The following is a 916,196-nucleotide window of genomic DNA, read 5'->3' on the forward strand; positions in this document are numbered from 1 at the left end:
ACCCGACTGCTGGTCCATACCGAGGTCGGAAAGGAGCTCGCCTGGCGCCTGCACGCCGACCTCCTGGAACTGCCCTATCGCTGCGGCGACCGGGTCACCACTCGGGACGAGCTGGCCGAGACCATACTGTCCGACCCCCGCGTGGTGGCGGCGCTGACCCCGGCGCTCGACGCCATCGCCACCAACGGCAACGATCCCGCGCTGCGCCAGCGACTGGAAGCAGCGATGGCGGAATACACCCGCACCCGCGCCGCCGCGACCGAGATCACCACCGCGCTGTTCACCCTCGGCAGCGGCGCCCTGGCGTTGCGCAAACTCACCCCCGGCGCGATGTCGCTGGGCCCCACGCTGGCCGCCGCGATTGCCCAGCGCGCCGCGGTGATGTCGTTCCCGATGGGCGGAGCACTCGGTTCGCTGTGGTATACCATGTTCCCGGTGGCACCCTCGGCGCTGCTGGTGGCCGGCCTGACCGGCGGCCTGCTGGCCGCATCCACCGTCGCCTCGGCGTTCGCCGGCATCGTCTCCGACCCGGTGCAGCGCAAGCTCGGCCTGCACGAACACCGCCTGCGCCGCATGCTGGATGCGCTTGAACGCCAGATGCACGACCCCGCCGCGCCAGGCTTCGCGGTGCACGACCACTACGTCGCCCGGCTGCTCGACCTGTTCGACGTCGCCGGCGCACTGGTGCGCCTCGCCGTGCGATAAACCGCCCGCGACCCGCTGCCAGGCCGCCTGCCAAGCCGTCGATGCCGACCGCGCCAACCCGTACGCCGCGGCGATCAGTGCGACCGTCGTCCAACGAACGGCCCGGATAACCAGGGCGGAATAACCAGGGAATGATCGCCGCATTTGCCCCGACTCGATCGCCCCCGGCTACCCTTCACGCGCTGAGCCAGACGCATGGAGGGATCATGCAGCAGCAAGACATTCTCGATCGCTATCGCCGCCTGCGCGAAATCGGCAACCGCCACCATCAGGCCGCCCTGGATCACCTCGCTCAGCCCACGATCATGGAACGAGCGAAGCATCTCGGCCTGACCCACCACGGCAGCTTCACCACCGACAGCGACGAGGAAATGACGCTGGCGTTCGATCTGGCGGTCCACACCGCCAGGCGCGGCCGCTCCAGAGCCATCGATCGCTACGCCAAGGCGGTGACCTGTGCCGACCCCGACGAGGCCCGCGTGCTGGACGCGATCCGCAACGCCCGATTCTCGCTATGGCGCATCGTACGCCGCCACGACGTGGCCGGCCTGGTGGTCGAGGATGTCCTCCGCGAACGCGAGACCTGGATGATCGACGAAGCGCTGACCGCCAGCGTCGCACCCGGGCAAGCGTTCGCCGGCCGACTCTGCTGGCCGGATGAATTTGCCATCATCTGCGGCGTCGTGGTGCCGATCAGTGCCGAATTGATCGAAGAGGCGCTGCTCGAAGCCGGATACTGGGCGGAAGATCGCCCATTGCGGGATATTGCCGACGATCCCCGTCTCGCCGTGGCGATCTATCGCACCGCCGTTGTCCAGCGTACCATGGAATCCGTGCGGTTCCGCCCGATCGGCGCCACCGGCTGAATCCACCACGGCTGATCCATGCGTCCGCTGCCCTGGCGCCTGCTGCAAGACTATCCCATCCCCTGCGTCTGATCCCCGGCCATTCGACCCCAGCGCGTCCAACCCTCAGCCCAGCCGCCCTCCGGCGCCCCGGCCCGCGACGCCGCCCGGCGGCCCGACGAAATGCTCGATCACCAGCTTGGGAAACACCAGCCCGAACGTCATCGCCAGGATGATCAGCAACGCGGTGCTGCCGTCCGCGACAATACCCAGCAGCAGCCCAGGCGGCGCCTGCGCCCCCGCCATCGCCAGCACGACCAGGCCGCCGCCCACGCGGAACAGGAACACCCCCGGAATCAGCGACACCACGGAGGCGAACGCCAGTGCCGCGAACGGCAGCCGCAACCGGTCCGCGATCGGCGTCATGACGACCCCGACCAGCAGGCAGGCGACGAACGCTCCGACCTCGATGCTGCCGCCCAGCCGCGCGATCACCATCCAGCGTCCGGCATGGGCAAGCATGCCAATGCCGATCGGGATCGGCAGCGACCGCCACGGCATGCCGAAGAACGACCCATAGGCGGCAACCGCAACGCCGGCCGCGGCAACGTCGTAGACCAGCGGCACCGCCACCGCCGGACCGGAAACCGGCAGGCTGATCCCCGCCGCCGACAGTCCCAGCAGCAACCCGGCGCAGATCATCACGATCACCAGCCCCGCGAACCCCACCCGAGCCGCGCCCAGCGCCACCCGCGCCCGAACCAGATCCATCGCGCCGTTCAGCAGGTGCGGACCGGGCACCAGCACCATGCACGGGCACACCGCGACCAGAAGCTGCGACGCACCCGGCTGCGCATGCGCCACCACACCGCCGACCCCGCCGGCAAGCAGGGCGGCCGCGAACGGCTGGATCAGCGGATTGCGGCTGACGCCGGCCAGGCCGCGCCGCAGGCACGCCCCGGCCCCGGCGCACAGCGCGATCAGCGCCAGACTTGGCGGATGCGCGACCCCGAAGATCACCCCAAGCGCAGCCGCGCCCAGCGCCGCCATGCAGGCGAAGCGCGCCAGCGACACCGGCCGCCGCACACCGATCTCGCATAGCCGCTGCGCAACCGCGCCGGCGCCGATCTTGCCGTTGCAGAACCCATCGATCACCCGGTTGGTGGCCGCCACCCGGCCCATATCGACCCCGACCGGGTCGGCCGCCGCGACCTCGACCCTGGCGGTCCGATCGTGCACCACGCGCAGCGTCAATTCGCCCCACCGAGGCAGCAAGCTAGCCCGACACCCCAGCGCCACCGCCAACCGCTCCGTCGCCTCGATGGTCCGCTCCGTGGTCTGGCCGTTAACAAACAGCAACGTGGCGGCACGCAGAATCAGGTCATCCGCCGCACCGGCCGTGGGGCCATCCGCCGCACCGGCGGCGCGATCATCCGCCACACTAGCCGCGGGGCCATCCGCCGCACCGGCGGCGCGATCGTCCGCCACACTAGCCGCAGGGCCATCCGCCGCACCGGCGGCGCGATCGTCCGCCACACTAGCCGTGGGGCCATCCGCCGCACCGGCGGTGGCGCCACCCACCACACCGGCCGTAGGGGCGCCATCCAACGCGGCAACCGGTCCCCCCATTGACGCCTGCTTAACCGAACCGGATGGCGCCCCCGCCTGCGCCCCCCTCTGCATCATCGCCGGTCACTGGCCCTCCGCGACATACGGCCGGACCATCTTGGCCGGATCGACCACCCGATCGAACTCCGCCTCGGTGACAAACCCAAGCTGCAACGCCGCTTGCTTCAACGTCAGGTCGTGATCCATCGCGTGGTGCGCGATCGTGGATGCCTTGTCGTAGCCGATCACCGGCGCCAGCGCCGTCACCAGCATCAACGACCGATCGACATATTCCTGGATCTTCTTCAGATTGGGCCGAGTTCCTTCGACCAGGAACCGGCGGAAGTTGGCGCAGCCGTCGGTCAACAGCGTGATCGAGTGCGCCAGGTTAAAGATCATCAGCGGCTTGTAGACGTTCATCTCCAGATACCCGCCGGCCCCGCCAAAGCCCACCGCGACATCGTTCGCCATCACCTGCACCGCGATCATCGTCAGCGCCTCGGCCTGGGTCGGATTGACCTTCCCCGGCATGATCGACGACCCCGGCTCGTTCTCCGGGATCATCAGTTCGGCAAACCCCGCCCGAGGACCGCACGACAGCAACCGGATGTCGTTGCCGATCTTGTACAGCGAGACCGCCAGCGTGCGGAACGTTCCGGATAACTGCACCAGCGCGTCGTGCGCCCCCTGAACGGTGAACTTGTTCGCCGCGCTGACGAAATCCAACCCGGTCAGCGCCGCGATCTCCGCCGCCGCCGCCCCGGCGAACCCCGGCGCCGCGTTGATCCCGGTCCCCACCGCGGTGCCGCCCAGCGCCAGGTGATAAACATCGCCCAGCGCAGCCTCGATCCGCCGCAAATTGTCGGAAAGCGCCCCGGCATAGCCCGACCACTCCTGCCCCAAGGTGATCGGCGTCGCATCCTGCATGTGGGTGCGCCCGATCTTGACGATCCCGTCCCACTCCACCGCCTTGGCCGCGATCGCGTCGTGCAGCGCCCGCACCGACGGCACCAGCCGCTGCGCCACCCCCACCGCCGCCGCAATATACATCGCCGAGGGAAACGTATCGTTCGACGACTGCGACATGTTGACATGGTCGTTCGGATGCACCGGCGCCTTGCTACCGACCGGCGTGCCGGCGATCTGGCAGATCCGATTGGAGATCACCTCGTTGACGTTCATGTTGAACTGCGTGCCGCTGCCGGTCATCCAGACGTGCAGCGGGAACATGTCATGATGCTCCCCACCAAGGATCTCGTCGCACACCTGCTCAATCAGTTGCAGGACCCGATCGTCGATCCGCTTGCCGCCATGATTCGCCCGCGCCGCCGCTTTCTTCAGGATGGCATAGGCGGTGATCATCTCGCGCGGGATCAGGTCGTGCCCGATGCTGAAATGCTCCAGCGACCGCTGGGTCTGCGCCCCCCACAGCTTGTCGGCCGGAACCCCGACCTGACCCATGCTGTCGGTTTCCATGCGAAGCTCGGTCATCTTGGTTCTCCTGATACGATCGGACAGACAGGCGCCCCGGTAGCCCAATTCATGCCGCTGCAGCCCCATGCTGGGACATACTGCTGTCAAGGCTGGGTGGCATCAGACGAGACCGTCGGCGGCACAAGGGTCGAGTGAAACCATGGTCATCCGCCGATCGTCTCAATCCATGCTACCAGACATTTGCGTTTTTCGACGTTGAAGACTGTGCGGAGCCAGCACGGCGCTGCGCGTCACTTTGGGTAAGCTTCAGCGCAGCGGAGAATAGCTTTCTGGCAGCGCGATCGTCGACGTCGCCTCGATGATCTGCTCCGGACCGCCCCGCGGCGGCCAGATCCCCGCAGCGTAGGACTTGGCGCGCAGTGCCGCGCGTTGCTCCAGACTTGCGAAGCCCCAGATATGGGTGATTCGCGGCGCCCCATCGAGCGCATACATGTTGATCACCAAATGCGCGGTGTATTCCCGCGCCGGCTCGATCGCCTCTTCCCAGCCGTCCAACGTCGGCGGCAAACCGCCGGGTTTCAGGCGATAGGTGCGGAATTCGTAGGTTGGGCCAAATGCATGCGGCTGAACCGGCGGCAGGAACGGAAAAGCCGCATAGCTGTCCATGCTGAGCGCGCTCACCACGCTGCCCGCGTTGAATGGATTGGCGTTCAGCAGCGCACGACGCCGCTCAGCCGTCATTTCTTCAGGTGTGTCGAAACCGCGCAGGACCAAGACTTGACCCAGCGTGCCGAGTTCCGTCCGCCAGCAGCCCAGGAACTTGCCGCCTGACATGGGATCCGAAACCCAAGTTTGTGCTCTCGTGGAAGCCTCCCCAATGGACAACAACGGGCATGACAGGGTGGTGAGTTCGTAGAGCATATCTTCCTCCATCAGCTATCCCACAGCGAGCGCCGTATCCAGCAATGCGGCGATCCACCTATTCCAACGGATCCGCCGATCGAGCGCGGCAAGATCAGCGGAGGTTGCCGCTTCCACCAAGCTCGCGCCGTGGATGGTTTGCGCAAGCTCGCGAACGACACTGACCGGAAATTGCAAGTAGCCCGCTCCGGCGATCGCAAGAACCGGCATTGCAGGGTTTCCGACTGTCAGCGGCGGTAGGTAACCCAACGGGCCGCCCGGGGAATGCGAATCAATCACCTTCCACCGTCCGCACGAAACAAGGCATCTCAGTCGGTCGACCGATCCCGCTGTTCGTCGCTGCATCAATCGGTCTGTTCGTCGCTGCCTCAAGCGGTGTCCCGACTTGGCGTCACTCCAGCGCCATCAGCAGCCCCGCCATCAGCTTGCCGCGATACGCCAGGCTGTCGATCTGGATGTGCTCGTCCAGCGTGTGCGCCCCCGCCCCCGCCACGCCCAGCCCATCCAGCGTCGCAACCCCCATCGCCCCGGTGAAATTGCCGTCCGACCCGCCGCCCGAACTTTGCGAACTGATGGCGTAGCTCAACTCCAAGGCGATCCGCCGCGCGGTGTCGTACAGCGCCACGCCACGCCCATCCGGCTCCCACACCGGTCGAGTAACCCCTCGCGTCACCTGGAACTGCACCTCGTTGGACGACGCCCGCAGATCCAGCATCGCCGCCACGCCACGGTCCAGGTCGGCCTGCCGCTTGGCCATCGACAACGCCTCCCCGGTGCAGCTGGTGGCCACGCAGTTGACCCACTGCCCACCATGGATCACGCCCACGCTGAAGGTGCAGTCATCGCTGGTCATGTCCTCGATCTCGATCAGCTTGCGCGCCATCTCCTTGATCGCCGACCGCCCCGCCGCCAAAGCAGCCCCCGCATGGCTCGGACGCCCGGTCGCCTCCAGGTTGAACCGAGCAATCGCATAGCGCCCCGTCACCACCCCGCCATCAGGCCGAGCCGGTTCCGGCACCAAAACGTATTTGTGACGCGCCGCCTCCGCCTCGATCAGGTCGCGGGTCGACGGACTGCCAATCTCCTCGTCGCTGGTGAACAGCACCGTCACCGGCAGCCGGGTGCGCAGCCCGGCACGCCCGAGTTGCCGGATCGCCTCCAGCGACAGGTAGTTGCCGCCCTTCATGTCCTGGATCCCCGGCCCCCACGCCCGGTTGCCCTCGCGCCGGAACGGCAGTTTCGCCAGCGTGCCGATCGGATGCACCGTATCCAGGTGCCCCATCAGCAGAATCCCCGGCACATCCGGCGTCGGGTGCGCAAACGTCGCCCGCACGCAATCGCCCAGCCCCATCCGCCCGGCCACCCGCTCGATCCGAGCCCCCGCCAGCACCAGCGCGCGCGACGCGACGTCCATCATCCGATTGACCGACCCGGCATCGAAGGTCGGACTTTCGCACTCCACCCATTCGCGCAAGCCAGTCAGCATCGTTTCGGCATCGAACGGCAGCGCGTTGGGGCCCATGCGGCTTGCTCCAAAAAGATCCGCCGAACCGTGCCACGTTCACGGCAACCGCGCGAGCCTCTCGCCCAGCAGCCGGAACAGCCCATCGGCATCCACCGTCTCCAGCACCGCCGCGTTAACCGCATCACCGGTCCGTCCCCACCGATCGATCAAGGTGCGCCCCCGGCTCGGTCCCGGCCCCAAATCCATCCGCGCCGAGCAGTCGCGCACAGTAAAAAGATCGGGCCGGATCAGCCAGGCCAGCGCACACGGATCGTGCAACGGCGTGCCCAGATCACCGAACCGGTCCAGCAACGGCACGCTGGCCTGGATGTCGCACGCCGCGCGCAGGCAGCGCCCCGAACCCAGCTCGCGCCACGCAGCAATCCGCGCCGGCGTGACCAGCGCCTGCGCTGTCAGGTCCAGAGTCGCGAACACCACGCGACAGCCGCTCGCCAGCAGGATCGCCAGCGCCTCGGGATCGCTCCAGGCGTTGAATTCAGCCGCCGGAGTAACATTGCCCTGGCCCCACGCACCGCTCATCAGCACGACCTGCTTCACCTTCGCGGTCAGCGCCGGTTCGCTCCCCAGCGCCAGCGCCAGGTTGGTCGCCGGCCCGATGCCAACCAACGTCACCGGTTCGCCCGCCTCGCGCAGCATCCGCCGGATCACATCGCATGCCAGCCCCGGCCCCACCGCGCCACCCCGAGGCAACGCCACCCCGCCCAGCCCGTTCTCGCCGTGTACCCGGACTTCGCTGGTGAACGCCCCCAGCAGCGGCCGCTCCGCCCCGGCATGCACCGCCACGCCCGATCCAGCCAGCGCGGTCAGCGCCAGCGTATTGGCCAGCGTATGGACCAGCCCGACATTGCCGCCGGCCACCGTCACCGCCAGCACCTCCAGCTCCGGCGAGGCCAGCGCCAGCAGGATCGCCACCGCGTCATCAGTGCCGGGATCGCAATCAAGGATTAACGGTATCGGCAACATCCTGATCCTTCCCAACATGGCCTACAACACAGGCTTCACCACCACCGGGATGATAGCATGAAACGCTGCGACGTATTCCGTCTACCGACCGCCCACCCCGCCGACGTCAGCGCCCTGCTCGCCCTGATCGAGTCCGGCCGCATCCAAGCCCATGACATCCGCGCCATCCTGGGCAAGACTGAGGGCAACGGCTGCGTCAACGACTTCACCCGCGCCTACGCCCTCGCCGCCCTGCGCACCGCGCTGGCCCAGCCGCTCGGCTGCACGCCGGACCAAGTCGGCGACCGCATCGCCATGGTAATGTCCGGCGGCACCGAGGGCGGCCTGTCACCGCATCTGCTGGTGTTCACCGCAACCGCCTCTGCCGCGACCAGCCACCCCATCCCCACCCTGGCGATCGGCACCACCACCACCCGCGCGCTCCAGCCCGAGGAAATCGGCCGCATCCCCCAGATCGAGGCCACCGCCGAGGCGGTCGCTTCCGCCATGGCGCAAGCCGACATCACCCGCGCCGAAGACGTTCATTACGTCCAAGTAAAATGCCCGCTGCTGACCGCCGAACGCGTCGCGCAAGCCGCCGCCCGCGGCCATACCGCGGTGACCGCCGACGCCTACAAGTCGATGGCCTACTCGCGCGGCGCCTCCGCCCTCGGCGTGGCACTGGCACTGCATGAAGTCGGCCGCGACGCCCTGGACGACAGCGCCGTCTGCCGCCGCCTCGACCTGTGGTCCGGCACAGCCAGCGCGTCAGCCGGCATCGAACTGATGCACAACGAGATCATCGTGCTGGGCAACAGCCGATCCTGGGCCAGCGATGCTGTCATCGCCCATCGCGTGATGCGCGACGCGATCGATCTGCCGGCCGCGTTCGGCGCCCTGGCCGATGCCGGACTGAACCCCACCGGCCAATTGAACCAGCAGGAAGCCGACACCGTCCTGGCGGTACTGGCGAAAGCCGATCCCGCCGTCAGCGGCCAGATCCGGGGCGCCCGCCACATCATGCTGGACGACAGCGACATCAACGCCACGCGCCACGCCCGGGCCCTGGTCGGCGGCGTGCTCGCCGGCCTGACCGGACGAACCGACCTGTTCGTCTCCGGCGGCGCCGAACACCAAGGCCCCGACGGCGGCGGACCAATCGCGGTGATCGTCCGGCGCGCTGACCCGGTCAACCGCTGACCGCCAGATGCCCATGGTAGCGCGCCCGCAACTCGGTCTTCAGCAGCTTGCCGGTGGCGGTGTGCGGCAAGCTGTCCACGAACACCACATCGTCTGGCAGCCACCACTTTGCGACCCGCGCCGCCAGGAACTGCAGAACCGCCTCCCGGGTCGGCTGGCGCCCCGGTTTCGGCTGGATCAGTAGCAGCGGACGCTCCTGCCAGACCGGGTGATGCATCGCGATCACCGCCGCCTCGAACACGTCGGGGTGCGAAACCGCCAGGTTTTCGATCTCGATCGAGGAAATCCATTCCCCACCCGACTTGATCACGTCCTTCAGCCGATCGGTCAGACGCACGTAGCCGTCCGCGTCGATCGTCGCCACATCGCCGGTGCCGAACCAGCCGTCCGGGTCGGTGACCTGACCGCCCTCGTTCTTGAAGTAGCCCGAGATCACCCAGTTGCCGCGCACTTTCAGTTCGCCGACGGCTTGACCGTCATGCGGCAGGGTCTCGCCGGCGGCGCCGACCAGTTTCAGCTCCACGCCATAGACCTGGCGTCCCTGCGTCGCCTGCATGTCGAGGATCTCGTCTGGGGTGGCGTGCTGGTGCCTGGCCAGCAGCGACGCCGCCGTCACCAGTGGGCTGGTTTCGGTCATGCCCCATGCGTGCAGCAAATAAACCCCCAGCAGGTCGCGGAATTTCGCGCTCATCGAACGCGGCACCGCGGTGCCACCAGCGAACACGCGGTTCAATTTCAGCCGCGACAGATCGAGCTGCGCCCGCCGCTCCTCCACCCAGGCCAGGAAATTGAGCCACACCGTGGGAACCCCGCCCGAAGTGGTGCAGCCTTCCTCCTGCAGCAGCGTGTAGATGCTCTTCGGATCCAGACGCGGTCCCGGCAGCACCAGCTTGACGCCGGCCAATGCTGCCGCGAACGGCACGCCCCAGGCATTGGCATGGAACAGCGGCACCACCATCAGGAACGAGTCGCGGGCGGTGAAGCCGAACGCATCGGCGGCGCAGGCCGCGAAGGCATGCAGGATAGTGGAGCGGTGGCTGTACAGCACGCCCTTGGGGTTGCCGGTAGTACCGGAGGTGTAACATAGTGTCGAGGCGGTGTTTTCGTCGAATTGCGGCCAGGCGTAATCCTCGCTCGCCGCGGCCATGATGCCTTCATGGCAAAGCAGCGTCTCGACCTTCACCGCCGGCATGGCGGCGGCGTCGCACAACGCCACCCAGCCGCGCACCAGCGGCAGATGCGGCGCCAGTTGCTCGACCAGCGGGGCAAACACCGGGTCGAAAAATACATAGGCATCTTCGGCATGATTGATGATGTAGCGGATCTGGTCGGGGAACAGGCGCGGGTTCACGGTGTGCAGGATCCGCCCGCTGCCGGTCACGCCATAGTAGAGCTCCAGGTGGCGATAACTGTTCCACGCCAGAGTGGCGACGGGTTGCCCGAACCCCACCCCCAGCCTCTGCAACCCATGCGCCAGCCGCTTGGCCCGCCGCGCGATCTCGGCGTAGTCGGTGCGATGGATGATGCCGTCCGGATCGCGCGACACGATTTCGCGCCCCCCGTGGCAAGTCGCGGCGTAATCGATCAAAGTGGAAACCAGTAGCGGGCGGCTTTGCATCAGACCCAGCATTGTGACGACTCCCGATTTTACGGGTTGACTCCCTGTCGCTGATCTGTCGCAAGGAACCGCCAATTTGTAAACCACGCGGTGTTCAGCGGATCGGACCGTGCTGGCCGCCCCGGCGAGCGCCAACCCAAGGCAATACCGGCCTCAGCTCGGTTTTAGCTGCCTTCGGCAATCGTTCTGCACGTTCTTGAACGGCACCAACGTGTCGCCCTCGACGTAGTCGAACGTCATGTCGTTCAACGATTTCCCTGGCCCGTTGGCTTTCAGCCAGTGGGCCAACTCGCTCACCGTCAGGTAGTCCGTGGAAACCACCCTGCGGGACTGTCCCTTCGGCAAATTAGCTCGCAAATCAACAGGCTGACGCGGATCGTAATCCTTGCCCTGCCGCTGGATCGACCACACGGCGGGTGCGATGTCATCCGCGGGAACGATCTCGACCTTCTGCTTGACCTCACCGTTCCTGATCAGGTCCACTCTCTGAAGCCCTTCGAGGTAGTGGTTGCGCCCTGTTCGAACCTGCCTGATCTCGTAGATCATCCACACTTCAGCGATCAGCGGGCAATGCGGCAACAGGTCCTGCGGATGCACGGTGATCGTCGCCTTGTCTTCATCGAGATATCGCGCGCCATCGGTCAAGTGGGCCTCGTCCACGACAAGAGCGAGCATGTTGTCACCATCGACCGCCGCCGGCGCGCGATCGCTGACCTCTCGATTCAGGATCGAGTGCGGATCGGTTAACATGCTGAGCTCGATCCTGGTATTGCCGACGACGTCGCCGCCCGTCGCGCTCTCGCGCATGATGCGCAGGAACTGGGGGCGGATATCGACGCCCAGGCTCTCATACTGCTCGTTGATGTCCGCGCTGGCTTTGTTGCTGCTCTCGACCGACGGCGCCTTGGCGTCCTTGTTGATGCCTGGAAGAATGCTGTCGAGACCGAAGCCCAGCGACACTTGGCTGGTATTGCTGTGCTCGATGGCGGCGACTTTGATGGTCCTGGTCTCGGTCGACGCGACAGTGTAGCCGGCGAAGCTGAAGTTGATGGGCTGCACGAAGACGCGGGTCCAGAGCAAGCGATCGCCCGGCATGGCATCGAGCCCTTCGGCAACAGTGGCAATCAGCACGCGATCCGCGCGATAGGGGTCTTTGCGTTCGACGCTGTCTTCGGGGCCGGTAAGCGCCTTCGAAAGCTTAAGCCATGTAGCATCGGCCTTCTCCGCGTCCTTGGCGATGAAATCGATCGCATGCGCCTGGCCGGCGTCCGACAGGCTTTCCAGTGTCGCGGGTGGAATTGAGGCAGCCGAGTTTGGCGTGCTGTAAACAGCGACATTGGGCAGGCGCCAGCCCCCCTGTTCATCGCCAATCGACAGACCGGCTGCATCGGTCAATTGATAATTCATTACTTTATCAAACTGGGGCCCTGGGGTCGGGGTAAGGTCTTGGTTCGCCCAGCGCTGTTCTTCCGGAAGTCGCCAATATCGCTCAACCAGTTGCCAGCCGAGCGCAATCGCGCCGAACCCCAGAATGGCGGCGGCGAGCCACGGCCACGGCGTTCGATACAGCGGATTTGGTGCTCGACTGCTCATGGCATCCCCTGGACAACCGAATGAAGCTCAGCTTTGATCTCACGATCCACCGCTGCGGGTATTCCGCTCAGCGCGATCGTGATCTAACGGCAGCCACCCGCGCTGTCTGTGAACCAGGTCACAGGCCTGCTGCGTTGACGCCCTGTAACCGCGGCGATTTGTAAACCACGCCGTCTCTGTGCATCGTCTGGCAATGACGGTGCTGAGCGGGTTCCGCGTACTGCAGATCGGACCCGGTTTGGCCGCCGCGGTGTGTGGCCGGCTGCTGGCCGATGTCGGTGCGACGGTGACGCGCATCGATCCCGACCGAGGAACGCCGCTGGCCGATCACCTCAACCGCGACCCGTCGCCGCCGCCCATCAACGACGACGCATGGGCCGCCGCCGACATGATCGTCTGCCAGGGCAGCCCGGCCACATTGCGCCGCACCGGCCGCGACATCGACAGCCTCAGGGGCCGCAACGCCCGCGCCGCCGTGGTGCTGATCTCCCCGTTCGGCCAGACCGGGCCGCAGGCCGAGCACCCCGCCACCGATCTGACGCTGATGTTCGAAAGCGGCATCGCGCGCATGTTGACCGGTCAGGTCGACGACCTGAATGAACCGCCGATGCGTCCGGTGGGCGAGCAATCCGCCTTCCTCGGTGGCCTCGCCGCCGCCTGTGCCGGCATGCACGCCGCCCTCGGCAGCCCAGCCGCCACCCCAAACGGCACCCGCCACGCCGGTTCGGTGGTCGACGTCTCCATCCACGAGGCACTGGCCACGCTGGCAATCACCGAACTGGCCCGAGCCGGCCAGAAGGGCAGAACTCACACGGACAAAAGTCACACGGACAAAAGTCAGACCAGCAAAAATCACACGGGCAAAAGCCAGACCAGCAAAAGCCAGACCAGCAACAGTCAGACCAGCAACAGTCAGACCAGCAACAGTCAGACCAGCAACAGTCAGGCCGGCAACAGTCAGACCAGCAACAGTCAGACCAGCAACAGTCAGACCGGCAAAAGCTGGTCGCGCCAACGCGTGGCGGACGGCAACGGCGCAACCGTCTGCATCCTGCCCACCAGCGACGGCCATGCCGCGATCTCGCCGCGCGAAGACCGCCAGTGGGCCGCGTGGCTGCAGGTGATGGGCTCCCCGCCATGGGGCAGCGATCCGCGCTTCGCCACCCGTCAACGCCGCGTCGCCAACTGGGACACCCTGCACGCCCTGATGTCGGACTGGAGTCGGAACAAACCCAAGGCTTGGATCGCCACCACCGCGCAGGCCGCGCACGTCCCCAGCTTCGCCCTGTGCGAACCCGCCGAACACCTTGCATCGCCCCATCTCCGCCATCGCGGCTTCTTCCGCCTCGCCACGCTCGTCGGACAAAATGTGCAGATACCCAGCTCGCCGTTCGGCTTGCACCTGACCCCGGCTTGCCCCGCCGACCCACCCCCGATCACCGGACCCTTGCCGCTGTCCGGCCTGCGCGTGCTCGACTTCAGTTGGGTGATCGCCGGCCCCACCGCGACGCGCTACCTGGCCGCGATGGGCGCCGAGGTGATCAAGATCGAGGCCCCCGCGGGCGATCCCGGCCGCGCCTCCGAACTGCACACCGTCCTGGGCCAGGCCAAGCAGTCGATCGTGCTCAACCTAAAACATCCCGAGGCAGTCGCCATCGCCAAGACCCTCGTCGCCGGCGCCGACGTGCTGGTGGAAAATTTCGCCACCGGAGTGATGGACCGCCTCGGCCTCGGCCCCGAGGCCTTGCGCGCCATCAACCCCCGCCTGATCTACGTCTCCGCCTCCGGGCTCGGCCGCGACGGCCCGGAATCACACACCGTCGCCTACGGAACGTTACTTCAATGTTACGCTGGATTCGCCGGTCTGAACCGCCACGAAGCCGTGCCGCCACGGGTCGGAATGGCATGGCTGGATCCGATGTGCGGGCTGATGCTGGCGTTCATCACCGCCGCCAGCCTGTGGGCGCGCCGCTGCGGCGCGATTGCGCGAGTGGATTTCTCGATGCTGGAGGCGATGCTCTGGACCATGGCCGAACCGTTGCTGTCCGCACAACTGCCCGCCACCCCAGCTCAACCGCCATACCAGCCGCCGGCTTTCGCGGTCTACCGCACCGCCGGCGCCGACGATTGGCTCGCCGTCGACCCCGCGCCGGAAACCAGGCCCGGCGAACCCGACGCGGCCAAAGCCGCCGCCCTACTCACCTGCGACGGCACCGCCGCTGCCGCCCTCGCCCGCTCGGCCGACCTGGTCGACAGCGAACACCTGCAGGCCAGATACTTCTGGTATCGGAACGACACCGGCGTTCTGCCAGGCCTGCCGTGGCGCGCGTCGTTCGGCCGCGCCACCGGCCCGGCCCCCGCCCTCGGCGCCGATACCAACGCAGTGCTCAGCCGCATCCTGGGACTGTCGCCGGAAGCCATTCGCCACCTGCGCGATGCAGGCGCGCTGGAGCACGATCGCACTGAAGATAAGGTTCAAGGCGCCTGAATCATGCCATAAACCGAAAGCTTGGTGTCTCGCCGCGCCGCTGCGCGAAGTCCTGGTATCGCGCTGCCCCGCCGTACGAAATTCCTGGTATCGCGCCGCCCCGCTACGAAAGTCCTGGTATCGCGCCGCCGCACGATACCGGGGTCAAAACTCCCCGCTCCGATACGCCTCATCCAACCGCCGCGCCTCCTCCTCGGACGGCTCCGGCCACCCCTCGCCACGCTTGCGCAACGCACCCGTGAACTTCGGCGCCCGCTTCTCATTGAACGCGGTGCGCCCCTCCTCGCCATCCATCGTGGTCTGGATCAGCAGCGAGTTCATCAGGTTCTGCACATGCCAGGCCTGGTCGTCCGGCAGGTTGCCGAACCGCACGACAAACTCCTTCATCATCCGCACCGCCGCCGGCGGCAGCGTAACGATCTGGCGCGCCAACTGCTCCGCCCGAGCCATCAGTTGCGAGTGAGGAACGACCTCGTTGACCAATCCGACCCGCAACGCCTCCGCCGCGTCGAACGCCTCGTCGGTCAACAGGATCTTCATCGCGTCGATGTAACGAAGCTGCTTGATCAACATACTCGCCCCCGGACCGTTGCCGAGCCACCCTTGGGTCAGCAAGGAGAACTTGAAGCGCGCATTCTCCGCACTAGCAATGCGGATATCGGTCGAGGTCAGCAGCATATAAAGCCCCGCCCCCGCCGCCCAGCCGTTGATCGCCGCAATCACCGGCTTCCACACCCTGGGATAATGATCGCCCATCCGCCCATCCACCCCGGTCTTCTGCCCATGCACCGTGCCGGCCAACGGCCAATAGATCCGCTGGGTGCGCAGATATTCGCGATCCTCCGCGCTCAGATCGGGACGCGGCGCCAGGTTATGGCCGCCGCAGAAATGCCGCTCGCCAGAACCCGTGACGATAGCGCAGCGAATCGCCCGATCCTCCCACAGATCGACCCACGCCGCCGAGATCGCGTCCGAGGTCTGCTTGTCCAGGATATTGGCCTTGGCCGGATTGTTCAGGGTGATGTAGGCGACCCCGTCCCTCTTCTCATATTCGATCGGCATGTGTAGTCCCCCTTGCCCTGTCGACAGCCCGAGCGCGCCCGGCTGACAACAGCCAACCCGTTGTCTGATCGCATCACCCGCTACCCCACCGATGTCCGGCCAAAGCCGCGATCCCGACCGATGTTGCCACGCCCACCGCCGCCGCACCAATCCAGCCACACCCGCCCCGATCGCGGCGGGAAAGGTTTCATTAAGCTTTCGCTGCGACCATCCCAGCCGCAAACCCCTCACGCGCAAACCCCACGCGCAAAACCGCCCAGGCACAAACCACCCAGGCACAAACCCCCAGGCACAAACCCCCAGGCACAAAACCCTCAGGCGCAAACCCCCCAAGCCACAAACCCCCCAGGCGCAAGACCCCCAGCCGAAAGCCCCAAGGAAAAAACCATGCCGCTGATCGAACAGACCCTGCCCACGCTCAGCGACACGCTGGTCCCGCCCATCGTCCGCGGCACCGCCGATCTCACCAGCTTCGCCTATCAGGGCAACGACCACGAAGCCCTGATGCACCGCATCGACACCAGCCCCGCGCCCAACCCGCCGCTCGCCCGCCAAGCCGCCCGCACCTACGACACCGCCATCGCCCTGCAGCTCGGCTTCCGCCGCGCCGAGGGCTTGGACCTACAGGACACAGCGCTCGACGCCAGCCCGATCTGGCGCATCGACGGCGCGCCCGACGGCGCGTTGCGGCTGCTCGCTTTGGTCGGTCCCGGCGACCTGATGACCAACACCCCGCTCGACTTCCTCACCAACCATCTGAACGTCCGGCTCGACCTCTTGTATCTGCTGCCGGACCGCCCGCTGCCGGCGGTGATCCCCGACCACGACGTCGCCTTCTTCGCCCTGGGCGAGGCAGACCCCGCCACGATGGCAAGGCTTCGCCGCCTGTTCGCCGCCTGGCCGAGACCAGCGCTGAACGATCCGCAATTCCTGCCGGCACTGCAGCGCGACACCCTGTCCCGCTCGCTGGCCGGGATCCCCACCATCGCCAGCCCGACCGCCGTCGCCACCTCCCGCACCGAACTGCAGGCCCACCTCGACACCGGCAGCCCGATCCCAGGCTTCGACACATCAGGTTTCGCCACGCCAACCGGACCCTACCCCTGCCTGATCCGCCCGATCGGCTCGCACGCCGGCGCCGGCCTGTCGCGCCTCACAACCCCAGCCGAACTGGCGAACTATCTGCGGTTCTGCTTCGACCGGCAGTTCTTCCTCACCGCGTTCCACGACTACCAGGGGCCTGACGGCCTGTATCGCAAATCCCGCGTCGGCTTCATCGACCGCCAGCCGTACCTCTGCCACATGGCGATCTCAAAAAACTGGATGGTGCACTACCTCAACGCCGACATGACCGAATCCGCCGCCAAACGCGCCGAGGAAGCCGCCGCCATGGCCGCCTTCGACCAAGGCTTCGCCCGCCGCCACCAAACCGCCTTCGCCGCCCTGCACGAACGCCTAGGCTTCGACGTCTATTCGATCGACTGCGCCGAGACCCAAGACGGCCGTCTGCTGGTGTTCGAAGCCGACACCGCCGCCATCATCCACCTGATGGACCCCCCCGACCTGTTCCCCTACAAACCACCACAAATGCAAAAAGTATTCGCCGCCTTCGAAACCACGCTCCACCGCCACGCCACCAAACCCCAGCCAGCAGCCGCGTAGCCTCACTTCAAACAAAACTATAGATACAACAAGGACAAAACCAAAAATATCGTGATGTCAACAAAATAACCTCAAACAAACAAATCCACCCTATACTCTACAAACAAGTGACCATTTAAACCTCGCAGACGCTCGTACCGTCGATCTAGTTACAAAATAAACAAAGTCTAAAGCGAGGCGTTCATCTACCTGGCGGTTATCCTGGATGCGTTCAGCCGCCGGGTGGTCGGCTGGGCGGTTGCCTCGCATCTACGCGCCAGCCTGGCGCTGGAGGCTTTGGAAATGGCGCTGGCCACTCGCGACGTCGGATCGGATGGGTTGATCCATCATTCGGATCGCGGGGTTCAGTATGCCTGCGGCGACTACATTGCCCGGCTGCAGCGTGCCGGCATCCAGCCGAGCATGAGCCGGGCGGGATGCCCGTGGGACAACGCGATGGCTGAAAGCTTCATGCGCACGTTGAAACGCGAGGAAGTGGACGGCCGCGACTACCGCGATGAGGCTGAAGTGCGGGCCTCGATCGGACCGTTCATCGAGGCGATCTACAATCGGCAGCGATTGCATTCGGCGTTGGCCTACATGACGCCCGAGGCCTATGAGGCAAGCCAGCGTCCGGTGCCGCGCTTGCCGCTTGCGGCAACCACGGCACCGGACGCTGATGGAGTGGTGTGTGTCTAGTTCCGTGTCTCACCGATGGGGTGCAGTCCAGCTGAACCGGGTTGGAAGACCTTGCATATCGTTTCGCTTCGGTGGTCCAGAATCGTCGTTTGAGGCAAAAGCAGTTGCCCTGGGTTCGATGTGGGACCTGTGACGGCGACCATGAGCTCGGGATTGCAGTCAGCGATGGGCGTGCTGGGGTCGGCGCAGGATCGGCGGGCCGGCCAGGCCGCGCTTCAGTTCGATGCGGTGGCGGCGTAGCATCCGGTAGAGGGTGACCCTGGACACGCTGAGCGCGTCGGCGGTGGAGGTGATGTTTTCCCCGGTGCGGTCGAGGGTGGCGAGCAGCGCGGCGCGTTCCTCGGCGGAGCCTGGTTTCGGGGTGGTAGATCCAGCGATCGCGACCGAGTGGTCCTGCAGACCGGTCAGGGCGGCGGCTTCGATCAACGGTCCGTCGCCGATCACCACCGCGCGGCGCACCACCGACATCAATTCCCGCACATTGCCGGGCCACGGGTGGCGACGCAGCGCCGCCATTGCGTCGGCGTTGAAGCCGGCCACCGGGCGGTTGAAATCGCGCGCCGCCAGGCGCAGGAAATGGGTTGCGAGGGCGGCGATGTCGTCGGCGCGATCGCGCAGCGGCGGCACCGGCAGCGCCAGCACGTTGAGCCGGTAGAACAGATCCTCGCGGAAGCGTCCGGCGGCGATGGCGTGGGCCAGGCGCACGTTGGTGGCGGAGACGATGCGCACGTCGAGCCCGATGGTTTCGCGGCCGCCGACGCGCCTGATCTGGCGTTCCTGCAGGAAGCGCAGCAGGTGGCCTTGGAGGTCGATCGGCATGTCGCCGATCTCATCGAGGAACAGGGTGCCGCCGTTGGCGACCTCGATCTGTCCGATGCCGCGGGCGACGGCGCCGGTGAAGGCGCCTTTTTCGTAGCCGAACAGTTCGGAGGCCACCAGGCCGGGCGGGATGGCGGCGCAGTTCAGCGCCACGAACGGGCGGTTGGCGCGGTGCGAGCCGTCGTGGATGGCGCGGGCGAGCAATTCCTTGCCGGTGCCGCTCTCGCCGGTGATCAGCACCGGTTCGTCGGTCTGTTCGAACCGGCGGAGCAGGGTGGCGACCTGGCGCATCGCCGAGCTGTCGCCGACGATGGCGGTGCGGAGCTGGGCTGGGGCGGGGTTGTGGCGGGGTGGTTCCGGGCGGCCCGATGGGGAGGGTTGGCCTGCTGGGAAGGGTTGAGCTGATTGGAAGGGCCGGGCTGACGGGGAGGGCTGGCCTGATGGCGGGTGGGCTGACGGCGGGTGGGCTGAGGTTTGGTGATAGGGGTCGACGGTTTCGTACAGCCGGGTCAGCAGCGTCGGGTCCTCGGCGGCGCGTTCCAGCAGCAGGCGGGCGAGGCGTTGGGCCGGCACGCGAGCCAGGTCGTCGACGCTGACCCGCAGTATCGAGGTGGCTTCAACGCACGGCGATCGGCGTGTGTCCGTTGCGAGCGGCCGGCTTTCGGACATCCTGGAGCGTTTCCGTCTGCAGTGGCGGGCGATGGCGGTTTCGTCATCTGACGTGTTATCGTAAACCTCGCGCAGGCGGGATCACGAGAGCGTGCCACACCATCATCAGAAGGGGAGCGTGACAATCACGCCATCATGGTTTCCTGATGGCGGGGTCCGCGGTCCGCGATGGTTGCCCGGGCGTGCCTTCGCGGCGCCGGACCTCGGTTCCGTTGGCCGGGTGTTCTGCTTTGTTCCGTCGCAGGGTGCGGCGGACTTTGCAAGCGAGATATCAGGGCGCTGGGTGACACGGCGGGATAATCGAAGCCGGCTCTGAGCGGGAGGGGAACCGTTTTGTATTATATATTATAGAGGAATGCCATCAATCGGGGTGGGATAAAGCGGTTTCATGGATAAAGGCGGCCGATGCCCGGCTGCCTCGTTGTTGTCCCCAGCGTGGCCGCGACCCCAAGGGGTCGATGCCGGGGTGATTGCGAGCCGGCGGGTTGCAGCGGCCCAGTGGCGGAGATGGCGGCGATTAGCGGGCGTCTGCTTCGCCGCGGGCGGCGTCGCGCGAGATTGCCGAGTACGCGGCCGAAGTCGCTCGATACGCTGTGTGAAGTGAACGGGGGTGAAGCGAACGGGGGTATGAAGCGAGCGGGCGTACGAAGCAAGCGGGGGGCGGGCCGTTAAAGAGTGGCACGAATATGCGCCACGCATCATCTGGCTCGCGCGGTTAATTTCTGACGGGTCCTAATACCAGCCGCCACTGAAGACGACTCTCGCTAGATTTCTCGGCCCCCCGATTCTCAAGACCGCGAAAGTACGATTCGCTCTCGCTGCAGCATCGATTCGCTGCATTGGAGGACGCGATGAGCGCAGCGATCAAAATTACTCGCATCGACCACGCGCCGGCGGAACTGCGTGCCCTGGCGGCGAAGAGCGACGACGCCGGCCAGGCCCGGCGGCTGTTGGCAATCGCGATGATCCACGACGGGGTCTCGCGGCTTGATGCCGCGCGCCAGGCGGGCATGGACCGTCAGACCCTGCGCGACTGGGTGCATCGTTATAACCATGCCGGCCTTGACGGCCTGGTGTCGCGCAAGCCACCGGGGGCGCGCGCCAAACTGAGCGAGGCGCAGATGGCGGAACTGCGCGAGCTGGTGATCGCCGGGCCTGATCCGAACATCCATAAGGTCATCCGCTGGCGCTGTGTCGATCTGCGCGCCGAGGTGACAAGGCGGTTCTCGGTCACCGTACCCGAACGCACGATCGGCAAGTGGCTGCACAAACTGAAGCTCACCCAGCTGCAGCCGCGGCCGTATCATCCCAGGAAGGATGCGGCGGCGCAGGAGGCTTTTAAAAAAACTTCGGTGCCAGCCTGAAGCAAGCCCTGAACGGCTGCACCGCGGCCACGCCGGTGGAGATCTGGTTCCAGGATGAGGCCAGGGTCGGGCAGAAAGGCTCGCTCAGTTATGTCTGGGCGCCGGTCGGTTCGCGTCCGCCGATGCTGCGCGACAACCGCCACGACACCGCCTACATCTTTGGCGCGATCTGTCCGGCACGCGGTGTCGGCGCGGCGATCATCGCGCCAGCCGCCAACATGGAATGCATGAACCTGCACCTCGCCGAGATCAGCACGCAGGTCGCGCCCGGCTCGATCGCGGCGATTATCTGTGACGGCGCCGGGTGGCATCAGCGCGGCGGCGACATCAAGCTGCCCGACAACATCGTGCTGTTGCCGCTGCCGCCCTACGCCCCGGAACTTAACCCGATGGAGAATGTCTGGGATTACCTTCGCGCCAACAAACTCTCCGCCTGCGTATGGGACAGCTACGACGAGATCCTCGAGGCTTGCGCAGAGGCCTGGAACTGGCTGGTCGATGATCCAGATCGAATTCGATCCATTGGCACCAGGGAGTGGGCAACAGTCAGTGTCTAGGGCGGCTGGTATAAGGGCTTTGTTCTGCGGTGGCCGGAATAATCCAGTCGTGCGGTGCCTAGCTGTGCGGTCAGCGATCGCGTCGCTCAGGCCAACGCCAGCATGACCACGCCGAGACAGATCAGTGCCAGCGCGCCGAGTTGCATCGCCCCCAGCGGTTCGGCGAAGCCGTAATGTCCAATCAACGCGGCGGCGACGTAGGAGACCGCGGTGCATGGCAGCGCCACCGACATCGGGATGCGTCGCAGGGCGACGATATAGAGCAGCGCCGCCCCGCCGTAGAGAAACAGACCGATCAGGGTGCGCGGGTCGAATAGTTGCGAGACGAAGTCAGCCGATCCGGCGGCGGTCTTCAGCAGCGTCTGCCCGAGGATGCTGGTGACGATGGCCGCCGCCAGAACCGTCCAGTAGAGTGTCATCGTGGTTGCGGTTGGCCGCTGTCGCGCCGGCGGCGGCGCCAGGGCGGGGCAATCGGGCGTGATTTGCGGTTTGACCAAATTCGACAGGTCCGCCTACCATTTGATACCGACAGGGAGCACCACCATGAACAGAGCTGAGTTTGAGGCTGCGGTTCGTCGCGAGGGGTATGACATCCGCGACGGCGAGATCAAGCCGGACGAGCACCGCGCATCCCACGTGCATGACTTCGACGCTCGGCTTTTCGTGCTGGACGGTCACCTGACGCTGGTGCGCGACCAGCAGCGCGAAACCTTCGGGCCTGGGGCAAGCTGCGATGTTCCGGCGGGCACGGCGCACGAGGAGCACACCGAGGCGGATGGCGTCCGCTATCTTGCCGCACGCCGGTCGCCGTCATCGGCGGCGGCCGCGGAGTAGGGTGGCTAACGCTTACGGGAGTAGGGTGGCTAAGGCTTACGAGAGACGTGTTCGACCCGCGCCGCGTTCTTCCAGCACCCCTGAGCAGCGGGACATCTCAACCAAGTGTTGGGTGGCTTCAACGGTGGCCGCAGTTGGTTCCAGTCCGTCGACCGCCCGTGGTGTTAGCTGCCGGGGCCATGCCGTGGTCGTCGAGCTCGCGCGGCGGCGAGCTAGTGGCGAGACGCCCAACGAAGCGGTGCGGCTGGGGCGCAGCGGACCCGGGTCAGGTGTCGAGCAGGTAGGGGGCGAAGATGTCCTCGATGGTGAAGCGGCGCCTGGTGATGCCCTGCTGGTAATTGTAGCGCAGCACCGCATCGATCGCGTCCCGATTGGCGGCGATACCGTAGGGCCACCAATCCTCGCCCAGCAGGTCGCGGTCCCGGGTGATCAGGTTGCTCAGCCAGGGGATCATCGTGTCCATGTTGTTGAAGGTCATGCCGCGGGCGATGCGCTGGGCGGAGTTGTCCTTGGCCTGGCAAAAGCCCTGGTAGACCGCCTTGACGATATCGGGCGCTTGCGTGGCCAGCTCGCGCGTGACGACGACGGTGTGCATGATCGGGAAGATGCCGGTACGGCGGTGGTAGTCCCGCTCCACAGTCTCAGAATCGGCGAACAGCCGGCCGACATTGGGGGACTTGTCGAGGATGCACCTGGGTATGTCGGCGGAGATCAGGGCGTCGATCTGTCCGGCGTCTAGCAGCTTGCCGAGGTCGGCGCCGTTCGCTGCCATTGTGACATCGACGTCGTCGGGGTGCGGTTGCGGGACGAAATCGACCGGGTCCATCGGGAAGTCGATGCCGCCGATGATCCAGCGGTTGCGCTCCGGCCTGAAGCCGAATTCATCCGCCAGGATGCCCTTTGGCACGGTGCCGCCGTCATGGCCGTAGAGCGCCAGTTCGCCGATGGTCTTGCCGGCCAGGTCCTCGGGCCGGCAGATGCCGGCCGCGTGGTTGATGTAGATCGCGGAGTGGCGGAACGCTCGGTTGGGGAAGACGGGGATGGCCACGAACGGCGGGTGCTCGGCGTCCATCGTCCTGAGCAGGTAGGTCATGCCGAGCTCCGACACGTCATAGGCGCGCCGGCGGATCATCGCCTCGAAGATCTGCGGAACGACCCGAGCGGAATGGAAGCTGGCGTTGACGCCGTCGATCTTGATGGTGCCGTCGGCGAGCGGGCGTGTGCGGTCGTAGTTCCAGAAGGCGATGTCGAGTTTTCTGTCACTCATGGGTATGCCTCGGGGGGAGCCTTGGGGAGGGGCATCGGGGTAGGCTGGCGAGCGGAACGCGATGAGGGCGGCGTGGTTCCCGGTCGGGGGTGTTCGAGCCCGGGTGGCAACTCGGGCGTTGGGGAGGCGGGTGTCGCGGCGCGGGGCTAGTGGTTCAAATCAGCCGGATAGTGCCGCCTGATTTGAACCACTAGCTCTTGATTTTGTAGGCCGATTTTACCCGACCGCACGGGATGCTCCTGTCGGGGCCGGACCACTACGCGGTGCAGCCCTCGTCGCGCAGCAAGTCGAGCACCGCATCGCCGGGCACGTCGGCGCTGGTAAAGGCCTGGCCGATGCCGCGGGTCAGCACGAAGTGCAGCGCGCCGTCGCGCATCTTCTTGTCGCGCCGCATGTGGCCGATCAGGGTTTCCGCGGAGAACCGGCGGTTCAGCATCGCCAGGTCGGCCGGCAGGCCGACGGCGGCGATATGGGCGATCACCCGTTCGGCGTCGGGCGGCGGGCAGAGGCCGAGCCGAACCGAGAGTTTGAAGGCGAGGCCGAGGCCGACGGCGACGGCTTCGCCGTGCAGCAGGCCGCCGTCATAGCCATACTCGGCCTCCAGCGCGTGGCCGAAGCTGTGGCCGAGGTTGAGCAAGGCGCGGCCGTCGTTGGGTTTTTCCTCGCGTTCATCGTCGCCGACGATAGCCGCCTTGAAGGCGCAGGCGCGCTTGATCGCCTCGGCCTGGGCGTCGGGGTCGCCGCCGATGACGTCCGGGCCGTGGCGTTCGCACCAGGCGAAGAACGCGGCGTCGCCGATCAGGCCGGCCTTGGCGATTTCGGCGTAGCCGGCGCGCAATTCGCGCGGCGGCAGGGTGGCCAGCGTCGCGGTATCGGCCAGCACCATTCGGGGCTGGTGGAACGCGCCGACCAGGTTCTTGCCGCGCCTGGTGTTGACCCCGGTCTTGCCGCCGACCGATGAATCGACCTGCGCCAGCAGCGTGGTGGGGATCTGGATGAACGGCAGTCCGCGCAGCGTGGTTGCCGCGGCGAAGCCGGCGAGGTCGCCGACGACGCCGCCGCCCAGCGCGATCACCGCGGTGCGCCGCTCGACGCGGGCTTCGAGCAACTGGTCCACGACGTCGAGGTAGCTGTGCATGCTTTTGGCCGCCTCGCCGCCCTTGACGACGATGGAACTGGCGGCGATCGCGGTCTGCGCCAGGCCATCGATCAGGCTGGCGAGGTGCAGTTTGGCGACGGTCTGGTCGGTGATTATCACCGCGCGTTTCTGCGCCAGCGCGGGTGCCAGCAGCGCGCCGGCGCGGGCCAGCAGGCCGTCGCCGATCACCACGTCGTAGCTGGTGCTGGGCAGCACCACGTGCAGCCGCCGAGCCGGTTTCCATGCCGCCAGCGCGGTCATCACCGTCGTGGTGGTGAAGTCCGGCGGCTCGTCGCCGCAATCGACGATCAGGTCGGCCTCGGCATAGACCGGGTGGCGCTGCTGGATGAGCCGGCGCAGGGTTTCCTCGCGGTCGACGCCGTTCAGCAGCGGGCGGTTGTCGCGCGTCGCTACCCGGCGGACCAGGGTAGGCAGCGCGCAGCGTAGCCAGACCGTGACCGCGTCGGCTCGCGCGGCCTGGCGCGTGCGGTCGTCGATGAAGGCGCCGCCGCCGAATGCCAGGACGATGGGATCGCCGGCCAGCAGGCGGCGGATCACGCGGCGTTCGCCGTCGCGGAAGGCGGCCTCGCCGTAACGGGCGAACAGTTCCGGGATCGAGCATCCGGCGGCCAGTTCGATCTCCTGGTCGGCGTCGCGGAACGGCAGGCCGAGACGCGCGGCGAGGCGGCGTCCGATCGAGGTCTTGCCGGCGCCCATCAAACCGACCAGCACGATGCTGCGCCCGGCGATGGTGTCGGGGACCGGAATCGTCTCCCGCAGAGCGGTGTTGCGTGTCATGATCGCGGACGCTAGCACACTGGTTACGTACCAGGCGATTGGCCGAGTCGATTCGGCTGGGTTGGTTTGGCTGGGTCGCTCTGGCTGGGTCGCTCTGGCTGGGTTGGTTTGGCTGGGTCGCTTTGGCTGGGTCGCTCTGGCTGGGCTGGTTTGGCTGGCTGGGTTGGGTTGGTTTGGCCAGGCTGGGTTGGTTTGGCTGGGTTGATTGGCCGCGAAGATGACCGGCCGTTGCCGGCGGCGTCGGGAGCCCGCGTGCAGGAGCCTAGATGATCCGTATTTGCTTTTTTGTCGTGCTGGCCGGCCTGGTCGCCATCGCGGGTGGCGTGCTGATGCTGGGGGCGTTTCCGCCGGCACCGCACCAGCAGACGGTGGAGAAGACGGTGCCGAACGACAAATTCACCGCCCACTAGTGCAGGCGGCGAGCGGTGGACCCGGCGGTCGATGCGTTCCTGGAGATGCTGACGGTGGAACGCGGCGCGGCGCGCAACACCATCCAGTCCTATAGCAACGATCTGGACGACTTCGCCGGTTTCGCCGCCGGAAGGGGACACGGCGCGGCGGCGGCTGATGCGGGCTGCTGCCAGTGCTACATGGCCTCGCTGCATGCTCGCGGGCTGTCGGCGCGCACCGCGGCGCGGCGGTTGTCGGCGTTGCGCCAGTTCCACCTGTTCCTGCTGAAGGAGGCAATGCGGAGCGACGATCCGACCAGTCAACTGGATACGCCCAGGCTGCCCAAGCCGTTGCCGAAATTCCTGACCGAGGCGGAGGTGGACGCTCTGCTGGCGGCGGCGGTGGAAAAGCCCGGGCGGCCGGGCGTGCTGGGCCGGGCGGCGCTGGAACTGCTGTATGCCAGCGGCATGCGGGTATCGGAGCTGCTGTCGCTGCCGCGGGCGGCGGTGGGCGCGGGGGCCGAGGTGATGATCATCAAGGGCAAGGGCGGCAAGGAGCGCATGGTGCCGCTGTCGGCGGCAGCGAAGCAGGCGGCGGCGGCGTTGCTGGCGTTGGGCGGTGCCGACAGCCGGTTGCTGTTTCCGGGACGCGATCCGCGGCGGGCGTTGACCCGGCAGGCATTCTTCCTGTTGCTGAAGCAGATCGCGGTGCGGGCCGGGCTGGATCCGGCGCGGGTGTCGCCACACGTGCTGCGGCACTCGTTCGCGTCGCACATGCTGGCGCGGGGGGCCGATCTGCGCAGTCTGCAGATGCTGCTGGGTCATGCCGATATCGCGACGGTGCAGATCTATACGCACATCCAGTCCGAGCGGCTGCGCCGGGTGGTGGAGGAGCACCATCCGCTGTCGGAGGCGCGGTCCGGTCGTGGCGTTGCCGGGGACGCTGTCCCATCCGATGGCTGATTGTGTTTGCGCCGGGATGGTCGGGGTGGCCGGTGCCGGGGTGGCCGGGGTCGGGCGCCCGCAAGCCGGGCCGCTGCGGGCCAGGGTACTCGCATCTGGATTTTCTGTCGGCGCGTTCGCCGGGCGCGGCGTGACCAAGAGCAGCGGTTTGGAACCGCGGATGCACGCCGATGCACGCTGATAGCAGTTACGCTGAAAACTGGGTTCAACGACCTTGCATATCCTTCCGCATCCGTGGTTCCAGCATCGTGCGTTTGCGGCAATGCAATCGCCCTGCGCCGCGGGCGATGCGGGATTGACCGAGCGAGGCTCGGTATCGGATGTGTCGATCGGTTTCGTCGGCGTGTTAGGGCAGTGCGGGCGTGGTCGGTGGGCGGACGGCGCAGGGCGTTGGGTCGGCGCGGGCGGGTTTGTCCGCGGAGGGTGATCGGGTCGACGTGCGGGCGTGGACAACCGCCGGCGAAGCGGACGCAACCGTGGCGGGTTCCCGGCGCTTATGTCAGATGTATCTGATCACCCAACGTTACCATGTTGCCAGATCGTCTGGCGCCAAACCGTGACCCAACCGCCGCTGCCGGTCGCCAGCCGCGACGAATTGGAGGCTCGGTTGCAGCAGCAGGCGCTGCTGGCTGAATTTGGCCGCCGCGCGCTCGGCGTGGTCAGTTTCGACAGCCTGTTCGACGAAGCCACGCGGATGACCGCGATTGGCATGCAGGTGCGGTTCTGCAAGGTGCTGGAGTATCTGCCCGAGGAAAACCGTTTCCTGGTTCGGGCCGGGGTGGGATGGCACGAGGGGGTGGTCGGGCGGGTCAAGATCGGCGCCGAACTGACGTCTCCGGCGGGGTATGCGCTGCACACCGGCAAGCCGGTGATTTCCAACCATTTATTGGATGAGGATCGGTTCACCACCCCGGACCTGCTGGCGGAACATGGGGTGCAGCGGGCGCTGAACGTCATACTGCTGGGCGATGGTCATCCGTTCGGCGTGCTGGAGGTGGATAGCGAGGCGCCGGGGGCGTTCAATGATCACGACATCGACTTTCTGCAGGCGGTGGCCAATCTACTTGGCCTGGCGCTGGAACGGCGGCGGGCCGAGGACGCGTTGCGGCAGGTCAACGAGACCCTGGAGCAGCGGGTCGCCGCCGAGGTCGCCGAACGCCGTCAGGCCGAGGACACGCTGCGGCAGGCGCAGAAGATGGAGGCGGTGGGCCAGTTGACTGGCGGCGTGGCGCACGATTTCAACAACCTGCTGCTGGTGATCATGGGCAATCTCGAGCTGCTGGGTCGGGGGGTGGCGGCGGACGAGCGGCTGTCTCGGCTGGTGGCGACGGCGCACAAGGGTGCGACCCGGGGGGCTCAGTTGACCAGCCGGCTGCTGGCGTTTGCCCGGAGGCAGACGTTGCGGCCGGAGCGGCGGTCGATCAACGACATGATCCGCGAGCTGGATGTGCTGGCCAGCCGCATGCTGAGCGAGTCGGTCGCGGTCGAGTTCGCGTTGGACCCGGCGGTGGGCGCCTGCGAGGTCGATCCGGCGCAGTTTAGTTCGGCGCTGCTGAACCTGGTGGTCAATGCGCGTGATGCGATGCCGGACGGCGGCACGCTGACGGTGTCCAGCCGGCACCTATTGCTGGATGCGCGTGGGGCGGCGCGGTATGCCGATGCCCAAACCGGCGGTTACGTGGTGGCGGAGGTGGCCGATACCGGGTCGGGCATGTCGCCGGAGGTGGCGGAGCGGGCGACGGAGCCGTTCTTCACCACCAAATCGGAGGGCAGGGGGACTGGACTAGGGCTGAGCCAGGTTTACGGCTTCGTGCGCCAGTCGGGCGGTTTCCTGACCATCGACAGCGCGCCGGGGGCGGGCACGCGGATCGGTATTCACCTGCCGCAGGTTGCCGCGCAGCCGGCCGATCCGGAGCTCGCCGTGGTGGAGGGAAGCGGTGCGGGCGTGATCCTGGTGGTGGAGGACGATGCCGACGTGCGCGAGCTGGTGGCGCTGCAGTTGGAGGATCTTGGCTTCGTCTCGATCATCGCCGGGTCGGGGCCCGAGGCGCTGGAGATCCTGGCCTCGCCGGACACGCCGGCGATCGATCTGCTGCTGACCGACGTGGTGATGCCGGGCGGGATGAACGGGGTGGAACTGGTGCATGAGGCGCGCCGGCAGCGGCCGCGGCTGAAGGCGCTGCTGACCTCGGGCTACACCGCGGGGCATGGGCCGGGGGAGTCGGGTGCGGCGGCGGCGGATCTGGCGTTGCTGTCGAAGCCGTATCAGCAGGCGGATCTGGCGCGGGCGATCCGGGAGGCGATTGGGCGGGGGTGATGCTTCGGGGTTGAGGTTTTGTCGCTGCGGGACTTGGACGCTCCGACCGGCATTGGCTGCGGCGGGGGGCAGGTCAATGAGGGTTTAGAGGCGCATTCGGGTGATGCCGTCCTTCAGTGACGGTCGGTTGAAGTTCAGCAGGAGCCCAAGTTGGTAGCCGCCGAGCCGGAGATAGGTAAGCAGTTGCGCTTTGTGGATTGGGTTTGTGGGATCGACCGCCTTTACTTCGACGACCAGGCTGTCTTCGATGACTATATCCATGGTGCAACGGGCGTTGAGTTCGATCGCTTTGTAACGCACCGGGAGCTTTTGTTGACGAACGAAAGCAATCTTGGCTTGGCGGAGTTCGTGGCATAGGCATTCCTCGTAGGCGCTTTCTAGCAGTCCTGGGCCGAGATGGCGATGCACCTCGATAGCCAGGCCTATCACCTGGCTGGTCAGGTCGGGTTTTCGGAGGTCTTCCACGGGGGTTTGGTTTCATTGTTGTCTTGGGGTGAATTGAGTGCCTGGGGTAATATGAGTTGGCGCGGTGAGGTTAACGAAGGGTGAATTTTGGGCACTCGGCGAGTTGGGTCCTGTCTTGCACGTCGTCGGTTGGTGTTTTTATCTTGCTCATCGGCCGATGGATGTTTGGGTCCTTGTGTTGAATTGGCGCGGTGAGGTGGGGGTTCGATGGGGTTGTATCTTGCACGTCGGTTTGACGCCGGTTTGTTTTCTGGTTCCGCACTAACACAAAGACACTAAGGCACGAAGATTGTGGCGTTGTCCGATGATTTGAATGATGGTCTGATCATTTCTGTTTTATCTTGTGCATTTAAGACCCGGCGACCGTTGCGTGGTTCAATTCGAGAACCTGGGTCAAGCCACGGTAATCTTTGACAGCTAGATCCACGACGTAGGCGCGCACGAGCCTACGACGATGGCTTCATGATTCTTGATGTGGGCATTTCGCATGTTCCACCTGTCTTCAACGTTTGCCGTTTATCTGCGTTGATCGGGCGTGCGCAATTGGACGTCATGTGACCTGTATTTCCATTTGGTCGCGGCCTGTTTGCAAGATGATTGGGCTGGGCGCACCGTCGGATGTTCCAAGGAGAAAGCGGCTTATTGTCGATTGCCCCAATGCGAGCGGACCTCATTTTAGCATCTGCGCAAGCCGCCAAACTTTTGCTACAAATCCGCAAGCTTCGGGAACCAGTGCGCGTTCACGCGGTCCGCCCGGAAGCGTCCGTTGAGTAGACAAGTTTCGAGCCTCAGACGCAGGGCCCTAAGCCGCCGGACCGATCGCCTGGGGCGTCGCGCGGCGGCGGAACAGCCGGCCGATCCGCAGCGCCAGCGCGGCCAGCGTCGGGGTTGTGGTGGGACGCAGCAGGCGGGGGTCGTAGCCGGCGAAGCGGCGGTCGTTCTCGGTCAGGCAGATTGCCATCAGATCGAGCGGCTTGAGGTCGATGTCGCTGACCGCCTTGCTGCCGTTCAGGGTGAAGTTGTTGTCGGCCGCCGGCTTGTCGCCGCCGTCGATGTCGCGCGCCAGGCCGACGCGTTCCCAGGCCAGGAAGATCCAGGCGCGGATGACGCGCAGCTCGAACCGCAGGCGGCGCCAAGGGCCGAGGCGCTTGCGGTGCCAGGCGAGCCAGTTGGCGAATAGCAGGATGTGGCGCGCCTCTTCCTGGATCACCGGTTCAAAGGTTTCGACCAGGGCGGTGGGGAAGTAGCCGGAGCGGCGGGCGACCTCGAACAGGCCGAAGGCGAAGAAGCTGTCGATGCATTCCGAATAGCCGGTGACCAGGTAGCCCCATTCGGCGTCGGGCGGCAGCTTGTCCGCCGGTTCGGGGACCAGGGCGATGCCGTAGCTGGCGACCAGGTTGGATAGCACCTCCTTGTGGCGGCCTTCCTCCCAGCCGTTGCGGCTGATGGCGTCGCGCCAGACCGGGTCTTCGAGGGCCTCGCCGTAGGCCAGCATGCGGGCGCGTGCCTTGGTCTCGGTGGTGACGGCGATGTCCCAAATCGGCAGGCTGGTGAGTCGGGCGAGCGCGTCGGGGTCGAGCTGCGGCCAGGCGATGACGGATGGTTTGTACGGGTTGAAGGTGTCGTGGAACATCTGGCAGGCGGCGTCGCGGTGGCGGTCGGAGCCGATCGGCAGTGGCCCTGGGGTCGGCCACAGCCAGTGCCGGGCGCGGCGGTCGGCGGCGTCGATTTCGGCCAGGGTGGGGGCGGGTGTGGGCGTGGTTGTAGGGGTGGATGTGGGCGTGGGGGGTGGCGTGACCGGCGTCGGGTCGGCGGCTGTCGGATCGGCGATTGTCGGGTCGGCGGTTTGCGGCTGTATCGTCATCCGGTGTTGCGTCGTCATCCGCTCGCCCTGGGTCAAGAGCCGCGTGATCACGAGACCGTTGGCGACAGCCCGCGCGGGTCGCCTATAGTTGTCCCAGGAGCCGCCGATTCGGGGGCTGCCGATTTGGGGGCCGGCATTCGGGGGCCGGCCGATTCGGCTGCACGGCGTAACCGGGCGTTAACCGATCAGGAGTATCCAGCAGCGGAATGTTGGCCGAACCGATACTCAACGATGCTGCCCAGATACTGCGCCAGGTGTTTGGCTTTCCCGGCTTTCGCGGCCAGCAGGAACCGGCGGTCAACCACGTCATCGCCGGCGGCGACGCGCTGGTGCTGATGCCGACCGGGGGCGGCAAGAGCATCTGCTACCAGGTGCCGGCGCTGTGCCGACCCGGCACCGCGGTGATCGTGTCGCCGCTTATCGCGCTGATGGACGACCAGGTGGCAGCGCTGCGCCAGCTTGGGGTCAACGCCGGGGCGCTGCACTCCGAGGTCGATCCGGCGGAGGCGCGCTCGATCACCCGCGACCTGATCGAGCAGCAACTGGACCTGCTTTACGTGTCGCCCGAACGGCTGTTGAGCAACGGCACGATGGAGCGGCTGGCGCATCTGCGGCTGGCGCTGTTCGCGGTTGACGAGGCGCATTGCGTGTCGGCCTGGGGGCACGAGTTCCGCCCCGAATACCGCGAACTGGCGCGGATTCCGGCGATGTATCCCGGGGTGCCGCGGATCGCGCTGACCGCCACCGCCGATGCGCGCACGCAGGCGGATATCCTGGCGGCGCTGCGGATGGACGCGGCGAAAGTGTTCGTGTCCAGCTTCCACCGCGCGAACCTGCGGCTGTCGGCCGCGGCCAAGGTGGGGGAGACGGCGCAACTGCTGGAGTTCCTGCGGCTCCATCAGGGCGAGTGCGGCATCGTGTATTGCGGCAGCCGGGCAAAAACCGAGCGGATGGCGGCGAAACTGAACGAGCGGGGGTTTGCCGCGGTGGCGTTCCATGCCGGGCTCGATCCTGAGCTGAAGCGGGACTCGCTGGCCCGGTTCCGTTCGGGGGAGCCGCTGGTGGTGGTGGCGACGATCGCCTTCGGCATGGGGATCGACCGGCCCGACGTGCGGTTCGTGGTGCATCTGGACATGCCGGACAGCCCGGAGGCGTACTACCAGCAGATCGGGCGAGCCGGACGCGACGGTGACCCGGCCGACACGCTGCTTTTGTTCGGCGGCCAGGATGTAGCGCAGGCGCGGCACTGGCTGGCGCAATCGGCCGCCCCGGAGGCGCGCAAGCGGGTGATGCACACCAAGCTGGAGGAAATGGTCGCGCTGACCGAGGCGGTGACCTGCCGGACGAAGTCGTTACTGAGCTGTTTCGGCGAGGCGCTGGACCAGGAATGCGGCCACTGCGATAATTGCGAGGCTCCGCCGGTGACGCTGGATGCCTCGACCGAGGCGCAGATGGTGCTGTCGGCGGTGTATCGCACCGAACAGATTTTCGGCGCCGGGCACATCGTCGCGGTGCTGCGCGGTGAGCGCACCGAGGGCGTGATCCGCCACCGCCATGACCGGTTGCGCACCTTCGGGGTTGGTGCCGCGCATGCGGCGACGTATTGGCGCGGGCTGATCCGGCAGTTGATCGCGCTGCGCGCGTTGGACGTCGATACCGCGGGCCATGGCGGGCTGTTCCTGGTGCAGGACGAGGCCAGGCCGATCCTGCGCGGCGAGGTGAAGGTGATGCTGCGGCAGGACCGTCCGCGGCCGGTGCGTACCGAGCGGGCGGAGCGTGGCCGGTCGGGGGCGGCGGAGAGCGCAACGGTGGGCGTGCCGGCGCCGGCGTCGCCGCAGCAGGCCTCATTGTATGAGGCGCTGCGGCTGTGGCGGCTGGCCGAGGCTCGGGGCCAGTCGATCCCGCCCTATGTGATCTTCCATGACTCGGTGCTGCGCGACATCGCCGCGCGGCGTCCGCAGACGCTGCAGGCGCTGGGCCAGATCAAGGGTGTCGGCGCATCGAAGCTGGAGCGCTATGGGCGGCGCGTGCTGGGCGTGCTGGATGCGCCGGTGCCGGAGGGGCTGAGCCGGCGCGGAAGCTGAAGCCGGGTTTCAGGGGACCACAGCAGCCGGTCAGTATTGCACCGATCCCGAACGCCATGCCAATAGTGTGTCGGGCTCTGCTTCAGGGGCAAAGCGACCTCAGCCAAGGGTGACGAACATGGCCAACGACAAGATGATGGCGCAAATCCGCGGCAAGGGCGGCTTCATCGCCGCGCTGGACCAGAGCGGCGGTTCGACGCCGGGCGCGCTGCGCCAGTATGGCATTGCCGAAAGCGCCTACAGCGGTGATGCCGAGATGTTCAAGCTGGTGCATGAGATGCGGGTGCGCATCATCTCCGCGCCGGCGTTCACCGGGGCGAAGGTGATCGGTGCCATCCTGTTCGAGGCGACGATGGATGGGCTGGCGCACAACAAAGCGGTTCCGGCGTATCTTTGGGAGGAGCGCGGCGTGGTTCCGTTCCTGAAGGTGGACAAGGGGTTGGAGACGGAGGCCAACGGGGTCAGCCTGCTGAAGCCGATCCCTGGGCTGGATGCGTTGCTGGACCGGGCGGTGGCGCTGGGGGTGTTCGGCACCAAGATGCGTTCGGTGATCAACCTGGCGTCGAAGACCGGGATCGCCGCGGTGGTCGAGCAGCAGTTCGACATCGGCGCGCAGATCGGGCGGCACGGGCTGGTGCCGATCATCGAGCCGGAGGTGTCGATCAAGAGCCTGGACAAGGCGGCGGCCGAGGCGATCCTGCTGGCGGAACTGACCAAGCAGTTGGACGGCTTGACCGAGGGCCGCCGGGTGATGCTGAAGCTGACGATTCCCGAGGTGACCGACCTGTATGCGCCGCTGGTGGCGCATAAGGGCGTGGCTCGGGTGGTGGCGCTGTCGGGCGGCTATAGCCGAGCGGAGGCGTGCGAGCGGCTGGCTGCGCAGCATGGGGTGGTGGCGAGTTTTTCGCGGGCGCTGGCGGAGGGGCTGCAGCACTCGATGAGTGATGCCGAGTTCAACGCCAGGCTGGCGCAGTCGATCGACGAGATTTACCGCGCCTCGGTCGAGAAGGTTTGAGGGTGCGGCCTGACGAGGCGGCGGGGTGATCGGCTTACGTGGTGTGCCGTTGGGTCAAGTTTCATTGGGTTCGACGTTCAAGGTGATCGCATTTGGATGTTCTGTCGGCGCCATTCGCCGGACGCGGTGTGATCGAGAGAAGCGGTTTGGAACCGCGGATGGACGCAGTTGCACGCAGATCAGGACTTAAGGAACCGTAGCCCGGTCCAGCTCCCTGTCGTTACCATCTGCCCCACCCTCACACCGCCTGCCTCGCGCATCATGTTGACCAGCGCGACCGCGACACCGAGCGGATCGCCGGTCGGATGGCCGCCTTGCTGCTCCACCACCGGCTTGCCGTTCACCAGAAGGCTGACGCGCAGTCGCGCCATGTCAAGATTCGGCCAGTCCTGCATCGCCGTCCCGGGCACAAGTGCTCCATTGGCAATACAATCCGCAAGCTGCTCAAGCGGCGGCCGAGTGAGCGCGTTACGGAATCGGGCGGACACGACCTCGACGGCCGGCAGCGCGACGACGGCCCCAGAGACCTCGCCACGCGTGTAAGGCGTGTCCCTGGCCGGTAGAGCGCGAGTGAAACGAAAAGCGACCTCGCCTTCGACCCCGAGATGCGGCACTTCGCTGGACGCTATCCGCGCCGGACTCGGGCGGATCATGCGCGCGAAGATCAAGCCTCGGGTTGGCTCTTTGCCCGGCGGCGCATTGGCTTTGAAGGCACCTACGGTCTCCCCGAGCAACGCGGCCAAGTGGTCCTGAATCGCATGCGCTTCCGCGACAGACGACGGCACCACAGGCAGCGCTTCGATCTGCTTCCCGCTCCGCCGAGCCTGGACGAGCAACGCCACGGCAGCGGCAATCTCTTGTTCGGTCATGAATGTGCTCTTTTCCAAGAAGAACCATGGCGAGGACAAACCGTTTTGCCTCGTCCACAATCTATCCGCGCCGCCGCAAGTAACGTCGCCGGGTCTGTGGAACGGTTTGACTGCGATCCGCCGTTCCTTCCTGCCGCCGCGGCGAACATCCGGTAGCGACTGTGCCCGCACTTGCCGAACACGTCCCCCGACTTGCCACAATGACCGGCTAGCGGGCGCCCAGCAGATCCCGGATATCGGGCAAGTGCTCGCGGCCCCAGTAGATCTCGCCCGCAAGGACGAACGTGGGGACGCCGAACACGCCCGCGACTTCGGCTGCGCGGCTGATCGTGGCGACCTCCGAGCGCAGCGCGTCGGCCTCGGCGGCAAACCCGGACCCCTCCGCGCCGGCCGCTGACAAGATTGCGCCGATCGCCGCTGGGCTTTCGATGTCCAGCGCGCGGCACCAGAAGCGTTCGAACACGCTGTCGTGGTAGCGGCGGAACACGACGTCCCCGGCCTGCTGGGCGAATAGCATGCCGGCGGCGGCCAGGGTGGAATCCCAGATTTTCTGCGTGCCGCGGATCGTCAAGCCGCGCTTCCGGGCCTCGCGGCGGCAATCCATGTAGCTGTAACGCACGCGGCGCCACTGATGGGCGTTGCGGGCTTCCTCGACGATGGTGCCAGAGGCATCCACCCGGGCGGAGCCAAGATAGCTCGGGATGTCGAGGATGTAGGGCCGCCAGTCGAGGCGGACGGAAACCTCGCGTTCAAGTTCGTAGGCAAGATCCTTGGCCAGGTAGGCGTAGGGGCTCTTGTAATCCGTATAGACGGTGATCGTCCGCGGCTCGGTCATCGCAATACCCGTCTCCACACGATCACAGACAAGCTGTTTTTCCTCTTGGGACACGGATACACGCGCAGCGGGTGGGAAACCAGGCCCTGCTTCTGAACCTAAATCCAAATTAGGCGATCCTGCTCGGTCAACCAATGTGCAACCCGGGTCTGGTTACGATCCTTCTCTCAAGCGGCCGGCTGCCGGTCGGCAAGCGATCCACCTCGACGGTCGCGGCCCGATCAGACATGTCCCGAAACAGACATTCGGGAAGATGGCCGACTGACAACCACGGGTCTCCGACAAATTACCACTTCAGGGCGGTTGTCGATTAGGCCAAATGGCGCAGTTGCACCCGCCGTGGAATTCGTCGCGCGTGACGTCGATCAATTCCTGGCGGGTCGTAGGTGCCCGGCGGCTTAGTGATCGACAAATCCGCGTAACTCCGCCATATGACGGACCCTTCGGACCCCCTATCAAGCCTCCCGTCCCGCGCCAGGGTTGTCGCCATGATGTCACGTTCCGGATTGCCGTTTCGCCACGCCATGCTCGCGCTGGCACTGTGCGCCGCGATGGCCGGCCTGGCCGCCGCACCGGCCCAGGCCAGGGTATTCGTCGGCATCGGCATCCCGTTCTACGGCCCGGGCTTTGGCCCCGCGCCGTACTACTATCCGCCGCCAGCCTATTACCCGCCGCCGGCGTATTACGCCCCGCCGCCCCCGGTGGTGTACACACCGCCGCAACAGGCCTACAACCCACCGCCGCCCGGCGGCCAGACCTGCTATGCCGGACCCTATGTCTGCCCGATGGAACGCCCGGTCGCCACCGGCGCCAGTTGCTACTGCCCGGGCAATGGCGGCCAAAGGGTATGGGGCCGATCCAACTGATGGCGGATGGCGACACCCCGCCCCACCACCGCCCAGACCAGCCCAATAACCCCCCCGACACTTCCGCTCCCGGACAAAACCCCACCCCCGGCTACGCCGCCGCGATCGAGGACTATGCGCTGATCGGCGACTGCCACTCGGCCGCGCTGGTCAGCAAGCAAGGCTCGATCGACTGGCTCTGCTGGCCCCGCTTCGACAGCCCGGCCTGCTTCGCTGCGCTGCTCGGCACCGCAGACAACGGACGCTGGCGGATCATGCCAACCGACCCGGTCACCCAGGTGACAAGGCGCTACTGGCCCGGCACCCTGATCCTGGAAACGCTGTTCGAAACCGCCTCCGGATCGGTCGCGCTGATCGACTTCATGGCGGTGGAAAAGGACACCCTGGTTCGCATCGTGGAAGCCCGCGCCGGGTCGGTGGCGATGCAAATGGACCTGTCGCTGCGCTTCCAATACGGTTCGGCGATCCCCTGGGTGACGACGCTGAACCACGGCAGCGGCATCCGCGCCATCGTCGGTCCCGATCAGGTCGTGCTGCACAGCGACGTCAAGCTGCACGGCCGAGCCATGACCACCATCGCCGCGTTCACCGCCGAGGCCGGCAAACGCACCCGCTTCACCCTGACCCACGCCGCCTCGCACCTCGACCTGCCCACCCCGCCGGTGGCCGACCTGGCGCTGGACGATACCGACGCCGCCTGGTCGGGATGGTCCGGCCGCTGCCGTTATCAAGGATCATACCGCGAACAGGTGCAGCGCTCGCTGCTGACCCTGAAGGCACTCAGCTACTACCCGACCGGCGGCATCGTCGCCGCGCCGACCACCTCGCTGCCGGAACAGCCCGGCGGATCGCGCAACTGGGACTACCGCTACTGCTGGCTGCGCGATGCCACCTTCACCCTGCTGGCCCTGACCCACGCCGGCTACCGCGAGGAAGCCCAGGCCTGGGGCGCCTGGCTGCGCCGCAGCGTCGCCGGCAGCCCGGCGCAGTTGCAGACCCTGTACGGCATCGCCGGCGAGCGCACCATGCCGGAGTGGGAAGTGCCCTGGCTCACCGGCTACCAGGGCGCCGCCCCGGTCCGCATCGGCAACGCCGCCAGCACCCAACTGCAACTCGACGTCTACGGCGAGCTGATCGACGCGATGTATCAGGATATGTCGCTCGGCCTGTCCCGCCCAGGCGCAAGCTGGCCGCTGCAGCGCAGCCTGATCGCCCACCTGGAATCGATCTGGCACAACCCCGATGAGAGCATCTGGGAAGTACGCGGCGGGTCGCGCCAGTTCACCTTCTCCAAGGTGATGGTGTGGGTGGCGCTCGACCGCGCGGTCCGCGGCGCCGAAACCTTCAACCTGCCGGCGCCGCTGCAGCGCTGGCGGTCGCTGCGCGGCCATATCCACGAGCTGATCTGCCGCGACGGTTTCAATCGACAGCGCAACAGTTTCGTGCAGTATTTCGGCGGCGAAACGCTGGATGCCAGCCTGCTGCTGCTGCCGCTGGTGGGTTTCCTGCCGCCCGAGGACCCGCGTATCCGCGGCACGCTGGAAGCCATCGGCCGCGACCTGATGGTCGATGGCCTCATCCGCCGCTATCGCACCAGCGAAACCCAGGACGGCCTGACCGGCGGCGAGGGCGTCTTCCTCGCCTGCAGCTTCTGGTACGTCGACAACCTCGTGCTGCAGAACCGCCACCAGGAAGCTCGGGCGATGTTCGACCGCCTGCTGGCACTGGCCAACGATGTCGGACTGCTAGCCGAGGAATACGACCCGATCGGCCGCCGCCAATTGGGCAACTTCCCGCAAGCGTTCTCCCACCTGGCGCTGATCAACACCGCGCTCAACCTCGACACCCACGCCGGCCCGGCCACCCAGCGCAGCCAGGGCAGCGAACCCGGCGATGGCAAGGCCGCCGGCGAGGCTTGAAACCATGAAAGTTGACCACACGCACACGACAACGAGCGAGGCGAGATCCGAGCGGCGAGATTCAGCGACGCAGTCCACGTTCGCAACAGTATCCGCGTTAATCAGCGTGCATCTGCGTTGCAAAACCTTAAAAGCGGAGGCGCAAATTTTTCCGGCGCCTAGGCCAGATCGACGGGCCAAACCGCGGACGCAAGTTCTGCCTGAAATGCGGCCCTTGCGGCATGATCGCGCCTGGGCCGAACGTTCAACGCCCGTGAATCATGCGACAAAACAAGGAGCTAGACCATCTTCGGCATGCGCAGTCAGGCTGATAAGGTTGCTCGCTCAGACAAAGAGCTAGAGCCGGATAACCGTTTACGGTCACCCTGAAGGCGCTCTAGCCTGCATCAGGGACCGGCGCGGCACTTCACGTCAAAATCAGCCCATCGTACCCAGCCTCCACCCCCGCCGGCAGGTTGGCCTGCATCCAGGCCCAATCCATCTCCGTCCCCATATGCGTCAATACCGTGCGGCGCGGCCTTAACCGCTCCACCCAGCCCAGCACGGTATCCAGGTTGGCATGCGAAAAATGCGTGTCGCTGCGCAGGAAACAATCCACCACCCAGGTGTCCACCCCCTCCAGCGCCGCGAACGCCAAATCGTCCAACGCCACGACATCGGTCGAGTAACCAAAATCCCCAACCCGCAACCCCAGCGTCTCGACCCTGCCATGGTTCTGCGCGAACAGCCGTACCGCCATCCCGGCGGCCTCGATCGTCTCCCCCGGCCGCACCGGCTTTGCTTCAAGAACAGGGCGAAAGAAGTGCGGCGGCTCCCAAGGTCTGAACGCGTAGCCGAACCGGTGGGTCATCTCCGCCAGCGTCTCCGCGGTGGCGAACGCCGCCAGCGGACGGTTGGCGATCCGGTTCAGGATGCGCACGTCGTCCAGACCGGTGATGTGATCGGCATGCGCATGGGTAAACAGCACCGCATCCACGCCGGGAATCCGACAATCCAGCAACTGTCCTCGCAAATCAGGCGAAGTATCGACCAGAAGCCGCTGATCTCGAAGAATCTCCACCACGATCGAGGTCCGCGTCCGCCGATTCCGAGGCTCAACAGGATCGCACTCCCCCCAGTCCCCGCCACCATCCGCGCCGCCGATCATCGGCACCCCCGCCGACCCCCCGGTGCCCAGCAGCGTCACCTTCATGCAGCGGCTTTCCGGAACAGCCGGCGGAAGTTCGCCGTCGTCAGCCCCGCCAGCGCATCCGGCGTCAGCCCGCGCAGCGCCGCCAGCACCCCCGCGGTGTGCGCCACAAAGGCCGGCTCGTTGCGCTTGCCGCGAAACGGCACCGGTGCCAGATATGGCGCATCGGTCTCCACCAGCAGCCGATCCAGCGGCACGTCGCGCGCGATCTCGCGCAGCTCCTGCGACCGGGGAAACGTCAGGATGCCCGAGAAGCTGATAAACCCGCCCATCCGCAACGCCGCCTCCGCCAGACCCCGGGTCGAGCTGAAGCAATGCAACAGGAAGTCGAACCCCCCGTCCCTCTCCCACTCTTGCTGCAAAATCAAAGCGATATCGTCATCCGCGTCGCGCGCATGGATGCACAGCGGCACCCCTGCCAGCCGAGCCCCCCGGATATGGGCGCGAAAGTTCTCCGCCTGAACGTCGCGCGGCGACTTGTCGTAAAAATAGTCCAGCCCGGATTCGCCGATGCCGATCACCCTGGAGTGGGCCGCCAGCGCCGCCAGCGCCTCCGGCGTCGGCACCGGCGCCTCGGCGGCATGATGCGGATGCACCCCCACGGTGCACCACAGCCCGGCATGCGCCTCCGCCATCGCCGGCAGCCCCGCCGACTGCGCCAGCGTCACCCCGATCGTCACCATCTCCCCCACGCCCGCCGCCGCCGCCCGAGCCATCACCTCGGGCAATTCCATCGGCGTAAAGTAATCCAGGTGGCAGTGGTTATCGACCAGCATCAGGCATCCACATAGCGCGGAAACACGCCTTGCGGAGCCGGCAACCTCTGCCCCTCGCTCAACGCCACCCCTAGCGAGGCGAACCCGCGCGCCTCCTCCGCCACCCCCAACTGGTCCAGCATCCGCCCCATGCTGCCCGGCATCACCGGCTGCAGCAGCACGGCGATCACCCGCAGCGTCTCCACCAGCACCCGCAGCACCGCCCCCATCCTGGCCTTGTCGGTCCGGTTCAGCGCCCACGGCGCCTGGCGATCGATATAGCCGTTGGCGGCGCGCACCACCTTCCAGACCTCCTCCAGCCCGTCATGGAAGGTCTGCCGCTCGAAATGTCCGCGCACCACCCCGAGCAGCGCATCAGCCGAGGCCAGCAGCGCAGCGTCGTCCTCGGTCGGCACACCGCGCATCGGCAGCACCCCGCCACAGTTGCGCGCGATCAGTGACAGCGACCGCTGCGCCAAATTGCCCAAATCGTTCGCCAGATCGACATTGATCCGAGTGATGATCGCCGCGTGACTCAACGACCCATCGGCGCCAAAGGGCTTCTCCCGCAACAGGAAATAGCGCAACTGGTCCAGCCCGAAGATATCCGCCAGCTTGCGCGGCTCGACCACGTTGCCCAGCGATTTCGACATCTTCTCGCCGTCCATCAGCCACCAGCCGTTCGAGCTCACCCGCTTCGGCAACGCCAGCCCCGCCGCCATCAGGAACGCCGGCCAATACACCGCGTGGAACCGGATGATGTCCTTGCCGACGAAATGCACGTCGGCCGGCCAGTAACGCCAGCGCGGCGCCTCCGGATCGGGAAACCCGCAGGCACTGACATAGTTCTGCAGCGCGTCCAGCCAGACATACATCACATGCCCCGGCGCATCCGGCACCGGAATCCCCCAGTTAAACGTCGTCCGGCTAACCGACAGGTCCAGCAAACCGCCCTTGACGAAGCTGACAACCTCATTGCGACGCGAAGACGGCGCGATAAACTCAGGATTCGCCTCGTAAAAATCCAGCAGCCGCTGCTGCCAGGCGGACAGCCGGAAAAAATACGACGGCTCCTTCACCCATTCCACCGCCGCCCCGCTCGGCGCCACCCGCGACCCGTCCGGCCGCAAGGTCAGCTCGGTCTCATCATAAAAAGCTTCATCCCGAACCGCATACCAGCCTTCATAATGACCCAGGTAGAAGTCCCCATTCGCCGCGATCCGCCGCCACAACTCGGCGCAAGACCGCTTGTGCCGCGCCTCCGTGGTGCGGATCCAATCGTCGTACGACACCCCCATGGCGTCGCTCATCGCCTTGAAATCAGAAGATATCCTGTCGGTAAAAGTCTGCGGATCAACCCCCGCCGCCGCCGCCGCCTGCTCGACCTTCTGGCCATGCTCGTCCGTGCCGGTCAAAAACAGCACGTCATACCCGTCCAGCCGCTTGAACCGCGCCATCGCATCGGCCGCGATCGAGGTATAGGCGTGCCCGATATGCGGCGCACCGTTAACATAATAGATCGGCGTCGTGACGTAGCAGCTCTGGGTCATGGCCATCTTCAGTTGGTGCCGTTCGCCATACCGGCAACGGCGACGAGGGTTTCGCCTATAACCTATGATGGCGCTAGGCGGAACGTTCAAAGCGCGTGAATCATGCGACAAAACAAAGCGCTAGTGTTCCTGCCCAGAAGTTCGCCGCAATATGCGGCGGATGTGCGGGATCAGCATGCTACTGAAAACAAAAAGCTAGGGTCCATGTTCAACCTGCGCAGTCAGGTTGAACATGGTCTAGCTTTCGCAGGCCGTGCCACAATTGACCCGACGCATCAACCTTGCGCATGCGGTGCAGTCGCGGACAAGCTAGCCAATGCACATGCGCCCACGTCATCGCCAAGAACACCGCGAGTCCCGGTTCGGAACACCGATCGCAAGGACTTGCCTATTTTGTAGCAAATAACCAACATGATAGCGTGAGTGACGCAGTCGATTATCGGCTGGCTGCCTTCGAAAAGCGGGCTGACGCAGCAGACGCGCGAATGCAGCATGTCGAATCGCTGCTGGCCGACATCCGCATGGAAATGGTGAACATCCGCAGCGACCTTCGGACCCTGCCGTCCAAAGCCGCCTTGTGGGGGATGATCGGCACGACGATCGCCATCGCTGTCGCCCTGATCGCGGTGTTCGTGGGCGTCCTGACCTACCTCCAGGCATTCCATATCCCGCACTGACATGGCGAGAACTGCGCGCGTTCGAAACTAGTAGTCCCTTTGTTCGGCCGGACAGCCGTGTCTCCATCTCGGCCTGCATCATGACACCGCGCCGCGCGGAGTGGCGCTCAAGACTGCCGCAGGCCACCGCCGGAGGCGGCGCGAAGCAGTCTTGACGGCTATGAGCACGGCGTAACGCTCGATCGTCTTGCCGAGCCATGGACCTTTACGCGGTCTGTTATCAGCCGCCGCAGGGCCGATGACCCCATCGTTCGTAGCCGTCGCCCTGTGATGCTAATCAGCCAGACGCAGTGAAAACGGAAGGCCAGAACATGGAAAGCGCAGCCTGGGTCGCGGCAGCGGCGATCGCGTTCGTCGGAACCCACTTCCTGTTGTCTCATCCTCTACGCCGACCGCTCGTCGCCGCACTCGGCGAGGGCACCTTCCTGGGCCTCTATTCCCTCGTTGCCATCGTGACGCTCGCAGCCTTGGCCTGGTCGTATTGGGCGGCGCCCGCCACGCCACCGCTCTGGCCCGTCGGCAACACGCTCTGGGCCCTGGCCACCATCGTCATGCTGCTGGCGTCCGTGCTGCTCATGGGATCGGTCATCCGCAACCCGGCGCTGCCGACCGGCGGAGCACCGAGCGCCGCCCCCGAGGCCGCCCGCGGCGTCTTCGCCATCACCCGCCACCCCATGATGTGGGCAGTCGCGCTCTGGGGCTTATGCCACATCGCGATCTATCCCATCGCCAAGAGCATAGTGCTCGCATCCGCCATCATCGTCCTGGCCCTGGTCGGCTCCGCCCTGCAGGACCGCAAGAAGCAGCAGCTCCAGCCCGACACCTGGAAAACGTGGCAAGCGAAGACAAGCTATTGGCCGTTCGTCGCCGTCGCCACGCAACGAGCTCGCCTGGGTGGGTTCGGCATGCACGCTTTGGCAGGCGGACTGCTGCTCTGGCTCGCCGCCACCTGGGCTCACATCCCGCTCTCCGGGTGGGCCGCCGGCATCTGGCGCTGGATTTATTGACCGCTCTGCATCGACCCACGGGTCACCAGCGCAGCGTCCAATACTACCGCCGCAATAATATTACGCTACCGATGTCAGACCCGGCGGACCTTAGTGCCATTGTGTCTTCGTGTTGAACCGGTGCTGCGAGAATCAGTGGTGGTGAAGCGATGGCACAAGGTCAGGAACTGGCTGCCAGCACCCCCAAGCTGAAGTTTTCCCTTGGTTCCCTTTGCACGGCAATCCTCTCACCCGGCTGTCCGGTTATATAAAGAACCCAAGGTCCAAGTCGCTGCATCAACGCCCGGAACGGTGAACATTGAACCGCTGCGGACCCCTACCGCGGCCGCGCCGCCAGCCGGCGCTCATAAGCCTGCGCCAGCAACGTGCTGGGAAACAGCAGCACGAAATAGATCACCGCCACCACGGTATAAACCTCCAGCGGCCGATACGTATCCGCCGTGATCAGCGTGCCGTTGTAAAGCAGGTCCGGCACCGCGATCGTCGACACCAAGGAGGTATTCTTCAACTGCGTGATCGACTGGTTGACGAACGGCGGAATCATCCGCCGGACCGCCTGCGGCAAGATCACCCGCCGCATCACATGCCACCGCCGCAGCCCAAGCGCTCGGGCCGCATCCCACTGCCCCTGCTCGATCGAGATGATGCCGCCGCGGAAAATCTCCGCGTAGAACGCCCCGGTGTAGCACGACAACGTCATGATCCCCGCCACCACGGCCGGAATCTGGATGCCCAGCAGCACCGGCAGCGCATAGTAGAACCAGACGATCTGCACCAGCAGCGGCGTGCAGCGAAACGCCTCGATGAACGCCACCAGCGGAATGTTCAGCAACCACGAGCGCGACAGCCGCCCCAGCCCCAAAGCCAGCCCGATGATCAGCCCGATGAAGATCGTCGCCGCGGTATAGGCTAGGGTAACCAGCACCCCGCGCCACAACAACGGCGCATAACGCAGCAGGAAAACGAAGTCCCAATGGTAGTGCAAACCGGGCCCCCCGCCGCCGCTCGGCCGTCAGAACGTCAGGCCAGGCGGAATCTGCGCCCGGGTGACGCCGTACTTCGCCAGCCCCTGCAACATCCATTCGCGGATCTGCCCGGTGCCGCGGCTCATATCCAGCCACGCGTTGATTACCTCGCGGAACCTCGAGTCCGGCTCGCGCTGCAGCCCCAGGCAGCTCGGCAGCGCCACCGTCGGGTCGGTCAACAGGTAGAACGGACCCAGCGACGGGTTCTTGCCGACCGTGGACAGCCCCAGCAGCGCCGCCTGGATATGCGCATCCGCCCGGCCCGACTGCAGCGCCAGCGTGCACTCGTCGCGCGACTTGAAGCCGACCAGGTTGGCTTTCGGGCAATACCGCCGAGCCACCGTCTCGTGCAGGCTGCCGATGTCGAACACGATGGTCAGTTCGGGCTTGTTCAGGTCGTCCCAGGTCTTCGGCACCAGACCCTTCTTCGCCAGGCAGCCGAACGGATGGATGATCATCGGGTGGCTGAAGGCGATCGACAGCGCCCGCTGCGGCGTCGGGTTCAGCGCGAACGCCAGGTCCACCTTGTTGGACTGCAGGTCGAGCACCGAGTTGCCATAGGTCGACTCGACATACGCCAGCTTGGCGTCGAACACTTTCGCGATATCCAGCGCCATCGAGATCGCCGCGCCCGACCACTCACCGGTGGCGAGGTCCTTCTGGAAATACGGCAATTCCCCCGGCAACGCGGCAATCCGCAACACGTTGGTGCGGCGGATCCGGTCATACGTGGACTCCGGGGCGGTGTCGGCGCGGGCGCTGCCGATCAACCCCGCCATCAAGGGAAACCCCGCCACCACCGCCAGCTTGCGCCGTCCGATGCCGCTGCGTCCCGGGTCCTTCGTCATCGCTTCGATCCTTCCGTTGCCCGATCCCCACGCCTACCACGCCGAACCGACAGGCGGCACCGGCCGAACCCGGCGCGGCACCCCATGCAAGCCACAGGCCGATCACCCCCGCCGTTCGGCCCCCCGCCCCACCGGCAAAAATCCACCCCCCCGGCATCAACGGGGTCGGCCCGACTCGGCGAGCCGTCCTATGCAGCCGCTGGTTCAAGCATGATCGCGGCCCGGGCGGAACGTCCCCGGCGCCCGCACCGTGCCATCGAACCAGCGACGATTTCAGCGCGCGGCCAGGCTGACGAGGCGCCGCGACGGCAGGGAGACACAGACGCATGATTCGGTTCGTGGCAACAGCCGCGCTGGCGATGTTGGCGCTGCTGCAGGCATCGTGTTCGGCCAACACGCCAGGCGAGCAGCAGTCCCTGGTGGATCGGTCGGCGCTGACCGTGCAGGACATCATGACCCAGACGTTGTCGAAAGATCCCGCGAACCTGCTGCGCCGCGCCAAGGCCGCGCTGATCTGCCCGCGCATCTTCAAGGCCGGCTTCTTCTTCGGCGGCGAGGGCGGCAACTGCGTGCTGCTGGCTCGCGCCGGCAATGGCACCTGGTCCTATCCGGCGTTCTACACCATCGGCAGCGGCAGCTTTGGCTTCCAGTTCGGCATCACCGATAACGAGTTGCTGTTGCTGATCCTGACCGAGAAAGGCCTCAACGCGGTGCTCGACAGCCAGCTCAAGTTGGGGGCGAACGCCGGCATCGCGGTGGCCACGCTGGGGGCCGGCATCCAGGGCTCCACCACCACCGCGGTCGGCGCCGATATCGTCGCCTTCGCCGCCTCGCGCGGATTGTTCGCGGGGGTGGCGCTGGAGGGCAGCGTGATGTCGGCGCAAAGTGCCTGGAATCAGTCGTACTACGGCCAGCCCTACGCATCGCGCCAACTGGTGATGCAGATGCAGGGCAGCAATCCCGGCGCCGATCCGCTGCGCGACGTGCTGACCCGGTACGGCTCCTCCGCAACCCCGACAACGCCCCGCCCCGGCTTCGCCCCGCCCTATCCGCAGTATCAGCCGCAATCCTCGAGCGGCAGCGCCCCGACCGGCTATGGCGCGCCACCCCCACCCACCGGATACGGCGCAACGGCTCCCTCGCCCGGCGGGCGGGCGCCGGTGCAGCAACAGAACCTGGCGCCCCGCTAGTGTCCCAAGTCTGAAGTTCGCCATCTCGGGCGAACATCAGTCTGGCAACGCCAGCTCTTTATTTCAGTGGCCTGCTGATCGCATAAGTCCGCCGCCACCTTGCGGCGGACTTCCGGGATCAGATCCACCACTTCCCCAGCCAAACGGCACCCGCCCGTTGTCCGGCATGCCACAGCGCCGCCGACCCCAGCGCCCCACGCCAGCCGATCAGCCGCAACGCCGCACTTTCATCCGCCAGCCCCGCCTAGCGCCAGCGCCCTGCAGGGTAACCAAATCAATGTCCCGGTCAGGCTGGTCTTGCGCGCCGCCAGGTTGATCCGAAATAACCTGTGCGATGGCGCATCCGTGGCCCGGTTCACCACGGCACAAGCGTCCATCGTCTCCGCCATGCGGGTCGCCGCCGGATTGACCCGATGAGTGGTGTGTGATGACTCGGGACGAACCACATGGGTTTAGATAATGGTCGCTTTCAAACTTCCGCTGAACAGTCGGGTTGGCCAAGGCCAAACCTTCAAGGCGCCGGCCGGGACCAAGCGCGTTCGCGAGTTCAAGGTCTATCGCTGGAACCCCGATGACGGCAACAACCCGAGCACCGATAGCTTCGAAATCGACCCGGATGCCTGCGGACCCATGGTTCTCGATGCGTTGATCAAGATCAAGAACGAGATTGATTCGACGCTGACCTTTCGACGCTCCTGCCGCGAGGGTATCTGTGGGTCCTGCGCGATGAACATCGATGGGTCCAATACCCTGGCCTGCCTGAAGCCGATCGAAGACGTCACCGGGCCGGTGCGGATCACCCCGCTCCCCCATATGCCGGTCATTAAGGACCTGGTTCCCGACCTGTCACAAGCCTATGCGCAATATCGTTCGGTGAAGCCCTGGCTGCAGACCGAAACCGCGGCCCCGCCGAACGGTGAACGGTTACAAAGCAAGCAGGAGCGTGCCAAGATCGACGGCTTGTGGGAATGCATCCTGTGCTTCTGCTGCTCGACCGCTTGCCCCAGCTACTGGTGGAACGGCGACCGCTTCCTCGGACCAGCCGTCTTGCTGCAAGCCTATCGCTGGATCGTCGACAGCCGCGATGAGGCCACCGGCGAGCGGTTGGATGAACTGGACGACTCGTTCAAGCTATACCGTTGCCATACGATCATGAATTGCACGAATACCTGTCCGAAGGGTCTCAACCCAGCCAAGGCGATCGGCGCCATCAAGAAGCTGATCGTCGAGCGGCAAAATTGAGGCAATTCAAGCAGCGGTCGTCGGGTACCGTCAAAGGCCTGATTGAATAGCCGGCGCGCTTGTCCAATGCGCCTGCGGCGTATCCGACCATGTCGAGCCCAGCGGTTGCATGGATAACCACGTATCCGCCAACTTGCCCGCCTCGGTCCGCTAGGATTGCATCCCGGCACGGCTCCGAGCCTCGCCGGTCGCCGGATCGGTCCATTTGAAAGCGAAACGGAACCACGCTCGGTCACCCTCGAATGAATGGTCGTGGACGACGATCCGGATACCGGGCCGCTCCTGCTGGACCTTGGCGATCTCGGCAGCGTAGGCGTCTCGTGTCACTGTCCGGTCGCCGCTTTCATCGTGGCGGCTGTAGTGATCGCCCACACAACTCGGCACGAGAGCGAATTGGCCGCCATGCCAGACCCGCTCCCAGCGGTCGAACAGTTCAGTCATCGTCTGCTGTTCTGACATCGAATGCCTTTCTGTCGGCTGCTTTGTCACGGAGCGCACGGCACCACTGGCGCGAACCCTGCGTCACGCCAACCGCAACCAACGAGCAATAGAATTCGCCTATCAGGACTTGCACGGCAACACCGAGCGTGTGGCCCACCGCTTGATCATGGCGTATTAGGGGGTCCGGTCGCAGCGGAACCGAAAGTGCTTTTCAACCGGCTAACGCCCTATGGCCTCGGCTTCCGACCCCTCGGAGACACTGGACGTGCTTCAGGGTGATGCCCAAAGCGGCCGTGTCAAAACTCAGGGTCAGCGTTGCCGGCCCCGCCGATCGTGGCGACGAACCCGAGCATCGCATCGATCAGGCTTGCCCGTCGATCCCGCTCCGCCACGAAACCAGCCAGGGCGATCCCAAGAGCCGGAACATAGTAGGCTGCCGTCCCCCAGTAGCCGACGTGGCCGTAAACGTCGGTATCGCCTGCCCGCGTTGCCATCACGCCAAGACGATAGCCGTCGCCACCTTCGGCCTCGGTCGGCGTGAGCATCTCCGCCAACGTCGCCTTCCGCCGCAGAACCCTTCCCTCGAACAATGCCGCGGTGAGACGGCCCAGATCGTGAACCGACATGACCAGTCCGCCGCCTCCATAGGCGTCCATGCTCGGGTGGAGATCGGTCATGTCACGGCCTCCTGCGAACTGACGACGTCGGGGCGAGACATCGGTAGGCGGCGCCTCCACCCCCTCCCACCAGGTTGCGCGGAGCCCATGCCGTTCGAAATTCAACTCGCCGCGGACCGCCGCGGCTTACACGTTCGATCACCTCGCCCAGCAGAACGTAGCCGGTGTCGGAATAATGGTACACGGCGCCGGGCTCCCCAGCCGGCTTGGCCAGTGCGACACCGATCCGGACCTGCTCCATCCGCGTCCACGCTCGAGAAGGGTACTCGAACGCCGAGGCGGGATAGCTCGGGTCGTCGGTATGGTCGGCCAAGCCGGACGAATGGGCGAGAAGATGGCGGATCGTGATGCGCTCGCAGCAAAACCCCCCGGACCGAAGACACACGCAGGTCGCCTCATCGAGGTAATCGACAATAGCATCGTCGAGGTCGATCCTTCGTTCTTCGGCGAGCCGCAGAACGGTCGCGGCAGTGAAGGTCTTGGTGTTGCTGGCAACGCGGAACGGTGTATCGAGCGTCATGGCGCGCTCGATATCCTCAGCCTGAGGGTCGGAGGCAATACCGATCGGCAGGTCTATGAGTCTGTCCGGGATCATGCCGTTGTTCTTGCGAGCCTACGCAGCATGAGGCGCACCGAGGCGAGCAGCAAGAAGGCGCGCGCTTTGCGGTTCAAACACTCCCAGTCCTTGGCGAGGCGGCGACAGCGATTGAGCCAGGCAAAAGTTCGTTCCACGACCCAGCGCCTGGGTAGTACGGTAAACCCCTTTGCATGGTCCGACCGCTTGACGATCTCCACGTTTACTTGGGCCATGATGGTTCTCATCGCAGCTTGAAAGCCTGCACCCTGATATCCGCCGTCCGCATAGAGCTTCAGCAGGAACGGGTAGAGCCCGAACATCGTGGCCATCAGCATCGCGCCGCCATCACGATCCTGAAGGTCAGCCGCATGCACGATGGCATGCATCAGCAAGCCTGTCGTATCGACGACGATATGGCGCTTCTTGCCCTTGATCTGTAGAGTCGAGGACGGGCGCGGTGGCGAAGTGCCCCGTTTCCCATCCCCGCTCATCAAACCGGACGTGCGGATTTCCCGCATCCGGCTTTCCGACTGGCTTCACCGCAAGGCCCACGGCGACGACCGACTGCGCTCGCGTCGAAGGCTTCGGACGGCCAACTCCCCATAGACATGGTCTCGGGAAAACTGGTCCGTTCCGCGCGCCTGCACTTTGTGTCGTTGACGGAGGAAGTGCCGCGTCCGGTCATAGACATGCTGATCAACGGTCTCGTATGCCGACGCGAGAGCGCCGTAGGAGAAGTAGGCCGACCAACCGCGTAGGACGCGGTTCAACCGTGCCCGCACTTCGTCCCAAGCGCCCTTGTTGCCGGGCACCAGCAGTTCGCCGACCTTCACCTTGACCCGCTGCACGCTTTTCTTGGACGGGCTCGCCCCCAGGTACCAGCGGCCCCCATTGGGCAGGTGACGCGGTCCCAGTGTGTAGCCAAGGAAGTCGAAGCCTTCACGCCGGGCATTCTTCACCGAGGTTTTCGCCTCGTTGAGCGTCAGCCCGAGCTTCGTCATCACCGCCTTCGTCCACGTCAGCGCCTCTTCCGCGTGTCCGCGGCTGAGGATGATGAAGTCGTCGGCATAGCAGATGACATGCGCGCGGAACGCCTCGCCGCGTCCCGTCAGGCGCCAATGCTTCAGGAATCGGTTCATGTAAATGACGGAGAGCAACGGACTGGCGACCCCACCCTGGGGTGTGCCGCGCGTGTTGCTCTTGCCACCGCTCATGCGCCGTTTCCCGTCGCCATCCCGCTCCTCGACCGGCACTTGCAGCCACAGCTTGATCAGCCGCAGCACATTCCGGTCGACGATGCGGTTGTCAACGCCGGTTGAAAACTGACCCACCGGTGGCGTGGGGCGCCGGTTGAAAGTTGACCCACCCGGCTGCCTCAGGACGCAGTGGTGCGTTACGGCATGTAAGCCTGCCTCGCTGTTGGGCGCCGAGGTCAAGCCCCGCAGCCGCGCAGCGGGGCGTCGCAGACGCCGGGCTTGAGGTCGGCGACCGACGGCGGGATCATGGGTTCGGCCGGTTCTCGGCGATCGGCCCTGGGAGAGCCGTAGTTGCCGCATCGACCTGTGACGGTGGGTGAGGCGCGGACTTTGGCATGATGCCGCCCTTCCTCTTGTCGCGCAGCCGGTAGCTGTCGCCGCCAATCTGCACGACGGTCGCGTGATGCATCAGTCGATCGAGCATGGCGGCCGTCAGCACGGCATCCCCGGCAAGTGCCTGATCCCAACTGCCAAAGGTCAGGTTCGAGGTCAGCACGATCGACCCGCGCTCATACCGTTTGGCGACCACCTGGAACAGCAGGTTCGCCTGATCGCGCGACAGCGGAAGGTAGCCAATCTCGTCGATGATCAGCAGCCGATACATCGAGACGGCCCGATGCAAGGCTTCCTTTAACCGACCTTGGCGCTGCGCGGTTTCCAGCAACAGCACCAGATCGGCCGCCGGCATGAACCGCGTCTTGATCCCAGCCTGTGTCGCCAGGTACCCCAGGCTGATGGCGATATGGGTTTTGCCGACCCCCGATGGTCCCAGCAGGATCACGTTCTCCGCGCGATCGATGAAGCCCAGTCCTGCCAGGTGCTGGATCTGCTGCTTCGGCGCACCGACCGCAAACGCGAAGTCGAACTGGTCCAGTGTCTTGATCGCCGGGAAGCCTGCAACCCGCGACAGCATCGTCCGCGCCCGGGCCCGGCGGGTCTCCAACTCTCCGCGCAGCACCGTCTCCAGGAAGTCGGTGAAGGATGCCTCGGTCGCGGCCGCGGTCTGCGCCGCGGCGGCGTAGCTCAGCGCAACCCCGCTCAGCCGCAGGTCCAGGCAAAGTTGGGTCAGCCGCTCGTGCTGGAGATTCACCGAACCGCCTGCGCGGCCAGGAGAGCCTCATAGACGCTGAGCGGATGCTGGATCGTGATGGTCTCCAAAGGCTGTCTGATCGACACAACAGGCGCCGAGCGGGGTACATCGCCCTGCCACGGACCCGCCAGCGGCAAAAGCCTTTCCAGTTCCTCCGCAAGCAGCTCCGCCGGAGCCCGCCCGGTCGTGCCGTGCAGCCGCACATTTGCCGTGTCGCGCAGCCACTTGCGGCCTTCGATGTTGGCCGTCGCGGCATCGACCTTGACGCCGAGCGGACGCAACCGGCTGTCCAGCGGCACCCAGAAGCTGTGGCGTAAGTATCGGATGAAACGTTCGACCTTGCCTTTGGTCTGCGCCCGGTACGGGCGGCACAGTCGGGGCAGGAAACCATGGTGATGGGCGAAGTCGCGGAACCCCGGTTGCAGCCGATGCTTGCCCGGACCATACGCATCCCGGCCGATCACGACCGTGCGCATGTTGTCGTACAGCACCTCGTGCGGCGTGCCGCCGAAGAATGCGAACGCCGCCTCGTGGCAGGCGATCAGCGTCTCCAGCCGCTCGTCGGTGACGAACTGCACGTAGGCCATCCGGCTGTGACCCAACACCGCGACAAACACCGACAGCGGATCCGCGCCGCGGCGCATGACCGCCCAGTCGACCTGCATCTGCCGACCTGGCTCGGTCTCGAACCGAACAACCAGGTCGGGAACCGCCACGGGCCGCAAGGATGCCAGATGCTCACGCAGGATGGTGATCCCGCCGGTGTAGCCACGCAGCCTCAATTCGCTCAGCAGCACGATGCCAGGAACCCGATCCGGATCTGCAGCCGCCATGCGCTCCGACAAAAACACCTTGTGGGCGTCAAGCTTCCCCTCAACCGCTGGACGCGCCGTGTAGCCCGGGTCCTCCGTCGATTTGAGATAACGCTTCACTGTGTTGCGTGACACGCCGGTACGGCGGGCAATCTCCCGCACGCTCAAGCCCTGCCGCTTCAAAATCCGGATCTCCATCGCGCTCTCCGCCAGAACCACAGGTCCCTCCGGCAAAGCGCACCACACTAAACACATGGGTCAGTTTTCAACCGGCGGGGTGGGTCAGTTTTCCAGCGGTGGCAACACGGCGGCCCACCGATCTCAGGAGGTCCGCGTGCGGGATTGTGTCGAAATACTTCGACAAGTCGGCGTCGACGACGTCGGTATAACCCCGGCATAGCAGCCGGTGCGTCTCCTTGACGGCATCGATCGCGCTCCGACGCGGCCGATAGCCGTAGGCACCATCCTCGAAATCCGCCTCGAAGACCGGCTCCAGCACGATCTTGGCCGCGGCCTGAACCACCCGGTCCCGGATCGTCGGGATGCCGAGCGGCCGTTCGCCGCCACCGGGCTTTGGGATCATCACCCGCCGCACCGGATCAGGCCGGTAGGTCTTCGAGACGAGGTCCTCACGCAAGCTCGCCAGCCACCCCTCCAAACCCGCCGCCTCGATCTGCCCGAAGGTCATCCCGTCCACGCCTGGCGCACCCGCATTGGCGTGGGTGAGCGTATAGGCGCGCAGAAGGATATCCGCACGGCAGATCTTGTCGTAGAGGATGTAGAAGCGGAAAGCGGGCTCCGCCTTCGCCTTGCGGTACAGCTTTCTCTGAAGGCTCCTGATCTTATCGGGTGTTTCGAGGCTCATCGCCAATCACCCCCACTTCGCCAACTTCGAAAGCACACCAGAAGTCAGGGTCCTTTCCTCTGCCGGCGTTACCCGGCTTCGACGGTCATACGACCCTGTCCGACACCCGTCCGATCCACCGCTCCGAAGCGGTGTTGAAGCCGCGACCTCCGACCCGGACGGGTCTCCCTCGATTACCCGCATCACCATTCCAACGTGCTGTGTCCAATACCCCGGCAGACCAGACAGGTGCGTGTGTCGATTGCTTCCCTGTCCGCGCGGCCTTCCCCGAGCAAAAGGCGGGTCGGCGTCTGCATCGACTCTTTCGAGGCCTGCTCGAACTTCACTCACGTTACGGCCCGTTGGATCGCTCGGCCGCCCAGGGCGGCCTTTGTCACGAGGCTTCGACGAGACCAGTTGCCCAGCCGCGCCGCTCGTCAGCTTCCGGATCAATCGACAACTCTCCGGATGGAACCTTCCTCCATAGATGATGCGCGCCTTCGAGGCGCACTCTTGCCTGCGTCGTAGCCATGCGGATCGATGCAGGCCCCCCTTTTTCAGCGCTTTTGACGCTTTGACTGTCGATCACCGCGGCGGTCGGGCTGGCTGTTCGATCAGCCAGTTCCCGGCATCGCCCATAGAGCGTGTGGTGGATGCTTTGTAGCGTTCCGTCGTACGCCCAGCGGTCGAGATAATCATGGATCGTGCTGCGCGGCGGCAGATCCTTGGGGATGTCGCGCCATTGGCAACCAGTGCCCAGGATATACATCAGGCCGTTGACGATTTCCCGCACATCCACCGTGCGTTTGTTGCCGCCCCGTTTGGCGGGAGGAATCAACGAAGCGACTTCGGCCCATTCCCGGTCGGTCAGATCATGGGTGTATCGCAAGCCCTTACGGTCATGCTGGCGGCGTGTCTCTGGGGTCCACATCAGGCACCTCGTAAATCGGTGCCACGCATAGAGTCATAGCCGATTCGAGCCGGTCAACCACCCGCAGACCTAAACGATTTGCGTGACTCGCATTGTTCTCGGACGGACACTATGCCCCGGGCTTCAACTGAAATAGAACTGAAAGAGGCGAACGATCGGTGCTGGCGGGCGGCGTCGCCGACCCCTGGATAACACGGTTTGATCGAGCTAGGCTAACTGATCACTATCGCAGGCAAGGCGATGGACCCGCTGCTACGCGTGATCAGCGCCGCCCACCTGAATGCCATCCTGAAACCGACCGACGGGCTGGCTGACCTGCCGGTGCGGAACGTCACCATCGTCACGGACCGCGCAACACTGATGTCGCGGATTATCCGGTTGCGGCTGACATATGCTGGTCCGGCAAACGCCTCGCCGGGCAGCCTGATCATAAAAACCGGCCTTCCTGAGCGGCAGGGCAGCGAATGGTCGAATGGGCGCCAGGAAGTCGCTTTCTATCTTGACGTGGCGGCATCCCTTCCAGCCGGTCTCGTGCCACGCTGTTTCGAGGCGCATCATGCCGACGCCGCAACCCCCTGGCATCTCGTTCTCGAAGACCTGACCGACACCCACGCAGTGGCAACGGAGTGGCCGCTGCCCCCGTCGGAAGCACAATGCCGGACGATCGTCGGATCACTCGGACGTTTACATGCCGCGTGGTGGGAGGATCCGCGGCTGGGCGTCACCGTCGGAGCGCGGCTCGACGATGCCGCCATGGACCGGTTCACCCGGCAGGTAGCAGCACATTTCGAGGTCTTCGCGGACCGCCTCGGCGACGAACTCTCAGCCGAGCGGCGCGCGTTCTATGCAGCCCTCATCGCCGCCGCTCCGCGGTTGCATCAACGCTATCGCGACGCCAAGAACATCACGCTCGGGCATGGCGACGCCCATGTGTGGAACTGCTTCCTGCCGCGGAATGGAAGCGACGGCGCGCGGTGGTTCGATTGGGATGGCTGGCGGATCCGCGTTCCGACCAACGATCTGGCCTACATGATGGCCGTGCATTGGTATCCGGAACGCCGGCAGCGGCTGGAATCAACGTTACTTGACCATTACCATACCATCCTGCTGGAGAATGGCGTCCGTAGCTACAACCGTACGGACATCGGGGAAGACTACCGCCTGTCCGTGCTGTGGCACGCGGCCACGCCGCTGTTCCAGGCGGGACTGAAACTCCCGCCGGTGATCTGGTGGAACAACTTCCAACGCATCATGGCGGCGGTGGACGACCTGGGATGTCGCGACCTGCTCGGCTGATCCCGATGCGGAAAGGCTATGCAAGGTCTTTGCAACCAGTTTTCAGCGCAATTCCTATCGGCGTGCATCGGCCAGCATCGGCGTGAATCTGCGGTTCCAACCCGCCTCTCTCGGTCACGCCGCGTCCGGCGAATACCGCCGACGGAAAATCCAGATGCGATTTACCCTGCCCCGATCCAACAAACCCCGTGGCAGCCCAGACAGTTGCGCCGCGCTGAACGCTAACCAAACCCCGACAACCGCTCGCCGCAACATTGACCGCCGTTCCCAAACCCCACGCCGCCAATCCCCAGCCGGCAAGGCATTTCTTCCGCCGCCCCCTTGCACCAGCCACCCATCTCCCCATCTCCATCCATCCGAGAACAAATCACGAACTTTCAACCACGAATTTTGAGCCCGATGCCCAAATCCGCCTCCCGAACGCCCGCCGCCCCAACGCCCGCCTCGCCAAACCCCGCCGCCAAATCCAACAAACCAACAAAGCCCCAACCCGACAGCCAACCCCAACCCACCCCGCCCTACCACCGCGACGCCATCTTCCACCACCACGGCCCGTTCAGCCCAAGCTTCATGACCGAGGCCATCCGCACCCTGGTCCGCACCCTGCCGCTCGACCCCGACGAGCCCCAGGCCTGGCAAGACCGCCGCGCCCACGCCGCCCTGCTCGGCCTCGCCGCCCTACACCCGCGCGACGAGATCGAGGTGATGATCGGCGTCCAGGCACTGGCCGCCTACCACGCCGCCTCCGCCTGCTGGCGCATCGGCATGAACCTGCGTCGCCCGCACGGCGAAAGCACCCGCCACATCACCACCGCCGCCTCCGCCGCCCGCACCTTCGATGCCATGCTGCGCGCACTGGAACGCCGCCAGGTCAAGCCGCTGGCGGTGCCGATCGGCCGCCCCGCCCCCCGGATCTGGACCCCGGACGACGAAAACCCCAGCGCGACGATGGACCACATGCTGGATCGCTGCCTCGCCACCCGGAACCGCGACGCCGCCAACGACCTGACCGAACCGCCCATCGCCTGGACCGAACACGACCTCGCCGCCGCCCGGGAATTCCTCGAACGCGAGCGCATCGAGCAAGAGAACGAGGGCCTCGACATCGCCAACACCGAAGGCATCCTGCCCGGCGGCGGCATGATCGTGATGGAAGACCCGACGCCCCAGCAGGCCGCCTACCTGGCCCGCCGCGTCGGCCTGGGATACCGCCGTGAATTCGAGGCCAACCGCCTCAAAGGCATCCACCAGTTGCCGAAAATCCGCCCGATCCGCCCCGGCGACCTGATCCCATGACCGCCGCACCCCAGCCCCGCACGCCGGCCGACCAACCCCCAACCGCCAGCCCATCCACCGCCAGCACATCCATCGCCAACGCCCCCGCCAGCACGCCCGCCGCTAACGCCCCCGACGCCGCCAACGCCACCACCGCCGCACCCGCACCCGCCGCCGCCACTACCCCTACCACCCCTACCACCCCTACCGCCCCAACAGGTCGCGCCGAACAACTGCTCGGTGTCGTGCTCGCCATGCTCACCCCCCTGCTCACCATCGGCAGCGCCGAGGATGCCCGCCTCGCCGCCCACCAGGCGATCGCCGCCTACCACACCGGCGGGCACTGCAATCTGGTCACCATCTCCCAGATCGTCGGTTTCGCCATCGCCTCGCTGGACAATCTGCGGCTGTCGGCGCCGCCGGACCTGTCGCTGTCGATGAAGCTGAAACTCCGGGGCAACGCCAACGCGCTCAGCCGCACCTCGCTGCAGGTCTCGGCCGCCAGCGCCAATCCCCCGCCGCCCACCGCCGACCCCCCCACTGCCGACCCTCCGGTGCAGGCGCCACCCCCGGCTCCCGAACCGGATCGCGACCACGCCGGCCACCACGCCACGGCGATCGCCGAACTGCGCAAGGTCCGCGACCAGCTCCGCCAGGCCCAGGCAGCCGAACCCACGTGCCCGAGTGCCGAACCGCTCACCCAGCGCCAGCGCGACCTGGCCTGGGCCAACGCGATGACCGAGGTCGCCGCCGAATACAGCACCGGCCTCGCCGAGCTTTCCGCCGCCCAGCAGCGCATCGAACTGACCCGGATCAACGCCCTGACCCGAACCGCCGGCGCCCTGACCCGAGGCGGCCCGTCACTGAAAACCCGCCTGCTCAGCGCCACCTCCCTGCAGTCACCACCCCCGTTCGGCCCATCCCGGCCCGCGGCATCCGAAGCATCTCAGCCCGCACCATCCCACCACAACCCATCGCCGCGCGGCGCGTCGCCGCGAAGCCCATCGCGGCTCGACCCATCACCGCAAAGTCCATCGCTGAAAAAGCCGCCGCCGCCAGATCCATCCCAGCAACGACCGTGATGGGAAGTCACCGCGCAGTGCTGGCATCGTCGAAAGCGCGAAACCCACGCCGCGATAAGCTGTCCGATGGCAGTCAAACCGGCCGCCAACCGCAGCGGCATCACTACGGGACTGGCGTATGAGTAGCAGGAGCGACGAAACACCAGTTCATGCCGCGACCGAAACTTTTGTATGGCGGCCTTTCGGTCGGCACTTCCGGCTGTAGGCAATTTCCCACATCGCTTAATCGTTCCGCCGCCAGACTTCTTCCTGCAGCACGCTGGCAAAGATGACCCATCCGATCAACGGCGTGATAGCCCAAGCCGCTGGCTTATCGACGCCGCTCGCCGCACTCGCCGCGGCCGCCGATGTTCCAACCATCGCCAGGCTGACCGCCGTGGCCTCATCCAGCCGCTTTCGTCCAAACAAAACCCACGAAAACCCCGACACGCCCAACAGGTTCAACCCCCAGAAACCGAGCGCAGTGCTGCGCGCGTTGCTCGGCTTTGCCAGCAACAGCCGGTAGCCGGCATAGCCAAGCAGCCCGTCCAAGACTGTCCATGCGATGCCGAAGACCGGCCCTGGCGGTGTGAACGATGGTTTGCGGAGCCTGGCATACCATGCGGCCGTTATCGGATGCCCCGGCGTCGGCCCGCGAAGACCGCCGATGACTTGCGCCGCGATCACTCCGGTCGAGGCAGTCACCAGCGCGAGCATCTTGTCCATCGAGGCATTCTCCAAGCTGACCGATAGGATGCGTCAACGGTCCGGCGCTGCCCCGGTTTCCCGCCACCTTGGCCAGGTATGCGGCAGATTCGCCAGCCTGGCCGCCATCATTGCCCGCTGCCTCCCATTCAACCGCCACCATTGCCCGCTGGCTCTCATTCAACCGCCGCCGGTGCCGCTGGGTCTGATCAGACCAGCCCGCCCAAGCCGCTCAAACCGCCTCCCCGGCGCACCATCCGCTGGCCCAGGCCCATTGGAAGTTATACCCCCCGAGCCACCCGGTCACATCCACCGCCTCACCGATCACGAACAGCCCCGGCACCGCGTTCGCCGCCATCGTCCGAGACGACAGATCGCGCGTATCCACCCCGCCACAGGTCACCTCCGCCTTGGCGTAACCCTCGGTCCCCGACGGCCTCACCTGCCAGCCCGACAACCGCGCCGCCACCGCGCGCAGCGTTCGGTCCGGCACGTCCGCCAGCCGCGTCGCCTCGGCCGCGCCGGCCAGAGCGCTCGCCAGCCGCCCCGGCAAGCGCTCACCCAATACCGAACCCAGCGCCGCCCGCGGCCGGCTCCGCTTGCGCGCCAACAGAAACGCCGCGGCATCGACCCCGACCAGCAGATCGAGCCGGATCGGCCCCTGCCGCCAATACGAGGAAACCTGCAACACCGCCGGCCCCGACAGCCCGCGATGCGTGAACAGCACCGCCTCAGCGAACGCCGCCCGTCCGACCCCGACCTCGCAATCCACCGAAACCCCAGCCAGCGGTCGCATCAACTCCAGCAGATCGCCATCAAAACAAAGCGGCACCAGCCCCGGCCGGATCTCGGTCAGCCGCAGCCCGAACCGTTCGGCCAGCCGATACGCCAGCCCCGAGGCCCCCAGCTTCGGAATCGACAACCCCCCGGTCGCCAGCACCAGGCAAGCGGCGGCAACATCGCCATGATCGGTCTGCACAAAAAAAGCATCCGCACGAGTGGCATCGACCACGCGATGCCCCAGCCGCAACTCGACGCCGGCGGCCGAACACTCCGCCAGCAGCATCGCCACGATCTGGCGCGCCGAGCCGTCGCAGAACAGTTGCCCCAACGTCTTCTCGTGAAACCCGATGCTATGGCGGCGCACCAGCGAAACGAAGTCGTCCGGCGTATAGCGCGCCAGCGCCCCGCGGCAGAAATCGGGGTTGTCCGACAAAAACCGCTCGGCCTGGACCCCGGTATTGGTGAAATTGCACCGCCCGCCGCCCGAGATCAGGATCTTTGCCCCCGCCCGCGGCGCATGATCCAGCACCAGCACCCGGCGTCCGCGCTGCCCGGCGCGGATCGCGCACATCAGGCCCGCCGCCCCGGCCCCCAGGATGATGACGTCATACATCAGTCGGCCAAAACCGAGCTGCGCGTCATCCCTGCTCCGGGATCGGCCCGATCCGGCTCAGGATCGCACCATAGGCGAAGCTCCCAGCCACCGGCACCCTGCCGGCGACCAGGAACCTGCCCCCGACGCAATGCGTCAGGCCAGCGATAAAGCCCGTGGGTCGAAACGAACGACAATCTGCTCCCGCGCTACGCTATCCGGCTAGCATCGGCGCGGCCCTGGCGCAACGCATCAGGGCGCCGCCTGAACCGGGGCCCGTTCAGGCCGGCCGGTCGCGGCTTGACCCCAAGCGGGGTGCTGGATGAACCGCTCGACGCGGAGCTTGGCATTCTGCATCGGTGAGCGGGGACGCCGGGCTTGAGAGCGTTTTGCTGGATACCTGCGCGGTGATCCGGCTGGCCAACGCCGAGGCACTGCCGGCTGGTGTCATCGATACGCTCAGATATGCCAGCAGCACCGGCGGCCTGTTGGTCTCGACCGCGTCGGCCTGGGAAATTGGCCTGCTCAGCCGACCGAGACCCAGCCGAGCGGCTGGGCCGATCTTCATGCTTGACGCCAAAACCTGGTTTGCCCGCTTCCCTGCCGGCCCAGGCATCAAGGAAACCCCGATCACCGCGGCCATTGCCATCGACGCTTCGTATCTCCCCAGCGGCTTCCATGCCGACCCGATGGACCGGATGATCGTCGCCACCGCCCGCCACCTCGGCGTCCCGGTGGTGACCGGCGACCGCAAGATCCTGGCCTATGCCGAGGCGGGCCACGTCAATGTCATCGCCTGCTGAGGGTGGGCGGCGATCTCGGCCGGTCGGGCGACAACGGGTCGGGAGACAACCTTGCCGCCCGATCCGCCACGGTCTAGAAGCCCGCACCCCATTCCCATCACTCCACCCACGGACCCACCCCAATGAAGCAGCAGGCGAACCTGATTCGCGCCGGCCAGGTGATCGAGCATGAAGGCCGCCGCTGGACCGTGCTGAAACAGCAGATCATCACCCCCGGCAAGGGGGGCGCCTTCATCCAGGTCGAGATGCGCGACCTGAAATCGGGCAACAAGACCAACGAACGCTGGCGCACCGCCGATACCGTCGAGCGCCTCACCACCGAGGAAAAGGAATACACCTACTCCTACAGCGACGGCATCAACCTGGTGCTGATGGACCCCGAAACCTATGAGGAAGCCCATATCCCCGCGACCCTGATGGGCGATGCCGCGCCGTTCCTGCAGGACCAGATGAAGCTGGTGGTCGACCTGGTCGAGGGCGACCCGGTGGCGATCCACCTGCCCGCCTCGGTGGTGCTGGAAGTGGTCGAGGCCGACCCGGTGGTCAAAGGCCAGACCGCGTCGTCCTCGTACAAGCCGGCCAGGCTGTCGAACGGGGTGAAGACCGCAGTGCCGCCGTTCATCGAGGCCGGCGAGCGCATCGTGGTGCGCACCGAGGACGCCTCCTACGTCGAGCGCGCCAAGGGCTGATGGCGTTCCGGCTCTCACCGCATCTGACCGTGATGGCGAACGCCGCGCAGAAGGCGGCGAAACGGCTGCTGCGCGACTTCGCCGAGGTCGAGCAGTTGCAGGTCAGCATCAAGGGACCGTCGGACTTCGTCTCGCAAGCCGATCTGCGGGCGGAACAGACATTGCGGGAGGAGCTGAACAAGGCGCGCCCCGGCTACGCCTTCCTGATGGAGGAATCCGGCGCCTCCGGCTCGGACAACTGGACCTGGCGCTGGGTGGTGGACCCGCTCGACGGCACCACCAACTTCCTGCACGGGATGCCGCACTGGGCGATCAGCATCGGGCTGGAGCGCCGGCTGCCCGACGGCGGATCGGAGGTTCATGCGGGGGTGATCTATGCCCCCGCGGCGGACGAGATGTTCTGGGCCGAGAAAGGCACCGGCGCGTTCATGAACGAACGCCGGCTGCGGGTCTCGGCTCGGCGCGAGATGGACCAGGCGGTGTTCGCCACCGGGATTCCGTTCGGCGCGGTGTCGCCGGTTCGCCAGCTTGCGTTCAGCCGGACGCTGCCCGTGCTGATGCCCCAGGTCGCCGGGATCCGCCGATTCGGCGCGGCGGCCTTGGACCTCGCCTGGGTGGCGCACGGAAGGTTCGACGCGTACTGGGAGTTGGGGATCAAGCCATGGGACATCTGCGCCGGTGTCTTGCTGGTGCGCGAGGCGGGCGGCTATGCCACCGATGTCGCCGAGGGCGATCCGCGGCAGACCAGCAACATCGTGGCGGGGAACCCGCATCTGCATGCGAAGTTACGCCCGATCGTCGCCGAGGGCATGCGGCCGGCGGCGTAGTCTCGGGAGGCGCCGAATGCAGCGGATCATCGTGCAGCAGGCCGACATCACCACGCTGGCGGTGGATGCCATCGTCAACGCGGCGAACCAGTCGCTGCTGGGCGGCGGCGGGGTCGATGGCGCGATCCACCGCGCCGCCGGCCCCGAACTGCTGGCCGAGTGCCGCGCGCTGGGCGGCTGCCCGACCGGCCAGGCCAGGCTCACCAAGGGTTACCGGCTGCCGGCCAAGTATGTGATCCACGCCGTCGGGCCGCGCTACCGCGACGGCCGGCACAATGAGGCCGAACTGCTGGCCGGCTGCCATCGCCACAGCCTGGAACTCGCGGTGGCGCATGATGTGAGGACGATCGCGTTTCCGGCGATCAGTTGCGGGATTTATGGCTATCCGATCGCCCAGGCCGCGCGCATCGCGGTCGGCTCGGTGGCGGCGTTCCTGGCGGATGACCGCTCGATCGAGCGGGTGGTGTTCGCCTGCTTCGGGGCCGAGGTGCTGGCGGCGTTCCAGGCGGCTGCCGGTTGCAGCGGGTCCTCGCATCGGGCGATGTGACACCGCTTGGATCGGCTAGGGTGGTGGTCGCTGCCGGGGAGTTGCACGCTGGCCGCGACGCATAAACAATGCTTCGGCGCGCTCGCTGGTCGGTCGGGTCCGGTTCACCATCATCGCAGCAGCGCGGCCGGCGTGCCGCCCGCGATGACCCGGCCGGGGCGTGCCGGCGCGCCGCCGCCGGCCGGTTTCATCGGAAAAGGTTTTCCATCATGTCCACAACGTATGGCGCGGCTGAGTTGCCGGAGGTGACGCGCCCAACAGTGTCCTGGTCGGCAATCCTCGCCGGGGTGGTCCTGGTTGTCGCCATCGAGCTCTTGCTGGGGATGCTTGGCGTGGGAATCGGTCTCGGTTTGGTCGCGCCGCACGCCGGCGGCACGCCTGACGTCGGCGGTGCCAACCTTGGCGGTCTGGGCATTGGCGGTCTGGGCCTTGGCGGTCTGGGGCTTGGTGGTTTCGGCAAGAGCGCCGGCCTGTGGTGGCTGGTCAGCACGGTCGTCGCGCTGGTCATCGGCGGCTATGCCGCCGCCCGGCTCGCCGCGGTGCCAGGACGTTTCGACGGTGTGCTGCATGGCCTGGTGATCTGGGGGCTGACCCTGCTGCTGACGGCGTATCTGATCAGTGCCGCGGCCGGTGGCCTGATCGGGGGGGTGATCGGGGGAACCGTGTCGGCCGCCGGCACGGTGCTGGGCGGCGCGGTCTCGGCGGCGGTCCAGGGTGCCAAGGCGGCGCAGCCGGATAGCGAGCAGATCACCGGCAGCGATCCGAACCTGCTGCAACAGCAGTCGGAGAGCCTGCTGCAATCGCCGACGCCGCCGGACCCGGCGAGCATGACCCGGCCGGACGCGGTCAAGGCGATCGGGCAGCAACTGCCCGACCTGGCGGCGGGCGGCGACAAGACGGCGGCGGCCAAGCAGCGCATTGCTGCGATCGTCGCGGCGCAGGCCCATATCAGCCCAGACGACGCGCGCAAACGGGTGGATGACGTGCAGGCCAGATTCGACCAAGCTCGGGAACAGGCGATGCAGACCGCGAAACAAGCAGCGCAGGCGAGCGCCGCGGCGGCCTCGCACGCGTCGCTGCTGGCTTTTGCCGGGCTTTTGATCGGCGCCATAGCGGCGGGCAGCGGTGGCGCGCTGGCGTCGCCGCGGATCGCGGCTCCCGTCGGCGTGGCTGGGCACTGGCGGGCGGCCGAATTCGCTGATACGCGGAGCGCGGAGAGCGCACCACCGCCGACGGCGGAAACCGCACGACTGCCGCCGGCGACTAGCGCGCGATCACCGACGGCGGATAGCGCACAACCGCCGACGGCGGAAACCGCACGACTGCCGACGGCGGATAGGGCACGATCGCCGACGACGGAAACCGCAGGACTGCAACCAAAGGTAGGGCTGACCGACATGAACGAGGACGAGATCAAGGGCACCGCGAAGGATGCCATGGGCAAGGTCAAGGACGCCGCCGGCGGACTGACCGGTGATACCGGCATGCAGGCCGACGGCAAGCTGGATCAGGCGACCGGCAAGGTGCAGGGCCAGTACGGCGCGGCCAGCGAACAGCTTGGCGGCATGGCGGACAAGGCGTCGGACTACGCCGGGCGCGCCGGTGGCGCCATGGGCGATGCCGCGCACGCGGTGCGGCGCAAGGCCGGCCAGGCCGGAGAGACCGCCTATGACGCCGCGACGCAGGCCGGACAGTATGTCGGCCAAACGGTCCAGCAGCAGCCGCTGCTGTCGTTGATCGGCATCGCCGCGATCAGCTACGCGGTTGCCTTCTTCATCCACTCGCCGTCCAGCCCGTTGGCGCCCGAACCGCCGCCGCGGCGCTTTCTGCGTTAGGCGGATGCCTGACGCCCGGTTTGGCCGCACCGGGCGCCGGGTCACCGCGGGATGGCCAGACACTTGGGCCGGCGCTTCGGCGGAACGCCCGCGGGCTGACCGCGCGGCCCGGACGCATCCGCGAAACTGCCGGTGTGGACGTTCCGCCCGATCATGCCTGGGGCGTGCTGACGCAGGGCGGCTGCTGGTTGACAGGCGCGGCTGGTCCGCGACCAAGATTCGCGCCCGCCGGGTTTCTTGCTATGCTTGGGTGTTATCGACAGGAACCCGCGATGATCACCAACACCACCTTCTACAGCAGTTCCAATGGTGACCGCTGGCAAATGCTGCACGACGACGAAACCGGGGTCTATCGGGTTCGGCATGCGCCGAATGCCGCATCCGGCGGGGGGATGACCGAGGTCGCCCTGCCTGAGTTCCTCAGCCAGAGCGGCGCGACACCGCAGGGCGAGGCACTGCGGACGCTGCTTGAGCAGCGCGGTGCGGTCGATCCTGATCTCGACGCCTAGATCGTTTCTGGCAAGTGCCAAAGCGACGGATCGAGGTTGACACGCGTGCATGCCGCGGTCGCGATTGGCCGCCCGAGCCGCAATCGTGCTGCAGACGCTTTGAGGGTGACCGTTCGAGCCAGGCCGATGCTGCTCTAGAGTGCTTTCAGGGTGACCGTAAACGGTCACCGCGCTCTAGCTCTTTGTTTGAGCGAGCAACTTTATCAGCCTGACTTTCCAGCCAGGCTGATGCTGCTCTAGAGCGCTTTCAGGGTGACCGTAAACGGTCACCGCGCTCTAGCTCTTTGTTTGAGCGAGCAACTTTATCAGCCTGACTTTCCAGCCAGGCTGACGTTGCTCTAGGCGTCCAGCACGGCGCGGATCTTGCTGGCCAGGGCGGCGTAGCTGAACGGTTTCGGTAACAGTTCGGTGCCGGGCTCCAGCACGTCGCCATGGACGATGGCGTTGCGCGCGTAACCGGTGGTGTAGACCACCTTCAGGCCGGGCCGGCGCTGGCGGGCGGTGTCGGCCAACTGGCGCCCGGTGATGCCGCCGGGCAGGCCGATATCGGTGAACAGCACCACGATAGCCGGGTCCTGGGTCAGCACCCGCAACGCCTGGTGGGCATCGCCCACCACCAGCACATGGTAGCCGAGTTCGCGCAGCGAGGCGGCGGAGTGCTCGCGCACCGCGGGTTCGTCCTCCACCACCAGGATGGTTTCGCCGCGCCCCGATTGTGGCTTGCTGACCTCTGCCGGGGTTTCGGCCTTGGCGCCGTCGGCCAGCAGGCGGGGCAGATACAGCTTGACCGCGGTGCCCTGCCCCGGCTCGCTGTACAGTTTCACGTGACCGCTGGACTGCTTGATGAAGCCGTAGACCTGGCTGAGGCCGAGGCCGGTGCCGTGGCCGACGTCCTTGGTGGTGAAGAACGGTTCGAACACCCGATCCAGCGTGTCGGCGTCCATGCCGGTGCCGGTATCGCTGACCGCGATCATCACGTATTGGCCGGGGCTGATTTCGTCATGGGCGGCGGTGTAGGCGTCGTCGAGGTGGGAGTTGGCGGTCTCGATGGTGAGCTTGCCGCCTTGCGGCATGGCGTCGCGGGCGTTGACCGCGAGGTTCAGCAGCGCGTTCTCCAACTGGTTGGCGTCGGCGGCGGTGCGCCACAGGCCGCCGGCGAGCACGGTTTCCATCGCCACCGCCTCGCCCAGGGTGCGGCGCAGCAGTTCCGACATGCCGGCGACCAGCTTGTTGGCATCGAGCGGCTTGGGGTCCAGCGTCTGGCGGCGGGCGAACGCCAGCAGGCGCTGGGTCAGCGTGGCGGCTCGCTGCGAGCCTTGGGATATCATGTCGAGCGCGCGCCTGATGCGCGCTTCCTCGGCGCCGAGCGGGATCTTGGTCAGCATGCGGGCCAGGGTCTCGACGCCGCCGCCGATCACCGTCAGCAGGTTGTTGAAGTCGTGCGCGACGCCGCCGGTGAGGTGTCCGATCGCCTCCATTTTTTGTGACTGACGCAGGGCTTCCTCGACCTTGGCGCGGCGGCCGATTTCGGTCGCGACCCGGGTCTCCAGCATTTCATTAGCTTCAAGTAATGTATCCCGAGCCTGTTGGCGCAGGCGGGCGAGTTCGAGGTTGGAGCGGACGCGGGCGGCCAGTTCGCCGCGGTGAATGGTTTGACCAAGTAATCATCGGCGCCGGCGTCGAGGCCCTCGACGCGGGCTTCCTCACCGGCGCGGGCGGACAGCAGGATGACCGGCAGGTCGCGCAGTGCGGGATCGGCGCGGATGCCGGCGAGCAGGCCGAAGCCGTCCATCCGGGGCATCATCACGTCGGACAGGATCAGGTCGGGGCGGCGGGCTTGGGCGGCGGCGAGGGCTTGCTGGCCGTCGCGCACCGCTTCCACGTCATAGTGCGGGCGCAGCAGGCGGCCCACGTAGTCGCGCATGTCGGCGTTGTCGTCGGCCAGCAGGACGTGGCGCCGGGGCCGGTCGCGGTCCAGGGGTTCGCCGCCGAGCGCGGACAGCAGGCTGGAGGATTCCATGTTTTCGGCGGTGCTGGCGCGGGTCGCGGGGTCGCTGTGCCTGGTTTCGGCTTCGGGGGCAGCGGCTCCGGGGGCACCGGCTGCGGGGGCATTGACTGCAGGGGCACCGGCTCCAGGGGCAGCGGCTCCGGGGGCAACGGCTGCGGGGGCATTGGCTGCGGGGGCACCGGCTGCGGGGGCGTCGGCTGCGGGGGTTTCGGCTTCGGGCAGCCAGCGTAGCGCTTCCTCGACGAAGCTTGCGGCGGCGATGCCTTCGGCGGTGACGCGGGCGATGGTTTCGCTGATCCGGTCGGGCGGCAGGTGGTCGCGGCCGAAGCGCAGGCGGACCGACACCGTGGTGCCGGTATCGATGCGGCTGTGCACGCCGATCGCGCCGCCGTGCAGGCGGACCAGTTCGTTGACCAAAGCGAGGCCGATGCCGGTGCCTTCCATGGTGCGGCCGCGCTGGCCCTCGATACGATGGAAGCGGTCGAAGATGTGCGGCAGTTCGGCCTCGGGGATGCCGATGCCGGTATCGCTGACGGTGAGGATGGCCGACTGGTCGTCGTCGCGGGCGACATCGAGCCCGACGGTGATGCCGCCGCTCAGGGTGTATTTGAACGCGTTGGAGACGAGGTTGAGCACGATGCGCTCCCACATCTCGGGGTCGACGTAGAGCGGGCGGTCGAGGCGCGGGCAGTTGGCGGCGAGCCGCAGGCCGGCGCGGTCACAGGCGGAGCGGAAGGTGCTGGCGAGTTCCTCGGTGTAGGCACCGAGTTCGATCGGCTGGAAGCGGGCGCGCACCCGTCCGGCCTCGATGCGGGAGAAATCCAGCAGCGAGTTGACCAGGCGCAGCAGCCGCAGGCCGTTGCGATGCACCATCGACAACCGGTCGGCGGCGGCCGGGTTGGGCTTGCCGAGGGCGGCGATCTCTTCTTCCAGCGGGCCCAGCATCAGGGTCAGCGGGGTGCGGAATTCGTGGCTGACGTTGGAGAAGAAGGCGGTCTTGGCGCGGTCGATCTCGGCCAATGCCTCGGCGCGGCGGCGTTCGGCTTCGTAGATCCGGGCGGCGCCGAGGCCGGCGGCGATGTGGGCGGCGATGAGGTCGATGAAGCCGGCATAGGCCTCGTCGAACGGGCGGTGTGGGTTGAGGCCGGCGATGAACAGGCCAGCTGGTCCGGGCTGCTGGCCATGCGCCGGGATCTGGCTGATCAGCAGCCGGCGGGGCGGCTTGTCCCAGGCTCCGGTGGGGACGCCGCGCACCGCATCGAGGTCGCGCAGGTCGCCGGCGGGGCGGTCGGCATGGTGTCCGGCCTGGTGTTCCGCGGCCGGCCAGGGCAGTTCGGCCGGCCCATCGATCCGGTCGGGGGCCGGCATGTGGTCGGCGGCGGCATGAAGGCACAGGCCTGGGCCGTCGCCGTTGGGCAGGTAGATCAGGCTGAACGGCAGGTCGCGGGAGTTGCGGGCCAGCGCGGCGGCGACGGCGGCGAGCACGTCGGCTTCGGAGTGCACGCCGGCCAGTGCGCTGGCGAGGTCGCGCAGAGTGGCGAGGCGGCGTTCGCCGACCACGCGCTGGGTTTCCTCCATCACCACGCACAGCATGCCGCCGATGCCGCCGTCGTCGTCGGGCAGCGGGCTGTAGGAGAAGGTGTGATAGGTCTCCTCGGCGTAGCCGCTGCGTAGCAGGAACAGCATCAGGCCTTCGTCCCAGGTGGCCTGGCCGGTGCGGATGACGGACCGGATGCGGGGGCCGACATCGGGCCAGATCTCGGACCACACCTGCGCCGTCGGCTGGCCGAGCGCCGCGGGGTGTTTGACGCCGAGCGTGGGGATGTAGGCGTCGTTGTAGAAGAACGTCAGGTCGTCGCCCCAGGCCATCCACATCTGGTAGCGCGAGGTCAGCATCATGCGCAGCACGGTGGTCAGGCTATGCGGCCAGGTGGGGCGCGGTCCGACGCCGCTGCTGGCCCAATCGGTGGCCTCGATCAGGCTGGCCATCTGGCCGCCGGCGAGGGTGAAGGCCGAGCCGGAGGCAGGGTCGGCGTGATCGCCAAGCGACAAGGCCGAGCCGTCTATTAGCCGGTTGGTTGCAGACACTGTGCAGTCTCTCCCGCGGGTGGGTTCGGCGGCCGCTATATTGGGCGGTATAGGGAACGACCCAGCCGGTTGCACGTTTTGTTTCACGGGAACGTGACAGAGATTTAAGGTCAGGCCGCCGCGGCGACGGTCAGGGCAGCAGGCGGCGGGCGATGGCGGCGGCCTCGGTCATGTCGCGGGCGACCGCGGTGGCGCCGGTTTCCATGCCGGGTGCGGCGTAGCCCCAGAGCGCGAAGATGCTGCGCAGGCCGGCGCCGCGGGCGGCGATCACGTCGTTGCGGTGATCGCCCAGCATCAGCGCGCGATCGGGACTGCCCCCGGTTTGCGCCAGGGTGGCGAGCAGGTGGGCCGGATCGGGTTTGCGCGCGGCGAAGCTGTCGCCGCCGCCGACCATGCAAAGCAAGCGCAGCAGGCCGCAGGCGTCGAGCAGCGCGCGGGCCGGCCGTTCCGGCTTGTTGGTGCAGACCGCGAGTTGCCAGCCGTCGTCGACCAGGCCGCTGAGCACCGGCAGGACGCCGGGGAAGGGTTTGCTGTCGATGGCGGCGTGGGCAGCGTAGTCGGCGGCGAACTGGTCGAGGTCGGCCGGGTCGGGCTGGCGTTGATGGGCGGCGAAGGCTCGGGTGACCAGCGCGGCGACTCCGTCGCCGACCATGGCGGCGACCTCGGGGTGGCTGAACGCCGGCAGGCGGCGGGCCGCCATCAGGCGGTTGAGGCAAGCGGTGAGGTCGGGGACGGTATCGACCAGGGTGCCGTCGAGGTCCAGCAGCAGGGTGCGCGGCACTGTGTTGCACTCCGATACGTGAATTGAAGCAATGGCATAACGGTTGAATTGACATTACGGCTTCGTTACCGCTAGACCGTTTCGGCCTGGTTATGCAGGCTGAAGATGGTCTTGCTGTCGTTTTGATCGCACGCCTGACGATGGCATGCCTGATCGTCTCACGCCTGATGGTTTCATGCCTGATGGTCTCATGCCTGATGGTCTCATGCCTGACGGTCTGATGCCCGACGGTCTGATGTCCGGCGGTCTGATGTCCGGCGGTCTGATGCCCGGCGGTCTGATGCCCGACGGTGGTATGCCTGACGGTGTCATGCCCGACGGGTTGTATGGCTCACCCGGCGTGGGGACTGGGCGGGGTGCGATCGAGCAGATAGCGAAGCAGGGTCCGCGCATGCAAGCAACCGCCATTGTTCTCGCCGCCGGGCTTGGCACCCGGATGCGGTCGTCGCTGCCGAAGACGCTGCACCGGTTGGCCGGGCGGTCGATGCTGCGCCACCTGCTGGCGACGTGCGAGGGTGCGTTCGAGCGGATCGTGGTGGTGCTGGGGCCGGACATGGACACGGTGCGGCGGGAGGCCGAACCGCATGTCTGCGTTTTACAGCAGGATCGTTTGGGCACGGCGCACGCGGCGCTGCAGGCGGCCGGGCATTTCGGGACTGGGCTGGTGGCGGTGCTGTATGCCGACAATCCGCTGATCCGCGCGGCGACGCTGCGCCGGCTGCTGGATGGGCAGGCGTCCGGGGGCCAAGGGTCTGCGGGCCACGCGTCTGGGGATCAAGGGTCTGGCGGTCAAGGGTCTGGGGGCCACGCGGTTGGGGGCCACGCGGTTGGGGGCCACGCGGTTGGGGGCCACGCGATTGGGGGCCACGCGGTTGGCGGTCAAGGGTCTGGGGGTCTGTCGTTGCTGGCGTTCCGGCCCGACGACGCGGCGCGTTATGGCCGGGTCATCACCGATGCGGATGGGCTAGTCTCGGGGATTGTCGAATATGCCGATGCGTCCCCGGAACAGCGGGCAGTGGGGTTGTGCAACGCGGGTGTGCTGTGCGGGCGGGCCGAGGACATGCGGCGCTGGCTGGGTGCGGTGGGCTGCGACAATGCCAAGCGGGAATATTACCTGACCGATGTGGTCGGTCTGGCTCGGCAAGAGGGTCATCGGGTGACGGCGGTGGAGGCGGCGGCGGACGAGCTGGCGGGGGTGAACTCGCGGGCCGAGCTGGCGCGGGCCGAGGCGGTGCTGCAGGGCTGGCTGCGCGAGGCGGCGATGCAAGCCGGGGTGACGATGGTGGATCCCGGGTCGGTGTTCCTGTCGGCCGACACGGATTTGGCGGCGGATGTGACGATCGAGCCGAATGTGTTCCTAGGGCCGGGGGTGACGGTGGCGTCCGGGGTGCTGATCCGGGCGTTCAGCCATCTGGAGGGGGCCAGGGTCGGGCCTGGCTGCGTGATCGGTCCGTTTGCCCGGCTGCGGCCGGGGGCGGTGCTGGAGCCGGAGGTGCATGTCGGCAACTTCGTCGAGATCAAGGCGTCTCGGCTGGGGTCGGGGGTGAAGGCCAACCATTTGAGCTATATCGGCGACGCGACGGTGGGCAGCGGCAGCAATATCGGCGCCGGCACGATCACCTGCAATTATGACGGCACCAACAAGCACCGCACGACAATCGGGGCGAACGTGTTCGTGGGGTCGGACGTGGCGCTGGTGGCTCCGGTGTCGGTGGGTGACGGGGCGGTGCTGGCGGCGGGCAGCGTGATCACCGAGGACGTGGCGGCGGATGCGCTGGCGCTGGCGCGGGGGCGACAGGTGCAGAAGCCGGGGCGGGCACCGGCGATGCGGGCGGCGGCGCGTGAGGTGAAGGAGCGGCGGTCGGGGGAGCGGGAGCGTGGGGCGGCGGATCAGCAGATGGGGGATCGGCAGGCGGGGGATCGGTTAGGGGCGGCGGTGGTGAAGGGAAACAACTGAATGTGCGGCATCGTTGGCGTCATCGGCGCGCGCCCGGCGGCGCCGATCATTCTGGATGCGCTGCGGCGGCTGGAGTATCGCGGCTATGATAGTGCCGGGATCGCCACGCTGGTGAACGGCCATATCGAACGCCGCCGCGCCGAGGGCAAGCTGGGCAATCTGGCGGCGGCGCTGGATCGGATGGCGCTGCCGGGCTCGATCGGCATCGGCCACACCAGGTGGGCGACGCACGGCGCGCCGACCGAGAGCAACGCCCATCCGCACGGCACCGCGCTGGTGTCGCTGGTGCATAACGGGATCATCGAGAACCATGCCGAGTTGCGGGCCGAGCTGGAGGCCGCGGGGCAGGTGTTCAGCACCGAGACCGATACCGAGACAGTGGCGCAACTGGTGGATCTGAATCTGCAGCGCGGCATGGCGCCGATCGAGGCGGCCGGGGCGGCGTTGCGGCGGCTGGAGGGGGCCTATGCGCTGGCGATGATCTTCGCCGGCCATCCGGAGCTGATCGTGGGGGCTCAGCATGGCGCACCGCTGGCGGTGGGGTTTGGCGACGACGAGATGTTCGTCGGCTCGGATGCGCAGGCGCTGGCGCCTCTGACCCGGCGGATCGCCTATCTGCAGGACGGCGACTGGACGGTGGTGGATCGGCACGGGGCGCGGTTCTTCGGTGCCGACGGCGTGGCGGTGGAGCGGGTGATCAAGGAAACCCGGATGACCGGGGCCTCGATCGGCAAGGGCAATTTCCGCCATTTCATGGAGAAGGAGCTGCACGAGCACCCGGCGGTGATCGGCGACACGCTGCACCAGATGGTCAGTCCGGGCAGCCGGGCAGTGGCGCTGCCGGAGCTGGGGATCGACCTGGCCAAGATTTCGCGGATCAGCATGAGCGCGTGCGGCAGCGCGTTCTATGCCGGGCTGGTCGGGCGCTGGTGGTTCGAGGCGGTGGCGAGGATTCCGGCCGATGGCGACGTGGCGAGCGAGTTCCGCTACCGCACGCCGCCGTTGCCGGCGGGGGGCTTGGGGCTGCTGGTGTCGCAGTCCGGCGAGACCGCGGACACGCTTGCGGCGCTGCGCTACATGCGGTCTCAGGGCCAGCTTGTGCTGTCGATCCTGAACGTGGCGGAAAGCACCATGGCGCGGGAGAGTGACGCGGTGCTGGAGACGGTGGCGGGGCCGGAGGTCGGGGTGGCGAGCACGAAAGCGTTCACCGCTCAACTTGCGGTGTTGGCGTGCCTGGCGCTGGCCACGGGCCGTGCGCGCGGGGCGATCAGCGCGGAGCAGGAGGCGGCGATGACGGCGGCGCTGCTGGAGGTGCCGGGGCGGGCGGCGGAGGTTTTGGCGAATGAGGCGGCGATCGCGGCGCTGGCGGTGCGGGTGGCGAAGGCGCGCGACGTGCTGTTCCTGGGGCGGGGGAATTGCTTTCCGATCGCGCTGGAGGGGGCGCTGAAGCTGAAGGAGATCAGCTATATCCATGCCGAGGGGTATGCCGCGGGGGAGATGAAGCATGGGCCGATCGCGCTGATCGATCCGGCGGTGCCGGTGATCGCGATCGCTCCGTCGGGGCCGTTGTTCGAGAAGTGCGCGTCGAACTTGCAGGAGGCGGCGGCGCGCGGTGGGCAGGTGATCGTGTTCAGCGACGCGGCGGGGGCGGCGCGCTTGCGCGGGATCGCGGCGGAGACGGTGGTGCTGCCGGCGGTGGATCCGTTCGTGGCGCCGATTTTGTATGCGATTCCGGTGCAGATGCTGGCCTATCAGGTGGCGGTGCTGAAGGGCACCGATGTGGACCAGCCGCGCAACCTGGCGAAGTCCGTTACTGTGGAGTAGCGAGGGGCGGCGGCGGCCGGTCCGGGTGCCGGCGGGGTGATGCGGCCTGTCGTTCGTGGCGGCGATGTTCGTTGTAGCGATGGGCCGGCTGTTTTCGATGCGGTCATGGCGTCGATGCGGTCATGGCGTCGATGCGGTCATGGCGTCGATGCGGTCACGGGTCGATGCGGTCACGGGTCGATGCAGTCATGGTCGTCGATGCGGCCATCAGGTTTTATGGGCAAGGGTCTGATCTCGACCGCACGGACGCTGTCAGGGGCTCTGCTTCGGAACAGGCGAGACGCGAGCCCTCTGATCCATCGATGGCATAGCAGGACTCTCTGCCGATGGCCGACCTCAAGGCCCAAGCCGCGAAGCGGGCCGCCAGCGGCTTGGGCCTTGAGGTCGGTCATCGGCAGAGGCACAATCGACAGCACCATCGGCTTCGCCAGATCGGGTCCCAGATCGTCGAACACCGCCTCCGTCGACTCGGATCCCGACGTTTCACTTTATGCAGTCACGGCATTTATGCAGTCCTAGCCGGGCGATGCATCGCGCGGTTTGGCGATTATTACAGTGTGGCCACCAAACTGTGAACTGGATCACAGGTCCGGGCGGCCGATTCGTGTCAAGTCTGGATTGACAGATGATTAAGTAAAGTTAATGTTCTGCGTCCAGGCGGGAGGAAAACGATGGCTACGTCGCCCAACAATACAATTATCATGACGCCGAATACCATTCTGACCGATGCCAACGGCAATCAATGGTTCATCAATACGGCGGGTCAGGTGGTGGTCAACGGGGTGGTCGACCCGACGACGGGGCAGGTGCAGACGCTGGCCTATGAGAATGGGCGTGTGTGGCAGATGAACACCTCGGACCTGTGGTGGTCGAAGGCGCTGCCCAGCGATGCGTGGGGTCCGACCTATGGGACGGCGGCCAGTCCGCTGGTCGGGGTGGCCTCACCGAACGATGATGTCTACCCCGGGGTCGGGGCATCGGTCACCGATGCCGACGACAACCGGTGGACGATTACCGCCGGTGGGCAGGTGGCGGTGAACGGCGTGGCCGATCCGACCACCGGGCGGGTCGATGAGTTGGCCTACTATAACGGCCTGGTTTGGCAGAAGAACGCGGATAATCACTGGTATTCCAAGAGCTCGGCGGCGTCGGGCTGGGTGGCGTGGCAGGGCGCGGCGGCGCCGGTGCCGATTCCGTTTGTGTCGGCCAATGACACGTGGATCCGGCCGGGCACGGCAGGCTCCGGTTCGGGTGGCGGGCTGACCGATGCCAACGGCAATTACTGGACGCTGGGGGCGCCGGGCGGGCGTGGCGAGCAGGTGATCGTCGATGGAGCGGTCGATCCGACGACCGCCAACGTGGTCGAGATGGCGCTGGTCAGCGGCGTGATCTGGCAGGAGAACAGCGCCGGGCTGTGGTATTCCAAGACCGCGCCGTCCGGCGCGTGGAGTGCGGGAACCACGCTCAATCCGTTCAACGGCAGCGGGCGGGTGCCGAGCTCGCTGACCTGGGTGGGCGGGGGCAACAACCTGGCCTCGAACGCCGCCGACTGGTCGCCCGGTTTCGCGCCGGAGCCGGGTGACGTGCTGTCGATCGGTTCGGGGACGATCGACGTGGCCGGCAACGCGCTGGCGGGCGATACGCTGACCATCGTGTCGGTGGCGGGGTCGCAGCCTGCGGTGTCGACGGTGATCAACACCAGCGGTGCGGCAACGCTCAATCTGGCGGTGGCCAACACGCCGCCGTACGCGTTCGCCGAGACGCTGCGGATCAACGTGGCGGCGGGCAGCACGCTGACGTTGAACGCCAATGTCGGGTCGGAAGCGACGACGATATCCGGCGGCACGGTGAATTTTGTCGGTGCCAACAGCTTCGTCGGCAAGACCGTGCTGGCGGACAACCTGGTCGGCTCGGGCAGCATCGCGATTCCCAGCGGCAACCACCTGCTCGGTTCGGTGGAGGTCAATGGATCGGTGGGCAGCGGGCTGAGCTTCATCATGCAATCGGAGAGCGCGGCATCGGACCTGACTATCGATCAGCCGAACCGGTTCGCCGGGCTGATCCAGCTTGGGCCGGCGCCGGTGGCGCTGGGGCACGTGCTGTTCGCCGGCATCCAGGCGAGCAGTGCCGAGCTATTGGGTGGGGTGCTGCAGATGTTCAACGGGTCCACGCTGGTGGACAGCGCTCGGTTCAACAATCCGGGCGGGCTGGCGGTGCAGTTGCACCAGGTGGCCGCCGGGGTGGTGCTGACGGCGGGGAGTTTCAATGACACCGGTAACGCTGGGACGGTGATCCCGCTGAAGGCGTAGCAGCGCGGTTGGGCTGGTCGGGTTTGGGCTGGTCGGGTTTGGGCTGGCCGGGTTCGGGCTGGCCGGGTTCGGGCTGGCCGGGTTCGGGCTGACCGGGTTCGGGCTGACTGGGTTCGGGGACTGGTCGGGTTCGGACTGTAGGGTTCGGGTCGGTCGGGTTTGGGCTGGTCGGGTTTGGGCTGGTCGGGTTTGGGCTGGCCGGGTTTGGGCTGGCCGGGTTTGGGCTGGCCGGGTTCGGGCTGACCGGGTTCGGGGGCTGGTCGGGTTCGGACTGTAGGGTTCGGGTCGGTCGGGTTCGGGCTGGTCGGGGCCGGGCCGGTCGGGGCCGGGTGGCTCACTTGTGTTCGGTGTGGGCAACCGAGGCCAATCGGGGCGACAGGAGAACCGCGAGCGGCACGACGGCCAGGGCTGTCGCTGCTGCCATCGTGGTCGCCCAAGCGGGTCCCGCGGCGTCGCCGATCCAGCCGTAGAGCACTGGCCCCAGTGCGCTCGATCCGAGCGTGCCGGTGTAGAACAGGGCGAAGGCGCGCTCGACGCTGGCGCTGGCGGCAAACTCCGGCACCGTGCCGTAGAGCACCGAGGAGGTGCCGTTGAGCAGCATACCGAGCAGCGGCAGCGCGGCCAGGCTGGGGGCAAGCGGCAAGGCAATGATGGCCAGGATTGCGGCGGCGGTGCCGACCTCGGTTGCGATGACGGTGGCGAACAGGCCGGCGCGGGCTCCGAACCAGCCGCAGGCGGCCTTGCCGCAGGCGCCGCCGATGAAGACCAGCGACAGCGCCAGGCCGACGGTGGTGAGCGGCGCGCCCTTGGCCTGCAGCAGGAAGGGCAGGAACAGCAGGAAGCCCATGCGCGCCGCGCTGTCCAGCACGCCGATCGCGAGCAGCAGTCCGAAGCCTGCCTTGCCGGCGGTATTGGTGGAGGTGGCCGCCGGAGCCTCGCGCACGGTCGGGGGATCGGCGACCGGGGGCATGAGCCAACGGATCAGCAGCGCCACGGCGGTGCCGAGGCCGGCGATGACCCAGAGCGTGGCGCGCCAGTCCATGACCGTCAGCAGCAGGGAGACGGCGGGCGGGATCGCGGCTTTGCCGAGGTCGCCGGCGAAGTTGTAGGTGCCGAGCGGGCCGCGCGCGGCGTCGGCGTAGGCGCGGGACACGGCGGCGGAGGCCAGCGGGTGCTGCGTGCTGCCGCCGGCTCCGGCCACCGCCAGGGCGGCGCAGAGGCCGGCCAGGCCGCCGGACAGGCCGGCCAGGGCGTAGCCGCCGGCACATAGCAGCGTGCCGAGGGCGAGCACGGTGCGGGCGTTGAGATATCGCGCGAGGTGGCCGGCCGGCACCTGCAGCGCGGCCAGGGCGCCGACGTAGAGCGCGCGCAGGATCGCCAGGGCGCCGTAGTCGAGGCCGAACTGGGCCTGCCAGACCGGCAGCAGCACATAGATCATGTCGGTGAGACCGTCGTGCAGGGCGTGCGCCAGGCCGGCTAGGGCGAGGGTGCGTCGGGCGCGGGCTTGCCCGGGCGGGATTGCGATGGCGGTTTCCCGGATGGCCAGACGAGGGACGGCCAGACGGGGGACGGTGAGGCGGCGGAAGGCGAGGCGGGGGAGGATGAAGCGGGGGACGGCGAGGTGGGGGAGGGTGAGGCGGGGCATGGGCGATCCCTCTGTCTGGTGCCGCGTTGCCTGGCGCGGCGTGGTGCGCAAATCTCACTGCCCGCAAGGTGGCCATGTTCCATGCGGCCGACAAACGATCTATTCTGCGGGGTCGGGTCAGGAAAACTCACGTTATGGTCCCCTCCCCTGGACACCGCCGGCTGCTGCCGCCGCTGAATGCGGTGCGCGCGTTCGAGGCCGCTGCCCGCCATGGCAGCTTCAAGGCGGCGGCAGCGGAACTGGCGGTGACGCATGGCGCGGTCAGCCGTCAGGTCGCTCTGCTGGAAGAGTGGCTGGGTGTGCCGGCGCTGTTCCGGCGGCTGAGCCGTGGCGTGGCGTTGACGCCGGATGGCGATGCGCTGCTGGCCGAGTGCGGTCCGGCGCTGGATCGGATTGCGGCGGCGGCGCGCCAGCACCGGGCTCGGCGCGGTGAGCGGGCGGCGCGGGTGTTGCGGGTCAACGCGCTGGCGACGTTCAGCCTGCGCTGGCTGCTGCCTCGCCTGGGGTTGTTCCGCGAGCGGTATCCCGGCATCGAGGTTCGGCTGACCACGTCGAACGCGCCGATCGATGGCTTGGCGGAGGACTACGACGTGGTGATCCGGGGGGGTCCGGATAGTTTCCTCGGCTTCGTCTCGCATCCCGTGGTGGGCGAGCGGCGCTTGCCGGTGTGCAGCCCGGGCCTGGCGCGACGGCTTGCGCTGAACAGCATTGCCGACCTGGAGGGCGTGACCCTGCTTCACGTCGCCACCATGCCGAGGCTATGGCGCGACTGGTTGACCGAGGCTGGGCATGGCGGCTTGCAGCCGATCGCGACGTTGACGCTGGATCACTTCTATCTGTCGATCCAGGCGGCGATCGATGGCCTGGGCGTGGCGATGGGGCCGACCGCGCTGGTCGGCGACGAGCTTGCGTCGGGGCGGCTGATGACGCCGTTTCCGGCGGTGAGCCTGCCGGCGCGGAGCTACTTTGCTTATGTTCCGCAGGCGGGTCGGGCGAATCCCGCCAGCGGGGCGTTTCTGGAATGGCTTGCGGCTCAGGGGGCGGTTGCGGCTGGTCGCTGACGCGGCGCTGGGGGTTACGGTGGGTCGCTGACGCGGGGTTGGGGGGATGCGGCGGGTCGCTGAAGCTGCGCTTGGCGGCTATCAGACCTGCAGGGTGCCGCGCATCACCGGCACGCAGGTGCCGGCGACGCTGGCCGAAACCGGGCCCTCGCCGGTCTTGACCGCGGCGGCGATGATCAGGCTGGGGCGGCCCATCTCGACGCCCTGTTCGATGGCGTATTGCAGGTCGAGGTTGTCGCCTGGGCCGATCGAGGTCAGCAGCGCGGCCAGCGCGGCATTGGCGCTGCCGGTGGCGGGGTCCTCCTGGATGCCGTCGAGCGGGGCGAACATGCGGGCGCGGATGCGGCGCTCGTCGCCGGGGAGCCAAGTGTAGAGGTGCAACATGACGTGTCCGGCCAGTTGCGGGAAGCGTTCGGCGGCGGCGCGGAAGGCGGCGAGGTCGGGGGTGGCGCGGGCCAGTGCCTCGGGGCCGGCAAGCTCGGCGATGATGAATTGGGTGCCGACGGAGGCGACCAGCGGGGTGTGGCTGAGAGTGGCGATGTCGGTCTCGGGCAGGCTGGCGCAGGCGGCGACGACCTCGACCGGAATGCCGATGTCGATGCTGAGCGAGCGCGGGGCGGCGACGCGGGCGCCGGAGATGGCGCCGGTGGTGTCGCGCAGGATGTGGACGCGGACCAGGCCGGCGAGTTGTTCGAAACTGTAGTGTTCGGGTGGGTCGCCGGCCATGGTGGCGAGCACGAAGCCGGTGCCGACGTTGGGATGGCCGGCGAACGGCAGCTCGTGGCGGGGGGTGAATATGCGCACATGGGCGTGGTGGCGCGGGTCGGTGGGGGGTAGCACGAAGGTGGTTTCCGAGAGGTTGAACTCGGCGGCGATGGCTTGCATCTGGGCGTCTGTCAGGCCGGCGGCGTCGGGCAGCACGGCGAGCGGGTTGCCGGCGAAGCGCTGGTCGGTGAAGACGTTGACGGTGTGGAAGTCGTAGGCGGGCATGGCGGCCTCCGGGTTTGTGGCTGGGAATGATGGGAAACCATTTGCAGCCTGACTTTGGTTGAAAACAATATAGTGCTTTGGGTGTGATAGTGCTTTGGGTGTGAAGTTCGCCATAGCCGGCGAACCCCAGTTCGTCAGACTAGCTTTTGTTTTCGGTGGCTGCTCATCTCCTTATTCGGCGCAGCATGCGGCGGATTTCGGAGGTGCGGCATCAGCTGTTTGTTCGATCGTAGGATTGTTGCGCTGCGGAGGTTCCGCTGAGCGCGGTCAAGACCTCGGCGATTGTGGCGGCGGCCGCAAATCGTGCGGGGCAGATAGGTGCAGCGAAAAATCAGGGCGATTAGCAGGTGGTAAAAACGTTGGATGACGAAATTGTCGTCGGTAACGATGTCACGGACAGCGAGACCGCCCTTCGCGACGACCTGGACCAGGTCGTCGGGCAGATCATCGATCGGGCCTGTTCGCTGGCTGCTCGTTCTAACCATCCGCAAGTTCCCGACCGGGTCGTCATCGGCCGCGCGCATGAGCAGCAATTGATGACCGCCTTGGATCGCGTGGAACAGAGCGGGTCCAACTACATGGGCGGCGACTTGCGCGCTGTGGTCGGGTCATTCCACTTCAGGTTTCGCAAGGCGCTGTATGACTCGCTGATCGTCACAGCGTCTTTATCCGCCGCCGTCATCGCGGCCATCTCCGCTCCTGGACCGGGCGGTCTTGCGCTTGTCGCGGCGGTGGTCGATGCGATCGACCGGTTCGAGGAGAACGTTACGAAGCTCGATGCGAATGAATTGCTAGTCTATAGCGCCTTGTCGAATATCCAGCACCGCAAACGAGCCCAGGCTGAACGGTCCGCCGAGGTGACCGCGTTGGAGATCGAAGACTACTTCTCCGTCGAGGCCGGGCAGGCGCCGGACAAGGACGACATCATTGCGCTGTTGCAGATGATGCACGAGAAGAAGGTCGTCCGGGCGATCGAGTTGTCGGGAGAGAGGCGATACTCGGTGATATCCTGATTTATTGGGGACGCAGCGATGACCGTCAGAGATCAAACGCCATTTACCGAATGCTTCGCTGCCACTCGCCTGATTGTTCAGGGTATGGCGCCGTATGAGGGGGCTTCCGCGCCCGATCTTCAGACCCGCCTACGATACGAGGAGTCAAACCTTGGATTCAAATACCTGATTGATCTCCGCCAGCACCTGCTGAACCATCATGTGGATATCGGCCCAGGGCTCAAGTCATTACCAAGCCATCATCTCCTGGAGGTGACGAGTGGGACTGTAGCCGGCATTACCACGGGCCTTATTCGTCGGTTTTCGGACGTGGCTTTTGTCGAACCTGACGTCGAGCTTGGCCTTTCCGCGCCGTTCGTTCCGGATCTCCCACAGTTTGCGATGTATAAAGCCGGGGTTCTGCCGCCCGCGGCGGCGCATGCGGTGGGGCGGGGCATCCGCATCGCGGTGGTCGACTCCGGGGCTGAGCCGAGCAGCGGGATCGCCGGTTTTCGTGATCTTGCCGACCTGCAAAATGCCAATCGCCCCGGCGGACCGATGCACCTTGATCGGTGCGGCCACGGGACATCGATGGTCGCCATCATCAAAACGATCGCGCCGGCGGCCGACGTCTACATGGTAAGAGTCTGCAAGGACAGCGTGAAGCTCAAACTCTGGGATCTTCATTCGGCTATATCGACCGCGGCGCTTGAGCTCAATGCCGACATCGTCAGCCTCAGTCTTGGCTGTACCGACCTGGGCGGCCCGTGCATGGTGTGCGGCGGCACTGGACCAAGCCGGTCGGCCTCGCTCGAGAGCTATATTCAAGCCATTCATCTTGGCGTCAGGTCGGGACGGCCGGTTTTCGTGGCAGCTGCCGGAAATGCAAACCCCAAAATCACCAACAGCGGCATCAATGGCTTCGACTGGCCGGCCTGCTACGAAGCGGTGATCGCGGTGGGGGCTGTGCGGCACGCTCCGTTCCCGCGAGCATATTCCCGATCGTCATTCAGCAAGATCGCGCCGTTGATCAAGGCCTCCAGGCGCTATGTGATGTGTCCCGGCGGCGAAACGCAAACGGGCCAAGCGGAACGGGTAGGCGCGGTCACTTATTTGGATTCAACTGGTATCAACACAGTGCCGATCACCGGGACCTCGCCAGCTACCGCCTTCGCCTCGGCGATCCTGGCCTGCTACGACGAGTATGCAACTGCGGCCGGAACAAAAATAACGGGAGACGCTCTGCTTTCGCTTGCCTTCAATGACTGCAAGCGAGACCTATGGCCGTCCTACCAGGAGCGTGAACACGGGATGGGACGACTGGTGTTCGATCCGCCGTGAGGGTTTGCGGTCGGCGGGCCGAGACTGCCGGGTCGGACGTCAGCGGCCGCAGCTCAGACCGGTTTTGGCAGTCCCGGCAGATCGGACCATGCGCCGGCGAGGCCTGGAGCGCAGGCGACGATGGGGTTGCCTGTGGTAGCGCCGTCCGCGGCCAGGAAGTCGCTAATCTTGGCGCCGGCCTCGCGCAGGATGACCAGGGCGGCGGCGGCGTCCCACAGGTTGAGGTGGAGTTCGGCGTAGCCGTCGATGCGGCCGATGGCGACATCGAGCAGGCCGAGCGCGCCGGAGCCGCCGTGGCGCAGTCCGGTGCCGTCGACCAGGATGCGCTGGCAGAGCTTCAGGTAGTCGGCGTTGGGGCGGCGGCGGGACCAGCCGAGCTCGATAATGGCGTGGCTGACGAGGCTGGTATCGGCGGCGTGGATGGCGTCGCCGTTGAGCCAGGCGCCCCCGCCTTGCCAGGCCCAGGCGGTTTCTCGCTGGGCCGGGGCGGTGATCACGCCGATCAGCGGGGTGGTGTCCTGCACGCAGCCGAGCGAGACGCAGAAACGGGCGCCGCCGCGGGCGTAGTTCGAGGTGCCGTCGATCGGGTCGACCACCCAGCACAGCGCGCCGGAGCGGGTGATGCCGGCTTCCTCGCCCTGGAAGCCGTCCTCTGGGAAGGCGGCAGCGAGTTCGTCGGAGAGGAAGCGTTCGACCGCGGTGTCGGCCTCGGTGACCCAGTCCTGGGCGCCTTTGAGGACGGCTTGGGGCGGTCCGGGGGGTGGTCGCATCTCCATCGCTAGTTCGCCGGCGCGTTCGGCGAGGTCCATGGCGGCGGCGAGCCTGGCCTGCAGCGGCGGGGTCACGCGATGGGTTCGCCCGACGGCCGGTCGTCGGACGTGGGTGGGGTCCCTGGCGGCGGTCGGGAGCGCGGTCGTCCTTCTGGTGTTGGCGGTGTCGGGGGTGTGGTTGCTGGGGGCCGCGCCGTTGGTGGCATCCCGGATGGGCGTGTCGCTGTTGGCGGTGTGGCCGCGGGAGGTGGCGTTGGTGGGGGGAATCCGGCTGCGGGTGTTCCCGCTGTTGGTGGGCCCGTTGGCGGCGTTCCCGTTGGTGGCACAGCCGATGGGGGCATTTCCGTCGGTGGCGTTTCCGTTGATGGGGTTCCCGATGGCGGCATTGCCGATGGGGGCGTTGCCGTTGACGGCGTTGCCGATGGCGGGATTGCCGATGGCGGGATTGCCGTTGGTGGCGTTCCCGTTGGTGGCGTTCCCGTTGGTGGCGTCCCCGATGGTGGCGTTCCGGTTGGCGGCAGGCCGGATGGTGGCGTTCCCGCTGGTGGCGCTCCGGTTGGCGGCAGGCCGGATGGGGGCGCCGCGTCGGGCGGTGGCGGGTGGGCTGGGTCGAGTTCGCCGGCTCCGTCGGACAGCGGCGGCGTGGGGCGGCGGCGTTGCAACCCGGCGGCGAGGCGGTCGGCGCGTTGCAGGGCGCTGTCGACGGCGGCCATGGTGCCGGACAGGTCCTCGGTTTCGTCGCGTTCCCAGGCACGCATGGCCCACAGCCAGATCGCCAGCAGGCCGCGTTCCTGCAGCGCGCCGCTGACGCCGGTGGCGGTGATGCCGGCGCCCTGCAGCATCCAGCGCATGCTGCGTTGGGTGGCCGAGGCCAGCAGCAGCGCGGTCGGCGGGTCGGTGGGCAGGTAGCGCAGCAGCGCCTTGACCCCGGCGCGATGGGTCTGCAGCACGTCGAAGCGGCGCATCAGCAGATCGAACAGCCGGTCGCGCACCGGTCCGTCGTCCGGTGCATCGAGCAGCGCGGCCTGATCGGCGAGCCGGCCGAAGCGCATCAGGATGGTGGTTCGGGAGGGGAACCGGCCGCGCGCCTCGGCGACCGAGAGGCCGGCGGCGCGGGCGGCCTTGGCGACGTTGAGGCCACGCCAGCCTTCGTCACCCGCCAGGCGGAACGCGGCGGTGACCAGGGCGGTGTCGAATTCGGTATCGCTCATGCGGTGCAGATGGGGTGCGCCGGCGGCCTGCTCAACCGGCCAGTTCGCGGGATCGACGGGTGGCGGCGGCGATCGCCTGGGAGACGGCGATGGGCCAGGCATCTTGGTTCATCAGCACGGCGAGGGCTGCGGCGGTGGTGCCGTCGGGGCTGGTGACGGCGGTGCGCAGGGCGGCGGCATCCTCGGGGCTGGCGGCCAGCAGGGCGCCGGAGCCGGAGACGGTCTGGCGCGCCAGCAGGCGGGCGAGGTCGGGCGGGATGCCTTGCTCGATGGCGGCCTGCTGCATCAGTTCGGCGAGCAGGAAGACGTAGGCCGGGCCGCTGCCGGAGACCGCGGTGACCGGGTCGAGCAGGGCTTCGTCCTCGACCCAGGCGACTGTGCCGATGGCTTGCAGCAGACGGTCGCACAGCGCCTGTTGCGGGGTGCTGACGGCGGGGCTGGGGCAGCCGACGGTGATGCCCTGGCGGACTGCGGCGGGGGTGTTGGGCATGGCTCGCACGATCGCGGCTTGGGGGCCGAGGGCCGCGGCGATGCCGGCGATGGTGCGGCCGGCCATGATCGAGAGGAACACGGTGTTGGCGGCGAAGCGGGCGTAGTCGGGCAAGGTCGCTGCGGCGTTCTGTGGCTTGACCGCGAGCACCACGGCGGCGGGGGCGAAGCCGTCGGGGATGGCGGCGGCGTCGGCGACGACGGTGAGATCGGCGCCGGCGAAGCCGGCGGCGGCGGCGGCGGGGTCGACCGCGACGGAGGGCGCGAGACCTTGTTCTCGCCATCCGGACAGCATGGCGCTGCCCATGCGGCCGCAGCCGACCAGCAGGATGGGCGGGATCGCGCCGCAGGTGGCGGTCATGACGCGGTGGCCCGCACCGGCGGTGCCCGGCGGCGATGCGCGGCGGCCGCCGGCCCCGGACAGCGGGTGGACATTGGGCGGGGGAACGTGGGGTGGGCGGACATCGGGCGGGCGGGCATGGGGTGGGCGGACATTGGGCGGGCCGCCATGGGGTGGGCGGACGCGGGTCGGCCGGGCATGGGGCGGGTGGGCATCATGCTTCCCCGGCGCAGTCCAGCATGGCGGCGGCGAGGGCGTCGGCAGTGGGTTTGCCGCCCCACAGCACGAACTGGAAGGCGGGGAAGAAGCGCTCGCATTCGGTCATTGCGATGTCGACCAGGTCTTCCAGGCTTTCGGCGGATGCGCCCCCTGCCCCGCGCAGCAGCACGGCGTGGCGGAACACCGGCATGGCGTCGTCGCCTTCCAGGCCGAAATGGCCGAGCCAGAGCTTTTCGTTGGCGAGGGCGACGAGTTCGTAGAGCGCGGCGCGTTGGGTTTCGGGTGCCTTGAGGTCGAAGGCGCAGGTAAAGTGCAGCACGCTGATTTCGTGCGACCAGTTGAAGTAGAGGCCGTAGTGGCACCACTGACCGGGGGCCTCGGCGGCCATTTCGGAGTCGCTGCGACGGTCGAATTCCCATTCGTTGGCGGCGACGATTTGCTCCATGACATCGAGGGGGTTGGCGGCGTCGTCGAACGTCGTGGTCAGCGTTGCTGACATGCGAGGTCTCCCGTCAAAAGGAAGGCCGAGCGCGGCCTTCATCCCCGGGCGGGTCGCGGCGGCGCCGGGCGCGGGTCGGCCGGGCGGAGCGGTGCGAGTCGCCTGGAGTTGGCCACGGATCGAGCCTATCCACGTGTTCGCACCTGCCGCAAGAGGCAAGGTGTCACTTTCGGCGGAAACGATCGGCTGGTGTGACGTGGAAGCCGGGGGAGCCGCGTAAAGTGATCGTCTGTCGCAACGAGCGGCTTGTTTGCCGTAGAACCCTCCCGCTATGAGGCCGAGAGCATGGCAGCCATGTTATGGGCGCCGCTGGGGTAACCCTGGGGGACCTGGGGCTGCCGAAGCAGCGGCGGGGTGGCGGCGGTCGGGAGGCTGGCCCCGTGTTGCCGGATCGCCCGGAAGCCGCCGTGGCGGTGCGTTCACGGGTTGCCACTGGTGCGTCCGGAGCTGGGAATGTCGGGGATCGGGCAGCATTCGGCGGAAGCCGGTCGGAGCTGGAGAGGCTTTTGTTCATGGTTCTCCCCAATGGGGTGGAGGTTTTGTTCAAACCCATGCCCCGAACCGTTGCCGGGGTTTTGCGTTGGCTCTGTGATGAGACGGAACCGCTTGATAGAGAATCGAGACTTTCCAAAGGACGAACCGAGTCTGAGTGGCGTGGCCAAGTGGGGTGCTTATGCGGCGGCGTCCGGGCTGGCCGCGGGTTTGCTCGCGGTTTGGACGCTGCTGGTTCATTTTCTGGCGTAGCGGCCGCGCCGCTAAGAGGTTCGGTGTGTGAGGGCTTGGCGATGGCGCCGCAGTAGTGCGACCGCGGCTGAGCGGTCAGGGCGCCTCGGGTGGGTGGACTGAAAGTGGGTCAGGCATGCTCACGATGTCAGGTATCGCTTCGCAAGGTGCGGCCCCTGCGCGCCGAAGGCCGCAAGATCGGCTTGGAACACTGCGTCGAGCAGGTCGGACCTCTCGACCCCGGGAGCACAGACGACCTCGCCGAGAGCTAGCGCTTGCAAACTGGCGGTCACGACATCGGCCGCCGACATGCGAGGGACCGCGCTGAGGTCCATTCCCTGACGTTCATGGAACTCGGTCGCCACGATTCCCGGGCAGAGCGCCTGAACCTGCAAGCCTTGGGCTTTCAGCTCTTCGTGCAGGGCCTGGGAGAGTGCCACGATATGGGCCAAGGTTGCTACGTAGACGGCACGACCGGGCGCCTTCCCGAGGGGTGCCGGTGCGCCGAACGCAAGCATGCCCGAGACGTTGATGATCGTGCCGCCGCCTCGGGCCGCCATGCCCGCCGCCGCGGCGCGCGCCAGCATTGTGGGCGCGACGACCTTCACGTGAAGAAGTTCGCTTGCCTTGCGGGCCGGCAGCGCGGTGAACGGCATGTAATGCGCCACGCCGGCGTTGTTGACGAGCATGGTCAGAGACTGGCGCTCGCACACCTCGGCGACCACCTCCACGCCGGCATCGGTGCCGAGGTCGGCGACGAGGGGATGAACTTCAATGTCGGGAAGCGCGGCGACGAGTTCTTCGAGCCGGTCGCGCCGGCGGCCGACGACCACGAGGTTGTAGCCGTCGGCCCCGAGCCGCAGAGCAAACGCTTGACCGATGCCGGAAGAGGCACCGGTGACGAGTGCCAGGCGCGTGCGGCTGTCAGCGTTGCCGTCCGACATGCTGAGCGGGTTTGTTTGTTCTGACATTGCACTAGCCTCTCGGTTTGGTGTTGGTGGCGTCGATGGATGGAGAGTTCAGCCAACCATCCGCCAAAGGGCATCGAATGTGGCCCGGCTGTGCTGGTCGGCGTTGGCTGGATCGCGGATCATGAAATCGACTGTCGCATCGGCCAGGGCGGTCATCAGGCCAACGACGAGGCCTAGGGGAGCCTCGCGCATCGGACCTTGTTCGCGGCTGCGTTGCAGCAGCCTGGCGACGCCCGACATTGCCTGGCTCGCAGCTTGCCGGCTTGCCGGCGTTATTTCATCCGACACGTCGAGGTGCGCGAGCGCTCGGCGCTTCTCGGGACAGGCTGTCGCCCAACGCAGCCAGTTGGACCACATGTGGAGCATCTGCTCGCGGGTGCCGCCTTCGGCCGGCAAGTCGTTCAAGGCCGCGGTGGCCATCTCCGCCTTGAGTTCCATGTAGAGTTGGTTGATCAAGTCGGACTTTGTCTCGAAGTAGGTGAATAGTGACCCGTTGGAGACGCCTGCCTGCTTGGCGATCGTCGCCGTTGCGGCGCTTAGTCCTTGTAAGGCGATGACGCGGACCGCTGCCGACGTGATTGCGGCCCGTTTGTCGTCGCTTCTCGGCCTGGCCATGCCTGCCCACTCACGTTTCCCTATTCAATATAAGAGAGTGACCAGACGGTCAACACCTGTAAGCGGTAAGACTGTAAAGCTTTGCTCGCTGACAACGCGGACCAGGTATCCCGAACTGGCTACGGACAAAGCTGCTCGGGCGGACGCGCGTCGCTACGGCTACGGGCCAGCACCAGGGAGGCACCGGGGCCACTGTAGCCGGCCGGGAGGAGAAGCCGGGTGCCCCCCGCACCAGGGGCGCTTCCGGGTAGGGGGCTTCGGGTTAGGGCGCTTCGGGGGCGTCGGGGTTTGGCGCTTCCAGGGCTGATACGCGGGCTTCGAGTGCGGCGAGTCGGGTTTCGAGGCCGCCGAGCTTGGTCTCGGCGGCCTCTTGGCCGGCGCGGGCGTTGGCGGAGATGTCCTGGATAGCCTGCAGTTCCTCGCGGCGGACCAGGTCTAGTCGCTGGATGAGGTCGTCGAGGCGGGCGCGCAGGGTTGCCTCGGCTTCCTCGCGCAGGCCGGCGATAGCCGAGATGGCGCCGCCGGCCACGCCGGCGAGGTCGTCGAAGAATTTGGGCCGGTCGCTCATGAGGATGTCTCCTGGTGTGGCGCGGGTTGATGAGGCTGCTTCCGTAGCCGGTGCGGGCGACGTATAGAGCGGGCCCATGATCCTGATAACTGGCGGCGCCGGATTCATCGGCTCCAACCTGCAGGCGGCGCTGGCCGGTCGCGGGCATGAAACCGTGGTGGCCGACTCGCTGGGCAGCGACGGCAAGTGGCGCAATCTGGCGCGCCACCCGCCGGCTCGGGTGGTGCATCCGGCCGAACTGGATCGGTTCCTGGACCAGCATCCGCCGATCGAGATGGTGTTTCACTTGGGCGCTGTCAGCGAGACGACGGCGGTGGATGGCGATCATACCTGGGCGACCAACGTGGAACTCAGCCGGCGGCTGTGGGACTGGTGCGCCGATCGCCGGGTGCGGATGGTGTATGCGTCGTCGGCGGCGACCTATGGCGATGGGGCGCAGGGGTTCGACGACGACGGGTCGGTGGCGGCGCTGCAACGGCTGCGGCCGCTGAACCTGTATGGCTGGACCAAGCACGCGTTTGACCTGCTGGTGGCGCGCACGTTGATCCCGCGGCGGGAGCATCCGCCGCAATGGGCGGGGCTGAAGTTCTTCAATGTCTATGGGCCGAACGAGTATCACAAGGGGCGGATGATCTCGGTGGTGAAGCTCAAGCACGACGAGGTGGCGGCGGGGCGCCCTGCCCGGCTGTTCAAGTCCGATCAGGCCGGGCTGGCCGACGGGCATCAGGCGCGCGACTTCATCTGGGTGGGCGACGTGGTCGATGTGATGTTGTGGCTGATGGCGACGCCGTCGGTCAGCGGGTTGTTCAACCTGGGCACCGGGCGGGCGCGGACCTATCTGGACCTGGCGCACGCGGTGTCGGACGCCGCGGGGCAGCCTCGCGCGGTCGAATTGATCGATATGCCGGACGGGCTGGTCGGGCAGTACCAGTCGTTTACCGAGGCGCCGATGGACCGGTTGCGGGCGGCGGGATATTCCGGCCAGTTCACCCCGCTGGAGGAAGGAGTCCGGCGCTACGTGCAGGATTATCTGGCCGGGGCCGATCGCTTCGTATGATCCCAGTCCTGCTGTTTCCTCAGTTCGACCCGGTCATCGTCCAGGTCGGACCGTTCGCCATCCGCTGGTATGCGCTGGCCTATATCACCAGCCTGGTGCTGGGCTGGCGGCTGGTGCGACGGTTCGCGCAACTGCCGCCGGTGGTGGCGACGCCGCTGCAGGTCGATGACTTCCTGACCTGGGCGACCCTGGGCGTGGTGCTGGGCGGCCGGCTGGGCTACGTGCTGTTCTACCAGCCGGAGCTGTATTTCGCTCATCCGGCGCTGATCCTGGCGGTGTGGGAAGGCGGCATGAGCTTCCACGGCGGCATGCTGGGGGTGGCGATCGCGATCATCATCTTCTGTCGACGCAACGGGATTGCTCTGCTGGGGTTTGCCGACCGGATCGCGGTGGTGGCGCCGATCGGGCTTGGGCTGGGACGGGTGGCGAATTTCATCAACGGCGAGTTGTGGGGGCGCCCGGCGCCGTCCTGGCTGCCGTGGGCGATGAAGTTCCCGCGCGCGCCCGACTGTCCGGCGTTCCCGACGATCTGCGTGGCGCGTCATCCGAGCCAGTTGTACGAGGCGCTGATGGAGGGGGTGCTGCTGGCGGTGGTGATGTTCGTGTTGTCGCGGCGGCAGGGATTGCGCGAACGGTTCGGTGCGCTGACCGGGATTTTCCTGGTCGGGTATGCGATCGCGCGGATCATCGGCGAGTATTTCCGCGAGCCGGATGCGTTTCTGGGGTTTTTGGCGTTCGGCACGACGATGGGGCAGATCCTGTCGGTGCCGATGGCGGTGGCGGGGATATGGCTGATCGTGCGGGCTCGGCCGGTGGGGCGGGTGCGGGAGCGGCCGGGGGAGCGGGTCGCGCGGTAGGCCAGCGGAAAGGTTCTAGCTCTTTGTTTTGTCACATGATTCACGCGCCTTGAAGGTTCCGCCCAGCGCGTTCATGCTCTAGGACCTTCATCGCGTGCTTGGTCAATGCGCGTAGATCCTGGCTGAGGAGAGGAAAAAAATGTTTAGCCATGTCATGATTGGGAGCAACGATATCGCTCGGTCGAAGCGATTCTACGATGCCGTGTTCGCCGCGGTTGGCGGCGGTGCGGGGTCGGAAGACGCGAGGGGCCGGTTGATCTATGAGCACAACGGCGGCCGCTTCATGGTGAGCAAGCCGATCGATGGCAAGGCAGCCTGTCATGCCAACGGTGGCACGATCGGGTTCCTGGTGAGCGGGCCGGAACAGGCGCAGGCTTGGCACCAGGCGGGAGCCGCACATGGAGGGGCCGATATCGAAGATCCTCCGGGCGTGCGCCAAGCTGCCGCCGGTGAGATGTATCTCGCTTACCTGCGAGATCCGGATGGCAACAAGCTGTGTGCGCTGCATCGCATGGGCTAGATCGCGCTGACAGGGTGACCGTAAACGGTCACCGCGCTCTAGCACTTTGTTTAAGCGAGCAACTTTATCAGCCTGCCGTTCCGGTCAGGCCGATGTCGCTCCTGACGCGGCCCAGGGCCGCCGCGTGCGGCGAACGCCGGCGGCGATAGGCACCGCAAGCGCTACCGGCCCATGGCATAAAACTCAGCGTTCGGCCGCATCGCGGTCACGTTGGCCATGCGGTTCGACAAGCCGAAGAACGACGCGATGGCGGCGATGTCCCAGGCATCCTCCTGGCTGAAGCCATGCTCGGCCAAGCTGGCAAAGTCCGGCTCCGCGATCTCGTGGGCCTGCAAGGATACCTTGACCGCGAAATCCAGCATCGCTTTCTGCCGAACCGTAATGTCGGCCTTTCGGTAGTTGATGGCGACCTGGTCGGCGAGCAGCGGATGCTTCGCCCGGATGCGCAGGATCGCGCCGTGCGCGATGACGCAATACTGGCACTGATTGACGCTGCTGGTCGCCACCACGATCATCTCGCGCTCGGCCTTGGTCAGGTTGCCGGGTTTCTCCATCAGCGCATCGTGGTAGGCGAAAAACGCCCGGAACTCGTCGGGCCGGTGCGCCAGCACCATGAACACGTTGGGCACGAAGCCGGCTTTCTGCTGCACCGCGACCACCCGTTCGGCGATGTCGGCAGGCAGATCGGCCAAGGCAGGCACGGGAAAGCGGCTGATCGGGGGGAGGTCGTGCGCGGGGGTCGTCGGAAGGACGTCGTGGGTCGGAAGGACGTCATCGGAGGGCATCGTCTCAAATCTCCTATTGGCATGGCAAGCTTGGCCCAGGAGCGCCGGTGGGAACACGTCCCGCAGCTTCGGCCCGGTCGGTGCTTGCCGGCGAGCGCCGGTCGGGCACCGCGCGAGCACAGGGTCCGCGGCAGGCCAGCAGCCGAACCGGAGGTCAGAACTTCTCCACCCATGGCCGCAGCTCGACCTCCCAGGTCCACGCGCTGCGCGGCTGGTTGGCGACCTGCCAGTAGGTCTCGGCGATCGCGTCGGGGTCCAGCATGCTGTCGGGATTGTCGTTAGGGGTCGCCCGGGTGGCGCTGCGGATGCCGCCGTCGATGACGAAATGCGCGACATGCACGCCCTTCGGCGACAGTTCACGCGCCATGCTGGAGGCCAGGCCGCGCAGCGCGAACTTGCCCATCGCGAACGCCGAACTGTTGGCGTAGCCCTTGACGCTGGCCGAGGCGCCGGTCAGCAGGATCACCCCGGAGCCGCGGGCAACCATGTGCCGGGCGGCCTGCTGCACCACCAGGAAACCGCCATAGCCGCTGACCGCGATGGCGCGCGCGACCTCGTTCGGGTCCAGTTCGGTGATCGGCCCCCTGGCCCGGGCGCTGGCGTTATAGACCACGATGTCGGGCACGCCCTGGGTGGCGATCACCACATCGAACAGCGCGGCGACCTCCTCCGGTTCGGTGGCCTCGCAGGCGAAGGTGGCGCCGGCGGTCTCCTGGGCAAGCTGGTGCAGCTTGTTGGGATCGCGGGCCGCCATCGCCACCTGCAGCCCATGCTTGGCGAACAGCCGAGCGAGCGAGGCGCTCAGGCCGGGGCCGACACCCACGATCAGCGCGGTTTTCAGTTCCATTTCAACGCCCTTTGATGATTGGCAGGTCAGCGCCCGTACTGTAGGACGGTTCGGGGGAACGCGGCCAGGGGACTTGCTTCGCGAGCATGGCCCTGGCCTGAAAGCACACAAACCCGGAGGTAACGGCGGTGCTCGGTTTGATGCAGACTCAGGAACTGATGATTTCCTCGATCCTGACCCATGCCGCGCGGCATCACGGGTCGGGCGAGGTGGTGTCGCGCACCGAGGAGAACACCACACACCGCTATACCTGGCGCGACGTCGAGTCGCGGTCGCGGCGTCTGGCGCGGGTGCTGCAAAAGCTCGGCGTGGCTGCCGGCGACCGCGTCGGCACGCTGGCCTGGAACGGCTATCGCCACCTGGAGGTGTACTACGCGGCGCCCGGCATGGGCGCGATCTGCCACACCATCAATCCGCGGCTGCATGCCGACGACATCGGCTACATCATCAATCACGCGCAAGACAAGGTGCTGTTCGTCGACAGCAGCTTCGCCGCCCTGGCCGGTGCCCTCGCGGCGCACATCTCGGGCAGCGTCAAGACGGTCGTCATGCTGACCGATGCCGCGCACATGCCGAACGTGACGCTGGCCGCGGGCATCACGCTGGCTTGCTACGACCAGTTGATGGACGAAGCGGACGACGATTATGCCTGGCCCAGCTTCGACGAGAACACCGCCAGCGCGCTGTGCTACACCTCGGGCACCACCGGGCGGCCCAAGGGCGTGCTGTACAGCCATCGCTCGACCTGGCTGCACGCCTACGCCACCGCGCTGCCGGACGTGCTCGCCATCAAGGCTACCAGTCGGGTGCTGCCGGTGGTGCCGATGTTCCATGTCAACGCCTGGGGCATGCCGTATGCAGCGGCGCTGACCGGGGCGTCCCTGGTGCTGCCGGGACGGCATCTCGACGGCGCCAGCATGGCCGGCCTGCTGAATTCCGAACGGGTCAGCTTCACCGCCGGCGTGCCCACGGTATGGCTGGGTCTGCTGCAGTATCTGCGCTCCAGCGGCGACCGGCTGGATACCGTGCAGCGCATCATGACCGGCGGGTCAGCGGCGCCGCCGCTGCTGATCGAGGCGTTCCGCGACGAGTACGGCGTGGCGGTCGAGCACGGCTGGGGCATGACCGAGATCAGCCCGGTGGGCAGCTACAACGCGCCGAAGCCGGCGCAGGGAGGGCTGACCGCGGACCAGGCGGCGGCGCACATGCTGAAACAAGGCCGCATCCTGCCCGGCATCGACATGAAGATCGTCGATGGTGACGGCAACCAGCTACCCTGGGACGGCACCGCGTTCGGCGACCTGAAGGTCAAGGGGCCGTGGATCGCCAGCGCCTATTACGGCGACGAACCCGGCAGCGCGCTGGATCCGGCCGGCTGGTTCGCCACCGGCGACGTCGCCACCATCGATCCCGATGGCTTCATGCAGATCACCGACCGCTCGAAGGACGTGATCAAGTCCGGCGGCGAGTGGATCAGCTCGATCACGCTGGAAAACATCGCGCTGTCCCACCCCGACGTGGCCGAGGCGGCGGTGATCGCCGCGCTGCATCCGAAATGGGACGAGCGGCCGCTGCTGCTGGTGGTGCCGACGCCGGGCAAGACGGTCGATCCGGCCTCGGTGCTGGCGCTATATCGGGACAAGGTCGCCAAATGGTGGCTGCCGGATGAGGTCCTGGTGGTGGCGGAACTGCCGCACACCGCGACCGGCAAGTTGCTGAAGACCGAGCTACGCACCCGCTTCCGTGAGCACTATGTGTGCGCGGCGAAGGCGTAGTATCGCGCAGCAGCGAAGCGCGCTACGTCGCCCTTTGTTTGAGTATCCGGTACCCGCGGCCCGATCGCGGACGCTTCGCGTCTCGGGCTTTTCTGCGATCGGATACCAGGAGCATTATCGCGCTGGGCCTAGCCTTGACTAACCCGCCGGCCGGATCGCGCCGCGGCCAAGGGAGCGGCGGATGGACCTGAAGCTGCTGGCCTGGGGGCTGCGCCGGCGCACCGGGGGGCTGCCCCGGTTGTGGCTGTTCACCGACCGGCGCCGGTTGGCCGATCCCAGGGCCTCGGTGGCCGCGCTGCCGCGCGGGCGCGCGGGCGTCGTGCTGCGGCACGATGATGACCCGGCGCGGGCCCGGCTCGGCGTGGATCTGGCGCGGATCTGCCGGGCGCGCCGGCTGGTCCTGGTGGTGGCCGGGGACGTCCGGCTGGCCGCCGCGCTGGGCGCCGGCATGCACCTGCGCGGCGGACGTTGGCCCGGCGTGATCCGCCGTGCCGGCGTGCTGACCAGTTCCGCCCATTCAGCCGAGGACCTGCGACGCGCGCGAGCCGTCGGTGCCGATCTGGTGTTCCTGTCACCGGCGTTCGCTACCGCGAGCCATCCCGGAGCCCGCGGCCTCGGTCCGCTGCGTTGGGCCGCGCTGGTTCGGAGGATGCGGCATGGCGCGGGCCGCGCTACCGCCGTGCCGGTGATTGCCGCGCTGGGCGGGGTGGACGGGCGCTCGATCCAGCGGCTGTCGTCGCGACTGGTCCATGCCGCCGGGGCGATCGCCGCGCTAAGCCAGTGCTGACGCCGCCGGTCCAGCCGCATCGGCAAGCTGGCCGGGGATTGCCGCGCGGCGGTGACCTGACCGCCGCCGCAACACAAGACGACGGTTCAAGTGTCGCTTCGAACGATCCCCGCAGGCCGTCCGGACTGCACCGTGGAATAACGCCGGCGCGACTGGCGTACTGTTGCGTGTAAAGGCCCAGTATTTCGGAAATACCGTGCAATATGTCCAAATCGGGTTGCGGGATCGTGACCCCGGAGCATTCGGCGGCCTGGCGATTGCCCAGAAGGTCGCCGACCCGAATCCAGGGCCATTTGTTGGCACAGCAGCAACGCGGCGGAGCATCATCGCGCCGCAGTTGTGTCGACGGCGCAATTTTATCGCTGACGTGTCCATAAGAATCGCGATTGCTGAGCGCTCGTCGCAGCGGTAAACACGGCTGTACTCCACCGAACCGGCAACATGAGGCATGCCAACGCAATGCGACCGACATGGGTTCCTGCCCGGGTCTATCCCGCGGCTCTGATCGCGGTGCTCGCGCTCGCGGCTTGTTCGGCCAACGACGTGAAGCCGAACACCACGCCACCGGACTTCATGGGCCTGGGCAGCGGGTCGGCTGGCGACGTGTCGGTCAACCGGCTGGGCGGCAACGACAGCGGCACGATATTCGGCATCGGCAATGGCGGCCCGAACGACAGGAACCGCGCCGGAGTCGGCGGCGGCGCCGGTACCGGCATCGGTGTCAATGCGTTCCTGTGGCGCGGCGCTTTGGATACCATCGCGTTCATGCCGCTGGCCTCGGCCGACCCGTTCGGCGGCGTGATCATCACCGACTGGTATACCCCGCCCGGCACCAACGGTGAGCGCTTCAAGGCGACGATCTATATCCTGAGCCGCGATCTGCGCAGCGACGGTCTGCGGGTCAATATCTACCGCCAAATACTGCAGAACGGCCAGTGGATGGATGCAACGGTGTCCGACTCCACGGTCGGCGATATCGAGAACAAGGTGCTGGCACGGGCGCGCCACATGCGGGAGCAATTGCAGGCCAGCAGCTAGGGTCCCGAGTCTGAAGTTCGCCATACCGGCGAACATCAGCGTCGCGACACTAGCGCTTTATTTTCAATGGCCTGCTGATCCCAGAGTTCGCCGAGTAATGCGGCGAACTTCTGCGGCAGGACATCAGTGTCCCGAGTCTGAAGTTCGCCATACCGGCGAACATCAGCCTTGCGACCTATCCCGGAATCATCCGCCCCAGCGGTCTCCCGGCGAACAGGTGGACATGGAAGTGCGCTACCTCCTGGCCGGAATGCTCGCCGGTGTTGGCCAGCAGCCGGTAGCCGGGTTCCTCGAGGCCAAGATCCTTGGCGATCTTGCCGACAGCGCGGATGAAGCCGGCGATCTCAGCCTCGGTGGCGGTGGCGCTGAAGTCGGCGAACGAGCAATAGCCGCCCTTCGGGATTACCAGGACATGCGTCGGTGCCTGCGGGTTGATGTCATGGAAGGCGAAGGCGAAGTCGTCCTGGTAGATTGTCCTGGCCGGGATTTCGCCGCGCAGGATCCGAGCGAAAATGTTCTGGCTGTCGTAGGGCGGCAGTCCGCTGACCGGCATCGAATTATCCTCCTGGGGCGGTGTCGGCGGATTTTTACGCCGCCGGCCGGCGCCGGGCCAGGGGGCAGACCCGAGCGGCGGCGGTTCAGGGAATCTTCGACGTTCCAAGCCTTTTGCGCACCGGGATCGGCCTGGTCCTGGCGGCTTTTTCAGTGATGCCGCTGATGCCCTCGCGGCGGATCAGTTCGGCCCAGACGTCGGACGGGCTGACGCCGGACGAAACCCACAGCACCAGCAGGTGATACAGCACGTCGGCACTCTCACCGATCAGCGCATCGCGGTTGCCGGCAACCGCCTCGATCAGGCACTCGACCGCTTCCTCGCCGAATTTCTGCGCCACCTTGGCCGGCCCGCGGGACAGCAGCCGCGCCGAGTGGCTGACCGTCGGATCGGCGTCGCGACGGCTCTCGACGACGCGGAACAGACGGTCGAGCACGACGGCATCGGCCTCGGCGTCGGCGGACGCCTCGGCGCCGTTGCCGCGCGACTTCTTCGTCTTGGAGCGCTTGGCGGACGGTTTCCTTGTCGCCTCAAGCGGGCCGGCGGCGGCCTTCTTCTTGGTCGATTTCGCCATGCTCAGGCGACCTGGCGCGGCAGCCGCACCGGCAAACCCGCATCGGCCAGCGCCCGTTTCACCTCAGCAATGCTGAACCGGCCGAAGTGGAACACACTGGCCGCCAGCAGCCCGGTGGCCCCTGCCCCGGCGCCGGCGACGAAATCGCCCAGCGCGCCGACCCCACCGGAGGCGACCACCGGCACCCGCACCGCGCCACACGCGGCGCGCAGCAGATCCAGGTCGAAGCCCCGGCCGGTGCCGTCGCGGTCCATGCTGGTCAGCAAGATCTCACCCGCGCCGAGTGCGGCGACCTGGCGGCACCAGCCGATCGCATCGATGCCGGTCGGATGGCGGCCGCCATGGGTGAACACCTGCCATTGGCCCAGCCCCGTCTGCTTGGCATCGACCGCGACCACGACGCACTGGCTGCCGAATTTCGTCGCCGCCTCACGCACCAGGTCGGGCCGCGCCACCGCGGCGGAGTTGATGCTGCACTTGTCGCTACCGGCCAGCAGCAGCCGGCGCATGTCCTCGGTCGAGCGGATGCCGCCGCCGACCGTCAGCGGCAGGAACACCCGGGCGGCGGTGCGCGAAACCACATCGAGGATGGTGTCACGGTTCTCGTGGCTGGCGGTGATGTCGAGGAAGGTGAGTTCGTCGGCGCCGGCGGCGTCATAGACGGCGGCCTGCTCCACCGGGTCTCCGGCATCGCGCAGGGCAACGAAGTTGACGCCTTTGACGACACGGCCGTCCTTCACGTCCAGGCAGGGGATGACGCGGAGTTTGAGCATGGGGGGTGGTTTAGAAAGCGCGCCGCCGCGTGATGCAAGAACTAAACGCCAACCGAGGCCAGGACGGCGCGCCAGAGCGGACCAGGGGCCGATTTATCCGGATCTCAGGTGGCCAGGAGCGACAGCGCCTCGGCGGCATCGACTCGGCCATCGTACAGGGCGCGCCCGACGATGACGCCCTCGATTCGGGTGCCTCTTGCGGCCTGCTTCAGCGCTGCCAGGTCGGCCAGCGAGCCGACCCCGCCCGAGGCGATGACCGGCGTCGTCAGCCGCTCCGCCAGCGCCACGGTCTGTTCCAGGTTGATCCCGCTCAGCATGCCGTCGCGGCTGATATCGGTGAAGATAATGGCCGACACGCCGGCATCCTCGAACCGCAGGCCGAGGTCGAGCGCCGCCATCGCCGAGGTTTCGGCCCAGCCTTCGGTGGCGACCAATCCGTCGCGCGCGTCGATGCCGACGGCGATGCGGCCGGGAAAGCCGCGACAGGCCTGCGACACAAGGGGTGGGTTCTTGGCCGCGGCGCTGCCCAGGATCACCCGCTGCACGCCGCCTTCGACCCAGACGGCGATGCCGTCCAGGTCGCGGATGCCGCCGCCCAGTTGCACCGGGATCGTCACACTGGCCAGGATCGAGCGCACCGCCTGGGCGTTGACCGGCTTGCCGGCGAAGGCGCCGTTCAGATCGACGACATGCAGCCAGCGGCAGCCGGCAAGCTGCCAGACCCGGGCCTGCGCGCTGGGGTGTTCGGCGTAGATCGTCGCCTGGTCCATGTCGCCGCGGCGCAGCCGGACGCAACGCCCATCCTTCAGGTCGAGCGCCGGATACAGCGTCAGGCCGGTCATGCCAGCGCTCCTGGCCGGGCTTGGCGGGACATCATTGCCCGCCGCTCTTCGGCGGCCGCAGCCGTTTGTAGAAAAAGAAGCCCTGCACCGACTTGCCGCGCACCAGCGCGTATTCCGGATGCTCACCCCAGCGGATGTAGCCGTACGATTCGTACATCCGGATGGCGACGGTCTGGGTGTCGCGGACGTCGAGGTTCAGGATATGGTAGCCGAGCTCGCGGGCGCAGTCTTCCACCGCCTCGGTCAACATGCGGGCCAGGCCGTGGCCGCGGGCATAGGGCGCGATGTAGGAGTGCATCAGGCTGGCGGCGAACGCCTGCGCCTCGTTGTTGCGCGGCGGGCGCACCAGGATGGCCGACCCGACGATGTCGCCGTTCAGCCGGGCCACGAACAGGTCGCGTTCGGGGACCAGAAGCAGGCCGCGGAAATAGGTCTCCAGTTGACGCCGCCCGGGCGGGGTGACCCAGCCGAAGCCGCCGCCGTCGATGATCGCGGCATCGGTCGCCTCGCACAGGGCATTGAGGTCCTGGTCGGTGAAGCGCTTCAGCCGCTCTACCAGCAGTTCGGGTTCGCGGCTGCGCGAGGATGTGCCGGACATGCTGCTCAGGGCGCCCAGCCGAGGAAATTGGCCAGCAGCCGGATGCCGACCTGCTGGCTTTTCTCGACGTGGAACTGGGTTCCGGCCCGGTTGCCGGCGACGACGATGGCCGGAATGGCGCCCCCATAGTCGGTGGTGGCGATGGTTTCGCCGGGCGCGCCATGCACCAGGGCATAGCTGTGGACGAAATAGACGTGGTCGCCCGGCTGCAGACCATCCAGCAGGCGGTGGCCGCCTGGGGCGAAGTCCAGCGCGTTCCAGCCCATCTGCGGCAGCCGCAGCCCGACCGCCGCCATTTCGGCCACATCACCCGTGATCCAGCCGAAGCCGGGGGTGACACAGTGCTCCAGGCCGCGCTGCGCCATCAGTTGCATGCCGACGCAAATACCCAGGAACGGCGTGCCGGCGGCGGTGGCGGTTTCGATCGCCTGGCGCATGCCGGGAACCGCGGCAAGTCCGGCGGCGCAGTCGGCGAACGCGCCCTGGCCGGGCAGCACGATGCGATCGGCCGCCGCCACAATGTCGGGATCGGCGGTGACCGCGACGCTGGCCTCGATCCCGGCGCGCTGCGCCGCCAGGGCAAGCGCGCGCGAGGCGGAGGTCAGGTTGCCGCTGCCGTAATCCACCACCGCGACCCGCATGACGTCCGGCTTGGTCATACCGGGTCCGGGCGGAACCGGGCGCCGAGGTCGGGGCGCTGCCGCAGCAGGCGCATGAACGCGTCGTCGCGATTGCCGGCGGCGAGCACGTGCAGCAGCAGATAGCCGCGGTTCTGCAAGGCCCAGCGGCGCAGGTCGTTGCCGGTCAGCCCGAGCAGCAGCATCAGCCCGGCCGACAGGATGGTGGACGCCGGGCGCGGCACCCACACGGCGATCAGGACATAGCCGGCCAGGGTGATCGCCGCGGCGATCCAGGTTCGGTGGGCGGCCAGCCAGAGCGGGCCGAACAGCAGCGCGCCCCACGAGAAGCCCTCTTTCACCAGGACCGGTTCGGCGTCGGATTTCAGCAGGGCGGTATAGGTTTTCATGACGAGACTGCGGCCGCATTCATAGCGGCACCGGGGACGAGCTTCCAGCAACTTCGGGGGTGACGGCGGGGTAATCGCATTTGGATTTTCTGTCGGCTGGATTTTCTGTTGGCGCGATTCGCGGGGTTTGGTGTGGCTAAGAGAAGCGGTTGGAACCGCAGATGCACGCCGATGCGCGCCGATAGGGGTTATGCTGGAAACTGGGCGCAAAGACCGCCTTTTCCGCATCCGTGGTCCCAGCATCGTGGGTTTGAGCCAATGCAATTGCGCTGGGGCAACGGCTCGATCCGGTGCACGGCGAGCACCTTGGTTCAGTTTTATCGTCGACGCACGGTCACCGCGCCCGTCGGGTCCAAGCCCATGGCGGGCCCTCGGTCCGGGGCCACAGCGACCCCTTGGTCGGCTCCTACAGCGACCCCTTGGTCGGCTCCTACAGCGACCCCTTGGTCGACGGAATCGCGTCGGTGGCGCGCGGGTCGGGTTCGGTGGCGGCGCGCAGCGCCCGCGCGGTCGCCTTGAAGCAGGCCTCGGCGACGTGGTGCGCGTTGTGTCCGGCACGGCGGGTAATGTGCAGCGTGATCAGCGCGTTGAATGCCAAAGCGCGGAAGAATTCCTCGAACAGTTCGGTGTCCATCTGGCCGATCTTCGGGCGGTCGAAGGCGACGTTCCAGGCCAGGAACGGGCGGCCGGAGATGTCCACCGCGGCCTCGGCCAGGGTTTCGTCCATCGGCACCAGCGCATGCCCGAAGCGCCGGATGCCGCGCTTGTCGCCAAGCGCGCGGGCGAGCGCCGCACCCAGCACGATGCCGACGTCCTCGGTGGTATGGTGGAAGTCGATGTGCAGGTCGCCGGCGGCGCGGACGCTGAGGTCGAACAGGCCGTGGCGGGCCAGCGCAGTCAGCATGTGGTCGAGAAAGCCGATGCCGGTGGCGATGTCGGCAAGCCCGGTTCCGTCCAGATTGACGGTGACGGAGATCTGGGTTTCCGAGGTGTTGCGTTCGATCGTCGCGATACGGGCCATGACGGCGCTTCCACTACCGCGTCCGGCGCGCCCGGTCCAGCGGATGATGGCGCGGCGCCGTCCGCTCAGCGACCGCCCGCTCTTTTGCCGGCGTCTGCGACCGCCCGCGCCTTGCCGGCGACAGTGAGCGCCCGCGCCTTGCCGGCGACAGCGGCCGCCCGGGCCCTGCCGGCGACAGTGACTGCCCGCGCCTTGCCGGCGTCAGCGACCGCCCGCGCCCTGCCGGCGACAGCGGCCGTCCGCGCCTTGCCGGCGACCAACCCCCGCGCCTTGCCGGCGACCAAGCCGCGCGGCTCGCCGGAGACAGCCAGCCCCTCGCGGGCAATAGCCCGGCCCCTTCGCGGCGACCGCCCGCGCATTACCGGCGAAAACCGCCGCGCCATGAAGCTTTCAGGTCGGCACCCGATCCTGCCGCTGACGGCGCCTGGACAGTTGCGTATCCAGGATCAGCGCTGCCACCCCGCAGACAATGGCGGCATCGGCCAAGTTGAACACATACCAGGAAAAGTCGCCCCAGCGCGTGTCGATATGGGCGTGGATGAAGTCCACCACCCAGCCGAAGCGGAGCCGATCGATGACGTTGCCGATGGCGCCGCCGGCGATCGCCCCGATCGCCACCGCGACCAACCCGGTCTCCGCCCGGCGCAGCCAGAACCCGAGCGCGATGACCACGGCCAGGGCAATCACCGCCAGGATGTAATGACCCCAGGCGCCAAGACCATTGAGCAGCCCGAAGGTGACCCCGCTGTTCTGCACCATGGTCAGGTTCAGCACCGGCAACAGCACGATCTGGCGCAACTCCGGCAGGTGCAGCCGGTTCACCACCCACCATTTGCTGAGCTGGTCGGCTGCAAGCACCAGCAACGCGGCGAACAACCCCAACGGCATCAGGTTGCGGCGGATCATGCCGCCGGCTTGCGGACCAGGCCCGAGTCCACCGCGTCGGTGCAGCGCAGGCACAGCGACGGGTGGGCGGCGCTGGACCCCACTTCCGGCAGCACTCTCCAGCAGCGGGCGCATTTGTCGCCGCAGGCGGGCGTGACCCTCGCTGGGGGTTCGGCCGTGTCCGACACGAGCGTTACGGAGGAGACGATCGCGATCTCGGCCCATGCGGCGGCATCCAGTAAATCTTTGTGGTCCACGTTCAACGGCAGCTCGACCGCGGCCTGCAGCGAGGAGCCCAGCGTGCCGGCCTGGCGCGCCGCCTCGATCGGGCCGGTGATGCGGCGGCGGATGGCGCGGATGGTGTCCCATTTGGCCGCCAGCGCGGCATCGTGCCAGGCCGCCGCCGGGGTCTGGAACTGTTCCAGGTGAACGCTGGCGGAGTCACCAAAACGGGCGCGCTCGTCGTCCCCGGCGCGTGCGCACCCGTCGTCCCCGGCGCGGGCACGCCCGTCGTCCCCGGCGCGGGCGCACCAGGCCTCCTCGGCCGTAAAGCACAGCACCGGGGCGAGCCAGGTGCACAAATAGCGGTGCAACTGGTCCAGCACGCAGCGCGCGGCACGCCGGCGCGCACTGTCGGGAGGGTCGCAGTACAGCGCATCCTTGCGGATGTCGAAGTAGAACGCCGACAGATCCAGCGAGCAGAAATTGTGCAGCTCGGGATACACCCCGGTCCAGTCATAGGATTCGACGGCGGCGCGGAACTTGGCGTCGATCTCGGTCAGCCGGTGCAGCACCCAGCGTTCCAGTTCCGGCATCTCGGCGACCGGCACCCGTTCGGCCTCTGTGAACCCGTCCAGGCTGCCCAGCACGAAACGCAGCGTGTTGCGCAGGCGGCGATACAGCTCGGCCTGTTGCTTCAGGATCTCGGGGCCGATGCGCAGGTCCTCGGTGGTGTCGGACGACATCACCCACAGCCTGAGGATGTCGGCGCCGTACTTGTCGGCGACCTGCTCTGGGGCCGTGGTGTTGCCCAACGACTTGGACATCTTGCGGCCCTTCTCGTCCATCACGAAGCCGTCCGTCAGCACGGCTTTGAAGGGCGCCCGGCCGCGGGTTCCGACGGCTTCCAGCAACGAGGACTGAAACCAGCCGCGATGCTGGTCGGAGCCTTCCAGATACAGATCGGCGGGCCACGGCAGGCCGCGCTTTTCCAGCACGAAGGCGTGGGTGGAGCCGGACTCGAACCAGACATCGACGATGTCCATCACCTGCTCGAAATCGTCCGGATCGTGGTCGGGACCAAGGAAGCGGGACGGCGGGGAGGCGTACCAGGCGTCGGCGCCCTCGGCTTCGAAGGCGGCGATGATGCGGGCGACGACCGCCGGATCGCGCAACGGCTGGCCGGAGCGTTTCTCCACGAATACGGTGATCGGCACGCCCCAGGCGCGCTGGCGGCTGATGCACCAGTCGGGGCGCGCGGCGATCATCGAGCCGATGCGGTTGCGGCCCTGGTCGGGCACGAATTGGGTGGTGGCGAGGGCAGCCAGCGCGGTCTCCCGGATGCGGTGCGGCCCGTCCATCGGGATGAACCACTGCGGCGTGGCGCGGAAGATCAGCGGCGCCCGGGAGCGCCAGGAATGCGGGTAGGAATGGGTGATCGAGCCGCGCGCCAGCAGGGTGCCGGCCTGGGTCAGCGCGGCGCAGACCGGGTCGGCCGCCTTGTAGACGTGCACGCCGGCGAACAGCGGAACCCACGCGTTGAAGCTACCGTCGTCGCCCACGGTTTCCGGGACGTCGAGCCCATTCGTTCGGCCCAGGCTGAAATCGTCCTCGCCGTGGCCGGGCGCGATGTGGACGAAGCCGGTGCCGGCCTCGGTGGTGACGAAGTCGGCCAGCAGCAAAGGCGTGTCCTGGTCGTAGCCGCCATCCGCCAGGGGGGCGCCGCGCAGCGGATGAGCCATGACGGTGCCGGCCAGATCGGCGCCCTTGACCACGGCCAGCACGTGATGCGCACTGATCCCGCTGTCGCGCAACACGGCGGGCAGCAGGGCTTCGGCGATCACCAGTTTTTCGCCGTTCCGAGCGAGCGATGTTTCCGCGACGGCATCGACCGCGATGACGGCGTAGTCGAAGTCGGCGCCGGCGGCGACCGCCCGGTTGCCGGGAATGGTCCAGGGCGTGGTGGTCCAGATCGCCACCGCGGCGCCGTCTAGCGCCGGCACCGACGCCCGCACGACGGGGAAGCGGACCCAGATCGTGGTCGAGGTGTGGTCGTGGTATTCGATCTCGGCCTCGGCCAACGCGGTCTTTTCCACCGGCGACCACATCACCGGGCGCAGCCCGCGATACAGCGCGCCGTTCAGTAGGAACTTGCAGATTTCCGCGGCGATGGCGGCTTCCGAATCATGGTCCATGGTGGCGTAGCGTTCGCGCCAAGCGCCCTCGACGCCGAGGCGGCGGAATTCGGCGGCCTGCACTTCCATCCAGTCGGCGGCGTAGGCGCGGCATTGGGCGCGGAAATCCAGGATCGGGACGGCGTCCTTGTCGTTTTTCTTGGCGCGGTAGGCTTCCTCGATCTTCCACTCGATCGGCAGGCCGTGGCAGTCCCAGCCGGGAATGTAGTTGGCGTCGTAGCCGGCCATCTGGCGGGTGCGGTTGATGACGTCCTTGTGGATCTTGTTCAGCGCGGTGCCGATATGGATGTTGCCGTTCGCATAGGGCGGCCCGTCGTGCAGGATGAACAACGGCCGCCCGGCGGAGGCGGTGCGCAGCTTGGCCCACAGGTCCATCCGGTCCCATTTGGCCAGGATCAGCGGCTCTTTCTTCGGCAGGTCGCCGCGCATCGGGAAGTTGGTCCGCGGCAGGAACACGGTGTCGTGGTAGTCGCGCTGAGAGTCGGTAACGGCGTCGTTCATGTCGGGTCCGTGAAGCAAGGGGCGGAGCAGCAAGGGGCGGGCATCCGGGACTGGCCGGCGGCTACTGGGGGTAGTCAGGTGCGCCAGCCTATAGCACCGATGCGGCTGCCGCGACCATGCTGAACGCGGAAAGGTGAGATTGGCGCGACGTCTGCCTTCTCCGGCCGACGCATGGGCACCCATCGGGTTCAACCCGGTTACATCGGCTGCGCTGACAGGGTCGTCGCTCCGTGCCGCGATGCAGCATGTGTCGAGCCGGCGATCGGGACGATACCCGGCCGCCGCGCTACCCCAACTCGATCCGGATCAGCGTCGGCTGCTGCATCACCGTCGGCAGCGCGGCGATCCGGTCCAGCGCGTCACGCATCGCGCTTTCCCTGGTCTCGTGCGTCACCAGCACCACCGGCACCGCCTCACCGGGGCTGCGGCCGCGCTGCAGCATGGATTCCAGCGACACCCCCATGTCGCGCAGGATCGCCGTCACATCGGCGATCACCCCCGGCCGGTCCACCACCATCAGCCGCAGGTAATACGCCCCGACATGGCTGCTGATCGGCAGCGACGGCGCGTCCGACAGCGCCGACCCGGACGCCCCCCACACCGGAGTCAGCCGGTTGCGCGCGATGTCGATCAGGTCGGCCACCACAGCGGACGCGGTCGGCCCGGCCCCTGCCCCGCGCCCTTCCAGCATCACCCGGCCGACGAAATCGCCCTCCGCCACCACCGCGTTGAACACCCCATCCACCCGAGCGATCGGCGCGGTTCCGGGCACCATGCACGGATGCACCCGGGTCTCGATCCCGGCCTCGGTGTGCCTGGCGATGCCCAGCAGCTTGATGCGATAGCCAAGCTCCGCGGCGAACGCGATATCGACCGCCGAGATCCGCCTTATGCCCTCGACATGCACCGCCTCGAACGCCACCGGCCGGCCGAACGCCAGCGCCGCCAGGATCGCCAGCTTGTGCGCGGCGTCGATGCCGTCGATGTCGAAGCTTGGATCGGCCTCGGCGTAGCCCAGCTTCTGCGCGTCCGCCAGCACCTCGGCGAACTCCCGCCCGCGTTCGCGCATCTGCGTCAGGATATAGTTGCAGGTGCCGTTCAGGATGCCGGCAACCGAACTGATGCGGTTGCCCGACAGGCCCTCGCGCAGCGCCTTGATCACCGGGATCCCGCCGGCCACCGCCGCCTCGAACCCCAGCGCCACCCCCGCCTGCTCGGCGAGCCGGCCCAGCGCCGCGCCGTGCACCGCGAGCAGTGCCTTGTTCGCCGTCACCAGCGGCTTGGCTGCCCGCAACGCCGCCTCCGCCACCGCCAGCGCCGGCCCGGCAGACCCGCCGATCAGTTCCACCACCACATCGACGCCGGGATCCGCCGCCAGCGTCACCGGGTCGTCGTACCAATGCAGCCCGGACAGCGCAAACCCGCGATCCTTGGTTCGGTCTTTGGCCGACACCGACGTCACCGCGATCGGCCGCCCGGCCCTGGCGGTGACGATATCGGCATTGTCGCGCAGCATCTTCAGCACGCCGCCGCCGACCGTTCCCAGCCCGGCCAGCGCCACCGACAGCGGATGGGTCATCTTGCGCCGGCCTCCGACAGCAGCGGTTCGGCGAGGTTCGACCCGGCCTGCAGGAAGCCGCGGATGTTGCGAGCCGCCTGCCGCAGCCGGTGCGTGTTCTCCACCAGCGCGATCCGCACATAGCCCTCGCCGTGCTCGCCGAAGCCCAGGCCCGGCGCCACCGCTACCTTGGCCCGCTGCAGCAGCAGCTTGGAGAACTCGACGCTGCCCAATGAGGCGTATTTCGGCGGCAGCGGGGCCCAGGCGAACATCGAGCCCTGCGGCACCGGCATGTCCCAGCCGGCCGAGGCCAGACCCTTGATCAGCACGTCCCGGCGCTCCCGGTACAGCCCGCGCATCTGCTCGACGCAGGCCTGCGGACCGGTCAGCGCGGTCGCCGCCGCGACCTGGATCGGGGTGAACGCGCCATAGTCCAGATACGACTTCATCCGGGTCAGCGCATTGATCAGCCGGGGATTACCGGCGGCGAACCCCATCCGCCAGCCCGGCATGGAGTAGGTCTTCGACAGGCTGGTGAACTCCACCGCGATGTCCTTCGCGCCGGCCACCTGCAGGATCGACGGCGGCTTCTGGTCGCCGAAATAGACCTCGGCGTAGGCCAGGTCCGACATCACCCAGATCTCGTGCCGCCGAGCGAACGCGACGATCTCCTGGTAGAACTCGAGGCTCGCCAGGTAGGCCGTCGGATTGGACGGAAAGTTGACGATCAACGCGGTCGGCTTCGGCACCGAGTGCCGCACCGCGCGATCCAGCGCCCGCAGCATTTCCTCATCCGGACGCGCCGGAATGCTGCGCACCGCGGCGCCGGCGATGATGAAGCCGAACTGATGGATCGGATACGACGGGTTCGGCACCAGGATGGTGTCGCCGGGACTGGTGATCGCCGAGGCCAGGTTGGCCAGCCCTTCCTTCGACCCCAGTGTCGCCACCACCTCGGTCTCCGGGTCCAGCCCGACATCGAACCGGCGCTGATAATACGTCGCCAACGCCCGCCGCAGCCCGGGGATTCCCTTGCTGACAGAGTAACGGTGCGACCGCGGGTCCTGCACCGTCTCGACCAGCTTGGCGACGATGTGCGGCGGCGTCGGGCTGTCGGGGTTGCCCATGCCGAGGTCGATGATGTCCTCCCCGGCGCCGCGCGCCTTGGCCTTGGCGGTGTTGACCTCGGCGAACACGTAGGGCGGCAGGCGGCGGATGCGATGAAACTCGCCGGACGGATCGCTGCTCATGACGGGTCGCTGCTCATGACGGGTCGCTGCTCATGACGGGCCTTTCGAAGTGCGGCGGAAACCGCCGGAATGGATCGCGTGCGCAGCGGTTACTGTATCACCCGGAGTGAGGCGCCGCGACCCGAAGCTTCGGCGCTGACCCGGATCGCGTTGCCGGGAACGCCGGCGGATTTCAGCGCCTCGACGATCGACTGTGCCCGCGACAGCCCGAGATCGAGCGCCGCCGATTGCGCGTCGGGATCGCTGGACGCCGAATCGCCGTAGCCGACCACCGAAATGGTGCCGTTGCCGCGCTTGCCGGCGAACGCCTTGACCTCATCGCTGGCCGGCGGCGACAGGCTCGACGCGCGCTCCAGGAAGACGATCCGAGCCGATGGGCCAGCACCGGACGGCGGCGGCATCGGCGGTGGCGCCAGCACGGCCACGGGCGGTTCGCCGGCGGCGGCCGGGCGCGGCGGCGGACCGGCCGGCAACGCCGGCGACACACCCGCGACGGTCGTCCCGGGCGGGCTGCTGGGCGCGGTCCCGGGCGCAACGTCCGACCCCGGCGCAACCGGCGGGTTCGCAGCCGCCGCCGCGGCGGCCGGCGCGCCGGATGTGTCAGCCGCCGGTGCCTCCAGCGGCGCGCTCTGCACCGGCCTGCGCGGCGCCGGCAATGGTGCCGATGCCCCCGAGGATGCCCCCGAGTGCGCCCTTGGGGGCGCGGTGACCGCCGGCATCGAGGCACTCGCCACCGGCGTCCCCGCTGGCGTGCCCCCTGTCGTGCCTGCTGGCGGCCCCGCCGAACCGGAAGACCCGGCCGAGGCTGTGGCGCCGGCCAGCGGCGGTGGCGGGGCGGTGCCGACCCCGAACAGGGTCGGCGAAGCGCTGGGTGAGGACGGATCGGCCAGCGGCGCCGACTCCGCGGCGTGCTGCGCATTGGTGCGATCGGCGATCAATGAATTGGTCAGTTGGTCCAGCGCCTTCTGGTCCACCGGCGCCGGCTTCGCCGGCACCGTGGCCAGGTTGGGATAGGCCTGGTCCGCCCCCGGCGGCGCCGGACGCGCTTTGGCGATCTTGCCGCCTTCTTCGCGATGCCACCAGTTGATCGGATTCATCGACGACGACGACGAACAGCCGCTCAGCGCCCCGCCGGTCAGCGCCCAGGCCGCCAATATCAGCATGGCAGCGCCCCGCGAGGCGCCTTGCCTCGGCTGTTTCACCCAACTAGCTTGCGCGCCTGTTTCGCTGACCACCATATGCCGGTTCCGCTCCCCCTGCCGGCGGCCTGTGTAGCCGCTGGTGGAGCCGACGCAAAGGATGTCTCCAATGGCGCCGAACGATAAGAACGCGGGAACGTCTCCCGCCCGCTCCCACTCCGCCACGTCCCCGACTGGTGCCGCCTCCACTGATACCGCCTCCACTGGCGCCTCCACCAAGGGCCTCTCCGCCAAGGGCGCGTCCGCCAACGCCGCCGCGGCCGCCGCGTCGACCACGCCGCTTGGCGCGGGGACGCCGACCGCGGCCGCGCCAGCCGCCGCGGTTCCGGCGGCGCTGCAAGCGAGCGGCTTCAAGATGCCCGACCCGTCCGTGGTCAGCCGTTCCATGGCCGACGTCGCCGAACGCTCGCAGCGGCTGGTCGGCGAATGGCTAAAGCGCCAGGCGCGGCAGGACCACAGCGCCGATCCGCTCAACATCGGCCGCGCCTTCCTCGAAATGACCGCTCGCCTGATGGCCAATCCGGCCCGCCTGATGCAGGCCCAGATGGGGTTCTGGCAGGATTACGTCACGCTGTGGCAGAACACCACGCGCCGCATCATGGGCATCGAGGCCGCGCCGGTGATCGACCCGGGCGCCGGCGACCGACGCTTCCGCGACGACGCCTGGAAAGAAAACGAGGTCTTCGACTTCATCAAGCAGTCCTACCTGCTGTCCGCCCGCTTCGTGCAGGACGTCGTCACCCAGGTCGACGGCCTGAACCCGAAGACCGCGCAGAAGGTGGATTTCTACGCCCGCCAGTTCATCGACGCGATGAGCCCGTCGAACTTCCTGCTGACCAACCCCGAGGTGCTGCGCCGGACCGCCGAGACCGGCGGTGAGAACCTGCTGAAAGGCCTGAATAACCTGCTGGGCGACCTGGAGCGCGGCAAGGGCAAGCTCAGCATCAAGATGACCGACACCGAGGCCTTCAAGGTGGGCGACAATATCGGCGTCTCGCCGGGCAAAGTGATCTACCAGAACGAGCTGATGCAGTTGATCCAGTATGCCCCGTCCACCGACAAGGTGTTGAAGCGTCCGCTGCTGATCGCGCCGCCCTGGATCAACAAGTTCTACATCCTGGACCTGCGGCCGCGGAACAGCTTCGTGCGCTGGGCGGTGGCGCAGGGCCATAGCGTGTTCATGATCTCCTGGGTCAACCCCGACGAGAAGCTGGCGGAGAAAGGTTTCGAAGACTACATGAAGCAGGGCTACCTGGCCGCGCTCGACGCCATCGAGGCGGCCACCGGCGAACGCGAGGTCAACGCCATCGGCTATTGCCTGGGCGGCACGCTGCTGGCTTCCACCCTAGCCTACATGGCCGACAAGGGCGACGACCGGATCAAGACCGCCACCTTCTTCGTCACCATGATGGACTTCCAGGAGGCCGGCGAGCTTGGCGTGTTCATCGACGAGGAACAGCTTCAGGCGCTGGAAGACAAGATGAACAAGCGCGGCTATCTCGAGGGCAGCGAGATGGCGACCACCTTCAACATGCTGCGGGCCAACGACCTGATCTGGTCGTTTGTGGTAAATAACTATCTGATGGGCAACGATCCGTTCCCGTTCGACCTGCTGTACTGGAACGCCGATTCCACTCGCATGCCGGCGCGCATGCACAGCTTCTACCTGCGCCGGATGTATCAGGAAAACCTGCTGGCCAGGCCCGACGGCATCGAACTGGACGGCGTGCCGATCGGCCTCGGCAAGGTCAAGCAGCCGGCGTATTTCCTGTCGACGCGGGAGGATCACATCGCGCCGTGGAGATCGACCTATCGCGGCACTCAGTTGCTGGGTGGCAGCAAGCGCTTCGTGCTGGCCGCGTCGGGCCACATCGCCGGCGTGGTCAACCCGCCCGAGGGCGGCAAGTACGGCCACTGGATCAGCCAGGACTTGCCAGCGGAACCCGAGGCCTGGCTGCACGGTGCTACCGAGATGGCCGGGTCCTGGTGGCCCGATTGGCAGCGCTGGATCCTGGGCTTCGGCAAGGCGCAAGTCGCCGCTCGGCAGCCCGGCGACGGCAAGCTGAAGCCGATCGAGGACGCGCCCGGAAGCTATGTGCTGGTCAAGGTTTCCTGACCGCGCCGCGCAACGTCCCTCGGGAGTAATGCGGGTCGCCGGCGCCGATCAGCTTGGGCGGGTTGACTGGCTCAACTCGGTTGTGCGCCTATCCAAGGCATCGCTGGACGAGCCAGGGCACGGCTTGACGGGGTGCCTGGTCTAGGCCCCTGCGACCCGCGCCCAGCATGATCCCGGACCGAGCGTTGGCCGCAAAACTGTCAGGGAACTCTTTGTCTATACGGCCATTATTACCTGGTTATACGGCATGGCCCGGTCGACATGCCGCTACTTGGCGCACGACGCTTGCTCAACGGATACAATCAAATGCGCCTCATCACGACCGAGCTCCGCGTCTTGGCTGCAGGTCTTCTGGATTGGCACTCATGCCTGCTGTCCAAACTGGTGCTGCTGCTTGGTATTGCCTACCTGTTCGTGCCCTTGGATCTTATCCATAAACTGTAGATGTTGCAGCAGCCCCGAACGCGCCGCGTGTCGCAATCTTTCGTTCCGGTCATCGAGATACCTGTCGCGGGCAGGCTTCGGCAGGACAAGGCGCATCCGCAATACTTTTGTCCGTTATCTGCGCCACGACTTCGGCTACGGCGACCCGGATGAAGCATCCAAACGGCCGGCAGATCAGCCCGATTGTCATCACCCCTCCGGTCATATCGCGAAGCGGAATGAGGTGGCAATCAGCCCTGACCGCTGGGGGTGAACTACCATCCACTAGGCGCGCGACAACTCACAGCCTGTGCATTCCGCCAGGGACTGCTACATTGGCGCCGCACCCGGTTCAGGAGCCCCGCCATGCCGCTGCTCGCCCTTCCCGCCGTGTTCATGCGCGGCGGCACCAGCCGAGCGGTGATGTTCCACGCCAGGGACCTGCCGGAGCGGGTAGCGTGGGACCCGATTTTCCTCGCCGCGATGGGCAGCCCCGACCCGAACGGGCGGCAGTTGGACGGCATGGGCGGCGGCATCTCCTCGCTGTCGAAGATCTGCATCCTGGCCGCATCCGATCGTGCCGACGCCGACATCGACTACACCTTCGCCCAGGTCCAGATCCGCGAAGCGGCGGTCGATTACCGAGCCAACTGCGGCAACATGTCGTCCGCCGTCGGCCCGTTCGCGGTCGATGAGGGGCTGGTGCAAACCACCGGCGATACAGCCGTGGTGCGGATCTTCAATACCAACACCGGCAAGATCATCCGCTCGACGTTTCCGCTGCGCAACGGACGCGCCGCCATGGACGGCGACCTGGCGATCCCCGGCGTCGCCGGCACCGGCGCGCCGATCCGCCTCGACTTCCTCTCGCCGGGCGGTTCGCTGACCGGACGCCTGCTGCCGACCGGCAACGTCCGCGACTGGCTGGAACTGCCCGGCCTGGGCTCGATCGAGGTGTCCATCGTCGACGCCGCCAAGCCGTGCGTCCTGCTGCGCGCCCGCGACCTCGGCCTGAGCGGGACCGAGTTGCCCGACTGGCTCGACGCCAACCCCGCCTTGCTCGGCCGCCTAGAGGCCATCCGCCGCGCCGCCGCACTGGCCATCGGCCTGGCCGCCACGCCTGAGCAAGCCGCCGCCAGCCGCGCCACCCCAGGCATCGGCTTCGTCGCCCCCCCCGGCCCAGGCGATCACGCTGGCGGGCGACACCATCCAGCCCCAAGCGGTCGACCTGACCGCTCGGTTCATCTCCAACGGACAGCCGCACCGCGCCCTGCCGGTGACCTCGGCGCTGTGCACCGCCGTCGCCGCTCGGATCAGCGGCACCGTGGTGGCCGAGGCGCTGCAAGCCGACCCCGGCGGATCGCTGCGCGTCGGCATGCCGTCCGGCATCCTGACCGTCGGCGCCGACGTGACGCGCGATTCGACCGGCGCCTGGACCGCCCATGGCGGTGCGTTCTATCGCACCGCGCGGCGCCTGTTCGACGGCCGTATCTACGTCCCGCACTCAGATCGATCCATGGCCGCGCCAATCGCTCGCCGGCGTTCCGAATCCGGCCAGTTCAGAACAACGCGATAACGGAACTGTGCGTTGGCGCAATTGCCGGCAAAACCGATCTTTCTCGCTGCGGCTTCGTTGACATCGGGCACGCCGTGCTGACCCCGTAAGCCACGATCGGTTCGCGCGCATGGATCATCTGGGTTCGGAAGGTCTTCGGTCTGGTGCCTGCCATCAAAGCGCTCTTCGTCACCAGCGAGCTCGCCGGTCTCGCCAAGGCTGGCGGGCTGGGCGACGTCTCCGCCGGCCTGCCGCTGGCACTGCGCCAGCGCGGCATCGATATCCGGCTGCTGATGCCGGCCTACCAGGACGTCATCGCCAAGCTTGGCTCGATCGACTGGCTGGACGAGTTGCCGGGCCGTGGCGGCATCCCGCCGGCGCGCATCGGCCAGACCCGCCTGCCCGACGGGATGACGCTCTATCTGGTCGCCGCGCCGGCGCTGTTCGACCGCCGCGGCACGCCGTACTGCACGCCCGAGGGCGCCGACTGGGGCGACAACCACCTGCGCTTCGCCCGCCTGTCGCTGGCCGCCGCCGACATCGCCGCCGGCCGCGGCGGCCTGGGCTGGACGCCCGACATCGTCCACGCCAATGACTGGCCGGGCGGCCTGGCCCCGGCCTACATGCGCTGGGACGGCACCAAGACCCCCACCGTCCTCACCATCCACAACATCGCCTACCAGGGCAATTTCGACGCCAGCCAGCGCCACACCCTGGCGATCCCGGACGCCGCGTTCGACATCAACGGCGTCGAATTCCACGGCCGCGTCTCGTTCCTCAAGGCCGGCGGCTTCTATGCCAGCCACGTCACCACCGTCAGCCCGACCTACGCCAGCGAGATCACCACCGAAACCCAGGGCGCCGGGTTGCACGGCCTGATGGAGACCCGAGCCGCGCGGGGCCAGTTGTCGGGGATTGTCAACGGCATCGACGCAAGCTGGGACCCCGGCAGCGACCCGCATCTGCCGCATCATTTCGACCCCGACGACCTGGGCGGCAAGCACGCCAACGCCGACGCCGTGCGCACCGGCCTGTGCCTGCGCCCATCGGAGGGCCCGCTGTTCGGCATCGTCTCCCGCCTGGTGCACCAGAAGGGTCTCGACCTGGTCGCCGAGGCCGCCAACGACATCGTCGACAACGGCGGCCAGATCGTCGTGCTCGGCCTCGGCGACCCCGAGATCGAGCACATGCTCAACCGCACCTCGCGCCGCCACCGCGACGATATCGGCGTGCTGATCGGCTTCAACGAACCAATGGCGCGCCGCATCGTCGCCGCCAGCGACTTCACCCTGATGCCGTCGCGCTTCGAGCCGTGCGGGCTGACCCAGATGCAGGCGCAGCGCTACGGCGCGCTGCCGATCGCCCATGCCACCGGCGGCCTGGCCGACACCATCGACGACGGCACCACCGGCTTCCTGTTCGCCACGCCGTCCTCCGATGCGCTGATGGCGGCCTGCCGCCGTGCCTTCAATGCCTTCGACAACCAGGGCCAGTTCGACGACATGCGCCGCGCCGCCATGGCGCGCTGCTTCAGCTGGGCCGGCGCGGCGGCGCAGTATGAGGCGCTGTATCGACGCCTCGTGCCATCCAGCCTCACCGCCCGGTCGCAGCCGAACCGGCGACGCCCGGCCGCGCCGGTCAGCGACGCGCTGGAACCGGCCGCCTGACGCCTGACGCCGCCACCGCCGCGGGGGCGCCTGACACCTGACGCCACCACCGCCGCGGGCTCCCTGACGCCTGACGCCGCCACCGCCGCGGGGCCGCCTTACGGCTGACGCCGCCACTGCCGCGCACGCCCTCGCCGAAGCCGGCCAGCCAAGCGCAATCAAGGGCGCAACATCCTGGACACCGTGTAACCCGCGTGGCAGGGTGTCCGCCTCGATCCGTCAAAAGGAATAAAGCGTGCGTGCCCGCAACGGTTTGGCGGCACTCCCAGGCCAGCCCGTCCAGCCCGGCGGCGCGGCGTGACCGGTGACAGCTCGCTCGATGAAATGGCCGACGGAACCGGCCACGCCAAGCCGCACTGGCGCTCCTTGCTGTCCACCATGTTCGCGCTCGGCCACGAAACCCTGGCAAGTCGTGTGCGCCTGCTCGATCAGGTCTTCGCCGAGGAAGGCATCACCGCCATCCTGCCCGGCGAGCGCGCGGTCAACTGGCGCTGCGATCCGATCCCGCTGGTGATCTCCGCCGCCGAGTTCGCCGCGCTGCAGACCGGCCTGGCGCAGCGCGCGCAACTGATGGAACTGATCCTGGCCGACCTCTACGGCCCGCGCACCCTGCTGGCCGACGGTCTGTTGCCGCCCGACCTGGTCTACGGCAACCCCGCCTTCCTGCGCCCCTGCACCGTCGATGGCCGCCGCCGCGACCGCTATCTGTCGTTCTACGCCGCCGACATGCTGCGCGGGCCGGACGGTGCCTGGCGGGTGCTGGCCGATCGCACCGGCCAGGCCCAAGGCCTCGCCTACGCGCTGGAAAACCGCCGCATCCTGTCCCGCGTGGTGCCGGAACTGTTCGCCTCGCAGCCGATCCGGCCGCTACGCCAGTACCAGGAGATCACCAGCGACGCGCTGCAGGCGCTCGCCCCGGATGACGACGCCGGCGTCGCCCTGCTCAGCGCCGGCCACTCCGACCCGCTGTGGTTCGAGCACGTGCTGCTGTCGCGCGAGTATTCCATCGCCCTGGTCGAAGCCGGCGACCTTACGCTGCGCAACGGCAAGCTCTACCTGAAGACGCTGCGCGGGCTGCAGCGCATCGGCGTGCTGCTGCGCCGCCAGCAGGGCCACCGCGTCGATAGCCTGGAACTCGCCGCCGGCGCCGGCGTGCCCGGGCTGCTGGATGCCATCCGCGGCGGTTCGATCCGTATGGTCAACGATCCCGGATCGGCGCTGACCGAGGCGCCCAGCCTGGCCGCCTTCCTGCCGGCCCTGGCCCGCCGCCTTTTGGGCGAAGACCTCCGCCTCGCCAGCCAGGCAACGCTGTGGCTGGGCGAGGGCGCCATGGTGCGTACCGTGCTGCGCGACCTGGAAGGCTGGATCATCCGCAAAGCCACCGACGGCGAAGCCGCGCCGGTGGTGCCGATGATGCTGTCGGAGGCCGACCGCGCCGAACTCGCCGCCCGCATCGAGGCCGATCCGGCGATGTATGCCGCCTCGGTCGCGCCGACCCCTTCGGTCGCGCCCTGCGCCGGCGCACATGGACTGGAGGCCAAACCGATCGCCTTGCGCATGTTCATGACCTTCGACGGCACTCGCTGGCGCGCGTTTCCCGGCGGCCTGGCCCGCGCGCTGTCGGAGGAAGACGCGTTGGCCGGGCGGTTGCCCCGCACCGCGCTGTCGAAGGATGTCTGGGTGATGCAGGACGAGGCCAGCCCGGTGCAGGGCGCGTTGGCGCTGCTGACCCCGACCCTGGCGATCAGGCGCACCGCCGGCGACCTGCCGTCACGCGTCGCCGACAACTTCTACTGGCTGGGCCGCTATCTGGAACGCCTGGAAGAGGCCGCCCGGCTGCAGCGCGCGATCATCGTCCGCATGCTGCGCCCGTCGGCCACTGCGCGCGAGGTCGCCGAGATCCGCATCCTGGCCGCCAGCCTGGGCAAGATCAAGATGATCGACGCCGAGGATGTCTCCGTGCTGGGGCCCGGCATCCTGGGCGCCGGACCCTTGGGCACCGCGGTGCTGCGCGCGTTCCGCCACAACGGCGGCATGCACGGCGTGCTGGGCCACGTCGCCCGCCAGGTGGACCAGTTGCGCGACCGCCTGACCGGGGAAATGCACGCGGTGCTGACCCGGTCGCTGCGCGTCATGGGGCAGAACATCCGACGCCTGCCGGCCGACCATGACGCCGGTGCGCTGGAATACGCCGCCGGGCTGACCACCGAGATCCTGGAATTCGCCGCCACCGTCGCCGGGCTGGCGGCCGAGAACATGGTGCGCGGCGGCGGCCGGCTGTTCCTCGACTTCGGCAAGCGCATGGAACGCGCCCAGTCGGTCGCCGGCGAGTTGGCGCAGGTGCTGGACCAACCCGGCGCGCTGACCCAGCCGGGCCGCATCGAAGCCGGCTTGCGCCTGGCGCTGGAGCTGCGCGACTCGGTCATTACCTACCGAGCGCGGTATTTGGCGGTGCTGCAGCCGGCACCGGCGCTGGATCTGATCCTGTCCGACGAGGCCAATCCGCGCGGCCTCGCCTTCCAACTGGTCGCCGCCCGCGACCTGCTGCGCGAGATCGTCGAGGACGGCGATTCGCTGCTGACGGCGATGGACCCGCTGCTGCAGGAGACCCGCGATATCGTGCAGGAGGTGCTGCGCTCGGCCGATCAGACCGTCAGCAGCGCTGGCCTGCCGCCGCGGCTGCGCAAGCTGGACCAGGCGATCGGCGCCGTCGCCGACCGGGTTTCGCGCCGCTACTTCACGCTGCTGCCGATCGCGCGCAGCTTGGGGGTGGAAAGCGACCTGCTGCGCGGTGCGGCGTGAATACCTGGCATGGACCGGCGATGATGAAGTTTATTCTGCTGCTGTGCTTGACGACCACATGGCTTGGCGGCTGCGCCGCCGACAAGATGCGTAGCTACATCGGTCAGGACATCCGAGCGGTGGAGCTGGATCATGGACCGCCGAGCAATCAGATCGATTTGGGCGATGGAACGCGGGCCTATCAGTGGACCAAGGTCTCGGTCGACAGCACGCCGGTTTCGGCGGTCAGCACCACCGACAAGGACCGCAAGGGCCGCAAGACCACGCAGACCCAGTTCATCGGCGGCGACCAGAGCGTGACCCGCTGCGTCTATACTTTCATCACCACGCGCAACGCCCGCGGCGACGGCTGGGTGGTCACCGCGATCCGCGAACCGTCGTTCGATTGCGCCATCGGCGGCCTGAGCTAGACCAGACCAGCGGCAAGTGAAACGTCAGTCCATCGCCCGACTGGCCGTGGATTGACCAATATCCGACCCGCTTGCGACACGCTGAACCCCGATCGACCGAGTTCAACACCACGGAGATCACCATGTCAGCCACGGACCACTACCACCTGCTCGTGCTTGGCTCCGGCGAGGGCGGCAAGTATCTCGCCTGGCACATCGCGCGTTCGGGTCGCCGCGCCGCCGTCATCGAGCGCAAGCTGATCGGCGGTTCATGCCCGAACACCAATTGCCTGCCCAGCAAGAATGAAATCTGGAGCGCCAAGGTGTCCGACCTGGTGCACCATGCCGACCGCTTCGGCCTGAGCACCGGGCCGGTCAGCGTGGACATGGCGAAGGTACTGGCGCGCAAGCGCGACATGGTTGACGGCCTGATCGACATGCATCTCGGCCTGTTCAAATCCAGCGGCGCCGAATTGATCATGGGTTCGGGCCGGCTGGTCGGCGCGAAGACCATCGAGGTCAGCCTGAACGACGGTGGCACCCGCGTGCTGAGCGCCGACCGGGTGGTGCTCAATGTCGGCTCGCGCGCCGCCATTCCCGACATTCCGGGTCTCGCCGAGGGGGCGCCGCTGACCAACATCGAGGCGCTAGAACTCGACCGCGTGCCCGACCGGCTGGTCGTCATCGGCGGCGGTTATGTCGGGCTGGAAATGGCCCAGGCGTTCCGCCGCTTCGGCGCCGCGGTGAGCATCGTCGAACCGGGCCCGCAACTGGCCGCGCGCGAAGACCCCGACGTCGGCGCCGCACTGCAGGAGATGCTGCGCGAGGAAGCCATCGACATCCATCTCGACACCGCGGTGCAGTCGGTGCGGGGCCGCTCCGGCGAGGCCGTCACGCTGCAGGTGCGCGGGTCGCGGGGCGATCAGACGATCCAGGGCAGCGATATCCTGGTGGCCACCGGGCGCATCCCCAACACGCACGGCATCGGTCTCGACCTGGCCGGCGTGGCGCTGGACGCGCGCGGCTATATCGCGGTCAACGACCGGCTGGAAACCAGCGCGCCCGAGGTCTGGGCGATCGGCGACTGTGCCGGCAGCCCGCAGTTCACCCACGTGTCGTTCGACGATTTCCGCACCATCCGGGGTAACCTGGCGGGCGGCAATCTCAGCACCAGCGGGCGGCTGGTGCCATACTGCATGTACACCGAACCGCCGCTCGCGCGCGTCGGCCTGAGCAAAGCCGAGGCCGCGCGCCAGGGCATCGCGGTCCGCATAGCGCGGTTGCCGATCGTGGCCGTGCTGCGCTCGCGCACCATCTCGGAAACCCGCGGTTTCATGCAGGCGGTGGTCGATGTCGCAAGCGATCGCATCCTCGGCTTCACCATGTTCGGCGCCGAGGCCGGTGAGGTGATGGCGGTGGTGCAGACCGCGATGCTGGCGGGCATGCCCTACACCGGCCTGCGCGACGCCATCATCGCCCACCCGACGATGGCCGAGGGGCTTGGTGCGCTGTTCGCCAATGTCCCGGGTCGCAAAGCAGCGTGAGACGCCGAGCGCCCACGATTCGGCATGTATTGGATACTCAAACAAGAAGCGACGTATCGCGCTGCCCTGATGCGCGATCCTGGCGCCCCCTGCGCAACGCTTGCCGCGTCGTCCACCGACCCGCCACGGCACAAGACAACGCCGCCGCCACCCGCTAAACACTGCGCATGCGCTACCGCGTCCAGCACATCACACGATACGCCTACGGCAGCCCGGTCGAGCTTGCCGCGCACATGGTCCATCTGCGGCCGCGGCCGCGCCCGTGGCAGACGGTCGTTTCCGATCATATCACTACAGAACCGAAACCGGCGCGCCGCCGTGATGGGCTGGACCATTTCGGCAATTCCGTCACCTGGCTGTTCCTCGATTTGCCGCACGCCGACTTCAAGGTGACCGCGGACTCCGTGGTCGAGGTCAACTGCCCGCCGCCCCCCGCCGCCAGCGCCACGCTGCCGTGGGAGGACGTGGTTCAAGCCAGCCGCAGCAACGATGGCTGGCAGGCCGTGGAGTTTCAGTTCAGTACCGCGATGACCCCGCCCGATCCCGGCTGCCGCGACTATGTCAGCCAGTCGTTCACCCGACATCGCCCGGTGCTGGATGCCCTGCTCGAGCTGAACAGCCGGTTCTACAACGAATTCCGATTCCGCTCCGGCGTCACCACGATCTCCACCCCGGTGTCGCAGGTGATCGCCCGGCGCGAAGGCGTCTGCCAGGATTTTTCCCATGCCATGATCAGCGGGCTACGCGGCATCGGCATTCCGGCGCGCTATACCTCGGGCTACATCCGCACCAAACCGCCGCCGGGTCAGGCCAAGCGCCAGGGCGCCGACCAGTCGCACGCCTGGGTGGGATGCTGGCTGGGCCCGCGGCACGGCTGGGTCGACCTCGATCCGACCAACGGCATCGTGGTCAAGGACGAGCACGTGCTGCTGGGCTGGGGCCGCGATTTCAGCGACGTCAGCCCGGTGCGCGGCGTGATCCTGGGCGGCGGCGATCATGTCGTGCGGGTCGCCGTCGATCTGGAGCCGGCGGACGATCGGGCCGTGGGATGACTGCCGTGCAAACCGGTCGCGGCCAAACCTGTCAGCCGCGGACTTGTCAGCCGCGGACTTGTCAGACCGGGCATCGCCGATGCCGACCCTGACCGTCACCCACACGACCACCTACCGCTACGCCGTTCCGGTGCGCTTCGGCGAACACCGGATGATGATGCGCCCACGCGACAGCCACGATCTGCGGCTGTTGGAAACCGCGCTGATCGTACGCCCCAGCGCGACCACGCGGTGGATCCATGACGTCTTCAGCAACTCCGTCGCCATTGTCCGCTTCAGCGAACCGGCCGCCCTGCTGCACGTCGAATCACGGTTCCGCGCCGAACACTATCCGCTGGCGGAAAGCGCGATCGAACTCGAGCCGTACGCCCGCCAGCACCCGTTCAGCTATGACGCCGAGGAGGTCGCCGACATCGCACGGACCATCGAACGGCACTACCCCGACCCGCACCACCTGGTCGATGCCTGGGCTCGCGGCTTCGCGGACCAGACCCAAGGTCGCGCGACGATGGGGATCCTGGCCGCGATGACGCGGGCGATCCAGGCCGAGTTCACCTACAATCTGCGCGACGAGACCGGCACCCAGGACCCGGTGACCACGCTCAACACCCGAGCCGGCACCTGCCGCGACTACGCGCTGCTGATGATGGAGGCGGCGCGCAGCCTGGGCTTCGCCGCGCGCTTCGTGTCCGGCTATCTGTATGACGAAGCCATGCTCGGCGGCGGCGCGGGCAGCCTGGTTGGCGGCGGCACCACCCACGCCTGGCTGCAGGTCTACCTGCCCGGCGCGGGCTGGGTGAGCTTCGACCCGACCAATGGCCTGATCAGCGACCGCAACCTGATCCGTGTCGCCGTCACTCGCGACCCGTCGCAGGCGGTGCCGCTGAACGGCAGCTTCGTGGGCAAGCCGTCGGACTGCCTCGGCATGGACGTGCGGGTGGAGATCCGAGCGTAGGGTTTGTCGCATGGTTGAAGCGAGGCGAAGGTTTCGCCATCGCGATCACGCGGCCATGCTGCGGGGGCGCCTCAATGATGCCGATCGCAGGGCGGCGGCTGAACTTCTCATGAGGACGGTCTGCGTCTGATGCAAAGCTGCTCCGCCTGCGCCATATAGTCTCCATGACAACCTATACAATCGTTCCGACTACGGATGGCACGGGCTTCCATATCGGTGTGGCGGGCAGCAATGGCGCTCGGCAGACCATGCTGGGGTTCAGCTCGAAGGAAGAGGCCGAGGCCTGGATCACGCAGGACAAGCGGCTGAACGGCGAAGTCGCGGACCAGCAGCCGCAGCAGCAGAGCGTGTCGCAGCAGGGTTCGGCGCAGCAGACGTCGGCTTAGCCGGTCCGGATTCGGTCTGTCAGGATGGTCGGCGCGCTGGGCGCGCGTGCAGCCGGCGCATCCGCTCCAGGCAAGCCCGGCAGGTCACATGTTCGGCGGGCGGTTCAGCCCAGCCGGATGCCGCTCCGGGTTCGGTCGCACACAGCGCCATCCGGCAATGTGGGGTGACCGCGTGATACGCAACGCGGCGGCCGGCCGCCGAGACGGGTCCATCCTTGCGCAACGCCACGAATGTCCGACCCGAATCGAAAATGCTCGCCTCCCCGGATTGTCGCCGGCGATGTTGCTAAGCCATTAACGCCGGGTCAGGAAGGGTCTTCACCAAGGTCATGGCGTTTGGATTTTCTGTCGGGGCTATGCGCAGGACGCGGCGTGACCACGAGAAGCGGAGTTGAACCGCGGATGCGCGCAGATCGCAGTCACGCTGAACACTGGGTGCGAAGACTTTGCTTATGTTTCCGCATCCGTGGTTCTAGTCCTAGCATTCTGCGTTTGAAGCAAATGCAATTGCCTGGGGTCTTTTCCAAGACACCTTGCGACCCACGCGATCCGGCTTACGATGCCGCGTGATCGAACCCCGACCGATAAAGCACCGCCACTCGACCCAACCGCCGCGTGCCTCGATCGGCACGGGCGGGCTCCGGTTGCGGCGATGATCGATCTGTCACCCCTGGTGGCCGCGCCGGGCGCGTCCTCCCTGCCCTATTCCGACCCGGCCTTCGCTGGTCGGCCGCTGGTGTTGCATGCCGCGCGTCCACGCCAGTGGCATCCTGCCACGCCGGTGTTGCTGGTGCATCACGGCGTGGGACGCAACGGCCGCGACTATCGCGACTACTGGCTGCGCCACGTCGATGCCGCCAACCTGCTGGCGATCGCGATCGAGTTCCCGGAGGCCAGCTTTCCGCAATACCTGTGCTACAATTTCGGCAACCTGCACGCCGCCGGCGGCATGGCCAATCCACGCCGGCAATGGACCTTCGGCATCGGCACCAGGCTGTTCGAGCAACTGCGCGAGCAGGGCATCACCAGCACCGATCGTTACGGCTTGTTCGGCCACTCGGCCGGCGGCCAGTTCGTGCATCGCATGCTGTCGTTCGGTTATCGCGACCGTATCGCGGTCGCGGTCAGCGCCAATGCCGGCACCTATGCGATGCCCGACCTGAGCACAGCCTGGCCGTGGGGCCTCGGCGTCACCGAGGTCAGCACCACCGACCTGCGCGCGTTGCTGGCCTTCCCGCTCACCATCATGGCCGGCACCGAGGACACCAAGACTACCGGGCGGTTCTTTCCCGGCGGTCCGAAGTCGATGCGGCAAGGGCCGACCCGGCATGCCCGCGCCCATGCCTATCTGCGCAGCGGACAGCAGGCCGCCGCCAGGCTGAGCGTGGCCCTGGCCTGGCGGCTGGTCGATGTGCCCGATGTCGGCCATGACGGACGCCTTATGTCGGACGCCGCGGCGCCGCTGATCGCCGATGCGCTGGGCCGGGACGCGGACCGCTGAGTCAACACGCCGCTTGGACTGCGAGCGGTTTGCGGCCTAGTCTGTAATCTTAAAAATCATCGGGGGCCCAGCGCATGAAGCGACGCAGCGTACTGAAGTCGGCGGCGGCGATCTCCGCCAGTCTCGCCGCGCCGCGGGTCGGGCGCGCTGACGCGGCCAAGCCGGTGATGTTCGTGCCGCACGCCGACCTGGCCTCGATCGACCCGGTGTGGACCACCGCCGACATCACCCGCAACTACTCGCTGGCGGTGTTCGACACGCTGTACGGCTACGACGCGCAGTTCCAGGTGCAGCCGCAGATGGTCGAGGGGCAGAAGACCGAGGACGACGGCAAGACCTGGGAACTGACCTTGCGCGACGGCCTGGCGTTCCACGACGGCCAGAAGGTGCTGGCGCGCGACTGCGTCGCCACCATCAAGCGGTTCTGCGTGCGCAACCCGTTCGGCCAGGCGCTGATGAAGCGGGTCGCCGAGGTCACGGCACCATCCGACACGGTGATCCGCTTCCGCCTGAAGCAGCCGTTCCCGCTGCTGCCGAACGCGCTGGCCGAAGTGTATTGCGCGATCATGCCGCAGCGCCTGGCCGAGACCGACCCGATGAAGCAGATCCCCGAGGCGATCGGCAGCGGCCCGTTCAAGTTCCTCGCCGACCAGCGCATCCCGGGCTCGCGCGTGGTGTTCGCCAAGAACCAGGCTTACGTGCCGCGCAAGTCGGGCACCGCCAGCTTCAACGCCGGGCCGAAGATCGTCCATGTCGATCGCGTGGTGTGGAACTTCATTCCCGACCCGGCCACCGCGTCGGCGGCGTTGCAGCAGGGGGAGGTGGACTGGTGGGAAAACCCCAGCCTCGATCTGATTCCGCAGATCCAGACCTACAAGGACGTCACCCTGGTGGTGAAGGATCGCACCGGCGAGATGGGCTGCCTGCGCTTCAACCAGTTGTTTCCCCCGTTCGACAACCCGGCGATCCGCCGCGTCGTGGTCGAGGCGATCGACCAGAAAGAGGTGATGGAGGCGGTCGCTGGCGCCGCACCGTCACTGTACAAGACCGATGTCGGCCTGTTCGTGCCCGGCACGCCAATGGCCAGCAGCAACGGCGTCGAGGTCACGCGCGGTCCGAAGGACTATGCCAAGCTGAAGCAGGACCTGGCCGCCGCCGGCTACCACGGCGAGAAGATCGTGGTGCTGGCCGCCACCACCATCCCGACGATCTGGGCGGAGGCGCAGGTCGCCGCCGACACCCTGACCAAGATCGGTTTCAACGTCGATCTGCAGTCGATGGAATGGGGTTCGGTGGTGCAGCGCCGGGCCAGCCGCGAGCCGCCCGCCAAGGGCGGCTGGAACATCTTCTTCACCTGGCTGGGCGGCTTCGGCAACATCTCGCCGGCGCCGAACATCGCGATCCGCGGCAATGGCGCGGCGGCCTGGTTCGGGTGGCCGACCAACGACAAGATCGAGACACTGTACAGTCAGTGGTTCGACGCGCCCGATCCGGCTGCGCAACAGAAGATCTGCGAGGCGATGCAGGCTGCGTTCTGGCAGGACCCGACCTATGCGCCACTTGGGATGTATGACCAGCCGACCGCGTTCCACAAATACATGCAGGATGTACCGGAAGGCTGGCCGCAGTTCTATGGCTTGAAGAAAGCCATCTAGTCACGGGTGATACTATCGGACATGAGCGCAGCCGATCCCAGGCTCGAGGCCCTCGACCGCTATCTGGCGCCGATCCTGCTTGGGCCGTTCGCCGACGACATGGCGCGGCGATTGTCGCGCATCAGCATGGGTCCGCTGCTGGAGCTCAGCGCCGATGCCGGCGTGCTGACGCGTGCGGCCGCATCCACCTTGTCGGCCGGCATGACCATCATCGCCACCGATCCCGACCCGCTGATGGTGGCGCACGCCTCGGGGCGGCCAGGGGTGGCGCGGGTCACCTGGCAGCAGGCCGATCCCGCCGCGCTGCCGTTCGCCGATGCGACGTTCGGGATTGTCGCCTGCCATTTCGGTGTCGTTACCATGCCGGATCGCCCAAGTGCGTTCCTGGAGGCCAGGCGGGTGATGAAGCCGGGTGCGCGGTTCGTGTTCAGCCTGCCGGCGCATATCCGCCACAACCCGGTGGCCGACTGCCTGCAGGACGCGATGACCGAACGCTTCCCGGCCGACCCGCCGGGCTTCCTGGGCAGCGTGCTGCATGGCTATACCGACAACGACCGGGTCGATGACGACCTGACCGAGGCCGGCTTCACCGATGCGATCTATACCTCGGTGGAGCTGCCGTTCGTTGCCGCCTCGGCGGATGACGCGGCGCTGGGCTACTGTCTGGGCACCGGGTTGCGTGGCGAACTCGAGGCTCGCGGCGATGTCGCGGCGGCTGTCGCGTTCGCTGCCGAGGCGCTGCGCCGGCGGTTCGGTGACGGCGCGATCGAGAGCACGATGCGGGCGCATGTGGTCTCCGCCGCCGGATGAGCCGGGTGGTGGTGATCGGCGGCGGGGTGGTCGGGCTGGCCTGCGCCATCGAGTTGCTGGGTGACGGGCACGCGGTGAGCGTGCTCGAGCCTGGCGTCCTGGGTGGCGAGCAGGCGGCCAGTTACGGTAACGGCACGCTGCTCAATCCGAGTTCGGTGATCCCGATGTCGGCGCCGGGGCTGTGGAAGAAGCTGCCCGGATACCTGACCGACCCACTGGGTCCGCTGACTATCCGCTGGTCGTATTTACCTCGGATGTTGCCCTGGCTGCGGCGCTTCCTGGCTGCCGGGTCGACCGCGGCCAAGGTCGCCGCCACCGCTGCCGCGCTGCGGCCGTTACTGGCCGACGCACCGGCGCTGCACCGCAGGCTTGCCGAACAGGCCGGGGTCGGCGCGTTGATCGGACGCGGCGGCGTGCTGTTCGCGTTCCCTGATCGCGCCGCGTTCGAGGCCGAGGCGCTGGCCTGGTCGGTGCGCCGCGACAACGGCGTGACATGGCTGGAGCTGGACCAGGACGAACTGCGCCAGCGCGAGCCTTCGTTGGATCGGCACTACCGCTTTGGGGTGCTGGTCGAGGATAACGGCCAATGCCGCGATCCGGGTGCCTATGTCGCGGCGTTGGCCGAACACGTCACCGCGCTGGGTGGGCGGATCGTGCGCGGCGCGGCGAGCGGGCTGCGGATCGAGGCCGGGCGGCTGCGCGCGGTGCGTACCGGCGGCGGCGAGGTTGGCTGCGACCAGGCGGTGCTCGCCGCCGGTGCGTTCTCCAAGCCGCTGGCGTTGGCGGCGGGCGACCGTGTGCTGCTGGAAACCGAGCGCGGTTATCACGTGGTGATCAGCGATCCGGGGGTGGCGCCGCGCTATCCGGTGATGCCGAGCGACGGGAAGATGGCCTGTGTGATGACGCCGGGCGGGTTGCGGCTGGCCGGACAGGTAGAGCTGGCGGGGCTGCGGGCGGCGCCCGATTGGCGGCGGGCCGAGGTGCTGCTGGCGTTCGCTCGCCGCGTCTATCCTGGGCTGCCGGCGGACCTGCCCGCCGAACGGGTGAAGCTGTGGATGGGGCATCGGCCGTCGACGCCGGATGGGTTGCCGGTGCTGGGGCGGGCGTCGGGCTGCGCCGACGTGGTGTACGCGTTCGGGCATGGCCATGTCGGGCTGACCGCGGCGGCGATGACCGGCAAGCTGGTGGCCGACCTGGTGGCTGGGCGTTCGCCGCCGTTCGACCTGGCGCCGTATGCGGCGGCGCGGTTTCGTTGAACGAGGGAGGTTGTGCGCCGGGGTGGCGGGTGCGGGCGTAGCTGCGCGCGGCGAGCGCTGGTCCATTTCATCGTAAGGAGCATAAATCTCATCGTTTTGGTCGGTATTATTTCGGCGCGGCGCGAGGCCACATGTCGGTCCATCGAAGCCGGACATTCCGCCCGACCAGACTGGAGAAATCCGATGAAGAACCTTATCCTCGCTGCCTTTGCTGCCCTGAGCCTTGGGGCGGCGGTGGTGCCGGCCTATGCTGCCAGTACGGTTCCGGGAACGGCGTCGGCCACGGAGATGCAGCGGCTTGGCCAGTTGTAAATCGCGGACGATCTTGGAATGGCGCGGAGGCCGGGTCATCCCCGGCCTTTCTGCTGTTTGGGGTGTGACATCGTTTGCGGCGTGAAAGGTTTGCGGCGTGACATCCGGGGGGCGATCGCCATGCGGCGTTGGCGGCGGGGCGGAGCCTTGGCATGACCGGTGGGACGCTGTGGGCGCGAGGCCACGAATTCGCCGGCGATGGCTGGAGCGCTTTCAGGGTGACCGTCAACGGTCTGTTTGAGCGAGCAACTTTATCAGCCTGACTTTCCGGTCAGGCTGATGTCGCTCTATTCCAGGCCGGTGGTTGGTCCGGGGGATCAGCGATAGGTTCCGCCTCCGAGTCCGCCAAACAGGAACATGACGACGAGAATGATGACCAGCAAACCTAGGATGCCGCCTAGTCCTCCGCCGCCGTAATAGCCGCGCCGGTGGCCGTAGAAGCCGCCGCCGCCGAACAGCAGGACCAGGACGATAACGATCAAAATCAGTGACATCGGCTACATCTCCGTCTGTGGGTCTGGTGGCGCTCGCCTTGGCGTTGGGCTGTGTAGCCGTTGGCTTCGATCGCTTCGCCTGGGCTGGTCGGTTGGGGCTGGTTGGTTTGGGTTTGGTCGGTTTGGGGTTGGTCGGTTGGGGTTGGTCGGTTTGGATTTGGTCGGTTTGGCTTGCGCGATGTTGGCGGGCGACGACTCGGCAGTCTGGGACACTACAGCAGGACGGCGCCGGGCAAAATCTCCACCAGCGTAACAATCGTGCGAGTGGGCGCCATGCGGCCGTTGGTCAGGCGTGGGGGCGGGTCGGAGCGCCGGGCGCGATCTATTCGCCGCGGTGCGGGTCGTTCTGGGGCAGGATTTGCTTGATATAATCCCGGCTTTTCCATTCCGGCGCGGGCGGATCGTAGCCGGGGCGCGGCAGATAGCCGGACAATCGTCCGCCCTGAAGGTCGTGCACCGCGCGCGGGCAATTGGAGAACAGCTCGCATTCGACGCGCACCACGAGCTTCGCCGCGTGGTGGCGGCCCAGGGTGTCGGCATCGTGCCGGAGGGCGGCTCGGCCATTGATGCGGATGCGCGCGGTGATGCCGTCGAATTTCACGAACAGCAGTCCGACGTTGGGGTTTCGGCTGATATTGCCGAGCGTGCGGTACATCGAGTTGCCGTCGTATTCGGGGAACTCGATGGAGCCGGGGGCGACGATCTTGACGAAGCCGGGCATGCCGGAGCGCATGCTGCAATCGCTGTAGTCGCCGAACGACGTGGCGATGAAGAAGAATGGGGCGGCCTCGATCATGGCGCGGTCCGCGTCCCAGAAATCGTAGCGCCTTCGGTGCTGAGCCAGTCGGTCGGCGACGCGGCGGCCATCGAAGCGGTCCTGTAACGCGCGCATTCCGTCGTGATAGAACGGCCTTGATTCGGTCATTGCCGGTCTCCCCGCGGATCGGGTGTAGCGTAGCACGTGGCGGCGCCGGTTGTGGCATGATGGTATCGGCATTGCGAGCCGTGGGTTGTGGGGCCAAGCCAGGTGATGACACGGGCGCGCATCACACGGGTGGGGGCACACGGTCGGTAGGACTTGCGCGGTGAGGCGGGCCGGGCAACGGGCGACGGGACATGGGTCGGCGATGAGACGCGGGTGGTCAGGGTAGCCGCATTTGGATTCTCTGTAAGGGCAATTCGTCGGACGCGGTTTGACCAGGAGAAAGCGGTTCGGAACCGCAGATGCACACCGATGCACGCCGATAGGCGTTTGGCTGAAGACCGGGTGCAAAGACCTTGCAGATCGTTTTCGCATCCGTGGTTCCAGCATCGTGCGGTTGAGGCAAATGCAATTGCCCGGTGCGGGTGCCGGGTGGTGCTTGACAGCGATATGACGACCGTCATGGTCGATCGACATTGGGTGGAGTTTGGCGTGGGACCTAGGGTGATGGCTCGGCTGTTGGCCGGGCGGCTGCACTATGCGTGGGTGGTAGTGGGGCTGATGTTTGTCGTGATCCTCGCCTCGGTCGGGGTGCGGGCGACGCCTGGCGTGCTGATCGTGCCGCTGCAGCGGGCGTTTGGGTGGAACACGGCGGTGATCTCGGGGGCGGTGTCGCTGAACCTGCTGCTGTTCGGGCTGGTCGGGCCGTTCGCCGCGGCGCTGATCCAGGTGATCGGGCTGAAGCGAACGGTGCTGTGCTCGATGCTGCTGCTGGTCCTGGGGTCCGGGCTGAGCGCGTTCGTGTCCGAGATCTGGCAGTTGTATCTGACCTGGGGGGTGCTGGTTGGGCTGGGATCGGGGGCCGGCATGGTGGGGCTGGCGACGGCGATCGCCAACCGCTGGTTCGTGCGCCGGCGCGGCCTGGTGGTGGGGCTGCTGACGGCGAGCAATGCGTCCGGGCAACTGGTGTTCCTGCCGCTGCTGGCGGGTCTGGTGGTGTCGCATGGCTGGCACATCGTGCCGTTGGTGGTGGCCGGGGTGATCCTGGCGTTGATCCCGGTGGTGCTGCTGATGCTGCCGGAGAGTCCGGCCTCGATCGGGCTTGGGCCGTTCGGATCGGACGAGGTGGTGGCTCCGCCGGTAGGATCGGCGGGGTCGCCGGCGCGGTTGGGGGCGTTCGAATCGGACGAGGTGGTGGGTCCGCCGGTGCGATCGGCGGGGTCGTCGGCGCAGTTCGGATCGGACGAGGTGTTGGCTCCGGCGGGGTCGCCGGCGCGGTTGGGGGCGTTCGGCATCGCGATCGCGGGTTTGCTGCGGGGCGTCCGGTCGATCGATTTCTGGTTGCTGTTCATCAGTTTCTCGGTGTGCGGGTTTTCCACCAACGGATTGGTGGCGACGCATCTGATTCCGTTCTGCGTGGATCATGGCATTGCCGAGGTCAGCGCGGCGGGGCTGCTGGCGGCGATGGGGGTGTTCGACCTGTTCGGCACCACGATCTCGGGCTATCTGACCGACCGCTTCGACCCTCGGATCCTGTTGTTCTGGTATTATGGGCTGCGCGGGCTTTCGCTGGTGGTGCTGCCGTTCACCGATTTCGACGTGGTCAGCCTGGCGATCTTTGCGGCGTTCTATGGGCTGGACTGGGTGGCGACGGTGCCACCGACGGTGGCTCTGACCAACGAGGTGTTCGGCAGGGACGACGCGCCGGTGATCGTGTCGTGGATCGTGGCGGGGCATCAGATCGGCGGGGCGTTGGCGGCGTTGGGGGCGGGGGAGACGCGTTATCTGACCGGTAGCTATGTGCCGGCGTTCCTGGCCAGCGGCGTCGCCTGCCTGATGGCGGCGCTGCTGGTGCTGCGGATCGCCCAGGGCGGCAGGGCGGTTGCGGTGGCGGCGGGGTAAGCGGTCCGGTGGGTCAGGCTGAGGGTGGGTCAGGCTGAGGGTGGGTCGGGCTGAGGGTGGGTCGGGCTGAGGGTGGGCCGGGCTGAGGGTGGGCCGGGCTGAGGGTGGGCCGGGCTGAGGGTGGGCCGGGCTGAAGGTCGGTCAGGCTGACGGTGGGTCAGGCTGACGGTGGGTCAGGCTGACGGGGCCCGGGCTGGGTCGATGGCGGGACGGCTGCCGATTGTGCGGCAATCGCTGCGTTGCGGCGGAGGTTCTCGGTGATGATCTGCGCCGCGTGACGCTGCCGCGCGGAGCGTGTCCAGGGCAGGCCTCTGCCGCTGTCCCGCGGCGTTTGGTGCGGCGGCTGGATTGACGGCGGCGTGTCGGCGGCCGGGGTTGGCGCGGTGGTTTCGCGGGCGGCGGGGATTTCGAGGCCCGCGGGAGGTTCGGGGCTGAGCGGGGCTTTGGCCGCCGCTTCTGGGGTGATTGAGGCGGCCGGGTCCTGGGACAGCCGGGCGTCGACGGCCGAGCCGGGGCTGGGCGGGAGGTCGGCAACGGCTGGCGGGGCGTGCGAGGCTTCGGCGCGGGCTGTTGTCACTTGATCGAGCTTGCGGCGGGCCTTGTGGCCCTCGCGGCTGAGATTGACCGCGCCGGCGCGCAATCGCAGCTTCTGGTTCAACGACAGGTCGGGCGCGGCGGACTCACTGAGCGCTTCAAGCGCGTGGAAGCTAAAGCTGACGATGTCGGCGGCGAGTTCAAGTTCGGCGTCGGTCCTTGTGCCGTAGGAAGCGAGCAGGCAGGCGGCGGCGTGGCGGGCGGCAACCGGGTCGCCGTTGGTGGCGACGAGGAAATGGCGGGCGAGGTGGCCGAGGACGGTGTCGAGGATGGCGGTGGTGTTGGTTGGCGGCGACATCGGGCCTCGGTTCGGGTTGCGGTTGCGGGGTGTCGGTCGTTGCTTGAACAATATGTGAACGTTGGTCGAATTGCAAGACTTCTTTCCCAAGGCATTCGCGTCTACGCGTGAGATTTGCAAAGTGAGGCACGCCCCGGCCTTGTCTGTGTTGTAGGAAATGACCATCATTTCGGGGATGATTGACCTCGCTACCTACCGGCTGGAGGCTTACGAAAAGCGGGCAGATGCGGCGGATGCGCGGATGCAGCATATTGAGGCGTTGCTGACCGATATCCGCCTTGAGCTCGCGAAAAAGCCGTCGTCCAACGCCATCTGGGGTATCCTCGCCACAATGGCCTTCATCGCTTTCGCGATCGTGGCGATGTTCGTCGGCGTATTGACGTACCTGTTGACGTACCTGCAGGCGTTCCAACTGCCGCACTGAGCCGGCTCGGCCGCTCAACCGGAGGCCGCGATGGGTGCGAGCGAACCCGGCTGTTTCCGACGAGATGCCGCAGGTCGGCATTTTTGTCGCCCGCTACTTCGCAGTGGAACGAACTGGCGCTGACGCTCGAGCTGATGCCCAGGTGGCTTGCCGCCTTGAAACGTCCAGCGGCTGCTCGGCGCATTTCGAAGGCAAGGGATGGCGATGGCGCAAGTTCAGGTAATCATTCTCAATGGCGTCGGCAGCGTAGGCAAGAGTTCGACCGCTCGGGCGCTGCAGACGATCGTTGTCAGACCGTTTCTGCATGTTGCGATGGACGCGTTCATCGACATGCTGCCCGCTTCCATGTTGGGCCACCCGGACGGCTTGATGCTGGAGGCGATCGAGGGGCAGGAGAAGCGGTCGGTCAGTGTCCGATCGGGGCCGGTGGTGGAGCGGGCGATGCGGGGCATGCGTCTGGCGGTGGCGGCGATGGCCGCGGCGGGGAACAACCTGATCGTCGATGAGGTGATGATCGGTCTGGACAAGGCGCGCGAGTACCGTTCGCTGCTGGGTCGGTTCGAGGTTCGCTTTGTCGGTCTGTTCGCAGCGCTGGAGGTGGTGGAAGCGAGGGAGCGCGGGCGCGGCGACCGGCAGTTGGGTTTGGCGCGCTGGCAATATGATCGTGTTCATCGCGAGATGGTTTACGATTTGACAATCGAGGCTGGCCGGACGACGCCGCTGGAGCACGCCGAGAAGATCCGCGATGCGTTTGGTCTTTGAGTTGTCGCGGTTGGGTTGCCGCGCGGTTGGTTCGGTCAGGGCGGCAAGTCGTGGGTAACCTGGCCGCGCCCGGTCATGACGCGGGGGTCGTGGGTGGCGAGTTCGAGCCCGGTCATGACACGGGGCGTCGTGAGTGACCGGGCGGGGGGTTGTGGGTGGCCGGGCTTGCCCCGGTCATGACGTGGGGGGTTGTGGGTGGCTGGGCCGCGCCCGGTCATCACGCGGGGGTCGTGGGTTGCGGGGTCGCGTCAGTCATGATGCGGTAGGCGGGGCTGGTTCAGGTGCGCGGTGTCAGGCGGATCCTCGCCGGGTGATCCGGTTGGGTCGTCACGATGCCGACCGGCAGGACCGGGCGGGTGTCGGTTCGGGTGAAGCGGAACCGGGCGGTGAGCGCGGCGAGCACCAGGACCGCCTCGGTCATCGCGAACTGGGCGCCGACGCAGATCCTTGGTCCGGCGCCGAACGGCAGGAAGGCGAAGCGTGGCGGCGGTGGCTGATCCGGCATGAACCGGGCCGGGCAGAAGGACGCTGGATCGCGCCACAGGCCGTGGTGTCGGTGCAGCACCCAGGGTGCGATCATCAACAGGGTTCGCGGCGGCAGTTCGAGCTCGCCGATGCGGTCGTGGCCGATGGCTTCTCGCACGATGGTGAAGGCGGGGGGGAACAGGCGCAGCGTCTCGTTCACCACCGCGCGGGTGCGGTTTAGCGTGGCGACCGCTTCGTAGGCCGTCTCGGGTTCGATCGTGGTGGCGGCGGTCTCTTGGGCCAGCCATTGCTGTTCGTCTGGCGCCTCGGCCAGCATGATCAGGGCCCAGAACAGGGTGACCGCGGTGGTTTCGTGTCCCGCGAGGATCAGCGTGGCGATCTGGTCGCGCAGTTGCGCGGGCGAGAAACCGGCTCCGGTTTCGGGGTCGCGGGCGGCGCGCAGCAGATCGAACAGGTCGCGTGGCAGCTCCGGTTGCGGGGTTGCCAGGCGGGCGCTCAGCATGGTCTCGATCAATGCCATCCAGCGTTTGTTGAAGCGGGCGCGGCCGATATCGGCGGGTGTCGGGATGGCGGGCGGCAGCAGCATGTCGAGCAAGCGCGGCCGGGCATGGCGGTCGCCGAATTCGGTCAGTAGCCGCCGCATTGGCGGGCCGTACTGATCCATTTCCAGCGAGAACATCGAGCGCCCGGCGATGTCCAACGCCAGGGTCTGCATGGTGGCCAGCAGGTCGATCGGTTGGCTGGCCTGCGCGTCCAGCCGGGCGAGGGCGGCGTTGGTCACGGTGGCGATATGGCGGCCCAGCATCGGCATCACCCGCGGGGTCAGCGCCGGGGCGACGGTGCGGCGCTGGAACTTCCAGTCCTCGCCTTCGGCCAGCAGCAGGCCGGCGCCGGTGATTGGTCGCAGGATGCGGATCGAGGCGGGTGAACGGCGATAGTTCGCCGGATTGCCGACCAGGACGTGGTGGATCGCGTCGGGTGCGTTCAGCAGTGCGTTGGTGCGACCCATGAAGCGGCGCACCGTGCTGTCCTGGCGATAGGCATCGCGCGGCCAGATCGTCAGGGTATTGCTGCGGATCGCGCGCAGGAAGGCGCGCAGCGGCAGCGGCGCCTCGGGTGGGTCGGGTACGGGAGGACGCAGGGGCATCGACTGGGTATATGGGTGTTCGGGCCGGGCGCGCCCATTCACCGATTGGGCAGCGCGATCCTGCGGCCGGCGCCGGTCGGCGGCGTGGCGGGGGCGTATTCGCTGACCGCTCGTTGCAGGGCGGCGTATTGGTCGGAGGGGAATGGCGTCACCCGACGGATCGTCAGGTCGATGTGCAGTGCCATCAGTTCCTGCACCGCCGAGCGGTCGCCGCTTTCGGCGTGGAACATTTCGTGTAAGTAATGGAGGCGTTTGGTGTCGGCGCCGAGCAGCCAGGTGCGCACCAGGAGGCGGTCGCCGAGGTGGACCTCGCGTTCATAGAGCGTGTGGGTTTCGGCGGTGAAGCAGGAATTGCCCGAGGCCTGGCGGTAGCCGTCGCCGATATCCAGCGTGCGGTACAGGGCGTCGGTGGCGTAATCGAACACCACGACGTAGTAGGCAAGGTTCATATGGCCGTTGGAGTCGATCCACTCCGGGCGGACCTGGTCGTGGTGTTCGACGATGGGCCGGCTGATCAAGCGGGGGGCCTTTGGTGGTTGTGCCTTGGTGGTTGTGCCATGGGGCAGCCTGTTGGCGTGGGCGGTATCGGTCAAGCCGCGACAGCGGGCTTCAGCTTGCTGTTGGTCACGCCGGATTGCCTGTGTGGCGATATCCATGCGTGGCGATGTGCCGGGTCGCCTGCTGGCGTCGCGTTGGACCCGGCGCTCGCGTTCGGTGGCCGGCGGGGTTTGGGGCGGGCGCGGTGCGCGGCGCGGCTGTTATTCGCGAAACGGGATCAGGATTTCGAGCACTTCGGACATGGCGTCGAACAGCATGGTGCGCCCGTTTGCCGGCTGCACGAAGATGCCGTCGCAAGAGCGCCACAGCATCCAGCGGCGGAACGCGCAATTGTTTTCGTAGAGCGCCAGGAGTTCCTCGTATTCCTCGCCTTCGGCGCAGACGTCGAGTTCGATGGCCATGCGCAGGCCGTGGAATTCGGTCCAGGCCTGGAGCATGAGCAGATCGGGAATATCGAATGCGGTGCCGGTCGGCAGTCGAGCCGAGCTACGCGGTATTTGCATTGGGATCCTCCTCAACGGCGGCCGGGGCCCGGCCTGGTCACAGATATGTGATCAGTGAACTCACATTCCCGTGAGCTTGCAACTACTTTTTGAAGAAAGAAATAGTATCATAATGATTTTCCGTTTTGTCATGAGGCGATGCGTCATGTGCTACTGACAACGGTTTGATTTGTGGCAAATAAGCTACAATTTTTGATGCGGTAATGCATAGTTTATGATTGCATATTTATTGCGTCACATTGTTCCCTCTAGTTCACGGAATCTGGAGGTCGGCGGATTCGATTCGCTCGCGCCGTTTTGATTCCGATTGGCCATGCATCACCAGCCTGTTATCGAAGACTCCGACAAAGGAGCAATCGATGCGGCAAATTCCGGCCATCACCCGGTCCAGGCCCCCGACCGGAGCACAGGCGAAACTCGCCACCTGCGATCAGGAGCGCATGATGCGTGGCCTGATCCATGGCGTGATCCTGTCGCTCGCGGTCTGGGTGACTGCCGGATATGTCACGTTCGTGCTGCGGTGAGCGGTGCTGCCGACCCGCTGTGTTAGCTGACTGGTCGCGCGCGGGAAGCTGCCGATTGGCGGCTTCGTCCTGGCGGCTTCCCGGCCCCTCGGCGAGCAACAGCGGGCCATCCGTCGTGCCGGGGCACTGGCGAGTCCGTCCTGGCGGCTTCCCACTGGCCGCCTCGCTTAAACGCTTTGTTCGGGAGGGCGATGCACGCTTTTGGTGATGCCACCAAAAGCGTGCATCGCCCTCCAGCCGGGTTTGCCTGGCGGCTTGCCCTCGGGGGCGTCATTCCGCGCTGAGCGGGGCGGGTTCGGGCGAGCCGCGATGCCAGACCGCGCCGCGCCGTCCGGCCAGGCGTTCCAGCGCCAGGTAGACCACCGGCGTGGTGTAGAGCGTCAGCATCTGCGACACGATCAGGCCGCCGACGATGGCGATGCCCAAGGGGCGGCGCAGCTCCGATCCGGTGCCGAAGGCGAGTGCCAGCGGCAGCGCCCCCAGCAGCGCGGCCAGGGTGGTCATGGTGATCGGGCGGAAGCGTTCCAGGCAGGCGGAATGGATCGCCTCGAACGGCGACAGTCCGCGCTGGCGTTCCTGTTCCAGGGCGAAATCGACCATCATGATGGCGTTCTTCTTGACGATCCCCATCAGCAGGATGATGCCGATCAGTCCCATGATCGACAGCTCGGTTCCGGTCAGCCACAGCGCCAGCAGGGCGCCGAGGCCGGCCGATGGCAGGGTGGAGATGATGGTCAGCGGGTGCAGCAGGCTTTCGTAGAGCACGCCCAGCACGATGTAGATCGAGATGAATGCCGCGGCGATCAGCAGTGGTTCGGAGGCGAGCGATTTCTTCAGGTATTGGGCGTTGCCGGCGAAGCCGGTATGGACGTCGTCGGGCATGCGCAGTTCGCGGGCGGCGTTCTCGACCGCGGTTTCGCCGGTTTCCAGCGCCACGCCGGGAGCCAGGTTGAAGCTGAGCGTGGCGGCGGGGAACTGGCCCTGGTGGCGCACCGCGAGCGGGGTGGTGCCGCGCTCGAAGTGCGCCACCGCGGACAGCGGCACCTGGGCGCCGCCGGCGGCGCCGACGTAGAGGCGGGACAGCAGCGAGGGATCGGTCTGCAACTTTGGGTCGATCTCCAGCACGACCTTGTACTGGTTGCGTTGGGCGTAGATGGTGGAGACCTGGCGCTGGGCGTAGGCGTTGTTCAGCGCGTTGTCGATGTCGCTGGTGCGCACGCCGAGCCTTGCCGCGGCGTCGCGGTCGATGATGACGTTGATCTGCGGGCCGGCCTTGTCCTGGTCGGAGGCGACGTCGACCAGGCCGGGGGTGTGCTTCAGCTCGTCCTCCAGCGCCTGTGCCCAGTGGCGCATCTGGCCGAGGTCCTGTGCGGTGAGCGCGTATTGGTATTGCGAGCCGCCCTGGCGGCCGCCGCCGCGCAGGTCCTGGGCGGAGAACAGGAAGGTCTGGATGCCCTTGACCCGACCCAGTTCGCCGCGCAGGCGGTCGATGACGGCCTCGGCGGAGAGCGAGCGCTGGCTGCGCGGCTTCAGGCTGATGGTCATCCAGCCGCGGTTCAGCGAGGCCCAACCGGACGACACGCCGACGGTGGAGGACACCGTCGCGATGGCTGGGTCGGCCAGCAGCACATCGACCGCCCGGCGCTGCAGGTGTTGCATGGTCTGGAACGAGACGTCGGGGTCGGCCTGGGTCGAGCCCTGGATGATGCCGGTGTCCTGCTGCGGCATGAAGCCTTTCGGCACCACGCCGTACATCCTTATGGTCAGCACGATGGTGAGCAGCGTGAGCAGCAGCATGAACACCCGGTGCGCCAGCGCCCAGTCCAGGGTGCGGGCGTAGAATTGTTCGGTGCGGCGCAGCGCGGCGTCGATGATACGCCACAGCCTTCCGTGTCCGCCCTTGGGTTCGGCCACGGTCATGTAGCGGCCGCAGATCATTGGCGTCACCGACAGCGAGACCACGGCGGAGACCGCGATCGCCATCGTCAGGGTCATGGCGAATTCGTGGAACAGCCGGCCGAGGATGCCGCCCATGAACAGCAGCGGGATGAACACCGCGACCAGGGAGATGCTGATCGAGAGCACGGTGAAGCCGATCTGGCGGGCGCCGACGCGGGCGGCCTGCATGGCCGGCATGCCGCGTTCGGCGTGGCGCACGATGTTCTCGATCATGACGATGGCGTCGTCGACCACGAAGCCGACCGAGACGGTGAGCGCCATCAGCGAGAAGTTGTCGATCGCGTAGCCCATGAACCACATGCCGGCGAGGGTGCCGCTGATCGAGAGCGGCACGGTGACGGCGGCGGCCAGGGTGGGGATCAGGCGGCGCATGAAGACCAGCACCACCATCAGCACCAGCGCGATGGTGATCAGCAGGGTGTACTGCACGTCGGCCACGCTGGCTCGGATCGTGGTGGTGCGATCCGACATCACCGAGACCTGGATGCCTGGCGGCAGCCAGCGCAGCAGTTGCGGCAGCAGCGCGCGCACGCCGTCGGCGGTGGCGATGACGTTGGCGCCGGATGACTTGGTAATGGTGAGCAGGATGGCCGGCTGCTTGCCGTCCCAGGCGGCCAGCCGGGTGTTGGTGGTGCTGTTGATCACGCTGGCCACGTCGGACAGCCGCAGGGTGGCGCCCTTGACGGTCTTGACGATCAGCGGGCGGTATTGCGCGGCCTGCCAGATCTGGCCGTTGATGCCGATCGAGGAGGCCTGATCGGTGCCCTCGAAGCCGCCCAGCGGCTGCAGCACGTTGGCGTTGCGGACGGCGGTATAGACGTCTTGTCCGGACAGCCCGGCGGCGGCGAGGCGGACCGGATCGAGTTGGATGCGCACGGCGGGTTTCTCTGATCCGTTGACGGTGACCTGGGCCACGCCGGGGGACTGCGACAGGCGCTGCGCCAGGATGGTGTCGGCGGCATCGTAAAGCTGCGCGGTGGAGAGCGTGGTGGAGGACAGCGCGATCTGCAGCACCGGGGCGTCAGCGGGGTTGAATTTGCGGTAATAGGGCCGGGTCGGCAGGTCGGCGGGCAGGTCCACGGTGGCGGCGTTGATCGCGGCCTGCACGTCGTGGGCGGCGCCGTTGATGTCGCGGTCGATGTCGAACTGGATGATGATGGAGGTGTTGCCGACGGCGGAGACCGAGGTGATCTCGGTGACGCCGGCGATCACGCCGAGGCGGCGTTCCAGCGGGGCGGCGATCGAGTTCGCCATGGTTTCGGGGTCGGCGCCGGGGCGGGCGGCGAACACGATGATGGTGGGGATGTCGACGCTGGGCAGCGCGGCGACGGGCAGGAAGCGATAGGCGACGAGGCCGGACAGCATAAGCCCGATCGAGAGCAGGATGGTGGCGACCGGGCGGGGAATGAACAGATCGGAGAAGCGCATCGGTCAGGTGTGTTCGGCGCCGGAGGGGACATGCAACCCGATTGCGGCTGCGTCGTTACGGTGGTTCCCACTTTTCGCGAGATGTCGATGCGCCGAATGCTGCTGCTTGCTGGCTGCACCCTGATGCTGGCTGGGCTGGCTGCCTGCCACCAGGAAGGACCGGCCGAGAAGGCTGGATCGAGCCTGGATAACGCTGGAAATAAGGTGCAGGACACGTTGGATCCGCCGCAGGGGCCGGGTCAGGCGGCTGGGCGCAAGGTGGACCGGGCGCTGGGGAATTAGTATCCCGCAGTGAGCTAAAAAGCGCGGTCGTGGCGTTTTGCTGCTGTCGTCAGCGTCAGCGGAAACGACTGGAGTGATAGCGTGCCACGCGCTGGGCGCGTGCGATCCGGTGGCACGCCGACGGACAGACAAGCGCGTCGGACAGAAGCAGCCTACGCTCCGACCTCCACGAGGTGGCCGTCGCACTGTCTGCACGACTTAGGCCAATGCCCGTTCGTCAGGAGCACTGAACGGAACGATGTCGATCGCCAAGGCCCGCTGCCTTGCGTGCCAGAGATCATATTGCATCTGCATTCGCAGCCAATGATCGGCGGTGGTCCAGTTGGCCTTTTCGAGCCTGATAGCCATTTCGGGAGACACGCCGCTGTGACCGTTCAGGAGATCCGATAGCGTCTTGCGCGTGACGTGTAGCCCCGCTGCGGCGGCGGTGACCGTGAGACCGAGCGGCTTGAGGTAGTCCTCCCGGATGATTTCGCCGGGGTGGGGCGGGTTGAACATCTTAATCAGCTCTCCGGTGCATCATCGGTGTGAGATCGCGGTTCGCTTTGACCGCGTGTTAGGGCGCTGTGAACGTTCTGCACAACGCGCGTTAGTGGTAGTCAACCAGATCGTCGTTCACGACAGCCGTGCCGTCGAATTCGAACACCAAGCGCCAGTTCCCAGAAACCCAAACGGACCATTCGCCTTTGCGTGCGCCTGTCAGTTGGTGCAGACGGTAGTTCGGTGTGTTCATGTTTTGCGGACCCTCGGCGGTGGTCAGGGCGAGCAGGATTCGACGTCGTTTGCCGGATTGCTGCGCATCGATGCCTTTGGTTGTGCCTGTCGTGAAGAGTTGCTCAAGACCCTATGTGGCGGAAACTCCGGATCATTGCTTTGCTAAGTGTGAGGTGACGGGTGACGAATATCAATCCGGCTTTTGGGCACCTGATCGCTGGAAAACTTACTCCGCTGCCGCTGGTTCAGCCGAGCGGGGGCCGATCAGGCGCTGGCGGAGGCGTTCGAATGCCAGGTAGATCGCCGGGGTGGTGTAGAGGGTGAGGAACTGCGACAGCAGCAGGCCGCCGATGATGGTGACGCCCAGCGGGTAGCGCAGTTCGGATCCGGCGCCGTGTTCCAGGACCAGCGGCAGGGCGCCGAGCAGGGCAGCCATGGTGGTCATCATGATCGGGCGGAAGCGCAGCAGGCAGGCCTCGCGCATTGCTTCATGCGAGGACAGGCCTCGGCTGCGTTCGGCCTCGATCGCGAAGTCCACCATCATGATGGCGTTCTTCTTAACGATGCCCATCAGCAGCACGATGCCGACCAGTGCCACCAGCGACAGGTCGATGCCGCAGGCCATCAGCGCGAGCAGGGCGCCGATGCCGGCGGACGGCAGGGTGGACAGGATGGTGATCGGGTGGATCCAGCTTTCGTAGAGCACGCCCAGAACGATGTAGATCACCACCACGGCGGCCAGGATCAGCCAGGGTTCGGCGGCGAGCGAGGACTGGAACTCGGCTGCGTCGCCGGAATAGTTGCCGGTGATGGTCTGTGGCATGCCGATGTCGGCAGCGGCGCGGGCGATGGCGTTGACGGCGTTGCCCAGGGCGTAGCCGGGGGCGAGGTCGAAGCTCAGGGTGACGGCGGGGAATTGCTCCTGGTGGGTGATGACCAGCGGGGCGGTGACTTTTTCGATGCGCGCGATCGCCGACAGCGGCACCTGGGCGAAGGGGGTGCCGGATATCTGGGCGCCGGCGGTGCCGGACGCCTGGTTGCCGGACGCCTGATTGCCAGACGCCTGGTTGCTGGACATTGGGGTGCTGGCCGTGCCGGACCCCTGGTTGCCGGGGGCGCTGGTTGTGCCGGACGCCTGGTTGCCGGACGCTGGGGCGCTGGCTGTGCCGAACATTTGGGCGCCGGCGGTGGCGGGCACGCGCAGCAGGCGCAGGCTGTCGGGATCGGCCTGCCACAGCGGATCGGCTTCAAGCACCACGCGGTACTGGTTGGCCTGGCCGAAGATGGTGGAGATCTGGCGCTGGCCGAAGCTGTCGTAGAGGGTGTCCTCGATCGCCTGCATCGACACGCCGAGGCGCATCGCGGCATCGCGGTCGACGACGATCTGGGTGCGGAAGCCGTCGTCTTGCTGGTCGCTGGCGACGTCGCGCAGTTGCGGCAGGGTGGCGAGTTTGGCACGTAGGCGGGGTGCCCAGGTCGCCAGTTCGGCGGCGTCGGTGTCCATCAAGGTGTATTGGTATTGGGTGCGGCTGACCCTGGTGCCGATCTGGATGTCCTGCACCGGCTGGAAGAACGCGGTGATACCGGGGATCGGGGTGATCGCCGCCTTCAACCGGGCCAGCACGGTGTCGAGCGGGGCGCGCTGGCCGACGGGCTTCAGCGCGATGGTCAGCCGGCCGGTGTTGGGGGTGGTGTTGATGGTGCCGGCACCGACGAAGGAGACCACCCCGGTGACTGCCGGGTCCTGACGGACGATCTCGGCCATGCGGGTCTGCAGCGCCAGCAGCTTGGGGATCGAGGCGCTTTGCGCGGCCTCGGTCACCGCGAGGATGACGCCGGTGTCCTGGCGCGGCAGGAAGCCTTTTGGCACCACCGTGTAGAGGCCGAGCGTGCCGGCCAGGGTGAGGGCGCCGACCGCGAGGACCAGGGGTTGGTGGGCAAAACTCCAGTCCAGGGTGCGGCGGTAGCCGGCGAGCAGGCGGTCGAAGCCGCGCTCGCTGATGCGGGCGAGCAGGCCGGGCTTGGCGTCGTGGGTGGGGCGCAGCAGGCGGCCGCACATCATCGGGGTCAGGGTCAGCGAGATGACCGCGGAGACCACCACCGAAACCGCCAGGGTGACGGAGAATTCCCTGAACAGGCGGCCGACCACGCCGGTCATGAATAATAGCGGGATGAACACCGCGATCAGCGAGACGGTCAGCGACACGATGGTGAAGCCGATCTGGGAGGCGCCGCGGAACGCGGCCTCGAGAGGGGGTACGCCGCGTTCGATGTAGCGGACGACGTTTTCGATCATGACGATGGCGTCGTCGACCACGAAGCCGGTCGCGACGGTCAGCGCCATCAGCGAAAGGTTGTCGAGGCCATAGCCCAGCATCTGCATGATGCCGAAGGTGCCGATCAGCGACAGCGGCAGGGCGATGGCGGGGATGAAGGTGGCGCGCGGGCTGCGCAGGAAGGCGAAGATCACCAGCACCACCAGGACCACCGACATGATCAGGGTGTATTGGACGTCGGCGACCGAGGCGCGGATGGTCTCGGTGCGGTCGGTGACGACGGCGATGTCGATGCCCGACGGCATGGCCTTGCGCAGGCGGGGCAGCGCCTCCTGGATCGCCTGCACGGTCTGCACGATGTTGGCGCCGGGCTGGCGCTGGATGTCGAGCACCACGGCTGGGGTGCCGTCGTAGGTTGCGGCGACGCGGTCGTTCTCGATCCCGCCGATGACGTTGCCGATGGCGGACAGCCGCACCGGGGCGCCATTGCGCCAGGCGATCACCAGGTTCCGGTAGGCGCTGGCATCGACCAACTGATCGTTGGCGCCGAGCGAGAATGCCAGCCGGGAGCCGTCGAAGCCGCCCTTGGCGCCGTTGACGTTGGCGGCGGCGACGGCGGTGCGGACATCCTCCATCGCCAGGCCGTAGGCGGCGAGCCTGGCGGGATCGACCCGCACCCGGACGGCGGGGCGCATGCCGCCCTGCACGGTGACGCGCCCGACGCCGGCGATTTCGGAGAGTTTCGGTTGCAGCAGGGTGTCGGCGGAGTCGCTGACGACGTCGATCGGGACGCGGTTCGAGGTGAGGGCCAGGGTCAGGATCGGTGCGTCGGCCGGGTTCACCTTCGAGTAGGTCGGCGGGTATGGCAGGTTGGTGGGCAGCGTTGCGGCGGCGGCGTTGATTGCCGCCTGGACGTCCTGGGCGGCGGAATCCATCGACCGGTTGAGGCCGAACTGCAGGGTGATCTGGCTGGTTCCCTCGGCGCTTTGCGAGGTCATCAGCACGAGGCCGGGGATCTGGCCGAACTGGCGTTCGAGCGAGGCGGTGATCAGGGTTTCGGTGGTTTCGGGGCTGGCGCCGGGAAGCTGGGTGACCACCTGGATGGTGGGAAAATCGACCTCCGGCAGGGCCGAGACCGGAAGGGCGCGGTAGCCGAGCGCGCCGGCCAGCAGGATCGCCAGCGCCAGCAGCCAGGTGGCGATCGGGCGAGCGATGAACGGTTCGGAGATGCTCATCGGGGCGACGGACGGGTTCCAAGCGCCGGCGGCGCTTGGCGGGGTCGAGGGGGGGCGCCCCTCGGCTTGCTTTTCCGGTGGCTACCGAGGCGCATCCCGACCGACCCCCGGTGCCGCCGGTTGCTCGGGCCTTGGCGCCGCGTCGGCGTCCGGTTTGGCGATGGTGACCTTGGTGCCGTCCGACAGCCGGGAGGCGCCGTCGGTCACCACGGTTTCTCCGGGGCGGAGGCCCGCCTTGATGATCGATTGCTGCTCGTCCTCGTAGCCGACGGTGACGAGTTTCCGTTCCGACTTCAGATCACTGCCGATGACGAAGACGTAAGGGCCGCGCGGGCCGCGCTGGATCGCCGAGGGGGGCACCACGATCGCGTCGTTGGCGGTTTCGGTGCGCAGCCTGACGCGGACGAAGCCGCCCGGCCAGAGCATTTGGCGCGAGTTCGGGAACACCGCCTTGAGCTTGATCGTGCCGGTGGTCGGATCGACCTGGTTGTCCAGCACGGTCAGGCGTCCGGTATCGAGCAGCGTTGCCGCGGCGCCGGCGGCGTCCTGGGCGAACGCCAGCACCGGTGCGCCGCCATTGGGTTCGCCGCCGTTGGGTGCGTTGCCGTTGGATGCGCCGCCATTGGGTGCGCCGCCGTCGGGTGTATTGCCTTTGGGCGCGCCGATATTGGATGCGCCGCCGTCGGGCTCGTTGCCGTTGGGCGCGCTGCCGTTGGAGGCGTTGGCGTCGGCCATCGCCTGCGCCACTTTCGGCAGCGCCTGTTGCGGCAGGGTGAACAGCACCGCGATCGGCTGCAACTGGGTGATCACCACGATGCCGGTACTATCAGTCGCGTGCACGATGTTGCCGGGATCGACCTGGCGGATGCCGGTGCGTCCATCGATCGGGGCGGTGATCGTGGTGTAGCTGAGCTGGGTCCGCGCGGTGTCGATCTGCGCCTGGTCCTGCTGCACCAGGGCCTCGAACTGGGCCACCTGGGCCTTGGCGGTATCGGCCTGCTGCGCCGAGGTGTAGTTGTTGGCGACCAGCTTCTGCTGGCGGGCGAGGTCGAGCCGAGCATTGGCGAGCTGGGCCTGGTCCTGGGCCTTCTTGGCCATCGCGCTGTCGAGCGCGGCCTGGTAGGTGCGCGGATCGATCTGGGCCAGCACGTCGCCCTTGTGGACCTCCTGGCCCTCCTTGAACTTCACCGCGATCAGCGGGCCATCGACCATGGGCTTCATGGTGACGGTGTAGAACGCCTGCACGGTGCCCAGGCCGTCGAGGTAGATCGGCACGTTGCTGGCGGTTGCCTGGGCGGTGAGCACCGGGACCGGCTGGCCGGCATCGGCGTCGTGCTTGGCGGGCGGCGGCGCCGCGCCGGGGAAGAACCAGATGGCGTAGATGATGGCGGCGGCGAGCAGCAGGCAGAGGCCGACCATGCCCCAGCGGCGCAGGCGGGGCCGCGCGCGGATGTCGGCCGGTTCGCGTGTTAGTGCGTCCATGCGGGGGGCGTCCATGCGGGGGGCGTGCATGCGGGGGGCGTGCATGCGGGGGGCGTGCATCCGGAGGCTTTCCGTGCGATGCCGCGGTCGCCGGGGTTGGGGCGAGGAGAGGCTTGCTGGTCGGGGTGCCTGGGCGCCCTGCCCTGCCCTGCTGTCGAGCCGCCGGTCATCTGATGTTTTCTCCGATCGGAAGCGCCACACCGCCGCTGATCAGGCCGGGGTCGAGGCCAGGGAAACCAGCGTTGATGGGCCCCGGCGGCGCCGCCCAGCCGCCGCCCAGTGCCTTGTATAGACTTAGCAGTGCCTGCGCACGTGCAAGACGCACCTGCACCAATGTGTCCTCGTCGCTGAACAAGGTGGTCTCCGCGGTCAGCACGGTGGTGATATCGACGGTGCCGGCTGCCATCTGGGCGCGGGCGATGGTCGCCGCGGTGCGGGCGGTGTCGACGGCGACGCGCTGCAGGCGCTCCTGTTCGGTGGCGTAGCGCCAGCCGGTCAGCGCGGTGTCGACGTCGGTGAAGGCCTGGATCACCGCCTTCCGGTAGTCGGCCAGCAGCTCGTCATAGCGGCCCTTGGCGAGATCGAGCTGACCGCGCAGCGTGCCACCGTCGAAGATCGGCAAGGTCAGGCCCTCGGCCAGCGAGGCCAAAGCGCCGCCCGGAGTGATCAACTGGTTCAGCGCGGCGGCCTGATAGCCGGCACTGGCGGTCAACTGGATGGTGGGGAAGAACGCCGCGCGCGCCACGGTGATGTTGAAATTCTGCGCCACCAGCAGGGCCTCGGCCTCGGCGACGTCGGGACGCCGGGCGAGCAGCGCCGAGGGCAGGCCGGGCGCGACCACGGGCAGCGCCAGATCGGTCAGCGTGCCAGGGCGCACCGCGATGCGTTCGGGGGGCTGGCCGGTGAGGATGCCGAGGCCGATGACCTGCTGTTGCAACTGGCTGACAAAGCCGGGAATGAGGGCGCGCTCGCCGGCGACCAGGGCGTCCTGCTGGGCGATGTCGAGGCGGCTGGCGGTGCCGGCCTCGAAGCGGCCGCGGATCACCCGCTGGGTCTGTTCTGCGTCGGCCAGGTTGCGCCGAGCCACTGCCAGGCGATCGGCCAGCGAGAGGGCGACGAACCAGGTGTTGGCGACCTCGGTGACGATGGTCAGCGCCACGGTCTGCTGATCGAACCGGCTGAACACCGCCGAGGCCACCGCGGAGCGCCGGACGGCTCGGTTGCGGCCCCAGAAGTCGAGTTCGTAGGCGGCGTTGAGGCCGATGCCGTAGCTGTGGAAGTCGAAGCTGGCATTCGAGCCGCCGAATCCGCCGCCGCTGAAGCGGCCGCCGGTGCCGAGGCCTTCGTGTTGCCAACTGGCGTTGGCGGTGGCGTTGATGTCGGGCAGCAACGGCGCGCCGGCGATGCGCACCTGGGCATCGGCCTGGCGCACCCTGGCGATGGCGGCGGCGATGTCGAAGTTTTGCGTGCGCGCTTGTTGGATCAGCCGGTCCAGCTCTGCCGAGCGGAAGCGGCGCCACCAATCGGCGGATGGCCAGGCGGCGGCCGCGGTTTGCGAGGTTGCGCGGTAGGAAGCGGGTATGTCGAGCGGCGGGCGCCGGTAGTCGTGGCCGATATCGCAGCCGGACAGCAGCGAGATCGCGCCAAGCAGGCGGCAGCACAGGGCGAGGGGACGACGATGCACCAACGGCTGCGTGGTATAACGCGGCGGTTGCGCGCGGGAAGGCTTTCGTTGACCGGCGGCGTGAGGTTGCGGCTTTTTCACCCGCCGGCGCCGTCGCGGGGGCTTTGGTTTGTCGTGGCGGACCGTCGGCTGGTGTGCCTTGCGGTGGGTGTGTGGTTGCGTGCAGGCGGATCATCGCAACCGCCGTTGCGGCGGGTAAAAGCCGCGCCGCGCGGTGTGACCGCGGAGCGATCAAATCACCGCATTCCGCGCCGGACGCAGCCTTGCACCTCGGCACGGTATATGCAAAACGCCCTGACACTGGAATTAATCTAAACCGAGGGAGACGTCCGGGGGTGAGCGACACCATCCTGGAAACTGATGGCTTGACGCGTGAATTCGCCGGCTTCGTCGCGGTGGATAGCGTCTCCTTGCGGGTGCGGACCGGCACCATCCACGCCCTGATCGGTCCGAACGGCGCCGGCAAGACGACCTGCTTCAATCTGCTGACCAGCTTCCTGGCGCCGACCCGGGGCAGCATCAGGTTCAAGGGTCGCGACATCACCGGGATGAAACCGGCGATGGTGGCGCGGCTGGGGTTGGTGCGCAGTTTCCAGATCTCGGCGGTGTTCCCGCATCTGACGGCGCTGGAGAACGTCCGGCTGGCGTTGCAGCGGGCGCGCGGTGCGAGCTTTGACTTCTGGCGTTCGGAATCCGCGCTGAAGGTGTTCGACGACCGAGCGCATCAATTGCTGTTCGATGTCGGGCTGTCGGGGTACACGGCAACGCCGGTCGCGGACCTTTCGTATGGTCTGAAACGAGCGCTGGAGATCGCCACCACACTGGCACTCGATCCCGAAATGATGCTGCTGGACGAGCCGACCGCGGGCATGGCGCATGGTGACGTGGATCGCATCGTCGAGCTGATCCGGCGCATCCGGCAGGGTCGTACCATCCTGATGGTGGAGCATAACCTGTCGGTGGTGGAAGGGCTGTGCGACACGATCACGGTGTTGACGCGGGGCAAGGTGCTGGCCGAGGGCAACTATGAGACGGTCTCGGCCAACCCCGAGGTGATCGCGGCCTATCTCGGCACCGTGGACGCATGACCGTGGCGGCGCGACGCGATGCTTGAAGTCAAGGGCCTGAATGCCTGGTACGGCGAGAGCCATATCTTGCACGGGGTGGATTTCGAGGTGCGCGAGGGCGAGGTTGTCACGCTGCTGGGGCGCAATGGGGCGGGCAAGACCACGACGATGAAGTCGATCATGGGGCTGGTGCCGCGGCGCGAGGGGCAGGTGAAGTTTCGTGGCGCCGAGATGGTCGGGTTGATGCCGAACCAGATCGCCCGGGCGGGTATCGCGCTGTGCCCCGAGGAGCGCGGCATCTTTGGGTCGCTGTCAGTGACCGAGAACCTGATGCTGCCGCCAGTCGTCGCCCCCGGCGGGCTGTCGGTGGCCGAGGTCTATGCGCTGTTCCCCAACCTGAAGGAGCGCGCCCGCACCGCGCACGGCACCAAGCTGTCGGGTGGCGAGCAGCAGATGCTGGCGATCGGGCGGATCCTGCGCACCGGGGCGAAGATGCTGCTGCTGGATGAGCCGACCGAGGGTCTGGCTCCGGTGATCGTGCAGCAGATCGGGCGCACCATTCGGGAGATCAAGGATCGCGGTTTTACCGTGCTGCTGGTCGAGCAGAATTTTCGCTTCGCGGCCACGGTGGCGGATCGGCACTACGTGATGGAGCACGGCAAGATCGTCGATATGATACCGAACCATCTGCTCGGGTCCAGCATGGACAAGTTGCACGAATATCTCGGGGTCTGACGGACGAACGGGGCCGGCGGGTCCGCGACACGGCGGGCGACCACCAGGTGACGACTGATCAGTATAGTCTTACGCAAGCATAGAGGTTGATCGATGACTTTGACACGCCGTTCCGCACTTCGCACCGCCGCTCTGGCCGCCACCTTGCCGGTCGCGGCGCCGCTGCTGCGTCCGGCGCGGGCGCAATCACCGGTGATCAAGATCGGCGTGCTGAACGATCAGTCGGGGCCTTATGCCAACACCGGCGGCATCACGTCGGTGATCTGCGCCAAGCAGGCGCTGGAGGATTTCGGCGTCGCGGCCAAGGGGTTGAAGGTCGAGGTGATTACTGCCGATCACCAGAACAAGCCCGACCTCGCGGTCTCGATCGCCAGGCAATGGTTCGACCGTGACGGTGTCGATATGCTGCTTGACGTGCCGACGTCGTCGGTGGCGCTGGCGCTGCAGTCGGTGGTGCGGGAGAAGAACAAGGTCTTCCTTAATTCGGGGGCGGCGACTTCGGCGCTGACCGGGTCCGCGTGTTCGCCCAATTTCGTGCATTGGACGTATGACACCTACATGCTGGGCAAATCGACCGGCGGGGCGGTGGTGAAGGCGGGCGGCGATTCGTGGTATTTCATGACCGCCGACTATGCTTTCGGCAAGCAGTTGCAGGCCGACACCACGGGCTTCATCAAGGCGTCCGGCGGCAAGGTATTGGGGGCGGCGCAGTATCCGTTTCCCGGCACCACCGATTTTTCATCGTTCCTGGTGCAGGCGCAGTCCAGCGGGGCCAAGGTGCTGGGTCTGGCGAATGCCGGCGGCGACACGGTGAACTCGATCAAGCAGGCGAACGAATTCGGCTTGAACAAGTCGATGAAGCTGGCGGCGCTGCTGATGTTCATCACCGACGTGCACGCGCTTGGGCTGGATGTGGCGCACGGGTTGAATCTGACAGAGAGCTTCTACTGGGATATGAACGATCGCACCCGAGCGTTTACCAAGCGGGTGCTGCCGAAGACGCCGAAGAATTATCCGAACATGAGCCATGCCGGCTGCTACTCGGCGACGCTGCATTACTTGAAGACGGTGGCCGAGATGGGGGCGGCCGAGGCGAAGAAGGATGGTGTCGCCACGGTGAACCGGATGAAGGCGATGCCGGTGGATGACGATTGCTTCGGCACTTCGAAAATCCGCGAGGACGGGCGCAATCTGGTCACGTCTTATCTGTTCGAGGTGAAGCAGCCGTCCGAGAGCAAGGCGCCGTGGGACTACTACAAGCTGGTGGCGACCACGCCGGGCGACGAGGCTTTCCGTCCGCTGGCCGACGGTCATTGCGCTTTCGTCAAGGCCTGAGATCTGGGGAAGCGCATGGCCGGGCAAGCATCATGATCATGATCTTCGGCATTCCCGGCCCGCTGCTGTTCGGGCAGCTTCTGCTGGGGCTGATCAACGGCGCATTCTATGCCATGCTGTCGCTTGGGCTGGCGGTGATCTTCGGCTTGCTCAACATCATCAACTTCGCTCATGGGGCGTTGTTCATGATGGGGGCGTTCGCCTCGTGGATGCTGCTGAACTACTTGGGGATCGGCTATTTCCCGTCGCTTATCCTGGCGCCGTTGCTGGTCGGCATTATCGGGGTGGTGCTGGAGAAGACCATCATCAGCCGGTTGTACAAGCTGGACCATCTGTATGGGCTTTTGCTGACCTTCGGCATGGCGCTGGTGATCGAGGGATTGTTCCGCAACGCCTATGGCAGTTCGGGCCTGCCGTATCGTATTCCCGACATTCTGCAGGGCGCGGTCAACCTGGGGTTCATGTACCTGCCGATCTACCGTGGCTGGGTGGTGGTGGCGGCGCTGGTGGTGTGCCTTACGACCTGGGCGATCATCGAGAAGACGTCGCTTGGCGCCACGCTGCGGGCGGCGACCGAGAATGCCCCGCTGGTGCAGGCGTTCGGGGTCAATGTGCCGCGGATGATCACGCTGACCTATGGCGCGGGGGTGGCGCTGGCGGCGTTCGCCGGGGTGCTGGCGGCGCCGATCTACTCGGTCAATCCGAACATGGGGAGCAACTTCATCAACACGGTGTTCGCGGTGGTGGTGATCGGCGGGATGGGGTCGATCATGGGCTCGATCCTGACTGGCTTCGGGCTTGGCGTGATCGAGGGGCTGACCAAGGTGTTCTATCCGCAGGCCTCGGCCACCGTGGTGTTCCTGGTGATGGTGATCGTGCTGCTGGTCAGGCCGCGCGGGCTGTTCGGGAAGGCGGCCTGAGATGGCGGGTTTCTCCCGCGCGCAGACGCATGGGATGTTCGGCTTCTCGCGCGCGCAGGCGATCGCCTTCGTGGTGATGGTGGCGGTGATCGCGGTCAGCCCGTTCGTGCTGTATCCGGTGTTCCTGATGCGGGTGCTGTGCGCGGCGCTGTTCGCCTGCGCGTTCAACCTGATTATCGGCTATGTCGGGCTGCTGTCGTTCGGTCATGCGGCGTTTTTCGGTATGGGCAGCTATGTGGCGGCGTGGACGATGAAGCATTGGCATGTGGATGCCTCGATAGCGATCATCTTCGGCGGGCTGACCGGGGCGGCGCTGGGGCTGGTGCTGGGGTATCTGGCGATCCGCCGGTCGGGCATCTATTTTGCCATGATCACGCTGGCGCTGGCGCAGATGGTGTATTTCTTCTGCCTGGAGGCGCCGTTCACGGGTGGGGAGGACGGCATCCAGCAGGTGCCGCGTGGGCATCTGTTCGGTTTCATCAATCTTAATAACGATATGACGATGTACTGGGTGACGGCTGCGGTGTTCATTGGCGGTTTTCTGCTGGTGCACCGGATCATCCACTCACCGTTCGGCCAGGTGCTGAAGGGCATCCGGGAGAACGAGCCTCGGGCGACTTCGTTGGGGTATCGGACCGATGACTACAAGCTGATCGCGTTTGTGCTGTCGTGCACGATCGCTGGGGTGGCGGGGGGCACCAAGGCGCTGGTGTTCGGGATCGCGACGCTGACCGATGTGAACTATCCGACGTCTGGCGAGGTGGTGCTGACGACGTTGCTGGGCGGGCTGGGGACGGTGTTCGGGCCGGTGGTGGGCGCGGGGGTGGTGACGGCGATGGAGAACTACCTGGCGCAGTTTGGGGCCTGGGTGACGGTGACTCAGGGGGCGATCTTCATGATTTGCGTGCTGGCGTTCCGGCGCGGGATCATTGGGGAGTTGGGGGCGTGGCTGCGGATTTCTTTGTGAACGGCGTGGGGCGTTGGCGGTGATGGGAAATCCGCCGGCAACGCGATCACCCGCGCCGGAACGCAGTCTCGAGTTCGTCACAGCTCGCGGTCAGCAAATCATCCAAGGTGACGGGGCACGCTGCGGGCAGAATGCGAGGCTGCCTGCCGCCAGAACGGAGCGGCTCGATTTGCAGGACCGCCCGAGCATAGATCGGTTCGAGATCAATTCTTTTCCTCATCGACGGCGCAAAGCGTCGTTGTGCCTCGGTTTGAAAGGCCACGATCTCGCTGCACCAATGGCGGCTGGTGGGGAGCGAAGGCCAGCCATGAGTTTGAGCAGATGTACGAGGATTTGCCCGAGGTCGGACTGCACACCGTGCAATTCGGACAGCCCCCCGCCTTCGATCTCCTCGAAAACGTGCGCCCAGTCGATGTCATTCACTTGCTCGCCGCTGGCGGCGCGCCGTAGCAACGTTGCCTGATGCTCGGACCAGGCCAGCGCGTCGCGGTCATAGAGATCGTCGGGCATGGTTGCCTTTATAACGAGCCGAACAGTGGCATTCCAGATTGGATGGCGCTGGGCCGGCGGGAAGGCTTTGGGAGGGTATGGGGCGAGGGTCCTGGAAGTAGCCACAATGGCAAATGACGTCGGGGCGCCGTCAGCAGACGGCGAACAAGGCTTCCATATCCTCGGGGGATTTGGTCAGCAGATCGGCGAGGGTGACTGGGCAGTGTTCGGGAGCTGGCGCGGTGGGCGTGTCGAAGCTTGCCGACCTGCGTGGCCGCGAGATCATAGAGCTGCGGCAAATCGATCCTCTGACGCATCGACGGCGCGAAACGCCGACACAGGTCTGCCTGGAAAGCAACGATTTCGGCCCGCCAGGGACCCGCTGCACTGCGCTGGGGCCAGCCGTGCAATTTGAGGAGATGGACGAGAATTTGTTGCAGGAGGGACTGCATTGCGTGGAGCTCGGACAATCCCACGCCCTCGATCTCCTCGACAACGCGCGCCTAGTCGATGTCGTTGACCCGTTCTCCCCGCGCGATACGGCGGAGTAGCATGGCCTGATGTTCGGACCATGCTAACGCATCACGGTGATATAGACCGTCGGGCATTGTGCCACTGTAGCGATGATTCCGGCCGCATTCCAGCACCGAACGGTGCGGTCCCGCGCAACGCCTACATCCCGAGCGCGCGGCGGTAGATGTCGAGCATGGTTTCCTGTTCCTCGACCTCGGCGGCTTCCTGTTTGCGGATGCGGATCAGTTGACGCAGCACCTTGACGTCGAAGCCGGCGGATTTTGCCTCGGCGTAGATGTCCTTGATGTCGCTGGCTAGCGCCTTGCGCTCTTCCTCCAGGCGTTCGATTCGTTCGACCAGGCTGCGCAGGCGATCGGCTGCCACTCCGCCGGACTTGATCTCTTCCTCGCTGACCGGCTTCGCCATCGTATCGTTTGTCTCCGCTGCCACAGGGCGGGCGGGGATAGCTTCGGCAGCCAGCGGGGTCAATGCCCAAACCAGCGGCATGTTGGGAGCGCGTGATCTGTCCGTGTTTGTTAGCGCGTGAAATGTCCGGAATGTTCGCCGCCTGTTCGAGAGGTAGGACATGCGGCGACAACGGGCTTTGTGGGGTGTTTTCGTGAGCCGGTTCGAGGCCGCGCTGGAGCGCTTTCGCCATCGGCGTCTGAGCGCCGATCAGGCCGGGGACCTGCTTGGTGTATCGGGTCGGCAGTTCCGCCGTATGTGCGTCCGGTTTGACGACGAAGGCGTCGAGGGACTGCGCGACCGGCGCCTAGGGACGGCGTCGCCGCGGCGTGCTGACACCACGGAGATCGGTCGGATGTGCGCGCTGTATCGTGACCGATATCGGGATTTCTCGGTCAAGCACTTCCACGAGACAGCGCGCCGCGAGCACAACTACAAGCTCTGTTACACGGTCACCCGGCTGGCGCTGCAATCGGCTGGACTGGTGCAAAAGGCGACGCTGCGGGGCAAGCACCGCAAGAAGCGCGAGCGGCGGCCGCTGCCTGGCATGCTGCTGTTCCAGGACGGCTCGACGCATTGCTGGCTACCCGGCACCGCCGCCCAGCAGGACCTGATCGTCACCCTCGATGATGCCACCGGGCACATCACCTCGATCTTCCTGACCGAGCAAGAAGGCACCATGTCGAGCCTGCGGGGACTGGCTGAAACGATCCAGCGGCACGGGCTTTTCGGGGCGTTCTACACCGATCGCGGCTCGCATTATTTCCTGACGCCGGAGGCCAGTGGCAAAGTCGACAAACAGAACCTCACCCAGGTCGGCCGCGCCCTGGCACAGCTCGGCATCCGCCACATCCCGTCCTATTCGCCCGAAGCGCGCGGTCGCATGGAGCGGGCTTTCGGCACGCTGCAAGGTCGTCTTCCTCAGCAACTGCGGATCCGCGGGCTGGCCAGCGCCGAGGTTGCGAACGTGTATCTACGAGAGGTCTTCATGCCCGACTTCAATGCCCGCTTCGGCGTCGCGGCATCCGAGGCAGGATCCGCCTTTGTCGCCTATGTCGGCGCTCCGTTGGCGGATACGCTGTGCCTGCAAGAGGATCGCCGTGTCGGGCGGGACAACTGCGTGTCATGGCGCGGCAAAACGCTGCAGATCCCCGAGCAGACACACCGCCACCACTACGTCCGGGCGACGATCCGGGTGCATGAATACCCCGATGGCGGTCTGGCGATCTTCGATGGGCCGCGCTGCTTGGGCCGCTATGACCGCGACGCCGTAGCCATCCAACCAACCGTTCCGAGGGCCGCCGCATGACCATGCCATTCAACACTCCGGCGCAAGACACCGGTGGATTTGTGCATAACGCAAGCGCGTTACACACAACTCCACCGGCGCATCAAAAACCACCGAGATGGACATTTGATTTGTTTTATCAGGCGGACATCTTCACGCGTCACGGACATGCCCAAACCAGCGGCATCGACAGCAGGTGGCGTCGAGGCTGCGCTACAGGCGGGATATCGCGACGCTTCGGTTCGGTGGGTCCCGGATTCGGACTCCCGCGCAGGCCTCAGTGCGTGGGGTTGGTTTTGCTGAAGGTGGCTTTCTGTTGTGGCGAGGCTTCCGCCTGATACTTGGTTTGCCATTCCTTGTAGGGCATGCCGTAGACGATCTCGCGGGCGTCGGGATCGGCGATGGTGATGCCTTGGGTGGCGGCTTCCTCGCGGTACCACCGGCTGAGGCAGTTGCGGCAGAAGCCGGCGAGGTTCATCAGGTCGATATTCTGCACGTCGGTGCGTTCGCGCAGGTGGCCGACCAGGCGGCGGAAGGCGGCGGCCTCCAGTTCGGTGCGGGTCTTGGCGTCGAATTCGGGTGCGGACATAGGTGGCTCCTTGGTTGCCGACGCCAGAGATAGCGCGTTTCGGGATTGCCAGCGCCAGAGATGGCGCGTTCGGGGGGCCAGCGCCAGAGATGGCGCTTTCGGGGATTGCCAGCGTCAAACATGGCGCGTTCGGGCCGGCTTCGCCATACTGGGGCGGGCGAAAAACACAGGAAACGGCTGATGACCGAGGAAACCCGCGGGGCGCCCGAGGCGAGATTGTCCGACGCGGGAGGACCCGAAGGGGGTTGGACCGATGCTGTGGCGCGGGCGGCGTTGCGCGACCTGTTCGATACCGCGGTGGCCGCCGCCGACCCGCGCAGCGTGCTGGCGGGGCATTTGCCGGCGAAGCCGCGATCGGGGCGCTGCGTTGTCGTCGGCGGCGGCAAATCGGCTGCGGTGATGGCGGCGGCGCTGGAAAATGCGTGGCCGGACGTGGACCTGCGGGGCGTCGTGGTGACGCGATACGGTCATGCGGTGCCGACGCGGCGGATCGAGGTGATCGAGGCGTCGCACCCGGTGCCGGACCAGAACAGCGAACGCGGAGCGCGGCGGTTGCTGCGGCAGGTCGAGGGGCTGACCCGGGACGATCTGGTGATCGCGCTTATCTCGGGCGGCGCTTCGGCGTTGCTCGCGGCTCCGGTGGGTGGGCTGACGCTTGCGGACAAGCAGGCGATCAACCGAGCACTGCTGGCGTGTGGGGCGAATATTGGCGAGATGAACGCGGTGCGGAAGCATCTTTCGGCGATCAAGGGCGGACGGCTGGCCGCGGCCGCCGCGCCGGCTCGGGTGGTGACGCTGGCGATCAGCGATGTGCCGGGCGACGATCCGGCGGTGATCGGGTCGGGGCCGACGGTTGCCGATGCCAGCACGTTTGCCGAGGCGCGTGGGCTACTGGCGCGCTATGGCATCGATCCCCCGACGGCGGTCGGCGTTCGGCTGGCCGGTGATGACGACGAGACGCCGAAGCCGGGCAGCCTGACGGGGGTGGATTTTCGCATGATCGCGACGCCGATGATGGCGCTGCGGGCGATGGCGGCGAAGGCTCGCACGCTGGGGCTGACGCCGCTGATTCTGGGTGATGCGCTGCAGGGCGAGGCGGCTCAGATGGGCAGCGTGATGGCGGGGATCGCTCAGTCCGTGCGCAGTCATGGTGAGCCGTTGCGGCCGCCGGCTTTGCTGCTGTCGGGGGGTGAGACCACGGTCACGATGTCGCCGCGCGCGACCGGCAAGGGTGGGCGCAACACCACCTTCCTATTGGGACTGGCGATCGCTCTGCAGGGCGCCGCGGGGATCTGGGCGATGGCTGGGGACACCGATGGGATCGATGGCATGGACGAGATCGCCGGGGCGGTGTTGGCCCCCGATACGCTGAGCCGCGCTGTTGCCGCCGGCAGCGAGGCCCGAGCCGCGCTGGCGGCGCATGACAGCCACGGGTTTTTCGCCGCGATCGGCGACCTGATCGTCACCGGTCCGACGCTGACCAACGTCAATGATGTCAGGGCGATTCTGATTGCCTGACCGGGACTCGGTCTGGGCCGCGCTAGCGGGCGGGGGCGCCAGCATCGGCCGGTGGGTGGTTGGTGTTCAGTGCTCGGGCGTAGGCCGGGCGGCTGGTGACACGCTGGTTATAGGCCATTACCGGATCGGAGACGGGGACGCCGTAGCGAACCGCCCAGGTGAGGCAGGTTGACAGCAAGATGTCGGCGGCGCTGAAGCTGTCGCCCAGGATGTAGCGCGGATCGTCATGCAGCGCGCGCTCGACGCTGCGCATCTGCTGCTGGAAATAGTTGGCGGCCGAGGCGTTGGCGACCGGGGCGTCGCCGTAGATGTGGCCGAGGTCGCCGTGGCGTCGCATCACGTAGAGCGAGGTCGCATCCAGTTCGCTGATCACGAAGAAGCACCATTCCAGGCATCGCGCGCGGGGCTGCGGATCGATCGGGATCAGCCGGTTATCCGGCTTGGCATAGGCGTCCGACAGGTAGCTGATGATGGCGGCGCTCTCGGTCAGGATCAGTCCGTTGTCCTGAAGTAATGGTATTTTTTGCCGAGCGTTGAGGGCGGTGAATTCGGTGGTCTTGGTCTGGCCGGTGCGTGGCAGGATTGGACGCAGTTCGAAGCTCAGGCCCAGTTCGTGCAGGGCCCAATGCGCTCGGATTGTGCGGCTGGTGCCTGCTCCCCACAGGATGCGTCCGGTGGACATTTTTTCTTCCCCCGTTACTTTTGGCATTGTTTCATGCGCAGCTTTATCCGTTCATCTGAACGGGGTTTGCGCCAGGCGTTGCTACTCCACTGATTTGGCGGCGCGTGCGGTCTTCAAAGCGGCGATCTCGGTGGCGCTGTAGCCGGCCTCGGCGAGGATGGCGTCGGTGTGTTCGCCGATGCGCGGGGCGGCGCCGGCGATGCGGGCTGGAGTACGGTCGAACCGCGCGGCCGGACGGGGCTGGCGGACCGCCCCCAGCGTCGGTTGCTGCATCGTTTCGATCAGTTCGTTGTTGATCACTTGCGGGTCGGCCATCACGTCGGCTCGGCGTAGCACCGGAGCGCACGGTACCTCGGCGGCGTCGAGCCGGTCGAGCCAGTCCTGGCTGTGTCCTTGGGCGAGGATCTCGGCCACCAGGCGGATGCGTTCGGCGGCATTCAGCGATCGTGCCGCGGGCGTGCGAAAGCGCGGATCGTCGATCCATTCCGGGCGCGCGATGACGGCGCATAGGCCGCGCCATTCGGCATCGGATAGCGAACCGACGGTGATGTAGCCGTCGCGGGTCTGGAAGATGAGATCGGGTCGCGGCGCCGGTTGTGGGGCGTGCTCCCGGCCTACCACGGTGTATTGGGCCATTGCCTCGGGCCACAGGAAGCCGACCATGGTATCGAGCATCGACAACCGGATATGCTGCCCCTGCCCGTCTCGCGCGCGTGCCACCAGGGCCGCGCACACTGCCTGGGCGGCGTAGACCGCGGTGGTCTTGTCGGCGACGATGGTGCGGATCATGTGCGGCCGCCCGGTGGCCTGATCGGCCTGGACGTCGGCGAAGCCGGACAGCGACTGGATGACCGGGTCATAGACGCGCTTTTTCACGTACGGGCCGGTTTCGCCGACGCCGGAGATCGAGACGTAGATCAGCTTCGGGTTGGCCGCCCGCATTTCCGGTTCGGCCAGGCCGAGCCGCGCCATCGTTCCGGGTCTGAAATTTTGTACCAGCACATCGGCGCCGGCGATCAGGCGGCGCAGCGCGGCCAACCCGGATGGCTGCTTCAGGTCGAGCGCGATCGAGCGCTTGCCGCGGTTGGAGGAGACGAACATCGCGGTGAACTCGCCCTCGCCGGAGGTGCGCCGAGCGATGTCGCCGGAGGGCGGTTCGACCTTGATCACGTCGGCGCCCTGGTCGGCCAGGATCATGGTGCATACCGGCCCCGAAACGACCGTGGTGAGGTCGATGACCCGGATGCCGGCCAGCGGGCCGTTCATGGCTGGGTGTTCATGGCTGGGTGTTCATGGCTGAGTGTTCATTGGCGGGTCTCCGTCACCAGGTTTCCGACCACGGGCGGAGATCCATTTCGTGGGTCCATGCATCGCGCGGCTGACGGTGCAGCAGCCAGTAGTTCTCGGCGATCGAGTCCGGGTTGAGGATGCCGTCGGCGGCCTTGCGTGTTTCGTAACGATCGGGCGCGCGCTGGCGGGTGAAATCGGTGTCGATGGCGCCATCGACGACGACGTGGGCGACGTGGATGCCGGCTGGGCCGAGTTCGCGCGCCATGCTTTGCGCCAGCGCCCGCAGCGCGTGCTTGCCGCCGGCGAAGGCGGCGTAGCCCACGCCGCCGCGCACGCTGGCGGTGGCCCCGGTGAACAGGATGGTGCCGCGGCCGCGCGGCAACATGACACTGGCCGCCGCGCGTCCCGCCAGGAAGCCGGACAGCGCGCACATTTCCCAGACTTTGGTGTAGACCCGGGTGGTGGTCTCGCGGATCGGAAAGCGAACGTTGCCGCCGACGTTGAAGGATAGGACTTCGATCTGGCCGATCTGTTGTTCGATGGTTTCGAACAAGGCGGCTACGGATTCCTCGCGTCGGGCATCGCTGCCGAAGGCGTGAGCCTTGCCGCCGTCCTGCTCGATGCGTTGCACCAGCGATTCGAGCTTGTCGGCGTGGCGGCGGGTGACGCAGGCGACGTAGCCCTCACGCGCGAAGCGACGCGCGACGGCGCCTCCGGTGGCGTCGCCGGCACCGATCACCAGTGCGACCTTGGCTTGCGGCATGGGACATCTCCCCGGGTCATTTGCTAGCATGATGCAACCCGGGTCGGTGCGGACTGTCAATCCCGGATGGTTAGCTGACCAGCCGCTCCAGCCAGCCGAGGGTCGAGGGGCGTTCATGCATCAGGCGGGTCAGGTCGGCGGCGACACCTGTGGTGTCGGGGCTGGAGGAGGCCATCGAGGGCACCAGCAGCCGGGCGGCGCCTTGGCGGTCGAACACGTAGATGGCGGAGCTGTGGGTTACCTCGATTGGGTTACCGTTCGGGGTGCCCCCCGGGGCGCTACCCTGGGCCGGGGCGACCGAGTAGGCGATGCGGTAGCGGCGCGCCAGGTTGGCGAGCTGGTCGGGCGTGCCGCGCAGGCCGATGAAGTTGGGACCGAATTGACTGACGTATTGTGCCAGCACGGCGAGGCTGTCGCGGCCGGGATCGACGGTGACGAACAGGAAGCGCACCGCTCGCGCGTCGGACCCCATCCGGGAGAAAACGTCGGCGGTGTTTTGCAGCGTGAGCGGGCAGACGTCGGGACAGAAGGTATAGCCGAAGTACAGCATGACGATGTCGCCGCGGTAGTCGGCGGCGGTCACCTGCTTGCCGTCCGGTGCGCGCCGCATGTCAAAGCGCAGCGCCGGTGAACTGCCGGCGACGTCGACATCGTGCCACGCGGTGGTGTCGTCGCACTGCGACAGCGGCAGGCCGGCGGCGCCGGCGGCGAGCAAGCCCAGCACGCCACGCCGCTGGATCGGTTGGTCAGCGGCCATGCGCGCCCTCGACCGCGAAATTCGTCGTCAAGCTGCCGCCGCCTTCGAACGTCAGGGTGACCGGAACCTTGGTGCCGGGACGCAGGGTCGAGACCGGTTGCATGCACATCAGATGGTAGCCGCCCGGGGCGAACCGTAGCGAGCCGTGCGCGGGGACGGATACATGATCGACGGCGGCCATGCTGTCGGTGCCGCCGCTATTCATCGAGCGGTGCAACATCAGCGAACCGCATCCCGGCGAAGCAGCGCCGGTCAGTGTCAGCGGTTCGGCGGCATGGTTGTCGAGGTCGAAATAGCCGCCCGCCGGACGCGACGCCAGCAGCACGCGCATCCTGGCGTCACGTACCTGGGCAGCCGGTGGGGCATCAGGCGCCGGTCCGGCGCCCACCACTGCCAGCGCCGCGGCGCCGCAGAGGGCCACACTGGTGCCGTGCATCAGTGCAGCGGGATACATCTGTCTGAGTCTCACGCGCGGAAGCGCGGACGCTTCGCGGCTCGCGTTGCGCTGCGATCGGATACTGGTGTCCCGGGTCTGAAGTTCGCCATAACCGGCGAACTTCAGACCCGGGACCCTAGCGCTTTCTTTTGAGTGGCCTGCTGATCCTAGAAGGCCGCCGCATAACGCGGCGGACTTCTGGAGCAGGACGCTAGCGACCCGTCCAACTGCCCGATGAGACACGCATTCCTCCGATTTCGATATCGTTGCGGCCGGGACCACCGGCGCGATCTTCGTGCTTGCGGATGTTGTTCATGATCAGCAGGAAGGCGATGGCGCCCATCATGCCTTGCGGGATCCAGACCACCACGCCGCCGAGGTGCTGGTCGAGGATGGCGCTGATCGAGGGGAACAGCCGGCCACAGAGATCGTAGTATGAATACAGCACCGTATTGGTGAAGGTGAGGTGCGAGCCGATGATAATCTGGGGAAATTCGACCAGCAGCACGACCGCCAGGCGGCCCGGGTAGGAACAGCCGGATTCCGCCGGCGGGCGGGGATCCAGGATCATGAACCAGAACAGCAGGCCGTCGATCACCATGCTCCAGTTCATCAGGTCGTAAAGCCAGGGCGACAGCATGGCGTGGAAATGCACCGTCGGCTGCAGCCACAGCGCCACCAGGCCGGCGAACAGGATGCCGGCGATCACCGGCTGCTGGGTGAGCCGCAGCAGACGTTGTAGCCAGCGCGCCTGGAGGCGGCGCGCTGCCCAATCGGGCATGCCGCGGCGGATCGTGGCACCGGGCCAGGCCAGCGCCAGCAGGAACGGGCCGAGATGGTGCATCCCGAGGTGCTGCAGCCGGTTGAGGAAGAACATGTGCTGGGAGAAATAGACGAATCGTGACAGCAGCGCGGTGTAGATCAGCACGATGCCGGCGGCGAAGGCGATGATGCGACATAGGTTCGGCCGTTGGGGCGCATGGCTGATGTATAGACCGCGCGCATACCAAGCGGTCGGCAACGCGATGCCTAGGAACGAGACCCAGGAAAAATCGTATGGCGCCCAGGCTGGCATTTCGGTGGGGAAGTTGGCGCTGAGCCACCACAGCACGACGCCCAGCGCCATTACGCCGGCGATGCCGACCAGCCCTGATCCTGGGGCCGACCATGCATCGACGGGGGCGGCCTCCGAAGCCTGCAGCGATGTGGGCATCGGGGCAATTAGGATCGCCGGAGGCTGGGCAGCAAGTTACGAACGGCTCATTTGTTACCGCGGCCGCTGCGCGCGGCTTCGTTGGCGGGCACCGAGGCTGTTGGGCCGGCTGATCAGCTCTTGCCGGCGTAGCTTTTCGCCATGCCCTCGCCTGGTTCGGCTTGCGGGCCGAACGGCATGATGGGATAGCGCAGGCCGGCCTTGGCCAATCCCTGCAGGCCGGTGACCGCTCGCGCCAAGTCGTTGGGCGGGCAGGCCATCAGCATCTCGTCGTCGGCGACCCCGCCATAGCGGCGTTCAGCGTAGCACGGGATCGACAGGCTGACGGTCTGGTTCTTCAGGGCGTTGCCCCAGCTATCGGCACAGGCGCTTTCGCCGGTGATGCTGAAGTCGTAGCGCTGGTAGTTGCGCCATTGCAGGCCGTTGATGAACAGGATCATTTGTGCCGGATTGCCGTAGAACAGGCAGATGTCGGGCGGGCTGAGCCTGGCGGTGCGCAGCGGCGAGACGGCGAGGCCGTGATAGGTTCCGGGGGTGACGCGGGGCATCTGCGCCTGGTGGGCGGCGGCGGCGTCGCGGTTCTGGAACCACACGCCGTCCATCTTGCGGCCGGAGGTGTAGATCTCGCCCGGGGCGTCCAGCCCGATGACGCTGCTGCAACTGGAGAATGCGGGAACGTTTTCGGTGGTGATGCCGAGGGTGAAGCCGGCCATGCGCGACTGGGTCACCAACTGGCAGGTGGAGTAGGTCTTGCCTTTGGTGGGGCGGCGCAGTCCGGGCACCGCTTCCATCTCGGCGACATCGGCGAACAATTTCATGCCGATGGGGAAGGTGCGCAGGCGCAGGAGCTGGTTTAGCTGCTCGGCCAGGTCGGCGATCGCCTTGCCGTCGAGCGAGGCGGGGTCCTGGGTGGTGGGCATGTCGTTCATGGGGTGGGTCCTCCTGGCGGTTATGCTGGCACGCCGGGCCGGGGAGGCAAAGCCGACCGCATGCCATCGGGATTTCGATAGCCGGTCAGCCGAGGTCGGCGCGATGGGTCTCGGCGGCGAGGTAGACGCACAGCGCGCTGATTGCGCAGACCGCGCAGACATAGACCGCGACTGGCCACCAGGCGCCGCCCGCCCACAGCACGAGGGCGCTGGCGATCAACGGCGTCGGCGCGCCGGCGATCAGGGCGGACAACTGATAGCCGATCGAGATGCCGCTGTAGCGCACGCCGGTGCCGAACAGTTCGGAGAAGAAGGAACTCTGGATCGCGAACATCAACCCGGTGCCGACGGCGAGGGCGACGACGATGGCGAACCAGGCGGCGAGGGTCGATCCGGTCGCCAGCAGCGGGAAGTAGGCGAAGATGAACAGGCCGGAGAGGATGACCCCGGCCAGATACACCGGGCGGCGCCCGACCCTGTCGGACAGGGCACCGACCAGCGGCAGGATCGCCACCTCGACGCCGGCGGCGATGACGAAGCCGGACAACATGGTGCCGCGATCGACGTGAAGAGTCTGCGCCGCGTAGGAGATGCCGAAGACGTTGATGGTGTTGAACACCACCGCGTCGGCCAGGCGGGCGCCGGTGGCGAGGGTGATGTTGCGGGGGTGGCGGCGGAACAGCTCGAGGACCGGCATTGCCAGCTGCCTGCCGGACGCCTTGGCTTTCAGGAAGACGGGGGTCTCCTCGACGTTGAAGCGGATGTAGATTGCGGCGATGAGCAGCAGGGCGCTGAGCAGGAACGGGACCCGCCAGCCCCAGGCGGTGAAGCTTGCCGGGTCCATCCGGTCCACCATGGCGAACGCGAGGGTCGAGAGCAGCAGGCCGAGCGGGGAACCCATTTGTGGCACGCTGCCGACGAAACCGCGGCGGCCGGTTGTTGCGTGTTCCAGTGCGACCAGCGAGGCGCCGCCCCACTCGCCGCCGATGCCGAGACCCTGGAGCAGGCGTAGCACGACCAGCAGGATCGGCGCCCAGACGCCGATGCTGTCGTAGGTCGGCAGCAGGCCGATTGCGAGGGTGCCGAGTCCCATGATCAGGGCGGTCGCCAGCAGGGCGTATTTGCGCCCGACCTTGTCGCCGAGATGGCCGAACAGGATGGCGCCGATGGGGCGCGAGATGAAGCCGACCGCGAAGGTGGCGAAGGCGGCGAGGGTGCCGGCGGCGGGTGCGGCGGAGGGGAAGAACAGCCGCCCGAACACCAGCGCCGATGCGGTGCCGAACAGGAAGAAGTCGTACCATTCCATCAGCGAGCCGATGAAGCCGGCGATCATTGCTCGCCGCATGGCTGGGCCGGGTGGGGCGACCGGGTGCACTCGGGTGGGGTCCGGGTCGGCCATGACGTGTTCCCCTGATTTCATGACGTTTCCCCTGATTTATTGAGGCGTTGTGCCATACCGCTATATTCGCAACGCCTAGCCCGCATTTGTTGCGCGATCTACTGGCGGGCGCGGTATCACTCCGCATCCAGCCTCAAACTGCTGCGTCGCGGCTCTAGACCGGTCCGCGGGTGGCCGTTTGGACGCGCGTTTCCTGCCGCGGTGGCAAGTGGCGAGGCGATATGGCGGCTTGCACTGTCTGGTTCTTGCCAGCTCAGGCGGGCGCCCGTGTCGAAGGAGCGTTAAGTTTGTGTTCAGCAATCAGTGCTAACCACCGGCGGATCATGTGCGCCACCCTTCCCTTCGTCGCTTTGCGACCGATCTTTGCTCTGTGCTTGGTAGGCACGTTGGCCGCGTGCAACGGGGGGATGGTTCCAACCGCCTCATATCAACCAAACCAGCCTGACCCCTCCAGGCAGCACTGCTGGCGTGAAGAGGCATCCCCGTTGGAAACGGCGCTTCGGATGCAACTAGCGAGCTCCAACAGCAACGCAGCCGCCGTACAATTAATGGCTGAACAATCGGACGATCACCTCGTTTGCTCTAACGACTGACGTGGAGGTCGCCTTGGCCCCGACGTTCCTGCTGGCAAATGATGTGACCGCACAGCGCATTAAGCCGGTGTTTACCAATCGGCGGTAAGCACCGACGCCATGCGACGATCGATAAACATGAAGCGCGGCCTGCTACGGGTGTGGGTGCTGCTGTCACTCATCTGGATAGTGTTGTCTGCTTTTTTGGCTGGTCCTGATTGGGTCTGGGGCCCGTACCATTCCCACCCAAGCCTTGGCGATTGGCGTGGATACCTGGCGATTATCGTGCTGCCGCCGATCGGCTTGCTGCTGCTCGTCGGGGGGCTCGCGCGCGCCATGATGTGGGTGGTCCGTGGCTTTCAGGTCGGCGATGCCAGCACCAGGCGTGCCGCCTAAAGCATTGGCCCAGTGCCGGCCCAGTCGAAACGCACGCTGCCGACCCGGCCGGCGATCCGCACTGCCGATGGCAGTCAAACCGGCTTGCGACCGCGGCGGCATTGCTGGCGCACTCGCGGATAGGTTGTGGGGGCGGCGAAATGGTTTCCACCAGAGGCGGGCCACGGTTTGGGCCTGACCTGGGGGCACCCGAGGCTCCCCTGTCGATTTCAGGATCAGCGAAGTCGCTCGCGAAGCCGGGCGCAATCTCCGGCAGCGTCAGTGACAATCAGGCCCTGGCCAGGATCACAAGACACCTCGAGCAGCTTCAGCAAGTCGGCTTTCGTCAGACCGCCTTGCATCTGCAATAGAGTCAGCTGGTGGTCGATGGTGTCATCACCAGTGCATTTCGCGGGTTGGCCGGAGAAGTCCGAACAAAATGGCGCGCGGCGAAAGTTCTTCGTTGTGTGGTCGATCTCACTGCCGAGAGTGGGGGCCGCATAGGCGGTCCAGATGAATTCGAATTCCCCAACTTTACTGGGGGAGTCAACGGAAGCCTGGATGGTGGTGGCTCGCCCATCCTCGAACGCCACATTCACATCGCCCGAACCGGTCTTTTCGCCCCGGCTGTAGTTGCTTAGAAAGTGCAGGCCCTTTTCGATGTCTCGCCCGGGCGCTGCGAAAGCCTTCCGCACAGCGTCGATAGTCTGGCCGCGTAGGCTGAGCAACAACGGCTCGGTGATTTTGGCGCAGGTGATGTCGCCGCGGCTTTCGTCGCCCCAGCAGGCCGCATTGTCGGCGCGTGCTGCGGCGCCGGCGAGCAGAGCCAAGGCCGCTATGGGTATCCAGATCTTGCGTATGAGCAGTTTCATCGGCCCACTTCTATTGTTTCGGGTGCAACCGGCGGTCACAGCAGCGAGCACTCAGCTTGCAGGCACGCCGAGCAACTGTAGTGCACACGGGGTCAGGTCGGTGTGGCCATCGGGGCACAGGAGTTGTGGATTGCCGTTGGCAAGGCAAGCTGCGCAATAACTGCCACCACATTGGCCGCAGCGCGGCGCAGCCTCGAGCCGAGGGGCGACGATGGTGTGGCAGAGCGGGCAAATAACGCAGTCCGGTTCCAGCCTGAAGCCAATCGGCATGATCGTTCCCGGCCTGGGCCGCAACCAGCGCCGCCCTGCCTCGTCGACGATCTGCCCTCGGGTGATGTCGTGGATGCCCTCCTCGAACAGCACCTTTTGTGTGCCGCTGATGTTGAATTTGCCGCAGCTCGGGCAATCGTAGTCGTCCCTGTCCCCCAGCTTCGGCAGCAGTTGAGCACCGGCGATGCTGCAGTGTGGGCAGTCGATCCTGACCGGATAGTTGCGATCAGGAACCAGCTTCGCCGTGCTGACACCATCTTCAATGTCGCCGTTGTGATTCTCAAGACGGGCAAACACTCGATCGCCCTGCCCCGGAATGTCGCCGGTCAACGCCGCGATCCGCCACGTCGTGCCGCGCCATTGCGGCAGAGCCGACGCCAGGAGCTGGGGATTATAGCGAACGCGGTCACCGACGGCGAAGCTCATGGCCAGGATCCTTCCAGACGCCCGCGCCGCATACCCTGTGACCACGTAACGACACAACAGCAAAATGAACCGGGAACCGCATAGGCATTCCCCGCCCTCCCCTTCACGGCCTTTTTGCTTGGTCACCGCCCTGTCAATCCCGATGCCAGGCGAGGATGCGCGAGCTCTTGGGTCTTCAGCACCCGGCGGCCTCTATGGATCGCGACGAGCGGGGAGGACGGGCGTCGTCACGTTCGCCCGCTACGCCATGACACATACGCGTCGCAACCGCCCAATCCATCTGAGCGAAGTGAGCTTCGCAGGTGAAAATTGATAAGTCGTTGCGGCTGCCGGTATTATGAATCGCCTGCTGATGGGCAGATGCTCTTGGCGGCTCGGCTACAGCCCGTCGGCCGACGGGGGACCACGGGCCGACCAGTTGTCAGCTCGGCTGGGGATCGTCTGCTGGCACGGCGCGCGGCGAAGGCGAACCCGGGCGGGTCAGGCGGGCACGATGTCGAGGCGTCGTTCGATGCGGTCGAGCCGGGTCTCGATGCGGTCGATTCGTTCCGACTGGGCGGCGAAGTCGCCGTGCAGCAACGCCACTTTGGTCTCCAGCGAGGTGACGCGCCGGCTCAAGTCGGCCTGGCCGGCTGCCAGGCGATCGATCTTTTCGTCGATGCGGCGCAGATACACCAGGATGAGATTGTCGGGTTCGTCGCTCATTCCAAATTTCCGTGACCTTTACTTACTTTAGCACGCGAAGACACTGATAACAAATCAAACCGGAGCGGGTCCGGTCACATCCCGTGGCGCGCCGGCGAGCGCGCGACTACCCGGAGGAAACGCCGCAGACCGGCCAGTTGCTGTTGCGCGTAGCTGCCGGTGGCCAGCGCTTCCTCGCCCGATGGATCGCCGGTGCGGACGTAGTCGCGGGCGAAATCAGCGGTGCCGAACAGCATGTCCCACCAGGGCAGCACGGCGCCGTAGTTGCAGCTCCGCTGGCCGGCGGCGAGCACGCCGTGATGGGCGCGGTGGAACCTGGGCGAGACCAGGATGCGGTCCCCCAGCCAGCCGAACGACACACGGGCGTTGGCGTGGGAGAGCGATTCGAGGAAGCGCAGCAGCAGCACCAGCAGGGGAAACTGCAGCGGGGGCACTCCGATCAGCAGCGCGATGGCGCCGAACCAGACGAAGGCGATGAGGTCGTCGAGCAGGTGGTTGCGGTCATCGGACCAGAACGTCATCTGGCGCTGGGCATGGTGCAGCGAGTGCAGCGCCCACCACCAGCGCACCTGGTGCGACAGCCGGTGGCGCCAGTAGTCGGCGAAGTCCAGGATGATGGCGTAGAGCACGAAGGTCAGTGCTTGTTGGCCGAGCAGGAAGGGGAACACGCCCTCCAGGGTTGGGGGCACCAGGCCGCGATCGGCCATCCAGCCGCTGACCGATACCTGGATCCGGTAGAACAGCACGTAGGTCACCAGGGGCAGCACGCCGACGCGGGACAGCACGGTGTAGGCGGCATCGACCCAGACCGCGCGGTTGTCTGGCCAGCGCTCGACCGGGCGCCAGCGCTCGAGTGGCAGGCAGACGGCGAAGGTCACCGCGACCTGCGCGATGCCGTAGAGGGCGAACAGTGCCCAGCCGTAGGACACGTCCTCCCAGTTCATCAGGCCGAACTGGTAGAGTAACGGGACCAGCACGTGCTCTTCCAGCCAGCCGGCGCCGAGGTCGAAGGGATCACCCATCAGCGGCGGGACAGCACCGTGGGGGACGGCGCCCGCGGATTGAGGAAAATACCGTGCGGCGAGCGGCCGACCTCGATGGTGCGGTAGGAACCGGTCTCGGGGTCGAGCACCGCGACCTTCTCGGCCCAGCGCCGGGTGATCCAGATCTTGCCGCCGGGGGCGAAATCCATGTCATCGGGGCCGCCGGGGATGGCGTAGCTGCGGATCGGCGTCAGCGTTGCCGCGTCCAGCGACTCGGTTGTTCCGCCGGCTCGATTGTTGACCCAGAGGATGGTGTGGTCGGGCGAGAGGAAAAGTTGGTGCGCGCCGCGGCCGGTGGCGATGTGGCGTTCGACGTGGCCGGTCGCCGGATCGACCACGGCGATGTAGTCGGTGCCCATGTCGGCCACCAGGACCTTGCCGTTCAGCCACAGCACGCCGGCCGGGGTGCGGCCGACGGGGGTTATCCAGCGCTGGGTCATGGTGCGCAGATCGAACGCGGCCAGCTTGTCGCTGTCCTGCAGGCTGACGAACACGGTGGCGGAATCCGGTGAATAGGCCAGATGGCTGGGCGTTGCCACCACCGGGAAGCGCTTGAGCAGCTTCATGCTGGCGGCGTCGTAGATATCGACCTGGTTGCGGGCCAGGCCGTTGACGGTGAGGAACTTGCCGTCGGGGCTGAAGCCCAACTGGTAGGGATCGGGGATCGGTAGGCGTTTTTGCACCTGGCCGGTGTTGGGATCGAGGAACATGATCTGGTTGCCGGCGGTATCGCCGACCAGCAGGCTGGCGCCGTCAGGGCTGAGCGCCAGGTGGTGGGGCTCGCGCAACGCCGGGATGCGGCGGACCTCTTTTTGGGTTGCCATGTCGATCACGCTGATCGATGCGCCGGCCGAATTCAGCACGAAGGCGATGCCGCCGGCCGAAGCGGCCGCCGAGCCGGACACCGTTGCAAACACTAGGGATAACAGAAGCAGAACGCGTCGCATGGCCACCGATGCTCCGGCTGAGAAGAGCGCATTCTAATTAGGTGCCCGTCGAGGGTCACCGCGCTCTCGCTTTTTGTCTGAGCGAGCAAATTTGTTGCTCAGGCGGCGTTCCCTACGCCACCAAGCTGGAATCGGGCAAGGCTATTCGCCTGGGTGAGCGTGTCGCCTCCGGCGCTCGGCGAAGTCTGGGACGGGCGAAGCCTAGGATGGGCGAAGCCTAGGATGGGCGAAATCTGGGACGGGCGAAGTTTGGGACGGGCGAAGTTTGGGAAGGGCGAAGGATGGGACGGGCGAAGTTTGGGACGGGCGAAGGATGCGACGGGCGAAGACTGGGACGGGCGAAGACTGCCGCGGTGAAGGCGAACATGACGCAGGCCGGGGTTGAGATCAGCACGTTGTCGGTAGCGGCGTGGCCGGCGTAGGCCAGGAATGCCAGCCGCATGATGCGCCGATCCGCGGCCGGCAGGTCGCGGCTGCGGACGAACACCCAAGCGGCGAACAGGGCGATCAACAGGGCGCGTCCGAGCAGACCGCCCTCGACGCCGATGCGCAGGTACTCGTTGTGGGCGGCCCAGGTGTGCATTTGCTGGACGATCGCGCTGTCGGGCGGGATCACCACGTTGCCGGCGCCGACGCCCCAGCCGAACCAAAGGGATCGGGCGGCGGCGGCCTCGAACTCCGGCCACAGCAGATCGCGTCCGCTGAGGTTGCCGGCCTCGTTGGCCATCACGTTGAACAGGCGTACTTCAGAGAACGCGCCGGCGAACAGCACCAGCATGGGCAGTAGCGCGAGCACCGAGAGCACCAGCAGGATGCGGTCGCGGGCGGCGAATTGGCGGGAGCGGATCGACAGCAGGCTGATGCCGCAGACCGCGATGGCGTAGAACAGCGGGGCGCGGGCGCCGGTCAGCAGCAGGATCAGGCCATTGGCGATCAGCAAGCCGAGATCGCCGCGGCGGCCTTCGCGGTAGAGCTGGATCAGGCAGGCGTAGATCGCCGGCAGGCAGACATTGGCGAGGAAGGCGGGATGACCGAGGCCGGCGAGACGGGCGCCTCCGCTGTCGACGAACAGCGGGCGCAGGCCGACGGCGGCCAGCGGCAGGCAGGCCGCGACTGCCACCACCGGGCACCATTTGGCGGCGCGGATGATGGCCTCGGCCCAGTGCGGCGGCAGGCGCGCGAAGCAGAACACGAATGGGGCGATCGAGCCGATCGCGGAGCGCAGGCTCTCGGTGGCGGTCAGGCCGGGATAGAGGCCGTGCGCGAGGCCGGTCAGCAGCATGGCCACGAAGCCCCAGGCCGGGCACAGCAGGTCGAGCTTGGGGCCGAAGCGCAGCACGCAGAGGCATCCGAGGCCGATGCCGATGGCCTTGATCACTGCGATCACCGGCTGGTAGGCGGCGTCGCCGACCCAGTCGGCGAATGCCATCTCCAGGCTCATGCCGGTGACCAGCAGCCAGAGCACGCAGGACTGGGTGGGGAAGCGGAAGGCGAGGAACCCCAGGCAGGCGAGCACGGTGGCGGCCAACAGCATTTCGAACAGCGCCGGGGCGAGCAGGCCACAGGCCAGCGCCGCGGTCAGCAATGCGGCGGCGGCGGTCAGGATGGACACGTCGGGATGGTCAGCAATCGCGCGCATGCTACGCCTGTATGCACGGCAAACATGAACAAATGGTTGACGCGTGGCCGGGCTGGCGGTTCCGGTGCACCGGCAACCGCGCTATGCTGGGGGTAACAATCCACGCTGTCACTAACAGTTGGAGGAAACCGCGATGACCGAGATACGGGTGATTGCCAGCGGCCTGCGCTTCCCGGAGGGGCCGGTCGCGATGGCCGACGGGTCGATCGTGCTGGTGGAGATTGAGCGCCAGACCGTGACGCGGGTGCCGCCAGACGGCCGCACCGAGGTTTTGGCCGCTGTCGGCGGCGGTCCGAACGGTCTGGCGATCGGGCCCGACGGCGCTTTCTATGTCTGCAACAACGGTGGCTTCCAATGGCGCACCGAGATGAACATGCTGCGCCCGGGCGGGCCGGCGTCGGACTACACCGGCGGCCGGATCGAGCGGATCGATCCGCGCTCCGGCGCGGTCAGCGTGCTGTACGATCATTGTGGGCCGCATCGGTTGCTGGGGCCGAACGACATCGTGTTCGACGATGCCGGCGGGTTCTACTTCACCGACCTGGGCAAGGCGCGGGCGCGGGAGCGCGACTGGGGCGGGGTTTACTACGCGCTGGCCGACGGATCGCGCATTGTCGAGGTGGTGCATCCGATCCTGACCCCGAACGGGATCGGGCTGTCGCCGGACGGTAAGACCTTATACGTCGCCGAGACCGAGACCGCTCGGCTTTGGGCGTTTGATGTGCTGGCTCCTGGCGTGCTGGCGAAGGCGCCGTTTCCGTCGCCGCATGGCGGTCGGCTGATGGTCGGGCTGGGCGGTTTTCAGCGCTTCGACAGCCTGGCGGTCGATGCCGCGGGCAATGTCTGCGTGGCGACGCTGGTGAACGGGTCGGTCAACGTGGTGGCGCCCGGCGGTGGGCTGCGGCGGCAAATTCCGATGCCCGACATGTTCTGCACCAATATCTGCTTCGGCGGCGAGGATTTGCGCACCGCCTACATGACGCTTTCCGGAACCGGGCAATTGGTGGCGATGCCGTGGGATGGTCCTGGGCTGCGGCTGGCGCATCAAGGGTGACGATTGGGGGTGACGATGGTTCGGGGAAGACGGTTGGCGCGGCAGGAATGATGAGTAGTACGCAATAAAATCGTGTGGAGTCGCGGTCTGGTCTTGTAAATTAAACGTGACAGTCAGGTAATCGTGGGACATTCGGCATCGCCACGCCCGGCCCCGCCTGCTAGTCTTGTACAAACGGCGCGTGTTGTCGTTTCATCGCCGAGGAGGTAGCGCTTTGCTGGGATTCATCTGGGCGATCATTGTTGGATTCGTTGCCGGTACAGCGGCCAAATTCATCATGCCCGGACGCGATCCCGGCGGGTTCATCGTCACCATCCTGCTTGGCATCGCCGGGTCCGTGGTGGCGACCTGGCTCGGCCGCACGCTGGGCTGGTACCACGGCAACCAGAGTGCGCGGTTCATCGGGTCGATCGTCGGCGCGGTGATCATCCTGGCGATCTATCGGATGTTCGTGCGCAATCGTGCGAACTACGGCTCTTCGGGCGGCCCGGGTGGGCTAGGCGGACCCGGTGGGCCAGGGGGACCGTCGATCACCTGAAACCTGAGGCGGGCACCTGACGACGACGGTGTTTTAAGGAGATCAACATGAGCGGAATTCTCGGCCAGATGCTGCAAGGCGTGATGGGGGGCGGGCAGCCCGGGCAGGCCTCGCCGATCAGCGCCATTCTGCAGCAGGTGCTGTCGATGAAGGATGGCGACAACCAGGGCGTCGCGGCGGTGATCTCCAAGTTCCAGAATGCCGGGCTTGGACAGGCGGCGCAGTCCTGGGTGGGCACCGGCAGCAACGCCTCGGTGTCCGGCGATCAGGTCGGACAGGTGTTCTCTGCCGACCAGATCCAGTCCTGGGCCAGCCAGGCCGGCACCACGCCGGATGCGATGCGCGATGTGCTGGCCCAGGCCGTGCCACACATGGTGGATCATCTGACCCCCGGCGGGCAGGTTCCGGCACAGACGCAGAGCGCCGATCTGTCCGGGCTGTTGGGCCGGCTGATGGGTGGATTCGGGGGCGCCCGGTCAGCCTGACACTCGGTCAGCCTGGCTCTGCGGCGATTTGGTGAGTGCCATGGACGCAGTTTGCGCCGGCGTGGACAACCGGGTCGGGATGACGATGTCCTGGTTGCGAGGCGGCATCGACGTGGCGGGGAGCCTGGCGGGCGACATGGGCCTTTTTTTCGTTGACCGGTGGGTTATCGCATGATTCCGGCGCTGAACGTTCCGCCCGACGCGATCATTCGCCAGCGGTGAATCCTGGAGGTCGATGTTGGCCGATCATGATCTGGTGACGCTGTGGGATGCGCACTGTCGCTACGAATTCGAAACGCGCGATGTCGATGCCACGATGGCGACGATGGTTGACCAACCGTATGTCAACCACGTCCCGACGGCGACTGGCGGCGTCGGTTACCAGGCTCTGAAGTCGTTCTACGCGAACCATTTCATTGGCGCCAACCCGCCAGATTTCGCCATGCAGCCGGTCAGCCGAACGGTCGGGGCCAGCAGCGTGGTCGACGAATTCGTGCTGCGGTTCACCCACACCACCGAGATCGACTGGATGCTGCCTGGTGTCGCTCCGACCGGAAAGCCGGTCGAAATCCCGATGATCGCCGTGGTGCAGTTCGAGGGCGACAAACTGGTGCATGAGCACATCTACTGGGACCAGGCGTCGGTGCTGGTGCAGGTGGGGTTGCTGAACGCTGCCGGCCTGCCGGTGACCGGCGTCGAACAGGCGCGCAAGGTGCTCGACAAGACGCTGCCGAGCAACCTGCTGATGGCAAGAACGTAACAGTAAAGTCACGAACCCGACGCGCAGCCGAACGACTGTCGCGGGCGATCCCGGTGGTGGCGAAGCGGCGCGCTAAAGTTGCCGGGACGATATCGGGCGAATCCCAGTCTCGTGAGGTTGGAGCACTTCATGATGACCGTAGACGGTCACCGCGCATTTTAGGGTGACCTTAAACGGTCATGGGGCGTTTCGGGGTGACCGCGCATCGGTGCCGTTGGTTTAGGGCTGACCGTCTCGGGGCCGGCGAACACGGCGCTGGAACCGTCGAATTTCGCCGCTGGCGCCGATTGACCGCCGAGTGTTGCCTTGTGGTTTCGACGGACGGTCCATAGTTGACGACAGGTCCTGGAGTCCTTAACACGACATCGGTTTTGTGCAGGGTGTTTCCCTATAAGGATCAATCCGGTAAGGGATTTTTGTGGACGCTCGGACAGCCGCCGTATCGACCCGATCAAAGAGACCTCGGCGTCATTTCGCCAACCCGGGGCAGTTCCTGCGATTGTCGGGCAAGGTGCTTCCGTGGCTGCTGTGGCCCGGCGGTTTACTGACGATCGTCGGAATCGTCTGGGGGGCATTTTTCGCGCCGGATGATTGGCAGCAGGGCGACATGGTCCGGATCATGTATGTGCACGTGCCTTTCGCCTGGCTGGCATCCGCCGGCTATTTCTCTCTCGCGGTGTGCAGTTTCGTCTCGCTGGTCTGGCGGCATCCGCTGGCCGACCTTGCGGCGGTGGAAATCGGTCCGGTCGGGGCCGGGTTCACGGCGGTCTGCCTGGCAACCGGCAGTCTTTGGGGCAAGCCGGAATGGGGCGCGTGGTGGGTATGGGACGCGCGTCTGACGTCGGTGTTCATTCTGTTTTTGCTCTATCTCGGTCATATCGCGCTGGTGCGGGCGTTTGACGATCCTGCCCGTGGCTACCGAGCCGGATCGATTTTGGCGGTTGTCGGTGTGATCAACCTTCCGATCATCAAATTCAGCGTCGATTGGTGGAACACGCTGCACCAGCCGGCCTCGATCGGCTTGACCGGGGCTCCGACGATCGCTTCCAGCATGTTGTGGCCGCTGTTTTTTTCGGCGCTCGGGTTCACGCTGTTGTTTTCGGGAATAGTCGTTGCCCGAACGCGGGCAGCGATCATGGAGCGGCGGATCCGATCACTGCTGAACGCCCAGGTGTCATCGGTGGGCGAAGAGAGGCTATCGTGACGCATTTTGGCTATATCGCGGCCGCCTACGCCATAGCGATTGGTGTCGTGGTGTTCTTCCTGCTCGAGGTCGCGTTCCGCGTCCGTTCGGACCGCCGCCGGCTCGAAGCAATCGGTGCATCCCGGGATCGGAGCTATCAGTGACCCGCAAACGGCGTCGGCTGCTGACGGTCATGGTATGCGGCATAGGGCTGGCCGGCACCACGGCGCTGATATTGTCGGCGTTCAGCGACAACCTCGTGTTCTTTGTTTCTCCCTCCGATCTGGCAAAGTCCGAGCAGGTTGGGCATTCGCTGCGGTTGGGTGGTCTGGTCGAGCGTGGGACGGTGCGGAAGTCCGCGGACGGCGGGGCACTGGTGCGCTTCAGGGTTACCGACGGCAGCAGCAGCGTTCCGGTTGTCTTCAAGGGTATTCTTCCGGACCTGTTCCGGGAGGGCCAGGGGGTTGTGGTACTCGGAGCCGAACAGCCGGGTGGCGTGTTTCGTGCCTCGGAAGTGTTGGCCAAACATGACGAGAACTACATGCCCAAGAGCGTGGCGGACGCGCTGAAAAAGTCCGGCCGGTGGAATCCGGCTGCTGGGCCGCCACCGCCCGCCTCCACCTGGAGCCAGCTCGCGGAGAAGCCGCCAGGGTGAAGCGGGCTTTCCAACCAGGCGGCGCCGTTGGACGCCGCCTGGGGCAGACAAGCTTTTCAGACCTGGGCGGCTGTCGTGCCGATCTTATCGAGTACGGCGATGGTGTCGGGCGGCAACTCGAGTTCGGCCGCGGCCAGGTTCTCGCGCAGGTGCGCAACGGACGAGGTGCCCGGGATCAGCAGGACGTTCGGCGCTCGGCGCAGCAGCCAGGCCAGGGCGACCTGCATCGGGGTGGCGCCAAGCGTGGCGGCAACATCGGACAGGGCGCCGGACTGTAGCGGGGTGAAGCCGCCGAGCGGAAAGAACGGCACGTAGGCGATGCCGGCGGCGGCGAGTTGGTCGATCAGCGCGTCGTCTTGGCGATGCGCGAGATTGTACTCGTTCTGCACGCATACGATCTCGGCGATGCCGCGTGCCTCGGCGATCTGTCGGGCGGTTACGTTGCTCAGGCCGATATGGCGCACCAGCCCTTGGCGCTGGAGTTCGGCGAGCGCGGTCATCGGCGCCTCAATCGAGCCTTCAGCCGGGCCGTGGCGGTCGAACATGATGCGCAGATTGACCACATCGAGCGCATCGAGGCCCAGATTGCGCAGGTTGTCCTGCACCGCCTGCTTCAGGTCCGCGGGGGAAAAGGCCGGATTCCACGAGCCGTCTTCGCCGCGTTTCGCACCGATCTTGGTCACCAGGACCAAGCCGCCCGGGTAGGGGTGCAGCGCCTCGCGGATGATCTGGTTGGTGATGTGCGGGCCGTAGAAGTCGCTGGTATCGATGTGATCGACACCGTTGGCGATCGCCTCGCGCAGCACCGCGAGGGCGCCGGCGTGGTCCTTCGGTGGTCCGAACACGCCGGGGCCGGCCAACTGCATCGCACCGTAGCCCAGCCGTTTCACGGCACGATCGCCGAGCTTGAAGGTTCCGGCTTTGGTGATGTCGGTCATTGGTGGTCTCCTTTGCTTGCACCGCACATGTAGACAGGCTGGAGCTGCGCGATAACAGAGGTAAATCGGCACAGCCTGTTCGGAGCGGCGCACAATGGCGGTGGATCTCGGCGACCTCAACGCGTTCCTCGCGGTTGCCCGCGAGGGCGGGTTCCGCAGTGGGGCGCGCGTCAGCGGCCGCGGCGCCTCTAGCCTGAGCGAGGCGATACGCCGGCTGGAAGCCGGGATCGGGGTCAGGCTGCTGAACCGCACCACCCGCAGCGTGGCGCCGACCGAGGCGGGGGCTCGGCTGCTTGAGCGGCTTGGGCCGGCATTGGATGAAGTCGACGCGGCGCTGGACGTCGTGAACAGCTTTCGCGACCGCCCGGCCGGGACGCTGCGACTGAACGTGCCGGTGGCCGCGGCGCGGCTGGTGTTGCCGGCGATCGTGCCGGGGTTTCTCAGCGCCTATCCCGATATCACCCTCGATATCGTGGCCGAGGACGGGTTTGTCGATGTCCTGACGGCGGGCTGCGATGCCGGCATCCGCTATGACGAGCGGCTGGAGCAGGACATGATTGCGGTGCCGATCGGGCCCCGCGTGCAGCGCTTCGCGACGGCGGCGTCGGCGGCCTATCTGGACCGGCGCGGACGCCCCAGCCATCCGCGTGAGTTGCTGGATCACGCCTGCCTGCGCGGGCGGTTCTCCAGCGGGGCGATGACGGTTTGGGAGTTCGAACGCGATGGCGAGATCATCCGGGTGGACCCGAGCGGTCCGCTGATCGTGCGGGTTGGCGCGGCGACGGACCTTGCGGTGCAGGCGGCGGTCGACGGCACCGGCATCATCCAGTTGTTCGAGGGCTGGCTGCGTCCGTATCTGGACGACGGCAGGCTGGAGCCGGTGCTGCGGCCCTGGTGGCAGGAATTCCCGGGTCCGTTTTTGTACTATCCGGGTCGCCGCCATCTTCCCGCGCCGCTGCGGGCGTTGGTGGATTTCATCGGCGACAAAGGGTCGCGGCGTTGATGCCGACGGTGTCTCGCGGCTGCCGTTGAACGAGTGCCCCGAGGCTTCTGGGCTGGCACTCGCCGGCGTCGTGGCGTGGCGACAGGCCATGATATTGCTGGCGTTCTTCGCCGGACAGCGCTCAAGTACCAGCGGTCTTAGGAGGGCGGCCGCCTTTTTCACCGTTGGACCGTGCCGCGGCGCTCTTCGCTGGCGAGGTCTTCTGGCCGGCTACACGGGCAAGCTCTCGGGTCATCCAGGAGAACCCATGGGTTGGGTTAATCAATCCGTTTGACGGATGACTGCCTTTCGAAATAATCTGGCCATATGGTCATTTTTATGAGAATGCCGTGAAGACCATCACCGTCGTCGAAGCGAAGGCCCGCTTTTCGGCCCTGTTGGCTGAGGTCGAGGAGGGCGAAGAAATTGCCGTCACTCGGCACGGCAAAGTCGTGGCGCGGCTGGTGCCGGATCGCCCGCGCGTGGCAGCCGACGCGTTTCGCGATTTCTGGTCGGACGGCGATATCAACCTGCGAGAAGCGGATGACGCACTGGCCGAGTGCGTGGCCTCGTTGGACGACCAGATTGGGCAGTGACCGCACTCTATCTTCTCGACACCAATATCTTTATCGCCGCGTTGAAGGCACATCCGGAGGTGCGGCAACGGCTGGAATCCTTGCCGCTGAGCACCCTGCGTCTGTCGGCCATCGTGCTGGGGGAGTTGGCATTCGGCGCGGAGAAAAGTGCGCATGGCGAACGCAACCGCGCCCGCGTCGCCTCGCTAGCGCAGCGGTTGCCGCTGGTCGGAATCGACTACGACACTACCCCCACTATGCGCGGGTCCGGGCCTTGTTGGAACGGCAGGGGATGCCGATCGGGGCGAATGACACATGGATCGCCGCACAGGCGTTAGCCATCAATGCCACGCTGGTTTCGGATAATGAACGTGAATTCTCGCGCGTGCCCGGATTGCCGCTGGAAAACTGGCTGGCACGCGGAAGCGATCAATCCGCAGGGTAAGCAACCTCGTCGCAAAGCCGACATTGACCGTGGCTGTCGGGCAACGGCAGCCGTCAAACAACCGTCCGCGGCCGCCAGGATCAGGCAGCCTTGGCCATGGCGCGCAGCACGTATTGCAGGATGCCGCCGTGCTGAAAGTAAGCCACCTCATCCACCGTATCGATCCGGCAGGTTACCGGCACGGTATCGACCTTGCCGTCGGCGCGATGGATTATTAGCGAGAGGTCCATCCGCGGGGTGATGGTGTCCAGGCCGGTGATGTCGATCAGTTCGTCGCCCTGGATCCGTAGCGACTTGCGATCGGTGCCGTCCTTGAACACCAGTGGCAAGACGCCCATGCCGACCAGGTTGGAGCGGTGGATGCGCTCGAAGCTTTCGACCACTACGGCTTTCACGCCCAGCAGCATGGTGCCCTTGGCGGCCCAGTCGCGGGACGATCCGGTGCCGTATTCCTTGCCGCCGAAGATCACCAGCGGCACGCCTTCCTGTTTGTAGCGCATCGCGGCGTCGTAGATCGGCATTTCCTCGCCCGAGGGCAGGTGGCGGGTCATGCCGCCTTCCACGTCCTTCAGCATCTCGTTGCGGATGCGGATGTTGGCGAAGGTGCCGCGCATCATGATTTCGTGGTTGCCGCGGCGGGCGCCGTAGCTATTGAAGTTGGCCTGGGTGACCTGGCGCTCCAGCAGGTAGTCACCGGCCGGGGAGGTTTTCCGAATTGATCCGGCTGGGCTGATGTGGTCGGTGGTGATGCTGTCGCCGAGTTCGGCCAGCACCCTGGCGCCGGTGATGTCGCCGACCGGGGCCGGTTCCATGGTGATGCCGTCGAAATAGGGCGGGTTCTTCACGTAGGTCGATCCGTCGGACCAGCGGTAGGTGGCGTTGTCACCCTCGACCTGGATCGACTGCCACTGTCTGGGGCCTTTGAACACTTCGCCGTAGCGTTTCAGGAATTGGTCGCGGGACAGGCTGGCGGCGATGACGTCGGCGATTTCCTTGTTGGTCGGCCACACGTCCTTCAGATACACCGGCTGGCCGTCGCTGCCGGTGCCCAGCGGTTCGGTGGTGATGTCGGCGGTCACCTTGCCGAGCAGGGCGTAGGCCACCACTAGCGGGGGCGAGGCCAGGTAGTTGGCGCGGACGTTGGCGTGGACCCGGCCCTCGAAATTGCGGTTGCCGGAGATTACCGCAGCGCCGACCAGGCGGTTGTCCTCGATTGCGTCGACGATCGCGTCATCCAGCGGACCCGAGTTGCCGATGCAGGTGGTGCAGCCGTAGCCCACGGTCTCGAAGCCGATCGCGTCGAGGTCGGCGGTCAGGCCGGATTTATCGAGATATTCGGTCACCACCTGGGAGCCGGGGGCGAGCGAGGTCTTCACCCATGGCTTCGGCTTCAGGCCCTTGGCGTGGGCCTTGCGCGCGACCAGGCCGGCGGCGACCAGCACCGAGGGGTTGGAGGTGTTGGTGCAGGAGGTGATGGCCGCGATCACCACGTCGCCGTGGGTCAGGTCGTAGTTTTTGCCGGCGACCTTGACCGTGGTCGCGGCCTCGTTCGCCGGCACCCCGAGGCCCTTGATCAGGTCGGCCTTGAACGAGGTGGACACTTCCTTCAGCAGAACCCGGTCCTGCGGGCGCTTTGGGCCGGCCATCGATGGCTGCACCGTGGAAAGGTCGAGTTCCAAGGTGTCGGTGAACACCGGGTCGGGGCTGTTCGGTTCGCGGAACATGCCCTGGGCCTTGAGGTAGGCCTCGACCAGGGCGATGCGGTGGGTGTCGCGTCCGGACAGTCGCAGGTAGTCGAGGGCGACCTTGTCGACCGGGAAGAAGCCGCAGGTGGCGCCGTATTCGGGGGCCATGTTGCCGATGGTGGCGCGGTCGGGCAGGCCGAGATCGTTCAGGCCGGGGCCGAAGAACTCGACGAACTTGGCGACCACGCCCTTGCGCCGCAGCATCTGGGTGACGGTCAGCACCAGGTCGGTGGCGGTGGCGCCCTCGGGCAGCTTGTTGGTCAGGCGGAAACCGATCACGTCGGGAATCAGCATGGCGATCGGCTGGCCCAGCATGGCGGCCTCGGCCTCGATGCCGCCGACGCCCCAGCCGAGGATGCCGAGGCCGTTGACCATGGTGGTGTGGCTGTCGGTGCCGTAGAGGGTGTCGGGATAGGCGAAGGTGGTGCCGGCGTTGGTCGAGGTCCAGACGCACTGGCCGAGGTATTCCAGGTTGACCTGGTGGCAGATGCCGGTGCCGGGCGGCACGACGCGGAAATTGTCGAACGCATCCTGGCCCCAGCGCAGGAACTTGTAGCGCTCGCCGTTGCGTTCGAACTCGATATCGACGTTTTTTTGCAGGGCGTCGGGGCGGGCGTAGACATCGACCATGACCGAGTGGTCGATCACCAGATCGACCGGCACCAGCGGGTTGACCTTGGCCGGGTTGCCGCCGAGGCGGGTGATGCCGTCGCGCATCGCCGCCAGATCGACCACCGCCGGCACGCCGGTGAAGTCCTGCATCAGGATGCGGGCCGGCTTGAACGGCACTTCGCGCGATGACGAGGCGTTTTCCAGCCAGCCGGCGATCGACTTGGCGTCATCCACTTTGTAGCTACGCCCATCCTCGAACCGCAGCACGTTTTCCAGCAGCACCTTCAGGCTGACCGGCAGGCGGGAGATGTCGCCCAGGGTCTTGGCCGCCTCGGGCAGGGAGAAATACTCGTACGGCTTGCCCTCGACGGTCAGCGTGCGGCGGGTTTTCAGGGTATCGTGCCCAATTGCGGTCATCGCCCGTGTCGCCCCGGTTCGCGGGGTGCCTTCCGTTATGGCGGCGTGGGGTGGAGAACACGCCGCGGATGAAATATCACGACGCCGGGCTTTAACCACACCGGCCGGTGGCCGGGCTTTAACCACACTGGCCGGTGATCGTCCACCGGGTTGGAACGCGGGGGATCGATGTGCTGAGCGCGAAGGACGTGGCGGTGTTCCGCGGGGAGCGGCTGGTGTTCAGCGATTTTTCGTTCAGCGTGGCGGCTGGGGGCGCCCTGGTGCTGACCGGGCCGAACGGGTCGGGCAAATCGACGCTGCTGCGACTGTTGGCGGGCTTGATCCGGCCGGCGGCGGGAAGGCTGGTTTGGGACGGGGCGGATGCTTTTGCCGACGTGGCCGAACACGGCCGCCGGGTGGCCTATGTCGGCCATCAGGATGCGGTGAAGCCGGGTTTGACGGTTGCCGAGAACCTGCGGTTCAGTGCGTCGGTGTCGGGTCGCTCGATCGGTGCGGCGTTGTCCGCGGTGGGGTTGCAGACGCTATCCGAGCTGCCGGCGCGCATGCTGTCGGCCGGGCAGCGGCGGCGGCTGGCGCTGTCGCGGCTGCTGTTGTCGGCCGCCCCGCTGTGGCTGCTGGACGAGCCGTCGCTGGGCCTGGACCGCGCCGCGATCGAGCGGTTAGGTGGCTTGTTGGCGACCCACCGAGCGGGCGGCGGCGTCGTGGTGGCGGCGACCCATGTCGCGTTGCCGCTGAGCGGCGCGGCCGAACTGCGGCTAGATCATCGGTTTGGCCTGAACCGATAATGCTCTGCGACTCATTGTTTGATAGGGCAATTCAGGCTTTTGGTGAGGCCATCAAAAGCGATCGCACCGCATTGTTCGAGAGGGCGATTCAGGCTTTTGGTGAGGCCACCAAAAGCGATCGCACCGCATTGTTTGATAGGGCGATTCAGGCTTTTGGTGAGGCCACCAAAAGCGATCGCACCGCATTGTCCGAGAGGGCGATTCACGCTTTTGGTGATGCCACCAAAAGCGATCGCACCGCATTGTCCGAGAGGGCGATTCACGCTTTTGGTGATGCCACCAAAAGCGATCGCACTCTAAACTGATGCGGATCTTCTGGGCGGTGCTGTCACGCGATTTGCGGCTTTCGCTGCGCCATGGCGCCGACACCCTGGCGGCGCTGCTGTTCTTCCTGGTCACCGCCTCGCTGTTCCCGCTGGCGATCGGCCCGGCGCCGGACACGCTGGGCCGCATCGCGCCCGGGATCGTCTGGGTCTGTGCGTTGCTGGCGGCGCTGCTGCCGCTGGATCGGCTGTTCGGCGCCGATCTGGAAGACGGTTCGCTGGATCTGTTGCTGCTGTCGGGGCTGCCGGCGGCGGCGGTGGCGGCGGCCAAGGCGGCGTCGCACTGGCTGGTCACCGGGTTGCCGCTGTTGCTGGCGGCGGGGCCGGTTGCGGTGATGCTGCGCATGCCGCCGGACGGCATTCCGGCGCTGCTGGCGGGGCTGCTGCTGGGCAGCGTGCTGATGTCGCTGTTCGGCACCACAGGTGCGTCGATCGTGCTGGGCGCGCGTCGGGGTGGGGTGCTGCTGCCGCTGCTGGTGCTGCCGTTGATTACGCCGGTGCTGATTTTTGGCGCCGCGGCCGCCGATGCTGCGGCCAACGGGCTGTCACCGCGGCCGCATCTGCTGCTGCTGGGGGCGATGCTGTCGGCCGCGCTGCCGCTGTGCCCGCTGGCCGCCGGCGCCGGGCTGCGCGCGGCGGTGGAGTGAGTGGTTAGCGGCTTCCGACCACAGGCAGGCTATCGGGCGGCCTGTCAGGCGTTCTCGCCGATGAAGCTGGTGTAGGTTTTCACCAGTTCGGGGACCGATGTCTCGAAGAAACGCTGGCCTTTCTGGGGGGTGGCGAGGCCGGGGTTGGAGCCGATCCGGCCGTCGGGGAAGCGGCGGCGGTAATCGGCCGGGCCGTGGAAGCGGCCGGAGGGGGCGCGGGCCGGGTCCAGCATCGCCTGCTTGATGGTCTCGGGCAGGGCGTATTGGGTGAGCGCGACCTCGCTGGCCGTGGCGTGGCTGCCTTCGTCGTCGCCGAAGACCTCTTTCGCCAGTTCGTGCATGGCCTTGCCGTCCCACCAGTTGGTCAAGCGGCAGCGTAGTTCGTCGTTCGCGGCGTGGCCGAAGGCGCCCTCGAACTCGGCGTAGATTTCGGAGAATGCGGCCTGCACGGTGGCGATGTTGCCGCCGTGGCCGTTGATGAACAGGAAGCGGCGGAAGCCGTGCCGAGCAAGCGAGAGGACGTAGTCGTGGATGATGGCGATGAGGGTGGAGGGCTTGACGGTCATCGAGCCGGCGAAGCCCATGTGGTGCACGGCGATGCCGACGCCGATGGTCGGGCCGACCATGGCGCTGGCGGCGTCGCCGACGGCACGGGCGATGACCTCGGCGCAGATCGCGTCGGTGCCGATCAGGCCGTTCGGGCCATGCTGTTCGGTGGACCCGATCGGCAGGATGATGCCCTTGGACCCGGTGAGGTAGGTTTCCACTTCCTGCCAGGTCTGGTGCTGCAGCAGCATGGACTTTGTACTCCTGTGGTTGGTCTTGAGCCGCGGTCCGCGACGGCGGGTTGCGCCGGGCGGAGCGCGACGGGCTCGATCGCGCCGGTTCTGTGTTTCGAACGTGGCACGGGGGGCGTGACACTGGGGGCGTCGCTCCACCCTGGCCGCAAGGTGTGGCAGATCGGCGCTGCGGTGTGAAGTTGGGCGGCTCGGTCAGTGCCGTGGCAGGTCGCCCCGCATGAGGCTTGCGTCAGGAACAGAGTAAGAACATATTTGGCGTATGACAGCGCCCTACCAGAGTGTTTGCGCCTGCGGGCGGACGATCGCGCGGCAGTGGCCGCCGAACGACGGCGATGTGGTATGCGACGCGTGCGCGGCAGAGACGCGGACAGTGATTGCGCAACTGGAGCTTGAACTGGCCGGGGCTGAGCAGCGGGACGCATCAGCGGGCGCGCCGTCGTGGTTCAACCTCGGTCAGCCGTCGTGATGGGCTTCGATCCGGTAGCCGTGCGGATCGATGACGCAGGCGGCGTAATAGCCGGGTGCGTAATCCGGGCGGGGTCCCGGCGGTCCGTTATCCGTGCCGTCGAGGCGGAGCGCGGTCGCGGCGGTGCTGCAGGGCAGCCGGAACCGACGGATCGCGATCTGCGGCGGGTGGAGGCGATCCCGCGGCGTATCGAGGTTCATGCCGACGCGCCGCTGAGCCTCGGGAGATGGCGCGCGGCGTGGCGATAGCGCCGCATCACGTTCCGCCGTGTCGTCGGCATGAGCCCGCACCGGTTCATCCTGAGGACTCGCCTGCAGAACGCGGCGGTGGCGTTGCGGCGGTCGAAGCGGCCGGTGCTCGAGGTCGCTTTGGATGCCGGGTTCGCCGATCCTTCGACGTTCAACCGACAGTTCCGCCGGGTCGTCTTGATGACGCCGCGTGACGATCGGCGCGGCGCTCGGCTGGCCGCTTGACGCGGGCAAGCCGGCAACTATGGTCCGGCTCTCGCATCGCAGGGACCTTCCCACCAGTGAACCCATTTACGGTCATCTCTCCGGCGTATGCCCAGGACGCCTCCGGAGTGTTGTCGGGCGTGACCCAGTTCGCTCCGTTAGTATTGATCTTCGCGGTGTTCTACTTCCTGCTGATCCGTCCACAACAGCAGAAGCAGAAGGAAATGCGCGGCATGCTGGCGGAGCTGAAGCATGGTGACAAGGTTGTCACCGGGGGCGGCATACTTGGCACGGTGCAGCGGGTGCCGGTGGTGCAGGACAAGGATGGCAAGCAAATCCCGTCCAACGAGATCGAGGTGGAGATCGCCTCCAACCTTCGCGTTACGGTGTTGCGGGAGACGATTTCGAGTGTGATCAAGACGGACAGAGATCAGCCCGCGAAGGTCAGGCGGTGAAACCAGGTTTCGGCGGCGTTGCGGTTCGCCGCGCTCTGGTTGCAGGCTGGCGGTCTTGATCGCCGCGCCCATCGGGCGTTTTTCGCCGCGGGGAAGGACGACATGAGAAAACCCGCATTTCTTACCGCCGTGCTGCTGCTGGCGGGCGTGATCGCGGTGCCGGCACTGGCGGATCAACCCGGCGCTGACTGGATTAGCGTGGATCAAGCCAAATCGAAGCTGATGGCGGCGGTCTACAGCAGCGTGAGCACGATCGAGGCCGACGATGGCCACTGGGAAGGCGAAGGCATGAAAGAACGGCCGGAAGCACGAATTCCATGTCGATCCGCATCCCGGTGCCATCACCAAGGATAAGCTGGACGATTGAGACATGACCGCGGCTGGGGCGGAGCGTTGAAGCCGCGTTGATTATGCGACAGCCGGAGTGTTTGCAGGCCGCACCGGCTCTGTAACGTCGCCTTGGCAGCGAATTAGCCCAGCAGGTCCTGCCACTCGGCCTCGGTCACAGTGCGGACACCGAGTTCGGTTGCCTTGTGCGCCTTTGATCCGGCGTCGGCGCCGACGATGACGATGTCGGTTTTTTTTGATACCGAATCGGTAACTTTGGCGCCCAGGGACTCCGCCGTGGCTTTCGCCTCGGGGCGCGTCATGGTTTGCAAGGTCCCGGTGAAAACCACGATTTTTCCGGCAATCGGACTGTCGGTTCCGGACGCCTGGGCGGCGTCCTGGATGTCGAGTTCGGCGGCGAGTTGGTCGAGCGCGGCGATGTTGCGGGCCTCGCCGAAGAAGTCGGTGAGTTCCTCGGCGATCGAGGGGCCGATGCCGGTGATGCTGCCCAGTTGCAGGCGTTCGTCGGATCCGATGGTGGTGGCGGCGAGCATCTGGGTGCGCCAATTGGCGAAACTGGCGTAGTGGCGGGCCAGCAATCTTGCGTTGGTCGCGCCGATGCGGCGGATGCCGAGGGCGTAGATGAAGCGCTCCAACGGGATGGTCCGGCGGGCGCGGATGGCACGGGACAGGTTGCGGGCCGAGGTCTTGCCCCAGCCCTCGCGGGCGGCGATTTCGGCTTCGCGGTCGGGCAGGCGGAACAGATCGGCCGGGCCGTGCAGCCAGCCCTCAGTGTAGAATTCCTGGATGGTTTTGTCGCCGAGGCCATCGATGTCGAAGGCCGGGCGGGAGACGAAGTGGATCAGGCGTTCGACGCGCTGGGCCGGGCAGATCAGGCCGGCGGTGCAGCGGCGGACCACCTCGCCGGGGGGGCGGGCGGCGTTGCTGCCGCAGGCGGGGCAGAGTTCGGGGAAGACGTAGGGCTTGGATCCATCGGGGCGGCGATCGGTTACCACGGAAACGATCTGCGGGATCACGTCGCCGGCGCGCTGCAGCACCACGGTGTCGCCGATGCGGATATCCTTGCGGGCGATTTCATCTTCGTTGTGTAACGTTGCCCGAGCGACGAGGACGCCGCCGACGTTGATGGGTTCGAGTTCGGCGACCGGGGTCAGGGCGCCGGTGCGGCCGACCTGGATGCGGATGTCGCGCAGCACGGTCATCGCCTGTTCGGCCGGGAACTTCCAGGCGATCGCCCAGCGCGGGGCGCGGCCGACGAAACCAAGCCGGCGCTGCAAGGCCAGGTCGTCGATCTTGTAGACGACGCCGTCGATGTCGTAGCCGAGGCCGGATCGTTGCAATGCGATATCGGTCTGGAAATTTTCGGCGTCGGTTTCGCTGCCGAGGCGGCGGGATAGCGGGTTGACGTCGAAGCCCCAGGTTTTGAGCCGGTCGAGATACTCCCAGTGGGTGGCGGCAACCGGTTCGCTGCTTTCGCCCTGGGCGTAGGCGAACAGCGACAACGGGCGGCCGGCGGTGATCTTGACGTCTAGTTGGCGGAGGCTGCCGGCGGCGGCGTTGCGCGGGTTGGCGAAGACCTTGGCGCCGGTCTCGGCCTGCGCCTGGTTGAGGGCGAGGAAGTCGGCTTTGGTCATGAACACCTCGCCGCGGATCTCGATCAGTTCGGGGGCGTTGCCGTGCAGCGTTTCGGGGATCGATTTCATGGTGCGGAGGTTGGCGGTTACGTCCTCCCCTTCGGTGCCGTCGCCGCGGGTTGCGCCGCGGACGAAACGGCCGTGCTGGTAGGTGAGGTTGATCGACAGGCCGTCGATCTTCGGTTCGGCGACGAAGGTTAGCGGTTCGGTGCGACCGAGGAAGCGCTTGGCGCGGGCGCAGAATTCGGCGAACTCGATGTTGCCGAAGGCGTTGTCCAGCGACAGCATGGGCACGCGGTGGCGCAGCTTGGCGAAGCCGGATTCGGGTGCGCCGCCGATCCGGGTGGAGGGCGAGTCGGGGCGGATCAGGGCGGGAAAGCGGGCTTCGATCGCGGCGTTGCGGCGGCGCAGGGCGTCGTAGTCGGCATCGGCGATTTCCGGTGCATCGCGGGTGTGGTAGGCGGCGTCGTGATGGGCGATCTGCCGGGCGAGGTCGGCCAGTTGGTCGGCCGCTTCCGATTCGGTGAGCGAATCGAGTTCGGCTTTTGGGGTGGGTTCCGGCTTGGCGGGGCGCCGCACCGATCTGGCTTGGTCGGCCTGCGATTCAGTGCGGGGGCGCGGTGGCTTGGTCATACCGCCAGGCGCTGCGGCGGGCCTTGGCCGCGCAGCAGATCGTCGGCGGCGGCGCGAGCGGCGTCGGAGATGGTTTCGCCGGCCAACATGCGGGCGATTTCCTCGCGGCGGGCGGCGGGCGGCAGGTCATCCACGGTGGTTGCTGTGCGATCACGCGAGGCGGCCTTGGCGACGCGCAAATGCGCGGTTCCGCGGGCTGCCACCTGGGGGCTGTGGGTCACCACCAAGACCTGCACCGCTTCGGCGACCCGGGCCAGGCGGTCACCGACCGCGGCGGCGGTGGCGCCGCCGATGCCGGCGTCCACCTCGTCGAATACCAGGGTGGGGACGGTCGAGCCGGCCGACAGCACGACCTTCATCGCCAGCATCAGGCGCGACAACTCGCCGCCCGAGGCGACGCGGGCGAGCGGTCCGGGTGACTGGCCGGGGTTGGTGGCGATCAGGAAGCGGACCTGATCGGTGCCACCGGCGCCCCAGCCGGTTTCGGGCAAGTCGGAGACCTCGGCGAGGAAGCGGGCCTTGTCCAGGCGCAGCGGCGGCAGTTCCCTGGCGACGGCTTGGCGCAGCTTGCCCGAGGCGGAGTTGCGGGCGGCCGAGAGGGCGGCGGCCGCGGCGGCGTAGTGGTCCCTGCCCTGCTCGGCTGCCTGCTGCAGCGCGGCGATTTCGGCGGCGCCGGTTTCCAGCGCGGTGAGCCGTGCGGCGAGGGTATCGAGCAGTGCGGGCAGGTCGGCGACCGCGACGGCGTGCTTGCGGGCGGCGGCGCGCAGTGCGAACAGGCGTTCTTCGGACTGTTCCAATCGGCGCGGGTCGATATCGGCGTCGGCGATCAGGCGGGTGAGCAGGGTTTCTGCCTCGGCCAGGGCTTCCTCGGCGCGTTCGAGGGCGGCGATGGCGGGATCGGCGGGATTTTCGATTGGTTCGGGCTGGGTGGCTGGGGCCAGGCGCTGCAAGGCGCGTGACGCGGCCCGCAGCGAGGCGGCCGGGCCGGCGCTGCGGCGGTCACGCGGGGTGAGTTCGGCCAGTGCGGCGGCGATGGCTTCGGCGCGGCGCTCGCTTTGTTGCAGGCGCTGGCGTTCGCTTGCCAGGGTGTCTTCCTCGTCGATGCGCGGCGCCAGGGTGGCGAGTTCATCGACGGCGTGGCGCAGCCATTCCTGGTCGCGTTCGGCGGCGGAGATGGCCGAACGGGCTTGCTCGAGTTGGGCGATGGCATCGCGCCAGGCGGCCCATGACCGGGTCACGGCGGTGAGGAGCGCTGGTGGGACGCCGAACGCGTCCAGCAGGGCGGCGTGCCCGGCGGGGTCGGCGAGGGTCATCTGCTCGTGCTGGCCTTGCACTTCCACCAGCATCGTGCCGATCCGGCGCAGCAGGCCGACGCCGACGGGGTGGTCGTTGACGAAGGCGCGCGAGCGCCCGTCGCGGGTGACGATCCGGCGCAGCACGATTTCATCCTCGCCGGCGAGGCCGTGTTCGTCGAGTACGGCCGCCACCGGATGGGTATCGGGCGGGGCGAAGCAGGCGGTGACGCTGGCCTGTTCGGCGGTGGTGCGCACCAGGCCGGCTTCGGCGCGCGCGCCGAGTGCCAGGCCGAGGCTGTCGAGCAGGATGGATTTGCCGGCGCCGGTTTCGCCGGTCAGCACGGTCAGTCCATGGCCGAACGCCAGATCCAGCCGCTCGATCAGGACGACGTCACGAATGGACAACGCGGTCAGCACGGTGCGCCGCTCATGTGGCGGGACGAGCGGCGGTCAGAACACCGCATGCCAGGCACGGGAGAAGAAGCCGCGCGGTTCGGGCTTCTCGTTCGCGGCCTGGCCGGTGGGGTGGGCGACGTCATCATCGACCAGTTGGGCGTAGCTATCGTTGTACCACTCGCTTCCCGGGTAGTTGTAGCCGAGCACGGCGGCGGTCTTGCGGGCCTGATCCTTGAGGCCGAGGACGAGATAGACCTCGGTGAGGCGGGCGAGTGCCTCGGGCACATGGTTGGTGGTCTGGAAGTCGTCGACCACGCGCTGGAAGCGGCCGATGGCGGCTTCGTAGAGATGTTGCTTCTGATAGAAGCGGCCGATCTCCATTTCCTTGCCAGCGAGGTGGTCGACGCAGAGATCGATCTTCAGCTTGGCGTCGGTGGCGTAGCTGGTGTCGGGGTAGCGGTTGACCACCTCTCGCAGTGCGGCCATGGCTTGTTCGGTGCCCTTCTGGTCGCGCTCGATGTCGGCGATCTGCTCGTAGTAGCAAAGCGACCGCAGATAGTAGGCATAGGCGATGTCGCGGTGGGCCGGGTGCAGTTGGATGAAGCGGTCGAGCGTGCCGATGGCGCCGGTGTACTGGTTCTGCAGATAGAGCGAGTAGCCGGACATCAACTGGGCGTTCACCGCCCAGGTGGAATAGGGGTAGTTCTGCTCCACGGCGCTGAACTGGCTGTCGGCGGTGGTGAAGCGGCGGGCGTTCAACGCGTCCACGCCGTTGTTGTAGAACGTTTCGACCGAGGGGACCGGCGCGGGCTTGGCGGCCGTGTCGTCGCTGGACGAGCCACAAGCGGACAACAGGGGGGCGAGCGCTGTCATCGCGAGGAAAATCGCGCGTGGCGAGGGACGAGCTAGGTTGGGCTGCATTTTGCGACTCGGGTGCATCGCGGGAGTTATATCATGCCATCGCGATCCGCGAATACCGGGATTGACCGGTCGCTGTTCGGAGACGCTCAGGCAGCGGCGACGAGCGGATCGTTGGCGACCGGGTTCCAGGCGGTGGGGTCGGCGAACAGGGCGCGCAGCAGGCGGTTGTTCAGCGCGTGGCCGGGCCGGTGGGCGACGAAGCGTCCGTGCAGGGTGCCCCCGGCCAAAGCGAGGTCGCCGACTGCGTCGACCAGCTTGTGACTGGCGAATTCGTTGTTCATGCGCAGGCCGCCCGGATTGAGGATGGCGTCGCCATCGACGACGATGGCGTTGTCCAGGCTGCCGCCGCGGGCGAGGCCGGCGGCGTGGAGCTGATCGACCTCTGCTGCGTGGGCGAAGGTGCGGGCGGGCGCGACGTCGTGGCGGAAGCTGTCCGGGGTGAGACGAAGCGAGGCAGACTGGCGGCCGATGGCCGCGGCGGTGAAGTCGATCGACAGATCGATCTGCAGCACCGGGTCGGCGGCACGGGCGGCCGGACCCAGCGGGCGCAGTTCGGCCCAGGCCTCGCCGGCGGCGACGCGAACGGTGTGGCGGATTTCGATGACCTGGCGCGGGGTGTCGAGTGCCACCGACCCGGCGCAGTCGAGCAGGAACACGAAGGGGGCGGCGGAGCCGTCGAGGATGGGGATTTCCGGGCCGTCGAGCTCGATCAGGGCGTTGTCGATGGCGAGCGCGGAGAGCGCGGCCATGAGATGTTCGACGGTGCCGACGCGAACCGACTGCATGGCGGGGTCGGCCAGTACGGTGCAGAGCCTGGTGTCGGCGACGTTGTCGAAGCGGGCGGCGATATCGCGCCCGAGATCGGTGCGGCGAAAGACGATGCCGTGGCCGGCGGCGGCGGGGCGAATGGTAAGGTTGACGCGTCGGCCGGAGTGCACGCCGATGCCGACGCAGTCGATGGCGGTCTTCAGGGTGCGCTGCCGCCATCCGGAGGCGGCTGGGTTCGGGTTTGGCAGTCTGATCGGGCCGTCCATCGCGAGCATCCTGGGTGGCGGCGGCGGATTCGGAACAGCCATGATGTTCGATAGCCGGTTCCGGCGGTCGAGCCGAGTCAATGATTGTTGCCCGGTGTTACGCTTCAAGTCGTTGCATTTATTGCATTTGTTGCAGTGCGTTACACGGCAGGCGGAGCGCTGGGGGAACGCCTCGGGCGGGACTGTCCTGGGGCTTGTACGATCAGTGGATTTCGCCCGATTTGCGCAGGGCTTCGCGCAGTTTGGCGGGGGTGAAGCCGGGCGCCTTGCAGACGTCGAGGATCACCGCTTCGCGGCGCGAGACCAGGTCGATTGCGGCCGGCAGCTTGCGTACCGCCTCGGCCGGGATGACTACCGCGCCGTGGTAATCGGCGTGGATCACGTCGTCATGCGCGGCTTGCATGCCGAAGACGTTCACCGGCTTGGCGAAATCGACCATGTGGACGTGGGCGTGGCTGGGGCCGACGCGGCCGCCGATCATCTGGAAGCCGGGCGCCCACATGTCGAGGTCGCGAAACGAGCCGTTGGTGACGCAGCCGATCGAGCCGAGGGCCTTGTGGATGGTGGACTGGACCTCTCCCCAATAGGCGCCGTAACCGATTTGGCCGTCGATGTCCTGGAGTATGGCGATGGTGGGCAGGTCGACCCTGGCGACGTAGTCGTACCAGTCAGCTCGGTCGGTGACCTTGGAGCGGGGGGGTTCGGTGGCGCGGATCATGCCGACCCGTGCGAGGCCGACGATCGGCTTGGCCTTGGGGTCGATGCAGACCATCGGTTCGGTGGTGAAACCGATGGCGCGGCGTTCCGGCAGCACGATTTCGAGCCCGTTGCAGATGGTGGGGGTGTCCCATTGCGCCAGGACGTCGAGGTCGGACTGGTTGAAGGGTCGTTCGGCCATGGTTGGTTCCTCCGGTGGCGGGCGTGAGGAATACTCGCCTGGGGGATGGGTTGGGGGCAAGGTGGGGGGATGATGGCGGGTTCGGGAGTGGCGAGGGGCGGCAAGGCGATTTATGGCGCGCCGCTGGGGATTCTGATGCTGGAGGCGCGGTTTGCGCGGATTCCGGGGGATATGGGGAACGCGACGACGTGGCCGTTTCCGGTGCTGTATCGGGTGGTGAAGGGGGCCAGTCCGGAGCGGGTGGTGCTGCGGGGGGCGGCGGGGCTGCTGCCTTCGTTTCTGGAGGCGGCGGCGGAGTTGGTGTCTTGGGGGGCGGAAGCGATTACCACGAACTGCGGGTTCCTGTCGGTGTTCCAGCGCGAGCTGGCGGCGCATGTGGGGGTGCCGGTGGCGACGAGTTCGTTGATGCAGGTGCCTTGGGTGCAGGCTTTGCTGCCGCCGGGCAAGCGGGTGGGGGTGGTGACGGTTTCGGCGGGGTCGCTGAGCGCGGCGCACCTGGCGGCGGCGGGGGTGGCGGCGGATACGCCAGTTGTGGGGGTGGAAGATGGGGCGGAGTTGTTTCGGGTGTTGATCCTGGGGGAGAAGCAGGATCTGGATGTCGGGTTGGCTGAGCGGGATGTTTTGGCGGCGGGGCGGCGGTTGGTGGCGGCGCATCCGGATGTGGCGGCGGTGGTGTTGGAGTGCACGAATATGCCGCCGTATGCGGCGGCGCTGCGGGCGGCGCTGGGGGTGCCGGTGTTTGATGTTTATTCGTTGGTGGGGTGGTTGCGGGCTGGGGTTTGGGTTGGGGGGTTTGACCTCTGAAACGCTGTCTCTGATCCGTGGACCTGCGGCAACAAGCTTCCCTGCGGCAACTCCAACTGCCCGGGCGCGGAGATAGTGCGGAGATAGTAAGGAAATCTGGATTATAAGAATGCGACAGCTCAATTTCCGTGCTAAGCCAAATCGATATCCGGTGGAAAGCTGGCGTGGTGGCACCGATTCACGATTCGACCTCCGTAGCAAGCCGCACCGTGGTTGGCGCGAGCTGGATGATCGCGTGGCGATTTGTCACTCGAGGGCTGGGTTTCATCAGTACAATTATTCTGGCGCGTCTGCTGGTTCCCGCTGATTTCGGCATCGTCGCCGTCGCAAGCGCATTCGCATCCGGGATCGACGCGTTGTCCGAGCTTGGACTGCAGGCCGCGCTGGTTCGTCAAGCCGACGATGACCCTTCGCTCTATGACACGGCATTCACGTTACAGGCCGCACGCGGCCTCATCACCGGGGTGATCCTGGCGACTGGGGCTTGGGGCGCCGGTTACCTGTTTGCTGATCCCCGCTTGACAACCGTGCTGTTCGTCCTCGCGGGCGTCGCGGCGATCGGCGGCTTCGACAACATCGCGGTCGTAAGGTTCCAGCGTGAACTCCGCTTCGATATGGAGTTCCGGCTTCTGTTCCTGCCGCGGATATTGCAATTCGTTGCCGCCACCACTGCGGCGTTCACGCTGCGCAGTTATTGGGCTCTCGTCATCGGCATCGTCGTCGGCCGCTTGTCGCGTACCTTCGTGACCTATTGGTTCCAACCTTATCGCCCTCGGCTTTCGTTATCCAGGTGGCGCGATCTGGCGAGCTTTTCGCTTTGGTCGTGGGCCTCGAGTCTGGCGTACATGGTGTGGAACCGCTGCGATGCCTTCGTCCTCGGCCCCGCTCTCGGGATGAGACAACTCGGCATATTCATGCTGTCGATGGAGATTGGGTTGTTGCCAACGACCGAATTGGTCGAGCCCGCGACGCGGGCGCTGTACGCCGGCGTGGCCGCGGCTCAGAACCGAGGTACTGACTCGGTCGGGCTGGCGTTGCCGCTGATTGTCGCATTGCAGATGATCGTCCTGCCGATCGGTCTTGGTATTTCCACAACCTCCAGTTATGTCGTGGCGGGACTTCTTGGGCCGACCTGGAGCGCCGGAACTCCTGTTATTGCAATGTTTGCCATGTTGATCGCCTTCACGCCCGTTAGCTATATCTGCGCTACTGTCCTAAATGCCTCCGGCCAGGTTCGCCAGAATTTCTACGCTGTCGCTATTGCCGCACCGTTGCGCGTTGCCTGTCTGTATGCGGTGGCCGGGTATCATCGGCTGGATTGGGCCGCGCTCGCTATCTGCACCGTTGTTACAGCAGAATCATTTCTGTTAGTTTTTCAACTGAGCCGCTGTGGCCACCTGTCATGGCGAGACGCGATGCCCGGCTTCCTCAGAACCGTTATCTCGTGCTCAACGGTGGCAATTGTTCTCAAACTGACAGGTTTGGGCTGGCACAATACTGATTTGCCGTCGCTCGAGGCGATCGTGACCGGGGGGATCATAGGTGGCGCATGCATCGCTGCCTGCATCGCCCTGCAAATGACGCTCTGGACGTCGGTTGGGCGGCCAGCGGGACCCGAAGCAACTTTCTTGCGATTGGCAGGCAGCGTCCGAGTTGGACTGCGCCGGAAGCCTGGTCTAGCGTGAATTGTGTGTGGCCAGCCCTTATGTTTACCCAGGCCAGCGAAGTCCTTCAACGTGTTGTGGCAGAACCTGAAATGTCCAATAAGGTATTGCCGAAAAGTTGGATTTCCCTATCTACTGAACACCTATTGGTTCTCCAGAGTTTCAAACTGGCAATTTGACAGTCGCGTCAAGTGGCTGTCTTAGCAAGACTGTATCCGCAGGACGCCCCGCGCCGCCCTCAACACCCTCGTAACGGCCCTCCCGCACGCTAAGTCTCTGGCTCGCTATGTAATGTAATAGCCCCGGACCGAGGTGCACGAACGTCCGGCGTCGATCTAGCAAGGGATACTCGTGAACCGACCGGGTAAAGCGTATGCTGCGGCGCAGTAGACGATATTGGGGGTCGGGATACATGGCCGATATGATGCCATCCACAATATTACGGCGCGTAAGCGCAATGCCGACCCAACCTTGCGTTTCGGCGTCTGATATCAGATCGGGCAGACGCAGGGCCGCGCCATCCGCGAGGCGTTCATCACAATCTAATTGCAGAACCCACTCTGTTGTGGCCGCTTCCTGAATTCGATTGCGCTGAGCGGCGAAGTCATTGTTCAGCGGGCTGGTTAACACGACGACCTCAGTCCCCGGCCGAAGAACTTCACGAATTTTCATACTCAGTCGCATTCCGGAACCGACGTCCGCCGTGTCTAAAGCGACAACGAAATGGCCGAAGTTATCTGCAACGCGGGAGCAGAGCTCAAGCAAATCCGTCGTGGCATCATTCGCGGCCATTATCCCGAGTGTCAGTCTTAAGCATGGACCGGGGCGCTCGGCCACCGGCCACGGCTCAATGACCGCGTCGATGTTTCTGCCGTAATCCCAGGATACAGACGTGGGCACCAATGGAAGGTTCGTTGCGACCGACACGGCGTGCTGCCCAGAATTCGCTGCAAACATGCGAACCGTCGCAGGAGAAAAATAATGACTTTCGTATTTTCCCGGCGGTCGCGCACCCGTCAGCTTGCTGTACCAATTGTTCCAGTTGATAAATTTGAACCGATTCTCATTGCTTCGGTAGGCATTCAGAGGAGAGAGTTCTGGCCGATCCTTATCAAATGCCAGCGAACAGAGCTTGCATCGCAGAAATTGGCCAAAAAGGGGTATAGGCCCTAAACCAGCACAAAGGGGACACCGAAGCATAATGCAAATCTACCGCTCGGAATGTGTCATTACTTAATTACGCCGGCAGGTGTCTTGCGCCAACGCTCCGCTACGGTCAATGCTTTCAAAGTTCCGGCTCAACAAGCCAACCTGGATTTCGGGGCGCGTATGCCACTTGTGCCGTGATAGATCCTTGCTTACGCTCGGGCCTTACCATGCCCCTCACCCGCAAACGCATCCTGATCACCGGCGGCGCCGGCTTCCTTGGCTCTCACCTTGGCGAGCGCCTGCTCCATGAAGGCAACGACATCCTGTGCGTGGATAACTACTTCACCGGACGTAAAGACAACATTTCGCAGCTGTTAGGCAACAAAAATTTCGAGGCTCATCGCCACGACGTAACATTTCCGCTGTATGTCGAGGTTGACGAGATCTACAACCTGGCCTGTCCGGCCTCGCCGATCCACTACCAATTCGATCCAGTGCAAACCACCAAGACCAGCGTCGCCGGCGCCATCAACATGCTGGGCCTGGCCAAGCGGGTGGGCGCGAAGATCCTGCAAGCATCGACCAGCGAGGTCTATGGCGATCCCGCCGTTCACCCGCAGACCGAGGATTACCGCGGCAACGTCAGCACGCTGGGCCCGCGCGCCTGCTACGACGAAGGCAAGCGTTGTGCCGAGACGCTGTTCTTCGACTATTACCGCCAGCACAAGGTGCCGATCAAGGTTGCCCGCATCTTCAACACCTATGGCCCGCGGATGCACCCGAACGACGGCCGCGTGGTGTCCAATTTCATCATCCAGGCGCTGCGGGGCGAGGACATCACGCTGTATGGCGACGGCAGCCAGACCCGGGCGTTCTGTTACGTGGAGGATCTGGTTGATGGGTTGATCCGGTTGATGGCAACCGGGCCCGATTTCACCGGACCGATCAATATCGGCAACCCGCATGAGCTCGCCGTGCGCGAATTGGCCGAACGGGTTATCGCGCTGACCAATTCGCGCTCGAAGATCGTGCACCGGGCGCTGCCGCAGGACGATCCGGTGCAACGCTGTCCGGACATAACCCTGGCAAGGCGGGTGCTGGGGTGGGAACCGAGCGTGACGCTGGAGGAAGGGCTGTGGCGGACGATCGGCTATTTCGATGCGCTGTTGGCCGCGCCGTCCGGCGGAAGCTAAACCCTGTCGGCGGCCTGGCGCGTTTCGCGCAGCCGATCGCAGAAGCCCAGAAACTGGCCGACTCGGCGGTCCCAGCCGGATTGAGCGGCGATCGCGGTTCCGCCGGCGCGCAGATTGTTGCGCAATGCTTCGTCGTCGAACATCCGGATGATCGCCGCGGCGATGGCGGGCACGTCGTCACCGTCCACTACCAGTCCGTTGACCTGGTCGGTGACGGCATCGACGCTGCCGCCGGCGCGCCCGGCGATGACCGGCAGGCCACAGGCGTTGGCCTCCAGGAACACCAGCCCGAAGCCTTCGGTCTCGCCATCCGGCATCTCGCGGTTCGCCATGATGAACGCATCGCCCAGGCTGTAATGATCGGTCAATTCGTGGTCGGGGACGGCGCCGGCGAAGACCACGTTGCGTCGTAGGCCGTGCGACAAAGCGAGACGTTCAAGCTCCGGGCGGTAGCTGCCCTCGCCGACGATCAGGTAGACCAGGTCGGGAAACCGGTGCAGCACGACCGGCAGGCTCTCGATGACCCGATCGATGCCCTTTCGTGCGTAGAGCCGGCTGACCGTCAGCAGCACAGGGCGCTGTTGCAGCGCGTATCGCGCCACCAGATGCGCCGGCCGAGGCCGTGGCACGAAGCGCTCGCGATCGACGCCGTTCGATACCAGTTCGATCTTGGCCGCGGGAACGTCGAACATCCGCGTCAAAGTGTCCTGGGTGAACCGGCTGACCGCGACGATGCCGCTCGCGGCGGAAAACGCCCGCCGCCGCCGCTGTCCGCTCTGATCGTAGCGGGCTCGGGTGCTGATTTCCTCACCGTGGATGTAGATCACGGTTTTCAGCCCGAACAACCGGCGGCATGTCGCGGCGAGCCAGCCGCCGGCGACGAGTTCACCGATACAGAGCACGGCGATGTTCTCGGCGCGAACGATGCGCCGGATGCTGTTGAGTACGGCCAAGCGGATGGCGAGATCGGCCGCCAGGCCGCCGATGCGTTCGAGGATACCGGCATCTTCGGGCAGGAACTGAGTACGGAGCAGGCGGATGCGATGCACCTTGAACGGTGCGCGGCGATCGAACTCGCGCCAGCCCGGGATCGGCCAACCGCTGCGGTAGTCCTGTTGCGGCGCCAGCACCGAGACCCGGCCGCCGCCGAAACGGGCGAGGCTGTCGTAGACGATGGCGGATCCGCCATGCACCGGCGGGAAGGTGTTGGCGACGACCAGGCAGCGGTCGGTCCCGGTTTCAGGCAGTGGCGGCCGCGGCACCGCGGCCTGGTCGACCAGCGTGCCGGCGGCAAGTTGGTCACGCAGTTCCTGGGCGGACAGGAACACGCCGCCCAGTTCATCGCGGAAGAAACTCAGAAACCCCGAAAGCCGGTCGAGAAACACGGCCAGGTCACGCTGGGTGCGCACATATGGGGTATTTCCCGGTTGCAACGACGGGCTGTGATAGCTGAGGGTGAAAATCCGCTCGCCGCGCCGTAGCAGCGCCCGTGTCAGGCGCAACATCGCCGCGAGGTCGGACCCTTCCGGCGACAGTGTGACCCGCTCCAGCAAGCGGGCGCGGGCCAACAGCCCGGCGGCGCGCATCGTTCGCAACGGCTTGCGCTGGGCCACGCCGTAGGCGCCGGGTAGTCGGTGGGCCAGTAATCCAGTCAGGTCGCGGGTGACCGGCAGTTCCAGCAGCCGCCGGCCGGCGCCGAACCAGAACGGGCCGTAGCCGAAGGTTGAGAAATCCGGCCCGCCCAAGTGGGTGTAGCGGGTGCGCGGCATCAGGCTGGTATCGACCTCGAAGCCTTCGTCCTCCAGCAGCGAGGCGGTGGATGGGCCGAAGCCGTAGCGGCCGGCTTTGTACACCTTGGGCTGCAGATTGAAGTTTTCACGCACGGTCTGGGTCAGCCGGTGCAGCTTTTCCCGCTCCAACGCGGTAGGCAGGTTGCCTGGGAACGACTGCCGCTCGTGGGTTTCGGCGTGGAACGGGGGGGTTACCCAGGGATGCAGTTGGGCGCCGATGTCGCACCGCCCATCGGCCAGATAGCCGCGCAGCACCGAAGCGGCCGACGGATCGGAGGCAATCGGGTAGGTGACCAGGTAGGTCGGGCGGGCGTCGTAGCATGAAAATACCTCATGCGCCCGGTTCTGATAGCGGATCGAGGAGGTCTGGTTGTTGCGCGCGGAGACCGGACGGCCCCAGTGAAACTCCTCCTCGGCATCGACGATGATGCAGAGGATCGGCGGCCCGGGCGGCGGCCGGATCGGTTCGATCGCGGGAAACAGCGCGCCCGAATTTGGGGCGGAAAGCATATCCAGGCTCCTGACGTCCGGCACCAGCGCACTATCGGTTCGGGCTGAACCGATGTTGCTCTGCTAATCATTGGTCGAGAGGGCGATTCACGCTCTGGGTGATGTCACCCAAAGCGATCGCACTCCAAGGCTCAGGGCCCCTGCCCCTGATCGTCGGTCGGGTGGAACCCTGAGCGTTTATGCCGCAGTCGGAAGGATCTGGCCACCAGGAACTTCATCCAGGTGACATGCCGACACATGCCCGTCGCCCACCGGCCGCAGCGCCGGCTCCTCGACCCGGCAGCGGTCGTAGGCGAATGGACACCTGGTATGGAACCGGCAGCCCGGCGGCGGATTGATCGGGCTGGGGACATCGCCTTTCAGGATGACCCGTTGCCGTCGGGCGTTTGGATCGGTCACCGGCACCGCCGACAGCAGTGCCCTGGTGTAGGGATGGTGGCTGTTGGCGAACAGCGTGCGGCGGTCGGTCAGTTCGACGATCTTGCCCAGATACATCACCGCGACCCGGTGCGTCAGGTGCTCGACCGTGGCCAGGTCGTGGCTGATGAACAGCATGGCCAGCCCGAGTTCGTCCTGCAGGTCGGCCAGCAGGTTGATGATCTGCGCCTTGACCGATACATCCAGCGCGGAGACTGCCTCGTCGCAGATGATCAGGTCGGCACCGGGGGCGAGGGCGCGGGCGATGCCGATGCGCTGGCGCTGGCCGCCGGAGAATTCGTGCGGGAAGCGGTTGATCGCGTCGCGCGGCAGGCGGACCTTGTCCATCAGCGCGGCGACTTTCTCGTTCAGGTCCCTGCGGCCGTGCGCCAGGCCGAAATTGATCAGCGGTTCGGCCAGGATATCGCGCACCTTCATGCGCGGATTGAGGCTGCTGAACGGGTCCTGGAACACCACCTGCATCCGTTTGCGCATCATCCGCAGCTTGCCGGCCAGCATGTTGTCGATACGTTCGCCGCCGAGATAGACCTCGCCATCGGTCAGCTTGAACAGCCGCAGGATGGCCTTGCCGACAGTCGATTTGCCGCAGCCTGACTCGCCGACCAGCGACAGCGTTTCGCCGCGGCGGATTTCGAAGGTGACGCCATCGACGGCGTAGACGTTGGCGGTGACCTGGCCAAACAAGCCGCCATGGATCGGGAAATGTTTCTTGAGGGCATTCACCTCCAGCAGCGCGCGCTCCGCCATTATGCCGGCACCTGCTGAGCAGGGGCGGTTTGGCCGGCGTAGTGGCAGGCGACGCTGTGACCGTCCGCTTTGGGCTCGATCGCCGGCGCCACCCGGCGGCAAAAATCGGTCACCATGTTGCAACGCCCGGCGAAGGCGCAGCCGACGATCGGCTTGCGCAGGCTGGGCACCAGTCCGGCGATCTCGGCCAGCTTGCCGCGGCCGCCCTGGTCCAGCGAAGATCCCAGCCTGGGCACGGCGCCAAGCAGGCCTTTCGTGTAGGGATGCATCGGATGGGCGAAGATCTGGTTGACCGCGGCTTCCTCGACCTTGCGGCCGGCGTACATCACCACGACCCGTTGCGCCATTTCCGCGACCACGCCGAGATCGTGGGTGATCAGCAGGATGGCCGACCCCATGCGGGTCTTCAGGTCGCGCATCAGGTCGAGGATCTGCGCCTGGATGGTGACATCCAGCGCGGTGGTCGGCTCGTCGGCGATCAGCAGCTTGGGATTGCAGGCCAGCGCCATGGCGATCATCACCCGCTGGCGCATGCCGCCCGATAGTTGGTGCGGGTATTCGCGCACCCGGCGTTCGGGAGCCGGGATGCCGACCAGGGTCAGCATCTCGACCGCCTTGGCCTCGGCGTCGCGGGCGTTCATGCCCTGGTGCAGGCGGACGGTCTCGCCGATCTGCTGGCCGACGTTCAGCACCGGGTTCAGGCTGGTCATCGGTTCCTGGAAGATCATCGAGATGGCGTTGCCGCGGATGGCGCGCATTTCGGCTTCGGATGCGGTCAGCAGATCGCGGCCCTCGAAGCGGATGCTGCCGGCGATCTTGCCCGGCGGCTCCTGGATCAGCCGCAGGATCGACATCGAGGTGACCGATTTGCCGCAGCCGGATTCGCCGACCAGGCCCAGGGTTTCGCCGGCGCCGATGTGGAACGACAGGCCTTCGACGGCGCGCACGACGCCGTCCTGGGTGCCGAAATGGGTTTGCAGGTTCTGCACTTCGAGAAGGTGTTGTCCGCTCCGCGGACCGGGCAGCGCCATGGGCGTTACAGCCGTTTCGCCAGGCGCGGATCGAGCGCGTCGCGCAGCCCGTCACCCAGCAGGTTCACCGCCAGCACGGTGATCGACAGGAAGATGGCGGGGAAGAATACGATAAAGGGTTTGACCTGCCACAGTGCGCGTCCCTCGGCCATGATGTTGCCCCAGCTTGGGATGATCGGTGGGGTGCCGGCGCCGATGAACGACAGGATGGCCTCGGTTATCATCGCCGAGGCGCAGATGAAGGTTGCCTGCACCATCAGCGCGGCCAGGGTGTTGGGCAGGATGTGCTTCCAGATGATGACCGGCACGCGGGTGCCCGACGCGATCGCCGCCTCGACATAGGGTTGCTCGCGCAGCGACAGCACCACGCCGCGCACCAGTCGCGAGACGCGGGGGAACTCGGCGATGGTGATGGCGATGACGACATTCTGCACCGAGGCGCGGGTCAGCGCCATCAGCGCGATCGCCAACAGCAGCGGGGGGATCGACATCAGGCCGTCCATCACCCGCATCACCACGGCGTCGAGCGGTCGGACGAAGCCGGCGACCAGGCCGATGAAGGTGCCGAGCACCGAGGCGCAGAACGCCACCGAGAAGCCGACGATCAGCGAGACCCGCGAGCCGTAGAGCACCCGCGAATAGATGTCGCGCCCTAGCATGTCGGTGCCGAACCAGTAGAGCGCCGATGGGTCGCGGATGCGCTTGGCCGGCGCGAGCGCGGTGGGGTCCTTGGTGCCGAGATAGGGTGCGAAGATGGCGATGAAGATCATCACTCCGAGCAGCAATCCGCCGACGAAGATGGTCGGATGTCGGTAGATGAAGCCGGTGATCCGGCCACGCTGCTTCGGCACCGGCAGTATGGCGGGCAAGTCCGGTGCCGCGGCGTGATCCCGTTCGGCGATGTCGCGGGCATCGTAGAGCGGACCGGTGAAGCGCGAGCCGGTATGCGTAGAGTGTTCTGGGGTTGTTGCGCTCAATAGCGGATCCTCGGGTCGAACAGGGTGTAGAGAAGATCAACCCCCAGGTTGATCAGCACGTAGACGAAGCTGAACATCAGCACGACGCCCTGGATCACCGGATAGTCACGCCGCAGGATGGCATCGACGGTCAACCGGCCGAGGCCGGGGATTGCGAACACGCTCTCGGTGACCACGGCGCCCCCGATCAGGGCGGCGAAGCCGATGCCGATGACGGTCACGATCGGCACCGCGGCGTTTTTCAGCGCATGGACGAACAGCACGCCGCGCTGGCCGACGCCTTTGGCCTTGGCCGTGCGCACGTAATCCTGCGACAGCACATCCAGCATCGTGGCTCGGGTGATCCTGGCGATCAGCGCCATGTAGATCAGGCCCAGGGCAATGGATGGCAGGATCAGGTTGCGCAGGAACGGGATCAGGCCGTGGTCGATCGGGGTGAAGCCCTGCACCGGCAGCCAATCCAGGCGCAGCGCGAAGACGTAGGCCAGCACGTAGCCGACGACGAAGACCGGGGTGGAAAATCCCAGCACCGCGGTCATCATCACCGTTCGGTCGATCCAGGAGCCGTGTTTCCAGGCCGCGAGGACGCCCATCGGGATGGCGAGCGCCAGCGACAGGATCAGGGTCAGGATCATCAGCGACACGGTCGGCTCGATGCGCTGGGCGATCATGTGGCTGACCGGCAGGTTGGTGAAGATCGAGGTGCCGAGGTCGCCGTGTAAGACGTGCCAGAACCAATCGAAGAAGCGTACCAGGAACGGTCGGTCTAGGCCGAGCGAGGCTCGGATGTGCTCGACGTCGGCGGGGGTGGCCTGGTCGCCGGCGATGATTGCCGCGGGGTCGCCGGGGGCGATGTAGAGCAGGCTGAAGACGAACAGGGCCACCAGCAACATGACGGGAATGGTCGAGAGGATGCGGCGGAGGATGTAGGACAGCATCAGCTTGCGGTCGTTTGCAGGAAGGCCGGGGCGCTGCCCTGGACCCGAAAAGGGGCCGACGGCCCCTTTGATCCCGATAATGGTATGGTGGTGGCGCGGTGGGCCGGGCGAGCGGGAATGGGTTTGGATTGCCGCGGCTGGCTTACCTGATGGGGTCGGGACACGCTCACGCTTTGGTTACGTCCCAGAACACCGGGAATGGCGCCTTGACCACGCCGGAGATATTCGTCCGCCAGGCCTGGTAGCCTTTGAAGAAGCCGGTCGGGACGTAGACCGCGAAGTCCATCGCCGCCTTGTTCAAGTCGGCGATGGCGGTTTTTTCCGCCGCCAGGTCGGGCGCGGCGTACCAGGCGGCGATCTTGCTCTGCACCAGGTCCGATTTCGGCCAGCCGAACCAGGCGGTGTCGCCGCTGCAATCCAGCGCAATATAGGGCGCCGGGTTCACGCAATCCGCGCCGGCGTGCCAGGTGTGGAAGATGTTCCAACCGCCCTGCGACGGCGGGTCCTTTTTCGCTCGTCGCTGGCCCACGGTTCCCCAGTCCAGCGCCTGATAATCGACGTTCATGCCGACCCGCTTCAACAGATCGGCGGTGACGTCGCCCTGGGCCTTGGTGATGCCAACATCGGTCGCCACCAGCAGCACGATCGGTTCGTTCTTGTAACCAGACTCGGCGAGCAGTTTTTTCGCCAGTTCGTAGTCGCGCTTGCCTTTGAGCGGCTCGCCGCCGTTTTCGGTGTACAATGGCGTGTCGGGGGTGAAGAAGCCTGGGAGGCTCTTCCACAGGGTTGGGTCGTCTCCGACGACCGCGCCCATATAATCCTCTTGGCTGAGGGCGACCTGGATCGCCCGTCGGGCGCGCACGTCATTGAACGGCGGATACAGGTGGTTGATCCGGAACGAGCCGATATTGCCTAGCGGATCGGCGATATCGACCGCGACACTTGGGTTCCGCTTCAGCAGCGGGATCAGGTCGGAGGACGGTGTCTCCCACCAGTCGACCTCGCCGTTCTGCAGCGCGGCGGCAGCGGTGGCGATGTCGGGCACGATCTGCCACTCGATCCGGTCGAAGTTGATGCGCTTGCCGCCGCCCAGCCAGCTCGCCTTCTCCGTGCGTGGGGTGTAGCCGGGGAACTTCTCGAACACCGCCTTGGCGCCGGGCACCCATTGGTTCTTGCTGAAGCGCATCGGGCCTGAGCCGGTGTAGTCGGAAATCTGCTTGAACGGGTCGGTGGCGGCGATGCGTTCGGGCATGATGAATAGGGTCGGCGTGCTGCTCTTGCCGAGCGCGAAGAGCATTTTGGGGTAGGGTTTGTTGAGGCGGAAGCGGAAGGTTCGATCGTCCACCGCCTCCAGCGCGTCCATCTGCTTCTTGATCGGGCCGCCCATGGTGGCGTCGCGCGCCATCCAGCGGTTGATGCTGGCGGTGACGTCCTTCGCCCGCACCGGTTCGCCGTCATGGAATTTCAGGCCGGGGCGCAGCTTGAAGGTCCAGGTCTTGAAGTCGGCGCTGGCTTCATGGCCCTCGCACATCTGCGGCTGCGGCTGCAACTTGTCGTCGACGCCGTAGAGCGTGTCCCAGATCAGCAGCGCGGCGTTGCGCACCACGTATTGCGTTGTCCAGATCGGGTCGAGGTTCGCCAGATTGGCCTGCGGGATGAAGCGCAGCGTCTTGGCGTCGGCGGCGAGCGACAACCGCGGCGCGGCGAGGGCGCCACTCGCGGCGACGGCGGCGGTCTTCAGCAGGCCCCGGCGGTTGATTCCATTGCTAATTCTGGTGGCGGTCGCATTGTCCATGGTCGACCCAATCCCCGAGTTCTTGATTTGCGTCATACGCTATCGCAGACCACGCCTGCGCAAGGTGCATGAGTGCGGCGCGAAACGCCATAGTGCTTTCTGTTCATGTTTGCGCCCGGGATGCGGCATGGCGGCCGGCATTTGCGGCGCTCGGCGGCGGGACGCGAGGTGGTCAAGCGGGCGTTTGCCGCCAGGGAGCGACGCGGGGAGCAATGGAGGCAGTCGGGGAAGACCGTTGCTTGCATTCCGTCTCCGTCACCGGATACGGACGTCGTCTCCCTGTTGGCTCGCTGACTTGCGGAACCTTTCGACTGATTGAACACGGGATCTTGGCGGCGGCCAAGGGGGGGTGTGACGAACCGGTGTCAAATCAGGGTAATCGCATTTGGATTTCCGTCGGCGCTGTTCGACGGACGCGGCGTATCACCGGCCGGGCGTGCCCACTGGACGCGGCGTGACCAAGATAAGCGGTTTGGAACCGCTGATGCACGCCGATAGGTTATGCTGGGTGCAAAGGCCTTGCGGCCTTGCCGCATCCGTGGTCCCCAGCATCGTGGGTTTCCGGCATGGAGCGTTCACGGCAAATGCAATTGCCCTGGGTGGCGAATGGCTGCCGCAGTCAGTCGAGACAGTAGCGCAGGACGATGGCGCGCATCACCACGCCGATCGTCGGGACCGGGAACACTATGACCGCTAGCACCAGCATCTGATGGAGGCGGATCGAGCCCGATCAACCGCGGCGGACCGAGCGATCGCTCGACCCGCGCCAGCGCGGTGACCCGATGAGGCGATCTGGCGCGCAGGGCCGCGGTAATCCGATGGGAATCCGCTGGCACCAGCTGCGGGGGTGGGTCCTTCCCGAGGGAAGCGTAGGGTGCGGCGTGATGGGCAGGCCGGTTCACTCAACCGTCTGGATGACTTCGAAGCCCTCGAACTCGGGATGGCCAAGGTAGAGCGGCTTGTTGGCGCCGGCGCTGCTGTGCGCCTTGCGGAACGCATCGGATGTGGTCCAGGCCTCGAACGCCGCCTTGTCGTGCCAGATGGTGTGGGAGGAGTACAGCACGTGATCCTCGCGCGTCGGTCCGCGCAGCAGGTGGAAGGAACCGAAGCCGGGCACGTCGCGCAGATGGGTATCACGGGAGGTCCAGACCTCCTCGAAAGCGGCCTCGGCCCCGGGCAGCACCTTGAAGCGATTCATGGCGATGAACATCAGGCGGTTTCCTTCTTAGTGAATGATAGGCGTAGCCGAATGACAGCAGGATTGCCGTGACCGGCGAGGCAAGGCAATCCCGCCTTCGCACTCGGTCGTGACGCGCCTCGCGGGACGGGCCGGGCCGGCAGTGGGCGGGACCGGCAATGGGCGGGACCGGCAATGGGTGGGATCGGCAATGGGTGGGATCGGCAATGGGTGGGATCGGCAATGGGTGGGATCGGCGATGGGCGCCGGCGTTGCGCTGTTTCAGTTGATGAGCGTTTGGCGATCCAGCGACAGCAGATCGCCGATCGCGTCGATAGCGATGTCGGCTGGCCGGCGGGTGCGCAGTTCTTGCGGATCGGAGGCGTAGTGACCTTGGCGCGGGAAGACGGTGGTGACCCGCTCGCCCCATTGCGCCTTCAGTGCCTCGAGGATGCGCAGTTTGTCGTCGATCATGACGTAGTGGCGCGCGGGATACAGACGCTCGACATCGTCCAGCGCCTGTTCCTTGTGGACGTAGATCAGCACGTTGTCGGCGAATGCCTGCCATAGACCGGAGCGTTCGATCTTGCGCGGCTGGAAGGCGGCGTCACCATCGGACAGGATGACCGTCGGTCCCCAGTTGGACACGTGACGCACCACGTCGAGAGCGCGGGGGTAGAGCCGGTCGGCGAACGGATAATCCGCCAGCCAATTGGCGATGCGCAGGATCTTTGGGTTGTGCAAGTCCTCCAGCCGATAGAGCTGCAGCGCGCCGAGGTAGTCGGCGTAGCCGAGGCGACCGCGCAAGTCTTCAAACAGAGCGAAGTATCGGTCGCGCGCGAGTTGGCCGTAATTGGTGCTGAGGTGTTGGCTGAGGTCGCCCTGGATATGGTCGTTGTCCAGCAGCGTGTTATCGACATCGAACAGGAAGACCACGTCGTTCATGCCGGCATTAACGCACGTCGGAGGGGACGTCGGCGATCATCCTTTCGAGAAGTTGATCGCGGGCGGCCGGTTCACACCATTCCAGGCCGACGCCGACAACGGTGACCTGGTCGCGGATCGCGGGCGGCAGGCGGACGGCGTCTTTCGGCGTGGTCACCGCCACCGCGAGCCGCTGTCTCGCCTCGCGCAGCAAGTCTTCTAGCTGGCGCTCGGTATAGGCATGGTGGTCGGGAAACCGGCGAACGGCCACCAGCGTGGCGCCGGCGGCGCGCAGCGGTTCGAAAAACTTCTCCGGTATCGCGATGCCGGCGAAGGCGAGCACGCGCCGACCGGACAGCGCGGCGACGGCGTTGTCCTGCACCAGGCGGGCGTGCAGCAGCGGCAGGGTGGGCGGCAGACAGGCGCCGGCGTTGGTGAGGTCGGCACCGATCATCACCGCTGCCTGGCAGCGGGCGGCGGCGGCGGTCACTGGCTCCCGCAATGGGCCGGCCGGCAGTACCCGGCGGTTGCCGAAACCGCCGCTTCCGTCGATCACCAGGATCGAGAAAGTCTTGCGCAAGGTCGGATTCTGCAAGCCGTCATCGAGCAGCAGGATTTCGGCTCCGGCGGCGACGGCGGCGCGGGCGCTGGCGGCGCGGTCGGCGCCGACCCAGGTGGGGGCGACCTGGGCCAGCAACAGCGCCTCGTCGCCGACCAGGGCAACGCCGTCGTCCGGTGTCACTCGATGCACACCGCGCGCGGCGCCGCGATAGCCACGCAGCAAGACATGGACATTTCGGTGTGACAGGCGGCGGCCGAGGTCGAGCACCAAGGTGGTTTTGCCGGCGCCGCCGACGGTGACGTTGCCGCAGCAGATCACCGGGACTGGGGCCTGCCAGCCCGGACGCGCGACGCGCGCCGCGGTGAGCCCGGCGCCGATGCTGGAGAGCGGCGAGAGGACGCGGGCGAGGATGCCGTCGCTGGACCAGAAGGATGGCGCCCGGGGCATGCCGGGGGTCAGTGCGCCGGCCGATGGCGGCAACGCCGTGCACCCACGGTCAGCTCGGCCCCGATGCTGAGCACCCGGACGGGTGGCTGGACGCCGCGTTGCCGGGCCGTGCGGGCAGCAGTGACAGCAATGCCTCGGCGGTGACCGCGGGCAGATCCTGATGGCGACGAATCGAGGCTGCGGCGTGCTTGGCCAGATCGCGGCGTTGCGCTGGATCGCGCAGCATGGTGGAGACGAATTGGGCGAGTGCCGGGGCGTCGGGGACCTCGACCAAACCGCCGGCGTCGCGCAGCAAGGCGATATGGTCGCTGAAGTTTCCGGTGTATGGCCCGACCGCGATGGCGCAGCCCAGCCGCGCCGGCTCCAGCGGATTCTGTCCGCCGCCGGGGGCGAGCAGACTGCGGCCGACGAAGGCGATCGGCGCCAGGCGATACCAGAGGCCGAGTTCGCCCATGGTATCAACGAGCCAGATGCCGCCGGCGGGTGGCGGCCCCTGCCCTGCCGCGCGGCGCGGCGCGGCGAGGCTGGCAGCCAAAGCGGGGCCGCGGTCCGGATGGCGCGGCGCGATGATGGTCAGCAGGTCGGGATGGATCCGCGCGAGTTGGCGGTGCACATCGGCGATGAGGGCTTCCTCACCCGGATGGGTACTGGCGGCGAGCCAGACCGGGCGGCCGGCGAGGGTTTCACCCAGGTGGTCGAGCTCGGCCTGGTCGACCGGCAGTGGCGAGGCGGCGAATTTCAAGTCTCCGGGGCTTTCGACATGACGAACGCCGAGCGCCTTCAGCCGCTCCGCGTCGTGGTCGCCGCGCGCTTGGATCCGGGTGAAGGATTGCAGCAGACAGCGGGCGAAGCGCGGGGCGCATTGCCAAAGCCGGAAGCTGCGATCCGACATCCGGGCGTTGACCAGCATCAATGGGATGCGCCTCGTTCGGCAGGCGGCAAGCTGGTTGGGCCACAGTTCGCTCTCGACGAAGCAGGCGGCGTCGGGACGCCAGTGCGACAGAAACCGATCCACCCAGGATGGCACGTCGAGCGGGGCGAAACGGTGCAGAACATCGCTCGACAGACCCTGCTGGGGGAGGCGTTGGTCCAGCAAGGCCTGGGAGGTCACGGTTCCGGTCGTCAGCAGCACCGTGACGCGATGGCGCAGCGCCTGTAACACCGGCAGGATCGACACCACCTCGCCCACGCTGGCGGCGTGGACCCACAACAGCGGGCCGAGTGGGCGCGGCGTGGCGTCGATGCCGCGGCGTTCGGTCAACCGAGTGGCGATTTCCCGGCCGATCGCGGCGCGACGGCGCAGATTGAGCCGCAGTGCCGGGGCCAAGAGCATGGCCGCGACGGTCCAGCCGGTGGCCAATGCGCAGGAACTCGGGCCGGTGGTTCGGTCGGCGGGCCTGATGGTGGTGCTCTGGTGGATCATGCGGGACAGAGGGCCACGGCTCGATCGGCGGTCTGGTTGAGCGCCTGGGTGATCGCCGGGACGGCTTCGCGCCAGCCGTCGCGCGGCACGGCGATCGCGGCGCCGCAGACCACCACGCCCCGACCGAACGGCAGCGGCACCGGCATGCGATCCCAGGTATCGAGCTGCACACGTCGGCTGGTGCGCGCCGCGAGCGGCACCACCGGCACGCCTGACAGCGCGGCGAGCTGGGCCAATCCGGGGGCGGCCTGGCGCAATGGGCCGCGTGGCCCGTCCGGGGTTATGCCGATCAAGGCGCCCTGCCCGAGCACCAGCAGAAGGTTGCGCAAGCCGGCGGCGCCGCCTCGGGTGGAGGAACCGTGGATCGGCAGGATGCCGAATCGGCGCATCACCGCGGCGATGAACTGGCCGTCGCGGTGCTGGCTGACCAGGGTGTGGATCGGCGTCGGGCGATAGAACGGCAGCGTGCGGGCGATCAGCGAGAGTGCCGGCATCAACGGCAGGAATTCGTGCCAGAAGCCGAACACCGCGGAGGCGCCGGCGGCGAACGGGCGAAAATGCTCCTGCCCGTCCAGCGTCCAGCGCGTGGTACGCAGCGCGAAGCGGAGATAACCGGCCAACAAGGCGGCCAGCATGGCCTGAGCCGTTGGAGTGCGCAGCAGGGATTTCATTGCCGTGTCGGATAGCACGTGACGGCGAAGTTACGGAAGTGAGTGCGGTGCTTTCCGACGATCAGGCCGGCGGCGGTTGGATCATCGCGGCGAGTCCGGCGGGGTTTACCATCCTGCCATGTTGATGTTGCCGAAGCGTGCGGCCGGGGGCGGCGCCGGGTCATGGCGGACGGTTCGGACGAAACTCGCGAAGAGCGGTGCAACGACGGTTTCGCTCCACACCACAGAGTCGTAACCAAGTGCAAGGGCGACTTGTTCGATCTTGCGCTTGGCCGCCGCGGCCGACGGGCCGGTTTGATAGTTGGTCAGTTCATCAGTGTCGGAGGCGGATCGGCAATCCGGGTAGCTCGCGTAGAACACACCGCGCTCGATCTCGCACAACGTAGCACGAAGCGTCCCGTGGTACTTGAGCGCGGTTCCCATGGCATCACCCCGATAGCCTGTCGGCGCAACAGACATGGCCCGGGCAGACAGCGGGACATGCGAGGCCGACTTCGTTTGGTCACAATTAAGTTGGCCCGCTCGGCCGAAAAAGCAGAGTCCCAGGTCGCCGAAGATTGATCAACTTTAAGCGATTGGATGTTCAGTGGATGAGCGCGTCCGCTTGGTATGCGGCAGCGCCGCGGCGGCCGTTCAGCGGTACCAGGTGCGACAAGAAGATCTCGGCGCAGGCTCGCCAGGAGAAGCGCTCTGCGTGCCTGCGGCAGGCGTCCCGGTCGGCGGTGAGCGCATCGCATGCCGCGATACGCAGGTCTTGGTTGACCGACCCGATCTTGCCCGCGGCATTGGTCAGCACGTCTTTTGGTCCGGTGACCGGGAACGCCGCCACCGGGGTGCCGCAGGCCAGGGCCTCGAGGATGACCAACCCAAAGGTGTCGGTGCGGCTGGGGAACACGAACACGTCCCCGCCGCTGTAGGCGCGTGCCAAGGCCTCGCCATGGCGTGGGCCGGTGAAGGTGACGGCGGGGTAGTCGCGGCGGAGCGAGGCCAGTTGCGGGCCGCCGCCAACCACCACTTTCGATCCGGGCAGTTGCAGATCGAGGAAGTCGCCGATGTTCTTCTCGACCGCGACACGTCCGACATAGAGGAAGATCGGACCCGGCAGGTTGGCGAATGCGTCGCGCGGATAGGGTTTGAACAGGTCCAGATCGACGCCGCGCGACCACGGCCGGATGTTGGCGAAGCCGCGGGCGGCGAGTTCGTCGCGCAGTGACTGGGTGGCGACCATGGTGCCCTGGCCGGCGCCGTGGAAGCGCCGCATCCAGGCGTAGATCGGGCGCACCGGAAGGCCGGTGCGCGCCTTCACGTATTCGGCGAAGCGGGTATGGAACGCGGTGGTGAAAGCTAATCCGTGGCGCCTCGCGAAGCTTCGCGCCGCCAGGCCCAAGGGGCCTTCGGTGGCGATATGCAGGGCATCGGGTGCGAATGCCCGGATCATGCCGATCAGCCGCCGTCTGGGCAGCAGCGAAAGGGCGATGTCGGGATAGGTCGGACAGGGGACGGTGCGGAACCGGTCGGGGCCGATCACCTCCACCACATGGCCCATGGCGCGCAGTTCCAGCATGACGGTGGTCAAGGTGCGGACCACGCCGTTGACCTGCGGCTGCCAGGCATCCGTTACTATGAGGATACGATGAGTCGGTGCTGGCGGCAGCATGGTGGCGAGGCCCGCTAGGTCCGCCGGGGGGGTCAGGTCAGGCAGTTGCGTGTGCCGGCTGTGGCGGCAACATCGGCAGCCGGTTCAGCGCTGCCCAGTCGATCAGTTCCAGGCGGCCGTCGTGATGTTCCACCAGGGCGGTGCAGCTTTCCACCCAATCGCCGTCGTTGAGGTAGAGGATGCCCTGCACCTCGCGCATCTCGGCGTGATGGATGTGGCCGCAGACGACGCCATCGAAGCCGCGCCGGCGGGCTTCCGCGGCCAATGCGGATTCGAACCGGTCGATCGCTTTGACTGCCTCTTTCACCTGTCGCTTCAGCCAGGCCGAGAGCGACCAGTATGGGTAGCCCAGGCGGCGGCGGATCGCGTTGAACCAGCGATTGATCACCAGTGCGGCGGTGTAGGCCCAGTCACCCAGCAGGGCGAGGAACTTGGCATAGCGCACCACGCTGTCGAATTCATCGCCGTGCATCACCAGCAAGCGCTTGCCGTCGGCGGTGGTGTGTTCGGATTCGCGGCGCATCTTGATGCCGCAGATCTCCAGCCCGATCGGCAGCCAGTTGCGAAACATCTCGTCGTGGTTGCCGGGGATGTAGGTGACCTCGGTTCCGGCGCGGGCATGGCGGACGATCTGCTTTAGCACGTCGTCGTGGTGGGCGTCCCAATACCAGGATTTTCTTAGCCGCCAGCCGTCGATGATGTCGCCGACAAGGAAAAGCTGATGACAACTTGACTTGTTCAGAAAGTCCGCCAGGTAGTCGCTGCGGCAGCCGCGGGTGCCGAGATGGGTGTCCGAAATGAAGATGGTGCGGTAGGTGGGCGGCATGCCGATATGGGACATGGCGTTCATTTTGCGGCGTTCATTTGGGGGCGTTCATTGCTGGTCATCGGAAGGTTGATCCAGGCTTCTGTTTCGCAGTCAGCAGATACTGTGCTTAACGCGGCGAGGAAGTTAAGATTCGATGACGTAAGTGAATTTCGTCGCCAGTATTGAAGATATTGATAAGGTCATTGAACTGTCATGGGAATGACATCGGACGGTGGCAGGCAGATGTTTTTGCCCGAGAGCGCTGCGCGATTCGCCGATGATCATCGTGTTCAATCCTGTCGCCGGACGCCGGCGCGCGCATCTGCTGTGGCGGGTGCTCGATGTGCTGGTCGCCAATGGGATCAGGCTTGACCTCGCGGAGACTCATCGCGCCGGGCATGCCGAGGCATTGGCGCGCGATGCGGCGCGGCGCGGCGAGCAGATGGTGGTGGCGGCCGGCGGCGACGGCACCATCGCGGAGGTGGCCAACGGCCTGATGGGCACGCCGGTTCGGCTTGGGGTGATTCCGCTGGGCACCGCCAACGTGCTGGCGCATGAGCTTGGTCTGCCGTTCGCGCCCAAATCGGTGGCTGCGGCGCTGGCGTTCGGCCGCACTCGCACGCTGTGGCCTGGGCAGGCGAACGGACCGGACGGTGCGCGGTTGTTCGTGCAGATGCTGGGCGTCGGCTTCGATGCGCACGTCGTGCACAATCTGCCGTTTCCGTTGAAGAAGGTGTTCGGCAAGGGCGCCTACGTGATGCAGTCTGTGCGCGAGCTGATGCGCTACAAATTTCCGACGATCCGGCTGCGGATCGACGACGCCGAGACCGAGGCGGCCAGCGTGATCATCAGCAAGGGACGGCTGTATGGCGGCCGCTTTCGCCTGGCGATGGATGCGGTGCCGAGTGATCCCGGCTTTTCCGTGGTGCTGTTCGACCGCACCGGCGCTGCGGCGGCGATGATGTATGGCGCGGCGCTGCCGTTGAACCTGCTGGGCCGAGCCCCCGGCGTGCGCCATGTTCGTGCGCGGCGGATCGACTTTCTGCAGAACGCAGTGGTGCCGGCGCAGACCGACGGAGATCGCGCCGGGTGGGCGCCGCTATGGGTCAGCGACGCGCCGGGGCCGATCCAGGTGGTGATGGGGTAGTTGGGCGGGTTTTCCGGTCTATGGTGTCAAGAGCTCTTTGTTTGATCGCGTGGTTCGCACGCCGTGAACGTTCCGTTCAGCGCGATCATGCGTTTGCCGCGTCCAGTTCGGCCTGGTGCCAGAGTCCGATCGCGATGCCGGACTATTTCCAGCGGCCGTCGAACACCATGAACAGCCGGGACGCATCGACCGGCGTGCTTAGCGTGCCCCTTGCCGGCATGGTGCCGTAGTCGTACTCCGAGACGACGTAGCGCTGCCTATCCGCCACCGGTGCTGCGTGCAGCAACGGCTTTAACGGGCGGCCTTCGCCGATGTGCGGTTTCGGCTGGCCACTAAAGTATCTTATGAAATTAGGTACCAGGTCGATCCTTTCCACAAACAACTCGCTTGGGGTGCGGCGGGTGGCGTCGGCCTCGGCGGATGGGTCCACCACGATCAGCGGCAGCTTGGCGGAGCAGTCGTGAAACAGCTCCTTTTCTCTGAGCCAATGATCGCCGAGGTAGTCGCCGTGATCGGAGGTGAAGGGCTAGCGGTTCCCACAAGCCGCGTTCGGCCAGGAAGCGCATCAGCACGCCGACCTGGTCATCGATCTGTTTGATCAGTCCCATATAGGCCGGTTTCGCCCGGTTGCGGACGTCGTCGCGAGAGAAGGCCGGCGACACGCGCGCGGCCACGAATGCGGCGTAGACCGGATGGGGATCATGCCGCTCATGTTCCGACCGCGCGGGGGCGAGGATATCCGTCTGCGTCAGAACTGCTTCAGCAGCCGATTGATATAATCGAGTTCCTGCTGTGGGCGTTCCTGATCGGCGCCGCGGCGGCGCAGTTCTTCCTGGATTGCCTGGGTGCGCTGACGCTCCCGCTGTTCCGGCACCGCCACGTCGGCGTTGTCGGTGGAGTTGCCCTGGTTGTAGCGGCCCAGCGGGTCGCGGCCGTTCGGATCGGCTTGGTCGGGCGAGCCTGGCAGCGGCCCATTGCCACGACCGTCGCCACGTTGGCCATCGGGCATCATCATGCCCATCATCCCCTCGGAGCCGTCCTGGCCGTCCTGTCCTTCGTTGCCCTGACCGGGTTGCTGGCCCATTTTCGCCATCGCCTGGCCCATCTCGCGGTTGCCTTTCTGCAGCGCGGCGATGGCTTGCTGCTGGGACTCGCCGGCTTCCTGGTCGTGGCCCTGGTTCAATTGGGTGGCGGAGTCGCGCATGGCTTGGTCGGCCTCGCCCAGTCCGGGGGAGGCTTCGCCACTGAGGTCGGTGAATTGCTGCATCAACTCGCCCAAGGCGCGGCGCAGCGCCTGCTGGATGCGGCTGTCGGCGCCGCGGTCGGCGTTCGGATCGGCTGCGGATGGGTTGGCATCGGTGCGTCTTTGCGCACGATCCAGCAGGCCGCCCTGCCTTGCGATCAGGTCCTGCACGACGCTTTGCTGACTCTTGCCGCGCTGGCGCTTGCTGCTGGCCTGCTTGCCGTCATTGCCCTGGGTGCGGGCGTTGCGCAATTGATCGAGCATCTTCTCGAGCTGCGCCATCTGCTGTTGGGCGTCGGCCATGCGGCCTTGCTTCGCCGCCTGTTCCGCCTGTTGGGCCATCCGTTGCATGTCGCGGTCGGAGAGCTGCATCGCCTTGGGATCGAACGGCATGATGCTATTGTCGCGCTGCGCCTGCTCCATCAGCGCGCGGATGTGGCGATCGATTGCCTGGCGCAGTTCCTCGAGCTTTTTCGCCAGTTCCTGCCTGGTCTTGTCGTCCGGCTGCTGCTGCGCCTTGTCCATTGCGTCGCGGGCGGCTTGGCGGGCTTGTTCCAGGGCGCGGGCGCTCTGCTCGGTCTGGCCGTCTTCCATATGCAGCGCGAGTTGCCACAGTGCGTCCTGGGCTTCGGGGACCGCGCCGTCGGCGTGGTTGCGGACCAGGTCGTAGTAGATGCTGGATAGGTTGAGGAAGGCGCCGATATCGCCGGCGAACATCTCCGGTCGCTGCATCAGCCCGTCGAGGGTTTCCAGGGCGTCGCCGCGATCGTCGGGCTGCACGCTGAGGCTCTTGCGCGCGGCGATCAGCAGTTGAGCGACCGGATTGTGGAACGGGCGTTCGGCGAGGTCGAAATTGGCCTCGGCACTGGTTCCGGTCTGTCCGGCCGCGTCATGGGCCAGCAGGCGGCCGATGACCGGCAATCCGGCCCATGGGTTGGCCGTCAGGTCGGCCTGGCTGACGCCGTGCGCCGATCTTGGCGCGCCGCCGGGCAGCGGGATCGGCACGATCAAGGGCGGTGCCTCGGGACGGTCCTTGAGGTGGAGTTCGGCCTGCAGCGCGGTCACGCCGTAGTCATCGGCGACCTGCCAGGGCAGCCGGGTCTGCTGTGCGGATGGCGAACGGCCCGGGTTGTCGCCCCAGGCAACGGTCGGTGGCTGGTCCACCACCACGGTCAACTTCCAGGAGGCGAGGCTGCTGCCATCGCGCTTCACGGTCAGCAGTCCGCCGCGCGTCAGGTCCCACTCGGCCTGGAAGCTGTTGTGATCGAGCGCGGTGAACGGGCCGGTGCGATCGTTCAGCACCAGGATCGGCGGGACGCTGCCGCCGGAGACGTTCACCATCAGGTGCGAACCCGCCGGCACCGAGACGCTGGCGGTGTCCGCCTTCAGGAAGATCGGGGCGATGCGGGTATAGGCGGGTGGGGTTATCCAGGCCTGCAGCTCGGTCGCCGGTGCTCCCGGTTCGGCCGGGAGGGTTGGCGTTACCGCGGCATATACCCGGCTCGGGGCGTCGGTGTTGGCGATGCCAAGGCAGGCGAGCACGGCCAGCAGCAGCCCATAGCGCAGCGCCCGCGGATCGCGGCTTGCCAATCCGGGACGCGGCAGGCCGACCTGCAAGCGGCTGATCTGGCTGACCGCGCGCGCTTCGTGCGCCTTCCACAGCGCCAGTCCGACGTGGTCGGCGGTGGCCGGTTTGTCGGTCAGCACCGATAGCGGGCGATGGATCAGACCGGAGCGGGTCTCCAAGCGCCGGTCGGCGGCGCGATCATCGGGTAGCCGGATGCTGCGAAGGCCCCACAATAGCGAACCCATGACCGCCAACCCGACCAGGGCGAGCAGCGCCACCTGGATCGAGGGCGGCAGCAGCGGCGGCAGGTTCAGCAGGGCGGCGCAGAGGAAGAGGCCGATGATCGCCAGCGGTGGCCAGAGGGCGGGCCACACGGCCTCGAACAGGATGGCACCGCGGGCGATCAAACGGCGGGCGACCAAACGGTGGCCGGGCAGCCGGCCAGGCAGGTCGGGGGGCGCCGGGTCGGTCATGGCGGCAGGCGGTCGCGTTGCCAGAGCGCCTCGATCGGCTGGCGGTCGCGGATCACCGACCATCGTTCGGCGTCAACCCATACCTCAGCGGCCAGCGGGCGCGCGTTGTAGGTCGAACTCATGACCGCACCATAGGCCCCGGCGTCGAGGATCGCCACACAAGCGTTGCCGGCTAGCGGCGGCAGGGCGCGGTTTCGCGCGAACGTGTCGCCGGTTTCGCAGACTGGGCCGACGACGGTGGCGGGGCGCGGCGGGGCCAGGGCGTCGGTGGCCGAGAGCGGGACGATGCCGTGCCAGGCATCATACATCGCCGGGCGGACCAGGTCGTTCATCGCGGCGTCGAGCACGACGAACGGCTGTTGCGCGGTGCGCTTGACCAGCACGACCGAGGCCAGCAGCACGCCGGCCGGGCCGACCAGCCAGCGACCGGGTTCGATCGCCAGGCGAAGGTCGAGGTTGTGGAACGCGGCTTTCATTGCCGCGGCCAGGGCGGTGGGCGACACGGCGGGTTCGTTGCGATAGGCGATGCCGAGGCCACCGCCGCAGTCGACGGTTTCGACCGCCAGGCCGTTGCGGCGCAGGGTTTGCGCCAGGCCGGCGATACGGGCGAAGGCGTCGCGGTACGGTGCGAGGTCGAGGATCTGGCTGCCGATATGGGTGGCCAGGCCGACGGGCCGAATACCGGGGAGGCTTGCGGCTTGTGCATAGAGCGCGGCGGCTTCGTGGTGGGCGATGCCGAACTTGTCGGTGGCGCGACCGGTGGCGATCTTGTCGTTGGTGGCGGCGTCGACGTCTGGATTGATGCGCAGGGCGACGCGCGCGGTGATCCCGTCGGCGGCGGCGAGGGCGGATAGCATGGCCAGTTCCTCGGCGCTTTCAACGTTGATCTGACCGACGTCGTGGGCCAGTGCGAGGCGCAGTTCGGCGGCCGACTTGCCGATGCCGGAGTAGACGATGCGGCTGGCGGGGATGCCGGCTTGGCGGGCTTTCAGCAGTTCGCCGCCGCTGACGACGTCGGCGCCGACGGCCTCGGCCGCGAACAGCGCCAGGACCGCGAGGCTGTCGTTGGCCTTGACGGCGTAGTGGGTGCTGACGTCGAGAGCGGTCTCGGTCATCGCCGCGGTCAGGGCGCGACAGCGGGCGCGCATGGTGGCGGCGGAATAGACCCAGGTCGGTGTGGCGACGGCGTCGGCGATGGCGGCGAGCGGGACGCCGTCGAGCAGCAGTCCATCCATGGCGTGGTAGCGCAACCATGGGCGGCCGGCGATCAGGTCGTGGATCGACGGGTCGGTCGTGGGGTCGTTGCGGTGGGAGGCTGCGGCCATTCGGTCAGCCTAACGGCTGGGGCGGGGGATGGGAATGGCGGCCTGGGGCGGCGGTTATGGGGGTAGACCCTGGAACAGGTCGTGGATCGGGAGTCCGAGGGGCCGGAAATGCCGCAGGTTTCGGGTGAGCAGCATCAGGCCGTTGGTTGCGACCGTCGCCGCGATGGCAATGTCGGCGAAGCCAGGCGCGATGCCGGCACCGCGTGCGATCCCGTCCAAGCGTCCGGCGGCTCGGGCGGTTGGTGTGTCGATCGGAAGCACCCGCTGGCCGGAAAGGTGCAAGATGGCCTCCAGCCAGGCGGTCAGCGCATCGGCTTTTCGCCGAGCGCCTTTCCGGGCGGCGTTGGCGATACCGGCCTCGATCTCGACGATGGTCACGACGGACAGGAACAGAGCGGTGGTATTCGCCTGCAGCCAATCCAGCGCGGTGTGATCGCGGGAGGGATTGGCGGGGGCCAAGGCGGAAACAACGTTGGTGTCTAGCAGGTAGCCGGTCACCAGGACGCTTCGGGCAATGCCGTTTCGTCGCGGTCCGGCAGGTCGCCTGGCTCCAACGGTGAGGCGGTGAGCAGGCGGGCGAAGGACGGGATCTGGCTAAGTCGCTGCCAGTCCTGGTATCCCATGAGGATGGCGGTCGGACGCCCGTGCCGGGTGATGATTGCGATTTCGCCTTGGGCCACTTCCTCGACCATCGCCGACAATGACGCCTTGGCGTGGCGTAGCTGGATTTCACGCATGATTGGAGCCTTTCGGATACACTAACATAGTATACCCGGGAAGCTTTCACATGCATGGCCAACAAGGCGTTTGCATGCCATCCGCAGGAACAAGTCGGTGGCTGAGCAAGCCACCGGCTTGCCGACATCCGTTCCTTGGGTGATTGTCGGCTTGAAAGAGCTACGCCAGGGGCGTATCATCCCCTCTGATGAAATATGCCTTCGATCCGGCGAAGGATGCGATTAATCAGGCGAAACATGGTGTGACCCTCGCATTGGCCGAAATCCTATTTGCCGGTCCGCATGTGGCAACAACTGATGATCGGTTTGATTACGGGGAAGTCCGTCAGATCGCCTTGGGTCAGATCGGCGGCCGGGTTTTTGTGTGCGTGTATGTGGATCGGCAGGCGGAGCGGCGGATTATCTCGCTTCGCAAAGCGAACAGACGAGAGGTGACGCGCTATGTCCAAACCCATAGGTAAGAGCGCCCGTGAGGCGCTGGCCGCAACAGACTGGACCGGGGTAGACGCGATGACGGACGAAGCCATTTCTCGGCAGATTGCATCAAATCCCGATGCAGCGCCGGACATGGCGCCGGAGGTCGACGTACGTGCCATCCGGCGGGCGACCGGGATGACGCAGGCGCAATTTGCCGCTGCCTATGACTTCAGCGTGCGGACGGTGCAGGAGTGGGAGCGGGGCGCCAAACGTCCGAGCGGTCCGGCTCGGACGTTGCTGCGGGCGATCAAAGGGGATCCGGAGGGGTTGCGGCGGGCGCTGGCGGGGGCGTGAGGGGGAAGGAAGAACGGGATATCGATACTTGCGAAACCGATCCGCCTTAGGGTGGATTAAAGCAAGTCCCACGATTTCAAGGCCTTCCTCAAAGCTTGCCGTATGGGAGCATGAGGAAGTGTTTGACGCGTCCGCGCACCGACGGCCAGGTCAGAAAGACGACCGAGGCAAAATTAGGAGCATCCAACGGAACTGTGCTCAGAATCAGCAAGCCAATTGTTCGCTTTCCAACTCGTCCTCGATCTCAGGAACTGCTTGCAGGTATTCCTCGACATCTTGCCAATTTGGACCCCGGCGGTTGAGCCTGGGCTCCAAACTTGAATCAAAACCGCCTCAATCTCGTTTAGCCCTTCCCCCAGTGTGACTACGCGCTTAAGTAATTCGGCCTTGTCCTTTACTGACAACTGACCAGAGGCCGCCACTTGGTAGAAACCGAACCAGGAAAAGTATGTCCACCGGTTGCGCAGATGGTCTTTTCGATGCTGCCGCAATCGCCGCATTATATCCCGCGACTGACCGATCTGGACTGGTTGCTCAAAGCGATCATACAGAACGCAAATTCCCATTTGTCCTATGAAATCAACCTTTCGTTTCTTGTTACCAACCATAATTCCGTCCAGTGAGCCGCCGCCGCCCCGCCCTGCCCCATTGGACCTTGTCTCGCTCCCACATGAAACCGAAGTTCTTGATGACCGGCATGTTGGTGGCTTTCCCTCATCCCCTCTACGGCGGGTTGAAAGTTAAGGAATATCGGGTCGGTTTGCGACGTATTAAAAATAGGCCGAAAGCGCTTTCGCGCCTTCGGCCCCCGGAGCCATGCGGCGTAAACTACTCCGCCGCGGTGTCTTCGGTCAGGCGTGCATTCTCGTTGAACAGCGTCCGCTGATCGCGGCCGGCCGCGACGGAGCGGAGGCGGTTCATCACCGCGCCGGTGCCGGCCGGGATCAGGCGGCCGACGATGACGTTTTCCTTCAGTCCCATCAGGCTGTCGGTCTTGCCGGCAGTAGCGGCCTCGGTCAGCACCCGCGTGGTCTCCTGGAACGAGGCGGCGCTGATGAAGCTGTTGGTCTGCAGGCTGGCCTTGGTGATGCCCTGCAGCACCGGCATGGCGTGGGCCGGACGTTCGTCCTTCATCAGCTTGTTGTTGATCGCATCGAACTCGCTGCGATCGATCTGTTCGCCGGTCAGGAAAGTGGTGTCGCCCGGATCGAGGATTTCCACCTTCTGCAGCATCTGGCGGACGATCACCTCGATATGCTTGTCGTTGATCTTCACTCCCTGCAGCCGGTAGACGTCCTGGATCTCGTTCACCAGGTAATCGGACAGTGCCTCGACCCCCATCACCTTCAGGATGTCGTGCGGCACGCGCGGACCGTCGACTAGCGGGTCGCCGCGGCGGACGAAGTCGCCCTCCTGGACCGAGACGTGCTTGCCCTTCTGGATCAGGTACTCGGTCTCCTCGCCGGTTTCGTCGTTCTTCACGATGACGCGGCGCTTGGCCTTGTAGTCCTTGCCGAATTCCACCCTTCCGTCGCATTCGGCGATGACCGCGTGATCCTTCGGACGCCGCGCTTCAAACAGTTCGGCGACGCGCGGCAGACCGCCGGTGATGTCACGCGTCTTGCTGCCTTCGCGCGGGATACGGGCGATGACGTCGCCGGCCTGCACGACGGCACCGTTGTCGACCGAGAGGATCGAGTCAGGCGCTAGGAAGTAACGCGCGTCGGTGTTGTTATCCAGCCGGATGACCTCGCCCTTGTTGTCCTTCAACTGCAGGCGGGGGCGCAGGTCGATGCTCTTGGAGCCCTGCTTGTAGTCGACGACGACCTTGGAGGTCAGGCCGGTGACCTCGTCCATCCGCTCCACCAAGGTGATGCTGTCGATCAGGTCGATGTATTCGACCTTGCCGGCGCGTTCGGTGATGATCGGCAGGGTGAACGGGTCCCATTCGGCGAGCTTCTGGCCGCGCACGACCGGCTGGTTTTCCTCGGCCAGCAGACGGGCGCCGTAGGGCACGCGGAAGCGGGCACGCTCGCGTTGCTTGTCGTCAACCAGGACGATTTCGCAGTTGCGCGACATCACCACCAAGGCGCCGGTGCTGTTGGGGATGACGTTGCGGTTGCGAACGGTGACGCTGCCCTCGTGACTGGCCTCGACACTGGAGGTTTCCGCCCCGCGCTGGGCGGCGCCGCCGATGTGGAAGGTGCGCATGGTGAGCTGGGTGCCGGGTTCACCGATCGACTGGGCGGCGATGACGCCGACCGCCTCGCCGATGTTGACCGGCGTGCCGCGTGCGAGGTCGCGGCCGTAGCAGTGACCGCAGACGCCGATATGGGACTCACAGGTCAGCACGGAGCGGATTTTCACCGCCTCGACGCCGGCCGTCTCGATCATTTCGGCTTCGGGTTCCTCGATCAGGGTGTTGTTCGGCAGCAGGATCTTGCCCGAAATCGGGTCGAGCACATCCTCGGCGGTGGTGCGGCCGAGGGTGCGTTCGGAGAGCGACGAGACGACCTCGCCGCCATCCATCACGGCGCGGACGGTGAGGCCGCGTTCGGTGCCGCAGTCCTCCTCGACGATGATGCAGTCCTGCGCCACGTCGACCAGGCGGCGGGTCAGGTAGCCGGAGTTCGCGGTCTTCAACGCGGTGTCGGCGAGACCCTTGCGGGCGCCGTGGGTGGAGTTGAAGTATTCGAGGACCGAGAGGCCTTCCTTGAAGTTGGCGATGATCGGCTGCTCGATGATTTCACCCGACGGCTTGGCCATCAGCCCACGCATGCCGGCCAACTGGCGCATCTGCGCCGGCGACCCGCGCGCGCCGGAGTGCGACATCATCCACACCGAATTGGTGGGAACGCCTTTCTCCTCCTTGCTGATCTCCTTCATCATCGCGGTGGCGACCTCGTCGGTGCAACGCGACCAGGCGTCGACGACCTTGTTGTAGCGTTCGCCGGCGGTGATCAGGCCGTCCTGGTATTGTTGCTCGAACTCCTTCACTTCGGCCTGGGTGGTGGTGATCAGCGCGCCCTTGGTTTCGGGGATGATCAGGTCGTCCTTGCCGAACGAGATGCCGGCTTTCGCCGCCTGGGCGAAGCCGAGACCCATCAGGCGGTCGGCGAAGATCACGCATTCCTTCTGACCGCAATGGCGGTAGACCATGTCGATCACGTCGGAGACGGTCTTCTTGGTCAACTGGCGGTTGATCAAGTCGAACGGCACGTCGGGGTGCTTGGGCAGGATCTGCGCGATCATCATCCGGCCGGGGGTGGTGACGACCACCGGGCGGATCGGGTTGCCGCCGGCATCGACGGTTTCGAAGCGGGCCCGGATCTTGTCGTGCAAGGTGATATGCTTGGCGAACAGGGCGTGCTCGATTTCGCCGATCTTGCCGAACGCCGGCGCGTCGTTGTCCTTGGTTTCCTTGAACAGCACGGTTTCCAGCGACAGGTAGTAGATGCCGAGCACGATGTCCTGGCTGGGGACGATGATCGGCTTGCCGTTGGCCGGGCTGAGGATGTTGTTGGTGGACATCATCAGTACGCGGCCCTCGAGCTGTGCTTCCAGCGACAGCGGCACGTGGACGGCCATCTGATCGCCGTCGAAGTCGGCGTTGAAGGCGGTGCAGACCAGCGGGTGAAGCTGGATCGCTTTTCCTTCGATCAGCACAGGCTCGAAGGCTTGGATGCCGAGGCGATGCAGGGTTGGGGCGCGGTTCAGCATCACCGGATGTTCGCGGATCACCTCTTCGAGGATGTCCCAGACCTCGGGGCGTTCCTTTTCCACCATGCGCTTGGCGGCCTTGATGGTGGTAGCGTGGCCGTATTTTTCCAGTTTCGAATAGATGAACGGCTTGAACAGTTCGAGCGCCATCTTCTTCGGCAGGCCGCACTGCTGCAGCTTGAGTTCGGGGCCGACGACGATGACCGAACGGCCGGAGTAGTCGACGCGCTTGCCCAGCAGGTTCTGCCGGAAGCGGCCCTGCTTGCCTTTCAGCATGTCGGACAGCGATTTCAGCGGGCGCTTGTTGGCGCCGGTGATGGCGCGGCCGCGGCGGCCGTTGTCGAACAGCGCATCGACCGATTCCTGCAGCATGCGCTTTTCGTTGCGCACGATGATGTCGGGCGCGCGCAACTCGATCAGCCGCTTCAGGCGGTTGTTGCGGTTGATCACGCGGCGATACAGGTCGTTCAGGTCCGACGTGGCGAAGCGGCCGCCGTCGAGCGGCACCAGCGGGCGCAGTTCGGGCGGGATGACCGGGACCACATCGAGGATCATCCAGTCGGGACGGCAGCCGGATTCACCGAACGCCTCGATCAGCTTGAGGCGCTTGACCAGCTTCTTGCGCTTGGCCTCGGAGGAGGTCTCTTTCAGGTCGGCGCGCAGCTTGACCTTTTCGGCGTCGGTGTCGATGCGGTTCAGGACTTTCTTGATCGCCTCGGCGCCGATGCCGACCTCGAACTGGTCGTCGCCGAATTCGTCCTGCTTGGACAGCAACTGGTCTTCGGTCAGCAACTGCAACATCTTGAGGTCGGTGGTGCCGGGTTCCAGCACCACGTAGCTCTCGAAGTAGAGGATCTTTTCGAGCTCTTTCAGCGTCAGGTCGACCATCAGGCCGATGCGGCTGGGCAGGGACTTCAGGAACCAGATATGCGCGACCGGGGAGGCGAGCTCGATGTGGCCCATGCGCTCGCGGCGGACCTTCGCCAGCGTTACCTCGACGCCGCACTTCTCGCAGATGATGCCGCGGAACTTCATCCGCTTGTACTTGCCGCACAGGCACTCATAGTCCTTGATCGGGCCAAAGATGCGGGCGCAGAACAGGCCGTCGCGCTCCGGCTTGAAGGTGCGGTAGTTGATGGTCTCGGGCTTCTTGATTTCGCCGTACGACCAGGAGCGGATCTGCTCGGGGCTGGCGATCTGGATCTTGATCTGGTCGAAGGTCATGGCCTGGCCGGTCTGGCCGAGGATTTTCATCAGTTCATTCATGCGTTCGATACCCTTCTAGTCAGCGGGTTCAACAAGTCGGTGGTCCATCCTCTTGTGGCATGACCGGGGTTGGCCCGGTCGCCCACGACTTTGCGGGTTGCGCCACGGCAAGACGTGGGTGGCCGGGCCAAGCCCGGCCATGACGCGGAGAGGGTCAAGCGGCGCGGTTGTCCAGATCAACGTTCAGGCCGAGCGATTTTAGTTCCTTTACCAGAACGTTGAAGCTTTCGGGGATGCCGGCTTCGAAGTTATCCTGTTCGCGGACGATGGCTTCGTAGACTTTTGTCCGTCCAGACACGTCGTCAGACTTCACGGTCAGCATCTCCTGCAGCGTGTAGGCGGCGCCGTAGGCTTCCAGCGCCCAAACCTCCATTTCGCCGAAGCGCTGGCCGCCGAATTGGGCCTTGCCTCCCAGCGGTTGCTGGGTGACTAGGGAGTAAGGTCCGATCGAGCGGGCGTGGATCTTGTCGTCGACCAGGTGGTGCAGCTTCAGCATGTAGATGAAGCCCACCGTGACCTTGCGTTCGAAGGTTTCGCCGGTGCGGCCGTCGGTCAGCAGGACCTGACCCGAGGTTTGCAGACCGGCGCGGGTCAGCATGCCCTCGATATCGCCCATGCGGGCGCCGTCGAACACCGGGGTGGCGATCGGGATGCCTTTCTTCAGGTTCTCGCACATCTCGATCAACTGCGCGGTGTCCAGGGTGGCGATTTGCTGGCTGTAGACCGCGTCGCCGTAGATCTCCTTCAACATTTCCAGCAGGGCGTCGCGCTGGGCGCCGGTGCGGCGGTATTCCTCGACCAGCTCGCCGATCTGCTTGCCGAGGTTGGCGCAGGCCCAGCCGAGATGGGTCTCCAGGATCTGGCCGACATTCATGCGCGACGGCACGCCGAGCGGGTTGAGCACCAGATCGACCGAGGTGCCGTCTTCCAGGAACGGCATGTCCTCGACCGGGACGACGCGGGAGACGACGCCCTTGTTGCCGTGGCGGCCGGCCATCTTGTCGCCGGGCTGCAGCTTGCGCTTCACCGCGATGAAGACCTTAACCATCTTCATCACGCCGGGCGGCAGTTCATCGCCGCGCTGCAGCTTTTCGACCTTGCTGTCGAAGCGGGCCTGCAGACGGCCGACCGCGGCATCGTATTCGCGTTTGAGGGTTTCGATGTCGGCCATCACCGCGTCGTCCTGCACGCCGATATGGCGCCAAGCGCCGCGCGGATGTTCCGCCAGCACGGCCTCGTCGATCTCGGTGCCGGACTTGATGCCCTTGAAGCCGCCGGAGGCTTTGCGGCCGAGTAGTTTCTCGCGCAACCGGTTCAGGAAGGAGCGTTCCTGGATCGCCTTTTCGTCGTCACGGTCCTTGGCGAGGCGTTCGATTTCGGCGCGTTCGATGGCCATCGCGCGTTCGTCCTTGTCGACGCCGCGGCGGCTGAACACGCGGACATCGACGATGGTGCCGGTGACGCCGGGCGGCAGCTTCAAGGAGGTGTCGCGCACGTCGGAGGCTTTTTCGCCGAAGATGGCGCGGAGCAGTTTTTCTTCCGGCGTCATCGGGCTTTCGCCCTTTGGCGTCACCTTGCCGACCAGGATGTCGCCCGGATTGACCTCGGCGCCGATGTAGACGATGCCGGCTTCGTCGAGGTTCTTCAGCGCTTCCTCACCGACGTTCGGGATGTCGCGGGTGATTTCCTCCTGACCCAGCTTGGTATCGCGGGCCATGACCTCGAATTCCTCGATATGGATCGAGGTGAACACATCGTCGCGGGCAATGCGTTCGCTGATCAGGATACTGTCTTCGAAGTTGTAGCCGTTCCACGGCATGAACGCGACCAGCACGTTGCGTCCGAGTGCCAGCTCACCGAGTTCGGTGGACGGGCCGTCGGCGATGATGTCGCCTTCGTAGACGCGGTCGCCGACCTTCACCAGCGGGCGCTGGTTGATGCAGGTGGACTGGTTGGAGCGCATGAATTTGCGCAGGCGATAGATGTCGACGCCCTTGGTCGTCGCATCCTCGTTGGTGGCGCGCACCACGATGCGCGCGCCGTCGATCTGGTCGACGATGCCGGGGCGGCGGGCGATGATGGTGGCACCCGAGTCACGCGCCACAGCGGCTTCCATGCCGGTGCCGACCAGCGGTGCGTCGGCGCGGATCAGTGGCACCGCCTGGCGCTGCATGTTGGAGCCCATCAGTGCGCGGTTGGCGTCGTCGTTCTCCAGGAACGGGATCAGCGCCGCGGCGACGGAGACCAACTGCTTCGGCGAGACGTCGATCGCGGTGACGTCTTCGGGCCTCACCAGGCGGAAGTCGCCCTGCTTGCGCACCGACACCAGGTCCTGGGTGAACTTGCCCCCGGTATCCATCGGTGCGTCGGCCTGGGCAACGACGAGGCGTTCTTCCTCCATCGCCGACAAATAGCGCGGGCCGGGCTGCACGGTGCCGTCCTTGACCAGCATGTACGGGGTCTCGATGAAGCCGTACTTGTTGACCTTGGCGTAGGTCGCCAGCGAGTTGATCAGGCCGATATTGGGGCCTTCGGGGGTCTCGATCGGGCAGATGCGGCCGTAATGGGTGGGGTGTACGTCGCGCACCTCGAAGCCGGCGCGCTCTCGGGTCAGGCCGCCCGGGCCGAGCGCGGAGAGGCGGCGCTTGTGGGTCACCTCGGACAGCGGGTTGGTCTGGTCCATGAACTGGCTGAGCTGGGAGGAGCCGAAGAACTCCCGCACCGCGGCCGCGGCCGGCTTGGCGTTGATCAGGTCGTGCGGCATGACGGTGTCGATATCGACCGAACCCATGCGCTCGCGGATCGCGCGCTCCATGCGCAGCAGGCCGATGCGGTACTGGTTCTCCATCAATTCGCCGACCGAGCGGACGCGGCGGTTGCCGAGATTGTCGATGTCGTCGATCTGGCCGCGGCCGTCCTTCAGGTCGCACAACGTCTTGACGGTCTTGAGCAGGTCGTCCTTGCGCAGCACGCGCTGGGTGTCGGGGGCGTCCTCGATGGCCAGGCGCATGTTCATCTTGACCCGGCCGACGGCGGACAAGTCATAGCGGTCGCCGTCGAAGAACAGGCCGCGGAACAGGGCCTCGGCGGTTTCCGGGGTGGGCGGCTCGCCGGGGCGCATGACGCGGTAGATGTCGATCAGCGCGTCGTCGCGGTTGGTGTTCTTGTCGACCGCGAGTGTGTTGCGGATCCACGGGCCGTTGGACTGATCGACCGCCAGCGTCGGCAGCGAGGTGATTCCGGCTTCCTCCAGCGCGGCCAGGCGGGCTTCGGCGAGTTCCTCACCGGCCTCGGCGAAGATTTCGCCGGTTTCGGCGTTGACCAGGTCCTCGGCCATGTAGCGGCCGAGCAGATCGGCGCGGCCGACCAATACTTCCTTGGTTTTTTCGGCGATGCGGCGGGCCTGGCGGGCGGTCAGCTTGGCGTCGGCTTCGGCGACGACCTCACCGGAGGCGGCGTCGACCAGCGGCTCCAGCAGCTTGAGGCCGCGGAACGCGTCGGGGTCGAACGGGCGGGCCCAGCCTTTCGCGGTGTGGTCGAACACCACCTTGCCGTAGAACTGGGAGAGGATTTCCTCCTGGTCCATGCCGCGGATTTCGGTCGGATCCAGCGGTTCGCTTTTGGCGTCCCGCGCGGCGCGCAACTGCCCGGTCGCGGCGGACTCCAGGGCGTACAGCAGGGTGGTGACCGGCAGCTTCCGCTTGCGGTCGATGCGGACGTAGACCAGGTCCTTGCTGTCGAACTCGAAATCGAGCCAGGAGCCGCGATAGGGGATGACGCGGGCGGCGAACAGGTATTTGCCGGACGAGTGGGTCTTGCCCTTGTCGTGGTCGAAGAACACGCCGGGCGAGCGGTGCATCTGGGAGACGATGACGCGTTCGGTGCCATTGATGATGAAGGTGCCGTTGTCGGTCATCAGCGGCATGTCGCCCATGTAGACGGGCTGTTCCTTGATGTCGCGGATCGAGCGGGCGCCGGTGTCCTCATCGACGTCCCACACGATGAGGCGCAGGATCACTTTTAACGGCGCGGCGAAGGTCATGCCGCGCTGGATGCACTCCTCGACGTCGTATTTTGGCTCCTCAAGCTCGTAATAGACGAATTCGAGGCGGCCGCGGCCGGCGAAGTCGTCGATCGGGAACACAGATTTGAAGACCTCTTGCAGCCCGGATTGTGTACGGCTGTCCGGGCGCACGTTCATCTGCAGAAACGCTTCGTAGCTGGCGCGCTGGACATCAATCAGGTTCGGCATCGGCGCCACCTCGGGGATCCGGCCGAAGCTTTTGCGGATGCGCTTACGCCCAGTGAAGGACCGTGTGATCGCGTTCATCGATGACCCACCTTACCGTTTAGTCTGATCGTCCTGCCGCCGGTCAGCCCGGAAGGCATGGGAGAAATTCTATTCCGCAACAGGAATGCGGGCGGAAATCGGCTGATTTCCCCCCGTCCCTGGTTCAAAGGCCTGGGCGTCTCGGCGGAGACGCCAAGCCGAGGCGATTTCGTGCAGCGGGGCGTTACTTCACCTCCACGCTCGCGCCGGCATCTTCCAACATTTTCTTGATCTTCGCCACCTCGTCCTTGCCGACCGATTCCTTGACCGGTTTCGGCGCAGCTTCCACCAGATCCTTGGCTTCCTTCAGTCCGAGCCCGGTAATGGTGCGGACTTCCTTGATCACGTTGATCTTCTTGTCTCCGGCCTTGGCCAGGATGACGGTGAATTCGGTCTGTTCCTCCACCGGAGCGGCGGCAGCGGCGGCGGCCGGCGCGGCGGCGGCGGCAACCGGGGCAGCCGCCGACACCCCCCATTTCTCCTCAAGGAGTTTGGACAGTTCAGCGGCTTCAAGAACCGTCAGTTTGGACAGCTCTTCAACCAGGTTTTGTAGATCAGCCATGTCGTATGTTCCTATTATCTAGACTTTGGTTGGTTCCATGCAAGCCGGATGATGCTTCCGGCGGTCAGGTATGCGTCTTGGGCTGCCCCGCCCGGATTGGATTGGGGCGTCAGGCAGCCTCGGCCTCGACCTCACCGGTCACCTCAGCGCTCTGGGCGAAGGCCCCGAAGACCCTGGCGAGTTGTCCGGCCGGAGCTTGCAGGATGCCGGCGATGCGGGTAGCCGGGGTGGCGATCATGCCGACCAGCCTCGCTCGCAGTGCATCCAGGCTCGGCAGTTCGGCGAGCGCCCTGATCCCATCTGCATTGAGCATCTGCGATCCAAGCGAGCCGCCGACGAGCACGAACTTCTCGTTGGTCTTGGCGAACTCGACGGCTGTCTTTGCCACTGCCACCGGGTCGGTCGCCCAAGCGAGCGCGATCGGTCCCTTCAGCATGGCTCTGATACCGTCGAACGGGGTTCCATCCAGAGCACGTGTGGTGAGCCGGTTCTTCGCGACTTTATAAGTTGCCCCCGCGGCTCCCATCTTGCGCCTGAGATCGGTCACTTCGGCGACCGTGAGACCCGCGTTGCGGGTGACGACGATCATCGAGGTGGCGACCAGTGCCTGATTGAGCCCGGTGACGAATTCGCGCTTCTCCGTACGGTCCACGTTTCGTCTCCGTTCGACCCGCTGGTCCGCGCGCGGCGGATAGCGGGTCAGGTTGCCCAAAGGGCATCCGACGTGTGTCGAACGCCCTGGTTCGCCTGTCCTGGAACCACCAAAGACCACGCGGCACTCCCGCGAGTCCTGGCATTCCCATCTGCCGCGCGCGGACCCGAGGGTCCATTAAATCTGGTCCGGCGAACCGGTGCTCAGAGACGTGCGGTCTTGGACAGGATCGGGAGGCGGATCCTCGGATTGAGCCGAGGACGACCCCCCTGCCCGCCCGGTCTACCAGGATGCCCCTGGAAAGCCGGACGTATTCAAACGGTCAGCGAGGCCAGATCGACCCGCACGCCGGGTCCCATGGTCGAGCTGACCGATACTTTCTGCAGATAGGTTCCCTTGGCACCGGTCGGCTTGGCCTTGACGATGGCGTCGGCGAGGGCCTTGGCGTTCTCCAGCAGTTTGTCGGCGTCGAACGATACCTTGCCGATGCCGGCGTGAATGATGCCGGCCTTTTCGGCGCGGAACTCGACTTGGCCGCCCTTGGCGGCGGTGACCGCGCCCTTGACGTCCATGGTGACGGTGCCGAGGCGCGGATTCGGCATCAGGCCGCGGGGGCCGAGGATCTTACCCAGGCGGCCGACGATGCCCATCATGTCTGGCGTGGCGATGCAGCGGTCGAAGTTGATCTCGCCGGCCTGTACCTTTTCCATCAGGTCGTCGGCGCCGACCACGTCGGCCCCGGCGGCGAGCGCTTCCTCAGCCTTGGGGCCGCGGGCGAAGACGCCGACGCGCACGGTCTTGCCGGTGCCGTTGGGCAGGTTGGTCAGGCCGCGGACCATCTGGTCGGCGTGGCGCGGGTCGATGCCGAGATTCATCGACATTTCCACGGTTTCGTCGAATTTGGCCTTGGAAATGGACTTCACCAGCGCGATCGCATCGGCCAGCGGGTAAGCCTTGTTGCTGTCGACCGCCTTCACGGCCGTGGCGAGACGCTTATTCTTGGCCATGGATCAGCCCTCCACCACGGTGAGGCCCATCGAGCGGGCGGAACCGGTCAGCATGCGAACCGCGCCGTCGATGTCGTTGGCGTTCATGTCCTTCATCTTGGTAGCGGCGATCTCTCGCAGTTGGCTGGTGGTCACCCGACCGGCGGAGGCACCTTTGCCTACGGTCTGGCTGCCCTTGGTGATGCCGGCGGCCTTCTTCAGGAAGTAGGTGTTGGGCGGGGTCTTGGTGATAAAGGTGAAGCTGCGGTCGGCGTAGGCGGTGATGACCACCGGGATCGGCATCCCGGGTTCCATCTGCTGGGTGAAGGCGTTGAACTCCTTCACGAAGGCCATGATGTTGAGGCCGCGCTGGCCCAGCGCGGGTCCCACCGGCGGCGACGGATTGGCCTTGCCGGCCGGAATCTGCAACTTGATGTAGCCGACGATTTTTTTCGCCATGTGATCCCTGGTCCTTATCCGAGGGACCGCGGTGTCAGCGACTTGGGCCGCGATGCGGCGGCCCAGCAGTCTCCCGCGTTCCAAAGAGGCGCGCGTATAGGCGCGGGTTCGCGCGCTGTCCAGCGGAAACTTGGGCGGGCGGCGTGAGGACAGTTGCAGCGGCGCACCTATGGACTTCGTGCGATCCAAGCGCCTATGCACTTGCTGCAGCGCAGGATTGACGGAGCGCGGCCGCACGGAACATGTTGGACCATCTGAGAACACTCTTTGTGGAGTGGGAGACAATGACGCATTTGCCGATGCGGATATTCCTGGGCTGCATCGCCGGCGCGGTTGCCGTGCTGGTGTTCCACCAGACGACGTTGCAGTTGTTTTTCTGGGCGGGTTTGGCGCCGCAGGCGGCGTTTCGGTTTGCCGTCGTGCCGCCGTTCAACGCGCCCATGGTGGTCAGCATCACCTTTTGGGGCGCGGTGTATGGCGGATTGTTTGCCTTGCTGGCACCTCGGCTGCCTTGGCCGACCGCCGCCAAGGCGTTGCTTGCGGGCGCGTTCGCCGGGGTGATGGGCTGGTTCGTGGTCCGTCCGCTGGCGGGGCATCCGGCGGCATTCGGCTGGCAATCGGCGGCGATGCTGCGGTCGGCCGCCGCCTGCTTCATGTGGGGCGTCGGGCTCACGCTGATCCTGCCGCTGCTGCGTCCGCGCCGGTTGCGCGGCTGGCAGCTTCGGCGGAACGCCTGGAATCGCCGCCACCTTGCAACCTGACGGTTGAACGGCTGAGTTGACGCATCCTCGGGGTCGGATCGCGAGACGGCCGGATCTGGCGTTCCGGCGCCGGGTTCTAGTCGGTCTCGCAATTTTGGTGGCATGTCCGGCTTTCGCTCGCGAACGCACGGTGCTGGCGGCCACGCCGATCGCGCGGACCGATCTGGCCTGGTGGCGGCAACGCCATGAGGCGAAGCTTGGCGAGTTGGCGCAGAGCAAACCCAAGCTGATTTTCCTGGGTGATTCGATCACCCAGGACTGGGAGTTGTCGGGTCCTCCGGCGTGGCGGGATTTCGCCCCGCAATGGCGCCGGTTCTATGGTGACCGGCGGGCCGTCAACCTGGGGTTCAAGGGCGACACGACCGCCAGCCTGCTTTGGCGCATGCGCAATGGGGAGGTTGCCGGGATCGCGCCCAAGGCCGCCGTTGTGCTGATCGGGGCGAACAACCTGGGGCGCGTGCATTGGTCGGCGGAAGATACCGTCGCCGGCATCGGCGCGATCCTGGATGAGTTGCACAAGCGCTTGCCGCGAACCAAGATCCTGTTGCTGGGTGTATTGCCGTCCGAGCGGTCGGCGTGGATCAGCGAGACGACGGTGCGAATCAACCGGATGTTGGCGGCCAGGTGTGGGGACGACCCATCGGTATCGTATCTCGATCTGACGGCATTGTTCATGCGTAATGGCGTGTTGAACCGAGATCTGTTTCTCGATCCAAGGCTGACGCCGCCCGACCCGCCGCTGCATCCGACCGCCGAGGGTCAGGTGCTGATGGCGAAGGCGATGGAGCCGGTGTTGGCCAAGATGCTGGGCGACCAGCCGCGTTCGTAGTTGGTTTGACTGGACGATTCGCGTTCAGGGTGATCGTTGTCTGTAGGAGGCGGCATGGCCAAGGGATACTGGGTGGCGCGGGTCGATGTCAGTGATCCGGCCGGTTACCAGCAATATGTCGCGGCGAATGAAGCGGCGTTCCGACGCTACGGCGCACGTTTCATCGTGCGTGGCGGGCGGTTCGAGGCGCCGGAAGGGACCGCTCGGTCGCGCAACGTGGTGCTGGAGTTCAAGGACTATGAGACCGCGGTGGCGTGCTATCACTCCGCCGAATACATGGCGGCGAAGGCGTTGCGGGAGGGGCGGTCGGAAGCGGACGTGCTGGTCATCGAGGGATATGACGGGCCGCAGCCTAGATAGCGGCGGAATGAAGTGGGTGTCAGACGTCGGTTGGGCTGAGTGTCAGGATCAACTCGGCGGAGAGCTTGTGGACCTCTGATTCGCGTTCCAGGGTTTTCGGAAAGCGGGTTCGCCTGGACTGTACCAGGGCCTGCTTTGCTTTCGCCACGTGCCAATCGCGCACCGCGAGCAGCGCGGCGTCCCAGCCGCGCTGGAATTCGGCGGTAACTTCTGGTCTCGGTTTTGCCATGTCATGCTCCTTGGGCTGGCAGCAGGTTAGACTGGCAGCAGGTTAGACTGGCAGCAGGACATGGCGGTCGGGTTGGGCGCCGTTAAGGTGGTGCGGGCGTGTTGCGGTCAGGTCGGGACGGTGGTGGTCAGGCACGGCGCCGCGGCCGTCGGGCGGTCGGCTTGCTGGGGTTCGGGCTTTTGCCGGTTGGCGCGGAACCAGACGCCTGAGTGCACCGCGGCGGCGAGGATCGCGCCGTAGAGCACCAGTGCCAGCGCCAGGCAGCCGAACAGCCATTGCAGTGACCCGGTCAGGTGCAGCGCCAGTGCGCCGCCGCCGACCGCGACCAGCATCCGGCAGAGTCCGGCGAGCAGCGGCCAGAGCAGGCGTCCGGCTCCCTGCGAGGAAAAGTACAGCGACAGGCCGAGGCCGAAGAAGCCGTATGCCGGGCCGACGGTGCGCAGGTAGGCGGCGCCGATCCGCAGCATCTGGGGATCGGCGCCGAACAGGCCGAGCCAGGCGTAGGGCCAGATTGAGGCAGCGATGCCGAGGGCCTCGGTGAGCAGGAACGCCAGCGCGGCTCCGGTCAGGGCGATGCGCAGCGCGCGGTCGGGCTGGCCGGCGCCGATATTGGTGCCGACCAGGGCGACCAACGGGCCGCCGAAGCCGAAGACCACCGGGATCAGCAGATATTCCAATCGGCCGCCAGTGCCGTAGCCGGCGACGCCGTCGGGTCCCGCCGCGGCGCCGACCAGGGCGGTGGTCAGCAGGATCGTCAGGCTGGTCTGCAGGGTGCTGATCGACCCGACGACTCCGACCCGGAGGATGTCGGCCAGCATCCGCCGCTGCAGCCCGGACCAGCGCGGCCGCACGACGCTGCGTCCGGCGAGGATGTACCAGGCCAGGATCATCGCGGTCAGCGTGGTGGTCAGCAGCACGGCGGCGGCGCCGCCCTGGATGCCCATCGCCGGGATCGGGCCAAAGCCGAAGATCAGCGCCGGGGACAGCGGCACCAGCAGAACCACGCCGAGGCAGATCGCCATCGCGGGGACGAACATGTTGCCGGTGCCTCGGATCACGCTGGCCAGGGCGTTCATCAGCCAGACCAGCACGTTGCCGCCGAACACCAGGTTGGAATACAGCATGGCCGCCTGCAGCGACCCGCCTCGGCCGCCCATGGCGGCGTAGAGCGGGTGTCCGCAGGTCAGCACCAGGACCGAGAAAAACAGTCCCAGCGCGCCGTTGATCAGGATGGCGTGCCAGACCAGCGCGTCGGCGTCCTGGCGCCGGCCGCCGCCGAGGGCGCGCGCGATGGCCGAGGAGATGCCTCCACCCATGGCGCCGCCCGAGATCATCTGCATCATCATGAAGCCGGGGAACACCAGCGCCATCCCGGTCAGCGCGTCGGTGCCGAGATGGGAGAGCCACCAGGTCTCGATCAGTCCGGTCGAGGCCTGGGCCGACATCACCAGGATGTTGGGCCAGGCCATGCCGAGGAGGGTCGGCACGATGGCGCCATGCAGCAGTTTGGCGGTGCGGGGACTGAGCGGCGGCCGTTGCGGGTCCGTGGCCGTCGTGGCGATCATGGTCATGGGATGGTTGCCGGCCTACTTGATTGCATCATGCAAGTTAGGCCGAACGACGATCGTGTCAACGGCTATCGCGGTCGAGCATCGGAGGGGAAAGCGGCGGCCGGACCCCGCAAATCGTTTTTTGGGCGCATCTTGACCGTTCAGCCGAGCTATCTGAACGGGATCCGCGCCATGGGCGAGCGGCCAGGCGATCGAAGTGTGCCGGTATCGATCGGGTGGCGGCTCGGCTCCGGTGGACAGGCGGAACGGCTCCGCTGCCTGCAACACCGCCGTGCAGTAGCCGACAGCGTTTTGCCCGCGCGGCGGCGCGCAACGTCGGCTTTCTTTAGGGCATCGCCGGACTGAGCGAGGCCTGGATGCCGGATCCGATGAGGCCGATCGGATAGCATGGCTGCATGGTTTGCCGCCAATTGCCTCAGGCGCGGAAACGGGTCGATAGTGCGTGGGTCGGTTGGCGGACAAAAGGTCACCGCCTCCGTAGCCAGAGTGGCGGCCTGGGCGATCGGCCAGGGAAGGTTGAGTTTGAATTGCTCGGGATGACACCGCAGCAGGAGGCACGCATGACGACCGAGACCGCGCCGTTCCGACCGATCGCGGCGGGCACCCAGCCGGCGAACGACACCCAGTCTTACGCCAGCACGCATCGGCGCCATCCGGAGCGGCCGGCGCTGAGGATTCCACAGACCGTGACCGAGACCACCGGTCCGCGGTTCGATCCAGCTCGGTTCGGGTCGATAGCGGATTTGTCGGTGGTGAACGGCACGCCGGCGCAGGGCGAGCGGATCATCGTCCGCGGGCGGGTGGTGGACGAGGATGACCGGCCGGTGCCGCATAGCATGATCGAAATTTGGCAGGCGAATGCCGGGGGCCGTTACGACCATCCCGGCGATCAGCACGATGCGCCGCTGGATCCGAATTTCCGGGGCGGCGGCCGGGTATTCTCGGATGCGGATGGCTGGTACCAGTTCACCTCGATCAAGCCGGGGGCGTATCCCTGGCGCAACCACCACAATGCTTGGCGGCCGAACCATATCCATTATTCGCTGTTCGGCAGCGGGTTTGCGCAGCGGGTGATTACCCAGATGTATTTTCCTGGTGATCCGCTGCTGGCGCTGGACCCGGTTTACCTGTCGGTGCCTGATCCGGCGGCGCGGGAACGGCTGGTGGCGGCGTTCGACATCGACATCACGGCGCCGGAATGGGCGCTGGGCTACCGTTTCGATTTCGTGCTGCGTGGTCGCGGCGCGACGCCGACCGAACGGGGTTGAGATGACGGTGGCGACGGCTAGTCAGACGATCGGTCCGTTCTGGCACCTGATCGAAGATCCTGCCTGGGCCGACCTGACCCGGTTCGGCGCCGCGGGCGAAAGGGTCGTGCTGACCGGGACGGTGTTCGATGGCGCCGGCGCCACGGTTACCGACGCGGCGATCGAGATCTGGCAGACCAGCCCGGAGGCGTCCGACAGGTTCCCTGGATTTGGCCGCTGCCGCACTGACGGCGGCGGGTCATTTCGGTTCACGACGTTAAAGCCGGGCCCGGTTGCCGGCTTGGGGAATGCCTTGCAGGCGCCGCACGTGGCGATCTCGATCTTTGCCCGCGGGTTGCTGAAGGCACTGACGACACGGCTGTATTTTCAGGATGAGCGGTTGAACGAGACCGACCCGGTGTTGTCGCTGATCGAGGATGAGGCGGCTCGGCGCAGTCTGATCGCGCGCCAGGTGGCGGCCGATGCCTGGCGGTTGGACATCAGGCTGCAGGGCGACGGCGAGACGGTGTTCATGGACATCTGATGGCTGATGAGATGTCCCTGGCGAAATCTCGCCATGGTCTCCTTCAGCAGCACGCTGACCGAGAAGATGGAAGCGGCCGCGACGATCGACTTTGACGGCGTCGAAATTTTTGAAACGACCCGCTGACGTTCGAGGGGGTCCCCGGTGGACGTGCGTTACCTGACAGAGAGTCTGCGGCTGAAGATCACCTGCTTGCAGCCGTTTCGCGTCTTCGGAGGCGATGCCGCAACCGCAGCGCGCGCAACATGGACCGCGGAGCGCAAGTTCGACGTGATGGCTCAACTTGGCGCGGAGTTGCTGCTGGTGGGTGCAGCACATCGCGATGGCCCGCACCGACATCTTGCAAGCGCTGCGGCAGTTCAGCGCGCGTTGGGCGCGTTTCCTGCCGATTGCAAGAATTACTATGAGGATATCGCGGCGCGCTGGTGGTTGGACGAGCGGGTGGAATCGTTCCGCGCAAACAATGTGCTATTTGACCGCGACGACGGCGGTGAGTTCCTGCACGCCTATACCGATGCGTTCGACAACCGGTTCTTCTTCGAGATCGTGCAGCGGATCGGCGGCTAGCAGCAATACTGGGCGGCGAACGCTGCGGTGCGCATGGCGGCGCAGGCGCAGCGGCGGAGCGCGGCGCCAAAGACCGAGTTGCCTGGGTAACGGAGCCGGGCTATTTGATCCCGGCAGCCTGCTGAATAGAAGAAAGCACGGGGGAACGAAGGATGACGTCTGCAAAGACCGGGCTGACACTGCCGCGCCGCAAGGCCCTGCTTGGTGCGGCCGGTCTGGCCGCCTCCCCTCTGGTCGTGGCGCCTTTGGGGGCGCCGTTCGTGGCTCGCGCGGCAGAACCGATCCGGATTGGAGTGCTGTTGGCCAAGACCGGGCAGATCGCGGCGCAGACCGAATATCTGGCCAACGGCACGTTCCTGGCGATGCACGAGCGCAACAACACTTTGATGGGACAGCCGGCCGAACTGGTCTGGCTGGACGAACCGACGCCTCAGGCGGCGACCCAGAACATGCAGAAACTGGTGCAGGAGAACAAGGTCGTGGCGATCCTTGGCGGGTCGCTGTCATCCAACGCCCTGGCCGAGGAGGCGACGGCGGCGCAGTTGAAGGTTCCGTTCGTGTGCGACAATGCGGCGGCGACCGAGATCAGCGGCAAGAACTGCAATCGCTATACTTTCCGGCTGAACACGCCGGTTGCGGTGCAACAGCGGATGATCACCCCCTATGCGCTGTCGTACGGCAAACGCTGGTATCACATCACCGCATCCTACGCGTTCGGCCAGGACATCCTGCGCCAGTCGCGGGCATTGCTGAAGGCGGCCGGGGGCACCGAGGTGGGATCGGATGAGGCGCCGTTGAACACCGCCGATTTCAGTTCGTTCATCCTGAAGATCCGGCAGGCCAAGCCGGATGTCGTGGTGGGCGGCCTGTCGGGGGGCGATCTGTCCACCTTCCTGAAGCAGTGGAACGAGCTTGGCATGAAGGGCAAGATCCCGTTCGTGGAGATCGCGATCGGCGACACTGACATCTGGGCGGTGGGGCCAGAAGCGGCGACGGGGACATACACCTCGCTGTGGTATTACAAGAACCCGGACAATCCACCGGAAGAAAAGGCTTTCGCCGACGCCTATCAGAAGAAATACCGCAAGCCGGCGGCCGATAAGGCATGGATGGGCTGGATTACCGCTCGTTCCGTGTTCGATTCTATCGACGCGGCGAAGTCGACCGAGCCGATGGCGATCATCGAGGCGATGGAAGGCTGGAAGGTGCAGGCCGGCAAGTCGTCCTACAGCTATCGCAAGTTCGACCATCAGATGCTGATGCAAAATCTGGCGGTGAGCGTGAAGGACAATATCACCGACAAGTGGGACTATTTCGACGTCAAGGCGACGCTGCCGGCAAATTCTGCCGAGCTCGACAAGGTGTTCGGTACCGAGGCGGAAATCGGCTGCAACATGGGGTGAACGCGGCCGGACCGGGGGTTACTTCGTGTGCTGTTCCGAGCCCGGGCCGGGCTATCGCGGCCGGTGTTCGTGGGCCGGTTGAACCCATGGATCGGCGGGCCAGTCCTGGGTTTGCGACGTCTGGCGGGACGGTAGCGTCATGCTGGAAATAGTTCTGTCGCAAGTGGTCAGCGGGCTGGTACTCGGCGGCCTCTATGTGCTTATCGCCATTGGCCTGTCGATCATTTTCGGGCTGCTCGGCATCGTCAACTTCGCCCATGGTGCGTTCTTCACGTTGGGCGCGTATCTGGCGCTGACGCTGTATCAGTACTTTGGCTGGCCGGCCGTGATCTTGGCGCCGATCGTCGTTGGTGGCATCGGTATGGTCGCGGAACGGCTGCTGATCCGGCGGCTGTATGACAAAGAGCCGCTGATTAGCCTGATCGTCACGTTTGCCCTGGCGCTGCTGATCGAGGCCTCGGTGCGGTTGATCTGGGGCGGCATCGGGCAGCCGTTCAGTCCGCCTCCGTTGCTATCCGGCTTCCTGATCTGGGGCCCGATCCTGATCACCAAATACCGTTTCAGCGTGCTGCTGATGACCGCCGCGGTGTTGCTGTTGCTGTGGCTATTCCTGGAGAAAACGCGGTTCGGCCGGATCCTGCGCGCCGGGTCGCGTGATCCGGAAATGGTCGGACTGCTGGGGATCAACCTGCCGCGGGTGCTGACCTGGGTGTTCGGCCTGGGCTGCGCGATCTCGGGTATCGCGGGAGTGCTGGCGGCGCCATTGTGGACGATCACGCCATCGATGGCGACCAACGCCATCATGCCGGCGTTCGTTGTCGTGGCGATCGGTGGCCTGGGGTCGTTCGCCGGCGCGGTGATTGCCGGGCTGCTGGTCGGCGTGGTGATCGCCCTGACCATCCAGTTCTATCCCGCGGCGTCGGGCGCGGTGATGTATCTGTTCATGGCGCTGATGCTGCTGTTACGGCCGCGCGGACTTCTGGGTGAACGGTGGGAGCGATTCGAATGAGCGCCGCGCTGCGCCACCCGGTCGTGCTGGTGTTCGTGGTGCTGCTTGCGCTGACCGGGGTGTGGCAGTTGATCGGCGCGCCGATCGGGTTGATCACTCAGATCGCGATCTACACGCTGTATGGCGCCGGTGTCTGCATGCTGGTCAGCTATACCGGGCTGGTGCCGTTCGGCGCGTCGGTGTTCTTCGGCTGCGCCAGTTACGCGGTGGCGTTCGTTATGCTGAGGGGGGCGCCGAACGAGATCGTCGGGCTGATGTTCTGTGTCGGGTTTTCACTGGTTTTGGCGGCGGTGATCGCGCTGATAATCCTGCGCCGCCGGGGGCTGTATTTCTCACTGCTGACCTTGGCATTCTCGCAGATCGCGTTCGAGATCGCCTACAAATGGACTTCCGTGACCGGCGGTGAGAACGGTCTGCAGGACGTGCCGCGTCCGTTGTTCACCAGCGCGTGGTCGTTTCACGCTTTCGCCGTCATCACCGTCTGCCTGGGCATCGGACTGTTGTGGCGGATCGCGCACTCCCCGTTCGGGCGGTCGCTGCAGGCGCTGCGCGACAACGAACAGCGGGCGCAGAGCCTGGGTTACAACACATTCCTGCTGAAGTTCGTTGCGTTCGTAATCATGGGCGGTGTGGTCGGCTATGCCGGTGGGCTGCTGGCGTTGATGCTGAACGGCGCCTACGCCGACAACCTGAGTTGGCAGCATGCCGGCGATGCCTTGCTGATGGCGGTGCTGGGCGGGGTGCACCACTTCCTCGGCCCGTTATGGGGGGCCATTGCGTTCATCCTGCTGGAAGACCGGCTGTCGGCCCTGACAGAAAGCTGGTGGCTGATCTTCGCGCCGATCGTGATCCTGTTCGCGCTGGCCTCGCCCGAGGGCATGCAGGGCCTGGTGTTTCGGCTGATGCGCCGCAACGACTGGACGCTGACGCGGAAAGCCATTCCGCCGCGACCGGAGTCGATCGAGCCTTATCGCGCCGGCGGGACCAAGCTGGATCCGGCGAAGCCGATCCTGACGGTGACCGGGTTGAACAAGCGGTTCGGGTCGCTGGTGGTGGCGAGCGATCTGAATCTGCAGGTTTATCCGTATCGGCTGCACAGCTTCATCGGCCCGAACGGGGCGGGAAAAACCACCTTCTTCAACATGCTGACCGGCATCCTGAAGCCTAACGACGGCCGTATCGTGTTCGATGGGCACGACATCACCGATCTGGCGCTGCACCGGCGCATTCGCCTGGGGCTGTCACGCTCGTTCCAGATTCTTAGCGTGTTCGCCAACCTGACGACGTTCGAGAACGTTCGGGTCGCGGTGCAGGCCCAGGATAGGCGGCGCTGGGGGCTCTGGCGAGACGCCTATGGCTATGAGGACCTGAATGCCCGCACCTGGTCGCTGTTGGCCGCGGTGGGGTTGCAGGACCGCGCCGCCGAACCGTGCGCCAATCTTGGGCATGGCGAGCGGCGATTGCTGGAGATCGCTATCTCGCTGGCCACGGAGGCGAAATTGCTGCTGCTGGACGAGCCGCTAGCGGGGCTCGCGGAGGCTGATCGGGTGGTGGTGGGTGGGCTGATACGCGGTCTGGCCGAGAGCCACGCGGTGCTGCTGATCGAGCACGATATCGATCGCGTGCTGGCATTGTCGGATCGCATCACGGTACTGCACCAGGGCCGGGTGATCGCCGATGGCGACCCGGCATCGGTCGCCGCCAATGCCGACGTCGTCACCGCCTATCTGGGTGCCGAACGGATCGTTCCGCCGCCGTCGCCGACCGAGGCGGAGCGCGTGGTGCATGCCGCCGGCAAGCCGGTCCTGGTGGTCGAGAAGTTGCGTGCCGGCTACGCGGGCAGCGTGGTGCTGGAGGAGCTTTCGCTGGTGGTGCATGAAGGCGAGGCCGTTGCCTTGCTGGGTCGCAATGGCGTCGGCAAGACCACCACCTTGCGCGCCATTACCGGGACAGTACGCTCGGCGGCTGGGCGGATCACGCTGGACGGCGGCGAGATCACCAACATCCGGCCATACGAGATCAACCAGAGGGGCGTCTCGCTGGTGCCCGAGGGACGGCGGCTGTTCCCGAACCTGACGGTGCTGGACAATCTGCGGCTGGCGATGCGGCCGGGCGGGGCATCGCTGGACGATGTCTATTCGCTGTTCCCGAAACTGAAGCTGCTGCAGCGGTCGAAGGCCGAAAGCCTGTCGGGTGGGGAACGCCAGATGCTGGCGATCGGCCGTGCCCTGACGGTTCCGGCCAAGCTTATCCTGCTGGACGAACCGTTCGAGGGCTTGGCGCCGACCATCGTCAAGGAAGTGATGGACGCGCTGGCGCAGTTGCGCGGCCGGGTCGCGATGGTGATCGTGGAGCACCATGCCGAAACCATTCTGCCGCTGGTGGACCGAGCCTATGTGCTGGTGAATGGGCGGGTGGCGTTCGAGGGCACGGCGAAGGCTCTGGAGGATGATCCGGCCTTGCAGGCTCGGCTGCTGGGGGTAGTGCAGAAGGAGGTGGCGTGACAGACGGAACGGTCCGGAGCGCCCGTCGCCGAGCGACGCGATAGCGGTCGCGGCGGCGTGCCCTGGGTGAGCTGGAATTACGCGGCCCGGACTTCGGTCACGAAGCTGTCCACCTCGGAGCGCAGCGTGCTGGCTTGGCGGGCCAAACTGTCGGCGGCCTGCAGCACCTCGGTCGCCGTTTGGCCGGTGCTGTTTGCTGCCCCTGTCACGGCAGCGATCGTCACGGCGACGTCATGTGTGCTGGCGGCGGTTCGCTCGGTCGTTCTGGCGATCGCGGCGGTGGCCGCGCTCTGCTCCTCGACCGCAGCGGCGATGGTTGTGGCGATGGAGCCCATCTCCTGGATGGTCGCGGCGATGTCGCGAATGGCGCGGACCGCCTCGTCGGTGGCGGCGCGAAGTTCGGCGATTTGAGCGCCGATCTCCCCGGTGGCCTTGGCGGTCTGGCTGGCCAGGCTTTTGACCTCGGAGGCGACGACCGCGAAACCCTTGCCGGCGGACCCGGCGCGAGCGGCCTCGATGGTGGCGTTCAGTGCCAGCAGGTTGGTCTGGCCGGCGATGTCGGCGATCAGATTGACCACCAATCCGATCTTCTGCGCACCTTCCGCCAGCGCTTGGACAACGCTGTCGGTGCGGCGCGCGCCCGCCACCGCCTGGTCGGCGATGCGCGCCGAACGGGCGACCTGCTGCGAGATTTCGCCGATCGCCGAGGTCAGTTGTTCGGCCGCGGCGGCCACGGTCTGCACCCCGGAACTGGCTGTCTCGGCCGCCGCGGCGACGATCGAAGCCTGCTGATTGGTTTCGTCCGCGGAGCATGACATCGACCGCGCGGTTAGCTGCAGATGCGCAGACGACGACGAAAATACCGCGACGGTGCCAGCGATCTTGTTCTCGAATGTCTTGACGAGGTCGGTCAGGCGGGCGGCGTGCATCTGCTTTATCGATTGCTCCGCGGCCTGCGCCGCCGCAAGATCGGCGGCCTGGATCATGTTCTGCTTGAAAACCCGCAGGGCGGCTGCCATGGCGCCGATCTCGTCGGTGCGTTCCGCCCCATAGATCGCGGCGTTGGTATCGTTTCGCGCCAGGCGACGCATCACCCCGATTACACGGGTGATCGGCACGGAGACGCCAGCGACCAGCCAGAACCCGGCCAATGTGCAGACAATTGTAGCCGCGACCAGGGTGAACGTCACCCAGATCCACGCCGATGCGTAGGTCGCCGTGCCCGACATCACGGCCTGGTCGGCGATCCGATCGTTGAACTCGATGTCCGCCGCCAGCACGTTGCGGAAGTCAACGATCTGATGGCGGAAGGTGGTGAACAGAAGGGTAAGTGCGCCGGCGTGGTCGCCGGTGCGTTCCAGGTGGATGATCTTGTCACTGTTGCCAAGCAGCGCGGACCATCTGTTTTCGACCTCGGCCAGCAGCCGGCGTTTTTCATTGTCGGTGGCGAGCGGCCGGTAAGCGTCCAGCGCCCGGTGTACATCGGCTCGGCCGTTGGCCATTAGTTTGTCCATATCGGCCCTGGAGGTGTCATCGTAGCTCATCAACCGCAATGCCACGGCGGCCCTGTAGCGCTCGGCCAGAACAGAGACACGGCTGAGCGCCTTGACGCTTGGCAGCGCGTTCTGGCCGATGGCGACGAGGCGTTGATCGATCGAGGCCATACGCTGGATCGCGAATACACCGAGCGCGATGGTGGTCAGTCCGACGATAGCGAAGGACAGGATCACCTTGGTGCGAATGGTGCCGCCTCGTATCCAGGGGCGCATAGGCTTGGTGCTTTCCGGTTGGCGACAGAGTGGGGCGGGACGCGAGCCGCGACGTTGGCGCGTCACGGTTCGCATACGCCTTGCGCCGACATTCCACCGGCAAAAGGTTGAAAAAGGGTTAAGCCTGGGCTGTTTTTTTCAGCCCGGCGCGGCTCCCTGGGTTTGCACCTGGAGCAAGTACAGCGACTGGCTGGCGCACATGAACAGCATGTTTCGCTTGGGGCCGCCGAATGCCAGGTTGGCGCACACCTCGGGCAGGCGGATGCGGCCGAGCTGCTTCCCCTGGGGCGTGAACACGACGACGCCGGCATAGCCGAGGACGGTGTTGGAACTGATCCAGAGATTGCCCGAAACGTCCGCCCGCATGCCGTCGGGGCCGCATTTGACGCCGTCGACCATCATGTCGGTGAAGCGGCGCATGCCGCCGAGCTTGGGTCCCTGCACGTCGAATGCGAAGACGTTGCCGCCGCCGCCCTGACCTTGGTCTCCCGGTCCCTTGCCGGTGCTGATGATGTAGAGCGTCTTGTAGTCGGGCGAGAAGCACAGCCCGTTGGGATCGGGAAGCTGGTCCTCGGTGACGACGACGTCGAGGCGGCCGCTGGGATCCCAGCGATAGACGCTGTTGGGCAGCTCACGCTTGCGGCCGCCGATGACACCGGCGTCGGGGGCTCCGATGCCGGGGTTGAAAAGGCCGGCGGCGTTGGTCGAGCCACCGGAGTCGTCGGGATGTCCCTCGGAGAGGCTGTCACCGTAGGGCGGGTCGGTGAACCAGATGCTGCCGTCGGGATGCGGCACAAGGTCGTTGGGCGAATTCAGGCCCTTGCCTTCGAACTGGTCGGCGATGACGGTCATCATGCCGTTGTGCTCCCAGCGGATGACGCGACGGTTGAAGTCCTGGGTGGAGAGCTGGCGGCCCTGGAAGTCGAACGAGTTGCCGTTGCTGTTGTATGATGGATTGCGATACTTGCTGACCTGTCCGGTTTCCCAGATGTAGCGGTACTGCGTGTTGGCCTGGACGTCGCTGAACACCAGATATTGGCCCTCGCTGGACCAGGCTGGACCCTCGGCCCATTTGAAGCCGGTCCAGACCCGGCGGATCGCGGTGATGCCCAGCAGGGATTGCTTGAACGCAGAGTCGACGACGATGATGTCGGGATCGGGGAAGATGTCCGGCTGGGCGAAGCGGCCCCACTGCCTGGGCGGGTTGGTGATCACGCTGGGTGGGGTGGCAACGTTGTCGGACCTGGTTTCGGCGCGGGCCTTGGTGGCGGCTACGCTGGCCGCAGCGGTGGCGGCGACGCTGGCGGCTCCGGCGATGATGGCGCGGCGCGACGTGCCTCGAACATGCGGGTGCATGGTGTTTCCTCCGTTTCTTCTGCCTTGCTGGCGGGCTGATCCTACCCCCGGTGAGGTGATAATCGAAACACCTGATGGTTGGCTTTGCATGTGCCAGCGGCACATCTAGTGTCGCAGGTCTGAAGTTCGTCATATCGGGCGAACATCAGACTCGCGATGCTAGCGCTTTATTTCAGTGGCCTGCTGATCCCAGAAGTGCGCCGCATAATGTGGCCGGACTTCTGGGGCAGAACACCAGGTTCACCAACCGGATATGATGGAGGATTGATCGTGGCGGTTCCGCAAAGCATGACCTATGTCCAAGCCGACGGTGCGGGGAAGCCCGATGTCCTGCGGCTGGCAACCACGTCGGTGCCTGCGCCGAAGCCGGACGAGGTGCTGATCCGGGTGCAGGCGGCTGGGGTCAATCGGCCGGATGTGGCGCAACGGCAGGGGTCGTATCCGCCGCCGCCGGGGGCCAGCCCGATCCTGGGTCTGGAGGTCGCTGGCGAGGTGGCGGCGATCGGCGATCAGGTTTCCGGGTTGTCCGTTGGAGACCGTGTCTGCGCGCTGACCAATGGCGGCGGCTATGCCGAATACTGTGCCGCTCCGGAAGCCCAGTGCCTGCCCTGGCCGCGCGGATTTGACGCGACCCGATCGGCGGCACTGCCGGAGACGTCATTCACGGTTTGGGCGAACCTGTTTCAGTTGGGCCGCCTGTCGAAGGGCGAGACCGCTTTGGTGCATGGCGGCAGCAGTGGCATCGGCATTACCGCGATCCGGTTCGCGCACGAATTCGGCGCTCGTATCTTTGTCACCGCGGGGTCGGACGAAAAATGCGCCGCTTGCCTGAAGCTGGGCGCTGACGCGGCGATCAACTACCGCAGCCAGGATTTCGCTACCGAAGTGAAGGCGCTGACCGAGGGACGCGGCGTCGACGTGATCCTCGACATGGTCGGCGGCCCGTATCTGGCGCGCGATGTGCGCAGCCTAGGGCTGGACGGGCGATTGGTGCTGATCGCCTTTCTGCAAGGATCGAAGGTGCCGGACTTCGATTTCGTTCAGGTCATGATGCGGCGCCTGACCATAACGGGGTCGACCATGCGACCGCGCAGCACGGCGCAGAAGGGCGCGATCGCTGCCGAACTGCGATCGCGGGTTTGGCCGGCGCTGGATGCCGGGCGGTGCGCTCCGGTGATCCACGCGACGTTTCCGCTGGCGCAGGCGGCGGAGGCGCACCGCTTGATGGAATCGAGCCAGCATATCGGCAAGATCATGCTGTCGGTCGGTTGAGGTTGCCGTTCATCGGGTCGCGAATGGAAATTTCGCCAGTGAGGTAATCGACCGGGCTACATCGCTGACGTCTGATGCCTCCGGTCAATTGATGGCGGCAAGTCGGTGCAGCAGGTGGCCAACGGCGCCGGGGTGGCGTTGCTCGGCGGTCTCTATTTCGTGGCTCAGCCGGCGATCGGGGATGGGGGGGCGTTTACGGTTTGCTTGCTGGGGTCTGTGATCGCCCTGCTGGCGAGCGCGATTTTGCTGGCACGCATGAGCCGGATCACGGCGCGGGTCGCGGCGTGAGTAACGAGTGCCTCACCAGCCTGGTGGCGGCTTGAACCCCATCCAGCCCTGTTCGAGCAGGGCCGCTGCCTCGATCGTCGATCGATCGCCGTAAATCGGGCCGACGATCTGCACGCCGAGCGGCAGCCCGGCCTTGGTGGTTCCCATCGGCGCCGCAGTTGCGGGCAGGTGGTAGCCGCCGGTCAGGCCGGGCCAGAACAGCTGGTCGTTGTAGGCGATCTGCTTGCCGTCGATGGTGATCTTGCGGTCCCAGGTCTCGCCATCCTGGCGGTGCGGCATGGCGGCGGTGGCGATTACCGGACACAGCAGCACGTCCCACTCGCGGAAGAAGGCGGACCAGGCTCGCCGCCACTGGAAGCGCTTTTCGTTCAGGCCGAGCCATGCGCGGTGGGTGACGTCGACCATGCGCATCATGATGGCGTCGGCGCTGTGGTCGTCGGCCGCCAGGGCGGCGGCGCGCTGGCGCTTTCTGGCGATGACGTCTTCGGTGCTGCGCCCGCTCCAGCCGGCGTCCAGAAGTCGCAGGTAGAGGTGATAGGCCTCGGTGGCATCGAAGGCCGGGCGGGCGGTGCGGCTGACGGTGGCGCCTTCGCGCTGCAAAGCGTCGGCGAGTTCGAGCAGCCTGGCGGTGGTTTCCTGGTCCGTTGCCTGGCCGGGTTGTTCGGCCCACACCGCGACCCTGAGTTCCTTCAGGCTGGTGAAGCGCGGGGGTGGCAGGACCATGGTCATTGCGGTCTCGTCAGGGTCCGGGCCGGCCAGGATGTCGAGGGCGACTGCGAGGTCCGCTGAGGACCGGGCCATCGGGCCAATGACCGAGATGTCGGTTCCAGCGGCCGAGCTGGTGGTGGGGTCGCCGTAGTTGGGCAGCAGCGCGTAGGTCGGTTTGTGGCCGTAGATACCGCAGTAGTGCGCCGGCACGCGGATCGAACCGCCGATGTCACTGCCGATGTCCATCCCGGTCAGTCCGGCGGCGACCGCCGCGGCCGATCCGCCGGATGACCCGCCGGGGGTGTGGTCGGTGTTCCACGGGTTGGCGGTGGCGCCGTAGACCGGATTGTAGCTCTGCCAGTCGGCCAGGTCGACCGGGACGTTGGTCTTGCCGAAGAGCACCGCGCCGGCAGCCTGCAGCCGGCGTATGGCGATCGAGGACTTTCGCACCGGGGCATCCTTGGCCGCCATGTGTCCGCGAGTGCTGGGCAGCCCCTCGATGTCGAAGCTCTCTTTCGCGGTCATCGGCACGCCGAAGAACGGCGCCGACTTGTCGGACTGGGAGTCTAGTTGGCGAGCGCGGGTGCGGGCCCGGTCGAAATCGCGGACGACGACGGCGTTGATGCGCGGATCGTGGTTTTCGGTTCGGGTGATGAAGTGGTCCAGCAGCTCCAGGGCGCCGATTTCGCGGGTGCGGACGAGATCCGCGAGTTGGGTTGCGGAGAGGAAGGTCGGGTCCATCGATGCGATCCTGCTGTGGGCGGAAGCAGCTTCGCATCGGTGGGCAGCGGGTTCAACCGGGTGCGGGTCGGCGATCCGGTGGGGGCATCAGTTCTTGCCGCCTGTTTTCATCAGATGGCCCGGTATGCTGGTCGCCAGGTTGTTCTGAGCGTTCGCCAGCAGAACATTCTTGGCACTGCTGCCTTGGCTGGAACCGAGCCAGTAGTTAGCGACCTGGGTTGCCATGGCGGCCAGGGTTCCGACCAGCACGGAGCCGAATTGTGCATCCGAGGCGCTGAGGTGGCCGGTCAGCACGGCGAAGGTCGTCGCCCCGAACGCGGCCACGATCACCACCGATACGATCACGCTGCCATAAGCCAGACCGCTATGGGTCTTGGCCAACTCGGTCGCCATCTCACGAGCCGAACCGGTATCGGCGAGGCGCGCCTTCAGGTCGTCGAGCGCATCGCGTTGCAGCGCTTCGGTCGCCTCGTCCTGATCCTTTTGCATCTGCAGGTGTAGTTCGGCGAGTTTGGCGGCGAGATCGGCCGAGGCCTGCTCGTTGGCCTGGATGTGGGCGACGGCGGCGGCGGCGCCGCCCGGGGCGCTGAGGTCGGCGGCGGCGCCGACCACGGTCTGGACCACGGATGCCGCCTTGGCGGTGGCGTCGGCGCCCTTCGATCCGAAGATCATGCTGGCAAGTTGCGGTGCCAGACTCAGCACCAATGGGATCAGGACGGCGAACATATCAGGCTCCGATGGCGTTCAGGGCGGCCTGGCACAGCCGGTCTCGTTCCGCCGCGCCAGTGGTTCCGCCGTTGATTTTTTGGGTTATCAGGTTGATCGACCAGGCATTCGCCGGCACGTTCAATTGGTTCGCGGACCAGAACCATGCGGCGCTGTCGGCGGCGCCGGCCTGGGTCGCGGCATGGTCGACCGCCTGATCCAGGGTCAAGTTCATCGCCCGGGCGAAGTTTTGATAGGCGGTGCGGCCGGTGATCTGGATCAGGCCACGGCCGCGGAAGCGCCAACCGTCGCCGGATGCTTCGTTGCCATTGCCCATGCGATCGGCGTAGACGCGGTTGGCCAGAACCTCCGGCTGCCCGGCGCAGGCTGCCGCGGCTTCAAGGGTCGGGAACCGGGTCGGCCAGACCGCGCACAGGCGCCCAGCGGTATAATTGAGATCTTCTTCGATGCAGCGGAAGCCGGCGCTTTCCTCGGCGCATTGCCCAAGCAGGGCGGCGACGCAGCGCGGTGCGGTGATGGAGGCCTTGAGCAGCGGCTGGGCCAACGCGGCAACCCATGCGGCACACTCATCATTGGTTAGTTGCGGGGCGACGGCCCGAAGCGCCGGATTCAGGCGGGTGGCCGGCAAAGGCGGTGGCGCGGCGGCGAGAACGGTGACCGCCGCGGCGACGGCGGGATTGGCCGACGACTGCGGCCACAGCGCCGCAAATGCGGCCAAAGCTGCGAACATGGCGAGTTCCAAACGGGCGCTGAAATAAAGCTGGCTGGAAAGTTTTCGGGCTTTGCAGGCGGTTGACCCGCGATAAAAATGTTCTTAAGAATATAATCATAAACTAAGTTGGAAGTCAAGATAATTCTGGAATCGAAGACTAAAGTCGGGTGACGATGGGCGGGGCGGTGCTGGCCGGGCTGCTTGATTCGACCCTGGTGCACTGCCTGCTGCGCGAGGCGGCCGCGGTTGCTTCAGTAGGTGCGAAACATGCGCATGATGACGTCAGGATCGCTGCCGACCGTCAGCGCAAGGGACAGCAGGATGCGTGCCTTTTGCGGATTGAGATTATCGGCGATCAGAAATCCCGCCTGCCGCAGCTTGGTGCCGCGAAACGTCCGGCCCGAACCGGCGCGGGTGGATTGCACGACGACGATGCCCTGGCGCGCGGCCTCGGTCAGCGCATCAATTTCGCCCGGTGGGCAGAATCCGGGTGCGAATCCGGCGGCGATGATGCCGCGAGCACCGGCGGCGACGAACGCGCGCACCGCGGCGCCGTCGCCGCCGGCATAGGAGTATGAAATATCGACCCGAGGCAGCGCCTGGGTTTCGCCGATATCGAATTCGGTATCCGGGGCGTGGCGTCGGATCGGGCGGCGATAGAATGCCACAGCGTCACCGTCGGCATGGCCGAGCACGCCGAAATCCGGTGTGCGAAATGTTTGCAGCCGCAGCGTCGAGGTCTTGGTGACCTCGCGCGCGGCGTGGATCTCGTCGTTCAGGACTGCCAGCACGCCCATGCCGCGGGCGTCCGGGCTGGCGGCGACACGGATGGCACTGACCAGGTTCATGCCGGCGTCACTCGACAGTGCGCTGGATGGGCGCTGCGCGCCTACCAGCACGACGGGTATCGCGACCTTGACCGTCAGGTTTAGGAAATATGCGGTCTCTTCCAAGGTGGCGGTGCCATGACCGATGACGATCCCGGCAAGATTGGGATGATCGATCACCACCTGGCGGCAGAGTGCGGCGAGGTCCTTCCACTCGGGAAAGCCGATGGCGGGGCTGACGATGTTACGATAGCGCACTGCGATGACGTCGGCGACGAGGGCGGTCTCGGGCCAGCGCTCCAGGATTTCATCGGCGTGCATGACGTGACCGGCGGCGCTGTAGTCCTGCAGATCCAGCGGTCCTCGGCCCAACGAGGCGATCGTGCCGCCGGTGCCGATGAAGGCCACTTTGGGTTTGGTCATGCCGCTTCCGTCAGAATCGGCGGACGGGCGCGATGCCAGTCGGTGTCTTGCTGGTAGGCATCGGCGACGTTGAGGATACGTGCCTCGGCGAACGGGCGGCCGGCGATCTGCAGCCCGATGGGACAGCCGTTCGGATCCAGCCCGCACGGCAGGGTGATCGCCGGCAGGCCGAGGTAGTTGAACGGCCTTGTGTTGGCCGACACCGCCATGAATTTGTGCTCGGTGCCCGGCGGCCCGAGGTCGATGTCGGTTTCGTCGAGGGTCGGCAGGCAGGTGCGGATGGTCGGCGTCACCAGGACGTCGACCTTGGAGAAGACCTCGGCGGCGAATGCCTGCAAGAGCGGGCCGCGGCGGCTGAGCGCCTCGACGTAATAGGCGGCGGGTATGGCGTATCCGGGATACATCCGGGCGCTGATATGGGCGCCGTAGGCCTGCGGATCGGATCGCATCCATTCGGCGTGGATCGGCGCGGCCTCGACGCGGGAAATGATGCCGCCATAGGCTGCAACCGCGTCCATCAATGGCAGGGCGATGCGACTGACGATGGCGCCGCGCTCGGACAGCACTCGTAGCGCTGTTTCCATTGCCGCGACGACCGGCGCGTCGGCGCCGTCGAGGAAAACGTTGGTCGGCACACCGATGCGCAGGCCTTGCAGGTTGTCGTCGATGGAATCCTCGTAGCGCGGCACCGGTTCGTGCGAACTGGTCGGGTCGAGCGGATCGTGCCCGGCGATCACCGTCAGGATCCGGGCGCAGTCGCGGGCGGTTCGTGCCAGCGGGCCGACGTTGTCGAGCGAGAACGACAGCGGCATGACGCCGTAGCGCGATACGCGGGTCTGGGTGGGCTTCAGTCCGGTTACGCCGCAGGCCGAGGCGGGCAACCGGACCGAGCCGCCGGTGTCCGATCCCAGCGCCATGTAGTTGCAGCGCGCCGCCACTGAAGCACCCGACCCTGACGACGAGCCGCCGGTGATGTAGGGCAGATTCCAGGGATTGTGGCAGTCGCCGAAGGTCTTGTTGTGACCGGTGGGGTTCTGCGCGAACTCGGCCATGTTCAGGCCACCGAAGCTGTAGGCTCCGGCCGCGGCGAGGCGTTCGATTACCGTGGCGGTTACGGTGGGACGGAAGTCGCGGCGCAGCGCCGATCCGCAGGTGCTGAGTTTGCCGGCCTGATAGTACATGTCCTTGTGGGCCATCGGCACGCCGTGCAGCGGACCCCGCGTGTGGCCTTGGCGTGGGGCTGCGTCGGCGGAGCGCGCGGCGGCCTCGGCGTGGTCGCGGTCTTGCCAGATCATCGCGTTGATGCGCGGATTGACCGCGTCGAGGTTGGCCCAGCAGGAATGCAGCAGGTCCAGCGAGGTGGCTTTGCCGGAGCCGACCGTTTCGGCGGCCTCGACCAGGCTGAGGTCGGCGAGACCCGCCATCACGGACGCTCCTTGGTCGCCTGCAGGGCTGCCTCGAAGCTGGATGGCTCGTCTTCGAAGGCGAGTGTGCCGCGCAGCGCTTCGAAGGCGCGGATGGTATCGGCCAGTTCCGATGCCAGGCGTTTTGCCGGGTCGTTGGGCGGTTCGATGCCGTGCCATCGCGCGATCGTTGCTTCAAATGAGGTGTCGAAAGCATCCATCTGTCGGCGTCTCCGGGTTCGTCGCCGGCGAGTAGGCAGTAAAACGCCAGGGTGGGCAATCCAGAGTGGGCAATCCAGAACGGGCAATGAGGGCGGGCATGCCGAAGCGGTCGGAACTGTACGAAACCAACGTGCCGAACCGGCTCGACCGGCTGCCGTGGAGCCGGTTCCACTGGCTGGTGGTCTTCGCGCTGGGGATCGCGTGGATTCTGGATGGGCTGGAGGTCACTGTGGTCGGGTCGCTGTCCGGGGCGCTGTCGGACAGTCCGACGCTGCATCTGACCGGCAGCCAGATCGGCGCCGCGGCCAGTGCCTATCTGGTCGGCGCGGTTGGTGGGGCGGTGTTTTTCGGCTGGCTGACCGACCGGCTGGGGCGCAAGAAGCTGTTCACGGTGACGGTGCTGGTCTACCTGGTCGCCACGATCGCCTGCGGACTGTCTTGGGACTTCTGGTCGTTCGCCCTGTTCCGGATGCTGACCGGTGCCGGGATCGGTGGCGAGTACGCCGCGGTCAATGCCACGATCCAGGAGTTGATCCCGGCCCGGCGTCGCGGTTTCACCGATCTGGTGATCAACGGGAGCTTCTGGCTCGGCGCGGCGATCGGCGCGCTGGGCGCAACCGTGGTGCTGGACCCGGCGATCATGCCGCCCGAGATCGGCTGGCGCGCGGCGTTCATCATCGGCGGCGTGCTGGGCTTTATCGTGGTGCTGCTGCGGCGCTTCCTGCCGGAGAGTCCGCGCTGGCTGATGACTCATGGCCAGCCGGAGGAGGCTGAAAAGATCGTCGGCGAGATCGAGGCGCGGATCGAGCGGGAGACCGGGAAGCCACTGCCTCCGGTGCCACCTGGCACGCTGACATTGCGCACCGATGTGCGGTCCTGGTTCAAGGTCGGGGCCAAGGCTCTGGTCACGACCTATCGGCGGCAGACCTGGCTTGGGGTGACGCTGATGGCGGCTCAGGCGTTCTGCTACAACGCGGTGTTCTTCACCTATGCGCTGATTCTGACCCGGTTCTACAATGTCGCCTCCGGCAGGGTCGGGCTGTTCCTGCTGCCGTTCGCGATCGGCAATTTTCTTGGGCCGCTGGTGCTGGGGCGGCTGTTCGACACGATCGGGCGGCGGATCATGATCACCGCGACCTATGGCCTGTCCGGCGTGCTGATGGTGGTGACGGGTTGGATGTTCGTCATGGGCTGGCTCGACGCGATGCAGCAGACGCTAGCCTGGACCGGGATTTTCTTCGTTGCATCGGCGGCGGCGAGTTCCGCCTATCTGACGGTGGGCGAGAGCTTCCCGTTGGAGGTGCGTGCGATCGCGATCGCGCTGTTCTACGCGTTTGGCACCGGGGTCGGCGGCGTCGCCGGGCCGGCGCTGTTCGGCGCGCTGATCGACACCGGGTCGAGGCTGTCGATCTTCTGGGGGTATTTGCTGGGCGGTGTGCTGATGGTGGTGGCGGCTGTCGTCGCCGGCTTCCTGGCGGCCAATGCCGAGCGACGTTCACTGGAGGACATTGCGCCGCCGTTGTCGGCGGTAGGCCGATAGACGGGTGTATCGACGGCTTTGCAGAGCGGGCGCGCCGGACTAGTGTCCCTTGTCCAAAGTTCGCCGTATCGGGCGAACATCAGACTCGCGACGCTAGCGCTTTATCTTCAGTGGCCTGCTGATCCAGACGTCCGCGGATTACGCGGCCGAATTATGGAGCAGGACACTGGCGTGTCATCCAACAAGACAAGGCCGCACCGCTTCATGACCGCTCGGACCCGTCTTGCCGTCGATATCGGGGGCACCTTCACCGACCTTGTGCTGGCGCTGCCCGGTCGGACTGTTTCGCGCAAATTGCTGACCACGCACGAGGCTCCCGACGACGCGGTGATCGCCGGGACGCGGGACATATTGGCCGAGGCCGGGATCGGCGGGTCGGCGGTGGATCTGGTGGTGCATGGCACGACGCTTGCCACCAACGCGCTGATCGAGCGCAAGGGCGCGCGCACCGCGCTGATCACCACGGCGGGGTTCCGCGATTCGCTGGAAATCGCCTATGAACATCGTTTCGAACAGTACGATCTCTATATGGAACGGCCGCGGCCGTTGGTGGAGCGCGACCTGCGGCTGGAGGTTGCCGAGCGGTTGGCGGCCGACGGGTCGGTGCTGATGGAACTGGACGAAGCGGCGCTGGGGCGGCTGATAGACGTGCTGAAGGCGCAACGGACCCAGGCTTTGGCGATCAGCTTCCTGCACTCCTACATCAATCCGGCGCACGAGGAGCGCGCCAGGGATATTCTGGGCGCCGCGCTGCCGGATCTGGCGATCACGCTGTCTTCGGAGGTGTGCCGGGAAATCCGCGAATATGAACGGACATCGACCACGGTTGCGAATGCCTATGTGCTGCCGTTGATGGCCAGGTACCTGGGGCGGATGCGGGATGGGTTTGGCGACATCGGTGTGACGTGCCCGTTGTTGCTAATGATGTCCTCGGGCGGGGTTTGCACGGTGGAGACCGCGACACGGTTGCCGGTGCGGCTGGTGGAAAGCGGACCGGCCGGGGGGGTTATCCTGGCGCGGCGGATCGCGGCGCTTGGCGGCTACGATCGGGCGCTGTCGTTCGACATGGGCGGGACGACTGCGAAGATCACCTTGATCGATGATTATGCGCCGCAGCAGTCGCGGCATTTCGAGGTTGCGCGGGCTTATCGGTTTGCCAAGGGCAGCGGGATCCCGGTGCGGATCCCGGTGATCGACATGGTGGAGATCGGTGCCGGCGGCGGGTCGATCGGGCGGGTGGATGAGTTGCGGCGGATCGTCGTGGGGCCGGACAGTTCGGGATCCGATCCGGGGCCGGCTTGCTACGGGCGTGGCGGTTCGGCGCCGACGGTCACCGATGCGGATGTGGTGCTGGGGCGGATCGACCCGGCGCGGTTCGCGGGCGGCAAGATCGGTCTCGATCCCTTGCTGGCGCGCCGAGCGGTGCTGACCGACATTGGATTACCATTGGAGATGGCGGCCGAGGAGGCCGCGCGCGGGATTGTCGAGATCGTCGATGAGACCATGGCCAGCGCGGCCCGAGTTCATGCAGTGGAAACGGCAAGGACACCGCAGGCCGCACAATGATCGCGTTCGGCGGCGCGGCTCCGCTGCATGCCGCGCGGATGGGCCAGAAGCTGGGTATCGAGCGGGTGGTCATCCCGGTCGATGCCGGCGTCGGGTCCGCGCATGGGTTCCTGGATGCGCCGATTGGCTATGAGGTCGCGCGGACGTTTCTGCTGGCGCTGGATGGGCTCGATCCCCGGGTGGTCGAACACTTGTTTCGCGACATGCGGGCGGAAGCGGAGGCGGTGGTGCGACTAGGGGTTCCGGCCGGCTTGCTTGCCGAACGGCGGACCGGGTTCATGCGGTATCGCGGTCAGGGACACGAGATCGCGGTGCCGCTGGATGACGCCGCGCTCGATCCCGCCGCGCTGCGGGGGGCGTTCGAGGCGGCCTACACACGGTTGTTTGGCCGGATCATTCCGGGCCTGGAAATCGAGGCGGTGACCTGGACCCTGGCGCTGTCGGAGCCTTACGCGTTGCCGCCGGCTGATCCGCGGGTTGAGGAGACCGCGCCAGCGGTGGCGCAAGGGACGCGGCGGATGGTCGAGGCCGATAGTGATCGGGCGATCGATGCGCCGGTGTATGGGCGCGGAACGCTTATGCCGGGAGCAACGCTTCGCGGACCGGCGGCGATCGTCGAGGATGGCACCACGACGATCGTTCCAACCGGGTTCGGGGCGCGTATCGGCCATGGCGGCGAAATCATCATCGAAGGAGACGCCGCATGAACGACCGCCGGACGATCCGGGAGCTCGATGTGCAGGTCATGTGGAACCGGCTGCTGTCGGTCGTCGAGGAGCAGGGGCAGACCCTGGTGCGCACCGCGTTCAGCACGTCGGCGCGGGAGGCCGGCGATATCTCGGCCGGCGTGTTCGACCTGGGCGGGCGGATGCTGGCGCAGGCGGTGACCGGGACACCTGGGCATATCAATACGATGGCGGCCTCGGTGGGGCATTTTCTGCAAGTTTTCCCGGTGGCCTCGATGAAGGAAGGTGATGTCTACATCACCAACGATCCTTGGAAGGGCACTGGGCACCTGTACGATCTGGTCGTGGTCTCGCCGACTTTCATGGACGGTCGGATCGTCGCGCTGTTCGCTTGCACGTCGCATCTGGTTGACATGGGTGGGGTCGGGCAGACACCGGAGGGCCGGCAGATCTGGCACGAAGGGCTGTTCATCCCGCTGCTGCGGCTGGTGCGCGGCGGCGAAATGAACGAGGACCTGCTGGCGATGATCCGCGCCAATGTGCGCGAGCCGGTGCAAGTGATCGGCGATGTCTACGCCCTGATCGCCTGCAACGAAATCGGCAGCCGCCGGCTGGTTTCGATGATGCGTGAGTTCCGGCTGGACGATCTTGACATGCTGGGTGAGGAGATCATCAGCCGCAGCCGGCGGGCGATGTCCGAAGCTATCGGGAAGCTGCCGAAGGGGACGTGGACGAACAGCATGCGGATCGACGGCTATGAGGCGCCGCTCGATCTGGTTGCGTCGATAACCATTGCCGAGGACACCATCCATGTCGATTATACCGGCACGTCGGGGATGTCGACCTACGCTATCAACTGCCCGCTGTGCTATACGGAAGCCTATACAACGTTCGGGATCAACTGCGTGGTGGCGCCGAGCGTTCCGAACAATGCCGGGACGCTGGATGCGGTGAAGGTGACGGCGCCGCCGGGAACCATCGTCAGTGCGACGTATCCGGCGGCGGTGTATGCACGATCCTCGATCGGCCACATGATGCCTGATGTGGTTTATGGCGCGTTGGAGCAGGCCATTCCGGGCCGGGTGCCGGCTGAGGGCACATCCAACCTGTGGAGCCTGAAGATGGTTGCCGGCCATGGGCTGACCGGCGTCGGCGCGGGGTCCGGCACGCCGTTCATGGTCATGAGTTTCCATTCCGGGGGTGCCGGCGCGCGACCCAAGCAGGATGGGCTGTCGGCGACGCCGTTCCCGTCCGGCGTTCGCAACGTGCCGGTCGAGGCGACCGAGGCGATCACGCCGCTGGTGATCTGGCGCAAGGAGTTGCGGCAGGATTCCGGCGGGGCGGGGCGGTATCGCGGTGGTCTGGGGCAGGTGATGGAAGTCAGCTCCCGCGAGGATGCCGCGTTCGGTCTGTTCGCCGGGTTTGAACGGGTGAAATTTCCGGCGCGCGGGCGCAACGGCGGCGGTCCCGGTCAGCGCGGGGCGGTGTCGCTGAAGTCGGGGGTCGGGTTGCAGCCGAAAGGTCTGCAGGTCGTGCCGTCGGGAGAACGGCTGGTCATCGAGATGCCGGGTGGTGGCGGCATGGGTCCGGCGGCGGAGCGGGACCCGGCGGCGGTGCGACGGGACGTGCGGCTGGGATATTTGTCGGCCGAGGCGGCGAAACGCGAATACGGTGTCGATTAGGCGGGGCGGTTGGGGCAGTTGGGCCAACTGGGCGTTGCCTTCGGCAAGCTTGGCAGAACCGCCGCCGGGCAACGGATCATGCGGCTTCGACCGGTGGCCAGCCGGACCCTGATTACGCCTAGACTAATTGATTCGATGCCGGATCGCTTGAGCGTTCGCACGGTGGTGTGATCGCACGCAACCTCGACAGTCGGAAATTGATCGTGCGTAACTTCCTCGTAAGATGGGGGAGGTCGGCAGAATGAGCAGAACAGCTCACGGTTTCGACTTGACTATGCTGCTGCGGCGTGGGGTCCGATCTGCACTGATGATCGCGGCGCTTGGCTTTGTTGCATCTCTTGGCGCCAGTGTGCCGGCGCTCGCCAGCCAGTGCTCGCAGCTCGCCAGCGGACTATCACTGCAACTGGAAAATGGCGCCACGGTCGTTGGCCCGGTCACGGTGCAGGACATTACCTCGGGCAGCTACACACCGGCGGGAAGCGCCTCGCCGATAACCGGCTTGCCACCGTTTTGCCGCGTGGCGCTGGACATCTCCTCGACCGGCGATGCCAGCCAGTCGCAAATCCTGGTTGAGGTCTGGATGCCCGATTCGGGCTGGAACGGCCGCTATCTAGGCACCGGAAATGGCGGCTTTGCCGGTGCAATCAGCACGGCGGCGCTCGCCGGTGGATTGCTGGAGGGTTACGCGGTCGCCAACACGGATTTGGGCACCGGCGTGCTGTACCACTGTAACTCGCTGTACTGCGGTGGGCGCACCGGACTTGGCGGGCCGCCCGCGGGGTTGAATGGGCATCCCGATTCGATCAAGGACTTTGGCTACCGGGCCACCCATCTGATGACCGTGGCGGCCAAGCAGGTGGTGAGTGCGTTTTATGGCAGTCCCGCGCCGCACAGCTATTTTGCCGGCTGCTCCACCGGCGGCCAGCAATCGCTGATGGAGGCGCAGCGCTTCCCTGAAGATTATAACGGCATTCTGGCCGGAGCGCCGGCCTATGACCGGACGCATCTGCATATGTCCGGATCGTGGCCCTATGCCTGGACGCATGCTTCGAGCTCCAGCCTGTTGACCGTGCCGGCATTGTCGCTGATCAACAATAGCGTGCTGGCAAAATGCGGCGGTCACGACGGTGGCCTTGCCGGAGAAGGGTTTTTGACTCAGCCGGCGGCCTGCCGCTTCGATGCCCGGGCGTTGCAATGCAGCGGGGCTGAGACTGACGTGCCTTGCACTGATCCCAATGCAACCTCATGCACCTGCCTGGCGCCTGAGCAGGCCTCCGCGATGGATGCGATCTGGCACGGCCCGGTGGACGATCGGGATCGCCGGCTGCAGCCAGGCTTCCTGCGCAGCAGTGAGACGCCGGTGCCGTTGACGGCGGCGAATCCGGTCGGAAACCTGGGCCTGGTCTGGGCTGAAGCAGGGAACGAGCCGCCATTCGATGGCCTGATCTTCTGGGCCTTGGGGCCGGACTGGAAATGGCAAGATTTTTTCGCCGACGCCACCGATCCGGTCGCGATGCTGTCCTCGGAAATCAGCGCCATCGACAACTCGCGGGTGGGCGACATGAGCTTTGCCCAGGCACTGAACGCGACCAGTGCTGATCTGGGCGCGTTTCGCGACAACGGCAGCAAGCTGATACTGTACCAAGGCTGGTCCGATCCGCTGATTCCGGGCTACGTGGCGGTGGATTACTGGCGAGCGCTGCGCCGCGGTGATGCGTCGAAGCTCGCTGACTATGCCCGGCTGTTCATGGCGCCGGGCATGTGGCACTGCAGTGGCGGTCCTGGCCCGAATGCGTTTGGCGGGCAGGATCAGGTGGCTTCGCCGAAGCCGGGCGATCCGACCGACGATGCTTTGGCGGCATTGACCAACTGGGTGGAGAAAGATGTGGCGCCGACCCAGATTCTCGCCACCAAGTATGTCAATGATGTGCCGGCGCAGGGCATCGCGTTGCAGCGGCCGATTTGCCAATACCCTCGGCACGCGGCTTATCGTGGCTCCGGCGACTCGAAAGATCCGGCAAGCTTCGAGTGCGTGCGCGACGAAGGCGATCGGATTCTTGCACCGGCACCGATCTACGGGCCATAGGGCGCTGGCGGCCGTTCGCGTCTGCCCGGCTGGCGCACGGGCGGCGCTGACCTAGCCACGCGGCCTGGGCAAGGGACGATTTGGCGTTCGAAACCGCCGACTCGGGCCCCGCGCTATCCTCCCTGCCCTGCCCGCGCTATACCCCGGCAATGGCTGCGGCGCGTTCCCTGATTCGCATTGCCGTCAACGTTGCCATCGATGGCGGCCTGGCGGCCTTATCGGTGCCGGTGGCGCGTTGGCTCGCTGAGCCGGCGGCCGCCGCGCTTTATCCGATTTGGACCATCCCATTGGGCGCGGTGTGCCTGTTGCTGGCGGGGATACCGTTCCGGCTTTCGTTGCAATACTGGCGGTTCGCAGCGATCGGTGATCTGCTGACGGTTGCCGCCAGTGCCGCGGCCAGTGCCGCGCTGTTCAGCGCGGTGATGCTGGTCGCATCGGCGGCGCCGCGCAGCGTCGGGTTTCCGTTTATTCATGCGCTGACGTTGTTGCTGTTCCTCGGCGCGCCGAGGGTCGGCTACCGCTGGCGCCGTGGTCGCCCGATGACCAGGCCGGCGCAACTCGACGCTGCCTCCATCCTGCTGATTGGCAGCATCGAGGACGCCGATCTGTTCATCCGGGCGCTGTCGCAGGATCGCCGCCAGGCGTTCCGGGTGGAGGGGCTGCTTGCGTCGTCGGATCGTCAGACCGGCCGGCGCATCCAGGGCCACCGCATCCTGGGTTCGCTCAATGACGCCGCCACGGTGCTGGCGCAACTGCAGGCCGAGGACCGGCTGCCGGGCACGCTGGTGTTTGTCACGCCGGAACTGTCTGGCGCTCGTCTCGCCCAGGTCGTGGCACAGGCTGACCGATTTGGTTTGCAGGTGCGCCAGGCTCCTCGGCCCACCGCGCTTGCTGATCCCGACCAGCCGCGCCCGGTCGAGCTTCGCCCGGTCGCGATCGAGGACCTGCTCAATCGGCCGCAGGTGCCGCTGGATCGCGATGGCATGGCGCGGCTGATCCAGGGACGGCGGGTGATCGTGACCGGCGCGGGGGGGACGATCGGCAGCGAATTGGCGCGCCAGGTGGCCGCGTTCGGTCCGGGGACGCTGATCCTGTTGGACAATGGCGAATACGCGCTGTGGCAGATCGATCTGGAGTTGGCGGAGACCCATCCGCAGGTGAACCGCCGCGCGCTGATCGCCGACATTCGTGACGAAGCGCGAATCCGAGCGGTGTTCGAGGAAAACCGACCGGATTTGGTTTTCCACGCGGCGGCGCTGAAACACGTGCCGATGGTGGAGGCCAACCCGCTGGAGGGCATGGCGACCAATGCGGCAGGCACGCGTCATGTGGCTGATGCGGCGCGTGCGAGCGGGGCGGCGGCGATGGTGCTGATCTCGACCGACAAGGCGGTCAACCCGACCAGCGTGATGGGTGCGTCCAAGCGCCTGGCCGAGATGTACTGCCAGGCGTTGGATATTTCGGCGCGATCGTCGCATCAGGGCATGCGCTGCGTGACCGTTCGGTTCGGCAACGTGCTGGGGTCCACCGGGTCGGTGGTGCCGCTGTTTCAGCGTCAGCTTGGCCGCGGCGGCCCGCTGACCGTCACCCATCCCGACATGCAGCGCTATTTCATGACGGTGCGGGAAGCGGTGGGGCTGGTGCTGCAAGCCAGCGTGCTGAGCGTTAGCGGGGCATCGCTGCCGGCGGGCGAAAACGGCGGTATTTTCGTGCTCGACATGGGCGAACCAGTGAAGATCGTCGATCTTGCTCGGCAGATGATCCGGCTTGCCGGATTGCAGCCAGAGCAGGATATCGAGATCCGCTTCACCGGACTGCGTCCGGGTGAGAAGCTTTATGAGGAACTGTTCCACGGCAAGGAGCCTCCGGTGCCGACCGGTTATGCGGGCCTGTTGATGGCGACGCCTCGCACCGCCGACCCCGCCATTGTCGGGCGCGCGATCGAGGAGATCGGCAGCGCCTGCCGGGGCGGACAGGTGAAACTGGCGTTGACCCTGCTGGGCGGGCTGATTCCCGAATTCGAGCACAACATCGACGGGTCCGCCGGCGAAGTTCGCGCCTGAGCGCGCGCCGCCGCCGGATCGTGCTTTACGTCTTCGCAGCAAGGCCAGGATTTCATGAGCGACAAGCAGCCGATTCCGTTTCTTGATCTGAAGGCGCAGCAGCGGCGGATCGCCGCTGACTTGCGCCGCCGCCTGGATACCGTGCTGGAGCATTGCCAGTTCGTGCTCGGCCCCGAAGTTGGCGAGCTGGAGGCGGCTCTGGCGAAGTTCTGCGGCGCGCGATACTGCGTCGCTGTCAGTTCCGGCACGGATGCGTTGCAGATCGCGATGATGGCCGAGGGGATCGGCCGCGGCGACGCGGTGTTCCTGCCCGCCTTCACCTATACCGCGACGGCCGAGGTGCCGCTGCTGCTGGGCGCCACGCCGGTGTTCGTCGATGTCGATCCGCGCAGTTTCCAGATCGACCCGGCGCACCTGGCGCAGCGAATCGAACAGGTCCGAGGCGCCGGGACGCTGCGGCCGCAGGCGATCATCGGGGTGGACCTGTTTGGCCAGGCGGCGGATTGGCCGGCACTGCTGGAGATTGCCCGGCGCGACGAGCTGTTCCTGCTCGACGACCTTGCGCAGAGTTTTGGCGCTAGCCTGGGCGGGCGGATGCTGGGGTCGCAGGCCGATGCGACGGCGACGAGTTTCTTTCCGTCGAAGCCGCTGGGCGCCTATGGCGATGGCGGCGCGCTGTTCACCGAGGATGAGAGCCGGGCCGAGCTTTACCGCAGCCTGCGCACGCATGGCGAGGGCAAGACGCGCTATGAGGTGCTGCGCACTGGTGTGAACGGCCGGCTGGACTCGATCCAGGCGGCGGTCCTGCTGGCCAAGCTGGCGGTGTTCCCGGAGGAGCTCGAGGCCCGCGAGCGGATCGCGGGGGCCTATGACCGGCGGTTGGGCAATGCCGTACTGACGCCGCAACGGGTTCCCGATAGCACCAGCGCGTGGGCGATCTATTCCATCCTGTTGCCGGACGAGGGGGCGCGCGATCGGACCCAGGCGGCGTTGCGCGCCGACGGCGTGCCGAGTGCGATCTATTATCCGCGGCCGCTGCATCGCCAGCCGGCGTACAGCGCGGCGCATGACGGGACGGCGCTGCCGGTTTCGGAGGACCTGGCTGGGCGGATTCTGGCTCTGCCGATCCATCCGGACCTGACGGACGACGATGTCGAACGGGTCTGCGCGGCGGTGCTGGGGACGGTGGCTTAGGGACGGCTGGCGCGCTGGGGGAAGCCGTTGGACCGTTCCAAGTCTATCCAGGCACTTGAAGGCAACGTCTGGGCGCCCCCGCGCTTTCGTCGTATGTGGCCGCAACCTGCTTTGCCCTTCGTCAGAAACCACTGTCCGAGCTCACCAATGAGGAAATCAGGGTCGGACTGGAACAGCACGTCGGGGTGGAGTATTTGGCTCCTTTGGCGGTTAAACGGCTCGAGATCGATCCGCTGGTCGAGGCACGCTTGTACCGGGGCGATCTGCTAGAAAGTCTGTTGAACGTGCCCGTTAGTTACTGGGATGGTCATACGTCGATCCGGGAGGAAACGGCGGGTATCGCAGCCGTTGCGCTGAAATCGCTTGCGGGCTGTTCTGATTTCTCGCGGGAAGAGATTTTCCCCGTCTTGCGACAGGCGCATGATCGTTTTACCGGTAAGTGCAAATCGCGAGATTGGATACGGTCACGAAATGGGAAAGTTCCACCAGGTGGTTAACAAGAAGGTATCTATACTTGGGCCAGCTGCCGCCGTGGCCGGAAGCGTCGATACGGAGACGGTGGCCGATGATGGAACGCCCAGCAACAATCGGGCGTAGAACAAACAAGTCCAGGACGTAGTCAGGATCTTGCGGTTGACCAAGCCGCCAAGGGATCTCCTCAACGACGAAATTTCTGGCCAGAACATGGGCTTATGCAAATATTGAATCGGGCCAAGGATATGTTTGGAAAATGACTCCCGATTCGTTCGAGACTTCCCCTGACGAACCGGAAAATGTACTTCTGCCTTTGTTCGGTCAGCTTGCATGGTTGGTCAAGCGCGGCCACGGATCGTTTCTGACGATCGAGTTTGGCTCGCCACACTTGGTCGTTCGAGAGCCGATTGCCGCACCGCCCGACAGAGAACCGCTAGCGCGGAAAATGTTGGCAAGACGGCGGGTCTTCATATTCGGCGATTGGCACTTTTGGGTGGAACACTCGGACTGGCAGCTCAGTGTCCGCAGTGACACCGTCACCAGCGAAGACATGGACCGGGCCCGGGTTGACGAGTGCCTCAAAGAACTCGATGGCCAACGCCTGCTGTCCGTCAAACCTGGAGATACCCCGCACTCCGTCCTTCTCGAATTCGATCTAGGGGCGTCGTTGCGCATATGTCCGGCGAGTTATGCCAGCGATGAGGACGCGCAGTGGAGCCTTTACGTGATGGATGGCGATATTTTGTCGTACCGGACAGACGGTCGATTGGATCGTGAAGCGCCATCCGGCGATCCTCCTGGCCAGCCCTCAGGCTGACGCTCGCGAAGAACTTCGGGCGCGAACCGTGCACCTCCGACCCAAACGCTGGCAGAACAGCTTAGCGCCCGGGCCATTTGGCGAACAGAGCGGTGTTTAAGAACACCGAGATAGCATCGGCGTTGGAGTTAAATTCATCCAAAAACGCGTCCTGGTTCGAAGCCGAATGGGCTCAATCCAGAAATCTGTCAGTGATCGCGAGGCAAATGAGCTCCGATTTCGGTAGCCTTGCCCGATTGCGGTAGCCACGACTGGCTGACATGCACCCGTCATCGTCGATCCGGCCCTTCCGGTTAGGCCACCCTTGACTCCGCTCACGAAAACTCTATCTCGACTTCGCGGCACTAAACTCCGATAACCGCACCAGTGCTTAACCCCGGCCCGCGCCCATGCGACGCGGGCAAGTCGTGTTTCCAGGAAACGCGCATACCACGGCCAATCCCGGGCGCGGCCCGGACATCCGTAACGGAACCAACCGACCTCATGGCAGCATCCGCCTCCGTTCGCGCACACGAGCCTGCGCAAGACCATTTCAAAGGCGAGGATTTCGCCTCCCTGCTCGACGAGACCCTGGGCAGTGACACCGGCTTTGACGGCTCCGTCGTCACCGGCCGCGTCGTCCGCCTGACCGACGAATTTGCCGTCGTCGATGTCGGCCTGAAGTCCGAGGGCCGGGTCGCGCTCAAGGAATTCGGCCCGCCCGGCGCCAAGCCGGACGTCAAGCCCGGCGACATGATCGAACTCTATGTCGAGCGCTATGAAGACCGAGACGGCGCGATCATCCTGTCGCGCGAGAAAGCCCGCCGCGAGGAAGCCTGGACCAACCTGGAAAAGGCGTTCGAGGCGCAGAAGCGCGTCGACGGCACGATCTACGGCCGGGTCAAGGGCGGCTTCACCGTCGATCTTGGTGGCGCCGTCGCGTTCCTTCCCGGCAGCCAGGTCGATATCCGCCCGGTGCGCGATGTCGGGCCGCTGATGGGTTCGCCGCAGCCGTTCCAGATTCTGAAGATGGACCGGGCGCGCGGCAACATCGTGGTATCCCGCCGCGCGGTATTGGAAGAAACTCGCGCCGAACAGCGCAGCGAGCTGATCCAGGGCCTGAAAGAGGGCATGATCCTGGATGGCGTGGTGAAGAACATCACCGACTACGGCGCGTTCGTCGATCTGGGCGGCGTCGATGGCCTGCTGCATGTCACCGATATCGCCTGGCGGCGGATCAACCACCCGTCCGAGGCGTTGACCATTGGTCAGCAGGTCAAGGTGCAGGTGATCCGCTTCAACTCCGACACCCAGCGGATCAGCCTCGGCATGAAGCAACTAGAAGCGGACCCCTGGGAGGGGGTCGCGGCGAAGTATCCGCCGGGCGCCAAATACTCCGGCCGCGTCACCAACATCACCGACTACGGCGCCTTCGTGGAGCTGGAGCCGGGGGTCGAGGGCCTGGTACACGTTTCGGAAATGTCCTGGACCAAGAAGAACGTCCATCCCGGCAAGATCGTGTCAACTAGCCAGGAAGTCGACGTCATGGTGCTGGACGTGGACAGCTCGAAGCGGCGGATTTCGTTGGGTCTCAAGCAGGTGCAGCGCAATCCGTGGGAGGAGTTCGTCGAGCAGCATCAAATCGGGTCCGAGGTCGAGGGCGAGATTCGCAACATCACCGAGTTCGGCCTGTTCATCGGGCTGTCCGCCGACATCGACGGCATGATCCACATGTCGGACCTGTCATGGGACGAGGCCGGAGAGGCGGCGATGGCTGGCTACGAGAGGGGCCAGACGGTCAAGGCAAAGGTGCTCGACGTCGATGTCGAGAAGGAGCGCATCAGCTTGGGGATCAAACAGTTGCGCGACGACCCGGCGGCGACGATCCTCGACACCGTCCACAAGGGCGATGTGGTGACCTGCATCGTCAGCGCGGTTCAGGCCAACGGCATCGAGGTGAAGGTCAACGATGTCCTGACCGGCTTTATCCGGCGTGCCGAACTTGCTAGGGACAAGGGTGATCAGCGCCCCGACCGGTTCGCCGTCGGCGAGAAGGTCGATGCCAAGATCACGGCGGTCGATCGTCAGTCGCGCAAGCTGACGCTGACCATCAAGGGCAAGGAAGTCGAAGAAGAAAAACAGGCGATGGCCGAGTTCGGGTCCTCCGATTCCGGCGCCTCGCTGGGCGACATCCTTGGGGCGGCGATCCGTCGCCGCAACCAGCAGTCTCAGGACAGTTGACGACAAGCGGCATAATCGGTGTCGCTGGAGACTGATCTGATATTGGACAGGCGGCGCCTCAAGCGCCGCCTGGTGTTTTGGCGGGTGTTCGCCGTCGTGGCTTTGGTCGTCGCTGCGCTGGCTGGTCTGCGCGGTGGCGGACTAGCACCCGAAGGCGCCCACATCGAACGGGTCACGGTCAACGGCCTGATAACCGACGACAGAAAGCTGACTCAGGCAGTCAATGGGCTGGCCAATGACGACCACGTAAAAGCGGTGATTGTGTCGATCGACAGTCCCGGAGGCAGCGTGGCGGGCGGCGAGACTTTGCACGATGCGATCGCGCGCGTCGCCGCGAAGAAACCGGTGGTGGCGACCATGGGTGGGCTCGCGGCATCCGCGGGCTACATGATCGCGGTTCCGGCAAGTCGGATCTTTGCCCGCGAATCGACGCTGACCGGTTCGATCGGCGTTCTGCTGCAAACCGGGGATATTTCTGGACTGCTCGGGAAGCTGGGGATCAACGCCGAGGTTGTTCGTTCCGGGCCGCTGAAGGATGAGCCGAGCCTCGTGCGTCCGCTGTCGCCCGAGGGCAAAGCGGTGCTGCAGGGGCTGGTCAACGATATGTATGATCAGTTTGTCGGCATGGTTGCTGCAGGCCGCCACCTCGATCCGGCGAAAGTTCGTTCGCTGGCGGATGGCAGAGCGTACACCGGGCATCAGGCACTGGGTCTGGGGCTGGTGGACGCGATCGGCGGCGAACGGGAAGCCAGGGATTGGCTGGCGTCGGCAAAAGGGGTGCCGGCCGGCCTGCCGGTGCAGGATCTGTCCGATGGCGGCATCGCCAGCCACGCATTGTCGGGTGAGCTTGGGATGGTCGTATTGGACGTGTGGAAAAGTCTGATTTCACAAAGCGTTAGTCTTGACGGCGCTTTGGCCGTCTGGCAACGTTCCGGGAACTGACGGCCCCGGGGGATGCCTTGACCAAATCCGAACTGATCGCGGAGTTGGCGACCGCCAATCCGCATTTGCGTGGCCAAGATGTGGAAACAATAGTCGCGACGATATTCGAGGAGATAACCTTCGCCCTTGCTCGCGGCGAGCGCGTGGAACTGCGCGGATTCGGTGCTTTCACCGTGAAACACCGAGATGCCCGAACCGGACGCAACCCGAGGACTGGTGACTCTGTTTCGGTGGATGAGAAATCCGTGCCTTTCTTCAAGGCCGGCAAGGAGCTGAGGTTGCGGGTGAATGCCGGCAAGATACCCCGCACCACCTCGGCGGAACGCAAAAAGGCCTGAGGGGTCCAGGTTGGCCATGGTTTTCTTGATCGTCACATTCTTGCTCTGCCTGCCACTGGTGTTGTTCTTGCTGTCCAACACCGAGGTCGTTCGGCTGGGCGTGTGGCCGACCGACTACGGCCTCGAGGTTCATCTGTCGATCGCCATCCTGGTTGCCATGGCGATCGCCTTTCTGCTTGGGGCGTTGGTGGTCTGGGTTTCCGAACTGTCGCAGCGGCGGCGGGCACGCCGGGCGGAGCAGAAGGTACGATTGCTGGAAGCGCAGATCGAGGCAATGCGTCCGGCGAATGCCCCGCGGATGTCACTGCCCCCTACGGCTTGATGAACGCCCGGCGGAACGGCACCCTTATGCCGCGTTCGAGGCCTGGACCGTTACCTGTGCCAGAGATTGGGTTGGCATGAAACCGCCTGCACAGCACCCTAGGCTGGTGCGTTCGGCCGTCAGCTAATGCAAACCGCGAGCAGGCTGATCGTTGCGCTGGACACAGCCGATCTCGGCCGGGCACGGTCATGGGCCGATGCCGTCAGTCGACATGTCGGACTGCTGAAAGTTGGCCTCGAGTTCTTCCTGGCGAATGGCGCCCCGGGCTTCGCGGCCATCGGCGGCGCTCCGATCTTCCTGGACCTGAAGCTGCACGACATACCCAACACGGTAGCTGGTGCGGTGCGGGCGGTGCTGCCGCTGAAGCCCAGGATGCTGACCGTTCACGCAGGCGGCGGACCGGCGATGATCCGGGCCGCGCATCAGGCCGCGGCAAGTGCGGGTGACGACCGCCCGATGATCCTGGCTGTAACGGTATTGACCAGCCTGGATCAGGAAGATCTCTTCGGCGTTGGAGTAGCCGGCCCTGTAGTCGAACAGGCACTCCGCCTCGGCCGCCTTGCCGTCGAATGCGGTGCCGACGGGCTTGTCTGCAGTCCGCAGGAGGTTGCCCCATTGCGCCAGGCGCTTGGCGCCTCGGTCAAGCTGATCGTCCCGGGAATCCGCCCGGCCGGATCGAGCGCCGACGATCAGGGGCGCACCATGACCCCGGCCGACGCGATCGCGGCCGGCGCGGATTGGATCGTGGTCGGGCGCCCGATCACGGGTGCGAGCGATCCAGGCCTGGCCGCGGCCGACATCGCCGTCGGTATCCGATGACCAAGGTCAAGATCTGCGGTGTCAACGATCCGATCGCATTCGACACGGCGGTCGAGGCTGGGGCCGACTGGGTCGGATTCGTGTTCTTCCCCCCCTCCCCTCGGTACATCACTCCGGAGACTGCCCGCGCGTTGTCACGCCGAAGCACCGCCGGGCCGATCCGCGTCGGCCTGTTCGTGGATCCGACGCTGGCGACGATCGCTCAGGTGCTCGATGTGGTGGCGCTCGACGTGCTACAGATCTACGGCGCGCCGGAAGCGCTGGCCGCGATCGAGGGGCGGTTTGCCCTGCCGGTCTGGCGCGCGATCGGCGTCGGCAGCGGCGCCGATCTTCCGCTCGATGCGTGGGGCGCCGAGCGGCTTGTGCTTGAGGCCAGGACGCCAGCGGGGGCAGACCGGCCGGGCGGCAACGCGACGACGTTCGATTGGTCGGTTCTGCGCGGCTGGTCGGCGCCGGCGCGTTGGGTATTGGCGGGTGGCCTGACCGTGGGCAATATCGCAAGCGCGGTCGGTCAAACCGGTGCCGAATCGGTCGATGTCTCGTCCGGGGTTGAAAGCAGCAGAGGCGTGAAGGATGCAGCCCTGATCAGGGCGTTTATTACCGCTGCAAAGGGCGTATAGCGGCCTGCCTACTGCTTCCTGGCCGCTTCCAGTTCACGCTGCAGCCGCTCGATCTCAGCGCGAAGGGCTTCGATCTCGGTTTCAGGGGCGGTGGACGGGTTGGCACTTTCGGTGCCGCGATAGAATGGCGTGAACAGGCTGAATGCCCGTTCCATCATCGCCATATTTTGCCGGCCGACTTCCTCGATATTGCCGAACGGAAATAGTGTACCCATGGTCTTTTGCATCGCCGCGCGCATCTGCTCTTGCTGCTGAGCGAACGAAGTCATGGCATGTTCGAGGTATTTGGGCACCAATCCCTGCATCGACCCGCCGTACAAACCAATCAGTTGGCGCAGGAAGTTGATCGGCAACAGATTCTGACCCTTGCCCTCTTCCTCGACGATGATCTGGGTCAGTACGCCGCGGGTGATGTCGTCGCCGCTTTTGGCGTCATAGACGACAAAATTCCGCCCTTGCCGAACCATGTCGGCCAAGTTGTCCAGCGTGATGTAGCTGGAGCTCTCGGTGTTATAAAGTCGCCGGTTCGCATACTTCTTCACCACGACCGGAGGCTTTTCGCCGGCATCTGTTTCCGGCAGGGTCGCAACGGGCACAGCCATGCATACCTCGCATTTATAGCTTTTCCTACCGCGTATTTCGCAGGTGCGATAGGGTGAATCCGTTCCTGATCCCTGCGGGTTGGGTGGGTTTGACGTTTCGCGGCCGACTGCATCGCCCAGGGTCCGGCTTGCGAGGAGGACGGATGCGGCATGGCAAGGGACGCCGGTTTGGACGATACCGAACGTGCCGACGAGGGAGGGGAGACCAATGGCCGCGATCTTGGGGGCCGCGATCTTGGGGGCCGCGACTCTGGCCGGCACGAAGCCGGGTTGGACGGCACCGATCCGCACGGCGGCGATACCCCGGACGCCCGCAAGCTGGCGCAGGATTGGATCACCCTGTGGCAGAGCGAACTCTCGGCGATCGCGGCAGACCCCGAAATCCGCGAAACGTGGCAGACGATCATGGGGCTTTGGGCGGGCAGCATGTCGGCGGTCCTGCGCGGGCTTCTGCGCGACCCAGCCGCACATGACCAAACGCACCGACGCCCCCGGGCCGCTGATGCGGCGCGGCCCGCGGCCTCTGCTGCTGCACCTGACGCTCGCGATGCTGAGATCGAACGTCTCGCGCGCCACGTCGCCGCTCTGGAACGCCGATTGGGGGAACTCGAACGTGGCGGCGATCCTGCGATCGGTCCAAAACGCGGTGCGGGACGCAAACCACGGCGTTGATTTCCCTGCCGCTTTGGTGGCTGAGACGCTGCGCCAGGACGCCGCACTGATCGAAGGCATCGCGGCCTATCGACGACACGACTGGCGGCGAACGCTGATTGACCCGCCAGCGATCTGGTCGGAGGGTGGCACGCGGTTGCTGGACTATGGCTCGGTCGCGGACCCGCCGGTTCTTTTCGTGCCGAGCCTGATCAATCGATCCTATGTGCTCGATCTGGACCAGAACCACTCGATGCTGCGTTGGTTGGCGGGTCAGGGTGTCAGGCCGTTGCTGCTGGATTGGGGCTGGCCGGAGGCAATCGAGCGGCGGTTCAGCTTGACTGACTATGTGGCTGGCCGGATGGAGCGGGCGATGGCCGCCGCCGCGGAGGCCGCCGGTCAGCCGCCGGTGCTGGCAGGCTATTGCATGGGGGGCACGCTAGCGGTGGCGGCGGCGCAACGGCGGCCGGACCTGATCAGCGGGCTGGCGTTGCTGGCGGCGCCATGGGACTTCCATGCGCCCGACCCGGAACGAGCGATCCAGGCGGCGCGGACGCTGCCTCTGCTGGAACCAGCCTTGGCGTTCGGCGACGCGCTTCCGGTCGATCTGCTGCAATCGCTGTTTGCGCTGCTGGACCCTTGGGGGGTTGCCGAGAAATACCGCGATTTTGCCCGGCTGCCGCAACGCGGCGCGCGTGCGAGGCTTTTCGTGGCGCTGGAGGACTGGCTGAACGACGGCGTGCCGCTGGCGGCCGAGGTCGCCCGCGCCTGCCTCGGCGAGTGGTACGGCGAGAACGCGCCCGCCCGGGGCAACTGGCGAATTGCCGGCCTGCCGGTCGATCCGACCGCGATCAGCAAGCCGAGCTTCGTTGCGATCCCCGGCCGGGATCGTATCGTGCCGCCCGAATCGGCTCGTCCGCTGGCCGAACTGATCCACGGTGCTGTCCTGCATCAGCCTGCGGCCGGCCACATCGGCATGGCGGCTGGTGCCCGGGCGGAATTCTCGCTGTGGCGTCCGTTGCGCGAATGGCTGGGCGACCTGCCAGGGTTCGCTTGACCGGAAACCGTGCCGGGTTTTTCCTGGTTCGACATCTGGGAGGTCCAACATGGCCGGCAAGCAACCCGTGGCTATCGTGTTCGATACGTTCGGTTCGGTTGTCGATTGGCGATCCAGCCTGATCGCCGACCTCACCGCGCATGGCTCCAAACGCGGGGTGAGCGCCGATTGGCCGGCTTTGATCGATGCATGGCGAGCCGCCTATCAGCCCTCGATGCAAAGGGTGCGCAGCGGCGAGATACCATGGATGACGCTGGATAAGCTGCATCGCGCCTCGCTGGACCGTCTTGTAGCCGAGTTCGGAATCAAGAACTTGTCCGAGGACGACCTGGTACACATCAACCTGGGCTGGCATCGTCTGCATCCCTGGGCTGATGCCATACCTGGCCTGACGCGGCTGAAGTCGCGCTTCATCATCGGGCCGCTGTCGAACGGGAATGTCTCGCTGTTGCTCGACATGGCGAAATTCGCCGGCATTCCCTGGGACATGATCTTCGGGTCGGATTTGTTCGGGCATTTCAAACCCGATCCGGAGACCTATCTTGGCGTCGCCAGGATGCTGGATTTGCGGCCGGACCAGGTGATGATGGCGGCGGCGCACAACGGTGACCTGGCCAAGGCACGGGCCTGCGGACTGCTTACCGCGTTCTTCCCGCGCCCGGCAGAATATGGGCCGCACCAGCAAAGAGACTATGCGGCGGATCAGGATTGGGACATCGTCGCGACCGACATTCAGGACATGGCCGGACGTCTTGGGGCGTGATGCCAAACTTGCATTTCGCTGTGACGGCACGCACTTGATTGATGTCGACAGTACGCGGCAAGTCGCGGGATGAACCGCGGACAGGAGGAGCAAAGACATGGATGACATCGTCATCGTCTCGGCGGCACGGACCCCGGTGGGCAGCTTCAATGGTGCGTTGAGTGCAGTGCACGCTCAGAACCTTGGAGCAGTCGCGCTGAAGGCCGCGATGTCCCGCGCCGGCCTCGAAGCGGCGGAGGTGGATGAGGTAATCTTTGGCCAGGTGCTTGCCGCCGGTGAGGGGCAGAATCCGACCCGTCAAGCGGCGCGGTTTTCCGGCATCCCCGACTCGGCGACCGCTTTCGGCATCAACCAGGTTTGCGGCTCTGGTTTGCGCGCTGTCGCACTGGCGGCGCAACAGATCCGCACCGGCGAAAGCAGCATCGTCGCCGCCGGCGGGATGGAGAGCATGAGCCTGTCCGCGCATGCTGCGCATCTGCGCAATGGCACCAAGATGGGCGGGTTGGAATTCGTGGACACCATGCTGAAGGACGGCTTGTGGGACGCGTTCCACGGCTACCACATGGGCAACACTGCTGAGAACGTCGCCAGCAAGTATCAGATCTCGCGCGAGCAGCAGGACGCATTCGCGCTGGCCTCGCAGCAGAAGGCGTCCGCCGCGCAGAAATCCGGTCGCTTCAAGGACGAGATCGCACCGGTCACGGTGAAAGGCCGCAAGGGCGATGTCGAGGTGATGGATGACGAGTACATCCGTCATGACTCCACCGCCGAGGGAATGGCGCGCCTGCGCCCGGCGTTCAGCAAGGACGGTTCGGTCACCGCCGGCAATGCCTCGGGGATCAACGACGGCGCCGCGGCGTTGATCGTGATGACCGCTGGCGAAGCGAGCAAGCGCGGTCTGCAGCCGCTGGCTCGCATCGCCGGATTCGCCACTGCCGGGGTCGATCCGGCGATCATGGGGACCGGGCCGATCCCGTCTACCCGCAAGGTCCTGACCCGTGTCGGCTGGAAGCCGGACGATCTGGACCTGATCGAAGCCAATGAGGCGTTCGCCGCGCAAGCGCTGGCGGTCAACAAGGACCTTGGCTGGGACACCGGCAAGGTGAACGTCAATGGCGGCGCGATCGCAATCGGCCACCCGATTGGTGCGTCGGGCGCCCGCATCCTGACGACGCTGTTGCACGAGATGCAGAAGCGCGATGCCAAGAAGGGCCTGGCGACGCTCTGCATTGGCGGTGGCATGGGAGTTGCGATGGCGCTGGAGCGCTGATCCGTCGGGTATGGGGTTTCGCCTGAGTAAGACTGCAAAAGTCCGGAGCAACAATAACGGGAGGCAGCTATGGCACGCGTCGCATTGGTTACAGGCGGCACCAGGGGAATCGGTGCGGCGATCAGCCTGGCGCTCAAATCCCAGGGCCGAACCGTGATCGCCAACTACGCGACGAACGATGCGGCGGCTGAGTCGTTTCAGGCGGAAACCGGCATTGCGGTCATCAAGTTCGATGTCTGCGGCTTCGAGGCCTGCGAAGCCGGCGTTGCCAAGATAACCACCGAACACGGACCGATCGAGGTTCTGGTGAACAACGCCGGCATCACCCGTGACGGTACATTACCGCGGATGCGACGGGACATGTGGGACGCGGTGCTGGACACCAACCTCGGGTCCTGCTTCAACCTGTGCAAGTTGACGTTCGACGCCATGCGCGAGCGCAAGTTTGGGCGAGTGGTGAATGTCGGCAGCGTCAATGGACAGGCGGGCCAGTATGGTCAGGTCAACTACGCCGCTGCCAAGTCCGGGATCCATGGCTTTACCAAGGCGCTGGCGCAGGAAGGTGCTCGTTATGGGATCACGGTGAATGCGATTGCACCAGGCTACGTCGATACGGAGATGGTGCGCTCCGTTCCAGGAGACGTGTTGAGCAAGATCGTGGCCAAAATCCCGGTCGGACGCCTTGGCCACGCCGAGGATATTGCCCGCGGCGTATCGTTCCTGACCGCCGATGACGCCGATTTCGTTACTGGGTCGACGATCTCGATCAACGGCGGGATGCACATGTATTAAGCGTGCAGGTGTCGCGATCTTGCCAGCTGCGTGGCGCAGGAGGCATCATTCCCACAGGGAAGGAGACCGCAGAGCATGAACGCACCACGCAATACGCAATATCGTCACCTGGAGGTGCATAAGATTGCCGGTTCGCTGGGGGCCGAGGTCCACGGTGTCGATCTGTCGCGCGACGTCTCGGACCAGGCTCTGGCGGAACTACGCGCTGCCCTGCTGGATAATCTGGTGATCGCGATCCGCGATCAGAACATGACGCCAGCGCAGCAACTGGCCTTCGCACGGCGCTGGGGCGAGATCCACCTGCACCCGTTCATGGAAGGCATGGCGGACTACCCGGAGATCCTGGCGATCATCAAGCGGCCGACCGACAAGAAGAATTTCGGCGGGTCCTGGCATACCGACCAGATGTTCTCGCCCTGCCCGGCCATGGGTACGATGCTCTATGCCAAGGAAGTGCCATCAGCTGGCGGCGACACGTTATTCACCAACCAGTATCTGGCCTATGACAGCCTGTCGGATGCGATGAAGACGATCGCCAGGCAACTGCGCACCGTGTGTGTCGGGGACAACTTCAAATCGGCCAACGGACTGTCGCGCAAGGACCGCTATAGCGGGCAGATGAGCGAGATGAAGGTCAAGGATCCGGGCAACGTGCAGACCACCAGCGTGCATCCGCTGGTGCGCACGCATCCCGAAACCGGTCGCAGGTTGATCTATATCGGCGGCCATGTGCAGCATTTCGACGGCATGACGGACGAGGAGAGCCAGCCGTTGATCGACTTCTTCATGCGGCAATCGATCCGCCCGGAACACACCTGCCGGGTCCGCTGGCAGACCGGCACGCTGACGTTTTGGGATAACCGCTGCACCCAGCACTTCGCGGTCAACGACTATCCCGCCGAGACCCGAATCATGCATCGTATCACAGTTTGCGGCGACCAGCCGTTCTGATGTTTTGAGCGCGAATTCGGCTCCACTTCAGCCGGGTGTCCTGTGCAGCGAGGCGTCTTTCTGGTTCGCGAATCCGAGGTTCGCTCCATAGTTGCGGACCTCGGTGCCGGGCCCCTCAGTGAGCGTCATTCGGTGTGGGGGATCAGGCCGAGGCAGGGGTGCCCAGGTAGGCGCGGATGACATCCGGATTCTGGCGAACCTCATCGGGCCTGCCGTCGGCGATTTTGCGCCCAAAATTCACCACCACCACCTTGTCGGAGACCGACATCACCAAGCTCATGTGATGTTCGACCAGAAGCACGGTGACACCCTGCACGTCGCGCACACGGCGGATCTGGCTTTCAAGCGTATGCACCTCCTCGTGGTTCAGGCCGGCGGCTGGTTCGTCCAAAAGCAGCAATTTGGGTTCGGCGGCCAGCGCGCGAGCGAGTTCGACTCGCTTTCGGATCGGGAACGGCAGGCCGGCGGCGACACGGTGGGTGAACGCACCGAGATTCATGAACTCGATCAGGTCCATTGCCTTTTCACGCACGGCTGGTTCCTCACGCCCGACCGAAGGTAGCCGGAGGGCGCTTTCGACGAAACCGGCGCTGGTCCGGCTGTGGCGGCCGACCATCACATTCTCCAGCACGGTGAGCCGATCAAACAGCGCAACGTTCTGGAAGGTCCGGCCGATGCCGATCATCGGGATCTTGTGCCGGGGCACCGCAAGGACCGATTTGCCGGCGAAGGTGATCTCACCGGCACTGGGCTGGTATAGCCGGCTGAGACAATTGAACAGCGTGGTCTTGCCGGCGCCATTGGGGCCGATCAATCCAGCGATCTGTCCGGCCATCACGTCGAAGCTGACATCGTCGAGCGCAACGACGCCGCCAAAGCGAAGCGTGATGCCTCGGACCGAAAGCAGCGGCGACGAATTTTCCGCCATGTGTCGATAGGTCCCCCAGGTGCCGAGGTGGACCGCGATGGCGGACCGATCCGTCGGATGATCTGACAATGCGCAAGCACTGCGCGGGGCGCAAGCGGCCGCGTTCATGGCGTACCGCCTGCTGGTGGCCGAACGGATGCAATGAAGAGCGCCGCATTGCGTCCGTCCCACTGGTGCGGGCCAGGGCGCTTGCTTGCTCCGGACGCCGGGGCGCCGATATGTTTGGACATGAGCGCAACGCATCACACCAAGGTCCTGATCATCGGCGCCGGGCCGGCCGGCTATACCGCGGCGATCTACGCGGCGCGCGCCAACCTCTCGCCGATCCTGGTGGCCGGGATGCAGCCGGGCGGTCAGCTCATGATCACCACTGACGTCGAGAACTATCCAGGCTTCGCCGAGGTCATCCAGGGGCCTTGGCTGATGGAACAAATGGAGGCCCAGGCCGCCCATGTCGGAACCCGGATCGTCCACGACCTGATCACCGGCGTGGATTTCTCTGCCCGGCCGTTCCGCTGCCCTGGCGACTCGGGCGATGACTACACCGCCGATGCGGTCATTGTCGCCACCGGCGCGCAGGCCCGCTGGCTGGGTCTCGAATCCGAGCAGATCTTGCAGGGCCGCGGCGTTTCGGCCTGCGCCACCTGTGACGGTTTTTTCTATCGCGGCAAGAGTGTAGCAGTCGTCGGTGGCGGCAACACCGCGGTCGAGGAAGCGCTGTATCTGACGCACCACGCCGACAAGGTTACTCTGATCCATCGCCGCGACAGCCTGCGTGCCGAGAAAATCCTGCAGACACGGCTGTTTGCCCATCCCAAGATCGACGTCATCTGGAACAGCACGGTCCAGGAGATACTGGGAGGCGGCGTGCCCGAGGTGGTGACCGGCGTCCGGCTGCACAACCAAGCCACCGGCGCCGAGGCGGTTGTTGCCGCCGACGGGGTCTTCATCGCCATCGGCCATACCCCGACGACAGCGATTTTTGCCGGCCATTTGGACATGGACGCGGACGGGTACATCCGCACCACGCCTGGCACCACGCGCACCTCGGTTCCCGGGGTGTTCGGGGCGGGTGATGTGCAGGACAAGATCTTCCGTCAGGCGGTTACCGCGGCCGGAACCGGGTGCATGGCAGCGCTGGAAGCGGAAAAATTTATTGCCGAGCACGAAATCGAGCCCGTGGCGGCGGCGGAATAGGCAAAATTTGCCCGGCGTCGCCAAATATCGTCACATGACTCGTGCAACTACGTTTAGGCTTGTTACACCGCTCACAAGCGCTGTGAGTGGCTGAACCAGTGCGGCTCCGATCCGACCGGCCGCCGGGAGAGGCTTCGAAATGGATTGGGATAAGCTGCGCGTCTTTCACGCCGTGGCGGAAGCCGGCAGCTTCACGCACGCCGGAGACACGTTGAGCCTGAGCCAATCGGCGGTCTCGCGGCAAATTTCGGCGCTGGAGGAGGCGCTGCAGGTTCCGCTGTTCCATCGTCACGCACGCGGGCTGATCCTGACCGAGCAGGGCGAGTCGCTGAACCGCACGGTTCGGGAGGTGTTTGCCAAGCTGGCGATCACCGAGGCTTTGCTGACCGAGAGCAAGGAAAAGCCTGCCGGCCGGCTCAAAGTGACCACCACCATGGGGTTCGGGTCATCCTGGTTGGCGCCGCGGCTGCACGGTTTCCTCGAAGCCTATCCGGACGTGACGGTCTCGCTGCTGCTGGACGATGCCGAACTCGACCTGGCGATGCGGGAGGCCGATGTGGCGATCCGCATGCATCCGCCGAAGCAGCCCGACCTGGTGCAGCGGCATCTGATGACGATGCAGTGGCACGTCGTCGCCTCGCCGGAATACCTCAAGCAGCATGGGGTTCCGCAGCGCGCCGAGGACCTGGATGCGCATCGACTGATCCTGTTCGGTCAGCACCATCCCCCCGTGCAGGAGGTCAACTGGCTGGCCGATGCCGGGCGTCGGCCGGGCAATCCGAGGCGGGCGCTGCTTGAGGTCAACTCGATCCATGCCGTCCTTCTGGCGATCCGTTCGGGCATGGGCATCGGTGCGCTGCCTGACTACGTGGTGAGCGAGAACCCGGATCTGGTTCATGTTCTGACGTCGCTGAACGGGCCGAAGGTGGACGTGTTCTTCGTGTATCCGGAGGAATTGCGGAACTCGAAGCGGGTTGCGGTGTTCCGCGACTTCCTGCTGGCTCGGCTGGCGGAAATGCACTGACCTTCTGACTACGTGTCGGCGCTGACCGGCGACGTCAGATCTTTTGAGGCTGAGATACAGCTATTCCGGCAACGCGAGATCGGGTCAGGGGCTATGTCAGTTGCGCATGGCGGCTGCCGGTTATCGGCAGTGGTTGTGTTCGCGGGTGCAGTATAAGCATTGTACGTCAGTTACGGCAGCACCGCTGCCAGAGTTCCAGCGCCAGTCGCTGGAAAGGGGCCTTTGGTCCCTGCGTCTCCCAGACGTGAAGCCTCCCTGTATCCTTGCCCCCGGTGAATAGCCGGGGGCATTTTCTTTGCCGCCGTGGCGCGCGCGTGCCCTGCACGCAGGGTCGCATCGATGGTGATCGCCAGGTCGGCATGGTTGGTCCGATGATTCACGATCGCCGCGCGTATTGCCAGCACGCCATCGACGGTGGTGGTGGACGGGGCGGCGATTCCGGATTCCTGCAGATCGGCCACGATGTCGGCGTTCAACCGATCGAGATCCCCGTCGGCAGCGATATAGCGGAAACAGACGATGTTCAGCGCCGCCGGGGCCAGGCGCTGCAGCGCGGGCTCGCGGTCGATCATGGCGGCCATCGCGGCGGCGAGGTCACAGGTCTGCTGCGCGATCGCCCCGATGCGATCGGCGCCGTAGACCGACAAGGTCATCCAGACCTTTAGCGCTCGGAATCCGCGCGACAGGTCGGGGCCGAGATCGCACGGCCAGACGCCGCCGCCGGCCAATCCGCGTTGTTCGCGGCGAAGGTAGGCGGCCTCGGCGCCGAAGGTTTCCAATTGGCGGGACCGATCACGCACCAGGATGCAGCCGGCGTCGTATGGCACCTGCGCCCATTTATGAAAGTCGAACGCGACCGAGTCCGCGCGCTCGATGCCAGCCAACAGAGGTCGCAGCTTCGGCGCCAGCGCTGCGATCGCACCGAATGCGCCATCGACGTGAAACCACAAGCCTTGTTCGGCGGCGAAATCGGCAAGCGCGTCCAGGTCATCGATTGCACCGATATCGACGGTGCCGGCGGTGCCGACCAGCAGGAACGGCGACTTCCCGTTGACGCGGTCTTCCGTGACACGACGCGCCAGCGCATCGCGGCGCATCCGGCCTTGGCCGTCGCAGGGGATCATTCGCAAAGCCTCGCGCCCGAGGCCGGCCATTTCCATCGCGCGGGGCAGGCAGCCATGCGCCGCTACCGAGGTGTAGGCCACCAGTCCGGCGTCTCCGACGCCGCAGTGTCGGACCGTCGGCCCCAGGTTGGCGGATCGCGCAACCAGGACACCGATCAGGTTGGCGATCGAGGTTCCGGTGACCAGGACGCCGGAGGCGCTGGCGGGAAAACCCAGCATCTCGGCGGACCAGGCGATGACCTGGCGCTCGATTTCGATCGGAGCGTGGTCGCGGCCACCCAGGTTGGCATTCAATCCGCCGGCCAGGAGTTCGGCCAGCATCCCCACCGGATTGCCGCCGCCATGCACCCAGCCCATGAAGCGGGGATGCAGGTTGCCGGTGGAATACGGCTGCACCAGGCGTTGGAAATCCTGGTAAACCGACTCCGCCGGGGTTGGTCCTCGCGGCAGGGCGCGGCGTAGTTCCTGACGCGAGGCGTCGGGCATCGGGCGCCAGACCGGAGCCTCGCGCAGATTGGCGAGGTGGTCGAACATGTCATCCACCATGCGATGCCCAAGCGCACGCAGTTCGGACCAGTCGGCGGGATCGAGGCTCTCGTTGTCGCGCATATCGGATCACGCCCTCCTGGCGCGCAGTCACATCGGTGGCGTCATACCAAGTGCTGTCAGTACCGACGAATCCAACCTCGGCCGCCGGGCGGGCGGGCGGCTGACGCCGAGGCCCATGACGTCGTCGTAACCCCAAAGCGCCCAGCCGATGTCGCGTTTCGCCAGTGTGTCGCTGACGGTGTGCAGCCACGCCAGCCGCGCGGCGGGATTGAGATCGGCGCTTGCTCCGAATTCGCCTGCCAGCAGGCGCACGTGGTGTGCCCGACCCCAGGCCGCGGCGCGATCTATCGGGGCGGCGATGCGGGATGCATCCCAGCCAAGGCCGCAATAGTAGCGCATCAGCTCTCGGGTCGCGTTATCGGCGGAGCGATCGGCGGTCAGATCGCAGCGCATCCGGTCGTCCACCGGGAACGGCAGTCTGGCCACAGCGGTTCGATCAAGACCGGGCCGGTAGGCGGCCAGCGAGGTCAGTTCGGCGGGATCATAGAAGTGGAAGCTGTAGATGACGTTGGGATCGTCCTCTGGCGGAAGCGCCAGCAGGCCGCCGATGCTGCCCCAATCCTGACCGGTCAGCACGACGGTTGCGTGGGGCAGCGCGTGGCGGATGTCGGCCAGGAGACGGTGCTGCAGCGCCGCCCAGCCGGCGGGATCGTTTGTGAACACCGGCTCGTTGAGCACTTCGGGAACCGTATGGGCCGGGTCTAGCGGACGTAACGCCGCCGCCAGGGTTTTCCAAAATGCCGAAAGCCGTTCACGATCGGCCGGACTGGTTTCCAGCCGCCAGTCGTCCGGATGGGGAGAGACGACCACCGTCAGCCCCTGCCGCTGGATGCGCCGGATCGCCGCGATCAGCACCGAGCGTTGCGCCGGGCCATCGACTACCTGGGGATCGACCGCCAGCCGGACAAAATCGAAACCGGTGGCGCGCAGGTCGGCCAACGCCTGGTCGCTGAGGTAGGCACCGAGCGCTGCCGGGTCACGACTGGCGGGAAAGCGGAACCAGGCGGTGATGTTGATGCCCCGGGCGAGGGCGGGAGGCGCCGCGAACGGGTCCGCCCGGCCGCTTGCCGGATACAGCCAGGCCAGCAGCAACAAACCGATGCATAGACCCCTCACACCGAAACCTTCACCGCGCTGGGCACGAAGCGCTCGACCAGATAGAGCGGCCGCTGCTTGGTCTCGTTGAAGACGCGGCCGAGATATTCCCCGATCACGCCCAAAAACATTAATTGCACGCCGCCGAGGAACAGCACCACGGTCATCAGGCTTGGATAGCCGGCAACCGGGTTGCCGATGATCAGCGTCTTCACGATGACCTGCAGGGCGTAGATCACCGACAGCAGCGCCACCACCAGGCCAACATAGGTCGCGCATTTCAGCGGCATGACGGTGAAACTGGTGATCCCCTCGAGCGCCAGGTTCCAAAGCCGCCAATACGACCATTTGCTGACGCCGTTGCTCCTGGCTTGGCGGTCGTAGAGCACGTAGGTCGTCGGATAGCCGACCCAGGCGAACAGGCCTTTCATGAATCTGTGCTGCTCGCGCAACTGTCGTACGGCGTCGACGACGCGGCGGCTCATGAGGCGGAAGTCGCCGGTGTCTTCGGGCAATTTCAAGTCGCCCATACGCCGCATCAGCCGATAGAACCCCCGCGCGGTGCCGCGTTTCAGCCAGCTGTCGCCGGTTCGGCTGCGGCGTTTGGCGTAGACCATGTCGAATCCGGCGCGCCAGTTCGCGACCAGTTCGGGTATGAGTTCGGGCGGATCCTGCAGGTCGGCGTCGATCACCACCACGGCGTCGCCGGAGGCGTGGTCGAGGCCCGCGGTGATCGCCGTCTCCTTGCCGAAGTTGCGTGACAGACTGACGACGGCGACGCGGTCGTCGCCGCGATGCACGGCTTCCATCACCGCCAGCGTGTCATCGGTGCTGCCGTCATTGACGTAGACCACCTCCCAGTTTTCCAGGCTGGCCAGAGAGGTCACCAGGCGGCGGTGAAAATGGTCCAGACCGGTTGCCTCGTTGTACGCCGGAACAACCACCGAGATCGTCGGCTGCCAGGATCGCTGCACCGCGCGCGGAAACACTTCCTGCATAAGCACTCCGTTAACCATTGGCTGGTACAAGCGCTGGCAAAATGGCGCGAAAGTACTGAGAATTGGTTAACGCTGCGCAGCTTCGTACTCGGTATGCGGTGCTGCTGCTGGGCGCGGTGGTGCTGACCGCGGGCGCCTGGCTGCGCGGTGCGGAATACGACGAACAATACACGTTGTTGTTGACCGCCGGTGTCCCACGGCCGAGTTGGCCCGACACGGTGTTCCCCGCCGGCATGGTCGCGGCGATGCAATCCGGCCACGCGACGATGGCCGGCATCGCGCGCGATCTGCGAGCGACCGACGTGCATCCGCCGCTCTACTTCTGGGTGGTGGCTTGGTGGAGGGAGGTATTCGGTTCGGGCCTGTTTGCCGCCCGCATGTTGTCGGTGGGGTGCGGCGTGGTTTCCCTGGGGCTGGTGGGGTTGATCGCTCGGCGCTGCTCGATCGCGCCTGTCATGCCGATGCTGATGACGCTGGGCAGCTATGGATTTGCCTATACGAGTGTGGTGGCACGGGGTTTCGCCCCGGCGCAGATGCTGACGTTAGGGGGGCTTGCGCTGCTGCTGGGGCGGCGACCGCTGCTGGCGGGTTTTAGTCTGGGCGCGGCCTGCTGCTGCAACTACCTGGCGGTATTCGTCGCGGCGGCGGTGATCTTGGCCGCCGGCGCCTGGCCGGCAGTGCTGGCCGCTGCTCCGTTTCTGGCCCTGGACGGCTGGTTTTTTGCCGCCCAGCATGCGTCTCGGCAGGGCCAATTTCCGCCGTTCGCGGTCTTGCCAAGCGTTGTGCGATTGGCTGAATACCAGACCGCTGCGTTGTTCGGTGGCTTGCCGCTGTATGCCAGCGGGCCGGGCCAGGCCGCGGTCGCGGCGATGCTTGGCCTGCTGGTGGTGGGCATTGTGTTGCATGTGGCCGGGGCGGGACCGTTACGCGCCGGGCGGGGCGTGCGGATGGTTCTCGCGGCTTCAGTGGCGCCCCCGATTGGGCTGCTGCTGCTGGGCGCGGTATTCGACAACACGCCGATCGAGTTGCGGTATCTGTCGTTTGGCTTGCCGTTTATTGCGCTCTTGATCGCCTGGGCTTCAGCCTTGCCTCATCGACGCACACGGAACAGCGTTCGGGCTCTGGTCTTGCTTGTCCTGTTGACCGAATTCGCCGGAATCATCGGGCTGCTGTTTTCGCCACGCACGATGCAGCCTGCCCGCGCCGCGGCGGAAGCGGCCGGCCTGTTCCACGGCGAGGTCGTGCTATTGCCGCGCGGGAACGATGGTGTCGGCGTCGTCGGGGCCTTCGGCATCGAAGCGCCCCCTGCCCTGCCGCTTTTGCTGATTCGACTCGGCGATCCGATCGCCGCTCGCGTCGCGCCATATCACCGCGTCGCCCTCGCCGCGCTCGCGCAGGATCGCGACAGCGTAGCCGCCATTGCGGGTGCGCGCGCCGCGCTCGCCCAAGCCGGTTGGCGTCTGGTCGCGGATCGGTCCAATCTGGAGGTGTACGAACGAGCCAACGTGGGGGAGTAGGCGATGTTTTTCGAGGGCTTTACCCTGACGCATGTGGCCGTGCCGGGGGGCACGATCCGGTTGCGCCATGGCGGATCCGGACCGCCGCTGCTGTTGCTGCACGGCAACCCTCAGACCCATGCGATGTGGCATCTGGTGGCGCCGGCACTGGCTCAGCGCTTCACCGTAATCTGCCCGGACCTGCGCGGTTACGGCTTCTCGTTAAAACCGCCTGCCACTTCGGACCATGCGCCTTATGCCAAGATCGAGATGGCGAAGGACATGACCGCGGTGATGGATCATTTCGGGTTCGCGGAGTTCTTCCTCGCCGGCCATGACCGGGGTGCCCGGCTGTCGCACCGCATTGCGCTGGACAATCCGGACCGGGTGCTGAAACTCGCCGTCCTGGACGTCATTCCGACGATCGAACACTTCGAGCGGGCGGACATGGCGTTCGCGCTTGGCTACTACCATTGGTTCTGGTTCGCCCAGCCGTACCCGTTCCCGGAATGGCTGATCAACCGAGCACCGCGGGATTGGTGGCGCCAGCACACCAGTCGAGATCCGTCGTTACCGGACCTTTGCCATCCCGATGCGCTGAAGGATTATCTCGGTGCTGTCGATCAGCCGGAAATGGTGCGCGGCATGTGCGAGGATTATCGTGCCGCGGCCAGCATCGACCTGAAGCACGACCGTGCCACGCGGGCGGCGGGGATCAAGGTTCGTTGTCCAATGTTGGCGCTGTGGGGCGCGAAAGGAAAGATCGCTACGTGGTACGATGCGCTGGCGATCTGGCGAGGCTACTGCTACGCGACGGTAACCGGTGGTGCGGTTCAGTCCGGTCATTACATCGCGGAGGAAGCACCGGACGAGACGTTGGCCTGGTTTGATCGGTTCTTCGGTTAGGCGGGTCAGCGCCGCGCCAGCGACCGAGCGAGGGCGAGATTCCAGCGCAGGTAGCCCGGCTGGATATGTTCCAGCCTGTCGCGGATCAAGCCATGGGCGTCCGCCAGCCGGTGAAATGGTATCGACGGAAACAGATGATGTTCCGCGTGATACGGCATGTCCCACATCAGTAGCCGAACCGGCGCGCTGGTGAGAGTGGTCCGGGTGTTGGTCAGCCCGTTGCGATCCTCGGTACAGCCGGTATGTTCGGCCAACAGATAGGCTCGCAGCGGCGGCTGCCCGAGCAATTGCGGCCCGATCCAATACAGTAATGGCGTGAGCCAGCCGAACACCAGCATCGTGCATAATGACCCTCCGACCATGAGCAAGGTCATTGCCCGCCCACTGCGGATGATCTTTTCGGCCGCCGCGGCCGAAACGTATGGATATGCGCTGAGGTCTCCGCGCCAGCAATCGACCAGGACGCGAAGTCGCAACCTCCAGAATGGCACGCCCAGGATGCGCAAAACGTAACCGCCGATCGAGGTCGGGGAAGCCGCCGCGAGTTCCGGATCGAGCCCGGGGACCTGGGTGTTCCGATGGTGTGCCAGGTGATAGGCGGTGTAAAAATGCCAGTTCAGCAGCGACGGACAGGATGCCAGCCACCCGACGATCGCATTCGCGCGGCGCGACGCGAAGGCGGTCTGGTGCATTGTCTCATGCGCCGGCGCGAACAGTGCAACCTGTACACAGCCGAGTGCGAATACCGCGGGCAAGACGAGCCAGCCGGAGGCGATGGCCACCAACCAGCCGGCCGCAACCAGCAGCGAGATATGGATCGCCAGCCGAACGCCGCCGCGCAGGTTAGAGCGGCCTTGCAGCGCGCGAAGCTCCTGATTGTTCAATACACGGTCAGAGAGACCGGACATTCATCAACTCCTGCTCGATGCTTCGGCACGCACCATCCCGATGGCTCGAATTCGATCAGGATCCGAACTGCTTGCTGTCCGGACGGGCAAGTTTTGTGCCACCGGAAAGCGCACCTCCTAGTCCGCCAAGAGTGCGCGTAACTCATCCAGTGCCGTCGGGTCTTCGATCGTCGGGGGCGCCGGCGCGTCCTCACCATCGACGATCTTGCGGATGGTGGCGCGTAGAATTTTGCCGGACCGGGTCTTGGGCAACCTGGCGACGACCCGGGCGTCCTTGAAGGCGGCGACCGGGCCGATGCGTTCACGCACCAGGGCGACAAGATCGGCGGCGATATCGGACTCGGATCGGTCGACGCCGGATTTCAGCACCACAAATCCGATCGGGGTCTGGCCCTTGAGTTCGTCCCTGGCGCCGATGACGGCGCATTCGGCGACGTCCCTGTGGGAGGCCAGGACCTCCTCCAGCGATCCGGTGGACAGACGGTGACCCGCGACATTGATGATGTCGTCGGTGCGACCCATGACCCAGACGTCGCCATCGGTATCGATCACGCCGGCGTCGCCGGTGCGGTACCAGCCTGGGAAATCGGCGAGGTAGGACGCGCGATAGCCGTCGTCGTTCTGCCACAATGTCGGCCCGCAGCCAGGCGGCAGCGGCAGGCGTAGCGACAGGTTGCCGGTCGAGCCTTGCGGCAGCTCGCGCCCATCATCGTCCAGCGCATGCAGGTCGTAGCCGGGGCACGGACGGCCGCCGGAGCCGGGTTTGAACGGGAACAGCCCGAACTGTCGGAAGCCCGCGGTGATCGGCCAGCCGGTCTCGGTCTGCCACCAGTGATCGACGACCGGCTTGCCGAGCAGTTCGTGAGCCCAAACGCCGGTTGGGGGGTCGCATCGCTCGCCGGCAAGGTAGAGGGCATCGAGGCAGGAGATGTCGTGGTCGCGCGACAGTTTGCCCTCGGGGTCGCGCTGCTTGATGGCGCGCAAGGCGGTGGGGGCGGTGAACAGAACCTTGACTCGGTGCTGGGCAATCACCCGCCAGAACGCGCCGGCGTCGGGCGTGCCGACAGGTTTGCCTTCGTACATCACCGAGGTGCAGCCGCGCAGCAGCGGGGCATAGACGATGTAGCTGTGGCCGACGACCCAGCCGACGTCGGACGCGGTCCAGAACACGTCGCCGGCGTCGAGCCCGTAGATCATGCGCATGGAATTCCACAGTACGACGGCGTGGCCGCCGTTGTCGCGAACCACGCCCTTCGGCCGGCCGGTGGTGCCGGAAGTGTACAGCACGTAGAGCGGATCAGTGGCCAGGACCGGGACGCAGGCATGCGATGGAGCGGCTTCGACCCTAGCGTTGAAGTCGTGGTCGCGGCCCGGCGTCAAAGCCGCTTCGGCTTGTGGGCGTTGCAGGATCAGGCAGGCGTCGGGCTTATGCGGCGAAAGCGCGATGGCGGCATCGAGCAGCGGTTTGTATTCGACTACCCGGCCCGGCTCCAGCCCGCAGGACGCCGAGATGATGACCTTGGGTTTGGCGTCGGCGATGCGTGTCGCGAGTTCCGCCGCGGCGAAGCCGCCGAACACGACGGAGTGGATCGCGCCGAGGCGAGAGGTGGCGAGCATGGCAATCGCGGCCTCGGGGACCATGGGCATGTAGATGACGACGCGGTCGCCCTTGCCGACACCCAGGGACGCGAGGGCGCCGGCGAGTTTTTCGGTGCGGCCGAGCAGGTCGCGGTAGGTGAAGGTATTGACAGTGCCGGTCATCGGGCTGTCGTGGATCAGCGCGGGTTGGTCGCCGCGACCGTTTTCGACGTGGCGATCGAGGCAGTTGTAGCAGGTATTGAGCATGCCGCCGGCGAACCACTGGCCGAACGCACCTGCTCTAGGATCGAAGACCTTGTCCCAGGGCCTGGTCCAGGCGATGCCCTGCGCCTCAGCCGCCCAATACGCCTCGGGATCGCGCCTCCAGTCGGCGCAGGCTTCGGTGTAGGACGGGGCAGTGGTCATCGTGCGTTGCTCCCTGCTTCGTTGCGATGGTTTTCAGGCTGGATTTGTCGGCGGTCAAGGCCGGCTTGCACGGTGCGCGGCGAGGATTCTGGCGGGAGCGTGTGGGAGCCGGGCCGCGAACGATCATGGTCAGGCTTGCGCGGCAATGGGGAGCCGCGAAGGCGGAGGCTGAGGCTGCCGCGAGTTGATTTTCAACCGTATGTTAGTTATGCTTGCGCATAATGTTAGATTTTGTTAGAAGGTCCACAGAACCTGCCCGCGAACAGGGTTGATCGCGCCAAATTCGAAGGAAAGCCACCGGATGCTCGACCGCTGCATAATCGTCGCAGGCACCAACTTCGCTCCTAAGGCCGTGCCATGAGCGTTGTTCTGACCGGCTCGGGGCACCAGATCGTGATGGCCGCGCCGGGACGGCCGATGCTGCAAGCGCCGCTGCCGGTCAAGATGCCATGGGCGGGGCTGACCGGCTGGTGGGACGCCGGGCTTCCGACCGGCATGCTCAACAGCGCGGCAAAGCCGCTGAGTGCGTTCGGTGCCGCGGTCGCATCGGTCGCCGAGAAATCCGGCTCCGGGGCTCCGCTGGCGGTATGGCACGCGGCGTCCAGCGGATCCAACCCGCCATTGGCGACCCCTCGGCTTAATGGACTTCTGGGCGGCCTCGGCCTGAACACGATCGTGCCGCCGAATGTTCCGGGTGCCGGCCAGCAGCTTCCGCTGATGGACCCGGATCAGGGCCTGATCAGCGCGGCGATGAACCTCGGGTCTGCCGCCGCCTGGACGGTTTTCCTGGTTTGGTCGCGGCCGAACTGGCGGCAGAGTTCCGCCGCAGCCAGCACGTTGCTGAGCATCGCCGGCACCGAGATACTGGCCGCGGATAACAAGGGCGGCCAGCGGCTGGTGCTGTTCCCCGGCGTCCAGCAACGCGTGCTGAGCAACGCCTTGACGCGCCGGCACAGCCACGCCGTGGTGTTGCGCAATACGCCAGGCAGCGGGGTCGATGTCTGGCTTGACAACAACCAGGTCGTTGCCGCCGCGCCGAACCCAATGGCGCCGGCGCTGAGCGCGCCATTGCTGTTCCTGCATGACGGTGCGGCCGCGGGCGGGTCGGAATGCTGGTTCCATGAAGCCGCGGTCTGGGATCGCGCGCTCAGCAGTGACGGGATCGCCAGCGTTCTATCCTATCAATCGCGGTGGACCCGGGGGCCGCGCAAAGGCATCCAGGTGCTGGTCACCGGCCAATCCAACTGCGGCAATGGCCTGATCGATGGCGCGTGGCATCTGCTTGCCCAGGGCGTCGCGTGGCACCTGGGCGCGTTGGGCTTCGGCGTGGTCGGCAGCTATGGCAGCCCGCCGGCAGCGACCTGTATTCATGGCGAGGGGATGTATCCGGTGCCGGCTCTCGGCTTGACCGGATCCTTCCTCAACAACCCGAACGACGGCAGTGATCCCTCGACATGGGGGCTCGGCAGCGACGGGCTGGCGGTGCAGAATTGGCTGCAATCCAACACCGCGGCGGAGGATTCCGCCGACATCGCGGTGATCCTGTGGCCGTGGTCGGAGGACGACAGCACGCGCCAATACAGCGAGAAGGCAACCTACGGCGCCGCTGCACGGCGGTTTCTGTCACTCGAGCGCGGCATGCTATCGCGCTCGGTCGCGAGCCTGCCGCAGGTCTGGTGGTCGGCGATACCATTCGATTACGATGTCAATGACCCCGGCACGCAGATGCAACGCGAAATTGTGGCTGCCATGGCGGCGGATGGAACGCAGAACGTGACCGTGGTGCTGCCGCAAACCTCTGACAGCCTGCCGCGCAGCATCGGCGGACCGGCGTTGGTCTACGATGCGGCGACCGGGATCTGGAGCGGCGGTGACCCGCTGCATCGCGACATTCCCGACAACCGGCGTTTCGGCATGCTGGCGGCGTCGCTGGTGGCGCGCGCCGTCCTGGCGTCCGAGGGCGGCGATGCGATTGCCATCATTCCTCAGGGCATTGCCAGCGCGGGGGGGCCAGTGGTGACCACCGTTTATCGCGAGTCCGACAGCAGCCTGGTCATCACGGTGCGGCACGATTGCGGCACCGACCTGATCGTCCCGGCGACACAGGCGGCGCTTGGCAGCGGATGGGCGGTGATGGACGGCGGTTCGGTAGCCACGCCCCGCACGATCGTCACCGCGACCGCCTGCGCTCGACTGAACGCCACCCAACTGCGCATCACGCTGGCGCAGCCGCTGGCGAACCCGAGTACAGCTTGCCGGCTGTTTTATCCGTACGGCACCGGGATGATGGGCCGGGGCAATTCGGTCACCGACAATCTTTCGACGGTCACGCCGCCGGCCGGCTGGAACATCGCCGCCGACCTTGGGCCCGATTGGAGCCTCAACATGCCGGTGCATGTGCCGATGTCGATCGCGTCCGGCGTGGTGTTGAGTGATACGCCTTAGCGCCAACGGGGAGGCTGCGCCGGTGTCCGATTGCCGGGACCGCCCGAGGCGTTAAGACCCGAGGCCTCAAGAATAGCGCCCCTGGCGTCGAATTGCCTGCGAAGTGGCGGATTCAGGACAGGCTTGCGCGCGCCTCCGACCGGTGGTTCTTGAAGCGTGGCGATGGAGGGCGACCGGATGCAGATCAAAGGCCTGGCAGCGGTTGTGACGGGCGGTGGTTCGGGACTGGGTGCAGCCACGGCGGCGCATCTTGCCGGCCTGGGTGCCAGGGTGGCGGTTGCCGATATCAATCAGGCGGCGGCCGAAGCTCACGCTGCGCGCATCGGCGGAATTGGCGTTGCGTGCGACGTGGCGAATGCGGCCTCGGGCGAGGCGGCGTTCGCGACCGCGTGTGCGGCACATGGGCCCGTGCGTGTGCTGGTCAATTGCGCCGGGATCGGCACCTCGGGCCGGATCGTTGGACGCGACGGTCCGCTGAAGCTGGACGCTTTCGAGCGTGTCATCCGTGTCAACCTGATCGGCAGTTTCAACATGCTGCGATTGGCGGCGGCGCAGATGGCGGACGCTGATCCGCTGGATGAAAGCGAGCGTGGGGTGATCATCAACACCGCGTCGATCGCGGCCTATGAGGGCCAGATTGGACAGCCGGCTTACGCCGCGTCCAAAGGCGGCGTTGTGGGAATGACGCTGCCGGCCGCGCGGGAACTGGCGCGGGCCGGAGTGCGGGTGGTAACGATCGCGCCCGGGCTGTTCCACACGCCGATGGTGGATGGATTACCGCAGGACGTGCAGGCGACCCTGGCGGCTGGCATCCCGTTTCCGGCGCGACTGGGGCGGCCGTCGGAATATGCCGAACTGGTGGAGCACATCGTGCGCAATAGGTTCCTGAACGGCGAGGTGATCCGATTGGACGGTGCGCTGCGTATGCCTCCACGGTGACCGGTTGAGACTGGCCTCTGCGCTGGCGGATTAAGGTCTTACTGATGGTGTCCGGCCCGAGCGGTTTGCCGGCGTTTCGGCTGTCTGCTCAATTTGTTACATTGTTGCGGCTGAGTAGCCCAATTTCCTGTTCTCGCTGGTGGTTTTATCTGGCTCAAGTGCGTGGGCGATTATCCGAGGATTTGCCAACTTCCGTCGCGGAACATTGTTGGCGGTCTGGTGGCTGTGCGAGCGATCTCGGGCAAGGCGTGAGGTTGTCGTAACAGACGGATATATCGGCGTTTTTGGCACCACTCAGAGTTTATTGGCATTTAAGCGCGCTTTCCCGACATAATCTCTGTAAGCTATGGTTTCGCCTATCAGACATTTGTCAAACGGCAGCGACCGAGGGCGATGAAACAGCAAATTTGTTTGTCGGGGCGTGCGATTACCTTTCGCATAGGCAAACGTCCTCTCTTTGAATTGTGTTGTCGATTTGGATGCAATTTCCGACAACATAATTGTTCCAAAGGCAGCGGGTGTCATGACTGAGATCGTCGATGTTGCGATTATCGGCGCGGGGCCATATGGGCTCTCGATCGCCGCTCATCTTGCCGGTCAGAATGTGGACTTCCGCATTTTCGGCAGTCCTATGCATACTTGGCGGACATCGATGCCAGAGTCGATGGTGCTGAAATCGGAAGGCAACGGCTCGGACATTTATGATCCCGCCGGGGAGCTGACGCTGGCTCGGTTCTGCGCTGACCGCGGGTTGCCGTATAAAGACATTGGTTTCCCGATCCCGCTGTCGACCTTCATTACGTATGGCATTGCGTTTCAACAGCGCTTCGTGCCGCGGCTGGAAGATCGCCTGGTGACCCAGGTAAGACCGACATCGTATGGGTTTGATATTTATTTGGATGACGGCGAGGTGGCACCGGCTCGCCGCTTGATCGTCGCCGCGGGGATCCGCTCATACGAATATTCACCGCCGGAGTTCGCTGACCTGCCACCCGAATTGGCCACCCACAGTGCGCGGCACGTGAGGGTCGATCAATTCGCTGAGCGTGAGGTGGCCGTTATTGGAGGGGGTGCCTCAGCGGTTAACCTGGCGCCGGTGCTGATGCAGGCCGGGGCGAGACCGATCCTGATCGCTCGTCGCCCGTTGATTGATTATTGCGGACCGCCGAACGAACGCACTTTGCTGGATCGAATCAGGGAACCTGAGTCCGGCCTGGGCACAGGCTGGCGGTCGTGGGCGTGCTGCGCCATGCCGTCGGTGTTTCACGCCATGCCTGAGGCTTTCCGTCTGATGATTGTGCGCAAGCACCTGCCCGCGGCCCCTGGCTGGACATTGCAGCCGCAGGTGGATGGCATTGTCCCGACTGTGGTGGGCGCGACGATCGCGCGCGCGGATGCGGTGGGCGGTCGGGTGCGCCTTGAGCTGGATCTTCTCGGCGGCAAAAAGCGTATTCTGACGGCGGACCACGTCATCGCCGGGACAGGCTATCGGGTGGACATGCGGCGCCTGGCATTCCTTGGGCCAGAGGTGCTTGATCGTCTGGATTGCGTGAATCGCACGCCTCGCTTGTCACGCTGCTTTGAGAGTTCGGTTCCTGGGCTGTATTTCGTGGGCACTGCGGCGGCTAACAGTTTCGGGCCGATGATGCGCTTTGCTTACGGTGCCGGCTTCGCCTCACGACAGATATCGAGGCATCTCGCGCGGACTTTGGCGCGGGGCAACGTGCGCACCGGAGCAGCTTCGTCGTCGTGGGGCAAACCGACCCTGGCGGGAACCTAATGAGCAAGGATTGGATCAGGTCCCGGCGTCTTCGCGACTAATTTTAGAAGTTGCGATGAGGCACCTGGCGCTCAAGCGACATGAATTAGGACTTCGGCTGGGCGCACGACAATGACGTCGGCGCCTGCTTTCTGCAGTTCGGCTTGACCGCCATAGCCCCATAGGACGCCAATCGAGCGAAGGTTATTGGCTTTGGCGGCTTCGATGTCGTGCAGGCGGTCGCCGACCATGACGGTGGTAGTGCGATCATAGCCCTCCGCTCTGAGGATCCCGGCCAGTAAGTCCGCCTTGATATCGAGACCACCGCCGGGAAGCGCGCCGTAGATTTTCGGCAAATAGGGCCGGAGTTTCAGATAGTCGACAACGCGTTCTGCAAAGTCCCGGCGTTTCGATGTGGCAACGCAGAGCGGTCGGCTCGCTAGGGACAACGCAGCGAGCATTTCCATAATGCCTGGGTAGACGGAGCAGCCGTAAAGGCCGGTCTTCGAGTAGCGGGCTCGGTAGGTGGTGACGCCCAGATCGACGCGGTCGTCGCCATATTTTGCCAACAGCGTCTGGATCGAGACAGCGATCGGCGGCCCGACCGCCCATGTGACATCTCCGACCGCGGCCGGGTCGTGACCGAGTTCCGCCAGCATGTAAAGGAAGCAGGCGGCAATGCCTGGGCGTGAGTCCGACAGCGTTCCGTCGAGGTCGAGCAGCACGGCGCCGGCGGACGCCAAGTTCAAGCAACCTTGCCGAACAAGCCGCCGTTTGCGGCCAGATAGGCCAAGTGGGTGTCGGCATCGCCGTAGAGCTGATCGATCATCGTCGCGCGCTTGAAATAGTGGCCGGCGGCGTATTCGTTGGTCATGCCGATGCCGCCGTGAAGCTGAATCGCCTCCTGCCCGACGTGACGGGCGGATCGCCCGATCTGGACCTTGGCGGCGGAGATGGCGCGGCGGCGCTCGATCGGGTTTTCCTCGGCGGCCATGACGGCGGCGAACATTGCCATGCTGCGAGCCTGTTCGACCGCGACGAGCATGTCCACCGAGCGGTGCTGTAGGACCTGAAACGAGCCGATCGGGCGGCCGAATTGCTTGCGGGTTTTCAGATACTCCAAAGTCAGGTCCTGCAGCGACTGCAACGCACCGACCGCCTCGGCACAGAGGGCAGCGATGGCTTCGTCGATGACGTGCTCGATCGCAGGCAGGGCGTTGTCGTTGAGCAGGTCGTCCGCGGAAACGCGCAGCTTGGTCAGGGTCAGTTCGGCGGCACGGAGGCCGTCCTGTGTCGGGTAGCCGCGTCTGGTCACGCCTGGGGCCGCGGGGTCGATCAGGAAGAGGCCGATGCCGTCGCGGGCGCGCCGCTCGCCGGCGATGCGGGCGGTGACGAAGACACGGTCGGCGCTATCGCCGTGAATGACGACGCTCTTGGCGCCGTCCAGGATGTAGCCGCCGCCGTCCTTTTGCGCCGTCGTGCTGACGTCGGCGAGATTATAGCGGGAATGGCGTTCGACATGAGCGAATGCCAGTTTCAGTTTGCCGGCGGCGACCTTCGGCGCCAGGGCGCCCAGCAAAGCGGTTGGCGCGGCGCGGCGCAGCAGACCGCCACCGAGAATGACGGTGGCAAAGTACGGATCGAGCACGAGGCCGCGACCGAATGCCTCCATGACGATGGCGGTTTCGACCGCGCCGCCGCCGAAGCCACCCAGGGTTTCGTCGAACGACAGTCCGAGCAGACCCATTTCGGCGATGCGATCCCACATCGTCGAGCTGTATCCAGCGGGTTCGCTGAGGTATTTCTTACGTTGCTCGAACTGGTAGTGATCGGCGACCAGGCGGTCCACGCTGTCTTTCAGCAGACGCTGATCGTCGGACAGATCGAAATCCATTTTGCTACAGCCCCAATATGGCTTTGGCGATGATGTTGCGCTGGATTTCGTTCGATCCGCCGTAGATCGAGACTTTCCGATAGTTGAAATACATCGGCGCGGCCTCGGAGGCATAATCGGGGCCGATGATGGGCTCGTTGTTGCCCTCGAAGTCGCGCTGGTAGGGCATGACGTAGGGGCCGACGACTTCCATCAGGATCTCGGTCAGTTGCTGCTGGATGACCGATCCTTTCAGCTTCAGGATTGACGAGGCTGGGTTTTGCCGGCCCTTGGCGAGTTTGCGCTCATCCGAAACCACCCTGAGCTGGGTCATTTCCAGGGCTTTCAGTTCCACCTCCACGGCGGCAAGCTTTTCCTGAAAGCGCTCGGTTTCGATCAGCGGGCGTTCACCGGCGAATTCCAGCGCGGCGAGTTGCTTGATGCGGGCGATCTTGGCCTTGGACGCGCCGACGCGGGCGATGCCGGTTCGCTCGTTGCCGAGCAGGAATTTGGCATAGTCCCAGCCTTTGTTCTCCTGGCCGACGAGATTTTCCGCTGGGACCTCCACGTCGTCGAAGAACACCTCGTTCACTTCCCGGCCACCGTCCATGGTGACAATCGGACGGACGGTGATGCCGGGGGTCTTCATATCAACAAGAATGAAGGAAATTCCTTCCTGTGCCTTGGCGGTGGGATCAGTGCGGCACAGGCAGAAGATCCAGTCCGCATATTGGGCGAGCGTGGTCCAGGTCTTTTGGCCGTTGATCACGTATTTATCGCCGCGCTTCTCCGCCTTGGTGCGCAGTGAGGCCAGATCGGAACCGGAGCCGGGCTCCGAGAAGCCTTGGCACCAGAAGATGTCGACATTCGCGGTGGCGGGCAGAAAGCGTTGTTTCATCGCCTGATTGCCGAATTGAGCGATGACCGGGCCGACCATAGAGACGTTGAAGGCGATCGGCGCGGGCACGTTGGCCTGCTGCATCTCGTCCTGGTACAGATAGACCTGGATCGGGGTCCAGTCCTGGCCGCCCCACTCGACCGGCCAGTTCACCGTGGCCCAGCCGCGCTTGTGCAGGATACGCTGGGCGTCGATCATGTCGTCGCGGGTGAGACCCTCGCCTTCGGCGACCTTGGCGCGGATTGAGTCGGGAACCGCGCTACGGAAGAAGTGCCGGGCTTCGTCGCGGAAGGTGATTTCTTCTGAGGTGAAGTTGAGATCCATGGGGCGCTCCCTTTTTCCGGTTCGTTATAGCGCCGTGTGAGCCGCGTCAATTATAGCAGCCGTCGACGGCACAGCACCGAACCGGCGGCTTGATAGGGTTGCCCACCGATACCTGCCGTGCAGCGGCGAACGTGGCCTATTCGGCGGCCTCGCGTTTGACCCGGTCAGCGAATTGCTTGCGGAATTTGCCCACTTTCGGAGCGACCACCACCTGACAATATCCGCTCCAGGGATTGCGAGCGAAGTAGTCGTGGTGCTCCGGTTCGGCTTCGTAGAACTCGGTCAGCGGCTCGATTTCGGTCACAAGCTTGGCGGGCCAAATCCGGGCGTCGGCGATCTCTTGCATCACCGCGCGGGCTGTTTCGGCCTGGGCATCGGACTGGGTCAGGATGATCGAGCGGTATTGCGAGCCGACGTCATTGCCTTGGCGGTCTTGGGTGGTCGGGTCATGGATGGAGAAGAACACCCGCAACAGGTCGGCGTAGGCCAGTTGACTTGGGTCGAAGTTGACCTGCACCACCTCGGCGTGACCAGTGCGGCCGCCGCAGACGGCTTTATAGCTCGGGTTCGGCAGGTGACCGGCGGCGTAGCCGGACATGACCGAGTTGACGCCGCGGAGGTCCTTGAAAACCGCCTCGAGGCACCAGAAGCAGCCACCGCCCAAGGTGGCGGATTCCTGTGTCGTGCTCATTGATGTCGCTCCATTTGAGTTCGGCCGAAGCATATATAGGGAAGCCGCGATTTCATACAGAGACGGGCGAGGTGGGCCGCCATACCGTCCGGCGAAGCCGCCCGAAAGAAGGCGGCGGCTGGCACCATGGCTGATAGGACTGTGGCCGACCACCAGCGCAGCGGTTTATGCTGGAAACACAGACCTCGGATGTCCGTCCACTCGCAATGGCCAACCACGCAAAGATGTCTGATTGTTCGAAGGTGATCCGGCAGATCGAGCCGAGCTGATGCCCGAGCCGGGTCGTTTTGATGTACCGCCAGGCCCCTGTGCCAATGGGTCAACTTCGTAACTATACGTTGGCTTGTTTTACGACAATTGGAGGTGAGGACATGGTCACCGTTGTGTTGCCGCGTTATCTTGGGGTTTGCAGGTTCCCGCACTATCCGCAGCTCAAGTGCCACTGATCCGGCGACGGACCAGTATCCTCACCGCAAAGTCGCGTTCATGGCTCAGGCCATAAACTGCGGTATCGAGCCCGTTCCATCGCGTGACGCCTGACCCACACGAAGCCGGCTTGCTGACCAAGCCTGCATGGGGTTGTGCCATTTACCGAATGTTAACACCACTAGGCTCAGATGCCCGTTTCCAGAAGTCGATCGCAACGCGGGCGGGCACAGTGGCGAACCAGGCAGATCAAATTCAGCAGGTGGTGTGCGCGACTATCCGGACTGAAATCGACGCGTTGCGAAGCTTTGTCGACCGGCGCATCGCGGAACTAAGCGTCGAGGTTCACGCGACCTCGGACTTGATGGACTTCAGCGAAACCAACCTGTCACGGCAATTGTCGGACATTCGTGAGCAAGTAGCGAGCGTCGTTGCGCTACCCACGGTCGCGACCCGCAACAGTGGTTTGGAACTGGAGGCCGTGGTCCAGGCCACCGAGGAGGCCGCCAATCGGATCATGGAAGCGGCCGAGGCCATCGGCGACTGGTTGCGGGAGGGCAAACACGATTCCGCCTCGATGGGCGTGGTCAACGAGAAGGTCAATGCGATCTTCGAGGCTTGCTCGTTCCAAGACGTCACCGGACAGCGAATCCGGCGGGCGATCCAGCATTTGCAGCAGGTCGAAAGTATGCTGACTGAGTTGGTGCCGGGTGAAGAGGCACCGGCGTTTGAGCGGGTCATGGTCGATGCACCGTACAATAACGCTGGTGCACTGACCTCGGAGCATCACCATTGTAATCCGGACCTGGCACAGGACGCTGTTGATTCTTTATTCGATTGTGCCTGATCGCGATCGCGGTCGGGGCCAACACAGACGGTCTCCCCACCTTGCCTGAGAGCTTGTTGCACAAACCGCGGCAGGGTCGCTGACCGTGATCGGCCGCCACGGCCTAACTTTTCGTTAAGTTAATATCCCGTCATACATCCGGCTTCCCGGTTGCATTGATTGGCGTTTCTTGTATGCCCGCCGCTCAACGGGGACGCAGGGGAACGCAGCGTGGCGACTGGCATCGAGGATTCATCGAGCCAACCGGCCTTGATCGAGATCGAGCGATTGACCAAACGTTTCGGCGCATTCACCGCGGTGGACGACGTGTCGTTCGCGGTTCGACGGGGCGAGGTGCTGGGGTTCCTGGGCCCGAACGGCGCGGGCAAATCGACCACGATGCGGATGCTGGCCGGCTTCATGATCCCGACCGCGGGCACCGCTCGGATTCAGGGCCATGACGTGCAGACCGACAGTGTGGCGGCGCGACGCTTGTTGGGGTTTTTGCCGGAAGGCGCGCCGACCTACCCGGAGATGTCGGTCGAGGGATTCCTGCGGTTCTGCGCGCGGGTGCGCGGCTATACGGGTTCGGCACTGGCGGACCGAGTCGATCACGCATTGGGACTGACAACGCTGCATGGTGTGCGGTTGCAGTCGGTCGAGACGCTTTCAAAGGGCTTCAAGCGCAGGGTCGGACTGGCTCAAGCGCTGCTGCACGACCCCCCCGTGCTGATATTGGACGAACCGACCGATGGACTGGACCCGAACCAGAAGCACGAGGTGCGCGGCCTGATCGCGCGAATGGCGCCGGACAAGGCGATTGTCATCTCGACCCATATTCTGGAAGAGGTGGACGCGGTGTGTTCGCGGGCGATCATAATCGCCGACGGCCGGATCGTCGCCGACGCGACGCCCGCCGAACTGGAGCAGCGGGCTCCCTCGGGACGCCTGGAGGAGGTGTTCCGGACGTTGACGATGCCGCAGGCCGCGTGATCGTGGCGCGTGCATTGCGCCATCGTGGTCGTGGGCCTGGCGATTGCGACACAACGGTATCATCGTCGGGCGGCATAGTAACGAGGCAGCCAGAATGACGAAGACGCTGGTTGTCGCCGCCAGGGAATTGCGCGGCTATTTTGCCACGCCGGTGGCGACGGTGTTCATTGTTATCTTCTTGGTCCTGCAAGGTGCGCTGACGTTCAATCTTGGGCAGTTCTTCGACCGCGGGCAGGCAGATCTCAATCCGTTCTTTACTTTCATTCCGTGGGTCTTTCTGCTGCTGATCCCGGCGATCACCATGCGGCTTTGGGCCGAGGAACGCCGACTCGGGACGATCGAACTGCTGCTGACCTTGCCGATCACGCAGGGTGAGGCGGTATTGGGGAAATTCCTTGCCGCCTGGGCGTTCTGCGCAATCGCGCTGGTGCTGACGTTCCCCTTCGTCATCGCCGTCAACATTCTGGGGTCGCCGGATAATGGGGTGATCGCATCGGGATATGTCGGTTGCCTGCTGGTGGCGGGGGCGTTTCTGTCGGTGGGTGCGGCGATGTCGGCGGTGACGCGGAATCAGGTGATCGCCTTCGTTCTGGCGGTGGCGATCTGTTTCGTGTTTGCCGTCGCCTCCAACCCGATCGTCAACGACTTCCTGGCGCATAATGTGCCGGCGCTGGGGGAATTCACCCGGCGGCTCGCGGTGATCGATCGGTTCACCGATTTTACCCGGGGTATCATCGAACTGCGCGACTTGATCTATTTCGCGACGTTCATTGGCTTCTTTCTGTTCTTGAACACTGTCCTGGTCGATCAGCGGAAAGCGGACTGAGCTCTATGCGCCGACTGTCTTTTTCCATCATTGGCGTCATTGCCGCCGCCGCAATCGCCATCGGTATCAACATGTTCGCCGACGCTCGATTAGCGAATACGCAGATCGATCTGACGCAGGGTCATATCTACACTCTCTCGCCGGGGACGAAGCAGATCTTGGCCGGACTGAAGGAGCCGGTGACGCTGCGGCTGTTCTACTCGCGGCAGTTGGGCAGTACCGTGCCGGCCTATGGCAGCTATGCCGACCACGTGCGGGAGATGCTGCGCGACTACGCTTCAGCGTCGAACGGCAAGGTCCGACTGGAGTTTTACGATCCCGAACCGTTTAGCGATACCGAGGACCGAGCGATGGCGTATGGCCTGCAGGGGGTGCCGCTGGATCAGGGTGGGTCGAAGATTTATTTCGGGCTGGCCGGCACCAACCTGGAGGACGACGAGCGGATCATCCCGTTCTTTCAGGCGGAGCGCGAGCGGTTTCTGGAATATGACCTGACCAAGCTGATCTATGAGCTGTCCAATCCGAAGCGTCCGGTGGTCGGCGTGATGTCCTCGCTGCCGCTGGATGGTGATCCGCGCACCATGATGATGACCCAGGGACGTGGCGCCGACGGGCAGCCTTATGCATCCGCGGTGCTGTTGCGGCAGACCAATACGGTGAAGTCCGTGCCGACGGATGCTCAAGTGATCGATCCGGACATCAAGGTGTTGCTGGTGGCGGAAGCGCAGAATTTGTCGCCGGCGACGTTGTACGCGATTGACCAGTTCGTGATGCGGGGCGGCAAGCTGATGGCGATGGTCGATCCGTGGAGCGAGGCGATGGCGGCGACGCCGTCGGCTTCTGGGGCACCGCCGCAGGACACTCACTCGGACCTGAAGAAGCTGTTCGACGCATGGGGGATCGTGTTCGATCCCAAGCAGGTTGTCGGTGACCTGACGGGCGCATGGCGGGTGCGGGCGGCTGGCAACGATGCGGTGCAGGCGGTGAACTACGTTGCCTGGTTCAATATCCGCGACGGTATCAACCACGACGACCCGGCAACGGCTGACCTACAGCAGGTGACGGTGGCAGCTTCGGGATTCCTGTCGAAGGCGCCGAATGCGTCGATCGATTTCCTGCCGATTCTGAGCAGCAGCGACCGCAGTGGGTTAATCCCACTGGATGAAGTCAAGACGCCGGATCCGGCTAAGGTGCTGGCCGGGTTCAAGCCCGAGGGCGGTCCGCGGGTCATCGCGGCGCGCGTGCACGGGGTGCTGAAGTCGGCATTCACCGGGCCGCCGCGGCTGCCGAACGGCCAGAAGCGACCGGATGGGTTTCCGCCGTTCAAGGCGCAGACGGATGGTCCGGCGAACATGGTGGTGGTGGCGGACTCGGATATTCTTGCCGATCGGTTCTGGGTGCAGACTTCGGATTTCTTCGGGCAGCAGAGCGCGACGCCGTTCTCGGACAACGGGCCATTCGTCGCCAACCTGGTCGGAACGCTGGCTGGCAGCGACGCGCTGATCGGGCTGCGGTCGCGCGGCGATACCAACCGGCCGTTTGCCTTGGTGGCGGCGATGCAGAGCGAAGCCGAAGCGCGATTCCGTCAGACCCAGCAGGCGTTGCAGCAGCATCTGGACGATGTGGAAAAGCATCTTCGCACGCTGCGGTCCGGCGACACCGGGGAGAATGCCAAGCCCGACGCGGTGATCACCCCCGACCAGCGGGCCGCGATCAGCGCGGCTCGGCAGGACGTGCTGCAGACCAGGCAGAAGTTGCGGGCAGTGCAGTTGGAGTTGAACCGCGATATCTCGCGCCTTGAGGACGAGATGCGGATATTCACCATCGTCCTGGTGCCAGCGTTGATGACAGTGCTGGCGATCGGCATGGGGATCGTGCAACGGCGCCGACGCGCGAGGGCGCGGCGATGAGGGCGCGCAGCGTCGGGACGTTGGTCGTATTAGGGGTCTTAGCGGTATTGGGCGGCTGGTATTTCGGCACTCCCCTGACCCCAGGTGAACAGACCACCGTTGCCCGGGGGAAGCTGATGTTTCCCAATCTGGCGCCCAAGCTAGGTGATGTCGCGCGGATCGAGATTACCCATCAAGGCCAGCAGACGGTCATCGAGAAGCGGCCTGATGGCGGCTGGGGGGTGGCCTCGATGCACAACTACCCGGTGCAGGAGGCCAAGTTGCGCGGCATGCTGACGGGACTGACCGAACTCCGGTTGGCGGAGCCCAGAACGAGCGACCCGGCGGCGTTCAGCAGGCTGGGGGTGGATGACCCGAACGGGACGTCTTCCAGTGCCGATCTGCTGCGGCTGGTGGACGCCTCGGATAAACCGGTCGCGGCGCTTATTGTCGGGCATCGGCGGGTCCGCAGCCAGGCCGACGTGCCGGAGGAGGTCTATGTTCGTCGCCCGGGCGAAAACCAGTCGTGGCTCGCCGAGGGCAGCCTGCCGGTGGATGCCGATGCGTCGCTTTGGCTGGATCGAAATGTAATGAACATATCGCATGACCGAATCGCATCGGTCGTGGTGGGCGATCAGGCGCTGACGTTCGCACGCCAGGATGGCAAATTCGCGCTGACCCTGCCGGCCGACCATCCGAAACTGGAAGACTACAAGGTGGACGACGTGGCCCGCGGACTGGAGTTGCTGACGTTCCAGGAGGTCAAGGCGGATGCGGATGCGCCAGGGTCGGACGCCGGACACTCGGTTTTCACGACCGACGACGGGCTTGCGGTGAAGGTCACGGTGCTCCACGCTGGCAGGGATGTGTGGGCGCGCTTTGCAGCGTCGTCTGCGTCGGACAAGACGAAGGCCGAGGCGGATCGAATGAACGGGCGCCTGGCCGGATGGTCCTATGAGATCGGTTCCTGGAAGGAGAAATCGCTGGTGCCCTCGATGGCTGACCTGAAGGTCGAGGAACCGGCGAAGCCATCATCGCCGGGTTCGGTGACGCCCAGCTCGAGCGCGCCGGGCGCCAGCGCGGTTGGTGCAGGGAATGCTGGTTCGGGGAATGCTGGTTCGGGGACGGCCAGTCCGGGAACGCCTGATGCGGGCGGCAAGTGAACCGGGAGTATCCGACCCGGCCCTTCGTCGGTATCGGAATCGTGGTGATAAAAGCCGACCATGTATTACTTTGTCAGCGGGCCAAGCCGCCGAACCTGGGTAGCTGGACGTTGCCCGGGGGTGCGCAGGACGTCGGTGAGACGTGCGAGGAAGCGGCTCGGCGAGAACTACTGGAGGAATGTGGGTTGGTGGTCGGTGACCTGCATTTCTGCGCCCATGTCGATACGATCCGGCGGGACGCCGATGGCCGGGTGCGGTTCCATTACACGATCCTTGATTTCGCCGCGCGCTGGGTAGCCGGCGAGCCGGTGGCTGCTACCGATGTGACCGCCGCGGTGTGGGCGCCGGTGGATGCGCTCGAGCCGTATGGGTTATGGTCGGAGGCGCACCGGATCATCGGGATTGCCCGTCGAGTGTTGGCGGGCGGGCCATCTTGAGCAAAAGTGCCAGCGTGGCAATCCGCAATCCAGACCTCGATGGACTGCGCGGTATCGCCGCCCTGTCGGTCGCGCTGGGCCATTGCTATGAGCAGGTTACCGGTTTGGCGCTCTGGGGAACCAGCTTAAAGAATTTCCCAACCATGCCGACGTCCCAGGTCGTCATGCGTATCCTTGAAACGCTCTTTCCGAGCGATGCCGCGGTGATGGTGTTTTTCGCACTGAGCGGCCACGTGCTCTGGGAATCCTTCCGCCGTAAGGACATGCTGTTTTTCCGCGATCTGCCGGAATATACCGCCGCCCGGCTTTACCGGCTGCTTCCCCTGACCATCGCCAGTGGCTTGCTGCTGGGATTTTTCACCAGTGCCCCCGCCTATGAACTGGCGCGGAACATGCTGTTGTTCAGCCACAGCCTGAACGGCGTGCTGTGGTCGCTGCAAGCCGAGATCGTTGCCAGTGGCATATTGTTCCTGCTCTGGGGGCTGACCAAGGGAAGCACCTGGAAGATGCTGCTGGGGCTTGCGGTGTCGATCGCCGCGCTGCCATTTTGCCGCGGCAATCCGCTGATCATGTTCCTGCCGGCCTTCATCCTGGGCGCCGGCGTGACCTCGATCCCGAAGCAGGTTTGGCGCAGCCGGTCTCTGCTGGCGGCGGCAATCCTTGCGCTGCTGTTTGCCAACGTGTTGCTGGGCCATGGCGGCGTGGATCGGTGCGTGGAGATGGGTGCGGCAGCGGCGTTGGTTGGCGCGGTCAGTCAAGGGCAACTGCCGTTTCTGCGCTGGCGCTTGCCGCTGTTCCTCGGGGCGATCAGTTACCCGTTCTACCTGACGCACCTGATCGGGTTGCTGGAAATGGAGCCTTTCCTGAACGCGCTGCCGCCGATGTCGCCATACCTTATGATCGCCGCGCGCGCGGCAGCCTCGATCGGTGTGACAATCCCGCTGGCGTGGCTGCTGCACGTCTTCGTGGAAAATCCCTTGCTGCGGGCGCGGCCGCGGATCCGCGGGTGGGCGTTCGCATGGGATGGCTTCGTTCGACCGGACGTGCGGACCGAGCTTTCGGGTTTGAGTGGTTCGGGAATTGGCGATTCGGACATACGAGGGCGATGATTCGGCCAGCCAGCAGCGACGGTGCGATGCGGATCCAGGCCATTTTGGGCGATGAATTCCGAGTGCTGGAATTCGACCAGAGCACCCATTCCTCGGCCGAGGCGGCGGCGGCGACTGGGTGCGACGTGGCGCAGATTGCCAAGTCCATGTTGTTTAAGGCGGCGGACGGGCGGCCGGTGCTGGTGGTCGCGTCGGGCGCAAATCGAGTGGACGAGAAGAAGGTCGCGGCTCTGCTGGGGCAGAAGATCAGCCGAGCGGACGCTGCGTTTGTGCTGGAGCGAACGGGCTTCGCGGTGGGGGCCGTGCCACCGATGGGGCACGCGGTGGCGCCGGTCGTGTTTCTGGACCGCGATCTAGAGCGGTTTTCGACGATCTGGGCTGCCGGAGGGTCAGCGAAAGCGGTGTTTGCGCTGACCCCGGGTGACCTGGAGCGGCTGACTGGAGCGGCATTCGTGGACGTGACGAAATAAAGATGGAATACCAGATCTTCAACGCTATGGAGGGATCGCTATCGCACTCGATGTGGTGCGAGAGGGGGGATTCGAACCCCCACGCCCTAAGGGCGGTCGATTTTGAGCCGACTGCGTCTACCGTTCCGCCACTCTCGCTTACAGCACCATAATACAGTATCGCATGGCCTGGACAACTTGCCGTTTCATCATCCTGGCCGATAATCGAGGCGCCGATGCCGCTGGGGTGAGCCGGCAATGTCCGCCACGGCGTCTCAACCCCGTTGAGTGCTTTGCTTTACGCGGTTGACCCGGCACGGCGGGGACACTAGATAGGCGCGCTCTCAGCGGCCGTTGCCGTGGGTCTGGTCGGGCGTAGCTCAGCGGTAGAGCAATCGGCTGTTAACCGATTGGTCGTAGGTTCGAATCCTACCGCCCGAGCCATGGGGGTGGCCGTAACGGTTCGCACCTGCGGCGGCCGGCCGTTGTTAGTGAGTAACCGCGAGGAAGCTGGTTTTAGCGTTGCGCTGCTATCAGCATGAACATTGGCCGCTCGCGTTCTTCGGCGAGTCTCGGCTTAGCGGCGACCTGCTGTGCCGTCGGGCCCCATTCCTCCACATGGGTAATCGTGAAACCAGTATGGATGAGCATGTTGAGCGTCGTCCCGATGGTGCGGTGCTGCTTGACGACCCCTTTGGCAAGCCAATCGGTGGTGCGCCGACCTTCCTTCAGGTAGCTGTCGAGCGGCCAAGTTCTGCGGCCATCGGATTCGACTTGCCAGCGCGGATTTCGCGGTGCCGTGTAAATTGGATGCTCGATCGAAAATACGAGCCGGCCACCAGGCAGGATGGCCTCGTGCAAATTGTTCAGAAGGCCGATGAGGTCCTCGACGTAATGGAAGGCAAGTGAGCTGTAGGCAAGATCAAACGAAGCACACGGCAGGTTTAGCTGCTCCATGTCAGCTCTGGCGTAGGTGATGGTGGCGGTGGCGGTGGCGGTGGCGGTGGCGGCTCGTGCGAGCATTTTCTGGGATATGTCAAGCCCGAGAACCCGAGCAGCGCCCTGGTCGCACGCCCAGCGGCAGAACCAGCCGAAGCCACATCCGAGATCGACGATTCTCAGGCCGCCGAGATCGGGAAGCAGCGCTCGCAAAGCGGGCCACTCCGGGGCGCCGGCCAATCCTTCGACTGAGCGGCCGAGTTGGCTGTAATTCTCGAAGAAGGCGGTTTCGTCGTAGATATTCTGGGTCATTGCGTCGATCCATGCATCATGCCGCCGGACAGCGCTCGCAACGAAAGCCGCGACGGGCGCTGGCTGTGCCTGCGACGATCGGACGGCACCGCGCGGGCGGCAAGCGAGAGGGGCTCATGTCTGGCTGCTGATCTCTGTCGCAACCTTTCCGGCCGTGTCAACGAAATCAGGGCTACGATCAAGTTTCTTTGCCGGTCGGTGCCTCGACGCCTGTCACGACAACGCTACCGTTTGGAAGCCCAACGATGGATGGGCGTATGATGGCGCGGGTTTCCGTCTGGGTTGGCTGATCTGTTATGATCCTCTCGACATGCCCCGTCGGTTATCTCGAGCCGCCACGGCGCCCACAAGGATTGTCCATGATTGCTGTTGCCGTGTTGCTGCCTTGGCTTGCGCTGCTTCTGAGCAGGCGCTTCTTTCAGGCCCTGTTGTGCCTGGGGCTGCAACTCACCGTGCTGGGATGGATCCCGGCGGCGATCTGGGCTGTGCTCGTGGTCAACGACGACAAGCGGGAGCGACAGTATCGCGAAATGCTTCGGGTGCTTCGGGGCCGGTGACGCCGGTGTGTCTGTCCTGGCAGACACAAGCGGCTAGGCTGCGGGACTGACGAGATGGAGATCTGAATGCGCCTCTGGCAGCTAGGCTGGCTATGCCTTCCCCTCCTACTGGCTGGATGTGGTGGCAATGACAAACCGGCTGCAACGCTTTCGGTAAGCTGCGGCGGGAGCGATGTCCTGGTTGGCGCCGGTTCAGTCGACGTGCTGGGAGACCCGGTGAACGGACGTCCCACACTCAGTTTCCCCGATCCGGTGAACGCCGGCAGGACCGGGGCTTTGTCGGTCCGAGCCGGGGACCGATGCACCATCACCCCGGCGTCCGGTTCTGGCGGATGACGGACCGCGTCGTGGAACGAAGGACCAGGCGCCGCCGCTGGTTCGGTGAGCCGGATTGCACAGTACCCTAGGCACGATTAAACATACCGACCAGTAGGAGGGACAATCGATGGATCTTCGCTTCACCCCGGAAGAACGCGCCTTCCGCGAGGAAGTCCGCGGCTTCATTCGCGACAATTTGCCGACGGACACTCGCGACCGCATGAAGCTGGGGCATCCGCCGCACAAGGAGGACACCGTGCGCTGGCAGCGGATCCTCAACGCGAAGGGTTGGGCGGCGATGTCCTGGCCGAAGGAATGGGGCGGACCAGGCTGGACGGCGATCCAGAAGATGATCTTTTTGGAAGAAAACCTGATGGCTCCAGCGCCGGAGTTGTTGTCTTTCAACATCACCATGCTGGGGCCGGTGCTGATTCATTTCGGCACCGACGAACAGAAGCAGCGCTTTTTGCCGCGGGCGGCCAATCTTGATGATTGGTGGTGTCAGGGGTTTTCGGAGCCGGGGGCGGGGTCCGATCTGGCGTCGCTTAAAACCGCGGCGAAGCGGCACGGCGATCATTACGTGGTGAATGGGCAGAAGATCTGGACCTCAACCGCTCATAATGCGGACTGGTGTTTCCTGCTGGTTCGCACCGATCCGAATGCGCGCAAGCGGCAAGAGGGCATTTCCTTCCTGCTGGTGGACATGAAGACTCCGGGTATCACGGTACGGCCGATCATCTCGATCGATGGCGCACACCACCTGAACGAAGTGTTTTTTGACGATGTGAAAGTTCCGGTGGACATGCGCATCCATGCCGAGAACAAAGGCTGGGATGTGGCCAAGTTCCTGCTTGGCAACGAGCGCACTGGCATTGCCCGTCTGGGTAAATCGCGTGAACGGGTCAGTTCGGCCCTCAAGATGGCGAAAGAGGTGAACTTCGGCGGCGTGCCGCTGATCGAGGACCAAACGTTCCGTCAGCGCATTGCTCAGTTGCAGGTGGATATGAAGGCGCTGGAGATTACTCAGTATCGGGTGGTTTCGGCCTATGACAAGGCGAAGGGCGCCGGCAAGCCCGACCCGCTATCGTCGGTGCTGAAGGTGAAGGGGACCGAGTTGCTGCAGGCGACGTCGGAACTGGCGGTCGATGTCGCCGGGCCGATGGCGACGCCGATCTGGGCGCAGGAATTGGCGGCGTTGAACGAGCCGGACGACATGCTGGAAGCCAGCAGTGCGGGAACCGGCGGGTATCTGATGCTGCGGGCGGCGTCGATCTACGGCGGCACCAACGAGATCCAGAAGAATATCCTGACCAAAGCGGTATTGGGGCTGTAATGGATTTCGAACCGTCCGACGACCAGCGGCTGCTGGTCGAGAGCGTCACGCGGATGTTGAGCGGGACTTACGGTTTCGCTCAGCGCAAGGGGTATATGGCGTTGCCGGAGGGGTATTCTCCGGCGGTGTGGTCGCAGTTCGCGGAGCAGGGCCTGCTGGGCTTGCCGTTCGCGGAGGAATATGGCGGCTTCGGCGGCGGCGCGCAGGAAGTCATGCTGGTAATGCAGGCGTTTGGCCGGGTGCTGGTGCTGGAGCCGTATTTCTCGACGGTGGTGCTGGCCGGGATGGCGTTGAACGTCGCCGGGTCGTCGGAGCAGAAGGCGGCTGTGCTGCCGGCGATCGCCGAGGGTCGTTTGAAGATGTCGTTTGCGCATTGCGAGCGGCAGGCTCGTTATGACTTGACGGATGTGGTGACGACGGCCAAGCGGAACGGGTCGGGCTGGGTGCTGGACGGATCGAAGACGGTGGTTGCAAATGGCGCGACGGCTGACCGCATCATCGTCAGCGCGCGAACCGGTGGTGATCGCCACGATGCTGACGGCATCACGCTGTTTCTAGTGGATGCCGATGCATCAGGCGTCGCCAGGCGCGGCTATGTCAGCCGCGACGACACGCGGGCGGCGGATATTTCCCTGTCAAACGTTTCCGTTTCGGATGCCGACGTGCTTGGCGGGGTCGGCGGCGGGTTGCCGATCATCCAGCGTGTGGTGGAAGCCGGGATTGCTGCCAGCGCGGGTGAGACAGTCGGGGCGATGGAAGCGATGAACGAAATGACGCTGGAATACAGCAAGACCCGGGTGCAGTTCGGCAATCCGATCGGATCGTATCAGGTGGTTCAGCACCGGTTGGCGGACATGTTCATGGCGCAGGAGCAAGGCCGCAGCATGGCGATGCTGGCGACCATGTCGATCGACAATCCGGAGCAGGGCGCGAGGACACGGGATATCGCGTTGGCGAAGGTGGGGATCGGGCAGGCCGGCCGGTATGTATCGCAGAGCGCGGTGCAGATGCATGGCGGGATCGGGATGACCGAGGAATACGCGGTGGGGCACTATTTCCGGCGTTGCATGGTGATCGAGCGGTTGTTCGGCGATCCGGCTTACTACCTCAATAAACTGGCGGCCGAAGTGGGGTAATCGTATATCGCACGATCGCCGGACTGGTTGCGCGCCGCTGCTATTGAGTGGCGGCAGGACCGGCGGCCGTTCGAGACGATCTGCCGCGTTTGAGTGAAAAGCTGTTCCGACGACGGCGCCATGGTCGGTGCCGTCGATTGCATGTACTCCGGGTCGAGCGCCGGCAGGTTGTCGGAACGAATCAACTGGTTCTGGCTTTCAGCGCCAGAACCAAGCCCCGCTGGGAGCGACGAAGGTCGTAGGGGCCCCCTGCCCTAATGCGGCCTGCCCCTGCCCCAGGTCATGATCGGCCCAGGCTGGATCGACAATTCCTTAATTGGGGATGCGAACAAGGCGTCTTGCTTTGGACTCATCAGCGTTCCACGCAGCGCCGCCACTGCGGACAGGCGGGAATACAGCGCGTGTCGGTATTCGCTATTGCGACGCATTCTCATCTGAAGTAATATCCGCTCCATCAACCCTCGGAGCGCCGCGCATGGGTCAGATTATCCGGCTACCAGTCCGACTTGCGGGATACCCCGATAATTCGGCTGCTCTCGACCCAGCGGAGAGCGTTCTGCTGGTCGCCTTTCGCTCATGGGTGGACGCCTTTCGTCAGGAGGAAGATCCGATGCCTCGAATGTGCCAAGACCTTGACGGTGCGGGCGTGTACGACGCCGCTTTTTCGGTCAACCGGTTGATGACCATAATCGCCTGTCATGTCATCCGGCCGATGAGCATTCACTGCCCGGGCTGTCAGCACCTGTCCAACGATGAGAAGCGTCTTCTGCATGCCGCCAGTCTTGCGCAGGGCGGCCACGGGCATCTTGCGGAAACGGCGTTACGAACCGCCCTACTGTCGGCGGAAGGTGCGGAAGGCGCCCTGGATCCGCTGCTGGATCTAGCCGGGCTGTTGGCTGAAGCCGGCATGTTCTTTCGAAACAGAGGGGCGCCCGCGCCGAATCTGGCGGTGGATAAGCCAACAGCGTCAGCAGAAACGATTCTTTGAGCGGGGTCGGTCCTGATGGAAAGGCATTTTTCGACCGGCGTTGCCACCATTGTCGCGCTAATGGCGGCGCAACAAGCCGCATCCGAGCAAGAAGAGGCGAAGGCGAACTATTTTCGCGGCATAGTCGGCGAGGACGAAGCTGAGCTGCGGTGTTGTGGCAAACCCGGTATGGGCGACACGGCGCAATCATAGTGTTTCAGTTGCGGGGGCAAGAAGCGGTTGCTGGCGGTCGTTGCGACGATGGATGACGATCGCCGTCAATGAGCGGCGGCCCAGGTACGCCCTGCCCCGGTCTCGGCCACCAGCGGGACGGATAGAACCGCGGCACCCTCCATCACACGGCGAACCACCACGGCCAATTGTTCGGCCTCGTGCTCCGGTGCCTCGAACAGAAGTTCATCATGCACCTGCAACAGCATCCGGGACCGAAGCCCCTCGGCCCGTAAAGCCGCGGGCAACTTCACCATCGCTCGCTTGATGATATCCGCGGCCCCGCCCTGCAGCGGCGCATTGATCGCTTGACGCTCGGCATAGGCGCGTCGGGCGCTGTTCTTGTCGGCGATGCCGGAGATCCAGCAGCGTCGGCCGAATGGCGACACGACGTAGCCGTTGGCCCTCGCCTGTTTCTTGGTCTCTTCCATGTAGGCGAGGATACCCGGATAGCGTTCGAAATAACGACCGATATAGAGTCGGGCCTCCCCAGGCGAGATGCCCAATTGCCGAGCCAGGCCAAAGCCGGAAATGCCGTAGATGATGCCGAAGTTGATGGCCTTGGCGCGGCGGCGGGTCATCGGGTCCATGCCGGCCATCGGCACTCCGAACACCTCGCTGGCGGTGCGGGCGTGGATGTCCTCGCCGTTGGCGAAGCTGTCTCGCAGCACCGGTAAATCGGCGACGTGGGCGAGCAGCCGCAGTTCGATCTGCGAGTAGTCGGCGCTGACCAGCACATGGCCGGGTTCGGCGATGAAGGCGTGGCGGATGCGGCTGCCTTCGTCGGTGCGGATCGGTATGTTCTGCAGATTGGGATCGTTGGACGAAAGTCGCCCGGTGGAAGCAACCGCCATCGCGAAACATGTATGCACCCGCCCGGTGTCGGGGTTGATGTCGTTGACCAGCGAGTCGGCGTAGGTCGACTTCAGCTTCGCCAACTGGCGCCATTCGAGGATACGCGTGGGCAGTTCCAATCCCTGATCGGCCAACGTCTGCAGCACCGAGGAATCGGTTCCCCAGGCGCCGGTCTTCATCCGTTTGCCGCCTGGCAGCTTGTGTTCGTCGAACAGCACCTCACCCAGTTGTTTCGGACTGCCGACGTTGAACGGGTGGCCGGCCAGGCGGTGGCAGTCCTGCTCCATGACCGCCATGCGGGCCTCGAAGTCAACCGACATGCGTCGCAGATCGTCGGCATCGACCTTGATTCCGGCACGCTCCATCGCCAGCAGCACCGGGACCAGGCGGCGCTCGGTCTGTTCATACAGTGCAAGGCCGCCGTTCAATCGCAGCCGAGGCTGAAGCGTCTGCCACAGACGCAGTGCGACATCGGCATTTTCGGCCGCCGGGGCCGTTGCCCGGTCGATTTGAACTTGCGCCAGCGGCACCCGGTTGCGGCCGGTGCCGGTCGCGTCGTCGAAGCTGAGTGGCGTGTGGCCCAGGTGCAGCTTCGAGAGGTCGTCCAGCGCATGTCCGTGCAGACCGGCGTCCTGTGCGTAGGAGATCAGCATCGTGTCGTCGATCGGTGCGGGCATCGGGAAGCCGGCGCGCGACAGCACCAGCATGGCGAACTTGGCGTCCTGGAAGATCTTCAGCACCGAAGCGTCGGTCAGCAGCGGTCCCAGCAGTTCGATTGCCTGGTCGGTTCCGATCTGCTCGCCTAGCACCTCATGTGCCAATGGCACGTAACAGGCGCGTCCTGGCGCCACGGCCAGCGACAGGCCGATCAGACGAGCACGCATGGCGTCCGGGCGGTCGGTTGCGGTGTTGATCGCGACCTGACCGGCGGCCAGGGCGTCACCGACCCAGGCACGCAGGGCGTCGGCGGTGGTGACGCTGTCGTACGGACCAAACCCGCTCTCGGTGGGCGGCGGGGTGAGGCCCAGGTCGGGCTGCAATCCGGCCGGTCGTGCGGGAGGCGGCGCTGTCTCGGACGACGGTTGCGGCTGGCCAGTGGTCGGTTTGGCGCCAGTGTCGGCGTCCAAACCGAGCCGAGCGGCGACGCTGCGAAAGCCTTGTCGGGTTAGCCATGCGGATAGGACCATCCTGTCGGCATCGCGCTGGGCCAGGGCCTCGACCGGCACGGGGAGTGGCGTGTCCAGCCTCAATCGGACCAGTTCGCGCGAGATACGGGCCTTGTCGGCGTGCTCGATCAGCATGTCGCGCCGTTTGGACGGCTTCATGCCGGGCGCCGCGGTCAGCACAGCTTCGACGTCGCCGTACTCGTTTATCAGTTGCGCCGCGCCCTTTGGGCCGATGCCGGGCACGCCGGGCACTTTGTCGGTCGAATCACCGATCAGCGCCTGCACCTCGATCATCTTGTCCGGTGTGACGCCGAATTTCTCCAGCACCTCGGCCGGACCGATCGGCTTCTGCTTGATCGGATCCAGCATGTCCACGCCGGGCCGGATCAGTTGCATCAGGTCCTTGTCGGAGGAGACGATGGTGACCTGGCCGCCGGCGGTGACGGCGGATTGGGCATAGGCGGCGATCAGATCGTCAGCCTCCCAGTCGGGCAATTCGATGGCGGGGACGCCGAACGCTTCGGTGGCCTCCCGGACTAGGGCGAACTGCGGGATCAGTTCATCAGGGGGTGGCGGCCGGTGTGCCTTGTAGGGGTCGTAGAGGCGGTTGCGGAAGGTCAGACGGCCGGCGTCGAAGATGACGGCGATATGGGTGCCGACGTGCTCCTTCAATAGCTTGGCCAGCATGTTTGTGAAGCCGTACACCGCGTTCACCGGCGTGCCGTCCTGTCTGGTCATCGGCGGCAAAGCGTGGAAGGCGCGGAAGATGAAGCCGGATCCGTCGATCAGGATCAGGTGCAGTTTCTGGGTTGCGACCTCGGGCTCGGCCGGGATCTCTCCGGCGATGTCAATGTCCGCTGGCGTGATCCGCTCCCGGGTTCAGGACATAGAGACGTGAGCAATAGGGGCACATCACCTGCTCGCCGGGGATGCGCAGGAAAACCCTTGGGTGGCCCAGGGCGCCGTCGCCGCCATCGCAGGCCGCGGTGCGGGAGTCGACATGGATGATCTCGGTCGGGGTCGCTGGGAGGCCAGTATTTTGGGCGGCGCCGTCCGGCATCTTGATCCTCTGTCTGGTCTGGAACGCGGGCTGATGATAGCGATGCGGCGAATGCTTTCAACCAGTCTCCCTTGAAACCGCTGCGCGCCGGCATGCTGCTGGTCCTGCTGCTAGTGGCTACGGTGCTGACCGGATGTGTCGGCCGGATCGCCCCGCCCGGTCCGGCGGTGGAGAGACCGACCGAGACGGATGATGTGTTCGTCATGCCGGACGGCACCGCCCTGCCCTACCGGGAGTGGCTGCCCAGAGGTTTCCCCAGCACTGTCGTGCTGGCGCTGCACGGCATGAACGACAGTCGCGATGCGTGGGAGTATCCGGCCCCCGACTTCGCGGCCGCTGGGATGGCGGTATTTTCGCCGGATCAACGCGGCTTCGGCGCGACCCGCACGCGCGGTCTTTGGCCGGGCACCGCCGGCCTGGTGGCTGATGTCCGGGTCATGGTCCGGCTGCTGCGGTCACGCTATCCGCGGGCCAGACTGATCCTGATGGCGGAAAGCATGGGGGCCGCGGCGATGATGGTCATGGCGACCGAACCGCACCCGCCGCCGGTGGATGGCTATGTGCTCATCGCACCCGCGGTCTGGGGGCGCTCGAAGATGAACATCCTGCTGCGGGGGTCGTTGTGGCTGGCCGATCATACCGTGCCGGGCATGAAGGTGACCGGCGGAGGCGTTGTGAAGGTGACCGCCAGCGACAACCGGGCGGCACTGATCCGGCTTTCGACCGATCCGCTGACACTGCGGGAAACCCGGGTGGATGCGATCAAGGGGCTGGTGGACCTGATGGATCAGGCATTGGCGGCGGCGGCGCATTTCCGCGCGCCGGCTTTGTTCTTGTATGGCGGCCGTGATGAACTGGTTCCGCCGAAGGCGACCGCCGCCATGTGGCGGGCGCTGCCGCGTGTCGGCCACGGTGGTGCTGTGCTGGCTTTCTATCCGGCGGGCTATCACCTGCTGCTGCGCGACAAGGACCGCGCGGCGCCGATCGACGATATTCTGGCCTGGATCAACCATCCGGATGCGCCACTGCCGTCCGGCGCGGGTGACGCGGCTGAGGCGTGGCTGACCAAGCAGGACGCGTCGGATTGACTTGCCGGATTTGGATACGAGACCGAGATTTCTGACCCCGACCCGCAATATGGAGCCGCTTTGATCCGGTGCGCGCCACAGAAGTCGGGTTGGCACCGACGCCATGCTTGAACATATGGCTAAATCGGCAAGGTCACGATCGCCTTGGCACCACCGGACGGACGGTTGGTGATCGTCACGTCGCCGCCATGGGCGCGCATGATGTTTCGCGCGATCGGCAGTCCGAGACCAACGCCGCCGGTTTCCCGGTTGCGGCTTGGCTCACCGCGGTGAAACGGTTCGAATACCCGGTCGAGATCGCCGCTCGGAATGCCCGGACCGTCGTCTTCGACCTCCACCATGACACCCCGATGTTCGGCCTGGAGCAGGCGTACCCTCGCCGAGCCGCCATAATTGACCGCATTGGCAACGAGATTGACGAATACTCGCTTTAACGCGAGCGAGCGCGCCTGAACGGTCAGATGGGCTGGTCCCTCGTAGTTCAGCTTGTCCAGCACATCGGGGTGGGCGTCTCCTGCCTCATCCAGGATGGTTCGCAACAGTTCGGCCAGATCGAGTTGGGTGACGGATTCGGTGGTGCGCGCATCCCGCCCGAACGCGAGTGTGGCGGAGACCATGGCCTCCAGTTCCTCCAGGTCGGCGAGGATCTTGGCGCGCTGCTCGTCGTCCTCAACGAACTCGGCCCGCAGCTTCAGGCGGGTGATGGGTGTGCGCAGATCGTGCCCGATGGCGGTCAGCAATTCGGTCCGATCCTGGACGAAGCGGCGGATACGCGCGGCCATGGTATTGAATGCCACGGCGGCGATGGCAACCTCGGTTGGGCCGTTCTCGGGCAATGGGGAGGCATTGACGTCGCGGCCGAGCGCTTCGGCGGCTTCGGCAAGGGTGCGGACAGGCGCGGTCAGGCGCCGCACCGCCCACAGGGTTAACGCCGCCGCGGTGACCGTCATCAGTACGAAGGCCGCCAGGAAGGTTGGCGAATGCCAGGGTCGCAGCGGTTCCAGCTTTGCTTTGACGTTAAGCCACTCGCCGTCCGGCAGGCGCATCCCGATAACCGCCTGATGCCAGGAGTGGCCGCCGTAGATCGCTATCTGCTGCCAGCGAAGCTTTGGACCTCCAAGCGGCACGAGGTTCATGTTTACGCGTATGAGACGCTGTTCGGGTATCGGCATCTCCGGCATATCCACCTCGGGCGGCGAGGCGCTGAGCGTGGGTGATAGATCGTTGCCGCGATGCAGTTCGGCCAGGACGGCGGCGCGACTTGGGGGGTCGGTCAGCGCGATGGTGCGATAGAGGCTGACGACACGAACAGCGATGTCGCGGGCCTGACTCAACCGCTGCACGTCCAGCCGATCGAGCGCATGAATGGTCAGGCCGGCGATCTGCACGATGATCAGTCCCAGCAACAGCACCAGCGCCGTGCGGGCGGCCAGACTGCCTGGCCAAGGGCGGATTCTCATGCGCGCTCCGGGGCGTGAATGCATGCCGTCGGGTTGATGGTAGATCGGCAATACCGCGCGACGCCAGAGCGTTGGGAGGATGGCTGGGTAGGCTCTAACGCTTTGTATTGTAGCATGTCCACGGACCTTGACCGTGGCGTCTATGCCCGCTCTACGGTCGCAGCCAGGACATAGCCGCCGCCGCGAACGGTCTTGATAAGCTGTGCGTTTCGCCCGTCATCCTCCAGCTTACGGCGAAGGCGGGACACGGCGACGTCGATCGCCCGATCGAACGGACCGGCCTGGCGTCCGCGCAGCAGGTCCAGCAGCATGTCGCGGGTCAGCACGCGATTGGCCCGGTCGACCAGCGCCTGTAGCAGGTCGTATTCGCCCCCGGTCAGCGCGACCTCGACGCCATCGGGATTGAGCAGCCGACGGCGGGCGGGGTCGAGGGTCCAGTTGTTGAAGCGATAGCCGCGGACAGAGGGGTCGTGGCGGGTCTCCGCCTGGTCGCCGGAGCGTCGCAACACGGCGCGGATGCGGGCCAGCAGTTCACGCGGGTTGAACGGTTTCGGCACGTAGTCGTCGGCGCCAAGTTCCAGACCGATGATTCGGTCGGTTTCCTCACCCATCGCGGTAAGCATCACGATCGGGATATCCGACTGCGTGCGCAGCCAGCGCGCCAGGTCGAGGCCTGATTCGCCCGGTAGCATCAGATCGAGCACAACGAGTTGGTAGTGGCCGTTGAGCCAAGCACGGCGCGCCTCTTTGCCGTCGCGCACGGCGGTCACGCGGATGCGCTGCTTTTCCAGAAAGCGGCCCAGGAGATCGCGAATTTCCCGGTCATCGTCGATGACGAGGATGTGTGGGGTCTGGTCCATATCCTGTTACATACGACGTGTACGGCCGGTCCGAAACGACCGTTGCATTTTATTGCAATTTGTCGCGGATGTGACGCGGATGGGCGCTCCAAGTAGCGGTGGTCGCAATCAGGGAGTTATCGGATGCGTCGAACCATCTTGGCCGCTGCCGCGGCGTTCCTTTCAGGCGGTATCGCCACGGGGGCGATGCTATCGCAAGCACAGCCGGCTCCGGCGCCGACGCAGCAACTGGATCGGGTTTCGTCAGAGGATCGCGGACCCGGCCATTGGGAGCATCCTGGTCCGGAGGGGCGAGCCTGGATGCACCATCATCAGGGGATGCGCCCATTCGCGCTGATCTACCGTCAGCCGGACCGTGAACTGTCGCCTGCCGACGTGCAGAAAATCGTCGAGGGGTTCTTGTTGTGGAACGGGAACCATGCGTGGAAAGTCACTGACGTCGCGCCGACAACGGATGGTCCGATCGGCTTCAGTCTGGCAACTCCAGATGGTTCGGTCGTAGCAAAATTTACCATGGACCCGCATTCCGGCCAAATTGCCCGCGTCGGGTAGACCACGCAGCCCAGGGCGCGCAGACCAGGTCGGCGCTTGGGCGTGTGCTGGCGGATGTATCAGTGGAAATTGTCGATCGGCGATCAGGCGTTGGTAATTCCCCCATCGATCGTGATGGTCTGCCCGGTGATGTAGGAGGCGTCCGGTGAGCAGAGGAAGCGGATCACCGAGGCGATTTCGGCTGGCTTGCCGAAGCGCCGCAACGGGATCTCCATTCGATAGGCCTCGCCGCGTTCGGCGATGACCGGGTCCGCCATCTTGGTTTCAATTACGCCTGGCGCGATCGCATTCACCAGTACATCCGGCGCCAGCTTCCTGGACAGGGCTCGGGTCAGGCCGACGATGCCGGCCTTGGCCGCGGCGTAGGGCACACGGTCCGCGCTGCCGCGGCGGTAGGCAACGGAGCTGGTCAGCACGATGCGCGCCGGCTCTCGCTGGTCGAACCGCGTGGAGAACGCCACCGCCATGTCGTAGGCGTTGGTCAGATTGGCGGCGATCGCGCGATTCCACACGCCGTGGTCCTCGGGGTCGAGATGATCCCGCTCAAACAGGCCAGCGAGATGCACCAGCGCGTAGACCGGTGCGCCGGCGGCCTCTATGACACGGGCGCATTCCGCTGGCGTTTCAAGAGCCGAGACGATGACGCCGAGGCGCACGCGACCGAGGGTCTGCTGGGCGCGCGACAGGGCGGCCTCGTCGACATCGGCCATGATGACATGGCCGCCGTGGTCCATGAACGCGCGCACCGTTTCGATGCCGATGCCGCGCGCGCCACCGGTAACGACGATGCGTTTACCGGTGAAAGTCGATGCCACTCAGGCTAGGCCGTCACGACCATGCTGCAGCAGCGACGTGTAGTCCAGCGTCGCCATTACCTGCGCCCGGCGCATGTAGCGCGGCTCGTTCGGCATGTAATCGGCGACGGCGTTGTGCACTGTGCCGATGTTGTCCCACATCAGCAGGTCACCGACCGCCCAGTGATGGGCGTAGAGAAAATCGGCCCGCTCTTGGTGACGGAACAGGTAATCCAGGATGGTGTCGCTTTCACTTCGCTCGATGCCGTCGATCCACATGGTGTAGCCGGGGTTGGCGTACAAGACCTTGCGTGCGGTCAGCGGATGGATGCGCACCAAAGGCTGCGAGACCGGCGGTTTCTTGCGCCGCTGTTCGTTTGTCAGCCTGGCGCGGTGAGAGCCTGGTCGGAGGCGCATGACTTCCCAAAACTTTTCGAAGTCGTGGGTGGCGGTGTGTCCTTCGATTTTGTGTTTCACCTCATCGGGCAATTCGTCATAGGCGGCGTGCATGTTGCGGAACTGGGTTTCGCCGACCGATTTTCCGTTGCGCATCGGCACGGCTTGCGCGTGCAGCACATTGGCGAGCGCGATGTCCTTGCTGTAGGACATGTCGGTGTGCCAGCCCTGCCCCGCATCGTTCAGGCCGACCGGCTTTCCGGCGGGATCGGTCCGGTTGGACAGGATCATGACCTCGGGAAAATCGGGCTCGTGGAATTTGTTGGCGACGTTGACCTCGAGGTCACCGAACCGCCTGGCGAACGCCGCGAAGGCCGCGGTGTCGAAGGTCTGATTTGGGAAGCAGAGGGCGCCGTGCTTGCCGAGCGCGGTCAGGACTGTGCGCAGAGCGTCGTTCGATAATGCGGTGGCGTGGTCGATGTCTTGAACTTGGGCGCCGAGCGTTTGGCCGCTTGGGATGATTTTCATGGCGGTATCTCCCTGACCCTGTGTTAGCGGGATCGTTATTAGTCGGCAACGGCAAGGCGCTCGACCGCGGCGACGACGTCTTGCGGATTTTCGCGCGACAAGAAGTGTCCGGCGCGCGGGATCAGCCGGCGTTCCATAGGCCCGGTGAACATACGGTCGCGCGGTATCGAGCCGGCCGGGGGGCCAACGCCGTCGGCCTCTCCATGCAGGACGATCGTTGGCACGCCGATGGTGGGTTGTTTGCCCAGTGCGACTTCCAGGTTATCGTAAGCAGGATCGCCGGGGGCGTTTCCGTATCGATGTCGATAAGACTTGATCGTTACGTCGACAAAATCGGGGTTATCGAAGCTGGCCGCGGTGGTCTTGAATGTCGCATCGTCGAAGGCCCAGTTCGGCGACCATAGATGCCATAGCAGCCTGGCAACCTCGGCGCGGTTTTCTATCAGACCGTTACGGCCTCGATCGGTGTGGAAATACCACTGATACCAGTGGCGATACTCCTGTTCCGCCATGCCAGGATGGACAGCGGCAGCGATATCTTGAATGCCGTAGCCGGTGATGGCGACCAGCGCGGTGACTCGTTCGGGCCATAGAGCGGCGGCGACGCATGCGGCGCGTCCGCCCCAGTCGTAGCCGACCAGGATAGCCGCCTCGATCGACAGCGCGTCCATGAAGTCTCGGACATCCGCGCCCAGCGCGGCCTGCTGACCGCTTCGGGGGGTCTCGGCGTCCAGGAAGCGGGTCGGCCCGAACCCACGCAGCCAGGGCACCAGAACGCGAAAGCCTGCTTCGGCCAGCGGCGGAGCGACGCCGTCGTAATCGTGGACGTCTGATGGCCAGCCATGCAGCAGGATCACGGCTGGGCCCGCGGACGATCCAGATTCCAGAAAGCCGATGTCGAGGACTGGGGTGCGTATGCTTTGCAGCGGCATTACGACAGGCCGCCATCCGGCGACGGATCCACGCGGGTGATGCCCTTGCCGATCCGGGGTCCGCCGGCCGTGAGAGCCGCTTTGGCTTCGCGCAGCATCTCAGCGCACCAGATTATTGGTTACGGCACCGCCGGTCGCTGTCCGGCCCCCGTCAACGACGTATTGCGCACCGGTGATGTTCGAAGCGAGATCGGAGCACAGGAAGATCACCAGGTTCGCCACCTCGTCGGCAGTGCCATAGCGTCCGATGGGTATATTGGACTGGTAGCGGGTACCGACGCTGGCGGGATCGTCGGCGCTGATCATCGACTCGAGTGAATGGATCATTCTTGTTTCGATCGGACCGGGGCAGATGCAGTTGACCCGAACGCCGGACCTGGCGACCTCGCCAGCAGCGGTCTTGGTCAGGCCGATGACAGCATGTTTGGAAGCGACGTAGGCGGGCATCCCTGGTGAGGCGACGAGACCGGCGACAGAGGCGGTGTTGACCACAGCGCCGCGGCCCTGCTTGAGCATCACGGGCAGTACATGGCGAAGCCCGAGGAAGACGCCTTTCACGTTCACCGCCATGACGCGATCGAACATGACCTCGTCATACTGGTGGGTTGGGGCGACGCTGCCTTCTATGCCAGCATTGTTATGGAAACAGTCGATCGCGCCGTATTTTTCCAGCACCAATCTCACGTAATTCTGGACGTCGGCCGACTGGGTGACGTCAGCGGAAATAAAGCAAGCGTCTCCGCCCTGCTGGCGAAGGATGCCGGCCGTAGCCTCGCCGGCGGCTTGGTCGCGATCGACGATGATCACCCTGGCGCCTCGACTGGCGAAACCGGAAGCGGTCGCGCGGCCAATTCCATTCCCTGCGCCGGTGATGAGCGCGACCTTATTATGAAAATCCATCGATGCCTCGCAACGTTCTTGACGTTGCGCGTAGGCTACACCAGTTGGCCAGGGACGGAAATCGGATCAGTGGACCAAGTATGCTTGTGTCTGAGCCAAGCATTTAGCCGCAAGATCACGTTCGGCGTAATTGCGCCTCGTCGACCACACGCTCGTGATTGTCTAGCGCACTTTTTGCACGATACTGACAGCCGATCTGGGTAATCGGCAGCCGCCGGATGATAGTGTAGATCCCGGGACGCACGTTTACGTTGGAGCCATTGGCCACCAGCGCGACCTTATCGCCGGCCGCGAACTTGTATTCAATCACAGGCTTCCCTCCGTCGGCATCAAGGGCGGCGCATGAAGCGCCGCCCGGCATGTCAGCTTGCCTGAAGATTGACGGCGGAAGTCTTACCTTGCTGTCCACGCTCCAATTCAAAGCTGACAGTCTGGCCCTCGTTCAAGGTCTTGAGTCCAGCGCGTTCGACCGCCGAGATGTGGACGAAAACGTCCTTGGAGCCGTCGGCTGGCTGAATGAAGCCAAAACCCTTTTGGGGATTAAACCATTTTACTGTACCTGAAGCCACGTGAAGTCTCCGCAACTGGCCAAATCCCGCGCACGTGCGAGATATCTTACTTTTCAATTGGGGAGAGAACGGCGCGTCGTAATACCATAAGGTAGAGCAGAACGACGCGAAATAGGGATCTTGCCCCGGCTGAAAAGTTCAGCCGTTCAACCTGTATACAGGACCCAGCCGAGGTTGGACAGCGGTTTTTTTCATCGTGTTGGAGAAACCTCAGCGTCGGCCGTCGGGGCTTCGGTATACTCCAGCCGCGCCTGTTCCAGGCACTCCCAAACGTAGGCCAGCATGGAGCGGGCAACATCGAGCTGGAAGATTTCGGCCGCGATCCGCCACACCATGACCTCGACCTGGCCGAGTAGCGTCCGAGTGCACATCCCGACCGGAAACGCCTGCATACCTACGTCCAGGGCGCAAAATGCGTTCAGGCAGTAGGCCGCCCTGGAGCCGGTAAGTTCCAGCATGACCGACTGATAGGAGACATCGACGATACTGGCCGGATGGCTGCCGGCCGCTTTGATCGCTATGGCCGCGAGGTCGGACATGGTTTCCGGCGCGACGATCAGCCACTCGGAGGGTCCAAGCCACAGCGCGGCCCGGTCGCGGGCGATGACGGATCGGCAGGGGACGGTTGGCAGCAGCACACCGAGGGCGAGACCGATCGCGGTGGCCGCGGTGGAGGCAGCCTTGATGGAAAGCCTCGTGGTGGGAGCGAGCAGGGTCAGGTTGACGGAACTGCTGGGACGGGCAATTCGAACATTCTGGTTCTCGAACGGTTCAAGAGCATCGATCGAGCGGTGCGGCGGCGATCCGGTACGTAACCGCTCGCCCGATTTGTCGATCAGGGCCGGGTCAGTGACAGTGACAGCGCTGAAGCCAATGCGTGTCGGCACGCGCAGTTCCTGGCCCAATCGTGAACGGCCACCTGAGATCAGCGCCAGGGCGAACGAGCGGCCAAGCGTGGGGCTATGGTAGGAGGAAGTGACATATCCGAGGCACGCCGTGTCGCTGTGTCCAGAGGGCTTGGGCGGCGATTGGCTGTGGGTTGCAACCACCTGGGCGCCTTCTTCAAGCACAACGGTTTTGTCAGTCGGCAGAAGCCCCACGAGTTGTCCGCGGTCCGATCGTTTTAGGTCCGGCAGCGATAGCGAGCGTCGGCCGATGAAATCTCCGCCGCTGATCGTCCAGTCCAGACCAACGTCGCCAGGGGTGACCGTGCCGTCAGTTTCTTGCCCGATGAGGATATAGCCTTTTTCGGCGCGAAGTCGGTGCATCGCATCGGTGCCAACCGGGCTTATATCGCGCTGTCGCAATGTGTTCCAGACACGTTGGGCTTGATGCGGCGGCAGGTTGATCTCAAAGCCGGACTCGCCGGTAGAACCGACGCGGAATAGCCGGATTGGAATGCCGCCGATATGGCCTTGAAGAACGCTCATATGCGGCATCGTGCCGAGATCGATATCTTGCAGGAAAGGTTGCAGGGCCTGCGCGGAGTTTGGCCCGTGAACCGAAATGACCGCCCATTGTTCTGTTACCGAAGTAAGCCATACGCGTGAGGCGGAAAACTCAGTCTGGCGATAGTCCTCCATGTGATGCAGCACGAACGCAAGGCCGCCCGTCGTGGTGGTGACATGAAAGCGGTCGGCGGCGAGCCGGGAAATGACACCGTCGTCACGTATGAAACCATCTTCGCCGAGAAGAAGTGCGTAGCGGCAGCGCCCTGATGCGAGGGTCGTCAAGTCGCCGGTATAGATGCGAGACAGGAACGCTGCGCCGTCGGGTCCGACGACTTCGATTTTTCCAAGTGTGCTGGCGTCGAGCATACCGACGTTGCCGCGAACAGCAAGACACTCGCGAACGATGGCGTCATCGATCGTTTCGCCATCGCCGGGGAAGCAGCGCGGTCGTTTCCAGCCGCCGGCATCCTCCAGTATGGCGTCCGGATACGATACCGGCGACAACCGGACCGGAGCCAAACTCCCGGCTCGAACCGAGCCGGCAAAGGCACCAAAGCTTACGGGTGTATAAGGGGGGCGGAATGTGGTCAGGCCGATGGTTTCAACCGGTTTGCCGGTCAGCCCGGCGACAGTGCCGAGTGCGTTGAGGTTCGATGTCTTGCCCTGATCCGTTGCCATCCCCGTGGTGGTGTAGCGTTTGACGTGTTCGATCGAGACAAAACCCTCGTCGATGGCTATGGCGAGGTCTTTCGTTGTTACGTCGTTCTGGAAATCCACGAACGCTAAACGATGCGGCGGCGCGGTGGTCAGCGGGGCCGGTGAAGTCATCGCTGGCATCCCGGCGACGGCGAAAATCCGGGATTCGCCGCGCCCTGCCGCGGTGCCGTCGTGCAGGCAGCGGGCGAGGTCAAAGGTTCCGGCGCAGGCCCCGATTGCGCCCTCGGAAGGCAGATAGTTTCCCGAGGCCTCGTCGAAGCGCAGGTTTCGGCGCGACTGGCTGAAGAGATGCAGTGATGGCGTCCAGCCGCCGGACATCAGGATGGTATCACACGGAATGATATCGGTCGCGTTGGCCAGCTTGGCGGAATGGACCCGGCCGCGTCCCTCAGTGCTGGCAATCGTCATGCCGGCGTGGATCGAGATGCCTTGTTCGCGGGCCGCTTGTATGGCCTCACCGTCAGGTGCCGGACGCTGATCGATGATTCCGGCTATGGCAACGCCGGCCTCCTTTAGATCGACAGCAGCGCGGTAGGCGCTGTCGGCGGCGGTCGCGACGACAATCCGTTTTCCGACTTTAACGCCATACCTGTGTAGATACGATCGGGCTGCTTCGGCAAGCATGATGCCGGGACGGTCGTTGCCAGGAAAAATCAGCGGTCGCTCAATCGCTCCTGTCGCCAAGATAACGCGTTGGGCACGGACTCGCCAGAACCGTTCCCTCGGTAATGTCGATGCCGGGTTTGCGAGATGGTCGGTGGCGCGTTGGAGCAAGCCTATCATGTTGTTCGGATACCAACCGAAGGCGGTCGTGCGGGTCAGCAAGGTGACTGATTTGGTGAGCGTGGCGACCGCTTGGCGGACCCATTCCGGGGCAGTCCAGCCGTCGATTGCTACACCAGATTCGCCTAGCAACGAGCCGCCGAATTCGGCCTGTTCATCGCACAAGATGACTCGGGCGCCGGTGTCGGAAGCGCCCAGAGCCGCTGCCAACCCTGCGGCACCCCCGCCGATGATAAGCAGGTCACAATGGGCGTGCTGATGCAGATATCGATCGGGATCTGGCCGGTTTGGCGCTCGGCCAAGGCCCGCGGTTCGGCGGATAGCGGGCTCATAGAAGGATTTCCAGAACGACGACGGCCACATGAAGCTCTTGTAGTAGAAGCCGGCGGACAGCAAGGGGGTGGCCAGTCCGGTCAATGCCGCCAGGTCAAGGCGCAGAGACGGAAACCGGTTCTGGCTGCGGGCCGACAGACCGTCATAAAGTTCGATCTGGGTGGCGCGAAGGTTCGGTGTGATCCGCCCCTGCCCTTTGTCGAGGGTAACGAGCGCATTGGGTTCTTCAGGCCCGGCGGACAGAATGCCGCGCGGGCGGTGGTATTTGAATGAGCGCCCGACCAGATGAACGCCGTTCGCCAGCAGCGCCGAGGCGAGCGTGTCGCCGGCGCAGCCTTGATATCGCCGACCGTCGAAGCTGAAATTCACCGCTCGGTCGCGGTCGATCCGGCCGCCTTCGGCTGTGCGAAATAACTGCGTCATGTTTATTCCGTGCCGGGGGGCAACGCGGTTGATTGTGTTGTCATAGCGAACTCCGCGCCGGCCGGGTCTCGCGGCAAACAACGACTAGTCGGCCGTCATGTACGGAGCCCCCCTTGTTGGCAAGGGCTGACGGCGTTTCTAGGAAGGTTGGTGAACGATACGCGCAGCCGACTCTGGTCACGACTCGAACGACGTACGCATCTTATATATATGCATATAGTGCCCATCGCTCCTGACATCGAATCCTCACTGGTGATACGCGACAGCGATCTCCGGCGGTTTTTTCCGCCGGGAACGCTGACGGCCGGTCGGTCGTACGAGCAACGCGGCCGCGTTCAAGACCTGGAGATAGCTGATCGGGGGGCGATCATCACCGCGACGACGCAGGGAACCCAGCCAGATCCCTATGTCCAAAGCTTGAAAATCAGTCGCTCGCCGGCCCATGGAATAAAAATCTCCGGTGCGTGTTCATGCCCTGTGGGGCGTACCTGCAAGCATCTCGCGGCAGTGCTTATTGCGGCGCAGCGCAAGGAGTTGCTGGTGTCGCGGCAACAGGACTTGACTGTGCCGCAGTCGTCCAAAGCGGCTTCCGACTGGGCGCTTCCGACCCAGATCCAGTCCTGGCTCGCGGAGTTTGGTCGGGACGACGAGGAATTGACTGAAGACTATCCCGTATCGCTGCGGACCCGGGTGTTCTACGTGATCGATGCGGCCCCTGGGGCGGCGGCCGTGCCGCAGTTGCGGATCGACACGATGACGGCGACGTTGCGTAAAGACGATAGTATCGGTACCGTCAAACGGTATGCGCCGCACCAGATCCAGACGCCGGCCAAATACCTGCGACCATCCGACCTGATCATCCTGAGCCGGCTGTCCCGCAGAACCGGCTACCGGGAACCACAGGCCGATGACGACCCGCTGGACACGCTGCGCCGCATCCTCGGCACAGGGCGAGCGCGGTGGCAAACGGCGCAAGGTCCTGCGCTGATCGAAGGGCCCGAACGGCAGGGGCAAATCACGTGGATTACCCAAGCTGACGCCTCGCAGCAACCGACGCTGGCACTGGATGAGGGACTGATCGGGGTGCGGGTCCCGGCGCCGTGGTACGTCGATCCTGGCGCGGGAGCGATGGGCCCGGTCGCTGTCGATCTGCCCAACCGGGTGGTCGTTCGACTGCTCAATGCGCCGTCAGTTCCACCTGAGGCGGCGGCTGAAGTGCGGGCGCAACTGTCTCGGCTCCTGCCTGCGGCAAAGGTGCCGGTACCGGCGGAGTTGCGGCCACCTGAGCTGATCCGCGAGACGATGCGGCCGCATCTGCGACTGATCAGCGGAACCCTGCCAAGCGACCCCAGCTACGGCCGTGGATCGGCGCGGCTGTTGGGGCGGGGCCTCTATGCCGTTCCACTGGCGCGTGTGTCCTATCAGTACGGACCTATTGCCGTGCCGCGCAGCCGGAAGCCGCTGCCTCGGATCGTGGTCCAGAACGGCACGCTGTATGAGGTTGAGCGCGACCGCGCGGCCGAGGCGAGGGTATTGGCCGAACTGACCGGCTTGGGATTTGGATCGGTGCATGAGGTGGTTCCGGTCTATTATCAGCATGCCCACACAGACGATTTCGTGCTGCGCGAGTATGGGCCGAATCCGACCTGGCTGCAGATCGTGACCCAAGAGGTGCCTCGGCTGCGGCGCAATGGCTGGACGATCGAGATCGATGAGGCGTTCCCGATTCAGGTTCTGTCCGCCGATGCGGAGATTGAGGCGGGGCTGATCGAAGGATCGGGCATCGACTGGCTGGAACTCCATCTGGGTGTGGTGGTGGATGGGGAGCGGGTCGATCTTATTCCAGCTTTGGTTCGGCTGATCGCACGTCCGGAAGCCGCCGCCCTGGTCGAGGGACCCGACGACAAACCGTTCATTCTGCCGTTGCCGGATGGCCGATTACTGTCGCTGCCGATGTCGCGGATCCGCCCGACTTTGCTGGCGCTGCTGGAATTGTGGGCGGCTGGCGGAGTGGATGAGGACGGCGCGCGGATCGGGTTCTCGCGGCTTGATGCGGCCGATCTGGCTGGACTGGAAGAGCGCGCCGGGCTGGTCTGGCGCGGCGGCGAGGCGCTGCGGGAGCTTGGCCGGACGTTGCGGCAGTCGGGAGGGATGCCGAAGGCGGTAGTTCCGGAATCGTTTCAGGCAACCTTGCGGCCATATCAGGGGCAAGGGGTCGATTGGTTGCAATTCCTGGGGGCGGCCGGATTGGGTGGTGTGCTGGCCGATGACATGGGGTTGGGCAAGACGGTGCAGACTTTGGCTCACCTGATGATCGACAAGGCGGCGGGGCGGATGGATCGGCCGTCGTTGATCATTTGTCCGACCAGTGTGATACCAAACTGGACGGCGGAAGCACGTCGTTTCGCGCCGGAATTGTCGGTGCTGGCGCTGCATGGTGCGGCGCGCAAGGCGAGTTTTGCTTCGATACCAAACCATGATCTGGTGCTGTCCACTTATCCGCTGCTCACCCGGGACCATGAGGTTCTCGCCGCGCAGGATTGGCACGCGGTCATTCTGGACGAGGCACAGTCGATCAAGAACCCGAACGCCGAAACGACCCGTCAGGCCTTGCGTTTGAAAGCGCGCCAGAGACTGTGCCTGTCGGGGACGCCGTTGCAAAACCATCTGGGGGAGTTGTGGTCGTTGTTTGACTTTTTGGCACCGGGCTTTCTCGGCGGCCAAAAGTCTTTCAAGAGCCGCTTCAGAACGCCGATCGAAAAACACGGTGACGTCGATCGACAGGATCTGCTGACGCGCCGCATCCGCCCTTTCATGCTGCGGCGGACGAAGCAGCAGGTGATCACCGAATTGCCGCCGAAGACGGAAATCGTCGAGCCGGTGGAGATGGAAACCAATCAGCGCGCGATCTACGAAGCGATCAGGCTATCGATGCACGCCAAGGTGCAGGCGGCGATCGCGCAGAAGGGTCTGGCGCGGTCGGGAATCATCATCCTGGACGCACTGCTGAAGATGCGCCAGGCGTGCTGCGACCCGCGGCTGCTGAAATTGAAAACGGTGGCCAAGTCGAAGGCCGGTTCGGCCAAGCTGGATCGACTGATGGAGCTGCTGAGCATCATGTTCGCCGAAGGACGGCGCGTATTGCTATTCTCTCAGTTTACCGAGATGTTGGCGTTGATCCAGGGCCGATTGGAGGACGATGGGGTCGGTTTCGTGAAGCTGACGGGCGACACCAAGGATCGCGCGACCCCGGTGAAGCGGTTTCAAGGCGGGGACGTGCCGTTATTTCTGATCAGCCTGAAGGCCGGCGGCGTCGGACTTAATCTGACCGCGGCGGATACGGTCATTCACTACGATCCTTGGTGGAACCCCGCGGTGGAGGACCAGGCGACCGATCGGGCGCATCGGATCGGGCAGACCAAAAGTGTGTTCGTGCACCGGTTGGTGACACTGGGTACGATCGAAGAAAAGATGGAAGTGCTGAAAGAGAAGAAACGCGGCATCGTCGCGAGCGTGATGGATGCCGAGCACGGTGGGGCGCTCAGCCTTACCGCTGCTGATGTTGAGGAACTGTTCGCACCAGCAATGTAACTCCGACGGACAATGGGTGGTCAGCGCGCGGGTCGGGGATTTGACACTGCAAATCGGCGGCTCGCATAGTCGATTTAGGAGAAAAAGATGCATTCTGGCGCGATCGACTGCGACATTCATCCGGGCGTGCCTGACATCAAGTCGCTGCTGCCCTACATGAGCGAGTTCTGGCGGGAATCCTTTGTGGCCCGCGGGCTGGACGGGTTCGAAATTATGTCTTACCCGCCGAACGCGCCAATCTCGTGCCGACCGGATTGGCGGCTGAAGGGTACTCGGCCGGGCGGCAGCCTGGAGGTGATGCGCAGGCAAGCGCTGGATGCATTCGACGTCAGCATTGCGATCTGCAATCCCTTGACCGGCGGTCAGGCCGCGGTGAGCGAGAGCATGGGTGCGGCGCTCTGCTCGGCGGTCAATGACTGGATCAAGGAACATTGGCTCGACAAGGAACCTCGGCTACGGGCCTCCATCGTCGTGCCCGCGCAGGCACCACTGCTGGCGGCCGAAGAAGTCGATCGTTGTGCGAGCGATAACCGGTTTGTGCAGGTTCTGATGCCGGCTGCATGCGAGATGATGTTGGGGCGATCGTACTACTGGCCGATCTGGGCAGCGGCGGTTCGGCATGGGCTGCCGGTCGGCATTCATGCCGGCAGCATGTATCGATACGCTCCGACCCCCACGGGGTGGCCGTCGCACTATCTGCACGACTACGTGGCGAACTCACAGGTATTCGAGGACCAATTGCTGAGTCTGGTTTCGAACGGTGTGTTCAACAAGTTTCCAGACCTGAAGTTCGTGCTGCTTGAATCCGGCGTCAGTTGGCTGCCGGGGTTCATCTGGCGCGCGGTCAAGACCTGGCGCGGCGTGAGGGCGGAGGTGCCGTGGATCAACCGGTCACCCGCCGATATCATTCGCGAAAATATTCGGCTTACGATGCAACCATTCGATGCACCGGATCAGGCGACGGTGGAGCGGATCGTCGGGCAGATCGACGCGGACCACATGCTTTTGTTCGCCTCGGATTATCCGCATTGGCAGTTCGAGGGCGATGCAATCCTGCCGCCAGGACTGTCTGACGAACTACGGCGGAAGATGCGGGTGGACAACGCGCTGGAAACCTATCCTCGGCTTATGGAGACTGTGCAATGAACGCTCCTGTCGAAGTATTGGATGGTTCGGCCAACAGCCGAGTTGGGATTGTCGATTGTGACATCCATCCGTATCCCAAACCCGGGGCGCTGAACGCGTATCTGTCGGAGCGTTGGCGAAACCACTTGGCAACCTATGGCAAGTTCAACACCGGAGCTTATGCGGACCGTGGCACCTACCCGCGGTTCTCGCCCAACACCTCGCGGCGGGACGCATGGCCGCCGGGCGGCGGGCTGCCTGGGTCCGACGTTGGTTTCATTCGCGACCAACTGCTTGATCCTTACAATATCGCCTATGGCGTGCTCGAACCATTGCTGGGTGGCAATACCTCGCGCAATCTGGATGAAGCCGCTACGCTGTGCGGGGCGATAAACGACTGGCAGGCGCACGAGTTCGTCGATCCTGAGCCCAGGCTGCGGGCCTCCATTCTGGTACCGGCGGATGATCCGGATGCGTCAATCACCGAGATCGAGAAGCGGGCCGGGGATTGGCGGTTCGCGCAGATTCAGTTGGGATCGAAGACATCCGAACCACTGGGACGGCGGCGCTATTGGCCTATTTTCGCTGCCGCGCAGGCGAACAATCTTTCCATTGGGCTGCATATCGGGGGAACCCAAAGCAGCGCGCCGAGTGCGAGCGGATGGCCTCAATTTTATATCGAGGATCATCATGGTCTGGTGCACTCGATGCAAAATCAGGCCGCCAGCTTGATCCTGGAGGGCGTATTCGACGCGTTCCCCGGCCTGAGGGTTGTGTTGATAGAGGGCGGGTTTGCGTGGGCGCCGCAACTCGCCTGGCGGTTGGACTCGCATTGGGCGAAAATGCGGGACGAGGCACCGTTGAAGCGCAAGCCATCGGAATACATGAAGACAAACCTGTGGTTTGCCACACAGCCGGTTGAGGAGCCGGAGCGTCCGGACGATTTGCGACAGGTGTTCGAATGGATCGGCTGGGATCGGATGGTTTATTCCAGTGATTATCCGCACTGGGACTTCGATGATCCGCATCTGGCATTCAAGTTTCAGTTGACGGAGGACGAAAAGCGAATGTTGTATCGCGACAATGCGCTCAGTGTGTATACGTTCGAATAGAGCGTGATCGGTAGGCGGCCAGGGTGGTCGAGGAGACTGGCTCGCTCGGTCGATCGTTTTCCCCTGTTAAGTCAGGCTGCGAGGGTCTCGGCGATGTTCGCCAACGTTGGCACCTGCGCTGACGGCCCTACGGTCGCAAGGGTGGGCGGCGCGCGGAAATGCCGCATTGCCGCGTGCCGGATGTCGGCCTCGGTCACCGCGTTGATCTTGCCCAGGACTTCCTCGGTCGGGATGACCCGGCCAAAGGTTTGAATCTGCCGAGCCAATTGCTCGCAGCGACTGCCAGTACTTTCTTGCGACATCAGCAGGCTTGCTTTCAGTTGGGCGCGTGCTCGACTGAGTTCGGGCTCGCTGATATGGGCTTGGGCCTTGCCTAGTTCCTCGAGCATTACCGGCATCAGTTCCGCTACTTCGCTTTCGCCGGTGCCCGCGTAGATGCCAAACAGGCCGCCATCCTTGAATGGCGCGGCAAACGAGTAGATCGAGTAAACCAGCCCCCGCTTCTCGCGGATTTCCTGAAACAGCCGTGACGACATTCCGCCGCCCAGCAGCGTGGAGAGCAGAACTGTCGAATAGTAGTCCGGGTCGCCGTAGCCGACCGAGGGAAATCCGAGGACGACATGCACCTGGTCAAGGTCGCGTTCCTCGCGGAACTCACCGCCCGCGTAGGTGGCGTTGTCGAAGCGCGGTGGCGCGTTGCCGGGCAGGTCGGCGAAGTGCTTTTGCACCAGGTCGAGGATGACTTCGTGCCGGAGTTTCCCCGTCGCGGCGATCACGACGTTATTGTTGGTGTAGTTGCGGGCCATGTAGCCGGTGAGGACAGACCTCGGCATGTTCCGGATAGCGTCCGCCGACCCCAGCACCGCTCGGCCTAGGGACTGATTGGGATATGCCGTGGTCTGGAAATGGTCGAAGATGATGTCGTCGGGGGTATCGTTGGCCTGGCCGATCTCCTGCAGGATGACACTGCGCTCGCGCTCCAGTTCCTCGGGCTCGAACACCGAGTGGGTCAGGATGTCGCCGATAATGTCGAAACCGAGTGCCGTGTCCTCCTTCAACATCTTGACGTAATAGGCGGTCTGTTCGCGGGCGGTGTAGGCGTTGATGTGGCCGCCGACTGCCTCGACTTCCTCGGCGATGGCGGCGGCGCTGCGCGAGGTCGTGCCTTTAAAGGCCATATGTTCGAGGAAATGGGAAACGCCGTTTTCTTGTTCAGACTCGTTGCGCGAACCGGAGGCGACGTAGGCGCCGATCGAAACTGTCTCGACGCGATCCATGCGTTCGGTGACGACGGTTAGGCCAGAGCGGAGCCGGGTCAATTGGATCGGGTGGTCCATGGGATCGCGTTCTCTTATCAGGGTGCGCAGTGATGCATATGGGGTCGGCGCCGGCGGCGCAACCGAGACTGTCAGGTTTCAACCCGAGGCCATACGGACACATTTGCGCATGACCGACGGCAGCGCCGCGTTATCCAGGGCATCGAGCGCGTGGGCGAACCCCTCGGCTTCGATCTTGGCCACGTGGCCGGCCAGGATGTCGATGATGAGTTCGAAGTGTGTAAACCCGTGGCGCACTTGACCCGCCGGGCGCCAGTCGAGGGGCATGGGCGCGACGGTCAAGGCTTCGTCCAGCGTCCAGGGCGCCTCGCGCCAAGCGGTGCCTGGCAGTTCGGTCATCCCGCCGAGCAGACCCGTGGACGGTCGAGTGCGCAGCAGCACGGTCTGGCGGTTATCGGTCAGCCAGAAATGCACTCCGTAGCGGGCCGGACGAGGCTTTTTGGCCGACTTGAGCGGCAGCACGGTCTGGGTCCCTTGACGGCGAGCGGCGCAGGCGGCGATCCAGGGGCAAACCGCGCAGGCGGGCGCAGCCGGTGCGCAGACGCTTGCCCCGAGATCGAACATCGCCTGGGCGAAATCGGATGGACGAGCCTGCGCGGCCGGATCAGCGCCGAGACGGGCGGCGGCCTGGCGGATGGCGGTTTTCGCCGCCGGCATCGGTTGCTCGATGGCGAAAATGCGAGCGACGACACGCTCGACGTTGCCGTCGACCGGGACGGTCGGGATTCCGAAGGCAATCGCGCCGATGGCCGCCGCAGTATATGCGCCAATCCCTGGCAGTGACTGCAAACCGGCCAGATCGGCCGGAAATCCACCCTTGGTGGCTACCAGCTTGGCGCAGGCGTGCAAGTTTCTGGCTCGGGCGTAGTATCCGAGGCCCGCCCAGGCCGACAACACCGTGTCCAGGGGTGCTGATGCCAGCGATTGTATCGTCGGAAAGCGGCTTACGAACCGGTCATAGTAAGGTATGACTGCGGTGACGGTGGTCTGCTGTAGCATGATCTCGCTTAGCCAGACGCGATAGGGATCGGCGGCCTCGCCTGGATCGGCGCGCCAGGGCAACCGACGCCGATGGCGGTCATACCAGCGCAGGAGGTCACCGGCACGGGCAACGGGGGCACTGGAGGCGATGGCAGACGACGACACAGGCGCAGGTATGACCGGGCAAAGGCGCTTCGTCTATGGTCCGCGCGCCCTGGGCAGTGTGGTGCCCGGGATCACCCGCCAAAGTTTTCGGAAACACAACCCGGCGTCGGCCCAGATTGTCGCAGACTGGGACGCAATCGTTGGTCCGAAGGTCGCTTCGATGACGGTGCCTCGGCGGCTCGACCGTGGGGTTCTGACGATCGCCTGCGCCGGGCCGGCTGCGATGGACTTGCATTATATGGGCGTCGAGGTGATCAACCGGATCAACACTCATTTAGGGGGACGGCCGGTCCATTCGCTGAAATTCACTCAGGCTGGCATGCCGAAAGTCGCACCGCCGGTTCACCCGGCCCCGCCTGAGGCAATTGTCGAGGCCGAGGCGGCTGTGGCCGACCTGCCGGACGGTGAACTGAAGTCCGCCCTGGCTGCGCTGGGCCGAGTGGTGATCGGCCGCAGCAAACATTCGACAAAACGGTTAAAGAAGCGATAATACCAGATGTAGGGGTTGTCATGACGATTTTGCGCCGCAGACTACTAGCTCTGGTTAATATCGGTCTCGCGGCTGGGTCTTTCGTCCTGCGGGGACGCTTGGCCCTTGCCGAAGAGAACGACGCGAGGTCGGAACGCTTTATTGGCAAACCCGACGCAAAAGTGACCATTGGCGAGTATTTCTCCCTTACGTGCACTCATTGCGCCGCATTCGCCCAGGGGACGTTCCCGGAGGTGAAAAAGAAGCTGATCGACAGCGGCGAGGTTCGCTGGGTGTTCCATGACTACCCGCTGGATCAAGTCGCACTGACCGCTTCGATGGTGGCGCGCTACCTGCCGGTGGATCGCTATGAGCCATTTATAAATGCGCTGTTTGCGAGCCAAGATCGTTGGGCATTTGGCCGGGGCAGCGATCCGACCGAGGAATTGTGGAAGATTGCCGGCCTGGCTGGGATGAGTCGCGCGACCTTTGACAAGGCGCTAGCCGATACCGGTTTGCGCGACTGGATCGTTCAGCAGCAGAAGGCCGACACCGAGGAGTGGAAGATCGACTCGACTCCAAGCTTTGTGATCAACAACCAGAAGTACGCTGGGGAAATGGGCTATGATGCGTTCCGCAAGCTGATTCCCGCATAGAGCTCCAGGGAGCAGCCATTGCCGGTCAGTTTTCGTCGTCTTCGCATCTCCGGGTTCAAGAGTTTTGCTGAACCGACGAGCGTGGATATCTTGCCTGGACTGACCGGCATCGTCGGACCGAACGGGTGCGGTAAGTCCAATGTCGTTGAAGCCCTGCGCTGGGCAATGGGCGAAAGCAGTGCGCGGAGCTTGCGCGGCGGCGAGATGGAGGACGTCATCTTTGCCGGCACCGCTGGGCGGGCGTCGCGCAACATCGCAGAGGTGACGGTTTTCCTCGATGAAGCGGCAGGCCGCGCTCCACCGCCGTTGCATGAGCAAGCGGAACTGGAGATCGTCCGCCGGATCGAGCGGGGCACCGGGTCAGCATATCGGATCAACGGCCGTGAAGCGCGCGCTCGGGACGTTCAGACGCTGTTCGCGGACCTGGCTTCGGGGGCGCGAGCCTCGGCGATGGTCAGTCAGGGACGTGTCGGCGCATTGGTCGGCGCCAAGCCGGAGGATCGCCGAGCCGTTTTGGAGGAGGCCGCCAACATTACCGGTCTGCATGCTCGCCGGCATGAGGCGGAGCTGAAATTGCGGGCCGCAGAGGCCAATCTGGCGCGGGCGGCGGATCTACGGGCCCAGCTCGAAAGTCAGCTTGGCAGTTTGAAGCGGCAGGCGCGGCAGGCCAGCCGCTATCGTAACGTCTCCGGGGCGATCCGAGCGGCGGAGGCTGAACTGCTGTCCGTTCAGCGGGCACGGGTGGCATTGGTGCGCGACCAAGCCGCGGCGGCGTTGCATCAGGCCGAGTTGGCGGTAGCGTCGGCCACCGGTGCGGCGACGGCGGCCATGGCGCGCGCGACCGCGGCGGCGGCTGTACTTCCCCCGCTGCGAGAAATCGAAGCGAATGCCCGCACAGCGCTTGAACGCCATCGCGTTTCGCAAGAGCAGATTGGCGTCGAGGAGGAGCAGGCTCGGATCGCGTTGAGTGAAGCGCAGCGGCGGATGGGTCAGCTTCGCGACGATGTTAGTCATGCCAGGCAACTGCAGCGCGATGCGGTCACCGCCGATCAACGGCTGGCGACGGAAGAAATCCAATTGGCCCAGGCCGATTCGGGACATGACAACCGGGCAGCGTTGGCCGATGCAGCCGCCGCGGCGGCGAGTGAGGCTGTGCGTGTAGCGGAAGCCGACGCCAACCGGGCGACGGAGGCCGCTGCCGAAGCGACCGCGCGTGATCAGGCGGCGGCACAACTTCTGGCACAGACTGAGCATCGGTCAAATCGGCTGAATGAGCAGTTCCGCAACGTAGGCGAGGAACGGGAACGTATCGCCGGGCAACAGGTCGATGGGGCGATAGTTGCCCGTGCGGCAGATACAGCTCAGCACGTCGAAGTGGCCCTGGCTGAGGCCCGAAAGGCGGTGGAACAGGCGGAGCAGAGGCGCACGGCGGCGGCCGCGACGCTGGCCTCGGCGCGGGATAGTCAGGCGACCGCTGATTCGACGCGCGCCCGGCTTGCAGCGGAAGCCCAGGCGCTAGGGGAAGTGCTGGCGGTCAAGGACGGCGAGCAATGGCCACCCATGATCGATTCGCTGACCGTTGCCGATGGGCTGGAAGCGGCCCTCGGGGCGGTACTGGGCGAGGAACTGACCTCGGCGTTAGATCCGGAAGCGGCGCGGCACTGGCGGGCACTGCCGGCATTTGACCCGGTGCCGTTTTTGCCACCCCATGTCACGCCGCTGGCCGCATCGGTGCATGGACCGGCCGCCCTGGCACGAGCGCTGTCGCAAATCGGTCTCGTTGAGAATGACGATGACGGTTCGACTTTTCAGTCCGATTTGCGGCCTGGACAGTCCTTGGTCTCACGATCCGGCGCAATCTGGCGGTGGGACGGATATTCCATTCGGTCTGGCACACCGACACAAGCGACGGTGCGGCTACAACAGCGCAACCGGCTTTCCGGTCTGGTTTCACGGCTGGCGATGGCCGAACGAGAGGCCACGATCGCGCTAACCATCCGGATGGCGGCCGAGGCGGAGTCCCAGGCGGCTTCGGCGGCGGAACAGGCGGCCCGCAACCGGCGGCGGGAGTGCGAGCAGACGCTGGACAGGGCTGGCGCTGAGCTTGCAAGTTTGGGCAACCAGGCCGCGACCGCGAAGGCGCGACTGGCTGCTGCCGACGACCAATGGTCGCGGATCGCCACCGAACGGGACGAGGCGCTAGCGACCTTATCACAGGTCCGCGAAAGCCGCACCGCGCTTGCCGATATCAGCGAACTACGGGCGGCGGTCGATCGGGCTCGCGCCTTCCTGTCGGCGGCGCGGACGCAGGAGAACGCCAAGCGCAATGAGCGGGATGAACTGGCCCGAGAGCATTCCGCCCGGGTCAGCCGACGTCGCGTGATCATTGCAGAACGCGCCGGTTGGACCGAGCGTTCAAAGGATGCCTCCGACCGGATCACCGATCTGACCGCGCGTCAGACCGAGGCCGAGGACGATGTCAAGGTTCTAGAAGCGCGGCCGGTGGAAATCGCCAGGAGACGAGCAGAGGCATTGGATGCGCTGTCGGTTGCCGAGGCCGAGCATTCTCGAGCAGCGGAAACGATGTCGGTAGCGGTGGCCGAAGCGTCTGGCGCTGATCGCGAGGCCCGCGGCGCCGAAACGGCTCTGGCCGGTCAGCGGGAGGATGCGGTTCGTGCCGAAGGTGCCGCGCAGCAGGCGAGCCATGCATGGGGTATTGTCGCCGAACGGATTCTTGAGCGCTTGGGGACGAGCCCTGCCCTGCCCGACCCGCCCGCGGATTTAAGTCAGGACAGCGAGGACAAAGCACGCCGACGGCAGGAGCGCCTGCTGAAGGAGCGCGAGGAGATGGGGCCGGTCAATCTGCGCGCCGAGCAGGAAGCCGAAGATGTCGAAAGGCATATCGGCACGATCGAAGCCGAGCGCGAAGAGCTCTCGACGGCGATCGCCAAGCTGCGCGGGTCGATCGGGCATCTCAATCGCGAGGGGCGTGAGCGACTGACCGCGGTTTTCCAGGAGGTGGACAAGAACTTCCAGCAGCTTTTCGCGCGGATGTTCGGTGGCGGGCGGGCGCATCTGGCACTTGTCGGGTCCGACGATCCGCTGCAGGCTGGGCTGGAGATTTACGCCCAGCCTCCGGGCAAGAAGCTGGCCACGCTGTCGTTGCTTTCGGGCGGCGAGCAGGCGTTGACCGCGCTGTCGCTGATCTTCGCGGTGTTCCGCTGCAATCCCGCGCCCATTTGCGTGCTGGACGAGGTCGATGCGCCGCTGGATGACGCCAATGTCGAGCGGTTTTGCCGGCTGCTGGAGGATATGGTGCAGGATACCGGCACGCGCTTCCTGGTGGTAACGCATCATCCGCTGACGATGGCGCGGATGGACCGGCTGTATGGCGTGACCATGCAGGAGCGCGGGGTGTCCCGGTTGCTTTCGGTCGATTTGGCTCGGGCGACCGACCTGATCGATCCGCATTTGCTGGCGGCGGAGTGAGTCAGAAGGAAGTTCGGCTGGAGCGAATGGCCCTGGCTGACTTGCCGCCGTGGCATCACCTGATCGATGTGGACCGGCTGTTCCTGACCGGAACGCCGATCCTTGACCTGACGCCGCTTTCGGGTCTGACACGGCTACGGGTGCTGGGGTTGCGCCTGACCAGGGTCAATAAAGTGGCACGGCTCGGCCGTTTGACGCAGTTGGAAAGTCTCAACCTGTCGTTCACCCCAGTCGTCGACGTTGGACCTCTGGCTGGGTTGCGGCGGCTGCAGAGCCTTTACCTCACCGGCAGTCTGGTCGAGGATGTCTCTCCGCTGGCAGGTTTGGATGGGTTGATACGATTGGACCTGGGCGGAACAGCGGTCACGGACCTGCGCCCGCTGGCGGTCCTTACCAACTTGGAAAGTCTGCAGTTATCCAGCACCGAGGTGACCGATCTGGCGCCTCTTGCCGGCTTGAGGAAACTTCGCGTCCTGGAACTGGGAGACACCAGAGTTGTCGACCTCTCGCCGATCGGGGAACTTGCGTCACTGCGCCGGCTGGATGTTCGCGGAACGCGCGTAGCAGATATGTCGTGCCTGTTGGGCTTACCGGCGTGCGAGGTGATCGGCGCGGGGACATCTCGCCGCCGCGACAGATTGGTCCAACGGGTCGAAGGGTGATAACTGCGAGCGGCACTCGAAACTATCGCGAGTAGAACTCGACGACGAGGTTCGGTTCCATCTGCACCGGATATGGCACGTCCGACAATTTCGGGGAGCGCGCGAAACGGCCCTTCATCGCGCGGTGATCCACTTCGAGGTATTCCGGAACGTCTCGTTCGCTACTCTGAGTCGCATCCAACACCACGGCGAGCTGCTTGGATTTCTCCTTTACCTCGATGGTGTCGTTGTCCTTCACCAGATATGACGGGATGTTCACACGTCGGCCGTTGACCAGGAGATGGCCATGGGAGACGAACTGGCGGGCTGCGAACGGTGTCACGGCGAACTTTAACCGGTAGGTGACCGCGTCAAGCCGGCGTTCCAGGATTTCGATCAGATTTTCTGAGGTGTCGCCCTTCCGGCGGACGGCCTCTTCGTAATACTTTCGGAACTGCTTCTCACTGATGTTGCCGTAGTAACCCTTCAGCTTCTGCTTTGCCATCAACTGAGTGCCGAAGTCGGTAGGCTTTTTTCGGCGCTGGCCGTGTTGGCCGGGGCCATATTCGCGCTTGTTGACGGGTGATTTCGGCCGGCCCCAGAGGTTGATCCCGAGGCGGCGGTTGATCTTGTATTTGCTTTCGGCACGCTTGGTCATGGGCGCGTTGGCCCTTTCGTCATGTTGTTGCACCGGTAGGCCCGTCGGTCTCGTACCAACGGGCGGGCGCGGGTCACGCCAGTCTTGCTGGGGATCCGTCCACGTTCCCGGCCGTGAAGAGCGCGGCGTATAGGGGCAGCACCGCTCGCTTGTCAAACATTCCCCGCCCGGTTAGCAACCACCCGATGATCACCCGTGGCGACATTCTCTGGCTCGGCGTTTCCGCGGGGGTTACCGGCAGTCTGGTCGGTGGGATGATGTTGGGTATCGGACTGGGTTTGATCGTCAACAACCAGCCCTGGGGCTGGTTGTTGCTACTGCCCGGCGCGCCGGTGTCGGCGATCCCCGGTTGGCTGCTCGCGAGGAAATTGGCGCGGCAGATTTAGAACAGATCGCTTCGCTAGTAGCAGCGCACGGGTTATCAAGCGGCGGTCAGGCCGCCGTCCACCTCATAGGCTGCGCCGGTGACATAGCTGGCCCGGTCAGAACACAGCCAGACCACGGTTTCGGCGATCTCGCGCGGTTCGCCGAAACGGCGCATCGGCGTGCGGGCGATGACTGCCTCGCTGCGCTGTTGGCGGTGGAGAGCTGTCATTCGGGTGACGATGTAGCCGGGGCAGACGGCGTTCACCCTGATGTTATCCTCGGCATATTCCACCGCGGCGCTCTTGGTCAGGCCGATCACGCCATGCTTGGCGGCAACATAAGCGCTGGAGGTGCGCAGACCGATCAGGCCGGCGATCGAGGCGGTGTTGACGATCGCGCCGCCGCCGGCCGACAGCATTAGCGAAATCTCGTGCTTCATGCAGAGCCAGACGCCCTTGAGGTTCACTTCGATCATGCGATCGAACGAGGCTTCGGACCATTCGTGGGTCAACTGGCCCGCCGCGTCCACCTGGTGTCCGGCGATACCGGCATTGTTGAACGCACAATCCAGCCGGCCGTAGCCGGCGATCGCGCCCTGGAGCATCGCCTGGACCTGAGCCGAGACCGTGACATCGGCGGATAGCGATATGGCCTGACCGCCTCCGGCGTTGATGAGGGAAACTGTCTCGGCTGCCGCCTCCGCCTCGAGATCGGCGACCGCGACGCGGGCGCCTTCGCGGGCAAACGCCAGGGCGGCTTCGCGCCCGATGCCGTTGCCGCCGCCGGTGACCAGGGCGACTTTGCCGTCAACCAGTCCAGCCATTTGTTCCTCCGTTGTTTGTGCCGGCAGCATCCCGCACCGGTCGCGGTTTATCAATCGGTGCGGACGTCCCATATCAAGCCGATGTTCTCGAAGCCCGCTTCGCTGTCGCGTTCGACGCCCTGGCACGACGTGATCATCTTGTGCCGCAAATGCGGCAAGAAGCGCCGTGGCGGCTTCGGGCCAAAGCATAAACAGCCGCTGAAGGATATACTGCGTCAGGAGTTGCGGAATATCGGGCAGCGTCGAGGGGTGCGAGTGATGGAGACCTCGTGCCTCGGGGTCTGCCCGAAGGATGGGATTACGGCGCTGAACGCGACGACCCCCGGCACGGTCCACGTCATTCCGATCGGTACGGATGGCGCGGCGGCGGTCAGGACGCTACTTGGCGACCACGCTGTCGCGGATGCCAAGGGCATCGAAGCCGCCTGATTGGCGACGCCACAGCCTTGCGTAGACGCCGTCGCGATCGAGCAGTTCCTTGTGGGAACCGGCTTCTACGATGCGGCCTTCGTTCAACACGATCAAGCGGTCCATCCGAGCTATGGTGGACAGCCGATGAGCGATGGCGATGACGGTTCGACCTTCCATAAGCGCATCGAGTTGTTCTTGAATAGCTGCTTCTACTTCCGAATCGAGTGCCGAGGTTGCCTCGTCGAGCACCAGGATCGGGGCGTTTTTCAGGATCACCCTGGCAAGGGCGACGCGCTGGCGCTGGCCGCCGGAGAGTTTTACACCGCGCTCGCCGACGTGGGCGTCATAGCCTTGGCGGCCGAACCAGTCCTCGAGGCCGAGGATGAAGTCGTGGGCGTGCGCTTGTTTCGATGCGGCAACAATCTGCGCTTCGGTGGCCTGTGGCTGGCCGTAGCGGATGTTTTCCCGGATCGACCGATGCAGCAACGAGGTGTCCTGTGTCACCATCGCGATGTGCCGGCGCAGGCTCTCTTGGGTGACGCCGGCGATGTCCTGGCTGTCGATCAGGATGCGGCCGGATGCCGGGTCGAAGAAATGCAGCAGCAGGTTTACCAGGGTTGACTTGCCGGCACCTGAGGGGCCGATGAGCCCGACTCGCTCACCGGGTTCGATGGTCAGGTTGATGCCGTGAAGCACCGCGGGGTAGCGCGTACCGGCGGTTTCGCGCACCCGTCCGTAGTCGAAATGGAGATCTTCGATGCGGATGCCGCCGCCGGTGACTTGAAGTTCGACGGCGGTTGCTGGGTCTGGCATCTGCCTTGGCACGTCGATGGAGCGCATGCCATCGAGCACGGTTCCGATGTTTTCGAAAATCGAGGTGATGCTGCGGGCGACCCAGCCGGCGATGTTGTTCAACTGCCAGGCTAGCGGAATTGCGGTGGCGACGGCTCCGATCGCGATATTTCCGGCCGACCATTGCCAAAGCGCGACCGCAGCCATCGAAACGATCAGGCTGGCGTTCATCACGACGAGGGCGGAGGTATAGGCGGTGGTCATGCGGGTCTGGTCGCGGAACGCCCCGGAATGGTCGTCGATCGCATCGCGAACGAAAGCGTCCTCGTCGGCGGCTCGGGCGAACAGTTTGACTGTCAGGATATTGGTGTAGCTGTCCACCACGCGCCCGGTCAGCGTCGAGCGCATTTCGGAGACCCGGCGCGAGCGATCGCGCAGGCGGGGCACGAAGTAGCGCAGCATGACCGCGTAGAGGCCGAACCAGACCAGCATCGGCAGGGTCAGGCGCCAGTCGAGCCGGCCCAAGAGGATGACGGCGCTCGAGCCATAGACGAGAATATACCATGCCGCGTCGAACGCCATGACCAGGCTTTCGCGCAGTGACGGGCCGGTCTGCAGGACTCTATTGGCGATGCGGCCGGCAAAGTCGTTCTGGAAGAATGTCCAGCTCTGACGCACCACGTGCCAGTGGTTCTGCCACCGTATCATGTTGGAGAAGCCGGGATTGACGATCTGGTTCACCAGGACACCGTGCGCGACGAAGCTGAGCGGGCGGACGATCAGCAACACCGCCGCCATGCCGAGCAGGACCATGCCGTGATCGCGCAACAGGGTCTGGGGGGTATTGGCGGAGACGAGGCTAACCACTCGGCCGATGAAGGCCGGGATCATGGTGTCGAGGATGGCAACCAAGCCGCCAAACACGAACAGCGCCAGCGTGAGACCGGTGACCTGACGAATGTAGAACCAGTAGAACCACTTAACTCCGGCGTTGGGCGGCGGTGCCGGGTTGCCGGCGGTGGGGTCTAGGAGGGCTTCGAAGCGGCGCAACATGGTACTAGCGGTGGACCCTGTTGACCGCTTCGTCAATTGTTTCCCTGATGGTCAGCTCCGTCGGTCAGGACCAATGCCCTCGGACCCAATAGGGTCCTTGCCAGTGCGGTGGGATCCAGACGCGGCGCGGACCGGGGTAGTAGGGCCGGGGCGGTACGGCGTAGGCGACCGGTGGCGGCGCGTAGTATCTGGGTGCGGGATAGACCGGTGCGACGACAACGGGTGGCACCGCAATCCCGACACCCCAGCCGCCGCGCCACCATGCCTTGGCATCATGCGGAGCGGCGGCGATACCGATGGCGGCAAGACCCGCGATCGCGGCCATGCTGCCGAGACGATTCGAGATGGGCATCGCAAACCTCCTGCTTATTTTACGATGCGGGGTGATGTAGTCGGTCTGTGTTACTGGTCTGTGTCTCGATTGTTTCGAATGATCGACCCGCCAGGCCTATTCTGCCGCGGCGGCTTGTTGCGGCGCGCCGAGTTCCCTCAGGCGCGCCGAGTTCCCTCAGGCGCGGCGCAACTTCTTTTCCGAACAGAGCGATGTTCGACTTCGCATCCTGATGCGTCAGTTCGCCGCCCTGGCCGAAGAACAGCAGATGCCCGACGCCGCCCATGCGCTGGTTGAAGGCCTTCAACTGGTTGAACACGTCGTCGGGGGTGCCGGCGAACACCGTTTCGGTGTCCATGAACTGTTCGACCGTCGCCTTGCGGTGATCGATCGGGACGCCGTTGCGGTCGGTCACCATCCGATGGGCGCGCGGGCCGGCCCTCAGCATCGCGACATTGGCGCCGATCGAGTTGTAGCCGGGTGGATTGGTGAACGGCTCCGCCACGACCGGGGCGGTGCGCACATAGTCGGCGATGATGTCGGCGCGGCGCAGTCCTTCCTCTCGGGTGGCGCCCACGCCGACGATCGCGGCGTAGGCCATGCGGTCGGGACCGGCCTGCCATCCCAGCTCGCGGGCGCGCTTGCGGTAGGCTTCGTACATTGGCTTGGCGAGGCCGCCGGAGAGTAGCGTGCCGACGACGTGGCCGCGTTCGGCGGCGGCGATGCCGGTGTCGACGCTCATGCCGGTCATCCAGATCGGAGGGGTCGGCTGCTGGATTGGGCGCGGCCAGATGTTGACGGCGCGATATTGGTAGAACTCGCCTTCCCAGGAGAACGGACCGGTGGTCGTGGACAGTGCCTTGACGATCAGGTCGTGCGCTTCCCAGTAGCGGCGCATCAGTCGTCCGGGATTGGAGTTGGCCGGTGCGATCTCGTACGGCGCGCCTTTGACCAAGCCCATCTCGATCCGGCCGCCGGACAGACAGTCGAGCCAGGCCATTTCTTCGGCGACCCGCACCGGGTCCGGTCGGTTCGCGATCGGGTTGCCAAGGCTGAGCAGGCGTGCGTTTTTGGTTTCGCGCGCAATGACCGAGAGCGCCATCGGAACCGAAACTGTCATACAGGTTGCGGTGCTGTGGTGTTCGTTCACCATGATGTCGAGGCCGACGTCGTCGCAGAGGGCGAATTCGTCAAGGTAGCGGTTCAGCAGCCTGCCGGCTTCGGCCGGGTCCAGATTTTCGCTGGGGAAATTGACCCGCAGCGAGCCGCGGGCAAGGCCTTTCTGCCACGCCGGGTGATATGCCATTTCGGAGAAATACCAGGTGCGCATAACGATTGTCCTTAAAGCCGAGCGGTGAAGGCGCCGACGCGGGCGGCGAAACCTTCGGGCTGCTCCCAGTGCGGGAAATGACCAGCGTTGGGGATCGTTTCCATGGTGGAGGCCGGGATTTCCGCCTTCCAGGCCTCGCCGTATGCCAGGGAGACGATGCCATCCTGCTCACCCCAGATCAGGTGGGTGGGGATATCGATGCGGTGCAGCCAGCGCTTCAGACGCGGGTTGTGCATGTAGGGTTTCCAGCCGAATACGACGAGCGCTTCGCGGCCGCGGGCGATGCCGGCCAGTTCGGTGTCGGGCAGCCTGGTGGTGTCGATCTCGCCGCTGGCGGGGTTGGCCCAGGCCAGGCGCATGAATTCGGCGCGGGGTATGGCGTGCATGTCGGTGATGTCACGGTCAAGCACGCCGCCGACCTTGATTCCGAGGGGAGCGGCGAGCAAGAGGCCAGCAAAGCGGTTGGTGTTGCGAACCGCCATCTCAGCGGCGACCCACCCGCCGAAGCAATTTCCAGCCAGGACGGCATCTTGCAGATTCAGTTGGGCTGCGAGATCGAGATACATGTAGGCCAAGTCTTCGACGGTCCCCATCCAGTCGGGCAGCATCGATCCAGCGAAGCCTGGATGATGCGGAGCGATCACGCGGTGATACTGCGCCAGCAGATCGAGCCAGCGGCGGTTCGGTTGCAACCCCTCGCCCGGATGCAGGAAGAGGAGCGGACGCCCCTGCCCTCTTTCATCGACTTCCAAAGCGACGCCGGAGATGGTGAGGCTGCGGGTCATGGCGGATTTTCCCTATCGTGTCGCTGGCGTGAGTTTAGCCTTTCGCTAAATGTGGGCAAGGTTCGGCGGTCTGTGCAATTGGTTTCTGTTGCAACCGGTCTGACGTGGTTTGCAGGACTGAGTGGCTTTATCTCAGTTCAGGTTCAACATTTCGTGTAAATTTGCATGATCCCGACGATGTCCAAATGGGGAGACAGCGGTTCAAGTATTCCCAGTGTTTTGGCTCGATCCAACGGACTTGACGGAGGGCGTTTCCTGGCACACCGTCAGCCAGCTTCGACATTTGTTCTGACACAGGAAACGTCGATGTGCTGCTTTGGAAACGCATGTTTCTTGGCGCCGACTAAATCCGGCTCGATCTATGTCTTCTTCGGCAGCCCTCGACTCGCGCTTAGCTTGGCTAAAACCAGCGAAATCATTGATGGATCATGAGTGTCAAGGGAGATCCGAGCATGGCAAACGATATCGCTTTGATGGCGCACCTGATGCGTCGCGCCGGCTTTGGCGCCTCGCGCGATGAGTTGGAAGTGCGGGCGGCCAAAGGCTATGAGGCGACCGTCGAGGAGCTGCTAGATCCCGAAAGCCAGCCGCCGGTGGACCCTTACGACCTGCTGCGCTATCAGCCGGCCGCTCTTTTGCCAGGCGGCCAGCCGCCTATGGGCAACGTGAATTATATGTATTACCTGGTGACTACGCAGCGGCCCCTGCAGGAAAAGATGGCGCTGTTCTGGCATCATGTATTTGCCACCGGCAATTCCAAAGTGGACAACTATGATCAGTTGCTGGAGCAGATCGAGATTTTCCGCGCCAACGGCATGGGGAACTATCGCGATCTCCTGCTGAAGATGGCGCGCAATCCGACGATGATATTTTGGCTGGACAACAATCAGAATCACGGCACGGCAGTGAATGAAAACTGGGGGCGCGAACTGCTGGAACTGTTTAGTCTCGGAGCGGGAAACTATACTGAGAAGGATGTTCGCGAAGCCTCGCGCGCGTTTACCGGCTGGACGTTCGAGACCAAGATTCCACGACTGCCGTATGGCAGGTTCCCGTGGAAGTTTGAGTACAGGCCAGAGGATCATGACGATGGGATCAAGGAATTCCTGGGTCACCGCGGTCATCTGAACGGCGAGGACATTATCGATATCGTGGTCCAGCAACTGGCATGCGCGCGTTTCGTATGCCGGCATCTGTATAATTTCTTCGTTGCAGACGAGCCGCAGGTTCCGGCCTGGTCGTTTGAACCACCGCGTGATCCCGCAGCCCTGGATGCGATGGCCAAGACGTTTCGGGAGTCAAACTACGAGATCGTCCCGGTGCTGCGGATGTTGTTCAACTCCGACTTTTTCAAGAATGCTCGCAACAAGCATCTGAAGTCGCCGGCCGAAGTGGTCGTTGGCACCTTGCGTCTGGTGGGTGGGCACGAGGTGCCGATGCCGGGCTATGGCGAGCTTTCGATGCAGCCGTCCTATATGGGTCAGGATTTGCTCAATCCGCCATCGGTCGAAGGCTGGCACACGGGTCCCGAGTGGATCAACAGTGGCTCGTTGATGGCGCGGATCAACTTCGTGGCTGAGCAGATGGGTAATCTGTCGCTGCCGGGGGTGCGCGCCATCATTGATCGCCTGAAAGCGCGCGGCGCGCTTTCGCCGGACCAGTTGGTGGCCGGATGTCTCGATTTGCTGGGGCCGGTCGAAGTCAACAGCAGCACCCGCACGGAACTGACCGAACAAGCCAAGCAATGGGGTCAGTTGAAATGGGACAGCGACCAGAACGCTCAGACCGCAGCCAAGCGTGCCACGGAAATGATGCAGTTGATCGTGGCGACACGGGAATTTCAATTTGCTTGAGGGAGAACGATGTGATGGCGATGGGGCAGAAAGACCCGGTTGTGGTGGTGCTGCAGCTCACCGGCGGGAACGATTATCTAAATACAGTGATTCCGTATAACAACCCGCTTTATCAGGATAACCGCAAAGCGGTTGGGATACCGGAAGGCCAGATCCTGGCATTCGACAATGAGTATGGGTTCCCGCCGTACCTGGCTCCGCTGAAAAAAATCTGGGACGACAACAAACTGGCTATTATGCATGGTGTGGGCTATCTCGATTCGCCTCGCTCGCACTTTCGGTCGATGGACATCTGGCACACCTGTGAGGCCGAAAAGGTGGGAACCGAAGGGTGGCTTGGCCGGGTGATTCGGGAATTCGATCCAAAGAAAGAAAACGTTGTCACGGCGGTCAGTTTTGGGCCGTGCCTGTTCCGTGCGCTAGCGGTTCCAGGGGTGCCGGTGGCGTGCGTCGCGGGCGCGTTGGAACGTTATGGCTTCCTGCCGAATATCCAGGAGCCGACGCAGCGGCAGCAAGTGCTGGAGCGTTTTTCCCGCATGTATCAGCCGATCGAGGGCAGCGGAGCGATGGATTACCTCGGGACCACGGGGCTGGATTCTCTGAAGGGGGCTGACATTTTGAAGGTCGCGCCGTCGCTTTACAAATCGGATGTGAAATATCCAAATACGTCTATCGCGAGCAAATTGCGCGGGATTGCACAGGTGCACCTGGCCGACCTGGGGACGCGGATATTCTACTGCGATCATGGCAGCTTCGACAGCCATGCCGGGCAGAATCCGTTGCACGCCAAACTGTGGGCAGATGTTTCCGAAGGTTTGGACGCGTTCATGGCCGATCTGCGCCAGCATGATGCGGCGGAGAATGTGATCGTGCTAATGTTCTCGGAGTTTGGACGCCGCGTGCGTGACAACGGATCTGGTACCGATCATGGAGCCGCCGGGGCGACATTCGTGCTTGGCGATCGGGTTAAAGGTGGCCACTACGGCGAATATCCGTCGCTGGCGGCTGAGCATTTGGTGCAGGGCGACCTGAATCCGAGCATGGATTTCCGGGCCATCTACTCGACGATCCTGGACAAGTGGCTGCATATCGATCCGGTTCCTATCGTTAACGGCACGTATGAGCAACCGAACTTCCTGCACTAGCGCGCCAGCGAGCGGGCAGCCTGATCGCGCTTTGGCGTTCCGGGACGTAGGCTCGCCGTTGCGGGCGAACTGAAAGCTAAATGGGCCAGATGGGAGGAAGCGATGCCGCTTACGACGGTTTCAAATGGAAGAACCTATGACTGGAGTTATGCGGTGGGGCGTGCCGCGGCTACGGGCACAGGGTTCAATTATCCGCAGACGATGTGCCTGGGGAACGACGGGGATATTTTCGTTGCCAATCGCGGGAATGAAAATAACTTCGGCCAGCGCGTCAATCGGGTGAAGCTTGGTGCTCCTGGGGAAGAGGAGTTGCTGGCGGAATTCTTTACCTGGGGCGAAGGTGAGGGAAAGTCCCGTTGGCCGTTCGGGGTCGCGGTCGATAGCCAGAACAATGTATACGTGTCAGACGAGTGGACGAATACGATCTCGGTTTTTCATGGCAACGGGACCTTCGTCAGGTCATGGGGCACGACTGGCAGTGGCGATGGGGAGTTGCTGCGTCCGGCTGGCTTGGCGTGCGACCAGAACGGCAATGTCATCGTCGTGGATAGCGGCAACAACCGGCTGCAAGTTTTTACCGGCGAGGGGAAGTTTCTCTCGAAATTTGGCAAAGGCGGTAGCGGTGACGGCGAATTCAACCGGCCCTGGGGGATCACGCTGGATACCGATGGCAACACCTACGTCGCGGACTGGAAGAATCATCGTATCCAGAAGTTCTCGCCGGATGGTACGTTCCTGATGAAGATCGGTGAATACGGCACCGTTCCCGCGGCACCTGATGCGTTTGCCGTGACCTACCTCGGCCCGCATATTTCGACCACGCCGCCGGCCGCGTATCCCAAGGCTGGAGTGCTCAATCATCCAACGGATGTGGCGGTCGACAGCGATGGCGATATCTACATTGCCGACTGGGGCAACCATCGGATCAGTATTTTTGACTCTCGAGGGCGGCCGCTGACCAATCTGATGGGTGACGCGCAGCAGATGTCCAAGTGGGGGCAGCAGAGTATCGATGCCAATCCGGATATGATGAAAGCATTGCGGCGGGTCAGAAATTTGGAACCGCAGTGGCGGCTGTGCTTTCCGACGGCAGTCGACTTCAATCCGAAGACTGACGAGATCATTATCGCCGACAGTCAACGCAATCGTTTGCAAATTTACAAGAAGGTGCGGGATTACGTAGATTTCCAGGCTAACCTTTAGTTAGTGCGGGGCGCCGAAACCTTCCGGCGCTCCGATCATCCCGCGGTGCGCGCGCGGCGAGGCAATGCAAACGCTGGCGCCGTGCCGTGCCGGATCGCTTGGCGTCATCAGTGAGATCTTGGACGTCGCCAGTTGAGCGAGAAGGGCTGCGGTGAGGGTTTGTACATGGCGCTGAACGTCACGCATATCGTATTGAGATAGATAGCTCAGCGCGCTGTTCAGGACGTAGATCGAGCAGTGAGCGGGGTTGCCTCGGGTGAACCTCATTGCGTCGGGCTGCAGCATCAAGGGCTTGTCATAGCTGCTGGATCCGGGGGCAAGAGAATGCCAGCCGGCCGTAGCCGGAGACCAGTCCGGTTGCCGCTCGCGGTTCCAATAAGCGACGGCGACGCCGGTGATACCGAGCATCCATTTGTAACAAGCGGAGAAGGCGAAGTCGGCGATCGACGCATCGATCGGCAGGTAGCCGGAGGCCAGCGTGAAATCGACCAACAGCAGCGCTCCGACCTTATCAGCCAAGGCACGCAAGGCGGTTAGGTCCACGCGCTCGCCGGTCAGGTAAGAGATGTAGCTAGTCGCGATGATGCGGGTGCTGGCGTCTACGCACGATGCCAAACGACCCTGGTCGTTGCCCTGCGCCTGACGCAGCCGTATCGACGGTTGGCGGCGCAGAGCTATCGGTGCGACGACGGACGGGTATTCGTGCGCATCGATGGCGACGGAATCGCCTTCACGCCAATCGATGCTTTCGGCGACGATGCTTACGCCTTCGGCAACGTTGCTGACGAAGCCGATATCCCCGGGCAATACGCCCCAAAGACGGGCCATGCCGGCGCGGGCGCCCTCGACCTGTCTTTCCTGGTTGGCACGGCCGGACGGGCCGCTGCTCTTATCTTCGACGTAGCGTAGCAACGCTGCATCATGCGTACGTAGGGCGGCGGTCTCGCCGCCCTGCGCAGACGTGTGCGACGCCGGGAGGGAGGCGGAAATCCGCTTGGTCGAAGAGTGCAGTCATCTGGTCCTCGCTGATCACGGCTCAATCGGTCCGGTGGCATCCGCACCAAACGGATGGTGCGATCGCTCTGAGGTAGCGGGCCGACGTTTTGGCTGTGGTTGGCGTTGCGGCCGAGGCTGGATCAATCGTCGTGCGATACGACCGATCCGGCGGTCGTTCCGCCGTCGATAACGATTGTCTGTCCGGTGGTGAAGCTTCCCGCGGCGGATGCGAGGAAGACGGCCGCGCCTGCGATTTCGTCCGGTTCGCCGATGCGCTGCAGAGGGGTATCCTTGGTGCGCTTGCGATATAGCGTCGGATTTTCCCATAACGCCCTGGCAAAATCCGTTCGCACCAGACCCGGTGCGATGGCATTGGCACGGATGTTCATCGGCCCCCATTCCACTGCGATGTTTCGTGCCAACTGCATATCGGCTGCCTTGGAGATCGCGTAGGTGCCGAGCTGGGCGGAACCGCGCAGACCGCCGATGGAGGAGATGATGATCACCGAACCGCCGCCGCGTTTCGCGATGTGCGGGAGCGCCATGTTTGCAAGCCACCAGTTGCTGCGTACGTTGGAGCCCATCACCCGTTCATAAGCGTCATCGGGCATGCCAGCGGCCGGCCCGAGATAGGGGTTCACCCCGGCGTTCTGCACAAGTATGTCGATCCCGCCGCAGCGTGACAGTGTTTGATCGACAAGATTCCGCAGTTCCTCCTTGCGGGCGATGTGGCAGGGGATGACAACCGCCTTGCCGCCATTGTCGCGAATTTTAGCGGCGACGGCCTCGCACGCGTCTGGCTTCCGGCTTGAGACAACGACGGTCGCGCCATGTTCTGCCATACGAGTGGCGATGGCGAGGCCTATTCCTTTGGTAGATCCGGTGACCATGGCGACTTTGCCGGTAAGGTCGAATAGTGACGCCATCCTGATCTTTCCTCTTTAAAAGGTTTATGGCTCCTGGGCTGCGCGGCGTGGCGCTTGCCGGAAACGGCCGGCACTGCGAGTTTGCCGCTATCGCGCGGCTTGCCGAGCCGTTACCCATGAGTATGCTGGGCTGATCGGGAACGTCAATCAGGCGACAACATGCCAATCAGACGCACCGGCGTTTACCGCCGCGAACAACTCACTCGGCTGTTGCATCCGGCTAGCATTGCGGTCATCGGTGCCTCGACGAGACCTGGTTCATTTGGCAAGCAGGTGCTTGCCAACATGGACCACTATAGCGGTAGGGCCTATCCGGTAAACGCGCGCTACAACACGATCGGCGCGCGCGCCTGCTATCCGAATGTTCGCGACCTGCCTGAGGTGCCGGATTGCGCGGTGATTACCGCGGCACGGGAAGCTGTCGAGGAAATCGTGCTGGACTGCGCCAAGGCCGGAGTTGGGGGTGCCATCATCTTTGCCTCGGGTTACTCCGAGACCGGAAAGGACGACCGGATCGTCCAGCAAGAACGTTTGGCGGCGATCGCGCAGGAGACCGGCTTGCGGATTGTCGGACCAAACTGCATCGGCGTGGTGAATGCCCTTTTGGACAGTCGAGTAACGTTCATGGACATCACGCCTATCCCGAAGCCCGAACGGAACGCGGTCGGGATCATCAGCCAGTCGGGGGCGTTGGGCATGGCACTCGCGCAAGGCGTGGTGCGAGGGCTCTCGGTCAGCCATGTCATGACGTCAGGCAATTCTTGTGACGTGGATATGGCGGACTTCGTCAACTACCTGGCGACCGATCCGGCCTGCGGATCGATCGCCTGCGTGTTCGAGGGCATGGCGACGCCGGACCGGCTGTTGCTCGCGGCGGACAATGCGTGGGCGGCCGACAAGCCGTTGGTGATATTCAAGATGGCGACCGGCGAGCAAGGTGCGCAGGCCGCCATGTCGCATACCGGATCACTGGCTGGTTCGAATGCGTCCTATCGAGCCGTCTTCAAGCGCGCGGGCGCGGTCGTGGTGGACGACTTCGAGGCGTTGATGGAAACGGCTGCGTTCTTTGCCAAGGCGCCGGCGCCGACAGCATCGGGCGCGGCGATCGTCGCAGCCTCGGGCGGGGCCGCGATCATGGCGGCTGATCGCGCTGAGCAGCACGGCGTGCCGCTGCCGCAACCGTGTGCCGACGTGCGGGCGATTCTGGAGTCACGCATCCCTGAGTTTGGGTCATCACGCAACCCCTGCGACGTCACCGCGCAAATCCTGGCCGACCCGGAATCGCTTGGCGTTTGCGCGAACGCTCTGCTGAGCGACCCGCAATACGGCGTTCTGGTTTCGCCTTTGACCTATGGCTATGCGCCGTCGGCGAAACGGCCGCAGACCTACAGCGCGTTGGCCGAGCAGCACGGCAAGATGGCCTGCGTTGCGTGGCAGACGGAATGGCAGGATGGACCGGGCGTCGTGGAGGCCAATCAGTGCAACAAGGTTGCGCTGTTCCGGTCGATGAGCGCGTGTTTCGCCGCATTGGCCGCTTGGCAATGGCGTGCCGATAAGCGCATGGCTGGTGCCCAAACTGTCGCCTCAACGTCGGCTGAAACGCTGGTTCGGGCCAGGGAATTGCTTGCGGCTGCTGATGGGCGGACCCTTACGGAGCGCGAGGCGAAGGTGGTCTTGGGGTTTTATGGTGTGCCCGTCGTCGGCGAGCGGCTAGCGACATCGATTGAAGACGCAGTGAACGCGGCGGCGGCGCTCGGTTATCCGGTGGTGCTGAAGGTCGAGTCTCCGGACCTGCTGCACAAAACCGAGGCGGGGGTGATCCGGCTGAACCTGCGCGATTCTGACGAGGTGCGGGAGGGTTATGCGGCAGTGATGGCGAACGCGGCAAAGGTCTCGCCACCGCCGCTGATCCACGGGGTGCTGGTGCAGCCCTTGGTGCCGCAGGGGATCGAGATCGTTGTGGGGGCTCGTAACGATGCTTTATTCGGACCGATGATCGTTGTCGGGCTCGGCGGCATTCTGGTCGAGGTGCTGCGAGACACCGCTTTGTCGCCGGCTCCGGTAACACCGTTTGAGGCCGCTAATCTGCTGCAGCAACTCAAGGGCGTGAAGTTGCTGGAAGGTTTTCGAGGCATGCCTGCGGTGGATATGAAGCGGTTGGCCCAGGTCATCAGCGATGTATCCCGTCTAGCGGCGGATCATCGCGATTCGATTGTGGAACTGGATGTGAACCCGGTTATTTGCGCGGGAGCTCGGATTACGGCGGTGGATGCGCTTATGGTGCTGGGGTGACGGGATGGCAGCAGGATCAACCGCTGGCAAAGCCTCGATTAGAAGTGTCGTGACGAGCTTCAGCCGCACGGTGATCAAGACTTGGCAGGTCGCCCAGACTTTGCGGGCCCGCGGCCGCGAAAATCTGGGGCACTGTCGAGCTAAACATTGGGCTTTAATATGTCCGCATCAGCGCGACGATCCGGCCCTGCACCTTGACCTGGTCAGCGGGAAAGATGCGGGTCTCGTGCCTGACATTGCATGGCTCGAGCGCGATTGAATTGCCGCGGCGGCGCAGTCGTTTCAGCGTGACCTCATTGTCGTCGACAAGTGCCACGACGATTTGCCCGTTTTCGGCGGTATCACCCTTGCGAATGATGACGGTGTCGCCGTCCAGGATCCCGGCCTCAACCATAGAGTCGCCTGCAACCTCGAGACCGTAATGTTCGCCTGGGCCAAGGAGGGCAAGCGGTACCTCGATGTAACTGGTGGTATCGCGGAGTGCCTCGATCGGCAGGCCGGCGGCGATGCGGCCGTGCATCGGCAACTGGATCGCACCTGCATCGTTCGCGGTGCGAACCCCAGAGAGACGCTGGGTGAAATCGCCTCGGATGACATTTGGCTTAAAGGCGGGCGGCATATCGCTTTCCGTGGGCGAGGACGCCGGGGTTTCGCGTGACAGCATGTTGTCCGGCAGACGCAGCACGTCCAGGGCACGAGCACGATGATGCCGACGGGCGAGATATCCCCGTTCCTCCAACGCCGAGATCAGCCGGTGGATGCCCGATTTCGACTTGAGCTTCAGAGCGTCCTTCATCTCTTCGAAACTTGGAGAAAAACCGGTCTGCTTCAGATGGCGATCGATGTAGACCAGCAGTTCGTATTGCTTGCGCGTCAACATTGCGGACTTCCTTGCGTAACCGCCGGAACAAACCGGCAACCCTGGAAGCCGTTCTATGTTGGTTCCATTGCTGTCGTCAAGCGAAACTGTGGATAATTTTGCACATCCCAGTATCTAAGCGGGGTTTCTTGAAGCTATAGCCTCACAAACCGAGCGAATCGAGTCGGATTATGCGGACCTCTGCGCCTTCCGGCAGGGCGGGGTCGTTTGGGGCACGCAAGACAAGCGCGTCGGCATTCGCCAGCCGTCGAAGCATCGCCGAATCCTGCACCGGGAAGGGGGTAACGACGAAACGGCCGTTTTCATCGATTCGCAACGTTGCCCGTAGATGGTCCGCGCGCCGATCATTCTGCTTTACTGGCGTGCCGAGGAATGCCGAGGAAACCGGTGGTGATGCGTCAGACAAACCGGACAATCGGGCCAGCGCCGGCAGCAGGAACAAGATCGCGCAGACCAAGGCGGAAACCGGGTTACCTGGCAGACCGAGAACAGGGGTGACGCCGAGTTGGCCGAACAGGAGCGGTTTGCCAGGACGCATGGCAATTTGCCAGAAATCAAGCGTCATCCCTCGAGCCTGCAGCGCCGCGATAACCAGGTCGTGGTCGCCCACCGAGGCTCCGCCCGTGGTGACCAACATGTCCATGCCGACGACCGTGTCGGCGACGGCACCTATCGCGGCCTCCTGGTCTCGCGCGACCGGCAGGATTACGGCCTCACCGCCGGCAGCTTGGACCAAGGCGGCGAGCGCATGAGAGTTGGAGCTTACGATACCACCGGGTGGAATTGGCTCGCCAGGCATAGCTATCTCGTCGCCGGTGGCCAGGATGGCGACGCGGGGGCGGCGGTGTACTGACAGCCATGGGTAATTGGCGGCGGCGGCCAAGCCGATATCGCGCGCCGTCAGTCGTCGCCCAGACCGGATCACGACATCTCCGGCGGCGAAGTCTTGCCCGGCGCGACGGATGTGCCGGCCGGCGACCGCTGAATGGTTAACACGGACACGATCGCCTTGGCGGGTAGCGTCTTCTTGAAGCAGGATGGCGTCCGCGCCGGTCGGGATAACGCTGCCAGTGAATAGGCGGATGGCTTCGCCTGGGCCAACCTGCCCGTCGAAAGGATGACCAGCCGGCGCGGCGCCGATCACGCGCAGATCGGCGTCGATGACGCCATCCATGGCGCGCAGCGCATAACCGTCCATCGCCGAGACGTCTGCGGGAGGTTGCGTCAGGCGCGCGGTCACATGCTCGGCGGTGACACGGTTCCAGGCGTTGGCAAGGGCGACGATCTCGGCAGGTTCTGCGCGCAATGCATTCAATATGCGGGCGCGGGCTTCCTCGACGCTGATCATGCTTCGCTCCTGAGACGTGAGATCATTCTGGGCGAAGGCGGTAAGCGTCTCAAGTCGCTGGCGCGAGCGGGTGGGTATCGGGCGGTCACAAGCCGCCCATGAAGTTGATACCGAGCCGTGTTAGACTCGCCTGACGTTGGTGAACAGAATCAGGCCCTTCATCATGTCGGCCAAGTTGTTACGATATGCAACGGGCTGATAGTAAGTGTCCGTCCGGAAGCTTTTTGAGTCTTTAGAGTCGGTTAGCCAGGGGGGGTTGAATTCATTGAATCTTCTGTGATTCGATCGGCGGGTTCGATTCGCGAGGTGGCTGATGTGGACGACCGAGAACCGTCATCGCTACGAGCGGGACAAGCTGCGTTACCCGTGTGACCTGACCGACGAAGAATGGGCGCAGGTGAAACCGATGATCCCGCCGGCCAAGCGCGGCGGGCGGCGGCGGGAGGTTGATGTGCGGGAAGTGTTGAATGGCATCATGTATGTCCTCAGCACCGGTTGTCCGTGGCGTTACATCCCCAAGGACCTGCCGCCGCGAAGCACGCTGTATGACTACATGCAACGCTGGGACTACGATGGGACGTTGGGAAAAATCCACTACGAACTCTACCAAAGATGCCGCGCCTTGGTGGACCGCCAGGCCAGTCCGACCGCCTGCATGATCGACAGCCAGAGCGTCAAGAGCGCCGAAAAAGGGGGGCCTGCATCGATCCCAAGGGGTATGATGCGGGGAAGAAAGTCAGTGGCAAGAAGCGACATATCCTGGTCGATACCGAGGGCTTGTTGATGCACGCCGTGGTTCACCCGGCCGACCTCCAGGATCGCGATGGCGGCGTGCTGGTGTTGGCGACATTGTTCGGGCTGTTCCCGTTCCTGAAGAAGCTGTTCGCTGATGCCGGCTACCAGGGCCCGCAATTCCGCCAGCAACTGGCCAAGCTGCTGCCACGGCTCTCGGTGGAAATCGTCAAACGCTCCGATACTGCCAGCAGCTTCGAGATTTTACCCAGACGCTGGGTCGTGGAACGGACCCTTGCTTGGCTCAACCGATGCCGACGCCTGGCCAAGGATTTCGAGAACCTGAGCCGTAACGCCCTCACCTTCATCAAACTTGCTTCGATCCGACTGATGCTGAGAAAGCTAAGCAATCCGGCCTAAACTTTCCGGACAGACTCTAAAGGCCCAGCGGCATCGCCGGCGCGTCTTGAAACGCCTGGCGCTGGATGTCGGCCGCCAGGGACTTTTGCGCAGATGCATCGGTGGTTTGTAGCCACTGATCGCGCAGCGCTTCCAGCTTCGGCAATGTAGGCCAGCCGAACCAAGCGTTGTTGCCGTTTCCGCGCAACAGTGCGTTGCCAGCCGGGTTATCCAGGTCCAGGCCGCCCCACATGGAGCCAAAAATGCTCCAGCCGCCATCGGCGATCGGTTGGCGTCGTGTCGTCCGCTGCACAACCGTGCCCCAGTCAGTTGAGACGTAGTCGACGTTCAGACCGATCTTGCTTAGCACATCGGCGCCGACCTGGCAGATTGCGGTGATCCGCGGCACGTCAGCCGCTCCCAGGAAAACCACTTTCTCACCGTTGTAGCCGGCTGCTTTCACCGCTTTGCGCAGGGCGGCGAAATCGGGGTTGGAACTGAAGTTGTCCATTCCGGCGTTGGACGCGTAGACCGAGCTGGGGGCGAAGAAGCCGACATGGTCGTTGATCACGCCTGGATCCGCCTCGCCGGCGACGGCGGTCATGAATTCCTTCTGGTTCACCGCGTGCAATGCGGCCCGGCGGATCGCCGGGTTGTCGAATGGCGGATAGAGATGATTGAAGCGCAGCACCCCCACCAGGCCGGTGGTTTCCATGACTTCAACCCGCAGGTTACGATCGGACTTGAGCGACGGAACCAGATCCATCACCGGTTGCTCGACCCAGTCAACCTCGCCAGCGCGTAGGGCGGCGGCCTGGGTTGAAGGATCAGGCGTCGTTAGCCACTGGACGCGATCGAAATTCGCAATCCGGGGGCCGGCACAGAAGCTGGCGACACCTTCGCGCGGGCGATATTTTTCGAATTTGCGTACACATTGCGGGCGCCGGAGACACGCTCATCCGGCAGGAAGCGAAACGGGCCGCTGCCTACCATCTCGGTCAGTAGGGTGCCGGAGGGAGTGGCCGCCAGCCGCTCAGGCAAGATCACCGCCATCAGATTCGTCGGCTTCGCCAGCGCCCGGGGCAGCAGTGGAAAAGGACGGTTCAGGCGGAAAACGACCTGCTTGTCGGTTGGTGCGGAGAGGTCGTCGGTCGCCGCCATCAGCGCTTGTCCGAACGCATCTTTCGCGCCCCATCGACGCAGGCTGGCGACGACGTCGCGGCCAAGCACCGGGGTTCTGTCGTGGAACAGCAGGCCGTCACGCAGAGTCAGTGTCCAGACCTTTTGATCGGGCTCGACGGCGTGGCCGGCCAGCATCTGGTGCTGCGCATTGCCATCGCTATCGAGCGCGAACAGCGTGTCGAATATCATCATGACGTGGTTGCGAGTAACGAATGCACTGACGAGCGGATCGAGCAGAGCGAGGTCGGATTAAGGCACAAACTTTAGTGTCGTGGCGGAGGCCGCTCGCACAATCGATGGGCGGCCTATGCCACCCGCAAGCGCAATTGCCGCTGCACGGCCGAAGAACTGACGTCTTTTCATGCTTACAAGTCCGCAGTATCGAATCGATCGGTAGAAGTGGAGTGGCGAGCAAGAACTGCGCCAGAGAGGTACTTTCGCGAGGATGTTGTGTTATCAAAATGTGTTGTGTCGTCAGACACTGGCGCGGTCCACGATGCGGAAAGCAACATGCACCCTGTCGCCATCACGGGGTCCCTCTCCGGCCAAGCGACGCAAAAGGAAAGCGGCGGCGGTCCGACCCGTGCCGGCGCCTTCGAGGTTGACCGTCGTGATCGGTGGCTCGCTCATGGCGCTGAGCTCGAAATTGCCGAAACCGCAGACACCGATACGTTGCGGGATGGGTATGCCCTGCACGCGGGACTCAGTGACCACACCGAAGGCCAAAAGGTCTGAACTGCAGAATACCGCGCAGCGCTGATCGAGAAACGGCAGGAGAGCCCGGAGGCCGGCGCGCCCGGCGCCAATGGTACTCGGCGCCGGCATGTCCTGGTCGAGCACCAAGGAGGCGCCAGACTTGCTTACCGTCTCGGTAAATCCGCGCGCACGTGCCATCGCGCGGGAGTCGCGTGCCGTCAACACGGCGAAACGATCGTGGCCTTTGTTCAGCATGAATGTCGCAACATCAGCGCCCACCTGGGCGTGGTCGAAGCCGATCAGCATGTCGATCGGACGGTTGGAGACGTCCCAGATCTCGACCACCGGAATGCGCGCTTCGATCAGCATCTGCCAGGCAGCGGGGCTGTAGCCCGATCCGGTGATCAGCAACGCGTCGGGGCGACGCCCCAGAACAGCGCGGAACAGGGCCTCGTCGTCGGTGTCGTCGTAGCCGCAAATCGACAGCATGACCTGATAGCCGGCGTGGCGCATGGCGTCGGAGAACGATTGCACGACGCTGGCGAACATTGGATGCGCGATGGTGGGGACGATGGCCGCGACCGTACGGGATTTGCGTGACGACAAACCGCCAGCGATAAGATTGGGGACGTAGCCCAGGCGATCGATTGCTTCGCGGACGCGGGCGGTGGTTTCCGGCGAGACTCGGTCGGGGGTGTTGATCACGCGGGAGACGGTCATCGGGGCGACCCCCGCCGCGGCCGCCACATCTGTGATTTTCACGGGGATATTTTTCGCAGTCGTCTGGCTGTCGGCAGGGGCGCGCACCGGTTCGGACACCGTCTTTTCCTCGATTGCCGCTGGTCTGGCGACACCGTACCCTACTGCAGCATGGTCGACCAGGGTAGATGACAGGTCGTTCATGATTGCAGTCGATTCGATGCGGCCGGATAGCAGATGGACCCGAACGCCTTGGAGAGGGTGCACCTCGAAACCGCCAGCAGGAGGAATGCAGATGCTGAAATCAGGCGTATCGATGTTCTTTACCGACTATTCCATCGCACCCGGCGCGCTCGGCCAAGCATTGGAGCAGCGAGGCTTTGAATCGCTGTGGGCGCCTGAACATTCGCACATCCCGCTCAGCCGCAAGTCGCCGTTTCCCGGCGGCGGTGACCTGCCAAAGCGCTACTATGACGCGATGGATCCGTTCGTCACGCTGACAGCGGCGGCAGCGGCGACCAAGACGCTTATGGTCGGCACGGGAGTTTGCCTCGTAGCTCAGCGTGATCCGATCCAAACCGCGAAATTGGTTGCCTCGATCGATCAGGTGTCTGGCGGCGGGTTTTTATTTGGGGTGGGGAATGGCTGGAATCAGGATGAGTTGGAAAATCACGGCGTGAAGTTTGTCGATCGGCACAAGGTTGCCAGAGAACGGATCGAGGCGATGAAGCAGATCTGGACCCGATCGAAGCCGGAATTTCATGGCGAATTCGTCAATTTCGATGCGATGATGACGTGGCCGAAACCGCTACGGAAGCCGCATCCTCCGGTGATCGTCGGCGGCGCGTTTCCTTATTCCGCCCGCCGCGCCATCCGCTATGGCGACGGTTGGATTCCGCAGGCGGCGCGCAGCGGATATCAGGAGATCGGCGACCTGATCCCAGAATTTCGCAAAATGGCGACCGAGGCGGGACGTAATCCGGACGAAATCGCCGTCACCGTATGGTTTCCACGGCGGGACCGAGATCTGATGAAGCGCTACGCGGATCTTGGTGTGGAACGGGTGGTGTTCAATCTTGAGTCGGAAGCGGCCGACAAAGTCCTGCCGGTGATTGATGGAATCGCAAATTTCATGCGAACGGCAGGAGCGTAGCGGGGGTCTTCTACGATGGTTCCCGCGCCAGTTGCTGTACTGAGACTGGTTGCTTGAGAACCGCACGGTCGGACAGCATCAAAGTGTAGACGGCGGCGCCCGCCAGGGCGATGACGGCGGCGGCTGTCATCGGCGCCATCCATGACCCAGTTAGCTGAAGCAACACGCCCACCATGATTGGTGCGACGAGGCCCGCGGCGTTACCGACGCAGTTTTGGATGGCGCTGACCTGGGCTCCCTGCTGGGTCGGCGCAACCTCGGCGTTCGCAGCCCAGACGACGCTGTTGGTGATAAGAAGTCCAAACAGCGCGACGGACAAGCAGGCCACGGTAGCGGTCAGCGTCACGGTGAACAGCGACATAAGCGAAGCCATGCTGAGGATCATTCCGAGACCGAGAAACGCTTTTCTCGCCCGCATAATCGGCCACCCGCGGCGCACCAAAAGGTCCGACATCCGGCCGCCGACCAGGGCGCCGACGAGGCCGAAGAACCACGGGATCGAACCGAACAGCCCGGTGCGGAGTGCCGTCAGATGATGCTGCTCGATCAGGTAGGTCGGCAACCAGGTCAGTAGAAAATAGAGATTGAACAGCAATGCGGCGTGCCCGATCGACAGACCGAGAATGTTGCGGTTGGTCAGCAGCTCACGCCAGGTCGCGTGGGTTGGCAGGGCCTGGCGTTTGCTGTTTTGGCGAAGATAGGTGCGTTCCGCGTCATTGGCGCCTTTGTGCTGGTCCGGCTTACGGTAGTAGGCGATCCAGCCGAGCGCCCAGAGCACAGCGATCAGGCCGGTGCCGACAAACACCGTCCGCCAACCGAAATCTGCCAGTAGCCAGCCGATGAACGGAGACCCGATAAAGACCCCCAGCGGCACGCCGGCTACGGTCATGGCGGACGCAAAGCCTCGCTCGTGGTCGGCCGCCCAGAAGCCGATGACTTTGGTACCGGCTGGAGCCAGTGGTGCTTCTCCCACACCGAGTAACGTGCGCCAGGCCGTAAGCGAGAGGACGCCGGCCGCGGTGGCGGTGAGCATGGTTGCGACCCCCCACAGCAGAGCCGCGCCACCGTAGACAAAGCGCACGCCAAACTTGTCGAGTGCGAGGCCCATGGGCACCTGCAGCAGGAAGTAGGTCCACAGGAACGCTGACAAAACGATTCCCATCCCTGCCGGGCCAACGCCAAATTCCCTCATTAGGGTTGGCGCGGCGTAAGACAGATTGACCCGATCGATGTAATTGATGGTCGTCGCTATCAGCAGCAGGGCGATGATTCGCCATCTGACATTTGTCATTAGGTGGAGGCTCTTCTCTTGGACGTTATGCAAACCAGGCAACCGCGTGGGCCATTAAATCGCGCGACGATAGCGAATGCCAATCGAGCACAGGAATAGCCCGGCCCCGGCGGCGGCGAACATCATCAGGGCGAGATAGTAGGAGCCGGTGGCGCTGACGATCAGTCCGACGATCACCGGCACGACGATGCCGGAGATGTTGCCGGCGAAGTTCATCGAACCGGCCAGGAATCCGGCCTTCTCTCCACCGATCAGCAAGCCTGGCAGGGTCCAGTACATGCCGCACCAGCGCAGAAAGAATAGCGTTGTCGCCAATAGGGTAATCACGGCGGCTTCTTGATGCACATAGGCGACGAGGAAGACCGCGATGGTTGCCAGCCCCGAGGAGATGCCGAAAAGACTGCGATAAACTTTCTCGGTTGAGGCATGGGTGCGCAGCCATCGATCCAGCAGTTGGCCGCCGGTCAACTCGCCGACGAAGCCACCGAAGAACACCAGAAACGAAGCCCAGCCGAGCGCTGCGATATCTAATCCTTGGGTCTTTGAGAGGAAGATGGGAACCCAGGTGAGAAATCCATACCAGAGTGAATTGAAGCAGAACCAGCCTCCGAACAACATCCATATCGACGGCGAACGAAACACCCCGGAGAGTGGGGCGCTGCCGCCTGCGTCCGCAGAAGAACGACGAAGTCCGTCCTGGATGTGAGTCCGCTCTTGGTGGTCGGTTGAGCCATGCTCGTGCGGATGGTTGCGGATATAGAACCAGGCGAAGGCACCACACGCCATGGTGCCGATGCCGGCGACCAGGAACGCCGCGCGCCACGACCCGAGTGCACTGATCAGGCCGGCGATGATCAGTGATCCCAATGCCGTTCCCAAGGGTGCCCCGCCGTCTAGCAGCGCGGCGGCTCGGCCGCGCTCTGTCGGCGTCATCCACATGCCGATCAGCTTCGCGCCAGCGGGATAGATCGGGCCCTCGGCGAGGCCGAGGCCGACACGGGTCAGCAGCATGGTAATCCAACCGGTGGCGGCCGCGGCGAGGGCAGCGAAGCCTCCCCAGGCGATGGTCGCGCCGGCGATGACCAAGCGCGGAAGGAAGCGATCCGCCAGCATGCCGCCGGGGATCTGCATGGCGCAGTAGCTCCAGAAGAAGCCACTTAGCAGTAGCCCCTGAATGGCTGGCGAGATATTGAACTCGCGGCTGATGGTCGGCATTGCCACCGACAGGGACGCACGGTCGATGTAGTTGATGGCAACGGTGGCCAGAATCAGGAAAAAGATGCGCCACCTGACATTTGTCATGCCAGGAGCAATCGATGCGCCTACCGGTTTGTCCATGCCACCCCCTTCGCGCAATCGGGGATATCGCCGATTGGCTGATGTAACGCGTTACCACTCTGCTGCGTGGCTTCAGTGCGGATGCGACCCCACCAGTGTGTCTGATGGCACAAAATCCCGCCACCTATCAGGGGTCAGGGGCGCGTCGCCATATCCGTGCAAAGCATCGGCCGAACGACCGATCAAGTCAGAGAACGCCAGGTTGCGCTGAGCAAGAAACGATACCAGTTGATCGATTATCCGGGTGAAGCCTCCGAAACCTTCATGCATGACGATTGACAAAGCTTCAGTGGCGACGGCGCCGCAGAGCGCCATGCGCACTACGTCCAGGCCGGAGCGCACGCCGTTGGTGCCGATCAGCGGTAGCGATGTCTGGGTTGCTTGGCGTGTCAGCGCCAAGAAGCGGCAGACGATCGGGAGCGCCCAGCCGCCGCCATATGCCGCGGGGGTTCCCAGTACTGGCTTGAAGGTCTCCAGGTCGGGCACCAGGCCCATGAAGCTCCCCATTATGCAGACCGCGTCGGCGCCTCCGTTTTGCGCGGCCGTTGCGAGGGCGGGCAGGTTGGACGAAAGACCAGTCAGCTTGACCCAAAGCTGCATTCCCTGGGTTACGGCGCGAACCTGACGGACGAGATCTGACAGTCGGTCGGGATCGGTCTCTTGCACTATCGCACCGGGTGCCGCCTCGGAGGCATGCGGCGCGCCGACGTTCAATTCAAAGACCCGTAGTCCGGTCTGCCGGGCCATTGCGGCGATCGAAATGGCTCCTTGAGGGCCTGCGTAGACGATGCTGGCAGCCACGAACTGGTTCTCTACGCGGGCTTCTCGATCAAGCGCGGCGATGGCGTCAAGCCACTCGGCGGTGTCGCGTTGCGTGAGGCCGGAACGATTAAAGAGGGAGACCCCTGGCCCCGACGTCGGCGTTCCATCCGCATCGAGACGGACGTAGTCGGCGCGGTCCAGTTGATTTCTTGCAGCGGCGCTTTCATTCACAGATTTGGCGATTACGCCGGCTACGCCGGCACGGAGTGCGGCGCGGATTCCTGCTTCGGTCATGACCGGTTCCCCAGCCGCGCAAATGACCGGGTTCAGCAGGGGGAAGCAACCAATGGTCGTCGCGACGCGGGTCACCGTTTGCCTGTTGCTACCTGGTTGAACGGCTTGCCCTTGTCGACGCGAATGTCGGAGGGCAGACCGAGCACCCGTTCGGCAATGATGTTGCGCAAGATCTCATCGGAACCTCCGGCGATGCGCGAGCTCGGAGACGAAAGCAGGGCGGACTGAAACATTGCGTAGGCCTCGGTCAGATCGTCATCTATGACGAGGCCTCCCGCGCCCATGAGATCCAGCCCGTAACTCGCGATGTCCTGAAGCTTGGAGGCGTTGACCAGCTTATGGATGGAGTTTTCCGGGCCTGGGGTCTGGCCCTTCGACAAGGCGGTCATGGTGCGGAATCGGGTGAACTTCAGGCCTTGGGAGCGGGCGTGCCATTCGGCGATCTTCTCACGCACCGCGCCGTTGCGGATCGCCGGCTTGCCGTCGATGCGCGCCTTGCGGCTCAGTTCCAGCAGGTCATCGACCTCGGGCCGCTGCACGTCGCCGACGGCGAGGCGTTCGTTCATCAGCGTCGTCAGCGATACCTTCCACCCCTGCCCCACCGCGCCTAGTCGCTGGCTGTCTGGGACACGGACATCGGTAAAGAACACTTCGTTGAAATGACGCGCCCCCGACATCTGGTGGATTGGTCGGATATCAATGCCGGGCGACTTCATGTCGAGAAAGAAGAAGGTCAGACCTTCATGTTTCGGTAAATTTGGATCAGTCCTAACGACGACGATGCCAAAATCCGACAGGTGGGCGCCGGAGGTCCATATCTTCTGCCCGTTGATCACCCAGTCATCGCCGTCACGCTCTGCTCGTGTCCGCAGCGCGGCAAGATCCGATCCGCCCGCGGGTTCGCTGAACAACTGGCACCAGACTTCCTGGCCGTGAAGGGCGGGTCTCACGTAGCGATCAAGCTGCTCTGGCTTAGCATAGGTCATCATGGTCGGGATGCACATGCCGAGGCCGATCTCGAACAGGCCGCGCGGCACGGCGAAATCATCTTCTTCCTGGTTGTAGATCACTTGCAGGATGGGCGAAGCCTCGCGACCGCCGAACTGTTTTGGCCAGGTCAGACCGGCGTAGCCCGCGTCGGCTTTTTTGGCCTGCCATGCCTTACAGCGCTTTACTGTGTCGGCATCAATTCCGGATTGGCGCAACACCGGACGGCTGCCGGCTTTTGGTTCGGCGTTGGCGATGAGGAAGGCGCGTGTCTTGGCGCGGAAGGCGGCTTCTTCGGGGGTGTCGTTAAAGTCCATGATACCTCTCCGTATGTCTGATCGGATGCGTCACGCGATGTGGACGATCCGCTCAGCCCGAGCGTGGTTCAGGCCGCGTTGCGTGTTTCGAGCAAATCGACCAGGCGATCCTTCCAGAACGGTGCCGACCCGATACAGAGCCCCAGCTGCTTCGACCGGCGGTAGAACAGATGGCAGTCCACCGCCCATGTAAAGCCGATCCCGCCATGGGTCTGGATGTTTTCCTTGGAAGCCAGATGGAACGCCTCGGTCGCTGAGACCCGAGCGGTTGCCGCGGCCAAGGGCAGGTCGGTGGCGTCGGCTCCTAGTGCCCATGCGCCGTAGTAGGCATTGGAACGCGCCAGTTCGAGTGCCACGTAGATATCTGCCAGCTTGTGCTTGATCGCCTGAAACGATCCGATCGGCCGGCCGAAAGCGAAACGCTCCTGCGCGTATTCGCGCGCCATCTGCAGGCAGGCGTCCGCTCCGCCAACTTGTTCGAATGCGAACAGAATTGCCGCGCGATCGAGAATCCGCTGAAGAGCGCCCCAGCCGCCTGAGCCGAGCCTCTGGACTGGCGCGCCATCAAAGTCGAGCCGGGCGTGGTTGCGTGTCGGATCCAATGTGCGGAGGTCGCGCCGACGCACGCCGGTCAGATCGGTCACGAACAGGCCAGGTTGCCGATGCTCGTCACAGGCCACCACCACGGCAATGCCGGCGATCCCGCCGTCCGCAACCGGCCATTTCGCGCCTGTCAAGCGGCCAGCGACGACGCGGGCATGAATCTGAGCGGGGTCCGGATTGCCGGTGCCCTCGGACAGCGCGAGGCAGCCGATCAGCGAGCCGTCAGCCAGCTTCGGCAGGTATTGCTGGCGCTGGGTGTCGGATCCTGCGGTCAAGATCGCCTCCGTCGCCAGATACGCAGTCGATCCGAACGGAACCGGCGCCACGGCTCGGCCGATCTCCTCGGCGAGGATGCAAAGGCCTTCGTAGCCTAAGCCGGCGCCCCCAAATTCCTCCGGAATTGCGGCGCCGATCCAGCCCATCGCGGCAATTTCGTGCCACAGATCTGCGGCATGAGTTTCCTGCCCGTCCAGAGACCGCCGTACAACTGCCGGGGTGCAGCGTTCGAACAAAAAACGCCGGGACTGGTCCCGGAGCTGCTTTAGGTCGTCGGAAAAGTCGAAGTTCATGTTGTTCCCCCCGTCCCTCTACGTTGCCAGTCGATTGGCTCGGTGTGAAGCGTCACCCTTCGTGGTTGCCCGGCACGCAGACGGAAAGGGGTTTTAGGGTCGTCTGTCGCCGCCAACAGCGAACCTAGAGGGGGCGCCAGGGATGCGGGTCTGTTACGTCGAAGGATGTGGGACCGATGCTTATGACACGCCGGGTCGGGTCGCAACGTAAGCCGCAACGGGTGGTCCGGGTCATGGCCAGTCAGTCACGCGGTGCCACATCGTCAAAAAGGATTGGCGGCCAATTCAGCATCGGGATGGGTTTTTGCTCCATTGCCGCGGAAGCAATGGGCTGTGCAAAAATCGTGTGCAAACGCTCGGTCCTAGGCGCGGCAAAGCTCTGCTCGTTCAATTGAACCCAGTCGTCACTCAGGGCTTTCAGGCTCTTCATGTCCATCGCAGGTCTCCTTTGAGCGGCATTGCTACCGGACTAACCGTTAACAAACTGTGATTTGCCTCATATCGGGCCGGGATTTTTTGATATGGGTCGAGTCAGTTACCGCGGCCGAAGCGCACCGCTGACACAACGACCGGTATAATGCCGGCTTTGCGGATCGGGCTAATCGACAAGCAGATAAGCTCACGTGCTACTTTAGCGCGATGGCACAACTGTGGTCCTGCAGTTGCTCTCCGGATGCACGATCGCCGGCGGCAAGGTCAGCATAATCATCGAGCAGAACGAAGCCGTCTTGGCCGTCAGCGAACTTTGCTCCGACCAGAACCAGTGTGTGCAGCCCCATGTTGCGCTGGGATGCTAAAATGTCATCCGCCAACAGGCGAAACGGATCAACGTCGTGAAGGTTTTCCTGGTTGATGCGAATGGATCGGTAACTGTGGCCGGCAAGCGGAACCGGAAATGGCGTCCATTTGCTAGCGACGCTGTCGAAGTTAGCGGCAAGGATGCTATGCACATCGAGACGGACGCAGTCGATATGGATATGCAACTGGTTTTGGGTGCGAGCTAGCAGGGAATTTATTGCCAGGGCGACCTCGTCCCGCGGTAGCGAGGTGTGCAGGCGCTGATCCACAAAGCTGCGCGCCTTCCAAGCAGCGTCCCAGTAGTTGGTGGCACTCGGCGCCAGGATCGCAGGATCCTCGATTCCGCCGATCCTGGCTGTGGGGATCAGCAAGAACTGGGCGACGCCTCTGATGTCCTTCAGGACGCCGTAGCCCTTCGCGACGCCGCCGGTCAGGTCGACCTCAGCGCAGGGAGAAGGATCGTGCTCGGCCTCTTCGTGCGGCACGCACTGGCCATTGACGATTTTCCACAAGGCGGAGGGATCCGCCGCGCCAACGCTCGTGGAAATCAGCGCCACAACGAACACAGCGCCTGCCAGCAGACGCACTCAATCGGGATCCAGTTCAGAACCTGCCAGCAGTTCGCTTAGTTTCGCCATCTCGGTGTGGTCAGCCTCAGGCCCGAATTTGACCAGTGCCGAAACGATCATCTCGTTCACGAGCGCTGACACCGGAGCGGCGGTGGCTGTCTCGCGGCCGATCTGCATTGCGATGGACAAATCCTTGGCCAACAGACCCATGGTGAAACCAGCATCGAACTTTCGTGACAGCACGAATTGCTTGAACTTCTTTTGCGTGGAGTTGTTCATTCCGGTGGCAGCATTCAGGACGTCCGTCATGACTGCCGAATTGAGACCGAAGCGTTGGCCAATCAGCAGCGCTTCGATGCCAATCAGGAAACCGCCGGTGCTGACCATATTATTCAACGCCTTCATTGCCTGACCGGACCCGACCGCTCCGGTCTTCAGGACCGATGTCCCCATCGCCGACAGTATTGGGATCACCTTGTCGATCGTTGCGTCCTCTCCGCCCACCATGATTGCGAGTTGCCCGCTCTTCGCTCGCGGCACGCCACCTGAGACGGGAGCGTCGATCAATGTACTTCCGAGCGCCGCCACCTGCTCCGCCAGACGTTGGGTGATGGACGGCACACCCGAGCTCATTTCGATGATGACTGTACCGGGTTTCATTCCGGCCAAAAGGTTGTCGTCGCCTGCCGCCAGGACGCGCTCCACAATGGCACTGTTCGGAAGCATCGTGACGATGACGTCGGAGCTTTCGGCTAGTTGCCGGAGGCCGTCCGGGGCGAACCCGCCGACCTGTTGGACGAAGTTGTCGGCGATTTCGCGGCGGGAATCGTTAGCGTTAACAGCGAACCCGGCGTTCACCAGGCAAGCCGCCATCGGCCAGCCCATGTTGCCAACGCCGACGAAGCCGACTGTAGTGGTCATCTCGCTCATCCCTTCCCGCCATCGACCTCCTTGAACACCTCCGTGGCGATCTTGAAGGCCTCCAGACAAGCGGGAATGCCGCAATAGGCACCCACCTGCATCAGGATCTCTTTGATTTCATCGCGGCTGACGCCGTTGGTCAAAGCGGCCTTCAGATGCAGGCGCAATTCGGAGCCTCGGTTCAGCGCGGACAACATCGTCAGATTGATCATACTACGAGTTTTCCGGTCGAGGCCCGGACGGGTCCAGCACATGCCCCATGCGACCTCGGTCGTCATCTGTTGGAAGGCCGCGTTAAAATCATCTGCGCGGGCCAGAGAGGCATCCACATACTCGGCGCCCAGCACGTCGCGGCGGACAGCCAAGCCTTTCTTGAACAGTTCACTTTGGTATTCGGGGCGGTTCGGGATTTCGACCATGGTTGGTCTCCTCGGGTGTCGGACGCGGCGGACCGTAGGCGGGGTCGGGCGCACGAGCAAGCACGCGGGCACCGGTTCGTTGTATAGCGACTTGGGACGGGCGGCCGGCAAGTTCAGGGATGGGATCGCCTGTCGAGAAACACAGTTTCCGGGTGGATCGGAGGATGGACGGAATGATTCACGACGATATGGCAGAAGACGGTGTTCCGGCCAGAGGCGACGTCGAGCTTGGAGGGTGTGACGATTTAGCGCCTCCGGGTCGCTCGACGTTGCGAGATGCGGAGGCATTGCTTGCCGCGGGTCTGATATCTCCGGCCGCATTTGCCGGGGTGGCGGCGACGGAGGCTCGTTATGCGGTTGCCATATCGGCGGCAATGAAGGCGTTGATCGGCAAGCCGGACGATCCGATAGGGCGGCAGTTCATTCCCGATGCGGCGGAGTTGGTGATGGCGGCACACGAAAGCCCGGACCCGATTGGTGACGCGGCGCTTTCTCCGGTCAAGGGCATCGTGCATCGCTACCCCGACCGTGTCTTGCTGAAGCCGCTGTTGATTTGCCCGGTGTACTGCCGATTTTGCTTCCGGCGGGAGCATGTCGGTCCCGACGGGGGTGTTTTGACCAATGGCGAGTTGCAGGCGGCTTACGAATGGTTGGCCGCCCATCCGGAGGTGAGCGAGGTTATTCTGACAGGGGGTGATCCGTTCATGTTATCGCCACGCCGCCTGCGCGGGATCATCGAGGCCCTTTCGAAGATGCCGCATATTCAGACGATCCGGATTCATACGCGCGTGCCGATAGCCGAACCAGAACGGCTAACCGACAACGCGGTGGAGGCGATTGAGACAAACCGATCGCTTTGGGTCGTGGTGCACGCCAATCATGCACGGGAGTTCACGGCCGCTGCTGGTCAAGCCCTGCGCCGTCTCCGGCAATGCGGGATTCCGTTGCTGGGACAGTCGGTTCTGTTGCGTGGTGTCAATGACAGCTCTGACGCCCTGGAAGATTTGTTCCGGGCGATGATCGCCCAAAGGGTCAAGCCATATTACCTGCACCAATTGGATGCGGCGCCGGGCACCGCCCGGTTCCATGTTCCCATCGAGGAAGGTCAGGGGCTGTTGGAACGCCTGCGTGGGAAGGTGACGGGATTGGCGTGGCCAACGTACGTCCTGGATATACCTGGGGGTTATGGGAAGATACCGATCGGCCCGGAATATCGCCAGGCGGATGGGTCGGTGCGGGATTTCCAAGGTAGGTTGCATCAGCAACTAACCAATCAGACTGGGTCGTTGGGTATCGGCCGCACATCAAGCTGATTGGACAGCGGCGTTTGGTTCCGCTTCGTTGTGTGGACGAACAAAGGGCGCGCTGTGGGTTGGTTCACGCAAATAGGTTACGTCCTGCTGCGGCGGGCGTTCGTAGCGGGTGTTATCCTGGCATCAGGGCTGATGCCCGGCGCTTCGTATGGCAGGGGCTATCCTGCGCCAGGAAAGACCGCAATGCTACCACCGGTTGAGCCGGCATGCGTGTCGTCTCCATTCGGCCCGCGGATTCTGCCGAACAGACCGCTTGCCGGAACATTTCACAAAGGAATTGACCTGCCAGCTCCGATCGGGAGTCCGGTGCTGGCGGTTGCGCCGGGCATGGTGATCCGAGTGCAGCGGCGTGGAGTTGGCGGGCTCGAAGTTCTGATCCAGCACGATGGGTTTATCGGGATTTACAGCCATCTCGGATTGATCGAACCATTGCTGGCGGAGGGTCGGAGGGCGATTTATGGCGGTGAACAAATCGCGACGGTTGGGCGTACCGGCCTCAGCTACGGTCCGCACCTATATTTTGGGATGATTGTCGACGGCCGGTCGGTTGATCCAGCGCCGTATATCAAGGTGGTGCCCTGTGGAGCTGGCACCGCTGCCGACGGGGACAGGCGTATCCGCCCGACACGCCTTTTTGCTCAACACTGACCTCAAAGGTAGTGCCGAGAAAGTCAGGCGACGACAATTGGCAGCCTTGAGGTCTGGGCGGCAGTAACCCATTGAAGAGTTCCGATGTTGCCGCAAATGCTGCATTTCGGGTGCCAAGTTGTATGATCCGCGCGGCATTTTGTACATTGCCAATGTGGGTCGGGCTCGGCGGTCGCGGCGCGGCGAAGCGCATCACGCTGCGCCAGACGGCCGGCCTCGGTATCGCCGCGTTCCTGTTCCTCTATTTCGGCAATCATCAGACAGAGGCGACGTTGGGGTGGTCTCTCATTTTCCGCAACCTCGACTTGGTGTCGAGCTTCGCCTGTTAGTCCAGCGTCAAGGGCGACCCTGGCAAGAAGCACCTGGCTCTCAAGATCGGCTGGATTGCGAGCAGCAAGGCGCTTGGCTGCCTGGGCTCGGGTGAGCTTGTCCGGCTCCAGGGCAAGCGCGAAACTCGCGAGGTCGGGATGCGGTGCCTGCTTCCACGCCTCCGCGATACAGGACTGGGCGCGCCGTTCATGTCCGGCTGAGCGGAGCCGGCCGGCATACGCAAGCACGGCAGGTGTAAATGCAGGATTCTGCTTCCAGGCCTGTTTCGCGAAGCTGAGGGCGCGATGAGGATCGGGTTCAGCGTCCGCTGCCGCTACATAGTAGGTTAGTCGTCGGGGGTCGCTACCAACGAGTTCGATTGCCTCGGCCCAGTTCTCGGTCTGCAGAGCCAGTTCGGCGCGTTGCTGACGGAGCCATGTTGTGCCGGGATGGGCGGCTTCAGCCTGATTCGCGATAACCAGAGCCTCGGACCAATCGCGGCGATCGACCGCCTGGCGCAGCATTCCTCGAAATCCGAGAAATTTAGCATCCTTGTGCTTTGTAAGCGCGCGGTAGGCTTCCTCTGCCTCATCCTCTCGGCCGGATAACCGTCCGGCCTCAGCCACCAGCAATAGAGTTTGTGGCGAGTCGCCGAGGAGATGGCGAGCACGCTGGGCTTGTTTGCGAGCCGCACCCTGTTCCCCGGCCGCCAAGGCGACGAGGACCCGGGTGATGGCCCGTTGCCCTGAAGAACCACGCCGGCGGCGGTTCCAGCCGGCCCCTGCTTTGGGAATCCCCCGCAGGCCGCGCCCGATGCGCAACACGAGAAGGATCAGGACTACCATCGCTACCAACATCACGATCGCGAACGGAGCCGACGTCTCGATCGTGTATGCGCCGACCGAAACGGCGACGTGTCCAGGGATGCCAGCAAGCAGCCATGCCACCACAGCGATGACGCAGCCAGCGATAAGAAAAAGGACAACCTTCAGCATCAGGCTTTATCGGCCAATTTGGCTAGTGCGGATCGTGCATCCAGTAACGCCCTTGCGTCCTTGAGCCAGTCTGCCATGGCCTGGCCGGGCGGTCCTTTCAACGATTCGACAAGTTTTGCCGCGCCAGCGATATCGCCAGCGTCGAGGGCGGCCCGGGCATGAGCGAGGATCGTTGCCGAAGGGTCACCGACAACGACGTCGTCGCCCCTTCTGATGGTTATCAGACCTTGCGCTCGATCCCAGACACGGCTGACGAAGGGTGCACTGCTGACATCCGGCTGCTTCGCGGCGAGCGCGGCCTGTTCGCCGCGTGGGAAGAGGAGGCGGAGTTGCGCTTCGGTGGGCGGAGCCGCATGAGCGAAACGGGTGAGCGCTTCGGGCGCATTCGGAAGGTCCCCAACCGGCCGCCCTGCAGCGAGCGCGATGGATGCCTGCTGGACACGCGCAAGTAGGTCGAGGCGCTTGGTGACAGAGTCGAGGTTGCCCGCATCCGATGCGGCGGCTGCGACGCGGCTGGCAAGGGCGTCAAGTTGCTGCTTGGTCGCATCGAGCCCGGTCTGATCCCGGCTCGAGAGGGATTCGATCCGACCGGACAAGGTATCGATCCGGCTAGCGAGGTGGGTCTGATCGACGACACGCCCATCGATTGCGTCCACACGAGCGGTGATTTGCCCAAGATCAGGGGCCGGCCGCTGCTCCAATCGGGTCAGCCGTGCTTCTATAGCTGCGATCCGCTGCTCGGAGGCCTGGATGGCTGAAACATCGGGCGCGGGTTGGTTCGGCGCGCTGGGGTATTGCCAGAGATAGAATACAGCGGCAGCGAGCACGAGGAACCCCAGGCCATAGAGCCAGGGAACAAGGTTTCGTTGAGGGTTCTTTGGCGCCTGGGCGTAGGGTTCGGGCGATTCGTCCGGCGGTGGCAGAAGAGTTTGTTCAGTCATTCAACAGCACCAGCATTGCGTCCTGGTTCGGCTTTTCGGCGACGCGGACGCGCCGCCATCGAAGGACCCTTAATGGCATGGCAGCCCGCTCGCTGATAGACACCGCTTCGATACCGCGAACGGCTTCGGCCAATTCGGCGGCTTGGAGGAGGCGTGCGAAATGGCGCGAGGTTGCACTGGAGAAGAACAGGGCGGCCGCTAGTTCGCCTTGCCTTAGAGAGAAAGCCGCGGCCGCGGGCAAGACGGGCACAGCGGCCACCTGATAGGCCACCCGGCGTACGACGTGGAAGCCTCGTTGCCGAAGGGAGGCTGCGAAATCAATCCCTTGCCCCTGCCCGGTCGGTAGGAAGAGACTGCCCTGTTCCGGCGATAGCGTATCCGCGACTAGACCTCCGAGCACTTCGGCGTCGCCATCGGCGCTGAACACGTGACGGAAACCGGCGTTTGACGCGAGCGTCGCGGTCGCGGCGCCGACCGCGAAGACCGGGCTGCCGTGCAAAGAGGGTGGACAAGCCGCAACGGCGTTTCGGCTGGTCAGCAAGGTCGCTGCGAGGTGATCAGGGGCGTGAATTTGCCTGCTGTTGATAGTCAGCACCGGTGCAATGACCGGCAGAAAGCCGATCGCGGTCAACCGAGCAGCGGTTTGAGTAGCGCCGGGCTCCGGTCTTGTGATCAAAACGCGCTTCAAATGACGGCCCTTGTCAAAGAGGTTCCGATCAATGATGTGTGGCGCCAGTTATCGGGTCGATATCCCACTTCTCGATTCGGGGCTACCGAGACGCTCGACTCGGGACGAAAGACGGGTTGCCGAGTGCCTGGCCTGGACGTCGGCTGGAAAGGTGTGATGAAGCCGGTTCTTGGGATCGAGACATCATGCGACGAGACAGCCGCCGCCGTGGTTGATGGCGATGGAAGCATTCTGGCCGAATCAGTCTTGAGCCAGCTTCACGAGCACGCGCCGTTCGGCGGAGTGGTACCCGAAGTCGCCGCCAGAACTCATTTAAAGTACCTTGCGGATCAGGTTCGATCGGTAATGGGGCGGTCGGGCATCGGCTTCGCAGAGCTCGGCGGCGTCGCGGCGACGTTGGGCCCGGGGCTGATTGGCGGTTTGCTTGTCGGATCCCAATTCGGCAAGGGCGTTGCTTTAGCTAACCGGCTTCCCTTCGTCGGCGTGAATCACCTTGAGGCCCATGCCCTGACGGCCCGTTTGTGTGGCGTGGCAACGAGCGAGGCGACGTTCCCATATCTGTTACTTTTGCTGTCCGGCGGCCACTCACAGTGCATCGCGGTAAGCGGAATTGGGCAACATGTGCGATTAGGAGGCACCTTGGACGACGCGGTCGGCGAGGCTTTCGATAAGGTCGCGAAGTTATTAGGTCTCGAGTGGCCGGGTGGCCCGGCACTCGAAAGGCTCGCCGCCGAAGGTAACCCGGCTAGCCATCTGTTTCCTCGACCGATGAGGCGAAGGCCGGGTTGCGACTTCAGTTTCTCCGGTCTGAAGACGGCGGTTGCACAGACGGTGCTACGGGCCGGTCCGGACCTTCAACATAGCGCGCGCGCGGATATCGCCGCGAGTTTCCAGCAGGCCGTTGTGGACATACTTTGCGATCGGGCCGTGCACGCGATGGATATGATGCGCGGCGGGTTCCCTGGCGCCGATATGCTTGTTGTTGCTGGGGGCGTGGCGTCAAACGCCGCGGTAAAGGGTGGCTTGCTCGGAGCTACGACATCTCGTGGATTTACTCTCGTGGCTCCGCCGATCAAGCTTTGCACGGACAACGCGGTCATGGTGGCTTGGACGGGTATCGAGCGACTGCGGCTTGGCTGGAGCGATAGCCTTCAGGAGAGCGCCCGTCCACGGTGGCCACTCGACACCTTGGAAGCAGTCCTTGAATGAACTACCGCCATGCTTACCACGCCGGCAATTTCGCCGATTGCTTCAAGCATGCGCTGTTGGTCGAGCTGCTTGATTCAATCGCTCGAAAGCCGAAGCCCTTCTTTGTGCTGGATACGCATGCGGGGGCGGGTCGGTATGATCTCGATGACGAAGCTGCGCGACGCACGGCCGAGGCGAACAGCGGGATCTTTCGGCTATTAGAGAGACCTTCGCCGATTCTGGAACGATATCTTGGACTGGTGCGAAACATTGGTCTGTATCCAGGGTCACCGGTTTTGACACGGGCGGTCATGCGGCACGGCGACCGACTGGTGTGTTGCGAGTTACAAGGGGATGATGCGGCAACACTGCGGGGCGTATTCCGGCACGATCCTCGGGTGGAGGTTCACGAGCGGTCGGGCTGGGAGGCCTTAAATGCGCTGTTGCCGCCGAGAGAAAAGCGGGGACTGTTATTCGTTGATCCACCGTTCGAAGCGACTGAAGAGTTCTCTACGCTCGTCGATGGATTCCGTTGCGCGCATGCCCGATTTGGACACGCGGTCTCCGCAGGTTGGTATCCGATCAAGCACATGGCGCCGGTTCGGCGGTTTCATGCGGAACTGGCATCATCGGGCATTCGCGACGTAGTTACGGTGGAGCTGCATCTTCGGGAACCGACGAATGCTGGTCGGCTCAATGGATGCGGCCTCATCGTGATCAATCCACCTTACCAATTCGAGGATCAGGCGCTTTCGATTGCCACGGCCATACTTGAGGGGCTTGGGGATGACGAGGCCGGGAAAGCGGCGTTCGTCGCCCGATTGGTCGATGAGTAAGATCGCGATTATTGGTGCGGGTGCGTGGGGGACCGCGTTAGCACTGCAGGCGAGCCGAATGGGCCATGGCGTCACTTTGGTGGCCCGGGATGCGGATGCGGCCGCTGAAATCGCGGAACTGCGAGCGAGCAAGCGGTTACCAGGGCATCGCCTTCCGGCTGAGCTTGAAGTGGGTCACGATATCCAGGTCGACGCGGAAATAGCGTTCTTGGCGGTGCCGACGCAGCACATCCGCTCTTCGCTTTTGCGGCTGCGGCCCGTGGGCAAAGCCTTTGTTGTGTGTGCGAAGGGCGTCGAAGCTGGGACAAACCTACTTCCGCTGGAGGTCGTCGAACAGGTGATCCCCGGCCGTTCGCTTGCCGTATTAACCGGACCCAACTTCGCGCATGAGATAGCAAGCGGCTCACCCGCAGCCGCGGTGGTGGCGAGTTCGGATGCCGTCCTCCGCGCGAGGGTTCAGGCTATGTTGGGCAGTGGCACGTTCAGGTTGTACGGGAATGATGATCCGGTCGGCGCCCAACTTGGTGGCGCTGCGAAGAATGTCATCGCAATTGCCGCGGGCACCGTGATCGGGGCCGGGCTCGGCGAAAACGCGCGTGCGGCCTTGGTGACGCGTGGCCTGAGCGAAATACGTCGTCTGGCGATTGCTTTGGGGGGGCGGCCCGAGACGGTGATGGGCTTGTCTGGACTGGGGGACCTGTTGTTGACCTGCACCGGGGCCGCCAGTCGAAATTTCAGTATGGGCTACGCGCTGGGGGAAGGCCAAACCCTATCGAAGATACTAGAGAGCCGTTCCGGGGTGACCGAGGGCGTCATGACCGCGGCGGCACTTGTTGCCCGTGCATCCGATATTGAATTGCCGATATGCCGTGCCGTGGCTGATCTTCTTGCCGGAGTCAAAACGGTTGATCAGGCGATCATGCAGCTTCTTTCGCGTCCACAACGTGATGAGTAGAGACCCCATCAGCGGACGCAGCCCGAAATGCTGAGGGGCATTCTGACTGTCGGCGGGTGGACGTTGATCAGCCGTGTGCTGGGCTTCGCCCGGGACATGCTGATCGCCGCGCTGGTCGGGACAGGACCGATCGCGGACGCGTTTTTTGTTGCGCTCAAGCTGCCCAACCTGTTCCGCCGCCTGTTTGGCGAGGGTGCTTTCAACGCCGCCTTTATCCCGGCCTTCTCGGGGCTACTGCATACCGAGGGTATCGGCGCGGCGAAGCAGTTTGCTCAAGAAGCCTTCGCGGTGATGGCATTCTGGCTTGGGATCATGACGATCGTGGGTGAGATTTTCATGCCGGAACTGATGCATGTTCTGGCGCCCGGGTTCGCGGATAATCCTGCCAAATTCTCCCTGGCCGTCACCCTTTCCAGGATTACCTTTCCGTATCTAGTCTTGATCTGCCTTGCCGCTTTGGTTTCGGGCGTTCTGAACGGAATGGAGAAGTTTACCGCGGCTTCCGCATCCTACGTGCTGTTCAATATCGTTTCGATAGCTTGTATGATTTGGATGACGCCGTACGTTCCCACGGTTGGTCATGCTTTATCCTGGGGCGTCACGATTTCGGGCGTTGTCCAGCTAGGCCTGCTGATGATGGCGGTTCGGCGGGGCGGGATGGCGCTCAGGATTCCCCGTCCCAGGATGACGCCACAGATGCGTCTGCTGATGCGGCGAATGGCGCCGGGGTTGGTTGGTGCCGGGGTGACTCAGCTTAATCTGACGGTCGATGTCATCATTGCCAGCTTGCTACCCCCCGGCACGGTGTCGGTGCTGTATTTCGCAGACCGGGTGCAACAACTGCCTTTGGGTGTTATCGGCACTGCGGTTGGAACCGCGCTTCTGCCGCTGCTTTCGCGGCAGGTCCGAGCCGGCGAGGCGGCTTCGGCCATTGGCACGCTGAACCGGGCGGTTGAGTATGGACTCTTTCTCACCCTACCGGCGGCGATGGCGTTGTTGGTGTGCGCGCAACCCATCATGCTCGTCCTGTTTGGTCGGGGAGCGTTCGACCTGGAAAGCGTGCGGCTGTCATCGCAATCGCTGGCCGCCTATGCGATCGGTCTGCCTGCTTTCGTCCTGGTGAAGGTACTGGCGCCGGCATTTTTCGCGCGCGGCGATACAGGCATGCCGGTCAAAATCGGGGTCGCCAGCGTAGCTTTGAACCTAGTCTTGAATTTCGTCTTCATGGTGCCGCTTGGCCATATCGGTCCGGCGCTGGCGACAAGCTTGGCCGCAATTTGCAATGTGGCCGGCCTTGCTTTCGTGCTGAGGCGGCGTGGGCACTTCGCATCTGACTATCAACTCCGTCGCCGGTTCCGCGGGATGATCGGGGCGTCAGCGGCCATGGCCCTGGTGCTCTGGGGGCTGCGGGATTGGCTGTTTCAGACACCGTCTCACGGATGGCTTCGCCTGGCATCGCTCGGCAGCCTTGTTGGTGCCGGCATGCTAGCTTATGCGATCGCGGCTGCCTTACTCGGTGCGTACGATCTTCGGGATGTTGCCCGCATGATATCGCGTCGTCGCTTGCCTCGAGGAGGCGGATCAGCCATCAGTTCAGCCCCAACGACAGAGACTTAAATCGCATGGAGCGCATCTTTTCGGGCATTCAGCCGTCCGGCATCCCGACGCTGGGGAATTACCTTGGCGCCATTCGCAACTGGGTAAGACTTCAGGACAACCACGATTGCCTTTGGTGCGTGGTAGATTTGCATGCCATTACCGCTTGGCAGGATCCGGCGGCCTTGTTTGAACAGTCGCTGGAGATGGCGGCTGCCTTGCTGGCATGCGGTGTGGATCCGATGCGCCACATTCTGTTTTTGCAGTCGAGTGTACGGGCTCACGTGCAACTTGCGTGGATATTTAATTGCGTCGCCCGACTTGGCTGGCTCAACCGCATGACGCAGTTCAAGGACAAAGCCGGAAAGGATCGCGAGAACGCTTCCTCTGGGCTGTATGTCTATCCAAATCTGATGGCCGCCGATATACACGCTTACCATGCCACTCGTGTGCCGGTGGGAGATGATCAACGGCAACATCTGGAGCTTGCCAACGATATTGCACAGAAATTCAATCATGATTATGAGGTCGAATTCTTTCCAACTGTGCAGCCGGTGATCTTTGGACCGGCCGCCCGCGTCATGAGTCTGCGAGATGGTACGAAGAAAATGTCAAAGTCGGATGCTTCAGATCAGAGCCGGATCAACCTGAATGACGGTCCTGAGGCAATCGCTTTGAAGATCCGGCGCGCAAAAACGGATCCGGCGCCGCTACCGTCCGAGATAGAAGAACTAGCCGATCGGCCGGAGGCGCGGAACCTGGTTGAGATTTACGCGGCGATGACCGACCGCGAACTTGGCGACGTGCTGAAGGATCATGGTGGTCAGGGTTTTGGTCCGTTCAAGGCGGCGCTGACCGAGCTGATCGTGGAACACCTGTCGCCGATCGCATCTGAGACTCGCCGCTTCTTAAGCGACAGGGCTGCCCTTATCGATCTGCTCAAGAAGGGGGCCGAACGGGCTGCCGCGATATCCGACCCGATCGTCAGCGAGGCTGAACGGCTGGTCGGGTTCGTTAGGGTGCGCTAAGGTCGCTTCGGCTTCGTCGGGTCATAAGCCCGGCGTCGCTGCTGACTGGGGTGCGGGATCGATCAGTTCGGGACCTCCCCGCTCAATTCGGTATACCGCCAATCCACGCGCAACTTGTCCATCGGGCGCCAAGGTGAACCAGCCATCGCTGCCGACGAAGCCCCCGGGCTGGGTAAGTATTGCGTTGTTGTTTCTCGAACCGAGGATGATCTTGGCGACCGAGGCCGCATCATAGGCGATATCCGCCAACGGAGGCGGAGGGGTAGAGAATTTCGCGGCGTAGTCCTGTTCCAGGGTAGTTCGCGCACTGCGGTCCGGGGCGGCAAACCACGCACCATGAACTGTGCCTGAACCACTGGAGGGATCAGCCCAAAGAGCCGGACCAATTATTTGTACTTCAGAACGATCAATGTCGTAGTAGGGCAAGATCGCGGCGATCTCCTGTAACGCGTCGCCTGTATCCGCCAGCAGCAGCACATTGAAGGTTGGCGGCGGGATGGGTGTTTTGGAAATTTCCTGGGCTTCCCGCCGACCTTCGGATGTTCCAGTTGCGCGTGCGGCCTTGACCTTCGCCTCGAGCGGTCCGCGCCGGTCGGCGTAGTCGGACAGGTCGCGCGCTGAGGCCGTTATCGAGGCCATGCCGGGCGGATACATTTTTACCGTTGGCGCCCCCAAGCTGTTGGCTGCCGTTGCCTTGGTCAGCGCCGCAGCCAGTGCCCGCCCAAAGTCTGAGCCCGGAAGCAAGGCGGCGAACTGGGTCTTGCCCTGTGCCTGGGCGGCGATGACCAACCTTTGAATTTGCTGATTTGGGGAAATACCTAAGGGCCAGATCCCAGGCTGAGACTGTGACGCGTCATTGGTGAAAGCCAAAACAGGAATCCCTGCGCTGCGGGCAATCGGTGCAACAGAAGCCGTTTCGGAGGAGGTGAGAGGACCGAGGATGAGGCGGTCACCTTTGGCGACCGCGGCTTGGGTGGCTTTCGCCGCACCAACGGGGGTGCCCCCGGTATCCAGAACATCGAGCGCCGGAGCGGCTTCAGTCCCCATCGCCAATTGTGCGGCTTGCAAGAGAACCTGGCCCAGATTCGAGTGCGAGCCTGTCATTGGGAGCAGAATAGCAATTGTCTGCGTTGCCTGACCGTTCGGACCCAGCGGCGTTGGACCGTTCGCCCCAGATTGATAGAGTCCGCCATACCGCCCGGAGGTCTGCAAATCGCATCCGGAGCAAGTGAGGGCGAAGATAAGGAGAAACAATGCCCGTTGCCGCATCGGCCGCGCCTCCCGATAGTCAGCAGGGCGGCCAGCCCACCCCGCTTCATGGCCTTGTGCTTGTTTCTACCCCGATCGGCAACCTCGGGGACATCTCGGCGCGCGCGCGCGCTGTCCTTGAAAGCTGCGACCTTATTCTGTGTGAGGATACCCGCCGGACTGGCCGGTTGCTGGCGGCGATGGATATCCATAGCCGAATTGAAACCCTGCATGAACACAACGAGGATGCCAAAATCGGGTCAGTGCTGAAGAGATTGTGGGCAAACCAGACGATCGTTCTGGTTTCCGACGCGGGGACACCTTTGATATCGGATCCAGGCTACCGACTGGTCCGGGCGGCGATAGAAGCCGGTCTAAGGGTCACCTCGGTTCCGGGGCCAAACGCCGCAGTGACCGCTCTGACGTTGTCCGGCTTGCCTCCGTTGCCCTTCATGTTTCTCGGGTTTCCGCCGCAGAAGCAGGTGGCGCGTCGGTCTGCTTTCGGCGGTTTGCGGGTTGCGGAGCGTGCGGGACTCTCGACGACGTTCATTTGGCATGAGGCGCCACATAGACTGCTGGAAACGCTGGGGGATTTGTTGTCTGTATTCGGCGATCGGAGCGCGGCGGTGGCGCGTGAGTTGACCAAGCGATTTGAGACGGTCGAACGCGGGAAAGTGAGTAGGCTCATTGATTTGTTTGCGCGGGAAGCGCCACGCGGTGAGATCACGCTACTGATCGGGCCGCCTGAGACAGATGATCCTGAAGACCTGGACGGGCGGCTTCGATCCGCTCTGACAACGCAAACGGTCAAGGATGCCGCTGCGCTGGTGAGCATTGCGACCGGACTGCCGCGGAAGACGGTCTACGCCCGGGCCCTGCAGATTCATGAGGAAGGCTGACTGACTTGACGGTTAGCGCTTGCGAGGCGGGCTTGGTCGGTGACCCTACCCTCGCCCACGATAGGGGGGCACTTCTTGCGCCGGCACCCACAAGTCGGCGGGCGGTGCATTGGATTGCCAAAACACGTCTATTGGGATGCCGCCCCTGGGATACCAATAGGAACCGATTCTAAGCCATATCGGGTCCATAAGGCCAACCAATTTAGCGGCGATCTCCATTGTGCAGGCCTCGTGGAAGCATCCGTGGTTGCGATAGGATCCGAGGAGCAGTTTGAACGATTTGCTTTCGACGAGCCAATGGTTTGGCACATAGTCTATCACCACGTGGGCAAAGTCCGGCTGGCCGGTCAGCGGACAGAGGGAAGTGAACTCCGGGCACGTCAAACGCACGATGTAATGCTTGCCGGTGGCAGGGTTGCCGACACGCTCCAAAACGGCATCGTCTGGGGACATCGGTGTCCTGGCGTCCTGACCGAGCAGGGTCAGGTGCGTATATGAGGAGTTGTCCGTCATCGGGCCACCTCTGATGCGGCCCAAGACGCGCGTAATTGCGCGGAGTGAGTAATGAATTGTCCAAGCATGATCGATGAGCGGATGCCTCGCATCAACGACTGATAAAAGGTCAAGTTGTGCCAGGTGAGGAGCATGGGTCCCAGGATCTCTTTCGCACGAAACAGATGGTGGAGATAAGCCCGGCTATGCGTCGTGCAAGCTGTGCAGTCGCATGCGGGATCTAGCGGAGCGGGATCGTCAGCAAAACGAGCGTTGCGGAGATTGTGAACCCCGGCGGTGGTATATGCACGCGCCGTGCGGCCCGCTCTGGTTGGAATCACGCAATCAAACATATCAATGCCGCGTTCGACGGCGCTTAGGATGTCATCAGGCGTCCCGACACCCATAAGGTAGCGAGGCGCTCCGTGAGGAAGATTTGGTACCGTTACGTCCAATGTTCTGAGCATGGCCGCCTGCCCTTCTCCGACTGCAAGTCCGCCGATTGCGTAGCCATCGAAGCCTATACTTTTCAACATGCTGACCGATCGAAGGCGGAGGTCGGCATGAATGCCTCCCTGAACGATCCCGAATAAGGCGTATCCCGGCCGCGGACGGAACGCCTGCTTTGAGAGATCCGCCCACCGCATCGACATCTCCATCGACTGTTGCGCGATCTTAGGGGTTGCTGGGAACGCTGTGCATTCATCCAAGACCATTGTGATCGTGGAATCGAACTTGTCTTGCAACTCCATGCAGGTCGCCGGACTGAGACGATGGCGGCTACCATCGATATGCGACTGGAACGTGACCCCATCGCGATCGATCTCTCTTATGGCGGCCAAGGACATGATCTGAAAGCCGCCTGAATCGGTCAGGATCGGGCCGCGCCAGTTCATGAAACGGCGGAGCCCTCCTTGTTTCGCTATCCTGTCACCGCCGGGACGCAACATCAGATGATAGGTGTTGCCGAGAACGCATTGACACCCCGTTGTCCGAACCGCCTCGGCGGTCATAGCCTTAACCGTGCCAGCCGTGGCCACGGCCATGAAGGCTGGCGTCTGAAGCGGTCCGTGGGCAGTGTGCAAGACACCGGCGCGGGCGGCCCCGTCGGTGGCAAGAGTATGCATCCTAAATTCGGCGGCTGGTTCCGGCGGCAGGTCCATTTTTATTGCGTAGAGCGCCATACGCAGTTCTGACAAGCCAGGACCGATCGGTTTCTAGAGCAGATAGGAAAAAAGGCTTGACCAAACGCCCCAAATTGGTGTAAGGTAATTCCTATGATCGGGGTTTCGCCGCAACGGCCATATTCCTCGTGCCAAGCAGCCCCTTGATGGGCTCGCAGTCCGATACTGGTTGCACTGCAAATTTTCTGGAATGACAGGGATCCTATCGAACAAACACTATTTGTGAAAAGTCGAGTCCGGGGCTCGCTACGATCCTGGGCAGAAGAAGCGCTTAAAGACACCGGATATAAGCCGGCTGCGCATCACCTCTATTTAATGTCTGAGTTGGAAGGTCTATCGAAGGGCCAGTACGATCGGCTGATGATCTTAATGCCACCGGGGTCAGCCAAATCGACGTACGCATCGGTCATCTTCCCCGCGTGGTGGTACACCCAGCATCCGCGCACTTCTGTCATTGGTGCATCGCACTCCGTTAGCCTCGCGGAACACTTTAGCAGGCGTGCCCGCAGCCTTATAATTGCCAACCGAAAATATCTTGGATTTAGCATAACCCAGGATCAGCGGGCAGCGGACATGTGGACGACAAGCACCGGGGGCGATTACCTAGCGGTTGGGATTCATGGGGCGATAACTGGCCGTAGAGCTGATCTTGTGATCATCGATGATCCGGTCCGGTCGCAGGCTGATGCCGAGAGCGCCCGGCACCGTGACCACGTTTGGGAGTGGTACAAATCAGATGTAACCACACGGCTGAAACCGAGGGCCAAGGTGGTCGTGGTTATGACACGTTGGCACCCGGAGGATCTGGGAGGCCAACTACTGGACCAGAGCGGATCAGAATGGCGGGTCTTGCGTCTGCCCGCGCTGGCGGAAGCCGATGATCCACTTGGCCGAATGGTCGGCGCCCCCCTATGGCCCGAGTGGGAGGATAGTGAAGCGCTGGGAAGAAAACGATCTCTTATTGGCGAGCGGGCTTGGTCGGCGCTATTTCAACAGAACCCGCTACCATCGGGCGGCAGGCTGTTTTCGACTGATCGAATCGCGGTCGTGCAATCTGAACGTGAGGCCGAAACGATGGTCCGAGCATGGGACTTAGCAGCTACTGAGACTACTGGACGTAACGACCCGGACTGGACAGTCGGGGTCAAGTTGGCGCGAGACAAGACCGGTCGGTATCTAATTCTGGATGTCGCCCGAATGCGTGGAAGTCCGCATCAGATCGAAGAATTGATTGTAAATACGGCTCGGAAAGATGGCGCGAAGGTTGTCGTTGCAATCCCAGAAGATCCAGGTCAGGCGGGAAAGAGCCAGATGTCGTATCTGACGAGACAACTTGCCGGCTTTCATGTGATTTCTTCGCGGGAAACTGGTTCAAAGGCAACGCGGGCGATGCCGCTAGCGTCCCAGGTTGAGGCCGGCAATTTCTCGATTGTTTGTGGCGACTGGACCCGCACCCTTATTGATGAAATGCGAGATTTTCCTTGGGGTCGAAAAGACGATCAGGTTGACGCGTTGGTGCGAGCGTTTACGACATTGACTGCGCGCCCACGGCTACCGAATTCAACTGCAATATCGTTACTTAGTCGCTGATGTTTTGGTTTGGAACCTCATGTTTGATACGCTATGCGATCTGGTCCCCCGCGACAGTGATTATCCTGATCGAGTCGGCAGATTAACAGTGTTGAACCGCGTTCTTGACGGGACGCTTTATGATGTATTGCCCTTTCATTTCCATCAGGAGAGAAGTGAAGCAGGTGAGTACGTCCCACTGCGACAGCGGCGCCCGAGCGTGCGTTATCCTTTATGCCGCATTGTTGTCGAAGACAGCGTGTCGCTATTATTCAGCGAAGGCCACTTTCCGACAATAGACAGCAATGATGCATCTGTCCGTCAGGTTTTCGCCAATATCGCCAAAGAAATCAGGCTCAATCTGACGATGACCCAGGCTGCGATGAGAGGTGCAGCGGGATCAGTAGCGCTGCTGCTTCGCGTGCTGAAAGGACGGATTTTCGTTGATGTCCTGGACACCATGTATTTGACGCCCATCTGGGATCCGTTGGCACCCGACACGCTTGCCCGAGTGGACGAACGCTACAAGGTCTCGGGATCGGACCTTATACGGAACGGGTATTCAATCGAAGATCCGAACGTTCAATATTGGTTCACCCGAAGCTGGGACAACGAATGTGAGACCTGGTTCGAACCGCTCCCAGTGGGTAAAGCGGCCGTGCCGATCATTGATACCGTCCGGTCGGTGTCCCACAGACTGGGGGTGGTTCCAATCGTCTGGATCAAAAACTTGCCTGGTTTGCCAACCACCGGTGATAGCAACGATGGCGCATGTACGTTCGCAGCCGCGATGCATACACAAGTGGAAATCGACTATCAACTTAGTCAGGTTGGCCGCGGGCTGAAGTACAGCAGCGATCCTACTCTCTTGCTGAAGGATCCTAGCCTTTCCGATGGTGATTTAATCAGAGGAGCGGGAAACGCGCTTGTCGTTTCGGAGAAGGGCGATGCTCGCCTGCTGGAGATTGGTGGCACCGCCTCGGCTGCGGTCATCGAATATGTTCGTACTTTGCGCGAGCTAGCTCTGGAAAGCATCCACGGTAACCGAGCGAGCCCAGAGCGAATCACTGCTGCGCAATCCGGCCGGGCACTGGAATTGCTGAACCACGGATTGATTTGTTTGGCCGACAATCTACGAGCGAGCTACGGCGAAGCCGGTCTGCTGCAATTGGCTCGGCTTATTGTGCGGGCATCGCAGAAGTATTCGATTGTGGTTTTGGGCGTGCCGGTCGAGCCTTTGGAACCTGGTGCGTCTCTCAGCCTCAAATGGCCGCGGTGGTACCCTTCCACGGCGGATGACCGCCAAAAGGACGTTCAGTCGCTGACATCCTTGGTTGCGGCCGGTTGCATCAGTCGCGAGACGGCTTTGAGGGCGATCGCGGCCTGTTATGACCTGGAATATGCTGAGGAGGGATTGATTTCAACAACCCTTGATGAAAATTCGTGAGATTGTAATGAGTGATGATTCGGCTGAAGTGCTTCCTGGAATCGCATTTGAAGTTGAGGCGGACGAGCAAGGAGTTGACGAGGTCGCAAGGGTTCGCGGCGAGTATCAAGCCCGTCTGGTTCTAGCGAACCTGCGTACTGAGGCGGTTCGAGCCGGGATGATTGATCTCGATGGCTTGAAGCTAGTTGATCTGTCAACCGTCCGACTTGGTAACGATGATAAAATAGTTGGTGCCCGGAAGCTGATGGATGACTTCAAGCGAAACAAACCATGGCTATTTGGGGCGGTGTCGTCATCCAGTGCGGCTATGGCACCTGCATCGCAGCCGGTGCGACAAAAGACGGCCCTGGAAATGACCGACGAAGAATATGCTGCCGCGCGGGCGGCAGTCACCAAATACCAATTCTGATCGTGTGTCATCCGGACGACGGTCGCAGATTTTAGATAGGACGATTGATGGGTATCCAAAACTTCCCGGTTTCACTTCAACCAATCATTCAACAGGGCTTTCTGGAGCGTGAGTTCCAGCAGGCGTTGCGTTCACGGCTGGGCTACCGGGCCTGTGCCGACCAGGTGACGGTTGCGGTTGGTATTGGTGAGACGCTGACCAAGACGCGGGCGGGTCTGAAGCCGTCTGTAACGACGCCCCTTGCGCCGGCAACAAATACCAACTTCGACAACGGCCTGACCCCCACGACCTGGGGCGTTGAACAGTATACGATCAGTATCAATCTCTATGCGGCGACAACCGACCTCAACGTCGTGACCGAACGGGTGGGGATCGCGTCGCAATTCCTGCAGAACGCTTACGTGAACGGCGAGCAGGCGGCCCGAAGCCTCGACGAACTGAGCCGAAATGCACTGTTCGCCGCCTATTTGGGTGGCAACACTCGGGTCCGCACTACACTCACGAGCGCAGGTCCGACGGTTTATGTGGACGATGTGCGGGGCTTTCAAAGCGTCTTTGTGAATGGCATTCAGCAGGCTGTCACCTCCAGTACGCCGATGACTGTCACGATCGGGTCCAGTGCCTATACGCTTGTGAGCCTTGTCGTTGATGTTGTGAACGTTTCGACAGCGCCGAACGGGGTGTCGGGTGCGCTGACGCTCTCGGGAAATGTATCTGTGTCAGATGGGACGGCCGGAAACACGGTCGCTGCGGCGAGCGGTGCAACGATCGTGCGTCCATCTCAGCGCGGAAACACAGCGCTGATAACTGCATCCGACACGTTGACGATGTCGAATTTGCTCGATGCAGTAGCCAAACTCCGATTGAATGCAGTGCCGGAAATTGATGGCGCGTATAACTGTTATCTCGATCCGGTGTCCTCGCGACAGCTTTTCGCGGATCCTGATTTCAAGCAACTGTTCCAGGGTGCAACGTCTGCGAACCAGGTATTCAAGAGGGGCATGACGAACGACTTTCTGGGTCTTCGCTTTGTTCCGACCAACGAGGCGTTTGTTCAGCCGCATCCCACGTTGTCCGGTTTGATGATTCGCCGGCCGATGATTTGTGGCCAGGGAGCCCTGATCGAGGGCGACTTCGCAGGTATGGTTGCTACCGATGTCGCACCGGTCGATTCAATCGTTACGATGGTTGATGGGATCGCCATGGTGACACGCGAGGCGATCGACCGACTGCAGCAGATCATCGCGCAGTCCTGGTATTGGATCGGCGGCTTCTGCGCGCCATCCGACACCACCACAAACCCGACGACGGTTCCGACCGCGACCAACGCTGCGTTCAAGCGCGCTGTCATCGTGGAACATGTCGGCTGACTTCTGATCAAGGGTTACAAAGTCATGCCACTAGGTTCCGTTAGCCCGTTTCGTCCTACTGGTACAACAAGCGTATCAGTCGGGAGCATTTCGGCGAACGCTCCTCTGTCCGGGGGCGGTGACTCGGTTGTCGTCACGAATACCATGGGTGCTGTCGCCTACTTCAGGTTTGGCTCTGATGCGACCGTTACGGCCTCGACGAGCGATATGCCAATATTGGCTAACAGCGCACTCATCCTTTCGGTCAACAGTTTAATCTCGTTTGCGGCGGCGATTTCGCCAATTGGGTCGGGTAGCGTCATGTTTAGCCGTGGCGATGGATCGTTCATTTGAACCCGCTTCTGGACGCCGAAAAAGTGGACATCCGCCGCTTCTGTGGATATCCCGCCTATGGCGCAGCTCCCACTGGGATGCAGTCTTGGCGCTACTTCCAAGTTTATGGCGTGCTTGAGTTTCGTCTAACGAACCTTTCGACCTCGGAAGTCGTAATCGTTCGACGCTATCTCGGGACACTGACTGCGTTGGAAGCCGCTGTCCCCGGCGCGTCCGATAACCTGGACACCGATGAAGCTTCCTCGTGGACGAGAAACAGGAATGAATTAAACGACCGGATGCGTCTATTGGACGAATGGAGGCGTCGGCTTTGTGGCTTCCTTGGCGTCTCAACAGGCCCTGCCCTCTCGAGCGGCACGGCATCATTGATCGTGTGATAGATGGACGGCCGGAAACTACAGGATCGCCTCTATTTGGCATCGGGTTTGTGTGCACGTCACACCGGGCAGACGACAGATGCGTTCCGCCCGAAAGGATCATCCAAACCGTTAGATGGTGGAAATCGGTTCTTAAGGCTGCCGGCGGCATTCATATCGCTAAGCAACAACGATCATCGGACTAACGTGTATGGCGAGGCACTCTGGTACGGGATTCTCGATGCGAGCTACACGCGACCGAGCGATTATCTTGTCCAGGCAGGTGGAATATTTTTCGTAGCATCGCAAGCACCGCTGTTGCCGGTGTTGTGTGTGAAAACCAACCGCACCATTACCGTCGTTCGACCAAACACGCAGATGGCCATCGCTGGCAGCGCATACGGTGGCTATACCTTGGGCCATTCTGCGATATTGATGGAGGGGTGGCCAGCGAGTGTACTTGGCGAAAATCGGTCGAGCTCATCCACAGCAAATCTTCCCACAGATCAAGCGGTTCCTTATTGGAACGTTTTGCTGCCAGCAGTCGACAACGTTATCCTCGGTCCGGGTGACCTTATTACCGACGATTTGAATCGAACCGCGGTTATCACCGGATCTGAACTGACTGGGCTGGGTTGGCGGCTAAGCGCGAAATTGGCGACAACTTAAATGGCAGACATTTCTGATGTGGAGCAAGCCGTCGCGAGCACCGTAACATCGATATTGTATCCGGCTGGGACCATTGAATCGAGTATTCTCGGGGTATTTTGCCGTATTTATCGTGGGTGGCCGAACTCTGCCACCCTCAACGCGGATCTCAGTGCTGGGGCGCTGAATGTCACGGTTATTAGCGACAACGAATCGGGACGGATAACCACTCGATATCTACCGAAGTGGTACACCATGCCGTCGATCCCCGGTGCGGCGGGAAGTGTGGCCGGACAGACTGTGATAATATCCGGAAACCCCTCTGGCGGCGATGTGGTTGGAGTGATGGTGGATGGCGTGGCCTATGCCTATCGGGTTTTGGCAGGGGATAGTCCCGGCCTCGTCGCCGCGAATCTGAATCGACTGATTCAGGCGGACCGCCCCGCGCTCGTCCAAGGCCCTACCGTTAGCGTTCCGGGAGCTAACACGATCGTTGTCAGGGTGGTGCGTGACAATTCAGCATCATTTGAAAGCCGTAGACAAGAAAAGGATGTGCGCATCATCTGCTGGTGCCCGACACCGCCAATCCGAGACGTAATATCCGCTGCACTTGACGCGGCGCTCAATGAAATGAGCTTTCTAGTTCTTTTGGATGGTACCAGCGCTCGAATCACCTACCGAAGCACAGCCTGTTACGATCAGTCTCAGAATGCACTGCTGTACCGGAGAGACCTGCTGTACACCGTTGAATACCCTACGGTGACGATCATCGAGCAGCCATCGATGCTCTTTGGTGCTTCCGGGATAAATGGTAATATAACATACGGTTAGGCTTTGTCATGACACAACAACTCATAGTCACAAGACCTTTTCTTAACTTCGTTCGCGGGGATATTATTGCTGATATCGGGAAAATTAGCGAGATACTTTCCACCGAGCACAGGAAGTTCGTCACGAAGGTTGCGTTGCCCACCCCGTCAAAAGGTTAGTTCACGTGCCAATCTCACAGCAGGGCAGCGTCAACACGACATCGCTGATTGTGCCCGATCTCTATGTTCAAATCGTTCCTCCACAGAATCTGGTCCTGAATGGCGTCCCGACGAATGTTCTAGGGGTAGTTGGCACCGCGTCGTGGGGGCCGGTTGACGAGCCCGCTATCATCGGCACCATGGGCGATTACGCGCAGCAATTTGGCTCCATCGTTCCTCGGACCTATGACATGGGAACCCATGTTGCGATCGCGGTGCAACAGGGCGCACAAAATTTTCGCTGCGTCCGGGTTACCGACGGCACGGATGCGTCTGCCTATACTTTGGTTCCGGGCTCCAACGCCAGTTTTACTGCGATGTACACGGGTTCACTCGGCAACAACATTACGCTCACCCTTGGCGCAGGCTCAAAGCCGAACACCTGGATGTTGTCGGTTCTACTGCCGGGATTTGTGCCTGAAATTTTTGACGGCCTGGTTGGTGACGGAGCAGCGTTTTGGATCGGTCTGGCTACGGCGGTCAACGCAGGTCTAGGACCGCAACGTGGCCCCTCGCTTCTTGTCGTCGCGAGTGCGGGCGGAACAACGGCATCGCCGGCACCCTTTTCGATTACCCTCGGTTCAACCAGCGCCGGGGCGGACGGAGCGACGCAGGTTGAGAGTGCCCAACTGCTCGGCACCGATGCGCCAGCACGGACGGGGATGTATGCTCTGCGCGGCCAAGGCTGTGGGCTGGCAGTACTCTCTGATTGCGCTGAACCATCGAGTTGGACGACCCAGGCGGGGTTTGGCCTTCAGGAGGGGATCTACATGATCCTCACGACGCCGGCTGGTGATACGATTTCGAACGCCGTGTCGACCAAAGCAGCGATCGGTTTGGACAATTACGCCGCGAAGCTCATGTTCGGCGATTGGCTATGGTGGTCCGACCAAGTCAACAATACGATACGTCTTGTGTCGCCGCAGGGATTTGCGGCTGGTCGGCTGGCAAACCTTTCACCGGAGCAGTCCAGCCTCAACAAACAAATCTACGGGGTTATCGGCAGCCAGCGCACTGGCACGCCTGGTTCGGGGCAGAACACAGCATACTCAACTGCCGAACTGGGTGCATTGCTTGGCGCCGGCATCGACGTTATCTGCAATCCTCAGCCGGCGGGATCCTTTTGGGGTGTCCGTGGGGGGCACAATACGTCGTCGAACCCGGCGACTGACGGTGACAACTACACGCGGCTTACGAACTACATTGCCGAGACGTTAGCCGCTGGGATGGGGCAGTACGTCGGCCAAGTGATCAATAGCAACCTGTTCCAGCAGGTTAGGTCTACGCAGTTGTCATTCTTGAACAACATGTATGGGCAGGGCCTGCTTGGTAGCACCGATGGTTCGCTGCCATTCAGCGTTATTTGCGATACGACGAACAATCCGTCCTCCCGCACCAGCCTCGGCTACGTTCAGTCTGACGCTCAGATCCAGTATCAGGCGATTAACGAGCGGTTCATAGTCAATGTGGAGGGTGGACAGACGGTCCAGGTATCCCGACAGACGCTGCCCACGGGCCAGGTTAACTAGGGAGATCATGAAGTGGCATTGACAGCGTTCTCGATCGGCCGGGATACCCAGCTTGTGGTGATGGGACCCAATGGACGGGTCGACATGAGTCACGTTACCGGCTTTGAAAGCCGGCAGCTCACGAATGCGGTTCGGGTCAGCCGACTTGATGGGACCCAACTGGGCGCCGAACTTCCGAAGGGCTGGGAGGGAAGCTTTGAGGTTGAGAGAGGGACATCCGCGCTAGACGATTTCATTTCTGGGTTGGAGCAGGATTTCTATAATGGCGGCGGCACTCAGCCCGGCACGATGTACCAGTACATCACAGAAACAGACAGTTCGGTTTCCACTTACCAGTTCGATGGGGTTGCCTTCAAGCTGGCTAGTGCTGGTGCTTGGAAGGGAGACGCCAGTGTAAAACAGAAGCTGGAATTTTACGCTACCAGGAAGCGTCGTATCTAATGACCCCTTCTCAAAGCATCCTACGGGAGGCTGCTAGGACCTTTACGACCGTCGACAAGAAGGGACGGCGATTGCTACTGCGGCGGCTCACCGCGGTTGATACGCTGAGGCTATTCAAGGCTGCTGGACCGGTGCTTTCCCAGAACGAACCGTGGCTTTCGATGGCAGGTCTGGTGTTCTCGATCATGGAGATCGACGGGGTCCCGGTGCCTGCACCGGGCACCGAGCCGCAGATCGAGAGCTTGGTCGAGAGATTGGGCGATGAGGGCTTGGCGGCCATCGCGGACTCGACGAAAAACGAGCAAGATCCTCACGGTTCGGAGTCCGATCTGGGAAACTTGCCCGGCACCCTGTCCTGATCGACTGCCTGTACCTTATCCGGAACGGGGTGCCATTCGACGTTGCATTCTCACTCCCCACTGCTGAGAGGGCAGCCTATGTCATCGCCCTCGGAACTCTCGAGGGCCACAGCTTTGACTGGATGGCATTTGAATGGAGTCAGTCACCCTCGGATGGGAGGTAGCCCAAAGACGAGAACTCGAGGTTGAAACCCATGCCCAGAGCGGATGCCACCCGAATCACTTGGTTCCTCGGCCTGCAACGGATTGTCCGCTTCCCACGGTTTTCCATCGCTCCAACAAGGGCTTCAGGATATCGACGGCAGCCTCCGGATCAAACATCAGAAGGCGCAGCCAGCGACGAGGCGGTTCTTCAGCATGGTGTTGCTGCGGCGCCGAAGTTTCCTTATCCAGTTCGTGGCGCGGTCGCGGACAGCAAACGGGTGGTCGGGCTAATCGGCGCGCCGAAGGCAACGGCGGGATTTTCGCGCGTTACCGCGAAGATCGCAGTTGACCAACCTTCCCTCAAAGCGCTCGTTCAAGCTCCAATGACTCCAGCATCCGTTTTAGCCCTACCCGAGACTTTCCGACATATCGGAGCCAAGCGTTTCGTGGGTGCAGGAATATTACTTCCGCGTGACGAATCCCTGCCGATGACGAGATTTATGCGCGCATCGTCTGGGCTTTCGAAATCGAAGGCATTGGCACCGTCACCGCACGCTTCGTCGACACAACTCCTTTCGGATCGGAAGGTTGATCCCGCAAAGAGATTTGCAATGCGAGGAACCGATAATTCATTGCGGCGCCAGGATCTAATGTTTGGCGGCGACCATTCTGTTCCAGGGAGCCGCGCTGTTGACGATCAGGGGGAGTTTTCCCAACAGCGAGATGCGCCCGACGCCACCGAGGGTCAGCGGGGCAAGCCGGCTGTATCCACGCTGCACATCGATGGTTCAGCGTTGGGTAGATGGACAGTGCAGCACCTGGAACGCGCTCTGAACAAACCCACGACTGGGATGACCGGCATCGATCCACGAGCTGCGGCCCCTCGAAGCCGGGTTGCGCCGTTCTAAGTAGAGCAATGACGCCAAAAGTCACTCTTGCCACGGAAGCGACCTGATCTTTGCTACAGTCACCTATTCAAGTCGGATCCATTAGTCTGGAGGGATTTGAAATTCCCCAGTCGGTGCGGTTCGGAGGCCGACATAGACTGGCGGTGCACAACTTATCTGGTGGCAGGAGGGTTCTTGAGCGCCTGGGACCAGACGATGCCGAAATTGCCTTCCAGGGAATATTTTCAGGTCCGAACGCCGAGGCGCGGGTTCGCGCCTTCGACGACCTGCGTCTATCAGGTGAAGTCGTGTGGTTGACCTGGGAGACTTTCAGACGCCGCGTTGTCGTGAAAAGCTTTCTCGCCGAATATCATAGTCCTTGGTGGATTCCCTATAAAGTCAGTTGCATTGTCGCTTACCAATCCGGGATCGCTGCAACCAAATCGACCGTAGCAGCGCTGATCTCGTCGGATCTGGGTAACGCCTTGGCCGCGATCGCCGGGACTGGCTTTTCGGTTGGATCCTTGCAAGGCGCCCTGTCGGCAACCAACGCGATGACGACGGGTACTGTCAGCAATTTACAGGCTGTAGGCGTGGTTGGAACCACATTAGATCTCATTGACGGTCAGATCGACCAGCAATCCACCACTGTTGCAACTCCCGGAGCACCAAACGCAGATCCTGCAACTCTTTGCAGAACTTTTGGCTCAATGGTGGGAGGGGCGGGTTTACTGACGGCAGCGGTGAACGCCAGGTCGTACGTGGGTCGGATCGGAAGAATTCTCGATGGTGCAGGAATCTGACGTGCAGACAATTACCACGATCGGGGGAAACCTGTTTGAGATCGCCGCGCAACGGCTTGGCAGCGCACTGCAGTGGATCAATATAGCAAGAGCCAACAACCTGACCGACCCGATGCTTTCAGGACAGCAACAGCTCGTCATTCCGCCAGTGTCGTCGGCATTCTCCGACGGGACCGGGCCGCAATAAATGGCGCTCTCCTCAGCGGACAGGATGCAGCTTCAGGTTACGTTGAACGGTGTCCTGGTCGAAGGATTACTTCATGCATCGGTTGTGACGGGCAATTGCTTTTCCTCGGACTCATACGCACTGACATTTGCGATGGGATCCGCACCGTTGTGCGATATCGCGTTCTGGTCGTCCCTCGCGCCTGCGTATATTGAGATAGTTCCTGTATCGCAGTATTACCCTCTATTGCAAAGTTTGATCAGCGGGATGATCGATACCATAGTTGTTGATCCCGTAATGCAGACAGTTGCGATCGAGGGGAGAGACTTGTCGTCAACGCTAATTGACTCTTACCGTCAGCAGGACTTTGTGAACCAGACGGCTTCCGAAGTTGTATCGTCCATAGCTTTGTTTCATGGATTGACGCCTATTGTTACCCCGACGCTGAATGAGGTCGGACGCTATTATGGCGATGGTTACACGCGGCTTTCGCTTGGGCAGTTTTCTCGTCTTGGTTCGGACTGGGATCTGGTTGTGCAGCTTGCTCGTGAGAATAGCTTTGACGTCTTTGTTCAGGATACTTCGCTCTTTTTTCAACCATCAGGTTCCTTGGAAGGCTTGCCGGCACATATCGGCCTCCGCGACGTCCGAACGATAAGATTTGAGCAGAACCTGACACTATCTTCAAACGTCGGCGCGCGGGTCCAGTCATGGAATTCACAAGATATGGCCTCTTATGCGATCAATTCAGCAGACAATGTAGCTGACGCAATACAGGCTTTCGAACCGTCCGGTATTCAGCCTTTTTTATTTTCCGCAGCGAATTTCACCTCGCAGCAAGTAACCGATTCGGCGGGACGCTACGCTGCCGAGCTTAATCGACTTGGCACGGTGCTACACATTGAAATGCCATGGGATCTCAGTTTGGCAGCACGAGCAGCGGTGCTAATCGATGAAACAAACTCACCGCTCGATGCAATATACAAGATAGACACTATTGAGCGCCACTATAGCTCTACATCGGGGTCCAGCCAAATCATCCGCGCTGTCCATATTTAGTAGCCACCGCGAGGGGTTTGTCTCACGCGATTTGATCTGGAGATAGAATGATCGAAAGGTTATCGAGCGCAATAAAAGCTCACGCGACAAGTCTGGATCAGTCCTCGGGGCAGATAAAATTCGGCACAATAACATCGGTGAATTCGCAGAATGCTACCGCCCGGGTGCTCATTCAACCCGACGGCGTCTTGTCGGGATGGCTTCCGGTATTATCACAATGGGTAGGGAGCGGATGGGGTCTCGTATGTTCCCCGAGCCCCGGCGACCAAGTACTTATTGCTCCCCAAGAGGGCGATATCGAGCAGGGGATCATCATCGGCCGAAGCTATTCAAACAAGCAAATGCCGCCGGTGGTGCCAGGAGGCGAATTCTGGCTTGTGCATCAGAGTGGCAGCTTCCTGAAGATCTGCAATGACGGAACTATTCGCATCAGCGGAGACCTGCACGTCCAGGGTGACGTGTACGATCAGCATGGGGCACTTTCAAGTCTTCGGAAACACTATGACTCGCATACCCACTCGACATCGAACGGTACAACAAGTCCACCCTCTCCTTTGGACTAGTACAAATGAATGACATTTTTCATCAATGGGGTGGCGACCTAGTCGTAGGAAGCGGTGGCGATCTCGCCGTGTCGACCGGTGCCGACACCATCAATCAGCGCGTTTACCGGCGCCTGCTGACCAATTCGGGCGATTACATCTGGAATCTTGAATACGGCGGGGGGCTTTCTCAATTTGTCGGCCAACCCGCCGACACCGCGGATATCGAGGCAATCGTCCGGACCCAGTTGGCGCTGGAAACCGCCGTCCCGACAGCCCCAGAACCTCAGATCGACGTCGGGGTAGTTGATCCGGCAGCGGGGTATATCGTCGCCAGCATCAGCTATGCTGATCCGTTTTCCCTTGCGCCGGTTCAGCTCAACGTCACCACGGGCTAAGCCGACATGAACCTAAATCTCAAGGGTTTCCGGCAGCTCATCGAAGACATGGGAGCTGCCCTACAAAGTTCGTCTTCCAATCTGATTGATGTATCCGTTGGTTCGGTGGTTCGCGCAATTTTCGAGGCCAATGCATCTGTAGTTCTTTGGCTGCAATGGTTGGTGGTGCAAGTTCTTCAATCGACCCGGGCCTCGACATCGAGCGGATCGGATCTGGACTCCTGGATGTTGGACTTCTCATTGACCCGTTTACCCGCGATACCCACCACAGGCATCGTTACGTTTTCCCGGTTCGCACCCAACCTTCCGGCGACCATACCGATTGGCTCGCTGGTCAAGACGGTGGACGGCTTGGTGACCTTTTCCATTGCAGAAGATCAAAGTCTCTCGATTTGGCAGGCTGGTTCCTCGGCATATGTGCTGCCGAGCGGTGCCGCATCGGCGGATTTGCCGGTAGTCTGCCGCGCTGGAGGATCTGCAGGAAATGTTCTGGCTGGGAAGATAACCGTCATTGCGGCATCTTTACCCGGAATCGACCAAGTCAACAACGCCGAGCCGCTCACCAACGGAGAAGACGCTGAAAGCGACCAGGCGTTCCGGAGCCGGTTCCAGAACTACTTGGCGAGCAGGTCTCGTGCCACGCTGCTTGCAGTGCAAAACGCGATCGCCAGCATCCAACAGGGACTGGATGTCGCTATTCAAGAAAACACAGCCCCTGATGGATCAGTCCGAGCGGGCTCGTTCCTGGTCATCGTCGACGACGGGACCGGATATCCGCCATCCAGCCTTCTATCTACTGTGGCGACTGCCGTCGATTCTGTGCGTCCGATCGGTACGACATTTGCTGTCATTGCTCCAACAGTTCTGACTGTTAACGTCGCACTTACCGCGAGACTGGCCTCGGTGGCGGTCAGTTACCAAATCGTGACGAGCATACAGAATTATATCGCAGTATATCTAAATAGTTTGCCGATTGGAGCCGGCGCCTCGGTTACCCGCGTTGCTCAAAACGCCTATCTTTCTGGTTCTGGCCTAGTGAATATTTCTGGAATCCTTTTGAACGCTTCGCCATCGGATGTCATCGCGCCACCGCTGGCCGTAATAAAGGCGGGCACAATCATAGTCACTACCAATGAGGGGTGATCTTGCAGACATTGTCTTCCGACTGCGTTCGGTGCTTCCGAAGCGGTGGTTCGCCGAGCAGAGTCCAAATCTGGAGGCGGTCCTAGGTAGTCTGGCCACGCCCTGGGTCTGGCTCTACGGTCTGATTCACTACGTGATCATGCAAACCAGGCTGCTAACAGCCACCGATGACTGGCTTGACTTGATCTCAAATGATTACTTTGGCGCTATGCTGGGGCGTAAACCCAACGAGGCAGATTTCACTTTTCGGAGTCGCATTCAGAGGGCGTTGCTGCAAGAGGCGGCCACGCGATCCGCGGTGTCGGCCGGGCTCGAGAATTTAACCGGAAGTCCGCCGATTATTTTTGAGCCAGCGAATTGCATGGATACCGGCTCTTATGGTGGTCAAACAGACAGTCGGCCGATGCCGGGCACTGGAATGGCCTACGGAGTAGCGGGCGGCTGGGGAAACCTTCAGCTCCCGCTTCAAGTCTTTGTCACGGTGACGCGTCCAGCAACGCCAGGGCTTGGCATGCTGGCGGGCTACGGCACAACAAATGGCGCCTATCGCGAAGGGGCGATCAGTTACGTCGATCTGTCCCTGCTCCCGGGTCATGTGAGCGACGCCGACATACGGGCAACCCTGTGCAGCCTGCTGCCGATCAACGCAGTAGCCTGGCTGCGGCTTATTTAATCTAAATCTAGGAAGTGGCGAAAACCGCATGGATCGCAACATTGTCTATCCAGGCAGCATCCCGCTGGATACGGACCTTTTATCAGCCAACAAAAATGCCATGGTAGGCCTAGGCTTTCTCATCCAGGCTGTTCTCGGGACGAGTACAGTTGCCGATGGACTGGCCTGTCAACCGACGAATCCCTCGTCTATGAGTATCGTTATCGGGCCTGGGAGTATCGCGCAACTTGGGCCGGTCGACATTTTGGCTTACGGATCGATCCCGCCTGATCCCACCGACCTGATCATGAAGATGGGTATAAACATTGGATCGGCCACCTTTGCTCTGGCGGCCCCACCGAGCGCCGGACAGTCTATCAACTATCTTATCGAGGCGTCGCTTCAGGAATCTGATGGCACTCCGGTGGTTTTGCCTTACTACAATGCAAGTAATCCCGCACAGTCGTTTAGCGGGCCGTCGAACTCGGGCTCACCGCAAAATACCATGCGGATGCAACGGGTCCAGTTGCAGCTCAAACCCGGACTGCCTGGCAATACCGGAAGTCAACTTACCCCGAGTGCGGACAGCGGATGGATCGGGCTCTATCAGATTACCGTTTCGTATGGTCAGACCCAAATCACCCTGGCCAATATTGTCGTCGTGCCTACCGCGCCTTTCTTGGCTTGGAAGCTACCAGCATTACGGCCTGGGGTCGCCTCCGGGGTTCAGAGCTTCTCCAGTAATGGTTACTTCGCAGTCCCCACAGGCGTGATGCAAGTTGAAGTTGAGGTCTGGGGCGCAGGATCCGGTAGCTATGCCTCGGTCCCGGGTTTGGCGAGCGGAGGCGGATCCGGAGGCGGTTATGCACGAAAACTGGTGACCGGCTTGACACCTGGACAACTCATTTCGGTGACAATTGGCTCTGGCGGTCCCGGAGGCACCGCTAGCGGGGGCGCTGCAGGTTCAGGTGGGACTTCCAGCTTTGGGCAGATCGTCAGTGCCACCGGGGGAAGCTTAAACTATCTTGCGACTGTCGGAGCACCCGAGAATGGCGCGACACCCGGCGGGATCGGCGTCGGTGGCGATGTCAACTTCGTGGGATCGGCGGGTCAGGCGGGCTTATCCAGCCAAGGGGGCCTGGGCGGCGCATCCCCGATTGGTGGAGCCCAGAACAGTGGGACGACCGGGGTCGTCGGAAGCTTCCCGGGCGGCGGAGCATCAGGTGCCGGTACCGGAGGTGCCTCAGGAAACGTAGCGTTTAACGGCGCCCCCGGCGGTGGTGGCCTAGTTGTCGTTAGGTGGTGATTACGGGCGCCCTAAAGTGGCCGTGTCGGGCAGCCAAAACGGCGCCCTACTGTCTCTATTTGGGCGGGGTATGAGGTTCGTTTAAGTCCGCTGCGTTACTGTGTCCGTCCGGAAGGCAAGCCGCGCGGTGCGATACGTATCTTATAGTTTTAGTTCTCAAAATGGATTTTGTATGTCAGCGACGGTAAGTCATGTATGGAAGCCAAGTCACGCGCGCCTTGTGACCGTCGATTCATTCATTGCAGTTCCGCGGGGCTCGGCTGTCATAGCACCGCCGCCGCTCAATTGGCCGACGAAGGATCCTGGTGATGTCTTGGATTACATCCTCGATATCGGGCCAGCGATCGTTGGCAACGATGGTGACGGGATATCGACCTTGTCGGTCAGCGTTGCGCCGTCAAACCCTGGCGATCTGGAGGTTCAGAGTACGACGGCGGATGGTAGTCGCGTTATACTTTGGCTTTGCCAAGGGCAGGCCGGCACTGTCTACACGATTACATTTGGCATAACGACGCTAAACGGCCGATCACTACAAAGAAGTGTCCTTCTACCAGTTCTTCTGCTTTCAGTTCCTCCGATCCCACCAAACGCATTGTTAACGACCTCGGGGGTTTTGTTAACTGACCAGAATGGGAATCCACTTCTGTCAAGCGATTGATTAGGTTCAAGTTTTTTAAAGCTGCCGACCGGTCACGGCTCGCACCATTCGGATCACGCCCCGACAGAAAACCACGGGGACCGGAGTACTCATGCCCACAATTGACGAGCTTGCACCCGCCACGTCGGCCTCCGACTCTGACGAATTTATCGTTAGCCAGGCCGGCATCGCACGCAAGGTCACGCGCGCTCAGGTGTTGAATGGCGTTCAAACGCAACTGGTCGTGCCGCCTGGCTCGTTGCTTGGTGGCATTGGCACGGGCATGGGTGGCCCGCAGGTTATCACGGTAGGTCAGAACCTCCATTTGAGCGGTTCTATTCTGTCGGCGACCGCGGCACCATTTTCAATAGCCGCGTTGCCGCCTGGCACCGTGCCCGCGACCGGCGATCTGATTGCGGTGTCGCAGGCGGGCGTGAATGTAGCCGTCACATATGGCCAACTGCTGAGTGGCATGGCAGGGGTCGCCAACGTCAATTTGTCAAACGCCTTGGTCACGCCGACCGGCTCGACTACAACCCAAACCCTGGCGCAGTTTGCCGCGGCAACGGTTCCCCTAAGTGGGGGTACGATGACCGGCAACCTGTTGCTGGCTGGCGCGCCGACTACAGCAGGCCAGGCGGCGAACAAGGCCTATGTGGATCAACAGGTGGGCAATGCCCTGCCCTTGTCGGGTGGGTCAATGTCTGGAGTACTGGCGCTTGCGGCGCCACCTCAGCGTACGATGGACGCGGCTACGAAGGGCTATACGGATTCCATTGCCGCGGCCACGCTGCCGTTGGCTGGCGGATCGCTTTCAGGAAGCCTCATCCTTAGTGCCGACCCCAGCTTGGCGCTACAAGCATCGACGAAACAGTATAGCGATCAAAAGCTCGCCCGTACGGGCGACACCCTTACCGGGGTACTTGCTCTTGCCGCGGATCCGGTCTCTGCGCTGCAGGCGGCCACGAAGAATTATGTCGACGTCCAGATCGGCGGATCCTTGCCGAAATCCGGGGATACGCTCTCTGGAAGCCTGTATTTAGCTTCGGACCCTACGAGCAACGGACAAGCGTCGACCAAACAATATGTCGATCAGCGTGTTCTTCGAACCGGCGATACGCTGACGGGGTCCCTTATACTCGCAGCCGACCCCACCGTCGCATCACAAGCAGCGACAAAGAATTACGTCGATGCACAGGTCACGAGCACGGTCTCGCGCCTTGGATCGACGATGAGTGGTGCCTTGCTGTTGGCGTCCGATCCGGCGGCGCCATTGCAGGCCAGTACAAAGCAGTATGTCGATCTTCGGATTATGCGAAACGGCGACAGCTTGACCGGTGCATTGTACCTGGCAGCAAATCCAACCGCGCCACTGCAAGCGGCTACGAAGCAATATATTGACAATCAACTTCAGACCTCGATTACTACTGCCGGTGGCACGTTTACGGGACCAGTGATCCTGTCGAGTGCTCCCACCTTGGCCTCGCAGGCGGCAACCAAACAATACGCAGACGGAAAGCTGTCGCGCAGTGGCGATACGCTTATGGGCGCGCTTCTCCTGGCGTCGGATCCGATAACGTCGACGCAGGCGGCGACCAAGAATTACGTAGATACGCAGTTACTTGGCACCTTGCCCCGTTCGGGTGGAAGCCTTACCGGGTCTCTGACGCTCTATGCCGACCCGACTAGTCCTGTTCAGGCGGCAACAAAGAACTACGTTGACGTCCAGGCGGCTCGGGCTCTGCCGATTGCGGGCGGATCGCTTACAGGATTGCTTTCACTGGCAGGGGCTCCGACCAGTCCGCTTCACGGGGCGACGAAGCAATATGTTGATGGTCAGGTCGCGACGACGTTGCCTAATGCTGGAGGCACACTGACGGGTCCGTTGATGTTGGCTAGTGCGCCAACGACGCCATTCCAAGCGGCCACCAAGTCCTATGTCGACGCGAACCCCAATTCCGCGGGCGTGATCAATGTGGCGCTGCCGCCATATAGTGCGCGAATTGACGGGGTGACGGATGATACGGCGGCGTTCAAAGCGGCCTATCAGGCGGCCGCGACCGGCGGTGTGATTTACGTCCCGAACGGCTCCACGGTTTTGCAGCCGCCAAGCAATTGGGGCATTTCGCTTACGAAGCGAGTGAAATGGATCGTGGATGGGACGCTGCTGGCGGATGGTACGCCTCTCGCCGCGGCGATTCCAACCGGCGGGGCACCGGTCGCTCTCGTTCTGCCGGGATTTGTTACGGGCAGTACACATACTGGCCTGACAACTTCGCAGGGCGCATCCCAACCAACCGACCTTGCGGTCAATCAGTCTTCCTATATCGTCAATCACAGTGGTGGCCCGAGTGGTGCGGTAATTTCCAACGTCCGGGCGGACACAATCATCTATGCCAGTCCTGGCAATTACGTCTGGGGCGGCTTGGACCGTCTATTATGGGTTGGGACGCAGACGCCGAGCGGTCAGGGGCCTGCTCAGCATGTGGCCCGGTACATGCAGACGATCCGGCAGGCAGCGAAAACGGGGTCCAACGGGTCATTCTTACCACAGCCACAACTGTGGACCTCGTGCCTCGAGTACCGAGACACGACGGGCCAACCGTCTAGCGCAACAAATGCATCGCTGACTGTCGAGATGGACTGGTTTGGAAACGGCCTGGATGACGCCAGCAACAGGACGATCCAAAGCCTGGTGATCGGTCAGCACAATCTATCGGGCCCACCGGTCGAGGTCGCCAATATAATTGGAGTCTATCTCAGCGCCGGATCCTCCGGTAGCGCCAAGACCGTATTCGGCATCGGTGTACCGTTTTCCATTGCGGTCATGGACACGACCTTTGCTCAGTCGATCAATAATGCTCCGGTCATCAAGATGTCGGCCGGGCAGGCCATTGCCTTCGAAGCCAGCAACAGCAATCGGTTGTCATTTGACAGCACGACAGGCACGCTGAGATGGAACCAAGGTAGTTTTTCCTATGCCGTCGGCAAGGGTATATCGGTTGGATGGGTATTTACATATTCCAGCTCGAACACGCTTCCGAACTATATCTCGGGGTTTATGATCCTTCTGACGGGGCAGACCGCTTATTCGATTACGCTGCCTCCGGCGAGCACAGTCGCGGCGGGAACCGGGTTTACGTTCTCGATGACGGGAAGTGGGCCCGTCAGCATTTTGCCGAGCGGTTCCGACGGCATCGAATGCGGCCCCGTCGTTCTGCGTCTGTATGACCGCTATCATCTTATTTCCGATGGCACGTCATATTGGCATGAGGTCTTTCGAACGAACGCGGTTTCGCCGCGTTTCCAAGCGCCAATCGTGCTGCCGTCCTACACAGTTGTAAATCTGCCTTCCGGAATGACCGCCGGGGCCAAGGCCTTTGCGTCGAATGGTCGCAAGCCTGGTGAGGCGGCAGGGGCTGGAACTGGGGTCGAGGTGTTTTTTGATGGTCAACACTGGATATCCTCGTGCGGCGGCACGTCCGTGGCTGCCTAGCCGCGCCCTTCCAAGTCGAGGTCATAGATGCCCACAATATCTGAACTACCTGTAGCCGCGTCAGTTTCGGCCGCTGATGAGGTGCTGATAAGTCAAGGTGGCACGGCGCGAGCAACATTGGTCGGTTCGCTGCTAGCTTCAGCCCAGTCGGCAATCACCGTGGACTCGCCGTCCCTTATCGGGCGTAGCAGTTTGGGATCAGGCGGCCCGGAGCAGGTCAACATTGGCATCGGCATCAACCTTTCCGGCGACACGCTGGTGGCCAATGGATCAGACCATGCAGCGTTTCCGGCGGCGGCAAGCCTTTCACTCCAATCTGATCTGGTGATCTCGAATCAGGGCAGTCCCATGCTCATGCAGGCCTCATTGTTGCGAGGTCTGTTCTCGGCAGGCACGAATGTCGATATCGATCCAAACGGGGTCATATCGGCAACGGCGACCGGCACGATTATAGGCACGACCGAGGTCGGAAATTCGATTGGCCAACTTCAGGTCGTTACGGAATTGACAACGCAAGACCTGGTCGCCGTGAGTCACGCCGGTCTCGATTACGCAATCAACTACGGCAATCTAATTGGCGGCGTGACAATTGATCAGGCACAGCCTGCTGGTGCGCCAGGCGACGCGGATACGATCTGGGTTGCTCAGGGCAGTAACGTTATGTTCAGCCAGTCCTTCAGTGCGATCTGGGGGTGGGTTGCCAGCAAGCTTCCGACATACAAGACCTCGGTTGTCGAGATTACAGCCAACACGAATCTCGATACCGCAGTGCATAACGGCCGTATCCTTGTTTGTAGCCAGCCGATCACGCTGTCGCCTTCGACAACTAGCATGGGTAGCGGGTTTCAATGCATGGTGATTAACGCGAGCGGCGGTAACGTAACACTTGGTCCAGGTTTCGTTAGTTCTAACGGCAGCCTTTTGCTCGCTTCCTGGCAATCCGCAACGCTCTTTTGCTTGACTTACTCTGCTGGCACGATCGCCTTCGCTGCAGTTGGAGTTTCTCCGTCACAGGCATGACCGGAGCCAGACAGAATACCGGGGACCACACTCGAGGAGCCACGCTTTGTCGGTCATTGGCATCAAACGAGCTAAACGGGCGGCCACCGCCGTCGCAACCAGTGCCGCGGGCTTCGGTAGCATCGCCGGACGGCCGGCCTACGCGGGGAATCGGGAACGCGGTTCCGACATCGCGAGCAATCCGTTCAGCCCTTAGTTAGCTAGCGCCTGTACGGAATCGGAAGGAACGTTCGGATCGGCAACTTGATCAGAATATCGCTGTCTTTGACGATTATCATGGCACCGGGAGCATGATCTAGGATCATCTCCCGGCAAGCGCCGCATGGCGGAACCACAGCGAGTTCGCGGTTCTCTTCCTCTGGTTTTGGATGCCGCACCGCGACGGCGGTTTGGATCGTGCCGTCGCCGTCCAACAGCGCTCTTCCGAAAGCGACGGCCTCTGCGCAGACAGAGAGCCGCCCGACCGTTGTTCCGATGTGTAGGCCAGTCCATATTCGGCCATCTTGGGACCGGATTGCCGCTGCAACCATATGCCAAAACGGCCGATAGTGATTTTCCAGCACCACATTTGCTGCTGCAACCAGTTCGTGGTCGCCGTCTGTCAGCGCGACATCCGGCAGGATCGCGTCATTCAGCCGCTTCGGCTTCCTCAGCGTCATCGACGGCCGCCAACATGGTGTTCGCGATGACACCGGATTGCTCCCGCACCTTCGCCTCGATAGCGTCCGCGAGACCCCTGTGTTCTCGAAGGAACTGTTTCGCGTTCTCCCGCCCTTGTCCAATGCGCTGACTGTCGTAGCTGAACCATGCGCCGGACTTTTCCACAATGGTGGCCTTGACGCCAAGATCAAGCAACTCGCCTACCTTGCTGATGCCTTCGCCATACATGATGTCAAACTCGACTTGGCGGAATGGAGGTGCCAGCTTGTTCTTGACCACTTTTACGCGGGTCTGGTTGCCCACGACCTCCTCACGCTCCTTAATCTGACCGATGCGACGAATCTCCAGCCGGATGGACGCATAAAATTTCAGCGCGTTGCCGCCGGTCGTGGTCTCCGGATTGCCGAACATCACTCCGATCTTCATGCGAATCTGATTGAGGAAGATCAGCATGCAGTTGCTGCGGCTGACACTGCCGGTGATTTTGCGAAGCGCCTGACTCATGAGCCTGGCATGCAGGCCCATATGACTGTCACCCATTTCCCCTTCCAACTCCGCCCGCGGCACCAGAGCAGCAACGCTGTCGACGACGAGGACGTCGATCGCGCCCGAACGTACTAGCGTATCGGCGATCTCCAGAGCCTGTTCGCCCGCATCCGGCTGGCTGATCAGCAGGCCATCGACATCGACGCCCAGCTTGCGCGCGTAGGTTGGATCCAACGCGTGTTCAGCATCGATAAACGCGCATGTTCCGCCGCGCCGTTGGGCTTCGGCGATTGCGTGAAGCGCCAAGGTCGTCTTGCCGGAACTCTCCGGGCCATAAATCTCCACGATACGGCCACGCGGCAGACCACCGATGCCCAGCGCCAGGTCAAGGCCGAGTGAACCCGATGGAATCACCTCAATCTGCTCATCACCGGCCCGGGCGCCCATACGCATGATCGAACCCTTGCCAAAGGACCGTTCGATTTGCGCCATCGCGGCGTCGAGCGCCTTGTTCTTTTCCATTCCGCTATATCCCTCGGTTCGACATTTTCACAGGCCTGTCAGTCTGTTTTAACAGCATAACAAGTTGCGTTGCAACCGTGACGTGTGCGCCAGCCGCAGATTAAGCGCTTTCATCGTCCCGTTAATCTTTGTATTCAATATGTTCTTCGCTTACCAACCGCAAGAACTTTCTGCGAACGGACCTTTTTTCCAGGTCCTGCCTTGATCCCCACGCTCCAAACGGCCAAGGCGCAGCGTAGCAATATACTGTTGGCAGGATCGCCTTGAATCGCCGATTCGGGAAGCCCTTAACGGGACCGAGCGCAGATCGTGCTGCATCACGAAATTGCCGTGGCCGGGCGTCGTAGCCGCCACACATATGCGATTATCTCCGCGACGGCTTTGTAGTGCTCGGATGGTATCTCGGTGTCGAGATCCAGTCGGTATAACGCCCGCGCGAGCGGCGGATTGGCGACGACAGGAACGCCATTGGCCTCGGCCACCGCACGAATCCGCGCCGCAAGGGAATCTGAACCTTTTGCAACGATGCGGGGGGCGGGATTGGTCACACGGTCATAGGCAAGCGCGACAGCATAGTGCGTTGGATTGGTGATCACCACAGTCGCAGTCGGAACCTTAGCCATCATGCGCTTGCGGGCCCGGATGACGCGAATCCGCCGTATCCGTGCTTTGACGTGCGGATTTCCGTCCGTATCCTTTAATTCGTCGCGAATACTCTGCTTGCTCATTCTCAGGTCGCGGGCATGGCGGAAACGCACCCAACCTAGATCAGCCGCCGCTACGATCCCCTGGACACATACAGTCGCGATAAAGAGATGGAACACCGGACGAGCGACTGCCTGTGGCAAACCATGGACATCCTGCCACGGCAGATGCATCAGTTGGGACCAATCACCTCTGACCGCGATCCATATAGCCATGGCGAGCAGGCCTAGCTTGCTGAGGGATTTGACAACTTCCACGACGCCATTGAAGCCAAAGACGCGCTTGACACCGGCGATCGGATTGATCCTGGAGAATTTTGGCTGAAGCGCACCCGCGTTCAGCAGAAATCTGGTTTGCACCAGCACAGCGGTTGCGCCCGCCAATACCGCGGCTCCGAGCACAGGGATGATCGCACCCAAAACCCCTTCGGACACCGACTGTAACCTCGTTTCGCCCAGCATCGCCGCGTCGCCGGCGTGAACCAGAAGCGCGACCAGATCGGGCAGCAAATGCTGCACCGAAGCCTGCGACTGATAGCCGAGAACAAGAACCACGGCGGCAAGGCTGGCAAAGGTCGCGACCTCCCGAGAAACTGGAACCTGTCCCTCATCGCGCGCCTGATCCAGATGTCTCTGGGTAGCCGCCTCGGTCCGTTCCTCGTCGGACTGGTCCCCTCCGGCCACGAATCAGCCGCCGCCTGGAAGTGTAATGAAGTAGGCCTGCGCGCCTTCTTGCCAAGCGAGGATGATGGCGCTGCCGGTGATCGTCAGAAGAGCCAGCCCCGCGAGTATCTGCCCCGGCATCGACATGAAATAGATCTGCATCCGAGATGCGACCCGAGAGACCAGTCCCATTGCGACGTGCCAGACGATACCAAGCACGACGAACGGAGAGGCAAGCTGCAAGGCCAAATTAAACCCTGTAGTTACGGCCCGGACAACAAATTCTGTGCCATCTGAGACGGGCAGCATGTGGCCCGGTGGAATCAGTTCGAACAACCCATGTAGTGCGACCACCGGCAACCTGTACAGCCCGGACGCTAGCAGTAAAACCGGGGCTGCCATCTCGAACAGTTTCCCCAAGGCCCCGGACTGAGCACCAAGCTCGGAATCTGGCTGCAGAACGCTTGACAGCCCGATCAGGTAGCCGATGAACTGCGCGCAAACCGGCAGCGCCAGAGCGATCATCCGCGCGATCCAGCCGAACCAAAGCCCAGTGATGACTTCGCCGGCAACCATTAAGCCCATACTCAGACCCGCCGCCGGAACCGATGGCATCATCGGCAAGATGTCCGGCAGAAGCAGGATGGTTATGCTGAGCGCCAGGCCGATGCGTACAACAGCCGGTGCGACTGCCTCGCCAAGGCCAGGCAGCAACGCCATCGCCGCACCGACCCGCGCCAGCACCAGCACAAAGGCGGGTGCCCAAACCAACAGCCCCGCCTGGGTCAGATTCACGACCCACCGATGGCAACGATCCGGTCGAACGTTCGGTGCGAAAAGGCCGACAGGGTCGAGGCCATGAACGGGCCCAGCAGCACAAGAGCAAGCCCGATCGCGACCACTTTCGGCAGAAACGCCAAGGTGGATTCATTGATCTGAGTGACCGCTTGAATGAAGGAAACCAGCAGACCCACTACCAGAGCCACACCGAGCACGGGAAAGCTCAACTTCATGGTCACTATCATGCAGTCATGGATCAGCGCGGCAACGTCGGTACCGCTCATCGCTCAGATCGGCATCTTCATGATGTCCTGGTAGGCTTGCACCATTCGATCGCGGATCGCCGTCGCTGTTTGCAGGGTCATTTCGGCATGCGACAGCGCGGCGACAACCTCTGTGAGGTTACCACCACCGCTGATCGCCTTCATCGCCTGATCATCCGCGACATGGCCCGTCTGCACAGCCTGATCCAGCGCTTGCGTCATCACTGAACCGAAGCTGGTCGACCCGGCAGCCGACCCGCCGCCGGCATTGCGGCTGTAAGCCTCGGCCGCGGCGGACGGTGTAATGACGACGGTCGGGATCGTGCTCATTTCAGCAGATCGATCGTCTTGTTCAGCATGCTCCGGGTCGCCTGCATGACGGACAGGTTGGCGCTGTAGGATCGCTCCGCCTCACGCATGTCCATGACCTCGATGAAGCTGTTGACGTTTGGCAGCTTGACGTAACCCTGTGCATTGGCTGCCGGGTTCGCGGGGTCGTAGCGAAGCGGCAGGTCGCTGCCATCCACGCCGATATTCTTGACCTTGACCGTCTCCACCCCAGCCGCTCGGTCTACCGCACTCTCGAAGGTCACCGTCTTGCGCCGATAGGCGTCGGCGCCCGGGGACGAACCTGTGGTGTCTTGATTGGCGATGTTCTCGGCGATGACGCGAAGGCGCGCGGTCTGCGCATCCATTCCGGTCGCGGAAACGTCGAGTGCCTGGTTCAGATCACCCGCCATGACTAGCCCGACCGGCCTAGAGCCATACTGAACATCCCCACGTACTTTTTCCAGATGGTCGTCACCAGGGCCTGCGTGGTCTCCGTGTCGGCGACCTTGGTCAATTGCTCATCCAGCGAGACCGAATTGCCATCCAGGGCGCGCGCACTGGGGGGATTTGTGGTCAGCGAAGCCAGGCCGGTCGGAACCGTCCCAGCCATATGTCCAGGTTGGGTCATCGCCGGCTCGACCGATCCTGCACCGGCCAGCACATTCTGGAACGACTGAACATCGCGGGCCTGATAGGTTGGTGTGTTGGCATTGGCAATGTTCGCCGCCAGCACGCTTTGGCGCTGCGCCGTCCATACCAGCCGTTTCTCGGCCACGTCGAATAAGCCAATCCGGGTAGGGTCCATGACCCCAATCTGACAATGAAACCTTTATAATTGGTTAATCCCACTTCTTAAGCACTTGTTCACCTTCACGCTGCCAAATGCGTGCATGCAAGCATATGCGAGTCGGCGTTCTCACGATCGGTGCCTCGAAAGCGCGGGCCACACGATGTTCGCGGCTGCGATCCCGACAAGCCGCGCCCGTCGATGATCGGGCAAAACATCCTGCTCGCCGCGGCAACGCTGATCGGCGTCATTGCCTTGATCGGCGCGGCTGCCAAATTCTACCAATTTACCGGCTGGCGGCCAAAGTCCGGCCCCGGACGTACCCTGATCCTGCGTGAGTCCATCGCCCTGGATCCACGTCGCCGCGTCCACCTCGTCCAATGCGGAGAACGTCGGGTGGTATTGCTCACCGGGGGCGCCCAGGACCTGGTGATCGGCTGGATGCAGGACCCATGAAGCTCGCCGCATGGGTCCTGATTCCGCTTTTTCTGCTGGTTCCGGCGGTCGGACATGGACAGTCGGTCAACATCGACCTCGGCACTGCCGGCCAGGCCGGCGCCACCGCCCGGATCGTGGAACTCACCGCCCTGGTTACCGTCCTGTCGCTGGCCCCCAGCCTGTTGATGATGGTCACATCCTTCACCAGGATCGTCATCGTGCTCTCGCTGCTCCGCAGCGCGCTCAGCACCCAGGGCACCCCGCCGAACATCGTCCTGATCGGCCTGGCGCTGTTCCTCTCCTTCTTCGTGATGGAGCCCGCCATGACCCAGGCCTGGACCGCGGGCATTCAGCCGATGACCGAGGGCCGTATTTCGGAAACCGAGGGACTGCGCCTGGCAACCGAACCCTTCCACACCTTCATGACCGACAACGTCAGAGACGAAGACCTCCGTTTTTTCCTCGACCTCGGACACCTGCCCGCATCACAGGACGCCAGTTCTGTACCATGGCGTGCGCTCATGCCGGCATTCATAGTCGGCGAGCTACGCCGCGCCTTCGAGATGGGATTCCTCCTCTTCCTGCCTTTCCTGATCATCGACATCGTCGTTGCCAGCGTGCTCATGAGTCTGGGCATGATGATGCTCCCCCCGAGTGCCGTGTCCCTGCCCTTCAAACTCATATTCTTCGTGTTGATCGACGGCTGGCGTCTGGTGGCCGGCAGCCTAGTTCAAAGTTTCATCACCGGCGGCTCCTGAGCAGGACTGCGCCCACCGCCGCTATCAAGCATCCCCGGCCCGCCAGACATCGCCAGATGATGCAAATCGGCAGGCATGCACCCGGACCAAGGTCGCGCTCAGGCATAGCGTCAGGGCGCCTGAACCATGCGACAAAACAAGAAGTTACAGCGCAGCCAGGGTTTAAAGTCAGCCTGCAAGGGCTATAAGCACAAAGTGCTTTTGAAGGAACGAACGCCATGCTCGCACCCAAGGCCCCCTCCTGGATGTCCGAATTTCGCGCTTTCATCATGCGGGGCAACGTTGTCGATCTGGCGGTCGGCATTATCATCGGCGCGGCGTTCACCGGCGTCGTCAGCAGCCTGGTAAAGGACGTTTTGAATCCGCTGCTCGGACTGGCGACGGGAGGCGTGGATTTATCCAACGTCTTCGTCTCGCTCAACGGCCAGCATTACGCCAATCTGGCCGATGCCCAGAAAGCCGGCGCGCCGACCATGAACGTCGGCCTCTTCATCAATGCGATCATTCAGTTCCTGATCGTCAGCTTCGCGGTATTCTGGCTCGTCAAGGTCCTGACCCGATTGCACGTCCGCCAGGAGGCGGTTGCCGCTCCGGATAAATCCGAGGTGCTACTGGGTGAGATCAGGGATTTGCTGGCAGCCCGGCCGGAACCAACCTCCGGCGGCATCGGCCGCACCGCAGGATCCGCCATTTAGCCCCGGGGCACCTGGCCCCTCTCACTGCACCCGTTCAAAAATCGCCGCGATCCCCTGCCCGCCGCCGATGCACATCGTCACCAGCGCATAGCGCCCGTCGATGCGGGCAAGTTCATACAGGGCCTTGACCGTCAGGATCGCCCCGGTGGCGCCGACCGGATGACCCAGCGAAATGCCCGACCCGTTCGGGTTGGTCTTCTCCGCGTCGAAACCCAGATCCTTGGCCACGGCGCACGCCTGCGCCGCGAACGCCTCGTTCGATTCGATCACGTCCATCTGATCGAGTGACAGCCCAGCGCGCTTCAACGCCGCGCGCGTGGCCGGCACTGGACCAATGCCCATTACCCTGGGATCAACCCCGGCGTGCGCATAAGCCACCAACCGTCCCAACGGCTTCGCCCCGCGCTTGGCCACGCTATCGCCGTCCATCAGCACCACCGCCGCCGCCCCGTCATTGATGCCCGAGGCATTGCCCGCGGTCACCGTGCCGTCCTTCTTGAACACCGCGCGCAGCTTGCTGAAATCGTCCGCCTTGGCATCGGCGCGGACATGCTCGTCGGTGTCGAACAGCGTCTCGCCCTTGCGGGTCTTCATTACGACAGGGAGGATCTGGGTCTTGAAGCGGCCCTGCTGAATAGCGAGGGCGGCGCGGTGATGCGACCGCAGCGCCAATTCGTCCTGCTGGCCGCGGGTGACCTGATGCGATTGCGCCAGATTCTCCGCCGTCATGCCCATGTGGATGTTCTCGAACGGATCGTGCAACGCCGCGGTCATCATGTCGATCATCGCGCTGTCGCCCATCCGCACGCCCCAGCGCATGCCACTGGCCAGATAGCCTGCTCGGCTCATGCTCTCGGCACCACCGGCCACCGCGACGTCTGCGTCGCCCAGGGTCACCGCCTGGGCTGCCGAGACGATCGCCTGCAGCCCCGACCCGCACAACCGATTCAAGGTCAGCGCCGGCGCGTCCTGGGTGATCCCCGCATTCACCGCCGCGACACGCGACAGGTACATATCCTTGGCCTCGGTGTGCACCACGTTGCCGAACACCACGTGCTGCACTTCGTCGCCGCCGACGTCGGCGCGCGACAGCGCCTCGCGGGCGACCGAGGCCGCCAGTTCGGTCGGCGGAACCTCCTTCAGGCTGCCGCCGAAATCGCCGATCGCGGTACGCACGCCGGAGACGATGTAAACCTCGCGCTGCATGGTGCTGGCCTTCTGCTACATGGTCGGTGGGATGACACGGCAGCCACGGACAGGCAAGCCGCCGGGACTTTCCATCGAAGCTACCTATTTCCATCGAAGCTACCTAGTGGTACGAAGATGGTACTAGCCGGTAAATCCTGCAACGACATAAGGGAGTGACGCGATGAACGAAATCCCCATCAACGCCCCGAATCTTTGGCGGCTGGACACCCCCGGCCATTCCGGCTGGGACCGCACCGCACGGGTCGGCGACCCGAAGAAATACTTCATGGTCTCGACCGATAGCCATGCCAACGAGCCGCCCGACCTGTGGGAGCAGCGCATCGACCCGAAATACAAGGACCGGGTGCCGCGCATCATCACCGACGAACAGGGCGTGCAATGGCGCTATTGCGAGGGTTATCGCCCCGACAAGGTGCGGGTGATGAGCTTCGAGGGCGAGGACTGGGTGCGCTCCAAGGCCGGCGCCGACGTCGCCGACCGGATCCGCGACAACCGCGCCGACGGGGTGGATGTGGAGATCATCTTCCCCAACAAAGGCCTGGCGATGTGGGCAACGCCCGATCCGGTGTTTGCCAATGCGCAGTGCCGGGTCTGGAACGACTGGGCCTGGGAACAGTACGGCCCGCATCCGGACGCGATGCTGCCGGTCGCCTCGATCGCCACCGGCGACCTGGAAGGCTCGATGCGCGAGATCGAGCGCGTCGCCAAACTAGGCTTCCGCGCGCTGTCACTGCCCTGCAAGCCGATCTGGGGCGGCCATGACGTCGACCATGTCAACTACAACCTGCCGCATTTCGACCCGATGTGGCGGCTGATCGAGGAAACCGACCTGCCGATCACCTTCCATGTCTCGACCGGACGCGACCCAAGAGCCGCACGCGGCAATGGCGGGGCGGTAGTGAACTACGTCACCCATTCCCTGGCGCCCACCATCGAACCGGTGGCCAACCTGTGCGCGTCCGGGGTGCTGGAGCGGTTCAAGAAACTGCGCTTCGCCACCGTCGAGGCCGGCATCGGCTGGGTGGCCTGGCTGCTGACCGCGATGGACGAGGCCTACCGCAAGCACCACATGTGGGTGCGCCCGAAGCTGCAGGGCCTGCCCAGCGACTATTACCGCGCCCACGGCCTGTCCACCTTCCAAGAGGACCCGGTCGGCCTGGCTTTGGCGGACCGGTTCGGCCTGATGGACAACTTCGCCTGGGCCAACGACTACCCCCACCATGAGGGCACCTGGCCGCACTCCGCCGAAGCCATCGAGCGCACCATGCCCGGCCTTACCGACGTCCAACGCGCCAAGATCCTCGGGCTGAACGCTGCTCGGTTCTTCAAGCTGGAGGTTCCGGCGCATCAGCGGATTGCAGCGTAGACCGCGGGGCGCTTGCGGGCTAATACACCGCGCGCAAGCGCCCGACGTTCCGCTTGGGCTCCGGAGACGAATTACTGGATGCGCCCTATCTGTTTCTCGCTCAGGGCACGGATGAAATCCGGCAGCGCGATGAAGCCGACGGCGTCGATGTATTTCGCCGCGTTGCCGCCATCGACGGCGATGGACCACAACAGGAAATTCCGGATCGAGGCAGCGGTTTCGCTGTTCGGCTGGCGAGTCGATACCACCGCATACTCGTAGTTGATCAGCGGGTAGGACTGATCGCCGGGGGCGTCGACCAAGCTCAATCGTTCGTCGGCCGGAGTGCGCGGATCCAGCACGGACGCCGCGGCGCTGATCGTTTGCGCTGTCGGCAGCAGAAACTTGCCGCTCTGGTTCTTGAGCCGCGCGGTCTCCAGACCGGCATGGCGGCTGACGCTGATGCCGATATATCCGATCGAATACGGCGTGGCGGCGATAACCTTGACCATGCCGTCGTTGCCGGTGGCACCACGCTCGCCGGGCACCGTCGGCCACTCGATCGTGGTCCCGTAGCCCGCCGCATTCTCCCAGCGCTGGTTAGAGAAATCCAGGAACTGGGAGAACATGAAGGTGTCGCCGGAAGGGTCATCACGCCGGACCGGCACGATCGGGTTCGATGGCAGTTTGACTCCCGGATTGAGCGAGGCGATCGCGGGATCATTCCACTGCCGGATACTGCCGTCGTAGATGCCCGCGAGCACGGGCCCATCCAACTGCAAGCCGGCGCCACCAAGGCCCGGAATGTTGTAGTTCACGGTCTGCGCCGAAATCACCAGCGGAACACTGATGATCTCGCGATTCCGCTCAGCCTCTTCGTCCGACATATAGGCGTCCGACGTGCCGATCTGAACGGTCCCCGCGGTCGCCGACTTGATCCCCTCACCCGAATTGCTGGCGGTGACATCGATCCTCACATCCGGCCGAAGCGCGCTGTAGGCCGGAACCCAGAGCTGGAACAGCGGAGACAGCAGTGTCGATCCGGTCTCCTTCAGCACGACGTCGGCCCCGGACGCCGGCACGGCGGCGACAAGGCAAACCAGAACTGCGACCGCAGCCCAGCCACAATTCCGGTGGCGAACCCGCGAGGCTAAATTGACCAACATCACCGGCCGATTTCGTCCAGGTTCACCCCGGTCGTTTCGATCCGGTAAATCCAGGTCACGATCGCCCCCAGGATCGACGTGACCACCAGGCCGTAAAGCAAGGCTCGGGTTCCAATCTCGACCAGCAGGATGGGAAACAGGAATGCGGTGGCCACCGCCCCGATCTTGGCGAAGGCGGCGGCAAATCCCGCCCCCATGCCGCGAACCGCGGTCGGAAACACCTCACCCGCCAGCAGGTAGGTCTGCGCATTCGGGCCGATATTGGTCATGAAGTTGAACATCATGAAGCCGGCGAAGATCAGCAGGATCTTGCTCGACCCCTCGAAGTCGATCGAGAAAGACGCCAGCAGCAAGCCGAGCGCGCAGCCGATGAAGCCGCCGATCTGCAGCTTGATCCGGCCCAGTCTGTCGGCCAGCAAGACGGCAAAGCAGATGCCGACGATCAGCAGGAAGGTGATCAGCGCCGCACCCTTGGCGGCCAGAATACCGTCCGCGATCAGATCGCTGACGCTGCGGATGTGATCCGCACCGCCCCCCAACGCCGCCGCCAGTATCGTCGGGGTGAAAATGCCGATGCCGTAGGTGCCCAAATCCTGAAGAAACCACGGCACCGACGCAAAAATCGTCGCCCGCAGGTTACGGCTGTCGAACAGCGCCCAGAACGACGGTTTGGCGTGCGTTGTGTCGACGCCCTGGCGAGCCAGGCTGATGTTCGACGGATACTGCGGCGTGCGCAGCAACAGCCTCGTGACCGCTGCCTCGGCCTTGTCGTGCCGCCCGCGCGCGGACAGCCAGTTCGGGCTCTCGGTGATGAAGAAGCGGCCCAGCGTGACCAGTAGCGCCGGAATGACCGCGGTCGCGAACATCCACCGCCAGGCGCTGAGATCGGGCACCAGGGTCAGAACCAGGCAGCCGACGCCGGTCCCCGCCAACGCTCCCACCGCCTGAAAAGCGAACGCGCCAAGCACCAATTTGCCCCGCGCCAGGCTGGGAATGCTCTCGGAAATGATCATGTGCGCCGTCGGGTAGTCGCACCCAAGCGCCATGCCGAGGCCGAATAGGCAGATCGCCAGCGAAAGGAAGTTCTGGCACAGCAACAGCAGGCCAAGGAACGCGCAAAAGATCACCATCTCGGCAATGAACATGCGTTTGCGACCGAAATAGTCAGACAGACCACCCAGCAGCACCGCACCCACCAGAATGCCGGCAAGACTGGCGGCGCTGACGATCCCCTTCTCAGCCGCGCCGATGTGGAATTCCCGCACGATCAGCGGCAGCGCAACGCCGGTCATGAACACCACGAAGCCTTCGAAGAACTTTCCCGCCGCCGCAAGCGACCAGATGCGCCACTGCATCCCGGTCATCGGCGCCGATTTCAGCGACGTGCCATCCGACCACGCCGGCCGCTCGTCGATGTATTCCTGCACCGACTTGGCCTGGGGGATGCTGGGGCGAGAGGCCTCGGCAACAGCGCTCATCAGGGGCCTTCCATCTGGTCGTTAAAGTGCCTGCGGTCAGTTGCCCGCTCGCCAGCAAAGCTGCCATTCGTGCCATGACCGCACCAGGAGAGAAGATATGAAGATTTGATGGCGGGCGGGTTTGCCAGCAGTCCGGTCGTGACCGCGTTTTCCGAGGCACCGGCAAAGCCCGCCCAGCGCCGCGAGGCTGCCGGTTCTCGCGGCGTATGGACCGCACCAAGTCAGCACACGTTGAAGTGACTGCCACGGATTTCCTGCTTCGGGTGTTTTGCTATCGTCAGTCCGCCGTCAGCCGGCTGAGCGTTGCGACAACAGAGGCCAAAATGGCCCCCAAAATGGCTCAGGGAGGAACAGGATGTTCGAGATCGGCGTGTTTCATAATGGTGCGTCCAGTCTTCCTGTCGTCGTCACCAAGGACGGAGTCGCGGTCAACGACGGCTCCCTCACCGAGGTGCACAAGGCGGCGCAGGCAGTCCTGATAAACCAGGTCCGCCAGGGCATCCTGGCCGAGAAGCTCGGTTTTCAGTCGTTCTGGCTGACCGAGCACCATTTCCAGCCCGAAGGGGCGGAGATGAGCCCGAACCCCCTATTCACCCAGATGGCGATCGCCGCCCAGACCAAGACCATCCGGCTCGGCCAATGCGCCAACATCGTGGTCTGGCACCACCCGGTGCGGATCGCCGAACAGATCGCGCAGCTTGATGTCATCAGTGGCGGACGGGTGGAATGCGGCATGGGCCGCGGCTACCAGCCGCGCGAAAACGAGACGCTGGGCCGCCCCTACGGTTCGACGATCCAGGATCAGGAACGCAACCGCAAGGCGTTCGAGGAAGCCGTCGCGATCATTCGCAAATGCTGGACCGAACCGTCCTTCGCGCATCGCGGCGAGAACTTCTCCATCCCGCCGACCTACACCAAGTGGAATCACAAGCAGACCATCGCCTATTTCCAGATGGACAAGGTCGAGCGCCGGCTGGAGGACGTTATCGCGATCGGCGCGCCCGACATGTATTCAGCCGGCAACCCGGTGCAGGCCACGACGACAACCCTGAAAGAGTTGCAGGTGTTTCCGCAACCCGTGCAAAAGCCGCACCCGCAGATCTGGGAGCCGGTGACCAGTTCTCGTTCGCTGAAATGGGCCGCCGAACAAGGCGTCAACGGTGTGATGATCGTCGAGCCGAACGACCGGCTGAAGAAGAATATCGACATCTACTACGAAGCGGCGGAAAAGGCCGGCTGGCCCGACATGCTCAACCGGGGGAAATTCAAATATGGCTGGGACGCGCAGAAGCGTCGCGGCATCATGACCAGCCGCTATATCCACATCACCACGCCCTGCAAGGAGAAGCAGGCAATGGAACGCGCGGCGCGGGCGATGGAACTGCAGTTCGACTACTACGGCCCGTTCGGCTTCGGCGCCGTCGTGGCGCGCCTCGATGAGCCGATGTTCGACCTCAACAAGCGGGTCACCGCCGAGATGCTGCGCGAGCGCGAGATCGCAATCCAGGGCTCGAAACAGTTTGTCATCGACAAGATCATGAAGATGAAGCAGGAAATCGGCTACGACGACTTCTGCTTCCTGGGATGGTTCGAACTCGGCGGCTTCGAGGGCCGCGAGATCGAGGACCAGATGCAACTGTTCGCCGAGGACGTGATGCCGGTTATCGCACGCGAGTGCGGCGGCAAGGTGGAGCTGCCGGTGCGCGGGATCAGCTACGCCTGATACAACCGCCAACCATCTTGACAAGTAACGGAAGGAACAACCATGGCCAGCAAGCAGAGCGAGAAACTGATAATCGCCTACAAAGCCGTCCTAGGCGAACTCGGTGCCAACCCGGATATGCCGCTGCCCGACGTCCGTGCCCTGTTCGAGCATATGGGCGACGTGACCGCCGAACCGGGCGGCATCGACTTCATCGAGACCGCGGCCGCCGGAGTGCCGGCGATGTGGGCGGTGCCAAAGGGCTGCACCGAGGACCGCGTGCTGCTCTGCGCTCATGGTGGCGGTTACAGTTTCGGATCGATGTACACGCATCGCAAGCTGTATGGACACTGCGCCAAGACAATCGGCTGCCGAGCGCTGATCGTGCATTATAACCGCTCGCCGGAGCATCCGCATCCCGGCCCAGTGAATGATATGGCCAAAGCATACCGCTGGGTGCTCGACCAGGGCATCACCCCGAACCACATCGCCGTTATCGGCGACTCGGCCGGCGGAGCACTGGCGATCACCACCCTTCTCCGCCTGCGCGAGCAAGGGCTGCCGATGCCCGCGGCGACGATGCCGCTGTCGCCGTGGCTCGACATGGACGGCGGCGGAGCCAGCTTCCAGGGCAACAAACAGGTCGACGCTCTGGTCGCGCGCGAAATGCTCGGCGACATGGTCAAAATGTTCCTTGGTGAAAACGGAAACCGCCACGACCCGCTGGTCAATCCGCTGCACGGCGACCTGCGCGGCCTGCCGCCGGCATACATCCAGGTCGGCGGCCACGAGGTGTTGCTCGACGACAGCCGCGACCTTGCCGAGGCGTTGCGGCGAGCGGATGGCGAGGTCAAGCTCGACGTCTTCCCGGAAATGCAGCACGTGTTCCAGTTCCTCGCCGGTGCCGCGCCCGAGGCCGACGACGCGATCGCCAAACTGGCCGCCTGGGCGCGTCCCAAGCTCGGGCTTTAGCGGTCGCCAGGATCGAACCTGCCAACCGTGCTGACACGACGAAGCTGCATGACGCTCGGGGCAGCGCTCGGCGTGGCGGGCTATCCGCGCCTGAGCGCCGCCCGGCCGGACTTCGCCGCCGAACTGACCCGGCTCGAAGCCGCCAGCGGCGGTCGCCTGGGTGTCTCGGTTGACGACACCGCGACCGGGCAGCGTTACGGTCATCGCGCGAGCGAACGGTTCCCGATGTGCAGCACGGCCAAGGTGCTGGGTTGCGGGGCGGTGCTAGCCCGCGTCGATGCCGGGCATGACGATCTGAACCGGCGCATCCGGTTCAACGCCAAAGACCTGGTGACCTATTCCCCGGTGACCAAAAATCGGCTCGGTGCCCCGGGCATGACGCTGGCGGAACTGTGCCAGGCGGCACTGACCGTCAGCGACAACACAGCCGCCAACCTGATCGTGGCAAGCCTCGGCGGACCATCGGCAGTGACCGCGTTCGCCCGATCGCTGGGCGATAAGATGACCCGCCTCGACCGCATCGAAACCGCCTTGAACGAGGCCCAGCCAGGCGATGTTCGCGACACCACGACGCCGGCCGCGATGGCAGCCAATCTGCAAGCCCTGGTCACCGGGGGCATTCTGTCGCCGCGGTCACGCGACCAACTCGCGGCCTGGCTGGTTGCCAATCAAACCGGCGGCGCGAAGCTGCGGGCCGGGCTGCCGGCGGACTGGCGGGTTGGCGACAAGACCGGCAGCGGCGGGTTTGGCACCAGCAACGATATCGCGGTGATCTACCCACCCGACCGCAAACCGCTGATCGTCTGCGTCTACCTGACCGACACCAAGGCCGGTCCGGACAACAGCGACAAAACCATTGCCGCGGTGGCCAGGACAGTGCGGGATTTGGTGCCAGCCTGACCCAATCTACTCGATCGCCGCCGCCGACCGAGCCAGTTGGCGTAGCGCGAACTTCTGGATCTTTCCGGTCGAGGTCTTGGGAATTTCCCGGAAAACGAACGTTTTCGGCACCTTGAACCGAGCCATGTGCTGGCGACAGAAATCACCCAGTTGCTCGGCCGTCACCGACGCGCCAGGCTTCAGTTCGACGAATGCGCAAGGCGTCTCGCCCCATTTCTCGTCGGGCTGCGCCACCACGGCGGCACTCAGTATCGCGGGATGGCGATACAATGTCTCCTCGACCTCAATCGACGAAATATTTTCTCCGCCCGAGATGATGACATCCTTCGATCGATCGCGGATCTTGGCGTAGCCGTCCGGCTGCATAACCGCCAGGTCCCCGGTATGGAACCAGCCACCGGCGAACGCCTGTTCAGTCGCGTCGGGATTGTCCAGATAGCCCTTCATCGTGATGTTGCCGCGAAACATGATCTCGCCCATCGTTTCGCCATCCCAGGGAACCGGCTGCATCGTCGCCGGATCCAGCACCGTCATCGCCTCTTGCAAAGGCGTGCGCACCCCCTGCCTTCCATTGCGTTCGGCGCGTCCGTCGATCGGCATCTCGCTCCAGGATTGATGCTTGGAGCACACCCCGGCCGGCCCATACACCTCGGTCAACCCATACACATGGGTCAGTTCGATACCGATCTGCTCGGCGCCCTCGATGATCGCGGCGGGCGGCGCGGCGCCGGCCACCTGACCGGCGATACGGTGACCGATCCCGGCGCGCAACTCCGCCGGGGCGTTGATCAGCATCGAGTAAACGATCGGCGCACCGCACATATGCGTCACTCCGTGGTCGCGGATCGCATCCAGCATCGGCTTCGCCTCGACCCGCCGCAGGCAGACGTTCACCCCGACCCGTTCGGCGATGGTCCACGGAAAGCACCAGCCGTTGCAATGAAACATCGGCAGCGTCCAAAGATACACCGGGTAATGCGGCATCCCCCAATTCAGCACGTTGCTGATCGCATTCAGATGCGCCCCGCGATGGTGGGTAACGACCCCCTTCGGATCGCCGGTCGTGCCTGAGGTGTAGTTCAGCGCGATCGCATCCCATTCGTCGCCGGGGTTTCCCCAGGCATACTCGGGATCGCCCTCGGCCAGGAACGCCTCGTATTCGATAGCACCAAGCCGCTTGCCATCCGGATAGCCAGGATCATCAATATCGATGACCAGCGGCTTCTCCTGCATCAGCGCCAACGCCGCCTCGATCACCGGCGCGAACTCCGTGTCGGTCAGCAGCATCTTGGCCCGCCCATGATTGAGCTGAAACGCAATCGCCTGGGCGTCGAGCCGCGTGTTCAGCGTATTCAGCACCGCCCCGCACATCGGCACGCCGAACGCCGCCTCATACATCGGCGGCGTATTCGGCGCGATGATCGCCACCGTCTCGTTCTTGCCGACGCCGCGGCGCGCCATTGCCGAGGCCAGCCGCCGACACCGAACGTAGGTCTGCTTCCAACTCCAGCGCTGATCACCATGCACCACCGCCAGCCTGTCGGGATAGACATAGGCCGCGCGCTCGATGAAGGTCAGCGGCGTCAGCGGCGCATAGTTCGCCTCGTTCTTCGGCAGCTTGTCATAAGGGCTGGTCATGTTGCGTTTCCTGCACCCGCCGTTGCCAACCCCTATTTCTAGGTATTTTCCGGTTTGCTGTCGATCTGTTCGATGACGCGACTAACCAAGCCGCGATTCCATCCTTAGGGACGACCCCCGCGTGCCCAGCACAACCGGCCCCCTCATGCTCCCAAACGCCGCCCGAACCAGCGCGCATCCAACCCCAGCCACCGCCCCGGCGGATCGATCACGAACAGCGCCTGGATCACCATCAGGAACCCATAGGTCCAAGGCCACTCGCCCGGTGCCGAGTACAACCCCAGCCACAGGTTGGCCGCCATCAGCAGACCCAGCAACGCAAACCAGCGCGTGAACAGCCCCAGCATCAGCGAAACCGCGATCGAGGCCTCGGTCAGATAAACCAGCGGCCCGAACAACTTGATGTTCGGGATCACGAGGTTGGCGTAAAGTCCCGCCTGCAGCGGAATCGCGGCATGATTGACCACCTGTTTCATCCAATACAGCAGGCCGCCATAATTCGGCGGAATCTTCCACAGCGATCCCTGCCACCACATCGTGCCCATCACCATGCGCATCGCCCAGATGCCCAGGCCGCGCCCGCTACGCTGCTCCGGATCGTCTCGCCAGGCGCGTACCGCGATCGCGATGCCCGCCAGCAACGCGATCCAGTAAACCGCCGTCGGCCAGTCGGGTTTGGTCAAGAACGCGACCGTGTCGCTGACGATATTGGGCTCGGTTTTCATCCGGCTGTTCTCCAGGCTCGCGCCGTCGCGGCAATCAGGTTCAACGCATCGAGCGCACCATTCGCCTCGCCTTTCTCGAAATCGCCGTCAATCCGGGCCATTTGATTCGTCACATGAGCAAAGCAGAGGACCTTGTGTCCCCCCGCCCCGGCAAAACTGTACAGCGCCGCCGCCTCCATTTCCACCGCCAGAACGCCCACCGCCCTGGCCGCCGCGATGGCGGTCTCGGTTTCCCGAAACGGCGCGTCGGTGGTCCATGTCGCCCCTAGCAACACCTCGGGCACACCCGCCCCCCGCAAACCACCTTCGATCCGCCCGATCAGTCCCGCGTCGGCCTCGGCAAAGCGCGCCGCGGCCCGGTAGTGCAGGCTGGTGCCCTCATCGCGCAACGCCCGCTCGATCAGCACGAAACATGAAGCCGGCAAAGACTCGGCGATCCGCCCGGCCGAGGTCACGCTGATCAGCAACTGGCAGCCCGAGGCAAACATCTGCTCCGCCACCAGCACCGCGAACGGAGCACCGACCGCGCATCCTACGATCCCCAATCGCTCGCCGTCATGGTCTACATCGTACATATCGGTATGATAACAGGCCCAGTACGGATCCAGCCGCCCCCGCCCATCGGCGCGCACCGCGCGCACTATGTCGCCGTCCGGATCCAGCACGCAGATCGCCGGAACGTCACCCGCGGGGACTGCCTTCTGCCGCCTCGCCTCGCGCAGCAGGTTGCGCGGCTGGAACACCGAAGCCGCGGCAAAGTCCTTGCCAACCAGCAGCGGCGAACCAGCATCGTCGGGGTCAGTTGCCATACACCACCCCCGGCAGCCACATGGTCAACGCCGGCACATAGGTGATGATGCCCAAAACGATCAGCAAAAGGATCAGGAACGGCAGGATGCCCCGGATCACCTCGCCGATCGGCGCGTCCGAAATCGTCGACAGCACATACAAATTCAACCCGACCGGCGGGTGAATCAACGCGATCTCCATGTTGTGGGTGAAAATGATGGAGAAATGCACCGGATCGACGCCCAGCGGCTTCAGCGCCGGCGCCAGGATCGGAATCACCAGCAGCAGCGCCGCCACCACCTCCAGGAAACACCCCAGCACCAGCAGCAGCACATTGATCGACAGCAGGAACAGCCAGGTGGGCAGGTTGTGCGCCACCACCCAGTTCACCAGCTGCGCCGGAGCACCCGATTCCGTCATCCAGTGGCCGAACGCCAGCGCGGTCGCCACGATCAGCATGATCGTCCCGGCACTGCGCAGCGCATCCGCGATCACCGACAGCGTCTGGCTGACGCGGAACCCGCGATAGAACACCAGGCTGACCAGCAAGGCAGCGACAGCAGCCAGCGCCGCCGCCTCGGTGACGGTCACCAGGCCGCCGTATATCCCCACCAGCACCACCGCCGGCACCGCCAACGCCGGCAGCGCCCGCAAGGTCACCAATAGCCGATCGCCCACCGGCAGCGATGGCTCACGCGGGAAGTTGCGCCGGCGCGCGTCATACCACACCCAGGCAAAGAACACCGCCGCCTGCAGCAATCCCGGCAAGATCCCCGCCAGGAACAGTCGAGGCACCGACTGTTCGGCTACGATCCCATACAGGATCAACGCCAGGCTGGGCGGGATGACGATGCCGATCGTGCCCGACGCCCCGATCACCCCCAGCGCGAACGACCTGGGATAGCCCTTCTCGATCATCGCCGGCAGCAGGATCGTGCCCATCGCCAGAGCCGTCGCCACCGAGGACCCGCAGATCGCCGCGAACAGCGTGCAGGCCACCACCGTCACCAGCCCCAGCGACCCCCTGATGCCGCCCAGCCACGCCGCCGAGACATCGACCAGCGCCTTCGCCACGCCACCCTGACGCATGAACGCCGCCGCCATGACGAACAGCGGCAAAGACATCAGCGTGGACGAGTTCAGGTCGTCGATGATGACCTGGGCCACGCCGATCATCGGCTGCCCGGACACCAGGTACAGCACCGCCGCGCACGCCCCCAGCACCAGGAAGATCGGCATCCCGGCCGCCAGCAGGCCGAAGAACATCGCCAGGAAAAGCACCGCCTCCACAGGCTAAAGGTCGGCCAGCGGTGCGAGGTCCGGCGACAGTTCGTGGTCCCCGATATGATGCCCGACGCTCATCGTCGTCGGATCGAAGCGGAACAGGTAGCGATACAGCCGGATCAGGTAGCGCACCGTCATCAGCACCCCACCCGCCGGCAGCGCGGAATAATAGATCCACATCGGGAACTGCAAGCCGCTGGAACTCCGCTCATCCAGCAGCAGCGAGGTATCGACGATCTGCCAGCCATACCAGATCATGCCGGCGCAGAAGATCAGCGCGACGACGCAGTTGAACGCCTCCAGCCAGCGCTGCCCGTTCGGCCGCACCAGCCGCAGCACCAGGTCGGGCCGCACGTGCCCATCGGTGCGCACCAACTGGCTGGAGATAATCATCACCGCCCAGATCATCAGATAGACGATCACCTCCTCGGCCCAGGAGATCGCCAGCGCCGGAAAGAAGTAGCGGCCGAGCACCTGGACCAGGCCGATCAGCATCGCCATCGCGCCGAGGATACCCGCCAGCGTGCGCTCGCCGCCGTCCCAAATCCGGCCGGGCCACATCCTGTCCGGGCGGGCCGCCACTCAGGCCGTTCCGTTCACCGATTGCTCTGCCAGCCGGACCACCTCGGGCGACAGCTTCGCGGCGCTGACCAGCGTCGCCACATCCGCCTGCATCGCCTTGCGCGCCGCATCCAACGTGGCCTGGGGCGGATCGGTGAACACCACACCGTGGTCGGCCATCTCCTTGCACCCGTGCTCCTGCGACGCCGCCGCGTTGGACCGGTAGGTGGCGATGTTGGCGGCCCACAGATCGAGCATCACCTTCTGCATCGAAGGCTCCAGCTTGGCCCAGAACGTGCCGCTGATCATCGGCATGTACATGCCGACATACTGGTGATCCTGATAGGAGTATTTGACCCCGGCTTCCCACAACTTGGCGGTGGCGACACTTTCGTTGGTCGATACAAAGCCGTCGAAGGTGCCCTGCGACAGTGCCAGCGGCACGTTCGGCCATGCCGTGACGTTGGGAATACCGCCAAAGAAGCTGATGCGCCAACTGATCCCCGCACCACCCGGGCTGCGGATCTTCAGCCCCTTGATGTCGGCGGTGGTCCTGATTTGCTTATGCGTGGTATACCAGTTCTGAAACCCCAGATCGAGCCACGGTCCCAGCACCTTAACCCGCAGCTTGGCCTCGATCTGCTTGTCGATCAGCGCCCCGGCCTTGCCGTCCGCGGCGTGGTTCGTAGCCTCGATCGGCTGGCCGTAGAACACCGGCAGTTGCACGAAATCGCAGTCCGGAACGATACCGGTTTGCGTCCAGTTGCCCGGCACCGCCATATCGACCTGGCCCTGCAACAGCGCTTTGGCAACGTTCAGGTCGGCATAAAGCTGCCCCGACGCGAATATCTCGCTGGTGATCTTGCCACCGGTCGCATCCTGCACCTTCTTCAAGTAATCGGCGACCGAGATGTTTCGCACGTGCGATGGCGCGGTATCCAGCGAGCAGCGGATCTTCAGCGCCTGCTCACCACGCGCATGCCGCAGGATTGCGAACGTTCCGGCCGTCGCAACCGCCGACCGCCCCAGCGCCCGGCGAGACAAACCTTGCCTCATTGCAAAAACCTTTCTTGAACATCCCCTCGCACGGCGGAGGAGTCGGACTGATGACCGCTCGGTTGCCAAGCGTCAAGGGGTCGAGCCGCCTTGGAAACAGTCAATTCGCCAGGAGCCGGATAACACCAAGTTGCGTCGGCCACAGCGAGTCGGGCCGTGCGCGGCGACTGCTTCAGCCCGCGGCTTCGGCGTGCATCCGCACCCAGGCGATGAACTCGTTGTCGGGCAGCTCGCCGCTCGCCATCGCCAGCATCACCACCACCGCCTCGGCGTCGCCAACGCCGAACCGGCAGCCGTTCAGACGCAGGAAAAGCTCCAGCGTGACGAAGGCGGTGCGTTTATTGCCGTCAACAAAAGGATGGTTCCGGGTGATCGCCAGGGCGTAGACCGCGGCCAATTCTGCGCTATCTGGGTCGCCGTAGCCGACGCGGTTGAGCGGGCGGGCAAGCGCACTATCCAACAGACCGGAATCACGGAGGCCGAGGGAGCCCCCGTGTTCCGCCAATTGTTCTTGGTGGATGGCCAGGATCAGGTCGCGCCCCAGCCAGACCGTCACTTCGCCAGTTCGCGCAGCACCGCCCGGCGTTGTTTCATGACCTCACGCGCGACATCCATCTGCGCGGCGAAATCGGGGTCGGCGATGGTCAAGCGCACCCCATCGGGCTGGTCGATGGCGTAGATCGTATCACCCTTCGCCATGCCCAATTTCGCGAGCATCTCCCTGGGCAGGATGACGCCCACGGAATTGCCGATCTGGGTCAGTTTCAATGCGTGCATGGCTTGCCCTCCTGGCCTGCGACACGGTTACAGGCCGCCCTCCAAACGTACTACAGGCTGCCCTCCTGGCCTGCGGCACGATTACAGGCTGCCCTCCAGACCTACGGTATGGTTTGAAGGCTGCCCTCCAAACCCACGGCATGGTTATAACACACGTTATATCCAACTACAAGATAAACCGGCTCAAATCACCCTTCCGCGCCAACGGCGCCACCTTTTCCGCCACATAGGCCGCATCCACCACGAACGTCTCGCCGCCGCGGTCGGTAGCGGTGAAGCTGATATCCTCCAGCAGCCGCTCCAACACCGTGTGCAGCCGCCGAGCGCCGATGTTCTCCACCCGGTCGTTGATGTCGGAGGCCAGGTCCGCCAGCGCGTCCACCGCCTCATCGCGGAAATCCAGCGTCACGTTCTCGGTCCCCAGCAGCGACTCGTACTGCTTCAGCAGCGAGTGCTCCGGTTCGGTCAGGATCCGCCGCAAATCTGCGCGCGACAGCGGCTGCAATTCCACCCGGATCGGCAACCGCCCCTGCAATTCCGGCAGCAGATCGGACGGCTTGGCCAGATGGAACGCGCCCGAGGCGATGAACAGGATATGGTCGGTCTTCACCAGCCCATACTTGGTATTCACCGTGGTGCCCTCGATCAACGGCAGCAGGTCGCGCTGCACGCCTTCGCGGCTGACATCGCCGCCACGGAACCCGCCCTCGGTGGTCCGCGCGCAGATCTTGTCGATCTCGTCGAGGAACACGATGCCGTTGTTCTCGGCGTGCGCCACCGCCTCCTTGGACAAGGAATCATTGTCCAGCAGATTGTCGGCTTCCTCCGCTTCCAGCACGCGCCGCGCCGCCTCCACCGTCATCCGCCGCTTTTGCTGCGGCCGGTTGCCCATCAGCCCCTTCATCATCTCGCTCAGGTTGATCACCTGACCGGGGGGCATTCCCGGCATGTCGAACTGCCCGAGCGGCATGCCGCCGGCGTCCGACACCGAAACCTCGATCTCCTTCTGCTCGAACTCGCCGTTGCGCAGCATCCGGCGGAACTTCGACCGGGTGTCGGCCGCCGCTCCGTCGCCCACCAGGGCAGAAATCAAGCGTTCCTCGGCCGCCGTCTGCGCCTTGGCCTGGACCCCCTTGCGGCTGGCCTCGCGCAGCATGTTCAGGCTGGAATCGACCAGGTCGCGCACGATGCTTTCGACGTCGCGCCCGACATAGCCGACCTCGGTGAACTTGGTCGCCTCGACCTTCAGGAACGGCGCCTGCGCCAGCTTGGCCAGCCGGCGCGCGATCTCGGTCTTGCCGCAGCCGGTCGGCCCGATCATCAGGATGTTCTTCGGCACCACCTCCTCACGCAGCCCCTCAGGCAATTGCTGGCGCCGCCAGCGGTTGCGCAGCGCAATGGCGACCGCACGCTTGGCGTCATCCTGCCCCACGATGAAGCGGTCGAGTTCCGAGACGATCTCTCTCGGCGAATAGGTCGGAACATCCATTACAATGACTCGATGATAACGTTGCCGTTAGTGTAGACACAGATGTCGGCGGCGATCTGCATCGCCCGCCTGGCGATCTCCTCGGCCGAAATGTCGGGCACCGAGATCAGCGCGCGCGCCGCCGCCAGGGCGTAGTTGCCGCCCGATCCGATGCCGATGACGCCGTCGTCCGGTTCCAGCACGTCGCCATTCCCGGTCAAGGTGAAGCTGCGGTCCTTGTCGGCCACCGCCATCAGCGCCTCCAGCCGGCGCAGATAGCGATCGGTGCGCCAATCCTTCGCCAGCTCGACGCAAGCCCGTTCCAGCTGGTTGGGATAGCGCTCAAGCTTGCTCTCCAGCCGTTCCAGCAGAGTGAACGCATCGGCCGTCGCCCCGGCAAAGCCCGAGATCACGCCTCCGTCGGCGCCGATGCGGCGCACCTTGCGCGCGTTCCCCTTGACGATGGTTTGCCCCATGCTGACCTGGCCGTCACCCGCCATGGTCACTTTGCCATCCCGCCTGACGCACAGAATGGTGGTGCCGTGCCACCCGATCGGATCGGCTGCGGCGGTGGTGAGGTTCTGCATAGCGGGACAAGATGGATATGCCGGTCTGCCTGGGCAAGAGCCGGCCGCCGACACACCCGGCAGCGACACCTATCGCCATCGCCGGGTCAGGCAATGAACCATGCGTGACTTGGCTCCCACTCCGGTCGATGTAGCTGATATACCGATCGAGGTCCCGGGCGCTTCCAGATCCAACAAGCGACGCATTTGATCAGGACGATATGAAAGTGAGACGGCGTATCCTCTTTGTCAAACTAGGACATTTTTCCCAGATAAACGATCACATCAGCCACCAGATCAATCGCAACTTCCCCGACCACCAGCTGACCGTGGTCGACGTCAAGGACTATGCCCGGCGCGACGTATTCGCGGCCGCCTACAACCTGTGCGCCGAGACGGCCACGTTCGGCCCGTCCGTACTGCGCAACAGGGGCGACCTGCACGCCTATTTTTTCCGCACCCCATTCATGTTCCGCCGACTGAACCGGATATTGTCGCGCGATGTCGCCCGAATCGTTCCCGAGATCGATTTTGTCATCCAGACCCAGGGACTGTTCAGCGCGCGCCTGCCAGGAAAGCCGTTGCTTATCTATACCGACTATACTTTTCTCGACAACCTCGACAGCTCGGATCACGACAAGCGCCTGTTCCGCTCGCCCAGGTTCCTGGCCTACGAGGCAGCTTTGTACAGGTCCGCCGAAGCGGTCGCAACGACGGGAAGTCACGTCGAGCAAACCTTGGTTACTCGCTACGGTTGCGATCCGTCCCGGGTTACCACCATCCATGTCGGGGCCAACGCGAGCACTGCGCCGGTCGCCACCGACCTCGGGCGCTACGCCGCCAAAAAAGTGGTCTTCGTCGGCGTCGAATGGGAGCGCAAGGGCGGCCCGGCGCTCATCGAGGGCTTCCTGCAAGCCAGCCGCAAGCATCAAGACGCATCGCTCTCGATCATCGGCTGCTCGCCCGCGGTATCGCATCCGCGGATCACGGTAATCGGACGGATTCCCCCCGAGGACGTAGCGCAACATTATGCCGCCGGTTCGGTGTTCTGCATGCCCAGCCTGATCGAGCCGTTGGGGATTGCCGCGGTGGAAGCGTCGTTGTCCGGGCTGCCGGTCATTGCGACCAAAATCGGCGGGTTCTATGAATCCGTCACCCACGGCGAGACCGGATTCCTGGTTCCCCCGAACGATCCGGCGGCGGTCGGTGCCGCGCTGGAACGTCTGTTCGATGCCCCTGACCTAGGTCGGCGGATGGGTCTCGCCGGCTGTGAACGCAATCGAGCCCGCTTCGACTGGAACCAGGTCGGCAAGCGCCTGCGCTCGATCGCCGAGGTCATCGCGCCGGAGATCCGCGAGCCCTCAGGCGACCCCATGCCCTTCCCCCGATCCGGCTGACGCCTTAAGCATTGCACCAACAAGCACTGCACCAACCGGCCAAGGGATACCCAACAGGGGATACCGAATAGGGAATCAACACATGGCTCGTCCGCTCATGGTCGCGGTCCAGATGGACCCGATGGACACCGTCAAAGTCGACGCCGACTCGACGTTCGCGCTGATGCTGGAGGCACAGGCCCGCGGCCACACGCTGTGGCATTATGAGGTGCGCCACATGGCGCTCAAGGAAGGCATGCCGCGCCCCGGCGGCGGCCGGCGCGAGGACCGCCTGTTCGCCCGCGGCCACAAGATCAAGCTGGCTCGTCGCCAGGGCGCGCACTACGAATTCGACCCGATGGAGACGATCGATCTCGCCAGCATGGACGTGGTGCTGATGCGCCAGGACCCGCCCTTCGACATGGCCTACATCACCGCGACCCACATGCTGGAGCACATTCAGCCAGGCACCCTGGTGGTCAACGATCCCGCCGCGGTGCGCAACGCGCCGGAGAAGATCCTGGTCACCCATTTCCCCGACCTGATGCCGCCGACACTCATCACCTGGGACCCCGACGCGATCCGCTCGTTCCGCTCGGAGTACAAGGACATCATCGTCAAGCCGTTGTTCGGCAACGGCGGCGCCGGGGTGTTTCGCATCAAGCCCGACGACGAAAACCTCGGCGCCCTGCTCGAGATGCACTTCGCCCAGTCGCGCGAACCACTGATGTTTCAGCGTTACGAACCGGCGGTCCGAGTCGGCGACAAGCGCATCATCTTGGTCGATGGCGAAGCGATGGGCGCGATCAACCGGGTTCCGGCCCACGGCGAGGCGCGATCCAACATGCATGTCGGCGGCCGCGCCGAAAAGTCACCGCTGACCGCCCGGGATCGCGAAATTTGCAACGCGATCGGGCCGACCCTGCGCGAGCTGGGCATGATCTTCGTCGGCATCGATGTCATCGGCGACTACCTGACCGAGATCAACGTCACCTCGCCGACCGGCCTGCAGGAAATCGCCCGCTTCGATGGCCTGCACCTCGAAAAGCCGATATGGGATCGGATCGAAATCAAGGTGGCGGCGCAGTTGCCGGCCAAGGTCGCATGCTGACGCCGCCGCGCCGCGCAGCGAACCCGCGAACAGCGCAAAGCTGCCGCTGGAAATCCCCCTCGGATCACTCGGATCATAAGGAAGTCGGTAACAAACGCCGCTGATCGATGGCCTGACGCTGATCCGTCGACTGCGCCGGCAAGACCTATTACCCCGGTCCTGGTGCTCAGCGGGATCGGCGACACCGCGGACCGCATCGAGAGCATGCGCGCCGGCTGTGACGACTATCTAGCGAAGCCCCACGCTTTCGCCGAGGTGCTGGCCCGCGCCAAAACCGGTTGACCCGCCGCGACCGCGTCAAAACAAAGAAACCGGCTGCTGACAATTTGATGCGGTTGTCCGAATCCAGCGGTTTAGAGCAGAGTAACCAGCTTCAAGCGACCGAACCGCGCCGTCACCCAACCGGAGATCGTCATGCCGACAGCCCAGAAAGCCGCCGCCAAGAAGGTAGCCGCCCCGGCCAAGAAGGCGGCGCCCGCCGCCAAGAAGGCCGCGCCGCCGAAGAAATCATTGGCCAAAGCCGCACCGCAGGCGACGGTCACGCTGCGCCAGATGGCCGCCGCGCTGGCCGACGGCCATGACCTGCCGAAAAAGCAGACCGAGACCCTGCTGGGCGAACTCGTGACCCTCGCCACCCAACATCTGAAGAAGGGTGACAAGATCCGCCTCACCGGCCTCGGCATTCTTCAGGTCCGCAACCGCGCCGCCCGAACCGGGCGCAATCCGGCCACCGGCGAGGCGATCCAGATCAAAGCCAGCAAGAAGATTGCATTCCGGCCGGCCAAGGAACTCAAGGACGCCGTGTAGCACCAGTCCGATCGCGGCCGGCGAGTCCCGCCTGGCCGCGATTTATTCCCTTGTCGCGCACGCTTTGCGGGCGGGGCGCAAGCTTCGTGGGCGCGCGCGGTTGTCTTTGGCAGGATCCCTGAACACCGCTTCCCCGTAATCCGCCCGCACCGTCAGCCTCGCACGGGCGCTAGCATCCATCGTATCTGCCCCCGAACGACGTGGTGCCGAACGACGTGGTGCCGAACGACCTACTGCCGAACGGCTTTGGTGCTGAACGACGTAGTGCCGAACGGCTTAAGTGCCGAACCGGGTTTGCCGCTGAACAGCGCGAATGTAGCCTGCGTCTGCTGGTAAATTTCAGCGCCTCGGCCACCGCCACGACCGCTCGGTCCGGGCCGGCAATGACGCCCCGCCCATACAAACGCCGGACATCATCGGCATGGCCCGATCGCGCCGACGCGACCGGCCGGCGCTCCGGATTCGCCATCTCATTGCTGCCAAATAACGGCAATTTGGCCCGGTCGCACGCGATCCACCCGGCCGTCCCGGTCATAACCCCTACCCGCTGACCTCAACCCGGCGCCGGCCCGGCCGGGTCCAACTCACCAGCATCATCATCGTCGAAACGCACCCCGGTCAGTCGCTCCGACAACTCCCAAAGGCGGCGCGCGGCGACCGGGTCGGCGGCCTGCGGCGCGATCATCGACGGTGCCGGCGGACCACGGGTTTCGCCCCAGTCGGACGGGCCGTAATACGCCCCGCCCAAAGCCGCCGTCGCGGTTGCCGCGTAGAGTAACGGCAACGCACCCGCGCGGGCCGATTGCGCCACCACCGCGAACCCGCGCTCGATCAGCCATCCAAGCGGCCCGGGCACGCCGCCGCCGATGCCGTTGCGGATGATATCGGTCCGCGCCCAACCAGGATGCGCCGCGATGCTGACCAGGTTCCAGCCATTCCGCTCGCTTCGCCGTTGCAACTCGATCGCGAACATCAGCATCGCGAGCTTGCTCTGGCCATAGGCACCCATCGGACGGTAGCTGGCCTCGGACTGCAGGTCGTCCAATTTCAGCGCGGCGCGCCGGTGTGCCAGGCTGGCGACGCTGATCACGCGCGCGCCACCCCGGGCGGCGCACAACGCAGGCCGCAGCCGGGCGGTCAGGGCAAAGTGTCCCAGATAGTTCACCCCGATCTGCCGCTCGAACCCATCGCTGGTCAGCAGACGTTCGGGCGAGCCCATGAACCCGCCATTGTTCACCAGGATATCGACCACCGCGCCCTGCCCCGCGTCATAGCCGTCGGCGAAGCCGGCAACCGAGGCAAGGCTTGCCAGATCAAGCCGCTCGAACCGGACGATCGCGCCGACAACCGCGCGCTGGATGCGCGACACCGCCCGTGCGCCCTTGTCCGCATCGCGCCCGGCCAACACCGTGCTGGCGCCGCGACCGGCTAGCCCCAGCGCGGTTTCGAAACCCAGCCCGCCGGTCGCGCCGGTGACGATCGCAACCTTGCCGTCGAGGCGCGGCGCATCGTCCAAATGCCAGTTCTCGTCCCGCCCCATACTTATCCTTGGTCGCTGACCCAGGCACCATTATACCGCACGGCGGCGAGGTCGCGATAACACCGGCCGGCCCGGATCCAGGTGCCGACATCGGGCAAACTGAAAGACACCTCGACCGGTCGCCCGACGACCCGCTGTCAACCCGATCGTCCACAACCTGCCCGAAGCTTAACAATAGCTTAATAACGCTCCTTAATAGTTTTTAAAAAAGTTTTATAATCAACTACTTGTCGCCGTGCTCAAAGAAGCGGCAATAAGTGGAAAGCCTGCTTTTCAGCGCCTCGCGGCGACCTCGCCAAGGACTGCCCACCAACTTATCCACAACCCGCGAGGGCCGGATCGGCCGCCGCGTCGCCGCACCTCGTCGGGCGCGGGCGAGCCCACGCGCTGCCATCAGACGATCCGACAGACCCTCCGGTTGATCTTGCTGAACCTCGCCGCCGCTGACTACCATGGTCCCTGCATGCGCGGGCACGAACGCAGCACGGGAAGGAAACGTCGATGCCAGGTGACATCGCCCGGCCATGACCCAGTTTAGCCACCAAGGCGAACCCCTCACACGCCAGGCCGGCGGCTTCACCATCGGCGAGTTGCTGGCCTTTCGTGCGCGGCTGCATCCCGACCGGGTCGCGGTCGTGGACGGCGCCCGAAGCTTCGGCTTCGGCGCATTCAATGCTCGAGTGAACCAGTTGGCCGCAATCTTGCCGACGCTCGGGATCAGCCACGGCGACCGAGTGGCGATCCTGTCGGAAAATCGCGTCGAATACCTCGAACTGATGTTCGCCGCCGGCAAGCTGGGGGCCATCGTCTGCGCGCTGAACTGGCGGCTAGCCGATCCTGAATTGCACTACTGCGTCAGCCTGACCTCACCGAAAGCCAGCTTCGTCTCGGCGACCTACGCCGCCACCGCCGCCAGGCTGGGCGCGGTACTGGGCAAGGTCGTGGCACTGGGTGAGGACTACGAACAGCGTCTGGCCCGCGCCGCCGCCGAGGACCCGCCGATCGCCGCCGAACCCGAGGATGGCCACGTCATCCTCTACACCAGCGGCACCACCGGGAAGCCAAAAGGCGCGCTGATTAGTCACCGCGCGCAACTGGCGCGCATGCACTCCAGTTGCGTCGATTTCGGGCTGCAGCCGGGCGACGTGTTCCTCGCCTGGGCGCCGATGTTCCACATGGTGTCCACCGACCAGTCGATCCACGCGCTGTGCCTCGGCGGCAAGGTCATCGTGATCGGCGGTTACGACGCCGACCGGATCCTGCACGCGGTCGAAACCGAGCATCTGTGGTGGCTGGTGGTGATGCCGGGAATGATCGAGGACATCATCGCCGCCGCCAGGCGCCGCCGCTCCGCCCCGCGCGGCATCAAGCTGATCGGCGCGATGGCCGACCTGGTGCCGCGCCATCAACTGGCGGAACTCACCACGCTGCTGCGCGCGCCCTATGCCAACACCTTCGGCGCCAGCGAGACCGGCCTGCCGCCAGCCTCCGCCGGACGGGTGCCGATCGGCGCCAGCCCCGACCGGTTGCCGAAAACGCCCAGCAGCAGTTGCATTTTCCGCCTGGTCGATGCCGACGACCAGCCGGTGGCGAACGGCGAACCAGGCGAACTGATCATGCGCGGACCGACGCTGTTCAGCGGCTACTGGAACGCGCCCGAAACCAACGCCGAGGATTTCCGCGGCGGCTGGTTCCACATGGGCGACATGTTCACCGCCAATCCCGACGGCACCATCGACTTCGTCGACCGGGTGAAATACCTGATCAAGTCGGGCGGCGAAAACATCTACCCGGCCGAGATCGAGCAGGTGCTGCTAAGCGACCCCAGGGTGGCCGACGCCGTGGTGGTGCGCCGCCCCGATCCGACCTGGGGCGAAGTACCCGTGGCCTTCGTCGCCCGCCGCGATGAAGCCCTGACCGAGGACGACCTGATGTCCGCCTGCCGCACCCGGCTCGCCGCCTACAAGCGGCCCAAGCTGATCCGTTTCATCGATCTCGATGACCTGCCGCGCAGCACCACCGGCAAGATCCAGCGCCACGAACTGGAAAAGTGGCTCAACGGGGTCGCCGGCGCACCCGGCCGCAGTGATCCGGCGTGATCCCACCCCAATCACGGTTCAGTCGAAATTCACTGTCCCCAGGCTCGATCCCAGTCCGTTCAGGAGAGTTGAACTGAACCGTCGGGCAGGGTCGGTTCAGGAGACACCGTTCAGTGCTAGAACCGGAACGAACAGGACCGACAAGGCCTGCCGATGGCGCTTTGCGGAAAGTCGCTAACGGTGGTGATCGCGGACGGTTACCACCGTGAAGACTATCCGCTCCTTAAGGCAGGCGCCGCAGAACGTTCGGACAGACTCCAAGCCGCGTACCTCGGGACCTGACAAGTGTTCTTTGCGGATCAATCCTTCAATCCACCCATCCGGCAGAGCCGGACCCAATGGGCCGGTGATATGGGCATGACAGACAGACGCGACTGCCGGACCAGCGCCATGTCCGCAAACTCGGGATCGGCTCTTACCGTGGCCAGGGATACTGATATCGGCAGAGGTCGAACAGTCTTCAGGTCGACACACAACCAGTCGCCGCTGGCGGCAGTGGGATCGGGGTAAGCCTCTCGCTCGACCTCAACGATGCCCACAATCTCCTTGCCGACATTCGAGTGGTAGAAGAATGCAAGGTCTCCATTACGCATTGTCTTTAGATTGTTCCTAGCCGCGTGGCTGCGGACGCCGGTCCAGGGCTCGGTTCCCTTGGCCACTTGCTGGTCCCAGGAGAATGCATCTGGCTCCGACTTTACTAACCAATACGCAACCATTTTTACTCCTGGATAGACTGTGCCACAAACTGTCTGCTCGGAATGATTGGAGTTCTATCGCATCGGCAAACGGCTTGGCGAATTTGCTGCCTAGGAATGTGCCATGACGGCGCAGGCCATTCGGCCATGTCAAGCATAAGGCGATCGTCGATCAAGAGAGTTCCCGTTACGCGAAAGGACTGGCGTGATGCACTGGAACGCGACGGGTAGCCGCCAGCCGCCATGCGCGGGACGATCAGGCGTTCATCGACGCCGTGACGGACCGGCGTGCCACTGTCCCAGGGACCAAAATCGGCGCGCGGGTTGGCAGATTGGGCGACGCCGACATTGTGCGCCTGAACCGGGCCATTCTCGCAGTCCTCGGGCTGGGTGTCGCGCCAAGGACCAAGCTTTAGGCGTCACGACGGACGACCCGCTATCAACGCCGATTGACAACCGGGCACCCACCCCCTACCCCGCCGGCTGCCCTCCGCACCGGATCATCCAGCAATGTCCCGCCGCAAGCCTCGCGGCCGCCCGCTCGACGGGTGGCTGATCATCGACAAGTCGGCCGGGATGACCAGCACCGACGTGGTCAACCGCGTCAAGCGCCTGTTCGACGCCCGCAAGGCCGGCCACGGCGGCACCCTCGACCCGCTGGCGACCGGGCTGCTGCCGGTGGCGTTCGGCGCCGCCACCAAGACCGTGCCCTACGTCATGGACGGCACCAAGCTGTACCGCTTCACCCTGAAGTTCGGCGAGGCCCGCGATACCGACGACGCCGACGGCGCGGTCACCGAAGTCAGCGACCACCGCCCCAACGATGCCGCGATCGAGGCCGCGCTGCCCGCCTTCCGCGGCGACATCATGCAGGTTCCACCCAGCTTCTCCGCCATCAAGGTGGCCGGCGAGCGGGCCTACGACATGGCCCGCGACGGCCGCGCCCCGGCCCTCGACCCGCGTCCCGCCCGGGTCGACCGCTTCGTGCTGATCGACCGCCCCGACCCCGATACCGCGCTGTTCGAGGTCGCCTCGGGCAAGGGCGTCTACATGCGTAGCCTGGCCCGCGACCTCGCCCGGGCCTGCGGCACGGTTGGTCATATCGCCGCGCTGCGCCGGTTGCGGGTCGGGCCGTTCCTGGAGCATCACGCAATTGCACTGGACAAACTGCGCCAACCGGACGATACCGCGCCGGCTTCCCCGGACCTGCTGCTTCCGGTCGCGACCGCGCTGGCCGACATCCCGGCGCTGGCCTTGACCGAACAGGAGGCCGCCGACCTGCAACACGGCCAGGCCATCAGCCTGGTCGCGCTGATGGGCCGGATTCCGGCGACGGCCGACCCCGATGGCGGGTTGGTCAGAGCCATGGCGGGGGGCCGCGTGATCGGGCTGTGCCATATGGAAGATGGCATGCTGAAGCCCGCCAGGGTGCTGTAACCCAATAGGGTACTGTGACCGGGCCGCGCGTCATCCTCGAACCCCTATCCAGGAGATGCCTGATGTCGATAACGGCGGAGCGTCGCACGACGCTGATCGGTGATTACGCGACCGGGACGGCCGATACCGGCAGCCCCGAGGTTCAGGTCGCCCTACTATCCGAACGGATCGGCAACCTGACCGAACACCTGAAGACCCACGCCAAGGATTTCCATTCGCGCCGCGGTCTGCTGATGCTGGTCGGCCGGCGCCGCCGGCTGCTGGATTACCTGAAGAGAAAAGACCAGACCCGCTACCAGACGCTGATCGGCCGGCTGAGCCTGCGGCGTTAGCGCACCGTCGCCATTGCCGGCCGCACGGGCGGCGTTTCCGGTCCAGCCGATGCCCTTTGTACGCAGGCTCGGCGGTTCGGGACAAGCGCGGGAATGCGCCTGGATGGCGGAGGTTTAAGATAAAGCTAGTCAACGGGCGGAATGATCACTATTTCCTCACCGTCGACTGAAAAAGACGACCTGAGCGGGGGCAGGAAGACCTCCGGCAACACTGCGACACGCGGTGGACACCACGACCATCGATCCGGCATGCCCCGAAAGGCGCGGGACCAGCGACGGCGTTTCCGGCCACATGGCCGCGGCTGCGACCCTTCTTGGGGCACCTCTTTGGGGCACGCAGCACGCGCTCCGTGTTACCCGAGACGCCGCCACCCCGCCGCCCGAAACGGGGACCTTCGGAAACGCGGTCCGGCTGTCCGCCGATGCCGCGCATCTGAAGGACCACTGAATGTTCAATTTCTTCCGTAAGGAGCTCGAGTGGGGCGGCCGCAAGCTGGTGCTGGAGACCGGCAAGATCGCCCGCCAGGCGGATGGTTCGGTGCTGGTCTCGTACGGCGAGACGATCGTGCTGTGCACCGCCGTTGGCGTGAGGACCGCCAAGCCGGGCCAGGATTTCTTCCCACTAACCGTCAACTACCAGGAAAAAGCCTTCGCCGCCGGCAAGATCCCCGGTGGCTTCTTCAAGCGCGAAGGCCGGCCGAGCGAGGCCGAGGTGCTGAAAAGCCGCCTGATCGACCGCCCGATCCGCCCGCTGTTCCCGGAAGGCTTCCGCAACGAGGTGCAGATCGTCGCCACCGTGCTGAGCTACGACAACGAGAACGATCCCGATATCGTGGCGATGGTCGGTTGCTCCGCCGCGCTGACGCTTTCGGGGATCCCGTTCTTCGGCCCGATCGCCGCCGCTCGGGTCGGTTACCGCGACGGCCAGTATTTGCTGAACCCGACGCGGGAGCAGATGCAGACCAGCGCGCTTGAACTGGTCCTGGCCGGCACCGCCGAGGGCGTGCTGATGGTCGAATCAGAGGCCCAGGAACTGTCCGAGGACGTCATGCTGGGCGCCGTCCGGTTCGGCCATGCCGCGTTCCAGCCGGTGATCACGGCGATTATCGAACTCGCCGAACACGCCGCCAAGGAACCTTGGCCGCTGCCGGAAAAATCCGAGCAGGCGGCGGCTTTGGCGGGCCGGGTAGACGCGCTGGGTCGGGCCGGCATCGCCGAGGCCTACCAGGAGAGGGTCAAGCAGACCCGCTATGAGAAGGTGGCCACCGCCAAGAAGCAAGCCGCCGCCGCTCTGGCTGCCGAGGGTCACGACCCGGATGCCGCCAAGGGGCTGTTCCACGACCTGGAAGCCGATGTGGTGCGCAACGCCATCCTGGACACCGGCATCCGCATCGATGGCCGCGACACGAGCACCGTGCGCCCGATCATCGCCGAGGTCGGCGTGCTGCCGAGGGCGCACGGGTCGGCCCTGTTCACCCGCGGCGAGACCCAGGCGTTCTGCGTCGCAACGCTGGGCACCGGCCAGGACGAACAGGTGGTGGACGCGCTGCTGGGCGAATACCGTGAGCACTTCATGCTGCACTACAATTTTCCCCCGTATTCGGTGGGTGAGGCGGGCCGCATGGGCTCCCCCGGCCGGCGTGAGGTCGGTCACGGTAAGCTGGCGTGGCGGGCGGTACACCCACTGCTGCCACTGAAAGAAAAATTCCCCTACACGATGCGGGTGGTGTCCGAGATCACCGAGTCGAACGGGTCGTCGTCGATGGCGACCGTCTGTGGCACCTCGCTGGCGCTGATGGATGCCGGGGTGCCGCTGAAGCGGCCGGTGGCGGGCATCGCCATGGGGCTGATCAAGGAAGACCGCGGTTTCGCCGTGCTGTCCGATATCCTGGGCGACGAAGACCACCTCGGCGACATGGACTTCAAGGTGGCCGGCACCGAGGCCGGGGTGACCAGCCTGCAGATGGACATCAAGATCACCTCGATCACCTTCGACATCATGCAGACCGCGCTGGCGCAGGCGCGCGACGGGCGGATGCACATCCTGGGCGAGATGGCCAAGGCGCTGACCGGGGCACGCGGCGATGTGGCGCAGACCGCGCCGCGAATCACCATCATCAACGTGCCGAAGGAGAAGATCCGCGAGGTGATCGGCACCGGCGGCAAGGTGATCCGCGAGATCGTCGAGCAGACCAAGTGCAAGGTCGACATCGACGACGACGGCACCATCAAGATCGCCGCGGTCGACAGCGACCAGGCGCAGAAGGCGATCGACTGGATCCGCGGCATCGTGGCGGAGCCCGAGATCGGCGTGATCTACAACGGTAAGGTGGTGAAGACCGCCGATTTCGGCGCGTTCGTGAACTTCCTGGGGTCGAAGGACGGGCTGGTGCACATCAGCGAGCTGACCCAGGGCCGCGTCGGCAAGACCACCGACGTGGTCAATCAGGGCGACGCGGTGAAGGTCAAGGTCATCGGCTTCGACGACCGCGGCAAGGTCAAGCTGTCGATGCGGGTGGTGGATCAGGCGACTGGCGCCGATATCACCGAACAGGTCGGCGCCAAGCCGAACCGTGGCGGTGATCGCCCGGACCGTGAACGCTCAGATCGGGGCGGCGATCGTCCGGACCGTGGCGAACGGCGGGACCGGTTCGACCGCTCACCGTCGTCGGAGGACCACGAACAGCCGGTGGTCGGGGAGTAGCGGCGTGATCGCGCGGCGCTGTCCATACGGCGGCGCGCGATCGTGGTATGGAACTGGGACACTCAGGGCTGGGCGATTTTCAGGGTGCGTGGTCGAAGTGAGTACGGTCTGGTCCTGAAGACCGCGATGAAGTCGGGGGCGCCTGGCCGAACCCGGTCATGACATCGTGGCATGAGCCGGGTGATGACTGGGTCTCCGATGAACAGCTCCAGTCATGCCGAGGTGGGGCGAGCGAGGACGCGAACACGGCCGGGTGGGTTGCGACCCGGTGACGAAATCATGCCTTGAGCGGGCACAACAATAACGGGGGTCATAGTGACCTCAGGGCTTGCCAGGGGTTGGCCATTCAAGGGACATGCGGCCATGCGACTGATCAACGCGATACGGATGGGCGGAGTTGACGTGCTTCCGCTGGTGGAAGGCGGCAAGGGGGTGTCGATCTCCAATGGGCTGTCCGCCGGCAATTGGGCGCTGGCCGGTGGTGTCGGCACGTTCAGCGCGGTGAATGCCGACAGCTTCGACGTCAACGGGCGGGCGATCCCGCAGGTCTATCATGGCCGCACCCGGCGCGAGCGGCACGAGGAACTGGTCGGCTACGCGGTGCAGGGCGCGCTGGCGCAGGCCAGGCGAGCGTGGGAGGTGACCGGCGGCAAGGGGCGGATCCACGCCAACATCCTGTGGGAAATGGGCGGCGCCGAACGCATCATCACCGACGTTCTGGCGCAGGCCAAGGGCATCATCAACGGCATCACCTGCGGCGCCGGCATGCCGTATCGGCTGTCCGAGATCGCCGCCAAGTTCAATGTGCACTACTACCCGATCATTTCCTCGGCGCGCGCGTTCAATGCGTTGTGGAAGCGGGCCTACTCGAAGACCGCGGAATTGCTGGGCGGCGTGGTTTACGAGGACCCCTGGCTTGCCGGCGGGCATAACGGTTTGTCCAACGGCGAGGACCCGCTGCGGCCGGAAGACCCGTTTCCCAGGGTGATGGCGCTGCGCAAGGTGATGCGTGACTTCGGCCTGCACGACACGCCGATCATCATGGCGGGCGGGGTCTGGTGCCTGGAGGAGTGGGAGAATTGGATCGACAACCCCGACCTCGGCCCGATCGCCTTCCAATTCGGCACGCGCCCGCTGCTGACGCAGGAAAGCCCGATCGGGGACGCCTGGAAACAGCGGCTGATGACCCTGAAGGAGGGCGACGTCTTCCTCAACCGGTTCAGCCCGACCGGGTTCTACTCCAGCGCGGTGAACAACGGGTTCATCCAGGAACTGCGGGAGCGCAGCGAGCGCCAGGTCGCCTTCACCAGCGAGGCGATCGGCGAGCACATCGCGGAATATGGCGTCGGGCCGCGCAAGCGGACGGTTTACCTGACCGCCGGTGATCGCGCGCGCGTCCTCGGCTGGGAACGGCAGGGCTTCACCGAGGCGCTGCGCACTCCGGATTCGACGCTGGTGTTCGTCACGCCGGCGAAGGCGCGCGAGATCCTAGCGGATCAGACCGCATGCATGGGTTGCCTGAGCACCTGCCGGTTCTCCAACTGGGCGCAGCACGAGGCGGACCACAGCAACGGCAAGAAGGCTGACCCGCGCAGCTTCTGCATCCAGAAGACGCTGCAGGACATCGCCCATCAGAGCGACGAGCCGGCGGCGGTGGAGCGCAACCTGATGTTCAGCGGCCACAACGCTTATCGGTTCAGCAAGGACCCGTTCTATTCGAACGGGTTTATTCCGTCGGTGAAGCAGTTGATGGAGCGGTTGCTGACCGGGCGGTGAGGGCGGACGATTTTTGTTGACCGCGGCACGCGTTGGCGCTTTGGGTTTGCTCGCAGGCGGGGCGGGTTGTTTTCGTCGAGACCGTTGTGGATGGGTGAGACTTTGACGCTCGCTGGCAGGTGCGCGTTGGGGCTGTGGCCGATGGGTCAGGCGTTTTCGTGGTTGATCGGTTCGGTTTCAACACGAAGACACAATGACACCAAGATTTCTGAGTGTTTTGGATCTATGGGGTTCAGCGTTGATTAAAGCGACTGGCGCGCGTTCTGCTCAACGCTGAGCTGGTGCCGGGTACCTCGTATTCGCGCTAGCGCTTTGTTTTAGCGTATGATTCATGCGCCTTGGACGCTGCGCCTGGGACGCGGTCAAATGCGGGGCCGATTGGCCGGGATGCGCGCCGGAAGCATCGACCAGACGGCTGAAGAATGACCCCTCCTTGCTTTGTGTCATTGTGTCTTCGTGTTGAATTGGACCGAGCGGCCGGACTGGTCGCGGCGATCGTGCACGTTGGCGACGCCACCGCGCCTAACCCACGGAACTACAGGGTGTCAGGCGGACGGGGTGTCAGGCGGACGGGGTGTCAGGCGGACGGGGTGTCAGGCGGACGGGATCTCAGGCGGACGGGGCAGCGCCCGGCGGGATCGTGGCGTGGGGCGGGATCGTGGCGTGGGGTGGTGTGGCGGCGTGGGGCGAAATCGCGGCGCGGGCGGCGATGAGGGATTCGCGTATCCAGGCCGGGGGTTCGTCGGGGATCAGTTGCGCGGGGAACAGCCGGCGGGCAGCCTCGGGGTCGGATTCGGCCAGACGCTGACGGGAGGCCTCGATCATCAGCTTGGTCTGGCGCAGCTTTTCGATGACCTCAGCATCCTTAGCCGCAGCCTCGGGCGCGTCTTCATCGACTTGGATGTAGTGGGCGGGGATGTGGTCGGCGGGGATGTGGTCGGCGGGGATGTGGTCGGCGGGGATGTGGTTGGCGGAGATGTCGTGAGCCTGGCGTTTGTCCAGGCTTTGCTGGGCCTGGTTGGCGTGGCGATTGACGTTGTTGGCGCAGGCGCGGAAGCGCAGCCGCATCGAAGGCGTCAGATCGGCGCCCTCGGCTTCGGCCATCGCGCTGAGCGCGGTCAAGGTGCAGGCGATGAGCTTGGCGGCGGCAAACAGTTCGGCGCGGTTGCGCGGGCCGTAGGAGGCCAGGGATTCGAGGATTTCGGTGCTGGTAGCGGCGAAGTCGGGGCAGTCGATGGAGAAATACGGCATCAGGAAGCGGACCACGGTTTGCAACGTCCGGCTGGCCAGCAGGGCGGCGGGGAGTGTGGAGGAAGCTGAAGCCGACATTGACATGAGGATGGCGGGTCCGGGGTTTGGGTGGGAACCGGGGGGAATCTGAGTGGGATCTGGACGGATCGAGCGTTCGGTCGGGTTGCGGCTGTTTGTTTTTTGTTCTTATCGTTTTTTACGAGATAAAGCAAGAACAAAGTGTGGTTGGTCCGAGCGTGACGACGTTAGCGAGGCGCTGCCGCGAGGCGCTGCGCGGCATGTGGCGCGGATGAAGGCGGGTCGTGATTCTGCCAGACCGGAATCGTCTCAACGTTGCTGGTCGAACCCCTGGACGGTCCAGCGCAGCGGCGCCGGATCGACGCGGATTTCGCCGACGCGCGAGCGGTTCAGATCGGCGATCAGCACCATGCCGCCGGCCCACATCACCAGCAGCAGCGAGGTCAGCACGACCTGATGGGGTGCCGGACGAGCCTAGATGGTAACCCATCGCACCGATCGCCAGCATCGAACCGCCCATCAGCATCCACGACAGATCGGGGGGCGCCCGGCTGTCGAACGCGAACCGCTCGTTTTGCGCGGCGCCGAACATATCCAGCAGGGCGGTCAGTAATCAAAATTCGCCAAAGGTCAGTCAGCGGCGCCGTCCAAACAACCGCGACAGCCTGCCAAACAGGCCACGGTGATGGCCTCGGCCAAGGCTCGAAGTGGGTCCGTGATCGTCGAGGAAGCCCCGGGTCCGATCGACCGCCAGTCGTCCCTGCGCGATGCTGTCGTCTAGCGCCTCGTGCGCGCGGGCCATCAGCGCGCCGCGGTGCCCGGGGTGGTCGATCAGGCTTTCCAGATGCTGTGACAGGCCGAACAGGGACGCCTTGAACCCGGTCAGCCCGGACACGCCGCGGGCCGGCTGGATGTCAGGCGCGACCGGCGCCGGCGGCAGGTCGGTGCGCGGTTCGCTTCGCCAGTGCAGCTCGGCCAGGGGGTCGTTCGCCTGGCTTGCGCGGGCGCCAAGCGGCTTGACGCCGGGCCATTTGCCGGCGGCCATTTTCAGCAGGCTGGTGTGGTCATAGACGGCGTGCGCGACGCCGGGATCGAGCAGCGGGGAGACGAAGATCGCCGGCACGCGAAAGCCCAAACGATCGAAGCCGAAGTTCTGCGTGTGATTGTCCGGCGGCACCGTCCTGGGCGGTACGACATGATCGAAGAAGCCGCCGTGTTCATCGTAGACCACGATCAGAAGAGTGCGCTCGAACAGGGCCTGGTTGGCGCGCAGCGGGTTATAGACCGCGGCGATCAGCGCGTCGCCGCGCATCACGTCGTGCGGCGGGTGCTGGTCGTTCTGGTCGGGGCCGAAATAGGTTGGCTCGATGAAGCTGTAGGCCGGCAGGTCGCCGGCGGCGGTATCGGCCTGCCAGTGGCGGAACGCGCGGTAGTTGCGCAAGTGGAGCCACTGATGCGTCAGCACCAGCGATTGCGGCACATCGCCGTAATAGATGCGCCACGGCACGCCGGCGTCGGTCAGCTCGTCGTAGAGCGTTCGCTCGTCGTAGAGGTGCAGGCCCGGGTTGAACAGGCTGGAGGGTTCGGCGACGTGACCCAGTGCGGTGCCGCTATGGGCGAACAGCCGGTTCATCCAGGTCGGCCCCGGCATCGAGGCGAACCAGTGGTCGAAGACAACGCCGTGTTCGGCCAGGGTGTGCAGCGCGGGCAGGAAGCCGCGCGGGTACCAGGCCATGATCTCGCGGCGTTCCTCGGGCGTGCTGGCCGGGTGGGTGCGCACATAGTCGGTGACGAAGCCCTGGTTGGAGCCGCCGTCGAGTTGGGCGATCGAGTTCGCCAGGTAGTGCAGCGGGTCGCGATCGATGTTGCGGGTGCGGGTTTCGCCCTGCAGCACGACGCCGCCGTCGACGCCGTCGGGGTTGGAGGCGGGATGCGCCGGATCGATGCCATCGACGTCGCGGCCAACGGCGCCCATCCAGCCCAGCATGCGGTCAAAGCCGTTGTTCTCCATCATCAGCACGACGATGTGGTCGATCGGCATGGCGGGCTGGGCTCCTGGGTGCGTGGCAGCAGGTGAAACGCCGTGGCGGTGGGTCGGAAGTCAAGACCGCGCATGTGACGTTTCCGCTGGGAACCTCGTGGATAAACCTGCCGCTCAATACCCGTGTTCTCGGTCGGCTTGGTGGGAATGCAGTCCTTACCGACTATCCGCTGTGGTGCCGTTGCGCGAAACCAATGTTCGATCGGTCAACGGCGCCGCGCGTCGTGAAGGATGAGGGTCATGTTGCGGGTTACGCGGCTGTGGAACTCGTCGCGGGCGACACGGCCTGGTTCCGCGAGGATTGCTTCACGGTCATTGCGAGCGCCGAGATCGAGTAAGCGGCGAGTTGCCGTTGCCTGATCCAAGCCCAGCCGGGCTGCTATCTCAATCCGGTCGAGGCGCCTACGCCGCCTTGACCCCGGCGATGTAGCCACCGACCTCACTGCGAAGCTGTTCGGCTTGCCGGGAAAGTTCCTGCGCGGCGCCCAGGACCTGATTGGCCGCGGCGCCGGTGTCGTTGGCACCCTGGCTGACGCCGACGATGTTCGACGAAACCTCCTGGGTGCCGGTAGCAGCCTGTTGCACGTTGCGGGCGATCTCCTGCGTGGCGGATCCCTGTTGTTCGACTGCCGCGGCAATGGCGGCGGCGATAGCGCTGATTTCACCGATCGTCGTGCTGATTCCGCGAATGGACTCCACCGCATTCCTGGTCGCGGTCTGGATCTGGGTGATTTGGCGGCCGATGTCGTCGGTCGCCTTGGCGGTCTGCGTGGCCAGGCCTTTGACCTCGGAAGCGACCACGGCGAAGCCCTTGCCGGCATCACCGGCCCGGGCCGCCTCGATCGTCGCGTTCAGCGCCAGCAGGTTGGTCTGGCCGGCGATGTTGCTGATCAGGCCGACGACTTCGCCGATCTTGTGGGCACCCTCGGCCAGCGCCTGCACCACGTCGTCGGTGCGCTTGGCATCCTCCAGCGCCTTGCCCGCGACCTTCGCCGACTGCGCCACCTGGCGCGAGATTTCGGTGATCGAGGACGTTAACTCCTCGGCCGCAACCGCCACCGTCTGCACGTTGGCACTGGCCTGCTCCGCTGCCGCGGCGACCGTGGTGGATTGCTGCGTCGTCTGACCAGCGGTGCCGGTCATCGATTGCGCGGTGGCCTGCAATTCGGTAGCCGCCGAAGACACGTGTCCGACCAATTCCCCGGCCTTGGCCTCAAACGCCCGGGTCAGCGCGTCAAGCCGCTGCGTCCGCTGGTCCTTGGCGTCGCGCTCGGCTGCCTGTTCCGCGGTCAGACGAGCGGTCTGGATGGCGTTTTGCTTGAACACCTCAACCGCGCGCGCCATGTGGCCGATCTCATCACTGTTCTCGCGTGCCGGGACTTCGACATCATGATCGCCTTGCGCCAAGCGTGTCATCGCCTCGGTCATGCTGGCAACCGGACGCGCAATGCCGCGGCCGATGACGAAGGCCAGGGCGATACCGATCAAGCCGGCGACGCCAGCCACGATCGCCTGAAGCCACATGGTCCAGCCTGCGTCGGCTTTCGAGGAGGCCGCATTTTCGTCGAACCCTTGCTGCAGCGACGCCAGCGCCTCGTCAGTCCGTTTCTGCATCGATGTGATAGCCGGCCGCAATCCATTGTTCAGGCGATCAGTGCCTTCGATCAGACTGGCCGAAGCCCGTTCAAAGCTGACCGCGTATGCCGTGAGGGCTTGGCGAACCGGACCGACCAGCGGTTTCACACCGTCGTCCGCTAGCTGCTCGAAACTGTCCAGCGCCGCTGTCGCCTTCGCCTGGCTTGCCTTGAAGGTTGCCGGCCCCTTGGGATCGAGCGTCGCGAGGAAACGCCAATTTGCCACCCGCACCAGAAGCATCGCTGCGTCCACCTGTCCGGCCGCCAGTGACAGCTTCGCGTCGGCTCCGGCAACGCTGACGTCGACCAGCCGTCCGGTTGCCGCGGTCAGCACGTCACCGCCGGTAAACAGCTTCGCCCGTTCGGCGTATCCGGTCTGATAGGCCCGCACAAACGCCTCACGCTCGGTGATGGCCAGGCGGAGCGCCGCGGCAATCTCGCCGTATAGCTTGCGATGCTGCTCGGACGATGTCGCCTGGGCGGCTTCGGCCAACAGTGTCGAGGCGCGCGCTTCGGCCTGGGTCATTTCATTCAACGACGCCGGATTGGCCTCGATACGGAACCGGTTGGCGGCTCGCTGGATTTTATCGAATTGTCTGTCGATCTGCTGCACCCGCACCACGTTGGCGGTGATCGCCTCCATCTTGCCGACCGATTGCGTCACATCCGACAAGCCAACCATGCCGAACGCGGCAATCCCCAGGCCCAGCGCAACCAGCGTGGCAAATCCAGCAAAAAGTCGCGCGCGTAAACCGAGACGAAGGAACTGCATTGGGCCTCCAAAGGGGCGTGTTCGGACGCCTCTGGTTAGGCCATGGAGGTTAAGCAAGTGCTAAGGCAAGGCGGTTGGCGAGCCGGCTCAAGCCGCTTCGGCCATCGCCGCAAACGGGCACCCAGCGCAGCCCATGTCGCACAGCCGGCCGCCGGAGCCGCTGCACAGTCCCGGGCCGAGCCGCCTGGCCCGCCGCACCAGGCCGGCCAGCGCGGCGATGAAGCCGGCATCCGCGTTCTGCGTCGGCACCCGGAAGTAGCCGGGAACGCCCATCTTGTCGGCCAGTTCGCGGTATTCGACGTCGAGTTCGACCAGGGTTTCGGTGTGCTCCGAGACGAAGGCGATGGGCACAACCAACACTGCGGTCTTGTCCCTAGCGGCGCGCTCGACCTCGCCGTCGGTGCTGGGTTCGATCCATTTTTGCGGCGTGGCGCGGGACTGGTAGCAGATGGTGTGGTCCACCGTGGCGCCCCACGCCGCCAGCACCGCGGCGACGGTCTGCTCGACCTGCCACTGATAGGGATCGCCGCCCTTGATGATGACCTCGGGCAGGCCGTGCGCGGAGAACAGCACGCGCAGCGGCACCGTGCTGTCGAGGGTGGTCCGGGCGCGTTCGTAGGCGGCGCTGACGAGTGCGGCGGTGGCGGCGGCGAACGCCGGGTCCACCGGGTAGCAGCAGAGCATGGTGGTTTGCGCCGCCAGCCCGGCGCGCGCGGCGGCCTGTCGCCACGCAAGTAACGAACTGCCGGTGGTCGTGGTCGAATACTGCGGATAGAGCGGCAGCAGCATGATCTCGTCGGGTGCCCAGGCCTTGACCGCGCGGGCTGCCTCCAGGCTGAACGGGTGCCAGTAGCGCATGGCGATGAAGCAGCGTGCATCGACCTCGGGCAGCGCGGTCTGCAGGGCGGTTGCCTGTTGCTGGGTCAGCCCAAGCAGCGGTGACTGGCCGCCGAGCAGGGCATAGTTGGCGGTGGCGGGGGCGACGCGAGCTCGGGCGATGATGCGGGCAAGAAACGGTCGCACGAAGAACGGCACCCGCAGGATCGCCGGATCGCTGAACAGGTTGAGCAGGAACGGCCGGATGGCCTCGGGCCGGTCCGGGCCGCCGAGGTTGAACAGGACGATGGCAAGCTTATCCGGCACGAACCTGCTCCAGCAGCGCCGCCACGTGTTCGGGCGGGGTCTGCGGCACTATCCCGTGGCCCAGGTTGAAGATGAACGGGCGGCCTTTCATGGCGTGCAGGATTGAAGCTGTTTCCGCCGCCATCGGCGCACCGCCGGCGACCAGCGCCAGCGGGTCGAGGTTGCCCTGCAGCGCCATCCTGGGCGGCAGCATCGCCGCTACCTTGGCGATATCGCTGCCGGTGTCGACGCCGATGGCGTTCACGCCGGTGGCGGCGTAGTCGCCCGCCAGCAGTGCCGCCAGCCGGGGAAAGCCGATCAGCGGCAGCCCCGGATGGCGCGCCTGCAGCGCCGCCACGATGCGGGTGGCTGGCGCCACGCAATGGGTGCGGAACAGCGACGGCGACAGCACGCCGGCCCAGGAGTCGAACAGCATTAGGACCTCGGCGCCGGCGCTGGCCTGGGCGGAGAGGTATTCGATGGTGGCTTCGGTCAGCACGTCCATCAGCCGGCCGAACAGTGCCGGCTGAGCATAGGCCATGGCGCGCACGGCGGCAAAATCCTTCGAGCCGCCGCCTTCGACCATGTAGCAGGCGACGGTGAAGGGGGCGCCGGCGAAGCCGATCAGGGTGGTGTCGGCGAAGCCTTCCGCGGCCAGTCCGGCTCGCACCAGGCGGACGGTTTGCATGATCGGCGCAAGCCGGTCGGCAACCCTGGCCGGGTCAAGGGCTTCGACGCCGGCGGCATCGCGCAAGGGCGGCAGCACCGGCCCCTCGCCCTGCTTGTATTCCAGTCCGTGGCCCAGCGCCCAGGGCAGCATCAGGATGTCGCTGAACAGGATCGCCGCGTCGAAGCGATAGCGTCGGATCGGCTGCAGGGTGACCTCGGCGGCGAGGTCGGGGGTGGTGCAGAGCGCGACGAAATCAGGGACGCCGGCGCGCACCTTGCGGTATTCGGGCAGGTAGCGCCCGGCCTGGCGCATCAGCCACACCGGTGGTGGCCACACCGCTTCGCCGTTCAAGCTGCGCAGCAAGGGTTTCATCGGAACGTCCATTCATCGCAGGTGGCACCGTTCCGACTGTGTCCAAGCTATCGGCGCGACGGTCAAGCGACGAACGCACACTCCCGCATGCCGCCTGGGGGGGGTGCCGAGGCCGCGGAATATGGCCATGGCCTCGAGCGAGGCGGCGGCACGGGCCATGGCGCCGGGCCAATCGCCTGGCTGGTCCTGGCGGAAGATGGTCAATCCGGGGTACCAGGGACTGTCGCGGCGCCCGCTGAGCCAGCGCCAGCAGCCGTCGTAGCGATCCAGCAGGAACACCGGCTTGCCGAGCAATCCGGCCAGGTGCACGACGGAGGTATCGACGCTAATCACCAGATCGAGTGCGGCGATGATGGCGGCGGTGTCGGCGAAATCCGTCACCTCCGACATCGGGTCGAAGATCTCGGCGCCCGGCGGGAGGGTCTGGCGGGCGGCCGGGCCGGCTTGCAGGCTGACGAAGGTCACGCCGGGCACGTCGAGCACCGGCTGAAACGCCGCCAGGCCGGCGCTGCGCCGGCGGTCCAGAGTGCCGAAGCCGGGCAGCGAGGGGCGCGCCTGGCCGGCCCAGACCAGGCCGACGCGCAGATCGCCGAGCGGCAGCCGGCCGGCCCAATGGCGCAGCAGATTTGGGTCCATCGCGACCTCCGGCACCGCGGGGATGCTGGCGACCGTGGTGCCGAACACCCGGGGCAGGCTGAACATCGGGCAGACCAGGTCATGCGCCGGCAGGCGGCGGCGGTCGGTGACCACGGCGGCGACGCCCGGCGCAGCGGCCATCAGCCGCGCCAGCGGCCGGGGCACGAAAGCCACAACCCGCGCGCCGCGGGCGGCGAGCAGCGGTATGTAGCGCAGGAACTGCAGGGTGTCGCCGAAGCCGTCCTCATGCAGCGCCAGGATAGTCATCCCGGTCAGCCGGTCTCCGGGGTTCAAGGAGGGCATCAGCCGGCCGGGTTCGACCAGCGGCACTTCGGCAAGGTCGAGCCTGGCTTCGTAATCGGTCCAGGCCTCGGTCCAGCGGCCAGCCTTCAGCAGTGCGACCGCGCGGTTGACCAGGTGGCGCGGATCGCCGCCGCCGATCACCACGGCGCGGTCGTGGGCGGCGATTGCCTCGTCGAAGCGGCCCTCGATCTTCAGCACCATGCCGAGGTTGGACCAGCTTGGCGCGGCGTCCGGGTTCAGTGTGACGGCACGATGGAAACTCTCCGCCGCCGCGACGAACCGGTTGAGCTCGGCTTGCGCCAGCCCGCGCAAGTGGTGGCCGGCGGCGCTGTCCGGGCGGTCTTGCAGGATGCGTTCGGCTTCGCCGGGCTGGCCGTTGTCGAGCAGGAAACTGGCGAAGCCGAGGCGCAGGGCGTCATCGTCTGGGGCGAGCCGCATGCAGGCGCGGAACTGGCGGGCAACCAGGGTGCGGGGCAGAGGTGGGCGCAGCCGGGCGAAGTCGGCGCAGGGATGATCCGGCTGGGAACGACCGGTGGCGGCCTGGTTGAGGATCGGCGCGGCGCGGTCACTCTCGCCCATCGCGGCGACCGCCAGACCTAGCATGCGCAGCGCCTCGGGGTCGGCGGGATCGTCCGCCAAGGTGGCTTGGGCGGCGGCCTCGGCCTGGTGCCAGGCGCCGGAGGACAGCAGCCGAGCGACCGCCGCCAGTTGTTCAGGTGACGCCATCGCCTGGTCTCCGCGAAAGCGCCAGGATGACTGATCAAGGTTAACAGCGGGTTAGCGGCGGCGGTCCGTGGGGGCGGCTCGTGGGGGCCGCGTCGCAGTGTTGTTGGCGGCAATCCGAAACGTAATTTGCATGCTGCTTCCGGCGGACCATTTCGGCTAAGTATACCAGCGTACCATGCCCAGGCGACGTGTCCATGTGCGTACGCCGCCAACCTCCGGCCGACGAAAAGACCCTGCATGAACGGACAGCCCTCGCCGCACCGGCACGACCGGCCGGAGCCCGATCGCGGCGCGATGCTCGCCAGGCTGGCTGCCTACCAGACGCCTTCGGCCGGGCGCAGCGTGGCTCAGCTTGGCATCACCGCCGCGCCGTATGCGGCGTTGCTGGGGCTGATGTATTACGCCTATTACCACCTGTCGCCCTGGCTGAGCCTGGCGCTGGCGGTGCCGGCCGCGGGGCTGGTGGTGCGGCTGTTCATCATCCAGCACGATTGCGGCCACGGGGCGTATTTCCGCTCGCGCTGGGCCAACGAGACGGTTGGCTGGCTCTGCGGGCTGACAACGTTCACGCCATATGCGCTGTGGCGCCGCCACCATGCCATGCACCACGCGGTGTGGAACAACCTGGACAAGCGTCCGAGCGGCGGCGACATCTACTCCGGCTGCCTGACGCTGGCCGAGTATGAGGCGTTCTCGCCATGGCGCCGGTGGCTATACCGCGTCGCGCTGCATCCGCTGGTGTCGCAACTGCTGCTGCCGCCGGTGGTGTTCATCCTGCTCTACCGCATCCCGCTGGACGCCCCGCGCGGTTGGCGCAAGGAACGCATTAGCGTCTGGCTGACCAACCTGGGCATCGGCGGGTTCCTGCTGACGCTGACGCTGTTGCTTGGGTGGCAGCCGGTGCTGGTCGTGCAACTGCCGGTCATTACGCTGGCCTCGATCATCGGTGTCTGGCTGTTCTCGGTGCAGCATCGGTTCGAGCATACATTGTGGGCGCGGCAGACCGAGTGGACCGCGGCCGGCGCGGCGCTGTACGGCAGTTCCTGGCTGCGGCTGCCGAAGGTGCTGCAGTGGTTCACGGGAAATATCGGCTTCCATCATGTGCACCACCTGATGCCTCGGGTGCCGAATTACCGGTTGCAGGCGGCGCACCGGGCCGATCCGGCGTTCGCCGCCCATGTCACCGGGCTGACGCTGTGGCAGGCGCTGCGCGCGCCCAGCTTCACGCTGTGGGATGAGGCGCGCGGTGCGATGGTTCGCTTCCCGCGGAATCTGGGCGCCGGGCGGCGGCGGGCTGGGGTTAGCGGCGGGTGACGCGGCCGATCATGCCGCCACGCAGGTCGAGCGGAAGGCGGGGTCATCGGCGCGGGTGTCGAGTAGCCTGCGTGCCAATGTCGAGACCGAAGCGGCGCTGTAGGGCTTGGCGATAAATCCGTCGCGTGCGCCGAGCTGGTTCTTCAAGCTGTCGGGACGGCCGCTGACATAGATCACCGGCAAATTCTGATAGCGTTGCTTGGCCGCCGTTGCCACCGTATTGCCGTCAGCCAGGCCGGGCATGGCGATATCTGTGATCAGCAGGTCGAACGTGCCGGGCTGGGCGATCAGGCCGAGCGCGTGGTCGCCGTTGGTGGCCAGGACGACGTCGAAGCCGTCTTCCAGGAGGAATTCGGCGATCCACAGGCGGATCAGGTATTCGTCCTCGACGACCAGGATGCGTTGGGTCATGGACGCGGCCGGGGGATCAGTTGCAAGCGGGCGCATCGACCTCCATCCGGGGTATGAAACCATCAACGGTAGCTGTTTTCGGGCATGACTTCGTAAACTTCAAGCAAACAGATCGTTCGCTTCCGTGAAAAATATTGCGCTTGCGTTAAGCTTCGTTATTACGCCGTCACCATGAGTTATTTCAGGGCTGAAGGCCGCGGAATCCGGTGGGTCGGCCGAAATGCGCGCGCGCCACATAGGTTGCGTGGTTAAGCTGCAGCGCCGAAATGTGCGAGTTGTACATTGCCACGTCGCGGAAGTAGCGCTGCAGCCGGCTGGCTTTCCTGGTGGGCGCCGAGAGCGCGTTCTGGAACAGCAGCTCGACCGCCTGGCGCCCCAGTCCGCCGGCCTGCTGGGCCAGTGCCCAGAGCCGCAGATTGTCTTCGACGCTGATCGGCGTGCGATCGCGCTGCCAGCGCCGGCAATAGTCCATGTAGCGCTGTGCGACGCCGTAGAGAATGGTCTCCGCCGCCTCGGTCATCGCCAGCGCCTGGCCGAACGGTCGCAGGTAATCCGGATGGTCGGCCCATGGCAGGCTTGGGTCGGCCAAGGAACGATTGGCCAGCATCAGGGCCTCAAACTCGTCGAGCGCGGCCCACGCGGCGCCGACAACCGGGGCCACCAGCGAGCAATGATAGGGGCCCATGAGGCGCCCGAGATACATCGGGTTGTTGTGCAGCCGTGTGCCTGGCGTGCCGTGCTCCATGCCGTCGGGGCGCGCCGCCATCCAGTCGAGCCGCACCGCCATGTTATCGGGCACGAAGGCATCGGTCACCCGCGCGCTGTTGGAGCCGCTGGCGCGCATGCCCAGGGTGCGATCGCCGCCCCAGTCGTCGAGGATCTGGAACGCGGCGCGCGGCACCACGACCTGGCGCGCCTCGCCGGTGGGGGGATCGAGCAGCGCGCCGCACAGCAGATGCGTGGCGTAGGGGATGCCGGAGCAGTAGTTCCACTGTCCGTTGAGGATGTAGCCGCCCGCGACCGGGCGCAGCGTGCCCATGGTCGCCGGCCGGTGCGGGGCGATGAAGTGGCCATCGGCGCCGAACAGTTCGCGCTGCGCCTGCTCGGGCCAGTGTGAGCCGACGACGTAGGCGTGCGAGCCGCCGAGCGAGAGGCACCAGCCGGCGGCGGGATGGCCGCGGGAGACCTCGACGATCAGGCGGTAGCTGGTTTCGAGGTCGAATTCGTAGCCGCCGAACAGCCTGGGCTGGGTGATGCGGTAGAATCCGGCGCGGAGGAACGCCTGGTGGGTCTCGGGCGCGTAGCAGCCGCGCTCGTCGGCCTCGTCCTGCTGCTGGCGCAGCAGCGGGCGCAGGGCGATGGCTCGGTCGAACAATTGGTCCGGGGTCAGGCCGGGTTCGGGGACCGGGATCGTCGCGGGTCTTGCGGTGGTGGAAAGGTCCAGGTTCACGAGGTTGCTCCGGGCGGCCAAGGCGGCTGATACTACCCCGTTCAGGCGGCAGGCCAACCGGTCGCGCGGGGTGCCTGGTGCGGTGGGCCGGAGCGAGCGATCCGATGCGCGCAGCGTTCGATCCGATGCGCGTAGTGATCGACCCGACGCGCGTAGCGATTGATCCGGGTTGATCGCCGGTATCGAGGCGGCGGCGCGTCGCCGCGGACCTGGACACGCCATGACCGGCGTGGTTGAAGGCGGCCCGGGGGTGCGCCTGTCAGGTGATCGCGCCGCGCAACGGACCATGCAAAGCGCGCGTGCGGCCTGTCCAACGAGGAGCCAAAGTATTGCCCGGCTGTGGAGCCAGCCGGGGACGTTCCGCGGCGCCTGCCGCCACACCATGGTTTGTTGTCAGACAACGATCGTTGAACGGCACCGGTCAGAACCGCGTTTTATGCTGACCGGCGCCACTGAAGGAAATGCCGATGCGCCTTGCCCTGATTGCCCTGTTGTTGCCGCTCGCCCTGGCGGGCTGCCTGTCCTTCAGCAGCAGCGATCCGCCGCCGCCGGCCAACCACACCACCGTGGTGGCGCCCCCGGCACGCTGAAGTCCTAACGCTGTCCTGATGCGGCCTGGCGTGCGCTGATCCAGCGCGCCGGGCCCATCACCTGGCCGGCGAACAACACCCCTATCGAGGCGACCGGCAGGCCGGCGTCGCGCAGTGTCTCGGCGGTCCAGGTATTGCAGGTGTAGAGACCGTCATAGGTGGTGCGCGCGGCATAGAACACGCTTCCCGGATAGGGTCCCTCGGCCAGCAACAGCGGGCGGCCGGACGGCGAAAGCTCGAGCTCGCGCCAGATCCTGCCTTGGATCCGGCGCATGGTGCGGCCGGACAGATGCAGCACTACGACGTTGTGTGCCCCGAACGCCTGTTCCGGGGTCGACGCCAGCGCGGTCATCAGGAGTGCGCTGTGGCTCGGCAACAGGGCTGCCAGCATGGCGCCGAAGCTTTGTTCTCGGTTGACCACGAACTGGCGTTCGCCGAAGCCGAAGGTCAGGAAGCGCACGCCGGGGAAGCCTTGCGCGAGCGCCGAAAGCGGGGCAGCGAGCGCGGTGACCGGCAGGCTGATATCGGTGTGCCAACCGCGTCCGATGACGTAGATCACCGCGTTGTCCGAGGTGTCGGCTTGGGCAGGTTGGGCGGCTTGGGCCTTTGGGGCGGCTTGGGCCGGTGTCGCGCTTTGGTTCGTCGCGCTTTGGTTCGTCGCGGTTTGGTTCGTCGCGGTTTGGTTCGTCGCGGTTTCAGGCGGCGCTGTTTCAGGCGGCGCGGAACAGCCGGCGACGACGAGCAGCCCGGCAAGGCAGGCGAGGACCGACCGGCGACGTAGCATGATGACGCAGGCCTCTCCGCATGCAATCCATGGCAGAAGCGGCCCTTGCACGTCGACCGCATCTGACTGGACAATAGCGCAAGCAAAAGCATTGTCCCAAGGCCAACATGATTCCTCGTATCGACTTCGATCCGTCTGCCGCCGCGCCACTCGATGGTATCCGCGTGGTCGATCTGTCCCGCCTGGTGGCCGGCAACATGGTCAGCCTGCAGCTTGCCGATCAGGGCGCCGAGGTGATCAAGATCGAGGATCCGAAACTGGGCGATCCGCTGCGCGCGTGGCGCGTCAAAGGGTTGTCGTTGCACTGGAAAGTGTACGCGCGGAACAAGAAGAGCCTGGCCATCAACCTGCGGGCGCAAGCTGGCCGCGATGCGCTGCTGGATCTGCTGGCGACCAGTCAGGTGCTGATCGAGAACTATCGGCCCGGCACGCTGGAGCGGATGGGGCTTGGGCCTGAGGTGCTGCACGCGCGCAACCCAGGCCTGATCATCGTGCGGATCACCGGTTTCGGCCAGGACGGGCCGTATCGTGACCGGCCCGGCTTCGGCACGCTGGTGGAGGCGATGTCGGGGTTCGCCGCCAAGAACGGCTATGGCGACCGTCCGCCGGTGCTGCCGCCGCTGGCGATGGCCGACATGGTCTCCGGGCTGTACGGCGCCTATGCGGTGATGATCGCGCTGCGTGTGGTTGAGCGCGGCGGACGCGGCCAGGTGATCGACCTGCCGCTGCTGGAGCCGATGATCTCGGTGCTTGGGCCGGACGCGGCGACCTTTCGGGTATCAGGCGACAAGCCGGCGCGCACCGGCAGCCGATCGCTGACCACTTCGCCGCGCAATGTCTACCCGACCAGCGACGGGCGGTTCATTGCGATCTCGGCCTCGATCCAGGCGATGGCGGAGCGGTTGTTCCGCGCGATCGGGCGGCCCGAAGTGATCGAGGATCCCAGGTTCCGCACCAACACCGACCGGGTGCGCAACATCGATGCGTGCGACGGCATTGTCGCCGACTGGATCGCTGAGCGCACGCTGGCGGAAAACATGGCGGTATTCGAGGCGGCCGAGGTCACCGCGACGCCGATCTATGAGATCGATCAGTTGCTGGATGATCCGCATGTGCAAGCGCGCGGGGTGATCGTCGAGGCGCCCGACGCGGAGGCGGGTTCCGTGCTTATGCACAACATTATTCCGCGGCTGTCGGACACCCCCGGCAAGCTGCGTTCGCCGGCCCCTGACCTGGGGCAGCATACCGCCTCGGTGCTGCAGTCGATCGGCTACGATGCGGACAGGCTGGCGGCGCTGGCGGCCGATGGGGTGATCAAGGAGGGCTGACGATGCGCGACGACCTGCCGGTGTGGCGATCCCTGATGTTCATTCCGGTGACGGCGGAAAAATTCGTCCGCACCGGTGCCGATCGCGGTGCCGACGCGATCATCCTGGACCTGGAGGATGCCGTCGCGCCGTCGCAGAAGGATCAGGCGCGGACGCTGATCGCGGCGGCAATTCCTCAGGTCGCGCGCAACGGCGCCGATGTGGTGGTGCGGGTCAACCGGCCGTGGCGGCTGCTGGTGCGGGATCTGGAGGCGGCGGTGATCATGGGCGTTCACACGCTGATGCTGACCAAGGTGGACAGCCCTGAACACGTGATAGCGTGCGGCGAGATCGTTACGGAACTGGAAGATGAGCGAGGGCTAGCGGCGGGCGGCATCAGGTTCATTGCGCTGGTGGAGAATGCGGCCGGGTTCTTTCGCATCGAGCAGATTGCCCGCTGCCATCCTCGGCTGGTCGGCATCAGCCTGGGGTCGGAGGATTTTGCCGCCGATGTCGGCATGCAATCGGAGCCCGAGGGGCTGTTCTATCCGAAGCAGCAGACGATCTTCGCCGCACGGGCGGCCGGGATCATGCCGATGGGGTTCATCGGCTCGATCGCCGATTTCCGGGACCAAGAGGCGTTTCGCGCGATCGTGCGGCGGTCTCGGCGGCTGGGGTTCATGTGCGCCAGCGCGGTGCATCCGTTGCAGGTCGCGGTGCTGAACGAGGAGTTTTCGCCCGATCCGGCCGAGGTGGAACGGGCGCGCCGGATGATCGTGGCGTATGACGAGGCGTATGCCAGGGGGCTGGGGGCAGTGCAGTTCGAGGGCGCGATGATCGACGTTCCCGTGGTGGACCGGGCGCGTTCCGTGGTGAAGCGGGCGGCGGCATTGGGCGCTCGGGTGAGGGCGTGAGGGGCGGGGTGTGGTCGTCCGCGTCCCGACGCTTTCTCACGCCAAGCTGGGGTTGCGAGGCCGCAAGTCGTGGGTGACCGGGCCAAGCCCGGTCACCCACGGTTTGGATTGCCGAGCCCGGTCATGACACGGTTGGATTGCCGAGCGCGGTCATGACACGGTTTGGGTTGCCGAGCTCGGTCATGACACGGGGGCGTGCGCGGTCATGTGGTGGGCGGGTCAGTGGGCGTCGCGGTGACTGATCGCCCAGACGTAGTCGGCGACCGCGGCGACGTCGGCCTGCGAGAGCTGTGCCCCGCCCATCGGCGGCATCGCGCCGGTGTGGTCCTTGGGTTTCGGAACGCCGCTTTCGATGGTGCGGGTGATCGCCGGCACGCTGCCGTCGCCCCAGCTCCATTTGTTGTCGGCCAAGTTGGACCCGACCTCGGAGCCCATGGCGTCGGTGCCGTGACATCCGGCGCAGGTACCGCCGTGGGCGCCGTGGAAGATCTGCTCGCCGAGGGTGACCTGGTCGGGTGATCCGCCGGGCGGGGTCGGTAGCGGCTTGCCGGCGTCAGGATGGATGCCTTCGGGCGGCGGCACGTTTGCCGAGGCCGCTGCCAGGGTGGCGGAGGGCGCCGCAGCCGCGGCGAGCTTGGCGGCCTTGTTGCCGCCCTGATAGGTTACCTTCCAGATCCGGCCGCCAATGTCGTCGGAGATATACATCGCGCCATCGGGGCCGACCGCGAGGCCGGTCGGACGGTGCAGTGCGCGGCCGGGTTGCTTGTCGGGGCCGGCGAAGCCGTCGGCGAAGACCATGAACGGGCCCGCGGCTTTGTCATTGGCCAAAGGCTGGAACACGATGGCGTAGCCGCCCTGTGGGCCCGGCGCGCGGTTCCACGAGCCGTGGAAGGCGATGAAGGCACCCCCCTTGTAGGCCGTGGGGAACTCGTTACCCAAGTAGATCACCATATCGTTCGGCGCCCAGTGCGCCGGGAACGCGGCGATCGGTTCCTGCTTGTGGGCACAGACGCCGAGTTTCTTGCCGCCGTCGCCGCCATATTCCGGCGCCAGCACGAGCTTCTTCTGGTCGTAGTCGTAGTAGCATTCGGGCCAGCCGAAATCGGCGCCGCGCTGCAGGTGGACGAGTTCCTCGGCCGGCTCGTTCTGGCCCTCGGTCTGGTTGTAGAGCTTGGGGAAATTCTCCCACAACTGGTCGCGGCCGTGCTGGGTGCCGATCAGGCGCCCGGCGGCGTCGAACGAGAAGCTCTCGCCGTTGCGCAAACCGGTGGCGAAGCGTTCGGCCGGGGAGAAGTGCTGGTTCAGCTTGTTGGCGTCGTAGCGCCAGATGCCGCCGCGGGTCAGCAATTCGGTACACGGCGTGACGCCGGGCACGTTCGGCATGCGGTTCTCGCTCTGGCAGGAATTTGTCGCCGATCCGAGGTCGACATAGAGGTCGCCTTTGGGATCGATGCCGAACGGGTGCATCGGGTGATCGCCGGTGACCGGCATGCCGGAGACGATGGTCTCGGGCTTGGTGGTCGGAGCGGTGCCGTTGGCCGGCAGCTTGTAGCGGACGATGCGGTCGTTGGTCTCGGCGTAGACGTAGCCCTTGTAGATGCCGATGCCGGTGCCGCCGTGGTCGCCATCCGCGGCGGTCGGGCCGAAGCGGACGGTCTTGTCAGCCTGTCCGGCGCCCTTGGCGGCTTGCAGGGCGATCAGGAAGCCGCCTGCCGGAGGGGTGTCGTTATGGTAATAGCGGCCACTCCAGGTGTTGGCGTAGAGCACTCCATCCGGCGCCACGGCCATCTGGCGGACGTGGCCCAGCTTGTCGGCGAAAACCGACGCGCAGAAGCCCGGGGGGAGGGTGATGCCACCGGCATCGCCCGGGCAGGCGGTGGGCTGTGCCGGTTGCGCCGACTGGGTCTGGGCCTGGGCCGGCGTGCCGAGACCGAGCAACAGCGTGGTGGCGAGCGCGGTGGCGGCGGTCAGCTTGGACTTTCCGGCGAATCTTGTCTGAGAGTTCATTGGCGCAAACTCCTTGGATCGGGTTGGATCGGTGGTCTCGACAGAACCAACGGTCGTGCCACCGGACTACAACTGCGCGAAAATCAGCGAGTCGGCAAGCCGGCGAAATACCGTTACACTACCGGGTGGAATTGTCGCGGCCGAGACGACCGATAGCTCGTTGGCGTCTTGTATTCGTCCGAACTGATAGCCACTAACATTTATAGCGTTCACTTGAGCTTCGGCTTTGCGCGCTTGAGAGATGTTTGTGCTCCCGCCGGTGAAGGGATGCACGCATGTCAAGCGCGGCGCCAATACAAACCACTCGTAATCGGTTGCTCGCGGCCCTGCCGCCACCCGATCTGGCGGCGGTGCTGCCCAAGATGCGTCGGGTCCAACTGACCGTGCGCGACAGTCTGATCGTGCCGGAAAAGCCGATCGAGGCGGTGTACTTTGTCGAAAGCGGATGGGTCTCGCTGGTGTCGACGCTGGAGGACGGCGCCCAGGCCGAGGTTGGGCTGGTCGGCCGCGAGGGGATGGTCGGCGCACCGCTCATCGTCGGCGTGGAAAGTGCCTTCGAGGAAGCGTTTGTGCAGGCCGATGGCTGCGGGCTGCAGATCCAAACCCGAGCCTTCAATGAGCTTTTGCAACAGACCCCGGCGTTGCAAACGCTGCTGTATCGCTACAGCGAAGCGATGCGGTCGCAGACCACCCAGACCGCGGCTTGCAATGGGCGCCACCCGCTGGAGCAGCGCCTCGCCCGGTGGCTGTTGATGGCGCACGATCGCGCCGATGGCGATGAGCTTCCGGTCACCCAGGAGTTCCTGGGGCTGATGCTGTGCGTCTATCGCCCGACGATCACCGTGGCGGCTGGCATCCTGCAACGCGCGGGGATCATCCGCTATTCCCGGGGCCATGTCGAAGTGCTGGATCGCGCTGCGCTGGAGGCGACGTCATGCGATTGCTACGGCACCGTCAAACGTCGATTTGATCACTTGCTTGGGGGGTAGGTTCGGCGAAATGTATGGTCTCGAACAGTCGTGAAGATTCCGCGGTCACACATTAAGCTGGTTGAACTTGCGCGGTGCGGAGCGAGGCATGGATAACGAGGAGCGGCACGCCGCGCTGATCCCGCAACACGTTGGTCGCCGGCAAGCAGCGGCGCACCGCTTCAGTCTCGGCCAGACGCTGGTGTTCACCCCGGGCGCGGAGTTCATGATTCGCATTCCGGCGCGCTGCACCGTTGCCCGGCTGTTGCCGAAAGAGGGCGCCGAATTTCAATATTACGTCCGCACCGAGCTTGATGGGCAGTTGCGTCGCGTCTGGGAGAGTCAGCTTGTCGCGTCCGCGATAGTCGGCGTGGGGACGGAACGGCCGGGCTGAGCGCCACGCAGAGACCGAGACGCTGATTGCGAAATTGACAGGTGGGCAGGCGGGTAGCCGGTCGGAGCTCGGCTCGGTGCCCGATCGCCAATGAAGCGGCGGCAGTTTCTTCGCTTGCATTCCGCGCCTCGGCATCCAAACATCGCATCATGATCGGCTTCGACTCCGGTTTCGCCGCTCGCGTCAAGGCCGTCCTGGGTCCGACCAACACCGGCAAGACGCATCTGGCCATCGAGCGGCTGCTGGCGCACTCGTCCGGAATTATCGGCTTCCCACTACGGTTGCTGGCGCGGGAGAACTACGACCGCATGGTGGCGATCAAGGGTGCGCGGCACGTCGCCCTGATCACCGGCGAGGAAAAGATCATCCCGCCCGAGGCGCGCTGGTTTTCCTGCACCGTCGAGGCGATGCCGCTGGATCGGCATGCCGAATTCGTCGCGGTGGATGAAATCCAGCTTTGCGCCGATCCCGACCGCGGCCACGTGTTCACCGACCGCCTGCTGCACGCGCGTGGCATGGTGGAGACCATGCTGCTGGGAGCCGAGACGATCGCGCCGCTGATCCGCCGTCTGGTGCCGTCGGCGCAGATCGAGACCCGGCCGCGGCTGTCGCAACTATCCTATGCCGGGCCGACCAAGCTGGTTCGGCTGCCGCCGCGGTCGGCCGTGGTGGCGTTCAGCGCGGCGGAGATCTACGCGCTGGCAGAGCTGATCCGGCGCCGCAAGGGCGGTTGCGCGGTGGTGATGGGGCGGCTGTCGCCGCGCACCCGCAACGCCCAGGTGGCGCTGTATCAGGCTCGCGAGGTGGATTTCCTGGTCGCCACCGATGCCATCGGCATGGGGCTGAACATGAACGTCGATCACGTCGCGTTCGCTGGGCTGGGCAAGTTCGACGGGCATCGGCCGCGCCGACTGACCGCGTCGGAGGTGGCTCAGATCGCCGGGCGGGCCGGGCGCGGCATGAAGGACGGCAGCTTTGGCACCACCACGGAATGTCCGCCGATCGGCGATGACATCGTAGCCGCGGTGGAGGCGCATAGCTTCGAGTCGCTGGACATGCTGTGCTGGCGCAACAGCGAGCTGGATTTCGCCTCGCTGGATGGGCTGATCGACAGTCTGAATGCGCCGCCGCCGCGGCCGGGGCTGGTGCGCGGCAATCAGGCGTCGGACCTGGAGACGCTGACAGCGTTGTCGCGCGATCCGGAAATCCGCGGGCTGGCGCAGGGGCGGCGGCGGATGCGGCTGCTGTGGGATGCCTGTCAGATTCCGGATTTCCGCAAGCTGGCCGATGATACCCATGCCCGTTTGTGCGCCCGGGTGTTCGGCCATGTCGCTTCCGACACGCATTTGCCGACCGATTGGCTGGCGGGCCAGATCGACGCGCTGGACCGAGCCGACGGCGATATCGACACCTTGATGCAGCGGCTGTCGGGGGTGCGGGTGTGGTCGTATATCGCGGCCCGCTCCGACTGGGTGAGCGACACCGCGCACTGGCAGGGGCGGACGCGCGAGGTGGAGGACAAGCTGTCCGACGCGCTGCACGAAAGCTTGACCAGCCGGTTCGTCGATCGCCGATCGGCGCATCTGATGCGGCGGCTGGAGGAGGCCGACGGCCAGGCACTGTTGTCCGCGGTGACGCCTCGGGGCGAGGTGGTGGTCGAGGGTCACAGTGTCGGGCACATCGAGGGCTTCGCGTTTGTGCCCGACCCGCTGGCGGTGGGGGATGAGAAAAAGCTGGTGCTGCGCGCCGCGCGCAGAGCGTTGCACGCGGAAATGCCGCGCCGGGTCGGGGCGTTGGTGGGGGCGGCGGATAGTGAATTTGGCTTGACCGCCGATCATCTGGTGACCTGGGACCGGGTGGCGGTGGCGCGGCTGGTCCGCGGCGCGGTGCCGCTGCGGCCTCGGGTGCAGGTGCTGGACAGCGAGTTCCTTGACGGCACGGCGCGGCAGCGGATCGGCGACCGGCTGGGCGTCTGGCTGGAGCGACAGATCCGCGGCGACCTCGGGCCGCTGTTCGCCGCCGAGGCGATGGCGCGCGACCACCCTGCCCTGCGCGGGCCGCTGCACCGGCTGATGGAGTCGCTGGGGCTGATCCCTGGGCTGGACGAGGCCACATTGGCGCCCGAGATACGGCCTCGGCTGCGGGCGCTGGGCGTGCGTTCGGGACGATTCGCCTTGTTCATGCCGGCGCTGATGAAACCGCGGGCGACGGCGATGCGGGCTCGGCTATGGGCGTTGCAGCAGGCGATTCCGCTGCCGACGCTGCCGCCGGGCGGGCTGGTCTGCCTGCCGCTGCACCAGCCGGACTGGCCGGACGGGTTTGCCGCCATGGCCGGCTGGATCGAGGCTGGGCCGGTGCGGCTGCGACTTGACATCGCGGAGAAGATCGTCGGCGAGCTTGGTTATCGCTGCCGGCGCGGGCCGGCGGCGCTGCCGTCGGGGCTGGCCTCGCGGTTTGCGATCAAGCCGGACATGCTGCCGGCAGTGCTGCGTCAACTTGGTTTTCGGGTGTTGCCAGCGGCTGGGCTGGGGGTGGAGCAGGTCGGGCCGCCGGCGCCGCCGATGCTGATGCCATTGCGGCGGCGGCGACCGGTGATCGAGGAGCCGGCGCCGGCGGCGGTCGTCGCCGGGCCGTTCGCCGCGCTGGCGGTATTGCGACGAGGAGGCGTGCGATAGGCGGCGGACGCGACACCGAAGATCTGGATTGGCAGCGGCTGGACAAGTGGCTGTGGTGCGCCCGGGTGATGCGTGCGCGCACCGACTGCGCGGTGCTGGTGAGCCGCGGGTCGATCCGGATCAATCGTCAGCCGACCGCCAAGCCGCATGCCAGGCTGCGCATCGGCGATGTGCTGACCATTCCGGTGCATGGCAGGGTGCGTGTGCTGCGCGTTGCCGGTCTGGCGGGGCGACGCGGTCCCCCCAGCGAGGCCAGCCGACTGTATCTCGACCTTGGCGATGGCGATGACGGCGGCGATGATGGCGGCGCGGTCGGCGATGTGTCAGCAACATCTTGCATCGGCGTGGATTCGTCGGCATATCGCGGGCCATGATTGTCGGCTTCGCGCCGCGCATTTCCCACATTCAGGGGTTGCCCAATGACCTACGTGGTCACCGAAAACTGCATTCGCTGCAAATTCATGGACTGTGTCGAAGTCTGCCCGGTGGATTGCTTCTATGTCGGCGAGAACATGCTGGTTATCCATCCGGACGAATGCATCGACTGCGGCGTGTGCGAGCCGGAATGTCCGGCCGAGGCGATCCTGCCCGACAGCGACGACAAGGTCGCCGACTGGGTGGAGACAAACCGCAAATACGCGTTGCTGTGGCCGAACATAACGCGCAAGGGCGCTCCGCCGGACGATGCCGACGACTGGAAGGACAAGCCCGGCAAGGGTGAGATGTTCTCGCCGGAGCCCGGCAAGGCGTGAGGACCGGCCGGCTCGCCGGCGTGGGAACTCGGCGGGTGGGCAATCGGCTGGTGGGCAATCGGCTGGTGTGCAATCGGCTGATGTGCAATCGGCTGATGGAGACTCGGCTTTAGTCGCTGACTTGGCGCGATTTTTGTGTTATGGTCCTGCATTGTTCCGGTGATTGACTAGCGTTGATTGGCATCGATCAGCGGTTCCGGGTCATCTTGGCGTCCCGAGGGGCGCGGAAATCGGGGTGACGATTGTCCCTCAAGGTGTCTGGCGGTCGGGCACACTGGCTGACCGGGCAAACCGGCCGGCGGCCCGACGACTGCACCCGATCCACGTGCGGGTCAGCAGCCACCGGTCGGCGGCGTGGATATGGAAAGACAAGAATTCAGGTCCGCGGTGACCTGTACCGACCCCTTCAGGGGCGGCGGCTGGGGCGAGCGGGACGGCGGGCAACAATATGGGTGAGCAACAAACAGTGGAACAACTCTCCAATCGGGTGATTGAGCAGCCTGCCGGCGCGGGTCAGGCGTCGGAAGCGCGGCATGTCGTGCGGCCGGCGCACAATGGACCAAATCTGACGCCTCGGGCGATCGCCAAGGCGGAGATCTTCGCCGAGGGGGATTACGTGGTGTATCCGACGCACGGCGTCGGCAGGGTGGAACGCATCGCCGTCGAGGAGATTGCCGGCCACCGGCTTGAGCTGATCCACATCACGTTCGAAGAGAACCGCATGACGCTGCGGGTGCCGGTGCCGAAGGCGCGGACCGCCGGGTTGCGCAAGCTGGCCACGCGCAAGCTGTTCGACGAGGCGATGACCATTTTGCGCGGCCGGGCTCGGGTCAAACGCACAATGTGGTCGCGTCGGGCGCAGGAGTATGAGGCGAAGATCAACTCCGGCGATCCGTTGGCGATCGCCGAAGTGGTGCGTGATCTGCACCGCAACGCCGGGCAGCCGGACCAGAGCTTTTCCGAGCGGCAGATCTATGAAGCCGCGATGGACCGGCTGGGCGCCGAGCTTGGCGCGTTGGACAAGACCGACAAGCAGGCGGCGATCATCAAGTTGACGGATTTTCTGAACGCTGCCTGATGGGCGGTGGCGAGGATCGGGTCCGGCCGAACCGTCTGTTCGGTGGTGGCGGCGGTGATCAGGCTGGGTGGAACCGTCTGTTCGGTGGCGGCGGTCTTCAGGCTGCGCGAAACCGTCTGTTCGGTGGCTGCGAGGCTCCGATTCGGCTGCCGCTTGATCGGTGGGGTCAGCCGACGATGCCCGGCGTCGTACTGGGAGGGTACGGTCAGCCTGCCTAAGCGGTGCGGTCAGCCTGCCTGGGCGGTGCGGTCAGCCTGCGGCAACCAACTGCGAGGCGGCGGACGCCGGGGCCGGCGACACCACGCCGTAGACGCCTCTTTCGTTGGGCAGCGCGGCGAAGCGGGCGGTGATGCCCAACACGGTCTCGGCCCCGCCGAGGTAGAGCAGCCCGTCCGGCGGCATCAGCCCGGCGATGGCTTCAAGCACCCGGGTTTTCGTCGGCTGATCGAAATAGATCAGCACGTTGCGGCAGAACACGATGTCGAACCGGCCCAGCGCGCGCAGGTCGGACAGCAGGTTGTATTCGCGAAACTGCGCCATGGCGCGGATCGCCTCGGCGATGCGCCAGTTGCTGTCTTCCTTGCGGAAGTAGCGCATCAGCATCTGCACCGGCAGGCCGCGCTGCACCTCGAATTGCGAGTAGAGACCCTCGCGCGCGCGGGTCAGTTGATCGCGGGCGATGTCGGTGCCGACGATCTCGACCTTGCGGCCGCCCAGCACGGCGCCCGATTCGGCCACGATCATCGCCAGCGAATAAGCCTCCTGACCGGAAGAGGCGGCCGCCGACCAGACCCGCAGCGGGGTGCCGGCCGGGCGAGCCGCGGCGAAGCGGGCGGCGGCCAGCCGCGGCAGCGCCTGGGTGCGGAAATGGGCGAAGGGCTTGTCGTCACGAAAGAAGAAGCTTTCGTTGGTAGTCATTGCCTCGACCACGTCGCGGGCCAGCGCATCGCTGCCGGGGCGCCGCAAACGTTCGGCCAGGGCATTCAGGTCGGCCAGCTTTTCGCGTTTGACGATGCCGGCCAGGCGGGTTTCCAGCAGATACAGCTTGTCGGTGCCGATGATCAGGCCGGAGCGGGTCTTCAGCAGGTTGGCCAGGGTGTCGAATGCGATAGGCAGCAGGGGGGCGATAGGCAGCAGGGGCGCGAAGGACGGCAGGGGCGCGGTCACGGACGTGTCCCTTTCAGCATTTCCAGCAGCTTGGGTGCGATCTTCGGCAGCGGCAGAACGGCGTGGCACAGGCCGGCGCGGGCGATGGCGCCGGGCATGCCCCAGACTACGCTGGTGGCCTCGTCCTGGCCGATGGCGGCGCCGCCGGCTTCGATCACCTTCGCGGTGCCGGCCAGTCCGTCGCGGCCCATGCCGGTCAGCATCGCCACCAGCACACGCCCGGCGCAAGCGGCGGCGGCGCTGCGCAGCATCGGATCGACCGAAGGGCGACAGAAGTTTTCCGCCGGGTCGCTGGTCAGGTGCGCGCGCAATCCGGCGCGGCCGCCTTCCACCAGCAAATGGCGGTCACCAGGGGCCAGGTAGATCCGTCCGGCGACCAGGGTTTCGCCGTCACGCGCCTCGGTGCAGGGCATCAGGCCCATGCGGTTCAGGTGGTCGGCCAGGATCGGGGTGAATGTCGCCGGCATGTGCTGGGTCATCACAACCGGAACGCTGACCGACCGGCCCAGCCCCTGCACCAGGTTGAACAGCGCCTGCGGGCCGCCGGTCGAGCTACCCACCGCCAACAGCACCGCGGGCAGCGCCGGGGCGGGGCGCAGGGTCAGTGGCGGCTGGGGCGCGACGGGCATCGTGGCCCGTCGGCGCAAGCGGCCCAGCCCCTTGACCTTCTCCAGCAACTCGCGCCGGAAGCCGTCGTCGTTGACGGTGCCGATGCTGGACGGTTTCGGCAGGTAGTCGGCGGCGCCCATGCGCAGCGCGCGCAGCGCGATGTCGGCGCCGCGCGTGGTCAGGGTCGAGGCCATGACGATGCGCAGTCCGGGATCGGCGCGCAGCAGCAACGGCAGCGCGGTCAGCCCGTCCATCACCGGCATCTCGATATCGAGCACCACGACATCGATCCGAGCGGCGCGGACCGCTTCCACGGCGAGTTGGCCGTTCTGCACCCGGGATGCGACGGTGATGGCGGGGTCGGATTCCAGGATGCGGGCGAGGGCCCCGCGAATCACCGCGGAATCGTCGCAGACCATCACCCTGATTGCCGCACCCGAGCTGGAAGCGGCGGTCGGGGGTCGCGCCAGATCGGTGGCGGATGCGATCACAGCAACCCCACCTGGGCGAGCTTGCCGGTCAGGATGTCCTCGTCGAACGGCTTCATGATGTATTCCTGGGCGCCGTTCAGCATCGCGGTTTCGATGTGGCCGATGTCATTTTCGGTGGTGCAGAACACCACGGCGGGGTTGTCCGGCCCGAACTCCTGGCGCAGCGCCCGCAGGAACGCCAGGCCATCCATCACCGGCATGTTCCAGTCCAGCAGGACGCAATCGGGCAGTTTCTCGCGGCAGGCGTTCAGTGCGACCTGTCCGTCGTTGGCCTCGATGACGGCGACGCCATTGGATTCCAGGATGCGGCGGGCGACTTTGCGCACAACGCGGCTGTCGTCGACCACCAGGCAGGTGCGCGTCATGTCGGATTATTCCCCGGTGGACAAAGCGAGCAGCCGGGACACGTCCAGCACCACCAGCAGCCGTCCGTCCAAGCGGAAGATGCCGGTGCTGAACTCGGCCCAGCACTTCTCCAGCGTCGGCGGGTTACGTTCGAACAACGACGCATCCAGGCTGAGCACTTCGGAGACCTGATCGACCAGCAGCGCGTAAAGTTCGCCGCCCTGTTCGGCGACCACCGACATGCGCGCCTGGCCGGCGGGCACCGGCGGCAGTCGCAGCCGGCGCCGCAGATCGATGGCGGTAACGATGCGACCGCGCAGGTTCAGGCTGCCGGCGATCTCTGGCGGTGCCAGCGGGATGCGGGTGATCACCTGCTCACCCAGAATATCACGCACCGCGAGCACCGGGACGCCGCAGAGCTGGTCGGCGACGGTGAGGGTAACCAGGACCTGGGTCTCCGGCGCCGATGCAGGGTTCGGGGCGGCGGTCGGCGGCCGGTCCAGCAAGTCGGTAGCCATGGCGGGTCCTTTCGTTGGCGAAGCGGCGAGGGTTCGATCCGGCGGGATCAGGCGGCGGCCAGCTCGGTCAGGCTGGCATGCAGTCCGGCGATCAGCGCCTCACGCTCAAATTTGGCGACATAGTCGGTGAACCCGGCCTCGCGTCCGATGCGCGCGCTTTCCAGGTCGGCGTGGGCGGTCATCGCCAGCAGCGGCAGTGCCGCCCAGGGGCCGCCGGCGCGGACCGCTCGGGCGAACTGCAGGCCGCCCATGCCGGGCATTTCGATGTCCGACACGATGGCATCGAACAGGCTGCCGGCGTCGCGCAGGCGCAGTGCCTCGGCCGCGCTGGCGACAGCGGTGACGCGGAAGCCGGCGGCGCCCAGCGTGGGAACCATCAACTGGCGGAAGAACTCGCTGTCATCGATCAGCAGGATGTGCTTCTGCTGCGTGGTGGCGCCTTGCCGGGGCACGCCGCGGAACCAGTCCTGCCAGGCCTGCATCAGCCAGTAGCCGGTATCCAGCACGTCGGTTGCCTGGCCGCCGATCACCGCGGTTCCCAGCAGTCCGGCGCGGGCGCCGGCGAGTTCGATATCGAGGCGATCGTCAACCACGTCGATGATCTCATCGACCATCAGGCCCATGATGCGATCGGCCTCGGCGAACACCAGCAGCGGTTGCGTCGGCTTCTGCTGATCGATGCCGGCGTCGATCGCGATCAGCGGCATCAGCTTGCCGCGATACTGGGTCACCGGCGCGCCGCACGAGAGCTCGATCTTCTCGCGCGGGATGTCTTCGAGGCGCGCCACCAGCCCCAGCGGAACGCCCATACGACGGTTGTCGCCGGCGCGGAACAGCAGCATCGCGGTCTTGTCGGACGAGCTGTGCGCGTCGATCCCGCCGGCGAGCCCCATCCTGGTCTCGGATCCGGCGCCGACGCCGCTGGCGCGGGCGATGCCGTTGGGGTCAAGGATCATGATCACCGACCCGTCGCCCAGGATGGTGTTGCCGCTGAACATGGTGACATGGCGCAGGATCGGCGCGACCGGCTTGACGACGATTTCCTCGGTATCGAACACCCGGTCGACGATGATGCCCATGGTGTGGGCGCCGACCTGGGCGACCACCACGTGAACCGCCGGTTCGGCGGTGTCTTCGATCCCCAGTGCCAGCAGTTCGGTGAGGCTGATCAGCGGCAGCAGCCGGTTGCGCAGCCGCAGCACCGGGGTGTCGTTGATCCGCTCGATCACGCTGTTGGCGGCGCCGTCGTTGCCGGCGGCGGCGGCATCGCGATGCGCCCGCACCAGTTCCACCACGGAAAGTTGCGGGATGGCGAAGCGTTCCTTGCCGGCTTCGACGATCAGAGCCGAGACGATGGCCAGGGTGAGCGGGATCTTGACGGTAAAGGTGGTGCCCTGGCCGGCGGTGCTTTTCAGTTCGATGGTGCCGCCGATCTTCTCGATATTGGTCTTCACCACGTCCATGCCGACGCCGCGGCCGGACACCGCCGAGACGGTGGCGGCGGTGGAGAAGCCGGCGCGGAAGATGAAGCGCTGGATCTGGCCGTCGGTCATCGCGGCAAGTTCGGCCTCGGTGGCGAGGCCGTTGGTCAGCGCCTTGGCGCGGATCCGATCGACCGCCAGGCCGCGTCCGTCGTCGGAGATTTCCATGATGATGTAGCCGCCTTCGTGGAAGGCGTTGAGTTCGATGGTGCCGGTCTCCGGCTTGCCGGCGGCGCGGCGTTCGGCGGGGGTTTCCAGGCCGTGATCGCCGCTGTTGCGGATCATGTGGGTGAGCGGGTCCTTGATCATCTCCAGCACCTGGCGATCAAGCTCGGTCTCGGCGCCCAGCATGCGCAGTTCGATTTTCTTGCCCATGTCGTGCGACAGGTCGCGCACCAGCCGGGGCAGCTTGTTCCAGGCATGGCCGATCGGCTGCATGCGGGTCTTCATCACGCCCTCCTGGAGGTCGGAGGTGATGTGGGACAGTCGCTGCAGCGGCACGGTGAAGTCGCTGTTTTCCTGGGTGCGGGCGAGTTGCAGAAGCTGGTTGCGAGTCAGCACCAGCTCGCTGACCAGGGTCATCAGGTCTTCCAGTACGTCGACGGTGACGCGGATGGTTTGCGCGCCCGCGGGGGCCGCTGCTTGTGCGCCGCCGGGGGCCACGACGGCTTGCACACTCGGTGTGGCGACGACGGGCTGCTCGCCGGCGGGCGGGATGACAGGCTGCGTGCCCCGGGCGGGCTCAGGTGGTCGAGCTCGCGGCTGCGCGGCAGCAATGACCGTCGGCGAATTGAAGTTGCCGGATTCGACGGCGGCTGCCTCGGGGCGGCCGGCTTGCGGGTCGGTGACGATCGGCGGCTGGAGCGCGGTCTCGGGCTGTGCGATGGCCGGCAATGCCAATTCGAATGCAAACGGGTCGATCGCTCGGTGGGCCGAAGCGGCGGGCGGCTTCGTCGCCTGCGCGCCGGATGCGGTAAGGTTCAGTTCGGCGATCAGATCGGCGTCGTCGCCGGGCGGTTCGGCGCCGGTGGCGCCCAGCGCGGCCACGATCGCCTTGATGCGGTCGATACCGGCCAGCACCTGGGTGACGATGTCGGGGGTGACCGCGAGGGTGTGGTCACGCAGCTTGCCAAGCACATTCTCGCCGGCATGGGCCACCCGCTCCAGCCGCGGCAAGCCCAGAAAGCCGCAGGTGCCCTTGATGGTGTGCACCAGCCGGAAGATGAACGACAGCGTTTCGGCATCATCGGGGGTGCGTTCCAACGTCAGCAGCGCGCCATCGAGCTCGGCCAGGCTTTCATTCGTTTCGGTCAAAAAATCGGCAAGCAGATCGTCCACGGCGGCCCCCTTGGCGAGCCCGTTACACTGAGCGCGTACACTGGGCGGGAGCACATCCTTGTCAGGACTTCGCAAACAAAAGGTAAATGGCGGCGGGTTTTTTCGCGTCGCGGGGCGATGTCGGACAGATGATCTTATTCAGGCGTTGAGTTGGGCACCGCGCGCTGGCCGCTCAGAGCGGATCGGCAATCTAGCCCCCCAGCCGAAGGATCGCCGGTCCATCGTTGGCGGTCGGAGACATTACGAGGGACAGTCGTATGCGGGCCGCGTGGGCCAGCAGCGCGGTCAGCGCCATCTGCAGGCTGCGCTGTTCGGTGAGCGCCGAGCGTGCCTCGGCCTCGTCGGCGAGGCAGACCGCGATGCCGGTCGGCCAGGCCGCGCTGGTCCCGGCGATCCTGATGAACAGGTCATCGGCCGAACCGGCGAGCATAATGGCGCCGCCGAACGGCAGGCTGTCGGCCGCCAGCAACAGCAGGTTCAACACGATGCGGCCGCTGTCAGCCGGAAACACGGTATCGGGATGCAACGCCGAGAGACCGACCCCGACCCGACCGGGCAGGCCGCCGACCAGCCGCTTGAGTTGCGCCAGCGACAGCGGTTCACCGTCCGGGCCGGCCTGCGGTCCCCAGGCGGCGCGCCGCAGCTCCAGCCGGGTGGTGAGTGCCTTCGCGGCGGCTGGCGCGGCGGTGTCGCGGTCCGGCTGGATCGGCACCGCGGCGGCCGGATCGCCGGGCATGGCCCCGCCAACCGTGACCGCGCGGCCGCCGTCCAGCAATCCCACCAGGCCACCGAGATCACGGCACAGATGCGCCGAGGTCAGCTCGATCAGGCGCAAGGCACCGTGGGTGCCGGACATGAGATTTCCCCGCGAGTCGCCGTTTGCGGCAGGATGACTGTCTTGGCGTCGGAAGTCGAGGCGATTTGAGCGCCGGCGGCCGGGAAATCGGGCAGGTCACCGCCGGTGCGTCCTGCTGCCCTGCCGTCCTTGCTGCCGCCTACCCTGCCTCCTCTCGTTCGCGTGTCCTCTGCGTGTCGTACGCGGGTCCTACCCCCGGGGGGGTTGAACCGGTGTCCGCGGCGGCGCAAATCATGGCAAACGTCATATTCGTCCAGCCCAGCACGCCGGGGCCCGACGGCCCGGGCCTGAATTGAATGCCATGAGGCAGCCCAACCAATGTCTGATTGCGATGCTTGACCCTGACCTCGACCCCAGCCTTGATGCACAACTTCACTCTTCTGGGATGATCGACCCGTTCGGACGGGCGATCACCTATCTGCGCGTCTCGGTCACCGACCGCTGCGATCTGCGCTGCGTGTATTGCATGTCGGAAAATATGACCTTTCTGCCGAAGCGCGATCTGCTGACGCTGGAGGAACTCGATCGGCTGTGCGCCGCATTCATCCGGCTGGGGACGACGAAGATTCGCATCACCGGCGGCGAGCCCCTGGTGCGACGCGACGTCATGCGGCTGTTCGGCAAGCTGGGCGAGCGGCTGGGTCACGGGCTCGACGAGGTGACGCTGACCAGCAACGGCTCGCAACTGGTGAAGCACGCCGAGACCCTGGCGGCGTCGGGCGTGAGGCGGATCAACGTGTCGCTGGATACGCTCGATCCGGTGCGGTTCGGCCAGATTACCCGCTGGGGCAAGATCGAGCAGACATTGGACGGGATTTTCGCCGCCAAGGCGGCCGGCCTGGCGGTGAAGATCAACGCCGTGGCGATGAAGGGCGTGAACGAGAGCGAATTCGATGCGCTGCTTGCCTGGTGCGGCGAGCACGGGTTCGACCTCTGTCTGATCGAGACCATGCCGATGGGCGACATCTCCGGTGACCGGACCGACCAGTACCTGCCGCTGTCGGTGGTGCGGGCGCGGCTGCGCAAGCGGTGGACGCTGCAGGATACCGACTACAAGACCGGCGGCCCGGCACGTTATTTCGATGTCAAGGAAACCGGCCGACGAATCGGCTTCATCACGCCGATGACGCATAATTTCTGCGAAAGCTGCAACCGCGTGCGCCTGACCTGCACGGGCACCTTGTTCATGTGCCTAGGGCAGGAGGATTCAGCCGATTTCCGCTCGCTGCTGCGGGCTGGGGTGTCGGACGATCAGTTGGAGGACGCGATTCGGGAGGCGATCTCGCGCAAACCGAAGGGACACGATTTCATCATCGACCGCCGTCACGACAAGCCATCGGTGGGCAGGCACATGAGCGTCACCGGCGGATAACCGCACCCAGCGCACTGGCTGGAGCCGCGCAACAAACCGGCGCGGTCAGGGTAATCGAATTTGGATGTTCTGTCGGCGCTCTTGGCTGGGTGCGTGACCAAGAGAAGCGGCGTGACCAAGAGAAGCGGCGTGGCCGAGAGAAGCGGCGTGACCAGAGAAGCGGTTTTGAACGGCTGATGCACGCCGATGTACGCAGATCGGGGTCAAGCTGAAAGCTAGGTGCAAGACCTTGCCTATCCTTTCCGCATCCGTGGTTCCGGCACCGTGTGTTTGGGTAAATGCCATTGCCTTGCGGGCGCGACCGCTTCGGCTTGACATCGAGGGCCTTGGCGCCCCGCTCCGTGCGGGCCAGGAACCCGCAGCATGATTATCGGCACCGCCGGACACGTCGACCATGGCAAGACGGCGCTGGTCAAAGCGCTGACCGGCGTCAATACTGATCGGCTGGCTGAAGAAAAGCGTCGCGGCATCAGCATCGATCTGGGCTACGCCTATGCCGGCGAGCTCGGCTTCATCGACGTTCCTGGGCATGAGAGGCTGATCCACACCATGCTGGCCGGGGCGAGCGGCATCGACACCGCGTTGCTGGTGGTGGCGCTGCCAGAGGGCATCCGCCCGCAGACCCGGGAGCATCTGCAGATCCTGTCGCTGCTGGGCATCGGCCAGGGCGTGGTGGCGCTGACCAAGTGCGATCTCGCGGCCGATCGCATCCAGGAAGTCGGCGCCGCGCTGCGGGCGCTGCTGGCCGGGACAGCGCTGGCGAAGGCGCCCGTGATCCCGGTCTCGGCGGTTTCCGGCCAAGGGGTGGACCGGCTGCGGGACGCGCTGCTGGCCTGTGCTCCGGCCGTGCGCAGCCTGGCGGGCTATCCCCGGCTGGCGGTGGATCGTGCGTTCACGCTGTCGGGCGCGGGACTGGTGGTGACCGGCACGCTGGTCTCGGGCCGCATAGCGGTGGATGATCGGTTGCTGCTGTCGCCGTCCGGGCTGGAGTTGCGGGTGCGCGGGCTGCATGCCCAGAACAAAGCCGCCGCCGAGGCTCGGGCGGGTCAGCGGGTGGCGCTGAACATCACCGGGGCGCGGCTGTCGAAAGAGGTGGTGACGCGCGGCGACTGGGTGCTGCATCCGGCGATCCATGCGCCGGTTGCCGCGGTGGATGCGCGGATCAGCCTGCTGGCGGACAATGTCAGGGCGTTGCGCCAGGATGCTCGGGTTCATCTGCATCTGGGCGCGGCGCATGTGATGGCGCGGGTCTCGCTGCTGGAGCGTGACCGGCTGGACCCGGCCGAGGCCGCGCTGGTCCGCCTGACCCTGCAACAGCCGATCGGGGCGCTTGCCGGGGACCGCATCGTGCTGCGCGATACCGGCGCGACCCGCACGATCGGCGGCGGGGTGGTAGTGGACCCGTTTCCGCCGCGGCGCGGACGGCGGATTCCGGCCCGGCTGGCGCAGTTGCGGGCGCTAGACGAGCCCGATTTGGTCAAGGCGCTTCGAGCCGCGCTGGCGGCCGCGCCGGGCTGGACCGAGGCGGCGCCGTTGCTGCGCGGGCGCAATGTGCGGGACGCCGATCGGGTGGCCCTGGTGGGGTCGGTGCCGGCGATCGATGCGGGTGGCCTGTTGCTATCGCCGGGGGCGGTGGAACGCCTGCGCGGCGCGGTGGTGGCGGCGCTGACGGCGGCGCATCGCGCGTCGCCGGAGTTGCCGGGGCTGCAGCCCGAACGGCTGCGTTTGTCGTTGAATGAGCGGCCGACGGCGGCGGGATTCACCGGCATCATGCAGCTATTGCTGCGTGACGGCACGATCGCCCAGGACGGGCCGTGGCTTCGCCTGCCGGGCCATCGCATCGCGTTGTCGGCGCAGGACGAGACGATATGGTCCGCCGCGCTGCCGCTGATCGCGGCGGAGCGGTTTCGCCCGCCCCGGGTGCGCGATCTGGCGACCGTACTGAGGCTGCCGGATGCGGCGGTGCGGGCGACGCTGAAGCGACTGGCGCGAATGGGCAGGCTGGTGGAGGTCGCCCCGGACCACTTCTTCCTGCGCCAGACGGTGGCCGAGATGGCTGCCGTGGCGGCTGACGCGGCTGCGGCCGACGGGACGCTGACCGCGGCGTCATTCCGCGACCGGTTGGATAACGGCCGCAAGGTGGCGATCCTGATCCTGGAATTCTTCGACAAAGCCGGGGTGACGGTGCGTTCGGGCGACGTGCGGCGGGTCAGGATCGACCGGCTGGGATTGTTTGGGGCGGCCGGCGATGACCGCACACTGGACAATGGTAGCGGGCGCGGCGCATAGCACCGTCGCCGGGAACCGGCGTATGGCACCGTCGCCGGGTAACCGGCGCGTAGCACAGTCGCCGGGAATCGGCGCATGGCACCGTCGCCGGGCAACCGGCGCATAGCACCGTAGCCGGGTAACCGGCGAATAGCACCGCCGCCGGCTGACCGGCGCCGAACCAACGGGATGATCCGGGAGCCCCACGCGTCAGACCATGATGTATTTCAGCCGTATGAAGACCACGCTCATTCTGGGCGTTTGTCTGCTGGGAATGCTGTTCGGGGTTCCCAACCTGTTTCCGGCTCCGGCCAACTGGCTGCCGTGGCGCACCGTTCACCTGGGGCTCGACCTGCGCGGCGGCAGCTATCTGCTGCTGGAGGTGGATATGGGCGCGGTGCTGAAGGAACGGCTGGACAGCCTGGCCGATGGGGTTCGCCAGGCGCTGCGCGGCGGGCAGATCTTCTATCAGACGCTGGAACCGCAGCAGGACCAGCACCGGGTATTGCTGCGGCTGCGTGACGCCAGCAAGACCGACGCCGCGGTGGCGGCGCTGAAGCCGCTGATCAGCCAGGATGGCCCGACCGGCCTGCCGGACATGGCGATCGGGTCCGACCCCAACGGCACGATCACGCTGACGCTGTCGGCGACGGCGCTGGCCGCCAGGGCGGCCGGCGCGGTGGACCAGTCGATCGAGATCGTGCGCCGCCGGATCGACGAAACCGGCGTGCTGGATCCGCAGATCACCCGCCAGGGTGAAAACCGCATCGTCGTGCAGCTCCCCGGCGTCGGTGATCCCGACCACATCAAGCGGCTGATCGGCAAGACCGCGCACATGACGTTCCGGCTGGTGGACGAGACCGCCAATGCGAACGCCGGCGGCCCGCCTCCGCCGGGTGACGACTTCCTACAGATGCAGGACCGGCCGAACGAGAAGATCGCGGTGCGCAAGCGGATCGACGTCGATGGCGCCGACCTGACGGATGCGCGCGCCGGAACCAGTCCGGAGACCGGTGAGTGGGTGGTGAATTTCACTTTCAACTCGGTGGGTGCGCGGCGCTTTGCCGATGTTAGCCGAGCCAATGTCAATCATCGGTTCGCGATCGTGTTGGACGACAAGGTGATCTCGGCGCCGGTGATCCGCGAGGCGATCACCGGGGGACGCGGTCAGATCAGCGGGTCGTTCAATGCGCAGTCGGCCAATGACCTGGCGGTGCTGCTGCGGGCAGGTGCGCTGCCGGCGCCGCTGACCGTGGTCGAGGAACGTTCGGTTGGTCCGGAGCTGGGCGCCGACAGCATCCGCGCCGGGGCGCTGTCGCTGGCCGCCGGGTTCGTGCTGGTGATCGCCTTCATGGCGGTGTTCTATGGGCTGTTCGGCTGGTTCGCCAACCTGGCGCTGGTGATCAACCTGTTGCTGATGCTGGGTATCATGTCGCTGCTGCAGGCCACCCTGACGTTGCCTGGCATGGCGGGCATCCTGCTGACCCTGGGCATGGCGGTGGATGCCAACATCCTGATCAACGAGCGCATCCGCGAGGAACAGAGGCTGGGCCGTCCGCCGCTGGCCGCTCTGGAGCACGGCTTCAAGCGCGCCTACGGCACGATCTTCGACAGCAATGCCACCGCGTTCCTGGCGCACGTCATGCTGTTCGTGTTCGGATCGGGACCGGTGCGCGGCTTCGCGGTGACGATTACGGTCGGCATCGCCACGTCACTGTTCACCGCCTGGATGCTGACCCGGCTTCTGGTGTCGCGCTGGTATGTCGCGACGCGGCCGAAGCTGCTGCCGGTGTAAGGGTTCTCTGCCGATGTTCATCAAACCCCGTTTTCGCCTGGTTCCCGACAACACGCGTATCCGGTTCATGCGCGGCCGCTACCTGGGGCTGATCGTTTCGGCGATCTTGTCCACTGCCTCGGTGATCATGTTCTTCTATCCGGGGCTCAACCTCGGCATCGACTTCTCGGGTGGGGTGGTGATGGAGGTGCGCACCCAGGGGCCGGCCGACTTCACCCAGATCCGAGCCGCACTGAGTGCCGAGCATGTTCCGGACCAGGGGGTGCAGCGGTTTGGCGATGCGTCGGAGGTGCTGATCCGGCTGGGTGCGCAGTCCTCCGAGCAGGGCACTCAGGCGGCGGCGGCGCGGGTGCGCGCGGCGCTGCAGAAGGGGGTTCCGGGGGCGACGGTGCAGCGGGTCGATGCGGTCGGTGCCAGCGTGTCGGCGGAGCTGTTCCGCAACGGCCTGCTGGCGCTGGGCATCAGCCTGCTGATGATCCTGGTGTATATCTGGTTTCGCTTCGAGTGGCAGTTTGCCGTCGGCGCGGTGGTCACGCTAGTGCTGGACATCACCAAGGCGGTCGGTTTCCTGGCGTTGACCCGCATCCAGTTCGACCTGGTGATGGTGGCGGCGATCCTGACGGTGCTGGGATACTCGACCAACGACAAGGTCGTCGTTTACGACCGGGTGCGGGAAAATCTGCGCAAGTACAAGTCGATGCCGCTGCGCGAGTTGATCGATCTGTCGATCAACGAGACGCTGAACCGGACTCTTGGCACGTCGATGACGGTGTTCCTGGCCAGCCTGCCGCTGGCGTTGTTCGGCGGCGAGTCGATCTCGGGGTTTGCCTGGGTGATGCTGTTCGGCATCGTCGTCGGCACGTCGTCGTCGATCTTCATCGCCGCACCGATCCTGCTGTTCCTGGGCGAGCATCGGCTGCGTCGGGAGGCGGCGGCGCCGCGGCCTGATCCGGCTGTTTCGGGGAAGGCCGCGGCACGGGTCGGCTCGGCGGTCGATGCGGGGCCGGCCAAGCCGGGGCCTGCCAAGCCGGGGCCCGCCAAGCCGGGGCCCGCCAAAGCTGGATCGTCGGCGTCTGGGCCTGGCAAAGCCGGACCGAGCAGGGCTGCATCGACCAAGGCGGCGACGGCGCCCAGGCGGTAAGGGCCGCCGCTGTATCGCGGCGTGGCCCGTGCTAGACTGAGGCCGACCCGAATCGCGCCCGACAGGAGCAAAGCCGATGGCCGACCACGACAAGCTTGCCACCGCGATGATGACCGACCGCAACCTGGCGCTGGAACTGATCCGGGTCACCGAGGCAGCGGCGATCGCGGCGTCGCGCTGGATCGGCCTCGGCAAGAAGAACGAGGCCGACGGCGCGGCGGTCGAGGCGATGCGCAAGGCGTTCGACGCGGTGGCGATCGACGGCACCGTGGTGATCGGCGAGGGTGAGATGGATGAAGCGCCGATGCTGTTCATCGGCGAGAAGGTCGGTGCCGGCGGCCCGCCGATGGACATCGCGGTCGATCCGCTGGAGGGCACCACCCTGACCGCCAAGGCCGGGCCGAACGCGATCGCCACGCTGGCGCTGGCCGAAAGCGGCAATTTCCTGCACGCACCCGACATCTACATGGACAAGATCGCCGTCGGCGGCGGCCTGCCGCCCGGGGTCGTCAACCTCGACGCCCCGGTGGCGCACAACCTGCGTGACCTGGCTCGGGCGAAACGCTGCGACGTCTCCGACCTGGTGGCCTGCATCCTGGATCGCGAGCGCCACCACGACCTGATCGCGCGTTGCCGGGAAGCCGGCGCCCGGGTGATGCTGATCAGCGACGGCGACGTTGCCGGGGTGATCGCCACCGCGATGCCGGATTCGCAGATCGATATCTACCTGGGCTCCGGCGGCGCGCCCGAGGGTGTGCTGGCAGCAGCGGCGCTGCGCTGCGTCGGCGGCCAGATGCAGGGCCGGCTGCTGTACGAATCGGACGACCAGATCGAGCGGGTCCGCGGCATGGGGCATGCCGATCCGAAGCGCTGCTTTTCCTGCGAGGAAATGGCCAAGGGCGATGTCATGTTCGCGGCCACTGGGGTGACCGGGGGGGCGATGTTGCGCGGCGTCAAACGCAGCCTGGGCGGTGCGATCACGCATTCCATGGTGATGCGCAGTCATTCCGGCACCGTTCGCTATATCGAGGCGCACCACAATTTCGTGCAGAAGACCTGGACGCCGACCTAGTGCGGCGGCGTCTTGCCGGCGGCGGCGTGACGCCCGCGACCGCCCTGCCCTTCCTGTTTGCTGGCGGATGCTGAGCGTGGCGAACGCGGTGCTTGGCGTCAGCAGCAGCCTGTCGGGGCGCCGCTGGTTGTGGCGCAGCGGCGAGGATCGGGTCGCCGCCGGCATCTCCCAGCGGCTGATCCTGCCCGAGATCGTCAGTCGGCTGCTGGCCGCCCGCGGTATCGGGATCGATGATGCCGCCGACTTCCTGGAACCGACGTTGCGGGTGCTGTTGCCCGATCCGTCGCTGGTCAGTGACATGGACATCGCCGCCGACCGGATCGCCGATGCGGTGCGCCGCGGCGAGACAGTCGCAGTGTATGGCGACTACGACGTTGATGGCGCGTGCAGCGCGGCACTGATGGTCGGCTTGCTGCGCGACCTGGGCTGTGACGTGCTGCACCACGTGCCGGACCGGATCAAGGAGGGCTACGGGCCGAACGCGCCGGCTTTGGCGTCGCTGGTCGCCCGCGGTGCCAGGCTGGTGGTCTGCGTCGATTGCGGCACCGCCGCCGGGGTGGCGCTGTCGGCCATCGCCGGGCAGGCCGAGGTGATCGTGTTGGACCACCACAAGGCCGAAGGGGCGCCGCCGCCGATCCTGGCGACGGTCAATCCGAACCGGATCGATTGCGCCTCGGGCCTGGGTCATCTCTGCGCCGCCGGGGTCGCGTTCCTGGCCGCGATCGCGACGGTGCGGGCACTGCGTCGCCTGGGCTTCTTCGCCGTTCGGGCCGAACCCGACCTGATTGGGTTGCTGGACCTGGTGGCGCTGGCCACGGTATGCGACGTGATGCCGCTGACCGGCGTCAACCGAGCGTTGGTCTGCCAGGGGCTCAAGGTGATGGCGCGTCGGTCGCGGCCGGGTATCGCCGCGCTGTTGCAGGTGACTCAGGCGCGTGATCGGTTGACCGCGGCGACCTGTGGCTACGCGCTGGGGCCGCGGATCAATGCCGGCGGGCGCATCAGCGAGGCCGATATGGGGTTGCGGCTGCTGCTGTGCCGGGATCCGATCGAGGCGATGGTTCTGGCTGAAAGGCTGGAAGCGGTGAACCGGATGCGCCAGGACGTCGAGGCCGGCATCATGCAGGCGGCGATGGCGGCGGCCGAGGCGCAGGTCGCGGCGGGCCGGGCGGTGGTGCTGGTGAGCGGCCAGGGCTGGCATCCCGGGGTGGTCGGGATCGTCGCCGGGCGGATCAAGCAGCGGTTCAACCGCCCGGCCTGCGTCGCCGGGTTCAGCGACGGGCTGGGGCGCGGGTCCGGCCGGTCGATCGCCGGCATTGATCTGGGGGCGGCGATGATCGCTGCGCGTCAAGCGGGGTTGCTGGTCACCGGCGGCGGGCACGCCATGGCGGCCGGATTTTCCGTGCTGGCGGATCGGTTGGCGGCGTTGCATGGGTTCCTGGACGAACGGCTGTCGGCCGCGTCCGCCATGCCGAGCGCCGCCGACCTGGTGGTCGAGGGCACGCTGGCGGTGCCTGGCGCCACGGCCGAACTGGCGGCCCAGTTGGAACGCCTGGCGCCGTTCGGGGCCGGCAATGAGGAACCCGTTTTGGTGCTGCATCGCGCTCGGGTGGCGCGGGCCGACCGGGTTGGGCGTGAGGCCAATACGATCCGCGCCTTCGTGCAGGGCGAGGCTGACGGGCTGCGTCTGAAGGCGATGATGTTCCGAGCCGGGGACGGCGCGGTGGCCGAGGCGTTGCTGACGCGCGACGGTGGCGTGCCGTTGCACCTGGCAGGGCACCTGCGGGCTGAGGAATGGAACGGTTCGGCCGCTGCGTGTTTTGTTGTTGTGGATGCGGCGCCGGCGTGAGCCGCGGGGCGGGCAACGGCGCTTGACCGGGGGGAGTGGGTCCGCTACCCAGCGGCGGCATAGCGGTTGCCGCTGATTGCGCTGGCCTTGTCCCGTTCGTCTAGAGGCCCAGGACACCGCCCTTTCACGGCGGTAACACGGGTTCGAATCCCGTACGGGACGCCAGGGAAATTAATTACTGAGCGGTTGACCAAATTACCATGTTAGCTACGCTCGTCCATCTACGGGGCTAGCACGCATCTACAGCGCTGGCACGGACCCGACCGCCACCTGACGAACGCGATAGGTCGGACACGGCCAATCTTCGTCATTCGGCCGAACACGCGGGTTCAAACCTCGATGAGCCGGGAATCTAGCGGCCGACACCCGGAACTACGCTTGGGTGGCGGCAGGATCCGCCTTTAGGTCCGCTTTCGGTTGAACACCAAGCGGCGTCCGATACACGTGCAGGATGGCTGGTCCGTGGTCGGGCTGCTTGAGGCCGACAACCCCCCTCAGGGCAACAGGACGGCCAGATCGGCCTGGACGGTGCTGGTGTCGCGGCGGGGGCCGGCGTGGGCGGCCAGACGGCGCATGGTTTCGCCGGTTTCGGCGTTGGCCGGCAGGAATGCCTCGATCGCCAGTTCGGAGACGGTGATATCGATCGGGGTGCCGAACAGCGTGGTGGTGCTGAAGAAGGACAGCACGCCGTCGATGGTGGCCAGCCGGAACGGGATCGCGATCATGCCGCTGTCATCGGCCGGCGGCGGCCCGGCGTCGGGTGGGCATGGATAGTCGCGCAGCTCCTCCAGCAGTTCGCTGAGCACGGCATCGCCGGTGGTGTCGATCTGGCGGCGCAGCCGAGCGATCACATGGGCGCGCCACTGCGCCAGATTGACGATCCGGTTGGCCAGGCCGCCCGGGTGCAGCGAGAGCCGCAGCACGTTGACTGGCGGACGCAGCAAGGTCTGGTCGGCGCCGCTGACCAGGTGCGCCACCGCTCGGTTGGCCGCCAGCATGATCCAGTGCCGGTCCACCGCGAGGGCGGGGTTGGGGTCGTGCGCGCCGAGTACGAGTTCGACGTTGCGACGGATCAGGCCGAGTGCCGGCTCATCGAAGCCACGTTCCTGAAACGAAGGCGCGAAGCCGGCGGCGCCCAGCATGACGTTGCGGTCTCGCAGCGGTACCTCGAGGCAGGCGGCGAGGTGCAGCAGCATCTGCCGGCTCGGCTTGGAGCGGCCGGTTTCCAGGAAGCTGAGATGCTTGGTGGAGATGTCGGCGTCGCAGGCAAGGTCGAGTTGGCTCATGCGGCGTCTGCGGCGCCAGACGCGCAGCAGGTCACCGAGCGAGGGTTTGGCGGCCGAACGAGCGGATCGGTCTGTGATCAACCTGGCGAGGTCCTTGTTGGTGCGGGCTGGGTTGGTGCGGGCTGGGTTTGTGCGGGCTGGGTTGTGCGGGCTGTCGGGGGATGGCTTCGATGCGGTTTTCGGCGTGTTGGTGACTGAATACGCTGGCGCGGTCTCGATAAAGTCACAGACTCGTGAATTCTGCGTCCGGCGGCGTCAATTCGTGCCGTGCTGGCATGGTTATTTCCGGTGGCGCCGCATCGGGGTCGTTGCCATCTGGCTGTCTGTTGTCTGGCGCCGATTTGGGGCGCCTTGGTGGAAGGTTGATCGCTTTGTCGTCCGAAGCTCAATTCGCCGGTTTTATCGCCACGCTGGGACGCGGGCCGGGCCGGTCGCGGGCGCTGACGCGGGACGAGGCGCGGACCGCGTTCGGCATGATCCTGCGCGGCGAGGCTGATCCGCACCAGGTGGGTGCGTTGCTGATGTTGCTGCGGTTTCGCGGCGAGGACGCCGAGGAGATCACCGGCCTGGGGCAGGCGGTGCGGGCCGATATGGCGCCGGCCCCGGACGGTCTGGCGGTCGAGCTCGACTGGCCGTCCTATGGTGCCGGGCGGACCCGGGGGGCGCCGTGGTTCGTGTTATCGGCGCTGGCGTTAGCGCGGGCCGGGGTCACGGTACTGATGCATGGGTCGAACGAATTCTCGTCCGCCATCACGGTCGAGGATGGGCTAGCGGCGATCGGCCTAGCGCCGGCGGCCGATATGGCGTCAGCCGCGGCGGCGTTGCGGGATGGAGGGTTCGCCTATCTGCCGTTGCGGGCGCTGTGTCCGGCGATGCAGCGGCTGCTGGATATGCGCCGGCTGTTCGGGCTGCGGTCTCCGGTCAATACCGCGGCGCGGCTGCTCAACCCGGCGGACGCGCTGTTCGGGGTCGATGGGGTGTTCCATCCGCCGTATATCGACGTCCATCTGGGGGTGGCGGAGCGGATGGGGCGGCGCCGGCTGCTGGTGCTGAAGGGTGGCGGCGGGGAGGCCGAGCGGGTGCCGCTGAAGCCGGGTTCGGCGACGCTGTGGGATCGCGAGCAGGGTCGGCGGGAGTTGGCGCTGCCGGCGGTCGAGGGGTTGCGGGCGCATCCGGTGGCGACCGACACGCCGGCCGGGCTGGCGGCGGTGTGGAACGGTGAGGCGACGCCGGAGACGCCGCTGGCCACCATTCAGGCGACCATCGCGCTGGCATTGCTGGCGACCGGACGGACCGATGATCCGGCGGCGGCGATGCGCGATGGCGCAACGATCTGGGCAGCGCGAGGTTGACGGGCGTGGCTTCGATGCGCGGGCTCGCGCACCCACCGGGTTCGTTGCCGGTGGTCGGCGCGGCCCGGACCAACGATTGACCGCCCAGATGCGCAGCCTGATCTTTGCCCGCGCCGGCCCGGCGATCGCGCCCAAGCGGTAAGACGAACAATTAATCGCGTCACACTGGTCACTCCCGCCGTTCGGCGGTCCAGTGGCAAACCTATGGCATGACCAACAGCGGGCGATCGGTAATAAACGCTCTCGCGTTTTAGTTGAAAGGGACGAGAGATCGCTCGCGATGACCACGGTCACATCGCCCGGGACGGGCTGGAAAGGAGGACAGCACGCCATGAAAACGCCACCGATTGTCTCGCCGCAGGAGTGGGATGCCGCGCGCGAGCAGCTTCTGGTCAAGGAGAAGGCGCTGACCCGCGCCCGCGACGCATTGACCGCCGAACGGCGGCGGATGCCGTGGGCCGCGGTGGACAAGGCTTATGTGTTCGAGGGACCGGAGGGCAAAGCGAGCTTGCTCGACCTGTTCGCGGGGCGCCGTCAGTTGATCATCTACCGCGCGTTTTTCGAACCCGGCGTGTTCGGCTGGCCCGAGGTTGGCTGCCGGGGCTGTTCCTTTGGGGCCGATCAGGTCGGCAACCTGGCGCACCTGAAGGCGCGCGACACGACGCTTGCCTATGCCTCGCGGGCACCGCAGGGCGACATTGCAAGGGTGAAGGCGCGGATGGGTTGGGCGATGCCCTGGTATACCATAACCGACCGCTTCGACGCCGACTTCGGGGTGGATGAATGGCACGGCCACAATGCGTTCATCCGCGACGGCGGGCGGATATTCCGTAGTTACTTCATCAACGGCCGCGGCGACGAGGCGATGGGCACCACCTGGAGCTACCTCGATATGACGGCGCTCGGGCGCCAGGAGACATGGGAAGACTCGCCCGAGGGCTATCCCCAGAGTCAACCGTACAAGTGGTGGAACTGGCACGACAATTACGTCGCCAACGCCGCGCCCGATCCGACATGGGTCGAGGTGTCGGACGCCGGAGAGGCGGCCTTCCGCAAGCGCGATGGCTGATCCGATGAGACCCGGCGTCGCTCACGCGGATTTTTGAGCGAACCAGGTCCGGCAATCAGGGGGAACGTTGATCATGGCAGCCAGCAATCTGTCTCCGCCCATGGTCGTATCGAAGAAGGAATGGATCGGTTTGATGACCACAGCAGCCGGCTGAGCAAGGACGGACTTCGGGATTCCCGACGTGACGATCGCGACCCTCGCCCCGCGGCCGCGCAGTAGCACATGCTTCACAGGATCAGTTGAGGTTTGGCGAAATGAAACTCTACCTGTTTCCGGCCGGACGTGCAGTCGGCGTCCTGGCTCTAAAAGATCACCTTGCGCTCGACTGTGAGGTGCAATTGCTTGATTTCAGACGTGGCGATCAACTTACCCCTCAGTACCTCGCGCTCAATCCCAACAAGAAAATGCCGACGCTCGAAGACGATGGTTTCGTGCTTTGGGAGTCGAATGCCATTCTGTTTTACTTGGCGGCCAAGCATCCCGAGAAGGGGCTCTGGCCCTCGGATTTGAAAGGCCAGGCGGATGTTCTGCGCTGGCTTGCGTGGGAAAGCGCGCATTGGGATGCCGAGTCATGCGGGATGGTCTCGTACGAGAAAGCCTCGAAAGCCGTGCTCGGCCTTGGTCCCCCGGACCCCGCTTTCATTGCGCGCGGGGAGCAGAATTTCGCCCGCTTCGCGGCCGTGCTCGACGACGCGCTGGCGAGCAAGACCTGGCTCATTGGTGAGCAGCTCACGATCGCGGATTTTTCGGTCGGGGGGGTCGTGCCTTCGGCGGAGGCCATGGGGCTTCCCATTGGGGACTATCCCGAAATCACCCGCTGGTACAAACGGCTATCTGCGTTGTCGGGTTGGCCCCGAGCTTCAGTATAACGATTCCGTGAAACCAGCCAATTCGGGATCAGTGTGTCGAGGTCCTGCTCCCGGACGGTTGGGCATCTGGGCTGCGGCCACCTCAATGACGGAACGGGTAACGATGATCTCGCTAGCCATTTGTTTCGGCGTATGATTCCGCGCTAGAACGGCGACCATGCGCTATATCTCGACCCGCGGGCAGGCGCCCGCGCGCGACTTTGCCGATGTTCTGCTGGCCGGCCTGGCCGAGGATGGTGGGCTTTTCGTGCCCGAGGCCTGGCCGCATTTTGGCCCGAGCGACTGGCGGGCTATGCGGGGGCTTGGTTATGCGGAGCTCGCGACCCGGGTGATGCAACCCTTGGTCGGCGCCGCGATCCCGTTCGAGGTGCTGCGGGGGATTTGCCACGAAGCCTATGCCGGGTTCGGTCACCCCGCCGTCGTTCCGCTGGTGCAGTTGGAGACCGGGCTGTTCGCGCAGGAGCTATTCCACGGCCCGACGCTGGCGTTCAAAGACATGGCGCTGCAGGTGCTAGGTCGGTTGTTCGACTATCTGCTGACGCAGCGGGATCAGCGGATCACCATTGTCGGGGCGACGTCGGGGGATACCGGGTCGGCGGCGATCGAGGCGTGCGCCGGGCGCGAGCGGATCGACATGATGATCCTGCATCCGCGTGGGCGCACCAGCGAGGTGCAGCGGCGGCAGATGACCACGGTGGCGGCGGACAATATCGGCAACGTGGCGATAGAGGGTAGTTTCGACGATTGTCAGGACCTGGTGAAGGCGATGTTCGCCGATGGCGGGTTTCGCCAGGAGATGCGGCTGTCGGCGGTGAACTCGATCAACTGGGCGCGGATCGCGGCGCAGATTCCGTATTACGTCGCCGCCGCGCTGGCGCTGGGGGCGCCGGATCGGGAGGTGGCGTTCAGCGTGCCGACTGGCAATTTCGGCAACGTGCTGGCGGCCTGGGCGGCGCGGCGCATGGGGCTTCCGGTGGCGCGGTTGATCGTCGGGTCCAATCGCAACGACATTCTATTCCGGTTTCTTGAGAGTAACGATATGTCGATGGCGCCGGTGCAGCCTTCGTTGTCGCCCAGTATGGATATCCAGGTGAGCTCGAATTTCGAACGGCTGCTGTTCGAGTTGCTCGACCGTGACGCTGAGGCGACGCGGGAGACGATGCTGGGGTTTCGCCGCACCGGGCGGATGGCGGTGGCGGAGGCGGTCTGGCATCGGGCGCGCGGGCTGCTGCAGGGCTTCCGGCTGGATGATGCCGGCATCGAGGCGGAGATCCGGCGGTTGGATTCGGAAAGTCTGTATCTGGCTGATCCGCATACCGCGATCGGGATCGCGGCGGCGCGGGCAGTGGGGTGTGCGGGGGGGGTGCCGGTGGTGGCGATGGCAACGGCGCATCCGGCGAAGTTTCCCGACGCGGTGCGGCGGGCGACCGGACAGCATCCGGCGCTGCCGCCAAGGTTGGCGGACCTGTTCGGGCGGCAGGAGAGGTTCGCCGTGCTGGAGAATGATCTGGGGGTTGTCGAGGCGGCGGTTCGGGCGTTGGTGGGACGGAACTCGGTGGGGTAGCGGTCTGGTTGTTCAGGCGTTACCGGGCGCACGCTGGCGAACGCTGGATGGCGGTCGGGTCAGCGAGGGGGGCTTGTTCCGGGGGCGCGTTGGGTAAGGCGTTGCGGGCTACGGTTTTTGTTAAGGTTTCGCGGAGCTCCGTGCCGGTGGTTGCCGGAAAGCTACGACCAGTGCCTGCCACCGCGCGCCGGGTTCGGCGGCCATCGACCTCGGTGGAAAAGCTTTCCACGATGCTGCGGCGGCGATGCCATCATGGGCGAGGATGACGATTTCGCGTTGCTTGGCCAGGCTGGCGTCCACGGGTCGAAGGGTGGGTGCGGCGTTTCACGACTGATCGGGCGGCAGAACGGCGGCGGACCATGGAACCGGCATCGCCATCGGTGACGGGTCATGGCACGCTTGGTGTATGCGCATCCATCTGCAGAACCCAGACAACGATCCGCTGTTCGACTTTTCTCGCCCGATGTGGGAGGCGGCGGCGGCGCGGGCGCCCGATATCGGTGCGGGGCATGAGGTTTCAATCGGGGTAACGCCGGCGGATCTGGCTGGCGCCATGCGCGAGGCCGAGGCGCTGGTGACCGATGCCAGCGTGATCGCGACGCACTTCCCCTGCCCTGCTCCGCGTCTGCAAATGATTTTTCTGACCAATGCCGGGCTGGACCAGCTGGCGCCGTTCGGCTGGCTGCCGCCGGGGGTCGCGCTGCTGAACAACCGCGGCGCTCATGCGGCGAAATCGGGTGAGTTCGCGATCATGGCGGTGCTGATGCTGGCCAACCGGGTGCCGGCGATGGTGACCAACCAACGTCAGGAGGTGTGGCGCAAGTTATGGGGGTCGGTGCTGCGCGGGCGGCGCCTGACGGTGGTCGGGCTGGGCAGCCTGGGGGGCGCCGTTGCGGACCATGCGGCTCGGTTCGGCGTGCGGGTGACCGGGGTGCGGGCGCATCCCCGGCCGCATCCGGCGTGCGAGCGGGTGATCGGGGTCGAGGCGATCGAGGATGCGCTGGCGGAGACCGAGTTCCTGGTGCTGGCCTGCCCGCTGACCGCCGCGACGCGCGGTCTGATCAGCCGCCATCGGCTGGAGTGCCTGCCGTCGGGCGCGGGGGTGGTGAATATCGGGCGTGGGAAATTGATCGACCAGGCGGCGCTGTGCGACCTGCTGGACCAAGAGCACCTTTCCGGTGCGGTGCTGGACGTGTTCACGCCGGAGCCGATCCCGGCGGGACATCGGCTGTGGTCGACGCGCAACCTGGTGATCAGTCCGCACACCTCGGCGGATGATCCGGCGACCTATAACCCGCGCAGTCTTGACATTTTTCTGGACAATCTGCGGGCCTGGCGGGATGGGCTGCCTTTGCCTAATCGTTTCGATATCGCGCGCGGTTACTGATGCTGGCGACGCTTGTCGCGCTGCTGGCGGCGGCGACCATCGCGGTGCCGCTGACCCGTCGGGTCGGGTTGGGCAGCGTGCTTGGTTATCTGGTGGCCGGGGTGGTGATCGGGCCGTCCGGCCTGGGGCTGGTGCGCGGGGTGCAGCAGATCAGCGATATCGCCTCGCTGGGCGTGGTGATGCTGTTGTTCCTGATCGGGCTGGAACTGCGGCCGAAACGGCTGTGGGTGATGCGCCGGGCGGTGTTCGCTCTGGGGTCGTCGCAGGTGGTGCTGAGCGCGGCGGTGCTGGCGGTGCTGGCGCACGCGCTGGCGATCCCCTGGGCCGGGGCGGTGGTGCTGGGGGCGGGGTTGGCGATGTCGTCCACCGCGATCGTTCTGCCGATGCTGGCCGAGGCCGATCTGTTGCAGAGCCGAGCCGGGCGCGATGGGTTCGCGGTGCTGCTGTTCCAGGACCTGGCGTTCATTCCGCTGGTCGCGCTGGTGCCGCTGGCGGCGCAGCACAGCCTGCCGAACCATGTGCCGTGGCAGGACGTGGCCAGGGCGGTGGTGGCGGTGGCGGTGATCCTGGTGGGCGGGCGATTTGCCGTTCCGGCGTTGATCCGAGCGCTGGGGGGGGCTCGGATTCAGGAGGTTTTCACCACGGCTTCGCTGCTGATCGTGGCGGGTACCGCCTATATCGCCAGCCTGGCCGGGCTGTCGATGTCGCTTGGGGCGTTCATGGCGGGCGTGCTGCTGTCGGAGTCGGAATATCGGCACGAGTTGCAGGCCGATATCGCGCCGTTCGAGGGGCTGTTGCTGGGGTTCTTCTTCATCTCGGTGGGGATGTCGGCGGATCTGGGATTGGGGTTGGCGCATCCGGGGTTGCTGGCGGCGGCGGCGGGTGGGTTGCTGGCGGCGAAGATCGTGGTTGGGTTCGGGCTGGCGCGGCTGGCTGGGCAGAATGTTGCCGATGGGCTGCGGTTTAGCCTGGCGTTGCCTCAGGCCAGTGAGTTCAGCTTTGTGTTGTTCGGGGTGGCGGTGGATGTGGGGGCGTTGGCCTCCGATAATGCGGCGCTGGCGACTTTGGTGGCGGCGGTTTCGATGGCGGCGACGCCGGTGTTGTTTGCGTTTTCGGAGCGGTTCGTGATCCCTCGGCTGGAGGCGGAGCCGGTGCCGGATTACGACACTATCGAGGCGGCGAACGCGCCGGTGATCATTTGCGGGTTCGGTCGGTTCGGGCAGATCATCGGACGGGTGCTGCGGATGCACGGCATCGCGTTCACCGCGCTGGAGCGGGACCTGGGCCAGGTGGAGGTGATCCGGCGGTTCGGCAACAAGGTGTATTTCGGTGATCCGACGCGGGTCGAGTTGTTGCGTTCGGCGGGGGCGGAGCAGGCGAGGCTGCTGATCGTGGTGCTGGACCATCCTGACGATGTGCTGCGGGTGGTGGAGGTGGCGCGGCGGAGCTTTCCTCAGTTGAAGATCCTGGCGCGGGCGCGCAACCGCTACCACGCGCATCGGCTGATCGATCGGGGGGTGGATGGGCTGGTGCGGGAGTTGTTCTACTCCAGTTTGAAGATGTCGGAGGATTCGTTGCTGGCGTTGGGGGTTTCGGCCGAGGATGCCGAGCGGTCGGTGGCGTTGTTCCGGGCGCATGACGAGCAGAATTTGCTGGATGCGCATGCGATCTATCGGGATGAGAAGCAGATGATCCAGAGTGCGCAGCAGGCGGCGGAGGAGTTGACGGCGTTGTTTGAGGCGGATCAGGGGCGGTAGGGGGTTTGCGGGTGGGCTTTTTTGGAACGATCGGTCTGTCAAATGAGAACGATAGTCGACGACCCTAGCTAGCGTGTATTTGCGAGTTGCGTGAGAAGCAAGCCAGCGAGAATAAATGCCATTCCTACCCAAAAGATCCACGTCACCTGTTCATTATAGAACAAACGACCCAGCAATGGCACGATTACGGTTGCGCCTGCCATCCATGGATAGGCCTGCATCAGCGGGACACGCGAAAGCACGAAGATCCACAGCAATGTGGCCATGCCGTAGATCGATAATGCGACATAGAAGGTGGGGAGCGTCGCGAGCGTCCAGACAACGTCCGAGAGGGACCGGTTTTGAATCGCCAACCCGGCGCCTCTGAACAGAAACTGGCCGCCTGCGAGCAGGCAGGTCACGGTCATAAGCAGAACCGAATTGATCACGGCACTTGCCGTTGGAAAATGAAATATTGAATATCGGACGGAAAGAATTTACTGAACGCGACCGCTGCGACGGCGAGAGTATAGAGCGCACCTGCTTTTAAAGCGCCAACCGAGCGATCGTATCGAATGCGGTCGTACAATCCATCCGTCACGATCGAGGCAAGCTGTCCCTGACGTAGTAGTGCAAATCCGGCTGTTGTGAAGAGTCTCGATAGCGCAGCGCTAGTGAAGTAGCTCACGTGGGGGGACGGCAGGCCGATTTGCCACATACGGTTGAGTGGGCCGGTGACTCCGAACCGAGCCGCCAGCCGTGCGGCCCGAAAGATGAAGCCCTCCGCAACCGGCAGATTAACGATAACGGCGCCGCCAGGTAGCAGATAGTCTGACAGGACCGATGCAGCTACGCTTACATCAGGCAAATGTTCGAATACATCATTAAAGATGATGGCATCGAAGCGCATGTCCGGCGGCATCTCGGCCGGGAAGAAACCGGCGATAACGTCGTGACCGGCCAATCGGGCACGCCTCTCCATGTCAACATCCGGCTCGATGCCGACGCACTCGATGCCGCGCGTTTTGGCGGCCTCCAGGAACCAACCATGGGCGCAGCCGACATCGAGCAATCGTGTTCCTCGCGGTAAGTAGTCGGCGCATTCCGCCAATAGCTGTTGGAAATTGGCAAGCCGAACGGGCTTCAGGGCGCGCTCCCGAACATCTTCATCGATTCTATCGACGGAATTGATTTGGATAGGCAATTCACTCGCAAAAAAGCCACAGGCTTGGCAGTGGGACGTCCCTGGAGCGAGGTCCGGCACCATCGCCGCGTTGCAGACAGCGCACCTCATGTCGAATCCCCTGATCCGCAGCGCATTTCCGATCGCAGCGCCGCCATTGACTTGGTGGCACCGCGCCTGAGCGGCAGAAGCGGAGTAATGACACGGGTCGGGACAGCGGCGATGTCGAAGGCAAGGAACGACAGCAGCAACTGAACCCCAAGGATGATCGGCAAGGCCGCGAGCATCACAGTGCCGGTGGTCGCCGGACGTCGGGTCAAGGCGCTTTCCGTCCAACCCTGGATACCGAAGACCACGCCGAACAGAAGAAAGGCAACGCTGACCAGTAATTCCAGTGAGGCGATCGAAAAGCCGCGGAGGAAGTATTCGTAAAACACGCGCTTGCACAGATTGACGAGATTGCCGCCCAGAAATTGCAGGAACACGCGACGGATGTTGAGCCCGCTCTGTTCATCAGCGTAGACTGCGGTCATCGGAAGATCGAAGACGCAGGCCTGGATCGTGCCCAGTCGGAACAACAGGTCGGATTCAAAGAAATAGCGCCGCCGCAGCTTTTGTAGTGGGATTCGCGACAGCACAAGCCCGCTGATCGCGGTGTATCCGTTCGTGGGATCGAAGACGTTCCAATATCCAGACGATAGTTTGGTCATGAAGGACAATCCGGCATTGCCGATCAAGCGTGCTGTCGGCATGGTGCGTACGTCCTCCACGTTGTGGAAACGGTTGCCTTTGACGTAGTCAGCTCTGCCTTCGAGGATTGGGGCCACGAATTGTGGGATCAGCGCGGGGTCCATCTGGCCGTCAGCGTCGACCTTGACGACCACATCCGCACCCATCGCCAATGCGTGCTGGTAGCCGGTAATAACCGCACCGCCTACACCCTGGTTTTGTTCATGCACCAACACGACCACACGCGGATCCTGGCATGCCGCCAGCACATGCGCGCCCGAGCCTTCCGGGCAAGAATCATCCACGACGAAGATTTGTGTGACCTCCGGACCAAATTTGCCAAGCAGCGTGAGGATATGGGCTTTGACGCGATACGATGGCATTACCACGGCGACCACGGGGCGCTTGGGTGCTTCGTTTCTTAGTACTGCGGATTTCATCCGCGGCAACGTTAGTCCATCCGCAATCATGGATTATGCCTAACTCGTTTGGATCACAATAGACGTTCGGATGGAACGCCGGTTCATCAGTTACGATGATGGCGCCTTCACCGTTGACAACACGCAAATGGTGCTATATCGACATATAATCGATTTGCGGTGAGAAGGCTAGGAAATTGCTTTGATATGTAGGCGTCGTTAAGCTGCCACGCCAAGACGGCAACTGGTTGCGCAAGCTGAATCCAAGCCTCCGCATGGTCTCGCTGCGGGCGGCGCCCATGCTGATCATGCTACTTATGGTGGTGGTCGTGCTGCAATGGCGCGCCGGTGCTTTCACGGGCGCACTACAAGGCGATGCCATAGCGCATTACGTATCTGGCCTGATGGTGCATGACTGGCTGCTGAATCAGTTCGGTGCTAAAGCGGTGCGCTATCTGATCAATTATCATGCGCATCTGCCGGTGACCGCCTTCGGCCTGTGGCCGCCATTTTATTATGGCATTGAAGGTGTGTGGATGCTGCTGTCGGGTGTTGGCATGCCGGCCATGCTGTTGTTGTCCGGCAGCGCCAGCGCTTTTCTGGGCCTGGCCGTCGGTTTGGTTGTGGCCCGCAGGAGCGGCTGGATGGGCGGATTGCTGGCGGCCCTGCTCCTGGTCGGCAATCCACTCGTGCAGCGCGCCAGTAACGAGCTGATGTTAGACGTCCCGGCGGCTCTCGGATGTTTCCTGGCGGCACTCGCCTACGCCGCCTACCTCGCGGGCGGACGCCGAGGAGCCGCTCTGGGGTTTGGACTGTTGGCGGTGATCGCCATGATGACCAAATACAATGCGCTGGCTCTCGCCCTTGTGCCACCGCTCTGCGTGCTGATCGGGCGGCGTTGGGACTTGTTGCGTCGCCCCACCTTCTACCTGCCGGCGGCGATTGTCGGCGTGTTGGCCGGGCCCTGGTATGTGCTAGCGCATGGCTTGTCAGAGCAAGGGTTCCGCTTCGAATGGGGGCTGGCCTATTTGAAACTGGCAACGCCTTACAATGCAGGCAGTATCTTTGAGGGATTGACGCCTATCGTGGCGGTGCTGGCCGTGGTTGGGCTTGGGCGCGTGTTATGGCGCGGCGGCCGGGCTGGGATGGCGGGATCAACGCCGATCGAGATTAGCTGCGCGGCGCTGGGACTGTCGGTATTCCTGTTCTTGCTGGTTGTCCCGGTGGCGCTACAGGACCGCTATCTGATCCCGTGCCTGGCGCCGCTCCTGGTGTTGGCCGCCCATGAGGCGATAAGAGTTTTCGAGCAATTACGGCGGCCGATCGCTCGTGGCGCATGGGTCGCCATATTGATCGTCAGCGTCGTTATTCCTGCGTGGCCGGTGCAGGCCGTTCCGCATAATCGGGTAGCGGAGGCAGCGCAGGCAGCACTTGGCGCGTTGCCGCCGGGAAACCCGATGGCACTGGTGGTTGCCGGCAAGGCCACCGAACCGGCCATGATTGCCGCGATCGGCATGGCGGAACCGAGGCGTCCGGTTACGTGGGTCGTGCGTGGCTCCCGTTTGTTCGGTGGAGGCGGCTACAACAATGCGGACTATAAGCCGCGCTTCAGTGATCCCCATGATCTAATGAAGGAGATCGACCGCTACGGCATCTCGCTGGTGATCTTTCAGCGCACGGGGGACGCGCAGGAGTGGGCACATGTGGCGCAGTTCAACGCCCTGCTGGCAGCAGAGCCAAATCGATTTGCGAAGGTGGCAGAGATAACTGATACGGCGCCATTCCAAATTTTTCGGGTGCTGGGCAACGAGGCACGGTCGCCCGACGCGGCGGCGCTGACGCGCCTGAGCGGACCGCAAGCCTTGCTGAGGCTCGTGCAGTAGCCGGCGTTTTGGGAAGACCGGTTCACGCCGCGGCGTCGGCGTCCACCTTGCGTTCGAAGCGCTTGCGCTCGTGCGGGTCGAGGTAGCGTTTGCGCAGGCGGATGGCGGCGGGGGTGACTTCGACGAATTCGTCGTCCTCGACGTAGGCGATGGCTTGTTCCAGGCTCATTTTGCGCGGCGGGATCAGCAGCATGGCGTCGTCCTTGCCGGCGGCGCGGATGTTGGTCAGCTTCTTTTCCTTGATCGGGTTTACTTCCAGGTCGGACTCGCGGGAATGCTCGCCGAGGATCATGCCCTGGTAGACCTTTTCACCGGGGGAGACGAACATGGTTCCGCGTTCCTGTATGTACCATAGCGAATAGTGCACCGCTTCGCCGGCCTCGGTGGAGATCAATGACCCGGCGCGGCGGCCCTCGATGGTGCCCCTCCAGGGGCCGTAGCCGGCGAACAGGCGGTTCATGATGCCGGTGCCGCGGGTGTCGGTGAGGAATTCGCCGTGGTAGCCGATCAGGCCGCGGCTGGGGATGGCGAAGGTCATCCGCACCTTGCCGCCGCCGGAGGGACGCATGTCGCGCATCTCGCCCTTGCGGCGGCTTAGTTTCTCCACCACCACGCCGGTGTAGGGGTCGTCGACATCGACCAGCACTTCCTCCATCGGCTCCTCGCGGTCGCCGGTTTCGGGATTGCGCCGGGTCAGCACGCGGGGCCGGCCGATGGTGAGTTCGAAGCCCTCGCGGCGCATCTGCTCGATCAGCACGCCGAGTTGCAGTTCGCCGCGGCCGGCGACCTCGAAGGCGTCGGTTTCGTTGGAGTCGGTGACGCGGATGGCGACGTTGCCCTCGGCCTCGCGGAACAGCCGTTCGCGGATCTGGCGGGAGGTGACCTTCTTGCCCTCGCGGCCGGCGAGCGGTGAGTCGTTGATGCGGAAGGTCATCGCCAGGGTCGGCGGATCGACCGGGATCGCTTCCAGCGGCCCGGGCAGTTCGGGGGCACCGATGGTGTCCGGAATCGTTCCCTCGGACAGACCGGCGACGGCGATGATGTCGCCGGCCAGCACCTCCTCGACCGGGACGCGGTCCAGGCCGCGGAACGACAGCAGCTTGGTCAGCCGGCCGGTTTCCACCGTGGAGCCGTCGCGGCGCAGCACCTTGACCGGCATGTTGACGCGGGCGGTGCCTTGCTCGACGCGCCCGGTCAGCACGCGGCCGAGGAAGTTGTCGTATTCCAGGATGGAGGCGACCATGGCGAACGGGGCGTCCGGCTTCACCGTCGGCTGCGGCACGTGGCGCAGCACTAGGTCGAACAGCGGCGACAGGTCGGTGCGCGGGCCGTCGAGGATTTCGTCGGCCCAGCCGTTGCGGCCGGAGGCGTAGAGCATCGGGAAATCGAGCTGGCTGTCGGAGGCGCCGAGGGCGGCGAACAGGTCGAAGATCTCGGTATGGACCTCGTCGGGGCGGGCGTCCTGGCGGTCGACCTTGTTGACCACGACGATCGGGTGGATGCCGCGGGCCAGGGCTTTGCCGACGACGAACTTGGTCTGCGGCAGTACGCCCTCGGCGGCGTCGACCAGGACGATGGCGCCGTCGACCATGTTGAGGATGCGCTCGACCTCGCCGCCGAAATCGGCGTGGCCGGGGGTGTCGACGATGTTGATGCGGGTGTCGTGCCACACCACCGAGGCGCACTTGGCCAGGATGGTGATGCCGCGCTCCTTCTCCAGGTCGTTGCGGTCGAGCGCGCGTTCGGCGACCTGCTGGTGCTCGCGGAAGGCGCCGGACTGGCTGAGCAGCTTGTCCACCAGGGTAGTCTTGCCGTGATCGACATGGGCGATGATAGCGACGTTACGGATCTGCATACGAGCCTGACTTTGGAGCCGGATGGCTTCGGGTCGAAGCGATCCGGGTCCGGTTCTGTTCGGTTTGAGAGGGCGATCGGGTTCTGAGCGATCGCACTCCAGGGGGATGGTGCGGCGCACACATAGGCGGTAAGCGGGCGGGATACGAGCGAAAAACGGCTGTGGCGGGGTTGCGGCCCCGGCTTCGGCGAAACGTCATGCGGCCGGGGCGGTGGTCGGCTTTGCGGCCTGGCGGGTTCCGGCGATCGAGAGACGGTTTCGCCCGGCTGTTTGCGATCAGACGCTTGCCCGGGTGGGAATCAGTTGGGCAGCCGGTCGCGACAGACCTCGATAGGCCACGGCACCCACGCCCGCGCCGATCAGCCAGCCCCAGTCGCCGACGTTGAACATCGCGCCGTAGGCGCCGAGCAGCGACAGGCCGATCGAGAGGGTGGCGGAGATCGCCAGGGCGATCAGCGCCTTGGGGTTCCATCCGCCATCGAAATGGTAGCGCGCTTGCGGCGCCATCGAATAAAGGTCGTCAACGGTGACGGCCTGTCGCTTTACCAGGTAGTAATCGGCGATCATGATGCCGAACATTGGTCCCAGAGCAGAGCCGAAGATGCTGACGAACAGAGTAATGGCGCCTGGGCTGGCGACGAATAGCCATGGGCAGACCAGGACGGACAGGATGGAGGTGATCAGACCGCCCAATCTGAAGCTGATATGCTCTGGGCTGAGGTTCGAGATGTCGTAGGCGGGCGATACGAAATTGGCGACGATGTTGATGCCCATGGTGGCGACGATGAAGGTGATCGAGCCAACGATGACGACGATCGGGTTGCCGATCTTCTGCACGATCAGGATCGGGTCCGTGATGGCCTGGCCGAACACCTTGAGGGTGCCGGCGGTGACAATGACCGTGATGACGGAAAACACCAGGAAGTTGACTGGCAGCCCGAGAAAATTGCCCATTTTCATGGCGGCCTGGTTTTTTCCAAAGCGGGCGAAGTCGCCGAAATTGAGCAACAAGGCGGAGAAGTAGGCAACGATCAGCATCGCGGCATTGGCCATCACGCCGATCGTTGCGGTCCTGGATGCGGCGGGCGGGCTGAGTTGCAGCGACAGGCTGGAGAATCCGGTCTGCCAGAGGATCCATATCGCCATCGCGAACATCACCAGATAGACCACCGGGCCGCAGAAATCGATGAAGCGTCGGATACGCTCCATGCCGCTCAGGAAGATGAGGAGTTGAAAGCACCACATGAACAGGAAGCTGAACCACGCGAGGGAGGACAGGCCGGCGATGCTGTTGTGGGTCAGACTGGCTGCCGAGGGGGCAAGGGTGACGATGAGGACCTGGACCGCCTTGGAGGCGAAATAGGTCTGCACGCCATACCAGACGATGCCGACGACGCCTCGGACCATCGCGGCGAGATTGGCGCCCATGACGCCGAAAGACAGCCGAGCCACCACCGGGAAAGGGATACCATGGCGCAGTGACGGGCGTCCGATGAGGTTCATCAGGAAGTAGACCGCGGTGATGCCCAGCAGCATCGAGATCAGCACCTGCCAGCCGGTCAGCCCAAGGAAGAACAGGCTTGCGGCGAAGGTGTAGCCTCCGACGGAATGGACGTCCGACATCCACATGGCGAACAGGCTGAAGACGCCCCAGGTCCGCCCCTCGGGCGCGGTTGGAGCCAGATCGTGATTGAACAGTCTGGGGTGAGCGCCGGTGATTACGAGCGTCGGCACTTGCCGCGTTTGCGATGCCATTCAAGCCTCCACCCGTCGTTTGCCGGCTGCCGCGGTTGGGCCCGGCTTTCAGCCCCTGCTCGGTTGAACCGGCGTGCTCGGTTGAGCCGCTGGGTACGTTTGAGCTACGAGGCAGGCAATTACCGGGCCAAGGGCAAACAAAGCCGGCGTGATCAACAATCGAACCAGGCCCGGGGCGATGTGCGATCGCATCCGCTGGCGCGGGTCATGGGCGGCGGAGGTTTCTACACCAGACCGGCGCCCGACAGGCCGCCGAACAGCCCTAGCGTGCAGGTGACCGCGGCGACCGCCAGCACGATCCACAGATAGGCGCCGCGCAGGCGGTGCGCCCTGGGCAACGCGGTGACGGCCAGGGCGATCAGCAGGCCGAGCACGATCGGCAGCATCAGCGTGTCGATCACCTGCACCGCCAGGTTCAGTGCCACGAGATCGGGCCAGAGTGCCACGAACAGCGCGCCGGCGACGACGCAGAGTGCGTAGGTGGCGCGGAACCAGCTTGTCTTCAGCGGATCGGCGTCGGCCGAACGGCGGTTGCCGATGACCTCGTTGAGGCCCCAGGCCAAGGCCAGCGAGACCACGATCGCGGCCACCATGGCGGCGCCCAGCACGCCGAGGCCGAACACCAGGTTGCCGACCCGTGTGCCCAGGAACGGGGTCAGCGCCTGGGCCATCTGGCCGACGCTTGACAGCGTCGGGTTGGCTCCGGCGCGGCCGATGGTGGCGGCGCAGGCGATCAGCACCGCGGCCATGATCGACTGGGTCAGCAGCGCTCCGATCGCGGTATCCCAGCGGGCAGCGGCCAGGTGCTGGGGGCCGAGGCGTTTTTGGGCGATCGCGGACTGCTGGTAGAACACCATCCACGGCATGATGACGGAGCCGATATTGGCGGCCGCGAGATAGCGGTAGTCGGGATCTCGGAGCGGGATGTCGATCGCACCCGCCAGCAGCGCGTCGGCGTTCGGGTGGGCCGCCCAGGCGACGAAGAAGAACACCAGCTCGAACAGGCCGACGGCGATGGCGAACAATTCGGCGCGGCGGTAGGTGCCGGTGAAGGTGACGGCCAGCAGGGCGACGGCGGCGATCGGCAGCGAGGCGAAGCGGGGCAGTCCGTAGAGCTGGCCGACGCCGGCGACGCCGGAGAACTCGGTCAGCAGCGCGCCGGCGCTGGCGATGGTCAAGGCGAGCGCGGCGACCCAGGCGCAGAGCGGGCCGAAGGTGTCGCGGATCAGCTCGCCGTGGCCGCGCCCGGTGAAGATCGCCAGGCGCACGGTGAGTTCCTGCGCCATGTAGAGGACCGGCACTAGCAGCAGTTGCAGCGCGAGCAGGCGGTAGCCCCAGCGTACGCCGCTCTGGCCGGCGGTGATGACGCTGCCGACGTCACTGTCGGCCAGCATGACCACGAGACCGGAGCCGAACACGGTGAGGAAGCGGCCCCGGCGCGGCATGGCTGGGGCGTCGACGTCAGGGGGTGCGCGGGTTGGTTTGGGGGGGTTGGCGGTTGCGGGCATTGCAAAAAGGTCTCGTTGTATTCGCGGCGGCCGGCGCCGTTTAACGCAAATCGCGTTGCGTTGGCGGCGGGTTTCGCGGACAACGCCACCACTGATGCAAGCTGCCGATACAAGCAAGCGTCGATGATGGACCCGATCATGCCCGAGTTTTATCTGCACAACAGCCTGACGCGTCGCAAGGAGCGGTTCGAACCGGCCGATCCGACCAATGTGCGGATCTATGTCTGTGGCCCGACGGTGTACGACCTGGTGCACCTGGGCAATGCCAGGGCGGCGGTGGTGTATGATGTCGCGGTCAGGCTGCTGCGGCTGCTGTATCCACACGTGACGTATGTCCGCAACATCACCGACGTGGACGACAAGATCAACGCCCGGGCGCGGCAGACCGGCGAGGCGATCGGTGCCATCACCGCGCGCACTACGGCGGATTTCCATGCCGACATGGCCGCGCTCGGGGCGTTGGAGCCAGACCAGGAGCCTCGGGCTACGGGGCATGTCGGTGAGATGATCATGATCATCGAGCGGCTGATCGAATCCGGCCATGCCTATGCGGCCGAGGCGCATGTGCTGTTCTCGGTGGCATCAGACCCGAGCTATGGGCGGCTGTCGGGGCGCAGCCCGGACGAGCTTGTGGCTGGCGCTCGGGTGGATGTGGCGCCGTACAAGCGCGATGCCGGTGACTTCGTGTTGTGGAAGCCGTCCCCGGACGACCTGCCTGGGTGGGAGTCGCCGTGGGGGCGGGGCCGGCCGGGCTGGCACATCGAGTGCAGCGCGATGTCGTGGAAATACCTGGGTGAAAGCTTCGACATCCATGGCGGCGGCAGCGACCTGATCTTCCCGCATCATGAGAACGAGATGGCGCAGAGCTTGTGCGCCTTCCCCGGCAGTCATTTCGCGCGTTACTGGATGCACAACGGCATGCTGCAGTTGAGCGGCGAGAAGATGGCCAAAAGCGTCGGCAACTTCTTCACCGTGCGCGACATTCTGGGCAAGGCGCGGGGTGAGGTTATTCGGCTTTTGCTGTTGCGCACGCATTATCGCTCGGTGCTGGATTTTTCCGATCAGGGCCTGGCCGAGGCGAGGCGGGAGCTGGATCGTTTCTATCGCGCGTTGGAGCGGGTTCCTGGCGGGGGCGCGGATGCGGGTCGCGGTGTCGGGTCCCCTGGCCCGCGGTCCGGCGCGTCCGGTGACGCGGCTGTCGCGGAGGCTTGCGCCGCCGTCCCGCAGCAGGTGCTGGAGGCGTTGTGCGACGACCTAAACACGCCGTTGGCGCTGTCGGCGATGCACGCTCTGGCGGACGCGGCGATGCGGGGCGATGCGACCGCGGCGGCGGGGCTGCGGGCCGCGGGGAGTGTTCTAGGCTTGCTGCAGCAATCGCCAGACGTCTGGTTTGGCCGCGCTTCAGTCACGCTGACCGGCGGCGAGTCATCTAGCATCTCGACCGGTGTCGGGTCACTCAGCGCTTCGGCCGGGGCTTTGGGAAGCCGGCAGGCAGACGAGGTCACCGAAATCGAGGCCGCAATCGCCGAACGCGTGGCCGCCCGAAAGGCGCGCGACTTCGGGCGTGCCGATGCGATCCGCGGCGAACTGGCGGCCAAGGGTATCGTGCTGGAGGACGGCGCGAAGGGCACCACGTGGCGGCGCGCCGACTGATGATGGGACGCGACGAGTGACGGGACGCGACGGCGGGGCTGACCTGGCGCCGATCGGCAACAGCCCGGTGGTGATCCTGGTGCGGCCGCAACTGGCCGACAATGTCGGTGCCTGCGCCCGGGCGATGGCGAATGGCGGGCTGTTTCATCTGCGACTGGTGGCGCCGCGCGACGGCTGGCCGCAAGAGGCAGCGTGGCGCACGGCCTCGGGCGCGGACCGCATCCTGGACGCGGCGACGGTGCATGCGAGCGTGGCCGAGGCGACCGCCGACCTGCATCGCGTGTTGGCCACCTGCCCTCGCCCGCGCCACATCGTCAAGCCGGTGCTGACCGCCAGGGGGGCGGCGGCGGAACTGCGCGAAATCGCGGTGCGGGGGTTGCGCGCCGGGGTGCTGTTCGGGCCGGAGCGCGCCGGGTTGGACAACGACGACATGGCGGCAGCGGATGCGCTGGTGCGGTTTCCGCTGAACCCGGCGTTCCTGTCGCTGAACCTGGCACAGGCGGTGATGGTGATGGCGTATGAATGGTGGATGGCCGATGACGCAACGCCGCCGCGCCGGCTGATGACCAACGAGACGCAGGTGGCGACGAAGCGGCGGCTGGACAATTTCCTGGCGCATCTGGTGGACCAGCTGGACGCCTGCGGGTTCCTGCGCAATGTGCCGAAGCGGCCGGGAATGGTGCGTAACCTGCGGCATCTGTTCCAGCGCGGCGAGGTGACGGAGCAGGAGTTGCGCACGCTGCACGGCGTGGTGACCGAACTGGCGATCGGGCGGCGGCGCCGGGGGCGGCTGGAGGCGGAGGAGCAGGAGACCGGGGTCTGAGGAGAGAGCGACGCGAACGGGTTGCGCGTGCAGGCAACGAATTACCGGACGGTTCGTAGGGACTGTTCGTAGACGGCTGGTAATCCGCTACAGGCCTTTGGCGCCGCCGAATGCGTTGAACGCGATCAGGGTGTAGGTGTCTCTTACGCCGGGTAGCTTCTGGATCTTTTGGGTCACGAACAGCCCGGTGTCCTGGTCTGCGTCGAGGTAGAATTTTCCCAGCAGGTCGTATTGTCCGGACGTGGAGAACAGCTCCGACAACTCGGCAATGGTGTCGGCTGCCTCCTGCGCGGTGCGGTATGCTTGCCCCATTTCGCATTTGATCTGCACAAAGATCGCTCGCATCACCGCCCCCTGGCTGTCGGACCAAGGTTTCGGACACCCTGATCACAGGCCGAGTTTACCAGCAGTTCCGGTCACGGGATACCGGGTTCGGCCCGCGCGGCCCGTTTCAGCCGCTTCGACCGGCAAGAAGCGGCTTCCAGCGGCACGAATTTTGCTCGCCGGTGGGGCACGAGACCGCACAGAGAGGCCAGCATGGATGCTTTGAAACCCGCCGCTGTCGTCGACGCCATGATACAGGCCGGCGCGCTGAAAGCGGAGCTTGGGGTGGGTGATCTGCTGATCCGGGGTGCGCTCTCGGGCGGCCTGCTGGGCATTGCCACCAGCCTGGCACTTGGGGCGGCGGTGCAGACCGGGCAATTGCTGGTGGGCGCGCTGATATTCCCGGTGGGCTTCGTGATGATCGTGCTGCTGGGTCTCGAACTGGTCACCGGCAGCTTTGCGCTGCTGCCGATGGCGGTGATGGCGGGGCGCGCAAAACCGGGGCAAATGCTGTCGAATTGGTCATGGGTGCTGCTGGGCAACCTGCTCGGCAGCGTGGTCTATGCGGTGTTGTTCGTGATCGCAGCGACCGATGCCTGGCAGATCGCTCCGGTGGGCGTCGCCGAACGGCTGCGCCAGGTGGCCGAGGCGAAGACCCTTGGCTACGCCAAGTTCGGCGCCGCCGGCATGCTGACCGTGTTTGTCAAGGCGATGCTGTGCAACTGGATGGTCTGCATGGGCGTGGTGATGGGGCTGTGCTCGAGCTCGGTGATCGGGCGGATCGCGGCGGCGTGGATGCCGATCCTGGTATTCTTCGCGCAAGGCTTCGAGCATACGGTTGTCAATATGTTCGTCATTCCCGCCGGCATGATGATGGGCGCCAAGGTGTCGGTCTCGGACTGGGTGCTGTGGAACCTGATCCCGGTGACGATCGGCAACCTGGCGGGAGGCTTCGGCTTCGTCGCGCTGGCGTTATTCGCCACGTTCGTCCCCAAGTCAGCCGGACGCGCCGCGGTTGTGGCGCAATCCGCCGAGGGCTGAGCCGATGTCGGCCGAGGCAGCGGGATTTTCCGTCGAGCAGCAGGAATACCTGAAGGGTTTCATGACCGGGGTGGAGGCGCGGCGCGCGGCGTTCGGGCTGCCGCCGGGGCCGCCCGGCGGCGGCGCGGCCGATCCGAACGACCTGCAGCGCGCAGCGCAGGATCGCGCGGAGGCCGGCGGCGGCAAGCTCGTCGCCGAGGAACAGGCGAAGCGCAACAAGCCGCCGCTGGGCCGTTTCGATGAAGTCACGGCGCTGGCCGGGGCGGGACAGTTTCCCAAGGGGACCGATGTCTTCCTGACCAAGTATTTCGGGCTGTTCTACGTGGCTCCGGCACAGAATGCGTTCATGTGCCGGCTGCGGATCGTCGGCGGCATCATCACCGCGGCGCAGTTGCGCGGGGTTGCGCAGATCGCTGACGACCTGGCCGGCGGCTATGCCGACATCACCACGCGGGCCAACCTGCAGTTGCGCGAAATTGGCGCCGACGGGCCACCCGAGGTGCTGATGCGGCTGGCCGAGATCGGCCTGACGTCGCGCGGATCGGGGGCCGACAATATCCGCAACATCACCGGCAGCCCAACCGCCGGGATCGACCCTGAGGAACTGCTCGACACCCGTCCAGCGGCGCGCGCGCTGCACCATTTCATCCTGCACCATCCCGAGCTGTATGGGCTGCCGCGCAAATTCAACATCGCGTTCGATGGCGGCGGGCGGGTGGCGGTGCTGCAGGATACCAACGACATCGGCTTCACCGCGGTGCGGGTGGCCGAGGGCTTCGGGGTGCCCGCCGGGGTATACTGGCGGCTCGATCTGGGCGGCATTACCGGGCATCGCGATTTTGCCCGCGATACCGGCGTTCTGGTCGATGCCGATGCGACGATCCCGGTGGCGAACGCGGTGTTGCGGGTGTTCATCGCCGAGGGCGATCGCACCGACCGGCACAAAGCGCGGTTGAAATACGTGCTGGACCGGCTCGGGCTGGAGGGGTTCCTGGGGCGGGTCGAGGCGGAGCTGGGCGAGAAGCTGTGCCGGGTCGATGCGTCATCGATACAACCGGCTCCGGCGCAAGACCGGCTGGGCCATATCGGCGTTCACCCGCAGAAACAACCCGGACTGCGCTATATCGGCGTGGTGTTCCCGGTCGGGCGGATCAGCACTGAGCGGATGCGTGGGCTGGCGGCGATCGCGGAACGCTTCGGGTCGGCGGAACTGCGGCTTACGGTCTGGCAGAACCTGCTGATCCCCAATGTCGCCGAGGCCGACGTCCCGGCGGCGGTGGCGGCGATCGAGGCGCTGGGGCTGTCCACCTCGGCATCGCCGCTGCGCGCCGGGCTGGTGGCCTGCACCGGCAATGTCGGGTGCAAGTTCGCCGCCAGTGACACCAAGCGGCATGCCTCGGCGCTGGTGGACTACCTGGAGGCTCGGCTGGCGCTGGACAGCCCGATCAACATCCACCTGACCGGGTGCCCGAATTCCTGTGCCCAGCATTACATTGCCGACATCGGTCTGCTCGCCGCCAAGGTCGAGCCCGGCGGCGACGAGCATGAGGGCGATCGGGCCGACGGGGATCAGGACGAGGAGATGATCGAGGGCTACGATCTGCATGTCGGCGGCGGCGCCGGGCCGCACCAGGCGATCGGACGGCTGATCCGTCCGGGCGTGGCGTTCGATGATTTGCCGCCGATGGTGGCCGCGCTGCTCGGCGCCTGGATGGCGACGCGCGTTGCCGGGGAGGGTTTTCAGGATTGGTCGGCCGCTCGCGGCGACGACGAACTGCGAGCGATCGGTGAGAATCTGCAGGCGGAAGCAGCGTGACGGCCGGGATCGCGGCGGCCCGGAACACGATGGCAGGCGAATGAACGCGATCAGCCCGCCGCTGCCGCTGATCCCGGAGAACGCGCCGTTCTCGGAGGCGCAGCGCGCCTGGCTGAACGGATTCCTGGCCGGGCTATACGGCGGTGCCGGCACCGCCGGTTCGAGCGCGCCGGCGGCGGCGGCTCCGGAGGAAGAGTTTCCCTGGCACGACCCGGCTTTGGAGATGGATGAACGCCTGGGCCTGGCCGAGGGCAGGCCGATGAAACGCCGGCTGATGGCGGCGATGGCGCAGTTGGATTGCGGCCAGTGCGGCTATCTGTGCCAGACCTATGCCGAGGCTTTGGCCGAGGGCCGGGAGAGCACCACCACGCTGTGCGTGCCGGGCGCCAAGCCGACCGCGAGGAAGGTGAAGCAGTTGCTCGCCGAGGCGCCGGTGGTGGCTTCCGCCGCCGCTTCACCGACCCTTGAGAACACGCCCGCAGCGGCCAGGGAGCCCGAGGGCGTGGCGGTGCGCGTGCTGTCGGTTGATCCGCTGACCGAACCGGACTCGGCCAAGGATGTTCGGCATGTGGTGATCGATCTGGCCGGGTCCGGGTTGAACTACCTGCCGGGGGATTCGCTCAATCTGGCGGTGCGCAGCGATCCGGTGTTGGTTGCCGACACGATTGCGGCGCTGGGCGCCAGCGGCGAGGAACGGGTGGTCGGCATCGACGGCGTCGAGCGCGGCCTTCGCGAGGCGCTGGGCGTCGCCGACATTGCTCGCCCACTGGACCGCACGTTCGATCTGCTGGCCGGTGCCGCGACCTATCCTGGCCATGCCGCTGCGCTGCGCCGGTTGGTGGACGGCGAGGACGACGTGGAGCCGGACTGTGCCGACCTGCTCGACCTGCTGACGGCGTTCCCCTCGGCGCGGCCCGCGCTGGCGGATCTGGTGCGGTCACTGCCGATGCTGCGGCGGCGGCTGTATTCGATCGCGTCGTCGCCGCGCGCGCATGAAGGCGAGGTGCATCTGTGCGTCAGCGTGGTGCGCGATGTGCGGCGCGGGCGAGTGCGGCACGGGGTGGGCAGCGGGTTCCTGGGGCGGCACGCGGTCGCGGCGGGGCCGATCCTGGCCAGCGTGCAGGAGAGTCATTTTCGACTGCCGTCCGATCCGCGCACGCCGATCATCATGGTCGGGCCCGGTACCGGCATCGCGCCGTTCAGAGCATTCCTCGCGGATCGGGCGGCGGGCGCCGTGCGCAGCCGGTCATGGCTGTTCTTTGGGGACCAGCATAAGCGGACGGATTTCCTGTATGGTCCGGCGCTGCAAGGCTGGTTGGCGGACGGCACTTTGAGCCGGCTGGATCTGGCGTTCTCCCGCGATCAGGCCGACAAGATTTACGTGCAGAACCGCATGGTCGAGCAGGCGGCGGATCTGTGGCGCTGGCTGCAGGACGGCGCGCATTTCTATGTCTGCGGCGATGCCCTGCGGATGGCGCGCGATGTCGATGCGGCGCTGCGGCGGATCGCCATGACCGAGGGCCGGCTGAGCGCCGACCAAGCGCGCGACTGGATCGTGGCGCTGGCCCGTCAGGGGCGTTACTTGCGCGATATCTACTGAGTATTTCCGCAACGCCGACGCAAACGGGTGTTGGCTACTTTGGTGCTTGCTTGCGGGCCTCGGCGCGGTCGGCATAGTGACGGAACAAGTTGTCGGCGGTTCGCTTCTGGTCGTCCGACATGGCGTCATACAAGGTCTGGAACGAGGCCGACAGGCTCTGCACGCCTTGCGCGCGGGACTGCACGATCTGGGCGAAGTTCTGCATGTTCTGCTCCGCCGACATGCTTGCCAGGGATGCGCGCCGGTCCTTGTAGGCCTGCTCGGTCGAGGTCGCGTTGTCGCGCATGATTTGGGTGAAGCCACTCCATGCCGGTTCCTGCTGGGGAGTGATCTTCAGGCGGCGATGCATCTGGGCGATCCGCTGGTCGACCTGGGATCCCGCCTTGGCGGCCTTGGGGGTGGCGGCTGAGGGTACCCGGTTTGCGGGAGCCGGTGTTTGGGCCGGTTCCGGGGCGGGCGCGGGGGTCGGCGTTTGGGCAAAGGCCGGGTTTGCCGCCAACGAAAGCGTGGCGAGCAGGGCGAAGGTTTTCACGGCGGTCTCCTTTGTAGGCCGGGCAGACGTAGCAGGGCCAATCCGGTGGTTCCAGTGCTCGCCGATGTTGCGGCGCAGCGTGGTCCAACGCGGCCGGTGTTGCGGCGCGATTGGCTGCATTGCGCGCCGGTGTTGCGGCGCGATTGGCTGCATTGCGCGCCGCTGTTGCGGCGCGATTAGTTGCATTGCGCGCCGCTGTTGCGACGCGACGGGGGTTGGTGTGGCGGGTGACGGTGACGCGGTGTATCCACAACTGCCGGCTGCCGCTCCTCGCTCTGGTCAAGATATGACAAAACGAGTAGAGGTCCGGGATTGCCGCGGCCGGTGCTCGATGCCCGAGCCTTGACGAGGGAGAGCCACTGGATGAACGGCGCCGAAAGCCTGGTCCATTCGCTGTTGAAAAGTGGTGTGACGACGTGTTTTTCCAATCCTGGCACGTCTGAGATGCATTTTGTCGCCGCGCTGGACCGGGTGCCTGGCATGCACTGCGTGCTTGGCCTGTTCGAGGGGGTGGTGACCGGGGCGGCCGACGGCTATGCGAGGATGGCAGGTAAGCCGGCGGCGACGCTGCTGCACTGCGGCCCTGGCCTGGGCAATGGGCTGGCCAACCTGCACAATGCCAGACGCGCCGCCACGCCGGTGGTCAATATCGTCGGCGACCAGGCGACCTATCACCGCCCGCTGGACCCGCCGTTGACGGCGGATACCGAGGGCTGGGCGCGCGGCGTGTCGGGCTGGGTGCGGACCTCGATGGATGCCGGTTCGGTCGGGGCCGATGCCGCGGCGGCGGTGCAGGCCTCGATGATTGCGCCGGGGCAGATCGCAACGCTGATCCTGCCGTCTGATAGCTCTTGGAACGACGGCGGTGCGGTGGCCGCGGCGCTGCCTAGACTAGCGCCACCGGCGGCGGCGCCGCAGCAGATCGAGCAGGCGGCGAACGTGCTGCGGCGCGGCGGCGCGGGCGTGGTGCTGTTGCTGGGCGGGGTCGCGCTGCACGAGCAAGGGCTGGCGCTGGCGCATCGGATCCAGGCTGCCACCGGGTGTCGGGTGATCGCGCAGGGATCGAATGCGCGGATGGCGCACGGCCAAGGCCGGCTGGCGGTGGAGCGGGTGCCCTACGTCGTCGACCTGGCGGTGCAGGCGATGGCGGGGACCCGGCAACTGATCCTGGCGGGATCGCGCAAGCCGGTGACTTTTTTTGCCTATCCGGGAAAGGTGCAGAGTTCGGTGCCCGTGGATGCCGAGGTCCAGATTCTGTCGCGTCCGGAACAGGATGTTGTCGAGGCGCTGGCGCGGTTGGCCGACGCGCTGGGCTGCGGCCCGTTCGCGGCGCCCGATAATGGCGGCAGGCCCGAGGTCGGGCGCGGTCCGCTGACGCCTGGGTCGGTGGCCGCCGCGCTTGGCGCGCTGATGCCGGAGGACGCGGTGATCGCCGACGAATCGGTTACCTTCGGCCGCGATTTCCTCACTGCCACCAAGGGTGCGCCACCGCATGACTGGTTGAATGTGACCGGGGGCGCGATCGGCGGCGGGATGCCGATGGCGACCGGCGCGGCGATCGGCGCACCGGGTCGGCGGGTGATCAATCTGCAGGCGGACGGGTCGGCGATGTATACGATGCAGGCACTGTGGACCCAGGCGCGGGAGAAGCTCGACGTCACCACGGTTCTGCTGTCGAACCGAAAATATCAGATCCTGCTGGGTGAGCTGGCCAATGTGGGTGCCAATCCGGGTCGAACCGCGCTCGATATGATGGACATCGGCAATCCTGATATCAACTGGCCGGCGCTGGCCGGGTCGATGGGAGTGGAGGCGGCTCGCACCGACACGGTCGAGGGTTTTGCCGATCTGCTGACGCATTCGCTGAAGCAGTCAGGGCCGTTCCTGATCGAGTTGCTGATCTGAGCACGATTGGACCGTTGCAGGGAAGACACGGTCGCGTTGGATTAAGGCTTGACCGTAGCCACAGCCGTGCGTACATCAAATCTTGTTACAGGCCTGGATAGGCCTGCCGGTAGATCCAAATGGTCTTGGAACCAACCAAGATCGATCCTAGGAGGAAGAACATGGCCAAGACGAATCGTAATGCAAGCGCACAAACCAAGCCGCGCCGGGCGCACGCGTCCAAGGCCCGGACGCGATCCGAGGCGACCAAGGCGTCGAGTTCGGCGCGTGCGGTCATGGACTCGCAGCGCGTTGGGTGGGCAACCGATCTGGTGTTCGACGTGCGGGAACCAAAGTTGGCGGTCAGTTTGCGGTTGGACGCAGACGTTTTGCGCTTCTTCCGCAATTTCGGGGCCGGCTATCAGACCCGAATCAACGAGGTGCTGAAGGCGTTCATGCAGGCTAGGGCTGGGTCCGAGGTTAGCCATGCCGTAGCCGGCGCTCGGGCATCGCGCGCGGTTGGGAGCAACGGCAAGCGTGCCGGGCGCTAGGTTCGACTGGTGATGTAAGCGCCAGGGCGGAAGCGGTCAGAGGCTGGCGTTCGAGTCGGGTGCGGGGTGGATGCCCGAGGTGGCGAGAATGGCGGACCCAACGGGAACGCTGTTCTCGCGCAACGTATGCGCGGCGACCCAGGCACGCAGGACGCTGGCCATTCTTCCCCGCCAGTCGCCGTGCCTGGCCTTGAACCAGGCGAGTGTTTCGGGATCGATGTTCAGGCCGGGGTCGCGTTCCCGGCGCTGTGGCCAGTCAGGCAGGTCGGTCGTGCTATCTGTCGCAGCCTGTGTCGCCGCGCCTACGCCCAGATAGGCCCGCAACAGTGTTTCGTCGTCGAGGTTATCGGCGTCCTCATCCGGCTCGTCTGAAATCATCTTGATCGAATTGCTCTGCTGTAATCGCGCGCTGAAATCGTTCTAAAGCTACCCTGGGAACACGTTAGTCGTAACCCCGGTGAGGACGCCGAGCGATAACCTAGCTGAAATTGGTTAACAATTCGCTAAGTGGCGGCGGCCGATGGGTGGCTGGCGCTGGGACCGGCTGAACTCGACTGGAATGGTAGCCTTCAGTCGGCAGCGTCGGCGACTTCCTCGGTGGGCTTTTTGCCGGCGCGGATACGTTTCACCGCCGTTTCGACGTGGCGGCGGAACACGTATTCGGCGGGGCGTTGTTTTGCCAGCGAGACATCGGGCGCCATCGGCCCGTCGGTGCGGATGCCGCGCATGGCCTGTGCCGCGGCGCGCCAGGGCTTGCGCACGGTCTCGGCGACCGCGCTGGCCTCGTATCCCGAGTGCACCATGCAGTCGGCGCATTTCTCGTAGTTTCCGGTGCCGTACTTGTCCCAGTCGGTGGTGTCCATCAGTTCCTTGAAGCTCTTGGCGTAGCCTTCACCGAGCAGGTAACAGGGCCGTTGCCAGCCGAAATAGGTGCGGGTCGGGTTGCCCCAGGGCGTGCAATGGAAGGTCTGGTTGCCGGCCAGGAAGTCGAGGAACATCGACGACTGGTTGAATGACCACTTCTTCCGCGCGCCGCCCTGCCCTTGGCGGCGGAAGATGCCGCGAAACAGTTCCTTGGTCTTGGCGCGGTTGAGGAAGTGCTGCTGGTCGGGTGCGCGTTCGTAGGCGTAGCCCGGGGAGACCGAGATTCCGTCGACCCCCATTGCCATGACGTCGTCGAAGAACGCGGCGACCTTGTCGGGTTCGGCGTTGTTGAACAGCGTCGCGTTGATGATGGTGCGGAAGCCGCGGCGCTTGGATTCGGCGATTGCCGCAACGGCGCGGTCGTAGACTCCGTCCTGGCAGACCGAGATGTCGTGTTCGGTGCGCGCGCCATCCAGATGCACCGACCAGGAGAACCATTTCGACGGCTGGAACAGGTCCATCTTCTTTTCCAGCAGCAGGGCGTTGGTGCAGACGATGACGAACTTGCGGCGCGCGATTGCGCCTTGCACGATCTGGTCGATTTCCTTGTGCAGCAGTGGCTCGCCGCCGGCGATCACTACCACCGGGGCGCCACATTCCTCGACCGCCTGCATGCAATCGGCGACCGAGAGACGCTGATTGAGGATCTCGGGCGGGTAGTCGATCTTGCCGCAGCCGGCGCAGGCCAGGTTGCAGCGGAACAGCGGCTCCAGCATCAGCACCAGCGGGTAGCGCTTGCGCCCGATCAGATGCTGTTTGACGACATAGGCGCCGACGCGCACGGCCTGGTTCAGGGGAACGGTCATGGTCTGCTGGTTTCCTTATGCGTCCGCGAGTTCGGCGGGAAAGCGGAACCGGACATCCTCGGCGACACCGCCTTGGGTGGACACTTCGATGGCGCCGAACCGGCGCAGACCGTCTAGCACGCCCTGCACCAGGGTCTCTGGGGCGGAGGCGCCGGCGGTGACGCCGACCGAGGTGATGTCCTGGAACCACTCGGCTTGCAGGGCGTCGGCATCGTCGATCAGGTAGGACGGTTTGCCGAGTTCCTGGCCGATTTCACGCAAACGGTTGGAGTTGGAGGAATTGCACGAGCCGACCACGAGGATCATGTCGACGCAATGGGCCAGGTCGCGGACCGCCTGCTGGCGGTTCTGGGTGGCGTAGCAGATGTCGCGCACGTCCGGACCGACGATGGTGGGAAACCGCTTCGACAAGGCCTGGATGATGCCGCGGGTGTCGTCCACCGACAGCGTCGTCTGGGTGATATAGGCCAGCTTGTCAGGGTCCTTGACCCGCAGCAGGGCGACGTCCTCGACGGTCTGCACCAGGTGTACCTTGGCCGGCACCTGGCCGATGGTGCCCTCGACTTCGGCATGGCCGGCATGTCCCACCAGCACGAGTTCGCGGTCCTGGCGGGCGTAGCGGCGGCCTTCGTTGTGCACCTTGGCGACCAGCGGGCAGGTCGCGTCGATCACCGGCAGGCCGCGTTCGGCAGCGGCGGCCTCGACTCGCTTGGCCACGCCGTGGGCGGAGAACACCGTCATCGCGCCGGGCGGGATCTCGTCGAGTTCATCAACGAACACCGCGCCGCGTGTGCGGAGATCCTCCACCACGTGGCGATTGTGCACGATCTCGTGACGGACATAGATCGGCGGGCCGTATTTTTTCAGCGCGCGTTCGACGATTTCGATGGCCCGTTCCACACCGGCACAGAAGCCGCGGGGCTGGGCAAGGACGACGCGGATCATTCAGCTACTCTCCGTGGTGGCGCCGACCGGCTCGGCAGTGCTTGGCCGGTCCGGGATATGGCAGGTCGGCCGTTTTGCTGCAACGCTGCCGAACCCCTTGCGGTGGCCGGCTGGTGCGACCCCGCCATGCAGACAGGGGATCGCCTGGGCCGTTGCGCACCGCCGGGCGCCCTGGTTGCCGCGGCAGGCCGGCGGCGGACGGTGTTGATTACAACGGCGTGGCAAATCGGCAACAATGGCGAGGATCGCGCGCGGGTCGGCATGCGCAACGTCGGCTGACGTGTTATCGGCAAAAGGATCGGCTCCCGTCGGGCGGGGCCCCGGTCGTGAGGCTGCGTGTGGCGTCTGATAGTTCCCTTGCATTGATCGATCTACCCAGCGAGCTGGCGCGCGTCTCGGGCACAGTGGAGCAGGCGCTGGATATCCTGCTGCCGCCGGTGGAAGGCGCCGAGGGCCGGCTGGCGGAGGCGATGCGGTATGCCGCATTGGGTGGCGGCAAGCGGCTGCGGGCGTTCCTGGTGATGGAAACCGCCGCGCTGTTCGGGGTGAACGAGACCTGCGCGGCCCGAGTCGCGGCGTCGGTGGAGATGTTGCACGCGTATTCGCTGGTGCACGACGACCTGCCGGCGATGGACGATGACGACTTGCGACGTGGCAAGCCGAGCACACATAGGGCGTTCGATGACGCAACCGCAATCTTGGCCGGCGACGCATTGCAGTGTCGCGCGTTCGAGATTTTGGCGGAGCCGGACACGCACTCCGATCCTCAGGCTCGGTGTGAACTGGTGGCGGCGCTGGGCGCCGCGGCCGGTGCGCGCGGCATGGCAGGCGGACAGATGATCGACATGATGACTGAAGGCCAGGATTTGGACGCGCCGGCGGTGACCCGGCTGCAGGCGCTCAAGACCGGTCGGCTGATCCAATATAGCGCCGAGTGCGGCGCTATTCTGGGCCGGGCGACGTCCATGCAGCGGCATTTGCTGGCGGCGTACGGGCGTGACCTGGGGGCGGCGTTCCAGATCGCCGACGATGTGCTGGATGTGGAAGGCGACGCGGCGCAGCTTGGCAAGACCGCCGGCAAGGACGCCGCGGTGGGCAAGGCAACCATGGTTGCGGTTCTGGGTTTGGAGTTGGCCCGCGCCCATGCCGACATGTTGGCCCGGCAGGCCGCGGCCCATCTTGACGAATTCGGCAGTCGGGGCGCGAACCTGCGGGCCTTGGCGGGTTTTGTAATCGACCGGCGCAGCTAAGCAAGAACAGGAGAATCGATGAGCCCGATCACCACGCCGTTACTCGACCGCGTTCGCTACCCGGCCGACATGCGCAATTTCTCGATCGAGCAGTTGCGGCAACTTGCCGACGAGCTGCGGGCCGAGACGGTGGACACGGTGTCCGTGACCGGCGGCCATCTTGGCGCCTCGCTAGGTGTGGTGGAGCTGACGGTGGCGATCCACGCGATCTTCGACACGCCGCGCGACCGGCTGTTGTGGGATGTCGGGCATCAGGCCTATCCGCACAAGATCCTCACCGGGCGGCGCGATCGGATCCGCACCCTGCGCCAGGGTGGCGGGCTGTCTGGGTTCACCAAGCGGTCGGAGAGCGAGTACGATCCGTTCGGAGCGGCGCATTCCTCGACGTCGATCTCGGCAGGGCTCGGCATGGCGGTGGCGCGCGACCTGAAATCGGCGCCTCAGGTTGGCGCGACCGAGGCGGCCGAAAGCGTTCGGCCGGTGGTGGAGGATCGCAACGTGATCTGCGTCATCGGCGACGGCGCGATGAGCGCTGGCATGGCGTATGAGGCGATGAACAACGCCGGGGCGCTGAAATCACGGCTGATCGTCATCCTAAACGACAACGACATGTCGATCGCTCCGCCGGTGGGTGCGATGAGTGCGTATCTGTCGCGGCTGATGTCGTCGCGCAGCTTCCTGTCGCTGCGCGAATTGGCCGGAAGGATGGCCAGGCGGTTTCCGCGCGGGATCGAACGGACCGCCCGGCGGGCGGAGGAATATGCCAGGGGGATCCTGACCGGCGGGACGCTGTTCGAGGAGATGGGGTTCTACTACGTCGGACCGATCGACGGGCATAACCTGGATCACCTGCTGCCGGTGCTGCGCAATGTGCGTGAGGCCGAGGAGACCGGGCCGATCCTGGTGCATGCGATCACCCAGAAGGGCAAGGGCTACGAGCCGGCGGAGAAGTCACCGGACAAGTATCACGGGGTGTCAAAGTTCAATGTGATCACCGGCGAGCAGGCCAAGGCGCCCCCCGGTCCGCCGGGCTACACCAAGGTGTTCGCCGAGGCGCTGATCGCCGAGGCGAAGCGCGATCCGGCGGTGGTGGCGATCACCGCGGCGATGCCGTCGGGCACCGGGCTGGACCGCTTCGGCAAGATGTTCCCGGACCGCTGCTTCGACGTGGGGATCGCCGAACAGCACGCGGTGACATTTGCCGCCGGGATGGCGACCGAGGGGATGAAGCCGTTCTGCGCGATCTACTCGACCTTCCTGCAGCGGGCCTACGACCAGATCGTGCATGACGTCGCGCTGCAGTCGCTGCCGGTGCGCTTTGCGATGGACCGGGCGGGCTATGTCGGCGCCGACGGAGCGACCCATGCCGGCAGCTTTGACCTGTCCTATCTGGGGTGCCTGCCGAACATAGTGATCATGGCGCCGTCCGACGAGGCGGAGCTGGTGCATGTGGTGGCGACCGCGGTGACCATCGGCGATCGGCCCAGCGCGTTCCGCTATCCGCGCGGCGAGGGCACCGGCGTGGCGTTGCCCAAGGTTGGCGAGGTGCTGGCGCTGGGCAAGGGGCGGGTGCTGCGCGAGGGCACGAACATCGCCATCCTGTCGCTGGGCACTCGGCTGGGCGATGCGCTGAAGGCGGCGGACGAGCTGGCGGCGCGCGGTTTTCCGACAACGGTTGCCGATGCGCGATTTGCCAAGCCGATCGACACGCTGCTGGTCGAACGGTTGGCGCGCAATCACGAGGTCCTGATCACGATCGAGGAAGCTTCCATTGGCGGCTTCAGTGCCCAGGTCATGCAGCACCTGGCCTGGAAAGGCCTGTTGGATTCCGGGTTGAAGATTAGGCCGATGGTGATGCCAGACTGGTTCATCGATCATGACTCGCAGACCAAGCAACTGATCGAGGCCGGGCTTTCGGCCAAGGACATCGTGTCGGTGGCGTTGTCGGCGATGGGCATCGAGACGCCGAAGGTCGGGGCGCCGAAGGTCGGATCGACGAAAGTCGGCACGTCGCGATGACAATCATCCGGCCCAGGCCTGACCGGCTACCGATCGCCGGCCGTACGGGTGGCGCGCTGGGGGGATGATGGCGATGCTGGCTGGGGTGGCCGCGGTGCTGGCCGGCATTGGCCTGGCCGAGGCGTTGGTCGGGTCCCGGCTGGTGGCGTCCTTCGCGCGCCAAAGCGGCGGTGCCGATCCCATTTTCCGGCCGCCGGTGACGCTGTTGAAGCCGCTGCACGGGGATGAGCCCCTGCTGGCCGAGGCGCTGGCCACGTTGTGCCGGCAGGATTATCCGGACTGGCAGATCGTGTTCGGGGTGCAGGACGCGACCGATTCGGCGATCGGCGTGGTGCGCCGGCTGCAGGCGCGATTTCCCAGCGTGGACATCGAGTTGGTGATCGATCCGACGCTGCACGGGCGCAACCGCAAGGTGGGCAACCTGATGAACATGATGCCGGCGGCGCGGCATGACCTGCTGGTGATAGCTGACGCCGATGTGCATGTCCGATCGGACTACCTGAACCGGCTGGTGGCGGCGTTGCAACGGCCGGGCGTGGGCCTGGTGACGACGCTGTATGCGGGATTGCCGGCCGCCGCGACGGGGGTCTCGGCCGAAGCGTCGGGACCCGGGGTGCGATCGGCCCGCTGCTCCGGCGCCGCGCGGCGGACCGCGACGGGCCGCGGGGTGATTGGTCTGCCCGCCCGGTTGGGTGCCATGCAGATTACCCATGGCTTCCTGCCGGGTGCGGTGGTGGCGCGGGCGCTGGGACGGCAGGATTGCCTGGGAGCGACGATGTGCCTGCGGCGGCGCGATCTGGAAAGCATCGGCGGGCTGCAGGCGCTGGTGGACCATCTGGCCGACGACAACGTGTTGGGCCGACGCATCAACGCCCTGGGGTCGAGCGTGGCGCTGGCCGACACGGTGTCGCTGACCACCGTCCCGGAATCCAGTTTCAGCGCGCTGTTCCGCCATGAGTTGCGGTGGGCGCGCACGATAAGAGCGCTGGAACCGGCGGGTTTCGCGGCCTCGGTGATTCAGTATCCACTGGCTTGGGCGCTGTTGACGGTGCTGCTGACCGGCGGGGCGACCTGGTCGGTGGGTTTCTTCCTGCTTGCCTGGATGCTGCGGGCGGTCGCGGCGCTGAGCGTCGATCGCGCGCTGGCGCCGTTATGGACCAGGCAGGCGCGGTCGGTCGGGAACGATCAGGCCGCGGTTGCGTTCTGTTGCCCGATCTGGCTTCTGCCGTTGCGCGACATGTTTTCCGTCGCGGTAATGGCGGCGAGCTATGGTGGACGCAAGGTTCACTGGCGCGGTCACGGCCTGCACGCCGACACGCCACCACCGCCTGTCCATCAATCCGTGACACTTCGGCTGTGACTAGAGCATTTTGTCGCATGATCACGCGCCTTGAACGTTCCGCCCACCGCGATCATGACTTTATCGCCGCCGATTGAGGGAATCCGCGTAACATGATGAAGACCCTGTTCCTGCACCCGCCCTCGTTCGACGGTTTCGACGGCGGTGCCGGGTCCCGCTATCAGGCGAAGCGGGAGATCAAGTCGTTCTGGTTTCCGACCTGGCTGGCGCAGCCGGCCGCGCTGGTGCCGGGCAGCAAGCTGATCGACGCGCCGCCGGCGCGGATCGGGCTGGAAGCAATCACGCGCCAGGCGAGTGACTACGAGTTGTGCGTAATGCACACCTCGACGCCGTCGTTCGCGTCCGATGTCAAGGTGGCCGAGGCGCTGAAGGCGGCCAATTCAGGCCTGAAGATCGGCTTCGTCGGCGCCAAGGTGGCGGTGCAACCGACCGAAAGCCTGGCCCAGGGCGAGGTGATAGACTTTGTCGCGCGCAACGAGTTCGACTTCACCATCAAGGAAATTGCCGAGGGCCGCGACTGGGCCTCGGTGGATGGCATTTCCTGGCGCAATCAGGCCGGGGTCATCGTGCACAACAAGGATCGGGCGATCCTTGAAGACATGGACCAGCTCCCGTTCGTCACCGATGTCTATCACCGTGACCTGCGGATCGAGGATTACTTCATCGGCTACCTGCTGCATCCGTACGTGTCGTTGTATACCGGCCGCGGCTGCAAGTCGCACTGCAGCTTCTGCCTTTGGCCGCAGACCGTCGGCGGACATCGCTACCGGGTGCGCTCACCCGAACACGTGGCCGAGGAAATCCGTCAGGCCAAGGTCAGGTTCCCGCAGGTCAGGGAGTTCTTCTTCGACGACGACACCTTCACCGACAACCTGCCGCGCGCCGAGGCGATCGCTCGCGAACTGGGAAAGATCGGTGTCACCTGGTCGTGCAATGCCAAGGCGAACGTACCGCGGGCGACCTTGCAGGTGCTGAAGGACAACGGCCTGCGCCTGCTGCTGGTTGGCTATGAGAGCGGCAACCAGCAGATCCTGTACAACATCAAGAAAGGCATGCGGATCGAGGTTGCCCGCAAGTTCACCCAGGACTGCCATGACCTTGGGATCAAGATCCACGGCACCTTCATCCTGGGTCTGCCGGGGGAAACCAAGGCTACCATCGAAGAGACAATTCGTTTTGCGAAAGATATCAATCCGCATACCATCCAGGTGTCACTGGCGGCGCCTTATCCTGGGACGTTGCTCTACAAGCAGGCGGTGGAAAATGGCTGGCTGGATGCGGAACATGCCGAACTGGTGGACGATAGCGGGGTGCAGATCGCTCCTTTGCACTATGAGCACCTGTCGCATACCGAGATTTTCGACAACGTTGAGACGTTTTACAAGCGGTTCTATTTCCGGGCGCCGAAGATCGCCTCCATCGTCGGCGAGATGGTGCGCAGCCCACAGATGATGAAGCGGCGGCTGCGCGAGGGGGTGGAATTCTTCCAGTTCCTGCGGGAGCGGCACCAGACGGTCTGAGGCGGCTGGCGCCCCCTGGTTGTCCCGGTGAACAGCGTCAGCTTTTGCGCCGACGATTTCGGCCTGTCGGAAGCGGTTAACGAGGGGATCGAGCGGGCGCATCGCGAAGGCGCGCTGCAGGCCGCCAGCCTGATGGTCGCCGGGACCGCGGCCGGCGACGCGGTGCGGCGGGCCAAGGCCAACCCATCGCTGCGGGTCGGGCTGCATCTTGTGGTGATCGAGGGGCCGGCCGTCCTGCCGCCGGCGGATATTCCGGATCTGGTCGACGCCGCCGGCCAGTTCCCGTCCCACCAGTTGGCGCTGGGGTTGAAGTATTACTTCCGACCGCGGGTGCGGCGTCAATTGAAGGCGGAGATCCGCGCGCAGTTCGCCGCGTTCGCCGCGACCGAACTGCGGCTCGACCATGCCAACGCGCACAAGCACATGCACCTGCATCCGACGGTCGGTGCGATGATGTTGCGGGCCGGTTTGGCGTTCGGGTTGCGCCGCATCCGCGTGCCGGCCGAACCGCCGGCAGTGCTGGCCCGTTGCGGCACCCGGCCGGGGATCGGCGACCGGCTGCTGTATTGCTGGACCGGCGTGCTGCGGCGGCAGGCTCGGGCGGCCGGGGTGGCGAGCAGCGAGCATTGCTTTGGGCTGGCCTGGAGCGGCCACATGACGGCCGAGCGTGTGCGCCTGTTGTTGGCCAACCTTCCTGATGGCGAAAGCGAGATTTATTTTCATCCCGCCGCCGGGCGAGACCCTTTGCTGGACCGCTTGATGCCGACCTACGAACACGAGGCGGAGCTTGCGGCACTGCTGCGACTGGGGCGGCGATCAGAGCGGGCGGATCGCTTGGGGCGGTAGGGCGGCCAGCAGCGCGGCGGCGGAACGCCCGAACACCGGATGGATCCAGTCGGGTGCCACATCGAGCAAAGGTGCCAGCACGAAGGCTCGCAGATGGGCCCTGGGGTGCGGCAACACCGGGTCGGGCGCGGCGCGGATCAGATCGCCGATGGCGATGATGTCGAGATCGAGGGTGCGGGCAGCGTTGGGCGTGCCGCGCTGGCGCCCGCAGCGTGCCTCGATGTGCATGAGGCAGGCGAGCAACACTGCCGGGTCGGGGGTGTCTCCGGGTTCGAACCGCAGCGAGGCGACGCCGTTGATGTAGGGTGGTTGGCCGGACGGGGGTACAGGTGCTGATTCGAACCAGCGCGACCGGCTGACGAGTCGTAGCCCCGGCAGGCCGCAGAGCATCGCGACGGCCTGTTCGCAGGTCCGTAGGGCGGGTGTTCCGTCGGCGCGCGGAAGGTTGGCCCCAACCGCGACGAGGGTCGCGCAACTCTCGGCTTGGGCGGCTGCGACACCGTTTCGATGTTCACAAAATTGACTCTTGGATATAGTGATTACTCTTCTCGAGTCTGCGGATTTAGCCGGGACAGTCAGTTTGCGGCTGTCCCAATTATTAGCAACCAGCTTTACAAGGTTTGGCCGATGGCTTTTCTTCCCAATGAGCGTGTCGCGCTCTTCATTGACGGCGCCAATCTTTATTCCGCCTCGCGCAACCTCGGGTTCGACGTGGACTACCGTAACCTGCTGGAATATTTCCGCAAAAAGGCGAATGTGGTCCGCGCGTATTACTACTCGGCGGTGCTCGAGACGGAAGAATACTCGCCGCTGAAGCCGCTGACCGATTGGCTGGCCTATAACGGTTATGCGCTGGTGACCAAGCCGGCGAAGGAGTTCACCGACGGCGCCGGGCGGCGCCGGGTGAAGGGTAATATGGACATCGAGATCGCGGTGGACATGCTGGAATTGGCGGACAAGGTGGATCACGTTGTGTTGTTCAGCGGTGATTCCGATTTCCGCCGCCTGGTCGAGGCGGTGCAGCGCAAAGGGGTGAGAGTGTCGGTGGTGTCCTCGATCCGCAGCAGCCCGCCAATGGTGGCCGATGAATTGCGCCGGCAATGCGACTCCTTCCTGGAATTGGCGGACATCGCCGCCGAGTTCACAAGGCGGCAGACCGAGCCGCGGCAGCGAAACAGCGGGACTCGGAGCACGCCGGCTGAGCCGTACGCCGATCCGCACGAGGTGACCTGAGCCGGCGGGCCGGGATGGGCGTATCGGTGGGCTTGGAGGTGCCGTCGGCGAACTGTCCGCTTTGTCCGCGGCTAGTTGGCTACCGGGAGACCAATCGGACGGCCAATCCGGCGTGGTTCAACGGCGCGGTGCCGAGCTTCGGTCCGTTGGACGGCCGGCTTCTGGTGGTGGGATTGGCGCCGGGCGTGCGCGGGGCGAACCGGACCGGGCGGCCGTTCACCGGCGACTTTGCCGGGGTGCTGCTTTACCAGACGCTGATCAAGTATGGTTTCGCGGCCGGCGGTTATGGCGCGGATCCGGCGGACGGCATGGTGCTGCGGGATTGTCGGGTGACCAACGCGGTGCGCTGCGTGCCTCCGGCCAATTTGCCGACCCCGGCCGAGATCACCGGATGCAATCCGTTCCTGGCCCGGGAGCTGGCGGCGATGCCGCGGTTACGGGTGGTGCTAGCTCTGGGCGGGGTGTCGCATAAGGCAGTGCTGCGGGCGCGCGGGCTGCGGGCCGGCCTGGTGGCGTTCGCCCATGGTGCGGTGCATGCGCTGCCGGACGGTCTGGTAATGGTGGATAGCTATCATGTTTCGCGGCTGAACACGAATACCGGCCGGCTGACGACGCCGATGTTCGAGGCGGTAATCGCGGACATCGCTGCTCGGCTCGGGTAAGGTCGGCGATCAGAGGGCGCGGGCGATGCGGCTGACGATTTTTTCCGACTATACGCTGCGAACCCTGATGTATCTGGCGTTGCATCCGGATCGTTTCGTTACGATCGCGGAGATCGCGGCGGCGTATCGGATTTCGTCGAACCACCTGATGAAGGTGGTGCAGCAACTGGCCGCCAGCGGCGAGGTAATTACGCTGCGCGGCCAGCACGGTGGGCTACGTCTGGGCCGTCCGGCGTCCGAGATCCGGGTTGGTGAGATCATCCGCCGCACCGAGCCGGAGATGGCGCTGGCACCATGCTCGGAATGTGTGATCCAGCCCGGCTGCGTTTTGCCAAGCCTGCTGGATCGGGCGGTCGCGGCGTTCATGGCGGTGCTGGATCAGCACACGGTGGCGGATTTGGTGGCGGATCCGCGTGCGTTGACGTCGTTGCTGGCGCGGGATTGATGCTTGGCGGCCCTGTCGCTGAACCAGGTGGCTGGTTTCAATCGTAACGTTCTTCCAGCCAGGGATCGCCGTTGTTGTGGTAGCCCCGGCGCTCCCAAAAGCCGGGATGATCGCTGATGGTGAAGTGGATGCGGCGCAGCCATTTGGCGGACTTCCAAAGATACAGCCGCGGCACCAGCATGCGCACCGGACCGCCATGCTCGCGGCTGATCGTGCGGCCTTCCCATTGATGCACCAGCAAGACGTCGGGCTGGTCGAACTGGTCCAGCCGGATATTGCTGGTGTAACCGTCGTGGGCGGTGAAGATCACGTGGTTCACCTCCGAAGACGGCTGGACGATCCGCAGCAGCGCCTGGGCCGAGACACCCTTCCAGTGGTTGTCGTAGCGCGACCATTGGGTGACGCAGTGCATGTCGGACGCCTGCTCGGTCTGCGGCAGGGCCATGAACTCATCCAGTCGCAGACTGAGACGGTTCTGTACCGCGCCATCGACGTCGAGGCGGAACTTGGCTTCGGTAACATCGGGCTGGGCCCCCAGGTCGAGCACCGGCCAATCCTTGACCAGGCGCTGACCGGGGGGCAGCCGGTCGTGATCGGGATCCGCCGTGGTGCCGGTCAGCAGCCGGCCCTGGCGTGCCCAGTCCTGCTTGCGCTCGATCAGCTTGTCGCGGATTTTGCCGGTGATCGGCACATCGTCCTCGGGCATGCGAACCTTTTTGGGGTGTTTGGGTGTGACCGACAGTGTGGCGGCTACGCGTCGGGTGGCAAGGATGACGCTGGTGAAAGCGTAGCGACCGCGCCGAGACCGGCCTGGGCGCGGTTGGCCGCACCCGGCGGCGCGGCCTGATTGACCGCCATGCCTCGCGGGAGGAAAGATGCGGCGTTATGATCCTGCTCATCGACAATTACGACAGCTTTACCTTCAATCTCTATCATTACCTGGGTGACGTAGGCACCCGGGGCGGTAAATTCGATTGCCAGGTGTGGCGCAATGACAAGCTATCGGTGGCCGATGCGATGGCGATGCGGCCGGAGGCGATCGTGCTGTCGCCGGGTCCGTGCACCCCGAACGAGGCCGGCATCTGCCTCGACCTGATCGCCGCGGCAGCCGGCAAGGTGCCGCTGCTTGGGGTGTGTCTGGGCCACCAGGCGATCGGCCAGGCGTTCGGCGCCGATGTGGTGCGCGCGCCGCAACCGATGCACGGCAAGGTCAGCGCGATTGTCCATGCCAACAGCGATATCCTGGCTGGCCTGCCCTGCCCGTTCCGCGCCACCCGCTATCACAGCCTGATCGTTGAGCGTGACACTCTGCCCGACGTCCTGGCTGTCAGCGCGTGGACCGACGATGGGCTTATCATGGCGATGCACCATCGCACGCTGCCGATCTGGGGCGTGCAGTTCCACCCCGAGAGCATCGCCAGCGAGTGCGGGCACATCATCCTGGCCAACTTCCTGGCCCTGGCGGCCGGCAGCAACGCCCTTGCCCATAGCGACTGAGTTTTGTCCGCCAACCTGAAACCGTTGATCGCCCTACTCGCCGCCGGCGAGACGCTGACCGACGAGCGGGCGGAGATGGCGTTCGACCTCATCATGTCGGGCGAGGCGACGCCGGCGCAGATCGGCGCGTTGCTGATGGCGATGCGGTTGCGCGGCGAGACGGTGGCCGAAATTACCGGGGCGGTGCGCGCGATGCGGGCGCGGATGACCGCGATCGAGGCTCCAGCCGGGGCGATCGATGTTTGCGGCACCGGCGGCGATGGGGCGGGCACGTTGAACGTGTCCTCGGCGGTGACCTTCGTCGTGGCCGGCTGCGGCGTTCCGGTGGCCAAGCACGGCAATCGGGCGCTGTCGTCGCGCACCGGCGGGGCCGATGTGCTGACCGCGCTTGGGGTCAACGTGGAGGCGCCGATCGAGTCGCTGTCCGATATCCTGACCAAGGCCGGCTGCGTCTTCCTGTTCGCGCCGCGACATCATCCTTCGATGCGGCATGCCGCCGGACCGCGGGTCGAGCTGGGGACCCGGACCATCTTCAACCTGCTGGGACCGCTGGCCAATCCGGCGCGGGTGCGGCGGCAACTGACCGGGGTGTATGCCGCCGCCTGGACCCGGCCGATGGCGGAGACGCTGGCGGCGCTGGGGCATGAGGCGGCGTGGATCGTGCACGGCATGGGGCTCGACGAACTGTCGGTCGCTGGACCGAACCAGGTGACCGCGCTGCACGACGGGACTATCCGCAGCTTTGTCGTGCATCCCGAGGACGCCGGGTTGTCGCGCGCCCCGGTCGCGGCGATCCAGGGCGGCGACGCGGCATTCAACGCGGCCGCGCTGGAAGCGGTTCTGCAGGGGGCCGCGGGCGCCTACCGCGATACCGTGCTGCTGAACGCCGCGGCTGCCCTGATCATCGCGGCTCGGGCCAAGGACTTGGGCGAAGGTGTTTCGTTGGCAGAGCGTTCCATCGCATCCGGAGCGGCCCATGCCGCGTTGCAGGGCTTACGCCGGGTGAGTCTCCTCACTGCATCGTGCGCTTGACCATTTTCAGCCTGACTACGCGGGTTGCATATGGTTTAGGTGTTTGTTTGATCGCGCGATCGGCGCCTGGGGTTTGATCGGGCGACTGGCGCGTTGGGGTCTGATCGGGCGACTGGCGCGTTGGGATTTGATGGCGCGACTGGCGCGTTGGGCAGGCTCCGCTCGGGGCGATCGTGCTTAGGGAGGCTGGATGGCGGACGATATTGGCGCGATGCCGGATGTGCTCGCCCGCATATGCGACGAGGCACGAGCGGATGTCGCGGCGCGCAAGGCCAGGCGCGGGGTGGAGGTGCTGCGCCAGGAGATCGCGGCGGGTCACGATGCTCCGCGCGGCTTCGGCTATGCGCTGAAGCAGGCCTCGGCCAGCGGTCGCTATGGGCTGATCGCCGAAATCAAGAAGGCGTCGCCGTCGGGTGGCCTGATCCGGCCGGACTTCGACCCGGCGTGGCTGGCGCGGGCGTATGAGGCGGGCGGCGCGGCGTGCCTGTCGGTGCTGACCGAACGGGTGCATTTCCAAGGCGACGCGGAACACCTGAAAGCGGCGCGCGCGGCGGTGAAGCTGCCGGTGCTGCGAAAGGATTTCATGCTCGATCCCTGGCAGGTTTATGAAAGCCGAGCGATGGGGGCGGACTGCATTTTGCTGATCATGGCGGCGCTGACCGATGCGGTGGCGCGGGAACTGGAGCAAGTCGCCCTGAGCCTCGATATGGATGTTTTGGTCGAGGTTCACGATCGTGAGGAGCTGGATCGGGCGCTGTTGCTGGAGACCTCGCTGATCGGGATCAACAACCGCAACCTGAAGACGCTGAAGACCGATCTGGGCGTGACCGAGACGCTGGCGCCGCTGGTGCCCCCGGACCGGTTCCTGATCGCGGAAAGCGGGATCCGCAACACCGACGACCTGCGGCGGCTGTCGGCGGTCGGGCCGAACTGCTACCTGGTGGGTGAGAGCCTGATGCGCCAGAGCGACGTGACGCAGGCGGTGCGGGAACTGCTGGGCGACGGCATCTGATGAGCGGGTTCAGTCATTTCGATCAGGCTGGGAACGCGGCGATGGTCGATGTGTCCGACAAGGCGGCGACCGCCCGGACGGCGACCGCGCGGGTGCGGGTGGTGATGGCGCCGGCGACGCTGGCAATGATCCAGCAGGGTTCGGCCAAGAAGGGCGACGTGCTGGGCGTAGCCAGGCTGGCCGGGATCATGGCGGCCAAGCGGACGTCGGAACTGATCCCGCTTTGCCATCCGCTGCCGATTTCAGCGGTGCAGGTCGATCTGGAGGCTGATGCGGCGGCGAACGCGGTGGAAGTCAGTGCGACGGTGCGCACCACGGGTCAGACCGGGGTGGAGATGGAGGCGCTGACGGCGGCGAGCGTGGCGGCGCTGACGGTGTACGATATGTGCAAGGCGGTGGATCGTGCGATGCGGATCGATGGGTTGCGGGTGACGCACAAGGACGGTGGGAAGTCAGGGGCTTTTTCGCAGGACTGACAGGCTCCCGGCTGGTCGCCCGGGCTGGCCGCCTTGTCACCTGGTGCGGCGTGTAGTTACATTCGCCATGTGGGTTGTCGTGAAGACAGCGCCATGTCCAATGATCGGATAACGAATGCGCCTCTCGCGGCAAGCGGTCCCCTTCCATCGAGCAGGCTCGCCACTTCATCGCATCGTCAAGATCCCGATTGTCGTGGCTCTGGCGCTGACCGGCTTGCTGTCGTTTGCCTGCGGCACGGTTCGCGCCGATGACAGGATCCTGCGGGTTTCGCTGAACACCGAACTGCAGGTGCTCGACCCGATCGTGACGACGATCAACGCGACGCGGGTGTTCGCGTATCTGGTGTTCGACACGCTGGTGGGGATCGACCGCGAGGGTCATTACCATCCGCAAATGCTCGATGGCTGGCAGATCGGCGACGATCGCATGAGCTATACGTTCCGGATTCGATACGGTCTGGTTTGGAGCGACGGCACGCCGGTCACCGCGGAGGATTGCGTTGCCTCGATCCGGCGCTGGGCGAAGCGGGAGCCGATCGGCGGGCAACTGATGCAGGCGACGCGGGACCTGAGCGTGATCGATGCGAAGACCTTGTTGCTGCGGTTGAACCGGCCGTTTGCTTTCGTTATCGATTCGCTCGGCAAGCCGGGCCACACCATCCCGGTGATGATGCCGGCGCGGCTGGCCCGGCTGGATGCCAACACCGCGGTGCCGGAAATCGTCGGGTCGGGCCCGTTCGTGTTCGACGCGGGCGAGTGGCGGCCTGGCGAGCGAGCGATCTTCCACCGCAACTCTCTGTATCGCCCGCGTGACGAACCGGCAGACGGGCTTTCTGGCGGCAAGAAGGTCTGGTTCGACGAGGTCGATCTAATCAGCGTGCCGGATCAGGCGACGCGGGTTGCCGCGCTACAGACCGGGGAACTGGATCTGCTGGAGATCGTTCCATTCGACTTCATCGATACGCTGCGGAAAGATCCTGCCATCACCGTCGCGTCGCAGCGCGGCGTCGAGCAGATGATGTCGATCGTCAACATCAACCACGCGAAGCCGCCGTTCAACAACGTACTGATGCGGCGGGCATTGCAGGCGGCGATCGGGCAGCCGGATGTGCTCGCCTCACTAGGCCTGCCCGCAGACATGACGCGGCCGTGCCATTCGATCTACATGTGCGACGCGCCAGGCACGACGGATGCCGGGACCGAGGTCTACCGTGGCGCCGGGATCGATCGCGCCCGGGCGCTGCTGCACGAGGCGGCCTATCACAACGAGCCCGTCGTGCTGCTGCATTCGGCGAGTTCGGCGCTGCTCAATCCGACCGGACTGGTGATCGCCGATCAAATGCGGCAGGCCGGCTTCAAGGTCGACGTCCGCACCTCGGATTATGCCACGGTGGCACAGCGGCGGCTGAGCCAGGCGCCGGTGGACCAGGGCGGATGGAGTGTGGCGCCGATCGTCTGGAACGGTATCGATCTGGTCAATCCGTTGTCCGACCCGGCGGTGTCGAACAACTGCTCAGAGCACAATCCCGGCTGGTATTGCGATCAGGCGTTGACCGATTTGCTGCATCGCTATTCCGAGGCCGCGGGCGACGAGCAGCGGCGGGATCTTGCCGCACGGATCCAGGCGGAGTTCCATCGTAATGTGAACTATGTGCTGGGCGGCCAGTTCTCGGCGCCAGCCGCCTATCGGTCGAATCTGCACGGTCTCGTGCCGTTTGCCTTCCCGGTGTTCTGGAACGTGGAGCGGCGGTAGACCAGCCCAGGGCGGAACCGGTTGAGGAGATGCGACATGGATGACGTGCAGGCGCCGCCTGGATGGCCGGCGGACCGGCCGTTGGCGATTTCGGTCAGCGTGATGCTGGAGGGTTGGGCGGCGCCGGATGCTCCGGGGATGGGACCGATGGGCAATCTGCTGAAACCCGGCACGGTCGATCTGCAGGCACGGTCTTGGGCGGATTACGGCGCCAAGGTGGGCGCCTGGCGATTACTCGATCTGCTCGATCGGCAGGGCGCCAGGGCGGTGTTCTACACCTCGGGTGTGGTGGCGGAGCAGTTTCCGGCGCTGGCGGCGGCGGTCGCCGGGCGCGGCCATTCGGTGGCGGCGCATGGCTGGAGCCAGGGCACCGTGCCGGCCTATCTGACGCCGGAGGAAGAGGTTGCCGATATCGCGCGTTGCGTGGCGGTGATCAGCCGCGCCGCCGGGTCGCCGCCGGCGGGTTGGCTCAGCCCGCGATGTACTCCGAGTGCCGCGACCTCGGGGCTGCTGGCGGCTAAGGGGTTTGTTTTTCATGCGGATATGTTCGATGCCGATCTGCCGTATTTGATCCGGACGCCGTCGGGGCCGCTGGTCGGGGTGCCGTTCACCATGGAGGTGAATGACATGCCGCTGTACGTCCGATACGGAAACGAACCGGATGCGTTCACCCGGATCCTGACCCGGATCGTCGACGGGTGGCCGCGGCTGGGCAGTCCGTTCTGCTGTCTGGACATCACCGTTCATGCCCATGTGTTCGGGCGGCCGTATGGCGCGCTGGCGTTGCTGGATGCGCTGGACGTGGTGCAACGCAGCCCGCACTGCTGGGTCACCAACCACGCGGAACTTGCGGCGCTGTGGGCAGTCGCCACCTGAGTTGTCTAGCAGCCGGGCGGGCAAGCTCTTTGCGAATAGCGCCGGTTGGGCGCCATTAAATTTCGCCCGAAGGCGGTATAGCGCAATGGCCGATGCACGGACGGCTTGCCGCGCACCGTCGGGACAAGCAGTTAACCGGTTTTCGGTTAACAGTCACTATTGCATTGCATCATCTATGTTTTTTACCTTGGCACGCTTGTCTGGCCGGCCGATATGCCGGTAGTGAGCGAGCGACGCGACCGCGCTTGGGCCGTTCCGGCCGGCGCGACGATGCTACAGTGGCGGGAGAACGTCGAAATGGCGCAGGCGGCCGAGGCGAGAAAACGCGGCAAGACCAAGGACGGCGCGGTGGACCGCGATACGCTGCTGAAGGCGTATCGCTCGATGCTGTTGATCCGGCGCTTCGAGGAGAAGGCCGGGCAGCTTTACGGCATGGGTCTGATCGGCGGGTTCTGTCACCTCTATATCGGCCAGGAAGCGGTCGTTGTCGGGGTGCAGTTGGCGCTGGGCGATGGCGACCAGGTGATCACATCATACCGCGATCACGGCCACATGCTGGCGACGGGCATGGAAGCGCGCGGCGTGATGGCGGAGCTGACCGGGCGGTCGGGCGGCTACTCGCGTGGCAAGGGCGGGTCGATGCACATGTTCAGCAAGGAGAAGAAGTTCTTCGGCGGCCATGGCATCGTCGGCGCGCAGGTCAGCATCGGCACCGGGCTGGCGTTCAGCAACCTGTATCGCGGCAACGACCGGGTGGCAATCACTTACTTTGGCGAAGGGGCGTCGAACCAGGGCCAGGTGTTCGAAAGCTTCAACCTGGCGGCGCTGATGAAGCTGCCGGTGGTCTATGTGATCGAGAACAACAAGTACGGCATGGGCACCTCGGTGGAGCGTGCGTCGGCCAGTCACGACCTGTCGAAGAACGGCGCGCCGTGGGGCATTCCGGGGTCACAGATCGATGGCATGGATGTGCTGGCGGTGAAGCAAGCCGCCGAGGCGGCGGTGGCGCGCTGTCGCGCTGGCAAGGGTCCGTATTTGCTGGAGGTGAAGACCTATCGCTATCGCGGCCATTCGATGTCGGATCCGGCGAAGTATCGCACCCGCGAGGAAGTGCAGATGATGCGCACCCAGCATGATTGCATCGAGAGCGCGCGGCGCCGGCTGGAACAGTTGGATGTCGAGGAGAAGCAGATCAAGTCGATCGACGACGAGGTCAAGGGCATCATCCAGGACGCCACCGACTTCGCGCAGGCCAGTGCGGAGCCGGAGCTTGCTGAGCTCTACACCGACGTGATGCTGGAGGGCTGAACGATGGCGACGCAGATCCTGATGCCGGCGTTGTCACCGACGATGACCGAGGGCAAGCTGGCGCGCTGGTTGAAGGATGTCGGCGATGACGTCCGCGCCGGTGACGTGATCGCCGAGATCGAGACCGACAAGGCGACGATGGAGGTCGAGGCGGTTGACGAGGGCACGCTGGCCCGGATCCTGGTGGGCGAAGGCACCGAGGGTGTTGCCGTCAACACGCCGATCGCGGTGCTGAGCCTGAACGGCGAGGATGTCTCGGCGGCGGAAGCGCCAACGGCTGAGGTTCGCAAGGAATCCGCCGCGCTGCCGAAGGTGGCGACGCAGGGTGCCGACCCGGCGGCGATCGCCGAACAGGGGGCGAAGGGGCAGCGCCAGGACGCGCTGGCGGCGGCGCCGGCTCCGGAGAAGGATTGGGGGCCGAGCAAGCCGGTGACCGTGCGCGAGGCGCTGCGCGACGCGATCGCCGCGGAGATGCGGCGCGACGGCGACGTATTCCTGATCGGCGAGGAGGTCGCTCAGTATCAGGGCGCCTACAAGATCAGCCAGGGGCTGCTGGACGAGTTCGGCCCGAAGCGGGTGATCGACACGCCGATTACGGAGCATGGATTCACCGGAATGGCGGTCGGCGCGGCACTGAGCGGGTTGCGGCCGATCGTCGAGTACATGACCTTCAACTTCGCCATGCAGGCGATGGACCAGATCATCAACAGCGCGGCCAAAACGCTCTACATGTCGGGCGGCCAGATGGGCTGTCCGATCGTGTTTCGCGGGCCGAACGGCGCGGCGTCCAGGGTCGCCGCCCAGCATTCTCAGTGCTATGCCAGTTGGTATGCGCATGTGCCGGGACTGAAAGTCGTCTCGCCCTGGTCGTCGGCCGATGCCAAGGGTCTGCTGCGCTCGGCGATCCGCGATCCCAACCCGGTGATCATGCTGGAGAATGAGATCCTGTATGGGCAGACCTTTGAATGCCCGGTCGATGAGGATTTCGTCGTGCCGATCGGGCGCGCCAAGATCGAGCGGGTCGGTGAGCACGTGACCATCGTGGCGTTCAGCATCATGGTCGGGGTGGCGCTGAAGGCGGCCGATGCGCTGGCGGAACAGGGGATCGAGGCCGAGGTGATCAATCTGCGCTCGCTGCGCCCGCTGGACACCGCGACCATCGTGGACAGCGTGAAGAAGACCAGCCGGCTGGTGACGGTGGAGGAAGGCTGGCCGTTCGCCGGCATCGGCGCCGAGATCGCGATGCAGATCGTCGAGCACGCGTTCGACTGGCTGGATGCGCCGCCGGTTCGGGTGCATGGCGTAGACGTGCCGCTGCCGTACGCTGCGAACCTGGAAAAGCTGGCGCTGCCGCAGCCCGACTGGGTGGTCGATGCGGTGAAGAAAATCGTCTGAGCGGGAGCGTTACTTATGGCGACCAATATCCTGATGCCGGCGCTGAGTCCGACGATGACTGAGGGCACCCTGGCCCGCTGGCTGAAGAAGGAAGGCGAGACGATCAAGGCCGGCGACGTTATCGCCGAGATCGAGACCGACAAGGCGACGATGGAAGTCGAGGCCGTCGATGAGGGCGTGCTGGGCAAGATCCTGATCGAGGACGGCACCGCGAACGTGCAGGTCAACGCGCCGATCGCAGTGCTGGTGGGTGACGGCGAGGCAGTGCCCGACCAGGCGCCGGCACCGGCGGCGAAACCGGTGCAGGCCGCGCCGCCGGCTGCATCGAGGCAGGCTGAGGCTGCGCCGCCGCCGGTGCCGAAGCCGGCGGCTGCGCAGCCGGCTGCCCGGCCCTCCGCACCGCCGGCGCCGAAGCCACAGCGCGCCGCGGCAGCTAACGGCCACGCCGCTGACGGCGAGCGGATCTTTGCCTCGCCATTGGCGCGCCGGATGGCGGCGCAGGCGGGGATCGCGTTGTCCGGGCTAAAGGGCAGCGGGCCGAACGGGCGGATCGTGCGCGCTGATATCGAGGCGGCTCGGAATGGCGGCGCGGTCGAGGCAAAGGCGGCGTCGATGCCGGCACCGGCGGTTGCGCCGCCCGCCGCGGCGCCGATCGGCATCGCGACCGCGCCGGCGGTCAGCGCGCCGCACAAGCTGATCCCTCATACGTCGATGCGGAAGGTGATCGCCAAGCGGCTGAGCGAGTCGACCGCGACGATCCCGCACTTCTATGTCTCGATGGACATCGAGATCGACGCGATGATCGCGCTGCTGAGCCAGTTGAACGCCAAGTCGCCGCCGAAGGAGCAGCCGGGCGCCTACCTGGTCACCATCAACGACATGGTGATCAAGGCGGCGGCGGCGACGTTGCGCAAGGTGCCGGCGGTGAATGCGAGCTGGACCGACGACGGCATGGCGTTCTACGACGATGTCGATATCAGTGTCGCGGTTTCGATTGCGGACGGGCTGATCACGCCGATCATTCGCCACGCGGATGCCAAGGGGCTGGCGACAATCAGCCGGGAGATGAAGGATCTGGCCGGGCGGGCGCGGGCCGGCAAGCTGAAGCCGGAGGAATTCCAGGGCGGTGGGTTCTCGATCTCGAACATGGGGATGTTCGGCGTGTCGGCATTCACCGCGATCATCAATCCGCCGCAGTCGGCGATCCTGGCGGTGGCGGCGGGCAAGAAGCGGCCGGTGGTGAACTCCGATGGTGAGCTTGCAGTGGCGACGGTGATGACTTGCACGTTGTCGGTCGATCACCGCGTTGCCGACGGCGCGCTGGGGGCGAGCTGGATGCGGACGTTCAAGCAGGTGGTGGAGGACCCGCTGAGTTTGCTGCTGTAGCGGGGTCGGAAGGACCCAATCACGCTGATGCTGCATTTCTTTCCGCATTACGCCAATGACGTAAGCGAGCATCCGTTTGCGGTCGAGCTGCGCCGTTGTCAGCTACCGCATCGGTTTTTTGCTTCCGAGGTCGACCGGAATTACACGACATTGGCGGAGCGACTTTTCGTGGCTTATCCGCGCATGATGTGGGTCGCGCTTGGTTCGGCTATCCGGTCATTGCTGCTGAGCCGGCCGCGTCCGGTAGCGGCAGTCGTCGGGTCCGATATCGAAGCGCTGATTTTCGGCCTCATTCGAACGCTGCTTCGGCTTCGCACGATTATCGTATACGAAACGCTGATCATCGCGCCGCGCCGATCGCCTGTCTTGAGGGCGGCAACTCATGGCTACTTCGGCTTTATACTTTCGTTGATCGACGTCGCCATCTGCCACTCTCGTGCCGAAACCGTTCAATATGCCGCAGCCTTTCCCCGCGCGCGCTGCCGCTTCGCTTGCGTTCCCTATGGCACCACCGTGACAAACCATCGGGCAGTTATAGCGAAATACAGAAACCGGACTGAAACCGCGGACATCGTTACCGCCGGTCGTTCCGGAAGGGACTACACGACGCTGGCAAAAGCCATCGAAGGCTTGCCATGCAGGCTGCGCATCATATGCAATCTGGCGAGTTCGGTGGCCGGCATCACGCAAAACGAGCAAATAACGGTGATCCGAGACTGCTTCGGCGGAGACTACATAGACATGTTGGCTAAATCCTTGTTCGTCGTCGTGCCGCTTGCCGCCGATGATGTCTCCGCTGGGCAAATGGTGCTGCTGCAGGCGAGCGCACTGCGGAAGGCGGTGGTCGTCACCCGAACAACGACAACGCTTGAATACGCAACCGACACCGAGGATGCTTTGTTCGTCGATATCGGGGATGTCCAGCAAATGCGGACCGCCATAAGGCGGTTGTTGGAGGACACGTCGCTGCGGGATCGGCTTGCCGAAAACGCGCTTGGGCGTTTCGAGCGATGTTACACGACGGAACAATACGTCCGAAATATGGTTGCCGCGATCGTTACGGTGGCGCGTCCCGGAAAGGCGGATGCGTTGCGCCATGGTTCGGAGTACTAACGTGCTTTCTCAGAGCGATCCTGCGAATTTTCGGTTCCGTATCCGTAACGCCACGGCGACCGACGTCGGCCACATCCTGCGCCTAGTCCGAGCGTTGGCCGAGTATGAACGGATGGGCCACGAGGTTACGGCCACCGAGGCCGAAATGCGCGAAGCGCTGTTCGGCACCCTGCCCCGCGCCCACGCACTTCTGGCGGAGGTTGCCGGCGAGCCGGTGGGTCTGGCGCTGTTCTACTACACGCTGAACACCTTCAAGCTGCGGCCGAACATCTTCCTGGAAGACCTGTTCGTCGATCCGGCCAACCGTGGCAGCGGCATCGGCATCGCCCTGATGCGCGCGCTGGCGCGGCGTGCCGAGGCGGAGAATTGCAGTCGCGTCGAATGGCGTGTGCTGGACTGGAACCAACCGTCGATCGAGTTCTATCGTCGTATTGGAGCCGAATCGATCAAGGATTGGCACACATTGTTGCTGGACGGCGCCGCGCTCGCCGCGCTGGCGGAAGGAACTTCGCATGACTGACCAAGCGTTCGACCTGATCGTCCTCGGCGGCGGCCCGGGCGGCTACGTCGCCGCGATCCGTGCCGCTCAGTTGGGGATGAAGGCCGCGGTGGTGGAACGGGAAGATCTGGGCGGCATCTGCCTGAACTGGGGCTGCATCCCGACCAAGGCGCTGCTGCGCACCAGCGAGATCAACCAACTGCTGCACAATATCGGGGAATTCGGTTTCGATGCGGTGGAGCCTCGCTTCAACATCGACAAGGTAGTAAAACGGTCGCGTGCGGTGGCGAAACAACTGTCCTCGGGCGTCGCGCATCTGTTGCGCAAGAATAAGGTCACCGTGTTCGACGGTGCCGGAAAGCTCGCCGGCAAGCAGACGGTGTCGGTCAGCAAGGACGGCAAGGACGTTACCACGCTGAAAGCGCAACATATCATCCTGGCGACCGGCGCCCGCGCCCGCCAGCTTCCCGGAATCGAGTCCGATGGCAAGCTGATCTGGTCCTACAAGGACGCCATGGTGCCGCCGATGTTGCCGAAATCGCTACTGGTGATCGGATCGGGCGCCATCGGGATCGAGTTCGCCAGCTTCTATCTCAACATGGGCGCCAAGGTGACGGTGGTTGAAGTGCTGCCGCGCATCCTCGCCGTCGAGGACGAGGAAATCTCCAGCTTCGCGCACAAGGCGTTCGAGAAGCAGGGCATGAAGATCATCACCGGCGCCACGGTGAAGGCCGCCAAGAAGGGCGCTAACAACGTTACCGTAACGGTCGAGGCCGGCGGCAAGAGCCAGCAGATCACGGTCGATCGGGTGATCTCGGCCGTCGGGATCGTCGGCAACGTCGAGAATCTTGGGCTGGAGGGCACCGCGGTGAAGGTCGATCGCGGCCATGTCGTGATCGACGAATATTGCCGCACCGGCGAGCCCGGCGTCCATGCCATCGGCGACCTTGCCGGGCCGCCCTGGCTGGCACACAAAGCGAGCCATGAAGGCGTGCTGTGCGTGGAAAAGATCGCCGGCCTCAACGATGTGCATCCGATGGATGTGCTGAACATTCCCGGGTGCACGTATTGCCGGCCGCAGGTCGCCTCGGTCGGGTTGACCGAGGCCCGCGCCAAGGAGCAGGGGCACGAGGTCAAGGTGGGAAAATTTCCGTTCATCGGCAACGGCAAGGCAATCGCCATGGGCGAGCCCGAAGGCATGATCAAGACGGTGTTCGACGGCAAGACCGGTGAGTTGTTGGGGGCGCATATGGTCGGCGCCGAGGTGACCGAAATGATCCAGGGCTACACCATTGCCCGCACGCTGGAGACCACGGAAACCGAGCTGATCAATACGGTGTTCCCGCATCCGACGGTTAGCGAGACGATGCACGAGGCGGTGCTGGACGCCTACAAGCGGGCGATCCATTTCTAGTCCAAGAGGGCGATTCACGCTCTTGGTGATGCCACCAAGAGCGATCGCACTTTGGCAGGCACCGTCCCATTTTATATGGAAATACTATATGATGGTCGGGTGAGCCGCATGGTTTCTTTAGTTTCGCGGGTCTATCTGATGGCCCGTTGAACAATCGGCGGCCGGTTCGCGGCGCGGCCTAAGGAAACACGACCATGCTTGACCTGATCTTCCTCGCCACCGGCGCGGCGTTTCTCTACGCCTGCGTGCTTTACGCCTTCGCCTGCGATCACCTGTAGGACCACGCCGATGATGTTGGACTATGCGCTGGGTGGCCTGGTGACCGTCTTCATCCTGGCCTATCTCGTCGTCGCGCTGATCAAGCCCGAACGCTTCTAGGGCATTCGATAGAGGTTTGAACCGATAATGCTCTGCAACTCATTGTTCGAGGGGACGATGCACGCTTTTGGTGACGGCACCAAAAACGATCGCCCTCTTGGCCACGTTACGTTGCCCGGAACACCACTCCCATGACAGTCAACGGTTGGCTACAGATCGCGCTGTATTGCGTTCTGCTCACGCTCCTGGTCAAGCCGCTAGGGGGCTACATGACGCGCGTCTTCGCCGGCGAGCGCACCCCGCTTTCGCCGCTGCTCAGGCCGCTGGAACGCGGCCTGTATCGCCTGTGCGGAGTCGATGATGCGGACGAACAGCACTGGATCACCTACGCCGTCGCGATGCTGGTATTCACCTTCGCCGGCTTCATCGTGCTGTACGCGCTGCAGCGGCTGCAGGCGGTGCTGCCGTTCAATCCGCAGCACCTGGACGCGGTGTCGCCGGATCTGGCGTTCAATACCTCGGTCAGTTTCGTAACGAACACAAACTGGCAGTCCTACGTGCCGGAAACCACCATGAGCTACCTGGTGCAGATGGCCGGGCTTACGGTGCATAACTTCGTCAGCGCCGCCACCGGCATCGCGCTGGCGTTGGCGCTGATCCGCGGGTTCTCGCGCCGTTCGGCGCAGAGTGTGGGCAATTTCTGGCTCGACCTGACGCGTTGCACGTTGTATATACTTTTGCCTATATGCATTGTGATCGGCCTGGTGATGGTGTGGCAAGGCGTGCCGCAGAACCTGTCCGCCTACACCGACGTCACCACGCTGCAGGGCGGCAAGCAGATCATCGCCCAAGGTCCGGTCGCCTCGCAGGAGGTGATCAAGATGCTGGGCACCAATGGCGGCGGCTTCTTCAACGCCAATTCCGCGCATCCGTTCGAGAACCCGACCGCGCTGACCAACCTGATTCAGATCCTGCTGATCTTCTCGATCGGCGCGGCGCTGACCAACGTGTTCGGCCGCATGGTGGGCGACCAGCGCCAGGGCTGGGCAATCTTCGCGGTGATGGGCGTGCTGTTCCTGGCCGGGGTCACGACCGCATACTGGTCGGAGGCCGCCGGCAATCCGATGTTCGCGCACCTGCCGGTCGATCAGACCGCCAGCGCACTGCAGGCGGGCGGCAACGCGGAGGGCAAGGAGGTCCGCTTCGGCATCGCCAATTCAGCGCTGTTCACCACGATCACCACCGATGCGTCCTGTGGCGCCGTCAACAACATGCATGACAGCCTGACGCCGCTGGCCGGCATGGTGCCGATGGTCAATATCATGCTGGGCGAGATCATCTTCGGCGGTGTCGGTTCCGGCTTGTATGGCATGCTGCTGTTCGTCATCGTGGCGATGTTCGTGGCCGGGCTGATGGTGGGGCGCACGCCGGAATACCTCGGCAAGAAACTCGAAGCCAAGGAGGTCAAGATGGCCATGCTCGGCATCCTGATCCTGCCGCTGTCGATGCTTGGTTTTACCGCCGTCGCGGTGGTGATCCAACCCGGGCTGAGCGCGCTGTCGAATGCCGGGCCGCACGGGTTTTCCGAGGCGCTTTATGCCTACACCTCGGCGACCGGCAACAACGGCAGCGCGTTCGCCGGGCTGTCGGCCAACACGCCGTTCTGGAACGCGACGCTGGGTATGGCGATGTTCATCGGCCGCTTCCTGATGATCATCCCGATGTTGGCCATCGCCGGGTCGCTGGCGGCGAAGAAGATCGTGCCGACATCGGCCGGCACCTTTCCGACCCACGGCGGGCTGTTCGTCGGCCTGGTGGTCGGCGTGATCCTGATCACCGGCGGGCTGACCTTCCTGCCTTCACTCGCGCTTGGGCCGGTCGTCGAGCATCTGTCGATGCACGCCGGCACCACTTTCTGAGGCATTTGAGATGGAAACCAGAACCCGCTCCCGCGACGCGAAATCCAGCCTGCTGGACACGTCCATCCTGCTGCCGGCGATCGGCCAGGCGTTCCGCAAACTCGACCCGCGAATGATGATCCGCAACCCGGTGATGTTCGTGGTGGAGATCGTCGCGACCCTGACAACGGTGATCTTCCTGCGCGACCTGCTGACCGGGGGGGCGCATATCGGCTTCACCTTCCAAATCATCCTGTGGCTGTGGATCACCGTGCTGTTCGCCAACCTGGCCGAAGCCGTTGCCGAGGGTCGCGGCAAGGCGCAGGCGGCCTCGCTGCGCAGCGCCCGCACCGACACCATGGCCAACCGGGTCACCGCGACGGGAACCGAAACCGTCGCCGCGCCGGATTTGCGGCAGAACGACCTCGTGCTGGTTGCCGCCGGCGACCTGATACCCAGTGACGGCGAGGTGGTCGAGGGCATCGCCTCGATCGACGAATCCGCCATCACCGGCGAATCCGCCCCGGTGATCCGCGAAAGCGGCGGCGACCGGTCGGCGGTGACCGGCGGCACGCGAGTGCTGTCGGACTGGATCAAGGTGCGCATCACCGCGGCGCAAGGGTCGACCTTCCTGGACCGGATGATCGCGCTGGTGGAGGGCGCCGAGCGGCAGAAGACACCGAACGAGATCGCGCTGAACATCCTGCTCGCCGGCCTGACGCTGATTTTCGTGTTTGCTGTCGCCACCATTCCCAGCTTCGCCACCTATGCCGGCGGGTCGATCTCGGTGGTCATCCTGGTGGCACTGTTCATCGCGCTGATCCCGACCACGATCGGGGCGCTGCTGTCGGCGATCGGCATCGCCGGCATGGATCGGCTGGTGCGGTTCAACGTGCTGGCGATGTCAGGCCGAGCGGTGGAGGCGGCGGGGGATGTGGATACGCTGCTGCTCGACAAGACCGGAACGATCACCTTGGGCAACCGCCAGGCGACCGAGTTCTTTCCGCTGTCCGGTGTCACTCCGGTCGAACTGGCCGATGCCGCGCAATTGTCCTCGCTGCCCGACGAGACGCCGGAGGGACGCTCGATCGTCGTGCTGGCGAAGGAGAAATACGACATCCGCGGGCGCGAGATGGCACCGATGGGCGCGCAGTTCGTTGCGTTCTCGGCGCAGACACGCTTGTCCGGCATCGACTTCGAGGGATCGTCGATCCGCAAGGGCGCGGTGGACGCGGTGCTGAACTGGGTCCGCTCGCCGCGCAATGGCGGGCAGAACGGCGGCGTGACCACCGCGGTGCGTCCCACCGTGTCCGACGCCTCGGTGAAGGAACTGACCGGCAAGGCGGAGGAAATCGCCAAGGCCGGCGGCACGCCACTGGCGGTCGCCAAGGACGGCAGGCTGCTCGGGGTGATCTACCTGAAGGACATCGTCAAGGGCGGCATCCGCGAGCGCTTCAGCGAACTGCGCCGGATGGGCATCCGCACGGTGATGATCACCGGCGACAATCCGTTGACCGCCGCGGCGATCGCCGCCGAGGCTGGGGTCGATGATTTCCTGGCGCAGGCGACGCCGGAAGCCAAGCTGAAGCTGATCCGCGACGAGCAGGCGCAAGGCAAGCTGGTGGCGATGTGCGGCGACGGCACCAACGACGCCCCTGCCCTGGCGCAGGCCGATGTCGGGGTGGCGATGAACACCGGCACCATGGCGGCGCGTGAGGCCGGCAACATGGTCGATCTCGACAGCGATCCGACCAAGCTGATCGAGATCGTGGAGATCGGCAAGCAGTTGCTGATGACTCGCGGCGCGCTGACCACGTTTTCGATCGCTAACGATGTCGCGAAGTATTTCGCCATGATCCCGGCGATGTTCATCGTGATCTATCCGCAGTTGCAGGCGCTGAACATCATGCGGCTGGGCAATCCACAGAGTGCTATCCTGTCGGCGATCATCTTCAACGCGCTGATCATTGTGGCACTGATTCCGCTGGCGCTGAAGGGCATTCCGTACCGCCCGATCGGCGCTGCCGCGCTGCTGCGGCGCAATCTGCTGATCTATGGGCTGGGAGGGATCGTTGCCCCGTTCATTGGCATCAAGCTGATCGATATGGCGGTGACGGCGATGGGGCTGGCTTAGCCAGAGGCCTTATCGGTCGTGGAATCTCAACACAGATACGCGCGGATTAATGCAGATGGGCACAGATTGGCAGGTAAGAATTCGGCGGCCTTTGTTCAGTCGATCCGTGTTTATCCGCGTGCATCCGCGTTAAAATTCTTTGCTTAGGACAACGACAATGCTCAAGCAAATTCGCCCAGCCATCGTGATGATCGTCTGCATGACGATCCTGACGGGGCTCGCCTACCCGCTGGCGATGACCGGGATTGCCCAGGTGGTCTTCCCGCACCAGGCCAATGGCAGCCTGATCGAGCGTGACGGCAAGGTCATCGGGTCCACCCTGATCGGGCAGAACTTCACCGGCGCGAACTACTTCCACGGCCGTCCGTCGGCCACCACGGACACCGATCCGAACGATGCCAGCAAGACCGTGCCGGCGCCTTACAACGCCGGCAATTCGGGTGGCTCGAACCTTGGGCCGACCTCGAAGGCGCTGCTGGACCGAGTGAGCGCGGATGCCGCCAAGCTGCAGGCCGAAAACCCCGGAACACCGGTGCCGATCGACCTGGTAACGACGTCGGCCAGCGGGCTCGACCCCGACATCTCGCCGGCCGCCGCGCTGTTCCAGGTGCCGCGCGTGGCGAAGGCGCGCAAGCTGCCCGAGGACCAGGTGCGCCAATTGGTGCTGGATCATGCGACCGGGCGTATCGCCGGGCTGATCGGCGAACCGCATGTCAACGTGCTAAGGTTGAACCTTGCCCTGGATGCGCTTAATCATTCTTGAGCCGGACCGGCGACCGTCGGCCGTTGTTCCCGGACCAGGCCTGAAACGGACAAGCCCTGAAACTGAAGAGCCCTGAAACGGACAAGCAATGGGCGATAGCGCGAATGGCGACCGGCGCCCCTCGCCGGAAGCGCTGCTGCGAGAGGCGGAGAAGTCACAGCGCGGCCGGCTGAAGATCTTCCTCGGCGCCGCGCCGGGTGTCGGCAAGACGTATGAGATGCTGTCCGCTGCGCAGCGGCGGCGGCGGGATAACGCGGACGTGGTGATCGGCGTGGTCGAGACCCACGGCCGAGCCGAGACCGAGGCGCTGACCGTCGGGCTGGAAACCATCCCGCGGAAGACCATCGCCTATCGTGAGCGCACGCTGACGGAGATGGATCTGGACGCCATCCTGGCGCGCCGTCCGCGCCTGGTGCTGGTCGATGAACTGGCGCACAGCAACGCGCCCGGCAGCCGCCACCCGAAGCGCTACCTTGACGTCGAGGAACTGCTATCAGCCGGCATCGACGTCTATACCACGCTGAACATCCAGCATGTCGAGAGCCTGAACGACGTGGTGGCTCGGATTACCCGCATCCGGGTGCGCGAGACCGTGCCCGATTCGGTGATCGAACGCGCCGACGACATCGAGTTGATCGACCTGACCCCCGAAGACCTGATCCAACGGCTGAAGGACGGCAAGGTCTATGTGCCGGCGCAGGCCGAACGCGCGGTGCGGCACTACTTCGCCGCCGGCAATCTGACGGCGCTGCGGGAACTGGCGTTGCGGCGCACCGCGCAGCGGGTCGACAACCAGATGGTCGACTACATGCGCAGCCACGCCATCGAGGGCCCGTGGGCCGCCGGGGAGCGCGTGCTGGTCTGCGTCCAGGGCGGCCGCAAGGCGACCGCCACGGTGCGCCATGCCAAGCGCCTCGCCGACCAGTTGCGGGCGCCATGGACCGCGATCAGCGTCGAGACCACCGGCGCGTCGCGAGCCAGCGTCGCCGAACAGGACAGCGTGGTGGCGGCGCTGCGGCTGGCGGAACGGCTGGGCGCGGAGCCGGTGCTGATCCCGGGCCAGGACGTCGCCGATTCGGTGATCGACTATGCCAGGGCCAACAATGTCACCCATCTGATCGTCGGCAAGTCGCAGCGCCCACGTTGGCGGCAGTTGCTGGGCGGCGCGATCACCCAGCGCCTGATCAATCGCGCCGGCGGCATCAATATCCACGTCATCGAGGTGCCGCCCGAACGCGCCGATGCGGAGCCAGCAACCCCTGCCGTCACCGCGGCCTCGGGGTTCGATCCCTGGCCGTTCGCGATCGCCACCCTGCTGGTGCTGGCGGCGGTGCCGATCGGGATCGCGTTGCGCGAATGGCTGGCAGTCACCAACACCGCGCTGGTGTTCCTGACGGCGGTGCTGATCGGTGCGGTGCTGGAGGGCCTGGGACCGTCGCTGCTGGCCTGCCTGGTGGCCATGCTGGCATACAACTTCTTCTTCCTGCCGCCGCTTTATACCTTCACCATCGCCGAACCCGACAACGTGGTGGCGCTGTTCTTCTTCGCCGTGGTCGCGGTGATCGCCAGCAACCTGGCTGCTCGGGTGCGCGGCCAGGCATTATCGGCCAGGCTGCGCGCGCGTCATACCGACGATCTGTATCAGTTCAGCCGCAAGCTGGCAGTGGCGGTGACGCTGGACGACCTGCTGTGGGCCACCGCGCACCAGATCGCGCTGATGCTGAAGGTGCGTGTGGTGCTACTGCTGCCTCCAGCGGAGGACAAGCTGACGGACAAGGCATCGGGCAGGCCGGCCGGGGCGGACGGTGGCGCGCGCGGCAGCATCGCGGTTCGGGCCGGGTTCCCGCCCGAGGACATGCTGGACGAAGCCGACCTCGCGGCCGCCAAATGGTCGTGGGAGAAGAACCATATCGCCGGCCGCGGATCGGACACGCTGCCGGGCGGCAAATGGCTGTTCCAGCCGTTGCGCACCGGCCGCGGCCCACTGGGCGTGGTCGGCATCATCCGCGACGAACCGGGCCCGTTGCTGACCCCGGATCAGCAGCGGCTGCTGGACGCGCTCGCGGATCAGGCCGCGCTGGCGATCGAGCGGGTGAATCTGGCGCGCGACCTGCACCTGGCGCGATTGCAAGTGGAGACCGACCGGCTGCGTTCGGCGCTGCTGACCTCGATCTCGCACGACCTGCGCACGCCGCTGGCCTCGATCTTGGGGTCTGCCAGCAGCCTGCGGTCGCAGGACGCCATGCTGGACGCGCCGACCAAGCAGGCGCTGCTCGGCACCATCATCGAGGAGTCCGACCGGCTGAACCGGTTCATCGGCAATCTGCTGGACATGACACGGCTGGAATCCGGCGCCCTCGCGCCGCGCACCGGGCTTGCCGAGTTGTCCGACGTGATCGGGTCGGCACTGCACCGCGCCGGCACCATCCTGGCGGCGCATCGTGTCAAGCTCGACCTGGAGGCTGATCTGCCGTTGCTGGCGCTGGATATGGTGCTGTTCGAGCAGGTGCTGTTCAACCTGCTGGACAACGCCGCCAAGCACGCGCCAGCGGGCAGCCTGATCACCATCGGCGCCAGCCACGACGGCGATACCGTGACGCTTCGCGTGACCGACGAAGGCGAGGGCATCCCGGCCGCGGAGCTGGAGCGGATTTTCGAGAAATTCCATCGTGCGGGCGGCGATCGCCGGCGCGCCGGAACCGGGCTGGGGCTGGCGATCTGCCGCGGTTTCGTCGAAGCCATGGGCGGCACGATATCAGCGCGCAACCGGAACGACCGTCCGGGTGCGGTGTTCATCATCACCCTGCCGGTCCCAATTGACACGCTACCCGCCGAGGCGGAAGGCGACCACACCATGACCGCCGCGCCATGACCTCGGGAACCGTCGCGCTGCGGGTTCTGGTGGTGGACGACGAGCCGGCGATCCGACGCTTTCTGCGGGCCGGGTTGTCCAGCCAGGGCTACGTCGTCACTGAAATCGAAGATGGGCTGCCGGCGGTCGATTTCGCGCGCCGCAAAGCCACCGACCTGATCGTGCTAGACCTCGGCCTGCCTGACATCGACGGCACCGAGGTGATCGGCCGCATCCGTGCCGCGGGGTCGGCGGTGCCGATCATCGTACTGTCCAGCCGCAGCGATGAGGCGGCGAAGGTCGATGCACTCGACCTGGGCGCCGACGACTTCGTCACCAAGCCATTCGGCATCGATGAGCTGCTGGCTCGGATCCGGGCGGCGCAACGCCATCGGCTGCAGCAGGAGGGCGAGACACCGATCTTCCGCGGCGGCGACCTGAGCGTCGATCTGGTGCGCCGTATCGTCACCGTGCGCGGCGAGGAGGTGAAGTTCTCGCCGCGCGAATACGCCGTGCTGCGGCTGCTGGTGCAGCACGCCGGCAAGGTCTTGACCCACAAGATGATCCTGCGCGAGGTGTGGGGCGGCGACACCGATGTGCAGTATCTGCGGATCTATGTGCGCGCGCTGCGGCAGAAAATTGAGGCTGACCCAGAGCGGCCTGTCCACATCCTGACGGAAACCGGGGTAGGCTACCGGTTACGGATCAACGATTAGGACGCCCGGGCTGAATGGACATCGCCGACCTGCTTACGCCTGACCGGATCGTCCTGGATGTCCGGGCCCGCGACAAGGCTCAACTGATGAGCGAAATCGGGCGGACCTTCCGGCGCCTGGTGCCGGCATTGCGGCCCGAAGCGGTGGAAACCGCGTTGCTGGCTCGGGAGCAGCTTGGATCGACTGGGCTTGGGGCCGGGTTCGCCCTGCCGCATGCCCGGCTGGAGGGCCTGCAGAGCTATCTCGGCCTGCTGGTGCGGCTGGCCAGGCCGATCGACTTCGATGCGATCGACGCCAAGCCGGTCCGGCTGGTGTTCGTGTTGCTGATCCCGGCTTCGGCGGAGGCGTCCCACGTCGCCGCGCTGGCTGCCATATCGCGGCGGTTCCGCGATCGGGAGCGGGTCGCGCGGCTGGTGAAGGCAGAAACGTCCGGGTTGGCATACGGAATCCTTACCGAGAATTAACCGTCCGGCTGCCTCGGGCCGCGGCATCGCACCCAATTGTGAGCCGAACCACCCGGCTCAGTGCCCAGTTACCTGCGGATCGGGGCGGAGGAATTCATGGATACATCCATCACGCGGCGCGGTGTCATGGCTGGCGGTGCGGCGTTGTCGTCACCGCTGGCGCGGGCCGATGAGGCGTCTCCGGCACTCGTTCATTCGCGCGATGCGGCGGCGACCACGCCGGTGACGCTGCGGGTGAACGGCGAGACCGTGCGCCTGATAGTCGATCACAGGACGTCGTTGCTGGATGCGTTGCGCGAATACGCCGGATTGACCGGGACCAAGAAGGGCTGCGACCGCGGCGCCTGCGGGGCCTGCACTGTTCATCTGGACGGGCGACGGGTGGTGTCGTGCCTGACACTGGCCTCGCGCTGCCAAGGCAAGGCGATCACCACCATCGAGGGCCTGGCCACCAGTCCCGCGCATCCGCATCCGGTACAGGCCGCGTTCATGCAGCACGACGCATTCCAGTGTGGTTACTGTACGCCCGGTCAGATCATGTCGGCGGCGGCGCTGATCAAGGAAGGCCATGCCGGCAGCGATGACCAGATCCGCGAGTGGATGAGCGGCAACATCTGCCGTTGCGGCGCCTACCCGAACATTGTCGCCGCCGTGCGGCAAGCGGCACGGGAGGGCTGAGCGATGCAGGCCTTCACCCTGGAAACCCCACCCGATGCCAGGAGCGCGATCTCCGCCGCGTATCGGGCGCGGGCAAAATATATTGCTGGCGGAACCGACCTGTTGCAACTGGCGAAGGATGATATCGAAACGCCGACCCGGCTAGTCGATCTTGAACCGCTTGGCATGGCGGGGATCCGCGCCAGCGCCGATGGGCTGCACCTGGAGCCGCTGGCCAGGATGAGCGACGTGGCGGCGCATCCCGACGTAGTGCGGGACTGGCCGGTGCTGTCGCAAGCGCTGCTGGCCTCGGCGTCGCCACAGATCCGCAACATGGCGACGATAGGCGGCAACCTGCTGCAGCGGACGCGGTGCGGCTATTTCCGCGATACTGGTTTCGCTTGCAACAAGCGGGTCCCGGGTTCGGGCTGTCCGGCGATCAACGGGGAAAACCGGATGCACGCCATCCTGGGCGGCAGCGAGCACTGCATCGCCACAAATTCGGGCGACATGGCGGTGGCGATGACGGTGCTGGATGCGCAACTGACGCTGACCGGCGCCGACGGCACGCGCAAGGTGGCGATCGGCGATTTCCATCGGCTTCCGGGCGATACACCGGATATCGAAACGGTTCTGCGGCCGGGAGAGATGATCACCGGGATCGATCTGCCGGCGTCGGCGATGGCGCGGCGCTCCCACTACCTGAAGGTGCGCGACCGAGCGAGTTTCGAGTTCGCGGTGGTGTCCGCGGCGGTGGCGCTGGACATCGATTCCGGCACCATTCGCACGGCTCGGGTTGCCGCCGGCGGGGTCGGCACCAAACCGTGGCGATTGCCCGAGGTGGAGGCGGCGCTGACCGGCAAGCCAGCCGATGCCGCCAGCCTGAAAGCGGCGGCCGAACAGTCGGGTGCCGGGGCGAAGCCGGCGCGGATGAACGGGTTCAAGCTGGTGCTGCTGCGCCGTTCGGTGCTGCGCGCGCTGCAAACCGTAGTGGCCTAAGGAGACGTCGATGGCGATGACCGAAGACATGATCGGCAGGCCGATCGACCGCATCGACGGGCATTTGAAGGTGACCGGCGCGGCCAGATACGCCGCCGAGTTCCGGGTTCCCGGCGTGGTCCACGCCGTGCTTGTGCAAAGCACCATCGCGGCCGGGTCGATTGCCGGCTTCGACCTTCGCGAGGCGCAGGGCATGCCGGGCGTGCTGGCGATCATCACACCGGACAATGCGGCCCGGCTGTCTCATCCCGACAAGGTGCCGCAGGCGATGGTCGGGCCGCTGTTGCAGAACAACGACGTCCTGTTCAACGGCCAGCACGTCGGCGTGGTGATTGCCGAGACGCTGGAGCAGGCCCAGGCGGCGGCGACCGCAGTGCGCGTCAATTACAGCCGCGGCGAGGCGAGCACCTCGATGGACGCCATGCTGGGGCAGGCGTATAAACCGAAGCACTTCCGCAACGGTCAGCGGCCGCCCGATTCCAATCGCGGCGATCCCGATGGCACATTCAACAGCGGTGCGGTGAAGCTCGACACGACCTATGTCACGCCGATCGAACACCACAATCCGATCGAGCCGCACGCCACCATCGCGGCCTGGAACGGCGACAAGCTGACGGTCTGGACCACGACGCAGGGGATTTCCGGCGCTCACGCGGCTTTGGCCGGTCAGTTCGGTATCGACAAGGCCGACGTGCGGGTGCTTTGCCCCTATCTGGGGGCCGGCTTTGGCTGCAAGGGCAACACCTGGCCGCCGGCGACCCTGGCGGCACTGGCGGCGCGCACCGTCAAACGACCGGTCAAGCTGGTGCTGACCCGGGCGCAGATGTTCACCTCCAACGGCTATCGGCCACGGACCATCCAGAAGCTGAAGATCTCTTCGGATATCAACGGGGCACTGGTCTCGATCCGGCACGACGGTTTCAGTTCAATGTCGCAGCCGTCTCTCGGGGAGTTCTGCGAACCGGTCGCGCTGGCGACCGAGATGCTGTATGCCTGTCCCAATGTCGCGGTGACGCACCGGCTGGTGGCGCTGAACGCGGCGCTGCCGACCTATATGCGGGCGCCGGGCGAAGCGTCGGGCGTGTTCGCGCTGGAATCGGCGATGGACGAGGTGGCTGTCGGGCTGAAGATGGACCCGATCGAGTTCCGTCTGCGCAACTACACCGAGACCGACCCGCACGAGAACAAGCCGTTCGCCAGCAAGGCGCTGCGGGCGTGTTACCAGCAAGGCGCCAAGGCGTTTGGCTGGGATAAGCGGTCGGCCGAGCCGCGTTCGATTCGAGATGGCAATATCTTGATCGGCTGGGGGTTTGCCACCAGCACCTATCCGACCAACCGGATGCCGTCCGCCGCCAAGGCTCGGATGGACCGCGACGGCAGCGTCGTGGTGCAGTGCGGAACCCAGGATATCGGCACCGGCACCTACACGGTGATGACGCAAGTGGCGTCGGAAACGCTTGGCGTCCCGATGCAGCGGATTCGTTTCGAGCTTGGTGATTCGAACCTGCCCCCTGCCCCGGTCTCCGGCGGATCGATGACCGTGGCCAGCGTTGCACCCAGCGTTCAGGCGGCGTGTCGGGCGCTGCTGGACAAGATCAAGGACCTGGCGCTGGCCGACGCCAATGCGGGTTGGCGCGGCCAGTCGCGTGATGCGCTGCGGATCAGCGATGGGCTGGTGATCGGTCCGGATCGCCGGGTGCCGATCTCGGCGCTGCTGGAGCGTGGCAATCGATCGTTCATCGAGGCCGAGGCCGCGACCCGGCCGGGCGAGGAAAAGCAGAAATTCTCGATGCACGCGTTCGGTGCGCAGTTTGCCGAGGTGCGGGTCGATCCCGACCTGGGCGAGATCCGGGTCAGCCGTTTCGTCGGTGCGTTCGACGCCGGCCACATCCTGAACGCCAAGACCGCCCGCAGCCAGTTGATCGGCGGCATCACCTACGGCATCGGCATGGCGCTGCTGGAGGAAACGCTGGTGGATGCCGAAACCGGGCGGATCGTCAACAGCAACGTGGCCGAGTATCTGATGCCGGTGAACGCCGACGTTCCCGATATCCAAGCCATCGTTGTGCCCAACGATGACACCAACTCCAACCCGCTGGGGGCGAAGGGCATCGGCGAGTTGCCGATGGTCGGTGTGGCTGCGGCGATCGCCAACGCGGTGTATCACGCTACGGGAGTGCGGGTTCGCAAGGTGCCGATCCGGATCGAGGACGTGCTGACCGAGGTCTGAGGGGCCTCGGTGCACGGGGTTGCCGGCGGTGGTGCGCCAACCGCCTAGTGTCGCCGCGCCGAATATGCCACAGTCGTCTTGTCCAAGTTACCAAGAGCAGGAACGCGCCGACGCGCGGATCATGCGAAAAAACGAACCGCTGTTGCGCCTCGGGCAGTCAGGCTGTCGGCGTTACAGCAGGCAAAAATAGATAGGGAGTGAAACGTGTCCGAAGAAAAGACCGGGCTGCCGCATTCACGTCGCGATTTTTTCGCAACCGCCACCGCAACGGCGGCAGCAGCGACAGCACTGCTGGGTGGGTTCGGCGCCAGTCCGGCGCTGGCCGCCGCGGTGGGGCGATCCGAGAAGCCACTGAAAGCCGCGTTCTCCAACGCCGGGTTGCAGGCGACCTGGTGCGCCCAGGGCAAGCAGGCGGCCGAGTACTGGGGCAAGCTTTATAACGTCGAGGTGACCTGGTTCGATGGCGAACTCGACGCGGTGAAGCAGCGCGCCGCGATCGACAACATGGCCTCGCAGAAATGGGATTTTGCCGCCATTCAGGCCTTCGGTATCGGCACACTGATCCAGCCGGTGCAAAAGATGATCGACGCGGGCATCCCGGTGATCGACATGGACACACTGATTGCCCCGCTCGACCAGATCAAGGTTCATGCCTTCCTGGCACCGGACAACATCTTCATGGGTTCGGCGGTGACCCAGGCGCTGGTCACCGCGATCGGCGGCAAGGGCAACGTCATCATGACGCAAGGCGCGCTAGGCCATACCGGCGCGCAGGGCCGGGCAAAGGGCTTTGAGGCGGTCGTCAAGCAATATCCGAACATCAAGGTGCTGGAAACCCAGCCGGCGGATTGGAGTGTTTCGAAGTCGGCTCAACTCTGGGAGACCTACCTTACCAAATATCCGAAGATCGACGCGGCGTTCTTCCACAACGACGACATGGCGCTGGCGGCCTACAACATCATGAAGGCGCATGACCGCACCAACATCCTGATCGGCGGTGTCGATGCCATGCCCGCGGCGATCAGCGCGGTCGCCGAGGGGCGGATGTTCGCCACTGTGCGCAATCCGTCCTGCCGCATCCATGGCGGCGCGATCGTCGCCGGAGTCGCGGCCTTGAATGGCGAGAAGACCGGCGAGGGCATTCCCCAGAACATCGTCGTCGACGGTCCGGTGGTGACCAAGAACAACGCGCCCGGCATGGCCTGGATGGAAGAGCACTTCCTGATCTGAGCGGCCACGGGATGACGGATCCATTGCGGTGAAGTATCTTTCAGGAACGTCCGTGCCGGCGCGGTCCGGCATCGTCGGCGGCGGGCTTTAAAATGGCCGTTGCATCGCTTGAACTCACCGGCATTTCAAAGTCCTTCGGCGGGGTCGAAGCGCTGCGCGATGTCGATTTCCTGCTGCGTTCCGGGGAAATTCACGGCCTGGTCGGGGAGAACGGGGCCGGCAAGTCGACCTTGATGAAAATCATCGCCGGCGTGCATGACGACTATGGCGGCGAATTTCGCCTCGACGGCCGGCCGGTCCGCTTCCGATCGACGCGCGACGCGCTCGCCGGCGGAATCGGCATGGTGCATCAGGAACTCAGCATCGCGCCGGATCTTTCGGTGGCGGAGAACGTCTTCCTTGGCGCCCAGCCGGTCAACGGCGCCGGCCTGGTGCAATGGGGCCGCATGGCGCGTGAGGCGCGTCGCCAGCTCGCCGGCCTCGGCATCGACATCGATCCGAGCGCGCGCATCGGCGACCTGCCGATCGGATTGCAGCAGATGGTGGAGCTGGCGCGCGTGCTGTTCTCCGGCGCGCGCATCATCATCCTCGACGAGCCGACCTCGGCGTTGTCGCCGCCGGAGGTTGAGCGCTTGTTCGCGGTGTTGCGGCGGTTGCGCGACGACGGCCGCTCGATCGTCTTCATCTCGCATTTCCTCGACGACATCCTGCGCGTGTCCGACACCATCACGGTGTTCCGCAACGGCCGCAGGATCGCCACCACGTCAACCGGCGAGACGGACAAGACCGCGCTGATCGAGCGCATGATCGGCGCCGGCCATCAGGAGCTGGGCGACAGCTACCGCAACGACATCAGGCTCGACAGCCGTCCAGATGCGCCGATCGTGCTGGAAACCGCGGCCCTATCGCTCGACCCCTTCTACCGCGACGTTTCGCTCACGGCGCGGGCGGGCGAGGTGCTGGGCATCTATGGTTTCATGGGATGCGGCCAGGTGGAGCTGGTGCGGACCCTGTTCGGCAAGCTGCGGCCCGATCGCGGTGTGTTGCGGCTGGCGGGCCGCGAGGTGCGATTTGCCAGCACGGCGGCGGCGTGCCGAGCCGGGATCGCGTTCGTTCCGGAAAGCCGGCGTTCGATGCTGTTTCTCGAAGAACCGATTTACAAGAACGTGTCGGTCAGCCTGCTCGGGCGGATTTCCCGCGTGCTGCTCAAGCCGGCCCGCGAGCAGGACATCGCGCGCACCCAGGTGAAGGCGCTGCAGATCCGGCCGCCCGATGTCGGCACGCGACTTGGGTCATTGTCGGGTGGCAACCAACAGAAGGTCGGGCTGGCGAAATGGCTGACCTTCCCGCCGCGGCTGCTGATCCTGTCGGAGCCGACGCGCGGCATGGATGTCGGAGCCAAGGAAGACGTCGTGAAGATCGTGCGCGGCCTGCGCGACCAGGGCCTTGCTGTCGTGGTCGCTTCAACCGAACCCGAAACGGTGCTGTCGCTCGCCGATCGGGTCATCGTGATGAAGAAGGGGGCTATCGTGCGCGAATTCGCTGACGAGATGATCAGCAAAGATCGCCTGTTGCAGGCGGCGTAGGGTGCGATGAACGTCTTGATGCCGAGCAGTCCGCGATGACCGCTGAAGGCGAGACGCATCGGGGCCGCGCCAGGCTTGGTTCGATACTGCGCAGCCAGATGCGCAACATCGCGCCGCTGATCACGCTGATCTGCCTGGTCGTGTTCTTCAGCGTGGCAAGTTCCTCTTTCGCAACGCTGGATAATGTCGGCAATATCCTGACCCAGGTCTCGGTGACGGGGATCATCGCGGTCGGACTGACGTTCGTCATTCTGTGCGCCGAGATCGACCTTTCCGTTGCCGGCATCGCCAATGCCACCGGCATCGTCGTTGCCTATTTCACCGCGCAGGATTCCTATGTGAACATCGCCAACCTGCCGCTGCCCGGCGCGGTGGCGATCGGACTGGCGCTTTTGGCCTGCGCCCTGCTGGGCCTGGTGAATGCGCTTGGTGTCACCTTGATCGGCATTCCGTCCTTCATCATGACGCTTGCCATGATGCAGATCGCCGCCGGCGTTTCGGCGCTGCTGGTGCGCGGCCAGATCGCCTACAAGGTGCCCGATCTGATCGCCACGCTGGGGTCGAGATCACTGGGCGGCGTGCCATGGATCGTGATCGTCGCCGCGATCTTGCTGCTGGCGGCCCATCTCGTGCTGACCTACACGCGCTTTGGCCGCTACGTCTACATCGTCGGCGGCAACCGCGAGGCGGCCGAATATTCCGGCATCAACGTCAAGCTGATCATCAACGCGGTCATGGTGATCTCAGGCGTGTGTTCCGGGATCGCGGGGATGCTGGGCGTGGCCCATTTCGGTTCGGCCCAACAGAACGAGTTCGACACCTACCTTCTGGATGCGATCGCCGCGGTGGTGGTCGGCGGCACCAGTCTGTTCGGTGGGCGCGGCGGCATCGGCAACACATTGGTCGGTTTGTTTGTGCTCGGTGTGCTGAACAATGGCCTCGACCATGTCAACAACATCGACAGCTTCCTGAAGATCCTGATCCGGGGACTGATCCTGCTCGCCGCGCTGGTGATCAATGTCTACGCGCAGCGTCTGCGCGCCACGGCCGAGGATTGAAGCGCTCTCCGGTCAGACCGCCGGACGGCGTGCGGCCCATTCGCGCCACAGCAGCATCAGCGCCGCCATGATCGCCGGGCCCAGGAACAGGCCGAGCAGCCCCCAGGTCTCCACACCGCCCAGGATACCCAGCAGCACCCACAGGAAGGGCAGCCGGGTGGCGCTGCCGATCAGCGTTGGGCGGATGAAGTGATCGGCGACAAACGTCACCACCATGCCGGCGGCGCCGATGATGATGGCGGAGGCCACCGATCCCTGGATCAGCAAGATCAGCGCCGCGATGCCGAACACCACCGCCGCGCCGAACGGCACCATCGCGGCGATCGCGGTGAACAGGCCGAACAGAGTGGGGTGCGGCACGCCAAGGATCAGGTAGCCGATGCCCAGGATGAAGCCCTCACCCAGGCCGACCAGCACGAGGCCGTCGACGGTGCCGTGGACCGAGGCGATCATCTGCCGGCCGATTCGTTCGCCGGCCGGTCCGAACGCCCGCGCGCTGGCGCGTTGCAACTGGTTGCCGAGGCCCTCGCCGTCCTTGAACAGGAAGAACAGGGTCAGCAGCATGAAGCCGAACAGCACCGCGCGATGGGCGATGTCGGCGCCGATCTGCCCGCTGTTCGATACCAGTTGCGACTGGCGGGCACGGCGCAACAATTCGTTGGCGGACTCCGCGTCGGCCAGGTTCGCCTGCCACCAGTCGGTGGCTTGCCGGGCGCCGATCGGAAGATGGCCAAGCCATTCCGGCGGTGGAATGCCGCCCGAGCGGGCCTGGGCGATGCTGTCGAGCACGCCGTGCACCTCCCTGCCGGCCTGCACGGCAACCAGCACCAGGGGCACCAGGAACAGCAGCGCGATCAGCACGGTGAACACTGACGGCAGCAGGATGTTGTGCTTGCCCGGCGGCCAGCGGCGGGTGGCGCGCTGGTAGAGCGGCCAGACTGCGATCGCCAGGATGGCGGCCCAGATCAGTGCCGGCACGTAGCGGTGCAGCGTCCACAGCCCGAGACCGATGAGCAACATGGCCAGCGCGGCCCTGGCGCCCTGTTGGGGGCCGGAGGCACTCGCCGGGGCGCGGTCTGGCGCGACACCGCCCTGCTCGGGGTTTTGCGTGGCGGCGGCCTGGTCGGTGCTTGGCCCCATGATGTCCCGGTTCATTGCGGGCGGCCTCCTGGCGGGTATGGCGGCAACGATCGGTCGCGCTGGAATGGCCGGACGGTCAGGCGCTGGGTCATCACCACCGCGCCGATCACCACCAGCGCCAACGCGGCGAGCCAGCGACCGAGCGGAACCGGATAGGCGTCGTACGGACGCCAGACCAGGATCAGGTAGACCGCGGTCACAATCAACAGCGCGCCGAATCCGCGATGCCCGCGCTGCGATGCCAGCACGGCCAGCACGGCGAACACCACGTAGATCGCGATGGCCAGCGCTCGGACCACGCTGTAGGTCTGCGCCCCCAGCATCGCCACCAGGCCGCGGAACGCTCCGTCGATCGCGTTGTAGAGGTTGAGGCAGGCGTCGAGGAACCGGTCGGGACCGACCAAGTACAGTGCCACCGCCAGCACCAGGCCGCCGACCCAGATCATCAGGATGCTTTCTCGCCGCACGATACCGCCTTGTCAGCAATTGCGATGCAGCTTGTAACGCAGACAGCGGCGGATCGCACCTCCGGCTGATGGCAACGTGACGTGGGCCAGTGCGGCGCCGGGCTCTTGCACTTATGGCAGTACTGGCGAAACTCGTTCCCCAGGCGGCAGCGACCGCGGAGGGGAAACGCAGATCCGATCCTGAGGGGAGCCCCGCCAATGCCAGATGACGCCGCCAGCACCGCCAGCAACCTGCATGACCTTTCAATCGCCGAAGCAGCGCGATTGATCGAACGCCGGCAACTGTCTCCGGTTGAGCTGACGCAGGCTTATCTGCAACGGATCGAGGCGTACGACGCGCAGTTGAACGCCTACCTTCTGGTTACCGCGGATCGTGCGCTGGAGGCGGCGCATACCGCCGAGGCGGAGATCAGCGCCGGCCATTGCCGCGGCCCGATGCATGGAATCCCGTTCGCGTTGAAGGACATCTATTGCGCCGCGGGTATCCGCACCACGTGCCACTCCCGCACGCGGGCGGATTACGTGCCGGGTTTCGATGCCACGACGGTCGCCAAACTTTACCAGGGCGGCGCGGTGTTGCTGGGGAAACTTTCGACCCACGAGTTTGCCCATGGCGGCCCGTCGTTCGACCTGCCATGGCCGGCGGCGCGCAATCCCTGGAACCTCGAGCACTTCACCGGCGGGTCGTCGAGCGGGTCCGGTGCGTCCGTGGCGGCGGGGTTGGCGCCGGGGGCGCTGGGATCGGACACCGGGGGGTCGATCCGCAATCCGGCCGCTCTGTGCGGCCTGGTTGGACTGAAGCCAACCTACGGCCTGGTCAGCCGGTCCGGGGTCTACACCAACAGTTTCAGCTATGACCATGCCGGGCCGATGACCTGGACGGTCGAGGACTGCGCGATCATGCTGCAGGCAATCGCCGGGCACGACCTCAAGGATCCAGCCAGCGCCAGCCGCGCGGTGCCGGATTATCGAGCCGGGCTGGCCGAGGGGGTTAAGGACCTAAGGATCGGTGTGCTGCGGCACCTTTACGAGCAGGACGTTCCGGTCCCGGCGGCGCTGAAAACGGCGCTGGAGCAGGCCTACGACGTATTGCGCGGTCTCGGCGCCACGATCGAGGACGTCCGCATCCGGCCGGCCGCCGATTATCATGCGGTAAAGATCACCGGCGCCGAGAGTGAACTGCTCGCGGTGCATGAACCGGTGCTGCGCCAACGGCTGCAGGATTTCGGCGCCGATTTCCTCGGCCGGGTGCTGGGGGCGCTGCTGATCAGCGGGGCCGACTACATGCAGGCGTCGCGGCAGCGGCGGGTAATGATCGACGAAATGGCGCCGCTGTACGATCGATACGATGTGCTGTTGACCGCGGGTCCCGGCCCGGCGGCTCGATTGGACGCTTGGCGGACGATCAATTTCTGGCAGCGTAACTCGGTGACCACGCCGTTCAACGTGACGGGTGGCCCGGCGCTGGTGCAGTGCATCGGCTTCACCGACGACGGACTGCCGCTGTCGATGCAGGTGGTCGGCCGCCCATTCGCGGAGGCCATGGTGTTGCGGGTGGCGAAGGCATACGAGGATGCGACGCCGTGGCGCCGCCGCCGGCCGGTGCTGAATGCCGGCGCCGCCCCGCTGGCCGCGCCGCCGGTGCCGCCGCCAGAGAAATCCGACATCAGCGGGGCACGACGCGACGAGATTGCGACGTTGTGCAAGCGTCGGGGGCTGAGCGTTCCCGAACCGCATTTCGAACAGTTGTGCGCGGCCGTGCCCTACGTGGAGGAGATGGTTGGCCACCTGGGGCGGTCCTGGAAATTCACTGATGAACCGGCCAGCGTGTTCCAGTTTGGCGGCTAGGCGGTCCAGGGGTTGATGAGCGGAACGTTCAGGTCGGCGAAATGGCTGGTATTGCGGGTGGCGAGCGACGCTCGCATGACCACGGCGATGCCTGCGATCATGGTATCGCGCACCTCTCCGGAACGGCCTTCACGTCGGCGTTCCGCTGCGATCGCGGCGGTCACCCTGGCTGCCGCACCGTCGAAACTTGCGATACGATCCCCGATCTTCTCCTTGATCAGGCGATCCAGTGCAATGGTCAAGGCGGATCGGCGGCGACCCGGCGGGAGTATTTGGACGCCTTGATGCAACTCCATGACCGTAATCGCCGTAATCCAAATCGTCTGACGGTCCTGGCCGTCCAGCCACCGGACGACCGCCGGAAATGGCGCGTCCCGCATCATTTCCGAGGTGACGTTGGTATCCAGTATCAGCATTCGTCGAACGTCCAGGGCTCGATGACTTCACCGCCGATTTCCGGGATTTGTTCTCCGTCGCGCAGGCCTATTCCCTTGAAAAGGGCCGCGATCTCGGTTCCAAGTCCGCCTCGCGGCCGCGCGGACAAGGCCACCGCCTGGCGCAGGATCGCCCGCACCTCCTCCTCCATGCTGCGCCCGTGCTGGGCCGCCAGCACGCGCAGCTTGGCCTTGACGTCGTCATCGAGATTGCGAACCAGGAGCTGTGCCATGATCGATCCCTCAGCGGTGCTATCGATGATAGCATAATGCCGCTGTGGATGCCATCCGCTTTATATCGCCCAGTCCGCCAACCGTGCCGAGGACCCTAATGCAGCCTGCCCGTCTTGCCGTCGATATCGGCGGCACGTTCACCGATCTCGCGCTCGAAGCCGGCGGCAGGCGCACGACCGCCAAGGTGCTGACCACGCAAGGCGCTCCCGAACGGGGCGTCATGGAAGGGTTCCGCGGCATCATCGCGGCGGCCGGCGTGGCGCCCGCCGACATCGAGCTGATCATCCACGGCACCACCCTAGCGACCAATTCGATCATCGAGCGCAAAGGCGCCCGCACTGCGCTGATAACCACCGAAGGGTTTCGCGACGTCATCGCGATGGGCAACGAAAGCCGTTACGATCAGTACGATTTGAACATCGTGCTGCCGGAACCGCTGGTGCCACGCCATCTGCGCCTGCCGGTCGGCGAACGTCTGGACAACATCGGCGCTGTCCTGCGCCCGCTGGACGAGGCCGCGGTGCATGCGCTGATCCCGCTGCTGAAGCAGGAACGGGTTGAGAGCATCGCCATCGGCCTGCTACACGCCTTCGTCAATCCGGTGCACGAACGGCGCATCCAGGCGATCCTGCACGACGCGCTGCCGGAGGTTCCGGTGTCGCTGTCGTCGGAGGTCTCGCCCGAGATGCGGGAATGGGAGCGGTTTTCCACCACCGTCGCCAATGCCTACGTGCAACCGATGATGGCGCGCTACCTGCGCCGGCTGGAGGCCGACCTGCACGAAGCGGGTGCCACCGCGCCGTTGTTCCTGATGATGTCGGGCGGCGGCCTGACGACGATCGACACCGCCTGCCGGTTTCCGATCCGCCTGGTGGAGAGTGGGCCAGCCGGGGGCGCCATCTTCTCGGCCCATATCGCCCGCGAGTGCGGTCTGGACAGCGTGCTGTCATTCGACATGGGGGGCACCACAGCGAAGATCTGCCTGATCGACGACTTCAAACCGCAGACCGCCCGCACCTTCGAGGTCGCCAGAGTCGGCCGTTTCCGCAAGGGCTCGGGTCTGCCGTTGCGGATTCCGGTGATCGAGATGGTCGAGATCGGCGCCGGCGGCGGGTCGCTGGCGCATGTCGATACGATGGGCCGGATCGCGGTCGGGCCGGAAAGTGCCGGCGCCGATCCGGGGCCGGCGTGCTACGGACGTGGTGGCATCCATCCCGCCGTCACCGACGCCAACCTGTCGCTGGGTCGTTACGACCCCGAGAGATTTGCCGGCGGCGTCATGCAACTGGACGTGGCAGCGGCGCGCGATGCACTAGCGGCGGATGTCGGAACCACACTGGCGCTGACAGCGGAGCTTGCAGCGCTCGGTGTGGTGGAAATGGTCGATGAGAACATGGCGAACGCCGCGCGCGTGCATGCCATTGAATCTGGGAAAACCTATGCCGGGCGCACGTTGATCGCGTTCGGCGGCGGCGGCCCGGTGCATGCCTGCCGGGTGGCGGAGAAGATCGGCATCGACCGCGTGCTGGTGCCCTTGGGCGCCGGTGTCGGCAGTGCCATCGGTTTTCTGCGTGCTCCGGTCGGCTACGAGGTCGTGCGCAGCCTGTATCAGCGGTTTTCCAGCTTCGACGTGGCGGCGGTGAACGAACTTCTGGAGGAGATGGGGCGGCAGGCCGAGGCCGCCGTGGCGCAAGGCAGTTTCGGCGCGGCGGTGGTGCAAACCCGCACCGCCTATATGCGCTATGTCGGGCAGGGCCACGAAATCCCGGTGCCCCTGCCGAACGACGTCCTGGGTGCAGCGGACGTGGCGCTGATCCGTGCCCGTTACGATACCGAATATGCCAGGTTTTTCGATCGCCCGGTGCCCGGATCGGACGTCGAGATCATGAGCTATGCCGTGGTGGTCAGCACGGTGACCGATGATGTCGAACCGGTACCGCGGCCGGAAAACATGGCGACGACCGACGCCACGCCGGTCGCCACCCGGCCGGTGCGCGACACCACCACCGGCGAGGTAACGCCATGGGCGATGCACGACCGCGCCGCGCTGCCGCCATGGGCCAGGATCAGCGGTCCGGCGATCGTGGCCGAGGATGAAACTTCGACCCTGATCGGTCCCGGATGGTCGGCGACGGTAAACGATTTGGGGTATATCGAGATGGTGCGGACAGGCTGACGCGAGTGTGGTTCAGTGGAGTCAGGTCTCGGACGCCAATTCGCCCATAAAGGGGTTGCGGATCGTTACCATCCGCCAAGTGAAGCCGTTCTGCATGTCCTCGGAAAACAATGTGCGGCAATCCGATCCGGCGGCCGCGGCAAGCATAATAACGTCCCACAGCGTGAACTGATGGGTCGTCGCCAACTCCATCGCATTCACCAGATGGCGGACGAGGTGTCGGCGATCGAACAAGCGTCGTGCCAGCCCAGCACCGCTTGCCTCGCTTCGGCTGCGGGACGCCGAGCCTTTCGGGTCATCACGGTGAACAACTCGGCGAGCGCCTGCGCCGGGACAACGATTTCATTCTTAGCGAGGTTAGCAAGCAGCCGCAGCGCAACATCTTGACGCGGCGCGCCGTTTAGTCCTTCGGCATAGGCGAGGATGTTTCGTATCCAGCGCCACTCGCACCGGTCAACGCTCATAAAGATCATCGCGTGTCCAGCGACCGACGTCCACAGCATTCTGGCAGCCTAGCCGCTTAAGCAGCGCGGATCGCGCATCAGCCTGAGCGGCGTGGGCCTCGTTGCATGGAATGATCCGGCCGACCGGCCTGCCGTGGGCGGTTACAACATACGAATGGCCTTCGCGAACGTCTCGCAGCAGACGGGAGAAGCTGCGGTTCGCATCGGCGGCGTATATGGCTTGGTCCATGGCGGTCCTCGGATATAGAGATATGCACTATATATGCGTTTGCTGGCCGCTACAAACTATGACCGGCACCGATGATACGTTGGGCAGCGTTTTCGACCGGTGCGGCAGCCGCAAGGCCCCGCACCGCCCCTCACGCCGCCAATTCAACCGCCTCGGACACGGTCTCCAACTGGCCAACGGTCTCTCGCCCGAAAAGCAGCGGCACGCAGGCGCCGATCGCGACCACCATCAGCAGGGTGCCGAAGAACACCACCGGCGAGGCGGTATAGCGTTCCAGGAACAACGGAAACAGCACGCCGGCGAACAATCGCGCGGTCGATTCTCCAAAGAAATGGCCCCGACCCCTCAAGTCGGTGGGGAACTGCTCGGACAGATACACCCGGGTGCAGGGAAACGCCGCCAGCACGGTGAAGCCGGCGATCAAGGCTCCGGCGATGAACACCACTGCGGCGAATGCTCCGGTCAGGTGCGCCACCGCCATCAGTGCGATCCCCGGCAGCGACCCGGCCAGCGAGTAGGTCATGGTCCAGCGGCGGCCGATGATCTCCATCAGGTAGCCGGTGAACAGTTTGCCCGGAATGCTCGCCATGAACAGCACGGAACTCAAGCCGAAGCTCAGTGCCACCGCGCCGCCTTGGTCCACCAGCGCCTTCGGCAACAGGATCGCACAGGTGTAATAGGCCGCGCTGGCGCTGACGCCGCTGAGGATCCCGACCGCGGTCCAGCGCATCTGGCCGGCGCGGAACAGCGCCATGAACGGAGGCAGTTGCTGTCGGCCCAAACCGACCCCGGTTCCCAGCGCCGCGACGGTCAGCGGGGGCACCTTGCCGCCGCTTCGCCGGATGATCAGGTTGACCGCATCGACCGCTTTCTGCGTCTCGCCGCGCAGCAGGTGCCAACGCGGGCTTTCCGGGATCGCGTAGTATACCAGCAGCGGCACCACGCCCAGCGCTAGGCCGCCCGGCAGTGCGATCAGCCGAAACCCCAGCGGATTGCCGGCCAACAGGAAGGCGACGAACGGCAGCAACGTAAAGGCACTGGCAAGCATGACTTCGTAGATACCGCCGTAGGTTCGCCGATGTTGCGCCGGCATCAACTCAGCCGCGATCGGGAATGGCGCCGGGATTGCGAAGCCAAGGCCGATACCCGTCAGCAGGCGCAGGATGACCAGTTGCTCGACGTTCTGCACCAGCGGGATCAGCAAGGTAAAGAACGTGCTGACGACGACGCCGATCTGCATGATCGTCTTGCGGCTCAGTCGGTCCGACAACGCCGAGGCGCTGAATCCGCCGATCACCACCAGGAAGGTTGGTCCGGCGACCAGCCATCGAATGGCATTCGGCGACAGGTGCAGCGGCTCCTTGGCCAGCACGATCAGCGATCCGCCGAGCGCGAGGTCGTAGCCCTCGACAAAGCCAACGGTGCCAAGCGCCAGGATCAGCAAAAGGTGGTAGGCAGAAAATGGAATGGAGTCGAGTTTGCGTCCAAGTCTCGTCGCAGCGTTTTCTTCCGACATGGCCTTGCTGTCCTCCCGGATCAGGCGGGACGGCGGGTGCGAAGAAATGAACTCGCGGAGTGTGCAGTTGCGGTTTTGGAGATGACCGCGCACGACCGCGGTTAAGCCGCACCTTGGAGTGCTGCCTGCCCTACATGTTGCTTCCCTGGGCGCCGGGGCGGTTGTTGTCCGCCCTCTGCCGCCGCGACTTTGCGGCGTTCGCGCGGCGCGATGCAAGGGGAATCAAGGCCCGCCAACCCGGACGATGACAGCGTCGCGGCTGCATGCCAGAGTGTTGATCACATCCCCATCTAACCAGGCCCGGATAGCATGTCTCATGAAACCAACGCGCTTGCGCAAATCCATCGCCAGATCATGTGGAATCGCCTGATCGCGGTGGTCGAGGAACAGGCGCAGATCATGATCCGCACGGCGTTCTCCACAACGGTGCGCGAGGCCGGCGACCTGTCGGCCGGCATCTTCGACTTGCGCGGGCGCATGATGGCACAGGCGGTCACAGGCACCCCCGGGCACGTCAACTCGATGGCCGAAAGTGTTGGTCACTTCCTGAACAAATTCCCCGCCGCCACAATGCGGCCGGGCGATCATTACATCACCAACGACCCCTGGCTGGGAACCGGCCACCTGCACGACCTGACGGTGGTAACGCCGGCGTTCCATGGCCGCAAGATTGTCGGCCTGCTCGCCAACACCGCGCACGTCATCGACATCGGCGGCCTCGGCATGGGCCCCGAGGGCCGGTCGGTCTACGAAGAGGGCTTGTATATCCCGATCGTCAAGTGTTTCGACCAGTCAAAGCCCAATGAAACCTTCTTCGACTTCATCCGCGCCGGGTCACGCCTGCCGGTCGAGCTGGAGGGCGATATCTACTCGCTGTGCGCCTGCAACGACGCCGGCGCCAAACGCCTGGTCGAGATGATGGACGAATTCGAGATGACCGACCTCGATCCGCTGGCGCAATTCATCTTCGACAGCTCGCGCCGCGCCACGCTGGCGGAAATCGCCCGGCTGCCGGGGGGCACCTACGACGGCGAGATCTACTCCGACGGCTATGAGGAGCCGGTTCGCCTTGCCGCGTCGATGCGGATCGCGGCCGATGGCATCGAGGTCGATTTCGCCGGCACCTCGGGGCTATCGTCACGCGGCATAAACGTTCCGCCAGCTTACTGCCGAGCCTATTCGTGCTTTGGGATCAAGTGCGTGGTGGCGCCCGAGATACCGAACAACTGGGCCTCGCTGGAACCGTTTCGGATGAAAATACCGGACGGCTGTATCCTGAACGCGCCGCGCCCGTACCCGGTGTCGGTCCGCCATGTCATCGGCCATCTACTGCCCGACCTGATGATGGGCTGTCTGCACCAGGCGGTGCCGCAACGGGTCACCGCCGAGGGCGCCTCGGCGCTTTGGAACCCGCCCCTGCGCGGCGGCGGCTCGATCTCGGGCCAGGGGCGCGGCAACAAGCCGGTGATCGCCGATTTCGAGATCATTACCTTCAACTCCGGCGGCACCGGGGCGCGGCCGACGCGGGACGGTCTGAACGCCACCGCTTTCCCGTCCGGCGTGCGCACCATGCCGGTGGAGGCAACCGAGAACGTGGCGCCGGTGGTTCTGTGGCGCAAGGAACTGAAACCGGATTCCGGGGGTGCCGGACGCAGCCGCGGCGGCGTCGGGCAGATCATGGAGATCGCCACCAAGGGGGATCTGGAATTCGCCGTCAACGCCAGTTTCGACCGCATCGCCAACGCGCCGAAAGGTCGCGATGGCGGATTGAATGGGGCCGTCGGCCGCGTCGCGCAAAAATCCGGTGCGGTGCTGAGGACCAAGGGGTTCCAGGTGATCCCCGACGGCGAGCGGCTGATCCTAGAGCTGCCGGGCGGAGCAGGAATGGGCGATCCCGCCGAACGCGATCCGCTGCTGGTTGCCCGCGACGTGCGCGACGGCCTGGTTTCGCGCGAGAACGCCAGGCTGCTTTACAAGGTAGCGCTGACCGACACTTGCGCCGTCGATCAGGCGGAAACCGCACGGATGCGCTTGCCGGGTTGACCGGCCCGGCGCCAACCCCGCCGGCCGCTCTGGCTTTACAACCGCGCCCGCGCACGTAACCTAACCCCCAGATCGGAACCGCTCGGCCAGCCACGGCCGGGCGGTTTGCATGAGCGCGGTATTTGACGTGGATACAGCGGTTGAGCAGTCGGCGATCCAGAAAATCTATTGGCGCCTGCTGCCAATCGCGATTTTCACCTATCTTCTGGCCTACGTCGATCGCATCAATGTCGGTTTTGCCGCGTTGACGATGCGCGGCGACCTGCACATGAGCGCCACCGAGTTTGGCTTCGCCTCCGGCATCTTCTTCTGGGGCTACTTCATCTTCGAAGTCCCCAGCAATATCATCATGGAAAAGGTCGGTGCGCGGCTTTGGATCGCGCGCATCATGATCTCCTGGGGGCTGCTCGCCGCGGCCACCGCCTTCGTGACCGGAACCAACAGCTTCGCCGCACTACGTTTCTGCTCGGGCTTGCCGAGGCCGGGTTTTTGCCCGGTCTGATCCTGTATTTTACCTGCTGGCTGCCCGGCTACCATCACGCGCGCGTGGTCTCCGGGTTCCTGGTCGGATTGCCGATCGCGGTGGCGCTAGGTTCGCCGATATCGACGGCGCTGTTGTCGCTGTATGGCTGGCTCGGCCTGCGCGGATGGCAGATCATGTATCTTCTGGAAGGGCTGCCGACCGTGCTGATCGGCTTCCTGGTGCTGTTCATCCTGACCGACAAGCCGGCGCAGGCGAGCTTCCTGACCCAGCCGGAGAAGGACTGGCTAGCCCGCACGCTGGACGCCGAACGTGTCGCCAAAGAAGCCAAAGGCCGGATGACCCTGTGGCAATCTTTGGTCAACCCCAAGGTCCTGCTGCTAGCGCTGAACTACCTGGGCATCGTCACCGCCAGCCTGGGCATGCTGATCTTCATTCCGCAGATCATCAAATCGCTCGGCGTCACCAGCAACATGACTGTCGGCTGGCTGACGATGATCCCTTACGTCGTTGCCGCGTTCGTCGAACTCGGCTGGGGCCAGCTCTCCGACCGGATGAACGAGCGGCGCTGGAATCTGTTCGTCGGCTGCATGTTCTCAGCGATCGGGCTGGTGATCGCCGGGCTGACCATGGGGACCTGGTGGGCGTTGGTTGGGATGACCCTGGCAACCGCCGGTTTCTACGGGTCGAAGGGGCCGTTCTGGGCGATGCCGGGCATGTTCCTGACCGGGCCGGCGGCGGCGGCGGCGATCGCCTGGATCAACTCGATCGGCAATCTGGGCGGGTTCTTCGGTCCCTGGTATGTCGGCTTCATGAACGACGCGACCGGCAGCTATACCGGCGGCCTGTATGGCCTCGCCTTGTTCGGTTTCGCCGCGGCGGCGATCACCGCGTTCTTTCTCGACATCCCGCATGCCACGGCGGTGAGACGGCGGATGGCGGAATAGCCGCCTTGCCCCGCGCATCGCGGGATCAGCGTCGCGCCCACATAGGCGCGAAAAAGATCGCCAGATTGACTAGAAATCCGACCGACCAGACCATTGATCGCAGGGTGGGACGATTGGTCAGATAGAACAGCACATAGCTCAGCCGAGCCGCGACGAACGCGACGGCGAGAGTATTCAGCGTGGCCTGCGGCACCGACCTCATCTCGGCCAGAATGACCGCGGCGGCGAAGAACGGAAACGCCTCATAGCCGTTCAGGTGCGCGCCCTGTGACCGCGCCCGCAGCCCCGACGTATAGAACCCGGGATCACGCGGATTGGCGTTGTCGAACTCCCGCGCCCCGCTCAGCTTGGCCGGCGCGATCGAGGCGATCGTCAGTACGACAACCGCGAGAAGACACAGCTCGGCGATGGTCATGGTGTTGATCTCCGATTGCCGTATCTGCCTCTATTCCATGAACGAGACGGACGGAACAAGCCATCTTCTGCCATGCCAGCGGCAACCAGCCGGTGATTGCCGATTTTGAATTCATCACCTTCGGCTCCAGTGGCGCCGACGTGAGCGTTGACGGGAACCCGGCATCCCACCCCCACTCCGAATCGTCGAAGCGCACGGGCGCCTTGTCATGGCATCTGTCTTGCAATGGTTTTTCACGCGGAAATGGAGCCGAATGCGGATGGCAAAGCAGCCCTTTCACCTGGGATGGTTCATCATGAAGGGCTATGGCCCGAAGGGATGGCGAAACCTGTGGGGCGGCCCGAACCCACACGGCTGGGTCAAACCCGACCTTTTGGTCCACCTCGCGAAAGAACTGGAGCGTGCCGCCTTTGACTACGTCATGATCGAGGACTCCTGCAACGTTCCGTACACCTACAAGAATTCGCACGAGACCTATCTGCGCCTGGCGGTCGATTCGCCCAAGCTGGATCCGGCCGTGCTGGCGCCGTTCATGATCCAGGCGACGCAGCGGATCGGCATCATCACCACCCTGTCCACCACCGAGTACAATCCGTTTCTGCTCGCCCGTCTGACCAACACCCTGGACCATGTCAGCGACGGACGCGCCGGCTGGAACCTGGTCACCGGCAGCAACGATGGGGGTGCGCAAAATTTTGGCCGCGAACGGCAGTTTCCGCACGACGAGCGCTACGACATGGCGGACGAATATGTCGAAGTGGTGCAGAAACTTTGGGATTCCTGGGACGCCGACGCGATGGTAATCGACCAGGAACGCGAAATTTTCGCCGACCCGGCGAAGGTCCGTCCGGTGTTCCATGAGGGCAAGTATTTCCGCTCTCGCGGACCGCTGTCGGCACCGCGATCGCCGCAAGGACATCCGGTGATCTGCCAGGCCGGTGGCTCGCCGCGGGGCCGCACCTTTGCCGCGCGCTGGGCGGACACGATCATCGCCTCGGCCGGCAGCGTTACGGCGATGAAGGCGTACCGCGATGATATCCGTACCCAGGCCGCGAAGTTTGGGCGTAATCCGGACCACATCAAGGTGATGTTCCTGGTCGCCCCGATCGTCGACGAATTCATGGACACGGCACTGGCCCGCAAGCGGGAGAGGCTGGGCGACACGGAGAGCCATATCGAGTTCGCTCTGGCGAACATGTCGCGGGTGACCGGCATCGACTTTTCCAAGTACGATCTGGACGAGAAACTGCCGGAATTGACCTCGAACGGTCATCTGTCGGTCGCAAGAGCCTATTCCGGGCGCACCCCACGTGAGATCGCCATGCAGGGCCGGTCATTGAGCGATGCCGACCTGGTCGGCACGCCGGATCGGGTCGCCGCCCAAATGGCGGACATCATGGACGCCGTTGGTGGTGACGGCTTCCTGTTCATGGATCCCGACTTCACCCGGCGCTACATCACCGAGATCGCCGACGGACTGACCCCGGCGTTGCAGAGGCTGGGGCTCGTTCGCAAGAAATACGAGCACGCCATGCTGCGCGACAACCTGCGTGCCTTCTAATCTAGCGGTTCCGACGTCGGCCGTGCAGAAATCAGCCGCTTTGCGAACTTGCTAGCCGAGACGCTGCGGGGCGCCGTCGTGAGACCCGGCGAACTGCCGCGCTCGCAATAGTGCCTGTCCCGCAGTCGTTCGGCGCCCGCATTCTGGGCACAAGCGGCGTTTGACAAGGCCGCGACCGTGGCACGCCGCTTGCTGCAAGTAGATACAGCGACGACGCCGGACACACGGCGCGCCTGGGAGCGGACGTTCCGCCTCGCTTCAAGCAGGAGGATCCACCGGACGTGACAACCCAAGCCCCAAGGAACAGCACGCGATGACGCATGGACTGACCCGCCGCTCCGGCTTGCTGGCAGTTGCCGCTTCAGTGCTGTCGTCTTCCTGGATCCGCACGGCTCGGGCGGACGAGACCGACACGCTGACGGTTGCGTTGTCCACCAATCCGGTGACCTGCGACCCGATCAACAGTTCCAGCCATGACTGGGAAATCATCAGCGAATCGATTTTCGAAAATCTTGTCGAGTTCGATCTCGACGGCAACCTGAAGCCGCAGCTTGCCACCGCACTGCCAGAGATCTCCGCCGATGCTCTTGTCTATACCTTCGAGCTGCGCGACGACGTGCTGTTCCACGACGGTACGCCGATGACGTCGGAGGATATAAAGTATAGCCTGGAATATGCCATCAATCCAGCGAACAAGGCGTCAAGGGGCCCGATTTTCAACCGTCTGTCGCACGTGGAAACGGATGGACCGCACCGTGTGCATGTGCATCTGAAAGTGCCGTTTGCGCCATGGACGTCATTCCTGACGAAATTCATGGGGGTGTTCCCGAAAGGCTCGCGCGAGAAGTACGGCAACGAATACTTCCGTGTATCGCCCAAAGGTATGGGCACCGGCCCCGGCATGTTCGAGGAATGGAAGCCGAACGACTACATCAGCCTGCGCCGGAACCCGCACTACTGGCAGAAGGGATTGCCGCACTGGGATCGGGTGGTCGTGAAAATCGTGCCCGAGGACGCAACCCGGGTGGCGTTCCTGCTGGCCGGACAGGCCGATATCATCGGGGCGCCCCCGGCGCGCGAATTTTCCCGGCTGAAAACGCGAAGAGGCATCCAGGGCGGCGAGGTGCCGACATTGGGCGGCTGGACGGTGATGTTCCAGAACCCCGGCAAGCCGCCGTTCGACGATATCGAATTCCGCCGATGCATTCAGCACGCGGTGGATCGCAAGACGATCGCCGAAAAGATCTATTACGGCCTGCTGGAACCATCCGGTATCCCCGCCCCGGCCTCGAGCTGGTGGTATGACAAGCAGGCCGACGACATGACTACCTACAATCTGGACCTGGCGAAGCAGCATCTGGCGAAATCCCGCTATCCGAAGGGAACCGAGTTCGACATGGACGTCAGCTCCGAACCGTATCTGCTGGATGCAAAGGATGCGGCGGTATTCGTGCAGTCCGAACTGGCAAAGCTGAACATCAAAGTCAATCTGCGGATGTCCTCTTCGCAGATCGTGCAGTCCCATATCATGGGCGGAAACTACCAGTCGGGGTTCGCGAACTTCATGTCGCCAGGCGAGGCGACCTATTTCCTGATGGCAAATTTCACCGCCAACAGCTTCATGTCGAACGTGTCCGGCAACATCGTGGACCCCGAGGTTGTCGCCGCACTGAAAATCGCCTTCGCTGAGAACGACCAGGAAAAATTGAAGCCGGTCTACGCGAAGCTGATGAAGCACATGGCCGAAACGTCCTACTATACCTGGGTCGGCTATTTTGCCGCCGCCAATCTGTGGCGCGCCAAGGTCAAGAACTTCAGGCCCAGTCGCGGACTTACCATCAATGTCTACGACGTTTCGACCGCTTGATGCTCGCACTGCTGCTTCGCCGTGCCGGCTTCTCGCTGCTGTCCCTGGTGCTGGTCTCGGCATGCCTGTTCCTGCTGACCCACGCGATTCCGGACAGCCCGGCCCGTATCGTGCTGGGGCAGGACGTGACGCAGACACAGATCGATCAGTTCGAACATGATCACGGCCTGGATCGTCCCGTGGTCGTGCAGTACGGCCTCTGGCTGAAAGGCGTGCTGCTGCATGGCAATTTGGGAACGTCGTTCATTACCGGCCGACCGGTTGAACCCGACATTGCCGCTACGCTGCCGGTGACCCTGGAACTCGTCATTGTCGCATTCGTGTTTTCCTGCATTCTGTCGATACTTGCGGGCATGTTGTCCGCACTATTGCGCGACACTGTGCTGGACTACGGCGTCCGCCTGATCGCGGTGCTCGGTGTTTCGGTGCCGGCGTTCTGGCTGGCTCTGGTGTTGATCATGGCATTCGCGGTGGATCGGGATTGGTTCCCGCCTGGCGGCGTCGAACCCTGGTCAGCGGGCGTGTTGGAACATCTGGATTCAATTGCCCTGCCGACATTCTGCCTGGCCATTTTCTATATGGCGGTGCTCAGCCGGATGACCCGATCCAGCATGCTGGAGGTGCTGGGACAGGACTACATGCGCACCGCCCGGGCGACCGGCCTGCCCCGCTGGCGCGTTCTGGTCTACGCGCTGCGCAATGCGCTGGTTCCGGTGGTGACGGTCGCCGGGATGTCGTTCGGCTACATGTTCGGCTGGGCGCTGATCATCGAGGCCGTTTTCAACATCAGCGGCCTGTCCGCGGCTTTGCTCACCGCCATCCAGCAGCGCGATTTCGCTTTGGTGCAAGGGATCGTCATGGTGTTCACATTCATCTTCATCCTCGCCAATATTGTGGCGGATCTGACGAATGCGTGGCTCAATCCGCGCATCGTGGCGGTCAGGACATGACCCGCCGCCTGACAGCATTGTTCGGCGGCGCCGGCGGTTTGATCGGAGCCGTCCTGGTGCTGCTGATCGTTGCCGACGGTTTGGCCGCGCCGTTGATCGCGCCGTATGATCCGTTGGCTGTCGATATGACTGCGTCACTGCTGGCACCCGCATCGGACCATCTGTTTGGAACCGACCAGGCCGGTCGAGATGTGCTCAGTCGTGTCATCTGGGGCGGTCGCGCCTCGCTGGAGGTTTCCGCGCTGGCGATGGTCATCGGATTCGCCGGGGGCATATCGCTTGGGCTGTTGGCGGGGTTCTTCAGCGGTGGATGGCTGGAACAACTGCTGATGCGGTTGCTGGACGCGATGGCGGCAATTCCGCTGCTGATCTGGGCAATTGCGCTGGTCGGCATTCTCGGTGTCGGCCCGTTCACCGTCGCCGGCATCACCTTCGGTAACGAAGTCAAGCTGCTGGCGCTGTTGGGCGTGCTGTATATACCGACGCTGGCTCGCATCACCTACGCCAGCGCGCTGGCGGAATCCCGAGCCAATTACGTCGCCGCGCGACGTTTGCAAGGGGTGGGATCGTTACGCATCATGATCTCCGACGTGTTGCCGAACTGCCTGTCGCCGGTCATCGTCCAGGCGACCTTGCTGCTGGCGATCGGCATCATCATCGAAGCATCCGTTAGTTTCGTCGGCCTGGGCGTGCAGCCGCCGAATCCAAGCTGGGGCAACATGCTCGCCGACGCCCGCAACTACCTGTTCTCGGGCGAATGGTGGCTTTCCGTGTTCCCTGGTGCGGCCATTTCGCTGAGCGTGGTGGCGTTCAACTTGCTGGGCGACGGGTTGCGTGACGCGCTGGACCCTCGGCACACCGCACAAGCACTGACCGCATGACTGAAGACCTGCTGCGGATCGACGGACTGCACGTTGGTTTCCGATCCGGTGACGCAATGCGTTCGGTGGTGCGCGGCGTAGACCTGCGTATCGCGCCCGGCGAGGTCGTCGGGCTGGTCGGCGAGTCCGGTTCCGGCAAGAGCATGACGGCGCTGGCGATCATGCGTTTGCTGCCGCCGGGCGGAGCGGTGACCAGCGGCCGGATATCGTTCCGTGGCCGGAATTTACGCCAATGCTCGGCCGGCGACTTGAACAGGCTGCGCGGCAACCAGATCGGCATGATCTTCCAGGATCCGCTGACCGCGCTTAATCCGGCTTTGTCGATCGGGCGGCAGTTGACCGACGCGATCCGCACGCATCAGCCACTGGGGCGCAGAGCCGCCATGGCGCGGGCCGAGGAACTGCTGCAACTGGTCGGCATACCGTATCCGCGTCAGCGTTTGTTGGCGTACCCGCACGAACTGTCCGGAGGTATGCGCCAGCGGGTGATGATCGCGCTCGCGGTGTCGTGCAATCCCAGCCTGCTGATCGCCGATGAACCGACCACGGCACTCGACGTGACGGTGCAGGCTCAGGTGATGGACCTGCTGGATCGGATCCGCTCCGAAATCGGCATCGCGATCCTGTTCATCAGTCATAATCTGGAACTGGTCGCCGAGATCTCGACAAGGGTCACCGTGATGTATGCCGGACGCGTGGTCGAGAGCGGTGACGTGCGCGCGTTGTTCGCCTCCCCGCGGCATCCCTACACGCGGCAGCTTTTGCGCTGCGTTCCCCGCCTCGATGGCAGCCGGAGCGCAATGCCGACCATTCCGGGACTGCCGCCGACGACCGGTGCGCTGCCGCCGGGATGTCCGTTTGCGCCACGCTGCGACCTCGCTGAATCCCGCTGTTCAGCGCAAGAACCGCCGATCCGATGGCACGAACAGCAGATGGCGGTCTGTTTCCGAGCAGATGAGATGGTGCCGGCATGAAGGCGGACGCGCCTCCGCTGATGCGGTTAAACGATCTGCGGAAATCGTATCGGCTGCGACGTGGCATGAAGGATCGGCTGCGAGGCGTGCAGCGCGTGGTGAACGCTGTCGACGGCGTTTCGCTCTCGATCGAACGAGGCAGCATCCTTGGGCTGGTCGGAGAGAGTGGCTGTGGAAAGTCCACGCTGGCGCAGATGATTGTCGGGTTGCTGGCGCCATCCGGTGGATCGATCGAATGGGACGGCAAGGCACTGAACGCGCTGTCCGGCGAGGCAAGGCGGTCATACCGGCGCGACGTGCAGATGGTGTTTCAGGATACGCACTCGTCCCTTAACCCGCGCAAGCGCATCCGCACGATCCTGAATGAGGCTGTCGTTGCACGCGGCCTACATGGGAAAGCGGTTGCCGGCCGCACCAGCGAACTGCTTGGCCAGGTGGGGCTGGATGTTCAGTTCCTGGATCGTTTCCCGCATGAGCTTTCAGGCGGACAGCGGCAGCGAGTTGGAATTGCCCGGGCGTTGGCCATGGAGCCGTCATTGCTGGTCGCGGATGAGCCGGTTTCCTCGCTGGATGTGTCGTTGCAGGGCCAGATCATAAACCTGTTGCGAGAGCTCAACAAAAACCTAGGTTTGACCATCGTCCTTATCAGTCACGATCTGGCCGTGGTGGGGCGGATCTGCGACCGGATCACAGTAATGTATGCCGGCCGGGAGGTAGAAAGCGGGGTCCCGGGGGCGGTGCTGACCTCGCCGCGCCATCCCTACACCCAGGCGCTGCTGGATGCGCTTCCGCGCGGGCTGCAGCGGCGGCAGCGTCGGCGCTCGCTGTTGCCGGCGGAAACAGGCGAGACGGCAGGTGGCTGTCGATTTCGGCCACGGTGCATGCATTCGATCGGGGCCTGCGCCGAACGCGTGCCGCCGCTGCAGGCGGTCGGGCCGGAGCACGTGGCGGCGTGTCTGCGGGTTGGGGAGAAACCAGGGGTTGCCGCACCGGCCAGGGCCGCCACAGACTGACATCGCTGACCGGGCGACCAGGCCTTCGTCCGCCCGACGAACTGGACCAGACGCCGCGCGGCGATGGTCATGGCGCTGGTCTCCGATTACAGTTTTTATCTCTATTCCACGAACGAAATGGACGGAACACCATGACGCCGCGCTGCGATCTGATCATCCGTAATGCCACCGTGTTCGACGGCCTCGGCAACCCCCGCTACAATGCCGATGTCGGTGTCACCGGCGACCGTATCGCCGCGGTGGGCGACCTTGGCGGCGCGGCGGCCGATCGCGAGGTTGACGCCGGCGGCATGGCGCTCGCCCCCGGATTCATCGATGCGCACACCCATGATGACCGGGCGGTGCTGTGCGGGCCGGAGTGCATGCTGTGCAAGATGTCGCAGGGTGTCACTACGGTTGTCGTCGGCAATTGCGGCATCTCGCTGTCGCCGGTGCGGATGAGGACGCGCCCCGCGCCCCCACTCGACCTGCTGGGCGACGAAAGCTGGTTCGCCTACGACAGTTTCGCCGCCTACGCCGACCGCCTGGCGCGCGATCCGGCGCCGGTGAACACCTACGCGCTGATCGGCCACATGTCGCTGCGGGTCGAGGCGATGGGCGGCGACACCCAGCGCGCCGCCACCGACGTCGAGGCGGCCCACATGCAGGCGCGGCTGCGCCAGGCGCTGGCCGAAGGCGCCTCGGGCTTTTCCACTGGGCTGTATTATCCGCCCAACATGATGGCGCCGACCGACGAGGTGATCGCTGTTGCCGAGGCGCTGCGTTCGATCGGTGGCCTCTATGTCACCCACATGCGCGACGAGGCCAACGACGTGCTGGCATCAATCGAGGAAACCCTGAAGATCGGCAGAGCCGTCGATGTTCCGGTGGTGATCAGCCACCACAAATGCTCGATGCCGGAGAATTTCGGCCGCAGCGCCGAGACGCTGCCGCTGATCGAGCGGGGCGCTGCCGGACAGAAGGTTGATTTCGACATCTATCCCTACGCAGCGGGCTCCACCGTGCTGATGCCGAGCCGGCTGCGCGCCGACGTGCCGGTGCAGATCACCTGGTCGGTGCCGCATCCGGAACTTGCCGGCCGCATGCTGGCCGATATCGCCCAGGACTGGGGGGTTGAACCGAAGGCAGCGGCGGAACGCCTGGTGCCGGCCGGTGCGATATACTTTCAGATGGACGAGCCGGACGTGCGGCGCATCATGGCGCACCGCCTGGCGATGATCGGCAGCGACGGCCTGCCGCATGATTCCTATCCGCATCCGCGGCTATGGGGCACTTTCCCCCGCGTGCTGGGCCATTATGCCCGCGACCTTGGGTTGTTCAGCCTGGAGCAGGCCGTGCGCAAAATGACCGGCCATACCGCGTCGGTGTTCGGCATGGTGGATCGCGGCGTAATCCGCGCCGGGGCTTTTGCCGACCTCGTGCTGTTCGATCCCGCCACGGTGCGTGACGCCTCGACATACGAGGCCCCAACGCAAGCCGCCGAGGGCATATTGCGGACCTGGATCAACGGCCAGCCGGCCTATGTTTTCGGTGACGGAGCGACCTCGGCGCGGGCCGGCCGGCTGGTGACTCGCGGCCGGGAGTAGTGGGGTGCTGTCGGTGGCTGTGCGTGGTGGCGTCAGTGCGAGGCATTCCGGTCGCGAGTGGCCACGCTGCACGGAATCGCCACGGCGCTGATGCGCCTCGCGATGACAGTCGGTTCGGCGTCATTTGAGCCCGTGAAGCCGACGCGATCAATCTGGCGCGTCGTCTACGACTCATTGACAGTAATGCAAAAATGCATTACGCGTGTCTGCGGCAGGAGGATGCTGGCATGACGACTTTGACCGTGACGGCACGGGGACAAGTGACTTTCCGCAAGGATGTGCTGCATCACCTCGGGATCAAGCCGGGGGAGAAAATCGAGTTGGACAAGCTACCGGATGGTCGTATTGCGCTGCGTGCGGCGAAGCCGCTAGGCACGATAGATGGGTTTCTTGGCCTGCTTGCGGGCAAGACGAGAAAGATGGCCACGCTCGATGAAATCAGCGCCGCGGCGGCCACCGGTTGGGCTGGGGAGGAATGAGGGTCACGGTCGATACGAATATCCTGATCCGGGCGGTGATGCGCGACGACGCAAAGCAAGCCATGGCCGCCGCCCGACTGTTGCAGGATGCCGAACTCATCGCGGTCCCCTTGCCCTGCCTCTGTGAGTTCGTTTGGGTGCTGCGCCGGGTTTACAGCGTTGGTCAAAAGGACATTCACGCAGCCTTGCAAGCTCTGCTGAACGCGGGAAATGTGGCGGTGAACAGGTCGGCGGTCGATGCCGGTTTAGCCGTGCTCGATGCGGGTGGGGACTTTGCCGACGGCCTCATTGCCTTCGAAGGGCAATGGCTCGGTGGGGAAACCTTTGTGTCCTTTGACAAGCGCGCGGTTGCTCTGCTCAAAAGGCACGGTCAGGCGGCAAGCGTGGTCGGCTGATCCGAGCCGCAGGGGTGCCGGCTCTGGATTGAAGTCGCGCTACACCCCTGAGTAGCCGCGCCGCAACCCGTGCCGCGCGTCTCGCGACCACTCACCCGCGCCCAGCTCCATTGTCACGCAACGGCAACACCTTTGGCGCGTGACAGCATTCCGGCAGCAGGCTAACAGACGCCCACGCAACCCCAGCGGAAACCGACCAGCGAGATGCCTGCCACGACGCTCCCCTCGATGGCCGCCGGATGGCGCCTGCCCAACCTCTGGGATGCGGTGGCGTTCGTCTGCGTGATCGGTGCGTTGATCGCCGTCGGTCACGTCGCCGAGGGCACCATGACACGGATCGATGCGCCGGGCGCCACCGAGATCACACTCGATCCGACGCATCTGCCGGAATACGCGCTTCGCACCACGGCGCGGATGTTCGCCGCGCTGGCCGCGTCGCTACTGTTCACCTTCACCTATGGCACCGCCGCGGCCAAGAGCCGGCGCGCCGCGCTGGTGCTGGTGCCAGTGCTGGACGTGCTGCAATCGGTGCCGATCCTGGGGTTCCTGACCTTCACCGTGGTGTTCTTCATGAACCTGTTCCCCGGCCAGGTGCTAGGACTGGAGCTGGCGGCGATCTTCGCCATCTTCACCAGCCAGGCGTGGAATATGGCGTTCAGCATGTATCAGTCGCTGAAAACCGTGCCGGCCGACCTGCACGAGGCCTCGATCAGCTTCCATCTGACCGCGTGGCAGCGGTTCTGGAAGCTGGAAGTGCCGTTCGCCGCGCCGGGCCTGGTGTGGAACACCATGATGTCGATGTCGGGCGGCTGGTTCTTCGTGGTGGCGTCCGAGGCGGTCTCGGTCGGCAATAATAGCTGGAAGCTGCCTGGCATCGGGTCCTATGTCGCGCTGGCGCTGGAGAAAAAGGACATCATCGCCGTCGGCTGGGCGATCCTTGCCATGTTGCTGGTGATTCTGTTGTACGACCAGTTGCTGTTTCGGCCGCTGGTGGCCTGGTCGGCTAAGTTCCGTTTCGAGACCACGGCCGGCGCCACCGCCTCCGATCCCTGGATGCTGCGGCTGATGCGGCGTACCCGGCTGCTGAAGCTCTGCGGCGAGCTGGTCGGCGACGCCGCCGCGTTCCTCGGCGGGATGCGGTTCTCCTTCGGCCGCCGGCAGCGGGCCGCGTCGTCGGCCAAGACGTCACGCGCGGTGGATATCGCGTGGGCGCTGCTGCTGGTGGTGGTGGTCGGGCTGGCGACCTGGCGGGTCGCGCAGTTCGCCTCCCAGGCGCTGAGCTGGAGCGATGTCGGCACCGCCGTGGGGCTTGGGTTGATCACCCTGATTCGCGTCGTGGTGCTGATGATATTGGCCACCCTGATCTGGGTGCCGATCGGGGTCTGGCTTGGCCTGCGCCCGGTCTGGGCTCGGCGCGCCCAGCCGGTCGCCCAGTTCCTGGCCGCGTTCCCGGCCAATCTGCTGTTTCCGCCGTTCGTGCTGTTCATCGTGTATTTCCACCTAAGCCCCGATATCTGGCTCACGCCGCTGATGGTGCTGGGGACACAGTGGTATATCCTGTTCAACGTGATCGCCGGTGCGGCGGCATTTCCCGGCGACCTGAAGGAAGTCGCCAGCAACTTTCGCGTCGGCGGCCTGCTGTGGTGGCGCAAGGTGATCATCCCGGGGATCTTCCCTTATTACGTCACCGGTGCGATCACTGCGTCCGGCGGGTCGTGGAATGCCGCGATCGTCGCCGAGGTGGCGTCCTGGGGCAACACCAGGCTGCAGGCGCACGGCCTGGGCGCCTATATCGCCGATGCCACCGACAAGGGCGACATGGCGCGGGTGGTGCTGGGCGTCGTGGTGATGTCGGCGTTCGTCGTGCTGTTCAACCGCCTGCTGTGGCGCCCCATGTATGGCTACGCGCAGCGCCGCCTCACCCTGGCCTGAGGAAACAGCTTCATGGACACAGCGGTTGTGACCCGGCCCTGCCTGATCGAGGTGAAGGGCTGCCGCCAAGCCTACCACAAGGATGCCAACGCCGACCTGGTGGTGCTGGACGATGTCAACCTGACGCTGCACGAGGGCGAGATCGTCGCCCTGCTGGGTCGCTCGGGGTCCGGCAAATCGACGCTGCTGCGGATCGTTTCGGGCCTTTTGAAGCCGACCGCCGGCAGCGTGACCTGGCGCGGCAAGCAGGTCGACGGCCCGACCGACGGCGTGGCCATGGTGTTCCAGAGCTTCGCCCTGTTCCCCTGGCTGACGGTGCAGGAAAACGTCGAGATCGGCCTGCAGGCGCGCAGCGTTCCGCGCGCTCGGCGCGAGACGCTGTCGGAGGCGGCGATCGACATGATCGGCCTGGGCGGGTTCGAGAACGCGTATCCGAAGGAATTGTCCGGCGGCATGCGCCAGCGCGTCGGGCTGGCTCGGGCGCTGGTGGTGCATCCCGACCTGCTGCTGATGGACGAGCCGTTCAGCGCGCTGGACGTGCTGACCGCCGAGACCCTGCGCACCGACCTGATCGACCTGTGGATGGACGGCAAGCTGCCGGTGAAGTCGGTGCTGATGGTCACCCACAACATTGAGGAGGCGGTGCTGATGTGCGACCGCATCCTGGTGTTCCAGTCGAACCCAGGCCGGGTGGCGAACGAGCTGAAAGTGCCGTTCCCGCATCCGCGCAACCGTCTGGACGAGGATTTCCGCCAGATGGTGGACGATATCTACGGCATCATGACGCGGCGTCCGCCGGTCGGGCCGAAAACCGCCACCGCCGTGCCGGTCTCGCCGCTGGCAACGCCGCTGCCGAAGGTCGGCACCAACATCATGTCGGGCCTGATGGAGACCCTGGCGACGGAACCCTATGAGGGCCGCGCCGATTTGCCTGCGCTGGCCAATTCGCTGCAATACGAGGTCGACGACCTGCTGCCGCTGGGCGAGACGCTGCAATTGCTGCGCTTCGCGGTGCTGGAGGAAGGCGACATCGCGTTGACCGACCTCGGCCGCGGTTTCGTCGAGGCCGACACCGACGAGCGCAAGCGGATTTTTGGCAATGCGCTGCGCCAGCACGTGCCGCTGGTGGCCATGATCCGCCAGGTGCTAGACGAGCGCTGGAACCACCGCGCCTCGGCGGTGCGGTTCCGCGACGAACTGGAGGATCACATGTCGCCGGATTATGCCGAGGATACCCTGCGCACGGTGGTCGCCTGGGGGCGTTACGCGGAACTTTTCAGTTATGACGAGGAGGCGGAGCAGTTCAGCTTGGAGGATGTCGAGTAGCGGGTTGGGCGGCGGAGTGGCTTCCTTGCGCTCATTTTCCCTAACAAAGTCGGGCGCTCGCGCAAATGCGCGAGTCCGCTTGGGGCCTCGGAGATTATACTCTAACCTGCGGCCCGCGCTTCCCGCTTGCGTTTGTGCATGCATATTGCCCGTCGTGCCAGGCCGGCTGCCGATGGGCATCCGTCGTTTCTGGCGCACGATGCATCCGCTGGTTCAGCGTCACTTTCGTAGCGTCGCGATCACGGCGCCATTCTGGCTGCAAATACACAATGTGTCATGGCTAGTCTAATCACGGCGCCGCAGACCGATTCAGGGCACCCATAAAATATCCGGTATTTGAAAAACGCCTGACAGGACAAGCAATACGAACCCAATTTTGCGGAAATATTGTTTAGCCATGGCGTCGTGCGATTGTTCTCGTAGCAGGAATATTTGCTTGTGAAGCCATCGTCTTGCCCCTCTGAAGGTGTATGCCAAACTGCAAGGGGGAACCACGGCGTAGGCAACGCCTCCTAGGAGTTGCCAAGCGAGGCGATACGGGTTGGGCGAATGCTGGTCTATATTCCAGGCGGCAAAACAGATAACCGCCCCCGAAAGGACGCTAAAGAAGCTTGCAATCAGGATTGCCTCCCAGTCACTCTTGGCTAAGTTTGGTGTCCGACCTGCTGCCTCAATGCCATTCGCAAGAAGTGTTGCCTCATCGGGCGCCAAGCTAGTCTCCCAATAAAGAACAGCGGCGCCGCATATGCCGAGTAAGAGTCCCAGGTATGTAAGCCCTCTTGTAAAGCCCGGCCGAAATAAACCTATGCCAAGGAAAGACGCTACCCAGACACAAGAAAGGAAGTTGCGGATTCGGGGCGGAAAAGTGCCGGGACGATTGATATTACGAGGAACTCTCGAAGCAAGGCTGTGTGGCATACCTTCACCCAACCGAAGCGAAGTCGCATCTGGCGGCTCCGATCACTGTAATTGCTCTGACTACACTCTGCGCTAATTGACATACCTGGCGGCCATGTGCTGAGCGGCGCTGAACCTACGAAACCCGCCCCTCCACCAGTTCCGTCACCACCCCCGGATCGGCCAGCGTCGACACATCCCCCAGGCTGTCGGTCTCGTTGGCGGCGATCTTGCGCAGGATGCGGCGCATGATCTTGCCGCTGCGGGTCTTCGGCAGTGATGGCGCCCACTGGATCGCGTCGGGGCTGGCGATCGCGCCGATCTCGTTGCGCACCCACGCCACCAGTTCCTTGCGCAGCCCGTCCGAGGGCTCGTTGCCGGACCTCAGCGTGACGTAGGCGTAGATGCCCTGGCCCTTGATGTCGTGCGGGAAGCCGACCACCGCCGCCTCGGCCACTTTCGGATGTGCCACCAGCGCGCTTTCCACCTCGGCGGTGCCCATGCGGTGGCCCGAGACGTTGATCACGTCGTCCACCCGACCGGTGATCCACCAGTAGCCGTCGGCGTCGCGCCTGGCGCCGTCGCCGGTGAAATACTTGCCCTTGAAGGTAGAGAAGTAGGTCTGCACGAAGCGTTCGTGGTCGCCGAACACGGTGCGCATCTGCCCGGGCCAACTGTCGGTCAGGCACAGATTACCCTCGGCGGCGCCGGTCAGTTCGCGCCCGTCAGCGTCCACCAGCATGGGCTTAACGCCGGGCAGCGGTAGCGTCGCGCTGCCAGGCTTCAGTGCGGTGGCGCCGGGCAGCGGGCTGATCAGGATGCCGCCGGTTTCGGTCTGCCACCAGGTATCGACCACCGGGCAGCGTTGGTCGCCGACCACGCGGTAATACCACATCCAGGCTTCCGGATTGATCGGTTCGCCGACGGTGCCGAGGATGCGCAGGCTGCTGCGGGCGTGCTGATTAACGGGTGCGTCGCCCTCGCGCATCAGCGCGCGGATCGCGGTGGGGGCGGTGTAGAAGATGTTGACCTTGTGCTTGTCCACCACTTGCCAGAAGCGGCCGGCGTCGGGGTAGTTCGGCACGCCCTCGAACATCAGCGTGGTGGCGCCGTTGGCCAGCGGGCCGTATACGATATAGGTGTGCCCGGTCACCCAGCCGACATCGGCGGTGCACCAGTAGATTTCGCCGGGTTTGTAGTCGAACACCAGTTGGTGGGTGAAGCTGGCCCAGACCATGTAGCCGCCGGTGGTGTGCAGCACGCCCTTCGGCTTGCCGGTGCTGCCCGAGGTATACAGGATGAACAGCGGGTCCTCGGCACCCATCTCGGCCGGCGGACAGTCGGGCGAGGCGGCGGCCAGGACCGTAGTGTAATCGTGGTCGCGGCCGCGCTGCATCTGGATATCGGCCCCGGTTACCTTCACCACCAGCACGGTCTTGACGTCCGGGCACTGTTTCAGCGCCTCGTCCGCATTCGCCTTCAACGCCACCCGCCGGCCGCCGCGGCGACCTTCGTCGGCGGTGATCAGCACCTCGGAGCGGCAGTCCAGAATGCGATTGGCCAGGCTGTCGGGGGAGAAGCCGCCGAACACCACCGAGTGGATGGCGCCGATGCGCGCGCAGGCCAGCATCGCCACCGCCGCCTCGATCACCATCGGCATATAGATCGTCACCCGAGCGCCGCGCTGCACACCCAGCGTCTTCAGCGCATTGGCGCAGCGGCACACCTGTTCGTGCAGTTCGCGGTAAGTGATGGTTTTCTGCGTGTTCGGATCGTCGCCTTCCCAGATGATCGCGACCTGATCGCCGCGCGCCGCCAGATGCGCATCCAGGCACGCGGCCGAGGCGTTCAGCGTGCCGTCCTCATACCAGCGGATCGAAACCTCGCCACCGGACTCGTCGCCGAAGCTGGTATTCTTGATCTTGCTCGGCGGTTTCACCCAGGCGATGCGCTTCGCCTGCTCGGCCCAGAAGGAGTCCGGGGACTTCGACGCGCGATCGTACATCTCCTGGCACTTCGCGGCATTGACGTGGGCACGGGCGGCGATCTCGGGCTTGACCTCGATTTTCTGGTCGGCGGACATAGCGGCGCTCTCCCTTCCTGCCATTTGCGCCGCAGACTAGGTCAGCGCTCAATGGTGCGAAAGCCGCGGGCAGGGCGATCACGCAAAATAGGCGTCCCGGGTGCGCCTCCGAGTCCCTGACCCGGGGCCGATGTCGCCCTGAACTCGATAGGGCCTTACCCGCCGAACTTCGGCGTCCTTGGGAACCCATTCGGCGGCAGCCGCCCGGACGTGCCACGCTCGGCCAGCCAGGACCGCAGATCGGTCTCGGTCCGCAGCCGATCCCCCAGCTTCCAGGTCAGCCCATCGGCGAGGCGGAACACCTTCGCGTCCGACAGGCCGCCGTCCTTGTAGCGCTGCAGGATGACCCCCGACCCGCGCGCCATCTCCGGCACCTGCTCCAGCGGGAATACCAGCAGGCGGCGGTTCTCGCCGATGATCGCGACGTGATCGCCGTCGGCCGGCACGCACAGCGCCGCTTCCTCCTTCGGTTTCAGGTTGAGCACCTGCTTGCCGGTGCGCTTCTCCGCCCCTAGTTCGGCCGCCGGCACGATAAAGCCGCGCCCGGTGTTGGACGCGATCAGATACTTCGACCCCTCGGCGGCGACGAACAGCGCGGTGACGTCATCCTCGTTGGTCAGTTCCGCCAATAGCCGCACCGGCTGGCCGTCGCCGCGGCCGCGCGGCAGGTCGGCGGCCTTCAAGGTGAACGCGCGGCCGTTGGTCGCCAGCAGGGTCAGCCGGTCGGTGGTCTGGCAGGCCAGCAACAAGCGGAGCTTGTCGCCCTCCTTGAACTTCAGCTCACCCGGATCGGCCACCGATCCCTTAATCGCGCGAATCCAGCCCTTGTCGGACAGGATCACGGTGATCGGCTCGCGTTCCACGAACGCATCGGTGTCGAACTCCACCGCCGCCGGCGCGGTGCCAAGTTCGGTGCGCCGGTCGCCCAGTGGACCCGCCCCGAACCGCTTGCGGATGTCCTCGAGCTCCTCGCCGATCCGCACCCAGCGCAGCTTGTCGTTGGCCAGCAGGGTGCGCAGGTCCTTCAGTTCCTTGGAGAGGTTCTTGTGCTCCTTGCGGATCTCCATCTCCTCCAGCTTGCGCAGGCTGCGCAGGCGCATGTTCAGGATTGCCTCGGCCTGCACATCGGACAGGCTGAACCGCTCGATCAGCCGCGGCTTCGGCTGTTCTTCGTCGCGGATGATGCGGATCACCTCGTCCAGATTGAGGTAGACCAGCAGGTAGCCGTCCAACACCTCGAGCCGGCGCTCGATCGCGGCCAGGCGATGGTTCGAGCGGCGCACCAGCACCTCGTGGCGGTGATCCAGCCAGCAGCGCAAGACCTCCGGCAGCGCCATCACCCGCGGCGTGCGGGTCGCATCCAGCACGTTCATGTTGAGCGGAAACCGAGTCTCCAGCGCGGTGGCGCGGAACACCGTCTGCATCAGCACCTCGGGCTCGACGCCGCGGGTCTTCGGTTCCAGCACCAGGCGGATGGTGTCGCTGCTTTCGTCGCGGATGTCGCCCAGCAGCGGCAGCTTCTTGTCCTCCATCAACTGGGCTACCTGCTCGATCAGCCTGGACTTCTGCACCTGGTACGGGATCTCGGTGACGACGATGGTCCAGGTGCCGTGCTTGGCTTTCTCGACCTCCCATTTCGCGCGCAGGCGAAATCCGCCACGGCCGGTCTCGTAGGCGGCCGCGATTGCCGCAGGGTCTTCCACCAGCACCCCGCCGGTGGGAAAATCCGGGCCGGGCATATGGCGCAGCAAGTCGGCGGTCGTCGCTTGCGGATGCTGGATCAGGTGGATCGCCGCGGCACAGATTTCGCCGGCGTTGTGCGGCGGGATCGAGGTCGCCATCCCGACCGCGATGCCGGCCGCGCCGTTCGCCAGCAGGTTCGGGAAGGCGCCCGGCAGGACCACGGGTTCGGCTTCCTCGCCGTCGTAGGTCGGGCGGAAATCCACCGCGTCCTCGTCGATGCCGGCCAGCATCGCCTGCGCCACCAGGGTCAGCCGAGCCTCGGTGTAGCGCATGGCCGCGGGGTTATCGCCGTCGATATTGCCGAAATTGCCCTGGCCCTCGACCAGCGGGTAGCGCGCGGCGAACTCTTGCGCCATGCGCACCATGGCGTCGTAGATCGAGGCATCGCCGTGCGGGTGGTATTTACCCATCACGTCGCCGACGACGCGGGCGCATTTCTTGAAGCCGGCGGTGGGGTCCAGCCGCAACTGGTGCATCGCGTAGATCAGCCGCCGGTGGACCGGCTTCAGCCCATCGCGCACATCGGGCAGCGAGCGCGACATGATAGTCGATAGCGCGTAGGCCAGGTAACGCTCCGACAGCGCGTCCTTCAGTTGGGTTTCCTGGATCAGGCCTGTCAGATCATCCGGCATGGTTGGAAGCGTCGTCCTTCTGCTGGTCCGCCATTTGGGCGACCCGGTCGTACAGCATGCGCCGCGCCTGAGGCAGAGGGCGATACTGGTGGCCGAATGCATCGCGCGTCAGGAAATGTCCGGTCAAGCGCAAACCGTTGCGCCAGTCGCCAGCATCGGTGGTCGCATTGGCCGGCGCGTCGGCAAGCAAAAAACCCGGCAGCGGCAGCAGGCGATCCGCCCAGTCCCCTGCCGCTTCGCGGGTCACCGCCCGTCCGGTCTTCGGCGAGACGTAGGCCAGCCCCTCGGTCCGTCCGGTCACCGCGCAGGCCGAAAGATCCAGGCCGTAGCCGAGGTCGGACAGCACGACGGTTTCCCACCGCACAAGTTCGGCCAGTTCGGCCGCACCCAGCGGCAGGCGCGGGATCAGGCCCAGCATCCCGGCGAAGATCCGCGGCAACGGCTCGCGCTCCGGCAGCGCGCCCTCGGCGACGGCGCAGATCGCGCTCAGCATCGCCAGCGGCGCCGCCTCGACCATCGCCTGCGCCGCGCCGGCGTGGATCAGTTCGCCGGTGAAGCTGCCAAGCTGATCCGAAAGCCGAGCGGTCCACTGCACCTGCACCATGTTGCCGGGCTGCCATGTCGCGGCCTTGCCGCGCGAGGCGCCGCCGCGCGCCAAGGCGCGATGCAGCCCAAACGCCTCGGTGATGACCGTGGCGATCGCATCGCCCTCGCCGTAAGGCCTGATCGCCAGGATGATCGCCGGCGCGTCCCATTCCATGCCGGCGGTTTACCCCGGATATGGGCGGCGCGCCATGCGACGGGCATCGGATGCCAAATTTCGGTTCCGCCGGGATGCCGCCGAATCAGTCGATGGCGTCGCCGACGGCATGAATTGGCTTGCCAAGGGGTTTGCCGACCACAGGCACCGCCTGTACCGCGTCACCGGTCACCCGGAAGGGGAACGCGACCACGCCGCAACCGCTCAAAAAAGTAAGGACCATCAAGCAAAGGGCCAACCGCACAACGGGTTCCTCCTGGCAGGACATGTAAGTCAGCCAGGCGCGGGATCAACCTGTCGCGGCGGCGTGGCCAGATGGGCAGTCGATGCAACGCCGCTCGAGGTGACATCGCCAAGCGCCAGCCGCTGCTCGCTTCAATCTCGGTCACGTCGGTTCGCTCGCGTCAGCCGTGGGCGGCTTCGAACGGGCAACCATGGCTTCAGCAAAATCGGATCGCTTCCGACCCCATCGTTCCAGATCACGCCGTAACTCAGTAAGCAACGCGATTGTCCGTGCCGCCGGTCGGGTTCAGCCGGCGACGAGCAAAAGGTTGACCTCTCCGAGCGACGGGCAACGATCGCGATCCAGCAGCATGGCGTAGGCTTCACGTTCCCAGTCGCCGTCCGCCGGAGCCAGCGGGTCGGCGGCCTCTACGCGATGTTCCAGGACCAGGCGGCTGACCAGCAGTTTCCTGGCATCGCCACGGTCATGCGCACCTTCCCACGCGAGCACGACCGCGCTGGCGGCGTTGTAGAGCCCGCTCGCCGCCTGCCGGGCCATGTGTTCCCGCGCCGGGTCCCCGGCGACTTGCACGATGAAGCGGAAACTCTTGTCCAGCGCGGTAGCGAGACGTCGGCGAAACGCGTCGGGCAGGTCGGACTCGCCAAGCTTGCCGTTCAGCACCGCGTAGAGGATATCGTGCGCCTTGGCCTTGGACACCGCGCGGCGCACGACATCGATCGCGTTGATGTTGCTGGTGCCTTCCCACAGCACACCGATGTGGGAATCGCGGACCAGCTTGGCGTTGACCCACTCCTCGATATAGCCGTTACCGCCGCGCGTCTCCATCGCCGCCCGAGTGGCCGAAATCGCGTCGCGGCAGGCGCGGAATTTCACCAGCGGGGTCAGGATCCGGATCACCTGGGACGCCTCGTTGGACCCGGCGCGGGCACGGTCCATATAGCCGGCGGCCAGCATCGACAGGGACAAAGCCTGTTCGGCGGGCACCAGGATCTTCATCACCTGGCGGCGCAGCAGCGGATGCCGGATCAGCCGATCGCCGAAGGCGTCGCGGTTGCGCGCGACCTGAAGCGATTCGTGCAGGCAGCGGCGCATCATGCCCGCAGCCCGCACCCCGTGCGACAGGCGCGACATGTTGACCTGCTCCATCATCTGCTTCAGCCCCTGGCCGGCGTCGCCGACCAGGTAGGCTTCGGCGCCCTCCAGCACGATTTCGCAGGTCGCCAGGGATTTCGTCCCCATCTTGTCCTTGATCCGGACGATGCGATACTTGTTGCGTGACCCGTCCGGCAAGTAACGCGGCAGCGCGAACAGCGCGATCCCGCCAGTGCCGCCGCGGGCGCCTTCGGGTCGAGCCAGGATCAGCGCGACATGGGCGTCGGTGTGGGAGGCGAACCACTTGTCGCCGTATAGCCGCCAGACGCCTTGTTCCAGCCGCGCGGTGGTCTCCAGCGAGCCGACGTCCGACCCGCCGGCGCGCTCTGTCATGAACTGCGTGCCCTTCCACAGCGTGGACAGATCGGTCGAGAGCATCTTGGGCAACAGGTAGCTCTTGAGTTCCTCGCTGGCCGAGGCGCGCAACACGTGGATCGTTGCATCGGTAATGCTCAGCGGGCACATCATGCCGAATTCGGACTGAGAAAACAGATACTGGAACACGTACTTCGATGCCTGCGGCGACGGGCGATCCAGTCCGAAGTGGCCGGCGGCGTGGCACATGGCGTGCAGTTTAAAGTCCTCGAAGCCGATCTTCTCCATCTCGCGATAGGCCGGATGATAGATGATGGCATCGAGGTCCTGGCCGAACCGGTCGCGGTGTTCCAGCATCGGCGGATTGCGATCGACGATGCGCGCCAATGTATCGAGGCGCCCGCCCGCCACCCCGCCGAGTTGGCTGAAATAGGGCTCGAAGTGTCGGTAAGTCGCTGCGTCCATGTTGAGGCGCAGCGAGGCGTGCAGGCTGTTGTCGATGTCGTAAAAATTCATTCCGGCGCAGTCAGGCGCGATGTGACCGACCGCTCGGCTTGGCGAAAGCGCCGGTGGGGGCGCCACTCCCGGTGTTTCGTCCGTCTTCCGGCTGAAAAGAAGTTCCGCGGTTGAGGACATTGAGAACTTTCCTTTATTTACCCATTTCGATTAGGGCGAAAATATCGGTCGCTGTCGGGGGCGTCAACGAACGGGCGTCGCAGCCCGGCAGCCGTCCACGCCCGCCATCCGCGAGGTCGAGGCTGCCCGCGCCGCGCTGCTTGATTTCTTATAAGTATTTTGGTGCCGTGCTGTTCACTCGTCCGCTTTGCTGCCTGCCGGGCGTCGGCAGCAAACGGAGCGATCGCTGCCTCACGCCTTGCCGGGATCGTCCAGACCGATCGCGCGCAGCCGAGCGCCCTCCTCGTCCCAGCCCTTGCGCTCCTTGACGTTGAGGAACAGATGCACCGGACGATCCAGCAGCAACCCCAGATCCTGCCGCGCGCGCGCACCGATGGCTTTGATCTTGCTGCCCTTCTCGCCGATCAGGATGGCTTTGTGCCCCGGCCGCGACACATAGACGGTGACCTCGATCCGCACTGACCCATCCTTGCGGTCCTTGAACGACTCGGTCTCGACCGTGGCGCCATACGGCACCTCCTCGTGGGTCTGCATGAAGATCTGCTCACGCACCGTCTCAGCGGCCAGCAGCCGATCGGGCAGGTCGGTCAGATCATCTTCCGGAAACAGCCACGGCTCTTCCGGCACCACCGCCGCCAGCGCGTCGGCCAGAAGCCGTACGCCGTCACCGGTCTCGGCGCTGACCATGAAGCTCTCCTCGAACCGCGCCAGCGCACCCAGCGAGGCGGTCAACGGCAGCAGTGAGGGCGGCGTCACCAGGTCGGTCTTGTTCAGCACCAGCCAGCAGCGTCTTCCCGAAGCACCCAGCCGTTCGGCGATTCCGCGTACGTCGTCGCGCAACCCCGAGCGGGCATCGACCAGCAGCATGGTGACGTCGGCGTCAGCCGCTCCGGTCCAGGCCGCCGCCACCATCGCTCGGTCCAGCTTCCGTTTCGGGCGGAAGATGCCGGGCGTGTCGACCAGCAGCACCTGTGATTCCGCCCGCATCAGGATGCCGAGGACGCGGAATCGCGTGGTCTGCGCCTTCGGCGAGACGATTGATAGTTTGGCCCCGGTCAGGCGGTTCATCAGGGTTGATTTGCCGGCATTCGGCGCGCCGACGATGGCGACGTAGCCACATTTTTGCCGCGGCGGCGCGGTCACGCGAGCGGCCCAAGCGGCGGCGTCATCACGCCAGGCCTGCGGCAACGGCGTAGTCACGCCAGGCCTCGCGGCAACGGCGTAGTCGCGCCAGGGCTCGCGGCAACAGCGTCCTCATCCCGGCAACCGGACCAGCAACGCGTCAGCGGCCAGTTGTTCGGCCGCGCGCTTGCTGCCGGCGGTGCCGTTGGCCTCGACCCCGCCCACGCTGACGGTGACGGTGAAGGCCGGCGCATGCGGCGGCCCGGAACGGGCGGCGATTTCGTATACCGGCAGATCCTTGCCGCGCTTCTGCGCCCATTCCTGCAGCGCCGTCTTGGCGTCCTTCGGCGGATCGGCCTGATCGACCATCGCATGATACCAGGCTCGGCGCACGAAATCGCGGGCCGCGTCCAACCCGCCATCCAGGTAGAGCGCGCCCAGCGCGGCCTCCAGCGCGTCGGCCAGAACCGTTGCCCGCTTGGCGACGCCGGCCCTGGCCTCTCCCGGCGAGACCGACAGCACCGCGGCCATACCGACCGTCTCGGCCACCGAAGCCAGCACCGGCTGTGATACCAGATAGGCCAGCCGCCGTCCCAGATCGCCTTCCTGTTCGCGCGGGAAGCGTTCGGCGAGCCATTCCGCGATGGTCAGCCCCAGCACGCGGTCACCGATGAATTCCAGGCGTTCGTTGGATGCATTTGTGTCCGCAGCGCGCCCTCGGCCGCTGCCCTGCGCCGCCGAACGATGGGTCAACGCCTCCCGCAGCAGGTCCGGACGCTTGAATTCGTGGCCGAGCACAGATGCGAAGGACTGGCTCATTCAATGAATGGGTTTAAGCAGGCGGCTCCAGCGGATCTCGGACGGCCACTCCCAGAATTCCCACCAGGGGTATTCGGCATCGATCGAGAAAAACAGGATTTCCGCCCGTCCCACCAGGTTCTCTGTCGGCACGAAACCGACGCCATCCATGAAGCGGCTGTCGGCACTGTTGTCGCGGTTGTCGCCCATGGCGAACAGGTGACCCGGCGGCACGACGTATTCCGGGGTGTTGTTGACCCAGCCGTCGTCACGCTCTTTCAGGATTTCATGCTTCACCCCGTTCGGCAGGGTTTCCATGTAGAGCTTGCGCACCATTCTGACGCCGTTATCGTCGGTGGTGTAATCGCCCTCGGGCTGGCGCGGGCAAAGCTGGCCGTTGATAAACAGCTGACCCTGCTTGACCTGGATGCGGTCGCCCGGCAGCCCGACGATGCGCTTGATATAGTCGATCGACGTGTCGTGCGGGTATTTGAACACCACCACGTCGCCGCGCTTCGGCAGCGAGCCGAAGATGCGGCCCGAGAACAGCGGCGGCGCGAACGGCAACGAGTAGGTGGAATAGCCGTAGCTGTATTTCGCCACGAACAGGTAGTCCCCGACCAGCAGCGTCGGGATCATGCTGCCGGACGGGATGTTGAACGGCTCGAATGCCACGGTGCGTACGCCGATGGCGATCAGCCCGGCATAGATGATGGTCTTGATGTTCTCGACCCAGGCGTTGGACTGGCGTCGGGGTTTCGCCTTGGTGGTCGCCATGTGGGCAACGGACTTTCAGTGTCGTTGAATGACGCGCAGCGGGTGTTCCATGGCGATAGGCGCCAAGAGTGGTCTGGGGGACGTCACGGTTTGCCGATGTGCACCGGACTCCACGGTGCGCAAGCTGAAGCAATCGAGCGGATCAAGCCCACCCGGTCCAACCCTGTCAAGGAACCGTGTGAGGTGCCGGGATAGCGGAGATAATCACCTGGGCATAGGCATAGGGATATTCGTCGGTCATGGTCAGATGCACCTGGGCCGTCATGCCCGGCGGGGTGATCGCGGCCAACCGGTCGGCCGACCCGCCGGACAGTTGCAGCGTCGGTTGGCCGGTGGGCAGATTGACCACGCCGAGGTCGGAGAAGAACACCCCGCGGCGGAAACCGGTGCCCAGCGCCTTGGCCGCCGCCTCCTTCGCCGCGAACCGCTTGGCGAAGGTGGCGGCCCGGATCTTTTCCGTCCGTCGCATCGCCTTCGACCGTTCGGTCTCGGTAAACACGCGCTCGAGGAAGCGCGCGCCGTGACGCTCGATGGCCTTTTCGATGCGGCGGATGTCACAGATATCGGACCCGATGCCGATGATCACGGCGCAGCCTCCGGCAAGGTCGGGCCGGGCGCGGCGAACCCCAGCACGGCGAACCCGGCCCCGGCGAACCCCGGCGCGGCGAACCCGGGTGCGGTAAACCGGATCAGGGCCGCACCTGACCGCAACCGGTGACGAGATAGCGGTAGGTCGTCAACTGCTCCAACCCGACCGGTCCGCGGGCGTGGATGTGTCCGGTGGCGATGCCGATCTCGGCGCCGAAGCCGAACTCGCCGCCGTCGCAGAACTGGGTGGAGGCGTTCCACAGCGCCACCGCGCTGTTCACCCCATGCAGAAACTGCCGGGCCGCCGCCGCGTCCTCGGTCACGATCGCATCGGTGTGCTCGCTGCCGTGGGTCGCGATGTGGGCCAGCGCCGCCTGCACGCCATCGACCACCGCCACCGATAGCACCGCGTCCAGCCACTCGGTGTCGAAGTCGCCTAGCGATGCCGGGGGCAGCCACGCCACCACCTCGCGTGCCGCCGCATCGGCGCGGAACGCGCATCCCAGGGCGCGCAGATCCTCGACCAGGATCGGCAGCAGCGACCCGGCCATCGCGCGGTCGATCAGCAGCGTCTCGGTCGCCCCGCACACCCCGGTGCGCCGCATCTTGGCATTCGCCAGGATGCGCCGGGCCATCGCCGGGTCGGCCGCCGCATGCACGTAGGTGTGGTTCAGCCCCTCGGCGTGGGCCAGCACCGGCACCCTGGCCTCCCGCTGCACCCGTTCGACCAGCGACCTGCCGCCGCGCGGGATGATCAGGTCGAGCTGCCCGGCGGCCGCCAGCATCGCCGCTACATAGGACCGGTCGGCGTTCGGCGCCACCTGGACGCACGCTTCCGGCAGTCCGGACCCTGCCAACCCTCGCCGCAGCGCCGCATTGATCGCCTGAGCGCTACGCTCGCTGTCGGAACCGCCACGCAGGATCACCGCGTTGCCGGATTTGACACAGAGTGCCGAGGCATCGGCGGCGACGTTGGGGCGGCTTTCGTAGATCATGCCGATCACCCCGATCGGTGTGGCGATGCGCTGGATGCGCAGCCCGTTCGGCCGCGTCCAGTCCGCCAGCACCCGGTTCAGCGGGTCGGGCAGGGCCGCCACATGCTCCAGCCCGGCCGCCATCGCCTCGATCCGCGCCTCGCTCAGCGTCAGCCGGTCCAGGAAGGCAGCGGAGCCGTTGTATGCCGCCACGTCGGCCGCGTTGGCTGCCAGGATCTCCCGCATGCCGTCGCGCAGGGCGTCGGCCATCGCCGCCAGCGCGCGATCGCGCGCTGCCGCACTGCTGCGCGCCAGGACATGGCCCGCGGCGCGCGCCGCACCGGCCGCCACCTTCAGGTGCTCGATCGCTTCCATCGCGCCAATGTGCCCAATAAACGGTCAGCTTGCCAGTCTCCTATCCCACCTTTCGGTTGACCAAGCCATGTTCCGCGCGCTGCCCTGTCTGACGGACCGGAGTAAACCAATGACCACGGGCTCAATCGTCGCGCGCCTCGACCGGCTGCCGCCGTCGCGCTATTTCGTGCAACTCGTCGCCCTGATCGCCATCGGCGGCTGGTTCGAGTTCTACGAATTCGCCATGCCGGGCGGCATATCGCTGGGTTTGACCAGGACCATCTTCACCACCAACGCCGCTGGCCTGCTGGCCTGGAACAGCTTCGCCAGTTTCCTCGCCGCGTTCTTCCTCGGCATGTTCGTCGGCGCGTTCGTGTTCAGTTGGGTGTCCGATCGGTTCGGCCGCCGCGCCACCTTTACCTGGTCGATGCTGGCGTACTCGATCGCCATCTTCCTGACCGCGTTGCAGAGTTCCGCCGTTATCATCGACGTGCTCCGGTTCATCGCCGGTTTCGGCATCAGCGTGCAATTGATCAACAACGACTCGTTCATCGCGGAGATCACGCCGCGGCGCTGGCGTGGCCGCTACATGGCGTTCAGCATCCTGATCGTGCTGACCTCGGGGCCGGTGGCGCTGTTGCTGTCATGGCTGCTGGTGCCGCAGCGGATCCTGGGCCTGGATGGCTGGCGCTGGGTAGTGATCGTCGGGGCGCTGGGCGGGGTTGTGGTGCTGTTCATCCGCCGCAACCTGCCGGAATCGCCGCGCTGGCTACAGAGTCGCGGCCGCCACGCCGAGGCCGACGCCGCGATGGCGCGGATGGAGGCAAGGGTGCGCGCGGAACTTGGCCGCGACCTGCCTGCCCCCGATCCGCAGCATCTCGACCCCGTGCTAACGCGCGGGTCGTGGACCGAGATGTTCGCCCCGGCCTATCGGCGCCGCACCATCATGCTGTCGTTGTTCCAATTCTGCCAGACCATCGCGGCGTTCGGCTTCATCACCTGGGTGCCGATCATGCTGGTCCGCCAGGGCTTCGCCATTGCCCACTCCCTGGCGTTCACCGCGACGATGACCCTGCTGGCCCCGGTCGGTGCCGCGCTGGGGTTGTTCTTCGCCGAACGGTTCGAGCGCAAGTGGCAACTGGTCGGAACGGCGATCGGCATCGGCGTGTTCGGATTGCTGTTCTCGCAGGCGCGATCCAATGGGTCGATCCTGTTGTGCGGGGCGTGCGTGTCGCTATGCACCAACTGGCTGGTGGCGATTTTCCATCCCTACGCGGCGGAGCTGTTCCCCACCCGGATGCGCGCCCAGGCGGTCGGGTTCACCTTCAGTTGGAGCCGGATCAGCTCGATCCTGGTGGGCTACGCGGTCACCTTTCTGCTGGCGGCGTACGGCACCATGGGGGTGTTCACCATGATCGCCATCGCCATGCTGGTGATCGTGCTGGCGGTCGGGATCCTGGGACCGACCAGCAACCGGCAAAGCCTGGAGGTGTTGTCGCGATAACGCCGCGGCTGGCTCGGTTTGACAGCAGGATCGCAAACAGCATGATCGCGGCCAGTAAAAGGTCTCCAGGCGACGGTTCACCCACCCGCCTCGGAGTTTGGTCCGGCTGCTCGGCTGAGTACTTGCTGCCCACTGCCAAGAAGCCCACTGCCAAGAAGTCAACTGGCAAGAGCGAGGAAACAACAATGGACGCACCGGTCAATATCGACCCCTCCAGCCCCGCCTATACAACGAAGCCCGACAAGTTCGACGTCTCCGATCCCAAGCTGTACCAGGACGACGCCTGGCGCCCCTACTTCGAGCGGCTGCGGCGCGAGGACCCGATCCATTATGTGCCCGACAGTCCGTACGGCCCGTACTGGGCGGTGTCGCGCTACCAGGACATCATGCACTGCGAGGTGCACCACGAGGTGTTCTCGAACGAGATCGGCGGCATCCAGATCGAGGACCAGCCTGCCGACATGCAGCGCCCCAGCTTCATCCGCATGGACCCGCCGAAGCATGACGAACAGCGCAAGGTGGCCAGCCCGATCGTCGCGCCGGCCAATCTGGCCAACATGGAACCGCTGATCCGCGAACGCACCCGCCTGGTGCTGGACGCGCTGCCGCGCAACCAGACCTTCGATTGGGTGCAGGAGGTCTCGATCAAGCTGACCACGATGATGCTGGCCACGCTGTTCGACTTCCCGTTCGAGGAGCGCGCCAAGCTGACCTACTGGTCCGACGTGGCGATCTGCAACGTCAACGCCCCCGAATCACCAGTGCATTCCGAGGCGGAACGTTTCGCCGAACTGAAGAACATGGCCGAGTCTATCGGCCGGCTGTTCAACGAGCGTCGCGGCCAGCCGCCGAAATTCGACCTGCTGTCGATGCTGGCGCACGGCGCCGCGACGCGCGACATGCCGCTGAAGGAATTCATGGGCAACCTGGCGCTGCTGATCGTCGGCGGCAACGACACCACCCGCAACTCGATGTCCGGCGGCTTGCTGGCGCTGAACCAGTTCCCCGCCGAATATGACAAGCTGCGGGGCAATCCCGGCCTGATCGACGGCATGGTGTCGGAGATCATCCGCTGGCAGACGCCGGTGATCCATATGCGCAGAACGACCTCCAAAGATACGCAACTGGACGGCAAGCAGATCAAGGCCGGGGACAAGGTGGTGATGTGGTATATCTCCGGCAATCGTGATCCCGAGGCGATCGACAATCCCGACAGCTTCATCATCGACCGGGCCCGACCGCGCCAGCATTTGTCGTTCGGCTTCGGCATTCATCGCTGTGTCGGCAACCGGCTGGCCGAGCTGCAGTTGAAGATCCTGTGGCAGGAGCTGTTGCCGCGATTCCCGAGCATCGAGGTAGTGGGGGATGCGGAACGGGTCTACTCGAATTTCATCCGGGGGATTCGTTCGATGCCGGTGCGGATTCCGGGCTGAGGGGGCGCGTCAGCACTCCTGAAGACCTCCGGAGACAGTGGAGGCGGCATCTCAGAACATGATCCATGCACGATCGCGATCGGCCGCTCGTCGGCAATAGGTGTGACTCTGCAATAGGTGTGACACACATCGAACTAAAACAAAGAATGACCTACCTCGAAGACCTCAACCGCAAACCGCTCATCCATAGCTGGACCTAAAAGATCGGCTAGGCGGCGTGATAAGGGTCGATCTAGGGAGACGCTCTGCTACGCCACCGCGCCACCCGAAAGGTCCGAGGTCTTGCGCTGCAAGCTTGCCAGCAGCGCACCGCCACCGCCGCTCGACAACAGGTGGCGGAAGTCGGACCGCTGCACCGCCACCCGGCTGATCGAACCCGCCGCCAGCACGTCCACGATTTTCCACCCTGATCCCGTCTGCTGCATCACATAATCCAGCTCGGTCGGATCGCCGCTCACCGGCTGGATGCGGCTCTGCACCACCAACCTGCCGGCGCCAACGTCGCGCGTCCGCGGCAGCACGCTGAAGCTCTGGCCAGAGTAATGGTCGAAATTGGCGACATAACTGGCCACAGTGTAGCGCCGGAACGCATCCAGCAGGCTGCCGCGTTGCGGCGCCGGCAGGCTGGCCCAGGCCGGCCCCACCGAGACCGACAGCACCGCCGGCAGGTCGAACGCCAGATCCACCGCCGGCTCCAGCGCCTCGAAGCGTTGGCCAAAGTCAGCCCGAGCGCCGACCTTCATCGTGCTCAGCAGCGCAGCGTTGAATTGCTTGATCGTGGCGATCGCGTCCGCCGGCGAGCTCTCGGCGGCGGCCGGCTGCGCCACGGACAATGTCGCCAACGGCAGCGCCATGACCGCCAGCATCCCCACCACCCCGCGCCGGCCCACCACCGTGGCGACACTGGCTTCTGCATGGCTAAACATGGCTAGATCCTTGTTGACTCAAGATCACCGGTCCGACACCGACGCGAAAACCAACCGCGCTCTGATCGTACCACCGTGATCGCGATGGTTAGGCCCGTCCGCCGTCTCCAGGACGGCACGGCAAGCCGCACCCCTGGGCCAGCCCCGGGCGTGACCCTGAAATGGACCCGCACAACGCGGATAATTACCGGGCATCGCGGCATCGCTGTTATGCCAGCGAAGCAGAAGTCGAACCCGCCCCCGCGCGCCCTTTGCCGTATCCCGGCTACCCCGCCTGTGCGCACCGCCACGGTTTGCTATATGGACGCGAAACCGTCTCGAACGTCCCTAACCGGCGACACATTCGCCACCTCCGGGAGCATCCCCTATGCCCAGCTACGAGAACATCACCGTCGAAACCCAAGGCCGCGTAGGCCTGATCCGCCTCAATCGTCCCGCCGCGCTGAACGCACTGTGCGACGCCCTGGTGCGCGAACTGGGACAGCAATTGCTCGCCTTCGATGCCGACACGGCGATCGGCGCCATCGTCATCACCGGCAGCGACCGCGCCTTCGCCGCTGGCGCCGACATCAAGGAAATGCGCGACCGCACCAACCCATCGGCGATGGTCGAGGATTTCATCGGCACCGCCTGGGAAACCGTGCTGCGCATCAAGAAGCCGGTGCTCGCCGCGGTCGCCGGATTCGCCCTCGGCGGCGGCTGCGAACTGGCGATGATGTGTGACATGATCTTTGCCGCCGACACCGCCAAATTCGGCCAGCCGGAGATCAACCTCGGCGTCATCCCCGGCGCCGGCGGCACCCAGCGGCTGACCCGCGCCGCCGGCAAGTCGAAGGCGATGGACATGGTGTTGACCGCGCGCATGATGGACGCCGCCGAGGCCGAACGCGCCAACCTCGTGTCCCGCGTGTTCCCAGCCGACCAATTGCTACCCGAGGTCATGAAAATTGCCGATCGGATCGCCAACCTATCCCCGGTTGCAGTGCAGTTCGCCAAGCAGGCCGTAAACCGCGCATTCGAGTCCACCCTGGTGGAAGGCGTACGTCACGAACGAATGCTGTTCCTGTCGCTGTTCGGCACGCCCGACCAGCAAGAGGGCATGGCCGCCTTCGTTGAAAAGCGCAAAGCGGACTTCCACCTCCACTAACCCGCATCCGGTTGCATAACCGGGCTCCCTTTACCACCGCAGGCGCTAGGAAAAGACCGCGATAACACCTTGCAGTGATTGACGGACTTTTAACGTCTCATTACCGGGATTTCTCTCGCTGATTTTTTCAGCGTCGTGTAACGGACTGTATATGGAGAAGAGCCTGCCCATACCGACCGAGTCGTCCGGCAGACCCACTTGGCCACACTATCCGGGCGCCTCGGTCATCAACCTGTTGCTGGTCAGCCGCAGCCGCGAATGGTTCACCGCGGTCAGCGGCGCGTCGATCGCTTTGGGCGGCGGCGAAGTGCTGACCTGCGACGCCCGCAACGCCCTCGCCCGGCTGGCTGGAACCGCCTCGCACTATTCCCACCTCCTGGTCGACCGCAACGATGCCGAGGGCCTGCTCGACGAACTCGCCGGCCTCGTCACCGAAGTCGCCGCCCCCGACACCGATATGCTCGTGCTCGGTTCGGCCGACGCGAGGCATCCCTGTATCCGCGCCGTCTCGATCGCCACGTCCCGATCGGTGCAGGAGGCCCTGATGGCAGCGTCGCCTTCCCGCGCCGGCCCCGCCATGGACGTGGCCGAACTCACCGCCGCCCTGCAAGGCGCGATGATCGAGAACCGCTATCAGCCGATCATCCGGGTAGCCGACCGCACCCCGGTCGGGTTCGAAGCCCTCGCACGCCTCAATCACCCGCAACGCGGCACCCTGGCCCCCGACCGCTTCGTGCCCCAGATCGAGCATGCAGGTCTCGCCGCCGAACTCACCAGCCTGGTGTCGGCGCGCGCCTTCGCCGACCTCGCTGGACCGATCCTGGCCCAGCGCCGCCCGCGCATGTCGGTGAATTTCCCGCTCGACGTGCTGCTGCAGCCCGCCGCCCTCGACCGGCTGGAAGCCCAGCGCATCGCCACCGGCCTGCCGGCCGACCGTATCGTCATCGAGCTGACGGAAAGCCGCCCGGTCGACGACTTCGCCAAGCTAGGCCGCTCGCTGGACCGGCTGCGCCGCCTCGGCTACCACGCCGCGATCGACGACGTCGGCCCGGCGGTGCCGCGATTGGCGCCACTGCTGGATTTGCCCTTCACCAGCCTGAAGCTCGACAAGGAAATGGTCCAGCAGGTCGACCACCCGGCCGTCCGCGACTTCCTGGCAACCACCATCGCCCAGGCCAAGGCACATCACCTGACCGTGGTGGCCGAAGGCGTCGAGACAGAATCGATCTGGCAGCAGATGCGCACCCTCGGCGCCGATGAAGTGCAGGGCTTCCTGGCCTCCCGCCCACTTCCCCTCGCGGCGGTCCCGATCTGGTGGGATGCCTGGCTCGGACAGTCCGAACCGATCATCTGATCCAGGTAACGATTGCCCTTGCCAACGGCGTCGACAATCCGTCCGCCGTCAGATTACACCTTCCTCGGCCAGCCGTTGAACGTCCGAATCGGTCATCCCCAGAAGCTCGCTCAACACCCACGCGTTGTCCTCGCCATAGCCGGGCGCGCCGCGATCGATCGGACCGCCGACATAGGCCGGTGTGCGTGATAGTTTCATCGGCAACTCATACACCGGCCAGGTGCCGATCTTGCTGCCGGTCACCTCGGTCAGCCATTGCAGGTGCCGCAGTTGCGGATCGTTGTCGCAGCGATCCTCCGCGGTCTGACAAACCCCGGCGGGAACCGACGCGTTCTGCAGCGCCATCATCACCGCCTCGGCGCTGCGGGTCGCGGTCCAGCCGCCGACCGCCTGCTCCAGCGCATCCTGCCGCGCCATGCGATCGGCCAGCGTGGCGAACCGCCGATCCTCCAGCCACTCGGGATGCCCGGCCACCCCAGCCAACGCCCGCCATTCCTGGTCGGTGAAACAGGCGATCGCTACCCAGCGGTCGTTGCCTTGGCAACGAAACGCACCATGCGGCGCGGCCGGCTTGTAGGGGGAGCGGTTGCCATACCGACTCCAGGTCCGCCCGTTCGCCGACCAATCCAAAATCGAGGTCCCGGTCAGGAACAGCCCCGACTCGCACTGCGAGGCGTCGATCCACTGCCCCTCGCCGGTGCGGTCACGGTGATACAGCGCCCCCAGCAACGCCAGCGCGTAGCCATAGGCTCCCATCCAATCCAGATACGAATAACCCCAGCCAACCGGCATCGCCGGTTCCGGCAAGCCCGACATGTCCGCCTGCCCGCCGAACGCCGCGGCGACCGGCCCCACCGTGCGCATCCGCCCATAAGTGCCGTGCGCCCCCATGCCCGCCTGCTGGATATAGATGATGTCGGGGCGGATCTTCCTCATCTCGTCATAGCCCAGCCCAAGCCGGGCCAGCACGCCGGGCGAAAACCCCTCGGCAACGATGTCGCAGACCCGCACCAGGTCGCGCGCGATCGCCAGTCCCTTCGGATGGCGGATGTTCAACGAAATGCCACGTTTGCCGGCGTTCTTGTTATTGAACTGACCGCCCATGTCGGGGTCCTTCACCCCCGGCAGCGGCCCGGTCGCTGCGTCCCGCGCCGCCCGCCCCCCGACCGGAGCCATCGCCGCCAGCCTGGTATCAGGATTATCCTTCCACTCCACCTTGTAGCTCTCGGCCCCCATGGCGGCGAGGAAACGGGTCCCCCCGGCCGAGGCCAAAAACCAGGCAAAATCCAGAATCTTCACACCCTGCAAGGCAAACGCCTTGCCGTGCAGCGCCGATTTCACACCAGCCGCATCACCGCGGGGCCGCGCCGGAACCGCCAGCCTGCGCGCCTGCTCCGCCATAACCCTCGCGGTGTCCTCACCCAGCAACGGCGCCCGCCGCCCGACCTGCCAGCTTGTCCTCGTCGCCAGCCACTTGCTGGTGGGATAACGGAACGACCGCCCGTGTTCGGGATGCTCGACATCGGCAAACGATCCGCGCGCAATCCAATGTGGGTCCAGCGCGTTCTCGTGCGGCTTGCGGATCGGAGCCCACAGCAGCCCGGCCTCCTGCGCCTCCAGCCACGGCATGTCCTGATAGGTCCAGGCCCGCGCGAAGCGTTGCACCACGTCGATCATGTGCGCCCGCGCCTCATCGCTGGCGGTCGAACCCGGCACCGCCCTGGCCTTCAGATCGGCATCCGGCGGCGGCGGTTGCAGATCGGCCTGCATGCCGTACTTGGACAGTAACGGCACCAGCGCCTTCAGGTCGCGCGCGCCCATGCCGTGCGAGATATACCAGCGGCCATCCTTGGTGTGCATGATGCTGGGCGAGTGGTTCGGTGTCTCCAGCGCATGACGGCACGTCAGCCGCCACAGCGGCACCCGCCGCATCACCCAATGCATGATGTCCAGCTCTGGGTTCTTCGACACCGCCTCATGCACCGCGACGGATACGTCCTGGCCCTGCCCATCGCGCTGCCGAGCGATCAGCGCCGCGATCACGCCGGTGGCCAGTTGCTCGCCGGCGATGTGGTAGGCGTGCCAGACCTGCGGCGCGATCGGCGGCGTGTCATACGCCAGCTTCGGATCAGGGTCGTAGCCGCAATTCATCATCACCCCGCCCAGCGCCAGGTGGATCAGGTCGGAGGCTTTGAAGTCCGCCCACGGGCCATCATCCCCGAACGGCGTCATCCGCGCCGTGATCAACCCCGGAAACCTCTCATTCAACGCCGCTCGGTCGAGCTTCAACGCTGCGTTGACCGCACCGCAGGACGAATCAAGCAAGATGTCGGCGCCCTGCAACAGCCGCAGCAACTGCTCCGGTCGCGCCTGCACGTCGATGACAACCGATTTCTTGTTCCGGTTGTAGTTCCAGAAGAACAAAGACCGTTCCGGACCCGGTTGATCGGCCAGGAACGGACCGATCCGCCGTGTCGCGCAGCCCTCCGGCGGCTCGATCTTGATCACCTCGCAGCCCAAGCCCGCCAGCAGCAGGCCGGTATATTCGGCGCGCTCATCGGCGATCTCGATCACCCGCAGCCCGGCCAACATACCGGGTCCGGAATTGCCCATCATCTCACCCGGACCCTTGAACAGGCCGGCATCCGATCGTTCTGTCACCGTTTGTTTCCTCCCGTGCTCCAGATCCGGCGCTCCAGACTCGGCGCCCCAATTCGGGCGCCCCAACTCAGGGCCCCAACTCAGGGCCGCGTGCGCGCCAGCATCTCCAGCAGGATCGCGTTCACCGTGTCGGCTGACTCATAGGCCGCCCAATGACCGGTCTTCGGGATCAGCCGTATGTCGGCGTCCGGACAATGCGCCCGCAGCGTCGCCACCCGTTCCGGACCCTTCGGGTTGGCCGGCGCGTCGAACTCGCCCCACATGCCGTTCAGCGGGCAGGCCAGCCGATCGATCGCCGCCATGATCGCCCCGCTGCGCGAGATCGCCGGAGTCCGTAGCCGCGACCGCACCGTGTTCCAATCCTGGATTCGGATCGCCAATTCGTCGATCTTCGCCGGGTCCGCGATCATCAGCCGCCCCAGGTTGGTGCGATGCGTATCGTGCCGCTGCTGGCCTTGCAGATGACGCACCTTCTCCAGCTTGACCGAGGACCCCAGCGCGCCCACCCCGGACGACCCGATGATGGTGACTGACCGCACCCGCTTGCCGCGCAGCGCCCCAACACAGGCCGCCATCGTGCCGCCGAAGGAAAACCCGACCACCTCGAAGTCCGCGCCGGCACCGAGAATAGCATCGATGCCGTCGGCGACGATGCCGGCAATCGCAAACGCATCCTCGCCGTCCGGCGGGAAGTCGGATTCGCCCAGACCCGGAAGATCCGGCACCAGCACCCGATACGTCCCCACCAACGCCGGGATGGTGCGTATCCAGTGCCGCCACGACCCGGCACCGCCATGGAACAAAGCCACGACCGGAGCGGCGCCGCCGGACCGATCCCACAGATGCCAGACCATCTTGCCCTCGCCACAGGGCGTCTCGTGCCGGCTGGCCTGGCCCTGGATGCGATCCAGAATGAGTTGCGGGTCTCCGCTCAACTGGTCGTTCATTCCGGGCCGGTCCTTCACTTCGCTTCGCCGCCCAGCTTACCGTCACGCCAAGTCCGACACCAAATCCGGGCGATTATCCGACCGACTTTGCCGGATCAGCCGACGGTCACCACTCGACAATGGCTAGCCATACTCGGGACGGATGACCCAGCACAGCGTCGCCGAAGCAAAAACCGCCTCTCCGATCTGATCAACCGTTCCCTGGAAGGCGAGTCAGTGGTCATCATCCGCCACGGTCACCCAGCCGTCGAGCTGAAGCCGCTTCAGCCGGTGTCCCGTCCGGTTACCCGCGAAGATCTCGATTGGCTCAGGGCACAGGTTGCCGACGCATCTCCGAAGCACGACGCTGGTATGCTGCTGAGCCGGATGCGCGATGAAGACGAGCGGTGAAGCTCTATCTCGATGCGAGCGTCCTCGTCGCGATGCTGACCACCGATCCACTGGCGGCACGCGCGTTCCGACATCTCAACGACACGACACCGCACCTGATCATCAGCCACTTCGCGTCCGCCGAGGTCACCTCGGCTATCGCTCGCAGGGTTCGCATGGCTGAAATGACGGTTGACACCGCGCGCAAGGCGTTGGCCACGTTGGACGGTCTGATCCTTGCGCGGGGTCGAGCGAAGCGAAAATTCAGCGGCAGACATTAAAGCTGCGGAAACGTTTCTTCGCCGCTTGCACTTGACCATCAGGGCGCGGTCAACCTAGCGATCACGCAGCGCCTCGGGGCATCGCTGATGTCGTTCGACGACAAAATGGCGGCTTCGGCGCGTATGCTCGCGGTCGAGGTCGCCGCGGCCTAGTCTAGCCGCAAGGCATTAAGCCTCCCGCAGCGGTGGCAGCAAATCCGCGGGATCCAGCCCAAGTTCGTGGACTCCCAAATTCCAAAGACAGAAATCCGCCGGCGGCGGCTGAATCTCCGCCACCGCGCCATCGCGAAACAGTTGCTCCAGCCGCGAGCCCTTGAAGATCCCGTGCGCCCCGCCCAGCGTCAGCGCGGTCCTGGTGATCCTGCTCACCGCCTCCCCTACGAGATACTTGGCCCGATACAGCGCGGCGGTCGTCTCAGGCGTCGGGCCTTCGGTGTCGCTCAGCCAGGCAGACCGGTAGGTCACCAGCCGAGCCGCTTCCAGCGCCGCGCTCATTTCGGCGACATGGCGGCGCACATCGGGATGATAGGCCAAAGGTTGCGAATAGCCCGCCGGTCGCCGAGCGGACACCACGCGCCGTATTTCATCATAGGCCGCGACCGCCAGCCCCAGATAGACCGCGGTATAGGACCCCCAGAACCAATTCAGATAATCCAACCGAAACGCTCTGATATCGTCCGATCGATACAACATCGCACTGTCCTCGACAGGACAATCGTCCAGCACCAACTGATCGCTGCGGGTGGCCCGCATACCTAGCGTGTCCCAGTTCGGATTGACCCGGCGTCCAGGCGCATCCGGCGCTACCAGTAACAATATCCCAGCCATCGGGCCGCCGGCATCCTCGGGATAGGCCATCACCAGCACATAGTCGGCGGCCTCCAGCATCGAGGCAAACATCTTCCGCCCGCTGATGCGCCAACCGCCCTCCACCTTGCGCGCGCGCACCGCCAAAGGTCGCGCGCCGATCAGCGATGTCGTGCCCGGTTCGGAAAAATTGCCGCCGATCATCTTGCCGTGCCGCACCACGAGATCGGCCAGCAGGTGCTTTGCCGCGGGCGTCACCTCCGGGCTCTGCAATACCGGCATCACCACTGAGGCGTGCATGTTGAACGCTAGCGCGGTCGCCGGACAGCCCTGTCCCAACGCTTCGTACGCCAGCGTATGTCCCAGGAAATCGAAGCCCAATCCGCCGAACGATGGCTCGATCGTCAACGCCAGGAACCCGTCGCCGCGCAGCCGGTCGTAGTTCTCCACCGGGTGCGACGCATCGCGGTCATGTTCGGCGGAGCGCGTGGCGAAATCGGCAGCCAGTTCAAGGCAGCGCTGGCGCAGGCGTTTCTGAGCCTCGGTGATCCGGAAATCCACGGCCAACCCTCCTGAAACGGATCAGCTTAACCGGGATAACACCGCTGTATAGACAAAGCCTCATCCCAGCCATTTTGCCTCAAACGCACGAGACTGGAACCACGGATGCGGAAAGCATTTGCAAGTTCTACGAACCCAGTTTCAGCGTCACTGCTATCGGCGTGCATCTGCGGTTCCAAGCCGCTTCTCTCGATCGCGCCGCGTCCGGCAAATAGCGCCGACAGAATCCAAATGCGATGACCCTGTCATCCCAGCCCGACCACCTCCGCCAGCGCCTCAAGCTGCTCGACGTGCCGGCACACCGGATTCAGCAGCAGATGGTTCGCTCCCGCCCCGATCATCGCCTCCAGTTGCTCCCGCACCAGCTCCACCGAACCGTGGATGCCTGACGTGTCCGTCCCCTCCGGATTGCGATAAACCTCGCCATACCAACGCAGCAGCTCACCACGGGCAACATCCGCCCTGTCATCCACCGCGATGAAAATCCGTTTCGAAATCGGAAACCCACCCGGATCGCGACCGGCCCGCTCCAACGCCGCCCGCAACAGCGGCACCGCCCGGCGGAAGTCCTCCGTCGTCGACCCACCGGCCCCCATCCAGCCATCCGCCAACACCGCCGCCCGGCGGATCGCATCGGGGTGACCGACACCCATCCAGATCGGCAACGGCTGCTGCACCGGCCGCACACCCAGCCCAACATCGTCCAGATGGTAGAACCGCCCGTGATGAGTCGTCTTCTCCCGGGCCCACAGCGCCCGGATCAGCTCGATCTGCTCGCGAAACCGACCCACCCTTCCCTCACCCGGGATCTGAAACTCCCGCAGATGCCGAGGCTGGCCGATCCCAACCCCCATCAGCGCCCGCCCATCGCTGACGTAATCCAGCGTCGCCCACTGATGTGCCACCATCCTCGGATCATGCACCGGCAGCACCAGCACCGACGCCCCCAACCCGATCCGCAACGTCACCGCCGCGGCATAGGTCAGCACCACGACCGGATCGAACGACATGACCCGGTCCAGCGTGTTCTCGGTCACCCAAAGATCGCGAAACCCCAACGCCTCGGCCCGTACCGCCACCGTCCGCACCGCGTCCATGCCAATCCGATCCGGCGAACGATGCGGCAGCGACATGCCAAATGGGATCCGGTCGTTCAACGCCATCGCCAGGACCCTAAACTTTTTCGATGATTTCCATCTGCGAGTCATCCGTCGCCGCCACGAAGGCAACCCGATTGCCCCGATCGCCCTTCAACTCCTCCAGCACCGCCACGCCGTTTTCCCGCAGCTTCGCCAGCGTCCCCGGGTAATCGTCGGTCACCACCGCCATGTGCTCGATGCCATGATGCTGCGCGTGCTTCTGTTCGTTGATGATGCCGGTGATGTTCAACTGAGTGCCGTGCAGATCCACCTGCCAGCCGCGCCCAGGTATCTCCGCCTTCCTGCTGGCGCCGAAATTATCGATGTAATACCGCACCGCCCGTTCGACGTCGCGGGTCTTGATGTGAACGTGCTGAAAGCTGATCGTCATCTTCGTTCCCCCCTCGCCGGCCATCCTACCACGACCGCGCTACCCAAGCACGAGGTCGTCCCGATGCACCATCTCATCCCGCCCGCGCCAGCCCAGGATCGCCTCGATCTGATCGGACCGATGCCCGGCGATGCGTTCGGCATCCGAACTGGCATAGGCCGACAACCCCCGCCCCAGCGCAACCCCGTCGGGGCCGGCGATGGCCACCGGATCGCCACGCTCGAACACACCCGAGACAGAACGCACCCCCGCCGGCAACAACGACCGGCCACTGGCCAACGCCCGCGCGGCACCGGCATCGACCGTCAGCGTGCCCAGCGCCGACAGCGAGCCCCCGATCCAGCGCTTGCGCGCCGAACGCCCCTCCGGCACCGGCAGGAACCAGGTGCAGCGCCCGCCGCGTTCCAGCGCCTGCAGCGGCCGCTCGACATCGCCCAACGCGATCGCCATCGCGCACCCGGCCTGGCTCGCGATCCGCGCCGCCACCAGCTTGGTCCGCATCCCGCCCGAGGAATAACCCGGCGGCGGTTCCCCCCCCATCGCCTCGATCTCCGCCGTCAGCGCCTCCACCACCGGAATATGCACCGCGCCACGATCCCGCCGAGGGTCCGCCGTATACAACCCATCGATGTCGGACAGCAGGATCAGTTGATCCGCCTGCACCATCTCCGCCACCCGCGCCGCCAACCTGTCATTGTCGCCGAACCGGATTTCCGCGGTCGCCACCGTATCGTTCTCGTTGATCACCGGCACGCAGCGCAGCGAGAACAGCGTGTTCAGCGTCGCCCTGGCGTTCAGATAACGCCGCCGATCCTCGGTATCGCCCAGCGTCAGCAGCAACTGCGCCGCCGTCAGCCCGCGCCCCGAAAGCGCCTGGCTCCACGCCTGCGCCAGGCGGATCTGCCCAACCGCCGCCGCCGCCTGCTGCTCCTCCAGCCGCAGCCGCTTCTGCGTCAGCCCCAGGCTGCGCCGAGCCAACGCGATCGCGCCCGAGGACACCACGATCACATCGGTGCCGCGGTCGCGCAGCGCCTGGATATCGGCAGCCACACTGTCCAACCACGCGGTGCGCGGCGTCGTCTGCTTCTGGTCCACCACCAGCGCGCTGCCGATCTTCACCACGACGCGCTGCGCCGCGCCGATGCTGGGAACCATCGCCGTCACGCCGCTCGCTCCGCGCGTTCATCTCGTGCCGCGCCGATCGCCCCCTGCAACGCCCGCAATACCTCCGCCACGCCCTGCCCCGTGGCACCCGAGACCAGATACACCGGCCGCCCCGACGCATTGCGCAGCGCGGCCATGCGCGACGACGCCTCGCGCGCGGTCATCGCATCGCTCTTGTTCAACCCGATGATCTCGGGCTTTGCCGCCAGGCCGCCGCCATACGCCGCCATCTCGCCGCGCACCGTCCGCCACGCCCGAACCACATCCCCGGCGGCGCCATCGATCAGGTGCAGCAGCACCGCGCAGCGCTCGACATGACCCAGGAAGCGGTCGCCCAAGCCGGCGCCCTCATGCGCCCCCTCGATCAGCCCCGGAATATCCGCCAGCACGAACTCCTCCGCCGCCGACAGCCGGATCACCCCCAACTGAGGATGCAGCGTGGTGAACGGATAATCGGCGATCTTCGGACGCGCCGCCGACACCACCGACAGCAAGGTGGATTTCCCGGCATTGGGCAGCCCCACCAGCCCGGCATCGGCGATCAGCTTCAGCCGCAGCCACACCCAGAGCTCCTCGCCCGGCCACCCCTTGGTCGCCTTGCGCGGCGCCCGATTGGTCGAGCTCTTGTAGTGCGCATTGCCGAACCCGCCGTCACCGCCGCGCAGCAGCGTCACACGCTTTCCCGCTCGGTCCATGTCCGCCAGCATCGTCTCCTGGTCGTCGGCGAAAATCTGCGTCCCCACCGGCACCGTGACGACGACGCCGTCCGCACCCGCGCCGGTGCGATCCGAACCAGCCCCGTTGCCACCCTTGCGCGCTCGGAAATGTTGCGAATAGCGGAAGTCGATCAGAGTATTCAGGTTGTGCTCGGCGACAAACACGATATCGCCACCCTTGCCGCCATTGCCGCCGTCCGGCCCGCCGAACTCGATGAACCGCTCGCGCCGGAACGCCACCACGCCATCGCCGCCATCGCCGGAGCGCAGGTAGATCTTGGCCTGGTCGAGGAACTTCATCACATGCCACCAAAAACACCACGGGGGCCGGCATCACGCCGACCCCCGCACACTAAACCCAGCGGAGTCAGCGCTACTCGGCCGCGAGCGGCACCGGCTCCACCGAAATATGCACCTTGCCCTCGGACTTGCGGGTGAACTTCACCCGTCCGTCGACCAACGCGAAAATCGTGTGATCGCGGCCCAGCCCGACATTGCTGCCGGGATACCACTTGGTGCCGCGCTGACGCACCAGGATGTTGCCCGCAATCACTTTCTCGCCGCCAAACTTCTTGATGCCGAGCCGCCGTCCCTCTGTATCGCGCCCGTTGCGCGAAGACCCGCCCGCCTTCTTATGTGCCATGACAGACTACTCCTCGGTCTCTTCAGCCGCCGCCGGCGCCCCGCCGTGGGGTTCAGCGCCTGAACCCGAAGCCGCCGGCGCCCCGCCGTGTGATTCAGCGCCTACACCCGGAGCAACCGTCTCCGCCGGCGCGTCACCCGGGGCGGCCTCCGCACCACGTCCCGCCGACTCCGTCGCGCCCGACTCCGCCCGAGCGCTCGCGCCCGCCTCCGCCCCCGCGGCCGCGCCAAAAGTCTGGCCGTTGGCACTGATGCCGCCGATCCGCAGCACCGTCACATGCTGGCGGTGACCGTTGCGCCGGCGGCTGTTCTGCCGGCGCCGCTTCTTGAAGATGATCACCTTGTCCAACCGGTCCTGCGCGATCACCGTCGCCGTCACCGACGCATCGGCGACTACCGGCGACCCGAGCGTCAGGTTACCGTCCACCCCGACCGCCAGCACATCTTTGAACGTCACGGTACCGCCCGCCTCGGCATCCAGTTTTTCGACTTTCAGCACCGCGTTGGGGGTAACGCGATACTGCTTTCCGCCGGTGCGGATGACAGCGAACATGGGACCAAACTTTCCAGACACTCGTTCCAGGCAACAGAGGACACCCGAGGCGCTGAACCACCCCGGCGACCGGAACCGCGCCTTATAGCCGCAAGCGCCGCTCTGTCAACCGCCAATGCCGCCAAAATACCAAGCCAGTCAGCAACTTGCCGACCTCACCGCAACAACACCCCGTCACCTTGCCGCCCTCACCGCGATGAGGGCGCCCTCGCGAGCGGACCGCCAACCCGGCTTGACAGCCCGCCGCGGAACCGGCCCGCTTCCCCCAACCAAACCAACCGGAGGATCACCCCATGGCACTACTGGACGGCAAGGTCGCGATCATCACCGGCGCCGCATCCGGCATCGGCGCCGCCACCGCCCAGGTGCTGGCGCGCGAAGGCGCTAGGCTGGTGCTGACCGACATCGACGACACCGCCGGCGCCGCGCTCGCCAAGCAGCTCAGCGCCACCTACCTGCACCACGACGTCACCCAGGAAGACGGCTGGCCGGCGGTGGTCGCCGGGGCGGAACGCTTCGGCCGGCTCGACATCCTGGTCGCCAACGCCGGCATCGGCATCATGGGCAGCGCCATCGACATGTCGCTCGCCGACTGGCGCCGCCAGATGGCGATCAACGTCGATGGCGTGTTCCTTTCGGTCAAATACTGCATCCCGGCGATGCGCCGCGCCGGCAACGGCGGGTCGATCGTCATGCTGTCCTCGGTTGCCGGCCTGCGCGGGTCGGCCGGCCTGGCCGGCTACAGCGCGACCAAGGGTGCGGTGCGGCTGTTCGCCAAGTCGATGGCGCTGGAATGCGCCCAGGCCGGCGACGCCATCCGCGTCAACTCGGTGCACCCCGGAATCATCGCCACCCCGATCTGGACCAAGATCCCGGTTGGCCAGAACCGCCCGATCGACCCCTACGCCGTCGCCGAAAACACCGTCCCGCTCGGCAAGGCCGGCGAGGCGTCCGAAATCGCCGACGGAATCCTGTTCCTCGCCTCCGAAATGTCCAGCCACGTCACCGGATCGGAACTGGTCATCGACGGCGGCATGACCGCCGGCCGCATCACCCGCCTGGCGCAGTAGGCTGGTTCCAGATCATCCAGGAAGTCGGATTCGTCCGCATCATCGATATTTGCGAGCGAACCATTTCCATATTCCCGCCACACCGAAACGCGGCTTCCTTCCGCAGGAATGAAGACAAGCCTCCTGTCGATCCCCAATCCACGCAGGCAAGTCGGTCCTGGGATAAGAACTTTCCTCGCTCCGCACACGCAGCCCTGGCCGTTTATGCGGCCCGGCGCGGCCGCCCGAGCAGCGTAATCACCACCCACACTTCGCCGGGCACCGCGGTTTCGCCGCGACACCAGTTCGACACGCTGCGCAGGATTGTCGGGAACGAGCGCGGGTCCCCCAGGGCTTGCATTTCCCGGGCAAAGGCACTTTGCGAAAACCCCAGCCGGTCAAGCGCCGCCCGAAAGTCAGCAGCGGCTTTGTCGCTCATGCCGCTGCTGCGGCCGTGTCGGTGTTGCGCAGCCGGACGCTGGTGATCTCAATCGCAATCGGGTTGCCATCGGTATCGAATTCAACATACACGCCGGGCGCGACTTCTTGTGAACCGTCATATTTCGCGGTTTTTGGGCCGAACTTGACGTGCAGCACGTCAGCCTCGGGGTCATAGTTCGTCTGGATCATTGTCTTGCGCCTCTATCCCATGTCGCCGTCACAACAAAAACGTCATCCCCGTCCAGCCGGTGCACAACTCGCAAAATCCTTCCGCCAAATTCAGGGATTGCTTTGAACGAGCGGCTCAGCAGGGGATTGGCGTCGGGGCTCCGCCAATCCGGGGCGGCAATCGCGGTTTCGACGTAGGCCAGGAGGATACCGCGACCGCCCATCTCATCCGCTACGTGTTTGCTCAGCTCTATCAAGAGAGTACTATGAAGGGATTTCGTATATCCGTCAACGAAACCTTTTTCGTAAAAGGTTAAAGCGCGCGGGCGAAAGCCGATTCCAAACGCCCTACCGGATATCTGCGAATACTTGTCAATCTGCTCGGTCGAGGTAGGCCCTGAAACTACAATTTGTATTGAAAAAATTGCCCAACGAAGCCCGTCGCCCCCTCGGGCCCGAACGCGGCCCTGAGCCGGCAGACACTGGGCCGGCAGACACTGGGCCGGCAGACACTGGGCCGGCAGACACTGGGCCGGCAGACATTGCGAGCAAAGTAGCGACGCGGCATTCTCGGCGCGGCGGCTTGCCCCGCGTCGTCGCCTGCCAATTAGCTTCAAGGCTAGTATCGGCCACCGCGGCGCCCCTGTGTGGCGCTTTTTCGGCGGAAAGGAAAGACATGGACCTGATCATCCGCAACGCCCGCCTGCCCGCCGGCCCAGTCGTCGATATCGGCATCGCCAACGGCAAGATCGTTGCGATCGATCCAAACCTCGCCGCCGACGCCCGGCAATACCAAGCCGACGGCAACCTCACCTGCGCCGGCCTGGTGGAAACCCACATCCACCTCGACAAGACCCGCATCATCGACCGCTGCCCGCCCGAGGACGGCCGCAACGCCAACGCCGTGCCCCGCGTCGCCGCCGTCAAGTCGAGCTTCACCGAACAGGACGTCTACCAACGCGCCAGCACCACCCTGGAAGCCTGCATCAAGCACGGCACCCAGCGCATGCGCGCCCACACCGAACTCGACGCCGGCGTCCAGATGCGCAGCTTCAACGCCCTGGAACAACTCCGCCGCGACTACGCCTGGGCGATCGACATCGAACTGTGCGTGTTCCCCCAGGAAGGCCTAACCAACAACCCAGCCTCCGACCAACTGCTGGTGCAAGCCCTGCAACGCGGCGCCCGCGTCATCGGCGCCGCACCCAACTACGACCCCGACAAATCCGCCCACATCCACCGCATCTTCGACCTCGCCCGCGAGTACGACGCCGACATCGACATGCACCTCGATTCCGGCAACAGCCCGGCCGACATGGACATCCACCTGGTCTGCGAACTGACCCGCAAATACCGCCTCGGCGGCCGGGTCGCGGTCGGCCACGGCTGCAAATACTCCACCCTGCCGCCCGCCGACCTGCGCACCCTGGCCGCCGAGATCGCCGACGCCGGAGTCGCCGTCAGCGTGCTGCCGGCCACCGACCTCTTCATGATGGGCCGCGACCAGGACCACAGCGTGCGCCGAGGCGTCGCCGACGCCAACCTGCTGGTCGAAAACGGCGTCAACTGTTCGATCTCGTCGAACAACATCCTCAACCCGTTCACCCCGCTGGGCGACGGCAACCTGGTCCGCATCGCCAACATGCAGGCCAATGTCTGCCAGGTCGGCGAACCGCACCGCCTGCGCGACTGCTTCGCCATGCTGACCGAGCGTTCCGCCAAAATAATGAACCTGCCCGACTACGGCATCGCCCTCGGCAACCCCGCCGACATAGTGATATTCGACGCCACCACCCCCGAACAGGTCATCGCCGAGGTCAAGCCACCCCTGGTCGCCTTCAAGCGCGGCGCCCTGACCATGACCCGACCAAGAGCGGAGCTGCACCGGCCATGAAACTGTCCGACATCGCCCAGGTCGTCCGCAGCAAGAACGCCGGCCCCCGGCGCCTGACGCTCGACATCATGCTGGCCACCGACGCCGACTACCACCGCGTCACCCAATCCCCCGCGCTCACCGCCGAAAATATCGCCCGCCTGTACCGAGTGCCCCCGGAACAGGTCACCCTCATCCCCTACCCGGTCGGCCGCGCCATCAAGATCGTCATGCCCCGCACCATCATGGCAGGCGATCCAGGTGACTACGACGTCTACGGCGCGCAACAGCACGCCCCGTTGCTGGGGATCGAGATATGACCGCCTCCGCCCGCATCATCGCCGAACTCCGCCAAACCCCCCGCCCGCTCCGCCTGCTCGGGGCCTCCGGACAACTCGGCTACGGCATCCCGGCGGCATCGTTCCAAGCCGGCATCGACCGCCACCCGGACCTGATCGGGGCCGACATGGGATCGATCGACATCGGCCCCACCTACCTCGGCAAGGGCGAGATGGCGACCGCCCCCGAGGCCACCCGCCGCGACCTCCGCCGCGTGCTGCTAGCCGCCCGCCAACTCGACGTCCCGCTGGTCATCGGCACCGCCGGATCGGCCGGCGCCGCCCCCCACCTCGACGCCACCCTGGCCATGCTGCGCGACATCGCCACCGCCGAAAAACTGCACTTCCGCATGGTCTCGATCCGCGCCGACATCCCCCGCGCCCTGCTGCAGGACGCCGTTCGTTCCGGCAAAGTCACCAGTTTCGACGACATGCCCGACCTCACCGCCGAAGACATCACCGAAGCCGCCCAAATCGTCGGCCAGATGGGCATGGGACCATTCCGCCACGCACTGCAAGCCGGCGCCGACATCATCGTCGCCGGCCGAGCCTGCGACACCGCGATCTTCGCCGCGCTGCCGGCAATCCTCGGCTTCCCGGTCGGCCTCGCCATGCACATGGCCAAGATCATCGAGTGCGGCTCGCTATGCTGCGTCCCCGGCGGCCGCGACCCGATCCTCGCCGAACTCGACCACGACGGCTTCGTGCTGGAAAGCATGCACCCCGAACGCAGCGCCACCCCCACCTCGGTCGCCGCCCACAGCCTGTACGAGCAAGCCGACCCGTTCAGCATGCGCGAACCCGACGGCGCGCTCGACTTGACGCACGCCCACTACCAGGCGATCGACGACCGCCGCACCCGGGTCAGCGGTGCAACCTGGCGCGACACCACGCAACCAACGATCAAACTGGAAGGCGCTACGAAGATCGGCGAACGCGCGGTGCTGCTATGCGGGTCCGCCGATCCCAGGTTCATCGCCCAATGCAAAACGCTGCTGCCCAAAGTCGCCGATTTGGTCCAAACCCTGGTCTCGGAATCCCGCCCGCCCGACTACACACTGCGCTTCCGCGTCTACGGCATCGACGGCGTCCGCATGGTGGTGCCGGACAACGAACCGGCCCCCAACGAAGTCTTCATCATGGCCGAGTGCATCGCCGCCACCCCCCAGCGCGCCGCCGAGGTAGTCCGCACCTGCAAGCAATACCTGCTGCATTTCGGCTACCCCGGCCGCCTGTCCACCGCCGGCAACCTGGCCTTCCCGTTCACCCCACCCGAGGTCTCACTCGGCCCCGCCTACCGCTTCAGCGTCTATCACCTGCTGCAAGTCGATGACGCCGACGCGCTATTTCCCATCGCAACAGAAACGACCTGAGCAAGCCCGCGCTACTTCACCCGCACCAGTCGATACGGAAAGAAATTGTCCGCCGGCTGCGCCACATCGACATTGTCCTTCATCGCCCACACGATCACCTGCTGATGCAACGGAACCGTCGCCACATCCGTCTGCACGATCTTGATCGCCTGGTCGATCATGTCGTCCCGCTTCTTCTGGTCGGTCTCCACCCCGATCTTGTCGGTCAGCGCATCCAGTTCGGGGTTGGAATAGCCGCCGGAGTTGACCTCGCCCCGCTTGCCGTTGCGCGTTCCCAGCAGCGTATACAGCACGTTGTGGGCATCATACGTCGCCGGCGTCCAGCCCAGCATATAGAAGTCGGTATTATAGTTCGGCGCCAGTATCTTGTTGAAGTACTTCGACTTCGTCTGCGCGTTCAAATCGACCTTGATGCCAGTCCGAGCCAGCATCGAAACAATCGCGGTGCAGATCTGCTCGTCCATCACATAGCGGTCGTTCGGACAGTCCAGCGCCACCCGAAATCCGTTCGCATAACCCGCCTCAACCATCAACTGCTTCGCCTTCGCCAGGTCGACCTTCGGCCGCACATCCAGCGCCGCGTTGTAGCCATTGACCCCGGGCCCCCACATCTCCCACGTCGGGTGCCCCAGCCCCAACATCACCCGGCTGGCGATCGCCGGCTCATTGATCGACAGCGCCACCGCTTCGCGCACCCGCCGGTCCTTGAACGGGTTCTTGCCCTTCACGTCCGACGTCGCCAGTTCCGCCCGGTCCTGGTTGAACCCCAGATAGATCGTCCGCAGCTCCGGCGTTTCCAGCACCTTCAAACCCGAGGCCTGCTTGATCCGCGCGATGTCCTGCGGCGGCACGGTGTAGATCATGTCCACCTCGCCCGACAGCAGCGCCGCCACCCGGGTCGGCGCCGACGCGATCACGTCGAACTCCACCCGGTCCAGGTTCCCCTGTGGCTTGTCCCACCACAGCGGGTTCTTCTCCACCACCGTCTTCCGGTCCGGCTCCCGCGACACCAGCTTGAACGGTCCGGTGCCCATCGCATTGTGCAACGCGTAATTGTCTTCCTTGCCGATCGTCACCGGCTTCGTCGCGTTGTGTGCCTCGCACCACGCTTTCGACATGATCAGCATGTTAGTTTGTTCTTGCAGGAAGATCGGGTCCGGAACAGTGGTCTCGAAGTCCACCGTCAGGTCATCGACCTTGCGCGCCTCCTTCACCGGCGACATCGGCGCGCGCATCGACGAATCCGGCGCCAGGATCCGCTTCAGCGTGAACACCACATCGTCGGCGGTGAACGGCGACCCGTCCTGCCACTTCACCCCGGGCCGCAGATGAAACCGCCACACTGTCGGCGACGTCTGCTCCCACGACACAGCCAGCGAAGGCTCCAGCCCCAGCTTGGCGTTGCGCCGCACCAGAGGCTCGTAGATGTTGGACAGGAAACTAAGCTGCACCGTCTCCTGCCGGGTCGCCGGGTCCATCGCGTTGACATCGCCATCATTAGCCCAGCGCAACACCGCGGCCTCGGCCGTCGGTGGCGTGACAGCGGACGCCGTCAAGGCGGCCAGAAGCGCCATCGCGGATAGCGGCAAACGCGGCATACGATTGTTCTCCAAGGTTTTCGTCGCTGGTTCTTGTCGCTCCAGCCCAATCGCACGAAGTTAGCCCGGCCGCACCGCGCCAAACAAGAGAGACCGCGCCAAACAACAAAGACCGCGGCCAATAAAAGAGACCGAGCATGCAATTTGATCCCCAGACCGACATCCTGGGCCTGGTCGACGTCCAGCCCACCTTCATGCCCGGCGGTGAACTCGCGGTCGCCGACGGCGACGCCATCGTGCCGATCGTCAACCGTCTGCTCGGCCGTTTCGACCACGCCTTCGCCACTCAGGACTGGCACCCCGCCGGCCACGCCTCCTTCGCCAGCGCCCATCCCGGCCGCCAACCATACGACACCATCCGGATGCCCTATGGCGACCAGATCCTGTGGCCCGATCACGCCATCGCCGGCACCCCGAACGCCACCATCCACCCGGCGATCCAGCAGACCCGCATCCAGGTGATCATCCGCAAGGGCTTCCATCGCGCCCTCGACAGCTATTCCGCGTTCTTCGAGAACGACCGGCAGACCCCCACCGGCCTGGAGGCCTGGCTGCGCCAGCGCGGCTTCACCCGGCTGTTCCTGTGCGGCCTCGCCACCGATTTCTGCGTCGCCTGGTCGACCGAGGATGCCATCCGCCTCGGCTTCTCGGTCACCATCATCCAGGACGCCTGTCGCGGCATCGCCCTGCCCACCGCGCCAGGCCGCACCACAATGGATGACGCCCGCGACAGGCTAATCGCCCTGTGTGCCGGGTTCATCGAAAGCCGCGAGCTGCACCCCATATAACACGCACGCCGCCACACCGGCGCGAACGAACCACCATCGACCGGACATGACCAACCGCCTCGCCTGCCGCCTTATCGGCCTGATCCTCTTGCTGCTGCCGCTCCAGCCATCCCAGGCCGCCACACCCCGATCGGCCATCCCTGCACCAACCGGGTTGTGGCTCACCCCGGGGCGCGGCGCCGTGGTCGCCATCTCATTCTGCGGCGCCGACCTCTGCGGCCGCTTCGTCGGCTTGTTCCTTGACCGCCCGACCGACCCGATGCCGGTCGATTATCGCGGCATCTCGCAGTGCCACCTGCTGCTGATCACCGACGCCAGGCAGGTTCGCCCCAACCTGTGGAAAGGCCACATCACCGATCCGCGCAACGGCCACGTCTGGGGCGTCGAGCTTCACCTCGACCCAAACGGCAACCTCGCCTTGCGCGGCTTTTTCGGTGTCCCGCTGCTGGGCCACACCCAGACCTGGACCCGATACCCCGGACCAACGCCGGCGGACTGCCGCATCGGCCCCCGCGCCGCGATCGCCGTGGCAGGCCGGCCCTCGCCGCACGGGCAAACCATCCCAAGATAGGCCGATCAGCAACCCCGCCGGCCAATCCGGAGCATTCCGCGCTTCATCTCGACCCCACAACGTGGCACACTGCGAGTGCAACGATTGCCGTCGGAAAGCATCACCTTTGACCCAACCAACCACGGTTTCCACCGCCGCTCGGACCGCTCCGACCGGCATAAGCGGCGCCGGGAACATTCCCAGCCAACCATCGCCCGTCGCGATCCCTCCCACCAACGTCCAGCCGCCCATCCCGCATCGCCAGGCGCCCGGCCGGTGAGCACCTACCTGGTCACCGGCGGCGCCGGCTTCATCGGCTCCCACCTGTGCGACGCCCTGATCGCCAGCGGCGACACCGTGCGCGTGCTGGATGACCTGTCGACCGGCCTCCGATCCAACCTGCCGCCCGCCGCCACCCTGATCCAGGGCGACGTCGCCGACCCGGCGGCAGTCGCCGCAGCCATCGCAGGCGTCGATGGCTGTTTCCATCTCGCCGCCATCGCCTCGGTCGAAAAAGGCGTCACCGACTGGCTCGGCACCCACCACGCCAACCTCACCGGCACCATCACCCTGTTCGACGCGATCCGCCGCCAGGACCGCCCGATCCCCGTGGTTTACGCCTCCTCCGCCGCGGTTTACGGCGACGCCGCCCACGTTCCCATCGCCGAAACCGACCCCTGCCGGCCATTGTCAGCCTACGGCGCCGACAAATACGGCTGTGAGCTGCATGCCAGGGTTGCCAGCCACGTCCACCGCATACCCACCGTCGGCCTGCGCTTCTTCAACGTCTACGGCCCGCGCCAGGACCCGAAATCCCCCTATTCCGGCGTGATTTCGATATTCTGCCAACGCATCGCCGCCGCCGGATCGCTGAAAATCTTCGGCGACGGTCAGCAGACCCGAGATTTCATCTACGTCGCCGACGTGGTCCGCGCCCTGCTCGCCGCCATGGCCCTGCGCCCGGCCGATGCGCCGGTGTTCAACGTCTGCACCGGCACCGCAACCTCGGTCGAGGCCCTGGCCCGCCTGATCGCCGACCTCACCGGCCACTCACTCGATGTCGAGACCGCCCCGCCGCGCGCCGCTGAAATCCGCCACTCCGTCGGCGCCCCCAACCTTGCCAACAGCATCCTGGGCCTGCCACAGCGCGTGAAGCTGCGCACCGGCCTGGCCGACGTACTGGCCTGGATCAACGGCTCAGCGGCCTGATCGCGGCGTGCGGGAACTCCTCTCCGCCATGCTCCTGCCGCCGACCGGCCTGGTCATCCTGGCCGTCGCCGGCCTGACCATGCGCGCCGGCTGGCGCCGCTTCGGCCGCCGCCTGACCTGGACTGCCCTGATCGCCCTCATCCTGCTCGGCATGCCGATCGTCTCCAACACCATGCTCCGCGCGCTCGAGCCCAACCTGATGACAACCCGGCCCGCCGACCATCCGCCGCGGGCCATCGTCGTCCTCAGCGCCGACGAAACCCGCACCGACCAGGAAAAACTCGGCGCCCGGCCAGGGCTGCTCACCCTCGACCGGCTGCGCACCGCGGCCATGATGCATCGACGCACCGGCCTGCCGATCCTGGTCAGCGGCGGCGTCCCGCGGCCGGGCGACGCGTCCGTGGCGGCAGTCATGGCGCAAAGCCTGCAAGACGATTTTCGCACCCCGGTGCGCTGGGTCGAGCCGAAATCCGCCGACACTTGGCAAAATGCCCGCTTCAGCGCCGACATCCTGCGCGCCGACGGCATCGACTCGATCTATCTGGTGACCCATTCCTGGCATATGCGCCGCGCCATTCTCGCCTTCCGGCAAGCCGGACTGACGGTTACCGCCGCGCCCACCGACCTGGATGCCCCGCCCCGGCTCGATCTCGGCGACTTTATTCCCCGCGTCAGCGCCTGGCAGACCGGCTATTACGCGCTGCACGAATGGATCGGATATGCCTTCTACACGATGCGCTGACCTCCAGATCGTCGCCACCCTGGACCACCTGCCGCCCGAGGCACTGGCGCTGCTCGACGACGCCCCCGGCATCTTCGCCAGCCGGTCGTGGTGGCAAGTCGTGCTGGCGCACGCGATGCCCGCTGGCGCGACCCCCGCCTTCGTGCTGATCCGTTCGGCCGGGCGCGTCGTGGCGCTGCTGCCGCTGCTGCGCACCGCCAACCGGCTGACCAGCCTGACCACGCCGTATAGCTGCGACTACACCCCGCTACTCGCCGCCGGCCTCGACCCGCCCACCCGGCTCGCCGCCATGACCGCCTTCGCCAGGTTCTGCCGCACCCATGGCACTGTCCGCCTCGACGCCCTGCCCGCCGAATCCGACGCCCTGACCGATCTGCAAGCCGGCGCCCGCCAAGCCGGCATGCGCGTCCTGCGCTTCGAGCATTTCGGCAACTGGTACGAAGAGGTGAACGGCCTCGACTGGTCAGCCTACCTGCACCGCCGCCCCGGCGCGCTGCGCGAGACCATCCGCCGCCGATTGCGCCGCGCCGAGAAACTGCCCGACTCCCGATTCGACCTGCTCACCCGGCCGGACCAGCTCGACATCGCAGCCCAGGCGTTCGAATCCGTCTACCGTCGCAGTTGGAAGCAACCCGAACCGTTCGCCAGCTTCAACGTCGCCCTGATGCGGGCAATGGCGGCTCAGGGCCTGCTGCGCTTCGGCGTCTGGTGGATCGGCGCCGACCCGGTCGCGGTGCAGATCTGGGTACTGAAGCACGGCAACGCCATCGTGCTGAAACTGGCCCATGACGAGGCATTCAAGGCGCACTCCCCCGGCACCGTGCTGACCGCGCTGATGCTGCGCCACCTGCTCGACCACGACCGCGCGGGCCAAATCGACTTCGGCCGCGGCGACGATGCCTACAAGCAGGGCTGGGCCACCCAGCGCCGCCAGCGCATCGGACTGCTGCTGGTCAACCCCCGAAGTTCCGCCGGCGCGGCCCAGCTGCTGCGCCACGCCGCCGGACGCATCCGCGACGCTCTACGCCAGCGACGCGCCAAAGCCTGCTCGCGGCCGCCAGCCTGACGGTCAGCCCGCCGGCGCTTTAACGCCTGAACTGGGCAACATCGCCGGCAACCGCACCGACCGAACCCGATGAAGCCCGGCCCGCAACAACAGACCAGGCGACCAGACCGGGCCGCCGACCGCCCAGATCTGCTGCTGCGTCCCGCCGGCGAGGCTGACCTTGTAACGATCATCCCCGGCCAGGAAGTCATAGGCCGCCAGCCCCTGCTCGCTCGCCATTCGGATTGCCTGATGGTGGCACGTCAACCCCGGCTTGGCCGCCGCGGTCGCCGCCCGATAGGCGAACCCGCTCTGATACGCCAGCATCCGCCCGCGATGGACGAAATTATACAGAATTCCGATCACCGTCCCGCCGCACGTCACCTTCAGCAAAGCCGCTTCGCCGAGCGGCATCGCACTAGCGATCAACTGCCCATGAAACCGCCGGAAGAACGGCGTGGCAAAGCAGCCCGGCTCGCCGCGCGACCGCCACGCCGCCTGGTGCAGCACCGCCATCTCATCCAGCATCGCCCACGCCATCGCCACCGAGTCCGCCCGCTGCACCACGATCGGCCCATCGCGCTGGTAGATCCGATCGGAACGGCGGATCTGCTGGCGAGTGTTCGCGCTGCGCTCCGCCAAATAGTCCCTGCCCGAGTCACGCAGTCCGGCCAGATCAACGAAAGGCGAGGCCTGCGATCGCTCCACCCGAACCAACCCCGCCACCCGCCGCAGCGCCGCCAACTCTGCCCCGCTCACCCCCGGCAAGACTACCTCATACCGAGACGTCACCGCGCGCAGACACCGCTCGGTCAGCTCCCGCGCCCGCCCCGCCTCGGCAACCACGCCGTTCTGCTCCACCCAAGGACTGTCGCGATCCGCCGAACCGCTCGCCCCCATATACAGCACCGCCGGACCCGGCCAGCGCCGCACCCGGTTGAACAAAGCCAACGCAACGATACGTCCCGCCTCGGTCGCCGTCACCAGCACCGGGTCATCAAACCGCTCCGCCGCCAGACACCCCACCCAGGTCCAGCTCTGGAAAAACGATAGTTCAGAGCGCTGTTCAAGTTCCCGCCAACACCGGCACAGTTCGGTGAAATCCGCGACCCCGCTGACCCGAACCGCGGTCATCACGGCGCCGGCCGCACCCCCACCACGGCATCCCGTCCGCCCCCCGCCACTGCGTCCTGCCCAGCCACTGCGTCCTGCCGGGCCACTGCGTCCTGCCGGGCCACTGCGTCCTGCCCGGCCACTGCCGTTGGGTCCTGCCCGGCCACTGCCGTTGGGTCCAGCTCGGCCGCTGCGTCTTGACTGGCCGCTGCGTCCAGCCCGCCGCCGGCCAATGCGTCCAGCCCCATCGCTGCGCCCTGCCCGGCCGCCGCCACCGCGTCCCGCCGCACCACTGCACCCTGCCCAACCCCCGCCACTGCGTCCCGCCCAGCCTCCGCCAACGAATCGCACCCCCCGCGCCACAACGCCGCATGCGCCGCGAACATCGCCGACTGATCGAAATCCCGCCGCGCCTTCGCCAGGTTGGCCGCCCCGATCCGGAGGCACAGATCGGGGTCGGCCATTAACCCTCCAAGCGCCACCGTCAGCGCCGCATCGTCCAACCGCGTCACGTAAGGCACGTTCTCCGGCGTCAGCATCAGCCCGACATCCCCGACATCGGTGGAAACCACCGGCAGCCCGCTGGCCATCGCCTCGATCACCGACAGCGGCATCTGTTCGGTGTCCGACGACAGCGCGAAGATGTCGAACTGGGCATAAAGCCCCGATGTGTCCCGATGATGACCGGCAAAATGCACCCGCTCAGACACCCCCAGCGCGGCGGACAGCGACTCCAGCGCGCCACGCTCGGGCCCATCGCCGACCACCACCAGCCGCCCCGACGGCAGCATCGCGAGCGCGCGCAGCAGCCGAGCGATGTTCTTCTCCGCCCGCAACGCCGCCACGGTACCGATCACCGGTTGCCCCCAACCACCCCCGTAACCACCCCCCAAAACACCCCGCGAAGCGCCCCTGGAACCACCCCACGAAGCGCCACCCGAACCGCGCCTCGATAAACGCTGGCCACCGTCGGTCGCGAATCGCGCCAGGTCGATCCCGTTCGGCACGTAGCGGACGACGCCCGGCGGCAGCTTCCAGATGTCCGTGGCGATCCGCACCAGCCGGCGCGAGGGCAGCACCACCGGCGTCCGACGCAGCACCACCCGCCGGGTCAGCACGCGCCTGGCAATCTGCGCCTCATGCTCCTCCGGCCCAAAACCATCGACCACATGCAGATGCCGGGTCACCGGCACGATATTGGCCAGCGCGAACTCGATCGCCCCCCAGTTGCAGGTCACCAGCACATCCGGCCGCCACGCCCGCAACAGCCCCCGATAGTGCCAGGCATTCAAGACCATCGCGCCCTTGGCCGCCGCGACACCGGGGAACATCACATCCAGATCCGGCCGCAACCGCTCCCGGCACGCCAGGTCGCCATCCAGGGCCACCACGATATGGCGAAACGCCGGCCCGAAATGGTTGGCGATGGCGGCAAACCGCACCTGAGCGCCACCCACGGCAAAGCTCGGAAACACATGCGCGACCAGCGGTGCCCTGCCCTCGCCCGTTAGTCCGGTCGCCCCATCCACGTCAAAACATCCTCAGCTTGTCGGCACCCGACCGATACCGCAGACTCTTTCGCTGACGCAATGCTTTCCGCATTCAGCGCACCTGCGCCTGACGCAATGACGATTTCATCCCCGCCGCCTACCGTCCCCACCCCGCAACTACCCACCGCCGCTACCGCCGCACCGCCATCACGATCCGATTGGTATTCGTGCCCCCACGATTGTTCCCCACTCCCCAGCAATTCGCCGTCTTGGTGAAACTCTGCTGGTTCACCATCACCCCCAACACATCGAACGGCAGCCCCTCGATCGCCGCCGCGACGTGACGCTCCAGCAAAACCCGCCCGCCGCGCACCTCGCCCACCTCGAACGCCACCACCCCACCCGGCCGCACCACCCGCGCGAACTCCTGGAATCCACGCCGGACGAAACCCTGCCACGCCAGCACGTCCCGGTGCCGGTCGATCCGCACCCGCCCCGCATCGATCCCGGCAAACCAGCAGCGCAGCCAGTTGTCACCCGCGTAATCCACCACATCGAGGAACGGCGGAGACGTCACGATCAGATCCACCGACGCATCGGCCAGCTCCGGCGTCTGCTCGGCCGCCCCGGTCAACAGCAGCGCCGGAGGATGCGGCGGCGGCGCCCCGTCGGCCAGCAGGCTCACCGTCTTCTTCAGGATGATCGCCCGCACATCCCGCAGCGGCGGAACCTGCCCGCGCGCCGCATTGATCTTGCGCTGCGACCCAGCCGAGACCGCCTGGTTCGGCGGCATCGTATAGACCGAAAAGAACCCGGCGGAGTGCCCGCTCAGCCGGTTGATCGCCACCATCCGGATCCACTGATCCACCGCATCCAGCACCGGCCGCTCCAGCAGCCACGCCCGCAACGCACTGATCTGGCGCAACGTGTCGGGATGATAGAACGCCAGCAGATCGGCCTCCGCCGGATCCGCCGCCGCGCCGGACAGATCGATCTCCGCCAGCCGCGCCAGCACCGCGGCGACCGACGGGGGATCCAGCCGAGGCGCGCACAACATCGCACTCAACGGGCTGACGTCATTGGCCGCCGGCGCACGGCCCAGCAACGCCGCCTGCACCGCCGTGGTGCCACGGCCGGAAAACGGATCGAATACCCGATCCCCCGGTTCGGTCAGCCGCTCGATGAAAAATCCCGGAAGCTGGCCCTTGAAGCAGGCGCGGTAACTGATCTCATGCAGGCTGTGCCCGCGCCGCTGCCCGGCGGTCCAGAACGCATTGACGAAATAGCACAGCCCGCCCTGCTCGAACGTGACCGTTGGCACGCCATCGAAGCTGAACCGACGCAGCCCCTCGACGAAGTCCGCAACCCGGGGCTGAACCGTAGGCGACAGACCCAGCTCCCGCGCCGCGTTCAGCGCAGGAATGGATTGGCCGCCTTCTCCGCCCCGATGCTCGACCCCGGACCATGCCCGCACAGGAACGACAGATCGTCGCCCAGCGGCAACAACTTGGTCTTGATCGCCGCGATCAGCGCGGCGTGGTCGCCATACTCGAAGTCCGTCCGTCCGACCGACCCCTGAAACAGCACATCGCCCACCAGAGCGAACCGCGCCGCCGCGTTGACGAACACCAACGACCCCGGCGTGTGCCCCGGGCAATGCAGCACGTCGAAGCGATGCCGCCCCAGCGCCAGCACGTCACCCTCCGCCATCCAGCGATCCGGCGTCACATTGCGCGCCTCGAACCCGAAACCAGCCGCCTGTTCGGCGATCCCGTCCAGCAGAAACCGGTCGCGCAAGTCCGGCCCCTCGATCGGCACCGGCTGCCCCAACCGCTCCCGCAACGCATCGCGCAAACTCGCCGCCCCGCCGGCATGGTCCAGGTGGCCATGGGTCAGCACGATCTTCTCGATCGCCGCCCCGGTTTGCTCGACCGCCGCCAGGATCCTGTCCACGTCGCCGCCCGGATCGACCACCATGCCAACCTTGCTGGCCTCGTCCCACAGGATCGAGCAGTTCTGCTGGAACGGCGTCACCGGCACGATCGCACCACGCAACCTGCTCTTACCGCCCGCGGTCGTGCCCCCGCCGGTCATGTCAGTGCAGTTTCGGTGACTTCAGGAAACTCGCCCGATCCGCTGAACGAACCGACACCCGCTTCGGCGACCCGTCGCGCTCGAGCCGCAGCCGCACCTCAGCCCCGGCACTGCCCGACGACCAGACTCGTCGCCACAGCCCCGCCAGGTCCGGGATTTCCTCGTCGTTCACCGTCAGGATCCGGTCGCCCGCGCGCACCCCCGCCTGCTCCGCCGGACCGTTGTCCGACAGCCCGCCCACCATCAGGGTTTCGTCCGACTCGGTGGCATACAGCCCGAGCCACGGCCGAGCCGGGCGGTTCACCCGGCCATAGCTCAGCAGATCTTCCATGATTGGCGCCAGCAGCCCGATCGGCACCACCATGTTCATGTCCAGCCGCCGACCCTTGCCGTCGCCCTGCTGCAAGATCAGCGACCCGACGCCCATCAGCTTGCCATCGCCGCCGATCAGCCCGCAGCCGCCCCAGAACGGATGCGCCGGCGCGGTGAACAGCGCGTCGTCCAGCACGTATTCCCAATACCCGGCGAATTCCTGCCGCCCGACGATCCGCGTCTCGATTGAGTGATGACGCCCGCCACCAGCCGACAGCACCGCCTGATCGCCGACCTTCAGCCGATCCGAATCGCCCAGCTCCAGATGCGGCACCTCCAGCTTGCCCAGCGCCTGCACCAGCCCGAACCCGCTCTCCTGGTCGTACGCCAGCGCATGACCGGGCACCGCCTGGCCATCGTTGGAGGTGATCCACAGCGTCTCCGCCTCGGTGATCAGGTAGCCGATCGTCGCGATCAGCCCGGTGCCCGAAATCACCACCCCGCTGCCCGCCCGTTCGGTGCCCAGCGTGCCGGCGGTAAACGCGTCGGCGGGAACATAGGTCTTCAGGCTGACCACAGCCTTCATCGCCCGTTCGAGGTCGAACGAGAAGTCACTCGGGTCAGGCTGCAGATTGGACGGGATTTCCCAGTCGTCTTTCTTCATGCCTCGACGTCTTCCCTGGTTGGGACGGCCCTTCGGTGGGGTATCGGTCATGCCCCTAGTATATCGGACCTTTCCACCCTGCCGACAATGCCACCATCGGCCCTGCCGACAATGCCACCATCGGCCCTGCCGACAATGCCACCACACGCTCTGCCGACATTGCCACCATCGGCTCTGCCAACATTGCCACCATCGGCTCTGCCGGCAAACCCGACCCCAGCCCCGTCGCCAAATCCGCCCGAAAACACCTGATCACCCGCCGCCCGCCTGACGGTTCGCCGCCAACTCGGCCGCGGAAAGCTGGAATCCGGCGATGATACTGTACGCCGCACCCGTTCTGTCGCCGGAAACCGGCAAGTCCAGGTCGATGTTCGGGCTGGTGATGGTCAAGCGGTCGACGTTGGGCGGAAACGTAAGATGCAGCGGATACACCTTCTTGTCACGCACCGTCTTGCCCTCCGTCACCGCCAGGAACAATGGAACGTCCGCCTGCCGCCCCTTCATCGCCGGCCCACGCTGGATCGAGATCGAAACCTGCACCTTCGCCGCCAGCGTATCTTTGTCATCGCCGAGCTGGCAGCTTCCGTTCACCGCGACCACTCGCGCCTGCAGGATCAGGTCGGTGACGTCATGCGCCGGCCCCGGACCGCCGTAGCGTGTCACATCCGCCAAAGCAGGAATCAGCCTGGGCGTCGGGCACACCGGAGCAAACGTGTTGGCGGTGGGGGCACACCCCAGCAGCGGCAGCATCAGCAACCCGACGCACACAAGGGCGCCGAAACGAAAACCAGAAGACATCAAAAACTCCGCCAGCCGGACCGACTCCGGTAGATCCCGGATGGAGACAGGTCATTGTGCCGGGCGCCGCCGCGATCGGCAATGCGCACCCCACCGCGACCAGCCCATGCGCGCCCCAGCGCGACCCGCCATGCCCGACCCACCATGGCCGCCCCAACGCGACCAGCCATGCCCGGGCGCCGCGACCAGCCCATCAGCGCCCCAGCGCGACCAGTCATGCGCGCCCCAGCGCGACCCGCCATGCCCCCCGCGACCAGTCATGCGGCCGCCGACCGCCCGCACCGATCAGACGCTACAATCCGGCGCGCAGATATTGGCTGGGCACGTCGGGCTGCACGCCCAAGCAACGCGCCGCCCGCCACGGCCACCCCGGATCGGCCAGCATCGCCCGAGCCAGCAGCACCACGTCCGCCCTGCCATTGGCGACGATCTCGGCCGCATGGGTGGGTTCGGTGATCAACCCGACCGCCCCGGTGGCGATCCCCGCCTGCTGGCGAATCGCCTCGGCGAACGGCACCTGATAACCCGGATGCGACGGAATCGTCTGCTCGTGCGACACGCCCCCAGACGAGCAATCGATCAGGTCAACCTGCCCGGTGGCAGCGAGCCTGCGCGCCAGCGCCACGGTGTCCTCGATCGTCAGGCCCCCCGCCACCCAGTCGGAGCAGGACAGCCGCACCCACAGCGGCAACTCCAACGGCCACTGCCCGCGCACCGCCTCGACCACCTCCAGCAGGAAACGCGACCGACCGTCGGCGTCGCCGCCATAGGCGTCGTTGCGCCGGTTCGACACCGGCGACAGGAACGAATGAGCCAGGTAGCCGTGCGCGCCGTGAATTTCCAGGATCTTGAAGCCGGCCTGCCTGGCCATCCTGGCGGTGGCGGCGAATTGGCCGATGATGTCGCCGATCTCACTGCTGGAAAGCGCATGCGGATCGGTCGCGCCCGGAACCGCGGGCAACGCGCTCGGCGCCAGCGGAACCCAGCCGCCCTCGCCCACCGGGATCGGCTTGCCGCCCTGCCACGGCACCTGCGACGACGCCTTCCGCCCGGCATGGGCGATCTGGATCGCCGGCACCGATCCGCATTGCGCGATCACCCCCGCCAGCCGCCCCAACAGCGCCTGGTGCTCGGCATTATACAAGCCAAGGCAATGCGGCGTGATCCGCCCAACCGCCGAGACGTGCGTCGCTTCGGTGAACACGATCCCGGCACCCCCGGCGGCGCGAGCCCCCAGGTGCTGAACGTGCCATTCATTGCCCAGCCCGTCATTGGCACTGTATTGACACATCGGCGAAACCACGATCCGGTTGCGCGCGGTGACCGAGCGAAAGCTGACCGGCTGGAAAAGCAACGGCGTTGACATGCGGCAAGATATCCTCGTTGGACAGCCGACCCGGCGGTAGCCGGATCTCGGGCGCGAATACGCCACGCCCGTATATACCTGCTGCCCCAAGCTTGAAATGTGACCCCGGCGCCGAATGACCTGCGAGCCCGCGATGCTCGGCCCTCGCGCGCCCAATCAGCGCCGACCCCAGACGATGTCCCCGTGCGGGCCATTTCCACCCGAGCGATGAAGCCGCCCATGCCGTAGTCGGAACGACACTGAAACAAGCAGGCCACCGCCCCATGAACATCCTCTCCATCCAATCCTGGGTGTCCTACGGCCACGTCGGCAACGCCAGCGCGGTCTTCCCGCTGCAGCGCCTCGGCGCCGAGGTCTGGGCCATCAACACCGTCCAGTTCTCCAACCACACCGGCTACGGCGAATGGCAGGGCACCGCCTACTCCGGCCAGTCAGTGCGCGACCTGATCGACGGCATCGCAGCCCGAGGCGTGCTGCCACGTTGCGATGCCGTGCTGACAGGCTACGTCGGACAGGCCGACATTGGCGACGCCATCCTGCACGCCATCACCTCGGTGCGCCAAGCCAACCCGGCCGCGCTGTACTGCTGCGACCCGGTGATCGGCGACACCGATACCGGCGTCTATGTCCGCCCCGGGATCGAGGATTTCCTGCGCCTGAAAGCCCTGCCGGCCGCTGACATCACCACCCCCAACCGGTTCGAGATCGAGCGCCTGACCGGGCTCGATTGTTCCACCCTGGACGGGGCGAGGCAGGCACTGCTGCGGCTTCGTTCCATGCTGCGCGGCGGCGGCCCGGCCTGCGTGCTGCTGACCAGCCTGGAGACCGACACCACGCCACCCGATTGCATCGATATGATGACCGCCGCCGGGGACGGGTTCCACCTACTGCGCACGCCCCGCCTGCAACTCAACGTCAACGGTGCCGGCGATGCGATCGCCGCGCTGTTTCTGTTCCACTACTTGCGCAGCAGCAGCGCGGTGGCGGCATTGCAGGCTGCCGGGTCGTCGATCCATGGCGTGCTGCGGCAAACCGCGCAGGCCGGATCTCCCGAAATCCTGACCGTGCCAGCTCAGCAGGAATTCGTCACACCGACTCAGACCTTCAAGCCGACCGCCTGCTGAAGCCAACGCGATCCAGCCCTGAACCCCCTTGCCCAAGACCAGTCAGCAAATAGAAACCCGACCCCGCGCCAGCCCCGGACGTCTGGACGAATCACCGCCGCTACGAGTACATCGCCGATACCGACATCGACTGGAGCCATGCCATGCGAAACATCACCCTGGCGACTTTGACGATCCTTGGTCTGCTCATCGGCGCGGCCAGCATCGCCTCCGCCGCCCCAGCCACCGCTCTGCTCGGTCGCACCACCTTGTCGCAAGCCACGTCGATCCAACCGGCCTATTACTACTGGAACCGCCACCGCTATCGCCACCGCGCCTGGGACCGCCGCCGCCGCCGCTGGCGCTATTACTGAGCGCAAGCCAACCCCGAGGCCGGTCGGTGAACCTGAGCAACCTCAGCCTGACTGTAAGGTTAGGCTGATAAAGCTGCTTGCTCAAACACAGCGAGAGCGCGGTGACCATTTACGGTCACCCTGAAAGCGTTACAGGATCGGCCCCGACCCGCTACTCCGCCAGGAACGCCATCGCCGCCTCGACCCCGCCACGCGCATGCGGCACGCCCTCGATCCGCATCCCCATCTCGACCGCCGCCAACGCCCCCAGCAGCATCGGCTCATTCAAGTCGCCAAGATGCCCGATGCGGAAAATCTTGCCGCCCAGCCTGCCCAGCCCGCCGCCCAACGAAACATTGAACCGGTCCCGAACCGTCTTGCGCAACGAATCGGGGTTGAACCCCTCCGGCATCAGCACCGCGGTGACCGAGTTGGAATACCGTTCCGGCGACAGACAGAACAGCCGTGGCCCATCGTTGCCGGCCCACACCTGAACCGCCCGCCGCGTCGCCTCCGCCAGCCTGGCATGGCGATCGACCACGTTGTCCAGCCCCTCGTCGTCCAGCAGACGGATCGACTCCCGCAGCCCATAGAAAATGTTCACCGGAATGGTGCCGATGAAGCTCTTCTGCACCCGGTTCGCCATCATCGTCCAATCGAAGTAGAAACGATGCAGTTTGGCCTGCCGATGCGCCGCCAGGGCCTTGTCGGACACCCCGGTAAAGCTCATGCCGGTCGGCAGCATCAGCCCCTTCTGGCTGCCGCCCACCACGCAATCCACCCCCCACGCATCCATCCGGAACTCCAGCGACCCCAGTGAAGAGATCGTGTCCACCAGCAGCAACGCCGGATGCCCCGCCGCGTCGATCGCCGCGCGAATCGCCGGCAACGGCAGCATCATTCCGGTCGCGGTCTCGTTGTGTACCACGCACACCGCCTTGATCGCCCGTGCGCCGTCGGCCGCCAGGGCCTTGCCGACCTCGCCGATGTCCACCCCGCGGCGCCAGTCGGCCTCCACCACCCGCACCTCCAGCCCATGGCCGCGAGCCATGCTCGCCCACTCCTCGGAGAAATAGCCCGACTCGAGCACCAGGATCACATCCCCCGGCGACAGCAGGTTGGTCAGGCTGGCCTCCCACGCCCCATGACCCGACGCATTGTACATAAACAGATGCTGCTCGGTCTGCAGCACCCGCTTCACGCCATGGAACGCGGCGTCATAAACCTCGACGAACTCCGGATCGTTGAAGTCGATGCTGTTGCGGTCCATTGCCCGCAGCACGCTGTCGGGGATGTTGGTCGGGCCGGGATTGGCAAAGAAATGCCGCCCGCGCGCCCGCGCGACCCCAGACCCCGCGGCCCTGGACCCTGAAGACGCGGATCCTGAAGACTTTGACCCCAAGGGGTTCGACATCGAAGGCTTGGGCATGTGCGACGATCCTATCAAGGTCCTGACCCGCAGGCTTATAGACCATCCTCGCGATCCTACCCCCATCCCGCAAGGGTAGCTGCCATGCCCGGCTGTCCGCCTCCCCCGCTAGTCAACCCCCCCACTTATCCGCCCCTCGCTTGTCCGCCCCCGGGCTTGTCCGCCCAGCTGTCCGTCCCACCGCCGCCAGCGATCACCGCCGCGCGAGGCACCCCGCCAGAACAAAGCCGGACAACCGGTCCACCCACGCGTCATCCACGCCCTCGTTCAGCAGCATGCGCAGGTAAAGCGGACCGAACAGGCCGCTACAGGTGATCTCGACATCCAGGTCGCGCCGCAACTCCCCGGACGCAATACCCCTGGCGATCACCGCACGCACCTCGGCCCGCCTGGGCATCACGAAGCCGGTCAGGAACGCCTCGATGGTCTCCGGGTCACCCTGCCCCTCGGCGATGATGCAGCGAATGATCCGCCCCGCCTTGCCGCGCACCAGGCGCGCGAACCGCCGCAACGTCGCCTGCAGGTCAGCGACCACCGAGTCCGAGGCCGGCACCGCCAGATCCGCCGCCGTCGCCTGCAAGAACCCCTCCATCGCCAGCGCGCCCTTCGATGGCCACCACCGATAGATCGTGCTGCGCGCCACGCCCGACCGCACCGCCACGCCTTCGATCGTGAACCGGCTCAGCCCGCCCTCGGCCAGCAGATCATACGCCGCCGCCAGCACCGACTTGCGAGTGGCATCGCAACGCGGTCGTCCAGGCTGTGATCGTCCGGGCTGCAGTCGTTCAGGCTGCGGTCGTCCGGCCGGTCGGGCGATTTCCGATGACTGCATGACGGGCTCCTACAGGCAATATGGCAACCAATCCGCCAAGACAAGCCATTCCAATACAGCATGTCGCGTATATCCAACGGCACGGGTTGTATGCGCCGGAATCCCGCACACATTCCCCACCGCTACATGGTGTAGCGAAATAGGCGGCACGAGATTCCATGGACCAGGCTACCACAGCGCAAAGAGCGACAACCGGGCGCCCGGAAACCATGCGGGAACCCGTCGGCGCTCGCCGCAAGGGCTGGGTCAAGCGTGCGGCCCTCGGCACCCTCGTGGTGCTGGGCCTGGCCGCGGCGGCGCAATACGGTACCCAGTACTGGCGCACCGGCCGGTTCATGATCGACACCGACGACGCCTATGTGGAGGCCGACAACACGCTGATCGCGCCGCGCGTGCCAGGCTACATCGCCCAGGTCCTGGTCAGCGACAACCAACCGGTCCAAGCCGGCCAGGTGCTCGCCCGCATCGATGACCGAGACTACCAGACCGCGTTGCGTCTAGCCGTCGCCGATCGCCAGACCGCCGAGGCCGCGATCGGCTCGATCGATGCCCAACTGGCCTTGCAAGCCTCGCTCATCGAGCAGGCCAACCAGCAGGTGATCGGGGCCGACGCCGCGCTACGCTTCGCCCAGCAGGACCACGCCCGCTACCAGACGCTGTCCCGTTCCGGCGCCGGCACAATTCAGTCCGACCAGCAAAGCCAATCACAGTTGACTCAGCGCGCCGCCGACCTCGGCCGAGCCGGTTCGGCGCTGATGGCAGCCCGCCAGCAGATCGACGTGCTGAAGGCAGACAGGGTCAGGGCGGCGGCGCAACTGCAACATTACCGCGCCGCCGAACAGCAGGCCCAGCTTAACCTCGGCTACACCGAACTCACCGCGCCGGTCGATGGCACAGTCGGCGCACGCACGCTGCGGGTCGGCCAATACGTCCAGGCCGGCACCCAATTGATGGCGATCGTGCCGCTCAACGCGGTCTACGTCGTCGCCAACTACAAGGAGACCCAACTGACCGATGTGCGGCCCGGCCAACCGGTTCGGATCTCCGTCGACACCTTCCCCAGCGCCGAGATCCACGGCCATGTGGACAGCGTCGCGCCAGCCACGGGGCTGCAATTCGCCTTGCTGCCGCCGGACAACGCCACCGGCAACTTCACCAAGATCGTCCAGCGCCTGCCGGTGAAGATCGTGCTCGATCCAGATCCCGGAACGGCAGCGAACGTGCTGCGCCCCGGGATGTCGGTCGAGCCCTCGATCGACACCCGCCGCCAGCCGCGCTGACCCGACGCCAAGCCCCGCACCTGCCCAGCCCCGCACCCGACCAGTCCCGCACCGTCATGCCCAATCCCGCAGCACAAGCCGACAGCGAGCCCCAAGCCGATCTCCGCACCTGGCTTGCAGTATCCGCCGCGATGATCGGGGCCTTCATCGCCGTGCTCAACATCCAGATCACCAACGCCTCGCTGCCCAACATCCAGGGCGCCATCGGCGCCGGCATCGACGACGGCGGCTGGATCTCCACCGCCTATCTGGTTGCCGAGATCGTCGTCATCCCGCTCACCGGCTTCCTCGCCCCAGTGTTCTCGCTCCGGCGCTATCTGCTGGCCAACACCTTCATGTTCCTGGTGATGTCGGTGGCCTGCGCGTTCGCCCAGAACCTGCCGCAGATGATCGTGCTCCGCGCCCTGCAAGGCTTCTTCGGCGGCGTGCTGATCCCGCTCGCCTTCACCCTGACGCTGACCATGCTGCCGCGCGCCAAACAGCCGATCGGGCTGGCATTGTTCGCCATCTCGGCGACCTTCGCCCCGGCGATCGGGCCCACCATCGGCGGCTACCTGACCGAGACCTACGGCTGGCAGTACATCTTCTACGTCAACCTGATACCCGGCGCGATCATGCTGGCGACGCTGTGGCCCACTCTGCCGAAAGCGCCGATGCAACTCGGCATGCTGCGCCACGGCGACTGGTTCGGTATCGTTACGCTGGCGATCGGGCTGGCCTCGCTGCAGACCGTGCTGGAGGAAGGCAACAAGGACGACTGGTTCGGCTCCAGCTTCATCGTCCGCCTGTCGGTCATCGCCGTGGTGTCCTTCGCGCTGTTCTTCTGGACCGAGCTGACCATCCGCGACCCATTGCTGAACCTGCGCCTGCTGCTGCGGCGCAACTTCGGCCTCGGCAGCCTCGCCAACGTCATCATGGGCATGGCACTGTATGGATCAGTGTATCTACTGCCGGTCTACCTTTCGCAGCTGCAGGGCTACAACGCCGAACAGGTCGGTTTGGTGCTGGCCTGGACTGGGCTGCCCCAACTCGTGCTGATCCCGTTCGTGCCCACACTGATGCGCTACATCGACACCAGGTTGCTGGTCGCGGTCGGCTTCGGCCTGTTCGCCACGAGCTGCTTCATGAACCTCTGGATCACCGCCGATTACGCCGCCCCCCAGCTTCTGCTGCCCAACCTGGTGCGCGCCGTCGGCCAGGCCCTGATAATGACCCCACTCTCGGCGTTGACCACCAGCGGCATCGAACGTCAGTTCGCCGGTTCCGCCTCCGCCATGTTCAACATGATGCGCAACCTCGGCGGCTCCATCGGCATCGCCGCGCTGGAAACCTTCGTCACCAAGCGTGAGCAGTTCCACTCCAGCATCATCACCGCCAACGTCTCGCTGCTGAACGAGGCCACCCGGCAGCGCATCGCGTCGCTACAAGCGTATTTCATGTCGAACGGCATCAGCGATGCCGCGTCCGCCTGGCACGAGGCCGTGGTGCAGATCGGCCGAAGCGTGCGCGCGCAATCCTATTTCCTGGCCTACAGCGACGCCTTCTACATGATGGGCGCGGCATTGCTGCTGGCGCTGGTGACCTCGGTCGGAATGCGGAAATCTACTGCCGGGGCCGCCGGCGCGCATTGAAGCCGATCACCCGACCCGTTCGATCATCGCCATCGCCGCCGCCGGGTTGCGCGCCTTGAACCCACTGATGACATAAAGAAAAACCTCGCGAGCCCCGCCAGCTTTCCCGGCCGTGCCAACCGCCGCCAAGCCATCCGCCATCCCGCCCGACGCCCATTGCCTGGCCCGCCGCACCCACTGATCCAAAGCCTCCCCGCTGTACCCCAGCGCCTCATCCTCCGCCGTCCCCATGATCCGGGCATAAACGAAAGACGCGGTCGGATCGGCGATCTGCGGATACGCCGAATCCCCCGCCACCACGATCGCAACCCCATGCTCGGCCGCCAGCGCGACAAACTCCGGCGTGCGGAAACTGTCATGCCGCACCTCCACCGCATGACGCACCGCCTGCCCCTCCACCGACCTCGGCAACCGCTTCAGGAATCCCTCGAAATCGGCCGGGTCGAATTTCTTGGTCGCCATGAACTGCCACAGGATCGGCCCCAGCTTGGCCCCCAGATGCATCACGCCGCTGTTGAAGAACCGCTCGATCGATTCGCCGGCCTCGGCCAGCACCCGGCGGTTGGTGGTGTAGCGCGACCCCTTGACCGAGAACACGAAATCGTCCGGCGTCTCATCATGCCACTTGATGAAACTCGCCGGTTTCTGCGACCCGTAATAGGTGCCGTTGATCTCGATCGCCGTCAGCTTGCGGCTGGCGAATTCCAGCTCCCGCTTTTGCGCCAGACCGTCCGGGTAGAACATCCCGCGCCAGGGATCGTAGGTCCAGCCGCCCACACCGATCCGGATCCGCCCCTCGCCACCCCGCTTCACGATCAACCGTCCCGCCAGACCGCGGCCAGCTTGGTCGCCAAAAACCGCGCCAGCGCCGCGTTGACCGCGACCGGATTCTCCTGCGCCATCCAGTGCCCTGATTGAACCACCGCTTCGCTCAAATCGGCACAGGACGCCCGCATCGGCTCCGCCAGACGAGACACCAACGTCTCGCAGGTGTAATCGAACGCCCCGTGCAGGAACAACACCGGCATCGACAGCCGCCCGCCATCCCGAGCCTGCCGCGCGAACGCGCCATTCCGGGCGTGGTTCATGTACCAGGAATCCGGCCCGAAAAACCCATTGCGCTGCAGCGACGCGACGTGAACGCTGCAATCCGCCTCGCTCAACACGTCGCCATCCCGAGGCACCGCGGGCGCTCGGCCCGCGCCCCCGAACCAGCCGCCGTCACGCCGCACCAACGCGGTGCGCGACGGCTGCCCCTTGCCCGCCGCACTGCCTTTGCGGAACAGCGCCTTCACCGTGGCCGCCACGTCCGCCTCGAAATCCGCCACCGCCTTGGCGAAATTCTCCTGGTAGAACAGTTGATACTCCCACTGACCGGCGGGATACTCCGCCTCGGGATACACACCCCGATCGATCAGCGCACCCGTCTCCCCCGGCGTGAAGCCGCCAGGCAGATATGGCACGCACAGATTGACCAGACCCAGGCAACGTTCGGGGTGATGACTCCCCAGGCTCCACACCACCGGGCTGCCCCAGTCGTGCCCCACCCAAACCGCCTTGTCGCGCCCCAGCGCAGCCAGCAAATCCAGCATGTCGGCGACAATCGGCTCCAGCGCATAGTCCTCATGCCGAGGATAAACGCTGGACCGGCCATAGCCTCGCATATCCGGCGCGATGGCGCGAAAACCCAGCGCCGCGAATACCGGAAGCTGATGCCGCCAACTGATCGACAGCTCCGGCCAGCCATGCACAAAGATCAGCGGAGTCGCATCGGCGGCGCCGCAGCTCAGATAAAATGTCCTATGGCGTTCGCTGACCGCCATATGTTCGGTGACAGGAAACATCATCGCCAGAGCATGATCGCGCCGGGCGCAACGTTCAAGGCGGGTGAATCACGCAGCAAACCGAACAGCTCGTGTCCTCGCCCCACTTCGCGGCTGAGGTTTCGGATCAGCAGACCACTGAAAACGGGGATCGAGCCCCGCGTGGCACGCGACCCGTGTACCCGATCCGCCAGGTCAGGCGCACTCCCGCTCGCAGCGATCCGCCCACCGCGGGCGATGGACCCTCCATCAGCCGCCGCATTGCTTGTCGATCAGCCGCAACACGTCCGCCAGCCGGATTGTTAAGTTCGAAACGAAACTATCCCGGCAACGCAGCAGCATCCAGCCCGACCCGTCCCGCACGATCAACCACGTCGCGGTCTCCTTGCCGGCCTCGAAAACCCCGAGGATGCGCCGGGCACCGGCAACGTTCCACCGCCGGGGGGAAAAATCCATCACCGTATCGATCCCGTCGGCATCCTCCAGCCAGTCCGTCAGAACCTCTCGGTCCGCGATATCCAGCCCGGTGAATAGGCCTGCCGGCAGCGCCAAGGTTGCCCCGCTCTCCGCGGCGTTGAAACGAACATCCTCCGAGAGCGCAAAGGTCATGCCAACAAATCGCCGCGGTCCTGCCCCATCATCGGCTCGCGCTTTCCACACAGATGCACCCATGAATGGTTACTCGACCTTTGATCGCGCCACGCCGCAAACCGACACGGCGTCCGCCCGCGAAGTCGGCGCCGCGTCCTGGCCGACGGCTCGGGCAGCAGCAATAAAGCCCGTATCACGAACCCCGTATCACAGCATCGAAACGCGGCGCCGGCCCAGCCGACGCCGCATTTGCGTTATCGCCCGACGGCCCCCCCCGTCACCGGCGCGGCGACGACGGAGCCGCCGCCGCCGGCCGCGTTGTTCAGCAGGTAAGAGAACCCGAAGCTGGGGTTGGCAAACTGCCCGATATACTGGTTGTAGAACTGATAGACCTCGGCAATGCCAAGCTTCGGCACATACACCACGTCATACGGCGCCAAGCGGATATCGGCATCCGCGTCGCGACCCTGGCGCAACGCCCGCCACTTCACCGACAGGAACTCCGGCTTGTCGCCCGGACCGCGCCGTATCACGAATACCGACCCGTCGTCGCTGCTCAGCTTGGTGCCCCCCGCCCGCGCGATCGCCTGCGACAGCGTCAGCGTCGGTCCGACCGTGATGAACTCGCCCGGCGTATTCACCTCGCCGCCGACATAGACCCGGGTCGGCGCGAACGACTTCACCTCCACCGTCACCCGCGGATTCTGCAGCTCCTTCGAGTAGCCCTTGCGCAGCGTCTCCGCCAACTCCGACGGCGTATGCCCATACGCCACCGCGTCAGACACCGCCGTGGTCGAGATATGCCCGTCAGGCCGAACCGTCACTTCTTCGTTCAATTCCGGATTAAGCAACAGACGCACGTCCAGCGTGTCACCCACCTGGATCCGATACGGCGGCAGATTGGACGTAAAGGTCGACGCCGCCGGCTCCATCGGCGCCGGCGGCAGGTCCGGCACCGGGGAACACGCCGCCAACGCAACCGCCCCCGCGAACACGATCCCGGCCGGAGCGATCACCCGGCCGCGCCGAACCGAGCGTCCGGTTTCGTTGCTTGCGAGCACCATGCGGATGGCTTCTTCATTCATGTGTTTTTAACCCCTGTCGGTTGGTTCAGCGAAGACTCTGACGTTCGCCCAAGGCAGCTTTCCCGAACGCGTGTCGCACCAGTTCATCCCGCAATGCCCGCGACATGCATCCGCCGGTCGCATCCCGCCCCTCGCATCCGCTCAGCACCAGGCGCGAACCTCATAAAACGATCACCCAACAATACGCAGCAAACCCTATGCCAACCACCGTTGGCCGATTCCAAGCAAATTCGACCCGCCACCTGACGTAAAGGCAGCGTCATGTGTTGCGTACTACTATGCGATCGCAAAGAAGTACGCGACTCGGAAGCCGCTGATCCGGCGCGTGCATCGGATATTCAACAAAAAAGCCACGTATCGCTATGCTCCGACGCGCGACACTAGCGTGGCGGGTAGGCAGGCGCATAGCCGTTGGCGCGGATCTGCGTTTGCTGAACCGGCTCGCGCCCGCCCCCACCCGATAAATCGGCCGTCGCCACGTCGATGTAGCGCCGGCTCAGCGGCACGTCGTTGCCGCTCAACGCGTCCAGCGCGTGCGCCACGTCAGCCGAACTCCTCGCCGCGCCCGGCGATTCATCGCCGGCTCCATTGACCGGACGAAACACCAGTTGCAGTTGCGCTTCCTGCAGCAATCGCCGCGCATCCTCGATCCGTCCGGCAGCCAGCGCCGCTCGCGCCGCGTTCAGCTTGGGCAAGGTCGGCGATGAAGCGACCCGCGGCCGCGGCTCGACCGGGGGACTGTCCGGTTGCTCCGGAGCAACGCCCGGCGCGGCAAGCTGGCGCAACCGCGCCAGCACCGATTGCGCGTCATCGGGCTGCTCCTGACGAACCGGCGGCGGCGGCGGCGGCGGCGGCGCCGGCCTCGCCAACGCAAGCTTCTGTGGCGCCGGCTTCGCCGGCTCGGTCCTGGAAACCTCGCCCCTGCCCGATCCGATCCGGGCCACATCGTTCCGGGCCACATCACTTCGAGTCGCGTCCGCCCTGGCCGCGTCCGCCCTGGCCGCGTCGTTCCGGCCCGCGTCTGCCGTCGCCGCGTCTGGCCTGGCCGCGTCGTTCCGGGCCCCCTCAACCCTGCCCCCGTTTATCGGGGGCGTCTTCGGCCTGGCCCTCGCCGCCTCGGTCTCCGCGCTCGCATCCACCCCACTCGGCGCCGGCTCCAGCTTGGCCGCATCACTCCGTCCAGCCGCCGTCCTGGCTGCCATGCCCTTGCCCGGCTGCTGCCCAGCCGCGTCCACCGTGGCAGGCGGCGGCCCCGACGAAACCGCGCCGGCCACAGTGAGCTCATGCCGTTCCGGCACCGCGCCAGGCGCGGTGCCGCGCGCGGACGCTAAATCGGGCCGACCGGTTGCAGTCCCCGGCCCAGACTGAGGCACAGCCGGCGCCGCGGCCGTCGCCGGCAAAGCCGCCGGCGGCGCAGGCGGCACCGGCGGAGGTGTTGGCAGCGGCGGAAGCCTTGGCGGGGCCACCGCCGGACCTTGCGGCGGCGAAGTCTGCGTCACGTCAACCGCCGTCGGCGTCGCGTTCTGACCCGATGCGCCAGGCGGCGGACCGCTCAGCGGCACAACCGCCGGCGGCGCGGCGGCCAACGCAGCCTCCAACTCAGACGTCCGCGGCTGTGCCGAGGCAGACGGCGCCGCGGCGTCCAAGCTTGCCGGCTGCGCCGGCTCCGGTTTGCTGGCCAACTCGTCCTCAAGCTGCGCGACCCGCTGTTGCAGTTGCGCCACACGCCCACCCGCGGCATCGTGATCAGGCGCCGCCGTCGGCTCCGGCTGTGGCTCGTCCATCAGCGAATTCCACTGCTCACGCGCCTGATGGAGATAGACCGCGGGTTGTCCATAAATCGAAAGACCCAGCAGCAGAAGGCCGGAAACCGCTGCCACGGCCGAAATGGCAAGACGCACGTTGATTCCCCGCTATGAAGGGCGTTGCCGCAGTCATGCGGCGCCCGGAGCGCCGGCACAATAAAAGTGATTGTGTTCATACGGACGTGACCTCACGCAAACGCGATCGTGCCACCTTACGTAAACCGTAACGCAACCTGTTCATCACCGTCATGTCAGCCGCCTTGCACACCTCCGGTTCAGCCCTCAGGTCCTTCAGATCAGCCACAACTGAACGATCAGGAGGCGCCGACCATGCCGCAGGAATTCCACGATCAGCTCATTTCGTTCATGCCGAAGATGCGTGTCTGGGCCTTGGCTTTGACCCGTAACCGAGCCGCCGCCGACGATCTGACCCAGGACGTCGCAACCAAGGCGTTGGTCGCGCGTGACTGTTTCATACCCGGAACGAACTTCTCGGCCTGGGTGCACCGCATCATGATCAACCATTTCATCAGCAGCGTTCGCAGCAAGCGCGAATTCACCGATACCGAGAACATGCCCGAGGTTCCCGTCGCCGCCGCGCATGAAGATCGCACCGCCCTGCGCGAACTCGGCTGGGCGCTCGAGCGTCTGCCGCCCGACCAGCGCGAGGCGCTGTTCATGATCGTTCTGCAAGAGAAATCGTACGAGGACGCCGCCGAACAGACCGGCTGCGCGATCGGCACGCTGAAAAGCCGCGTTCACCGCGCCAGGCTGCAATTGCGCGCCTACCTGATGGGCGACGAAACCAAGATGGCGGCCTGACCTAGCCGCGCCGCTGGATACCCGGCGGCCACCCGAACCATCGACCTCCGGCAACATCGCGATCGACATGGGGGCGCCGGCCCCCACCAGGGACAAGGCAACCATGACAAGCTGCAGGGTGCGAAACGCCGCCCGTCGGCCAACCCCTAATCCACGCCCATCCGCAAGCGTCCGCGTCGAAATTCTTTATCCGCCGCCCGCGCGACCCTGGCAAACAAGCACCCGGACGCCTTCACCCACCCCGAAGCAAAAAAATCCCAAACAGCCCGGCCGGATCCTTCCAGACCCGCTGTGCCTCCCACCCGCCGCCGCGTGCTATCGCTACCAACCGCTGCTCGGTGTGCTTGTAGCTGTTCTCGGTGTGAATCGATTCACCTTCGCGGAAATCAATCGTTCGCCCTGCCAGATGAACCATCTGTTCCCGAACCGACACAAGATGCATCTCGATCCGGCTGTCGCGGTCGTTCCACATCGCCGCGTGGCGGAACTCACCAAGCTGGAAATCCGCCCCCGCCTCGCGGTTGAGCCGACGCAGCAGATTGAGATTGAACGCCGCCGTCACCCCGGCGGCATCGTTGTAGGCCGGCAGCAGGATCTTTGGACTCTTGCGCAGATCCGCCCCCAGCAGGAACCACGCATCCGCACCCAGTGAGACTCGCGCCGCCGCCAGAAACCGGGTCGCCGCCGCCGGATCCAGATTGCCGATCGTCGAGCCCGGAAAAAACCCCATGCGTGCCGACCCAAGCGCCGGCAGCCGAAGTGGTTGCATGAAATCCGCAACCACCGGAACCACCGTCAAGCCAGGATGCGAAATCTCCAACCGGTCGTGCATCGCCCGCAACGCGACCTCGGCCACGTCAATCGAAACGTAGGTTTGAAACGGCGTATCCGGACGATCCAGCAGAATCCGAGCCTTGCTTTCGTCGCTGCCGCCGAATTCGACCAGCACCGCATCGCGGAAATCATCCGGTATCAGCCCGGGCGCGATCGACCTCAACAGCGAGGTTTCCGTTCGCGTCAAGTAATATTCCGGCTGCCGAGTGATCTCGTAGAACAGCCGACAGCCTTCGTCGTCATAGAACAACGTCGGCGGCAGCGTCTTGGGTGAGGCGCTAAGCCCAGTGATCGCAGCATCAACCACGTCTGCCCGCGTATCATGCGGGGCAAATCCGGTATCGTTCGGCACGTTAGCCTCCGATTATAGGTCTTTTGCCAGACGAAGGCCGCTGAACTGCCATCGCTTGTCGGGGTGAAAGAAATTCCGATAGCTGGAACGCGCATGGCCGCGCGGCGTCGCCATCGACCCGCCGCGCAGAACCATCTGATTGATCATGAACTTTCCGTTGTACTCGCCAATCGCGCCGACCGCGGCCCGATATCCCGGATATGGCCGATAGGCACTTTCGGTCCACTGCCAAACATGACCGTTGGTCTCGTGGATCGAAGGATTGGCGCGCGCTGCCTCCCACTCAGTCTCAGTCGGCAGACGAACCCCGCTCCAGCGAGCGAACGCGTCGGCCTCATACCAACTTATGTGGCGCACCGGCGCGTCCAAAACCAGATCCGCCAGGCCGCCCGGACCGAATTGCAGCCATGCCCCGTCACGTTCACGCCAATGCATCGGTGCCTGCCATTCGTTGTACTGCACCGCGGCCCAACCGTCCGACATCCAAAGCGACGAGGTCCGGTAGCCGCCATCGCGGATGAACTCTGCCCACTCCCGATTGCGCACCAGGCGCGACGCCACGGCGTGAGGATGCAGATAGGCGTCATGCGAAGGCGTTTCGTTATCAAAACAGAACCCCGCGCCGTCATGGCCGATCCGATGCAGACCGCGGCCGCACGTCACGAACGTCGTTTCGCCGCCATGACCAATGGGCTCACGCCAATCCGCAATCATCACCGGATCCAGCGGATTGGCGGCGAAGGCGTGCAGCAGGTCGGTGATCAGCAACTCCAGATGCTGTTGTTCGTGGTGCAGGCCAAGTTCGACGATGGTGAGCACATCATCCGTCAGTAGCGGAATTGCCTGTCGCAGCGCGCCGTCGACGTGCTGGCGGTACTGCGTCACCTCCGACGCCGACGGCCGCGTCACCAGGCCGCGCGTTGGGCGTGGATGCCGCGGCCCCACGGCTTCATAGTATGAGTTGAACAGGAAGCCGAAAGCCGGATCGAACACCCGATACTCCGCCACGTGCGGAACCAGCACGAACTGCTCGAAAAACCACGTCGTATGTGCTCGGTGCCATTTTACCGGGCTGGCATCGGGCATCGACTGGACGCACTGGTCAGCCTCGGTCAATCCGTCCGCGAGAGACTCGGTCCCGCCGCGTATATCCCGGAAACGACTGGACAACTCCTGGGCGCGCGAAGGTTCGTGGGAAAGTCCAACGTCGTCCATCGTGTCCTCCACTGGCGGTTAACGCCGGCACTTACTGTCTAGTCTCGAATAAGCCAGCGATTTCTTGTCATTCTATGGTGAGCATTCGCGGTTAAGTAAGAGTTCACCTCGGATCACAAACCGCCTCGCCTCGCTTCGACGTGGCCGCGTTGTAACGCAACGCGCCGCGGGCACGCTCGTTGCCACGGCTTCCTAGGAGCACGCGCCATGGCAGACATCGCCAACCGAAAGATCGCCATCCTCGCCACCAATGGGGTGGAACAGGTGGAACTGACCGAACCCGTCAAGGCACTGAAGGCCGCCTCCGCCCAGGTGACAGTGATCTCGCCGAACGGCGGCCAGATCCAAGGGATGAACCACGACGAAAAGGCCGAGATGCTGGCGGTGGACCACGATCTCGCCAGCGTCTCCGCCGAGCGTTTCGACGCGCTGGTATTGCCGGGCGGCGTCGCCAATCCGGACGTCCTGCGCACCAACCCCGACGCGGTCGCGTTCGTGAAGCATTTCGTTCAGTCCGGCAAGCCGATCGCCGCGATCTGCCACGGTCCGTGGACCCTGATCGAGGCCGACGGCGTGCGCGGCCATCACATGACCTCGTGGCCATCGCTGCGCACCGACCTGACCAACGCCGGCGCTGTCTGGGAAGACAAATCCGTGGTCGTCGACGGCAATCTGGTGACCTCCCGCAACCCGGATGATCTGCCCGAATTCTGCCGCGAGATGATCAAGCTCTTCGGCACCGCCCCGGCCCGCAAGGCGGCTTGAAGCCGATCATCCGGCGAGCCGCCGCGCCCCACGGATCTGGTCGATCAAACCGGCCGGATCCGTCGGCGCGGCGTTGCCGCGCCATGCAACATGCTGGTCCGGCCGCGACAGCACCAGCTTCTCGGCGTAAACCGGTTCCCGGGTCGAAACATCGACCACCTTCAGCGGAACCCCTCTGCTCTGCGCCGCCGCCGTGACATCCCCGACATCAACGCTGCGATCGAAGCGCAGCAGCGTGAAGTCGGCGCCCATGACGTCGTATAGCGAGGTCCCCTCCTGCAGCCAGATATGCGGCGTGCGACAACCCGGCACCGTCGATGGCGTGAAGTCGTAGATCGTGTAGCCCGGAGCGTGCGCCCCGTCGCCGGCGATTATCGGTGACTGTTCCACGAACGATCCGAAGTTCAGGCCGCCGCAACAGAACTGACCGACATTGATGTCATAGGCATCCTGGCCCAGCCGAGCGCGGGCCGCGTCGCCGTCGGAACCGAGTTGCTCGATGTTGTCGGGCACCACGCCACGTTGCCGGGCCAGCGCGGCGGACGTCGCCATCGCGTAACGAGAAACCTGCTCGGTGATCGGCATCCGTTCGATCTCGTAGCAATCGAGGATGGCCGGTGACGCCCAGCCGTTCAGCACGCCGGCGAGCATCCACGACAGGTTCATCGCGTCGGCGATCCCGGCATTCATTCCGTATCCGGCATTCGGCACCCAGATATGCGCGGCATCGCCGCACAGGAACACCCGTCGGTCGCGAAACCGGTCGGCGATCATTCTCCGGGCGGTCCAATCCTCCTTGGCGATGATCTCGAACGGGAACGACGGACCGACGCCGAGGATGGTACGGATGCACCATTCGCGATCGACGTTGTCGAACGTCTCGCCCGGACGCATGTAGTTGTGGACCAGCCAGGTCTCCCGCCCATCGATGGCAAACATGTTGGCGCTGCGCCGTGGATTGAGCGACGTGTTCGCCCACGCCGGCCGCGTCGGCGTCGCCCGCAGCAGTTCCGGTGCTCGGATATACGTCGATTGCCGCTGCTCCAGCATCGCATCGCCGGTCAGGCTGGCGCCGATGCGCCGCCGCACCAGCGAATGCGCGCCATCGGCACCGATCAGGTAGTCGGCGGAAATGGTCAGGTCCTCGCCGCCGTCCAGATCGGCCACGGTCGCTGTCACGCCGGCATCGTGCTGCTGGAAGCCGGTCAGTTGCATGCGGTTCAGGATGCGCACGCCTGGCATCGACCCGGCATGCGCGAACAGCACCGGTTCCAGAAAGATCTGGTTGATCCGGTGCGGCGGTTCCGGTGTCGGCCACCAGGTATCCGGGCCGCCGGTGGCGCTGTAGCGGTCGGCCCGACAGGGGATCGGAATCCGCGAAAGCTCAGTTCCCGTCGTCGTCGTTCGAAACGCTATGTCATTCGGGTAGTCCGCCGGCAGGCCGGCCTCACGGACTGCCCGCACCACGCCGAGGCGACGGAAGATCTCCATCGTCCTGGCACTGACATGGTTGCATTTGACACTAGGTGGTTCGCCGGGCGCGCGGCTTTCCAGCACCACCACGGCGATGCCGCGCCAGGCAAGGTCCATCGCCACCGTCAACCCGACCGGACCGCCGCCGGCAATCAATACCCTGGTCGCAATCTGTCTCACGCCCGCTGCCTCCCGCCATCTCGACGCAGTCTGCCCGCTTCGGCGGATCGCCGAAAGAGCCCGGCCCGGTGCTGGCCGCGGATCCCGATAGCGGCACAGCAAGCGGCAACGAAAAGCAAGCCGGCGGACACCGAGACGGCAATGCGCAGACCGCCCACCATGTCGTCGCGCATCAGCGCGCCGAACAGCGCCACCCCGATTGCGGCACAGGCCTGGCGATGGCGTTCAGCAGGCCGGACGCCGAACCCGACCGTGATCGCGGCACCGTCGCCAGCAGTGCGGCGGTCATCGGCGGCACCGCCACACCGATGCCGAACCGAACGAACAATTGCGCCGGCAGCAGCGACACGTACGAGGTATCGGCACCGAGGCCGCGTAACAGCCAGAACCCCGCCGCCGCCAGCAAAAGGCCGCCGGCCATCGGTGCGCGGGCACCCACCCGCGCCGACAGCCATCCGCCAGCAAGGTTCGACACCGTGACCCCAAGCGCAAACGGCACGAACGCCCAGCCGGTCTCCGCCGGTGTGTACGACAACACCCTCTGGAAATACAGCGTCAGCGCGAAGCTCAGACCGTATATGGCGACACTGATCAGGAAGCCGGCGATCGTGGCGATGCTGAAGGTCGGATCCCGGAAGAACTCCAGCGGGATCGCCGGTTGCCGCGCCCGGCGTTCCACCCACGGCAGGCTGGCGGCGGCCGTCGCGGCCACCGCGAACCCGGCCAGCACGACGGACGCCGTCCAGCCCCGTGTACCGGCTTCGATGACCGCCCAGACCAGCGCCAGCAGCGCAACGATCGTCAGCACCTGGCCGGGCGCATCGATGCCGCGCCGTTCCGGCTGGACTGGATCGATGGCAAAACGTGCGGCCATCCAGATCCCCAGTGCCGCGATCGGCAGATTGGCCTTGAAGATGGCGCGCCAGCCGAACGCGGTCAGCAGGATGCCGCTAGCGACCGGGCCCACCGCCAGCGCCACCCCTCCGGCCGCGCTCCAGATCCCGATCGCACGCGACCGCGCCGCTGCGTCGTCTTCGCAGGCGTGGTTGATCAGCGCCAGCGAGCACGGCACCAGCAATGCCCCGCCGATCCCCTGCACGGCGCGGAAGCCGACCAGCATGGCAGTCGAGGTCGCCAGGCCGCAGGCAAGCGAGGCGGCGGCGAAGATCGCAAAACCGCCGAGGAAGGCGCGCTTGGCGCCGATCCGGTCGGCCAGCGCCCCGGCCGACAGCAACAGTGCGGCGAACACCAGCAGATAGGCGTCGACCGCCCACTGCAGCCCGTCCAGGCTGGCCCCAAGCGCCGCGCCGATCCGCGGCAGCGCCACGTTCAGGATCGATGTATCCAGTTGCACCACGGCGAATCCCAGGCTGGTCGCGGCGGTGATCAGCGCCATCCGGCTCAGCTTGGCTGTCTGTTGCATGCCCACTCCTCCCGTGATCAGGAATTGCATGCTAGAACCGCGCTGCTGACAGCGTTGTGTCAGCAGTCTCGGGGGGCTTGCCATGCGCCGAGCCGATCGGCTGTTCGATGTGATCCAGGCGTTGCGCTCGGCCAAGCGACCGATGACGGCGGCGGCGCTAGCCGACCGGCTGGAGGTCACCGTCCGCACCGTCTATCGCGATGTCGCCACCTTGCAGGCTCGGCGCGTGCCAATCGAGGGCGCGGCCGGCATAGGTTATGTGCTGCGCCGCGGCTTCGACCTGCCGCCGCTAATGTTCACCACCGAGGAGGTGGACGCCATCGCGGTCGGCGCGCAACTGGTCCGGCGGCTGCGCGACCCAGCGCTGCAGGATGCCGCCGCCGGCGTGCTGTCGAAGATCGCCGTGGTGCTGCCGGACCAGACCCGGGCCTACTTCGATGCGGCACCGTTCTATGTCTCCAAAGGCAGCGCGCGCGTTTCCGACGGCGTCGATCTGTCGGACATCCGCGGCGCGATCCGCGATACCCGCAAGTTGCGCCTGGCCTATGTCGACGAGCAGGAGCGTCGCACGAGACGCACCGTCTGGCCGATCGCGCTGGCCTATTATGTCGACGTGACGCTGATCGCGGCCTGGTGCGAGCTAAGAAACGATTACCGGCATTTTCGGGTCGATAGGATCGATCAAATAACGGTCATGCCAGACCAGTATCCGCCCGACAACGGTCGGCTGGCGGGTTGGCTGGCGCTGCGCAAGGAACGCACCGAGGCCGACGCCTGACTTATCGCCATCCGGTCATCGGCCACTGCACCTTGGCCACCGCGGCGTCGGCCGGCCAGATTGTGACATAACCTTTGCCCTGAAGCTGGGTCAGGTAGGTGGCGCTTTCGATGTTCTGGCCGCTGGCATCGAACCTGACACCGTCGTATCCGATGATCATCGCGGCGCGCGGCATGTCAGTTGCCCGCAAGGCGGCTTGCAGCTTGGCTGGATCGGTCGAACCGGCGCGGTTCAGGGCATCGGCCAGCACGAAGAACGCCTGCAGCGAGCGGCCGCTGACATCGCCGATCTCGTTGCCGGTCTTGGCCTGATAGATCGCGTTGACCGCGGCCGACAGGCTGTTCGGCGGCCCCTTGCTCCAGACGCTGCGATTGACCAGCCCGTTTGCAAGGTTGCCCACGGTGGGCAGGAACGCCGGGTCGGAGAAGCCGGCCGAATCGCCAATGATCATCGGCGGCAGGTAATCCAGCGTCTTCATCGTGCGCAAGAACAAGATCGCGTCCGAGGCATAGCTGACGAACAGCGCGACCGAGGGGTTCTTGGCCTTCAGTTGCAGCACCTGCGCCGAGACGTCGGCGCCATTGGCGCTGTATGGCACGCGTATCGACACCGGCAATCCAACCTTGGCCGCCTCGGCCGCGATAGCATCGCCGACCGAGGAACCATAATCAGTGTTCTCGTTGACGATCGCGACGTCCTGGACGCGGCGCCCCGCCTTCTTCTGGTCCAGCAGGAATCGCATGTAGCTGTCGGCGAAGTTGGTGGCGATCGGGGTCACCCGGAAGGTGTATTTGAAGCCCCGCCCGGTGATGTTGGCGGCCACCGAATCGGCCACCACGAACGGCACGCCGTAGCGCTCGGCTACCGCGGTCGCGGTCATTGCGGTAGAAGACTGATAGGCGCCGAACAGCGCCGCCACCTTGTCGCCGGTGATCAGCTTCAGCGCCAGGCTTTGTGCCATCGACGGATCGCCGCGATGGTCGACGTAGATCGGGTCAATCCTGGCGCCCCCGAGGCCGGGCAGGCCGGCGGGGGTGCCGACGGTGAGGCCTTTCAGGTCGGGGTGGCCGGTGTTGATGATATCGGCCGCCACCTCGACCGCGGCCTTCGCCTCGGCGCCCGATGCCGCCGAATTGCCGGTCAGCGGGAACATCACGCCGACCTTCACCGCCGGGGCGGCGACGGCGGTTCGGGCGGCGATCACAGCGGGGGCGGTCAGCAGCAACGCGCGGCGGCGGATCATCGGGCTGTCCTTATTCCATCGTTATGGTGTGCCAGGTCAGAAGGTTGCCTCGGCCTGCATCGCCAGGTTGCCGTCCGGGTTGGCCGCCCAGAGCGAGGCGCCGTTGTCGTTGGGCACGCCAAGCACCGAAAACGGCGCGGTGTCGAACAGCGGGCTGACGGCGCGGAAGCGGAACGTCGCCACCGCGCGGTCGGTATGGCGCCGCAGTAGGTCGATAAGCAAGGTGGCGATCAGCGGGCCATGCACGATCAGCCCGGGATAGCCTTCTGTTTCGGTCACATAACGTCTATCATAGTGGATGCGATGGCTGTTGAAGGTCAGCGCGGAGTAGCGGAACAGCAGCGCCTCGCTGGGCTGGATGCGGCGCCCCCAGACAGCGTCGGCGGGCGCCGGCGCAGGCGCGACGGGCGGGTCGCCTGGGCGCGGCGGGTCGCGATAGACGATGTCGTGCTCTTCGACCAACGCCAGTTCGGAACCGGCGGAGACCTCGTGGCGCACAAGCACAAAGCAGAGCGTTCCGTTGCGCCCGTGCTTGACGGTGACGTCCTGGACGGTGGAGGTGCGGGTGATCGGGTCGTCCACTCGCAGCGGCCGATGGAAGGTGAACCGGCCGCCGGCCCACATCCGGCGCGGCAGCGGCACCGGCGGCAGGAAGCCGCCGCGCTGGGGATGGCCGTCCGGGCCGAGCACCGATTGTGGCGCGGTCGGCAGGAAGTACAGCCAGTGCCACAGCGGCGCCAGCGCATCGCCGGCGGCGGGCGGCCGATCGTCGCGGTCCAGGGTGGCTGCGAGCGCGGCGACCGGGAATCGTGTTACCTGATCGTGCAAAGTTTCCTGCCGCCCGATCCAGGACCGCAGATTAGTGACGTCGAGTTCGGTCATGTTGGCGGCTCCGTCGCGGCCGGCCGCGCTATACCATTCGTGGCCGGGCGCGCCATAGCATTTGCGGTTGGCGGCGCCGTATCATTCGCGGTGGGGTTCGCGGCTGGGCGCCCCAAGTGTTCCGCGGCCTGGCGCGCGCGTGCCGCACCCTGGCGCGCCATGTCCGCGCACAGCCCGGTATAGGCGGTGGGGTCGAGCAGCGCGTGGATCTGGCTGGCGCCGAGATGCGCTCGGACGCGCGAGTCGGCGGCCAGCAAATCGCCGAACGGGCGACGCTGCACGAAGGCTTGCTGAGCGGCGTCATACACCGCGTCATGCGCGTGTTGGCGCCCGATCGTGCTGCCCAGTTGCAGCATCACCGCCTCGGCCATGATCAGCCCGCCACCGAGGTTCAGATTGGCCCGCATACGGTCGGGGTCGAGTTGCAGGCCGCGCATCACCTCAGCCATGCGGGCCAGCATGTCGCCGGTGACAATGCAGGCGCGCTGTTCGGCCGTGTCCATCATCAGGCTGGTGGTACGGTCGGCCTCGTGTTCGGTCATCATCGCTTCCAGCGCCAAAGGCACCTGGGATCGGATGTCGGCGGCGGCGGCGATGATGTCCTGGCAAAGCTTGGGATTGCGTTTCTGCGGCATCGTGGAACTGCCGACGGTGCCGGGCGGGACGGGTTCCTCCAGTTCGGCGAACTCGGTCTTCATCAGGGTGTAGATTTCGCGACCGATCTTGCCGCTGGTGGCGGCGAGCAGGCCGAGCAGCATGATGTTCTCGGCCAGATGGTCGCCGATGGCGCGCGACGGCACGGTCATCGAGCCGAACCCCAGCAGCCGGCCGATGCCCTGCTGCACGGCGGGTCCGTTCTCGCCGAGCGAGGCGAAGGTGCCGGCGCCGCCGCCGAGCATGGCGACGAACAGCCGGGGTGCGGCTTGCTGAAAGCGTTCGGTGTGGCGCAGCAGTTCGTCGATCCAGACCGCGACCTTGTAGCCGAAGGTGGCCGGCACCGCGTGCTGGCCGTGGGTGCGTCCGGCGATCGGCAGGTCGGCACCGCGGTCGGCCAGATCGGCCATGGCGGACAGGATTTCGCCGATCTGGCGCAGGAAGACGTCGTGTGCCTGGCGTAGCACCAGCAGGTCGCCGGTCTGGGTGATGTTCTGCGTGGTCGCCCCCCAGTGGACCCAGCCGCCATGCGGTTCGCCGACGATGCGGCCGAGTTCCCAGACCAGCGGCACGATGGTGTGGCCGGTGCGCGCCAGAGCTTCGTCGATACGCTTGCGGTCCATCTTGTCCAGCCGAGCGGCGGCTGCGATGGCATCGGCCGCCCGTGCTGGAATGATACCGCGTTCGGCTTGGGCGCGGGCGAGTGCAGCCTCGACGTCGAGCCACGCCTGCCAGCGGTTTTCCAGCCGGTACAGCGCGCGGATTCCGGGGTCCGAGACTCGCGTGGCGGTGGGCAAGGTGTCGGTCAATGACGGTCTCCCGCGCTGTCGTCGCGCGGGGCAGGATCGCAGCCGGGGTGCTGGGCGGCAAGCCCGGCCGAAGTTGGGCGGATCAGGCGGGGTGGTGGTTGGTGGGTTCGCCGCGGCGTCGGGCATTTAATCGGGGTGGCGGACGTTGCCTTACCAGATTTATATAACGGGTACCCCGGTGCGCCTTATCTGTCTTGTGAAGGTAGCTTTTCAAACACGGCGCGCGTGTCGGTGAGCCATACGGCATCGAGTTTCTTCACTGCCTGCAAAACCCGGCGCACCGCGGCGGCGCCGGATGGGGTGCCGACCACAAAGGGATGTATGCCGATGGCAACCACGGTCGCCTCGCGTTGAGGATATGCCTCTGCTTCACGGGCGAGCTCGGTCACGTAGTCGATCCAGAGGCGCTCCAGGTCGACCGGTTCCAGGCCGCGGGTGAGGTAGTGGCCCATGTCAACCGTTACTGCCGGATAAGGAATTTGCAGCAGCGGCCCGGATGGCGAGTGCAACACGGTCAATACATCCGAATCCATGCCGTCCAACGTGTAACGAATGCCTTCCGCCGTGGTCGCGGAGAATGTATCGGCGTTTGGATAGACACTTGGGCTGGACCAACCGATCGGCCTTTCCCCGGTATCGCGCTGGATCATGTCCAGCGTGCGCTTGATATAGCCCGCTTGGGCGGCGATGCCCTGGGTAAGCGGGAGCAGTTGCGTCGAGTTGTTCATGCCGTGGCCGAGGATCGGCGCGCGCGGCGTGCTGGCGCGAAGCTGCGGCCAGATCTCGGGGTAGCTGGACGGGAACAGCGCGTTCAGCGCGAAGCTCAGGGGCACGTCCTGTTCCTGGAACAACCGGCCGACGCGCGGTAGTCCCCACTCGATCGCGTATTGCCGAAACGCCCCGTTTACTGCGTCGGGATCACGCGAGGTCATGTCCTCACGCAGGTTCGGGCCGTGGCCAGGCCCCCATACCTCGACGTAAAGCACGAAGATCACGGCAACCTTCTTGCCGCCGGGCCAGGCGTTCACATGCACGTCCTCGCGCGGCAGACCGGTGAGCCAGTCCGGAACGGTCCGCGCCGAAGCCGGCAGCGGCGCGAGCATCCCGACCACGGCGAGTGGACCGAGCAATAGCGCCAGGCCCGCGCCGCGCGAAAGCCAGGAGCGGCAACGCATTGCCATCAACTTCATCATGCGCCTCGCCTTCGATGCAGGGTGGAATGATAGCCTCAGCCTGGGCACCGGCGGGGCAGACGTCCCCGAGGCGCGCGCCGCCTACTGGTGTCAAGGCAGATCGGCCAGCGAGGTGGGGCCGGGGCCAGGCGTGACCAGGGTTGGCCACTGATGCGAGCCGAATGGCACCCTGGGCGGAAGCTGCGTGGTCATGCCGCGCGCCTTGGTCTCGGCGATAATGCTATCGCGAGCGTCGCCACCCATCAGCTCGTAATCCATCAGGTAGGGGCTGTGGAAGAACGTTTCTCCGACAGTGCGATCGGCGATGATGCGGGTGAGCGATTCGAGCATGTCTTGCGGGGTCGAGGTGAACGAGACCGTTTCGATCAGGATCAGCCGCGAATTGATGTCGTCGGGGCCGAAGAACTGGGCAAGGATGCTGAACAGAACGTTGTTCTGCCGCGCGACATAGATCGTGTTGCTGGCGGCATAGAGCTTGCTCCAGTCAGGGCCGAGCTGGTTTTTCCAATCGGCCAGCACGCCCATCCAGTGCTTTACCTGGGTGTCGGCGGCCCATTTGATATTTAGTTTTAAACGATCCTTTTGCTTGGCGGCGAAATTCTGGACGTCGGCGAAGCTGACGGTCTGGCCGGCAGCGACCTTGTCGATGAAAGCGATATTTTCCCCGATCAGCGCGCGGTTGTTGTCGCGCCATTCCACCGGCATGCTGGTCTTGTCAAGGCTCGCAAGCGCCGCCTTCAGCCGCTCCCGGTAGGCGAGCAGCGAAGGCTGGAACGAGACGTCATCCTGCTTGCCGATATGCGGCCCGACCACGACGCCCAACGCCATGACGCTGTGGCCGACCGATTTGAGCAGTTGATAGACCTCCGGCACCGGCGGCGCTTCCAGCGGCGCCTGGTTCGGCCGGTAGAGGATGAAGCGTCCTCCGGCGCCGGAGAACAGGCCGAGGATCACCGGATGTTGCGCCAGGATACTGCCTTGCACCAGGGTTCCGGCTTCGCCATAGAGTTCGAACATGCCGGTGTTGAGAGCCAGGATGTTCTGCTTCGCACTGGCGGCGGAGTCGGGCACTTTCGCACCGACAATGACATTCATGTAGTCCGGGACGCCGGACTGCGCGTGGGCAGCAACGGCGCCGAGGGCAGTGGCCCCGCACAGCACGGTGGCAAGCAAAACGCGGCGGAAAGTCCTGACGGTGTTGTTCATTAAATTCTCCGATTCCGGCGACCCGACCGTCGCCCAAGTTGATCCAGTTGACGGGCGCGGCCAGTTGCACGCCGCCACGGCGCGTTGAAGGCCACGACGGCGGGGGATTTCGACCTCGGAGCGGGTCTCGTTACGGGCATGCGGCACCGCTTTCGGCCCAGGCTTCGACCAGGGCGCCAGCTTGTTTCTGCGTGCCTGGCGCCGGGGTGCGGCCGACCCCTGGGGCCCAGGCCCAGCCGACCAGGCTGTCGGTGCCAATATGCACGATCACATCGTGCAACGAGCGGCCGCCGTTGCGTTTGGGATCCTTGATCTGGGCGCAGATCTGGGAGACGGACTTGCCTTCCCAGGCCATCTCGGGCGGGGCAAGATGCCATTCCGCGTGGCCAGGCATGCCGGCGGGATCGAAATTGGCGTCGCGATGGCAGCTTGTGCAGCGCATCGCCGGCAAGCCGAAGCCGTCGGCGCCGCGAAACACCGGCGGCTGGTGCAGCCGCGCCTGGTCGCCCTGGCGCGGCCGGTCGGTGCGCGGATGACAATTGGTGCAGCGCGGGTTGGTCAGCACCTTGCCCAACTCGGTGAAATAGGCTGCCGAGCGTGAATTGGGATCGGCGATGGAAGCGAAATCGGCCGGCGCGGCCAAGGTCCTCGCATCGGGTGTCTCCGCGTCGAGCCTTTTCGCATCAGGTGTTTGCGCATCGGCTTTTTTCGCATCGGACGTGTTCGCATCGTGTGCTTTCGCGTCGTTTGCGTTCGCATCATCGGGCGAAACCGAGCCGGCGAATGAGCCGGTGGCAAGCACGCCCGCCAGCAGCGCGAGCATCATCAGCGCGCGAGGCCGCCATTTCGTCATCGCTGTCCGGCGCGGCATGGTCACAACCCTCAGGCGAGATAACGGGCGGGGTCGGCCAGGATGACCTCGCGCACCGCCTGGTGGTATTTTACGTATCCGGAACAGCGGCACAGATGGCCGTCCAGCGCCTCGACGATGGTGCGCTCGACGTCCTCTTGGGGGATCGGCGTCCTGGCAAGCCGCTCCAGCAGCACCTGTGCCTCATTGAGGAAGCCCGGCGTGCAATAGCCGCACTGGAAGGCGAAATGCTCGATGAAGCTGACCTGCAGCTTCGTCAGCACGCCGTCCGCGGCGTGGCTCTCGACGGTGCGTATCTTGGCGCCCTGGAAGTCGAGCGCGGCGGCGATGCAGGTCGGCCGGGTCGCGCTGCCGCCGTCGTCGGCATCGACGATCACCGCGCAACTGAGGCATTGCGCGGCGCCGCAGCCGAATTTGGTGCCGGTCATGCCCAGCACCTCGCGCAGGAAATCGTTCATCGAGAGATCGTCGCGCACCTCGATGGGGCCGACGGCTCGGCCGTTGACGGTCAGGCTGAGCGCGGTCACGCGAGCACTCCCTTGATCATCGCCACGGTCACCGGCAGGGACTGGAAACGGTGGCCGGTGGCATCGCAGATTGCGTTGAGCAGCGCCGGAACCACCGGGATCATCACCACCTCGGCCATGCCCTTGGGCGGTTCGCGCGGCGACAGCGGCGGCAGGATTTCGATCTCCAGGTCGTGCAGCGGCAGGTCGGAGGCGCGCGCCACCACGTAGCGTCCCAGGTTCCAGCCGCCATTGCCGGGACCGTCCTCGAACGGCGGAAGGTATTCCAGCAGCGCCTGGCCCACGCCCATGGCGAAGCCGCCTTGGGCTTGGCCGAGCACGATCTGCGGCGCCAACGCCTCGCCGCATTCGATCACGCTGTAGGCCTTGGCGATGCGCAGTGCGCCGGTGGCACGCTCGATCTCGACCCGCACCGTCGTGCCGCACATGGAGGCGAAGGCGGTGCCGATGCGGTTGTAGTGGGTCGGAGGAAACGCCACCGCGTTGCGGTCGAGCACCTGGAACGGACCAGCCCCGTGGCGCACCGCCAGCGCGTCGATATCGGCGGACCATTCTCCACCGGGCAGCGCGAAGCTGGCCTCCGACCATGCCCAGCGCGAAAAGGCATGGGTCATGGCACCGGTAACGCCACCCTGCTGGTGCGCCTTCGCGGCAATGGCGCCCAATGGCAAGGGCGACAGGCCGGCGAGGACCAGCATCTGGTCCTGCCAGAAGGCATCGCGCCATTGCAGGGCGCGCGGGTCGGCTGGTGCGATGCCCCAGAGTGCCAGTGCGGCCGGCCACAGGCCGAAGCGGAACACCACGCGTGCCGCCTCCGCCGCCGCCTGGGTGCCGACATGGGCACCGATCGAGGCACTGGTGGGCGAGGAGATCGAGGGCACCCAGCGCGGATTTGCCGCTGCCTTGTCCTGCTCCGCCTGGGTGATCGAGAACGGATCGCCGGAGGTAACCAGGCCGAGTGCATCGAACACACCGACCTGCGCCACGGTCACCGCGTCGGCCTGGGCGCCGATATGGGCGGCGACACGGTTGGCGAGCGCCGTGCCGATGCCGTTGCCCATCTCGACGGCGTCGCTGTGGATCGAGACGCGGCCCTCGGCGTCGATCTCGACGGTGCCCAGCGAGCAGTCGGCGCCGGTGCCGTAATCCTTGCTGGCGCAGGCGACGCCGGTGCCCACAAGGAATCCCGGTCGCGCCTTCGCCTTCTCCGCCGCGCGATGGCGCCAGATCGGATGGCGGTCGAGCCGGTCGAGGATGTCCGGCGCGCGCACCGAGACCGACAGCGGATTGCCGGTCAGCGTGCGGCCGCCGACCTTCAGCGCATTGCGGCGGCGGAAGTCGATCGGGTCGAGTTGCAGGCTGGTGCATACCTCATCGACCAGGGTCTCCAACGCGGTCAGGCCCTGCACCGTGCCGTAGCCGCGCATCGATCCGGCGGTGACGCCGCGGGTATGTTCGGCGACCGTTGTCACATCGACCTTGGGCACGTCGTACATGCCGATGGCGCCGGTCGCGGCCACGATGGCGACGCTGACCGAATAGTTCATCATTCCGCCGCCATCGAGCACATGGTCGGCGGCGAAGGCGGTAATCAGCCCACTGGTTCGGTTGACCGCGATCTGATTGCGGATGTTGAAGGCGTGGCGCTTGATGCCGCCCTGGAACTGCTGGAAGCGGTCATGCGCAAGCCGCACGGCGCGACCGGGGAAGAACATCGCCGTCAGTGCCACATAAAGCGGAAACGGCGTGTGGTCGCGGCCGCCAAAGCCGCCGCCGACATAGCAGAACTGGCCCTCGATGCGCGCCGGCCTGAACTCCGGGCTCGCTTCGCCCAGCAAGGTGGCGATGGCGCTTGCCGCCTCGAACGGTGATTGCACGCCGAGCACGATCTCGAGCCTCCGGGCGGCCGGCTCGAAGTAGCCCATGCCGGCTTCCGGTTCGAGGAACATCGGGTCGATCGACTGGGTCTGGAACGAGCGATCGAGCACCAGCACGTCGGCGCCGGGTTTGGCGAGATCGTCGCGGATCGCGGCGCCATAGGTGGCACCTTTCACATATTCGGGTCCCTTGGCGTCCGGCAGCACCTGCCAGATCGGCCGGCCATTGCTTTCGACGAAGCCCGGGCTGATCCAGCCCTCCTGGATGGGGGAATAGGCATCCGGCGCGTCCGGGCCGGGGCCGGCGACGCGGGTGAAGCGGAAGGCGCCATAATTCGGCCCCGCGACGGGTCCGGTCTTGGCACCGAATTCGAGATAGTTGCCCTTCCGCATAGCGACCCGGGTGCGGTCGTAGTCGTCGAAGCTGTCGAAGATCAGCAGCGCGACCGGCTGGCCGAGGTAGAAGGGTGTGGTGCCGGGCGGGCAGAACAGGTCGCCGGCATAGAACTCGGGGACGCGCACGCCGATGCGGGCGAGATCCGGCGCGGTGATGACTACGGCGGGCTTGGCGATCTTGGCGAGGCGGTCGAGATCCAGGCCTTGGTAGACATGGCTGGCGTCCGGCGAGCGCACCAGAAGCGCGTGATGCGTCTCGGCCGGCCAACCGGGCAGGTCAGAGCCGCGAAAGTCCGAGGCATAGAGCTTGGCGCCGGTTACCTTGGCGACGCCGTCGACCCGGCCGAGGGCGGGATGGCGGATACCCCGGCCGGGTAGGGTCTCGCGTTCGAGGAAACTCGGGGGTGCGGCTTCGGCGAGCCGGGTCATGCTGAGCGCGATGCCGCTGACGGTTCCCGATCTGATCAACTCGCGCCGCGAGAGCCGCATCATGTCGTATCCCAAAAAAGATCGGCACGCTACCGAACAGGTGCTTTAGACCGCAGCGAGACATTTGCATACCATTATAATTGTATTTATGGCTCTTTTCCAACGTGGATCGATAGGCATGGCGTCTCAGTTTCCGGGTTCAACGCTTGATCCTGCGTCTCCGCTTGGCCAACACGGCACGGCGCCGGACCGAGCCGGCACGCTGATGCTGCGTTCGACGGACGGCGTGCCGTTGCAGCAGAGGCTGGATTATTGGCGTCATTCGGTGTTGCACCGGATGGACCCGATTGCGCCTACGGTTCAGCGGCCGGATATCGCGTTCCGCAGCGGCTTCATCGACATGCCGACGTTCAACCGCATGTTCAGGAAGCGTTTCGGAAAGACACCGAGCGGGGCCCGTTATGATGTAATGGTTGCAGCGGCAACGGTGTAGGAAGACGCGTCCGGCGCCGCTGGCCGAGACACGCCTTGGCTTAGGTGCATGTCCATTACGATGCAGGCATGAAATCGACGATGAATTCGGTGCCGCCGTAGTCGGCTTCTTGCGGGATGCGCAGCAGGCGCTTACTGCCGTCGAGCTTGCTGCCTTTGGGCTGCACGGTCACCACGCTGGCCGCGCGCGCGGTCTGCATCGCTTCCCGCACGCTGCGCGAGCGGCCAAGCTTTTCCAGGTTCTTTGCAGTGGCGAAGACCAGCTTGAAGCGGCCTGCCTCGGTGTCGGCCAAGGCTCGGGCCGGGGTGATCCAGACCGACTCGACGGCTTCGCGGCCGTCGTGCACCGCCAGATGTTCGATCGGCGCCTCGGCCAGGAAGAAATGCGTATCGTAACGTTTCGGCTGGGTCGATGGGGTGATCCAATGGGCGAAGTGCACCAGCAGATCGGGTGCCGGCAGCAGCCCCTCGGACCCCAGCACGGCGTCGAATCCGATCGAGCCGGCGTTCAGTGCGGCGCGGTGCTGATCCTCCAACCGTTTCAGCGTGGCGGCATCGATCAGGCCGTCGGATCCGAGCGGACGGGCCAGCAGTACGCCGCATTCCTCGAATGTCTCGCGGATTGCCGCGACCCGGAAGGCCAGCGCCTCGGTATCCAGGCGGGCGGGATTGGGGCAGGTCCCGGCCGCCAGTTCCTGATCGGATTCCTCGACCCGGCCACCTGGGAACACCAGGGCGCCGGCGGCGAATTCGATGGCGTGATGGCGGACCACCATGAACACCTCGATTCCGTCTGGCCCGTCGCGCAGCAGCATGATGGTGGCGGCGGGTCGGGCGGGTGCTTCCATGATCGTTTCCTGTCGGGTGTGAGGCCCAAGGTTACCCGCGCCAGGCGCCGCGGTCACGTGCGTAGACGCCGAATCAGCTCCATTGCGTTGGCGGGCGCGCGCACCTTCATGTCATTGTCAAAAAACACGAACACGTCGCGCTTGCGTACCCTGGCCTTGCCGCCGACGCGGTCGGTGGATATCGGCTCCTCACCGCGCGCCCAGGTCTTGCTGCGCTGGCCCCATTCGTCCAGCGCGGCATTGTCGTAGCCGCTGGCGTAGAGTTGCTTCGATCCGTGCAGCCGGCAGTAGACGAAGTCGGCGGTGACATCCAGCAGCCGCGGCCAGGCCACCGAATCGGCGCACACCAGGGCGACGTCGTGGGCACGCAGCAGGTCGATGAACTCGGCGCAACGGAAGCTGTCGTGGCGGATCTCCAAGGCGTGGCGCATCGGCCGGCGGATGTCGACCTCGAGCCAGGCGGGGGCGCGCAGACGGTTGTCGTGCTTGCGGCCGAGCACCGCGGCGTGCCCGGTGTCGCGCGGCAGCAGCTTGAGGAAACGCTCGATGCGGGGCGGATCGAAGCGAAAATTCGCCGGCAACTGCCACAGGATCGGGCCGAGGTGCAGGCCCAGCCGCAACAGCCCCGAAGCGAGGAAGTTCGCCACCGCCACCTGCGCATCGCGCAATCGCAGGACATGGGTGATATAGCGCGGCGCCTTGACCGCGAAGACGAACTCCGCCGGCACCTGCTCGGCCCAACTGGCGAACACCTCGGGGCGCTGCATGGCGTAGAACGTGCCGTTGATCTCGATGGCGCGGACCTGGCTGGCGGCATACGCCAATTCCTGCTCGCGCTTCACGTGGCTTGGGTAGAATACGCCGCGCCACGGGGCATAGGTCCAGCCGGAGATCCCGACGCGGATCACGCCGGCGGTCATAAGGCGCGGGTTGGATCGAGGGTGGCGATGGGGCGCATGGGGAGATCACCGCACGGTTTGCCGGGCGGCGGGATTACCACACCGAGCCGATCGTGCGATGCATTTTGCCGCGCTGGTCTTGCTTCTCGCCTGCGTCCGTCGCGTCGTGCGACGGCGGGACGAGGCTAGACCGTTTCAGCATGACTGTGTCCGAGCACCGAGGTGCTGCCTCTTGCCCTCGGGCTAAGTCAGCCGGCGACCAGCTTCTGGATCAGCGCCTGCGCTTCGGGGGCCGACCAGTCGGCGGCGCCCTCCAGCCTGGCGACGACCTTGCCGGCGGTGTTGATGATCACCGTGGTGGGGATGCCGCCCGCGTCGAACGCTCGGGCCAGCGCGCCCTTGGGGTCGAGCAGCACCGGCAGCGCGGTGATGTCGTGGGCGTTATACCAGGCCTGCACCGTGGCGGCGCCGCCACGGTCGGACGATAGCGGCAGGACGGCGATATCCTTGGGTGCCAGGGCCTTCGACAGGGTCTGCAGCGACGGCATCTCGGCGACACAGGGCGCGCACCAGGTGGCCCACATGTTCACCACCATGCCGCGACCCTTGAAGTCGGTCAGATGATGGCTGGCGCCGTCGGCGGTGACGAAGACGCCATCCGGCGGATCCCGCGGCGGCGAGACCGGATCGAGGCCCTCGGACAGCGGTGCCAGGCTGGCGGCGCGCGGTTTGCGCGCCAACGCGGCAGTGGTAAGGGTGGCGGACGCTATCGCCAGGACCGTCCGGCGCTGGATCGTCATCGAGTTGGAACCCTTCGCGTGACCGATACACCTGATCGCCCGCCGACGGATCGGGTCAACCAGCCGGCCAACATGCAATGGGGCGGGCGGTTCGCCGGCGGACCGTCGGTGATCATGCAGGACATCAACGCCTCCATCGGGTTCGACCGCAAGCTGTGGCGGCAGGATATTCGTGGCTCACGCGCGCACGCGGCGATGCTGGCCATGATCGGGGTGCTCAGCGCGGGAGATGAGCGCGCCATCGCCGCCGGTCTAGAGGCGATCGGGCGGGAAATCGAGGCCGGTCGCTTCAGCTTCGACGCCGCCCTGGAAGACATCCACATGAACATCGAGGCTCGGCTGACCGAACGGATCGGTGAGGCGGGGAAGCGGCTGCATACCGCAAGGAGCCGCAATGACCAGGTGGCAACCGACCTGCGGCTGTGGGTGCGCGATGCGATCGACGGGCTGAGCGGGCAGCTCGGCGACCTGATGGCGGCGCTGGCGCGGCGGGCGGCGCAGCATGCCGGCGATCCGATGCCGGGCTTCACCCATCTGCAGACGGCGCAGCCGGTGACGTTCGGGCATCATCTGCTGGCGTATGTGGAAATGCTGGATCGCGATCGCAGCCGGCTGGCGGATTGCCGGCGCCGGTTGAATGCGTGTCCGCTGGGGTCGGCGGCGCTGGCCGGGACATCGTTTCCGATCGATCGGGACATGACGGCGGCGGCGCTGGGCTTCGACCGGCCGACGGCGAACAGCCTGGATGCGGTCTCGGACCGCGATTTCGCGCTGGAATTCCTGGCCGCGGCGGCAATCGGCGCGGTGCACCTGTCGCGCCTGGCGGAGGAGATGGTAATCTGGTGCAGCGCCCCGTTCCGCTTCATCCGGCTGTCTGATGGGTTCACCACCGGGTCCTCGATCATGCCGCAGAAGCGCAACCCGGACGCTGCCGAACTGGTGCGGGCGAAGACCGGGCGGGTGACAGGGGGGTTAGTGGCGCTGCTGACAGTGATGAAGGGGCTACCGCTGGCCTATGCCAAGGACATGCAGGAAGACAAGGAGCCAGTGTTCGACGCCGCCGAGGCGTGGGCCCTGTCGCTGGCAGCGATCGCGGGGATGGTGCGCGACATGACGGCGGACGTGGTTCGGATGCGGGCGTTCGCGGCCGACGGGTTCGCCACCGCGACCGATCTGGCGGACTGGCTGGTGCGGGTGCCCAAACTGGCGTTCCGCGATGCGCATCATGTCACCGGTCGGCTGGTGGCGATTGCCGAGGCGCGCGGCGTCGATCTGGCCGGGCTGTCGCTAGCCGAGATGCAGGCTGTCGAGCCGGCGATCACGACGGAGGTGTTCTCGGTGCTGACGGTGGAGGCCTCGGTGGCGTCGCGCACCAGCTTCGGCGGGACGGCGCCGGCCAACGTGGCGGCGCAGGCGGCGCACTGGCTGGAGATGTTGGCTTGAGGGTGGGGGCATGAAGGCGCGGGGCGTGAAGGCGCCGGGCGTGAAGGCGCCGGGCATGAAGGCGCGGGGCGTGAGGACGGCGGTGGTGCTGGCTTGCACGGTGGCGGTAGGGCTGCTGGCGGGGTGTGGCAAGAAGGGGCCACCGGACCCGCCGGGACCGCCTGCCGACATCATCTATCCGAAGACCTATCCGACGCGCTGAGATTTGACCCCGCGGAGACGGGCCGGGGGAGAAAGGCCGGGGGAGCCGGCCGCAAGAAGGGAGCGCAACATGGCAGAATCATCGACGCGCTGGGACATGCCGGCGCCGATCCGTTACCCGGACCCGAATATCGTCGTGCTGGATCCCAGGTTCCAGACGATCTTCATCGGCAATACCGGTGTCCGCCGGATCGCCACCGGGTTCGACTTCACCGAGGGCCCGGTATGGTTCGGCGACGGGCGCTACCTGCTGTTTTCCGACATTCCCAACGACCGCATCCTGCGATGGGACGAAACCACCGGCGGCATCAGCGTGTTTCGCGACCCCTCGCACTACGCCAATGGCAACACGCGGGACCGCCAGGGGCGGCTGATCACCTGCGAGCATGACACGCAGCGGCTGACCCGCACCGAATACGACGGGTCGGTCGTTGTGCTGGCGGATCAGTACCAAGGCAAGAAGCTGACCGGTCCGAACGACGCAGTAGTGAAGTCGGACGGCACCATCTGGTTCAGCGACAACGGCGCCGGGACGCGGGGCAATTATCTCGGGCACACCGCGCCGCAAGAGCACCCCTTCCGGGTCTATCGTTACGATCCATACACCGCGACATTGACCATCGCGGTGGACGACATGGCTCGGCCGAATGGGCTTTGCTTCTCACCCGACGAGTCCAGGCTGTACGTGGTCGATACGCCGAACGACGGTGCCAAAAGCACGTTTGTCTATGACGTTGTCGATAACGGCACGCGGGTGACGGATCGGCGGGCATTCTTCGGCGGAGTTGGCTGGGCCGACGGGATCCGTTGCGATACCGAGGGGAATGTGTGGTGCGGATTCTCCGGCGGTGAGGGCGAGGACGGGGTGGCAGTGTTCGCCCCCGACGGCACGCTGATCGGGCGGGTTTTGCTGCCTGAGCGTTGCGCCAATGTGTGTTTCGGCGGCCGGAAACGGAACCGGCTGTTCATGGCGGCCAGCCAGTCGGTCTATGCACTCTACGTCGAGGCGCAGGGGGCGGTTGGAGTATAGGTTCGCGGCGTCGCTTCGCGGTGGCGGCGTGAGTTTGTCACCGATCGAGGACAGAGAAAGCAGGGGGTGCGGACAAATCCTCCGCACCCCTCTGGAGTCTCAGGCGGTGGCTGCCATCGCGCGTGGGCGGCGGCGTGAGGCGACGCCGAGGGCGGCCAGGCCGGCGCCAAGCAGCGAGAGCGACATAGGCTCCGGCACTTTGGTCTGCTTGACTTCGACGGACAGATCGCCGGTATTGGCATACCCGCCTTGGCCGAAGATGCCGGGATCGAGCGTGAGGCTGATTTCGTCCCCGGTGGCGAAGTCGATGAGGAACGGGTTCGGCTGGTTCCAGGTGATGGCGCCGGACGAGCCGACAAAGCCGAATACCTTGTACACCAGGTCAGTGGCATTACCGCCGTGGGTAACGTTTTGAACGTCCGGCTGGGTAAAGTCGAAGTCGGCTTCGATCTGGTCGTTGTAGACACCGGTCTTGGTCGGGTCCAGGGTATAAGTCGCGACGTTGTCGTAATGGGTTGAAGTGTTCAGAGTGGTCTGGTTCCAATTGAAATCGATGGTGCTGCCGCCGGAAAAGTTCAGCGGCGTATGGGCGGTGGTGTCCGTCAGGGTGATCGAACCGGCAAACACAGTGGCATGGGCCGGAGCGGCGGCGAATGCGCCGACGCTGAGGGCAGCAGCGGCGAATAGGGTGATCATCGGGCGCGAGGTCATAGCTGGTTTCTCCAAAAACGAGCCATCGGCGGCTCGCCAGCAGTAATAGCAAGCCCGATGCCAACCACGATTGCCCTATGATTTCAGATATTTAGCACTCTCTATTCCCATGGTATGCACGACACTTGTAAAGCCGGCTGCATACTTATGTGTTTTGAGTCGTTACTGGGCGTCAACAGCAAGGCCAGGCACTGGTTTCCCGACACGCCGTGCCTGGAGCAGCAGCCCCAAAGCCCCTCCCCCACCAGTGCCCGAGCGACGGCCGTCGAGCAATGACCGGCGTCTGCTAATCGAACCCCTGGTCCCAAGGTTCGGGCAGCATCAGATAGTCCTCCCCCTGTTTCACCAGATGGGCAAACCCCGGGAAATGCACATGCATGCCGGCAATCAACAGCTGGTCCGCGGTCACCATGTCGAACGTCCGCTTCCGCGTCGCGGCAGCGGCCTGCGGATCAGTATCGAACGCCATGGTCACTTCCGGGCGCGGCACCTGCACCTCGGGCACATGGATGATATCGCCCCAGATCAGCAACGACTTGCCGCCCGAGGCGATCCTGTAGCCGGAATGACCCGGCGTGTGACCGTGCAGCGGCAGCGAGGTCACACCGGGAAATACCTCGACCTCGCCGGAGAATGTCCGCGTCTGGTTGTGGTACGGCGCGATCTGTTCACGCGCGCACTGGAAATACAGCGTGCGCGCGCGGTCGTCGGCGCGGTTCATCGCGGCATCGTCGCGCCAGTGCCGCGGCTCGTTCTCGTGCACCACCAGTTCGGCGTTGGGGAAGAATTTTTCGCCGGTCTTCGGGTCGGTCAGGCCAGCGGAGTGGTCCGGATGCATGTGGGTCAGGATTACCGCCTCGATATCGGCCGGGTTGACACCGGCGGCCTTCAGGTTCTGCCGCAGCTTGCCGGCGGTGGGCAGCAGGTAGTCGCCCGATCCGGTCTCGATCAACGCCAGCCGTCCGGCCGAATACACCAGGTAGCAGTTCACCGAGGTGCGCCGGCCGGGACGGAATTTGTCGCTCAGCATCCGCGTCGCCTCGGCGGGCGCGATATTCTGCATCACCTCGACCGAACCATCCAGGTAGCCGTCGGACAGCGCGGTGACCACGATGTCGCCGATCCGGCGGTGATAGACCCCGGGGATCTGCGTGCTGGGGACCTGAACCATGGGCGTCTCCTGGTTATTGCGCGATATAGCCGCCGTCGATCACCAGTTCCGTTCCGGTGACGAAAGAGGCCTCGTCGGAGGCAAGGAACAAAACGCCGTAGGCGACCTCGATCGGTTCACCCAGCCGGCGCAGCGGCGTGGCCTCGATCTTGGAAGCGCGGCCGGCGGCGTTGGTGGCGTTCAGCATCGGCGGCAGGTAGCCGGGGTGGACCGAGTTCACCCGGATGCCGGATGGCCCGTATTTGGCCGCGGCAGCCTTGGTGTAGAGCCGCACCGCGCCCTTGGACGCAGCATAGCCGGGATGACTGTCGGCGCCCCCGACGAAGCCCATGATGGAGGAGATGTTGACGATCGAGCCCCGCCCGCTCGGGATCATCGCGGCGGCAGCGTGCTTGGTGCCGAGGAACACGCTGGCCGCGTTGACCGCAAGCAGTTTGTGCCAGCCGTCCAGGCCGTCGGGATCGCCGACCGCGCTGCCGCTGATGCCGGCGTTGTTGACCAGGATGTCGAGCCGGCCGTAGCCGGCGATGGCCTCGGCAATCAGCTCCCGCCAATCGGTTTCAGATGTAACGTCCGCGCGGATGAAGCGGGCGCGGCCCTGGATGGCGTTGATCTCGGCGGCGACGGTTTCGCCTTCCTTGGTCAACAGGTCGGCAATGACCACCGTGGCACCTTCCTTGGCAAACAGGCGGGCCTCGGCTTCGCCCATGCCGTGCGCGCCGCCGGTGACGATGGCGACTTTGTCCTTCAGGCGCATCGCAAATACTCCGTTTCAAATCAGGATCATACCAGGCAAGCGGCCATGATGGGGTGCAGGTCGGGCAACTGGTCCAATCGCGCGATATCGGCGATCAGGGTCACGGTTTTCGCGCCACCCAGCACCGGATCGACCAAGGCGGCGAATTTGGCTTCCAGGCGGCGCCCCTGGTTGGCGACATCGATGGCCGGTACGCCGGCATCATGCTGGGCGGTGAACGTCGATCCGTCGCGCAGCGACAGCTCGATCTCGCTGAACGTGTTGGGGACGCCGGTACGCAGATCGAGTGAAACCTTGTCGCGCAAGCTTACCAGCACCGGGTCAGCGGCGACCTGGTCGGAATAGCTCGACAGACGGCTGGTATCAACCCCGGCCAGCCCCATCGCGGTGGTCAACCGCAACGAGAATTTTGCCTCCAGGCCGGTGCGGGGAGCGGGAATGTTGCAGATCCGATCACAGGATTCCTGCACTCGCAGATCGATGCGCTCAACCTGGTCAGGCGTGAACCGGTGCTGTTCGCGCAACTGCCTGGCCGATTCGATAGCAGCATGAGTCATGTAGCACGCGGCGTGATACTTGAACAAATTGGCGGCGATCCACCATCCGCCGGGCGGGGTCTCCAGCGCAAGTTGCGGGTTGAAGTCAGGGCTGTGGGTGCGGGCGAACCCTTGGGCGCACTCGATCACGTCGGTGCGGCTGGAAAAGCCCCGGCCCGCCAGTTTCGCCGCCAGCAATCCGTGATGGGCGGCGGTGCCGGCGTGCAGCGGCTTGCACATCGTGCCGAACATCGACTTCAGGCCGGCGGCCTGGGTACCGGCGATGCCCAACGCGGTGGCGAAGCGGTCGGCGTCAAGCCCCAGCAGATGCGCGCAGGCCGCGGCGGCGCCGAAACTGCCGACCGTAGCGGTGGCGTGGAAGCCCTGCCCATCGTAGTGACCGGGCGCAATACAACGGCCAATGCGGCACTGCAATTCATAGCCCGCCACGAACGCCGTCAGCACCTCGGCCCCGCTGGCCCCGCGCTGCTCAGCCAGCGCCAGCAGCGCGGGAAGGATTGCCACCGAGGGATGCCCCGGCATCGCCAGGTTGACATCGTCGAAGTCCAGCGCATGGGCGGCGGCGCCGTTTACCACCGCCGCCGACGCGGCAGGCAGTCGAGCCGGATGCCCGAACACCACGGCTTCCGGCTTGCCGCCCTGTTCCTGCATCTCCGCAAGCAGGATCAGCACCAGTTCGTCAGCCGTCCCGGCAATGCCGCAGCCGATGGTGTCGAGCACGCACTGCCTCGCCCAGCATCGGATCGAATCAGGAATATCATCCCAGCGCAGCGATCGCGCCTGTTCGCTGAGCGCACGGGTCAGCCCCGCGCCGGACTTGATGTCGCTGATCGCGTTCATGGTTTTCCTCCGGTTGGCCGCCGGTCGTTGATGTTTGGTGATAGAACAGGCGCGTGTTCAACGCCCCTTGTAAACCGGTTTGCGCTTTTCGTTAAACGCCCGGATGCCCTCGCGGCGGTCCTCGGTCGGCACCAGCCGGTTATAGGCCTCGATCTCGAACATCATCGCGCTGCGCAGGTCGGTGTTCAGCCCGACATCGACCGATTGCTTGATCTGGCGGGTGGAGATCGGCGCGTTGGCGGCGATCACGGAGGCGGTCTCCAGCGCCTCGGCCAACAGCGTTTCCGGCTTGCAGACGCGGTTGACCATGCCCCATTCGAACCCCTGCTGGACCGAGAACGGCCGTCCGGTCAACAGCACCTCCTTGGCTCGGCGGCCGCCGATGGCGCGCGGCAGGTTCTGCGTGCCCCCGGCCCCGGGCATGATGCCCAATGTGACCTCGGTCAGCGCGAAGCGGGCGTGTTCGGCGGCGTAGATGAAATCGGCGCACAGCGAAATCTCCATCCCCCCGGCATAGGCAGCCCCGTTCACCGCGGCAATTATCGGCGTCGGACAGCCAAGCACGGCTCGGATCATGCGCTCGAAGATCAGATGCTGATCCTGCCATTGCTGGTCGGTCATGCCGTTGCGCTGCTTCAGGTCGCCGCCGGCGCAGAACGCCTTGACCCCTGCCCCGGTGATCACGACGCAGCGCTGCCGGTTCGGATCGGCGCAGAAGCCGTCGAACACATCCAGCAGGTCGAGCCCCATCTGGGTGTTCATCGCGTTGGCCACCTCGGGCCGGTTCAGCGTCACCAGGACAGTATGTTCCTGCGGGAATTCCACAGATACGGTCTCGAAGCTTTTCATTGTTCCAGAGCCTGCATGATCAAACGGATGAAAGTGTCGATGGCGCTGGGATCAGTCCAGCGCAGCACCGCGACCAGTTCCTGCCGCGGCGCCACCCAGGTCAGGTTGCCGCCGGCGCCGGAGGCGAAGAAGCTGGTCTCCGGTGCGCTTATGTAACGCCCGCCATTGGTGTTGAGCCACCACAACAGTCCATACACCGGATTCAGCGGGCACGGTTGCAGCGATTCACCAATCCAGCCGCGCGGCAGGATGCGCCGTCCGGCCCATTCGCCCCGGCGCTGCATCAACAGGCCGATACGAGCCTGATCCTCGGCGTGGATCAGCATGCCGCCACCCCAATGCGTGCCGCCCGACACGCTCTCGATCATCCGCCCGTCGATCTCCACCGCGGACGTGCTGTAGCCATGCCACGACCAGTCGCGGGACGCCCCGATCGGGGCCATGATGCGTTCGGCGAACACCTCGGGCAGCGGGCGGCGAAACCGCCGCAGCAGCGCCAGGCTGAGCCGGTTGACGCGCACGTCGTTGTATTCCCAGTGGCTGCCGGGCGGTCCCAGTGTGCGGGGCTCGCCCTTGCGCGCCTTGCCCTCCAGCCCGATCCGGCGATGCCAGTCGATGCTGTCGGACTTGCCAAACAACTCGCCCTGCCATTCCGAGGTATGCTGCAGCAGATGCCGCCAGGTCACCGCGCTATTCTGATCGCTATCGAAACCACCGTCATCGACCGTGCGGCGCACCGGTTCGTCGAGATCGCCGATCAGCCCGTCCATCACCGCGATCCCGGCCAGCAAACTCAGGTAGCTCTTGGCGGCGGAGAAGGTGAAATCGACCTGGTCGGTGTCGCCCCAACTGGCAATCTTGAAGCCGCGTCGCAGCACCAGGCCGTTGGCCGGTCCGCGCGGTCGGATCGGTCCCAGCAACCGGTTGAACGGGGGTGGTTCGAAGAAGCCGCTTTCCAGGTGCAGGCGCAGATCGGTGGGCCACTCGGTCTCGTTCTCGGCGGCGAAGCGGCCGGCTTCCTCCAGCCACATCCAGTTCATGCCGGCGGCGTCGGCCGGCGCTTCCGGCCAGGCCTGGCCATGCGGCGGCGGCACGATCGATGGCAACTCCATTTAGCTTCATCCCTTCGGCAATGACGCGGACTATGGCGCCGACGCCAAGACGTGCCTAGACCATCCGCGGGCTGTGTCGGCTGGCAATCAGGAGACAACGCGATGAGCCTCTACCAGCGCCGTATCCTGCCGCATCTGGTGCATCTGGCAATGCGGCAGGACGCCTTGCTGGCATACCGCCGGCGGGTGATTGGCGCGGCCGAGGGCCGGGTGCTGGAAATCGGCATCGGTTCGGGCCTCAACCTGCCTCTCTACGGCTCCACGACCCGTTCGGTCATCGGTCTGGAGCCCTCGCCCGAGTTGCTGCGCATGGCGCGCGAACGAACCGCCGAGGCCCGCGTGCCTGTGCAGTTGCTGGAAGCATCGGCCGAGGCGATACCGCTCGCCACCGCCAGCATCGACACCGTGGTGACGACCTGGACGCTATGCACCATCCCCGACGCCCAGCGCGCCGTGGCGGAGTTGCGCCGCGTGCTGAAGCCCGGCGGCACATTGCTATTTGTGGAGCACGGCCGCGCGCCGGAGCCCTCAGTGGCGCGCTGGCAGGACCGGCTCGATCCGCTGTGGCGGCTTGTTGCCGGCGGCTGCCATCTCAACCGCGAGATCGACCGGCTGATTTCCGCCGGCGGCTTCCGGCTCGATAACTTGACGCACGCGCGGCTGGCGGGGCCGCGCACCCACACTTTCCTCTACCAGGGCCGCGCGCGACCGGCGTGACGGACGCCAGCGCGCCAGCACCGCCAGTCCGCCGCGGTGTCCACATCGGCCAAGGTACGAACGAAGCCGACCCGATGGCGGCGGAACCGCGTCAAGGTATCGGCCAGCGCGTGCCGGGTGGACCAGCGAGCGTTGCCGAACAGCTCCGCCGGGCGCCGCGGACCCAGTGCGATCAGCCAGTAGCCGCCATCCGCGGCCGGCCCGAACACCGCATCGGTTGTGCCCAAGACGCGGAACGCGGCGCGCGCGTCCGCCGAACCGGCATCCGGAATATCGCATCCGGTCAACGCCACCCGCCCCCGCCTGTAGCGCCGCAGCGCCCGCGTCATGCGGACGCCGAGATCACCCCGCCCCTGATCGATCCGATCGACGCGCACCGGCAGGCGCAGACGCATGCGATCCGGCGTCCCCGCCAGCACGACATCGAAGCTGCGGCAGGATTGCAAATCGCGCAGCAGCGCGGTCAACGTGGCGGCGTGGAACCGCAGCGCGGCGCGATCACCGATGCCGGCGGCGAGGCGGCGCTTGACCATGCCCAAACGCGGCACCTTGGCAAACACGATGACCGTGTCCCTCACCGATAAATCCGCTGGATCAGCCACGGCGGCACGCCGGCGAACCACAGAGCCAGGCACGCCAGGTTGCGGGCCGAGCGGCGCAGGTAGCCCTCGGTCTGCCATTTACGCGCCGAGGTCACCGCGTCCGCTGCCAGCGGCACCAGCCGGGCGCGGCCCAGGCGGCGCACCAGATCGACGTCCTCCATCAGCGGCAAGGCGCGCACGCCGCCCACAGCGCGCAGCAGGTCGCGGTGGATCAGCAGCCCCTGGTCGCCATACGGCAGGCCAAACCGCCGGTTGCGCCACGTCACCATGCGCTCCAGCCGCCTGGCCCGGCGGTCCGGGGTGTCCAAACGAAAGCGGAAGTAGCCTGCCAGACTCGGTTCAAGCTGGGCGGCGGCGCGCCAATCCGGGGCCAGCCTGGTGTCGGCGTGCAGCAGCAGCAGCCACGGCTGGGTGGCGGCGGCGACGCCGGCGGCGAGCTGGCCGCCGCGGCCACGCGGGGCGGTCAGCAGGCTGGCCCCGGACGCAGCGGCAATAGCGGCGGTGGCATCGCTGCTGGCGCCATCGACGACAATGACCTGGGCCACCCGGCCGATCGCGGCCAAGGTCGCTGCCAACGTCGCAGCGGCGTCCAGCGTGGGGATGATCACCGAGAGGTTGCCGGTGATCGGCGCCCCCAGGGACGCGCCGCCGGATGCGGCACTCAGTGCATCGGCAACGGAGTCATCAGGCCGCCCTCGGTCCATAGCGCATTCAGCCCTCGATTCAGATGATATGGGCCGCCGGTGGTGCGCTGGAAGATTTCGCCGTAATTGCCGGTCGCGGCGATCACCTTCGCCGCCCAGTCGTGCGCCAGTCCCAGCGCCTGGGCAGTAGCGAAATCGTGCCCCAGCAGTTGCTGAGCCCGCATGTCGCCGCGCTTGCTGGCCTCGGTGACGTTGCCTTGGGTGATCCCCAGCGCCTCGGCCTCGATCAGCGCGCTGACCGTCCAGTCGACGATCAGTCCGAAGCTCTGATCACCGTAGCGGAACGCCGGCACCATCGGGCTCAGCGCGAAATGCTCGGGCAGGAACACGAAGTCGGAGGTGCGGGCATGGAACTCGGCGCGCGATTGCGCCAGCCTTGTCTGCATCGCGGTGGCGGCGATACAGCGGTGAACCGCGACCGCGGCGTCCATCTCACCCTGTTCGGAATGGGTCATCAACGCATAGCGGATGCCGCGCGCGGTCATCTCGTCACGCAGCGTGCGCTCCGGCGCCGTCATGTCCAGCGCGCAAATCAGCTTGTCGCGCAGGCCGGCAAGATCGGTGATCCCGCTGCTCCGGGGCACCATGATGCGCTGCGCGTCATAGAACACCGCGGGGCCGAAGCCGACGCCGTATTGCACCGCGGTGGAGGAAGCCGGCGAGATCCCGACCGCGAGCTGGACCGCGTCCGATTTCACCGCGCCCAGCGCCTCGGGTTCAGCCGGAAAGGCCTCGATCTTGACGTCGTCCGGGGTGCCCAGGATCGCGGTGCCGACGGCACGACAGATTTCGCCTTCAAGCGCCGACAGGTTGCCGTGGATGTCCTGGCCGTTCCAGTCGTCAGCCGCCTGGATGGTGCCGCAGGTCAAATGATGGGCGGCACGCACCGACGCCAACGTGCGGGCATCGGGCGTTTGCGCACCGGCGGCGTTGCCGAACGCAAGACAGCCGACAAAGAGCACGCCGACAAACTGAAAACCTGGCAACAGCCGATTCATCGTTGGGTCCTGGTGATGCGAGGAAGCGACGCAAGCCGCGCCTGCGTCGCTTCGATTGTCGGTCCGATGGCGGAAGGTCAGGGTGTCCAGGTGCCCGAGGTCGGCGTGCCGGGCGATTGGGTCGGCCGTGGGTTCACGGAGACCGGATAAGGGTCGATCGGCTGGCCGTTCTGATACGCCTCCGGCGTCGGGAAGTCGGTCGGCAGCATGCCGATCGCCGAACAGGCGCCGTTGGTGTAGCCGTTGGGCGAATAGTTGGCGGTCGCCAGATGCGGCAGCGTGCTGATCTGATCCGATGAGAACGCCGCCAGTGACGCCGACAGCGGCGGCTTTTGCCCGCTCAGGATCTGGTAGTCGAACGCCTCGGTCAGGTCGCCGAGATCGTTGGCCGGATCATCCGATGGTCCGAGGTTAGGCTGACCCAAAGTCTCCGCCCCCAGCGCCTTGCCACGCACCTCGTCAGGCAGCGTCGCCAGCGGCACCAGGCCGAACAGCTCGTTAATGAATTTGATCACCGACCCATGCTCGCTGTACTGGTGCGAGATCTTGCCCGCTCGGGCATAAGGCGAGATCAGGATGGTGGGGATCCGCGGCCCGGCGGCGAGCTGCGAACCGTCGGCGAACTTGCTGCGAGCCTCGGGCGATACGTGGTCGTAGAACCCGTCGGTCTCGTCGTAGGTGATGATGATCGCGCTGTTGTCCCAATACGGGCTGTTGGCGATGTCGCTGATCGCCTTGGCGGCGAACGCCTCGGAGATCTGCTGATCCGAGTAGGCCGGGTGGTCGTCATTGCCCAGGAAGGCGTGCTGGATCGCCGGCGTCGGATCAACCGGCACCAGCCCGTCGTTGTTGTCGTAGCCGCCGCGCAGATAGAACACGCCGCCGCTGGCCGGCAGGGTGCGGTTCTCGACCGCCTGGAAGAAGTCCTTGGCGCCGTGCAGGTTGTTGTTCAGCACCTGCGGATTGTCGGCCAGATATGCGAAGTATTGCGGTGCGTTGTGATGCAGCACGTAGCCGGTGTTCAGCCCGGGATCGTTGGTCGGATTCGGGGTCGCGGTATTCTGCGGTTCATACGGGTCGGACGCGTCGGCGGCGTCGAAGCCCTGCTGATACCAGCCCCATTGCACCGTCGGGTCGGTGCTGGCCACGGTCGCTATGTCGTTCTGCACATCCAGCAGATCCGCCGCCGGATTCGGATCGGTGGCGATGATCGAATGGATGGTGTTGCCCATGAACGACAGCGGCAAAGTGGCGAACGTCAGGTTCAGGGTCGGATTATTGGGATCCTCATCGAAGTTGTACGGCGGCTTGACCGCGTTCTTGTCCAGGTTGGAACCCGGGAACGGACCCGGATCACTGACGATCGGGACGTATGCGTTGCTGGTGCTGGGCATCACGTTGGACCCATAGCTGGCGCCCAGCGAATTCGGGAACGATGGATTGGAATAGGTGACTTTGGCGCCCTGGTCGTTGTGCAACGCCCATTGCGTCTCACCCGATTGGCCGGCGATGATCGCGATCGCGTTCGGCGTCGACGGCCCGACGATGGTCTGGCGGAAGTTGTCGAACAGCACGAAGTTCTTGGCCCAGGACCACATGAACGGGATCGTGTCGCAGTCGATATGGCCGATATCGGTCTCGGCCTTCTGTTGCTGCGCCAGCGTGATGGCGGTCGGGCCGGACCCGTCGGGCTTGACGATGTTGCCGGAACCATCGGTGGTCAGGCCCTCTTGATCCAATGCGTAGCGGTCGTTGGCGGAAATCCCGGTGCCGGGATCGACATGCAGGCTGTTGGCCATGCCCTGGTGGCTGTGATCGACCGAGATCTCGTCCGCCGGGTAGATCGGCACGGTGCCCCCCGCGGTGCTGGTAACCGCCTGCGGCATCAGGAACGGCGAGATCTTTGCCACGTTCAGCGAGGTATCCAAGTATTGCTGAATAAAGCTGGGGGTTTTCTTGGCTGGCTTGGCACCATCCGGCGCGGTGAACAGACCCGTCGCGCCGGGGAAAGTGCCGAAGTAATGATCGAAAGACTCATTTTCGTGGTAGATCACGAATACATACTTAACCTTCTTGCGTAGTAAATCCACCTTCTGTGCCGTCGTCAAATGCTGCTCGGTACTTCCAGACTCATCCGCCAGCGTAGTCGTAACGTTGCCGAACATGGACAACAGGCCGAGAACGGCGCCCGTTGTTTTGAACAATTTCTTGCGGGTCATTGATAAGGACGGTCCTTCTGCGATTCCGGCGGCATCGAACCAGTCGATACCTCAGCTATGACCCAGCTTTAACTGAAGCCCAGCAAGTGCGTAATGCGCGGCGGGTGACACTTTGGTGAAATTGCCGCCCCGGCTGCCGTCAGATCCGCACCAGCGTCGCCACCGAGACATGCGGCCACCGAACGTCGTCGAAATCGAGTATCACCCGCTGCAGGTATTGCAACTGCATGAAGTGGCCGCCGTCGCCGTGCTCGACGGTTTCGATCCAGAACATCGCATCCATTTGCACGGCATTGGCGTTATTGGTGACAAACGGGATATTCAGGATGCCGCCGGCGGGCGCCGCAGTGGTGAGTTTGATCGCCACCGTGCTGACGATCGTTTGCCCGTCGATCTGCGCCAGCAGCACCTGGGTCGGATCCTTGATTGTGCTCGCGGCGTCCAGCCCGGGCGGCAGCCCGGTCGATGGCAGCGCGCTTTCGCGATACTGCGCCAGATAATGGGGATCGGTGACCGGATTGACCGGGGTGCTGGTCAGCCCGGCGATCACGCTACCCCGGAACGGTGTCGAGTCGACCGGGTCGATGGTGGGAAAGCCGGTGACCCGCCGGGCGAACACACTCTGCGCCAGCAGCGAATCGCCATGCGGGACAACCGCCTGGCGCACATAACTCGGTTCCGACACCGGGTCGCTGGTGGCGGGGACCCGCAGCCACAGCCCGGGCTCGATATGGATGCCGGAATTCGTTACGGTATCGGTGACCTGCTGTAGGTAGCGCAGCCCATGCAGGTTGACGTCGCGTTGACGCGAGCCGCGGTTCGGAATGTCACCGGTGATCGCGGTGAAGTCGAGGGTTTCCTGGGTGGCGTTGAGTTCAAGGAAGAATGGCGGGGACGACCCAAAGAACGGGCGCGGCGTGATATTGAAGCCGGCGCCGCGCCAACTGCCTTGCAACTCGCTCAGCAGTCCCAAGTTGGCGGCCACCTCGGAGTGCGGACGACCGGCACGGTGACCAGTCCGCAGCCACTCGGAAGACCGCACGTCGGCGATACTGGGAACGGCGGCGGAGTCGTCAGGCATTATTTGATCCTCCTTGGTTTTTCCGCTGGGTTTGTCTGCTGAACGCACCTCTGCTCAGGCCAAACGGAGCGGCAGCGCATATTGTGATCAGATCGGCCAAGTGTCGCTGTGAACTCGATCAATTGGCTGACATATTAACGAAAAGGCGCGATCTATCTCGATGCGGCGCACGTAGTGCTACTGTTGTTGTTTGTAGGTATTGAACCGCCAGCGGCTAAGCTTCGTTTGCGGATCATGTCGGCCGATCCGCCGGCTGAAGCCTTGGCTGATCGACGACCTCGGGCAACCGCCTGGGGTTGATTTCGTTCAACCTCGCAAAATAGTTTGCCGGGAATCCTGGCTACTTGATAGGGGTGACTCGATGATTCGTGGTCTGACACTTGCAGCGATCGCCTTGGCCCCGATCGCCTTGGCCCCGCTGGCGGCCAATGCGGCCGACCTGGACGGCGTGTCGATGCCCGAAACACGCGTCGTCGATGGCGTCAACTTGCGGTTGAACGGCATCGGGCTGCGCACCTACTCGGTGGTTGGAATCCACATCTACGTCGCCGGCCTGTATCTTGAGCGGCAGAGCGATAATCCGGACAGTATCTTGCACTCACCCGAACGCAAGCTGCTGGATCTGCATTTCGTCCACGATGTCGGCGCCAAGGATGCACGAGAGGCCTGGCAGGACGGTTTCGCCAGCAATTGCAAGCCGCCGGCGTGCTACCTGGATCCGGGCGATGTGCAGCGGTTTCTCGCCGCCGTACCGGCGGTGCGTCGCGGTGACCAGAGTTCGTTGTGGTTCACCCCTAAAGGCGTCAACGTCACGCTGAACGGGCGCCCGATGGGGCAAGTGAACGACCCGCACTTCGCCACCGCGATGTTGGCCACCTTCATCGGCCCGGTGCCGCCGAGCGAAAAGCTGAAGCGCGAGTTGCTGGGTAGCGGGAACTAGCTCTTCAGCGCCTCTGGATTGGTCACCCGCACCGGCTTGGCGTCCATGAAGGCCAGCGCGTTCTCGATCATCTGCGGATAGAAACCGTCCCACGTCTCCCGCACGCAGTATCCCAGATGCGGGCTCAGCACCGTATTCGGCGCCTTGCGCAGCGGGTGATCCGGCGGCAACGGCTCGCGGTCGTAGACATCCAGCGCGGCGACGATCTTGCCTTCGTGCAGCGCCCGCAGCATCGCCGCCTCGTCGACGATCGGCCCGCGTGAGGTGTTGACCAGGATCGCGCCGTGCTTCATCCGCGCGATATCGGCCGCGCCGAGCAGACCTCGGCTGCGCTCGGACAGCACCATGTGGATGCTGATCGCGTCCGACGTCGCCAACAACTCCTCCTTGGACACGCCCTTGGCGCCGGCGGCGGCGGCCTTGTTGGCGCTGAGGTTCGGGCTCCAGGCGATCACGTCCATGCGCAGCGCGCGGCCATAGGCGGTCATGTAGCCGCCCAGCTTGCCAAGCCCGATGACGCCCAGGGTCTTGCCGGCCAGGCCGATCCCGACCGGCACGCCCATCTGGAAGCCGCCGGCGCGGATCATCGCATCGCCCGCCGCCAGCCCGCGCGCCGCCGCGATCAGCAGCCCCAGGGCCAGTTCCGCCGTGGCCGAATCGTTGTATTGGCCGCCCTGGGTGGAACACACCGGAATGCCCCGGGCGGTGCAGGCGGCGGTGTCCAGCGAAGCGTTGCGCGCCCCGGTCATCCCCAGCATGCGCAGCTTCCCCAGCCGGTTGATCAGCGAAGCGGGCAACGGCGTGCGCTCGCGCATCGACAGCACGATGTCGAAATCCGCCAGCTTGGCCGCGGCATCGTCGGCGTCGGCAAAGGCATCGGCAAAGAACACCACCTCGGCTCGGCGTTGCAGCGGCGTCCAGTCCGCCGCGCCGCGCGCCACACCCTGCCAGTCGTCCAGCACCGCCACCCGAGTCGTCTTGGTCATCGCCGGCTCCTGCCCTGTCCAGGCTGCGAAACTGCGGCCAGCGAATCAATCGCGCAAGCCGGCCCAATCGGTGGTGAAGACGGTGGTTGCGGCCCGCGCCGCCGTCGTGGCATCTCGGGCAACAGCGGGAGAACCAAGCATGAGCAACGTCGCCGTCATCGGGGCCGGGCTGATCGGTCGGGCCTGGTCCATCGTGTTCGCCAGGGCCGGGTTCACTGTCGCGCTGTGGGACCAGTTCCCGCTGCAGACCACGCAGGCGCTGGCCTTCATCGCCGATCGACTGCCGGAACTGCGCACCGCCGGCCTGCTGGCTGAAGCGCCCGATGCGGTGCTGGCGCGGGTCCGGCCGATGCAGTCGCTTTGGGAATCGGTGCGCGACGCCGAGTACATCCAGGAATGCGGCCCCGAACGGACGGAGGTGAAAACCGCCGTGTTCAGCGAACTGGAGCGCGCCGCCCGGCCTGACGCGGTGCTCGCGTCATCATCGTCGGGCATTCCGGCCAGCGAGTTCACCGCGCACCTGAAAACCCGCCAGCGCTGCCTGATCGCCCATCCGGTGAACCCGCCCTACTTGGTGCCGCTGGTCGAGATCTGTCCGGCGCCGTGGACCGATCCGGCGGTCACCGAACGAACGCGACAGATCATGCTCGCCGCCGGCCAGGTGCCGGCCACGCTGAAACGCGAGGTCGCCGGCTTCGCGCTGAACCGTTTGCAGGGCGCGCTGCTGGCCGAGGCGTTCCGCTTGCTGGCCGAGGACGTGGTTTCGCCCGCTGACCTGGATGCGCTGGTCAAGCACGGTCTGGGTCTGCGCTGGAGCTTCATGGGACCACTGGAAACCATCGATCTGAATGCGCCGGGCGGACTGGCCGATTACTGCCGCCGCTATGGACCGCTGTATGCCACGATGCAGCGCCAGATGCAGCCGATGGAGTGGGATGCGGCTCTGGTGGACCGCCTGCACGCGGCCCGGCGCACCGAGTTGCCGGCCAATATGCAACCGGTGCGCCAGGAATGGCGCGACCGCCGGTTGATGGCGCTGCTGGCGCACAAGGCGACCCAGCCGGATTGACCCGGGCCGGATTGACCCGGGCCGGATTGACCGGAGCCGAATTGACTCGGGCCGGACTGACCCGGGCCGGACTGACGGGGGCCGGAAATGACCCGGCCCGGATTTGACCCGCGCCGGCTTTGACCCGCGCCGGACTGACTTGCTTCGGCCAGTGGATCGTCTGTCGCGATCGGCTGGATCCGAGGACTGGGGACAAGAAAACGCATACATACGCATTCTTCTTATTGTTGCGTAACGTATTGACAACACCGCGCCGGATTATGTAAATAGCCGAGCGAAAGTGGTGATTTATGACCGGCTTCGATCGCTCGACACTGATGTCCGCGGCCGCGATGGCCGACCTGCAATCCGATCACTCGGATCCGTTGCATGCTCGGAAGCTGGCCGCGCTAGGTGAGCTGGCCTGCGGCATGACCCATGATTTTCGCAACATCCTGCAGACCGTGATGTCGACGCTGGAACTGCTGGAAAGCCGGTCGGACGATCCGGCCGAGGTGCGCCGCTTGACCGCCCAGGCGTTGCGGGCCAGTGAGCGCGGCATCGGGCTGACCCGGCGCCTGCTGCGGTTCTCTCGCCGCGACCCGACCGGCGCCAGGCCGGTGTGTCTGCTGGCATCGATGGAAAATATCACGGAAACCCTGGCCCGCACCGTAGAAACGCGGACCAATGTCCGGATCGCGCCGCCGGCCGGGGATCTGTGGCCGGTGATGATCGATCCCGACGAGTTCGAGCTGGCGTTGATCAATGTCGCCTTGAACGCGCGCGATGCGATGCCGAACGGTGGCCGGATCGAGCTCGCCGCCCGCAACGTGACGATCCCGCTGGTGGACCGCCGGGTCTCCGGGACGGCGGCCAAGGGGATGGCGAACGGACGTCGGAGCGCCGACCGGCGGGGGCCTCGGCTGCCGCTGCCAGGGGGCGACTACGTGGCAGTCAGCGTGGCCGACACCGGCATCGGCATGGATGCCGCGACGCTGGCCCGCGCGGTGGAGCGGTTTTTCACCACCAAGCCGGTCGGTCAGGGCACCGGCCTGGGCCTGGCCTCAGTACAGGACCTGGCCCGCCTGACGCGAGGGGCGTTGCGGCTGAAAAGCCAGCCCGGCCAAGGCACCGTGGTGGAGTTGTGGCTGCCGCGCGCGGACCCACCGGACCGCCCGCTGGAACCGGAACGGCTGCCCACCGCGAAGACGGCGCAGCGGGCGCTGACCTAGGTATGTTCGATTAAGTAACTTTCTACCGCTGCTCTTGCAGCGAATATTTTACGACGCGGATTTACACCGGCACCAGTGGGTTGCCTGCAATAGAGAACACGACAATGGCTTCAAGCGCTACACAGCCAGTGCACGGTGCCCAAGTCTTGGCTTGCGACGCCGTGGCTTCCGCCGTGACGGGCCTGGTGATGGCCGGCGCCGGCAGCGATCGGGTCGCCGGCGCCATGTCGCACCGCGCCGAAGCCGGTTCCCCGCCGGTCTGCCGCGAGGACGGTTTCTACTCAAGCGCCGATAGTTTCGGGCCTACGCTGACCGGCGGTGGCGCCAGCGAAACCCCCAGCGGTCCGGCAAACAATCGCCCGGCAGACGCAAGCCGCATCACCGCGTCATCGCTGGGTCGAGACGACATCTCGACTGCCGGCATCGCCGGCCCCGGTCATGCAACATTCAGCTTCGTCAGGCTGGTCGCGGCGAGCCCAGCTGCTCGACCCGCTCAGTCGGGCGACCACTCGGAGTGGGAAGACATCGCCTTAGTGTAACCAAACCACTAATTCAGTTTGTTATCATCAACTTCAAAATCGCGCCTCGCAGATGCCCACGGAGTTATCCACCGAAAATGGGGATAACAAAAAGGTGTACTCATAAAACGTTATGAGACTGGCACATTGCGAACCAGTAAAGATGGCGTCCAGATGGGATTACGCCTCGGCCCGGCGCGGTGCAGGATGCGATCATCGGAGTCAACTTTTAGATGATTGGCGGAAACTTGACATTATTAGAGAGTTGTTTCGGCTTATGACGATCGCTGCCCCGCCTCCTCCGCGCCGCGGGACCCTGCGTCGCTGGAGCGTCTGATGCCTTGTTACACGCTGTTTTTCCTCGATTGGGATGACGCTACTGTCGGCAATATGGATATCGAATGCGAAGATGACGCAAGCGCGCTACTCGCCGCGGCCAGACATAAAGGCGATCACGCCGACGTCGAGGTCTTGTGCGGCAACAGGACCGTCGGTCGTCCGGTTTCGCGATAACCCCCCCCGATCGTTGACCCGTCCGCCGGAGACCGGGGCCAACGATCGCGGCATCGCCGGCGCCACCGCTTCAGTAGCCGCCACTTCAGCACCGCGGCTCCGAACAATCGTGGCTGGGTTTACGGGTGGGCTCGCAGCATCTGGTACGCCGCGATCATTTGTGGCACCTGCGGCGGCGCAACATCGGTCCGCAGCACTGACGCGGCGGCGGCGTTGTCGCCGGCCAGGGCAAGCGCCACGGCGAGGTCCTGCCGAGTACGCTTGGACGACTGCGGTCCCGCCGCCAGCGGCCGCAGGATCCCAAGCGCCTGCTGCGGATCGCCGGACACCGCCAGCGACAGGCCGAGATTGACGCTGGCGGCCATGCGGTCCGGATCCAGCGCCAAAGCGCGACGATAGGATTGCTGCGCGTCGCCATGCTGCCCCAGCAGATCCTTGGCGATGCCATGATCGATCAGCGCGGCGACATTGTGCGAGTCCCGATCGGTGACCCGCTGGAACAGTGCCGCGGCCGCCGCCGGGTCGGTCGTCAGCTTCAACCGTCCAAGACCAAGCTCAGCCTCGGTGCGGTGCGGCGCGACGGCCAGCACGCGGTCGAAGTTGCGCGCCGCCTCCGTCCGCTGGCCAAGCGCGGCCTGCGCATTGGCCGCGCGCAGCAACGCCGGAACGTTGCTCGGGTCGGTGGCGAGAATGCGTTGCGCGATGTGCAGCGCCGTCTCCGGCGCTCCGCTGGCCAGCGCCGCATCGGCAATGTCCAGCCCCGGCGCCGAGGTCGAGAACGAAGGTCCCGGACCGGACGAGCAGGACGCGAATAACAGCAGTGAAAGCAGCACGACAGGACGCATTTTGCATACCTTTCAGTGGTGGATGAATGTCCGCGCCACGGTCAGCCCGGCCGGCCCGCCGACGACGATGAAAATACACGGCAGGATGAACAGGATCATCGGCACCGTCAGCAGCACCGGCAGCCGCGCCGCCTGGGCTTCGAACCGCATCAGCATCTCGTAGCGCATCTCGGTCGCCAGGGTGCGCAGCGCCTGGCTCAGCGGCGTGCCGTACTGCATGGTCTGGATCAGCGTGGCACCCAGCCGGCGCAGCGTCTCCAGCCCGGTGCGCGTGCCCATGTTGGTCAGCGCGCTGCGACGATCGGCCAGCACGCGCAACTCGCCGCAGGTCAGCTTCAGCTCCGCGCCGATCGCCGGATGCGCCGGGGCGATCTCACCGGCGACGCGATCGAGGCTCATCTCCAGGCCCAGTCCGGCCTCGCTACAGATCACCAGCATGTCCAGCGCATCGGGCAGGCCGCGACCCACCGCGACCAGGTATCTCGCCCGCCGGCGTCGGACGATGAAATCCGGCAGCAACAGCCCGACGATGGCGCCCCCGCCGATCAGCATCATCCGCACCGCGGGCGCCACCGCGCCGGCGGGCAGCAACAGATAGACCGCGATCGGCAGCACCAGACACAGCAGCAGCTTGGCGCCGATGAACAGCCCCAGCACGTTGTATTGCCGCATGCCGGCGGAAACCAGGGTCTGCTCCAGCTCCGCCAGTGTCGAGGCCGGCAGCAGGCCGCTGCGCGACAGCAGCCCGCCAAGCCCGGCGACCAGCCGGAACGCCAGGCCGCCCTGGGCTTCCGACCGGTGCTGCGCCGAAGTGTCGGCGCTCTGGCGCACCGCGGTAATGCGGCGCTCGCACAGCTCCTGGCGCGCCAGGCCACGCAGCATCCACCAGCCGGCGCCGGCCATGCCGAAGCTGAGACCGCCGAACACGAGAAGCAAATGCGGCATCATGTCAGGCTCTTGCGGATCATGCTGCGCATGATGAAGCCGCCGACGGACAGCAGCGCGATCGCGGTCAGCAGCAGGTTGCGCCCGGTCGGGTCGGTGAACAGCACGCCGATATAGCTGGGGTTGGTCAGCACCAGCAGGATCCCGGTCACCACCGGCAACGCGCCCAGGATGTAGGAGCTCATGCGCGCCTCGGCCGCCAGCGCATGCCCACGCAGCCGCGCCGCCAGCCGCTTGCGGATGGTGTCGGCCAGGTTCTCCAGCGTCTCGGCCAGGCCGCCGCCGGTCTGGCTTTGCAGCGACAGCGCGGTGGCGAAGAAACGATATTCCGGCAGCCGGTTGCGTTCGGCCATCTCGCGCAGCGCGTCCTCCAGCGACACGCCGATCGAGGTCTGCGCCACCAGCCCGACGAACTCGGCGGCGGTGGGTTCGGGGCTTTCGCGCGCCACCACCTTCAGCGCCTCGACCATCGGCAGTCCGACCCGCACCGCGCGCACGATCATCGCCAACGCGTCGGGAAACTGCTTGAACAAAGTGCTGACGTGGCGATCCTCGCACCAGCCGTAGAACGCGCGACAGATCAGCGTCCACGCCCCCGGCAACGCCAGCCATCCCGCCGTGCCGAGGAATTCGACGACGATGCGGGCAAACAGCGCCGCCGGCGGCACCGCGGCCAGCAGCACGACGATCAGTTTCACCGGGTAGATCGCCCGATGCGAGGGGTCGTAGCGCAGCAATTTCGCCCCCCGGCTGGCCAGGCTGGCGCCCTGACGCTGCAGCCCCAGCCGATGGCCGCGCTGCGTGCCATCCGAACGCGACAGCCGGTGGGCGCTGGCGATGCCCTCGATGCGCTGGCTGCGCTGGCGCGCCAGCCGGTGGTCGCGCGCCAGCAGCAGATAGCTCATGAACAGGCCGACCAGGCAGACCGAGGCGCCGGCCATCAGGTAGGCCAGGGTTGGGTTCATCCGCCGACCGCCTCTTCCAGCGCGGCGGTCCAGGCCCGCTCCAACTGGAAGTAGCCCAGCCGTTCGTGAAAGCTCGGCCGAGCACGATTGACCTTGTAGCGGGTGATCAGTTCGCCGTTCGAGTCCTCGCCGTTGATCTCCAGGCGGAAGATGTCGTTCAGCGTGACGATCTCGCCTTCCATGCCCAGCACGTCGGTCAACTGGGTCAGCCGGCGCTTGCCGTCGCGCTGGCGTTCGACCTGCACGATCAGATCGACCGCGCCGACGATTTGCGCTCGGATGGCGCGTAGCGGCAGGCCCATGTTGCCCATCTGCACCATGTTCTCGATACGCGCCACCGCGTCGCGTGTGGTGTTGGCGTGCACCGTGGACATGCTGCCGTCGTGGCCGGTGTTCATCGCCTGCAGCATGTCGAACGCCTCGGCCGATCGCACCTAGCCGATGATGACGCGGTCGGGGCGCATGCGCAGCGCGTTGCGCACCAGGTCGCGCTGGGTGACCTCGCCCTTGCCCTCCAGGCTGGGCGGGCGGGTTTCGAGGCGCACGACGTGGGGCTGCTGCAGTTGCAGTTCGGCGGCGTCCTCGATGGTGACGACGCGTTCGCCGACGTCAATGGTGCGGCTGATGGCGTTCATCAGCGTGGTCTTGCCGGACCCGGTGCCGCCCGAGATGATGATGTTAAGCCGAGCGCGGCCGGCGATCTCGAGCACGCGGGCGACCTGGGGGGTGAGCGAGCCGCGCTCGATCAGTTGGGCAAAATCCATCCGCCGCTTGGCGAATTTGCGGATCGAGATATACGGGCCGTCGAGCGCCAGCGGCGTGAACACGATATTGACGCGTGACCCGTCGGCCAGCCGCGCGTCGCACATCGGGCTGCTCTCATCGACCCGGCGGCCGATCGAGGACGCGATGCGCTGGCAGATGTTACCGACATGCCCGGCATCGCGAAACCGCACATCCGACAGCGTGACCTTGCCGGCTCGTTCGACAAACACCCGGTCCGGCCCGTTGACCAGGATGTCCTGCACGCTGTCGTCGTCCACCAGCGGCTGCAGCGGGCCCAGGCCCAGCATGTCGTGCACCAGGTCGCTGGCCACCTGGCGCTGCTCGCGGCCGTTCAGTTGCACCCGCCGTTCAGTGGCGATTTCGGCCACCAGGCGCTCCATCTCCGGGGCCAGGCGGTCCGGCGGCAGGGCGGCCACGGCCGCCGGATCGATCCGCAACAGGCACAGATTGCGCAGCTCGGCGATCAGCGGCGTGGCACCGGCCCGGTTGCCCGACGGCGCCGCGGCGATCACAGCCGGCTCGCTCGCCAGGTTTATGGCCTCCTGGCGCAGCCGGCCGAAGCTTGGCATCCCAACGCTTGTCGTCATCTGGCGGCGCCGCGGCGAAATGGCCAGCCGAACCGCCTGGTCGGAGCATCGGTCGCGCCGCTGGCCGCAACCTCGGCCGCCAGGTCGCGGATCGCGGCGCGGAAGCCGCTGCGCGAGGCCGCCGCCGGCGTGCCCATGGTGGCGGCGGCGTTGACCACGCGCGGCAGATGCGGGATCACCACGTCGATCTTGTGCTGCAGCGCCTGCTCGACCTGATGGCGGGTCATCGTGCCGGGCGCGCCCAGGTGGTTCAGCACGATCAGCGACCGCCGCGTCTGCTGCGTCCCGGTAGGCAGCGCCATGGCGCGCAGCACGTCGCGCACCGCCTGCAGGGTGGGCTGCATCACCAGCACCCGCTGACGCGCCATCTCGATCAGCTCGGCGTGCCAGGCCGACGGCGCCAGCGGGACATCGACCACCACGTAGTTGTAACGATGCCGCAGCTTCTGCAGCAGATGCTTGGCCGCACCCGGCGCGATCGCCGGGTGTTCGGTCAGCTTTTCCTCCGCCGCGATCACCGCGAGCCGGTCGCCGGCCGGTTCGGCGATGCGTTCCATGAACAGATCATCGACCCGCTTCGGCGTTTCCAGCGCCAGGCGCAAACCGCCGCCCGGCTTGGTGCCCAGCAGCATGGCGACGGAGCCGGTGTGCAGGTTGGCGTCCAGCACGGCGGTGTGACGGCGCACCTCGTTGGCCAGATACCACGCCAGGTTGGCCGCCAGCGTGGTCGCTCCGGCGCCGCCGCAGACCCCGGTCAACGCCAGGATCCGCCCGCCCAGCGCACTCGCCGGGGCGATGCTGGCAGGGGCGACCTGCGGCCCGAAATGCTGCGCCACCACCTCGGCGTTCAGCGGCTTGTACAGATACTCCGCGACGCCGAGATTGCGGGTCAACTGGCGATACAGATCGACGTCCTGGCGCTCCCCGATGACCAGCACGCGGACATCGGGCTCAACCACCTCGGACAGCGCCGACAGGGTGGACATCGGCTGCTCGTCGCCGCTGATATCGACCAGCAGCACGCGCGGGCTGGGCAGCTTCTTCATCGCCCCGATCGCGGTGCGGCTGCTGCCGCGATGGATGATGACCTCCTCGGGTCCGACGGCGAGCAGACCCAGGCGCAGCACCGCCTCGCTGTCGGCGTCGGTGACGAAAGCCAGGATCTGGATGCGTCCGCTGCGGCCGGAAACGGCGGCAGTCGGGGCCGCGACCTGGGTGGCGAGATCGTCCGACATCACGAACCGCCGCCCGACGGGCTGCCGGTGGACTGCACATGCAGGTCGCTGAGGCCGGTATCGGGCAACGGCTTGACATGGTTGGTGCGCAACCGCTGCACCGCCAGCGCCGCCATGCCGCCATCGGACCCGCCGACCGGTTGGCGGCCGTGCACCAGATCCTCCGGATTGACCACCTGGGCGGCGATATTCCTTTCGTTCGCCCCGGTGGGATTCCAATCGTTGGTGTTCAGCAGCGGATCGGTGGCGGCGCATCCCGCGCCCGCGGCGCCCAGGCCGATCGCGATCATGATGGGGATCAGCGGTTTCATTGCACGATAAATCCGGCGTCGCCGCTGATCTGGGTGGCCCCGGATGCTGGCGGGGTGCCGTTCTGGCGCAGCAGCAGGATGCGTTCCAGATCGTTCGGCGGGGTCCAGCCATCCGACGGCTCATGCAGCGCCGCCGCCTGGTTGACCGGGTGGACGATGAACGGCGTCACGATGATCACGATTTCCGACTCCTGGCGTTTGAAACTGTCGGAGCGAAACAGCGCCCCAATGCCTGGGATCTCGCCCAGGAACGGCACGCCGTTGCTGGTGTGGGTAACGTTGTCCGACAGCAGCCCGGCGATGGCGAAGCTCTGCCCGCTGCCCATCTCGACCGTGGTGTCGGCGCGGCGCACCTGCAGCGCTGGAATGACGATTCCGTTGTTGCCGGCGGTAAGCTGCACCGCGCCCTGGTCGGTCAACTGACTGATCTCGGGGCGGACATGCATGTTGATGCGCTCGCCCGACATCACCGTCGGCACGAACGCCAGCGAGATGCCATACTGCTTGAAGTCGACGGTGATGGTGTTCTGTTCCTGCGCGATCGGGACCGGGAACTCGCCGCCGACCAGGAAGCTGGCGGGCTCGCCGCTCATCGTCGTCAGGTTGGGTTCGGCCAGGATGTGGACCAGTTGATCTTGCGCCAGGGCATCGACGATAGCCTCCACGCTGGTCTTGCGGAACGCCAGCGCTCCCACCGCCGGCGGCAGCGACCCGCTGGTCAGATCGGCCAGCGGAAACGCGGTGGCGATGCCAATCTCGGCGGTGTTGCCGATCCGCCCCGCCAGGTTCTGCCAATTCAGCCCGAGATCGCGGGTCAGCGTGCGCGACATCTCCACAATCCGCACCCGCAGCAACACCTGGATCGGTTCGGAGACCTGCAGCCGGTTGGCGACCAACTGCTTGTCAGGCAGCAGGGACTGAGCCGCAGCGGCGGCACGTTCCGCCTCCGCCGGGGTGGCGACCCGGCCGCTGATCTCGACCCCATCGACACCCGCGCGGGTGCGCACCCCATCGCCCCCCAGCGCTCGGTTGATCGCCGAACCGGCGAGCGTCGCGTTGGCCGAAGACGGCACCACCATCAGGTCATAGACGCCGACCGAATGGCCGGAATTGTCCATCGCGGCGATCGTGGTGTGCCCAACGGCGAGGCCAAAGACGAACAGGCTGGTGGCGCTGGCCGGCCGCGCCTCGGCCACCTTCGGATCGGCCACGAACAGGTTGGCCGCCGATCCGGCAAGCTGGATCACCCGCCCGGACCCGGCTTCGACGGTTATGCTGGTCGTCACCTTGCCGCCCGTGCGTGGCGCCATTTGGGCCGCCACGGGCAGGCTGAAAAGCAGGGCAGCCAACAGAACACCAGCCCATTTTGGGTGGTTCGACATCAGAAATGTACCTCCTTGCCGTCAGCCCCGCCGAGATAGAGATGCATGATTCCGGCGGTAGGATCGGTGCGTTGACCCGTCTTCAATGCGGCCGAGACGTCGCCGCCCCAGGTGATCGGCGCCCCCGCGGCGGCTTCGGTCTTGCCGGCGGTTTGCGCCGCGGTCTGGACGGTTGCGTTTTCGCGGGTTCCGTCCTGCGCGGGCGCATCGGCGGTATCGGCCGAAATCACCGACAGCGAGAGATGGCCCAGCCTGGTGGCGACAGCGACGCGTTCGGCGTTCTCGGGCGAGACTTCCAGTGTGACAGTGCGCGATTGCGGCACCGAGACGTTGGGCGCGTTGGACGCGGTGGCGCCCTGCATCAATTCCTGGTCGATGGCGATGACGCGGACGTTGTGCAGCACGGTCTCCCCGGCGATGCGCCGGCCCAGCGGCGCCGTCGGGTCGTCCAGCGTCTGGGTCAGGATCAGATCGACATGATCGCCCGGCCAGATCAGCCCGGCGGTGCCGGACACCGCATCGACGCCGACGGTGGTGGCGCGCAGCCCCGGCCCGAGCACCGCGGCGAGGAAGCCGCGTTCACCGGCGCGCATCACCTGGCTCGGCAATACCACGTCGCCGGCCGCCACGGTGCGGCGCACCATCGCGCCCAGCAGTTCGGCGCGGGCCGCCGGTGTATCGGGGCGCGCGCCGTCCGGGACGGCGGATTGGGCGAGGTTGGCGGTGGTCAGGTCGTCGGGTTTGAGCAGCGCGCCTGGGCGCAGGGTGTGGGCGGCGGCGAGCACGCGCACGGTCGCCGTCGGCGTGGGGCCGCCCGCGACGGCTGTCTTTGCGCCCGGGTGAGTGCTGATCCAGGCGACGGCGCCGAACCCGGCAAGACCGGCGGCCATCAGGACGAACAAGGCGATTCTGAGCAGCATGGGATCAGCCTTTGGCCAGCATCAGCAGCGCCGCGGCGCTGATCGCCGTTGCGTAAGGAAGCGAGGTTCGCCGGCGGATACGCCGGCATTCGACGATCAGCACGCGGCGCAGTAACGAGGCGGAATGGCGCAGGTGCGGTGCGGGGATAATCCGTTCGAGCAGCAGATACAGCAGCGCGAGGATGCCGCCGGCGAGGGAAACCGCCAGGATGAAGCTGGGAACCAGGGTCGGCGGCACCAGGATGGCGGTGGCGCCTAGCAGCTTGACGTCGCCGCCGCCAATCCAGCCGCGGCGCCAGCAGAATGCCGCCAATACGAACACCGCCAGGCCGCAGCTCAGGCCGGTGAGAAGATGATGATCGAGCAGCCGCAACAGGATGCCGTCGGCGGCCAGCATCGCCGATAGCCAATCGGGGATAGTGCGGAAGCCGATGTCGTGCAGGCTTGCGACCGCTAGCGCGGCCGCCGCCAGAAGTATCAGCGGATTGGCCGATGCCAGCATCAACGGACGACGCCGCACAAGGCGATAGGGGCTGTGCCGCGCTGCGAAACAGCCCCTAATGCCGCTATTGGACTTTGCCTGCCGCGGTGGTCATTGCGGTGCCAAGCTTGGTGAAGGTGCTTCCGACTTGAGTGCCCACCGTCGTCACGGCAGTAATGATTACGCCGGCGATCAGCGCGGCGATCAGCCCATACTCCAGCGCGGTGACAGCCCGCCGGTCGGTCTTCAAGGTAAGCCAAGTCTTCAGGTAAGCGTACATAGGTGATATCCTTTACAAGCGCGGTTTGCGCCTTTCGCCGAAAGCCGCTCGCTCCGCGCTTCGGGAAGAGATGCACTCGGATGGACATCGTCGGCGGCCTCTCCCTGGCTTGAAGTCAAACCAATCTCGCGGGATGCGAAACGGTCAAAGTAAAGCGCCCTACGACAAGGCGGCCCGAGCATGCGCAGCAAAAGTTAACGAATCGCTTACACCGATCAATTTTTTGTGGAGATCGAGGGCCGGAATACCTTGATCGCCCGCGCCTCGTCCGACATCAACACAACGAAACGATCCGGCTGCGGACTGCGCGCAGCGAATTGCGGCTGAGTGCTCAGCGCGATCGCGCTGCCGATCATGCCGCCGACCATGTCCCCAGATCGCCAGGCAGCCATGACCCTGCGGCGATAGGTCTCGCCCTCGACCGGCAGGCCCGAGTGGTAGCGCGCGACCGCGGCCGACCAGTCTCCGGTCTGGTTGTGCAGCGTGGTCAGGAAGCGCGCCGCATAATCGGCGTTGCTGTCGGGGTCAAACGCCTGCTGCAGGCTGGCAAAGGCGTTGGGGTGGAAAAACAGATCGACCTGGAAGCAGCCGACATCGATGGTCCTGACGCCGCGCGCCTGCAACATCTGAACGAAGGCCACGGCCTCTTCCCGAGTGGCGAAATAGCTGCCGCTGCCGTTGGCATTCACCGTCCACGGCCAAGGCGATACGCGGTTGGTCTGCCGGTCGAAGCGTCCGCTCTCCACCCGGCCGATGGCACCGACCAGGTCCGGCGGCAGCGCCCATTTGCGCTGCGCCGCGGCGGCGGCGGCAAGGCAGGCGGCGGCCGGCTCCATCGCCACGGCGGAGACCGGTGGCAGCGTGGCCCACAGCAGCAGCAGCGCCAGGACAATGAACCGGAACATCGCTGCAATGTGCCGGAGATTTGTTACTGCGGAGTAAATGCGCCCACACGTCGTCCCGAACCAAGCCTCGCTCGCCAGCGCCCTCCCCGAGTCGTTAATCGAGTTTTAACTACTTGCGGCGCATCGTTCGCCGATGAACCGGCCGCATCCGTTCCGTCTGAGTTGCGATCGTCGCGGCGTCGCGGCGGTTGAATTCGCACTGGTGTGCATGCCGTTCAGCCTGTTTCTTTTTGCAGTTTTGGCCGTCGGACTGAATTTCTACCTGCAGCAGGCGCTCGACTACGCCACCCAGGCGGCGGCGCGCCAGGTGCAGCTTGGCCTGGTGCCGGCCGCCTACACGCAGGCGGATTTTATTACAAAAGTGTTCTGCCCGAGCTTCGGCCAGTTCCAAGTCTGCGGCAACCTGTTCGTCGATCTGCGGCCGGTCGAGGAATATCAGCACCTGACCAACCCCGGCGTGCCGGACGCGCCCGACAGCACTGCCACCGTCGGCTTCGTGTTCTGCCCCGGCCAGCCCGGCCAACTCATGTATATGCACGTCGTCTACATCCCGCCATCGCTCGGTGCGCTGTTCGGCCTGACCCCGACAGACAGTGCCTTGATCGGCAACGCGTCATTCGCCAACGAGAACCCGGGTGGCTTCGCCGTGCCGCCGGCCGGCGGGTGCTGAAATGGGCAAGAACTGCAAGCGCGACGGCGTCGCCGGACTCGAATTTGCATTGATATCGCCGGTGTTGCTGATTTTGTTTCTTGGCACCATCGACATCTCGAACGCGCTGCTGACAGCGCGGCGGATGACGCTGGCCGCTGGGTCGGTAGCCGAGATCGCCAGCACCTCATCGGTGCAGTCGCAAGCGCTGAACAAGCTGACCGACGCGCAGGCCTGGCAAGCCACCACGGCTGCGTTCGCACTGTTCCCGGGCTGGACCTACCCACCGGCGCAACAAACTTTCGCCATCACCATCTCAGGCGTCGATTTCACCGCCTCACCATCCGGTTGCACCGAAAACTGCAGCTACACCGCCAAGGTGAAGTGGAGCGTGGCCAATGACCTCGGCCAAGCGCAACTGCGCCCATGCGGAGCGCTGGCCGAGGCGCCGGACACCGACGCGCCGTCCTACCAGGCCCTGCCGGCGGGCAATTTCGGTCCGACATCGCTGTTCGTCGCCGACATCTCCTACACCTTCCGGCCGGCGTTCTTCGGCTTCGTGACCGGAGACATCCCGATGATGCAATCGGCCTACATCTCACCGCGGATCAACAACGACACCGTGCTGGTCGCCGCCGGAGGCGCCGGAGCCAGTAACAACTGCGAGCCGTCAAGCTGATGGCCGCGCTGGGCCTGGGCGGCCGGATACGCCGTGGCGGCAACGTGCTGCTGCTGGTCGCGCTGGCGGCGGTGCCGCTGACCGGAATGGTGGCGCTGGCAATCGATTTCGGCCTGGCCAGCAACGCCAAGGCCAGGCTCGACTTGGCCGCCGACTCGGCGGCGCTGCTGGCGACCACGGCGGCATCGAATGCCTGGAAAGCCGGCGATGCCGACGCGGTGCCGAAGGGGATCGCCGCCGCACAGGCCAGGTTCCAGTCGCAGCGCGGCTACCAGCCCGGCGTCGCCCTGGGTCCAGTTAACGTCGCGCTGACCCGCAACGGCGGCCTGTTCAATGCCAGCGTCAGCTACACCGCGCAGGCCGCCACCACCTTCGCGCGCGTGCTGGGCTTCACCGAGCTGCCGATCGGCGGCCAATCCAGTTCCAGCCTGTCGCTGAACCCCTATGTGGACATCCAGATCCTGATGGACGTGTCGTCATCCATGACGGTGGCGGCGACACCGGAAGACATCACTCGGATGAAGGCGCTGACCAATAATTTCCACCCAACCGGCCCGCTGCCAGGGAATGTGGAGCCCGGCTGCGCCTTCGCCTGCCACTGGAGCACCACCAACGAAGACTATTATCAGTTGGCGATAGACAACAACGTCCAACTCCGCATCACCGTCTTGCAGCAGGCGGTAACTGGTCTGATCAACACGCTGATCGGGCAGGATGCTGCCAACGGCTTCCGGCTCGGGCTGTATACGTTCAGCCAGCCCGACGCCGCCAACAACGTGTTGCACACGATCAATCCGCTCAGTTACGATATCGCATCAGAGGCCCAATCGGTCGGCACGATCCTTCCGGATATCAACGACTGTTCCAGCAACTGTCCCGACACTTATTTCAGCGCTGCGATGACTCAACTGACCGCGCTGGACCAGGCGCAGCCGCAACAGGGCGTCCAGGCGCCGCAGCGCTTCCTGTTCGTGGTCAGCGACGGTGTCTATGACCAGTATGCATCCAACGGCGCACGTCAGATCGGCGCGTTTAAGCCGGCCGATTGCGCCGCCATCAAGGCGCTCGGGGTAAATATCCTGGTGCTCTATACGCCCTACACGCCGCTGCCGGACAATTCGTTCTACGTAGGCAACGTGCAGCCGATCTCGCCGCAGATCGTGCCGAACCTGCAGGCCTGCGCCTCGTCGCCGAACTACTTCTTCATTGCCAGCGATGCGAACGACATCAAGACGCAGATGCAGAACATGCTGCAACTCGTGGTGCGCTCGACCAGCCATCTGACCAACTGACCGACAACCCCGCGCTACAACCCAAACCCCTCCAACAATGCCAGCGTCCACGTCGGCTTGCGCGGACGCGCCGCGATAAACGCCCGCAGATCGGCCGGATGATCGATATCCAACCCGATCCCCGGCAGCCGCAGGACAACGGGCTCGATGCCATGCGCCCGCGCCACCATCAAATGCGGAAAGTAACTATCGTCGCCAAACCGCAACGGCACCGCGAACGGCGGATCGCACAGCACCGCGTTCGATCCCAGCTCGTCGTGCGCCGGCACGATGGTCAAACCCGGCCCCCAAGCGCGCGAAGCGACCACCGCGTCAACCTCGGCCGCCGTAACCCGCGGAATATCCCCCGGCAAGGTCAGCAGCGCGTCGTTCCCCTCGGCGCGAAGCATCCTGGCCATGCCGTTGACCGCCCCGGTATGCCCGTCGAGCGCACCCTCGCTGACCACCCGCGCGCCATACCGACCGGCCAGCCGAGCCGCCGCCGGATCGATCGTGTTGACCAGGATACCGGCCAGCCCGGTCGCACCGGCCAGCGCGACGAGCACATCCTCCAGCATCGTCGCCGCCAATACCGCCCGCTGCGACGCGCTCAGCAGCGACGCGGTGCGCTGCTTCGCCCCGGCGAACGGCTTGACCGGAACCGCTGCCCAAACCCGGGTCATCCGCCTACCCCAGTCATCGGGGCCCACCCCAGTCATCGGGGCCCACATCCGTCATCGCCCCGCGCTCATCATCCGCCCAACGCCCATCACCGCTGCCCGCTATGGCGCAGCCCGCGCAGTTCGCGCCGCCGCAGCACCTTCGCCGCGTCCAGCACGATCCGGGCCAGCGCCTCGCGATCCTCGATCGTGGTCATCAGCGTCCGCGCCAGCGTCACCCGGGCATCAATCGAGACCACCTCGGCCATGTCGGCGTGATCGATCACGTAGCCATCCAGCAGGTCGGCGTAGCGCTGCGCCACCGTGCCGGCGGACGGGTCCAGCCCCAGTTCGGTCATCATCTTCGCCGTCGGACCCTTCACCGCTCGGCCGGCGATGATCGGCGAGACCGCGATGATCGGGGCGTTGCAGCCGATCAGCGCGTCGCGCACGCCGGGAATCGCCAGGATCGGCTCGACGCTGATGAACGGGTTGGACGGACAGATCACCACCGCCTGCAGCGCCGGATCGGCCAGCGCGGCGATGAACGCCGGATGCGGCCGCGCCGCCCCGGCCCCCTGGAACCGCAACTGGCTGACCACCGGCTCGCAGCGCCGATGGACGAAGTATTCCTGGAAATCCAGCCAGCCCAGATCGGTCAGCAACCGGGTCCGCACCGGATCGTCGGTCATCGGCACCACCGCCGGCCCAACCCCCATGCGCCGGCATAGATCGGCGGTCACCGCCGACAGCGTCTCCCCCGCCTTCAGCCGCCGCGTGCGCTCGATGTGCAGCGCCATATCGCGGTCGCCCAGGCGGAACCAGGTCTGCCCGCCCAAAGCCTCCATCGTCGCCATGAACGACCAGGTCTCGTCGTGCCGGCCCCACCCCAGCTCGCGGTTCGCCAGCCCGGCCAGCGTATAGGCAACCGTATCGATATCCGGCGAGATCGACAGTCCCAGATGTTCGAAATCGTCGCCGGTATTGACCACGACCAGCAGCTCCGCCGCCGGCATGACGCGCGACAGACCAAGCGCCAGCTTGGCGCCCCCCACCCCGCCGGACAAGGCAATGATCACCGGAACAGATCCTCCTCGGGCGGGCGTATCATCTCCGCAACCGGCACGTTCGGTGCGCCCCAGGCAAGCCCCCGCACCACCACCACCGGCTGCGCCTCGGCCGCCTGACCCTGCAGCAGCGAAGCCGCGGCGGCAATCTCATCGGCAAACCCGATGATGCTCACCTCCAGCGTGCGGCCGAACAGGTCAGGCTGGCCGCGCAGGTCGATCACCGACGGGATCCCCGCCGAACCGATCGCCACCCCTGCGGTCCCGCGCCGCCACGGCCGGCCGAAACTGTCGCTGATCACCACCCCGACATCGGCCCGCACCGCCAGCGCCGACCGGATCGCCGCGGCCGAACCATCGGGGTCCAACGGCAGCAGCAACGCGCGCTGCTGCCCGTCCGCCTCGGCGACATTGGACTGATCGACCCCGGCATTGGCCATCACGAACCCCAGCCGGTGCTGCATGATCATCAGGTTCGGCCGGCTGCGCACCACCTTCACAGACTCCGACAGCACGACCTCGACGATCCTCGGGTCCTTGCCGACCTCGACCGCCAACGCGACCGCCCGCGGCGACGCCACCACCTCAGCCAGATCCACCACCCTGCGCTCGGCCTTCGAAACAATCTTCTGCGCCACCACCACCACGTCGCGATCGCGCAGCTCCTGCCCAGCGCGGTCGAGTCCGGCCAGGATCAGCGCCGGCAGATCGTCGCCGCCCTGCACCATCGGCAGGCCGGGGATCGCAAACAGCTCGAGCCGAGCGGTCACGTCAGCCGAAGCGTTGGCGCAGCTTCGGCAGCACCAGTTCGCCATAGGTCTTCATGAACCGAGCCTGATCGTTGCCAGGGGCATGAAACACCAGATGCCGGAAGCCCATGTCGATATAGGGCTTGATCTTCTCGATATGCTCGTCCGGGTCGGACGACACGATCCAGCGACTGGCGGCGCGCTCGATCGGCAGCGCATCGGCCAACTGCTCCATCTCCCGCGGGCTGTGCACCGTCACCTTCTCCTCCGGAGTCAACGCCAGCGCTGCCCAGATCCGCGTGTCCTCCAGCGCCCGCTGCTTGTCGGTGTCGAACGACACCTTCATCTCGATCATGCGGTCGAAATCCGGCTTCGGCTTGGACGCCAGCCCCAGCCCCTCGGCCACATTGGGCAGTAAGGTCTCGGTATACAGATCCCACTTCTTGCCGCTGGTGCAGATGAACCCGTCCGCCATCCGCCCGGCATACTTGGCCACCTGAGGCCCCGCCCCGGCGACATAGATCGGCAGCTTCCCGGTGGGCTTGTCGTAGATCGTGGCACCTTGCGTCTTGTAGTACTCGCCCTCGAACGTCAGGTGATCCTCGGCCCACAGCTTGCGGATCAGGCTGATCGCCTCGCGCAGCCGGGCGAAGCGCTCCTTCATCTCGGGCCACGCCATGCCGGTGGACGGCACCTCGTTCAGCCCCTCGCCGGTGCCCACACCCAAAATCAGCCGGCCGGGAAACAAGGATCCCAGCGTGCCGAACACCTGGGCCACCACCGAGGGGTGATAGCGGAAGGTCGGCGTCAGCACGCTGGTGCCCATCACGATGCGCCGAGTGCTAGCGCCCAGCGCGCCCAGCCAGGCCAGCGCCGACGGGGCATGGCCGTCGGTGTGCCGCCACGGCTGGAAGTGATCGCTGACGAACACCGTGTCGAACCCGGCATGCTCCGCCTCGACCGAGAAATCCAATAGTTGGCGGGGCGCGAACTGCTCCGCCGATGCCTTGTAACCAAGCTCCAGGGTCATCAGCCTGCCTCCTTCAGTTGCGTCACGCTACCGCCTGCCCGGTGTGGCGGCAATCCGCGCCGCACCGGCGACTGCTCTGCATCGCGTCCGCCCCGCCGCAACATGCTGCGATGCGGCATAGGCTTTGCGTATGGCGTTGTCATGCACGCCGGCACCGCGCACAAGTGAAGGTCCTGTTGGCCGACGACGACGCGGAACGGGCGGGCGCCGTCGCGCGCGTGCTCGCCGCCGATCCCGGACTGTCCGTGCTACGCCTGAAGCCCGACGAATCGCTGGCCGACGCGGTCGCCGCCCTGGCGCCCGACGTGGTGCTGGTGGACATGGCTCGGCCCGACCGAGACGCCTTGGATGGCATCCGCCAGGTCGCCGCACTCGATCAGCGCCCGGTGGTGCTGTTCGTCGATCAGGACGACCCCGCCTTCATGGAGGAAGCCATCCTGGCCGGGGTCTCATCGTACAACGCGATCGGCACCCCGCCGCCGGACGTCAAACCGATCCTGCGCGCCGCCGTCGCCCTGTTCCGCCGCCATCAGCGCGCCCGCGACGACCTCAGGCAAGCCGAAACCCGGCTGCACGAACGCGCCGTCATCGATCGCGCCAAGGCCATTCTGATCAAGCAACGCCGGCTCAGCGAACCCGACGCCTACAAATGGCTGCGGCGCACCGCGATGACCCGCGGCCGACGCATCGTCGATGTCGCGGGCGAGCTGGTCAAAACCATGGAGGGGAACGCCGGATGACCCAACCGGTCCGGGTCGGGCTGTTGCGACTGGTCGATAGCGCCCCGGTGATCGTGGCCCAGGCCGACGGCCTGTTCGCCGAACATGGCCTGGAGGTGGAGATCAGCATCGAGCCGTCCTGGTCCAATATCGCCGACAAGCTGACCTATGGCGTGCTCGATGCCGCGGTCATGCTGCCGCCGCTGGCACTTGCCGCCTGCGCCGGATTGCGCGGGGCGCACGCCAGGCTGGTGGTGCCGATGTCGCTCAGCCAAGGCGGCAACGCGATCGTCGCCAGCACCGAGGCCGCCGCCAGCCTGACCGGGAACGCGGCCTACCCTCGGCTGAATTTGCTGCAATGGCTCCGCTCGCAGCCGGCGCGGCCACGCTTTGCCGCAGTACACGCGTTTTCCACCCACAACCTGCTGTTGCGCTACTGGCTGGCCTCCGCCGGCGCCGACCCCGACCGCGATGTCGAAACCGTCGTCATCCCACCCGAGAACGTGGTCGACGCGCTGGCCAGCGGCGCCATCACCGGGTTCTGCGCCGGCGCGCCCTGGGGCGACGTCGCGCAGAACCAGGGAGTTGGACGGATCCTGCTGGGCACCTCGGCGATCTGGCCGTTCCATCCGGAGAAATGCCTTTGCGTGGCGGAAAGCTGGTCCGAGGCCAATCCCGCGGCGCTGCATCATCTGCTGCGCGCCGTGCTGCGCGCCCAACTCCGCTGCGACCGCGCCGAGCACGCCGCCGACATCGCCAGGTTGCTGGCCGACCCCAACGGCCTCGATCTGCCCGAGGCAGCCTGCCGGGCTTCGCTGCCGGGCGGCGCCGGTGCCGAACTCATCCGCTTCCATGCTCGGGAGGCCTGGTTTCCGGCGCGCGCCCATGCCCTGTGGTTCCTGGCCCAGATGCGCCGTTGGCGCTGGATCGACGACCAGACCGACCTCGCAGCCCTGGCGGCTCAGGTCTACCGTCCCGATCTGCTCGGCCCGGCGATCGAGGCCGAGGGTCTGTATCCGGCGGCCAGCCTGCCGGCGCTGGAAACCACGGCGATGCTGCCAATGCCCAATGACGATGCATTTGCACCCAGGACACGCGGACGGCGATGAAAGCGGACATGATTGACCTTTTTCTGTCGCTTTGGTCAAATATTAGGCTATAGTTGCCTGATATGTAATCGGTCGAACCATCCACCTCAGTCAAGACACTCCGAACGCCGTCAAGGACCCAGTTGGCACCCATCTTGCTCTGCCAAACCGGTCCGCGACGACCAACCGTGTAGCTACGGACTGAACGACAGACACCGAACGACAGACTCCGGCGGGCCTGCCCAACGAAGGGTCGGCCCCGATCCCGAAGCGCCCAACACCGCAGCGCCCAATCCCGCAGCGATGGCGCTTCCATCCGCCGACCGGCACGCCAACGAAGGCCTGCCCTCGCGAGTAACAGCAATGCACAAGGGTTTCCTCAAGGCCGGCCACCTGCCGACCCTGTTCGCGTCGTTCCTCTATTTCGATCTCAGTTTCATGGTCTGGGTGCTGCTCGGGCCGCTGGGCGTGGCAATCGCCAAGGCGCTGCATCTCGATCCGGCGCACAAGGGCCTGATGGTCGCCACCCCGGTCCTGGTCGGCGCAGCGCTGCGCGTCGTGCTCGGGCTACTGGTGGACCGCTTCAAGGCGAAACGGGTCGGCATCGGCGCCCAGGTCGTCGTCATCGCCGGCCTGATCGCGGCCTGGGCCATCGGCATCGACAGTTTCGCCGCCACCCTGCTGCTGGGCTGCGTGCTGGGCCTGGCCGGCGCCTCCTTCGCGGTAGCGCTGCCGCTGGCCTCGGCCTGGTATCCGCCCGAGTTCCAAGGCACCGCGCTGGGCATCGCCGGGGCCGGCAACTCCGGCACCGTGCTGGCGGCGCTGTTCGCCCCGGCGATGGCGATCGCGTTCGGCTGGCAGAACGTCGTCGGCCTGGCCGCCATTCCGCTGATCGTGGCGCTGGGCGTGTTCATCTTCGCCGCCAAGGACAGTCCCAATGCGCCGCCGCCGAAGCCGCTGGCGGCCTACTTCGAGTTGCTGAAACAAGCCGATTGCTGGTGGTTCATGTTCTTCTACAGCGTGACCTTCGGCGGCTTCGTCGGCCTCGCCTCGTCCTTGACCATCTACTTCAACGACGCCTACGCCCTGCCGCCGGTTATCGCCGGCTACTGCACCGCCGCCGTGGTGTTCGTCGGCTCCATGGTGCGCCCACTGGGTGGGGCGGTGGCCGACCGGTTCGGCGGCGTGCGCGCGCTGGCGGTGCTGTATGCCGTCGCCGCCTGTGCCTTCGCCGCCATCGCCGGCGGCCTGCCCACGATCTACCTGGCGATGCCGGTGTTCGTCATCGGCATGCTGGCGCTTGGCATGGGCAACGGATCGGTGTTCCAACTGGTGCCGCAGCGCTTCGGCCGCGAGATCGGCATCATGACCGGCCTGGTCGGCATGAGCGGCGGCGTCGGCGGCTTCTACCTCGCCTCCAGCCTGGGCTACTCGAAGCAACTCACCGGCAGCTACGGCGCCGGCTTCCTGGTGTTCGCGCTGCTCGCCGCGGTCGCGCTGGTCAGCATCAGCGGCGTGCGCCGCCGCTGGCGCACGACCTGGGCCGACCTGCACGGCGCGGCCCGGGTCTAACGCACCACCGCCATGACCCCGCCGACGCCCGATCGCTACCAAGCCGCTCCAGCGCGCCCGGTGCCAGCGCGCCCGGTGCCAGCGCGCCTGGTGCCCGCGCGCCTGGTGCTCGTCGGCAACGGCATGGCCGGCGTGCGCGCGCTGGAGGAAATCCTGGCCCGCGCCCCGCACGCCTTCAGCATCACCGTGTTCGGCGCCGAACCGCACGGCGGCTACAACCGCATCATGCTATCCCCGGTGCTGGCCGGTGAGCGCACCTTCGAGTCGATCACCACCCATCCCCGCTCCTGGTACCAGGCAAACCACATCGAACTGATCGCCCCGGAGCCAGTGATCGGCATCGACCGCGCGACAAAAACCGTCACCGGCGCACTGGGCACCACGCGGCGCTACGACGTGCTGATCCTGGCGACCGGATCAAACCCGGTGATCATCCCGCTGCCCGGCCACGACCTGCCCGGCGTGATCGGCTTCCGCGACATCGCCGACGTCGAGCACATGATCGCCGCCAGCAAATCCGGCACCAACGCCGTGGTAATCGGCGGCGGCCTGCTCGGACTCGAGGCAGCCAACGGCTTGGCGCGCAACGGCATGGACACCACCGTGCTGCATTTGATGCCGACCCTGATGGAGCGCCAGCTCGATCCGGTCTCGGCCGGTCTGCTGCGCGCCGACCTCGCCGCCCGCGGCATCAAGACCATCACCGAGGCCAACACCAAGGCGATCCTCGGCACCTCGCGGGTCGAGGCCGTGCAGCTCGCCGACGGCACGCACCTGCCGGCCGATATCGTGGTGATGGCGGCGGGCATCCGGCCCAACATCGCGCTCGCCCGGAAGGCCGGCCTGGCCTGCGACAAAGGCATACGGGTGGACGACGCGATGCTGACCAGCGACCCCCGGATCCACGCGCTGGGCGAGTGCGTGCAGCATCGCGGTGCGCTGTTCGGTCTGGTCGAGCCGCTCTACGACATGGCGCGCATCGTCGCCGATCGGGTCTGCGGCACGGCGGCCAGCGACTATGCCCCGGCGCCACCCGGAACCCGGTTGAAGGTGACCGGCATCGACATGTTCTCAGGCGGTGATTTCGTTGGCGATGACGCAACCGACGATCTGGTGTTCCGCGACCCCGCCCGCGGTGTGCACAAGAAGCTGGTGGTGCGCGATGACCGGCTAATTGGGGCGGTGCTATATGGCGATGCCGCCGACAGCGCGTGGTATTTCAATTTCATATGTAACGAAACGGATATTTCCGCACGGCGCGACACACTGCTGTTTGGACCGGTCGCAACCACCGTCGCGCCGCTCGAAGCATTGCCCGAGATCGCCGAAATCGACCACCCGGCCAACCCCGGCGGTATCCTGCTCGCGGTGCCCGGTGCATGACCGACCTGGGCATGACCGAGCTGACCGCGGCGGTGCGCACCACCTGCCCCTATTGCGGGGTCGGCTGCGGCGTCCTCGCCCTGCCCGACCAGACCATCCGGGCGGATGCGCGACACCCCTCCAACCAGGGCCGGCTGTGCTCCAAGGGGGCCGCACTCGCGGCGACCCTGGATGACGCCACCCGGCTGACCCGGCCGCTGCTGTTCGGACAGCCCACCGGCTGGGATCAGGCGCTTCAGGCAGTGGCCGACGGGTTCCACCAGACCATCGCCCAGCACGGGCCGGACAGCGTGGCATTCTACGTATCGGGCCAGTGCCTGACCGAGGATTACTACGTCGCCAACAAGCTGATGAAGGGCTTCATCGGCAGCGCCAACATCGACACCAACTCGCGGCTGTGCATGGCATCCTCGGTGGCCGGGCATGTCCGCGCCTTCGGTGAGGACGTGGTCCCAGGCGTCTATGAGGATTGGGACGAAGCCGACCTGGTGGTCCTGGTCGGCAGCAACGCCGCCTGGTGCCACCCGGTGCTTTACCAGCGGTTGCAGGCCGCTCGTCTTGAACGCGGAACAAAAATCGTGGTGCTGGACCCCAGGCGCACCGCCACGGCGGACGCGGCGGACCTGCACCTTGCGCTGGCACCGGGCAGCGATGTCGCGGTGTTCAACGGGCTGCTGGCCTATCTGCACGCCACCGGAAAGATCGACACGCCTTGGGTCGAGCGCCACACCAGCGGCCTCGCCGATGCGCTGCACGCCACGGCGGAGTCCGCCGACATCGCGGCCGCCGCCGCTCAATCCGGCATCGATCCGGAACTGCTGGCCGCGTTTTACGACCTGTTCGCCGACACCGAACGGGTGATGACGGTGTTTTCGCAGGGCGTGAACCAGTCTTACGCCGGCACCAACAAGGTCAACGCCATCATCAACTGCCACCTGGCGACTGGGCGCATCGGCCGCCCCGGCGCCGGGCCGTTCTCGGTCACCGGCCAACCCAACGCAATGGGCGGACGCGAGGTCGGCGGCCTGGCCAACCAGTTGGCCGCCCACATGGATTTCGACGATCCCGACCAGCGCGCCGCCCTGCAGGCGTTCTGGCGCTCGCCCACGCTGGCCCCAAAGCCCGGACTGAAGGCCGTCGAGTTGTTCGACGCAGTGCACGACGGGCGCATCAAGGCGCTGTGGATCGCCGCCACCAATCCGGCGGCCAGCATGCCGCGCGCCGACCGGGTGCGGGCCGCGCTGGCCGCCTGCCCGCTGGTCGTCGTGTCGGATTGCTGGGCAACCGATACCACGGCGCTTGCCGATATCGTGCTGCCGGCGGCGGCCTGGGGCGAAAAAGACGGCACCGTCACCAACTCGGATCGCCGGATCTCGCGCCAGCGGCCGTTCCGCGCCGCACCCGGCCAGGCCCGTTCGGATTGGTGGCAATTCGCCGAGGTCGGCCGCCGCATGGGCTGGCCCGACGCCTTCGCCTGGCGCTCCGCCGCCGCAGTGTTTCGCGAGCACGCCGCGTTGTCTGGCCACGCCAATCAGGGCCGGCGGATGTTCGACATCAGCGCGGTCGCCGGCCTGGATGACGCCGGCTTCGACGCCATGACGCCGTTCCGCTGGCCGCTGCCGGTCGGCGCCACCGAAGAGGCCGGGCGGCTGTTCGGCCAGGGCGGATTTCCCACCCCAGACGGTCGCGGCCGGTTCGTGCCGACACCCTATCACCCGCTGCCGCCGGCCGGATTGCGGCTGAACACCGGACGGGTGCGCGACCAGTGGCACACCATGACCCGCACCGGCCTGGCGCCGGCGTTGATGGCGCACACCTCGGAACCGCGGCTCACCATCCACCCGATCGACGCCGCCGCCGCCGGCATCCAGCAAGACGGCCTGGCGCGGCTGTCCACCGCAGCGGGCGAAACCCTGCTGCGCGCCGACCTGCGCCACACCCAGCGCCACGGCGAGGTGTTCGCCCCGATGCACTGGACGGATCGGTTCACCTCTGCCGGCCCGATCGGCCGCCTGGTCAGCGCCAGGACCGACCCGGTGTCGGGCCAGCCGGAATTAAAAGCGACGCCGGCCACGCTGGCCCCGGTCACGGTGTTTTTTCACGGCCTGCTGCTGCGCCGCGGCGGCGGCGCGCTGGCCGAGGACTGCCATTGGGTCCGGATGCCGATCGCGGAAGGCCAGATGTATCGCCTGGCCGGCCTGCTGCCGTTGCCGCCCGACGCTGAGGCGCGCGATTTCGCCGCCCGGCTGCTGGGTCTGCCCCAGAGTGGCGCTGGAGAGACAGGTGATGGAAAGACCGGCGATGAAAAGACCGGCGGTGGGAAGACCGGCGATTGGCTCGAGGCCTCCGACCCCCGCCGCGGGGTCCTGCGCATCGCGGTGATCTTCGACGGCGCACTGGAGGCCTGCCTGTTCCTGGCGCGCGATCCCGCCGCGCTGCCGAACGAGGCCGCGGTGATCCCGATGCTGGGCGCACCGGTGCCGGATGCCGCGCGCTCGAAAATCCTCTCCGGCCGGATCTACGACGCCACCGCCACCGACGGCCCCAGGGTGTGCGCCTGCTTCGCGGTCACCCGCAACGCGATCCGCCATGCCGTGGTCACGCAGCGGTTGGGTACGGTGCGCCAGATCGGTGCGCTGCTGCGCGCCGGCACCAATTGCGGCTCCTGTATTCCCGAACTGGAGGAGATTCTGCGCGATGTCCGCCTGCCCGCCGCATGATGCAAGATCGCCGGCAGCCGACCGGTCGGTGCACGCCGACCGATCGCTGCAAGCCGACCGATCGCCGGACGCCGACCCGGCCCGCCCGACACCATCATCTCTCGGCGGCGTGACGCTGGTCGGGGCCGGTCCCGGCGCCCCCGATCTGCTGACCTTGCGCGCGGTGAAGGCGCTCCAGCGCGCCGACGCCGTGCTGTTCGATGCCCTGGTCGATCCGTCGATTCTCGATCTCGCCCGCCCCGGCGCGCGTCGCATCGACGTCGGCAAGCGATGCGGCCGCCACGCGATGACCCAGGCGGCGATCAACCGACTGATCGTCAGCCTGGCCCGTTCCGGCGCCCAGGTGGTGCGGCTAAAGGGCGGCGACCCCTCGCTGTTCGGGCGCGGCGGTGAGGAACTCGATTGCCTGCGCGCCGCCGGCGTCCCGGTCGAGGTGGTTCCCGGCGTTACCGCTGCCTGCGCCGCCGCCGCTGGCCTGCGGGTCTCGCTGACCCATCGCGATGTCGCGCGATCGGTGCACTTCATCACCGGGCACGGCAGCGATGGCCAGGTCCCGGCGCACGATTGGCGCGCGCTCGCGGCAAGCGGCGGCACCATCGCCGCCTACATGGCGGCCAAGACCCTGCGCCAGGTCGCCACCAGCCTGATCGAGGCCGGGCTCTGCCCCACCACCCCGGCTGTTGCGGTCACCAACGCGTCACGCCGGCTGCAAACCCATGTCCATGCCACCCTTGCGAGGCTGCCCGACCTGCTTGCGGCAAACCCGCCCGCCGGTCCGACACTGGTGCTGATCGGCGCCGTGGTGGGACATGCGCAGGCCATTCCGGACAATGCCATTGCGGACTTCGACGGTCTCGCCGCCTGACGCAATCAACCCGCGAGCGACGACGGCCCGTCGCCCAACAGAGCGTCGAGCGTGACCTTGCAGACCTGCGGCAACGGCACCGGCGGCTCCCCGTCCACCGCATCGGGCACCGCGGCGAGTGCATCGGCATAAAGCACAGCCAGGTCGATCTTTTGCCGCATCGATGGCACGAACCGGCGCCGAGCCTGCCGGCGAAAGTCGATTGCATCGGCTCGCCGGCTCGGCTCGTCGCGGGCCAGCGGCCACGCCTCGGCTTTCAACATGTGCCGCAACGCCTGGGTCAGCAGAGACTCGACGGCGTGCAACAGGTTGCTGCCCACGTCCTCGATCTCCGCGGCGATGTTAGCCTAGTCCAGATCGACATCATTGACCAACTCGCCGGCCGCGCGCCAGCGCAGCAGCGCCGCCTGATGCTCGGACCAGACCACAATATCTGCGTCATAGTCGTCATCGGTCGCTCCCGATTCATCGTATGACCCGCTCGGGCTCGCCGGTTGCGCCGCCGGAGCGGTCATATCGTGGTTCCCTGAAGCATGATCGCGCCAGGCGAAACGTTCAAGCCGCGCGAACCCCCGTTCGCTCAATGAAACTCCGGCAGATCCGCCGTCGCCGTCACCGCCTGCCCGACACCCATCCGGTTCCACGCATCCAGCGCAGCGATCTTGTAAGCCTCCGCCAGCGTCGGATAGTTGAACGTATTCTCGATGAAATAATCCAGCGTGCCATGCAGGTTCAACACCGCCTGCCCGATATGCACCAATTCCGTGGCGCCCTCGCCGACGATATGCACCCCCAGCAACCGGCGCGTCTTCAACGAGAAGATCATCTTCATCATCCCGTTGTTCAGCCCCATGATGTGACCGCGCGAGGTCTCGCGGAACCGCGCGATGCCGTTCTCATAGGGAATGCCGCGGCGGCGGACCTCTTCCTCGCTCATGCCGACGGTGGAAATCTCCGGCACCGAGTAAATCCCATAGGGGAAGTAATCTGGCGCCGGCGGCAATGATATATCGAACGCATGGCACGCCGCGATCCGCCCCTGCTCCATCGAGGTCGACGCCAGGCTGGGAAAGCCGATGGCATCACCCGCCGAGTAGATGTGCGCAACCTCGGTCTGGAACGTCGCCGGGTCCACCTTCAGCCGGCCACGCTCATCCGCGGTCAGGCCGCAGCCGGCCAGATTGAGGCTGTCGGTCGCACCGACCCGCCCGGCGGCATATAGCAACATCTCCGACCGGATGCGACGCCCGTTCTCCAGAATGGTCACCGGCCAGTCCCGTTCGAACTCGATGCGCGCCACCTTGGCGCCGAGCCGGATCGACATGCCGCGGTCGCGCAATTGGTGGGTGAAATCCTCGGTCAGTTCGTGATCGATGAAATCCAGCAGAGTGGACCGCGACTCGACCAGGGTAACGCTGACGTCGAGCGCGCTGAAGATCGTTGCGTATTCGACGCCGATCACCCCACCGCCAACCACGGTCAAGCTGCGCGGCAGATTGGGCACTTCAATGATCTCGTCGCTGTCGAGCACGTTGCCGGCATTGAACGGGACGTCGGCCGGGCGGAACGGACGGGTGCCGACGGCGATCATGATCTTGTCGCCGGAAACCACGCCCACAGTGCCGTCGCCGGCGGTGACCTCGATCTCATGCGCGTCCAGGAAGCGCGCCCGGCCCAACATGGTCTGTACTTTATTGCGGGCGAATTGATGCTCCAGCACATCGACCTCGTGGTCCAGCGTCATGTGCAGCCGCATCATCAGGTCCTTCGCCCCGATGTCCTTCTTGACCCGGTAAGCGCTGCCGTAGAACCCGCGTTCACGCCAGCCGGTCAGGTTCAGCACGGTTTCGCGCAGCGTCTTGGACGGAATGGTGCCGGTGTGCACCGACACCCCACCCACCCGGCGCCCCTGTTCCACCACCAAAACCGAGCGTCCCAGCTTGGCAGCCTGGATCGCGGCACGACGCCCCGCCGGGCCGCTGCCGATGACGATGAAATCGTATCGAGTCATTGTCGCGTGGCTCACCTGCCTGTTGCGGACAGGCTAAACCGTTTCAGCGCCGAATGGGAGGAAAATCGCCCCGATTGACGCCGGTCGGGCGACGGGTCAGCCTGACCGCAAACACCACCAACGCAAACGCCATCGACGCGCCAAAAGGGGAAAATGCCATGCCGCTACCAGCGGACACAGACGTCAGCACACCGAAATACCTGCGCGACAAATACGCCATCGTCGGCGTCGGCGAGACCAGCTACACCCGCGGCTCCGGCAAGACCACGCGCGCGTTGGGCACCTGGGCGCTGCGCAACGCCGCCGAGGACGCCGGCATCAAGCCCTCCGACATCGACGGCATGCTGTCCTACTCCGGCAACGACAGCACCTCGGCCACCTTCCTCGCCGGCGATATCGGCGCTCGGCTGAACTTCTACATGGATTGCATCGGCGGCGGGTCCTCGACCGAGGCATTGATCGGCATCGCCATCGGCGTGATCGAGGCCGGGCTGTGCCAGACCGTTGCCATCTTTCGCGCAATGAACGGATTCTCCCAGGTCCGCATCGGTGGCACCGGAGCGCGTTCGGCGGTGCCGGTGAACGGCGAAATGTTGCACAACCGAGCCTATGGCTTTCAGAGCGCGGGCCAGATGTTCGCCCCCAGCTTCATGCGCCACATGTACGAACACGGCACCCGGCCGGAACAGCTCGCCATGGTCAAGGTGGTTCACTCCGAACACGCATCCAACAACCCGAAGGCGTATTACAAAAAGCGCTACAGCGTGGACGACGTGCTGAACAGCCGGATCATCTGCAAGCCGCTGCACCTGCTGGACTGCTGCGTGGAGACCGACAACGCCACCGCGATTATCGTTACGCGCACGGACAAAGCCCGCGACCTGCGCCGCACCCCGGCGCTGATCCGGGGCATCGTCGGGCGCTGTAACAAGCCGCGCATGGACATGCACTACCAAGCCGGCCCGATCGACCGCGTCGCCGGCTACTACGCCCGCGACATCCTGTGGCCGAATGCCGGCGTCGGACCCGACGACATCGACGCCACCGGCGCCTACGACGCGTTCACTTTCACCGCCATGCTGCAACTGGAGGATTATGGTTTCTGCAAAAAGGGCGAGGGCGGCGAATACGTCTCCTCCGGCATCACCCGGCTGGGCGGCCGCCGGCCGAACAACACCTCGGGCGGCCATCTGTGCGAGGGTTACACCCATGGCATGAACATGGTGATCGAGAACGTCCGCCAGCTTCGCCACGAGGCCGACGATTCCTGCCCGATGGGCGCCGACGGCAAGCGCCGCCACAGCTACGACTACCGCGAGGGCGGCTGCCGCCAGGTCAAGGATATCGAGGTCACGGCGAACCTCGGCTGGGCCAATCCGATGACCGGGTCGGCGATGGTTATGCGGCGCGGCTAGTGCTCCAAGCCCGAAGTTCGCCACATCAGGCGAACATCAGGCCCGCGACACTGGCTCTTATGTCCAGCGGCCTGCTGACCCCATGCGTCCGCCGCGAAGTGCGGCGAACCTCTGCGGCAAGACAATAGATCGAACTACGGATGTATCGCGCGATCCTCACCACGCAAGCTGAGGATCGCCTGAAAGGAGGAACCAGCATGTCACTACAAGGCAATTACCTCGGTATGGCGCTGACCGTGGATGACCTGGACGAGGAAAATCTGGCCTATTTCGGCCATTGCGCCAAGCACGACTTCCACCTGCAGAAATGCGACGAATGCCAGTTGCTGCGCTATCCGCCGACCACCGCCTGCCCCTGGTGCGCCAGTCCGCTCGCAACCTGGACCGCGGTGCCAGGCAACGGCTCGGTGCATTCGTACGAGGAAGTACACCACGCCATCCAGCCGGCATTCAAGGCGCATACGCCCTACATGGTGCTGCTGGTGGACCTCGATACCCAGAACGGCCAGCCCTCGGAACACGAGGCGCTGCGCGTGCTCGGCAACCTGACCACCGAAGACGGCGCGTTGGCGCCCCCCGACATGGTGCGCCAGGTCGGCATCGGCAGCCGCGTCCGGATGGTGTTCAGCGACGTGTCAGACGGCCTCGCCTTGCCGCAATGGACGCTCGATACCAAGGCCACCCAGCCGCCCACGCCATGGCGCTATCCACAGGAATAGCATTCTCCTGGACCAGGTCTCGGCCAGTCAGATGCGGGCTGGCCAGATCCTCACCGGTGCCACCATGGCCGGCTTCATCGGCGCGCGGTTGTTTCGCGGCCACGCGCGCAATATCCGCCTGGCGATCACGGCGCTCTATATCGTCGCCGTCGTCGGCTTCGTGATCTATGCCCTGGGGTGAACGTTTCGCCCAAGTATCCACACCGCCCGCCCCGGATTGCCGGCGCCACAGCGGCCCCAACCCCAGGCCGCAAACCCCCAGGCCGCAAACCCCCAGGCCCCAAGCCCACAGGCCGCAAACCCACAGGCCGCAAACCCACAGGCCCGGAACCCCCGGGCCCCAAACCCCCGGGCCATTGCCTTCGGCGCAAGACCTGCACTAGCCTGCGGCCAGCACGCCCAGCCGCAACAGCCCGGCGCGGCGTAGCAAAATGGCCCAAACCGGTGCCGGATCGAAACAGGAGGTTACGTGAGTCCTACGTCCAAGCAAGTCTCCCGCCGGCGCGCCCTGAAGATCGCCGCAGCCTCGGCGGCGCTGCCGCTGGTCCACATCCGCAGCGGACGCGCCGCGGGCAAGGTCTCGGTCGGCTTCTGGGATCATTGGGTGCCGGAAGGCAACGCCATCATGAAGCAGCAGTGCGCGGCATTCGGCGCCGCCCACCAGGTCGAGGTGCAGCCCGACTTCATCACCTCGGTCGGATCGAAGAACATCCTGACCATGGCGGCCGAGGCCCAGGCCAAGACCGGCCACGACATCCAGCAGTTTCCCGGCTGGGAGGTGCAGAACCACGCCGACCTGCTGGAACCGATCGACGACGTGATGAAGCGGCTGACCGACAAATACGGCCCGGTCGCCGCGGCCAGCAAGTATCTGTTCAATATCAAGGGCCATTGGCTGGCGGTGCCGTGCAGTTCGGGCAACCAGAACAAAGGCCCGTGCGGCCGGATCTCGGTGCTGAAGGACGCCGCCGGAATCGACGTGGTGAAGATGTATCCGGCCGACGCCGGCGCCACGCCCGATGCCGACAATTGGACCTACGACACCCTGCTGAAGGCCGCCGAGGCCTGCAAGAAGGCCAACATGACCTTCGGCATCGGTCTCGGCACCACCGCCGATTCGGTCGACACCGCCGGATCGATGTTCGCCGCCTTCGGGGCCGAACTGATCTCCGCCAAGGGCGACGTGACGGTGCAGACCGACCCGGTCCGCCAGGTGCTGGAATACGCCCAGCAACTGGTCAAGCATCTGCCCAGCGACGCGGTCAGCTACGACGATGCGTCCAACAACCGCGCGCTGATCTCGGGCAAGAGCGCGCTGATTTGGAACCCGCCCTCGGCCTGGGCGGTGGCCAAGCGCGATGCACCGAAAGTGGCGGCGGATTGCTGGACCTTCCCGGCGCCGAAGGGACCGAAAGGACGGTTCCTGCCGCTGGGCGCGTTCTCCTGGGGGATCTGGAATTTCAGCAGCAACAAGACCGCCGCAAAGGAGCTGATCGAATACCTGTCACAGCGGGAAAATGTCGAAGCCCGCTGCAACGTGGTGTCCGGCTACGACGTGCCGCCGTTCGCCAGCATGACCGACTTCAAGATCTGGACCGAGGTCGAACCGCCGAAAGGCACCGTCTATCACTACCCGATCCGCAAGGCCGATCAGCAGGAAAGCTGGATCGCGATGGCCCCTGCCCCGCCCGAGATCGCGGTGCAGGCCTACAACCGCGGCACCATGCCGACCATGCTGGCCAAGCTGCAAGGCGGCCAGTCGATCAAGCAGGTGCAGGACTGGGCCCAGGATGAGCTTGAGGGCTTCACCCGCTAGACTCCGCTAATCCCGCCCCCTCGGGGGCATCGGCGCAACCGCCGGACAAGGAGACCAAGAAAACACGCGGCGTGCGCAGCAAAGCTCGCCGCACGACAGGGAGGCAAACACAATGATCCGCTTGAACGGAGTTTCACGCCGTGGCGCGCTCAAACTCGGGGCCGCCGCCGGCGCTCTGCCCTTGGTTCACATCCGGACCGCCGGGGCCGCCGGCAAGGTCAAGATCGGCTTCTGGGACCACTGGGTCCCCGGCGGCAACACCATCATGCAAAAACAGGTCGATGCCTGGGCCGCGCAGGCAAAGGTACAGGTGGAAGCCGACTTCATCACCGGCAACGGCAACAAGCTCAGCATGACCGGCGCCGCCGAAGCGCAGGCCAAGGCTGGCCACGACGCCCTGACGTTTTACAATTGGGACGTGCACAACTACGCCGACGCGCTGACGCCGATCGACGATGTGATGGCACGCTTGATCTCCGCCAACGGCGCGGTGTCGCCGACCTGCACCTATCTGGCGAAAGGCAAGGGCCATTGGGTCGCGGTGCCGACCAGCAGCGGTACCCAGACCAAGCCGCCCTGCGGCAGGATCAGTTGGTTCAAGCAGCACGGCCTCGACCTGCAGGCGATGTATCCGGCGCAACCCGACAAGACCAAGCTGGCGGACGACTGGACCTGGGACACCTTCATGAAATACGCCGAGGCGGCGCAGAAGAGCGGCATGAGCTTCGGCCTCGGCATGGGCGGCAGCACCAACACCGACGCGACCGACACCCACGGCGCCCTGTTCCACGCCTTCGGGGCAAATCTGATCGACGCCAAGGGCGACATCCAGCTCAAGTCCGACGCGGTCCATCAGGTGCTGGAGTTCGCCCAGCGGCTGGTCAAGTTCTACCCCGACGAGGCGGTCAGCTATGACGATGCGTCCAACAACCGGGCGCTGATCTCGGGCAAGTCGGCACTGATCTTCAACCCGCCATCGGCGTGGGCGGTCGCCAAGCGTGACGCACCGGCGGTGGCGGCGGATTGCTGGACCTTCCCCGCGCCCAAGGGCCCGAACGGACGCTTCGTGCCGACCGCCAGCTTCTTCTGGGGGGGTCTACGACTTCAGCACCAACAAGACCGCGGCGAAAGAACTGATCGAATACCTGATGCAGCGGCCGCAGGTGGAGGCACGCTGTGACGCGGTCTCGGGTTACGACCTGCCGCCGTATGCCAATATGAATGACTTCAAGATCTGGGCCGACGTCGAGCCACCCTAGGGCACCGTCTATAACTACCCGATCCGCCGATCGAGCGACCAGCAGCCCAGCCTGACCGCATCCGAGGCACCGCCCGATGTCGCCGTGCAGGTGTATAGCCGAGCCATCCACAATCAGATGCTGGCGCGCCTGAAGGAGGGCCAGCAGATCCCGCGGGTGATCGCCTGGGCGCAGGATGAGCTGGAGGGGTTCCTGCGCTGACCGCGGAGGCCACGGCGCCGGCAGTTGCAGACTGCTGCTGCGCCGCATGGCCGCGCCCGCCGACCGCGTCCGGTCGCCCAGACGCGTGTGCGCCCGATCGGTCGGCACCGTCGCACCTGTGATCGGAAAAACAACACGTGTGCGCAAGCGCCGTTGCGTGACATCGCGGCAACGGTTAGCCTAACGGTCCGCGACCATGCTAAGCGTGGACGCGGTGGTCAGACGCGCGGCGCCGATTCATGGCCCGCGCGGACGGATATGGTCGGCGCGGACGGATATGGTCGGCGCTGACGGATATGGTCGGCGCTGACGGGTATGGTTGGTGCGGACGGAATGGTTGGCGCGGACGGATATCGCCGGCGCCGACCGACAGACGGAATGCTTGATCCGGTGCACGGAACAAGCCAAAAATGGTAATGACTTGGCAACAGCCCAGCGCGGTAGGGAGACGGTTTCATGAATGCGCATCCGCGCGGCAACCCAACGACACAACCATGCCCAAGCACGCCACTGCGGGCCTCATGGACGCCTGTCCATACCCGGCCGGCCGGTGCCAGCGACCGGCGAAATGCAGCCCAGCGCCGAAGCCGAGGACACCACAGCCAACCGATCGAACGCCAACCGATCCACCGGGGCACCGCCTCTGCATCGCAACAACGGCAAGGCCTGGCGGTTGACCTGGTTAGCCCGGCCGGACAACCGGCCTCAACCAGATCAGCACGGCTGCGGGAGATTTAACGTATGGCAGACGGCACCTCCATCCCGATCGGAGCCATCAGACCCGGACGAACCGCCACCAGGCGCGGCACGATGCGCCGGTTCGCCCAGCGCCGATCGACCACCGGCTTCCTGCTGTGCCTGCCGCTGATCCTGCTGGTCGCCGGTTTCGTCATCTATCCGGCGTTCTACGCGATCTATCTCAGCATGCTGAACAAGAAGATGACGGCGTTCGTCGGGCTGGGAAACTTCGCCTTCCTGCTCAAGCGCCACACCTTCCAGATGGTTATCTTCCAGAGCTGCCTCTATGCGATCACGGCGGTGACCGTGAAAGTGATCATCGGCTTCATCCTGGCCAACCTGATGCACAACATCAGCGGCAAGAACCAGCGCATCTGGCGCGGCCTGCTGCTGGTGCCGTGGGTGATCCCTTTGGCGCTCTCGACGCTGACCTGGTGGTGGATGTTCGACCCGTCATACTCGGCGTTCAACTGGATACTGAACCAGTTCGGCTTCGCCAACGTGCCCTGGCTCGGGGTCGGCTGGATCGCCCGCTTCTGCACCATCACCGTCAACGTCTGGGGCGGCACGCCGTTCTTCATGATCATGTATCTGGCGGCGCTGAAGTCGGTGCCGGAGCAACTCTATGAAGCCTCGGCGATCGACGGCGCCAACGCCGTGCAGAAGCTGCTCTACGTCACCCTGCCGATGATGCGCAACATCATCTCGATCACCATCCTGTTCAGCCTGATCGTCACCTTCTCGGAGTTCGACATCGTTCGCATCCTGACCGCCGGCGGTCCGCAGGACATGACCCATATCTTCGCCACCTACGCCTTCCAGGTCGGCATCCAGTCCGGTGACATCCCGCTCGGGGCGGCCGACAGCCTGTTCATGTTCCCGATCCTGGCCTTCGCGGCGTTCTTCGTGCTGCGCGGCGTCACCAGGCGCACCAAGGAGATCGCGACATGAGCGCGACCACCGCGGGACGGGTCAGCCGCGCGGCTGACCACAGGCACAGCCTGCACCGGCAACGCCAATGGGCGCTATGGGGCAGCTATATCGCGCTCAGCGTGTTCGTCGTGATGTTCCTCGCGCCGCCGTTCTACACCCTGATGACCAGCCTGAAATCGTCGGCGGAAATCTCCGCCCAGGTCGGCAGCCCCTGGCTCGTGCATCACCCGACGCTGGCGAATTACTGGTATCTGATCACCTACCCGAACTTCCAGCGCTACTACCTGAACTCGGCAATCGTGACGGTGGTGACCGTCGCCGTTTCGATGGTGATCTCGGTACTCGCGGCATTCGGATTGTCGCGCATGGGGTTCTGGGGCAGCCAGACCCTGTCGACCGGTGTCTTCCTGACCTACCTGGTGCCGCCGTCCCTGCTGTTCATCCCGCTGTTCCAGATCATTGGCAAGCTGGGCCTGATCAACAACTTCTGGTGCCTCGTGCTGCTCTACCCCACCCTGGCGGTGCCGTTCTGCACCTGGATCATGATCGGATACTTCAGCTCCATCCCCAAGGAACTGGATGAGGCCGCGCTGATCGACGGCGCCGGCTACCTGCAGATGCTGTGGAAGATCTTCATACCCGTCGCGATGCCCGGCATCATCGCCGCGACGATCTTCGCCTTCACCATTTCCTGGGGCGCATTTCTCTACCCGCTCGCCTACCTCTACACGTCAAGCCAGATGGTGCTGACGGTCGGCATCGTCTCCGACCTGATCCGCGGCGACGTGTTCCAGTGGGGCAAGATCATGGCGGCCTGTGTGCTCGCCTCGCTGCCGCCGATCATCATCTATGCCTTCCTGATGGACTACTACGTCGCCGGCCTGACCGCCGGGTCCACCAAGGGATGACCCGACGCGCACTGCAAGAAACCCCAAGCGAGGAAACGAAATCACCATGGCTGAAGTCTCGGTCCGCAAGATCGTCAAGGAATACGAACATGGCGTGCAGGCGGTCAAAGGCATCGACCTCAACATCGCCGACCATGAATTCGTGGTGCTGGTCGGACCCTCCGGCTGCGGCAAGTCCACCACCCTGCGGATGATCGCCGGGCTAGAGGAAATCACCGCCGGCGAGATCTGGATCGACGGCGACGTCGTCAACGACGTGCCGCCGCGCGATCGCGACATCGCCATGGTGTTCCAGAACTACGCGCTGTATCCGCACATGAGCGTGTTTGACAACATGGCGTTCGGCCTGAAACTGCGCAAATTCCCCAAGGACGAAATCAAGCGCCGGGTCGATGAAGCCGCTCGAATCCTCGATATCGGGCCCCTGCTGGACCGCAAGCCGCGGGCCCTGTCCGGCGGCCAGCGCCAGCGCGTCGCGATGGGCCGCGCCATCGTGCGCAACCCGAAAGTGTTCCTGTTCGACGAGCCGCTATCCAACCTCGACGCCAAGCTGCGCGTGCAGATGCGGACCGAGATCAAGAAGGTGCACCAGACCGTGCGCACCACCACGGTCTACGTCACCCACGACCAGATCGAAGCGATGACCCTGGCCGACCGCGTGGTGGTGATGAACGGCGGCGTGATCGAGCAGGTCGGCACCCCGAACGATCTCTACCATCATCCGACCAGCCGCTTCGTCGCCGGATTCATCGGCTCCCCGGCGATGAACTTCCTGCCGTGCCGGGTGCAGGACGGCGCCAATGGCGGCCTCGCGGTGCGCCTGACCGATGCCATCACGGTGCCGGTGCCACCATCCCGCGCCGACCGCTACGGAGCCTTCAAGAACAAGGAAATGGTGCTCGGCCTGCGCCCCGAACATTTGTTCGAGCACCACGAACAGGGCAAGCCCGGCTGGATGCGGGTCGATCTGCCGGTCGATGTCGTCGAACCGATGGGCATGGAAACCATGGTGCACTTCTTCGTCGACGGTGCCCCAGTCTGCGCCCGCGTCGATCCGGCCACGCACGCCGAACCCGGCGAACTGATGCCGCTGACCGCCGACCTCAATCAGATGCACCTGATGGAGCCGGACACCGGAAAAGTCGTCTGAATTCGTTGCCGCCGCTGCCGACTGGCCCCCGGCCGACCACTCTCCCAACCGGCCAAAATCGTTACTGAAGCAGATGCACGACCGTCCCGCATGAGCGGGTCTCCGCCGTCCCAGGCCAGCCCGATCCCGGTGTCGATCGTCACCGGCTTCCTGGGCAGCGGCAAGACCACGCTGATCAGCCGCATCCTGCGCAATCCGGCATTCCGACGCACCGCCGTCATCGTCAACGAGTTCGGCGAGATCGGACTGGACCACGACCTGATCGCCACCAGCGACGACCGCGTCGTGACCCTGACCACCGGCTGTCTGTGCTGTGCGGTGCAGACCGACCTGGCGCGGACCTTGATCGACCTGGCGGACCGTCGCGCCGTCGGATCGGCTGACTACGACCGCATCCTGATCGAGACCTCGGGCCTGTCCGATCCCGCCCCGATGCTGCAGGCGATGATAACCGACCCGAACGTCTTCGCCCGCCACCTTGCCCCCGCGGTGGTGACGCTGGTCGACAGCGTACACGGCGAAACCACACTGCGCGACCACCAGGAGGCGCGCCATCAGGTCGCCCTCGCCGACCGCCTGCTGATCAGCAAGACCGACCAGCAGGCCGCCGCCGAATCGTTGCTCGTCCGACTGAGCACGCTTAACCCGGCCGCGCCGCGCGCGACGACGGTGGACGCCGACCCCGCCATGCTGTTCGCCGCTGCATCGATCGCCGCTCTATCCGACCGGCTCGCCGACACCCCGCGCCGCGGCGGACACAACGATATAGAAACGATCACGCTGACCCGCGACCAGCCGCTGCCGGCGCTGGCGCTGACCCTGTTGCTGCAGGCCGTGGCGGAACATTGCGGGCCGCGGTTGCTGCGCCTGAAGGGCCTGGTGGCGATCCAGGAAATGCCTGGGCGCCCCGCCGTGATCCACGGTGTCCGCCACGTGGTCAGCCCGCCGGTGTTCCTCGACCGCTGGCCCACCGAAGACCGGCGAACCCGCATGGTGTTCATCGCCAAGGGCGTGCCCCGCCATTTCGTTGCGCGACTGTTGGATGCGATCGAGGAAGAGGTGCGCGACGCCATGACCGACGCACCATCACGCTTCAGTTAGCTCGGACGGTGCAAGCCGCTGCCGAAACCGGCGGTCTCGCCGCGAACCACCGGACAAATGGCCCGGACAAATGGCTGGCTCGACGCCGCCAAGCGCAATACCAGCTCCCCCGCGCAGCCGAATCATGAATGCCGCGACCACACGGGGTCAACTTTCCATGTTGCACCGCAGCTTGCCTCTGGGTAGGAACCTTGGCCGATGCGCCTGATCGCCTATCTGCTGCTCGTCCCCATGGTATTGGCAACTGCGCTGTCGGCGGCTTCCCCCGCTCGCGCCCAAATGCCCAGCGGTCCGCCGTCGGTCGGCGTGGCGCGCGCCCAGCAGACCGCGATCACCGAGACCTCGGAATTCGTCGGCCGCGTCCAGGCCATCAACCGGGTCGCGCTGACCGCCAGGGTCACCGCCTTCATCGACCAGCGGCTGTTCACCGAGGGCGCCGAGGTCAACCAGGGCGACCTGCTCTACCGCCTGGAACGCGCGCCGTTCGAGGCCGCCGTGCAGCAGCAGGAAGCCGCCGTCGCCGATTCCAGCGCGCGCCTGGCGAACGCCAATATCCAATTGACCAGAGCGCAATCCCTGCTCAACACGCCGGCCGGACAACGCTCCAATGTCGATGACGCAGTCGCCAACCAGCGATCCCTGGCCGCCCAGGTGCTGTCGGCCCAGGCGCAGTTGAAAGCGGCGCAGATCAACCTCGGCTACACCGAAATCCGGGCCCCTGTGGCCGGCAAGATCAGCCGCACCAGCATCACCGTCGGCAACGTGGTCTCGCCCAGCAGCGGACCGCTGGCCAGCATCGTCAGCCAGGACCCGATGTATGTGCTGTTCCCGGTGGCCTCGCGCACCCTGACCGAACTGGAAAAGCGCTACGCCAACAAGGGCGGCACCAACGCCGTCGTGGTCAAGCTGCGGCTGCCCGATGGTTCGCTGTACCAGCACGAAGGCAAGATCGACTATGTCGAGCCCTCGGTCTCGGCCACCACCGACACCATCCTGCTGCGCGCCCAGATCGCCAATCCACCGCGCCGGCCCGCCGGACCCGGCCAGCAGGTGGAGCGCCCGTTGGTCGATGGCGCCTTCGTCACTGTCCTGGTCGAGGGCATCCAGCCGGTCATGGCACTGGGCATCCCGCGCAAGGCGGTGCTGTCAGATCAGCAGGGCGAGTACGTCTATGTCGTCGGCGCCGACGACAAGGTCGAGCAGCGCCGCGTCCAGTTGGGCCAGTCCACCCCCGAAACCGCGGTGATCGCCGGCGGCCTGAAGCAAGGCGAGATGGTCGTCGCCGAGGGCCTCCAGCGGGTCCGTCCCGGCATCAAGGTCAGCCCCGGGCCGGCCAGCCCGCCGCCCGCCGAGAACGCAGGCAAGTCCTGACATGATCGCCGCACCAAGATCTCCGCGCCAAGCTCTCCGCGCCATGATCCCCGCACCAAGTTCTCCGCGCCATGATCGCCGCGCCAAGACCCCCGCGCCATGATCCCCGCACCAAGTTCTCCGCGCCATGATCGCCGCGCCAAGACCCCCGCGCCAAGACTCCGCGCCATGATCCCCGCAGCATGATATCCGCGGTCTTCATCGAACGGCCCAGGCTGGCGATCGTCATCGCCATCCTGCTGACTTTGGCCGGTGGGCTGTCGCTGATGCGCATCGCGGTGTCGCAGTTCCCCGACATCGTGCCGCCGCAGGTGACCGTGACGGCCACCTTCACCGGCGCCTCGGCCGCGGTGGTCGAAGCCACCGTCGCCCAGCCGCTGGAGGCCGCGGTCGTCGGCGTCGACAAGATGATCTACATGAAGTCCAACAGCGCGAACGACGGCACCTATTCGCTGACCGTCAGCTTCGCGCTGGGGACCGACCCCGACATCGACACCGTCAACGTCAACAACCGCGTGCAGCAGGCGATCGCCCGGCTGCCCCCGGAAGTCCAGCGCGCCGGCCTGACCGTCCGCAAGCGCTCAGCCGCGATCCTGGAATTCCTGCAGTTCTACAGCGAGGGCGGCAAGCAGAACCCGCTGTTCATCAGCAACTACATCACCATCAACGTGCTGGACCGGCTGACCCGGGTGCCCGGCGTCGGCGACGCGACGCTGTTCGGCAAGCTCGACTACTCGATGCGCATCTGGTTCGACACCAACCGGCTGACCGCATTGAACCTGGCACCGTCCGACATCATCGCGGTGATCCAGTCACAAAACGTGCAAGCCGCGGTCGGCCGCATCGGTGCCCGCCCGACTAGCGACAAGACCCAGTTCCAGCTCAACGTGCAGACCCAGGGCCGGCTGACCACGCCGGAGCAGTTCGGCAACATCGTCATCCGAGCCAACCCCGACGGGTCGGTGCTGCGCATCAAGGACGTCGCCCGCACCGAACTCGGCGCGGCCAACAGCGACACGATGAGCCGGCTGAACGGCAACCCGGCGGTCTCGATCGGCATCTACCTTGCACCCGGCGCCAACGCGGTGCAGACCTCGGCCCGGGTCAGCGCGGCACTGGGCGAGTTGTCCACCCGCTACCCCGCCGGCCTCAAGAGCAGGGTGTTCTACGACAGCAGCTCGTTCGTCTCCGACACCATCCATGAGGTGGTCAAGACGCTGGCGATCGCCTTCGTCCTGGTGGTTGCGGTGGTCTACATCTTCCTCGGCAGCCTGCGCGCCACCATCATCCCGATGGTGGCCATCCCGGTCAGTCTGATCGGCACCTTCGCCGCGCTGCTGGCGTTCGGATTTTCCGCCAATACGATCTCCTTGCTGGCAATGGTGCTGGGCATCGGCGTGGTGGTGGACGACGCCATCGTGGTGGTGGAAAACGTCGAACGTGTCATGGCCGAGGAGCCCGACTGGTCGCCCGCGCAGGCGACCAGGAAAGCGATGACCCAGATCACCGGCCCGGTGATCGCGATCTCGCTGGTGCTGCTGTCGGTGTTCGTCCCGATCGCCTTCATCCCCGGCCTGTCGGGCACCTTGTTCCGCCAGTTCGCGGTGACCATCAGCGTCTCGATGTTGCTGTCGGCAACCATGGCGCTGACCCTGTCGCCGGCGATGTGCGCGCTGTTCCTGCGCCATGGACCCCGCCCGCGCGGGCCGGTCGGCTGGCTGCTGATCGGCATCGACTACGTGCGCGACGGTTACTCCGCCGTGGTGGCGCGACTGTTGCGCCTGGCGATCCTGTCGGTGGTGGCGATCGCCGCCGCCGGTGTCGGCATTTTCCTGATGGGCCGGATCACGCCGACCGGCTTCCTGCCCGAGGAAGACCAGGGCGCGATCTTCACCGTGGTGCAGCTTCCCGACGGCGCCTCGGTCGAGCGCACCAAGAACGTTGTCCAGCAGGTCGAGAACCTGATCAAGCCGATGCCGCAGGTCGATGCGGTGCTGTCGATCGTCGGCTTCTCGCTACTCGATGGCGGCAACCAGCCGAATGCGGCGTTCCTGGTGGTGCGGCTGAAGCCGTTCGATCAGCGCAGCGGCGTCGCCGACGGCGCCAAGGCGGTGATCGGCAAGATCTTCGGCGCGGCCCAGCAGATCCGTTCCGCCACCGTGTTCCCGTTCAACCTGCCGCCGATCATCGGCTTGTCGACCAGCGGCGGCTTCGAATACCAGTTGGAAAACCTCGAAGGCCGCCCGCCCGAGGACATGGCCAGCGTGATGCAGGGCATGGTCGCCGCCGCCAACCAGGATCCTCGGCTGGCGCGGGTGTTCTCCACCTTCACCGCGTCCAACCCCTCGATCTGGCTCGATATCGACCGCGAGAAAGCGCAAGCGCTGGGACTATCGGTCGCCGACGTTTTCAACGCGCTGCAGACCACGCTGGGCGGCTATTATGTCAACGACTTCAACCTGTTCGGCCGCACCTGGCAGGTCAACATCGAGGGTGAGGCGCGCGATCGCAGCGACCCGTCCGAGATCTACAAGATCTACATCCGTAACAACCGCGGCGAGATGGTACCGCTCCGCTCGGTCGCCAACATCCGCGTCCAGCTCGGGCCCCAGGTCATCAGCCGCTACAACAACTATCGCAGCGTCACCATCAATGGCGGACCCAAGCCGGGCGTCTCGTCCGGCGATGCGTTGGCGGCGATGGCTGCGATCTCGCGCACCACGCTGCCGCCCGGCTATACTTTCGAATGGACCGGCACCGCCTACCAGGAAAAGCAGGCAGCGGGCCAGACCGGCTACATCCTGGCGTTGGCCGTGCTGTTCGCCTACCTGTTCCTGGTGGCGCTATACGAAAGCTGGATGATCCCGATCCCGGTGCTGCTGTCGGTCACCGTCGGCGTGCTGGGCGCGTTCTTCGGCCTGAAGATCGCCGGATTGTCGCTCGATCTCTACGCCCAGATCGGCATGGTGGTGCTGATCGCGCTGGCAGCGAAGAACGGCATCCTGATCGTCGAGTTCGCCAAGGAACAGCGCGAGGCCGGATTGCCGATCCGCGAGGCCGCCGCGCTGGGCGCGCGAATGCGAATCCGAGCCGTGCTGATGACCTCGATCGCCTTCATCTGCGGGCTGATTCCGCTGGTCTGGGCGGAGGGGGCGGCGATGCTGAGCCGGCGCGCCGTCGGCACCGCGGTGTTCGCCGGCATGATCGTCGCCAGTTCGATTGGCGTGTTCCTGATCCCGATGCTGTATGTGGTGTTCCAGACCATGCGAGAGACGGTGAAGCGCCGCTTCGCCCCGTCCTCGCGGCACATCGAGGGTCAGTAGGGGTCCGGAACGTCGGGCCCCCGGCTGCCCCCAGCCACATGATTGTGTGTCCAGCTTGCTAGAGCAACATCAGCCTGACTGGAAGGTCGGGCTGATAAAGTTGCTCGCTCAAACACGGTATTATGTAGCAGGCGCCACCACCACATTTTTTGTCAAACCCGTTCAATCACCAGGTCTGAAGAAGGTGATGTGAGTTAGGGAGGGCGCGCCGTGGTAGTGGCTACAGTGCCGATCGGCTCAAGCCGTAGCGCAACAGCCAAACACCGCATACGCTCAAGCGTATGCGCGATTTTCTTAAGGCGTTACCAATTGGCGTTGGGCTACCTCTGATGTTTTGGACAACATCAGTCGGCCCGGAAGACGTTCATTCAAATGTGTCAAAATGGCTTCACTGGGCCGGCGCCGAAAATTTACCTTCTTGGATCATAGAGAAAACCACCGACAGATACACGATCGCCATATCTCTGTTCCTTGCGATCATTTACGGCCTGACGGTCTGGGTGTTCATTCCTCGGGTTCGCAATTACTTGGAGAAAAGACGACACCGCATCGACCCAGACGCTTTACAGCAGGACGAAACAGATAGGCTGATGGCGGCGTGGTCAATTACACATCAATACGACATTCCAATTAAACTTGAACTAATCGACCGATTAGTCAATTTGATGTTGTCGGAAGTCCTATTTTTCGTCTCAGACGCCGACGAAGTATCACGAATGTGGACATCATACATTAAGCACAATGACATTGATTTACTCAAAGCCCACTTAAACAACCTTAGCGAAGAGTTAGTGCGGGTCTGGCGCAGAATAGAGACGATCCGGATCGACAATCTGCGATATGATGACATTCGGGACATCCTTCAACAGGATTACGAGAATGAGTTCCGTTCCGCACTGGAGACTTTTCAGAAAGAGGTAAGTGACAACGTGGGTGATCTGGATGGTGAAATCTTGGAGGAAAAGCTGGCTCCATCCGCAGATGCGTTTCGCAACGCTTGGCGCGGGCTGGCATCGTGGCACGGTGCCGTGAAAAAAACGCTGCTTATCAGAAGGAATTGGTTAGTTCAACAAAGTGCGCAGGCCAGATTATAAATCCTCTAGCCGCAACCCCTCCATCTCCAACGCCGCAAGCGTAGCCAGAAGGAAAGTCGCCGCGATAGTTCCCCGGCTAAGCTTGTTGCTGATAGATGCCTCAGTTTCCTTGAGGCCGTGTGGCTCAAGGCGTTTAGCCAATTCCGCATAGGTAACACCAGCCCGCTTCAACTCGGCCTTAAGGAACCGTGCCGTCTTATCAGCAAGCTCCTTTTCTGTTGCCGCCAATCCCAAATGCGCCTCCCACAAACGAGTGATGGCTATCATATTCGATATTTTCCTGTAGACAAGCAGTGTCTCTCTCCATATCATATCCGATAGCAACAAACCGGATATGGTGTCTTGTCTCAGCATTTCCTCCTCTCAGCCAAAGCCAGGACGCTCTCGCTAGCGTCGGTTTTGCGCATGAGCGATCTGGAGGCCGAGACGGTGTTCCGTACCGTCCGCTGGGAGGATGGGAAGGCTGTCTGCCCACACTGCGAATGTCCGACCGTCTACGAATGCCGCCGTCCGTCAGGCGCTCTTCGGTTCCGCTGCAAGGCGTGCCGCAAGGACTTCTCCATCACAAGCGGCACTCTGTTTGCCTTCCACAAGATGCCGCTGCGGAACTACCTTGCCGCCATCGCGATCTTCATAAACGAGGTCAAGGGCAAGTCCGCTTTGGCCCTGTCCCGAGACCTGGACATGCAATACAAGACTGCCTTCGTCCTGGCCCACAAGCTGCGGGAGGCAATGGCAACCGAGCTAAAAGGGATGCATGTCGGCGGCGCAGGCGAGACGGTAGAAGTCGATGGCGGCTACTTTGGCGGGTATGTGAAGCCTGCCAACCACAAAGAAAACCGGCGGGATCGTCGCCTTGCCCAGAACCAGACGGGCAAGCGTCAGGTTGTCGTGGTCATGCGTGAGCGCGGGGGCCGCACCCTGCCTGCGGTGTTCAAGTCAGAAAGCGCCGCGCTGGGCTTCATTATCAACCGGGTTGAACCGACAACCAAGATTATGGCGGACGAAGCAACGTCGTGGAACGATCTGCACGGCCGGTTTGATGTGGCGCGGATCGACCATGGCAAGCTCTACAGCGACACGTCCGGCGTCTACACCAACGGTGCGGAAGAGTTCTTCTCCCGTATGCGCCGTGCGGAGATCGGGCATCACCATCACATCGCCGGGCAATATCTCATCCGCTACGCCCAGGAAAGCGCGTGGAGGGAAGATCATCGCAAAGCAGCAAACGGGGTTCAGGTTAAAGCCGTAGCGACATTGGCAATGGCTGCACCAACCTCGGTTGACTGGTGCGGATATTGGCAGCGAGGACAAAAAACCGCTTAAGGTAGCTCCTTAAGGAGCAAGCATATGCCGAAAGATCCCAAGCCGTTTGTGTTCACTTTGGATTTCGAGGAAGCGATGCTGATAACAGGGGCGACCGGCAGCGGCGGTCATCAGGAACTCCATCGCCGCATTACTGAGGAACTGGAAAACAACAACAATCAGGTCACCTTTACCGATGAGCAGTTGGGCGAGCTGATCCGCTACATTACCCGTTACGGTTCAGGCGGGTTCCAAAGTCGTCTTCGCAAAGCCTTCCGGCGTTCCATTGTCGAGTTGTTCGACGCCAAAGGCACCTAGCCTTCGGAACACAGTTATGCCTCGAAAGCGATGATTGGTGCTCTTCCACATGCCAATGGTCGCCTCGATTCCGAAAGTATCCTTGCGATACATTGGAAGCACTTGGTCCAGCCACACGACATGCGCGCCAGCAGGCAGCCGTTGCAGGGCGCGCAACACCCGGTTGCGCTTGACCATGCTGGTGCCGTAGTGGTCGCAATCCTCGACGCTGTAAGGTGGGTCGGCCAACACTAGGTCGTAGCTGTCCAGCGGCACTGTCCCAAGGGTTTGGGCGTCATCCACATAGGTCGGGTGCAAGGCCGGGTTGATGTCCACCGTGTCGCCCGGAAACGCAGCCGTGTCCACCTTACCGCTGAACAAGTGCAGCGCCGCGCGCTTGTCCGGGAAGAGCGCGCGAACGCGCCTGAGATAACCAGCCGGATAACCCCCGTAGTAGGTTGACTTCACCCTGTAGTCATTGCCCATGATCCAAGTTCCGACAACTCGCCCGTCTTCCGCAGCGAACAGGCTGCGGGGGAAGCCAGTCTGCCGCACATAGTTATCGATCCGATCCTGCCACTGCATGACATCCCCCATGTTGACGCAACACAATGTCAAAACGGAACCGGAAAGTACAGCGATTGTCGTCTGCGCCATCGGGACTCTGCTATGCAACTGGTACATGGCGGATTTAGGCAGCCAACCCCCATGCCATGACCTTCCCCTGTTCCTTCCGCTTCTCCACAACCCCTCGAATGCGGAGGTTGCGCAGGCAGGCCATGACCCTCTTCTGCATGGCTTCGAACAGCCGAGCATCCGTAATCGGCATCCCCCGAGCCGCCATGACCGCAAGCGTCACGTCACGAGTTGAAAGCGCACCCAGCGCATCCCTGAGCGCCGCCATTACAATCCGGCTGATCTCACCTGGCATTGCACCGCCGGGGGCTGGCGGCTTCCTCGGGCTGATCTCGTCCAGATCGGCATGCGGCGAGAACATGCGGATTGTCCCGTCTATGCTAGCCAAGTCAACGGCCAACCGACTGATCTCCGCATGGGCAACCTCAAGCCTGCCCGCGATCTCCGCCCGCTTGCGACGCAGGCCGTGGATGACATGATCATGGTCCATGCTACATAGTGTAGGTGCGGCACCGCCAATGCGCCGCTATCTGGTGGTGGCGCCTGCTACCTAATACCGCTCAAACAAAGAGCTAGAGCGCGGTGACCGTTTACGGTCATCCTGAAAGCGCCCTAGCCGGCGTGATTGGGTCCGCTATACTTCCATAGCTGCTGGATTTGCTCGAGCGATCGGCCCTTGGTCTCCGGCACGGCGTAGAAGATCCAGATCCAGCCGAGCGCACAGAACGCGCCGAACAGCCAGAAGGTGAATGAGTTGCCGAGCACGTCGATCAGCGACAGGAAAACCTGGCTGACGATGAACGCCGAAGCCCAGTTGCAAGCGGTTGCGACCGCGACCGCCCGGCCGCGGATATGGCCGGGGAAAATCTCGTTGATGACGGTCCAGACCACCGGCCCCATCGAGAACGCGAAGCAGGCGATGAACACCACCAGCGCCGCCAGTGTCACGATCCCTGCCGTGCTGGTAGCAGCCGGGTGCGCCGCGCTGCCGCCGATTGTGAACTCGAATGCAGCGCCGACGGCGGCCAGGCTGAGGGCCATGCCCGGCAACCCGGCAAGCAGCAGCTTGCGCCGTCCTAGCCGGTCGATGAAGGCAATGGCGATGAACGTGGCGGCCACGTTGACCCCACCCACGGCCCAGGTCGTCACCGTTGTCTGGGCTGCCTGCGTGGTGAAGCCGGCCGCCTGGAATATCTGGTCGGCATAGTAGATGATCGCGTTGATGCCGGTGATCTGCTGGAACACCGCGAGGCCCACGCCGACCAGCAACGGGCGACGCCACTGCGTGCCGAACACCTCGGCCCATGACGCCCGGCCGTGATCAGCCGCCAGCGTGGCCGCGATCGCATCGAGCGCCGGACCCGGGTCCGCGCCCGGGTGGATTTTCCGCATTTGGCTGGCGGCATCGGCCCGACGGCCCATCCGCATCAGCCATCTCGGCGACTGCGGCGCCAGCAGTGCGACGCCGACGAGCATCAGGCCCGGTGCCGCGGATAGGCCCAGCATCCAGCGCCAGGCCCCGGCTTGGGACAGCCATCCGTCGACCAGATAGGCTACGAAGATACCGCCGGCCACGGCGAGCTGGTAGGCGGAGATGAAACGTCCACGCAGCGCCGTGGGCGCCAGTTCGGCGGCATACAGCGGCGCAGCGACGGCAGCGATGCCGACGCCGAAGCCGACGATCAGCCGCCCGCCGACCAGCACCACGGTGCCAGGGGCCAGCGCTTCCACCAGCGAACCAACGGTGAAGACCACGCCGGCGATCAGCACGGCGCGCTGGCGCCCTAGCCGATCGGCCAGTTCGCCTCCCACCAGCGCACCGAACAATGCGCCGAGCGTGACCCAACTGGTCACCACCTCCACCAGCAACGCGCTTAGCGAGAACTCTGCCTTGATGCTGGTCAGGGCACCGGAAACGACGCCCTGGTCGTAGCCGAACAACGCGCCCGACAGCAGGATGACAGCCAGCACCACGCCGAGCCATGGCGTGATGGTGGCAGTGACGGTGGGCTGCACGCCCGGCGCGGCCGATACGTCCTGATTGGGGTCGATGCGCCGGGTGCCTCGCCGATCGCCTGCAACAGCAGGATCCCGCTTGGCAGTCATCGCCGGAACCGATCTATAGAGGCGGCCGGTGCGAGATAATGTCTCATCGTCGCTTATAGGCCGCGTTGGTCTCGGCAGGGCATGCCTTTTCTCCGCGCATCGAAATCCCGGAAACCGTGGACCTCGACCGCGCTCCCCAGCGCGTCGAGGATCAGCCTCTCGAGCTCCCTGTTCTGCCCACCGCGGCCTGGACCCCGGGCAGCGCGTTACTCAGCGGTCAACTCATGGCCTGCCCGACCGGACCGATATCGCGAACCTGCACCGGTCAAGTGACGCCAAATGCCTGACCATCGCCGCCCAAAAACCCCGACATCAATCCTCGTTAAGCCCGAGCGCCAGGTCTGCCACCCCCATCGGGTCCTCCAACGCCGCCAGCCGCCCGGCCGCCAGCCAGGCAAAGCGCTCCAACATCGCCTTGCGCCGACCCGCAGCCAGCCGCACGCAAAGCGGCTCACGCAGCACCTCCGCCTCGCGTCCGGCGCAGACGATAAGGCCGGTCTCGGCCGGCAGCACCGCGGACGGGAAGTCGGCATCCACGGCGAAGAAGAACTGATCGCAGAACGGCTGGTATTCCAGCCATTTGGCATCGCTCAGGTAGTCGCGCAGACCGGACTTCACCTCGATGCAGACAAACCCACCGCCCGGCTGCAGCGCCAGGATATCCGCCCGCCGCCCATTCGCCAGCCGCACCTCGTGCAGCGGCGCCCAGCCATGCTTCAGGCAAAGCCGTGCCGCCGCTCGGCGCACAAGTGAAGTCCGTTCAGCAAACCCGAGTCCATCCATTACCCAAGGATTTTATCGATCGCCTGAGCCAGTTGCACATCCTTTTCCGACAATCCGCCGACATCGTGCGTCGATAGTTCGATCCGCACCGTGTTCCACGTGTTGCCCCAATCCGGATGGTGATCCAACTTCTCCGCCGCCATCGCCACCCGGGTCATGAACCCCCACGCCGCGCTGAAGTCGGCGAACTTGAAATCCCGCCTGAGCGCGTCGCGATCGATCGCCGGCGCCCACCCCGGAACCGTCGTCCCCAGCTTCGCCCGCTCAGTCTCGTTCAGCCGTGTCGCCATCTCGATCTCCCGTTTTGGATAACCGCGCCATCTCGTCCAGCGCCTCGGCGAACGCGGTCGTGGACGCCGAGACAACCTGACGGCAGGTGGGAATATCGTCCACCAGGCCAACACCCTGGCCGACAAAGTAGCTGACCATTTGCGCGCCCTTGGGTTGCCTGCCTCGGCGGCCCGCGTCGCCCGAGCCATCGCCGGCGCGCTGATGAGCCCCTGCAGCGGCATCTGCAGTGCCGCCGGACTGTCCGGCCCATACCACGCATCGGTCCATCCCTAACCCAACTGCCGCGCCGGCTTGCCGGTCCGCCCGCGCGAGCGAACGGTTTCCCGGGACCGCGCCGACCCCCGCGGCCACCTGACGCGCCGCATGTTCGCGCGCACCGACCGGCGCCGCGCATGGAATCCAGCTTGCCGCGCCCGCTCCAGCATTGACGGCCCCGCATTCCGACGTTCCTCAATGGTCAGCCGACGATACGCGGCATGCGACTGACGGCGCGGCGTGTCATCGCGGTCGATCCCAACCGGGACGCTCCACGCCGCGAATACCCCGAACCGGAAACCGAGGGTATCCGCCAGACGCTGGAATGTGCCACTCGGAACCTCGACGTGTGAGACGTCAGATACCCGATTTAGGCGCCGAGTCTCGCCCCCCCTAAGCCGACATCCGAACCGGCGGATCCAACTCCGCCGGCAGCGGACACACATAAGGCGTCCGCCCCACCCGCGCCTGATGATCCGCCGTCGCCCGCGCCAGCAGCGTCTCATCGCGGATCACATCCAGCGCCGTCCCCGCCATCACCTTCGCCACATGCACCAGCCCCTTGTGCGCCGCCGCCATCTTGCCCTGAGCGGTCAACTGCCAAGAATGCCCCGGCGTCCCGATCGCATACGTCGCCCCGCGCGCCTGCACCGTCGGCACCACCCAACTCACATCCCCCACATCGGTCGACCCCACCCCGCCATTCCCGCGCGCATCCGCCGGCACGATCTCATCGCACAGAGCCGTACCAGGCTTCACCGCCATGCCCGCCCGCCGATACGCCGCCGCGATGTCCTCCTCCGTCAGCGTCGCCTGGAACTCCGCCGCCGCGGCGCGATCCGCGTCATCGAACGGCGGCGCCCCGATGCGGTCCAGATTGTCCTGCATCGCCCGCTCCAGCGGCGTATTCGCCAGCAGGTTCGACACCGCGCTGACCACCTCCGCCGTCACCTTGGTCTCGGTCATCAGCGCCGCCCCATCGGCGATCTTGCGCACCCGCCCGATCAGCACCGACAACTCCGGCAGCGTCGCGGCCCGCACCAGGTAGCGCACCTTGGCGAACGCCTGCACCACGTTCGGCGCCACCCCGCCAGCATCAAGCACGGCCGCATGCACCCGCGCATCCGAGGGCATGTGCTCGCGCATATAGTTCACCCCCACGCTCATCAACTCCACCGCGTCCAGCGCGCTGCGCCCCAAATGAGGCGACGCCGCCGCATGCGAAGCCCGCCCGTGGAACGCAAAATCGATCCGCGTATTGGCCAGCGAAGTCGCCGGATTGACCCCGGAAAACGACGACGGATGCCAGGAAATCGCCACATCCACATCGCTGAACGCACCCCCCCGAACCATGAACCCCTTGGCCGCGCCCCCTTCCTCGGCCGGGCAGCCATAATACCGCACCCGCCCCTTCAAACCGTTGGCGTGCAGAAAATCCTTCACCGCCGTCGCCGCCAGCAGCGATGCCGACCCCAACAAATTGTGCCCGCAGCCATGCCCGAAGCCCGCACCCGGCAGCGGCTTCTGCTGCGCCACCCCGGCCTCCTGCGACAGCCCGGGCAGAGCGTCATACTCGCCCAGGATAGCGATCACCGGGCCATCCTCCCCGGCCTCGCCCATCACCGCCGTCGGGATGCCGGCAACCTCGCGGCTCACCCGGAACCCCTTCGCTTCCAGCATCGCCGTATGTTCGGCGCAGGACCGGAATTCGGTGTAGCAAAGCTCCGGCATCCCCCAAACCCGGTCCGACAGCGCGATAAAATCGTCCTGATGGGCATCGACCAGCGTCCAGACTTCCTCGCTATTGCGCATCTAGGGTCACTCCTTGAGCACGATCGCGCAGGGCGGAACGTCCACCGCGCGTGAACCATGCGTTTAAATCAAGCTCACCTGGCCCGCCGAACCGGCGCTTCGCCCGCTGCGGCGGAGCCTGGTTCGGCCGGCCGGGTGTGCCGGAAGCAGCTCCGCAGGTGGTCGTCCACCATCCCGCTCGCCTGCATGAAGGCATAGCATATGGTGGACCCGACAAAACGGAAGCCCGCCCGCTTCAGCGCCTTGCTCATCGCATCCGACACCGCCGAGGTCGCCGGTACTTGCCCCCGCTCGGTCCAGTCGTTGCGGATCGGTTGGCCGCCGACAAACCCCCACAGATAGCGGTCCAGGCTGCCGTGCTCGGCGATCGAGGCCACCGCCGCGGCCGCATTGTCGCGCACCGAATACACCTTCAACCGGTTGCGGACCACCCCCGACCCCTGCAGCAGCCCCTCCAGCTCGGCATCCGCCATCGCCGCCACCCGAGCGATGTCGAAGCCATGATAGGCGTGCCGGTAGGCCGCCCGACGCGCCAGGACGGTGCGCCACGACAGCCCAGCCTGAGCCCCCTCCAGCGTCAACAACTCGAACAGCGCGCGATCGTCATGCTGCGGCACGCCCCATTCGGTGTCGTGGTATTGCTGCATACGGGCGTCCGCGTTCTGCGCCCAGTCGCAGCGAGCCAGTTCGCGTCGAGTAACCGTCACCCGCCCGTCTTGCCCCCCAGCGCCGCCCCACCCCGGCCCGCCGCCTCGCCCCCAAGCGCCGCCTCACCCCCAAACGCTGCCTCACCCCCAAGTGCCGCCTCGCCCCCCAGCGCTGCCCCACCCCGGAGCGCCGCTTCGCCCAACCTGGTCTGCCGCGCCAGCCTGGCGCCTTGAGCGATCGACAGCGTGGCGTCGAGGTCCGCCAGCAGCCCCGCCAGCGCATCCTGGCCCCGCGCCGCCGCCATCGGCGCCTGCATCCGCAACCGCCCGAGGATCTCGATCGCCAGGATGCGCAGACCCACCAGCGCCGCGTCGCCGGTCCGCAACCGCCCGGCGTCCAGCCTGCCGACCACCGCCTCCGCCCCGGCCTGCAACACCGCCGTCAGCGCCACGATCCCCCCCAGCTCGGCTTCGACCGCGGCCGCCGCCGAACCCGGCGTTCCAGCTCCGGCCGTGCCGAACCCCGCCTTGACCAACCCAGCCGTCCCAAGTCCCGCCGCGCCGGCTCCGGCGAACAGCCGAACCGCATGCCGCAGCGCCCCCAGCGTGCCGAACATGCCAACCGCGTCCTCGATATCGCGGAACGGCAGCGCCATCGCCTCATAGGCGCCGCCCTCCGCCCCCAGCATCGCCGCCGCCGGCACCACCGCCCCGTCCAGCGTCAACAAACAGTGCCGAGACGGCCGCAGCGCATGAAACCCCGCCATCTCGCCGAACCCCAACCCAGGCATATCGCTGGGCACCAGGAACGCGCTGTAGCGCTTGCGCCCCTGTTCTTCCCGAGTGATCGCGAACACGATGATAGCATCCGCCGACGGCCCGTCGCTGACCCAGGCCTTCCGCCCGCTGATCCGGAACCCGCCCGCGGCCGCTTCGGCCCGCGTGGTCAGCAACTTCGGATGCGCGCCCACCTTCGGTTCGGAGATCGCCACCGACAGCGCCCGCCCGCTCCACTCCGCCTGCTGCGCCGCGCTGCCGAAACCGCCCAGGAAATGCCGCAACACCAGTTGCCGCCCGCCCCAGACGCCGCCGATGCCCAAGCACCCGGTGCGCTCGACCAGCACCGCCTTGCCGCGAGCGATGGCGGCGTAATCCGCCACCGGCGCCAGCAATCCGGCCCGCCGCATCCCCGGCAGAGGGTCCTGTTCGGGATCGGGGTTTTGCGCCAGCCAAGTCTCGATCGCGTCCATGACGCCAGTCTGCCACGCCAAAGCAGGGCATCAAGCCCAGGCCCAAGTCGGCGATGACGCCACCCCAACGGGGGACCCCTCGGCGTCCCCCGTCCCGACCCCGCCGCCGCTGACACCCGGCCACAATGCCTACGTTTTCGAACGCGCCGCCAAACGCCTATCCGCCGACACCCCGACCCGCCACGGCTTCATCGACCTCTACAGCTGCATCGACCTCTACAAGCGCGGCTGCTTCATCCTGGAAGCCAAGCAATCCCGCCAGGCCGAGGGCAGCCACCAACGCCCATATCGTGCCGCCTGGGCGCCGAACCGCTGCGCCGTCCGGCGCAGGATATCGTCGTAGTCGGCCTCGGCAAGGCGAACGGTCCGAGACCTCCCGAGTCACCCGGACGACCGGCCAAGCACCTTTTCGGTCCGCCTGCCGAGGTCATCGCGCAGGGCTGCACCATGGCCGAACGCCGGGTAGCGGCCGGCAGCGAAATCTTCCAGCCCCGCCTTCGCCGCCCAACGCAGCCCCTCAAGGGCCGCCTCGTTCTCTGCCTTCGCGCTGTTGCAAAAGTCGCAGGCCGTCCCGCAGAACTTCGCCAGCGTTCTGATAGCGGCCGGAATGCACCAGATGCTCGATCATGCCGGCTTGCTGCTCTGTCAGGACAACATTTCGCGTCGGCATGGCGGAAGGGTTCCCTCAAATGCGATGGCTTAACGTGCCACTATGTCCGCTTTGAAAATCGTGACGCCAGCCGACTGAGCCTGCGCACCTGACGGCAGAGCTGGATAATTCCCATCGACAGAAGACTATCAGCCTATATTAGGAATAATTCCTTGACAAGCCATCACAATTCCAGCTACAAAGCGGCCCACCCAACAGCACCCGGCCGCCCATGTCCGCAAGCACCTCCGAACCACCCCCGGCCTCCAACCTCGACCTGCAGCCCGGCGACATCCTGCTGCACCTGATCGTCACCCTGCTCGCCCCGATGTTCATGGGCGTCTGCTGCGGCAACCTCGACTTCGCCCGCATGGCGGCGCTGGAGACCGTCAACGCCCACCGCGCCCGCAGCCATGTCGACCTGATCGCGGTGGCCCAGATCGTCGCCCACGGCCTGGCCTCGGTCAGCTCGGCCTGCCTGTCGATGTCGGACGAGATCTCGCTGTCCATGACCCTGCGGCTGCGCGCCAGCGCCAATGCCTCGGACCGCGCCTGCGAGCGCAACCGCCGGGCGCTGGAGAAGAACCGCGCCACCCCCGTCCCCGACCCGGTGTTCCCCGCCGAACCCGAACCAGCCGACGAAACCATTGCCGAGGCACGCCGATCCGCCGATCCGCCGCCATCCGCTGCCCCGACCCCCGGCCCGCACCCCGCTATCCGCGACCCGGCCCCAGCCGCCGCAACCGCCGCGACCCCGACCGTCCCCACTCCGCCCGCGCTCGCCGCAACCTCGATCACGCCACCCCAACCAGCCGCGACCCCGACCCTCGCGCCCCAGCCCGCCGCATCCAAGGCCATCGCATCCCAGTCCGCCGCATCCCAGTCCGCCGCATCCCAGTCCGCCGCATCCCGGTCCGCCGCATCCCAGTCCGCCGCATCCCAGCCCACCGCATCCCAGCCCACCGCATCCCAGCCCACCGCATCCCAGCCCGCTGCAACCCTGCATCGGGTTCCCCCGCGCCCCGCCACCCCGACCACCGCCAACCAGCACCCCACGGGCGAACCCACCGCGCAAGAATTCCAGCAACTGTGGAGCGCCGCGATGACCGTGGTCGCCAATGAATACGCCGCCAGCACAGCCAACCTGCCGCCGGCCGAACGCGCCGCCGCCCAGGCCCGCGCCGCCGTGCTGAACCGCGCCGCCGGCGACCTGATGTCCGGCGACGTCCCACCCCGCCTCAGGGCAGGCGACCTCGGCACCCCCAACGCGATCTGACCGCCACCACCCCGGCTCGGCCCGCGACCCGCCACCACCGGCGCATCGTCGCCACCGCCGCCCGCGCCGCCCTACCGCTTTGTCACGTGGAGCACACGGCAAATAGAGGCACACTACGGCATGGCTGATCGGATGTTGCCGGCTCGATCGTTCACCACCGTTGCGCTGATGATGGCCGCTGGTGTTCTGCTTCCGAACGCGCCGGGACAGCTCGTCGCCGAGGACCAGATCGTCCGGTCCAGCCCGATGGTCGTCACCACCGACACCCCGGAATACTGCCTGCATCTTTTGGACCGGGTCAGCGAGATGGTCCGCCTCGCCACCATCCCGGTGCCGCGCGAAGTCACCGACCTGACCACCGAGGGCCACCGCATGTGCGCCCACGGCCAGACCCGCGGCGGCATCATGCGCCTGCGCAGCGCGCTGATGATGATGGAGAACGGCCACGCCCCCGCCGCCTATCAATAAAGCCGCTTACCAATAGAGCCGCCTATCGATAGAGCGTCTCTATCGCCGGATGGATCGGCTTTCTTGCATGCGCCGGTTTAAACGCCTCCAATTTCTCCTCAACTACCGAGTGTAATCTGCTCGGGGAGGATCGGATGGCCCGCTACGAGCCATGGAACGAAGATCGGGCGCGCGAAATCATCACCGCCAAGGCCGCCACTGAAGGCGCCTGCCTGCCGATCCTGCTGGAAATCCAGGCGGTTTTCGGCTGCGTGCCGCAAGCCGCCGAACCCCTGGTCGCCGCCGGGCTGAACCTCACCCGAGCCGAGGTCCACGGCATCGTCAGCTTCTATCATGATTTCCGCCGCACACCCCCCGGCCGGCACCGGCTGCAGGTCTGCCGCGCCGAGGCCTGTCAGGCTGTCGGCGGCGACGCGCTCGGCACACATGTGCGCGAGACCCTGGCGGTGGACTGGCACGGCACCACCACCGACGGCGCGGTGACGCTCGAACCCGCCTTCTGCCTCGGCCTCTGCGCCAGCGGGCCGTCCGCCCTGCTCGATGGCCGCCCGTTCGGCCGCCTCGACCCGTCCCGCATCGACCACATGCTGGACACCCTGGCGTGACCCGGATCTACGTCCCCCGCGACGCCGCCGCCCTCGCCGTCGGTGCCGACGACGTGGCAGCAGCGCTGGCCGCCCACGCCGACGTGGTCCGCACCGGCTCGCGCGGCCTGTTCTGGCTCGAACCGATGATCGAGGTCGCCACCCCCACCGGCCGCATCGCCTACGGCCCGGTCGCCGCCGCCGATATCGCGGCGCTGCTGGCCGACGGCCTGCTCACCGCTTCGGCCACCCACCTGCGCCTCGGCGTTCCCGAACAGATCCCGTTCCTGGCCCGCCAGACCCGGCTGACCTTCGCCCGCTGCGGCATCGTCGATCCGCTCTCGCTCGACGACTACCGCGCCCACGGCGGCATGGCCGGCCTCGATACCGCCCGCGCCCTCGGGCCGGCCGCGACCGTGCAGGCGGTAACAGCCTCCGGACTGCGCGGCCGCGGCGGCGCCGGCTTTCCCACCGGGATCAAGTGGAAGACCGTGGCCGACGCCCCGCCCGGCCGCAAATTCCCCGGCGAAGGCCGCGAACTCCGCGGCGAAAGCCGCACGTTCCCCGGCGGAGGCCGCAAATTCATCGTCTGCAACGCCGACGAAGGCGACTCCGGCACCTACGCCGACCGCATGCTGCTGGAGGGCGACCCGTTCAGCCTGATCGAGGGCATGGCGATCGCCGCCCTCGCCGTCGGCGCCACCAAGGGCTACGTCTACACCCGCTCCGAATACCCCCAGGCCATCGCCACCTTCGACCAGGCACTGACCATCGCCCGCGCCGCCGGTCTGCTCGGCCAAGACTTCGACATCGAACAACGCCAAGGCGCCGGCGCCTATGTATGCGGCGAGGAAACCTCGCTGCTCGAAAGCCTCGAAGGCCGCCGCGGCCAGGTCAGGGCCAAACCGCCGCTACCCGCCCATGTCGGCCTGTTCGGCTGCCCCACCGTGATCAACAACCTCGTCACCCTGGCCACCGTGCCCGCCATCCTGCGCGACGGCGCCGCCGCCTACCAGGCCATCGGCATGGGGCGCTCGCGCGGCACCATGCCGATCCAGCTCGCCGGCAACCTGCGCCACGCCGGCCTGTTCGAGGCCGGCTTCGGCCTCACCCTGGGTGAACTGGTCAACGACATCGGCGGCGGCACCCTCTCAGGCCGCCCGATCCGCGCCGTCCAGGTCGGCGGCCCGCTCGGCGCCTACTTCCCGGCCGCCCTGTTCGACACCCCGTTCGACTACGAGGCGTTCACCGCCCGCGACGGCCTGATCGGCCACGGCGGCGTCGTGGTGTTCGACGACACCGTCGACATGGCCCGCCAGGCCCGCTTCGCCATGGAGTTCTGCGGCATCGAATCCTGCGGCAAGTGCACCCCATGCCGCATCGGGTCGGTGCGCGGCATGGAAACCGTCGACAAGATCCTCGCCGGCCGCAACGTCGACGCCAACCTGGAACTGCTGCGCGACCTTTGCCACACCATGAAGTTCGGCTCGCTGTGCGCCCTGGGCGGGTTCATCCCCTTCCCGGTGCTCAGCGCAATGAACTTCTTCCCCGAAGATTTCCGCCAGGCCCAGCCCCTGGAGCATGATCGCACTGAGTGGAGCGTCCACAGTGCGTGAATCATCCGACCAAACCAAGAGCTGGATCGGTTTCCCGGCGCGCCGCCGGCGGAAAACCGATCCAGCCGCCGAATGAAGGAATCCCCGCCCATGGCGATGCTGCAAGAGATCGACTACGGCACCCCAGCCGTCACCAACCAAGCCGGCATCGACCACGCCGGAGCGGACCAGGCCGGCATCGACCAGGCCCGCATCGACGAGGCCGTCGCGGGCCAGGCCAGCGTCACCCTGACCATCGACGGCCGCGAAATCACGGTGCCCGAAGGCACCTCGATCATGCGCGCCTCGATGCACGCCGGCATCAAGGTGCCACGCCTCTGCGCCACCGACAGCCTGCAAAGCTTCGGCAGTTGCCGGCTCTGCCTGGTGCAGATCGAGGGCCGCAACGGCACCCCGGCCTCCTGCACCACCCCGGTCGCACCGGGGATGGCCGTCCACACCGTCAGCGACACCCTGCGCCGGCTGCGCCGCGGCGTGATGGAACTCTACATCTCCGACCATCCGCTCGACTGCCTGACCTGTGGGGCCAACGGCAACTGTGAACTGCAGGACGCCGCCGGCGAGGTCGGACTGCGCGACGTGCGCTACGGCTACGACGGCGAAAACCACCTGTCGGCCCCGATCGACGCCTCCAACCCCTACTTCAACTTCGATCCGGCCCGCTGCATCGTCTGCTCCCGCTGCGTGCGCGCCTGCGAGGAAGTGCAAGGCACCTTCGCGCTCACCATCCAGGGCCGCGGCTTCGACTCCAAGGTCGCCGCCAGCGCCGACGAACCGTTCCTGACCAGCGAGTGCGTGTCCTGCGGCGCCTGCGTACAAGCCTGCCCGACCGCCACCTTGATCGAGAAATCCGTGGTCGAGATGGGCCAGCCCGAGCACTCGGTGGTAACCACCTGCGCCTATTGCGGCGTCGGCTGCAGCTTCAAGGCGGAAATGCGCGGCGACCAGGTGGTGCGCATGGTGCCGTGGAAGGACGGCAAGGCGAACCACGGCCATTCCTGCGTCAAGGGCCGCTTCGCCTGGGGCTACGCGCAACACAAGGATCGCATCCTCGCCCCGATGATCCGCGACAGGATCTCCGACCCCTGGCGCAAGGTCAGCTGGGACGTAGCAATCCAACGCGTCGCCTCGGAGTTCAAGCGCATCCAGGCCAAGGCCGGCAAGGACTCGATCGGCGTGATCACCTCGTCGCGCTGCACCGATGAGGAAACCTACCTGGTGCAGAAACTGGCCCGCGCCGCCTTCGGCAACAACAACACCGACACCTGCGCCCGGGTGTGCCACTCGCCGACCGGCTACGGGCTGGGCAAGACCTTCGGCACCTCGGCCGGCACCCAGGACTTCGACAGCGTCGAACAGTCCGACGTCATCATCGTGATCGGCGCCAACCCGACCGACGGCCATCCGGTGTTCGCCTCGCGCATGAAGCAGCGGCTGCGCCAGGGCGCCAAGCTGATCGTGATCGATCCAAGGCGGATCGACCTGGTGCGCACCCCCCACGTCGCTGCGTCCTATCACCTGGCGCTGCGGCCCGGCACCAACGTCGCGATGCTGACCGCGCTGGCCCACGTCATCGTCACCGAAGGCCTGGCCGCGCGTGACTTCATCGCCGAACGCTGCGAGACCGACGCATACGCCGACTGGGCCGCCTTCGTGTCCGAACCGCGCCACAGCCCCGAGGCATTGCAAGCCACCACCGGCGTGCCCGCCGATCAGGTGCGGGGCGCCGCCAGACTGTTCGCCACCGGCGGCAACGGCGCGATCTACTACGGGCTGGGGGTGACCGAACACAGCCAGGGCAGCACCGCGGTGATGGCGATCGCCAACCTCGCGATGGCCACCGGCAACATCGGCCGGCGCGGCGTCGGTGTGAACCCGCTACGCGGCCAAAACAACGTCCAGGGCAGTTGCGACATGGGCAGCTTTCCGCACGAACTGCCCGGCTACCGCCATGTCGGCGACCCCGTCGTGCGGTCAATCTACGAAGCCGAATGGGGCGTGCCGATCGACCCCGAACCCGGCCTGCGCATCCCCAACATGCTGGATGCCGCGGTCGATGGATCGTTCCTCGGGCTCTACGTCCAGGGCGAGGACATCGCCCAGTCCGATCCCGACACCCAGCACGTCACCGCCGGCCTGTCGGCGATGGAATGCGTCGTCGTGCACGATCTTTTCTTGAACGAAACGGCGAACTACGCCCACGTGTTCCTGCCCGGCGCCACGTTCCTGGAAAAGGACGGCACCTTCATCAACGCCGAACGCCGCATCAACCGCGTGCGCAAGGTGATGGAACCGCGCGCCGGCCTGGGTGACTGGGAGGTGACGCAGGCGATCGCCAACGCCATGGGCTACCCGATGCACTACAACCACCCGTCCGAGATCATGGACGAGATCGCCCGCACCACGCCGACCTTCGCCGGCGTATCCTACGACCGGCTGGAACAGGGGTCGGTGCAGTGGCCGTGCAACGACGCCATGCCGGACGGCACGCCGATCATGCACGTCGATCACTTCGTCCGCGGCAAGGGCAACTTCGTGATCACCGAATACATCGCCACCGACGAAAAGGTCGGGCCGCGCTTCCCGCTGCTGCTGACCACCGGGCGGATCCTGTCGCAGTACAACGTCGGCGCCCAGACCAGGCGCACCGCCAACGTGGTCTGGCACGCCGAGGACCTGCTGGAGATCCACCCGCACGACGCCGAGGAACGCGGCGTCAAGCACGGCGACTGGGTGCGCCTGCGCAGCCGAGCGGGCGAAACCACGCTGCGCGCGACGGTGACCGAACGGGTGGCGCCCGGCGTGGTCTATACCACGTTCCACCACCCGGTGACCCAGGCCAACGTGGTCACCACCGAATTCTCCGACTGGGCGACCAACTGTCCGGAGTACAAGGTGACCGCGGTGCAGGTCTCGCCGTCCAACGGACCGTCCGACTGGCAGGTGGAGTATCAGGCGATGTCGGCGGAAAACCGCCGGATCGAGCCGGTGCCGGCCGGTGAATGACGCCGCTCGCATCCGATCGCAGAGCAGCGTGACTCGCATCCGGTCGCGGAGCAGCGTGAAACACGGAGCGTCCTCGGTTCGGCGCGCGGATCGGATACTCCCGCGGTCAGCGACGTATCCCGCTTATCCGATGCGCGCTACGAGCATGAAACCCCTGACCCCGGCCGATGGCTGACCCCGTCGTCCCCGCCGTTCGGGTCGCCTGGCGTGGTGACACCTGCCAGGACGGCGTGCGTTCGGTGCCGCGGGAAACCCCGGTCGCGCTGACCTACAACCGAACCACCCACGCGGTAATGCTGGCCACGCCCTCCGACCTCGAGGACTTCGCCATCGGCTTCAGCCGCTCCGAGGGGTTGATCGAGACCGCCGCCGACATCCTGGCGCTCGACATCGTCGAGGTCGCCGACGGTATCGAGTGCCGTATGGACCTCGCGCCCGACCGGCTGGCCGCGCTAACCCGGCGCCAGCGCCGCCTCGCCGGACCCAGCGGCTGCGGCCTGTGCGGCCTCGACAGCCTGGCCGCGGCAATCCGCCCGGCACCGGCGGTGCTTCGCGGCAGAGCATTCAGTGCCGCGATGATCCAGGACGCGATGCGCGCGATGCCCGCAGCCCAGGTGCTGAACGCCACCACCCACGCGGTCCATGCCGCGGCGTTCTGGACCCCCGAACGCGGCCTGATCGCGCTGCGCGAGGATGTCGGCCGGCACAACGCGCTCGACAAGCTGGCCGGCGCATTGGCGCGAGCCGCGGTGCGGGCGGACGATGGCCTGGTACTGCTGTCGAGCCGGGTCTCGGTCGAGATGGTGCAAAAAGCGGCGACCCTGGGTGCGGCGGTGATCGTCGCCGTCTCTGCTCCCACTTCACTGGCGATCGAGGTCGCTAATGCCGCCGGCCTCACCTTGGTCGGCATCGCCCGCGACGACGGCTTCGAGGTCTTCACCCACCTCAACCGCATCACCGTTCGGACCACCCGCCATGTCGCATGACCGGCTCGGCTACATGGCCAACCAGATCGGTCGTTTCTTCCAGACACAGAAACCGGAGACCGCGGTGGCCGCGATCGAGGACCATCTGCTGAAGTTCTGGGACCCGCGCATGCGCCGCGCGATCGTCGCCCAGTTGGCCGAGGGACGCGTCGAACTCGACCCGCTGGTGCTCCAGGCGGTCGAGCGCCTGGACCGCGGCTGACCCGCCATCCCGACTGCCCGACCGGGCTCCCCGACCGCTGGACCGAGCATCCCAATTGCCCGACCGGGCATCCTGATCGCTGGACTGGGCACCCCGATTGCCCGACCGGATACCCCGATCTCTGGACCGGGTACCCCGATCGCTGGACCGGGCGCCCCGATCGCGGGACTGGGCACCCCGATCGCTGGACTGGGCACCCCGATCGCCCGATGCGGCACACCGATCGCTGGACCGGTCATCCCGATCGACCGGGCATCCTGATCGCCCGATGCGGCACACCGATCGGCTGAACCCCAGCCGATCCCCGGAGCGCATTTGGTCGCGCACTTCTGATGCCGCAACGCGAATCCTGATGCACCAGCAGGGTATCCGGTCACCCGATGCGACCGACCTCGGCGACGCGTTTCGCCACGGCCGGCGATCAGCTGGATTTGGTTTGGCAGCCGCCGCCAGCGCCCATAACATCGACCGCAAGCGCGGAACAAATCCGCGCGCAACGAACAAACGACCAGGGAGTGATAGAATGACGGGCAACTCGTTCTTGAGCAGGGACAACATTGTCGCCGGTGCCAGGTTCAATCGTTGGCCGGTGCCCCCGGCCGCGCTTGCCATCCATCTCAGCATCGGCATGGCCTACGGCTTCTCGGTGTTCTGGCTGCCGATGACCCACCTGATCGCCAACCACGATCCCGCTTCCTGCACCGGACAAGGTTTCGGCACTGAACTGTTCACGCAGACCTGCAACTGGACCGTGCCGGCGGTCACCCCGGTGTTCGAGATCTTCATCGCCGTGCTCGGCCTGTCGGCCGCGATCTGGGGCGGCTGGCTGGAGCGTGCCGGACCGCGCAAGGCGGGACTGATTGCCGCGCTGTGCTGGGGCGGCGGCCTGATGCTGCTCGGCGTTTCGGTGTCGCTGCACCAGCTCTGGCTGGTCTACCTGGCGGCGGTGGTCTGCGGCATCGGCCAGGGCCTGGGCTACATCACGCCGGTCTCCACGCTGATCAACTGGTTTCCTGATCGCCGCGGCCTGGCCACCGGCCTCGCCATCATGGGCTATGGCGGCGGTGCGATGATCGGCGCCCCGCTGGCGGTTTGGCTGATCGCGCGGTTCAGCGCCAACGCCATCCCCGGGGTGGCGCCGGCGCTGATCGTGCTGGGCGTGATCTACTTCACCTTCATGGCCGGCGGCGCGCTGGGTGTCCGCGTCCCGCCCGCCCGCTGGCAACCCACCGGGTGGACGCCGCCGGCAACGGGTGCGTCCGATGCGATGATAACCCCGGCCAACGTGCTGGTGGACACTGCCTGGAGGACACCGCAGTTCTGGCTGATCTGGGGTGTGCTCTGCCTGAACGTCACCGCCGGCATCGGGGTAATCTCGATGGCTAGCCCGATGCTGCAGGACGTATTCGGAGCCAAGCTCGTCGGGGTCCACACCACCGCGGCGCTGAGCGCGGGGCAGAAGGCCGCGATCGTCGCCGCGGCGGCCGGGCTGGTGGGGCTGATCAGCCTGTTCAACGCGCTGGGCCGGATCTTCTGGGCGTCGTTGTCGGACAAGATCGGCCGCAAGGCCATGTATTACGCGATCTTCGTCATCGGCATCGTGGTCTATGGCCTGCTGCCGACCTGGGGGCACCTCGGTCTGCCGATCCTGTTCGTGCTATCGATCTGCATCATCCTGTCGATGTACGGCGGCGGCTTCTCGACCGTGCCGGCCTATCTGGCCGACATCTTCGGCACCGAGATGGTGGGGGCGATCCATGGCCGGCTGATCACCGCCTGGTCGGTCGCCGGCGTCGTCGGGCCGGCCTTGATCGCCGGGCTGCGGCAGTTCCAGCTCGATCGTGGCATGGCGCCTAGTATGGTCTATGACAACACGCTGTATGTCATGGCCTTCCTGCTGTTCTGTGGGCTGCTGTGCAATTACTTCGTCAAGCCGGTGGATGCCAAGTATCACGCAAATAATCTGGATACCCGGAGCGGCGAGGAACGCGGGCTCGCCGGCGCTCAATCGGTGGCGCGCGGCAGCTTAGGCCTGGTCGGGGTGCTGGCGTGGCTGGCGGTCGGCGTGCCGTTCCTGATCGGGCTGTCCATCGCCTGCACCAAGGTCGCCGCGCTGGTCTAGGTCACTGCCGCCGTCACGGCTCGGTGTCGCGGGTCCTCGTGGCGTGCGGCGCGAGCCAGCCCATTGCGGCGCCGGGCTCGCTATCAGTGGTCGGAAGATAGGGTTTGATGTCCAGCAGCGGAGTGCCGTCGACACAGTCCAGATAGCGCAGCTTCAGCGTGTCGGGGGTTGCGAACCCGTCGAACGCGACGACCGACAATCCGATCGGATTGGGCCGGAACGGCGCGCGGGTGGCGAACACGCCGCGTGGCCGGGAATCGAACGGCGGGGTGAAGAGCAGCCTCGGGCGCGGCTGCGGGCCGACCCAGTAGAGCAGCATCAGATGCGAGAAGCCGTCGAGACTGGCCAGGCCTTCGACCAGTTCCGGCAACAGTCTCGCGATGCAGGTCGGGGCGGGGTCGAGCTGACGACCGTTGCGCGGGCAGTCGGCGATCGCGGTCCACGGCGTGTGCAGCATGCCGATCGGGTGCAGCAGCATTTCGGGTGTGTCGGGCAAGCGAACCGCCTCACGCTGGGGTGCACGATCATTGGCCGCCGAGGTGGACGCGGCAAGCGGGTTGGTCGATTGACACGCCTCGGTATGGCCGCCAGCGTTTCGCTTCGCTGACAAGGGAAAAACCAGGGAGGTTGCAATGAAACGCCTGACGCTGAAGAAGTCGCTTATCCCGGCGATCCCGCTTGTGTTGGTGTGCGTGGCCGCGCAGGCGCGGGATGTGAAGTCCGACATCGATGCGGCCAACCACAAGTTTGGCGCCGCCTATGCCAGGGGTGACGCCTCCGCAATCGCGCAGTTGTACACGCCGCACGCCACCGTGTTTCCTCCGGGCGCCGACATGGTGAGCGGGCGTGACGGCATTCAGAAGGTCTGGGCGGGCGCAATCCAGAGCGGCCTGAAGATCACCGGCTTGCAGACCCTCTCGGTCGAGCAGTACGGCAACGCGGCGCGCGAGATTGGTCGCTTCACCGGCGAGGCGCCGGATGCGCAGAAACAGATGGCCAAGATCGACGGCAAGTATGTCGTTGTCTGGAAGCGGGTGAACGGCAGTTGGATGCTGGATAGCGACATCTGGAACCTCAATCAGTACCTCAGCAACCAGTAAACCTCAGCGACCGCGGCCGTGCCGCGATCGCGGCGGCAAGGACCGCTGGCTTGACACCTCGGCATGGCTGAACCTTGATCGGTGGCACTATTGTTCGAGCGGGCGATGCACGCTTTTGGTGATGCCACCAAAAGCGATCGCACTCCAGAAGCGGGGAAGCGATGACCCAGAAGACCAAGCTGCGCGCCAGCTTCGCCGAGGCGGTGTCTGACATCGCCGACGGCAGCACCATCGGCTTCGGCGGCTTCGCCATGCCGGGCACGCCGTTCAACCTGATCAAGGCGCTGATGGCGCACGGCGCCAAGCGGCTGACCCTGGTGGCCAACACTACCGGCGGCGCGCAACAGCCCAGGATGCCCGATATCGGCATGCTGGTGGAGAACGGCCAGGTCGCCAAGGTGATCTGCGCCTTCACCGCGGCGACACGCCCGACCGATGTGCTGCCGTTCACCAAGTATTACGAATCCGGTGAGGTGGAGGCGGAACTGGTGCCGCAAGGGACGCTGGCGGAACGGCTGCGCGCCGCGGGGGCCGGCATCCCGGCATTCTATACGCCGACGGCGGTCGGCACAGAGCTGGCCCAGGGGCGCGAAACCCGAGTCATCGAGGGCCGCGAATACCTGCTGGAATACGCACTGTCGCTGGACTACGCGTTGATCCGAGCGCGCAGCGCGGATGCGGGCGGCAATTTGCGCTTCCACCGCTCGCAGCGCAATTTCGGCCCGGTGATGGCGACCGCGGCGCGCTGCACCATCGCCGAGATCGACGATAAGGTGTTGCCGTTGGGCGGCATCGATCCGGACGATGTGCATACGCCTGGTATCTACGTCCATCGCCTGGTGCAGGTGCCTCCCGAACCGGTGGGCATCTGGCCCAGCAAGCGGCAGGCCAGGGGACAGGAGACGCGGCGATGAGCGGAGCCAAGGGCCTGAGCCGGCAGCAGATGGCCGATCGCCTGGCGCGCGAGTTCCAGGATGGCTGGATCGTCAACCTGGGTGTGGGTATTCCGACGCTGTGCTCGAACACCGATATCGGTGACCGCGATATCACCTATCATTCCGAGAACGGGGTGATCGGCTATGGCGGGGTGGCGCCCGAGGGGACCGAGGACCTGAACCTGGTCAATGCCGGGGGCCAGAATGTGACCTTGAAGCCGGGCGCGGCGGTGGTGCACCACGCCGACAGTTTTGGGGTGATCCGCGGCGGACACATCGATGCGACCGTGATGGGGGCGTATCAGGTGTCGATGGGCGGGGATTTCGCCAACTGGAAGCTGAAGGGACAGAAGGGCGGCGGCATCGGCGGGGCGATGGACCTGGCGGCGTGCGCCAAGCGGGTGTTCATCATCCTGGAGCACGTCACTCGCGATGGTAAACCGCGTCTGGTGACGGCGTGCGACCTGCCGGTGACGGCGCGCGGTGTGGTGACGCTTGTCGCGACGAATTTCGGGCTGTTCGAGCCGACCGGTTCGGGTTTTCGGCTGCGCGAGATCGCGCCTGGGCTGACGGTGGAGGAGATCCGCGCGGTGACGGGGGGGACGCTGACTGTGGCCGACGGGCTGGGGACGGTCGCCGTCGGGGGATGACGGCGAAGGTCAGATCGGTCGGCAGCGATTGCGGGGGTGATCGGCGCCGGTGGCCGCGCCACCCGGTTCCAGCGTGCGGTGGCTTTCGGTGGCGTCAACAAAAGCGTGGATCGCCTCTCGAACAACGAGTTGCGGAGCAATCTGCAAAAATGTGATCTCGACCTTATGGGCGCTGTCAGGGGTTCCGCGATGAACCAAGCGAGACGCGGCCGCATTCATACATTGATGGCATGCCGAGCAGGACTCTCTGCCGATGGCCGAGGTCAAGGCCCAAAGCCGCGAAGCGGGCCGCCACCGGCGGCGGCCTTGAGGTCGGTTATCGGCAGAGGGACATTCGAAAGCACCATCGGGTCGCCAGATCGTCGAACATCGTCGGTCACCTCAAGTCCCGGCGTTTACGCACTATCGGTTCAACCCCGAACCGATATTGTGCCGGGTCGCGGTCCGATCCGCATGCCGCTCGTCGGGCGACATCAGCGTGCGGCGCCGTGGACACGCCAGATGGTGTTGCCGACGTCATCGGCGACCAGCAATCCGCCGTGACCATCCAACGCGACCCCAACCGGGCGGCCACGTGCGTTTCCATCGGCATCGAGAAATCCGGTCAGCACATCGATCGGCTCGCCGTCCGGTCGGCCATCGACGAAGGGGACGAAGATCACCCGGTAGCCGCTCGGCGGGCGGCGGTTCCATGAACCGTGCTGACCGACAAAAGCACCCGTCGTGAACGGAGCCGGAAGCAAGCTGTGCGTCGTGATCGCCAGACCCAGCGAGGCGGTGTGCGCGCCCAGAGCATAATCCGGTGCGATCGCCTGGGCCGCCAGATCGGGTCGTTGCGGATGCACACGCTGGTCAAGATGCTGGCCGTAGTAGCTGAACGGCCACCCGTAGAAGCCACCGTCGCGCACCGAGGTCATGTAATCCGGCACCAGATCGCTGCCCAGCGCGTCGCGTTCATTCACCGCCGTCCACAACACAGGTCGCGGATCGAGCGCGAACGCAAGTCCGTTCGGATTGCGCAGCCCGGTGGCAAAGCTGCGATGTTCGCCGGTGCGCACATCGACCTGCCAGATTTGCGCTCGGTCTTGTTCGGCCGCCAAGCCGTTCTCCCCGACGTTGCTGTTGGAGCCGATGCTGACATAGAGGAAGCGCCCGTCCGGGCTGGCGACCAGGTTCTTGGTCCAGTGGTGGTTGATGGGTCCCGCCGGCAACTCCGTCAGGATCGATCCCGGTTCATCGATATGGGTTTGACCCGGGTGATAGCGGTATCGGCGGATCGCGTCGGTATCCGCAACGAAGAGCTGGTCACCGACCAACGCGATGCCATAAGGCGAGTGCAGTCCTTGCAGGAAAACCGAGCGCACATCCGCCACGCCATCGGCGTGCGTGTCGCGCAGCAGAACGAGGCGATTGGCACTTGGCACTCCGGCACCGGCGCGGCGCATGATCCACCGGGTGACCAGGCCGCGCAGGCCGGGGCTATCATCGGGCTTTGGCGGAGCGTTGGTTTCCGCCACCAGCACATCTCCGTTGGGCAGCACATAGACGTTGCGCGGATGCTCGAGGCCGGTCGCGAAGGCGGTCACCGCCAGGCCTGGTGCGGGGGTCGGCTGCTCGCCCTGGCGCCATCCGACGGCGGGGGCGACCTTTACCGTCGGGAACATGGTGACGTCGGGCGGCGGCAATTGCGGCCGCGGTCCGATGCCCGCGGAGAGTGGCAGCTTTGCGCTGTCGCCGCAGGCGGACAGCGACACCACGGTGCCGGCTGCAACGATGGCGGCCATCAGCAAACCTGGTCTTGGCATGGCGTGGTTTTCCTCCGAGAATTGAATTCCGGCGATGCCCGGAGATTCCAAGCCGACGCCGCCTTGTCGCCTGACCGGTGCCGAACGACTGGAACGCAACCCGGCGAACGACGGTAACTGCTTGACCTATCCCATGGATGCAAGCGGTCGTGCGATGGCGTTCGCACCTGCTGATCACCAGGCAACGCGGTTGGTTGAGCATTCGATAGTCGGGGCCTGCGCTGGAGTAAGCATCTGGACTAGATTCGGGCACCATGTGGTCCGACACGATTTTCGCCCTCGCCTCCGGGTCCGCCCGCGCCGCCATCGCGGTGCTGCGGCTCAGCGGACCCGCCACCGGGCCCGCGGTGGCGGCGCTGTGCGGCGGCGTGTTGCCGGCGCCGCGGCGTGCCTCGGTGCGCCGGCTGCGGCAACCGTCGGGGGGGTTGCTGGACCATGCCGTTGTGCTGTGGTTCCCCGGACCCGACAGCTACACCGGGGAGGATTGCGCGGAGCTGCAGTTGCATGGCGGCCGCGCGGTGATCGACGGGGTTGCCGGGGCGTTGATCGAAGCCGGGTTGCGCCCCGCCGAAGCCGGGGAATTCACCCGCCGAGGCTTCCTGAACGGGCGCATGGACCTGGTCGAGGCGGAGGCGGTGCATGATTTGGTGGCGGCCGAGACCGAGGCGCAACGTCGCCAGGCGCTGCGCCAGCTCGAGGGCGCGCTCGGGGCGTTGTATCAGGACTGGGCGGACCGGCTGCGCGGGCTGCTGGCTTATCAGGAGGCGCTGATCGACTTTCCCGATGAAGACCTGCCGGCGGAGGTGGAGCAACAGGTGCTGACCACGCTGCGCGCCGTTTGCGGCGAAATCCGCCAGCATCTGAACGATGCCGGGCGCGGCGAGAAGCTGCGCGAGGGGCTGTTCTTCGCCATCACCGGCGCCCCCAATGTCGGCAAATCGACGCTGATCAACGCGCTGGCCGAACGCGAGGTGGCGATCGTTTCGGACATTCCCGGTACCACCCGCGACGCGCTGGAAACCCGGGTGGTGCTGGGCGGCGTGCCGGTGACGCTGGTCGACACCGCCGGGCTGCGTGAGGCCGGCGACAGTATCGAGGCCGAGGGCGTGCGCCGAGCGCTGGCTCGGGCGAGGGACGCCGATCTGGTGATGACGGTGGTCGAGGCGGGTTCGGGGCCGCCTGCCGCGCCACCGCCGGGCGGCCCCGGCGGCCTGCTGCCCGCCGGGGCCGGCCATCTGCTGATCGCCAACAAGGCAGATCTCCGGCGCGGCGGTCCGCCCGACGCGCTGCGGATCAGCGCGATGACCGGCCTGGGGATGGCGGACCTGCGCGTTCGGCTGGCCGATGCGGCGCGCGGCATGACCGAATCGAGCGGGCCGCCGCCGCTGACCCAGGCGCGCCACCGCGCCGCCCTGCTGCGCGCGGCTGACCATCTGGATGCCTCGGAACGCGCCGATCTGGCCGAACTGCGGGGCGAGGATCTGCGCCTGGCGATGCGCGCGCTGGGCCGGATCACCGGCCATGTCGGGGTGGAGGATGTTCTCGATACGGTGTTTTCGCGGTTCTGCATCGGCAAGTAACGCGCCGTCTGTGTTGCTGCGTCAGCCCGAGCGGACCGGGCCGCCGGTCGAGTCATCCGAATCGTCTGGAATAAAAGCGCCACGCGCGCCATGGCGGATATTCAGCACTGTGACAATGCGGTTGGCCTCGTCGCGTAGATGATACGGAAGCGCCAACGGCGCCCGTAGCAGATGGCGGAGGCCGCGGTCTTTCGGCGTGGATGGGCCTCGGGCCGAGTGTTCGTCGAGGCTTGAGATGGCCTGCTCGAGCCCGTTGAACAATGCCCGTGCTTGTGCGGCCGGTTCGGCGTTGATGGTCTGATAGATGCGTCTGAGGTTGCGGACTGCCCGCGCTGTCAGTTCAACGCGGTATGGCATATTCCGCGCGGATTTCGTCGAACACGGCTGTCGCCGGGCGGGTGCGACCGTTCCTTAAGTCCTCGAGGCCTTGGCGGATGCCTCGGCGGCGCTTGCCTCCGCCGCAAGATCAAGCAAATGCTGGTATGCTTTGGCGTCCTGAACGACGGCAGCCGCCTTGCCGTTCACCGTCAGGATGACGGGTCGCTTGGTGTCCTTGAGGTGCTGCATGATTTCCGCCGAGTGGTTGCGGAAGGTGGTCATGGGCTGAATGTCTTTGGTGATATCCATGGGCCTGTCTGGCTGAAAAGATTACTCAATAAGGTAATACCATCCTGAGAAACCTAGAGCAATTTGCCGTGCAGGAAGCCCAGTGCCGGCAGCGGGCGCCAGGATCGTGGCAGATCCGCCCGCCGGATCGGCCTGACGTGATACAGCGGCGTCGGCTGGCGGCTGTTGCGCAGGAAGTTGGCGTAGGCGTCGACCTGCTGCTCGCGCCACGCTTTGTCGGCGAGCGCGGCGAGGCGGTTGGGAAACACCTCGGCGACGCGGGTCTTTCGACCGATCGAGGCGACCACGGCCCATAGCGTGTCGTCGCGATAGTTGTTCAGGCTCACGGGCTCCACCATGACCTGAAGGCTGGCTTCTCGCGGGCCGGAAGGCAAGTGTCTTTGACGAATGTTGCGCACCGGGCTGGTGGTGCCGTACCCCGCCATGGCCGCCGCTCTCGACGCCGGTCGCGGCAAGGGCGTAGCGTGGCGCGAACGACGGGGGAATGGTGGCAATGAGCGGAGAAAACTGCCTTTCAGGGCTGAAGATCCTGGACCTGACCCAGTTCGAGGCCGGGCCGTCCTGCACCGAGGCGCTGGCCTGGATGGGGGCCGACGTGGTGAAGATCGAGAACCCGAGGGTTGGCGATCCGGGCCGGTCTTCTGGCGGCAAGGGCGCCCATGATGCGTTCTACTTCCTGCAATACAACGCCAACAAGCGATCGGTCGCGGTCAACCTGAAGCATCCGCGCGGGCTCGACCTGGTCAAGCAGATGGCGGCCACCGCGGACGTGGTGATCGAGAACTTCGCACCCGGCGCAATCGAACGGCTGGGACTGGGCTATGAGGTGATCCGGGCGATCAATCCGGCGATCATCTATTGCCAGGTCAAGGGCTTCGGCGCCGGCAGCCGGTTCGAGAACAACCTGGCGTTCGACATGATCGCGCAGGCCTGCGGCGGGCTGATGTCGATCACCGGCGAGGAGGGCGGTCCGCCCTGCAAGCCGGGCGCCACGATCGGCGATACCGGCACCGGCATGTTGATGGCGGTGTCGATCCTGGGTGCCTATGTGCGCCGGCTGCGGACCGGGCAAGGGGAGCATCTGCAGGTCGCCATGCAGGACGCCATCCTGCACTACATCCGCAACGCCTTCGCCTACATGGAACGATCCGATGGCAAGGCGGCGCCGCGGGCCGGATCGAGGACCGTGGGCGGCGGCAATCCTCCGATCGGGGTGTACCCGTGCAGCGGCGGGGGGCCGAACGACTACGTCTATATCTACACCAGCGCGGCCAACCCCGAACATTGGACCCGGTTGCTGAAGGTCATGGGGCGGGAGGACCTGATCGGCGATGCGCGCTTCGCCAGCCCGGCGGCGCGCACCGAACATCGCGCCGAGGTCGATCTGATCGTCTCGGAATGGACGCTGCGCCACGACAAGCATACCGCGATGCACCTGGTGGGGAGTGCCACGATCCCGGCGGGCGCGGTGCTGGATACCCGCGAACTGGCCGACGATGCGTCTTTCGCGCAGCGCGGCATCCGCCAGACCATGCAGCATCCGGAGATCGGCGATTATGTCATGAGCGGCTGGCCGGTGCGTTTCGGCGGCCGCCCACCCGCGGTGAAGGCCGCACCGCTGCTGGGCGAGCACGGCGCCGAGGTGCTCGCGGAGTGGTTGCGTTACGATGCGGCGCGGATCGCCGAACTGAGGGACAACGAGGTGGTCGGCTGATGGCGTATCAATATTGCTCTGTGCAGGATGAAGGTCGACTGCGCATCGTCACGCTAAACCGGCCGGAGGTGCTGAACGCGCTGCATGCCGACGCCAACGACGAGTTGGCCTCGGTGTGGGACGAGTTTGCCGAACGCGATGACCTTTGGGTCGGGATCGTTACGGGGGCGGGCGGCCGGGCGTTCTCGGCGGGAAACGACCTGAAGGTGCAGGCCGGCGGCAAGCGGCGTCCGAACGGGCCGCGCGGCTTTGCCGGCATCTGCAACCGTTTCGACCTGGATAAGCCGTTGATCGCGGCGGTGAACGGGGTCGCGATGGGCGGCGGGTTCGAGACCGCGTTGGCTTGCGACATCATCATCGCGGCGGAGAACGCGGTGTTCGCGCTGCCGGAACCGAGGGTGGGGTTGATCGCCGGGGCCGGGGGGGTGCATCGGCTGCCGCGCTCGATCCCGGTGAAGCAGGCGATGGGGATGATCCTGACCGGGCGCCGGGTGCCGGCGCGCGAGGGGTTCGAACTTGGGTTCGTGACCGAGGTGGTGGCGGAGGGCCAGGCGCTGGAGGCCGCCAGGCGGTGGGCGGCGATGATCCTGGAGTGCTCACCCAAGGCGGTGCGGGCTTCGAAGCAGGCGGCGTATCACGGCCTGGACGAACCGACCCTGCAGCAGGCGATGCGGACAATCTATCCGGCGCAGCGGGAGAACATGGAGAGCGAGGACTATATAGAGGGACCGAGGGCGTTCGCGGAAAAGCGCAAGCCGGACTGGCGGAACCGATGACTGGGGGAACCGATGACTGGTGGGACCGAGGGCTGGCGACATGATTGACGGCGCGGCGGCCAAACCGGAGTATGCCCGGCCATTGGATCGAGCGAGCAGACATTTGGCCGACATTCACGTTGCATCGGAACACGCCGACCGGGTGGTCTGGATTGGATTGATCGTCGCCTGCGGCACCTGCCTCAGTCCGTTGTTTGCCTGCGTCACGCCGTTTGCGGCGCTTGCGGCGCTGGCCGCGCTGAAGCTTGATGGGCGCGACGCGGCCGCTGTCGTCGGTGTGGTGTGGCTGGCGAACCAAGCGATCGGGTATGGGTTCCTGGGCTACCCGTGGACCTGGGACAGCGCGGCCTGGGGGTTGGCGATCGGTGGCTGCTGCGGCCTGGCGGTGGTCGCGGCCAAGGCGCTGTCGGCGCAGCGGGCCGCGCCGTTGGCGATCAGCCTGCCGTTCGTGGCCGCGTTCACCGTGTTCGAGTTCGGTCTGTACCTTGCCGGCTATGTGCTGCCCGGAAGCGGCGGGGCGTTCAGTGCCAGGGTGGTGTGGCAGGTTTTCCTGGTCAACGCGGTGGCGCTTTTTGCGTTGATCGCCTTGGCGGAGCTGGCCAGGGCGGTGCGGGGCGTGGCGTGGAAGGTTGGGTCGGGCCATCCCCCTGGCGCGGTGTCCTAACGCACGATGGCGATTTGAACGCTCCGGCCGATCATGTGCTCGTGTCCCGAATTCTGAAGTTCGCCATATCGGTCGAACATCAGTCTCGTGACGATAGCGCTGTATTTTCAGTGGCCTACTGATCGCAGAACTCCACCGCATAATGTGGCGGCCTTTTGGGACAGGACACCAGAAGCACAGCACGATTACCCCGACTTCAGAACGTTCCGTTCAGCATTATGATGCCTCAGCGGGGCCGAGCCGGCCGCGCCAGCCAACGCTTGGCTGAAGGCGCCGCCCCATCCCGGCATCCGGCGGTTTAGCCCATCGTCCTTTGCAACAGGCTTGATGCCGGATCGCTGGCGACCAGCTACGCTGATTCATCTGCGTTCATGGGGTCCGAGGCGTAATGGAACGGAAAGGCCGGGTGTCTGATGACCAGTATGATCGGACCTGGATTTCTCGACCGCGACCGCGGGAACGACGTTTCTAGTGCCCTCGAACACTGTTCTTGAAAGTCTTGGGGGATGGCGATGAGCTCGTCGGCTGGAGCCGTTTGTTTCGTCGCATGATTGAGCCGCCGGATGGGCGAGCGGTGAGCGCTGGCCACGCCAGGAGCGACAGGGTGCGGCGGAGGCGCGGGCACGAGACCGTGGCCTGATGACAGCCGCCGGCGGTATGTCAGGCGGCGATGCGCGCCCTGCCCTGCCTGCTTCAAACGTCCGCAGGTATGGGTCGACGACGAACCGAGCCGGCGGTTGCGGCCGGCGCGGAGTTGGGCTGATTAGCGCGACACCGATGTGGCGCCGACGCTGCCTTTTTCCGGTAGCCAGGCGTCGGTCCAGCCGGACCAATCGGCCTTGGGGCCGGAGGCCTTGACCTCGGTGCGTCCCGGGCCGCTGCGCTGGACGATGGAGATGGCGGTGGCGGCGCGGACGATCTGGCAGTCGATCGGTCCGTCGACATGCTGGCCGTGTCGGCGCTCGCCCAGCTTGTCGAGGTCGGCCTCGGTGCGGCAGACCACGGCGCCGGGATCGAGTCGCGGCCAGGCCAGGGGCTGGGCGGCGATGTCGGGCAGGCGCGGCGCCGGTTTCTTTGGCATCAGGCCGCCGGCGTCGAAGGAAACGTTGCTGTCGCTGGGCTGGGCGCCGGCGGGCCGTGGGATCGCCAGGGTTGCGAGACAGGCGCCGATCAGCAGCATTGTCAATGTTGATTTCATGGATTCCGCCCGCTTCAACCGGGTGTTCTATGCGTCCGGCGGCTGGTTCGATCAAGTCGAGTTTTGCGGGCTGGGGGTGGCGCGCGATGTGACATCGGTGGTTACCCGGGGATGCAGTGGATTGGTGGCGAAGTCGTGGGTGACCGGGCTGAGCCCGGTCATGACCCCGGGGGGCGGGCTACGGCGGTCCGGGTCGCGACGCGGGGGGTGGGCTGGATTGGGGGCGAAGTCGTGGGTGACCGGGCCGAGCCCGGTGGTGACACCGGGGGGGGGCGCCACACGCGGTCCGGGTCGCGACGCGGGGGGTGGGCTGGATTGGGTCGCGACGCGGGGGGTGGGCTGGATTGGGTCGCGACGTGGGGGGGTTGGCTGCATTGGGCTGCGGCGCGGGGGCCGGTTTACAGCGGGTCGCGCGGGGATGGTTGAGCGGCGATCCGGACTGCGGCGGCGGGGTGGGTGGCGGGCAGGCGGGGGCCGCGGCCGAACAGTTTTTCCCGGAATGTGCCGGGGGCGTAGTCGTGTTTGAACAGGCCGCGGGATTGCAGTTCGGGCACCACCAGGTCGGCGACGTCGGCGAAGCTGGCTGGGGTCAGCGTGTAGGCCAGGTTGAAGCCGTCAACGTCGGTTTCCTCGACCCAGGCGCGAAGCTCCTCGGCGACTTCGGCGGCGGAGCCGATCAGCACCGGGCTGCGGCCGCCGATGGCGGCGTGGCGGGCGATCTCGCGCACCGTCCATTGGCGATCGGGGTCGGCGGTGGTGAACGCCTCCAGCGCCGAGGTCTGGGCGTTGGAGGGGGCGTGGAAGCGGACAACCTCATCGGGGGCGAGTTGGGAGAAATCGAGGCCGGTCCAGCCTGACATCAGGGCCAGCGCGCCGTCTTCGGAGACGTAGTTGAGGTAGTCCTGGTATTTGTCCTGGGCGGCTTTGGCGGTGGTGTCGGTGATGATGGTCAGCATGGTGAAGATGACCAGGTCGTAGGGGTCGCGGCCGGCGGCGGCGGCGCGACGGCGCAGGTCGGCGACGGTGTTGGCGATGACGGTCTTCGATGGGCCGTTGATGAACACGCACTCGGCGTGGCGGGCGGCGAAGTCGCGGCCGCGTTTGGAGGCGCCGGCCTGGAACAGCACCGGGGTGCGCTGCGGCGAGGGCTCGCACAAATGGATGGCGTCGACGCGGAAGTGCGGGCCCTCGTGCAGGATGCGGTGGATCTTGTCGGGGTCGGCGAAGCGGCGGCCGGTGCGGTCGCGCAGCACGGCGCCGTCTTCCCAGCTTGCCTCCCATAGTTTGTAGGTGGCTTGCATGTAATCCTCGGCCAGGTCGTAGCGGTCGTCGTGGGCGACCTGCTGGGGCATGCCCATGCCGCGGGCGGCGCTGTCGAGGTAGCCGGTGACGATGTTCCAGCCGACGCGGCCGTTGGTCAGGTGATCGAGCGTGCTCATGCGGCGGGCGAACGGGTAGGGCAGTTCGTAGGACAGCGCGCAGGTGATGCCGAAGCCGAGGTGTTGGGTGACCGTGGCCATCGCGGGGACGACCATCAGCGGGTCGTTGACCGGGACCTGGACGGCGTGTTGCAGCACGGTGCGGGCGGAGCCTTGGTAGACGTCGTAGACGCCGAGCACGTCGGCCAGGAACAGGGCGTCGAACTTGCCGCGTTCGAGGATACGGGCGAGGTCGGTCCAGTATTGCAGGGTGTTGTAGGTGTCGGCGCGGTCGTCGGGATGGGTCCACAGGCCGGGCGACTGGTGGCCGATGCAATTCATGTCGAAGGCGTTGAGGCGGATTTGGCGGGGCATTGGGCTCGACCTGTGGCAATGGTGAGGCAATGGGAAGCAGCGGAGGTAAAACCGCCATAACTGGGTGCGATCCTGAGAGGAGCTTTCCGCGACACCGCATGACTGCTAACTTGTGGTATGCTCGATCTTAAGGAAGTCAATCAAGTCGTCAAAATGGCGGCTGTCGCGGCACTGAAGAGAGAGGGCCTTAGGATCTACAATGTTCCCGCGACGGACTCTGACGGTCGCGAAGCTTTGCACGTAACGATCATCCTCCTTGGCGGCAAGCGGAAGGAAGTAAGCGGCGACAGCGCATTGGATGCCATCGTCCGAATCCAACGTGATCTTCGCCGATCGGGCGAGGAAAGATTTCCGATCATCGAATTCGCGACCGATGAGGAAATGGCGCCGGATGTCGATACTCAACCCTGATCATCTTTTCGATCAGGCCGATCAGTTGCTGGCTCCGCCGGTCGGCGCGCCGAGGCAGGTTGATGTCAGACGAGCGATCTCCAGCGCCTACTAAGGCGTGTTCCATTTTACGCTTGCATCCCCGGCGGACGAATTCGTCGGCGTGACGCAGCGTGGGAGCAGTCGCTATGCGCTGGTTTACCGGAGCATCGACCACCGCCGGCTGAAGGAGCTTTGCGCAGATCTGGCGAAACAGACTCCGCCCCAGAGGTATGGGCCGTATCTTCCAACGACGGGTCTTGGGGCGAACATCCAGGCGTTTGCCGCTGCAACGGTCGTACTTCAGGAAAAACGGCATCGTGCGGATTATAATCCAGAACCCCGATTCAGAATTTCTGATGCGAAATTGGTGATTGGAACCGCGCGAAGCGCCGGGTCGCTTCTCGAGAGCTGGTGAGGAGCGTCGGAAAGCATTTCTAACCCTGCTTCTTTGCCAACCTCGATAGCAAAGCGATTTACCGCGGCCCTCGTCGCGTGTCCGGTCATTCCCGCCGAGGGAATTGCATGGCGATGAGTTCGCTGCCGTCGGCGCCGGCGATCGCCGCGAACGGCGCGTCGTCGGGGAACACGAAGGCGCAGGACATCGGCGGGAGGGTTTCGCCGTCGCGGGTCAGGCTGCCCTCGGTGACGACCCAGTATTGGCCTTTGCCGTTGGCCGGGTCGGGGCCGCTTGCCGTGGCGCCCGGCGCGAGGCGATAGCGCCAGGCGGTCATGCCGTCGGGGTCGGGGCCGAGCAGGGTCTCGGTCGGGGCGGTGGCGGGGGGCAGTGGGCCGGCGACGGATTCACGGTGGCCGCGGCCGGGGATGGCGCGCAGGGCGACGCGGTTTTCCGGTATGGTCATGAAGCGGGCGCCGGGGTCGAAGCCGTTGCGCAGAGTGAAATACCACACGCCTTCGTCCTGACTGGCTCGGATTGGGCCGTAGGCGGTGTGGGCGCCGGTGAAGTGGACGGTGACGGGGCGGACGTCGTGCAGGCCGAGAGTGGCACGGCCGCCGACCACGAGCTGGAACTGGTCCTGCTGGTGGTAGTGCGCGCTGGCAGTGGTGCCGGGGTCCTGCTCGACCAGGAAGGCCATCGGGAACAGCGCGTCGGGCGCCGGGTCGGGGGTGTCCGGTGCCATGTTGTAGCGGGTGGTGCCGAGGTAGAGCGTGTGCCAGAAGCTGACGCCGTCGGCGGCGGAGCCTCGGCGGCGGTTGACACGGGCGGCATCGGCGGAGGCGATCAGCGGCATCGGGCGGGGTGCTCCTGTCGGCTGGGTGGGAGGCGTCGCGCGGGGGAGCGCGGTCGTTGCGGCGGAGTTTACGCGGTTTGGCTGGCGCGGCAAACGCGGGGGGTGGGGCGCCCCGGCGGGAGCGTCGGTTGCGCTGGGGACATGCTAACACAACGTTTTGCAACTACGCTGATTAGCGTTGGACGGAGCCTGCTTTACGCATCTTTTGTCAAAGGAATACGATGTCCTAGCCGTAGCTGTAAGCGGCCAGGACGACAGCTCGCTGCGCGCCGCGAAGTGGCTAGAGGCGGCGAGCAGGAATGCGAAAACGCTGCAAGATTGGTTACTCATGCTGGATTGGGACGATCTCCGATTTTTCTTGGCCGTTGCGCGGGATGGCAGTCTTTCTGCTGCCGCGAAGAACCTACAAGTCGCCCAATCCACTGTCGGACGGCGGCTTGCATCGCTGGAAGCCGGCTTGGGCGTGCGTTTGCTGAACCGCACCCCGGATGGATACATAATGACTCTGGCCGGCCAGGAAGTATGCCAGCGGGCTGAGCGTCTGGAAGCCGAAACTCTGTCGTTGCAACGCAGCGTCGGAGGCCAGGATACTCGAATGGCTGGACCGATCCGGCTCACCTGTAGCGAAACCATGGCAAGCCAGATCCTGGCGCCGTGCTTCGCGGCACTGCATAACCAGCACCCGGATATCTTGGTGGAACTGATCCCCGATCCGCGCATGGTCAGCCTTTCGATGCGGGAAGCGGATATTTCGGTGAGGTTGGCCCGGCCAGACCAGCACGATCTGGTCATCCGGCGCATCGGCCGCCTTGCCTTTGGACTTTATGCCAGCCCGATCTATTTGCGGCAGCACGGCGAGTTGGACTTTGGCGCAGGCTGCCCGGAGCACTATCTCATTACACAAGTCGGCGATATCGAGGATACCGCGCAGACCGGCTGGCTGGCGGAGGTGGCGACGCGGGCGCGCGTTACCCTGCAAACCAGCAGCCATGAAGCGGCGGTGATGGCGGCGGCTCACGGTGGCGGCTTGGCATGCCTGGCCCGGTTCCGCGCCGATCGGGAGCACAACTTGATCCGCCTGGCCACACCGACTGCCGCACCCAGCGCGGACGTCTGGCTGGTGGTGCATCGGGATAATCGGCGCACGCCGCGAATCAGGGTCGCGTTGACCCAAATCACGGACTGCCTGCAAAAGCTGGCCGACAGGTTGAATCCCGCGGACGCAGACCAAGACCGGACGGAGAAACAGGAGCCAATCGATGTGAACTATGGCTCCGGCAATAACCAGCATCCGTAATTGCATAGTCGCTCACCGCAGATCCCCCCTGCCAGTCAGGAACCGCACAGCCGAAGTTTGGTTTTGGCTACGGTAATGTAGTCCTGCGGCCCGGCTGGTCGACGGCGCGAAATTTACTTCAGGGTTCCTGTCATGGCCTCGGACGAAGAACTCAAGGGCGATGACGCGGCGATTCAACTTCAGACAGAAGATCTCAGCCTTTCGCGGCGCCTGGTGATCGGCGACACGACACGTGTCAACGTCGTGACGCGCGAACACGACCACCAGATCGACGCGGAATTGACCAACCAAACTATCGAGATCGATCGTATATCGATCGGGCGAGTGATCGATGCTGTGCCGCCGGTGCGCCACGAAGGCGACACCACGATCGTTTCTATAGTAGAAGAAATTCTCTTCGTCGAGCGCCGGTTGATGCTCAAGGAGGAGGTTCGGATCCGGCAGGTCCGCACGACGCAGCATCACAGCGAAACCGTTGTGCTGCGCGAGCAGGATGCCGAGATCACCCGCATCGGGGCCGGTGAACGGGAGGCAGCGGAAGATGGCTGCCGCCTCGGGATTGCTCCGCCACACTTGCATAGGAACAGCAAAGATGAATGAACAGAATATCGTTGCATTATTCGACACAACCGCCCACGCCGACGCTGCTGTGCGTGACCTTAAGGCGGCGAGCGTGCCGGACAGCGCGATCGGCCAGCACGCCAAAATGGGGTCCGGCACTGCCGCACCGACCGGCACCGCCGCACCTGCTCCGCACCAGGGATTTTGGGCGAGCATGTTTGGCGGTGGCGGATCGGAGCGCGAGCCGGACCATTACGCCTCGGTTTATGACCGCAGCATCGAGGGCGGTTCCACCGTCGTGACCGTCAGGGTAGCGGAGCACGATCTCGACCGGATCAGCGCCGTTCTGGAGAAGCACAATCCGATCGATCTCGACGAGCGGGCCGCACAATATGGCTCGGTCGAGACCACAACCACGCATGCGACCACGGCACCGTTGATGCAAGATGGGTCGGCCACGACCCCGGCAATGGACCCTAGGGGAACCGCGCCCGCCGGGAGAAGCACAACCGCCGCGACTGATGGCGGCAGCCTGAGTCTTTCCGAGGAAACCCTTTCGGTCGGCAAGCGCGCGGTCAGCGGGGGCGCCACCCGCATTCGGCGTTACGTTGTCGAGACGCCCGTGGAAGAGCAGGTTTCCTTGCATAGTGAGAAGGTAACGATGGAGCGTCGCCCGGTCACCGACGGCAGGCAGGTCGGGGCCGGTGATTTTACCGACAAGGCCATCGAGATGACCGAGACCAGCGAAGAGGCCGTCGTGTCCAAGACCGCGCGGGTCAAGGAGGAGATCAGCCTCCACAAGGAGGCGGCTGACCACATTCAGACCGTGAAGGATACCGTCCGCCACGAGGACGTCGAAGTCGAGCAAGTACCGGGCAACAACACCATCCAGACCCCCGGGAGCAGCTCGGAAACTCTACCTGCTCAACATCAGCCGAAGATCTGATACTAATAATCATCCGGGGTGCCCAAGGGCGCTCCGGACCTGCTTCAGGAGGAAGACTTGTCCACGAGCCCCTATAACCCCCAGATGTCTCGATCGACTCCACCCGAAATGACGACAGTCGACACGACGACCGCGCTCAGCGGCGGGTCTCATTTGCATCGGCGGATCTCCTGGGCCGCCATCTTCGGCGGCGTCATTCTTGTCGTGGCCATCCAACTGCTGCTCAGTCTGCTCGGCGCGGGTATTGGCCTCGGAACGGTCAATACCACGGCTGCCAGCACGCCGAACGCCGGCAACCTCGGCATGGGCGCTGGTATCTGGTGGGTCATCAGCAGTTGCATCGCCCTGTTTGCCGGCGGCTATATCGCGGCGTGGCTTGCCGGCGTAGAAATCCGTTTCGACGGCATGCTGCACGGCCTCGTCACATGGGGTATCGCGACGTTGTTGACCTTCTGGCTTCTGACCTCGGCGATCGGCGGAATCATTGGCGGCGGCTTCTCCGCCCTAGGCAGCGTCGCCGACGCGGCTGGAAGCGGAATCAGCCAGGCGGCCAAACCCATCGCGCAGGCAACCGGCGTATCGCCCGACATGATTCAGCAAGAGTCTCAATCTTATCTGCAGCCCGCCAATCCTGATCCGGCCAGCATGTCGCCACAGGATGCTCAGAAGCAGGTTGCGTCGAACCTCGTTACGTATGCGAAGGGCGGTGCTGATGCTCCGGCGGCCAAGGAGAAGGTTGTCGCCATCATGGCGGCGCAGATGAAGATCAGCCACGACGACGCAGCCAAGCAGTTTGATGCAAATCAGGCTAAGCTGAAGCAAGTCCGCGACCAGGCGATCCAAAGCGCGAAAACCGCGGCGGATGCCAGCGCAGCCGCTGCGTCCAATGCTTCGTTCGCCGGTTTCGGTGTGTTGCTGCTCGGCCTCATCGTGGCAGCGGTCGGCGGTTCACTCGCCGTGCAGCGGCGGATCACCGTCACTCACCGGACCATCAATGACGGGAGCATGACGAAAGCAACCGGCGCGTAAATCAGCAGGCCGGCGCAACCCCTGAGACAATGTCAGCTTGTTTGGTCAGGCTGACATTGTCTGCGGCGACTGACGCGATGCGACAACGAGCGCGCCTTCGCCAGTTAACGGGCGCTTTAATGTTCGGTGGCGCCGGCTCATATCAAGCTTCGCGTGGCTAGCCGAAGCACTGGCCTCGAACTCGCGGCGGATCGGCTTATCGGCCGATGGTCGCCGCGATCAAGGCGATCTTGTGCGATCGATTGCGCCGGGATAGTGCCTGAGGCTTACCTTGCTTCGCACCACCGCGCCCGGTTCCCGCCCATCCGCCGGCACGCAACTGACCGGAGACCACCCGTGGACCAGATCGCCCGCACCTTGGACCCGGCCAAGTTCCGCGACCCCTTGGCCACCGCCAGCGGCGAAGCCCGCGCCAGCGTTGCATTGCGGGCGCTGGAGACGTTGTGGTTCAACACCGGCACGCTGTGCAACCTGACCTGCCGCAACTGCTACATCGAATCATCGCCGCGCAACGACCGCCTTGTCTATCTGACCGCGAGCGAGGTCGAGGCCTACCTGGACGAAATCGCCCGTGACCGGCTGCCCACAAGGCTGATCGGGTTCACCGGCGGCGAGCCGTTCATGAACCCGGCCATCATCGCCATGCTGCAAGCGGTGCTGTCGCGTGGGCTGGACGCGCTGGTGCTGACCAACGCGATGAAGCCGTTGCGCAAGCTGCGCCCCGACCTGCTGAGCCTGCGCCAGCGTTATGGCGACCGGCTGACCATCCGGGTCTCGATCGACCATTATGACCCCGCCATGCATGAGCAGGAGCGTGGACGCCGAAGCTGGGCTCCGGCGCTGGACGGGCTGATCTGGCTGGCGCGCAACGGCTTCAGGATCGATGTCGCCGGGCGGCGCTTCACCGGCGAAACCGAAGCCTCGCTGCGGCAAGGCTTCGCCGCGCTGTTTGCCGCGCAGGACATCGCGATTGACGCGCACGACCCGGTGCGACTGATGCTGTTCCCGGAGATGGAACCGGATCGCGATGTGCCGGAGATCACCACCGGCTGCTGGTCCATCCTGCGCAAGGCGCCCGATGACGTGATGTGTTCGGCGGCCCGCATGGTGGTGAAGCGGCGCGGGGCCGCCTCCCCCGTCGTGCTGGCCTGCACGTTGCTGGCCTACGATCCGCGCTTCGAGATGGGAACCACCCTGGCCGAGGCCGCCGTGCCGGTCTCGCTCAACCATCCGTTCTGCGCCTCGTTCTGCGTGCTGGGCGGCGCGTCCTGCAGCCGCTGACCGAGCTGATCGCTGAACCGTTCGGCGCCGGCGGGATTGAGGTGGCCGAACTGATCGCCGAACCAACGGTCGGGCCAGTGCGGCATGATCTCGGAGGCGACGCGGAAATGTCTGTAACGGCGTTGGTATGCCGCGAGGTAGCTGGCGAAGCCGTCGCGCACCGCCGGGTGGACCTCGCGCCAGGTCGCGTCATTGACCGGCATGGCGATGAAGCGGGTCTCGATGCCGAACCGGTCGAGCGTCGCCAGCAGCGTGTCGAAGTAGTAATCGAGGATCGGCAGCGGCCGAAACCGGTCCATGTGGGCATCGACGGTGACGGTGCTGGAACCGGGATCGGTGCCGAAATAGTAGTGCCCGCGCGAGGCCAGGGTATCGGTTAGCATGCGCTGGTTGCGGGCCCAGCGGAACACCAGGCCGCCATGCGCCAGGCTGGAGAAATACAGCGGCGGAAATTTGACTTTGTACAGCCACGCTTGCACCGAAATGGGCACGCCATCGAGCGCATGCGAGGCGTAGACCGAGGCATCGCCGGTGCGACGCGATGCGTCCCGTAAGTCGGCGATATCGGGGTCGGTGACGAAGCCGAGGCGGACGCTGCGATCCCAGAATTGATCCGGGCGGCTGAAATGCCCCGGATCGAGCGAGATGATGACCAGCCGCGGTGGCCTCGGACAGGCCAGCGCCCGGTTCAGCACCGACAGCGCCTCGATCGCCTCGCCGCCGCCGACCGCGAAGTTGGTGACGCGCAGCGGCAGTCTTGTGGGAAGGATGCCGGCGGCGGCGCGCGAATCGCCGAGGACGATGGCCTCGCCCAGGTCGCAACGGTCCAGCATGCGCTGCTTGGCCTGCCAGGAGGCGTATTCGATGTCCATGTAGGCCATCGGCATCGCCGCCACCCAGGCCCAGACAAGGGCGAAACTCAGCCCGGCGGACAACCCGAAAAATCGCAGGTAGCGCACCGGGTCAGAACCGGAAATACAGGAATTCGCCGGTGCCGCCGGCGGCGAGCACCCCCAGCGTGGTCGCGCATCCCAGTATCATCGCCCATTGCGGCGAGCGCCGCCACGCGAGCCTCGGACGCCGGTCGCCGGTCATCCATTGCCGCGTGGTCGGGGCCAGCCAGACGATGGCATAGAGCGCCGCCAGCCAGGCGAGGTCGGTGGCCAGACGGATATCAAAGTGGATCGCGCCCAGTCCGTGCAGGCCGGCCATTGCGGCCAGCATGGATGCCGCGGCGCCGACCGTGGTGGCGCGGAACAGCACTGACCCGACCAGGACGCACAGATAGGTGAGTGCCATGCTCGCCAGGGTCGGCAAGGCCGAGCCGCGCTTGACCCGCCAGAGATGGTTGACCAGCAGGAAGGCGGTGTGCAACAGGCCAAACAGCAGGAACGGCATGGTCGCGCCGTGCCACAATGAGATCAGCACCATGGTCAGCAGGATCGGCCCGGCGATCATCGTGGAGAACCCGGCGCAACCGGCCTGCGCCGCCTGACCGATCGGCCGGTGGTGCCGCTTGCGCCAGCGCAGCACCGCCATGGTCAGCGGCGCATGCACGTTGGTCATCAGGAACCGGGTCAGCGACATGTGCCAGCGCTGCCAGTATTCGATCACCGAGGCGGCGCGATACGGCCGGTCGAAATTATCCGGAAAGCGCAGGCCGAACATCCACGCCAGCCCGATCGCCATGTCGGTATAGCCGGAGAAATCGAAGTAGAGCTGCAGCGAGTAGGCGGTCGCGGCCTGCCAGGCGGGAAACACCGTCAGGGCGGCGGGATCGGCGAAGCCTGGCCCGACCACGCTGGACAGCGGATCCGCCAGAACGGTCTTTTTCAGCAAACCGATGAGGAAGAAACCGCTGCCGATCGCCAGGTTATCGGCGGTCAGCCACCAGCCGTCGCGGCGGGCGAATTGCGGCAGCAGCTCTCCCGGATTGAGGATCGGACCAGCCAGCAGGGCCGGGAAGAAGGCCGCGAACAGGGCGTAATCGCGTGCTTTCGGCGGGTCGGTGTCGCCGCCGGCGTGATACAGCAGACAGCCGATCTGGCTGAAGGTGAAGAAGCTCAGCCCCAGCGCGGGCATCGGGTCCAGGTACTTGAACCAACCCAGGACCGCGAGGTTGAGCGCGACGCCGAGGGTGGCCCAGCTTCCGGGTCGGGCTGATCGGTGCATCGCGTGCAGCAAGACGAAATTGCCGCTGACCGACAGCACCAGCAGCGGCAGGAACGCTGGCGCGCCGAGGCCGTAGAACAGCAGCGAGGCGGCGATCAGCCAGGCTTTCGCTGCTGCCTCGCCGCGCCGGGCGGCCAGTGCGAAGCCGCACAGCACCAGGGGCAGGAAGGCGAACAGGAATGGCAGACTGCTGAAGGTCACCGCGGTCAGGCCGCGAAATGCGCCTGCTTGGCCGCGATCATGCGCAGCAGATCACCGACGGTGGTCAGGCGGTCGATCTCGACAAGCTCGAACTGGACATTGAACCGGCATTCCGCCTCGACCACGACGGCGACGAGGTCCATCGAGTCCCAGCCGGGCAGATCCTCGAAGCAAGTGGTGGCGGCGACTTCACAGCTATTGTCCCGCAACACCTCGCGTAGGATGGCGGTGATTTCGGGTAACGCTGCGGCCACGACCAGTTCCTCGGCGGGTGTGGCCGGGGTTTTAGCGGGGAAATGTTAGCGGAAGCTTAACGCAGGAGCGCCGAGGGCGCACCGGTCTATCGCTGTCTGCGAACGGACACTACGCGTGGCCGGCGGTATCGGACAGCAACAGCGGGTCGACGCGCAGCTTGGCGAAGGCGCGGCGCCATTTCGTGTCGTGCTGGGCGTCGAACAGCAGCGTTTCGTCCGGCTGGACGGACAGCCAGGCATTCTGCTGGATTTCCTGATCGAGCTGGCCGGGTCCCCAGCCGGCGTATCCGAGCGCCAGCAGGCACTCGCGCGGGCCGCCGCCTTCGGCGATGACCTTCAGCACGTCAAGGCTGGCGGTCAGTGCCATGCTGTTGTCGACCTTCAGGCTGCCTTCCCCGGTCCAATCGCTGGTGTGCAGGACGAAGCCGCGGGCGTTTTCGACCGGGCCGCCGGCGCACAGCCTGATTTGGCGGACCGGGGGCAGTGGTTCGACGCTGAGTTGCTTCAGCAGGTCGTCGAAGGTCGGTTTGACCACTGGGCGGTTCAACACCAGCCCCATGGCGCCTTCCGGGGTATGCGCGCAGACGTAGATCACGCTTTGCTGAAACCGTGGATCCGCCATCGTCGGCATGGCGATCAGCAACTGGCCGGTGAGGAATCCCTCGGGCAACGGCGCATCGGTGGCGGCACGCCTGAAGGATTCCGGCTTCGGGGCATCCGTCCTGGAGGCAACGGGATCGGCAGCAGCGGTTTTGGAACGGGTCGTCGCCATGCGCCGAATTTGGCCTCAACCCCAGTCCGGTGCAAGAGTCCTGTGCAGGCTGCTCCTGCAGGTTTGTCCGCGGTGGCTTGGGTTGCTAGCCTCGTTGTTCAAACACCGGGGGAGCAGTGCCATGCCGAATGCGGCCGAATCGCCACTGGCGACCTACCTCGCGCATCTGAAGCGCGGCCAATTGGGCTATCAATTCAGTCCGTCGGCGGGCCAGGCGGTGTTCTATCCGCGCGTCATTGCCCCGAAAACCGGTGCGGCCGACCTGGAATGGCGGGTCAGCAAGGGCGTTGGCACGGTTCACGCGACCACGGTCGTCCATCCGCCACAGGGTGCCGACTATAATGTGTGCCTGGTGGATGTGGATGAGGGCTTCCGCATGATGAGCAGGGTGGAGGACATCGAACCGTCGGCGGTGACCATCGGCATGCGGGTGGCGTTCCGCGTCCACACCCCTGCCGGCGATGAAGATCCTTACCCGGTGTTCACGCCGGTGGGGGGCGTCTGATGGCCCCCGCATGCGTGACTCGCGGCGGCGTCGCCATCGTCGGGGCCGCCGAATCCGATCTGGGCGCGGTTGCCGCGCTGATGAGCCCGATCGATCTGATGGCGCAGGGCATCCACAGGGCGCTGGATGACGCCGGACTGACGCTGGCGGCGGTGGACGGGTTGTTCTGCGCGACGACCCAGGCGCGCACCTCGGCGATGTCGCTGGCGGAATACTTGGGTCTGCCGGATGCCTATACCGACAGCACGATCGTCGGCGGATCGTCGTTCGAGGTCCATGTCGCGCATGCCCATGCCGCGCTGGAGGCGGGATTGTGCTCGGTTGCCGTCGTCGCCTATGGCAGCACGCAGCGCACCGTGGGCCGGCGTGCCGCCAGCGCGCGCGAGTTCAATCCGTACGAGACCCCGTACAAGCCGTTCCTGCCGGCCTCCGCCTACGCCATGGTGGCCAGCCGGCACATGCATGAGTATGGCACCACGCGCGAGCAGATGGCGGCGGTCGCGGTGGCCGCCAGGGAATGGGCGCTGCTGAACCCGGCGGCATGGGAGAAAAAGCCGCTGAGCATTGCCGACGTGCTGAATGCTCGGCCGATCAGCGATCCATTCACCGTGCGGGACATCTGCCTGGTTACCGACGGCGGCGGGGCGATCGTCCTGGTGCGGGCTGACCAAGGGCGCGGCGGCAAACGGCCGCCGGTCTATGTGCTGGGCAGCGGGCAGTCGATCACCCACGCCTCGATCAGCTCGATGCCGGTGCTGACCCATAGCGGGGCGATCGAATCCGGGGCGCGGGCTTACCGGGCGGCTGGGGTCAAGGCGTCCGATATCAACGTCGTGGCGCTGTATGACGCGTTCACCATCAATACCATCCTGTTCCTGGAGGATCTGGGCTTCTGCGCGAAGGGCGAAGGTGGCGGCTTCGTCGCGGGCGGCCGCATCGCGCCCGGCGGGTCGCTGGCGGTCAACACCAATGGGGGTGGGTTGTCGTATTGCCATCCCGGCATGTATGGGCTGTTCCTGCTGATCGAGGCGGTGCGGCAACTGCGCGGCGAATGTGGGCGTCGGCAGGTCGCGGCGGCTGAACTTGCGCTGGTGCATGGCAATGGTGGCGTGTTGTCGGCACAGGCGACGACGATACTGGGCGGTTCGGCGACGGTTTGAGTGGTCACGCCTGACGCCGGACAAGCAATAACCGCGATACTTGCGGAAAAATTGGGAGGATAATGACATGCCGATTCCGACAGAACCTGTGGGCTCGCTGCCGCGGCCGATGGCGTTGCAAAATGCGTTGGCTGACTATGACGCCGGCCGGGTCACGCATCCGGAACTGGAGCGCGAGCAGGACGCGGCCTGCCTGGATTCGATCAAGCGGGGCGAAGCGACGGGCGCGCCGATCGTATCGGACGGCGAACAGCGTGTGTCGAGTTTCGCGACCTATCCGCTTGCCGATACGCTGGCCGGCACCGGGCTTGCCGCCAACCTGGCAGGTGACGGGCAGTATTTCGCGATCTTTTCCGACGGACATCACCGGCAACTGCCGCGTTTGACCGGCGGACCATTCAGCTACAGAACGTTTTCGTCCAGCTATGTCGAAAAGGCCATGAAGATGGCGACCAAGCCGTTGAAGCAGGCGGTGATCGCGCCGTCGATGCTGGCTTTGCTGTATCCGCTCGATGGCGAGGTTCCGGGTTACCCGCGGGAGGCGTTCCTGTCCGACCTAGTCGAACAATGCGAGCAGGACATCCGCGGCGCGTTCGCCGCCGGTGCCAAGCGGGTGTCGATCGACTTCACCGAGGGGCGGCTGGCCTGCCGCAACGATCCCGCGAACCCCTGGACCGGCCGCGGGATGCTGGCGCAATTCATTGCGCTGAACAATCGCGTGCTGGATCGGTTTTCGGCCGAGGAGCGGAAGGATATCGGCATCCATACCTGCCCGGGCGGCGACTGCGATGCGACGCATAGTGCCGATGTGGACTATGCCGAACTGCTGCCCAGCATGTTCAAGATGAATGCCGGGTATTTCCTGATGCAACTGTCCAGCGAGAAAGACAAGGAACGGGTCTATAAACTGTGCGGGCAGCACAGCCGGGAAGATGCCAACGGTGTCGGCCAGGTGTGTTTTATCGGGGTGATAAATCCGCAAAATCCTCGGGTCGAAACGCCCGAAGAGGTGTGCGGCGATCTGATCACGGCGTCGAACCATATCGCCAAGGAGCGTCTGGGTTCGACCGACGATTGCGGCTTTTCGCCGTTCAGCATCGACGTGAAGCCGAAGCACGGGTCACCGGATGTCGCGCGCGACATCGCATTCCAGAAGATCGCGGCGCGGGTGAAGGGTAGCGCGATGGCGTCGGAGAAACTGGGTTTGTGAGGCTTGCGCCGCGGGGCCCGCGGCGGGTGAAGCGCGCGGCCTCGACGGCTTTCAGGGCGCTATCGCGCGGCCCGGCATTGCGTCGCCCTGCCAGGCGTTATCGCGGCGCGATTTTCAGCCCCTTGACCCCGGTCAGGGTGGCGGCTTCGAAATCGGCGCCGTCGGTTTTCGCTCCGGTAAAGTCGGCATTGTCGAGGTAGGCGCCGACGAACTCCGCCTTGGTGACATCAGCGCCTTGGAAATTCGCGCCGTGCAGCCGAGCGAAGTGGAACGCCACGTGGCCCAGGCCGGCGGCGGCGAAATTGGCACCATCCAGGTCGGCGCCGTTGAACTCGGTGCGCAACAGGCCCATCGACTGGTTTGCCATCACCACGGTCATGTCGGCGTGGGAAAAGTTGGCGCCGCGCATGTCATACAGGCTGAAGTGAACCGTGGTGTGCGTATCGGAAAGGTCGGCTTCTGTGAACTTGGCTGCCTGGTCCTTGGTGTTTTTCATGCCGCTGGAGGTGACCACGGTCTGCAGCGTGGCGCCGTGCAGGTTGGCGCGGGTGAAATTGGCCCGGATGAACCAGGCGAACGTCAGGTCGGCGTTGACCAGACGGGCGCCGGTGAGGTTGCTGTCCACCAGTTTCACGCCGTGCAGGTTGGCGTGCGAGAGATCGGTTCCGGCCAGATTGGCGCCGCTCAGGTCAAGTCCGCTGAGGTCATCGCCCGAGAGGTCCTTGCCGGACAGATCGAGCTTCGCGCCATGTGCCGCGGCTGCGGCGGCGCGCACCTGATCGGCAAGCAGATGCTCATCCGCGAGGGCGGGCCCGATGCCTAACAGCATGACCAGCGGCAGCGTGAGCGTGCGGTGATTGATGGGCATGGACATTTCCCCCGGTTATTGTCCGCATCAGGTGCATTGGCGGCACTGTGCAGTCAACCGGCGGTCCGCGACTGGCGAACCTGGTGTGCGAGACTTGAGGGTGGTTCGCGCAGGATAATCGGGATTTGGATTTCTGTTGGCGCTGTTCGCCGGACGCGGCGTGACCAAGCGAAGCGCCGGACGCGGCGTGGTGACGATAAGCGGTTATGAACCGCAGATGCACGCCGATAGCAGTTACGCTGAAAACTGGGTGCAAAGATTTGCCTATCGTTTCCGCATCCGGGGTTCCAGCATCGTGCGTTTGAGGCAAAAGCAATCGCCCTGGCGGTTGGCGCCCTGGACGTGGCCGGCAAAGCGGTCCTCAATACCGCCGAGCAAAAGCAAGAAGGCTGACCATGGCGGGGAAAAACCAGATTATCACGACCTCAAGACGCGGCGTTCTGCTTGGTGTTTCACTTTCGGCGGCCGCGGCCTCGGTGCCCGCTGTCGCTGCCGAGTCGTTCTGGACCGAGCGCTACCAGGCCAGGAAGGGCGACGTCACGCTGGCGATGTATCGCAAGCGGATGCACGCGCCGCGGCCGAACGAGGCGAAACTTCCGGTGCTGTTTCTGGTGCACGGATCTTCGATCTCGGCGTTGCCGAGTTTCGACCTGACGGTGCCGGGGGCTGGCGAATACTCGCTGATGGACGTCTTCGCGCGTTATGGTTTCGATGTGTGGACGATGGATTTCGAGGGTTATGGCAAATCGAGCGTGACGTCCGGCAACTCCGACATTGCCTCGGGCGTCGCCGATCTGCGGGCCGCGACGCCGGTTGTCGAGCGCGAGACCGGACAGTCGAAATTCCATTTCATGGGCGAAAGCAGTGGCGCAATCCGAGCGGCGGCGTTCGCGGTGGCGGAACCTGGCAGGGTGGATCGTTTGGTGCTGGAGGCATTCACCTATACCGGCAAAGGGTCGCCGACGCTGTCCAAGCGGGGCGAGCAGACCACATTCTACCGCACCCATAACCGGCGCCCGCGTGGCGAGGACATGATCAAGAGCATCTTCACCCGCGACAAGCCCGGCACCTCTGACCCGCGCGTGCCGCTGGCCATCGCCAAGGCCGAGATGCCGAACGGCGACAGCGTTCCGACCGGCACTTATCTGGACATGACCGCCAACTTGCCGCTGGTCGATCCCGCCAAAGTACAGTCCCCGGTGCTGATGGTCCGCGGCCAGTACGACGGCATTTCCACCGAGGAAGACTTGCTCGATTTTTTCACCAAGCTGCCGACGCCCGACAAGCAATACGCGGTGATTCCGGGGGCGGCGCACGCTGTCGGCATGAGCCTGACACGGGCCGATCTGTGGCACGTGATGCATGAGTTCCTGACCATGCCGAAGACCGCCCAGGCGTAGCTCAGGGCAACCCGACCGCAAGCGGAGAGGCACAATGCGCATCCACAACATATTCGTCGACGATAGCGGTGAAACCCACTGGCGCGACATCGAGGTCCAATGGGTCGAGGACCGCAACAGCAGCAAGCTGTCGGCGCGGCTGCCGGCCAATGGCATCATCTTCCGCGAGACCGCCGGCGATTACGATCTGAACTGGCACCCGGCGCCGCGCCGTCAGTACATCATCAACCTCGACGGCGGCGTGAAGATCACCGCCAGCGACGGCGAGGCCCGCGAGATCGGTGCCGGCGAGGTCATTCTGGTGGAGGACATAAGCGGCAAGGGTCACCTGTCGAAGTCGATCGGGGGAACGATGCGGCATTCGATTTTCGTCCCGGTTGAATAATGGATGATCAGCCCGATGATCAGTTTTCAGTCTGATGGTCAGTGCGGGGACAGGCTTACACCAGCCAGGTGGCGTCGTTGTCCCCCCACTCCCGCCGGTCGCGCATTCGCGAGTCCAGTTCGCGGAACTCCTCGATCAGGAAGTCGATGACCAGCCGGGTGCGCTGGGCGAGGTGCCGGCGGGACGGATAGACCACGAAGGATGGCCGGCGCCGCGCGACGTAGTTTGGTAGCAGACGATACAATCGTCCGGCGCGGACTTCGCTGAAGGTCAGCGGATCACTCAGCAGCGCGATGCCGTGGCCGGCCAGCGCGGCCTGGCGTACGACCAGGCTGTTGTTCGACCTGAATGAACCGGTGACCTCGACCTCGACCGCGCCGTCGGGGCCGGAGAACGCCCAGTGCGTGCTGTCCGGCCCGGTGTCCTGAATGATGCAGGCATGGTCCAGCAGGTCGGACGGATGTTCAGGAGCGCCGTGGCGTTCCAGGTAGGCCGGGGCCGCCACCGCGGTCGACCCGACGGTCGCCAGCGCGCGCGACACCAACGAGGTATCCGACGGCTGGCCGAAGCGCAGCGCCACATCCAGGCGCTCCGCCACCATGTCATCGGACACTTCGCTGATCACCAGCTCGACCGCCAGGCCGGGGTGCTTGTTCAGCAACGCGGCAAAGTCCGGAACCAGTAGCAGTGCCGCGCCCACCGGGACGCCGACGCGGACCAGTCCGGTGGGTGAACCGCCATCCTTGCCGAAGGTGTCCTCGAGATCCTCGGCTTCCTCCAGCAGGTGCCGTGCCCTGACCACCAGATCCTGGCCTTCGTCGGTGAGGCTGAGCTTGCGGGTCGTGCGATGTAGCAGGCGGACGCCGAAATGTTCTTCGAGCTGCGCCACCTGACGGGTGACCGCTGACTGGCTGGCATTGGTCTCGCGCGCCACGGCGGAGAACGATCCGGTCTCGACCACGCGGAGGAAGGTGTGCAGCCCGTTGATCAGGTCCATCGGGCGCCTGCCGCCGGTCGCTTTTCGGTTTTCACGATGATTACAAGGCCCCATCGGGCTGGTTCGTCAACGGGTGCACGGCGAGCGTCCAACACATTTCACTTAGGCGGGCCGTTCATGATGTAAGCCGCGGCAATCGCCGATCTGCCGGCCGGCTGGCCGGGATGGCGGCTTAGCATCGACAGCGCTCGCGCGCGGTGGTTCGGGCACGGGTTCGCCCGCCGACATCGCGCTAACTGGTTCGGCACCCGGCATCGCACCGGCTTCCGGTTGCTCAACCCGACAGCCGCGCGGCCAGTGCCTGGAATACCGGCACCGCGGCGGCCAATTGGTCGATGTGAACCACCTCGCCGGGCTTGTGCGCGACAGCGATATCGCCGGGTCCCATCACCACGCAGGGGGCAATCGCCTGCAGGATCGAGGCATCGGTGCCGAACGGGGCCGTGGTGGCGGGCTGAGCGCTGGCCTCGGCGCATTGCGCCACGAAGCGATGGTCTGGCGCCAGTTCGGGCGGACTGCCCTCGGTCGCCTCGGTGACCGTCACGCCATGGCGCGCCGCCGCGTCATGCACCGCGGCGCGGATCGGCGCTGGGTCGATCTTCGCCGAGTAGCGAAACTTGATCCGCGCGGTGGCCACCGGCACCGTGACATTGACCGCCGTGCCGTGATTGTCGATCACCAGATTGAAGTCACTGAACGGCGGGTCGTAGGCACCGTCGTGCCAGGACCGGTCGGTCAACAGCGTCTGGTGGACCGTTTTCATCTCGGCCAGGAATGGGATCAGCGCCCAGTTCGCATTGCGTCCCTGACCCGTGGAGCTGTGCGCCTGCACGCCGAGGGACACGCAGTCGAACGCAATGTGGCTGCGATGGCCGCGCACCGGGCGCATCCGGGTGGGTTCCACCACCAGGATCCCGTTCGGCCGTACCGAACGCGCCAGTTCCGACTGCTGGACGATGATCCTTGCGCCCTGTTTGGTGGTTTCCTCATCGGTGGTGAGCAACAGGGTCACCGGCAGTGTTGCCGGCAGTCCGCGCGCCGCGACCAGCGCGGCCGCCACCGGCCCCTTCATGTCGGTGCTGCCCAATCCGTGCAGCGTGCCATCAACATCGACCCGGGCGGACCACGGATCGTCCTGCCATCCGGTGTCCGGGACGGTGTCCATATGGCCCGAGAACGCGATCCCGCCGGAAGCGCCGCGATGCGCGACGATCACCCGCTTGGCGATCCCGGCGGCATCCTGGTAGTCGAGGCGCTCGATTTCGAAGCCACGCAGTTCCGCCTCCAGGCGGTCGGCGACGGCGAGGTTGGAGACCGAGCTGCGGCTGTCCAGCGCCACCAGGTCGCGGGTCAGTTCGGTGATCGGCACGGTTGGATTGGTCATGGCGGTGGACAATGCCGCATCCCGGAGCACCACGACACCCTGGTCGTGTGGGGGGGGGGCGTCTCGGGGGGCCTCTCGGGGCACGGTCTCGGGGTGACGGTCCCGGGGGCCGTCTCGCTGGCTTGAGCGCCGGGGCGGTTCCGACCACACTGCGGCGATGACCCCCGATTATATCGATCCCCGCTCCGGCGCGACCTTCCCGCTCGACCAGCCGCGCTGGTGCGGGGAGGAGCGCGCGCCGCTGCTGCTGACACCGCTGCCAGGCCTGACGCGTGAGCAGATCGACCCGGCGACGCGCAGCCTGTGGCGCTATCGAGCGGCGTTCCCGCTGAAGCCCGACAACCCGATCACTCTGGGCGAAGGGGTCACCCCGCTGATTCCCGGAACCGTCGCCGGCGTCCAGGTGCTGCTGAAGTGCGAGTGGTTCAACCCGACCTGCAGCTTCAAGGATCGCGGCGCCAGCGTCATGCTGTCGCTGCTGCGGGCGCAGGGCGTCGATCACGTGCTGGAGGACAGTTCCGGCAACGGCGGCGCCGCGGTTGCGGCCTATGCGGCGGCCGGCGGGATGGCGGCGACGATCCTGGCCCCGGAATCGACCAGCCCGGCCAAGACGCTGCAGATGCGGGCGCACGGCGCGAGCGTGGAACTGATTCCCGGCAGCCGTCAGGATACCGCCGATGCCGCGCTGGTTCGTTCGGCTGACATTTTTTACGCCAGCCACAACTGGCACCCGTTCTTCCTGCAGGGCACCAAGACCCTGGCGTACGAACTGTGGGAAGATCTCGGCTTCCGTGCGCCAGACAATGTCATCGTGCCATGCGGCGCCGGCTCCAACGTCCTGGGTTGTGAAATCGGCTTCTCCGAGCTGCTGCGGGCCGGGCAGATCGATTTCCTGCCGCGCATCTTTGCCGCGCAGCCGGCGAATTGCGCGCCGATCTCGGCCGCCTTCCTGGCCGGCTCCGATGAGCCGGTGGCGACCGAGATCACGCCCACCATGGCGGAAGGCACCGCGATTGCTCGACCGATCCGGCTGCGCGAGGTACTAGGCGCGCTGCGCGAAACCCGCGGCGGTGCCGTGGCGCTGACCGAGGCGGAGATCGGCGAGGCCATGCTCGATCTGGCGCGCGTCGGGATCTATGTCGAACCCACATGCGCCCAGGTCGCGGCTGCGTTCGGCAAACTGCTTGGGACCGGCACCGTCACGGCGGAGCAAACCACGGTGCTGGTGCTGACCGGCACCGGGCTGAAGGCGACGCCGCGGATCGCCGAGTTGATGGGGATCGCGCTGTGATCGCGGCGGGTTCCGTCGACAGCAGAAAGTCCTGATGGAAAGCCGGTTCCATGACCCGGTCATGTGCAGCGTGACAGTCCTCCCCGCGTCGCTGTGCTGGGCTTTTCCATCTTCTCGATCGCTTTGCCTGGCGGCATATGCCACGCCCGGTTCGGCCGATCGAAAACACGTTGGATGGGCGCCGGCTGCCAGCGGGCGCCACGATCTTGCGCACAATTAATCGTGATAGATGGCCGGTTTTGGGCAGGGGCGATGATAGCGCCGGGGCCGGACAACCTGGATCGGCCGAGTTGAAACTTGCGGATTTCCGGGAAGCTACCCAATGTGGCCTAGGTCAACACACCTGCTAGCGGATCACGAAAGGAACCGTGTCTTCCAGCAATCTGGTCCAAACGACTGGGGCTCGTACCCGGGTTCGTCCGTGCCGGTCTCGCCGACGCTTGCGTTGGTGGGGTTCGTCGGGCTGTGCCTGCTGGTCGGGCTGGTCGGCGGGTCGATGACGGCGCGGGCGGTGCAGCACTGGTATCTGACCTTGCGCGCACCCCCGGGGACGCCGGCGAACTGGGTGTTCGCCCCGGTCTGGGGGGCGCTGTATGTGATGATTGGCGTTGCCGGCTGGTTGGTCTGGCGACGGATCGGCGCCGCGCCGCCGCTGCGGCTTTGGGGCTGGCAGCTTGCCGCCAACGCGATCTGGGCCCCGACGTTTTTCGGCCTGCACAGCCCTGCCATGGCGATGGGCGTGATGGCCGTGCTGTTGGTCATGATTGCGCTGACGATTCGATCGTTCCGGCGGGTTCAACGCCCCGCCGCGATCCTGATGATGCCTTATGGCGCGTGGTGCCTGTACGCGGCGTATCTCAACGCGGGTTTTCTGGTATTGAACGGCGGTTGACGCGGCGTCGCGGTTGCGCCGACCGCCGACGCAGTGGCTGTAATCCGACTGAAGCGACCGCCGGATTACATCCACTGGCCCTTGATTTTGTGGGCCGATTCAACTGACGCTTGGGAGCCAGGCTTCAGGATCGGACCACGGGTGATCGATCGCTGCTATGGCAGCATCGACACGCCACTGCGAAGATGGCTGATGCCAGGAAGGTCCGGGCGATGAACCGATTTGTCACGACGGCTTGCCGATGCCTGCGGATTGCCGCGCTGGCTTTCGGGCTCACTTTGGGTGTGCTGGGGAGTTCCGCGGCATGGGCACAGCTCGGCGCCGGACCGGCGGGCACCACCGGTCACGCCGGACAACTGCCCAGTGCGCCACAGAAGCCGCCCGAACCACCGCCGGAGGCAATGCCTGGGTCCAGAGCGAAAGAGCCGGCAGCGCCGTCAACCAGGCCGGCCGGCGACATGCAGCCGACCGATGCGCTGTTCGACTCGATCAATCGCGGCGATATCGCGTCAGCGCGAGACGCACTGAACCGCGGCGCCGATCTGAACGCCGTCAATGTCCTTGGCATGACGCCGATGGAGCTCTCGGTCGATCTTGGCCGCAACGATATCTCATTCCTGCTGCTGTCGATGCGCGGCGAAGATTCCGGCCGAGGTTCACGTGCGGTCGGGCGCGACGCCTCGTCTGGTTTGTCGGACAATACCGCCAAAGCGACGAAGGTCGGGCCGGGCAAAAAGGGTCCGGGCAAGCCGGTGCAGGCGGCGAGCGCGGTCATCCCGGCGAAACCGGTGGCAACACCGAAGCTGTTCGCCAATGATGGCGGCACGCCTATCCCCAGCGCCGGTTTCCTCGGCTTCGGGGCACGCTCCGCATCGAATTAGCGGGTGATCGCGACCGGCGGAACGCTGTTTGGCGCGCCGGTCGACCTATCGGAGCGATAGCAGACCGCGGGCCTGCTCGATCGTCGCTTGCGCCATCGCCGCCAGGGCCTGGTCGCTAGCGCTGCTGACCGGATGGTCGATGACGGTGAACGCGAAGCCGGGCATACCCAGCACCTGGCTCATCAACTCGGCGGCGCTGACGAACCGCGTGGTCATCACCGCTATCGCGGGAACGCCCATGCGCTCGGCGACTATGGAGTCGTGCAGACTGCACGACGAGCAACTGCCTCAGTCGCCGATGCCGGTGACGATGGCATCCCAGTTGGCGATTTCACCCACGATATGGCCGTCGGCGGGGGCGCTGTAGTTCGACTTCACGCGGCTGACCACGTCGGCGACGCCGAAATCCTGCCGCAACATCCGATCCAGGTGGGCGAAGAAGCGCTTGGTGCCCTCCTTGCCGTTGGAAATGAAGCCGACGGTCTTGCCGCGCAGTGACGCAGGCCGTGGCGCCAATTGACCAAGCGGGGGCGCCGCTTCGTTGGTCGGATCAAGCACCTCGAACACCATTCAAGCAGTCTCCTTGGCGTTGCGGACACCCCTGGGCAGAGCCACCTGGGCGGGTTCACTTCGGCAGATCCACTTGGGCAGACCCACTGGGGCAGACCCACTTGGGCAGACCCACTGGGGCAGACCCACTGGGGCAGACCCACTGGGGCAGACCCACTGGGGCAGATCCACTGGGGCAGAACCACTGGGGCAGAACCACTGGGGCAGAACCACTGGGGCAGAACCACTGGGGCAGATCCACTGGGGCAGACCCACTGGGGCAGATCCACTTGAGCAGATCCGCTGGGGCAGATCCACTTGGGTGGGTCCACTTAGGCAGCTTCAGTCGTTCGGCGGCTCACAGTCAACACACACACCGACTGGCATTGTCACCGCCCGGCTTTTGTGTCCGAGCCAGGGCGGGATCACCGCGCCGAAGCCTCCGGCCGGGCCGCCGGCGGCGACGACCAGCAGATGGTCGGGGGACGGCAAAGCCGGATAGATCGTATCGCCACGGTCACGCACCACCGCCGCCTTGCCGACGTCGGCCCATTCGCGCCGGGGGATCCGAGCCCGCTGGTGGATGAACGCGGCGATGTCGGTCTTGCTCCAGCCGGCGGTCTGCAGATGGTCGCGCAACTGCCTTGGAATGATCAGCGCGTAGTTGCCTTGGTGCAGCGAGTAGTGTCGCAGGTTGGCGCGCATCTCGGCGGCGAAGGTCTCGAGGATTTCCTCGGGCTGGGTGGTCCATTCGTTCATGATCTGGCGCGGCGCGCCGGCGGCCATCACGGTGACGGCCGAGGCGCCGAACGGCATGCCGCGCTGGCTGGCGACCGACTGCCATGGGTGGTCGTCCTCATCCTCGGCGACGCAGTAGCTGAACTTGCCGGGGTGGCCCAGGGTAGACCGATCGATGCCGCCGGGCCGGACATCGAGGATATTGATCAAGGCCAGGCGCAGCGCGCGGCCGATCACCGCGGTTGCGCGATCGGAGTTGCCCAGCGCGTTGAAGCCGCCCGAGGCTCCGATCTCGTGGCGGATCGGGCCGTTGAGGACGACGAACACGGCGCAGCCGCCGGTGCTGGCGGTGGCGCCGTGCAGCAGGAACTGCGCATCCAGCATGGCGCTGACGGCGGTCACCACGATGGGAAAATGCATCGGCAGGCAGCCCGCCATCACCGCGTTGATCGCCAGCTTTTCGGCGGTCACCGGCTGCGCCCGCACCGGCTCGATGCCGACGAGCTGGTCGGGCGGCATCATGGCCCATTGCAGGCAGGCTTCGACCGCCGCCCGGGTCGGCGGCACGATCGGCAGTCCGTCGGTCCAGCCGTTGGCGTGATACAACTCCTGGAGCGCCGCGATGTCGTCGGCTTGGTGGAGTCTGGATGCCAGTCGCACGTGGATGATCCGTTCGCTTTTCAGGTGGCCCAGTTGTCGGCGCGTGGCCGGGAACAGGGCTCGGCGGCCCCAGGGGTCGGGCCGCAAGCCAAGCATGGTCGGCCGCCGTTGTCACCGGTCGCCGCATGCTGGGGCAAGCCGCGAACGCGTGAGGATCCTTGCATCGATCGGAGCGTTACGCTCGCGCACGTCAACAGGAAGCAGCCATGGCCGAGGCCGGAGAAGAATCACCGCATCTAGACAGGAAGGAGCAGCGCCAGGCCGCCGCCGGAGCACCGATCGGTGCGCTGGTGATCCACGAAATCGTTCGCGACCAGGGCGAGGAGGAACTCGAGCGCTCGTTCAACGGCCTGGCCTGGTCCGGTATCGCCGCCGGCCTGTCGATCGGGTTTTCGTTCCTGGCGCAGGCGACGTTGCAGGCGCGGCTGCCCGACACGGCGTGGCGGCCGCTGGTTTCCGGCTTCGGCTACTCGATCGGGTTTCTGATCGTCATCCTGGGTCGTCAGCAACTGTTCACCGAGACCACGCTGACCGCGGTGATCCCGGCGCTGACGCGGCGCAACCTCCGCACCCTGCGGCTGACGTTGCGGGTCTGGGTCATCGTGCTGACTGCCAACATCGCCGCCACCTGGATGTTTGCCGCGATCGCTGTGCAAGAGGGCATTTTTCCCGCCCCGACGATACAGGCGATGGAGGAGTTGTCGGCGCTGACGATGAAGGGGCCGTTCTGGCATACGGTTATAACCGGCGGGTCGGCCGGCTGGCTGATCGGCTTGATGGTCTGGCTGCTGCCGGCCGCCAACGCCAGCCGCGCGATGATCATCATTCTGCTGACCTACGTCATCGCGATCTGCCAGTTTCCGCACATCATCGCCGGATCGGTCGAGGCGGCGTTCGGTGTCCTGGTCGGACACGCCAGCGTCGGTGACTACCTGTTCCGCTTCCTGGTGCCGACCTTCCTGGGCAATGTCGCCGGGGGCACCATCCTTGTCGCGCTGCTGAACCATGCGCCGCTGGCCGGCGAACTGAAGGACCGCAACGGGATGGCGTGATGCGCCGCGAGTTTCATGGCCTAGCCGATCTTACCGTCTGGGCAATGACCTCGGCGGCAAGAGCCACTCCCGCGGCGTCGACGTCGAGGTGGGTGCAGGCGCGCAGCCGATAGGCACCCACGGTCGAGACCGATATGCCCTGGCGCCGCAGCAGGCGCGCCAGGGTCTCGGCGGTCAGGCCGGTGGCGCTGCTATCGAAGAAAACCAGGTTGGTTTCCGGTTGCTCGACTGCCAGCCCGGGCACCCGTGCCAGGTTGCGGGCGAGATCGCGGGCATTGGCATGATCCTCGGCCAAGCGGTCGATGTTGTGGTCGAGCGCGTAGAGACACGCGGCCGCGCATAGGCCGGCCTGGCGCAGCGAACCGCCGAGCCGCTGTTTCCAGCGCCAGGCCTGGTCGATGAACGCCTCGGACCCGCACAGCACGGCGCCCAGCGGGGCGCCCAATCCCTTGGTGAAATCCAGCCACACGGAGTCGCAGTGCCGCGCCATTTTGCTGGCCGGCGCGCCGGCGGCGACCGCCGCGTTCATCAGCCGGGCGCCATCCATGTGGGTGTGCATGGCTTCGTCATGGGCTAGGCACAGCACCTCGGTCAGCAGCGCCGGCGGCCAGACCGAACCGCCGCCGGCGTTTGATGTCTGCTCGACCGCGACCAGGGTCTGCGGCGGGGCGTGTCGGCGTTTTTCCCGCAGCGCGGCCTTTAGCGTCGCGGCTTCGAACATGCCGCGGGCGCCTTGCAGTCCGAGCACCACGGCTCCGGCCAGGGCGCCGGGGCCACCGCCTTCGTTGGCGACGATGTGGGCGTCCTGGTGGGCCAGGATCTCATCCCCCGGGCGGCAGTGCACCAGGATGGAAATCTGATTGCACATGGTGCCGGTTGGCAGGAACATTGCCGCCGGCTTGCCCAGCAGCGCCGCCATCCGCTGGCACAGCGCGTTCACCGTGGGATCATCGCCGTTCTGCTCGTCGCCGAGTTCGGCGCGCATCATTGCATCCTTCATGCCGGCGGAGGGGCGGGTCTGGGTGTCGGAAAACAGGTTGATCCGGAGCGGAGGCAGGGACCGGTCCGGCTGAACGGGCGCATAGACCATGCGGCGATCCTTTTGTGGTCGGTTCTTGGATGGGCCGGTTGTGCCAGCCACGCGGCTAGGAGACTGGCTTGCCCGGAGGCTGGTCACGCAGAAGCTGGTCAGCCGACACCGGTGGACCATAGACGTCGCGGGCGCGTTTGCGGAAGGCGTTCACCATGCGGCGCACCGCCTCGTTGAAAACGACTCCGATCGCGGCCTGCAGGATGCGGCTGCGGAACTCGAAATCGACGAAGAACGCGACCTCGGTGCCGCTGTGGTGGGGCGCGAAGTCCCATTGGTTGTTGAGATAGCGGAACGGCCCATTTTCGTATGTCACCATGACACGTTTGGGCCGAGCGAGCGTTACGCGGCTGGTGAAGGTTTCTCGAAACGGCCCGAAACCGATCGTCAGGTCGGACACCAGAAGGGTGTCGGTGCGGCTGCGCACCCGGGAGCCGACGCACCAGGGCAGGAATTGCGGATAGGACCCAACATCGGCCACCAGATCGAACAGTTGTTCTGGGGTGTAGGGGACGATCCTCCGCTCCGCATGGGTGGGCATCAGAGACCGGGCATCAGGTGGCGCTTTGAGCCGGTTGCTCGTCGCGAGGTAACGGCACTTCCGCTTCCTGCGTGGCTCGCAGGTTGTCTTCCCGCGTGGCTCGCGGTTTGTCTTCCCGCGTGGCTCGCAGTTTGTCTTCCCGCGCTGCTCGCAGTTTGGCTCCCCGCGCTGCTCGCAGCGACGCGAAATCGGCGTCGGCATGATAGGAACTACGGGTCAGCGGGGTGGCGGCAACCAAGAGGAACCCCTTGGCCCGCGCGATCGAGGCGTAATCGGCGAATTCGTCCGGTGTGACGAAACGGTCGACCGCAGCGTGCTTGACCGACGGCTGCAGGTATTGGCCGATGGTCAGGAAATCGACATCGGCGATGCGCAGGTCGTCCATCACTTGCATGATCTCGGTCTTCGCCTCGCCCAGGCCCACCATCAACCCGGACTTGGTAAAGATCGACGCGTCGATCTGCTTCACCCGATCCAGCAGCCGCAGCGATTGGTAGTAACGGGCGCCGGGGCGGACCCCCGGGTAGAGCCGCGGTACCGTCTCGAGATTGTGGTTGAAGACGTCGGGACGGGCGGCGGCGATGATCTCCGCCCCGCCTGGCTTGCGCAGGAAGTCCGGCGTCAGCACCTCGATCGTGGTGTCGGTGGCGGCCTTACGGATGGCTCCGATCACGGCAGCGAAATGCGCCGCGCCGCCGTCCGGCAGGTCGTCGCGGTCCACCGAGGTGATCACCACGTGGCGCAGACCGAGCTTGGCGACTGCGTCGGCGACGCGGTCGGGTTCATCGCCGGCGAGCGGCAGCGGCTGGCCGGTGCGGACGTTGCAGAAGGCGCAGGCGCGGGTGCAGATATCGCCCATGATCATCATCGTGGCGTGGCGCTGCGACCAGCACTCCCCGATGTTGGGACAGGCGGCTTCTTCGCACACCGTGACCAGACGGTTGTCTCGGATCAGTGCCTTGGTCTCATGGTAGATCGGGTGGGTCGGCGCTTTGACCCTGATCCAGGCCGGCTTGCGCTGGATCGGGTTGTCCGGCCGGCGCATCTTTTCGGGATGCCGGACCGGGACCTGGCTGCGATGATCGATGACAAGGCGGGTTGTTGACATGGCCAGGCTGATGTGGACGGCGGCTGGCACCCCGTCAAGCAGTGCCGCGTAGCGATGAGGTCAACGGGTATGCGAAGGCGGCGACGTCTTGTGGCGCGGGATCGGTATCGTTTTTTGTCGAGATTCCGGCGTTAGTTTCGCGTTTCTGGCTGTGCGGGGCGCTTGTCAAAAGGGGCTTTCATCAAATAGTAGTCAAAGCTTCGGAACCGGCGCGCAGACGTTGGACCTCGGCGTCTAAGGGATCGGAAACACAAGGCGTGAGATGGCAGTCGAATGTGACCTGACGATCAGCTTCGCGGCGACCGGCAATAGCCTGGCCTTTCTCGGGGGCGGCTGGGCGCGGGCCGAGGATGCGTTCACCTGGGGTGTCGGGGCGGAGAGTCATCTGGTGTTTCCCCGGCTCGTCGAGGCGGCCGAGCATGTGTTGATGCTCGATGTCGTGCCGTTCGTTCACGCGCCGGAATTGCCCAGTCAGCGGTTGATCGTCTCGGTCGATGACTGTGTCGTCGGGTCGAGCGAGATCAGCCGCCCGACCTTGCTGGGCTATCGTATTCCGGCCCGCCTTGGGCGCCGAACCGAGCGAATGGTGGTCACGCTGCAACACCCGGATGCCGCTTGTCCGCACGATTTTTCCGATATCGCCGATGATCGGTCGTTGGCATTCGCGGTATCCGAGGCGAAGCTGCTGAAGGTGGCGCATTCGACCGCTGCTCGGCACCGGCGTTTGCCGACCGGGTTGATGCTGGGTGCGCCGCAGGATCGGGGGCCGCAGGATCGGGGGCCGCAGGATCCGGGCCTTGGCGTCCGTACTGGTGGCGAATTGGCGGAGTGGGCGACGCGCCGCACCGGACTGAGCCTTCCGCAGATCGCAATGGCGTTCGAATCACTTGGCGAGAATTGCGAGTTCGGGCTGTTTCAGCGCCGCTGTGACGCCGAACCGCTGGGCTTGCTGCGGTTCTCCAGCACGTTCATGCGCAACCTTATCCGCGGCATAGATAACGGGTTTGCCGGCCTGGGCGAGATTGACGATATCGATCCTCGGCTGGAAGGCGAAGCCCGCAAGGAGTACATGATCCACGAGAAAAAGTTCGGTCTGGTGTACCATAGTTTCGTCTATGAGGGACAGCGCAGCGTCTGGTTGATGCGGGAACAGGAAGCGGCTCGGTTGAGGTTTCTGCGCCGCAAGTTCATCGAGGAACTCGAAGCCGCGGACAAGATCTTCGTCTATCAGTTCGGGTCGGCGGTTTCCGAAGCGGAAATCCTGCCGTTGCACCTGGCGCTGAGCCGGTATGGTGAGGCGACCCTGCTGTGGGTGGTGCAGGCCGAACGCGACCGACCGGCGGGCATGGTGGAGGTGATCATGCCCGGCCTGCTGAAGGGCTACATCGACCGCTTTGCCCCGGAGGACAATGCGCACGACCTGTCGTTCGACGGCTGGCTACGGGTCTGCGCCAACGCCTGCATGCTGGCGCGCCTGCAACGCCCGGCGTCCGGGTTCGATGATGCGGCCTCGGGCACGCCGAGCGGTGGCGACCCGGGGTCCGGCGAGTTGAGCGGCGCTGTCTCGAACGACGGCGTCGTGGCACCGAGCGGATTGAACCCCGGCGATCCGATGGCCGCGGCGGGTGATGACGAAGCGCGCTTCAAGGTCGGTGCGAGTAGTCCATGACGGCGCTGAGCAGCGTGCAAGCCTAATGCGGGATGGCCGGCCGTCTGTGCTGCTGTATGACTGGGACAACACGCTGGTTGACGGATGGGCCGGCATCACCGCCGCGCTGAATGCAGCCTTCGCCGCGTTCGGCCACCCGCTTTGGAGCGTGGACGACACCCGAAACCGGGTGCGCGTTTCATTGCGGGACAGTTTCCCGGTGATGTTTGGCGACCGATGGGAGCAGGCTCGTGATATCTTCTACGAGACCCTGCGGCAGCAGCACCTGGAGCACGTCAGCCCGATGCCTGGGGTGCCGCGGGTGCTGGAGGCGGGGAGGGGCTGGCCGCAAGGCATCATTTCCAACAAGGCCGGGGCGTTCCTGCGGCGCGAAGTGACGCATCTGGGATGGGACAGGTTTTTCGGCGCCGTGGTGGGGGCCGGCGACGCCGCGGCCGATAAGCCCGACCCGGCGCCGATCCAGCTTGCCTTGTCGCGGTTGGGCCGAACCGGCGACGCCTCGGTTTGGTACATGGGCGATACGGCGCTGGACATGCAGGCGGCGCGAGCCGCGGGGGTGACAGCCGTGCTTATCGGCAACGCGGATCACGACGGGGGCGTTGAACGCGCCGCTCCGCATATCCATTTCCCATCGGCTCATGACCTTCGCACACGATTACGTGACCTTGCGTGAGGGGGGTGGGCTGTTAGAGTATCGAAACTCGGTCGGACGTGCCACGAACCGCCCGGGTCCTCGGTTCGAAGTGATCTCGCGCGTAGAACTCGCCGATAAAAGTCGCACGCTCGCACATGAAGAAGAAGGATTGTGGCCGTGGCCAACGAGAAATCGCAGAACGTTCAGGACGTCTTCCTGAACCACGTGCGGAAAAGTAAAACGCCGGTAACGGTTTTCCTTGTGAACGGTGTCAAACTGCAGGGGATCATCACCTGGTTTGACAATTTTTCCGTTCTGCTGCGCCGGGATGGGCATACCCAACTGGTGTACAAACACGCCATCAGCACCGTGATGCCGGGTGCACCGATCCAGTTGTTCGATGCGACCAAGGTGGAAGGCGCCGCGGCGCCGGCTCGGGAACTCAGCGGCGTGACCGCGAACGACTGAACAATCGAGCTGTGAAATCCCGATCGGTCAAGCCGGTTTTTGCAGACGTGACTGATCCGCCGCGTGCGGATGTCGCGGTTCCGACCCCGGCTGCCGAGCGGACGGATACCACGGTCCGCGCGGCTGTCATCCTGCCTTGGGAACGACAGCTCCGGGAGTTGCCCGGCGTCGAGCAGCCGCGCGCGGCTGAAGCCAGACTTGCCGAGGCGGTGGGTCTGACAGCATCGATCGGGCTGATCGTTACGCATACCGCGATTCTGCCGCTGCGCACCCGGCGCCCGTCGCTGCTGTTTGGCGAAGGCCAGGTGGCGATCCAGGGGGAGGCAATCAGTCGCAACGATATCGAGGTGGTGGTTGTCGACGCAGCCTTGTCGCCGGTGCAGCAGCGCAACCTGGAGCGCGCCTGGAACTGCAAGGTGATCGACCGCACCGGGCTGATCCTGGATATTTTCGGCGAGCGCGCCGCCACCAAGGAGGGCACGCTTCAGGTCGAACTGGCGCATCTGGCGTATCAGCGGTCGCGGCTGGTACGGTCATGGACCCACCTCGAGCGCCAGCGCGGCGGCTTCGGCTTCCTGGGCGGTCCCGGCGAGACCCAGATCGAGGCCGACCGGCGGTTGATCGATGATCGCCTGGTCCGATTGCGCAAGGACCTGGAGCAGGTCCGGCGGACCCGCGGGCTACACCGGTCGGCGCGCCGGCGGGTGCCGTTTCCGGTGATCGCATTGGTTGGCTATACCAATGCGGGGAAGTCGACGCTGTTCAATGCGCTGACCGGAGCCGAGGTTAGCGCCAAGGATCAGTTGTTCGCGACGCTGGATCCGACAATGCGCGGATTGCGGCTGGCCTCTGGGCGGCGCGCGATCCTGTCCGATACGGTCGGGTTCATCAGCCAGTTGCCGCACGAGTTGGTGGAAGCGTTCCGCGCGACGCTGGAAGAAGTGTCCGAGGCGGATGTCATCCTGCATGTGCGGGATGCCGCTCACCCGGAGACGGTGGCGCAGCGCGGCGACGTCATCAAGGTGCTGGATGACATGGTGGCCGACGGCACGCTGGACCCGGGCTGGCCGGAGCGAACGATCGAGGTGCTGAACAAGGCCGACCTGTTGGGCGGCGTGGCTCGGGTTCCGCCGCGCGACGGGGCAGTGGCGGTTTCGGCGGTGACCGGGGACGGGCTGGATACGCTAAAGGCGGCGATCGACCGGCGTATCGCCGAGGGGATGGAGGTCGCAAACTATGACATCCCGCCGCAGGACGGCGCCCGCATGGCGTGGCTGTATCAGCACGGCGAGGTGGTGGAGCGCCACGACGACGATGCCGCGGTGCACATGAAGGTGCGGCTGTTGCCGGCGGATCGCGCCCGGTTCGAGCGCGCCTGACCGATGCGGCGTGACGGCATCGACGATGGGGCAGCCACGGCGGCAGGGCCATGACGATCGCGGCGGTCGTGTTCGATGCCTATGGCACGCTGTTCGATGTGGGATCGGTCGCCGCCGCCACCGAGGCGGCGTTTCCCGGCCATGGCGAATACATCACCCAGGTCTGGCGGCTGAAGCAGTTGGAATATAGCTGGCTGCGCTCGCTGATGGGCCGCTACCAGGATTTTCGGGTCGTCACCGGCGAAGCGCTTCGCTACACGCTGGATACGCTTGGCCTGGCCGCCGACGCTGCGCTTGTCGAGCGTATCGTCGATGCCTACGAGACATTGTCGGCCTACCCCGAGGCGGAGCAGGCGCTAGGGCAACTGGCACGATTCCGGCTGGCGATCCTGTCCAATGGCAGCCCGACCATGTTGGACGCTCTGGTGCGCAACAGCGGGCTGGATCGATATCTCCAGGCGGTGATCAGCGTCGATGCCAAGCAGGCCTACAAGCCGGACCGCCGCGCCTACGAACTGGTGCAGGAACGGCTTGGCGTCCGGCCACAAGAGGTCCTGTTCGTGTCCTCGAACGGTTTTGACGTCGCCGGCGCGCGCGGCTTCGGCTTCAAGGTGGCGCGGATCGAGCGGGTGACGCCGGCGGCGCTGCGGCAGGAGTTGGCGGCGGGCCGGATCGGGCCGGCGGAGATGTTCCGGGCCTTGCGTTCGCAGACCGAGGCGCTGAACCTGGCACCCGACGCCGTGGTGAGTTCGCTGCTTGGTCTGCCTGGGCTGCTTGACACTTCGATATAGACGCCCTGCCCTGATGGCCCGGGCGCGCTGCGGCGGGGATCAGGTTGGCATTTGATTCAGGTCTGCACCATCGGCACCAGGGCGTCGCGCACCGCGGTGTGGTGCAGCCCGAGCGCCTGGGCGACGGCCAGGTGGGTGACCTGCCCGGCGTGAATGTTCAGGCCCGAGGCCAGGTGCGGATCGTCCAGCATTGCCTGCCGCCAACCCTTGCCGGCGAGCGCCAGCACGAACGGCAAGGTGGCGTTGGTCAGTGCGAACGTAGAGGTCCGCGCCACTGCCCCGGGCATGTTGGTGACGCAATAATGCACCACGCCCTGTTCGATAAAGATTGGATCGGAGTGCGTGGTCGGGCGACTGGTCTCGAAACAGCCGCCCTGATCGATGGCGATGTCGACGACGACCGCGCCCGGTCGCATGCGCCCGATCATCTCGCGGGTGACCAGTTTGGGGGCGGCGGCGCCCGGCACCAGCACGGCGCCGATGACCAGGTCGGCGGCCAGCACGGCCTGCTCGATCGATTGGGTGGTGGCGAACAGCGTGGTTGCCCGCGGTCCGAATTGCAGGTCCAGTTCCTTCAGTCGGGTCAGGGATTTGTCGATGATGGTGACGCTGGCTTCCAGGCCCACCGCCATGCGGGCGGCGTTGGTGCCGGACACCCCGCCGCCCAGCACCACCACCTTGGCGGGCGGCACGCCGGGGACCCCGCCCAGCAGGATGCCGGCGCCGCCCTGCTCGCGTTCCAGGCAGTGTGCGCCGACCTGGACCGCCATGCGCCCGGCGACCTCGCTCATTGGCGCCAGCAGCGGCAGCGATCCGGCGCGGTCGGTGACGGTTTCATAGGCGATGTAGGTGGCGCCTGACTGCCGCAGCCCGCGGGTCTGAGCCATGTCGGCGGCGAGATGAAGGTAGGTGAACAGCACGTGGCCACGGCGGAGCAAGGCAATTTCCGGCGGTTGCGGCTCTTTCACCTTGACGATCATCTCGGCGCCGGCGAACAGCTCGGTCGGGTTGTCGACGATGCTGGCGCCGGCGGCGCGGTAGGTGTCATCGCCGAAGCCGATACCGGCGCCGGCGTCGTGCTCGACCAGGAGAACGTGGCCGTGCTGGACCAGTTCGCGCACTCCGGCGGGGGTCATGCCGACGCGGTATTCCTGGGTCTTGATCTCTTTCGGAACGCCAACCTTCAACTGCCTGCTCCGTACGATGACGATCCTGAGATCGGCGGCGGGGCGGCCAAATTCAATACGCCCCAGGGACATTTGGTCCGGACATTTGGGCGGGACATTTGGTCCTGACATTTGGCGGGGGCGTCCGAATCCGGATATTCGACCTCAGGCCGGGGGTTCGCCAACATGGTCCGAGCCGGGGGACAGCCCAGGGGGACAGTCATGACCGATATCGCAGCGCTGAAGTCGTCCGTTATGGTCTGCATGTTCGACCAGTACGGCACCGTCGTGGACATGCAGGGCGGGCTGCGCGATGTTGCGGCCGAATTGCTCCGGGCGAAGGGCTGGGCGGGCGATCCCAACAGCTTCGTCACCTGGTGGCGGCGCACGCATTTCGAAAACTCGATGATCGATGCGCTGCTGCAGCGTGAGCGCATGGCGTATCGCAAAATCGGCGAACTTTCGGTGCGTCAGGTGATGGATCGGGCCGGCATCGCCCACACCGAGGACGAGGTTTGCGCGCTGGTTGGCGCCATCGAACGGCTGCGATGCTTCCCCGAGGTTCCCGCGGCGCTGGATCGTCTGCGGACGCGCTTCAAGCTGGCGGTGCTATCCAATGGCGACCCCGACATGCTGGAGCGTGCGAAGCCGTATCACGGCATACCGTTCGACGCGGTGATCTCGGTGGCCGAGGCGAACGTGTTCAAGCCGCACCGGGCGACCTACGAGATGGCGGCGCGCAGGCTGGGTGTGACGATGGATCAGGTGCTGTTCGTGGCGAATCACGAGTTCGACTGTGTCGGCGCCAAGGCGGCTGGCATGCGCACCGCGTTCATCGACCGCCGCCGTCGTCCGTTCGCGCACTGGCCGTATCAGCCGGACCTGATCGTGTCCAGCATGACCGAGCTGGCCGAGCTGATGGCCTGACCGGGGTTGGGGCCGTTCCGTTCGGCCGGCTCATGCTCTATGCACGGTCCGGAATACGCAGAAGGGGAACGGGATGCCGAACGCCACTCGCCGAACGATCGCTCGCCTGGGTCTGGCGGCCCCTGCCCTGGCGGTGCTGCCGCGGCGGTTGCACGCCGCCGACGCGCCGGTGAGGATCGGCGCGCCGTACCCGCTGACAGGGGGTGCCGCATCGGCCGGCATTTCAGTGAAGCAGGCGATCGAGGTCGCCGTCGATATCATCAACAACCCGCACCCCGAGTTGCCCAACCTACCGCTGGCGACTGGCGCCGGATTGCCTGGTCTGGGCGGGCGCAAGGTGGAGGTCGTTTTTGCCGACCACCAGGGCAATCCGGCGATCGCGCAGAGCGAGGCGCTTCGTCTGATCACCCAGAACAAGGTCGTCGCCCTGGCTGGTTGCTACCAATCGAGCTGCACGTTGACCGCCAGCGCGGTGGCCGAACGATACGGCATCCCTTTCATGGCCAGCGAGTCGTCGGCCCCGAGCCTGACGCAACGTGGCTTCAAATGGTTCTTTCGACCGACGCCGATCGGCACGGATTTCGGCGCGGCGTATGCGTCGTTCCTGACCGAGCGCAAGACGGCGGGGTTCAAGATCGACAAGGTTGCAGTGGTCAATGAGAATACCGAATACGGCAGTTCGACGGGCGATGCGATCGTTGCCGCGTTAGCCGACAAGGGGCTGAAGGTCGATCCTCGGATCGCGTATAACGCCAACTCCAGCGATGTCAGCGCGCAGGTCTTGCAATTGAAAAGCGCTGCGGTGGATGCAGTGATCTTCGTCAGTTACACATCGGACTCGATTTTATTCATGAAGACGATGCACACGTTGAACTGGAAGCCTCCGGTGTTGATCGGGGATGATTCCGGGTTTTCCGACAATGCGTTCATCGAGGCAGTGAGTGATCTGGCGCAGGGTGCGATCAACCGCAGTTCGTTCGACATCGGCAAGCCCGGTTCGGCGTCGTATGTGGTGAACGGACTTTATCAGAAGCACGCCGGGCACGCGCTGGACGATACCTCGGCGCGCGGCATGCAGGGTTTCCTGGCGCTGATGGACGCGATCGACCGGGCGGGGTCAACGGTGCCGGCCAAGATCCAGGCGGCGTTGGTGAGCCAGGATTTGAAGCCGGAACAACTGATGATCGGCTACGACGGCATCAAATACGACGCGAAGGGGCAGAATACCCTGGCGGCGACATTGCTTGTGCAATTGGAGGGCAAGAAATACGTCCCCGTCTGGCCCGACAAGTCCGCGGTGCAGCCAGTCGCCTTGCCATTCAAGGGCTGGAGCTGAGCGGCTAGGCTTTGGCACGTGGTCCGTCGGGGCTTCACCGGCCGCGCCGAGGCATTGTGGATGTCGGGGGCAGCATGGCGATGGGGGGCATGGCGATGACGATGCGAATGTTCAGAGCGGCTGCCTTGATGGTCATCGGTCTTGCCGCGGTAAGTCCTGGCCGGTCGATCGCCGCCGTCGCGGAATATAACGCGGTGATCGTCAAGACTTTCCCGCACGATCCGAACGCCTTTACCGAGGGACTGCTCTACCAGGACGGTTTCCTGTATGAGAGTACTGGGCGGAACGGGACGTCTTCGATCCGCAAGGTCGCGCTGGATAGCGGCGCGGTGCTGCAGCAATACGATCTCGATCCAAAATACTTCGGCGAAGGTATCGTCACCTGGAAAGACCGGCTGGTTGGTTTGACCTACAAGGCGGAGACCGGATTTGTATACGATCTGAGCAGTTTCAGGCCGATGTCGGATTTCCACTACAGCGGCGAAGGCTGGGGCATGACCAAGGATGACACCGATCTGTTCATGAGCGACGGGACCAGCGACCTGCGCGTGCTCGATCCGGCGAACGAGAGCGAGATCGGCCGCATCCACGTGACGTGCGAGGGCCGCCCGATCAAGAACATCAACGAACTGGAATGGATCAAAGGCGAGATCTACGCCAATATCTGGCTGACCAGCGAGATCGTGCGGATCGACCCGAGGACCGGAGTGGTCGATGGGCTTATCGATGTCAGCAACCTGTTGACCCTGGCCTCGCAGTATCGGGCGGTGGATGTGGCGAACGGCATCGCTTATGACGCGGCGGGCGATCGGATGTTCGTCACCGGCAAGCTTTGGCCTTCATTGTATCAGATCACGCTGTCACCGCGGCAGAGCGGGGCTGATCCGTGCCACGGCTTGCCGTGACGCGGATCGCGCCGTCTTCGCCGAGGGGGTGTGGGTGCGGGTGACAAGTGACGGGTGCCGGTGATTGGGACCAACCTGGCCTGTGGCGCCGGATGTCTGCTGGACGGTGCGACCTAGGCTGGGGTCGAAGCTGTTGCTTGCCGCTGGCGCCGGATTTAGCCTACGCTGCGGTGCGGCAGGACCATTGCCATTCGTTCATTCAGCAGGCAAAAAGGTCCATTGTGCCCGCGCGCACCCCGCAACGGCAAATATGTTACGCCAAGGAAAGTCGTGGCTATGCAGAAGGATGTCAGACAAGGCCTGTACGATCCGCAAAACGAGCATGACGCTTGTGGCGTCGGCTTCGTGGTGAACATCAAGGGCCGAAAATCCCATGACATCATCAACCAGGGTCTGAAAATCCTGGAGAACCTCGATCACCGCGGCGCGGTCGGGGCTGATCCTCTGGTGGGTGACGGCGCCGGCATCCTGATCCAGATGCCGGATGCATTGCTGAACGACTGGGCACGCACCAACGGCAAGTCGCTGCCGGCCGCCGGCCGCTATGCGGTGGCGATGTGCTTCCTGCCGCGCGACGCCGCCGCGCGTGAGCACGTGATCCAGCATTTCGAGCAGGTGGTGGCCAAGGAAGGCCAAACCATTGTTGGCTGGCGCGACGTGCCAACCAACCTGACCGGGCTCGGCAAGACCGTCATCGAAACCATGCCGGTGATCCGCCAGGCGATCGTCGGGTCGAGCATGTCGATCCGCGACCAGGCGGCGTTCGAGCGCAAGATCCTGGCGATCCGCAAGCAGATCCTGAACAACCTGCGTGCGCTGGCCGAGAAGCGGAAAATTCCCGGCGTGACGGAACTCTACATGCCGTCGTTCTCGACCCGTACGGTGGTCTACAAGGGCCTGCTGCTGGCGACCCAGGTCGGCAACTTCTACCAGGATCTGCTGAACCCGCTGACGACCTCGGCACTGGCGCTGGTGCATCAGCGTTTTTCCACCAACACGTTCCCATCCTGGAAGCTGGCGCATCCGTATCGCTTCCTGGCGCATAATGGCGAGATCAACACCGTTCGCGGCAACGTCAACTGGATGTATGCGCGGCGGCGGTCGATGGAATCCGACTTGATCGGGCCGGACCTGAACAAGATGTGGCCGATCATCCCGCACGGGCAATCCGACACCGCCTGTATCGACAACGCGCTGGAGATCCTGGTGGCCGGCGGCTACTCGCTGTCGCATGCGATGATGATGCTGATCCCGGAAGCCTGGGCGCACGATCCGCTGATGGATCCGGAACGCAAGGCGTTCTACGAGTATTACGCCGCGCTGATGGAGCCGTGGGACGGGCCGGCGGCGATCGCCTTCACCGATGGCCGCCAGATCGGCGCCACACTGGATCGCAACGGGCTGCGCCCGGCGCGCTATGTCATCACCGACGACGACTACGTCATCCTGGCCTCGGAATCCGGCGTGCTGGCGGTGCCGGAGGAAAAGATCGTCCGCAAGTGGCGGCTGCAGCCCGGCCGGATGCTACTGATCGACCTGGAAGAAGGCCGCATCATCGACGACGCCGAGATCAAGCAGAAGCTGGCGCGCGAACACCCCTACGCGGAATGGCTGAAACAGACCCAGTACAAGCTGGAGGAACTGCCCGAAAGCGAGGAGCAGCGCGCGCTGCCCCGGCCGAACGATCTGGACGCTTTGCTGCACTACCAGCAGGCGTTCGGCTACACCCAGGAAGACATCCAGTTCTTCCTGCAGCCGATGGCCGCGCTTGGCGACGACCCGGTGGGCTCGATGGGCACCGACACGCCGCTGGCGGTGCTGTCGGACAAGCCGAAGTTGTTGTTCAACTACTTCAAGCAGAACTTCGCCCAGGTCACCAATCCGCCGATCGATCCGATCCGCGAGGAACTGGTGATGTCGCTGGTCTCCATCATCGGGCCACGGCCCAACCTGCTGGGGCATCATGCCGGCAACTACCTGCGCCTGGAGGTTGCCCAGCCGATCCTGACCAACACCGACCTGGAGAAAATCCGCGACATCGACAATGTCGCCGGCGGCGCGTTCCGCACCCGCACGATCGACATCACCTGGCCGGCGGCTGACGGCGCCGAGGGCATGGAGAAGGCGATCTCGCGGGTCTGCCAGGAGGCGACCGAGGCGGTGCTGGCCGATTACACCATCCTGATCCTGTCGGACCGCGAAGTCGGCGAGGGCCGCATCCCGATCCCGTCGCTGCTGGCCACCGCTTCGGTGCACAACCACCTGATCCGCCAAGGCCTGCGCATGAGCACCGGCATCGTGGTGGAAACCGGCGAAGCGCGTGAGGTGCATCATTTCTGCGTGCTGGCCGGTTATGGGGCCGAGGCGATCAACCCCTATTTGGCGTTCGAAACGCTGGAGCAGATCCGGGTCCGGTCGAAGATGACCGCCTCGGCCGCCGAGGTGAAGAAGAACTACCTGAAGGCGGTCGGCAAGGGCGTCATGAAGGTGATGTCCAAGATGGGCATCTCCACCTATCAGTCGTATTGCGGCGCACAGATCTTCGACGCGGTCGGGCTGAGCTCGGCGTTCGTCGAGCGCTGCTTCACCCGCACCGCGACCACGATCGAGGGCGTCGGTTTCACCGAGATCGCCCAGGAAGCCGTCGCGCGCCACCGCTCGGCCTATGGCAACAATCCGATCTATCGCGGCATGCTGGACGTCGGCGGCGATTACGCCTTCCGGCTGCGCGGCGAGGCGCATGCCTGGACGCCGGACTCGGTCGCCAAGTTGCAGCACGCGGTGCGTGGCGACCTGCCCGAAGAGTTCCACGCCTTCACCCGCACGATCAACGATCAGAGCGAGCGCCTGCTGACCATTCGCGGCCTGATGGACCTGAAGTTCGCACCGACCCCGGTGCCGTTGGCCGAGGTCGAAACGGCGAAAGATATCGTCAAGCGTTTTGCCACCGGGGCGATGAGCTTCGGGTCGATCTCGCGCGAAGCCCACACCACGCTGGCGGTCGCGATGAACCGGATCGGCGGCAAGTCGAACACCGGCGAGGGCGGCGAGGAATCCGATCGCTACGTCCGGTTGCCGAACGGCGATTCGCAGCGGTCGGCGATCAAGCAGGTGGCGTCCGGCCGGTTCGGGGTGACGACCGAATACCTAGTCAACGCCGACGACATCCAGATCAAGATGGCGCAAGGCGCCAAGCCCGGCGAGGGCGGCCAATTGCCCGGCCATAAGGTGGACCGCAACATTGCCCGCGTGCGCTATTCGACGCCGGGGGTTGGCCTGATCTCGCCGCCGCCGCACCACGACATCTACTCGATCGAGGATCTGGCGCAACTGATCCATGATCTGAAGAACGCCAATGGGCAGGCGCGGATTTCGGTCAAACTGGTGGCTGAGGTCGGCGTCGGCACCGTCGCCGCCGGCGTGTCCAAGGCGCGGGCGGATCACGTCACGATCTCAGGGTTCGAGGGGGGCACCGGTGCCAGCCCGTTGACCTCGCTGACCCATGCCGGTTCGCCTTGGGAAATCGGCCTGGCGGAAACCCAGCAGACCCTGGTGCTAAACGAACTGCGCTCGCGTATCGCGGTGCAGGTCGATGGCGGCCTGCGCACCGGCCGCGACGTGGTGATCGGGGCACTGCTCGGCGCCGACGAGTTCGGTTTTTCCACCGCACCATTGATCGCCGCGGGCTGCATCATGATGCGCAAGTGCCACCTGAACACCTGCCCGGTTGGCATCGCGACGCAGGACCCGGTGCTGCGCAAGCGCTTCACCGGCACCCCCGAACACGTCATCAATTTCTTCTTCTTCATCGCCGAGGAAGTGCGCGCATTGATGGCCAGGCTGGGCTTCCGCACGTTCAATGAAATGATCGGCCAGGTTGGCAAGCTGGACCCGCGCAGAGCGGTGGAGCACTGGAAGGCACACGGTGTCGATCTCAGCCGGATCCTGTATCAGCCGGAGCTGAAACCGGGCGTCGGCACCCACCACAGCGAAGCGCAGAACCACCACCTCGACAAGGCGATGGATCAGGTGCTGATCCGCGAGGCCGCGTCCGCATTGGAACAGCAGATGCCGGTGCGGCTGGAGTATCCGATCCGCAACGTGCACCGCACCGTCGGTGCCATGCTGTCGGGCGAGGTCGCGCGCAGATATGGCCATGCCGGTTTGCCGGAGGACACCATCTCGGTCCATCTCGATGGCAACGCCGGCCAGAGTTTCGGCGCGTTCCTGGCGCGCGGCGTGTCACTGTATCTGAGCGGTGATGCCAACGACTATGTCGGCAAGAGCCTATCCGGTGGTCGCGTGGTGGTGCGCCAGCCGGCGAACGCCAAGCGCGATCCGGCCAAGAACATCATCGTGGGCAATACGGTGCTGTATGGTGCGATTGCCGGAGAGGCGTATTTCCAGGGGGTTGCCGGCGAACGGTTCGCGGTGCGCAACTCCGGCGCCGTGGCGGTGGCCGAGGGCTGTGGCGACCATGGCTGCGAGTACATGACCGGCGGCGTGGTGGTGGTGCTGGGCGAAACCGGACGCAACTTCGCCGCCGGCATGTCCGGCGGCGTCGCCTATGTCTACGACGAAAATGCCCGGTTCAGCCGGCTCTGCAACATGGCCGGCGTCGAGCTGGAAGCGGTCGGCGTGGCAGAGCTCGGACTTGCCGACGAACCGGGTCGGCCGCGGCAACGCGGTGCCAGTGTCGATGACAGCGGCATGGGTGATCCGCTGCGCTTCGACGCCGAACGGCTGCGCATCGTGGTCGAGCGGCATTTGCTGTTCACCGGCAGTGCCAAGGCGCGGGCGTTGCTGGAGGACTGGGAAGGCTCGTTGTCGCGGTTCGTCAAGGTGATGCCGCGCGATTACAAGCGCGCCTTGCTGGAGCTGCAAGCCGAGGCCACCGCCGCGGTCGCCGCCGAGTAGTCAGGCCACGCTGGCGGACCACTCCGCGCGCGCGGCGGTCGGGAACCATCGGCGGCGGTGCAGCCGGCCAGGGCACAGGACAAACGGTCGATGCGGCATGGATGAATGCTCGCGAGCGGCCATGTGGAGACGATGATGGGTAAGGTAACCGGCTTCCTGGAAATCGAGCGGCACGACCGGGTTTACGAAAAAACCGAGCGCCGACTGAAATCGTTCGGCGAATTCGTCAAGCCGCTGCCGCCCGAGGAGCTTAATGCGCAGGCGGCGCGCTGCATGGATTGCGGCATTCCGTTCTGTCACACCGGGTGCCCGGTCAACAACCAGATCCCTGACTGGAACAACCTGGTTTACAACGACCAGTGGCAGCAGGCGCTGATCAACCTGCACTCGACCAACAACTTTCCGGAATTCACCGGGCGGATCTGCCCGGCTCCGTGTGAGGCGGCGTGTACGCTGAACATCGACGACAACCCGGTCACCATCAAGACGATCGAGTGTGCCATCGTCGATCGCGGCTGGGAGGAAGGCTGGATCGTGCCGGTGCCACCGACGGCCAAGACCGGCAAGACGGTCGCGGTGGTCGGGTCCGGGCCGGCTGGAATGGCCTGCGCGCAACAACTGGTTCGGGTCGGTCATGCGGTGACGCTGATCGAGCGGCAGGACCGCATCGGCGGTCTGCTGCGCTACGGCATTCCCGACTTCAAGATGGCAAAGCATCTGGTCGATCGCCGGATCGACCAGATGGCGGCCGAAGGGGTGACGTTCCGCACCAATACCGAGGTCGGCCGCGATGTTTCCATCGACCAGTTGCTGGCCGAGTTCGATGCCGTCGTGCTGTCCGGGGGCGCGGAATGGCCGCGCAACCTGGACATCACCGGGCGTGATCTGAACGGTATCCATTATGCGATGGATTTCCTGATCCAGCAGAACAAGCGCGGTGCCGGCGACGATGAGACGGCGGCGGCGCCCGAGGGCGGCATCAGCGCCAAGGGCAGGCACGTCATCGTAGTTGGCGGCGGTGACACCGGATCGGACTGCATCGGCACCTCGGCGCGCCAGGGCGCGGCCTCGATCACCCAGATCGAGATCCTGCCGAAGCCGCCGGTGAAGGAGAACAAGGCGCTGGTCTGGCCGGACTGGCCGGTCAAGCTGCGGTCCTCGCACGCGCACGACGAGGGGGTGGAACGGGACTGGGGGGTCCTGACCAAGCACGCCGTCGGCAAGGACGGCAGGATAACGGCGTTGGAATGTGTTCGCGTCGAGTGGCAGCGCACGCCGGACAACCGCATGACGATGCAGGAAGTCCCCGGCAGCGATTTCCGGATCAAGGCCGATCTCGTGCTGTTGGCGATGGGGTTCCTGGGGCCGCGGCGCGGCGCGCTGCTGGACCAGGCGGGGTTGGAGCTGGACCAACGCGGCAACGTGCTGGCGAACACGGTGGAATACCGGACCTCCCGGGAGGCGCTGTTTGCCGCCGGGGACATGCGGCGCGGGCAGTCGCTGGTGGTCTGGGCGATCCGCGAGGGGCGCCAGTGCGCCCGGTCGGTGGACCAGTTCCTGATGGGGACGAGCAGCTTGCCGCGGTAGCGGGGCAGCGTCGGCGGATGCTGCGCCCTGGTCCGTCCGCCGATGGATACGCTGGCCAATGTTCATGTCTTTGTCATCCAACAGGGCGCCCCGTGGCCTAAACAAGATCATCAGTAAAAAAGATCTGCCAGGGGTCGAACATGCAGAAGCAACCGCAACGCAACCACGCGCTGGCGGCAGTATTGGCTGCGGTTATCGCCGCAGCCCTGTCGCCCGCCGCAGACGCGGCCGATGCCCCCGCCGCATCCGCGGGTAACGCCAAGGACTGCCCGAACGATGGCGTGGTTCGCTTCGGCGTGGAGCCGTTCGATACCAACGCCAAGCTGGTTCCGATCTACGACCACATCGGCAAGTTGCTGGGCGAAAAGATCGGCTGCCAGGTGAAGATCTATATCGCCACCAACTACAACGCCGAGATCGAGGCGATGCGCAGCGGCAAGCTCGAAATGGGCGAGTTCGGTCCGCTGGGTTATGTATTGGCGCACCAGGTGGCCAAGGCCCAGGCGGTCGCCGCGTTCGCGGGCAAGGACGGCAAGCCCGATACCTACTGGGCCAGTCTGGTCACCTACCCCGGGTCGGGCATCAAGACGGTGGCGGAGATACGCGGCCATTCCTTCGCGTTCTCCGACCCGGCATCGACCTCGGGCCACCTGTTTCCGGCCTATGGGCTGCGCAAGGCCGGCATCGATCCCGACAAGGACATCAAGGCGCTCTACGCCGGTAGCCACACCGCGTCATACGAGGCGCTATACAACCACAAGGTGGACGCGGGCGAACTCAACAGTGAGCAGTTGCAGTCGGCGACACAGCGCGGTCACTACAAGGACGGCGAGCTGGTGTTCCTGTGGAAGTCCAACCCGATCCCGACCGACCCGATCACCGTGCGCGGTAACCTGTCGCCGGAATTCAAGGCGCGTGTCACCCAGGCGTTGCAGACGCTCGACCTCAGCGCGCTGCCCGAGGCCGACCGCAAGATCATGGGGCTGGGCGGCGAACGCTTCGTGCCGCAGACCGACGCTGCCTATGACGGCGTCCGCGACCTGGTGAAGACGTTGCATATCGACCTGGACAAACTGAGCTGAACCGGCCGGCGATGGACCACCCGTCGGACGTGCGTTTGTCGGTGCGCGGGCTGACGCTGTGCTATCCGAACGGCACGCAGGCCTTGCGCGGCATCGATCTGGAGGTGCGGGCCGGGGAACTGCTGGTTGTGCTCGGCGGCAACGGATGCGGCAAGACCACGCTGCTGCGTTGCATTACACGCGCATTGCGGCCAGGCAGCGGCGAGGTCTGGCTGGGCGGGCGCAATCTGGCGGATCTGAATGGGCTGCAACTGCGCCAGGCGCGCCAGGTGCTGGCGCTGATCGGCCAGCACGCGGCGCTAGTGCGGCGGCGCAGCGTCACGGCCAACGTGGTCTGCGGCGCCCTGGCTCGGCACAAGACGGCGTGGACCGCGCTGGGCGGCCTTCCGGCATCGGAGCTGCCGGGCGCGCTCGCCTGCTTGCGGCAGGTCGGGCTGGCCCACCTGGCGGACCGACGCGCGGGGACCCTGTCGGGCGGCCAGGCGCAACGCGTGGCGATCGCGCGCGCCTTGCTGCAGCACCCGCTTGTCGTGCTGGCGGACGAGCCGGTCGCCAGCCTCGACCCCGAGGCGGCCAACGACATCATGCGGCTGCTGCGCCGGCTGGCGCATGACGAGGGTCTGGCGGTGCTCTGCGTGCTGCATCAGGTCGACCTGGCGTTTGCCTATGCCGACCGCGTTGTCGGCATGCGCGACGGTAGCATTGCGTTCGATCGTCAGCGCGCCCGACTAGCGGTCGACGAGGTCAATGGTCTCTACACCGCGCGGGCAGCATGAGCGCCAACAATCCCGGCATGGTTCCCGAGATAACGGGCATCGCCACGCCCGGCTGGGCACGCTCGCTGGCGATCGCCCTGCGCGCGGTGTTCGTCGTCCTGGCGATGGCCGTGGTGGTGCAGGCGCTGATCGTCGTGCAGGCCCGGCCACAGGATCTGGTCAGCGGGTTCCACGGCATGGTGGACATTGTCCGCCGGTCCATGCCGCCCGACTTTTCGGCGCTGCCCGATGCCGCGTGGCCGACACTGGAGACGCTCGATATCGGCCTGTTCGGCACCGTCATGGGCATCATCCTGGCGCTGCCGCTGTCGGTGCTGGCCGCCGCCAACGTGACGCCATCGCGATGGCTATACTATCTGGCGCGCGGCGTCATCGGGTTCACCCGGTCGGTGCCCGACCTGGTGTGGGCGCTGCTGTTCGTGACCGCGGTCGGGCTGGGTCCGTTTCCCGGCGGCCTTGCGCTGGCGGTTCATTCCGTCGGCATGCTGGGTCGGTTGTTCGCCGAAACGATCGAGAATATGGACATGGCGCCGATCGACGCGCTGTCACTGACTGGCGCCAGCCGGCTACAAGTGTTCACCCATGGCGTGATGCCGTCGGTGCTGCCGGCGCTGGCCGGTATCGGGCTTTATCGCCTCGATGAGAATATCCGCTCGTCGCTGGTATTGGGCTTCGTCGGGGCTGGCGGCATCGGGTTCCAGCTTCTGACGGCGATGAACCTGTTCCAGTATCGGCAGGTGTCGTTGCTGCTGATCATCGTTTTCGTTATCGTTTTTTTGGCGGAACGGCTGTCGGCGATCTGCCGCGAGCGGTTGGCCTAACTAATCCAGCGCCCCGGCTGGGCCGCATCGTCGATTTCAGGTAAAGCACCGCGGATGTCCGACACCGCTGCCCCTGAACAATTCGACGTCGCCTACCTGCTGCTGAGCGGCACGACGACCGCGAGCCGAGCAGCGGAATTGTTGCGGGGTCTGCTGGCGCTCGGGTTCCGGAGCGTGATAGCGTTGCCGACACTGAATGCGTCACGCATCATCGCGCCGCGCGAACTCGCGGATATCGAAGGCGTGCAGGTCGTCGAGTCTTACTTCGACCAGGCGATCCGCCCGCGGCCACCGCGCGGCGTGGTGATGTTCGCGCCGTGCAGCTTCAATTCTCTCAATAAGCTGGCAAGCGGCATTGCCGATAACCTCGCGTTGTCGGTCGCGGCGGAGGCGATCGGGCGCGGCACGCCGGTGATCGTCGGCCCATCGCTGAACCAGCCGCTGTTGGACCACCCCGTCGCTCAGGCCTCGCTGGCAACGCTCGCGCGATGGGGCGTGACCGTCATCGCGCCGGTCGATGACGGCCGCGGACCGCGGCTCGCGCCATCGGAGGAGCTGCTCAGCGTCGCCCGGCGCTTCGCTTGCGGCGAATGACCCATTCGCTTGAGCCTCGCCCGGTTTGCGGTGATTTTCCACGTGCTACGGTAGTGACACCAAACGTAGGGATTGACCGACGGTTGGATGCCGGATCTATAATCACTAGGCCAAAGTAAATGTCATTTTTGTTCCTATAACACAATAGATACCGCCATATCAAGTGACGGTCTTCTAGCATAACGCGAACGCACCAAAACCATTAAAAATTCTCCGTGGTTTCTAGACAATGAGCAACGGTCTCCGCCAGCTTCAGGCCGCACCGTTCTGTAAGTATAAGGAGTTGAGTGCATAAGCCGAAATCTACGCCTTCTGATGTAGCAGTTTCCGAAGCTCCCCCAGCCGCGACAAATTTATCAGCTCTTTGATTTCCAATCTCTTTTGCTCAGAAAAAAACCTCCCAATGGTTGAATTAACATCTCGATAGTCAATCCTTGTGATACCCGCGTCAACGGCCAACTCAATCTCTGAACTCAAGTTGTAATCAGGTATCAAAATCAGCCCGACACCAGATTTCAGGCATTCCCGCTCTATAGCGCGTCTTTTAACATTTGTTGAGTCAAATATAGATTTACTATCTCCGTGAGGGACTATAACAAGATATGACAACTGGGCCATACGCTGGTGAGCGGCTGCCTCTGCAACCGCATCAGTATCGACTACATCGCTCCGCTCAATTTCATACGATCTAAGAATGAACTCATCTTGAACGACATATTCGAACCGCTGTACTGTAAGTGCCAGTACGTCAGGTCGCGACCACTTACCTCCTGGAGCGCTGCCTTTATGGGCAGTCTGTTCGACAACTGCATCTTGGAAGTCCTGCTTGAGTTGTTTCTCCAGCTTTTCGACGACTAGCGGATAGTGGTCTTTTTCAAACTTTAGAGTTTGAAATTTGTTCGTTGGTTCACTCACCTCGTCGAGGGGGTCCTCCAAAAGATAAACAGAACCGCCTTTGCCACGCCCAATCTCTACCAGCCCTTCCTCAACTAAGTTCTTGCGAACGCGAAAATATTTTTCTTCCTGCCAGCCCAAGTTCTCGCGAAGTGTCTTGTTTCCAGCGCTATCGCCGAGTTGTTGGAGTCTTTTCACGAAGAAATCCGTATCCGTCGTCCTTGGCATCAAATCCTCGCTGACAATAAGGCTGCCGAGGCCGGGTAGGATTCGGTCGGCGACTTACTTTCTTATCCTGGATCTATACTAGGCTACGGCCGGCAGGCGACTATAGTCGCGGACGCCCCAGAAGTAACGGCGCAGCCGATGCATCGGGATGTCGGTGCTATCCGGACGTCCCGACCGCGGTATCCCACCAGGGACACACCCCGGCCATCCGGTTGTAGTTGCCGTCGATCACCTGCAGCGGCTCACGCTTGCCGTCGGCCGCCGCTTTCAGGCGCATGTCGCGCGCCTGCCGGCGCTGATCCTCTGGCAGCCAGGCACGGTCGTGACCCCACAGGCTAGGGCCCACGGTCACCTCGTTCGGCGTCCAGTCACCGGGCGTGACGACCTTGCCGCCCCAGCCGTATTCCAGCATGAAGCCGCCCGGCGAGCGCAGATAGTACGAGGTGACCGCGTCATTCGGATGGCGGCCCAGCGTGGTGGCGATTTTTTCCGGCTCACCGAGCGCGATGTCATAGCCCTGGCCGACGTCGTCGAGCGAAAACAGCTCCACCATCAGATGGTGCAGGTCTTGCCGCCCGGTCTCGATCAGGGCCACCGAGTGGTGCCGCGGATTGGTGTGCATGAAATAGGCTCGGAATGGCGTGCTGATGTAATCGCTGACGCCGAAGCCAAGCAGGTCCTGGTAGAAACCCAGCAGGTCGTCGATGTTCTTCACATGGAACACCACGTGCCCCATCCCGAGCGCGCCGGTCCTGAAGCCGGAGATGGTGCGTCCGGGGCGGAACGGCTGGTCGGCGACGGCGGCGCCCCAGAACGCCTCCAGGTGATTGCCGCCGGGGTCGTCGAAGCTGATCAGTTGCTGGACGAAGCGTTGATCGGCCAGGGATTTCGGTTCGTGCCTGACAGCGACTCCGGCCGCATCGAGCCGGGCGGCCAGGGATTGTAATGCGGCGGCGTCGGCGACCTCGAAGCCGAAGTAGCGTTCCCCCTCGGCGAGCGAGCGATCCACCACCAGGCGCTGGGTGCGATCGTCCATTCGGAAGGCGCGGGCGGTATTGCCGCGCTCTATCATCTGCATGCCAAGCCAGTCGGTGGCGAATGTCGTCCAGTCGGTGAGGTCCGAAGCACCGACGCCCATGTAGCCAAGGCCGCGGATTTCCATTGTTGTTCCTCCTGGTCGCGTCGCGGCGAGAGTTTCCGCCGCTACTGCTTTCGTGCGCGATCGATCAGCTTAACAGCGAGCGCGGCTATGGCAATGGGTTACCCACGACCAGGCCGCCGCCCCATAAGGTGCGCGCCAGGGCCGCCTCCCCCGATTGCGGTCCGCTGGCGGAGCGTCGCGGCAGGCGAACGGGTATCCCCCGGCTTGACCACGCCGGCCAGGATTGACCAAAGTGTTAAAAGCGGGATCGTCCACGGGCACCGGCTTAGCGCCGGGTGAAAGCCTCTGGCGACCCGACGCGTAGAGCGACACCACGAAAGGGAAAGCGATGCCTCAGGTCAGCCTGACGGTCAACGGCAAGCAGCACACGGTAGAGGTGGAAGGACGCACCCTGCTGGTGGAACTGCTGCGCGAGAAACTCGGCCTTACCGGGACCCATATCGGCTGCGATACCAGCCAGTGCGGCGCCTGCGTCGTGCACGTGGACGGCATCTCGGCGAAGGCCTGCACCATGCTGGCGCTGCAGGCCGACGGCACCAGCGTGCTGACGATCGAGGGCCTCGCCGCGGCGGACGGCACACTGCATCCGATGCAGGAGATGTTCCGGGAACACCACGCCCTGCAATGCGGCTTCTGTACCCCCGGGATGGTGATGACAGCGGTCGACCTGGTGCAGGCGCATCCGGACGGATTGACCGAGAAGGAAATCCGCGAAGGCCTGGAAGGCAATCTGTGCCGCTGCACCGGCTACCACAATATCGTCAAGGCGATCGCCGCCGCACATCCGTTGATGCACGCCAAAGCGGCCGAATAATGCGCCGCGGCCGATAAAAAAAACGGGGGAACACATATGGGATTCGAGGGCATCGGCGCAGCCGTTCGTCGCAAGGAGGATCTCCGCTTCCTGAGCGGCAGGGGCAACTACACCGACGACATCAATCGCCCCGGGCAATTGCACGCTATCATCAAGCGATCGGACCGGCCGCACGCCACGATCAACGCCATCGACATCGCGCAGGCCTCCGCCGCGCCGGGCGTGGTGAGGGTGTTCGTCGGCGCCGACATGGCGGCGGAAAACATCGGCGGGCTGCCGTGCGGCTGGCAGATCCACAACAAGGACGGCTCCCCGATGGCCGAACCGTCGCATCCGGTGCTGGCGGTGGGCAAGGTGCGCCATGTCGGCGACCCGGTCGCGGTGGTGATCGCGGAGACCAAGCAGGCGGCAAAGAACGCCGCCGAGTTGATCGAGATCGACTACACCGACCTGCCGGCGGTGGCCAATCTGACCGACGCGGTCGCCGCCGGCGCGGTTGAGGTGCATGACGGCGCTGCGGGGAACCTTTGTTACGACTGGGTGATCGGCGACAAGGCGGTGGTAGACGGCGTGTTTGCCAACGCCGCGCACGTGGTGAAACTGGACCTGACCAATAACCGGCTGATCCCGAACGCGCTGGAGCCGCGCGTCGCGCTGGGTGATTTCGATCCGTCCTCGGGCGATTTCACGCTCTACACCACCAGCCAGAACCCGCATGTGATCCGGCTGTTGATGGGCGCCTTTGTGCTGCACATCCCGGAGAACAAGCTGCGGGTGGTGGCGCCCGATGTTGGCGGCGGTTTCGGATCGAAGATCTATCACTACGCGGAAGAGGCCATCGTCACCTGGGCCGCCGGCAAGCTGCGCCGCCCGGTGAAGTGGACAGCCGAACGCAGCGAAAGCTTCATGAGCGACGCGCATGGCCGCGACCACGTCAGTACTGCCGAGATGGCGCTGGATAGCGAGGGGCATTTCCTTGGCCTGCGCATTACCACGCTGGCGAACATGGGCGCCTACCTGTCCACCTTCGGTCCGGCGGTGCCGACCTATCTTTACGCCACGCTGCTGGCCGGGGTGTACAAGACTCCGGTGATCTACTGCAACGTCAAGGCGGTGTTCACCAATACCGTGCCGGTGGATGCCTATCGCGGCGCCGGCCGGCCGGAAGCGACCTTCCTGCTGGAGCGGCTGGTCGATGTCATCGCCCACGACACCGGCATCGACCGGATCGAACTGCGGCGCAAGAACTTCATCCCGGTCGATGGCTTCCCATACCAGACCCCGGTCGCGCTGCAGTACGACAGCGGCGACTACCAGACCACGCTGAAGGTCGGCCTGAAGAACGCCGATTGGGATGGTTTCGCGGTGCGTCGCGCCGAGGCCAAGGCGCGCGGCAAGCTGCGCGGCATCGGTATTTCCACCTATGTCGAGGCCTGCGGCATCGCACCTTCGGCGGTGGTCGGGTCGCTGGGCGCGCGGGCCGGCCTGTATGAGGTGGCGGAAATCCGGGTTCATCCGACCGGCAGCGTCACCGTGTTCACCGGCACGCATAGTCATGGCCAGGGACACGAAACCACCTTCGCGCAACTCGTGGTCGATCAGCTCGGAGTGCCATTCGACCAGGTCGAGGTCGTGCATGGCGACACCGCCAAGATACCCTTCGGCATGGGCACCTATGGCAGCCGCAGTTTACCGGTTGGCGGATCGGCCATGGTCAAGGCGATGGACAAGGTCATCGCCAAGGGCAAGAAGATCGCCGCGCATCTGATGGAAGCCTCGGTCGGGGACATCGAGTTCAAGGACAACACCTTCCGCGTTGCCGGCACCGACAAGTCGAAGACGCTGACCGACATCTCGCTGGCCGCCTACGTGCCGCACAACTACCCGATCGAGGAACTGGAACCGGGGCTCGACGAGACCGCGTTCTACGATCCGAAGAACTTCACCTTCCCCGGCGGCTGCCACATTGCCGAGGTGGAGATCGATCCGGAAACCGGTTCTGTGGAAATGGTCAACTTCACCGCGGTCGATGATGTGGGCCGTGTGGTCAACCCGATGATCGTCGAGGGCCAGGTGCAGGGCGGCGTCGCCCAGGGCATTGGCCAGGCGTTGATGGAGGCGTGCAACTACGACCCGAGCGGGCAACTGCTGTCGGGATCGTTCATGGACTACACGATGCCGCGGGCGAACGACATTCCCCAACTATCGGTCGCCACCGAGAACACCATGTGCACGCACAACCCGCTGGGGTCCAAGGGCTGCGGCGAGGTCGGTGCGATCGGCTCTCCGCCGGCGGTGATCAATGCGGTGGTGGATGCGCTGAAGGATTACGGCGTGCGGCATCTGGACATGCCGGCGACGGGGGCCAAGCTGTGGTCCATCATCCAGGGTGCGCAGCCGCGGATGGCGGCGGAATAGACCGGCCGCCGACCCGCGCCGGATGCGCTTGGCCCCGGTCGGCGGGAAGCAGAACGCCGCAATGGCGGCGAGACTGACGGGCCGAAAACTTCGGCCAGTATGAAGAGGCAGAGGGAATATTTCGATGTACGATTTCGCCTATCAGAAGCCCGGCAGCCTGGCGGATGCGGTGAAAATCCTGTCCGACGATCTGGAAGCAAAGGCACTCGCCGGCGGCCAGACCTTCATTCCAGTGCTGAAGCAACGGTTGAACAAGCCGTCCACGGTGATCGACCTGGCCAAGCTGGGACTGACCGGCATCACCGTTGCCGGTGACAAGGTGACTATCGGCGCGATGACCACGCACGCCGCTATCGCCAGCAATCCCGACATCAAGGCCAAGATTCCCGGTCTGCAGCATCAGGCCTCGTTGATCGGCGACGAGGCGGTGCGCCATCGCGGCACCATGGGCGGCTCACTGGCGAACAACGATCCGGCGGCGTGCTACCCGTCCGCGTTGCTGGCGCTTGGCGGCACGATCAAGACCGATCGCCGCTCGATCACCGCCGACGATTTCTTTCAGGGTATGTTCACCACCGCACTCGAACAGGGTGAGATCATCACCGCGGTCGAGTTGCCGATTCCCGAGAAGTCGGCCTACGAGAAGTTCCGCAACCCGGCGTCTCGCTATGCCATCGTCGGGGTTTTCGTGGCCAAGTTCCCGACCGGTGTGCGGCTGGCGATCACCGGCGCGAGCCAGGGCGGGGTGTTCCGCCACGCCGAGATGGAAAAGGCGCTGTCGGCGAATTTCGCGCCCGAGGCGGTCAGCAGCATCGTCACCCCGGCGGACGATCTGAATAGCGATATCCATGCCAGCGCCGAATACCGGGCGCACCTGATCGGCGTGGTGGCGAAGCGGGCGGTGGCGAAGGCGGCTTGAACAGGCGTCTTCCGCCGCCTAAGTCCGCTGCATCCTGCGGCATGCGCTTGTTGGCGAACTTCTCCAGCGATGCACGAATGTCCCGATGGGACAGCGAGAGTTTCAACCTAATTTGATCGGTTCGTTGCAATTTTCCGGATAATAACCATTGGATGGATTGGTGCCGACGGGCGGGGCCCTCGGACAGGCTGATATACGCGGACTGCGATCGGAGTGAAGATGGACGAAGAGAGAAGTTGCCCAGTCGTCGGCAAGGCCGACAGAAACACCACCGTTCTGGAAATGTCGAACCGCCTGTGGTGGCCAAATCATCTCGACCTGAAGATCCTGCACCAGAACCCACCGCAGTCCGATCCCTTGGGCGAGGGGTTCAACTACGCGGAGGCGTTCAAGAGTCTTGATTTGCAGGCAGTGAAGCGGGACCTGTTCGCGCTGATGACGACGTCGCAGGATTGGTGGCCGGCCGACTACGGGCACTATGGGCCGTTTTTCATCCGCATGGCATGGCACAGCGCGGGTACCTATCGCATCGGCGACGGACGCGGTGGCGCCGCGTCCGGCACCCAACGCTTCGCGCCGCTCAATAGCTGGCCGGACAATGCGAACCTCGACAAGGCGCGTCGGTTGCTGTGGCCGATCAAGCAGAAGTACGGACGGAAGCTGTCTTGGGGCGACCTGATGATCCTGGCCGGTAATTGTGCGCTGGAATCGATGGGGTTCAAGACGTTCGGTTTCGGCGGCGGGCGCGCCGACATCTGGGAACCGGAAGAGGATATCTACTGGGGGTCCGAGGACACCTGGCTTGGCGACAAGCGCTACACCGGCGACCGCGAGTTGGAGACCCCTCTCGCCGCGGTCCAGATGGGTCTGATCTACGTCAACCCCGAGGGTCCGAACGGCAATCCTGATCCGCACGCCGCGGCGCGCGACATCCGCGAAACGTTCGCCCGAATGGCGATGAACGATGAGGAGACGGTTGCCCTGATTGCCGGCGGACACACCTTCGGCAAGACCCATGGCGCCGCCGACCCCAACCAATATGTCGGCCCGGAACCCGAAGGCGCCAGCACCGAACAGCAGGGCCTCGGCTGGAAGAACAGCTTCGGCCGCGGCAACGCCGGCGACACCATCACCAGTGGGCTGGAAGGCGCATGGACGACGCAGCCGGCAAAGTGGGACAACAACTTCTTCGACAATATGTTCAACTTCGAATGGGAACTGACGAAGAGCCCTGCCGGCGCGTCGCAGTGGACGCCCAAGGACCCATCCGCCACCGGCATTGTGCCTGACGCGCATGATCCGTCGAAGCGCCATGCGCCGATGATGCTGACCACCGACCTCGCCCTGAAGGTGGACCCGATCTACGCGCCGATCTCGAAGCGCTTCCACGAGAATCCGGTAGCGTTTGCGGACGCCTTCGCCAAGGCTTGGTACAAGCTGACACACCGCGACATGGGGCCGTATAAGCGCTGCCTCGGTGCGCTGGCTCCGGCGGAACCGCAAATTTGGCAGGACCCGGTTCCCGATGTCGATCATGAACTGATCGGCGCGCAGGACATCGCCGCGCTGAAGGGTAAAATCCTCGCCTCCGGCCTGTCGATATCCCACCTGGTCGCGACGGCTTGGGCGTCGGCGTCAACCTTCCGTGGCACCGACAAGCGCGGCGGGGCGAATGGCGCGCGCATCCGGCTCTCGCCGCAGAGCTCTTGGCAGGTCAACCAGCCGGGCGAATTGGCGCAGGTGCTGCAGACGCTGGGGTCGATCCAAAGCGCGTTCAACGGTTCGCAGGCCGGCGGGAAGCGGGTTTCGCTCGCTGACCTGATCGTCCTGGGCGGTTGCGCCGCCGTCGAGCAAGCGGCAAAGAACGCCGGGCATGCCATCGAGGTTGGCTTCACGCCGGGGCGCACCGATGCGTCCCAGGACCAGACCGACGCGGAGTCGTTCGCCGTACTGGAACCGACCGCGGACGGGTTCCGTAACTATCTTCGGCCCGGACAGCAGCGACCGGCCGAGAAGCTGCTGGTGGATCGGGCGCACCTGCTGACGCTGACCGCGCCCGAGATGACTGTTCTCGTCGGCGGCCTGCGCGTGCTCAACGCGACAGTCGGGGATAGCAAGCTCGGTGTTTTCACCACCCGACCCGAGACGTTGACCAACGATTTCTTCGTCAACCTGCTCGACATGGATATCACGTGGCAGCCGTCCGCAATGTCCGAAGGGGCGTTCGAGGGGCGCAGTCGCGCGACCGGCCAGGTCAAGTGGACCGGCACCGATGTCGATCTCGTCTTCGGTTCGAACTCGCAACTTAGAGCGTTGGCGGAAGTTTACGCCTGTGACGATTTCGGGCAGGCGTTCGTGCATGACTTTGCCCGTGCATGGACCAAGGTGATGAACCTCGATCGCTTCGATCTGGGGTGACCGCGAAAGGTCGCGTTTCGACGGCCGCAAGATCCCGGCACGGGCTGGGATCTTGCGCGGAGGGCCGGGTCAGGCTCCGCGAACCTGATGAAAGCGCCGACGCTCCTATTCTCTCCATGCAAGCGCCGGTAGGGCTATGCAAGCACCGGTAGGGAAACTTTCCGGTTCGCACACGTCAATCAGGCGGCAATATAATTAGTCCACCATCGGAATGGTCACCCCGATCATATCCCCCTCGCGTACAATGTCCGCCAGCCGAGCCTCATCCCAGCCATCCGTGCCGGCGGGGCGAGCGGGCAGCACCATCCAGCGATAATCCGCGGTCGAATCGACGACGCGGACCTTGACTGTATCCGGAATGATCGTCTTCCATTCCGCAGCCAGCAAAGCCCGCGGATCGCGCACCGCCCGCGCTCGGAAAGCCGCTGACTTGTACCAAAACGGCGGATACCCCAGCACCGCGCGTGGGTAGCAACTGCACAGCGTGCAGACCACCAGATTGTGTACCTCGGCGGTATTCTCCAGCACTCCCAGCGGCGGCATGCCGCGCATCGGAATCCCCAACGCCTCGGCGGCCTTGGCTCCGTCTTGCAGCATCGACGCCCGATATCCGGGATCGACCCAAGCGCGAGCCACCATCCGTGCGCCCTGCCCCGGACCGGCCGCATCGGTCACCGCGATGCGATGGCGGACTTCCTCGGTCGAAACGATACCTTTGCTTTCCAACAACGATCGTACCGCCAGGAGCAAACGGTCGCTGTCCGTATCCAGGATGTTCATGGCCGCTCCAGCCAATGTTCGAAAATCTCTATCAGCAACTCGTCATCCGGTCTGGCCTCCGGCCAGATCGCGGCCTTCTGGAAACGCACGTGATACAATGGCCGTAATTCGGCCGCGCGGCCGAACGCAAGGTCTTCCGGATTGGCGAACTCACCCAGCCGCCGCACCACCTCACCTGTCACGCCGCGCACGTAATGCGGCGTACGGATGTGCACCGGGCCGGTCACCTCGGGCCAGGCGTCCTTGACCCGCACGGCGTCACCGGCGGCGAACATCACGAACCGCCCAGCGTGGCCTGAAGTTCGTCTTGCGTAATGACACCGCCGCGCAAGAGGTTGTCGGCGATCGAGCGGATCCAGCGTTGGTAGTAGCTCAGCCGATGATATTCGGCCTCGGGGATGGCCTCGATCCCGCGGCGCAATTCATCGACCGACATCAGCTTCTTCGCCGCCAGCATCTGGCGCAGTGCATCGACCTCGCGGTCGAAATCGGTCAGCCCATGCGGCTTGGTGTCCACCGGCTCGCACATGAATTTCGACGCGCCGCCGAGGTCGTGGTGCGCCCGCTTGGCTTGCTTGTCCATGCGTCGACGGCAGCGCATTGTGCAGCCGCTGCAACTGGAGCGCTTTCAGGGTGACCGTAACCAGTCACCGCGCTCTAGCTGCTTGTTCGAGCGAGCAACTTTATCAGCCCGACTTTCCGGTCAGGCTGATGTTGCTCTGGGGGCGCCGATGCTGCTGACCGCCGACGATCCACCCCCATTCCGCGTGCTGCGCGAATCCGCTGCCTCCGACCTGGTGCTCACCGCCGACCATGCCGGCCGAGCGGTCCCTGCCGCACTCGGCGACCTCGGCTTGCCCGAGGCTGAACACGCACGCCACATCGGGTGGGACATCGGCATCGCCGGGGTCACCGAACGGCTGGCGGACCTGCTGGATGCCACCGCGGTGCTGCAGACCTATTCCCGGCTGGTGATCGACTGCAACCGTGATCCGTCGTGGCCGAGCGCGATGCCCGAGGTCAGCGAGTATACCGTGATCCCTGGCAACAAGGACCTGTCCGCGCCAGCCAAGGCCGCCCGCGTCGCCGCCATCTTTACGCCCTACCACGACCGCATCCGCAGCCTGCTGGACGCGCGCGCGGAGCGCCGTTCGGTGCTGGTTGCGATGCACAGTTTCACGCCGTCGTTCAAAGGCGAAAGCCGAGCCATGCAGGTCGGCATGCTGTACAACAAGGACCCGCGGCTGGCGCGCATCCTGCTGGATCTGCTGCGCAACGAACCCGACCTGACGGTGGGCGACAATGCACCGTATGCCATCACCGACGACAGCGACTACAGCGTGCCGACCCATGGCGAGCGGCGGGGGCTGGCGCATGTAGAGATCGAGATCCGCCAGGACCTGATCGCCGACGCGGACGGCCAGAACGCCTGGGCAAACCGCTTCGCCCGGCTTTTGACGGCCGCCGATGCGATGCTGAAAGCCGCCGACCAGGCGGATCGACGCTGATGCCGACAGCGGTGGCCAAGACCGCGGTCCGGCCGCCGCCACGACCACCGCGCAAGCCGAAGCCGATGACCAGGGCCGAGGTGGCCGCCTTCATCGAAGCGCTGGCGACGCATAACCCGGCGCCGGAAACCGAGCTCAGCTTCGCCGACCCGTTCACCTTGCTGGTGGCAGTGGTGCTGTCGGCGCAGGCCACCGACCTGTCGGTCAATCGCGCGACCGAGACACTGTTCCGGGTGGCGCCGACGCCGAAGGCGATGATCGAACTGGGCGTGGATGGCGTGGCGTCCCATATCCGCTCGATCGGCCTGTGGCAGACCAAGTCCCGCAATGTCGTGCAACTGGCCCACGAATTGGAGTCACGGCATGGCGGCCAGGTGCCGGCCGATCGCGCGGCGCTGGAAGCGTTGCCTGGCGTCGGCCGCAAGACCGCCAACGTCGTGCTCAACGTTGCCTTCGGCGAGGCCACGGTGGCGGTCGATACCCACATTTTCCGGCTCGGCAACCGCACCGGCCTGGCTCCCGGCAAGACCCCGCGCGAGGTCGAGGACGGCCTGCTCAAGCGCCTGCCGCGCCAGCGTTTGCGCGACTCCCACCATTGGCTGATCCTGCATGGGCGTTACGTCTGCAAGGCGCGCCGGCCGGACTGCTGGCGCTGCGTGGCGGCGGCCTGGTGCCACTATGGCGACAAGGTCGCGGCGCCGGAAACCGCACAGGAACGCTGAGGCGCCGGTGGTCAGGCGCCTCGCACCGCGCCGACCGGGGCCGTGGCGATCCGGTGCTGGCGGATGCGCTCACGATCGCGGGCCGGCCACATCAGCAACAGCCCGGCGATCCCGCCGATGATCTGCGCCGAACCGCTGACCATGTAGCCCTGTTGATAGCCGTCCAGCACGGTGGCCGCGCCCTGGATCAGGCTGCCGCTGACGTAGGGCGCAATGATGCCGGCCAAGGTGTAGATCGCGCCGAAGATGGCGATCACCGCGCCGCGCTGCGCGATCGGGGTGAACTCGGCGATCATCGGCGCGCACACCACGTAGATCGGACCGGTCAGTCCGCCGCCGACGACCAGCAGCGCGAGCTTCGCGGCGGCATCGGACACGTGCGGTACCGCCAGCACCAGCAGTCCGCCGACGATCAGCGGCACGCAGCCCAGCATTGCGCGGGCGGCCCGGCTGCTGACTCCGCGCGCCACCAGGACTTGCGAAATCCAGCCCGACAGCATGACCGTGCAGGCGCCCATCAGCCAGGGCAAGGTCGAGATGAAGCCGGCGCTGGCCTGCGAGAATCCCAGCGCCTTGACTACGAATGGGGTGAACCAGGTCAGTCCAAGTGACAGCGCCCAGTAGGCACCGAAGCAGGCCACCACGCAGCCGATGAATGTCGGTGCGAGCAAAATCCGGGAGTAGCCGACCCGTAGGGCGCCCGCCTCAGGCATCGGCGGGTCGACGATCGGGCCCTCGCGGCCCAGCAGCCACCAGCCGAATGCCCAGCACAATCCGACGATCCCGAGGGTTCCGAACGCCCAGTGCCAGGAGGCATGGATGATGATCATGTTGAGCAGCGGCAACGCGACGACGACGCCGACCGCCGCGCCTTGCGACAGGATCGCGGTCGGGATGGTGCGCTTCTCGTCGGGGAACCATTTGTAGATGGCGTGCAGCCCGACCGACCCGGCGGGTCCCTCGCCGGCGCCCAGCACGACCCGGCAAATCAGCAGCGTGGCGAAGCTGACGGTTCCGACCATGGGAAATTGTGCCAGTGCCCATACCGTTGCCAGCAGCAGGATGATCCAGCGGGTCGAATAGCGGTTGGCGGCGAAGCCGACCAGAACGCCGGAGATCGAGAACAACAGGAAAAAGCTGGATCCCAGCAAGCCATATTCCCGGGGCGAGAGGCCAAGTTCGCGCATGATCGGCACGGCGGCGAGGCCGACGACCGCCTTGTCGGCGAAATTCACCAGCATGTACAGGAACAACATGCCGGCGACTGTCCAGGCGCCTTTGGGGGTCTGCATCCGGTTTCCTCGACCGCTGGTTCGCTCTGTTCGGCGATTGTTGGACTCGATCAGGCTTGGATGCAGGCTATGTCGGATCTGGACCGCCAACAACGGCCGGGGCGACGTGCCTTAGGGCCGTCGATAGGCCACGCCCGAAAGCGGGCGGCCGACACGGTCGTCGGGTCGGCTCAAACGGAAAGTGTTCTAGGCGACCTGACGCAAGCAAGATCGGGCGACGCGCGACACGTTGCGTACGCCCACCACTTGCGACAGATTGCCTTCCACCAGGTGGACGACTTCCGCCGGCATCGCTTCCATGGCGATTTCCACATGCACTGTGTCGCCGGCACGGTGGGACCACATCCGGTCAGGCACCAGGTCGCGTTTCGCATAGGGTTGCAAGAGACGCGACAGAAGCCCTGGCGAGACATCGGCATCGAGCAAAAATCGGACGAAAACGACGGACGGTTGTTCAGGTGTCGGAACGACGGACATCGGAAAGTCTCCAGGCGAATGTTCGAAAAAGCGGGACTATCCCCGGCTGCTAGGCAGCCGGGCCGCTAATTCGAAGGCTCTGGAATCCGTTTCGCATGACCCTCTATAGCACTACCGCGCCGGCCAGTCTACTTCCGGCAGCCTAAGCAGGGGGACCTGACGCATAGAGAGTGTGCGATATTGTAGCGTCAGCGGTACATCTACCGACGACGGCTGATCCGCGTCGCTGGTGGCCGCCATCAGCGACAGCACCGCCTTTGCAGCCGTCGCCGCCGGCCGGGTCAGCGTTCCGGCCGCGGCCAGCCGATCCAGCGTCTCGGCATAGCCGACGATCCGGCTGGTGCCGCTGCCCATCGGTTGAAGCTGATCATCCAGCGCCAGGGTCGCCGAGGATGTCAGACCCAACGGCCCCCACCCCATCGCCATATGGGTTATCTTCAGCAGTCCCCCGGCCTTCCGCCAAGCCTCGGCCCATTGCCTGAAGTCTAGCCGACCGGACTGCGATGGATCTGTCAGCGTGCCATCCGCCGAAAGCGACGAGATATTGGTCCCGAGCGGCCATTTGACGACCGCGGGGAGGGCAATCGCCTCCGAACTGACGGAGAATGAAGCGGCCGGCTTGGCCTGACCGGGGGCGACAGAATCAGCAATTTCCGCCTGGGCGTTCAACAGGCCGACCGTCACATGCCACGCGCCGGTGGCCGGTTGCAGGCGCAGCCCACGCGCGTGCAAGGCGACCGATGGCGGTCCGGTCGGCCGCAGCGGCACCGTCGCCACGGTATTGTCGCCGGAAACGATCATATCGGGCAGCTCGGCGGCTCGCACATGCACCGGGCCGTCGAGCGACAAGGCCAAGCTGGTGGGATCGACCAGGGCGACCGAAAGGTTCAGCTCGGCCAACGCCAGGTTGACATTGCCCGGCGTGGTCGGCCCGGCATGCCGCAGCGTCAGGTTCGGCACCGTCACCACCGCCGAACGAGGCCACCCGCCGATCGACGGCGGCCCCGATTCGACGTTCCAGCCGCGAGCGACCTGGTCAGCCACCCACGCCTGATACCCTGAACGCAACCGTTCGGCCGTGATTCGCCAGTAGATAGTCTCGGCCGCCAGCAGAACGATCGCGACGGCGAGAATGACCCAGAAGGTCCGGCGCATCACGGGGCTGTCTGGGCAGCAGGCATTCCTCCGGCAAACCCGCACCTGGGGCGCCAAAGTGGCAGCCGCCGAACGGCCTTCAACCTGGAGACGAACACGGGCGTTTTGTCCACAAACGCAGCGATTTTGTGCAACTCAGTAATGTTCATCATAAATGCCCTGCTTTCAGATCACTAAAGAATGTCTTTCAAGTGCTCTCAACACCGTGAGCAAATCTTCCGCACAGAGTTTTCCACAGCACCCAGGGCGGCCTGACGGCGGATTAGTCGGGGCTGCGATCCAACGCCGCCATGCCGTCCTCCAACCCCCGCAGCAGCGCGTTCCGCTCGGTCCGCGAGGCGATCGCAGGTCCGATCAAGATCCGGATCGTTCCCGGTCGCTTACGGAACGCCCGGCGACCCCAGAGATGGCCCGAATCGGTGGCGACCGGAACCACCGGCAGGCCGGTGCGCGAGGCCAGTGCCACGATACCGGACTGCAGGCTGCCCGGACTGCCCGGGTCGCGGCGCGTGCCCTCGGGGAAGATCACGATCTGGCGCTGCTCCCGCACCGCCCGTTCCGCCCCACGCAGCAAGCTTCGGATCGCGGCGCCCCCGCCGTTGCGGTCGACCTCGATCATGCCGGCGGCGCCGATCGACGGACCGAACAGCGGAATGCGTGACAGGTCGTTCTTGAACACGTAGCAGCAGCGGGGCAACAATGTCAGCCATACGAAGGTGTCGAACGCGGATTGGTGGCGCGAGGCGATCAGTGCCGCACCGCGCGGGATGTGCTCGAGCCCGCTCACCTGAAGGCGGATGCCGCAAATGATCCGAACCGCGGCCAACTGACAGCGCGCCCATAGCATGGCCACGTCGAGGACACGATGTGGCGCCAGATAGCGCGCGCCTGTCGCCAACACGGCCATCACCAGGCTGATGGCGAAGAACACCACGTTGAACGCCGCCGAACGCAGTTCCGTCATGCCCCGGGTCCGCCCGGCATCACCGGCGCGGACAGCGGCTCGCGGCGCGGGAACCATGTCGACAGACCCGACAGGGTCAACAGGTACTTGGTATACTCTTCCGCCTCCAGCCGCATGCCCGGACCCTTATCGCCGATGTCGGTATGCACCGCCAACACCGGCACGGGATACAGCCGGACATCGGGCAGCGTTCGGCGCAGTTCCGCCAGGGCGCGCGGCATATGATACCCCGCCGTCACCACGATCAGCGATCGGATGCGGTTCTGCTCTGCCCAGGCACCAGTCTCCACGCCGTTGCCGCGCGTCGAGGCGGCGTAGCGGCCCAGCGTGACGCGGTCGGTCAGACCCGCTGTGTCGACGCCGGCGAGGTGGCCCAGGGTGGCCAATTCGGTGCCGCCGCCGATGCCGCTCAGCAGCAGGCGGTTCGCCTGGCCGCTGGCCAGCAGGCGCAAGGCCAGCTCCACCCGGCCAGCGCCGCCGGTCAGGGCGACGATACCGTCGGTGTGGGGCGGCGGCTGCGCCGACCGGCCGGTGGCAGTCACAAACCAGACGAAGCCGCCTATCCAGGCGGCGACGGCGGCCGCGACGAATGCAACCAACAGCCGCGGCATGATTCGGGGGCGCCCGTTGCGCTGCCGGCCGTGAGCCCCGAACGGGCGTCCCCGCGTGCGTGGGACCCCCCCGTCGCGGCTTGCCCCGGCCATCGCCGCCCCATCCCCGGGTGCCGGCTTCCCGGGCGCCGGCTGCCCGAGCGGTGGCGGTTCCAGCGGCGGTCCCATCGTGGATGGCGCAGTCGCGGGAGTTCCGGCCACGTTGGCTCCAGTCACCGAGGCTCCGGTCACCGAGGCTCCAGTCACGGGCGTTCCAGTCACGGGCGTTCCAGTCACGGGTGCTCCAGCCACGGGTGCTCCGGCCACGGGCGGCCCGGCGAGGGTGTCGGCGGCGGTGGGGTCATCGCCAACGGCGCGCCATCCTACGTTGCCGGTCATCGGGCCAGGCCGGTCATGGCAACCGCCGCAGCCAGCGACGAACCGCGCCCTGAGCGGTGGCGAAGCCGATCGCCGCAGCGATGACGGGCAGCCCTGGCAAGGCCAGCCAGAGCGGCGCCGGAAGAGTAGCCAGCGCCGCCTGCAGTCCGTCACCGGCGGCGTCGCTGTCGCCGGAAAATGGCGCCGCCATGCGCGCCAGGGTCAACAGGATCGGCAACGCCGCGAATGCGCCGCCAGCCGCCCCGACCGCCGCCAGGACGGTTGCCCTGGCGGCAAACCGGCCGGCGATATAGCTATCGGTCGCACCCAGGCCGTGGACGATCTCGATCGCCTCGCGCCGGGTCGATAGGCCGGCCCGGGTCGCCACCGAGATCACCGCCGCCGCCACCCCGGCCACCAGCAGCAGTGCCAGCCCGGCGCAGGCCTGCAGGCTACGCGCCAGCACCGCCACCCGCCGCAGCCAGACGCCGTGATCCTCGACCAGAGTGCCAGGTGCGGCCTCGGCCAGCCGCCGGGACAGTGACGACAGGCTGGCATCGCTATCGGTCAGCCGAACCGCGACCACCGCCGGAATCGGGATCGCCAACCGTTCGGCTCCCTGGCCCAGCCATGGCTTCAGCAGGTCCGACAGTTCCCGATCCGACAGCGCGTGCGCCGAGGCGACACCGGGCGTGCCGGTGAGCAGCGCCAGCACCGCCGCCAGTCGGGTCTCATTGGCGTTTGCCGAGGCCGCGGTTGGTTGCGGGACCTGAACCGTCAGCGAGGAGCCGGCGCCCTGGCGCCAGTGCCGCGACAGCGCCGCGGTGCCGAACCAGCCGGCCATGGCGAGCGCCGCCAGGAACGCCATCGCCGCGACCAGCAGCGGCAGCATGCGTTCGGACAGCGCGCGGCGCAGTCCCAACTCATCGAAGCCGGATGGACGCAGCGAAATCACCGGTCCGCTTCCTCCGCAAGCAGATGCCTGCGGGTGAACCCACCGCCACGCTCTGTCGCGGGGCCGGTGCTGGCGGTGAGGCGGCCGCCGGCAATGTGCAGGGCGGGCGCGGGATGTCGCGCCACCAGCGATTCGTTGTGGGTGGCAACGATGACCGTGGTGCCAATACGATTCAGTTCCTTGAACAACTGCATCAGCCGTTCGGCCTGCCCGTCGTCGAGGTTGCCGGTTGGTTCATCCGCCAGCAGCAGCGCCGGACGGGTGATCACGGCTCGGGCGATGGCGACGCGCTGCTGTTCGCCGCCGGCCAGTTCCGCCGGCCGGGCGTCGAGATGACGCGACAATCCCACCCAGCGCAGCAATTCCCCAACATCGGCGCGGATCTGGCCCTCCGGGCGGCCGGCGATCCGCAGCGGCAGGGCCACGTTGTCGAACGCCGACAGATGCGGCAGCAGGCGGAAATCCTGAAATACCACGCCGATGCGCCGTCGCAGCAGCGGCAACGCCCGCCGCGGCGCGGTGGTGACATCGGTGCCAAGCAGGGTCAACTGACCGCGCGTCGGCCGTTCCGCGAGATACAGCAGGCGCAACAGGCTAGTCTTGCCTGCCCCGGACGGCCCCAGCAGCCAGCGGAAGGCGCCGGCTTCCAGCCGGAAGCTGATGTCGTGCAGCACCTCAGGCCCGGCGGGCGCCGCTGACCGGCCGCCGCTTCGCTGGTAGCGCAACCCGACCGACTCGAATCCTAGCATGCTGGCTGTTTACCCGGACTGCACGATTCTTGCTATTTCGCTTCGGTCGCCGATAGGTTTTCTGACGGCACGGCGGTGCGCTGACGTGGATGTCACCGCCATCGAGCATCGCTTCGAACCCATGTCGATCAAGCCGTTCTCGGCCCTTTCCGCGTTGCCGGCGAAGGCGCCTGGCGCGGCTGGCCGGGTGCTCCGACCACGGGCAGGCCAGGTCGCGCCGACCGTCTGATGTGCCGGACAACCGTTTCGCCATGCGGCGAATCGGACGCCATCACGGGTCCTGACCAGCGCGAATCCCGTTGGAACACCGGGCGGTTCGCCGCATTATGCTGCGCGCCTTTGGTCATGAAACTCATGCGTATCGCCTGCCCAAGCTGCGACGCCACATATGAGGTGCCGGATGCCCGGCTGCCATTCGGGAAAATGGTGCGTTGCGCGCGCTGCGCCAACACCTGGTCGCCGATTGCCCAGGCCGACAACACTGTATCGCCGCCGGACCCAGCCGCCGTGGCGCCGGACGCATCGGCGATGGCTGATGCAGGGGCGGCATCGGCGGATGACGCCGGCGACGCTGCGCCGGCGTCGGCGTCGGCGCCTCCGGCTCTGGCGACGACCGCGATGGACCGGCTCACCACCTCGGTGCCGGGCGGGCTTCGTCCGCACCGCGGGTTGATTGGCGCGTGGGCGATGACCATCGTCGTGCTGGCTGGGGCGGTTGCTGCCGCGGCGGTCTGGCGCGACGCGGTGGTGCGGGCATGGCCGCCGAGCGGCCGCATCTTGGCGGCGACCGATCGCATGTCGTCTTCCGGGCCGTCCCAGGGGCCCCCCGGTCAGACGTCTTCCGTCCAGACGCCACCAGACAAGATCCCGCCCAGGGAGACCTCGCACACTGGGACTAGGCAAAGTGGGACCGCGCAAAGTGGGACCTTGCAGAGTGGGACCGCGCAAAGTGGGACCTTGCAGAGTGGGACCACGCCGGCCCGGCCTCCAGCCGGGCAATTCCCGACTGCGCAAACCTTCCGCGCGAAACCGCAATGAACTGGCGCGAAGCGCGCGGATACCATCGGTTGCCAGGCATCCGCGCGAAACGATCGCTGCATCGCTGATCGACCGGCACTTTGCCAGACGATCGCTACGCAAACGGTTGCTGCGGACCAAGCAAACATGCTTTCGTGGCGTCGGTCGAGGTCGCGCAAAGGTAAGTGATAGTGGAGCTTGGATCAGACGTGTCAGCGCAATGCACCGACAGCGCGGAAGATTTGGTTGGCAACGATGAAGACGTCGCCGCGCTGCAGACGGCGATCCTCGAGAAGCTGACCTACCAGGTCGGCAAGCGCCGTTCGATCGCAACCGAGCGGGATTGGCTGATGGCAACCGCGTATGCGCTGCGGGACCGGATCGTCGATCGCTGGCTGGCCGGTATCGACCTGGCTTACCAACAGGGGTCCAAGCGGGTGTATTACCTGTCGCTGGAGTTCCTGATCGGCCGCCTGCTGTTCGACAACCTGAACAACATGAACCAGTTGGGCACGATGCGGGCGGCGTTGGCGGGGCTTGACGTTGACCTCGACAAGCTGCGCGCGCTGGAGCCCGACGCGGCGTTGGGCAATGGTGGTCTTGGCCGGCTTGCCGCGTGCTTCATGGAGAGCATGGCGACGCTGAATATCCCGGCGCATGGCTACGGGATTCGCTATGAGCACGGGCTGTTCCGCCAGGTGATGAAGAACGGCTGGCAGCAGGAATATCCCGAGGATTGGCTGGCGTTCGGCACGCCGTGGGAATTCCACCGCGCCGACATCAGCTACGAGATCGGCTTCGGCGGCTCGATCGAGGCGGTGCCGATCTCGGAGGCGGCGGTGCGGCATGTCTGGCATCCGGCTGAACGGATCGAGGCAGTGGCTTACGATACCCCCTCGGTCGGTTGGCGCGGCCGACGGGTGAATACGTTGCGGCTATGGTCGGCGCGGTCGGCCGACCCGCTGCGACTGGACGCGTTCAACCATGGTGACCACGCCGGCGCGCTGGCCGAGCAGGTGCGGGCCGAATCGATCTCGAAGGTGCTGTATCCGTCGGATGCCACGCCGGCGGGGCAGGAGCTGCGGCTGCGCCAGGAATATTTCTTCGTTTCGGCTTCGTTGCAGGATTTGGTGCGCCGCCACATCAAGGCGTTCGGCCATATCGGCAACCTGGCGGACAAGACTGCGATCCAGTTGAACGACACTCATCCGGCGATCGGCATCGCCGAGATGATGCGCATCCTGCTCGACCTCAATCAGATCCCCTGGGAAGACGCCTGGCGCATGACCCAGGCGACCTTCAGCTACACCAACCACACCCTGCTGCCCGAGGCGCTGGAGGTCTGGCCGGTGCCGCTGATGGAGCGTCTGTTGCCGCGGCACATGCAGATCATCTACCTGATCAACGCCCTGCACCTGGGCAACGTGCGCCAGCAATTCCCCGACGACGAGGCGCTGCTGTCCAGCGTGTCGATGATCGACGAGCATCAGGGGCGCCGCGTCCGCATGAGCCATCTGGCGTTCCTGGGGTCGCATCGGGTCAACGGTGTCTCCGCGCTGCACACCGGTCTGATGCGGGAAACCGTGTTCCGCGACTTGCACGCGCTGTATCCCGACCGCATCGTCAACGTCACCAACGGTATTGCCTTCCGGCGCTGGCTGCACGAGGCAAACCCGCGGCTGACCCGCCTGTTGGTGAATGAGGCTGGCCCCGCGGTGCTGGACGACGAGGATGCGCTGACCCGGATTCGTCCGCTGGCCAATGACCGATCGTTCCAGACCCGTTTCGCTGCCAGCCGCTTCGCCAACAAGTTGGTGTTGTCCGAACTGATCCGGCGCGAGCTGGAGATCCGCATCGACCCGGCCGCGCTGTTCGACGTCCACATCAAGCGCATCCACGAGTACAAGCGCCAGCTCCTGAACGTACTGGAAGCCATCGCGCTGTACAACGCCATCCGGGCGCGGCCGATGGACGATTGGACGCCGCGGGTGAAAATCTTCGCCGGCAAGGCCGCGGCCAGCTATCAGCAGGCCAAGCTGATCATCAAGCTGATCCACGACGTCGCCAGGGTGATCAACAGTGATCCCACCGTGCGCAACATCCTGAAGATCGTTTTTCTGCCGAACTACTCGGTCAGCCTGGCGGAGGTGGTGATCCCCGCGGCGGACGTGTCGGAGCAGATCTCGACCGCCGGCATGGAGGCGTCGGGCACCGGGAACATGAAGTTCGCATTGAATGGCGCGCTGACCATCGGCACGCTCGACGGTGCCAATATCGAGCTGCTGGAGCGGGTTGGCGAGGACAACATGTTCATCTTCGGCCTGACCGCGGAGCAGGTGGCGGCGCGGCGTGCCATGGGCGTCGATTCGACCGATCTGATCGCCGCGTCGCCGATCCTGTCCGAGGTGCTGGCCAGCGTCGAGGCGGGGGTGTTTTCGCCGGATGAACGGGACCGTTACCGTGGGCTGGTGGATCAGTTGCGCTACCATGACTACTTCCTGGTCTGCGCCGATTTCGATGATTATTACGCCAAGCAGCGCAAGCTCGCCGATCTGTGGCGTCGGCCGCAGGATTGGTGGCAGGCTTCGATCCTGAACACCGCGAATGTTGGGTGGTTTTCGTCGGACCGGGCAATCCGGGAATATGCCGATCTGGTTTGGGAGGTGCCGACCTATGTTGCGCGCTGAATCGCCGGCTTTTGCGGCGCTTCAGCTTTAAGCAGTGATGACTGTAGCTAGTCCTGGTCAGACGACTGGGCTGGCGCCGCCGTCCATGTTGATGGCCGTCCCGGTGGTGAATCCGGCGTGATCGCTGCACAGGAAGCATGCCATCGCCGCGAATTCCTCTGCCTTGCCGATACGCCCCAGTGGCACGTTCGCGCCCATTTTCTGGGTGAAGGCTTCGTACGGCTCGTTTGAACCTTCACGCTGGTGTCGCCGCTTGTGTTGATCGGAGTCGATCAACCCCACCAGCATGCCGTTGACCAGGATGCCGTGCGGCGCGCCCTCGCCGGCCATCACTTTCATCAGTGCCATGCCCGCCGCGCGTGACACCGCGGTCGGTGCTCCATTGGCACGAGGCGCCTTGGCACCGGTGTTCAAGACATTGATGATGCGGCCCCATTTGCGCGACTTCATCCCCGGCCAGCACAGCCGGGACAACCGGATCGCGGCGAACAGCTTCAGGTCGAGGTCCTCTTGCCAGACTTCGTCGGTGATCTGTTCGGATGGCATTGCGCGGGAGATGCCAGCGTTGTTGATCAGGATATCTACCTGGCCAAACCGTTTGACCACCTCACCAAAAGTCGTGGCGATGTCATGGGCCTTCGAGACGTCGCACTGAAACGTGGCAACCTGGCCAGAGGAGCCTTCGGTCGCGATGGCAAGGGCATCCGCTAGGGAATCCGGGCTGCGGGCCAGGATCGCCACGTTCGCACCCGAGGCAGCGAATTGCTTTGCCATGGCAAGGCCAAGGCCTTTGCTGGCGCCGGTTATGATCGCGCTGCGGCCGTCCAGACGAACTTCCATCCGTGTTCTCCCCTATCGATGGTCGGAGTTTGGGCGAACATGGTCGTGGTGTGCAACGTGCGAACCAGCGATGTGGGAATGCAGGACTTTTCATGCCTAATGTCATCGTTGATCTTGGCGCAGCCAGGGTTTGCGCTCAGCAAGTGAATCGGACGCACCTTTCGAGCGGTGCACGTCCGACGCGGCCCTGTCTCTAGCCCAGGCACCTGACGTGAGCTTCACCCGTCCTGGCGCGTTTGCGTACTGACGGGTATTGTTCAACAACAACAAGAACGCCATTGAGGAGAGGACGTGATGCCCCGGCGTCCCGGACTGCATGCCCCGATCGTCCGTGACGCCATGGCCTACGTCCTGGCCGGCGGTCGCGGCTCGCGCCTGCTGGAACTGACCGACACGCGCGCCAAACCGGCGGTGTATTTCGGCGGCAAGAGCCGGATCATCGACTTTGCCCTGTCCAACGCCCTGAATTCCGGCATCCGCCGGATCGGCGTGGCAACGCAATACAAGGCGCACAGCCTGATCCGCCACCTGCAACGCGGCTGGAACTTCCTGCGCCCCGAACGCAACGAGGGATTCGACATCCTGCCGGCATCGCAGCGTTCGGGCGACAACTGGTACGCCGGCACCGCCGACGCGCTGTACCAGAACATCGACATCATCGAGGGCTACAATCCCGAGTATATCGTCGTCCTGGCCGGCGACCACGTCTACAAGATGGACTACGCGCTGATGCTGTTGCAGCACATCGAGCAGAATGCCGACGTCACGGTCGGCTGCATCGAAGTGCCCCGCATGGAGGCCACCGCGTTCGGGGTGATGCACATCGACAGCACCGACCGCATCATTGCCTTTGTCGAGAAGCCGGCGGATCCACCGCCGATGCCCGACAACCCCGAGGCCGCCCTGGCCAGCATGGGCATTTACGTGTTCAGCACCAAATTCCTGATCGATCAGTTGCGTCGCGACCAGGCCGACCCGGCATCCAACCGCGACTTCGGCAAGGATATCATCCCCTATCTGGTGCGGCACGGCAAAGCCGTCGCCCATCGGTTCCAAACCTCTTGCGTAACCTCGGGTGCCGAACGTGAGGCCTATTGGCGCGATGTCGGCACGCTCGACGCCTACTGGGAAGCCAACATAGACCTGACCGCCATCATTCCCGCCCTCGACCTGTATGACCGCGACTGGCCGATCTGGACCTATGCCGAAATCAACCCACCCGCCAAGTTCGTGCATGAGGAGGTTGGCCGGCGCGGCGAAGCGATCTCGTCACTGGTCTCGGGCGGGTGCATCGTCTCCGGATCGTTTCTGCGCCAGTCGCTGCTGTTCACCGGGGTTCACGCGCATTCCTACTCGCGGGTCGAGAATGCGGTGATCCTGCCGGACGCCGACGTCGGCCGCGGTGCCAGGCTGCGCAACGTGATCGTGGAGAAAGGCGTCCGCATCCCCGCCGGCCTGGTGGTGGGCGAGGACGCAATCGACGATGCCCGCCGGTTCCGCCGGACCGAGCGCGGCATCTGCCTGATAACGCAGCCCATGATCGATCGCCTGCAGGCTTGATTCGGGTTCTCGCTGTCGCGTCGGAAATCTTTCCGCTGGTGAAGACCGGCGGCCTCGCCGAAGTCACCGGCGCGCTTCCGCTCGCGCTTGGTTCGGCTGGGGCCGAGACCACCACGGTCGTGCCGGGTTTCCCCGCCGTCCTGGACGCGCTGAGCAACGCCACCGCTGTGCATCGCTTCGCCGACCTGTTCGGCGGGCCGGCCACGATGTTACGCGGCAGCGCCGCCGGGCTCGATCTGTTAGTGGTCGAGGCACCGCATCTGTATGCGCGAGACGGCAATCCCTACCTTGGCCCGGATCGTCAGGAGTGGCCGGACAACGGGGTGAGGTTCGCCGGCCTTGGGGCCGCGGCGGCAGCGGTGGCGGCGGGGATCATCCCGAACCTCGAATACGACATTGTCCACGCGCATGACTGGCAGGCCGCGATGGCAGTGGTGTATTTGCATTTCCATTCCGGTCGGCGGCCCGGCACGGTGCTGACGGTGCACAACCTGGCCTTCCAGGGCCGCTACCGGGGCGGCCTGTTTCCTCGACTGGGGTTGCCCCAATCGGCTTTCAGCCTGGACGGTCTGGAATACCATGGCGACGTCAACATGCTGAAAGGCGGCCTGGCATACGCCGACCGGATCACTACCGTCTCGCCCACCTACGCGCGCGAAATCACCGGCATCGACAACGGGATGGGGCTCGATGGGCTGTTGCGCAGTCGGGCGGACAGGGTTTCAGGGATCCTGAACGGCATCGATGACACAGTCTGGAATCCCGCAAACGATACACTGATCGCCGCCAACTATACGCGCGACAAACCGGCCAGACGGGCTATCAACAAGATCGCCCTGCAACAGCGCATGGGGCTGGACCAGGGCGCGGAACACCTGCTGGTCGGGGTGATCAGCCGGCTGACCTCGCAAAAGGGTTTGGACATGCTGGTGGACCAGATCGACACTCTCGTTGCCGACGGCATGCAGTTCGCCGTGCTCGGTTCTGGCGACCCGGTGCTGGAGCGGGCCTTTGTCGCCGCCCGCGAAGGCCATCCCGGCTCGGTCGGCTGCACCATCGGATACGACGAAGCGCTCGCCCATCTGATCCAGGCCGGGGCCGACGCCATGCTGGTGCCGTCGCGGTTCGAGCCCTGTGGACTGACCCAGCTTTCGGCGTTGCGTTACGGCGCGATCCCCGTGGTGTCGCGTGTCGGCGGCCTGGCGGATTCGGTGATCGACGCCAACCCGGCCGCCCTGGCCGCGGGCGTCTCCACCGGCTTGCAGTTCTGGCCGGCCACGCCGCAGGCGCTGCAACACGCGATGCAAACATTGCTCGTGCTTTGGCGAGACAAGGCCAACTGGCGGCGCATGCAGCGCAACGCAATGGCGGCCGACGTGTCGTGGCGCGCCTCCGCCCGCCGCTACGCCGCACTGTTCCAGTCGCTGCTGGGGGACCGGCGGTGAGACTGGCGGGCCCGGGCTCCCCCGACACGCTGGGCGTCAGCATTGTCGGCGATGGCATCGACGTCGCGGTACACGCGCCCGATGCCGAGGCTGTCGCGCTCTGTCTGTTCGACGCCGCCGACCAGGAAACCGCCCGGATTCGCCTGCCGGCCCGAACCGGAGCAGTCCGCCATGGCCATGTCGCCGGCGTCCCGGCGGGCACGCGATACGGATTGCGCGCCTACGGCGCATGGGACCCGGCCAACGGCCAGCGGTTCAATCCGGGCAAGCTGCTGGTCGACCCTTGGGCCATCGCCATCGACCGGCCGTTCCGCCTGGATGCACTGCTGTTCGACGTGGATGGGCCCCGCCCCGACGACACCGCGCGACTGGTGCCGAAGGCGATCGTCACGGATCCACCGGCCGCGCCGGCCGGCAACCGCGTCGCCTTCGACTGGGACCGCCAGGTGATCTACGAGTTGCACGTCCGCGGCTTCAGCATGACCAACCCGGACATGCCGGCCGGAATCCGAGGCACCTACGCCGCGCTCGGCCATCCCGCCAGCATCCGTCACCTGACGCGGCTCGGCATCACCACGGTGGAGCTGATGCCGAGCGCCGCCTGGGTCGATGAGCGGCATCTGCCGCCGCTGAACCGGTCCAACTACTGGGGCTACAACCCGATCGCCTTTCTGGCGCCGGATCCTAGGCTGGCGCCGGGCGGCTGGCCCGAGGTGCGCGCGGCGGTCGAGGCGCTGCATGACGCCGGGCTGAGCGTGATCCTCGACGTCGTGCTGAACCACTCCGGCGAAAGCGATGAGTTTGGCCCGACACTGTCGATGCGCGGGCTGGACAACGCCGGATATTATCGGCTGGCGGCGGATCGCTCGCGCTACGCCAACGACGCCGGTTGCGGCAACATCCTGGCGATGGACCGCCCGCACGTGGTTCGGTTAGGTATGGATGCACTGCGGGCCTGGGCGATTCACGGCGGCCTGGACGGCTTCCGGATGGATCTCGCCACCACGCTGGGGCGCCGCGACAGCGGTTTCGACCGCGACGCCCCGTTCCTGGCGGCGGTCGAGCAAGACCCGGTGTTGTCGCAACGCGTGATGATCGCCGAACCCTGGGATATTGGTGCGGGAGGCTATCAGCTCGGGGCGTTCCCGCCGCGCTGGGGCGAATGGAACGACCGATTTCGCGACACCGTCCGCCGCTTCTGGCGTGGCGATTCCGGAATGGTGGGCGCGCTCGCCACGCGCTTTGCCGGATCGGCCGACGTGTTCGCGCCTAGTACAGCGAGACAGCGCCCGTTGTCCCGCAGCATCAACTATGTCACCGCGCACGATGGTTTCACCCTCGCCGACCTGGTTGCCTATGAGCAAAAGCACAACCAGGCGAACGGCGAGGATAACCGTGACGGCACGGACGACAATCTATCGTGGAATAACGGCGTCGAGGGTCCGTCCTCCGACCCGTTGATCGTGGCGGCGCGGTCAAGCGATGCGCGGGCGCTGCTCGCCACGCTGCTGTTGTGCCGAGGCACGCCGATGTTGTCGATGGGCGACGAACTTGGGCGCACGCAGCACGGCAACAACAATGCCTACGCGCAGGACAACGCTGGCTCATGGATCGACTGGGCAGCGGCCGATCATGCGCTGATCGACACCACCGCGACCCTGGTCGCGCTGCGCCGTTCGCTGGGTCCGCTATTTGATGGCCGCGAACTCACCGGCCGGGCGGCCGAGGGCGAGGTGATACCAGACGTGGCATGGCATGGCGCCGACGGTGCCGCGATGACCGTGCAGGACTGGAACAACGCCGCCAACCGCACGTTGATCGCCGTGCTTTATGCCGCCGACCTGCGTGCCGCGCTGGTTTTCCATGCCGACCATACGCCGATCGAGATCGTGCTGCCGGCGGCGCGGCCGGGCTATTCCTGGTTGCGGGCGACAGACGGCGCCCCGGCGGGAGAGCGCCTTGCCGTAGATCCACGATCGGTGACCGTTTTCCGGGAGCAAGCGGAGCGGCCGTCTCGCACGCCATCGTCCGATGCAGCGCCGAGGGCAATGGCCCAGTCGGCGGCATCGCGCCGAGACCAGGGGGGCGCGGCAAACTCTGTTTTGTCCGTCCACGGCACCCAGGGGTCGATCGACGCGCCGGAACACCCTACCGCATCGAACAGCCAGGACGTGGTGAGCAGTCTGGACGCGGGCGAACCCGACAGCGCCGCTCAGGGTCGGGTGTGCGGCACCGGACGGTCTATAGCGCTGCATCGGCCTGCGTCAGGCAAGACCAGCGATGCGCAGCTTGACCGGATTGCCGTGTTGGCCGGTATCGACCCGATCTGGTGGGACGTCGGCGGCGGCTACCACCAGGTGCCGGTCGATACCAAGCGTGCCCTGCTGGCCGCGATGCGGCTGCCCGCGGCGACGCCGGGCGACCTGAACGACAGCCTGGTTCGGCTGGCCCTGCAACCCGCGCTGCCCCCCGTCCTGACCGCCAAGGCACACCAGGCCATCCGTGTCCGCCTCGGCCGATCCCGTCCGGCCTGGGTCACGCTGCTGCGCGAGGACCGCAGCGTCGAGCGCTTCCATACCCAGGACGATGACCTGATCCTGCCGCCGCAGCCGATCGGTCGGCACCGCGTCCTGAATGAGGATCGGCCCGAGCAGCCCTGCCATCTGACGGTCGCGCCGGACAGTTGCTACCTGCCGGCGGAACTGCTGGCCGGGGATCGGCGCTTCGGGATTTCGGCCCACCTTTACGCAATGCGGTCGGCTGGCGACCAGGGGATCGGCGATTTCACCACCCTGATGCGGCTGGCGACAGAGGCAGGCAAGGCCGGCGCCGCGATGATCGGCCTCAACCCGCTGCATGCGCTGTTTCCGCACGATCGCGACCGAGCCAGCCCGTATCAACCGTCTGATCGGCGGTTCCTGGATCCGATCTATATTGACGTCTCCGGACTTCCGGGTGGCGACGCAATTGCCTCGCCGCCGGGCCCGGTCGATTATGCGGCCGTCTGGCAGGCCAAACGCGATGTATTGCGCGCCGCGTTCAGGCCCGGATCGCCGACGAAGGGCATCAATCGATCGATCCCGCCCGCACTGCTTCGCTTCGCCACGTTCGAGATGATCGCGGAGGTCTTGGGCAGTTCCGACTGGCTGAAATGGCCTAACGCACTGCGTCATCCCGAGGCTCCGGCGGTCGCCGACTTCGCCGCGCAGCACCGCGAGACCATCGAGTTCCACGCTTTCATGCAATGCTTGGCCGACCAGCAACTTGGGGCCGCCGCGACCTCGGCGACCGAGGCCGGCCTGTCTCTCGGTCTTTACCGGGACCTTGCGGTCGGCGCCGCTCCGGACGGCGCCGAAGCCTGGTCGGCACAGGACAGCCTGATGCGGGGCGTGTCGATCGGCGCGCCACCCGATCCGTTCGCCGCCCAAGGGCAGAACTGGAGCCTGCCGCCACCCGATCCGGTCGCCATGCGGCGCGACGGCTACGGGAGCTTCCGGCAACTGCTGGTGGCCAACATGCGGCACGCCGGTGCGCTGCGGATCGACCACGTCATGGGCCTGCGCCGCCTGTTCGTGATCCCGGAGGGCGCCGAGGGCAAGGATGGCGCCTACGTCACCTACCCGCTGCCCGACCTGCTCGCCCAGGTCGCGCTGGAAAGCCATCGGGCCCGCTGCCTGGTGGTGGGCGAGGACCTGGGCACCGTTCCAGAGGGCATGTCGGAGGCATTGGCCGCCGCCAACATCCTGTCGTATAGCGTGCTGTGGTTCGTCCGCCGTGACGGCTTGATCCGGCCGGCGGCGGAATGGGCCCGGCTCGCCGCGGCCTGCGTCTCGACGCATGACCTGGCGACCCTGGCCGGCTGGTGGGACGGCGCCGATATCGCCGAGAAGCGGGCCTTGTCATTAGTGCACGATGCGCGGGCCGAGCAGGTTCGCGACGATGAAAAGAGTGCCCTGATCGGGCTGCTGCGGAGCGGGGGGTGGCTGACCGAAGCGGTCGATCCGCGGCAGCCGATGCCGGTGGCGTTTGCCGCCGCGGTACAGGCTTTCGTCGCTGCCACGCCGGCATTGCTGGCGCTGGTGCAGGCCGACGACCTGGCTGGCGAAAGGATCGGGGTCAATCTACCCGGCACCGACCGGGAACGTCCAAACTGGCGCCGACGCCTGACGCCAGACGTTGGGGATCTGTTTGCGACCCCGCTCGCCCGCGCCATTCTGGACGCTATGCGACCTCGCGCAGTCGCCCGGGTCGGGTGACATCACCGATTTCGCGGGCGCGGTTGATTCACCCTATCTCGGGCCGTACCTTGTGGGGATGAGCAAGAGCATTTCCTCGCCGGCAAAATCATGAGCGACCTGTTCGCGCCTGACGGCGGCTGGCGCGTGCGTATCCTGGACCTTTCCGGCGGCGCGCAAGACAACATCACCGAGGAAGTCGGCGGCTTTGACACGCTGATGCATGCCAATGCATTCGCCCGTCGCTATGTCCGCGATTCGGTCGAACGCTGCCGGGTGCCGGGCATGTCATCCAAGGACCTGCTGGAAGCCTGGTTTGCCTTCGGTGAAGACGCGGTGGTGATCGATGCCGACGAGGGCGGCTGGAAAAGTGCGACCGAGCTGGGGGACTTCGTGGACAGTCTGGCGAGCCAGGAGGACCGCGACTGGCGTTCGCTGGATCCGCGGCGCGAGGACATCGATCCGGATTTCGATGAGGAAGATGCGTGATCCGCGTCCGCTTTGCCATGGCTCCGGTTGGGAACCTTTCGATCGGGGGCGCCCGTATCGCTCTGGCCAACGACCTGGTCGCGCGTCGCGGCAACGGCCGGATGCTGCTGCGGCTGGACGATCTGGATACGGAACGCTCGCGCCCAGCCCAGGTCGACCAGATGATGCGCGATCTGCGTTGGCTGGGCATCGATTGGCATTGCTCGTTTCGTCAGTCCGAGCGGATGGCGGTTTATCAGGCCGCCATCGACCGCTTGATCGGCGACAGACTGCTCTACCCGTGTTTTGAATCCGAGCAGGAGCTGAGGGCCAAGCGAGAGTTTCGCCGCAAGCGGAACCAGTCGCCGATATATGATCGGGCGATGCTGTCGCTGACGGCAAAGCAGCGCCAGGACGCCGAAGCCGGCGGCAAGCGCCCGCACTGGCGGCTCAAGCTGTCGGGGCGGACGCTGCAATGGAACGATCTGATCCTTGGCGCGCGGCAGGCGGTATTGTCCGCGGTTTCGGACCCTGTTCTGGTGCGCTCCGACGGCAGTCCGACGCCGATTCTCGCCAGCGTGGTCGATGACCTCGATTTTGCTACCACCGATGTCATCCGCGGCGACGACAGTCCCGGCAACACGGCCATCCAGATTGAGCTGTTCGAGATCCTGGGCGGCGCACGAATACCGCGCTTCGGGCTGCTTGGGCCATTGCACGAAGCCGCAGGGGCGATGGCGGGCCGTTCAGCCGGCAGCGTTTTGGTTCGTGGGTTGCGCCACGACGGCGTTGAACCCTGCGGCGTCGCAGCCGGCCTGACCGGCATCACCGCGGCAGACGGCGACCCGCTGACGCTTAATCAACTGGCGCAACGGTTGAGTCTGGCGGACTTCGCCGCCTGCCGCTTCGATGCGGCGACGATGCTGCGGATCAATCGACGCGTGCTCGGACGGCTGGATTTCACCGCCGTCGCCGATCGGCTGCCGGCGGATGCCACCGAGGCGTTCTGGCTAGCTGTGCGCGGCAGCCTGGATGTGCTGAAGGAGGCCCGAGGCTGGTGGGATGTGGTCAACGGCTCCATCGTCCCGCCGGAGATCGAGGGCGCCCGCGACCTGCTGCTGACCGCCCGGTCGCTGTTGCCGCGCGAACCGTGGGACAACACCGTGTGGGCGAACTGGGTCGCCGCGTTGGAACCCATCACCGGGCTGACTGGCGATGCCTTGGCCGCCCCGTTGCGGCTGACGCTGACGGCGGAAGACAGCGGCCCCGATCTCGCCGACCTGCTGCCGTTGATCGGACACTCGCGTGCCGCGGCTCGGCTGGCGATCGCGGCGGGTTGAGCGGTTACAATGCCTGCCAATCCTCGAGCAGCAACGCAGGAACGCGCTGAAATTCTCGAACGTTATGCGTGATCAGCGTAAGTCCGCGTACGATCGCCTGCCCCGCGATCAGCACGTCGTATGGCCCAATGGCCGTTCCTGCACCAGCCAGTTCAGCCCGCAGTTCGCCGGCCCGGCGCGCATCCTCGCGATCGAACTCCAGCACCTCGAAACGCAATGCCTCGATGCGTGCGAGATTATCTGCAATCCGCTTTCCCTTGTAAGCGCCATAAAATAGCTCGTGCGCGACTATCGATGGCAGGGCGAAGTCTCGCGGCCGAAATCGGCGCATACGCACCAGGAAACCAGGATGACCCTTCAGAACCGCGATGACGGAATTGGTATCGAGCAGATACCTCATTCAAAGCAGTCTGAGATCGACCGGCTTTGCTCCGCCGGTTGTTCGGTCGCCGCTTGAACAAAGTCATCATCAAGCGAACCAACAACGTCGTCGAGCCATCCCCAATCGCCAGCAACCGGTTCGAGAATAATGGCATTGCCATTGCCATGGCGCCGGATCCGAACCTCATCGGTGTCGAAGCGGTATGCCTTGGGCAGGCGAACTGCCTGCGAACGGCCTGACCAGAAGACTTTAGCGGTATCCATGTAAGACCTTTGATGGCAGATAGCAAAAGAATATATCATTTTCCATTGTCTGACACAAGTCGTCTCCGATCCGCCGGCTACAATTCGCAATCGCGAGACCGCCCGCACCCGGCGGACCGGTTCCGTGCCTAAGCCTGCGCCGCCCGCATCGCCGCCCACACCCGCGCCGGGGTCGCCGGCATGTCGAAATGTCGGATGCCAAGCGGGGCCAGCGCGTCGTTGATCGCGTTCATCGCCGCGCCCAGCGCGCCCACCGTGCCGGCTTCGCCAACGCCCTTGGCGCCCAGCGGATTGACCGCCGTCGGCACCTCCCGTGTCGCCAGCCGGAAATCCGGGTATTCCGAGGCGCGCGGCATCTGATAGTCCATGAACGACGCGGTCAGCATCTGCCCCGACTCTGGGTCGTGCAGGATCGCCTCGCCGAGGGCCTGGCCGACGCCCTGCACCACACCGCCATGGATCTGCCCGGCGACGATCATCGGGTTCAGCACCCGCCCGAGTTCCTCCACCGCGCTGTAGCGGACGATGTCGGTGACACCGGTTTCGCGGTCGATCTCGACCTCACAGATGTGGGTGCCGTTCGGGAAGGTGACCGCGGTTGGGGTGAATTCCCCTGATTCCACCAGTCCGGCTTCCTGGCCCGGCGGAATATGCGCCGGCTCGTACGCCGCGGCGGCGACATCGACCAGGGCCACCGATCGGTCGGTGCCGGCGATGGTGAAGCGGCCATCGGCCAGCTCGACATCCACCACCGCTGCCTCCAGCAGTTCGGCGGCGATCCGGCGAGCCTTGTCGATCACCTTGTCCACCGCCAGGGTGACCGCCGATCCGCCGATGCACAGCGCACCCGATCCGCCGTTGCCCTTGCCGCTGGGCAGCAGGTCGGTGTCACCGCCTTCCCAGCGCACCTGTTCGGGGGCGACGCCGAACCGGTCGGCAACCAGTTGCGTCATCGTCGTCTCCAGCCCCTGCCCCACCGACATCGACCCCGACCGCAACACCAGCGTGCCGTCCTCGGCCAGCCGCAGTGTCGCAAGGTCCTTGGCCGGACGCAGGAACGGACCGCCGGCGACCTCGATGCAGTTGCACAGGCCGATGCCGCGCAGCTTGCCGCGTGCCGCCGCATCGGTGCGCCGCTGCTCGAACGAGGCGAGGTCCGACAGCGCGGCTGCGTGTTGCATGTTGGCCTCGAACTCGCCGCAGTCGTAGGTGAAGGTCAACGCTGTCTTGTACGGCATCGCCTGCGGCGGGATCAGGTTGCGGCGGCGCAGTTCATAGGGGCTGACTTTCAATTCGCTCGCCGCCACGTCGATCAGCCGCTCGATCGCATAGGTCGCCTCCGGCCGGCCGGCGCCGCGATAGGCCGCGGTGGGTACCGTGTGGGTCAGCACGCCGCAGACCTCGGCGGCGATCAGCGGGATCAGATACACCCCGGCGATGCCGCCGATGTTGCCGACGCCCCAACCTGAACGGCCAGAAACATAGGCCCCCAGATTGACGTCCCAGCGCAGCTTCAGCGCGGTGAAACGGCCGTCGGCGTCCAGCCCCAGCGAGGCGGTGATCCGCATCTCGCGCGCTTGCTCGTCGGTCAGGAAGCCCTCGGTGCGGTCGGCGATCCAGCGCACCGGCCGGTTCAGCCGCCGCGCCGCCCACGCCACCAGCACCGATTCCTGATGCACCCCTGATTTCATCCCGAACGATCCACCGACGTCGCCCGGCACCACGCGGATATCGGTCGGTGCGAGCTGGAAATTGCCGCTCGCCATGCCGTTGCGGAGTGCAAACGGAGACTGGTGCGAGGCATGCACTTCGATGCGTCCGTCAGCCGCGATGCACGCCCAGGCGCCGCGCGGCTCCAGCGAGTTCGCGGTGACCCGCGAAACCGAGAACTGCAAGGTGGTCACATGCGCCGATCCGGCCAGCGCCGCAGCGGTAGCGTCGGCCTCGCCGCGCTGCCACAGAAAGCCGATATTGTCCGGCACATTATCCCACACCGCTGAGGCGCCCTGCCGCATCGCCGCCACCGGTTCGGTAACCACCGGCAGTGCGGTGTATTCGACCGTGATTGCCTCCGCCGCCTCTAGCCCCGCCGCGCGCGAGCAGGCGACGACCAGTGCGACGGGTTCGCCAACGAAGCGCACGCGGTCGCGCGCCAACAGCAACCGATCCGTCTTCGGCGCCGGGCTGCCATCGGGACGCGGAAAGCCGATGCCGCCGGCGATTGGCGCGACATCCGTCAGATCGGTATCGGTATAAACCGCGATGACCCCGGGGACGCCGCGCGCCGCCTCGGTGTCGATACGTTCGATCCGGGCATGGGCATAGGGCGAGCGCAGCAAGGTCGCGACTGCCATTCCGGCTGGGGCGGCATCAGCGGCGTAGTTGCCCTGCCCGGTCAACAGCCGCAGATCTTCTCGCCGCCTGACGGATTTTGCCTGAAAGGTTGCCACGATGGTGTTCTCCCGTTGCTTGGCTCTAGCATACCGGTTTAAGCGACCAGCGCGATTCCGCGCCGGCGAACCGCGGTGGCAAAAGCGAATGCGGAGCACGCCATGATCGAAACCCCGCGTTTGCTTCTGCGTCCATGGCGAGCCGGCGATCTTGCCTTGTTCGCCGAGCAAAATGCCGATCCGGCTGTCATGCGATTTCTGGCCGGGGTGCTGACACGGGCGGAAAGCGATGCCTACGTGGCGCGCGCGGAACAACATCTGGCGCGCACCGGCTTCTGCAAATGGGCGGTCGAAGCGCCCGGCGTGGCGCCGTTAATTGGCGCGGTTGGATTGAGCTGGCTCACATTCGAGGCGCCATTCGCCCCAGCGGTCGAAGTCGCGTGGCGTCTGCACCGCCGCTACTGGGGCTTCGGCTATGCCACCGAGGCGGCCGCGGCCAGCATCGACGACGGCTTCAACCGGGTCGGGCTGACCGAGGTCGTCGCCCTGACCGCAATGTTCAACACCGCATCGATCCGAGTGATGCAGCGGCTGGGGATGACACGAACGATCGAATTCGATCACCCGAGTCTGCCGCCGGGCAGCGCCCTGCGCCGGCACATCTTGTATCGGCTATCACGCGCCGACCACCCGATCGGAAAATCTTAATCCGTCGGAAGACCGTCTATCGTGCAGTGTTCCGACGCAGACGCGCCTGGTTCATCCACCGCGCCGCGTTCGCGGCACGCCGGCCCGAGGGAGAAGCTGTCATGATAACCGCGATCGTTCTCTACGACCTTCCGCCGCACATCGATGAGGCCAACTGCAGAGCGCATTTTCACGCTATCGCGCCGGGTTTCCTTGAAGTTCCTGGCCTGATCCGAAAGCAGTTCATCCATGCAGCCGAAGGTGGTTGCGCCGGAGGTTGCTATCTGTGGGAAACCCGTGAGGCGGCCGAGACATTCTATTCCGGACCCTGGCGCGAAGGCATTATCGACCGCTACGGCGGCGCGCCGCGAATCAGCTTTTTTGACACCATGGCGATCGCCGACGTGCCGGCGCGAACGGCAACCTGCCTCGACCGCCTTGACAGTTGTCTGACCTAAAGCGTGATCGCGCTGAGCGGAACGTTTACAGCGCGTGAATCAAGCGATCACACAAAGAGTCAGAGCATTTTCAGCATGCTCTGTCAGGCTGAGGATGCTTTAATAGTCCGCCGCGTTCGGATCGAACTCCATCGCGGTGTCGCCGGGATGCTCCGCGGAATCGCCGGCGTATATGTCCCGATCCTTGGTCTCCGGCACGAACAACAGGCCGATTACCGCGGTCGCGCCGGCGATCACGATGGGATACCACAATCCAAAGTAGATGCTGCCGTTCTGCGCGTTCATCGCGAACATCGACGCCGGCAACAAGCCGCCGAACCAGCCGTTGCCGATGTGATACGGCAGCGACATCGAGGTATAGCGGATGCGGGTCGGGAACAATTCCACCAGCGCCGCCGCCATCGGCCCATACACCATGGTAACCAGCACCATGAGGAAGCACAGCACCAGCACCAGCTTGAACGGCTGCGGACGGAAGATGTCCCACGGTGTCGCCAGTTTCACCACCGACGGATTGGACGCCGCCGGATAGCCGACCGCGGTCAACGCCGCCGCCAGATCGGTCGCGAAACCTTTCGCCGTGGGATCGAGCGTCTTGTCGCCGATCTGCACGCTCGCCTTGGTCCCGGCCGGTGCATCCTGCTGCGAGTAGGTCACCGAGGCTCGCGCCAGCGCGCCTTTCGCCAAGTCGCAACTGTTGACGAATTTGGAAAGCCCGGTCGGATTGAACTGAAACGAGCAGTCGGAGGGGTCGCTGGTCACCACCACCTTCACCGCATCATGCGCCTTGGCGAGCGCCGGATTGGCGATTGCGGTCATGTATTCGAACACCGGGAAATAGGTCAGCGCGGCCAGCAGGCAGCCGCCCAAGATGATCGGCTTGCGGCCAATCTTGTCCGACAGCCAGCCGAACAGGATGAAGCCGAACGCACCGATCGCCAGCGCCCAGGCGACCATCAGGTTGGCGCTGAAGCCGTCCACCTTCAGCACCCCGGTCAGGAAGAACAGCGCATAGAACTGCCCCGCGTACCATACCACCGCCTGTCCGGCGACCAGGCCGAACAATGCCAAAATGGCCCATTTGGCATTCGCCCACTGGCCGAACGCCTCACTCAGCGGTGCCTTCGAATGCCTGCCCTCGGCCTTCATCTTCAGGAATGCCGGGCTTTCGCTCAGTTGCAGCCGGATCCACACCGAAACCGCCAGCAGCAACACCGAGACCAGGAACGGAATGCGCCAGCCATAGGCCTTGAAGTCGTTGGCGGTCATCGAGGCCTGGACGAACAGGATGACAAGCAGCGACATGAACAGGCCAAGTGTCGCCGTGGTCTGGATCCAGCTTGTATAGAAACCGCGTCGGTTGCGTGGCGCGTGTTCGGCGACATAGGTCGCGGCGCCGCCATACTCGCCGCCGATCGCCAGGCCTTGCAGGATGCGCAGGCTGATCAGGATCACCGCCGCGGAGATGCCGATACTATCGGATGTCGGCAGGATACCGACCAGGAAGGTGGACGACCCCATGATCAGGATGGTGATCAGGAAGGTATATTTGCGCCCGACCAGGTCACCCAGCCGGCCGAAAACCAGGGCGCCGAACGGGCGCACCAAGAAGCCCGCGGCAAACGCCAGCAGCGCGAAGATGTTGCGCGTGGTTTCATCGAACTGGCCAAAGAACTTGGCGCCGATGATGACCGCGAGAGAACCGTACAGGTAGAAATCGTACCACTCGAAAACCGTCCCGAGCGACGAAGCCAGGATGATCTTCTTCTCATCGGCGGTCATTCGACGATTCGACGCAGCCGACGTGCCTGAAGCAGCCGTGCTCATGCTCATGTATTCAGCCCTCGACCCGGACGTTCCTCGAAAGCATCGGGATCGCTGTTGTCGCGTCGCCGATACGGCCGCCGGCCATCAGTCGGGCAACCTGCCAGCATCATTACCGGATATTAAGGATTTGGCCCAGGGTAAAAACAGGCCGGCCGCCACGCCCCGATCAGCCGCCTGGCTCAACGGCCGCCGTCGACCTGCAACACCTGGCCATTGACGAAGCCGGCAAGTTCGGAGGCAAAAAACACCACCGCCCTGGCGATATCGTCAGCCGATCCCAGCCGCTTCATGGCGATGCGCTCGACCAGCGCCTGCTGACCGGCCGGGCCGTAACTGTCCCATTGCGCCTCGGTCGCCGCGTTGGTGCGGATAAAGCCGGGCGCCACCGAGTTCACCGTTATGTTGAAGGCTCCGAGTTCATGCGCCAGTTGCCGGGTCAGGCCCACCACCGCGTGCTTGGCGCTGCAATAGGCCTGGATCCCGGTCAGCGACGGCTGCAGCCCCGCCCCCGAACTGATGTTGACAATCCGCCCGCCGCCTGCCCGTTTCATTGCAGGCGCCGCCGCTCGGCATAGCGTGAACGCCGCATTGACGTTGATGTCGAAGATCGTGTTCCAGTCCTGGTCGGTGACATCCTCCAGCGGCACGGGAAGCTGACCGGCAACGCCACCGGCATTGTTCACCAGGATATCGATCGCGCGTCCGGTCTGAGCCTCGATCTGCCCGACCCAAGCGGCGGCGGCGGCGCGGTCGCGCAGATCAACCGCCCGCGCGGTGATGCCGCTGACTGTCGCGGTTTCCGCCAGAGCCTCGGCGTGCAAGTCGGTGGCGAACACCAGCGCTCCGAGACGCGCGAAGGTCTGCGCGATCGCACGCCCGAAGCCGTGGCCGGCGCCGGTCAGCGCGACGACCTTGGCATCAAACCGGATGTTCATGCCGTACCTGCCACGGCGGTCAATGCGACCCGACCATCAGCACATCGCAGTTCCGCCGCCCGGACATCAGACAGTCGCCAATGACCGAGGCCGAACGCAGTTGCTGGACAAGGAACAGTCCACCGACCAACAGCAGCAGGGTAATCGCCACGCCTGCCAGACTGGCCGTCTGCCGCCTGGCGTCTCGGTCTTCGCTGTCATCCGCCCGCCAATGGTGATGGCTAAACACGAGACCCTCGCATTGGACCCGTTGATATTTATCGCATAAGGGATCGACCGGTTAGCCAGACAAGGGGTTGCCGACCGCATTCACCCAGCCTGGCCTACGATAACCGGACCACGGAGGATGTCGAACTGGACGGCGTGCGGCACTTGAGCAAGGACGAGCACTTCGCCGCGCTGATCCGCCGCGTCGGGCCGCCACGGATGGACGTTCAGCGCCAGCGCAGCCCGTACGAGGCACTGATCCGCGCCATCGCCCATCAGCAACTGCACGGCCGGGCGGCCGAGGCGATCCTGGCGCGGTTCTCCGCGTTGTTTCCGGGAGATTCCTTTCCCGCCCCGGACGCGGTCATGGCAACCGCCGAACTCGCGTTGCGCGGCTGCGGCTTTTCCGCCGGCAAGATCGCGGCGATCAGGGACATCTGCGCCAAGGCGCTGGACGGCACCGTGCCGACGCGCCGCCAGTCGCACCGGCTGAGTGATGCGGCGTTGATCGAGCGGTTGACCGTCATCCGCGGGGTCGGCCGCTGGACTGTCGAGATGCTGCTGATTTTCACCCTCGGCCGACCGGATGTCTTGCCGGTCGACGATTTCGGCGTGCGCGAGGGGTATCGCCTGCTGCATGGGCTGGGGGCTCAGCCGAAGCCCAAGCAGTTGGCCGAGATCGGCATGTCCTGGGCGCCGCACCGGTCGCTGGCGACGTGGTATCTGTATCGCGCCGCCGAGGAGGCGCGCCGGCAGGGGCCGGTCAGCCGGGCGTGATCCGCGGAGGTGCGGGCACGGACGGGCGCGATCAGACGGGCTTCCAGGAACGGTCGACCTCGACATCGATCAGGGTCGGTCCATCCGTGACCAGCGCCTGGGCCAGCAGATCGGACAGATCGGACAACCTCGATGCCTTGTGCGCGGTCAGCCCAAGGCCGCGGGCCACGGAAACGAAATCGACGCGCGGCTTGTCGAGGTCCATGGCGACGTAGTTGTCGGCCTGCGCCGCCAGTCCTTTCATTGCGTTGGTCCGCTGCTTCAGCACGCGGTACGAGTAGTTGTTGATGATGACGAACACCATCCGCAGGTTCTCCCGCGCGGCGGTCCACAGTCCCTGGATGGTGTACATCGCCGACCCATCGCCGATCAGCGCCACCACCGGACGATCCGGCAGCGCCAGCTTGACCCCGATCGCGGCCGGCAGACCCCAGCCGATGCCACCACCGCGCAGCCCGAAGAAGCTCCGCGAATCGTCGCTTTTCAGGAACCGCCGCAAACCGGTTCCGGAGGAAACCGTTTCATCGATCACCACCGCGTCCGCGGGCAGCAGCCGCCCGATGGTCTGCATCAGGGCCAGCGGGTGAACGGGGTGCCGATCCGCCACCGCGTCGGCCATGCTGTGCAGCTTCTGCAGGCTGGCGACGCCCTCGGCTCGCACATGCTGCAAGCGCTTTGCCGCTACCTCGGCTTCGGCGATCGAGCGCGCGGCTTGCACCGCCTGGGTCAGCTCCGGCAGGGTGACTTTGGGCTCACCCAGGATGGACACTTGTTCAGGGTAGTTCTTCGCCAGTTCCCACGGGTCGGTGTCGAGGTGAACCACTGGCATGCCGTCCGGCATCGATTCCACTTCGCCGGGCAGCGACAGGGTGAACAGGTCGGCGCCGATCGACACCAGCAGGTCGTGCTGCATCAGCATGCCTCGGATCGCCGCCGGCAGCCGCACCAGGGCGCCGCGATACAGCGGATGCGACGAGGGGAACATGGCCCGGCTGGCCATGCCTTCATCGTAGACCGGCGCCCCGATCGCCTCGGCCAATGCGACCAGTTCCGCAAGCGCGTCGCCTTGCGGCACCGCGTCACCGGCAACGATGACTGGACTGCGCGCCCGGCCGATGATCGAGGCCGCCCGTGCGATCGCGCCCGTGTCGCCCCTGATGCCCAATGCCACCCGGCTTGGGGTTCCCAGCTCGAGATTCGCGCTGGCGGTCAGGATATCGCCGGGCAGCGAGAGAAACACCGGACCCATCGGCGGAGCCAGCGCGGTCTTGATCGCGCGATGGATCGCTCGCGGCAGGTCCTGCAGCCGGCGCACTTCCTCGGACCATTTGACGAACGGGCGGGCGACGGTGGGAAGGTCGGCCCATAGCAGCGGTTCGGTGAAGTTGAAGCGCTGCTCGTGCTGGCCGGCGGTGACCAGGATCGGCGATCCGGCTTTCTGCGCGTCGTACAGCATCCCCATCGCGTTCCCGAGGCCAGGGGCGGCATGCAGGTTGACCACGGCGCACTGGCCGGACGCCTGGGCGAAGCCGTCGGCCATGCTCATCGCCGGCGCTTCCTGCAACGCCAGGATGTAACGAAGCTGATGTTCCGCCGCCAAGGCATCCATCAGCGGCAGCTCGGTTGTCCCTGGGTTGCCGAATATCATGCGCACCCCCTCTTGCTTCAACAATTCCAGCAGAGCGGTCTTTCCCGGCATCATCGGCATCGCTAGGTTCCCCAATTGGCGGCGGTTTGCGCTGTTTCGCTACAAGGCACTACGCGGTCGCGCAAGCCGATGTGCCCAATACCGGGAGAAACCAAGGAAATGTCGAAATTTTCGCGCCGTGTTCTGATCAGCGGACTGGCCGCAGCGCCGCTGGCTCGGCCTGGCATTATCCGGGCGCAAAGTTCGTCCAAGCCGGTGAAGATCGGGCTGCTGTCGGATATGAGCGGTCCGTACCGTGATGTCGGCGGCCCCGGCAACAAGGTCGCGACCGAGCTTGCCGTCACCGATTTCGGCGGTTCCGTGCTGGACCAACCGATCCAGATCCTGCAGGCCGACGACCAGAACAAGCCGGATGTATCGACCTCGCTGGCGCGTCAATGGATCGATGACGAGGGTGTCGATGTCTTGGCCGATGGCGCGGCGAGTTCTTCCGGATTGGCGATCCAGCAGGTGTGCCGGGAAAAGAAGAAGGTCTATCTGATCACCGGTCCTGCCAGTTCCGACTTCACCGGCAAGCAGTGCTCGCCGTACGGCATCCACTTTTCTTACGATACCTACGCCCTGGCGCATGGCACCGGTGACGCGCTGACCAAGGCCGGCGGTAGCACCTGGTACTTCATCACCGCCGATTACGCGTTCGGCTATGCGCTGGAGCGCGACACCATGAACGCGGTCAAGGCCGCCGGGGGGAAGATCCTCGGCTCGACCCGAGCGCCGCTCGGCACGGCGGATTTTTCATCCTACCTGGTGCAGGCGCAGGCCTCCGGCGCCAAGGTGATCGGGCTGGCGAATGCCGGCACCGATACGCAGAACTGCGTCAAACAGGCTGCCGAGTTCGGGCTGACGCATGGCGGCGTGCGACTGGCGACGCTGCTGATCCAGATCAGCGACATCAACTCACTGAGCCAGAAGGTGTGTGAGGGGCTCACCTTCACCGATTCGTTCTACTGGGACATGGACGACAAGACCCGGGCGTGGTCGAAGCGCTGGAGCGCAAAGATGGGCGGGATGGTGCCGGGGTTGCTGCATGCCGGCAGCTACTGCGCCGCGAACCATTGGTTGAAGGCGGTGAAAGCGGTCGGTTCGACCGATGCGGACGCCGTGGTCGCCAAGATGAAGGCACTGCCGGTCAACGATTTTTACAACGACAATGTCAAGGTGCGGCAAGACGGGCGGGTGTTGCACGTGATGTATCTGTGGCAGGTAAAGCCGGTCGCCGAAGCGAAGTCGAAGTATGATTTCTTGACCAAACTGGCGACGATCGCGCCGCAGGATGCCTGGCGGCCGCTGGCCGATGGCGGCTGTCCGCTGATCAAGGTCTGACGCGGGCAGAACCGGACGGCGCGTTTAGACAGCGCGCCAAAGCTCGCCCTCGCGGACGGCCTTGCCCTCGGCTTCCATCTTCAGCAGATGCGCCAGGACGTTGCGCTCCGCAGCCTTGCGCAGCCGCGGGTTCAACTGTGAATACAGCGCATCCATGATGGCGAAAGTATCGAACGGACCGTCTTTCAGCTTCTTGGCGATGGCCTGCTCGCGGATCATCCGGTGCGTGAGCATCTCGCGCACCAGTGCCCGAGGCTCGCGCAGCGGCGGACCATGTCCGGGCAGGTATAAATCGTCGTCGCGGTCAAGCAACAGCTTCAGACTGGCGAAGTAATCGGCCATGTCGCCGCCGGGTGGGCTGACGATGCTGGTCGACCACGACATCACGTGATCGGCGCTGAACAGTACCCGCTCGCCGCTTGCCGCGGGCAAGGCAAAGCACAGGTGGTCGGACGCATGGCCCGGGGTGTGCAGGGCGACCATGCCGGCAATTGATCCGCCGTGATCGAGCTTGACGTCGGCATCGAAGTCGGCGATCGCGCTGTTGCGGAACCCGACCGTGGGGGCGCCGGTCGCCTGCTGCAAAGCCGGGACGGCGCCGACGTGATCATGGTGCGTGTGGCTGACCAGGATCATTGCGATCTGGCCGCCGCTGTGCCGCAGTATCGCTCCGACATGCTGGTGATCGTCCGCCGGACCGGGATCGAGCACCACCACGCCATCCGCTGTGTCGAGCAGATAGGTGTTGGTACCGAAATAGGTCATCGGGCCAGGATTGTTGGCGACGATGCGGCGTATCCCCGGCATCACCGCAAGACTGGCGCCGCGCTCCGGCTCCGGTTCGGTCAGGAAGGGCATGTCTCAGGGTCTCCGTTAGGTCGGCATCCTTGCCGCAAACCTGGCAGGCTGGCAACGCCGGCGGGTTGCGTGGCAAGCTGGAGCCAAATCAGGAGGAAATTCGGATGACCAAAGGCCTGCTGTTCATGGCACTGGATTTTGCGACCGCGCATGAGGACGAGTTCCACGACTGGTATGACCGCGAGCACATACCGGAGCGCATGGGTGTGCCGGGTTTCCTGAATGCGGAACGCTGGATCGACGAGCAGACCCCGACGATCCATGTCGCGACCTATGATCTGGAGAGCCCGGCTGTGCTGTCCAGCCCGGCCTACCGCGCGGTCGCCGGGGCGAACCAGTCGGTCTGGACCAGGCGCGTCACCGACCTGTGCAAGCGGGTCATGCGCTACGAGGGCGAACAACTGCTGCCCGGGGACGGCGTCGCGGTGGACGGCGCGAACGCTCTGCTGGTCGCCTCGATGAACATCGATGCAGACGCCGAAGCCGAAGCCGAGTTCACCGAGTGGTACAACACCGAGCACCTGCCTGCGCTCGGGGCGGTCCCGGGCGTGCTGGCGGCGCGCCGCTTCAGTGCGACCGATACTGGGTCCGAGCGGCGATTCCTTGCGCTATATCATCTGCGCGATGCCGCCGTGTCGCGTTCGGATGCTTGGGCGAAGGCCGCCGACACCGAATGGACCCAGCGGATGCGGCCACGGTTCCGCGATCTACTGATGCTGCGGATGAACCGCTACATTCGCAACGCGTGACTATTAAGGCACCGGAAAGGGGTTGACGATCGTTACGCCCGCAACCACCTGACCGTGCCTCATATCCTCGGAGTAGAGCCGCCGACACCCCAGCGCCTGGGCGGCCGCGATGATCGCGCTGTCCCAGTATGAAAAACCATGCGCCGCCTTGATCGCCAGCGCGGCTTCGACGACCGGCATGGTGGTTTCCTGTACCTGGAAGCGCGCCCATCCCCGCAGCAGCCCCACGGCTAGGTCGTGCGGCAGCCGTCCGGCGCGCGACGGCCGGGTTACCTGGACATAGAACTCCTGCAGCACCTGGACCGAAAGCGCGCCATCATCCTGGTTCAGCAGCGCATCCGCCACGGAGCGCTTTGCCGTTTCCGCCGGATGCGGGCTGATCGCATAGAGCAGGATATTGGTATCGAGAAAATGCGCCATAATCAGTCAGTTCGGTCATGCACCTGATCGCGGGCGAGGCGCTCCGAGGCGCTAAAGTCAGCGGGGATTTGCGCCGATAATATAAGTCATGTTGCAGCCGCTTCAGCCGCTGAAACTCGGTCTCACCGGCGCCCAGTTCGGTCAGGTAGCGCTTCACCAGCGCCGAAACCGAGGTATCCAGTGCGGCCGCTTGCATACGGGCATTGCGCGGCTCTCCGCGTCAAGCAGGTCGCGGCGCCATCCGGCCAGGCTACAACGCGATCTGCCGCCCGACTTCAAGAAACTTGTCGGCGGGCAGATCGAATCGATCCGGGCTTCGTACCGCGTTGCGATACATCACCGCGAACAGCATCCGCTGCCAGCCGGGCAGGCGCGGCCGGTTCGGGCTGCGCACGACATCGTCGTGCGAGGCAAAATACACGGCGTCGTCAAGGTTGATGCTACATCCTTTCTCCTTCGCGGAGGCCAGCGCGGCGACCACACTGGGCCGCTCGATGAAGCCAAACCGCACTGTGACGTGCCAGAAATTGTCGGCGATTTGCTCCACCTCGGTGCGTTCGGACCAGGCAACCCGAGGAACGTCGTCGAACCGGACGGTGAGACTGATCAGCGTCTCTTGCAGCGCCTTGAACTGGGCGACGTAACGAATCATCACATCGGGGATGGCGGTTTCGTTGCGGCTGAAGAACACCGCGGTCCCGGGCACGCGGGTGAACTTGCCGCTGTTCAGCGAGGCCAGGAACGCGTCGTTCGACTCCGGCCGCTGCGCCTGTGAGCGGTGGAGCGCCGCGGTGCCGCGATGCCAGACCGTCATCAGGATAAATATCAGCACCGCCAAGAGCAGGGGAATCCAGCCGCCTTCGCGTATCTTCAACAGGTTGGCGCTGAAGAAACCGAGGTCGACCAGCAGAAACAGCAGGCTCGTCGGCAACGCGACGGCAACCGGCCAACGCCAGATGTCGCGCATCGCGCTGAACAGCAGGACCGTGGTCAGCAACATGGTGGTGGACACCGCCGTGCCGTAAGCGCCCGCCAGGGCGTCGGAACTGCCGAAACTGAAGGTCAGCAACAGCGTGCAGACCATCATCGCCCAGTTCACCACCGGCACATAGATCTGGCCATATTCCTCGTCCGAGGTTTGGCGGATGTTCAAACCGGGGAACCAGCCCAACTGCATGGCCTGCCGGGTCATTGAGAATGCGCCGGTGATGATCGCCTGGCTGGCGATGATAGTGGCAAGCGTTGCCAGCACCACCAGCGGGATCACCGCCCAGTGCGGCGCCAGCTTGAAGAACGGGTTGCCCTGGATGCCGGGGTTTTGCAGCAACAGCGCGGTCTGCCCGGCGTAGCACAACAACAACGCCGGCAGCACGACGAAGTACCAGGTCGAGCGGATTGGCTTGCGGCCGAAATGACCCAGGTCGGCATAAAGTGCCTCCCCGCCGGTGATGGCAAGAAACACGCCGCCAAGCACGACGAAGCTGTGCCAGCCATGGGCAACGATGAAGCGGCCGCAATGCATCGGGTTGATCGCCCCGAACACCTCCGGGCGGCGCAGCACGCCGGTCAGCCCGAGGATGGCGATGGTGACGAACCAGAGCAGCATGATCGGTCCGAAGATGCGGCCGATCTTGGCGGTGCCCTTGGCCTGCGCGGTGAACAGGGCCAGCAGGACCAGCAAGGCGGCCGGGACGACGTAGGGCTTGAAGATGTCGGTGGCGACGTTGACGCCCTCGAGCGCGCTGAGCACCGAGATGGCCGGGGTTATGATGCCGTCGCCGTAGATCAGCGCCGACCCGAACAGGCCGGCGACGATAAGTCCAGCGGTTAGACGTCCACCCTTGCCGGTGGTGACCAGGGCCATCAGCGCCAGGATGCCGCCCTCGCCGCGATTGTCGGCGCGCATCACGAAGATACAGTACTTGACCGACACGATGACGATCAGCGCCCAGACCACGAGCGAGAGCAGGCCGAGCGCATCCTCGGCCGATGGGTGGCCGCCGACGGTGCCGACGATGGTCTGATAGGTGTATAGCGGGCTGGTGCCGAGATCGCCGAAGACGATCCCGAGCGCGGCAAGGCCGCCCGATAGGGTGAATGCGCGGTCAGCCGATTCCGCCCGCTGCTCTCGGCCGCCTGTCACCTTCCCACCCATATCCGGTCTCCGGACGCCGCTCTGTTAGCGGATGTCCGATCCTGTCAGGGCCGTCCAGTGGCCAAGGTGCCGAAGCGGGACATTCCGGCGCCTCGACGAATCACAGGCGCGTGCGCAAGACCTGCGACAAGGTGGCGGGGTCGGTGATCGGCAGGCCACAGACGTTGCGTCGGCAGACATAAGCTGCCGCCTGTCCCGCCGGCGGGGTCTTGCCGAAGGCGGGATGACCAGGGTGCAAAAGGCTGGCATCGGCGGTGCGCAGCACGACGGTGGCGGGGTCTGGACTGCTGGATGCGGCTTGCATCAGCGTGGTCGCGGCGTCTTGGGGGCCAACGATCACGATGGTCGTGGCTGCCTCCAGCAGATCGGCTGCCGCCAGCAGCGTGGGCATGCCGGCGAGTTGGTCCGGTTGTCCGGCGAACGCGGTCAGCACCGCCGTTGCCCGTGCGCGCCACTCCGCATCACCGGTCAGGTGGAACAGCCTGGCAAAAACTTCGGCCATCATGCCATTGCCCGATGGCGTGGCGTTGTCCGCGGCGGTGCGCGGGCGGGTCAGCGGGACATCGGAGGCGCCGGCGGCGGTTGAGTAGAACCCGCCGTGGCCATCGGCGAAGGCGGATTGTGCGGCGTTGGCAAGGCGTTCGGCGGCGGCCAGACAGGACGCTTCGCCGGTTGCCTCGTATAATGCAATGGCGGCGCGGGCCATCGCGGCCTGGTCCTCGATCAGACCCGCAGCAGTGACCCGGCCCAGACGCCAGGCGTGTTCGACGCCGCCATGGGCGGCGGTCATCCGGGCGATGATGAAGTCGAACGCCTGGCGGGCTCGTTCGATCCAGGCGGGGCGCCCGAAAACGCCCGAGGCGCGTGCCAGCGCGGCGATTGCCAGGCCGTTCCAGTCGGCCAGCACCTTGTCGTCCCAGCCGGGGCGGACGCGTTTTTCGCGAACCTGGAACAGGATGTCGCGGGCCTTGGCGAGGTCGGCTTCCTGGTCCTGGGTGCCCAACGCCGCGATGCGGCGCAGAATGGTGCGGCCTTCCCAGTTGCCTGTCGAAGTGACGTCGTAGGCGTGCTTGAACGCCGCCGAGGCCGAGCCGAGCAGAGCGTCGATCTCCGCCTCGGTCCAGACATAGAAGCGGCCTTCCTCGCCTTCGCTGTCGGCGTCTTCCGAGGCGGCAAAGGCGGCTTTGCCGTAGACCCGCTGGGCGGTCATGGTGCGGATCATCCAGCCGACCGTTTCCGCCGCGCGTTGCGCGTACAACGGGTTGGGCCGATCGGCGTGCGCTAGCGCCAGCAGTTCCAGCAGTTGGGCGTTGTCGTACAGCATCTTCTCGAAATGCGGCACCAGCCACTGGGCGTCGGTCGAGTAACGGGCGTAGCCGCCGCCGAGATGGTCGTAGATGCCGCCCTGGGACATCCGCTGCAGCATCAGGTGCAGCGCGGCCTGACCTTCCGGCTGGCCGGTACGAAATGCGTTTTGCCACAGCAGGCGATAGATCGGCGGGTTGGGGAATTTCGGGGCACCGCGCAGGCCGCCCTGATCGGGGTCGGTCATCCGCAGGTAGGCCGCTGCCACGGCTTCGAGCTGCGCTGGGCCGGGGGCGTCACTGACCGACGCCATGGCTTGTTGTTCCAGGAACTGCGTCAATGCCCTGCTGTTCTGACCGACCGCCTCGGCGCCGGAGTGGAAGGCATTGGCGACGCCCTGCAGCACCTGGCGGAAGGACGGCCGACCCCAGCGCGGTTCCGGCGGAAAGTAGGTGCCGCCCCAAAACGGCGTGCCGTCGGGGGTGGTAAACATGGTCAGCGGCCAGCCGCCTTGCTCACCCAGCGCGTGCAGCGCGGACATATAGATGTGGTCGATGTCGGGGCGTTCCTCGCGGTCGATCTTGATGTTGACGAACAGGCTGTTCATCAGCTCCGCGGTTTGCCGATCCTCGAACGATTCGTGGGCCATGACGTGGCACCAGTGGCAGGCGGCGTAGCCGATCGAGACCATGATCGGCTTGTTGGCCGCCTTGGCTTCGTCCAGCGCGGCCTTGCCCCAGGGGCGCCAATGCACCGGATTGCCGGCGTGTTGCAGCAGATAGGGGGAGGTTTCCCCGCGCAGCAGGTTTTCCGGTGCGGCCATGGCCGGGCTCCCGTGGTTTTGGGGTGAAGCCTCGATGTGGGGCGTGGGCCTGGCGATGCCAGGGTCCGGCGGCCGTGGCGTCGATACATCGAATCTTAACCAATGAGCGCCATCCTGCCGGCATGCACGCTCGCCGCGACCGGGGTCGCCTCGCCTATGCCACCGGCGTGGCTGCGGAACAGGCGGCCTGCGGCGCCTTGATCCGGGACGGCTGGACCATTCTCGCGCGCCGGCTGCGAACCGCGGCGGGAGAGGTGGATGCGGTGGCTGAAAAGGCCGGCATCCTGGCGATCGTCGAGGTAAAATCTCGGCCCACCCTGGCCGCGGCGGCGATCGCGCTTACCGTGCGCCAGCGGTTGCGACTGGTCGGCGCCTGCGAAATCATCCTGGCGGAGCATCCCGATTGGGGCGCGAACGGCGTGCGGTTCGACGTTCTGGTAGTCGATCCCGCCGGCAATGTTCGTCGCATCGCGGATGCTTTTCGATCGGACGAGGTGGCGATCCGTTAGGGGGGCCCTGTCCCCGGTTTGCCCCCGTGCCAGCTTTCGCGGCTCCGGCAACCGCCCGGGCCTTCGGCGCCGCTCGCGCGGACCATCGCGTCCGTCCTGCCTGTCCGGTCTAATCGCCTTTGGCGACCTTCAGGTCGAAGCCCGGGCCAATTTCGGTCAGGTACATGGTCGCGTCGCCAAACCACCTGGTCTCGAATGCCATCCGCACCGGCACAAGCGGGGCATCGGCCGCGAGTTTTGCCAGCCATGCGGACCCGTGCATGGGCTTGCCCTCACGCGCCCGGTCGCCGCCTGACTTGAAGCCTGCGATAAGCCGGCCGGAAAAGTCGCAGCGCAGGGTCTTGCCGGCGAAACTGGACCGCTCGGTCGGTTCCAGTGTCTCGTTGCCGACGGTATGGGCCTCGATCTCGATCGCTCGCCGTCCGTCGTAGGTGCGCACCGTCGTCTCGCAGTGGCCGGTGTCCTGAACGATACGAATCAACTCCGCTACGGCGCTGAGCCGGTCGATCGAGTCGGCCTTCAACGCGTCTGGCACCGGCTCGCGGTCATCCAGGTTGAGCGGCACAAGTCGTCGGACCTCCGGCTTGTGCCGCGTGTAGTCGATTTCCACCATGCGGTGCTCGCCGTGCCATTGTCCCTTGCCGACGAATCGGGTCGGTAGCGCCTGCTCTCCGCTCCAGGTCCCGATGACGCTATCCGATTGGTGACCGCCGATGAACCACGCCGCCACGCCGGTGGTGCGATAGTCGAGCTTCATCCGGTATTGTCTTTGCCCGAGGCTGAATCCGCTATCGACCTCCGCCACCGGTAATCCTGCCGCATAGGTTTGATAGCTAGCGTGAAATTCCGGCGGCGGCAGGCTCTGCGCCAACGCAACGCATGGCACCAGCAATCCGATCAGGCCGGCCCCACATCGCAGCATCGGTCAGATCTATTAGGCGGCGGCGGTCAACGCAAGGCAGAGTGCGATCGTCGGCGAAGTGTCCAAGGCGTGAGAACTTTGCGAAACAGGCCAAGAGCTAAACCGGTATGGACTGCACCGCTTCTTCCAGTTCCGAGAAGGTTGGCATGTGTTCGGTCGGTACCATTTTGCGCCCGGATTCCACGCTGACTTGCGGCGCGTTGCCATATAGATGCGTCACCAGCACCGCTCGGATCACCTCGAGGTATTTCGCTTCCTCCTCCACGATGCCTTTCATCCGGATGGAGAACGGGCCGGCAATGCCGTAGGCCAGCAGGATGCCCAGGAACGTCCCGGTCAGCGCGCCGCCGATCATCGCGCCCAGGATCGCCGGCGGCTGATCGATGTGCGACATCGTCTTGATCACGCCCAGCACGGCGGCGACGATCCCCAGCGCCGGCAGCGCATCGGCCATGGTTTGCATGATGTGCGAGGGATGCAGCTCCTCGATCAGGGTCTTCTTCAATTCCCGAGCCATGACGTCTTCGATCTGATTGGGATCGTCGGCATTCATCCCGACCATACGCAGGTAGTCACAGATGATCGTGCTGGCATGATGATTGGCCAGCACCTTGGGAAACTTCAGGAACGCCGGGCTTTCGCTAGGCTTTTCGATATGCGGCTCGAGCGCCATCGCGCCCTTGGTGCTGGCGATGCGGACCAGGAAATACAGCAGGCTGAGCAGGTCGATGTAGTCCGCTTTCTTGAACGCCGCGCCTTTCAGCATCTTGCCGAACGAGCCTAGCGTGTGTTTGACGTCGTGCATGCTGTTCGCCATCAGCATCGTGCTGATCGCGGCGCCGCCGATGGTCCACATCTCGAACGGCACGGCTTCGATCAGCGGCGCCATGCTGCCGCCGGACGTCAGGTAGCTGCCCAGCACGCAGGCAAACAACAGAACCAGGCCGCCGATCGTCAGCATGACGCGGCTTCAGGGCGGGCTACGGGCAGGGACATCGGCTTTGGCCTGCTGCTCGGGCACCGCAGCGGGTGCGGTCGGGACCGGGGGCGCCTGTCGCATGACCAGAATGGCGATCCGCCGATTGGCCGCCGCCATCGGATCGGCCGGCAACAGCGGGTCGCGATCTGCATCACCGGTCACCGACTTGACCCGCGCTATCGGAAATCCGCTTTCCACCAGCAGTCGTCGAGTGGCGTTGGCGCGTTCCGCCGACAGCTCGAAATTGGTGCGGTCCGGACCGGGGAACGGCGCGGCATCGGTATGGCCGGCGATTGAGATCGGCTGGCTCAGTTTCATCAGCACCGGGGTGATCTTCCGCAGCAGCAGCCTGGCCCGCTCATTCGGTGCCGACGACCCGCTGGGAAACATCGGCAGCTTGACCTCGTCGACGATCTGGACCCGCAGGCCGTCGGGGGTCATGTCGATGGTGAGCTGCTTGGCCAGGTCAGCCAGCGCCGGATCGCCGCGAACCGCATCCTGGATCTGCTGAGCGGCCTGCTCGAACGCGGCCTTCTCCTGGCGGGCCTTTTCCGCCGCCAGATCCGCCGCGGTGATTGTGTGGGTGTCCGGCTGGCCTTCGCGCATCACCTCGGAGGCGCCGCCGGGACCAGGCGCGGGACGGGTGGCTTTCTGCCCCATGGGCTTCTCGTCGGTGTCGGCATCCTGGTCCTCGGTAGCCGGTCCCTGGCCGACGCCGTCACCGGATTTGGCGCGGTGGGTTTCAGTGTAGACCGGGTCTTCGCCATCCTCGGTCCGCTCGACCACCGGGCGCTTGCCCTGGGTGACCTCGACGGCGCCGCGGTCGGACACCAGGGCGCCTTCGTCGAACGCGGTATGGCCGCCGAACGGCTGACCGGTGCCGGACGAGGCATGAGACAGCAGATTGTTCGGGCTGAAATAGTCCGCGAGGCCCTTGCGCTGGTCCTCGGTGGTCGCGTTGAGCAGCCACATGAGCAAGAAAAACGCCATCATGGCGGTCACGAAATCAGCATATGCGACCTTCCAGGCGCCACCGTGGTGGCCGCCCTCGACGATCTCATACTTTTTGACGATGATGTTGCCTTTGCCGCCCTTCTTTTCGCGTTTAGCCGCCATGTGTGCCCTCCGCAGAGGGCCGCAACATGGCGTGCAAACGTTAACCGATTGCTAACTGGGCGAATAAACCGGTTGCCGCCCAGCCGTGGCTTGCAAAAGCCTCTGCCCTGGTCGGCCGAGTTGCGATGGTCAGGCCGATCCGGCGACGTAGGCCGTGAGGCTTTCCACCACCGTGTCCTGCTGCATGATGCGAGCTTTGACGACATCGCCGATACTGATCAGGCCGACCAGCGTATCATGGTCGACCACCGGCAGATGCCGGAACCGACCGGCGGTCATGAGCTGCATGGCCTCATTCACGGTAGTGCCGGGATGAGCCACCTGCACCGCGCGGGTCATCAACTGGCCGGCCGTCATCTCCAGCATGCGGGCGCCGTTGGCCGCAAGGCAGCGGACGATATCGCGTTCGCTGACGATGCCCAGCATTTGTTCTTCCTGGTCGATGACCAGCACGGCGCCGATGCGGCGTTCGGCCAGCATTATGGCGACTTCCGGCACCGTGGCGGCGGGAGCGATCGTCGATACGCTGTAACCCTTGTGCTTCAGAATTGTCGCGACCGTCATTTTCTTGCCCCTTCCTTCTTGGGACGAGATTGCGATCGAACCGGTCATCAGAAGCGGATCGTCAGGTCAGATCGCGCACCCGCACTTCCTCCAGAAAGCATCATGCGCTTTCCAATGATCAAAATGCAACCGGTAGACGTGCAGTGCAGCAAACGGCGCTACCACAGCGTACTTCCCGCCATCAGACCGGCGACGAGCAGGACAACAAATATCACAATCGCAATGAAAAACAGGATTCGAGCGATGTCAGCGGATGCCGCGGCGACGCCTCCAAAGCCGAATATCGCCGCGACGATCGAAATAACGAGAAAGAACAAAGCCAATCTCAGCATGCCGGGTTTCCATCTGGTGGGGCGACGCAACAGAGCCTCAGAACATCGTTGCTCTGGGCGAAGTCCAAGGCGGGTTAGTCAGGGGAGAACGAGGAGCGTTGCCAAACTGTACAGTCAGCCTGGCAACGCTCAAGAGTACTCTCTATCCCCGCCAGCACCAGTCGTCACACGTCATTTACCCGTGATCACTCCGCCGCCGCCAGCTCGGCCACCGCGGGCGAGAGTTGAGTCTCCACCAGGCTGGCAAAATGCCCCTGGCGCGCAAGCAACGAATTGAAGTTGCCCCGCTCGACGATGCGGCCGCCATCGAACACAAGGATTTCATCGGCATCGCGCACCGTCGATAGGCGGTGGGCGATGATGAACGTGGTGCGCCCCGCCATCAGCGTCTTCAACGCCTTGCCGACGCGCGCCTCGGTCGCCGCATCCAGTGCGCTGGTCGCTTCGTCCAGGATCAGGATCGGCGGATTCTTCAGCAGCGCTCGGGCGATGGCGAGCCGCTGGCGCTGGCCGCCGGACAACGTGGTGCCTCGCTCGCCGATCATGGTGTCGTAGCCGCTTTGCTGACGGATGATGAATTCGTGCGCATCGGCCATCCGGCACGCCTGCTCGATCTCTTCGTCGGACGCCTCCGGACGCCCGACCAGCAGGTTGTCGCGGATCGAGCGGTTGAACAGCAGGCTTTCCTGGAAAACCACGCCGATATTGGACCGCAGACTGTCCAGGGTGATGTCGCGCAGATCCTGACCGTCGATGATGATGCGACCGGAACTGGGGTCCCACAACCGTTGCAGCAGCGTCATGGCGGTGGATTTGCCGGCGCCGGTGTGCCCGACCAGCGCCACCGACTTGCCCGGGCGGGCCTGGAAGCTGACGTCGCTGAGTACTGCGGCACCGCTGGCCGGGTAGGCGAACGAGACGTTGTCGAACTTCACTTCGCCGCGCGGCGCCCACAGCACGCGGGCGTCATCTTTTTCCGGCACCGAGCTGCGCTCGTCGAGGATGTTGAAGAAGTCTTCTAGCGCCGGCAGCTTGAAGAACAGCGAGGACACGAACGATGCGGCCGTTTCAAGCCGGCCGATCAACAGCATGGCGAACCCCATGAAGCTGACGATCTCACCGACGCTGGCCATGCCATTCATGTGCAGCCAAGTCCCCACCAGCACGATGGTGATGATCGCCAGCGTGCTGGAGGCACGTGTCATGACGTTGACCAGCGCCCACCAGTTCAGCACCGGAAACTGATGGCGGATCACCTGGTTGGCGATGTCGCTGAACAGATGCGCCTCAGCCGAGAGCCGGGTGAAGGACTGGACGACCATGACATTGGCCACCGCGTCCTGCGCGGTGCCGGCGAGTGAGGAGTTCAGGCCTTCGACGCGGCGCTGCGCGGTCTCGGTCTTTTTCACCACGATGGCGGTGAACATCAGGAAAATGGCGACCAGCGCGATCAGCACCAGGCCCAGACGCCAGTTCAGGAACAGCGTCATCGGCAGCAGCACGACCGCCGAAAGGATGGTCGAAAGCTGATCGCGGAAGAACACCAGCCAGGTCGCAAACAGGCCGTCGGTACCGGTCAGCATGCCCTTGATCAGCCGGCCGGAATGGGTTCCGCCATGAAACGACAACGGCAACGCCAGGACATGCTGGAAATAGCGGCCCATGGATTTGATGCGATGCCGATGGGCCAGCCGTTCGGTCTGCAGCGCGACGGCGATGTTGCTGACGATGCCGCCGATGCCGACGGCCACCCAGATGCCCAACAGGACGGCCGCGTCATGCCAAAGCTCGCCATGCGGCAACTTGTCCGATCGCGACAGCAAGTTCACCACGCGGCCAAACAACACCGGATCAAGAAATTGCAGGCCGGCAACCATCAGGTTGGCGAATGCGAGAAACCCTGCAATCCGAAGGTCCCGCCCAAGCAGGCCAAGCACGCGGCCATAAATTTTGAAGAAACGCATCTGACTGTCCCTGCGGCGCCGCGAGCGGCTCTAAGCTACCGGGCACAAGATGCGGGTCAGGTGTGGCATCAGTTGGGCAAGAGGGTGAAAAAAAATGACCCCACGCCAGCGTGATTAGTTATGCCGATTTTTTTGGCTTCACCCGGCTGCGACGCTTGGCCGCCGGTGTCGTCTTGACTTCACCCTGATCGGCCAGACGGTCGGGAAACTCGCCCAGATTGTCCTGGATCTCCGCCTCTTCGATGCCGGTCTCGCGCGGCGTGTTGGGGCTGGTTTGCGGGTTCGGCAGCAGCGCGCTGCCGGCGCTTTCCTCCATGCCGATCAACTCGCGCGCGCGTTCCCAGTACTCCACGTCACGGCCGTGCGGTTTGCCTTCGCTTTCCCACAGATGATACGCGCGCTCGCGCACCCGCTGCTCGCGACCAGGGTCGATTATCAGGGGATTGCGGGTGGATGAACCAGCAGGTTTACGTGCCATGAAGCCTCTCGATTGCGATCAAGTCACCAGTGCGGTCAGAGTTACCCCGAGGCGGCCCCGCAGACCGCGTCAACCATGGGCAAAACAGACGGGTAGAGCGGTCTCGGCAGCGCGGTCCGCCCTGAAGACGCTCTAACGTCGCGATAATGGCAGCGTTGCATGTGCCGACGGCAACGTTGGCGTCGGCGCTACAAGCGGTATTCCGGCGTCGGCTGCAACAGCGGAAATGCGCTGTGGGCGTGCGGCTGGAAGACCGGGGGGGCGTCGCGGAAAACGTAGCCGGGATGCAATTCGTCCAGACTGCGTGCGCCGGCCAGCGCCATCGCAACGCCGAATTCGTGCTCCAGCAGTTCCAGCATCTTGTGTACGCCGGCTTCGGCGCCCGCCGCCAGCGCGTAGCAGTACATCCGGCCCATCGCGACCGCATCGGCCCCCAGCGCGATCGCCTTCACGATGTCGGTGCCGCGGCAGATGCTGCCGTCGACGATGACCTTGGCGCGTCCGCGCACCGCGGCCATGACCTCGGGGAGCACATCCATCGAGCCGCGCCCGTGGTCGAGCTGGCGGCCGCCGTGGTTGGAGACGTAGACTCCGTCGACGCCATGTTCGCAGCACAGCGCCGCGTCCTCGGCGGTGGCGATGCCTTTCAGGATCAGCGGGATGCCGTGGTGGTCCTTGAAGTGCTTGACGTTGTCCCAGGTGAAGCCGGCCTGATAGCTCTGTCCGGTGGCGACGGCCCGCCACGGCTTGACGAAGCGCCCGGCGATGTCGCGTTCGCGTCGGGAATAGGCCGCGGTATCGACGGTGATGGCGAATGCGTCGTAGCCGGCATCGACCGCGCGCTTCGCCACGTCGTCGATCCAGGCGTCATCGCCACGCACGTAAAGCTGAAAGATCTTCGGCCCGGTGGCGGCGGCGGCGGCTTCCTCCAGCCCAGGGGCGGTGACCGAACTGACCATGATCGGAATCCCGAAGCTCGAGGCCGCGCGTCCGGCGGTGGCGGCGCCCCCGGGGTGGAACGACTCGAGCGACCCGACCGGAGCCAGCATCACCGGCAGACGCAGGCGGCGGCCGAACAGCGTGGTGCCGAGGTCCAGCGTCGATACGTCGACGCAGACCCGCGGGCGCAATGCCAGCGAATCGAGCGCCAGACGGTTGCGCCGCAAGGTCGTCTCGGTTTCCGCCGCGCCGACCAGATAGCCCCAGATATGGTCGGACAGCTGGGCCCGGGCGGCGGGGATGAATTCGTGCAGGCACTGGAAATCGCCGGTCGGTTCGAACAGGTGTTTGGCTTCTGCTTGGTCCATGATTCCCAACCCTCGCGACGTCGTGCGGCCAATGTCGCCACATCAGGCATCGGCGCGGCAAAACACGCAAGAGTGGATCGGGGCCAGGGCAATCGCATCTGGATTTTCTGTCGGCGCTATTTGGCGGACGCGGCGTGAGCAGGAGAAGCGGTTTGGAGTCGCGGATGCACGCCGATGCACGCCGATAGGAGTTAGTCTGAAGAACTGGGTTCAAACGGCTTGCATATCCTTTCCGCATCCGTGGTTCCACCATCGTGAATTTGAGACGGCCGCTATCGCGCCAGTGGCAGCGCGAGGTCGGGCCGGTCGGAGATCAGGCCGTCCGCGCCCCAGTCGATCAGACGTCGCATATCGCTGAGCCGATTGACCGTCTAGGGCAGCACCGACAGACCGAACGCGTGGGCCTCGGCGATCTGGACTTCCGTCAAGTCGTTGTGGTCGGGCGACCAGACCGGTCCAGATTCGGCGGCGACGGCGGCGGGGATGGTAAGGCGGGGGGCGGCGGCCAGCCATGGGGTGTCCCACCACAAGGCGGCGTTGCCGACGGTTTCGGCGCGGGTCAGCCACGCCAGGGTGATGTCGGGACGGGTTCGACGGATGTGCCGGGGCACGCGCCAGTCGAATGATTGCACGATGACGCGCGATGCGGCGCCGGCCCGGTCGACCACCGCCGCCGTGGCATCAGCCAGCAGGTGCGCCGGCGCGGTCCAGTCCGGGTGAGCGGGATGGGTCTTGACCTCGATGGTGAAGCGGGCATCCGGCAGCGCCGCCAGGACCGCCGCCAGAGTGGGGATGCGGGCGCCGTCGTGCGGCCGCTGGTCGGGAAACAGCAGCGCGGTGGGCGACCCGGGGCGGAGGCGGCCGACGTCGTAACGGTTCAGCTCGGTATAGCGCAGGCTGTGGATCGTGGGTCCGTGCCTTGCTAGCCAGGCGCCGGAGGCGTCGCGGGTGAGTTCGGGATTGAGCGCTGGGTCGTGCGACAGCACCACGACACCGTCAGCGGTCATGGCGACATCCAGTTCAAACGCCGGCACGCCGAGCGCCGAGGCGGCGAGAAAACCCTCGAGCGTGTTTTCCGGAAACAACCCGCGTGCGCCGCGATGGCCCTGAATATCGATAGGTCGCTTCCGCGGCATCGCCCTGCTAACGTCCATCGTTCCAAGCGCCAGGAGCCTGCATGCAATATACCACGCTCGGCCGGACCGGTCTGCGGGTCAGCGTCGCCGGCCTGGGCTGCGGCGGCTTCAGCCGGCTGGGCCTCGGCACCGGGCGGTCCAGCGAGCACGCGGAGGGCATCGTCCGCCAGGCGCTCGACCTTGGCGTCAACCTGATCGACACCGCGGCGGTGTATGGCACCGAGGACGTGGTCGGTGCGGCGCTGCGGGGCGTGGCGCGAGACAGCGTGGTGGTCTGCACCAAGGCATCGAAGCCGCCTGGCGCCGCGGCGTTCAGCGTTGACGCGGTGGTCCGGAGCCTGGATGCGTCGCTGCGCCGGCTTGGGCTGGATCATGTCGACGTGTTCCAGCTGCATGCCGTCCCGCCGGCCGCCTACGACCATGTCCGGGAGGCGATCGCGCCGGCGCTACTGAAGCAGCGGGAGCGCGGCAAGTTCCGCTTCCTGGGCATCACCGAGACGGCGCCGAACGACCCCGGTCAGATCATGCTGAACCGGGCCGCCAGGGATGAGCCGTGGGATACAGCGATGCTGGCGTTCCATCTGATGGACCAGGTGGCACGCACACAGGTGTTTCCCCATACCATCGCCAACCGGATCGGTACGCTGATGATGTTCGCGGTGCGAAGCATCTTTGCCCGACCGGCGCAGTTGGCGGCAACCATGCGGGACCTGGCCAAAGCCGGTCAGGTCCCGGCGTGGCTGGCGCAGACCGATGATCCGCTGTCGTTCCTGATCCACGACGGGGGCGCCAGCAGCCTGACCGATGCCGCCTACCGCTACGTGCGGCATGAACCGGGCGTCGATGTCGTGCTGTTCGGCACCAGCGACGCCGCGCATCTGCGTGCCAACGTGGCCTCGATCCTGAAGCCGCCGCTGCCAGAGGTGGATCGGGTGAAATTGCGGGAGCTGTTCAGTCACTTGCGTGGCGTTGGGCTGGAGGTGCCCCCGGCGCGGGCACGCTGACTGCGCCGGGGGCGGGTGGCGGTTATCTCGGGCCTTGGTATTTCGCCAGGTAGTCGACGATCGCCGGCACGTCGGCTTGGTTGACCGGGGCTTTGTATTGGCCTCGCATCTTTTCGATCTCGGCCTGCCAAGAGGCGCGCGTCAGTGTCGGCTGGTTGAGCACCATGCCGGCGGAATGGCAGGTCAGGCAGTTGGCGTTGATCGCCTCGGCGTCGCCGCCGCCGGGAAAGGTGCGCTCGCTGTTCGGCAAGTCGACGCTGACCGAGTGTAGCCTTATTCCGTCCGCCGAGACGCTCGGCGCGGCAGGGGGCGCCGGTTGCTGGGCGATGGCCGGCCTTGCGACCAGGGACACCCCGATGCCGAGACCGGCGATGACGCCAAGGGTTATGCAGCGGGACATTGCGAGCCTCCTGGGTCAGGCTACGGTGATGCGGGCGGTCTCGATGACGTTTCGCATGAAACCGGCCGGGTTCCAATTAGGTTCGGCCGATTGCTCAACCTTGTCGGTGTTAGTGCAGCGCAGTTTCAGCGTCAGCAAACCGGATGCCGGCGCGGCGATGTCGGCGTTCCACTGGCGGAAGGCGTAGCTGCCATAATCAGGACCCAGCGCGGTTGGCTGCCAGGTGTGGCCGTCGTCGAGCGAAAGATCGACGCGCGCCACGCCGCGATCGCCGCCGAACGCGATGCCGCGGACCGGCACCCTTGCGCCGGGCTTGACGGTGGTTGCGTCTGTTACATTGGTGAAGAACGACCGCGGCAGCATCCGGTTGATCGGAACGGTTTTGAAACCGGTTGTCCCCGGTGCGACGTTGGCGCGCGGCGTGTCGGGGATACGGTAGGCCGTCGCCATCCAGAAATTGTCATCCGGGGCGGCCAAAACCTCGATATCGTTCAGCATCTTGACCCAGTAGGTCGAATACCATCCCGGAACGACCAGGCGGAGCGGGAAACCGTTGAGCAGCGGCAACTGCTGATGGTTCATCTGATAGGCGAGCATCACCTCACCGTCACGCGCATGATCGATGCTGAGCGACTTCATGAAGTCTGGCGCGGCTTCGACGACGGGCTGGTCCAGTCCGTTGCAGCGGACCGCGACCGCGCCGGACTTGACGCCGGCTCGGTCCAGCACGTCGCGCAGCCGGACCCCGGTCCATCTGGCGTTGCCCATGGCGCCGTTGCCCCACTCACCGCCGGCTACCCTCGGCTGGAAGAAGCCGCGTGAGTTGCCCGAGCACTGATTGACCGCGGCGATCTCGAACCGCGGCAGTGCCAGCAGGTCCGCCATCGACAGCGACAACGGCGCGTTGACGTGGCCGCGCACCGCAAGCTTGAACGCCGCTACATCGATCTGTTCGGGGATCGCCGCCCAGTGCCAGCGGACGAAGAACTGGTCGTTGGGCGTGAACAGGTCACGATCGAATACCTGGAACGGGGTCTCCAGCAGCGGCGGGCGGGTCCGCTGCAACAGCATTTCCGCTTTTTGCGGGAAGGCAGTGGTGAGGTCGCGCTGATCCGATCCGCCGGGCAGGCCAAGTTCGACGGACTTGTCGGCGCGGGCACGCCCGGCGCCGATCGAGGCGGTGAGGATGCCGGCTGCACGCAGGAAGCGCCGCCTGGCCAACGGGTCTTGCCGGAACTGCACCATGGTCGATTTCCCCCTTGCGATGCTGCGCGATCTCGATCGGGGTGTCGCGCTGCATTGAGCGAGCGGTGGTAATAACAAGATTGGGTTTGGAAGGGTAATCGCATGTGGATTTTCTATCGGCGCCATTCGCCGGACGCGGCGTGACAGGGAAGCGGTTTGGAACCGCAGATGCACGCCGATGCACGCCGATAGGAGTTCCGCTGAAAAATGGGTTCCAATCCTTTGCATATCCTTTCCGCATCGGTGGTGCGTTTGGACAAATGCAATTGCCCTGGGGTTCGGGCGGCACAGGTGGGCGGTCGATCACATCGTTGGGATGATGGTCGTGAGAGTGTCACCGTTTGGACGCTGCCTTGCTGACCGGCTAGTGCACCTCGGTCGGCACTACGCTGATACTGTTGAACGGCGAGCCGTTGATCAGCTTCGTGCTCACGACCGTATAGACCAGGACGTGCTTTTCGCGATCCAGCGAACGGTGGATCTGAAAGGTCTTGAAGAACAGTGACGCCTGGGAGAACCCGATCACCTCGGTGCGTGGCAGGGAGTCCGGCAGGGTGATCGGCCCGACCGCTCGGCAGGCGATCGAGAACCGGCTGGGGTCCTGGGCGAAACCCAGGCCGCCCTTGATGCCGCCGGTCTCGGCACGTGACAGATAGCATGACACACCGCTGACGCGCGGGTCGTCGTAGCGCTCGACGACGATCTTGTCGTCCGGTCCGAGCCAGCGGAAGCTGGTGTTGATGGAATCGATGCGGGTCTGGGCGAACGCCGCGGCGGACGAAACGGCCAACCCGGCCAAGACGGCGGCCAAATACGGAAAACGGATCAAATCACCCCCTCGCGCGGCAGCATGGGTTCGCGCAGCCGCTGCGCCAACTGTAGCAGGATCGCCGCCGTGGCGCCCCAGATGAAATGCTCCGGATGCGGCCACACCCAGTATTCGCGCCAGAGGCCGCCGACGTGCTGGCGCTGCCGGCTGGGCGAGGCGGGATCGAGCAGCACATGCATCGGCAACTCGAAGATCGCGTCCACCTCGTGTGCGGACAGTCGATAGGTCAGCGCTGGGGGCACGACGGCCAATACCGGCGTGATGCGGTAGCCGGTGCCGGTCACATGATCGCTCAGTCGCCCGAGCACTTCGACCGAAGCGGGGTCGAGGCCGATCTCTTCGTGCGCCTCGCGCAGTGCGGCGGCTTCGGGGCTGCTGTCCTCGGGATCGATGCGGCCGCCGGGAAAGCTGATCTGGCCGGGATGGCGGGTCAGGTGGGAGGTGCGCTTGGTGAGCAGAACCGATGGCTGTTCGCCCAACACGATCCCGACCAGCACGGCGGCCGGTACCGGTGAACGCCCCAGGTCATCGATCACCTCGTCGCCGAGGATCGGGTCGGCGACATCGGACCGGGCGACGATCTCGGCCAGTCGCAGTCGAAATGCGTCCGGCGTCACGCCTCGCCGGGCGGCAGTTCGCCCAGGGAAAAGAATTTGCCGCGGCTCCAGACGCCCAGCATCCGGCTGTTGCCGACCCATTCGGGGACGCCGAGGGCGACCAGTTCGTAGTACGTTGCGCGATTGATGCGAGCCTCGACCGCGAGGTGCTGGGCGGCGCCGGGACGCAGCATAATATAAGGAGTCGGCTCGCAGGTGATTACATCATGGGAGACCCGGATCGGGTGGTCCGGTCCCGCCGTCACCACCTCATCGATGTTGGTGCGGAGGGACAGCACCTGATGGCGGCCGTCGCCGGTCCAATCCAGTTCGACCGCGACGAACGGTGCGTCCTCGACCTGGATGCGGCCGCGTTCGGCTGGGGTCTGCAGCCACCAACTGCCATCCTCTTCGCGGCGCAGCACACTGGCGAACAGGCAGACGAGTTCCTTGCGGTTGATCGGCGTGCCGCGGTACAGCCAGGTGCCGTCGCGCTTGATCAGGAACGGCAGATCACCGCACTCGGTCACATGGCGCGCGGGCCTGGCTTGGCGGACCCGATTGGAACACACGGCAAGCGCCAAGTCTGTTGCAGACCCGACCAGCTTCGCGGCGGCAAGGTCAATGGGCGCGCTGGTCTGATTCACCTGACTTGCCTCCCTGGGAAGCAACGCTTCCTTATCAAGGCGCGATATAGGGAGCATCCCCCGGCCGGGGAAAGGGCCTATATGGTTCGAACGAGTTAAACGCGGAGAGTAACATCCATATGTCGGGCGGTATGGCTGACACGCCACAGGCGGGCGTGAACCGGGCTGGTCCCATCGGCACCGATCCGAATGCGGTGCTGGCAGCGGCGGAAGCGCTGGGCGCGCAGATCGTCCAGGTGCGCGGCGCGATCGGGCGGGTGATCTTCGGCCAGGACGAGGTGATCGATCAATCCTTGATCACATTAATGTCGGGCGGCCACGTGCTGCTGGTCGGCGTGCCAGGGCTGGGCAAGAGCCGGCTGGTGGAGACGCTGGGCGTGGTGCTGGGCATGGCGACCAAGCGGATCCAGTTCACGCCGGACCTGATGCCGGCCGATATCGTCGGCAGCGAGGTGCTTGACGAGACTGATGGTCGGCGGGCGTTCCGCTTCGTCCCCGGCCCGGTGTTCTGCCAGTTGCTGATGGCCGACGAGATCAACCGAGCCAGCCCGCGCACGCAGTCAGCGCTGCTGCAGGCGATGCAAGAGCAGCGCGTCGCCGTCAGCGGCGTGGAGCACGCCCTGCCCCGCCCGTTCCACGTGCTGGCGACGCAGAACCCGATCGAGCAGGAAGGCACCTATCCGCTGCCCGAGGCGCAACTGGATCGGTTCCTGCTGGAGGTCAACGTCAGCTATCCCGACCTCGGCGCGGAGCGCACCATGCTGCTGGCCACCACCGGGGCGCAGGAGGCCAAGCCGCTGCAGGCGATGAGCGCGGATGATCTGGCCATGGCGCAAGCCCTGGTGCGCCGGTTGCCGATTGGAGAAAAGGTGGTGGAGGCGATCCTGGCGCTGGTGCGCGGCTGTCGGCCGGAAACCGCCGGCGATGAGATCGTGCGGCGTCACGTCGCCTGGGGACCGGGTCCGCGCGCGGCCCAGGCGCTGATGTTGGCGTCGCGTGCCCGCGCGTTGCTGAGCGGACGGCTGGCGCCCAGCGTCGACGACATCGTCGCCCTGGCTCGTCCGGTGCTGCGCCATCGCATGGCGCTGAGTTTCTCGGCACGCGCCGATGGGGTGATGCTGCCCGAGGTGATCGACCGGCTGGTCGGAAAGATCGGGTAGGGCGATGGCCAACGATGCCCTGGCCGCCGAAGCATTGGGGGCGCGGCTACCGGCGCTGTTGATCGCGGCGGATCGGGTTGCCTCGACCGTGGCCCAAGGTGTGCATGGCCGGCGCCGTGTCGGACAGGGTGACAGTTTCTGGCAGTTCCGCCGGTTCGTCTCGGGCGACCCGCTGGGGCGGATCGACTGGCGGCAATCGGCGAAATCCGGGCGCGGCGCGCCGGACGGCTGGTTCATCCGCGAAACCGAATGGGAAGCGGCGCAAACCGTTTGCCTGTGGCGCGACACGTCGTCGTCGATGCGCTGGCGATCGCGCCAGGTGGCGGTGGAAAAGCGCGACCGGGCAAATCTGCTGTTGCTTTCGCTGGCGTCCTTGCTGCTTCGTGGCGGCGAGAGAGTGATGATGATGCAACAAGGTGCCCGTTCGGTGACCAGCCGGACCGGCCTCGACCGATTGGCGGCGGAACTGGACAATGTAAACAGCTCAGCCACGGCGAACGACGAAGCCGGGCTGCCGCCCGATGTGCGATTGCCGCGCCATGGAACGGTGGTGCTGTTCAGCGACTTCCTGTCGCCGCTGGATGAAATCCGCGCCCTGATCGGACGCTTTGCCGCGGTCCCGGTGACCGGCTACCTGCTGCAGATCCTGGATCCGGCGGAAACCGCGCTGCCGTATCAGGGGCGCATCCGCTTCCGCGGCTTGGAGCACGACGGCGATGCGCTGATCCCACGCGTCGAGTCGGTGCGCGATGCGTACGCCGAACGGCTGCGGGCGCAGCAGGACGGGGTGGCCTCGATCAGCGCCAGGGCGGGCTTCGGTTTCGGCGTGCATCGCACCGACCAGCCGCCGGAGATGGCGTTGCTGACGCTGTACCAGGCACTGGCGGCGCGATGAGGTCCGGCCCAGGTGGCATCGGAGGCGGGGGCGGCTCCCGGGGCGGCGGCGGATGATCTTCGTCGCGCCTTGGGTGCTGGTCGGGCTGCTGGCGTTGCCGTTGCTGTGGTGGCTGCTGCGGGTAACCCCCCCTGCCCCGCGCTCCGAAGTGTTTCCCGCCGTGCGTTTCCTGTTGGGCTTGAATGCCACCGAGGAAACCCCGGCGCGCACGCCTTGGTGGCTGCTGGCGCTGCGGCTGGTGGCGGCCGGGCTGGTGATCGTGGCCCTGGCGCGTCCGGTGATCGATGCCGGTGCGGCGTTGGCGGGGCGTGGTCCGGTGCTGCTGGTGATCGACAACGGCTGGGCCTCGGCGAACGACTGGGTGCGGCGCAAGGAGGCCGCCGGCGCACTGCTGGACCGAGCCGAACGCGCCGGGCGCAAGGCGGCGCTGCTGACCACGGCGCAGGACGGCAGCGGCGCCGCGATCGCGGTTTCGGCCAGCATGCCGGTGACCGAGTTGCGCGCTCGTCTGGCCGCCTTGCAGCCACAGCCTTGGCCGTCGGATCGAGCCGCCGCGGCCGAGGCGATCGGCGCCTGGCGCGATCACGCTGGGGGATCGGTGATCTATGTGCCGGATGGGCTGACCGACGGCGCCGACTTCGACCGCTTCGCGGCAGCGTTGCGCGGTGTCGGACCGGTGACCGAAATCTGCTGCGATACCGCCTCGGCGCCGCTGTTGCTGGCGCCGACCAGCGAGGCCGACCGGCTGGTGGCGCATCTGGCGCAGGCGCCGCGCGGTGCGCCGACGCAGGCCAGCGTGCTGGCGCAAAGCGGCGACGGGCGGACCCTGGCGCGGACCGAGATCAGCGTTCCCGCCGGTGCCTCGGTGGGTTCGGGGCCGATCACGCTGCCACCGGAAGTGCGCAACCGGCTGACCCGACTGGTGCTGGAGGGCCCGCCCAGCGCGGGGTCCGTGGTGTTGCTGGACGAACGCTGGCGGCGGCGGCCGGTGGGATTGCTGTCGGGTGATCTGGCGGCGGCGGACACGCCGTTCACCGGGTCGATCTACTTCCTGAAGCGGGCGCTGGAACCGTTCACCGAGTTGCGCGAGGGCGATGCCGCGACGTTGCTGAAGCGCGACATCTCGGTGCTGGTGCTGGCTGACAAACCGTTGCCGGCCGGCGTGGAGCGAGACGCGCTGGAGGCTTGGGTGCGCAAGGGCGGCCTGCTGATCCGCTTCGCCGGACCGCGCACCGCCGAGGCGGCAACCAACGACACCGACACGCTGCTGCCGGTGCGGCTGCTGGCCGGCGACCGGCAATTGGGCGGGGCGATGTCGTGGAGTCAGCCGGCCGGGCTGGCACCGTTCGCGGCGCAGTCCCCGTTTGCCGGCCTGGCGGTGAGCGACGATGTCAAAGTGACGCGACAGGTGCTGGCCGAACCCAGTGCCGATCTGGCCGGGCGCACCTGGGCGGCGCTGCAGGATGGCACGCCGCTGGTGACCGAGGTGCCGTTCGGCGCCGGTCGGGTGGTGCTATTCCATGTCACCGCCAATGCCGATTGGTCGAATTTGCCGCTGTCGGGGGCTTTCGTCGACATGCTGCGTCGGCTGGTGGAGCTGTCGGTGGGCGTAGCCGGCACTCCGGGAAGCGCCACGCTGGCGCCGGCCGAGACGCTGGACGGGTTCGGGCTGTTGTCGCAGCCGCCTGCGGCGGCGACCGGGCTGCGGGCCGACAAGTTTGCCGCGACCACGGTGTCGCCGCGGCATCCGCCAGGCCTGTATGGGCCCGAGAACGGGCGCCAGGTGCTGAATCTGGCAAACCGTATCGCGGCGCCCGAAGCGGCCCCGCCGATTTCCGCTGCCACGCTGGAAACGGTCAGGGGTTCGGCGCGGGAGCGTGCGCTGGGACCGCCGATGCTGGCTTTGGCGATCCTGCTGCTGTGCGTCGATACGGTGATCTCGCTGGGTTTGCGCGGGTTGCTGCGGGCGCGGGTGTCGGCCACCGCAGTGGCGCTGCTGTTGCTGCTGACGCCGGCGGCGCAGGCGCTGGACAGCAGCCCCAACCCGGCGATCGACACCAGGCTGGGCTATATCGTGTCGGGTGACACGCAGGTGGACAGCGTCGCCAAGTCCGGGTTGGAGGGGCTGTCGGAATATGTCAACGCGCGCACCGCGGCGACGCTTTACGAACCCGATGCGGTGCAGCCGGGTCAGACCGACCTGAGCCTTTACCCGCTGCTGTATTGGCCGATCACCGCCGACGCGGCGGAATTGAGCAGCGCCCAGGCGACAGCGCTGAACGACTACATGAGCCGCGGCGGGATCATCGTGATCGACACCCGCGATTCCGGTTCGGGGGCCGGCTTTGCACCGGGCACCGAGGACGCCCTGAAGCGCATCGCCCGCAGCCTGATCATTCCTCCGCTGGCGCCGCTGACCGGGGAGCACGTGCTGTCGCGGGCGTTCTATCTGCTGTCGGATTTTCCTGGCCGTTTCACCGGAGACACGGTCTGGGTGCAGCGCGACCAGGATCGCACCAATGACAGCGTCAGCCCGGTGATCATCGGCGGCAATGACTGGGCCGCCGCGTGGGCGATGAACCCCGACGGCAGCAATCCGTACGCGGTGATCCCGGGCGGCCAGCGGCAGCGCATCCTGGCCTATCGATTTGGCGTCAATCTGGTGATGTACGCGCTGACCGGGAACTATAAGGGCGATCAGGTACACGTGCCGGCGATCCTGCAGCGGCTGGGCCAGTGATGCATCCCGAACAGGTCATTGCCGCGGTGCGGTTCGATCCGCTGCTGCCGGTCTGGCTGCTGGTGGCGCTGGGCGCGCTGTCGTTGGCGGTGGTGGGCTTGGGGCTCTGGCGGCGCGGTCGGGGCACGTTGTTGCGGCTGGCGGCCTTCGCGGTGCTGCTGCTGTGGTTGGCTGGCCCCAGACTGGTGCAGGAGACCCGGCAATCGCTGCGCGATATCGGTCTGCTGGTGGTGGATCAGTCGGCCTCGATGGGCGTCGGCGATCGAGCGCACCTGGCCGAGGTCGCGCGTCAGTCGATCGAGGCGCAGGCGGCGCATCTGTCCGATCTGGAACTGCGTACCGTCACGGTGCCGGAGTCCGGCAATGCCGGCACGCAATTGTTCGCCGCGGTGAACCGGGCGCTGGCCGATATCCCGCGATCGCGGCTGGCCGGGACGATCGCGATCACCGATGGGCAGGTGCACGACCTGCCGAAGACCGCGCCCGGCGGCGCGCCGCTCAATCTGTTGCTGGCCGGGCGCGGTGAGGAGACCGACCGGCGGCTGCGGGTGATCGAGGCGCCGGGCTACGGCATCGTCGGCAAATCGGTCACCCTGCGGGTGGCGATCGACGACCTGGGGGTCGGCAGCCACACCGACTCCGCGACGTTGACGGTGCGCCGCGACGGGCAGTTGTTCCGCACCGAAAGCGTGCCGGTCGGCACCGAACAGCGGATCGAGGTGCCGATCACGCGGGCCGGGCCGACGGTGATCGAGATGGCCGCCAGTCCGCTGCCCGGCGAGGTGTCACAGTTGAACAACCGCGCCGTGGTGGAAATCAATGGGGTGCGCGACCGGTTGCGGGTGCTGCTGATTTCGGGCGAACCGCACCAGGGCGAGCGCACCTGGCGGCGGCTGCTGAAGGCCGACCCGTCGGTCGATCTGGTGCATTTCACCATTCTGCGGCCGCCGGAAAAGGATGACCGCACGCCGCTGAACGAATTGGCGCTGATCGCCTTCCCCGTGCGCGAGTTGTTCGTCGACAAGATCGGCGAGTTCGACCTGATCATCCTGGACCGGTTCCAGAACCGTGGGCTGCTGCCGCTGCCGTATCTGGCCAACATCGCCAACCGGGTGCGCCAGGGCGGCGCGCTGCTGATGAGTGTCGGACCGGAGTTTACCGGCGCCACCAGCCTGGCGGCAACGCCGCTTGGGTCGGTGCTGCCGGGCGCTCCGGCGCGGACCGATGCGGTGATTGACGGCCGGTTCCGGCCCTGGGTGACCGCGCTCGGCCAACGCCATCCGGTGACCGAGGATTTGCTTGGCGCCAATCCGCCGGTTACCGGTCCGACCGGCAGCAATCCGCCTGGGCCCGACGAGAAGGGTCCGACCTGGGGACCCTGGTACCGCCGGATCGAGCCTGGTCCGATCAGCGGCGAAGTGTTGCTGCGCACGCCCGACGGACAGCCCTTGCTGGCGCTGGACCATGTCGGACTGGGCCGTACCGCGCTGTTGTTGTCGGACCAGATCTGGCTATGGTCGCGCGGCCATGACGGCGGCGGCCCGCAGGCCGAACTGCTGCGGCGGATCGCGCACTGGCTGATGCAGGAGCCCGACCTGGAGGAGAATGCGCTGACCGCCAGGGTGGCGGACGGACGGTTGCGCATCGAGAACCGGTCGACCGATCTGGGGCCGCCGGGCGACGTGGTTGTGACCGATCCGGACGGCAAGAAGGACACGGTGGCGTTGCACGAGGATTCGCCGGGCCGCGCAACGGCGGCCAGGGCGGCGACGGTTCCGGGGGTCTGGCAGGTGACGCAGGGAAGCGGGCCGGGGGTGAGGACAGCCTATGCCGCGGCAGGCGCGGCCAATCCGCCGGAGCTGGCCGACCTGCGGGCTACGGCGACGGTGGCCGGACCGTTGGCCAGGGCTTCGGACGGCGGGGTGCATTGGCTGGCGGGCGGCCGAGCGGGGGTCGAGGTGCCGGAATTGCGGCGCACCGAGGACGACCGGTCGGCCTCGGGCAGTTCCTGGATCGGGTTGCAGCGGCGGCACGACCATGTGGTGACCGGTGTCGCGGCGCTGGAGTTGCTGCCGGGATGGCTGTCGCTGCCAGTGATGGTCGGGCTGCTGGTATTGGGCTGGCGGCGGGAGGGTCGGTAGGTCCGGAGTGCGGTTGGTCCCGGCCGCTGCGCCCGGGCGGCCCGAACGGATGGTGGCGACCGCCCGGCGAGGAGCCACGGATTTGGTTGCAATTCGATAATCCCACGGGCAATCTCTGCATTCCGCTTACGTCAAGTAAGAAACCGATAGGTCAACGGGACTACCGTAAATGGCCGTCGCAGCATGGGAAACAGCGGATGCCGAACGTTGTCGTGCCTGGTAATTTCCGCGCGGCGCCGCCGCACGTCGCTCTTGGCCGCGACATGATTGGGCCGGCACCGCCCGAGCCGCTGCGGGCGCTGACGGTTCCCAGCCTGCTGGATCGGACCGTGGCGGCGTTTGCCGACCGCCCGGCGCTGTCGTTCCAAGGCCGGAAGTGGAGCTATGCGCAACTCGCTGCCCAGGTTGAGCGGGCCACCGCCGGATTGCAGCAACTCGGGTTGCGACAGGGCGACCGCATCGGCCTGTGCCTGCCGAATACGCCGTACTTCGTGATCTTCTACTACGCGGCGCTGAAGGCCGGATTGGTCGTGGTCAACTACAATCCACTCTATGTGGCCAGGGAACTGCGCCAGCAGATCGAGGACTCCAACACCACCACGATGGTGGTGCCCGACCTTGCCGCGATCCACGACAAGGTCGTTGCGATCGAAAGCTTAACCCGGATCATCGTCTGCCCGTTCGCCGCGGCGTTGCCGAAGGCCAAGCGGATGGCGTTTTCACTGCTGAAGCGCGGCATGCTGGCAAGACCAGCCTATGGGGAACGGTTGGTGGCGTATTCGCGGGTCGTGGTTGACGGCGCCGCGCCGCAACCGGTGGCGATCGATCCAGGCGACATCGCGGTGCTGCAATACACCGGCGGCACCACCGGGCGGCCGAAGGGCGCCATGCTGACGCACGCCAACCTGTCGATCAACGCGCAGCAGACTACCCACCACATGCCCAGCATGCGTCCAGGCGAAGAGAGGATGATGAGCGTGCTGCCGTTCTTCCACGTGTACGCGATGACCTCGGTGCTGAATGGCGGCATCAGCATGGGCTGCGAGCTGATCCTGCATCCGCGCTTCGAGATCGGCGCGATGATGACGTCCCTGGTGCGCGACCGCCCGACCATCATGCATGCGGTGCCGACGATCTATAACGCGATCGCCACCGCGGCGGAGCGGAACCGGGTCGACATCTCCAGCCTGCGGGTCTGCGTGTCGGGCGGCGCACCGTTGCCCGCCGAGGTGCGGGAGCGCTTCCAGAGGCTGACCGGCTGTCGGGTCATCGAGGGCTACGGACTGACCGAAGCCTCGCCGGCGGTGACGTCCAATCCGCCGGACGGCACCATCCGCCCGGATTCGGTCGGCATCGTGCTGCAGGACACCGCGGTGGAAATCCGCGCGCTGGACGACATCAACCGGATCCTGCCGTGCGGCGATCGCGGCGAGATCTGTGTGCGCGGCCCGCAGGTGATGCAGGGCTACCTGAACCGCCCGGAGGAAACCGCCGCCAGCTTCATCGACGGCGCGCTGCGCACCGGCGATGTCGGCTACCTCGACGTCGACGGCTATCTGTTCGTCACCGACCGGATCAAGGACCTGATCATCTGCAGCGGCTACAACGTCTATCCAAGGATTATCGAGGACGCGCTGTACGAGCATCCGGCGGTGGCCGAGGCGATCGTCATCGCCATCCCCGACGCCTATCGTGGCCAGGCGCCGATGGCATTCGTCACGCTGCGCGAAGGCGAATTGCGCTCGGGCGATGAACTGCGCGACTTCCTGCGCGACAAGCTGTCGGCGATCGAGATGCCGGTGTGGGTCGAGATCAGGACCAGCCTGCCAAAGACCGTGATCGGCAAGCTGTCGCGCAAGGAACTGATCGCCGAGGTCGCGGCTGCCAAGCCGGTTTGACGTCAGCCAGTTGACCTATAGGTCAGTCGAACCTATAGCCCGGCGATGCCGCAACCGCGCCTCTATACAGTAACCGAACTGGCCCACGAACTTGGCATGACCGCGCGCGCGGTCCGCTTCTACGAAGACAAGGGCCTGATCAGTCCGCGGCGGGCCGGCACCACCCGGGTCTATTCCGGCCGCGACCGCGCCCGCATGATCCTGATCCTGCGCGGCAAGCGGCTGGGCTTTACGTTAAGCACGATTAAGGAATATCTCGACCTGTACGATGCCGACATCACCCAGCACGCCCAGCTTCGGCTGCTGCTGGGGGCGGTCGGCCGGCGGCGCGACCAACTCGTGGCCCAGCGTCAGGCGATCGATGACGCGCTGTCCGAACTGGCCGATATCAGCACACAGGCCGAAGCGGCTTTGAGTTCACCGGCTGCTCGCGGCCGGCGCGCCGCCGGCGGCTGAAGCAGAGGGGACAACCAATGACCAACGCGGTGATCGCCGGCTATGCCAGGTCGCCTTTCCACTTCGCCGGCAAGGGCGGCCTGGCCAGGGTGCGGCCCGACGACCTGGCCGCGCAGGTGGTCCGAGCACTGATCGGGCGCAGCGGGGTAAGACCGGAGGATATCGAGGACATCATCGTCGGCTGCGCGTTTCCCGAGGCCGAACAGGGCCTCAACGTCGCCCGCCTGATCGGATTCCTGGCCGATTTGCCGCTGTCGGTTGCCGGGGTCACGGTCAATCGTTTCTGCGGGTCCTCCATGCAGTCGATCCATATCGCCGCCGGTCAGATCGCGCTGGGCGCCGGGGAGGTGTTCATCTGCGCCGGGATCGAAAGCATGACCAGGGTGCCGATGATGGGCTACAATCCGCTGATCAACCCGACCCTGATGCAGGCGATGCCCGCGGCCTATGTCGGCATGGGCGAAACCGCCGAGAACGTCGCCCGCAAATGGCAGATCCCACGCGCGGCGCAGGAGGCATTCGCGGTCCGCAGCCATCAGCGCGCCGCCGCCGCTGTTGCCGCCGGCAATCTGGCGGGAGAGATCGTGCCGATCACCAGCAAGGGCGGTACGGTCGAACAGGACGGATGCATCCGCGCGGATACCACGTCGGCCACGCTGGCTGGTTTGAAGCCGGCGTTCGACAAGGACGGCAGCGTGACGGCAGGCACGTCCTCGCCGCTGACCGATGGCGCCGCGGCCGTGCTGGTTTGCAGCGAGAGTTATGCCCGGACGCACGGTCTGCGGCCGCTGGCGCGGATCAGGTCGATCGCCGTCGCCGGCTGCGCACCCGAGGTGATGGGTATCGGCCCGGTTGCCGCCGCCCGGAAAGCGCTGTCGCGGGCGGGGATCGAAATCGGCGCGATCGATGTGGTGGAGCTGAACGAGGCGTTCGCCAGCCAGGCGCTGGCGTGTGCCCAGGAACTTGGCATCCGCGACGAAATTTTGAACCTAGACGGCGGTGCCATCGCGCTGGGTCATCCGCTGGGCGCGACGGGTGCTCGGATCACCGGCAAGGCAGCCTCGCTGCTGGCGCGGAGCGGTGGGCGTTATGCGCTGGCGACACAGTGCATCGGCGGCGGCCAGGGTATCGCCACGATCCTGGAACGGGTGTGATGGACGGCCCGATCAGGCGAGTGGGGATCATCGGTGCCGGCACAATGGGGGCCGGCATCGCCGCCCAGGTCGCCAATGCAGGCGTGCCGGTGGTGCTGCTGGACCTGGTGCCGGACGGGAGCGGCAATCGCAACGCGCTGGCTGAGGGTGCGATCGGCCGGCTGCTTAAGGCGGACCCGGCCGCGTTCATGCACGACGCCGCAGCTCGGCTGATCGAAGCGGGCAATCTGGATGACGACCTGGGCAAGCTGGCCGACTGCGACTGGATCATCGAAGCGGTGGTGGAACGGGCCGACGTCAAGCGGGCGCTGTATCGCCGGCTGGAGGGCGTGCGCCGCCTTGGCAGCGCGATCAGTTCCAACACCTCGACGATCGCGCTGAAGGTGCTGACCGAGGGCATGGGCGAGGCGTTTCGGCGGGACTTCCTGATCACCCATTTCTTCAACCCGCCGCGCTACATGCGGCTGCTGGAGATCGTATCCGGCTCGGACACCGCGGCGCGGACCGTGGCGGCGGCGGCGGAATTCGCCGATGTGGCGCTGGGCAAGAGCATCGTGCGGTGCGCCGATAGCCCTGGCTTCATCGCCAATCGGCTTGGCATCTACTGGCTGCAGTCGGCGCTGGTGGAGGCGATCGACCAGGGGCTGACGGTGGAGGAGGCGGACGCGGTGATCGGGCCGCCGATGGGCATCCCGAAGACCGGGGTGTTCGGGCTGATGGACCTGGTCGGCATCGACCTGGGACCGCAGGTCAACGCGTCCATGCGGGCGGTGCTGCCGAAATCCGATGCGTTCCACCAGGTGGACCGCGACGTGCCGCTGATCGGGCGGATGATCGAGCAGGGCTTGACCGGGCGGAAGGGCAAAGGCGGATTTTATCGGCTGGATCGGTCGGACGGGGGACGCCGCAGGCTGGCGATCGATCTTGCCACCGGCGCGTATCGGCCGGAGCAAAAGCCGGTGCTGGCGGAGCTTGATGCCGCCGGACGCGATCTGCGAATGCTGCTGTCCGCGCCGGGCAGGATCGGAACCTATGCGTTTCGGGTGCTGGCCCAGACCATTGCCTATGCCGCGACGTTGATCCCCGAGGCGGCGGGGTCGATTGCCGACATCGATACCGCGATGCGGCTGGGATACAACTGGCGGTGGGGGCCGTTCGAGCTGGCCGACAGGCTAGGTTCGGACTGGCTGGTCGAGCAGCTTGCGGCGCGGGCCCTGGCGGTGCCGAAGCTGCTGGCGGATGCCGCCGGTGCGCGGTTTTACCGGCTGGAAGGCGGCAGGCGGCAATATCTCGGGACCGATGGCGGCTATCATGACATCGAGCGAGCGACCGGGGTGCTGTTGCTGGAGGACATCAAGCTGGCGGCTGACCCGGTCCTGCGGAATGGATCGGCGGCGTTGTGGGATATCGGCGATGGCGTCGCTTGTTTCGAGTTCACGTCGAAGTCGAACGCGCTGGACCAGCACAGCATCGAACTGCTGGGGCAAGCGATCGAGGTGGTCGGTGCGCGGTTCAAGGCTCTTGTAATCTATAACGAGGCCGGCAACTTCTCGCTGGGCTTTAACCTTGGGCTGGCGCTGTTTGCCGCCAATATCGCTGCCTGGGGCGAGATCGAAAAGTCGATCGCGGCCGGCCAGCGTGCCTACAAGGCACTGAAATACGCGCCGTTCCCGGTGGTCGCCGCGCCCGCCGGCATGGCGCTGGGCGGTGGCTGCGAAATCGTGCTGCATGCCGACGCGGTGCAGGCGCACGCGGAGACCTATCTGGGTCTGGTGGAATGCGGGGTCGGCTTGATACCGGGCTGGGGCGGTTGCGGCGAGATGCTGGCGCGCTGGCGGGCGGACCCCAAACTGCCGCTTGGTCCGATGCCGGCGGTGGCGAAGGTGTTCGAGGCGGTCAGTTCGGCTGATGTGTCGAAGTCGGCGCAGCAGGCGATGGAGAAGAAGTTTCTGCGCCCGGGCGATGGGATCAGCATGAACCGAGACCGGTTGCTGGCGGATGCAAAGCAGCGGGCCCTGTCGATGGTGGATGGCTACGCCCCGCCGCGACCGCCGGAGTTCGCATTGCCGGGTCGGTCGGGCCAGGCGGGGCTTGCCTCGGCGGCGCAGGGCTTCCATCGGCGCGGGTTGGCCACCCGGCATGACCTGGTGGTCGCCGAGGCGCTGGCCGAGGTCCTGTGCGGTGGCGATGCCGACATCATCGATACGATTAGCGAACAGCAGTTGCTCGATCTGGAACGCAGTGCGTTCATGCGGCTGGCCCGCACCAATCTGACGCTGGCGCGGATCGAGCACACGCTGGAGACCGGCAGACCGTTGCGGAATTAGAGCGAAATCGTCGGAGGCGGAACCGCCGGAGACGTGAATTTCGCTCTCAAACCAGGGTTTAGAGCGGTGTCCGTGAACCAAGGTGAACGGATACCGCTCTAGTTCAGGCGGGGGCGAACAGGCGGTTGTCGCCGGCCGGCGTTTGGGTTGATTGCGGATCGACATGGCCTTGGAACGCAGCGTCGCGCTGTAGCACCGGAAGCACGTCCTCGGCGAACAGCCGCATGTTCAGCTCGGCCAGATGGTGGGGCATGCTGCCGAAGGAGAACTCCGTCACCAGGTGATCCATTCCGGTCAGGCGACGAAGTTCCGCGATCTGCTGGATGCAGTCATCCGGCGTGCCGACGATCTGGATGCTGAGGTAGAAATCCGTGGCCTTGGCGCGGAAGCTCTCATCCTTCATCTTGGTGTAGGTCTTGGCGAGTTTGCCATAGGACTCGTAGCCTTTCACCGCCGCCAGGTGACCGTCGGAGAAATGGTAGTGGTTGTCGATGGAATCCCATTTCTCGCTGAGATATCGCATGGCCCAGTCGCGGGCTTGCTGCCTTGTCGGCGCGCAGGCGACGTTGGTCAGGATGATCGGCGGGCGTGGGGTGTGACCGACGCTTTGGACCATTTCGCGGTAGCGGTGGACGTCCTCGGCGGCCTTGGGCCATTCGTTCTGCATCACGATGAGCAGGCCAAAACCGAGCTTGGCCATGACCTCGGCGGATTCGGGGCTGACGGAGGAGGCGTAGAAACGACGTTCCGGATGAGAAATGGGTCTTGGTCGGATGGATACGCTGGGGATGTTGTAGAATTCGCCTTTCCAGTCGAAGACGTCCTCGCTGAGTGCCTTGATGATCAGTTGTGCCGCCTCGACGAAGCGCGGCCTGGCTTCCTGCATCGGGATGCGGAAGCCGGCGTATTCGGCGCTGGCGGCGCCACGGCCAAATCCCATCAGTGTGCGGCCGCCGCTGATCACGTCCAGCAGCGCGATCTGTTCGGCGACGCGGATCGGGTCGTGCCAGGGCAGCACGATGACGCAGGTTCCCAAGGTGATGCGTTTGGTGCGGCCGGCGTAATAGCTGAGTAATTGCAGAGGCGCCGGAGACATCGAGTAGCCGGTGAAGTGATGTTCCAGCGCAAACAGCGAATCAAAACCGAGCGGTTCGGCGAGATCACCGAGCGCCGTGTGTTCGCCATAGAGGGCGGCGTCCGGGCGTCCGGGTTGGGCGAGGACGCTGAGAGCGGTTCCGACTTTCATGGTCTCCTCCGAACGCTATCGAAGCGGCGAACAGGGTGCCGGCATGACCAGCTTGTTTTCCTGCTTCAGCACCAGACCGGACGCGGCGCCGCCGGGCGGCCACACACCACGGGCGACGGCGTCGGCTCGGATTCGCTGGCGTTCGTTGGCGTCGGCGTATGCCCAGATGTGGACCCATTTGTTGAGCGCGCCGAATTCGGAGTACCAGGCCCCGACCAGCGGCGAAAGCTTTACCCGCTGATCGATTTTGGCGGCCCAGCGTTCGATCATCCCGGGGAGTGCGCCGGAGGCCAGGGTGTACGACCTGATTTCGAACAAAGGTCCGACCTGGCGCGGTTCCAGGGGCGGCGAGAACGGTGCCGGAATGAACGCCTCGGTCTGCATGGTCACGACGAATTCCTGGATCGGCGGCGGCCAGACTTCGGTTTTTATCGCCTCGGCGCGGATCGCGCCGCGCTGTTCGAAGCTGTCGTAGGTCCAGACATGGGTGATCTCGTTCAGCGGACCGACTTCGGTGTGCCAGAGCGCCGCCAGCCTGGAGAGTTTTTCTCGGCGCGGCAGCCACTCGCCGAAGCGCTTTTCGACCTCGGCGACCGATCCGGGCTTCAGTTGATAGGTCCGGACTTCGATGATCATTGGCGTTCTCCCATCCCGAGGCGAACGATATCGGGATGGGGCGGTTTTGTCACATCATTGGGACGGCTTGTCGTCGGTCTTTTCGATATTCTCCTTGCCGGTCCGCGTGCCGCCGAAGCGATCGGCGCCCTGCTGGTCCGGGGTGCCGGGCTTCTTGTGGTTGCCGGTGTTCTGCTGGGTTTCGGTATGTTCGACGGAATGTTCGGTGTGGGGCTGTTTCATGGCCGCTTGCTCCTGTTGGCGGCAGCGATAACGGCTCAGCCGCCGAATGGTTTATGCCGCCAACAGATGACAGGCCGCATGGTGATCTGGGCCGGCCGGCCGCATTGCCGGTTCCTGACTGCGGCAGACCGGCATGACGTGCGGGCAGCGGGTGTGGAACCGGCATCCCGAGGGCGGTGCGAGGGCGGTTGGAATGTCGCCGGTCAGGCGCGGCCGCGCGCCGGCGCCGCGTCTGCGCTGTGATGGGTGGGTGATCGGCACCGAGGCCAGCAACGCCTGGGTGTAGGGGTGCGATGGACGCGCGTATAGCGACCGCTTGTCGGCGATCTCGACCACCTTGCCGAGATACATGACGGCAACCCGCGTCGAGATGTGTTTCACCACGCCGAGATCGTGGGCGATGAACAGATACGTCAGCTTGAGTTCGCGTTGCAGGTCGGACAGCAGGTTGACGATCTGCGCCTGCACCGAAACGTCGAGCGCCGAGACCGGTTCATCGCAGATCACCAGTTTCGGGCGCAGGATCAAGGCGCGCGCGATGCCGATGCGCTGCCTTTGGCCGCCGGAAAATTCGTGCGGGAAACGATACCGAGCGCCGGCGGCCAAACCGACCATGTCGAGCATCGCCGCGACGGCCTCACGCGTGGCGCCGTCGCGGCGCGCGCCGTGGATCAGCAACGGCTCCATCACCGTCTGTTCGACCGACATACGCGGGTTGAGCGATCCGAACGGATCCTGGAACACGATCTGCATGCCGCGCCGAACCGCCCGCAGCCGCTTGGGACCGAGGGTCATGATGTCGATGCCGTCGAACACCACCTGGCCCGAGGTCGCCGGCATCAACCGGATCAGCAGGCGCCCCAGGGTGGATTTGCCGCAGCCGGATTCGCCGACCAGGCCCAGGGTTTCGCCGGACTGGATGGTCAGGTCGACACCGTCCACCGCCCGCAACGCGGTCCTGGAGCGGCGGAACAAGCCACCCGTCTCGACCTCGAAATGTTTGACCAATCCGACCGCCTGCACCAGGGCCATCAGGCGATCTCTCCGGCTCGGATGCAGGCCGTGGTGTGGTCCGGCTGCACGGTCCGCAACGGCGGGATCGCTTCACCGCAGGCCGGCAGGGCGTGCACGCACCGAGCCGAAAACCGGCATCCGCTGGGACGCCTCGACGGCTCCGGCAGATTGCCCGGAATGGCGATCAGCCGGTCGTGATCCTGATCTAAGGTCGGCACGCAGGACAGCAGGCCGCTGGTGTAGGGATGCGACGGATGATCGAACAGCCGGCCGACCGGGGCCTGCTCGACGACGCGCCCGGCATACATCACCAGCACGCGGTCGGCGGTTTCGGCGATCACCCCCATGTTGTGGGTGATCATGATGATTGCCATGCCGAACTCGTCACGCAGATCCAGCAGCAATTCGAGGATTTGTGCCTGTATGGTCACGTCCAGCGCGGTGGTCGGTTCGTCGGCGATCAGCAGGCGCGGGCGGCAGACCAGCGCGATCGCCAGCATCACCCGCTGGCGCTGACCGCCCGAGAGCTGGTGCGGATAATCCGCCATGCGCCTGGCGGCGGACGCAATGCCGACTTTCTCCAGCATGCCGACAGCGCGGGCGAAGCTGTCCCGGCGCGACAGGTTTTCGTGCGCCTGGAGGGTTTCGACGATTTGCTCGCCGATGGTGAAGACCGGGTTCAGCGAGGTCATCGGCTCCTGGAACACCATGGCGATTCCGGGGCCGCGCAGGCGCTGCATCGATCGGTTGGAGAGTTGCAGCAGATCCTGGTTCTCGAACTGAATGCTTCCGCCGCGGATGCGGGCGGCGGGGCGCGGCAGCAGGCCCATGATGGCGAGGGCGGTGACGCTCTTGCCGCTGCCGGACTCGCCGACGATGCCGAGGATTTCGCCCTTCTGAAGGTTGAAGGAGACGTTCTCGATGGCGGTCAGCTCGCCGCTGCCGGTGTGGAACGAGGTGGTGAGGTCGCGCACCGCCAGCAGGGTCATGCTTGGCCGCGATTCATTGCTGGATTCTCAGCCTGGGATCGAGCACGTCTCGTAGCCCGTCGCCCAGCAGGTTCAGGCCGAGCACGGTAATCATGAGGGCGGCTCCGGGGATGGTGATGATCCAGGGTGCGTCGGTCATGTATTGGCGGCCTTCGGCCATGATGTTGCCCCAGGTTGGCGTTGGTGGCACCGCGCCGACGCCCAGGAACGACAGCGTGGCCTCGGTCAATACGGCGTAGGCGAACAGAAACGAAAGCTGCACGATCAACGGCGCCATCGCGTTGGGCAGGATGTGCCCGCGCAGGATTCGCCAATGCCCGGCACCGGCGGCCCGCGCCGCCTGCACATACTCCATCTCGCGCAGCACGATGACCGAGGATCGCACGATGCGCGCGGTGCGCGGTGTATAGACAATTGCCAAGGCAATGATCACGTCGTTGACCGACGGTCCCAGCACGGCGGTGACGCCGATCGCCAGGAGCACGGCCGGAAATGCCATCAGCGCGTCGTTGATCCGCATCAGTCCGTTGTCGAGGCGCCGGAAGTAGCCGGCGGCCGCGCCGATGGCGGTGCCCGCCACCGCGTTGATCGCCACCACCGCGCCGCCGATGAACATCGAAAGCTCGGCGCCCCACACCACGCGGGACCACAGCGAGCGGCCGAAATTATCGGTGCCGAAAATGAACTCGGCGCCCGGCGGATGGAACTTCATGCGCATCGACAACTTGTTGGGATCGAGCGGCGCGATCACCGGGGCGGCGATCGCGGCCAGCAGGATGATGCCGAACAGCACCGCGCCCGAGAGGAACAGCTTGTGGTGCAGCAGGCGTCGCACGATGGATCGAAACGGCCCGGCTCGGTCAGGCTCCATCATAGCGCACCCGTGGATCGAGCAGGGCATAACACACGTCGACCAGGATGTTGACCCCAACCAGCAGCGCGGTGGTGATCAGCAGGCCGCCCTGCACCATCGGGTAGTCGCGGTTCAGCACCGCCTGGGTCAGCAACTGGCCGATACCCGGGATCGAGAACAGCGTCTCCACCACCACCGAACCGGAGATCAGCAGGCTGACGATGATCCCGACAACCGTGATGATCGGGATCAAGGCATTCGCCAGCGCGTGTTTCATCACCACCAATCTATCAGGCAGCCCCTTTGCCCTGGCTGTGCGGATGTAGTCCTGCCGCAGCACCTCCAGCATGGTCGATCGGGTGATCCGCGCCAGCAGTCCGGCGAGCAACAACGCCAACGCGATCGCCGGCATGGTCGAGGTCGCCAGCCAGCCGAACGGGTCCTGGGTCAGAGCGACGTAGCCTCCGGTTGGCAGCCAGCGCAGATCGACCGCGAACACGATAATCATCAACAGGCCGAGGTAGAAGCTGGGCACCGAGATGCCGATCATCGCCAGCACCATCGCGGCCTGATCGATCCAAGTATTCTGCCGCAGCGCGGCCACGATGCCGCTGATCAAACCCAAAAACAGCGTCAGCACCAGCGCATAGGCGGACAGCGCCAGCGTGACCGGCAATCGCTGCATGGTAGCCTGCACGACCGGCTGGCCCAGCAGCAGTGACCGGCCAAGATTGCCGTGCAGCAGGTTGGCATACCAATCCCAGAGCTGCGATAGCAGCGGCTGATCGAGCCCAAGGTCGCGTCTGATATTGGCGACCTGTTCGGGGGTGGCGGACATGCCGGCAATCGCTATCGCCGGGTCGCCCGGGATCAGGTGGATCATGGCAAACGTGATCAAGCTGACAATCAGCAGGATCGGCAGCGCACCCAGCAGCCTGTGAACCAGAATGGCGCCCATCAGGCGCCGGTCAATGCGTGTTCACGACGTTGGAGTCGCCTGAGGCGTTGGGGCTAAACCAGGCATTGGCCATGCGCGGGATGCGAAACGGGACGAAACCGGCGACGGTGGAACGGACCGCCTGGACCTTGGTGAAGGACCCGAACGGGATCGCGTAAACCCGGTCGAGCACCAGCTTCTGCATGCGGGCGAAAGCCTGTTGCCGACCCTGTTGTGTCGGCAGTCTGTTCATGTCGTTCCAGGCGGCCAGCACATCGGGGTCGTCCTTGCCATCCATCGGCTTGTAGCTGGCGTTCGGCTGCACCAGGAACTGCATCGTCGCCAGCGCACCGAGCGCGGGCTGGGTGCCCCAGCCGGTGAAGTGAAAGTTCCAGCCTTTGGTGGTGTTGAGCGCCATTTGCACCGAGGTCGGCCAGTCCACCACCTTCATCTGCGCGTTGATGCCGACCGCCTGCAATTGCTGCTGCATCACCAGCGCGGAGTTGTACATCGGCGCGTAGTCCTTGTTGGTCAGCAGCACCACCGGTTCGCCCTTGTAGCCGGCCTCGGCGAGATACTTCTTGGCCAATTTCGGATCATGCAGATTGTAGGTGTCCTTGCCGGCATCGGTGTAGTCAGGCTGATTCGGATACTGGAATCCGACGTTCAACTGATAGTTGCCGTCGGACGCCGCATCCATGATCTCGTCCATGTCGAGCGCGGCCTGGATGGCCTTGCGCACCAGCAATTTGTCGGTCGGTGGGTTGGAGGTGTTGGGGTTGGCGATCTGGATCCACCAGTGCTTCAGCGGCAGGATGGTGATGTTCTTGTCCTGCTTCAGGTCGGCCACGGATTTCGCCGGCACGTCCTCGACACCCTGCAGCTCGCCGGTGCGCAGGCCAGCCACCCTAGCACCGGGTTCGGCAACGATACGAAATGTCACCGTATCGAAGCAAGCTTGCTTGTAGCCGCCGAAGCCGGTGCGCTGCTGGAAGCTGGTGTTGGGCTTGTAGCCGTCGAATCGTTTCAGCTTGACCGCGCTGCCAGGCACGGATTGGACCAGCTCATAAGGCCCGGTGCCGATCGGGTGGGTCAGTTGCTGGGCCGGCACGTCGCGGTCCTCGGCCGGGATGATGACGATGGGAACGCTGAACGACGACAGTGCCTCGATGAAGGTGGGCTGGATGTTCTTCATATGGATCACGAAGGTCGCCGGATCCGGTGCGTCCCAGCGATCGACGTTGTCGAGCGTGCTGCGCTGGTTGCCGACCTTGGCATACCTGTCGAACGAGGCGACGACGTCGGCCGAGGTCATCGGCTTGCCGTTATGAAAGTGAATACCCTGCCGCAACTTGAAGGTGTAGGTCAGGTGGTCCGGTGCCTCCGTCATGGCGGCGGCAAGTTCCAGGATCGGATGATTGTTTTCGTCCCGGGTCATCAGCGATTCATAGATGTTCATGGCGATGTTACGGGTCGAGATCGTCGCCGATGTCATCTGGTCGAGCGTATTAATATTGGCTTCCTGGCCGAACACGAAGTCGCCCCCGACATGGGGGCATTTGAAGGGGTCGGCTCGCGCGGCGGTGACCGACAGGGCGGCGGCCAGGATGCCGAGCGGGGCGAGAAATCCGCGATTCATCCGATCGTCCCCCGAAGACTGAAACGACGCCGTCCCGTCGCAGGCTTACGCTGCTTGGCTGGGAGCCTGGGCTTGACGATAGGGGGCGTCAAGACCGTGCTCGGGGGTTCTTGCGCCGACCATCTCAAGCGAACGGAGCGGGCTTGGCTTCGCGCAACGGCGTGTCGGTTTGCGCGAGATCACGCAGCAATTTCGACGGCGCCCAACGCTCCCCATATTGCTGGTGCCAGGCAGCGATCTGGTTGTACACCTCTCGAACCCCGATCCCGTCGGCCCAATACATCAAGCCGCCGCGGTAACGCGGAAATCCAAACCCGTGCAGCCACATCACGTCGATGTCGCTGGCTCGGTATGCTTTGCCCTCCTCCAGGATGCGGCAGGCTTCGTTGACCGAAGAAAACAGCAGGCGCTGCAGAATTTCGCTGTCGGTAAAGGTCCTCTGCGGCACCCCCATTTCGGCCGCCACCGACTTGATGACCGCGGCGACCTCGGGATCGGGATGCGGCGTGCGATCGCCGGTTTCGTAACGATACCAGCCGGCGCCGGTCTTCTGGCCATGGCGCCCCATGTCCACCAACTTGTCGGCGATCGGCAACGTCCGGTAGTTCGGATTGGCCGCCGCGCGGCGCTTCCGGCCTTCCGCGCCGATGTCGAGCCCGGCCAGGTCGCCGACCGCGAACGGCCCCATCGGGTAGCCGAAATCGACCATCACCCGATCGACCTGCTCCGGCAGGCAGCCTTCCTCCAGCAGGATGACCATTTCGCTGTTGAACGGCGCGCGCGAGCGGTTGGCGACGAAACCATCGGTGTTGCCGGCCATGGCCGAGATCTTGCCGATCTTGCGGCCCAGCGCCATCGCCGTCATCAGCGTTTCGGGCGAGGCTTTCGACGGGCGCACGACCTCGAGCAGCTTCATCACGTTGGCGGGCGAGAAGAAATGCGTGCCGGCGATGCGGTCGGCCCGTTTGGTCACCGACGCCAATTCGTCCATGTCGAGCGCGGAGGTGTTCGAGAACAGAAACGCGTCCGGCTGCATCACTTCGTCGAGCTTGGCAAACACCGGTTTCTTGACGTCCATGCGCTCGAAGACGGCTTCCACCACGACGTCGCAGTCGCCGATATCCTGATAGCCGGCGACCGGATGGATGCGCGCCAGGCGGCGTTGCATTTCGTCTTCCGCCAGGCTGCCGCGCTTGACCGAGGTCGCATAGTTACTGCGGATGCGTTGCATGCCGCGATCCAGGGCTTCCCGGTTGGCATCCATGATTTTCACGTCGTAGCCGAAATCGGCGAACGACATGGCGATGCCGCCGCCCATGGTGCCAGCGCCGATGACCGCCGGGCTGGTTACGTCGCGGGCGGCGATGCTAGTGGGCAGGTCGGGCAGTTTGGCGACCTCGCGTTCGGCGAAGAATGCATAGCGCAGCGCCTTGGCCTCCTCGGAGGTTTCCAGTTCGGCAAAAAGTTGTGCCTCGCGCCGGATGCCGTCGTCGAAGGGCTGGGTGCAGGCGGCCTCGACCGCGTCTATACAGTGGTAGGGCGCCTTCTGGTTGCGGGCCTTGCGGGCGATGGATTTGCGCATCGCGCCGAAGATGGCCGGGTCGGCACTGACGGTCTTGTCGCGGACCCTGGGCAGCGGGCGGGCATCGGCGACCTTGCCGGCGAAGGCGACCGCCGCGGCGCGCAGACCGACGCCTTCGGGGACGATCTCGTCGATGATACCCAACCCGGCGGCTTCGGGGGCGGGAACGTGGCGGCCGGACGTGATCAGTTCGAGAGCGGTTTGCGCCCCGACCAGCCGCGGCAGGCGCTGGGTGCCGCCGCCACCCGGCAGGATGCCGATCAGCACCTCCGGCAGCCCGACCTTGGCGGACGCAACGGCGATGCGGTAATGGCAGGCCATGGCATTTTCCAGCCCGCCGCCGAGGGCGAAGCCGTGGATCGCGGCGATCACGGGTTTGGGGCTGGCGTCGAGCACGTCGTAGGTCCGCTGGCCGATCGGAGGGCGCTTGCGGCCGCTGCCGAAGCCGCGGATGTCGGCCCCCGCGATGAAGCTGCGGCCGTCACCGATCAGCACCATGGCCTTCACCGAAGGATCCGCGTTGGCGGTGTTGAGGTGTTCGATGATGCCATCGGACACGCCGGGGCCGAGTGCGTTGACAGGCGGGTAGTTGACGATGATGACGCCGATTTCGCCGTCTTTTTCAAGACGGACGACGGGGGAGTCTGGCATGGATCGGTTCCTCTCGCGGACGCGCTCGAGGATAGGCGGGGTTAGCCGCAGCGTATAGGTTTCGGCCTCTGGATGAGCTGGAAAGACAGCCGGGGGTGCCATGCCCCGGCTGTTCCGTCGACTGGAACGATCGCCTAGCCGAACTGGTTCATCGTGTTGTGCGCACCACCGGCCTTCAAGGCGGCCTCGCCGGCGAAGTATTCCTTGTGGTCGTCGCCAATGTCGGAGCCGGCCATGTTCTGGTGCCGCACGCAGGCGACGCCCTGGCGGATTTCCTGACGCTGCACGTTGAGCACGTAGCCCAGCATGCCCTGGTCGCCGAAATACTCCCGCGACAGATTATCCGCCGCCAGCGCTTCCGTGTGGTAGGTCGGCAGCGTGATCAGGTGATGGAAGATGCCCGACCGCTTAGCCGCATCCGCCTGGAAGGTGCGGATCCTTTCGTCGGCTTCGGCGGCCAGCGGAGTGGCGTCGTAATCCACGCTCATGAGCTTCGGACGGTCGTAGGCGGAAACGTCCTTGCCGTTGGCCTCCCACGCGTCGAACACCTGCTGGCGGAAATTCAACGTCCAGTTGAACGACGGCGAGTTGTTGTAGGCCAACTTGGCGGTCGGGAACTCCGCGCGGATGCGATCCATCATGCCGGCGATCTGCTCGACATGCGGCTTCTCGGTTTCGATCCACAGCAGATCGGCGCCATTGCGCAGCGAGGTGATACCGTCCAGCACGCAGCGATCGGCCCCGGTTCCCGGCCGGAACTGGAACAGGTTGCTGGGCAGCCGTTTCGGCCGCATCAGCTTGCCGTCGCGGTTGATGATGACATCGCCGTTGCGGGCGTTGTCGGCGGTGATTTCCTCGCAGTCCAGGAAGCCGTTGTACTGGTCGCCCAGATCGCCCGGCGCGTGGCTGACGGCGATCTGCTTGGTCAGGCCGGCACCCAGCGAGTCGGTGCGGGTAACGATGACGCCGTCATCCACGCCGAGCTCCAGGAAGGCGTAGCGAATGGCGCGTATCTTCGCCACGAAGTCCTCGTGCGGCACGGTGACCTTGCCATCCTGGTGGCCGCACTGCTTTTCATCGGACACCTGGTTCTCGATCTGCAGCGCGCAGGCGCCCGCCTCGATCATCTTCTTCGCCAGCAGGTAGGTCGCCTCGGCGTTGCCGAAGCCGGCGTCGATGTCGGCGATGATCGGCACGACATGACTTTCGTAATTTTCCACCCGGTTCAGCAACTCGGTTTCCCTGGCGCGATCGCCGGCGGCGCGGGCGGCATCGATCTCGCGGAACAGATTGCCGAGTTCACGGGCGTCGGCCTGCTTCAGGAAGGTGTAGATCTCCTGGATCAGCGCCGGCACCGAGGTCTTCTCGTGCATCGACTGGTCGGGCAGCGGACCGAATTCGGAGCGCAGCGCGGCGACCATCCAGCCTGACAGATAGATGTAGCGGCGCTTGGTGGTGCCGAAATGCTTCTTCACCGCGATCATCTGCTGCTGGGCGACAAAGCCGTGCCAGGCGCCCAGCGACTGGGTGTAGGTGGTCGGGTCGGCATCATAGGCCGCCATGTCCTGGCGCATGATTCCGGCAGTATAGCGGGCGATATCCAGCCCGGTCTGAAATCGGTTCTGCAGCCGCATGCGTGCGACGGATTCGGCGTTGATGCCGTCCCAGGTGCCCTTCTTGGCTTCGATCAATTCAGCCACCCGAGCGGTGTGGTTCTGATAGAGGGAACGGCCGCCGCGCAGCGCGGACGCGCCACCAGCCAGACCATCGGGAGAATAATTCAGCGTATCCATGGTAAATGTTCCTTCGCACTGAGCCGCCTTATGGGCGCTGGCCGCATCTATGATGCTGCAATTGCGAAGTCACTGCGCAAACCGGTGTCCCGGGCCGAAATTTGTCAAGAAATTACAGAAAGAGTTTACAGCTTGAAAAGCGCGGACACGCCTGGCGGAAGTTATCCGTGGAGGCCATAGGGCACGCTGAGGCAGCGCATCAGCAGCGTGACCGCCGCGACGATCAGAACCCCCAGCGTTGCCACCGCCGGCAGCCCACGGAAGATATACTGCTGCATCGAGTTCACCGGCGCCAGCATCCCGAACGGATGCATCAGGCGGGCGATCACCAGGATGACCAGCAGCGTCGTGATCAGATAGAGGTTGCTGCGCATCATCTCCAGCAGCGCGATGAGGATCAGGATCATCGGCACGTATTCGGTGAAGTTGGCATGGGCACGCATTCTGCGGCCCAGCGTGTCTTGCCGGCCGTCGCCATGCAGCACGCCGGTGCGCAGCCGAGTGGCCACCACCCACACCGACAGGGCCGCCAGGATCAGGCCCAGAATGGCGGCATAGGTAGCCGTGACCAGAGGAAACGCCATGGCTACAGCACCGCCTCGGCCACCACTCGCAGGACGTCGATGCTGGAACCCTTCAGCACCATGGTGCCGAGGTGTCCGGCCTTCGCCACGTCCTTCCACGCGGCCAGCCGATCCCTGATCCGCTCCGCCGGCCCGCACAGCGAAATCGCGTCGATCAGGGCGTCAGGCACCGCCGCGGCGGCCTCGTTCTTCTTGCCGTCGAGATACAAACTCTGGATGGTTTTCGCCTCGCCCGGAAAGCCCATCTGGGTGATCATGTCGTTGTAGAAATTTTTTGATCGGGCGCCCATGCCGCCGATATACAGCGCGAGTTCGGGACGGATGGCATCGCGGCAGGCGGCGACGTCCGGTCCCAGCTTGGCGCGGACGAACGGGGCGGTGTCAAAGCCTTGCATGGTCTTGCCGACTTTGCGGCGCCCTTCCAGCGTCGGGCCAGTGACCACGTCCGGGGCGTCGGGGGAAAAGAAGATCGGCAGGTTGCCGTCGGCGACTTCGCCGGCCATGCGCAGGCCGGCCGGGGTGATCGAGGCGGTATAGAACGGCACGTCAGGATCGCCATGCGCGATGCTGCGCAACGGGCGGCCGAGGCCGGAGGCGCCGGGGCCGTCATAGGGGATGGAATACTGCTCGCCGCGGAACTCCAGCGGTTTTTCGCGCGCCAGTATCTGCTTGATGATGGCGATGTATTCCTTGGTGCGCTGCATCGGCTTGCCGAACGGCACGCCGTGCCAGCCCTCGATCACCTGCGGCCCGGACGGCCCGATGCCGCAGATGAACCGGTTGCCGGACAACGCCTGCAGCGACAGCACGGTCATCGCGGCGCAGGCCGGGGTGCGCGCGGGCATCTGCATGATCCCGGTGCCGGCCTTGATCTTGCTGGTCCGCGCCAAGATCCAGGCCGCCGGAGACACCGCATCCGTACTATACGCCTCGCCGGTCCAGACCTGGGTGAAACCAAGCCGCTCGGCCTCCAGGATCATCTCCATGTCGAGTTTTGGGTGCGGGCCGGCCATCCCGACGGTGAGACCAAGCTGCATGACTAACGCACCTTCATCACGACGTCGTCGCGGAAGCGACGCAGATTGCCGACCGTCGCCTCGGCGTCGGTGCCGAATAGGCCGAAATCGAAAGCGGTGACGCCGACATCGCGCAGTGCCTTGATGTCGCCGGCGTAATCCGCCGCGCCGCCGGTGAACAATTTGCGCTCGCCGTCGACGCTGCCTTTCGGCTGCGCCTCGGGGTTGGAGGACACCCGATAGGCAAGCGTCACCGCCGCCGGGTCGCGGCCGGCCTTTTCGGTCAGTCCGCGCAGCTTGGCGACGCCGGCCTTGAAGCGGGTCAGCGTGTCCATCGGGAACTGCGGATTGGTGCCGATCGGGTACCAGGCGTCGCCATACTTCGCGGTGCGGCGCAGCGCCGGGCCACTTTCGCCGCCGACCCAGATCGGGATTTTCCCCTGTGGCGGCTTGGGCGGAAACAGCACGTCCTTGAACTGGACGTATTTGCCGGTAAATTTCGGTTCGTCGGCGGTCCAGAGTTCCATGCAGGCGGCCATGAATTCGTCGGTCACCGCGCCGCGTTCGGCGAACGGCGGCGCGCCGATGGCGATGAACTCCTCCTCGCACCAGCCGGCGCCGATGCCCAGGGTCAGGCGGCCCTTGGACAGGAAATCGATGCTCGCCAGGATCTTCGCGGTCAGCACGGCGGGGCGATGTGGAACGACCATCACCGAGGTCACGATGCGCAGTTTCCTGGTCGCCGCGGCGATGAACGCGGCGGCGGTCAACTGTTCCAGCCTCGGGGCGGCGGCGCCGGACGGGAATTCGCCGGAATCGGAGTATGGGTAGCGCGAGGCGATGCTGGTCGGGATCATCACGTGATCGCTGACGGTGACGTAGTCGAAGCCCAGGGCCTCGGCCTCGGTGGCGATGCGAAGCAGGCTGTCGGGTTCGATCAACGGACCGCTGGTCGGGGCGCTGCATCCGATCTGCATTGGTTCCTCCTGCCTGGATTGCGATATCGGCGCCGATAGCACACGATCCGGCGGCAACAGGCAACGGGGAGCCGTCCCAACCATGGATTTTGGAATCCACATCGGCACGCGCGGATGTCTGACCACACGCGACAACATCATGGCGATGGCCTCGGGCGCCGAGGCGGCTGGCTACGCCATCATCGGCGTGGCCGACCACCTGATCGTGCCGGTCCACACCGACGTGCGCTATCCCTATACGGCTGACGGCATCTGGCCCGGCGCGCCAACCGGAGAATGCTTCGACGCCATCGCGACGTTGACCTTCCTGGCCGGCTTCACCCAGCGGATCAGGCTGTTGACCTCGGTGCTGGTGGTGCCGTACCGCCCGGCGGTGCTGACCGCGAAGTTGCTGAGCACGGCCGATGTGCTGTCCGGCGGGCGGGTCATCGCCGGGATCGGATCCGGCTGGATGAAAGAGGAATTCGCCGCGCTCGAAGCCCCCGCGTTCGAACATCGCGGCGCCGTGACCGACGAATACATCCGCGCCTGGAAATCGCTGTGGACCGAGGAGCGGCCGGCGATGGATGTCAAGCACGTGCGGTTTGAAAATGTGGTGTTCCGCCCGCGGCCGACATCACAACCGCATCCGCCGATCTGGGTCGGCGGCGAGAGCGCCCCTGCCCTGCGGCGAGCGGCGCAGGTCGGCGACGGGTGGTATCCGGTGTCTAACAATGCGCAAATCCTGATGAACACGCCTGAGCTGCTGAGGGCTGGCATCGATCGCCTGCATCGGGCGGCGGAGAAAGCCGGACGTGACCCGGCCTCGATCGACATCGCCTATGTCTGGTTCATGCCGCCGCATTGGACCGCCAAGACTGGCGCCGATGGCCGGCGGCAGATGTTCACCGGCAGCGCCGACGATATGCGCCAGGATGCCGCCGCGTTCGCCGCGGTCGGCGTCAAGCACTTGATCATCTATGCCCAGCAGCCCACCCTGCAGGCAACACTGGACGTCCAGCAGCGCTTTGCCGAGGACGTAGTACGGAAATCAGCATGACCGACCTGACCTGGCTCGAAACCGCGCCCCTGGCCGACCTGATGGCACGCGCCGCGGCGGCGCGCGACGCGGCTTTCGGCCGCAACGTCTCTTATTCGCGTAAGGTGTTCATTCCGCTGACCAAGCTGTGTCGCGACGTTTGCCACTACTGCACGTTCGCGCAACGCCCGAAGCGGGGTCACGCCGCCTATCTAACGGCCGATGAGGTGCTGGCGATCGCCAAGGCGGGCGAAGCCGCCGGCTGCACCGAGGCGCTGTTCACCCTGGGTGACAAACCGGAACTGCGCTATCGGGCGGCCGGCGATGAACTGGCCTCACTCGGGCACCAGACCACGATCAGCTATTTGCGCGCGATGTGCGCGCTGGTGCTGAAGGAAACCAGCCTGCTGCCGCACGTCAATCCCGGCGTCATGTCGGCTGAGGAAATCGCCGGCCTGCGCGAGGTTTCCGCCAGCCAGGGGATCATGCTGGAATCGACCAGCGAGCGGCTTTGCCAGCCGGGCGGCGTGCATTACGGGTCGCCCGACAAGGTTCCGGCGGTGCGGCTGGAGACGCTGCGACTGGCCGGTGAATTGGCGGTGCCATTCACCACCGGCATCCTGATCGGCATCGGCGAATCGCGGGCGGAACGGGTCGATGCATTGGTGGCGATCCGCGATTTGCATGCGCGATACGGCCACATCCAGGAAGTGATCGTGCAGAACTTCCGAGCCAAGCCGGACACCAAGCTGGCGAACGCGGACGAACCGGACCTGGCGGATCTGCTTTGGACCATTGCCGCGGCACGGCTGATCCTGCCGGCGGATGTGCATGTCCAGGCACCGCCGAACCTGTCGCCTGGGGTGTATCAGCAACTGATCGGCGCCGGGATCGACGATTGGGGTGGCGTGTCGCCGGTGACGCCCGATCATGTCAATCCGGAAGCACCGTGGCCTCATCTGGAAGCGTTGGGACTGCGCACGGCGGAGATGGACAAGATCCTGGTGCCTCGTCTGCCGGTCTATCCGGCGTGGGCGGCCGATACCGGGCGCTGGCTGCACCCGAAGGTGGCGACCAGGGTGATGCAGATGGCGGATGCGGAGGGTTGGGCGCGGGATGACGAGTGGGCCCCAGGGCTGACGTTCGCGCCGCGGCCGGGCGTTGTCATGCTGAGCAAGGTCGATCCTGAACTGGAACGGATCGTCGAACGGGCAAGCGGTGGAGAACGGCTGCGGGAGGCCGAGATCGTTCGGCTGTTCGGGGCGCGCGACGTGGACTACGAGCGCGTCATTACGGTAGCAGACGAACTCCGCAAGGCGGTGAGCGGGGACACTGTTCGTTACGTCGTCAACCGAAATATCAATTACACTAATATCTGCTATTATCGTTGCAAGTTTTGTGCGTTCTCCAAGGGCAAGACGCACGAGGCATTGCGCGGCACGCCGTATGACCTGGAAATGAGCGAAATCGTTCGCCGGTCACAAGAGGCCTGGGACCGCGGCGCGACCGAGGTCTGCCTTCAGGGCGGCATCCATCCCGACTATACCGGTGAGACCTACATCGCCATCTGCAAGGCCATCAAGGCCGCGATCCCGGGGATGCACATCCATGCCTTCTCTCCGCTGGAGGTCACTCAGGGCGCGGCGACACTCGGGCTGTCGCTGACCGACTTCCTGGCGCGGCTGAAAGACGCCGGGTTGGGCACCCTGCCCGGCACCGCGGCCGAAATCCTCGACAACGAAATCCGCGCCATCATCTGCCCGGACAAGATCAATACGCAGCAATGGGTAGATGTTGCCCGCGCAGCGCACGCTTTAGGCCTGCGCACGACGTCCACCATCATGTATGGACATCTTGAAAAACCCCTCAATTGGGCTCGGCATTTGCTCGTGCTGCGCGATCTGCAGGCAGAAACCGGCGGCTTCACCGAATTCGTGCCGCTGCCGTTCGTGCATATGGAAGCGCCGATGTATCTGCGCGGCATGGCCCGCAAGGGGCCGACGCTGCGAGAGGCGATCCTGATGCACGCTGTCGCCCGACTGGCGCTGCATCCGCTGATCACCAACATCCAGACGTCCTGGGTGAAGATGGGTCCCGAGGGCGCGGCGATGTGCCTGAACGCCGGTGCCAACGACATGGGCGGCACACTGATGAACGAGAGTATCTCACGCGCCGCCGGGACTCAGCATGGTCAGGAATTTCCGCCCGAGGCGATGGAGCAGTTGATCGGCTCGCTGGTTCGCAACCCGCTGCAGCGCGACACGCTGTATCGCCCGGTCGGCAACGAGCGGCGCGTGGTTTCCTTCAGCGCCGCGGAGCTCGCGCCGATCGTGCAGACGCCGCCGCGCAAGGTGATGGCGGAATAGGCCTGCTGTGTGATGGCACGGTCGGGCCGACAACAGGTCGCGGCCAAAACGCTCAGGCGTTTCCAGATAGATAGTCGATCGCGGCCTGCACGCCACCGGGCCGGTGCGGAACGCCAGCGGCGCGCAAGCCCATCTCGACCCCACCCAGGGTGCCGACTAGCTGCAGGTCGCCGAAATCGCCGAGATGGCCGATGCGGAACACCTGGTCCTTGAGGATGCCCAGCCCGTTGCCGAGGCTCATGTTGTAGCGGGACAGGATGGTGGCCCGCAGGGCGTCGGCGCTGTGGCCTTCGGGCATGCGCACGGCGGTGAGCGAGGACGAATAGTGCCTCGGGTCGGCGCACTGGATTTCCAGCCCCCAGGCGCGCACCGCTCTGCGCGTGGCCTCGGCGTGGCGGTCGTGACGAGCAAAGACGTTGGCCAAACCCTCGTCGAGCAGCATGTCGATGGCCTCGTTCAGGCCATACAGCAAGTTCGTTCCTGGAGTGTACGGGAAATACCCGGTCTTGTTGGCTTCCAGCATCGGGCGCCAATCCCAGTAGCTGCGCGGCAGCCTGGCCGTTTCGGCGGCAGCCAACGCCTTGGCGCTGATCGCGTTGAATGATAGGCCCGGCGGCAGCATCAGGCCCTTCTGCGACCCGGCCACGGTGACATCGACGCCCCACTCGTCATGGCGGTAGTCGATCGAGGCCAGCGATGAAATCGTATCCACCAGCAGCAGCGCCGGATGGGCGGCGGCATCGATCGCGGCCCTGACCTCATCGATGCGCGAGGTGCAGCCGGTGGAGGTCTCGTTGTGAACGACGCAGACCGCTTTGATGCGGTGCGCGGTGTCCGCCTTCAGGGCATCCGCCAGCGCGGCGACGTCGGCGCCGCGGCGCCAGTCGGTGTCGAGGAACATTGGATCGAGCTGCAGGCGTTCGGCCATTTCCTTCCACAGATGAGCGAACCAGCCGGTGCGGCACATCAGCACGGTGTCGCCGGGCGACAGGGTATTGGTCAGCGCCGCCTCCCAGGCACCGGTGCCGGAGGCGGGGTAGACGATCACCGGCCCGGCGGTCTGGAAGATCGCCCGCAGGTTGTCCAGCAGTTCGAGACCGAACGTGCCGAACTCGGGACCGCGGTGATCCATGGTCGGGCGGTCGATGGCACGTAGCACGCGGTCCGGCACGTTGGTCGGGCCAGGGATCTGCAGAAAGTGACGGCCTGGAACGTGCCCGGTTGCGGGCGAGTGGTGGCGCGAGCCGGACATCGTCTGTGCTCCTGTGAAAGCATCGCCAGCTTGCGGGGGTTCACCGGCTTTGCCAATGCTGTGGGTAGGATTAGCATGACCCCGATGGATGGTGCCCCGCCCCATGGTTCGAACGGCCTCGCATGAGTGCCAACCCTGCCGAGTCGGTGATGCCCGACAATGCTGCCTTTGCGATGCGGCTGGCCCGCAACATCAAGGGCGAGGTGCTGTTCGACCGCGCCAGCCGCGGCCGCTACAGTACCGATGCATCGATCTACCAGGTCGATCCGGTCGGCGTGATCGTGCCGGAGACGATCGACGATGTGGTCGCGGCGATGGCGATCGCGCGCGACGAGGGCGTCGCGGTGCTGCCGCGCGGCGGCGGCACCAGCCAATGCGGCCAGACCGTCAATCGGGCGCTGGTGATCGATTGCTCGAAGCATCTGCGGCGGGTGCTGCATGTCGATGCCGAGGCGCGCACCGCCGTGGTCGAGCCGGGGTTGGTGCTGGGGCACCTCAACAACGCCTTGAGCGCCCAGAACCTGTTCTTCCCAGTCGACCCCTCGACCCACGCGCGGTGCACCATCGGCGGCATGGCGGCCAACAACTCGTGCGGGTCGAAGTCCATCCGCTATGGGCTGATGGCGGACAATGTGCGCTCGATCGAGGCCGTGCTGTCGGATGGCACGCAGCACCGTTTCGGGGTCATCGGCGATAACCTCGGGGACCGCATGCCGGCGACGGTGGCCGACCTGATCCAGCGGCTGCAGGTGCTGGGCGCCTCCGAGGCGGACGAGATCGCGGCGCGGTTTCCGCGTCAGTTGCGCCGCGTCGGCGGCTACAACATCGATGCACTGACGCCGGCGGCTCGGGGGTCGGGTCGCGACAACCTGGCCAGGCTGCTGGTCGGGTCGGAGGGCACGCTGGCATTCTCGGCCGCGATCGAGCTATGCTTGTACCCGATCAAGCCGCGCAAGGTGCTGGGGATCTGCCAGTTTCCGACCTTCCGCAAGGCGATGGAGGCATCGCGGCACATCGTGGCGCTGCAGCCCGAGGCGGTCGAGCTGGTCGATCGCACGATGATCGATCTGGGCCGCGGCATTCCGATCTATCGTGCGACCATCGACCGGATGCTGCTGGGCGAGCCCGACAGCCTGTTGATCGTCGAGTTCCATGGCGACGCGGACGCGCCGCTATTGGCCAAGCTGGCCGAGCTTGAGGCGTTGATGGGCGAACTGGGTCATCCCGGGGTGGTACGCGCCGTCGATCCGGCGTTGCAGGCCGATATCGCGGCGGTGCGCGAGGCCGGGCTCAACATCATGATGTCGATGAAGGGCGACGCCAAGCCGGTGTCGTTCATCGAGGACTGCGCGGTCGATCTGGACGACCTCGCCGACTACACCGAACGGCTGAACGACGTGTTCGAGCGCCATGGCACCAAGGGCACGTGGTATGCGCACGCCTCGGTCGGTTGCCTGCATGTGCGCCCGGTGCTGAACATGAAGGACCCGAACGACGTGGCGCGGATGCGTTCGGTGGCTGAGGAAGCGTTCGCGCTGGTGCGGGAATACAAGGGTTCGCACAGCGGCGAGCACGGTGACGGCCTGGCGCGCAGCGAGTTCCACGAGCCGATGTTCGGTTCGCGCATAGTGCGTGCATTCGAGGCGGTCAAGCAGGCATTCGATCCGATCGGGCTGATGAACCCGAACCGCATCACCCAGCCGGCGCGCATGGATGACCGCACGCTGTTCCGCTACAGCCCGGGCTACGGCGCGGTCAGCGACTTCACCCCGAAGCTGGACTGGTCGGAACATCCGGGCGCGCTCGGCGGCATGCTGGGCGCGGTCGAGATGTGCAACAACAACGGCACCTGCCGCGGTTTCGACGCCGGGGTGATGTGCCCCAGCTATCGGGTGACGCGGGACGAGGTGCATCTGACGCGGGGCCGCGCCAACACGCTGCGGCTGGCGCTGACCGGGCAGCTTGGCGCCGATGCGATGGCCTCGGATGCGATGGCCGAGGCGATGGCGCTGTGCGTGTCGTGCAAGGCCTGCAAGCGAGAATGCCCGACCGGGGTCGATATGGCGAAGATGAAGCTCGAGGTGTCGGCGGCGCGAGCGGAACGGCACGGGGTGAGGTGGCGGGAGACGCTGATCGCCGAACTGCCGCGGTATGCACCGCTTGTTTCTCGGGTGCCGATGGCGGCCAATCTGCGCAATCACCTGCCGCCGTTGCGCTGGCTGACCGAACGGGTTTTGGGGCTGTCGGCGGCTCGGCGGCTGCCCAAATGGCGGGCGGACAAGTTCCTGGACAAGGAGGCAGCCACCGCCACCGCGGCGTCGCCTCGCGGCGAGGTCTATCTGCTGGCCGATACCTTCAACCGGTATTTCGAGCCGGAGAACCTGCGGGCAGCGTTGAAGCTGCTGGCCGCCGCCGGGTATCGGGCGGTCATGCCCAACACCGGCGGTCGACCGTTATGCTGCGGACGGACCTGGCTGGCGGTCGGCCTGGTGGACAAGGCGCGCGAGGAAGCCGCCAGGACGATGCGCTATCTGCCGCATGATCTGCCGATCGTTGGCCTGGAGCCGTCGTGTCTGATGACGCTGCGGGATGAATACCGCTCCCTGCTGCCGGGGTCGGAGACGGATCGGTTCGCCCAGCGCGCCATGCTGCTGAGCGAGTTCATCGCGCGACAGAAACCGGCGCTGTCGTTGCGAGCGATGCCCGGGACGGTGCGGGTGCATGGACATTGCCACCAGAAGGCGTTCGGCGCGTTTCCCGACGCACTGGCGATGCTGCGGCTGATCCCGAAGCTGTCCGCCTTGCCGATTACTTCCTCCTGCTGCGGCATGGCCGGGGCGTTCGGCTATCAGGCGGAGACCCAGGCGGCGTCTCGGGCAATGGCCGAGGCTGACCTGCTGCCGGCGGTGCGCGCGGCGGCGGCGCATCATTATATCGTGGCTGATGGGACGTCATGCCGACATCAGATCCGGGATCTGGCGGGGCGCGAGGCGATTCACTCGGTGCGGCTGATGGAGCGGGCGCTGGAGGCCGGTTAGCGGTGAGCGACGGCATGAAACAGGCGATCCACACGCTTCGCATCGGCACCACCGGCGCGGCGCTTTACTATGTTACGCGGCCGATCCGCGACTGGGTCGGGCAACAGGGGATCGACATCGGCCTGCTCACCGTGTGGTGTCGTCATACGTCCGCGTCATTGATCGTGCAGGAGAACGCGGATCCGGACGTGCAGGCCGATCTGCTGGAGTTTTTCCGTCGCGTGGTGCCGGAAGCAGGTCGGTATCGCCATGACGCCGAGGGTCCGGACGATATGCCCGCTCATATCAAGGCCGCGCTGACGCAGACCTCGCTATCGATTCCGGTCCGCCAAGGAGCGCCGACGTTGGGCACCTGGCAGGCGGTCTATCTGTTCGAGCACCGCACTCAGCACCAGGAGCGCCGCCTGGATCTGCATATCATCGGTGCGGCGTGATGGCTTTCATGTATGGGCAAACGCATTGCGTGCATGGCAGCGAAGCGTCGCGGTGACCGGTTCGGTGAATTGTCCGGCATGTCCAATGTGCACCGCGCCATGGCGCGTTACCTCCGCCCCGCCGTTGAATGGGTCAGCGATGACTGACTGTTCGACGGCGTGAACTGGGCCTGGCACGGCATTCCTCGTGCCGACCGGTTGAGGAAATACATAGGATGAGAAAGCTTATACTTGCGGCATTTGCCGCAGTCAGCGTCGCCGCAGGCATCGCGCCGATGGCGCAACGGCCCTGGTCACACCGGCCAGGAAGGCGGCGGCGGCTAATTGAGGGCGCTCAGCACCCCGATGTTGGCAGAGAACACGACCGGCTCTCGCGGTTGCCCGGCGGGGTTCATGCTCGTTTCGCCGAGTGACCCAGACCGCCATACAGATCCAGCACGCGGCGAAGCCATTCGGCGACAGAATCGTCATCCTGCAGAAGTTCGAAGCGGCTGGCGCAGCGCGGCCACATCAGCGTTCCCGCGACGATATGATCGGCGTAGCTTGGCGACACGCCGCCCAGCCACTTTTGTCGGCGCAGCGCCAGCCGGATCGGCAATAGCAAGTCGCGGAATGCCGCCAAGCGATCCTCTCGGCCGTGCTGGATGTGCTCCAGGGTATCGCCGAACCGGGCCTCGCGGCTGGACCGGAAGTAGTCGCGGTCACTCGGGTCGATGACCGCCATCAGGTCATGCACGATGAAGCGGGCGATGCTGCCGACCAGCACGGCATCGCACCAGGAATTCACGAACAAGGCGTGTGCCCTGCTGGTGGGTCCGCCGAAAAGCGTCGGCGCGGGATAGCGGTCTTCCAGGTATTCGGCGATCGACCAACTGTCATGGACGATTTTGCCATCGTCCTGGATGACCGGCACCTTGGCCTGACCAGAGAACGCGATCGCGTCGGTGTCGGTGAAGCGCCAAGGCACGGTTTCAACCGGCAGACCTTTGTGCGCCAGCGCGAAGCGGGTGCGCCAACAATAGGGGCTGAAGCGAATCTCCGGGTCTTGGCCGGCGAGGTCGTGCAGGACGATACTCATGCCGCATCATGGCCCCCGGACCTTGGGTCCGTCCAGATCGACCCTGACCGGGATCGTTGGCGTCGGACCGCGATTGGACGCCGTGGGAACGCTCGGGCCTGGACCCAAGACGGAACGTTCGAATTGGGTTCGGTCGGAACGTTCGGATTTGCTGTGCGTATCCGGGTCGGTATGATAACAAATCTCGGTGTCCGAGTTGCATTCCCCCGACAGTCTGCTGATCCGCACCGCGCGGGGCGCCGGCTGGGTAGTGGCCTGGCGGCTGGGGATGCGGCTGCTTGGCCTATGCAGCACCCTGATGCTGGTCCGGCTGATCCGGCCGGCGGATTTTGGCATCATCGCCCTGGCCAGCAGCTTCAGCCAGACAATCGACGGCATGATGACGCTGGGCACCGAGGAAGCGGTGATCCGGGAAAGCTCCCCCGGCCGCAAGTTCTATGACACCGCGTTCACGCTGAACCTGCTGCGTGGATTGTCGGTGGCCGCCCTGGTGGCCGCGCTGGCCTATCCCGCCGCCGGGTTCTTCGCCGACCCGCGGCTTGGTCCGGTGCTGCTGTTCGTCGCCTGCCTGCCCTTGCTGGATGGATTGTCGAACATCGGCACCGTCGATTTCCGCCGCGATCTCGCTTTCCACAAGGAATTCGCGATCATGGTGCTGCCGAAGCTGTGCGGCATCGTCACCGCGATAACGGCGGCGGTGCTGCTACGGTCCTACGTGGCGATGCTGCTCGGGATGGGCGTCAACCAGACCATGCGCGTGGTCATGGGCTATGTGATGCATCCGTTCCGCCCCGGTCTGTCACTCAAGGCCTGGCGTGGGTTGGCTGGATACTCGTTGTGGACCTGGCTGCTCAGTCTCGCGGTGCTGATCCGTGACCGCAGCGACTCGCTACTGCTGGGACGGCTGATGAACACGGCGTCGGTGGGGTTCTACTCGGTCGGAGCCGAGATCGCCGCGCTGCCGACGACCGAGTTGATCGAGCCGCTGGGGCGCGCCGCGTTTGCCGGCTTCTCCGCCGGGCGGCAGCAGAAACTCGCGGTGGGGCAAACCTTCCTAAGGCTGATCGGGTCGGCCGCCCTCGTCACATTGCCGGCCGGAGTCGGCCTGTCGCTGGTGGGGGCGCCACTGGTCGGCCTGGCGTTCGGGCCGGGCTGGGAGCAGGCGGTGCCGGTGCTGCGCATCCTGGCGCTGAGCTTCACCGTCATGGTGTTCGGACATCTCAGTCTGCACCTGCTGAGTGCGCATGCGTTGCTGGGGCGCCTGGTCGGGATCACTCTCGCGGGTGCCGGGGTGCGGCTGGCGCTGCTGGCACTGCTGATCCCGCGGTTCGGCCTGACCGGCGCGGCAGCCGCCGCCGCGGTGGCGGTAGTGGTGGAGCAGGCACTGACATTGGCTACCGCGATGCGGCGCTTCGAGGTCGGCGCGACGGCGATGGCGCAACAGGTCTGGCGCCCGATGTTGGCTGCCTCGGCGATGGCGGCGGTCCTGGTGGCCTACGGTTCGGAATTGTCCGATCGACCCGGCGCCCTTGGGTTGGTCATGGCGATTTCTGCTGGGGCGGCGATCTATGCCGCGGTGCTGCTGGCGCTGTGGGCCCTCGCCCGGCGGCCGGACGGCGCTGAGGCCGACGTGCTGAGACTGCTGCGGCGCCGCGCGCGCTGAAACCGCCGCATCGACCGGCGTCCGGTCGATGCTGGCATCGGCACCAATAGGCATCTCGAACCATCGACCAGGTTTGGTCGCTGCACTCTCGCGGCGCGGGACGACTCGCCGCAAGCCGGCTAGAGTAGATCATGCAAGCGTCCCGTCCGATCGAGACCGATATCGTGCTGCTGGGTGCCGGGCATGCCCACGTCGAGGTGCTGCGCCGATTTGCCCTCCGCCCGGAACCAGGGGTGCGCCTGACGCTGATCGGGCGGGAGCCACAGACGCCGTATTCCGGGATGCTGCCCGGCCTGATCCGGGGGGATTATTCGCACCAGGCGGCGCATATCGACCTCGCGCCGCTGGCGGCGATGGCGGGCGCCCGGCTGATCCTTGCCGAGGCGACCGGCATCGACCCGGAGGGCTGCGGCATCACCGTCCCGGGACGGCCGGAGATCGCCTTCGACCTGCTGTCGATCAATGTCGGCGGCGCGCCGGTGGTGCCGGCGGCCAGCGGGATCGGGGTCAAACCAATCGGATCGTTCCTCGACCGATTGCACCGGCTGGAGGCGGACGTTCCCCCCGGTGCCCGGATCGCGGTCGTCGGCGGCGGCCCGGGCGGCGTGGAACTGGCCTTGGCTCTGGCGGTGCGGTTCGCCGGACATTTCCGCCTGTTGCTGGTATCGGCCACCCCCGAACCGCTGGCCCTAGCTCCCGCCACGGCTCGGCGCGCGGTGCGCCAGGCGCTGGTGGAGGCTGGCGTGGAACTGGTTTCAGGCGTTACCGCCAGTGGCCTGGACGCAGGCCACCTGTTGTTGTCGGACGGTAGCTTTGTGGAGGTCGCAAGCGCGCTGTGGGCGACCGGGGTGGAGGGACCGGCATGGCTCGCCGAGTCCGGCATCGCCTGCGATCGTTCGGGCTGCGTCCGGGTCACCCCGACGCTGCGTAGCGTCAGCCATGCGCAGATCTTCGCCGCCGGCGATTGCGCGGCGGTAGAAGGCGACCCCAGGCCGAAGGCAGGGGTCTGGGCGGTGCGGGCCGGTGCGCCGCTGGCGGACAATCTGCGGCGCGCGGCCAACGGATCGGCGTTGAAGGCATGGAAACCGCAACTTGACGCGCTGGCGATCCTCGGTCTCGGGCATGGCCGGGCAGTCGGCTGGCGCAACGGCATGGCGGTTCAGGGGCGCAAGGTCTGGTGGCTGAAGGACCGCATCGACCGCCGCTGGATGCGGATGTACACCGAGATGCGGATGGCGCCGGATCCCGACGTGTCGATGCGTTGCGGCGGGTGCGGCGCCAAGGTAAGTGCCGAGGTACTGGCCGGGGCACTCGCGACATTGCCAGCGGCCGACAATCCGGATTTGCTGCCGACGCTTGACGATGCGGCGGTGCTGAAGCCGCCGCTGGGCAAGCTGTTGGTGCAATCGGTCGATCACTTCCGCGCCTTTCTGGACGATCCGTTCGTGTTCGGCCAGATCGCCGCCGCGCACGCGCTGTCGGATCTGTACGCCATGGCGGCGCAGCCCTGGACCGCGCTGGCGATCGCCTCGGTGCCGTATGCCGCATCGCGCAAAATGCGCGCGGAACTGGCTGCGATGCTGCAGGGTGCCAGCGAAATTCTGCGCGCCGATGGCTGCGCCCTGGTCGGCGGCCATAGCGCCGAGGCGTCGGAGACGGCGCTTGGGTTCTCGGTCACCGGCCTGGTGGATTCCGGCAGAGTGCTGCGCAAGGCGGGCTTGCAGCCGGGCGACCAGTTGATCCTGACCAAACCGCTGGGCACCGGGATCGTGCTGGCGGGACATATGCGCGGCAACGTGCGGGCGCCCTGGCTAATCGCGGCGATCGATCAGATGCGGATCACCAACGCCGGTGCGGCGCGGATCGCGATGGCGCACCGGCCTCGCGCCGGCACCGACGTTACCGGGTTCGGACTGGCCGGCCATCTGCGGGAGATGCTGGATGCGTCCGGGGTCGGCGCGGTGCTGCGGCTGGAGGCCATTCCGGCGTTGCCCGGAGCACGCGCGCTCGCGGCGCATGGTATCGAGAGCACGCTGGCGGCGGAGAACCGGCGCCTGCTGGGCGATGCGCCGGGGACCGAACTGCTGGTCGACCCGCAGACCTCGGGGGGGTTGCTGCTGGGTCTGCCGCCCAACCGAGCGGGCGGATGCCTGGAGGCGTTGCTGGATAGTGGACTGAACGCGGCGATCATCGGTGAGGTGGAACCCGCCCGCGAAGGGGCGCCGCGCATCAGACTGGAATAATGGGCCGCCGACGCTACCGGGACAGCCTGGAGGTGCGATACAGGTCGGCAACCGGGGTCCGAAGGTCAATACTGGATAATTCCAGCAGTCCGTGCGGTCGCACCAGTTCCGCGGTGTCGGGCCAATTGCCGTCTGCGTCGCGGCGCAATAACTCGACCTCCATGCGGGTGCTGCGGACGGCGAGGATCTCTCGCACACTGGGGATCGTACAATAGGCCCAGATGTTGGTGCGGGTCTTAGCCTCGTTTGACGGTGACAAAATCTCCACCAGCAGAACGGGCTCCGGCACCATGACCTCCCCCGACGGCGGAGCACAGGTCACACCGAGGTCTGGGACACGGAAGTTTTCGTTGGCGCGAACCCGCGGGACAATGCCGGGTGCCTGCACCACCCGGCAAGCGCTGCCGGCGGCTAAGAGATGGTTGCCGAGCAGCCGCCCTAGCTCATTCTGGATGGACCCGTGCACGTCAGCCGCCGGCGCCATCGGCACCGGATCACCATCGATGAGTTGCCAACGCCGGCCGGTGACGTCGTCGGAGTCCCATACCAGGAACTCATCGACTGTCATCCGGGCGGGCAGGCGTTTGCGCATTGCCACCACATTTTAACGTCTATCATGTCGAGACGCCGCTCGCCACGGATTGGTCCCTGCCGGCTTGGTGCGATCACCGACACCCGCTGGTCTGGCCTCCCGGAAGTTCGCCTCGGCGTCCAACCTTGGTCTCGCGTCACTCGTTGTTTGTTTTCGGGGACCTGCCCTCTTCTTCGTCTGCCACATAGTGACTAACATGACCCTGGGAACGACGCCGACCGCAGCCAGGAGCGCAGCATGACACGCAGCTATCGGATCGCCTCGGTTCCCGCCGATGGTATCGGGCCGGAAGTGATCGACGCCGGATTGGAAGTGCTGGAGGCGGTCGCCTCGCGCGATGGCGGGTTCAAGCTGGTGGTGGACCACTATGGCTGGGGCTCCGACTGGTATCGCAAGCACGGCGTGTTCATGCCGCCGGACGGACTGGCATGGCTGCGGACGGCCGATGCCATCTATTTCGGAGCGGTCGGCGACCCGGACATTCCGGATCATATCTCGCTGTGGGGCTTGCGGCTGCAGATCTGCCAGGGATTCGACCAGTACGCCAATGTGCGCCCGACCCGGATCCTGCCCGGCGTCACCTCGCCGCTGCGCGACGTCGGGCCGGGCGACCTCGATTGGGTGATCGTGCGGGAGAACTCCGAGGGCGAGTATGCCGGCCAGGGCGGCCGCACCCATCGCGGGTTGCCCGAGGAGGTCGCCACCGAAACCGCGATCTTCACTCGGCGCGGCGTCGAGCGGATCATGCGGTTTGCCTTCGACATCGCGCGGTCGCGGCCGCGCAAGCATCTGACGGTGGTGACCAAGTCGAACGCGCAGCGCCACGGGATGGTGTTCTGGGATGAGATCGCGGGGCTGGTGTCGCACGACTACCGGGACGTGACCTGGGACAAGGAACTGGTCGATGCGATGACCATGCGGATGGTGCGTAAGCCGCGGACCATCGATACGGTGGTGGCGACCAATCTGCATGCGGACATCCTGTCGGATCTGGCGGCGGCGCTGGCGGGATCGCTCGGCATCGCGCCGACCGGGAACATCGATCCGGAGCGGCGGGCTCCGTCGATGTTCGAGCCGATCCACGGCAGCGCCTTCGACATCACCGGCAAGGGTATCGCCAATCCGGTGGCGACGTTCTGGACCGGGGCGATGATGCTGGAACACCTGGGTGAGAAACCGGCCGCCGACCTGTTGATGCGGGCGGTGGAGCAGGTCTGCGCCGCCGGCATCCTGTCGCCCGACCTGGGCGGGACGGCGACGACGAAGGAGGTGACAAAGGCGGTGGTCGAGGCGGTGCGCGGGATGAACCGGTAGCGGCTGATCGCGGGGTCCCGGTCGGCTGCGGATCCCTGCAAAATCCGATTTCGAGAGGGTTTTCCAGCAGACCGCTAAAGCAACTCAAATCCCGCGAGGCGAATCGCTTTGCGGTCGAACGTTACCGTGTGGGTGCATCCCACGGCGATGCCCAGAGCCCCGATCAGGGCGTCGGCAAACGATCCTCCCCCCTGCTTGAGCGCGATCATGGAGATGAAGACTTCCTGCTCGTTCTCCACCACAAGCACGTCAGCCTGAAGCAGGCGTTCTATCGCCGCCGCAACATGTGCATCGGATAGGTGATAGGCTCTCGAAAGAACCCAAACCGTCTCGATCATTACGACCGCGCTTATGTAGCCTGGGTCCTGCTCGGTCAGCCGGTATTCCATCAGTTCGGTCGCCCTCAGCGACTGAACCGGGTCATCCTGCGTTAGATAGCGCACCAAGACATTGGTATCGAGACCGATCACCGATGCTTCGGATGGCCGCTTGCTCCAGACGCCGCGGCCTCTGTCATTTCATCGAGCGGAACCGGCGGCCGCGCTGGGTGAACAATGCCCCGCAGGACAGAGACAGGACGTTTCGGCAGAAGCACCACGCTTCCGTCCGGGTGGAAGAAATACTTGACCCGACCGCCGGGACGCAGTCCGAGATGATCCCGGATCGCCTTCGGTATGGTCACCTGACCCTTACTGGTGATCGCGGATTCCACCACTCTACTCCTTACTTTCGTCTAGAAGTAATACACCGTGACCCCGCCCTGGTCAATCGGCGACCTCTTAGGCAACGATCCCGTCGCGCCGCAAGGCGAGGATCTCGGCCTCGGTCCGGCCCAGCGACAGCAGCACCGCATCGGTGTCGGCGCCCGCGGCGGCCGGGAGCGCGATCGGGCCGGGGGCGCCCCCGTTCAGCCGGAACGGCAATCCGGGCAGCGTCATCGCCATCCCCTGCCCGGCCCCAACCTCGCGCCAGACCCCACGCGCCGTGGTGTGCGGATCGGCCACCGCCTCGGGGATGCTGCGCACCCGCCCGGCCGGGACATCGGCCGCCATCAGCGTTGCTTCCCACGCCGCCGCCGACTTGGCGGCGAAGGTGGCGGCGAGTTCGCGGCGCAACGCGTCTGCCTGTGCCAGCCGCGTGGCTCGATCCGCGAAGCGGGGGTCGGTCAGCAGGTCCTCGCGGCCGATCGCGGCGCACAGCCGCCGGTATTGCGGCTCGAAGTTCGCCGCCAGCGCGAGCTTGCCGTCGGCGGTGTCGAACACGCCCGAGGATGGGCTGCCGCTGGCCGGGATGTTGCCCTCGGGACGCGGCGTGACGCCGGCGTTCAGATGCAAGGAGATCGCCGAGCTCATCAGCGCCTGGGCGCAGTCCCACATCGACAGGTCGACGCGCTGGAAGCCGCCGTCCGCGGCGCGTTGCGCCAGTGCCGCCATGACCGCGAAAGCGGCGTACGCGCCGGTGGCATAGTCCACCACCGGTGGGCCGACCCGCAGTGGTGCGGCGTCCTTGGTGCCGGTGACCGACATCAGCCCCGACACCGCCTGGATGATATGGTCGAACGCCGGCCATGGCGCGAACGGACCGACCTGCCCGAAACCGCTGATCGAGGCGAAGACCAACCTTGGGTTCAGTGCCTGCAACGCCTGCTGGTCGAAACCGAGCCGCGCCAGGGTGCCGGGTGTCAGGTTTTCGACGAACACATCGGCGCCTCGCAGCAGGTCGCGCAGGACCGCCGCACCCGCCGGCGTGCGGATATCCAGCCCCAGCATGCGCTTGCCGGCCGCCTGGGTGGCGAAGCCCGCGGCCAGCCCGGCATCGCGCGCGGGACCGGACGGCCCCTGGGTGCGCGACCACTCGCCGCCCGGCAGCTCGACCTTGACGACCTCGGCCCCGAGCAGACCCAGCAGGTAGGTGCAGTATGGGCCGGCGAAGACCTGGGTGAGGTCGATGATGTGCAGACCACGAAGCGGGCCGGACGGCATGGCGGGAGGACCTCCGCGATTTCATTCCGCTGATTGTAGGGTAGGCGGTTTCCGCGGAGCGTTCAAAGCGTGGGGGTCGTTTCAAGGGCTCCGGTTAGCGCAGCGCGGCCAGCGCTCCGATCTTCGGCTGCTCGCGCGGACCCGGATCGAATGGTGTCAGATCGATGAGGCCGGACTCGCCGGTCACCAGGTCCGCCAGCAGGCGCCCGGCAAGTGGACCAA

835 protein-coding genes, 3 tRNA genes and 12 pseudogenes (2 of these 850 only partly in view) are annotated in these 916,196 nt (G+C 65.3%); 422 read left to right on the forward strand and 428 right to left on the reverse strand.

Annotated features, from left to right (window positions below; all coding sequences use genetic code 11):
* Together ACQY4T_RS16125 and ACQY4T_RS16130 are read left to right on the forward strand one after the other, a co-directional pair.
* On the forward strand, positions 1–705 hold the 3' portion of the coding sequence (locus tag ACQY4T_RS16125) for a DUF6635 family protein (RefSeq protein WP_428532516.1). The gene continues 252 nt to the left of window position 1, outside the view; only the last 705 of its 957 coding nucleotides appear in the window; its start codon lies off the left edge, out of view; the stop codon is at positions 703–705.
* Between the two features lie 206 nt (positions 706–911).
* Positions 912–1,571 (forward strand): hypothetical protein, encoded by a 660-nt coding sequence (locus ACQY4T_RS16130; RefSeq protein ID WP_428532519.1) that lies wholly within the window; start codon positions 912–914, stop codon positions 1,569–1,571.
* Positions 1,572–1,676: 105 nt separating this feature from the next.
* Here the strand turns inward: ACQY4T_RS16130 and ACQY4T_RS16135 are convergent, their stop codons facing one another.
* From ACQY4T_RS16135 to ACQY4T_RS16160, 6 genes are all read right to left on the reverse strand, one after another.
* The gene (locus ACQY4T_RS16135) at positions 1,677–3,179 is read right to left on the reverse strand and encodes a threonine/serine exporter family protein (protein WP_428532522.1); all 1,503 of its coding nucleotides are present in this window, start codon (positions 3,177–3,179) and stop codon (positions 1,677–1,679) included.
* A 63-nt stretch (positions 3,180–3,242) separates the two neighbouring features.
* Positions 3,243–4,649: a class II fumarate hydratase gene (locus ACQY4T_RS16140; protein WP_428532525.1), complete on the reverse strand. Its 1,407-nt coding sequence runs from the start codon at positions 4,647–4,649 to the stop codon at positions 3,243–3,245.
* 249 nt (positions 4,650–4,898) lie between these two features.
* A complete protein-coding gene (locus ACQY4T_RS16145) occupies positions 4,899–5,426 on the reverse strand; it encodes an NIPSNAP family protein (RefSeq protein WP_428532528.1) in 528 nt (175 codons plus the stop codon).
* A 102-nt stretch (positions 5,427–5,528) separates the two neighbouring features.
* Positions 5,529–5,723 carry a hypothetical protein gene (locus ACQY4T_RS16150; RefSeq protein ID WP_428532531.1) on the reverse strand — a complete coding sequence of 65 codons (195 nt, stop codon included), beginning with the start codon at positions 5,721–5,723 and terminating at the stop codon, positions 5,529–5,531.
* Between the two features lie 181 nt (positions 5,724–5,904).
* Positions 5,905–7,035, reverse strand: coding sequence for a M20/M25/M40 family metallo-hydrolase (locus ACQY4T_RS16155; RefSeq protein ID WP_428532534.1), 1,131 nt, complete (start codon positions 7,033–7,035; stop codon positions 5,905–5,907).
* 39 nt (positions 7,036–7,074) lie between these two features.
* Positions 7,075–7,998 carry a nucleoside hydrolase gene (locus ACQY4T_RS16160; RefSeq protein WP_428532537.1) on the reverse strand — a complete coding sequence of 308 codons (924 nt, stop codon included), beginning with the start codon at positions 7,996–7,998 and terminating at the stop codon, positions 7,075–7,077.
* Positions 7,999–8,058: 60 nt separating this feature from the next.
* Here ACQY4T_RS16160 and ACQY4T_RS16165 point away from each other — a divergent pair, with 60 nt between their 5' ends.
* Positions 8,059–9,180 (forward strand): ring-opening amidohydrolase, encoded by a 1,122-nt coding sequence (locus ACQY4T_RS16165; RefSeq protein ID WP_428532540.1) that lies wholly within the window; start codon positions 8,059–8,061, stop codon positions 9,178–9,180.
* On the opposite strand, the gene ACQY4T_RS16170 is transcribed toward ACQY4T_RS16165, so the two are convergent.
* A complete protein-coding gene (locus tag ACQY4T_RS16170) occupies positions 9,170–10,810 on the reverse strand; it encodes a long-chain-fatty-acid--CoA ligase (RefSeq protein ID WP_428532543.1) in 1,641 nt (546 codons plus the stop codon). The genes ACQY4T_RS16165 and ACQY4T_RS16170 overlap by 11 nt on opposite strands.
* A 141-nt stretch (positions 10,811–10,951) precedes the next feature.
* On the reverse strand, positions 10,952–12,391 hold the full coding sequence (locus tag ACQY4T_RS16175; protein ID WP_428532546.1) for a hypothetical protein: 1,440 nt from the start codon (positions 12,389–12,391) through the stop codon (positions 10,952–10,954).
* Between the two features lie 193 nt (positions 12,392–12,584).
* Between ACQY4T_RS16175 and ACQY4T_RS16180 the strand changes: the two genes are divergently transcribed.
* Positions 12,585–14,879, forward strand: coding sequence for a CoA transferase (locus ACQY4T_RS16180; protein ID WP_428532549.1), 2,295 nt, complete (start codon positions 12,585–12,587; stop codon positions 14,877–14,879).
* A gap of 144 nt (positions 14,880–15,023) precedes the next feature.
* Here ACQY4T_RS16180 and ACQY4T_RS16185 read toward each other — a convergent pair whose 3' ends face one another.
* A complete protein-coding gene (locus tag ACQY4T_RS16185; RefSeq protein ID WP_428532552.1) occupies positions 15,024–15,941 on the reverse strand; it encodes an enoyl-CoA hydratase/isomerase family protein in 918 nt (305 codons plus the stop codon).
* Between the two features lie 387 nt (positions 15,942–16,328).
* Here ACQY4T_RS16185 and ACQY4T_RS16190 point away from each other — a divergent pair, with 387 nt between their 5' ends.
* Positions 16,329–17,603, forward strand: a complete 1,275-nt coding sequence (locus tag ACQY4T_RS16190; RefSeq protein WP_428532555.1) for an ATP-grasp domain-containing protein — start codon at positions 16,329–16,331, stop codon at positions 17,601–17,603.
* A gap of 189 nt (positions 17,604–17,792) precedes the next feature.
* Entirely contained in the window at positions 17,793–18,281 is a 489-nt protein-coding gene (locus ACQY4T_RS16195; protein WP_428542929.1) for an IS3 family transposase, read from the forward strand.
* Between the two features lie 159 nt (positions 18,282–18,440).
* Here ACQY4T_RS16195 and ACQY4T_RS16200 read toward each other — a convergent pair whose 3' ends face one another.
* Positions 18,441–19,769, reverse strand: a complete 1,329-nt coding sequence (locus ACQY4T_RS16200; protein WP_428532558.1) for a sigma 54-interacting transcriptional regulator — start codon at positions 19,767–19,769, stop codon at positions 18,441–18,443.
* Between the two features lie 851 nt (positions 19,770–20,620).
* Between ACQY4T_RS16200 and ACQY4T_RS16205 the strand changes: the two genes are divergently transcribed.
* A protein-coding gene (locus ACQY4T_RS16205) for an IS630 family transposase (RefSeq protein WP_428531896.1) occupies positions 20,621–21,690 on the forward strand; the annotation gives its coding sequence in 2 pieces (ribosomal slippage) (positions 20,621–21,110 and positions 21,110–21,690; 1,071 coding nt in all).
* A gap of 86 nt (positions 21,691–21,776) precedes the next feature.
* On the opposite strand, the gene ACQY4T_RS16210 is transcribed toward ACQY4T_RS16205, so the two are convergent.
* The gene (locus ACQY4T_RS16210) at positions 21,777–22,109 is read right to left on the reverse strand and encodes a DMT family transporter (RefSeq protein ID WP_428532561.1); all 333 of its coding nucleotides are present in this window, start codon (positions 22,107–22,109) and stop codon (positions 21,777–21,779) included.
* Positions 22,110–22,233: 124 nt separating this feature from the next.
* Between ACQY4T_RS16210 and ACQY4T_RS16215 the strand changes: the two genes are divergently transcribed.
* Positions 22,234–22,524 carry a cupin domain-containing protein gene (locus ACQY4T_RS16215; RefSeq protein ID WP_428532563.1) on the forward strand — a complete coding sequence of 97 codons (291 nt, stop codon included), beginning with the start codon at positions 22,234–22,236 and terminating at the stop codon, positions 22,522–22,524.
* Between the two features lie 265 nt (positions 22,525–22,789).
* Here ACQY4T_RS16215 and ACQY4T_RS16220 read toward each other — a convergent pair whose 3' ends face one another.
* Both ACQY4T_RS16220 and aroB read right to left on the reverse strand, forming a co-directional pair.
* Entirely contained in the window at positions 22,790–23,791 is a 1,002-nt protein-coding gene (locus ACQY4T_RS16220; protein WP_428532566.1) for a hypothetical protein, read from the reverse strand.
* A gap of 256 nt (positions 23,792–24,047) precedes the next feature.
* Positions 24,048–25,727 carry a 3-dehydroquinate synthase gene (gene aroB / locus ACQY4T_RS16225; RefSeq protein ID WP_428532569.1) on the reverse strand — a complete coding sequence of 560 codons (1,680 nt, stop codon included), beginning with the start codon at positions 25,725–25,727 and terminating at the stop codon, positions 24,048–24,050.
* Between the two features lie 266 nt (positions 25,728–25,993).
* Between aroB and ACQY4T_RS16230 the strand changes: the two genes are divergently transcribed.
* The 3 genes from ACQY4T_RS16230 (at position 25,994) to ACQY4T_RS16240 (ending at position 29,396) form a co-directional block, all read left to right on the forward strand.
* Positions 25,994–26,137, forward strand: coding sequence for a hypothetical protein (locus ACQY4T_RS16230; RefSeq protein WP_428532572.1), 144 nt, complete (start codon positions 25,994–25,996; stop codon positions 26,135–26,137).
* 15 nt (positions 26,138–26,152) lie between these two features.
* The gene (locus tag ACQY4T_RS16235) at positions 26,153–27,079 is read left to right on the forward strand and encodes a tyrosine recombinase (protein ID WP_428532575.1); all 927 of its coding nucleotides are present in this window, start codon (positions 26,153–26,155) and stop codon (positions 27,077–27,079) included.
* A gap of 556 nt (positions 27,080–27,635) precedes the next feature.
* Complete coding sequence (locus tag ACQY4T_RS16240; protein WP_428532578.1) at positions 27,636–29,396, forward strand: ATP-binding protein; 1,761 nt, start codon at positions 27,636–27,638, stop codon at positions 29,394–29,396.
* Positions 29,397–29,480: 84 nt separating this feature from the next.
* Here ACQY4T_RS16240 and ACQY4T_RS16245 read toward each other — a convergent pair whose 3' ends face one another.
* Both ACQY4T_RS16245 and ACQY4T_RS16250 read right to left on the reverse strand, forming a co-directional pair.
* Positions 29,481–29,861, reverse strand: coding sequence for a GxxExxY protein (locus tag ACQY4T_RS16245; protein ID WP_428532581.1), 381 nt, complete (start codon positions 29,859–29,861; stop codon positions 29,481–29,483).
* An 802-nt stretch (positions 29,862–30,663) separates the two neighbouring features.
* Entirely contained in the window at positions 30,664–31,743 is a 1,080-nt protein-coding gene (locus ACQY4T_RS16250; protein ID WP_428532584.1) for a ferritin-like domain-containing protein, read from the reverse strand.
* 188 nt (positions 31,744–31,931) lie between these two features.
* On the opposite strand from ACQY4T_RS16250, the gene recQ reads away from it, so the two are divergent.
* Positions 31,932–33,809 carry a DNA helicase RecQ gene (gene recQ / locus ACQY4T_RS16255; protein WP_428532587.1) on the forward strand — a complete coding sequence of 626 codons (1,878 nt, stop codon included), beginning with the start codon at positions 31,932–31,934 and terminating at the stop codon, positions 33,807–33,809.
* A gap of 118 nt (positions 33,810–33,927) precedes the next feature.
* A complete protein-coding gene (locus ACQY4T_RS16260; protein WP_428532590.1) occupies positions 33,928–34,824 on the forward strand; it encodes a fructose bisphosphate aldolase in 897 nt (298 codons plus the stop codon).
* A 179-nt stretch (positions 34,825–35,003) separates the two neighbouring features.
* On the opposite strand, the gene ACQY4T_RS16265 is transcribed toward ACQY4T_RS16260, so the two are convergent.
* Together ACQY4T_RS16265 and ACQY4T_RS16270 are read right to left on the reverse strand one after the other, a co-directional pair.
* Complete coding sequence (locus ACQY4T_RS16265; RefSeq protein WP_428532593.1) at positions 35,004–35,693, reverse strand: hypothetical protein; 690 nt, start codon at positions 35,691–35,693, stop codon at positions 35,004–35,006.
* A 208-nt stretch (positions 35,694–35,901) separates the two neighbouring features.
* Positions 35,902–36,528, reverse strand: a complete 627-nt coding sequence (locus ACQY4T_RS16270) for a DsbA family protein (RefSeq protein WP_428532596.1) — start codon at positions 36,526–36,528, stop codon at positions 35,902–35,904.
* Positions 36,529–37,016: 488 nt separating this feature from the next.
* Here ACQY4T_RS16270 and ACQY4T_RS16275 point away from each other — a divergent pair, with 488 nt between their 5' ends.
* Together ACQY4T_RS16275 and ACQY4T_RS16280 are read left to right on the forward strand one after the other, a co-directional pair.
* Entirely contained in the window at positions 37,017–37,394 is a 378-nt protein-coding gene (locus tag ACQY4T_RS16275; protein ID WP_428532599.1) for a hypothetical protein, read from the forward strand.
* Positions 37,376–39,313 carry a glycoside hydrolase family 15 protein gene (locus ACQY4T_RS16280; protein ID WP_428532602.1) on the forward strand — a complete coding sequence of 646 codons (1,938 nt, stop codon included), beginning with the start codon at positions 37,376–37,378 and terminating at the stop codon, positions 39,311–39,313. Before ACQY4T_RS16275 ends, ACQY4T_RS16280 begins: the two co-directional genes overlap by 19 nt.
* Positions 39,314–39,719: 406 nt before the next feature.
* Here ACQY4T_RS16280 and ACQY4T_RS16285 read toward each other — a convergent pair whose 3' ends face one another.
* The 3 genes from ACQY4T_RS16285 to metG are packed head-to-tail and all read right to left on the reverse strand — an operon-like array spanning position 39,720 to position 42,807.
* A complete protein-coding gene (locus ACQY4T_RS16285) occupies positions 39,720–40,505 on the reverse strand; it encodes an MBL fold metallo-hydrolase (RefSeq protein WP_428532605.1) in 786 nt (261 codons plus the stop codon).
* Complete coding sequence (locus tag ACQY4T_RS16290; protein WP_428532608.1) at positions 40,502–41,278, reverse strand: TatD family hydrolase; 777 nt, start codon at positions 41,276–41,278, stop codon at positions 40,502–40,504. The genes ACQY4T_RS16285 and ACQY4T_RS16290 overlap by 4 nt, the downstream gene beginning before the upstream one ends.
* Positions 41,278–42,807: a methionine--tRNA ligase gene (metG, locus tag ACQY4T_RS16295; RefSeq protein WP_428532610.1), complete on the reverse strand. Its 1,530-nt coding sequence runs from the start codon at positions 42,805–42,807 to the stop codon at positions 41,278–41,280. Before metG ends, ACQY4T_RS16290 begins: the two co-directional genes overlap by 1 nt.
* A gap of 485 nt (positions 42,808–43,292) precedes the next feature.
* Here metG and ACQY4T_RS16300 point away from each other — a divergent pair, with 485 nt between their 5' ends.
* Complete coding sequence (locus ACQY4T_RS16300; RefSeq protein WP_428532613.1) at positions 43,293–43,484, forward strand: hypothetical protein; 192 nt, start codon at positions 43,293–43,295, stop codon at positions 43,482–43,484.
* Between the two features lie 311 nt (positions 43,485–43,795).
* The gene (locus tag ACQY4T_RS16305; protein WP_428532616.1) at positions 43,796–44,491 is read left to right on the forward strand and encodes an NnrU family protein; all 696 of its coding nucleotides are present in this window, start codon (positions 43,796–43,798) and stop codon (positions 44,489–44,491) included.
* Positions 44,492–44,807: 316 nt separating this feature from the next.
* On the opposite strand, the gene ACQY4T_RS16310 is transcribed toward ACQY4T_RS16305, so the two are convergent.
* The gene (locus ACQY4T_RS16310; RefSeq protein ID WP_428532619.1) at positions 44,808–45,476 is read right to left on the reverse strand and encodes an amino acid ABC transporter permease; all 669 of its coding nucleotides are present in this window, start codon (positions 45,474–45,476) and stop codon (positions 44,808–44,810) included.
* Between the two features lie 27 nt (positions 45,477–45,503).
* The gene (locus ACQY4T_RS16315) at positions 45,504–46,364 is read right to left on the reverse strand and encodes a transporter substrate-binding domain-containing protein (RefSeq protein WP_428532622.1); all 861 of its coding nucleotides are present in this window, start codon (positions 46,362–46,364) and stop codon (positions 45,504–45,506) included.
* Positions 46,365–46,690: 326 nt separating this feature from the next.
* On the opposite strand from ACQY4T_RS16315, the gene ACQY4T_RS16320 reads away from it, so the two are divergent.
* Both ACQY4T_RS16320 and ACQY4T_RS16325 read left to right on the forward strand, forming a co-directional pair.
* Complete coding sequence (locus tag ACQY4T_RS16320) at positions 46,691–47,554, forward strand: YSC84-related protein (RefSeq protein WP_428532625.1); 864 nt, start codon at positions 46,691–46,693, stop codon at positions 47,552–47,554.
* Positions 47,555–48,013: 459 nt separating this feature from the next.
* Positions 48,014–48,796, forward strand: coding sequence for a succinate dehydrogenase iron-sulfur subunit (locus ACQY4T_RS16325; protein WP_428532628.1), 783 nt, complete (start codon positions 48,014–48,016; stop codon positions 48,794–48,796).
* Between the two features lie 150 nt (positions 48,797–48,946).
* Here ACQY4T_RS16325 and ACQY4T_RS16330 read toward each other — a convergent pair whose 3' ends face one another.
* The 9 genes and pseudogenes from ACQY4T_RS16330 to ACQY4T_RS16370 all read right to left on the reverse strand — a co-directional run.
* Positions 48,947–49,255: a nuclear transport factor 2 family protein gene (locus ACQY4T_RS16330; RefSeq protein WP_428532631.1), complete on the reverse strand. Its 309-nt coding sequence runs from the start codon at positions 49,253–49,255 to the stop codon at positions 48,947–48,949.
* Between the two features lie 278 nt (positions 49,256–49,533).
* Positions 49,534–49,974: a serine hydrolase gene (locus ACQY4T_RS16335; RefSeq protein ID WP_428532634.1), complete on the reverse strand. Its 441-nt coding sequence runs from the start codon at positions 49,972–49,974 to the stop codon at positions 49,534–49,536.
* Positions 49,916–50,509 carry a serine hydrolase domain-containing protein gene (locus ACQY4T_RS16340; RefSeq protein ID WP_428532637.1) on the reverse strand — a complete coding sequence of 198 codons (594 nt, stop codon included), beginning with the start codon at positions 50,507–50,509 and terminating at the stop codon, positions 49,916–49,918. Before ACQY4T_RS16340 ends, ACQY4T_RS16335 begins: the two co-directional genes overlap by 59 nt.
* Positions 50,506–50,982 (reverse strand): IS5 family transposase, encoded by a 477-nt coding sequence (locus tag ACQY4T_RS16345; protein WP_428542657.1) that lies wholly within the window; start codon positions 50,980–50,982, stop codon positions 50,506–50,508. The genes ACQY4T_RS16340 and ACQY4T_RS16345 overlap by 4 nt, the downstream gene beginning before the upstream one ends.
* Before the next feature lie 45 nt (positions 50,983–51,027).
* A complete protein-coding gene (locus ACQY4T_RS16350) occupies positions 51,028–51,822 on the reverse strand; it encodes a reverse transcriptase domain-containing protein (protein WP_428532640.1) in 795 nt (264 codons plus the stop codon).
* A gap of 169 nt (positions 51,823–51,991) precedes the next feature.
* Positions 51,992–52,837: an IS21-like element helper ATPase IstB gene (gene istB, locus ACQY4T_RS16355; protein WP_428531136.1), complete on the reverse strand. Its 846-nt coding sequence runs from the start codon at positions 52,835–52,837 to the stop codon at positions 51,992–51,994.
* Positions 52,834–53,868 (reverse strand): IS21 family transposase, encoded by a 1,035-nt coding sequence (gene istA, locus ACQY4T_RS16360; protein WP_428531133.1) that lies wholly within the window; start codon positions 53,866–53,868, stop codon positions 52,834–52,836. The genes istB and istA overlap by 4 nt, the downstream gene beginning before the upstream one ends.
* 46 nt (positions 53,869–53,914) lie before the next feature.
* Positions 53,915–54,514, reverse strand: a complete 600-nt coding sequence (locus ACQY4T_RS16365; RefSeq protein WP_428542864.1) for a reverse transcriptase domain-containing protein — start codon at positions 54,512–54,514, stop codon at positions 53,915–53,917.
* 491 nt (positions 54,515–55,005) lie between these two features.
* Positions 55,006–55,424 (reverse strand): annotated as a pseudogene (locus tag ACQY4T_RS16370) (IS5 family transposase); the annotation flags it as partial.
* A gap of 240 nt (positions 55,425–55,664) precedes the next feature.
* Between ACQY4T_RS16370 and ACQY4T_RS16375 the strand changes: the two are divergent.
* The 3 genes from ACQY4T_RS16375 (at position 55,665) to ACQY4T_RS16385 (ending at position 59,077) form a co-directional block, all read left to right on the forward strand.
* Complete coding sequence (locus tag ACQY4T_RS16375; protein WP_428532643.1) at positions 55,665–56,720, forward strand: hypothetical protein; 1,056 nt, start codon at positions 55,665–55,667, stop codon at positions 56,718–56,720.
* A 399-nt stretch (positions 56,721–57,119) separates the two neighbouring features.
* Positions 57,120–58,016 carry a hypothetical protein gene (locus ACQY4T_RS16380; RefSeq protein WP_428532646.1) on the forward strand — a complete coding sequence of 299 codons (897 nt, stop codon included), beginning with the start codon at positions 57,120–57,122 and terminating at the stop codon, positions 58,014–58,016.
* Entirely contained in the window at positions 58,013–59,077 is a 1,065-nt protein-coding gene (locus tag ACQY4T_RS16385; RefSeq protein ID WP_428532649.1) for a hypothetical protein, read from the forward strand. The genes ACQY4T_RS16380 and ACQY4T_RS16385 overlap by 4 nt, the downstream gene beginning before the upstream one ends.
* A gap of 222 nt (positions 59,078–59,299) precedes the next feature.
* Here the strand turns inward: ACQY4T_RS16385 and ACQY4T_RS16390 are convergent, their stop codons facing one another.
* Together ACQY4T_RS16390 and ACQY4T_RS16395 are read right to left on the reverse strand one after the other, a co-directional pair.
* Positions 59,300–59,782: a TspO/MBR family protein gene (locus tag ACQY4T_RS16390; RefSeq protein WP_428532652.1), complete on the reverse strand. Its 483-nt coding sequence runs from the start codon at positions 59,780–59,782 to the stop codon at positions 59,300–59,302.
* 211 nt (positions 59,783–59,993) lie between these two features.
* Positions 59,994–61,157: an NAD(P)/FAD-dependent oxidoreductase gene (locus ACQY4T_RS16395; protein ID WP_428532655.1), complete on the reverse strand. Its 1,164-nt coding sequence runs from the start codon at positions 61,155–61,157 to the stop codon at positions 59,994–59,996.
* A gap of 338 nt (positions 61,158–61,495) precedes the next feature.
* On the opposite strand from ACQY4T_RS16395, the gene ACQY4T_RS16400 reads away from it, so the two are divergent.
* The 6 genes from ACQY4T_RS16400 (at position 61,496) to ACQY4T_RS16425 (ending at position 66,346) form a co-directional block, all read left to right on the forward strand.
* Positions 61,496–61,939, forward strand: coding sequence for a type II toxin-antitoxin system VapC family toxin (locus ACQY4T_RS16400; RefSeq protein ID WP_428532658.1), 444 nt, complete (start codon positions 61,496–61,498; stop codon positions 61,937–61,939).
* Positions 61,940–62,061: 122 nt separating this feature from the next.
* The gene (gene efp / locus ACQY4T_RS16405) at positions 62,062–62,628 is read left to right on the forward strand and encodes an elongation factor P (protein ID WP_428532661.1); all 567 of its coding nucleotides are present in this window, start codon (positions 62,062–62,064) and stop codon (positions 62,626–62,628) included.
* On the forward strand, positions 62,628–63,455 hold the full coding sequence (locus ACQY4T_RS16410; protein ID WP_428532664.1) for an inositol monophosphatase family protein: 828 nt from the start codon (positions 62,628–62,630) through the stop codon (positions 63,453–63,455). Before efp ends, ACQY4T_RS16410 begins: the two co-directional genes overlap by 1 nt.
* A 16-nt stretch (positions 63,456–63,471) precedes the next feature.
* Positions 63,472–64,002 carry an O-acetyl-ADP-ribose deacetylase gene (locus ACQY4T_RS16415; RefSeq protein ID WP_428532667.1) on the forward strand — a complete coding sequence of 177 codons (531 nt, stop codon included), beginning with the start codon at positions 63,472–63,474 and terminating at the stop codon, positions 64,000–64,002.
* A gap of 209 nt (positions 64,003–64,211) precedes the next feature.
* Positions 64,212–65,837, forward strand: coding sequence for a CsbD family protein (locus ACQY4T_RS16420; protein WP_428532670.1), 1,626 nt, complete (start codon positions 64,212–64,214; stop codon positions 65,835–65,837).
* A 272-nt stretch (positions 65,838–66,109) separates the two neighbouring features.
* Complete coding sequence (locus ACQY4T_RS16425; RefSeq protein WP_428532673.1) at positions 66,110–66,346, forward strand: hypothetical protein; 237 nt, start codon at positions 66,110–66,112, stop codon at positions 66,344–66,346.
* A 338-nt stretch (positions 66,347–66,684) separates the two neighbouring features.
* Here ACQY4T_RS16425 and ACQY4T_RS16430 read toward each other — a convergent pair whose 3' ends face one another.
* The 3 genes from ACQY4T_RS16430 to ACQY4T_RS16440 form a co-directional block, all read right to left on the reverse strand.
* A complete protein-coding gene (locus tag ACQY4T_RS16430; RefSeq protein ID WP_428542932.1) occupies positions 66,685–67,824 on the reverse strand; it encodes an ATP-binding protein in 1,140 nt (379 codons plus the stop codon).
* A complete protein-coding gene (locus tag ACQY4T_RS16435) occupies positions 67,767–70,442 on the reverse strand; it encodes an ATP-binding response regulator (RefSeq protein ID WP_428532676.1) in 2,676 nt (891 codons plus the stop codon). The genes ACQY4T_RS16430 and ACQY4T_RS16435 overlap by 58 nt, the downstream gene beginning before the upstream one ends.
* A gap of 130 nt (positions 70,443–70,572) precedes the next feature.
* Positions 70,573–71,223, reverse strand: a complete 651-nt coding sequence (locus ACQY4T_RS16440) for an HAD-IA family hydrolase (protein ID WP_428532679.1) — start codon at positions 71,221–71,223, stop codon at positions 70,573–70,575.
* 391 nt (positions 71,224–71,614) lie between these two features.
* Here ACQY4T_RS16440 and ACQY4T_RS16445 point away from each other — a divergent pair.
* The 4 genes and pseudogenes from ACQY4T_RS16445 to ACQY4T_RS16460 all read left to right on the forward strand — a co-directional run.
* Positions 71,615–71,956, forward strand: a pseudogene (locus tag ACQY4T_RS16445) (NTP transferase domain-containing protein); the annotation flags it as partial.
* A 132-nt stretch (positions 71,957–72,088) separates the two neighbouring features.
* Positions 72,089–73,054, forward strand: a pseudogene (locus ACQY4T_RS16450) (DapH/DapD/GlmU-related protein); the annotation flags it as partial.
* Positions 73,055–73,180: 126 nt separating this feature from the next.
* Positions 73,181–75,004, forward strand: coding sequence for a glutamine--fructose-6-phosphate transaminase (isomerizing) (gene glmS, locus ACQY4T_RS16455; protein ID WP_428532682.1), 1,824 nt, complete (start codon positions 73,181–73,183; stop codon positions 75,002–75,004).
* A 671-nt stretch (positions 75,005–75,675) separates the two neighbouring features.
* The gene (locus tag ACQY4T_RS16460) at positions 75,676–77,313 is read left to right on the forward strand and encodes a hypothetical protein (RefSeq protein ID WP_428532685.1); all 1,638 of its coding nucleotides are present in this window, start codon (positions 75,676–75,678) and stop codon (positions 77,311–77,313) included.
* Positions 77,314–77,647: 334 nt separating this feature from the next.
* Here ACQY4T_RS16460 and ACQY4T_RS16465 read toward each other — a convergent pair whose 3' ends face one another.
* Positions 77,648–78,958, reverse strand: coding sequence for an MFS transporter (locus ACQY4T_RS16465; protein ID WP_428532688.1), 1,311 nt, complete (start codon positions 78,956–78,958; stop codon positions 77,648–77,650).
* Positions 78,959–79,092: 134 nt separating this feature from the next.
* Between ACQY4T_RS16465 and ACQY4T_RS16470 the strand changes: the two genes are divergently transcribed.
* On the forward strand, positions 79,093–80,019 hold the full coding sequence (locus ACQY4T_RS16470; RefSeq protein ID WP_428532691.1) for a LysR substrate-binding domain-containing protein: 927 nt from the start codon (positions 79,093–79,095) through the stop codon (positions 80,017–80,019).
* A gap of 81 nt (positions 80,020–80,100) precedes the next feature.
* Here ACQY4T_RS16470 and ACQY4T_RS16475 read toward each other — a convergent pair whose 3' ends face one another.
* Complete coding sequence (locus ACQY4T_RS16475) at positions 80,101–81,009, reverse strand: PhzF family phenazine biosynthesis protein (RefSeq protein WP_428532694.1); 909 nt, start codon at positions 81,007–81,009, stop codon at positions 80,101–80,103.
* A gap of 359 nt (positions 81,010–81,368) precedes the next feature.
* Here ACQY4T_RS16475 and ACQY4T_RS16480 point away from each other — a divergent pair, with 359 nt between their 5' ends.
* Both ACQY4T_RS16480 and ACQY4T_RS16485 read left to right on the forward strand, forming a co-directional pair.
* Positions 81,369–82,022 carry a hypothetical protein gene (locus tag ACQY4T_RS16480; RefSeq protein WP_428532697.1) on the forward strand — a complete coding sequence of 218 codons (654 nt, stop codon included), beginning with the start codon at positions 81,369–81,371 and terminating at the stop codon, positions 82,020–82,022.
* An 18-nt stretch (positions 82,023–82,040) separates the two neighbouring features.
* Positions 82,041–83,342, forward strand: a complete 1,302-nt coding sequence (locus tag ACQY4T_RS16485) for a S8/S53 family peptidase (RefSeq protein ID WP_428532700.1) — start codon at positions 82,041–82,043, stop codon at positions 83,340–83,342.
* 53 nt (positions 83,343–83,395) lie between these two features.
* Here ACQY4T_RS16485 and ACQY4T_RS16490 read toward each other — a convergent pair whose 3' ends face one another.
* The 7 genes from ACQY4T_RS16490 to ACQY4T_RS16520 all read right to left on the reverse strand — a co-directional run bounded on the left by ACQY4T_RS16490 (position 83,396) and on the right by ACQY4T_RS16520 (position 89,747).
* Positions 83,396–84,187 (reverse strand): inositol monophosphatase family protein, encoded by a 792-nt coding sequence (locus ACQY4T_RS16490; RefSeq protein ID WP_428532703.1) that lies wholly within the window; start codon positions 84,185–84,187, stop codon positions 83,396–83,398.
* Positions 84,184–85,323: a hypothetical protein gene (locus ACQY4T_RS16495; RefSeq protein WP_428532706.1), complete on the reverse strand. Its 1,140-nt coding sequence runs from the start codon at positions 85,321–85,323 to the stop codon at positions 84,184–84,186. Before ACQY4T_RS16495 ends, ACQY4T_RS16490 begins: the two co-directional genes overlap by 4 nt.
* Positions 85,324–85,354: 31 nt before the next feature.
* Positions 85,355–86,173, reverse strand: coding sequence for a pyrroline-5-carboxylate reductase (gene proC / locus ACQY4T_RS16500; RefSeq protein ID WP_428532709.1), 819 nt, complete (start codon positions 86,171–86,173; stop codon positions 85,355–85,357).
* Positions 86,174–86,366: 193 nt separating this feature from the next.
* Complete coding sequence (locus tag ACQY4T_RS16505; RefSeq protein WP_428532712.1) at positions 86,367–86,870, reverse strand: YbjN domain-containing protein; 504 nt, start codon at positions 86,868–86,870, stop codon at positions 86,367–86,369.
* Between the two features lie 863 nt (positions 86,871–87,733).
* Entirely contained in the window at positions 87,734–88,537 is an 804-nt protein-coding gene (locus tag ACQY4T_RS16510) for an SDR family NAD(P)-dependent oxidoreductase (RefSeq protein WP_428532715.1), read from the reverse strand.
* A gap of 75 nt (positions 88,538–88,612) precedes the next feature.
* Complete coding sequence (locus ACQY4T_RS16515) at positions 88,613–89,179, reverse strand: TetR/AcrR family transcriptional regulator (protein ID WP_428532718.1); 567 nt, start codon at positions 89,177–89,179, stop codon at positions 88,613–88,615.
* A gap of 262 nt (positions 89,180–89,441) precedes the next feature.
* On the reverse strand, positions 89,442–89,747 hold the full coding sequence (locus tag ACQY4T_RS16520; RefSeq protein WP_428532721.1) for an accessory factor UbiK family protein: 306 nt from the start codon (positions 89,745–89,747) through the stop codon (positions 89,442–89,444).
* 76 nt (positions 89,748–89,823) lie between these two features.
* On the opposite strand from ACQY4T_RS16520, the gene rfaD reads away from it, so the two are divergent.
* The 3 genes from rfaD (at position 89,824) to ACQY4T_RS16535 (ending at position 92,181) form a co-directional block, all read left to right on the forward strand.
* Positions 89,824–90,804: an ADP-glyceromanno-heptose 6-epimerase gene (rfaD, locus tag ACQY4T_RS16525; protein WP_428532724.1), complete on the forward strand. Its 981-nt coding sequence runs from the start codon at positions 89,824–89,826 to the stop codon at positions 90,802–90,804.
* Positions 90,801–91,661 carry a prolipoprotein diacylglyceryl transferase gene (gene lgt, locus ACQY4T_RS16530; RefSeq protein ID WP_428532727.1) on the forward strand — a complete coding sequence of 287 codons (861 nt, stop codon included), beginning with the start codon at positions 90,801–90,803 and terminating at the stop codon, positions 91,659–91,661. The genes rfaD and lgt overlap by 4 nt, the downstream gene beginning before the upstream one ends.
* 139 nt (positions 91,662–91,800) lie before the next feature.
* A complete protein-coding gene (locus ACQY4T_RS16535) occupies positions 91,801–92,181 on the forward strand; it encodes a VOC family protein (RefSeq protein WP_428532730.1) in 381 nt (126 codons plus the stop codon).
* Between the two features lie 161 nt (positions 92,182–92,342).
* Here ACQY4T_RS16535 and ACQY4T_RS16540 read toward each other — a convergent pair whose 3' ends face one another.
* Both ACQY4T_RS16540 and ACQY4T_RS16545 read right to left on the reverse strand, forming a co-directional pair.
* Positions 92,343–92,966: a peroxidase-related enzyme gene (locus tag ACQY4T_RS16540; protein ID WP_428532733.1), complete on the reverse strand. Its 624-nt coding sequence runs from the start codon at positions 92,964–92,966 to the stop codon at positions 92,343–92,345.
* Positions 92,967–93,120: 154 nt separating this feature from the next.
* A complete protein-coding gene (locus ACQY4T_RS16545; RefSeq protein WP_428532736.1) occupies positions 93,121–93,813 on the reverse strand; it encodes an SDR family NAD(P)-dependent oxidoreductase in 693 nt (230 codons plus the stop codon).
* 140 nt (positions 93,814–93,953) lie between these two features.
* On the opposite strand from ACQY4T_RS16545, the gene ACQY4T_RS16550 reads away from it, so the two are divergent.
* The 3 genes from ACQY4T_RS16550 to ACQY4T_RS16560 all read left to right on the forward strand — a co-directional run bounded on the left by ACQY4T_RS16550 (position 93,954) and on the right by ACQY4T_RS16560 (position 97,413).
* On the forward strand, positions 93,954–95,588 hold the full coding sequence (locus ACQY4T_RS16550; protein WP_428532739.1) for a long-chain-fatty-acid--CoA ligase: 1,635 nt from the start codon (positions 93,954–93,956) through the stop codon (positions 95,586–95,588).
* Between the two features lie 181 nt (positions 95,589–95,769).
* Complete coding sequence (locus tag ACQY4T_RS16555; protein WP_428532742.1) at positions 95,770–96,375, forward strand: thiamine phosphate synthase; 606 nt, start codon at positions 95,770–95,772, stop codon at positions 96,373–96,375.
* 459 nt (positions 96,376–96,834) lie between these two features.
* Positions 96,835–97,413: a DUF3576 domain-containing protein gene (locus ACQY4T_RS16560; protein WP_428532745.1), complete on the forward strand. Its 579-nt coding sequence runs from the start codon at positions 96,835–96,837 to the stop codon at positions 97,411–97,413.
* A gap of 175 nt (positions 97,414–97,588) precedes the next feature.
* Here ACQY4T_RS16560 and ACQY4T_RS16565 read toward each other — a convergent pair whose 3' ends face one another.
* From ACQY4T_RS16565 to ACQY4T_RS16625, 13 genes are all read right to left on the reverse strand, one after another.
* Entirely contained in the window at positions 97,589–97,966 is a 378-nt protein-coding gene (locus tag ACQY4T_RS16565; protein ID WP_428532748.1) for a histidine triad nucleotide-binding protein, read from the reverse strand.
* 85 nt (positions 97,967–98,051) lie between these two features.
* Positions 98,052–98,540: a phosphoribosyl-ATP diphosphatase gene (locus tag ACQY4T_RS16570; protein WP_428532751.1), complete on the reverse strand. Its 489-nt coding sequence runs from the start codon at positions 98,538–98,540 to the stop codon at positions 98,052–98,054.
* 2 nt (positions 98,541–98,542) lie between these two features.
* The gene (gene hisF / locus ACQY4T_RS16575; protein ID WP_428532754.1) at positions 98,543–99,313 is read right to left on the reverse strand and encodes an imidazole glycerol phosphate synthase subunit HisF; all 771 of its coding nucleotides are present in this window, start codon (positions 99,311–99,313) and stop codon (positions 98,543–98,545) included.
* Positions 99,314–99,417: 104 nt separating this feature from the next.
* Positions 99,418–100,155, reverse strand: a complete 738-nt coding sequence (hisA, locus tag ACQY4T_RS16580) for a 1-(5-phosphoribosyl)-5-[(5-phosphoribosylamino)methylideneamino]imidazole-4-carboxamide isomerase (RefSeq protein ID WP_428532757.1) — start codon at positions 100,153–100,155, stop codon at positions 99,418–99,420.
* A gap of 31 nt (positions 100,156–100,186) precedes the next feature.
* Entirely contained in the window at positions 100,187–100,753 is a 567-nt protein-coding gene (locus ACQY4T_RS16585; protein WP_428532760.1) for an N-acetyltransferase family protein, read from the reverse strand.
* 5 nt (positions 100,754–100,758) lie between these two features.
* Positions 100,759–101,394 (reverse strand): imidazole glycerol phosphate synthase subunit HisH, encoded by a 636-nt coding sequence (gene hisH / locus ACQY4T_RS16590; protein ID WP_428542935.1) that lies wholly within the window; start codon positions 101,392–101,394, stop codon positions 100,759–100,761.
* A gap of 14 nt (positions 101,395–101,408) precedes the next feature.
* Entirely contained in the window at positions 101,409–101,780 is a 372-nt protein-coding gene (locus ACQY4T_RS16595) for a DUF2628 domain-containing protein (RefSeq protein ID WP_428532763.1), read from the reverse strand.
* Between the two features lie 430 nt (positions 101,781–102,210).
* Positions 102,211–102,801, reverse strand: a complete 591-nt coding sequence (gene hisB / locus ACQY4T_RS16600; protein WP_428532766.1) for an imidazoleglycerol-phosphate dehydratase HisB — start codon at positions 102,799–102,801, stop codon at positions 102,211–102,213.
* Between the two features lie 390 nt (positions 102,802–103,191).
* Entirely contained in the window at positions 103,192–103,707 is a 516-nt protein-coding gene (lspA, locus tag ACQY4T_RS16605; RefSeq protein ID WP_428532769.1) for a signal peptidase II, read from the reverse strand.
* Positions 103,704–106,601 carry an isoleucine--tRNA ligase gene (gene ileS / locus ACQY4T_RS16610; RefSeq protein ID WP_428532772.1) on the reverse strand — a complete coding sequence of 966 codons (2,898 nt, stop codon included), beginning with the start codon at positions 106,599–106,601 and terminating at the stop codon, positions 103,704–103,706. Before ileS ends, lspA begins: the two co-directional genes overlap by 4 nt.
* A 286-nt stretch (positions 106,602–106,887) precedes the next feature.
* Positions 106,888–108,180, reverse strand: coding sequence for a homoserine dehydrogenase (locus ACQY4T_RS16615; RefSeq protein WP_428532775.1), 1,293 nt, complete (start codon positions 108,178–108,180; stop codon positions 106,888–106,890).
* Positions 108,177–109,409, reverse strand: coding sequence for an LL-diaminopimelate aminotransferase (locus ACQY4T_RS16620; RefSeq protein ID WP_428532778.1), 1,233 nt, complete (start codon positions 109,407–109,409; stop codon positions 108,177–108,179). Before ACQY4T_RS16620 ends, ACQY4T_RS16615 begins: the two co-directional genes overlap by 4 nt.
* Before the next feature lie 89 nt (positions 109,410–109,498).
* Positions 109,499–110,572 (reverse strand): hypothetical protein, encoded by a 1,074-nt coding sequence (locus tag ACQY4T_RS16625; RefSeq protein WP_428532781.1) that lies wholly within the window; start codon positions 110,570–110,572, stop codon positions 109,499–109,501.
* Positions 110,573–110,963: 391 nt separating this feature from the next.
* Between ACQY4T_RS16625 and ACQY4T_RS16630 the strand changes: the two genes are divergently transcribed.
* From ACQY4T_RS16630 to ACQY4T_RS16705, 16 genes and pseudogenes are all read left to right on the forward strand, one after another.
* Positions 110,964–112,724: a PHA/PHB synthase family protein gene (locus tag ACQY4T_RS16630; RefSeq protein WP_428542938.1), complete on the forward strand. Its 1,761-nt coding sequence runs from the start codon at positions 110,964–110,966 to the stop codon at positions 112,722–112,724.
* Positions 112,725–113,030: 306 nt separating this feature from the next.
* Positions 113,031–113,168 carry a hypothetical protein gene (locus tag ACQY4T_RS16635; RefSeq protein WP_428532784.1) on the forward strand — a complete coding sequence of 46 codons (138 nt, stop codon included), beginning with the start codon at positions 113,031–113,033 and terminating at the stop codon, positions 113,166–113,168.
* 402 nt (positions 113,169–113,570) lie between these two features.
* Positions 113,571–114,263: pseudogene (locus ACQY4T_RS16640) on the forward strand (PrpF domain-containing protein); the annotation flags it as partial.
* A gap of 112 nt (positions 114,264–114,375) precedes the next feature.
* A complete protein-coding gene (locus tag ACQY4T_RS16645; protein ID WP_428542941.1) occupies positions 114,376–114,723 on the forward strand; it encodes a PrpF domain-containing protein in 348 nt (115 codons plus the stop codon).
* Positions 114,724–114,866: 143 nt separating this feature from the next.
* On the forward strand, positions 114,867–116,369 hold the full coding sequence (gene glgA / locus ACQY4T_RS16650) for a glycogen synthase GlgA (protein WP_428532787.1): 1,503 nt from the start codon (positions 114,867–114,869) through the stop codon (positions 116,367–116,369).
* Positions 116,370–116,666: 297 nt separating this feature from the next.
* Positions 116,667–119,171, forward strand: coding sequence for a circularly permuted type 2 ATP-grasp protein (locus ACQY4T_RS16655; protein WP_428532790.1), 2,505 nt, complete (start codon positions 116,667–116,669; stop codon positions 119,169–119,171).
* Between the two features lie 20 nt (positions 119,172–119,191).
* The gene (locus ACQY4T_RS16660; protein WP_428532793.1) at positions 119,192–119,581 is read left to right on the forward strand and encodes a hypothetical protein; all 390 of its coding nucleotides are present in this window, start codon (positions 119,192–119,194) and stop codon (positions 119,579–119,581) included.
* Positions 119,582–119,703: 122 nt separating this feature from the next.
* Positions 119,704–121,104: a dihydrolipoyl dehydrogenase family protein gene (locus tag ACQY4T_RS16665; protein WP_428532796.1), complete on the forward strand. Its 1,401-nt coding sequence runs from the start codon at positions 119,704–119,706 to the stop codon at positions 121,102–121,104.
* A gap of 167 nt (positions 121,105–121,271) precedes the next feature.
* Entirely contained in the window at positions 121,272–122,156 is an 885-nt protein-coding gene (locus tag ACQY4T_RS16670) for a transglutaminase family protein (protein WP_428532799.1), read from the forward strand.
* Between the two features lie 79 nt (positions 122,157–122,235).
* The gene (locus ACQY4T_RS16675) at positions 122,236–123,111 is read left to right on the forward strand and encodes a transglutaminase family protein (RefSeq protein WP_428532802.1); all 876 of its coding nucleotides are present in this window, start codon (positions 122,236–122,238) and stop codon (positions 123,109–123,111) included.
* A gap of 164 nt (positions 123,112–123,275) precedes the next feature.
* A complete protein-coding gene (locus ACQY4T_RS16680; RefSeq protein WP_428532805.1) occupies positions 123,276–123,497 on the forward strand; it encodes a hypothetical protein in 222 nt (73 codons plus the stop codon).
* Between the two features lie 652 nt (positions 123,498–124,149).
* Positions 124,150–124,998: an alpha/beta hydrolase gene (locus ACQY4T_RS16685; protein WP_428532808.1), complete on the forward strand. Its 849-nt coding sequence runs from the start codon at positions 124,150–124,152 to the stop codon at positions 124,996–124,998.
* A 74-nt stretch (positions 124,999–125,072) separates the two neighbouring features.
* A complete protein-coding gene (locus ACQY4T_RS16690; RefSeq protein ID WP_428532810.1) occupies positions 125,073–126,653 on the forward strand; it encodes an ABC transporter substrate-binding protein in 1,581 nt (526 codons plus the stop codon).
* A 21-nt stretch (positions 126,654–126,674) separates the two neighbouring features.
* The gene (locus ACQY4T_RS16695; RefSeq protein ID WP_428532813.1) at positions 126,675–127,463 is read left to right on the forward strand and encodes a class I SAM-dependent methyltransferase; all 789 of its coding nucleotides are present in this window, start codon (positions 126,675–126,677) and stop codon (positions 127,461–127,463) included.
* Positions 127,460–128,719 carry an NAD(P)/FAD-dependent oxidoreductase gene (locus ACQY4T_RS16700; RefSeq protein ID WP_428532816.1) on the forward strand — a complete coding sequence of 420 codons (1,260 nt, stop codon included), beginning with the start codon at positions 127,460–127,462 and terminating at the stop codon, positions 128,717–128,719. Before ACQY4T_RS16695 ends, ACQY4T_RS16700 begins: the two co-directional genes overlap by 4 nt.
* Positions 128,720–128,902: 183 nt before the next feature.
* Positions 128,903–129,031, forward strand: a complete 129-nt coding sequence (locus ACQY4T_RS16705; protein ID WP_428532819.1) for a hypothetical protein — start codon at positions 128,903–128,905, stop codon at positions 129,029–129,031.
* Positions 129,032–129,348: 317 nt separating this feature from the next.
* Here ACQY4T_RS16705 and ACQY4T_RS16710 read toward each other — a convergent pair whose 3' ends face one another.
* Both ACQY4T_RS16710 and ACQY4T_RS16715 read right to left on the reverse strand, forming a co-directional pair.
* Entirely contained in the window at positions 129,349–129,525 is a 177-nt protein-coding gene (locus ACQY4T_RS16710; protein ID WP_428532822.1) for a DUF3309 family protein, read from the reverse strand.
* 322 nt (positions 129,526–129,847) lie between these two features.
* On the reverse strand, positions 129,848–130,450 hold the full coding sequence (locus tag ACQY4T_RS16715; protein WP_428532825.1) for a pyridoxamine 5'-phosphate oxidase family protein: 603 nt from the start codon (positions 130,448–130,450) through the stop codon (positions 129,848–129,850).
* A 447-nt stretch (positions 130,451–130,897) separates the two neighbouring features.
* Here ACQY4T_RS16715 and ACQY4T_RS16720 point away from each other — a divergent pair, with 447 nt between their 5' ends.
* Complete coding sequence (locus ACQY4T_RS16720; RefSeq protein ID WP_428532832.1) at positions 130,898–132,349, forward strand: MFS transporter; 1,452 nt, start codon at positions 130,898–130,900, stop codon at positions 132,347–132,349.
* Positions 132,350–132,506: 157 nt separating this feature from the next.
* Here ACQY4T_RS16720 and ACQY4T_RS16725 read toward each other — a convergent pair whose 3' ends face one another.
* Positions 132,507–133,241: a hypothetical protein gene (locus ACQY4T_RS16725; RefSeq protein WP_428532835.1), complete on the reverse strand. Its 735-nt coding sequence runs from the start codon at positions 133,239–133,241 to the stop codon at positions 132,507–132,509.
* Between the two features lie 157 nt (positions 133,242–133,398).
* Between ACQY4T_RS16725 and ACQY4T_RS16730 the strand changes: the two genes are divergently transcribed.
* Together ACQY4T_RS16730 and ACQY4T_RS16735 are read left to right on the forward strand one after the other, a co-directional pair.
* Positions 133,399–133,665, forward strand: a complete 267-nt coding sequence (locus tag ACQY4T_RS16730; protein ID WP_428532838.1) for a hypothetical protein — start codon at positions 133,399–133,401, stop codon at positions 133,663–133,665.
* A 204-nt stretch (positions 133,666–133,869) separates the two neighbouring features.
* Positions 133,870–134,427, forward strand: coding sequence for a chloramphenicol phosphotransferase CPT family protein (locus tag ACQY4T_RS16735; protein WP_428532841.1), 558 nt, complete (start codon positions 133,870–133,872; stop codon positions 134,425–134,427).
* Positions 134,428–134,704: 277 nt separating this feature from the next.
* On the opposite strand, the gene ACQY4T_RS16740 is transcribed toward ACQY4T_RS16735, so the two are convergent.
* The 3 genes from ACQY4T_RS16740 to ACQY4T_RS16750 form a co-directional block, all read right to left on the reverse strand.
* Positions 134,705–136,060 carry a cytochrome P450 gene (locus tag ACQY4T_RS16740; protein ID WP_428532844.1) on the reverse strand — a complete coding sequence of 452 codons (1,356 nt, stop codon included), beginning with the start codon at positions 136,058–136,060 and terminating at the stop codon, positions 134,705–134,707.
* 38 nt (positions 136,061–136,098) lie between these two features.
* Complete coding sequence (locus tag ACQY4T_RS16745) at positions 136,099–136,578, reverse strand: thioesterase family protein (protein ID WP_428532847.1); 480 nt, start codon at positions 136,576–136,578, stop codon at positions 136,099–136,101.
* A 240-nt stretch (positions 136,579–136,818) separates the two neighbouring features.
* Complete coding sequence (locus ACQY4T_RS16750; RefSeq protein ID WP_428532850.1) at positions 136,819–137,121, reverse strand: hypothetical protein; 303 nt, start codon at positions 137,119–137,121, stop codon at positions 136,819–136,821.
* Positions 137,122–137,480: 359 nt separating this feature from the next.
* Here ACQY4T_RS16750 and ACQY4T_RS16755 point away from each other — a divergent pair, with 359 nt between their 5' ends.
* On the forward strand, positions 137,481–137,645 hold the full coding sequence (locus ACQY4T_RS16755) for a hypothetical protein (RefSeq protein ID WP_428532853.1): 165 nt from the start codon (positions 137,481–137,483) through the stop codon (positions 137,643–137,645).
* Between the two features lie 270 nt (positions 137,646–137,915).
* Here the strand turns inward: ACQY4T_RS16755 and ACQY4T_RS16760 are convergent, their stop codons facing one another.
* Positions 137,916–141,032, reverse strand: a complete 3,117-nt coding sequence (locus ACQY4T_RS16760) for an efflux RND transporter permease subunit (protein WP_428532856.1) — start codon at positions 141,030–141,032, stop codon at positions 137,916–137,918.
* Between the two features lie 30 nt (positions 141,033–141,062).
* On the opposite strand from ACQY4T_RS16760, the gene ACQY4T_RS16765 reads away from it, so the two are divergent.
* The gene (locus ACQY4T_RS16765; protein WP_428532859.1) at positions 141,063–141,314 is read left to right on the forward strand and encodes a hypothetical protein; all 252 of its coding nucleotides are present in this window, start codon (positions 141,063–141,065) and stop codon (positions 141,312–141,314) included.
* Positions 141,315–141,512: 198 nt separating this feature from the next.
* On the opposite strand, the gene ACQY4T_RS16770 is transcribed toward ACQY4T_RS16765, so the two are convergent.
* The 5 genes and pseudogenes from ACQY4T_RS16770 to ACQY4T_RS16790 all read right to left on the reverse strand — a co-directional run bounded on the left by ACQY4T_RS16770 (position 141,513) and on the right by ACQY4T_RS16790 (position 148,705).
* Positions 141,513–141,812 (reverse strand): HigA family addiction module antitoxin, encoded by a 300-nt coding sequence (locus ACQY4T_RS16770; RefSeq protein ID WP_428532862.1) that lies wholly within the window; start codon positions 141,810–141,812, stop codon positions 141,513–141,515.
* Between the two features lie 91 nt (positions 141,813–141,903).
* A pseudogene (locus ACQY4T_RS16775) lies at positions 141,904–142,143 on the reverse strand (type II toxin-antitoxin system RelE/ParE family toxin); the annotation flags it as partial.
* Positions 142,144–142,254: 111 nt separating this feature from the next.
* On the reverse strand, positions 142,255–145,539 hold the full coding sequence (locus ACQY4T_RS16780; protein ID WP_428532865.1) for an efflux RND transporter permease subunit: 3,285 nt from the start codon (positions 145,537–145,539) through the stop codon (positions 142,255–142,257).
* Between the two features lie 81 nt (positions 145,540–145,620).
* Positions 145,621–147,021, reverse strand: coding sequence for an efflux RND transporter periplasmic adaptor subunit (locus tag ACQY4T_RS16785; RefSeq protein ID WP_428532868.1), 1,401 nt, complete (start codon positions 147,019–147,021; stop codon positions 145,621–145,623).
* 166 nt (positions 147,022–147,187) lie between these two features.
* Positions 147,188–148,705, reverse strand: coding sequence for an efflux transporter outer membrane subunit (locus tag ACQY4T_RS16790; RefSeq protein WP_428532871.1), 1,518 nt, complete (start codon positions 148,703–148,705; stop codon positions 147,188–147,190).
* 335 nt (positions 148,706–149,040) lie between these two features.
* Between ACQY4T_RS16790 and ACQY4T_RS16795 the strand changes: the two genes are divergently transcribed.
* The 5 genes from ACQY4T_RS16795 (at position 149,041) to ACQY4T_RS16815 (ending at position 153,729) form a co-directional block, all read left to right on the forward strand.
* The gene (locus ACQY4T_RS16795; RefSeq protein WP_428532874.1) at positions 149,041–149,793 is read left to right on the forward strand and encodes an ABC transporter ATP-binding protein; all 753 of its coding nucleotides are present in this window, start codon (positions 149,041–149,043) and stop codon (positions 149,791–149,793) included.
* Between the two features lie 18 nt (positions 149,794–149,811).
* Entirely contained in the window at positions 149,812–150,507 is a 696-nt protein-coding gene (locus tag ACQY4T_RS16800) for an ABC transporter ATP-binding protein (RefSeq protein ID WP_428532877.1), read from the forward strand.
* Between the two features lie 93 nt (positions 150,508–150,600).
* Positions 150,601–151,842 (forward strand): ABC transporter substrate-binding protein, encoded by a 1,242-nt coding sequence (locus ACQY4T_RS16805; RefSeq protein WP_428532880.1) that lies wholly within the window; start codon positions 150,601–150,603, stop codon positions 151,840–151,842.
* Between the two features lie 32 nt (positions 151,843–151,874).
* On the forward strand, positions 151,875–152,762 hold the full coding sequence (locus tag ACQY4T_RS16810; protein WP_428532883.1) for a branched-chain amino acid ABC transporter permease: 888 nt from the start codon (positions 151,875–151,877) through the stop codon (positions 152,760–152,762).
* 1 nt (position 152,763) lies between these two features.
* Positions 152,764–153,729 (forward strand): branched-chain amino acid ABC transporter permease, encoded by a 966-nt coding sequence (locus tag ACQY4T_RS16815; RefSeq protein ID WP_428532886.1) that lies wholly within the window; start codon positions 152,764–152,766, stop codon positions 153,727–153,729.
* A 46-nt stretch (positions 153,730–153,775) separates the two neighbouring features.
* Here ACQY4T_RS16815 and ACQY4T_RS16820 read toward each other — a convergent pair whose 3' ends face one another.
* From ACQY4T_RS16820 to ACQY4T_RS16835, 4 genes are all read right to left on the reverse strand, one after another.
* The gene (locus ACQY4T_RS16820) at positions 153,776–153,991 is read right to left on the reverse strand and encodes a hypothetical protein (protein ID WP_428532889.1); all 216 of its coding nucleotides are present in this window, start codon (positions 153,989–153,991) and stop codon (positions 153,776–153,778) included.
* Positions 153,946–154,239, reverse strand: coding sequence for a DUF29 family protein (locus ACQY4T_RS16825; RefSeq protein ID WP_428532892.1), 294 nt, complete (start codon positions 154,237–154,239; stop codon positions 153,946–153,948). The genes ACQY4T_RS16820 and ACQY4T_RS16825 overlap by 46 nt, the downstream gene beginning before the upstream one ends.
* An 8-nt stretch (positions 154,240–154,247) precedes the next feature.
* Positions 154,248–154,670, reverse strand: a complete 423-nt coding sequence (locus tag ACQY4T_RS16830; RefSeq protein ID WP_428532895.1) for a DUF29 family protein — start codon at positions 154,668–154,670, stop codon at positions 154,248–154,250.
* 220 nt (positions 154,671–154,890) lie between these two features.
* On the reverse strand, positions 154,891–155,157 hold the full coding sequence (locus tag ACQY4T_RS16835; RefSeq protein ID WP_428532898.1) for a DUF2312 domain-containing protein: 267 nt from the start codon (positions 155,155–155,157) through the stop codon (positions 154,891–154,893).
* Between the two features lie 193 nt (positions 155,158–155,350).
* On the opposite strand from ACQY4T_RS16835, the gene ACQY4T_RS16840 reads away from it, so the two are divergent.
* Positions 155,351–156,505 carry an ISNCY family transposase gene (locus ACQY4T_RS16840; RefSeq protein ID WP_428532901.1) on the forward strand — a complete coding sequence of 385 codons (1,155 nt, stop codon included), beginning with the start codon at positions 155,351–155,353 and terminating at the stop codon, positions 156,503–156,505.
* 256 nt (positions 156,506–156,761) lie between these two features.
* On the opposite strand, the gene ACQY4T_RS16845 is transcribed toward ACQY4T_RS16840, so the two are convergent.
* The gene (locus ACQY4T_RS16845) at positions 156,762–157,073 is read right to left on the reverse strand and encodes a DUF1244 domain-containing protein (protein WP_428532904.1); all 312 of its coding nucleotides are present in this window, start codon (positions 157,071–157,073) and stop codon (positions 156,762–156,764) included.
* A gap of 180 nt (positions 157,074–157,253) precedes the next feature.
* Here ACQY4T_RS16845 and ACQY4T_RS16850 point away from each other — a divergent pair, with 180 nt between their 5' ends.
* A complete protein-coding gene (locus ACQY4T_RS16850) occupies positions 157,254–158,591 on the forward strand; it encodes a glycerate kinase type-2 family protein (protein ID WP_428532907.1) in 1,338 nt (445 codons plus the stop codon).
* Positions 158,592–158,613: 22 nt separating this feature from the next.
* Here ACQY4T_RS16850 and ACQY4T_RS16855 read toward each other — a convergent pair whose 3' ends face one another.
* The 8 genes from ACQY4T_RS16855 to ACQY4T_RS16890 form a co-directional block, all read right to left on the reverse strand.
* Complete coding sequence (locus tag ACQY4T_RS16855) at positions 158,614–159,273, reverse strand: glutathione S-transferase family protein (RefSeq protein ID WP_428532910.1); 660 nt, start codon at positions 159,271–159,273, stop codon at positions 158,614–158,616.
* Between the two features lie 81 nt (positions 159,274–159,354).
* The gene (locus ACQY4T_RS16860) at positions 159,355–160,539 is read right to left on the reverse strand and encodes a CaiB/BaiF CoA transferase family protein (protein ID WP_428532913.1); all 1,185 of its coding nucleotides are present in this window, start codon (positions 160,537–160,539) and stop codon (positions 159,355–159,357) included.
* 55 nt (positions 160,540–160,594) lie between these two features.
* Positions 160,595–161,326, reverse strand: a complete 732-nt coding sequence (locus ACQY4T_RS16865; RefSeq protein WP_428532916.1) for an SDR family oxidoreductase — start codon at positions 161,324–161,326, stop codon at positions 160,595–160,597.
* A 70-nt stretch (positions 161,327–161,396) separates the two neighbouring features.
* Positions 161,397–162,083, reverse strand: coding sequence for an SCO family protein (locus tag ACQY4T_RS16870; RefSeq protein WP_428532919.1), 687 nt, complete (start codon positions 162,081–162,083; stop codon positions 161,397–161,399).
* The gene (locus tag ACQY4T_RS16875) at positions 162,073–162,537 is read right to left on the reverse strand and encodes a copper chaperone PCu(A)C (RefSeq protein WP_428532922.1); all 465 of its coding nucleotides are present in this window, start codon (positions 162,535–162,537) and stop codon (positions 162,073–162,075) included. Before ACQY4T_RS16875 ends, ACQY4T_RS16870 begins: the two co-directional genes overlap by 11 nt.
* Before the next feature lie 193 nt (positions 162,538–162,730).
* Positions 162,731–163,732 (reverse strand): cytochrome c oxidase assembly protein, encoded by a 1,002-nt coding sequence (locus ACQY4T_RS16880; RefSeq protein WP_428532925.1) that lies wholly within the window; start codon positions 163,730–163,732, stop codon positions 162,731–162,733.
* Between the two features lie 113 nt (positions 163,733–163,845).
* On the reverse strand, positions 163,846–164,661 hold the full coding sequence (locus ACQY4T_RS16885) for a DUF169 domain-containing protein (protein WP_428532928.1): 816 nt from the start codon (positions 164,659–164,661) through the stop codon (positions 163,846–163,848).
* An 85-nt stretch (positions 164,662–164,746) separates the two neighbouring features.
* Positions 164,747–166,081 (reverse strand): MFS transporter, encoded by a 1,335-nt coding sequence (locus tag ACQY4T_RS16890; protein WP_428532931.1) that lies wholly within the window; start codon positions 166,079–166,081, stop codon positions 164,747–164,749.
* 689 nt (positions 166,082–166,770) lie between these two features.
* On the opposite strand from ACQY4T_RS16890, the gene ACQY4T_RS16895 reads away from it, so the two are divergent.
* Positions 166,771–167,028, forward strand: a complete 258-nt coding sequence (locus ACQY4T_RS16895; protein WP_428532934.1) for a hypothetical protein — start codon at positions 166,771–166,773, stop codon at positions 167,026–167,028.
* A gap of 215 nt (positions 167,029–167,243) precedes the next feature.
* Here ACQY4T_RS16895 and ACQY4T_RS16900 read toward each other — a convergent pair whose 3' ends face one another.
* The 6 genes from ACQY4T_RS16900 to ACQY4T_RS16925 form a co-directional block, all read right to left on the reverse strand.
* Positions 167,244–167,879: a hypothetical protein gene (locus ACQY4T_RS16900; RefSeq protein ID WP_428532937.1), complete on the reverse strand. Its 636-nt coding sequence runs from the start codon at positions 167,877–167,879 to the stop codon at positions 167,244–167,246.
* Positions 167,880–167,930: 51 nt separating this feature from the next.
* Entirely contained in the window at positions 167,931–168,575 is a 645-nt protein-coding gene (locus ACQY4T_RS16905; RefSeq protein WP_428532940.1) for a hypothetical protein, read from the reverse strand.
* Positions 168,576–169,055: 480 nt separating this feature from the next.
* Entirely contained in the window at positions 169,056–169,280 is a 225-nt protein-coding gene (locus tag ACQY4T_RS16910; protein ID WP_428532943.1) for a hypothetical protein, read from the reverse strand.
* A gap of 74 nt (positions 169,281–169,354) precedes the next feature.
* A complete protein-coding gene (locus ACQY4T_RS16915; RefSeq protein ID WP_428532946.1) occupies positions 169,355–170,302 on the reverse strand; it encodes a sterol desaturase family protein in 948 nt (315 codons plus the stop codon).
* Positions 170,302–171,270 (reverse strand): YncE family protein, encoded by a 969-nt coding sequence (locus ACQY4T_RS16920; protein WP_428532949.1) that lies wholly within the window; start codon positions 171,268–171,270, stop codon positions 170,302–170,304. Before ACQY4T_RS16920 ends, ACQY4T_RS16915 begins: the two co-directional genes overlap by 1 nt.
* Before the next feature lie 217 nt (positions 171,271–171,487).
* Positions 171,488–172,909: an O-antigen ligase family protein gene (locus ACQY4T_RS16925; protein ID WP_428532952.1), complete on the reverse strand. Its 1,422-nt coding sequence runs from the start codon at positions 172,907–172,909 to the stop codon at positions 171,488–171,490.
* A 133-nt stretch (positions 172,910–173,042) separates the two neighbouring features.
* Here ACQY4T_RS16925 and ACQY4T_RS16930 point away from each other — a divergent pair, with 133 nt between their 5' ends.
* The 7 genes from ACQY4T_RS16930 to ccmE all read left to right on the forward strand — a co-directional run bounded on the left by ACQY4T_RS16930 (position 173,043) and on the right by ccmE (position 177,584).
* A complete protein-coding gene (locus ACQY4T_RS16930) occupies positions 173,043–173,963 on the forward strand; it encodes an SMP-30/gluconolactonase/LRE family protein (RefSeq protein WP_428532955.1) in 921 nt (306 codons plus the stop codon).
* 214 nt (positions 173,964–174,177) lie between these two features.
* On the forward strand, positions 174,178–174,501 hold the full coding sequence (locus ACQY4T_RS16935; RefSeq protein ID WP_428532958.1) for a GlsB/YeaQ/YmgE family stress response membrane protein: 324 nt from the start codon (positions 174,178–174,180) through the stop codon (positions 174,499–174,501).
* Between the two features lie 47 nt (positions 174,502–174,548).
* On the forward strand, positions 174,549–174,986 hold the full coding sequence (locus tag ACQY4T_RS16940) for a YidB family protein (RefSeq protein WP_428532961.1): 438 nt from the start codon (positions 174,549–174,551) through the stop codon (positions 174,984–174,986).
* A 235-nt stretch (positions 174,987–175,221) separates the two neighbouring features.
* Positions 175,222–175,746, forward strand: a complete 525-nt coding sequence (locus tag ACQY4T_RS16945) for an ester cyclase (protein ID WP_428532964.1) — start codon at positions 175,222–175,224, stop codon at positions 175,744–175,746.
* A 418-nt stretch (positions 175,747–176,164) separates the two neighbouring features.
* Positions 176,165–176,950 carry a heme ABC transporter permease gene (locus tag ACQY4T_RS16950; RefSeq protein ID WP_428532967.1) on the forward strand — a complete coding sequence of 262 codons (786 nt, stop codon included), beginning with the start codon at positions 176,165–176,167 and terminating at the stop codon, positions 176,948–176,950.
* Positions 176,947–177,093: a hypothetical protein gene (locus ACQY4T_RS16955; protein WP_428532970.1), complete on the forward strand. Its 147-nt coding sequence runs from the start codon at positions 176,947–176,949 to the stop codon at positions 177,091–177,093. The genes ACQY4T_RS16950 and ACQY4T_RS16955 overlap by 4 nt, the downstream gene beginning before the upstream one ends.
* A complete protein-coding gene (ccmE, locus tag ACQY4T_RS16960; RefSeq protein ID WP_428532973.1) occupies positions 177,090–177,584 on the forward strand; it encodes a cytochrome c maturation protein CcmE in 495 nt (164 codons plus the stop codon). The genes ACQY4T_RS16955 and ccmE overlap by 4 nt, the downstream gene beginning before the upstream one ends.
* 56 nt (positions 177,585–177,640) lie before the next feature.
* Here ccmE and ACQY4T_RS16965 read toward each other — a convergent pair whose 3' ends face one another.
* The gene (locus tag ACQY4T_RS16965) at positions 177,641–178,522 is read right to left on the reverse strand and encodes an aldo/keto reductase family oxidoreductase (protein WP_428532976.1); all 882 of its coding nucleotides are present in this window, start codon (positions 178,520–178,522) and stop codon (positions 177,641–177,643) included.
* Between the two features lie 94 nt (positions 178,523–178,616).
* On the opposite strand from ACQY4T_RS16965, the gene ACQY4T_RS16970 reads away from it, so the two are divergent.
* The 4 genes and pseudogenes from ACQY4T_RS16970 (at position 178,617) to ACQY4T_RS16985 (ending at position 180,524) form a co-directional block, all read left to right on the forward strand.
* Positions 178,617–179,525, forward strand: a complete 909-nt coding sequence (locus ACQY4T_RS16970; protein WP_428532979.1) for a LysR family transcriptional regulator — start codon at positions 178,617–178,619, stop codon at positions 179,523–179,525.
* A 329-nt stretch (positions 179,526–179,854) separates the two neighbouring features.
* The gene (locus tag ACQY4T_RS16975) at positions 179,855–180,100 is read left to right on the forward strand and encodes a type II toxin-antitoxin system Phd/YefM family antitoxin (protein ID WP_428532982.1); all 246 of its coding nucleotides are present in this window, start codon (positions 179,855–179,857) and stop codon (positions 180,098–180,100) included.
* Positions 180,097–180,306: pseudogene (locus tag ACQY4T_RS16980) on the forward strand (PIN domain-containing protein); the annotation flags it as partial. The gene ACQY4T_RS16975 and the pseudogene ACQY4T_RS16980, both read left to right, overlap by 4 nt.
* Complete coding sequence (locus ACQY4T_RS16985) at positions 180,231–180,524, forward strand: PIN domain-containing protein (RefSeq protein WP_428542944.1); 294 nt, start codon at positions 180,231–180,233, stop codon at positions 180,522–180,524. The pseudogene ACQY4T_RS16980 and the gene ACQY4T_RS16985, both read left to right, overlap by 76 nt.
* 80 nt (positions 180,525–180,604) lie before the next feature.
* Here the strand turns inward: ACQY4T_RS16985 and acnA are convergent, their stop codons facing one another.
* Entirely contained in the window at positions 180,605–183,298 is a 2,694-nt protein-coding gene (gene acnA / locus ACQY4T_RS16990; protein ID WP_428532985.1) for an aconitate hydratase AcnA, read from the reverse strand.
* 170 nt (positions 183,299–183,468) lie between these two features.
* Here acnA and ccmA point away from each other — a divergent pair, with 170 nt between their 5' ends.
* From ccmA to ccmB, 3 genes are read left to right on the forward strand one after another with little or no spacing between them, the layout of a single operon-like run.
* Positions 183,469–184,083 carry a heme ABC exporter ATP-binding protein CcmA gene (gene ccmA / locus ACQY4T_RS16995; protein WP_428532988.1) on the forward strand — a complete coding sequence of 205 codons (615 nt, stop codon included), beginning with the start codon at positions 183,469–183,471 and terminating at the stop codon, positions 184,081–184,083.
* Complete coding sequence (locus ACQY4T_RS17000; RefSeq protein ID WP_428532991.1) at positions 184,083–184,388, forward strand: hypothetical protein; 306 nt, start codon at positions 184,083–184,085, stop codon at positions 184,386–184,388. The genes ccmA and ACQY4T_RS17000 overlap by 1 nt, the downstream gene beginning before the upstream one ends.
* Positions 184,388–185,053 carry a heme exporter protein CcmB gene (gene ccmB, locus ACQY4T_RS17005; protein WP_428532993.1) on the forward strand — a complete coding sequence of 222 codons (666 nt, stop codon included), beginning with the start codon at positions 184,388–184,390 and terminating at the stop codon, positions 185,051–185,053. The genes ACQY4T_RS17000 and ccmB overlap by 1 nt, the downstream gene beginning before the upstream one ends.
* Before the next feature lie 44 nt (positions 185,054–185,097).
* On the opposite strand, the gene ACQY4T_RS17010 is transcribed toward ccmB, so the two are convergent.
* The gene (locus tag ACQY4T_RS17010; protein WP_428532995.1) at positions 185,098–185,850 is read right to left on the reverse strand and encodes a creatininase family protein; all 753 of its coding nucleotides are present in this window, start codon (positions 185,848–185,850) and stop codon (positions 185,098–185,100) included.
* 456 nt (positions 185,851–186,306) lie between these two features.
* Positions 186,307–186,609, reverse strand: a complete 303-nt coding sequence (locus ACQY4T_RS17015; protein WP_428532998.1) for a hypothetical protein — start codon at positions 186,607–186,609, stop codon at positions 186,307–186,309.
* On the opposite strand from ACQY4T_RS17015, the gene ACQY4T_RS17020 reads away from it, so the two are divergent.
* The 3 genes from ACQY4T_RS17020 to ACQY4T_RS17030 are packed head-to-tail and all read left to right on the forward strand — an operon-like array spanning position 186,598 to position 187,580.
* A complete protein-coding gene (locus ACQY4T_RS17020) occupies positions 186,598–186,792 on the forward strand; it encodes a helix-turn-helix domain-containing protein (RefSeq protein WP_428533001.1) in 195 nt (64 codons plus the stop codon). The genes ACQY4T_RS17015 and ACQY4T_RS17020 overlap by 12 nt on opposite strands.
* A gap of 56 nt (positions 186,793–186,848) precedes the next feature.
* On the forward strand, positions 186,849–187,226 hold the full coding sequence (yajC, locus tag ACQY4T_RS17025; RefSeq protein WP_428533004.1) for a preprotein translocase subunit YajC: 378 nt from the start codon (positions 186,849–186,851) through the stop codon (positions 187,224–187,226).
* Between the two features lie 18 nt (positions 187,227–187,244).
* Positions 187,245–187,580 carry a PepSY domain-containing protein gene (locus ACQY4T_RS17030; RefSeq protein WP_428533007.1) on the forward strand — a complete coding sequence of 112 codons (336 nt, stop codon included), beginning with the start codon at positions 187,245–187,247 and terminating at the stop codon, positions 187,578–187,580.
* A gap of 116 nt (positions 187,581–187,696) precedes the next feature.
* On the opposite strand, the gene ligA is transcribed toward ACQY4T_RS17030, so the two are convergent.
* From ligA to ACQY4T_RS17055, 5 genes are all read right to left on the reverse strand, one after another.
* The gene (gene ligA / locus ACQY4T_RS17035) at positions 187,697–189,841 is read right to left on the reverse strand and encodes an NAD-dependent DNA ligase LigA (protein ID WP_428533010.1); all 2,145 of its coding nucleotides are present in this window, start codon (positions 189,839–189,841) and stop codon (positions 187,697–187,699) included.
* Positions 189,838–191,553, reverse strand: coding sequence for a DNA repair protein RecN (gene recN, locus ACQY4T_RS17040; RefSeq protein WP_428533013.1), 1,716 nt, complete (start codon positions 191,551–191,553; stop codon positions 189,838–189,840). Before recN ends, ligA begins: the two co-directional genes overlap by 4 nt.
* Positions 191,554–191,586: 33 nt before the next feature.
* Positions 191,587–192,405, reverse strand: coding sequence for an outer membrane protein assembly factor BamD (locus ACQY4T_RS17045; RefSeq protein ID WP_428533016.1), 819 nt, complete (start codon positions 192,403–192,405; stop codon positions 191,587–191,589).
* A gap of 134 nt (positions 192,406–192,539) precedes the next feature.
* Complete coding sequence (gene lpxC, locus ACQY4T_RS17050; protein WP_428533019.1) at positions 192,540–193,487, reverse strand: UDP-3-O-acyl-N-acetylglucosamine deacetylase; 948 nt, start codon at positions 193,485–193,487, stop codon at positions 192,540–192,542.
* A 202-nt stretch (positions 193,488–193,689) separates the two neighbouring features.
* Positions 193,690–194,385, reverse strand: coding sequence for an RraA family protein (locus ACQY4T_RS17055; protein ID WP_428533022.1), 696 nt, complete (start codon positions 194,383–194,385; stop codon positions 193,690–193,692).
* Positions 194,386–194,454: 69 nt separating this feature from the next.
* On the opposite strand from ACQY4T_RS17055, the gene ACQY4T_RS17060 reads away from it, so the two are divergent.
* Together ACQY4T_RS17060 and ACQY4T_RS17065 are read left to right on the forward strand one after the other, a co-directional pair.
* Positions 194,455–195,189, forward strand: a complete 735-nt coding sequence (locus tag ACQY4T_RS17060) for an aspartate/glutamate racemase family protein (protein ID WP_428533025.1) — start codon at positions 194,455–194,457, stop codon at positions 195,187–195,189.
* 164 nt (positions 195,190–195,353) lie between these two features.
* Complete coding sequence (locus ACQY4T_RS17065) at positions 195,354–196,874, forward strand: oligosaccharide flippase family protein (RefSeq protein WP_428533028.1); 1,521 nt, start codon at positions 195,354–195,356, stop codon at positions 196,872–196,874.
* Between the two features lie 141 nt (positions 196,875–197,015).
* Here ACQY4T_RS17065 and ACQY4T_RS17070 read toward each other — a convergent pair whose 3' ends face one another.
* On the reverse strand, positions 197,016–197,645 hold the full coding sequence (locus tag ACQY4T_RS17070) for a hypothetical protein (protein ID WP_428533031.1): 630 nt from the start codon (positions 197,643–197,645) through the stop codon (positions 197,016–197,018).
* A 584-nt stretch (positions 197,646–198,229) separates the two neighbouring features.
* On the opposite strand from ACQY4T_RS17070, the gene ACQY4T_RS17075 reads away from it, so the two are divergent.
* Complete coding sequence (locus tag ACQY4T_RS17075; protein WP_428533033.1) at positions 198,230–199,195, forward strand: UDP-glucuronic acid decarboxylase family protein; 966 nt, start codon at positions 198,230–198,232, stop codon at positions 199,193–199,195.
* Here ACQY4T_RS17075 and ACQY4T_RS17080 read toward each other — a convergent pair.
* The 14 genes from ACQY4T_RS17080 to ACQY4T_RS17145 form a co-directional block, all read right to left on the reverse strand.
* Positions 199,192–201,495, reverse strand: a complete 2,304-nt coding sequence (locus tag ACQY4T_RS17080; protein WP_428533036.1) for a glycosyltransferase — start codon at positions 201,493–201,495, stop codon at positions 199,192–199,194. The genes ACQY4T_RS17075 and ACQY4T_RS17080 overlap by 4 nt on opposite strands.
* A 177-nt stretch (positions 201,496–201,672) precedes the next feature.
* Positions 201,673–202,680 (reverse strand): ABC transporter ATP-binding protein, encoded by a 1,008-nt coding sequence (locus tag ACQY4T_RS17085; RefSeq protein WP_428533039.1) that lies wholly within the window; start codon positions 202,678–202,680, stop codon positions 201,673–201,675.
* Positions 202,680–203,711, reverse strand: coding sequence for an ABC transporter ATP-binding protein (locus tag ACQY4T_RS17090; RefSeq protein ID WP_428533042.1), 1,032 nt, complete (start codon positions 203,709–203,711; stop codon positions 202,680–202,682). The genes ACQY4T_RS17085 and ACQY4T_RS17090 overlap by 1 nt, the downstream gene beginning before the upstream one ends.
* Positions 203,712–203,716: 5 nt before the next feature.
* Positions 203,717–204,688, reverse strand: coding sequence for an ABC transporter permease (locus ACQY4T_RS17095; protein WP_428533045.1), 972 nt, complete (start codon positions 204,686–204,688; stop codon positions 203,717–203,719).
* Positions 204,685–205,626, reverse strand: a complete 942-nt coding sequence (locus ACQY4T_RS17100; protein WP_428533048.1) for an ABC transporter permease — start codon at positions 205,624–205,626, stop codon at positions 204,685–204,687. Before ACQY4T_RS17100 ends, ACQY4T_RS17095 begins: the two co-directional genes overlap by 4 nt.
* A gap of 166 nt (positions 205,627–205,792) precedes the next feature.
* On the reverse strand, positions 205,793–207,421 hold the full coding sequence (locus ACQY4T_RS17105) for an ABC transporter substrate-binding protein (RefSeq protein WP_428533051.1): 1,629 nt from the start codon (positions 207,419–207,421) through the stop codon (positions 205,793–205,795).
* An 898-nt stretch (positions 207,422–208,319) separates the two neighbouring features.
* Entirely contained in the window at positions 208,320–208,631 is a 312-nt protein-coding gene (locus tag ACQY4T_RS17110; protein ID WP_428533054.1) for an antibiotic biosynthesis monooxygenase family protein, read from the reverse strand.
* A 249-nt stretch (positions 208,632–208,880) separates the two neighbouring features.
* Positions 208,881–209,543, reverse strand: a complete 663-nt coding sequence (locus tag ACQY4T_RS17115) for an HAD family hydrolase (protein WP_428533057.1) — start codon at positions 209,541–209,543, stop codon at positions 208,881–208,883.
* Between the two features lie 7 nt (positions 209,544–209,550).
* Positions 209,551–210,531, reverse strand: a complete 981-nt coding sequence (gene lpxK / locus ACQY4T_RS17120) for a tetraacyldisaccharide 4'-kinase (protein ID WP_428533060.1) — start codon at positions 210,529–210,531, stop codon at positions 209,551–209,553.
* Between the two features lie 49 nt (positions 210,532–210,580).
* Positions 210,581–211,864: a 3-deoxy-D-manno-octulosonic acid transferase gene (locus ACQY4T_RS17125; RefSeq protein WP_428533063.1), complete on the reverse strand. Its 1,284-nt coding sequence runs from the start codon at positions 211,862–211,864 to the stop codon at positions 210,581–210,583.
* 86 nt (positions 211,865–211,950) lie between these two features.
* On the reverse strand, positions 211,951–212,625 hold the full coding sequence (locus ACQY4T_RS17130; protein WP_428533066.1) for a lysophospholipid acyltransferase family protein: 675 nt from the start codon (positions 212,623–212,625) through the stop codon (positions 211,951–211,953).
* A gap of 105 nt (positions 212,626–212,730) precedes the next feature.
* Complete coding sequence (locus tag ACQY4T_RS17135) at positions 212,731–213,048, reverse strand: hypothetical protein (RefSeq protein WP_428533069.1); 318 nt, start codon at positions 213,046–213,048, stop codon at positions 212,731–212,733.
* Between the two features lie 160 nt (positions 213,049–213,208).
* Positions 213,209–214,282, reverse strand: coding sequence for a glycosyltransferase family 4 protein (locus ACQY4T_RS17140; protein ID WP_428533071.1), 1,074 nt, complete (start codon positions 214,280–214,282; stop codon positions 213,209–213,211).
* A 37-nt stretch (positions 214,283–214,319) separates the two neighbouring features.
* Complete coding sequence (locus ACQY4T_RS17145) at positions 214,320–215,132, reverse strand: UDP-2,3-diacylglucosamine diphosphatase (RefSeq protein ID WP_428533074.1); 813 nt, start codon at positions 215,130–215,132, stop codon at positions 214,320–214,322.
* A 235-nt stretch (positions 215,133–215,367) separates the two neighbouring features.
* On the opposite strand from ACQY4T_RS17145, the gene ACQY4T_RS17150 reads away from it, so the two are divergent.
* On the forward strand, positions 215,368–216,237 hold the full coding sequence (locus ACQY4T_RS17150; RefSeq protein WP_428533077.1) for a diacylglycerol/lipid kinase family protein: 870 nt from the start codon (positions 215,368–215,370) through the stop codon (positions 216,235–216,237).
* 142 nt (positions 216,238–216,379) lie between these two features.
* On the opposite strand, the gene ACQY4T_RS17155 is transcribed toward ACQY4T_RS17150, so the two are convergent.
* From ACQY4T_RS17155 to ACQY4T_RS17175, 5 genes are all read right to left on the reverse strand, one after another.
* Entirely contained in the window at positions 216,380–216,670 is a 291-nt protein-coding gene (locus ACQY4T_RS17155) for a hypothetical protein (RefSeq protein WP_428533080.1), read from the reverse strand.
* A gap of 315 nt (positions 216,671–216,985) precedes the next feature.
* Complete coding sequence (locus tag ACQY4T_RS17160; RefSeq protein WP_428533083.1) at positions 216,986–219,520, reverse strand: DUF4175 domain-containing protein; 2,535 nt, start codon at positions 219,518–219,520, stop codon at positions 216,986–216,988.
* A complete protein-coding gene (gene lysA / locus ACQY4T_RS17165) occupies positions 219,517–220,845 on the reverse strand; it encodes a diaminopimelate decarboxylase (RefSeq protein WP_428533086.1) in 1,329 nt (442 codons plus the stop codon). The genes ACQY4T_RS17160 and lysA overlap by 4 nt, the downstream gene beginning before the upstream one ends.
* Before the next feature lie 54 nt (positions 220,846–220,899).
* Positions 220,900–221,343 (reverse strand): type II toxin-antitoxin system VapC family toxin, encoded by a 444-nt coding sequence (locus ACQY4T_RS17170; RefSeq protein WP_428533089.1) that lies wholly within the window; start codon positions 221,341–221,343, stop codon positions 220,900–220,902.
* Entirely contained in the window at positions 221,340–221,582 is a 243-nt protein-coding gene (locus tag ACQY4T_RS17175; protein ID WP_428533092.1) for a type II toxin-antitoxin system Phd/YefM family antitoxin, read from the reverse strand. The genes ACQY4T_RS17170 and ACQY4T_RS17175 overlap by 4 nt, the downstream gene beginning before the upstream one ends.
* Positions 221,583–221,770: 188 nt before the next feature.
* On the opposite strand from ACQY4T_RS17175, the gene ACQY4T_RS17180 reads away from it, so the two are divergent.
* Together ACQY4T_RS17180 and ACQY4T_RS17185 are read left to right on the forward strand one after the other, a co-directional pair.
* On the forward strand, positions 221,771–222,043 hold the full coding sequence (locus tag ACQY4T_RS17180) for a BrnT family toxin (protein ID WP_428533095.1): 273 nt from the start codon (positions 221,771–221,773) through the stop codon (positions 222,041–222,043).
* Positions 222,024–222,353, forward strand: a complete 330-nt coding sequence (locus tag ACQY4T_RS17185) for a helix-turn-helix domain-containing protein (protein ID WP_428533098.1) — start codon at positions 222,024–222,026, stop codon at positions 222,351–222,353. Before ACQY4T_RS17180 ends, ACQY4T_RS17185 begins: the two co-directional genes overlap by 20 nt.
* An 828-nt stretch (positions 222,354–223,181) precedes the next feature.
* Here ACQY4T_RS17185 and rpoC read toward each other — a convergent pair.
* The 6 genes from rpoC to rplK form a co-directional block, all read right to left on the reverse strand.
* Positions 223,182–227,339, reverse strand: a complete 4,158-nt coding sequence (gene rpoC, locus ACQY4T_RS17190; protein ID WP_428533101.1) for a DNA-directed RNA polymerase subunit beta' — start codon at positions 227,337–227,339, stop codon at positions 223,182–223,184.
* A 154-nt stretch (positions 227,340–227,493) separates the two neighbouring features.
* On the reverse strand, positions 227,494–231,669 hold the full coding sequence (rpoB, locus tag ACQY4T_RS17195; RefSeq protein WP_428533103.1) for a DNA-directed RNA polymerase subunit beta: 4,176 nt from the start codon (positions 231,667–231,669) through the stop codon (positions 227,494–227,496).
* A 184-nt stretch (positions 231,670–231,853) separates the two neighbouring features.
* Positions 231,854–232,231 (reverse strand): 50S ribosomal protein L7/L12, encoded by a 378-nt coding sequence (gene rplL, locus ACQY4T_RS17200; RefSeq protein WP_428533105.1) that lies wholly within the window; start codon positions 232,229–232,231, stop codon positions 231,854–231,856.
* A gap of 109 nt (positions 232,232–232,340) precedes the next feature.
* Positions 232,341–232,883 (reverse strand): 50S ribosomal protein L10, encoded by a 543-nt coding sequence (gene rplJ / locus ACQY4T_RS17205; protein WP_428542947.1) that lies wholly within the window; start codon positions 232,881–232,883, stop codon positions 232,341–232,343.
* 314 nt (positions 232,884–233,197) lie between these two features.
* Entirely contained in the window at positions 233,198–233,890 is a 693-nt protein-coding gene (gene rplA, locus ACQY4T_RS17210) for a 50S ribosomal protein L1 (protein WP_428533107.1), read from the reverse strand.
* A 3-nt stretch (positions 233,891–233,893) separates the two neighbouring features.
* Positions 233,894–234,328: a 50S ribosomal protein L11 gene (gene rplK, locus ACQY4T_RS17215; protein WP_428533109.1), complete on the reverse strand. Its 435-nt coding sequence runs from the start codon at positions 234,326–234,328 to the stop codon at positions 233,894–233,896.
* A gap of 284 nt (positions 234,329–234,612) precedes the next feature.
* On the opposite strand from rplK, the gene ACQY4T_RS17220 reads away from it, so the two are divergent.
* The 3 genes from ACQY4T_RS17220 (at position 234,613) to ACQY4T_RS17230 (ending at position 236,278) form a co-directional block, all read left to right on the forward strand.
* Complete coding sequence (locus ACQY4T_RS17220) at positions 234,613–235,089, forward strand: hypothetical protein (protein ID WP_428533111.1); 477 nt, start codon at positions 234,613–234,615, stop codon at positions 235,087–235,089.
* A gap of 130 nt (positions 235,090–235,219) precedes the next feature.
* A complete protein-coding gene (locus tag ACQY4T_RS17225; RefSeq protein ID WP_428533113.1) occupies positions 235,220–235,918 on the forward strand; it encodes a GDSL-type esterase/lipase family protein in 699 nt (232 codons plus the stop codon).
* A gap of 54 nt (positions 235,919–235,972) precedes the next feature.
* Complete coding sequence (locus ACQY4T_RS17230) at positions 235,973–236,278, forward strand: DUF1330 domain-containing protein (RefSeq protein WP_428533116.1); 306 nt, start codon at positions 235,973–235,975, stop codon at positions 236,276–236,278.
* 19 nt (positions 236,279–236,297) lie between these two features.
* On the opposite strand, the gene ACQY4T_RS17235 is transcribed toward ACQY4T_RS17230, so the two are convergent.
* Both ACQY4T_RS17235 and ACQY4T_RS17240 read right to left on the reverse strand, forming a co-directional pair.
* Complete coding sequence (locus ACQY4T_RS17235; protein ID WP_428533119.1) at positions 236,298–236,507, reverse strand: hypothetical protein; 210 nt, start codon at positions 236,505–236,507, stop codon at positions 236,298–236,300.
* Positions 236,508–236,614: 107 nt separating this feature from the next.
* The gene (locus ACQY4T_RS17240; protein WP_428533122.1) at positions 236,615–238,078 is read right to left on the reverse strand and encodes an MATE family efflux transporter; all 1,464 of its coding nucleotides are present in this window, start codon (positions 238,076–238,078) and stop codon (positions 236,615–236,617) included.
* A 560-nt stretch (positions 238,079–238,638) separates the two neighbouring features.
* Between ACQY4T_RS17240 and pcaH the strand changes: the two genes are divergently transcribed.
* From pcaH to ACQY4T_RS17270, 6 genes are all read left to right on the forward strand, one after another.
* Entirely contained in the window at positions 238,639–239,346 is a 708-nt protein-coding gene (gene pcaH, locus ACQY4T_RS17245; RefSeq protein WP_428533125.1) for a protocatechuate 3,4-dioxygenase subunit beta, read from the forward strand.
* Position 239,347: 1 nt separating this feature from the next.
* The gene (gene pcaG / locus ACQY4T_RS17250) at positions 239,348–239,869 is read left to right on the forward strand and encodes a protocatechuate 3,4-dioxygenase subunit alpha (protein ID WP_428533128.1); all 522 of its coding nucleotides are present in this window, start codon (positions 239,348–239,350) and stop codon (positions 239,867–239,869) included.
* 144 nt (positions 239,870–240,013) lie between these two features.
* Positions 240,014–240,436 (forward strand): hypothetical protein, encoded by a 423-nt coding sequence (locus tag ACQY4T_RS17255; protein WP_428533131.1) that lies wholly within the window; start codon positions 240,014–240,016, stop codon positions 240,434–240,436.
* A gap of 152 nt (positions 240,437–240,588) precedes the next feature.
* Positions 240,589–241,839 carry an ABC transporter substrate-binding protein gene (locus ACQY4T_RS17260; RefSeq protein WP_428533133.1) on the forward strand — a complete coding sequence of 417 codons (1,251 nt, stop codon included), beginning with the start codon at positions 240,589–240,591 and terminating at the stop codon, positions 241,837–241,839.
* A 139-nt stretch (positions 241,840–241,978) separates the two neighbouring features.
* On the forward strand, positions 241,979–242,848 hold the full coding sequence (locus tag ACQY4T_RS17265) for a branched-chain amino acid ABC transporter permease (RefSeq protein WP_428533136.1): 870 nt from the start codon (positions 241,979–241,981) through the stop codon (positions 242,846–242,848).
* The gene (locus tag ACQY4T_RS17270; RefSeq protein WP_428533139.1) at positions 242,845–245,352 is read left to right on the forward strand and encodes an ATP-binding cassette domain-containing protein; all 2,508 of its coding nucleotides are present in this window, start codon (positions 242,845–242,847) and stop codon (positions 245,350–245,352) included. Before ACQY4T_RS17265 ends, ACQY4T_RS17270 begins: the two co-directional genes overlap by 4 nt.
* 77 nt (positions 245,353–245,429) lie before the next feature.
* Here the strand turns inward: ACQY4T_RS17270 and ACQY4T_RS17275 are convergent, their stop codons facing one another.
* Together ACQY4T_RS17275 and ACQY4T_RS17280 are read right to left on the reverse strand one after the other, a co-directional pair.
* Positions 245,430–247,121 (reverse strand): methyl-accepting chemotaxis protein, encoded by a 1,692-nt coding sequence (locus ACQY4T_RS17275; RefSeq protein WP_428533142.1) that lies wholly within the window; start codon positions 247,119–247,121, stop codon positions 245,430–245,432.
* A gap of 138 nt (positions 247,122–247,259) precedes the next feature.
* Entirely contained in the window at positions 247,260–248,477 is a 1,218-nt protein-coding gene (locus tag ACQY4T_RS17280; protein ID WP_428533145.1) for an SMP-30/gluconolactonase/LRE family protein, read from the reverse strand.
* Positions 248,478–248,747: 270 nt separating this feature from the next.
* Here ACQY4T_RS17280 and ACQY4T_RS17285 point away from each other — a divergent pair, with 270 nt between their 5' ends.
* Together ACQY4T_RS17285 and ACQY4T_RS17290 are read left to right on the forward strand one after the other, a co-directional pair.
* The gene (locus tag ACQY4T_RS17285; protein WP_428533148.1) at positions 248,748–249,749 is read left to right on the forward strand and encodes an NAD(P)H-quinone oxidoreductase; all 1,002 of its coding nucleotides are present in this window, start codon (positions 248,748–248,750) and stop codon (positions 249,747–249,749) included.
* A gap of 105 nt (positions 249,750–249,854) precedes the next feature.
* Positions 249,855–250,037 carry a hypothetical protein gene (locus ACQY4T_RS17290; RefSeq protein WP_428533151.1) on the forward strand — a complete coding sequence of 61 codons (183 nt, stop codon included), beginning with the start codon at positions 249,855–249,857 and terminating at the stop codon, positions 250,035–250,037.
* A gap of 12 nt (positions 250,038–250,049) precedes the next feature.
* Here ACQY4T_RS17290 and ACQY4T_RS17295 read toward each other — a convergent pair whose 3' ends face one another.
* From ACQY4T_RS17295 to ACQY4T_RS17320, 6 genes are all read right to left on the reverse strand, one after another.
* The gene (locus tag ACQY4T_RS17295) at positions 250,050–251,486 is read right to left on the reverse strand and encodes an amidase (protein ID WP_428533154.1); all 1,437 of its coding nucleotides are present in this window, start codon (positions 251,484–251,486) and stop codon (positions 250,050–250,052) included.
* 87 nt (positions 251,487–251,573) lie between these two features.
* Entirely contained in the window at positions 251,574–252,212 is a 639-nt protein-coding gene (locus tag ACQY4T_RS17300) for a hypothetical protein (protein ID WP_428533157.1), read from the reverse strand.
* A 1-nt stretch (position 252,213) separates the two neighbouring features.
* The gene (locus tag ACQY4T_RS17305; protein WP_428533160.1) at positions 252,214–252,942 is read right to left on the reverse strand and encodes a glycoside hydrolase family 19 protein; all 729 of its coding nucleotides are present in this window, start codon (positions 252,940–252,942) and stop codon (positions 252,214–252,216) included.
* Positions 252,943–253,175: 233 nt separating this feature from the next.
* Positions 253,176–254,174, reverse strand: coding sequence for an asparaginase (locus ACQY4T_RS17310; protein ID WP_428533163.1), 999 nt, complete (start codon positions 254,172–254,174; stop codon positions 253,176–253,178).
* Complete coding sequence (locus ACQY4T_RS17315) at positions 254,171–255,598, reverse strand: amidase (protein WP_428533166.1); 1,428 nt, start codon at positions 255,596–255,598, stop codon at positions 254,171–254,173. Before ACQY4T_RS17315 ends, ACQY4T_RS17310 begins: the two co-directional genes overlap by 4 nt.
* Positions 255,598–255,798, reverse strand: a complete 201-nt coding sequence (locus ACQY4T_RS17320) for a hypothetical protein (protein WP_428533169.1) — start codon at positions 255,796–255,798, stop codon at positions 255,598–255,600. The genes ACQY4T_RS17315 and ACQY4T_RS17320 overlap by 1 nt, the downstream gene beginning before the upstream one ends.
* A 98-nt stretch (positions 255,799–255,896) precedes the next feature.
* On the opposite strand from ACQY4T_RS17320, the gene ACQY4T_RS17325 reads away from it, so the two are divergent.
* The 15 genes from ACQY4T_RS17325 (at position 255,897) to ACQY4T_RS17395 (ending at position 273,168) form a co-directional block, all read left to right on the forward strand.
* On the forward strand, positions 255,897–257,339 hold the full coding sequence (locus ACQY4T_RS17325) for an MFS transporter (RefSeq protein WP_428533172.1): 1,443 nt from the start codon (positions 255,897–255,899) through the stop codon (positions 257,337–257,339).
* A gap of 153 nt (positions 257,340–257,492) precedes the next feature.
* Positions 257,493–258,905 carry a hydantoinase/oxoprolinase family protein gene (locus ACQY4T_RS17330; RefSeq protein ID WP_428533175.1) on the forward strand — a complete coding sequence of 471 codons (1,413 nt, stop codon included), beginning with the start codon at positions 257,493–257,495 and terminating at the stop codon, positions 258,903–258,905.
* Complete coding sequence (locus ACQY4T_RS17335) at positions 258,902–259,612, forward strand: hypothetical protein (RefSeq protein WP_428533178.1); 711 nt, start codon at positions 258,902–258,904, stop codon at positions 259,610–259,612. Before ACQY4T_RS17330 ends, ACQY4T_RS17335 begins: the two co-directional genes overlap by 4 nt.
* The gene (locus ACQY4T_RS17340) at positions 259,609–261,273 is read left to right on the forward strand and encodes a hydantoinase B/oxoprolinase family protein (protein ID WP_428533181.1); all 1,665 of its coding nucleotides are present in this window, start codon (positions 259,609–259,611) and stop codon (positions 261,271–261,273) included. Before ACQY4T_RS17335 ends, ACQY4T_RS17340 begins: the two co-directional genes overlap by 4 nt.
* Before the next feature lie 241 nt (positions 261,274–261,514).
* Entirely contained in the window at positions 261,515–263,359 is a 1,845-nt protein-coding gene (locus ACQY4T_RS17345; protein ID WP_428533184.1) for a tannase/feruloyl esterase family alpha/beta hydrolase, read from the forward strand.
* A 149-nt stretch (positions 263,360–263,508) separates the two neighbouring features.
* The gene (locus ACQY4T_RS17350; RefSeq protein WP_428542950.1) at positions 263,509–265,422 is read left to right on the forward strand and encodes a polysaccharide biosynthesis protein; all 1,914 of its coding nucleotides are present in this window, start codon (positions 263,509–263,511) and stop codon (positions 265,420–265,422) included.
* A 54-nt stretch (positions 265,423–265,476) separates the two neighbouring features.
* A complete protein-coding gene (locus ACQY4T_RS17355; protein WP_428533187.1) occupies positions 265,477–266,616 on the forward strand; it encodes a DegT/DnrJ/EryC1/StrS family aminotransferase in 1,140 nt (379 codons plus the stop codon).
* Between the two features lie 95 nt (positions 266,617–266,711).
* Positions 266,712–267,113: a contact-dependent growth inhibition system immunity protein gene (locus ACQY4T_RS17360; RefSeq protein WP_428533190.1), complete on the forward strand. Its 402-nt coding sequence runs from the start codon at positions 266,712–266,714 to the stop codon at positions 267,111–267,113.
* A gap of 233 nt (positions 267,114–267,346) precedes the next feature.
* A complete protein-coding gene (locus tag ACQY4T_RS17365; protein ID WP_428533193.1) occupies positions 267,347–267,907 on the forward strand; it encodes a hypothetical protein in 561 nt (186 codons plus the stop codon).
* A gap of 483 nt (positions 267,908–268,390) precedes the next feature.
* A complete protein-coding gene (gene rpsA / locus ACQY4T_RS17370) occupies positions 268,391–270,127 on the forward strand; it encodes a 30S ribosomal protein S1 (protein ID WP_428533196.1) in 1,737 nt (578 codons plus the stop codon).
* An 18-nt stretch (positions 270,128–270,145) separates the two neighbouring features.
* On the forward strand, positions 270,146–271,069 hold the full coding sequence (gene sppA / locus ACQY4T_RS17375) for a signal peptide peptidase SppA (protein WP_428533199.1): 924 nt from the start codon (positions 270,146–270,148) through the stop codon (positions 271,067–271,069).
* Positions 271,070–271,086: 17 nt separating this feature from the next.
* A complete protein-coding gene (gene ihfB / locus ACQY4T_RS17380) occupies positions 271,087–271,407 on the forward strand; it encodes an integration host factor subunit beta (protein WP_428533202.1) in 321 nt (106 codons plus the stop codon).
* A 16-nt stretch (positions 271,408–271,423) separates the two neighbouring features.
* Positions 271,424–271,729, forward strand: coding sequence for a LapA family protein (locus ACQY4T_RS17385; protein ID WP_428533205.1), 306 nt, complete (start codon positions 271,424–271,426; stop codon positions 271,727–271,729).
* A gap of 126 nt (positions 271,730–271,855) precedes the next feature.
* Positions 271,856–272,548 (forward strand): orotidine-5'-phosphate decarboxylase, encoded by a 693-nt coding sequence (pyrF, locus tag ACQY4T_RS17390; protein ID WP_428533208.1) that lies wholly within the window; start codon positions 271,856–271,858, stop codon positions 272,546–272,548.
* Entirely contained in the window at positions 272,545–273,168 is a 624-nt protein-coding gene (locus tag ACQY4T_RS17395) for a phosphoribosylanthranilate isomerase (protein WP_428533211.1), read from the forward strand. The genes pyrF and ACQY4T_RS17395 overlap by 4 nt, the downstream gene beginning before the upstream one ends.
* Positions 273,169–273,176: 8 nt before the next feature.
* Here the strand turns inward: ACQY4T_RS17395 and phaR are convergent, their stop codons facing one another.
* Positions 273,177–273,770, reverse strand: a complete 594-nt coding sequence (phaR, locus tag ACQY4T_RS17400; RefSeq protein ID WP_428542953.1) for a polyhydroxyalkanoate synthesis repressor PhaR — start codon at positions 273,768–273,770, stop codon at positions 273,177–273,179.
* A 469-nt stretch (positions 273,771–274,239) separates the two neighbouring features.
* On the opposite strand from phaR, the gene ACQY4T_RS17405 reads away from it, so the two are divergent.
* From ACQY4T_RS17405 to ACQY4T_RS17425, 5 genes are all read left to right on the forward strand, one after another.
* Positions 274,240–275,478: an alpha/beta fold hydrolase gene (locus ACQY4T_RS17405; RefSeq protein ID WP_428533214.1), complete on the forward strand. Its 1,239-nt coding sequence runs from the start codon at positions 274,240–274,242 to the stop codon at positions 275,476–275,478.
* Between the two features lie 49 nt (positions 275,479–275,527).
* Positions 275,528–276,241: a haloacid dehalogenase type II gene (locus ACQY4T_RS17410; protein ID WP_428533217.1), complete on the forward strand. Its 714-nt coding sequence runs from the start codon at positions 275,528–275,530 to the stop codon at positions 276,239–276,241.
* A gap of 97 nt (positions 276,242–276,338) precedes the next feature.
* The gene (locus ACQY4T_RS17415) at positions 276,339–277,511 is read left to right on the forward strand and encodes an acetyl-CoA C-acetyltransferase (RefSeq protein ID WP_428533220.1); all 1,173 of its coding nucleotides are present in this window, start codon (positions 276,339–276,341) and stop codon (positions 277,509–277,511) included.
* 69 nt (positions 277,512–277,580) lie between these two features.
* Positions 277,581–278,303: an acetoacetyl-CoA reductase gene (gene phbB, locus ACQY4T_RS17420; RefSeq protein WP_428533223.1), complete on the forward strand. Its 723-nt coding sequence runs from the start codon at positions 277,581–277,583 to the stop codon at positions 278,301–278,303.
* 75 nt (positions 278,304–278,378) lie between these two features.
* Positions 278,379–279,254 carry a TauD/TfdA dioxygenase family protein gene (locus ACQY4T_RS17425; protein ID WP_428533226.1) on the forward strand — a complete coding sequence of 292 codons (876 nt, stop codon included), beginning with the start codon at positions 278,379–278,381 and terminating at the stop codon, positions 279,252–279,254.
* 142 nt (positions 279,255–279,396) lie between these two features.
* Here the strand turns inward: ACQY4T_RS17425 and ACQY4T_RS17430 are convergent, their stop codons facing one another.
* Positions 279,397–280,182 (reverse strand): ABC transporter ATP-binding protein, encoded by a 786-nt coding sequence (locus ACQY4T_RS17430; protein WP_428533229.1) that lies wholly within the window; start codon positions 280,180–280,182, stop codon positions 279,397–279,399.
* A 228-nt stretch (positions 280,183–280,410) separates the two neighbouring features.
* On the opposite strand from ACQY4T_RS17430, the gene trxB reads away from it, so the two are divergent.
* Both trxB and ACQY4T_RS17440 read left to right on the forward strand, forming a co-directional pair.
* On the forward strand, positions 280,411–281,379 hold the full coding sequence (gene trxB / locus ACQY4T_RS17435) for a thioredoxin-disulfide reductase (RefSeq protein WP_428533232.1): 969 nt from the start codon (positions 280,411–280,413) through the stop codon (positions 281,377–281,379).
* A 139-nt stretch (positions 281,380–281,518) separates the two neighbouring features.
* The gene (locus ACQY4T_RS17440) at positions 281,519–282,403 is read left to right on the forward strand and encodes a LysR family transcriptional regulator (protein WP_428533235.1); all 885 of its coding nucleotides are present in this window, start codon (positions 281,519–281,521) and stop codon (positions 282,401–282,403) included.
* Between the two features lie 170 nt (positions 282,404–282,573).
* Here ACQY4T_RS17440 and ACQY4T_RS17445 read toward each other — a convergent pair whose 3' ends face one another.
* Genes ACQY4T_RS17445 through ACQY4T_RS17455 form a run of 3 tightly spaced genes read right to left on the reverse strand, consistent with a single transcriptional unit; the run spans position 282,574 to position 286,229 of the window.
* Positions 282,574–284,136 (reverse strand): pyridoxal phosphate-dependent decarboxylase family protein, encoded by a 1,563-nt coding sequence (locus tag ACQY4T_RS17445; RefSeq protein WP_428533238.1) that lies wholly within the window; start codon positions 284,134–284,136, stop codon positions 282,574–282,576.
* A 27-nt stretch (positions 284,137–284,163) separates the two neighbouring features.
* On the reverse strand, positions 284,164–285,252 hold the full coding sequence (locus ACQY4T_RS17450; protein WP_428533241.1) for a glycoside hydrolase family 5 protein: 1,089 nt from the start codon (positions 285,250–285,252) through the stop codon (positions 284,164–284,166).
* A complete protein-coding gene (locus ACQY4T_RS17455; RefSeq protein WP_428533244.1) occupies positions 285,249–286,229 on the reverse strand; it encodes a glycosyltransferase family 2 protein in 981 nt (326 codons plus the stop codon). Before ACQY4T_RS17455 ends, ACQY4T_RS17450 begins: the two co-directional genes overlap by 4 nt.
* A 62-nt stretch (positions 286,230–286,291) precedes the next feature.
* Here ACQY4T_RS17455 and ACQY4T_RS17460 point away from each other — a divergent pair, with 62 nt between their 5' ends.
* On the forward strand, positions 286,292–287,746 hold the full coding sequence (locus ACQY4T_RS17460) for a hypothetical protein (RefSeq protein ID WP_428533247.1): 1,455 nt from the start codon (positions 286,292–286,294) through the stop codon (positions 287,744–287,746).
* Positions 287,747–287,749: 3 nt separating this feature from the next.
* Positions 287,750–288,631: an alpha/beta fold hydrolase gene (locus tag ACQY4T_RS17465; protein ID WP_428533250.1), complete on the forward strand. Its 882-nt coding sequence runs from the start codon at positions 287,750–287,752 to the stop codon at positions 288,629–288,631.
* A gap of 5 nt (positions 288,632–288,636) precedes the next feature.
* Here the strand turns inward: ACQY4T_RS17465 and ACQY4T_RS17470 are convergent, their stop codons facing one another.
* Together ACQY4T_RS17470 and ACQY4T_RS17475 are read right to left on the reverse strand one after the other, a co-directional pair.
* Positions 288,637–289,539: a fatty acid desaturase gene (locus ACQY4T_RS17470; RefSeq protein WP_428533253.1), complete on the reverse strand. Its 903-nt coding sequence runs from the start codon at positions 289,537–289,539 to the stop codon at positions 288,637–288,639.
* Between the two features lie 117 nt (positions 289,540–289,656).
* A complete protein-coding gene (locus ACQY4T_RS17475; RefSeq protein WP_428533256.1) occupies positions 289,657–291,543 on the reverse strand; it encodes an AMP-binding protein in 1,887 nt (628 codons plus the stop codon).
* 357 nt (positions 291,544–291,900) lie between these two features.
* On the opposite strand from ACQY4T_RS17475, the gene ACQY4T_RS17480 reads away from it, so the two are divergent.
* From ACQY4T_RS17480 to ACQY4T_RS17490, 3 genes are all read left to right on the forward strand, one after another.
* Positions 291,901–293,988, forward strand: a complete 2,088-nt coding sequence (locus tag ACQY4T_RS17480; RefSeq protein ID WP_428533259.1) for a hypothetical protein — start codon at positions 291,901–291,903, stop codon at positions 293,986–293,988.
* A gap of 177 nt (positions 293,989–294,165) precedes the next feature.
* Positions 294,166–294,927: an SDR family NAD(P)-dependent oxidoreductase gene (locus ACQY4T_RS17485; protein WP_428533262.1), complete on the forward strand. Its 762-nt coding sequence runs from the start codon at positions 294,166–294,168 to the stop codon at positions 294,925–294,927.
* A 523-nt stretch (positions 294,928–295,450) separates the two neighbouring features.
* On the forward strand, positions 295,451–296,707 hold the full coding sequence (locus ACQY4T_RS17490; RefSeq protein ID WP_428533265.1) for an NAD(P)-binding domain-containing protein: 1,257 nt from the start codon (positions 295,451–295,453) through the stop codon (positions 296,705–296,707).
* A gap of 71 nt (positions 296,708–296,778) precedes the next feature.
* Here the strand turns inward: ACQY4T_RS17490 and ACQY4T_RS17495 are convergent, their stop codons facing one another.
* The 4 genes from ACQY4T_RS17495 to msrA form a co-directional block, all read right to left on the reverse strand.
* A complete protein-coding gene (locus tag ACQY4T_RS17495; protein ID WP_428533268.1) occupies positions 296,779–297,429 on the reverse strand; it encodes an HAD hydrolase-like protein in 651 nt (216 codons plus the stop codon).
* Positions 297,430–297,431: 2 nt separating this feature from the next.
* Complete coding sequence (locus ACQY4T_RS17500) at positions 297,432–298,580, reverse strand: acyl-CoA dehydrogenase family protein (protein WP_428533271.1); 1,149 nt, start codon at positions 298,578–298,580, stop codon at positions 297,432–297,434.
* A gap of 4 nt (positions 298,581–298,584) precedes the next feature.
* Positions 298,585–299,781, reverse strand: coding sequence for a pimeloyl-CoA dehydrogenase large subunit (gene pimC, locus ACQY4T_RS17505; protein ID WP_428533274.1), 1,197 nt, complete (start codon positions 299,779–299,781; stop codon positions 298,585–298,587).
* Between the two features lie 136 nt (positions 299,782–299,917).
* Entirely contained in the window at positions 299,918–300,472 is a 555-nt protein-coding gene (gene msrA, locus ACQY4T_RS17510; RefSeq protein ID WP_428533277.1) for a peptide-methionine (S)-S-oxide reductase MsrA, read from the reverse strand.
* 556 nt (positions 300,473–301,028) lie between these two features.
* On the opposite strand from msrA, the gene ACQY4T_RS17515 reads away from it, so the two are divergent.
* The 8 genes from ACQY4T_RS17515 (at position 301,029) to ACQY4T_RS17550 (ending at position 308,611) form a co-directional block, all read left to right on the forward strand.
* A complete protein-coding gene (locus ACQY4T_RS17515) occupies positions 301,029–301,745 on the forward strand; it encodes a hypothetical protein (RefSeq protein ID WP_428533280.1) in 717 nt (238 codons plus the stop codon).
* A gap of 210 nt (positions 301,746–301,955) precedes the next feature.
* Positions 301,956–302,717, forward strand: coding sequence for an ABC transporter ATP-binding protein (locus tag ACQY4T_RS17520; RefSeq protein WP_428533283.1), 762 nt, complete (start codon positions 301,956–301,958; stop codon positions 302,715–302,717).
* Between the two features lie 94 nt (positions 302,718–302,811).
* On the forward strand, positions 302,812–303,543 hold the full coding sequence (locus tag ACQY4T_RS17525) for an ABC transporter permease subunit (RefSeq protein ID WP_428533286.1): 732 nt from the start codon (positions 302,812–302,814) through the stop codon (positions 303,541–303,543).
* A 5-nt stretch (positions 303,544–303,548) separates the two neighbouring features.
* Positions 303,549–305,453: a Gldg family protein gene (locus tag ACQY4T_RS17530; RefSeq protein ID WP_428533289.1), complete on the forward strand. Its 1,905-nt coding sequence runs from the start codon at positions 303,549–303,551 to the stop codon at positions 305,451–305,453.
* Complete coding sequence (locus tag ACQY4T_RS17535) at positions 305,450–306,595, forward strand: DUF4340 domain-containing protein (RefSeq protein ID WP_428533292.1); 1,146 nt, start codon at positions 305,450–305,452, stop codon at positions 306,593–306,595. Before ACQY4T_RS17530 ends, ACQY4T_RS17535 begins: the two co-directional genes overlap by 4 nt.
* Complete coding sequence (locus ACQY4T_RS17540) at positions 306,592–307,032, forward strand: NUDIX hydrolase (RefSeq protein ID WP_428533295.1); 441 nt, start codon at positions 306,592–306,594, stop codon at positions 307,030–307,032. The genes ACQY4T_RS17535 and ACQY4T_RS17540 overlap by 4 nt, the downstream gene beginning before the upstream one ends.
* The gene (locus ACQY4T_RS17545) at positions 307,029–308,141 is read left to right on the forward strand and encodes an acyltransferase family protein (RefSeq protein ID WP_428533297.1); all 1,113 of its coding nucleotides are present in this window, start codon (positions 307,029–307,031) and stop codon (positions 308,139–308,141) included. Before ACQY4T_RS17540 ends, ACQY4T_RS17545 begins: the two co-directional genes overlap by 4 nt.
* Before the next feature lie 62 nt (positions 308,142–308,203).
* Positions 308,204–308,611, forward strand: a complete 408-nt coding sequence (locus tag ACQY4T_RS17550) for a YbaK/EbsC family protein (RefSeq protein WP_428533300.1) — start codon at positions 308,204–308,206, stop codon at positions 308,609–308,611.
* Between the two features lie 53 nt (positions 308,612–308,664).
* On the opposite strand, the gene ACQY4T_RS17555 is transcribed toward ACQY4T_RS17550, so the two are convergent.
* A tRNA-Leu gene (locus ACQY4T_RS17555) sits at positions 308,665–308,749 on the reverse strand.
* Between the two features lie 210 nt (positions 308,750–308,959).
* On the opposite strand from ACQY4T_RS17555, the gene ACQY4T_RS17560 reads away from it, so the two are divergent.
* Positions 308,960–309,034, forward strand: a tRNA-Asn gene (locus ACQY4T_RS17560).
* 72 nt (positions 309,035–309,106) lie between these two features.
* Here the strand turns inward: ACQY4T_RS17560 and ACQY4T_RS17565 are convergent.
* Complete coding sequence (locus ACQY4T_RS17565; protein ID WP_428533303.1) at positions 309,107–309,841, reverse strand: class I SAM-dependent methyltransferase; 735 nt, start codon at positions 309,839–309,841, stop codon at positions 309,107–309,109.
* A 359-nt stretch (positions 309,842–310,200) separates the two neighbouring features.
* Here ACQY4T_RS17565 and ACQY4T_RS17570 point away from each other — a divergent pair, with 359 nt between their 5' ends.
* The 5 genes from ACQY4T_RS17570 to ACQY4T_RS17590 all read left to right on the forward strand — a co-directional run bounded on the left by ACQY4T_RS17570 (position 310,201) and on the right by ACQY4T_RS17590 (position 314,365).
* Positions 310,201–310,398, forward strand: coding sequence for a YqaE/Pmp3 family membrane protein (locus tag ACQY4T_RS17570; protein ID WP_428533306.1), 198 nt, complete (start codon positions 310,201–310,203; stop codon positions 310,396–310,398).
* Between the two features lie 445 nt (positions 310,399–310,843).
* Complete coding sequence (locus ACQY4T_RS17575; protein WP_428533309.1) at positions 310,844–312,049, forward strand: acyl-CoA dehydrogenase family protein; 1,206 nt, start codon at positions 310,844–310,846, stop codon at positions 312,047–312,049.
* Positions 312,049–313,185, forward strand: a complete 1,137-nt coding sequence (locus tag ACQY4T_RS17580; RefSeq protein ID WP_428533312.1) for an acyl-CoA dehydrogenase family protein — start codon at positions 312,049–312,051, stop codon at positions 313,183–313,185. Before ACQY4T_RS17575 ends, ACQY4T_RS17580 begins: the two co-directional genes overlap by 1 nt.
* Before the next feature lie 475 nt (positions 313,186–313,660).
* The gene (locus ACQY4T_RS17585; protein ID WP_428533315.1) at positions 313,661–314,173 is read left to right on the forward strand and encodes a hypothetical protein; all 513 of its coding nucleotides are present in this window, start codon (positions 313,661–313,663) and stop codon (positions 314,171–314,173) included.
* Between the two features lie 15 nt (positions 314,174–314,188).
* Positions 314,189–314,365: a hypothetical protein gene (locus ACQY4T_RS17590; protein WP_428533318.1), complete on the forward strand. Its 177-nt coding sequence runs from the start codon at positions 314,189–314,191 to the stop codon at positions 314,363–314,365.
* 65 nt (positions 314,366–314,430) lie between these two features.
* Here ACQY4T_RS17590 and polA read toward each other — a convergent pair whose 3' ends face one another.
* Both polA and ACQY4T_RS17600 read right to left on the reverse strand, forming a co-directional pair.
* Complete coding sequence (gene polA, locus ACQY4T_RS17595; protein WP_428542956.1) at positions 314,431–317,250, reverse strand: DNA polymerase I; 2,820 nt, start codon at positions 317,248–317,250, stop codon at positions 314,431–314,433.
* A gap of 1 nt (position 317,251) precedes the next feature.
* The gene (locus tag ACQY4T_RS17600; RefSeq protein WP_428533321.1) at positions 317,252–317,464 is read right to left on the reverse strand and encodes a zinc-finger domain-containing protein; all 213 of its coding nucleotides are present in this window, start codon (positions 317,462–317,464) and stop codon (positions 317,252–317,254) included.
* 71 nt (positions 317,465–317,535) lie between these two features.
* Here ACQY4T_RS17600 and ACQY4T_RS17605 point away from each other — a divergent pair, with 71 nt between their 5' ends.
* Positions 317,536–318,552 (forward strand): alpha/beta fold hydrolase, encoded by a 1,017-nt coding sequence (locus ACQY4T_RS17605; protein ID WP_428533324.1) that lies wholly within the window; start codon positions 317,536–317,538, stop codon positions 318,550–318,552.
* Positions 318,553–318,671: 119 nt separating this feature from the next.
* On the opposite strand, the gene ACQY4T_RS17610 is transcribed toward ACQY4T_RS17605, so the two are convergent.
* Positions 318,672–320,012 carry an ATP-binding protein gene (locus tag ACQY4T_RS17610; RefSeq protein ID WP_428533327.1) on the reverse strand — a complete coding sequence of 447 codons (1,341 nt, stop codon included), beginning with the start codon at positions 320,010–320,012 and terminating at the stop codon, positions 318,672–318,674.
* A gap of 140 nt (positions 320,013–320,152) precedes the next feature.
* Complete coding sequence (locus ACQY4T_RS17615) at positions 320,153–320,872, reverse strand: response regulator (RefSeq protein WP_428533330.1); 720 nt, start codon at positions 320,870–320,872, stop codon at positions 320,153–320,155.
* A 123-nt stretch (positions 320,873–320,995) separates the two neighbouring features.
* On the opposite strand from ACQY4T_RS17615, the gene ACQY4T_RS17620 reads away from it, so the two are divergent.
* Complete coding sequence (locus ACQY4T_RS17620) at positions 320,996–321,424, forward strand: hypothetical protein (RefSeq protein WP_428533332.1); 429 nt, start codon at positions 320,996–320,998, stop codon at positions 321,422–321,424.
* A gap of 83 nt (positions 321,425–321,507) precedes the next feature.
* Here the strand turns inward: ACQY4T_RS17620 and ACQY4T_RS17625 are convergent, their stop codons facing one another.
* The 7 genes from ACQY4T_RS17625 to ACQY4T_RS17655 all read right to left on the reverse strand — a co-directional run bounded on the left by ACQY4T_RS17625 (position 321,508) and on the right by ACQY4T_RS17655 (position 329,250).
* Positions 321,508–322,239: an SDR family NAD(P)-dependent oxidoreductase gene (locus tag ACQY4T_RS17625; protein WP_428533335.1), complete on the reverse strand. Its 732-nt coding sequence runs from the start codon at positions 322,237–322,239 to the stop codon at positions 321,508–321,510.
* The gene (locus ACQY4T_RS17630) at positions 322,240–323,142 is read right to left on the reverse strand and encodes a TauD/TfdA dioxygenase family protein (protein WP_428533338.1); all 903 of its coding nucleotides are present in this window, start codon (positions 323,140–323,142) and stop codon (positions 322,240–322,242) included.
* Between the two features lie 38 nt (positions 323,143–323,180).
* Positions 323,181–324,074, reverse strand: coding sequence for an alpha/beta fold hydrolase (locus ACQY4T_RS17635; RefSeq protein WP_428533341.1), 894 nt, complete (start codon positions 324,072–324,074; stop codon positions 323,181–323,183).
* A gap of 99 nt (positions 324,075–324,173) precedes the next feature.
* On the reverse strand, positions 324,174–324,974 hold the full coding sequence (locus tag ACQY4T_RS17640; RefSeq protein WP_428533344.1) for an SDR family NAD(P)-dependent oxidoreductase: 801 nt from the start codon (positions 324,972–324,974) through the stop codon (positions 324,174–324,176).
* Between the two features lie 115 nt (positions 324,975–325,089).
* A complete protein-coding gene (locus ACQY4T_RS17645) occupies positions 325,090–325,335 on the reverse strand; it encodes a hypothetical protein (RefSeq protein WP_428533347.1) in 246 nt (81 codons plus the stop codon).
* Between the two features lies 1 nt (position 325,336).
* Positions 325,337–325,543, reverse strand: coding sequence for a cold-shock protein (locus tag ACQY4T_RS17650; protein WP_428493174.1), 207 nt, complete (start codon positions 325,541–325,543; stop codon positions 325,337–325,339).
* 191 nt (positions 325,544–325,734) lie between these two features.
* On the reverse strand, positions 325,735–329,250 hold the full coding sequence (locus ACQY4T_RS17655) for a sarcosine oxidase subunit alpha family protein (RefSeq protein WP_428533350.1): 3,516 nt from the start codon (positions 329,248–329,250) through the stop codon (positions 325,735–325,737).
* 507 nt (positions 329,251–329,757) lie between these two features.
* Here ACQY4T_RS17655 and ACQY4T_RS17660 point away from each other — a divergent pair.
* The 3 genes from ACQY4T_RS17660 to ACQY4T_RS17670 all read left to right on the forward strand — a co-directional run bounded on the left by ACQY4T_RS17660 (position 329,758) and on the right by ACQY4T_RS17670 (position 335,078).
* Complete coding sequence (locus ACQY4T_RS17660; protein WP_428533353.1) at positions 329,758–332,841, forward strand: DEAD/DEAH box helicase; 3,084 nt, start codon at positions 329,758–329,760, stop codon at positions 332,839–332,841.
* An 87-nt stretch (positions 332,842–332,928) separates the two neighbouring features.
* Positions 332,929–333,987, forward strand: a complete 1,059-nt coding sequence (locus ACQY4T_RS17665; protein WP_428533356.1) for an amidohydrolase family protein — start codon at positions 332,929–332,931, stop codon at positions 333,985–333,987.
* Complete coding sequence (locus tag ACQY4T_RS17670) at positions 333,984–335,078, forward strand: amidohydrolase family protein (protein WP_428533359.1); 1,095 nt, start codon at positions 333,984–333,986, stop codon at positions 335,076–335,078. Before ACQY4T_RS17665 ends, ACQY4T_RS17670 begins: the two co-directional genes overlap by 4 nt.
* A gap of 71 nt (positions 335,079–335,149) precedes the next feature.
* Here ACQY4T_RS17670 and ACQY4T_RS17675 read toward each other — a convergent pair whose 3' ends face one another.
* Both ACQY4T_RS17675 and mutY read right to left on the reverse strand, forming a co-directional pair.
* Positions 335,150–336,415: a M16 family metallopeptidase gene (locus ACQY4T_RS17675; protein WP_428533362.1), complete on the reverse strand. Its 1,266-nt coding sequence runs from the start codon at positions 336,413–336,415 to the stop codon at positions 335,150–335,152.
* Positions 336,416–336,493: 78 nt separating this feature from the next.
* On the reverse strand, positions 336,494–337,561 hold the full coding sequence (gene mutY / locus ACQY4T_RS17680; protein WP_428533365.1) for an A/G-specific adenine glycosylase: 1,068 nt from the start codon (positions 337,559–337,561) through the stop codon (positions 336,494–336,496).
* Between mutY and ACQY4T_RS17685 the strand changes: the two genes are divergently transcribed.
* From ACQY4T_RS17685 to ACQY4T_RS17700, 4 genes are read left to right on the forward strand one after another with little or no spacing between them, the layout of a single operon-like run.
* The gene (locus ACQY4T_RS17685) at positions 337,545–338,051 is read left to right on the forward strand and encodes a DciA family protein (protein ID WP_428533368.1); all 507 of its coding nucleotides are present in this window, start codon (positions 337,545–337,547) and stop codon (positions 338,049–338,051) included. The two genes, mutY and ACQY4T_RS17685, sit on opposite strands and share 17 nt — an antisense overlap.
* Before the next feature lie 20 nt (positions 338,052–338,071).
* Positions 338,072–338,686 carry a DsbA family protein gene (locus tag ACQY4T_RS17690; protein ID WP_428533371.1) on the forward strand — a complete coding sequence of 205 codons (615 nt, stop codon included), beginning with the start codon at positions 338,072–338,074 and terminating at the stop codon, positions 338,684–338,686.
* 18 nt (positions 338,687–338,704) lie between these two features.
* The gene (smc, locus tag ACQY4T_RS17695) at positions 338,705–342,175 is read left to right on the forward strand and encodes a chromosome segregation protein SMC (RefSeq protein ID WP_428533374.1); all 3,471 of its coding nucleotides are present in this window, start codon (positions 338,705–338,707) and stop codon (positions 342,173–342,175) included.
* A 26-nt stretch (positions 342,176–342,201) separates the two neighbouring features.
* On the forward strand, positions 342,202–342,837 hold the full coding sequence (locus ACQY4T_RS17700) for a leucine-rich repeat domain-containing protein (RefSeq protein ID WP_428533377.1): 636 nt from the start codon (positions 342,202–342,204) through the stop codon (positions 342,835–342,837).
* Between the two features lie 22 nt (positions 342,838–342,859).
* Here ACQY4T_RS17700 and rpsD read toward each other — a convergent pair whose 3' ends face one another.
* On the reverse strand, positions 342,860–343,474 hold the full coding sequence (gene rpsD / locus ACQY4T_RS17705) for a 30S ribosomal protein S4 (RefSeq protein WP_428493184.1): 615 nt from the start codon (positions 343,472–343,474) through the stop codon (positions 342,860–342,862).
* A 185-nt stretch (positions 343,475–343,659) separates the two neighbouring features.
* On the opposite strand from rpsD, the gene ACQY4T_RS17710 reads away from it, so the two are divergent.
* Positions 343,660–343,860, forward strand: coding sequence for a hypothetical protein (locus ACQY4T_RS17710; protein ID WP_428533381.1), 201 nt, complete (start codon positions 343,660–343,662; stop codon positions 343,858–343,860).
* A 35-nt stretch (positions 343,861–343,895) separates the two neighbouring features.
* Here ACQY4T_RS17710 and ACQY4T_RS17715 read toward each other — a convergent pair whose 3' ends face one another.
* Complete coding sequence (locus ACQY4T_RS17715; protein WP_428533384.1) at positions 343,896–344,663, reverse strand: glucose 1-dehydrogenase; 768 nt, start codon at positions 344,661–344,663, stop codon at positions 343,896–343,898.
* 57 nt (positions 344,664–344,720) lie between these two features.
* Here ACQY4T_RS17715 and ACQY4T_RS17720 point away from each other — a divergent pair, with 57 nt between their 5' ends.
* Positions 344,721–345,092, forward strand: coding sequence for a hypothetical protein (locus ACQY4T_RS17720; RefSeq protein WP_428533387.1), 372 nt, complete (start codon positions 344,721–344,723; stop codon positions 345,090–345,092).
* Here ACQY4T_RS17720 and ACQY4T_RS17725 read toward each other — a convergent pair.
* The 4 genes from ACQY4T_RS17725 to ACQY4T_RS17740 all read right to left on the reverse strand — a co-directional run bounded on the left by ACQY4T_RS17725 (position 345,042) and on the right by ACQY4T_RS17740 (position 349,365).
* Entirely contained in the window at positions 345,042–346,919 is a 1,878-nt protein-coding gene (locus ACQY4T_RS17725) for an ABC transporter ATP-binding protein (RefSeq protein WP_428533390.1), read from the reverse strand. The two genes, ACQY4T_RS17720 and ACQY4T_RS17725, sit on opposite strands and share 51 nt — an antisense overlap.
* A gap of 64 nt (positions 346,920–346,983) precedes the next feature.
* On the reverse strand, positions 346,984–347,271 hold the full coding sequence (locus tag ACQY4T_RS17730; protein WP_428533394.1) for a hypothetical protein: 288 nt from the start codon (positions 347,269–347,271) through the stop codon (positions 346,984–346,986).
* A gap of 19 nt (positions 347,272–347,290) precedes the next feature.
* Positions 347,291–348,580 (reverse strand): LLM class flavin-dependent oxidoreductase, encoded by a 1,290-nt coding sequence (locus tag ACQY4T_RS17735; protein ID WP_428533397.1) that lies wholly within the window; start codon positions 348,578–348,580, stop codon positions 347,291–347,293.
* An 11-nt stretch (positions 348,581–348,591) separates the two neighbouring features.
* Entirely contained in the window at positions 348,592–349,365 is a 774-nt protein-coding gene (locus ACQY4T_RS17740; RefSeq protein ID WP_428533400.1) for an alpha/beta fold hydrolase, read from the reverse strand.
* Between the two features lie 452 nt (positions 349,366–349,817).
* Here ACQY4T_RS17740 and ACQY4T_RS17745 point away from each other — a divergent pair, with 452 nt between their 5' ends.
* From ACQY4T_RS17745 to ACQY4T_RS17755, 3 genes are all read left to right on the forward strand, one after another.
* On the forward strand, positions 349,818–351,218 hold the full coding sequence (locus ACQY4T_RS17745) for a DUF1800 domain-containing protein (protein WP_428533403.1): 1,401 nt from the start codon (positions 349,818–349,820) through the stop codon (positions 351,216–351,218).
* A 14-nt stretch (positions 351,219–351,232) separates the two neighbouring features.
* Complete coding sequence (locus tag ACQY4T_RS17750) at positions 351,233–352,363, forward strand: DUF1501 domain-containing protein (protein WP_428533406.1); 1,131 nt, start codon at positions 351,233–351,235, stop codon at positions 352,361–352,363.
* 102 nt (positions 352,364–352,465) lie between these two features.
* A complete protein-coding gene (locus ACQY4T_RS17755) occupies positions 352,466–353,566 on the forward strand; it encodes an NHL repeat-containing protein (RefSeq protein WP_428533409.1) in 1,101 nt (366 codons plus the stop codon).
* Here the strand turns inward: ACQY4T_RS17755 and ACQY4T_RS17760 are convergent, their stop codons facing one another.
* Together ACQY4T_RS17760 and ACQY4T_RS17765 are read right to left on the reverse strand one after the other, a co-directional pair.
* Entirely contained in the window at positions 353,567–354,478 is a 912-nt protein-coding gene (locus tag ACQY4T_RS17760; protein WP_428533412.1) for an aminotransferase class V-fold PLP-dependent enzyme, read from the reverse strand.
* Positions 354,479–354,702: 224 nt separating this feature from the next.
* Positions 354,703–355,488, reverse strand: a complete 786-nt coding sequence (locus ACQY4T_RS17765; protein ID WP_428533415.1) for an SDR family NAD(P)-dependent oxidoreductase — start codon at positions 355,486–355,488, stop codon at positions 354,703–354,705.
* A gap of 159 nt (positions 355,489–355,647) precedes the next feature.
* On the opposite strand from ACQY4T_RS17765, the gene ACQY4T_RS17770 reads away from it, so the two are divergent.
* Positions 355,648–357,780: an acetate--CoA ligase family protein gene (locus ACQY4T_RS17770; protein WP_428533418.1), complete on the forward strand. Its 2,133-nt coding sequence runs from the start codon at positions 355,648–355,650 to the stop codon at positions 357,778–357,780.
* 154 nt (positions 357,781–357,934) lie between these two features.
* Here the strand turns inward: ACQY4T_RS17770 and lexA are convergent, their stop codons facing one another.
* Both lexA and ACQY4T_RS17780 read right to left on the reverse strand, forming a co-directional pair.
* Positions 357,935–358,660, reverse strand: coding sequence for a transcriptional repressor LexA (gene lexA, locus ACQY4T_RS17775; protein WP_428533421.1), 726 nt, complete (start codon positions 358,658–358,660; stop codon positions 357,935–357,937).
* A gap of 142 nt (positions 358,661–358,802) precedes the next feature.
* The gene (locus ACQY4T_RS17780; protein ID WP_428533424.1) at positions 358,803–360,008 is read right to left on the reverse strand and encodes a molybdopterin molybdotransferase MoeA; all 1,206 of its coding nucleotides are present in this window, start codon (positions 360,006–360,008) and stop codon (positions 358,803–358,805) included.
* A 406-nt stretch (positions 360,009–360,414) separates the two neighbouring features.
* Between ACQY4T_RS17780 and ACQY4T_RS17785 the strand changes: the two are divergent.
* A pseudogene (locus tag ACQY4T_RS17785) lies at positions 360,415–361,160 on the forward strand (IS5 family transposase).
* A 16-nt stretch (positions 361,161–361,176) separates the two neighbouring features.
* On the opposite strand, the gene ACQY4T_RS17790 reads toward ACQY4T_RS17785, so the two are convergent.
* From ACQY4T_RS17790 to ACQY4T_RS17800, 3 genes are all read right to left on the reverse strand, one after another.
* Entirely contained in the window at positions 361,177–362,007 is an 831-nt protein-coding gene (locus tag ACQY4T_RS17790) for an ABC transporter substrate-binding protein (RefSeq protein WP_428542959.1), read from the reverse strand.
* Complete coding sequence (locus tag ACQY4T_RS17795; protein ID WP_428533427.1) at positions 361,977–362,513, reverse strand: ABC transporter substrate-binding protein; 537 nt, start codon at positions 362,511–362,513, stop codon at positions 361,977–361,979. Before ACQY4T_RS17795 ends, ACQY4T_RS17790 begins: the two co-directional genes overlap by 31 nt.
* 282 nt (positions 362,514–362,795) lie before the next feature.
* Entirely contained in the window at positions 362,796–363,920 is a 1,125-nt protein-coding gene (locus tag ACQY4T_RS17800; RefSeq protein WP_428533430.1) for a LacI family DNA-binding transcriptional regulator, read from the reverse strand.
* Between the two features lie 85 nt (positions 363,921–364,005).
* Between ACQY4T_RS17800 and ACQY4T_RS17805 the strand changes: the two genes are divergently transcribed.
* Positions 364,006–364,869: an LLM class F420-dependent oxidoreductase gene (locus ACQY4T_RS17805; RefSeq protein WP_428533433.1), complete on the forward strand. Its 864-nt coding sequence runs from the start codon at positions 364,006–364,008 to the stop codon at positions 364,867–364,869.
* Between the two features lie 10 nt (positions 364,870–364,879).
* Here the strand turns inward: ACQY4T_RS17805 and ACQY4T_RS17810 are convergent, their stop codons facing one another.
* The 9 genes from ACQY4T_RS17810 to ACQY4T_RS17850 form a co-directional block, all read right to left on the reverse strand.
* On the reverse strand, positions 364,880–366,160 hold the full coding sequence (locus ACQY4T_RS17810) for an MFS transporter (RefSeq protein WP_428533436.1): 1,281 nt from the start codon (positions 366,158–366,160) through the stop codon (positions 364,880–364,882).
* A gap of 54 nt (positions 366,161–366,214) precedes the next feature.
* Positions 366,215–367,462 carry an MFS transporter gene (locus ACQY4T_RS17815; protein WP_428533439.1) on the reverse strand — a complete coding sequence of 416 codons (1,248 nt, stop codon included), beginning with the start codon at positions 367,460–367,462 and terminating at the stop codon, positions 366,215–366,217.
* A gap of 108 nt (positions 367,463–367,570) precedes the next feature.
* On the reverse strand, positions 367,571–368,629 hold the full coding sequence (locus ACQY4T_RS17820) for a dihydroorotate dehydrogenase (RefSeq protein WP_428533442.1): 1,059 nt from the start codon (positions 368,627–368,629) through the stop codon (positions 367,571–367,573).
* Positions 368,626–369,858 (reverse strand): acyl-CoA dehydrogenase family protein, encoded by a 1,233-nt coding sequence (locus tag ACQY4T_RS17825; protein WP_428533445.1) that lies wholly within the window; start codon positions 369,856–369,858, stop codon positions 368,626–368,628. The genes ACQY4T_RS17820 and ACQY4T_RS17825 overlap by 4 nt, the downstream gene beginning before the upstream one ends.
* 68 nt (positions 369,859–369,926) lie before the next feature.
* The gene (locus ACQY4T_RS17830; protein WP_428533448.1) at positions 369,927–371,030 is read right to left on the reverse strand and encodes an acyl-CoA dehydrogenase family protein; all 1,104 of its coding nucleotides are present in this window, start codon (positions 371,028–371,030) and stop codon (positions 369,927–369,929) included.
* Positions 371,031–371,271: 241 nt separating this feature from the next.
* Positions 371,272–371,466 (reverse strand): hypothetical protein, encoded by a 195-nt coding sequence (locus ACQY4T_RS17835; RefSeq protein ID WP_428533451.1) that lies wholly within the window; start codon positions 371,464–371,466, stop codon positions 371,272–371,274.
* 190 nt (positions 371,467–371,656) lie between these two features.
* A complete protein-coding gene (locus ACQY4T_RS17840) occupies positions 371,657–372,415 on the reverse strand; it encodes a CDP-diacylglycerol diphosphatase (RefSeq protein ID WP_428533454.1) in 759 nt (252 codons plus the stop codon).
* Complete coding sequence (locus tag ACQY4T_RS17845; RefSeq protein ID WP_428533457.1) at positions 372,416–373,327, reverse strand: NAD(P)-dependent oxidoreductase; 912 nt, start codon at positions 373,325–373,327, stop codon at positions 372,416–372,418.
* Positions 373,324–373,737: a carboxymuconolactone decarboxylase family protein gene (locus ACQY4T_RS17850; RefSeq protein ID WP_428533460.1), complete on the reverse strand. Its 414-nt coding sequence runs from the start codon at positions 373,735–373,737 to the stop codon at positions 373,324–373,326. The genes ACQY4T_RS17845 and ACQY4T_RS17850 overlap by 4 nt, the downstream gene beginning before the upstream one ends.
* 188 nt (positions 373,738–373,925) lie before the next feature.
* On the opposite strand from ACQY4T_RS17850, the gene ACQY4T_RS17855 reads away from it, so the two are divergent.
* A complete protein-coding gene (locus tag ACQY4T_RS17855; RefSeq protein ID WP_428542962.1) occupies positions 373,926–375,050 on the forward strand; it encodes a lysine-2,3-aminomutase-like protein in 1,125 nt (374 codons plus the stop codon).
* A gap of 183 nt (positions 375,051–375,233) precedes the next feature.
* Positions 375,234–375,698: a M23 family metallopeptidase gene (locus tag ACQY4T_RS17860; RefSeq protein ID WP_428533463.1), complete on the forward strand. Its 465-nt coding sequence runs from the start codon at positions 375,234–375,236 to the stop codon at positions 375,696–375,698.
* 23 nt (positions 375,699–375,721) lie between these two features.
* Here ACQY4T_RS17860 and ACQY4T_RS17865 read toward each other — a convergent pair whose 3' ends face one another.
* Genes ACQY4T_RS17865 through ACQY4T_RS17875 form a run of 3 tightly spaced genes read right to left on the reverse strand, consistent with a single transcriptional unit; the run spans position 375,722 to position 378,631 of the window.
* Positions 375,722–377,002: a heme biosynthesis HemY N-terminal domain-containing protein gene (locus ACQY4T_RS17865; protein ID WP_428533466.1), complete on the reverse strand. Its 1,281-nt coding sequence runs from the start codon at positions 377,000–377,002 to the stop codon at positions 375,722–375,724.
* Complete coding sequence (locus ACQY4T_RS17870) at positions 377,002–377,943, reverse strand: COG4223 family protein (RefSeq protein ID WP_428533469.1); 942 nt, start codon at positions 377,941–377,943, stop codon at positions 377,002–377,004. The genes ACQY4T_RS17865 and ACQY4T_RS17870 overlap by 1 nt, the downstream gene beginning before the upstream one ends.
* On the reverse strand, positions 377,936–378,631 hold the full coding sequence (locus ACQY4T_RS17875; protein ID WP_428533472.1) for a uroporphyrinogen-III synthase: 696 nt from the start codon (positions 378,629–378,631) through the stop codon (positions 377,936–377,938). Before ACQY4T_RS17875 ends, ACQY4T_RS17870 begins: the two co-directional genes overlap by 8 nt.
* 156 nt (positions 378,632–378,787) lie before the next feature.
* On the opposite strand from ACQY4T_RS17875, the gene tsaD reads away from it, so the two are divergent.
* The 5 genes from tsaD to trpS are packed head-to-tail and all read left to right on the forward strand — an operon-like array spanning position 378,788 to position 384,234.
* Entirely contained in the window at positions 378,788–379,840 is a 1,053-nt protein-coding gene (gene tsaD / locus ACQY4T_RS17880) for a tRNA (adenosine(37)-N6)-threonylcarbamoyltransferase complex transferase subunit TsaD (protein WP_428533475.1), read from the forward strand.
* Positions 379,837–380,655, forward strand: a complete 819-nt coding sequence (locus tag ACQY4T_RS17885; RefSeq protein ID WP_428533478.1) for a 23S rRNA (adenine(2030)-N(6))-methyltransferase RlmJ — start codon at positions 379,837–379,839, stop codon at positions 380,653–380,655. The genes tsaD and ACQY4T_RS17885 overlap by 4 nt, the downstream gene beginning before the upstream one ends.
* Positions 380,648–381,610 (forward strand): NAD(P)H-dependent glycerol-3-phosphate dehydrogenase, encoded by a 963-nt coding sequence (locus ACQY4T_RS17890; protein WP_428533481.1) that lies wholly within the window; start codon positions 380,648–380,650, stop codon positions 381,608–381,610. The genes ACQY4T_RS17885 and ACQY4T_RS17890 overlap by 8 nt, the downstream gene beginning before the upstream one ends.
* A 27-nt stretch (positions 381,611–381,637) precedes the next feature.
* Positions 381,638–383,227 carry a murein biosynthesis integral membrane protein MurJ gene (gene murJ / locus ACQY4T_RS17895; protein WP_428533484.1) on the forward strand — a complete coding sequence of 530 codons (1,590 nt, stop codon included), beginning with the start codon at positions 381,638–381,640 and terminating at the stop codon, positions 383,225–383,227.
* 5 nt (positions 383,228–383,232) lie between these two features.
* Complete coding sequence (gene trpS, locus ACQY4T_RS17900; RefSeq protein WP_428533487.1) at positions 383,233–384,234, forward strand: tryptophan--tRNA ligase; 1,002 nt, start codon at positions 383,233–383,235, stop codon at positions 384,232–384,234.
* Positions 384,235–384,255: 21 nt separating this feature from the next.
* On the opposite strand, the gene ACQY4T_RS17905 is transcribed toward trpS, so the two are convergent.
* Positions 384,256–385,503 carry a penicillin-binding protein activator gene (locus ACQY4T_RS17905; RefSeq protein ID WP_428533490.1) on the reverse strand — a complete coding sequence of 416 codons (1,248 nt, stop codon included), beginning with the start codon at positions 385,501–385,503 and terminating at the stop codon, positions 384,256–384,258.
* On the opposite strand from ACQY4T_RS17905, the gene rsmI reads away from it, so the two are divergent.
* Positions 385,488–386,381, forward strand: a complete 894-nt coding sequence (rsmI, locus tag ACQY4T_RS17910; protein ID WP_428533493.1) for a 16S rRNA (cytidine(1402)-2'-O)-methyltransferase — start codon at positions 385,488–385,490, stop codon at positions 386,379–386,381. The two genes, ACQY4T_RS17905 and rsmI, sit on opposite strands and share 16 nt — an antisense overlap.
* Positions 386,382–386,426: 45 nt before the next feature.
* Here rsmI and queF read toward each other — a convergent pair whose 3' ends face one another.
* Both queF and tgt read right to left on the reverse strand, forming a co-directional pair.
* Positions 386,427–386,894, reverse strand: a complete 468-nt coding sequence (queF, locus tag ACQY4T_RS17915) for a preQ(1) synthase (RefSeq protein WP_428533496.1) — start codon at positions 386,892–386,894, stop codon at positions 386,427–386,429.
* A complete protein-coding gene (gene tgt, locus ACQY4T_RS17920) occupies positions 386,891–388,036 on the reverse strand; it encodes a tRNA guanosine(34) transglycosylase Tgt (protein WP_428542965.1) in 1,146 nt (381 codons plus the stop codon). The genes queF and tgt overlap by 4 nt, the downstream gene beginning before the upstream one ends.
* A 390-nt stretch (positions 388,037–388,426) precedes the next feature.
* On the opposite strand from tgt, the gene terL reads away from it, so the two are divergent.
* Genes terL through ACQY4T_RS17940 form a run of 4 tightly spaced genes read left to right on the forward strand, consistent with a single transcriptional unit; the run spans position 388,427 to position 392,852 of the window.
* Positions 388,427–389,647, forward strand: coding sequence for a phage terminase large subunit (terL, locus tag ACQY4T_RS17925; RefSeq protein WP_428542968.1), 1,221 nt, complete (start codon positions 388,427–388,429; stop codon positions 389,645–389,647).
* A 19-nt stretch (positions 389,648–389,666) separates the two neighbouring features.
* Positions 389,667–391,073 (forward strand): phage portal protein, encoded by a 1,407-nt coding sequence (locus ACQY4T_RS17930; RefSeq protein WP_428533499.1) that lies wholly within the window; start codon positions 389,667–389,669, stop codon positions 391,071–391,073.
* Positions 391,074–391,080: 7 nt separating this feature from the next.
* Positions 391,081–391,482, forward strand: coding sequence for a hypothetical protein (locus tag ACQY4T_RS17935; protein ID WP_428533502.1), 402 nt, complete (start codon positions 391,081–391,083; stop codon positions 391,480–391,482).
* A 47-nt stretch (positions 391,483–391,529) separates the two neighbouring features.
* The gene (locus tag ACQY4T_RS17940) at positions 391,530–392,852 is read left to right on the forward strand and encodes a DUF4043 domain-containing protein (RefSeq protein WP_428533505.1); all 1,323 of its coding nucleotides are present in this window, start codon (positions 391,530–391,532) and stop codon (positions 392,850–392,852) included.
* A gap of 158 nt (positions 392,853–393,010) precedes the next feature.
* Here ACQY4T_RS17940 and ACQY4T_RS17945 read toward each other — a convergent pair whose 3' ends face one another.
* Entirely contained in the window at positions 393,011–393,181 is a 171-nt protein-coding gene (locus ACQY4T_RS17945; protein WP_428533507.1) for a hypothetical protein, read from the reverse strand.
* Here ACQY4T_RS17945 and ACQY4T_RS17950 point away from each other — a divergent pair, their 5' ends adjacent.
* The 17 genes from ACQY4T_RS17950 (at position 393,182) to ACQY4T_RS18030 (ending at position 409,799) form a co-directional block, all read left to right on the forward strand.
* Entirely contained in the window at positions 393,182–393,562 is a 381-nt protein-coding gene (locus ACQY4T_RS17950; RefSeq protein WP_428533509.1) for a hypothetical protein, read from the forward strand.
* Positions 393,563–393,565: 3 nt separating this feature from the next.
* Complete coding sequence (locus ACQY4T_RS17955; protein ID WP_428533511.1) at positions 393,566–394,210, forward strand: hypothetical protein; 645 nt, start codon at positions 393,566–393,568, stop codon at positions 394,208–394,210.
* Positions 394,211–395,020: a hypothetical protein gene (locus ACQY4T_RS17960; RefSeq protein WP_428533513.1), complete on the forward strand. Its 810-nt coding sequence runs from the start codon at positions 394,211–394,213 to the stop codon at positions 395,018–395,020.
* A 163-nt stretch (positions 395,021–395,183) separates the two neighbouring features.
* Positions 395,184–396,746: a phage tail protein gene (locus tag ACQY4T_RS17965; RefSeq protein ID WP_428533515.1), complete on the forward strand. Its 1,563-nt coding sequence runs from the start codon at positions 395,184–395,186 to the stop codon at positions 396,744–396,746.
* Between the two features lie 12 nt (positions 396,747–396,758).
* Complete coding sequence (locus ACQY4T_RS17970; RefSeq protein WP_428533517.1) at positions 396,759–397,187, forward strand: hypothetical protein; 429 nt, start codon at positions 396,759–396,761, stop codon at positions 397,185–397,187.
* Positions 397,187–397,546, forward strand: a complete 360-nt coding sequence (locus ACQY4T_RS17975; protein ID WP_428533519.1) for a hypothetical protein — start codon at positions 397,187–397,189, stop codon at positions 397,544–397,546. The genes ACQY4T_RS17970 and ACQY4T_RS17975 overlap by 1 nt, the downstream gene beginning before the upstream one ends.
* A gap of 1,195 nt (positions 397,547–398,741) precedes the next feature.
* On the forward strand, positions 398,742–399,380 hold the full coding sequence (locus ACQY4T_RS17980; RefSeq protein ID WP_428533521.1) for a hypothetical protein: 639 nt from the start codon (positions 398,742–398,744) through the stop codon (positions 399,378–399,380).
* A gap of 1 nt (position 399,381) precedes the next feature.
* On the forward strand, positions 399,382–399,567 hold the full coding sequence (locus ACQY4T_RS17985) for a hypothetical protein (RefSeq protein ID WP_428533523.1): 186 nt from the start codon (positions 399,382–399,384) through the stop codon (positions 399,565–399,567).
* Positions 399,568–400,605, forward strand: coding sequence for a hypothetical protein (locus ACQY4T_RS17990; protein WP_428533525.1), 1,038 nt, complete (start codon positions 399,568–399,570; stop codon positions 400,603–400,605).
* 47 nt (positions 400,606–400,652) lie between these two features.
* Positions 400,653–401,168: a phage baseplate assembly protein V gene (locus ACQY4T_RS17995; RefSeq protein ID WP_428533527.1), complete on the forward strand. Its 516-nt coding sequence runs from the start codon at positions 400,653–400,655 to the stop codon at positions 401,166–401,168.
* Between the two features lie 5 nt (positions 401,169–401,173).
* Positions 401,174–401,545, forward strand: coding sequence for a hypothetical protein (locus ACQY4T_RS18000; RefSeq protein WP_428533529.1), 372 nt, complete (start codon positions 401,174–401,176; stop codon positions 401,543–401,545).
* Positions 401,546–401,551: 6 nt separating this feature from the next.
* Positions 401,552–402,688, forward strand: a complete 1,137-nt coding sequence (locus ACQY4T_RS18005; RefSeq protein WP_428533531.1) for a baseplate J/gp47 family protein — start codon at positions 401,552–401,554, stop codon at positions 402,686–402,688.
* A complete protein-coding gene (locus ACQY4T_RS18010) occupies positions 402,678–403,361 on the forward strand; it encodes a hypothetical protein (RefSeq protein WP_428533533.1) in 684 nt (227 codons plus the stop codon). The genes ACQY4T_RS18005 and ACQY4T_RS18010 overlap by 11 nt, the downstream gene beginning before the upstream one ends.
* A 28-nt stretch (positions 403,362–403,389) precedes the next feature.
* Positions 403,390–404,646 carry a glycine-rich domain-containing protein gene (locus ACQY4T_RS18015; RefSeq protein WP_428533535.1) on the forward strand — a complete coding sequence of 419 codons (1,257 nt, stop codon included), beginning with the start codon at positions 403,390–403,392 and terminating at the stop codon, positions 404,644–404,646.
* A gap of 172 nt (positions 404,647–404,818) precedes the next feature.
* Positions 404,819–405,304, forward strand: coding sequence for a hypothetical protein (locus tag ACQY4T_RS18020; protein WP_428533537.1), 486 nt, complete (start codon positions 404,819–404,821; stop codon positions 405,302–405,304).
* 91 nt (positions 405,305–405,395) lie between these two features.
* Complete coding sequence (locus tag ACQY4T_RS18025; protein WP_428533539.1) at positions 405,396–408,779, forward strand: hypothetical protein; 3,384 nt, start codon at positions 405,396–405,398, stop codon at positions 408,777–408,779.
* A 27-nt stretch (positions 408,780–408,806) separates the two neighbouring features.
* A complete protein-coding gene (locus tag ACQY4T_RS18030; protein ID WP_428533541.1) occupies positions 408,807–409,799 on the forward strand; it encodes a hypothetical protein in 993 nt (330 codons plus the stop codon).
* 200 nt (positions 409,800–409,999) lie between these two features.
* Here the strand turns inward: ACQY4T_RS18030 and ACQY4T_RS18035 are convergent, their stop codons facing one another.
* The 8 genes from ACQY4T_RS18035 to flgB all read right to left on the reverse strand — a co-directional run bounded on the left by ACQY4T_RS18035 (position 410,000) and on the right by flgB (position 415,012).
* Positions 410,000–410,458, reverse strand: coding sequence for a cytidine deaminase (locus ACQY4T_RS18035; RefSeq protein ID WP_428533543.1), 459 nt, complete (start codon positions 410,456–410,458; stop codon positions 410,000–410,002).
* Entirely contained in the window at positions 410,427–411,467 is a 1,041-nt protein-coding gene (gene recA, locus ACQY4T_RS18040; RefSeq protein ID WP_428533545.1) for a recombinase RecA, read from the reverse strand. Before recA ends, ACQY4T_RS18035 begins: the two co-directional genes overlap by 32 nt.
* Before the next feature lie 317 nt (positions 411,468–411,784).
* Positions 411,785–412,855, reverse strand: a complete 1,071-nt coding sequence (locus tag ACQY4T_RS18045) for an EscU/YscU/HrcU family type III secretion system export apparatus switch protein (RefSeq protein ID WP_428533547.1) — start codon at positions 412,853–412,855, stop codon at positions 411,785–411,787.
* A gap of 3 nt (positions 412,856–412,858) precedes the next feature.
* Positions 412,859–413,629 (reverse strand): flagellar biosynthetic protein FliR, encoded by a 771-nt coding sequence (locus tag ACQY4T_RS18050; protein WP_428533549.1) that lies wholly within the window; start codon positions 413,627–413,629, stop codon positions 412,859–412,861.
* The gene (gene fliQ / locus ACQY4T_RS18055; RefSeq protein WP_428533551.1) at positions 413,626–413,898 is read right to left on the reverse strand and encodes a flagellar biosynthesis protein FliQ; all 273 of its coding nucleotides are present in this window, start codon (positions 413,896–413,898) and stop codon (positions 413,626–413,628) included. The genes ACQY4T_RS18050 and fliQ overlap by 4 nt, the downstream gene beginning before the upstream one ends.
* A 3-nt stretch (positions 413,899–413,901) precedes the next feature.
* Entirely contained in the window at positions 413,902–414,207 is a 306-nt protein-coding gene (fliE, locus tag ACQY4T_RS18060; RefSeq protein WP_428533553.1) for a flagellar hook-basal body complex protein FliE, read from the reverse strand.
* A complete protein-coding gene (gene flgC / locus ACQY4T_RS18065; RefSeq protein ID WP_428533555.1) occupies positions 414,204–414,617 on the reverse strand; it encodes a flagellar basal body rod protein FlgC in 414 nt (137 codons plus the stop codon). Before flgC ends, fliE begins: the two co-directional genes overlap by 4 nt.
* 2 nt (positions 414,618–414,619) lie before the next feature.
* The gene (flgB, locus tag ACQY4T_RS18070) at positions 414,620–415,012 is read right to left on the reverse strand and encodes a flagellar basal body rod protein FlgB (protein ID WP_428533557.1); all 393 of its coding nucleotides are present in this window, start codon (positions 415,010–415,012) and stop codon (positions 414,620–414,622) included.
* A gap of 183 nt (positions 415,013–415,195) precedes the next feature.
* Between flgB and ACQY4T_RS18075 the strand changes: the two genes are divergently transcribed.
* The 3 genes from ACQY4T_RS18075 to mscL all read left to right on the forward strand — a co-directional run bounded on the left by ACQY4T_RS18075 (position 415,196) and on the right by mscL (position 416,885).
* Positions 415,196–415,450 (forward strand): hypothetical protein, encoded by a 255-nt coding sequence (locus ACQY4T_RS18075; protein WP_428533559.1) that lies wholly within the window; start codon positions 415,196–415,198, stop codon positions 415,448–415,450.
* Positions 415,447–416,190, forward strand: coding sequence for a flagellar type III secretion system pore protein FliP (gene fliP, locus ACQY4T_RS18080; RefSeq protein WP_428533561.1), 744 nt, complete (start codon positions 415,447–415,449; stop codon positions 416,188–416,190). The genes ACQY4T_RS18075 and fliP overlap by 4 nt, the downstream gene beginning before the upstream one ends.
* Before the next feature lie 218 nt (positions 416,191–416,408).
* On the forward strand, positions 416,409–416,885 hold the full coding sequence (gene mscL / locus ACQY4T_RS18085; protein ID WP_428533563.1) for a large conductance mechanosensitive channel protein MscL: 477 nt from the start codon (positions 416,409–416,411) through the stop codon (positions 416,883–416,885).
* A 21-nt stretch (positions 416,886–416,906) separates the two neighbouring features.
* Here mscL and ACQY4T_RS18090 read toward each other — a convergent pair whose 3' ends face one another.
* Positions 416,907–418,091 (reverse strand): acetyl-CoA C-acyltransferase family protein, encoded by a 1,185-nt coding sequence (locus tag ACQY4T_RS18090; protein WP_428533565.1) that lies wholly within the window; start codon positions 418,089–418,091, stop codon positions 416,907–416,909.
* Positions 418,092–418,254: 163 nt separating this feature from the next.
* Between ACQY4T_RS18090 and ACQY4T_RS18095 the strand changes: the two genes are divergently transcribed.
* Positions 418,255–419,460: an amidohydrolase family protein gene (locus tag ACQY4T_RS18095; protein WP_428533567.1), complete on the forward strand. Its 1,206-nt coding sequence runs from the start codon at positions 418,255–418,257 to the stop codon at positions 419,458–419,460.
* Between the two features lie 71 nt (positions 419,461–419,531).
* Here the strand turns inward: ACQY4T_RS18095 and pstS are convergent, their stop codons facing one another.
* Entirely contained in the window at positions 419,532–420,521 is a 990-nt protein-coding gene (gene pstS, locus ACQY4T_RS18100; RefSeq protein ID WP_428533569.1) for a phosphate ABC transporter substrate-binding protein PstS, read from the reverse strand.
* Between the two features lie 83 nt (positions 420,522–420,604).
* Complete coding sequence (locus tag ACQY4T_RS18105) at positions 420,605–422,083, reverse strand: MFS transporter (RefSeq protein WP_428533571.1); 1,479 nt, start codon at positions 422,081–422,083, stop codon at positions 420,605–420,607.
* Between the two features lie 355 nt (positions 422,084–422,438).
* On the opposite strand from ACQY4T_RS18105, the gene ACQY4T_RS18110 reads away from it, so the two are divergent.
* The 3 genes from ACQY4T_RS18110 to bla are packed head-to-tail and all read left to right on the forward strand — an operon-like array spanning position 422,439 to position 425,657.
* Positions 422,439–423,806 carry an LLM class flavin-dependent oxidoreductase gene (locus ACQY4T_RS18110; protein ID WP_428533573.1) on the forward strand — a complete coding sequence of 456 codons (1,368 nt, stop codon included), beginning with the start codon at positions 422,439–422,441 and terminating at the stop codon, positions 423,804–423,806.
* Between the two features lie 42 nt (positions 423,807–423,848).
* Positions 423,849–424,757 (forward strand): alpha/beta hydrolase, encoded by a 909-nt coding sequence (locus ACQY4T_RS18115; protein WP_428533575.1) that lies wholly within the window; start codon positions 423,849–423,851, stop codon positions 424,755–424,757.
* 48 nt (positions 424,758–424,805) lie between these two features.
* On the forward strand, positions 424,806–425,657 hold the full coding sequence (bla, locus tag ACQY4T_RS18120) for a class A beta-lactamase (protein ID WP_428533577.1): 852 nt from the start codon (positions 424,806–424,808) through the stop codon (positions 425,655–425,657).
* 6 nt (positions 425,658–425,663) lie between these two features.
* Here bla and ACQY4T_RS18125 read toward each other — a convergent pair whose 3' ends face one another.
* From ACQY4T_RS18125 to hslV, 10 genes are all read right to left on the reverse strand, one after another.
* Positions 425,664–427,295, reverse strand: coding sequence for an acyl-CoA synthetase (locus ACQY4T_RS18125; protein ID WP_428533579.1), 1,632 nt, complete (start codon positions 427,293–427,295; stop codon positions 425,664–425,666).
* Positions 427,296–427,438: 143 nt separating this feature from the next.
* Positions 427,439–428,020 carry a hypothetical protein gene (locus ACQY4T_RS18130; RefSeq protein WP_428533581.1) on the reverse strand — a complete coding sequence of 194 codons (582 nt, stop codon included), beginning with the start codon at positions 428,018–428,020 and terminating at the stop codon, positions 427,439–427,441.
* Complete coding sequence (locus tag ACQY4T_RS18135) at positions 428,017–428,829, reverse strand: nucleoside phosphorylase (protein WP_428533583.1); 813 nt, start codon at positions 428,827–428,829, stop codon at positions 428,017–428,019. Before ACQY4T_RS18135 ends, ACQY4T_RS18130 begins: the two co-directional genes overlap by 4 nt.
* On the reverse strand, positions 428,819–430,099 hold the full coding sequence (locus ACQY4T_RS18140) for a TRAP transporter large permease (RefSeq protein ID WP_428533585.1): 1,281 nt from the start codon (positions 430,097–430,099) through the stop codon (positions 428,819–428,821). Before ACQY4T_RS18140 ends, ACQY4T_RS18135 begins: the two co-directional genes overlap by 11 nt.
* Positions 430,100–430,102: 3 nt before the next feature.
* Positions 430,103–430,675 carry a TRAP transporter small permease gene (locus tag ACQY4T_RS18145; RefSeq protein WP_428533587.1) on the reverse strand — a complete coding sequence of 191 codons (573 nt, stop codon included), beginning with the start codon at positions 430,673–430,675 and terminating at the stop codon, positions 430,103–430,105.
* Positions 430,676–431,710, reverse strand: a complete 1,035-nt coding sequence (gene dctP, locus ACQY4T_RS18150) for a TRAP transporter substrate-binding protein DctP (protein ID WP_428533589.1) — start codon at positions 431,708–431,710, stop codon at positions 430,676–430,678. It lies immediately after the preceding gene.
* A 172-nt stretch (positions 431,711–431,882) separates the two neighbouring features.
* Positions 431,883–432,266 (reverse strand): type II toxin-antitoxin system death-on-curing family toxin, encoded by a 384-nt coding sequence (locus ACQY4T_RS18155; RefSeq protein ID WP_428533591.1) that lies wholly within the window; start codon positions 432,264–432,266, stop codon positions 431,883–431,885.
* Positions 432,263–432,487: an AbrB/MazE/SpoVT family DNA-binding domain-containing protein gene (locus tag ACQY4T_RS18160; protein ID WP_428533593.1), complete on the reverse strand. Its 225-nt coding sequence runs from the start codon at positions 432,485–432,487 to the stop codon at positions 432,263–432,265. Before ACQY4T_RS18160 ends, ACQY4T_RS18155 begins: the two co-directional genes overlap by 4 nt.
* Positions 432,488–432,653: 166 nt before the next feature.
* On the reverse strand, positions 432,654–433,976 hold the full coding sequence (hslU, locus tag ACQY4T_RS18165) for an ATP-dependent protease ATPase subunit HslU (RefSeq protein ID WP_428533595.1): 1,323 nt from the start codon (positions 433,974–433,976) through the stop codon (positions 432,654–432,656).
* A complete protein-coding gene (gene hslV / locus ACQY4T_RS18170; protein ID WP_428533597.1) occupies positions 433,976–434,542 on the reverse strand; it encodes an ATP-dependent protease subunit HslV in 567 nt (188 codons plus the stop codon). The genes hslU and hslV overlap by 1 nt, the downstream gene beginning before the upstream one ends.
* A gap of 206 nt (positions 434,543–434,748) precedes the next feature.
* Between hslV and ACQY4T_RS18175 the strand changes: the two genes are divergently transcribed.
* The 3 genes from ACQY4T_RS18175 to ACQY4T_RS18185 all read left to right on the forward strand — a co-directional run bounded on the left by ACQY4T_RS18175 (position 434,749) and on the right by ACQY4T_RS18185 (position 437,815).
* A complete protein-coding gene (locus ACQY4T_RS18175) occupies positions 434,749–435,918 on the forward strand; it encodes a glycosyltransferase family 4 protein (protein WP_428533599.1) in 1,170 nt (389 codons plus the stop codon).
* An 82-nt stretch (positions 435,919–436,000) separates the two neighbouring features.
* Positions 436,001–437,008: a glutathione synthase gene (gshB, locus tag ACQY4T_RS18180; protein WP_428533601.1), complete on the forward strand. Its 1,008-nt coding sequence runs from the start codon at positions 436,001–436,003 to the stop codon at positions 437,006–437,008.
* Positions 437,009–437,422: 414 nt separating this feature from the next.
* Positions 437,423–437,815: an HU family DNA-binding protein gene (locus ACQY4T_RS18185; RefSeq protein ID WP_428533603.1), complete on the forward strand. Its 393-nt coding sequence runs from the start codon at positions 437,423–437,425 to the stop codon at positions 437,813–437,815.
* A gap of 553 nt (positions 437,816–438,368) precedes the next feature.
* Here ACQY4T_RS18185 and ACQY4T_RS18190 read toward each other — a convergent pair.
* Positions 438,369–439,355 carry an oxidoreductase gene (locus tag ACQY4T_RS18190; protein WP_428533605.1) on the reverse strand — a complete coding sequence of 329 codons (987 nt, stop codon included), beginning with the start codon at positions 439,353–439,355 and terminating at the stop codon, positions 438,369–438,371.
* A 524-nt stretch (positions 439,356–439,879) separates the two neighbouring features.
* On the opposite strand from ACQY4T_RS18190, the gene ACQY4T_RS18195 reads away from it, so the two are divergent.
* On the forward strand, positions 439,880–441,454 hold the full coding sequence (locus ACQY4T_RS18195) for a class I adenylate-forming enzyme family protein (protein ID WP_428533607.1): 1,575 nt from the start codon (positions 439,880–439,882) through the stop codon (positions 441,452–441,454).
* Between the two features lie 299 nt (positions 441,455–441,753).
* On the opposite strand, the gene ACQY4T_RS18200 is transcribed toward ACQY4T_RS18195, so the two are convergent.
* Positions 441,754–442,170 (reverse strand): EVE domain-containing protein, encoded by a 417-nt coding sequence (locus tag ACQY4T_RS18200; RefSeq protein WP_428533609.1) that lies wholly within the window; start codon positions 442,168–442,170, stop codon positions 441,754–441,756.
* Positions 442,171–442,659: 489 nt separating this feature from the next.
* On the opposite strand from ACQY4T_RS18200, the gene truB reads away from it, so the two are divergent.
* The 4 genes from truB (at position 442,660) to ACQY4T_RS18220 (ending at position 448,398) form a co-directional block, all read left to right on the forward strand.
* Complete coding sequence (truB, locus tag ACQY4T_RS18205) at positions 442,660–443,586, forward strand: tRNA pseudouridine(55) synthase TruB (RefSeq protein WP_428533611.1); 927 nt, start codon at positions 442,660–442,662, stop codon at positions 443,584–443,586.
* A gap of 62 nt (positions 443,587–443,648) precedes the next feature.
* Positions 443,649–443,918, forward strand: coding sequence for a 30S ribosomal protein S15 (rpsO, locus tag ACQY4T_RS18210; protein ID WP_428533613.1), 270 nt, complete (start codon positions 443,649–443,651; stop codon positions 443,916–443,918).
* Between the two features lie 448 nt (positions 443,919–444,366).
* Complete coding sequence (pnp, locus tag ACQY4T_RS18215) at positions 444,367–446,622, forward strand: polyribonucleotide nucleotidyltransferase (RefSeq protein ID WP_428533615.1); 2,256 nt, start codon at positions 444,367–444,369, stop codon at positions 446,620–446,622.
* A gap of 363 nt (positions 446,623–446,985) precedes the next feature.
* Positions 446,986–448,398: an NAD(P)H-dependent flavin oxidoreductase gene (locus tag ACQY4T_RS18220; protein WP_428533617.1), complete on the forward strand. Its 1,413-nt coding sequence runs from the start codon at positions 446,986–446,988 to the stop codon at positions 448,396–448,398.
* A 609-nt stretch (positions 448,399–449,007) separates the two neighbouring features.
* Here the strand turns inward: ACQY4T_RS18220 and ACQY4T_RS18225 are convergent.
* The 3 genes from ACQY4T_RS18225 to ACQY4T_RS18235 all read right to left on the reverse strand — a co-directional run bounded on the left by ACQY4T_RS18225 (position 449,008) and on the right by ACQY4T_RS18235 (position 451,708).
* Positions 449,008–449,727, reverse strand: coding sequence for a hypothetical protein (locus ACQY4T_RS18225; RefSeq protein WP_428533619.1), 720 nt, complete (start codon positions 449,725–449,727; stop codon positions 449,008–449,010).
* Positions 449,728–449,976: 249 nt separating this feature from the next.
* Positions 449,977–450,117: a hypothetical protein gene (locus ACQY4T_RS18230; RefSeq protein WP_428533621.1), complete on the reverse strand. Its 141-nt coding sequence runs from the start codon at positions 450,115–450,117 to the stop codon at positions 449,977–449,979.
* Between the two features lie 184 nt (positions 450,118–450,301).
* Positions 450,302–451,708 carry an alkaline phosphatase family protein gene (locus tag ACQY4T_RS18235; protein ID WP_428533623.1) on the reverse strand — a complete coding sequence of 469 codons (1,407 nt, stop codon included), beginning with the start codon at positions 451,706–451,708 and terminating at the stop codon, positions 450,302–450,304.
* Between the two features lie 32 nt (positions 451,709–451,740).
* Between ACQY4T_RS18235 and ACQY4T_RS18240 the strand changes: the two genes are divergently transcribed.
* Entirely contained in the window at positions 451,741–452,046 is a 306-nt protein-coding gene (locus tag ACQY4T_RS18240; RefSeq protein WP_428533625.1) for a hypothetical protein, read from the forward strand.
* A gap of 64 nt (positions 452,047–452,110) precedes the next feature.
* On the opposite strand, the gene ACQY4T_RS18245 is transcribed toward ACQY4T_RS18240, so the two are convergent.
* The 4 genes from ACQY4T_RS18245 to ACQY4T_RS18260 form a co-directional block, all read right to left on the reverse strand.
* Positions 452,111–454,114 (reverse strand): methyl-accepting chemotaxis protein, encoded by a 2,004-nt coding sequence (locus tag ACQY4T_RS18245; protein WP_428533627.1) that lies wholly within the window; start codon positions 454,112–454,114, stop codon positions 452,111–452,113.
* A gap of 87 nt (positions 454,115–454,201) precedes the next feature.
* Entirely contained in the window at positions 454,202–455,257 is a 1,056-nt protein-coding gene (hemH, locus tag ACQY4T_RS18250) for a ferrochelatase (protein WP_428533629.1), read from the reverse strand.
* A complete protein-coding gene (gene hemE, locus ACQY4T_RS18255; RefSeq protein WP_428533631.1) occupies positions 455,247–456,278 on the reverse strand; it encodes a uroporphyrinogen decarboxylase in 1,032 nt (343 codons plus the stop codon). The genes hemH and hemE overlap by 11 nt, the downstream gene beginning before the upstream one ends.
* A gap of 12 nt (positions 456,279–456,290) precedes the next feature.
* Positions 456,291–457,943, reverse strand: a complete 1,653-nt coding sequence (locus ACQY4T_RS18260) for a tetratricopeptide repeat protein (protein ID WP_428533633.1) — start codon at positions 457,941–457,943, stop codon at positions 456,291–456,293.
* A 237-nt stretch (positions 457,944–458,180) separates the two neighbouring features.
* Here ACQY4T_RS18260 and ACQY4T_RS18265 point away from each other — a divergent pair, with 237 nt between their 5' ends.
* A complete protein-coding gene (locus tag ACQY4T_RS18265; RefSeq protein ID WP_428533635.1) occupies positions 458,181–459,257 on the forward strand; it encodes a fatty acid desaturase family protein in 1,077 nt (358 codons plus the stop codon).
* Positions 459,258–459,266: 9 nt separating this feature from the next.
* Here ACQY4T_RS18265 and ACQY4T_RS18270 read toward each other — a convergent pair whose 3' ends face one another.
* Together ACQY4T_RS18270 and ACQY4T_RS18275 are read right to left on the reverse strand one after the other, a co-directional pair.
* Positions 459,267–459,668, reverse strand: coding sequence for a response regulator (locus tag ACQY4T_RS18270; RefSeq protein ID WP_428533637.1), 402 nt, complete (start codon positions 459,666–459,668; stop codon positions 459,267–459,269).
* A 181-nt stretch (positions 459,669–459,849) separates the two neighbouring features.
* Positions 459,850–461,118 carry a hypothetical protein gene (locus ACQY4T_RS18275; RefSeq protein WP_428533639.1) on the reverse strand — a complete coding sequence of 423 codons (1,269 nt, stop codon included), beginning with the start codon at positions 461,116–461,118 and terminating at the stop codon, positions 459,850–459,852.
* A gap of 467 nt (positions 461,119–461,585) precedes the next feature.
* On the opposite strand from ACQY4T_RS18275, the gene ACQY4T_RS18280 reads away from it, so the two are divergent.
* Positions 461,586–461,708, forward strand: coding sequence for a hypothetical protein (locus tag ACQY4T_RS18280; protein ID WP_428533641.1), 123 nt, complete (start codon positions 461,586–461,588; stop codon positions 461,706–461,708).
* Positions 461,709–461,712: 4 nt separating this feature from the next.
* On the opposite strand, the gene ACQY4T_RS18285 is transcribed toward ACQY4T_RS18280, so the two are convergent.
* Positions 461,713–462,267, reverse strand: coding sequence for a DUF2459 domain-containing protein (locus tag ACQY4T_RS18285; protein WP_428533643.1), 555 nt, complete (start codon positions 462,265–462,267; stop codon positions 461,713–461,715).
* A gap of 332 nt (positions 462,268–462,599) precedes the next feature.
* Between ACQY4T_RS18285 and ACQY4T_RS18290 the strand changes: the two genes are divergently transcribed.
* Positions 462,600–463,820 (forward strand): CaiB/BaiF CoA transferase family protein, encoded by a 1,221-nt coding sequence (locus ACQY4T_RS18290; RefSeq protein ID WP_428533645.1) that lies wholly within the window; start codon positions 462,600–462,602, stop codon positions 463,818–463,820.
* Between the two features lie 2 nt (positions 463,821–463,822).
* On the forward strand, positions 463,823–464,713 hold the full coding sequence (locus ACQY4T_RS18295; RefSeq protein ID WP_428533647.1) for an HpcH/HpaI aldolase/citrate lyase family protein: 891 nt from the start codon (positions 463,823–463,825) through the stop codon (positions 464,711–464,713).
* Positions 464,714–464,932: 219 nt separating this feature from the next.
* Here the strand turns inward: ACQY4T_RS18295 and ACQY4T_RS18300 are convergent, their stop codons facing one another.
* The gene (locus tag ACQY4T_RS18300) at positions 464,933–466,720 is read right to left on the reverse strand and encodes a c-type cytochrome (protein WP_428533649.1); all 1,788 of its coding nucleotides are present in this window, start codon (positions 466,718–466,720) and stop codon (positions 464,933–464,935) included.
* A gap of 275 nt (positions 466,721–466,995) precedes the next feature.
* Here ACQY4T_RS18300 and ACQY4T_RS18305 point away from each other — a divergent pair, with 275 nt between their 5' ends.
* The 6 genes from ACQY4T_RS18305 to ACQY4T_RS18330 all read left to right on the forward strand — a co-directional run bounded on the left by ACQY4T_RS18305 (position 466,996) and on the right by ACQY4T_RS18330 (position 472,587).
* On the forward strand, positions 466,996–467,709 hold the full coding sequence (locus ACQY4T_RS18305; protein ID WP_428533651.1) for a Crp/Fnr family transcriptional regulator: 714 nt from the start codon (positions 466,996–466,998) through the stop codon (positions 467,707–467,709).
* Between the two features lie 88 nt (positions 467,710–467,797).
* The gene (locus tag ACQY4T_RS18310) at positions 467,798–468,082 is read left to right on the forward strand and encodes a hypothetical protein (protein WP_428533653.1); all 285 of its coding nucleotides are present in this window, start codon (positions 467,798–467,800) and stop codon (positions 468,080–468,082) included.
* 149 nt (positions 468,083–468,231) lie between these two features.
* Entirely contained in the window at positions 468,232–470,757 is a 2,526-nt protein-coding gene (locus tag ACQY4T_RS18315) for a helicase-related protein (protein WP_428533655.1), read from the forward strand.
* Between the two features lie 68 nt (positions 470,758–470,825).
* Positions 470,826–471,131 carry a hypothetical protein gene (locus ACQY4T_RS18320; protein ID WP_428533657.1) on the forward strand — a complete coding sequence of 102 codons (306 nt, stop codon included), beginning with the start codon at positions 470,826–470,828 and terminating at the stop codon, positions 471,129–471,131.
* A gap of 45 nt (positions 471,132–471,176) precedes the next feature.
* Positions 471,177–471,509, forward strand: coding sequence for a ferredoxin FdxA (fdxA, locus tag ACQY4T_RS18325; protein ID WP_428533659.1), 333 nt, complete (start codon positions 471,177–471,179; stop codon positions 471,507–471,509).
* Positions 471,510–471,975: 466 nt separating this feature from the next.
* Complete coding sequence (locus tag ACQY4T_RS18330) at positions 471,976–472,587, forward strand: CarD family transcriptional regulator (protein ID WP_428533661.1); 612 nt, start codon at positions 471,976–471,978, stop codon at positions 472,585–472,587.
* Between the two features lie 249 nt (positions 472,588–472,836).
* Here the strand turns inward: ACQY4T_RS18330 and ACQY4T_RS18335 are convergent, their stop codons facing one another.
* The 6 genes from ACQY4T_RS18335 to ACQY4T_RS18360 form a co-directional block, all read right to left on the reverse strand.
* On the reverse strand, positions 472,837–473,754 hold the full coding sequence (locus ACQY4T_RS18335) for a CheR family methyltransferase (RefSeq protein WP_428533663.1): 918 nt from the start codon (positions 473,752–473,754) through the stop codon (positions 472,837–472,839).
* Positions 473,751–474,854 carry a protein-glutamate methylesterase/protein-glutamine glutaminase gene (locus ACQY4T_RS18340; RefSeq protein ID WP_428533665.1) on the reverse strand — a complete coding sequence of 368 codons (1,104 nt, stop codon included), beginning with the start codon at positions 474,852–474,854 and terminating at the stop codon, positions 473,751–473,753. Before ACQY4T_RS18340 ends, ACQY4T_RS18335 begins: the two co-directional genes overlap by 4 nt.
* Complete coding sequence (locus ACQY4T_RS18345) at positions 474,851–475,219, reverse strand: response regulator (protein WP_428533667.1); 369 nt, start codon at positions 475,217–475,219, stop codon at positions 474,851–474,853. Before ACQY4T_RS18345 ends, ACQY4T_RS18340 begins: the two co-directional genes overlap by 4 nt.
* A 6-nt stretch (positions 475,220–475,225) precedes the next feature.
* Positions 475,226–475,717 carry a chemotaxis protein CheW gene (locus ACQY4T_RS18350; protein WP_428533669.1) on the reverse strand — a complete coding sequence of 164 codons (492 nt, stop codon included), beginning with the start codon at positions 475,715–475,717 and terminating at the stop codon, positions 475,226–475,228.
* Positions 475,718–475,764: 47 nt separating this feature from the next.
* A complete protein-coding gene (locus ACQY4T_RS18355) occupies positions 475,765–478,536 on the reverse strand; it encodes a chemotaxis protein CheW (protein ID WP_428533671.1) in 2,772 nt (923 codons plus the stop codon).
* A 190-nt stretch (positions 478,537–478,726) separates the two neighbouring features.
* A complete protein-coding gene (locus ACQY4T_RS18360; protein ID WP_428533673.1) occupies positions 478,727–479,392 on the reverse strand; it encodes a histidine phosphotransferase family protein in 666 nt (221 codons plus the stop codon).
* 385 nt (positions 479,393–479,777) lie between these two features.
* Between ACQY4T_RS18360 and moaA the strand changes: the two genes are divergently transcribed.
* The 7 genes and pseudogenes from moaA (at position 479,778) to ACQY4T_RS18395 (ending at position 489,054) form a co-directional block, all read left to right on the forward strand.
* Positions 479,778–480,764, forward strand: coding sequence for a GTP 3',8-cyclase MoaA (gene moaA / locus ACQY4T_RS18365; protein ID WP_428542971.1), 987 nt, complete (start codon positions 479,778–479,780; stop codon positions 480,762–480,764).
* A gap of 363 nt (positions 480,765–481,127) precedes the next feature.
* Positions 481,128–483,053, forward strand: coding sequence for a selenocysteine-specific translation elongation factor (gene selB, locus ACQY4T_RS18370; protein ID WP_428533675.1), 1,926 nt, complete (start codon positions 481,128–481,130; stop codon positions 483,051–483,053).
* Positions 483,054–483,249: 196 nt separating this feature from the next.
* Positions 483,250–484,827 (forward strand): protein translocase subunit SecD, encoded by a 1,578-nt coding sequence (gene secD / locus ACQY4T_RS18375; RefSeq protein ID WP_428533677.1) that lies wholly within the window; start codon positions 483,250–483,252, stop codon positions 484,825–484,827.
* A gap of 13 nt (positions 484,828–484,840) precedes the next feature.
* Positions 484,841–485,764: pseudogene (gene secF, locus ACQY4T_RS18380) on the forward strand (protein translocase subunit SecF); the annotation flags it as partial.
* Between the two features lie 280 nt (positions 485,765–486,044).
* A complete protein-coding gene (glpX, locus tag ACQY4T_RS18385; RefSeq protein ID WP_428533679.1) occupies positions 486,045–487,040 on the forward strand; it encodes a class II fructose-bisphosphatase in 996 nt (331 codons plus the stop codon).
* 67 nt (positions 487,041–487,107) lie between these two features.
* A complete protein-coding gene (recJ, locus tag ACQY4T_RS18390; RefSeq protein WP_428533681.1) occupies positions 487,108–488,889 on the forward strand; it encodes a single-stranded-DNA-specific exonuclease RecJ in 1,782 nt (593 codons plus the stop codon).
* 89 nt (positions 488,890–488,978) lie between these two features.
* A tRNA-Glu gene (locus tag ACQY4T_RS18395) sits at positions 488,979–489,054 on the forward strand.
* 329 nt (positions 489,055–489,383) lie between these two features.
* Here ACQY4T_RS18395 and ACQY4T_RS18400 read toward each other — a convergent pair.
* On the reverse strand, positions 489,384–490,256 hold the full coding sequence (locus ACQY4T_RS18400) for a helix-turn-helix domain-containing protein (protein ID WP_428533683.1): 873 nt from the start codon (positions 490,254–490,256) through the stop codon (positions 489,384–489,386).
* A gap of 290 nt (positions 490,257–490,546) precedes the next feature.
* On the opposite strand from ACQY4T_RS18400, the gene ACQY4T_RS18405 reads away from it, so the two are divergent.
* The 6 genes from ACQY4T_RS18405 (at position 490,547) to ACQY4T_RS18430 (ending at position 498,173) form a co-directional block, all read left to right on the forward strand.
* Positions 490,547–491,527 (forward strand): glycosyl transferase family protein, encoded by a 981-nt coding sequence (locus ACQY4T_RS18405; protein ID WP_428533685.1) that lies wholly within the window; start codon positions 490,547–490,549, stop codon positions 491,525–491,527.
* 331 nt (positions 491,528–491,858) lie between these two features.
* Positions 491,859–492,596, forward strand: a complete 738-nt coding sequence (locus ACQY4T_RS18410; RefSeq protein WP_428533687.1) for a DUF899 domain-containing protein — start codon at positions 491,859–491,861, stop codon at positions 492,594–492,596.
* 254 nt (positions 492,597–492,850) lie between these two features.
* Entirely contained in the window at positions 492,851–493,465 is a 615-nt protein-coding gene (locus tag ACQY4T_RS18415) for a glutathione S-transferase family protein (protein ID WP_428533689.1), read from the forward strand.
* A 157-nt stretch (positions 493,466–493,622) separates the two neighbouring features.
* Positions 493,623–495,029: a threonine synthase gene (gene thrC, locus ACQY4T_RS18420; RefSeq protein ID WP_428533691.1), complete on the forward strand. Its 1,407-nt coding sequence runs from the start codon at positions 493,623–493,625 to the stop codon at positions 495,027–495,029.
* 406 nt (positions 495,030–495,435) lie between these two features.
* Positions 495,436–496,416 carry a D-2-hydroxyacid dehydrogenase gene (locus ACQY4T_RS18425; protein WP_428533693.1) on the forward strand — a complete coding sequence of 327 codons (981 nt, stop codon included), beginning with the start codon at positions 495,436–495,438 and terminating at the stop codon, positions 496,414–496,416.
* A complete protein-coding gene (locus ACQY4T_RS18430; RefSeq protein ID WP_428533695.1) occupies positions 496,416–498,173 on the forward strand; it encodes a monovalent cation:proton antiporter-2 (CPA2) family protein in 1,758 nt (585 codons plus the stop codon). The genes ACQY4T_RS18425 and ACQY4T_RS18430 overlap by 1 nt, the downstream gene beginning before the upstream one ends.
* Before the next feature lie 68 nt (positions 498,174–498,241).
* Here the strand turns inward: ACQY4T_RS18430 and ACQY4T_RS18435 are convergent, their stop codons facing one another.
* Genes ACQY4T_RS18435 through ACQY4T_RS18445 form a run of 3 tightly spaced genes read right to left on the reverse strand, consistent with a single transcriptional unit; the run spans position 498,242 to position 500,534 of the window.
* Positions 498,242–498,601: an EamA family transporter gene (locus ACQY4T_RS18435; protein WP_428533697.1), complete on the reverse strand. Its 360-nt coding sequence runs from the start codon at positions 498,599–498,601 to the stop codon at positions 498,242–498,244.
* Positions 498,598–499,419 carry a class I SAM-dependent methyltransferase gene (locus ACQY4T_RS18440; RefSeq protein WP_428533699.1) on the reverse strand — a complete coding sequence of 274 codons (822 nt, stop codon included), beginning with the start codon at positions 499,417–499,419 and terminating at the stop codon, positions 498,598–498,600. The genes ACQY4T_RS18435 and ACQY4T_RS18440 overlap by 4 nt, the downstream gene beginning before the upstream one ends.
* A gap of 23 nt (positions 499,420–499,442) precedes the next feature.
* A complete protein-coding gene (locus ACQY4T_RS18445) occupies positions 499,443–500,534 on the reverse strand; it encodes a glycosyltransferase family 2 protein (protein WP_428533701.1) in 1,092 nt (363 codons plus the stop codon).
* Between the two features lie 248 nt (positions 500,535–500,782).
* Between ACQY4T_RS18445 and ACQY4T_RS18450 the strand changes: the two genes are divergently transcribed.
* Positions 500,783–502,366 carry an ArnT family glycosyltransferase gene (locus tag ACQY4T_RS18450; protein WP_428533703.1) on the forward strand — a complete coding sequence of 528 codons (1,584 nt, stop codon included), beginning with the start codon at positions 500,783–500,785 and terminating at the stop codon, positions 502,364–502,366.
* 22 nt (positions 502,367–502,388) lie between these two features.
* On the opposite strand, the gene typA is transcribed toward ACQY4T_RS18450, so the two are convergent.
* The 3 genes from typA to ACQY4T_RS18465 all read right to left on the reverse strand — a co-directional run bounded on the left by typA (position 502,389) and on the right by ACQY4T_RS18465 (position 507,484).
* Complete coding sequence (gene typA, locus ACQY4T_RS18455) at positions 502,389–504,221, reverse strand: translational GTPase TypA (protein WP_428533705.1); 1,833 nt, start codon at positions 504,219–504,221, stop codon at positions 502,389–502,391.
* A gap of 276 nt (positions 504,222–504,497) precedes the next feature.
* Positions 504,498–505,976, reverse strand: a complete 1,479-nt coding sequence (locus ACQY4T_RS18460) for an NCS1 family nucleobase:cation symporter-1 (protein ID WP_428533707.1) — start codon at positions 505,974–505,976, stop codon at positions 504,498–504,500.
* A 224-nt stretch (positions 505,977–506,200) separates the two neighbouring features.
* On the reverse strand, positions 506,201–507,484 hold the full coding sequence (locus tag ACQY4T_RS18465; RefSeq protein ID WP_428533709.1) for an NRAMP family divalent metal transporter: 1,284 nt from the start codon (positions 507,482–507,484) through the stop codon (positions 506,201–506,203).
* A gap of 138 nt (positions 507,485–507,622) precedes the next feature.
* Between ACQY4T_RS18465 and cysS the strand changes: the two genes are divergently transcribed.
* Both cysS and ACQY4T_RS18475 read left to right on the forward strand, forming a co-directional pair.
* On the forward strand, positions 507,623–509,137 hold the full coding sequence (gene cysS, locus ACQY4T_RS18470) for a cysteine--tRNA ligase (protein WP_428533711.1): 1,515 nt from the start codon (positions 507,623–507,625) through the stop codon (positions 509,135–509,137).
* 16 nt (positions 509,138–509,153) lie between these two features.
* Positions 509,154–509,960, forward strand: a complete 807-nt coding sequence (locus ACQY4T_RS18475; protein ID WP_428533713.1) for an RNA methyltransferase — start codon at positions 509,154–509,156, stop codon at positions 509,958–509,960.
* Positions 509,961–510,047: 87 nt separating this feature from the next.
* On the opposite strand, the gene ACQY4T_RS18480 is transcribed toward ACQY4T_RS18475, so the two are convergent.
* The gene (locus ACQY4T_RS18480) at positions 510,048–510,305 is read right to left on the reverse strand and encodes an Lrp/AsnC ligand binding domain-containing protein (protein ID WP_428533715.1); all 258 of its coding nucleotides are present in this window, start codon (positions 510,303–510,305) and stop codon (positions 510,048–510,050) included.
* A 192-nt stretch (positions 510,306–510,497) separates the two neighbouring features.
* Here ACQY4T_RS18480 and ACQY4T_RS18485 point away from each other — a divergent pair, with 192 nt between their 5' ends.
* Genes ACQY4T_RS18485 through ACQY4T_RS18495 form a run of 3 tightly spaced genes read left to right on the forward strand, consistent with a single transcriptional unit; the run spans position 510,498 to position 514,741 of the window.
* On the forward strand, positions 510,498–511,325 hold the full coding sequence (locus ACQY4T_RS18485; RefSeq protein ID WP_428533717.1) for a formate/nitrite transporter family protein: 828 nt from the start codon (positions 510,498–510,500) through the stop codon (positions 511,323–511,325).
* Between the two features lie 4 nt (positions 511,326–511,329).
* Positions 511,330–513,141: a NirA family protein gene (locus tag ACQY4T_RS18490; protein WP_428533718.1), complete on the forward strand. Its 1,812-nt coding sequence runs from the start codon at positions 511,330–511,332 to the stop codon at positions 513,139–513,141.
* Positions 513,142–513,181: 40 nt separating this feature from the next.
* Positions 513,182–514,741 (forward strand): sulfite reductase subunit alpha, encoded by a 1,560-nt coding sequence (locus ACQY4T_RS18495; protein WP_428533720.1) that lies wholly within the window; start codon positions 513,182–513,184, stop codon positions 514,739–514,741.
* A 34-nt stretch (positions 514,742–514,775) separates the two neighbouring features.
* On the opposite strand, the gene ACQY4T_RS18500 is transcribed toward ACQY4T_RS18495, so the two are convergent.
* Positions 514,776–515,273 (reverse strand): Spy/CpxP family protein refolding chaperone, encoded by a 498-nt coding sequence (locus tag ACQY4T_RS18500; protein ID WP_428533722.1) that lies wholly within the window; start codon positions 515,271–515,273, stop codon positions 514,776–514,778.
* 363 nt (positions 515,274–515,636) lie between these two features.
* Between ACQY4T_RS18500 and ACQY4T_RS18505 the strand changes: the two genes are divergently transcribed.
* Together ACQY4T_RS18505 and ACQY4T_RS18510 are read left to right on the forward strand one after the other, a co-directional pair.
* The gene (locus tag ACQY4T_RS18505) at positions 515,637–517,178 is read left to right on the forward strand and encodes an acetolactate synthase large subunit (protein ID WP_428533724.1); all 1,542 of its coding nucleotides are present in this window, start codon (positions 515,637–515,639) and stop codon (positions 517,176–517,178) included.
* Positions 517,179–517,339: 161 nt separating this feature from the next.
* Positions 517,340–517,708: a BrnA antitoxin family protein gene (locus ACQY4T_RS18510; RefSeq protein WP_428533726.1), complete on the forward strand. Its 369-nt coding sequence runs from the start codon at positions 517,340–517,342 to the stop codon at positions 517,706–517,708.
* Between the two features lie 36 nt (positions 517,709–517,744).
* Here ACQY4T_RS18510 and ACQY4T_RS18515 read toward each other — a convergent pair whose 3' ends face one another.
* The 3 genes from ACQY4T_RS18515 to ispH form a co-directional block, all read right to left on the reverse strand.
* Complete coding sequence (locus ACQY4T_RS18515) at positions 517,745–518,086, reverse strand: hypothetical protein (RefSeq protein ID WP_428533728.1); 342 nt, start codon at positions 518,084–518,086, stop codon at positions 517,745–517,747.
* A 191-nt stretch (positions 518,087–518,277) separates the two neighbouring features.
* Entirely contained in the window at positions 518,278–519,438 is a 1,161-nt protein-coding gene (hpnH, locus tag ACQY4T_RS18520) for an adenosyl-hopene transferase HpnH (protein WP_428533730.1), read from the reverse strand.
* Positions 519,439–519,453: 15 nt separating this feature from the next.
* A complete protein-coding gene (gene ispH / locus ACQY4T_RS18525; protein ID WP_428533732.1) occupies positions 519,454–520,383 on the reverse strand; it encodes a 4-hydroxy-3-methylbut-2-enyl diphosphate reductase in 930 nt (309 codons plus the stop codon).
* Between the two features lie 362 nt (positions 520,384–520,745).
* Between ispH and ACQY4T_RS18530 the strand changes: the two genes are divergently transcribed.
* From ACQY4T_RS18530 to hpnK, 5 genes are all read left to right on the forward strand, one after another.
* Complete coding sequence (locus tag ACQY4T_RS18530) at positions 520,746–521,633, forward strand: polyprenyl synthetase family protein (RefSeq protein WP_428542974.1); 888 nt, start codon at positions 520,746–520,748, stop codon at positions 521,631–521,633.
* Between the two features lie 18 nt (positions 521,634–521,651).
* Positions 521,652–523,652: a 1-deoxy-D-xylulose-5-phosphate synthase gene (gene dxs / locus ACQY4T_RS18535; protein WP_428533734.1), complete on the forward strand. Its 2,001-nt coding sequence runs from the start codon at positions 521,652–521,654 to the stop codon at positions 523,650–523,652.
* Positions 523,653–523,725: 73 nt separating this feature from the next.
* Positions 523,726–525,012: a glycosyltransferase gene (locus ACQY4T_RS18540; protein WP_428533736.1), complete on the forward strand. Its 1,287-nt coding sequence runs from the start codon at positions 523,726–523,728 to the stop codon at positions 525,010–525,012.
* A gap of 92 nt (positions 525,013–525,104) precedes the next feature.
* Positions 525,105–526,532 carry a hopanoid biosynthesis associated radical SAM protein HpnJ gene (hpnJ, locus tag ACQY4T_RS18545; RefSeq protein WP_428533738.1) on the forward strand — a complete coding sequence of 476 codons (1,428 nt, stop codon included), beginning with the start codon at positions 525,105–525,107 and terminating at the stop codon, positions 526,530–526,532.
* Between the two features lie 27 nt (positions 526,533–526,559).
* The gene (hpnK, locus tag ACQY4T_RS18550; RefSeq protein ID WP_428533740.1) at positions 526,560–527,378 is read left to right on the forward strand and encodes a hopanoid biosynthesis-associated protein HpnK; all 819 of its coding nucleotides are present in this window, start codon (positions 526,560–526,562) and stop codon (positions 527,376–527,378) included.
* Here hpnK and folK read toward each other — a convergent pair.
* Positions 527,349–528,116: a 2-amino-4-hydroxy-6-hydroxymethyldihydropteridine diphosphokinase gene (folK, locus tag ACQY4T_RS18555; RefSeq protein WP_428542977.1), complete on the reverse strand. Its 768-nt coding sequence runs from the start codon at positions 528,114–528,116 to the stop codon at positions 527,349–527,351. The genes hpnK and folK overlap by 30 nt on opposite strands.
* Here folK and ACQY4T_RS18560 point away from each other — a divergent pair.
* Genes ACQY4T_RS18560 through ACQY4T_RS18570 form a run of 3 tightly spaced genes read left to right on the forward strand, consistent with a single transcriptional unit; the run spans position 528,006 to position 529,718 of the window.
* Positions 528,006–528,611: an NYN domain-containing protein gene (locus ACQY4T_RS18560; protein ID WP_428542980.1), complete on the forward strand. Its 606-nt coding sequence runs from the start codon at positions 528,006–528,008 to the stop codon at positions 528,609–528,611. The genes folK and ACQY4T_RS18560 overlap by 111 nt on opposite strands.
* A 14-nt stretch (positions 528,612–528,625) precedes the next feature.
* Positions 528,626–529,273 (forward strand): uracil-DNA glycosylase, encoded by a 648-nt coding sequence (locus ACQY4T_RS18565; RefSeq protein WP_428533742.1) that lies wholly within the window; start codon positions 528,626–528,628, stop codon positions 529,271–529,273.
* A 25-nt stretch (positions 529,274–529,298) separates the two neighbouring features.
* The gene (locus ACQY4T_RS18570) at positions 529,299–529,718 is read left to right on the forward strand and encodes an Rrf2 family transcriptional regulator (protein ID WP_428533744.1); all 420 of its coding nucleotides are present in this window, start codon (positions 529,299–529,301) and stop codon (positions 529,716–529,718) included.
* 37 nt (positions 529,719–529,755) lie between these two features.
* On the opposite strand, the gene ACQY4T_RS18575 is transcribed toward ACQY4T_RS18570, so the two are convergent.
* Positions 529,756–530,424 carry a sulfite oxidase-like oxidoreductase gene (locus tag ACQY4T_RS18575; protein WP_428533746.1) on the reverse strand — a complete coding sequence of 223 codons (669 nt, stop codon included), beginning with the start codon at positions 530,422–530,424 and terminating at the stop codon, positions 529,756–529,758.
* Between the two features lie 179 nt (positions 530,425–530,603).
* Here ACQY4T_RS18575 and ACQY4T_RS18580 point away from each other — a divergent pair, with 179 nt between their 5' ends.
* The 25 genes from ACQY4T_RS18580 to ACQY4T_RS18700 all read left to right on the forward strand — a co-directional run bounded on the left by ACQY4T_RS18580 (position 530,604) and on the right by ACQY4T_RS18700 (position 560,383).
* Positions 530,604–531,215 (forward strand): anthranilate synthase component II, encoded by a 612-nt coding sequence (locus ACQY4T_RS18580; RefSeq protein ID WP_428533748.1) that lies wholly within the window; start codon positions 530,604–530,606, stop codon positions 531,213–531,215.
* A gap of 3 nt (positions 531,216–531,218) precedes the next feature.
* Positions 531,219–532,247: an anthranilate phosphoribosyltransferase gene (trpD, locus tag ACQY4T_RS18585; protein WP_428533750.1), complete on the forward strand. Its 1,029-nt coding sequence runs from the start codon at positions 531,219–531,221 to the stop codon at positions 532,245–532,247.
* Between the two features lie 190 nt (positions 532,248–532,437).
* Positions 532,438–533,259, forward strand: coding sequence for an indole-3-glycerol phosphate synthase TrpC (gene trpC, locus ACQY4T_RS18590; RefSeq protein ID WP_428533752.1), 822 nt, complete (start codon positions 532,438–532,440; stop codon positions 533,257–533,259).
* Entirely contained in the window at positions 533,259–533,735 is a 477-nt protein-coding gene (moaC, locus tag ACQY4T_RS18595; protein WP_428533754.1) for a cyclic pyranopterin monophosphate synthase MoaC, read from the forward strand. Before trpC ends, moaC begins: the two co-directional genes overlap by 1 nt.
* Before the next feature lie 193 nt (positions 533,736–533,928).
* Positions 533,929–535,488, forward strand: coding sequence for an ABC transporter substrate-binding protein (locus tag ACQY4T_RS18600; RefSeq protein ID WP_428533756.1), 1,560 nt, complete (start codon positions 533,929–533,931; stop codon positions 535,486–535,488).
* Between the two features lie 36 nt (positions 535,489–535,524).
* The gene (locus tag ACQY4T_RS18605; protein WP_428533758.1) at positions 535,525–536,364 is read left to right on the forward strand and encodes a polysaccharide deacetylase family protein; all 840 of its coding nucleotides are present in this window, start codon (positions 535,525–535,527) and stop codon (positions 536,362–536,364) included.
* A 297-nt stretch (positions 536,365–536,661) separates the two neighbouring features.
* On the forward strand, positions 536,662–537,672 hold the full coding sequence (gene pdhA / locus ACQY4T_RS18610; protein WP_428533760.1) for a pyruvate dehydrogenase (acetyl-transferring) E1 component subunit alpha: 1,011 nt from the start codon (positions 536,662–536,664) through the stop codon (positions 537,670–537,672).
* Positions 537,673–537,675: 3 nt separating this feature from the next.
* Entirely contained in the window at positions 537,676–539,067 is a 1,392-nt protein-coding gene (locus ACQY4T_RS18615; protein ID WP_428533762.1) for a pyruvate dehydrogenase complex E1 component subunit beta, read from the forward strand.
* 15 nt (positions 539,068–539,082) lie between these two features.
* Positions 539,083–540,453 (forward strand): pyruvate dehydrogenase complex dihydrolipoamide acetyltransferase, encoded by a 1,371-nt coding sequence (locus tag ACQY4T_RS18620; protein WP_428533764.1) that lies wholly within the window; start codon positions 539,083–539,085, stop codon positions 540,451–540,453.
* Positions 540,454–540,480: 27 nt separating this feature from the next.
* On the forward strand, positions 540,481–541,566 hold the full coding sequence (locus tag ACQY4T_RS18625) for a glycosyltransferase (protein ID WP_428533766.1): 1,086 nt from the start codon (positions 540,481–540,483) through the stop codon (positions 541,564–541,566).
* 1 nt (position 541,567) lies between these two features.
* Positions 541,568–542,086 (forward strand): N-acetyltransferase family protein, encoded by a 519-nt coding sequence (locus ACQY4T_RS18630; protein WP_428533768.1) that lies wholly within the window; start codon positions 541,568–541,570, stop codon positions 542,084–542,086.
* Positions 542,079–543,479 (forward strand): dihydrolipoyl dehydrogenase, encoded by a 1,401-nt coding sequence (lpdA, locus tag ACQY4T_RS18635; RefSeq protein WP_428533770.1) that lies wholly within the window; start codon positions 542,079–542,081, stop codon positions 543,477–543,479. The genes ACQY4T_RS18630 and lpdA overlap by 8 nt, the downstream gene beginning before the upstream one ends.
* 288 nt (positions 543,480–543,767) lie before the next feature.
* Complete coding sequence (kdpF, locus tag ACQY4T_RS18640) at positions 543,768–543,857, forward strand: K(+)-transporting ATPase subunit F (RefSeq protein ID WP_428492749.1); 90 nt, start codon at positions 543,768–543,770, stop codon at positions 543,855–543,857.
* Between the two features lie 131 nt (positions 543,858–543,988).
* A complete protein-coding gene (kdpA, locus tag ACQY4T_RS18645; protein WP_428533773.1) occupies positions 543,989–545,716 on the forward strand; it encodes a potassium-transporting ATPase subunit KdpA in 1,728 nt (575 codons plus the stop codon).
* A 10-nt stretch (positions 545,717–545,726) separates the two neighbouring features.
* Complete coding sequence (kdpB, locus tag ACQY4T_RS18650; RefSeq protein WP_428533775.1) at positions 545,727–547,829, forward strand: potassium-transporting ATPase subunit KdpB; 2,103 nt, start codon at positions 545,727–545,729, stop codon at positions 547,827–547,829.
* Positions 547,830–547,986: 157 nt separating this feature from the next.
* Entirely contained in the window at positions 547,987–548,592 is a 606-nt protein-coding gene (locus ACQY4T_RS18655; protein ID WP_428533777.1) for a K(+)-transporting ATPase subunit C, read from the forward strand.
* Between the two features lie 88 nt (positions 548,593–548,680).
* Positions 548,681–551,464 (forward strand): ATP-binding protein, encoded by a 2,784-nt coding sequence (locus tag ACQY4T_RS18660; RefSeq protein WP_428533779.1) that lies wholly within the window; start codon positions 548,681–548,683, stop codon positions 551,462–551,464.
* Entirely contained in the window at positions 551,461–552,159 is a 699-nt protein-coding gene (locus ACQY4T_RS18665; RefSeq protein ID WP_428533781.1) for a response regulator, read from the forward strand. The genes ACQY4T_RS18660 and ACQY4T_RS18665 overlap by 4 nt, the downstream gene beginning before the upstream one ends.
* A 14-nt stretch (positions 552,160–552,173) precedes the next feature.
* Complete coding sequence (locus ACQY4T_RS18670) at positions 552,174–552,623, forward strand: PTS sugar transporter subunit IIA (RefSeq protein ID WP_428533783.1); 450 nt, start codon at positions 552,174–552,176, stop codon at positions 552,621–552,623.
* 96 nt (positions 552,624–552,719) lie between these two features.
* Positions 552,720–553,301, forward strand: a complete 582-nt coding sequence (locus ACQY4T_RS18675) for a (2Fe-2S)-binding protein (protein ID WP_428533785.1) — start codon at positions 552,720–552,722, stop codon at positions 553,299–553,301.
* Positions 553,302–553,304: 3 nt separating this feature from the next.
* A complete protein-coding gene (locus ACQY4T_RS18680) occupies positions 553,305–554,279 on the forward strand; it encodes an FAD binding domain-containing protein (RefSeq protein WP_428533787.1) in 975 nt (324 codons plus the stop codon).
* Positions 554,280–554,289: 10 nt separating this feature from the next.
* Entirely contained in the window at positions 554,290–556,509 is a 2,220-nt protein-coding gene (locus ACQY4T_RS18685; protein ID WP_428533789.1) for a xanthine dehydrogenase family protein molybdopterin-binding subunit, read from the forward strand.
* A 204-nt stretch (positions 556,510–556,713) separates the two neighbouring features.
* On the forward strand, positions 556,714–557,739 hold the full coding sequence (locus ACQY4T_RS18690) for a sugar ABC transporter substrate-binding protein (protein WP_428533791.1): 1,026 nt from the start codon (positions 556,714–556,716) through the stop codon (positions 557,737–557,739).
* 92 nt (positions 557,740–557,831) lie between these two features.
* Positions 557,832–559,325, forward strand: coding sequence for a sugar ABC transporter ATP-binding protein (locus ACQY4T_RS18695; RefSeq protein ID WP_428533793.1), 1,494 nt, complete (start codon positions 557,832–557,834; stop codon positions 559,323–559,325).
* Between the two features lie 35 nt (positions 559,326–559,360).
* Positions 559,361–560,383 carry an ABC transporter permease gene (locus tag ACQY4T_RS18700; RefSeq protein ID WP_428533795.1) on the forward strand — a complete coding sequence of 341 codons (1,023 nt, stop codon included), beginning with the start codon at positions 559,361–559,363 and terminating at the stop codon, positions 560,381–560,383.
* Between the two features lie 12 nt (positions 560,384–560,395).
* Here the strand turns inward: ACQY4T_RS18700 and ACQY4T_RS18705 are convergent, their stop codons facing one another.
* Both ACQY4T_RS18705 and ACQY4T_RS18710 read right to left on the reverse strand, forming a co-directional pair.
* Positions 560,396–561,538 carry an AI-2E family transporter gene (locus ACQY4T_RS18705; RefSeq protein WP_428533797.1) on the reverse strand — a complete coding sequence of 381 codons (1,143 nt, stop codon included), beginning with the start codon at positions 561,536–561,538 and terminating at the stop codon, positions 560,396–560,398.
* Positions 561,535–561,990: a hypothetical protein gene (locus ACQY4T_RS18710; RefSeq protein ID WP_428533799.1), complete on the reverse strand. Its 456-nt coding sequence runs from the start codon at positions 561,988–561,990 to the stop codon at positions 561,535–561,537. Before ACQY4T_RS18710 ends, ACQY4T_RS18705 begins: the two co-directional genes overlap by 4 nt.
* A 198-nt stretch (positions 561,991–562,188) precedes the next feature.
* On the opposite strand from ACQY4T_RS18710, the gene ACQY4T_RS18715 reads away from it, so the two are divergent.
* On the forward strand, positions 562,189–563,838 hold the full coding sequence (locus ACQY4T_RS18715) for an amidase (protein ID WP_428533801.1): 1,650 nt from the start codon (positions 562,189–562,191) through the stop codon (positions 563,836–563,838).
* On the opposite strand, the gene ACQY4T_RS18720 is transcribed toward ACQY4T_RS18715, so the two are convergent.
* Positions 563,835–564,254, reverse strand: a complete 420-nt coding sequence (locus ACQY4T_RS18720; protein ID WP_428533803.1) for a type II toxin-antitoxin system VapC family toxin — start codon at positions 564,252–564,254, stop codon at positions 563,835–563,837. The two genes, ACQY4T_RS18715 and ACQY4T_RS18720, sit on opposite strands and share 4 nt — an antisense overlap.
* Entirely contained in the window at positions 564,248–564,505 is a 258-nt protein-coding gene (locus tag ACQY4T_RS18725; protein ID WP_428533805.1) for a FitA-like ribbon-helix-helix domain-containing protein, read from the reverse strand. The genes ACQY4T_RS18720 and ACQY4T_RS18725 overlap by 7 nt, the downstream gene beginning before the upstream one ends.
* Before the next feature lie 98 nt (positions 564,506–564,603).
* Between ACQY4T_RS18725 and ACQY4T_RS18730 the strand changes: the two genes are divergently transcribed.
* The gene (locus tag ACQY4T_RS18730; RefSeq protein WP_428533807.1) at positions 564,604–566,682 is read left to right on the forward strand and encodes a hydantoinase/oxoprolinase family protein; all 2,079 of its coding nucleotides are present in this window, start codon (positions 564,604–564,606) and stop codon (positions 566,680–566,682) included.
* 21 nt (positions 566,683–566,703) lie between these two features.
* Here the strand turns inward: ACQY4T_RS18730 and ACQY4T_RS18735 are convergent, their stop codons facing one another.
* The 4 genes from ACQY4T_RS18735 to ACQY4T_RS18750 form a co-directional block, all read right to left on the reverse strand.
* Positions 566,704–566,874 (reverse strand): hypothetical protein, encoded by a 171-nt coding sequence (locus tag ACQY4T_RS18735; protein ID WP_428533809.1) that lies wholly within the window; start codon positions 566,872–566,874, stop codon positions 566,704–566,706.
* 5 nt (positions 566,875–566,879) lie between these two features.
* Positions 566,880–567,185: a hypothetical protein gene (locus tag ACQY4T_RS18740; protein WP_428543076.1), complete on the reverse strand. Its 306-nt coding sequence runs from the start codon at positions 567,183–567,185 to the stop codon at positions 566,880–566,882.
* The gene (locus ACQY4T_RS18745) at positions 567,136–567,375 is read right to left on the reverse strand and encodes a type II toxin-antitoxin system Phd/YefM family antitoxin (RefSeq protein WP_428533811.1); all 240 of its coding nucleotides are present in this window, start codon (positions 567,373–567,375) and stop codon (positions 567,136–567,138) included. Before ACQY4T_RS18745 ends, ACQY4T_RS18740 begins: the two co-directional genes overlap by 50 nt.
* A 130-nt stretch (positions 567,376–567,505) precedes the next feature.
* Positions 567,506–568,891: an MFS transporter gene (locus ACQY4T_RS18750; protein WP_428533813.1), complete on the reverse strand. Its 1,386-nt coding sequence runs from the start codon at positions 568,889–568,891 to the stop codon at positions 567,506–567,508.
* 309 nt (positions 568,892–569,200) lie between these two features.
* On the opposite strand from ACQY4T_RS18750, the gene ACQY4T_RS18755 reads away from it, so the two are divergent.
* Together ACQY4T_RS18755 and ACQY4T_RS18760 are read left to right on the forward strand one after the other, a co-directional pair.
* On the forward strand, positions 569,201–570,934 hold the full coding sequence (locus tag ACQY4T_RS18755) for a hydantoinase B/oxoprolinase family protein (protein ID WP_428533815.1): 1,734 nt from the start codon (positions 569,201–569,203) through the stop codon (positions 570,932–570,934).
* A gap of 250 nt (positions 570,935–571,184) precedes the next feature.
* A pseudogene (locus ACQY4T_RS18760) lies at positions 571,185–572,362 on the forward strand (MFS transporter).
* A gap of 25 nt (positions 572,363–572,387) precedes the next feature.
* Here ACQY4T_RS18760 and ACQY4T_RS18765 read toward each other — a convergent pair.
* A complete protein-coding gene (locus tag ACQY4T_RS18765) occupies positions 572,388–572,777 on the reverse strand; it encodes an MAPEG family protein (RefSeq protein WP_428533817.1) in 390 nt (129 codons plus the stop codon).
* Between the two features lie 259 nt (positions 572,778–573,036).
* On the opposite strand from ACQY4T_RS18765, the gene ACQY4T_RS18770 reads away from it, so the two are divergent.
* The 11 genes from ACQY4T_RS18770 to ACQY4T_RS18820 all read left to right on the forward strand — a co-directional run bounded on the left by ACQY4T_RS18770 (position 573,037) and on the right by ACQY4T_RS18820 (position 585,741).
* A complete protein-coding gene (locus ACQY4T_RS18770; protein WP_428533819.1) occupies positions 573,037–574,338 on the forward strand; it encodes an NtaA/DmoA family FMN-dependent monooxygenase in 1,302 nt (433 codons plus the stop codon).
* A 313-nt stretch (positions 574,339–574,651) separates the two neighbouring features.
* Entirely contained in the window at positions 574,652–576,205 is a 1,554-nt protein-coding gene (locus ACQY4T_RS18775; protein ID WP_428533821.1) for an ABC transporter substrate-binding protein, read from the forward strand.
* Positions 576,205–577,155, forward strand: coding sequence for an ABC transporter permease (locus tag ACQY4T_RS18780; protein WP_428533823.1), 951 nt, complete (start codon positions 576,205–576,207; stop codon positions 577,153–577,155). The genes ACQY4T_RS18775 and ACQY4T_RS18780 overlap by 1 nt, the downstream gene beginning before the upstream one ends.
* A complete protein-coding gene (locus ACQY4T_RS18785; RefSeq protein WP_428533825.1) occupies positions 577,152–578,036 on the forward strand; it encodes an ABC transporter permease in 885 nt (294 codons plus the stop codon). Before ACQY4T_RS18780 ends, ACQY4T_RS18785 begins: the two co-directional genes overlap by 4 nt.
* The gene (locus ACQY4T_RS18790) at positions 578,033–579,010 is read left to right on the forward strand and encodes an ABC transporter ATP-binding protein (protein ID WP_428533827.1); all 978 of its coding nucleotides are present in this window, start codon (positions 578,033–578,035) and stop codon (positions 579,008–579,010) included. Before ACQY4T_RS18785 ends, ACQY4T_RS18790 begins: the two co-directional genes overlap by 4 nt.
* Positions 579,007–580,023 (forward strand): oligopeptide/dipeptide ABC transporter ATP-binding protein, encoded by a 1,017-nt coding sequence (locus ACQY4T_RS18795; RefSeq protein WP_428533829.1) that lies wholly within the window; start codon positions 579,007–579,009, stop codon positions 580,021–580,023. Before ACQY4T_RS18790 ends, ACQY4T_RS18795 begins: the two co-directional genes overlap by 4 nt.
* 131 nt (positions 580,024–580,154) lie before the next feature.
* The gene (locus tag ACQY4T_RS18800; RefSeq protein ID WP_428533831.1) at positions 580,155–581,609 is read left to right on the forward strand and encodes an N-acyl-D-amino-acid deacylase family protein; all 1,455 of its coding nucleotides are present in this window, start codon (positions 580,155–580,157) and stop codon (positions 581,607–581,609) included.
* Between the two features lie 227 nt (positions 581,610–581,836).
* Positions 581,837–582,088: an AbrB/MazE/SpoVT family DNA-binding domain-containing protein gene (locus ACQY4T_RS18805; protein WP_428533833.1), complete on the forward strand. Its 252-nt coding sequence runs from the start codon at positions 581,837–581,839 to the stop codon at positions 582,086–582,088.
* Entirely contained in the window at positions 582,085–582,483 is a 399-nt protein-coding gene (locus ACQY4T_RS18810; RefSeq protein WP_428533835.1) for a type II toxin-antitoxin system VapC family toxin, read from the forward strand. The genes ACQY4T_RS18805 and ACQY4T_RS18810 overlap by 4 nt, the downstream gene beginning before the upstream one ends.
* A gap of 204 nt (positions 582,484–582,687) precedes the next feature.
* A complete protein-coding gene (locus tag ACQY4T_RS18815) occupies positions 582,688–584,415 on the forward strand; it encodes an ABC transporter permease (protein ID WP_428533837.1) in 1,728 nt (575 codons plus the stop codon).
* Between the two features lie 12 nt (positions 584,416–584,427).
* The gene (locus ACQY4T_RS18820; RefSeq protein ID WP_428533839.1) at positions 584,428–585,741 is read left to right on the forward strand and encodes an AAA-associated domain-containing protein; all 1,314 of its coding nucleotides are present in this window, start codon (positions 584,428–584,430) and stop codon (positions 585,739–585,741) included.
* A gap of 309 nt (positions 585,742–586,050) precedes the next feature.
* Here the strand turns inward: ACQY4T_RS18820 and ACQY4T_RS18825 are convergent, their stop codons facing one another.
* The 11 genes from ACQY4T_RS18825 to ACQY4T_RS18875 all read right to left on the reverse strand — a co-directional run bounded on the left by ACQY4T_RS18825 (position 586,051) and on the right by ACQY4T_RS18875 (position 598,837).
* Entirely contained in the window at positions 586,051–586,452 is a 402-nt protein-coding gene (locus ACQY4T_RS18825) for a hypothetical protein (RefSeq protein WP_428533841.1), read from the reverse strand.
* Positions 586,453–586,774: 322 nt separating this feature from the next.
* A complete protein-coding gene (acs, locus tag ACQY4T_RS18830) occupies positions 586,775–588,721 on the reverse strand; it encodes an acetate--CoA ligase (protein WP_428533843.1) in 1,947 nt (648 codons plus the stop codon).
* Between the two features lie 155 nt (positions 588,722–588,876).
* Positions 588,877–591,096 carry a DNA topoisomerase IV subunit A gene (gene parC / locus ACQY4T_RS18835; RefSeq protein ID WP_428533845.1) on the reverse strand — a complete coding sequence of 740 codons (2,220 nt, stop codon included), beginning with the start codon at positions 591,094–591,096 and terminating at the stop codon, positions 588,877–588,879.
* The gene (gene recO, locus ACQY4T_RS18840; protein ID WP_428533847.1) at positions 591,086–591,856 is read right to left on the reverse strand and encodes a DNA repair protein RecO; all 771 of its coding nucleotides are present in this window, start codon (positions 591,854–591,856) and stop codon (positions 591,086–591,088) included. The genes parC and recO overlap by 11 nt, the downstream gene beginning before the upstream one ends.
* An 85-nt stretch (positions 591,857–591,941) precedes the next feature.
* On the reverse strand, positions 591,942–592,124 hold the full coding sequence (locus ACQY4T_RS18845) for a DUF6726 family protein (RefSeq protein ID WP_428533849.1): 183 nt from the start codon (positions 592,122–592,124) through the stop codon (positions 591,942–591,944).
* Between the two features lie 261 nt (positions 592,125–592,385).
* Entirely contained in the window at positions 592,386–594,203 is a 1,818-nt protein-coding gene (locus tag ACQY4T_RS18850) for an acyl-CoA dehydrogenase family protein (protein ID WP_428533851.1), read from the reverse strand.
* A 231-nt stretch (positions 594,204–594,434) separates the two neighbouring features.
* Positions 594,435–595,346, reverse strand: a complete 912-nt coding sequence (era, locus tag ACQY4T_RS18855; protein ID WP_428542983.1) for a GTPase Era — start codon at positions 595,344–595,346, stop codon at positions 594,435–594,437.
* Positions 595,347–595,457: 111 nt separating this feature from the next.
* Positions 595,458–596,144: a ribonuclease III gene (rnc, locus tag ACQY4T_RS18860; RefSeq protein ID WP_428533853.1), complete on the reverse strand. Its 687-nt coding sequence runs from the start codon at positions 596,142–596,144 to the stop codon at positions 595,458–595,460.
* Positions 596,145–596,900, reverse strand: coding sequence for a signal peptidase I (gene lepB / locus ACQY4T_RS18865; protein WP_428533855.1), 756 nt, complete (start codon positions 596,898–596,900; stop codon positions 596,145–596,147).
* Positions 596,901–597,066: 166 nt separating this feature from the next.
* Positions 597,067–597,486, reverse strand: a complete 420-nt coding sequence (gene acpS / locus ACQY4T_RS18870) for a holo-ACP synthase (RefSeq protein WP_428533857.1) — start codon at positions 597,484–597,486, stop codon at positions 597,067–597,069.
* A gap of 103 nt (positions 597,487–597,589) precedes the next feature.
* The gene (locus ACQY4T_RS18875; protein ID WP_428533859.1) at positions 597,590–598,837 is read right to left on the reverse strand and encodes a glutamate-5-semialdehyde dehydrogenase; all 1,248 of its coding nucleotides are present in this window, start codon (positions 598,835–598,837) and stop codon (positions 597,590–597,592) included.
* Positions 598,838–598,946: 109 nt separating this feature from the next.
* Here ACQY4T_RS18875 and ACQY4T_RS18880 point away from each other — a divergent pair, with 109 nt between their 5' ends.
* Positions 598,947–600,320 (forward strand): MFS transporter, encoded by a 1,374-nt coding sequence (locus ACQY4T_RS18880; protein ID WP_428533861.1) that lies wholly within the window; start codon positions 598,947–598,949, stop codon positions 600,318–600,320.
* 185 nt (positions 600,321–600,505) lie between these two features.
* Positions 600,506–601,753, forward strand: coding sequence for a cytochrome P450 (locus ACQY4T_RS18885; RefSeq protein WP_428533863.1), 1,248 nt, complete (start codon positions 600,506–600,508; stop codon positions 601,751–601,753).
* Positions 601,754–602,001: 248 nt separating this feature from the next.
* On the opposite strand, the gene ACQY4T_RS18890 is transcribed toward ACQY4T_RS18885, so the two are convergent.
* The gene (locus tag ACQY4T_RS18890) at positions 602,002–602,679 is read right to left on the reverse strand and encodes an ABC transporter substrate-binding protein (protein ID WP_428533865.1); all 678 of its coding nucleotides are present in this window, start codon (positions 602,677–602,679) and stop codon (positions 602,002–602,004) included.
* 367 nt (positions 602,680–603,046) lie between these two features.
* Between ACQY4T_RS18890 and ACQY4T_RS18895 the strand changes: the two genes are divergently transcribed.
* Positions 603,047–603,826 carry an enoyl-CoA hydratase gene (locus ACQY4T_RS18895; protein ID WP_428533867.1) on the forward strand — a complete coding sequence of 260 codons (780 nt, stop codon included), beginning with the start codon at positions 603,047–603,049 and terminating at the stop codon, positions 603,824–603,826.
* A 151-nt stretch (positions 603,827–603,977) separates the two neighbouring features.
* Positions 603,978–605,180 carry an EAL domain-containing protein gene (locus ACQY4T_RS18900; RefSeq protein WP_428533869.1) on the forward strand — a complete coding sequence of 401 codons (1,203 nt, stop codon included), beginning with the start codon at positions 603,978–603,980 and terminating at the stop codon, positions 605,178–605,180.
* 48 nt (positions 605,181–605,228) lie between these two features.
* Here ACQY4T_RS18900 and ACQY4T_RS18905 read toward each other — a convergent pair whose 3' ends face one another.
* Positions 605,229–607,841, reverse strand: coding sequence for a CoA transferase (locus tag ACQY4T_RS18905; protein ID WP_428533871.1), 2,613 nt, complete (start codon positions 607,839–607,841; stop codon positions 605,229–605,231).
* Between the two features lie 80 nt (positions 607,842–607,921).
* A complete protein-coding gene (locus ACQY4T_RS18910; RefSeq protein WP_428533873.1) occupies positions 607,922–608,788 on the reverse strand; it encodes an alpha/beta fold hydrolase in 867 nt (288 codons plus the stop codon).
* A 216-nt stretch (positions 608,789–609,004) separates the two neighbouring features.
* Between ACQY4T_RS18910 and ACQY4T_RS18915 the strand changes: the two genes are divergently transcribed.
* Positions 609,005–609,178, forward strand: a complete 174-nt coding sequence (locus tag ACQY4T_RS18915; protein ID WP_428533875.1) for a hypothetical protein — start codon at positions 609,005–609,007, stop codon at positions 609,176–609,178.
* Positions 609,175–609,438 carry a type II toxin-antitoxin system VapC family toxin gene (locus ACQY4T_RS18920; protein WP_428533877.1) on the forward strand — a complete coding sequence of 88 codons (264 nt, stop codon included), beginning with the start codon at positions 609,175–609,177 and terminating at the stop codon, positions 609,436–609,438. Before ACQY4T_RS18915 ends, ACQY4T_RS18920 begins: the two co-directional genes overlap by 4 nt.
* A gap of 168 nt (positions 609,439–609,606) precedes the next feature.
* Here the strand turns inward: ACQY4T_RS18920 and ACQY4T_RS18925 are convergent, their stop codons facing one another.
* The 7 genes and pseudogenes from ACQY4T_RS18925 to rplU all read right to left on the reverse strand — a co-directional run.
* Complete coding sequence (locus ACQY4T_RS18925) at positions 609,607–610,806, reverse strand: acyl-CoA dehydrogenase family protein (protein ID WP_428533879.1); 1,200 nt, start codon at positions 610,804–610,806, stop codon at positions 609,607–609,609.
* A gap of 245 nt (positions 610,807–611,051) precedes the next feature.
* Positions 611,052–611,969, reverse strand: coding sequence for an LLM class flavin-dependent oxidoreductase (locus ACQY4T_RS18930; protein ID WP_428533881.1), 918 nt, complete (start codon positions 611,967–611,969; stop codon positions 611,052–611,054).
* A gap of 10 nt (positions 611,970–611,979) precedes the next feature.
* Positions 611,980–612,336 (reverse strand): VOC family protein, encoded by a 357-nt coding sequence (locus ACQY4T_RS18935; RefSeq protein WP_428533883.1) that lies wholly within the window; start codon positions 612,334–612,336, stop codon positions 611,980–611,982.
* 39 nt (positions 612,337–612,375) lie between these two features.
* Positions 612,376–613,491, reverse strand: coding sequence for a glutamate 5-kinase (gene proB / locus ACQY4T_RS18940; RefSeq protein WP_428542986.1), 1,116 nt, complete (start codon positions 613,489–613,491; stop codon positions 612,376–612,378).
* A gap of 5 nt (positions 613,492–613,496) precedes the next feature.
* On the reverse strand, positions 613,497–614,516 hold the full coding sequence (gene obgE, locus ACQY4T_RS18945; RefSeq protein ID WP_428533885.1) for a GTPase ObgE: 1,020 nt from the start codon (positions 614,514–614,516) through the stop codon (positions 613,497–613,499).
* Positions 614,517–614,589: 73 nt separating this feature from the next.
* Positions 614,590–614,859 carry a 50S ribosomal protein L27 gene (rpmA, locus tag ACQY4T_RS18950; protein WP_428491348.1) on the reverse strand — a complete coding sequence of 90 codons (270 nt, stop codon included), beginning with the start codon at positions 614,857–614,859 and terminating at the stop codon, positions 614,590–614,592.
* Between the two features lie 243 nt (positions 614,860–615,102).
* Positions 615,103–615,411, reverse strand: a pseudogene (gene rplU / locus ACQY4T_RS18955) (50S ribosomal protein L21); the annotation flags it as partial.
* A gap of 293 nt (positions 615,412–615,704) precedes the next feature.
* Between rplU and ACQY4T_RS18960 the strand changes: the two are divergent.
* Entirely contained in the window at positions 615,705–616,481 is a 777-nt protein-coding gene (locus ACQY4T_RS18960) for a glucose 1-dehydrogenase (RefSeq protein WP_428533888.1), read from the forward strand.
* A 202-nt stretch (positions 616,482–616,683) separates the two neighbouring features.
* Here ACQY4T_RS18960 and ACQY4T_RS18965 read toward each other — a convergent pair whose 3' ends face one another.
* Together ACQY4T_RS18965 and ACQY4T_RS18970 are read right to left on the reverse strand one after the other, a co-directional pair.
* Positions 616,684–616,899 (reverse strand): hypothetical protein, encoded by a 216-nt coding sequence (locus ACQY4T_RS18965; protein ID WP_428533890.1) that lies wholly within the window; start codon positions 616,897–616,899, stop codon positions 616,684–616,686.
* A complete protein-coding gene (locus ACQY4T_RS18970; protein ID WP_428533892.1) occupies positions 616,896–617,090 on the reverse strand; it encodes a DUF2283 domain-containing protein in 195 nt (64 codons plus the stop codon). The genes ACQY4T_RS18965 and ACQY4T_RS18970 overlap by 4 nt, the downstream gene beginning before the upstream one ends.
* A 655-nt stretch (positions 617,091–617,745) precedes the next feature.
* On the opposite strand from ACQY4T_RS18970, the gene ACQY4T_RS18975 reads away from it, so the two are divergent.
* The 3 genes from ACQY4T_RS18975 to ACQY4T_RS18985 are packed head-to-tail and all read left to right on the forward strand — an operon-like array spanning position 617,746 to position 620,653.
* Positions 617,746–618,963 (forward strand): amidohydrolase family protein, encoded by a 1,218-nt coding sequence (locus ACQY4T_RS18975; protein WP_428533894.1) that lies wholly within the window; start codon positions 617,746–617,748, stop codon positions 618,961–618,963.
* A complete protein-coding gene (locus ACQY4T_RS18980) occupies positions 618,960–619,262 on the forward strand; it encodes a DUF4387 domain-containing protein (RefSeq protein ID WP_428533896.1) in 303 nt (100 codons plus the stop codon). Before ACQY4T_RS18975 ends, ACQY4T_RS18980 begins: the two co-directional genes overlap by 4 nt.
* Positions 619,259–620,653, forward strand: coding sequence for an acyclic terpene utilization AtuA family protein (locus ACQY4T_RS18985; RefSeq protein WP_428533898.1), 1,395 nt, complete (start codon positions 619,259–619,261; stop codon positions 620,651–620,653). The genes ACQY4T_RS18980 and ACQY4T_RS18985 overlap by 4 nt, the downstream gene beginning before the upstream one ends.
* 11 nt (positions 620,654–620,664) lie before the next feature.
* Here ACQY4T_RS18985 and ACQY4T_RS18990 read toward each other — a convergent pair whose 3' ends face one another.
* The gene (locus ACQY4T_RS18990; RefSeq protein ID WP_428533900.1) at positions 620,665–622,251 is read right to left on the reverse strand and encodes an ABC transporter substrate-binding protein; all 1,587 of its coding nucleotides are present in this window, start codon (positions 622,249–622,251) and stop codon (positions 620,665–620,667) included.
* Positions 622,252–622,388: 137 nt separating this feature from the next.
* On the opposite strand from ACQY4T_RS18990, the gene pncA reads away from it, so the two are divergent.
* From pncA to ACQY4T_RS19015, 5 genes are all read left to right on the forward strand, one after another.
* Entirely contained in the window at positions 622,389–623,039 is a 651-nt protein-coding gene (pncA, locus tag ACQY4T_RS18995; protein ID WP_428533902.1) for a bifunctional nicotinamidase/pyrazinamidase, read from the forward strand.
* A gap of 46 nt (positions 623,040–623,085) precedes the next feature.
* Positions 623,086–623,610, forward strand: coding sequence for a DUF2147 domain-containing protein (locus ACQY4T_RS19000; RefSeq protein ID WP_428533904.1), 525 nt, complete (start codon positions 623,086–623,088; stop codon positions 623,608–623,610).
* 255 nt (positions 623,611–623,865) lie between these two features.
* Positions 623,866–624,798 (forward strand): NAD-dependent epimerase/dehydratase family protein, encoded by a 933-nt coding sequence (locus ACQY4T_RS19005; protein ID WP_428533906.1) that lies wholly within the window; start codon positions 623,866–623,868, stop codon positions 624,796–624,798.
* 28 nt (positions 624,799–624,826) lie between these two features.
* Positions 624,827–625,540, forward strand: coding sequence for a YdcF family protein (locus ACQY4T_RS19010; RefSeq protein ID WP_428533908.1), 714 nt, complete (start codon positions 624,827–624,829; stop codon positions 625,538–625,540).
* Positions 625,518–626,606 carry a GNAT family N-acetyltransferase gene (locus ACQY4T_RS19015; RefSeq protein ID WP_428533910.1) on the forward strand — a complete coding sequence of 363 codons (1,089 nt, stop codon included), beginning with the start codon at positions 625,518–625,520 and terminating at the stop codon, positions 626,604–626,606. The genes ACQY4T_RS19010 and ACQY4T_RS19015 overlap by 23 nt, the downstream gene beginning before the upstream one ends.
* Positions 626,607–626,609: 3 nt before the next feature.
* Here ACQY4T_RS19015 and ACQY4T_RS19020 read toward each other — a convergent pair whose 3' ends face one another.
* The 7 genes from ACQY4T_RS19020 to ACQY4T_RS19050 all read right to left on the reverse strand — a co-directional run bounded on the left by ACQY4T_RS19020 (position 626,610) and on the right by ACQY4T_RS19050 (position 634,422).
* Positions 626,610–627,719, reverse strand: a complete 1,110-nt coding sequence (locus ACQY4T_RS19020) for a GNAT family N-acetyltransferase (protein WP_428533912.1) — start codon at positions 627,717–627,719, stop codon at positions 626,610–626,612.
* The gene (locus ACQY4T_RS19025) at positions 627,719–629,227 is read right to left on the reverse strand and encodes a glycosyltransferase (RefSeq protein WP_428533913.1); all 1,509 of its coding nucleotides are present in this window, start codon (positions 629,225–629,227) and stop codon (positions 627,719–627,721) included. Before ACQY4T_RS19025 ends, ACQY4T_RS19020 begins: the two co-directional genes overlap by 1 nt.
* Positions 629,228–629,378: 151 nt before the next feature.
* A complete protein-coding gene (locus ACQY4T_RS19030) occupies positions 629,379–630,662 on the reverse strand; it encodes a DNA methyltransferase (protein WP_428533915.1) in 1,284 nt (427 codons plus the stop codon).
* Complete coding sequence (locus tag ACQY4T_RS19035) at positions 630,599–631,282, reverse strand: MBL fold metallo-hydrolase (protein ID WP_428533917.1); 684 nt, start codon at positions 631,280–631,282, stop codon at positions 630,599–630,601. The genes ACQY4T_RS19030 and ACQY4T_RS19035 overlap by 64 nt, the downstream gene beginning before the upstream one ends.
* A gap of 1 nt (position 631,283) precedes the next feature.
* Positions 631,284–632,258, reverse strand: coding sequence for a S1C family serine protease (locus ACQY4T_RS19040; protein WP_428533919.1), 975 nt, complete (start codon positions 632,256–632,258; stop codon positions 631,284–631,286).
* Positions 632,259–632,510: 252 nt separating this feature from the next.
* On the reverse strand, positions 632,511–633,056 hold the full coding sequence (locus ACQY4T_RS19045) for a hypothetical protein (RefSeq protein WP_428533921.1): 546 nt from the start codon (positions 633,054–633,056) through the stop codon (positions 632,511–632,513).
* A gap of 292 nt (positions 633,057–633,348) precedes the next feature.
* Complete coding sequence (locus tag ACQY4T_RS19050; protein WP_428533923.1) at positions 633,349–634,422, reverse strand: NADH:flavin oxidoreductase/NADH oxidase; 1,074 nt, start codon at positions 634,420–634,422, stop codon at positions 633,349–633,351.
* 263 nt (positions 634,423–634,685) lie between these two features.
* Here ACQY4T_RS19050 and pdxY point away from each other — a divergent pair, with 263 nt between their 5' ends.
* Together pdxY and ACQY4T_RS19060 are read left to right on the forward strand one after the other, a co-directional pair.
* Positions 634,686–635,546 carry a pyridoxal kinase PdxY gene (gene pdxY, locus ACQY4T_RS19055; RefSeq protein WP_428533925.1) on the forward strand — a complete coding sequence of 287 codons (861 nt, stop codon included), beginning with the start codon at positions 634,686–634,688 and terminating at the stop codon, positions 635,544–635,546.
* A 143-nt stretch (positions 635,547–635,689) separates the two neighbouring features.
* On the forward strand, positions 635,690–635,899 hold the full coding sequence (locus ACQY4T_RS19060) for a hypothetical protein (RefSeq protein WP_428533927.1): 210 nt from the start codon (positions 635,690–635,692) through the stop codon (positions 635,897–635,899).
* A gap of 151 nt (positions 635,900–636,050) precedes the next feature.
* Here ACQY4T_RS19060 and ACQY4T_RS19065 read toward each other — a convergent pair whose 3' ends face one another.
* A complete protein-coding gene (locus tag ACQY4T_RS19065) occupies positions 636,051–637,307 on the reverse strand; it encodes a pyridoxal-phosphate-dependent aminotransferase family protein (protein WP_428533929.1) in 1,257 nt (418 codons plus the stop codon).
* A 193-nt stretch (positions 637,308–637,500) separates the two neighbouring features.
* Positions 637,501–638,139: a TetR/AcrR family transcriptional regulator gene (locus ACQY4T_RS19070; protein ID WP_428533931.1), complete on the reverse strand. Its 639-nt coding sequence runs from the start codon at positions 638,137–638,139 to the stop codon at positions 637,501–637,503.
* Between the two features lie 209 nt (positions 638,140–638,348).
* On the opposite strand from ACQY4T_RS19070, the gene ACQY4T_RS19075 reads away from it, so the two are divergent.
* Together ACQY4T_RS19075 and ACQY4T_RS19080 are read left to right on the forward strand one after the other, a co-directional pair.
* Positions 638,349–639,419, forward strand: a complete 1,071-nt coding sequence (locus ACQY4T_RS19075) for an HlyD family secretion protein (protein ID WP_428533933.1) — start codon at positions 638,349–638,351, stop codon at positions 639,417–639,419.
* A 56-nt stretch (positions 639,420–639,475) separates the two neighbouring features.
* Complete coding sequence (locus ACQY4T_RS19080) at positions 639,476–641,050, forward strand: DHA2 family efflux MFS transporter permease subunit (protein WP_428533935.1); 1,575 nt, start codon at positions 639,476–639,478, stop codon at positions 641,048–641,050.
* Between the two features lie 6 nt (positions 641,051–641,056).
* Here the strand turns inward: ACQY4T_RS19080 and ACQY4T_RS19085 are convergent, their stop codons facing one another.
* The 5 genes from ACQY4T_RS19085 to ACQY4T_RS19105 form a co-directional block, all read right to left on the reverse strand.
* Positions 641,057–641,863 (reverse strand): DUF72 domain-containing protein, encoded by an 807-nt coding sequence (locus ACQY4T_RS19085; RefSeq protein ID WP_428533937.1) that lies wholly within the window; start codon positions 641,861–641,863, stop codon positions 641,057–641,059.
* Between the two features lie 2 nt (positions 641,864–641,865).
* A complete protein-coding gene (locus ACQY4T_RS19090) occupies positions 641,866–642,897 on the reverse strand; it encodes an alpha/beta fold hydrolase (RefSeq protein ID WP_428533939.1) in 1,032 nt (343 codons plus the stop codon).
* A gap of 225 nt (positions 642,898–643,122) precedes the next feature.
* Positions 643,123–643,482 carry a hypothetical protein gene (locus tag ACQY4T_RS19095; protein ID WP_428533941.1) on the reverse strand — a complete coding sequence of 120 codons (360 nt, stop codon included), beginning with the start codon at positions 643,480–643,482 and terminating at the stop codon, positions 643,123–643,125.
* A 236-nt stretch (positions 643,483–643,718) separates the two neighbouring features.
* A complete protein-coding gene (locus ACQY4T_RS19100; protein WP_428533943.1) occupies positions 643,719–644,549 on the reverse strand; it encodes a polysaccharide biosynthesis/export family protein in 831 nt (276 codons plus the stop codon).
* A 380-nt stretch (positions 644,550–644,929) separates the two neighbouring features.
* Positions 644,930–645,418, reverse strand: coding sequence for a hypothetical protein (locus tag ACQY4T_RS19105; protein ID WP_428533945.1), 489 nt, complete (start codon positions 645,416–645,418; stop codon positions 644,930–644,932).
* Positions 645,419–646,684: 1,266 nt separating this feature from the next.
* Between ACQY4T_RS19105 and ACQY4T_RS19110 the strand changes: the two genes are divergently transcribed.
* Positions 646,685–647,176, forward strand: a complete 492-nt coding sequence (locus ACQY4T_RS19110) for a sigma-70 family RNA polymerase sigma factor (protein WP_428533947.1) — start codon at positions 646,685–646,687, stop codon at positions 647,174–647,176.
* Between the two features lie 232 nt (positions 647,177–647,408).
* Here ACQY4T_RS19110 and egtD read toward each other — a convergent pair whose 3' ends face one another.
* Positions 647,409–648,362, reverse strand: a complete 954-nt coding sequence (gene egtD, locus ACQY4T_RS19115; protein WP_428533949.1) for an L-histidine N(alpha)-methyltransferase — start codon at positions 648,360–648,362, stop codon at positions 647,409–647,411.
* Positions 648,363–648,374: 12 nt separating this feature from the next.
* A complete protein-coding gene (egtB, locus tag ACQY4T_RS19120) occupies positions 648,375–649,577 on the reverse strand; it encodes an ergothioneine biosynthesis protein EgtB (protein ID WP_428533951.1) in 1,203 nt (400 codons plus the stop codon).
* 207 nt (positions 649,578–649,784) lie between these two features.
* On the opposite strand from egtB, the gene ACQY4T_RS19125 reads away from it, so the two are divergent.
* Positions 649,785–650,342 carry a type 1 glutamine amidotransferase domain-containing protein gene (locus tag ACQY4T_RS19125; RefSeq protein WP_428533953.1) on the forward strand — a complete coding sequence of 186 codons (558 nt, stop codon included), beginning with the start codon at positions 649,785–649,787 and terminating at the stop codon, positions 650,340–650,342.
* Positions 650,343–650,348: 6 nt separating this feature from the next.
* Here ACQY4T_RS19125 and ACQY4T_RS19130 read toward each other — a convergent pair whose 3' ends face one another.
* Both ACQY4T_RS19130 and ACQY4T_RS19135 read right to left on the reverse strand, forming a co-directional pair.
* Positions 650,349–651,995, reverse strand: coding sequence for an FAD-dependent oxidoreductase (locus ACQY4T_RS19130; protein ID WP_428533955.1), 1,647 nt, complete (start codon positions 651,993–651,995; stop codon positions 650,349–650,351).
* A gap of 172 nt (positions 651,996–652,167) precedes the next feature.
* Positions 652,168–653,418 (reverse strand): MFS transporter, encoded by a 1,251-nt coding sequence (locus ACQY4T_RS19135; protein WP_428533957.1) that lies wholly within the window; start codon positions 653,416–653,418, stop codon positions 652,168–652,170.
* 82 nt (positions 653,419–653,500) lie between these two features.
* On the opposite strand from ACQY4T_RS19135, the gene ACQY4T_RS19140 reads away from it, so the two are divergent.
* A complete protein-coding gene (locus ACQY4T_RS19140; protein ID WP_428533959.1) occupies positions 653,501–654,196 on the forward strand; it encodes a helix-turn-helix transcriptional regulator in 696 nt (231 codons plus the stop codon).
* 1 nt (position 654,197) lies between these two features.
* Here ACQY4T_RS19140 and ACQY4T_RS19145 read toward each other — a convergent pair whose 3' ends face one another.
* From ACQY4T_RS19145 to ACQY4T_RS19180, 8 genes are all read right to left on the reverse strand, one after another.
* Positions 654,198–655,439 carry an ABC transporter substrate-binding protein gene (locus ACQY4T_RS19145; protein WP_428533961.1) on the reverse strand — a complete coding sequence of 414 codons (1,242 nt, stop codon included), beginning with the start codon at positions 655,437–655,439 and terminating at the stop codon, positions 654,198–654,200.
* Positions 655,440–655,475: 36 nt separating this feature from the next.
* A complete protein-coding gene (locus ACQY4T_RS19150) occupies positions 655,476–656,321 on the reverse strand; it encodes an FAS1-like dehydratase domain-containing protein (protein ID WP_428533963.1) in 846 nt (281 codons plus the stop codon).
* Positions 656,318–657,784 (reverse strand): class-II fumarase/aspartase family protein, encoded by a 1,467-nt coding sequence (locus ACQY4T_RS19155; RefSeq protein WP_428533965.1) that lies wholly within the window; start codon positions 657,782–657,784, stop codon positions 656,318–656,320. The genes ACQY4T_RS19150 and ACQY4T_RS19155 overlap by 4 nt, the downstream gene beginning before the upstream one ends.
* A 185-nt stretch (positions 657,785–657,969) precedes the next feature.
* Complete coding sequence (locus ACQY4T_RS19160; RefSeq protein WP_428533967.1) at positions 657,970–658,977, reverse strand: hypothetical protein; 1,008 nt, start codon at positions 658,975–658,977, stop codon at positions 657,970–657,972.
* A gap of 90 nt (positions 658,978–659,067) precedes the next feature.
* Complete coding sequence (locus tag ACQY4T_RS19165; protein ID WP_428533969.1) at positions 659,068–660,183, reverse strand: hypothetical protein; 1,116 nt, start codon at positions 660,181–660,183, stop codon at positions 659,068–659,070.
* A gap of 130 nt (positions 660,184–660,313) precedes the next feature.
* Positions 660,314–661,054 (reverse strand): hypothetical protein, encoded by a 741-nt coding sequence (locus tag ACQY4T_RS19170; RefSeq protein WP_428533971.1) that lies wholly within the window; start codon positions 661,052–661,054, stop codon positions 660,314–660,316.
* 11 nt (positions 661,055–661,065) lie between these two features.
* Positions 661,066–661,581: a (2Fe-2S)-binding protein gene (locus ACQY4T_RS19175; protein WP_428533973.1), complete on the reverse strand. Its 516-nt coding sequence runs from the start codon at positions 661,579–661,581 to the stop codon at positions 661,066–661,068.
* Positions 661,578–664,346, reverse strand: coding sequence for a xanthine dehydrogenase family protein molybdopterin-binding subunit (locus tag ACQY4T_RS19180; protein WP_428533975.1), 2,769 nt, complete (start codon positions 664,344–664,346; stop codon positions 661,578–661,580). Before ACQY4T_RS19180 ends, ACQY4T_RS19175 begins: the two co-directional genes overlap by 4 nt.
* A gap of 61 nt (positions 664,347–664,407) precedes the next feature.
* Between ACQY4T_RS19180 and ACQY4T_RS19185 the strand changes: the two genes are divergently transcribed.
* Positions 664,408–664,776 (forward strand): hypothetical protein, encoded by a 369-nt coding sequence (locus tag ACQY4T_RS19185; RefSeq protein ID WP_428533977.1) that lies wholly within the window; start codon positions 664,408–664,410, stop codon positions 664,774–664,776.
* Positions 664,777–664,831: 55 nt separating this feature from the next.
* On the opposite strand, the gene ACQY4T_RS19190 is transcribed toward ACQY4T_RS19185, so the two are convergent.
* The 3 genes from ACQY4T_RS19190 to ACQY4T_RS19200 form a co-directional block, all read right to left on the reverse strand.
* Positions 664,832–665,623: an NUDIX hydrolase gene (locus tag ACQY4T_RS19190; RefSeq protein WP_428533979.1), complete on the reverse strand. Its 792-nt coding sequence runs from the start codon at positions 665,621–665,623 to the stop codon at positions 664,832–664,834.
* A gap of 53 nt (positions 665,624–665,676) precedes the next feature.
* Positions 665,677–666,543, reverse strand: coding sequence for a DUF72 domain-containing protein (locus tag ACQY4T_RS19195; protein WP_428533981.1), 867 nt, complete (start codon positions 666,541–666,543; stop codon positions 665,677–665,679).
* A gap of 227 nt (positions 666,544–666,770) precedes the next feature.
* On the reverse strand, positions 666,771–667,322 hold the full coding sequence (locus ACQY4T_RS19200) for a TlpA family protein disulfide reductase (protein ID WP_428533983.1): 552 nt from the start codon (positions 667,320–667,322) through the stop codon (positions 666,771–666,773).
* A 72-nt stretch (positions 667,323–667,394) separates the two neighbouring features.
* Between ACQY4T_RS19200 and argH the strand changes: the two genes are divergently transcribed.
* The 3 genes from argH to ACQY4T_RS19215 all read left to right on the forward strand — a co-directional run bounded on the left by argH (position 667,395) and on the right by ACQY4T_RS19215 (position 669,996).
* Positions 667,395–668,765 (forward strand): argininosuccinate lyase, encoded by a 1,371-nt coding sequence (gene argH / locus ACQY4T_RS19205; protein WP_428542989.1) that lies wholly within the window; start codon positions 667,395–667,397, stop codon positions 668,763–668,765.
* A 55-nt stretch (positions 668,766–668,820) separates the two neighbouring features.
* Positions 668,821–668,967 (forward strand): LPS translocon maturation chaperone LptM, encoded by a 147-nt coding sequence (gene lptM / locus ACQY4T_RS19210; protein ID WP_428533985.1) that lies wholly within the window; start codon positions 668,821–668,823, stop codon positions 668,965–668,967.
* Positions 668,968–669,036: 69 nt separating this feature from the next.
* Positions 669,037–669,996, forward strand: a complete 960-nt coding sequence (locus tag ACQY4T_RS19215) for an SMP-30/gluconolactonase/LRE family protein (protein WP_428533987.1) — start codon at positions 669,037–669,039, stop codon at positions 669,994–669,996.
* 99 nt (positions 669,997–670,095) lie between these two features.
* Here the strand turns inward: ACQY4T_RS19215 and ACQY4T_RS19220 are convergent, their stop codons facing one another.
* The 6 genes from ACQY4T_RS19220 to ACQY4T_RS19245 all read right to left on the reverse strand — a co-directional run bounded on the left by ACQY4T_RS19220 (position 670,096) and on the right by ACQY4T_RS19245 (position 675,993).
* Complete coding sequence (locus ACQY4T_RS19220) at positions 670,096–670,707, reverse strand: PEP-CTERM sorting domain-containing protein (RefSeq protein WP_428533989.1); 612 nt, start codon at positions 670,705–670,707, stop codon at positions 670,096–670,098.
* Between the two features lie 286 nt (positions 670,708–670,993).
* On the reverse strand, positions 670,994–671,878 hold the full coding sequence (locus ACQY4T_RS19225; RefSeq protein ID WP_428533991.1) for an MBL fold metallo-hydrolase: 885 nt from the start codon (positions 671,876–671,878) through the stop codon (positions 670,994–670,996).
* A 13-nt stretch (positions 671,879–671,891) separates the two neighbouring features.
* Positions 671,892–672,635 (reverse strand): SDR family NAD(P)-dependent oxidoreductase, encoded by a 744-nt coding sequence (locus tag ACQY4T_RS19230; RefSeq protein WP_428533993.1) that lies wholly within the window; start codon positions 672,633–672,635, stop codon positions 671,892–671,894.
* A 26-nt stretch (positions 672,636–672,661) separates the two neighbouring features.
* Positions 672,662–674,032, reverse strand: a complete 1,371-nt coding sequence (locus ACQY4T_RS19235; protein ID WP_428533995.1) for an MmgE/PrpD family protein — start codon at positions 674,030–674,032, stop codon at positions 672,662–672,664.
* Positions 674,033–674,089: 57 nt separating this feature from the next.
* On the reverse strand, positions 674,090–674,881 hold the full coding sequence (locus ACQY4T_RS19240) for an enoyl-CoA hydratase-related protein (RefSeq protein WP_428533997.1): 792 nt from the start codon (positions 674,879–674,881) through the stop codon (positions 674,090–674,092).
* Entirely contained in the window at positions 674,878–675,993 is a 1,116-nt protein-coding gene (locus ACQY4T_RS19245) for a serine hydrolase domain-containing protein (protein ID WP_428533999.1), read from the reverse strand. The genes ACQY4T_RS19240 and ACQY4T_RS19245 overlap by 4 nt, the downstream gene beginning before the upstream one ends.
* A 102-nt stretch (positions 675,994–676,095) precedes the next feature.
* On the opposite strand from ACQY4T_RS19245, the gene ACQY4T_RS19250 reads away from it, so the two are divergent.
* The gene (locus ACQY4T_RS19250; RefSeq protein WP_428534001.1) at positions 676,096–676,710 is read left to right on the forward strand and encodes a class I SAM-dependent methyltransferase; all 615 of its coding nucleotides are present in this window, start codon (positions 676,096–676,098) and stop codon (positions 676,708–676,710) included.
* On the opposite strand, the gene ACQY4T_RS19255 is transcribed toward ACQY4T_RS19250, so the two are convergent.
* From ACQY4T_RS19255 to ACQY4T_RS19275, 5 genes are all read right to left on the reverse strand, one after another.
* Positions 676,683–677,288, reverse strand: coding sequence for a TIGR04282 family arsenosugar biosynthesis glycosyltransferase (locus ACQY4T_RS19255; protein WP_428534003.1), 606 nt, complete (start codon positions 677,286–677,288; stop codon positions 676,683–676,685). The two genes, ACQY4T_RS19250 and ACQY4T_RS19255, sit on opposite strands and share 28 nt — an antisense overlap.
* Positions 677,285–678,016 carry a TIGR04283 family arsenosugar biosynthesis glycosyltransferase gene (locus ACQY4T_RS19260; protein WP_428534005.1) on the reverse strand — a complete coding sequence of 244 codons (732 nt, stop codon included), beginning with the start codon at positions 678,014–678,016 and terminating at the stop codon, positions 677,285–677,287. The genes ACQY4T_RS19255 and ACQY4T_RS19260 overlap by 4 nt, the downstream gene beginning before the upstream one ends.
* Positions 677,974–679,014 (reverse strand): hypothetical protein, encoded by a 1,041-nt coding sequence (locus tag ACQY4T_RS19265; RefSeq protein WP_428534007.1) that lies wholly within the window; start codon positions 679,012–679,014, stop codon positions 677,974–677,976. Before ACQY4T_RS19265 ends, ACQY4T_RS19260 begins: the two co-directional genes overlap by 43 nt.
* 77 nt (positions 679,015–679,091) lie before the next feature.
* Positions 679,092–681,233, reverse strand: coding sequence for an alkaline phosphatase family protein (locus ACQY4T_RS19270; RefSeq protein ID WP_428534009.1), 2,142 nt, complete (start codon positions 681,231–681,233; stop codon positions 679,092–679,094).
* 139 nt (positions 681,234–681,372) lie between these two features.
* On the reverse strand, positions 681,373–682,314 hold the full coding sequence (locus tag ACQY4T_RS19275) for a heme-binding protein (protein ID WP_428534011.1): 942 nt from the start codon (positions 682,312–682,314) through the stop codon (positions 681,373–681,375).
* A gap of 361 nt (positions 682,315–682,675) precedes the next feature.
* Between ACQY4T_RS19275 and ACQY4T_RS19280 the strand changes: the two genes are divergently transcribed.
* Complete coding sequence (locus tag ACQY4T_RS19280; protein WP_428534013.1) at positions 682,676–683,254, forward strand: chalcone isomerase family protein; 579 nt, start codon at positions 682,676–682,678, stop codon at positions 683,252–683,254.
* On the opposite strand, the gene ACQY4T_RS19285 is transcribed toward ACQY4T_RS19280, so the two are convergent.
* Positions 683,251–684,240, reverse strand: a complete 990-nt coding sequence (locus ACQY4T_RS19285) for a D-2-hydroxyacid dehydrogenase family protein (RefSeq protein ID WP_428534015.1) — start codon at positions 684,238–684,240, stop codon at positions 683,251–683,253. The genes ACQY4T_RS19280 and ACQY4T_RS19285 overlap by 4 nt on opposite strands.
* 139 nt (positions 684,241–684,379) lie before the next feature.
* On the opposite strand from ACQY4T_RS19285, the gene ACQY4T_RS19290 reads away from it, so the two are divergent.
* The 3 genes from ACQY4T_RS19290 (at position 684,380) to ACQY4T_RS19300 (ending at position 687,059) form a co-directional block, all read left to right on the forward strand.
* Positions 684,380–685,309, forward strand: a complete 930-nt coding sequence (locus ACQY4T_RS19290) for a 3-hydroxyacyl-CoA dehydrogenase (RefSeq protein WP_428534017.1) — start codon at positions 684,380–684,382, stop codon at positions 685,307–685,309.
* 290 nt (positions 685,310–685,599) lie between these two features.
* Positions 685,600–686,520, forward strand: coding sequence for a sensor histidine kinase (locus ACQY4T_RS19295; protein WP_428534019.1), 921 nt, complete (start codon positions 685,600–685,602; stop codon positions 686,518–686,520).
* Positions 686,521–686,693: 173 nt separating this feature from the next.
* Positions 686,694–687,059, forward strand: a complete 366-nt coding sequence (locus tag ACQY4T_RS19300) for a hypothetical protein (RefSeq protein WP_428534021.1) — start codon at positions 686,694–686,696, stop codon at positions 687,057–687,059.
* A 611-nt stretch (positions 687,060–687,670) separates the two neighbouring features.
* On the opposite strand, the gene ACQY4T_RS19305 is transcribed toward ACQY4T_RS19300, so the two are convergent.
* The 11 genes and pseudogenes from ACQY4T_RS19305 to ACQY4T_RS19355 form a co-directional block, all read right to left on the reverse strand.
* Positions 687,671–688,396 carry a tetratricopeptide repeat protein gene (locus ACQY4T_RS19305; RefSeq protein ID WP_428534023.1) on the reverse strand — a complete coding sequence of 242 codons (726 nt, stop codon included), beginning with the start codon at positions 688,394–688,396 and terminating at the stop codon, positions 687,671–687,673.
* 12 nt (positions 688,397–688,408) lie between these two features.
* Positions 688,409–689,344: a type II secretion system F family protein gene (locus tag ACQY4T_RS19310; protein WP_428534025.1), complete on the reverse strand. Its 936-nt coding sequence runs from the start codon at positions 689,342–689,344 to the stop codon at positions 688,409–688,411.
* Entirely contained in the window at positions 689,341–690,306 is a 966-nt protein-coding gene (locus ACQY4T_RS19315; RefSeq protein WP_428534027.1) for a type II secretion system F family protein, read from the reverse strand. Before ACQY4T_RS19315 ends, ACQY4T_RS19310 begins: the two co-directional genes overlap by 4 nt.
* A pseudogene (locus ACQY4T_RS19320) lies at positions 690,303–691,679 on the reverse strand (CpaF family protein). Before ACQY4T_RS19320 ends, ACQY4T_RS19315 begins: the two are co-directional and overlap by 4 nt.
* Positions 691,676–692,914 carry an AAA family ATPase gene (locus ACQY4T_RS19325; RefSeq protein WP_428534029.1) on the reverse strand — a complete coding sequence of 413 codons (1,239 nt, stop codon included), beginning with the start codon at positions 692,912–692,914 and terminating at the stop codon, positions 691,676–691,678. The pseudogene ACQY4T_RS19320 and the gene ACQY4T_RS19325 overlap by 4 nt, the downstream one beginning before the upstream one ends.
* On the reverse strand, positions 692,914–693,225 hold the full coding sequence (locus ACQY4T_RS19330) for a hypothetical protein (RefSeq protein ID WP_428534031.1): 312 nt from the start codon (positions 693,223–693,225) through the stop codon (positions 692,914–692,916). The genes ACQY4T_RS19325 and ACQY4T_RS19330 overlap by 1 nt, the downstream gene beginning before the upstream one ends.
* The gene (locus ACQY4T_RS19335) at positions 693,222–694,607 is read right to left on the reverse strand and encodes a type II and III secretion system protein family protein (RefSeq protein WP_428534033.1); all 1,386 of its coding nucleotides are present in this window, start codon (positions 694,605–694,607) and stop codon (positions 693,222–693,224) included. Before ACQY4T_RS19335 ends, ACQY4T_RS19330 begins: the two co-directional genes overlap by 4 nt.
* Positions 694,607–695,527 (reverse strand): Flp pilus assembly protein CpaB, encoded by a 921-nt coding sequence (gene cpaB / locus ACQY4T_RS19340; protein ID WP_428534035.1) that lies wholly within the window; start codon positions 695,525–695,527, stop codon positions 694,607–694,609. The genes ACQY4T_RS19335 and cpaB overlap by 1 nt, the downstream gene beginning before the upstream one ends.
* Positions 695,528–695,531: 4 nt before the next feature.
* Complete coding sequence (locus ACQY4T_RS19345) at positions 695,532–696,029, reverse strand: A24 family peptidase (RefSeq protein WP_428534037.1); 498 nt, start codon at positions 696,027–696,029, stop codon at positions 695,532–695,534.
* A gap of 64 nt (positions 696,030–696,093) precedes the next feature.
* Positions 696,094–696,288: a Flp family type IVb pilin gene (locus ACQY4T_RS19350; protein ID WP_428534039.1), complete on the reverse strand. Its 195-nt coding sequence runs from the start codon at positions 696,286–696,288 to the stop codon at positions 696,094–696,096.
* A 215-nt stretch (positions 696,289–696,503) separates the two neighbouring features.
* On the reverse strand, positions 696,504–697,193 hold the full coding sequence (locus ACQY4T_RS19355; protein ID WP_428534041.1) for a transglycosylase SLT domain-containing protein: 690 nt from the start codon (positions 697,191–697,193) through the stop codon (positions 696,504–696,506).
* 133 nt (positions 697,194–697,326) lie between these two features.
* Between ACQY4T_RS19355 and ACQY4T_RS19360 the strand changes: the two genes are divergently transcribed.
* The 3 genes from ACQY4T_RS19360 to ACQY4T_RS19370 are packed head-to-tail and all read left to right on the forward strand — an operon-like array spanning position 697,327 to position 699,813.
* Positions 697,327–697,863 carry a TadE/TadG family type IV pilus assembly protein gene (locus ACQY4T_RS19360; RefSeq protein ID WP_428534043.1) on the forward strand — a complete coding sequence of 179 codons (537 nt, stop codon included), beginning with the start codon at positions 697,327–697,329 and terminating at the stop codon, positions 697,861–697,863.
* A gap of 1 nt (position 697,864) precedes the next feature.
* A complete protein-coding gene (locus ACQY4T_RS19365; protein WP_428534045.1) occupies positions 697,865–698,521 on the forward strand; it encodes a TadE/TadG family type IV pilus assembly protein in 657 nt (218 codons plus the stop codon).
* Positions 698,521–699,813, forward strand: a complete 1,293-nt coding sequence (locus ACQY4T_RS19370; RefSeq protein WP_428534047.1) for a pilus assembly protein TadG-related protein — start codon at positions 698,521–698,523, stop codon at positions 699,811–699,813. The genes ACQY4T_RS19365 and ACQY4T_RS19370 overlap by 1 nt, the downstream gene beginning before the upstream one ends.
* Before the next feature lie 14 nt (positions 699,814–699,827).
* Here the strand turns inward: ACQY4T_RS19370 and cofC are convergent, their stop codons facing one another.
* Genes cofC through fgd form a run of 4 tightly spaced genes read right to left on the reverse strand, consistent with a single transcriptional unit; the run spans position 699,828 to position 703,297 of the window.
* Entirely contained in the window at positions 699,828–700,511 is a 684-nt protein-coding gene (gene cofC / locus ACQY4T_RS19375) for a 2-phospho-L-lactate guanylyltransferase (protein WP_428534049.1), read from the reverse strand.
* A 50-nt stretch (positions 700,512–700,561) separates the two neighbouring features.
* Positions 700,562–701,530 (reverse strand): 2-phospho-L-lactate transferase, encoded by a 969-nt coding sequence (gene cofD / locus ACQY4T_RS19380; RefSeq protein WP_428534051.1) that lies wholly within the window; start codon positions 701,528–701,530, stop codon positions 700,562–700,564.
* Positions 701,527–702,288, reverse strand: a complete 762-nt coding sequence (cofE, locus tag ACQY4T_RS19385) for a coenzyme F420-0:L-glutamate ligase (protein WP_428534053.1) — start codon at positions 702,286–702,288, stop codon at positions 701,527–701,529. The genes cofD and cofE overlap by 4 nt, the downstream gene beginning before the upstream one ends.
* A gap of 1 nt (position 702,289) precedes the next feature.
* Complete coding sequence (fgd, locus tag ACQY4T_RS19390) at positions 702,290–703,297, reverse strand: glucose-6-phosphate dehydrogenase (coenzyme-F420) (protein ID WP_428534055.1); 1,008 nt, start codon at positions 703,295–703,297, stop codon at positions 702,290–702,292.
* A 176-nt stretch (positions 703,298–703,473) separates the two neighbouring features.
* On the opposite strand from fgd, the gene ACQY4T_RS19395 reads away from it, so the two are divergent.
* The 6 genes from ACQY4T_RS19395 to cobA all read left to right on the forward strand — a co-directional run bounded on the left by ACQY4T_RS19395 (position 703,474) and on the right by cobA (position 711,644).
* Complete coding sequence (locus tag ACQY4T_RS19395; RefSeq protein ID WP_428534057.1) at positions 703,474–704,037, forward strand: ANTAR domain-containing response regulator; 564 nt, start codon at positions 703,474–703,476, stop codon at positions 704,035–704,037.
* Entirely contained in the window at positions 704,034–705,125 is a 1,092-nt protein-coding gene (locus ACQY4T_RS19400; protein WP_428534059.1) for a CmpA/NrtA family ABC transporter substrate-binding protein, read from the forward strand. The genes ACQY4T_RS19395 and ACQY4T_RS19400 overlap by 4 nt, the downstream gene beginning before the upstream one ends.
* 342 nt (positions 705,126–705,467) lie before the next feature.
* The gene (locus tag ACQY4T_RS19405) at positions 705,468–706,676 is read left to right on the forward strand and encodes a nitrate/nitrite transporter (protein ID WP_428542992.1); all 1,209 of its coding nucleotides are present in this window, start codon (positions 705,468–705,470) and stop codon (positions 706,674–706,676) included.
* Between the two features lie 12 nt (positions 706,677–706,688).
* Entirely contained in the window at positions 706,689–708,059 is a 1,371-nt protein-coding gene (locus ACQY4T_RS19410) for an NAD(P)/FAD-dependent oxidoreductase (RefSeq protein WP_428534061.1), read from the forward strand.
* Positions 708,056–710,779 (forward strand): molybdopterin-dependent oxidoreductase, encoded by a 2,724-nt coding sequence (locus ACQY4T_RS19415; RefSeq protein ID WP_428534063.1) that lies wholly within the window; start codon positions 708,056–708,058, stop codon positions 710,777–710,779. The genes ACQY4T_RS19410 and ACQY4T_RS19415 overlap by 4 nt, the downstream gene beginning before the upstream one ends.
* Positions 710,757–711,644: a uroporphyrinogen-III C-methyltransferase gene (gene cobA, locus ACQY4T_RS19420; RefSeq protein ID WP_428534065.1), complete on the forward strand. Its 888-nt coding sequence runs from the start codon at positions 710,757–710,759 to the stop codon at positions 711,642–711,644. The genes ACQY4T_RS19415 and cobA overlap by 23 nt, the downstream gene beginning before the upstream one ends.
* A 5-nt stretch (positions 711,645–711,649) precedes the next feature.
* On the opposite strand, the gene ACQY4T_RS19425 is transcribed toward cobA, so the two are convergent.
* The 3 genes from ACQY4T_RS19425 to sthA form a co-directional block, all read right to left on the reverse strand.
* On the reverse strand, positions 711,650–711,985 hold the full coding sequence (locus ACQY4T_RS19425; RefSeq protein ID WP_428542995.1) for a DUF29 family protein: 336 nt from the start codon (positions 711,983–711,985) through the stop codon (positions 711,650–711,652).
* A gap of 6 nt (positions 711,986–711,991) precedes the next feature.
* Positions 711,992–712,159 carry a hypothetical protein gene (locus ACQY4T_RS19430; RefSeq protein ID WP_428534067.1) on the reverse strand — a complete coding sequence of 56 codons (168 nt, stop codon included), beginning with the start codon at positions 712,157–712,159 and terminating at the stop codon, positions 711,992–711,994.
* A gap of 65 nt (positions 712,160–712,224) precedes the next feature.
* Positions 712,225–713,655, reverse strand: coding sequence for a Si-specific NAD(P)(+) transhydrogenase (gene sthA, locus ACQY4T_RS19435; RefSeq protein ID WP_428534069.1), 1,431 nt, complete (start codon positions 713,653–713,655; stop codon positions 712,225–712,227).
* Positions 713,656–713,813: 158 nt separating this feature from the next.
* Between sthA and ACQY4T_RS19440 the strand changes: the two genes are divergently transcribed.
* The 12 genes from ACQY4T_RS19440 to ACQY4T_RS19495 all read left to right on the forward strand — a co-directional run bounded on the left by ACQY4T_RS19440 (position 713,814) and on the right by ACQY4T_RS19495 (position 729,683).
* Positions 713,814–715,070 carry a thiolase C-terminal domain-containing protein gene (locus ACQY4T_RS19440; protein ID WP_428534071.1) on the forward strand — a complete coding sequence of 419 codons (1,257 nt, stop codon included), beginning with the start codon at positions 713,814–713,816 and terminating at the stop codon, positions 715,068–715,070.
* A gap of 197 nt (positions 715,071–715,267) precedes the next feature.
* Positions 715,268–715,789, forward strand: a complete 522-nt coding sequence (locus ACQY4T_RS19445) for a Zn-ribbon domain-containing OB-fold protein (protein ID WP_428534073.1) — start codon at positions 715,268–715,270, stop codon at positions 715,787–715,789.
* A 31-nt stretch (positions 715,790–715,820) separates the two neighbouring features.
* Positions 715,821–715,970 (forward strand): hypothetical protein, encoded by a 150-nt coding sequence (locus ACQY4T_RS19450; RefSeq protein WP_428534075.1) that lies wholly within the window; start codon positions 715,821–715,823, stop codon positions 715,968–715,970.
* 288 nt (positions 715,971–716,258) lie between these two features.
* A complete protein-coding gene (locus ACQY4T_RS19455) occupies positions 716,259–717,605 on the forward strand; it encodes an ABC transporter substrate-binding protein (RefSeq protein ID WP_428534077.1) in 1,347 nt (448 codons plus the stop codon).
* A 112-nt stretch (positions 717,606–717,717) separates the two neighbouring features.
* Positions 717,718–718,785, forward strand: a complete 1,068-nt coding sequence (locus tag ACQY4T_RS19460) for an ABC transporter substrate-binding protein (RefSeq protein WP_428534079.1) — start codon at positions 717,718–717,720, stop codon at positions 718,783–718,785.
* 1,021 nt (positions 718,786–719,806) lie between these two features.
* Positions 719,807–720,754 (forward strand): carbohydrate ABC transporter permease, encoded by a 948-nt coding sequence (locus ACQY4T_RS19465; protein ID WP_428534081.1) that lies wholly within the window; start codon positions 719,807–719,809, stop codon positions 720,752–720,754.
* Positions 720,751–721,644, forward strand: coding sequence for a carbohydrate ABC transporter permease (locus ACQY4T_RS19470; protein WP_428534083.1), 894 nt, complete (start codon positions 720,751–720,753; stop codon positions 721,642–721,644). Before ACQY4T_RS19465 ends, ACQY4T_RS19470 begins: the two co-directional genes overlap by 4 nt.
* A gap of 46 nt (positions 721,645–721,690) precedes the next feature.
* Positions 721,691–722,794 (forward strand): ABC transporter ATP-binding protein, encoded by a 1,104-nt coding sequence (locus tag ACQY4T_RS19475; protein ID WP_428534085.1) that lies wholly within the window; start codon positions 721,691–721,693, stop codon positions 722,792–722,794.
* A gap of 90 nt (positions 722,795–722,884) precedes the next feature.
* Complete coding sequence (locus tag ACQY4T_RS19480; protein ID WP_428534087.1) at positions 722,885–723,895, forward strand: CobW family GTP-binding protein; 1,011 nt, start codon at positions 722,885–722,887, stop codon at positions 723,893–723,895.
* 198 nt (positions 723,896–724,093) lie between these two features.
* On the forward strand, positions 724,094–725,266 hold the full coding sequence (locus ACQY4T_RS19485) for an efflux RND transporter periplasmic adaptor subunit (protein WP_428534089.1): 1,173 nt from the start codon (positions 724,094–724,096) through the stop codon (positions 725,264–725,266).
* Positions 725,267–725,448: 182 nt separating this feature from the next.
* A complete protein-coding gene (locus ACQY4T_RS19490; protein WP_428534091.1) occupies positions 725,449–728,589 on the forward strand; it encodes an efflux RND transporter permease subunit in 3,141 nt (1,046 codons plus the stop codon).
* A gap of 281 nt (positions 728,590–728,870) precedes the next feature.
* Positions 728,871–729,683 carry a hypothetical protein gene (locus tag ACQY4T_RS19495; RefSeq protein ID WP_428534093.1) on the forward strand — a complete coding sequence of 271 codons (813 nt, stop codon included), beginning with the start codon at positions 728,871–728,873 and terminating at the stop codon, positions 729,681–729,683.
* On the opposite strand, the gene ACQY4T_RS19500 is transcribed toward ACQY4T_RS19495, so the two are convergent.
* Positions 729,678–729,950, reverse strand: coding sequence for a DUF6471 domain-containing protein (locus tag ACQY4T_RS19500; RefSeq protein ID WP_428534095.1), 273 nt, complete (start codon positions 729,948–729,950; stop codon positions 729,678–729,680). The two genes, ACQY4T_RS19495 and ACQY4T_RS19500, sit on opposite strands and share 6 nt — an antisense overlap.
* A 75-nt stretch (positions 729,951–730,025) precedes the next feature.
* On the opposite strand from ACQY4T_RS19500, the gene ACQY4T_RS19505 reads away from it, so the two are divergent.
* Together ACQY4T_RS19505 and ACQY4T_RS19510 are read left to right on the forward strand one after the other, a co-directional pair.
* Positions 730,026–731,009: an IS1595 family transposase gene (locus ACQY4T_RS19505; RefSeq protein ID WP_428534097.1), complete on the forward strand. Its 984-nt coding sequence runs from the start codon at positions 730,026–730,028 to the stop codon at positions 731,007–731,009.
* A 24-nt stretch (positions 731,010–731,033) separates the two neighbouring features.
* Positions 731,034–731,306, forward strand: a complete 273-nt coding sequence (locus tag ACQY4T_RS19510; RefSeq protein ID WP_428534099.1) for a hypothetical protein — start codon at positions 731,034–731,036, stop codon at positions 731,304–731,306.
* On the opposite strand, the gene ACQY4T_RS19515 is transcribed toward ACQY4T_RS19510, so the two are convergent.
* The 6 genes from ACQY4T_RS19515 to ACQY4T_RS19540 all read right to left on the reverse strand — a co-directional run bounded on the left by ACQY4T_RS19515 (position 731,229) and on the right by ACQY4T_RS19540 (position 735,239).
* Positions 731,229–731,942 carry a hypothetical protein gene (locus ACQY4T_RS19515; RefSeq protein WP_428534101.1) on the reverse strand — a complete coding sequence of 238 codons (714 nt, stop codon included), beginning with the start codon at positions 731,940–731,942 and terminating at the stop codon, positions 731,229–731,231. The genes ACQY4T_RS19510 and ACQY4T_RS19515 overlap by 78 nt on opposite strands.
* Before the next feature lie 34 nt (positions 731,943–731,976).
* Positions 731,977–732,411 carry a hypothetical protein gene (locus tag ACQY4T_RS19520; RefSeq protein WP_428534103.1) on the reverse strand — a complete coding sequence of 145 codons (435 nt, stop codon included), beginning with the start codon at positions 732,409–732,411 and terminating at the stop codon, positions 731,977–731,979.
* 122 nt (positions 732,412–732,533) lie between these two features.
* Positions 732,534–734,027: a sugar porter family MFS transporter gene (locus ACQY4T_RS19525; protein WP_428534105.1), complete on the reverse strand. Its 1,494-nt coding sequence runs from the start codon at positions 734,025–734,027 to the stop codon at positions 732,534–732,536.
* 312 nt (positions 734,028–734,339) lie between these two features.
* Positions 734,340–734,810: an MmcB family DNA repair protein gene (locus ACQY4T_RS19530; protein ID WP_428534107.1), complete on the reverse strand. Its 471-nt coding sequence runs from the start codon at positions 734,808–734,810 to the stop codon at positions 734,340–734,342.
* Complete coding sequence (locus tag ACQY4T_RS19535; RefSeq protein ID WP_428534109.1) at positions 734,810–735,100, reverse strand: 4a-hydroxytetrahydrobiopterin dehydratase; 291 nt, start codon at positions 735,098–735,100, stop codon at positions 734,810–734,812. The genes ACQY4T_RS19530 and ACQY4T_RS19535 overlap by 1 nt, the downstream gene beginning before the upstream one ends.
* Positions 735,075–735,239 (reverse strand): hypothetical protein, encoded by a 165-nt coding sequence (locus ACQY4T_RS19540; RefSeq protein WP_428534111.1) that lies wholly within the window; start codon positions 735,237–735,239, stop codon positions 735,075–735,077. The genes ACQY4T_RS19535 and ACQY4T_RS19540 overlap by 26 nt, the downstream gene beginning before the upstream one ends.
* Positions 735,240–735,577: 338 nt before the next feature.
* Between ACQY4T_RS19540 and ACQY4T_RS19545 the strand changes: the two genes are divergently transcribed.
* Complete coding sequence (locus ACQY4T_RS19545; protein ID WP_428534113.1) at positions 735,578–735,709, forward strand: hypothetical protein; 132 nt, start codon at positions 735,578–735,580, stop codon at positions 735,707–735,709.
* 40 nt (positions 735,710–735,749) lie between these two features.
* Here ACQY4T_RS19545 and ACQY4T_RS19550 read toward each other — a convergent pair whose 3' ends face one another.
* From ACQY4T_RS19550 to ACQY4T_RS19560, 3 genes are all read right to left on the reverse strand, one after another.
* On the reverse strand, positions 735,750–737,168 hold the full coding sequence (locus ACQY4T_RS19550; protein ID WP_428534115.1) for a M20 family metallopeptidase: 1,419 nt from the start codon (positions 737,166–737,168) through the stop codon (positions 735,750–735,752).
* A 74-nt stretch (positions 737,169–737,242) separates the two neighbouring features.
* Positions 737,243–737,875, reverse strand: coding sequence for a DNA-3-methyladenine glycosylase I (locus ACQY4T_RS19555; RefSeq protein ID WP_428534117.1), 633 nt, complete (start codon positions 737,873–737,875; stop codon positions 737,243–737,245).
* Positions 737,872–739,065, reverse strand: coding sequence for an acyl-CoA dehydrogenase family protein (locus ACQY4T_RS19560; protein WP_428534119.1), 1,194 nt, complete (start codon positions 739,063–739,065; stop codon positions 737,872–737,874). The genes ACQY4T_RS19555 and ACQY4T_RS19560 overlap by 4 nt, the downstream gene beginning before the upstream one ends.
* Here ACQY4T_RS19560 and ACQY4T_RS19565 point away from each other — a divergent pair.
* Positions 739,064–739,408 (forward strand): hypothetical protein, encoded by a 345-nt coding sequence (locus tag ACQY4T_RS19565; RefSeq protein ID WP_428534121.1) that lies wholly within the window; start codon positions 739,064–739,066, stop codon positions 739,406–739,408. The two genes, ACQY4T_RS19560 and ACQY4T_RS19565, sit on opposite strands and share 2 nt — an antisense overlap.
* 174 nt (positions 739,409–739,582) lie before the next feature.
* On the opposite strand, the gene ACQY4T_RS19570 is transcribed toward ACQY4T_RS19565, so the two are convergent.
* Positions 739,583–739,735 (reverse strand): type II toxin-antitoxin system ParD family antitoxin, encoded by a 153-nt coding sequence (locus tag ACQY4T_RS19570; protein WP_428534123.1) that lies wholly within the window; start codon positions 739,733–739,735, stop codon positions 739,583–739,585.
* 211 nt (positions 739,736–739,946) lie between these two features.
* Between ACQY4T_RS19570 and ACQY4T_RS19575 the strand changes: the two genes are divergently transcribed.
* The 8 genes from ACQY4T_RS19575 (at position 739,947) to ACQY4T_RS19610 (ending at position 749,974) form a co-directional block, all read left to right on the forward strand.
* Positions 739,947–740,990: a hypothetical protein gene (locus ACQY4T_RS19575; protein ID WP_428534125.1), complete on the forward strand. Its 1,044-nt coding sequence runs from the start codon at positions 739,947–739,949 to the stop codon at positions 740,988–740,990.
* A 120-nt stretch (positions 740,991–741,110) separates the two neighbouring features.
* Positions 741,111–741,458 (forward strand): hypothetical protein, encoded by a 348-nt coding sequence (locus ACQY4T_RS19580; protein WP_428534127.1) that lies wholly within the window; start codon positions 741,111–741,113, stop codon positions 741,456–741,458.
* Between the two features lie 134 nt (positions 741,459–741,592).
* Positions 741,593–742,063, forward strand: a complete 471-nt coding sequence (locus ACQY4T_RS19585; RefSeq protein WP_428534129.1) for a formate dehydrogenase subunit gamma — start codon at positions 741,593–741,595, stop codon at positions 742,061–742,063.
* Positions 742,060–743,658: an NADH-ubiquinone oxidoreductase-F iron-sulfur binding region domain-containing protein gene (locus ACQY4T_RS19590; RefSeq protein WP_428534131.1), complete on the forward strand. Its 1,599-nt coding sequence runs from the start codon at positions 742,060–742,062 to the stop codon at positions 743,656–743,658. The genes ACQY4T_RS19585 and ACQY4T_RS19590 overlap by 4 nt, the downstream gene beginning before the upstream one ends.
* Before the next feature lie 90 nt (positions 743,659–743,748).
* Positions 743,749–746,664, forward strand: a complete 2,916-nt coding sequence (gene fdhF / locus ACQY4T_RS19595; protein ID WP_428534133.1) for a formate dehydrogenase subunit alpha — start codon at positions 743,749–743,751, stop codon at positions 746,662–746,664.
* 167 nt (positions 746,665–746,831) lie between these two features.
* On the forward strand, positions 746,832–747,650 hold the full coding sequence (gene fdhD, locus ACQY4T_RS19600; RefSeq protein WP_428534135.1) for a formate dehydrogenase accessory sulfurtransferase FdhD: 819 nt from the start codon (positions 746,832–746,834) through the stop codon (positions 747,648–747,650).
* Positions 747,640–747,852 carry a formate dehydrogenase subunit delta gene (locus ACQY4T_RS19605; RefSeq protein ID WP_428534137.1) on the forward strand — a complete coding sequence of 71 codons (213 nt, stop codon included), beginning with the start codon at positions 747,640–747,642 and terminating at the stop codon, positions 747,850–747,852. Before fdhD ends, ACQY4T_RS19605 begins: the two co-directional genes overlap by 11 nt.
* Before the next feature lie 523 nt (positions 747,853–748,375).
* Positions 748,376–749,974 (forward strand): OFA family MFS transporter, encoded by a 1,599-nt coding sequence (locus ACQY4T_RS19610; RefSeq protein WP_428534139.1) that lies wholly within the window; start codon positions 748,376–748,378, stop codon positions 749,972–749,974.
* A gap of 13 nt (positions 749,975–749,987) precedes the next feature.
* Here ACQY4T_RS19610 and tsaA read toward each other — a convergent pair whose 3' ends face one another.
* Entirely contained in the window at positions 749,988–750,470 is a 483-nt protein-coding gene (tsaA, locus tag ACQY4T_RS19615; protein ID WP_428534141.1) for a tRNA (N6-threonylcarbamoyladenosine(37)-N6)-methyltransferase TrmO, read from the reverse strand.
* 136 nt (positions 750,471–750,606) lie between these two features.
* Here tsaA and ACQY4T_RS19620 point away from each other — a divergent pair, with 136 nt between their 5' ends.
* From ACQY4T_RS19620 to ACQY4T_RS19630, 3 genes are all read left to right on the forward strand, one after another.
* Positions 750,607–751,074 (forward strand): YybH family protein, encoded by a 468-nt coding sequence (locus ACQY4T_RS19620; RefSeq protein ID WP_428534143.1) that lies wholly within the window; start codon positions 750,607–750,609, stop codon positions 751,072–751,074.
* Positions 751,075–751,235: 161 nt separating this feature from the next.
* Complete coding sequence (locus tag ACQY4T_RS19625; RefSeq protein WP_428534145.1) at positions 751,236–751,988, forward strand: CoA transferase subunit A; 753 nt, start codon at positions 751,236–751,238, stop codon at positions 751,986–751,988.
* Positions 751,985–752,659 (forward strand): 3-oxoacid CoA-transferase subunit B, encoded by a 675-nt coding sequence (locus ACQY4T_RS19630; protein ID WP_428534147.1) that lies wholly within the window; start codon positions 751,985–751,987, stop codon positions 752,657–752,659. Before ACQY4T_RS19625 ends, ACQY4T_RS19630 begins: the two co-directional genes overlap by 4 nt.
* A gap of 473 nt (positions 752,660–753,132) precedes the next feature.
* On the opposite strand, the gene ACQY4T_RS19635 is transcribed toward ACQY4T_RS19630, so the two are convergent.
* Positions 753,133–754,464, reverse strand: a complete 1,332-nt coding sequence (locus tag ACQY4T_RS19635) for a PQQ-dependent sugar dehydrogenase (protein ID WP_428534149.1) — start codon at positions 754,462–754,464, stop codon at positions 753,133–753,135.
* A gap of 254 nt (positions 754,465–754,718) precedes the next feature.
* On the opposite strand from ACQY4T_RS19635, the gene mnmE reads away from it, so the two are divergent.
* Positions 754,719–756,044: a tRNA uridine-5-carboxymethylaminomethyl(34) synthesis GTPase MnmE gene (mnmE, locus tag ACQY4T_RS19640; protein WP_428534151.1), complete on the forward strand. Its 1,326-nt coding sequence runs from the start codon at positions 754,719–754,721 to the stop codon at positions 756,042–756,044.
* 21 nt (positions 756,045–756,065) lie between these two features.
* Here mnmE and ACQY4T_RS19645 read toward each other — a convergent pair whose 3' ends face one another.
* Genes ACQY4T_RS19645 through ACQY4T_RS19655 form a run of 3 tightly spaced genes read right to left on the reverse strand, consistent with a single transcriptional unit; the run spans position 756,066 to position 756,997 of the window.
* Complete coding sequence (locus tag ACQY4T_RS19645) at positions 756,066–756,401, reverse strand: type II toxin-antitoxin system RelE/ParE family toxin (protein ID WP_428534153.1); 336 nt, start codon at positions 756,399–756,401, stop codon at positions 756,066–756,068.
* Positions 756,402–756,455: 54 nt separating this feature from the next.
* Entirely contained in the window at positions 756,456–756,671 is a 216-nt protein-coding gene (locus ACQY4T_RS19650; protein WP_428534155.1) for a type II toxin-antitoxin system Phd/YefM family antitoxin, read from the reverse strand.
* Positions 756,672–756,724: 53 nt separating this feature from the next.
* The gene (locus ACQY4T_RS19655; RefSeq protein WP_428534157.1) at positions 756,725–756,997 is read right to left on the reverse strand and encodes a hypothetical protein; all 273 of its coding nucleotides are present in this window, start codon (positions 756,995–756,997) and stop codon (positions 756,725–756,727) included.
* Positions 756,998–757,164: 167 nt separating this feature from the next.
* On the opposite strand from ACQY4T_RS19655, the gene ACQY4T_RS19660 reads away from it, so the two are divergent.
* From ACQY4T_RS19660 to ACQY4T_RS19670, 3 genes are all read left to right on the forward strand, one after another.
* Positions 757,165–758,385 (forward strand): CaiB/BaiF CoA transferase family protein, encoded by a 1,221-nt coding sequence (locus ACQY4T_RS19660; protein WP_428534159.1) that lies wholly within the window; start codon positions 757,165–757,167, stop codon positions 758,383–758,385.
* Entirely contained in the window at positions 758,385–759,161 is a 777-nt protein-coding gene (locus tag ACQY4T_RS19665; RefSeq protein ID WP_428534161.1) for an enoyl-CoA hydratase-related protein, read from the forward strand. The genes ACQY4T_RS19660 and ACQY4T_RS19665 overlap by 1 nt, the downstream gene beginning before the upstream one ends.
* Before the next feature lie 103 nt (positions 759,162–759,264).
* Positions 759,265–759,825 carry a hypothetical protein gene (locus tag ACQY4T_RS19670; protein ID WP_428534163.1) on the forward strand — a complete coding sequence of 187 codons (561 nt, stop codon included), beginning with the start codon at positions 759,265–759,267 and terminating at the stop codon, positions 759,823–759,825.
* A 763-nt stretch (positions 759,826–760,588) separates the two neighbouring features.
* Here ACQY4T_RS19670 and ACQY4T_RS19675 read toward each other — a convergent pair.
* From ACQY4T_RS19675 to ACQY4T_RS19685, 3 genes are all read right to left on the reverse strand, one after another.
* Complete coding sequence (locus ACQY4T_RS19675) at positions 760,589–761,023, reverse strand: hypothetical protein (RefSeq protein WP_428534165.1); 435 nt, start codon at positions 761,021–761,023, stop codon at positions 760,589–760,591.
* A 51-nt stretch (positions 761,024–761,074) separates the two neighbouring features.
* Positions 761,075–761,302 carry a hypothetical protein gene (locus ACQY4T_RS19680; RefSeq protein WP_428534167.1) on the reverse strand — a complete coding sequence of 76 codons (228 nt, stop codon included), beginning with the start codon at positions 761,300–761,302 and terminating at the stop codon, positions 761,075–761,077.
* A 119-nt stretch (positions 761,303–761,421) separates the two neighbouring features.
* The gene (locus tag ACQY4T_RS19685) at positions 761,422–762,816 is read right to left on the reverse strand and encodes an LLM class flavin-dependent oxidoreductase (protein ID WP_428534169.1); all 1,395 of its coding nucleotides are present in this window, start codon (positions 762,814–762,816) and stop codon (positions 761,422–761,424) included.
* A 117-nt stretch (positions 762,817–762,933) separates the two neighbouring features.
* On the opposite strand from ACQY4T_RS19685, the gene ACQY4T_RS19690 reads away from it, so the two are divergent.
* Positions 762,934–763,227, forward strand: a complete 294-nt coding sequence (locus ACQY4T_RS19690; protein ID WP_428534171.1) for a hypothetical protein — start codon at positions 762,934–762,936, stop codon at positions 763,225–763,227.
* A 521-nt stretch (positions 763,228–763,748) separates the two neighbouring features.
* Here the strand turns inward: ACQY4T_RS19690 and ACQY4T_RS19695 are convergent.
* A complete protein-coding gene (locus ACQY4T_RS19695) occupies positions 763,749–764,498 on the reverse strand; it encodes a hypothetical protein (protein WP_428534173.1) in 750 nt (249 codons plus the stop codon).
* A gap of 178 nt (positions 764,499–764,676) precedes the next feature.
* Here ACQY4T_RS19695 and ACQY4T_RS19700 point away from each other — a divergent pair, with 178 nt between their 5' ends.
* The 5 genes from ACQY4T_RS19700 to ACQY4T_RS19720 all read left to right on the forward strand — a co-directional run bounded on the left by ACQY4T_RS19700 (position 764,677) and on the right by ACQY4T_RS19720 (position 769,612).
* Entirely contained in the window at positions 764,677–765,795 is a 1,119-nt protein-coding gene (locus tag ACQY4T_RS19700; protein WP_428534175.1) for a LysR family transcriptional regulator, read from the forward strand.
* Positions 765,796–765,927: 132 nt separating this feature from the next.
* The gene (locus tag ACQY4T_RS19705; RefSeq protein WP_428534177.1) at positions 765,928–766,395 is read left to right on the forward strand and encodes a DUF2382 domain-containing protein; all 468 of its coding nucleotides are present in this window, start codon (positions 765,928–765,930) and stop codon (positions 766,393–766,395) included.
* Positions 766,388–767,302: a YsnF/AvaK domain-containing protein gene (locus tag ACQY4T_RS19710; protein WP_428534179.1), complete on the forward strand. Its 915-nt coding sequence runs from the start codon at positions 766,388–766,390 to the stop codon at positions 767,300–767,302. Before ACQY4T_RS19705 ends, ACQY4T_RS19710 begins: the two co-directional genes overlap by 8 nt.
* 108 nt (positions 767,303–767,410) lie before the next feature.
* Positions 767,411–768,331, forward strand: a complete 921-nt coding sequence (locus ACQY4T_RS19715) for a hypothetical protein (RefSeq protein ID WP_428534181.1) — start codon at positions 767,411–767,413, stop codon at positions 768,329–768,331.
* A 336-nt stretch (positions 768,332–768,667) separates the two neighbouring features.
* Positions 768,668–769,612: a radical SAM protein gene (locus ACQY4T_RS19720; RefSeq protein WP_428534183.1), complete on the forward strand. Its 945-nt coding sequence runs from the start codon at positions 768,668–768,670 to the stop codon at positions 769,610–769,612.
* On the opposite strand, the gene ACQY4T_RS19725 is transcribed toward ACQY4T_RS19720, so the two are convergent.
* From ACQY4T_RS19725 to ACQY4T_RS19740, 4 genes are all read right to left on the reverse strand, one after another.
* Positions 769,495–770,571 carry a hypothetical protein gene (locus ACQY4T_RS19725; RefSeq protein ID WP_428534185.1) on the reverse strand — a complete coding sequence of 359 codons (1,077 nt, stop codon included), beginning with the start codon at positions 770,569–770,571 and terminating at the stop codon, positions 769,495–769,497. The genes ACQY4T_RS19720 and ACQY4T_RS19725 overlap by 118 nt on opposite strands.
* A gap of 4 nt (positions 770,572–770,575) precedes the next feature.
* The gene (locus tag ACQY4T_RS19730) at positions 770,576–771,985 is read right to left on the reverse strand and encodes an MBOAT family O-acyltransferase (protein WP_428534187.1); all 1,410 of its coding nucleotides are present in this window, start codon (positions 771,983–771,985) and stop codon (positions 770,576–770,578) included.
* A gap of 5 nt (positions 771,986–771,990) precedes the next feature.
* A complete protein-coding gene (locus ACQY4T_RS19735; protein ID WP_428534189.1) occupies positions 771,991–772,239 on the reverse strand; it encodes an acyl carrier protein in 249 nt (82 codons plus the stop codon).
* Between the two features lie 109 nt (positions 772,240–772,348).
* Complete coding sequence (locus ACQY4T_RS19740) at positions 772,349–772,909, reverse strand: YqgE/AlgH family protein (RefSeq protein WP_428534191.1); 561 nt, start codon at positions 772,907–772,909, stop codon at positions 772,349–772,351.
* Between the two features lie 223 nt (positions 772,910–773,132).
* Between ACQY4T_RS19740 and ACQY4T_RS19745 the strand changes: the two genes are divergently transcribed.
* The 3 genes from ACQY4T_RS19745 to ACQY4T_RS19755 all read left to right on the forward strand — a co-directional run bounded on the left by ACQY4T_RS19745 (position 773,133) and on the right by ACQY4T_RS19755 (position 775,886).
* A complete protein-coding gene (locus ACQY4T_RS19745) occupies positions 773,133–773,516 on the forward strand; it encodes a Zn-ribbon domain-containing OB-fold protein (protein ID WP_428534193.1) in 384 nt (127 codons plus the stop codon).
* The gene (locus ACQY4T_RS19750; protein ID WP_428534195.1) at positions 773,516–774,676 is read left to right on the forward strand and encodes an acetyl-CoA acetyltransferase; all 1,161 of its coding nucleotides are present in this window, start codon (positions 773,516–773,518) and stop codon (positions 774,674–774,676) included. The genes ACQY4T_RS19745 and ACQY4T_RS19750 overlap by 1 nt, the downstream gene beginning before the upstream one ends.
* A gap of 67 nt (positions 774,677–774,743) precedes the next feature.
* Complete coding sequence (locus ACQY4T_RS19755; protein WP_428534197.1) at positions 774,744–775,886, forward strand: hypothetical protein; 1,143 nt, start codon at positions 774,744–774,746, stop codon at positions 775,884–775,886.
* A 97-nt stretch (positions 775,887–775,983) separates the two neighbouring features.
* Here the strand turns inward: ACQY4T_RS19755 and ACQY4T_RS19760 are convergent, their stop codons facing one another.
* The gene (locus ACQY4T_RS19760; protein WP_428534199.1) at positions 775,984–776,754 is read right to left on the reverse strand and encodes a pentapeptide repeat-containing protein; all 771 of its coding nucleotides are present in this window, start codon (positions 776,752–776,754) and stop codon (positions 775,984–775,986) included.
* A gap of 395 nt (positions 776,755–777,149) precedes the next feature.
* Here ACQY4T_RS19760 and ACQY4T_RS19765 point away from each other — a divergent pair, with 395 nt between their 5' ends.
* Positions 777,150–778,154 (forward strand): alpha/beta hydrolase, encoded by a 1,005-nt coding sequence (locus ACQY4T_RS19765; protein ID WP_428534201.1) that lies wholly within the window; start codon positions 777,150–777,152, stop codon positions 778,152–778,154.
* Between the two features lie 34 nt (positions 778,155–778,188).
* Entirely contained in the window at positions 778,189–778,539 is a 351-nt protein-coding gene (locus ACQY4T_RS19770; RefSeq protein WP_428534203.1) for a hypothetical protein, read from the forward strand.
* 55 nt (positions 778,540–778,594) lie between these two features.
* Here the strand turns inward: ACQY4T_RS19770 and ACQY4T_RS19775 are convergent, their stop codons facing one another.
* Together ACQY4T_RS19775 and ACQY4T_RS19780 are read right to left on the reverse strand one after the other, a co-directional pair.
* A complete protein-coding gene (locus tag ACQY4T_RS19775; protein ID WP_428534205.1) occupies positions 778,595–779,536 on the reverse strand; it encodes a LysR family transcriptional regulator in 942 nt (313 codons plus the stop codon).
* 274 nt (positions 779,537–779,810) lie between these two features.
* Entirely contained in the window at positions 779,811–780,920 is a 1,110-nt protein-coding gene (locus tag ACQY4T_RS19780; RefSeq protein ID WP_428534207.1) for a M20/M25/M40 family metallo-hydrolase, read from the reverse strand.
* 157 nt (positions 780,921–781,077) lie between these two features.
* On the opposite strand from ACQY4T_RS19780, the gene ACQY4T_RS19785 reads away from it, so the two are divergent.
* The 3 genes from ACQY4T_RS19785 to ACQY4T_RS19795 all read left to right on the forward strand — a co-directional run bounded on the left by ACQY4T_RS19785 (position 781,078) and on the right by ACQY4T_RS19795 (position 783,984).
* On the forward strand, positions 781,078–782,211 hold the full coding sequence (locus tag ACQY4T_RS19785) for a pyridoxal-phosphate dependent enzyme (RefSeq protein ID WP_428534209.1): 1,134 nt from the start codon (positions 781,078–781,080) through the stop codon (positions 782,209–782,211).
* Between the two features lie 421 nt (positions 782,212–782,632).
* Positions 782,633–783,103: a TspO/MBR family protein gene (locus ACQY4T_RS19790; protein WP_428534211.1), complete on the forward strand. Its 471-nt coding sequence runs from the start codon at positions 782,633–782,635 to the stop codon at positions 783,101–783,103.
* Positions 783,104–783,315: 212 nt separating this feature from the next.
* A complete protein-coding gene (locus ACQY4T_RS19795) occupies positions 783,316–783,984 on the forward strand; it encodes an ankyrin repeat domain-containing protein (protein WP_428534213.1) in 669 nt (222 codons plus the stop codon).
* A gap of 45 nt (positions 783,985–784,029) precedes the next feature.
* Here the strand turns inward: ACQY4T_RS19795 and ACQY4T_RS19800 are convergent, their stop codons facing one another.
* Both ACQY4T_RS19800 and ACQY4T_RS19805 read right to left on the reverse strand, forming a co-directional pair.
* Positions 784,030–784,554 carry a UGSC family (seleno)protein gene (locus ACQY4T_RS19800; RefSeq protein ID WP_428534215.1) on the reverse strand — a complete coding sequence of 175 codons (525 nt, stop codon included), beginning with the start codon at positions 784,552–784,554 and terminating at the stop codon, positions 784,030–784,032.
* Between the two features lie 321 nt (positions 784,555–784,875).
* Entirely contained in the window at positions 784,876–786,027 is a 1,152-nt protein-coding gene (locus ACQY4T_RS19805) for a hypothetical protein (RefSeq protein ID WP_428534217.1), read from the reverse strand.
* Between the two features lie 110 nt (positions 786,028–786,137).
* Between ACQY4T_RS19805 and ACQY4T_RS19810 the strand changes: the two genes are divergently transcribed.
* Positions 786,138–786,983, forward strand: coding sequence for a formate/nitrite transporter family protein (locus ACQY4T_RS19810; RefSeq protein ID WP_428534219.1), 846 nt, complete (start codon positions 786,138–786,140; stop codon positions 786,981–786,983).
* Between the two features lie 13 nt (positions 786,984–786,996).
* Here the strand turns inward: ACQY4T_RS19810 and ACQY4T_RS19815 are convergent, their stop codons facing one another.
* The 3 genes and pseudogenes from ACQY4T_RS19815 to lipA all read right to left on the reverse strand — a co-directional run.
* A complete protein-coding gene (locus tag ACQY4T_RS19815) occupies positions 786,997–788,073 on the reverse strand; it encodes a threonine aldolase family protein (protein ID WP_428534221.1) in 1,077 nt (358 codons plus the stop codon).
* Positions 788,074–788,128: 55 nt separating this feature from the next.
* The gene (locus tag ACQY4T_RS19820; RefSeq protein WP_428534223.1) at positions 788,129–788,614 is read right to left on the reverse strand and encodes a type II toxin-antitoxin system RatA family toxin; all 486 of its coding nucleotides are present in this window, start codon (positions 788,612–788,614) and stop codon (positions 788,129–788,131) included.
* Between the two features lie 145 nt (positions 788,615–788,759).
* Positions 788,760–789,722: pseudogene (gene lipA / locus ACQY4T_RS19825) on the reverse strand (lipoyl synthase); the annotation flags it as partial.
* A 262-nt stretch (positions 789,723–789,984) separates the two neighbouring features.
* Here lipA and ACQY4T_RS19830 point away from each other — a divergent pair.
* The 5 genes from ACQY4T_RS19830 to ACQY4T_RS19850 all read left to right on the forward strand — a co-directional run bounded on the left by ACQY4T_RS19830 (position 789,985) and on the right by ACQY4T_RS19850 (position 794,663).
* Positions 789,985–791,391, forward strand: coding sequence for a hypothetical protein (locus ACQY4T_RS19830; protein ID WP_428534225.1), 1,407 nt, complete (start codon positions 789,985–789,987; stop codon positions 791,389–791,391).
* A 25-nt stretch (positions 791,392–791,416) separates the two neighbouring features.
* Positions 791,417–792,064: an HAD family hydrolase gene (locus tag ACQY4T_RS19835; RefSeq protein WP_428534226.1), complete on the forward strand. Its 648-nt coding sequence runs from the start codon at positions 791,417–791,419 to the stop codon at positions 792,062–792,064.
* 138 nt (positions 792,065–792,202) lie between these two features.
* Complete coding sequence (gene hfq / locus ACQY4T_RS19840) at positions 792,203–792,493, forward strand: RNA chaperone Hfq (protein WP_428534228.1); 291 nt, start codon at positions 792,203–792,205, stop codon at positions 792,491–792,493.
* A gap of 47 nt (positions 792,494–792,540) precedes the next feature.
* Positions 792,541–793,872, forward strand: coding sequence for a GTPase HflX (gene hflX, locus ACQY4T_RS19845; protein WP_428534230.1), 1,332 nt, complete (start codon positions 792,541–792,543; stop codon positions 793,870–793,872).
* 50 nt (positions 793,873–793,922) lie between these two features.
* Entirely contained in the window at positions 793,923–794,663 is a 741-nt protein-coding gene (locus ACQY4T_RS19850) for a haloacid dehalogenase type II (RefSeq protein ID WP_428534232.1), read from the forward strand.
* Between the two features lie 56 nt (positions 794,664–794,719).
* Here ACQY4T_RS19850 and ald read toward each other — a convergent pair whose 3' ends face one another.
* Positions 794,720–795,850, reverse strand: coding sequence for an alanine dehydrogenase (gene ald / locus ACQY4T_RS19855; protein ID WP_428534234.1), 1,131 nt, complete (start codon positions 795,848–795,850; stop codon positions 794,720–794,722).
* Between the two features lie 201 nt (positions 795,851–796,051).
* Between ald and ACQY4T_RS19860 the strand changes: the two genes are divergently transcribed.
* From ACQY4T_RS19860 to ACQY4T_RS19900, 9 genes are all read left to right on the forward strand, one after another.
* Entirely contained in the window at positions 796,052–796,756 is a 705-nt protein-coding gene (locus ACQY4T_RS19860) for a haloacid dehalogenase type II (protein ID WP_428534236.1), read from the forward strand.
* Positions 796,757–796,829: 73 nt separating this feature from the next.
* Positions 796,830–798,092, forward strand: coding sequence for an ABC transporter substrate-binding protein (locus tag ACQY4T_RS19865; RefSeq protein ID WP_428534238.1), 1,263 nt, complete (start codon positions 796,830–796,832; stop codon positions 798,090–798,092).
* 101 nt (positions 798,093–798,193) lie between these two features.
* Entirely contained in the window at positions 798,194–798,997 is an 804-nt protein-coding gene (locus ACQY4T_RS19870) for a glutaminyl-peptide cyclotransferase (protein ID WP_428534240.1), read from the forward strand.
* A gap of 276 nt (positions 798,998–799,273) precedes the next feature.
* Positions 799,274–803,914, forward strand: a complete 4,641-nt coding sequence (gene gltB, locus ACQY4T_RS19875) for a glutamate synthase large subunit (protein ID WP_428534242.1) — start codon at positions 799,274–799,276, stop codon at positions 803,912–803,914.
* A 135-nt stretch (positions 803,915–804,049) separates the two neighbouring features.
* Positions 804,050–805,501, forward strand: a complete 1,452-nt coding sequence (locus tag ACQY4T_RS19880; protein WP_428534244.1) for a glutamate synthase subunit beta — start codon at positions 804,050–804,052, stop codon at positions 805,499–805,501.
* A 140-nt stretch (positions 805,502–805,641) separates the two neighbouring features.
* A complete protein-coding gene (locus ACQY4T_RS19885; protein ID WP_428534246.1) occupies positions 805,642–806,583 on the forward strand; it encodes a phosphate/phosphite/phosphonate ABC transporter substrate-binding protein in 942 nt (313 codons plus the stop codon).
* Between the two features lie 11 nt (positions 806,584–806,594).
* Complete coding sequence (locus ACQY4T_RS19890; protein ID WP_428534248.1) at positions 806,595–807,359, forward strand: phosphonate ABC transporter ATP-binding protein; 765 nt, start codon at positions 806,595–806,597, stop codon at positions 807,357–807,359.
* Positions 807,356–808,180: a phosphonate ABC transporter, permease protein PhnE gene (phnE, locus tag ACQY4T_RS19895; protein WP_428534250.1), complete on the forward strand. Its 825-nt coding sequence runs from the start codon at positions 807,356–807,358 to the stop codon at positions 808,178–808,180. The genes ACQY4T_RS19890 and phnE overlap by 4 nt, the downstream gene beginning before the upstream one ends.
* Before the next feature lie 54 nt (positions 808,181–808,234).
* Positions 808,235–808,774, forward strand: coding sequence for a flavoprotein (locus ACQY4T_RS19900; RefSeq protein ID WP_428534252.1), 540 nt, complete (start codon positions 808,235–808,237; stop codon positions 808,772–808,774).
* A 303-nt stretch (positions 808,775–809,077) separates the two neighbouring features.
* Here the strand turns inward: ACQY4T_RS19900 and ACQY4T_RS19905 are convergent, their stop codons facing one another.
* Complete coding sequence (locus tag ACQY4T_RS19905) at positions 809,078–809,866, reverse strand: hypothetical protein (RefSeq protein ID WP_428534254.1); 789 nt, start codon at positions 809,864–809,866, stop codon at positions 809,078–809,080.
* Between the two features lie 187 nt (positions 809,867–810,053).
* A complete protein-coding gene (locus ACQY4T_RS19910; protein ID WP_428534256.1) occupies positions 810,054–811,058 on the reverse strand; it encodes a VOC family protein in 1,005 nt (334 codons plus the stop codon).
* Positions 811,059–811,386: 328 nt separating this feature from the next.
* On the opposite strand from ACQY4T_RS19910, the gene ACQY4T_RS19915 reads away from it, so the two are divergent.
* The 4 genes from ACQY4T_RS19915 to katG all read left to right on the forward strand — a co-directional run bounded on the left by ACQY4T_RS19915 (position 811,387) and on the right by katG (position 817,627).
* Positions 811,387–811,872 carry a (2Fe-2S)-binding protein gene (locus ACQY4T_RS19915; protein WP_428491555.1) on the forward strand — a complete coding sequence of 162 codons (486 nt, stop codon included), beginning with the start codon at positions 811,387–811,389 and terminating at the stop codon, positions 811,870–811,872.
* Positions 811,873–811,908: 36 nt separating this feature from the next.
* The gene (locus tag ACQY4T_RS19920; RefSeq protein ID WP_428534258.1) at positions 811,909–814,290 is read left to right on the forward strand and encodes a xanthine dehydrogenase family protein molybdopterin-binding subunit; all 2,382 of its coding nucleotides are present in this window, start codon (positions 811,909–811,911) and stop codon (positions 814,288–814,290) included.
* A gap of 124 nt (positions 814,291–814,414) precedes the next feature.
* On the forward strand, positions 814,415–815,209 hold the full coding sequence (locus ACQY4T_RS19925) for an FAD binding domain-containing protein (RefSeq protein WP_428534260.1): 795 nt from the start codon (positions 814,415–814,417) through the stop codon (positions 815,207–815,209).
* Between the two features lie 219 nt (positions 815,210–815,428).
* Positions 815,429–817,627 carry a catalase/peroxidase HPI gene (gene katG / locus ACQY4T_RS19930; RefSeq protein WP_428534262.1) on the forward strand — a complete coding sequence of 733 codons (2,199 nt, stop codon included), beginning with the start codon at positions 815,429–815,431 and terminating at the stop codon, positions 817,625–817,627.
* Between the two features lie 195 nt (positions 817,628–817,822).
* Here the strand turns inward: katG and ACQY4T_RS19935 are convergent, their stop codons facing one another.
* Genes ACQY4T_RS19935 through ACQY4T_RS19945 form a run of 3 tightly spaced genes read right to left on the reverse strand, consistent with a single transcriptional unit; the run spans position 817,823 to position 818,990 of the window.
* Positions 817,823–818,407, reverse strand: coding sequence for a nitrile hydratase subunit alpha (locus ACQY4T_RS19935; protein WP_428534264.1), 585 nt, complete (start codon positions 818,405–818,407; stop codon positions 817,823–817,825).
* Positions 818,404–818,682 carry an SH3-like domain-containing protein gene (locus ACQY4T_RS19940; protein WP_428534266.1) on the reverse strand — a complete coding sequence of 93 codons (279 nt, stop codon included), beginning with the start codon at positions 818,680–818,682 and terminating at the stop codon, positions 818,404–818,406. Before ACQY4T_RS19940 ends, ACQY4T_RS19935 begins: the two co-directional genes overlap by 4 nt.
* Positions 818,682–818,990, reverse strand: a complete 309-nt coding sequence (locus tag ACQY4T_RS19945; protein WP_428534268.1) for a nitrile hydratase — start codon at positions 818,988–818,990, stop codon at positions 818,682–818,684. Before ACQY4T_RS19945 ends, ACQY4T_RS19940 begins: the two co-directional genes overlap by 1 nt.
* Before the next feature lie 148 nt (positions 818,991–819,138).
* Between ACQY4T_RS19945 and ACQY4T_RS19950 the strand changes: the two genes are divergently transcribed.
* Positions 819,139–819,915 carry an N-formylglutamate amidohydrolase gene (locus ACQY4T_RS19950; protein WP_428534270.1) on the forward strand — a complete coding sequence of 259 codons (777 nt, stop codon included), beginning with the start codon at positions 819,139–819,141 and terminating at the stop codon, positions 819,913–819,915.
* Positions 819,915–820,637: an endonuclease III gene (gene nth, locus ACQY4T_RS19955; RefSeq protein ID WP_428534272.1), complete on the forward strand. Its 723-nt coding sequence runs from the start codon at positions 819,915–819,917 to the stop codon at positions 820,635–820,637. The genes ACQY4T_RS19950 and nth overlap by 1 nt, the downstream gene beginning before the upstream one ends.
* 11 nt (positions 820,638–820,648) lie before the next feature.
* Here the strand turns inward: nth and ACQY4T_RS19960 are convergent, their stop codons facing one another.
* The 7 genes from ACQY4T_RS19960 to ftsE all read right to left on the reverse strand — a co-directional run bounded on the left by ACQY4T_RS19960 (position 820,649) and on the right by ftsE (position 827,197).
* Positions 820,649–821,929, reverse strand: a complete 1,281-nt coding sequence (locus tag ACQY4T_RS19960) for an MFS transporter (RefSeq protein WP_428534274.1) — start codon at positions 821,927–821,929, stop codon at positions 820,649–820,651.
* Positions 821,930–822,115: 186 nt separating this feature from the next.
* Positions 822,116–822,406: a hypothetical protein gene (locus ACQY4T_RS19965; RefSeq protein WP_428534276.1), complete on the reverse strand. Its 291-nt coding sequence runs from the start codon at positions 822,404–822,406 to the stop codon at positions 822,116–822,118.
* 111 nt (positions 822,407–822,517) lie between these two features.
* A complete protein-coding gene (locus ACQY4T_RS19970; protein WP_428534278.1) occupies positions 822,518–823,561 on the reverse strand; it encodes a DUF2125 domain-containing protein in 1,044 nt (347 codons plus the stop codon).
* A 262-nt stretch (positions 823,562–823,823) separates the two neighbouring features.
* Entirely contained in the window at positions 823,824–824,525 is a 702-nt protein-coding gene (locus ACQY4T_RS19975) for a lysophospholipid acyltransferase family protein (protein ID WP_428534280.1), read from the reverse strand.
* Complete coding sequence (locus ACQY4T_RS19980) at positions 824,522–825,136, reverse strand: YdcF family protein (RefSeq protein ID WP_428534282.1); 615 nt, start codon at positions 825,134–825,136, stop codon at positions 824,522–824,524. The genes ACQY4T_RS19975 and ACQY4T_RS19980 overlap by 4 nt, the downstream gene beginning before the upstream one ends.
* Before the next feature lie 391 nt (positions 825,137–825,527).
* Positions 825,528–826,448 (reverse strand): cell division protein FtsX, encoded by a 921-nt coding sequence (locus tag ACQY4T_RS19985; protein WP_428534284.1) that lies wholly within the window; start codon positions 826,446–826,448, stop codon positions 825,528–825,530.
* The gene (gene ftsE / locus ACQY4T_RS19990) at positions 826,445–827,197 is read right to left on the reverse strand and encodes a cell division ATP-binding protein FtsE (RefSeq protein ID WP_428534286.1); all 753 of its coding nucleotides are present in this window, start codon (positions 827,195–827,197) and stop codon (positions 826,445–826,447) included. The genes ACQY4T_RS19985 and ftsE overlap by 4 nt, the downstream gene beginning before the upstream one ends.
* Here ftsE and ACQY4T_RS19995 point away from each other — a divergent pair.
* From ACQY4T_RS19995 to ACQY4T_RS20005, 3 genes are all read left to right on the forward strand, one after another.
* A complete protein-coding gene (locus ACQY4T_RS19995) occupies positions 827,196–827,426 on the forward strand; it encodes a hypothetical protein (protein WP_428534288.1) in 231 nt (76 codons plus the stop codon). The two genes, ftsE and ACQY4T_RS19995, sit on opposite strands and share 2 nt — an antisense overlap.
* Before the next feature lie 125 nt (positions 827,427–827,551).
* Complete coding sequence (locus tag ACQY4T_RS20000) at positions 827,552–828,235, forward strand: zinc-ribbon domain-containing protein (RefSeq protein WP_428542998.1); 684 nt, start codon at positions 827,552–827,554, stop codon at positions 828,233–828,235.
* A gap of 170 nt (positions 828,236–828,405) precedes the next feature.
* On the forward strand, positions 828,406–830,901 hold the full coding sequence (locus ACQY4T_RS20005) for a glycogen/starch/alpha-glucan phosphorylase (protein ID WP_428534290.1): 2,496 nt from the start codon (positions 828,406–828,408) through the stop codon (positions 830,899–830,901).
* Positions 830,902–830,958: 57 nt separating this feature from the next.
* On the opposite strand, the gene ACQY4T_RS20010 is transcribed toward ACQY4T_RS20005, so the two are convergent.
* On the reverse strand, positions 830,959–831,741 hold the full coding sequence (locus ACQY4T_RS20010) for an SDR family oxidoreductase (protein ID WP_428534292.1): 783 nt from the start codon (positions 831,739–831,741) through the stop codon (positions 830,959–830,961).
* A 294-nt stretch (positions 831,742–832,035) separates the two neighbouring features.
* Here ACQY4T_RS20010 and glgC point away from each other — a divergent pair, with 294 nt between their 5' ends.
* The 5 genes from glgC (at position 832,036) to ACQY4T_RS20035 (ending at position 840,789) form a co-directional block, all read left to right on the forward strand.
* Positions 832,036–833,301, forward strand: a complete 1,266-nt coding sequence (gene glgC / locus ACQY4T_RS20015) for a glucose-1-phosphate adenylyltransferase (RefSeq protein ID WP_428534294.1) — start codon at positions 832,036–832,038, stop codon at positions 833,299–833,301.
* Complete coding sequence (glgA, locus tag ACQY4T_RS20020; RefSeq protein WP_428543001.1) at positions 833,301–834,746, forward strand: glycogen synthase GlgA; 1,446 nt, start codon at positions 833,301–833,303, stop codon at positions 834,744–834,746. Before glgC ends, glgA (ACQY4T_RS20020) begins: the two co-directional genes overlap by 1 nt.
* Complete coding sequence (gene glgX, locus ACQY4T_RS20025) at positions 834,743–839,002, forward strand: glycogen debranching protein GlgX (RefSeq protein ID WP_428534296.1); 4,260 nt, start codon at positions 834,743–834,745, stop codon at positions 839,000–839,002. The genes glgA (ACQY4T_RS20020) and glgX overlap by 4 nt, the downstream gene beginning before the upstream one ends.
* A 90-nt stretch (positions 839,003–839,092) precedes the next feature.
* Positions 839,093–839,470, forward strand: a complete 378-nt coding sequence (locus ACQY4T_RS20030) for a hypothetical protein (RefSeq protein WP_428534298.1) — start codon at positions 839,093–839,095, stop codon at positions 839,468–839,470.
* Positions 839,467–840,789: a glutamate--tRNA ligase gene (locus ACQY4T_RS20035; protein ID WP_428534300.1), complete on the forward strand. Its 1,323-nt coding sequence runs from the start codon at positions 839,467–839,469 to the stop codon at positions 840,787–840,789. Before ACQY4T_RS20030 ends, ACQY4T_RS20035 begins: the two co-directional genes overlap by 4 nt.
* A gap of 4 nt (positions 840,790–840,793) precedes the next feature.
* Here the strand turns inward: ACQY4T_RS20035 and ACQY4T_RS20040 are convergent, their stop codons facing one another.
* The 3 genes from ACQY4T_RS20040 to ACQY4T_RS20050 all read right to left on the reverse strand — a co-directional run bounded on the left by ACQY4T_RS20040 (position 840,794) and on the right by ACQY4T_RS20050 (position 843,884).
* Positions 840,794–841,189, reverse strand: coding sequence for a type II toxin-antitoxin system VapC family toxin (locus tag ACQY4T_RS20040; protein ID WP_428534302.1), 396 nt, complete (start codon positions 841,187–841,189; stop codon positions 840,794–840,796).
* Entirely contained in the window at positions 841,186–841,434 is a 249-nt protein-coding gene (locus ACQY4T_RS20045) for an antitoxin (RefSeq protein WP_428534304.1), read from the reverse strand. The genes ACQY4T_RS20040 and ACQY4T_RS20045 overlap by 4 nt, the downstream gene beginning before the upstream one ends.
* Positions 841,435–841,562: 128 nt before the next feature.
* On the reverse strand, positions 841,563–843,884 hold the full coding sequence (locus ACQY4T_RS20050; RefSeq protein WP_428534306.1) for a xanthine dehydrogenase family protein molybdopterin-binding subunit: 2,322 nt from the start codon (positions 843,882–843,884) through the stop codon (positions 841,563–841,565).
* Between the two features lie 102 nt (positions 843,885–843,986).
* Here ACQY4T_RS20050 and ACQY4T_RS20055 point away from each other — a divergent pair, with 102 nt between their 5' ends.
* Together ACQY4T_RS20055 and ACQY4T_RS20060 are read left to right on the forward strand one after the other, a co-directional pair.
* Positions 843,987–844,532, forward strand: coding sequence for a GNAT family N-acetyltransferase (locus ACQY4T_RS20055; protein WP_428534308.1), 546 nt, complete (start codon positions 843,987–843,989; stop codon positions 844,530–844,532).
* Between the two features lie 101 nt (positions 844,533–844,633).
* Positions 844,634–844,969: a YdhR family protein gene (locus ACQY4T_RS20060; RefSeq protein WP_428534310.1), complete on the forward strand. Its 336-nt coding sequence runs from the start codon at positions 844,634–844,636 to the stop codon at positions 844,967–844,969.
* A 99-nt stretch (positions 844,970–845,068) separates the two neighbouring features.
* Here ACQY4T_RS20060 and ACQY4T_RS20065 read toward each other — a convergent pair whose 3' ends face one another.
* From ACQY4T_RS20065 to ACQY4T_RS20075, 3 genes are all read right to left on the reverse strand, one after another.
* Positions 845,069–846,751 (reverse strand): MFS transporter, encoded by a 1,683-nt coding sequence (locus ACQY4T_RS20065; RefSeq protein WP_428534312.1) that lies wholly within the window; start codon positions 846,749–846,751, stop codon positions 845,069–845,071.
* 224 nt (positions 846,752–846,975) lie between these two features.
* Positions 846,976–847,731, reverse strand: a complete 756-nt coding sequence (locus tag ACQY4T_RS20070) for an SDR family NAD(P)-dependent oxidoreductase (protein ID WP_428534314.1) — start codon at positions 847,729–847,731, stop codon at positions 846,976–846,978.
* A gap of 19 nt (positions 847,732–847,750) precedes the next feature.
* Entirely contained in the window at positions 847,751–847,960 is a 210-nt protein-coding gene (locus ACQY4T_RS20075) for a hypothetical protein (RefSeq protein WP_428534316.1), read from the reverse strand.
* A 134-nt stretch (positions 847,961–848,094) separates the two neighbouring features.
* Between ACQY4T_RS20075 and ACQY4T_RS20080 the strand changes: the two genes are divergently transcribed.
* Positions 848,095–848,715 carry a DNA-3-methyladenine glycosylase family protein gene (locus tag ACQY4T_RS20080; RefSeq protein WP_428534318.1) on the forward strand — a complete coding sequence of 207 codons (621 nt, stop codon included), beginning with the start codon at positions 848,095–848,097 and terminating at the stop codon, positions 848,713–848,715.
* Between the two features lie 31 nt (positions 848,716–848,746).
* Here ACQY4T_RS20080 and ACQY4T_RS20085 read toward each other — a convergent pair whose 3' ends face one another.
* On the reverse strand, positions 848,747–850,423 hold the full coding sequence (locus ACQY4T_RS20085) for a thiamine pyrophosphate-binding protein (RefSeq protein WP_428534320.1): 1,677 nt from the start codon (positions 850,421–850,423) through the stop codon (positions 848,747–848,749).
* 99 nt (positions 850,424–850,522) lie between these two features.
* On the opposite strand from ACQY4T_RS20085, the gene ACQY4T_RS20090 reads away from it, so the two are divergent.
* On the forward strand, positions 850,523–851,746 hold the full coding sequence (locus tag ACQY4T_RS20090; RefSeq protein WP_428534322.1) for an ABC transporter substrate-binding protein: 1,224 nt from the start codon (positions 850,523–850,525) through the stop codon (positions 851,744–851,746).
* Between the two features lie 24 nt (positions 851,747–851,770).
* Here ACQY4T_RS20090 and ACQY4T_RS20095 read toward each other — a convergent pair whose 3' ends face one another.
* Positions 851,771–852,604: an MBL fold metallo-hydrolase gene (locus tag ACQY4T_RS20095; RefSeq protein WP_428534324.1), complete on the reverse strand. Its 834-nt coding sequence runs from the start codon at positions 852,602–852,604 to the stop codon at positions 851,771–851,773.
* Between the two features lie 104 nt (positions 852,605–852,708).
* Between ACQY4T_RS20095 and ACQY4T_RS20100 the strand changes: the two genes are divergently transcribed.
* Positions 852,709–853,353 (forward strand): hypothetical protein, encoded by a 645-nt coding sequence (locus ACQY4T_RS20100; RefSeq protein ID WP_428534326.1) that lies wholly within the window; start codon positions 852,709–852,711, stop codon positions 853,351–853,353.
* A 3-nt stretch (positions 853,354–853,356) separates the two neighbouring features.
* Here the strand turns inward: ACQY4T_RS20100 and ACQY4T_RS20105 are convergent, their stop codons facing one another.
* The 3 genes from ACQY4T_RS20105 to ACQY4T_RS20115 form a co-directional block, all read right to left on the reverse strand.
* A complete protein-coding gene (locus ACQY4T_RS20105) occupies positions 853,357–853,773 on the reverse strand; it encodes a PIN domain-containing protein (protein WP_428534328.1) in 417 nt (138 codons plus the stop codon).
* A 250-nt stretch (positions 853,774–854,023) separates the two neighbouring features.
* Positions 854,024–855,928, reverse strand: a complete 1,905-nt coding sequence (locus tag ACQY4T_RS20110) for a potassium transporter Kup (RefSeq protein ID WP_428534330.1) — start codon at positions 855,926–855,928, stop codon at positions 854,024–854,026.
* Positions 855,929–856,028: 100 nt separating this feature from the next.
* On the reverse strand, positions 856,029–858,056 hold the full coding sequence (locus tag ACQY4T_RS20115) for a thioredoxin domain-containing protein (RefSeq protein ID WP_428534332.1): 2,028 nt from the start codon (positions 858,054–858,056) through the stop codon (positions 856,029–856,031).
* Positions 858,057–858,178: 122 nt separating this feature from the next.
* Between ACQY4T_RS20115 and ACQY4T_RS20120 the strand changes: the two genes are divergently transcribed.
* On the forward strand, positions 858,179–858,565 hold the full coding sequence (locus ACQY4T_RS20120) for a YraN family protein (RefSeq protein WP_428534334.1): 387 nt from the start codon (positions 858,179–858,181) through the stop codon (positions 858,563–858,565).
* Between the two features lie 109 nt (positions 858,566–858,674).
* On the opposite strand, the gene ACQY4T_RS20125 is transcribed toward ACQY4T_RS20120, so the two are convergent.
* The 9 genes from ACQY4T_RS20125 to ACQY4T_RS20165 form a co-directional block, all read right to left on the reverse strand.
* Positions 858,675–859,487 (reverse strand): DUF3108 domain-containing protein, encoded by an 813-nt coding sequence (locus ACQY4T_RS20125; protein WP_428534336.1) that lies wholly within the window; start codon positions 859,485–859,487, stop codon positions 858,675–858,677.
* Between the two features lie 97 nt (positions 859,488–859,584).
* A complete protein-coding gene (gene motA, locus ACQY4T_RS20130; RefSeq protein WP_428534338.1) occupies positions 859,585–860,448 on the reverse strand; it encodes a flagellar motor stator protein MotA in 864 nt (287 codons plus the stop codon).
* A 9-nt stretch (positions 860,449–860,457) separates the two neighbouring features.
* Positions 860,458–861,582 carry a flagellar motor protein MotB gene (locus ACQY4T_RS20135; protein WP_428534340.1) on the reverse strand — a complete coding sequence of 375 codons (1,125 nt, stop codon included), beginning with the start codon at positions 861,580–861,582 and terminating at the stop codon, positions 860,458–860,460.
* Positions 861,583–861,711: 129 nt separating this feature from the next.
* A complete protein-coding gene (locus ACQY4T_RS20140; RefSeq protein ID WP_428534342.1) occupies positions 861,712–862,146 on the reverse strand; it encodes a CBS domain-containing protein in 435 nt (144 codons plus the stop codon).
* 158 nt (positions 862,147–862,304) lie between these two features.
* The gene (locus ACQY4T_RS20145) at positions 862,305–862,478 is read right to left on the reverse strand and encodes a DUF1328 domain-containing protein (protein ID WP_428534344.1); all 174 of its coding nucleotides are present in this window, start codon (positions 862,476–862,478) and stop codon (positions 862,305–862,307) included.
* A gap of 185 nt (positions 862,479–862,663) precedes the next feature.
* Positions 862,664–864,442: a glucan ABC transporter ATP-binding protein/ permease gene (locus tag ACQY4T_RS20150; protein ID WP_428534346.1), complete on the reverse strand. Its 1,779-nt coding sequence runs from the start codon at positions 864,440–864,442 to the stop codon at positions 862,664–862,666.
* A 118-nt stretch (positions 864,443–864,560) separates the two neighbouring features.
* Entirely contained in the window at positions 864,561–864,920 is a 360-nt protein-coding gene (locus ACQY4T_RS20155) for a DUF2934 domain-containing protein (RefSeq protein ID WP_428534348.1), read from the reverse strand.
* A 188-nt stretch (positions 864,921–865,108) separates the two neighbouring features.
* The gene (locus tag ACQY4T_RS20160; RefSeq protein WP_428534350.1) at positions 865,109–866,227 is read right to left on the reverse strand and encodes an alpha-hydroxy acid oxidase; all 1,119 of its coding nucleotides are present in this window, start codon (positions 866,225–866,227) and stop codon (positions 865,109–865,111) included.
* A gap of 371 nt (positions 866,228–866,598) precedes the next feature.
* On the reverse strand, positions 866,599–867,363 hold the full coding sequence (locus ACQY4T_RS20165; RefSeq protein ID WP_428534352.1) for a glycerophosphodiester phosphodiesterase family protein: 765 nt from the start codon (positions 867,361–867,363) through the stop codon (positions 866,599–866,601).
* A gap of 41 nt (positions 867,364–867,404) precedes the next feature.
* On the opposite strand from ACQY4T_RS20165, the gene ACQY4T_RS20170 reads away from it, so the two are divergent.
* Positions 867,405–868,367: an aldo/keto reductase gene (locus tag ACQY4T_RS20170; RefSeq protein ID WP_428534354.1), complete on the forward strand. Its 963-nt coding sequence runs from the start codon at positions 867,405–867,407 to the stop codon at positions 868,365–868,367.
* 22 nt (positions 868,368–868,389) lie between these two features.
* Here ACQY4T_RS20170 and ACQY4T_RS20175 read toward each other — a convergent pair whose 3' ends face one another.
* The 5 genes from ACQY4T_RS20175 to ACQY4T_RS20195 all read right to left on the reverse strand — a co-directional run bounded on the left by ACQY4T_RS20175 (position 868,390) and on the right by ACQY4T_RS20195 (position 872,084).
* A complete protein-coding gene (locus ACQY4T_RS20175) occupies positions 868,390–868,767 on the reverse strand; it encodes a hypothetical protein (protein ID WP_428534356.1) in 378 nt (125 codons plus the stop codon).
* A gap of 15 nt (positions 868,768–868,782) precedes the next feature.
* Complete coding sequence (locus ACQY4T_RS20180; RefSeq protein WP_428534358.1) at positions 868,783–870,012, reverse strand: molybdopterin-dependent oxidoreductase; 1,230 nt, start codon at positions 870,010–870,012, stop codon at positions 868,783–868,785.
* 364 nt (positions 870,013–870,376) lie between these two features.
* Positions 870,377–870,841 (reverse strand): CreA family protein, encoded by a 465-nt coding sequence (locus ACQY4T_RS20185; RefSeq protein ID WP_428534360.1) that lies wholly within the window; start codon positions 870,839–870,841, stop codon positions 870,377–870,379.
* Entirely contained in the window at positions 870,838–871,458 is a 621-nt protein-coding gene (locus ACQY4T_RS20190; protein WP_428534362.1) for a CoA pyrophosphatase, read from the reverse strand. Before ACQY4T_RS20190 ends, ACQY4T_RS20185 begins: the two co-directional genes overlap by 4 nt.
* Positions 871,455–872,084: a DUF1285 domain-containing protein gene (locus ACQY4T_RS20195; RefSeq protein WP_428534364.1), complete on the reverse strand. Its 630-nt coding sequence runs from the start codon at positions 872,082–872,084 to the stop codon at positions 871,455–871,457. The genes ACQY4T_RS20190 and ACQY4T_RS20195 overlap by 4 nt, the downstream gene beginning before the upstream one ends.
* 131 nt (positions 872,085–872,215) lie before the next feature.
* Between ACQY4T_RS20195 and ACQY4T_RS20200 the strand changes: the two genes are divergently transcribed.
* The 8 genes from ACQY4T_RS20200 (at position 872,216) to ACQY4T_RS20235 (ending at position 884,855) form a co-directional block, all read left to right on the forward strand.
* Entirely contained in the window at positions 872,216–873,244 is a 1,029-nt protein-coding gene (locus ACQY4T_RS20200) for an AAA family ATPase (RefSeq protein WP_428534366.1), read from the forward strand.
* Positions 873,245–873,248: 4 nt separating this feature from the next.
* Complete coding sequence (locus tag ACQY4T_RS20205) at positions 873,249–874,139, forward strand: DUF58 domain-containing protein (protein WP_428534368.1); 891 nt, start codon at positions 873,249–873,251, stop codon at positions 874,137–874,139.
* Positions 874,140–874,191: 52 nt separating this feature from the next.
* Positions 874,192–876,879 carry a DUF4159 domain-containing protein gene (locus tag ACQY4T_RS20210; RefSeq protein ID WP_428534370.1) on the forward strand — a complete coding sequence of 896 codons (2,688 nt, stop codon included), beginning with the start codon at positions 874,192–874,194 and terminating at the stop codon, positions 876,877–876,879.
* The gene (locus ACQY4T_RS20215) at positions 876,879–879,020 is read left to right on the forward strand and encodes a hypothetical protein (RefSeq protein ID WP_428543004.1); all 2,142 of its coding nucleotides are present in this window, start codon (positions 876,879–876,881) and stop codon (positions 879,018–879,020) included. The genes ACQY4T_RS20210 and ACQY4T_RS20215 overlap by 1 nt, the downstream gene beginning before the upstream one ends.
* Positions 879,021–879,217: 197 nt before the next feature.
* A complete protein-coding gene (locus ACQY4T_RS20220) occupies positions 879,218–880,918 on the forward strand; it encodes a long-chain-fatty-acid--CoA ligase (protein ID WP_428534372.1) in 1,701 nt (566 codons plus the stop codon).
* Positions 880,919–880,963: 45 nt separating this feature from the next.
* The gene (locus tag ACQY4T_RS20225) at positions 880,964–881,374 is read left to right on the forward strand and encodes a MerR family transcriptional regulator (protein WP_428534374.1); all 411 of its coding nucleotides are present in this window, start codon (positions 880,964–880,966) and stop codon (positions 881,372–881,374) included.
* Between the two features lie 17 nt (positions 881,375–881,391).
* Positions 881,392–882,528: a thiolase family protein gene (locus tag ACQY4T_RS20230; RefSeq protein WP_428534376.1), complete on the forward strand. Its 1,137-nt coding sequence runs from the start codon at positions 881,392–881,394 to the stop codon at positions 882,526–882,528.
* Complete coding sequence (locus ACQY4T_RS20235) at positions 882,528–884,855, forward strand: 3-hydroxyacyl-CoA dehydrogenase NAD-binding domain-containing protein (protein ID WP_428534378.1); 2,328 nt, start codon at positions 882,528–882,530, stop codon at positions 884,853–884,855. The genes ACQY4T_RS20230 and ACQY4T_RS20235 overlap by 1 nt, the downstream gene beginning before the upstream one ends.
* A 103-nt stretch (positions 884,856–884,958) precedes the next feature.
* Here the strand turns inward: ACQY4T_RS20235 and ACQY4T_RS20240 are convergent, their stop codons facing one another.
* The 13 genes from ACQY4T_RS20240 to ACQY4T_RS20300 all read right to left on the reverse strand — a co-directional run bounded on the left by ACQY4T_RS20240 (position 884,959) and on the right by ACQY4T_RS20300 (position 898,994).
* On the reverse strand, positions 884,959–886,101 hold the full coding sequence (locus ACQY4T_RS20240) for an LLM class flavin-dependent oxidoreductase (protein ID WP_428534380.1): 1,143 nt from the start codon (positions 886,099–886,101) through the stop codon (positions 884,959–884,961).
* Between the two features lie 15 nt (positions 886,102–886,116).
* Positions 886,117–886,737 carry an NIPSNAP family protein gene (locus ACQY4T_RS20245; RefSeq protein ID WP_428534382.1) on the reverse strand — a complete coding sequence of 207 codons (621 nt, stop codon included), beginning with the start codon at positions 886,735–886,737 and terminating at the stop codon, positions 886,117–886,119.
* Positions 886,738–886,791: 54 nt separating this feature from the next.
* Entirely contained in the window at positions 886,792–886,959 is a 168-nt protein-coding gene (locus ACQY4T_RS20250) for a hypothetical protein (RefSeq protein ID WP_428534384.1), read from the reverse strand.
* Positions 886,960–887,010: 51 nt separating this feature from the next.
* The gene (locus tag ACQY4T_RS20255; RefSeq protein ID WP_428534386.1) at positions 887,011–887,991 is read right to left on the reverse strand and encodes an ABC transporter ATP-binding protein; all 981 of its coding nucleotides are present in this window, start codon (positions 887,989–887,991) and stop codon (positions 887,011–887,013) included.
* The gene (locus ACQY4T_RS20260) at positions 887,991–888,962 is read right to left on the reverse strand and encodes an ABC transporter ATP-binding protein (protein WP_428534388.1); all 972 of its coding nucleotides are present in this window, start codon (positions 888,960–888,962) and stop codon (positions 887,991–887,993) included. Before ACQY4T_RS20260 ends, ACQY4T_RS20255 begins: the two co-directional genes overlap by 1 nt.
* A gap of 13 nt (positions 888,963–888,975) precedes the next feature.
* Positions 888,976–889,833, reverse strand: coding sequence for an ABC transporter permease (locus tag ACQY4T_RS20265; RefSeq protein ID WP_428534390.1), 858 nt, complete (start codon positions 889,831–889,833; stop codon positions 888,976–888,978).
* Complete coding sequence (locus ACQY4T_RS20270) at positions 889,823–890,773, reverse strand: ABC transporter permease (protein ID WP_428534392.1); 951 nt, start codon at positions 890,771–890,773, stop codon at positions 889,823–889,825. The genes ACQY4T_RS20265 and ACQY4T_RS20270 overlap by 11 nt, the downstream gene beginning before the upstream one ends.
* A gap of 10 nt (positions 890,774–890,783) precedes the next feature.
* Complete coding sequence (locus ACQY4T_RS20275) at positions 890,784–892,391, reverse strand: ABC transporter substrate-binding protein (protein ID WP_428534394.1); 1,608 nt, start codon at positions 892,389–892,391, stop codon at positions 890,784–890,786.
* Positions 892,392–892,515: 124 nt separating this feature from the next.
* Positions 892,516–894,624, reverse strand: coding sequence for a 3-hydroxyacyl-CoA dehydrogenase NAD-binding domain-containing protein (locus tag ACQY4T_RS20280; RefSeq protein WP_428534396.1), 2,109 nt, complete (start codon positions 894,622–894,624; stop codon positions 892,516–892,518).
* A gap of 134 nt (positions 894,625–894,758) precedes the next feature.
* Positions 894,759–896,417: an isocitrate lyase gene (locus ACQY4T_RS20285; RefSeq protein WP_428534398.1), complete on the reverse strand. Its 1,659-nt coding sequence runs from the start codon at positions 896,415–896,417 to the stop codon at positions 894,759–894,761.
* Positions 896,418–896,578: 161 nt separating this feature from the next.
* Positions 896,579–897,001: an MAPEG family protein gene (locus ACQY4T_RS20290; RefSeq protein WP_428534400.1), complete on the reverse strand. Its 423-nt coding sequence runs from the start codon at positions 896,999–897,001 to the stop codon at positions 896,579–896,581.
* Positions 897,002–897,003: 2 nt separating this feature from the next.
* Positions 897,004–898,038 carry an LLM class F420-dependent oxidoreductase gene (locus ACQY4T_RS20295; RefSeq protein WP_428534402.1) on the reverse strand — a complete coding sequence of 345 codons (1,035 nt, stop codon included), beginning with the start codon at positions 898,036–898,038 and terminating at the stop codon, positions 897,004–897,006.
* 2 nt (positions 898,039–898,040) lie between these two features.
* The gene (locus tag ACQY4T_RS20300) at positions 898,041–898,994 is read right to left on the reverse strand and encodes a TIGR03619 family F420-dependent LLM class oxidoreductase (RefSeq protein WP_428534404.1); all 954 of its coding nucleotides are present in this window, start codon (positions 898,992–898,994) and stop codon (positions 898,041–898,043) included.
* Between the two features lie 82 nt (positions 898,995–899,076).
* On the opposite strand from ACQY4T_RS20300, the gene ACQY4T_RS20305 reads away from it, so the two are divergent.
* A complete protein-coding gene (locus ACQY4T_RS20305) occupies positions 899,077–900,033 on the forward strand; it encodes a TIGR03619 family F420-dependent LLM class oxidoreductase (protein WP_428534406.1) in 957 nt (318 codons plus the stop codon).
* Positions 900,030–902,378: a 5-amino-6-(D-ribitylamino)uracil--L-tyrosine 4-hydroxyphenyl transferase CofH gene (gene cofH, locus ACQY4T_RS20310; protein ID WP_428534408.1), complete on the forward strand. Its 2,349-nt coding sequence runs from the start codon at positions 900,030–900,032 to the stop codon at positions 902,376–902,378. The genes ACQY4T_RS20305 and cofH overlap by 4 nt, the downstream gene beginning before the upstream one ends.
* A gap of 52 nt (positions 902,379–902,430) precedes the next feature.
* Here cofH and ACQY4T_RS20315 read toward each other — a convergent pair whose 3' ends face one another.
* Complete coding sequence (locus ACQY4T_RS20315; protein ID WP_428534410.1) at positions 902,431–903,630, reverse strand: pyridoxal-phosphate-dependent aminotransferase family protein; 1,200 nt, start codon at positions 903,628–903,630, stop codon at positions 902,431–902,433.
* 122 nt (positions 903,631–903,752) lie between these two features.
* On the opposite strand from ACQY4T_RS20315, the gene ACQY4T_RS20320 reads away from it, so the two are divergent.
* Complete coding sequence (locus tag ACQY4T_RS20320) at positions 903,753–906,668, forward strand: FAD-binding and (Fe-S)-binding domain-containing protein (protein ID WP_428534412.1); 2,916 nt, start codon at positions 903,753–903,755, stop codon at positions 906,666–906,668.
* Between the two features lie 14 nt (positions 906,669–906,682).
* Entirely contained in the window at positions 906,683–907,102 is a 420-nt protein-coding gene (locus ACQY4T_RS20325; protein WP_428543007.1) for a secondary thiamine-phosphate synthase enzyme YjbQ, read from the forward strand.
* Positions 907,103–907,493: 391 nt separating this feature from the next.
* Here ACQY4T_RS20325 and ACQY4T_RS20330 read toward each other — a convergent pair whose 3' ends face one another.
* Entirely contained in the window at positions 907,494–908,180 is a 687-nt protein-coding gene (locus ACQY4T_RS20330; protein WP_428534414.1) for a glutathione S-transferase family protein, read from the reverse strand.
* 187 nt (positions 908,181–908,367) lie between these two features.
* Here ACQY4T_RS20330 and ACQY4T_RS20335 point away from each other — a divergent pair, with 187 nt between their 5' ends.
* Entirely contained in the window at positions 908,368–909,843 is a 1,476-nt protein-coding gene (locus tag ACQY4T_RS20335) for an oligosaccharide flippase family protein (protein WP_428534416.1), read from the forward strand.
* Positions 909,844–909,974: 131 nt separating this feature from the next.
* Positions 909,975–912,086 (forward strand): selenide, water dikinase SelD, encoded by a 2,112-nt coding sequence (selD, locus tag ACQY4T_RS20340; RefSeq protein ID WP_428534418.1) that lies wholly within the window; start codon positions 909,975–909,977, stop codon positions 912,084–912,086.
* A 13-nt stretch (positions 912,087–912,099) separates the two neighbouring features.
* Here the strand turns inward: selD and ACQY4T_RS20345 are convergent, their stop codons facing one another.
* On the reverse strand, positions 912,100–912,678 hold the full coding sequence (locus tag ACQY4T_RS20345; protein WP_428534420.1) for a Uma2 family endonuclease: 579 nt from the start codon (positions 912,676–912,678) through the stop codon (positions 912,100–912,102).
* A 237-nt stretch (positions 912,679–912,915) separates the two neighbouring features.
* On the opposite strand from ACQY4T_RS20345, the gene ACQY4T_RS20350 reads away from it, so the two are divergent.
* Complete coding sequence (locus ACQY4T_RS20350; protein ID WP_428534422.1) at positions 912,916–913,992, forward strand: tartrate dehydrogenase; 1,077 nt, start codon at positions 912,916–912,918, stop codon at positions 913,990–913,992.
* 74 nt (positions 913,993–914,066) lie between these two features.
* Here ACQY4T_RS20350 and ACQY4T_RS20355 read toward each other — a convergent pair whose 3' ends face one another.
* From ACQY4T_RS20355 to ACQY4T_RS20370, 4 genes are all read right to left on the reverse strand, one after another.
* Complete coding sequence (locus ACQY4T_RS20355) at positions 914,067–914,462, reverse strand: PIN domain-containing protein (protein WP_428534424.1); 396 nt, start codon at positions 914,460–914,462, stop codon at positions 914,067–914,069.
* Entirely contained in the window at positions 914,459–914,704 is a 246-nt protein-coding gene (locus tag ACQY4T_RS20360) for an AbrB/MazE/SpoVT family DNA-binding domain-containing protein (RefSeq protein ID WP_428534426.1), read from the reverse strand. Before ACQY4T_RS20360 ends, ACQY4T_RS20355 begins: the two co-directional genes overlap by 4 nt.
* Positions 914,705–914,771: 67 nt before the next feature.
* The gene (locus ACQY4T_RS20365) at positions 914,772–915,974 is read right to left on the reverse strand and encodes a CaiB/BaiF CoA transferase family protein (RefSeq protein ID WP_428534428.1); all 1,203 of its coding nucleotides are present in this window, start codon (positions 915,972–915,974) and stop codon (positions 914,772–914,774) included.
* A gap of 94 nt (positions 915,975–916,068) precedes the next feature.
* A protein-coding gene (locus tag ACQY4T_RS20370) for an NAD(P)/FAD-dependent oxidoreductase (RefSeq protein WP_428534430.1) crosses the window boundary here: on the reverse strand, positions 916,069–916,196 show its final stretch. 1,003 nt of this gene lie beyond the right edge of the window; 128 of the gene's 1,131 nt are visible here — the last part of the coding sequence; its start codon lies beyond the right edge, outside the window — the gene reads right to left on this strand; the stop codon is at positions 916,069–916,071.

This window comes from Rhodopila sp. (genome assembly GCF_965277825.1).
In the GTDB taxonomy this organism is placed as follows: domain Bacteria; phylum Pseudomonadota; class Alphaproteobacteria; order Acetobacterales; family Acetobacteraceae; genus Rhodopila.

Bases quoted from the DNA above. Each gene is read 5' to 3' on its own strand.
- ACQY4T_RS16130 (WP_428532519.1), top strand. From the start codon at position 912: ATGCAGCAGCAAGACATTCTCGATCGCTATCGCCGCCTGCGCGAAATC.
- ACQY4T_RS16135 (WP_428532522.1), bottom strand. From the start codon at position 3,179: ATGGGGGGACCGGTTGCCGCGTTGGATGGCGCCCCTACGGCCGGTGTG.
- ACQY4T_RS16140 (WP_428532525.1), bottom strand. From the start codon at position 4,649: ATGACCGAGCTTCGCATGGAAACCGACAGCATGGGTCAGGTCGGGGTT.
- ACQY4T_RS16145 (WP_428532528.1), bottom strand. From the start codon at position 5,426: ATGTCAGGCGGCAAGTTCCTGGGCTGCTGGCGGACGGAACTCGGCACG.
- ACQY4T_RS16150 (WP_428532531.1), bottom strand. From the start codon at position 5,723: ATGCCGGTTCTTGCGATCGCCGGAGCGGGCTACTTGCAATTTCCGGTC.
- ACQY4T_RS16155 (WP_428532534.1), bottom strand. From the start codon at position 7,035: ATGGGCCCCAACGCGCTGCCGTTCGATGCCGAAACGATGCTGACTGGC.
- ACQY4T_RS16165 (WP_428532540.1), top strand. From the start codon at position 8,059: ATGAAACGCTGCGACGTATTCCGTCTACCGACCGCCCACCCCGCCGAC.
- ACQY4T_RS16170 (WP_428532543.1), bottom strand. From the start codon at position 10,810: ATGCTGGGTCTGATGCAAAGCCGCCCGCTACTGGTTTCCACTTTGATC.
- ACQY4T_RS16175 (WP_428532546.1), bottom strand. From the start codon at position 12,391: ATGAGCAGTCGAGCACCAAATCCGCTGTATCGAACGCCGTGGCCGTGG.
- ACQY4T_RS16180 (WP_428532549.1), top strand. From the start codon at position 12,585: ATGACGGTGCTGAGCGGGTTCCGCGTACTGCAGATCGGACCCGGTTTG.
- ACQY4T_RS16185 (WP_428532552.1), bottom strand. From the start codon at position 15,941: ATGCCGATCGAATATGAGAAGAGGGACGGGGTCGCCTACATCACCCTG.
- ACQY4T_RS16190 (WP_428532555.1), top strand. From the start codon at position 16,329: ATGCCGCTGATCGAACAGACCCTGCCCACGCTCAGCGACACGCTGGTC.
- ACQY4T_RS16200 (WP_428532558.1), bottom strand. From the start codon at position 19,769: ATGTCCGAAAGCCGGCCGCTCGCAACGGACACACGCCGATCGCCGTGC.
- ACQY4T_RS16210 (WP_428532561.1), bottom strand. From the start codon at position 22,109: ATGACACTCTACTGGACGGTTCTGGCGGCGGCCATCGTCACCAGCATC.
- ACQY4T_RS16215 (WP_428532563.1), top strand. From the start codon at position 22,234: ATGAACAGAGCTGAGTTTGAGGCTGCGGTTCGTCGCGAGGGGTATGAC.
- ACQY4T_RS16220 (WP_428532566.1), bottom strand. From the start codon at position 23,791: ATGAGTGACAGAAAACTCGACATCGCCTTCTGGAACTACGACCGCACA.
- aroB (WP_428532569.1), bottom strand. From the start codon at position 25,727: ATGACACGCAACACCGCTCTGCGGGAGACGATTCCGGTCCCCGACACC.
- ACQY4T_RS16230 (WP_428532572.1), top strand. From the start codon at position 25,994: ATGATCCGTATTTGCTTTTTTGTCGTGCTGGCCGGCCTGGTCGCCATC.
- ACQY4T_RS16250 (WP_428532584.1), bottom strand. From the start codon at position 31,743: ATGACGACGCAACACCGGATGACGATACAGCCGCAAACCGCCGACCCG.
- recQ (WP_428532587.1), top strand. From the start codon at position 31,932: ATGTTGGCCGAACCGATACTCAACGATGCTGCCCAGATACTGCGCCAG.
- ACQY4T_RS16260 (WP_428532590.1), top strand. From the start codon at position 33,928: ATGGCCAACGACAAGATGATGGCGCAAATCCGCGGCAAGGGCGGCTTC.
- ACQY4T_RS16265 (WP_428532593.1), bottom strand. From the start codon at position 35,693: ATGACCGAACAAGAGATTGCCGCTGCCGTGGCGTTGCTCGTCCAGGCT.
- ACQY4T_RS16270 (WP_428532596.1), bottom strand. From the start codon at position 36,528: ATGACCGAGCCGCGGACGATCACCGTCTATACGGATTACAAGAGCCCC.
- ACQY4T_RS16275 (WP_428532599.1), top strand. From the start codon at position 37,017: ATGATGTCACGTTCCGGATTGCCGTTTCGCCACGCCATGCTCGCGCTG.
- ACQY4T_RS16280 (WP_428532602.1), top strand. From the start codon at position 37,376: ATGGGGCCGATCCAACTGATGGCGGATGGCGACACCCCGCCCCACCAC.
- ACQY4T_RS16285 (WP_428532605.1), bottom strand. From the start codon at position 40,505: ATGAAGGTGACGCTGCTGGGCACCGGGGGGTCGGCGGGGGTGCCGATG.
- ACQY4T_RS16290 (WP_428532608.1), bottom strand. From the start codon at position 41,278: ATGCTGGTCGATAACCACTGCCACCTGGATTACTTTACGCCGATGGAA.
- metG (WP_428532610.1), bottom strand. From the start codon at position 42,807: ATGACCCAGAGCTGCTACGTCACGACGCCGATCTATTATGTTAACGGT.
- ACQY4T_RS16300 (WP_428532613.1), top strand. From the start codon at position 43,293: ATGCAGCATGTCGAATCGCTGCTGGCCGACATCCGCATGGAAATGGTG.
- ACQY4T_RS16305 (WP_428532616.1), top strand. From the start codon at position 43,796: ATGGAAAGCGCAGCCTGGGTCGCGGCAGCGGCGATCGCGTTCGTCGGA.
- ACQY4T_RS16315 (WP_428532622.1), bottom strand. From the start codon at position 46,364: ATGACGAAGGACCCGGGACGCAGCGGCATCGGACGGCGCAAGCTGGCG.
- ACQY4T_RS16320 (WP_428532625.1), top strand. From the start codon at position 46,691: ATGATTCGGTTCGTGGCAACAGCCGCGCTGGCGATGTTGGCGCTGCTG.
- ACQY4T_RS16325 (WP_428532628.1), top strand. From the start codon at position 48,014: ATGGTCGCTTTCAAACTTCCGCTGAACAGTCGGGTTGGCCAAGGCCAA.
- ACQY4T_RS16330 (WP_428532631.1), bottom strand. From the start codon at position 49,255: ATGTCAGAACAGCAGACGATGACTGAACTGTTCGACCGCTGGGAGCGG.
- ACQY4T_RS16340 (WP_428532637.1), bottom strand. From the start codon at position 50,509: ATGATCCCGGACAGACTCATAGACCTGCCGATCGGTATTGCCTCCGAC.
- ACQY4T_RS16345 (WP_428542657.1), bottom strand. From the start codon at position 50,982: ATGAGCGGGGATGGGAAACGGGGCACTTCGCCACCGCGCCCGTCCTCG.
- ACQY4T_RS16365 (WP_428542864.1), bottom strand. From the start codon at position 54,514: ATGAGCCTCGAAACACCCGATAAGATCAGGAGCCTTCAGAGAAAGCTG.
- ACQY4T_RS16375 (WP_428532643.1), top strand. From the start codon at position 55,665: ATGGACCCGCTGCTACGCGTGATCAGCGCCGCCCACCTGAATGCCATC.
- ACQY4T_RS16380 (WP_428532646.1), top strand. From the start codon at position 57,120: ATGCCCAAATCCGCCTCCCGAACGCCCGCCGCCCCAACGCCCGCCTCG.
- ACQY4T_RS16385 (WP_428532649.1), top strand. From the start codon at position 58,013: ATGACCGCCGCACCCCAGCCCCGCACGCCGGCCGACCAACCCCCAACC.
- ACQY4T_RS16390 (WP_428532652.1), bottom strand. From the start codon at position 59,782: ATGGACAAGATGCTCGCGCTGGTGACTGCCTCGACCGGAGTGATCGCG.
- ACQY4T_RS16395 (WP_428532655.1), bottom strand. From the start codon at position 61,157: ATGTATGACGTCATCATCCTGGGGGCCGGGGCGGCGGGCCTGATGTGC.
- efp (WP_428532661.1), top strand. From the start codon at position 62,062: ATGAAGCAGCAGGCGAACCTGATTCGCGCCGGCCAGGTGATCGAGCAT.
- ACQY4T_RS16410 (WP_428532664.1), top strand. From the start codon at position 62,628: ATGGCGTTCCGGCTCTCACCGCATCTGACCGTGATGGCGAACGCCGCG.
- ACQY4T_RS16415 (WP_428532667.1), top strand. From the start codon at position 63,472: ATGCAGCGGATCATCGTGCAGCAGGCCGACATCACCACGCTGGCGGTG.
- ACQY4T_RS16420 (WP_428532670.1), top strand. From the start codon at position 64,212: ATGTCCACAACGTATGGCGCGGCTGAGTTGCCGGAGGTGACGCGCCCA.
- ACQY4T_RS16425 (WP_428532673.1), top strand. From the start codon at position 66,110: ATGATCACCAACACCACCTTCTACAGCAGTTCCAATGGTGACCGCTGG.
- ACQY4T_RS16430 (WP_428542932.1), bottom strand. From the start codon at position 67,824: ATGGAGGCGATCGGACACCTCACCGGCGGCGTCGCGCACGACTTCAAC.
- glmS (WP_428532682.1), top strand. From the start codon at position 73,181: ATGTGCGGCATCGTTGGCGTCATCGGCGCGCGCCCGGCGGCGCCGATC.
- ACQY4T_RS16460 (WP_428532685.1), top strand. From the start codon at position 75,676: ATGGCTACGTCGCCCAACAATACAATTATCATGACGCCGAATACCATT.
- ACQY4T_RS16465 (WP_428532688.1), bottom strand. From the start codon at position 78,958: ATGCCCCGCCTCACCCTCCCCCACCTCGCCGTCCCCCGCTTCATCCTC.
- ACQY4T_RS16470 (WP_428532691.1), top strand. From the start codon at position 79,093: ATGGTCCCCTCCCCTGGACACCGCCGGCTGCTGCCGCCGCTGAATGCG.
- ACQY4T_RS16475 (WP_428532694.1), bottom strand. From the start codon at position 81,009: ATGCCCGCCTACGACTTCCACACCGTCAACGTCTTCACCGACCAGCGC.
- ACQY4T_RS16485 (WP_428532700.1), top strand. From the start codon at position 82,041: ATGACCGTCAGAGATCAAACGCCATTTACCGAATGCTTCGCTGCCACT.
- ACQY4T_RS16495 (WP_428532706.1), bottom strand. From the start codon at position 85,323: ATGAGCGATACCGAATTCGACACCGCCCTGGTCACCGCCGCGTTCCGC.
- proC (WP_428532709.1), bottom strand. From the start codon at position 86,173: ATGACCGCCACCTGCGGCGCGATCCCGCCCATCCTGCTGGTCGGCTGC.
- ACQY4T_RS16505 (WP_428532712.1), bottom strand. From the start codon at position 86,870: ATGTCAGCAACGCTGACCACGACGTTCGACGACGCCGCCAACCCCCTC.
- ACQY4T_RS16510 (WP_428532715.1), bottom strand. From the start codon at position 88,537: ATGTCGGACGGCAACGCTGACAGCCGCACGCGCCTGGCACTCGTCACC.
- ACQY4T_RS16515 (WP_428532718.1), bottom strand. From the start codon at position 89,179: ATGGCCAGGCCGAGAAGCGACGACAAACGGGCCGCAATCACGTCGGCA.
- ACQY4T_RS16520 (WP_428532721.1), bottom strand. From the start codon at position 89,747: ATGAGCGACCGGCCCAAATTCTTCGACGACCTCGCCGGCGTGGCCGGC.
- rfaD (WP_428532724.1), top strand. From the start codon at position 89,824: ATGATCCTGATAACTGGCGGCGCCGGATTCATCGGCTCCAACCTGCAG.
- lgt (WP_428532727.1), top strand. From the start codon at position 90,801: ATGATCCCAGTCCTGCTGTTTCCTCAGTTCGACCCGGTCATCGTCCAG.
- ACQY4T_RS16535 (WP_428532730.1), top strand. From the start codon at position 91,801: ATGTTTAGCCATGTCATGATTGGGAGCAACGATATCGCTCGGTCGAAG.
- ACQY4T_RS16540 (WP_428532733.1), bottom strand. From the start codon at position 92,966: ATGCCCTCCGATGACGTCCTTCCGACCCACGACGTCCTTCCGACGACC.
- ACQY4T_RS16545 (WP_428532736.1), bottom strand. From the start codon at position 93,813: ATGGAACTGAAAACCGCGCTGATCGTGGGTGTCGGCCCCGGCCTGAGC.
- ACQY4T_RS16550 (WP_428532739.1), top strand. From the start codon at position 93,954: ATGCAGACTCAGGAACTGATGATTTCCTCGATCCTGACCCATGCCGCG.
- ACQY4T_RS16555 (WP_428532742.1), top strand. From the start codon at position 95,770: ATGGACCTGAAGCTGCTGGCCTGGGGGCTGCGCCGGCGCACCGGGGGG.
- ACQY4T_RS16560 (WP_428532745.1), top strand. From the start codon at position 96,835: ATGCGACCGACATGGGTTCCTGCCCGGGTCTATCCCGCGGCTCTGATC.
- ACQY4T_RS16565 (WP_428532748.1), bottom strand. From the start codon at position 97,966: ATGCCGGTCAGCGGACTGCCGCCCTACGACAGCCAGAACATTTTCGCT.
- ACQY4T_RS16570 (WP_428532751.1), bottom strand. From the start codon at position 98,540: ATGGCGAAATCGACCAAGAAGAAGGCCGCCGCCGGCCCGCTTGAGGCG.
- hisF (WP_428532754.1), bottom strand. From the start codon at position 99,313: ATGCTCAAACTCCGCGTCATCCCCTGCCTGGACGTGAAGGACGGCCGT.
- hisA (WP_428532757.1), bottom strand. From the start codon at position 100,155: ATGACCGGCCTGACGCTGTATCCGGCGCTCGACCTGAAGGATGGGCGT.
- ACQY4T_RS16585 (WP_428532760.1), bottom strand. From the start codon at position 100,753: ATGTCCGGCACATCCTCGCGCAGCCGCGAACCCGAACTGCTGGTAGAG.
- hisH (WP_428542935.1), bottom strand. From the start codon at position 101,394: ATGCGGGTCGCGGTGGTGGATTACGGCAGCGGCAACCTGACCTCCGCC.
- ACQY4T_RS16595 (WP_428532763.1), bottom strand. From the start codon at position 101,780: ATGAAAACCTATACCGCCCTGCTGAAATCCGACGCCGAACCGGTCCTG.
- hisB (WP_428532766.1), bottom strand. From the start codon at position 102,801: ATGGCCCGTATCGCGACGATCGAACGCAACACCTCGGAAACCCAGATC.
- lspA (WP_428532769.1), bottom strand. From the start codon at position 103,707: ATGATCCGCCGCAACCTGATGCCGTTGGGGTTGTTCGCCGCGTTGCTG.
- ileS (WP_428532772.1), bottom strand. From the start codon at position 106,601: ATGAACGACGCCGTTACCGACTCTCAGCGCGACTACCACGACACCGTG.
- ACQY4T_RS16615 (WP_428532775.1), bottom strand. From the start codon at position 108,180: ATGACCCATCCGCTGTCGGTGGCGCTGGCCGGGCTGGGAACGGTCGGC.
- ACQY4T_RS16620 (WP_428532778.1), bottom strand. From the start codon at position 109,409: ATGAGCAGCGATCCGTCCGGCGAGTTTCATCGCATCCGCCGCCTGCCG.
- ACQY4T_RS16625 (WP_428532781.1), bottom strand. From the start codon at position 110,572: ATGCTGATATTGGCGGCCTGGGCGCTGACCGGCGGGGCGCTGAGCGGC.
- ACQY4T_RS16630 (WP_428542938.1), top strand. From the start codon at position 110,964: ATGCCCGACCCGTCCGTGGTCAGCCGTTCCATGGCCGACGTCGCCGAA.
- ACQY4T_RS16635 (WP_428532784.1), top strand. From the start codon at position 113,031: ATGCGCCTCATCACGACCGAGCTCCGCGTCTTGGCTGCAGGTCTTCTG.
- ACQY4T_RS16660 (WP_428532793.1), top strand. From the start codon at position 119,192: ATGATGAAGTTTATTCTGCTGCTGTGCTTGACGACCACATGGCTTGGC.
- ACQY4T_RS16665 (WP_428532796.1), top strand. From the start codon at position 119,704: ATGTCAGCCACGGACCACTACCACCTGCTCGTGCTTGGCTCCGGCGAG.
- ACQY4T_RS16670 (WP_428532799.1), top strand. From the start codon at position 121,272: ATGCGCTACCGCGTCCAGCACATCACACGATACGCCTACGGCAGCCCG.
- ACQY4T_RS16675 (WP_428532802.1), top strand. From the start codon at position 122,236: ATGCCGACCCTGACCGTCACCCACACGACCACCTACCGCTACGCCGTT.
- ACQY4T_RS16680 (WP_428532805.1), top strand. From the start codon at position 123,276: ATGACAACCTATACAATCGTTCCGACTACGGATGGCACGGGCTTCCAT.
- ACQY4T_RS16685 (WP_428532808.1), top strand. From the start codon at position 124,150: ATGATCGATCTGTCACCCCTGGTGGCCGCGCCGGGCGCGTCCTCCCTG.
- ACQY4T_RS16690 (WP_428532810.1), top strand. From the start codon at position 125,073: ATGAAGCGACGCAGCGTACTGAAGTCGGCGGCGGCGATCTCCGCCAGT.
- ACQY4T_RS16695 (WP_428532813.1), top strand. From the start codon at position 126,675: ATGAGCGCAGCCGATCCCAGGCTCGAGGCCCTCGACCGCTATCTGGCG.
- ACQY4T_RS16700 (WP_428532816.1), top strand. From the start codon at position 127,460: ATGAGCCGGGTGGTGGTGATCGGCGGCGGGGTGGTCGGGCTGGCCTGC.
- ACQY4T_RS16705 (WP_428532819.1), top strand. From the start codon at position 128,903: ATGAAGAACCTTATCCTCGCTGCCTTTGCTGCCCTGAGCCTTGGGGCG.
- ACQY4T_RS16710 (WP_428532822.1), bottom strand. From the start codon at position 129,525: ATGTCACTGATTTTGATCGTTATCGTCCTGGTCCTGCTGTTCGGCGGC.
- ACQY4T_RS16715 (WP_428532825.1), bottom strand. From the start codon at position 130,450: ATGACCGAATCAAGGCCGTTCTATCACGACGGAATGCGCGCGTTACAG.
- ACQY4T_RS16720 (WP_428532832.1), top strand. From the start codon at position 130,898: ATGACGACCGTCATGGTCGATCGACATTGGGTGGAGTTTGGCGTGGGA.
- ACQY4T_RS16725 (WP_428532835.1), bottom strand. From the start codon at position 133,241: ATGTCGCCGCCAACCAACACCACCGCCATCCTCGACACCGTCCTCGGC.
- ACQY4T_RS16730 (WP_428532838.1), top strand. From the start codon at position 133,399: ATGACCATCATTTCGGGGATGATTGACCTCGCTACCTACCGGCTGGAG.
- ACQY4T_RS16735 (WP_428532841.1), top strand. From the start codon at position 133,870: ATGGCGCAAGTTCAGGTAATCATTCTCAATGGCGTCGGCAGCGTAGGC.
- ACQY4T_RS16740 (WP_428532844.1), bottom strand. From the start codon at position 136,060: ATGCCCCTGCGTCCTCCCGTACCCGACCCACCCGAGGCGCCGCTGCCG.
- ACQY4T_RS16750 (WP_428532850.1), bottom strand. From the start codon at position 137,121: ATGCAAATACCGCGTAGCTCGGCTCGACTGCCGACCGGCACCGCATTC.
- ACQY4T_RS16755 (WP_428532853.1), top strand. From the start codon at position 137,481: ATGCGGCAAATTCCGGCCATCACCCGGTCCAGGCCCCCGACCGGAGCA.
- ACQY4T_RS16760 (WP_428532856.1), bottom strand. From the start codon at position 141,032: ATGCGCTTCTCCGATCTGTTCATTCCCCGCCCGGTCGCCACCATCCTG.
- ACQY4T_RS16765 (WP_428532859.1), top strand. From the start codon at position 141,063: ATGCAACCCGATTGCGGCTGCGTCGTTACGGTGGTTCCCACTTTTCGC.
- ACQY4T_RS16770 (WP_428532862.1), bottom strand. From the start codon at position 141,812: ATGTTCAACCCGCCCCACCCCGGCGAAATCATCCGGGAGGACTACCTC.
- ACQY4T_RS16780 (WP_428532865.1), bottom strand. From the start codon at position 145,539: ATGAGCATCTCCGAACCGTTCATCGCTCGCCCGATCGCCACCTGGCTG.
- ACQY4T_RS16785 (WP_428532868.1), bottom strand. From the start codon at position 147,021: ATGGACGCACTAACACGCGAACCGGCCGACATCCGCGCGCGGCCCCGC.
- ACQY4T_RS16800 (WP_428532877.1), top strand. From the start codon at position 149,812: ATGCTTGAAGTCAAGGGCCTGAATGCCTGGTACGGCGAGAGCCATATC.
- ACQY4T_RS16805 (WP_428532880.1), top strand. From the start codon at position 150,601: ATGACTTTGACACGCCGTTCCGCACTTCGCACCGCCGCTCTGGCCGCC.
- ACQY4T_RS16810 (WP_428532883.1), top strand. From the start codon at position 151,875: ATGATCATGATCTTCGGCATTCCCGGCCCGCTGCTGTTCGGGCAGCTT.
- ACQY4T_RS16815 (WP_428532886.1), top strand. From the start codon at position 152,764: ATGGCGGGTTTCTCCCGCGCGCAGACGCATGGGATGTTCGGCTTCTCG.
- ACQY4T_RS16825 (WP_428532892.1), bottom strand. From the start codon at position 154,239: ATGCCCGACGATCTCTATGACCGCGACGCGCTGGCCTGGTCCGAGCAT.
- ACQY4T_RS16830 (WP_428532895.1), bottom strand. From the start codon at position 154,670: ATGCAGTCCCTCCTGCAACAAATTCTCGTCCATCTCCTCAAATTGCAC.
- ACQY4T_RS16835 (WP_428532898.1), bottom strand. From the start codon at position 155,157: ATGGCGAAGCCGGTCAGCGAGGAAGAGATCAAGTCCGGCGGAGTGGCA.
- ACQY4T_RS16845 (WP_428532904.1), bottom strand. From the start codon at position 157,073: ATGTCCGCACCCGAATTCGACGCCAAGACCCGCACCGAACTGGAGGCC.
- ACQY4T_RS16850 (WP_428532907.1), top strand. From the start codon at position 157,254: ATGACCGAGGAAACCCGCGGGGCGCCCGAGGCGAGATTGTCCGACGCG.
- ACQY4T_RS16855 (WP_428532910.1), bottom strand. From the start codon at position 159,273: ATGTCCACCGGACGCATCCTGTGGGGAGCAGGCACCAGCCGCACAATC.
- ACQY4T_RS16860 (WP_428532913.1), bottom strand. From the start codon at position 160,539: ATGAACGGCCCGCTGGCCGGCATCCGGGTCATCGACCTCACCACGGTC.
- ACQY4T_RS16865 (WP_428532916.1), bottom strand. From the start codon at position 161,326: ATGCCGCAAGCCAAGGTCGCACTGGTGATCGGTGCCGGCGACGCCACC.
- ACQY4T_RS16870 (WP_428532919.1), bottom strand. From the start codon at position 162,083: ATGGCCGCTGACCAACCGATCCAGCGGCGTGGCGTGCTGGGCTTGCTC.
- ACQY4T_RS16875 (WP_428532922.1), bottom strand. From the start codon at position 162,537: ATGTATCCCGCTGCACTGATGCACGGCACCAGTGTGGCCCTCTGCGGC.
- ACQY4T_RS16880 (WP_428532925.1), bottom strand. From the start codon at position 163,732: ATGCCCACATCGCTGCAGGCTTCGGAGGCCGCCCCCGTCGATGCATGG.
- ACQY4T_RS16885 (WP_428532928.1), bottom strand. From the start codon at position 164,661: ATGAACGACATGCCCACCACCCAGGACCCCGCCTCGCTCGACGGCAAG.
- ACQY4T_RS16890 (WP_428532931.1), bottom strand. From the start codon at position 166,081: ATGAAATCAGGGGAACACGTCATGGCCGACCCGGACCCCACCCGAGTG.
- ACQY4T_RS16895 (WP_428532934.1), top strand. From the start codon at position 166,771: ATGAAGCGCGGCCTGCTACGGGTGTGGGTGCTGCTGTCACTCATCTGG.
- ACQY4T_RS16900 (WP_428532937.1), bottom strand. From the start codon at position 167,879: ATGAAACTGCTCATACGCAAGATCTGGATACCCATAGCGGCCTTGGCT.
- ACQY4T_RS16905 (WP_428532940.1), bottom strand. From the start codon at position 168,575: ATGAGCTTCGCCGTCGGTGACCGCGTTCGCTATAATCCCCAGCTCCTG.
- ACQY4T_RS16910 (WP_428532943.1), bottom strand. From the start codon at position 169,280: ATGAGCGACGAACCCGACAATCTCATCCTGGTGTATCTGCGCCGCATC.
- ACQY4T_RS16915 (WP_428532946.1), bottom strand. From the start codon at position 170,302: ATGGGTGATCCCTTCGACCTCGGCGCCGGCTGGCTGGAAGAGCACGTG.
- ACQY4T_RS16920 (WP_428532949.1), bottom strand. From the start codon at position 171,270: ATGCGACGCGTTCTGCTTCTGTTATCCCTAGTGTTTGCAACGGTGTCC.
- ACQY4T_RS16925 (WP_428532952.1), bottom strand. From the start codon at position 172,909: ATGCGCGCGATTGCTGACCATCCCGACGTGTCCATCCTGACCGCCGCC.
- ACQY4T_RS16930 (WP_428532955.1), top strand. From the start codon at position 173,043: ATGACCGAGATACGGGTGATTGCCAGCGGCCTGCGCTTCCCGGAGGGG.
- ACQY4T_RS16940 (WP_428532961.1), top strand. From the start codon at position 174,549: ATGAGCGGAATTCTCGGCCAGATGCTGCAAGGCGTGATGGGGGGCGGG.
- ACQY4T_RS16945 (WP_428532964.1), top strand. From the start codon at position 175,222: ATGTTGGCCGATCATGATCTGGTGACGCTGTGGGATGCGCACTGTCGC.
- ACQY4T_RS16965 (WP_428532976.1), bottom strand. From the start codon at position 178,522: ATGACCGACATCACCAAAGCCGGAACCTTCAAGCTCGGCGATCGTGCC.
- ACQY4T_RS16970 (WP_428532979.1), top strand. From the start codon at position 178,617: ATGGCGGTGGATCTCGGCGACCTCAACGCGTTCCTCGCGGTTGCCCGC.
- acnA (WP_428532985.1), bottom strand. From the start codon at position 183,298: ATGACCGCAATTGGGCACGATACCCTGAAAACCCGCCGCACGCTGACC.
- ACQY4T_RS17000 (WP_428532991.1), top strand. From the start codon at position 184,083: ATGCTCTGCGACTCATTGTTTGATAGGGCAATTCAGGCTTTTGGTGAG.
- ccmB (WP_428532993.1), top strand. From the start codon at position 184,388: ATGCGGATCTTCTGGGCGGTGCTGTCACGCGATTTGCGGCTTTCGCTG.
- ACQY4T_RS17010 (WP_428532995.1), bottom strand. From the start codon at position 185,850: ATGCTGCTGCAGCACCAGACCTGGCAGGAAGTGGAAACCTACCTCACC.
- ACQY4T_RS17020 (WP_428533001.1), top strand. From the start codon at position 186,598: ATGAGCCCGCACCGGTTCATCCTGAGGACTCGCCTGCAGAACGCGGCG.
- ligA (WP_428533010.1), bottom strand. From the start codon at position 189,841: ATGACCAAGCCACCGCGCCCCCGCACTGAATCGCAGGCCGACCAAGCC.
- ACQY4T_RS17045 (WP_428533016.1), bottom strand. From the start codon at position 192,405: ATGACAGCGCTCGCCCCCCTGTTGTCCGCTTGTGGCTCGTCCAGCGAC.
- lpxC (WP_428533019.1), bottom strand. From the start codon at position 193,487: ATGGACGGCCCGATCAGACTGCCAAACCCGAACCCAGCCGCCTCCGGA.
- ACQY4T_RS17055 (WP_428533022.1), bottom strand. From the start codon at position 194,385: ATGGCCGAACGACCCTTCAACCAGTCCGACCTCGACGTCCTGGCGCAA.
- ACQY4T_RS17060 (WP_428533025.1), top strand. From the start codon at position 194,455: ATGATGGCGGGTTCGGGAGTGGCGAGGGGCGGCAAGGCGATTTATGGC.
- ACQY4T_RS17070 (WP_428533031.1), bottom strand. From the start codon at position 197,645: ATGGCCGCGAATGATGCCACGACGGATTTGCTTGAGCTCTGCTCCCGC.
- ACQY4T_RS17075 (WP_428533033.1), top strand. From the start codon at position 198,230: ATGCCCCTCACCCGCAAACGCATCCTGATCACCGGCGGCGCCGGCTTC.
- ACQY4T_RS17080 (WP_428533036.1), bottom strand. From the start codon at position 201,495: ATGCTTTCCGCCCCAAATTCGGGCGCGCTGTTTCCCGCGATCGAACCG.
- ACQY4T_RS17085 (WP_428533039.1), bottom strand. From the start codon at position 202,680: ATGGCGGAGCGCGCGCTGCTGGAGGTGAATGCCCTCAAGAAACATTTC.
- ACQY4T_RS17090 (WP_428533042.1), bottom strand. From the start codon at position 203,711: ATGGCGCTGCCCGGTCCGCGGAGCGGACAACACCTTCTCGAAGTGCAG.
- ACQY4T_RS17100 (WP_428533048.1), bottom strand. From the start codon at position 205,626: ATGCTGTCCTACATCCTCCGCCGCATCCTCTCGACCATTCCCGTCATG.
- ACQY4T_RS17105 (WP_428533051.1), bottom strand. From the start codon at position 207,421: ATGGACAATGCGACCGCCACCAGAATTAGCAATGGAATCAACCGCCGG.
- ACQY4T_RS17110 (WP_428533054.1), bottom strand. From the start codon at position 208,631: ATGTTCATCGCCATGAATCGCTTCAAGGTGCTGCCCGGGGCCGAGGCC.
- ACQY4T_RS17115 (WP_428533057.1), bottom strand. From the start codon at position 209,543: ATGAACGACGTGGTCTTCCTGTTCGATGTCGATAACACGCTGCTGGAC.
- lpxK (WP_428533060.1), bottom strand. From the start codon at position 210,531: ATGCCCCGGGCGCCATCCTTCTGGTCCAGCGACGGCATCCTCGCCCGC.
- ACQY4T_RS17125 (WP_428533063.1), bottom strand. From the start codon at position 211,864: ATGCTCTTGGCCCCGGCACTGCGGCTCAATCTGCGCCGTCGCGCCGCG.
- ACQY4T_RS17130 (WP_428533066.1), bottom strand. From the start codon at position 212,625: ATGAAATCCCTGCTGCGCACTCCAACGGCTCAGGCCATGCTGGCCGCC.
- ACQY4T_RS17135 (WP_428533069.1), bottom strand. From the start codon at position 213,048: ATGGGAACCGCGCTCAAGTACCACGGGACGCTTCGTGCTACGTTGTGC.
- ACQY4T_RS17140 (WP_428533071.1), bottom strand. From the start codon at position 214,282: ATGCTGCCGCCAGCACCGACTCATCGTATCCTCATAGTAACGGATGCC.
- ACQY4T_RS17145 (WP_428533074.1), bottom strand. From the start codon at position 215,132: ATGAACGCCATGTCCCATATCGGCATGCCGCCCACCTACCGCACCATC.
- ACQY4T_RS17150 (WP_428533077.1), top strand. From the start codon at position 215,368: ATGATCATCGTGTTCAATCCTGTCGCCGGACGCCGGCGCGCGCATCTG.
- ACQY4T_RS17160 (WP_428533083.1), bottom strand. From the start codon at position 219,520: ATGACCGACCCGGCGCCCCCCGACCTGCCTGGCCGGCTGCCCGGCCAC.
- lysA (WP_428533086.1), bottom strand. From the start codon at position 220,845: ATGGCCGCAGCCTCCCACCGCAACGACCCCACGACCGACCCGTCGATC.
- ACQY4T_RS17175 (WP_428533092.1), bottom strand. From the start codon at position 221,582: ATGCGTGAAATCCAGCTACGCCACGCCAAGGCGTCATTGTCGGCGATG.
- ACQY4T_RS17180 (WP_428533095.1), top strand. From the start codon at position 221,771: ATGAAATATGCCTTCGATCCGGCGAAGGATGCGATTAATCAGGCGAAA.
- ACQY4T_RS17185 (WP_428533098.1), top strand. From the start codon at position 222,024: ATGTCCAAACCCATAGGTAAGAGCGCCCGTGAGGCGCTGGCCGCAACA.
- rpoC (WP_428533101.1), bottom strand. From the start codon at position 227,339: ATGAATGAACTGATGAAAATCCTCGGCCAGACCGGCCAGGCCATGACC.
- rpoB (WP_428533103.1), bottom strand. From the start codon at position 231,669: ATGAACGCGATCACACGGTCCTTCACTGGGCGTAAGCGCATCCGCAAA.
- rplL (WP_428533105.1), bottom strand. From the start codon at position 232,231: ATGGCTGATCTACAAAACCTGGTTGAAGAGCTGTCCAAACTGACGGTT.
- rplA (WP_428533107.1), bottom strand. From the start codon at position 233,890: ATGGCCAAGAATAAGCGTCTCGCCACGGCCGTGAAGGCGGTCGACAGC.
- rplK (WP_428533109.1), bottom strand. From the start codon at position 234,328: ATGGCGAAAAAAATCGTCGGCTACATCAAGTTGCAGATTCCGGCCGGC.
- ACQY4T_RS17220 (WP_428533111.1), top strand. From the start codon at position 234,613: ATGACGCATTTGCCGATGCGGATATTCCTGGGCTGCATCGCCGGCGCG.
- ACQY4T_RS17230 (WP_428533116.1), top strand. From the start codon at position 235,973: ATGGCCAAGGGATACTGGGTGGCGCGGGTCGATGTCAGTGATCCGGCC.
- ACQY4T_RS17235 (WP_428533119.1), bottom strand. From the start codon at position 236,507: ATGGCAAAACCGAGACCAGAAGTTACCGCCGAATTCCAGCGCGGCTGG.
- ACQY4T_RS17240 (WP_428533122.1), bottom strand. From the start codon at position 238,078: ATGACCATGATCGCCACGACGGCCACGGACCCGCAACGGCCGCCGCTC.
- pcaH (WP_428533125.1), top strand. From the start codon at position 238,639: ATGACGACCGAGACCGCGCCGTTCCGACCGATCGCGGCGGGCACCCAG.
- pcaG (WP_428533128.1), top strand. From the start codon at position 239,348: ATGACGGTGGCGACGGCTAGTCAGACGATCGGTCCGTTCTGGCACCTG.
- ACQY4T_RS17260 (WP_428533133.1), top strand. From the start codon at position 240,589: ATGACGTCTGCAAAGACCGGGCTGACACTGCCGCGCCGCAAGGCCCTG.
- ACQY4T_RS17265 (WP_428533136.1), top strand. From the start codon at position 241,979: ATGCTGGAAATAGTTCTGTCGCAAGTGGTCAGCGGGCTGGTACTCGGC.
- ACQY4T_RS17270 (WP_428533139.1), top strand. From the start codon at position 242,845: ATGAGCGCCGCGCTGCGCCACCCGGTCGTGCTGGTGTTCGTGGTGCTG.
- ACQY4T_RS17275 (WP_428533142.1), bottom strand. From the start codon at position 247,121: ATGCGCCCCTGGATACGAGGCGGCACCATTCGCACCAAGGTGATCCTG.
- ACQY4T_RS17280 (WP_428533145.1), bottom strand. From the start codon at position 248,477: ATGCACCCGCATGTTCGAGGCACGTCGCGCCGCGCCATCATCGCCGGA.
- ACQY4T_RS17295 (WP_428533154.1), bottom strand. From the start codon at position 251,486: ATGGACCCGACCTTCCTCTCCGCAACCCAACTCGCGGATCTCGTCCGC.
- ACQY4T_RS17300 (WP_428533157.1), bottom strand. From the start codon at position 252,212: ATGTTCGCCGTCCTGATCCCATTGGTGCTGAGTCTGGCACCGCAACTT.
- ACQY4T_RS17305 (WP_428533160.1), bottom strand. From the start codon at position 252,942: ATGTTCGCAGCTTTGGCCGCATTTGCGGCGCTGTGGCCGCAGTCGTCG.
- ACQY4T_RS17310 (WP_428533163.1), bottom strand. From the start codon at position 254,174: ATGACCAAACCCAAAGTGGCCTTCATCGGCACCGGCGGCACGATCGCC.
- ACQY4T_RS17315 (WP_428533166.1), bottom strand. From the start codon at position 255,598: ATGGCGGGTCTCGCCGACCTCAGCCTGGTCGAGGCCGCCGAAACGGTC.
- ACQY4T_RS17320 (WP_428533169.1), bottom strand. From the start codon at position 255,798: ATGGATGCTTTCGACACCTCATTTGAAGCAACGATCGCGCGATGGCAC.
- ACQY4T_RS17325 (WP_428533172.1), top strand. From the start codon at position 255,897: ATGCCGAAGCGGTCGGAACTGTACGAAACCAACGTGCCGAACCGGCTC.
- ACQY4T_RS17330 (WP_428533175.1), top strand. From the start codon at position 257,493: ATGGAGCAGGACACTGGCGTGTCATCCAACAAGACAAGGCCGCACCGC.
- ACQY4T_RS17335 (WP_428533178.1), top strand. From the start codon at position 258,902: ATGATCGCGTTCGGCGGCGCGGCTCCGCTGCATGCCGCGCGGATGGGC.
- ACQY4T_RS17340 (WP_428533181.1), top strand. From the start codon at position 259,609: ATGAACGACCGCCGGACGATCCGGGAGCTCGATGTGCAGGTCATGTGG.
- ACQY4T_RS17345 (WP_428533184.1), top strand. From the start codon at position 261,515: ATGAGCAGAACAGCTCACGGTTTCGACTTGACTATGCTGCTGCGGCGT.
- ACQY4T_RS17350 (WP_428542950.1), top strand. From the start codon at position 263,509: ATGGCTGCGGCGCGTTCCCTGATTCGCATTGCCGTCAACGTTGCCATC.
- ACQY4T_RS17355 (WP_428533187.1), top strand. From the start codon at position 265,477: ATGAGCGACAAGCAGCCGATTCCGTTTCTTGATCTGAAGGCGCAGCAG.
- ACQY4T_RS17365 (WP_428533193.1), top strand. From the start codon at position 267,347: ATGACTCCCGATTCGTTCGAGACTTCCCCTGACGAACCGGAAAATGTA.
- rpsA (WP_428533196.1), top strand. From the start codon at position 268,391: ATGGCAGCATCCGCCTCCGTTCGCGCACACGAGCCTGCGCAAGACCAT.
- ACQY4T_RS17385 (WP_428533205.1), top strand. From the start codon at position 271,424: ATGGTTTTCTTGATCGTCACATTCTTGCTCTGCCTGCCACTGGTGTTG.
- pyrF (WP_428533208.1), top strand. From the start codon at position 271,856: ATGCAAACCGCGAGCAGGCTGATCGTTGCGCTGGACACAGCCGATCTC.
- ACQY4T_RS17395 (WP_428533211.1), top strand. From the start codon at position 272,545: ATGACCAAGGTCAAGATCTGCGGTGTCAACGATCCGATCGCATTCGAC.
- phaR (WP_428542953.1), bottom strand. From the start codon at position 273,770: ATGGCTGTGCCCGTTGCGACCCTGCCGGAAACAGATGCCGGCGAAAAG.
- ACQY4T_RS17405 (WP_428533214.1), top strand. From the start codon at position 274,240: ATGACCAAACGCACCGACGCCCCCGGGCCGCTGATGCGGCGCGGCCCG.
- ACQY4T_RS17410 (WP_428533217.1), top strand. From the start codon at position 275,528: ATGGCCGGCAAGCAACCCGTGGCTATCGTGTTCGATACGTTCGGTTCG.
- ACQY4T_RS17415 (WP_428533220.1), top strand. From the start codon at position 276,339: ATGGATGACATCGTCATCGTCTCGGCGGCACGGACCCCGGTGGGCAGC.
- phbB (WP_428533223.1), top strand. From the start codon at position 277,581: ATGGCACGCGTCGCATTGGTTACAGGCGGCACCAGGGGAATCGGTGCG.
- ACQY4T_RS17425 (WP_428533226.1), top strand. From the start codon at position 278,379: ATGAACGCACCACGCAATACGCAATATCGTCACCTGGAGGTGCATAAG.
- ACQY4T_RS17430 (WP_428533229.1), bottom strand. From the start codon at position 280,182: ATGGCGGAAAATTCGTCGCCGCTGCTTTCGGTCCGAGGCATCACGCTT.
- trxB (WP_428533232.1), top strand. From the start codon at position 280,411: ATGAGCGCAACGCATCACACCAAGGTCCTGATCATCGGCGCCGGGCCG.
- ACQY4T_RS17440 (WP_428533235.1), top strand. From the start codon at position 281,519: ATGGATTGGGATAAGCTGCGCGTCTTTCACGCCGTGGCGGAAGCCGGC.
- ACQY4T_RS17445 (WP_428533238.1), bottom strand. From the start codon at position 284,136: ATGCGCGACAACGAGAGCCTCGATCCCGCCGACTGGTCCGAACTGCGT.
- ACQY4T_RS17455 (WP_428533244.1), bottom strand. From the start codon at position 286,229: ATGCAGGAAGTGTTTCCGCGCGCGGTGCAGCGATCCTGGCAGCCGACG.
- ACQY4T_RS17465 (WP_428533250.1), top strand. From the start codon at position 287,750: ATGTTTTTCGAGGGCTTTACCCTGACGCATGTGGCCGTGCCGGGGGGC.
- ACQY4T_RS17470 (WP_428533253.1), bottom strand. From the start codon at position 289,539: ATGTCCGGTCTCTCTGACCGTGTATTGAACAATCAGGAGCTTCGCGCG.
- ACQY4T_RS17475 (WP_428533256.1), bottom strand. From the start codon at position 291,543: ATGACCACTGCCCCGTCCTACACCGAAGCCTGCGCCGACTGGAGGCGC.
- ACQY4T_RS17480 (WP_428533259.1), top strand. From the start codon at position 291,901: ATGAGCGTTGTTCTGACCGGCTCGGGGCACCAGATCGTGATGGCCGCG.
- ACQY4T_RS17485 (WP_428533262.1), top strand. From the start codon at position 294,166: ATGCAGATCAAAGGCCTGGCAGCGGTTGTGACGGGCGGTGGTTCGGGA.
- ACQY4T_RS17490 (WP_428533265.1), top strand. From the start codon at position 295,451: ATGACTGAGATCGTCGATGTTGCGATTATCGGCGCGGGGCCATATGGG.
- ACQY4T_RS17500 (WP_428533271.1), bottom strand. From the start codon at position 298,580: ATGGATTTCGATCTGTCCGACGATCAGCGTCTGCTGAAAGACAGCGTG.
- pimC (WP_428533274.1), bottom strand. From the start codon at position 299,781: ATGGATCTCAACTTCACCTCAGAAGAAATCACCTTCCGCGACGAAGCC.
- msrA (WP_428533277.1), bottom strand. From the start codon at position 300,472: ATGAGCACGACACAGGAATCCGCCACCTTGGGCGGTGGCTGCTTCTGG.
- ACQY4T_RS17525 (WP_428533286.1), top strand. From the start codon at position 302,812: ATGACGAAGACGCTGGTTGTCGCCGCCAGGGAATTGCGCGGCTATTTT.
- ACQY4T_RS17530 (WP_428533289.1), top strand. From the start codon at position 303,549: ATGCGCCGACTGTCTTTTTCCATCATTGGCGTCATTGCCGCCGCCGCA.
- ACQY4T_RS17535 (WP_428533292.1), top strand. From the start codon at position 305,450: ATGAGGGCGCGCAGCGTCGGGACGTTGGTCGTATTAGGGGTCTTAGCG.
- ACQY4T_RS17565 (WP_428533303.1), bottom strand. From the start codon at position 309,841: ATGACCCAGAATATCTACGACGAAACCGCCTTCTTCGAGAATTACAGC.
- ACQY4T_RS17570 (WP_428533306.1), top strand. From the start codon at position 310,201: ATGATTGCTGTTGCCGTGTTGCTGCCTTGGCTTGCGCTGCTTCTGAGC.
- ACQY4T_RS17575 (WP_428533309.1), top strand. From the start codon at position 310,844: ATGGATCTTCGCTTCACCCCGGAAGAACGCGCCTTCCGCGAGGAAGTC.
- ACQY4T_RS17580 (WP_428533312.1), top strand. From the start codon at position 312,049: ATGGATTTCGAACCGTCCGACGACCAGCGGCTGCTGGTCGAGAGCGTC.
- ACQY4T_RS17585 (WP_428533315.1), top strand. From the start codon at position 313,661: ATGGGTCAGATTATCCGGCTACCAGTCCGACTTGCGGGATACCCCGAT.
- ACQY4T_RS17590 (WP_428533318.1), top strand. From the start codon at position 314,189: ATGGAAAGGCATTTTTCGACCGGCGTTGCCACCATTGTCGCGCTAATG.
- ACQY4T_RS17600 (WP_428533321.1), bottom strand. From the start codon at position 317,464: ATGCCGGACGGCGCCGCCCAAAATACTGGCCTCCCAGCGACCCCGACC.
- ACQY4T_RS17610 (WP_428533327.1), bottom strand. From the start codon at position 320,012: ATGAGAATCCGCCCTTGGCCAGGCAGTCTGGCCGCCCGCACGGCGCTG.
- ACQY4T_RS17615 (WP_428533330.1), bottom strand. From the start codon at position 320,872: ATGGACCAGACCCCACACATCCTCGTCATCGACGATGACCGGGAAATT.
- ACQY4T_RS17620 (WP_428533332.1), top strand. From the start codon at position 320,996: ATGCGTCGAACCATCTTGGCCGCTGCCGCGGCGTTCCTTTCAGGCGGT.
- ACQY4T_RS17630 (WP_428533338.1), bottom strand. From the start codon at position 323,142: ATGAAAATCATCCCAAGCGGCCAAACGCTCGGCGCCCAAGTTCAAGAC.
- ACQY4T_RS17635 (WP_428533341.1), bottom strand. From the start codon at position 324,074: ATGCCGCTGCAAAGCATACGCACCCCAGTCCTCGACATCGGCTTTCTG.
- ACQY4T_RS17640 (WP_428533344.1), bottom strand. From the start codon at position 324,974: ATGGATTTTCATAATAAGGTCGCGCTCATCACCGGCGCAGGGAATGGA.
- ACQY4T_RS17645 (WP_428533347.1), bottom strand. From the start codon at position 325,335: ATGCCGGGCGGCGCTTCATGCGCCGCCCTTGATGCCGACGGAGGGAAG.
- ACQY4T_RS17655 (WP_428533350.1), bottom strand. From the start codon at position 329,250: ATGACGCAGTTATTTCGCACAGCCGAAGGCGGCCGGATCGACCGCGAC.
- ACQY4T_RS17665 (WP_428533356.1), top strand. From the start codon at position 332,929: ATGCATTCTGGCGCGATCGACTGCGACATTCATCCGGGCGTGCCTGAC.
- ACQY4T_RS17670 (WP_428533359.1), top strand. From the start codon at position 333,984: ATGAACGCTCCTGTCGAAGTATTGGATGGTTCGGCCAACAGCCGAGTT.
- ACQY4T_RS17675 (WP_428533362.1), bottom strand. From the start codon at position 336,415: ATGGACCACCCGATCCAATTGACCCGGCTCCGCTCTGGCCTAACCGTC.
- ACQY4T_RS17685 (WP_428533368.1), top strand. From the start codon at position 337,545: ATGGCAGACGACGACACAGGCGCAGGTATGACCGGGCAAAGGCGCTTC.
- ACQY4T_RS17690 (WP_428533371.1), top strand. From the start codon at position 338,072: ATGACGATTTTGCGCCGCAGACTACTAGCTCTGGTTAATATCGGTCTC.
- ACQY4T_RS17700 (WP_428533377.1), top strand. From the start codon at position 342,202: ATGGCCCTGGCTGACTTGCCGCCGTGGCATCACCTGATCGATGTGGAC.
- rpsD (WP_428493184.1), bottom strand. From the start codon at position 343,474: ATGACCAAGCGTGCCGAAAGCAAATACAAGATCAACCGCCGCCTCGGG.
- ACQY4T_RS17710 (WP_428533381.1), top strand. From the start codon at position 343,660: ATGATCACCCGTGGCGACATTCTCTGGCTCGGCGTTTCCGCGGGGGTT.
- ACQY4T_RS17715 (WP_428533384.1), bottom strand. From the start codon at position 344,663: ATGGCTGGACTGGTTGACGGCAAAGTCGCCCTGGTCACCGGCGGCGGC.
- ACQY4T_RS17725 (WP_428533390.1), bottom strand. From the start codon at position 346,919: ATGTTGCGCCGCTTCGAAGCCCTCCTAGACCCCACCGCCGGCAACCCG.
- ACQY4T_RS17730 (WP_428533394.1), bottom strand. From the start codon at position 347,271: ATGCCCATCTCGAATCGTCTCGGCAGCATGGCCGCGATCGCGGGTCTT.
- ACQY4T_RS17735 (WP_428533397.1), bottom strand. From the start codon at position 348,580: ATGCGCACCTGGTATTTCTCCGAAATGGCATATCACCCGGCGTGGCAG.
- ACQY4T_RS17740 (WP_428533400.1), bottom strand. From the start codon at position 349,365: ATGACCCGCAGCCTCACCATCTCCGGCGTCGCTTTGGAAGTCGATGAA.
- ACQY4T_RS17745 (WP_428533403.1), top strand. From the start codon at position 349,818: ATGGCAAACGATATCGCTTTGATGGCGCACCTGATGCGTCGCGCCGGC.
- ACQY4T_RS17750 (WP_428533406.1), top strand. From the start codon at position 351,233: ATGGCGATGGGGCAGAAAGACCCGGTTGTGGTGGTGCTGCAGCTCACC.
- ACQY4T_RS17755 (WP_428533409.1), top strand. From the start codon at position 352,466: ATGCCGCTTACGACGGTTTCAAATGGAAGAACCTATGACTGGAGTTAT.
- ACQY4T_RS17765 (WP_428533415.1), bottom strand. From the start codon at position 355,488: ATGGCGTCACTATTCGACCTTACCGGCAAAGTCGCCATGGTCACCGGA.
- ACQY4T_RS17770 (WP_428533418.1), top strand. From the start codon at position 355,648: ATGCCAATCAGACGCACCGGCGTTTACCGCCGCGAACAACTCACTCGG.
- lexA (WP_428533421.1), bottom strand. From the start codon at position 358,660: ATGTTGACGCGCAAGCAATACGAACTGCTGGTCTACATCGATCGCCAT.
- ACQY4T_RS17780 (WP_428533424.1), bottom strand. From the start codon at position 360,008: ATGATCAGCGTCGAGGAAGCCCGCGCCCGCATATTGAATGCATTGCGC.
- ACQY4T_RS17795 (WP_428533427.1), bottom strand. From the start codon at position 362,513: ATGATGATATTCGACACGCTGTTCGCGCTCGATAGCGATGGCAATGCG.
- ACQY4T_RS17800 (WP_428533430.1), bottom strand. From the start codon at position 363,920: ATGAACGACCTGTCATCTACCCTGGTCGACCATGCTGCAGTAGGGTAC.
- ACQY4T_RS17805 (WP_428533433.1), top strand. From the start codon at position 364,006: ATGCAGATGCTGAAATCAGGCGTATCGATGTTCTTTACCGACTATTCC.
- ACQY4T_RS17810 (WP_428533436.1), bottom strand. From the start codon at position 366,160: ATGACAAATGTCAGATGGCGAATCATCGCCCTGCTGCTGATAGCGACG.
- ACQY4T_RS17815 (WP_428533439.1), bottom strand. From the start codon at position 367,462: ATGACAAATGTCAGGTGGCGCATCTTTTTCCTGATTCTGGCCACCGTT.
- ACQY4T_RS17825 (WP_428533445.1), bottom strand. From the start codon at position 369,858: ATGGACTTTAACGACACCCCCGAAGAAGCCGCCTTCCGCGCCAAGACA.
- ACQY4T_RS17830 (WP_428533448.1), bottom strand. From the start codon at position 371,030: ATGAACTTCGACTTTTCCGACGACCTAAAGCAGCTCCGGGACCAGTCC.
- ACQY4T_RS17835 (WP_428533451.1), bottom strand. From the start codon at position 371,466: ATGGACATGAAGAGCCTGAAAGCCCTGAGTGACGACTGGGTTCAATTG.
- ACQY4T_RS17845 (WP_428533457.1), bottom strand. From the start codon at position 373,327: ATGAGCGAGATGACCACTACAGTCGGCTTCGTCGGCGTTGGCAACATG.
- ACQY4T_RS17850 (WP_428533460.1), bottom strand. From the start codon at position 373,737: ATGGTCGAAATCCCGAACCGCCCCGAATACCAAAGTGAACTGTTCAAG.
- ACQY4T_RS17855 (WP_428542962.1), top strand. From the start codon at position 373,926: ATGGCAGAAGACGGTGTTCCGGCCAGAGGCGACGTCGAGCTTGGAGGG.
- ACQY4T_RS17860 (WP_428533463.1), top strand. From the start codon at position 375,234: ATGCTACCACCGGTTGAGCCGGCATGCGTGTCGTCTCCATTCGGCCCG.
- ACQY4T_RS17865 (WP_428533466.1), bottom strand. From the start codon at position 377,002: ATGCTGAAGGTTGTCCTTTTTCTTATCGCTGGCTGCGTCATCGCTGTG.
- ACQY4T_RS17870 (WP_428533469.1), bottom strand. From the start codon at position 377,943: ATGACTGAACAAACTCTTCTGCCACCGCCGGACGAATCGCCCGAACCC.
- tsaD (WP_428533475.1), top strand. From the start codon at position 378,788: ATGAAGCCGGTTCTTGGGATCGAGACATCATGCGACGAGACAGCCGCC.
- ACQY4T_RS17885 (WP_428533478.1), top strand. From the start codon at position 379,837: ATGAACTACCGCCATGCTTACCACGCCGGCAATTTCGCCGATTGCTTC.
- ACQY4T_RS17890 (WP_428533481.1), top strand. From the start codon at position 380,648: ATGAGTAAGATCGCGATTATTGGTGCGGGTGCGTGGGGGACCGCGTTA.
- murJ (WP_428533484.1), top strand. From the start codon at position 381,638: ATGCTGAGGGGCATTCTGACTGTCGGCGGGTGGACGTTGATCAGCCGT.
- trpS (WP_428533487.1), top strand. From the start codon at position 383,233: ATGGAGCGCATCTTTTCGGGCATTCAGCCGTCCGGCATCCCGACGCTG.
- rsmI (WP_428533493.1), top strand. From the start codon at position 385,488: ATGCCCGTTGCCGCATCGGCCGCGCCTCCCGATAGTCAGCAGGGCGGC.
- ACQY4T_RS17905 (WP_428533490.1), bottom strand. From the start codon at position 385,503: ATGCGGCAACGGGCATTGTTTCTCCTTATCTTCGCCCTCACTTGCTCC.
- queF (WP_428533496.1), bottom strand. From the start codon at position 386,894: ATGACGGACAACTCCTCATATACGCACCTGACCCTGCTCGGTCAGGAC.
- tgt (WP_428542965.1), bottom strand. From the start codon at position 388,036: ATGGACCTGCCGCCGGAACCAGCCGCCGAATTTAGGATGCATACTCTT.
- terL (WP_428542968.1), top strand. From the start codon at position 388,427: ATGCCACCGGGGTCAGCCAAATCGACGTACGCATCGGTCATCTTCCCC.
- ACQY4T_RS17930 (WP_428533499.1), top strand. From the start codon at position 389,667: ATGTTTGATACGCTATGCGATCTGGTCCCCCGCGACAGTGATTATCCT.
- ACQY4T_RS17935 (WP_428533502.1), top strand. From the start codon at position 391,081: ATGAGTGATGATTCGGCTGAAGTGCTTCCTGGAATCGCATTTGAAGTT.
- ACQY4T_RS17940 (WP_428533505.1), top strand. From the start codon at position 391,530: ATGGGTATCCAAAACTTCCCGGTTTCACTTCAACCAATCATTCAACAG.
- ACQY4T_RS17945 (WP_428533507.1), bottom strand. From the start codon at position 393,181: ATGAACGATCCATCGCCACGGCTAAACATGACGCTACCCGACCCAATT.
- ACQY4T_RS17955 (WP_428533511.1), top strand. From the start codon at position 393,566: ATGGACGGCCGGAAACTACAGGATCGCCTCTATTTGGCATCGGGTTTG.
- ACQY4T_RS17960 (WP_428533513.1), top strand. From the start codon at position 394,211: ATGGCAGACATTTCTGATGTGGAGCAAGCCGTCGCGAGCACCGTAACA.
- ACQY4T_RS17975 (WP_428533519.1), top strand. From the start codon at position 397,187: ATGACCCCTTCTCAAAGCATCCTACGGGAGGCTGCTAGGACCTTTACG.
- ACQY4T_RS17990 (WP_428533525.1), top strand. From the start codon at position 399,568: ATGGCGCTCTCCTCAGCGGACAGGATGCAGCTTCAGGTTACGTTGAAC.
- ACQY4T_RS17995 (WP_428533527.1), top strand. From the start codon at position 400,653: ATGATCGAAAGGTTATCGAGCGCAATAAAAGCTCACGCGACAAGTCTG.
- ACQY4T_RS18000 (WP_428533529.1), top strand. From the start codon at position 401,174: ATGAATGACATTTTTCATCAATGGGGTGGCGACCTAGTCGTAGGAAGC.
- ACQY4T_RS18005 (WP_428533531.1), top strand. From the start codon at position 401,552: ATGAACCTAAATCTCAAGGGTTTCCGGCAGCTCATCGAAGACATGGGA.
- ACQY4T_RS18010 (WP_428533533.1), top strand. From the start codon at position 402,678: ATGAGGGGTGATCTTGCAGACATTGTCTTCCGACTGCGTTCGGTGCTT.
- ACQY4T_RS18015 (WP_428533535.1), top strand. From the start codon at position 403,390: ATGGATCGCAACATTGTCTATCCAGGCAGCATCCCGCTGGATACGGAC.
- ACQY4T_RS18020 (WP_428533537.1), top strand. From the start codon at position 404,819: ATGTCAGCGACGGTAAGTCATGTATGGAAGCCAAGTCACGCGCGCCTT.
- ACQY4T_RS18025 (WP_428533539.1), top strand. From the start codon at position 405,396: ATGCCCACAATTGACGAGCTTGCACCCGCCACGTCGGCCTCCGACTCT.
- ACQY4T_RS18030 (WP_428533541.1), top strand. From the start codon at position 408,807: ATGCCCACAATATCTGAACTACCTGTAGCCGCGTCAGTTTCGGCCGCT.
- ACQY4T_RS18035 (WP_428533543.1), bottom strand. From the start codon at position 410,458: ATGACGCTGAGGAAGCCGAAGCGGCTGAATGACGCGATCCTGCCGGAT.
- recA (WP_428533545.1), bottom strand. From the start codon at position 411,467: ATGGAAAAGAACAAGGCGCTCGACGCCGCGATGGCGCAAATCGAACGG.
- fliQ (WP_428533551.1), bottom strand. From the start codon at position 413,898: ATGAGCGGTACCGACGTTGCCGCGCTGATCCATGACTGCATGATAGTG.
- fliE (WP_428533553.1), bottom strand. From the start codon at position 414,207: ATGAGCACGATCCCGACCGTCGTCATTACACCGTCCGCCGCGGCCGAG.
- flgC (WP_428533555.1), bottom strand. From the start codon at position 414,617: ATGGCGGGTGATCTGAACCAGGCACTCGACGTTTCCGCGACCGGAATG.
- flgB (WP_428533557.1), bottom strand. From the start codon at position 415,012: ATGGACCCTACCCGGATTGGCTTATTCGACGTGGCCGAGAAACGGCTG.
- ACQY4T_RS18075 (WP_428533559.1), top strand. From the start codon at position 415,196: ATGATCGGGCAAAACATCCTGCTCGCCGCGGCAACGCTGATCGGCGTC.
- fliP (WP_428533561.1), top strand. From the start codon at position 415,447: ATGAAGCTCGCCGCATGGGTCCTGATTCCGCTTTTTCTGCTGGTTCCG.
- mscL (WP_428533563.1), top strand. From the start codon at position 416,409: ATGCTCGCACCCAAGGCCCCCTCCTGGATGTCCGAATTTCGCGCTTTC.
- ACQY4T_RS18090 (WP_428533565.1), bottom strand. From the start codon at position 418,091: ATGCAGCGCGAGGTTTACATCGTCTCCGGCGTGCGTACCGCGATCGGC.
- ACQY4T_RS18095 (WP_428533567.1), top strand. From the start codon at position 418,255: ATGAACGAAATCCCCATCAACGCCCCGAATCTTTGGCGGCTGGACACC.
- ACQY4T_RS18105 (WP_428533571.1), bottom strand. From the start codon at position 422,083: ATGAGCGCTGTTGCCGAGGCCTCTCGCCCCAGCATCCCCCAGGCCAAG.
- ACQY4T_RS18110 (WP_428533573.1), top strand. From the start codon at position 422,439: ATGTTCGAGATCGGCGTGTTTCATAATGGTGCGTCCAGTCTTCCTGTC.
- ACQY4T_RS18115 (WP_428533575.1), top strand. From the start codon at position 423,849: ATGGCCAGCAAGCAGAGCGAGAAACTGATAATCGCCTACAAAGCCGTC.
- bla (WP_428533577.1), top strand. From the start codon at position 424,806: ATGACGCTCGGGGCAGCGCTCGGCGTGGCGGGCTATCCGCGCCTGAGC.
- ACQY4T_RS18125 (WP_428533579.1), bottom strand. From the start codon at position 427,295: ATGACCAGCCCTTATGACAAGCTGCCGAAGAACGAGGCGAACTATGCG.
- ACQY4T_RS18130 (WP_428533581.1), bottom strand. From the start codon at position 428,020: ATGAAAACCGAGCCCAATATCGTCAGCGACACGGTCGCGTTCTTGACC.
- ACQY4T_RS18135 (WP_428533583.1), bottom strand. From the start codon at position 428,829: ATGGCAACTGACCCCGACGATGCTGGTTCGCCGCTGCTGGTTGGCAAG.
- dctP (WP_428533589.1), bottom strand. From the start codon at position 431,710: ATGAGGCAAGGTTTGTCTCGCCGGGCGCTGGGGCGGTCGGCGGTTGCG.
- ACQY4T_RS18160 (WP_428533593.1), bottom strand. From the start codon at position 432,487: ATGCACGCATTGAAACTGACCCAGATCGGCAATTCCGTGGGCGTCATC.
- hslU (WP_428533595.1), bottom strand. From the start codon at position 433,976: ATGGATGTTCCGACCTATTCGCCGAGAGAGATCGTCTCGGAACTCGAC.
- hslV (WP_428533597.1), bottom strand. From the start codon at position 434,542: ATGCAGAACCTCACCACCGCCGCAGCCGATCCGATCGGGTGGCACGGC.
- gshB (WP_428533601.1), top strand. From the start codon at position 436,001: ATGGCTCGTCCGCTCATGGTCGCGGTCCAGATGGACCCGATGGACACC.
- ACQY4T_RS18185 (WP_428533603.1), top strand. From the start codon at position 437,423: ATGCCGACAGCCCAGAAAGCCGCCGCCAAGAAGGTAGCCGCCCCGGCC.
- ACQY4T_RS18190 (WP_428533605.1), bottom strand. From the start codon at position 439,355: ATGGGGCGGGACGAGAACTGGCATTTGGACGATGCGCCGCGCCTCGAC.
- ACQY4T_RS18195 (WP_428533607.1), top strand. From the start codon at position 439,880: ATGACCCAGTTTAGCCACCAAGGCGAACCCCTCACACGCCAGGCCGGC.
- ACQY4T_RS18200 (WP_428533609.1), bottom strand. From the start codon at position 442,170: ATGGTTGCGTATTGGTTAGTAAAGTCGGAGCCAGATGCATTCTCCTGG.
- truB (WP_428533611.1), top strand. From the start codon at position 442,660: ATGTCCCGCCGCAAGCCTCGCGGCCGCCCGCTCGACGGGTGGCTGATC.
- rpsO (WP_428533613.1), top strand. From the start codon at position 443,649: ATGTCGATAACGGCGGAGCGTCGCACGACGCTGATCGGTGATTACGCG.
- pnp (WP_428533615.1), top strand. From the start codon at position 444,367: ATGTTCAATTTCTTCCGTAAGGAGCTCGAGTGGGGCGGCCGCAAGCTG.
- ACQY4T_RS18220 (WP_428533617.1), top strand. From the start codon at position 446,986: ATGCGACTGATCAACGCGATACGGATGGGCGGAGTTGACGTGCTTCCG.
- ACQY4T_RS18225 (WP_428533619.1), bottom strand. From the start codon at position 449,727: ATGTCGGCTTCAGCTTCCTCCACACTCCCCGCCGCCCTGCTGGCCAGC.
- ACQY4T_RS18235 (WP_428533623.1), bottom strand. From the start codon at position 451,708: ATGCCGATCGACCACATCGTCGTGCTGATGATGGAGAACAACGGCTTT.
- ACQY4T_RS18245 (WP_428533627.1), bottom strand. From the start codon at position 454,114: ATGCAGTTCCTTCGTCTCGGTTTACGCGCGCGACTTTTTGCTGGATTT.
- hemE (WP_428533631.1), bottom strand. From the start codon at position 456,278: ATGAAACCCTTGCTGCGCAGCTTGAACGGCGAAGCGGTGTGGCCACCA.
- ACQY4T_RS18260 (WP_428533633.1), bottom strand. From the start codon at position 457,943: ATGGCGTCACCTGAACAACTGGCGGCGGTCGCTCGGCTGCTGTCCTCC.
- ACQY4T_RS18265 (WP_428533635.1), top strand. From the start codon at position 458,181: ATGAACGGACAGCCCTCGCCGCACCGGCACGACCGGCCGGAGCCCGAT.
- ACQY4T_RS18270 (WP_428533637.1), bottom strand. From the start codon at position 459,668: ATGACCCAACGCATCCTGGTCGTCGAGGACGAATACCTGATCCGCCTG.
- ACQY4T_RS18280 (WP_428533641.1), top strand. From the start codon at position 461,586: ATGCGCCTTGCCCTGATTGCCCTGTTGTTGCCGCTCGCCCTGGCGGGC.
- ACQY4T_RS18290 (WP_428533645.1), top strand. From the start codon at position 462,600: ATGATTCCTCGTATCGACTTCGATCCGTCTGCCGCCGCGCCACTCGAT.
- ACQY4T_RS18295 (WP_428533647.1), top strand. From the start codon at position 463,823: ATGCGCGACGACCTGCCGGTGTGGCGATCCCTGATGTTCATTCCGGTG.
- ACQY4T_RS18300 (WP_428533649.1), bottom strand. From the start codon at position 466,720: ATGAACTCTCAGACAAGATTCGCCGGAAAGTCCAAGCTGACCGCCGCC.
- ACQY4T_RS18305 (WP_428533651.1), top strand. From the start codon at position 466,996: ATGTCAAGCGCGGCGCCAATACAAACCACTCGTAATCGGTTGCTCGCG.
- ACQY4T_RS18310 (WP_428533653.1), top strand. From the start codon at position 467,798: ATGGATAACGAGGAGCGGCACGCCGCGCTGATCCCGCAACACGTTGGT.
- ACQY4T_RS18315 (WP_428533655.1), top strand. From the start codon at position 468,232: ATGATCGGCTTCGACTCCGGTTTCGCCGCTCGCGTCAAGGCCGTCCTG.
- ACQY4T_RS18320 (WP_428533657.1), top strand. From the start codon at position 470,826: ATGCGTGCGCGCACCGACTGCGCGGTGCTGGTGAGCCGCGGGTCGATC.
- fdxA (WP_428533659.1), top strand. From the start codon at position 471,177: ATGACCTACGTGGTCACCGAAAACTGCATTCGCTGCAAATTCATGGAC.
- ACQY4T_RS18345 (WP_428533667.1), bottom strand. From the start codon at position 475,219: ATGACGCGCACCTGCCTGGTGGTCGACGACAGCCGCGTTGTGCGCAAA.
- ACQY4T_RS18350 (WP_428533669.1), bottom strand. From the start codon at position 475,717: ATGGCTACCGACTTGCTGGACCGGCCGCCGACCGCCGCCCCGAACCCT.
- ACQY4T_RS18360 (WP_428533673.1), bottom strand. From the start codon at position 479,392: ATGTCCGGCACCCACGGTGCCTTGCGCCTGATCGAGCTGACCTCGGCG.
- moaA (WP_428542971.1), top strand. From the start codon at position 479,778: ATGATCGACCCGTTCGGACGGGCGATCACCTATCTGCGCGTCTCGGTC.
- selB (WP_428533675.1), top strand. From the start codon at position 481,128: ATGATTATCGGCACCGCCGGACACGTCGACCATGGCAAGACGGCGCTG.
- secD (WP_428533677.1), top strand. From the start codon at position 483,250: ATGATGTATTTCAGCCGTATGAAGACCACGCTCATTCTGGGCGTTTGT.
- glpX (WP_428533679.1), top strand. From the start codon at position 486,045: ATGGCCGACCACGACAAGCTTGCCACCGCGATGATGACCGACCGCAAC.
- recJ (WP_428533681.1), top strand. From the start codon at position 487,108: ATGCTGAGCGTGGCGAACGCGGTGCTTGGCGTCAGCAGCAGCCTGTCG.
- ACQY4T_RS18410 (WP_428533687.1), top strand. From the start codon at position 491,859: ATGAAAACGCCACCGATTGTCTCGCCGCAGGAGTGGGATGCCGCGCGC.
- ACQY4T_RS18415 (WP_428533689.1), top strand. From the start codon at position 492,851: ATGAAACTCTACCTGTTTCCGGCCGGACGTGCAGTCGGCGTCCTGGCT.
- thrC (WP_428533691.1), top strand. From the start codon at position 493,623: ATGCGCTATATCTCGACCCGCGGGCAGGCGCCCGCGCGCGACTTTGCC.
- ACQY4T_RS18425 (WP_428533693.1), top strand. From the start codon at position 495,436: ATGCGCATCCATCTGCAGAACCCAGACAACGATCCGCTGTTCGACTTT.
- ACQY4T_RS18430 (WP_428533695.1), top strand. From the start codon at position 496,416: ATGCTGGCGACGCTTGTCGCGCTGCTGGCGGCGGCGACCATCGCGGTG.
- ACQY4T_RS18440 (WP_428533699.1), bottom strand. From the start codon at position 499,419: ATGGTGCCGGACCTCGCTCCAGGGACGTCCCACTGCCAAGCCTGTGGC.
- ACQY4T_RS18445 (WP_428533701.1), bottom strand. From the start codon at position 500,534: ATGATTGCGGATGGACTAACGTTGCCGCGGATGAAATCCGCAGTACTA.
- ACQY4T_RS18450 (WP_428533703.1), top strand. From the start codon at position 500,783: ATGCTGATCATGCTACTTATGGTGGTGGTCGTGCTGCAATGGCGCGCC.
- typA (WP_428533705.1), bottom strand. From the start codon at position 504,221: ATGCAGATCCGTAACGTCGCTATCATCGCCCATGTCGATCACGGCAAG.
- ACQY4T_RS18460 (WP_428533707.1), bottom strand. From the start codon at position 505,976: ATGGCATCGCAAACGCGGCAAGTGCCGACGCTCGTAATCACCGGCGCT.
- ACQY4T_RS18465 (WP_428533709.1), bottom strand. From the start codon at position 507,484: ATGCCCGCAACCGCCAACCCCCCCAAACCAACCCGCGCACCCCCTGAC.
- cysS (WP_428533711.1), top strand. From the start codon at position 507,623: ATGCCCGAGTTTTATCTGCACAACAGCCTGACGCGTCGCAAGGAGCGG.
- ACQY4T_RS18480 (WP_428533715.1), bottom strand. From the start codon at position 510,305: ATGCGAGCGATCTTTGTGCAGATCAAATGCGAAATGGGGCAAGCATAC.
- ACQY4T_RS18485 (WP_428533717.1), top strand. From the start codon at position 510,498: ATGGATGCTTTGAAACCCGCCGCTGTCGTCGACGCCATGATACAGGCC.
- ACQY4T_RS18490 (WP_428533718.1), top strand. From the start codon at position 511,330: ATGTCGGCCGAGGCAGCGGGATTTTCCGTCGAGCAGCAGGAATACCTG.
- ACQY4T_RS18495 (WP_428533720.1), top strand. From the start codon at position 513,182: ATGAACGCGATCAGCCCGCCGCTGCCGCTGATCCCGGAGAACGCGCCG.
- ACQY4T_RS18505 (WP_428533724.1), top strand. From the start codon at position 515,637: ATGAACGGCGCCGAAAGCCTGGTCCATTCGCTGTTGAAAAGTGGTGTG.
- ACQY4T_RS18510 (WP_428533726.1), top strand. From the start codon at position 517,340: ATGGCCAAGACGAATCGTAATGCAAGCGCACAAACCAAGCCGCGCCGG.
- ACQY4T_RS18515 (WP_428533728.1), bottom strand. From the start codon at position 518,086: ATGATTTCAGACGAGCCGGATGAGGACGCCGATAACCTCGACGACGAA.
- hpnH (WP_428533730.1), bottom strand. From the start codon at position 519,438: ATGACCGTTCCCCTGAACCAGGCCGTGCGCGTCGGCGCCTATGTCGTC.
- ispH (WP_428533732.1), bottom strand. From the start codon at position 520,383: ATGATCCGCGTCGTCCTTGCCCAGCCCCGCGGCTTCTGTGCCGGTGTG.
- dxs (WP_428533734.1), top strand. From the start codon at position 521,652: ATGAGCCCGATCACCACGCCGTTACTCGACCGCGTTCGCTACCCGGCC.
- ACQY4T_RS18540 (WP_428533736.1), top strand. From the start codon at position 523,726: ATGCTGGCTGGGGTGGCCGCGGTGCTGGCCGGCATTGGCCTGGCCGAG.
- hpnJ (WP_428533738.1), top strand. From the start codon at position 525,105: ATGATGAAGACCCTGTTCCTGCACCCGCCCTCGTTCGACGGTTTCGAC.
- ACQY4T_RS18560 (WP_428542980.1), top strand. From the start codon at position 528,006: ATGGCTTTTCTTCCCAATGAGCGTGTCGCGCTCTTCATTGACGGCGCC.
- ACQY4T_RS18565 (WP_428533742.1), top strand. From the start codon at position 528,626: ATGGGCGTATCGGTGGGCTTGGAGGTGCCGTCGGCGAACTGTCCGCTT.
- ACQY4T_RS18570 (WP_428533744.1), top strand. From the start codon at position 529,299: ATGCGGCTGACGATTTTTTCCGACTATACGCTGCGAACCCTGATGTAT.
- ACQY4T_RS18575 (WP_428533746.1), bottom strand. From the start codon at position 530,424: ATGCCCGAGGACGATGTGCCGATCACCGGCAAAATCCGCGACAAGCTG.
- ACQY4T_RS18580 (WP_428533748.1), top strand. From the start codon at position 530,604: ATGATCCTGCTCATCGACAATTACGACAGCTTTACCTTCAATCTCTAT.
- trpC (WP_428533752.1), top strand. From the start codon at position 532,438: ATGGCGGACGATATTGGCGCGATGCCGGATGTGCTCGCCCGCATATGC.
- moaC (WP_428533754.1), top strand. From the start codon at position 533,259: ATGAGCGGGTTCAGTCATTTCGATCAGGCTGGGAACGCGGCGATGGTC.
- ACQY4T_RS18605 (WP_428533758.1), top strand. From the start codon at position 535,525: ATGGATGACGTGCAGGCGCCGCCTGGATGGCCGGCGGACCGGCCGTTG.
- pdhA (WP_428533760.1), top strand. From the start codon at position 536,662: ATGGCGCAGGCGGCCGAGGCGAGAAAACGCGGCAAGACCAAGGACGGC.
- ACQY4T_RS18615 (WP_428533762.1), top strand. From the start codon at position 537,676: ATGGCGACGCAGATCCTGATGCCGGCGTTGTCACCGACGATGACCGAG.
- ACQY4T_RS18620 (WP_428533764.1), top strand. From the start codon at position 539,083: ATGGCGACCAATATCCTGATGCCGGCGCTGAGTCCGACGATGACTGAG.
- ACQY4T_RS18625 (WP_428533766.1), top strand. From the start codon at position 540,481: ATGCTGCATTTCTTTCCGCATTACGCCAATGACGTAAGCGAGCATCCG.
- lpdA (WP_428533770.1), top strand. From the start codon at position 542,079: ATGACTGACCAAGCGTTCGACCTGATCGTCCTCGGCGGCGGCCCGGGC.
- kdpF (WP_428492749.1), top strand. From the start codon at position 543,768: ATGATGTTGGACTATGCGCTGGGTGGCCTGGTGACCGTCTTCATCCTG.
- kdpA (WP_428533773.1), top strand. From the start codon at position 543,989: ATGACAGTCAACGGTTGGCTACAGATCGCGCTGTATTGCGTTCTGCTC.
- kdpB (WP_428533775.1), top strand. From the start codon at position 545,727: ATGGAAACCAGAACCCGCTCCCGCGACGCGAAATCCAGCCTGCTGGAC.
- ACQY4T_RS18655 (WP_428533777.1), top strand. From the start codon at position 547,987: ATGCTCAAGCAAATTCGCCCAGCCATCGTGATGATCGTCTGCATGACG.
- ACQY4T_RS18660 (WP_428533779.1), top strand. From the start codon at position 548,681: ATGGGCGATAGCGCGAATGGCGACCGGCGCCCCTCGCCGGAAGCGCTG.
- ACQY4T_RS18665 (WP_428533781.1), top strand. From the start codon at position 551,461: ATGACCTCGGGAACCGTCGCGCTGCGGGTTCTGGTGGTGGACGACGAG.
- ACQY4T_RS18670 (WP_428533783.1), top strand. From the start codon at position 552,174: ATGGACATCGCCGACCTGCTTACGCCTGACCGGATCGTCCTGGATGTC.
- ACQY4T_RS18675 (WP_428533785.1), top strand. From the start codon at position 552,720: ATGGATACATCCATCACGCGGCGCGGTGTCATGGCTGGCGGTGCGGCG.
- ACQY4T_RS18680 (WP_428533787.1), top strand. From the start codon at position 553,305: ATGCAGGCCTTCACCCTGGAAACCCCACCCGATGCCAGGAGCGCGATC.
- ACQY4T_RS18685 (WP_428533789.1), top strand. From the start codon at position 554,290: ATGGCGATGACCGAAGACATGATCGGCAGGCCGATCGACCGCATCGAC.
- ACQY4T_RS18695 (WP_428533793.1), top strand. From the start codon at position 557,832: ATGGCCGTTGCATCGCTTGAACTCACCGGCATTTCAAAGTCCTTCGGC.
- ACQY4T_RS18700 (WP_428533795.1), top strand. From the start codon at position 559,361: ATGACCGCTGAAGGCGAGACGCATCGGGGCCGCGCCAGGCTTGGTTCG.
- ACQY4T_RS18705 (WP_428533797.1), bottom strand. From the start codon at position 561,538: ATGAACCGGGACATCATGGGGCCAAGCACCGACCAGGCCGCCGCCACG.
- ACQY4T_RS18715 (WP_428533801.1), top strand. From the start codon at position 562,189: ATGCCAGATGACGCCGCCAGCACCGCCAGCAACCTGCATGACCTTTCA.
- ACQY4T_RS18720 (WP_428533803.1), bottom strand. From the start codon at position 564,254: ATGCTGATACTGGATACCAACGTCACCTCGGAAATGATGCGGGACGCG.
- ACQY4T_RS18725 (WP_428533805.1), bottom strand. From the start codon at position 564,505: ATGGCACAGCTCCTGGTTCGCAATCTCGATGACGACGTCAAGGCCAAG.
- ACQY4T_RS18730 (WP_428533807.1), top strand. From the start codon at position 564,604: ATGCAGCCTGCCCGTCTTGCCGTCGATATCGGCGGCACGTTCACCGAT.
- ACQY4T_RS18735 (WP_428533809.1), bottom strand. From the start codon at position 566,874: ATGGAGTTGGCGACGACCCATCAGTTCACGCTGTGGGACGTTATTATG.
- ACQY4T_RS18740 (WP_428543076.1), bottom strand. From the start codon at position 567,185: ATGCTGTGGACGTCGGTCGCTGGACACGCGATGATCTTTATGAGCGTT.
- ACQY4T_RS18745 (WP_428533811.1), bottom strand. From the start codon at position 567,375: ATGGACCAAGCCATATACGCCGCCGATGCGAACCGCAGCTTCTCCCGT.
- ACQY4T_RS18750 (WP_428533813.1), bottom strand. From the start codon at position 568,891: ATGTCGGAAGAAAACGCTGCGACGAGACTTGGACGCAAACTCGACTCC.
- ACQY4T_RS18755 (WP_428533815.1), top strand. From the start codon at position 569,201: ATGTCTCATGAAACCAACGCGCTTGCGCAAATCCATCGCCAGATCATG.
- ACQY4T_RS18765 (WP_428533817.1), bottom strand. From the start codon at position 572,777: ATGACCATCGCCGAGCTGTGTCTTCTCGCGGTTGTCGTACTGACGATC.
- ACQY4T_RS18770 (WP_428533819.1), top strand. From the start codon at position 573,037: ATGGCAAAGCAGCCCTTTCACCTGGGATGGTTCATCATGAAGGGCTAT.
- ACQY4T_RS18775 (WP_428533821.1), top strand. From the start codon at position 574,652: ATGACGCATGGACTGACCCGCCGCTCCGGCTTGCTGGCAGTTGCCGCT.
- ACQY4T_RS18780 (WP_428533823.1), top strand. From the start codon at position 576,205: ATGCTCGCACTGCTGCTTCGCCGTGCCGGCTTCTCGCTGCTGTCCCTG.
- ACQY4T_RS18785 (WP_428533825.1), top strand. From the start codon at position 577,152: ATGACCCGCCGCCTGACAGCATTGTTCGGCGGCGCCGGCGGTTTGATC.
- ACQY4T_RS18790 (WP_428533827.1), top strand. From the start codon at position 578,033: ATGACTGAAGACCTGCTGCGGATCGACGGACTGCACGTTGGTTTCCGA.
- ACQY4T_RS18795 (WP_428533829.1), top strand. From the start codon at position 579,007: ATGAAGGCGGACGCGCCTCCGCTGATGCGGTTAAACGATCTGCGGAAA.
- ACQY4T_RS18800 (WP_428533831.1), top strand. From the start codon at position 580,155: ATGACGCCGCGCTGCGATCTGATCATCCGTAATGCCACCGTGTTCGAC.
- ACQY4T_RS18805 (WP_428533833.1), top strand. From the start codon at position 581,837: ATGACGACTTTGACCGTGACGGCACGGGGACAAGTGACTTTCCGCAAG.
- ACQY4T_RS18810 (WP_428533835.1), top strand. From the start codon at position 582,085: ATGAGGGTCACGGTCGATACGAATATCCTGATCCGGGCGGTGATGCGC.
- ACQY4T_RS18815 (WP_428533837.1), top strand. From the start codon at position 582,688: ATGCCTGCCACGACGCTCCCCTCGATGGCCGCCGGATGGCGCCTGCCC.
- ACQY4T_RS18820 (WP_428533839.1), top strand. From the start codon at position 584,428: ATGGACACAGCGGTTGTGACCCGGCCCTGCCTGATCGAGGTGAAGGGC.
- acs (WP_428533843.1), bottom strand. From the start codon at position 588,721: ATGTCCGCCGACCAGAAAATCGAGGTCAAGCCCGAGATCGCCGCCCGT.
- parC (WP_428533845.1), bottom strand. From the start codon at position 591,096: ATGCCGGATGATCTGACAGGCCTGATCCAGGAAACCCAACTGAAGGAC.
- recO (WP_428533847.1), bottom strand. From the start codon at position 591,856: ATGGAATGGGACGCGCCGGCGATCATCCTGGCGATCAGGCCTTACGGC.
- ACQY4T_RS18845 (WP_428533849.1), bottom strand. From the start codon at position 592,124: ATGTCCTGCCAGGAGGAACCCGTTGTGCGGTTGGCCCTTTGCTTGATG.
- ACQY4T_RS18850 (WP_428533851.1), bottom strand. From the start codon at position 594,203: ATGTCCTCAACCGCGGAACTTCTTTTCAGCCGGAAGACGGACGAAACA.
- rnc (WP_428533853.1), bottom strand. From the start codon at position 596,144: ATGAGCCAGTCCTTCGCATCTGTGCTCGGCCACGAATTCAAGCGTCCG.
- lepB (WP_428533855.1), bottom strand. From the start codon at position 596,900: ATGGCGACCACCAAGGCGAAACCCCGACGCCAGTCCAACGCCTGGGTC.
- ACQY4T_RS18875 (WP_428533859.1), bottom strand. From the start codon at position 598,837: ATGGAAGCGATCGAGCACCTGAAGGTGGCGGCCGGTGCGGCGCGCGCC.
- ACQY4T_RS18880 (WP_428533861.1), top strand. From the start codon at position 598,947: ATGACCACGGGCTCAATCGTCGCGCGCCTCGACCGGCTGCCGCCGTCG.
- ACQY4T_RS18885 (WP_428533863.1), top strand. From the start codon at position 600,506: ATGGACGCACCGGTCAATATCGACCCCTCCAGCCCCGCCTATACAACG.
- ACQY4T_RS18890 (WP_428533865.1), bottom strand. From the start codon at position 602,679: ATGTTTAGCCATGCAGAAGCCAGTGTCGCCACGGTGGTGGGCCGGCGC.
- ACQY4T_RS18895 (WP_428533867.1), top strand. From the start codon at position 603,047: ATGCCCAGCTACGAGAACATCACCGTCGAAACCCAAGGCCGCGTAGGC.
- ACQY4T_RS18900 (WP_428533869.1), top strand. From the start codon at position 603,978: ATGGAGAAGAGCCTGCCCATACCGACCGAGTCGTCCGGCAGACCCACT.
- ACQY4T_RS18910 (WP_428533873.1), bottom strand. From the start codon at position 608,788: ATGAACGACCAGTTGAGCGGAGACCCGCAACTCATTCTGGATCGCATC.
- ACQY4T_RS18930 (WP_428533881.1), bottom strand. From the start codon at position 611,969: ATGGCGTTGAACGACCGGATCCCATTTGGCATGTCGCTGCCGCATCGT.
- ACQY4T_RS18935 (WP_428533883.1), bottom strand. From the start codon at position 612,336: ATGACGATCAGCTTTCAGCACGTTCACATCAAGACCCGCGACGTCGAA.
- proB (WP_428542986.1), bottom strand. From the start codon at position 613,491: ATGGTTCCCAGCATCGGCGCGGCGCAGCGCGTCGTGGTGAAGATCGGC.
- obgE (WP_428533885.1), bottom strand. From the start codon at position 614,516: ATGAAGTTCCTCGACCAGGCCAAGATCTACCTGCGCTCCGGCGATGGC.
- rpmA (WP_428491348.1), bottom strand. From the start codon at position 614,859: ATGGCACATAAGAAGGCGGGCGGGTCTTCGCGCAACGGGCGCGATACA.
- ACQY4T_RS18960 (WP_428533888.1), top strand. From the start codon at position 615,705: ATGGCACTACTGGACGGCAAGGTCGCGATCATCACCGGCGCCGCATCC.
- ACQY4T_RS18965 (WP_428533890.1), bottom strand. From the start codon at position 616,899: ATGAGCGACAAAGCCGCTGCTGACTTTCGGGCGGCGCTTGACCGGCTG.
- ACQY4T_RS18970 (WP_428533892.1), bottom strand. From the start codon at position 617,090: ATGATCCAGACGAACTATGACCCCGAGGCTGACGTGCTGCACGTCAAG.
- ACQY4T_RS18975 (WP_428533894.1), top strand. From the start codon at position 617,746: ATGGACCTGATCATCCGCAACGCCCGCCTGCCCGCCGGCCCAGTCGTC.
- ACQY4T_RS18980 (WP_428533896.1), top strand. From the start codon at position 618,960: ATGAAACTGTCCGACATCGCCCAGGTCGTCCGCAGCAAGAACGCCGGC.
- ACQY4T_RS18985 (WP_428533898.1), top strand. From the start codon at position 619,259: ATGACCGCCTCCGCCCGCATCATCGCCGAACTCCGCCAAACCCCCCGC.
- ACQY4T_RS18990 (WP_428533900.1), bottom strand. From the start codon at position 622,251: ATGCCGCGTTTGCCGCTATCCGCGATGGCGCTTCTGGCCGCCTTGACG.
- pncA (WP_428533902.1), top strand. From the start codon at position 622,389: ATGCAATTTGATCCCCAGACCGACATCCTGGGCCTGGTCGACGTCCAG.
- ACQY4T_RS19000 (WP_428533904.1), top strand. From the start codon at position 623,086: ATGACCAACCGCCTCGCCTGCCGCCTTATCGGCCTGATCCTCTTGCTG.
- ACQY4T_RS19010 (WP_428533908.1), top strand. From the start codon at position 624,827: ATGCTCCTGCCGCCGACCGGCCTGGTCATCCTGGCCGTCGCCGGCCTG.
- ACQY4T_RS19015 (WP_428533910.1), top strand. From the start codon at position 625,518: ATGCCTTCTACACGATGCGCTGACCTCCAGATCGTCGCCACCCTGGAC.
- ACQY4T_RS19020 (WP_428533912.1), bottom strand. From the start codon at position 627,719: ATGACCGCGGTTCGGGTCAGCGGGGTCGCGGATTTCACCGAACTGTGC.
- ACQY4T_RS19035 (WP_428533917.1), bottom strand. From the start codon at position 631,282: ATGACCGGCGGGGGCACGACCGCGGGCGGTAAGAGCAGGTTGCGTGGT.
- ACQY4T_RS19040 (WP_428533919.1), bottom strand. From the start codon at position 632,258: ATGAAGAAAGACGACTGGGAAATCCCGTCCAATCTGCAGCCTGACCCG.
- ACQY4T_RS19045 (WP_428533921.1), bottom strand. From the start codon at position 633,056: ATGTCTTCTGGTTTTCGTTTCGGCGCCCTTGTGTGCGTCGGGTTGCTG.
- ACQY4T_RS19050 (WP_428533923.1), bottom strand. From the start codon at position 634,422: ATGTCAACGCCGTTGCTTTTCCAGCCGGTCAGCTTTCGCTCGGTCACC.
- pdxY (WP_428533925.1), top strand. From the start codon at position 634,686: ATGAACATCCTCTCCATCCAATCCTGGGTGTCCTACGGCCACGTCGGC.
- ACQY4T_RS19060 (WP_428533927.1), top strand. From the start codon at position 635,690: ATGCGAAACATCACCCTGGCGACTTTGACGATCCTTGGTCTGCTCATC.
- ACQY4T_RS19065 (WP_428533929.1), bottom strand. From the start codon at position 637,307: ATGCCCAAGCCTTCGATGTCGAACCCCTTGGGGTCAAAGTCTTCAGGA.
- ACQY4T_RS19070 (WP_428533931.1), bottom strand. From the start codon at position 638,139: ATGCAGTCATCGGAAATCGCCCGACCGGCCGGACGACCGCAGCCTGAA.
- ACQY4T_RS19075 (WP_428533933.1), top strand. From the start codon at position 638,349: ATGCGGGAACCCGTCGGCGCTCGCCGCAAGGGCTGGGTCAAGCGTGCG.
- ACQY4T_RS19080 (WP_428533935.1), top strand. From the start codon at position 639,476: ATGCCCAATCCCGCAGCACAAGCCGACAGCGAGCCCCAAGCCGATCTC.
- ACQY4T_RS19090 (WP_428533939.1), bottom strand. From the start codon at position 642,897: ATGATGTTTCCTGTCACCGAACATATGGCGGTCAGCGAACGCCATAGG.
- ACQY4T_RS19095 (WP_428533941.1), bottom strand. From the start codon at position 643,482: ATGACCTTTGCGCTCTCGGAGGATGTTCGTTTCAACGCCGCGGAGAGC.
- ACQY4T_RS19100 (WP_428533943.1), bottom strand. From the start codon at position 644,549: ATGAATGAAGAAGCCATCCGCATGGTGCTCGCAAGCAACGAAACCGGA.
- ACQY4T_RS19110 (WP_428533947.1), top strand. From the start codon at position 646,685: ATGCCGCAGGAATTCCACGATCAGCTCATTTCGTTCATGCCGAAGATG.
- egtB (WP_428533951.1), bottom strand. From the start codon at position 649,577: ATGGACGACGTTGGACTTTCCCACGAACCTTCGCGCGCCCAGGAGTTG.
- ACQY4T_RS19125 (WP_428533953.1), top strand. From the start codon at position 649,785: ATGGCAGACATCGCCAACCGAAAGATCGCCATCCTCGCCACCAATGGG.
- ACQY4T_RS19135 (WP_428533957.1), bottom strand. From the start codon at position 653,418: ATGCAACAGACAGCCAAGCTGAGCCGGATGGCGCTGATCACCGCCGCG.
- ACQY4T_RS19140 (WP_428533959.1), top strand. From the start codon at position 653,501: ATGCGCCGAGCCGATCGGCTGTTCGATGTGATCCAGGCGTTGCGCTCG.
- ACQY4T_RS19145 (WP_428533961.1), bottom strand. From the start codon at position 655,439: ATGATCCGCCGCCGCGCGTTGCTGCTGACCGCCCCCGCTGTGATCGCC.
- ACQY4T_RS19150 (WP_428533963.1), bottom strand. From the start codon at position 656,321: ATGACCGAACTCGACGTCACTAATCTGCGGTCCTGGATCGGGCGGCAG.
- ACQY4T_RS19160 (WP_428533967.1), bottom strand. From the start codon at position 658,977: ATGATGAAGTTGATGGCAATGCGTTGCCGCTCCTGGCTTTCGCGCGGC.
- ACQY4T_RS19165 (WP_428533969.1), bottom strand. From the start codon at position 660,183: ATGAACAACACCGTCAGGACTTTCCGCCGCGTTTTGCTTGCCACCGTG.
- ACQY4T_RS19170 (WP_428533971.1), bottom strand. From the start codon at position 661,054: ATGCCGCGCCGGACAGCGATGACGAAATGGCGGCCTCGCGCGCTGATG.
- ACQY4T_RS19180 (WP_428533975.1), bottom strand. From the start codon at position 664,346: ATGATGCGGCTCTCGCGGCGCGAGTTGATCAGATCGGGAACCGTCAGC.
- ACQY4T_RS19190 (WP_428533979.1), bottom strand. From the start codon at position 665,623: ATGGAAGCACCCGCCCGACCCGCCGCCACCATCATGCTGCTGCGCGAC.
- ACQY4T_RS19195 (WP_428533981.1), bottom strand. From the start codon at position 666,543: ATGACCGCCGGCGTGATCCGCGTCGGGATCTCCGGCTGGACCTATGCC.
- ACQY4T_RS19200 (WP_428533983.1), bottom strand. From the start codon at position 667,322: ATGACGATCCAGCGCCGGACGGTCCTGGCGATAGCGTCCGCCACCCTT.
- argH (WP_428542989.1), top strand. From the start codon at position 667,395: ATGCAATGGGGCGGGCGGTTCGCCGGCGGACCGTCGGTGATCATGCAG.
- lptM (WP_428533985.1), top strand. From the start codon at position 668,821: ATGAAGGCGCGGGGCGTGAGGACGGCGGTGGTGCTGGCTTGCACGGTG.
- ACQY4T_RS19215 (WP_428533987.1), top strand. From the start codon at position 669,037: ATGGCAGAATCATCGACGCGCTGGGACATGCCGGCGCCGATCCGTTAC.
- ACQY4T_RS19220 (WP_428533989.1), bottom strand. From the start codon at position 670,707: ATGACCTCGCGCCCGATGATCACCCTATTCGCCGCTGCTGCCCTCAGC.
- ACQY4T_RS19225 (WP_428533991.1), bottom strand. From the start codon at position 671,878: ATGGTTCAGGTCCCCAGCACGCAGATCCCCGGGGTCTATCACCGCCGG.
- ACQY4T_RS19230 (WP_428533993.1), bottom strand. From the start codon at position 672,635: ATGCGCCTGAAGGACAAAGTCGCCATCGTCACCGGCGGCGCGCACGGC.
- ACQY4T_RS19235 (WP_428533995.1), bottom strand. From the start codon at position 674,032: ATGAACGCGATCAGCGACATCAAGTCCGGCGCGGGGCTGACCCGTGCG.
- ACQY4T_RS19240 (WP_428533997.1), bottom strand. From the start codon at position 674,881: ATGAAAAGCTTCGAGACCGTATCTGTGGAATTCCCGCAGGAACATACT.
- ACQY4T_RS19245 (WP_428533999.1), bottom strand. From the start codon at position 675,993: ATGGAGTTGCCATCGATCGTGCCGCCGCCGCATGGCCAGGCCTGGCCG.
- ACQY4T_RS19250 (WP_428534001.1), top strand. From the start codon at position 676,096: ATGAGCCTCTACCAGCGCCGTATCCTGCCGCATCTGGTGCATCTGGCA.
- ACQY4T_RS19260 (WP_428534005.1), bottom strand. From the start codon at position 678,016: ATGGACCGAGGGCGGCCTGATGACTCCGTTGCCGATGCACTGAGTGCC.
- ACQY4T_RS19265 (WP_428534007.1), bottom strand. From the start codon at position 679,014: ATGAATCGGCTGTTGCCAGGTTTTCAGTTTGTCGGCGTGCTCTTTGTC.
- ACQY4T_RS19270 (WP_428534009.1), bottom strand. From the start codon at position 681,233: ATGACCCGCAAGAAATTGTTCAAAACAACGGGCGCCGTTCTCGGCCTG.
- ACQY4T_RS19275 (WP_428534011.1), bottom strand. From the start codon at position 682,314: ATGCCTGACGACTCCGCCGCCGTTCCCAGTATCGCCGACGTGCGGTCT.
- ACQY4T_RS19280 (WP_428534013.1), top strand. From the start codon at position 682,676: ATGATTCGTGGTCTGACACTTGCAGCGATCGCCTTGGCCCCGATCGCC.
- ACQY4T_RS19285 (WP_428534015.1), bottom strand. From the start codon at position 684,240: ATGACCAAGACGACTCGGGTGGCGGTGCTGGACGACTGGCAGGGTGTG.
- ACQY4T_RS19290 (WP_428534017.1), top strand. From the start codon at position 684,380: ATGAGCAACGTCGCCGTCATCGGGGCCGGGCTGATCGGTCGGGCCTGG.
- ACQY4T_RS19295 (WP_428534019.1), top strand. From the start codon at position 685,600: ATGACCGGCTTCGATCGCTCGACACTGATGTCCGCGGCCGCGATGGCC.
- ACQY4T_RS19305 (WP_428534023.1), bottom strand. From the start codon at position 688,396: ATGCGTCCTGTCGTGCTGCTTTCACTGCTGTTATTCGCGTCCTGCTCG.
- ACQY4T_RS19310 (WP_428534025.1), bottom strand. From the start codon at position 689,344: ATGATGCCGCATTTGCTTCTCGTGTTCGGCGGTCTCAGCTTCGGCATG.
- ACQY4T_RS19315 (WP_428534027.1), bottom strand. From the start codon at position 690,306: ATGAACCCAACCCTGGCCTACCTGATGGCCGGCGCCTCGGTCTGCCTG.
- ACQY4T_RS19325 (WP_428534029.1), bottom strand. From the start codon at position 692,914: ATGTCGGACGATCTCGCCACCCAGGTCGCGGCCCCGACTGCCGCCGTT.
- ACQY4T_RS19330 (WP_428534031.1), bottom strand. From the start codon at position 693,225: ATGAAACCGCTGATCCCCATCATGATCGCGATCGGCCTGGGCGCCGCG.
- ACQY4T_RS19335 (WP_428534033.1), bottom strand. From the start codon at position 694,607: ATGTCGAACCACCCAAAATGGGCTGGTGTTCTGTTGGCTGCCCTGCTT.
- cpaB (WP_428534035.1), bottom strand. From the start codon at position 695,527: ATGCTGCTCAGAATCGCCTTGTTCGTCCTGATGGCCGCCGGTCTTGCC.
- ACQY4T_RS19345 (WP_428534037.1), bottom strand. From the start codon at position 696,029: ATGCTGGCATCGGCCAATCCGCTGATACTTCTGGCGGCGGCCGCGCTA.
- ACQY4T_RS19350 (WP_428534039.1), bottom strand. From the start codon at position 696,288: ATGTACGCTTACCTGAAGACTTGGCTTACCTTGAAGACCGACCGGCGG.
- ACQY4T_RS19355 (WP_428534041.1), bottom strand. From the start codon at position 697,193: ATGTTCCGGTTCATTGTCCTGGCGCTGCTGCTGCTGTGGGCCACGCTG.
- ACQY4T_RS19360 (WP_428534043.1), top strand. From the start codon at position 697,327: ATGAACCGGCCGCATCCGTTCCGTCTGAGTTGCGATCGTCGCGGCGTC.
- ACQY4T_RS19365 (WP_428534045.1), top strand. From the start codon at position 697,865: ATGGGCAAGAACTGCAAGCGCGACGGCGTCGCCGGACTCGAATTTGCA.
- ACQY4T_RS19370 (WP_428534047.1), top strand. From the start codon at position 698,521: ATGGCCGCGCTGGGCCTGGGCGGCCGGATACGCCGTGGCGGCAACGTG.
- cofC (WP_428534049.1), bottom strand. From the start codon at position 700,511: ATGACTGGGGTGGGCCCCGATGACTGGGGTAGGCGGATGACCCGGGTT.
- fgd (WP_428534055.1), bottom strand. From the start codon at position 703,297: ATGACCCTGGAGCTTGGTTACAAGGCATCGGCGGAGCAGTTCGCGCCC.
- ACQY4T_RS19400 (WP_428534059.1), top strand. From the start codon at position 704,034: ATGACCCAACCGGTCCGGGTCGGGCTGTTGCGACTGGTCGATAGCGCC.
- ACQY4T_RS19405 (WP_428542992.1), top strand. From the start codon at position 705,468: ATGCACAAGGGTTTCCTCAAGGCCGGCCACCTGCCGACCCTGTTCGCG.
- ACQY4T_RS19410 (WP_428534061.1), top strand. From the start codon at position 706,689: ATGACCCCGCCGACGCCCGATCGCTACCAAGCCGCTCCAGCGCGCCCG.
- ACQY4T_RS19415 (WP_428534063.1), top strand. From the start codon at position 708,056: ATGACCGACCTGGGCATGACCGAGCTGACCGCGGCGGTGCGCACCACC.
- cobA (WP_428534065.1), top strand. From the start codon at position 710,757: ATGTCCGCCTGCCCGCCGCATGATGCAAGATCGCCGGCAGCCGACCGG.
- ACQY4T_RS19430 (WP_428534067.1), bottom strand. From the start codon at position 712,159: ATGACCGCTCCGGCGGCGCAACCGGCGAGCCCGAGCGGGTCATACGAT.
- sthA (WP_428534069.1), bottom strand. From the start codon at position 713,655: ATGACTCGATACGATTTCATCGTCATCGGCAGCGGCCCGGCGGGGCGT.
- ACQY4T_RS19440 (WP_428534071.1), top strand. From the start codon at position 713,814: ATGCCGCTACCAGCGGACACAGACGTCAGCACACCGAAATACCTGCGC.
- ACQY4T_RS19445 (WP_428534073.1), top strand. From the start codon at position 715,268: ATGTCACTACAAGGCAATTACCTCGGTATGGCGCTGACCGTGGATGAC.
- ACQY4T_RS19450 (WP_428534075.1), top strand. From the start codon at position 715,821: ATGCGGGCTGGCCAGATCCTCACCGGTGCCACCATGGCCGGCTTCATC.
- ACQY4T_RS19460 (WP_428534079.1), top strand. From the start codon at position 717,718: ATGATCCGCTTGAACGGAGTTTCACGCCGTGGCGCGCTCAAACTCGGG.
- ACQY4T_RS19465 (WP_428534081.1), top strand. From the start codon at position 719,807: ATGGCAGACGGCACCTCCATCCCGATCGGAGCCATCAGACCCGGACGA.
- ACQY4T_RS19470 (WP_428534083.1), top strand. From the start codon at position 720,751: ATGAGCGCGACCACCGCGGGACGGGTCAGCCGCGCGGCTGACCACAGG.
- ACQY4T_RS19475 (WP_428534085.1), top strand. From the start codon at position 721,691: ATGGCTGAAGTCTCGGTCCGCAAGATCGTCAAGGAATACGAACATGGC.
- ACQY4T_RS19480 (WP_428534087.1), top strand. From the start codon at position 722,885: ATGAGCGGGTCTCCGCCGTCCCAGGCCAGCCCGATCCCGGTGTCGATC.
- ACQY4T_RS19485 (WP_428534089.1), top strand. From the start codon at position 724,094: ATGCGCCTGATCGCCTATCTGCTGCTCGTCCCCATGGTATTGGCAACT.
- ACQY4T_RS19490 (WP_428534091.1), top strand. From the start codon at position 725,449: ATGATATCCGCGGTCTTCATCGAACGGCCCAGGCTGGCGATCGTCATC.
- ACQY4T_RS19495 (WP_428534093.1), top strand. From the start codon at position 728,871: ATGCGCGATTTTCTTAAGGCGTTACCAATTGGCGTTGGGCTACCTCTG.
- ACQY4T_RS19500 (WP_428534095.1), bottom strand. From the start codon at position 729,950: ATGATAGCCATCACTCGTTTGTGGGAGGCGCATTTGGGATTGGCGGCA.
- ACQY4T_RS19510 (WP_428534099.1), top strand. From the start codon at position 731,034: ATGCCGAAAGATCCCAAGCCGTTTGTGTTCACTTTGGATTTCGAGGAA.
- ACQY4T_RS19515 (WP_428534101.1), bottom strand. From the start codon at position 731,942: ATGGCGCAGACGACAATCGCTGTACTTTCCGGTTCCGTTTTGACATTG.
- ACQY4T_RS19520 (WP_428534103.1), bottom strand. From the start codon at position 732,411: ATGGACCATGATCATGTCATCCACGGCCTGCGTCGCAAGCGGGCGGAG.
- ACQY4T_RS19525 (WP_428534105.1), bottom strand. From the start codon at position 734,027: ATGACTGCCAAGCGGGATCCTGCTGTTGCAGGCGATCGGCGAGGCACC.
- ACQY4T_RS19530 (WP_428534107.1), bottom strand. From the start codon at position 734,810: ATGGATGGACTCGGGTTTGCTGAACGGACTTCACTTGTGCGCCGAGCG.
- ACQY4T_RS19535 (WP_428534109.1), bottom strand. From the start codon at position 735,100: ATGGCGACACGGCTGAACGAGACTGAGCGGGCGAAGCTGGGGACGACG.
- ACQY4T_RS19540 (WP_428534111.1), bottom strand. From the start codon at position 735,239: ATGGTCAGCTACTTTGTCGGCCAGGGTGTTGGCCTGGTGGACGATATT.
- ACQY4T_RS19545 (WP_428534113.1), top strand. From the start codon at position 735,578: ATGCGACTGACGGCGCGGCGTGTCATCGCGGTCGATCCCAACCGGGAC.
- ACQY4T_RS19550 (WP_428534115.1), bottom strand. From the start codon at position 737,168: ATGCGCAATAGCGAGGAAGTCTGGACGCTGGTCGATGCCCATCAGGAC.
- ACQY4T_RS19565 (WP_428534121.1), top strand. From the start codon at position 739,064: ATGACGCCAGTCTGCCACGCCAAAGCAGGGCATCAAGCCCAGGCCCAA.
- ACQY4T_RS19560 (WP_428534119.1), bottom strand. From the start codon at position 739,065: ATGGACGCGATCGAGACTTGGCTGGCGCAAAACCCCGATCCCGAACAG.
- ACQY4T_RS19570 (WP_428534123.1), bottom strand. From the start codon at position 739,735: ATGCCGACGCGAAATGTTGTCCTGACAGAGCAGCAAGCCGGCATGATC.
- ACQY4T_RS19575 (WP_428534125.1), top strand. From the start codon at position 739,947: ATGTCCGCAAGCACCTCCGAACCACCCCCGGCCTCCAACCTCGACCTG.
- ACQY4T_RS19580 (WP_428534127.1), top strand. From the start codon at position 741,111: ATGGCTGATCGGATGTTGCCGGCTCGATCGTTCACCACCGTTGCGCTG.
- ACQY4T_RS19585 (WP_428534129.1), top strand. From the start codon at position 741,593: ATGGCCCGCTACGAGCCATGGAACGAAGATCGGGCGCGCGAAATCATC.
- fdhF (WP_428534133.1), top strand. From the start codon at position 743,749: ATGGCGATGCTGCAAGAGATCGACTACGGCACCCCAGCCGTCACCAAC.
- fdhD (WP_428534135.1), top strand. From the start codon at position 746,832: ATGGCTGACCCCGTCGTCCCCGCCGTTCGGGTCGCCTGGCGTGGTGAC.
- ACQY4T_RS19605 (WP_428534137.1), top strand. From the start codon at position 747,640: ATGTCGCATGACCGGCTCGGCTACATGGCCAACCAGATCGGTCGTTTC.
- ACQY4T_RS19610 (WP_428534139.1), top strand. From the start codon at position 748,376: ATGACGGGCAACTCGTTCTTGAGCAGGGACAACATTGTCGCCGGTGCC.
- ACQY4T_RS19620 (WP_428534143.1), top strand. From the start codon at position 750,607: ATGAAACGCCTGACGCTGAAGAAGTCGCTTATCCCGGCGATCCCGCTT.
- ACQY4T_RS19625 (WP_428534145.1), top strand. From the start codon at position 751,236: ATGACCCAGAAGACCAAGCTGCGCGCCAGCTTCGCCGAGGCGGTGTCT.
- ACQY4T_RS19630 (WP_428534147.1), top strand. From the start codon at position 751,985: ATGAGCGGAGCCAAGGGCCTGAGCCGGCAGCAGATGGCCGATCGCCTG.
- ACQY4T_RS19635 (WP_428534149.1), bottom strand. From the start codon at position 754,464: ATGCCAAGACCAGGTTTGCTGATGGCCGCCATCGTTGCAGCCGGCACC.
- mnmE (WP_428534151.1), top strand. From the start codon at position 754,719: ATGTGGTCCGACACGATTTTCGCCCTCGCCTCCGGGTCCGCCCGCGCC.
- ACQY4T_RS19645 (WP_428534153.1), bottom strand. From the start codon at position 756,401: ATGCCATACCGCGTTGAACTGACAGCGCGGGCAGTCCGCAACCTCAGA.
- ACQY4T_RS19650 (WP_428534155.1), bottom strand. From the start codon at position 756,671: ATGGATATCACCAAAGACATTCAGCCCATGACCACCTTCCGCAACCAC.
- ACQY4T_RS19660 (WP_428534159.1), top strand. From the start codon at position 757,165: ATGAGCGGAGAAAACTGCCTTTCAGGGCTGAAGATCCTGGACCTGACC.
- ACQY4T_RS19665 (WP_428534161.1), top strand. From the start codon at position 758,385: ATGGCGTATCAATATTGCTCTGTGCAGGATGAAGGTCGACTGCGCATC.
- ACQY4T_RS19675 (WP_428534165.1), bottom strand. From the start codon at position 761,023: ATGAAATCAACATTGACAATGCTGCTGATCGGCGCCTGTCTCGCAACC.
- ACQY4T_RS19685 (WP_428534169.1), bottom strand. From the start codon at position 762,816: ATGCCCCGCCAAATCCGCCTCAACGCCTTCGACATGAATTGCATCGGC.
- ACQY4T_RS19690 (WP_428534171.1), top strand. From the start codon at position 762,934: ATGCTCGATCTTAAGGAAGTCAATCAAGTCGTCAAAATGGCGGCTGTC.
- ACQY4T_RS19695 (WP_428534173.1), bottom strand. From the start codon at position 764,498: ATGCCGCTGATCGCCTCCGCCGATGCCGCCCGTGTCAACCGCCGCCGA.
- ACQY4T_RS19705 (WP_428534177.1), top strand. From the start codon at position 765,928: ATGGCCTCGGACGAAGAACTCAAGGGCGATGACGCGGCGATTCAACTT.
- ACQY4T_RS19710 (WP_428534179.1), top strand. From the start codon at position 766,388: ATGAATGAACAGAATATCGTTGCATTATTCGACACAACCGCCCACGCC.
- ACQY4T_RS19715 (WP_428534181.1), top strand. From the start codon at position 767,411: ATGACGACAGTCGACACGACGACCGCGCTCAGCGGCGGGTCTCATTTG.
- ACQY4T_RS19745 (WP_428534193.1), top strand. From the start codon at position 773,133: ATGCCGAATGCGGCCGAATCGCCACTGGCGACCTACCTCGCGCATCTG.
- ACQY4T_RS19750 (WP_428534195.1), top strand. From the start codon at position 773,516: ATGGCCCCCGCATGCGTGACTCGCGGCGGCGTCGCCATCGTCGGGGCC.
- ACQY4T_RS19755 (WP_428534197.1), top strand. From the start codon at position 774,744: ATGCCGATTCCGACAGAACCTGTGGGCTCGCTGCCGCGGCCGATGGCG.
- ACQY4T_RS19760 (WP_428534199.1), bottom strand. From the start codon at position 776,754: ATGCCCATCAATCACCGCACGCTCACGCTGCCGCTGGTCATGCTGTTA.
- ACQY4T_RS19765 (WP_428534201.1), top strand. From the start codon at position 777,150: ATGGCGGGGAAAAACCAGATTATCACGACCTCAAGACGCGGCGTTCTG.
- ACQY4T_RS19770 (WP_428534203.1), top strand. From the start codon at position 778,189: ATGCGCATCCACAACATATTCGTCGACGATAGCGGTGAAACCCACTGG.
- ACQY4T_RS19775 (WP_428534205.1), bottom strand. From the start codon at position 779,536: ATGGACCTGATCAACGGGCTGCACACCTTCCTCCGCGTGGTCGAGACC.
- ACQY4T_RS19780 (WP_428534207.1), bottom strand. From the start codon at position 780,920: ATGACCAATCCAACCGTGCCGATCACCGAACTGACCCGCGACCTGGTG.
- ACQY4T_RS19785 (WP_428534209.1), top strand. From the start codon at position 781,078: ATGACCCCCGATTATATCGATCCCCGCTCCGGCGCGACCTTCCCGCTC.
- ACQY4T_RS19795 (WP_428534213.1), top strand. From the start codon at position 783,316: ATGAACCGATTTGTCACGACGGCTTGCCGATGCCTGCGGATTGCCGCG.
- ACQY4T_RS19805 (WP_428534217.1), bottom strand. From the start codon at position 786,027: ATGCTTGGCTTGCGGCCCGACCCCTGGGGCCGCCGAGCCCTGTTCCCG.
- ACQY4T_RS19810 (WP_428534219.1), top strand. From the start codon at position 786,138: ATGGCCGAGGCCGGAGAAGAATCACCGCATCTAGACAGGAAGGAGCAG.
- ACQY4T_RS19815 (WP_428534221.1), bottom strand. From the start codon at position 788,073: ATGGTCTATGCGCCCGTTCAGCCGGACCGGTCCCTGCCTCCGCTCCGG.
- ACQY4T_RS19820 (WP_428534223.1), bottom strand. From the start codon at position 788,614: ATGCCCACCCATGCGGAGCGGAGGATCGTCCCCTACACCCCAGAACAA.
- ACQY4T_RS19830 (WP_428534225.1), top strand. From the start codon at position 789,985: ATGGCAGTCGAATGTGACCTGACGATCAGCTTCGCGGCGACCGGCAAT.
- ACQY4T_RS19835 (WP_428534226.1), top strand. From the start codon at position 791,417: ATGCGGGATGGCCGGCCGTCTGTGCTGCTGTATGACTGGGACAACACG.
- ACQY4T_RS19850 (WP_428534232.1), top strand. From the start codon at position 793,923: ATGACGATCGCGGCGGTCGTGTTCGATGCCTATGGCACGCTGTTCGAT.
- ACQY4T_RS19860 (WP_428534236.1), top strand. From the start codon at position 796,052: ATGACCGATATCGCAGCGCTGAAGTCGTCCGTTATGGTCTGCATGTTC.
- ACQY4T_RS19865 (WP_428534238.1), top strand. From the start codon at position 796,830: ATGCCGAACGCCACTCGCCGAACGATCGCTCGCCTGGGTCTGGCGGCC.
- ACQY4T_RS19870 (WP_428534240.1), top strand. From the start codon at position 798,194: ATGCGAATGTTCAGAGCGGCTGCCTTGATGGTCATCGGTCTTGCCGCG.
- gltB (WP_428534242.1), top strand. From the start codon at position 799,274: ATGCAGAAGGATGTCAGACAAGGCCTGTACGATCCGCAAAACGAGCAT.
- ACQY4T_RS19880 (WP_428534244.1), top strand. From the start codon at position 804,050: ATGGGTAAGGTAACCGGCTTCCTGGAAATCGAGCGGCACGACCGGGTT.
- ACQY4T_RS19885 (WP_428534246.1), top strand. From the start codon at position 805,642: ATGCAGAAGCAACCGCAACGCAACCACGCGCTGGCGGCAGTATTGGCT.
- ACQY4T_RS19890 (WP_428534248.1), top strand. From the start codon at position 806,595: ATGGACCACCCGTCGGACGTGCGTTTGTCGGTGCGCGGGCTGACGCTG.
- phnE (WP_428534250.1), top strand. From the start codon at position 807,356: ATGAGCGCCAACAATCCCGGCATGGTTCCCGAGATAACGGGCATCGCC.
- ACQY4T_RS19900 (WP_428534252.1), top strand. From the start codon at position 808,235: ATGTCCGACACCGCTGCCCCTGAACAATTCGACGTCGCCTACCTGCTG.
- ACQY4T_RS19910 (WP_428534256.1), bottom strand. From the start codon at position 811,058: ATGGAAATCCGCGGCCTTGGCTACATGGGCGTCGGTGCTTCGGACCTC.
- ACQY4T_RS19915 (WP_428491555.1), top strand. From the start codon at position 811,387: ATGCCTCAGGTCAGCCTGACGGTCAACGGCAAGCAGCACACGGTAGAG.
- ACQY4T_RS19920 (WP_428534258.1), top strand. From the start codon at position 811,909: ATGGGATTCGAGGGCATCGGCGCAGCCGTTCGTCGCAAGGAGGATCTC.
- ACQY4T_RS19925 (WP_428534260.1), top strand. From the start codon at position 814,415: ATGTACGATTTCGCCTATCAGAAGCCCGGCAGCCTGGCGGATGCGGTG.
- katG (WP_428534262.1), top strand. From the start codon at position 815,429: ATGGACGAAGAGAGAAGTTGCCCAGTCGTCGGCAAGGCCGACAGAAAC.
- ACQY4T_RS19935 (WP_428534264.1), bottom strand. From the start codon at position 818,407: ATGAACATCCTGGATACGGACAGCGACCGTTTGCTCCTGGCGGTACGA.
- ACQY4T_RS19940 (WP_428534266.1), bottom strand. From the start codon at position 818,682: ATGTTCGCCGCCGGTGACGCCGTGCGGGTCAAGGACGCCTGGCCCGAG.
- ACQY4T_RS19945 (WP_428534268.1), bottom strand. From the start codon at position 818,990: ATGGACAAGCAAGCCAAGCGGGCGCACCACGACCTCGGCGGCGCGTCG.
- ACQY4T_RS19950 (WP_428534270.1), top strand. From the start codon at position 819,139: ATGCTGCTGACCGCCGACGATCCACCCCCATTCCGCGTGCTGCGCGAA.
- nth (WP_428534272.1), top strand. From the start codon at position 819,915: ATGCCGACAGCGGTGGCCAAGACCGCGGTCCGGCCGCCGCCACGACCA.
- ACQY4T_RS19960 (WP_428534274.1), bottom strand. From the start codon at position 821,929: ATGCAGACCCCCAAAGGCGCCTGGACAGTCGCCGGCATGTTGTTCCTG.
- ACQY4T_RS19965 (WP_428534276.1), bottom strand. From the start codon at position 822,406: ATGTCCGTCGTTCCGACACCTGAACAACCGTCCGTCGTTTTCGTCCGA.
- ACQY4T_RS19970 (WP_428534278.1), bottom strand. From the start codon at position 823,561: ATGCGCCGGACCTTCTGGGTCATTCTCGCCGTCGCGATCGTTCTGCTG.
- ACQY4T_RS19975 (WP_428534280.1), bottom strand. From the start codon at position 824,525: ATGACGGAACTGCGTTCGGCGGCGTTCAACGTGGTGTTCTTCGCCATC.
- ACQY4T_RS19980 (WP_428534282.1), bottom strand. From the start codon at position 825,136: ATGCCGCGGCTGTTGGTTGCATTCGTCGCGGCCGCCGTCGCCGCCTGG.
- ACQY4T_RS19995 (WP_428534288.1), top strand. From the start codon at position 827,196: ATGCTGGCTGTTTACCCGGACTGCACGATTCTTGCTATTTCGCTTCGG.
- ftsE (WP_428534286.1), bottom strand. From the start codon at position 827,197: ATGCTAGGATTCGAGTCGGTCGGGTTGCGCTACCAGCGAAGCGGCGGC.
- ACQY4T_RS20000 (WP_428542998.1), top strand. From the start codon at position 827,552: ATGCGTATCGCCTGCCCAAGCTGCGACGCCACATATGAGGTGCCGGAT.
- ACQY4T_RS20010 (WP_428534292.1), bottom strand. From the start codon at position 831,741: ATGGAAGTTCGTCTGGACGGCCGCAGCGCGATCATAACCGGCGCCAGC.
- glgC (WP_428534294.1), top strand. From the start codon at position 832,036: ATGCCCCGGCGTCCCGGACTGCATGCCCCGATCGTCCGTGACGCCATG.
- ACQY4T_RS20030 (WP_428534298.1), top strand. From the start codon at position 839,093: ATGAGCGACCTGTTCGCGCCTGACGGCGGCTGGCGCGTGCGTATCCTG.
- ACQY4T_RS20040 (WP_428534302.1), bottom strand. From the start codon at position 841,189: ATGAGGTATCTGCTCGATACCAATTCCGTCATCGCGGTTCTGAAGGGT.
- ACQY4T_RS20045 (WP_428534304.1), bottom strand. From the start codon at position 841,434: ATGGATACCGCTAAAGTCTTCTGGTCAGGCCGTTCGCAGGCAGTTCGC.
- ACQY4T_RS20055 (WP_428534308.1), top strand. From the start codon at position 843,987: ATGATCGAAACCCCGCGTTTGCTTCTGCGTCCATGGCGAGCCGGCGAT.
- ACQY4T_RS20060 (WP_428534310.1), top strand. From the start codon at position 844,634: ATGATAACCGCGATCGTTCTCTACGACCTTCCGCCGCACATCGATGAG.
- ACQY4T_RS20065 (WP_428534312.1), bottom strand. From the start codon at position 846,751: ATGACCGCCGATGAGAAGAAGATCATCCTGGCTTCGTCGCTCGGGACG.
- ACQY4T_RS20070 (WP_428534314.1), bottom strand. From the start codon at position 847,731: ATGAACATCCGGTTTGATGCCAAGGTCGTCGCGCTGACCGGCGCCGGC.
- ACQY4T_RS20085 (WP_428534320.1), bottom strand. From the start codon at position 850,423: ATGCCGATGATGCCGGGAAAGACCGCTCTGCTGGAATTGTTGAAGCAA.
- ACQY4T_RS20090 (WP_428534322.1), top strand. From the start codon at position 850,523: ATGTCGAAATTTTCGCGCCGTGTTCTGATCAGCGGACTGGCCGCAGCG.
- ACQY4T_RS20095 (WP_428534324.1), bottom strand. From the start codon at position 852,604: ATGCCCTTCCTGACCGAACCGGAGCCGGAGCGCGGCGCCAGTCTTGCG.
- ACQY4T_RS20100 (WP_428534326.1), top strand. From the start codon at position 852,709: ATGACCAAAGGCCTGCTGTTCATGGCACTGGATTTTGCGACCGCGCAT.
- ACQY4T_RS20105 (WP_428534328.1), bottom strand. From the start codon at position 853,773: ATGGCGCATTTTCTCGATACCAATATCCTGCTCTATGCGATCAGCCCG.
- ACQY4T_RS20110 (WP_428534330.1), bottom strand. From the start codon at position 855,928: ATGGGTGGGAAGGTGACAGGCGGCCGAGAGCAGCGGGCGGAATCGGCT.
- ACQY4T_RS20115 (WP_428534332.1), bottom strand. From the start codon at position 858,056: ATGGCCGCACCGGAAAACCTGCTGCGCGGGGAAACCTCCCCCTATCTG.
- ACQY4T_RS20120 (WP_428534334.1), top strand. From the start codon at position 858,179: ATGCACGCTCGCCGCGACCGGGGTCGCCTCGCCTATGCCACCGGCGTG.
- ACQY4T_RS20125 (WP_428534336.1), bottom strand. From the start codon at position 859,487: ATGCTGCGATGTGGGGCCGGCCTGATCGGATTGCTGGTGCCATGCGTT.
- motA (WP_428534338.1), bottom strand. From the start codon at position 860,448: ATGCTGACGATCGGCGGCCTGGTTCTGTTGTTTGCCTGCGTGCTGGGC.
- ACQY4T_RS20135 (WP_428534340.1), bottom strand. From the start codon at position 861,582: ATGGCGGCTAAACGCGAAAAGAAGGGCGGCAAAGGCAACATCATCGTC.
- ACQY4T_RS20140 (WP_428534342.1), bottom strand. From the start codon at position 862,146: ATGACGGTCGCGACAATTCTGAAGCACAAGGGTTACAGCGTATCGACG.
- ACQY4T_RS20145 (WP_428534344.1), bottom strand. From the start codon at position 862,478: ATGCTGAGATTGGCTTTGTTCTTTCTCGTTATTTCGATCGTCGCGGCG.
- ACQY4T_RS20150 (WP_428534346.1), bottom strand. From the start codon at position 864,442: ATGCGTTTCTTCAAAATTTATGGCCGCGTGCTTGGCCTGCTTGGGCGG.
- ACQY4T_RS20155 (WP_428534348.1), bottom strand. From the start codon at position 864,920: ATGGCACGTAAACCTGCTGGTTCATCCACCCGCAATCCCCTGATAATC.
- ACQY4T_RS20160 (WP_428534350.1), bottom strand. From the start codon at position 866,227: ATGGACCAAGCAGAAGCCAAACACCTGTTCGAACCGACCGGCGATTTC.
- ACQY4T_RS20165 (WP_428534352.1), bottom strand. From the start codon at position 867,363: ATGCCGCGGAAGCGACCTATCGATATTCAGGGCCATCGCGGCGCACGC.
- ACQY4T_RS20170 (WP_428534354.1), top strand. From the start codon at position 867,405: ATGCAATATACCACGCTCGGCCGGACCGGTCTGCGGGTCAGCGTCGCC.
- ACQY4T_RS20175 (WP_428534356.1), bottom strand. From the start codon at position 868,767: ATGTCCCGCTGCATAACCCTTGGCGTCATCGCCGGTCTCGGCATCGGG.
- ACQY4T_RS20180 (WP_428534358.1), bottom strand. From the start codon at position 870,012: ATGGTGCAGTTCCGGCAAGACCCGTTGGCCAGGCGGCGCTTCCTGCGT.
- ACQY4T_RS20200 (WP_428534366.1), top strand. From the start codon at position 872,216: ATGGCTGACACGCCACAGGCGGGCGTGAACCGGGCTGGTCCCATCGGC.
- ACQY4T_RS20205 (WP_428534368.1), top strand. From the start codon at position 873,249: ATGGCCAACGATGCCCTGGCCGCCGAAGCATTGGGGGCGCGGCTACCG.
- ACQY4T_RS20210 (WP_428534370.1), top strand. From the start codon at position 874,192: ATGATCTTCGTCGCGCCTTGGGTGCTGGTCGGGCTGCTGGCGTTGCCG.
- ACQY4T_RS20215 (WP_428543004.1), top strand. From the start codon at position 876,879: ATGCATCCCGAACAGGTCATTGCCGCGGTGCGGTTCGATCCGCTGCTG.
- ACQY4T_RS20220 (WP_428534372.1), top strand. From the start codon at position 879,218: ATGCCGAACGTTGTCGTGCCTGGTAATTTCCGCGCGGCGCCGCCGCAC.
- ACQY4T_RS20225 (WP_428534374.1), top strand. From the start codon at position 880,964: ATGCCGCAACCGCGCCTCTATACAGTAACCGAACTGGCCCACGAACTT.
- ACQY4T_RS20230 (WP_428534376.1), top strand. From the start codon at position 881,392: ATGACCAACGCGGTGATCGCCGGCTATGCCAGGTCGCCTTTCCACTTC.
- ACQY4T_RS20235 (WP_428534378.1), top strand. From the start codon at position 882,528: ATGGACGGCCCGATCAGGCGAGTGGGGATCATCGGTGCCGGCACAATG.
- ACQY4T_RS20240 (WP_428534380.1), bottom strand. From the start codon at position 886,101: ATGAAAGTCGGAACCGCTCTCAGCGTCCTCGCCCAACCCGGACGCCCG.
- ACQY4T_RS20245 (WP_428534382.1), bottom strand. From the start codon at position 886,737: ATGATCATCGAAGTCCGGACCTATCAACTGAAGCCCGGATCGGTCGCC.
- ACQY4T_RS20250 (WP_428534384.1), bottom strand. From the start codon at position 886,959: ATGAAACAGCCCCACACCGAACATTCCGTCGAACATACCGAAACCCAG.
- ACQY4T_RS20255 (WP_428534386.1), bottom strand. From the start codon at position 887,991: ATGGCCCTGGTGCAGGCGGTCGGATTGGTCAAACATTTCGAGGTCGAG.
- ACQY4T_RS20260 (WP_428534388.1), bottom strand. From the start codon at position 888,962: ATGACCCTGCTGGCGGTGCGCGACCTCACCACCTCGTTCCACACCGGC.
- ACQY4T_RS20265 (WP_428534390.1), bottom strand. From the start codon at position 889,833: ATGGAGCCTGACCGAGCCGGGCCGTTTCGATCCATCGTGCGACGCCTG.
- ACQY4T_RS20270 (WP_428534392.1), bottom strand. From the start codon at position 890,773: ATGGGCGCCATTCTGGTTCACAGGCTGCTGGGTGCGCTGCCGATCCTG.
- ACQY4T_RS20275 (WP_428534394.1), bottom strand. From the start codon at position 892,391: ATGAATCGCGGATTTCTCGCCCCGCTCGGCATCCTGGCCGCCGCCCTG.
- ACQY4T_RS20280 (WP_428534396.1), bottom strand. From the start codon at position 894,624: ATGCCAGACTCCCCCGTCGTCCGTCTTGAAAAAGACGGCGAAATCGGC.
- ACQY4T_RS20285 (WP_428534398.1), bottom strand. From the start codon at position 896,417: ATGGATACGCTGAATTATTCTCCCGATGGTCTGGCTGGTGGCGCGTCC.
- ACQY4T_RS20290 (WP_428534400.1), bottom strand. From the start codon at position 897,001: ATGGCGTTTCCTCTGGTCACGGCTACCTATGCCGCCATTCTGGGCCTG.
- ACQY4T_RS20295 (WP_428534402.1), bottom strand. From the start codon at position 898,038: ATGCAGCTTGGTCTCACCGTCGGGATGGCCGGCCCGCACCCAAAACTC.
- ACQY4T_RS20300 (WP_428534404.1), bottom strand. From the start codon at position 898,994: ATGCAGATCGGATGCAGCGCCCCGACCAGCGGTCCGTTGATCGAACCC.
- ACQY4T_RS20305 (WP_428534406.1), top strand. From the start codon at position 899,077: ATGGATTTTGGAATCCACATCGGCACGCGCGGATGTCTGACCACACGC.
- cofH (WP_428534408.1), top strand. From the start codon at position 900,030: ATGACCGACCTGACCTGGCTCGAAACCGCGCCCCTGGCCGACCTGATG.
- ACQY4T_RS20315 (WP_428534410.1), bottom strand. From the start codon at position 903,630: ATGTCCGGCTCGCGCCACCACTCGCCCGCAACCGGGCACGTTCCAGGC.
- ACQY4T_RS20320 (WP_428534412.1), top strand. From the start codon at position 903,753: ATGAGTGCCAACCCTGCCGAGTCGGTGATGCCCGACAATGCTGCCTTT.
- ACQY4T_RS20325 (WP_428543007.1), top strand. From the start codon at position 906,683: ATGAAACAGGCGATCCACACGCTTCGCATCGGCACCACCGGCGCGGCG.
- ACQY4T_RS20330 (WP_428534414.1), bottom strand. From the start codon at position 908,180: ATGAGTATCGTCCTGCACGACCTCGCCGGCCAAGACCCGGAGATTCGC.
- selD (WP_428534418.1), top strand. From the start codon at position 909,975: ATGCAAGCGTCCCGTCCGATCGAGACCGATATCGTGCTGCTGGGTGCC.
- ACQY4T_RS20345 (WP_428534420.1), bottom strand. From the start codon at position 912,678: ATGCGCAAACGCCTGCCCGCCCGGATGACAGTCGATGAGTTCCTGGTA.
- ACQY4T_RS20350 (WP_428534422.1), top strand. From the start codon at position 912,916: ATGACACGCAGCTATCGGATCGCCTCGGTTCCCGCCGATGGTATCGGG.
- ACQY4T_RS20365 (WP_428534428.1), bottom strand. From the start codon at position 915,974: ATGCCGTCCGGCCCGCTTCGTGGTCTGCACATCATCGACCTCACCCAG.